This window comes from Desulfonema magnum (assembly GCF_017377395.1).
Taxonomy (GTDB): Bacteria; Desulfobacterota; Desulfobacteria; order Desulfobacterales; family 4be13; genus Desulfonema_C; species Desulfonema_C magnum.
Map to the genome: position 1 here is coordinate 5,651,807 of NZ_CP061800.1, position 922,746 is coordinate 6,574,552.

The following is a 922,746-nucleotide window of genomic DNA, read 5'->3' on the forward strand; positions in this document are numbered from 1 at the left end:
CGCGGTTTCGGTTTCGTGAACCAGATCGTACTCGCCGCCGAATCTGGAGACATCGGTGGATGTCCCGCCCATATCAAAGCCGATCACCGGCTGTCCTGTGTCTTTGTTATATGTGGTCATGGCATAGCCCACCACTCCGCCCGCGGGACCGGAAAGAATGGCCCTGCTCCCGGTGAAGTTATCGGCCTGTGTCAGTCCGCCGTCCGACTGCATGAACAGCAGGCTCGTATTTCTCAGGCTATCGCTGAATCCCCGGCAAAAGCTGTCCAGATAGTCCCGAATATGCGGTGTCAGATATGCGTCAACCATAGTTGTGTCGCCCCGGGCCACCAGTTTGATCATGGGCATGACCTCGGACGAGAGAGAGACCTGGGTAAATCCGATCTCACGCGCCAGACAGCCCGCGATCTTTTCATGTTCCGGCCAGGCATACGCGTGCATAAAAACAATTGCCAGACTCCGAATTCCTCTGTCAAACACAGCTTCAAGCTGAGGGCGTAAGACATCGGGATCAGGGGTCCTGAGTATGACCAGACGTTCTCCGGTAATCCCCTTCACAATTGGGAGATTGTCTTTTTCTCTGTCAGATTCGTCCTCATCCGCACATAAGAAGCGAAGCCGCTCATCCACCTCAATGACTTCTTTATAAAGCAGCTCCGGCTTGTGAATTTCCAAATCAAAAATCCCGGGACGATCCTGATTGCCGATTTGGAGAATATCTCTGAACCCTTTTGTTACCAAAAGCGCACATTTTGCGCCTTTGCGCTCAAGCAGGGCATTGGTGGCAACAGTTGTGCCCATACGAATCCATTCAATCATCCGTGCGTCAAAATTCTCTTCGGAAATCGGTGTTTCAGTAACGGTTTCAAGAATACGTCGAATTCCCTCCCTCGGCGCATCAGCGTAATTCTCCGGGTCTTCTGAAAGCAGCTTAATGACCCGGAAGCCAGGTGAACCGGGCGTTTCAGCGTATATGTCGGTGAATGTGCCGCCCCGGTCAATGGAAAAACGGAATTTATGCGGATCGGTCATGAAGCGGTTATCTCCTTTTGGTTATTCAATATATTGAACTTATAAGGTATGAGAAGCAAAAAAATCTTAACACACATTATGAAAAACCACCTCGTCATCACGGAGAAGGGTCATGACTTCCCGCTCCTCATTGTCATGCCGGGCGGAATGAGAGCGATCTCAAGGCTTTCGACAGGCTTCTGAAAGCCGCACAGGAGAACGGTGCGGATATCAATGTGAGTTATTTCATGGGCAACGGGCATCACGACGCTTATGCCCATTATAATTATTTCGCCGAAAAAGATGTCATTCCGATAATTCCTCTTTCGGGAAACAGCAAAAATGCGTATTCCGAGCCGGCCCGGAACGGAGATATCCGACTCGGTGAGGACGGAATGCCGACATGTCCCGGAGGAATGCCGATGAGGTGTCACGGATTCGACAAAAAGAAAAATGTGAACATCTTCAGTTCAATGGGATAATTTTTTTCTTGAAATTGTGATATGTCAGGTTTATTTTTCTCCGAAAAACAATTCGGAGGAAACCTATGGATATCACAGAAATTCGCTGTCCGAACTGCCAGGAGAATGATATTGTGAGACACACCGCATACGAGACAAAAAATAACGGAGAACGCTTTGACGTGCCGGCAGATTCATCCGGGAGCTGAGATGCGGTGAGAAGGACAGACATCTCTTTGAGGGGACAATCGAAATTATCTGCGAACTCGTTGAAAAAAACAGATGATATTTCGCTTATAACTGACGGAGAGCGCCGCTATGGCCGGATACTTTTCGAACTCTGTAATGAACTGGTGAGAAACGGAAAGCCCGGCCGTCCGAGAAAAACGCTCCGCAAAGGCATCAGGGCGAGGCTGAAGAACAAGGGGTCGCAGGCTCACAAAAAAGGCCCGAAGCGTCAGAAATACCACGCTCCCTGCACGGAACATCCTGAAACCGTTAAGAATATTGAGAACAAAGATATTCACGCCAATCATGCGGAAGCTCCCAGCAGCTCTCTGAAACGCCGTAATGCCGCCTACAGGCACAAAACCAACGCCTATGCGAAGTCCGTCGGCAGACTTCAGAGAGTCCCTGACATGTATTGGATTGCTCATAATTTTATTCGCGGTCATTTTACCACAGGGAAAGTGCCCGCCGTGGCACTGGGCATTACAGACAAAGGATTCTTCACTGAGGCAGCTTCTCATGCTTCAGAAAGCCGCATTGACTGCGATAATCCCATCGAACTGAACCAGTGTCATCAGGAGAAGTTTAACAGATATTGCTATGAAAGTTAACTTTTATTTTCGAAATTCGGATATAATAGATTTTTAATTGTCGGCATGAAATTTGCTATTGCAAAAAGCATTCCGTTCTTTATTGATAAGATATTGTTTTGTATATTAGAATTATTCAACACGAATTACCAGAGCGTCTACAAATTTCAATAAAAATATAAGTAATCCTGGTTGACTTGGCAAGTTCCTTTTGTTAAATATGCTGATAATATTCTTTTTTGAGTTCTTCAATTGCCTAATATAATAATTTATAAAATATCTTTATAAAATTAATTTGGAAAGAATTTTTTCTGAGTCCCCGGTTTAAAATCGTTCCCGGGTTCATATCACAACTCACCTAAAATTTTGTGATTTGTGATTTGCTCCGAGTTTAATGTTTCGTTGTGACTGGCAGGTCATGACCGTTTATAAAATATGATTTCTATGAAAAAAGAAAGAGCCGAAAGATGATTGTTCTGTATAATATTTTATTTTTCATCGGGATGACTTTAAGTTTTCCCCTTATACTTCTGATTGTGCTTTTATCTGACAAACGACGGAAAACGGTTCTTCAAAGACTGGGGCTGACTCGGGTCCCGAATTTTCAATTTCCCATATGGATCCATGCGCTCTCTGTGGGAGAGGTGCTTTCTGTTGTTCCCCTTGTCAAAGCCTTAAAAAAGCGTTTTGGCAATATTGTTTTTTCAGCTTCCACTAAAACAGGGTTTGATATAGCTAACACACTTTTAAAAGAGCATACGGATGCTGTTTTTTTCTTTCCTTATGATCTGATATTTTCCGTAAAACATCTGGCAAAGCAAATCAGTCCGGCGCTTGTGATTATTGTTGAAACAGATATCTGGCCAAATTTTCTGTTTGAAATGAAAAAACGCAATATCCCGGTGCTTCTTGTAAATGCAAGGCTTTCAAAAAAATCTTTTTTGGGATATCAGCGGCTTTCATTTTTTACGAAACCCTTATTTTTGAAATTTTCAGAGATCTGCGCCCAGTCTGACGAAGATACACGGCGATTCGGAGTTATCAGAGGCAGTTCGGATCATATAAGAACAACAGGAAACATTAAATTTGATCAGGCAAATGATTCTGTCACAGCGGAAGAAGCTGAACAGTTGCGGAAATCCATGAAAGTGGAACCCTCCCGGAAAATTTTATTGGCAGGAAGCACTCACAAGGGAGAAGAAGAAATAATTCTGGATGTTTTTTCACGAGTAAAAAAGAAATATGACGATCTCCTCCTGATTATTGTTCCCAGAGATCCCGGACGTGCCAGTGCCATAAGCCGAATTTTCAAATCTCCCGGGTTTTCATCTGTTACGATGTCGGAATTGGGAAAAATAACCCCGGGCGAAAAAACAGATGTGATTATCATTGATACCATCGGGCTTTTAAGAAAACTTTATGCAGTGGCGGACATCGCTTTTGTCGGCGGCAGCCTTGTCTGTTCCGGGGGACACAATCCGCTGGAACCGGCTGTGTTTTCCAAACCGATAATATTCGGGCATGATATGAGTGATTTTGCGGAAATAGCGACATTGCTCCTGAAATCAGGCGGAGCAGTTCAGGTCCGGGATGCTGAAAGTTTTTATGAAGCTGTGATAATGTTTCTTTCCGACCCCAAAAAAGCACAATGTGCAGGATATCAGGCGTTTAAAGTGTTTTACGCCAATAAGGGAGCTGTTGAAAAAATATTGCAACTTATAGAAAATTATCAGAAATAAGCAGCCGGACATCCGGAGTGCCGAACTTACAGTTTGGCAAACATTCTGTTTTAATTGACGGAAAATGCCACAATGAGCAATATAAAACAAAAAATCGAAGCCATTATGAGGGATGAGGGAAACACCCGGTTTCTTTCTTTTGAATCATTTCTGTTTGTTATTTCTCTTTTATATTGGGGAATTATAAAATTAAGAAACTTTCTTTATAAAAAAGAAATTTTAAAATCAGGAAGGCTCCCTTGCAAAGTCATATCTGTGGGAAATGTGACAGTAGGCGGCACCGGCAAAACTCCCATGACCATCTATATGACCGAACTGCTGAACCGTCTGGGTTATAAAGTGGTGATCCTCAGCCGGGGATATAAGGGAGGTGCGGAAAAGACCGGAGGAATTGTAAGTGACGGGCGCACGATTTTCATGGAACCTGACATGGCCGGAGACGAGCCGTTCATGTTGGCTGAAAAATTGAAAAATACACCTGTCATTGTTGGAAAAAATCGGCTTGAGGCAGGAATGCTGGCTGTGGAAAAATTTAAGCCGGATATTATTGTGCTGGATGACGCGTTTCAGCATCTTAAACTTGCGAGAGATATAAACCTGGTGCTTTTGGACAGTCACCGGCCTTTTGGCAATACCCATATACTGCCTCGCGGTACGCTGAGAGAACCGCTTTCGGCCCTTTTACGAGGTGACGCTTTTATTTTAACACGGTCTGATTCTCCCCCTCTTAATCCTTATGACCTCCCGGGCCTTCCTTTTTCCCGGACAGACCTGATCGGAAATAAACCTGTGTTCAGAAGCTTTCACGTTCCTTATATCTGTAACGTGGTAAGACAGAACCCGGTTGCTTCAGGATATCCGGTTTCTGTCTCATACGATGCTGAATTCTTAAAGAATCGCAATGTCTTTGCTTTTTCCGGCATAGCGAAAAATGATGATTTTCAGCGCACTCTTGAAGCATTTGGATGCAGGATAACAGGTTTTCTTAAATTTCCGGATCATTATCAATATTCAGATAATGATCTTTCTGAAATTTTTCATTCAACACAGGAGCTGAATGCCGATGCCATCATTACAACGGAAAAAGACTATGTGAGACTAGTCCGCAGAATAACATGGCCCATTGACCTTGTGGTTATCAGTATAAAAATTTCCTTTGGAGACGATGACGATGCTTTTACCCGTTTTATTGCGCAAAGCCTTTATTAATCCGTTATCAGTCTGTTTTGTTACCCCCCCTTATCAAATGTTTCTGTAATTCTTCAATTTCGTGTATAACACGCTCTAATTTTAATTTTTCCTGCTGTCTCTGATGGCTGAGATTATCCAGCTGATCTTGCAGAAATAAGACCTGCTTTTGAAGCTTGTCACGTTCTGCCTGCAACTGTGCGATGATAACTTCAGAATCTGGCTTTTGTACAATGTCCTTTGCTGGTCTGGTTTTTTCTAAGATTTTGGTAATGATTCTGTAATGCCATCCGGCCGGCTGTTCCATTGGTTTTAGTACTCCTTCAGCATCAGATTCTTTTGTAATTTCTCCTTCTGTTACGCTATCACTGTTTCAAGTGATATTAGCATGGACGAAATCATGGTCAAACAGAAGCATACTGAACCGGTCATCATCCATGGCACTGGTATCTCCGCCATGGAATTCGACAACCTTATTTTTTTGCTAATTCAAAACGTGCCGCCTCAAAGCCCTCCCTGTCCAATTGTGATCTGGCTTTATCCCGGAACAGGTCAATTCTGTGATAAATCTCACTTTCAAGGGTCTGGCACGCATTTTTCAAAATTTGTTCTTTCCGGTTGATAGCAGCCTCTGATCCCATATCATAGCAGAATTTTGATCAAAAAAATTACAGGATTTGATAAGTACCTAACCATAAGTTTTCGATATTTGCCCGGGGAAGAAACCCGGGTTTTTTTCCAGAATGATTCGCCGGCCATGAGGAAAAACCCGAGTTTATCCGCTGTTCACAGAAAAAAATGTATAAAAAACTTTTGATCGGGTACTTATAAAAAGAGGATGATAAGAAGAGAATTTTTTCCTTTACCATAAAAACACATTTTCATCAGCCAGGGTGATAAGTACGTTTCACGGAGGTTTCTTATATCAAATCCCTGTAGGAATTTTTGATATCTGACATCTGACACCTATTAGTTAATTCCGAGTGATTTCATGAGCTTCTGAACATCCTCCCATACATCGCGCTTTTTTTGAGGATAGCGAAGAAGATATTCCGGATGAAATGTGGGCATCACCTTCATATCCATATAATCATAAAACCGTCCCCGCAATTCTGAAATCGGCTTTTCCGTTCCAAGAAGGGACTGTGCCGCAAATGTTCCGAGAGCGCATATAAAATCTGGCTTTATCGCTTCCAGCTGACGTTTTAAAAAAGGTGAACAGGCTTTGATTTCATCAGGTTCGGGATCCCTGTTTCCAGGGGGACGGCATTTTATAATATTGCAAATATAGATATCTTCCCGGGTAAGTTTCATTGCCTGAATGATTTTGGTCAGAAGCTGACCTGCCTCCCCCACAAAAGGTTCTCCGGCCTGATCTTCATCATATCCCGGTCCTTCACCCACAAATACAAGCTGTGCCCGGGGATTTCCTGCTCCGAAGACAATATTTTTTCGTCCTTTGAAAAGCTTACACCGGTGACAGTCGCCAAGGTCCGTGCGTATTGCCCCCAGCGTCTTCGGTAAAACAATCCTGCGACGCTCATCAGGGGGATATAGCGTCTTATCAGAGGCCTGTTTTCGGCTTCTGTCGGAAATATACCTTTGGTCTCTGTCAGAAGCTTGTTTCCGAATTCGGGCGGGTGTCTCTTTTTTTCCCCAATTTTTGATAAGATCAAGGCTTTTCTCTGAACAGTCGAACCCATGACATCCTGTTGTCTCATTCAAAAACCGAAGGTAATTTTTTACGTCCTCGGTTATGGCAACAAAATGTTTTGCCTGAACCATATATCACCTGTTCAACATTCCCAATTTCTAATTTTTTATTCCGATAATCCGATCCAGCAGAATATGTGCCACAGCGTCTTTTTCCATCACAGGCAGAGGTTCCTTTGTTCCGTCCCTGTAGAAAAGCGTCACCTGATTGGTATCTGTTTCAAAGCCGGAAGACTCCCCCACAATATTTCCCGCAATCATATCCAGATTTTTCCTGACAAGCTTCTCTCCTGCGTTTTTTTCAAGCTCCTGAGTTTCAGCGGCAAACCCCACAAGAATCTGATCTTTTTTCCGTGCGCCAAGTTCTTTAAGAATATCCTGATTTTTCTGCAAAGTTAAAACTTTTTCATCGGCCCCTTTTTTGATTTTATGCGCTGCTGCTTCCCCGGGTCTGTAATCAGCAACCGCGGCCGTCTTTATAATGATATGTGAATCTTCCATGTGTTCAAATACGGCAGTCGCCATTTCCCGGGCGCTTCGGACCCTGATTTCTGTGACATTCAGGGGGACAGGAATATTCGTAGGGCCTGTGACTAAGACAACCTCCGCCCCTCTGTGTTCCGCAGCCCTTGCAATGGCATAACCCATCTTCCCGGAAGAAGGATTGCTGATAAACCTCACCGGATCAATATGCTCTCTTGTGGGGCCGGCCGTGACAAGAACCTTTTTGCCTTCCAGATTCTTAGGCGAGAGACAGTACAAAAGTCTGTCCAAAATTTCCGGAGGATCAGGAAGACGGCCGGGACCGGTCGTACCACACGCAAGTTCTCCTGAGCCTGGCTCCGCGATAAAATAACCATCATCTCTGAGGATATCCAGATTTCTTTGCATGGCTCTGCTTTGATACATATGCGTATTCATGGAAGGGCAGACAATCACAGGAGAAGTCACAGCAAGCAGAAAAGTGCTGAGAGCATCATCTGCAATACCGCCCGCACATTTTCCGATAATATTGGCTGTAGCGGGGGCAATGACCACGGCATCCGCCTCTTCAGCCCAGTCAATGTGCTTTATGGAAGAATCCCCTCCTTTTTCAAAAAGGCTTGTGCATACCGGACGATCTGACAAAGCCTCAAACGTAAGGGTTCCCACAAAAGCCGTGGCATTCTGAGTCATCATCACCCTCACATTTGCCCCCTCTTTTTTAAGAAGCCTTAAAAACTCAACGCTTTTGTACGCTGCAATCCCTCCGCATACACCCAGTACGATATTTTTATTATGAATATCCGTTTTCATGTAAAAGACGCTCCTTTTTTATTACAAGGTCAGGGCCCCCGACACCTCAGTTTTTTTCAAGTTTCGAGTTTCGAGTTTCAAGTTTCAAATTTCAAGTTTCGAGTTTCGAGTTTCAAGTTTCAAATTTCAAGTTTCAAATTTCAAGTTTCAAGTTTCAAGTTTCGAGTTTCAAGTTTCAAGTTTCAAGTTTCAAGTTTCAAGTTTCAAGTTTCAAGTTTCTTCATTTCAGAAGCCCTTCATTAGTTTCTGATTCATCTATGGTCGGTGCGACCCACACCTCCGCACGGGTACTGAAGTCTTTTTCGGAAATGCTTATCACGCACCACCTGTTTCCCTTATGAAACAGCATAATCGTCCGCGGGGCTTTGAATGAACTGATAAGCTTCCAATTATCATTGGCCATGTTCCGGCTGAAAAAATTAATCAGAGAATTTACCTCAACTCTTCCTTTTAAAGAAAGAACCCCCCCCGCAAAACCAGGTGTTTTATATACGAAAGATGCTTTTTTATTAATTTTCATTTCACTCGGAACAAGCACATCTCCGAAATCATAATACACAGGAGAAGGTCCTCCTTTGGTCTTTCCTGGTACTGCTGATCCGGATGCAACCCCTTCTTTGAGTTTTTGATTAAAACAGCCTGTAATGAGAAGAAAAAGAGCCATTATGCTTATCATACAACCCCACATTGTTCTGCTCTGCCGCATTTTTGTCATCATTATAAACCTCCTCGTTTTTTTAATAAATTCTGTGAAAAAGCTTCAACATCAGCTTCTATGAAAAAGCAGATTACCATAAATCTTCCTGCTGCGATATTCAAGGAAAAACAGTCCGATAGTTCTGTATCTGAGCGCATAAGAATTATTCATTTCGGCTGTTGCATATCCTGACTTGAAAAAATTCTGTAATCTGTTTGTTTTTTTGTTTACAATTTTATTGAAAGAAAAGTCAATGGAAGCGTCTGAAATAAAATGCCCCTCAGCGACCGAATTTATTATTTATTTTTTAACTTTTTGATTTATAATGTAAAAATATATTTTACTTTCTGATAAAAAATGATATAATTAGATTTTTCAGGTCATAAAATATGAAAAGCGATATCAGCATCACAAAATTGCATATTATTAATCTAATTGAATTCAATACATCGGACAGTTTTTGACAGTCAAAGTTGATAAAAAATAACTTATTGAAATTAAACTGTTTTAATTCTTTTAGAGAAAATCATCAGACCCAATGAAAACAATAGGTTGCAAAAAGTGTCCGTGACAGAAAATTATAAGGAAAATTAAATTATGAAAAATATTTTGAGTGTATGCGGCATGTTGACGCTGATATGTGTGAGCAGCTTTTCCCAGGCTCATATTTCCCCAACTGCAAGTGATATTGAAGACCATGACAAAGATGGAATGCCGGACTGGTGGGAACATTATTTTTCCGATGGCAGATCAGAAAAATTAGATCCGGCAAGAGATGATTCCGGTGAGGACCCGGACGGGGACAGCCTTTTGAATATTGATGAATTCAGATACGGAACCCATCCGTTTGAAAAAGACACAGATGAAGATTCATTGGATGACGGAGAAGAAGTACACCAACACAGAACAAATCCGGCAATAGCTGATACAGATGGCGGAGGACGGCCTGATGGGTATGAAGTGACAAATGGGGCTGACCCCCTCAGCCCGGGGGATGATCACTCTTCGGTGATCACAGCCTCTGTCAGCCTGCGGCCGGGCTGGAACCTTATCTCTTTTCCTGTTTCACCGCCTGCTGTTTCGATTCATGAAATACTGGCCCCGATATCCGGTTCCTATTCTGCTGTGTGGAGCTATCGAAACGGAAAATGGAAATTATACGATCCGGATAAACCGGGTCTCAGCGACCTGACAACCATGGAAGCCGGATGGGGATATTGGATAAACATGAAACATTCCGGCATGTTGACAATATCCGGTTCAGCAGCTCCGAAATCCGTTGACCTTGAAGACGGGTGGAATTTGGTGGGATATAATTCGCCTCATTCACAGCCTGTTAAAAACGTCTTATCTTCGATTAATGGGAAATATCTTTCCATATGGGTATTCATTAACGGCACATGGAAAGCTTATGATCCTCTGCATCCCGAATTCAGTGACCTGACCACCATGGAACCGGGATATGGTTACTGGATCAATGCCGGTACCCGCGTCTGCACTTGGATTTTGCCTTAATCCCCCTCCTGATTTAAAAATACCAGAAAGATAAAACACTTGAATTCGGAATTAAAATATCATATCAAGGAAAACTTTGGTCTCAGGTTTTTGGAGTGTTCTGAGACAGAAACATATAAATAATTATTTGAATTATAAGTGATTTTACAGATCATTCCACTGTCTTCGGCTTTAAGTGACCGGAATGAAGATCAATGCCAAAGAAAGGTTAATTTATGCTAAAAAAATGTTCTGTCGCGGCGGTCATACTATTCCTGTTTTTTTTGTCCTTAATCGCCTGGGCGCAGATACCTATTCCTGCCAGAATCGGCGGCACGCTGACGACAGATAACATGAAAATAACAAGTCAGAACGATACCGGTTATACGTTCCTTGTCACCCGGGAGGATGGCACGGATTTCATCTCAGCAGATGAGAACCTTCCCCGGGCCGAGGATACGGACGGGCTGAATTCGTCTGACTGGTATCTGATAGATATTCCCGTATATAATCAGCACGAGCAGCCGGACGGAGCGGTTCCCGGGGATACCGGGGTGATACATGTGTACAGAGATGACACGGAATTAACTGTCATCTCGCCCCCGGACGGGCAATTTATCATAGAAGACAGCGGCTCTAACACACGAATTGATATTATTGCTGTGGCAGAAACACACCAGAACCGGCCCCCTGTTGCTGATGCCGGAACCGGTCAGACTGTCAGTGAGGGCGACACAGTTATCCTGGACGGATCCGGGTCATCAGACCCGGATCCGGGCGATTTGCTCATTTATCAGTGGGAGCAAACCACAGGCCCCCCGGTAATGCTTTCGGATGACAGCGATGCCCGGCCCGAGTTTACGGCCCCGGATGCGGGAGAATCCCTTACATTTGAACTGACAGTGACAGATAATGACGGTCTGAGCGATACAGACACTGTGACAGTGAATGTCACATCTGATGAAAATCAGCCGCCTGTTGCTGACGCCGGGCCGAATCAGACCGTAACTGAGGGGGATTTTGTGATATTGGATGGTTCAAATTCCACGGATTCAGATGGTCAGATAGATACTTACTCATGGCGTCAGACCCGCGGACCCATGATGATGCTTTCAGATACCACAGAGGCGCAGCTTACATTTACGGTCTCAGATGGTGACCCGGAAGGTGAATCGCTGATATTCGAGCTGACAGTGACGGATGACGAAGGGCTGACAGATACAGACAGTGTCACCGTGAATATCACATCTGAAAATCAGCCCCCTGTTGCCGATGCCGGCCCGGATCAGATGGTCGCAGAAGGAGATTTCGTGATATTGGATGGTTCAAATTCCACGGATTCTGACGGTCAGATAGTTGCTTACTCGTGGCGTCAGATCGGAGGAAGCTCAATGTCTCTTTCGGATGCCACAAAGGCACAGCCGACATTTACCGCTCTGGACGGTAATTTGGCAGGGCAGGCCCTTACGTTTGAGCTGACTGTGACAGACAACAGCGGACTGACCAGTACAGACCAGGTCACGGTGAATATCACATCTGAAAACCGCCCCCCCGTTGCTGACGCTGGGCCGGATCAGACAGCCAGTGAGGAGGAACTCGTGACATTGGACGGTTCAAATTCATCAGATGCTGACGGCCGAATAGCATCTTATTTATGGCGTCAGATTAGCGGAACCCCTGTGATGCTTTCTGATATTACCACAGTGCGGCCCGCGTTTATTGTTTCGGACAGCGATATCATTGGGGAAGAAGCCCTTACATTTGAACTGATTGTGACAGACAATGGCGGCTTGCAGAACACAGACCGTGTCACAGTGAATATTACATCTGAAAATCAGCCTCCTGTTGCTGACGCGGGGCAGGACCAGACTGTCAGTAAAGGAGATTTTGTCACATTGGACGGTTCCGATTCTGAGGATACTGACGGTGAGATCGTTTCCTACTCCTGGCGTCAGACCGGCGGAACTGTGGTAAATCTTTCTGACACCGCAGATCCGAAGCCGACATTTACTGCCATGACTGCCATTTTGAAAAGTGAATCCCTTACTTTTGAACTGGTTGTCACAGATGACGGCGGATTACAGCACACAGACAGCGTTACTGTGAACATTATTTATACAAATCAGCCGCCCGTGGCCGATGCGGGACAGGACCAGACTGTGAGTGAAGGAGATATTGTGATATTGGATGGTTCAGGTTCGGGTGATCCTGATGACGGCATTGCTTCTTATTTGTGGCGTCAGACTGGCGGAACAGGCGTGAAACTGTCCGACGCGGCAGCAGTTCAGCCCATGTTTGTGGCCCCGGATGTGGGACAGAGCGGGAGGTCATTTACTTTTGAACTGGTGGTGACAGACTATGACGGATTGCGGCATTCTGACCGTGTCACCGTAAATATCATCCATATTAATCAGCCTCCTGTGGCTGATGCCGGACCGAATCAGATGGTGAAAGAAGCGGATATGGTAATGCTGGATGGTTCAGACTCCTCAGACCCGGATGATGGCATTGCGTCCTATTTATGGTATCAGACAGAAGGAACGCGGGTGACGCTTTCTGATAGCACTGCTGTGCAACCTGTGTTTACAGCTCCGGATATCGGCCTGACAGGTGAATCGCTTATATTCAGGCTGACAGTGACAGATTACAATGGGTCAGAACGCACAGACTATGTGACAGTGAATGTCACCCATCTGAACCGGCCGCCAGTGGCGGACGCGGGGCCGGATCAGAAAATAAATGAAGGATGTGAAGCCACATTAAATGGTTCAGCGTCCGCAGATCCTGACGACGGCATAGCGTCTTATTTCTGGCGTCAGACAGAAGGCACGAGCGTGACGCTTTCTGATGCTTCTGCGATTCGTCCGAGTTTTATTGCACCGTCAGATATTCTGCCAGCAAGCAAAACGCTCACATTTGAACTGACAGTCACAGATCACGGCGGGTTAAAGGATTCAGACCATGTCACGCTGAATGTCACCTTTATCAATCGGACCCCTGCCGCGGATGCAGGGCCGGTTCAGAAGGTGAACGGAGGGGATATTGTCACATTGGATGGTTCACATTCCACGGATCCTGATGGCAGAATAGTCTCTTACCTGTGGACTCAGACAGACGGAACTGAGGTCTCTCTTTCCAATGCCACTGCCATGCAACCCACGTTTGCTGCTCCGGGTGTCGGTCCGAAAAGTGAAGCCCTTACCTTCAAACTGACAGTGACAGATGACGGGGGCTTAAAGGACACGGATCGCGTGACGGTGAATATCATCTCTGTAAATCAGCCGCCTGTGGCAGATGCCGGCCCGGATGATAGCGCAAATGAAGGGGAGAGTGTCATCTTGGATGGTTCGGACTCCTCGGATGCTGACGGCAATATTGTCTCTTATTTATGGGAACAGATGAACGGAACCCGTGTGGCATTTTCTGATAACACTGATGTGCAACCGGCATTTACGGCTCCGGATGTGAGTGTAAATGGCGAGTCTCTTATTTTCAAACTGACAGTGACAGATGACGGCGGGTTAAAAGATACAGACCGGGTCACTGTGAATATTATTGCCGCAAATCAGCCGCCTGTGGCAAATGCCGGATATCCCCAGACAGCGGAAGAAGGAAGTATGGTTATTCTCGATGGTTCAGGGTCCCGGGATCCGTATGGCAGAATAACATCTTACTTATGGAAGCAAATCAGCGGAACTGAGGTAAAGCTTTCAGACGCCACGGCAATGCGCCCGACATTTGCAGCGCCTCTGGTTGACAGCAACGGAATAACACTGGCATTTGAACTCACAGTAACAGATAATGACGGACTTCAGGACACAGATGAAGTTCGTGTAACAATCAATGACATAATAACGCCGTTGTCCGAGAGCGACGAAGCCGGAAGCACAAGCGGATGTTTTATCAGAACCGCGGGGGAGGGTTTGTGATTTGGGGGTTGTGATTTGTGATTTGGGGGTTGTGATTTGTGATTTGCGGCGATTATTCAGGAAATTATAAAATCTGCCCTCCTCTCTCTCGCTACAGGGATTTCATATAAGAAACGGGATTCATAAGAAAGGATTCAATCTCCTTCTTAGGGATTTCCCCAAAAATAAAATACCCGCCTTGTGCGGCGGGTTACGCTTCGCTTCACCCACCCTGCATTTTTTGTATCGGGTATGTTATTTATTTCGTGTTCCCTTATACAAAATCCTTGCAGGGAAAATCAAACAGACAACGCACTTTAATTCAAATGAATGATCCGCTTTTTTCAAAATTAACCTTGCAATTTTTGATTTGCAAGAGTACAAGGATGACAAACTGTTGAAAATCATAGTGTTTATCATATTTAATTTCAAACACTTAATATTTAGAAAGGATTAAACTGGCTCTAAAAATGAAGCAGCCAAGAATAATATTTTCAGCCCTGCGAGGCGGATCCGGAAAGACGCTGATTTCTCTGGGGAGTGTGGCGGCCTTGCGAAGCCAAGGTCTGTCTGTCAGACCTTTCAAAAAAGGTCCGGATTATATTGATGCGGGATGGTTAGCATTCGCGGCAGGCAAGTCCTGTTATAATCTGGATACATTCATGGTAAATCCGGATGATGTCCTGAAATCCTTCCTGTTTCACACTTCGGAAAACGATATTGCAGTTATAGAGGGAAACCGGGGACTTTATGACGGCATTGACACAGAAGGTGCCACCAGCACGGCAGAGCTTGCAAAACTGCTTAACGTCCCTGTTGTTCTCTGTATTGACTGCACAAAATCCACACGCACCATGGCGGCCGCGGTGTTAGGATGTATTCACTTTGACCCGGATGTAAATATAAAAGGGGTGGTATTGAACCGTGTGGCCGGACCCAGGCATGAAAATATCCTCAGAAAAAGCATGGAACAGCACTGCGGTGTCCCCGTGATAGGGGCTGTGCCCAAGCTGTCCAAGCAGAATCTTCCTGAAAGACACATGGGGCTTGTGCCTACCCCCGAGCATGAATGGGCAGCGGAATCCATTGATGCCGCGTCCCGGATGGCAAAAAAATATCTTGATATTGATGCGCTCACTCAGCTTGCTCACAGTGCTTCGGAAATTCCGGCTGCAAATGATCTTGAAGAAAAAAATCGGATTGTTCCCAAAAATCTGGTTTTCAGACATGAGCAAAAGCCAAAGATCGGTATTATCAGAGATACTGCTTTTCAATTTTACTATCCGGAAAATATTGAGGCTCTTGTTTCAGCCGGTGCTGAACCAGTATTTTTAAGCCCGCTTTCGCAAAAATCATTTCCTTATATAGATGCCCTTTATATCGGCGGCGGATTTCCTGAAACCCATGCAAAAGAACTGGCAGAAAATATCAGTTTCCGGGAAGAATTAAAAGTGTTGGCGGAAAAGGGTCTTCCCATTTATGCCGAATGCGGGGGGCTGATGTACTTGGGAGAAAAACTGGTTCTGGATGGAAAATCATATCCCATGGCCGGGGTGCTGCCCATTGTTTTCGGTTTTTCCAAAAAGCCGCAGGGACACGGATACACGCTTATTACCGTGGCAGGTGAAAATCCCTATTTCAAGGTCGGTACCCGGATACGGGGGCATGAATTCCATTATTCAAAAGTGTTGGAATGGCGAGGGGAGGATGAGGATCTGGTATTTGCTATGAAAAGAGGAGCTGGTTTTATAAATAACAGAGACGGCATCTGTTACAAAAATGTCCTTGCCACATACACTCATATTCATGCGCTGGGGATGCCTTCCTGGGGAGAAGCCATGGTTCGGAATGCAATTGTCCGCGAACCATGAAATCTGACAAAAGACAGAAAGGCTTTGTATCGCCTGTGTTCAGAAAAAAGCGAGAGGTAAGATGATAAGGTTATTTGTGATAAATATTGTTCTGTACATTTTGCTCATTTTTCCGGGAAATGCTTTTGCCGAATTTTATAAAGGAGACACCTTTCCCTCAGACAAAATACTGAAAAATTTATTTGAGAATATCATAAAACCCGATGATGTGCAATTTGAGCGGTCTGTGGGAACCAAAAAAGACAACGAGGGAAACTATATTTTATATTATCAGTTAAGAGATATGAAAAACAATTTATTTCACAATGAAACAATGATGGTCATACAATTAGATAACAAAGTTTGGATTGCTTATCCTTATACCGAGGAAGACCTCATAGACCTGTATGTCATCATAGAACATGTGAAATAAACACTCATGAAAAAGCCGGGTTTTTCGCCCCCGGGCATGAAAATATCAACAGATAAAAACCCGGCTTTTCAAAATGTATTTTCACGGTAAAGAGCGGACACTGACCATGACTCTGGCAAATGTTAAAAATGTTAAGACAATCCGAAAAAATGTTCTGAAAACCGTTTTGGAATCAAAAAAACGGCTGACACCCATTGCTTTGGAAAATAAAATATCACAGAAATTTGCATTAAAAAGAAAACAGACAAAATCAGTTATAAGAGATTTGGTTGCCCAGCAGGAACTCACTTATACCTATCAGTATGGCTGCACGTTTCTGGAACAATCTTTTAACAAGCCTGTCCGAGTTTCAACATATGTTGTGCTGAAACCGCCTGAAAGCGATTATCCGCCAAAGTCCGGAGATGTTGTTGTTGAAATCAGGCCCGGGGCATCATTCGGAACAGGCCAGCATCCCACCACCCGCCTGGCAATAAGGGGAATTGAATATGCCTTGACACGCAGTGATTTTATTAAACATCAGGAAACTTGTCTGTTTGATATTGGCACTGGCTCAGGTGTTCTTGCAATTGCTGCGGTACGATTCGGAATAACAAAGGGAATCGGAACAGACACAGACCCGTGTTCAATATCAGAGGCCAAAGAAAATGTGAAGATTAACGGCCTTGAAGATCAGATCATTATCTGTGATGAGCCTGCGGAAAATATCCGCAAATCTTTTTCCCTGATCATTGCAAATCTGCGCTATCCCACCCTGAAACAACTCTCCTTACATATATCTGAACTAACCGGTAAAAACGGATTTGTGATCCTGTCCGGCATAAAAGCGGACGAACTTGCCGACCTGCTGAATGTTTACAGGATAAGGCATTTTGAATGTCAATGGAAAGAGACTGAGAAAGACTGGGCAGGCGTGGTATTAAAAAAATAGGGCACTCATCTTCATTAACAGATGCCTGCCCTATTATTTATAAACTCACCCTGAATTATTTATTTTTAGGATGACATTTTGTACAACTTGTCGGTGCAGTTTTCTTACCGCTCTTCTCATTGAATGCCTTATGGCAGCCCTTGCAGTTTGCATGAATCGCCTCAGCATGATACTCTTTCACTGCTTCTTTCTTTGAAAGCTTCGGAGCATCTTTTCCCTTAGGCTTTACACTCGCGATCTTGTGGCACTCAATACAATTCTGCACGTCGTCACCGATCTTCAGATCCTTGAGCGGTTCATTCTTATCATTATGGTGACATTCACCGCAGCCGTTCGGGTACAATTCCGGATTCGCCTTTGCGTAGTCTTCCATGTGTTTCTTATGGCTAAACTCAACAATGCCTTTTTTATGCTTTGCATATGCCTTGTTTTCCATTTTAATCACATCCTGTACCGCTGTTCCGGCCTGAATAGCGGCAGCAGTGAACATTGTCACAATTCCGATAATCAGTATCGCTAATAAAGTGCTTTTTTTCATTTTCCTCTTTCACCTCCTTCCATTTTTTTAGTAAACTGTCGGCTCTTTATCAAGTCCGGAAGGTTCTGTCAAGACAAAGAGAGTATTCTCGGCTTTAAATTACAGATTATTTCAGGAATTCAATTTTTCTCCAGTCCTGCCATTTGATAAAAAAACTTCCGCCGAATTCATTTTTCCCTACCCATGAAAACCCTTTTTGGTCTTTTTTAAAAAAAGTGCGGTTATCTTTTAAAACAATTGTGCAAAGATCGTGTTCTCTGTCAGTTACGACAATACGGGCAATGCTTGAAACAGGTATGTCCAATACAGCGTTTCCATGATTGACCTTAAAAAATTTAACGGGTTTGTTTTTGAAAGGTGTGAGATGTCTGACATAAGTTTTTGTGTTTGTCCGGTCTGTCACACAGGCGTCAAATTTTCCCGAATGAACGCAATTTACCGAACAAACGACAAACATGAATATTATTGGGAATATTCTTAAAAATTGCATGGATATGATTCTTTTTACGATGGTCTGTTATTGAGGGGATATCAGACCTGCGAGGTGTTGAAAACTTCGCAGACTTTCCTGTTTTTAGTCCCTGATAATCCTCTTTATATCCGGCACTGTCTCAGGTTTATCCCGGATCATAAAGCGGCTCTCCCCTTCCCGCTGGGTCACATTTTCATAAACCCCGTCATCCCGCTTCACCAGTTTGGTAAACCCCAGGTCTCTCAGTTCACCGTCTGTTTTGGGCGTGCTGATGCTGAAGCGTGAAATAAGTTTTTTCACCATCCCCTTACAGGTGGGGCATATTGCCAGGGGCGGATCATCCATGGACTGCCTCACCTCAAACACCTTGCCTCTGAGGCAGTCAGTTTCATCCAGATGTTCATATTCGTAAGTTGGCATATTGTTTTTCCATTCAGTAACAGTCAATCTTTACAAGGCATGTCGCTGAAACGTGCCTTTTCAAACAATATATTTTTCCTTCTTTACCGTGAAAATACATTTTGAAAAGCCGGGTTTTTTATCTGAAAACATTTTCATAACCGGGGGCAAAAAACCCGGCTTTTTTATGAGCGTTTATTTCCATATTGCTCTTTTTCACCCCAAAAAAAATGGTTATCGCCCTGTTTTAAGGCAAAAATCAGATCATAATTCCTTTGATATATGATACTTGTCACAGCCTGACCCTAATCAGCCGACTAATCACCCCGACCCCAGTCACTCCAATCAACATTGGGCATCCGCATGCAGATACTCTCGGGAGACTATAATAAATTATCGGTCGAACAATCCGAGACCATTGTACTTTGCCATACTGCTTTTAAAATCGCTTCCTCTGAGGGCCGCGCAATCCCAAAAAATATTTGTACAGAAAGGCAAACGTGTATCTTTTCACCCCTCTCGGATAAGTGACAAATACAATGCCATTTAATTTTAATATCTCCTCAATCTCAGAAACACTGACATTTTTTAGCGCCTCATGCTGTTGAATAACCGCTTGCAGAAGGCTTTCGAAATCTTCCTGAAGTAACGGCGAGATTCTCAGATGTTCAGGAACTTTTCCATCTCGGATATCATCAAAAATAATTCTGAGAATTTCGTTTCCCTCTTCATTTGCCAAATCGTAGAAATGTCTTTCAACAGCTTTTACTCTGACATCCATATTGGCAATATATTTTGGAGAGAGAATTGGAAACTCTCCTTTGGCCCAGCTTGGGTTTTCCCGTTTTTTTTCAATGGCATATTTAATCATATCCAGGAAAGGGCGAAGACTTATTGTGCGATCCGCATTTGCCAAATTCTTATACATCCAGTCATACATTTCTCCAAATCGGGAACTTCCCTGCATGTCTGCATACTTCCCAAAAAATATCTCAACAAAGGGTTTGAGAATATGTCTTTTTGCAGGAAGCTGATTGTCGCTATTATCTCTGTTTAAATATTTTTCAATATCAGATAGTTGCGTCTTAACAACCTCACATTTTTTTGCATATTCAAAAAAATCCGTTTTGGCATTGGCAAAAACAGTTTTGAAGAAAAATGAATATAACTCATCTGTTGTCCATTCCAAAGTCACTGCAAGCTTTTCCAAAGCCATCTTATTTGTCAGATTTCCCAATTTGTCGAACAAGTCTTTTCTGACAAAAAGTTTGGGAAAAATTCTTCTGAAACTGTGTGTCTGACAATATTTGATCAGCGGCGAGATCGCATCTGACCAGAGTTTGGGTTTTACGACCTGATCCAGCTGATCAAAAATTATCATCAGATAAGCATCTGTTTCTGCCAAAAAATTGTCAAGCTGATTTAATTCATTTTCAACCTGCTTAAACATATTCTTATCTGAGATATATTGATGAAAACGGTCGGCAGTTGCAGCATCATTTAATATTTCTTTCACTTCAAGCTCAGATGAGAAGCCTGTGACAGACGAATCCAGCATCACTGCATTCCAGATATAAACCACCCAAAATCTCTTATAAAAAAATTCTGTATCAGCAATTTCGCTCTGATTAAAATTTGATATGTCAAAAAATTTGATTTTTTGCTCAACAGGGGCATCTGCCAGTGAGATGATATCAGCAACTTTATAGTTAAGATGATTTTTACCTGCTTTGGCTGCCAGTTTTTTTAAAAATACATCTTCTTTTAAAGCCTTATAAAATGCTGTTTTACCGGTTCCCTTACTTCCCAATAAGAGAAATATGCGATGGTTAAATATATCTTCCATACATTTTCTGAAGTAAAACCGAACAACAATAAAATCATCATTGAATTTAACTGATTCCGCATAAGGTTCGGGGTAATTGTCATATATCTTGTCTAAGATATCTTTTTGCAGTCGGCCCGGACTTTTTGAACTCTCCGGAAGCTGTTCCTGATAATCTTTCTTCTCTGTCTCCTGATGATTATCGTCAATCTGACCATCTGCAACCTGGCTACCTTTCTGGCCGCTATCAATTCCTCTTTCCGAAGCCCTCAACGCCGTCTCAGCATCTTTTCCTTTTTCCAGTGAGTCATCTGTCTGATATTCATTAAAACCTGTCAGATCGTCAACCTGCTGCCCTAATTTCTGAAACAGCGCATCATAACCGCCTCCCAATCTGTTTTGTTCGATCAGAGCGATAAAATCATCAGTATCTTCATATGAGGTTCCGATATCTTCTAAAAAATTGTTTCTTGAAAGTCCGAAAACAGGAAGTGCAGGCAAGCTGTCCAACTCATTTCCCAAATTGTTCTGAATATAAGTATCTATTTCTTCGCGAAAGGAGTCCATTCTTCTGTTAAAGGATGTTGAAATAATAGAGTTTACAAAGAGTAATCCCACATTACGTTTTTTTCTCAGAAGCGTATCAAGAAAAAAATGTAATCCGGGTTTGTTTTGTGTATTGTTTCCCAAAAAACCGACAACGATATCCGCCAACCGGTTTCCGATGATACCGAAAATATCATTGAACCCTGTTTTGGAATCTATCAATATGACATCCGGATGATAGGTGCTGTTAATATCTGCCATGACATTTTCAAGCTGATCACCGATGACACGGGTACTGTGAATATCAAGACGGGCCAGCGCTTCAAGATAATCATCTCTGTCTGTCTCATTCATTATGTTTCCTGCCGGCAGTATATAAATTTCACCATTTCCGGAGTAATTTTTGGAAACTTCAAAAACATACTCATTGGACAATGTTATATCGGAAAATGCTTCTTTGTCCTTTATATATTCAACAATACCATTTTTTGATATTCCCTCATTCTCAAATCCGAAAAAATTCAGCATACCGGGGGCTTCAAAGTCGCAGTCAAGAATAAACACCTTTTTGCCATGATGCACTGCATAATAAGAGGCAAACAAAACCAATGCGGTGGTTCTGCCAACACCGCCTTTGTAGCTGTAAAATAACACAATGGGGCAAGATGGAATTTTTCTGCGGAACTCCTCATTATAATTAATAATATTGGACAGAGTTCTCCTCAGCCCCAGGTCAAGCGGTTTCGTATTATCAAACAAAGACGTATAATAGTCATCTGAAAGAAAATCTTCCTCAGTGATTTTTTCAAGGTCTGTTTCAATTTTTTCATCTTTTATGACGGATTCAATTTCATCGCCAGTTAAACGATTAGTCACAACAAAAAGATTGGCAGTCATATTCAACTTTAATATCAATCTGAAATCACGAATTTTGCCTTTTTCTTTCAGCTGTTCCAATTTTTTGGCTATTCTTCTTATTGCTTCAAAAATTATCAGCATATTTAACCTTTTGTGTTGTCTTTTATGATTTTAAAAATTTCTTTTGCGTATTCGTAAAATCTTATATAATGAATTTCGTCATATTTCATTTCATATGAATATCTTATAGTTGCATCCCATTCTTTATAAATTCTGACTGTTTCTTCTGGAATATTTTTTTCATCATTAATCAGCGGGATGGTGCCGGACATGAGGTTGTTCAGATGTTCCGTATATCTTTTAAATGGATGAAATCTGATATGAGTATGATATGTCAGCCCTTTTTCATTCAGGTCTTTGACATCATCCTTACTTCCATAACCATTCAAATCATATATCGCATACTTTACCATACACTCAATAATATAGCCCGAGAGATAATATAAGGTTAATGTAAGACTTTTCACCACATGTCCGCGATGTTTTTTGTCTTTCCGCTGCTTTTCCTCATTTAATTTTTCAGCGATAATCTCACAGGTAATTTCATGTTTGCGAGCCGCTTTCAAGTAATCTTTATATACCATGTTCATTCCGGATTTGGCGGGAGAGATACCTCTGAAACGGACAGGACTTAATATTACGTTAATCCTTTCCCAAAAAGGCGTTATAACTCAACGATCAAATTTTTTACGCCTGACGCTGTAAACGAAACAATGAATTTTTAATATGTTAAAAACAGAGGACAGATATCCGAGTTTTCGAGCCTTCAGTGTTTAGTGAAAAAATTTTCAAATTCCTCAGGTTTTTTATATATCTTTTTTTCTGATTATAACGGATTTAGGGGATGCTGACAGAGGAACAGGCATAACTTTATTTTGTTTCTGTGAAAACGATTGTCAGGCATTTTCTACTTCTTAAGCTCGCCAGTCACTAATACCCTGCCACCTAAGATATAAGAAATCGGGGACAATATAGTTAACAAAATTCTGTCTATCTTTCCTAAGGTCAAATATTTATCCGGCAATATTCTTGTAATAATAAAACTAAAATATTTTATTATTTCTGGTTTTACTATGGCAACAATATCATCTACGTCTTTTTCGGTTAACTTTCGTTCATCCATTGTTATATATGGCTTTTTTCCATCATACACAAAATTGACCATTTTGGGATATAGCCAGTTTTCAACAAAATTGGAATGTCGAATACGATCAGCAATTGAGTGACTGTAAATTTCATTAAAACAAAAAATTGCCCCTGGTTTTGAGACTCTGATTATTTCACTGATGGATTCAGGTATATCAACGTGATGTAAAATATCCCTTGCAAGGACGATGTCGAAATAATTATTCTCGTAATTAATTTTTTCCGCAGACATTTCTCGGTACTCAATATTCAATCCTTCCTTGTCACTCAATTTTTTTGCAATGAAAAGGGACTCGGGCGAAAGATCAAAAGCCTTTACATTCGCACCGGCTTTAGACAAACGGAGTGCATCACTGCCAAAACCACAACCCACTACAAGTACATTTTTTCCTTTAATATCCTTACTGAGCAAATATGTGTACATATCCCAATAAGCATTCCACCATCTCCTGCTTTTGTTCGTTACAACATCAAAATTAAATGGCTTTTCAAGAATATCTTTATGTAACTCGGCATGCTCTCGATGATACTCTATCTCACGCTTTTGTCTTTCCGTCATGGATTTGTTGTTGTTCACTTGTTCTCTCCAAGATTTCGACTAATGGGGTTTTCAACCAATCAACCAATGATACCGAGAACGTAGGGTGGGTGGAGCGAAGCGCAACCCACCGCACTGAAATTATTTTCTGGAAATTATAAATAAAATCAATTAACTGGAAAAATTTTATTATCAAAAATTAAAGGTTATCCGAAAATATGAAAATTTTTTTGTCCTGTGAAATCTCCAACCATTCTTCAATTTTTTTCCTTAACTGGTTTTTTTCAATAATATTTCTATCTATAACATTTAAATTAAGGTTCCGTCCCATGGCCTGAGCGATTTTATTGGAACTCTTTTTTTTAGACCAAGAGTATATAATTGACTCTAAACATGAATCTTCAAATTCGCGAGAAGATAGGGGATCATTCCAAACATCGGGTACCGGTGCGGTAGCTATTCCCGATACAAGACGATCATAATACTTCTTATTATTTAATTTATTTAATAAGTTATCGTACCAATTTTCCCAATTTTTAAAAATTTTTCCTGAGTTAAAATTGCTCCAAAAAATTTTTCCTATCATATCAGAATCATTCAATTTACAATTTAAATCATGAGCAAAATTTTGGTAGTCCTGCACAAGTAGTGATGAATGGGATTCAGTGTCCCGATAATCGGGGGAGTGAACGGGATTCATCACTACCTTTGCAGGACTACCCATATCTCGCCATCGCCTCACTGATATTTAATGACTCCAAATCAAAGAAGTTATACTCTTTCATATCTGATAAACGGTGATGTTCGAAAATTGAAGCAACAAATTGTCTGATCACGCAATAATCGCTGTAACCATCTCTTATGATAGCGATATGCTTCTTTTCAGGATTATGTTCCAATCTCTTTGCGCTTTCAGATTTCACCTAATATACCGCTATAAAATAGTTCTGTCAGTTCATAAGGTTTTACTTGTATGACTTCTTTTCCGTCTCTTTCCAAGACACCTTCTTCCTCAATTGTTCCCATATTCACCAGCGGTTTAATAGCGTCATTCAGGTTCGTGGCTATACTTTTGTAGTCTCTTTGTCTGAGGTGTATATTGTAAACAGCATCCAACCGGTCAGAAAATTCACGAATAACAGAGGGACTGTGTGAAGTGAGTATAAATTGTGTCCTTATCCCATTTTCAGACGTATGAGTTAACCAGCTTAGAAACTCAGACAGATTTTTCTGGTTGATTCCGTTTTCGAGTTCTTCAATCATAATCATCGCAGGCGGTATTTTCATTGCACATAACAGTGCGACAGCGCCAGCTTTAATGAGTCCGTCCGACACTTTATCAGGTTCGAAGTATGGAAATTCTGAAGTTCCCATATCAAATTGCCACTTGGTGACACCTTTATCTATGATTATTCCATTGAAAGATTTCACAAATCGCTTTAAATAGCCCAAAAATCTGCCATAGCTTACTTCATCATATTCTTTGACATATTTAACTAATTCTTGGAAATGAGCCCCCTCTCTTCCAATTTCATTTGCGATGTTCAGACTTTTTTTGGAATTAACGAATAGTTCAGAAAAATTTTTCTTTTCAGCGGGTTTGCCCTGTATCACAGGAAAAGCCTGTCCTTTCAAAAAAGCGGGCTGAAAATGATAATAATATAGAAATGCCAAGGAACGAAAAAAAGTATCTGTCAATTTTTTTTCATCATACGTCAGAGCCTCAGTTTCTAATTTTGTCCTCAGAAGCATTTTCTGAGACTTTTCGGAATGCCCATGAGTGATTTTTTTCTCCGAGCCGTTACTTGAAATGACGATCTTTTCTTTACAGCCTATGTCACCGCTTCTCTCATTCAGACAATATATCTGTAATTCATACGCTGTGTTATTATTATCTCTTTCCCATTCACAGTAGAAAGATATAGGCGTATTGGAATCACTTAAACTGTGCTTATGAGGAAAAAAATTATGCTTTCCTAGCATTTTGCTTTTCTCTGATCCTGGAAATGCCTTGCTGACAAGCATTGAGAAGTAATTCAGCCCAGAAAGCAAATTGCTTTTACCCGAATTATTAGAGCCTATGATCAGTGTAATATCTTTAAGCTCTAATGTTGTGTCTGTATGTGTTCTGTAATTTTTTAATCTGAATTTCTTAAACATAATGTTCAGGCTGTTTTACTGTAAAAATACACCATCTGAGAAACTAAGTTTTTTGAACAAAAACTTAGTTTCTTTCTCATCTACTCGTCACCCAGCACCTCATCCAGACATGCCACAAGGGAATCTATCTCTTCTTTTTCAATGATCAGCGGGGGAATAAAACGCAGAATATTTTCCTGAATGCAGTTGATCAGAAATCCCTTTTCCATACAGGTCGTTACAAAACGTCCTCCCTTTATCTTCAGTTTCATCCCCAGGAGCAACCCGATTCCGCGAACATCCTCAATAATATCATGCCGGTCTTTCAGCCACAAAAGCCTGTCTTTAAAATACGCTCCCATGTCCCGGCAATGATCTGTGATGTTTTCCTCGGAAAGTGTTTTAAGCGTTTCAAGGGACGCGGCAGTGACAACCGGCGTTCCTCCGAATGTTGACGCGTGCGCACCCGGGCCGAATGCCTCTGCAATACGTTCTTTGGTCAGCATGGCACCGATGGGTAATCCGTTGGCAAGGGCTTTTGCCAAGGTCATGATATCCGGCTCAATTCCGAAATGCTCATAAGCAAAAAGCGTTCCTGTACGTCCGATTCCTGTTTGTATTTCATCAAAAATAAGAAGCGTGCCAGTTTCATCACAAATCTGCCTTACCTTTTTAAGATATTCGGGATCAGGACAGCGCACCCCGCCCTCTCCCTGAATCGGTTCCAATAAAACCGCACAACAGGCTGAGGACTTAATTTTTTCGCTCAACGCGTCAATATCATTAAACGGGACAAAATCAAATCCCTGAAGCACCGGATCAAACCCTTTTCTGATCTTATCCTGACCCGTGGCGGAAAGCGTTGCCATGGTTCGCCCGTGAAAGGATTTTTCCATGGTGATGATTTTATAGCGATCTTCTTCTCCCTTGTCCCTGAAATATTTTCGGGCGATTTTTATTGCGGCCTCGTTTGCCTCAGCCCCGCTGTTACAGAAAAACACCCTGTCCGCAAAACTGTTCTCAGCAAGCCAAGACGCCAGCTCTGTCTGGGGAATCGTATAATAAAGATTTGATACATGAAAAAGTGTCTCAGCTTGGTCTGAAAGGGCCTTTGAAACCCGGGGATGGGCATGACCGAGATTGCATACCGCGATTCCCGCGACAAAATCCGTATAAGCACGCCCCTCTGTATCCCAGAGCGTGCATCCTTTGCCTTTTGCAATAACAACAGGGGGCCGTTTATAGGTCGCCGTAATAACACTGTCCGCCTTGGCGATTATCTCATTGCTCATATTGTGATCTCCGTTCCGATACCTTTGTCTGTAAAAAGTTCCAGAAGCAAGGCATGACGCTTTTTTCCATTAATGATCTGGGCCTTTCCCACACCATTCTGCAATGCCTCCAACGCATACTCGATTTTCGGAATCATGCCGCCTGAAATGCTTTTCTCATCAATCATTTTTTTGATGGTATCCGCGCCAATGGATGAAATAAGATTGTCAGAATCATCAAGCACGCCATCCACATCTGTAAGAAGGATAAGACGCCCTGCGGAAAGAGCCATGGCAACCTTGCTTGCCACAAGGTCCGCGTTAATATTGTATGTTTCGCCGGAATCTCCCGCTCCTACAGGTGCGATAATCGGAATAAACCCCTGTTCTGTCAGCGTATTGATAATATCAGGATTTATTTTTGTGACTTCTCCCACCAGCCCCGGATCAATAATCTCAGGCGGTTTGTTGTTATCCTCCTGAAAAACAATACGGAGCTTTTTCGCAAGGATAAGCCCGCCGTCCTTGCCGCTCAGGCCCACGGCTTTTCCTCCCTGCTGATTAATCTGAGCCACAATACCTTTGTTCACTTTGCCTCCGAGAACCATTTCCACCACATCCATGGTCGGCTCATCTGTAAGGCGCATCCCTCTGACAAATTTGGAGGATATGCCCATTCTGTCCAAAACCAAATTGATCTGAGGCCCGCCGCCGTGTACAACCACCGGATTCAATCCGATGAACTTCATTAAAGTAATATCGCGGGCAAAATCTTCCTTTAACTGTTCATCAACCATGGCATGCCCTCCGTATTTGATTACGATGGTCATGCCATAAAAACGACGGATGTAAGGCAGGGCTTCTATGAGTATGTCTGCTATGTTCATGGGAAAATTGAAAATTGAAAATTGAAAATTGAAAATTGAAAATTGAAAATTGAAAATTGAAAATTGATAATTGATAAAACTTCCGGATGCCAATTAAAGGATATATCTGCTAAGGTCTTCGTTACTCTTGATATCTTTTAATTTATCCTCCACATACTTCTTGTCAATAATGATCTTTTCTTCCTTCATATCCGGAGCGTCAAAAAGAATGTCTTCAAGCAGGCATTCCATCAGGGTATGCAGTCTGCGTGCGCCTATGTTTTCTGTCAGATTGTTTACTTCTTCCGCATCTTTTGCGATTTCGGTAATTGCATCATCTTTAAAAACAATGTCAATACCCTCTGTTTTTAAAAGCTCCTTATACTGAAGCAGCAGAGCATTTTTCGGTTCGGTCAGAATTCTTACAAATTCCTTGCTTCCGAGTGAATTGAGTTCCACCCGTATGGGAAACCGTCCCTGAAGTTCGGGAATGAGATCCGAGGGTTTGACCATGTGAAACGCGCCTGATGCAATAAAAAGGATATGATCTGTTTTAACGGATCCGTACTTGGTTGTCACTGTCGAACCTTCCACAATCGGAAGCAAATCTCTCTGAACGCCTTCCCTGGACACATCAGGGCCGTGTCCGCCGTCACCGCCTGCGATCTTATCAATTTCGTCAAGAAAGATGATCCCGGACTGTTCAACTTTCTCAATGGCCTGGATAATCACCTTATCCATATCCACGAGGTTCTGAGCTTCCTCCTGCACCAGAATTTCCATGGCTTCAGCGACTTTGATCTTTCGTCTTTTTGTATTTTTGGGCATAATGTTACTGAACATATCTTTAAAATTAATGCCCATCTCCTCCATCCCCACATTGGAAAAAATTTCCACCATGGGCATGCTCCGGTCTGAAATGTCAAGATCAACATATCGTTCATCAAGCTTTCCTTTACGAAGCATGGTGCGAAGCTTTTCCCTTGTGGAAGATGAGGGTTTGTCCCCGCTGCTGTCACTTACAATCTCAAAGTGCATTTCCCCCGTGTCTTCATTCTGCATTTCCCGGGCTTTTGGTTTCGGAAGCAAAAGGTCAAGCATCCGTTCTTCTGCAATTTGTATTGCTTTTTCCTGCACAGCCTCCTGTTCCCTGGCTTTAAGCATATTTACTGTCAGTTCCAGAATATCTCTTACCATGGACTCAACATCTCTGCCCACATATCCCACTTCGGTAAATTTGGATGCCTCGACTTTGGTAAAGGGCGAGTCCGTAAGTTTGGACAGCCGCCTCGCAATTTCAGTCTTTCCCACGCCTGTGGGCCCGATAAGAATAATATTCTTGGGCGCGATTTCATCCCGGAGTTCTTCGGAAACCTGCTGCCTGCGCCACCGGTTTCTCAGGGCAATGGCAACTGAACGCTTTGCCTTGTCCTGCCCGATAATGTATTTATCAAGTTCCTTAACAATTTCTGATGGTTTCAGATTACTCATAATTTAATTATTGAAAATTGAATATAGAATATTTGGCATCCCTCATTTTCCGAATGAACAACTCAAAGGAGTGCTGAAATGAAATTTTAGCGGAGTGCTGAAATGAAATTTTAGCGGAGTGCTGAAATGAAATTTTAGCACCTCTGTCCGCCGGCAGTGCTAAAATTTCATTTCAGCACTCCTTTAAGACGTGAACTGCTTTCAGGCTGAATGAACGATTCCGAATAGTTCTGATTTTCATTTTTCGATTTTCAATTCCTCTATGGTTAAAGCATCATTTGTATAGATACATATGGAGCCTGCTATTTTCATAGCCCCCTCCACAATTGCCTTTGTATCCAGATCCGAATATGTTATAAGAGCCGCGGCCGCGGCCCGGGCAGCGATTCCCCCTGATCCGATACCGATAATTCCCTCATCAGGTTCAATCACATCTCCGTTTCCTGAAATGAGAAACATCCGGGATTCATCCGCGGCGATCATGATTGCCTCCAGACGGCGCAGGTATTTGTCGGTTCGCCAGTCCTTGGCCAGCTCAACAGCAGAACGTTCCAGGTTTCCGTTGTAACGATTCAGTTTTGTTTCCAAACGTTCGGAAAGGTTCATGGCATCAGCAGTGACACCGGCAAAACCAACGATGATCTTGTCATTGTAAATTCTTCTGACTTTTCTGGCGCTGTGTTTTATGACATGATCATTCATGGTAACCTGACCGTCACCAGCAACTACCAACAGACCTTTATGCCTTACGGCAAGTATTGTTGTTCCGTGAATATTCATAATTGATTAAAAATTAGAAGTTAGAAATTTAAAACTCAAAACTCAAAACCCGAAACCCGAATTTCAAGTTTCAAGTTTCGAGTTTTAAATTTCAAGTTTCCAGTTTCAGAATGCAATCAGAGACTCAAGTTCCTTCCAGTTACTTACCTCTGCAAAGGGATGATTTTGCCTGTTCCATGGTTGTTTGAAAAGGACAGGAGTGATGCCTGCCTCCTTGAGAAGAAAACAGGTTTCAAGCTTGTCTTCTACAAAATGAGAAATCCCCTTCTCTAAAAGAACATCCGTCTTACCTTCATAAGAGCCTGTTGCAACCACTTCTATATAAGAGGAATCAAAAGGCAGAAAATTCAGTATCCAGTCGTAAATAGGCCCCAGATATGGCCGGGCAGTTACAAAGAGAACAGCAGGAATATGACCCTGTTCTATCTGCTTCCGGCCAAGTCTGGTTAAAACCTCGGGGGATCCCTCAATCGGTTTTAAGGGTGATGTGTGGTTTCCATCCAGCAGCTTAGTTATAATGGATTCTACAACTTCTCTGTCAATTTTGAGACATTCTTCCAAGCTATAAGAGGTAATATCGCTATACTGAAAATTTTTCAGGTCATATTCGTCCCGTGCAATATCAAGGAACAATGTCATGGTGTCAGCAAACACACCGTCAATATCAAAAGCAATGGATGCAGTATCTATTTTATTATTTGTCATTTGTAAATTTGTAAAATTGTGATTTGTGATTTGTGATTTGCGGTTTGTGATTTGTGATTCGTGGTTTGTGATTTGTAATTTGTGATTCATCAGTCAGAAAATCAATCCCCAATCACTAATTCCCAATCCCCAATCACCAATTCCCAATCACCAATCACAACTTTATGCTGCTTTTCGTGTCTGTTTCTTGAGTCTGCTGATGCGGCGTCTGTAAATCGTTGCCATTTTTTCATCACTTGCTTTGAGTGCGTCTTCCCGCTTTGTTTTCAGGCTCCTGATTTTTTTCTTTATATCCCGGACTGAGGAGTCTGCCTTCTTACTCGTGTCATCTTCGATACCTCTGACTTTTTTGATGGCCTGAATCAGTTCCGCTTTATTCATTCCGTGAACACCTGTAATCTCAGGTGTTTCCATGGCTGTATCCCTTAATTCTTTGGCCGTCATTTTCTCCAGAGGTTTTTCCTTGACTGCTTTTTTTTTGCCACCCATATTTTATAAATTTCCTTTCTTTAAAATTTTTAAAAGCGCAAACAGAGCTTATATTCCCGTTTGCAGATTTATTTTGAGAAATTAAATTTCATCGTGTCTGCATACTGAAATATTTGTCTGAAAAACGATATGCGCAACTTTTTTACTTTAACATATCGAATTTTTTAAAAACTGAAAATTATACCACAAAAACCAATATTTTTATAATATAAAAAGTATTTATAAACTATTTTTTTTTGTCATGTCAATAGTTAGTTGATATTTTATCGAGTCAGACCAGCCTGACTTTTAAACCTGATTTGATTAACATATTACATATCAATATATTATCCAATAAGCTAAAAGAACCGGGCTAAGATACGACCATTTTAAAAAAAATTCGGTTATTAAAGACAAACAGAACGCTAAATTATATTTTAGAAGTATTTTCAAAGGTTGGTCAATTTTTAACAGACTCCCAAAATATAATTATTGCCGGATTATCGTCAGATGAGGTTTGCAACCATATTCAGAATGTTTTATACATACGAAATGTTGCGGACGGGGTTGCAAATCCCGTCCGGCAGAGAAAACCCTGTCCGACGGAGGCGGAAATTTAGGTGAAATTTATAAAATGGCAACTAGGCGCAAGTGCTGCCGATGACTCGGGCCTCAGGTTTCAAAATGAAGAAATGGAAGAAAGTATTACTCGCATTATCAGTATGGTTTCCTTTGTTTGCAAATGCGGATAAAATTGTTTTAAAAAACGGGAGAAGAATAGAAAATGTAACTGTGTGGAAAGAAGACGGACTCATAAAATGTTACAGATTCAGATCAGTTGTCGGGTATCTTAAAGAAGATGTGGAACAAATAGAACAGGCTGAGATAAAAGAAACATCTGATGAATCTGATTTTCAGCCTAAAAAAGTTCGGTCTGATAATGAGAAACAAGCCAATCTTCACAAAAATGACTACAGACAGTTTCATGTCATAAAAATTTATGACGGAGACAGTTTCAAAGCAACAGATAATAACATAGAAATCATTGTGAGACTTGTCGGAATTGATGCGCCGGAAACAGCAGACAAAGGCAGACGAAAACCAGCACAGCCTTATGGTGAGGAAGCGGAAAAATATCTCGTAAAAATGATTCTCAATAAAACAGTCCGTATCAGGGGATACGGGATGGGGGGCTTACAGACACCAGCTCGCGGAGGTCTTTGTGGGAAATAAAAATGTCAGTCTTGAATTACTCATCGCCGGTCTTGCTGAAGTGTACCGTGGAAAATCACCAAAAGGTTTTGATCCTGAACCTTACTGAAAAGCGGAAACCAAAGCAAGAGAATTTCGAAAAGAAATGTGGACTTTGGGAAGTGAGTACATCAGTCCGAGAAAATGGCGTAAAAACAAAAAATAAAGGGATATACTAAAACTTGGAAAGGCCGAAAAAATTTGGTGTTGCCCTTTGAATATTCAAACGCTCTGATTAATTTGGGAAATTTTTTTCATTCCCAAACACGCCCGACCGCGTGTTTTCCATGAACTGCTTCATCCATTCCTCTCTGATCTTTCCCTGAACCACAGGCAGAACCTCATCTCCTAAAAACAGGGCTTCGTTTATGTCGTGGGTCACGTGGATAATGGGAAATGAGAATTTTTTCTTCAGTGATTTGAACTCCTCACGCAGCTTATTCCGGGTGATGACATCCAATGCGGAAAACGGCTCATCCAACAGAAGCACCTGGGGCCGCCGGGCCAGCGCCTGACAAATCGCACACCGCTGACGTTCCCCGCCGGAAATTTTGTGCGGCTTCTGATCTTTAATATGATGAATGCCGAACATCTCCAAAAGTGTATCCACTTCTTTTTTATCCTGAGCAGCGAACGCCACATTTTTATAAACATTTAAATGCGGAAATAAGGTGTATTCCTGAAACACATATCCCAAACGCCGTTTCTGAGGAGCCAGAAAAATGCCTTTTTCCATGTTTACCCAAGTTTCACCATTATAGCTTATATGTCCGTTTTCCAGTTTTTCCAACCCGGCAATCGTCCGAATAATTGTGGTTTTGCCCGCCCCGGACGGTCCCACCAGGACGAGTATTTTCTGATCCTGGCAGGAAAAGGAGACATCCAGTTCAAAATTCGCCAGCTTTTTTCTGATATTCACATTAAGTTTCATTTAAAAGGTGTGTTAGGTGTTAGGTGTTAAGTGTTAGGTGTTAGGTGTTAAGCTGGGGTGATGAAAATGTTTCCAAAGCTCTGAAAAAGCTGATCCCGTTTTTGTTCCCCGCATTTTTTAACTATCTGATTTTAAAGTTATAAAAAAATTGCGGAATAAAAATGGGATCGCAATTATCAGCCCGATTTGTGACATTTTCATCATCCCAGTGTTAAGCCCAATTTTCAATTCCCAATTTTCAATTTTCAATTCTCAATTCTCAATTGCTTGTCAGTGTCCGCACTGGCAATAGGTGTTTAAATTAAGGATCGTTGCCGGTGCTGAGATTGTAACACCGTAAAACAGCACGGGTTTGTCTTTATTAAGAAAATTTGTAATTGTTCCGTTTACCACCGTGGATCCGGTAGCAAATATCAGGTCACACCATGCGAGTGCCTCGGATGTCATTTCAGGCGGTTCGATAACCACACCAAAAAATTCCTTGCCAATATTATCTTTGTCAAGGTCAACCGCTCTGACGTTGCACTTTGACGCAAGAACCTCAAGAAACCTCGGCTGATGTCCGACAAGAAGGACTTTTTTCCCTGACTCAATTTTTTCAAACAACTTCTCTGAGCATTGCTTTGGTTCGGCATCTTTACAGTGAACAGTTTTATCACAAAGGTTAAGATATCTGAAAATCGCATTCAGTCCTGATATAAAACTGGCTCTTTTGCTGTTTGAATCAAGGTCAAGGTTCAAAAGGTCCTCCACCCGGTAATCTGTATTTTCAAACGCATCTGTAAAGGCCTGTCCCCTGGCTCCGTTAAACACAGCTTCCACCATGACTTCTTTCCCTTTGATGATGGGATAGTCATCATGTTCGGGCTTTCCTATGGCTTCCACAGCAGAAAGCGCTTTGCATCTGATGCTTACATTTTGTCCTGCAAAATTATGTTGGTGTATTTCTTTTTCCAGGGCTTTTTTCATTTCTTCATAGATATTCGCGTTGATCATCTGGTAGTTTCCTTTCATTATGAGAGTGTTAAGTGTTAGGTGTTAAGTGTTAGGTGTTAAGTGTTAGGTGTTAAGTGTTAAGTGTTAAGTGTTAAGTGTTAGGTGTTAAGTGCTGGGTGTCAGGAGAAATCAGCAGATGAAAATTCCTCCCGGAGGGGAATTTGTAACGATTTTCCAAATATTTTGATCTGCTTAGGTGATTTCCGAAAAAGAATAATTTTCCGCCTTAAATTATCATTCCAGGGATTCAGAAAATTTTCTTACCGTCCACATTTTGTAATGTCCAAACAGTTCCCAGATGATAAATTTACAGGACATAACAAACAAAAACACACCAAATATCTGTTTCAATATCGGCGCAGGAAGGTGACTGGTTATGCTCGCTCCTGTAACCGCTCCCAATAAAGCCGGAATAAGCAGGCTTTTTAACGGTATAATATCTAATGTCTTTAATTTACGATGAATCATCGTCGCCGAAAATGTAAGAAAAAACATGGTGGTCAGGGATAATCGTATGGCTTCATGAATATTAAGACCAATGATAATGACATAAAACGGTACGATCAGGAGTCCGCACCCTAATCCCAAAAATGTGGCCGTAATTCCGATAATTATCCCAAAGAAAATGATAAAAGGCAATTCATTTATGTGGAGTATCGTCTGAAGACCGCCATAAGCAAGAGAGGACAAATCAATGACTTTCAGCATTCTGAGACTGACGATAAGTAAAAAAACTGAAAAAGCAAATTTAAACCATGTGCTCTTTTGTTTATGAAATATTTTTCCGCCCACGATTGCGCCCAACATGCATGCGGGAATAAACATAAAATAGTATCGGAGAGGAGGAGTGTGGGAAAGAAAAATAAAATGACTCATCGCCCCGATCATACTGATAGGGATGATCGCTGCCAAAGACGTGCTTGCCGCCTTTTTAAAATCAAATCCGAATACAGATATGAATATGGAGACAAATATGGTTCCCCCGCCGATCCCGACACCGGCGCTGAACAGCGCCACCCAGAAGCCAAGTAATACCAACCTGATATCCAATTCGTTCTTAACAAATTTTGACATAATGCCTCTTTTTTTAAAAAAATGTTCGGTTAAAACCTGATTTATGACTCAAGCTGAATCAGCTTCTCCGATTAAGCCAGTTAATCAAAAGGAGAAATGCATAACTGATCGGAATAAGGGTCATACACATAATTCCTGCCTCATGGTAGTTCAAGGCTTCCACAGCTTCATAAATAGCAATGGATGCCACCTTTGTCTGACCCGGCACGCTGCCGCCGACCATGAGAAGTACACCAAATTCCCCCATGGTATGCACAAAAACCAGAATTGCCGAAGCTGCCAGACCGCCCATGGTATTTGGGAGGATCACTCTGAAAAATGCGGCAGTGCGGGAAAGTCCCAGGACATAAGCATTTTCCAGAAGCTTTTGATCAATTTTCTGAAAGGCCGCCCTCATGGGCTGGACAGCAAAAGGAAGGCTGTAAACCAGCGATGCAATAACAATGGCCGAGAATGTGAACAAAAGAGATGAACCTGTGAGCTTTTCCCATAATCTGCCAAATCCGCCTTTCGGTCCCATGAAGATAAGAAGGTAAAATCCCAGGACCGTGGGCGGAAGAGCCAAGGGCAGACTGACAAGGGCTTCGAGAAAAGATTTCCCGAAAAACTCGGAATAGGCCAACACATAAGCCACAGGCGCGGCCATGATCATCAGCAGAACAGTGGTCACAAGCGCAAGTTTCACGGACAAATACAAAGGAAACAGTTCCATTATTTGTAGCCGTAACTCCTTTTCACTGCATCAGCTTCAGGCGAATGAAGAAACGTTGCAAACTTATCCGCCATTTCTTTGTCGGCGGCTCGTCGGAGTACACACGCAGCCTGTGTCACCCCCTGAGCTTCTTTCACTTCCAGAAAGCAGCCTTTCCTGCCTTCATCAGTAAAGGCTGAGGAATATGCACAGAATCCTGCGTCCACGCTTTCGGTGGAAGCATATTGAAAAACCTGCGCAATGGTCTGAGCAAAGACCAGCTTGGGCTGAAGCTTTTCCCACAATCCCATGTCTTTTAAAGCAATCATGCTTACCGTTCCGTAGGGAGCGGTTTCAATGTTGGCCATGGCGATTTTTTTCACGCACGGGTTTTGTGCCATTTCCTTCCAATCTTTTACCTGGCACAATTCCTTGTTTGCGCTCCATATAATAACCTGACCTTTTGCATAAACAAAAGGGTTTTCTGCTAATCCGTCTTTGTGCAGAAGAGCAGGACGCTTTTCATCTGCTGCGAGAAATACGTCATAAGGTGCGCCCTTGATTATCTGGGCGTAAAGTCTGCCTGTTGAGGTGTAAGTCGGTTCAATATTGATATTTGTTTTTGCTTCATAAAGTCTGACAATTTCCTCAAAAGGTTTCATGAAATTTGCCGCGACAGCCGCCATAATTTTTTCCTCGGCTTCCGCGGAAAGCGGACAGAGCAGAACCGTCAGCACCAAAAAAAATGTCACACATCGCTTCATTCAAATTCTCCTTAATTCTTTTCAGATGGTTTAAACAGAAATAAGTACCTGATCACTCGATGTTCAAGTTTTTTTCTGTCATTCCTGCGAAAGCAGGAATCCGCTGCTTCCGGAAGCGCGGCCTCTGCCCAGAATGGATTCCTGCTTTCGCAGGAATGACAGGGTTTTTAGTCGAACCGGGTCAGAAAACTTGAACATCGAGTGATCAAAAGTTTTTTATACAGTTTTTTTTCTGAGCGGAGAAACCCGGCTTTTTCCTTTGTCGGAGAAGCATCATTCCGGAAAAAAAGCCGGGTTTCTTTCCCGGGCAGATATTAAAAACTTATGGTTAGGTACTTAGTATCCCTTACTGAGATTCAATATTTTTTATAAAGCATTTTGCCTCTTTTTCGAGCCAGTTCAGCCATTCGTGCATCATGGTTATTCTGAAGTCCAGCACAAGTTTTTTATGGGGATGTTCTTCATTTTCCTGCATTTTTTCAAGCTTTTTCAAAAAATGTCTGAGGTTTTGAGACTGTGCATCTATCACGTCACAGCCTCCCTCAAGAGAGAGGTGATGAAAAAAGAAAAGCTTTACCATGAATTCAATACGGGTGTCCCTCGGATGATCTGTGGGACTGCCGACCCAGTCGAGAAAGGCTTGTTTTCCGGCAGGTGTCAGAGAAAATATCCGCTTTGACGGGCGGGTGTCCTGTCTCTTGAGACTGGAACATAAAAATCCTTTCTTTTCAAATCGTTTGAGTACAAGATAGAGTTGGCTTCTTCCCAGGTACCATGTGAATCCCAGGTGAGCTTTCATAAACTGAAGTATTTCATAAGCATGTCTGGGGCCGGTCATCAGCACACCCAGCAAAGCATAATTTACGGTCGGGCTGTCGTTCATTATAATTCCACTTTCAATTAATTTGAGTTGGTATAGTCTAACTTGGAATATATAGTCAAGAGAAATTTAAAATTTTGAAAATTATGTGTCCTCAGCATATGGAAAATGCCTCGGTTCTGGTTTTTCATTGACATTGGTTATTTTAATATGTTTAAAAGCCATTTATGATTTGCGATTTGTGATTTGTGATTTGTGATTTGCGATTTGTGATTTGTGATTTGCGATTTGCGATTTGCGATTTGCGATTTGCGATTTGTGATTTGCGATTTGTGATTTGCGATTTGTGATTTGTGATTTGCGATTTGCGATTTGTGATTTGCGATTTGTGATTTGTGATTTGCGATTTGTGATTTGTGATTTGCGATTTGCGATTTGTGATTTGCGATTTGTGATTTGTGATTTGTGATTTGCGATTTGCGATTTGCGATTTGCGATTTGCTCCGACTTTCATGCTTTGTTATGATCGCCGCTATACTATATAAGGGAACTCGAAATAAATAAATATACCCGATAAAAAAATGTGCGGTGGGTTCCGCTTCGCTCCACCCACCCTACATTTCTACATTTCCGGGTATTTTATTTTTTGGGAAATCCCTAATTAAAAATTAATTCCGTACGCGGGATGTTCAGCAAGAGCCGGATAATTGGCTGTGTTCCATGAAAAACTAAGTTTTTTTAAACTTAGTTTTTTTTTCGTTTTCACAAAAAATGTGTAAAAACTTTTATCTGAGTCCTTGTCGCTGAAAATAAGAAGAAGATTTTAAAACGGAGATATCATATGAATAATGGTAAAAAGCCCTGTCTGCTGATGATTTTGGACGGGTGGGGAATCAGCCCCACGCATGAAGGAAATGCGGTTTTCCTGTCCGGAACTCCTTTTCTTAACAAACTCAAAGAAGAATATCCGAATACTCAGTTGTTATGTTCCGGTGAAGCTGTGGGACTTCCTCCGGGCATCATGGGAAATTCCGAAGTGGGACATCTGAATATCGGAGCGGGCAGGATTGTGTATCAGGACCTTCTGAGGATTGACATGGCAATCCGGGATAAGACATTTTTTCAGAATGACGTACTGAATTCCGTCATGTCAAAAGTTCACGCCAATGATGCCGGGCTTCACCTCATGGGACTTGTTTCGGACGGAGGAGTTCACAGTCAGCTTACCCATCTGTTTGCTTTATTGGACATGGCCCGCCAAAAAGGGCTGACTCGTGTATATGTTCATGTCATACTTGACGGCCGGGACACACCGCCGGACAGCGGCGTCCGTTATGTAAAACAGTTACAGGAACATATCAGCGCAAACAATTTCGGCAAGATTGCGAGCATCTGCGGACGCTTTTACGCAATGGACCGGGATACCCGGTGGGAACGGGTAGAAAAGGCGTTTCGCCTTTACACAGAGGGAGAGGGAATCCGGGAAAAGGATCCTGTGGAAGCTGTGAAGAATGCTTATGACCGGGGAGAAACAGATGAATTTGTCAAACCTGTTGTAATGGATACACACGAAGATAAAACACCTCTCGGAACGGTTCAGGACGGCGACGGAATTATCTTCTTTAATTTTCGTGCGGATCGTGCCAGAGAGATTACCCGTGCCCTCACTGCCCCGGAATTTGAATTCTTTAAGCGAGACAGTTTGCCAAATCTCTGCGAGTATGTCTGTATGACGCTGTATGATGAAAATCTTCCTCTTCCTTTGGCCTTTCCGCCGGTTCGTCCGAAGAAAATTCTTGGCGAGGTGGTCAGCGAACAGGGATTACGCCAGCTCCGAATTGCAGAAACAGAAAAATATGCGCATGTCACTTATTTTTTCAATGGCGGCGAGGAAAAACCGTTTCCTCTTGAAGACCGATGTCTTGTTCCCTCCCCCCGTGAAGTTGCAACGTATGATCTGAAGCCGGAAATGAGCGCGCCTGAAGTGACCAAAGAGGTGATCTCACGCTTACAATCGCAACAGTATGATCTGATAATACTCAACTTTGCCAACATGGACATGGTGGGGCATACAGGCGTGCTTGACGCGGCAATTCATGCGTGCAAAACTGTTGACGCGTGTGTTGAAGAAATTGTTTCACAAGTAAGGTCACAACGCGGTGTCACGCTGATCACCGCTGATCATGGAAATTCGGAAAAGATGACCGATGATAACGGAAATATACACACAGCCCACACGGTCAATCCGGTTCCTTTTATCCTCGCAGATGACGCTCGCAAAGGGGTTTGTTTAAGAGCGGACGGCATTTTGGGAGATATTGCGCCGACAATTCTTGAGCTTCTGGGGATTGACAAGCCGGAACTGATGACAGGAACCTCTCTGATTAAAAGTTGAAAACTCGCTATCAGAGACTTCCGAGGTTTCCGAAACCTCGGAGGTCTCATGTCCGAAGAAAAGTTATGGTCAGGTACTTAGGCGATTTCCAAAAATGAATATACCAGTTCGTAGTTCCGCCTTTAGGCGGTGTGACACCGCCTAAAGGCGGAACTACGAACTGAAAAAGCCGGTATGTTCTTTTCCGGAACTCGCCTTAAATTCACAATATTGTCATCTGCTGAGAACGTTACCGGAAGAAATTTTTCTATCACATAGATATTCGTCCGGCAATGAGGGGTTATTTCAGATGCTTTGTATCGGGCTGAGGGAAGGAACACTGCCAGAGGAAGAAGCTGATCGGCCAGATATTTATCCACGGCAGCGCCGCTCTCTATTTGTTTCATAAGCCTGAGCGCTGCTTCTTCTCCCACCTTTTCAGCTCTTTTCCCGCGTTCCCCCAGACTGTCTCCTCCCAGAAGAACCGGCCATGAGGCTTCTGAGAACACGGCCCGGAGGGTTATTCCTGACCCCGGACACCGGCTCTGGCTGTACTCGGTTTTTATGGATACGGGGCATTGCAGCTTTTCAAGGACTTTCCGGGCCTGCCGGGCCTGTCTTTCCGGAACACCTTTGAGTTTCTCGGACGCATGGGAAACCCCTTCGATGGCCTTTAACTCACCTTGACAGCAAAGATTCATCTCCGGTAACTGGCTTCTCACTTCATTAAGATGTTCTGAAAAATTTTCATAACTCGTGAGGCTGAATTTTGGCTTGAGCGTCACTTTTATTTCTCCGCCTCCTTTCGGATAATAGCCTCTTCTTATAAGCTCTGATTCGACCCCGGCAAAAGGTTCAATATATTTCAGGAGAATATTTCTGAAATAGTCGTATGGCTGGCTCCATCTGACATCAGTTCCTCCTTTCAGGCTAATGACGATGTTTTTTCCTCCGAAAACGGCCGGTATCAGCAAGGACTGCATCAGCAGCGTGACCGACCCTGCTGTGCCAATATCAACGGACAGGTTGGCGGATTCTGTTTTTTTAGGGGTGAACACCAATGCCTGGGAATCCGGAGCATCTCCTGACACCTCTGCATTACATAGCTGCCGAACCGCTCTCACCGCGTTAAGATGCTGGGGACGAAGTCCTGGTTTGGAACGTCCCTTCCGAATTCCGCTTATGGTGAAAGCCTTTCCTGTCAGCGCACTCAGTGCAAGACTCGTGCGAATTATCTGACCCCCTCCTTCAAGAAATGAACCATCTATTTTTATCATCACTCACCTCTCCCAACAGCTTGCAAAGCGCAGAGAACCGAATTAAGACTATAGGCTTTAAGAAAAAGGTTGTCCGGAGTGCCAAACTTGCAGTTTGGCAGAAGTGTCCGGTTTCCGGGCATCAGAAATATTGCCAGACTGCAAGTCCGGCACTCCGGAGTGACAGATGTTTTCTTAAAATCTATGTTTAACAACATGATATCATACCTTTTTTACTGCTTTTTAATGTCACAGGGATTACAATTTCAATTTCAGATATTAATGTTTGAAAATTTGTTTTGCAAGAAAATTCTGTTTGTTGGTCTCCCTAAGATCAGCAGTATTGTCGCCAGAAGGAGGGAAGATCGTTTATCTGTTGAAATTCAATCGCCCGCGCACTATTGGAATGAATATTTCACAGGAACATAAGACTGAGACAGACTGCTCATTAATCCTGATTCAATCTTTATAAAAAATCTCTACAGATTCGGATAACCGAATCAAAGGTCAAAACAGTAAATGCTCTGATTTTTCGATCTGCTGTATAGATTCTCCTAAATGTCATTTTTGCGGAGATCAGAACCCGTAGCGTGAAAAAACAGTTTCTGACGTTAGCAAGCGCAACTGATAACTATCTGTATGAAAAGTAAATTTTCTTAGTTATTTTTAGGGAATTTTTCTGATAAAATAAGGAGATTCCTGATATACAATGCCTTTTTATTTAGATAAAATTATTATAATAATATTCTAAAACTGAACATCAATTTTAATTTAAATCAATAAATTTCAAGTTTCAAGTTTCGAGTTTCGAGTTTCGAGTTTCAAGTTTCGAGTTTCGAGTTTCGAGTTTCGAGTTTCAAGTTTCGAGTTTCAAGTTTCAAGTTTCAAGTTTCAAGTTTCAAGTTTCAAAAATTGAGGTGGGCAGATGAGACTCAGATCAAATATTCTTGGAATAGATATTGGTTCTGTCTCCATTTCAGTTGCAGAAATTAATCCCCGGAGAGAAATCGTCAGAACCGCGTATCAGTTCCATCACGGAAACATCACGGAAAATCTCAGGTGCGTCCTGAATAATTTCAGTGTGTCAGAAATTTGCGGGATTGCTTCCACATCCTCAACACCCTCAGTTATTTTCGTCAATAAACAATATGACAACCGGATTTCAATTATTGCCGCGGCTCGTCATTTTCATGACAGGGTCGGCGCTGTTCTGGTGGTCGGCGGTGAGAAATTCGGCCTTATCAGCTTTGATGAGGATGGAAATTATCTTAATTTCAAGGCAAACACATCCTGTGCCGCGGGCACGGGCAGTTTTCTTGATCAGCAGGCAAAACGGCTGAATATCGGGGGCATAGAAGAATTAAGCGAAATTGCGTTCCGAAACAAAGGCCCCATACCGAAAATTGCCTCCCGATGTGCGGTATTTGCCAAAACAGACCTGGTTCACGCGCAACAGGAAGGATACACATTGGCGGCCATTTGCGACGGTCTGTGCCATGGTCTCGCGAAAAACATTGCAGATACGTTGTTTGCCGGTGAAAAACTGAACGCACCTGTCATATTCACAGGCGGCGTGTCAAAGAACAGGGCAGTGGTTCGGCATATACAGGCCATTATCGGCAAAGAAGTTATCCTGGATAAAATCGCTGCTTACGGCGCTGTTGGCGCGGCCTTTAACCTTCTTGACGAAATCCATTTGCAAAAGCCGTTGCAAATAACCTCGGGAGATGAGATTCTCATTCACAAGGCTGTTGAAAAAAAGTATTTTTATGACCCTCTTGAATTGAAATACGCTGATTATCCTGAGTTTCACAGCGTTGAAACATATGAATATACAGCATATGATTCAGCGGATTCCGATCCTGTGGAGGTTGATATTTATGAAGTTCTGAAATCTTCCCATAAGTATGAGGTCTGTATGGGAATTGATATCGGATCCACAAGCACCAAAGCAATTCTTGTAAACAAAGATCATGCGGTTCTGGCAGGTTTCTATACCCGAACTGCGGGAAGACCGGTGAACGCGCTTCAGAAGCTCTTCGCTGCGTTTGAGGATATGGTGCAAAGAAAGGGAATAAATTTACAGATTATCGGAAGCGGAACCACCGGGTCCGGCAGGAAATTCATCGGAAAACTGATTGGCGCGGACATTGTGACTGATGAAATCACTGCCCATGCCCGTGCCGCGTGCGAACTCAATCCTGATGTGGATACCATCATTGAGATCGGGGGACAGGACTCGAAATTTACCACCTTGAAAAACGGCAGGGTCACATTCTCCGTCATGAACACAGTCTGCGCAGCGGGTACCGGGAGCTTTATCGAGGAACAGGCGCAAAAACTGGGCTGTCCCTTATCTGAGTATTCCGCCAGAGCAGTGCGCCGGAGATCGCCCATTGCCAGTGACAGATGCACCGTGTTTATGGAAAGAGACATGAATCATTACCTCAGCGAAGGCTATGCTGTGAATGAGGTGCTTGCGTCTGTTCTCCACTCCGTAAGGGAAAATTATCTCACCAAAGTTGCTGTTGAGAGCAGCATCGGAGAAACCATATTTTTCCAGGGAGCAACGGCAAAGAACAAGGCCCTTGTGGCCGCGTTTGAACAGAAGCTTCAAAAACCCATATATGTGTCTGAATACTGCCATCTGACCGGCGCGCTCGGTGTCGCGCTCACGCTTTTGGATCAGGGGATTTCAGACACGAAGTTCAGGGGAACAGGTCTCTGGAAGCAACATATTCCCATACAATCCGAAGTCTGCCAGCTCTGCACCAACCATTGCAAAATAACCCTCGCGGATGTTGGCAAAGAGAGAATTGCTTACGGATTTCTCTGCGGACGGGATTATGACACTCAGAAATATGTGAATAATAATCTCTCCGGTTTTGATCTGCTCAGGGAAAGAAGAAAAGTCTTTTCATTTAAACGTCGGAAAGACTATCAGGAAGGCGTCACCATTGGTATTCCCGCGGGGCTTCATCTGCTTGAGGACCTGCCGTTCTGGAAAAAATTTTTTGATAAGCTCTCCGTCAGAACCATTACCAGCGAGCAATACAATGACGCGATAAAAGAGGGAAAGCAGATTGCCAATGCTGAATTCTGCGCGCCAATGGCTGCCCTGCATGCTCATGTAAAGTATCTTACGGAGAGATCAGATTACATTTTTTTGCCGGTCAGTATTGAAAAAAAATCCGGGGAAAAGGGGGTCAGGCGCCAGTATTGTTATTATACGCAGTTTTCATCTGCGCTTGTTTCCGCTGTGGCTCAGAACAGCGGATCCCCCAAATTTTCACAAAAGAACCGGGTTCTCATGCCGCTTGTGCATTATCTGTACAACAGCTTTCATACCAAAGTGCAGTTATACAACATGCTGAAATCTGTTTCAGCGCTTGGCATCAGCTTCTTTGATGTGTCAGCAGCATATGACACGGCCCTTGAATTCAGGGATTCATGTCTGCAAACACTGAAGAATACATACAAAAGAGAATCTCGGAAAACCAGTGATTTGCATGTGGTTTTGCTGGGGAGGCCCTACACGATTCTCTCCCGTTCCATGAACAAAGGAATTCCGGATATTTTTGCATCTCTCGGCGTAAAAGCCTTTTTTCAGGATATGCTGTCTTACGAAAAAGAAGACATCAAATCTCTTGAACCACTTCTGAACGAGCTGCACTGGCACTATGCCTCGAAGATTCTGGAGGCAGCCGAGGTGGTTGCACAGTCTGAAACCGCTTACCCGGTGTTTGTAACGTCGTTCAGATGTTCGCCAGATGCGTTTGTGCTTGAGTATTTCAAAAAGCTTATGGGGGATCATGAAAAGCCATATCTGATCCTGCAACTGGATGAACATGATTCAAGCGTGGGGTATGAAACCCGGATTGAAGCCGCGATCCGGGCCTTCAGAAATCACTATGCCCAGACGCTTCAGACTTCCGAAGCTGCTGAAACCAGGAAACTGGCAGAGCTTTGTCCGTCGCTTATTCCGGTGAGAGAAAAACAGGTGTCAGATAAAACTCTTCTTATTCCGAACTGGGATAACATCGCTTTAAAACTGCTGGTTGCCAATCTCAGAAAAGAAGGCATTGACGCAAGATTACTGGAAGAGAGCGAAACAAGTATTCAGAAGAGCCTGCGACATAATACCGGTCAGTGTATTCCGCTGAATATCATGGCGCAGGAGTTTATTGATTATGTGGAAACACACAATCTTGATCCGGCAAGAACCGTATTATGGACAATTCATTCATGGGTGGCATGTAATATCAGGTTGTTTCCGCATCATATAAAGACCATATTGAATGACTACGGAAACGGCATGGAAAAAGCCGGTGTGTATGCCGGAGGTCTGGCGTTTATGGATATTTCCGTAAAATTACCTGTAAATAACTATTTTGCCTATATGTTCGGCGGGCTTATCCGAAAGATGGGTTGCAGGATACGGCCTTATGAAAAGAAGAAGGGAGAAACAGACAGGATCATCAAAAAAAGTGTTGATGTTCTGACGGATGCGTTTTCCGGGAACCGCTCAAAAACAGATGCGCTTGATGAAGTGGTGTCCTGGTTTGAGGGGATTGACGTGACAACCGAATCCGGGAGTCGGCCAAAGGTGGCAATATTCGGTGATTTGTATGTCCGGGACAATGATGTGATAAACCAGAATCTTATTCATTTTATCGAAGAAAATGGCGGGGAGGTCATTACAACGCCGTATAGCGAATATGCCAGGATGGTCATCGGCTCCTATTTCAGAAAGTGGTTTTTTGAGGGTCATTATCTGAGCCTGATTTCTTCAAAGGCCATGATGACTGCGGTCACCACTATTGAAAAGACATATTACAGGTATTTTGAACGGATTCTGAAGGAACCTCAGCCGGAATATCACGAGTCTTCGGAGAAGATTTTGTCTGAATACAATGTCAGGATCGAGAATACCGGGGAGTCAATGGATAATATTCTGAAGATATTCCATATAAAAAAGCAGTATCCGGATGTTTCGCTGTTTGTGCAGACAAGTCCGGCATTCTGCTGCCCCTCGCTGGTCACTGAGGCAATGGCAAAAGACATTGAAAGGATAACCGGGATTCCTATTGTATCTGTCACTTATGACGGAACCGGCGGTATGAAAAATGATGTGATTATTCCCTATCTCAGATACCCGAGAAAAAGCCGCACAGATAAGTCGTACAGATATGTATCGCAAGCGGGGGCATAGGCTCAGAGTGGATAATTGGCAATTTTTTCATTGAAAAACCTTCCTTTTTTTGGTAGTCCTGCAAAGGTAGTGATGAATCCCGTTCAGTTGCCCGGATAGCAGGACACTGAATCTCGTTCATCACTGCTTGTGCAGGACTGCCCCTTTATTGGTAGTCCTTAACAAGTAGTGATAGCTATTGTCGGAGCTATATGCAAATTGTAATGATGAATAAAATTCCAAATTGCACCCAGATGGTTTTCCAACTTTTTGGAAAAAGACAGCGTTTTTCTTACCAAACGCGACACTCTTTGCCTGAGCCTAAGGTTGAACCTCTCAATATGACTGGTTTTACCGCTTTCCTTACCGACTGCCTTATGTCTTTTTGACGGAAAAATTTCTTCCTATGCGGACCGGAAATCAGTATGACATACAGCGCACTGACGATAAACGGGCGGCAATGAGTCCCGGATCCCCCCGCGCTCCTTTCCGATAACGGCTGCCGACATATACGCCGACAATTTTTTTGGAATCCTGATCGATGGCGAGCCAAATTCAATATTTATAACCTTTGTTACCGACAAAGGACCACATTTCATCGCATTGAATTGTCATCGGTCTTTTTTTCTTGTGATTTCGATTTTCCGGGGGATATTTTCATATTTTTCATTAATATATTTTTGCAACCAGGGTTCGGATATGCCTGTGACTCTTGAAATTCCGGCTATCGGAATTTTTTCCAAAAGCAATATTCAGGGCAAAAAAATTGCTGGAAAACTTTTGACAAGGTACCTTAAAAAATCTGTTATGTTATACGGATAATAACTAAAAAAAATATTTTTTCACAGTGTTACCCTGTAGAAAAATAAGAAAAAATATGTACTCAGATTATAAAACTGAAAGCAAAAATTTTTAATCAGGAATATCAGGAGCCGCACCATGCAAAAAATACTGAGCTTTATTTTGGTCGCCATGTTCATTTTGTCTTTTGGTCTCCCTGCCCACGCTCAGGAAGACAGAGGGCGGGCGTATTATGATTTCGGAGTGTTTGCTTATGAAGACGGCGATTATGAGAGTGCTGAAAAAAATTTAAAGAAAGCCCTTGAATTTAATCCGGATAACCCTTTTTATAATCATTATTTGGGAAAAATTTTTCTGAAAACAGAACGCTACCAGGAGGCAATGACATATTTTACCAAAGCCTGGAAAGCTGATCCGGATATATCCGGGTTGAAATATGATCTGGCTTTTCTGAATTACAAAATGTCTGATTATTCCAAATCATCTGAACTTTTTAAACAAATCGTCAAGACAGACCCATCAAATGTACTGGCACACTACTATGCCGGTATAACCCTATACAAACAAAAACATTACCAGGCAGCTCCGGATTATTTCATCAACGCAGGTGAAAAAAGTCTCACTCTTCGCTCAAATGCCTATTATCATGCCGGGATATGTTATCAGATGACAGGAAAAACTGAAAAAGCGATTGAAAAATTTGAGTATGTGAGAGACCATTCTGATTCAGAATCGCTGAAACAAGGTGCTGTAAAATGGCTCAGGGCGATTAAAACCGGGGGAAAGGATGTCAGCCCCTACAGCATTTATCTGAAAACAGGCCGCCGGTATGATGATAACGTGACTCTGGATTCTGACAAAGACAGAGACGGATTGGACGCGGATAAACATGCGGATAAGGATGATTATGTTACTGTGGGATATTTTTCAGGCAAATACAAATTTGTCAGCAGGAAGGACTTTCAGATCGGGGCAGGATACCGCCATTATCAGACATGGTATGATGAACTGGATGAATATAATCTGACAGTAAGTATTTTTAATCTTTACACAAAATATCGTTTTGACACATTGGGGTTCGGATTCTCCTATATTCCCTCCTATTACTGGGTAGATTCTGAAAGCTATCTGAGACGTCATCGCCTGACTCCCCGGGTGACATGGGATGTCAGTGAGAACTTTATCACCAGAGTTTCATATAGTTACGATAAAAATGACTATTTTTCCCAGGATGGCAGCAGAAGCGGACATGCCAACGAGTTCTTTTGGGATTTCTATTACAGCCTTGCGAACGGAAAAGCCAGTCTGTTCGGCGGCTTGGGTTATGAAGACAATTCCGCTTCCGGTTCGGACTACTGTTATGGACAGCTAAAAACAAAATTAGCCATATCCTTTAATCTTCCCTGGAAACTGAACCTGAGCTTAATGGGAAAATATTACGATAAAAAATATGATCATACGGATACGGTTTATCATGTTAAACGAGATGATAACAAATACATCGGGTCCGTATCGCTCTCCCGCAGCTTATTTTATGATTGGCTGAGTATCGGGGCAGATTTTGATTATACAAAAAAAGATTCCAATATCAGCATATACGAATACGACAAAAAAGTAACGACCCTGTCGGTGACAGCAACGTTTTAAGAATTGAGAATTGAGAATTGAATGCCGATTTTCCAGTTTCCAGTTTCCAGTTTCAAACTAAGGGGGGAATATGAGTGTAATGGCGAGAACTTTCTTCTATGTGTCAGGGGTGCTGTTGATGTTTTTATTTGTTATCGGAGGGATGGGCGAAACCGACAACGCATACGCCGAGTCTGTGTTTCCTGATAATGTGAAAATTGAGGAGGAATTCAAGCCGGGTGTGGGTCATCCTGTGGGAAAGGTTCAGCTGTTACAGGGAAAGGCGGCTGTTATTCATAAAAATACTTTGTTTTACTATTGGGCTAAAAAAGATATGCCGCTTTTTGAAGGAGACACAATTGTTACCGGGGAAAAAGGACGTATCAGATTTGAGCTGAATGACGGAAGCATACTGACATTGTCTTCCGAGACAAAATTGGTAATCAGTCAAAGTATTTATGAACCTATCAGCAAAACCCGTTCTTCTTTTCTGGGTATGACGTTAGGCAAAGCCCGTTTTTGGGTGAAAAAGCTGGTTAATTTCAAACGTTCTGATTTTAAGGTGAAAACAAAAACCGCTGTTGTCGGGGTCAGAGGGTCTGATTTTATTGTGACCGCGGATGCGGAGCGTACCGAGGTTACCGCTCTTGAAAAAACCCGCCTGGAAATCATAAGCTTAGTGGGGCCGGAAGCAGACCCGACAGTGCTTCTGGATTTTGAGCAGACTGTGATTGAGGAAGGCGCTCTTCCTTTTGAAGCTCAACCGTCATTTCCCGAAGATATTGAAATCCTAAAGGACCATTTTACAATTACCCCTGAAGGCGTTGAAGAAACCTTTAAGCCACCTGAAGAAGGTATCTTTGTATCAGATAATGTGCCTGTCAGACCGGAAGAACCTGAACAGATTGTGACAACAGCAGATATAATTAAAAAAGATATCGTCAGACGAATTGAAAAAATGACAGCGCAATCAGATATCAAAAATATAGAAAACACGGCACAGAGGATAATGGAAGACATAATAATCCCAGATCAGCCGACAGAACCGAAACCGCTGCCCCCCTTCCCTGGTGAACCTGAGTAATTTGAAACTGGAAACTGGGGTACAAATTTACAGTTTCCAGTTTCAAATTTTCAGTTTCCAGTTTCCAGTTTCCAATTTCAAAGAGGTGAGACAAATGATGAAAAGAAACATAACCACAGCCATTGTTATTGTTTTGTTGGTATTAGGTGGGAGCATATTTGGAAATGCTCAGACAGACAAAATATATTATGTGAGTGCGGACAGAGCGAATGATCTTGGTGACGGGTTATCATGGGAAACCGCGAAAAAGACCATTCAGTCGGCCATTGACTCAGCCTCAGGCGGCGACGAAGTATGGGTAACACAAGGAATTTACCATGAAACCATAACGTTGAAACAAAATGTTTCAATTTTTGGCGGATTTATAAATGAGGAATCTCAAAAAGAACAAAGGGGCGGCAATTTCTCGACCATTGATGCCTCGGGGCTTCCAGCCCCAAACCATGTGGTCACAGGGGCAGATAACGCAACCATAGACGGATTCATCATCACCGGCGGAAAAGCCAATGGAACAACATTCCCGGATAACAGCGGCGGCGGGATGTTCAATAATTCTGTATCTCCCGTGGTTATCAGGTGTATCTTTACAGGGAATTCAGCAGAAACAGGGGCCGGAATGTTTAATGAGAAATCCTCTCCCCAAGTGACCAACTGCCTTTTTTATCTGAACACTGCTGAAAATGGCGGAGGCATGTATAATCTTTCTTCCTCCTCACCAAGTGTGACCAACTGCACCTTTAGTAAAAATTCCGTGACTGTCGCAGGCGGAGGGATATATAACACGGACGTATCATCTCCAATGATAACAAACTGTATTTTATGGGATAATACAGCGGTGTCAAGCGGAAATGAGATATATAACGCTGTTGGCAGCACACCAAATGTCCGTTACAGCAATATCAGGGGCTGGCCCAACGGTGTGGGCAATATTGACAGCAATCCCATGTTTGCTGATGCGCCTTCCAATGACTTCCACCTCAGCCCGGGTTCTCCCTGTATTGACGCAGGCACAAGTGACGCGGTACCGTCCAGAGATTTTGAGGGCGATGAAAGACATGATGATCCCGATACGCCCAATACCGGCGTGGGAAAACCGCCATCAACTGTGAACTACTATGATATCGGGGCGGATGAATTTGTCTCTTCTCCGGTATCCGATACTTACTACATGGATATTACTAACGGTGACAACGCCTATGACGGTACCAGTGCCGACACCCCCTGGAAGACACTTCATTATGCAATTTCCCGTATCAATGAGAAGGCGGCGGGAACTTATACTCTGCGGATACGACCCGGAACTTACAATATTGAAAACGGAGAACAAGATGCAGAACTTATTATTACTCAAAATAATCTGACCATTGAGGGAACAGAGGACGTTGTTATTTCTGGATCTGCCGGGGGCGAAATCTTTGACGGAATAAAAATTGCAGCTTCAAATGTGACCATAAGAAACTTGGCGATAACAGGTTTTACAGAGTATTACAAATCAGGTATCAACATTACCGGCTCGGAGAACATCATATCTGGTTGCAGCATTTATAATAACTGGAGCGGAATCACTATTCAGCCGGAGAGCAAAGGTAATATCATACGCAATAACTGCAACATTTATAATAACACCGATGCAGGAGTCATTATTGATGGAAGCAGCGATAACCAAATCCATGACAATCGGCGTTCCGCATCTTCGGATATCAGACTTCCGGACAGAGGTGTCCACGATAATGGCCTGGAATGGTCAGCAGGTATAAAAATCATAAATGGTGCAGCGAATAATTCAGTTTATGATAATGATATTTACTGGTCAGGGATCGCGGAACATCCTCAGCCATATGGCATCTTAATTAAAGACGCAGGCACAGGAAATGTGATCTCTGACAATGCAATTTACGGGCATAAGGGGGAGGAGTCTTATGGTATCAATGTGGAAAATTCTGCGCTTGATATTAAGCGAAACGTGATCCATGACAATTACAAGGGAATTTACGTTTCAACAAACAAAAGTTTTGAAACCTTTCGTATATGGAACAATCTTATTTACGACCCTTCCGGTATTCAGCAGTTCGGGATTTACTTCAGCGATAGCTCCGAACTAGGAGGGGCCCCTCTCATTTATCATAACACCATCGTCGGAGGGGGCGATTCCGGTATTTATATCGAAGGCGGAACACCGGATATTAAATATAACATCATCGGGCAGTTTGCCAACGCCGGAATCAATGTCGGCGGCGGAGAGCCAATTATTGAATACAATGATGTTTATGGCAATGAAACCAACTATTCGGGGGCAGATGAGGAAAATCTCAGCAACACCAATATTTCCGCAGATCCCTTATTTAAAGATGCGGGAAATAATGACTACCATCTTAAAAACGATTCTCCGTGTCTTGACACCATTCCCCAAGCAGCAACAAATCCGGTAAAAAAAGATGCAGATAACAATGACAGACCCTTTGGTGACGGATATGACATGGGATGTTACGAGTCACAGGAAATAGTTCAGTACACATTGACTGTTACCATCTCTCACGAGGAAAGAGGTGCCGTGACCGCTGATGTCGGAATAACCTGCTCAGGAAGCCTTTGTACCGGCGTTTATAATTCCGGAACCGATGTAACACTCACTGCTTCGCCCACAGAGGGCTACCAGTTTACCTACTGGAAAACAGAGACTTCAGGCGATTTCTCAAATCCGGCCACCATCACGATAGATGCTGATAAAACAGTGGTCGCTGTTTTTAATCCTGAGATATCCGGCTGGACCCAGATCAATTCGAATGGGTTGGGAAACCCGGATAATCATGGCGTTTCCACCATGGCTGTTTATAATAATTCGCTTTATATGGGAACAGCCAACAGCGCGGATGGCTTTGAGATATTGAAATATGACAGCGGAACTGACGTGCTTTCCATGAAGACAGGGGGCATCGGAAATCTTGGTAACACAGAAGCCGCATCCATGGCTGTATATAAAGAAAAGCTTTATGTGGGAACAACAAACTCTGTTACAGGCGCCGAGGTATGGGAATATGACGGACAAGACAACTGGAATCAGGTAAATACCCGCGGATTCGGGGATTCCGGAAACACATCTGCCGCAACCATGGCTGTGTATGATGATTTCCTTTATGTGGGAACAGAAAATAAAGAACAAGGGGCCGGGATATGGAAATATGACGGAACAGCCTGGACCCGGACAGACACCTTCTGGCGTTCAGATAATGAACGGGCAGAGACCATGGCGGTCTATAATGGCAAGCTGTATGTGGGAACGAGGAACACGCTGAATGGTGCTGAGGTGTGGACATATGGCGAGAATCAGAGCTGGAGTACAGGAAACCCGAATCATGAAAGTGTTTCCGCCATGGCGGTGTACAATGGCTTTCTTTACACAGGATCACTCAACACAACAGAGGGCGCGGGCATATGGAAATATGACGGATCCGATTGGACACAGGTAATTACGCCGAATCTGTCTGACTCAAAGAATATATCCGCTGACACCATGGTTGCCCACGGAGATTATCTTTATTTGGGATCATGGAACCCTGACGGAGATGAAGTCAGAGAATATGACGGAACAAGTTTTAAACAGATAAACCTCAATGCGTTTGGCAATTATTACAATGATGGCGGCTTAAAAGCCATGGCTGTTTACGATGGCAACCTTTATGTCGGAACATGGAACAGTGTCCAGGGGACAGAACTCTGGGCATACAAACTGCCTGCTGTGTCTCCGGTTCAGCATACGCTTACGGTGTCCGTTCCCGAACGCGGCGGTAAGATAACAGAATGCGGAACAGAGAACGGAGAATGCCGAATAACTTGTCCGGAGGACTGCTCAGAAATCTATGACGCAGACACGGCAGTGACCCTCACGGCTTCTCCGGAAACAGGGTATCAGTTTGACCATTGGGAAGATGTGAACACTTCTGAAATCTTAGGAACTTCGGAAGCATTCATCCTCACCATGGATTCGAATAAGGATGTGAAGGCGGTCTTTAAACAACAGTACTTCCTGAATGTTTTGATATCTCCTAACAAGGAATGGGGATCAGTGTCCGGTGACAACATAAGCTGTCCTGATGACTGCGACGAAGCGTATGACGCGACAGCTCCTCCTGCCACGGTCACGCTTACTGCTACGCCAAAGGATGGCTATCTGTTTGAGCATTGGGAATGGCAGGACGGAACGCTGAGTGAAAGCAATCCGATTCAGATCACCATGGATTCCAATAAGGCTGTGGACGCGGTTTTTACAAAAAAAACAGAGGGGAGCATTTCCGGCCATGTGTATGAGAAAGACGGCACAACATCTGTTCCCAATGTCTATATTTGGGTTGAAGACTATGAAACAGGTGAATGGAAGGGAGAGGGCAGCACAGATGAAAATGGTGCGTATCTCATCAGTGATTTGTCTCCGGGGACATACCGGGTTGGAATGGCTTCTGATTTTTGCGCCTCAGATGCTCCATATGTACTTGAATTCTATAAAGACGAATATGATTATGAGCAGGCCGGAATGGTTTCAGTGATACCGTCCGAAAATACCCCGAATATTGACTTCACGCTTATCCGGATACAGCCCAGGGAAACGCCTGAGGCAGCGATCAGGCACGGACTTGCCTGGCTGTCGAAAATCCAGAACCCGGACGGATCATGGGGAACCCTGTATGCTCTGGCAAAGACCGCACTGGCTGTTTTGCTGTTTGAAGAATATGCCCTGGATCAGGGATATGAATCTCCTCTCAGCCCTTCTTATGTTTACAACAGCCAGGTGAGGACCGGTCTGAGATACCTGTTCCTCCATGCACATACCATAAATATCAGCAATCAGCCTGCCGGGAATCCGGATACAGATGGCAATGGCATAGGAATTTACTTTGATTTGCCAGAACAAGAAGAAGATGAAAATGATGATGCTGAGAGCTATGTCATTTATAACACAAGCATTGCCATGATGGCAATTGCCGCCAGCAGCGAAATAAGAGACATGCTGACAGACATCCCGGACAGTTTCCTGAAGGAATGGACCTATAAAAAAGTGATCCAGAATACCGCGGATTATCTTGCCTGGGCACAGACTGATACGGGAAAGGGCAGAGGCGGATGGCGTTATGAACCTTCGGACAATGAAGCGGGAGAGAGCGATCAGTCCAACTCAGGATGGGCAGCCATAGGGCTTGCTTATGCTCAGGAAAGATTTGGGATCACCATCCCGGATTTTGTCAGAAGCGAGCTTAATCTCTGGATAGATTTCATACAGGATGATGTTGACGGAGACGATAATGACGGCGGCTCATACTACACTGACGCTTGGGATGCTTCGGATGATATTAATATCCTCGAAACCGGTAACCTGCTTCAGCAAATGGCGTTTGTCGGCGATACAGCCGAAACCCCGAGAGTGAAGGATGCCATTGATTATCTCAGGAGACACTGGCAGGACACTGAGTCTGATGCAGGATGGCGAAAATGTCCGTCCGGCTATCACGCCGCCTATACTGTCATGAAAGGGCTGAACGCACTTCATGTGGATTACATCGCGGATTCCATTGACTGGTTCCGAGACTTTAAAAATGCTCTGCTTTCCGAGCAGACCAGCGAAGGCTGGTGGCCTATGTGCTGCTGGGATGACGGCGAAATAATTTTGTCATCCGAATGGGCCATGCTCACGCTGATGAGACCAAGGGTTACAGTAAAATTTGCCCTGTCTGTTTCAATTTCAGACGAGGACGGAGGAACAATATCAGGTTCAGGAATAAGCTGCCCCGGAGACTGCTCGGAAACTTATTTCTCAGGAACTCCTGTGACACTCACGGCAAAGCACAAACCGGGCTATCTGTTTGACCACTGGAAAATACAAGACGGAATCCTGACTGACGACAGCAATCCAATTACAATTGTCATGGATTCAGACAGAGCAGTGAGGGCCGTTTTTGTTCCTGAAACAGATACCACGCCGCCTTCAGTGAGTTCCGTCAGTCCGCGGGATAACCAAAATGAGATACCTTTGGACACGGAGATTGTCATCACTTTTTCCGAACCAGTGGATATCTCGACAATTATCATGGATTCATCCTTTGTCATATCTGACGATTCAGGCAATAAAACAGATGGAACGCTGACTTATAATAATACAAATACGAGTGCGATATTTAAGCCGGTGGGTCTGTGTTACGGTACAACGTACATCGCAACCATTACCCGCGATGTGAAAGACCTTGCCCAAAACACTCTGGAAGCTCCTTATGAATGGTCATTTACCACTTTGAGTGAACCTGATACCACGCGGCCGGAGGTGATTTCCACAGAGCCTGCTGACAATGCCGAAGATGTGGCGGTGGAGATAAAGAAGATTAGCGTTGTTTTTTCTGAGCCAATGGATGCTTCTGCAATTACGAGCAAATCCTTTTTTGTATCTGATGCGTCAGGTGACAAAATTGATGGCGAGGTGCGTTATAATGACAAGAATATGACGGCCAAGTTCAAACCCGCGGCAGTTTTGAATTATGAGACAACTTACAAAGTCAAGCTTACGACAGATGTGAAAGACCTTGCCGGAAATTCCCTGAAAAATGCGTTTAAGTGGTCATTTACCACGGTGAGTGAACCAGATACAACACGGCCGGAGGTCGTCTCCGCGGGTCCGAGCAATAACACGGAAGATGTATCGCTGAATACTCAAATCACGGCTGTTTTTTCCGAGCCGATGAACGCCTCGGGCATTACAAGTGAGACGTTTTCAGTGTTCGAGAGTTCAGGCAATTTGGTTGAAGGAGCAATAAATTATGACGATGCCACCATGACGGCGATATTTAAGCCCGTCGCTCTGAATTACGATACCACCTATGTTGTCACGATTCGCACTGATGTGAGAGACCTTGCAGGAAACGCTCTGAAAGAGATTTATGAGTGGTCATTTTCCACGCTCCCCGAGCCGGACACCGAACCGCCCGTGATCACCTCCGTGAGTCCTGAGAACGGTGCGGAAAATGTTTCGCTGAATACGAAGATCACCGTCACCTTTTCCGAGCCGATAAACGCCTCGGCCATTACGAGTGGAAATTTTTCAGTATCCGACGATTCCGGTAACGCCATTGGAGGAACGCTGATTTATGATAATGCCACGATGACGGCGATATTCAGACCCATCGCCTTGAATTACGATACAACCTATGTTGCCACGATTCGCACTGATCTGAGAGACCTTGCCGGAAATCCTCTGCAAGATGTTTCTGAATGGTCATTTTCCACGCTCCCCGAGCCGGACACCGAACCGCCCGTGATCACCTCCGTCAGTCCTGAGAACGGTGCGGAAAACGTATCGCTGAACAAGGAGATCACCGTCACCTTTTCCGAGCCGATAAACGCCTCGGCCATTACGAGTGAGACGTTTTCAGTATCCGACGAGTCCGATAACGCCATTGGCGGAACACCGGTTTACGATCATGCCAATATGACAGCCGCGTTTCAGCCGGCCGCTCTGGATTACGACACCGCTTATACCGTCACAGTCGGTCCCGGTGTCACAGACCTCGCCGGAAATCCTCTGCGAGATGTTTCTGAATGGTCTTTTTCCACACTCCCCGAGCCGGACACCGAACCGCCCGTGATCACCTCCGTCAGTCCTGAGAACGGTGCGGAAAACGTATCGCTGAATACGGATATCGTTGCGACTTTTTCCGAGCCGATAAACGCCTCGACCATTACGAGCGGGAGTTTTTCAGTATCCGACGATTCCGGTAACGCCATTGACGGAACATTGGCTTACGATCATGCCAATATGACGGCCGCGTTTCAGCCGGCCGCTCTGGATTACGACACCGCTTATACCGTCACAATCGGTCCCGGTGTCACAGACCTCGCCGGAAATTCTCTGCAAGATGTTTTCGAGTGGTCCTTTTCCACGCTCCCCGAGCCGGACACAGAACCGCCCGTGATCACCTCCGTCAGTCCTGAGAACGGTGCGGAAAACGTATCGCTGAATACGAACATCACCGTCACCTTTTCCGAGCCGATGAACCCCTCGGCCATTACAAGCGGGAGTTTTTCAGTATCCGACGACTCAGGTAACGCCATTGGCGGAACGCCGGCTTACGATCATGCGAATATGACAGCGACGTTTCAGCCGGCCGCTCTGGATTACGACACCGCTTATACCGTCACAATCGGTCCCGGTGTCACAGACCTCGCCGGAAATTCTCTGCAAGATGTTTTCGAGTGGTCCTTTTCCACGCTCCCCGAGCCGGACACAGAACCGCCCGTGATCACCTCCGTCAGTCCTGAGAACAGTGCGGAAAACGTATCGCTGAATACGAACATCACCGTCACCTTTTCCGAGCCGATGAACCCCTCGGCCATTACAAGCGGGAGTTTTTCAGTATCCGACGACTCAGGTAACGCCATTGGCGGAACGCCGGCTTACGATCATGCCAATATGACGGCCGCGTTTCAGCCGGCCGCTCTGGATTACGACACCGCTTATACCGTCACAATCGGTCCCGGTGTCACAGACCTCGCCGGAAATTCTCTGCAAGATGTTTTCGAGTGGTCCTTTTCCACGCTCCCCGAGCCGGACACAGAACCGCCCGTGATCACCTCCGTCAGTCCTGAGAACGGTGCGGAAAACGTATCGCTGAATACGAACATCACCGTCACCTTTTCCGAGCCGATGAACCCCTCGGCCATTACAAGCGGGAGTTTTTCAGTATCCGACGACTCAGGTAACGCCATTGGCGGAACACCGGCTTACGATCATGCCAATATGACGGCGACATTCAGGCCCGTCGCTCTGGATTATGAGACCGCTTATACCGTCACAATCGGTCCCGGTGTCACAGACCTCGCCGGAAATCCTCTGCGAGATGTTTCTGAATGGTCTTTTTCCACACTCCCCGAGCCGGACACCGAACCGCCCGTGATCACCTCCGTGAGTCCTGAGAACGGTGCAGAAAACGTATTGCTGAATACGAAAATCACCGTCACCTTTTCCGAGCCGATGAACCCCTCGGCCATTACAAGCGGGAGTTTTTCAGTATCCGACGACTCAGGTAACGCCATTGGCGGAACGCCGGCTTACGATCATGCAAATATGACGGCGACATTCAGGCCCGTCGCTCTGGATTATGAGACCGCTTATACCGTCACAATCGGTCCCGGTGTCACAGACCTCGCCGGAAATCCTCTGAAGGACATTTTTGAATGGTCATTTGTCACAATTACCGAGCCGGACATAACGCCGCCTGAGATTCGTTTTGTAAGCCCTGATAACGACGCTGACAATGTGGAATTGGACACGAAAATCACCGTTGCTTTTTCCGAACCTGTAGATAGTTCGAGCATTACGAATGAGACTTTTTCGGTATCCGACGATTCCGGTAATGCCGTTGGCGGAACACCGGATTACGATCATGCCAATATGACGGCCACGTTTCAGCCGGCCGCTCTGGATTATGACACCGCTTATACTGTCATCATCACGACTGACGTTAAAGACCTTGACGGAAACGCTGTGGAAGCTGATTATCTCTGGTCATTTACCACCATCGGAGAACCTTTTAACAGCCCCCCGTATATTCCTTTCGGAGTCATCCCGGAGAATGAGGCCGGATTCGAAACAGGGCCTGTCACGCTTGAATCAGGTATTTTTTCAGACATCGAAGGAGACAGCCATATTGAAACTCACTGGCTTGTGAGAAGAGCAGACAGAAAGTGTCATAGTTCTGAGGATGATGATTCCTTTGACCACATCGCAACAATGGGTGATCTCACCAGACACACGGTGACAGGGCTTTCCGCCGGTCTGAAATATGTTTGGAAAGTGGGATATAAAGATTCCGGGAGTGAAAATATTTCCTGGTCTGAAGAACGCACTTTCAAAATAGGGGACGAAACAGACATTAATATGCAAATTGCCCCCGGCAGCCAACTATCCGACTACAGAATGCTATCTTTTTCCCTGTGGCCGAATGATCCCGCGTCCATGAGCGTCCTGGGCGACGACATGGGCGGGATCTATGATCGGGATAATTTCAGAATAGGAACTTATGACGCGTTGAGCGGCGGGTATATTGAATGCGGTGAAAACATGATGATCGAACCGGGAAAATCCTATTGGTTTCTGGCGAGGAACGGTCTTAATATAACAACCCGCGGTATTTCGGTAAGCACCCGCCATGATATTGATGTGAGCCTGCGTTACAATCCGGTCACCGGAAATGGCTGGAACATGATCGCCTGCCCCAACAATGCGGATTATTATTGGGAAGATGTGGAAGTCATCGCGTATAATGCTGACAACAATGTGATATATGGTCCCGCAGCCATATCTGACCTGCCTGAATTCAACAACTACATTATTAAAAAGCTATGGGAATGGGAAGGCGGATCATATAATCCGAATACCTCTCTGATGAAAAAAAAACAAGGATACTGGGTGAAAGTGAAAAAAGAAAATGTCTACCTGAGATTCCCCGCGAGCTTTCAGGTGAAACACGGAATTCAGAATCGGATTAAGCACATGATTTCGAATTTTCAATTTTCAATTTTCAATTTTCAATTCCCCAGACAGGCCATTGCCGAATCTGATGAGTCCCCGCCAATGCCTCTGACAGGTCTCAACGTCAGCGTGAAAAAAGAGAACGGGGATACAAAAACATCGGCCACAGTCGGGTGCTTTATTGATACCGTGTTTGGTGATTCATCTGCTGACTGATATCAAAAATTTCGAGTATGGGAAAGAAACCCGGGTTTTCATAGCATGGGAGGAACTGCTCAGTTAGAGAAAAAACCGGGTTTCTTTATCGCTCATCTTTTGCTTGGAGTCTGCGTTATTTAAACACCTCCGATTTATTCTGACTTTTCTGAATGAATCGGACAATGGCAAGTTATTACAAATATTTTTCATTTTTTTCTCTTTTCAGAACAATTTTTTCCCAACACCGTATCACATGGCAAATCCATAGGAATTTATTCATGAAAAACATTTTCTTAAAGTCTGTATATTGACAAAATTATCATACAGTATAATACAGGTTTGTCGTTAAGATTACAGCAACGCTTCTGACCAGTATTCTCCGTCCGAGGTGAGACCAATCCATCGGTGTTGCAGGGAGATATCAGCAAAACTGATAAACGGAATTTTATCTTCCTGCTTCGCAAATTCATCCTGCCATTTTATCCATGCTTCCCGGGACACTCTGTTGTCCATGAGAACCCCGTCCAGAGAGAAAAGTTCCTCCAGTTCCGCCATATCCGGAAGATGGTCCGATTTCCACAAAAAAACCTGGCGTTTCATGATGCCGTCAAATTTGATATCTGTATCTGTTGACACCAGCGTGAACAGAAATGTTCTGCTCCCATACGCGGGAAGATCAAGATCAAGATACAACGGGCGGTGCAGTTTCAGGGCCGCTTCAAAAGCAACCGGATCAGGAAGGGTATGAGGTTCCATAAACACGATTTCCAGCGGCGTCTGGGGATTTTCAACAGAAAGGATTTCCACAACTTTTAGCATAAAGGCCCGGTTGTCCAGCGGGGGTCTGAAAATGATCTGATACGGATGGGACACACGCCGGGCCATGTCTTCAATCCGGGAAAGGGGAAGTTCCGCATCCAGGATAATCTTGGAAATATAGTCACGGCCCCCGGGACGTTGCGGAATCCCCCGGGCCGGGATTTCAACAGAAGCCGTTTCAAAGCGATAGGACAGATCAAGATCAGGTTCCGGTTGCAGCACCACATCAAACACATCCTCCGCGTAAAAAAATGCGGAAAGCATATCATCCTGGCTGAAGCCGCGGGTGTCAATCACAGTGTAAGGCGGCCGGGACTGATAACGCAATCCCAGTTCCCGGGTGTTTCTTCGGAAATCCGTGCCTGGCAGCACCGACAGAAAAAAGACCTGGATGTCCTCATACATCCGGTGTTCAGCCACAAAATCCACAGATGCCTTAAAGCTCGCCAGGTCATCTCCGGGAAGGCCGATGATCAGGTCAACACTGGGTAAGACGCCGACCTCCTGAAGATGATTTACGCCTTTTCTGACCCGCTCCGGATCCGTGGGCCGGTTCATCAGTTTCAACGCCTGCGGATTGGTGGTTTGCAAACCAATTTCAAACTCTGTAAATCCCGCCCGTGCAAAGGATTGGGCCAGAGACGGGGTTATGGCCTCTGCACGGATTTCACTGCGGATGGATATCCGGCCATCATGGTTGATCCTCTCGATTTCGTTGAGCAGGTTTTTCAGACCGGGTCTGACATTAAGAGACGGATCCAGAAGATAAACTTCTCCGATGCCCTGGTCACAGGCCCATTGAATCCCCTCCAATACAAGGTCTGCTGAAACCGCCGACACATGATGCCGTGATTTGTTGTAATAGCAGTATCCGCAACGATACGGACATCCCCGCTGGGTTTCGAGCAGCATCATGTTTTCGATCTCAGGCTCCGGAAAACCTGAGAGATAAGGACTCCGCACATTGCAAAACAGCGACTCCGCACTCAGGGACGCGCTTTTCTCATGCCACAGACGCGGGTTCTGAAGCAGCTGAAGAAATACAGCTTCGCCTTCTCCATAGACACAGAAATCAACAGGTTCGGAACTGACCAGCCTGTTATCCGGAGTCATCTCCGGTCCCCCGAAAATAATTTTTATATCCTGCTCTTTTTTTACTGCCCGGGCAACATACAAAGACCTTTCAACATTCCAGCAATAGGCCGTAAAACCAAGTATATCCGGCTTTTTGGAGAGAATGAGATCAATAAGGGCAGCATCTCCGAGATAAGAGACCAGACGCTCCGACAGTACCTCGATGTGAATATCGGGCATAAGGGCTGCTGCCTGCTTCAGACACGCGGCTCCCAAGGGAATATTTCCAGTCTGTTTTCCATAAGTGAGCTGGGGAATGGGAAGCTGCAATAGTAAAACTTTCAAGTTTATCCTCGTATTTTCAGAGTGATGTTTCTGATTTCAAATTTCAATTTTTGATTTCCGAGCTTTAAGTCTCCGCCGGAAAGACATTTTCAGGTTTTCAAAGAATTCATACTCCAGAGGGATGAAAAGCAGGGCCAGAATGGTTGCGCTGGAAAGGCCCGCGACAAATGCCGTGGCCATGGGGGCCCAGGAAATGGATTTCCTCGGAATACCGATAGCCATGGGCAAAAGCCCCAGCATGGTGGTGACAGTGGTAATTAATACGGGCCGCATTCTCGCGGCGCACCCTTCAATGACCGCATCCCTGAGCGGTCTTCCCCTTCTGAGCCGGGTGTTCATAAAATCAAGCATGAGCAGCGAATCGTTCACCGCGACGCCTGCAAGCCCCACCACCGCCATAAAACTCCCGATGGTGAAAGTGGTTCTCGTGAAAAACAATCCCATGACCACACCGATGAGGGCAAACGGAACGGCTGAGATGATGATCATGGGCTGAAAATAATCATTGAACTGCGACGCCAGCACCATATAAATTCCCATCAGCGCGATGAAAAAAGCAAAAGTGAGCGAGGTGTAAGACCGGCTGGTGGATTCAAACTCCCCTCCGAAAGAGATGGAAACCCCTGCAAACTGATCTGCCTTTTCTTTAAAAAACCTGTTCACCAGCACCTGCGCCCTGGCCGGAGAAAGCTGCGCGCCCGCTTTGATATCCGAAGTAATCGTCACGGTCGGTTTCCCTTTGTATCTGGATCTCACGGTGGCTTCCTGCTCATAGGAGATATCAACCAGGTCCCTGAGCAGGACCGGAGACGCGCTGTGTTCCACGACCGGCACATCCAGAATATCCGTGGGATCGGAAAGTCCCGCGCCTCTGACATTGCCCTTGTCATCTTTCCGGGCAAGCCGCACCATGAGGTCCACTTCTTCGTCTATGGTTCTGAATTCTCCGACATGATGACCGTTCAGCGCCCCCGCGACCAGGGCCGTGACATTTCCCGGTAACAGGCCATATTCAAAAACTGTTTCCTGACGCGGCTGATATTTGACAGTTTTGTGAAAATCAGGTCTGTCATCATCCAAATCCGTGAGATCAGCAAGCTCCGGCTCAGTCCGCATGTACGCCATGATCGTGTCTGTTGCCTTTAATGCGTCTTCTATGGTAAATCCTGTGACCCGGATATTGACCGGTTTTCCAGTGGGAGGACCGTCGCTTTCAGGAAAAACGCGGACAACAGGTCCTAACGCGCTGTCTGAGTATTTCTGAGCAATGTATGCTTTCAGCTTATCCCGAATATAATCCAGATGTATCATGGGATCATCCTCGGGATTTTCAGGAAAATTCCGCTCCTTTTCCTCCGGCAAAGTCACGATGATCTGGCCGTAGTAATGGGCCGTGTGATTCTGATAGTCTTCGTCCTCATAATGTCCCGCAGAGCCTAATGCGGACTGAGCCTGATCTTCTCCCAGGGACATGATATAATCGGAAATATCACGCACCACAATATCTGTCTTCTCAATAGCTGTTCCTACAGGTAATGCGATGGTGACATGATATCTGAAATAATTTCCGGGAAAAAACTCCACTTTGATCAGGGGCATAATACCGCTTACAGAAAGAACGAGAATGGTCATGGCGACAAGGAACAGCCCGATGATAAATGAAAATGCAAAAATTTTATGATTCAGGAGCGTTGTGACGGTCCAACGATACAGTTTCCACAAAGGCGAAAAAAGTCCTGATTTCAGATGGTGGTAAGGGTCCTCATCTTCGGTGGCAGCGTGCCCTTTGATCCGTTTCGGTCCCCAGTCGAGAACGTGGATGGGAAGGATAAACAGGGCCTCAAACAAAGACGCGACAAGCGCAAATGCCACGGTTTTTGGAATCTGGGCAAAAAATTCACCTGTGCTTCCGCTCATAATCAGCATGGGAAGAAAAGCAAGGACAGTCGTCAGGGCCGAAGTGATCACCGGAAGCATGACCTCGGCAGTGCCGTCCGTGACCGCGTCTTTTTTGGTTTTCCCCATCTGAAGATGCCTGAATATGTTTTCCATGATAATGACCGCGTCATCCACCATAATTCCTGTGACCAGCACAAATGAGAACAGGCTGATGGTATTCAGAGAGACTTGGCTGAGGTGCATAATGATGATGGTGCATAAAAAGGCAAAAGGGATACCGATTGCTGTCAGCATGGCGTTTCTGAAGCCCAGGGTCAGCCAGAGCAGCAGCGTTACCAGGAACATCCCCAGAATCAGGTTGCCGCCCAGGGTGTTTACCGAGTCATTGATCTCAATGGTGGAATCATTGGTAAATACAATCTTGATGCCGTCTTTTTTATGAACCATCTCAAAATTGCGGGAAATGGTCTTGATCTGTTCGGAAAGGGTAACAGCATTTCCTTGTTCTTCCTTGATCACCCTGAGACTCAGCGTGTTTTCGCCGTTTACCGAGGGAATCCTGGAGGGGTCTCTGTAGCTGATTCTGGCATTGGTCACCAGATCCCGCACCCTGATAAAATTGCCATCTCCGTCACGACGCACCACGATATTCAGGACTTCTTCCTGGGAACGGAGCTTTTTTCCCGCGTCGAGCATATATTCGGCGGATTTTGTTCGGAAACGGCCTGTGGGGATTTTGGTATTTGCTGAACGGACCGCGTTGGCGACTTGGTTGAAGGTTATGCCGAATTTCCGAAGCTTTGCCGGATCAACTGAGACATGAAACTCCTTGTCATAGGCCTCGGAAATCTCCACATTCTGCACATCCGGAAGATTTATGAGCCGGGCTTTTAATTCATCTGCAAACAGCTTTAAGCTTGTCGGCGGAATATTCCCGGTAATGTTGACAACCACAACCGGTATCCAGGCATGGGTGTCAAGGTAGAAAAAAACCGGTTCGTCCGCGCCCGCGGGAAGCTCGTCTTTGATGTTCAGCGCCCGAAAGCGAAGTTCATCATAAAGGTCTTTGTAATCAGAGTCATCTATGAACTTGACCAGCACACTGGAGACGTTTCTGTATGAATGCGACTGGATAAATTCCACACTTTCCAAACCATCCAGGGCATCTTCTATCTTTGCCGTGACCAGTTGCTCCACATCCTCGGCCGAGGCTCCGAAATAGGTGGTGGAGATAAAAACTTTGCCAATATCCACTGTGGGCATGTTCTCAACCGGTATGGTGAGTATGCTGAATATCCCGGCGATGACAAGGATAACAAAGATAACGTTGATAAATACAATTTGTCTGATGGAAAATTTGACGACAGCTTTCATTTCAGTTACCAGTTATAGTTTTCAGTTCAGTAGCGGAGCATAAATTTTCTGATACCTGCCTGGAAAAGAAACCCAGGGTTTTCCCCGGGATGAAGCGATCTTCTTCGTAGGAAAAAGCCGGGTTTATCTTCCGTCTGGGTTGGATGATGTTCGGGTTTGTTCCGGCGTAATTTTTTTACCTTGGAAAAGCCATATAGAAAAAAATTTTCGAATTGGCAAATCCGAACCAGCTCTCTACAGCATTTCTCAATCTGACAAGAGCGGCCAAAGGGATTTTAATCTGTTGATATTATTTAACCTTCAGAATAAGCATCGTCATATCATCAAACTGGGGCATACCCGTCTGAAACGCTTTTACATCTGCGATTAATCTTTTGCACATCTCCCGGGCAGACATATCCGCATATTTGTCAAGGAGTTGTTCCAAGCGTTCTTCTCCGAATTCCTCATCATTCCTATTTATGGCCTCGGTCATTCCGTCCGTGTAAAGAACAATGGCATCCCCTTTGTGCAGATCAATTTCAGCCCGCCCCATCTCCATGCCGTCCATCATCCCCGCGATCATGGTTTTCATGCCGGGCAACATTTGAAATATGCCATCGGTATCCTGTGATGATTTTACATAAGGCATATTATGTCCCGCGGTGGAATAAACCAGATGCCCGCTTTTCTTATTAAGCACACCGTAAAAGAGGGTGATAAACATATTTGATCCCTGATCCAGAGCCACAAGCCGGTCATTAAACTCAGTCAGCACTTTGTCCGGCAGATGTTCCTGTGAAATGAGGGTCCGAAACAATGTCCGACTTGCTGCCATAAACAGGGCCGCGGGAACCCCCTTTCCGGAAACATCACCAATGACCATTCCGTAATGATCATCATCTATCTGGAAAAAATCAAAATAATCTCCGCCCACTTCCCGTGCGGGATCACATTTTCCCCAGACCTCGATTTCTTCTAATTCAGGAAATTTTTTGGGAAGAAAACTTTCCTGAATATCCTTTGCCAGCTTGAGTTCGCTTTCCGCTCTCTCCTTGGCTTTGGTGGTCTCTTCAAGCTCCTTCATGTGCTGTCGGAGATCTTTCACCATTTTATTGAACGCCAGGGAAAGCTCACCGATTTCATCTTTGTGACCTTTGGTTTCAATTCTGACAGAAAGATCACCTTGTGAAATAATACGCGCTCCCCGGGTCAGCCGGCGCAGGGGTCTTGTCAAAGACACAGAAACAATAACGGCCCCGGCCACGGCAAAGGAAAAGCCGATAACTATCCACAAAAGCAATCTCTGTTCCATCTGCCTGACTGCCAGATAGGCATCGGTCTCGCTTTTTTCAACAATGACGCTGAGGAGAGGCGTTTCAACAAAGGGTTTCAGGCTTGGGAAAGCATACGCGCCAAGCATTTTTTTTTTATCAGGCCCAATATAAAGCTGCGTGCCAATGGTATCTGTGTCAGCATGCCATCGGTCTTTTGCAGCCGCTGCAATGGAGTACTGGCTGATATCCGTTCTTGACGGATCAAATATCTTACGCCCGTCAGATTCAATCAGGATGATGGCATCTGTTTTTGTTTTGATAAACGAATGATTTTCAATTCGTTTCTTTATTCTCTCAAGATTCAGCCGGGCTGAAAGTGTTGCAGGACGGCCAAAGGTTCGTTCATCCAGCCCGAGGATCACGGTCATGAGCCATGCGTCTGCTTCCCGAAGATAAGTGAGTCCCCCTGCAAACACTGCTTTCTGCTTCTGTAATGCGGCAATTTGGCCGGATGTCAGCATCAATGTTCGAGCAGGATCAAGAGATGCTTTTTTCAACCGGGTCGAAAACTTCTCCTGGGTGACAAAAAGGGGGTGTTCAATACCTTCCACGGAAATCTGAAGAGCCACAAGTCCGCTTATACTTTTCATTCCTTCGGTAAGCAGGGAAAGTTTTTCTTTGGCCCCCAGATATTCATTTTCCACGGATTTTCTGATGAGCTGAAGCGGTCCCAGCCAGGTGTGATAAAAATCATCCTCAATATCCCGGGTGATGTCATTTGCCACAGCAATAAGATGATCCTGAGCCGAACTTTTCAATTCATCCCGGGTCATTTGGATCATGCTTCTTCCTGATATTCCCAGAGGAATCAGTGCGAGAATAATGGAAAGGACAAGCAGTTTTGTTCTCAGGCTCATGATTTACTGACTCTTTTCACCATACGCAATGTTTTTATCCCCTCCTCGTCTGTCCGATATTCTACCTTATCCATGAGTTCACGGACAAAATAGATACCTAATCCCCCGACGGGCCGGTCTTCCAGAGAAGCCTCCGGATCAGGAATCCGAGTCGCCGAGGGGTCAAAAGGTTCCCCTTTTTCATGAATTAATATCTCTATTTCGTCTGTCTTCCACTGAATAATCAGTTGAAACGTCCGAGACGGGTCTTTTTTCAGCCCGTGAATGATGGTATTTGTGCAAGCCTCATCAATCGCCAGTTGAATATCGCCGATTCCCACATCATTGAACCCGGCGTTACGCCCCGCATCAGCCGCAAGATTTCCTATTTTTGCCAAAATACGAGTATCTGCCGGAAAATCGAAGGATAGTCGTTGCATTGTTCCCCCGTTGAGAATTGAGAATTAAAAATTAAAAATTGAGAATTGAGAATTGAGAATTGAGAATTGATAGTTTCCAAATCTTCAATTCTTTCCTGTCAGACTTTTTCGAGTCTGACGAATTTATTGGCAGGCAGGCTTTTCTCAATTCTCAATTCTCAATTCTCAATTTTTAATTAAAACTTTGGGTGGCGGTCTCTGTATCATCAAAGATACTCAGAACATTGTTCAGTCCTGATATTTCAAAGACCCGGTAAACACTTGGCTGAAGTGCGGCCACATATAAATCACCTTTATGTTCGCCCCGCAGTTCTTTGGCTAACACGATAACAACCCGCAGGCCCGCACTTGCTATGAATGATACATTTTCCATGTCCAGCACAAAATGAGATATTTTCTTTTTTATTTTTTTTCGGATGAATTCTTCCACTTTGTCAGCAGTATCCGCGTCAAAACGTCCTTCCAGGTAAACCTGGTGAACATTCCCCTGTACATTCTCTGTGATATTCATAATAAACCTTACAAATTTTTATTGAATGGATTGAAAAAATATAAGCGAAAAAAAGAGTGCCAAACTTACAGCTTGGCGACACATATCTTGACAAGAAAAAGCAGATGACAGCGCCAAACTGTAAGTTTGGCACTCCATTATGACGGGTTATTCATTTCTGATAATATTTGTTCAAATCGTCATGTTCAGGCCCTCGAATGCAAGATATATTTTAAGATGTGTGTCCGGCTGTCGGCAAATATCCAAATATTCATTAGCCAAATGTAATATTTCCCATAATTTTTTATCATCATAAGCAGGCTCATGATGTGTGAAAATAAGCTTTTTTACATTTGCCTGAAGTGCCATATCAATGCCATAAAACATATTACTATGGCCCCAGTCTTCTTTTTCAATGTTTTCCAGTAATGTAAACTGAGCATCATATATCAGGATATCCGCATTATGAAAAAAATCAGTAAACGGTTTTAATGCCTTAACCGAAAGTTCCTTGTACTCGGAATCTGTGGCATAAACAATGGTTTTATTGCCGTGTGTAATTCGATAAGCGTAACTGTCTCCCGGATGGTTGAGCCGAAATGTCCTGATCTGAAGGTCGCCAATTTGAAACTGATCCTGACCATTTAACTGAACAATTTTGAATGTTGAGAGCAATGGTACAGGGAAATACTCCGGAGCCTGCTGGCCTTCAAGACGTTTTTTTAACCCGGAGGACGCGCCATATATTGTCAGCTTATTATTCGGATTAAACGCCGGGACAAAAAAAGGGAGGCCGCTGATATGATCCCAATGGGTGTGGGTCAGTAAAATATGCGCATTGATGGGGTTCCCCATACTCATACGGACAAGATCCAGCCCTAAAAGGCGGATACCGGTTCCTGCGTCCAGAATCAGCAGTTTGTTGCCTGCCCGAACCTCCACGCATGACGTATCCCCGCCGATTATCTGCCGAATGTGTCTTGGCAGTCCTTTGATAAATGACGGTATCTGACTCTCGCATGTTAAGCCTGATTTCACTCCCAGTTGTAATAATTCTTCTATTCTGGCTGTAAGTTCAGCATTTGTCAGAGGGGACGCTATAGAACCCCGTACTCCCCAAAAGCGAATATTCATCTCAAATCCGGCACTGACCCCTGGCCTTTCAGGACAGCGGACCTCCTCTCCTTTTGAAAGTTTTTATAAAACAACATGTTAAGAATTAAAGATCGCAAATTTCCAATTCTCAATTCTCAATTTTTAATTTTTTATCTTACAATATTTATTGAACAGATGACAACCTTAAATTTTCTTTTCAGATTAAAATGTGTTCAGCAAACCTGACACTCGATAATCAGATATTTTTTTCTGCCATTCATGCTTTCGCAGACTTCGGCAGGCTCAGTCGGGTCGTCGGACGGAATGGCACGTTGTTTGTCCGAACTAGTGCCCGACCGCGTTGATTCTGACGGGTTCTTCGGATGTAAGACAATTTTTCAAATTGTTTTTCGGACAAATTGAAAAATGGTCCCGCATGATTCTCATGCGTCCGGTTTTTCCGAATTTCACCCCCTCGGAACCTATCTGGTCGGATATCAGCTCAAAAAATTTGATTATCGGGTGACATATGCCGAAACACTCCGGATGCTGTTTCTTCAATCTTTCTCTTTTTAATGTCTCTGTTAAAAAGTTCTGTAATTGTTGCTCTTATGTCTTCTATGTCAGGGTATGTCTTAGCAAGATATTCAGAAGACTCTTCAATTATATCTTCCAAGCTGAACTCCGCAAGCCCCTGACAAATGAAGTGATAATCGGAAATCAGGCCCAATATGTCTCCCTTATAGGTTTCCATTGGTTCTGTATCTGAATCTGCTTTACCCGGAACTGTGCTGTTCTTTTCGGATTCAGCCACATCCAACCGTTTTGTTATTCTTTTTATATTAAAGAGTTCCATGGGAATATTACATAAAAGGGCCTCCTGGATCAGCGCATGTGCTTCATCCCTCAGCGCGTTTCCGACCTCTTTGTCTTTATTCTGGTTTTCAATCAGTCGGACTGTAAAATGGAGCGCGTTGATATAATCGGTCAGCCACTCATCATCTTTGAATTTCATATTTGCCCCCGGCCCGGGTCCGCATCTTGGTTTTAGTTAATTATATAAATTATGGCTTAACTCAATAATCTCTGAGGTAATCGAGCATACTGATTTTATGAATTTTGCAGAAAGCAGGGACATTAGCCACTTTCTTAAAACTGGCGTATAATTCTGATAAGGCTGAACTTGCTGAGTCTGAATCGTGTCTGCCGATCTGCCAAGCTCATGTTCATGTCCCTGCAAAACCTCAAATTCCGTCTGCCAGATATTTAATTTTATTCAATAATTAAAGCTCTATCTAATAATATAACTATACGAAAAAAACACAAATTGCAACAGTATATTTCAAAGTAAATGGATAAAGACAGTTTAAATTCGAGGAAGGAACCTTCTTTTTCTCAACAAAGCGGGCAATTAAAAAAGACAATCAAAAAGGGCAGTCTGATTCGGATTTTTCGCTCACCTTATTCGGCAAAAAGTCTCTGAGCCAGTTCGAACAACTCTTCAGGCTTCGGGGAGGATACCGCCATCCTTCTGAATATTTAACATATTCAGCCAATGGGAGAATACTTTCTTTGGTAGTCTTTCAAAATGTAGCGATAAATCCCGTTCAGTCCCCCGATTATCAGCTCACTGAATCTCATTCATCACTGCTTGTGCAGGACTACCAAAAATACGTTATAGTATTCAAATTTAGGTCAGTCCCGGCATGATTTTTGCGGAGGTAAGGTTACCTCGGGGAAAAAGCCGTTTCCGAGCCTGAAAAATTCGTCCTGTCTGTCGGAATCCGTCATGCAGCCTCAGCACGCAATTTTCGTGCCGGAACAAACCTAAATCTGACAATTATATAGTGATCACTGGCATAAATTATGCTTTCTGAAAATCGGATTCCTGCTTTCGCAGGAATGACAGGCCGGTGATAGTATTCTGAAATTCTGAAATGACAGGCATTCTGTCCGAACCAGGTTAGAAAACCTGATCATTGAGTATCAGTACCTTATCCTGTCTCAAATTTTTTCTTTAAATTTACTATTGCAAAAATTCTGAATATAAGTTTAAATAAAATCGTTTGTTTATTATCTGATGATTTATTTTAAGTTTAAATTGCAGGTGGATAAGAAAAAACTCTGAAAATATTGAAACATAATCAGCAGTTCAAAAATGACTGAAAATTCAAGCATTATTCGTAGTCTCGCCTTCAGGAAGTCTTTATAATAAGATAGTTGCAATCATGTGACAGACCCCCCTGAAAGCGGAAGTACGAATTTTTTTAATCTGCTGATAATTCACAATTTCAGATGAAACGTATTAACTTTGCACATCGTAAACCTTGCACCGCACCGGAGAGAGCCTCTATGATCTCTTATTATAACCCACCGTGCTATTTATCAGAAGATTTAATAATATCAGGCAGCGGTTCTCCACACAAACATGCCATTGCTTTTTATACCCATATAACCTACTTATATCACAGAAAAATTCACAGATTAAAAAATTTACAAAAAGTCAGGAAAGCTTCCCTGAACACGGTCAATGATTCAAGCCGAATCAACAATTCATCACAAGCAAGACAACTTAATCCGTTTTTTTTACTTAGCCCCCGGCATCGGACAATGTAACGGTTGGTGATTGAAAAACTGCCTTTAATGGATAAAAAAAAATAGGAGAACAAGGAATGGATAAAACTGTATCTTTCGAATATTATATCAGGCCATTATGGTATGTGGTCGGGGAAATACGGGACAAAGTGGAAGCCCTTTTGGAATTTGAAAACTCACTGAATGACGCATGTAAAATGGTTTCCTCTGAATTGCTTGAAAATGCCCTTAAATACGGTACCTGTCTTAAAAGAGGGAGTGACACAAGGTTTGAATTTACCGCAGATGAAAAACAAATTAGGATTGAAGTTTCTAATGATATCTACTCAGAGGACGATTACAAGTCGTTAAAAGATAATATTGATCAGATTAATGCATCAGATAATGTCAGAAACCTTTATATCGAGCGGCTCCGGCTGATGATGGAAAATACAAAAATGGTCAAAAGCCAGCTCGGTTTGTATCGTATCACTTACGAAGGCAAGTTTAAACTGAGTTACCAGCTTGAAGATACAAGATTAACCATCACAGCAATCAGGGAATTAGAAAGCAAAAACTGAGCATAAAATGAAATCCCTCCGGCTTTGATTTCCTAATCTCTCTGATAAATTGAAAGGAATAGTCTATGAAAAATTTTGACAATGGGTATCTGCAAATCATTTTAACTCGGAAGGGGGGCGCTGTTTCAATGTCCTGGCAGGGAAAAAGCGACGACAGCAATCCGTCCGTATCTCTGAATCCGTATTTGGAGCAGCTTGTTAATGAATTAAAAGGAGATGAACTGTTCATTGAATATAACACATTGAAATATATGAATTCATCAACGGTAATGCCGATCATGCAGTTCATGAAAAATCTGGAGGCGGGCGGGATTAAGACCATGATCACCTATGATTCCGGTTCTGATTGGCAGAGAGCCACATTTTCAGCGTTGCAAGCCCTGTCCTGCATTATGAACAATATTACGGTAAAAGCGATTTGATATAATATTCACTTTAATATCAAATTTTACTGAAATCATACCTTCTAAATTCGTATTTAAATGAGGGATCAGAGAGTGATTAATGCCTCATCAGAGGAGACATATTTGTAACTCAGCTGTCCTATCAGCCGTCCAAAGCTTCACTAAAGACATAAGTAGTACACCACTTCGTAAATACATTACCCCCTTTACAGAACACAACAGGCTGATTTTATAAGAACTGACAAACGCATTAAGGGGGTAACAAACTTTCAAAGTAGTGTAGTAGTTTGATAAAAATTTTTCGGTATTTTTTCCGGAGTGCGAAAATGAAATTTTCGCACATGCTGAAATTTCATTTCAACACTCCGGATCAGAAGAAATGCTGAAAAATTTATGGATAGGTATTTAAAAATATCTGGGCAAAAGTTTTTGTACATCTATAGACAAATGTCGGAAAGCTTATGGTTAGATATTTATATAATATCAGCAGATCGAAAACTTTTCATTCTGTCCGTGAAACCACATGGATTTGATTTAGTAATGATATGAAGTCCTTATCCAATAAAATCCTTGCAATTCTCATCGGCTCGAAAAAAAACCGTATATCCGAAAATTTTCGATCTGCTGAATATTTATAAAGGAGGTAATAAGTACCTAACCATAAGTTTTCGATATTTGCCAAGGAAAGAAACCCGGCTTTTTTTCCGGAATGATCCGCTTCCGCTGAAGGAAAAAGCCGGGTTTCTCCGCGGTTCACGGAAAAAAAAGATTTATAAAAAACTTTTGATCGGGTACTTATCTATGCGTTGAGATGAACCAGCATGGCAGACAAAATTGTAAAAATCGGAACATTGGAACCCAAAGGAGGAAATATGAAAAAAGGTATTATGTATCTGACCATCCTCGTATTCGGGAGCGTCGTATGGGGGACGGCATATGCGGATGTTCTTCTTATCGCTCATAAGAGCGTGCCGGAAAAGGTGCTGTCCGAAAAGGAGGTCCGTCAGATTTTTATGAGGAAGAAGATGAAATGGGCCGACAACAGCGTGATAAAACCGGCGGTTCTCGAAGATACCGAGATACACGACGCGTTTCTGGAACAGCATGTGGGGCGGAGCCGTTCCAAATGGCGGGCATATTGGAAAAAGATGGTCTTTACGGGCCGGGGCCTGCCGCCGAAAACCTTTGAGAGCCAGAAGGAACTGGTCCGGTATGTGGCGGAGACCCCGGGCGCTGTTGGCTATATTAATTCTCGGACATCTCATAAGAATGTGACGGTCATTTCTGTGAAATAGGAGGAAGACATGAAAAAAATTTTCTGCTGGGTTCTGATGATGCTGAACGTCGGAACCAATGTGCATGCATTTGATCCCGATCAGATTCAGATTCACGGGTTTGTGTCCCAGGGCTACCTGATATCCGACAACAATGACTATATGTGGACTGAGACCGAGGACGGTTCATTCCAGTTCAATGAGATGGGCATCAATTTTGCGACCCAGCTCACCGACGACCTCCGCGTGGGACTTCAGTTTCTGTCCCGTGATCTGGGAGAAATTGGCAATAACGAGGTGGAGTTGGACTGGGCATTTGCAGACTACCATTTCAGAGACTGGCTGGGGCTTCGGGTCGGGAGGATGAAACTGAGATACGGATTTTATAACCAGAGCAGGGACATTGACGCTGCCAGGACTTGGATTCTCTTACCCATGAGCGTTTATGACGAACTCACCCGGGAATTATATACCTCTGTCACAGGCATCGGAATTTATGGCGAAATCCATGGTGGGCTGAGCTATGAATTTCAGATAGGGCCATTTGATCTGGATGAAAAGAGCGGACTTGCGAAGATGACATCTGACCCTGCCCGGGAAGATCTGATCAGCATAGACTCGGAAAGTGACAATCTCGTTCTCGGGCTTGAGTGGAAAACCCCTCTTGAGGGATTAAAAATAGGGGCAACTTACAAAAAAGAAGAGAGTTCCGTCGAGGCAAACACCTTGGAAATACCGCCTGTCCCAATATCTCGGAATAATAAAGCGAAGATTACAACCGGGTCAGTAGAATATGCCTATGAAGATTTTGTTTTCAGTGCGGAATATCGGCACAGAGAACTGAATATCAGAATGGGAGAGAGAACCTTGGTTAAAGACCGTTGTGAAGAAGGATATTACGCGGCTGTCCAGTACCGTTTTACAGACTGGCTCGAACTGGGATCATATTATGCCGTTATCTACGCTGATAAAGATGACAAAAACGGAGATGGCTACGAAGCCCGTGGGCTGCCCAGAGAAGAGGCATGGCAAAAAGATATTGCGCTGTCGGCCCGGTTCGACATCAATGATTACTGGATATTCAAGCTGGAGAGCCATTTCATGGATGGTCTGTATCGTGTGGATTATGATCCTTCGGACCCGGAAGATCAGTGGATCCTGTTTGCCGCCAAGATGACGTTCAGCTTCTGAGAGATTGAGAGGCAAATAAACACGAGATACCTTGTGGTTCCATGGGACATAAGGGAAGGTGACATTATGTGCTGAGATGAACCGTCATGACTGGCAAAACAGTAAGAACCGGAACATTGGAACCCAAAGGAGGAAATATGAAAAAAGGTATTATGTATCTGACCATCCTCGTATTCGGGAGCGTCGTATGGGGGACGGCATATGCGGATGTTCTTCTTATCGCTCATAAGAGCGTGCCGGAAAAGGTGCTGTCCGAAAAGGAGGTCCGTCAGATTTTTATGAGGAAGAAGATGAAATGGGCCGACAACAGCGTGATAAAACCGGCGGTTCTCGAAGATACCGAGATACACGACGCGTTTCTGGAACAGCATGTGGGGCGGAGCCGTTCCAAATGGCGGGCATATTGGAAAAAGATGGTCTTTACGGGCCGGGGCCTGCCGCCGAAAACCTTTGAGAGCCAGAAGGAACTGGTCCGGTATGTGGCGGAGACCCCGGGCGCTGTTGGCTATATTAATTCTCGGACATCTCATAAGAATGTGACGGTCATTTCTGTGAAATAGGAGGAAGACATGAAAAAAATTTTCTGCTGGGTTCTGATGATGCTGAACGTCGGAACCAATGTGCATGCATTTGATCCCGATCAGATTCAGATTCACGGGTTTGTGTCCCAGGGCTACCTGATATCCGACAACAACGACTATATGCTCACCAAGACCGAGGACGGCTCCTTCCAGTTCAATGAGATGGGTATCAATTTCGCGACCCAGCTCACCGATGAGATTCGCGTCGGTCTCCAGTTCCTGTCCCGGGATCTGGGGGAGATCGGCAACAATGAAGTGGAACTGGACTGGGCCTTAGCGGACTATCATTTCAGAGATTGGCTGGGACTTCAGGTCGGGAAGATGAAAGCGAAATACGGCTTTCACAACCAGAGCAGGGACATCGACGCGGCCCGGACCTGGATATTGCTGCCCATGGGCATCTACAACGAAACACTCAGGGATCTGACGGCCTCCATGACGGGCGTGGGAATATACGGCAGCCTTCCCGGGGGTCTGACCTATCAGTTCCAAGCAGGCTCTTTGGAGGTGGACAAGGACAGCGGCGTAGCCCGGATGCTCGAAGGATTCGGCGCGGAAGTCGTGAGCATGGAGTCGGAAAGCGACAATTTCACCGTCGGTCTCGAATGGGAGACACCTCTCGACGGATTGAGAATAGGGGTCACCCGCACCGCGCTCAGGCTGTCCTATGAGGCGGTTTTTCCGGGTATGTCTGCTCCCATGGAAAACGATGTAGAAGGCGACAAGACAGTCGCTTCCCTGGAATATATGTATGAGAACTTCACCCTCGATTCTGAATACCGCCTGCTCGACAACAATCTGGGAGGCAGCGATAACACCGCGGAAAGCTATTTCGCGGGCATCCGGTACCGATTCTCGGACTGGTTTGAGGCGGGAACCTACTACTGTGTCTTCTACTGTAACAAGGACGACAGGGACGGGAAGGGCTTCGAGGCCATGGGACTGCCCAGGGAACTGGGGTGGTGCAAGGACATCGCGTTGTCCGTCCGCTTCGACATCAACAACAACTGGGTTTTCAAGCTGGAAGGCCATCACATGGACGGACTGAACGGTGTCGTCCGTTACGATCCCGCGGACCCGGACACCCGATGGCTCCTGTTCGCCGCCAAGATGACGTTCAGCTTCTGACAGACCGATAGGAAATAAGTACCTGAGCAAAAATTTTTTATACATCTTTTTTTCTGTGAGCGGCGGAGAAACCCGGCTTTTTCCTTTGTCGGAGAGGCATCATTCCGGAAAAAAAACCGGGTTTCTTCCTGGGCAAATATTGAAAACTTATGGTTAGGTACTTATCTCCTAAAGTAAAGCAGCTACATATCCGGAGTGCCAAACTTGCAGTTTGGCCTGAGTCATGGCTTGCCAAACTATAAGTTTGGCACTCCTCGTTTTTGGTTTCAGGCACAAACACACCTATGTTCATCATGACTGGCATGATGGAGCAAGACAAAAAGAGGAGGAATGAAAAGTGAGAGGAATATTAGCAGTCGTTGTCTTGATGTCTCTGGCAAGTGGAACAGCGTTCCCGTTCGATGTGGGCGATATCGAAATCCACGGGTTCGCAAGTACAGGCTACATGAAATCGAATCATAACAATTTTCTGATCCCGTCCGAGGAAGGGAGTTTCGAGTTTAACGAGGCCGGGATCAATTTTGCAGCTTCTCTGACAAACGACATACGGGTCGGAATGCAGCTTTACGCTTATGATATCGGGGATATCGGAAACAATGACATAAAGCTGGAGTGGGCGTTTCTTGATTATCAGTGGAAGGAGGAACTGGGCATAAGGCTTGGAAAAATCAAAACGCCTTATGGCCTGTATAACGAAGTCCAGGATTATGACATGCTTCGCACATCAACGCTTCTCCCTCAGAGTGTTTATTATAAATATCATCGTGACACAATCATAAGTTTTCAGGGCGTTGGCATATATGGGAATCTTTCCATGGGACCGGCAGGCACCCTGGGATATGATCTGTTTGCAGGTACAATGGATATCGAAAATGATGGTGGTCTGGCCAAGACTTTTTCACAAGATGATATCATTTTCAAATCTTCGAAAATGGATTATGTAGCCGGTGGCAGAATAAAATGGAGGCCCCCTCTTGACAAGCTGCTCCTTGCCGGAACCCTTTATCAATTTGATTGGAGTACTAATCTCGAATCATCTGTCGCGCCTGTGAAAATCAGAACATCAATGCCCACGGCAATCGTCTCCATTCTTTCAGCCGAATACAGCATGGGAAACCTGACTGCCGCGGCAGAATACTATCAGCTAAAAGGAACCATGACCGTGACACAGGACATGTCAGCCCTGGGGATGCCCAATCCGGATCCGACTGAAGTAGATTCGAAAAGCGAAGGCTACTACGGCCGAATATCTTATCGACTCACAGACTGGCTTGAGGCCGGAGCCTATTATTCTGTCTATTACCCTGACAAAGATGACCGGGACGGAGAAAATCAGATAGCAATGGGAAAGCCCGACTATGCCGCCTGGCAGAAAGACCTGACCCTTAGCACACGGTTTGACATTACAGATTTCTGGCTCGTAAAGCTGGAAGTCCATTTCATGGATGGGGTGGCATTATGTGTGGAACAGGACAACCCTGACGGCTATGAAAAAGACTGGACCCTGTTCGCGGTCAAGACCACGTTCAGCTTCTGAATCAAACGGAGACAAAAGGATGAAAATCAGAACAGCGGGAATATTTTTTATCGGCATTGTATTGGTTATTCTGCTGTCCGGCACCATGGCCGGGGCAGGAGAGGTGCTTGTCATTGCAAACATCAGTGTCACCGCGGATACTCTGGACCGTGCGGCAGTCTCAGCCATTTATCTCGGTGACAGGACCCGGTGGGACAGCGGCGGCAAGATACGTGTTGTCATGCTCAGAGGCGGGCCTACGCATGAGCGATTTACAAAGGACATCGTGGGGACAACTCCGGCAAAGCTCAGAAGATTCTGGAAAAAAATCGTGTTCACGGGAACCGGAACGCCTCCCAAGATATTTAAGAAGGAGACCGATCTGGTCAAATTTATTTCGAATACTGAAGGGGCAATCGGTTACATTGACGCTTCCGTATCTCCTGTAAATGTGAAAGTGATTGCTGTCAGGGAGTGAAAATCTGAGGATTGGGAAACAAGGGAAATGAAAAAAGAATGAAAAAAATAATAATGGATGTTGTCATAATGTGTCTGGCACTCGCCGGAACAGCCCATCCGTTCGCTGCGGGTGACATTGGAATCCACGGTTTCGCCAGTACGGGCTACATGAAATCGAATCATAACAACTATCTGATTCCGACCGAGGAGGGGAGTTTCGAGTTCAACGAGGCCGGAATCAACTTTACAGCTTCCGTGACAAACAACATAAGGGTTGGGATGCAGCTTTACTCATTCGACCTGGGGGATGTCGGGAACAATGACATGAAGCTGGACTGGGCGTTTCTTGATTATCAGTGGAAAGAGGAGCTCGGCATAAGGCCCGGAAAATTCAAGACTCCGTTTGGCCTGTACAATGAATTGCAGGACTATGACATGCTGCGCACATCCGTGTTGCTCCCTCAGTCTGTTTATAACAGGTTCTTACGTGAGACCATGGTGGTTCAGGGGCTGGGTCTCTATGGGAATGTTTCAGCGGGGGCAGCGGGCACTCTGGCTTACGACGCATATTTTGGCACGGAAGATATCGACACAGAGGGCGGTCTGGGTAAGTTTGCCTCAGCACAGGGCATATTAAAAAACTGTACGATAGGCCACATATTCGGAGGCAGAATAAAATGGAAAACACCTCTTGACGGCTTGCTGCTTTCTTCATCTTTTTTAGAATTTGAGATCGTATATGATATGGAAGCACGAACTGAGCCTGTTGTAAAAATGGAGGTTTCAGTGCCGGAATGGCAACTTTTTATTTTTTCAGCAAAGTATGGTATGGGAGATATGACGATTGTCGGGGAATATAGCAGACAATCAGGAGATGTGACCATAACGCAGAACCTTTCAAATCTTGGCCTGCCAAATCCTCCCCCCATGGAGGCCGGTATTTATAATGAAGGCTACTACGGTATGATATCTTATCGGTTCACCGACTGGTTTGAGGCAGGCACGTATTATTCTGTCTATTATCCTGACCCTGATGACCGTGACGGAGAGAATCAGGCGGCAATGGGAAAACCTGACTATACAGCCTGGCAAAAAGACTGGACCCTGAGCACACGGTTTGACATCACGGATTTCTGGCTCGTAAAACTGGAAGTCCATTTCATAGATGGCGTGGCACTGTGTGCGGATGCAGACAACCCTGACGGCTATGAAAAGGACTGGACACTGTTCGCGGTCAAAACCACTTTCAACTTCTGAACCATGCGGAGACAAAGTCCCATGGCTGCTTGCCATGCAGACGCACACATCCGGAGTGCCAAACTGTAAGTTTGGCACTCCGGATGTTAAAAATGTCTTGCACAATGATCATGGTCAGTTTGAATTAAAAAAAACAAATTATCACTGGGAGGGAACATCATGTGGCAGTCATTAAGCATTACAAAGAAGATATGGCTAAGTCTGAGCATCATTATTCTTGGTTATTTTGGCTCTACGGTATTTGGATTTATCCTCGGACAGAAAACAGAATCACGGCTCCGAGACGTTTCGGGTTATATGTTTACTGCCGCAATTCAGAGCCGCCTTGCCCTCTCGGAATTCAACGAACATATCACAGAATATGCTGACGCGGTTGTCACTGAAAGCACAGATTCTCTTGAACGGGCAAAAAACAAATCAGCCGAGGTCAGAAAGGCACTTCAGGAAATTGAGCGTCTGGAAGGAATGAATCCCGGAAGAGTGGATGAAATTCACGAGACACTGAAACGATTTGAGACATTCAGCGTGGCAGCGAACACCATATATACAGCCATGACTGAGACTCCGGAATTGGAGGAATCTGTCATGGAAAGGGCTTCCAGGCTGTCTCAGGAAACAAATATGATCCGAAAGGAACTTGAATCCTTTGCGTCCTTGTTCAGCGACGATTTGAAAGCAGAAGTCTCTGCAATACAGAAGGCAACGAAAATGAACTCTTATATGAATATCATTGTTTTTCTTATCGTTGTTTTACTGTCAATCGTTTATATCAGACATCTTGTCTCCCTGGGAATCACCGGCCCGGTCGCTCGTATCGTGGAGACAGCCAATGCCATTGCTTCGGGGAACTTTCAAAAAGAAATAAACATTCGCAGTAAGGACGAAATCGGCGAGCTTGCGGACGCTTTTCGCCATATGCAGCAGACCATTGACCAGGTTTTTAAAGAGACAGAAATGCTGATCCAAGCCATTCAGGACGGAAACCTGACACGTCGGAGTACTGCTGCTGAATTCCGCGGGGGATGGCAGGAGATCATCATCGGTATTAATAAGATAATAGAGGCATTTATGTCTCCGTTCAATATCATGGCATCCTATATAGACAGGATTTCGGACGGAGAAATTCCGGAAAAGATCATTTTGAAATATAAGGGAGATTTCAATAAAATCAACAACAATCTGAACCTGCTGATTGATTCCATGAACCAGACTGCCGTGGCTGCCGAAGCCATTGCTTCAGGCAATCTTAACGTGGATGTTCGGGAACGCTCGGAACATGACCGGATGATGCAGGCCTTAAACCGGATGATACAGAAGCTGAACCAGATCATGGATGAGACAAATAGAATGATCCGGGCAGTGGGAAAGGGCAGGCTGGATATCACAGGACATGCGGAATCTTTTGAAGGCGGCTGGCGGGACCTTGTCACGGGGGTGAACAATCTCATCGCCGCGTTGAGCGGCGCTGTCAGCCGTGAGGCGGCCGTGACCATGGAAATGGAATTGGCAAAACAGATTCAGACCGCGCTTCTGCCCAGAGAAATGGAACATGATGATCTTGAGATTGAAGCGATGATGATCCCCGCGGATGAAGTGGGGGGGGATTTCTACGATGTGCTGAACGGACACGGGGAGCATCTCTGGCTGGGTATCGGAGATGTATCGGGCCATGGCGTGACACCGGGACTGATCATGATGATGGCGCAGACCGCGAACACGGTTATCGCAAGGAATTTCGAACAAAGCCCCCGTGAGGTCGTTATCGGCATCAATGATCTCTTATACCAGAATGTTCATGAACGGCTCGGTTCCGATCATTTCATGACCTTCACCGCTCTGAAATATACAGGGCAGGGCAGATTCAACCATGCAGGCGCGCATTTGCCCATGATCGTATATCGGCAGGGAATAGGGAAATGTGAGAATATCCAAACAAAGGGAACTTTTTTGAATTTTGTGGCGGATATTTCCGAGATAACAGAGGATTCCGTATTTGAACTGGGCATCGGTGATACTCTGGTGATGTACACTGACGGACTTACCGAGGCGAAAAATCGGGACGGCAGGCTTCTGGGTCTCGAAGGCCTCACGGAGATTGTCACCGCCCATATCAGCAAAGATACTGAGGACTTTCGGAATGCGGTCATGAATGACGTGCTGGCCTGGTGTGGTCACGACAGGGAGGATGATTTCACGCTGGTAGCAGTGCGGCGGGCCAATTGAAAAAAGTCTTAAATAGTATCTGCTGAATTCCTATTATCTGCTGCCTTTTCATAGTGTTATATGGTATTTTTGAATTTTTAATCTGAGAGGCTCTGAGACCCTCGGCCGTAATTTCCGACAAAAAGGGAAAGAGTCATCTGGAATGCGAGTTCGGGACCACGGTTCAGATGATTTTCACCCGGGCCGGTTTTATGATCACGGCCGAGAATTTCGTCGGAAATCCGGGGGATAAGACCCTCTACGGTGAAAGCCCCGGTTGTAGCAGCAGGTTTGCAGCCGCCCCGCCAAGCCCTACAGCATATTTGTAGTAAATCATGTTGCGAATATGCCGCCCTGACCGGGCTTGGCCGGCCCGGCATGATGAATGCTACAAATATGCCGCCTCCACGGGGGGTTCCCGGCCTCCCCTAAATCCGTTATAAGCAGACAAATTTTTTTTGTTCGAATCAGGTCAGAAAACTTGATCAGCGAGTTACAGGGCAATTTTGCACAAGTAGTGATGAATGAGATTCAGTTTTCTGTGAGCGGCAAAGATTCACACACATCCTCGTTGCTACGTTTCACGTCCCGGACAGTAGCCGAAATTAGGACGCGAAACGTCTGTTCTGCATTCCCACGCAAAGCTTGGGAACGAGATAATGAGATAATGAGATAAGCGACGTGGCGTTGGAACGAGATAAATTTGTTTTCCAATCCATATGAGAGCACAGGACAGCCTGTTCGCGGGATATGTTTTTAAAATACTGAATTTAAAAGTTAAATATCTATTTTGTCTTTTATCACTAATATTGTTGAAAAATTTAAATTTTTTGCTATGATAATTAAATCTGATGAGCAAAATACAACACATTGTTGGTTCCCGTTCCCACGCAGAGCGTGAAAACGAGAGAAAAATTCCACCTGTAAATTTTCCTGTGATACGGTCTGAAATCATTTTTGACATATTTAAAATCAGATAGTTATCTCATAAAAAATATGTCATCGCAGAAAAATTCACAGGTGAAAAAAATTTGTAAGACTCAATGGCCAAATTTTTTCGTTATTCCGTTCGACAGAACTCACGCCGAACAGAATAACAGACGGTGCGGCCGGATCGGATCAAAAAAAACGTGATTATCGAGTAAGAAGTATAGGGAATTCGGATAAAAAAAAAGACTTCCTTTGTTACCTGACCTCTCTGTAATTTTTGTTCTCATAAATCCTTTTGGCAGATCAGAAAATTTTTTAACAGAACTAAGTACCTAACCATAAATTTTTAATATCTGTCCGGGGAAGAAACCCGGGTTTTTTTTGGGGGAATGATGTGTCTCTGATAAAGGAAAACCCCGGGTTTCTTCGACGCTCGCAGAAAAAGAGTAATATAAAAAATTTTTACTCAGGTACTTCACTCTGCGGAAGTAACTCTGGGGTGACAGGTTACAAGATATTCTTACAGAAGAAATAAAAGGCGTTATAAAAGAGCGTATTTGTAAAAATATGCTGATGAAACGGGGCAGACCACTTGTGCGATTTGCTGATGAGATATCCTTTTTTCGGACAATGAAGAAAGTTGTCAGACCATCTCATGCCATGCCCGATGAACTGCCGGATATACTGACATTTAACACCTGACATCTAACACATATATTTATGGTAAAGGAGTTGGAATATTAAAATAATGAGCTATTCTATTTTAGATGCCATCGGCAACACTCCCCTGGTCGAAATAAGAAAACTGAATCCGAACCCGAAAGTCAGAATTCTGGCAAAGCTGGAATATGTTAACCCGGGCGGTTCCATCAAAGACAGAGCAGCCCTTTTTATGATCGAAGCCGGAGAAAAATCCGGTGAACTGACCCCGGATAAGACGGTCATTGAGGCCACAAGCGGAAATACCGGCATCGGTCTTGCCCTGATCTGTGCGGTGAAAGGTTACAAACTGCTCCTGGCTATGTCCGAAGCTGCAAGCCTTGAGCGACAACAGATATTGAAAGCCCGCGGTGCTGATATCCTTCTTACCCCGGGTCATCTTGGCACGGACGGAGCCATTGAAGAGGTCTATCGCCTGGCACGGGAAAATCCCGAAACCTATTTTATGACAGATCAGTATAATAACGAAGCCAACTGCCAGGCGCATATCTGCGGAACCGCCAAAGAAATCTGGGAACAGACCCATGGAAAGGTTTCCGCAGTCGTCGCCACCGTGGGCACAACCGGCACACTCATGGGCATTTCAAAAGGACTGAAAAAATATAATCCCGACATCAGGATCATCGGGGCAGAACCTTATCTTGGTCATAAAATTCAGGGACTTAAAAATTTAAAAGAATCCTACTGTCCTGAGATATATGACAAGGACTGCCTGGATAGAAAGGTTAACATTGAGGATGAAGAAGCCTTTGAGATGGCCAGACAGCTTGCAAAAAAAGAGGGGCTTTTTGTGGGGATGAGCAGCGGGGCCGCCATGGCCATTGCCCAGAGAGAAGCCAGAGAAATGGCTGAGGGGATCATTGTCGTGATATTCCCGGACAGCGGGGAAAGATATCTGAGTACGCCGCTGTTTACTGTGAGAGACAAGGCAGACCTGAAATTATTCAATACCCTGAGCCGAACCAAAGAACCGTTTGAGCCGATAACCCCGGGTAAGGTGTCCATGTATTCATGCGGGCCTACAGCATATGCAAGGCTGCATCCGGGAGAATGGCGGCGATTTGTGTTTTCAGACCTGCTGTGCCGCTATCTTGAATTCCGGGGATATTCTGTAAATCATATCATGAATATCACAGACTTGGATGATAAGACCATAACCGGTTCTGAAAAACAAGGATTGGAACTCTCCGAGTTTACAAAAAAGCATATTGAATCATTTAAAGAAGACTTGGTCGTTCTGGGTATTGAACCGGCTGCAAAATATCCCCGGGCAAGCGAGCATGTGGAAGACATGACCGCGTTAGCAGAAAAACTGATGAAAAAAGGATTTGCCTACGAAAAGCTCCGGTCTTTGTATTTTGACATTTCCCGGTTTGGCGAATATGGCCAACTGTCCGGTATTGATATCAATAAAATAAAATTAGGCGCGACCGTGGATCTGGATGAATATGAAAAGGATAATCCCCGGGATTTCACACTCTTCAAAAGGTCCCGACTTTCAGAACTCAAACGGGGGATATATGTCAAAACCGAATGGGGGAATGTGCGCCCCTCGTGGCATATCCAGTGTGCGGCCATATCTATGAAATATCTCGGGGAAAGCTTTGACATTCATACCAGCAGCCGAGAACTCATGTTTCCCCATCATGAAAATGAGATCGCCATCGCCGGGGCTCTGACCGGAAAGCCCCTGGCCAGATATTGGATACATTGCGACAGAGTTCTGGTTGATGGTAAAAAAGTGGATGAAAACGGAACCCGGATGACGCTTGATGAAGTAAGAGACAAAGGATATTCAGGAAAGGATATCCGGTACTGGCTGCTTTCGGGTCATTACAGAAAGCCGCTGATTTTTTCCGAGGACAGGCTTGATTTTGCCAGGCATTCCCTGAAAAGACTGAATACATGTGTCCATGCCCTGCTGAACATAAAACAAGGGGATTCGTATCCGGAACTGGATCAGCTGCTGTATGATATTAAGCAAGGCTTTGTCCAGGCCATGGATGATGACCTGAATATCTCAGCAGCCATGGCATCAATATTCAGACATATCAAAAAAATAAACACTCTGCTTTTGGAAAAAAAGATCAGCCCGGATGACGCGTTTAAAATTACAGATGTGTTCCGAAGTATTGATTCCGTGTTGAACATGTTTGATTTTGGTGATGAATTGTCTGCTCCTGAAATTCAAACTCTGATAAAAGAAAGAGAAAAAGCCAGAGCAGCAAAAAACTGGGAGCTTGCAGACAAGATTCGTGAACAGTTAATATCACGCGGTGTTACAATAAGAGACGGAAAATCTGAATAACACCTCAGACATCCCAAGTTTTCAACACTTCGGAAGTCTTTTGTATAACGATCATAACCCGGGGGGTCTGAATCAGTTATAATCTGTTGAATTGCAGGGCGGACACACAAAAGCCGTGTTCACCCTGCCGCTAACAAAGCATAAGAAATTGCAACTTTTCCTGACACCTGACACCTAACACCTAACACCTAACACTTAACACCTAACACTTTCATAAGGATACAAATAAAATGAAACCGATATATTTTCCATTTACATATATTTCCGAACCCGTTGCAAAGGCATTGGGTTCGTGTTTCAGACAGACAGTTATTTATCAGCCCTCAGCCCTTAACCACCCTGAAACAATACAGAAATGTGCTGAAACCGGTCTCCTTGACATCCGTACCCCTGTAAAAGGAAACCAGGATAAATTGGATATGCTCATAAAAGAATACAGGAAATGGGCAGACCTTCATCAGGGCGGGGGACTGTCTTTTTTCAAAACCCGGGGAAACAGCATTCCTTTTTTTGATGAAACATCCTCATCAAAAATCCGGTCAGATATTGTCCGAAATCTGGATTCCGAAAGCAGGAATATAAATTCTGAGAGTAAAAAGGCCGAACCGGATGTCTCGAAACTGCTTTTAAATATCAGGCTTTTTCTTTGTATCGCCCAGGCATTTGATATGCAGAACTGGGAATTAACCAATGATCTGGCCTCATTTGAAAAAATGGAACAGGAGCTGATGAACAACCTGAAAGGGGAAAATTCCCAATTCCCAATTCCCAATTCTCAATTTTCAATTCCAAAAGATGATCCGGGAAATTATATGACAGCAGAACGAACAGAAGCCTGGGTTCATCTGATGCAGCATGATCCTGAAAAATCAGGGCTGTTTATTACCTCCAGCCGCTCTGTGTTTGAACATCTGGCTGACAAATCACCGGATATGAAACAGGTGCTTTATTTTGATTCAGTACCATTGTATGAAAACAAGAAAGATGAAAAATTAAGTCACTGGCAGGACAGTCTGATGGAACATCTTGATATGCTATCTGAAACTGCTGAAATACCAACAGACAGCATTGCCCCCCCTCCTGCTGATAATGATTGTTCCGGAAAGGTTTCCTTAACATTCTGTCTTGTCCCGGGGAAAACACCGGATGAATTTTTTGACTGTTGTGTCAAAAATAAAATATTCCAAGGTGAAAAAAAAGGGGGAGCCTGTAAAAATACGCTGATCGGAATTATTGAATTTTAATATAACTGACTTATCACACTGATTTTTTTTCTTCAGTCTGATAATTGGGATCAGATTTATTTGAAAAAAATCATAAGAAGGCTTGACTCGCCTTATTAAGTGGTATAATGAGTTGCCCCATATTGTAAAGAAATTTTTATCTAACCTCAATAATTTAATTTTATTCAAAAAGGAGACTCTAGATGGCTTATCCTGTAGTTGATCAAGAAAAATGCGTAGGCTGTGAAGAATGTGTTGATATCTGTCCTGTGGATGTGTTTGAGATGAAGGATGGAAAATCTGTTCCTGAAAGACCCGAAGATTGTGAAGAATGTGAAAGCTGTGTTGAAACCTGTGAAGAGGGTGCAATTGAACTTGTTGAAGATTAATTAAACACGAACATTGCTTTTCAACCTGCATTATCCCCTGGTCTTTTATCGCTTCTGACAGGCCAGGGGAAATTTTATTCGCATCCAACACGTTGTTATTTTTCCTTATTTTCCACGTTCCCCGGCATTCCTTTTTCAGTTTAAAAAAATTCATGTTGTAAATTTTTTTGTGATCACATTGATTTTAAACATTAATTTATGTTATTCGGCGCGAAAAATTATGGTGACTGTATCACAGAAATATTCACAACTCAAAAAAATGAAATGCAGCCTGAACAGAACAATTATTTTTTGCTGTCCGACCCCTGCTAAACAGATAATGTCAGCAGCTCAGAAATTCTTTCCGAAGTTGAAAAACAGAGCAGATCAATTTTTTGCATCCTTGCAAAATTTTTCCAATACCCAATGCAAAAAAACGCTTCGCTCTGTTTTTGAACTTTTATTTATTCGGAGTTCCCTGAGAAGACACGATTCATTATGATTCAGCCAAATGAAACAAAGACCATTTATCCGGTCATACTGACTGTTCCGCTTAAAGACAGAGACCTCAGAGGCAGATCCAAAGTGAGCAGTCTCAGCAGACACGCGCGGCATGCGCTTAAAATATCTGCTGAGAAAAGCGGATATGAGTTAAAACAAACCAATGATCTTTTAAAGGATGAACATGGTGCCCCTCTGCCTGTTGATGGAAAATATTGGTCCGTGACCCATAAGCCTGAATATGTGGGAGGTGTGATTGCGTCAGGACGGATCGGTATTGATATCGAAAAAATCCGCCCCTGTTCAGCGCTTCTTTTCAAAAGAATAGCCGATGACAGCGAATGGGGGCTGACTGACGCAGAATCCTTTAAACTTTTTTTTCGCTACTGGACATCAAAGGAGGCGGTTCTGAAAGCTTCGGGAACAGGCATCAAAGGGCTTCCCAAATGCAAGGTGACACAGATCACAGATGATCATCACCTTATCATAGAATACAGCGATAAAAAATGGCTCATAGAACATTTTTATTTTGACGGTCATATAGCATCCGTCGTCAAAAATATATATGATATTAACCAGATGCTTTCGGAGACAGGTTCAGTTGAATGGAAATTGATATAAAATAAATTCGTTATCACTTAACGCCTGACAGTTGACATCTGCCATGACGACTGAGATGTGTTTTCCGCTGTTTTTTGGCGAGAGACTGGCGGGGATATAATCAGTAGATGGAAAATGCCCTGAACCGCTCCCGGGGGATTGACAAATCCGCCGGAAATGCCCGGGATTTGTCAATCCCGGACGAGCTTTTTAGAATACTTTCCATCTACTGATAATGACAAATGAAAATACTCATGAACAATCTTTCCGAAACATCATTTCTGCCGAGTTTTTATTTTCTCCGATATGAAGCTTAACCGTCATACTTTTGATTTGTCAGCCTTTCTCCTCCATAATCGGGATGATATTATCAGGGAATGGGTCAGCAGGCTCCACGCCGATGTGGGATATCTGTATTCCCAAAGACCTCTCAAGGAGCTGATAAGAACAGTGTCCGAAGCTTTTTACGGAGACTTTCATGTCCTTGTTCACAATGATTTCACCTATATTGACCGATTTATTGAAAAAATAACTCAGATACGTCTGGAAACAAAATTCTCACTTTCACAAGTCCAGAAAGCCTTTGAGATTTACCGGAGCATCGTGATTCCGCTTTTGGCAAAAGAAACCGCGATTGATGATTTTCTTGAAAATGTCATCAGAATTAACCAATGTCTTTCTTATACGATTCAACGCTTCAGTGATTATTTTCAGGCAATGCACGAAAGGACCATCAGAGAGCATAATCTCAGACTGGAAAAAGAAGTCAGAGTCCGAACCGCTGAACTAAGGGAATCAGAACTGAAATACAAAACATTGGTGGAGGAAATCACTGATGGCTATTTTGTGATCCAGGAGGAAGTCATTGTTTTCGCCAATCGCGCGTTTTGCAAAATGCACGGCTACTCAGCCAGGGAAGTGATCGGAGAGAAGTTTTATCATTTTATCGTGCCTGAACATCGTGAACAAGCTATTGAAATGTATAACAAAAGCATTTTAAAAAAGCCTGCGCCGCGCATTTTTGAGTATCTGCGTCTGACCAAAGAGGGACGCACCTTTCCCACAGAGATTACTGCAAGGAGAACCCATTTTGAAGACAGGCTCTGGAACATCGGGATATGCAGAGATATGACAGAACGGATCGAGATGGAACAGAGAGTTCGAAAAGCAGAACAGATGGCTTATATCGGACAGCTCACCACGTCTCTTTCCCATGAAATACGGAATCCGCTTTCGGCCGTGAAAATGAATCTTCAAATCCTCAGAAAAAATGATCAGATTCGCGGGAATGACCAGCGACGGGTGGATATTTCCGTCAGAGAAGTGATTCGTCTCGAAGGGATTCTCAAGGAACTTTTGGACTTTGCAAAGCCCCTCCGTCTCAATATTGGTGAATGTGACATTAATCGGGTTCTTTGTGCATGTGTGGAACTGCTTGAAATAAAATTTGAACAAAAGAAATTAGCTGCTATTTGTTCGTTTCATCCGGAGGTTCCCATGATCCGGGCGGACCAGAAAAAACTGGAACAGGCATTTATTAATCTGTTACTGAACGCGTTCGAAGCGTCCGATCCAAGGGGAAAGATACTGATTACCACCTGTTATGCCTCAAAAGAATATCCCCCGGGATTGAAGTGATGATTGAAGATGAAGGCCGCGGTATCCCAAAAAAACAATTACATGATATTTTTGAACCATTTTTCACCACCAAGACCAGGGGAACGGGTCTGGGGCTGACCAACGTGAAGCAAATTACCGAAGCGCACGGAGGCACCGTGGAAGCGGCAAACCGTCAGTCCCGAGGCGCGTTCTTCCGTTTGTGTCTTCCCCTGGGAGAGGTTAATCATGGCTAAAATACTTCTGATAGATGATGAATACTCAATTCTTGAGTCTCTTGATATGTTTTTGAGTGAAAAAGGTCATCATGTTTTCAAAGCAGCCACTGGCAAAGAGGGACTCGGACTTTTTCGCCAGCACAGGCCCGATGTGGTTATTCTGGACATCCGCCTTCCTGATCTCAACGGCCTGGATATTCTCAGCGAGATGCAGGAATCCGAAGCTGCTGCCAAGGTGATTATGATTACGGCTTTTCAGGACATGGAGACCACCATTCAGGCCATGAAAAGAGGCGCGTATGACTATATTCTCAAACCGCTGGACGCGGATGAGGTGGAAAAAGCCGTTGAGCAGTCATTGGAAGTCCTGAAGGCAGAACAGGATATCCCTTGTGCGGAAGACGCGGAAAAAACGGCCAGTTCAGATGTTATTATCGGCAAAAGCGAAAAAATGCTGGAAATATTCAAAATGATCGGGCTGTTGTGCCAGAACCGGGCACCGGTTCTCATTCAGGGCGAGACCGGAACAGGCAAGGAACTCATCGCCAGGGTGATCCATCAGAACAGTCCTTATAATGAGGAACCATTTGTCACACTGGACTGCTCTGCTGTGGTGGAGACGCTCCTGGAAAGCGAACTCTTTGGTCACGAAAAAGGAGCATTTACCGGCGCAACTCATAAAAACAAAGGAAAAATTGAGGTGGCCGGAAAGGGAACCCTTTTCCTGGATGAAATGGGAGAACTCCCCCTGAGCCTCCAGGGAAAGTTTCTGGGGTTTTTGCAGCGTCGTGAGTTCATGCGGGTGGGAGGACACCAGGTGTTGAACTCCCGATGCCGTATTATAGCGGCCACCAATCGTGATTTGGCTGTCATGGTCAGGCATGGCCGATTCAAGGAAGACCTCTATTATCGTCTCAAGGTTGTGACGATTTATGCCCCGCCTCTCAGAGAACGCCTCTCTGACATACCGCTGCTGGCTGATTACTTCTTGCAAAAAATCAACAATGAACTGGGGGCCGAGGTATCAAAGTTTCAGCACGGCGTAATGGATCGTCTGATGACCCATCCCTGGACCGGCAATGTCAGAGAACTGGAAAACGCACTTGTGGAGGCTGTGGTGCGCTCCCGGGGGAAAGTTATCCTTTTGGAAGCAATTGAGAAGATTCTCGGAACATATGCGCTTCAATCCGAGGGCCCTTCCTCATATTCTCTGTCCGGTGTGGAAAAGCATCATATTCAGAATACGCTCTCCTGTGTGAACTGGAATCGGACCAAAGCATCCCGCATGCTGGGGATATCATTGCCCACCTTACGGAGCAAAATCCGCAAATACGGCATTGTTCCTCATAAGGAAACTGAGTTATAGATGTTATGTGAGGCTTTATATCCGAATGTCATACAGCAATAGTTCGGACAGTTTTTGAAAATTAAGACTATAACCTGCTGAAAACAAAGAATTTAATTTTTCAGAACAGAAATCATCAAAACCTGTGAAATCAATTGGTTATAAAAACCGTCCGAACTGTTGATACAGGATCAATAAAACAAAGTATAACAGGATGAAAGCTATCTTTGAAAATGTTTTTTTTTAAAAAAACCAATTGTTATTTTACTGTGTTTTGTATTCTTGTCTTAATGCTTTTTTTTACGGTCAATAAAGGATTTTCCGAAGAAGAAGAAGAGGTGATCAGAAAAAATCAGGCCATTGAAGATATCAATGGAAATACCAACCTGAAAGTATCCATTGAAACGACACTTAAAACTGAAACCGAACATGTCGGAAAACTTAAAAAACAGCTCAGTGACCTGAGAGAAACAGACAGAATTCTCTCTACGGAGATGAATGCTTACAAGGTCCGATTATCTGGCTATGGCAACATACTTGTCTCACCAAAAATTCAGATCGAAGATATTGAAAAAGCCTGGGCAGACACGAACGCCGCTTTGACCAGCATCTCTGACACGCTGAAATATCTCGTACAGAACAGAGATGTTGTCAGACAGTCACTTGAACAGGCTGAAGAACAATATGAGCTGAATGAAAAGCAATTATTGGACATTAATACTGATGTTTCTGACATTTCCGAAATCCAGACGCTGGTTGATAATTTTCAGTCCCTGATAAAGCTCCTTTCCTTTAAGATACAATATCTCGAAGAACTTCATAAGATTTATACAGAAAAAATTGACCAACTGGAAGATATCCAAAAAGCTTTTACCGAATTTTCGGGAAAATTTGATGAGCAAATTAAGTTAAGAAAAAAGGAAGCGCTTTTCAAACGAAAAGAGAGTCCTCTGCTCCTACAGAACTGGAAACAGGTCAGGGAAGAACTGATTCTGTTATTCAGCCAGTCCCTGTTATTGTTTTCAAAAAATTTCTGGTCTGACATGGTCCGTACACTTTGGAAAACAAGTGATCTTCTTCTTGTCACCGCCCTGGTGCTTTTCGGAATCATCCAGATTGCCTTATTGCGAATTCGCAGATATTTTATTCAGTTAGGGCAGGTACGTTTTTTACCCGAGCAGTATCCCTGGCGCCATTTTATCTTACAGATCTTTCGCCGGTCCCTGCTTCTTCTGGGAACGACGCTTTTTGTATATTTTTATGCTCATCTCCGGAATTTTTATTCCACGATTCCTGTTATCCGGCTTGTTTTTCACATCCTGCTGACATGGCTGTTTTCTCAATGGAGTCTGGTTTTTCTCAAATTGTGGAACCAGCGGGGCAAATACCCTGTCCCCGGGCCGCTGGTGTTTCGTCTGCGTATTCTGATCATCCTGATTCGATCTTTTGCCATTGTCTATCTCGTGATATCATGGCTCGTCGGGGAAAGCAGTATTATTCTGTTTTTTGTCCGAATACCTTTTGAAATCAGTCTCCTTGTATGGTGCATCCTGTCCTGGAAAACGTTCCGAAAATCCATGACTGACCCGGACCGGTCTCCCAGATTGTCAAAAATGCAGTATTTTCTTATGGAACTCAGCTATCTCATTGTGGGGGGAGGTATTATTTCAGAATTTGCAGGTTACGGATCATTGGCGATTTATTGGTACACTTCCTGGGCATGTACGGCAGTCTCGCTTTTATGGGGAGGGCTTTTTTTCTTTCTTCTTTATGAGTGGAACAAAAGATTTAAAACATCTGCAAGCACCCTCCCTGAAACATCTGCAAAGCCTGCGGATCCGCTTAAATGGCTTTTCCTCCAGATTTGCTGGCTGATATGGCTTGGCATATTTTCCATATCACTGTTTTTCGCATGGGGAGCAAAACAGGCTGTAATCATTGGTTTTTTCAAACTTTTAAGTAAGAATATGACTCTGGGAGGCATGAACCTGAGTTTTCTGGGATTTGTCTATGGGATAATCATTCTGCTGTGTACTCATGCAGCCACCCGCGTCTGGAAAAATACACTGATAAAGAAAATACTTGCCCACAGCGGCCTGAGATCAGGACTCAAAGAATCCATAACAACCCTGACCATTTATTTGCTCTGGCTTTTCGGAATTTTAATTTCGCTCAGTATTATTGGTGTCAACACAACTTCTCTCACTGTGGTGTTCGGCGCGCTGGGTATCGGTCTTGGTTTTGGCCTTCAGAACATATTTAATAACTTCATCAGCGGAATTATTCTCTTGTTTGAGCGTCCCATACAAGTGGGAGATGCAGTTGAAATCAACGGAATCTGGGGAGAAGTAAGAAAAATAAATGTGCGCTCAACTCTGGTTCAGACCTATGATAACGCGTCCCTCATTATTCCCAATGCAGATTTTATCAGCAGCCAAGTGACCAACTGGAGTTTCAGAGATGCGAGGATTCGTCGGATTATCACAGTGGGGGTGGCATATGGCTCTGATACAGAAGCTGTGCGTCAGACACTCCTGGAAATCGCTGAAAAACAGTTCACGGTGCTTAAATATCCTGGTCCGAGTGTTCTGTTCACAGATTTCGGAGACAGCGCGCTTATTTTCAAGTTGCGTTTTTGGACAGATGTGGATAATTGTCTTATTGCTGAATCAGATATACGGTTTGAAATTGACCGGCTTTTTCGGAAAAGAAATATTCAGATTCCTTTTCCGCAGAGAGATATTCATATTCGTTCAGAAGAAAATAAAGGAGAATAAAAAGGGCGCATTTTAACATGTCCTTTCGAGGCTTTTACAAAATGTTTTCGATCTGCTGGAAATTATAATCACATCTGTGCTAAAAGAGAAATTTCAGAATGGCACATACGCTGACTGGTCCCCGAATGACAGGGCGTGCCAAAGTCAGACTTTGGCACTTGTCTCCATCGAAAATTACCATTCCGATTTCAACATATCTCTTATGTCTTCAGGAAAAGCCATGCAGACAGATTCGTTAAAGAGTCTCTGGATTGCTCCGATATCAGGTGTTGCCAGAGCCTGATTAAAGAAGGTGCGGGGAGAGAAGAGCAGATGAAACCGTGTATGGTCATCTGTTTCCGCGCCAGTAAAAAAATTCATGTTAAAACTGTAGATTCCCATTTTGTCATACGCTGCCATTGCTTTGGTAAGCCCTTTTGCGATATCTGAAAGATCATCATCTGTAAGCTCAAGGGTGCATCGGACACCATCCACCACTGCTAAGACATCACCCGCGACTCCCAGCGGCGCGTAAGCTGTGAGCCAGGTGGTGCGGCCTATTTTTCCCAAAAATCGTCTGCCGTCCGCGGTTTCAGCCTTCACAAGATCATCCCAGTAGTTTGTCCTGCTGGTCTCCATATAGATTTTTGCCGCGTCAAGCTCGTTTCGCATGAGATTCGGAGCAAAAGAGGAGGAGAAGACCTGCAAATGGGGATGTATTATGGAACTCCCCGAAGGCGGCATGTAGTTCCAATTGATAATATTATAGACAGATTCCTCATTCCCTGTATCCCGAAATCTGCGGAAAAAATCCATGGCAAGGCGGAATGCTTTTGCAATGCGCTCCGGTTCGATTTCCGTCATGGGAATATAATGGCGGCTGCCCATGGTGGCCACTGCCCCGATGCTGTCATAGGGGGCGATATTGGGAAAAAGCACCATATCATCCGAGATCATGCGTCCCTCTTCCACAATTTCCGGGGGAAAACAGGGGGTTATTTTCATAATTTTATCCGGGCAGAAAGGACACATTTTCTCAGTTCCGGAAATGAGTTTGTCAAAATCAGGCTTTTCCCATTTCAGCTTCATGAAATGGCAGATTCTTGAGCTTCTGCGGGTAAGGGGGTCTATGCGGATTTCGCTGGGAATGGTTTTGCGTGCCATGTTTTCAGCAGGATTGAGAATGACAGTTTTTTTTTGAACAGATTCAAATTTCATGATGCCTCCTTTGATTTTATAACTTCAGCAGTTCTGGTAAAAAACGAATTGAAACACATATTCTTTTCAGCAGGGCTGGTTTCCGGCCCGCCAATTTCATAGATTCCGAAATGTTGGCAACTTCGGAAGTCTTGTTTTATTCTGATTATAAGGGATTTAAGGATTTTCCCAAAATAAAACACCCGGAATCCGGGAACGTAAAATCTGGGGTGGGTGGAGCGAAGCGCAACCCACCTTGTGCGGTGGGTTGCGCTTCGCTCCACCCACCCTACATCCGAGAATTTTATTTATTTGGAAATCCCTTATACAAAAACCCTGTAGAGAAAAGGGGTCACAGCTTATCCAGAAGATTTCCCAGACTTTTGAGATGGGCTTTTTCCTCATCTGCCAGACCAAACAAAATTTTTCTTACATTTTCATCCTTACTTTTTTCCGCATACCGCATATACAGATCCATGGCCTGGGCTTCAAGCATCATGGCGATATTAAGGACATCCGCGGCCGTCTGCATGACAGGTTTGTTTTGCTCCAAAAACTCTTCCGTGGTAAGGCCACCTTCCATGACCTCTGACATAATGGTGCGCTCAAACGCGTCTTTGTCAGCAGGTCCCGGATCAAAAGTGAGATACAGATTAAAAAGCCTTTGTTTGTGTTTTTCTTCTATTTTTGACAATTGGGTAAGCAAGTTCGCCACAGGTGCGTTTTCAGGCTTTGCGGAAAGAACAGTGTAAAATTCTTTCAATCCCTCCTCCAGTCCGTAAGCAATCTGAATGATCTCGGCAGGGGTCTCATTGCCCTTTAAAAGAAACATTCCCATGTTTGCCGGGCCCTCGGCTGAATGACCCTGCCACGCCTCAGCGCCTCCCCTGAGATTTTGAACATCTTTAAATCCTTTACCCGCCAGAAACTGAGCCGCGGCGTTGCTACGGCCGCCCATGGCGCAGTAAACAATCACAGGTTTCTCAGAGGGGAGTTCGTCAACTCGGTCAGGGAGTTCCGGCAGCGGAATCAGCTTGGCTCCGGGAATGCGAAACATTTCGTATTCCTTTGGCTGACGAACATCCAAAAGAGTGAAACTCTCCTCCCCGTGTTCTTCAATGTAAGCCTCAACTGCTTTGGGTTCCGTATCCTTTACCGGCGTAGAAAACTGTTTCCATCGCATGATATTTCCTCCGTTATGTTAACATTTTCACGCTATCTGACCTGCCGTGTAAACGGCATAACAAGCAAATGATGCAATTTTAGTTTTTCCTGTCTGGGATAGGCTCCCATTCCGATGCTGATCCGGTCCTGATCCGCTTTGGTCAGAAGGGTTCCGAACATACGGTCCCACACAGAAAAAATGACCCCGTAGTTGGTGTTCCGCTCTTTTATGACAACCGAATGATGAATGCGGTGCATGGACGGCGGGACAAAAAATATCTGCCATGCGGTGTCAAAGCATTCAGGGATTTTCAGAGAACTATGATGAAACTGGGTCGTCAGCACAACAGCAGTTTCAAAGATTGGCATGCTTACAAAATCAGGTCCGAGAAAAAAGATAAGGGACAGCTTAATGACAAAAGAAACAGCAAGTTCTCCGATATGAAAGCGGGTGGCTGTGTTGTGATCTGCGAGGCCGCAAAGAGAATATTGATGACAATACTGTTAAAACCGGCCATGAACAGGTTGATTATCCATCGCCTGAGTTTTGATATTGTACTTGGTCTGTAAGGAGTTATCAGTTCAAAAATCAGGAAAATGACGAGTCCGCCCAGGAACAACAAAAATTTTATGGCTGAGAGGTGAGTATCGGGCATCTTTATCCCTTTACCATGAAAATATAAGTGAGAAGCCGGCTTTTTTTAGCAGGTCTTTTTTCATCTCCTGAAAAAAACCCGGCTTCTTTTCCTGCTAATCAATAAGGTATAAGTGAGAAGCCGGCTTTTTTTAGCAGGTCTTTTTTTATCTCCGGGAGAAAAACCCGGGTTCTTTTCATGAATGTTTAACTAATCAATAAGAACAACAGCCATAGCCCCTATTCCTTCTCCTTTTCCGATCATGCCAAGACCTTCCGTGGTTGTGGCCTTGATATTGACGCAATCCCGTGATATTTCCATTGTTCTGGCAATATTGTTTTTCATTTCTTCTCTGTACGGAGAAAGTTTCGGGGCTTCCGCAAAAATGGTTGAGTCCGCGTTTATAATTGAAAACCCCTTGTCACAAACCATTTTACAAGTCATGGCAAGCAGTTTTATGCTGTAAATATTTTTGAATTCAGGATCCGTATCCGGGAAATGCAGACCAATATCCCCCAGACCGGCCGCGCCCAAAAGTGCGTCACATATAGCATGAAGCAGCACATCCGCATCCGAATGTCCGAGCAGCCCCATTTCAAAAGGAATGGTTACGCCGCCCAGAACCAGCTTTCGTCCCGGAACCAGCCGATGAATATCATATCCTGTGCCAATTCGCATTCAAGTTATCTCCTTATGAAAGGTGTTAGGTGTCAGGTGTTAGGTGTTAAGTGTTAGGTGTTAAGTGTCAAGTGTTAGGTGTCAGATGCCCGGTTTCCGGAAGCTTATTTCTTCTATGGCATTTTATACCTGATACGCCAATAAAAGTTTAAGCACTTATTTACAGAGAAATCACGATTGATGTCAAGCTCAGATTTATGCCCTGATCTCGTTCCCGTACTTGCTGACCCGGGTTATATAGCATTCGCACCCAAATTCAGAGCGCTGTTCCAAACCAGTTGTAATTCCAATAACATTCGGAAGGTCTTGCATAATTCGTAAGTCTGAGTTATATGTTGTTTACTGTATGGAAAATTATAAAAATGAGTGTCGGGTACCAGAGTTTCGGGACTTTATTTTTCCACCTAACACCTAACACCTAACACTTTAACACCTAACACCTAACACCTAACACCTAACACCCAACACCTAACACCGAAAACAAAGGAGGTAACATGGCGATTTTTCTTGTACAGCACGGCAAAAGTCTGTCCAAGGACATTGATCCTGAGAAGGGGCTTTCAGAAGAAGGCATATCAGAAACTGAGCGCATCGCAACCGTTGCCAAGGGATATGATGTTCACGTTTCGCGCATCAGACACAGCGGAAAGAAAAGAGCGAGGCAGACTGCTGAAATTTTCTCTGCCGCCCTGGAGCCTGAGAACGGGATTCAGCAAAGCAGCGGAATGGGTCCTCTGGATGATGTGGTCGCATTTGCTGACACCATAACCAGTGAAGATGACATCATGTTTGTGGGTCATCTCCCCTTTATGGAAAAGCTCGCGTCCTATCTGATAACAGGAATGGCTGACAGACCCGTGTTCAAATGCCAGAACAGCGGTATTCTCTGTCTGGACAAATCTCCGGGTACTCAGTCATGGGTGATAAAGTGGTCACTGATGCCGAACATCGGTTAGAAATTTCAGATGCAGGGTGGGCTGAGTGCTGCATAATCCGCCCTGCATGATCATCCGTCAGACGGGCAGACATTTTTCAACGCTCTGATAATGGCTTTTTTATGAACTTCACCCGCGAAATGCACCGGGCTTTTTCCGTAAATGGGATCCCAGCCCGAAGGGTCGGCCGTACAGAAAAACTGGACTTCCAGACCCATACGCACAGCAGCCGCTTCCACAGAAATGCCAGTTATTCGTTTTGCAGCACCCCAGCTCGCGCCGCACGGGGCACCGCGTAACACCCGGATATGGTCAATGGTTCCGCTGACAACCTTTACCTCAAACTCCGGCGCGCCGAATTTCTCTCCATAAAGACCCAGACAATCCTGCCTGGAAAGTCCGCATCAGGTGGGCGGCGTAAACAGGCCCTTCACTCGGAGTTTTTTTCCCGAAGCAACCACAGGAATACCTCTGTTGCCACATATCATCGCAAGATCATAAGAAAGATCAGGATGTTTCAGAAAATCCAGGACCACGTCTGCCCGGATGTCCTCCGAAGGCAGATATGCTTTTGTATCGTCAATAACAGGCGGCAGAGGGGCGTCTATGGAAACAATTTCCACATTAAAGCGATTGGCTCCGTATTCTCTGATTCCCCGCACTTTGGATTCTCCACTGCCATTTTGCTGAAAAACCAAAAGGTTCTGAATGTTGATTGTGTTTTCCCGGTTCATCATTACTCTGTTCTGAAATCCTCCAGTTGTTGAAGTTTTTTCTCAAAAATAGCGTGTTGCCCCTCCAAGGTGTTTGTAAACGTCTCCAGATCATCAAAAAGTTTGTCAATGGCGGCCTGGCATACGTGAATGGATTGTGAAATTTCCACAATCTTTGTACCATCCTGTGCCTGCGACGCGGTCTGCATGGCTTCGTTGAGTAATACCATTTCTTTTTCATACCGCTCAATATCATCTTCTGCCCGGGTGATACGCTGTTCAACGGGTTTCAGAACTTTTCCGCGTTCAGAAATGATCTCGGACCGTCTGCGCCGCATCTCCTTTTTGGTCAGTTTCGAAAGGCCTTCTTCTTCAGCAGTGTTTTTCTGAGCGGATTCGGAAGGCTTCATATGTTTCGAGGACTCATCTTCCCATCCGCCTTTTTCCAGAAAATTCTGATATGTCCCGTCGAAAACCGATATGCCGTTGTTTTGAAAAACAATGAGACGTTCCGCGAGTGCGTGGAGAAACATCTCATTATGCGTAACCATGATTACCACGCCGTCAAAATTGTCAATTGCCGCAAGCAACGCGTCACAGGACTCCATATCAAGATGGTTTGTCGGCTCATCCAAAAGCAGCAGATTCACAGGAGTTACAAGCAGTTTGCCCAGCATCACCCGGCTTTTTTCTCCGCCTGAAAGCACACTGATTTTTTTTAAAGCCGCGTCTCCGTAAAACATCATGGCCCCGCAGATACTCCGCGCATGCTGCCTGTCAACCTCCGGATTTGAATATAAAAATTCCTCCTCAACCGTTCGGGTGTCCACCAACGTCCTGACATTGGTCTGTTCATAAAACCCCTTTTCAACAGCAGGGTTACACACGGTCTCACCTTCCCGGGGCTGAATCGCATCCGCCAGGATTTTGAGAAGTGTTGTCTTGCCTTTCCCGTTTTTTCCGACCACGCAAATACGCTCCCGGGGGCCGACTGAGATACTGAAGTCCCTGATGAGCGGTGTGTCTGAATCATAAGAAAAAGAAATATTCCGGGCGCTCATCACATGCTTTCCGGGAAGCGGCTTGCTGCGAAAAGAAAAATCAAGATTCTTAACAGCTTCAAGTTTATCCCGCTTTTCCATTTTTTCCAATGTCTTAACTCGTGACTGCACCATATTCGCAAGCCTGGCCTTGGCCCTGAACCGGGTAATGAACTGCTCAATTTCTTTTTGTTTACGCTCATCGTTCATGCGGGTTTTTTCATAGATTTCCTCCTCCTGTGCAATCTGCTCATACAATTTTCCGGTATTTCCGGTGATTTTTCGCACTTTTCTGCGGTAAATGGTCATGGTATGTGTAACCACCTTATCCATAAAACTTCTGTCATGGGTAATGAGCATCAGTTCATGGGGCCAGTTGATGAGAAACTGTTTGACCCACCGGATGGAGGTAATATCAAGATAATTGGTGGGCTCATCCAGGAGCAGAAGATCAGGTTCGGAAACAAGCACTTTTGCCAGATTCAGGCGTACCTGAAATCCGCCTGAAAATTCACCCGGGCAGCGATGCATGTCTGCATTGGAAAATCCGAGTCCTCCAAGGATTTTTTCAACTTTCCAGTGATGATCCTTTTCCTGTTCCGGAAGCCCTTTCATGCCTTCTTTCAACACCGTATCTTCTGTAAAGTCCAGATGCTGCCGGACATAACCAATACGGTAATTTTTGGGAATGGTGATCGTGCCTGAATCCGGATGATCCTTACCGATGATCATCCGAAACAGGGTCGTCTTTCCGTGACCGTTCCGCCCTACCACACCAAGCCGTTCACGGTGATTGAGTTTAAAGCTTACGCCTTCAAAAAGTGACTGGGCACCAAAGCTTTTTGTGATATTTTCTACATTGATCATTTTGGTCATTTCCTTTTTTATTCAACAAATAATATAAAGGAACAAAGGTTATGTGTCAATCCTGAAGACGCTGACGAAATTATTATATTTGACAATTTCAGCAATATTCAGCTATCAGAGGCCTCCGAGGTTTTTAAAATCTCGGAGGTCTTATGGCTGAATGAACATTTCATCCGGAGGAGCAGGGTCGGACAACAAAAAAACAATTGATATTTCGTGTATAATATGAAAAAATATTCTGATTATAACGGATTTAGGGGAGGGAGGGCCGACCAAGCCCTGTAAGGGCGGTATATTTGTAGCAGGTTTGCAAGCCCCGGGGCAAGCCCTGTAAGGGCGGCATGTTTGTAGCCGCAGGTTTGCAGGCCCCCGCCAAGCCCCGTGGGGGCGGCATGTTTGCAAATGCTAAAAATATGCCGCCCCTACGGGGCTTTGTCAGCCCGACATGATAACTGCTACAAATATACTGCCCCTGCGGGGCCTGGCGGGCAATGCTGCTGACTTAGGAAATTCCGGGCGGATCCGGAGTGCAAAAATTTTATTTTTGCAATTGCGAAAAAGCATTTTTCGCACTCCGGATAAAATACCGGAAAAACCGCCTACGTTCAGGTCAGAAATATTGGAGCCTGCCGAAGGGATGAGCCTGCCGACAATGCTGCTGACTTAGGAAATTCCGGGCGGATCCGGAGTGCAAAAATTTTATTTTTGCAATTGCGAAAAAGCATTTTTCGCACTCCGGATAAAATACCGGAAAACCCGCCTACGTTCAGGTCAGAAATATTGGAGCCTGCCGAAGGGATGAGCCTGCCGACAATGCTGCTGACTTAGGAAATTCCGGGCGGATCCGGAGTGCAAAAATTTTATTTTTGCAATTGCGAAAAAGCATTTTTCGCACTCCGGATAAAATACCGGAAAACCCGCCTACGTTCAGGTCAGAAATATTGGAGCCTGCCGAAGGGATGAGCCTGCCGACAATGCTGCTGACTTAGGAAATTCCGGGCGGATCCGGAGTGCAAAAATTTTATTTTTGCAATTGCGAAAAAGCATTTTTCGCACTCCGGATAAAATACCGGAAAACCCGCCTACGTTCAAGCTACAAAGATGCCGCCTCTACGGGGCTTTCCCGGCCTCCCCTAAATCCGTCATAATCAGGAAAAACTTATGGTCTGGTACTTATGTTTAAAAAAATTCAACTGACAAATGTTAAGTTCAAAATGGTTGTTATTGCATTTCTGTGTTTCTGTTTTGTCTCGGAATGCAGTCACGCTGAAACAGATACGCTTGTACTTGCCACGGTCAATGCGCCTGATACCAGAATTTATCAGATATCCGAGGCTGTGCTTGGTGAGGCTTTTAAACGAAACTATTTGAAATTAATTTTAAAAACCTACCCTCCGAAACGAGCGGAGAAATTAGCTTCTCTGGGAAAAGTTGACGGCGATGCTCATCGGATTTATCTTTTCAATAAAGATCATCCTGATCTCATAAGGGTTTCGGAACCTGTCCAGTCCATTCGTCAGTCTGTTTTCACCAAAACAGCAAATTTCAAAGTAAAGGGATGGAAAAGTCTGGCTCCTTATAAAATTCTCTATATGAGGGGGATTAAATTCGCAGAAAAAGGACTTAAAGGAGTGGTAAAGAAAGAGAATCTTATCCCTGTTGATTCAACGGAATCGGCTTTTAAGATGTTATCCCGAGGCAGAGGAGATGTTTTTATTACCAGTCCTGAAACCGGATTCAGGGTGATCAAAAAATTATCCCTTGAAAACAGCGGAATAAAATTGCTGACCCCTCCTTTGGTTGTTATAAATCTTTACACCTATCTTCATAAAAAACATATTAAACTGGTTCCTAAGATATCAGATGCCATAAAAGAAATAAAGGCAGATGGTTCTTATCAGAAAATTATTGAAAAAGTGAATGCGTTTTAGTCTGAGAAGATCAAAAATTTCCGGATATTCGGATTCTTTTCGAGTCGATGAAAACTATAAGGATCAGTTTTAGCAAGGATTTTATGTCCTTACCAAACCCAATCCCTGTAGTTTCACGGAAGGAGATAAATCATGTTAAAAAAGATAGTCACAGATTATATTATTCTGCTCACTGTTCTGCTGTGTGCGGCAAACGGACACGCGCTTGAGGTTCGGATTAACAAAGACAAATTTTCTCTTCATGCGGATCAGGTGCCGCTGCAAACGATTTTGCAGCACATGTCCGACGCGGGTATCCGTGTCCGTATTGATCCCAAACTGAATCCGAACATCTCCGCGTCTTTTGAAAATAGGAAGATACAGGAAGGGCTGGAGACAATTCTCAGACCTTTCAGCCATGTTCTGATGTGGGAATCCGGAAAAGCCGCATCACGTCAGACTTTCAAACTCGCGGAGATTCAGGTTTTCAGGCCGGGCAGAAAAGAACTTATGCAGCCATTGGAGAAAAGGTCCGGTCTGTCCGTGGCAAAAAATGCTGAAAACGGTTCGTTATTTGTCAGAGATGAACTCCTCCTGAAGCTCAGGCCGGGAATGAATATTTCGGATTTAAAAGCCCTTTTGTCGCAAATCCGAGGAACAATCATCGGAAAAAATGCGGCAACAGGTATTTATAAAATCCGGGTTCCTGGAAACACCGATGTTCCCACGCTCTCTGACCTGATCACAAAGTATTCACGAATTGCAAAAGCCGAACCAAATTATGCCTATCCCATCTCGATTCCCCGCAGCCTTATTCCGTCTGACCTCGGAAATATCAGTATCCCCGCGCCGAACGGCAAAGCACCCATAGCCATTCTTGATACCGGGCTGATACCGGATTCAGTTCCGGAGGATTTTGTTTTGTCCGCTTTGGACGCGCTGAACCCGGAAGCTCCGATTTCCGATTCACAGGGACATGGCACCCAGATGGCGCTCATTGCTGCCGGGGTTGTCAGACCTCATGGTGTCTCTCCTCAGCAAGGTCAAGAAAAGGGAAGCTATACACCTGTGATTCCCATCCGGGCATTTGATGAAAATGGCATCACATCCGATTTTGGCATCATGCGAAGCATTGATTTTGCCATGAAAAACGGGGCACGAGTCATGAGTCTGAGCTGGGGTTCGGAAACCAAAAGCGATTTTCTGGAAGACGCGTTTGACTATGCAGATGCAAAGGGTCTGATTATTGTGGGGGCTGCCGGAAATGAACCCACGGGAAAGGCATTCTATCCGGCAGCTTATGAATCGGTTATTGGCGTGGGCGCATTGGCCCCGGACGGAACGCCCTGGGAAAACTCCAATTATGGAAATTTTGTAACCCTGTCTGCTCCGGGCTTTGCCACACTGCCTGTAGGCTATGACGGGGACCCCGGAGCTTATGCCGGAACCTCCATTGCCACTGCTTTTGTGGCAAACCGAATCGCGGAATATCTGTCTGAAAATCCGGAAGCAACAAAGCAGGATGTTGCCAATGTTCTCAGGAATGATTTTCACTGATTTTTTGTCAATTTCGTCAGTCTTGCTCATTAATCTCTTCATCTTGTTCCCACGTTGATAGTCCTGCAAAGGTAGTGATGAATCCCGTTCACTCCCCCCGATTATCGGGACGCTGAATCCCATTCATCACTACTTGTGCAGGACTACCCCCACGTTTTGCGTGGGAATGCAGAAGAGATGCTTCGCGTCCTGTGACCTGTCAGGAGCCTGTGTTTTATATGGTCAGCAGATCGAAAAGTTTTCAGGCTGTCACAGAGCGGACGCGACGGACATGGGAGAAACCCGGGGTTTTCCGGCCGGGGCCCTGTCCGGGAAAAAAGCCGAGTTTCTTTGCAGTCCCGCACACCATCCGAAAATTTTTCAATCCGCTGATGTGGTATCTGCTGAATTTTTTTTCAACAAATAACTTTATCGCCTGCCATATTTCTGGTATGGCATTTGGGAATTTTCAATTTAAGGCGTTTCGAATGATTTAAGAGAATTTTCTCAAATACGGACGGACCGCCAAAACCATGAAGGAGATGATCATGGCGGATATAAGCCGGGGGTGCCATGAGGCCCGGACTGATGACATGACTTTGGTAATTGTGAAAAAAAGATCTCCGAGCGATTTCAGCCCTTCTCACGTCAGGTTTGTATTGACAAATCAGAACTGTCCGGAAACAGGTTCATCCTGTTAAAAATTATGAAGTTAAACTTTGATTAAAATGAAAAGAAGGATAAAATGAATGAATCAAATGCAATTGTGCTGGGTGATTTTATTGAGCCGGAATCTTCTGATTTTGAGGGCTCGCTGGTTTTCAGTATCAAAGCTGCCTATATTGAAAAAGGGAAGCTTTGGAAAAGCAAAGACATTACCGCGGAATTTCTCGGAGACTTCTGGAAAGCCATGCTGGATGTGGAACATATCAAGCCGACACTCCACTTTGTTTGTGCTGAACTGCTGGAAAACGCCGTATATCACAGCGTAAAATCGGATTACCTGATCAAGATTCAGCTCTGTTTCAAAACAGATGAATTGCTGATATATGTGAAGAACAGCGCGGATACCAAAAAAATAGAGGAGCTTAAAAAATTTGTCCGTTCGGTACTTGAGGAAAAAAACCTCCAGAAATTGTTTATTAAAAAGATGAAAGAGGCAAAAAAGTCCGGCTGTAAAAAGTCTCAGGTGGGACTGATTACGATTATAAAAGACCGCGGTGCAAAACTCTCCTGGAAACTCGATCCGGGGCCTGAAATCACATCTGTGACGACATTGGCAAGAATCAATCTGAAAAAAAAGGAGACATAAGATGAACCTTGAAGGAGACGGCTACACGATTACTTATAAGGATAATATCATAACGATATTCGGAAAACTCTCACTGATGCTGGAAGATTATGAAGAACTTGAGGACTTTTTTGAAGAAGTTATTAGAACTGAACCATCGGAGATCACGCTGGATATCAGAAATCTTGAATACCTTAACAGTTCCGGAATTAAAACCATCTGTGTAAGCCTGATTCTGGAAGCGGATGATATAGAAGATATTCAGATGAAAATCCTATGTTCAAACCAATATACTTGGCAGAAAGAGACCATTCCCACATTTGAGGATCTGATGGATGATATGGAAATCGTGTTTGAATAAACACCGGCTTATGTTTCGCGCTCCGATATCCATCAGAGAGGGGATGAAAAATGGACGATAAAGAGAAAGAAATAATAAATAAACTAAAAAGGAGAATATCCGGTCTTGAAAAGACGCTTCAGATCGTTACCGGATACTCGGGAAGAACTGAGAAGAATCTGAGACAGTTATTTGAGGTCATCAGCGGTACCATGCCCGTTCCCATGGTGATCACCTCAAAAACAGGCGGCCTGATCTTTTCCAACGAAAAAGCACAGGAAATTTTTGGTTTTTCCGAGAAAAATTTTCATAAAACAGATCCATCTGATTTGTATGAGGATTCCAGAGATTGCGATAGATTTTTGAAAATGAATGAGGCCCAAGGTGAGGTAAAAGGTTTTGCTGTCACCCTGAAAAAAGCTGATGGTTCAAGTTTTCCGGCTTCTCTTTTTTCACGTCATATCTTATTTGAAGGGCAAAACTGCCTGCTGACAGTCATATATGACCTTTCAGAATTCAGAAAGGAAGAAGAAAAAAGGCTGGCACTTGAAAGACAGCTTCGGCAGACCCATAAGATGGAGGCTCTCGGCACCATGGCAGGCGGCATCGCCCATGACTTCAATAATGTCCTGACTGTAATCTTCGGGAGATTGGAACTGGCAATGATGATGCTCTCTGAGGAAAGCAAGGCAAAGCATCACATAAATGATGCGCTGACAGCAGCCGAACGGGCAAGGGCAATGATCATGCAAATTCTTGCTTTTTGCCGCAAAAATGAGGAGGAAAACAGCCCGTTTCCTATCAGTACGATTATTGCCGAAGCAGCAAAAATGATCAGATCGCTGGCACCTTCAAATATCGAAACAAGTTTGCGGATTAATTCAAAATCGTCAATCGTTCTGGGCGATCCCACCCAGATTCATCAGGTGCTGATGAATCTCTGCTCCAATTCAATTTATGCGTTGCAAAACAGGGAAGGTCTCATAGAAATTATTCTTGAGCAGGTGTCTTTTGGTCCCCGGGAAAAAATAACGATTCCCGGTCTCAGCCCCGGGACTTACGTCAGACTGACTGTCAGCGACAACGGTCCGGGCATGGATAAGGGAATTATTGAGCGGGCATTTGATCCGTTTTTTACGACCAAACCGGCAGGAGAAGGAACCGGCATGGGCCTTTCGGTGGTTCATGGTATTATTCAGAGCCACGGCGGTGCCGTGAGTGTGGAAAGCCAGCCCGGAAAGAAAACTGCTTTCCACTGCTATATCCCGGTCATTGCAGAGACTGAGGGCATGACGGAACCGGCCATTGTTCAGAAAACAATTCAGAGGGGCAGCGAAACAATTCTGTTCGTGGATGACGAAAGCGACATCGTGGATATCTGCAGCCAGATGCTGGAAAGTCTGGGATACCATGTGATAACCCGGAACAACGGCCCAGATGCCCTGTCATTGTTCAAAGAAAATCCCAATTTGTTTGATCTGGTGATTACTGACAAAAGCATGCCGGTAATGTCCGGAATCACTATGGCTTCGGAAATGCTGAAAATCCGCCTGGATATCCCTGTCATCCTGATCACAGGCGACAGAATGGAAGACAATCCTCTTTCTGAGATCGGGATCAGAGATATGCTTCGAAAACCATTCAGCCGGAATGATATCGGAGCGGCAATTCAGAAAGCACTGCATAAAAAGCAGGAAAAAGAATATGATAAAAGCTGACGGATCAGATGCTTCTTTTAAAAAAAAACTCGGGCAGCTGGAAAAAGAGAATAAGAAGTTAAGAAAAAAAATAGAACGTCTCAACAAGACCATGGAGATTACAAGCAGGCATGGCGATGTGGTGGCCGGAGAACTGGAAGAAAGAGTTGAGGCGTCAATTAAGGAAATTGAGTCGCATGTCCGTATCATCAGTGAAACTATACCTGTTCCGGTTATTATTGCCAGGATATCCGATGGAAAAATTTTCTATGTAAATGAGCATTCATGCCATGTATTCGGATTCTCATCTGAGGAATTTTTAAAGCATAATGCTTTGGAATTATATAAAAATTCATCTGACAGGAAGATATTTTTAGACATGCTGGCCCAGGAGGGTCAGGTCAAAAATTTTGAAGTAAGACTGAAGAAGAAGAATCGCGGAATACTCTGGGCAGATTTGTTCAGCCAGTCGCTGACGTTTAAAGACGAGCCATGCGTACTCACAGTGATATACGACCTTACGGACCGAAGAGAGGCAGAGAGGGAAATCCGCAGGCTGAGAAAAGAACTGGATCAGAAAGAAATCAAATATCTGATGTTTGAATTAGATGAAGAGGAATACGGCATTGAAATTATAAAAGTCAGGGAGATTGTCGGGATGATGCCGATCACCGCGGTGAACAATACGCCGCCTTATGTGAAAGGGGTCATCAATCTCAGAGACCAGGTGATTCCGGTAACGGATCTCAGGCTCAGGCTGGGACTGAAAGAAACAGCTTATACAAATCAGACCTCCATTATTATCATCGAAAGCGAGGCAGAAGAAAACAACACGGTGACAGGCATCATTGTGGACACTGTGACCGATGTTCTCGGAATCAGGGCAAGGGATGTTGAAGAACCTTCGGCCTTAAATTTTAAAACTGATAACAGCTTTATTTCCGGAATAGCCAAAATTGAGAGCCATATAAAAATTCTTATTAAGTCCGACTATTTATAAGACCATACCCTGACATAAATTTTACGATACTTTTAAAGGAGAAACTAATTTTTTTGAAAAAACAGTTTCTTTCGGAATATTACCGACACTTCCTTACCGCTCTCTCAAAAAATCGCTCCAACTCCCGCACCGCGTCCGCATCTTCAAATATCGCGCCCGCGTTTGCTCTGATTTTATCACTCACCTCCGCTTTCCATGCCTTGTCATTTGCGAGTCTGAGGGCAATCTCTATATAAGACTGGGGATCGCTTGCAATGCAGTCCGTGACCCCCATTTGTTTGTAGCAGCCCAAAGTCACTCTTCCGCGCATGAACGGACCCGGCCAGGTCACAATAGGCACACCGCAGGCAAAGGACTCATATGTTGTGTTCCCTCCGCCAAAATAAGGCGGCTCAAGCAACGCGTCAGCGACTCTCAGCAGACATAAAAAATCTTTTGTGGGCATGGCTTTGAGAAACCGCACCCGGTCAATAACATCAGGAAACGTTTTTCTGAAGCGGTCAAGCAGCAATTTTGCCCAGTGTTCAAACGCGTGCCCTTCAATCAGGATGAGCAGGCCGCGAGGATCACGGCGTAAAATCGCCCCGAGGGCAGCGTCAAAATCAGGATGAAACTTAAACGGGGCCTGGGGACATATGTACAAATGATAGCCATGAGGAAGACCGAATTTCTCCCGTGAGGGCCATTCTTCAGGCAGTTCCGGGGGATAGTAATAAACAGGCAGCCGTTTCAGAAGAACCAGTTGTTCTGAATAATGATCCTGTGCCCCGGGAGGTTCCAGCAATTCAGAGGAGATGAAATAATCCATATTGGGAATGCCCGTTGTCACCGGATGTCCCCATGTCACGCACTGCACCGGTGCCAGACGTGAAAACGCCAGAAAATAGGTGAGAGAATCCATTCCGATATCAGGATAGAATAAAACATCCAAAGAATGCCCCGCGATGATTTCAGCAGCCGGTTTCATCTCTGTGGGCAAATCAACCACCTCATCGGCCCCTTCATTAATGGATTCTATCAGATGACTTTCTCCGCCCGGGAAACGGAACAGCTTCACATAAAATTTCTCCCGCGACAAATTTTTTATAATCCCGCGATTCAGTTTTCCGATGGTTTGCTGGTTCATATTATACAGGTGCATGGAAACAATACCGATTTTTATTGGAAACTTGAAACTCGGGGCTTGAAACTTGAAACTTGAAACTGGAAATTTGGGTCTGAGTTTCGAGTTTCGAGTTTCCAGTTTCCAGTTTCCAGTTTCCAGTTTCCAGTTTCCAGTTTCCAGTTTCCAGTTTCCAGTTTCCAGTTTCCAGTTTCCAGTTTCCAGTTTCCAGTTTCCAGTTTCCAAGTAAAACGAGGCGATTTTTTGCTGGATTTCTCTGTCGTTCAATCCGTGGTATGCAAGGTAGAAGTTTGTCGAGCCGACCTGTTTATGGGGGTCTCGGAGTGTGATGCCCTTGTTTTTCAGGGTGTTGATTTCCTCACAGATTTTGTTTCGGTAGTATTCAATTTGTTCTTTTGATTCATATATGACAGGGAGCATCAGGGCTTTTCTGATTTCAATTCCGGGGTCAGGTCTTATCTCCAGGCTTTTCTCACAACAGGATATCGCTTCAGCCAGCTTTCCCTGATAGATATAGGCGTTCCGCATATTGTCATACGCGATGGCGTAGTCCGGTTTTATCTCCAGTGCCTTTTGGTAACATAAAATGGCCTGGTCCGCTTTGCCCTGGTCCTGAAGCGTATTTCCGATGTTCAGGTAAGCGGAAACATCGTCCGGCTTGATTTGCAGGACCTTCTGATAACACGCGAGTGCGTCATTAAATCTGCCTTTTTCTTTAAATGCCGTTCCCATGCTGTTAAATGCCTCGGCAAAGTCCGGCTTTATCTCCAATGCTTTCTGATAGCAGGAAACTGCCTCATTGAATTTACCGCAGTCTTTCAGCAGGTTTCCCATGTTGTTAAGCACTTCAACATATTCGGGTCTTATTTCCAGGGCTTTCTGATAACACGCGAGGGCCTGGTCCGGCTTACGCTGATCTTTAAACGCCATTCCCATGTTATGATAGGCTTCGGCATAGTCCGGTCTGAACTGTATGGCTTTCTGATAAGCAGCAATGGCGTCCTCTGTTTTTCCCTGATCTTTGAAAGCTGTTCCGATGTTGTTATACGCGTCAACATAATTCGGCTTTATTTCCAGAGCTTTTTGATAACACTCAATGGCTTCATCTAATTTTTTCTGATCCTGAAGGGCAAATCCCATGTTATTGTAAGCATCTGCAAAATCAGATTTTATTTTCAGCGTGTTCTGATAACAGGCAATGGCTTCATTCAGTTTGCCCTGGCTCTGAAATACAATACCAAGATTATTATGATAAGTCGGACGGTTGGGATCAATTCGGATGGCCTGACGAATCAGGTCCGCGGCCATGTCTTTTTTGCCTGTCTGATGGGAAAGCACACCGAATAAATGCAAGGAATCAGAATGGTTAGGATGACTTTCGAGTATTTTTCTGTAAATTTTCTCAGCCTGCTCCAATTGTCCTGTCTGATGATACTGAACTGCTTTTTGAAACTCATGATCCGGATCAGAAGAAGATGCGTTTAAAGAGATATTCTTTTTTTCTGATTTTTTAACGGCTCCGGAGATTTTTTGCTTTTTTGTTTTCTTTTTTTTACGACTCATTTGGATATTTCTCCGTTAATATAACTTAACGACTTAAAATATTGCCGGAAATTTTTTATCCGATTTATGCCTTATCATAAAATATGAATTTACGGAACTTAATATCTGTAAGGGATTTTCCCAAAAATAAAATTCTGCCTTGCAATCTGAATCGGGTATATGATTTATTCGAAGCTCCCTAAGTCAATAGTTTTCTGGTTCCCATCGCGTGAGAATGCCTTTGGGACGCCTCGCGTCTCGGATAATAATCGAAATCAGGACGCAAAGCGTGGGAACGAGATTAACGAGATTAAATCAGGACGCAAAGCGTCCGCTCTGCATTCCCACGCAAAGCGTGGGAACGAGATTAACGAGATTGACAGGATTAACGAGATTACCTGGGTTTTTTTCATCTGATGATTATAAAATTCGATAAGAATTATGGGGAAAAGGCAAGGGGCAAGGGGCAAGAGGAACTTAACCCGGTCGCTAAATTCCCCTCGCCCCTTCTGTCAATCACCCCTCGCCAAATTATTTACTGATAAATCCCCCGGCTGCGAACAAAAGAAAGATTTCAAAAGTAGCAACTGCCGTATAATCGCCGTTAAAGAGGGCATAAACAATGCCTCCGCCGATAATGGCAGGCACGCCAAAAGTAACCAAAGTTCCCAACTTTCTGCTGATACTCATACTAACTCTCCAACTTTGTTTATGATATGATTTTTTAAACCGCTCTCTGAATAACCCTCTGGCAGGATTTGCGAAGTTTTATAAAAACTTCCGAAATCCTGCCCGGGCAAAAAAATTACATGGCTGTGTCTAACGTTCAACAATCATAGCCATACCCATTCCGCCGCCAATACACATGGAAATCAAACCCGTTGTGTATCCCTTGCGCTTCATTTGGTTCATTCCGCTTACCATCTGACGGGCACCGGTGCATCCGATGGGATGTCCCAGAGAAATACCGCTTCCCAGCTGATTGGGTTTTTCCGTGTCAATGCCCAGCTCGCGCATACATCCGATGGCCTGAGACGCAAACGCCTCATTCAGCTCGATCATATCCATATCACCGATGCTCATGCCTGTGGCCTTCAGCACTTTCCGTACCGCGGGCACAGGTCCCAGTCCCATATATGCCGGATCAAGACCGCCGCTGGCAAATGCTTTAATTTTTACAATAGGCTCAAGTCCCAGTTCTTTTGCCTTCTCAGCAGTCATCATAAGCACTGCGGCAGCCGCGTCGTTGATTCCCGAAGCGTTTCCTGCGGTAACTGTTCCGTCTTTTTTAAAGGCAGGTCTTAATTTTGCCATTTTTTCCATGTTTGTGTCCATGGGACGTTCATCCGTGTCAAAGACCACCTCGCCCTTGCGGGTTTTTATTACAATTGGCGTAATTTCTTCGGCAAAAATACCGTCTGCGATGGCTTTTCTTGCGCGATTATGACTCAGGACGCCCAGCTCATCCTGCTCCTGTCTGCTGATGTCATACGTGGAAGCGATGTTTTCAGCAGTCATACCCATGTGATATCCGTAGAAAATTTCATACAGACCGTCAAACACCATGAGATCATGGACATCTCCCACGCCAGTAAGCTCCATCCGATGTCCCCACCGGGCTTTGAGCAGTGCCAGCGGGGCCCGGCTCATATTTTCTTGTCCCCCGGCAAGCACCACATCCGCCTCTTCCGCCATAATGGAAGTGGCACCCAGGGCAATGGCTTTCAGACCGGAGCCGCATATTTTGTTAATGGTCATGGCCGGGGTTTCCTTTGAAAACCCTGCCCGTATCATTGCCTGTCTCGCGGTATTCTGCCCCTGACCGGCCTGAAGCACATTTCCCATAATCACCTCATCAACGGTGACAGGGGCAGCAGAATCATCCCAGTCATATGCGTTTTTCTCAATCTCAATAAGCCCCCGGCCTTTCAGCTTATCCGGTGTGCCTTCCTCCATGGTCTCATTCAGAACCGGCCTTAATCCTGCCCGTTTCAGTGTATCTTTCATAATAACTGAACCCATTTCAACCACTGATACGTCCTTTAAGCCAGCTCCGAATGTTCCAATTGCGGTTCTTGCACCACTTACAATTACGACTTCTTTCATTTCTTTACAGCCTCCTTAAGTAATTTATTAAAAATAATTTCTTTCAAAAAGTGAACAAAAAGTGTTAGGTGTTGGGTGTTGGGGTGTTAGGGTGTTATAGGTGTTATAGGTGTTAGGTGTTAAGTGTTAGGTGTTAGGTGTTAAAAAAAAATGTAGATTTTGAATATCTGACACTTGACAACTGACACTTTCATATAAACGGCCATGAGCGGTTCGCTCACAACGAAACATGAAAGAACTTTTAACTTCAGTCACTTTATTAACTTTAGTCACTTCAGGCACTTTCATATAAACTCCCATGTCCTGCGGACACAACAAAGGATGAAACTTTTGATTTTTGGTTCAAAATGTCATAACTACTCTCAGAATAAATATTTATCAACAATTATAACAGGAAGGACGGTTATGACTAAAAAATCAGACACCCCGATTATTTCAGTAATGCATCCCGTTTGTTGCGGACTGGACGTTCACAAGAATATTATTTCAGCATGTCTTATTACTCTGAATCCCCTTGGCTCGCCGCAATATGAAGTGAGGGAATTCCCGACTTTTACAGACAGCCTTTTCCTTTTAAGGGACTGGCTGACCGACAATAATTGTCCGACAGTTGCAATGGAAAGTACAAGTGTGTATTGGCGTCCGGTTCACAATATCCTTGAAGGACATCTGGATGTTGTCCTGGTAAATGCGCGCCATATAAAAAATGTTCCCGGCAGAAAGACGGATACCGAGGACAGCAGATGGCTTGCCAATCTCCTTCGCCACGGGCTTGTGAAAGGCAGTTTTATTCCGGCAAAGGAAGTGAGACAATGGCGTGACCTGACAACGCTTCGGAAAAATTACACACAGACTCTCGGAGATTACAAGAGGCGTGTTCATAAACTGTTCGAGACCGCCAATATCAAAATCAGTTCTGTGGTGACCGATCTGTTCGGAGTGACAGGACGTAACCTGATCAGTCTCCTTTGTGACGAAGATGCGGATTTAAGCCTTGAAAATATTGAAAAATGTGCGAAAGGAAGTCTCGGTTCCAAAAGTGCGGAACTTCATCGCAGTATTCAGGGTTTTTTTGAAGATCACCATCGTTTTCAGTTAAAACTGCTTATGGATACAATTGAGGCAACGGAGCGGAATATTAAATCCGTAACTGCCCGTCTTGCCAGGCTTATGAGGCCTCATCAGGAAGTTTTGGATCGTCTGGACGAAGTATACGGGATTAACACAGTGGCCGGTCAGTCAGTGCTCAGTCATATAGGATTCACACTGGAAGAATTCGGAAATGAGGCTGCTTTCTGTTCCTGGGCAGGACTTTGTCCCGGAAATAATGAAAGTGCCGGCAAGCGTAAAAGCGGCAGGTCCCCGGTCCGAAATCATCCCTTTAAAACAGTCATGGTTGAAATTGCATGGTCTGCCATTAAGAAGAGGGACTCATATTATAAGGACAAATATTATCGTATAAAATATCGGCGCGGAGCCAAAAAAGCTGTTGTCGCAGTTGCTCACAGCATAGCAAAGGGAATTTATCATATAATAAAATACGGAGAATCTTTTGAGGATCTGGGTAAAGGATATCTTTCCGGCAAAAATCAGGAAAAAAAGATAAACAGACTAAAAAAACAGGCCGCACAGTTAGGATATGACCTGGTTGCTTCCGCTTAACAGAGAATAACCTTAAAATAAATTGAAAACTGTAAAGAATATGAAGAATATACCGAATCCGTTTTTTAACAGGAAAGGATAATAACAGCCTGATGTAAATAAAACTGAAGCACTTCACATTTTAAGGTCGGTGAAAAAATGGCGCCGCGAGCCCGATATAAACATGACCGGCCGGTCACCTGCACAACAAAATGTCAGCTCTTTTAAGAGACTACGAATATAAAACTTTTTTTTCAGGACCGGCCTCATTTTTTAAGAAGTGCGGAAATATTTTAAAAAGTCGTTCGGAGACTACGGGACAAGTGTTTTTTTACTCTGAATATCCGTATTCGGCAATTATTTTATTCAGATAACGAACTAAATTTATTTCTTATTAATTAGAGTTTCATATAAACGGCCATGAGCGGTCCGCTCACAACGAAACATGAAAGAACTTTTAACTTCAGTCACTTTATTAACTTTAGTCACTTCAGGCACTTTCATATAAACAGTCAATGACCTACTACCGGTCCAACGCAGTATGAAAGTTTTATAGTTTTTCTTAACACCTAACACCTAAAACCTAACACCCTAACACCTAACACCTAACACCTAACACCTAACACCTAACACCCTAACACCCTAACACCCTAACACCTAACACTCAACACCGAACACCTGATTAATAAAAAAAAGGACGATAACATAAAAAAAGATTCAAGGTCAATGGGAGAGAATCATGTGTTTAATTTTTTTTTCATATAACCAGCATACAGACTATCGGCTGATACTCGCCGCAAACCGGGACGAATATTATGAGCGTCCCACACAAGCGCTTGATTTTTGGGATGATACACCGCATATACTTGCAGGCAGAGACCTCAGAGGTAACGGCACATGGATGGGAATCACCCGAACCGGCCGTTGGGCTGCCATCACCAATTTCAGAGACCCGGCTTCATTAAAAGCAGATGCGCCTTCCCGGGGCATGCTTGTCAGCAATTTTCTTATTGGAGAAGCATCCCCGGAAGCCTATCTTGAACATATCAGCAGCATCGGACACAGGTATAACGGATTTAACCTGCTGGTGGGAGATGCTTCAACGCTTTGTTATTACTCGAACAGGGGAAATGGCATTCAGAAAATGAATCCCGGTCTGTATGGTCTGAGCAATCATCTTATTGATACACCGTGGCCTAAGGTGAAAAAAGGAAAAGCTGATCTTGAAATTCCGCTTGCAAGGAAAGAAATAGATTTTAAAGATATATTTCAGATACTTGAAAACAAAGATCATCCTCCGGATGAGACCCTGCCGGATACTGGTGTCGGTCTCACCTGGGAGCGCATCCTTTCACCCTTGTTTGTCACCAGCGATATTTACGGAACCCGCTCATCATCCGTCCTTTTAATGGAAAAGACCGGGAAGATAAGCTTTTGGGAACGCACATTTATTCCAAATCATCATGGTGATGCTGACGCGGGGGAAACACGGAAGTTCAGTTTTGTTGTTGTATAGGGGATTAAGATAAGAACTACAGGGAAAGGGGATAAGAAACGCTCATAAAAAAGCCGGGTTTTTCACCCCCGGTCATGAAAATATGCGGTGGGAACAGACAAAAAACCCGGCTTTTCCGAATGTATTTTCATGGTAAAGGGAATTTTTTCCCTTTCTTATCCCCTTTCCTTGTCATTTCTTTAAAACAGGGGAGCGTGATATTCCGGAGAACAGGCCGCGTTCTTCCAAAAAATATTGTCCGGCATATTCTGCTGCGGGTAGCATAACCCGTTTTTCAAAGCAAAGATAAGATCAGCACGGGACCTTACAGGCATTGCAAATCCGGTTCTTACCTTGCCCAGTTCATTAAGGGAATGTGCGTCGCTGCCGCCGCTTTCAGTTAAAAAATATTTCTGACGCCAACTGTCAACACGGTGATTTTCAGCGTCTGTATTCCGGCCGTTCACACTTTCAACAATATCACAGAGACCTTCACGGATAACATACTCCTGAACGGCTCTGTTTTTTCTGAAAGGATGAGCTGCAATGGCTGCCCCTCCGAGTTGTTTAACCTGTCTGAGCAGTTCCGTAGCAGACAGGTCTTCTGCAATGTCTTCAAAAGGGCCGAAAATCAGGAAATCACCGTCATCAGTGGTGTATTCCATGCCAAACAGGATACACAGGCCATCATTCTGTATCCCCTCTCTGATGTGATGTCGGATATTCATGGTCTGATGATCAGTGATACATACGCCGTCAAGCCCCCGATGTTTGGCGTGTTTCAGGATATCATCAATTTTTAGCTGACTGCATATGGAAATTGTTGTATGAACATGAAGATCAAAAAGCATCATCCACTCTCCGTAAAATTGAGAATTGAGAAATTCTGATTCCGCTTTCAGGTTTTGTTATGAACGCAGGTTCATGCCCGTTCACAGGAATGCCATAAATTATAAGAAGAGGCTAAGAAAAGCAAATATTTAATTTCAATGAAAAAAAATAAAAGAATAGATTTGATCTATGAGAGAGGTCTTCAGCAGATCGAAAAGTTTTCGGGTTGTGTGCGGTACGGCAAAGAAACCCGGCTTTTTTTCCGGAACAGGGCGTTTTCCCTCGCCGGAAAAGCCGGATTTCTTCCCCTGTCCGCCGTATCTGCCCCGTGACAGCCCGAACTTTTCGATCTGCCGGTTTTAGCTGAAAGCTGTCACTTGACGACCGAAGCCTTTCTCCGGAAAAAGACTATTCATGGTTTGCCACAATGATCGTGAATCCTGACAAACCAGCAAGAAACATCCTTTCCGGCGGGAAAATCCGACGTACAGAACCACCAAAGATATTTACGGAAAAGCTGTGTGCCGCGACCAAGGCTGATATGCCAGGACTCTATGCTGAAGAAGGGATTTGGTATGATGCTTTGTTCGTGATTTCACAACTGATTGAAGCCAACCCGGCCAATAAAACCTTTCGTGATCAGCGAGCGGACCTTCTTGAACAGGTGGGGCTTCATAAAGTGGCGGTGTCCGAAAAAAGTGAGAAGTGAGAAGCGATATCGCTACAGATAAGCATATAACATGTAGGGTGGGTGCAGCGAAGCGAAACCCACCAAACAGCATTTAGCGCAGACGGTGGGTTTCGCTTCGCTACACCCACCCTACATTTTGGGCAGATTATTATATCCGGGTTGTTTGTAGCACAATTTTTCAAATTGTGCCTGAACAAATTGCAAATTTGTTCTATATCAAATTATTGTTCATTCTGTCCGGACTATTTATGGAATCATGTACTAAGAATTTGAAAGCGATGTTTTTTGCTCTGATTTTATCGCAAGCCTGATCACATAAATCACAACCGAAATTCCCGCGGCAAGTGACACCAGAAAAAGAATCAAAGGAGAATAGTCAGGAATGACGTTAAGCTCGGACACTTCAAAAAAGGGTTTAAGATAAGCTGTCCGTACCATATCCCGCATCATAATCATGGAGAATACCAGAACAAGCACTGAAACCACGGAAGCCCTGACCTTGCGATAAATGCCAAAAACAAGTGTGAGTGCGGTTAAGGCAAGACTGATCAGAAAGATCGTGGTGTGAATCACGCTTTTTCCCATGAAAAGCTGCATAATATCTCCGGGCAGACTCACCAGAAACCAGAAGCCAATGACAATCTGAATCATTGTGGCAGAGGTGAACCACTTCATTCCCTGGTCAGCATTTTCTTTGGCAAAAGCAACTCCTTTCTTTTGTTTCAAAGACCATATGATGGCAATAAAAAGCCCGCCAATGGCCACAGACGCGGTCATAAAGTGGAGAAACCTGGGAAAAAGGCTCGGTTCGGACAGGTTCAGCAATGTTCCATGGGGATTTTGAAAATAGCTCACCCATGATGCCGGCGTCAGCATCATACTCATGTTGTTTGTAAAAAGAAATCCCACAAAAAGGAGAATCAGAACTGTTGCGCCAATAAAATAGCCGCGGGTTCCTCCTGCTTTCGCGTCAAACTTAAATTTGTAAAAATATGCGCTGTAGTAGGCAATGATAAGCAGTCCCACAACAGAGAGCCACCAGACACCCATGAGCAGAGAACTCACATACATGAAATGTCCGTAAAGAACTTGGAGAAACAAAAGCGGCGCGACACCGAAGTTGACAGTAAACGCGATGATGAATGTCAGCTTCCGTGACATATCTCTTTCAAGAGAATCTGTGCTGATTCCGGAATCCCGTTTCAGATAATTAAAAAACGCGATAAATCCGCCCCCCACCATGATATTCATAAAAAGAATATGAAGCATAAATGTCAGAATGAGAAAAAATTTGAACCATCCCCAGGGAACAGGAATGGCATCAGGGGCAGGAACAAGGATCGAGGCATCCATTTTAAAATCTCCTCTTGTTATTCATGTCACTTGATGATCAGGGTTTTGGATCTGTTTTCGACAAAAGCCTGTCATTTCGTCCGAGGACCCGATCAAAAATTTTTTATAGATTTTTTTTCTGAGAACGGCGGAGAAATCCGGCTTTCTGCTCCGGGGACAGCGTACCGTTCCGGGAAAAAGCCGGGTTTCTTGCCCGGACACATCTTTTTTTCTGAGAACGGCGGAGAAACCCGGCTTTCTGCTCCGGGGACAGCGTACCGTTCCGGGAAAAAGCCGGGTTTCTTGCCCGGACACATCTTTTTTTCTGAGAACGGCGGAGAAACCCGGCTTTCTGCTCCGGGGACAGCGTACCGTTCCGGGAAAAAGCCGGGTTTCTTGCCCGGACACATCTTTTTTTCTGAGAACGGCGGAGAAACCCGGCTTTCTGCTCCGGGGACAGCGGATCGTTCCGGGAAAAAGCCGGGTTTCTTGCCCGGACACATCTTTTTTTCTGAGAACGGCGGAGAAACCCGGCTTTCTGCTCCGGGGACAGCGGATCATTCCGGGAAAAAGCCGGGTTTCTTGCCCGGACACATCTTTTTTTCTGAGAACGGCGGAGAAACCCGGCTTTTTGCTCCGGGGACAGCGTACCGTTCCGGGAAAAAGCCGGGTTTCTTGCCCTGTCAGATATCGAAAACTTATGGTTAAATATTTATCAGGATTTTTCGGAAATCATCTGCCCGGTCAGTTCAGCGACAGAGCGAGAGACCAGCTCTCCTTCAAGAAATATCTTTATCTTTGTGTGATCATTGGCGAGATATCTCAGCAGCGGTTTCAATGATTCAGCATCCAAAAGAGCGGCAGTCCGTGCGGCAAGCCCTCGGTGAACGGCATCTTCCGAATTCATATAAGGGGCGAGAAAAGGGGCAGCGTCTTTCACGAGTTCCGGTCTGACCCGGGCCAGTCTTCCCAGCCCCCAGAGAACACCTCTTTGCAAAATTTCATGTTCAATGAAGTTACCATCCTCTCTGATGTAGGAAATAAGAATACAGTGATATTCCTCAGCCAGTTTTTTGCTCTGAGCCATGATTTCGCCCATGGCCTCGGGGGACCCCCAGCCGATCCCGCCGGATTCATCGTTCAGATTCCATAAAAGGCGACGCATGATCACACGGGCCGACTCCGTATCCTGTTCAGCAAGGCGTGAAACAACCATACCCATTGCTGTGACAGCCCGCCATTTTATCATTTCATCGGAATTGTAAAGAAAGGAAAACAGAGGGTTGATCACCTGCCTTGCGGGAAACGGGCGGATTTCTTCAAGGCTTCTTTCAAAATTTTTCTGAGTGAGAAGTTCCAGAATTTTCTTTTTTAATTTTCTGCCGCTGTATTTAATGGTTTTTGACATTTCTGATCATTTGTTATGATAAAAAGTTCAATGTCAGCAGATCGAAAAGTTTTTCGGGCCAAAAGGAGTGCGGAAATGGAGCGAAGCGGAATTTTCGCAATTTCTTCAATGATCCGAAGCGGTTTCTGCGAAAATTCCGCTTCGCTCCATTTCCGAACTCCGGAGAATTGCCATCCGAAATAAGAGGTTAGAAATCTTTTCGATCTACTGAATGTTCAGCTTAGAAAAAATCTTGACAATCAAACAATTTTTTACATATAAAAAAGACGCACGACCGATACGTTCAAACAGAGCGAGGTAGGCCGCGCCGAACTTACTTTCATAAAGGCTCCTGGCATGAGCTGGCTGGGAGCTTTAAAATATGACAACCTCAAAGTTGTCTTCACGATAACGAGCCATACTCGGATGACCGGACATTTCATCCAGTAGTTGCAAAGATTGTTCTTTTGCCGCTTCCAATGTGCCCATTTTGTTTGAACAGGCTTTGCATACGCCATCCGCAAGTCCTGCATCTTTTACCTTTTCCCATAATTGGTGCAGCGGATTTTCCGCTTTTGCCAGTTCAGGGATTAATTTTGTGGCCGAGCCTTCAATGACCACTTTTACTTCCCAGCCTTTTTCTTTCATATCCAGCGCGTTCAGCAGCACATGGATGAAACACATGGGATCACCATTGAATACAAACATCGCAATTTTTTTCATTTTAGCTATCTCATTCCTTTGTTAAGGTTCTTGCCAGAAGATACAATCTGCGGGGCAATTCTTTATAGCTTCGTCAACCTCGGATTCGGGATACATGGGTAATTCGGCAACGCTGACATATCCTAACTCACTGAGATTGAAAACAGAGGGACACACCTCCTCGCATACGCCGCACAGAATACATTCGCTGAGTTCAACAACCGGTATTTTCATAACAGAACTAACCGTTTATCTTCTTTCCGATGATTTTGCCAAGTTCGGTGCATTTTTCCACTGCTGCCTTATCCGGAACATACTGAATTTTGAGACCGGGATCCGCCATTTCAAATTTCATGGCTTCAAGTTCATTGTTAATCAGCTTGACAGATTCGCCGCTCCATCCGTAAGACCCGAAGGCCGCGCCGATTTTATTCAGCGGCTTCAGTCCTTTCATGTAAGTCAGAAAATCGCTGACCGTGGGAAACAGGCCGTTGTTCAATGTGGGAGAGCCGATAATGACGGCCTTTGCGTCCAGGACCTCTGTCATAATATCGCTGCGATGCCATTCTCTGAGCTTCATGGGCCTGACATTCACCCCTTCTTCGGCAAGGCCCGAGGCAATCGCATGTGCCATTGTTTCGGTGCTGTGCCACATGGTATCATAAACAATGACAGCTTTTTTCCTGGTGTTTTCCTGTTTGCTCCATTCCACATAAGCGTTGATGATTTTTCCGGGGTCTTTTCGCCACAAAATCCCGTGGTCAGGACAGATCATATTAAATTCCAGTCCCATTTTTGTGATTTTTTCCACCAACTTGAGAATCAGCGGCGAATAAAGCAGGAGGATATTGGCGAAATACTTCTTTGCATGAGACATGATCACATGACCCACGACATCGTCAAATTTTTCATACCCCGCATAATGCTGACCAAAGGCATCGCTGGAGAAAAGAATTTTGTCTTCTTTCACATAAGTGAACATGCTGTCGGGCCAGTGGAGCATCCGGGTTTCAAGAAAGGTGAGGGTTCTGCTCCCCAGGGTCAGTTCCTCACCATTTTTCAGCGGATGATAGTTCCATTTCTGAGGAAAATGACGGGAAAGATTTTTTTCGCCCATTTGGGAACAGAGCAGCGGCTTGTCTTCTCCGATTCTGTGCATGACCCTCGGCAACCCCCCGGAGTGATCCATTTCCGTGTGATTGCTGATCATGTAGTCAATTTTTTTAGGATCAGCGATCTGAGAAATCTTATCTAAGAGCTGATCTGCAAACTCTTTTTTTACGGTGTCAATAAGGGCAATCTTTTCATCAACAATCAGAAACGAATTGTAACTTGTGCCCATATGGGTGGAATAACCATGGAAATCTCTGATATTCCAATCCGTCACACCGACATCATAGATTCCCTTTGCAATTTCGACCGGTTTCATCTTACTCTCCTCCCCTAAAGCAATCAGTAAATTTGAAAAATTATCTGGTTTCTCCTGGCCTGCATACAGCAGGCTAAGATCATAATTTTGCGGGATCAGGTTTACAATTTTACCAGTGATCCGGTAAAATATTTCAGAAGGGATTTCAAACCCGGTCCGGCAAAAGGACAGACACGAAATGCATCTTCAGATTGCGCTGGCAGGGTGAGCAAGGTGCAAAAAATGAAGCCGGACACCTCCTTGAATGCGGTTTGCCCACCCTGCATGGCCTGATGTGTGTAAGTTGCGAACTCCGTCTGACAAAAGGCAAAAAATTAAAATTGGCGAAGCAAAACACCGCTCCGCTGAAAATCAAATCCCTTTTTACCGGTCAGAGAGCGGTTTGAAAAACGTCTTTTGTCAGCATAAAAGGGCATAGATAAACGATCACATCTCACTCTCCGAGGGTTATTCTTTGCTGAACTCTTCCTTTGAGGCCCCGCATATCGGACATACCCAGTCATCCGGGATATCTTCAAATTTTGTACCGGGATCAATATCATTGTCCGGATCTCCCGCCTCGGGATCATAAACATAACCGCAAACATTGCATACATATTTGTCCATTCCAATATCCTCCTTAAAATTATAAGTTAAATATCATCACTCATCTGTCTCCTGGATTGAGATATTTGCCTGAATACCTCGTTCCGAGAAGCTATCTTTCAGATGCTCTACGACTTTTTCTTCAACCTTCTTTTTAATCAGGGCCGGAGCCAGCTTACCAAAAGCTTTGGCCATGGGAGATTCTTGCTCCGCCACTTCCTGTGAATTTGTTATTTCTATGACGATCATTGATTATAACTCGTTTGTTAAACTGATCACTCTTTTTTCGATCTCATCACGCACATTGCGCATGAATTCAATATCCTCTCCGGCCGGATCCGGCAATTCCCAGTCCCGCATCTCAGCACCTGGTACAAAGGGGCATTCCTCACCGCAGCCCATGGTGATAATCATATCAGGCTTTATTTTTTCAATAGCCGCTTCAATGGACTGAGGCGTGCGAAATTCCATGTCAATTCCTTTTTCCTGCATGGCTTTCACCATGACGGGGCTGATGTTGTCCGCAGGTGTGCTGCCCCCGTTCAGAACCTCAATCTTATCTCCGCTGAGATACTGAGCAAAGGCACTTGCCATCTGACTCCGGCACGCGTTTTCCCGACACGCGAACAAAATTTTTTTTCTGCCCAGAAACGGTGTCAGAAGATTATTCACCGCGGTTTTGACATCCTCAAGCACCGACGGATGTTTTTCCATATCTCCGCGATGTTCGATTTCCCGGTACGTGAGACTGCCTTCATAGCTTGCTCCCACTGCGTCAAAGAAATAAGTTGCCGTCAGGTGAAGACCTTCAAAAAGATTTTTTCCTTTTGTGGCTCCCACGGCAAGTATAAAACCGCGTCTCATCTTCCTGCCGGGATCCGTCAGCTTGAGTTTGTACTTCCTGGCCCAGAGGGTCTGACATCTGTCAATAAGGGCCTTGAGCTGTGCTGTTACATTATAAAAAAACATGGGACTGGCCGCGACAATAACATCAGCCTGACGCAGCAGGGGATAAATTTCATACTTCATGTCATCTTTAATGGGACAAAATCCCTTTTTTTCACAGGTCGTGTATTCCTTACATGGCACGATATTTTTTTTATCCACGTCAACGACATGGGTTTGCGCTCCCAGTTCTTCAGCTTCTTTCATGAAAGCTGAAAGCAAAAAATCCGAGTTTCCTTTTTTACGGGGACTTCCTTGTAATCCAAGTACCAGCATAATCAAAAGCTCCTTAGGGTTATAGACTATCAAAGCAGAGGCACATCACCAGCAATCCCTGCGATATCAGCCGTCAGCTTTTTTCTGATGACACTTTGAACATGAGGTGGGGCCTGTCTTTTCCCCGGCTTTTTTCTTTTCTTTGTGACATTTGACACATTGCTTGTTCATAACCTGCTTTTTTTTCAGCTTTCCCTCAGCTTTTAATTTTTCTATGGAGCCAGGAGCTTGCGGGAATGCCTCATGACAAACATTGCAGTCCTTCAGTGTTTCCTGATGTGTGTGATGGGGAAAAGGAACGATTCCTTTGGTTCCGCCAAAAAGTTCCATATCTTTGGCACCTTTATTCTGTTCCGCAACAGTGTTCTGTTCTGCAACAGTGTTCTGTTCCGCAACGGCCATTGCAGCCACCAGTATCATTCCGATAATTATCGCCGTGATTACTCTTACTTTCACTTCTTGTCTCCTTATGTAAAAAAATTCTGATGATAACGGATTTGGGGGAGGCTTGCGAAAGCCGGCTGAAGAAGCTACTATCAGCGGCTTCTACAGCCAGCTATCATAATCGCGGAATCTGTTAAACTGTTCCGCCGGACTTTGCAATCCGTCGTAGTTTTTTACAGCCTGCGAATTCACAAATGCAAGTTTGCACCGGATTTGCAGGCTTGTCAATAAAAAATTTTGAAATTCCTTTGAAATCGGTTATCAGGACCAATAAAAAATATGAAAGACACTGCCGGATGTTTTGCGACTTCTTTAAAGCCTGCGTTCTTTTGCAGGACAGGGTTGCAAACGGTACCATCCTCAAAAACCCCTTGACGATGTTCATATATTTGTATATTTTTATATCATAAAATCAATTTTTATCTTATATTAGGTTTTAAAAGCGTGTTTGAAAAGTAAAGAATATGAGTAATCATAAGTGGCTGTTTTTTGCCACGAAGACACGAAGACGCGAAGGCTCACGAAGTTTCTTTGTGTCTTCGTGCTTTTGTGGCTGATTTTTTTGCCACGAAGACCCGAAGGTTCGCGAAGTTTCTTTGTGTCACTTTGTGTCTTCGTGCCTTTGTGTCTGATTTTTTTGCCACGAAGTCACGAAGGTTCACGAAGCTTCTTTGTGTCACTTTGTGTCTTCGTGCCTTTGTGGCTGTTTTTTTTGCCACGAAGACACGAAGCCACGAAGGTTCACGAAGTTTCTTTGTGTCACTTTGTGTCTTCGTGCCTTTGTGGCTGATTTTTTTGCCACAAAGACACGAAGTCACGAAGTTTCTTTGTGTCACTTTGTGTCTTCGTGCCTTTGTGGCTGATTTTTTTGCCACGAAGCCACGAAGCCACGAAGGTTCACGAAGCTTCTTTGTGTCACTTTGTGTCTTCGTGCCTTTGTGGCTGATTTTTTTGCCACGAAGATACCGGGAGGCTGTCCCTGACGCCTCTTTAAAAAGACATGTCCTGAAAAAATGCGACCGTGACACGGAGCTATGATCATTCTCTCTTATGACTGCTCATATTCCTTGCTTTTCAAACAGGCTCTAAGAAAAAAATTATCCGGAGTGCCAAACTTGCAGTTTGGCGATATCTCTGATGCCCGGAAACCGGATATTTCTGCCAAACTGCAAGTTTGGCACTCCGTTTGCATGAACTTGAAATCATAAGCTCATTATCTTTAAAGCTTTTAAAATAAGGATCGTTTTTAGAAACAGAGGAAAATATGCTAATCACTGAAATACTGAGTCGGAACGCCAGAGTCTATGGCAATGATGTTGCGCTTGTGGAGAGAGACCCTGCCAGAAATCTGCGCAGAGAAATTACTTGGAAAGAATTTGACACCCAAGCGAATCAGGTTGCCAATGCCCTTATTTCAAGGGGAATCCGGAAAGGGGACAAGGTAATCCATCTGATGATGAACTGCCTTGAATGGCTTCCGATTTATTTCGGAATCCTTCGGACAGGCGCGTGGGCGGTCCCGCTGAACTTCAGATTTTCATCGGATGATATCCGTGTTTCCGCCGAAATCTCAGAAGCAAAGGCCATGATATTCGGCGAAGAATTTATTGAAAGATTGGACCTGGTCAGAAGCATTTCAGATAAAACCGTTTCAACATACATCTTTGCAGGTCCCGAGGAAAAACGGCCGGATTATGCGGAATCATATCATGATTTCTCAGTATCCGCCGGTGTCGAAGAACCGGGCATTGAATTGGATATTTCTGACAGTGCCGCGTTGTATTTCACATCAGGAACCACCGGCAGCCCCAAGGCCGTCCATCTGACCCATCGGAACCTTGAGTTTTCCTGCTATGTTGAAAACCGCCACCACAATCAGACACACGAAGACAATTTTCTGTGCATCCCTCCGCTGTATCACACGGGCGCGAAAATGCACTGGTTCGGCAGCTTTATCGTGGGAGCAAAAGCGGTCATTCTCAAGGGGACAAAACCCGAATATATCCTGGAAGCAGTTTCTGAAGAAAAGGCGACGATTGTATGGCTTCTGGTTCCCTGGGCGCATGATATCCTGATCGCTATGGAAAACAAAGATATCTGTCTTGATGATTATGAATTGGATCAGTGGCGCCTGATGCACATCGGCGCACAGCCTGTCCCTCCCAGTCTCATCCGAAAATGGAAAAACGTCTTTCCTCATCATGAGTATGATACCAATTACGGGCTTACGGAATCCACTGGCCCGGGCTGCGTCCATCTGGGAATCGAAAACACGCACAAGATCGGGGCCATTGGTGTTCCCGGATTTGACTGGGAGTGCATGATTTTTGACCTCGAAAGCCTCGCTGAAAAGATACTGAAACCTGTGTCCCGGGAAGCAGTCGGAGAGCTGGGGACCAGGGGGCCGGGAGTGATGAAGGAATATTACAAGAATCCGGAGGCCACAGAAGCTGCTCTTCTCGATGGCTGGCTCCTGACTGGCGATATCGGTCGTATGGATGAGGACGGGTTCATATGGCTGGTGGATCGGAGAAAGGATATCATTATCACAGGCGGCGAGAATATCTTTCCGGTTGAGATCGAGGATTTTCTTATGAATCATGAAAAGATTCAGGATGTGGGGGTCATTGGTGTGCCAGATGAACGGCTCGGAGAGATTGCCGCGGCTGTCATAAAGGTCAAACCGTCCCGGACGCTGACGGAAGAAGAGGTTATAACCTACTGTGAATCGTTTCCGAGATATAAAAAGCCGAGACGGATCATCTTTGATGATGTCCCGAGAAACCCCACTGGCAAGATCGAAAAAACAAAGCTGAGGAAAAAATACGGAGGAGGCGCGTCAGTGATTCTGAGAAGCTGATATTAGAGTGCGGGGTTCTGGCCGTGATTTTTCTTTCTGGTTTTGTTATCAGCGACATAAGTACCTGAGCAAAAATTTTTCCTGATTGTAACGGATTTAGGGGAGGGCCGACCAAGCCCTGTAAGGGCGGCATATTTGTAGTAGCTGGCCCCCGCCAAGTCCCGTAGGGGCGGCATGTTTGCCTGCCATCACAATATGCCGCCCCTGCGGGGCTTTTTAGCGGCATCTTCTAAATCCGTTATAATCAGTATATTGTAGGTTGGGTCAATTTTAAAATTTAACATAAATTTTAAAAAATTAACTTAACCTACTTGAATTATGCCAGAAAAATTTTACAGCGGCAAAAGATTTAACACGGCGAACCACAGATTGAAGTGACGTAGGATCGCTCTTTCTGTATCCATAAATCTTCAATTCTATAGTAGTGGCAGCGGAATCGCTGTACCATTTCCTGTTCGCCATTTGCGTTAGTCACCAAAAATGTTCCGATACACTCTTCCGGTCCTGGGATGGAACTGCCAATATAACCGTTACTCCCCCCAGGCCCAACAACGACACCACAGCCAGGATTTGATAAACCACCTACGAGAGTTACCATTGCCTTTCTGTCAAGCTCCTTGCTATCTTCCAAATCTTTAATTACGATATTTGTCATTTTTCGTTTTCTCCTTATTTTGCGGTTACATGAACTCTTATCCTTATTTATTATTTCGTTATATATTTTTATATGCATTGTCCGTGCCAACCTGTAATTATTTCCCAGTATATAATATATAATTATTTGTAATTTATATTATTATTTTAAAAAAAAATTTTTCTTTCGCCTTTCTGCTCTGTTGTTAATGTTACATGATACCTGACATATTTTGAAAAATTGTTTGTTCTATAAAAACACATCGCTTTCAAGGGAGTGCAACTGCCGGTTATCAGATTCTGACTTCCGCAACTTCATGAGAGACGAAGAAGCACAGTCATCATACGTTTTTACGTTGTGCGAGCTCAGAAAAATGACACGGGATTATACTGAGAAACAGTTCTATGTAAGCAAAGAAAAATTTTTGGAGGATTGAAGGAAATACAGATGCTTTAGCAAAAGCATTTAAATAAAAATCAGTTTTACAAACATTGGTAAAGTAAAGCCAAGGAAAATAGACAGGAATTTTAACTGTGAGATTTCATACAAAGGATATCTGATTCAAGCAAAACAGGGGACTTTCGTCCCCTGTTTCTTCTGTTAAGTCGTCAAAAATCCGGCATTTCTACATACGGACAAGCGCCCCCTGTTTCTCTATATCCTCATTGCGGCTATCTATCGTAGTCACTTTGTAGCGAATCCTGTAAAATTTATGCAAATAGCCATCAGATCCTGTTTTTACACCCAGGTAGGTCTTTTTGAGCTTCTCTTTGTAAGTATAGCCGCCCATAATACCTGCCATCGCCTGTTTATCAAGCTCCCTGCTGCCTTCCAAGTCTTTGATTAAAATGTTTGTCACCTTAGTTCTCCTTTTTAGTGTTCATTAAATCTGTTATTCTTTTATCTGTTTTTTAATGCATTGTTCATGCCAAATTTACAGAATTTTCGCATATATCATTCTAACTATTTAAAATTGAAAGATATATTTTTTTAAATACTTTTTACTGAATATTTCAAAATATTTTCCATGTCATGAATGTTTTTTTTAACCCAACATATTCAGCAGAAGGTGTTTATTTCATGCCAACAATATTTACATGTGTAAAAAAATAAAACAGCCGGATTTTCTTAAAAACCCGGCTGTTAATTTGAACCAGAGAGCAATATTTTAATGCTCTTTATGGGATATATTCATACTCAAAATAAATTTCCCCCAGAAAGCCAACTCTGTTCATTGACAGTTCTATTCGCCAGGTTCCGGCATCTTCCGGTCCGAAATCTCCGGCCCCGGGAATGAACATCCCTCCATATCCGGGAATATCCTCGGAATTAAAGATGCTGTAAGACTGATACCACTGAGTACTGAATCGTAAGCAGCTTGGATAATCCCCCCAATTAACAGTATAAGGACTATCAGAGAACATCGTCCCGTTTGGCTTATAACATCTCACGTTAAAACTTGAACCGTTTTCAATGTTATCAACACTTACAGAAACAGTCACTGCCTCGTCCAAATTGGTAAACTTATTTTTGACTCCGACCAGTTTTCCAGTTGTCTCATCTATACGCTCACCCGTGGTCATTTCCAAAATGGAAGGGGATGAATATCCTTCCTGATTACCAAAAAATTTCCACTTTTCATCTTCAAAAACGAAGGTCACATCTCCGGTAAACTCATGTTCTGTTTCTGCTCCGGCTTTTGAAACCCGGGTATAAGTGATGGTTCGGTTGACATTTGCCAGATGCTTTCCATCTTTATCTTCATAAGAAACCTGATTAATTTGATAGACGGTATTCTCATAACTGTAATACTCGAAATACCACGCTTTTGCCTCATACTGACAATCGTAATCTTCGCCGTTATTTAAGAAATCCTTTGATATTCTTTCCATAAACAGGGCAATATTGCCCTCGTTCATACTTGTTTCATTATCCAAAGCATAATCATAAACAGTATCATCTGTATCATCATCACAGTCAGTTCCGTTGCAATCCTGATCAATCCCGTCCCCGCATATTTCTTTCGCCCCGGGATGGATATTCGGGTCGCTGTCATCACAATCGCCCTGGTTTTCTGTGTAACCGTCACCGTCCTTATCTTCGGGGGGACAGGTCAGGTCAGTTCCGTTGCAATCCTGATCAATGCCGTCCCCGCATATTTCCTCTGCCCCGGGATGGATATTCGGGTCATCGTCATCACAATCGCCCTGGGTTTCAGTGTAGCCGTCAGCGTCCTTGTCTTCGGGGGGACAGATCAGGTCAGTTCCGTTGCAATCCTGATCAATCCCGTCCCCGCATATTTCTTTCGCCCCGGGATGGATATTCGGGTCATCGTCATCACAATCGCCCTGAGTTTCAGTGTAGCCGTCACCGTCCTTATCTTCGGGGGGACAGGTCAGGTCAGTTCCGTTGCAATCCTGGTCAATTCCGTCTCCGCATATTTCCTCCGCTCCCGGATGGACATTCGGGTCATCGTCATCACAATCGCCCTGAGTTTCAGTGTAGCCGTCACCGTCCTTATCTTCGGGGGGACAGGTCAGGTCAGTTCCGTTGCAATCCTGATCAATCCCGTCCCCGCATATTTCCTCTGCTCCGGGATAGATATTCGGGTCGCTGTCATCGCAGTCGCCATGAGCTTCTGTGTAGCCGTCACCGTCCTTATCTTCCTCGGGACAGGTCAGGTCAGTTCCGTTGCAATCCTGATCAATTCCGTCCCCGCATATTTCTTTCGCCCCGGGATGGATATTCGGATCATCGTCATCACAATCGCCCTGAGTTTCAGTGTAGCCGTCACCGTCCTTATCTTCGGGGGGACAGGTCAGGTCAGTTCCGTTGCAATCCTGATCAATCCCGTCGCCGCAGATTTCTTTCGCCCCGGGATAGATATTCGGGTCGCTGTCATCGCAGTCGCCATGAGTTTCTGTGTAGCCGTCACCGTCCTTGTCTTCGGGGGGACAGATCAGGTCAGTTCCGTTGCAATCCTGATCAATCCCGTCCCCGCATATTTCCTCTGCTCCGGGATGGATATTCGGGTCGCTGTCATCGCAGTCGCCATGAGCTTCTGTGTAGCCGTCACCGTCCTTATCTTCCTCGGGACAGGTCAGGTCAGTTCCGTTGCAATCCTGATCAATTCCGTCCCCGCAAATTTCTTTCGCCCCGGGATGGATATTCGGATCATCGTCATCACAATCGCCCTGAGTTTCAGTGTAGCCGTCACCGTCCTTATCTTCGGGGGGACAGGTCAGGTCAGTTCCGTTGCAATCCTGATCAATCCCGTCTCCGCAGATTTCCTCCGCTCCCGGATGGACATTCGGGTCATCGTCATCACAGTCGCCCTGGTTTTCAGTGTAGCCGTCAGCATCCTTGTCTTCCTCGGGACAGATTAGATCGCTTCCGTTGCAATCCTGATCAATCCCGTCCCCGCAAATTTCCTCTGCTCCGAGATGGATATTCGGGTCATCGTCATCACAATCGCCCTGAGTTTCAGTGTAGCCGTCACCGTCCTTATCTTCGGGGGGACAGATCAGATCGCTTCCGTTGCAATCCTGATCAATCCCGTCGCCGCAGATTTCTTTCGCCCCGGGATAGATATTCGGGTCGCTGTCGTCACAGTCGCCCTGAGTTTCAGTGTAGCCGTCATCGTCATCATCCACATCTTTCGGATCCGTGTCACAGGACATATCATTTCCGTCGCAATCCTGATCAATGCCGTCGCCGCAAATTTCCTCTGCCCCGGGATAAATATCAGCGTCATCATCATTGCAGTCATCCTGGATCTGGGTGTAACCATCACCATCCTTGTCTATATCATTCAGACCTGATTCCTCGCCATCACCGCCGCTACATCCGAACAATGCAAAGATCATTGTCAGAAAAATAAATAATACCCTGATTTTTTTCATTTAGCAAAACTCTCCTTTTTTTAAAAAAATATTATAAGTGAACCTTAAGTACCTGAGCAAAAGTTTTTTATATTTGCCCGGGAAGAAACCCGGCTTTTTTCCCGGAATGACCCGCCGCCCGTGAAGGAAAAAGGCGGGTTTCTCCGCAGTTCGCAGAAAAAAGATATATAAAAAATTTTTGCACAGGTACTTATTTGCTAAAAAACGAGAAGAGTTTGTTCATAAAGTATCGGATTCGTCAATGGGGTGAAAGGAGTATTATGGGAGAGGAATATGCTATTTATAGGGAAGTTATCCAAGTAACAGCATTTTAACCATTCGAATAAAACTTGACAGGTACGGCCATACAGGGTAAGCAGTGCGGTGGGTTGCGCTTCGCTCCACCCACCCTACGTTCCTACAGGTACGGCCATACAGGGTAAGCAGTGCGGTGGGTTGCGCTTCGCTCCACCCACCCTACGTTCCTACAGGTACGGCCATACAGGGTAAGCAGTGCGGTGGGTTGCGCTTCGCTCCACCCACCCTACGTTCCTATATTCGGCATCCTTCATATTTGCCCAAAAGTACTTTACACTTTTGGTGATTTGAAAAAAAGTCCATTTTTTTTCAATCTACAAATTTTGTAGCTAAATAAAAGTAATATTTACAAATAGATATTGTAAAATCTACAAATTTTGTAGTTTTTTACACACTTCAAACATGATTAGCTAAAATTAACTACAAAATTTGTAGTTTTTTTGTAATAGGTTGTTTATATTATAAAAATAATCAAAATTATCATGAATTAAAAAAAACATAAAAAATTCATTTTAGCTGAAAGTGTAAACTACTAAATGAAGGATGCCCTATATTCCGGGTATTTTGTTTTTGGGGAAATCCCTAAATTAATCCATGCAGATGGGACAATAAAAAAAATTCGTGAGATGTTCCCCCTTTTCGGGTATATTGAACACCTCACGAATTCCTATTTTCATCAACAAACTACCGCGGCTGAAAATCAGGCAGCATCTTTATTATAGCAAATTCGACAGCAGGACAAACATCGGTTTGATTCAGCGATAGCCTCCTCTTCGGTGAGAACCTGATCCACTTCAATAAAAGATGTGATTCTTTCCTTCACGGGTAATTCCGTCATTTTTGCTCTCGGGGTTTTTACAACTCCCGGAACCGAGTCAAAAATTGTTCCCGGAATATTCTTTTTAAAGAGTGACTTGGGAACAGGTTTGATCTCTTCGCCAGTAAGATACTGGTGAATTGACCTTGCGGCCCTTCTTCCGCCGCCAATGGCCTCGACAACCAGAGACGGACCCGTGGCCGAATCTCCCCCTGTGAATATATAAGGAATGCTCGACTGGAGGGTTTCAGGATCCGAATCAATGGTATTCCATCGGGTAATATTGAGATCATCAAGACGCTTTGAACTCTCTTTAAAAGAAACATCCGGGCGCTGTCCGATGGCTGTGATGACCATATCCACTTCAAGAAGGGTTTCAGACCCCTCAACCGGCACAGGGCGGCGTCTTCCGCTGGCATCCGGCTCTCCCAGTTCCATCTTGAGATATTCCAGATGCGTGGCATTTTCGTCCTCATCCCCCACAACACGGACAGGGGCAGCCAGGAATTGAAATTTGACACCTTCATGTTCCGCGGCTTCAATCTCAACTTCGTTCGCAGGCATTTCCGCCCGGGTCCGGCGATACACAATCCACACTTCCTCAGTGCCCAGCCGGATAAGGTTACGCACACAGTCAATCGCGGAGTTTCCCCCGCCGATGACAGCGGCCTTTCGGGGAACCGAAAATTTTTCACCGCTTGCGAGTCTTGACAGAAAATCAATGCCAGTATAACATCCGTTCAGTTTTTCACCATCCACGCCCAAGTTATAATCCACCCACGCGCCGACGCCCATAAAGACAGCGTCATAACCTTCAAACGCCAAGGAACCCATATCAAAATCCTCGCCAAATTTTGCATTGACGCGGGCCTCGATGCCCAGGTTCAGGATGCCCTCGATTTCCCAGTCCAGAATTTTTTTGGGAAGACGGTATTCAGGGATACCGTATCGGATCATTCCGCCCAGATGCGGCATGGACTCAAAAATGGTGACACCATGGCCCAGGCGACGCAGAAAGAAAGCACAGCTCAGACCCGCCGGCCCGCCGCCGATGACCGCAACCCGTTTTCCTGTATCCGGTGCGCAGGGGATGGGAATCCGTTTTCCCGAATTCATTTCAAAATCCGCAACAAAACGCTTCAGCTGGTTTATGGAAACCGGCTCATCTTCAATTCCCCGGCGGCAACGATCTTCACAGGGATGAGGACACACACGGCCGCAGGATAAGAGCAGCGGATTCCGTTCCCGGATGGTATTCACAGCCCCTTCATAATCTCCGTTTCGGATCTGGGCAATATATTTGGGAATATCAATTTCAGCGGGGCAGGTCTGCCTGCACGGGGCCAGCGCGTCATCCTCCGCATTCATATGAAGCAATCGCTGAGACATGGTTTTGACCGTGAGGATATTTTTCGGACAGGCCCGCTGACACGCGCCACATCCCACACACTTTGTCTCATCAACAACCGGATATCCCTCCGGTCCCATGTGAATGGCATCAAACGCACAGGATCTGATACAATCGCCAAACCCGAGACATCCGATCTCACATTCCCGTCTCCCGCCGTAAAGTGCTGAAACTGCCTTGCAGGTGTTCAGGCCCGTGTAATAATATTTATTCGCGGCCCTGTTTCCGCCGTTACACTCATTGTAAGACTTGAGCGGTTCGGCAGTGCCCGCATCCAATCCCATCACAGCCGCGACATTTGCCGCTGCTTCGGCACCGGCCACAATGCAGACGCTGGGAGGTGCATTGCCTTCAACCACCGCAACAGCGGCCGCTGAACATCCGGCATATCCGCATCCTCCGCAGTTTGCGCCTGCAAGAAAACCCTCCACTTCTGCAATCCGAGGGTCTTCATAGACATAAAATACTTTTGAGGCAACACTCAGTACCGAGCCGCATGCCGCTCCAATACCCAACATAAAAAGTATGGCTTCTATCACGATGATCTCCTCATTTTTAAATCCGAAATCTGAAGCAAATCTGACATTTGCTTCAGATTTTCACATTATACCATCCCTTTGAATGCAAAAAACGTCAGGGAAAGAATTCCCGCGATGACAAGCGCGATGGATGTGTCCTGAAGCGGTTTGGGAACTCTGGCTAAAAGAACCCGCTCACGCACGCCCGCGAAAAGAATCAGTGCAAGCCCGAATCCCACCGCATAACTGAACGATGATACCAGCGCCTGAACAAAGGTATATTCTTCATTGACATTAATCAGACAGACACCCATGACCGCACAGTTTGTGGTGATCAGGGGCAGAAAAATTCCCAGTCCCGCATACAAAGCAGGAATACTCTTTTTCAAAAACATCTCAACAAACTGCACAAGGGATGCAATAACAAGGATAAAAGCAATCGTTCTCAGATAATCAAGGCCGAACTTGGCTAGCACATAAGTATTCACAATCCATGTGATAACACCTGCCATGACCAGAACAAAAACGACAGCAAACGCCATACCTACAGCGGTCTCCATTTTTTTGGATGTCCCCATAAAAGGACAATTGCCAAGATACTGGGCAAGCAGAATATTATTTATGAGGATACAACTAATGGCAAGAATGATATAATCCATCTATATTCTCCTAACTTTGTGATTGGTGATTTGGGATTGGTGATTTGGGATTGGTGATTTGGGATTTGTGACTTGGGATTTGTGACTTGCTTCCAATTCCTCAATCGCCAATTACAAGTCACCAATCCCCAATCACAAATCACCAATCCCCGATCCCCGATCACAAATAACTATTTACTTCCGGCAAGGTTCATCAGACAAAGCATCAGTCCGAGACAGACAAAGGCCCCGGGGGCTTCAACCATGAATGCAAATGGCTGAAAGGAAGGTCCGAATATTTGTATCGGAGTTTCCCAAAACGTCAGTGTTCCGTTTCCAAACAACTCCCGAACAGCGCCAAGACAGCCGAGGGATATGGTGAAACCGATACCCATGCCCAGCCCGTCCGCGATTGAACGTACAACACCGTTTTTGGACGCGAACGCCTCAGACCGGCCCAGAACAATACAGTTTACCACAATAAGCGGTATGAATATACCCAGCTTGAGGAACAGCGGATATGCAAATGCCTGCATGAGCAGTTCCACGACTGTCACAAATGTGGCGATAATAATAATAAAACAAGCGATTCTGACTTTTGACGGAATGATTTTCCGCAGCATGGACACGAGCATATTGGAACATACCAGAACAAATGTTGTCGCAAGCCCCATTCCGATTCCGTTTTCAACGGTTTTGGTGACTGCCAGCACCGGGCAGAGTCCCAGCACGAGTCTGAACGGCGGTATTTCTTCCCACAAACCTTTTGCAAATTCCTGAGCAAGAGACTTGGCCATATTTTTTCTCCCTTATTGTGTGATTTGTGATTTGTGATTTGTGGTTTGCGGTTTGTGATTTGTGATTTGCGATTTGCGATTTGTGATTTGTGATTTGCGATTTGTGATTTGCGATTTGCGATTTGCGATTTGTGATTTTCTCAGTCTCTGATCACAAGCCACCAATCCCTAATCCCTAATCCCCAATCACCAATCCCTAATCACCAATCCCTGATCACCCATCCCTAATCACCAATCACCAATCCCTGATCACCCATCACCCATCACCCATCATCACTACTTATTGAAGGCTTTTAATTTTTCTTCGAGTTGCGGTTTCAGTCGTTTATATACGTCAGCGACATCTGTTGCCGCGCTGCATACTGCACGGGATGTAATTGTCGCGCCGCTGATAGCACCGATGGCTCCTCCGTCATTTGTGACTTTTATCGGCTCTTTTACAGAAACACCTTTGAACTGAGCAGCGAAATCGGGATCTGATTTTGCCTTTGCTCCCATGCCCGGTGTTTCAGCGTGAGTGGTCACACCGACACCGATAATCGTGTCATCTTTCAAATTAATACCGACCATCAGACCCACGTCGCCGCCATATCCTTTTCCGTAGCTTTCAAGAGCAACTGACCGGGCTTCTCCGTCAAATACGCCCACGAAAAAGCTTCTTTCAATTTCACCGTCTGTCAGTTTAAACCGGTCGGCAATGGGATTATTCGACGCGCCCTCAAATATAGCGTTGATTGCGGGTCCTTTAACAAACTGCAACTGCTGGTTTTCGATTTTCTCCTTGGTGTTATCACGTATGGCAGCAAGCAGACCGCCGGAAAACGCACTCAGGATTGTAAGAACGAGAACCATTCTTATCATTTCACGCATTCTTTAACCACCTTTCTGGGTTTGAAACTTGAGTTTGAAACTTGAAACTTGAAACTTGAAACTTGAGATTTTTCAATTTTCAATTCTCAATTCTTATTTCCCACTTCCCAGGGCTTTTGGTCTGATCTTGTCCAAAAGCGGACTCAGAAGATTGATAACCAGGATAGCGAAAATCACACCATCCGCATATACACCGATATTCCTTATGAGTACAGTCATCATCCCTCCGAGAAATCCGTAAAGAATCATGGGGATGAAATTCACTGGCGAAGGTGAATCTTCGGTTGCCAGGAAAAAGGCACCGATCAGGGTATAACCGGTCAAAAGGTGAAACATAGGCCCGGCGTACTTGGCAGGATCAGACGCGTTGAACAGGAGAGCCGTTATAAACACACCGACTATAAATGAAAGGGATATTTCCCATCGGATAAATCCCCTGATGATAAGATAAAGTCCGCCAAGAATAAGCCCCAGTCCGAAAGTCGAGCCGATTCCGCCTAACTGTTTGCCCATCAGAAGATCGCCTGTGCTGAAAACATCAATGGCAGATACACCAAAATTTTTCACCGCAGTAAGCGGATAAATCATGGCAAAATCAAGTTCATAATTAACAAGCATTTCATCAAAATCGAAAATGCCTTTCCAAGACAGCATCAGTATGGCAATTGCCACTGTCGGCGCATTAAAAGGGTTGCCACCGATGCCGCCAAAGATATGCTTTCCGATAACAACGGCAATAAATGTGCCTGTGATGACCGCCCACCAAGGGGCTGTCGCGGGCATCAGCATGGCAAAGATAATGCCGATCATGGCAGCGTTTCCATCTCCTATGGTTACGGGCTGCTTTGTCACACGATTAAATGCAAGTTCCCAGAGGATTGCGGAAGAAACCGCGAGACACACCATTCCCAGGGCAGCTACGCCGTAATGAATGATGCCCAGAATCACCGCGGGCAATACTGCAAATATGGTATGATAGCTTCGTTCGAATACCCCACTCCCATTGTGCCAGAAAGGAGCGTGTGAAACAATGAATTTTTTTTGATTAAGCATTCGTCTCCTCCGTATTCATCCGGCCCAGTTCATATTTTGCCAGCCTGATATGCTGAAAAACCGGCATTCTTGACGGACAGACAACAGTGCAAAGCCCGCATTCGATGCAGGAATGCAGATCATACTCGTCTGCCGCTGTTTCATATTCTCCTGCTTCACAAAATCTGACAAGCATATTTACCGCTATCCGGGCAGGACAGATTCTCACACATTCTCCGCAATTGATACAGGGATAGTCCGAAACAAGGGCCACGTCCTCACTGTCCTGAACCATGATGGCGTCAGTGTCCGGCTGAACCGGATGATCCTCGGAATAGACAGCCGAACCGGCCATGGGACCCCCGATAATTATCCTGTCTTTTTCACTCAGGGCAACATCACATGCATTGAAAATATCGCGAATCGGTGTTCCGATTCTGGCCTCAACCAATACCCGGGTCATATCTTTTTTGATCAGGGTCAGTGTTTTTGTCACAGGTATCTGCTTGTTGGTAAACGCACTGGCCACAGATGCGACAGCTTCGGCGCTGAAAAAGCACACGCCCATATCTTCGCATGTACTTTCCGCGGGAACCGGCTGTCCCAAAATATCTTTCATAATCATCCGGGGAAGTGCGGCCGGATATTCAGAGCCCACAACCCTCAGTTCCACGCCGGAAGTTCCCCCGATGGCACTGGCCTTTTTCACCAGACTCTGGGAAGAAACAACAACGACCTGATCCACCCCTGTGATTCTTTTCAGAATGCTGACACCCTTGTTGATGGCATCGGTGCGGGACTTCACCACACACTGATTTGAAAAAACCACCGGATCATTGTCTGCCGCGCAGACCACAAGTGTCTTTATTGGTTTGTCAGGATCAGAAAACACCTGCATGGAAGGACATCCCGGGGCAAAATCAAGAAAATCTTTTGCCGCTTCAAGGGTGATATCCTTGGCGGAAATTCCGAATTGTTCATCCTGTTCTTCTTGTTTGGCAACATCAATTGAAATTGCCGTATAAGACGCGTTAAAATCGCCTGTATAGGGAGTTACGGATGATATGGTTCCTGTGACAGAAGAAATTATGTAAGAATCACTGTCCTCACAAAGCAAAAGCTTCTGTCCGGTCTTAACCTTGTCCCCGGGACTGAGCAAGACAGAGTTTTTCTGCCCGCAGGGTTCCTTGAAAAAAAGCGTGACCTTCTTCGGCATCGGAATTTTTTCAGGTTCCGCGGGCGTGCTGTCTGTTGCTTGATATTCAAACCGAGGCTTTGCCAAACCAAAAAATGATCTTCTCATCATAATATAAGGTTCCATTAAAAAACCGTTAAAAGTTGTTGTAAGACAGAAATTGAAAATTGGAAATCAGAAAAAGGAACGGTAAACGTCTGCTTCCCAGTTTCCAGTTTCCTTAAAAACTATACTTGACATGACATGATTCACATTCCACGGGACCGGCTTCCTGTTCTTTATGGCAGCCGATACATTGCTGATGAAGCGCATCCGTTTTTTTCATCATGCTGTCCATTTCGATCTCATCCGCCTCATGACAGTCCAAACATATCTGAGGGGCTGATCCGTCTGCTGGCAGAACATGGCATTCCCGGCATGCCGGGCTGTCTTCACTGTCTTCAGGATGATGATGACAGGCGTTACAGGCAAGACCATAACCTGATTCTGCCGTATGGGTCTTGTGGTCGAACAAAACCTTACCTGTGGAGCATTGAAACATCATTCTTACCGGTTCCTCCGGGACATCTGCGGAAGAGACCGTGTAACTTAGGATGCCCACGAGCAACAAAACAATAGCCAGACCATAAGCCAGTTGCAGCTCTTTTTTTGAAGTCATTTTGAATAGTTCCTTTCAAATTTTATGGTCATTAAACAAAAAAGTGGGTCAGATAAAATCGTGTACCGCCTATCATAATGCTGAAAAGCTTGCAAGTCCTTTTTTTATACCTGGGAAAAGAAATAATACCTGATGACCTGTTTTTCTGATGCTTGTTTTATAAATTATTTAATTTAAATAAGTTATAAAGGTATGAATCCCTGTGCCAACGACACAGATTGTTTGTTTTGGATTATTTAACCTATTGATTTTATTGACTAAATATTAAAGTGCTGTTTTTCAGACTTTTTCAATTAAATCAGATAATTAAAAAAATATGAGTATTAAATAATAAAAATTCAGTTGCCAGTTATCTGTTTATCAAGTATGTGGGCAAATGTCAGAAGACAAAAAATGTTGTAATGGCATTCCTGTTGACGTGAATGTATGTTTTGTGTATAGGTTTTATAATATCTGAATTTTTGTTAAAAAATATGAAAAACTAGGCATTCTTCATTTTTCGGTTAATATTTCAGTACAGGTCTGAAAAGTGTGAATTGTTTTTCAGGTAAAATGAAAGATGCCTGAATTCAGAATATTCTTTCTGAAAAACACACTGAATTCGCACTACTTTAGTTACACTCTTAAATCCAAATTTTGAAATAGGAAAAAATAAACAGAGGAGGTCAGCGAAAATGTCAGATAAAAATGAAACCGAAAACGCCATTATGAATGTGGATGAAAAGCTGGATGCAATACTCAGTAAATACAACGACCAGGCCAAACCGCAGAGCCCGGGCCACAGCACAGGATACAGACCCCCGGTAAATACCTACTATAGGGCCCAAAATGTTAAATCAGACTCCTTTGACGCACAAAATTTGCAAAAAGTTGTGGATGAAATCAAAGTGATCGAAGACGGTATCAGAAACATCATCGCGGCAAGAACCAAGAAAGTTATTGAAGAAAAGATCCCTGTAGAAAAACAGAGACCCGTAAAATATAATACGTTTGACAAAACCCTGGTTTCCCTGGGCCTCAAAAAGCAGCAAATGGAAACCTACACTGATTATGAAATTGTGAAAAAAGAGGTCCCCCGGCAGCCGGATGAGGTTCTTGTCTCTGAGTTCAGGGGGATGATCGAAGATTACATTAACAGTCTGAAGGGATTAAATGAAGGTCTGCGGGACACTGTTGTTGAGGTTGACGGCATTGTAAAAAATCTGACCGAAGTCAGTGATTCGTTTTCGGATCAGATACACAGCGACCGGAGGGCTTATGATGCTCAGATAAAATACAGCAAGGAGCTTGAAGGCCAGCTAAGGGAAATTGTGCTTATCCATGAATCCATGTCCCCGATACATGAACGCTATGCCCAGGTTGACAAAACAAGGGATCATCTTGAAATGGCGCTGAGAGAGAGCCAGGGAATGGAACTTAAATATAAAACAAATATTGACATGGGCGTGAAGTACCAGACCGCGCTGAAGAGCTACAGAACCCTGATCAATGATTTCAAAGAAACAGGCGATATCCATGTCAACATGGTTGACAAGTTCGCAGACGGCGCGGGGCATATGAAAATCGCAGTGGACAATGTTTCCAATATCTGCGCGGGGGTTGCAAAGGTGACCCAGTCCATGATCATGATCGTGGAAAGCATTGATGACGGTAACAGAGTGCTGGGCAGATATGCTTCGCTGATCGGGGACCAGATTTCGTCCACCCCGCAATGGCAGATGGAATACAACGCGTTGCAGGAAGCTGAAGCCAACTATAAAAAGAATGACGAAGTAAGGCTGAGACAAATCGAAGATAACAGGCATGAAATTGAGAACCTCATCAAATAAAACAGGTGAAATGAAAGCGGTCAGCATACAAGAGATTTCGAAATCCGTCCGAAGCATTAATGTGACGAAGTTTATATATCAGGTTGATCACTATCTGAAAACTTCGGCACAGACGATAAGACAAAGCCGTAATGGAACCGGAGCGGGCAAACGCTTGTTTCAGAAAATATGGTTTCTGACGAAGAAAAGAGGACATGGTGATTTATATGCTGAAATGGATCAGGAAGCTTCTGCAATACTTTCAAAATCTTCCCTGTCCCTGAAACAGATGTCAGACTTCCGATTCAGAATGAACGGACAATCCACAGGTGTTCCTGAAACTGACGAAAAAACGCGCGTGTATTTCAAAAAAATCAGGCGGCAGCAAGTGGAACTTCTGCTGGGAATTTCAGATGAAATCGAAATCATCCGAAATATCGTTAATCAATCCGGCCAAATGCGGGATATCATCCGAAACCATTCGGAAATCATGGAAAAAACCACATATCTCATTGATATTATGAGCCAAAGGTTTTCACAGCAATCCGCACTCCCGGCCCCCGGGCCTGAGCCGGAACACGGGAACACATCGCCATTAAAAACAGAAGATGATGATTCGGCCCTGCCTGTTTCTGTACCGGAGCCTGAAAAAGAAAGGGTTTTCTCGTTAAATACAACTGAGGATGAACTCAGACAGGCCCGGCATCTCAGCGACACATTTCGGAATATGAGGGAATATGAGGACAGTTTCGGAGCCAAACTCAACGGAAATTCGAAAAAGGGGTCTCTGGAAAAAGCCTCTGCCGCATATCATTATCTGGTTCAAAATTCTTATGAAGAGATTGAACAGCGAAAACAGAGGGTCATCACAGGGGTCAGAGAGTTGCGTCAGGGGTGTGATATTTTAAAAAAATTGGTAATAAAGGGCTATTCGGATCGGATACAGGGCGAACTCGACGTACTCATCTGGAAACACGATAACAGGGCTGATGAATTTCAAAGACACATCCTGGAATCCAGAGAAATGGGAAATGAGAAGTGAGATAGGCTGTCTGAATTCAGGCTTATCTTTGTTAGAAGATAATAACTGATTAATATAAATAAACATTATATTTATAATGAGGCTCGGAAACCTGTGGCTGTTCAGATACCGATTGCTGACTTTGAACGGTTTGAAGAGTTAATTGAAAATTACGGATTGCCCCGGCTGGTGGACAAAACTCGGACTGAAGAGCGGCTGACAGGTAAATCAGTGCTGAAATAAGTACCCAGCCATAAGTTTTCGATATTCGAACGGGAAGGAAACCCGGGTTTTTCCCCGGAATGATCCGTCGTCCCTGAAGAAAAAGCCCGGGTTTCTCGGCTGTTCGCGGAAAAAAAGATGTATAAAAAACTTTTGATCGGGTACTTATTATGAGTCTCTGAAAAATGAAATAGTAAGTTGAATATACAAAAACCTTCTTAAACTCGATGATCAAGTTTTTTTGTCATTCCTGCGAAAGCAGGAATCCGCCGCCGCCGGATTCCCGGAAGCGGCAAAAAACAGATTCTGTCGAACGGAATGACAAGCTTTTTGGCCAAACCGCATCAAAAAATTTATACATCGAGTTTAAAAAATTTGCCCGGCTGGCTGAAGAGATTCGGAAACATGGAGAAAAAATTGCCTGATTATAACAGATTTAGGGGAGGCCGACCAAGCCCCGCAGGGGCGGCATATTTGTAGCATTCGTTTATCATGCCGGCCGGGAAAGCCCCGTGGGGGCAGCATATTTGTATGCTACAAATATGCCGCCCCTGCGGGGCTTTTTACCGATTTCCCCTAAATCTGTTATAATCAGTAATTATTCAATAAGCCATTGGTTCAATGGCAATATCAGGAGTTATTAAAATAAATGGAAGAACCGCAAAAATACCAAAAAATTGAAAAAGAACTGGATAAAATTATTATTTCAGAACTGAATAACAGGTTCGGCGAAAAAGAAAAAAACCGGAATCCGACAAAAATTAACGATATCCTGGAGAAAAAAAACAGAGAACTCGTAACAGCCCATCAGAACGGCAGGGTCGCCTCAATGATCCCCATTATTTTCCGGTCATATTTACAGATAAAAGAAGGTGGGAAACTGTATTTTGAAAAAGAAGATCTAAGGAATAAAAAAGAATTTGAAATTTACCTCGGAAAGAAAAACAGACTTCGGGTACTTGTCAATGCGTCATTAAACGCATTGACCGAGGAAGACTTGATATATATCGTCCGTGACAAAAAAAAGACGTTTAATGATGAATATCGTAAGGCAGCAGAAGTCATGGAACTTGTCAGAAAGGCGCATGACATCAGACAAAGCTCGGATAAATCTGATTTGCCCGTCCCCAGAGATGAAGAAACAGCGATTTCATATCTGAGGGAAATAGCACCTCTGAATGTGGCATTGCAAAAAATAGAATCCCGATATATCGGACTTAAGCAGGAGCCTTACCTTTGTGAAATCCTGCAACAATTACAGCGCGCAATTAATCTCGGTTTTAAAAGCATCACCTTACAAAGCAAAAAAGCATCGGGGTTTCTCTTTGATCAGGCCAGCGCGATCTTTAAAAGCCATAAATCTGTCAGTGCCAGTATTGCCAGTATTGAATCTTTTATGAGGCAAAAAGAAGAACTGGTAAGGTATTACAGCCTGTTTGACAGCATCGGAGATGAGAACAGAAAAAAGCAGGTGGAATCTTTTATTTCAACCATCGAGGCGACCGTCAGCAAGATTCGGAAGGATATTGAGAAGCAAAAACAGCGTGAGACAGCGATTTCGGAAAAGAGTAACCAGGAAATACAAGAGGCTTACGAAAGTTTTTTGGATATAAAGAAAATGTACGCCGAGGGAGAATTCCGCGTAGAAAGCAAGCGGAAGAAAGCGGTTTCTTTGTTGAAAAAATGCCAGAATATTCTCAAGGCAAACGGACATCGGATAAAAGCAAGAGATATTGAAAGATTCCTGAATTCAACCGGCATTGAAAAAGCAGAAGATACGGAGTATATGCCGCAGGCGGAGAACTTGTTTTATAAAAGAGCGTTCCTGACAATTCTGCCTGTGACAATTTTCCTCGGGTTTCTGAATATTTATCAGTTCATATCAGGATATGAGGCAAAAGAAAGCCATAAGATTGCCCTGGTTGAAATGCAAAAAAAAAGGGAGCAAAACGCACTCAGATATCATCATAAAACAGAAATCGAAGAAGCCGTAAATGAACCAAGTGAAAAATGAGAATGTTTCTGGGGGTTTAGGTGCTAAGTGTCAGTTGTTCGTATCTTAAGCACCTGAGCAAAAGTTTTTTATACAGCTTTTTTTTTGTGATCGGCAGAGAAACCCGGGTTTTTCCTTTGTCGGAGAAGCATCATTCCGGAAAAAAAGCCGGGTTTCTTCCCCGTGCGAATATCGAAAACTTATGGTTAGATACTTAATCCTGAACTTCGTGTTTTTTCTATTGGAATTTATTTGGAAATTGGAAATTGGAATTTGTTATTTCCGGTTTATCCGGGTGAGGAAAGGCATTGAATTCCAGCAGATCAGGCTTTTTGGGAGGAGATAAATAAAATGGGTTTATTTGACAATGTAACAACATGGACAAAAACACAGGCTGCAAATCTTACCGAGGGCGTAAAAAAATTCAGGAATAAAAATTTCATGGAAGCAACGGTCGCGGGCTGTGCCATAGTTGCCTTTGCCAACGGAATCGTGAAGCCGGAAGAAAAGGCGAAAATGGCGGGCTTTATCCGAAGAAGTGAGGCATTGAATGTGTTTGATATGTCCCAGGTAATCACAGCTTTTGAAAAATACGTCCAAAGTTTTGAGTTCGATCTTCAAATTGGCAAGGCAGAAGCGCTTAGGACCATCAGCAAGATCAGAAAAAATTCAGATGAAGCCAGGCTTCTGATACGGGTGTGTTCCGCTATCGGGGCTGCTGATGGTGATTTTGACGAAGATGAAAAACAGGTTGTCAGAGAAATCTGTCAGGAACTGGGTCTGGATCCGAATGAGTTCGGTCTTCAGGTAAAAGCGCCGGCACCATCAGGTTCTCAGGAAATCAAGGGGAAAGATGATGGTATTCCGGAATGGATGCGAAAAAAATAAGGAGGTACGATCATGGAAAATTCTTGTACAAGAAGAGAAATGATGAAAGGGATCGGTGCGGCCACAATGGCCCTCGGATTGGAGGGCATTATGAGTTCAGCTTATGCGGCGGACACATCTTCAAAGGAGATAAAAAAAGCCGTTCAGGGAGGTGAGTGCAAACTGCCTCCTCTTCCCTATCCTTATGACGCGTTGGAACCTCACATAGACAAACAGACGCTGGAAATTCATCATGACCGGCATCACGCGGGATATGTTAAGAAATTTAACATTGCTCTGAAGAAATTGGCAGAAGCCAGGGCATCAGGAGATTTTGCGCTGATTAAGCACTGGTCAAAGGAACTGGCGTTTAACGGGTCCGGTCATGCGCTCCACAGTCTTTACTGGGCAAACATGAGTCCCGAAGGCGGCGCACCCGAAGGAGAATTGCTGGAAAATATCAACAAGAGTTTTGGCGGAGCTGATAAGTTCAAAAGTCAGTTTATGGCCGCGACAAAAGCTGTGGAAGGGAGCGGATGGGGCATTCTCGCTTATGAACCGTATATGGGGCAGCTTGTGATTCTTCAGGCGGAGAAACATCAGGATCTGACCATCTGGGGAGCCATTCCTCTCATGGTCTGTGATGTCTGGGAACATGCCTATTATCTCAAGTATCAGAACAAGCGGGGGGATTATGTGGCAAACTTCTGCAAGATCATCAACTGGAAGGAAGTTGAAAAGCGATATCAAAAGGTTAAAGGTGTGACAGGCTACAGATAGACCAAGAACTTTTTTCGCAGGGTGGTTGGTGGTATCCCCACCTGCCCTGCCTAAAACTATCCGGGACTCATCGTTAATTTTTATGGAAAAAAGATTTCGTAAAGTTACCCCCGCATCTCAAAAACATCTTTGATGGTCTGTGATGTCTGGGAAGTTTTTTTCTGTCAGTAGCCGAAACATGCAAAAAAACCGGGTAGTCCTGCACAAGCACAGTGTCCCGATAATCGGGGGACTGAACGGGATTCATCACTACCTTTGCAGGACTACCAAAAAAAGAAAGGAAGGCCTGATTTGTTGGGAATTTGATACCCGTTCAGTAACGACAAAAAAGATTATTTCATGGGCTTATTCCAGAGTACAGGCCTATTTTGTAGGAGTATCGTAACATGGAACAGCTATTTTCATGCCGAAATTGTGTTCATAATAGCAGCCAAAGCCTGAATATTGGTCAGGGAAGCGGCTTTTGTCTGCTTCATGATTCTATGCTGTTAGAACCGGATAAGACCACATGCAAGTATCTTCATAGAAAAGATTTACCCTGGTTCGTTGTAAACGAAGGCGTGTCTGAACATGCTGCTGAATTTGCGTCACTGGCAGGAATCGCTCTTTTGTATGAACGTAAACCTGTAAGCCAGATCAGGTACAGTGAGAAATTTGTTTGGGAACACGGCGATTTTGACCCTCTGACTCATGCTCTTGCTCAGTACAGCAAATCAGAACCATCCTGGGTGTTTATTCAGGCGATGTCCGGTGGTGTGGATGGGAGACGAACGCTCAGTCATGCATCGCTGGTGCGACGATTTATGAACCGCTGCGGAACATGGAAATCGTCATATCGCCTGCTGCTTGCTGTGCTTCAGGAAATAGATCAGGAACCCATTTTTGGAGAACGAGACTTGCATCTTCACAAAGGAGAAGCATACGAAGACATCGTCAGCGAGGCATTATGGGATGTATTTTTCTGCCGCATCGGAAGTGTTCAGGAGTACGGTTTTCACGCGGGAATAGAAGACCTGATGTGGGCAACTGACAGCTTAAACGGAGCGCTTTTGGATTTTGACTGGGCAATTTTGAAATCAGCACTGGAAGAAAAACGCGTGCAATGGACTCAGCTCATTATTACTCACGCAGAAAGTGAAAATGTATTCTTCCCGGACTCTGCCGGGCCTCAGAGTGATCCGCACTTATGAGGTAAATTCAATTATTCCGGCGGATAGCTACGCCTTTTTGCAGGCTGCCGTTGAATTCGGACAGCAAAATCGCCGCTCCTTCGGCGTTCTGCTTTTTTTTCACCGGAGAGTTGCGGCATTAAAAATATGACAGGCTAAAAACAGACTGAATTTCTTATGAAAAAAAGATTTAATGATTTAAACACCCATCTCAGAAGCATCTTCGGGTGCAGGGTTCAGAAGATAACCGTGGACGCGGGGCTTTCCTGCCCCAACAGAGACGGAACGCTTTCAACAGGCGGGTGCATTTATTGCAATGCCAGGGGATCCGGAACAGGGGCTTATGCAAAAGGTCTCAGCATCACCGAGCAGATCCTCCAAGGGAAAAAGGCACTGGCAAGACGTTATAAGGCAAAAAAATTCATTGCCTATTTCCAATCCTTTTCCAACACTTATGCCCCATTTGAGACGCTCAGAAGCCTTTATGAAGAGGCCCTTGCCATTGACGGCATTGTCGGGCTTTCAATCGGCACAAGGCCGGATTGTGTGGATGAACCGATTTTGGACCTCCTCCGGGATTATGCAAAAAATTACCTCATCTGGATGGAATACGGCCTGCAATCCGCCCATGACAAAACTCTTCGTTTTATCAACCGAGGGCATGATCTCCGATGTTTCAAAAACGCGGTAAATGCCACAAAGAACAGGGGAATAAAGATATGCGCGCATGTTATCCTGGGCCTTCCCGGAGAACAAAGAAAACATATGCTTGAAACAGCGAAAACCATTGCACAGGCAGGCATACATGGAATCAAACTTCATCTTCTCTATGTCATTAAGGGGACAAAGCTTGAAAAACTGTATCAGCAAGGCGCATACACCTGCCTTGAACAGCACGAATATGCTGATCTTATTTGCGATGTGCTGGAATATCTTCCCCCGGAAATGGTGATTCAGCGGCTTACCGGAGATCCTCATCCTGAAGAACTTGTCGCGCCGATGTGGTCTCTTAAAAAATCGGAAACCCTTACGCTTATAAAAGATACGCTGGAAAAAAGGGATTCATATCAGGGGAAAAAATATGAATCTCCGGTCAGTTAAAATTTATGATTCATCTGCAACAACGTCCTGAATAATATTCCCCACCTGAGTTCCCAACTGATCAATATTTTCTTCAGGCGTATCTTCCGGAGGAATATAATTTCCATCCCCGTCCAGTAAAACAGAAAGAGACAGCAGCACTTCGAATTCCATTTTATAACCCAGCTGATTATTATGAATAACCATTTCACCGCTGTTGACTTCAAGATCGTCGCTGATTTCCAGGTTGTGCTGATCTTCAAGAATTTTTTTTATCTCACTCAGATTGAGAGCAGCCTTTACCTTCTCGACCAACTCACTTTTCGCATTCTCAATGGCTTGCGAATTTGCAACTTTTGTCATTTTCGTCTCTCCTTAAATTATTCAATTGATCTCTTTCATTGCCGGTCAATGGCCAGGAAATGACAAGTAACTGTCTTTTTTGTGATTCTCATCTTTGGCTCTCCGCGCCATGATTTCTTCCGCGAGTTTAAAATAGCTTTGTGCGCCAACTGACTCAGGATCCAGCAGCAGAATCGGTCTTCCCACACTTGATGCTTCCCGTAACTGAACACTTCGGGGAATAACCGTCCTGAACACCGCATTTTTCAGATGACTCCGGGCATTTTTGGCGATTTGCCGGGACGTTTTTTCTCCCATATCATACATGGTCAGAAGAATGCCTGCCAGTCTGAGATCAGGGTTCAGTTTCTTCTTTATAAGACGAACAAATTGCAACAGTTGAATAAGGGATTCATATGCTAAAAATTCACATTGAAGGGGAATCAGTAAAAAATCAGCAGCCGTCATCGCGTTGATGGAAACAAGACTCAGCGAGGGCGGTGTGTCAATAATGATATGATCATAATGATCTTTGAAACGGGTGAGAAGATTGCGCAATATGTTTTCTTTTTCCGGTTTCGACATGAGTTCCATTTCAGCGCGGAAAAATTCACTATGAACAGGAATGGCTTTCAGGTGTTCAAGGTGAGTATCAAGAACCGTGTCTTCGATCAGAACTTTTCCAGACAAAGCATCATAGAGGGTTTTGGTGAGCTTCTGCTTGTTAAACCCGACCCCGGTTGTCGCACTTCCCTGGGGGTCGCAATCTATCAGCAGTGTTTTTTCTCCGCCCGAGGCAAAAGCCGCAGACAGATTCACAGCAGTGGTTGTTTTTCCCACCCCTCCTTTCAAACTGGCTATACAGATAATATGTCCCATATTCTCAATGTCTTATAAAAATAGATAGCGTTTTAATTTTCATTAATTTACTTGAGATGGCTTTGAGTGTCAATGAAAAACTGCCCGGCCGGCTGAACATCTGCTGACGCTGCCTGAAAAGCATCTGACCGATGCCGGACACCGGGTGTTTATTGACCGGCATATGAAAAGCGGTGATGAATGGGAAAACGTCATGACATATGAGATCAGAAATACCGACGCTGTGGTGATTTTGCTTTCACTGATTTCCGTGTATGGTGAGATGCCGGCATATGAAGCGGATTCTGACTTTACAGGAATGAGATGTTTTTGTGAGAAGAGGTTTGGAAAATTATGTGGGCGAAAAGAAGAATATCATACACATCCTCCGAAAACGGAAAAATTTTTTCTGTTTTTCCGTTTTTTGTGATGATTAAGCGGTTTATATTGATTAATCGCCTGGCCCAGCCGGCTCAGGTCCACATCTTTTGACCTGCAATTAACAACATCGCTGAAACCGTTTTTCAGACACCACTGTCTGAAAGTGTCATAAGGATCGGTGTTTTTTGTGTTTTCTAAGGATAACAGCATGATGACCCCCCTTTTTTTTGTGTGACGGCGAACCTGTCATTTATTTCCGTTTATGGTTTTAAGATATTTAAAACACCATGAAAAGTCAATAAGGCGGAGAGTGTATTCAGGAGGTGGGAATATCCTCCTTTCAGGGTAGTCATCTGAGAATGGCCCGGCAATTCATTACCGGGTGGGAAGCTGGGAATTGGAGCATGACTCTTGGAGAGCAGGTGGGGGGGCTTTGTTGAATTAGGTGGTCGCTGTATATTTTGGTCCCACGATCAGCAGATTATTAGATATAACTGACTGAATTTTTTCCATTTTACTTCCAAAAACAATATCTTTGATCAGCCCGTGTCCGAATGCCCCCAGGATGACAAGGCTGTCATGAGGCACCTCATAAAGATTCTCTTCAAATGTTCCCTTCTCAAAAATATGCCACTTGTCCGCATAAAGGGCCATATCTTCTTCGAGGTTCTCTTTTTGGATAATTTTTTCATAAACCTCCTTGTTTCGATTCTCCGCGTGGGTGAACACATCAAGGGGGATCCCGCTGACTCTGCTGATACGGCATCCCAGTCTGAGTGCTTTTACCGCGTTGGCAGACCCGCCGAAGAATACCGTTATGCTCTTCCAGGGCTTATACACAGGGCTGCTTATCAGGACCGGAAACCGTGCGGAAGTTACGATACGCCTCACTCTGGGGCCGATATAGCCAAGACCGATTTTTGAAGACAGGTCGCTGATGCTGCGGGGACAGCACATGAAATCAAAATTTGTCGGTATGTCAGGAAGTGTTGAGGCTGTGTAATTCTTTGGCTCCAGGAATCGCGGATTAAATCCCCCCTGCAAAAGCAGTTCCGTTGCATGGTCACTGGCCGTATTCGGAGCGGTGAGATAGGATTCATCAAGATCAACCTGAACCACGTCATTTTCAAAATACATCAGAAATTTTGTGAATTTGGGAATATAGATCGCGGGAGAGGCTCCGATTTTTTTGCAAAAATAGATGGACTGAAGCAGGGTTTCTCTCCCCAGGGGTGTGTTTCTGAAAATATGAAATAATTGAGTTTCCATGTAATTTTCCTCATCCGTATTTGATAATTTTTGCACCATGTCTGATACTTGGCCACATTGATTTTCAAACGCTGTTTCTTTGCCGGACGGGGATTGCAACCTCGTCCGGCAAAAAAATTTCCTACCAGTTCGTAGTTCCGCCTTCAGGCGGTGTGAGACCGCCTGAAGGCGGAACTATAACTGTCCGGAAAAGTGCGCTGATCGCCAAACACTGGTTTGTCAGTTGGTTGTCTGGACTCTGAGTTCTTTCCGATACTGATCCAGAAGCGTTGCCTTTGAGATCATCCCCAGGAATTTGTTATTCCCAATAACCGGCATACTGAACAGACGGTTTTTATTCATTCTGTGTAAAATTTCGGATAAATCATCATCCGGCCGGACTATCTGAACCCGGGGATTCATTATCTGCTCCAAAAATACGGCATCATACATCACCGGATTGAAAAGATAAGGCCGGATATCATCCAAATGAATCATCCCCAGGAAATCCCCGGTTTTTTCATCTTCCACGGGAAAATAATTCCGGTGGGATTTCTTTACAACTTCGATGAATTCCCTGAGCAGCATATTCGGCGTTACGGTAATACAGTCTTTTTCAAGAAGTTCCAGCACACTCAGGTCTGACAGCACGCGGGCATCTGTCCCCGGTCTCAGCAGCTGGCCTTTGTCAACCAGTTCTTTCAGATAAAAAGATGCCGGTTCAATATAATGGCACAGGGTCGAAGAGGTGGCAGAGACGATGATCAGCGGGAGAATGACATCATAGCCACCTGTGATTTCAACAATAAGAAAGATGCCGGTCAGCGGTGCCTGTAACATGCCGCTGATAATGCCTGCCATTCCCAGCAGCGCGAAACATCCCTCGTTTACCCATGAAACAGAAGGCCATAACAGCACAATGAACCGGTGATATGTCAGTCCCACAAGGCTTCCGATAACCAGCGAAGGGGCAAAAATACCGCCGGAGCCTCCCCACCCCAAAGTCAGGGCAGTGGCGAGTATTTTGGCAAGTGTTCCAATTGCCGCAATAAGAAGTCCCTGGGAAAATCCCCCTTCAATCATGGTGCGGATAGAGTGATATCCCTCTCCGAGTACCACAGGAAGAAATATGCCGATACCGCCGACAGCGCATCCTCCCACCGCGGCCCGCAGCCACAGAGGAAAAGGGACTTTGCCTGATATTTTGCGCATGGATCTGAGGAGCCGGGTCAGCAGAATCGAGGCCAGGGCCGTGCTGACGGCCAGACCAAAACAGGCCAGGATATCCACAAGATCAATGCTGAACTGACGATGGCTGAAAGGAATCTGGTTTCCCTGGAGGATACGGCTGACTTCGGTGCCTGCCACCGAGGCCATGGCAATGGGCACAATGTTTAAAGCTGTCCACTCACCGAGGATTACTTCCATGGTAAAGACCAGTCCTGCAATGGGCGCGTTAAATATGGAAGATATCGCGCCCGCGGCACCGCAGCCGACAATGGTTATCCGCTGCCGGTCATTTAAGGAAAAGAATTTTGCAATATTGGATCCGATGGATGCGCCGCTCATAACCACCGGGGCTTCAGGCCCTGCCGAACCACCGCTGCCAATGGTCAGACAACTGGATATCAGCCTGGAAAAGCTTGAGCGGAAACGCAAAAGCCCGCCATAGCGGGAGACGCTGTAAATGACCTCGGGAACGCCATGTCCTGCCCCTTCTTTTACAATTTTGTTCAGAAACAAAGAAGACAGTGCGGCCCCGGCCGCGGGAAGCACAAATGCCCACCACAGATGTCGGTAAGGATGGAGCCATTCCAGCATGGCGACAAGAGATTTGTTCAGGGCCAGCGCGGCCAGTCCGCTGCAAATGCCGACAATAATGCCGATGAACATGAGCAGCAGACGGTCGTCCGGCCGGAACATGATCCAATTTGCAATATATCGTAAGGGGTTTAAAATTCGCATCTTGATAACGTCTGAACTCAGGGGCGGCGGGGGATTTAGCGAAACCTTCAATTAAGGACACGCCCCCGCCGTCTGCTGCAATGATTGGTTAGCCCTCTTCATAGTTAAATTCAACTTTACTATGTTTTATAATTTCATTAAGAACTTCAGGCAATTCACCTTCTTTGACAACTTTTCTGAGTCGTTCTTTGAGAACAGGAATATTAATGATTTCCTCTATGCATTCCATATATTTTTTTATCACTTTCCTGACGCTGTAAGTTCTTTTAGCGGCTTTTTCCAGTTTTTCTTTTATATCATCAATTGAATCTTCTGATTTTATTACAAATGAAACGGGATACCTTTCAATTTTATCAATGTCCAGAAAGTATTTTTTAACGTCCAATGTCTCGGTTACCTGAAAAAATCTTCCAAGCGGTCGCATTACAAAATCTATACCACCGTCATTTGCATTTGTTCTTCCTGTTTTGTAAAGAATCAGGTTATGTTCTTTTATTTCATCAATTGAAAAACCGATGAAGACGGTCTGATCTTTATAAAAAGTTTTTAAGATGGAAAAACTTACAATTTCAAACACCCTTGCATCGATATTAACACCAAGAAGACTGTAAATAAACGATTCGACCTCGGAACTGTTCCTTTCATGAATTTTCTTTAATTTCTCACAGGTGTCTATAAAATTTTGAAATGCGCTCTGCTTGGCAGATACATATGAATCTATTATATCAACAACTGTCTTTGCAATATTGAAATCGACATCATGAAATCTGATCTTGAGAAGATTTTCGTTTATCCAGTATTTTTTGGTTTCAAGATTTCTCAGTATTGGTATGAATTCAGAAGTCTTAAAGTACTTTTTGTATTCATCGTTCATACGACTGTTGAGAGCATGATTTTGCAACTTAGCCCCAAAAGGAAGTTCTCTTTGGCGATTAAATATCGCACTGAACTGAGCTCCTTCGTAATCTTCATAGCCCTCTCTTTCATCAAAACCATTGCTGATATAATCTTCGACCAGAACATAAATCGCATATAAATTTGCAAAACTTCCCCTTGCTTTTGAACCTCTGGTTGCAGATCTGGTCTTGATATTGAGATATTGCAGAAGACTGCTTTTTTCAAAAACATCTCTGGCTCTTTCTCCGAAATTTTTTTCAAGAATTTCAATTATTTTTTTGGTAAACTGATGTTCCATATCCTTTTTTCCTCTCCGTAAACATCAGTATCTGTTCCGGTGAGTGATTTTTCCGTTCATATGTTCTTGGTTCTCTCTGCAATTTTTCTCCGTTATAATGAGACCGGATTCCGACACGCCTAAGACCGATTTTCACATATTCCTCCTCGATTTCAATGCCTATGCTGTTTCTGCCATATTTTTCCGCCACATATGATGTCGTAAAAGTTCCTGAAAACGGATCTAGAACAATGTCATCAGGGTTCGAACTTGCCTTTATTATTCGTTCCAGCAGGGCGACAGGCTTCTGCGTGGGATGATTCTCATATTCTTCCATTCTGTACCTGACTCTGGGAAAATGCCATACATTTCCCGGAACTTTTTTTGAATTATAGGGCTTGGGCTTTTCCCCTCTGTAGTCTATCAGCTTTCTTTTTGCTCCCGTTTTTGCTTCCACCAATATATCCTGGGAATTGAAAGTATATTTTTTTTTATCTCTGACACAGAAAAGAACCGGTTCATAAAGGGAACCGAAATACTTCCTTGCCTGCACCCCCGAACTGTCATATGTCCACACTATTCTTGACAGGATTTCCATTTTTTCTCTCAGATAGGTGTCAAATCGGGGCATTGACTGGGTTGATGCCATCAGATAGAAACTGCCGTCGGGTCTGAGTTTTTTTATACACAGATCAATCCATTCATAACTCCAGTTCAGGTATTCTTTCTCATCAGACCATCTGTCTTTTCTGCCGTTGAAGTTCTTGCCGATGTTATATGGCGGATCGGCAAAAACAAGATCCACGGAAGCATCGGGTATATGAGCTGATAAAACTTCCATGACATCACCATGAATTATCGCATGGTTTTCATTCTTATATATTTTCATAAATAATCTCAAGAAGGCTAATCTAAAAATAAGCGGAAAGGAAAGAATTATCACTCAGCTTTCCATTTTTCGTTTTGCTACTGTAACGGGAGACGCTGTAAATAACTTCGGGAACGCCATGTCCTGCCCCTTCTTTTACAATTTTGTTCAGAAACAAAGAAGACAGTGCGGCCCCGGCCGCGGGAAGCACAAATGCCCACCACAGGTGTCGGTACGGATGGAGCCATTCCAGCATGGCGACAAGAGATTTGTTCAGGGCCAGCGCGGCCAGTCCGCTGCAAATGCCGACAATAATGCCGATGAACATGAGCAGCAGACGGTCGTCCGGCCGGAACATGATCCAATTTGCAATATATCGTAAGGGTTTAAAAATGCGCATATTGATACACGTTTGAACTCAGCAGCAGGCGCACGGGGCGGTTGGAGCGAATGCGAAAACCGCCCCGGGTGACTTTCCTGCTGGAGTGACTGGTTATGCAAATTCCTTAATTGCTCTTTTCGCTGCCCTGTGCCAAGAATTTATATACTTATCATCTTTAGCCTCCGGGTGCATATCAATATATGACATAAACCAATTCAGTAATCCGTCCCATTCTTTAACGTCGCCAGGTTTATGTAATTTCCAGCCTACTTCCTTTAATAGCCAGCTCGATTTAATACTGTTTCTAAGCTGTGAAGTACAAACCCAGTTAGACGCTTTATCTTCGCCGCCACGAGTTACTGGAATGACATGGTCAATTGTCGGAAGCAGTTGCCAATACGCTAAATGACACTCAGACATCTTCCAGTTCTTATGAAAAGGAAATTCTATTGGCATTATATTTGATAATAGCCGTAGCACTGGAGGAAATACCATCTTTTCGCCGGAATATCGATCAATAAATCCATCTCTGCAAAATACCTTAGTTTTTTTGTATTCTGAGTATTGTCTGGCATTGCGAAGCAATGGTGTAAACGGATACTGTTTTTGTATGATTTCCTTTGCTTCAGCAACCGAACCATCCATAAGAATATCGCAGACCTTTTTTATTATTTCATGATTTGCATTCATTTTTTATCCATGCATAACTTGAAAATAAGCGGAGAGCGGAAAAATACCATTTTTTTCCATTTTCAGCAGATCAAAAATATTTTTCAGGATGTTGCTTCCGATAACCAATTATCCGGAGTGCAAAAATGAAGCGAATCGGAATTTCTTGATCCCAACCTAATGATTATACGAATGAACCTCTTTTTAAGGCTTCTTTTGGATCATACCAAACTGCATTTACGAAACTCTGCATTTCCTGAACAAAGTTCCATATCACATCTTTGGCAATGGGGAAATCCTTATGCTGTTTTTCAACTTCTGCCAATACCGGGCGTTTTTTGACGGGCAGTCTTTTGGCCTTTCTCAATAAAAAAACATTGTCAATTTCCGTTAGTCTGCAATCTTCCGGCAGCATATCCAAATATTCAACAAGTGCATAATACTTTGCAACAGGACATCCCTGCTTCAGCCTGCCTGCTGTGCCGGCACATTCCTGGAACATGGTTTTGTCGTAATTCACTTTTATTTCAGCAGCAAAGACAGACAAATAAAGCTCTCCGGCTGTTGTTCTGTCATTCTCAAATGCAGACGATGACGAAAACTGATAATGTATCTTCGTGCCGATTGTGAAATCCTGATCCTTTTGTTTCAATACAACCGACGGTTTTTCATTTAATGATGCAATCCCTTCCGGGCGGAAACTGAGTGACATAAAAGCTGTATGGGGACCGCAGTCAATTCTGAAATCATTTGGCAAGCCTTCGATAATTCTGTCATCGACAAGATATATCAGAAATTCCTCCAAAACTGAATTGTCAAGCTTCAGCTGCCCCTTTTGTCTTTTAAGAAAAGCCGAACCCCGTCTGGCTATGACATTCACCTCCAAAAAATCTTTATATTCATTGAGCAGGTCCACCATCTGATCAACACGCTTCTGCCTGACAGAAGTTAAGGATTTTAAGGATTTAACCCAGTCTTCATATCTGTCTGACACCTCTTCCAGTAATTTTTTGTCAGCGGAACACTTGGGATTTGTTATTGCCGCAGCCAGTTTGTCATGGTGTGGTGTCAGACTCATTTTTTTCCTCTGTAGCTGTATTTTGGGGATGATGAGACATTATCAGCCGATGACAGTGCTTTTTCCAAGTCAGACAGCGATTCGTCCGGAGCCCTTTTAAGCGCTTCTTTCAGATGGGAAATTGCGACTGTACGGGCAGATTTGTCAGTATTGCCATCAGAGCCGCCAGGTTTCAATGTCAGTATATCCTCATATATGGTAGTGCCAAATTTGTTTTTGAAAAATCTTTCAGACATGTCTGTGACAGAAAACAGTCCGGTCTCATTGCATATATCTTTAATGATTCTTCCATTGTAGAAAGGCGTTTTCCTGACATTTGACTCCCTGCCGATTATCATTATGGCTGTTCCGTCATCCGAAACTGATTTCCGCATGGAGAAAAGCGTCTGTGCCATATCTATGCAATACTGGATCACAGTGAGAAATCTGTTCCCCCTGTTTTTCCTGTTAGACCCGAATTCCGAACGTGCAACAGATAAAATATCAAAATCAAGCAGTTCCATGATAATCCTGTGATTCTGATGGTAATTGAACACATTGATGTACGGCGGACTTGTAATAATCAGATCTGTTTTTCTTTCAATGTGCTTATGCAAATTCCTGGCATCGGACAATAAGGCGGAAACAGAGGAGGACGATTCCGGCAGTGATAACAGAAACGAGGAAATCTCATTATATGCCTTGTGCCATGCCTGGCCGATATCCAGTTTTCTGCAATTCTCCATTTTAAAGAGAATATTCAGAATCAGCACAAGCTGGTTTCTGCCGCTGTGTGTGTCAACTGCTTTTTTGGAGAAGCGGATAAAATTTTCATAAGCCTTACGATAGTCAGATGACTTTTCTTTCTGATAAAGCGGTTTGTCCTGCAAATCTGACAACGGGACTGAGCAGGCCAGTTCCTGGCATAAATTCCGTTTTTCGGGGAGCGCAAACGCTCCGATCTTAAAGAACTTGGACATTGCATAGGCCGCAGGATTGACTTCACAGCCAATCACATCCAAATTTCTCTTCAGACTTTCCAGCAACACTGTCCCGCTTCCTGAAAACGGATCTGCAATCAGAGAATCAGAGTCGGCGTGAATATCCAAAAAGTATTCGACCAGTTCAGGCGTAAACTGCCCCCTCCAGGAAAACGGATTGCTCCTTGTTTTCTGAATCACATTAAGTTTGGCGGAACTATACATTATTATTTTTTATCCTATAATATCAGAGTTGAGCGGCGGGGGTTTTTCCGTCTGCTCAAACGACGGGTTATGACTACAACTATTTGTAATAACATCATATTTATATATTACTGCTACTCATCAGGCGCGTCTTTAGACATCGCCTACAGGAAATTGTTCTGCATTCTCAATGATTGGATTCTTTGCCATGAGATCAGCGGCATGCGAGAGCATGGACACAAGGGGGTCAGGTTATGACATTCTAGGCCCGATATTCCAGTTTAACTATAAGATCCAAGTACCATAGTAATATTTATCAAGAATATCTCCGGCCTCCTCTTTTGTCCATTTTTCGATCCCGAGTTTTTTTATACGGCAAAGATTGAAAACTTTCGTATTGTGCGGTTTCATAGCCTGATCACTGTAGCGATGGAGATATTCACATGGAAAATCATCACATTCCGCACATGTTTTCATATTCGTTTTGGTAGTCCTGCAAGGGTAGTGATGCATCCCGTTCAGTCCCCCGGTTATCGGGACACTGAATCTCATTCATCACTACTTGTGCAGGACTACCTCCGTTTTTTCAATACATTTGTAAACTCTGCATTCCATAGAAAAATGGGCGCATTTACCATTATCGTCTGAGAGCTGTTTGGGAAGAATCATAAACTTACTGTTTCCTCTTTATAAGCAGAAAGCTAAAAATTATCAGCAGATCGAAAGATTTTTCAGGCCACAGGGAGTGCGGAAATTCCGCTTCGCTTCATTTCCGCATTCCGGAGAATTGTCATCTGAAACAATATGTCAAAATTCTTTTCGATCTACTGCTTATCATTCTGCTTTCCATTTCTCGTTTTGCTTCCAAGAAGATGATTGTCAGTCGAGTTTCTTTTCAAAATCAGCGATTTTCGAAAGCAAATCATCTGAATTCGGGGAGGTTTTCAGAAAATCCACAAAAGAGCTGTCCCGAACACAAAACGCCAGTCTTGAAAGCAGATGAAGGTGCATTTTTGTGGAGGTACTCACAAGGATGAACATGACAAACACCGGCTTGTCATCCACAGCATAAAACTCCACAGGATTTTCAAGAAAGCATGTGGTTATCAGAGGTTCCTTTGGCGGGACGGACAGCGGTGAACGGGGATGCGGCATGGCCACCCCTTTGCCAATTCCTGTGGATGTAAGTTCTTCTCGTTCAAGGAGTCTTTCATACAATTCTTTCCGATCATCTTGCGATAAACACGACATATTCTCCACAGCGGCTTTAAGGACTGTTTTTACATCATTCCCCGGTATATTATGAAAGACACCGCCGCGCGCCATTACAGGCAAAAGATTTTCCAACCGGGATTCCGGCTCCTTTTGACCCCCCTTTTCAGGCAAGGAAAAATTAAGGTTGTGATCTGCGGCCCATTTTTTCAAAACAGATTTTTTGTATATGTAACCATCGGCCGTCTTCTGTATCGGAATTCTGCCCTGGCGTACCCATCGCTCTATGGTGTTTATCGGAAGGTTAAGACACCGGGCAACTTCATTTATTGTAAGTGTCATAGTATTAGAAAAGAAAATCAGGAAGTAAGAAATTTACCATATTTTAACTCCTAACCTTCAATTTTATGATTTTTTAAAAACAGAACTACAGGGATGGGATTATAAAGAAGTTTTTTTCTCCCTTTCTTATAAGCCGTCCTTGTCATTCTGACCAAATTTTATAAAAATTTTTTTAAGATCAAAAACAACAGGAAACTCGCATAAGAAAAGGAAAATTTTTTCCTTTTCTTATCTGATTTCCTTGTCGTTGTTACAGAATTTTATAATTTCCTATATAAACGCTCATGAAAAAGCCGGGTTTTTCGCCCCCGGTCATGAAAATATTTTCAGATAAAAAACCCGGGTTTTCAAAATGTATTTTCACGGTAACGCTCATGAAAAAGCCGGGTTTTTCGCCCCCGGTCATGAAAATATTTTCAGATAAAAAACCTGGGTTTTCAAAATGTATTTTCGCGGTAAAAAATAGAAACTATCTGTTTTCATTTTTTTAATCAAGTCTTAATTCAATGGGTCGGACAGTTTTTATAACCTGATATTTTTATGGGGGCTAAGTGTTGGGTGTGTCCCGCTTTTTAGACAAAAAAATATACCTTCCGGAAAACAGCCCGGCAATCAATTGCCGGGCATAGGACTTATTTTTTACGCAGAGCCGCATGAGCCGCGGCCAGCCGTGCAATGGGCACACGGAAAGGTGAACACGAAACATAATTCAGCCCGAGTTCATGGCACAGCGCAATGGACTGAGGATCCCCCCCATGCTCGCCGCAGATGCCGCATTCCAGCCCGGGTCTCACCGCACGCCCCTTTTCCACGGCAATTTTCATTAATTCCCCCACACCGTCCCGGTCAATGGTGTCAAACGGATTGTCCGGCAGAATTCCGTTCTCCATGTACTCAATCAGAAAACCTGCTTCCGCATCATCCCGGGAAATCCCGAATGTTGTCTGGGTCAGATCATTGGTTCCGAACGAGATGAATGAGGCATATTCCGCAATCTGGTCTGTTGTCAGGGCTGCACGGGGAAGCTCTATCATGGTGCCGAATTTGTAGTTAATTTCGACCCCCCGCTCCTCCATGACAATCATGGCCTCAGCTTCAAGCACTTCCCGCTGTTTTTTGAGTTCATTAACATGAGTGGTCAGCGGAATCATAATTTCCGGACGAACATCCACCCCCTCTTTGCTCACCATACATGCGGCCTCGAAAATGGCACGCACCTGCATGATGGTGAGTTCCGGAATGAGAATCCCCAGGCGCACCCCGCGCAGTCCGAGCATGGGATTGGCCTCATGGAGACTTTCAACCCGTTTGAGTATCCTTTCCTTATTTCTGACTTTGCCCAGGAGTTCATCAATTTTTTTGAGTTTGCCCGCATGTTGCAGGCGGATCTTAAGATCAGCCAAATCTCGCAACAGGTCCACCTGGCTGGGCAGAAATTCATGCAATGGCGGATCAATCAGGCGAATAATTACCGTGAGACCGTTCATAACCTGGAAAAGACCTGCAAAATCCTCTCGCTGAAATGGCAGCAGTGCTTTGAGGGCCTCACTTCGCTCAATGGGCAGATCAGCCATGATCATCTTCTGGACATGGGGAAGCCGGTCAGATTGGAAAAACATATGTTCTGTGCGGCACAGACCAATGCCCTCGGCTCCGTACTCCAGCGCACGCCTCGCATCATGGGGATAGTCAGCATTGGTCCAGACCCCCAGGGTTCGAAATTCGTCAGCCCATGAAAGCAGCTTTCTCAGCCAGGGATCTTTGATATCAGGAATCATGGTGGCCAATTTCCCCGCATAGACTTCGCCGACAGTGCCGTCAATGGATATCCAGTCTCCCTCTTTGATGATTTTGTCCTTTACAGCCATCTGCCGGCGGCCCATGTCAATTTCAAGCGATGAGACACCGACCACAGCGGGTTTGCCAAACTGACGGGCAACCAGGGCCGCGTGGCTGGTGCGTCCTCCCCGGCTGGTGAGAATTCCCCGGGCTGCTAACATGCCATGCACATCATCCGGTTTGGTTTCGGGCCGAACCATGATAACCTGTTTGCCCTCTTTTGCCCATTCTTCGGCCAGATCCGCTTCAAACACGACCATTCCCACGGCCGCACCGGGTGAGACATTAAGCCCTTCGGCAAGCATATTGCCTCCGGTCCGGGCCATTTTTGCGGCTTCGGGGTCAAACTGCGGATGCAGAAAAAAATCAACCTGTTCCGGTGTCACACGCAACACCGCTTCTTCCCGGGTGATCAGACCCTCCTCGACCATATCCGCGGCAATACGCACAGCAGCCTGGGCAGTGCGTTTGCCGTCCCGGGTTTGCAGCATCCAGAGTTTGCCCTTTTCAATGGTGAATTCCACATCCTGCATTTCATGATAGTGTTTTTCCAGACGCCGGGCGATTTGTTCAAATTCTGCATAAGCTTTGGGCAGTTCCGTTTTCATCTGCGTCAGGTCTTTGGTCAGACGAATGCCGGCCACCACGTCTTCTCCCTGGGCATTTGTCAGATAATCCCCCTCAATCTGATTCTCTCCGGTGGACCCGTTGCGGGTCATGGCAACGCCGGTGGCGCTGTCTTCCCCCATATTGCCAAAAACCATTGTCACAATGCTGACCGCGGTGCCGAGGTCATGGGAAATACCTGCTGCATTGCGATAATCAACAGCCCGTTTGCCATTCCAGCTCTTAAAAACCGCTTCCGTGGCAAGCTTCAGCTGCACATATGGATCATCTGGAAAATCAAGTTTGGTGCGGCGTTTGAAAATTTCCTTGAATTTTTCTGTTACTGACTTCCAGGCGTCTGCTGTCAGTTCAGTATCTGTCCGGACACCTTGTTTTTTTCTGACCTCAGTGAGGATTTCTTCAAATGCCTCATCAGGCACACCCATTACGACATTGCCGAACATCTGCACAAGGCGGCGGTAGGCGTCATACACGAAGCGTTCGTCCCCGGTCAGTTCGATCATGCCCTTAACGGTTTCATCGTTCAGCCCAATATTGAGTACGGTGTCCATCATTCCGGGCATGGAAAATTTGGCACCGGAACGGCAGGAAACCAGCAAAGGGTTTTCCCGGTTTCCGAATGTTTTCCCGGTTTCCGCCTGGATAGCTGTCAATGCTTCCTTTTCCTGTTCCCACATCCCTTCGGGAAAACTTCCGCCTGAGGCCAGATAAGCGTTGCAGGCTTCGGTTGTTACGGTAAATCCGGGAGGAACCGGCACACCAATACGCGCCATTTCCGCCAGATTTGTCCCCTTACCTCCAAGAAGTCCGCGCACAGCTTCCCAATCGCCGCCGACATGTTTTTCAGCCTGGTCAAGTTCGTTGAACAGATATACCCATTTTTCAGACATGTTAAACTCCTCGCGATAGAAAATATAAGGTTAAAAAAAATAATTTTTGCCATTTATGCTATCTACAGAGTCACAGAAAAAATAATTGCATTTGAAATAAAATTCAAATAGCAATATACATGCGGAGTGTTTCAGACGCAATATTTTTATTAAAATTTTTTTGGGTGTGTCCCGCCTTTTACACAAGGACAGGTTTTATGTGTAAAAGGCGGGACGCACCCGTTTTTTTGCCACGAAGGCACGAAGTCTCACGAAGTCTCTTTGCGGTTCCTTTTTTTGCCACGAAGGCACGAAGGCACGAAGTTTCACGAAGTCTCTTTGCGGTTCCTTTTTTTGCCACGAAGGCACGAAGTTCCACGAAGTCTCTTTGCGGTTCCTTTTTTTGCCACGAAGGCACGAAGTTTCACGAAGTCTCTTTGTGGTTCCTTTGTGTCTTTGTGTCTTTGTGGCTAATTTTTACGGAGGCTTACAAATCGGATTCAGAAGGGAGAGGAAAAATCGCTAACGCGAAGTCCTTGACGTTGCGTTATGCGATATTGTGAAACGCTGTCGGATTTTGAAAACTATCTGATAGTTCTCCTGATTCTGAGGAATATCAGGGCAGGACGGATTCTGAAAAACAAAAGAAAATCATGTCTCATGAAACACCGCAGAAGAACCCGGGCGAGTACCGTGAGATGAAGTTGGATAGTTATAACGAAAAATAAAGAGGTTCTTCTGTTACATATCTTCCAAACTCCGCCATATCCACACGGCCCGGCCCACACATAATTCATTCCAGTCCAGTTCCGAGAGTTCCGGGGGGTATTCGGGATCACTGCTCAGAAGGACAAATCCGTGTTTCCATTTTTGTACCCGTTTCACCGCGGCGATATTCTCCCCGTTCTGGGGATAGTTCACAGCATAAATCTTATTGTTCAGCAGTTCACGGTCATCCAAATCTATCACAACAACGGAACCCGGGGGAATGACAGGACTCATGCTTGTTCCCCCGACCTTCAGTCCTATGAGCTTATGGTTCATTCTTCCGGTCAGTTCCTGCTGATACAGAATAATGGTTGATACTGCCTGTTCATAAGGATCGAACATCAGTCCCTTTTCCCCCGCGGCCAGCTTCCCGGATTCATAAAGTGGAACCGCCCTGTAATGTTCAATCTGCTCCTCCAACACCGCTTTTTCCCGGTCAGATTCCACCTGAATGATTAACGAATCCGGTTTATGATTTCCCTCAAGCAGTTTCCGGCCCAGCGCGAAGAAGTCAAGCAGATCATCATATCCGAACACTTTTGCAATCCTGGCCTGGGTCTGGGGGCCGTAAGATTTTTTGGTCATCATCTCGCTGATGGTGCTTTCGCTGACCCCCGCGACCATGGCAACGGCTTTCTGGCTTTTAAACTCTGAATTTTTAAAGCAATATTTGAAAGCAGCCCGGAAAAGGTGTGTTGTCTGTGGAATATCCATAACATCGTTCCCTTTGAAATTAATTAATAAATACGATCATGACCGGCTCACCCACAACGGAATATGAAAATTTGGTAGTCCTGCACAAGCAGTGATGAATGAGATTCTGTGTCCTGATAAATCGGGGGACTGAATCTCATTCATCACTACCTTTGCAGGATTACCAAAAATTTAAAGATGTTTTCTAACACCTAACACTTAACACCTAACACCTAACACCTAACACCTAACACTTAACACCTGACACCTGACACCTGACACCTGACACCTGACACCTAACACCTGACACCTGACACCTGACACCTAACACCTAACACCTAACACTTAACACTTTCATATAAATCATTATTCGCAAAACACGAATATAAAAGCAAGTAAAAACGGAATATTCGCTAAAATAGAATTTTAGTGTTGACATGACAGATATAATTCGCTAAAAACGAATTATCAAAAAAACTTGATGATCAGGTTTTTTCAGTTGCCTGAATTTAATGATAATTTTCAGACAGGAACGGTGAAGACCTCCGAGGTTTTGAAAACCTCGGAGGTCTGACATCCTATCAAATCCTTGTAGTGAAAACAGCTTTTATGATTTCCCGTTTAAAGAACAAAACTTGAACATGAGAAATAAATTTTAAAAAACAAATTCGGAGGCTTTTTATGGTAGGATTAGTGGTGGTGACACACAATCAGTTGGGGAATGCGCTCATTGATACTGCCGAGGCGATTCTTGGCAACCGTCCCGAAGCGCTTGTATCGGTTTCCGTAAGCTCTGGCGAAGATGCAGGAAAGCTGCGTGGGAAGATTGCCAGGGGAATCAGGGCAGCAGACCGGAAAAAGGGAGTTATTATTTTCACCGATATGTTCGGCGGGACCCCTTCCAACCTGAGCTATTCTTTTTTAAAAGAAGGTCGTGTGGATGTGATATCCGCGGTCAATCTTCCTATTCTGCTCAAAGCCGTCAATTTCCGAAACCAGATGAATCTTGCCAGTCTCTCGAAATGTTTGGAAACTTATGGTAAAAAAAATATTTCTCTGGCAAGTGAAATTTTGAAAGGAAAGAGAGAGGCGTTGTGTCCGTTTGACAGAGAATATCAGTAGTACCCGACCGCAATGAATTTGACGGGTGAAAGACCTCCGAGGTTTTGAAAACCTCGGAGGTCTGATTTTGTCTGGACGGGTGAAAGACCTCCGAGGTTTTGGAAACCTCGGGGGTCTGATTTTGCCTAAAAAAGATCCAGAAAGGATTTTTTGCTGAATCTTTGGATAACAGGTGTTCCGGTTCCGTGCCGAACCGCTTTTAACACTTTTTCTTTTTCAACCGGAACCGTGCCGGCAAGCATCTGTACCGGCAAATTTTCAAACGCTTCCCTCACCATGGGCGTACTCGGTCCGATCATTACGGTTTTAACAGTTTCACCGGTCCGTTCAAGAATTTCCTCAGTTGTATTGTTCAGAATGGATGTTGAAGTTAAAAACAATACATCAGCCCAGTTTTCAAGCTTTTCATAAAAATTTTCTTTTCCCCCCAGTCCTCGGAAGCTGTCCATCACTTCCAGTTCAGCTTTTCTTTCCTTAAACAGTCTCATCATCGGACCAAAAAACCCCACCATTGCCACCTTGGTGCCTTGTCCGATATTAAATTTTTCAAACATGATGGTGTTTTTGCGATCTTCGGGCAGTGAAAGTGCGCTTTCATAATTCAGTGCATTTATCAGCGCAAGGGCCATGCTTCTTTGGACAGTATCCGTGCTTCTGATTTTTTCAAGCAGCCCGGACGCGGATTTGCCCTCGTAATCATCATAATCCTTATTCAGAGCGCAGGATTTTTTACTTTCAAAATAAGTATAAGAAATTCCCATCCCGCCATCTGACGTGGTAACAGCCGTATATCCCAGCCCCAGACTCAGCACCTCAATTGTCACACTTTTCGCCTTATCCGCAAATAAATCATACAACCTGTCATTTAATTTCATCAAAAATCCCCTTTTTCTGAAATTGAGAATTGAGAATTGAGAATTAACGTCCTTTTTCAATTTTCAATTCATCTGTTCCACAGATAATAAAAACCTGTTCGTAAATTGGTTATGGCTTCTGGCAATGCCATCTTGATTAAGGAAAAATTTCCTCCGTCGTTGTAATTCATGACAGAGGTGTTATAAATATTGTCATCCGGGTATTCGGTGCGGCGATAAACAACGACTTTTGCGTCCGGGGCCAGTCCCGCGAGAGACTTTGCCTTTAAAACAGCGTCGCTTAAATATCCGATGTTGTCTATAAGCCCCAGTTGCTGCGCCTCCCTGGCGAGGCAGACACGGGCAGTCGAGATGCGGGACAAAGCGTTCTGATCAACTTTGCGATGAACTTTCACAAGGTTTAGGAATCTTTCCTTGAGTTCGTCAACCATGTGTGCCAGGATTTCCGCTTCTTCCTCAGTGGGTTTCCGAAAAAGGGAACCCATATCCTTATTCCTGCCGGATTTGTTTATCTCCACATCCAGACCGATTTTCTCCATGAGGCTGTTCAGCCTGGGCCGTATGAACAGAATCCCCACGGAACCGGTAATTGTGGTGGGATGGGCCATGATAAAATCCGCGGGAAGCGAAATATAATATGCCCCTGATGTGGCGATATCCATCATAACCGCGGCGATTTTAATTCCTGTCCGCTTTTTGAAAGCCATTATTTCATGATAAAGCAAATCGCTTGCCGTGACTGTGCCGCCGGCAGAGTTAATCTTTAAGAGAACTGCCCTGATCTCGTCATCTTTTTCAGCTTTCCTGAGCTGGGAAACAACAGTCCGGACAACACTCGGTTTGGAGCGAAAAAATTGTGTGCCCGGAGCATCTGAAATAAATCCGTTTACAGGAATCACCAACACCTTTCCTTTTTCCTCACCTTCAAGGGTGAACTCCTGAAGCGGGTCAGAAGTGTCAGTGAAGAGTTTTATCTGAGGTGATACACAGCCATTTAAAAAAAGCAGCGCGGCTGTGAAAAGAATTAAAATATATGTCCGCATAAGCAACATCCCTCTCTGATCTGTCTGAATAATAACGCTTTCCGGCCGGATTAAAATAACCCGGTGATAAGCATATTGATAATAGGCAGCGTATTTGACAACGTAACAAGGATAAACGCCAGCACAACAAGTCCCAGAAGCCATTCAGACCAGACAATATATCGGCAGGCGATTCCCATAATTCTTCCGGAAATTGTCGTATCTCTGTAACCGATTTTAAACAAGATGACCATGCTGAATCTGTGAGCGTTGTACAGTGCGTTGTTTGTCCTGGGTTTATATCTGCCCGTGAGGTAGTAACGGGGAAATTCAAAAAGTCTTTGTGTGAACGTGAAATCCTGCCGGACAGGCGGAGGCGGAGATCGCCTCAGTGTTCCTTTGGCAAAATAAATTATTGTAAAAATAAGATGAATCAGGAGAGACCACAAAAGTATCCGCCAGATATTTGTTCCGTAATGACAGGTGATTCCCCAGAACAGCCATTCTGACTCTTTCTGAATTCTCAGCCATACGTCATTTCCCTGTCTTGCCTCCTCCAATTCCGCCAGATTCATATGATAATACGCCTTATTCGCATCATCCAGATCATTATGCATGCGGAAGTTTTCCTCCAGGGTTTTTAATACTTGGGATAAAGCCTCCACGCTTTCTCCGGAGTCAGCTTCCGTCTCTTTATTGGCCTGATCTGTGTCTTCCTCCATATCTGCAAAGCTCTTTATCCTTTCCCTGGTTTCACGCACCCAGTATTCAGTATCCGGAAGCTGGTCCCATTGGATCACCAGCGTGTTAAAATTCACATAAGAGAGCGAAAATTTCTGTTTATTCTTCTCAGAGCCGGTTTTAAAAACAGCGTCTTTAAAGTTGGCATGGTTTTTAAACGTGGTGATTTCAAAAGCTGTATTTGCAGGAAATTTTGTCCGGGTAAAATAGGCATCAGATTTAAAGAGGGCGGATCTGAAAACCAGGGCAAAATGCTTATTCTTCTCATTATCACCCACAGGCACGCCAAATTCCGCATCTGAAAAATCCACATCCTTCTCAAAGATAATATCCTGAAAATGCGCCTCTGAAATTCTGGCTTTCCTGAAGTCCATGCGCCCTTTTATCGTACTCGGAATTTCAGTGTTGGTAAAGTTGAGGCTTCGGACAGCAGCCTTGAAGAAAGTTGTTTTATCATCAAAAGCCGCCTGAAAAAAATTTGCCGAACCATTAAATTTTGCGCGTGAAAAATATGCCTTGCTTTTGAAAGCTGTTCCGAAAAAAAGGGCTTCGTTTTGAAAGTCCGCCTTACCAAAAAAGGCTTCGTTTTCAAATACGGCTCCGAAGAAAAACGCCTCTTTTTTGAACACATTGTCAGAAAAGTTTGCAACATCATGAAAAACCACATTTGAAAAATCTGCTGTATTGCCGAAATCGCTGTTTGAAAAATTTGCAATTTTGCTGAAAATAACATTTGAGAAATCTGTTTTATCCATGAAGCCGGAGGATCCGAAAAATACGACATCTGAGAAGTCGGCCATATTGCCAAAGGCACTGTCTGAGAAGTCGGCCTGGCCGACGAACACGGAACCTCTGAAAGAAATGATATCAAAGCTCGTGTGCTTTGCTTTAATGGAAAAAGCGTTTTTCTTATCAAAACGGATTTCAGAGCCAATGATTTCTATTTTGTTCTGAACCGTCAAACCTGAAAAATCCAGCCCCCCTTCTATAATCGCATCACTGATTTTTATATCTCTGTCTGTTTTTCTTATAATATCAAGCAGATCATTTCCCTGAATAACATATTCCCGGACGGTTTCACCGCTGCGCAGTTCTGATAATATGGCCTGATGACTCACAGGGCCTTTATGTCCTCTTTTATTATCGGATTCCTGAGCAAAAAGGTCAGAACCCGAAATAAGCAGGACTGAAAAGATAAAAAGAATGATAAATGCGGATTTCATTTCAAAGCAGAGAATCAGTGGGAACCCCGCCAATCAGTTTCAGGAGTTCATTGGTTTTCATTTCCATACGAAGTGCTTCCGCCTCTGTCTGTTCATGATCATAACCGATCAGATGAAGAATGCCATGGACCAGTAACTGGGTAAAACGTTCTTCCATGGTGATTCCTGCTTTTTCCCCTTCTTTCCGGGCAGTGTCCACCGAAATCACCACATCCCCCAGCAGCTTTGGCATTATATTTCTCTCAGGCTTCCGGATATCATCTTCCGCTTCAAAATAATCACACATGGGGAAGGCTATGACATTTGTGGGGCCTTCTCGTTCAAGATATTCTTTGTTCAGCTCGGCGATCCGGAGATCATCAACAATAAGAATGGAAAGCTCGTCATCAGGACACGCCAAGGCGTTTAAGACTGCCTGAGCTGTTTTCCGGACTTTTTCGGGGTTTATCTCCAGCCGGGTTTGGCTGTTGCTGATCAGAACGCTCATGTTTCTCCTTTTTTTCCTTTTTTTCTTTTACATTGCCCGAACCTGATTTTTCGGGATATTCAATGCGGTGATGGTGAATTCCGTTTAATATTTTATTAAAACTTTTTGCGATGTTATGAAGGTCTCTCAGGGTCAGTTCGCAGTTATCGAGCTGACTGTCTGAGAAAATGGCGTTTATCAGCTTGTGAACATGACCCTGAATTCTGGAAGGCGTTGGATTTTCAAGGGTTCTTGAAGCGGCTTCCACGACATCCGCCAACATGACAAGCCCGGCCTCACGGGTCTGGGGCCGGGGACCCGGATATCTGAAATCTTCAATTTTTACAGCATCTTCTCCTTTTAACTGCTTTGCTTTTTCATAAAAGAATCGTATAAGGCTTGTTCCGTGATGCTGCTGGATGGTGTCAGTGATCACCTGGCCCAGTTTATATTTTTTCGCGATCTCAACCCCGTTTTTGACATGAGAAATCAGGATGAGACTTGACATGGAAGGGGCAAGCTTGTCATGTCTGTTTTTGCCGTCGCTCTGGTTTTCAACAAAATACAGTGGTTGTTTCAGCTTACCGATATCGTGATAATACCCGCACACTTTTGCAAGCAGGGGATTGGCACCGATCTCAGAAGCCGCTGCCTCGACCATGGACCCGACCACAACAGAATGATGATATGTGCCGGGTGCCTCCATCATAAGCCTGCGAAGAATGGGCTGCTCAAGGTTTGCAAGCTCGTGAAGGGTGATATATGTGGTATAACCAAAAGCGATTTCCAAAAGCGGGGCAAGACCGGCTGTGATGATCCCCGAACCCACGCCGCCGCTAAATGCGAAAGCCCAGTCCCAAAAAAATTCCGTGACAGAATAATTACCCATATAAATATTCGTACTTGTCGCAAGAATCACATTCAGAAAACCAAGCTTTATACCTGCTTTTATAAATACTTTGCGTTCCTTGCATTCCTGCATCCAGTAGGCCCCCATAATACAACTCAGCAGATAATAGACAAAAATTTCAAAGCTGTTTTGAAAGATGACTGCCGTGGACACGGCAATTACTGTGGCAATGGAGACAGCCATTTCAAGTCCCATAAACAGACAGATGGTCATGGTGCTTGCGGCAAGCGGTATACCAAAAGACATTGACGAAGCAGATATGGAAAAAGGGCCGGTCCGGGTCAGTGATTCAAATGAAATGGCTGATATTTTGGGAAGGAAAAAAAACGCGATCAGGATGCTGGCCATGAATACCAGGTCTTTGTTATGTCTGCATGTCTGTTGAGCATGGCGATTCAGATAGAGCGTATATGTTATCAGAAGCAGACACAGAAGCATTCCCGCGGCTCCGAAACTTTTCGCATATATTTTCTCCTTTTTTTTATCCGCATTCAATTTTTTTAATTTCAGCAGTTGGAGTTCCGTGGCCCTTTCACCTTCGCGCAGGATCATTTCTCCGGCCTTTATCTTATAAAGGATCGGTTCAACTTTCTCCGCGGCCGCCCGCTTCCGTTCTTCAGTTTCACTTCGGTTTAATGTGATATTGGGCTGTATGAGATTCTGAGAAAATTCCACAATCACGGGGATCAGAGCCTTGTTGATATTTTTCACCATCGGTTCCGCTATAATTCTCACCATCTGTTTATACTGCTCAGGTCCGTAAAATTGTTTTAAATCCTTTAACTTATTAATTTCAAATTCTTTCTGTGTTCCGACAGTCCTGAGATTTATTCCTTTTTCTCGGATAAGGACCTCTTTATTTGCCACCACTCCGTTTTTTAATATATCTGTTAAAATTCGGATGATTATATCTGAAATTTTTTGGGAAAACTGTTCTTTTTCCAAAAGAACAAAAGCGTCTTCACTGACAGAAATACCGAGTTTGTTCTCAAACGCTTTTTTCATTTGCTGAATTTGGTCATGCAGGGATATTTTTTCGATGAGTGTCTCAGATTCGGAAGATTCAGCCTTTTCTTTGTCGCTGGTTTCTTGTTTTTTTTCCTTGATGACTCCGGTATCCCGAACTCCCTGTTTTTCAGTTTCAAAGATTTTTCGCATATTCCCAAATGCCTGATTTACCTGTCGGATTAATTTGGGCAGGAGCGTTTCATCATGATCATAAACCGTCAGGATTTTTTCCGCGACCTGCTCACGCGCTGTCTTTGTCGCTTCTTTATTTATTATGGAGAAATCCCTGTGCGCTTTTATATCCCTTTCAGCAACATCCCCTACCTGATAGGAATGCTGCCCGCTGGTAATAAGATTCGGATAGAGAATAATTGTGAACATGCTCATGACAATAACGAGAATGCCCCATCGCACCCATTTGCTGGAACCGAAAAATTTACTGAGCGATTCTTTTCGTTTTTTCATCTGGTCAGCTTTCAGTTGTCAGTTGCCGGACAACAAATTCCAAAGCACAAATCATTTTGTTCTGCTTGCATCCAATTCTTCATAAGCCCTGATAATTTCCTGAACCAGCCTGTGCCTTACCACGTCAATTTTTGAAAAAAAGACGAATTTTATGCCGTCAATTTCCTGTAGGATATTTTTTGCTTCTATAAGTCCTGAAGCTTTATCAACCGGAAGGTCAACTTGCGTGATATCACCTGTGATCACCGCCTTGGAACTGAATCCGATACGGGTCAGGAACATTTTCATCTGCTCTGATGTGGTATTCTGGGCTTCGTCCAGAATGATGAAAGAGTCATTCAGGGTTCTGCCGCGCATAAACGCAATCGGTGCGACTTCTATGACTCCCTGTTGCATCAGATTTGATACTTTCTCAAACCGCATCATGTCATGAAGCGCATCATAAAGCGGTCTTAAATACGGATCAACCTTTTCTGTGAGATCTCCTGGTAAAAATCCCAGGGCCTCACCTGCTTCAACCGCGGGCCGGGTAAGAATAATCCGGCTTACCAGTCCTTTTGAAAACGCGGCAATGGCCATGGCCATGGCCAGGTAGGTTTTCCCTGTTCCCGCGGGTCCGACCCCGAAAACAATATCAAACTTCCGCATCGCGTCAATATATTCTTTCTGAGCCTGACTCTTGGGCGTTATCGCACGTTTTTTTGAAGTGATATAAACCGTATCCATAAAAATTTCTTTTAGTTGGATACGATCATCCTTGCTCAGGGCTCTGACCGCGTAATCAATGTCATTAGGATAGACAGGATACCCGCTTTTCAGCAGACCATAAAGCTGTCTGAGTACATTTTGCGCAAGGCTTGCCGCAATGGAATCCCCCTGGATAAATACCGTGTTTCCTCTTGCATGGATTGTAACGCCTACGGATTCTGCAATTTTTCGGAGATTATCATTATGCTCACCGAACAACTGTCTTGATAATTCTATGTCCGAGAACGTCACTTTGGTCTTTTTATCGTTGTTATTGGAATTATCATTCATATAATAAGATTAAATTTTCCCCCTTTATTATTTGGTTATGGTAAGAGCAGATGGATTGTAGAGAAAACTGCTCTTTTTATTTTTCTCACATATCATAGTTTTTCAGACAATTGCAAACCAGAATTTTCAGTTGGTCATAACAAATTCAATATTAATGTAAAAACAGTTGGTTAATGCCAAAAAACACTCTGTTTTTTCATAATACCGCTGATCTCATGATTTTCCTTCCATGGTTCATGTGGGAAAGCCTTTGAGACACCGCGTCCCGGATGACATGCGGAATCACCAAACTGCATTCCCACATGAGGCTCGGGAACGAGAGGAGCGAGAGAACAAGGGGGGAATGAACGAGGGAACATTGAACAAGGGAACTTCAAATAAATAATATACCCAGTTCGGAAAAATGTGGTGTAGGGTGGGTGAAGCGAAGCGGAACCCACCGGACATCAATAATATACCCAGTTTGGAAAAATGTGGTGTAGGGTGGGTGAAGCGAAGCGGAACCCACCGGACATTCCACTCTGGCCTGAATATGAGAATTTTAGAAAAATATTCCGTAAAAAGCAAATATTATTTTTCATTTTAAATCGGTCTGGTCCGCCGAGTTATGCAAAGGCACTCCTGTAAGTTTTTCTTTTTATTTGCACCTTATCAAATATTGAGCTGTTTATCAAGAACAAATTAAAGTGGTTATGTCATTAATACCTATAACTTTGAGAATAAAAAAAAATTATGAAACTCAGCATTAAAATAACGATGTGTTATGTTTTCTGTATCCTGTTTGTGCTGATCTCCTGCACATCAAATCAGAGATTTAAACGGAAAGCGTTGGAAAATCATCGAAGCTGCTCATCCCCATGCAATCCTTGTCACGCGGAAGCACCACAGGATTATTGAAAAAAAACCGCCAATGTTAATCATACAGATGAGGACATGGAAAAACTCGCAGAAAAAATCGGTCTCATACCAATTCACTATTGAAATCAAGTATTGAAAAAGTACAATTATCTGCAACAGAACAAAATAAAGCTTTTGTATAGTATGATTTCAAAACTCAAACGGTATCAAAATAGATTGGAATACAACAGACAGAAAAATTGACTAGTACACGACCCAACAATTTCAGACGGGCAAAGACCTCCGAGGTTTTGAAAACCTCGGGGGTCTGATATTCAGTTCACCCGTATTTCAGGATTATTTCATCATGTTTTTTTTAAGTCGTGAGTTTTCAAAAACAGGAGGCAGATCCGAACGGATTGCCCCTTCATAAACACTGCTTACTCTTTTTTAACACTTTCCTCAGACGCTCCTTCAGTCTTAATAGGTACAATTTCCACTTTCATTTCAATTCGTTCCAACGGATTATTCCGACGGTCTTTTTCTTGAGAAACAATTTTATCCGCGACTTCTGTTCCTTTGATGACCTCACCGAAAACAGTGTATTTGCCATCAAGGTGGGGGGCGTCAGCCACACAGATAAAAAATTGGGACCCGGCACTGTCAGGATGACCGGACCTTGCCATTGAAAGTATTCCCTTTTTATGAGATTTGTCATTGAATTCCGCTTTGAGCTGATACCCCGGTCCTCCTGTTCCATGTTTTGATTTGTCAGGATTTTTCGAATTGGGATCACCGCCCTGGATCATAAAACCAGGAATGACTCTGTGAAAAGTGGTGCCGTTGTAAAATCCTTTTTTAGCCAGTTCAATGAAGTTGCTGACATGATTCGGTGCGACTTCCGGAAAGAATTTCAGAGACATATCACCGAATTTTGTGTGAATGACCGCGTTTGTCATTTGCATTGCCTTGATTTCCTGCTCATTGAACGTTTTATGCCGCACTTCCCCGGATATCACCTGGGAAGCTGTCACAGACAGCAAAAAAAGCAGTCCCATAAAAGTAACAACACTTTTTTTCATTAAATTTCTCCTCCTGTTAATAATTTTTTCCTGTAAATTTTTTTAAAAAAAGGGCTTCAGATTTTCGAATACCGAAAATATCCCCGTATAACTAAAAACATTTAATATAAGCTTACTGTTTCAAAAATGCAATCTGAATTTTCTAAAATTCGCCAGGACTGTTTCGCTCCCCTTGCAGGACCGGGGTTGTAAACTCATCCCAGGCATTTTCTTGCAACCCTGTCCTGCATAAACAGGATAAAACAAAGCATTCCTCGAAAAACTTGTCAAAATTGAAAAAATATATTATGGTTTCAAATCATCATCTGTCAGCTTTCAGATAACAGTCACAGTTCTGTAACCATAACAACATATGAAAGTTTAATAGTCTTTTTCTTAGGCCTGACATTTTCCATGAAAACCCAGGAGGGCATTATGAATAAAAAAAATCAAGCGATTATGGTGTGTTTAATTTGTCTGATTTTAATGTGTATTGGAGCATGTAGTAAAAAAGACGCTGAAATGTCTCAGCAAAAAAATCCCAAGACATTCACTTTCTTTGATATTGACGCAAATACAAGACTTACTGAAAGGATTAAGTGGAAACTCAAAAATAAACTGGGTTCTGATGTCCTGGAAAGAGGGACGCTGGCAGATATGACAACAAACTACAAAGGATTCTTACAAAACTATTTTCCCAAATTATATGAACTCAGCAGAGAACTGAGATATGATGATGTGATGGATACTGAAGACAACCCGGTTAAACTGACGTACAGACATACACAAAATAAGAACACGCCGTTTGCTTATGTTGAGATTGTGTTTTCAGGTCATACAAAAAAGCCTTTGTTTTTCAGAATAAAGACCAAAAAACAAAGGTCGGATGTTATTGACGTACTCAGAAAAAAATACGGAGACCCTGCTGTAACAGACTGGAACGAAAACGTCGCTTATGGTAAAAAAGGGCGTTCCTTACATTGGAATAAGGATAATGATATTTTAATTGTATCAATTGTTCCGGACAGATTTGGTGATCCTGAATATTATATCATGATATATTATGTGAATAACTTGGAAGAAAACGCTGGTATAAATAAAGAGAGGAGAGAGCGGAAACAAAAGGAAAATAAAACAATTGATAATGCATTTTAATATCAGTTTGTTAAAGAACACAGAGAATTGTCAGTGACATGCTCTGAAAAACTGATGTGTCAGAAAAATGTTTTTTTTGTGTATTTTTTATAGGGCAGATTGAATCCAAAATTGCCCATTTTTGCTTGACATCATTGGAATGATTTTCTATTATTCTTTAATATGTTATATTCCAGTTACACCTGAAGCTGACTTGGGTTTCACGCTTTGCTTCGTCTCTGTTGCATTCAATTCAGTTTATAAACTTTCTGACCTTTTGCTCAGACCAAAAAATTCATAATGAGTATGATTATTATTAAATATACAGCCCGTTAGGCAAAGGAGTCCGGAGTGCCAAACTTTCAGTTTGGCAGGAAGTCTCCGGTTTACGGATCTTTCGTTTTGCTACAGGGATTTTGTATAAGAAAAGAGATTGATAAGAATCTGCACGGATTAGGAATTATAATTCGGGCGGGGAAAACCCCGTGGGGGCGGCATATTTACAGCTTTCAGTTTGGCACTCCGGAAGGTGAAACAGGAGGTAAAAAAACAACGGACAAATGACGGATGAAAAAACACAGGACCAATATGACTCGCCGTGGAAGGAACTGCTGGAAAGATATTTTCGTGAGTTTCTGGAATTTTTCTTTCCTGACGCGGCGGAGGGAATTGACTGGCAGAGGGGCCACGAGTTTCTTGACAAGGAATTTCAGCAGGCCGTGCGTGACGCCGAACTGGGAAAACGGCTGGCGGACAACTGGCAAAGGTGTGGCAGAAGAACGGGGATGAGACGTGGCTGCTGGCGCATACCGAAATTCAGGGAAAGTACGAGCCGGGTTTTTCCGAGCGGATGTTTGTGTATAATTACCGGATTTTTGACCGCCACCGGAAGCCGGTGGTGAGTCTGGCCGTGCTGGCGGACGAAGGACCGGCATGGAAACCCAAGCCGTTTAGTTACGGGCTGTGGGGATTCAGCATCACCATGGAATTTCCGGTGGTGAAGCTGAATGATTACCGGAAACAGTGGGATGAGCTGGAAAAAAGCCGCAATCCGTTTGCCGTGGCCGTGATGGCGCACCTGAAAACTCAGGAGACCCGCCATGACCACGGGAACCGCAGAAAATGGAAGCTCCGTCTGATAAGAAATCTTTATGAACGGGGATATGACCGGCAGGATGTCATAAATCCTGATTATAACGGATTTAGGGGAGGGCACAACATCCTGAAATTATTATGCCGGAAGATGCCGTTTTCCCCGCATGTCATTCCGGGGAAAATTTTAAAAAGCCTGTGCCCGTGCAATGGTTCGGACAGTTTTTAACGGCGGATTCCGTAAAAACCGCCCTGTTTCCGGAATCGGAAAAGTTACATTTTTTGTAAGTTTTTATTGCTGTTAATTTAAGACAGTTATACAAAAACTTACAAATTTTGTAAGTTTTTCCTTTTGAAAAAAATGACAAAATTTGCAGGAAATTTTTCAGGTCGGAGCCGCATTTTATTTCATGTCAGCCCGGAAGCTGACATGCGAATAAATACGGCAGGCCTGTAAAATAAAAATGATATCATAAGGATAAGTTCTGTCTCAGTGAAATTTGTCTGCAAAAACTGTCCGAACCATTGAATCCTTTGCCGCATAAACGGCGGGTTCCGGTTTGAAATCGGAATGACAGTGCCGCCGGGAAGCCTCCCCTAAATCCGTTATAATCAGGGAAACGCGGATACCGCGCTTCGTGTTTTTCCCTGTCCTCCGTACTGTTTCCGAACGGAAAATACGGATTCTCCCCGGGGAAATAAGAAGAATTTTCCTGCTGTCTGCCAATAGTCTTTGCCTCGGATGTGAATGTCATGTTCCGGTCTCCCTGTTTTTTAATATCAGGTTGATAAAATATAATATATATAATACAGGTTTGTCGTTAAGTCATCCGAAAACCTTGTCAGACAGGAAAGAGAAAACATAAAACTGACATTCATCACCCGGATATTTATGATAACCTACTGATTTATAAATAATTTGTTTTTAACACGAATTACCAGAGAACCAAACATTTTCTTCGGAGGTGATGCTCATGCCGGGAAAATAAAGGTATTCGAGACGTTCTTCTGTGCGCCCGGCACAGCAGACGCTGTCGTTTACCCCATTTTCAACATATTTCATGGCCCGTTTCCAGGGAACAGGCTTGATTGAGACTTCCCGCCCGAGGCGACGGGCGGCTTCCTGAATAAGCTCGACAGTGGCTCCGGTCAGCTTTCCCCCTTCATCATGATACACCAAGGGAGGATCAATAGTGGTTGCAACTGTCAAAGGCTGAGCCTGAGCATTGCCATACAGAAGAAAGAAGACAAAAAAAAGACGGCTTTTTCCCCAAACACGCTGAGAAATTTCATGGAAGCACTTCATAAACAAATAACACCTCTTTACGAAATCTGCCGGAATGGTGACATAGATTCCGATGGTTGCCTTTCTTCAACCATAAATTTTACTGCGTTTTATTCCAAAAGATGGCTAACATTTAGTTATGCGGCACAAATCGGACAAAAAAAATCGCCCTGCGATTTTTTTTGTCCGATTTGTGCCGCATCAACGGCTGGTTATATTAAGCCGGTGTTAATGACCGGCTATGGGTGAAAGCACCTTTTTCCGTCTTCCGGATATGTTCTTTCCCCCTCCCCCGTCTCTGTTTTTATTTCGGTTTTTCTGAAAATTATGTCTTCCGGATGACATGATCTCCCCTTTTTTTATGCCGGTTCCGTTCTCAGGACACACCTCCGCCCCGTGACTTCCGTTTCCGAACACGGAACATGATATTTTATTTCGGTAAGATGTGACATACTATATTATACATTCTTACGTCATTTGTATTATGATGTGTCCTCATACGCCTCCCCGCCTGTGAGATGCGGCGGAAGAAGATGCGTGCGGCTGATCCTGTAATACGGATGAACGATGAGAACGCAGATCATTTTCCCGCCGCCGCAGACGGGGCGGATCTTCGTGAATTCATCTCCCGGCTCCGGTGCGGGTGTCCCGTCGCCGGTGTCATCTTCCGATCTCAGCATCTCACGGATCATCTCCGTGTTTTTTGCGGCCTTCCCGTTGGCGAGGATTCCGTAATGGCGGATCCGGTGAAACCCGGACGGCAGGACGTGAAGGAGAAAGCGGCGGATGAACTCGTCCGCCGTCAGGGTCATCTCCTTCCTGTGTCCTTTGTCTTTGTAATCTTTGTATGAGAACGTGACCTGTCCGTTTTCGACGGATATGATGCGGTGGCTGCCTATGGCGACACGGTGCGTGTATCTTCCGATGTATCTTACCACCTCCTCCGGCCCGGCGAACGGCGCTTTCGCATACACGACCCATCTGCGGGCGGCAAGGCTGTTCAGCCATTTCTCAAATCCCTCCGGCTTCCTCAGTTCCGCCCTCTCATCCGGCACGGTCAGTTCTCCGTCATAATACGCCTTTTTCAGTCCGCCGACGAACTTTCCCCGGAACACCTTCGAAAGGGCGCACACGGGGGAGAGAAATTTTCCCCCGCACTTCGGACTCACCCATTCTCCGTGTTCGTTCAGGCCTCCGCCGGTCACGACAAAGTGAATGTGAAGGTGCGTGCATAAGGTCTGACCCCATGTGTGAAGTATTCCGTAAAATCCGATCTCCGCTCCGAGCCATTTCGGATCCTTTCCGAACGCTTTCAGCGTCTCCGCCGCACAGGTGATAAGGAGATCGTATATAAGCGCCTGATTATAATGGCACAGCGGAAATGTCATGTTCGGAAGGGTGAACACGACGTGATAATAAGGTATGGGAAGAAGCTGTCCGATGCGGGCGTTCACCCATCTGCGTTTCGCAATGCCCTGGCATTTCGGGCAGTGACGGTTGTGACAGGAGTTGTACGATATCTCCGTGTGGCCGCATTCCCCGCACACCTCCGCATGAAATCCGAACTCCCCGGTGCGGCAGTTTTCAATGTCCGACATCACTTTCCGCTGCCGCGGCGTGAGGGGGTGCCTCTCACGGTATTCCTCACCGTGAACACGGAATATGTCCGCAACCTCCCATGCCGGACGCTCCGGAGACGTCTCCCCGGCATTTCCGTCCGTATGCAAAACGCCGTGTCCCGGAAACGGAGACACGGGATGCGCCGAAAATCCCGGCGGACAAAGTTCGCCGACGTCCGGACGGATTTCCGCCGGAGATGCCGGCACCGGCAGCGGCCCGTCCCCTCCCGGGAAAATTCCCTCCCTCCTCAGTTCCGATATGACATGTTTTCTTTCAAGGTCTTCGGGAAGTCTCATCGCACGTTCCTCCCTTTCAGTTCCCCGACACTGACATTTTTCCGACCCTCACGAAATGAAGGCCCGTCGGCGTCTCCCCTGAAAAATCCTCCGGCCCGGCTTTTATCCCCGCCTTTTGCGCAGACGGATAAAAACGGCCGTATGACTCCTCGTCGAAGCAGTATGCCGCTCCGAGTCCGAGACCCTTTTTTATCTCTCCGAAGCGGGTCCTCTTTATTGCCGGGCTGCCTTTCAGGTTCATGCGGGAGACGTAATCTTTCATCTTCGCCTCAGAACCCGCTATGATACACGCGTCGCCGTCGCAGATCACTTCTCCTCCTCCGAAATATGCGAGAAACCGATCACTTTGTGATCCGACATTGTAACCTGACCCCTTTCTTCCCTGCCGTGAGGCTTAATATAACGCCTGAAATAAGCGGCGGCGGGGGATTTACTGAAATCTTCCGTTGAGAGCCAGCCCCCGCCGTCCGCTTCATTGCAGGGTTATATTTTTTTAAGGACAATTAGTTGATTCTACTGCATAAGTTACGCTATGACCGAACAGATAGGTGTTGCTCAGATAATTATTTACCTTGCCTTCGCACCAAGCCATCGCATCGCCCCTGCTTTCAAAATCAACACCGTCCCAGCACTGTTGGAGGTCATGCTGACGATCAGAATTGAGAAGAGCATTCGAACTTATGATTTTACATGACGAATAAGTTGATTTGCTGCTTCCGTCAGAATTTTCGGCACCGCTGCATCCGAGCAGACCGGCAATGAAAAGGACGAGAGCCGCTCTGAAAAGCGTTTTGCTCATATCTCCGTCCCTCCGTCATTCCAATCCTCGCAAATTGCAAATTTTTTTCCGCAATGTGAATCAAACTCGTTGAAATAAGTTCCCTCATCAGTTTCGATGCTGAGAGAAAAATTATATTCCGCATCAGACTCACAGTATATTATAGCTCCTCCGTCTGCCGGAATGTCAAAAAAACTCTTTCCGTCTGTCAGTTCCGCATCAAACCCGGTATAATTTCGGATAACAATCTGATCGTGCATCTCTGCCGAGACAAGTTCTCTTATATTTATATCGGTTCCTGCTGACTCTGCCCGGTTTTCAACTACCTGAAGATACAGACCGGAAAACATAAGGACTATCATAAGCCCGACACGTTGCACCGTTTTTGTTGTTCGCATTTAAAAACGATTTCCCCTCATGAAATCTTCAAGATTTTTCATGACCGTCCTTGCCTCATACGCATTTTCATACTTGGAGGGTTTCCGACCTTTGAAGATTTTTATTGTTTTTGAAAAACCGGGATATGTGGACGATCCTCCGAGACATCCCGATGAGACAACTCTGCTCATATCCTCACTTTCGACAACTGTGAAATAGTCGTAGCCCTTCTCTATCAGAGTAAGCTCGGCACAACGGTAAAGAAGATATTTGGATACGACATCAGGAGTTGTGAGCGAATTTGCCCGGAAATACACAACATAGGTATCTCCGTCAACATTTACCTCCTCGAATCCGAAGCCTGCAAAATCTTTCGGATGATATGTGGTTACGCAGCCAGCCAGAAATATCAAAGCAAGAACCACAAAACCTCTTCTTTTCAACTATTCTCCCCTTTCAATTTTGAAAAATATAACTTTAATAATAAGCGGCGGGGCGGATTGAGTCATCAACTTCATTAATCGCCAAGTAGCCCCGTCCGCTTCATTTGAGGGTTATATTTTTCTGAAACCGGAGTGTCTCCTTTTTTTTACTTTAGCTGGCTGCCCGTTTCATCAGGCATTTATTGCCTCAAGAATCTCAGTGCTGAAGTGATACATAAGCCGGTCAAGCTCCCACCCCTGAAGATTTATCTTTCCTGCCAGTTCCAAATAAAATTTTTCATGGTCATCATATTTGGTAAACGAGACATCCAATTCTTTTGAAAATTTTTTTATTCTCTCATCAACAGCCACAGATTCATAAAAGTCTTTGTCGTATATGTCCATCCAGATATTTCTGCCATATTTCTCACCGATGCCGTCGAATGCCTTCATGAATCTGATTTTTTCAGTGCGTCCTCTGATGGAAAACGCAATGGTGTTTGCTTTCGTCACTCCGCCATAGCTCTCAATACGATTCAGATTTGAAACCAGCCATTTCGCCTTCTTGCCGGGCATTCTGACTTTCGCATCTCTCAGTACCCTGTCAAAATGCTCCGACCTTTCTGATTCGCTCACCTCACTTTTCACATAATCGTATGCAATACGTCTGTAGTTGCTTTCTGTGCCGATCAGACCCGTCCTGCCTCTGCTGTTTCCCATTGTTGAGAAGCTCTGAAGCAATATGAACCACAGAAAATCATCTCTCTCAGACAGTTCTCTCCCGTCTTTCTTCAACTGTACCAGGCGAGTTTTCATTCTGACCGGCGGATCGTTTAAAAAGTCTGCCAACCGATCATATTTACTTTGATTCATAGATATTCCCTCTGATGGCTACGACTGTAACCGAAGTTGCAAAGCTCCGCTTTTCGCTTTCATAACCGCTCTGCCTTACTGAAAAAAATATAACGCTAATGTTAAGCTGCGGCGGGGGATTCGGCGAACAACTTCAAACGAGAACCAGCCCCCGCCGTCCGCTTCAACATGGGGTTATATTTTAATTTATATACCAACTTGTTGTTTTACTTCTTCAAGCTTAAAAATAAAAACGGGCTTAACAGTTTTCAAGGTCTCTTTTTGGGATTTTGTCTGTTATCGAATACGGAATGCACCGCAATTTCATCAGATTCGACCGTATAGAAAATTGAGAACGGAAACCTCCTGATCACACAGCCCCGAAAATTTGAATAACGTATCTGATACATCTCAGGATTCTCAATGACGTTTTGCAAAGCCGCCTCCACACAGTCCAAAAAATCAAAGCCGAGACCTCTTCTCTGCCGCTCATACCATGAAAAAGCAATCTCAAGGTCATCTCTTGCCCTGTCAGTATAGCGCAGTCTCATTTGTATTCATTCCTCAGAGTTTCATGAACAGACTTCCAGTCGTGGAGATTCTGTTTCCCCGTCTTATACTCCTCATACCTTTTATCCAGTTCCCTTTTTTGCCACTCGGGCAGGGGAAGTTCCGAATTGCCCAACGCAATGGAATCCCACACATCTTCCACCAATAACAACTTTTCAGCAAGTCCCAGCCGGCTTACTTCCTGTCTGATTTCTTCCGCTCTCATCCTACCCTCCCCGTTCATTGATGTTCATTCATTTTTTCAATAAACCTAAAGCTCCGCACTGTTTCTTTCGGTTACACATTTAATCATTTGTAAAGATACCTGAATCGTCAAAAAAACCCCACCGTGTAAAGTTTTTACAATGTGTGTCATAAAATTTTTTAAATCCAATACCTTCATAAACTTTGAAAAAATATTTGTTGTTTTTTAATTTGCGTTCAATACAAAATCTATCAATTTCGGTACCTTTATTCTCATATTCAAACGATCCTCCTGTTCCCCTAACCGACCCGGATGCTCCTATTTTCTTTATGCCAGTTGTTTCTTTATATCTTATACAAAGACTCTCCCTTTCACCTTTACCATCTAAGAATAATCTTCCTGCTTCCATATTGATTATTTCAAAGTTATTTCCATGAGCGCAATACGCAATATCTTCTAAAAAAGTATCTTTTATGGAAAACCCATGCCCGTGTTTATCCTGTTCATTCTGAGGACAGGTTGGACAAATAACGGCACATCCGGAAATAAAAATAAGTAGAATCAAAGTGAATTTATAAAAATAACTATTCATATTGCCAGCAAATACATTTAGTTATGCGGCACAAATCGGACAAAAAAAATCGCCCTGCGATTTTTTTTGTCCGATTTGTGCCGCATCAACGGCTGGTTATATTAAGCCGGTGTTAATGACCGGCTATGGGTGAAAGCACCTTTTGGTAGTGTTCTAAAACTGGACTTGAACCGATATTTCCTAAATTGATTCAAATGGTTAAGATTTTTAGCTCCAGTTTTGGAACACTACCCACCTTTTTCCGTCTTCCGGATATGTTCTTTCCCCCTCCCCCGTCTCTGTTTTTATTTCGGTTTTTCTGAAAATTATGTCTTCCGGATGACATGATCTCCCCTTTTTTTATGCCGGTTCCGTTCTCAGGACACACCTCCGCCCCGTGACTTCCGTTTCCGAACACGGAACATGATATTTTATTTCGGTAAGATGTGACATACTATATTATACATTCTTACGTCATTTGTATTATGATGTGTCCTCATACGCCTCCCCGCCTGTGAGATGCGGCGGAAGAAGATGCGTGCGGCTGATCCTGTAATACGGATGAACGATGAGAACGCAGATCATTTTCCCGTTGCCGCAGACGGGGCGGATATTCGTGAATTCATCTCCCGGCTCCGGTGCGGGTGTCCCGTCGCCGGTGTCATCTTCCGATCTCAGCATCTCACGGATCATCTCCGTGTTTTTTGCGGCCCTCCCGTTGGCGAGGATTCCGTAATGGCGGATCCGGTGAAACCCGGACGGCAGGACGTGAAGGAGAAAGCGGCGGATGAACTCGTCCGCCGTCAGGGTCATCTCCTTCCTGTGTCCTTTGTCTTTGTAATCTTTGTATGAGAACGTGACCTGTCCGTTTTCAACGGAAATTATGCGGTGACTGCCTATGGCGACACGGTGCGTGTATCTTCCGATGTATCTTACCACCTCCTCCGGCCCGGCGAACGGGGCTTTCGCATATACGACCCATCTGCGGGCGGCAAGGCTGTTCAGCCATTTCTCAAATCCCTCCGGCTCCGTCAGTTCCGCCCTCTCATCCGGCACGGTCAGTTCTCCGTCATAATACGCCTTTTTCAGTCCGCCGACAAACTTTCCCCGGAACACCTTCGAAAGGGCGCACACCGGGAACAGGAATTTTCCTCCGCACTTCGGACCCACCCATTCTCCGTGTTCGTTCAGGCCTCCGCCGGTCACGACAAAGTGAATGTGAAGGTGCGTGCATAAGGTCTGACCCCATGTGTGAAGTATTCCGTAAAATCCGATCTCCGCTCCGAGCCATTTCGGATCCTTTCCGAACGCTTTCAGCGTCTCCGCCGCACAGGTGATAAGGAGATCGTATATAATCGCCTGATTATAATGGCACAGCGGAAATATCATGTTCGGAAGGGTGAACACGACGTGATAATAAGGTATGGGAAGAAGCTGTCCGATGCGGGCGTTCACCCATCTGCGTTTCGCAATGCCCTGGCATTTCGGGCAGTGACGGTTGTGACAGGAGTTGTACGATATCTCCGTGTGGCCGCATTCCCCGCACACCTCCGCATGAAATCCGAACTCGCCCGTTCGGCAGTTTTCAATGTCGGACATCACCTTCCGCTGCCGCGGCGTGAGGGGGTGTCTCTCACGCATAGGTGTAAAGTTAAGGATACTTAACTAACCTGCTAACGGTATGATTTCAAAAAATAAATTCACATTTATCAGATTGAAAAGACGGAAAGACAGAGGCATGCCTTTACCCGGCTGCCCGAGTTCCGAGAGGTTTACCTTTACATATTTATAGTTTTCAAGAACTGCTCCGTCGATAAGTACATCAAGGGAGTTTTTTCTGCTTTTCTGCCTCTCTTTCCGGCATGTGTCAGTTATTTTTGCTATCATTTTCCTGACATGTTTTGCCGCTTTGTCAGCAGAATCCGAAAGCAGCACTGTCAGACCGGCTATGTTTCTTCTGAAATATTTCACTGTCTTGTCAATACTTACCTCTTCGCCGAGTATCCGCCATGCCTCTGATCTGGCATTCGAATAACAGTAGGATATGAACATCACAACTATCGCTTTTCCCAATACTTCGCACCTGAGCCTGTCCTCATTGTTTCTTACTTCTGTTTTATGAATGTTCAATACCGATTTAAACTGTTTGAAAAATAATTCCACAGACCATCTGATCGGATAAAATGCAAGGATGGTTCTCACATCCTCCGTTTTCTCAGCAGGAATATTTGTCATCATAAAGTTCCACTCACACAGTCGCAGTGATTCTTTCTTGGGGGTTCTTCCTTTCTTTTTGGCATTCTGACACATTTTTCTCCGTTTTTTGTTTGCAACTTCTTCCGGAACTCTGACTGCGAAAAAGCGTATCTTTATCTTTTTCTCTTTGTTTCCCGTATAACATTCGAATTCAAATATTGTCTCATTGCCGTTCAGCTTTTTCAATATCTCCGAGATTCCGATTCTCTCATATTCTTCCCCTTTCTTTATATACAGACCGATTCCGGAATAATTAAAACGGGATATGAAAAAGGCTTCTTTGTCATCAGTTATTTTCAGCATGTCCGCAATTGAATATCCCAGATCGAAAATAAGCAGATCATCCGCGCTGATCTGATCGCCCAGTGTCTTCGAATAACTCTGATCGTTACACGTTTGTTTTTTTATATCAAACAGCTGAATCACTCCGGTTTTGTAATCATACATTAACTGAACTTTGCAACCCGCAATGTTATATCCCGGAAATGCGGATTTCAGGCCCGGGGGCAGCTCCCATGACGAACTGTCAATAATATTCACTCTGCCGAACTGATTTAATACGTCAATATTGATATTATGTCCGTTTTCAGTCGCCGTTCTGAAAAAAAATGAAAAAACTTCTGTCAGAAAATCAATGGCATACTGATTAAAACGGTCATTTATTCCCGCCCTTGAAATACATTCGGACAGATTTTCCGCTATGGCACCCAGAGTTATTGTGGTCGTTGTCAGCGAACCGAAAGTCAGCGATATGAAAAATTCGAATGCGTCCAATTTCCGTTTTCTCTTTATGAAACCGGTTTTTTCAGCTATTTTTCTGATCTTTCCTTTTTTGAAAAACTTTTTAACTGTTCTGACATCAATTTTAATCTGTTTATTTATCATTGCACAGTCCTCCCAAATATGATCTTATGAGATTGTCGGATATTTTGTTTTTTTCACACAGTCCGGAATATCAGCATGTGCTGAGAGATGCAATGAAAAAGTAATTTGCGACACGGCATTTCTTGCATTTTATTTAAACAACAACCATATGTTATAAAAGGATATTTTTACAATTCAGCAGTTCCTTAACTTTACACCTATGGTCTCTCACGGTGTTCCTCCCCGTGAAGGCGGAAGATGTCCGCAACCTCCCATGCCGGACGCTCCGGAGACGTCTCCCCGGCATTTCCGTCCGTATGCAAAACGCCGTGTCCCGGAAACGGAGACACGGGATGCGCCGGAAATCCCGGCGGACAAAGTTCGCCGATGTCCGGACGGATTTCCGCCGGAGATGCCGGCACCGGCAGCGGAGGTTCGCATCCTCCCGGGAAAAACCCCTCCCTCCTCAGTTCCGATATGACATGTTTTCTTTCAAGGTCTTCGGGAAGTCTCATCGCACGTTCCTCCCTTTCAGTTCCCCGACACTGACATTTTTCCGACCCTCACGAAATGAAGGCCCGTCGGCGTCTCCCCTGAAAAATCCTCCGGCCCGGCTTTTATCCCCGCCTTTTGCGCAGACGGATAAAAACGGCCGTATGACTCCTCGTCGAAGCAGTATGCCGCTCCGAGTCCGAGACCCTTTTTTATCTCTCCGAAGCGGGTCCTCTTTATTGCCGGGCTGCCTTTCAGGTTCATGCGGGAGACGTAATCTTTCATCTTCGCCTCAGAACCCGCTATGATACACGCGTCGCCGTCGCAGATCACCTCTCCTCCTCCGAAATATGCGAGAAACCGATCACTTTGTGATCCGACATTGTAACCTGACCCCTTTCTTCCCTGCCGTGAGGCTTAAGCCGGGTAGCCGGGGGATGTTGCCATCCCCAAGCCCCCTAAGAACCGCACGAGCAAGTTTCCCCGCATACGGCTCAGGCAACTGTAAGGCGCCGTGAAGCACCCGCCGGCGGAAAACTTTCTCCGCCGACTTCACGGTACGGATTCTTACTCGGTCTGCGGTTTCCCGTCCGCAGCGCCGTCAATGGGCGAACCATTGTCTGTCCGTGCTGCCTGCGGTGAAACCTTTCGTAATCTTTCCCGTGATCCGCCACCTGTCGGAAGTCTGCGCCCTTTCGGGCTGCGGCAAAGTCCGAACCGCTATCCGCATCATTACAACACGGCTTTCGCTTCCTCCGACATCCTTTACCCGCATCTCCTTCGGTACGCCTTACGGCTCCCTACCTCTCTGCGGAGGAGAGATACGGGCTTACCATGTTCCGCATGATCTGACCATGACGACTTAGCGTCCGCCTATCCGCCGGGGGAATCGCAGGCTGCGCAGTGCGACAGCGGACCGCACTGACCATACCCCTCACCTTTTGGTTCAGGCTTGTCAGCATCTTTAGCCTGTCGTGCGTTCACGACGTTTATCGGCGATTCACATATGTTACGCATATTGTCTTTCCTAGTTCCCATCCGGCTTGCGATGCTGCCAGAGTTGATCTCCCCTCACGGTTCGTTCTTCTGCGTCTTGCGACGCAAGGGCTACATTGTCCTCCGGGCTCTCACACCCCTCCGTTACCAGAGACGCATGCCGGAGTAAGAAACTCTCGGCAACACGACAGGTTGAACTTTCGTTCCTTATAAAGAGGAACGAAATCAACAATCAAATCAGCGACTTCATGTCGCACCCGCTGCAACGCCGGGTTAGGTTTTTATTCTTCTTTTCAGCAGTCTGTAAAATTCACCCCGCTTGCCAATCATCAGCACGGATACCGTTTTTGTATTTTCATCAGCAACATAGGCAATCCGATATTACTGTCTGACAAATTTCAGATGATAAGAAAATATGCCGCCCAGGTCTCCGGCAAGCAGTTCGCCTTTTTCCGGATTTGAAAGAATTGCCGGAATATGCTCTGTTATAATAGCTTCCCGCAAATTCGGACTGAGTTTTTTCAAATCCTTTTTAATCTGCGGATGATATTCATCTCTGTACATCATATGTCAAAAACCTCTTCCCGCGTAAGAAATCTGACTCTTCCGAGTTCAAGGTCTTTTTTCCGTTCCAGCAGTTCCTTCCCCTCCTCTGTGAGAAGAAGATACAGAGTTTCAATCTCCTGCGTGTTCATGGACTGAATAATTTCAGCCACATTGCCAACCGATATGTCAACTGTCATCTGCGGCATAACAACCTCTTCAAATTTTTAAAGATTATAATAAGTAAAAAATTTTTATGGTATGCAAAAAAGAATTTTATAACTGTTACTTTTACTTTGTGAGCTTTGTTTTTGTGAGTTTACAAGTGAGCAGTTTATCGCTCATCAACGCTGTGCTGCTAAAATGATGCTATGCTGAAAAAAACCTAACGATTGAATTCAGCGGCGGCGGGGGATTTGCTGAGACCTTCCGTTGAGAGGCAGCCCCCGCCGTCCGCTGCAATGATTGGTTAGCCCCTGATTTCTTTCTCTGTTCACAAGGTTTTTTCAGGGAGACGTATTCTGATTCTGGCGTTGTCAACCACAATAAGACTGCCCGCCTGAAATTCGGTTTCAAGAGAAAGAAGATTCCCAAGCGCTCTGATGACATTCGGAACTTTCGAATTTCTCAGTCTCAGATATATGATTCCGTAACACTTTTTCCCTTCGTTAATCGCCAGGGTTCCGAATTCGGAATCGTGGGTGAGGATGAAACGGCTCTCCGAATACGCCTTTTCCAGAAGATATTCGTCCTCTCTGCCGTGCCATTTTCTTTCCTTTGCGTCAGCCACATCTGTTCCTTTCTCTCTGAGAAAAGACACCACTCTTGGCGAAATGTTCTCGTCTGCCAGCATTTTCAGAGAGCGGAATTTCATGCGGCGGCTTCCAGTTCGAGATATATTTCGTTTTTCAAAGAGCTGACAGCGTATCTGAGGCAGGCATATATGTCCTCTTTCCTAAGATGGGAGTAATCCATGAGTATCTCATCATCACTCACACCGGATGCGAGCAGTTCCAGAATAAACTCCACCGAGATTCTTGTTCCTCTGATAATCGGTTTTCCGCCGAGAATTTTCGGATTTGCTGTGATTCTGTCCATTTTATATCTCCCATTTCTGACTAATATTAATTGGTTAAGGGGCTAACCTTGGATTATCAGGAAAACGAGGTTTCCATATATAGAAACCAGGTTTCCATATATGGAAACAAGTTTCTGAATATAGAAACTTTCGGGGTGTCTGTATCTGGAAACCTTTCCCTTTTTCCTGCCCTGACCATACAAAGTGTCTAAATATGGAAACTTTAAGGTGTCTGTATATGGAAACCTTCAGAGTTTCTATATATAGACACTTCTTTGTTTTTCTGCTCCGACCATACAAAGTTTCTGAAAGTGGAAACTTTTACGGTTTCCGCGTCATTTTAATTCTGATTATAACGGATCCGGGGGAGGCTCTGATTTCGGAAGGCCGCCCGCAACTTTCCGTTTTTACAGGAATCCGGACGGGCATTCCCGGAAAACGGCACTTTTCAAAGAGACAGATATCCCGAATTTCTGATTCCCGGAACCCCGGAACGGGCAGATTTTTCATTTTATAATTCAATAAATTCAGAATATTTAACCTCTTCTGACTCCGTTACGGTCAGATTTAATTATCATCAGGAAACAATTACTTCCGCAATCCGGTCTTCAAGTCCCGGACCCGCGGCTTTTGTGTAGGAAATCACCCATAATTTCCTGGTCCGGTCCCATTTTCCGCCCGCATTTCTCACCTTGCTCCGAAGCTTTGTTTCCCCAAGTTCTGTCCTGATCCCGACGATCAGCGTGTCTGTCACAGATTTTTTTTTCTGCGGCTCCCAGTCTGCCTCATCAATAATAATTTCAATCGTTTTAAGCCGCTTTTTTCTTTTTTCATCATACCGGTACCGGACACAGACAAGACTGTCTCCGTATATCTCGGCCAGTTTTTTTGTGCCCTTCTGACCCGGTTTCAGATTTCTGCGTATATTCATAATTAATTAAAGAAGTTATCTGTATGGACAATCTGTCAGTTTATTTTGTTGCAATTTATCACAGAAAAAGTTATCCTAAAATTTATATAGGATACATTTCAAAACAATGCAAGAAAAAAACGGCTGACTATGAGCGAACTGCTTAACCACATACGCGATGTCATGCGGAAAAAACATTACTCAGTCCACACTGAAAACGCCTATGTGGACTGGATCAGACGGTTTATCATTTACCATGGGAAACGCCATCCCTCGGAAAATTCGGAGGACAAATTCGGGGAGACAAAATTCGGGGGAGACAAGACTTATTTATTCGCTCTCAATTTTATTTCGAGCTTTTCTTTGTCAGGAAATAAGTATTGTCTCCCCCGAATTTTGTTTTTTCAGAAAAGATGAGCAATGGAAAAAATCAGGTTCTGTAAAATATTATACAACAATTTCAACTTTATAAAAACCATTCTGGAAATAATATTTCACCTTATGGCCAAGTTTTCTCAAAAGTTTTTTGATAACATTGTTCTCCGGGGCTATCATACTTGTAAAGTGTGAAATACCATGATCTTTTGCAATATTGATAACTTTTATGAGCATTGTTTCGCCAAGGCCGATTTGTTGCCAGTCATCGCGAACTGCAATAGCCAGATCAATAATGCCTTCATCATGATCATATCCGTAACGCCCGACTGCAATAATTGCATCTTTTCCATTTTCTCTGACAGTAGCGGCAAGAGCAAAATTTGTATGATAATTAATGTCAATGAGCCGATTGATCATACTTTCAGGAAGAGTTTTGAAACGATGTAGGAAACGAAGATAAACAGATTGAGGAGACATTTTGTTGAATAAATCGACAATGAGATAACGATCTGACTTTGCGATTGGTCTCAGAAATACGTCTTCACCATTATTAAGTTTGATATGGGATTCATATTGACTGGGATATTGATGGGTTAGTGCATGTATCATTTATTTGTTCTCCTCAAGTAGGATTTCATAATGATCTTTCAATATTCTCAGACTATACAAAAAATCAATGGACGCCTTTATTTTGCATTATTTTTTACTCGATGTTCAAATTTTTTTTGTCATTCCTGCGAAAGCAGGAATCCACAGTTTCCGGAAGCGCCGCATCGGCCGAAAACGGATTCCTGCTTTCGCGGGAATGGCAGGCTTTTTATCCGAACCAAGTCAAAAAATTTGAACATTGAATTTTTATCTACAGAATATCAATAACAAAAAAGCTTGATTCCCACAATTAAACACAATGGTTCGGACAGATTTTGAGAATTAAGAGTATAAAAATATAACCTGCTGAAAACAAAGAATGTATTTTTTTGAATCGAAAAGCGTTAAATTTTATAAAATCAATTTGTTATAAAGCCTGTCCGAACGATTGAAACAAATACGTTATCGTAAATATCAATGCACTATTCCAGATATTCGGGAATAGGAAGCACGGTAGTTTTTTAGGTAGTCTTACAAAATTTCTGAACCTAACATTACTGTCCGCAATCTTTTTATGTTCGCTCCTAATTCAAATTATTCCTCGTTTTTTTTTATGAGTTTAACCAGCTCAACAGCTCTTTTCATTATTTGATTTGCTGAATCAAGACCAGGAGCATCTTCTTCAATTCCCAATCTTACTGACGGATCAAAAACGCCTGCCCCGTTTTTGCTTGCAACAGCTGATGCGCCAAGCGTACTTATTCCTTTGTGAACACTGACCGGAATCATTTCCAATGTCATAAAGGCATATATATGAGACAAGTGGGTGGTTTCAACACCGCCATGTCTCAGCCATGAGACTGCGGCACTTACACCAATTTTGTTCCTCAGTCCTCCTTTTACCAAATTTCCAAAAATAAAAACCCGAAGTCTGTCTATTAAAGCTGCCATTTTGGCACTTGTCCGCATAAGATATACGGGACTCGCCAAAATGATTATATCTGCCTGTTCAGCCTTTTCAAATATCGCCTGAGCCTCATCATTTATAGAACAGTATCTCCCGGGTTTTTGTTTGGATAAACAGAAATTACAGTGCAAACATTCCTTAATTTCAGTTTCAGAAAGATTAATTATCTCAGAGTAAAAATTTTCATCAGCAACACTTTCAATCATTTTTTGAAGAAAATTTTCAACATTGCCTTCTTTGACAGGACTGCCTGAAATTCCTAAGATATTATACGTCATTTTGATTCCTCCGATTGGCATATTTTCAAAAATTTCAAAGTTCTAATATAACTATTTTAAATAGCTGTATATTTACAAGGTAACTTGTCCGCACAAACATACTTGACAGCATCATTAATGGTCTGCTTATTGCGGGTCACCATGAGTTTGGATGTTCCGTAGCCAAGCAGCTTCCCATTTTCATCCGTCATCTTTGCTTCGGCAAGATATATTGATCTTCCTGATTTTATTCTATTTCCTATAACGATAACCTTTTGACCCGTAACAGCTGACAGAAAGTCAATTTTTATGTCAATTGAAACCAGTCCATGTTTTTCCGGCAGATCACAATAAGCAGACCAATAGGCGGCTGTGTCGATTACAGAAGCATACGCACCTCCATGAAGTCCGCCGAACGGGTTCATATGTGTTTCTGCAATATTCATTACAACCTTTGCAAATCCGATATCCAATTCCGTGACCCTCATTGACATATACATAAAAAAGGGGCCTTTGTTTATCGCCTCGATGACTGACTTTATGTGTTCGGGATTTAACTCCGGCATGTCATTACTCCTATTTAACTATCTGTAAATGTTATATTTTAGCCAATGATCATGTCCGAACGCAATCAGATGTTTTTCTGTTGTCGTTCCAATCGGTTAAGGAAATTCTGCATCTGAAACCACTCATCCTGAGTAAAACGATTGATAAAATTATGATTGGTTTCTTCGAAAATTTTTAAAACAGACTCTCTGTGATGCTTTCCGTAGGGTGTGAGATATATTCGCAAAGAACGGCGATCTTTGTCATCCGGTCTTCTTTCAATCCATCCGTCTTTTTCCAGGCGATCAAGAAGCCCCGTTGTGGTTGAGCGGTCTTGTGAGGTTTTGACCGCAAGTTCGCTGGGCAGTAGCCCTTCCTCCTCCATGACCGCTACGACCATAAAGAATTGACCGTGAGTCAGCTTATAAGAATTAATTTCATTACGATATGCTTTTGTTATCTGGCGTAATGTTTTACCTAATTGAAAACATATACAATCTTTAAATGGCATGGCTTCCTCCTTATATAGCATGGGCATTTGTCAATACTAATTAGCATACATATAATTTAAATGCAAACTATTTTTTGTAAATCAAAGATGTGTAAATTAAAGAAAGGTTTCAGGCCGGTTTTCCGGGTATGTCCCACCTTCGTTTTTTTTGCCACGAAGCCACGAAGGCGCAAAGTTTCACGAAGTCTCTCTGCGCTTTCCTTTTCTGTGGCTGATCTTTTCGGATAAAAGGCGGGATCACCCGTTTTTTTGCCACGAAGGCGCAAAGTTTCACGAAGTCTCTTTGCGGTTCCTTTGTGTCTTTGTGGCTTTGTGGCTAATTTTTTCGGATGTGTAATCGAAAGAGCAGATATGTCCGGATCGGACAATTCACCGTTTTTTATAACTCAGTAATTTAAAGGGGTTGCAAATCATCTAACTTCGTTATAATCAGCAGGATTTTTAAAATTTGCAGAAAGCAGAACTCTGTTTGTGGGGGCTTGGAATAATTTTTGTGGGGGCCTGGAACAATTATGAAAGGGAAGAATCAGCGTCCCTGAAAAACAGGATCGGAGATTTCAGGAAAGACAAACAAAATTCAGGAGTACAGAGGGATAAAACCTGATCCGGAGTGCAAAAGCCGGGCTTCTGCCTCACACAGATGCAAAAGCCCCGCTTTTGCACTCCGAAAAGCATGCTCTCTGACTCCTGAATAAGAGAAAAAAAATTAATCCTCATGCTCGGCTGAAGCCTGCTTACCGGTGCCCGGCATTCCGTACATTGAGGTGCTTCCGCTTGACCAATACTCAAGAACACCATTTTCCACCAGTTTGTTGACTATCTTTTTGGCCTCTCTCGGCTTCATCTCCAGAATCTTAGCCAAGTCATTAAAATAAAACTTACTTTTTGTCTTCAACTTCTTTGTAAGCTGCTCTGTTATTTTTACTTTTGCTTCCTCGTAATCCATTTTTCAACCCCTTTTTCATAAAAGACTTCCGAAGTTTTTAAAACTTCGGAAGTCCTGATCTTATTTAGAACTTAAAGTTCGATGTCTGACGCCATGTATAATATGCAGGATCACGGAAATCATCAATCAGATGATGGGTGAAGTCAAGTTCACAAGCTTCAAAGAATCTTTCCCATCCGATCCGTTCTGCCCATTCCCCGAGACGCTCATACTTGTTGGCACCCTTTGCATAAGCTTCGACGATCTGTTTGATCGTATCTGTAACCTTGGGCCAACGCGGCGGTTCGTTCGGAATAAATGCAACAACGACTTTGGAGAACTTGGGAGCGGTGATTCTGTTGGAAACCTTACCACCTGCCATGATAACGATACCGTCACCGACATCATCAGCCAGCGGCATGGAGGGACACATGGTGTAGCAGTTACCGCAGAACATACATCTTTCTTCATTTACAGCAACACTCTTTACCTCTGTTCCGTTGTCCAATTTGATCTTGGACGGCTTGATGGCTGCTGTGGGACAGGCGGCAATTGCCAGCGGAATTTCACACATTTTGTCCAGATATTCATGATCCAACATAGGCGGCTTACGATGGTATCCGAGAATAGCGATATCAGAACAATGAACAGCACCGCACATGTTCAGACAGCATGCAAGGGAAACACGAAGATGAGCAGGCAGTCTCATGTCTCTGAAGTCATCAAACAAAACGTCCATGGTGGCTTTTACAGGGCCGGATGCGTCTGTGGCCGGTGTATGACAATGAATCCATCCCTGGGTATGGATGATGTTGGTGATACCGGCACCCGTTCCGCCAACAGGAAACTTGTAACATCCGCCATCCTGCTTCCGGCTCATCAGATCGTCCACCAAAGGTTTGACCTTGTCCTTGGAATCAACCATGAATTCAATGTTGTTACGGGTGGTGAATCGTACATATCCGCCGCAGTGTTTGTCAGCAATTTCACAGATTTCACGGATATGGGACACACTCATAAGACGGCAACCGCCGGTTCTTACCGTGTAAAGTTCGTCACCGGTTTCTGAAACATGGACAAGGACGCCCGGTTCCAGAATTTCATGATACAGCCATTTCCCCTTGTTCGCCTTGACTGCCGGGGGATAAAATTCTTCAAAATGTCTCGGTCCGATGTCAGTGATTCTGTTTTCCATCGGTTTTTCAGGATTATAACCTGATGATACAAATGCCATGGTGATTACCCCTCCCTGTTATCTCTTATGATATTTCCTGAATTCATTGATGTCACGTTTCCATCCGCCTTCAACTTCGTCTTCTTTCCAGAAGATGTACGGATTTGACCTGGGTTCCTGAACCATCCTCGGATCCGGATCAACGCCCAATACCTCAATCATTCTCTGCAGGCCCTGACGTTTCATCAGTTCGCCGAGACGCTCACGGTTCTTTCCTTCTTCCATCCACCAGTCCCATATCGGCTCAATGACCTTCTCTTTGATGTCATCGTAAGGAGCCTCAGCTTTCATAAACGGAACGATCAGTGTTCCCATCTGAGCACCGTCCAGGATCGGAGCCTTGGCACCTGCCAGAATGGTGACACCTCTGTCATTACCGATTCTCAGTGCTCTGGGCATGACATTGATGCAGTGCATACAGCGGGTACATTCTTTGTTGTTAATTTCAAGTTTTCCGTCCGCATAGCGCATACATTTGGTGGGACAGAGATCAACAACTTCTTTCTGAATATCAAATGCACCCCAGTCACGACCCGCATGAGCGCCGCCATTGGGTTTCAGTTCACCGCCGACATAGGCTTTGACTGCTTCCGCATCAATACGGATTTCATCCCGCCAGGTACCGATAAAGGATAAATCTGACCGTGCAATTGAAGCAACACAGCAGTTGGGACATCCGTCAAATTTAAATTTAAATTTATACGGGAACGCGGGACGGTGAAGCTCATCCTGATAATAATTGGTGAGTTCATGGCAGATGGCCTGGGTGTCGTAACATGCAAACTCACAACGGGCCTGACCCACGCAGTCCGACGGTGTCCGGAGGTTGGAACCGGAACCGCCAAGATCCTGGTTAAAGGTATGGGTCAGTTCATAAAAAACTTCTTCCAACTGAGGGGTTGTCGTCCCAATAAAAATAATATCTCCGGTGGAACCGTGCATATTGGTGATACCACTTCCGCGGAATTCCCACAGGTCACAAAGGCCCTTCAGATATTCGGTGGTATAAAATTTACCTGCCGGCTGGGAAACACGCATGGTATGGAAATGAGCAACGCCCGGGAATTGTTCAGGCTGGTCGCAGTATCTTCCGATAACACCACCGCCGTAACCGAAAACACCGACGATACCGCCGTGTTTCCAATGGGTTCTGCCATGCTTGTAAGAAAGCTCAAGTACTCCCAAAAGGTCTTCACAAGCATCCACGGGGATCTGATAGTCTATCCCTTTTTCATTCTTCGCCCTTGATTCGGCTTCCCGCTTAATATCAGACACGAAACTTGGCCAAGGCCCTGTTTCCAACTGACTCAACAACGGGGTTTCATGTTTTGCCATCTTTTACCTCCATCATTTTTTTTTTAATTAACCATCCTGACTACAGTAATATAACGAAAAATCACCTTCACACATAGAACTGCTGAGGCTTTTTTAAAACTATCTTATCTGATGTACCCCTACAATCATTTTAAAAGGAGGCACTATAAAGTTAATCTTATTTTTTGTCAAGAACAAAACAAGCCTGCAAATCAATCTCCCGGGTGAAAGCAAAAAAACAAGCCGGGAAATATCCTGACTAAAAGCTAAAGCATACTGAAACACACTATGCAGGCGGATTTAGTCTTATGTTTTTCAGTCCTGACATTGGTGTCGGGGCGGCTGGGCCGAAATTCACAACGTCCTAACATATTAAGAACAAAGAATTGAAGCCTTCAATTTTCAATTTTCAATTCCCAATTTAGCTATGGGTTATGGCATGATGTAAGGCTGCCGCATGTTTTTTCAAATGTTTTTTTATTACAGGAACTTCAGGAGCCATCGGGTCATAAGTATTAACTATGGCTTCTGATAAATCCGCAAGGTCTGTTTCCGTACAGGATAAGAGATATTTCCGAAAACCTGCGACCAGCGATTCCGGAAACCGCGTGGTCATCGCCATAAAAAAGCCGTTCAGCGTTCCCTCTGCCGCGATATCATCGGCCCACACGATATCCCCCACGCCATCCAGCCTGTCAAGGCGCATCCGAATTGAAAGGTTCAGAAGAAACAGCAGCATTGCCTGTAATACAGATTCTGTATCCGGGTTATCATTTTTAACAAGCGAGGTGTACTGCCTTACAGTGATGAGTTTTAATTCAATGTCATTGTTTTCATGCAATTTCACAACAAAATCCCCGGCAGCATGGTGCCAGGGATATATTTGTTCAAATGTTTCAATATCATAATAAGCGGCCAGGATCATAGCCGCTTGTTTGTAAAGGTCCTTTGCCTGGGCCGGTGACAGGAAAAAATGATCGTGGTCAGTGTCCCACACACGGATTTTATTTTTTTTATCTGCCTGATCATATGAAAGATGGAATTCATTATAGCCTTCAAACCATTCCCCTATAAACATGGGAACAGTAAGACTGCTGTTTATCCGGACATCCGTCTGATCATAAATCTTCGGCAAAAATAAGTATGGGAAATTATTATTCAGCTGTTTCAGAAGGCGATATTCTTTTTTGATACAGTCTTTGCCCGCGTCGGAAATTGCGATATTCACCACAAAGGCCAAATGATATCCGTTTGCAAGAATTTCAATTCTGGCCGGATGATAAAATTCCCCGTGTTTTTCCAGATAAACATCTATTTTTTCAAGTTGTTCCGGTCTGATTTCCTCACGGATGCGTTGGGAAGCTGCCCACGCCATCATTTCAAATCGGTCTTTTTCCAGGAAAGAACAGATGGCACAGAAATAGTCTCCGTAGCTCACAGAAACCTCTGCCGGGTCCCCGGAGGGATTTCTGCTCACAGGAAGAAGAGATTTCCACGCGTTATCGTCTTCCTGCACAGGGGTATCTGAATGATACAGGAAATATCTGACTTGAGGTTTATGTGGCATATTCTATCGGTGGCTTTCGATTTCCTTTAAAATTTCCGGGGCAACGTCATAACCCAGTTCAACAGCTTTGTCACAATGCTCTGCTGCCATACTGTATTCCCCATTTTCAAGATATGCGATAGCCAGATTATTGTGGACAATGGGAAAATTCGGTTCAAGCTCAAGGACTTTCAGATTGGTTTCAATGCTTTTATCTGTCATGCCTTTCATCAGATAGGCATTTGCCAGGCTGGTATAAGCCTGAATAAAATTGGGATTCCATCTCACAGCTTTTTCAAGCGCGGGGATCGCTTCGTCAACTTTTCCCATTTGAAGATATACAAACCCTATGTTTCCATGGCCTTCGGAAAATCCGGCTCTTGAGTGGATAGCCTGCTGATTGTATTTCAGACAGCCTTCCAGGTCCCCTTGTCGCAGGCAGAGGCCACCTAACTGGGTATAGGCTTCGGCAAGGGTGGGACTGCATCCGACCGCGTCATGGAGTTCAGCTTCGGCTTCATCATATTTTTTCTGTCCGATTAATGCCACAGCCAAATTATAATGGGATGTCCCGCATTCGGGGTTTGAAGCAATGGCAGCCCTTTGCATAGCAATATATTCTTCCACATTTTTTGCTTTTGTCATGGTTTATCCTTAGTAAATTTTTTAGTGATTTTAATTTTAAAAATTCTTCTCTCAGCAGAGAAAAGAACATAACGACAAGAATGACTTATAGAAAAGATCACGGGACAGAAATTTTTTTTATAAGCCATTTTTAATACAATAAGAAATTATGGGCATCAGCACAACTGTATTGTTATAAATCCGGAAAAATATGGCAAAAATAATATTCTTGTCAAGAAAAAAACTAATTTTTTTTCTTTCGGATATTTATCCCGGGGATATGTTGCCGCTTCTGTATTATTTCTGATGAGAGTGAAAAAAGCCGAAACCACGGTGTGCGCTGTTGTCAGAAATGATTTCAGTCAGACCATCGGATAAGTCTGATGCTGCTGACATTGTTCTTTTTTTTTGACATCCGACCAACCTTGCTTTAACTTACACGATATGTTAATTTTTAATTTTCGGCGGCCATTGTTCCTGATCACACTCTCCCTCAGTCAAATCAGATACGCCGGGTTCCGTTTTGTTTCACCCACCCAGCTTTAACGAACAGACATTTTCTTAAAAAAACTATATAATTAAGGATAATCAAGTATTATGATGAGAAAAGTTCGTGACCGTTTCAATCTTCTTTGTGATATTGGTGATCTTTCAGCTCTGCTGACAGAAAGTTCGAATATTGAAAGTTTTCTTCAAAGTACAGTGACAATGGTTTCCCAGTATCTGAACGCGGATGTGTGTTCAATTTACTTGTACAAAGAAAAGTCAAAAGAACTTGTATTAAAGGCAACCCTCGGACTGAATCCCGAAGCTGTTGGCAAAATCCGGATGAAACGCGGAAAAGGTCTTGTTGGAAACACCTTTGAGCAGCTCCGGCCGATTCGCGAGGCATGTGCAAGTCTGAATCCGAATTTTAAATACTTTAAAGAAGCAGAAGAAGATCGGTTTGAATCTTTTCTGTCTGTACCGATTCTCAGGGGATCCCGAAAAATCGGTGTCCTTGTGGTCCAACATGAAGATCAGGATTTTTTTAGCGAAATAGATACGGTGATTCTACGTGCGCTGGCGTCTCAGCTTGCCGGAACCATTGAAAACGCAAGACTCATGATAGACCTTCGTCATCGGGATGCCAAACCATTATCTTCTTCGTCCGATGCCGACATTTTTGAAAGCCTCCGGTTCATTAAAGGTCGCTCTGCCTCGGGCGGATATGCGTTTGCGCCTTCAACAATATTTAACAGAAGCCATGGAAAACTGCTTTCCGATGAGTCTGAGTCTGACGGCGTGTATTCGCTGGAGGATTTTAACAGGGCAGTCCGGAAAACTTCTGAGCAACTCATAGAATTCCAGAGCCGTCTTGCAGAGCAACTGCTTGAAAGTGCGTCACTGATTTTTGACGCACATTTCATGATTTTAAAAGATGCCCAGTTCATCAATAAAATTGTCCAGCATATCATAGATGGTATTTCCCCCCCCAGGGCAGTGAAAGAAGTGGCCCGACATTACATTGACATATTTTCATCAAGTTCAAACGAATACATTCGTGAAAAGGTCAATGATGTGGAAGATTTGGCAGGCCGCATACTTAAGAATCTTTACAACTGGTCTGCCGAGAATCCGAACATATGGGAGAGCAGAATAGTCATCGCAAAGGAACTGTATCCGTCAGAAGTACTGAAACTGGCGTCTGAGGATGTGAAAGGCATTATACTTGTCAGCGGCGGCGTAACATCGCACGTTTCCATCCTCTGTCGGTCCCTGAAAATTCCGTTGGTCATCGCTGATCTGTCCCAACTCCTGAACCTTCCGGAAGGAACGCTGGTCTTAATGGACGGTGAGATCGGAAATATTTATGTGTGTCCCACGGAACAAATTATCCAACAGTTTGAAAAGCAGAAGACTACCCTGAAAGCAACGCGCTCCGCCAAAAGTGTCATGTCTCCGCTGACCCGGACAAGCGACGGTGTTCGCGTTCATCTTTTAGCCAATATCAACCTGCTCAGTGAGCTGGGCATTGCCCGCGAACTGAAAGCCGAGGGAGTCGGACTTTACCGAACCGAATTCCCGTTTCTCATTCGCTCGAGCTTTCCCTCCGAAGAAGAACAATATCTTGTTTACAAGCGGTTGTTTGACGAAATGGCAGGACAGGAAGTCACTATTCGAACACTGGATATCGGCGGAGACAAGATGCTCGCGTACTCAAATCCGACAGCCGGTTCAAATCCGGAACTCGGGCTCCGATCTATTCGTTTTTCCCTCAGTCATCGGAATATTTTCGAACAGCAGCTTCGGGCCATTCTGCGGGCATCAGCAGAAGCTGAGAATGTGCGGATCCTGTTTCCGATGATTTCATCTCTGGACGAATTCCGGGAAGCAAAGCAGGCGGTTCTTGATTCCATCACTTCTCTTAAACAGGAATACGCGCCCCATCATCCGGGCCCGGCTACGGGGATAATGATTGAAGTTCCTTCGGTTATGGGAATTATCCGTGAGTTTACCACCGAGGCGGATTTTTTTTCCATCGGAACGAACGATTTTGTGCAGTATATGATTGGCGTTGACAGAGGAAATGAAAAAGTCGCTGATTATTACCGGCCCTATCATCCTTCTGTTCTGAGAGGACTTGCACAGATTGTCAGGGCAGTGACAGAAAAAGACAAGGATATTTCTATCTGCGGTGAGATGGCCCATGAACTGGAGTACATTCCGTTTCTGCTTGGTATCGGAGTACGCAGAATCAGTGTTGATCCGCAGTTTTTACCTGTATTGCAGGACAGAATTTCCCATCTGAATCTGTCTGACGCGGAAAAACACGCGAAAGAGATGCTTTCAAAAGCCACGCTGAAAGATACCCGTGAAGTATTACAGCGTCAGATTGCTTCGAACTGAGCTGTTTCCCGAACTGATAGAAATCCTCCGGAAAAAGTTGCTCAGATTTTTTGAGAAAAGTCGTGATCCGATTTTTCAATCAGAAAAATCCTGAGAGAACCTTATAACCCCTTATTCTGTAAGGTTTTTCTGCTTAAACTTCCGCCATCCGAAGATGACGGAAGCAAATCGGGAAAATTACATATCAAAGCTGTTTTATCGTCGGGGGCCTATCAGAAGCCCAGCGTATCAGCTTTTGCTTCAGCAGCAAGATGCTCTTCCCATTTCGCACCCCAGAGATCCGGAACCGTCTCTTCAACCTCCAGCATAGATTCCCAAGATACCTCAAGTTCTTTAAAAATTGACTCCAGTTTATCTTCGTCCGGGGATAGCCACACACAATAGCGCACACCTTGCTCTTTGTTAAAACAGGTGCGTATCCATCTGGCCGATTTAATATTGGCCAGTTTTACCCAGTTTTCCTGGACACTGTCCCAGCTAATGTTGGGATCCCTATGAACCACCATGAATTTTTTCATTCCAGCCATATCTAAGACCTCCTTCAGCGTAAACGAAATAAATAATTGTTACCGGGAAGAATGATCTCATTCGCGGCCCAGAACAAGCTTTCACACGCGAAGCTCCTTCCCAACCTTTACAAATTAAAACTCAAATATCATCCCCCTATCAGTTTTTCAATCAGGAAATTCCTGATTTTGAGGTTATAATTTCTGATTCTCCGCTTTATGCCTGATGCTAAAAATCAGATTTTTTGGTGGTGTTCCAAAAGCGGACTTTATCCGATATTTATCGAATTGATTAATTGATTCAAAGATTTAAAATTTTTAGCTCCGGTTTTGGAACACTACCGAAAATCCCTAAACAGGATAAATACATGCGGTCTGTTTTTTTTGAAATTCCCTCATTAAAATTTATTGACAGGTTCATCAAAGATTGTTACAGTTTTATAAATTCAATAAAATTGAGTGTTAGGGGTGTCCGTAGAAACCAAGGACTGAGATCATACCCTTTACTTGAACTGGATAATGCCAGCGTAAGGAAACACCGAGCCGGATACATCGAAACAGGTAAAGCATTCCTTAAGCTTTGCCTGTTTTTTTTAGGGGTCTCATTTCCACGCCTGTTCTCATTTCTTGCAACACCTAACACCTAACACCTGGGGTGATGAAAATGTCACAAACCGGGCTGACAATTGCGATCCCATTTTTATTCCGCAAATTTTTTATGACTTAAAAATCAGGCAGTTAAAAAATGAGGGGAACAAAAACGGGATCAGCTTTTTCAGAGCCTTGGAAACATTTTCATCACCCCACCTAACACCTAACACCCTGACGGAAGAGGACCAAAATGAGTACCATAATTGACGAATTGAAAAAGAATATTATCCCTGATTGTATTCATAACATTGTGAAACATGAGGGCATGAGCCAGGAGGAGATTATCAGTGGTGTCCTTGACGGGCACATTGTCATCCCCCGTAACAATCAGCACAAAGGCTTTGATCCCATTGCTATCGGAAAGGGAACCCGGATCAAAGTAAACGCCAATATCGGGACTTCGCCAAACCGCTGTGATTTTGACGATGAAACTGACAAAGTCAGGGCCGCGGTTGACAGCGGTGCGGACGCGGTAATGGATTTGTCCATCAGTGGAGATATCAGCGGCTTCAGAAAAAAAATTACTGAGGAAATTAACATCACCCTCGGCACTGTCCCCATTTATGAAGCCATGATCGGATTAGACAGCGCGGATCAGCTCACCATCGGGCATTTTTTAAAAATCATGGAAAAACAGGCGCAGGAGAATGTTGACTTTATGACGATCCATTCAGGATTGTTAAAAAAACATATTCCCCTGACAGAAAAACGAGTCGTCGGTGTTGTCAGCCGGGGCGGCTCGATTCTTGTCCAATGGATGCGCCATCATGGGAAGGAGAACTTTTTATATGAACATTTTGATGAGATATTAGATATCGCCAGGGAATATGATATCACAATGTCTTTAGGGGACGGTTTGCGCCCGGGGTGTACGGCCGACGCGAATGACGAAGCCCAGTTCGGAGAACTGGAAGTCTTAGGTGAGCTGGTTCAGCAATGCAAAGCCGCGAATGTGCAGGTCATGGTTGAAGGTCCCGGGCATGTGCCCCTGCATCTGATTGAGGAAAATGTCAGAAAGCAGAAAGCCATATGTGACGGCGCACCTTTCTATGTACTGGGCCCGCTGGTAACAGACTATGCAGCCGGATATGATCACATTGCCGGGGCCATCGGCGGCGCGCTGGCTGCTTTTTACGGGGCTGATTTTCTTTGCTATGTAACCCCGGCTGAACATCTGCGTTTGCCCACGATTGATGATGTGCGGGAGGGCGTTATCGCGTCAAGAATAGCATGTGCGGCCGTTGATCTCAGCCGAAAAAAACCATATGAAATCCAGAGAAATCTCAACATATCCGTAGCAAGAAAAAATTTTGACTGGGAAGCCCAGAAAAAGGTGGCCATTGATCAGACCAAGTTTTCCAACTACCTCGAACAATGCGAAATGAAAGAAGATGAAGAAAAACCATGCTCCATGTGCGGAGAATGGTGTGCGATAAAGCGGACAAAGATATGACGATGAACAACGGAGAGGCCGCAATTACTTTGAAACCGGACGATTAAATTATCCGGAGTGCAAAAACAGAGCGAAGCGGTTTTTTGCATAAATCCGGAGTGCAAAAACAGAGCGAAGCGGTTTTTTGCATAAATCCGGAGTGCAAAAACAGAGCGAAGCGGTTTTTTGCATAAATCCGGAGTGCAAAAACAGAGCGAAGCGGTTTTTTGCATAAATCCGGAGTGCAAAAACAGAGCGAAGCGGTTTTTTGCATAAATCCGGAGTGCAAAAACAGAGCGAAGCGGTTTTTTGCATAAATCCGGAGTGCAAAAACAGAGCGAAGCGGTTTTTTGCATAAATCCGGAGTGCAAAAACAGAGCGAAGCGGTTTTTTGCATAAATCCGGAGTGCAAAAACAGAGCGAAGCGGTTTTTTGCATAAATCCGGAGTGCAAAAACAGAGCGAAGCGGTTTTTTGCATAAATCCGGAGTGCAAAAACAGAGCGAAGCGGTTTTTTGCATAAATCCGGAGTGCAAAAATTAAGCAAAGCGGTTTTTTGCATAAATCCGGAGTGCAAAAATTAAGCAAAGCGGTTTTTTGCATAAATCCGGAGTGCAAAAATTAAGCAAAGCGGTTTTTTGCATAAATCCGGAGTGCAAAAATAGAGCGAAGCGGTTTTTTGCATAAATCCGGAGTGCAAAAATTAAGCAAAGCGGTTTTTTGCACTCCGGAAAGAAAATTCGATTTTCTGAAAGTTACAGTTTGCCACTCCGGAGCAGCAGAATGCAAAAAATCGCTTTGCTTTATTTTTGCACTCCGGAAAGAAAATTCGATTTTCTGAAAGTTACAGTTTGCCACTCCGGAGCAGCAGAATGCAAAAAACCGCTTCGTTTAATTTTTGCACTCCGGAAAAGAGAATTCGATCCGCTGAAAGTGACAGTCTGCCACTCCGGAGCAGCAGAATGCAAAAAATCGCTTCGCTTTATTTTTGCACTCCGGAAAAGAGAATTCGATCCGCTGAAAGTGACAGTCTGCCACTCCGGAGCAGCAGAATGCAAAAAATCGCTTCGCTTTATTTTTGCACTCCGGAAAAGAAATTTCGATCTGCTGAAACTTACAGTTCGCCTCTCCGGAGTGAGAGACATTTTTTTTTAAAAAAGGAGAATCAATCATGGAGTTAAATGAAGTCATTATCACAAAAGCGATTATTGATCGTTTTTATGCCAAACTTAAAGATAATCTTGAAACAGATGTCGCCATTGTCGGCGGAGGACCATCCGGACTGGTTGCAGGCTATTATCTCGCGAAAGCTGGAAAAAAAGTGGCGCTGTTTGAGCGAAAACTGAGCATCGGCGGAGGCATGTGGGGCGGAGGCATGATGTTTAATGAGATCGTTGTTCAGGAGGCTGCCGTACATATTTTTGATGAATTCGGAGTGCGTTATCAAAAATATGAGGATAACTACTATACTTCAGACTCAGTCGAGACCACCGCGTCACTCACGGCCAAGGCGGTTCAGGCAGGTCTCACCATTTTTAACTGTATGACTGCCGAGGATGTTATGATGCGCCCAGACAGGGTCATCGGACTGGTATTGAATTGGTCCCCGGTTGAAATGGCGGGTCTTCATATTGATCCGCTGGCAATGCGGTCAAATTTTGTGATTGACGCGACAGGCCATGATACAAACGTGGTCCGAGTTGTGCATAAAAAAGTTCCGGGAAAGCTGGACACCCCTGATGGCAAGGTTGAAGGAGAAAAATCAATGTGGTCAGATAAGGCGGAAACACTGACCCTTGACAATACCAAAGAAGTTTTTCCGGGGTTGTATGTGGCTGGAATGGCAGCGAATGCGACATTCGGCGGCCCCCGCATGGGACCGATTTTCGGCGGAATGCTCCTGTCAGGCGAAAAAGTGGCAAAAGATCTGTTGACACGTTTATAACAGAGGCGTATATCATTTCTTATCAGGTTAGTATTCGCTAACACAATTACAGAGCGAGTCATAAAGGCGTGCGAAAATTTTATTTTCGCAAAAACCCGTCAGTGTCAGGGGTTGCGAAAATAAAATTTTCGCACGCCTCGTGATGTTGCCTCAGAGCGAGAAGGAGATATAATATTGATGGAAGAAGAAAGATTTGAAACCAATGTGGGACTTGCAGAAATGTTAAAGGGCGGTGTCATCATGGATGTGACCACCGCGGAACAGGCCAAAATCGCTGAAGACGCAGGGGCCGTGGCTGTCATGGCACTGGAGCGCCTGCCTTCGGATATTCGCAAAGCCGGCGGTGTGGCACGGATGTCTGATCCCACGGTTATCCAGGAGATTCAGGAAGTGGTTTCCATTCCTGTGATGGCGAAATGCCGAATCGGGCATTTTGTGGAAGGCCAGATATTGCAGGCCCTGGGAGTTGATTTTATTGATGAAAGCGAAGTGCTGACCCCCGCGGATGAAGCCAATCATATAGATAAAAATGCATTTAAAGTTCCCTTTGTCTGCGGGTGCCGGAATCTGGGAGAAGCGCTCCGCCGGATTGGCGAAGGGGCTGCGATGATTCGCACCAAAGGTGAGGCCGGAACAGGGAATATTGTGGAGGCTGTTCGTCATATGCGGCAGGTCATGGGAGATATTCGCAGACTCACGGTCCTGGGGGATGATGAGTTAATGGCGGTTTCCAAAGACTGGGGCGCGCCCTATGAATGGGTCAGGAAAACCGCAAAGCTCGGAAGAATGCCGGTGCCGAACTTTGCGGCCGGCGGCATTGCCACCCCCGCAGATGCGGCTCTGATGATGCAACTGGGCGCGGAATCCGTGTTTGTGGGTTCGGGAATTTTTAAATCTGATGATCCCAAATCCCGCGCACAGGCCATTGTTCAGTCCGTAACGCATTATAATGACCCGGAAATCCTCATGCGGGTATCCTCGGGACTGGGCAACGCCATGGAGGGGATTGAAATGAGCGAACTGCGTGAGGAAGACCGCTTGCAAACACGGGGCTGGTAAAATCATGCGGCACACAATTGGGATACTGGCATTACAGGGTGACTTTGAAAAACATGCCGAGCAGTTAACTTCCCTTAATATTGAGACCATTCAGGTAAGAAAACCTGAGACGTTGGAGAAATGCCGCGGGCTTATCATTCCGGGCGGCGAATCAACCACATTGACAAAATTGTTTGACATATACGGTTTTTATGAGCCGATTCGTGAGTTTTCCCGTAACCATCCGGTTATGGGAACATGTGCGGGAATGATTATGCTTGCTGCTGAAGCAGATGATTATCGGATCAGCCCCCTCTCGCTGATAGATATTTCAGTGAGACGCAATGCCTATGGCAGACAGATCAACTCGTTTGTGACGAATGTGGATACGCCGTTTTTAGGAGAATCCGAAACATTCCGTGCCATCTTCATCCGAGCGCCGCAAATTGAGCGTGTGGGACCGGATGTGGAAATTCTCATTGAATACAAGGGAAATCCTGTCATGGTGCGGAATAAAAATATTTTTGCCCTCGCGTTTCATCCTGAACTGACCCATGATCCGCGTATTCATCAGTATTTTTCAGAAGCCTGACGATCAAATCGTCAAACTGAAAGCCAAAGCAGGCTGAAGCTAACTTACAGTGCGCTTCAGCGTACTTTGGCTTTCAGACATTGATCTCCGGGCTGAAATTGCCTGTTATCAGGCTGTGTTGACATCTAAAACAGGAGGAAAAAATGATATGATATCTCAAATAGCGGCGTTCACTATTGTCATCAGTTTTGGCGCAGCAATGTTTACAAGCAGCGTGGTGAGCCGGCGTTCCAGAGGACTCGATCTCTTTCTTGTGGCAGACCGTTCCGTGGGCACATGGGTCGGTGCCATGAGTGTCGCATCCACCTGGATATGGGCACCGGCACTCTTTCTGGCATCTCAAAAAGCTTATCAGCAGGGGCTGCCTGGTCTGATGTGGTTTACTGTTCCAAATGTAGGGTGTCTGGTGGTGTTTGCATTTCTCGCCCCCCGTATCCGCGCACACTTTCCCAAAGGATATACCCTTCCCCAGTGCATTGGGTCACGATTCGACACCAAAACCCACCTCATTTATTTGTTTTGTTTTCTTTCTCTTCAGATATGTTCGCTCGCGGTCCAACTGATTGCCGGGGCTGCCCTTTTAAATACAATGTGCGGGATATCCTATGCCGTTGGTGCTGTTATGCTGGCGGTGATGTTCACATCTTACTCACTTATTGACGGGTTGCGCTCATCAATCCGCACAGATTTGTTTCAGATGGTTATTATCTTTCTCGGCATGGCCGCACTTATTCCGCTGGCAGTGATTAAAGGAGGAGGAACAGCTGCTATCACAGCAGGTTTTGACGGTTTTAACGGCAAATATGGCAGTATCTTTGATCCGCATGTGGCATATTCCTTCGGTATTACTGTCACCATCGGTCTGATGAGCGGTCCTGTCGGAGATCAGCAACACTGGCAGCGGGCATTTGCCTTTCAGCAGGGCAAAGCGTTCAAAGGCTATTTTTTGGGTGCGGCGATATTTGCAATTGTTCCGCTGGGCATGAGTATTCTGGGATTTATCGGAGCAGGGAATCCTGATGCAGCACCGGCAGTTTACGCGGGCAAAGTCTCCGCACAGCAGATCGGACCCGAGGTCATCCGCACACTACTGCCATCTTGGGGAATGATTATATTTATGGTCATGATCCTGGGCGGACTTGCCTCGACTGGCGATTCCGCACTCTGTGCGGGCGGCTCGCTTGTGGCGATTGATATCTATCGCAGGTACATCCGTTCCGATGCCTCGGATGAAAACGTGCTTCGGATTTCCCGCTTTGCGCTTCTTGCTATTTCACTGCTGGCGCTTGGCATATCGCTCATTCCCGGAATAACGATTCTGAGCTTGTTTTTATTTTACGGAACTCTCAGGTCTTCCACGCTCATGCCCACAATCCTCATGCTGTTTCGAAAAAATGTTCCATCATGGGGCATGTTTTGGGGGGTCGCGTCAGCTATTGCATTTGGTCTGCCCGTTTATCTTATTGGTGAACTGATAGGAAATATTGATCTGAAAGTAGGCGCAAACATAGGGATTGTTTTGATTTCCCTCGCGCTGCCCCTTATCGCTGCTGTAAAAAATGAAACTTGAAACTTGGAACATCCGGTGGATCAGAAATACCTCCAAAATGTTCCGATACAAAGACACATAGCACCTTCCTGAGACTTCGTGCCTTTGTGCCTTCGTGGTATTTTAAACAAAGCTGATCCTTCAGATTTTAACTTTTAAGTTTCGATTTAGTGAGGAGAAAAAGATGAAGTGTCCCCAATGCAACAGCAACCAAAAATATGCGGAGGGCATGATCTGTAAGATATGCGGATATCGGTTTGCGCTGAATCCGAAGGAGTCCCCCTATATTACGGACATGGCTTTTAAAAATGCCGTTGACCGGGTATCAGGAAACGGTCAATACTACTTCACCTATAACCAGCTTTTTGCCCAGATTTACCGATTATTGAAGAAAAAACAGCGACAGGGAACAACTGGTTGCCTGATAGGGTTTTTCATTATTATGACCGCTGTTTTTTTCACGAATGCAGGTTCTTTTTTCGCTAAGGGACTTTTCTTTACGATCTTTATTTTTTTGATTTGGGGAATCATTTGGTTTCAAACGCGTTCAATTTCCTATTCCAAAGTGGCTGGGATTATTTCCAAGTATCGTAAGGTGCGCTCCATAGACCGTTTGATAGACGGGAGAAATTTGTTTGAATACAATCTGAACTCCAAAGAACTTGGTGACGAAATACTGCAATACGCTCCGGAGCGGATTCTGATAGTCGAGCGAAATGACATTGCTAACATGCTGATTCTGAATCGCTTTCACATTGAGCAAAAAACACTGGTGGTCAGCGATCAAAAATATCCCGAACGTGCGTTTACCGCATGTCAGCGTTTTCTTTTACAGCATTCAGATATTCCGGTAGTCTTAATGCACGACGCTTCCGAAGAGGGACTTCATATGAAGGACAGGCTGCTCACAGACAAGGCATGGAATCTTGAGGGAAAGAATATTCAAGATTTGGGATTGTTTCCCAAGGACACAGATCGTCTCAAACATTCTATGTGGCTGCCAACTATGCCGAAACGCGGAAAAGAAAAAATTCTGAGCAATAAAAAAATGTCTTATAAAAATATTCAGAAAGGGTACAAAATGCCCCTTGATATTGCGCCTCCAAGAACTGTGATGGGTGTCACGGGGCTTGCAATGGCGACCGGGCTGGCATTGCTGAGTGATGAGCTTCTTGCGGAACAGCAGAGTCATTCAGGTATCGGAGCAGGCAGAGGTTTTGGCTGATACCGGATAAATCAGGAAGTGGTTTTGAGTCCCGGAGGGATGGCTGAAAACAGCCCTGCAATTCATTGCCGGGCTTAATCACAGGAGATAAAAAATGGGTTGTTTGTTCGGATATTGCGGTCGCCCGTCAAAAGGGCTTTTGAACCGAATGGCGAAAATTCTGAAGCACAGATGTAAACAAGGATGGGAACAGGAACGCCTGACGCAATCGAATGACCATGTTTTTGAAATCGGGCATGGCATACCCATGTGGTCTTCTGATTCGCAGGTTGGAAAAATTTCTGAGCGGAACACGGCGTTTGGTTATTCCGGTGTATTTTTCAATGCAAAACAAGTCGTTCACTCGGAAACAAAATCCGCTTCTGAAATTCTTGACGCGATGAAAAATGAACCGGAAAATCAGCTTCAATCTCTTGAAGGTGTCTTTACGGCCGCATTTGCCTGCGAAGACAAATCCTTTCTTATTCGGGACCCGGCAGGCGTAAAAGTTTTGTACTGGACATTGAATCGGGAACGGCTGGTATTTGCAAGCGAAATCAAAGCCCTTTTCGCGGATACTTCCGTGCCTCGGAAAATGCGTATGGCCGCGTTACCCGAATATCTGACATTCAGTTTCATACCTGGTGAGCGCACCATGTTTGAAGACATTTATGAACTGCAGCCGGGAACGACTTTGAAATACCAGCAGGGAAAAGTCTCCCTGCAAAGGCATTTTGTCTTTGAAAACGCGGAATGGGATGGAAAACATCCCCGCGCCGAACACGACTATGCCGAACAGGTCAGATCCGACTTGGAGATATCTGTACGCGAATGCTGTGCTGTCAATAACAATGGCATGCCGCCATCTGTGTTTTTATCCGGGGGCATTGATTCCAGTGCGGTGCTTGCTGTTGCGGCAAACCAGTTTCCCGGAGTTCCCATAAAAACCTTCTCGGTTCATTTCGGTCCGAGATATGCCAATGAAAACGAATATGTGTCAATGATGGCGGAGCGATATCATACAGACCATACTTGGATTGAAATCCGCCCCTCAAATTTCATAAAGCGAATGCGCCAGATTATCTGGAAGCTTGACGATCCCATTGGTGATCCCATTACCGTTCCCAATTTTCTGCTTTCCGAAGCTGCGTCCCGTGTGTCCCCGCTGGTGCTGAACGGGGAAGGCGGCGATCCCTGCTTCGGAGGGCCGAAAAACATCCCTATGATTTTATCCAATATCTACGGACAGTTGCCAGGTGAATCCGCAGATTCATGGCTGGAACAAGATTATCTTTTTTCATACAGAAAATGTTTTGACGATCTGGAGAATATGCTGAATCCCGATGTGCTCAAAGCATCCGGCGGCAGAGAAGCACTGGCGGCGATCATCACACCGTTTCTGAAATCCGCCGTTCCCAGACAATTTCTGAACAAGCTGATGACCATCAATATCCGTCTCAAGGGGGCAAATCTCATACTCGTGAAAGTGGATAAGATGTCCTCGGCAAACGGACTGCTCGCCCTGCCTCCGCTTTTTTCAAAGCGAATCATCGAGACCAGCATGGCCTGTCCCCCAAATTTGAAACTGGTTGGAAATGTGGAAAAAGGCATTCTCAAAAACGCTGTTGAAGATATTGTTCCGTATCCTATTATTCAGCGTCCCAAATCAGGCATGATGGTTCCTGTGCGATTCTGGTTCAGAGGAGAGATGCGGCGTTATGCTAAAAAAGTTCTGTCCAAGAAAAATCTCAGTCGGGCAGGGTTCTTTAACATTCCTTACGTGCGTAGCCTGCTCAACTATGACAAAAGCGAAATTCAGAGTTATCGCTGCGGCCTGAAACTCTGGATGCTGATAACATTTATGTTCTGGTATGAACAGATGGCTGAGAGGCGCAGTTTGTATATGTCAGATTAACAGAGTCCAGTTGTTTTCATATCTCTGCTCGTCCTCCTTAATTCTGTTAAAAAATAATTAGAAACTGAACCCCACCATTGTCACATCATCCTGTCTTTCCGTTCCGCGTCTATGCATCTCGAAACTTTCAAGAAGCTTCACTCTCTGCTTTTCAAGAGGAAGCGCGTTGTTTTCTCTGAGAAGATTTTTGAGGCGTTTGCTTCCAAAACGTCTGAGTCTGGAACCGTTATGGCTGTCTTTTCCCAACTGATCCTCAAACCCGTCAGTTCTCAGATAAAAACGCATTCCTTTTTTAATTCTGACTGTGTGATTGGTGAAGCTGAAGTTAATATCCGACTTTCTGGATTGCTTATATCCGATGCTTTGTCTGTCACCTTTGATAACTGTAATCTTATCATGACAAATATAAGTGAGGGGCAGCTTTGCTCCGGCAAACGTCAGTGAACATCTGCCAGTTGTCAGTTTTTCTTTTGCTGTCAGGTGTTCAGTATTCACAGCCAACTGAACAAAGCAAATCGCCACATCCATGCCGTCATCGGAAGCGGCATTTTCAGTGTCCTGCTGAAGCGTTGTTTTGACGATGAAGTTCAGGCGTTTCAAAATTCGGGCAGGATCCCGGCATCCTTCATCTTTTATAATTCTTCTCAGACCTGAAGAAGCAAGCATGGTCATAAACGCGCCGGGAACACCGTGTCCGGTACAGTCAATCACCGCTATGATAAAACCGTCTTCAAAGCAATCTGTAAAGAAAATATCACCGCCTACGATATCTTTGGGCATCCAGACAAAAAAACTGTCAGAAAGAAACGTTTTAATATTTTCGGGGTTTGGCAGCAGAGATCGCTGTATTATCTGAGCATATTGGATGCTGGCCATAATTTTCTCATTGGCTTTTTCAACTTGTTTCAGACTTTCATTCAGTTGTGTATTCTTCTCTTTAAGTTCCTCAGTCCGTTTTTCTACCAGTTCTTCAAGATGGTAATGATGCTCCTTTATTGTATCGAGCATCTCATTCATGGCAAATCCCAGTTCAGCGATTTCGTCTTCGGATTTGGCGAAAAAGCGTGCCTGGTCATTACCGGATTTAATCTGTGTCACGACTTCCGAGAGCTGTCTGATGGGATTGACAATTTTTTGGGCGATAATATTGAGAATGAACACAAGTAAAATAAAAGCGGTCCCCGCGGAAATTAAAAACCATTGTTGTAAGGTATTTCGTAAGCGTTCGCCTGTCAGGATTGCTTCTGTGGAGAGTTTTTCCGAGGTCTGAGATATGTCTGAAAGCAGATTTGTCAGTTCAATGCTGATTTGATCAAAATGTTTATTAATCTTTCTGATCTCTTTTTCCAATTCAAAATCACGGCTAATGAAACCGTCCAGCTTTGTGACATAAGACTGCATACGGCTGTCATCTGCGAGCTGAGATTTGGAAAGCTTTCCTTTGAATAATTTAAAAACAATCCTGAATGCCTGATATTGCGAATCTCTCCGACTTTTCAGATACGCGTACAAAAAGCGATCCAGGTTGCGAACGGTTCTGAGCAACGCTGTATCACCCTTCAGCAGTATGGTAGAAGCCAGTACCTGATAATTCGAATGGATCTGAGTCTGATTTAATTTCCGGTCCGTTTCAAACTGTCTGAGACGATTGAATGCCTCTCTGTAACTAATCATTAAATGGAATATTTTAAGCGTTTTGTCTGATAACTGATCTGTAAAAAGTTTCGGGTCAAGGTCTGACAAGCTTTTTTTGATGTTTTCAAGGGTAATTCCGAACTGTTTTTCCGCGTCCGGATGGCTTTGTGTGTGAACAACTTTTTCCCAAAACCTGAGCTTCCAGAATTGCTTTTCCAACTCTTTTATTTCATTATTTATTGTTACTGATATCTGCCCAGTTTCCGAACTTGTTTTCAACTGACTCAGAAACACCGCAAGTTCGGCATATACAATGCAAAACAGCAGAATCAGAAATCCTACGATAATATAAAATTTTTGTCTTGTACTCTTAAAGACGAACATATTTTATATCCTCTTTGAATTTATCTGGTAAGTACCCGGGCAAAAGTTTTTCGGTATGTTATCGGCGCTGTCCCCTGATAATTCCGAATATGATTTAGAGAAACATATGGCCAGGTACTTACAATGACTGGTAAATTTGTCTTTGCTATGGCGTTTGATAATTTATTAAAGTCAGCAAATGAAAAATCCGCGCCAAAATCCATCCTCATGGGGGAATTCCCATCTGCTGAAAGTGATTAATCCGAAAACAGGGGGGACCTACGAGTTGCGGTAATGCTTTGTTAATTTTGTTTTCTTTTGCCGGACGGGATTTTTGCCGGACGGTGTTTCAAACTTCGTCCGGCAATGTTCTGCGTGGGAACGGAATTCTGTTTATCTTTGCCTGACCAGCTCCAAATCTACAAGTGTGACCTTAGGCAAATCTTCACCTCTGAATATCCGGGCAGCATTTTGAACTGCCAGTTCTCCCATTTTTTCCGGCTTCTGAGCAACAGTGGCGGTAAGTCTTTTTTGCTTTACAGCTTCCAATGCCGGCGGTATGGCATCAAAACCGACGGTTACAGGAGGAAGCGGGACAGCCGATGATTCAAAGGCTTCTATGGCACCTAAAATCATTTCGTCATTATGTGCAAATATCGCATCAAAAGAATCTCCTTTTTTCAAAAGCCGTGTGACAGCTTCCCTGGCTTTCTCCCGGTCAAAATAGGCAATTTCCCTCGCAGCAATTTTTATACCGGGAGATTTGGCGATGGTTTCGTTAAATCCCATCCCCCGCTCATGGGCCGCGGATGTTCCGGGGATCCCCTCAAGTTCCAAGATGTTACCTTTGCCGTTCAGCTGGTTTGCAATAAATTCTCCGGCCATCCGTCCTCCGGCAACATTATCCGAGGCAATATGAGAGATAACAAGGTCTTCTCTTAAAGATTTCCGATCTACGGTAATAACCTTTATTCCCGCTGCCTCTGCGATTTCTATTGCCGGTGAAACAGCTTCAACATTGGTGGGGTTGATGATAATGATATCAGCTTTTTTCTCTATAAATTTCTGTATGTCAATCAGTTGTTTGGCATCATCATTACCCGCGTCAGCAAGTAAAAGCCGGACACCGAAAAGGTCCGCAGCTTTCTGAACACCTTGCTCTAAAGAAGCAAAAAAAGGATTTTTGTGATGAGATATGGAAAGCGCAACTTTTTTATCAAAACTCTCAAAGGTGATCAGGTCCAGGGGAGTGGGCGTGTAATCCGGAAGTTTTTCTCCGGCCAGCGCACGCACCGCAAGTTCTACTCCGAATTGTCCCATGAGTTCAGGATGCTGTTCTATGGTGGCATGCATACGGCTGTTCCGCATTCCATGGCGTGCCTCTTCGATGTTATCATAAGCGCCGACCCAGACCGAACCTGTCAGACCAAACATATCCAGAGACTGAATCACCCCCAGGGCCATATTATCATTTGCACAACATACGGCATCCACTTTTGGGTATTTTTGCAACAGGTTCGTCATAAGCGAAAATGCCTCATCCTTATGCCAGTTCGCAGTCTCACTGGCCAGAATCTCTATCTGACTGCCGGATGTTAATGTTTCTGTAAAGCCTTTTTTTCTCAGTTCGGCATTTTCAACTCCCCGTATCCCTTCAATGACAATGACGCGGCCCTTATTGCCTAATTTCTGCCTGATATAATTTCCGACCATGGAAGCGCCTGCCCGATTATCCGACCCGACAAAAGGAATGGTTATTTTATGAGCCTTCAGGGTTTCCTTATGAAACGGGTTATCAATGTTGACAAGCACAATCCCTTTATCCATGGCTTTTTTGCATACAGGAACCAACTTTTTTGAATCTGCCGGAGCAATGACGATGGCACCGTATCCCGATGAAATCAGGTTGTCAACGATACTGATCTGCCGCTCAACTTCAGTTTCCCGTTCCACGCCGAAAACCTGAAAGGGAATATTATTTTTTTCAGCATATGCCTTGCCGCCTGCTTCCATTTTCAAAAAAAAAGGATTGGAAAGAGATTTCATCACCAGCGCCACCTTTCCTTTATTTCCACCCAGCACGACATTTGTTTGCATAAACAGCATAAAACAAACAGAAATACAGATCATTCTGACAAACATGGTTAGCCTCCGTTACTTGTTGTTTTTATATTAAAAATAAACGCTTATGAAAAGGCCGGGTTTTTCGCCCCCAGTCATAACAATATTTTCAGATAAAAAACCCGGGTTTTCAAAATGTATTTCCACGGTAAAAAAATATCGCATTTGAGACATGTTAATTGAAATCTGACGGATGATCATCTGATTTAAGTTTCAGAAATTTCGGGAAATCTTTAAACAGCTTAACATGTCAGATGAAAACACGCGCCGACGCGCTTTGCGGATATCAGTTTGTTATAGCTTTTCATTGCGTTCTGATTTGGTTCCGCAATCAGGGTTATGCCTTTTTGAGCAAGCAGTTTTCTGAGTTCACGGTCTGGTTTCATTCGTCCGTTCACACCTGTTCCCGCGATAATGACTTCCGGTTCGGATTTTATGAGATCGCCAATATCATCACCTGAAAGTCTGTGTCCGCTTTTGCGCCGCCAGCCATCCTCTGTATGCCTGTCAGGATAGATAATCAGGTCCGATGTATGTTTCTTTCCGTCAATAACAATGCTTCCAAATTCACAGGTTTCAATCATTTCAGCACTCCTTTCACAAGTTATGATCACACCTTTTTATAACTTTTGAAATATATTGAAAAGTAGCTAAATTCTACCTCAGAATACTTTTTTTGCCCCATTGATTTATGAAGGTGTCAGGTGTTAAGTGTTAAGTGTTAGGAAAAACTGCTAAACTTTCATTTTCCATTGCCACGGCCGAGTCAGGCTTGTTTTGTGAAATGAACAGGTAAGTACACCATAAGTTTTCAATATTTGCCAGGGAAAGAAACCCGGGGTTTTCCCGGAATGATCCGCCTCCGGTGAAGGAAAAACCCGGGTTTCTCCGCTGTTCACGGAAAAAAGATGTATAAAAAACTTTTGATCGGGTACTTATCAATTCACGAAAAACATATAAAATGTTTTCATCGGCCCTTGGTTAAGCCTGCTGAAAACATTTAAACCATATTTGTCAGGAGAAATCAACAAAGAATTAACTAGTTGAAAACATACATTACACTTGCATATTATCGCGCGGTGATATATGCTTATATTCATGAGTGATCAGCTATCACTCGATGAGCAGATTTTTTGACCCGATTCGAACAAAAAATTTGTTGTTCCTGCGAAAGCAGGAATGATGAAAAAAATTTGAACATCGAGTATCAGATACCAGATATTAGCTGTGTTGTTTCAGTACCTCATAACAACCGGCAGGTGAGAGCATAACGGTCATGAAAGCGCAATATCTGCCGACAACTGACTGCTGAAAACTTATAAACAGGAGAGAATAAAATGACCAAATCCGAACAAGCTGAACCTCAGGAAAGTATGCTTGTAAATCTGCTTGTTGATGAAGCACGTGGCGCATTGCTCAGGGATATTGCCATGAACTTACCGAATATCACATTGAATGACCGGCAGCTATGCGACCTCGAACTTCTTGCCACGGGTGTTTTTTCACCGCTTACAGGCTTTATGACCCGGACAGACTATGAATCTGTTCTTGACCGGATGAGACTGCAAAATAACATTCTGTGGCCCATTCCCATCTGCCTTGACATATCTGATATACAAGTCCGGGCCCTTGAAGCGGGTCAGTCTGTCGCACTCAGGGATTCCGAAGGGTTTCTTCTTGCTGTGATGCATATCGAAGATATCTGGCAGATTGATCGTGAGAAAGAAGCTTCCCAGGTGTATGGGACACTTGACCCGACCCATCCGGGGGTAAAATATCTTTTTAACACGTCGGGTGATTACTACATCGGCGGCGCTCTGGAAGTGATAAGCCCGCCGCTGCATTTTGATTTTCAACAGATACGCATGTCTCCTGAAGAGATCAGGAATACCTATAAAAAACTCGGGTGGCATCGCGTGGTGGGATTTCAGACCAAAGCACCGATTCACCGCCCCCAGTTTGAAATGACCGTCAGGGCCATGCGGCAGGCCAAAGCAAACTTATTGATTCTTCCGGTTGTCGGCATCACCCATCCCAAGGATTTTGACCAATATACCAGAGTCAGATGCTACCGTGAAACTGTTCACAGATATCCGCCAGACTCGTTTATATTAAATTTGCTGCCCCTTGCCGACCGCATGGCCGGACCCAGAAACGCACTTTTACATGCCATGATTGCGAAAAACTACGGATGCACCCATTTTATTGTGGGACATGACCATGCCACCCCGGGCACAGATACCAATGGGAAATTTTTTTATAAAAGCGGTGAGGCCCAGACTCTGGCAAAAGCATACACCAGGGAAATCGGTGTGGAGATTCTTTCTTTTAAGGAAATGGTTTATCTTCCTTTTGAAGATGAATACCGTTTTTCAGATCAGGTTCCGGAAGGGACCCAGACCATTTCTTTTTCCGGGTTCGATATTCGGGAGCGGATCAGATCAGGACGCCGTATCCCTCAGTGGGCGAGCTTTCCGGAGGTGGTGAGAGAACTGAAAAGATCATATCCGCCGCCTCGCAAACAGGGACTTACGGTTTTTTTCACAGGGCTTTCAGGGGCAGGGAAGTCCACACTGGCAAAAGTGCTTTATTCCCGCTTTCTGGAATTGGGGGACCGTCCGGTAACACTGCTTGACGGTGATATCGTCCGCCAGAATTTGTCCAGCGAACTGAAATTTTCAAAGGAACACCGGGATATCAATGTGCGGCGCATTGGTTTTGTTGCCAGCGAAATTACCAAAAACCGGGGGATTGCCATATGCGCCCCTATTGCGCCTTATGAAAATACAAGAACGGAGATTCGGACAATTATTGAGGCTTACGGAGGATTTGTCGAAGTGCATGTCTCCACTCCCATTGAGGAATGCGAAAAAAGAGATCGTAAGGGGATGTATGCAAAGGCCAGGGCAGGGCTTATCAGAGGGTTTACCGGCGTGGATGATCCCTATGAAATCCCTAAGTCGCCTGAAATACGCATTGACACAACCCAGCTGACCCCTGATGAATCTGTTAAGGAAATCCTCCTGTTTTTAGGAGAAAAGAGGTATATTTGAAACTGGAAACTCGGAGAGTTAATATGCGTTATGAAAAATATTTGCTTATGGCTTTGGCCGCGTCAAAAATTGCCGGAAATGCTATTCTTGATGTTTATGAACAAAAAATTGATGTGGAATATAAAAAAGATCAGTCCCCTCTGACTTTGGCTGATAAACGCTCCCATGAAATTATCACGAAAATTCTGACTGCCCGGGCTGAGAATCCCCTTCCTGTTCTCAGCGAGGAAGGAAAAAATATTGCTTATGAGGAAAGAAAAAAATGGGAATATTTCTGGCTGACTGATCCGCTTGACGGAACCAAGGAGTTCATAAAAAGAAACGGAGAGTTTACTGTAAATATTGCGATCATACATAAAAATGCCCCTGTTCTCGGTGTGATTTATGTGCCTGTAAAGGATGTCTGTTATTTTGCAGCAGAAGGGCTGGGATCATATAAACTGGATAATTGCGAAGTCCTTGACCGGCTCAGTGAGAAAGCCATATCTGAAAACGCGGGTCTGATGGATGAGATTATTTCCCATTCTGTGATATTACCGACGGACAGAATTGCCGGTTCTCCGTTCACTATTGTGGGGAGTCGTTCTCATTCCACTAATGCGGTTGAAGATTTTGTGGCGGATATGAAAACCAGACATGAAGCCGTGGAGTTCATTTCCGCGGGAAGTTCTTTAAAGCTCTGTCTGGTCGCGGAGGGCAAAGCAGATGTTTATCCGAGGCTTGCCCCAACAATGGAATGGGACACCGCGGCCGGGCAGGTCATTGTGGAACAGTCCGGGGGAAATGTCCTGAATGCGGAGACCAATAAGCCCTTGCAATATAATAAGGAAAACCTGCTTAATCCCTGGTTTATTGTGAACAGAAGGAATCATAAAATTGAGAATTGAAAATTAAAAATTAAAAATTGGAAAATTCCGATTATCAAATTTTATTTTCTTGTCTGAAGTGATCTGGCAGGATTTATAGATTTTAAGAAAATATCTTTCTCTCCGGAGTGCCAAACTGCAAGTTTGGCACTCCGGATAATTTTTTTCTTAAAGCCTATAACTTGCTAATTTTGTAAGCACGCTTCGGACAGCCGTCTGCCCCGGGGATTCATTTCCTGTCTGCGTGTTCAGCTTACTTTTTATTTTCCGCACAGGCTCCGGCATAATGTTCTGATCTGAATTGACCGATTCTTGGCTGGATATGATTTTCATTGTGCGATGTCAGGTTCTCGGAAAATTTCGGATTTTCATCTCCCGGGTGAGAGCCAAAAAACAGACCAAAACTATGAATATCAGACTTTCAGGCAGTTTTGCTGATGAAAATCGCTCAATTCAGGTTTGAATTCATTCAGATTTCAGAATGCGGTTCCGAAGGAATAAATTTAAGTCCGAAGCGATATCCGCCTTCTGGCAGATGCTTTACCCATATAAGATGGGCCCGACGCCTGCGAAGTTTTCCCTCATATTCAAATCGCATTTCAAATGGCAGATTTTCAGACAATTCAAAACAGATTCCTCCTTCGGAAAAATTAATTCCTTTGGCTTCGATGATATCGAAATCACCTATAAACTCGATATCCGCCTCAAATTCTTTCCGCAGGGAACGCTTTACGAATTTTTCTGAGGTGTTATCTGGTTTTGTCCCAACTTCGGCAAGTTTCAATTCAAGCGCTGCTACCCGTTGACGCATAGCTTTCAGTTCTTCATTAAGTTGAGCATTTATTTTTTGATAATCCTTCATGGTGATAGCTTGCTCCTTAATATCAGGGGAAGTACCCGGACAAAAAAATGAATTTATTTAAATTTAACTATTAATTCGAATAGATAACTCAGTCACTATTTAAAATTGTCAGATTTTTACATTAAATCTCAGAATATGGTGCCGAAGAAATAAATTTTAAGTCCGAAGCAATATCCGTCTTCCGGAAGATGCTTCATCCATATAAGATAGGCCCGGTGCCTGTGACGTTTTCCCTCATATTCAAATGGCAGGTTTTCAGATGATTGAAAACAAATTTCGTGTTCGGAAAAATCAACGCCCCTGGCCTTGATAATATTGAAATCATCTGTCCTATGGATGTCATTTGTTAAATTCTGTAAGAGGATATCGTGGTGCAAATTTTTCTCTGTTCGCCTCCTGCTCATATTCTGCAAGTTTTGATTCAAGTTGATCTGCCCGTTGGCGCGGAACGTTCAATTTTATACAGAATCATTTAATTTCATTGGAGATTCCGCTTTAATCGGCAGATTATCGAAACCCTTGAGAAATAAATAGTATCAATTCCTGTGAATATTGTAAAGTGAGAAAAATTGGCTGCTAAAACAGAGCATGAAAGATTGATTATATGATCAGCAGGTTATAATATTAAAAGGATTATAACAGGTTTTTCCGAACAGGGTTTATCTTTTTCCGGAAGGGATTGCGAACCGCGTCCGGCCCCCCTGAAAAAGCGATTTATTAAAGCCCGGGGTGATACCTTTGCAACAAACAGAAGCGGTTCGGGGGATATTCAAATTCAGGATAGGCGCGATGCTGACGATAATCTTTTAAGCTCGAACCAAAGGAAGTGCGCAGTGACGGGATTGATCGGGACGGTAACTGATTTCGGATGGCCCCGCGCGCAAGAAACAGGTGATAGCAGTGACGTATCTATCTGGCATAATAAGAGAAATTGCCGGATACAGCAGGCATGCCATATCCGGCCTGTTTCTTACTTTAGCGAATTTAAATTACCATCCCCAGGTGAGGTATTCGTGAATCGAATCCGCAGCTTTTCTTCCGGCACCCATTGCCAGAATGACGGTTGCGGCACCGGTGACGATATCACCGCCTGCCCATACGCCTTTTTTCGTGGTTTTTCCGGTTTCAGGATCAGCCTCGATATAGCCCCATTTGTTCAGTTTCATATCCGGTGTTGACTGGGTCAGCAGGGGATTGGCTCCGGAACCCACAGCCACGATGACCAAGTCACAATCCATATGAAACTCAGAACCTTCGATGGCTACAGGGCTGCGTCGGCCTGACTCATCCGGTTCTCCCAGTTCCATCTTCAGGCATTCCATACCGGTAAGGCGTCCCTCTTCATTCCCCACAAATTTGGTGGGATTGGTAAGCAGGAAGAGTTCAATGCCTTCTTCTTCCGCATGATGTATCTCCGCTCCTCTTGCGGGCATCTCCTCCCGTGAACGGCGATAGACGATGCGAACTCTGTCCGCACCGAGACGCATGGCGGTTCTGGCTGAGTCCATTGCCACATTTCCCGCGCCCAGCACGACCACGTCCTTTCCGATGGGAATGGGCGTATCTACTTCAGGAAAACGATAGGCTTTCATGAGGTTGGCCCGGGTCAGATATTCATTTGCTGAGAGAATGCCGATGAGGTTTTCACCCGGAAGATTCATAAATCGCGGCAGCCCTGCTCCGACACCCAGATATACAGCGTCATAACCTTCTTCGAAGAGTTCGTCCAGAGATACGGTTCTTCCTACAACTGTGTTGCATTCAACCTTTGCCCCCAGTCTTTCAAGAAAATTAACTTCTGAAAAAACGATTTCCTTGGGAAGCCTGAACTCAGGAATACCATATACAAGAACGCCGCCCGGCTTATGAAATGCTTCCATTACTGTCACGTCATGCCCTTTGACAACAAGGTCACCGGCCACGGTCAGCCCGGAGGGACCCGAACCCACAACAGCAACTTTCTTTCCAGTGGGACTCTGTTTGGGAGGCAGGTCTCCTGAGCCATTTTTTCGCTCATAATCCGCGGCAAATCTTTCCAAGTTGCCAATGGCTACAGGTTCACCTTTTTTACCTACGACACATCTGCCTTCACACTGTATTTCCTGAGGACAGACCCTCCCGCAAACCGCAGGTAAACTGTTCTTTGTCCACAAATGTCTGATAGCACCTGTAAAATCACCATCTTTGATAAAACCGATAAACCCGGGGATATCAACCTGTACGGGGCATCCTTCAACACAGCTTGGCTTCTTGCACTGAAGGCATCTTGAAGCCTCCAACATGGCTGTTTCCGGGGTGTATCCTATCGGCACTTCCTCAAAATTTCTTCGCCTGATCTCCGGCTTCTGCTCCGGCATGGGTTGTCTGGGTATCTTTTCCTTTTTTTCTTTTTTCTCCGCCACAATATCCTCCTTAATTTGTGATTTGTGATTTGTGATTTATCATTTGCGATTTGCGGTTTGTGATTTATGGTTTATGGTTTGTGATTTGTGATTTATCATTTGCGATTTGCGGTTTGTGATTTGTGATTTGTGGTTCTCTGTTTATCAGTCCGATAACCAATCCCCAATTCCCAATCACCAATTCCCAATCACCAATCCCCAATCCCCAATTCCTAATCCCTAATCCCTAATCCCCAATCATCAATTCCTAATCACCAGTCACAAAATTATGCATTTTCTAATGCGCAATAATCTTCGTAGCATTTTTTTTCATCTTCACTGTATGCCTGGAGACGCTTTGCCAGTTCATCATAGTCCACTTCATGACCGTCAAATTCAGGGCCGTCAACACATGCGAATTTTGTCTCCCCGCCCACGGATACACGACATCCGCCGCACATTCCTGTTCCGTCAACCATGATCGGGTTCAGACTGACAATTGTTTTTACATTGTATTCCTTTGTGATTTTGGATACAAATTTCATCATGGGAACAGGCCCGATGGCAACAACAAGTTTTATGTCCTTATCACTGTCCAGAATATCTTTGAGTTCCTCTGTGACAAAACCGGAACGACCATAAGAGCCGTCATCAGTGCAGACTCTGAGATCATGGGAAGCCGCTTTCATCTGTTCTTCCAGAATGAGCAGGTCCTTGTTTCTGGCTCCGATAATACAGGTGACATGGTTTCCGACGTCTTTAAGCCCGCGGGTGATGGGATGCAAAACAGCCACACCTGTCCCTCCGCCGACACATACCACGTTACCCACGTTTTCCAGATGGGTCGCTTTGCCCAGAGGACCGATAACATCCTGATATTCATCACCGACCTTCAGATCTCTGAAAATGGCAGTGGATTTCCCGACAACCATATAGATGATTGTTATTGTACCTTTTTCAGAGTCAGTCTCTGCCATGGTCAGCGGAACACGTTCCCCTTCCTCATTGGCCTTCAGAATAACAAACTGACCAGGTTTTGCCTTACGGGCAATCAACGGGGCCTCAATTTCATTTAATATTACTGTGCCCTCAGCCATCTCTTCCCGTCTCACAATTTTAAACATAAAAAACCTCCAAAAAGTCACTATTTTTTTGGTAAAAAAAACTGGCGGAAATACCCATTTTCTGCCAGTGAAATTTCAGCAGCCCCCGCACGGATGATACAGATAAATATTTGTTAATAATATGAATATGATTCACCGACATCTGAACAGCACTGCTGAATTTCTATACTGAATTTATTAATATAATAACGAAATGATATGAAATCAATCCTAAAAAATCAAAAATGTTGATATTATCAATTTTCAATGCTAAATAAATTCAATTTTTAAAAGATTCAGCAGATCGAAAAATTTCCGGACTGCGCGCGGCGCGGCAAAGAAACCCGGCTTTTTTTCCAGGACAGGTCGCTCCCCCCGCCGGAAAAACCCGGGTTTCTCCCCCGTCCGCCCTGTCTGTCCTGTGACAGCCCGAAAACGTTTCGATCTGCTGAGATCAGGAGATTATAATGAAACTGTTTGACAGCCATTGTCATCTGGATGACCGCTTGTATGATGACGATATGGATGAAGTAATAAAACGGATGGATGCCGCGGGGGTTGCCGCGGCCATGATTGTAGGGGTTGATAAAAAAAGATCAGAAAAAGCGGTTGCCATGGCAGAATCCGGAACAGGTTTTTATGCCTCCGTGGGTGTGCATCCCCATGAAGCAAAAGACTGTTCCGAAGAGACCCTTGAATTTTTTTGCAAACTGGCCAAAAGTCCAAAAGTGAAAGCATGGGGGGAGATCGGACTTGATTTTAACCGGATGTATTCTTCTGTAACGGATCAGGAAAAATGGTTTGCCCGACAATTGGAAACAGCGGATGAACTGAGACTTCCGATTATTTTCCATGAAAGGGACACCAAGGGGCGTTTTCTTGAAATTCTGAAAGCACATTATGAAAGAAGAACGGGCGTGGTACATTGTTTCAGCGGAAATAAAAGGGAATTGGAAGAATATCTGCAACTGGGGCTTTGCATCGGTGTCACCGGCATCCTGACCATCAAAACCCGGGGGGCTGATTTACGAAAGCTTGTTTCTCTGATTCCTGCTGATCGTATTCTGATTGAAACTGATGCGCCTTTTTTAACACCTGCTCCTCAAAAAAACCACACACGGCGCAATGAACCGGCTTTTGTAAAATCTGTTCTGCTTAAACTGGCAGAGGTAAGAAAGGAAGAACCTGAATATCTGGCAGATATGATATGGGAAAATACTTGTCGGTTATACAATATCACATAACCCGTTATACTTTTACCGTGAAAATACATTTTGAAAAGCCGGGTTTTTTATCTGAAAACATTTTCATAACCGGGGGCGAAAAACCCGGCTTTTTCATGAGCGTTTATCTCGATGATCAAGTTTTCTGACCCGGTTCGAACAAAAAATGAACATCGAGTTTATGCAAAGCTTGCTTTCTGAAGCTTATTTCGGGCATCCTTTAAATCTGGCAGATGAGAGCTTTACACTGCTGATGAGGGAAAAATATAAAAAGGGAGTTTAATATTTTTCCAGCTATCCGCCTGGCGGAAAATAATATAAGGTACTCGGAGAATACTCATCATCCAAGAAATTATGTTTTAAAGCATGTTTACTGGGCAAATATCAAAAATTTGGATAATGAGTTATTACCGAGTACCTAAAATCCCAGATGCCGCATAAAATTTTTAAAAAAGGCTGTCAGAATTCGGTTGAAAAAAACTAAAACATGTCATAAAGATGATATTTGCAAACAGCAATGTTTTATAACGGACATGACCAAGGGTCACAATAAAACATGAAAGTTTCAGTTTTTCCAAACGGTTAACACCTAACACCTAACACGTTTATATATTAAGGAACAATAATGGAAACTCAAAAATCTTCGCTGAGGGAAGATATTGAAAAAATATTTCAGGATATTGGCGGTTTTACCTGGGAACAGGCAGAGAGCTGGTCAGGTTTCTGCCACGCCGTTGGTATGGAACCGATACCTTATCTGAAAGTGATGCTGAATAACGTCTGTAATATCAGGTCCGCCACTGCTGGAAAAAATGTCCCTTCCAGCGTCACTTCTCCTGAATTATGGATCATTTTCAAACATTGCCGAACGCGTTTCAAGCTGATCGAACCTGAATAGAAGCCTTGCCGCACAATCTTCTGTGTATGCATTTTTCATATCTGCTCATTTTCAAAAAATTCACGGGCCAACTGATTCCTTAACATTGACTTTTATGAGGCCAGTTGGTATAATAATAAGTTATGGAATCAGGAAACATTATTGAATATATTGACCGCCAGAAAATTATATGTGCGGTTGTTCTGGAAGTTAAAACCCAGAAACTGAGACTTCTTACGGAGACCAATCGTGAAGTCAAGCTCTCGGAAAATCGGTTGTCCCACAAATGTAAAGACCGTCTCAACCTCTCGTCGGGAAGAGACAGGCTGGTTGAAGCCTTAAAAGATACGGTAAACAGGCGCATGGCTCTGGTTGATCAGATTGATGTCAGGGAATTGTGGGACGTTCTGAATACAGAACAGGAATGGATTGATCTTGCCACAATGACTGAGTTCTGTTTTCCGGATAACCCGTCCCAGGATCATGAAGCAGCAGTTGTCAGAGCATTTTTTTACGACAAACTGTATTTCAAATTTAATCCGGATCGTTTTTTCCCAAATTCTGAAGAACAGGTCGAACAAATTCGTACCCAGACACGGGAAACCACCCGCAAAAATCGAATTATTGAAGAAGGCGGTATCTGGCTCAGAAACGTCTTAAATGACAACGTCTCTGAGATGTCTGAGGATAAGGCAGAATTTGCAGAAATACTTAAATCTGTCTATCTGTTTGAAAAAAACAGCAAACACTATGACCTTGGGAAGGCAATGCTTGCCAAAGCCGGCATCAAGGTAAATGAAATGGTGTTTGACCTGTTTGTAAAGCTGGGTATATGGGATCAGGATGAACACATAGAACTCTATCAGTATGAAATTCCGATAGATTTTGCTGATCCTGTCATCGGACATACAAAGCATTTGGTAGAGAAAGTAAAGCATGACAGTACTTGTCTGATTAGTGAAAACAATCGCAGGGACCTGACAGACCTTCCGCTGATAACCATAGACGGGCAGGCAACGCTGGACTTTGATGATGCGTTAAGCATTGAGGACAGAGGGGATCATTATTGCCTGGGCGTCCATATTGCCGATGTGGGACATTATGTGAAAAAAGGAGATAAGATTGACCGGGAAGCCATCATACGAGGAAGTTCAATTTATCTGCCTGATCAGAAAATTCCCATGATGCCCCCGTCCCTGGCCGAAGATATTTGCAGCCTCAGAGCCGGAGAACTGCGTCCCGCTGTCAGTACACTGATAAAATTAAGTCCGCAGGGTGAAATCATTGATTATGAAATCGTTCCCAGTCGGATCCGCGTGAAAGATCAGCTCACCTACTATGATGTGAATATGATCGCGGAGGAAGATAAAAACATCTCTGTTCTTCACGATATTGCTCAGAAATTTCGTCAGAAAAGGCTCTCGGACGGTGCTGTTCAGATATCTTTGCCGGAAATCAATATCTGGCTGGAAAACGGCGAACTCATTGTAAACAAAACAGACAGGGAAACTCCCGGCAGACTGTTGGTTGCCGAAACAATGATCATGGCGAACTGGCTGATGGCCTGCTTTTTATCAAAACATGGTATTCCCGCAATTTACAGAACCCAGCCGGATCCGAGGGAACGTCTCTACAGAGAAGATGAAGGAAGCCTTTTTCAGAACTGGATGCAGCGCAAATTTTTAAGCCGTTTTGTTTTGCAGCCTCAGGCGGAACACCATGCAGGGCTTGGCCTGGACGCTTATGTTACGGCCACTTCTCCCATCCGTAAATATTTTGATCTTATCACCCAGCGCCAGATACGGTCTGTTTTCGGTCTTGAGGAGCCTTACACTCCTGAAGAGATTGACCGTGCCATTCAGATGCTTGAACAGCCCATGAGTTATGTGTCAAGGGTTCAATATCGCCGAAAAAGGTATTGGTTATTAAAATATCTTGAGGGGAAAATCGGGGAAAAAGAAGAGGCCATTGTCCTCAGCAAACGAAGAAATGACTATCTTGTGCTCATACCCGAATATATGACAGAATGCAGTCTGCCGCTGCCAGGCGGATTGAGATTAAAGCCGGAAGACCTTATTCAGGTTAAAATACAGCACGTCAATGCCAGAAAAGATACGCTTTCCGTATTTATGGCATGATTTGGGGATTTGTAATTTGTAATTTGTGATTGGTGATTGGCTGGCAAATCCCAAATCACCAATCCCAAATTCCCGAGGTTCCCATGTTCTCATCTGTTCTTTTCAGAAAATTTTTTCTCTCCGTTCTGTTTATTGTCCTTGTTTTTTCCATAGCTATTTATTTTTTTTCAGTGCCGCTCATCAAGCGTTCGCTTTACAGGCTTGAGAAAGAATCTGCCCAGACAATTCTCGACAATGTTTATGAAATTGTGAGAAGTGAATATCTGAGTATCGAAGCCTACAAAGAATCCGCACTGGCGGGTTACAAAAGACAGCTGAAAAATATCCTTATTCTTCACGAATCTTTTCTGAAAAACAAATATCTGCAATATAAAGAGGGGTTACTGACAGAAGAAGAGGCAAAGAATTCCGCCCTGGAGGAAACGCGCAGGTTCATATACGGAACCGACGATTATATTTGGATTTCAGACTATAATTCCGTTCTCATTTCTCATCCTGACCCGAGAGCGCATAAAGCAGATTACTCTCTGGTCAGGGACAAATATGGGAAACGGATTGTTCCTTCCGTGGTTAGAATTGCCAGGGAAAAAAATCAAGGATATACTTCATACTGGTGGAGACGTCTGAGCGACGAAAAATTTGTTGAAAAGCTTACTTATTCAAGACATTTCCCTCAATGGAAATGGGTGACCGCCACGGGCGTTTATATTGATGATGTGGAAACTGAAGTTGCCAGACGTAAGAAAAAGATGCTTGAGGAACTCAGAGAGATTTTGCAAAATGTAAAAATCGCACGAACAGGATATATGTACATTTTTGATTCCAAATTGAATATGATTGTTCATCCGAATCCCAACATTGAAAACACAAATTTTTCCAATCGCATCAATCCGGTTACAAACCAACCCATTGGAAAAGAGATGATCGCGGTGGGCCGGAACCTCAAGCCCGAACTTTTTTATAAATGGGATAAGCCCGACGATAAGGGACAGTATATTTATAACAAGATTACATGGGTGAGATATTTCAAAGAATTTGACTGGTATATTGGCTCTTCGATCTATACCAAAGAACTGAACATCACATCAGACATGCTGGGACGCAGAATCCTCATTGTTTCTGTGGTGATGTTCCTGATATCTCTGGGAACAGCGATTATTTTTCTGAATAAATTCCTGGTTCCTATAAAAAAACTTTCCAACCTCGCTTTAAAGGCCAAGGAGGGCGATCTCTCTGTCAGATGTCACGCCGCAGGTAATGACGAGATCGGCGTGCTTTCCATGGCGTTTAACAGTATGATCACCCAGCTCAGGAACAATATCGAAGACCTGGACAGAAAAGTGCATGAGCGAACACACGAACTGCTTAGATCAAACAAACAGCTGATTCAGGAAATAGAAGAACGCACGCTGGCGGAAGACGCATTGCGTGAGAGTGAAGAACGATACCGTACTATTCTGGAGAACATCGAAGATAGCTATTACGAAGTTGATTTGGCCGGTAATATGATATTCTTCAATAATTCATTGTGCCGACACCTCGGGTACACCAAAGATGAATTAGAAGGTACAAATTTCCGGGAGTATATGGATGAGATAAACGCCAAAAAAGTTTTTCAGGCATTCCACAGGACTTTTAAAACAGGAAAATCCGCCAAGTCGTTTGACTGGAAATTCATCAAAAAAGACGGTTCAGAGGCTTATGCTGAAATATCAGTCAGTTTAATAAAAAACTCAGAGGGTGATGCAATTGGCTTTCGGGGAATTGCCCGCGATGTCACCGAGCGAAAGAAATTTGAAGAAGAGCTTGCATTTCTGGCTTACCATGATCCGCTTACAGGATTATATAACCGGAAAGCTTTTCTTGAAAAACTTAAAGAGACATTGGTTTTTGCCAAACGATATGAGAATGAACGATCTGTTTTTTATCTTGACTTGGATAAGTTTAAAGAGGTCAATGATATGTACGGACATGAAACAGGAGATAAGTTGTTGAAGGAGGTTGCTGACAGACTGAAAATATCTGTGCGTGAGAGTGATCATGTTTGCAGATTCGGAGGGGACGAGTTCACAATAATCCTTAATAATACAAATGATTCATGTCCCGAACGCGTGGCCCTGAGAATTATGGAAAAGATATCCGAACCCTATTATATTGATAATCACAAAATTGATTTTATCACACCAAGTATCGGAATCAGCGCTTACCCGAAAGACGGTTATGATGTTGATACGCTCATTAACTGTGCGGATACGGCAATGTATAAAGCCAAGGAGGGAAGGAATCAGTATGTCTGTTACAGCAAAATTAAGACTTGTGATTCTTGATTTTTGATTTGTGGACAGCGGCGAAACCCGGGGGTTTCCTTCTCGGGGGACGGATATTTCCGGTAAAAAAAAGCCGGGTTTCTTCCCGGACAAATATTTAAAACTGACAGAAATGGTAGCGCTGTTCGGTGGGTTTCGCTTCGCTCCACCCACCCTACAATATTCTGAACTGGGTATGTTATTTATTTTGAGCGCTGTTCGGTGGGTTTCGCTTCGCTGCACCCACCCTACAATATTCTGAACCGGGTATGTTATTTATTTTGAGCGCTGTTCGGTGGGTTTCGCTTCGCTGCACCCACCCTACAATATTCTGAACCGGGTATGTTATTTATTTTGAGTTCCCTAATATTTTATCACACCTTATTATAACAGGAGGTTGTAATTCGATGAATACAGAGAAAAAATATAGGAATCCGCTGGTTACGGTTGACATTATTATTGAAATCAATGCGGGTATCGTTTTGATCGAAAGGGTAAATCCGCCTCATGGATGGGCATTGCCGGGAGGATTTGTTGATTATGGTGAATCTCTTGAAACATCTGCTGTCAGAGAGGCAAAGGAGGAAACATCTCTTGATGTCACACTCAGAGAGCAGTTTCATTCCTATTCTGACCCTGACCGTGATCCCAGACATCACACAGTAACGACGGTTTTTATTGCAACTGCAGACGGCATACCCAAAGCAGATGATGATGCAAAGAATCTGGGGGTTTTCACAGAAAACAGTCTGCCTTCACCCATTGTTTTTGATCATGGAAAAATTATCAGAGACTATTTTTGTTACAGAAAAGGAGAGTTAAAAAAGGATATTTTTGAAACTTGAAACTTGAAACTTGAAACTTGAAACTCGGAACTTGAAACTTGAAACTTGAAACTTGAAACTTGAAACTTGAAACTCGGAACTTGAAACTTGAAACTCGGAACTTGAAACTTGAAACTTGAAACTTGAAACTTGAAACTCGGAACTTGAAACTTGAAACTCGGAACTTGAAACTTGAAACTTGAAACTTGAAACTTGAAATGGGTTATATACGCATACATGAAAATCCGTCTGACTTCCTGATTTCAAGTTTCAAATTTCGATTGAAGGGGGAAACCATGTCTTATTTCAAGCCTGATTTTAAAAAAGGAAATTCCAGGTCTTCCGGTTTCTTCAGACCTTTTAAAAATCTGAAAACACTTCTTAACAGCAAGTCTTTACCGCTTGCTTCGGGTTCTGCTGAAACAATCTCAAATAAGACTGAGGCTGACCCGGACCAGCCTGAATATGAACAAAGACTTTTCATGAAGGCCATGGCGGGCGTCACTCCTGTTCCAAGAGGCAAATATATTGAAAATGACGCTGAAATCAGACAGGCAATCCCTGATGATGAAGAGCAGGACGGAAGCATATTTGATGATGATACTGAATACGAAAGCATATTGCGACTCAAGCGTCTTGTGGAAAACGGTGAGGGGTTTGTTGTCGCGAACACACCGGAATATATTGAAGGCAGAAGCTACTGTGACAACCCGGAAATTACAGACCGCCTGCACCGGGGGGATTTTTCCATTCAGGCGCATATTGATCTTCACGGACTCAGTGCGGAAGCAGCCGAGGATGTCTTTGACGGGTTCATTAAGGATGCCCTGGACACGGGAAAAAGGGCAGTGCTGATTGTGCATGGCAGAGGGCTTTCCTCACCTGTAAAGCCGGTGTTAAAAAGCAAAGTTCAGGATTGGCTGACTCGCGGTCCCTGGCGAAAGTGGGTCATTGCTTTTTCAAGCGCGAGGTCGTGTGACGGGGGGGCAGGGGCCACTTATGTGCTGCTCAGACGACGGCCTTTTACAAAGCGGTTCAGAAAAAAAAAGCGGGGAATGAAAGGGAAGAAATAGAAAAATAAGTACCTGATGACTGTTCCGGATGTGGGAGAATCCGACCGAAGCGGCTGCTCCGGCAACAATAAATCTGAATGATTATCCGAAGCTGTTTCAGTTTCTGAATACCTGATTAGAATTTTGTTTTTTTAATGTCGTTTAGGCTTGACAAATGTTTTTTATTCTATTAGATTCTTTTTTTTTCAAATTTATATAAACGGCCATGACCTGCCGGTCACAACGTTACATGAAAGTTTTATAATTTTTCTTAACACTTAACACTTAACACCTAACACCTAACACTTTCATATAAAAATATATAATGGCGTTGCCAAAATTATAAATATAAAACTTCAAAAGGAGACATAAACGAATGGCAAATTTAGTCCCACCTCATGGCGGAAAAGGCTTAACCTGTTGCCTGCTTGAAGGCGCTGAATTGGAAGCGGAAAAGAAAAAAGCTGAAGGTCTCAAAAAGATCACGATCTCTCCCCGTGAAAAGGGTGATCTGATTATGATGGGTATTGGCGGATTCAGCCCCCTGACAGGTTTCATGACAAAGGCTGACTGGAAAGGCGTATGTGAAGATTTCCTTACAGCCGACGGAACCTTCTGGCCCATCCCCGTGACCCTGTCTGCTTCAAAAGAAGACGCCGATGCCATCAGTGACGGCGATGAAATTGCTCTGTATGATCCCGAAGGCGATGAAATCATGGCAACCATGAAAGTCACCGAAAAATTCGAGATGACCGAAGCCGACAAAAAGTTTGAGTGCGAAAAAGTCTATATGGGCGAAGGCACCCCGACCGCTGAGGAATTCTGGAAAATTGCCAAAGACGATCATCCTGGCGTTCAGATGGTTATGGAACAGAAAGACTTCAACCTTGCCGGACCTGTGAAGGTTCTGAGTGAGGGCGAATATCCCACCAAATATGCCGGTATCTACGTCAGACCTGAAGAATCCCGCAGATTGTTTGAGGAAAGAGGATGGAGCGAGGTTGCCGCACTTCAGCTCAGAAACCCCATGCACAGATCACACGAATATCTTTGCAAAATCGCTGTTGAAGTTTGTGACGGCGTTTACATCCATTCCCTGGTCGGAAACCTGAAACCTGGTGACATTCCCGCAGAAGTTCGCGTAAAATGTATTGACGCGCTTGTAAAGAACTATTTTGTGGAAGATAATGTTCTGCAGGGCGGATATCCCCTTGACATGCGTTATGCCGGCCCCAGAGAAGGCCTGCTCCACGCAACTTTCCGTCAGAACTATGGCTGCTCCAAGATGATCATCGGCCGTGACCACGCGGGCGTTGGTGATTTCTACGGCATGTTCGAAGCCCAGACCATCTTTGACAAAATTCCGACCCCGGCAGAACCTGGAAAAGCCCTGATCTGCACACCGTTGAAGATTGACTGGACATTCTACTGCTACAAGTGTGACGGTATGGCATCTCTGAGAACCTGTCCCCACGGCAAAGAAGATCGTGTACTTCTCAGCGGAACCATGCTGCGTAAGGGCCTTTCCGAAGGCACTCCGATTCCGGATCATTTCGGACGTGAGGAAGTTCTTGAGATTCTCCGTGAGTACTATGCAGGACTTACGGAAAAAGTTGAAATCAAAACTCATGCGGCTGCAACTGGCCAATAGGAATTAGGAATTTCTTAATTCTTTTATAATAAAAAAAAGGGAGACGTAAAAACGTTTCCCTTTTTTTATTGTAACAGATATCTGGATTATGGGCAAAAGATTCCGAGCATATACTCAATTTTCTATCATCCCTTTCACCTCCGAAAAGTCTCTTGCCTTTTTTATCACATCTTTTATATTCCTCAACCGTTTTATATCATTAATATCATGAATTTTTGGCATAAATTTTAGAACATCATCTCCGAATCTGAGACTCAGCCCGAATTCAATGGTATCCAGCAGCCCTTCCCGTATGCCGATTTGTATGCCCTGCTCATAGCCTTCTTTTCTCAGTTCATCTGCTATTGTCATGACCAGATCACCTCCCTCAGCAGGCAAATTGTCCTTCATCATTGTTATTATCTCATCCGTTGTTGTTATTATTTTGTCCCCTGCGGTGGTTAACAGGTAACGAATTATCATTTCAAGATACTGCAACCCGCTATCCAGCTTCGGCAGTTCCCACATAAGTGATAACATCCCTGGCAATTTTTCCATAAACTCGGGAGCATGGATATATTTGAAAATCAGCATGACAACACGGGAAAGTGGCGTGCCTCTGATTTCATCATCGGGGTACCGGATGAGATCAACAAGAATATACTCAAAATCGGGAACATATAAAATGAATTACTTCAGATAATCCTCAAAAAGTCTGACGCTACAAAATTACAGATTTGTTTTTACTCGATGTTCAAATTTTTTTTGTCATTCCTGCGAAAGCAGGAATCCACTGCCTCCGGATTCGTAAAATCTGTGAAAAATGGATTCCTGTTTTCGCAGGAATGACAAAGTTTTTGTTCGAATCTTGTCAGAAAACTTGGACATGGATTCCTGCTTTCGCAGGAATGACAAAGTTTTTGTTCGAATCTTGTCAGAAAACTTGGACATGGATTCCTGCTTTCGCAGGAATGACAAAGTTTTTGTTCGAATCTTGTCAGAAAACTTGGACATGGATTCCTGCTTTCGCAGGAATGACAAAGTTTTTGTTCGAATCTTGTCAGAAAACTTGGACATGGATTCCTGCTTTCGCAGGAATGACAAAGTTTTTGTTCGAATCTTGTCAGAAAACTTGGACATGGATTCCTGCTTTCGCAGGAATGACAAAGTTTTTGTTCGAATCTTGTCAGAAAACTTGGACATGGATTCCTGCTTTCGCAGGAATGACAAGTTTTTGTTCGAATCTTGTCAGAAAACTTGGACATGGATTCCTGCTTTCGCAGGAATGACAAAGTTTTTGTTCGAATCTTGTCAGAAAACTTGGACATGGATTCCTGCTTTCGCAGGAATGACAAAGTTTTTGTTCGAATCTTGTCAGAAAACTTGGACATGGATTCCTGCTTTCGCAGGAATGACAAAGTTTTTGTTCGAATCTTGTCAGAAAACTTGGACATGGATTCCTGCTTTCGCAGGAATGACAAAGTTTTTGTTCGAATCTTGTCAGAAAACTTGGACATGGATTCCTGCTTTCGCAGGAATGACAAAGTTTTTGTTCGAATCTTGTCAGAAAACTTGGACATGGAATTTTAGCTACAGGGATTGCCTATAAGAAAGGGATTTAATCCTCTTTTTATAATCCCAATGCTATTGACTTAGGAGTAAGCGGGTTTTCCGATATTTTCTTCGGAGTGCGAAAAATGCTTTTTCGCAGGCGCAAAAATAAAATTTTTGCACTCCGGATTTGTTCGGAATTACCCGAGTCAACAGCATTGTCTTATAAACCCCTTGTTATACAAAATCCCCGTAGCGAAAAAAAATGAATTACTTCAGATAATTCTCAAAAAGGCTGACAATTCCTTCAACCAGTTCTTTCTTCCAGGGAATTTCAAGGCTTTCCTGATTGGCAATCAGACAGCCTTCGGATTCTGATGCGCCCAGCACTTCCAGCGTGTCAATGATCTTGAGATTATTTTTCCGTAATGTGTTCCCGGTTTCGGTATTTTCCACGATCATGTCGCAGTCTTCGGGAATCAGCGATTCTGTGGCACCGTAAGTCATAATGACCCTGTAGGGATGAAGATTCTTTTTCTGAGCGTAGCTGTCCGCAAGATATACATATTCTGATGCGATTTTGAGATATTCTCCCCCTGATCTGGAGCGAAAGGATTCAATAAAATCAGGCAGATTATCTCCGTCATCCTGATGGACCGCAGCCACAATCCTGACCTTTCCGAATCCCATCCTGAGCTTTTCAATGACCGGACTTTTGGGAAAACGCTGTCGGTGTTCGGCAAGCCAGTCTGTCCCGGAAATGGCAATGTCAAAATTGCCGTTTGCCACATGAACAGGCATGTCCTGGGGCCGGATGACTTTGGCGGCAACCCGGTCCGGCTGCTGAATAAGGGTTTTGGCTGTGTCGCTTTCTGTTCTCATCGGGGGCCTGCGATTCAGGTCTGATGTCTCATCATATCCGTCAAACCCCAGACCGGCTCCTTCTATAAAAGGTAAGACATGTGACATCAGATGGCCATCAGGCAGTGCAAAATTTAACTTATCAGGAATTCCTGTCATTGATGATCTCCGTATCTGAAAAGAAATTAAGTACCGGTGAAAGATCCTTGTCCGCAAAACGCTTACGGTTTACGATCATACTGAGTTCCGATTCAAGCTCACAGCTGACGATGTGCAGTCCCATTCCCTCAAGCATGTCTTTGTCATAAGCAGCCAAAAGCACCACATCCGCATGTTCCGGCGGATATCCCTCAACACTTCCCCAGGCAGAGAATATTTTAAATTTTTTCAGCTTGTTCTGAATGGCGAAATTCTCCGCAAGATTCGGATATTCACTCACAATGGTCACAAAATCCTGTGCGGTCTGCAAGTCTTCGACAGACTGAAAATCCCCGTTTAAGCCGGTACACGCGTATAAATTTTTTTTGTTTAATCCGAACTGCCTGAACACATGCAGTTTTGCAGCCCTGTATCTCACAGTATGTTCCTCTATCCAATCCGTACCGCAGAAACCAATATCATAGTTCTCCACGGCCACCTGAATGGCAACATCTTTCTCTGCCATTATTTTGGCACGCACACGCTCGCCCAGATCTGTCACTTCGGGGCGATAGGTGCGATTTTTGGAATGATATTCTTTTACAGGGAACCTGAGTTTTTCAAGATATTCTGCCAGCGGCTTCATCGCGTCCCCCTTGGGGAGACAGATACTTATTTCATCTCTCATTGAATTCTCCAAAGAGGTTCATCAGAAGCGGTTTACCAATTTTTTGACTGAACAAAATCTGGTATCCGTGGTTAAATCTTTCATTATCAACTTCGATCACCAGACCAAAGCCCTCATATTTTTCCTGTTCCACAGGGCTGAATGTGATTTTTGCGACAAAGCCCATCCGGGACAGTTTGTCAGAAAGTATCTGTCCTGTGTTTACATTATATTTTGTGACATTGCTGATATAAATACATATATTCTGTCGTTTGTCTGTTAATGCCGTGGTGTGTTCGATGAGCGTGCGGTGTCTTATGATGTTTCTCACATACAGGGCAAATCCCACGGCCGGCACAGGTTCCGAAAGCTCCTGCAAATCTTCGGTCACCAGCTTCAGCATACTTCCGATCAGATTGTCATAACGGCCCCCCGCGCAGAGAATGTCTTTTTTGGATTTCCGTGCCGGGGTGGAGAGAATCTGAAACTGAATTCCGGTATAATATTCCAAGTCTCCTAAGAGTGAAAAATCAATCTCATAAGGACATTCCAGGCGATCTAAAAGTTCGCAGACAGATATGAAATTTTCAAGGGCAGGCCGCACATTTTCATATTTGGGGCCTTCCAGCGTACTTCTCATATTCTTTAAGTAATTTGAAGACTTCCCTTTCAATGACAGCAGGGTTTGAAGTTTTTCCCCGTCCTGAACCTTGTCCAGTATCTCCCCGACCTGATCAGCATCATTCTTTCTTATGGCGGCAATAAGGTCATCTCTGTCCGTTCTCCACAAAGAAAGCGCGGCAATGAGTTCTTTGATAAGGGCCGGATATGAGATATAAAGATAAGTGTCTTTGAATCCGATTTCCTGAAACACATCATAAGCCATGTAAATGATTTCAATATCTGATTCAGATTTTGTACTTCCGATATTTTCAACGCCGAACTGCCATCTTTCCGAAAGTTCATCCCATGAATCAGCCCATTCAAAATGGTTCTCCACATAACAAAGTTTCTGTCTGGCGTTTTCTGTATAAAGATGGTCTCCGTAGAATCGGGCCACGCAGGTTGTGGAATCGGGTTTGAGGGCCACTCTCTCACCGCTCCAGCCGTCCCAGTCTATGAAGGAGTACATCCGTCTGAGTTTGGTGTCGCTCAGTGCGCCCAGGGCAGTGAAGATATATAACGGCTCAATGGCTGCGGTCCTGATTTCATCGTAACCAAAGTGACGACAACGGCTGAGAAAAGCGCGCTCAAGTTTTCGAACACGTAAGATTTCATCAATGGTAAGGTCATTCTTTGAACTTTTATGTTTCATTTTATATTTCCTAAATATGGTCTTCCGAATTTGAAACCTGATATTTTGAGACTGAGATTATCTTTTTACCAAAATTGCAGGGGCGGTTTGGCAACCGCCCCTGTATGAATAAACTTTTGTGGATGTTTAAAGACAATCACAGTCCATTTTGGCATATTGAATGATTCCCTTATCATTATCCTGTTATTCCGTCAAGAGGGAAAAAATTCTGATTCTCCCCTATAAGGATTTTATATAATTCGGTGTTCAGGTTTTTCTGATTATGGCGACGGATTTAGGGAAGGGCAGGCCAGGCCCTGTAAGTGCGGCATGTTTGTAATAAATCATGCGAATATGCGGCCCCGACGCGAGGCTTTGCTGGCCCTCTCCTAAATCCGTTATAATCAGAAATTTTTTTTTCTGCTAACTGAATTTGTTGTTAATTTTTAAGCCGGATTTTTGTGTTAAAATAATTAAATTCAATAAATTATATTTTAAGCGTTTGAAAGAGAAATATTGACGCCCTGTTTTTTAAGTTTTTGAAAATATTGTTTTTATTTGGTCAGATATAAAGAAGTCTGAATATTGGCTATAAACATGTCGCCCCCGCTCTGACGGACGGGGTTTGCAACCCATATCCATCAGGCTAAAAAATAAAAAGCAATTAACATCTTGACTTTTATAAGATTTATTCTTAAAGATAAGCCAGCCGGATTGCTCAGGACTTAGGTATCCGGACAGAAGTTTTTGCACATCCGCATATAATCAGAGATCATGGCAGATCATCTGATCTCTTAAAATAAAATGTGTAAAAAGTTACTTGTCTCATTCAAAGGTTCCGGCGGAAATACCTCCGAATCCACTCAGAATGTAATCTGACTTATGCAATAAAACAGCTGGATTAACCGGACGGGGTTGCACGGCTAAGGAAAGGTTTTCTGCGTGATCAGATAAAATTTCCCGGGCAAAATTTTCCGGACGGGGGTTGCAAACCCCGTCCGGCTGAGACTAAGGTTTTCACGATGAATCTTGTTAATCTCGTTTTCACGCTTTGTGTGAACGAGAGCGGGTGTTAATTTTTCATTTACTTAGGGAACTTTCAACAAATAAAATACCCTGATTTCCTGACATGTAGGGTGGGTGGAGCGAAGCGCAACCCACCGGCATCTGACAAACGGTGGGTTGCGCTTCGCTCCACCCACCCTACATTTTCTACATTTTCGGGTATTTTATTTGTTGGAAAATCTTTTATAATTCTGGGCAGCCTTGGAGAAATCAGTGCTTATTGAGTTCAAAGACATCAGTTTTCAATATCGCGACACCGATACCTGTGTTTTCAAAGATATTACCTGTCAGATATCCGGTCCCGGGTTTCACAGTTTGTTCGGGCCATCAGGTGTTGGAAAAACAACCCTTGCAAAAATGCTTGCCAGGAGCGTCAACGGATTTTCAGGTGAAATTATGGTTCAACAGATAGACAATATTCTTTATTCTTATAACTTGGAAAGGATTCCCGGATGGGCCTGTGTGGGAGAGCATCTCACGGAGATAACGCGGGCTTCGGGGGAGGAAAACAGACGTGATGAGCTGATTAAATCTTTCGGCCTTCGGGGATGTCTGGACTCACGATTCTCCCGGCTTTCTATGGGACAGCAGAACCGTGTCAATCTGGCGCGGTATCTTTTGCAGGAGTTTGATCTCCTGATCATGGATGAAAGCCTTGCCAATGTGGATGAAATCACCAAAGAGAAAATTATACTGAAAATTAAAGCCATGTTCCCTGGAAAATGTTTTTTATACATATCACATAACCTCGCGGAAGTCGCCAAGTTCTGCAAACAGATTCTTGTGCTTCGCGACTCAGCAAAAACCCCTCAGATGATTTCCATAGACGGACAGAATCATATGAAAGGAAAGCCTTTGGATAAAAAATTCCTTGAACGCAGCATGCTGGAGATTGTCCATGCTTCATAGACGTATCCTTCAATTCCTGCTTATCTATGTTCTGGGGCTGACTTCCTTACTCTTCATAAAATATGTTTTGAAGCTTTCAGACTATGTGATTCCCGGGCCCCAGGGGCTGAGCCATACGGTTTCCTGCGTGTTTGTCAAATATTTTTTTGATGTGATGAACACCCTCTCTGTCGCTGTTATCGGACATATTATATCTGTCTGCCTGGCAACCATTGTGGGGATTATCGGCAGGCTTAACAGCTGGGCAGGCTCATTTGTCAAAGTCGCGGCTTATAATATTCAGGCATATCCCATTGTCGCGGTCGCGCCCATCATTTTTATTCTTATGGGAGACGGTATCTCTTCCAGACTTCTGATCGCGGCTGTGATCTGCTATTTTCCCCTGCTGCTCTCCTTTATCGGCATCCTGTCCGAACCAGTGAGGGATATAGAGCATTTTTACGAAGTCACAGGAAGAATGAGCTGGCGGTTGCAGGTGAAAATTCGTGTGTTTGAGAATATGAACAAGCTCGCCACGGTCATTGTGGGAAGTGCCACTCTTGCCATGGTGGGAACCATTGTGGCCGAGTTTATCGCGGCAGACTCGGGTATCGGATACAGTATCCGCATCGCGCTTTACCAGAGTGATCTTTCAAAGGTGCTTGTGGCGCTTTTTCTCATAGGCATATGCACCTCGCTCTGGCTGACCTGCCTGGAACGGATAGGGTATCTTATCCAAAATCATTTTAGAAAGGGATGACAATATGTGTAAACACATTCAAAAACTCTGCTTTATCGCGGCTGTGACGGCTACCGTCATTGTGACGGGCGCGTGTGACAAAAAGACCGGGGATTCCGGAAAAGAGGTGACATATCGGCTTAAATGGCTTTTCAATGCCAGCGTGGCAGGGGATATTTATGCGGATGTAAACGGATTCTTCGCGGAACAGGGGCTTGATGTGACAATAAAGCCGGGAGGTCCGGAGCGGGACGCCATTAAAGAACTGGAACTTGGCCGGAGTCAGTTTGGCACGGCATCCGCGGATCAGGTCATCAGGGCAGTTTCCAAAGGGGCTTCTGTGGTGGTAATTGCCCAACTGTTTCAGACCAATTCCCTTCAGTGGATTTACAGACCTGATAAAACCCGGGTGGACACGCCTGAAGACCTGAGAGGCAAAACCATCGGCATCACCTACGGCGGCAATGACGAAGCCATCATGCGGGCAGTTTTGGCAAAATACAATATCATGGAAAATGAGGTGCAATTATTCAGTGTTCACTATGATTATACACCGTTTTACGAGGGGAAAGTGGATATTTGGCCGGTTTATCGGAATACCCAGGGAATTTTTATCAGTGAAAAACTCAGTGAGGCAGCAGAACGAACCGCGTTTTTTGACCCTGATATGGCAGGTGTCCGCTTTGTCGCCAACTCGGTCATCACCACAGAACAGATGATAAAGGAAGATCCTCAGACTGTTCGGAAATTCGTAACTGCGTTGCTCCGGGGCTGGCAGAAGAGCCTTGATCCGAAAAATGAGGAAAAAGCTGTGGCGGCCATTCACCAGTTTGACAAGGACACGTCCATTGAAACCGTAAGAAAACAGCTTTCCGTGACAAAGCGGTTTATAAAACCGTCACCGGAAACGGAGATCGGAAAAATTGACGCGGACGCGTGGAAACAGACCGAAAATATCATGCTGGAGCAGAACCTGATTCCCGGGCCTGTCAATGTGGAAAAGATTCTCAAGCCTTTTTACAATCTCTGAAAGGGTGTTTGAAAAGTCCCAGGAAAATGGCATATTTACTTCAAAAAACTCCGGACAGGGTTGCTTGCAAACTCCGTCCAACAAACTGTTGGGTTTCGTTCCTCAACCCAACCTACGAAGCTACATGGATTAGGGAGGGATAAGCAGGGATTCTGGCCTTTGCTGCATACAATCCCTGCTTATCGCTCATCCGTGCAGAGATGGCCCCTGAACCACGGAAGTAAGTATCCGACCAAAAGTTTTTTATACATCCTTTTCCGAACCGCGGAGAAACCCGGCTTTTTCCATTACGGGCGCCAGGTCATTCTGGTAAAAAAAGCCGGGTTTCTTCCCCGGGAAAAATATCAAAAACTTATGGTTAGGTACTTATCACAGATTTTTCTGATTTCTCTGATTGAAAAAAATCAGAACAATCCGTATAATCCGTGGTTCGGAACCACAACAAAAAAGCAGGCTGAAACCAGCTACAGCGGGGTTTACCCACCCTGTATGCCTGGCATGGCTAATATCTGCTTTCAATTTCCTGATACACTCCTTCTTGTTTTAGCTGGCGCAATATCTGGCTGAACTGTCTGGCCAAGGCCTCTCCTTCCGGTCCCAGGGATTTCTTAGAAAAGGCCACATAATCCGGATCTTCAGATAAAACATAAACGATCTCAAAAGGCTCTTTAAATCCGAGGTCTTTTCTGATCCATTCCAGATTTCCTTGTTCACCTACGGCCAGATCTGTACGCCCTTTGTAAAATATTTTTATCAGTTGTTTATCACTGTCGCATGCAAATTTTTTCAACCCCTGATATTCGTCAAATTTAGGGCCGTATGAATACTCCCTGACCACAGCAAAGGATTTATCTTTCAGATCATCAAGTCCGGATGCTTTTATGCTGCTTCCTTTTCTGGCAATGACAACAGACTGTTCAATATACATGGGTTCCTCTGAAAAATACATATATCTGAGTCTGTCTTCGGTCTTCTTCGGAACGATAAGGCCATTCAATCTGCCACTTTTCATATATTTTATCGCTCTTGACCAGGGTAATATTTTAATATCCGCATCAAATCCCAGACGGTTGCAGATTTCCTGAACAACTTCCACTGCCAGACCTGCAAGTTGTTTATCCTCTTTTACAACTACCAACGGGGGCCATTCCATCGTGGCAAAGGTCAGCTTCTCTGCCAGGGCATTCACCGGCAAAAAAAGTAACACAGCCATAAACAAAGACAGGCTCAGTCTTTTCAAAATGTCACTCTCCTTTAACTGTTTAAAATTTGATTAATTATATTAATATCTTTCGGCCATAAGCAGGTGATATGCTGTGTTTCCGAGTCCTGAAGGGAGGGCATATTTGAGTACAGAGAAACCCGGCTTTTTTCAGCAGGGAAAGGTGCCCCGCTCGGGGAAAAAGCCGGGTTTCTTCCCGCATCGCAGGTTTTTGTCCTATACACAGGTTTTGCTTTCATTATTCGGCATCCTTCATATTTGCCCAAAAGTACTTTACACTTTTGGTGATTTGAAAAAAAGTCCATTTTTTTTCAATCTACAAATTTTGTAGCTAAATAAAAGTAATATTTACAAATAGATATTGTAAAATCTACAAATTTTGTAGTTTTTTACACACTTCAAACATGATTAGCTAAAATTAACTACAAAATTTGTAGTTTTTTTTGTAATAGGTTGTTTATATTATAAAAATAATCAAAATTATCATGAATTAAAAAAAACATAAAAAATTCATTTTAGCTGAAAGTGTAAACTACTAAATGAAGGATGCCCATTATTCATACTTTTTCAGCTTACCTTCGTTTATAAGCTGCTGATAACTGGCTTCAAGTTTTTTGATCAGCGTTTTCGCATTAGGCACACTTTTATGAACATTGAAACTGCAATACCACAGATATAAGGGCCTGATGACCAAATTGGGAATGTCTGTTTTATCTAAAACCTCAGTTTCAATATATTTGTAATTCAGCAGATATTCCGCACGTCCTTTTTTGAGCATTTTAAATGCGCTCTCATGGGAATACGGATCAAAAAAAGAAACATTGTTCTCAGGGTCTCTTATCCATGCGCCCCAGTCTTTATAGGAAAAGCCTCTGACCAGAATCACCGAATGTCCCGCAAGCTCCTCTTTCTTTGAAATCGGATGCTTATCTCCGACCCAGTAAATCCGCATTTCCAGCGGAAACAGTTTGATATGACTCGGAATCATAGACTGACTGACAACCGGAATGGCACTTACCCCGTTGAAAAGATGAATCTTTCCTTCTGACAAATTTTTATAAAGCCTGGGGGCCGGATAGCTTTCAATCTTATACTTGATTTTTGCATTTTCAAGAGTTCTGACTGTGATTTCGTTAACCAGTCCCGCGGCCTTTCCTTCCTCATCCGTATAAGTAAGACCGGGGAATTCAAAAAAACCGACTTTCAGCAGGAAATTAGGAAGCAGTTCCCTGGCAGAATTTGCTTCTCCCCGGACAGTCTGAACCTGAAATGTGAAAAAAATAAATGCCGCGATAAAAAAAAATTTCATAATACCTTCGTATGATAACGGACAGCACATAAGAAAAATCCCGGGTCAGAAAAACCTGATCATCGAGTTATCGTTTTGACATCAGGTTTGCTGAATATTAAATTGACAATTTATATCATAAGCGTTTAATAAAGACAATCTTAAATATTATCATTCGATAATCAAGTTGTTTTTCTGTCATTCCTGCGAAAGCAGGAATCCACAGCTTCCGGAATCGCTGCATCAGCCAAAAATGACAAAAAAACTTGAACATCGAGTAAAAAGAAATGCTACAAATATGCCGTCCCCGCGGGACATTTCATTATCCGGAGTGCCAAACTTAGGGATTTTCCCAAAAATAAAATACCCGAAAATGTGGAAAAGTGCGGTGGGTTCCGCTTCGCTCCACCCACCCTACTTTTTTTATATTTTTTTTAGTATAATCCATAATCATCATCGGAGGCTCATTATGATTCGTTTTTTCGCAAATCATCCCACGGCCGCGAATCTCCTGGCACTTATCTTTATTGTCATGGGCGTGTTCAGTCTTTCATCGCTTCGCAGGGAAACCCTTCCAGACCATTCCGCGGATCAGGTGGAAGTCCGGGTAGTATATCCCGGTGCGACCGCGGAAGATGTTGAACAGGCCATCTGTCAGCGTATCGAAGATGTTGTGGATGGCGTGAACTATGTTGAGGAAGTTCGCTCGGAAGCACGGGAAGGTATGGGCAGTGTGGTCATTGAAATGCAGGAAGGAAAGGACTTCAGGCAGTTTATTGAGGATATAAAAACCGAAGTCGAGGCCATTGATGATTTCCCTGAACAGGCTGAAATCCCGGTTATCAGGGAACTGGGCAGAACGGATCAGGTCATTTCCATTGCTGTGACCGGGCCAATGTCTCCGCGGGATTTAAAGGCGTATTGCGAAGACCTGAAAACACGTTTGCAAATGGAGGATGAGATTTCTCTGGTCACGATCCAGGGCTTTTCAGATCATCAGATCCGCATTCAGATTCCGGGGCAGACCCTTATGCAGTATGGCCTGTCTGTCACAGACATTGCCGATGTCATCTCCCGGCAGAGCGTGGACCTTCCTGCCGGCACCATTGAAACCTCTGCCCAGGAAATTCTCATTCGTTTTACAGATGAACGCCGTTCTCCAAGAGAATTTGAGAGTCTTGTGGTGGTGGCAGGTGCAAGCGGTGCGGAAATTCGTCTGGGGGATATTGCTGAGATAAGCGATGTGTTTGAACTGGATGAGGAAAAAATCATCTTTAATGGTCAGAGAGCCGGACTGTTGCAGATCACCAAGACAAAATCCGAAGATGCACTTAAAATTGTAGATGCGCTCAGTTTGTTTTTAGAGAAAGAGGAAAAACTCAAGCCGCCGGCGGTTCAGTTTACGCTTACCCAGGATGTCTCCTCCATTGTGCGTGACCGTCTTCTGCTTCTGGTGAGAAATGGCTGGCAGGGATTAATTCTGGTCTTTCTGACCATGTGGCTCTTTTTCAGCTTCAAATTCTCATTCTGGGTTGCCATGGGCCTGCCGGTGTCCTTCCTGGGTGCATTTTTCTTTATACCGCATATCAATTATTCCCTGAATATGCTTACAATGGTGGGGCTGCTCATTGCCCTAGGTCTGCTCATGGATGATGCCATTGTGATTGCCGAGAATATCGCCACCCATCTCAGAAAAGGAAAATCCGCTATCCGGGCGGCAATTGACGGAACCGGCGAAGTAAAGGTGGGTGTCCTTTCCTCATTTCTCACAACCCTGTGTATTTTCGGGCCGATATCATTCACCGAAGGGGCCATCGGCAAAGTGCTGAAGGTGATGCCGGTGGTGCTGATACTGGTGCTGGCCGTCAGTATTGTCGAAGCGTTTTGCATTTTGCCAAACCACCTCGCCCACTCGCTAAAACATTATGACCCGGACAGCCAGGGCAGGCTCAGACGGCGATTTGACGGGGCAGTGGAATGGATGAGAGAGAACATCCTGGGCCGTGTCGTGGATTTCGCTGTGGGATGGCGATATCTCTTTGTGGGACTGACAGTTGCCGCGTTTATTCTTTCCGTGGGGATGATCATCTCCGGCAATCTGAAATTCCAGGCATTTCCCGATATTGACGGTGATGTTATTGAGGCGCGGGTTCTCATGCCCCAGGGCACGCCGCTGACACGCACCGAGGCGGTTGTAAAACGCATAACCACGGCCCTTGAGAAGGTGAATACGGAATTTACACCGCTTCAGCCCGGTCAGGAATCCCTGGTGAAAAATGTCTCAGTGCGGTATAATAAAAATATGGACGCGTATGAAAGCGGGCCTCATGTGGTCACGATCAATGCTGATCTTTTAAAAGCCGAGAATCGAAATGCCCGGGTGGATGATGTTCTCAACAAATGGCGGAAAAACATCGGTGATATTCCTGATATCATTTTTATGAAATTTACAGAACCGGCCATCGGGCCTGCGGGGCTTCCCATTGAAATCAGCGTCAAGGGAGATAATCTTGAAGAATTAAAAGCGGCCGCGCTGGAAATGCAAAGCTGGTTCAGCCAGTTCGAAGGGGTGTTTGATGTGTTTGACGATCTCCGCCCTGGAAAGCCTGAGATGCGTATCCGTATGCGTGAAGGGGCCGCGGGCATGGGACTGAATGCCCAAATGCTCGCGACCCAGTTGCGAACCGCGTATTATGGAAAGACTGTAAATGAGATTCAGGTGGGGGATGAGTCTTATGAGATTGATGTGCGTCTCCGAGATGAGGACCAGAACACCTTGGCGGATCTTGAATATTTTCATGTTACTTTGCCAGGAGGCAAACAGGTCCCCATCGGCTCTGCCGCGATTCTTGAATCCGGAAGAGGTTATGCCCGGATTGCAAGGGTTGACGGACAGCGCGCTGTGACGGTTCAGGGAAATATTGATCCGCATATGGTCAACGCGGCAGAGATTATCCGAATGTTCAAAACGGAATTTTTACCTGATTTTGAAAAGCAGTATCCTTTGGTTCGCGTTGACATAGAGGGCGAGTCCAAAGAATCCGGAAAAACAAGTGCTTCAATGCGGCGAGGATTTCTCATCGGGCTGATCGGCGTGTTTGTCCTGCTCAGTTTCCAGTTCCGCAGCTATGTTGAGCCGTTTGTGGTGATGATTGCCATTCCTTTTGCCCTGATCGGCGTGGTCTGGGGACATATCCTGATGGGGCTTGAACTCTGTATGCCGAGTATGATGGGGTTTATTTCCCTGGCCGGTATTGTGGTAAATGACTCCATTTTGCTGGTGGAGTTTCTTAAAACCCGGAGGCGAGAGGGGCAGGCCATTCCTGATGCGGCCCGTCATGCCAGCCGGGAACGGTTCCGGGCTGTGATGCTCACGTCTCTGACCACCATTGCGGGGCTGCTTCCCCTGCTTTCAGAGAGAAGCCTTCAGGCGCAGATTCTGATTCCTTTGGCCACAAGCATTGTGTTCGGACTTTTGGCGTCAACTGTGCTGGTCCTGATTGTTGTGCCGTCGTTGTACGCCATTCTCGGAGATCTGGGGCTGGCTTCCGAGGTTGAACATGAATAATCAGCAGGTCAAGACTCCCCCAGAAGTTCCGGGCGGATCCGGAGTGCAAAAATTGTATTTTTGCAATTGTTTCTGATTATAACGGATTTAGGGGATGCCGGTAAAGCCCCGCGGGGGCGGCATGTTTGCAGCATTCATCATGCAGGCCAGGCCCGCGGGGTCCTGCAGACCTGCTGCCACAAATATGCCGCCCTTACAAGGCTTGGTCGGCCCTCCCCTAAATCCGTTATAATCAGAATTGTTTTTTCAATCGGTCAGTCTGATCCTGCCCCGCAGACCCCGAATCTTTTCTGAGCCTGTCCCGGTGTAAGTACGTCAACATGCCGGGCACCGTTTTCCAGAAGGGCCCGTGCGCATTCATTCGCTGTGGATCCCGTGGTGATGACATCATCCGCAAGGAGTATTCCTTTTCCTCTGATTTAAGAAGGTTTTCTTACCCTGAACACATTTCTGATATTTGCCTGCCGTTCTTCCTGAGTCATGCCGACCTGCGATTCTGTGGCCCGGGTTCTCACAAGCATATCCGGCCTGACCTGAATGTCCGGCCAGTCCGCATTCAGAATTTCGGCCATCCGGGGCCACCTGCGAAACATCACATACGCCTGATTGAATCCCCGCTTTCTTAATCTTGTGATATGAAGCGGAACCGGGAGAATGATGTCAATGTCCTCCGGGTTCCAATGTCGTAAGAATGTTGAGAACAGAAGCAGTTCAAAGGGTCTTACCAGCCCGATGGCCTCCCTGTATTTGAACTCATGAATGGCCTTTCTGAATGCCTGATCATAAACACCGTAAGCCCGGGCCATTCTGAAGCGGGGCGGAGATGTCCGGCATCTGGCGCATAACGGGTCATTTTCCGAAGATGTGTTCATCATAAAGCCGCATTTGCGGCATATGGGAGGCTCGACCAGAGTAAATCCTTTGGAACAGGAGGGACAGAGAAAAGGAGAGACGACTTTCTGATAATCAAGGTTGTCAGGAAATGTTTCGGCAAATTTGCTCCAATATCCTTTTGCGGACAACGCTTTTTCCGGGGGCCGTGGAAAAAAAGTGCCACATACATAGCAGCGTGTTGGAAAAATTGCTTCCAGCAGAACGTCCGCAACGCGAATCAGCATGGATCTGAGTTCGGCCTGTAAGGTCATTTTTAATCCTTTTTGCCGGACAGCGCAAGCCTGTCCGAAACGTTCGCCCATGGTAAACCAGGAAATTATTAATTTTGGTCAGGTCATTCCTGCAATGCATCCAGCGGGCTTTTCACCCCCAGTCCGCCTTTGTTCATAACATGCAGATATATCATCGTTGTTGAAACATCATTATGTCCTAACAGATCCTGAACCGTCCTGATATCATAGCCGGATTCCAGCAGATGGGTGGCAAAGCTGTGTCGGAAGGTATGAGGGCTTACTTTTTTTCGGATACCCGCCTTTTTTGAGGCTGTTTTTACCGCTTTTCGGAGTCCGCTCTCATCAATATGGTGCCGCCGCATTTTATCGCTGCGAGGATCCTTTGCGATACGGTCCGAGGGGAAAATATACTTCCATATCAGTTCGTTTCCCGCATTGGGATATTTTTTTCCAGTGCAAAAGGCAGGTAAACTTCGCCCACTCCGTTCCGAATATCCTGGATATGAATTTTTCGACTTTTTTCAATTGGTTATGCAACAGAGGTTTTAACTGATCCGGAAGCATTGTGGTGCGGTCCTTCATTCCTTTCCCGTCACGCACCATTAAGTGATTCTGTCCGAAATCAATGTCTTTGACACGCAGGCGGACACATTCTTTTATCCTCAGCCCGCATCCGTAAAGCAGCTTTGCCATCAGCAGGTGTTTCCCTTTCATTGATGACAGAACAGCGGATACTTCCTCCCTGCTCATCACCTCAGGCAGATTTTTCGGTTTTTTTGATCTTTCAATGTGACCGAAGTTTCCCAGTTCGATTTTAAGGACATTTTTGTAAAGAAAGACAAGAGCATTGAGGGCCTGGTTCTGTGTGCCTGCCGCGACATTCCGGTCTCTTGCCAGGTGGGTGAGAAATTGCGCTATCTCGGATTCTCCCATTTCCCCGGGGTGACGTTTTCCATGATAAATTATATACCGTTTTATCCAGTCAGTATACGCGTTTTCAGTGTGGACTGAGTAATGTTTTTTCCGCATGACATCGCGTATGTGGTTAAGCAGTTCGCTCATAGTCAGCCGTTTTTTCTTGCATTATTTTGAAATGTATCCTATATGGATTTCAGGATAACTTTTTCTGTGATAAATTGCAATAAAAAAAACTGACAGATTATCCATACAGATAACTTTTTTAATTAATTATGAATATACGCAGAAACCTGAAACCGGGTCAGAAGGGCACAAAAAAACTGGCCGAGATATACGGAGACAGTCTTGTATGTGTCCGGTACCGGTATGATGAAAAAAGAAAAAAGCGGCTTAAAACGGTTGAAATTATTATTGATGAGGCAGACTGGGAGCCGCAGAAAAAAAAATCTGTGACAGACACGCTGATCGTCGGGATCAGGACAGAACTTAAGGAAACAAAGCTTCGGAGCAAGGTGAGAAATGCGGGCGGAAAATGGGACCGGACCAGGAAATTATGGGTGATTTCCTACACAAAAGCCGCGGGTCCGGGACTTGAAGACCGGATTGCGGAAGTAATTGTTTCCTGATGATAATTAAATCTGATCGTAACGGAGTCAGAAGAGATGAAACATTCTGAATTTATTGAATTATAAAACGAAAAATCTGTCCGTTCCGGGGTTCCGGGAATCAGAAATTCGGGATATCTGTCTCTTTGAAAAGTGCCGTTTTCCGGGAATGCCCGTCCGGATTCCTGTAAAAACGGAAAGTTGCGGGCGGCCTTCCGAAATCAGAGCCTCCCCCGGATCCGTTATAATCAGAATTAAAATGACGCGGAAACCGTAAAAGTTTCCACATTCAGAAACTTTGTATGGTCGGAGAAGAAAAACAAAGAAGTGTCTATATATAGAAACTCTGAAGATTTCCACATTTGGAAACAAGTTTCCATATATGGAAACTTGTTTCTATATACAGACACCTTAAAGTTTCTAAATATAGACACTTTGTATGGTCAGGGCAGGAAAAAGGGAAAGGTTTCCAGATACAGACAGCCCGAAAGTTTCTATATTCAGAAACTTGTTTCCATATATGGAAACCTGGTTTCTATATATGGAAACCTCGTTTTCCTGATAATCCAAGGTTATGCCCCTGTGTTTTGTGGAGATAGTGGTAAAATTTTATGGCTTGGAAAATTGTGAAAACAAGAATCGGAAGAGCTGGCGGATTAAAACAAAGAAAAAATCGTCAGCGGGAATGGGATCAGAAATACGGAGAAGGCAATTGGGCAATCGGATATGTCATCAATGAAAAATTCATTTTTCAGGAACAGGCATTGGATACGATTTACTATCGCAGTTATGAGGAACATTTTCGGACTCACCCTGATGATCTTAAAGAATTGATCTGTTTAGCAAAGAAACTGAGAAATCCTCATGCGGAGGCAACAACCGGAGTTGATCTGCAAGTTCCTGCTATCATGAAATATCTTGATGAAAATAATTTGGAGCTTCAGGGGAATGAGATGATTGATATAGGCTCTTGGAAAGGACAAGCTTCTCATCCAATCAGTATCCGCCTGAGCCCGTTACATATCAAGGTAGTCGGTGATGAGAAAATGACACTTGAAAAATTTTGGCAAAGTAAAAAATGTCTGGCAATATGGAAGGAAGACTGATAAAAAGATGGGCATAACCCGTCGTTTGAGCGGACGGAAAAAGCCCCGCCGCTCAACTCTGTGTTATTTTTCAGAGAACACTGTGAGAGCCTGACAGGCGCGGGGCGGAGGGGTTTTCAGAAAACCGGGAAGGTGAGAACGCCGAAGACTGACAGTTTTTTTATGAAATCAGAAAAACGAAAGTGTGAAAACCGAAGGCTGAGAGGTCTTTCATAAGATCATGAGACCGGAAGTGTCGGAAACCGGAGGCTGAGGGGCTTTCATGAAATCAGAGAAATGAAAATCTGAGACACCGAGGGCTGTGAGGTCTTTCATAAGATCATAAAACCGGAAGTGTCGGAAACCGGAGGCTGAGGGGCTTTCATGAAATCAGAAAAACGAAAGTGTGAAAACCGAAAGCTGAGAGGGCTTTCATAAGATCATAAAACCGGAAGTGTCAGAAACCGGAGGCTGAGGGGCTTTCATAAGATCAGAGAACTGAAAGCGTGAATCACCGCAGACTGAGAGGGCTTTCAGATATGAAAAATAACACGCGATGAAGCGGACGGAAAAAGCCCCGCCGCTTATCTCAGCGTTAGCTGGCTTACTTAATCAAAAGGAGCAAAAATGAGAGCAAAATTTACAGTGATAGCAATTCTTCTCTCAATAGTGTTGCTTATTACGATGAATACCGGAGTGGCAAACGCTGCAAGTGTGCGTTATAAATCGCATGTGGCTGAAAAGGGTTGGCTGGAATGGGTCAGAGATGGTCAGGTCGCAGGAACAACTGGTGAAAGCAGACAAATGGAAGCTGTCAGAATAGAAGTCAGCGGATTGCCTGCGGGAACTGTAATAAAATACAGAACTCATTCAGCCAACAAAGGCTGGTTGCCGTGGGTGTCAGGCGGTGAAATTTCAGGAACAACAGGTGAGGCAAGGCGTATTGAGGCAATTCAGATTAAGCTTTTAAATTCCCCTGACTGGAATGTAAAATATAAGGATGGTTGCCCTGGGCGGCTAACGGAGAAATTGCAGGAACAACCGGAGAAAGCAGACAGATCGAGGCAATCAGAATTATACTGGAGTGAAAAAATAATAATCCCGAACAGCCAGCTAACTTTTAAAATAAGAGGATTATATATGCCTAAATTGGTAGTGTTCTAAAACTGGACTTAAACTTTTTAACCCATTGAATCAATTTGGCAAATATCGGGGCAAGTCCAGTTTTAGAACACCACCCATGAGCCCATACACGTTCACGGTGAATATCAGGGGAAAGAGAGCAAGGCGGAACTGCACATTGAAGACGGCAAAGTTTCAGAAATTAAAATCTTAAAAGTGAAAGGCCGCAGACCTCTTGATTCGGCAGAACTTAAAAATTTTGAAATATTTGTGAGTCAGAGAGCAGATGAGATTGTTCAGAAATGGATAGATTATTTTGTTCTGCATAAAAAGGTGAAATTTGAAAAAGTAACCAGAAAGGTAAGATAATGAATAATCAGACTCTTTCAGATAGCATTGTTATCAATGTGACCGAAGCCGAATATGTTTCGCCGTACAAAATCCGACTGTGGTTCAGTGACGGAGCTGAACAGACTGTGAATTTCGAGCCGTTTTTAAAAAAGTCACATCATCCTGAAATAAAGAAATATCTCAATCAGAATCTGTTTAAAAATTTTTCCATTGCACACGGTCGGCTGGACTGGAACGATTATGATTTGTGTTTTTCCATGCAGGACTTGTATGAAGGAACAGTATAAATAAAACAGCCAGCTAACCCATCGCTGCACCGGACGCGAAAAGCGTGCGCCGGTGAGCTTTCACGTTAGCCTGCTTATCAAGTGCCACAAATAAAGGAAAAAGTGATGAACACCTATCATGCAAACTGCACAAATCAGCTTATTCAGGAAATAAAGGCAACACCCGGCGAGTATCTCCCGGCTTTGCTGAACATCGTGCGGGTTTTCCGTGAGAGCATAACGCTGAAACCGGCGGAAGGCAGCTTCCGACAGGGCTGGGAGGAAGCCATGAGCGGTGAGACAATGCCGGTTGACGAACTGTGGGCGGGTATCGGAAATGACGAATGAGAAGATTTTTCCCGATGTGGAATTCACTCCCGAATTCAAACGCAATCTGCGTTCGCTGGCAAAGAGATATCGTCATATCCGCTCGGATGTTCAGCCGGTGATAGAGCAGATTCGGAAGGGCGATTTTGTCGGAGATCAGATACCGAAAACAGGCGATCATACTATTTTCAAAGTGCGGGTGAGGAACAAAGATATTCGCAAGGGAAAAAGTGCCGGCTATCGTATCATATATTATGTGAAGACTGAGAGAAAAGTGATACTGATAACGATCTATTCAAAAACCGAACAATCGGATATCACTCCGAATCAGATACGGCAGATATTGAAAAATTATGAAAGCGGTGAATGACAATACTAAAAAACACATTGGAATCTCAGAAAAGCAGGCTAACCCGGCGTTGCAGCGGACGGGCGGGGCGCATCGGCAATGAAGCGCATCGCCGAACCCCGCCCGCCGCTGAACTCTGCGTTAGATTTTTCTTGATTCAGCTAGAAAGGAGATAGATGATGAAGGTGTGCATTTTTGTAGTCAAGGCTCTTCTGATTGCGGCTTTGGCAGTTGGCATTTCGATCAATGCTTTTGCAGACTGTTCTGACATTTTTGGAACTGGAAAATTTCGATTTATGTACGGATCATATGATCAACAGGTGTTCGGTTCGGTCTCTCAGTGCGGCGAAAATAGCTGTTTTGAGGGTGTTGTTGACTTTGGCAGTCATGGTCGTCAGCGCCTGAACATCACATACGACGGCAGTACATGGTGGGCGGACTGGTATGATACAAGCAATGGTTCTTTATGGCTTATGGGCACCTGTCAGGGAAGCACCGCTCAAGGTAAAGGGGGTTATAAAGGCGGATCCGGAAACACCCAAATTTATAGCGTGACGATCAAACATTAATTAACTCATTTCGGGGTGAGGGTTTTCGGAGTTTCAGTGGAACCCTCGCCGCCGGTTTATACGAATTTTAAAAAAGTGTGACAGTGTCACACAAATTGGGAAGCTATGAAAGACATAAGCAAAGACGCTGAATACAAACAGCTTGTTGAAAATATTGGCAGCGCCTATCAGTCCGCCAAAACCAGAATAGTTTCCGCTGTAAACACAGAGATGCTTCACGCCTATTGGCAGATTGGGAAATACATAATTGAATTTGAGCAGGGCGGAAAAATAAAAGCCGAATACGGGAAACGCCTTTTGGAAAAACTGTCAAAAGACCTCAGATTAAGGTATGGCAAAGGTTTCAGCAGAAGCAATCTGAATTACATGAGACTGCTGTACGACAAATATCCGGCATATGAGAAATTGTCAGACAGACTGAGCTGGTCGCATTACTATGAGCTGCTGAAGGTTGAAGATGATCTGGCGAGGGAATTCTATGAAAAACAGGCAATAATTGAGAACTGGACGATCAGAGAACTGAGGCGGCAGAAGAAAACAGGTCTGTTTCACCGGCTTGCAGTCGGAAAAGATAAGGAAAAAATACTGGAACTGTCGAAACAGGGGCAAATCATAGAATCGGAAAACGATTTTCTCAAAGACCCTCATGTTTTTGAATTTCTGAATTTTCCGGAGAATTATCAATACAATGAAAATGACATAGAGAAAGCTGTGATAAACAATCTTCAGCAGTTTTTGCTGGAACTTGGAAAAGGTTTCGCATTTGTCGGCAGACAGCAGCGCATCACACTGAACAACAGGCATTACTTCATAGATTTGGTGTTTTATCATGTGAAACTGAAATGCTATGTGCTGATAGATTTGAAAATCGGTGAGGTGGAGCATGAGCATATCGGACAGATGAAACTTTACCTGGGATACTACATGAAGGAAGTGAATGAGGAAACAGACAACGAACCCATCGGACTGATTCTATCCGAGGAGAAGGATGATATCATGGTTGAATATGCGATGCTGAATGACAAATCCAAGCTGGTTGTTTCAAAGTATCAGCTTTATCTGCCTGATATTGAACAGTTGAAAAACAAGGTGAAAGAAATAATAGAAAAATAGATGAAGAAGATCGGGAAAATTTACTAAAAATCTAACCCAGCGCTGCACCGGACGCAAAAAAGCCTGCGCCGGTGAGCTTGGTCGTTATAGTGCTATTACACTTATGAAAGGAAATATATTTGAAACAAAAACTTAACATTGAACTTTTGTGTCAGGAAGCAAAGAAATTTTCAGAAATAGAATCAGATTATAAAGAACCATGACTTTTCGGTGTAACTGACGGAAAAGCAGTTGGGACATATTTGGAACATAAATTTCAAGCTTATCTGCATGAGAACTATTCATATGTTGAGGGCAGCTCAGCAAAAGGAATTGATTTTCCAGAGCTGCTTGTCGATATGAAAGTTACAAGCATAAGACAACCTCAGTCATCCTGCCCTTTCAAATCAGCAAGACAAAAGATATTCGGCTTGGGATATTCCCTGCTGGTGTTTGTATATGATAAAACTGACGACGAAAAATCTCATACTGGACAACTTAATATTGTCCATACAATCTTTGTAAATTCAGAAAGGACAGCAGATTTTCAAACCACATCCGGCATAGTAAAAATCATTGAAAATGAAGGAAATAAAGACGATCTTCTTGCATTCTTTTCAGAAAGAATGCTCCCGGTTGATGAGATCGAAGCCAACCGTATAGCTGATGAATTACTGAAAGAGATTCCTGAAATAGGTTATCTCACTATATCAAACGCATTACAATGGCGACTGCAATATCGCAGGGTTATTGAAAAAGCTGATGAAGTTTCAGGAATTATAAGAGTAAGATAGGCTAAGGATCTATGGCTAAAAATTTGAAAACAACAGAGTTTGGTGCTTTTCAGACACCTCTAAATTTAGCTGAACAAATAACTCAGCTGGTATTCAAGCAATATCCATATATAAAATCATTAGTAGAGCCGACCTGCGGTATTGGTAATTTTATCAGAGCATCATTAAAACTGAATGATAATGTAAAATCCATATATGGCTGGGAAATCAACCATGAATATATAAAGTCTGCCAAAAGCATTAGCTGCAATAAATGTATAGATATAAGTATTGAGCAGAAAGATTTTTTTTCAGTTGACTGGTCATTATTGCCTGAACATTTAAAAGAATCTGTACTTTTCATAGGTAATCCTCCGTGGGTTACCAACTCGGAATTAGGCCGGATCGGCAGTAAGAATTTGCCGCATAAGACAAACTTTCAAAATTATGGCGGTTTTGAAGCAATCACAGGAAAAAGTAATTTTGATATATCCGAATGGATGCTGATTAAAATAGCTGAATATATTTCCGGAAAAAAAGCCGCATTATCTTTTCTTGTTAAAACGTCTGTTGCGAGAAAGATATTCCTTCACATATGCAAACACAGATTGCTGATTAAAAATATAAATATTTATAACATTGATGCCAAAAAGCATTTTGATGTTAGTGTTGATGCCTGCCTGTTATGCTCAGAGGGTTGTTTCAAGCCCCCAAAAGAATACATATCTTCAATATATGATTCCTTATCAGATAAATCTCCTACAAAAATTATGGGCTATACAAACGGAAAACTTATTGCGGATATTAATACATATAATTTACTTAAAGATGTTGATTCTCAATCTGAGATACCCTGGAGGTCAGGTATAAAACATGATTGTTCCAAAGTAATGGAATTTAATCTCAAAGACGGCAAACTGTTCAACGGATTTCAAGAACAGATTGATATTCCGGGAGATTATTTATACCCTATGTATAAAAGTTCACACGTTGCAAATGATAAGTTAAAAAAACCTGTAAAGTATATGTTAGTTACACAGAAAAAAATCGGTATTGAGACAGATTCAATTAAAATTCTTTCTCCAAAAACCTGGACATATCTGCAATCGCATAAGGAGAAGCTGGATTCACGAAAAAGTTCTATTTATAAAAATGCTCCGAAATTTTCAATATTCGGAGTTGGTGATTACAGCTTTCATCCCTGGAAAATTGTTATTTCAGGTTTGTATAAAAATATAAAATTTAAATTGATAGGCCCTTTTCAGAAAAAACCGATTGTTTTAGATGATACATGCTATATGATGAGTTTTAAATCTAAAAAAAAAGCTGAATTTGTTTACAGGTTGCTGTCTTCAAAAATAGCAGGCGAGTTTATTGATTCCATTGTCTTCAAGGATAGCAAAAGACCGATTACGGTTGCCTTGTTAAACAGAATAAATCTTAAACACTTGGCAAAACACTTGGGATTGATAGAAAAATATAATTTATTATTTGAAAATAATAAACATAAACAGCTTAATTTATTCTAAAAGCACTATAACCCGGCGCTGAACTCGGACGCAAAAGGGTTCCGGTCGCTATCGCTCCCTCCACCCTTTTGCGCCGGTTAGCTTAGCGTTAGCCGCCTTATGGAAAGAGTTGATAATGCTGACTAAAGAAAAAATTACAGAGAAATTGAGAGAGAAATATCCTTATCTTGTTTCCGAATACGGGATTAAGAGAATAGGTCTGTTCGGATCCTATTCAAAAGGAGAGCAGACTGAGGACAGCGATGTGGATATCATAGCGGAATTTGAAAGACCCATAGGACTCAGATTTGTCGAATTTGCGGAATATCTTGAGGAACTTCTGGGCAAAAAAACCGATATTCTGACTCCCGAGGGCGTAAGAGGAATAATTGTGAAAAGAATTGCTAAAGACATTGAAAAGAGTGTGAGCTATGTCTGAAAAAACTGACAGGGATTTTCTGGAACACATAAGGGAAGCCGCTGAAAGAGCGTCCTCATATACGGAAAAAATGAACTCTGAGGAGTTTCTCAGAGACACGAAGACTCAGGATGCCGTCATCCGCAACATCGAAATCATAGGCGAAGCCACAAAAAACCTGTCCGATGATCTGAGAGACAGACATCCGGAAATTCCGTGGAAAGGTCTGGCCGGGATGAGAGACAGGCTTATACATCAGTATTTCGGTGTCAACCTTGATGTTGTGTGGAGTGTGGCAAAAGATGAACTGCCTGAAATTTTGTTGCATATAAAGAAAATGAAAGAAACTGAATAAATACAAATGACAAAAACGGCGGCTAACCTGTCGTTTGAGCAGACGGAAAAAGCCCCGCCGCTTATCTCTGCGTTGGGTGCTTGTAAGATCAGTAGTGAACATTGAGGGAAAATGAAAAGATCACTTGTTGCTAAAAATTTGTTAATCACATTTTTGATAATTATAACACTTTGCCTGTCTTCAACCAGTCAGGCCAAAAGTGGGGTGATGAAAATGTTTCCAAGGCTCTGAAAAAGCTGATCCCGTTTTTGTTCCCCTCATTTTTTAACTGCCTGATTTTTAAGTCATAAAAAATTTGCGGAATAAAAATGGGATCGCAATTGTCAGCCCGGTTTGTGACATTTTCATCACCCCACTGTCGAACTCTCACAGAAGCTCCTCAGCCAATCCGAACGGGATCAGCGCAAGTGCAATTGTGCTCGTTGATGTAGTGTCGAACTCTCACAGAAGCTCCTCAGCCAATCCGAACAGACAGACAGGGCGGACGGGAAAGAAACCCGGCTTTTTCCGGCGGGGGGACCGGGGAATGAGGCTATACCCTGCATGGCCTGCACCGACATCAATGGAAACATATGATTTAAATTTGTTAAAAGCCACGAGAAATGAAGATTCTGTGTCATTTGACGCGTATATGAAAAATAAACGCTCATGAAAAAGCCGGTTTTTTCGCCCCCGGTCATGAAAATATTTTCAGATAAAAATCCGAGTTTTCAAAATGTATTGGACTTTGGACAAAATATCAACCCAAAATCAGTGCTGAAGCATGAGTTTTTATTCAGCAGTTATTTGGGAGCAAAAAACAATAAAATTTGCTCGTGATAATAAATTCATATACTGAATTACTTTCAGAGATTTTTAATGATGACTATACAGCAAAAAAATGTTATATATGCACACACCTCTCCCTCAGATGTCACGTCTTTATATATTTTCGATGCAGGACTAAGCCAGACGAAGCTGAAAGTTTTTGTTCAGTCGCCTGAACACTGTTTCCTCATCCGGCCACGGGCCGGAAACTGTTTCACGAATAAATCTGATAAAACCTTTCAGGCCATGATTTTTAACTGTTTTTATAAGGCATTCGGAATACTGGGCAAGAATGGTGAACAGATGACCGGTTTTCATCAGATAATGATATCCTTTCATGGCACTCCAGTTGTAAGAAAAACAGTGTTCATAATTATACCCGTGACGTTTTTCAACAAGTATGCCGGTTTCAATACCCCATCGGTGACGTGCTCCCATATTACAGCGTTCGTGAACATTGCCGTAGTTAAGCGGTTCGCTGGAAATCCAGGCATGACGGGAGGTCATGATCTCAGTCTCCGCATTTTTATTAACCTTTTCCCATGTCTCCTCACATACGACAACATGGATCACAATTTTGCGCCTGTATTTCTCTCCGTACCGGTATTCCAGTCCGTTCACCCATTCAAAATGCTGTTTACGATTCCCCCATTTCCTGTTTGCCCTGTTGCCTTTCTCAAGTCCTCTGAGCGAGTTGAATTCCTCCCACACACTGCGCAGACAATTGTCTTTCAGGACAATCATGAACTGCCATTTGTTCTCTGCGCACAACTCCGCCACAGGGCCGTTGGCATAAAGACCGTCAAGCAGCAATATTACCGGAAGACGGGGAAATTTCTTTTTCAGACGCCTCATCAGTCTGTGAAAAGCCTTCAGCTCACAGTCCTGTTTGTTGTTATCCGTATCTCCTTCCGGATAACTCAGAAATTCACTCATAAGGGGAATTGTCATTCCGTTATGAAATGCAAGGCAGGCTTCCAGCACATAGACATAATACTGCCTCCGCTCACTTTTCCCGATCTTGCGTTCCAGACATTCCTCACTCCATATCTCACTTCTTACAAACTTCTGTGTCCCGTCAACAGCCACAGGATAACAATTGCCGATCAGATAACGACGGAACTTTTTATTCCTGACAAACCGGCGGACCAGTTCAATATAAGCTTCTTCAATCTCGGCAACTTCAATTGCGGAAAGAAGACGCATCAGTGTGTCATTATGCGGCAGATCAGCAAGTTCAGGAAAATACAGCCGAAGATTTTCCATAAACATCGGACGGGTCATCTCCCGATTTGCCTCACGCCGGGAACTCATCTGGAATACAAAGGTAAGTATTCCGTAAATCAGAATGACCGTCATCTTATGTTTGCACTTTTTCGGATTTCTCGGGTCCTGAATCTTCCTCAGGCGTTTCAGAAGGACCGGAAGATGAGCTTTTATAATTTTCATTTGCTCTGTAAGCGCCTCTTCACGTTCCGCTTTTTCTTCCGCCACTGTCTTACAGGCACATTTGCAGTTCGGAAGGGAGTCCCGGGATGCAGGTTTCAGACCTTCTGTTTTCTGATGCTCGCGCAGTTGCTTTTCAACCTTTTTTTTCTCCGCTCTCTGATTTGTCAGTTCAGCGGTGTCAGGACGGCCGGATGCTGTCTGTTTTTCAGGCATGATTTTTCCTTTCTGATGCAATATAAATATCTGATGCAATATACATGCCAATATAATACAAAAAATAAATTTTGTCTTCCCCAAAAAACAGCGCGACAAAAAAAATTAAGGTTTTAATTAAAGCTTTGTGTATCAACGAATTAAATTTCATGCTTCAGAACTGACCCAAAATGAAAATGTTATATATCATACTGAGTTAATAACATAAAACATTAACTATTTAAAATAATTATAAAATATTATTTATCATTCTATAATATTGATATTTTTGTTAATTATTTATTTGGGAGTTTGAGCAACTGCTGATTTTCCCAAACTCCCGAATAAATATATTTCAATAAAATCAGATCATTATAGCTAAATACAGAAAAATAGCTATAACCGTTTGATATTATTTACATTTAATGACAATTAAAAATAATGTAATTATTTTAGACAATTGTTTTAAAGCAAATTTGTTTGTCCAAAGTCCAAAAAATGTATTTTCACGGTAAAAATTAATCCAGCCTGCAAAAGAAAGGAACAGAAAAATGGAAAAAGGAAATTCTCACAGCAAAACAATTGGTTATATTTTGTGGATTTTTGGTTTTCTGGGGGCGCACAGATTTTATTATGGAAAACCCATTTCAGGGACAATTTATTTTTTCACATTAGGATTGTTGTTTATTGGCTGGATTATTGACCTGTTTCTGATTCCTTCCATGGATCGTGAGGCTGATCTGAGATTCAGAGAGGGAGAAGCTGACTATGACATCGCCTGGATTCTGCTGACATTCCTCGGGGTTTTCGGAATTCACAGATTTTATATCGGCAAATGGTTCACAGGTGCTGTATATTTTCTGACGGGCGGCATCTTTCTTGTTGGCGTTATTTATGATTTTTGGACGTTAAATGATCAAATCCACATTATCAACAGTTCAAATTAGGAGGTGTATCATGGCAAAAAAAATTCTGGTCATTGATGATGACCCTGTGACAGTTAAATACCTCGAAACTGTCTTTAATGATAACGGATATGAAACCTGCTCCGCGGCCGATGGCGTGGAAGCCTTTGAAGTCACGAAAAAAGAGAGACCGGACCTGATAACACTTGACCTTGAAATGCCTGAGGAATGGGGCACGAGGTTTTATCGTAAACTTTCCAAAGACAAAGCGTTTAAAGATATACCCGTCATTGTTATCAGCGGAATGGCCTCACGCCATCTTTCCATTAAAAATGCAGTGGCTTATCTTAGCAAACCCTTTGACCGGGATAAACTTTTAGGCATTATCAGAGGCGCTATTGGTTAAAATTTGCTATTCTGCCAAAATCAGAATACAACATTATCATATTTCTTCATGATTCTGACCCATCATTCGGTAAATCCGAGGTTGATAAGGAACAATGGAAAAAATATTCACGCTTTTTTTCTCACGCTGTTGTTTTTAGTTATCATATTATGAGTCTGCGAACCAAACTGCTTGTTCTTTCCATTGTTCTTGCTCTGATTCCCCTTGGCATTGCAGGAAAAACCATGATCCGAATCACCCGGGATGAGCTGAAAAGTGTGACCAATGACAATCTGATATCAGTTGCAAAACAGGTGACAGAGGAGATTGAAAATTTTTACGCATACACCTGGATGACCCCGCTTCAGCTCATAAAAAAAGTCGTGGAAAACAAAGAACTGGGTGCCAAAGAAAAATTTTCTCTGCTGACCAAAGAAATGCAAAGCACTGCCGATTTTGTAGCAATCCAAATTTCCATTGAAGGCGAATCTTCTCCTTTTCTTCTCACCCAGGATAAATTTTCAGATCAGTTGAGAAACGCATCTCTTGATCCCGCACAAATTTTGGAACTGAGACCTGACCGGATCACACTGTTGCGAAAACAGAAGACTCTTTTTGTCGGAGACCTGAATTATCTTACCCCGTTAAATACCTGGCTACTCACAGTGATTCTTCTTCTGGATGAGAACGCATTCAGCCGCCCGGCCACGCTTTCAGCACGCATAAACCTTGGCCGCCTTCTGAATCGCATAAAAAATAACTCATTTACGAGGATAGGTTCCATAACCCTGATAGATTCCGAGGGGCGTATTCTCCTGGGTCAGGGAAATTCCGACACAGTTCCTCCGTACAAGCTCCTTGAAACTGTAAAGAATCTGTTATCCTCCGGCATCCGAACCATGGGAACCGAACTCAGTATTCTGCCTTCGGGTGAGCGAAGACTCGGGGCATACGCTTTCCCAAACGGCCCCGGGCTGGGTGTCATCGTGGAAATGAACGAAAGCCACGCATATTTAGGGCTTACAAAAATGGTGCGGAACTTTGTCACATGGCTCATTTTTGGTTTTTTTATTGCGATTATCGGGGGGATTGTTGTTTCCATATCTCTGACCAGACCGCTGCGGAAGCTGACCCAGGCTGTACGCAAGCTTTCAGAAGGAAATTTCTCAGCCTTTTCTGATATCCAAATCCGATCCCGCGACGAAGTGGGCACCCTTGCCAGGGCATTTATTGAAATGAATAATAATTTGGAAAAATTATATAAACATCAGGAGGAATATAACAAAACCCTTGAACAGAGAGTCGGGGAAAGGACAAAAGAACTTAATGAAACCCTTGAAAGAGCTGAACAAGCTAATGAAAAAATTATGGAGAGCATTCGGTATGCCAAAATGATTCAGATATCTTTGCTGGGCAATCTGGACAGGATGAAAGCATGTCTGCCTGACAGTTTCTTTATCTGGAAGCCCAGGGATATTGTGGGGGGAGATATAATCTTTACAGAGTCCTTTGAAGACAGTTTTATTGTCGCTGTCATTGACTGCACCGGACATGGGGTTCCCGGTGCCTTTATGACTATGATTGCTTCTTCCGGTTTAAAAAGAATTATCAGTGATGAAAGATGTCATAAACCCGGTGATATCCTGAAACGACTTAATTTTATTGTCAAAACATCTCTTCAGCAGGACACGGATTACGCGCTCTCTGATGATGGCCTGGACGCTGCCATATGTTTTGTTCAGTTATCAGTAACCAATGAACAATTAACGAAGAAAGCGCAACAAAATGCGGATGAGTGTTTACGAATAACGGACCGCTGTTCCCTGATGGCTGAACAGTGTTCACTGACTTTCGCAGGCGCGAGGCTGCCATTGCTTTATATTCATAAACGCGAAATAAATTTCATTAAAGGCGACCGGCAGAGCATTGGTTACAAACGATCTGATTTAAATTTCAGTTATACCAACCATACCGTTCATATTGAAAAAGGGATGTCTTTTTATATGTATAGCGACGGTTTTACAGATCAGAAAGGCGGAACAAAGGACCGCCGGTTCGGGAGCGGGCGTTTTAAAGAGCTGATAAGGGAAAACGCGCACCTGCCTTTTGAAATCCAGAAGGATGCGCTTCTCGATGTTTTCGAGAACTACAGAGGGGAAAATGAAAGACAGGATGATGTGACGGTCGTGGGATTTGGTTTTTAAATTATCATCTGTCAGCTTTCAGCTATACAACACCTCCGAAATCTCAGGTCCAGACACCTGCAATTACCTCATTGCAGTATCCACACCGCCCGTTCTTCAAATGTTCTGCCGTGATAAAAAAACCGGTTCTTAATATGACCGGTTTTCCGCATCCGGGACAGTAAGTATTATTTCCGGGATGTCCGGGAACATTTCCCACAAACGGATAACGAATTCCCCTGGCCTTTGCAATGTCATAGGCCCGTTCCAGGGTTGCTACGGGCGTGGGAGGAAGATTCCGCATCTGATAATCAGGGTGAAAACGGGTAAAATGTATCGGCACATCCGGGCCCAGTTCTCCCATCACCCATTCTGCCAGTTCTGTCAGCATTTTTTCAGAATCGTTTAATGTCGGAACAACCAAATTCACAATTTCCAGATGAACACCGTTTTTGGCCACCTGTCTTATGCTGCGTAAAACCGGCTCTAATTCCGCATTGCAGACCCGGCGATAAAAATCTTTGTCAAATCCTTTGAGATCAATCTTAATGGCATCAAGAACAGAACACATCTCATCAAGGGGTTCTTTGTTCATGAATCCGCAACTGATGAGAACGCTGCGGATATCCTGATTCCGGGAAATTCGGGCGATGTCTGTCAGATATTCGGTAAAAACCGTGGGTTCATTATAGGTGAATGCAATAACAGGAACATGACGTTGTGCTGTCGCCTGAACTATGGCTTCCGGAGGCGTGTATCTGGTTGAGAAATCTTCGGGACGGGCCTGGGATATTTCCCAGTTCTGGCAAAACTTGCAATGAAGCGGACACCCCGAAGTTGCCAGAGAAAACGCCGAACTCCCTGGCAGGAAATGATAAAGCGGCTTTTTTTCGATGGGATCAACATGCATGGTGACAGGGCGGCCATACACAAGACTTCTCAGTTCGCCTCTGACATTGATCCTTGCCTGGCACGCTCCGCGTTCGCCTTCGTTTATGAGGCATTCCCGGGCACATAGCAGACATTTTACAATGCCTTTTTTATGGTCATACTGACGTCCTTCAATTTTATCATCCGGTTGGTGACATGATAAACATTGCCCCCCCGGGGAATTGGCCGATATCCAGTAGCGTGCCAAAGGCGCATTCCGAATCATTTCATCTGAAGGAGAAGACAGAAGGCCGCCCCATGCGTTACCGAGAAACGCTTCGGACCAGGGCGGATAAGACAGAGAAAGACCGGCCCCGCCCAGAATCATACTGGCTCGGGATACACTTCTTAAAAACTCACGGCGAGATATGTTTTTGTTTTTATCAGGGGGAAACATTTTAAATCACCTGCCCTTTTCATCCGCAGGGAGGGTAGAAACATAGTGTAACTTTAAAAAATATAATTATGTCCGGTTGTGTTTCACTTCAGACCATTTTGGCGGGGCTGTGTTGCGCGCCGCCTCCCCTGCTCAATAAAATTTAAATTTGAGGCAAGAATATGGTACCACTCATTTTTATAAAAAAATATCACTGAAAATGAGGGATGTCAAGCCTGAGCAAATTTTTATGTTCTAAGTCGGAGACAGTTCTTTTTTTCTGATTATAACGGATTTAGTGAAGATTACAATATACTGAAATTATTGCTAAAGCATACCGTCCTCTCCAAATGCCGTTCCGGGGAAAACTGACGCCATGCGCGGCTTATAATGCCACAAAGGCACGAAGACGCGAAGTCTCACGAAGGCTCTCCGTGTCCCTCCGTGTCTCCGCGGCATTGTCTTTCCGGTCAGAAAAAAGCCGCACATGGTCCGGCATCTGAGAACTCGATGTTCAAGTTTTTTTCTGTCATTCCTGCGAAAGCAGGAATCCGCTGCTCCCGGAAGCGCCGTATATGCCCAAAATGGATTCCTGCTTTCGCAGGAATGACAGGCTTTTTACTCGAACCGGCATTCCTGCTTTCGCAGGAATGACAGGCTTTTTACTCGAACCGGCATTCCTGCTTTCGCAGGAATGACAGGCTTTTTACTCGAACCGGGTCAAAAAACTTGAACATCGAGTGAGAATGTCACTGTTTTCCGATTTTCCCCGGAATGGCGGGGGCCTCCCCTGAATCCGTTATCATCAGAAAAAAAGGGTGTGTCCCACCTTTTACACATCCGAAAAAATCAGCCGCAAAGACACAGAGAAACTTCGTGAAACTTTGTGCCTTCGTGTCTTCGTGGCAAAAAAAATGGCCGGTTCCGCTTTTCACACATCCGAAAAAATCAGCCGCAAAGACACAGAGAAACTTCGTGAAACTTTGTGCCTTCGTGTCTTCGTGGCAAAAAAAATGGCCGGTTCCGCTTTTCACACATCCGAAAAAATCAGCCGCAAAGACACAGAGAAACTTCGTGAAACTTTGTGCCTTCGTGTCTTCGTGGCAAAAAAAATGGCCGGTTCCGCTTTTCACACATCCGAAAAAATCAGCCGCAAAGACACAGAGAAACTTCGTGAAACTTTGTGCCTTCGTGTCTTCGTGGCAAAAAAAATGGCCGGTTCCGCTTTTCACACATCCGAAAAAATCAGCCGCAAAGACACAGAGAAACTTCGTGAAACTTTGTGCCTTCGTGTCTTCGTGGCAAAAAAACGGGTGTGTCCCGCTTTTTACACATAAAACCTGTCCTTGTGCAAAAGGCGGGACACACCCGAAAAAAAGCCGCAGGCTTTCCGCCCGCGGCTTTTTTTACAGCAAAAGATTATTCGGAATTAAAAATATCTGACATTCAAAACACAAATGAAATCCCGAATTTTCATCCCATTAGCCCACCTTTAAAATAATGGCAGCAGCTGTATCTCCGGCGGCACATCCGCCAAAGAGCATATATCCGCCACCCAGCATTACAGCTTCTTCAATTCCTTCTATCATACAGCGACCGGCTGTGGGTCCCTGGGGATGTCCGAAAATCATGGAACTTCCGTAATTATTGAAACTGTTGACGTCAATATTCATCTGCTGCGCCATATAGAGATCATTCGCGGCAAAAGGATTATGGGTTTTAATCACCTTGGTATCATGAATATCAAGATTGGCCTTTTCAAGGGCCATTCTCACTGCCGGTACCACGGCCGCGGCCATAAATCCTTTTTTGGCCCTGGCGTATCCGTAAGAAATCACCTGGATTTCAATTGCCGGATCAGCACTCAGTTCTTTTGCCTTTTCTCTGGTGGTCACTGTGATTCCCACATTTCCATCCGCAGGATGAGTCTGGGCACCAAACGTATGGACACCATCAGGCAGAACCGGTCTTAATTTGGCAAGCCCTTCTTTGGTTGTCGGCGTGACGCCTTCATCTGCCTCGACCAGAACAGTTTTCTTTTTGGAAACCTTTACTTCCGGCGCAAACATATATCGCTTCTGAAACGCCCGGTCATCAGCAAGCGCGTCCAGATATTGCTCATAGCGTCTCAGTGCCACATCGTCGCACTGCTCTCTTGTAACACCAGCTTCCTTGGATACATTTTCCGCAGTCTGAATCATGGCGTTTCCTGCCCAGGGATCCTTGTTGAAGTTATCCATGAGCCAGTTTTCCGATTCCACCTCTCCGCCGGGTCCCATGGGATTGGGCCAGATCGTATGCGGACCGTTTGAGCATCTGTCAACCATAAGGCAGTAGGCATTCTGATAATAATCATTCTCCACTCCCAGACTTGCCTGATAAACGCAGGTGGTTGAGGTGGAACATGCCTGCATGAGGGTCACACCGGGAATGCCTGTCGCGCCTATCATGGCCGCGGACCATGTCGAGCCGTAAAACATACGGTGCTGATGGATCGTAAGCCCCAGAAAATGATAATCAAACATTTTGGGGTCCCAGTTTTTTTCTGCGAACCACCTCTTGGAAGTATTTGCTCCCAGAACAATAGCATTTTCATTGGCCATGATCCCCTGCCATCTGGCAAAAGGCGTAGAATAATAACCTTTGTACGGTATAAACGCTTTTGTCAACATCTCATTCCTCTCCAAAAATTAAAAATTAATAGTAAACTACCGTGCAATCTGATGCCGGGTTGAGGTAAATAAAAAAATCCCGATATATTCAAAACCCGGCAATAAATCGCCGGGTATAAAGATCTTCAGAAATAAGGTATTACAAAAAAAATAATTAGTTGTCAAACTGAACGATCCGTTTTCATCTTGCAGTCATACAAGAGCAGGTCGTTAATTTTTTGCAATTATTGTTTCTGAAAATCCGAGAAAAAGATAAACGTTTTTCAAGTCCCGGGTACGTCCCCCGGGGTTGAAAACACCGGAATTTTACTGGCTGAACATGCTCAGATGAAACCAACGGTAATACAGGATCAGGCATATTTTTTCTGATAATCCGTCAGTCTCTGCCGCAGCCATTCCGGAAGTTCCGTCTTCCTGAAGGTGTCCATGTTCAGGCACACGGTCACGTTATGTCCTGAGACCACCACAATCTCCGGTTCTCCGCGCTTATATGTGGTGTAGCCCCAGGTGACTGAGGTTTGGCCGATATCCAATACACTGACTTCAACCTGAATCAGATCACCATAGCGCAAAGGATGACGGAAGTCCGTCTCCAAGTGAACTGTGGGAAATCCCACACGATATTTATTTAAGACCGTTGGGTAATCAATTCCCAGCTCGCTGCTGAACAACTCCTCCAGCGCAACATGGAAATAATGCAGAAAACGAGGATAATAAACGATTCCCGCGTGATCAATATCACTAAAACAAACTTTCAAATCTGCTCGAAAAGCCATATCACTCTCTCCGGAAACAGTTTTTAAGGCCAGGCTGAGTTCCAAATCACATCAGAAGGGCGCATTCCCATTTTCCCGATATCTTATGCAACCAACTGATTTAACTGATTTGATCTTAAAACGATTATAAAACTGAATCGTTATAAATCAGATACTTACAGTGATGACCAGGAAAATGGGAATGCGCCCCATCAGAAGCATCTGCCGACTTTTTTACATGATTCATCATTAAAGCAAGGTTCAACGTCAGAAAATCCCTTATGTTTTTCTGATTTAATTTTTAACCCTAACACCTGATTAATCTCTTTGTCAAGAACAGTTTCAGGCAGTTTGCCACAAGTGATGATGAATGAAATTCAGTATTTTGATATTCAGGAGAATGAACAGAATTTATCATTACTTGTCTAAAACTGGCACAAATTTTTCCATAAAAATATATGAAATCGGTTCGGTTTTACAACTGATCTTTACATAACTTTTTTTCTATAAACGGCCATGATCTGCCGGTCACAACGAACCATGAAAGTTTTATAGTTTTTCCTGACACTTAACACTTAACACCTGACACTTTCATATAAACGGGCATGAGCGGTCCGCTCACAACGAAACATGAAAGAACTTTTAACTTTATTAACTTTATTAACTTTAGTCACTTCGGACACTTTCATATAAACAGACATGACCCGCCAGTTACAACGAGCGATGAAAGTCGGGGAAAATCTCAAATTCCAAATCTCAAGTATGGCACAGGACTTGCGCACGGAAAATTTTGTTCCCATTTTTATAAAAAAGTGGTGTTATTGTTTTTATCAGTATGGTAATATTAGTTTTTGAAGAAATATTCTGATCAAAAAAGGAGGAATAATGCCAATGCTGACGGATTTGGAAAAAGGCTGATAAAAGCTGCCTAAAGGCATCTCTGATTATCAGCAGATCGAAAAAAAATTTTCAGGCCCCCGCGGGCAGACAGGGCGGACGGGGAAGAAACCCGGCTTTTTCCGGCGGGAGCGAGACTTCGTCCGGGGGAAAAAGCCGGGTTTCTCTGCTGTCCCGAACACGGCCCGGAAACTTTTCGGGTAGTCCTGCACAAGTAGTGATGAATGAGATTCAGTGTCCTGATAATCAGGGAACTGAACGAGATTTGTCACTACCCTTGAAGGACTACCACTTTTCGATCCAGTGACTGTAAGCCGTCGTACTTTTTTATTGTATAAGGAGGTTAAGGAGCTAAAATCGAGAATACGCGTCCATCGCCGGATGCCTGATGCCGCTGGCATGAAAGCGCCCTGGAAATACCGGGTATTGATTGAGAAGATGATAAGTCCGCTCCTCTGTATCAGGCATTCTTGGAAATCGCCTCACTCTCTGCGAAAAAAAGACTCGTCAGAAAACAACGATAAAGGTATGGTGAAAAAAATGGATATCCCTTTTGACAAAGTAAGCAATATCGGATTTATTTCAACCCGTCTTGCCGGAACAGACGGGGTTTCCTTGGAAACGATAAAATGGGCTGATGTTTTTGAGAAAAAAGGGTTCTCCTGCTTTTATTTTGCAGGAGAGCTTGACCGGCCTGAGGACCGCTCCTATCTCTTAAAAGAAGCCCATTTTAAGCATCCTGACATCCGAAAAATTTACAGGAACTGTTTCGGAGTCAGTACGCGGCGTCGCAGTCTCACGAAAAAAATTCATGAGATGAAGGAGCATATAAAAGATCATCTTTACAAATTTATCAAAAAATTCAACATTAATCTTCTGATTCCTCAAAATGCGCTGACAATACCGCTTAATCTTCCCCTGGGTCTTGCGATTACAGAGGTGATATCGGAAATGGGCATTCCCACCATTGCCCATCATCACGATTTTTTCTGGGAACGTCAGCAGTTTAAGACAAATGCAGCGTGGGAGTATCTGAACATGGCCTTTCCTCCTCATATTCCCACAATCCGGCATGTGGTGATCAATTCGTCTGCAAGTAACCAGCTAAGTCTCAGAACAGGCGTCTCATCAACCATCATCCCCAATGTAATGGATTTTGAAAACCCGCCTCAGAAGCCTGACGGTTACGCCTCGGATGTACGAAAAGACCTGGGAATTGAAGATGGCGAACTTTTTATTCTTCAGCCCACAAGGGTCGTCAAGCGAAAAGGGATCGAACATGCCATAGAACTGGTCAGAAGATTAAAAATGAAAGCCAAGCTGGTTATTTCCCATGCTTCCGGTGATGAGGGGCATGATTATGAAATGAGAGTAAGGCAGTATTCAAAGCTGATGAACGTGGATACGATTTTGTCTCAGACATCATTGATGATTGCAGAGGATGCTCTGAAAACGGAAAAAAAATCTATACCCTGAATGACATTTATCCCTATGCTGATCTTGTGACCTATCCCTCGGATTTCGAGGGATTCGGCAATGCTTTTCTTGAGGCGGTGTATTACCGTAAACCGATACTGGTAAATACCTATTCAATTTACCGGATTGATATCCAGCCCAAAGGATTTTCAACCATTGAAATTGACGGATATGTCACGGAAAAAGCAGTTCGTAAGACAAAGAAGATTCTGAAAGATGCTGCCCTGCGTGAGAAAATGGTGAATGACAATTATAAAATCGCAACGCAGTACTATTCTTATTCTGTTCTTCAGCAGAAACTGATGAATCTTATGCTTCCCAGCAATTGAATCACTGTCATCTGTCGAATAAGGTGTCTGAACCACCGACACATTTTTAAGTTTGCAGTTCTGCGTTCAGGCGGTCTGAGACCGCCTGAACGTGGGACTAAGTACCCGGCCATAAATTTTCAGGTATCAGTGGATTCCGGGTCAGAACCAATACCGTTCGGCACGATTTTTGCGTACATTTGTAACTAACTGAATTCATATATCCGGAAAACTGAAATCCCGAAATGTCCGCCGGGCGTTTTTCGGAAACAATTTCTCCAAAATGCGGAAATGCCGGGCATTTCCGTCCGGCTATGCAAAAATCATGCCGAACGATATTGGGTCAGAACTGAAAAAAAGTCCTTTTTTTCAGTTCCGCCCGGAATGACATGTGGCGCATGTCGTGCTACTTATGGCAGGAAATCCCGGAAAACTTTTGGCCAGCTACTTATGAACGGAAGCCCCGGTTGTCATCTGTCTGCCGGGAACTGACAAAGATATCAGTTGGATGTAATATTTTTGTTCTTTTCCATAATGATGCCTGTTTTCCTGCGAATCAGCCAGACCAGAAAATAGATAATCGGGGTATCTGACAGCGCTATTGTAAGTTTCACAATCCATTGGCCCAGTATTAACGGCCATACAGGAAGAACATTGTAAAAAGCAATGGTGACAAAAAGAAACGAGTCAACAAACTGGGAAACAGCAGTGGAAAGGTTGTTTCTGAGCCACAAATGCCGGTCTTTTGTTATCTTTTTCCAGAAATGAAATGCCCATACATCATGAAACTGACTGACAAGATAGGCAATAAGGGATGCCACAATAATTCTGGACGTACTTCCCATAATTGTCTGAAAGGCTTCCTCCTGGTGCCAGAACGGCGCTTCGGGCAACAACAAACTTATCCGGACAAGGAGAAATACAAACACAAGCGCCAGGAACCCGCCTAAAACTGTAACATTCGCTTTTTCCTTTCCCCATATTTCACTGATTACATCAGTGGCAATGAAAGTCGCAGAATATGCAAGAATACCGGCAGGCACAAATAATCCGAAAATATTGATAATTTTATTCGCAAGAACAGAGGCGATGGCAATACTTCCCGCGAAGATGCTCACCAATATGATAAGGTATTTCTCATTTCTCACTTCTCACTTCTCATTTCTCACTTTCACAAAGTCTGAAACTAACCCGAGGATATCCTCTGTTTCTTCCGGGTCCCTCCATTCAATCTCAGAATCTGCCTTGAACCATGTCAGTTGGCGTTTTGCATATCTTCTGGTATCTCGCTTCAAAGTTCTCAGGGCCTCATCATAAGAAAGACGCCCGCGGAGAAAATCAGCAATATGGCGATAACCAATAGACTGCATTGACTTGAGGTTTTCGGAGTAACCCATGTCAAAAAGTTTCCCCACCTCATCAGAAAGCCCCTGTTCGATCATCGCATCAACTCTTGACTCAATACGATGATAAAGCATTTCCCTGTCCTTATGCAGACCGATTTTTAACACATTAAACGGCGCGTCCGCGAACCTATGCTCACGGTGGTGGTCAGAAATGGTTCTTCCGGTAATTTCATATACCTCAAGGGCTCTGACAATCCTGAAAATATCATTCGGATGCAGCCGTTCCGCTGTCTCGGGATCGTACTGACCTAATCGCTCATGAAGAAAAGCAGATCCGCTGAGTGCTGCTTCCTGTTTCAGGCGTCTGCGGATATCCGGGTCCGACGGCGCATCACGAAACATGCCCTGTGTCAGCGATTTGATATAAAGCCCTGTGCCGCCCACAACAAAAGGCATAATCTTGCGCTGATGAAGTTCCATGATCTTTTTCCGGGCCATTTTCGCAAATTTTGCAGCATCAAAAGGTTCATCCGGCTCGACAATGTCAATCATATGGTGGGGAATACAGGCTTGTTCATCCGGAGTTGGCTTGGCCGTGCCAATATCCATATATTTGTAAATCTGCATTGAATCAGCGCCGATAATTTCACCGTCAAACATTTTGGCGATTTTGATTGCAACGGAGGTTTTCCCAACTCCTGTGGGGCCGCAAATAATGACAACGTCGAATTTCGGTTTATCAGAATTCATAAAACAAATCCATTTAACAGGTGGTTAAAAATTTTCCAAGTTTTGACAGGTGTTATCTGCCTGTGGAACCCGGGAAATCCGCAAAATGCGAAAATTCAGTTGATAATAAGATTCTCAGAACCTTGAAAATATCAGTCTGAAGGCTGATATCACAGACAATAAAATTATATTCAGTAGATCGAAAAGTTTCCGGACTGTGTGCGGCATGGCAGAGAAACCCGGCTTTTTTTCCCGGACAGAAGACTCCCCCCGCCGGAAAAAGCCGGGTTTCTCCCCCGTTCGCCGTGTCTGTCCCGCGACAGCCCGAAAACTTTTCGATCTACTGATATTAAATAAATGATTGACAACAGATTCGGAATGGAAACAAAATAGCGGAAGATGATGAGAGCAGGAGAGTCATTTTCTGTCTGACATTGCTGGCAACGGTATTTATTGGCAACATCTGTTTCATTATGAAAGTGCCAGATATCAGGAAAAAGACTGGGACTTTTCATATTTTTGTTGTGACCGCGAACTTATGACCATTTATCCGAAAATATCCTCAACAACTCCGCCGCGCTTCAGAAATTTAAGCGGATCAGGATGTTTCAGAATCTTATGCAGGTAAGCCTTCTGTTTTTCCTTGGCAATATCATACAAATTTTCATTGACATTCCATCGTGAGGCAAAATGCAGCCGCAGAAGTCGGTCAACTTCCTCAGACAGTGACTGAATACGATTTTCAGTGAATTCGTAAAAACAGATTGTCTTTTGGAGAAGCTCCACCTCACTTTTATATCCGGGGACCTTGCCCTCCTTGAATTCATGGTAAAGATAAAGAAGTTTTTCCAAATAAATCCGGTCAGACATCTGCGCCAGAAAATCCGCCACTGCCAGCATTTTCCCAAGAGATTCAACTTCCTCGGACGGGAACGTTATACCGGAAATATCAACAAAAGGATTGGTACACAGAATCATGGCCTGGCCCTCGACAATTTCATCATAAGACAAACCGTGTTCAGTGCCGTGGCGTTTTATAAAATCCATACTTCGCTGAACATGAGTGCTGGTGTATTTGGCTCCGGTGCCTTCAGTGTCATGGTTTTCCTGAATATATCCTGTATCGTGGAAAAGTGCTGATATCAGCCCCAGCATAACATGGCGATAGGAGAAGGTCATGTTGTCAATCACGCCGCCGTGAATCATCCGCGCCATTGCGAGAAAAACATCAGTGGTATGACGGAGGTCATGATATTTCGTATTGCAGGCCCGGTATCCCGGATAAGTTCCGTTAAAAAGCCTGAGAACTGTCATAAATACAGTTTCAACAGGAGCAAAATCAAATTCGGAAGAAATCATGCTACAGATAATTCTCACTTCCTTCAGTACGTCTTCCGGACAATCTATTTGGAGAATGCAGTAGATATCCTTATCATCCATTATCCTTCTTTCAAAAGTCATTGGTGATTAATGATTCGCCATCAAGATACAACACACATCAGAAAATCATTCGTCCATCTGAATAATCTGTGCATCCAGATCAGATCCCCTTATATGAAGCAAAGACACGGTAACGGGATAATCTCCCCGTTTCGGGCCAGCACTGCCCGGGTTTAAAAAAAGTACGCCGTTTTTCTTTTCAACAAATGGATTGTGAGTATGGCCGTTGATAACAGCAGCAAAACCCGCGGCCCCGGGATCCAAATCAAGCTGATACGGATTATGAAACATATACAGACAGACGTTTCCAATCTCAATAATTTCCGTGACAGGAAGTTTGTTTGCCCATTCCCCGTAATCCATATTTCCCCGAACAGCCGTGACAGGAGCGATTTCTCGCAAAGCCTCAAGAATATTTGGCCGATCAACATCCCCTGCATGAATGATCAGGTCAGTCCCATTAAAAATTTTGGCTATCCCGGGCCGCAGAAGGCCGTGGGTATCTGAGATAACACCGACAAGAAAATTATCCTTGTTTTTTAATTTTGCGGACATCATAATTTTTTCCCTTGTACGGGTGCAATTCCAAAGTGATGTAAACAGTGCAACTGTCTGAAATTATTAAAACGGATATTTCAACAAAATTTCTGTCTGTTTCAGTTATTTCGGCGTATTATATAATTTCAGCATTTCGGATCATCACTTTGGGAATGCCTCCCTTGCACGTTCAGTCAATGATCAGGTTTTTGACAAAAACCATTTATTTCATGAAACAGAGGGAAAAGTCAATGGGCTTATCATCGCTCGGAATATTTATTAAGTACCTGACCATAAGTTTTCGATATTCGCACAGGAAAGAAACCCGGCTTTTTTTTCGGAATGAGCCGCCGCCTCTGAAGGAAAAACCCGGGTTTCTCCGCGGTTCACAGAAAAAATGTATAAAAAACTTTTGATCAGGTACTTATGAAAGAGAGTTGTGATTTGGGATTTATGATTTGCGATTTGTCATTGATTCTGCTCCGACTTTTCAGCATATTTCAGTTCGCAGTTCAGCGTTCAGATGCTTTTCCCTTGTTTTATATATTCGCAGAGTTTCGTATTTGTACATAATTCATAATATTTCCGATCTGTTATATCTGTAATTTCTAAAGTGTCCGCGTCAATTCTGGGGATCAGACTCTCCCGAATCACCAAACGCTGATATGTTCCGGTCACAGTGGGAAATTTTCCAATATAAAATTTATGCTTCTTTTTTTGAACAGAAGCCTCCACAGGCTTCAGATCAATCTCTTCTGACAGTTTTTTAAAACCGGTGGCATCCAGTTCAATGCCGTTGACATTATACCGAAGCGACAGATCATCGCTTGTAACCGCTATTTCTTCATCTGATGCTGTCTGAAATACATAGAGATTGAACGGCTCGTTATTTCCGGCCATTTTTTTTCGGACAGCTTTTGAACATCCTGAAAGCCGGTCTGCCAAATTAATTGCTGATGATATCATAATCTGATTATCACCGTCAAAAAAAATCGTGGGCGCATTATCCCGATAGGTAATGCCAATCCCCAGTTCCAGCTCCGGCAGCTGGTATTTTTTATTTTTGGTATTATATCGCTGTATGACAGAGAGCATGCTGATGGCAAGGCCACATGCGCGGGCCACGCTGTACCAGTCTTCCGGTGTATCCTCTCTTTCATAAATTGACAGGATATATGCGTCACCTTCGATACAGACCTTCACCGCACCATAGTCAGGCAGTATCTCCGTAATGGGATCAAAAAAGTTCAGGCTGAAATATGTTGCCGGATTCAGTCCTTTTTTCTTCATTTTGTGGACAACATCCGTGGACCCCCGGACATCCGCCTTGATAATGACATGGCTGATCACCGGTTTTTCTTCGGATTCACGTTCATGAGGTAACAAAAACTCATATAACGTGTTGTTTGCACGGGAAAGGCTGATAATATCTTCTTTTGTGGTCAGGTTGATACAGTCCATGGCCTCTTTAAGCATATTATAATTCTGCACGTCCCTGTGATAGCGAATAAAACCGTTGAGAAATCGTATCAGATACGCTTTTCTGGTTCTGACCCTGACTTTTTCCAGTTTTATTACCAAATCCCGGAGCGGTCTCAGAGAAAATGATTTTTCATAGTATGGCTTCAGCCGCTTCAGCCGGGTTTTGATACCCCGCCTTGATTTGGGTGAAATCAGAAATTCTGAAACTAGCTGAGGAACCAGCGGCGGGCAGTATTCGAGATAAACAGGCTGCATTTCATAAGTGGCGGTGATCCTTTCAATTATGCCTTTTTTTCTGAATTTCCTGTAAAAAAAATTCAAAAGTTTCTTTTGCTCCCTGGCATAGTTTTTGAGATATAACAAACTGTTTTTGGTCCATTTTTGTTTTTTCAGCGTCTGAAGTCGCTCCCATGATTGAAAATAATTGAACAACATATCAATATTACTGACTTCCATGGTCCAGGCATCACTATTCTGATTATCCGGTTCCGGGGAGGGGGTTTTCGGTGCGGAGTCCGGGTTTTGTGCTGATGCCTTTCTGAGTGCGGCAGCGGCATCCTTTGAAGCAATTTCAGCCAGGAGGCTTTTGATAAAAGTTATTAAAGTATTGTAGTTGTCAGTATCCTCAAGACGATGGCCCAGCAATATATCGTATTCTTCTATTGTAAAAAAATCGTCAGCGATATCTTCCACATGAAACAAAGGGTTGGAAAAAATATGATCAGGAAGAACAGCCTCTGCCCCGAAATTTGACTCACGCATTTCCTTTAACTCCTTGGTCTGAACTTCAGTCAGATGCTGAAACAGTTCATTGCCTGTATTGCGTAAAATCTTCTTTTTTTTTTCCAAAATTTCAGAGAGTTCTCTTTTTAACTGTCCGGCTTCCTCCTGCTTATGGGGTGAACTTTCATACTGCTGTATAATATTTTTAAAATGCACAATCAGTTTCTCATATCGGTCCCGAATACTTTTTGTTAAAAATTTGATAATGGCTGCCTGAACCAGATAATCAATTTGGATATCACGACGCAGCTTTGCCTTGTTGACTCCGTCCATCATGACCTCATGGCAAAGCCTTTTGAATTCATCCTTTTCTTTGCCTGGATTCGCAGATTTGTCCAAGCCCAGAATTTCTTCGGATTTTGTATGCGCGGCAATAATCTGTGTTATTATTTTGATGGCCGCCTTGCAAAAATCCGGACTCAGATGGACGTCATACCGAATATTGTCAACACCCCTGGCCAGTCTGTTCAGGGAAAATATAATTTCCGGAGTTTTAATGGGAAACTCTTTCAAACTGAGGGGTTTGAAAGAATTTTTTAAAAAAGTGAACATGATTAAATGAAGTCCTGTTTCCGAAAGATGCTTATCATGTTTATGCTGTTCTGTCAGATGATTTCAAAGCGTTTTTACCTTTCCGCTTATGATCAGTAAAAAAATGTTTACAAAAGAGAACTGATCTTATATAATTTTTTTTGAAATTTTTTTGGAAATGAATCATAACTAACAGGCTAAATTCATTATTTATTATGCACCATAAACGGAAATATGGGGCTTTAATTAAAAATTTTACCTTGAAAAATGGGAATTTTTTTTCAATTTTGGTTTTTATTGGCAAAAAATTGTCTTTCCGGTAGGGACGACAGTATCTGAATTCATTTTGACAAATGCCGAGGATAAAAGGGGCCAGCTCCTGCGTCCTGGCTTTCAGGACAAAAATTATGCCTGAAAAAAAACAGAATTGAAAGACTATATTAAATTTATTTTTAGACGCGTCTGTAATGGCGGGTTGATAAAAAAAGAGACTTGCTCTTTCCTTAGACTGATTCCTATTCTCAGCTTGTTCATTTCATAAAACAGCAGGATAAGTCAATAGGGTGAAAAGAGTATTCTGGGGGGAGGAATTTCCTACCTTCGGGCAACTTGCTTCTGTATTTGATTCTGAAAAGGGGGAAAATAAAAAAAAGGGATTTTTATGGGAAAAAAAAGTTCAGCCAAATCAACTTCAAAAAAGAAAAGTACATCCAAAAAAAAGGATCCGGCAGTAAAGAAGACGACTACAAAAAAAAAGGTTACTGCAAAAGCTAAAACCACAGCTGCAAAAGCCAAAGTAAAAAAGGGAACAGGCGTCAAAAAAGCCGCTGGGACAAAAAAGAAAATTTCTTTAAAAAAGCTTGTATTGAAAAAATTTGACGCGTGGGAGCCTGAGCGTCTTTTCGAGCCTGCCGGGGGGGAGGCGGAAGAATTTTCAGCCCCGCCCTTTGTCTCGGATGAAAAGGACGCGGGGGAACTCAGGGAACTGCTGGCCAGAGCGTTTGATTTCAAAACATTTCCGAAAAAGCCGCGGGTTCCGGTCGGCGAGCTTCTTGCAAAGCAGTTTGACGCGTGGAAGCCTGAGCGTCTTTTCGAGCCTGCCGGGGGGAGGCGGAAACATTTTCAGCCCCGCCCTTTGTCTCGGATGAAAAGGCCTTGGGGGAACTCAGGGAACTGCTGGCCAGAGCGTTTGATTTCAAAACATTTCCGAAAAAGCCGCGGGTTCCGGTCAGCGAGCTTCTTGTGAAACAATTTGACACATGGGAGCCTGAGCGTCTTTTTGAGCCGGATCAGGGGGAGGCGGAAACGTTTTCAGCCCCGCCCTTTGTCTCGGATGAAAAGGACGCGGGGGAACTCAGGGACCTGCTGGCCAGAGTCTTTGATTTCAAAACATTTCCGAAAAAGCCGCGGATCCCGGTCAGCGAGCTTCTTGTGAAGCAATTTGACACATGGGAGCCTGAGCGTCTTTTTGAGCCGGATCAGGGGGAGGCGGAAACGTTTTCAGCCCCGCCCTTTGTCTCGGATGAAAAGGACGCGGGGGAACTCAGGGACCTGCTGGCCAGAGTCTTTGATTTCAAAACATTTCCGAAAAAGCAGCGGATCCCGGTCAGCGAGCTTCTTGTGAAGCAATTTGACACATGGGAGCCTGAGCGTCTTTTTGAGCCGGATCAGGGGGAGGCGGAAACGTTTTCAGCCCCGCCCTTTGTCTCGGATGAAAAGGACGCGGGGGAACTCAGGGGCCTGCTGGCCAGAGTTTTTGATTTCAAAACATTTCCGAAAAAGCCGCGGGTTCCGGTCAGCGAGCTTCTTGCAAAGCAGTTTGACGCGTGGGAGCCTGGGTGCCTTTTTGAGCCGGATCAGGGGGAGGCGGAAACGTTTTCAGCCCCGCCCTTTGTCTCGGATGAAAAGGACGCGGGGGAACTCAGGGAACTGCTGGCCAGGGTCTTTGATTTCAAAACATTTCCGAAAAAGCCGCGGATTCCGGTCAGCGAGCTTCTTGTGAAGCAATTTGACGCGTGGGAGCCTGGGCGTCTTTTTGAGCCGGATCAGGGGGAGGCGGAAACGTTTTCAGCCCCGCCCTTTGTCTCGGATGAAAAGGACGCGGGGGAACTCAGGGGCCTGCTGGCCAGAGTCTTTGATTTCAAAACATTTCCGAAAAAGCCGCGGGTTCCGGTCAGCGAGCTTCTTATGAAGCAGTTTGACGCGTGGGAGCCTGAGCGTCTTTTTGAGCCGGATCAGGGGGAGGCGGAAACGTTTTCAGCCCCGCCCTTTGTCTCGGATGAAAAGGACGCGGGGGAACTCAGGGACCTGCTGGCCAGGGTCTTTGATTTCAAAGATTTTCCTGAAAAGGCTGAGGAGCCTGAAGCGGAAAAAACGCCTGAAGCACCTGCTGTTCCTGAGAAGGAACCTGAAAAGGCTGAGGAGTCTGAAGCGGAAAAAACGCCTGAAGCACCTGCTGTTCCTGAAAAGGAACCTGAAAAGGCCGAGGAGTCTGAAGCGGAAAAAACGCCTGAAGCACCTGCTGTTCCTGAAAAGGAACCTGAAAAGGCCGAGGAGCCTGAAGCGGAAAAAGCTCCTGAGCAGGAGCCTGAAGCGCCAAAAGCCGAACCTGAAAAGCCTTCGGAACTTGTTAAAGAAGAAATAAAACCTGATAAAACAGCGGATGAATCCAAGGAAACAGCTAAAGAAGCTGTAAAACCAGCAGAGATCAGAAAAGCGACTCCCGAGCAATACAGGCCTCCTGTGAAAAATCAGGGAACGCCGCCGAAAGTGGACGAAACTCATGATGAGCTGCCCGCTCCTAAGAAAGGATCTGACCCTATGCAAAAGACGGTAAAAATTTCTATTGCCTGCGTTGTTTTTGTTTTTGCAATTATTATCGGTACCAGTGTTTCAAATGTTCGCAAATATTATATTGAAACGACTGATGAAGCTGTTGAAATTTGGCAAGGGTGGTTTGCCCCTCTGGGCGAGGAGATGATTGTGAGTCTTCCCGGGGTGCAGGCACCGGAAACTGTGAAATCTGTTTACGCTAAAGAAGAAGTTTATCCGCTTGCATTCAACTATTTCATTCAGAAAGCAGATACGCTTTTGGAAGCTCCGGGTACTCTTGATTTTGCAAAAATCAATTTTTATCTGAACAAGGCGATTTCATTCGGAACCCCGGAAAATGTAAACAAGGCTTATGAACGCTTAAAAACAATTGATCTGCTCATTTTGATGAACAAGGCAGACATTGCCGCAAGCAAAGGAACGCTGGCCGGCTTTGAAGCCGCGTTGAAACATCTTAATAAAGCTGCCTTGCTTGTTGAGAAGATCGTTTCACCCAAGGTCAAAGACAATCAGGTTGAGTATGTCAGCAATAAAATTGAACTGGTCAAAAGTTTAATGGCAAAGCTTAAAGCAAAGGAGACTGAGAAGTCAGCAGAGGAATCTGAGACAGATCAGAAAACGTCAGCACCGGACTCTGAAACTGTTCAGGAGAAGTCAGCACCGGACTCTGAAACTGTTCAGCCTGATTCGGTGAAGAAAGTCGAAGAATCAGCAGAGAAATCTGAAGCTGCTCAGGATGATTAATTCCGATTCCTGCCAAATATCCAGAACGTAAGATACAGTGAATTACAGGTTTCATCATGTAAATCTGTAATTCACTCCATTCAAAGACCACCTTCTGTCGCAATCTTAAATTTTTGACCTAAGAACAAAAAAAATTGAGAATTGAGAATTGAGAAATTTTTAGTTCTTAACCTTAACTTTCAGTTTTATAAGGGATATCCAGAAAAATAATCTGCCCACCCTGCATTTTGCAAGGCGGGTAAATTATTTATTGGACATTCCCTAATTTCCTATATAATTAAAGAATAATTAATTGAAAGATCAAAAAAAATTTTGGGGACCGCACCTGTATTTTGATTTCAAAAGGTTAAACTTATAAAGGAACTCGAAATAAATAACATACCCGATACAAAGAACATAGGGTGGGTGAAGCGAAGCGCAACCCACCGCACACCAGGCATTTTATTTTTGGTAAAATCCCTAATCACTCCCTGACTATCAGAACTTGTCCGAAGTATTGCTGAAAGACATTGGTATAAAAAAACCTGTTTCGGAAGCCTCGGAAGTCCGGCTTGTTCCATATCAGAAAAAATATATTGGACAGTTTTGCTGACTCGAAAACAATGACATTTTTTAAAAGATAAGCAGAAATATCATGGATAAGAGCCAGAAATATATACAGATGTGTGAAAAGTCCGGAGAAATCCAGACAAAATGGGTTCAGGGCAAAGGTGACTGGTTTCTTGATGAAAACGGAGTTTTTAAATGCTGTGTATCTGCTGATTATGAATCAGCAATCATAAAAAACGGCTTTCGAATTACAAAAAAGGAAGGCATTATCCGTTTATCAAAATATATATGGCTTCCCCGACTGGAGCAGCTCATGGAGATGGCGCAAAGGAAAGGAATAAGTTACGAAAAATCAATTTATATGTTTTATGAGTGGACCAAAATGCCTTATGATGAATTATCGGGGCAGCCCCGGAAAATTTTTGCCTCTGTGGAACAGCGTTGGCTGGGATTTGTCATGCAAATGAAATATTTCAAAAAATGGGACAGAGACAAATGGATTAGGATATTTTAACCCAGCCTTTTGCCGGACAGGATTTGGTTGCCGGACGGGGTTTGCAACCCCGTCCGAAACATTTCCGAAATTTTCAGCAGCAATGACTTTACCGGAAGGGGTTGAAAATCCCGTCCCACAAAAGGGAAGTTTCGATTTTCTGCTATAACATATTAGTTTTAAAGAATTTCAAAGCACATAAAGCCGAAGTTTGGGAACAAATTCGAAAGCAGATGATCATCAACTAAAGGAATTTTTATGGTTTTCTACTCTAAAAAATACGACGTAATTGTTGTGGGCGCGGGCCATGCCGGATGTGAGGCAGCATTGGCATCCGCCAGAATGGGATGCTGTGTGCTTCTCATGGCTATTGATTTGGATAAAATCGCTGCTATGCCATGCAGTCCTTCCATCGGCGGCATGGCAAAAGGACAGCTGGTAAAAGAGATTGACGCCCTTGGCGGTGAAATGGCCAAAATTACAGATAAAACCGCCATACAGTACCGAATATTGAATACAAGAAAAGGGCCGGCTGTTCATTCATCCAGAACGCAGAATGATAAAATTCGTTATCATATTGCCATGAAGTCGGTGCTTGAAAGGCAACCGAATCTGGATATTAAACAGGCCATGGTTGAACAGCTTGTTATCGAGGATGGGAAGATCGCGGGCGTGGAAGATCACACCGGGTTCGGATATCAGGCGCAGACGGTTATTCTTGCCACAGGAACCTTTTTAAGCGGTCTGGTTCATATTGGCTTCAAATCAATCCGGGCCGGAAGGGCCGGAGAATTTGCTTCTTACGGGCTTCCGGCTCACCTGAAAGACCTGGGATTTCAGCTTGGGCGTATGAAAACCGGAACACCGCCCCGGCTGAAGCGATCCAGCATAGATTTCAGCAAGTTTGAAAGACAGGACTCGGATCAGGAACCTGTGCCGTTTTCATTTTTTACTGAAAAGATCACCCTGCCCCAGATGCCGAGCTATCTCGGACATACCAATAAAACCAGTCAGAAAATCGTAAGGGATAATCTGGAGCGTTCTGCCCTGTACGGCGGAATGATCACAGGAGTTTCAGCCCGATACTGCCCCTCATTTGAAGATAAGGTTGTTAAATTTTCCCATAGGGAGAATCATCGGGTTATCCTTCAGCCTGAAGGACTTGACACCGATGAAATCTATGCAAGCGGTCTTGGAAACAGCCTTCCCCCGGAAATTCAGATTCAGTTTGTCCGGTCTGTTAAGGGACTGGAGGAAGCTGAAATCATGCGGCCCGCTTATGCCATTGAATATGATTATGTCAATCCGATTCAGTTGAAACCGACCCTTGAAACCAAACGGATTTCAGGGCTGTTCATGGCAGGGCAGATTAACGGGACGTCAGGATATGAGGAGGCAGGCGCACAGGGAATGTGGGCAGGTATCAACGCGGCCGGCAAGGTTCAGGAGAGACCGCGGTTCATTTTGGAGAGATACCAGGCATATATGGGTGTCATGACAGATGATCTGGTCACGCGGGGAACCCGGGAGCCTTACCGCATGTTTACCTCAAGGGCAGAATACCGGCTGATGCTGCGGGAAGATAACGCGGATATCCGACTGATGGAAAAGGGTCATGAACTGGGGCTGATTGACGATGACACCTTGAAAGATATGAAAGAACGGAAAAAACAAATTGATTCGGAAATAACGCGGATAAAGGGAACTGTGATAAAACCGCAAAAAGCTGTAAATGATTATCTGGAAAGCCATGGCGCAAAGCCTCTGAGTCATGCTGTCCCGCTTGATCAGTTGCTGAAAAGAGCAGAAATGGATTATCATGTGGTTGAGACCTTGGCCCCGGGTCCTGATTCTGTTCATAAAAAGATCATCCGGCAGGTGGAGACAGAAATTAAATATGAAGGTTATATCCAAAGGCAGTTAAGGGAAATTGAGAAATTCAAAAATCTGGAACGCATGAAGATACCGGAAAATTTCGATTTTAACACTGTGCATGGTCTTTCAAATGAACTCAGGGAAAAGCTTTCTGAAATAAGACCTGCTTCACTGGGCCAGGCATCTCGGATTGATGGCATCACCCCTTCTGCAATTTCTGTACTGATGATTGGTATTAAGGGCCTGGGAGACTGATCATCATCAGATGGAAAAAACTCTGAACGATCTCGTTCCCACGCTTTGCGTGGGAATGCAGGAGAGACGCTTCGCGTCACGAAGCTCCCTCTGCGTAGGATTCGAAGCGTCCCAAAGGGCAGACAGAATAAGGACGCGAAGCGTCCGCTCCGCATTCCCACGCAAAGCGTGGGAACGAGATCAACGAGATCAATGAAATCAGGCTCCTTCGGCAAAGGACGCGAAGCGTCCGCTCTGCATTCCCACGCAAAGCGTGGGAACGAGATCAGGCTCCCTCGGCGTAGGATTCGAAGCGTATTCGAAGCGTCCCGGAGGGCAGACGGAATAAGGACGCGAAGCGTCCGCTCTGCATTCCCACGCAAAGCGTGGGAACGAGATCAAATGAGATCAACGAGATCAACGAGATCAAGCGTGAGAACGAGATCAAACGAGATCGCCAAAATTTTTTGAAATTCCGAATTCAGGGGCAATCTCCCGATGACTGCCCCGCTATTATGAAAGGAAACATCTCATGTCTATAGATATCAAAATGGCTTGGCGGAATATCTGGCGGAATCCCAGACGAACCCTTCTGACCATTTCCGCTATTGCCTTTGCCAGTCTCCTGCTGGTCTTTATGTTGTCTTTTCAGTTCGGAAGCTATGAAACCATGATCAATGCCGCGGTGAAGATACAGACCGGCCATTTTCAGATACAGGCTGAAGGATACAGGGAAAAAAGAAGCATTCGTCAGGTGGTGTCTGATCCGGCCTCGGCTGGGAAGATTCTGGACAAGATACCGGAGATAGCTGCTTACACCTTTCGTGCCGAGGCGTTTTCCCTGGTTTCTTCTGAAAATCGTACATATGGTGCAATGGTGGTGGGCGTTGACCCGGTCAGAGAAGCCGGCGTATCCACCCTTAAAGAGTTAATCAGGGAGGGAAGCTATTTCTCTGACAATGACACGGCTCATGCCTTGGTGGGAAGACTTCTGGCTAAAAACTTACAAGCAGGGATAGGAGATGAACTGATCCTACTGGGACAGGGACGTGACGGATCTGTCGCTGCCACGGTTGTGACGGTCAGGGGGATTTACAGTTCCGGCCAGGATGAATTTGATCGCTCTGCTATCCATATCCCTTTGAAATATTTTCAAGATATTTATACTATGAACGGGGCGGTCCACGAAGTGATAGCTGTTGGCAGATCATTGGAAAATGTGTCCGAAATAAAGGCGGATGTCGTTGCCCATATAAAAAAATCAGCCATAAAATCCTCTCTCGTGGTTTTGGATTGGGAGGAGCTTATGCCCGGTTTGCGCCAGGCCATTTCCATGGACCTGATCAGCGGGCTTATTTTCTGGTTCCTTCTGATCATCATTGTGGCGTTCAGTATTTTAAACACGTTTCTCATGGCGATTTTCGAACGGACCAGAGAATTTGGCGTGATGATGGCTATCGGAACAACACCGGGGCGCCTGACCAAACTTCTCCTGATTGAGTCCGTGTTTATGACCTTACTGGGGGTTATCTCAGGTATCTTTCTGGGGGGGCTGCTTACATGGTATTTTCAAATTCATGGGATTGATTTTGGCAGCGCAAATGAATTGTTGAGCCAGTATGGTATCTCCGGACGAATGTATCCCAAACTTTCCCTGCTTTCCGCTTTGCTCGGACCGGGCATGGTCCTGTTCATCACTTTTTTAGCCGCGCTGTATCCGGCTTTTAAGGTCAGGAAGCTGCGTCCGGTGGAAGCCATGTCATATACTTAATTTATAGTTAAAATTCATGTTGATTTTGTCAGATTTGCCAGCCAGGGGTTAAAAATTCCGTCTGGCAATATGAACGTCACAACCCCCTGTTCCACAAAAGAGATTCTCAAAATTTCACAGGTCTTCACCTGTCTTTGGCATATGAATATAAATTTACAAATCTGTATTTTTCCCCTCCATTTTATTACAAAATTGTAACTATTCTGCCTCATTTCTCAGACCCTTTTATTAAACTTATCTTATTGAATTATTATGATCATTTGTATTTTTTTATCATTATGGCATACCTTTTGCTATGTAATATATACAACTGAATCACGCTTGATTCATCGAATAAGTGAGAGGACCTGATTTGCTGAGTTTATATTTTCGGAAAATGGCGCTTATCAATGATTATAAACCCGGCTGACAGAATGAATCCAATTAACCGCTTGACATTTTATCAATTTTTTAAGAAAACAAGGAGATAAGAAAAATGAAGCTGAAAAGTCTGGTGCTGACAGCAATTTTTTCAATGATGCCATTTTCTCTGGCTTTTGCAGAAGGAGATACCTTAAATTCCGGAGATACCGCATGGCTCATTGTATCCACAGCATTGGTAATGGTCATGACGCCTGCGGGTCTGGCGCTTTTTTATGGCGGGATGTCGAGATACAAAAATCTGCTCAACACTTTTGCAATGACAATTGTCGCATATTGTCTTGCAAGTGTGATATGGATGATGTGGGGATATACCCTCGCGTTTGGCTCTGATAACGGCGGGCTCATCGGCGGCCTGGAATATTTGTTTATGTCCGGAATCGGGGTGGACAGCTTGTCAGGAACTATTCCGACATCTGTGTTCGCACTTTTTCAGATGACATTTGCCTGCATTACGGTGGCACTTGTTCTGGGTTCCATCGTTGACAGAATGAAGTTCTCTTCATGGATTATTTTTACGAGTTTATGGGTGACATTTATCTATTGTCCTGTGGCTCACTGGGTCTGGGGCGGCGGCTGGATGGGAGATATGGGTGCGCTTGATTTTGCAGGCGGAACCGTTGTTCATATCAACGCAGGTGTTGCCGGTCTTGTGCTTGCCCTGATGCTGGGAAAGCGAATCGGATATGGAAAAGAAGCCATGTTTCCGTCAAGTGTCTCATTAACTGCACTGGGAGCTGCTCTGTTATGGTTCGGATGGTTCGGTTTTAATGCCGGGAGTCAGTTGGCTGCTGACGGCATTGCCGGTTCGGCGTTTTTAGTCACCAACACCTCGGCTTCCATTGCAGGACTTTCATGGCTGTTTGCAGAATGGCTTTATAATAAAAAACCCACGGTACTGGGACTTGCCTCCGGAATCGTCGCGGGTCTTGTCGCCATCACACCGGCCGCGGGTTTTGTCAATTTACCGGCTTCTCTGATTATCGGACTTGTGGCAGGGGTTCTCGGGTTTTTCAGTGTTGCAATAATCAAGCACAAAGTTGGCTATGATGATTCTTTGGATGCGTTTGGCGTACATGGTGTATGCGGTATATGGGGTGCGCTTGCCACAGGGATTTTTGCAAACCCGGCCATAACCGAAGGTGCAAAAGGATGGCTTTACGGAAACCCCAGACAGTTATGGATTCAGGTGGTCTCAATCGGAGCAACAGCAATCTACACAGCCATCGGAACGGTCATTATCGTTTACATAACAAAAGCCCTTACCAAAGGACTCAGAGTGGATCGGGAAAGCGAGATTGAAGGGCTTGACAGCTCAATACATGGGGAAAGAGCTTTTGAAATAGAATAATTTGAAACTCGGAACTTAAAATTTGAAACTTGGAGATGAAACTGGAAATCGTTACACATAAGAAAATTTTCGAGCCTCTGAATTTCGAGTTTCAAGTTTCAAGTTTCGAGTTTCGAGTTTCAAGTTTCAAGTTTCAAGTTTCAAGTTTCAAGTTTCGAGTTTCAAAGGAGAGGTAAAAATGAAAAAAATTGAAGCAATTATAAAGCCTTTCAAACTGGATGATGTCAAAGAGGCGCTGAATGAAATCGGCATTCAGGGAATGACAATTTCGGAAGTCAAGGGCTACGGAAGGCAAAAAGGGCATAAAGAAATATACCGAGGTGCTGAATATGTGGTTGATTTCATACCCAAGACGAAAATTGAAGTTGTAGTGCCATCAGATTTGGCAGACAAAGTAGTGGCAAAAATTCAGCAGGCTGCAAATACTGGCAAACTGGGGGATGGAAAAATCTTTGTGCTTCCCGTGGAAGAAGCTATCAGAGTTCGTACCGGAGAAAAAGGAAAAGACGCAATTTAGACAGTTATCAGCAGAGACAAGGCACGGCCTTGTCTCTGCGTCTCTGCCTGTTTCAGGGGGCATTTTGGCTTAAAAGATGTGTACGGATTTACGCGTTGCCGTACTGACTGCCTAGTATTTTTAACATCTTAAAAATTCAGTATTTAAAAAGTCAGATATAAAAAATTTGACTATTGCTTGATAAGTACCCGGACAAAAGTTCTTCGGTATTTTTATCCGGAGTGCTGAAGTGAAATTTTAGCACAGACACTTAACTGACAACCGACAACCGACAACTCAGAAAAGGAGAGCTTTTATCATGACACCGACACAAGTCTTAGCAATGGCAAAGGAAAAGAATATCAGAGTGGTTGATTTACGTTTTATGGATTTTCCCGGGGTATGGCAGCATTTTACGGTTCCCATAAGCGAGCTGGACGAATCAAGCTTTGATGACGGGTATGGTTTTGACGGTTCAAGTATCCGGGGCTGGCAGCCGATTAACGCCAGCGATATGCTCGTGATACCGGACGCTTCAACAGCTAAAATTGATCCGTTTTATGAAGAGCCGACCCTGGTGCTTATTGGAAATATTTTTGATCCGCTCACCCGGGAAGCATACACCCGGGATCCGAGGAATATTGCTAAAAAGGCAGAAATGTATCTCAAAAGCACGGGAGTCGGTGATGTCGCATATTTCGGGCCGGAGGCGGAATTTTTTATTTTTGATGATGTCCGTTTTGAATCTTCAAAAAACGGGGCATTCTATCAGGTTGACTCGGTAGAGGGAAGTTGGAACACCGGCAGGGAAGAATGTCCCAATCTGGCTTATAAGCCCCGGCACAAGGAAGGCTATTTTCCGGTTCCCCCCACGGACAAGTTCCAGGATATACGGACTGAAATGCTCCTTACTTTGGAAGACCTCGGAATAGATGTTGAATGTCAGCACCATGAAGTCGCGACAGCTGGTCAGGCAGAAATAGATATGCGGTTCAAGCCCCTGGTTCAGATGGGAGATCAGCTTGTCTGGTTCAAGTATATACTCAAAAATGTCGCGTGTAAGCACGGTCATACTGTAACCTTCATGCCTAAGCCCCTTTTTGAGGATAACGGAACCGGCATGCATACCCACATCAGCATCTGGAAAGGCGGTAAGCCGCTTTTTGCAGGGGATAAATATGCGGGCGTTTCCCAGGAAGCCCTGTACGCCATCGGCGGCATACTGAAACACTGTAAGGCATTATGTGCGTTCAGCAATCCCACCACCAATTCTTACAAAAGACTGGTTCCGGGATTTGAAGCACCGGTAAACCTGGCGTATTCAAGCCGTAACAGAAGTGCGGCAATCCGTATTCCCATGTATTCCATGTCACCCAAGGCAAAACGAATAGAGTTCCGGACACCTGATCCCTCCTGTAATGGCTATCTGGCATTTTCCGCTATGCTCATGGCTGTGTTGGATGGTATTGAAAATAAAATAGAGCCGGGTGATCCTCTGGACAAAGATATATACTCCCTTCCCCCGGAAGAACTGGCTAATGTTCCCTCTGCCCCGGGATCTTTGGAAGAAGCCCTTTCAGCTTTGGAAGAAGACAATGAGTTCCTGATGAAAGGCGATGTGTTTACCAAAGATGTGGTTGAGAAATGGATTGAGTACAAGACCGAAAAAGAGATCAATGCTGTGAAGCTTCGCCCGCATCCCCATGAATTTTTTCTGTATTTTGATATATAATCTGTTCAGTACCCGTATGATCTGACTAGAAAGCAGCTAAAGCCTTTTAACAGGTTTTAGCTGTTTTTTTTCGAAAATTGAAAAACGCATCGTTTTTATGCAAAAGAAATATCTCATAAAAATTCCTGACTGACAAAATCCTTCCCTAAAAATCAGATAAGATCATCCCAATATCCCCGTTATAGTTAATTTTCCAGACACCAGCCGCAAGGCCCTGTTTATATGAAAGCCGTTTGTGATTTGCCCCGGCTTTCATCGTTTATCGTGATCAGCAGGTCAGGTCCGTTTATAAAAAAATTCAGAATATTGTACTTTTTTTCTCGATGTTCAAGTTTTTTGTACCTGACTATATAAAAATGCCACACATACACCCCGGATAATATCCCGGATTAAAAATTGGCAACGAATTCAGTCAGTGGAAAAAACCTTGAACATCGAGTTTTTTATAAATTTCCTGATATCAAAAACTGTTACAACTGATTGAAATATTGGATTGAGATTTACAAAATAGATATGTCCCTCAATTTTTTTCTTAAAAACTAAGTTGAATATTAAATTATATTGGTTTACCATAAAAATACATGATCTGAAAATTTAGTTTTTCATGATCAGGGATAAATTTTTTTATGAAAGGGGCCAGGGGCTAGGGGGCGGGTTTCATGGTTCGTGCCCGTTTATATGAAAGTGTTAAGTGTCAGGAAAAACTGCAAAACTTTCATCGTTCGTTGTGAGCGGCAGCTCATGGCCGTTTATATGAAAGTGTCAGGTGTTAAGTGTTAAGTGTTAGGAAAAACTTCAAAACTTTCATACTTCGTTGTGACCGTCAGGACATGGCCGTTTATATGAAAGTGTCAGGTGTTAAGTGTTAAGTGTTAGGAAAAACTTCAAAACTTTCATACTTCGTTGTGACCGTCAGGACATGGCCGTTTATATGAAAGTCCGGAGTGCAAAAATAGAGCGAAGCGGTTTTTTGCAGAGACTTTCATCATTCGTTGTGGGCGGCAGCTCATGGCCGTTTATATGAAAGTGTCAGGTGTTAGGTGTTAAGTGTTAAGTGTTAGGAAAAACTGCAAAACTTTCATACTTCGTTGTGACCGGCAGATCATGGCCGTTTATATGAAAGTCATTGGTGATTTGTGATTTGCAATTTGTCTTCTGCCGCGGGTTTCATGGTGCGTTATGACCTGCCAGCCATCACAACGGACCATGAAATCCGGGGGTATATGACGAAATGTCAAAGGACAAATCACAAATCACCAATGACAAATCATAACTGACTTTCATATAAACAGATATGGCCTTCGGTCAAAACAAACAATGAAAGCCTCCCCTGGTCCATAGCCCCTGGCCCTTGGCCCCCTTTCATATAAAAAATAATCATAGCTCAAGCGGATATAATTACGAAGGAATTTTCATGGCAAAAAAAGAACACCTTGATCTCATCAAAAAAGAAGTGAGTGCCTGGAATAAGTGGAGGAAAAATAATGCTACGGAAAAGCCTGATTTGTCGAACATAAACCTTTGTCATTCAAACCTCAGCAGAGTGAACCTCAGCAAAACAAATCTCTGGGAGGCAAATTTCAGTAAGGCAAAGCTTAACGGGGCAGATTTCAGTGAAGCAGACCTTTGCTTTGCGGACTTCAGCGGGGCGCATATCAAAAATGCGAACTTCAGCGGGGCAAATCTCACAAATGTTGACTTCAGCGGGGCAAATCTGGCCAGGACGGATCTCAGAAGAGCGAAACTATGGGGAACAAACCTTAACAGAGCGGACCTCACGGACGCTGTTTTCGACGAAGCAGATATCAGCGAGGCGGATCTCAGTCATGCGGTTCTGACCAAAGTGAGTTTCCGGGGCACGAATTTCAGCGATGCGAAGCTGTTGAAGGTGAAGCTCAGTCATACTGACTTTAGCCATGCAATTTTCAACCATACGGACTTCACCGAGAGTATTGTGGAATGGAGTACTTTTGCCAATGTTGATCTCAGTAAGATAAAAGGACTGGATACCCTGCGGCATTACGGACCTTCGAGTATTGATATTAACACCACATATCGGTCCGGGGGGAACATCCCGGGGGTTTTTCTCCGGGGAACCGGGGTTCCGGATGATTTTATCAATTATATGGAAGTGATCACGGAACAGCCTGTCCGGTTTTATTCCTGTTTTATCAGTTACTCTGCTGAGGATCAGGCATTTGCGGAACAGTTGCATATTGATCTCTGTAACAAAGATGTCCGCTGCTGGACAGAGTGCAGAACCGAAAAAACAGCACCGAATATTTCGCATTCCATATTTCGCATTCCCCATTCGGCCCTGCTGATGGTGATTTCAGAACACTCAATTAACAGCCCGTGGATAGAACAGGAAATGCAGACATCTTTTCAGGAAGAACGCAGACATAAAAATATCATATTGTTTCCCCTGTGTCTGGACTCAGGCCTGCTGATAGACACAAAACAGACATGGGCAGCAGATATTCCCAATCTGACTGATTTCTCTCACTGGAAAGAGACCCATGCATATCAGAAAGTATTTGACCAGATGTTTCACGATATTTGTGCTGCTTTTCCGGAAAAAGAAACCAAGGGCGTTAGTAACTTCAATAAACATCAGCCATTTTTCACATCTGATACAGAAATGAGGAGCATAAATTTCCCCCAGCCTCCGGATCAAATTAAATATAAAATTATCGGAGATAACGGCTGTCCGCTTTATAATCTTGAGGATGAATTAATATTATCAGAAAAATCCCTTTTATTTCCTCGTGACAAAGCTGCCTGTCTTATACTTCTCGAAGATATCATGAAAGTTCATATGAAATATGAAAAAATGGGCAGCCGTACTGGATACACGTTCAAATGCAGCGGATGTACGGGAATGATCCGATTAAAATATCAAAAGGAAAAGCCTGTCCCTGTGTCCTTGGATAAAATCGGAGACGATGAAGATGCCATGGTCAGCTTGTTGGCGACGTTCCCAATGTTTCAAAGCCTTCATGACAGGGATATCAAATACATTGTCTCTTTTCTGCATCGCAAACGATTTACCACAGGGGATGTTGTTATAAGACAAGGGGATCCAGGGAGAAATTTGTACATTGTTGTGTCCGGAAGAATCGAAGTTTTAGGCGAGGCAGGCATAAGTATTGCTTTTATGGGAAGCGGGGAAGTTTTTGGCGAGATGAGCCTTCTCAGCGGTAATCCTGTCGGTGCCACGATAAAAGTTTTGGAACCTGTGACTGTTTTATATCTGAATGGCAGAGATTTTAAGAAAATTTTAAATGAATATCCTTCTCTCCAAATGTACTTCACTCGTCTGCTTGCGGCGAGGATGGCTGAAATAAATCTTGCAAGATCAGAGGAATTTTCTTCCGGAATGGTGGGAATGCTTTCTGAAATGCCGCCTTCGGAGCTGCTTCAGACATTGAATGTAAACCAGAAAACCGGCGTATTAAGCTTACAGTTGTCTAAAGGAAACGCGCTACTTTCCTTCAGAGAGGGACAGCTTGTACGAGTTGAATATAATAACAAAGAGGACAAAGAAGCCTTTTATGAGATATTGAGAGAAAAGGAGGGCAGATTTAAATTTACCCCGGGTCTGCCTTTGAAGGACATACAAGCTGAGGAAATGGAAGATTTCATGTGGCTTTTAATGGAGGGAATGAGAAGAATAGATGAAAAAGATTATTAAAAAAAACAGAGCGTATCATATTGTCTCATTCAGAGGTTCCAGATATTTTTCGTAATTTTTCCATCGCCCCACGGACCGTGTATAGACAGGCTCCCGAACCTGCTGATAACTGGCAGTGATAACCGACCGTTCTGACTTGTGAAAATCCATACACCGCTCATCCCAGTCAAGTCCGAGATATGCCACCATCTCCCGGGTCATGGCTTCTTGGCTGAGAACCAGTTCTTCATACCGCACCTCCAGCATATGGACGCCGAAGACATCCCGCCAATGTCGCATCATTCGCTTATACTGATTGTAATACGCGGCAATATTCTTCAAATCAAATGCATAGTCATGGCTGCCCAGAAAATTCTGGAAATAGACCGACAAACCAACATCCCTGGGATCCCTTACACAGTGAATAATCTTTGCTTTGGGAAAGAGCTGGGAGATCAGTCCGATATAGAGGAAATTTTGCGGCATTTTATTTGTCACCCGAAGCGAATTATCTGAAAGCTTTTTTAATTTTTCCAAATAGTGATTTGCAAATCCGTCAAGAACGTCACCTGATATTGATCTCAGATGTTCCGGATGAGGCATTTCGCTGTTTGGCGAGAGATGAACGCGGTGTGCGATGCTTCCGATATCAGTCAGTTCGCCTGCTCCGAAAACCTGAGGATGACTCGCGAGAATCTGCTCCGTCAATGTGGTTCCTGAACGCGGCATCCCCAGAATAAATACCGGCATTTCCGAGTCATTGCCTGCTTTCGGCAGAAGCGTTTTCTGCTTCGGATCATAGAGTGAAATCATCCGGGTGATGTACGCTTCGTGCTGTCCGGAATCAAAAGGCCATTGTTTTAGTTCGTTGCCCTGGCGATAGTGACGGAATGCGGCATCATACTCGCCAAGATCATCATAGAGCTTCCCGAGGTTGAAATGGATCTGACATTTTTCGCCAAAACCGATTCTGCCATGGGCCAGAATCTCCTCCAGCAGATCAACAGCCTCAGAACGATGATTAAAACGGCCGGCCAGCTGCGCGTAAGCTATGATGAGAACGACATCCCTTGACCCGGATCGGATCAGAGGCAGAAGACATTGATGCGCCCTGTCAAACTCTCCTTTTTTCATAAACACACCTGCCTGCCCGGCAACGGCATTTGAAAAATTCGGCGTGATATCCAATGCCTTCCGGTAGTACTTCATGGCATCATCCAATAAATTCTGGGCAGACAGAACATTTCCCAGATAACAGTGCGTTTCCGCATGGTCTTTTTTGAGTTCCAGCGATTTTTGGAAGCATGAGCGCGCGTGATCCAAATTACCCTGGTTTTGAAATGCTTTTCCCATATTGTTGTATGCTTCAAAATAATCCGGCTTTAACTGCACGGCCCGTTGAAAACATGAGACCGCTTTATTGGTATTGCTCATCACACCGAAAACATTCCCCATGTTATTATGTGTATCAGGGTTGTCCGGCCTGATTTTCAGGGACCTTCGAAAACATGAGATTGCATCATTGAATTTGCCCTGAGCCTGAAATACGCTCCCCATGTTATTATATGCTTCAACCAGATCCGGTTTCATTTCCAACGCTTTTCTGTAGCATGAAAGTGAGTTGTCCAATTTCCCCTGTTTTTCAAAAGCGCTCCCCATGTTTGTATAAGCTTCAAAATAATCCGGCTTTAACCGAACCGCGTTCTGAAAACATGAGACAGCATCATTGAATTTGCCCTGAGCCTGAAATACGCAGCCAAGATTAAAATGATAATATGGCTCATCAGGATAAATGCGGACAGCCCTCCGGATCAGCTCCGCGGCCCTGTCATTCTGACCCGTCTGATGTGAGAGGACACCCAGAAAATGAAGAGAACCCGAATGATCAGGATCCGTCTCAAGAATTTTTTTATAAATCTCTTCGGCCTCCTGCAATCTCCCGGCCTGATGAAACTGAACCGCTTTTTTGAAACTTGAAACTTGAAACTTGAAACTTGAAACTTGGGGCTTGGGGCTTGGGGCTTGGGGCTTGGGGCCAGAGTTCCGGCTTCCGAGTTCCGAGTTCCGAGTTCCGAGTTTCAAGTTTCGAGTTCCGAGTTTCGAGTTTCGAGTTTCGAGTTTCGAGTTTCGAGTTTCGAGTTTCAAGTTTCGAGTTTCAAGTTTCAAGTTTCGAGTTTCAAGTTTCGAGTTTCGAGTTTCAAGTTTCAAGTTTCGAGTTTCAAGTTTCAAGTTTCGAGTTTCGAGTTTCCACATTTCTTTGTATGCTTTTTCCAAATTTCTGGTAAACCGAGGGGTATCAAAAAGCGGTTCGGTCAGACGGTTTTTTTCAAGCTTCAGTCGTATGGCTTGCAGTTCATCGGGATTGTTTGCCAATCTTACGGCAAGACGCTCATATGTTTTCGGATCATAAGTAATCAGTTCAGGCAATCCGATAGCTGTCAGAAGACTTGAGGACACACGGGAGGCAAAATGACTGCCCTGCAGTGTGATCACCGGAACACCTGCCCACAAAGCATCACTGGTGGTTGTATGCCCGTTATAAATCCGGGTGTCCAGCCCCAGGTCCGCGAGCTTATGACGCGCCAGATGCTCATCTTTGGGCAGCATTTTGGCAAAAACGAGCCTGGCAGGATTCACGCCCCTTGCTTTGGTTTCCTGTATTATATTTTTTTCAGCAGTTTCGTTTCCCAAAAGCAGCCATAAAATACTTTTCGGAACCTGCTGAAGAATTCTCATCCAGATGTCAAACATCAGTGGTTCAATTTTATAAGGCCGGTTAAACGAGCAGAACACAAATCCCTCGTCAGGCAATCCCAAATCCGCTTTTTTCCATTTTTTATCTGAAATTTTCTGGTTTCCGTCATTGACCTGATAGCAGTTTGGCAGATAAGCGAATTTTTCACTGTAAAAACCAGACTGATTCTCAGGTGTCACAATGCGGTCCGTGAGAATGTAATCGAAAAAATCCGCTCCTGTTGTGCCGGGAAAACCAAGATAGCTGACCTGGACAGGCGCGGGACGGAGGGCAGGTATCTCCAATCTGTTGCCCCATGTGTATCCTTTCAGATCAACGAGAATATCAACACCATCTTTATAAATGCACTTTGCCGCGTCAACATGGCTCAGATCATACAAATCAACAAATTTATCACAATCCGCCTGAATTCGCCTTCGGTAATAACTCCCGTCATCCTTTCCGTAGGAGTAGCAGAATACCTCAAACTCCTCCCGGTTATGCAATCGAAATAAGCCGAGCATGAGATGGGCCGTGGCATGATTATGAAAATCTTTTGACAGATAACCGAGAACAATCTTTGAGGAACCCTTCTTTTTCCTCTTCTCAGACGAAAATTTAACCTTCAGGTCTGAGATGAATTTTGAAATATTATCGCTGTGTGATTTGGCAACTGCGAAATTCAATGCAGGATCAGCATGTCTTGTCAGATTTACAAAAGGGTCTTCATCTGTTTTTATTCCTCTGTTCAGGGATAGTTTTGTCAGGTTGTCAACCTTGACTCCCAGGTCTCTGAAATCCTCCCACGCGCAAATCTGTTGAAGCTGGAAAAAAAGATTATTGCAAGCTGACCCCATATCCGGTTTTAATCCCAAGGCTTTTTTATAACACCATATGGCTTTGTCCGGCCTGCCCAGGTCTTTGACAATATTCCCCATGTTGTTGTAAGCAATCGCAAAATCCGGTTTGATATCCAATGCTTTCTGATAGCAGGAAATGGCCTCCTCTGACTTTCCCTGAGCCTGGATGATATTACCAATAAAAACATAAGCTTCGGCGAAATCAGGGTTTAATTGCAATGCCTTTTGAAAGCACGAAATCGCGTCATCTGATTTCCCCTGGTTTTTTAACGCAATCCCCATGCTGTAATAAGCTTCAGGATTTGTGATTTGGGATTTGCCATTTGCCATTTGCCATTTGCCATTTGCCATTTGCCATTTGCCATTTGCCATTTGCCATTTGCCATTTGCCATTTGCGATTCACCATCGGTTTCAACATACTGAGAGGACAGCGTTTTTACATGAAAAGTCTCTGCTCCTTCGGATGGCAGCGGGTCTAAAGAAATATGTCTGACGGATTTGTCATGTCCGGATGGTGTTTCTTTTTTTATTTTGTTAAGATACATTGAATCACTTACTGAAGCAAAGTGGTTAAGTGTGGGATGTAACATTTTCAGGGATGTAAGGATGTAGGGTGGGTGAAGCGAAGCGTAACCCACCCTACATTTTTTGTATCGGGTATATTATTTATTTTGAGTTCCCTATATTTTATTTCTTGATATTTTTCAAATAAATAGTATAAAAAAAATTCCAACCATATCAACAGGAAATTTCTATGAAAATATCCTTGCCATTTCAGCCCCGTCATCTGACCAGTTTTTTAATCGTAAGTCCCTGAACCAGCACTGAGAACACCACAACCACATAAGTCATCGTGAGAATCAGTTCCCGCTGGCACTGATCCGGAAGCGACAGGGCCAGGGCAACGGAGATGCCCCCGCGAAGTCCTCCCCAGGTCATAATAATAACAGCATTCGGAGCAAAACGCCGCCATCGCCGCAGTATTCTGACCGGAACGCCCACGCTTATCAGTCTGGCCAGAAGCGCCACCGGAACCGCAATCATTCCGGCCAGCAGGTAACTCTGATTCAGGGTCAGCACAAGAACCTCCAAACCGATCAGCACATAAAGCAGGGCATTGAGAATGACATCAACCAGTTCCCAGAAGGTATCAAGATGATCTCTCGTGGTGTCGGACATGGCCAGCCGCCGCCCTTGGTTGCCGATCAGCAGTCCTGCCACCACAATGGCAATCGGTCCTGAAATATGCAAGGCCGAAGCCAGGGCATAACCACCAATGACCAATGCCAGCGTGACCATGACTTCCACTTGGTAATTATTGACGCTCCTGAGCATAAGATAAGCTGCATAGCCCGCTCCCAGGCCAAAAGCTGCCCCGCCCGCGACTTCTTTGGCAAAAAGAGCAGCCACAGATCCGAAACTCATATCAGCTTCACCAGTGGCAAATCTGAGAAGCACCAGGAACACGACAACACCGATGCCATCGTTGAAAAGGGACTCACCTGCAATTTTTGTTTCCAGCGCCTTGGGCGCGCCCGCTTTTTTCAGAATTCCCAGCACCGCGATGGGATCAGTGGGTGAGATTAACGCGCCGAACAAAAGACAGTCCACAGGTCTCAGCCCCGGTGCGATCCAGTAACTCAGTCCGTACACCGCAAGCCCCACAAGAATCGTTGACGTCATCACGCCGAAACTTGCATAAATGCCGATCTCCAATTTTTGCTCATCCAAATCATTGAGATTCACATGCAGGGCACCTGCAAACAAAAGCAATCCGAGCATCTCTTCTAGCAGTACCCGCGTAAAGTCAATACTGCCGATCAGATAATCCGCATAAATCCGTACCGGCAGATCAAACTGCTCCATGATGATCAGCCCCAGGGAAGCCAGCAGTGATATCAGCATCAGGCCAATGGACATTGGCATCTTAATAAAATGATGATTCACATAGGCAAATCCTGCGGCAAGGGTGATCAGAACAGCGATTGCATTAAACGTTTCCACATGAGGCTCCTTTTGTAAAATTTTGTTCGCAAATTCTTATCAGTCTTCTGTGGGTATTATTTGCTCCTTTGTCAGCCAGGCTTTGACCACAGCATGAGACAGTGAGGCCAGAGGTATGGCAAAAAACAATCCCCAAAGTCCCCAAAGTCCCCCGAACACCAGGATTGCAATGATGATTGCCACCGGATGGAGATTCACTGCGCCGGAAAACAGCAGGGGGACCAGCAGATTCCCGTCCAATGCCTGTATGATGCCCAGGGCAACCATTATATAAGCAAAATCCGCGCCCCATCCCCATTGAAAGTAAGCGACCAGCGCCACAGGTAAGAACATGACTGTCGCGCCGATATAGGGAACAATGACGGACAACCCCACAAATAATGATAACAGCATGGTAAAATCCAGTTCAAACAACCTGAAGGTGAAATAGGTCACACCCCATACAATAAGGATCTCCCATATCTTACCGCGCACATAATTTCCAGTCTGCTTGTTCACCTCGTTCCAGACTTCGGTTGCCAGGCCCCGATCTTTGGGAAGAAAACCTGCCACCCACTCCAGAATATCTTTCTTGTCTTTCAGAAAAAAGAAGATCATCAGGGGAACAAGAATTGAATATACCAGAAACGTGATGATACTCTTCACAGAAGCCAGGGAAAAGGAAAAAATTCCCTGAACCACTTTGGTGAGCTTTGATTTTACCAAACCGGTGAGTTCCGAGCTTAAAGAATTCACAATTTCTTCCAGTTCCTGCCTGGAAATAAACCCCGGATATCTTTCAGGGAGGTTCATGACCAGTTTCTGGCCTTTTTCAATCATTGAAGGCAGTTTCTGAACCAGATCACCGATCTGCTCTGACAGCAGCGGAAGCAGTCCGATAATCATGACCACAATACAGGCCATGAAACATAAGAACACCACTATCACAGCAGCCAGCCGCGGCATTCTGAAACGCTGGAGCCTGGATACCATTCCTTCGAGCAGATACGCGATGACAACACTTATAAACACCGGGGCCAGCATATCCCCCATAATAAATATAAGCACAAATCCGAGAGAAAGCAGAAAACCCAGGATAATCACCTGGGGATCGGCAAAATACTGATTTAACCAACTACGGAAAAGTTTGAGCATGATATTACCTCATAGCAACGGACAAAAGTTTTTCCGGTATCAAAAAGCTGAGAGGTTTTCAAAACCTCTCAACTCTGAATTTATTTTACCGTGAAAATACGTTTTGAAAAGTCGTTTTTTTATCTGTCAATATTTTCGTGACCGGGGGCGAAAAACCCGGGTTTTTCATGAGCGTTTATTTCAAAAGCATTGAATACATTTTGAAAACCCGGGTTTTTTATCTGTCAATATTTTCGTGACCAGGGGCGAAAAACCCGGGTTTTTCATGAGCGTTTATTTCAAAAGCATTGAATACATTTTGAAAAGTCGTTTTTTTATCTGTCAATATTTTCGTGACCGGGGGCGAAAAACCCGGGTTTTTCATGAGCGTTTATTTCAAAAGCATTGAATACATTTTGAAAAGTCGTTTTTTTATCTGTCAATATTTTCGTGACCGGGGGCGAAAAACCCGGCTTTTTCATGAGCGTTTATTTCAAAAGCATTGAATACATTTTGAAAAGCCGGTTTTTTTTATTTGTCAATATTTTCGTGACCGGGGGCGAAAAACCCGACTTTTTCATGAGCGTTTATTCAAAAGCATTGATTGAAAATGCTCCCGCCATGGTGACAAATCCGGTGAAGCTTGTTCGGATTTGCCCGTCCGAATCAGGATATAACAGATATATTTTTCATTGTTTTTCAATCTGCTGACTTCAAGTTCCGGTCTTTGATACGACGCCTGATCTGAAAAATAAAGAATATAATACAATTTTAGCATTTTTTTTCAAGAGATAAGCGTTGCTTGCACAAAAATATGATAACGATCACTTATTTCTTGCCAAATCATATTTCACATGATACAGAATCTTTTTTCAGGTTACAGAAAAAAATAACAAGCAAATAGGTCCTTGATTTGAAAGGACTTATTCAACAAAAAAGCAGAGGACGTGGTTTTTGTATTATTAACAATATATTAATACTTAAAGGAGAATTAAATCAATGTCTTACAACGCAGTAGAAATGGCCGACTGGCAGATTTCCGAAGAGGCTGAAAAAAATATGCCCACCCCCGAGCAATGGGTGGACAAACTGGGTCTTGAAAAAGATGAAATCCTTCCCATGGGCAGGCTGGCCAAACTTGATTTTCTGAAAATCATTGATCGTCTCAAAGACAAACCCGATGGAAAATATATTGAAGTTACCGCTATCACCCCCACGCCCCTGGGCGAAGGCAAAAGCACCACCTCATGCGGTCTGATGGAAGGTCTCGGCAAACGAGGCAAGAATGTCGGCGGTGCCCTGCGTCAGCCTTCCGGCGGCCCCACCATGAACGTCAAGGGAACTGCAGCCGGCGGCGGAAACTCCCTGCTGATCCCCATGACTGAGTTCTCCCTGGGTCTCACCGGTGACATCAATGATATTATGAACGCTCACAACCTCGCTATGGTCGCGATGACCTCCCGTATGCAGCATGAGCGGAACTATAATGATGAGCAGTTGCAGAGACTGACAGGCATGCGCCGTCTGGATATTGATCCCACCCGCGTGGAAATGGGCTGGATCATGGACTTCTGTGCCCAGGCACTGAGAAATATTGTTATTGGTATGGGCGGCCGTTTTGATGGTTTCACCATGCAGTCCAAGTTCGGTATTGCTGTGGGTTCCGAATGTATGGCCATTCTTGCTGTTATCCGGAATTTGGCGGACCTGAAAGAACGTCTGAACAACATCACCGTTGCCTTTGACAAGAGCGGCAAACCTGTAACCACCGGTGATCTGGAAGTGGGTAACGCCATGACCGCTTTCATGCGTAACACCATCAACCCGACAATGATGTGTACTGCTGAATACAATCCCTGTATGGTACATGCGGGACCGTTTGCCAATATCGCTGTGGGCCAGTCCTCCATCATCGCTGACCGCGTGGGTCTGAAACTGTTTGATTATCATGTCACCGAGTCCGGATTTGCGGCTGACATCGGTTTTGAAAAATTCTGGAATGTGAAATGCCGTTTCAGCGGACTGAAACCCCATGTTTCCGTTCTGACCTCCACCATTCGCGCCCTCAAAATGCACGGCGGCGGCCCCAAGGTCGTTCCCGGAAAGGCCCTCCCCGAAGAATACACCAAAGAAAACATTGCGTTGGTGGAAAAGGGCTGCGAGAACATGGTTCACATGATCGGCGTGATCCGTAAAGCCGGTATCAACCCGGTTGTCTGCATCAACCGTTTCTACACTGATACAGATGAAGAATGTGCTGTTGTCCGTAAAGCTGCTGAGGCGGCAGGCGCACGCTGTGCCGAGTCCAAACATTGGGAACTGGGCGGCGACGGCGCATTGGAATTTGCTGATGCTGTTATTGATGCATGTAATGAAGAAAATGATTTCAAATTCCTGTATCCGCTGGAAATGAAACTGCGCGACCGCGTGGAACTCATTGCCAAAGAGGTTTACGGTGCTGACGGTGTGGCATGGCAGCCCGAAGCCGAGGCCAAAGCCAAGATGCTGGAAAATGATCCGAAATATGCAGACTTTGCAACCATGATGGTGAAGACCCATCTGAGCCTGACCCATGATCCGACACTGAAGGGCGTTCCCAAGGGCTGGACGCTGCCGATCCGTGACGTGCTGATCTATTCCGGCGCAAAATTCCTGTGTCCCTGTGCAGGTGCCATCAGTCTGATGCCTGGAACCGGCTCCAACCCCGCATTCAGAAGAATTGATGTGGATACTGAGACAGGTAAGGTCAGCGGATTGTTCTAAGTAAATATGGAAACCGGGTTTTTTTAAAATCTGATTTCTTATGTTGTTTTATCACAGGGCCTGAGCATATTGATCAGGCCCTGTTTTTTTTGCTTTTTAAAATTGCGATTCCTCCCTGTGCCCCGATGTTTCCGGGCGCGTTTCCAAAAAACAGCTCGAATGTCCAAGCACCCGCGTTTCGAATTCATATAGCCTGGGATAATGTCCCATTCCCATCATATTTGGATTATAACTTATTGTTTTATTGGAATAATAGTAGATTGAGAACAGAAAGCACCGCTCGTTGAGCCTGTCGAAACTTTGCAAGACAGAGACTGCAACCCTGTCCGAGATATTCGGTGCTGTAAATTTTCCTGTGATGACACTGACTTTCAATCTTAACTTATTAATTTTATTTGATACAAAAAAATATTTTTTCCTGTATCACAGAAACGTTCACAAATTAAATTTTTTTGAAGCTACTGAATTTCTTGTCTGGTATTCTCGCGGTAAAACATGTATAATATATTTATTTTTTTTACTTTGTAGAGACAGTGACTCGGTTTTGCACTATCAATTTAACGTCATAAAAATTTATTTTATTCTATTTTAACTTAATGACAGCGAAGCTCCGGCTTGTGAACACACTGACGCACAAAGCCTTCTGCTTTTGCATGACTTGGGATTCTTATGAAACTCGGATGTTATAACACAAGCCAAAATTTTTCGATCTGCTGCCAGTAAATTTTTTCCAAGTTCCTTATGCCGGAATCATGTTGGGCCTTAAAGAATTTCTCGATTCAGAAAAGGAAAAATACAAAAATGACAATTGCAAAGAAGTTAGGACTAAATTCTTTTGTTTATATTATGCTGTTTGTTATTATGAGTATAATAATCTCCAGGTATAATGACGATGTTACCCGCAATGCCATTGGTATTGAAAAAGATGATCTTCCGGGGGCCATATACTCTCTTGCAATGCTTAAACAAGTCGGAGACATGAATTCGAATCTTCTTGAGTATCTGCTGGGGGAAGCAGATGAAAGGAAAGAATTTGATGAAAACCATAAACAGTTCAAAGCATTTTTTGATAAGATCAGACCGTTGGAAACATCTGCTGAAGCCATTAAACGAATAAATGAAATTGAACAGCTTGTATCAAGCTATGTGAGTGTTGCCAGAGACAAAGTGTTCGGCAAATACGATCCTGAAACAGAGAAGTGGGCCAGAACCCGCATGGATATTATTGAAAATGAATATGGTCATACACTTGAAAAAATTCTGGACCAGTCAAAAGAAGAGGACCTTCGTGATTCTCAAAAAACCACTGACCTTGAAGAAGCAATGAATGATGATCTTCCGGGGGTTCGATATTATCTGGAACTGATTGACGAAGCCGGAGATATGTTGGAAAATATTGTAAGGTATGTTGACGGAAAAGCCGAAGAAAAAGAAGATTTTGTATCAAACACCAAATCTTTCGCAGTTTATCTGAGCAAACTCAGACCCCTGGAACAAAAGAAAAATGAAGTTGCCTCACTGAACAAAGTTGAGGAGTTATATCTGAAAATAAAAGAAGAAGGCGAAGAAATATTTCGGAGATATGATCCTCAGAACAAAGTTGCCGCAATTGCTGCCATTGACAGAATGGAACGTGATTATTTCGCCAGAATGGAAAGTATTTTAGAGGAGATTGTTGCAAAAGAGCAAAAGGACGCGGGCAGGGAAATCACCATCCTGATCTCAGATTTGGAAACGATAGGAGATATATTGCTTATCATATTGGCCATTGTAATCGTTGTCGGCGGAGGAGCGGCGTTTCTTATTACCCGTGGAATAATGAAGCAGATAAACAGCATAACAGTGGCAACAGATAACATTAATTCTGTTTCTGTGCAACTGTCCCAGGGAGCAAATGAACAAGCGGCTTCGGCAGAAGAAGTCTCTTCATCCATGGAACAGATGAGTTCTAACATCAGCCAGAACGCGGAAAATGCCCGGCAGACCGAAACAATTGCATTAAAATCTGCTGAGGATGCTCGTGAAGGAGGAAAAGCAGTAGAAAAAACTGTGACAGCCATGAGAGAAATTTCTGAAAAAATTTCGATTATCGAGGAGATTGCCCGCCAGACAAATCTTTTAGCGTTGAACGCCGCGATTGAGGCAGCCAGAGCCGGAGAACATGGTAAAAGTTTTGCCGTGGTCGCGTCCGAGGTTCGCAGGCTGGCCGAACGGAGCCAGAAAGCAGCCAATCAAATCAACAAGCTCTCAAAATCCAGTATGGCGATTGCTGAAAATGCGGGCGCAATGCTGCTCAGGCTTGTCCCGGATATTCAGAAAACAGCCGAGCTGGTTCAGGAAATCAGCACTGCAAGCAATGAACAGAGCAATGGTGCTGAACAGATCAACAAGGCGATTCAGGAATTAGACCTGATTATCCAGGGAAACGCCAGTGTTTCCGAAGAAATGTCTGCTCAGGCAGAGGAATTGCAAAAAACCATAGAATTTTTCGGAGGGAATACTATCAGAGGAGAAAAAAAATCGTGGATCGCATATACAGGAAATTGGGATCATGATAAAAAAACAAAGCAAACTTTGCCACCCAGTATAAAACGGCCAGAGAGATTTTCTGAATATGTTATCAATATGGGCAATAAAGAAAATAAGGGCGTTACCTCAGATGACGAATTTGAGAAATATTGATCACTCGATGTTCAAGTTTTTTGACCCGGTTCGACTAAAAACCCTGTCATTCCTGCGAAAGCAGGAATCCATTCTGGGCAGAGGCCACGCTTCCGGAAGCAGTGGATTCCTGCTTTCGCAGGAATGACAGAAAAAAACTTGAACATCGAGTGATCAGAAGAAAGTGCGCGGAGACAAAGTGGAAAACCCCTCGTGTTTTATTGGGATAGGTTGTCGAGACCGGGCCGTGCTAATTCACCTAATATCAAACGAATTATCTGTTTATTTTGGCTGCGAGTTATACCAATAAGCATCTTTTCGGGAGCTAAAAAGCGACATGGAGAAAACATATGCCAGGGCTTCCCAGCTTTGTAAGGAAACAGAATTCTATAACGTCAGTTCTGATGCTGAAAAATGTGATATAGCCCCTGAAAACGTTTAAAATTAGATATTTTCAACTGATTTTTCAATTGGTTAATGTGGCCCAATCCCATGACCTCCAAATAAAATTAAGGAGAAAAAAAATGAAATTAAGAAACAAACTTATCACAGCTTTTTCTGTTATTCTTATTTTTACTTCTGTTTTGGGTATCTTTTCAATTTATCAATTAAACAAGGTAAATCAAAAATCAACGGAATTAGCTGTAAACTGGATGCCAAGTATTGAGTCCATTTTGTATCTTAACATGCTGACATCTGATTACCGTCTCACAGAATTCGAACATGTACTTTCTACAGATGAAAATGAGATGGGAAGGGCTGAGGAAAAAGGGAAAAATGTTATAAAAAAAATTTCTGAAATAAGAAGCAAGTATAACAACCTCATATCCTCTGATGATGAACAGCGGCTCTATGACCAGTTTTCAGATTTGTGGAATGAATATAAAATTTATCATGAAGAATTGGTACAAATTTCAAAAAAAAATCAGTTTGAAGAGGCAATGGATCATCTTAGGAAAAGCCAGAAAAAATTTGACGAATTCAGTGAAATACTCATGGAACTGGTTGAAATGAACAGTGAATCCGGTAAACAGGCAAGTGAGGACGGAGATATACAATATTCATTTTCCCGTAATGTTCTCATAATAACACTTCTGTTAGTCATTGCGGCGGGCATTGCTCTTGCTCTTTTTATCACCAGCAGTATTATAAAACAATTGGGAAGAGAACCGGCAGAAGTTGTAAAAATCGTTGATAAAATTGGGAACGGAGAAATTTTCACCAAATTTGACATAAAAAAATCAAATGAACATGAAAGCAGCATATATCGTATTATGGAGAAAATGACTGAGAGGCTTCAGGATGTTGTTATCAATATTCGTGAAGTATCAGGCAATGTCGCAAATGCGAGTAAAAAACTCAATGATGCTGTGAAAAATCTTAATGAGGGAACAAATGATCAGGCAGCCAGTACTGAGGAAATATCAGCGTCAATGGAAGAACTTGTTTCCACTGTTCAGCAAAACAGCTATAACGCCTCTAAATCAGATAAAATTGCACAAAAAGTAGTCAAAGACGCATTAAAAGGCGGAGAGTCGGTTAAAAAAACAGCAGAGGCGATGAGGAATATCGCTGAAAATATTTCAATTATAGATGAGATATCAAGAAATACTGACCTTCTTGCTCTTAATGCAGCTATTGAAGCTGCCCGTGCAGGAGAACACGGGAAGGGATTCGCTGTTGTCGCCTCCGAAGTCAGAAAACTGGCGATAAACAGCCGGAAAGCAGCAGCATCAATAATGAAAACCGCTCAGAAGTCAGTAAGTATTGCTGAAGAATCAGGAGAACTTATTGCCGCGATAATACCGGATATTAAAAAAACAGCTGATTTATTTCAAAGTGTTGCATCTGCGAGTGAGGAACAGGCAAGCGGTGCTGAACAGATTAGTAAAACAATCGCTCAACTTGACTGGGTTATTCAGAGTAATATTTCTTCAAGCGATGAAATGAGCAATACTGCAAAATTGCTTTCAGAGGAAGCTCAGAGATTACAGGAAGCGATTGCCTTTTTTAAATCAGATGATGATAATGCGGAAAAAGGAGAACTTGGGAATAAGATACAGATGATTATTGATTTTTTTCAAATTAAAGATAAAGCCAGTTTTGATTTTGAAAAAACAGTGGACTTTATCAAAAAGACAAAGAATGAAAAATCTTCTGATGGCAGTGAGGAAAAAATCATGCCGGTTCCTGATGTTAAAGATAATGAGTTCGAGGTTTATTCAGATGAAGAAGTGAAGCTGCCCCATAAATAGCGGATTATGCGTTTTGAGGAGATGGCTACGCTGACTACAAAATAAGGTGCTGAAAAATGCGATATGGCCCCTGGAAACGCTTAAAATCAGATAAATTTTAATTATTTTTCCATTGGTTAGTGTAGCCTAGCCCCATCGGTCCGAAGATGTGGAACAAAGTTGTAATTTGTTCTTAAATTCTAAAAATTGAGATTGTTATAATTCAATATGATTCCGAAACTTTATCTGGCCCCTATTCGGGGAATCACCGATGTCTTTTACAGAAATGCCTTTTCAAAATACTTTGACGGTTTTGACATTGCCGTCTCGCCGTTCATCACCACCCAGCATGGAAAGTGCATCAGACCCTCTCAGACCCGGGAGCTTTTGCCTGAAAACAATTCCGGAATGCCCGTAATTCCTCAGATTCTCAGCAACGACCCGGATGCTTTCATCATTCTTGCCAAATATCTTTATGACATGGGCTATGAAACCATCAACTGGAATCTGGGGTGTCCCTTTCCCATGGTGGCAAACAAACAGCGGGGATCCGGAATGCTGCCTTTTCCTGACAAAATTGATGCGTTTTTGGAAAAAACCCTTTTGGCCATTCCAAACACCCTTTCCGTCAAAACCCGACTGGGCCGAAATGATGTGAATGAGATATTTCAGCTAATGCCGATCTTCAACCGTTATCCCCTCACAGAGATCATCATTCATCCGAGAACCGGCCGGCAGATGTACGAAGGAGCGACAGACCTGAAAACCTTTGAGACATGCCTCGGTTTGTCCCGGCACCCTGTGGTGTATAACGGAGACATCACAGACCTTGACACATTTCAGGCACTATCCGGGCGTTTCAAAAATGTGAGGCGATGGATGATTGGCCGGGGTGCGCTGGCAAACCCGTTTCTGCCCGCGATAATAAAGAAAGGCAAGGATGTCTTTCCCGATAAAATGAAACAGATGAAATGTTTTCATGATGAGCTGTTCCGTGAATATCAGAAGGTTCTGAGCGGGCCTGCCCATCTTCTGGATAAAATGAAAGGACATTGGAAATATTTTGCATCGGCCTTTGAAAACAGCAGGAATGTTCGGAAGAAGATACATAAGACAAACAGGCTGGAGCGATATGAAAAAATGGTGGCTCGTTTTTTTAAAGAACAAAACAACAGGGATTTCACATAAGAAAAGCGTTTTTCTGGGAAACATCCTCTTCTTGAGACGCTTTTTCAGCCCGAGGATGAAAAGAAATTGTATTTTCATCTGATTTATAGTACTCGATGTTCAAGTTTTTTTCTGTCATTCCTGCGAAAGCAGGAATCCACTGCTCCCGGAAGCGTGGCACCGCTCCGAAATGGATTCGTGCTTTCGCAGGAATGACAGGCTTTTTGTCCAAACCGGGTCAGAAAACTTGAACATCGAGTAGTAGGTAAACCAATTAAGGTTCTGATGCTGTCCCACATATCTTTTGCGATGGCTATGTGGCTATGCTGACGGTATTGGCCATGGAGCGCAATTTATGCCAGTGAACAGCATATCACTCGATGTTCAAGTTTTTTGACCCGGTTCGACTAAAAACCCTGTCATTCTTGCGAAAGCAGGAATCCATTTTGGGCAGAGGCCACGCTTCCGGAAGCAGTGGATTCCTGCTTTCGCAGGAATGACAGAAAAAACTTGAACATCGAGATATCAGGGTTTGAGAAGAAAATAGCTAACCATTGTAGCGAAGGGCGGGACAGAACTTTTTTTGAAATTATTCGAAAAATTCCCGGCACCGCTCAGTTTTGGAGATATTTAAAATGAAATTTTTGTTACCAATCTTTCTACTTTTATGTGTAACTGTTGCGGCTGAATCTCCGAAGTGGAACCTTACACAAACAGACAGGTCCGCATCTGGTAAACTCGTGGCGGAACACTACGTTAATGACTCGATATTTTACACAGAGATTTTTATACGCCCTTCCAAGGGAAATGTTAAGCCTGTTTTTCTTGTTGGGTATGATCGAAGCGCAGCAGTGTCTTTTTCTCCTGATGACAAATGGATTGCCCTTAATGATCATGCAGGCAGTAATGAAAGCCATGTTCGAGTGTTTAAGAGAGGACAGGGGGTAAAATTCATCGAACAGAAAAAAGTAAATATCACCAAAGAGGCCTGGCGATTTCTTGCCCTGCAGCATGGACGGAAACATCCGCCAGATTTTGACCACAGCTATGTATATATGGGAGAAGAATGGTTAAGTTCACGAGAAATTCTCCTCGCTCTCTTTGGATATTCTGATTCTAATGGATTTAGGTCTGTAGATCCTTACTGGTTCTGTGTATATAATGTTTATACAGGTAAATTTGCTCCTGCCCCCGGTGATATGAACCGTAACTCTGCTGTTTCTTTCACTGATGATCCATAAAAAATGCCTAACCACAGGTCAGGCTCGTGTCAAGTTAATCCGAATCGTTGGGATATGGCTCAACTTCTTGAAATTCAATGTGATAATAATTCCGAGGACACTATACTTATTTTTGCATAACTCATTATTTCTGAAGAAATAAGTACGGTGTTCCTGAAATCAGCCTTAATAGAGGAATGTAACGAAAGCTTCTTCATCACATGATGATCAGAGTTTTTAAGCTGATTCGGACAAAAAAGGCCTGTCATTCGTGTTTTCGCAGCAATGGCAAAAAAAACTTGAGAACATCGAGTAATCAGTGGACCCGGCATCAGACCTGAACAGGATTATCATTATGAATCAACTGGTCATTAAGTTAAAGGGAGAAATTCAAAGTTCAAATTTTGATGAATGGAAACATGATCTTATCACTCAAATTCAATCAATAAATACTAAGTTGACAACCGATGATGACTTTATGAGTGCCATAGAGCATGTGAAATTATTCAAGACTGCGGAAAAATTCTTAAAAGACGCAAAGCAGTCCGCAATAAATCAGGCCGCTGACATTCAAAAATTGTTCACAGCAATTGACGAAATTTCTGAAGAGGCAAGACAGGCGAGATTATCACTGGATCGTCAGATCAGGGCTCGCAAACAGGAGATAAAGGAAAAATGTATCCAATCAGGAATTGAAGCTGTGCGTGCATTCATTGATCTGAAAAGCGATGATTTTCAACTGACAGATCATTCTGTCTATCTGGACCGCGGCCGTTTTGAAACAGCAGTAAAAGGTAAATCAGCTATAAAAAGAATAAAATCCACAATCAGCAGCTTATGCGACACAATAAAATCGGAAATATCGCAAAAAGCAGCAGAAGTGACAAATAACGGAGCAAAGCTTGATGCTTTGCCTGACAGATACAAATTATTATTCCAGGATCGCAATTCACTTCTTACATTGAGCAGCCAGGAATTACATTTAACCATAGAAAAACGTATTGCCTTATTCAACGAGGAAAATGCAAAGATAAAGGCTGAAAAAGCAATTAGCGACCTTAAAAAATTTGAAAATTCTGTGCTGAATCCTGACATCGCTTTGCATTCTGAAAACCCAGAAATACCGGAAAAGCAGAAATACAGAATCATCATAGATATACTATCTACAAAAGACGCCGCAATAGAAACAGCCCGTTCTGTAAGGCAGGATTATGGCAATAATGCTTCAATATCAGGCATCAGACTTACTCGTGTTCATGATTATATTAATTAATTTCGGTCGGTTATTTATAATTATTGTTAATACAGCCAAGTGTCCGACAAACAAATCCAGAAAGTGGAACATATTTAGGAAAATCATACTTTTAGAATTCACTGTAAAAAAACTTTCTCTCAATTAAAGATGAGGTAATTTTCAGTTTATATGCCTCTGATGAAATCAAGGAACACGAGATAACGCAATTTAATCCCCGTGACAGGACGGTATATTCTGAAAACAGCCGTAATTTACGGTGCCAACTTCAGATTATCCATGACTACGCGAATTTTCTCCGCATCAGGATAAAGTTCGTCCGCCGGAAGTTTCATCATGTCGGCGAAATCCGTGTTCGTGCGCCGCTGTGTCACGACGATCCGACGCTGTTCGGCCGCGGGTTCGGCCATTATAAAGAGATTCGCATTTCCGTTCCGCTCGTATTCATAGTCGTAACACAGCGGTCTGCCAGGTGCCGCCGGAATCGGAACCGCCGTCTCGCCGATGAGCTGATACGGCTTCCCGTCGAAGCATATGCACGGACATGCCGGATTATAAGGTTCCTCATAAAGATCGGGGATATCCTCCATATGAAAGACGTATTCCGGGCTGACCGTCGGAATGCACCGATGCTTTTTCTGCCAGGGCTTCACGTCGCTGTTTTTCAGTATCAGACGGACGGTCTCCTCCTCCGATATCGAATCCGCCAGACCGGGTCAGACCACCCGGTCCGCAGGCAACCGCAAACACAATAACGACATCTCAGAAGAGGAGAACAATATCGGCCAGACCGTAGAACGCCTGCGTAAAAATTATCAGCAAATCACCTGGCAGAGAAAAACTTTATCATCAGACATAACTCATAAAGGAAGATTGAACATCGGAATCTGCAACGCTTATCTCTGCCATGATAAAGGAAAAATTGGTGCTTGACAATAGCGATCTAACTTCATAATTTACAACTGTCAAACATGAGCGGCTTTACAGGAGCATTGAGACATGCCTGATATCAGACAAGACAATCTGACATTAAATTCTGGCTCTTTGGTAATCTGCGTTAAAAACAGTATATCCTTTAATAACAGAATATTATGAATTTGTCCGGCATAGGTGCCGACGTTTTTTATAATATGTAAATTCAGTATGTTATGTCAAATATGCTTTTTGCCTTTTTAATGCGGAAAAATTTTCGCGCATTTTTAAATGCCGTAAAATATGATATCCTTCCGTTTTAATTTAATAAAAGCTTTAACAAGAATTATCGGAGAGCCTAAATTCTTTCGGACGGACTGCAAAATGAAGCGTGAACCGACGCGGGCGATTTCTTCCGCTCCAATCAAATCTGACACATCAAATATAGACTTAAAGCGATATCGCAAGGTGCGCTGGTTTTTCGCAAAAGTTTTTTTACAAGCCATTTGGTGGGACCTCATCCTCAACCGTCCGATACTTCGTGTGTTTCGCACTCCGCCGCTGCCCCGCTGGAGAGCCATTGCCCGGAATTATCGCAAACTGGCATTAGAGATGGGGGGCGTGCTGATTAAGCTGGGCCAGTTTCTCAGTATCCGCGTTGATATTCTGCCGAGCGAAGTCATCCAGGAATTAAAAGGTCTGCAAGATGAAGTTCCGCCAGAAAACTTAGAAGATATCATCGCACAAATTGAAGCGGATTTTGGGTGCCCGCTTTCCGAAATATTTGAATGGTTCTCACCCATTCCGCTGGGATCGGCTTCTCTGGCCCAGGCGCATGAGGTCCGGGTTGTCTCGGGTGAGGAACTCGTGGTCAAGGTGCTGCGTCCCAGGGTTGATGTGCTGGTGGAAACGGACCTGAAGGCAATTGTGCTGGCCTTGGGCTGGCTAAAATGTTACAAAAGTATCCGCGAGCGGGTTGATCTGGATTGGCTTGCTGAAGAATTTACACTTGTCACCCGCAGAGAATTGGATTTTGAAGCTGAGGCGCTGAACGCGGAGCGTCTTGCCGACGATTTTGCCGACGATACCGAGGTCTGTTTTCCCAAAGTGCATTGGGAGTATTGTGCGCCCCGGATTCTGGCGATGGAACATGTGGGCTATCTCAAAATCGGAGATTTGGAAGCCATTGAAGCCGCGGGAATCAGCCGTGTCAAGGTTGCTGACAAACTCTATGATGTCTATATGCGCCAGGTATTTGAAACGCATTTTGTGCATGTTGACCCCCATCCGGGGAATCTTTTTGTCAGACCTCTGCCGCATCCGGACGAAATCGAAGCCGGCATAACAGACTTCGGGCCCGGGGATGTTGTTCCTTATAAGCCGGATCGTCCTTTTCAACTCGTGTTTGTTGATTTTGGCATGTCCGTCAAGATTCCTGAACGATTACAGACATCGCTGCGAGAGTACGCCATCGGCGTGGGAACACACGATGCCCGTAAAATTGTCCAATCGCTTGTGAAGGCGGGCGCGTTGCTGGAAGGTGCGGATCTGAACCGCCTTGAACAAGCCCATGAAACATTATTCAGGCATTTGTGGGGCGTGCGTGTTGGAAAGATGCGGGATGTCGCGCTAAAAGAAGCCAGAACCTTTATAAAAGAGTATAAGGATGTCATTTATGATGAGCCTTTTCAATTTCAGGCAGACATGCTTTTTATCATGCGGGCCATTGGCATTCTTTCCGGTATGGCCGCCAACCTCTATCCGGATTTTGATGTCTGGACCAAAACAATTCCTTATGCTGAACGTTATGCAAAAGAGGAACTGCTGAAAAACGGAAACGACTGGCTCCGGGAAGCTGTGTCACTGGGACAGCTGCTGCTCACCTTGCCAGCCAGGTTGGACAGTGTTGCAAATCAGGCGGAACAGGGGAAATTAACTATACAAACCGCTTTGTCCACAGATACCCGAAAGGCCATACAGCGATTGGAACAATCTGTCAGCCGACTCGCGTGGATGGTGTTATCAGCAGGTTTGTTGGTTTCGGGCGTGAACCTGCATGTCGGCGACAAAAGTTTTAGCGGAATCTTAATCTTTTTGGCGATATTGGCCTTTTTATGGGGAATAAGGAAAAAGTGAGGGCACAACTATTCATGCACATTGTGGAAACAGGGAGGGAAAAGCTTTCGATCTGCTGATGATTTCAAAATACCTTTCTTATCCCAGATCGAAAAGCTTTTCCCCAATGCAAAACCAGAGCCAAGCTAAATTTTTTTTCCGGAGTGCAAAAATAGAGCGAAGCGGTTTTTTGCAAAACAAAGCGAAGCGGTTTTTTACACTCTATATTAAAAAAATTCCGGCAGGATGCAAAAAACCGCTTCGCTCTATTTTTGCACTCCTTTCGGATGCTTCGCTTTGTTTTTGCACTGATAAAATCGAATGAATTCAAAAAATCATAAATTTCTGTCTGACGGCCATATATTTTTAAAAACACTTCAAACAAACAAAGGTTCTTAGTATTATGAAGGATCTCGGCACTTGCAGAATTCTTATTGTGGATGACACAAAAACGAATATTGATGTACTCATTCAGGCACTTAAAAATACTTATAAACTCGGGGTGGCGCTCAACGGTCCCAAAGCCATTGAATATGTCAGAACAAACCAACCGGATCTGATTCTTCTGGATATCCTCATGCCTGAAATGGACGGTTTTGAGGTGTGTCAGAAACTCAAGACAAACCCTGACACCAGGGATATTCCCATCATTTTCATAACTGCTGTGGACAGTTCCGGTGAAAAAAGCAAAGGGTTTGAAATGGGAGCAGTGGATTACATCACCAAGCCTTTTGATATTACCGAAGTCAAGGCAAGGGTAAAAACCCACCTTTCTCTCAAAATTGCGCAGGAGGCCCTGAAAAATCAGAACGTCATCCTTGAACAGAAGGTCCGTGAGCGTACCAGAGAGCTTGAAGAGGCCCAGATTGAAATTCTCGAACGCCTGGAAAGAGCGGCTGAATATCGTGACGAAAAAACAGGCCGGCACATCAAACGCATCAGCGAATACTGCCGTCTGCTGGGCAAAGCAGCCGGACTCAGACCCGAAGAATGCAACCTTCTTTCTTTGGCAAGCACAATGCATGATTTGGGCAAAATCGGCATACCAGATACAATTCTTCTGAAACCGGATAAACTGACCCCGGAAGAGCGGATGATAATGGAGACCCATACCACCATCGGAGCAAAATTATTATCCGGCAGTGAACACAGGTTTTTGAAAGAGGCGGAAATTATTGCCCTGACGCACCATGAAAAATGGGATGGCACAGGCTATCCTCACGGACTTAAAGGTGAGGATATTCCTCTGTTCGGAAGAATGTTATGTATATGCGATGTGTTTGACGCGCTGATTTCGGAACGTCCTTATAAAAAAGCCTGGCCTTTGGAAAAGACCCTTGAGGAAATTAAAGCCGGACGCGGCACACATTTTGATCCTGAGCTTGCAGATCTTTTTGTGAGGTTAGAACCTGAGTTGAGAAAAATAGTCAATGACTTGGATTAATTCCTCTTCTGTGTTTTTTCGTGCTTGGAACTCGGGGACATCCGCATTCTTTTCAGATCGGAGGAATTTTTCATCCGGTCAGTTCTGTGCCGGACAGAATCCGTCTGATATTGTCCTTATGGCGTAAATAAATGAATAAGGTGATGATAACGGCGCATCCTGTTATTATCTCGGAATGGACAGCCTCCCATACTGCGACAGGCAGCACGGCTGCTGCTGCCAGGGAACTGACGGATACGCGGTCCTGCCAGCAGATAAACAGGATAAAGACAAGTACGGTGACAAAACATGCCATTGGCGAAATTACAAGAAAACATCCTGCCGCAGTTGCCACCCCTTTTCCGCCTTTTTTAAATTTCGTGAAAACAGGACAGAGGTGTCCTGAAAACGCAGAAAGAGATACAAGAGAGACGAAAAGTTCACCCCGCATATCATTCAGCCCTGTCATTGAAATGGCAATATATACCGGCACTGCCCCTTTTGAAATATCCCCGAGAAGGGTGAGCAATCCCAGCGTCGTGCCTGCAACGCGTCTCACATTTGTGGCACCAATGTTTCCGCTTCCTTTTTGGGTGATGTCTTGGGAAGTAAATATTCTGGTCAGGATAAGACCCCAGGGTACGGAACCGAGCAGATACGCGAACAGGGGAAGCAGAAAAAATTCCAGTATTTTTAAAAATTCCATATCATTTTATGAATTTTAATTTATTATAAAATTAAATATTTAATCCTTAAATAATTAAATAAACGCTCATAAAAAAAGCCGGTTTTTTCGCCCCCGGTTATGAAAATATCCTCAGATAAAAAACTCGGCTTTTCAAAATGTATCACGGTAAAATTGTATGACTTAAAAGGAGGATTGAATAATTCACTTTGGTCAGAATAACGCAATATCTGATTCATGTCAAATCTTTTAACACGCAAAAAATACTCTTTTCACCCCATTGACATATTTTTTTGTTTGTGAAAAAATAGTAAAACTTTTTTTATCAATGACAGAAGAAAAGGGGGGGCGATGAGAAAAATTATGCAATTTGTTATCACTGGTTTTTTGCTAATTACCACATTTTTTCCGGCTTATGCTGACGGGACTCACCCGCGGGGCATCAATCTGGACGGTTCGCTCGGCACTGCCGGAAAGCTGAATCTGCCCGGGCCGGATTATGACATTAAGGCCGAATACGGCCGGCAGGCCGGGACAAATCTCTTCCACAGTTTTGAGCAGTTCAATATTCATTCCAAAGAAAGCGCGACCTTCACCGGCCCGGATTCAGTTCAAAACATCATCACCCGTGTCACCGGCGGCGAAGCCTCATGGATTGACGGCAGGCTCGCCTCGGCTATTCCCAATGCTGATCTGTATTTCCTGAACCCCGCGGGCGTGATGTTCGGGCCCGATGCGTCACTGGATTTAGGCGGCTCATTCCATGTCAGCACGGCGGATTATCTTCGTCTCGGAGACAATGAAAAATTTTACACCAACCCTCTGGAAAGTGATGTGCTTTCGGTTGCAGCACCTGCGGCTTTTGGTTTCCTGGATAACGATATTTCACCAATCACTTTTGAAGGCAAAGGGGAAATCCCCTCGGAAACATGGGACAGAGAGGCTGCGGGCCTCGCTGTGGCCGAGGGGAAGGGCATTTCCGTGGTGGGCGGAGATATTGAAATAAAAAACAGCACCTGCGCCCGAATCATGAAACCTGTTCCCCTGAGTGAAAACCTTGAATTTCCGTGGGTCAGCCCCCTGGGAAGTCTCAGCGCGGCCGGAGGAAATATCCGCATGGTGAGCATGTCATCTCCGGGTGAGGTCGGCATCGGAAACGAACAACAGGAACTCGGAGACGCGGCAGGAGGAAACATAAGGCTTTCTGACAAATCCCTGCTGGATGTGAGCGGAACCGGTGCAGGAAATATATTTATCCGAAGCGGGCAGTTTGTGGCAGAAAGCAGCAACATTTATGCCCGGACTTTCGGAGACAGAAACGGGGGCGGCATTGATATTCAGGCGGATAATATCTCTTTTACCGGGGGGTCGGAGATTAACAGCAATACTTATGGCAGCGGAAAGGGCGGTGACATCACGCTCAACGCCTCGGAATCCATCACCTTTTCCGGTGCGGACGATGAGAACTATGCCAGCAAAATTTTTCTTGAAACATATGGCGGCTCAGAAGATTCAGGAGATGCGGGAAACCTTGATATCAAAGCAAATGATGACATTCTTTTCTCGGATGGTGCGAGTGTTATGAGTCTCACATTCGGCGGTGGTGACTGCGGCCGCCTGAGGTTCAGAGCCGGGCATGATATCTGTTTCCAAGGTATCAGCAAAGACCCTTTTAACAATTATCTGCTCCGGAATTATATCGGAGATAACCCTGTGAATCCGGAGGCTGCTTCCGGCGGCGTCTTCAGTAATGTCATTTTCGGTGAGGGAAATGGCAGCGATATCGAGATGGAAGCGGACAATATCCTGTTATCTGATTCTGCCGCGATTAATTCCACAACGTATGGCTCCGGCAATAGCGGTGATATCAGGATAAACGCAGCGGGAACTGTCACGATCAGAGAAACAATCGGCCCGGCAAACTGGGCAATCGGAATCTTCACACAGACAATTTCACCAGGAGATGATGCCGTTAGCGGAGATGGCGGAGATATTTTTCTGGAAGCAAATGAACTGATAATTGAAGACGGGTGTTTCATCATGAGCGGAAGTACAGCCAGGTCCGGAAAAAGCGGGAAATCCGGAGATATCAGCATCCAAGTAGCTGGTGAGGTGCGTCTGTCCGGTATCAACCCTTATGGCGACTTTTATCCTGCTGGCTCTTATATTGGTACGGAGTGTACGGGAAACGGCGATACCGGAGATATTTTCCTGGAAGCGCATACCCTGGTTCTTGAGGATGGGGGAGACATTCAGGCCGGTACTTACGGCAGCGCACCTGGCGGAAATATTCAGATTCAGGCGGACACTGTTGATATCAGAGGAAGTTCTCCTGTAAAACTTTTCAATGACAAAACAAACCTTGATCAATATACCATGCAGGATGCTGTCAGCGGGATAAAAGCAGATGCATTAAACGGAACAGGCGATTCCGGAACCATTTGTGTCAAGGCTCGGCATATAAATCTGTCTGACAGCGGAACCATCAGCACATCAACTGCCGTCAGCGGCAAGGCAGGAGATATAACCCTGAATGTCAGCACACTTGAGCTGGAGAACGAGGCTCTGGTTTCTTCGTCAAGCTTATCACCGGAAAACGGGGGCGCGTCCGGCACAATTACTTTAAACACGGATTCGCTCAGATTGTCCGGAGAGAGCAAGATAACCACCGAAGCTGTGTGTACCGCAAGCGGGCAGGCAACTGACGGCAGAATCACTGTAAACGCGGGAGACATGCTTTATCTGAACAACAGCCAAATCACCACCAGCGTCAGAGGCGGAGATGGCAACGGCGGGGATATTGAAATCAGAAAGCCGGAGACTATCACCCTGAATCACAGCAAAATCAGAGCCAACGCTTATGAAGGGAACGGCGGGAATATCCACATCACCGGGGAGCAGTTTATCCGGTCCTCGGACAGCATGGTCGAAGCTTCCTCGGAAAAAGGAATTGACGGCAATGTGAACATCGAATTTCTGAAAACAGGTCTGGACAGTGCGCTGACCATCCTCCCTGAAACTTTTCCGGACGCGGCCCGTTGGATAAAAACTCCCTGCACCGGGCGATCCGGAGAAAATGTGAGCCATTTTGTGATGAAAGGGCGGGACGCCATGCCCACCGCGTTGGATGACTGGCTGGCGAGTCCGTTACCGGATCGGCAGAAACTTCGCACCTGTCCCGGGTCAGATCAGGAGGAAGGAGATTCGGAGTTGTCTGACGGAAAAAAGAGTAATCGTGAATAATAGAATTTACCTCTGCAAAATATGCTTTTCACCCCATTGAGATATCCCTGAGTTTGTGAAAAAGGAATAAAACTTTTTTTTATCAATAACAGGAGAAAGGGGAGAGTATGAGAAAAATTGTGCAATTTGTTATCACTGTTTTTTTGATAATTACCGCATTTTTTCCGGCTTATGCTGAGGGGACTCACCCGAGGGGCATCCGTCTGGACGGTTCGCTCGGCACTGCCGGAAAACTGAGTCTGCCCGGGCCGGATTACGAGATTAAGGCTGAGTACGGTCAGCAGGCCGGGGCAAATCTCTTTCACAGCTTTCAGCAGTTCAACATTCATTCTGATGAAAGTGCGACCTTCACAGGCCCGGATTCGGTGAAAAACATCATCAGCCGTGTCACCGGCGGAGAGACCTCATGGATTGACGGCAGACTCGCATCGGCCATTCCTGATGCGGATTTGTATTTCCTGAACCCCGCGGGCCTGATGTTCGGCCCCAATGCGTCACTGGATCTGGGCGGCTCGTTCCATGTCAGCACGGCGGATTATCTTCGTCTGGGAGACAATGAAAAATTTTACGCCAGCCCTTTGGAAACGGATGTGCTTTCCACAGCCCCTCCCACAGCTTTCGGTTTTCTGGATGACGATGCGGCATCAATTATTTTTGAGGGCAGAGGAGAGATTGCCCAGGCGGATTGGGATGGAAAACCTGCGGGTCTGAGTGTGTCGGAAGGCGAGACGATCTCTGTGATCGGCGGAGATATTGAGATAAGGAAAGGCACACATTTCAGAACAACGCTGGCGGTTCCAAATCCGGCAGATATTTTCGGCGATCCTGTAGAAGTGCCGCGTGTCGGAACTGCGGGGAGCCTCACCGCGGCCGGAGGGCGGATAAACATGGTAAGTGTCGCGTCCGCGGGTGAGGTCATTTCTTCAGCATCCGGGCCTGATGTTTCCTCAGTTGAGGACTTCGGCAATATAACTGTGTCAGATAACTCCCTTTTGGATGTCAGCGGACAGGGAGCCGGAAGCATATTTGTCCGCGGGGGCCGGTTTGTCACAGATAGCAGCGAGTTGCGTGCAAGAACACTGGGAGACACGGACGGAGGCACAATTTCAATTGAGGGAGATAACTTATCCTTTACAAACGGTGCTTATGCTGACGGCAATACATACGGAAGCGGCAAAGGCAGCGATATAACCCTGAAAGCCTCTGAAACGGTCGCTTTCGAGGGAGAAAACAGTTTGAGAGATGTCAGCAAGATATTGCTTGAAACCCACAGCAAAGATGAGGATGCTGGCAACGCCGGCAACCTTCTGATCGAGGCAAAGGATGTTTCATTCAGACACGGCGCACCCGTGTCAAGCCTTACTGTTGGCAAGGGAAACGGAGGGGATGTTACGATCCGTGCCAGAGACACCGTCAGTTTTTCCGGTCAGAACAGCGACCTTTACCATTCCCTTCTCAGCCTGGGGTTTTTCGGCCAGTATAAGGAACATCATTCCGGGGGGATTTTTTCTCTTATCTCCTCGGAAAGTAACGGCGGCTGCGGAGGGGATATTTTATTGGAGGCCGGAGATATTTCCCTGGCTAACGGATGTTCTGTTTACTCAACAACTCTGGGTCCCGGGAGCAGCGGCGATATTGTTGTAAATGCGGCAGAAACAGTCTCCATAAAAGGTTCGGGCGGCAAAGATTTCTGGGTGGGCGGAATTAATTCCACCGCGTTTACCCCGAGACCGGGCGCAGTGGTCGGCGATGCAGGAAACATATCTCTCGAAGCGGGAAAACTGACCATTGAAAAAGGAGGCTATATAACCAGTTCCACTGCAATTCATGCCAAAGGAATGGAAAGCGGCAAGGCAGGAGATGTGACAATCCGGGTCCGGGGTGAGGTGTGTCTGTCCGGTGTCAATCCCTGCGGTATGACAAGTTCTTATGTTGTAGGCAATCCCCCTTCAGGCAGTTATATCTCTGCCGTATCCAGAGGAACAGGCGGAACAGCCGGTGAGGCAGGGAATGTTTTTCTGGAAGCAGAATCGTTGATTATCGAGGATGGAAGCATGATTTCCGCAAGTACATCCGGCAGTTCAAATGGTGGAAATGTGGAAATCAGGGTGCGTGATTCCGTGCGTGTTTCAGGAATCGCCCCGGTGATGATATATCCGGAAGGGGAACAGCCCACAGAAGTTTACGCTGTCAGTGCGATAGATGCCAGTTCAAAAGGTGTTTTGCCTGACGCAGGATCAGGCGGAAAAATTTCTCTTTCCGCAAAAGAGGTTATACTTACGGATAAAGGAAAAATATCCACCTCCAGTTCGGGGAGAGGAAATGCAGGGGATATAAACCTTGATGTGGGAGGACTTCGGCTGGAGCATGACGCTTTGATCTCCTCAGCCAGCGTTTCTGAAAATCATGGCGGTTCCGCGGGGACGATCACCGTGGAGGCGGATGACTCAGTTGAATTATTCAACAACAGCGTAATGATAACCGATGCCGTAAGCGCAGGAGGCGGTAAGATAAGCGTGAACACTGAAAGCTCGCTTTATTTATTAAACAGTGAGATGAGTACCAGCGTCAGGGAGGGGATCGGAAAAGGGGGCGACATCAGCGTCGTCAATTCGCAATCTGTTATCCTGAATCACAGCAACATCCGGGCAAACGCCGAGGCAGGAGACGGCGGAGCAATATTCATCAATACGGAGAATTTCATCAAATCCTCGGACAGCAGGGTGACAGCCACATCCGCACGCGGCAATGAAGGAACCGTGAATATTGAGTGTCCTTATACAGATGTCAGCAGCGGCCTGACGGTCATGCCCGGGAATTACCTTGACGCGGGAAAATGGGCAAAAACCCCGTGTTCAAAACGCTCTGCCGAAGATATGAGCCGGTTTGTGATCCGGCATAAGGACGCTGCCCCGGGTTCTCCGAATGACTGGCAGCCGCTTCTGCCCCGGCCCGAAGGGTTTCCTGACGGAAAAAAAATGGATCGTGAGCAATAGAAAATTTTAACATAAGATATCCTTTTGATCTTATTGACATCTTATTGTAAGTATCTAACCATAAGTTTTCGATATTCGCACGGGAAAGAAACCCGGCTTTTTTCCGGAATGAGCCGCCGCCTGCGAAGGAAAAAGCCGGGTTTCTTCGCGGTTCACAGAAAAAATATGTATAAAAAACTTTTGATCAGGTACTTATTTGTGAAAAAAGTAATAAAACTTTTTATCATTGACAGAAAAGAAAGAGGTGTTATGAAAAAAATCATGCAGTTCCTTATCGCAGTTCTTTTGGTAATTATCGTAATTCTGCCAGTCTGTGCTGACGGGACTCATCCGCGAGGCATCCGTCTGGACGGTTCGCTCGGCACTGCCGGAAAACTGAGTCTGCCCGGGCCGGATTACGAGATTAAGGCTGAGTACGGTCAGCAGGCCGGGGCAAATCTCTTTCACAGCTTTCAGCAGTTCAACATTCATTCTGATGAAAGCGCGACCTTCACGGGCCCGGATTCGGTGAAAAACATCATCAGCCGTGTCACTGGCGAGAGCGCCTCATGGATTGACGGCAGGCTCGCCTCGGCCATTCCCGATGCTGATCTGTACTTTCTGAACCCCGCGGGCCTGATGTTCGGCCCCAATGCGTCGCTGGATTTGGGCGGCTCATTCCACATCAGCACGGCGGATTATCTGAAAATGGGTGAAAATGAGAAATTTTTTGCAGAACCAACGGAAGATGAGATTCTGTCAGTGTCTGCGCCCACAGCTTTCGGATTTCTGAACAAAAACCTTGAAACTTTTGAAGGTCTGATCAGCATCAAAGGCAGCGGCGAGATTTCAGAGGACGAATGGGACGGCCATTCTTCCGGTCTCGCAGTGTCCGAGGGGAACACCATTTCTGTTATCGGCAGAGAGATCAGAATGGAAAACGGCACATGGTTTCGGACTGTTGAAAGCAATGATCTGGGATATGTCAATACAAATGCGGAAAAACTTCTCGGAAATCTGAGTGCGCCGGATGGTCAGATAAATGTGGCGAGCATCGCATCCGCGGGTGAGGTGGCAATTGAAAATGGAAAGCCCGAAATCAGAGATGCGGCAGGCGGCAGCATAACGATGTCCGGGAAATCCCTGATTGATGTCAGCGGCCAAGGGGCGGGAAATGTTTTCATCCGGTGCGGAAAATTCGTCTCAGATGACAGCTCAATTTATGCAAAAACCTTTGGCGATATGCACGGCGGGGGGATTGAGATTCAGGCAAATGACATTTCCTTTGAAAACGGTTCTGAAATCAACACCAACACTTACGGTAGCGGAAAGGGCGGTGATGTTACGCTGGAAGCATCCGAAACCGTCACGTTTTCAGGTGCTGACGAACTAAAAAATACCAGCAGAATCATTATTGAAACATACAGCAAAGCTGAAAATGCCGGAGACACCGGACTCCTTGATATCAGCGCAAAAGATATTCTTTTTTCAGACGGGACATATATCCATAACGGCACATGGGGCAGTGGAAACAGCGGAAAAATGATGCTCCGGGCTGAGGATGATATCTGTTTCAGCGGCATCGGATATGATTACTATCTCAATTATTACTTACGGCTTTATCTCGGCGAAAATCCCTTTAATCCTGATGCTTCCTGGGGTGGTATTCTTAGCAATGTTCAGATGTTCAGTACCGGAGGAAACAGCGGAGATATTGAGATTGAAGCGGATAATCTTTTTTTGTCCGACAGCGCCACGATTCTCTCATCAACGCTCGGAGCTGGAAACAGCGGAAGCGTCAACATCAATGCCGCTGATTCTGTAATGATAACCGGATCCGTCGGACCCGGGCCATGGCCAGGAGGCATTTCCACGCTTACATTTTCGCCTGCCATTGGTGTTGTTACCGGAGATGCGGGTTCTATTTCATTGGAAGCAGGTGAACTGACGATTAAAGACGGGAGATATTTGAGCAGTGACTCGGAACCCCAATGGGGTGAGGAATGCGGTAAATCCGGCGAAATAGATATCCGTGTGTCGGGGGATGTCCTGGTATCCGGTGTCAATTCTTATGGTTCAGATGTTTCTACAATTACAGTAAGCAGTGGTGTCAACAGCGGAGAAGCCGGAAATATTTTTCTGGAAGCAAATTCTTTAAGCGTCAAAGACGGTGCGGCCATTAGCGCTGCTACCCGTGGCAATGCAAATGGCGGGAATATTCATATTGATGTGGCGGATAGCGTTCATGTCCGGGGGAGTTCACCTCTGAAAATTTATACCTCGGAAGATTTCAGTCAATATACGATGAATGATTCCCATAGCAGGATAGAAGCCCATTCATCTTGTTCTGATGCAGATTCAGGCAATTCCGGAACAATGTCCGTAACAGCTCAGAACATAAATATCTCTGACAGCGGACTCATAACCACGTCAACCGCGGGAGGCGGCAAAGCCGGAGATATCACCTTTGAAGCCGGCCATGTTGAGTTAAGCGATAATGCCCTGATAACATCGGAAAGCACATTGCCTGAAAACGGCGGGGCTGCCGGTACAATCACTGTAAATGCGGATTCAGTCGGATTATCCGCCAACAGTGCAATAACCACCGAGGCACTCAGCACCGGAAGCGGCGAAGCCGCAGACGGCAAAATCACTGTGACCGCGGGAGACAGGCTTTATCTGAACAACAGCAACATCACCACCAGCGTCAGAGGCGGACACGGCAAGGGCGGAGATATTGAGATCAGCGAACCGGAATCTGTTATTCTGAATCACGGAAAAATCGAGGCCAACGCGTATGAGGGAACAGGCGGCAACATCCGCATTGTTTCAGGCCAGTTTATCCGGTCCTCGGACAGCGCTGTGGAGGCTTCATCTGAGAAGGGTATTGACGGAAATATCAACATTGAATCCCCGGACACGGATGTGGGAACCAGCCTGACAGTCATGCCCGGGAATTACCTTGACGCAGGAAAATGGGCAAAAACGCCGTGTTCAAAACGCTCTGCCGAGAACATGAGCCAGTTTGTGATCCGGCATAAGGATGCCGCACCGGGTTCTCCGGATGACTGGCAGCCGCTTCTGCCCCGGCCCGGAAGGCTGGCGCACGAAAAAAAAACGGATCGTGAACAATAGAAATTTCAATTATAACATACGCGTTTTATCCCATTGACATATCCCTTTATTTTTGAAAAAATTAATCAAACTTTTTATCACCGACAGAAAAGAGAAAGAGGGGGGTTATGAAAAAAAATATGCAGTTCATTATCTCAGTTCTTGTGGTAATTACCGCATGTTTCCCGGCTTATGCTGACGGGACTCACCCGAGGGGCATCCGTTCGGACGGTTCGCTCGGCACTGCCGGAAAACTGAGTCTGCCCGGGCCGGATTACGAGATTAAGGCTGAGTACGGTCAGCAGGCCGGGGCAAATCTCTTTCACAGCTTTCAGCAGTTCAACATTCATTCTGATGAAAGCGCCACCTTCACAGGCCCGGATTCGGTGAAAAACATCATCAGCCGTGTCACCGGCGGTGAAGCCTCCTGGATTGACGGCAGGTTGGCCTCGGCCATTCCCGGGGCTGATCTGTTTTTCCTGAACCCCGCGGGCCTGATGTTCGGCCCGAACGCGTCACTGGATCTGGGCGGGTCATTCCACATCAGCACGGCGGATTATCTGCGGATGGGCGATAACGAGCAGTTTTATGTGAATCCCCCTGAGAGCGATGTGCTATCCACGGCCATGCCGGCCGCGTTCGGTTTTCTGGATGGCAATATCGCTACGATTTCTTTTAAAGGCAAAGGAGAAATCTCGAAACAGGACACGGATGAAAGTCCGCCCGGTCTGCGTGTTTCGGAGAATAAGACTATATCCGTAATCGCCGGCAGCATTGAAATGGACAACGGGACATTTTTTAAGGCCCAAAAAATGGATGAAAACGGGAATCCGGTATTTCAAGACGCGGTGGATGAAAACGGAAATATGATTTACGGAGAAGATGGCCTGCCTGTATTGGCTGTTGATGAAAACGGCAATCCCATTCCGGTCATGGAAAATGTTCCTGCGGGCGGAATTCAGGCTCCCGGCGGCAGGATCAATCTGATCGGCGTCGGAACTGACGGAGAATCGGAACTGGGAAATCAGGAACCGGATACCGAGGATTTTGAGAACAAGGGAGATATCCGACTGGCAGATCATTCCCTGATAGAAGTCGGCGGGGAAAATGCGGGAACCATTTATATCCGAAGCGGGAATTTTATCGCGGACAACAGCCGAATCCAATCTGTCTCCCGGGGAAGCAAACCATCTGAAAACAGCGTGATTGATATTCAGGGGAAGAATATCTCATTGAACAAGGGCGGCGCAATTCTCAGCAGCACATCCGGCACGGGAAAAAGCAGTGATATAAACATTCATGTTAGTGAATCTGTTTGTTTATCGGGTGTAAGCAGTGACGATGAATCCGCATTCATAAAAACCGAAACCCGACTTAAAGACGAAGATGCCGGGGATGCGGGGGATATTCTGATTGACACACCGACTCTGTCTGTCGCGAATGGCGCAAACATCAGCAGTTCCTCATACGGTGCCGGAGATGGCGGAAACGTTGTATTTCACGCTGATGAAAAAATTTATATACATGGAACAGATACTGACGGAGAGGGCTGTTATGTTCAAACCGGGTCTTCTGATATTTTTTCAGAGTCCACCGGCAAATCCGGTGATATAGTTTTTGAAACCAAAAATTTGTTTGTTAATGACGGTGCGTCTGTTTCCACTACATCATCAGAAAAGTCAGGTGATATCACGATCCGTGCATCTGAATCCGTTCATCTTACCGGTCATAATCAGCAAAAAAACGGAAACCACATCCTATCCGTATCCTTCAACAACGATGCCGGTGATATTTTAATTGAAACAGGAAATTTTTACAGGGATGACGGGGGAATAATTTCCAGTACTTCTTTTGGTGATGACGGTAAAAGCGGAGATATTATTCTCCGTGCGTCCGACTCTGTTTATTTATCCGGTGTCCGCGGTGCAGGACTCGGGAGCGAGATTTATGGGATGTCCATCGGGAGTCAGCAAGCCGGAGAGATCATCATAGAAACCAATGTTCTGTCCTTAAATGACGGTGCTGTGCTGATCAATCATTCATCTGGAATTTCAGATGGCGGTGATATTATGATCCGTGCATCGGAATCTGCCAGTTTGTCCGGCATCAACAGCCTTGAGTCTTACGGAAAAGGCATTGGCAGGAAAGGCAGCGGAATTGCCAATTCCGCTATCGGAGAAGACGCGGAGAGCGGTAACGGGGGGAACATCATTATTGAAACCCCTAAGCTGTCTGTCAGAGACGGCGGATGGATTGAAAGTAGCTCCCGGGGCGGCGGAAATGCTGGTAATATCACCATTCAGGCAGAATCCGTCAGTATTTCCGGAACAGATGAGGCTGAAGGATATGTCAGTCGGATATCCACATCTGCTTTAAGCGAAGAAGAGTATGCCGGAAACGGGGGAAATATTAGCATTGCTTCCGAGAATCTGATTCTCGAAAGCGGAGGACAAATTGCAGCTGATACCAAAGGATATGGCAGCGGCGGCTCAATAGCAATCCACGCATCGGAAACCCTTGCATGCGGAGGCGTGAATCCCCACGGAGAAAATGAAGAAGGATATGGCAGCGGCATTTATACCCGTTCCACTGCCGACCATGAATCTGCGGGAACATCCGGCAGTGTTCAGATCGAATGCAAAACATTATCCTTAACAGACGGCGGGCTGATTACCAACAGCTTATCCGGCGGCGGTACCAGCGGCGATATTACGGTGAGTGCAGCCGAATCCGTGAATATCAGCGGTGACAGTTCGGAAATCAGTTCGCATATGCCGTTGCAGAGCCAGACAAAATACCAATCCGCCGCATCATATATCAGAGATACGCAGGCCAGCGGAATTTATTCGCGCTCGGAAAGTCAGAAATCCTTTGCAGGAAGGGCAGGAAATATCAATATCAGTGCAGATGAACTCAATCTTTCGGACAGCGGACAAGTCTCCGCTGAAAGCATGGGAATGGGGAAAGCCGGCAATATCACCATAAATACCAGTCAATTTTCCCTGAAAAGCGATGCGTCTGTTTCTTCGGGAAGCGGTTTTATTAATGCCTATGAGTTTGCCGATATTTCAGAACGAGACGACAGATTCCTGGTGCCGGGCGATGTGATCACTGTCGCAGATGTGGGAAATGGCAAAACCGGGGTTTATCTGCATACGGGTGAGAACCTGATGCGGTTTAATACCACCTATACGGTTGAAAATCTCACAGAACTGAATCAGCTTGACCAGCACTATGACCTTAGAAACGGAGACATTGCTGAAGTTGAGAACAGCCATGACGGAATGCCTGAGCGGTTTATATTTTCATCTGATCAGGAATTAGATTCTGATCTGAAATCATGGATAAAACTTGAGAGTGAAATCAGTGCTGAACTTGCTGATATGACAGCATTGAATGAAATTGAAACCCTCTATGTCGAAGATTATGGCATGATTCCGCCATATACGTCAGGGACTTTGCTCCATGTGGATGATGCAGGAGATGGAAAACCCGCTGATTTTGTTTATACGCTTCTGCCTTACGATATACCAAACATGCCGCCCATGGTGATAGGGAATGCGGTAAAGCTGAACAACTTCAAGGTTGAAGATATAACTCAGTTACATCAGATATCTCATCAATATGCGATCTCAGACGGCGCGCTGGCAACGGTGGCAGATAATGGAACCAAATCCCGATTCGTTTTCCGACAGGGAGAATGGATAGCATTCAATCATGCACATGAAGTTGCAGATAAGACAGCCATCGGCACTCTGATTCCGGCCCAGATCGGACATATTACTAAAATTAACGATTCAGAGGCAGGCAAGGGACAGACTTTTATCTACGCAGGCTCAGACTGGTCAGAATTAAAGCATATCCATATCGTTCCGAATATGACAGAACTGAATGCTTTGTCTGCCCACTCCGGTGACGCGGCAACCGTCAGTGATGCAGGACAAGGCAGATCAGAAGCCTTTCTGTATTCCGGGGGAGAGTGGATAAAATTGGTCAGCGGCTATACCGGCGGGACGATTACAGTCAATGCTGATACGGTCTGTATGGAAAATCATAGTCAAATCAGCACTTCGACAGCCGGAAACGGGACAGCCGGGCATATTCACATTTTTGCCGAAGATATTGAACTGAACAGCGGTGCGTCTCTTTCATCAAACAGCGAGTCTGTCGCTTTTGGCGGTGAGGCAGGAACTCTGAATGTCCATGCAGAAAGGGCGATCAGAATATCCAACGGTGCATCTCTGACCACCCAGGCAAAAGATGCAGGAGGTGGGAGTATGAATATCCAGGCAAAAAATATCATCTATCTGAATAATGGTAAAATCACAACCAGTGTTCAGGGCGGAGACGGCAAAGGCGGGGATATTGAAATGACAAAGCCTGATGTCGCTATCCTGAATCACAGCAGAATCGAAGCAAATGCTTTTGAGGGGGCGGGCGGAAATATTCACATCGTGTCCGAACAGTTCGTCAGCTCCTCTGACAGCGCTGTGGAGGCTTCATCTGAAAAGGGAATTGATGGAAATATCAACATTGAATCCCCGGACACGGATGTGGGAACTGGCCTGACGATCATGCCCGGGAATTACCTTGACGCAGAAAAGTGGGCAAAAACGCCGTGTTCAAAGCGGTCCGTTGAAAACATGAGCCGCTTTGTGATCAGGCATAAGGATGCCGCACCGGGTTCTCCGGATGACTGGCAGCCGCTTCTGCCCCGGCCCGATAATTCACCTTCACCGGAAAAAAACAGATGAATGAAATTTAAAAATTGAAACTCAGAATTGGGAAAGAAAAAGGAGGTTGCAGTGCTGAATAACAAATGTTTTTTGTCCGCTTTTCTGCTCATGATCTGCCTTGTTCTGATCTGTGCTTTTGCCCACGCGGACATGCCTTCAATTCAGGAAACCAATGTCCCGGGTCAGATGATTGCCAAAGGAAGCCAATATTTTAACAAAGGAAATTTGGAACAGGCGATTATTTTATGGGAACAGGTATTGGGCCTTTTGAATGCTGAAAAAAATACCGGAGAATATCTGGACACCACAGTCTGGCTGGCAAATGCTTACCAGTTAATGGGATATCATCAGAGAGCATTGACAGTACTTCATAAGGCTTTGCCTGTGGTGGAGAAAGGTAAGGATCATTATCGTAATGCTTTGCTTTATAACTGTCTGGGTGACATTTATCTTTCTCTCGGAGATACAGAGGCATCAGCAACATATCTGCTGAGAGGGGCCGAACAGGCGCGTATGTCGGGTAACCTGCGCGCAATGATAATGATTTTGAATAATCTGGGGAACGGGGTGGCAGCTGATGAAAATTACCCTGCGGCCATGGCGTTTTATGACGAAGCTCTTGCTCTGATAGAAAAGTCAGAAGATCATATTGATTTAAAATCTAAAGTATTACTAAATTTAGTGCGTCTCGGACTTCAGATGGAGCGTTACCAGGAAGTCGCGGGAACTTTGGACAGCGTTCTGTCACAAATAGCAGAGATGCCGGATTCACCTTCCAAAGCTTCGGACATGATCACGTTGAGCCGGCTCATCTCAAAAATTCGGAAAACATCTGCTTCGTCTGATGGACATTTGAAATACCTGGCCTATCTGGCATTAGATAAAGCAAAGCGCATTGCTCAGAATACACAGGATTACCGTACCCTTTCTTATGCTTACGGATACATGGGACAACTCTATGAAGGTGAAAAACGCTATTCAGAAGCTGTGAAACTCACCCGAAAAGCCGTATTTCTTGCCCAGCAGGGGGATTTTCCTGAGATTTTGTATTTGTGGCAGTGGCAACTGGGAAGGCTGTTCAAAGTGAAAGATGATATTGAAAATGCAGTTAAGGCATACAGCCACGCAATCTCCGTTCTGAATCCCATTCGTCAGGAATTGTTCAGAGGATTCCGTTCCCGGGAGGATTTATTTAATGAGACAGTAAAACCCGTTTATCTGGGGCTTACAGAACTCTTGTTGAGGCAGGCTGAAATTTCCGAAGATTCCAAAGTTTCGGAAGCCTTTCTCATCAAAGCCAGAGACACGATGGAAATCTTAAAAACAGCTGAGTTGGAAGATTTTTTCGCGGATGAATGCCTGAGCGCCACACAGATCAGTGAATCTGCGCTGGAACGAACACCGCCTCACACTGCTGTGCTATATCCGGTTATGCTGCCGGACCACCTCACCTTATTGCTGATTCTGCCGGACGGCATGAGACAGGTCAGTGTTCCCACGGGTTCGGAATCGCTTGAAAAAACGGTGACACAATATCGGGAACGCCTGCAAACCCGCCCGAATAATCGTTTTTTTTACGAGTCACAGCATCTCTATGATCAGGTCATACGTCCCATAGAAGCAGTACTGGCGGATCGGGAAATTGATACGCTGATTATTGCCCCGGACGGCGTGCTTCGTTTAATACCGTTTTCCACATTACATGATGGTGAGCATTTTCTGATCGAAAAATACGCCATCGGAACCATCCCGGCAATTAGTCTCACGGATTCGAAACAGACTGTCCGGGAGAATTCCAATATTCTCATCGGAGGCCTTTCCGAAAGCAGACAGGGTTTTCCTGCCCTCCCCGGCGTAACCGCTGAACTGCGGGATATACAGAAGATTACAGGTGGCAAGATGGTGATGGAGAATAAAGACTATACCACCGAGAATCTGACGCTTGAATTTAAGAATAACGAATACTCAATGTTACACATCGCCACGCATGGCATATTCGGCGGTACGCCAAAAGAAAGTTTTCTGCTGACATACAACGATAAGCTGACCATGGACCGCCTGGAGCAGCTCATCGCTCTTGGCAGATTCCGTGAACAGAAAGTGGAATTGCTGACTCTGAGCGCATGTCAGACCGCCCTGGGGAACGAACGCGCTGCGATGGGTCTTGCAGGCGTGGCAGTCAAAGCTGGCGTGAAAAGCGCAGTCGCGACATTATGGTATGTGGATGATGAGGCTACGTCTCTGGCAATCAGAGAGTTTTATCGGCAGCTTAAAACCCCCGGTCTTTCAAAAGTAAAAGCCATGCAGAATGTACAGAAAAAAATGATTGCCCAGCAGCGCTATCAGCATCCGCTGTACTGGGGACCGTTTTTGGTCATTGGAAACTGGATGTGAGGGGTGAAACTTGAAACTTGAAACTCGGAACATCAGACTCAAATTTTAAATTTCAAGTTTCGAGTTTCAAGTTTCAAGTTTCGAGTTTCTGATTATAACGGATTTAGGGGAAGAGCCGACCAAGCCCTGTAAGGGCGGCATGTTTGTAGCAGCAGGTTTGCATCCCCCCTGCCAAGTCCCGTAAGGGCGGCATGATGAATGCTGCAAATATGCCGCCCTTACAGGGCTTGGTCTGCCCGGCATGATGAATGCTACAAATATGCCGCCCCCACGGGGCTTTAGCGGCCTCCCCTAAATCCGTTATAATCAATCGAGTTCCAAGTTCCAAGTTCCAAGTTTCAAACAAGAAAGGAGGGTTTTATGGAGTTAAAATGTTTTTCAAAGGTATGGGGAGGAAGCTTTATAATTCTGATGCTGGCTTCCTGCCTGCTGGCGATTTGTGTGACGTCAGCAGCGTCGGCCGCGCAGCTGGTGCTTACAACTCAGAATGCGCCGGTTTATAATCCGCCGGTAAAAGATGCGGAAATACTTAGACGAGAGGGGGGGGATATCGGTACCAGTCGGAGTCTCACTCGCAGTCTCATCCGGAGTCTCACTCGCGGTATTAATCGGGGATATACTCGGAGTCTTAGCCGGGGAGAAAATCGCAGTCTGACCCGCAGTCTGACCCGCAGTCTCACTCGCGGAGAGAATCGCAGTCTCACCCGCAGTCTCACCCGCAGCCTCACTCGCGGAGAAGTTCGCAGTCTGACTCGCGGAGAAATTCGGAGTCTGACGCGGAGTCTGACCCGCAGCCTCACTCGCGGAGAAAATCGCAGTCTGACCCGCAGTCTCACCCGCAGTCTCACCCGCGGAGAAAATCGTAGTCTCACCCGCAGTCTCACCCGTGGGGAAAATCGCAGTCTCACCCGCAGTCTGACCCGCGGAGAAAATGGCACACGGCCTCCCGAAGAGGAAGTTATTCAAAATGAGGATGAATCGTATCATACTGAAATCAGAGAAGATATTCGCATACCATCAATAATTGCCCCACTCGCATCTTTACAAACTGGCTATACAACAAAAAGTCAGCCGATTCTGAGGTGGTATATTTCCGGTCCCTGGACAGGTGAGATTGAATTTACGCTGAATGAATGCGGAAAAACAGAACCTTTGCTGGAGACACACTTCAATGGACCTGACAAGGAAGGCGTGTATCAGATCAGTCTTGCCGATTATAATGTCACGCTGAAACCGGAAACCGAATATGAGTGGTTCATTGCCATTGTCCCTTTCCCCAGGGAGCGATCTGCTGATTTTTTGGGAAGCGCCACCATCAGATATGTGCCGCCTTCTGATGAGCTATCCCAACGATTGGCGCACACGGCCCCGGATAAGTTGTACAATGTCTATGCCAGTGAGGGATATTGGTATGATGCCATTGAAAATCTTTGCCAGCTCATTGATCACAGATCGGACGATAAGCTGTTAAGATCACATCGCATTGCATTGCTTGACCAAGTTAAATTAGGCAACGTTGTTAATTATGACAAAAATCAGCTTTAACCCAAAACAAGGAGTGCTAAAATTACATTTTAGCGCTCCTTATCCCAAATTCAGTAGATCGAAAAGTTTTCAGGCTGTCACAGGGCGGACGGAGGAGAAACCCGGCTTTTTCCGGCGGGAGAGCGTCCCGTCCTGAAAAAAAAGCCGGGTTTCTTTGCTGTCCCGCACACAATCCGGAAACTTTTCGATCTACTGAAATTTAATTCTGAGACATCCGGCCACAGATTTTAAGAAAAAAATTATCCGGAGTGCGAAAACAGAGCGCAGCGGTTTTTCGCACAAAACGCAGATTTTAAGAAAAAAATTATCCGGAGTGCGAAAACAGAGCGCAGCGGTTTTTCGCACAAAACGCAGATTTTAAGAAAAAAATTATCCGGAGTGCGAAAACAGAGCGAAGCGGTTTTTCGCACAAAACGCAGATTTTAAGAAAAAAATTATCCGGAGTGCGAAAACAGAGCGCAGCGGTTTTTCGCACAAAGCGCAGATTTTAAGAAAAAAATTATCCGGAGTGCGAAAACAGAGCGCAGCGGTTTTTCGCACAAAGCGCAGATTTTAAGAAAAAAATTATCCGGAGTGCGAAAACAGAGCGCAGCGGTTTTTCGCACAAAACGCAGATTTTAAGAAAAAAATTATCCGGAGTGCGAAAACAGAGCGCAGCGGTTTTTCGCACAAAACGCAGATTTTAAGAAAAAAATTATCCGGAGTGCGAAAACAGAGCGCAGCGGTTTTTCGCACAAAACGCAGATTTTAAGAAAAAAATTATCCGGAGTGCGAAAACAGAGCGCAGCGGTTTTTCGCACAAAACGCAGATTTTAAGAAAAAAATTATCCGGAGTGCGAAAACAGAGCGCAGCGGTTTTTCGCACAAAACGCAGATTTTGAGAAAAAAATTATCCGGAGTGCGAAAATAGAGCGCAGCGGTTTTTCGCACAAAACGCAGATTTTAAGAAAAAAATTATCCGGAGTGCGAAAATAGAGCGCAGCGGTTTTTCGCACAAAACGCAGATTTTAAGAAAAAAATTATCCGGAGTGCGAAAATAGAGCGCAGCGGTTTTTCGCACAAAACGCAAATTTAATTCTGAGACATCCGGCCACAGATTTTAAGAAAAAGATTATCCGGAGTGCGAAAACAGAGCGCAGCGGTTTTTCGCACAAAACGCAAATTTAATTCTGAGACATCCGGCCACAGATTTTAAGAAAAAAATTATCCGGAGTGCGAAAACAGAGCGCAGCGGTTTTTCGCACAAAGCGCAGATTTTGAGAAAAAAATTATCCGGAGTGCGAAAACAGAGCGCAGCGGTTTTTCGCACAAAGCGCAAATTTAATTCTGAGACATCCGGCCACAGATTTTAAGAAAAAAATTATCCGGAGTGCGAAAACAGAGCGCAGCGGTTTTTCGCACAAAGCGCAAATTTAATTCTGAGACATCCGGCCACAGATTTTAAGAAAAGATTATCCGGAGTGCGAAAACAGAGCGCAGCGGTTTTTCGCACAAAGTGCCTTGATAACGACAAACATTTTTTAAAAACTATAAACCGATGAATGAGACAACAATCAACATGGAACCCGTCATCGTATCCATTGAAGACGTCCTGGACCTGCATACATTTTTGCCAAAAGAAGTTCCTGATCTGTTGGAGGATTACTTTTCCGAGTGCATAAGTTCAAATATTTTTTCTGTACGGATTATTCATGGAAAAGGAAAGGGCATACTGAAAAAACGGGTTCATGGTCTTTTAAAAAAAAATCCCATGGTAAAATCCTTCAAAGACGCACCGCCTGAAGATGGCGGATGGGGCGCGACATTAGTAGAACTGAATCGCTAAAAAAGTTTGTCAGTCCAACTCCTTTGCTCTGCGTTCGGCTTTTTCAGCTTCCTGAACCGAACCTTTCTGCCTCAGCGCCTTGGCAATAATCCGCCAGTTTTCAGCTTGCAGGGATTTGTCATCTTTGGCAAGAAGATTTGATTTCCGGGCCAGTTGTTCTGCCTGATGGACATTGCCCCGCTTTAACTGAATCTGTGCCAGCAGATTCCAAAGGTGCGGGTCTGACGAATCAATTCTGATGGCCCGCTCTGTGGTGGCAAACGCGTGGTCCAGATTCCCTGCCTTCATTTGCCCTTTTGCCCGGTCCGTGAGACGGGCAACAATTGGCGAAGGGGAAGACGGAGCGGATCTCCGGGCTATTTTCCCCCCGATTTGGGGAAGATGTTTAGGCGGACCGGTCTTTGGCTCTCTTTCCGGAGCAGTATAGTGTGTCGCGCACGCGGGAAAGATCAGCCCTGCCGCCATGATAATGACCAATAGTTTTAAATATTTTTTTTTCATTAAAACACTTCTTTCAGCCAGCGCATGAATGTGGATTCCGGCTTTTCTGTTTTTACCTCTGTTTTTACCTTTTCCTCTGCCTGGGGACAGGAAACCGTTTCTGTGGGAGCAGAACCTTGTATAAACGGAACCGCCATTGCATTTTCACACCTCTCGTGTGTCAGCGATCCTGTTTTTGCATCAATCACAGCCCATTCCACACTTTCGGGCAGGGGAAGTTCCAGGGGCGTATTGGCAATGCCGGCCATGATTCTGCCCCATATCTGCAACGCGCCTGAGGCCCCTGTGAGTCCGCAGGATTTATTGTCATCCCGTCCCACCCAGACCACTCCCAAATGATTTCCGGTAAACCCGGCAAACCAGCTGTCTTTCAGATCATTGGTGGTTCCGGTCTTACCCGCAGCCCCCAGGTCTTCCGGAAGCAGATGTTTCAAGGATCTGGCTGTGCCTTCCACAACAACGGCCTGGAGAATTTTATTGAGCAGATACACCGGTCCCGGTTCAAGATTCTGCTTCACGGTCAGAGGATAACGCTGCAAAGACGCACCATCAGGTTTGTAAACAGACCGAATGGTGCGGGCCGGAGAATAAAAGCCTCCTGAGGCAAGGGTCTGATACATCTGCGCCACTTCAAGCGGAGACATTTCCACGGTTCCCAGCAGGGCAGAAGGATAAGGGGCCGCATCCCGTGTAAATCCCATTTCCCGAAGTGTTTCAAAGACATTGGGAAGCCCCACATCCATTCCCACCCGCACGGTTGCGACATTATACGAATGCACCAGTGCGAGATACAGGGGAATCTTCCCATGATATTGACGGTCGTAGTTTTTGGGAATCCATGTTCCGCCTGTTCCGTTGGGGATTTTCATGTATGAGTCATCTGTCCGGGTGATCAGGGTGTATTGGTCAGGACGGTTCAGGGCTGTCAGAAATACCGCGGGTTTGATCAGGGAGCCGATGGGACGTTTCGCGTCCAGCGCACGGTTAAAGCCCTTAAAACTGGGATTGCGCCCGCCAATCAGCGCAAGGACTTCATTGCTACCGGTTGACGTGACCACCGCACTGGTTTGAAGTTTTCCTTTGGGAAGCCTGCGGCTCTTCTCAAGTCTGCTTACTTGCGAACTTACTGCTTTTTCCGCAGCAGACTGAACCTGCGGATCAAAGCTGGTGAAAATGCGTAATCCCGCGGAACGCAGGTCCTCTTCCCTGTATTCCTGAAGCAGCTGGCGTCTGACCAGATCGAGATATGCCGGGAACCGGGTGGTTCCTTTCGGAGGGTCCGCAATCACATCCAGAGATGTACGAATCACCTGTTTGGCTGCGTCAATGCGGATAAGTTCCTGGTCCTGCATAATGCTTAACACGGTGTTACGCCGTTCCATTGCCCTTTCAGGATGCTGCCGGGGATCATAAAAAGACGGGCCTTTGAGCAGTCCCACCAGCAGGGCAATTTCATGTGCTTTGAGATCACTGACAGATTTTCCAAAATAAAAGGAACTTGCCAGCCCGAATCCGTGAATGGCCCGTGCGCCGTCCTGTCCCAGATAGACCTCATTCAGATAGGCTTCCAAAATTTCATCTTTTTCATAATTCCATTCCAGGGCCAGGGCCATGAACAATTCGTCAATTTTTCGTTTGAATGTTTTCTTATTGGTGAGAAAAAAATTCTTTGCCAATTGCTGGGTGATGGTACTTGCCCCCTGAACCACCCGGCGTTTGCGTATATTCGCAATTGCGGCCCGGACAACAGAGAGCAATTCAAAGCCGTAATGATCATAAAACCGCCGGTCTTCCACAGCAAGCAGGGTTCTGACCAATAGCGGGGGAACCTCCTTGAGCCTCACCAGAACCCGGTCTTCGTGATGGGTGGGAAAAAAACTGCCGATCAGGGCAGGATCAAAGCGAACCATATCCGGAAAGGTGTTGGTGTCCGAATCTTTAAGTAATTCCACTTTTCCTTTTTGGAGGATCATCTGAATTTTTTTTGATGGTAATTCACCATCTGCAAATTTGAAGGCACGGCAAAAAACATGAAATGTGTTTCCTGTGCGTAAAAATTTTCCCGGGGTGTCCAGTTCAACCGGCCGTTCCACCTGAACATATCGTATTTGTTTTAATTCCTGTTCAAATGCCGAGGCCCTGAGTGGCATTCCCAGATAAACTTCCAAAGGACGGGCATACACACGGGCGGGCAGCTCCCAGAGCTTGCCTTCAAATTTTTCCAGGACAATGCGATTAAAATGAGAAATATGGCGGGAGAGGCCGTAGCCAAGAGTCAGTACGCCGAAGATGAAAATTATTGTCAGAAGACGCTTTGTTGGTTTTTTCATGGAATGTTGTTTTTCCTTTGTGATTTGTGATTTGTCATTGGTGATTCGTCATTGGTCATTGGTCATCTGCTGGCACCTCGTTGAGAACCTGAAGCAGATAAACGGCCTCTGCCAGTCCGATTCGTCTGTCACTGTTCACATCACCCTTTTTTGTTACTGAAAGAGCCGAATCTGAACAGGTAATTGTTTGCAGGCACAAAATCACATCAGCAATACTGATTTTATTGTCACCGTTGATATCCCCTTTTTTCTGATTCGGCTCTGCAAAACTGACATGAATGGCATGATCCTGCGACACGTTGGGAAACGTGTATGATGTTGTCAGTTCGGCTGGCTCATTGTCCACGGAGATGTTTTCAATATACCAGCCTGCATCCGGACTGAATTCAAACTGTTGGTCGCTGCCATGGTTCACAATGACCTCTCCGGCCGGAGAAATGGTTCCACCTTCTTCGGCAGAGGCCGTAATGGTGCGGGTAAGCATTTCACCAATTACAAAATCGCTGGTTATCCAATGCGCTGATGCTTCGCCTCCGTCCTCTGATGTGTGCATTTCCACCATGCCAAGACGATAGATGCCGTTCTCAAGCTCCTCGGAAAGTGTGGCAGAAGTCCGTCCGAAATTTTCAATGATTTTCAGAGAGGAGAATGCAGCATAATTATTTTCCTCATCTTTGAGATAAAGCCTCAGTTCCGCAGCCTCGCTGTTTACATCTGTTTTATCCCAAATTACGGTGTAAGTGTCTTTTTTAACAGGATTTGCTAATTCAGGAAAGACCTGATAATCTTCCGATACTGGAGCAATATCGTATATATATGCCAATCCCCCTCGGCCGTCCTCACTTCCAAAATTATCTGCTCCGACAACAGCGTAATCACCGGAAACCGACACTGATGACCCAAATCCTTTTATGTTCTCAGGATGATAGAATTCTCTTTCATGCCTCCACGAAGTTTCATAACGCCTCAGCAAATATGCCTTGTTGCTCCACATGCTGGCAAGGCAGGCTGCATCGTCAGAAATACCGAGATTGCTGAAATTGTCGCTTGTCACCGTGACGTTTTGCTCCTCCCACGAAGATTCGGTTTTCGTTAGAATGAGAGGGGGCTGGTCATAATTACTTATGGCAACATAATGACCTGAATCAGAAATCCCCACAGCCTCCGCAAAATAAGCTCCGCCGCTTTTTTTGACCCTTTCGGTCCATGAGTCTCCGTCATGTTCAAAAATGTAAACAGTTCCGCGTTCATGGCTGTATTGACTGATAACAGCATAATCCCCGGAAATTGCCAGAGAAGCGCCAAACATACTATTCTCCCCGGCATCACTGCCTGTGAGCTTTGCCTGTCTTTCCCACACCGCCCCGTTTCGCCTGAAGACATAAGCTGCACCAGTAAATCCGTTATCCGAGTAATCTCCGATGAGCGCGTAATCTCCGGAAAGCGAAACTGGGGAACCGAAATTTCCTTGTCCGCTGTCATCAGGTGTCAGGGTCTCCTGCCGAACCCAGCCGTCTTCGCCTCTTACGAAAATACAAGCCGCATTCATAGCACCCACAAGCGCATAATCGCGGCTGAGGGAAACAGGCCATCCGAAATCCAGGACATCGCCCTCGGGCATCAGTTTGGCCCGCTGAGACCAAGTGTTCCCTTCTTTTGTGAAGATATAAGCTGCATTGTTTCCGTAAGCTCCTATGAGGACATCATCCCCGGAAATGGAAACCGCGCCGCCGAATAAATTATCCGGCTTGTCATCATCAGCGAAAATTTCAACGCCCATGAGTTCCGCCATCCTGAATTCAACCTGAAATTCAATATCCTGGGTAATGTTTTCCAGGGGATATTGCAAACTGCTTATACCGGTGTCCGCCGAAATGCTATTGCCGCCGTATGTTATTGCTGCAATCTCATAGCCATCATCTGAAGTGATAAAAAAATTCCGGGTTTCGCCGTGATTCACGGTGAATGTTCCTGACGGAACAATATTACCGTTGGCTTCTGCGATGACGGTTATCTCGTGAGACGCTGGTTCGTCTGCAAACGCAAGAGACAGCATAACAGATAATAAGACTCCGAAACCGGATAAGAAAAATTTTCTGATCTCCAAGTTCATGGGAAACCAACCTCCTTTGGTGGTGTTCTAAAACTGGACTTGTCCCAATATTTACAGAATTGATTCAGAGAGTTATAAAGTTTAGCTCCATTTTTAGAACACTACCCCTCCTTTCATGGTCTTATCTGCAAGGATTGTTTGTAAAAAAGGATTTTGTCCGGCCTTGTGTGCAAACCCTTTCTTACACACAATCCTTGTGGATATGCAAGAACAAATTTTCGTAAAATTTATTTAATATTTTAAAAAAGTTAAACAGTGATAATTTATATTATATAATAAAAAATATAAGGAATTAATTTTCGTTATTGACGAAATCTTATGTGGCATGATATCATAGTTAAAAGTTTATTTAAAAAATAATGTCAGCCATAATTATCAGACCTCGTTATCTTATCTACACGGATTATCTACACGGATTATGGGTAAGCAGGGATTACGGGATTCTTGCCCGAATATAATCCCTGCTTAACCATAGTCTGTGCAGATGGGGCGGAGATGGGTATCCACGGATTGTTTTCATCTGCATGGATTGTGGTTAAGAAGGGGATTACTTTCCGGTTGTCAGCTCGATTCTTTGCATGGAATCGGCACATTATGAAAGGCGGCCCGTAATCCTTTCCTAACCATAATCCATGTAGATGGTGAGGGCATCATCAGCCTCATCTACATGGATTATGGTTAAGCAGGGATTATTCTGCTCCTCTCCGGGGACTGAGTCGTTCCATGCAACCGGGCTGGCGGGAAGGGTGAGCAGTAATCCTTGCTTAACCATAATCCATGTAGATGATCAAAAAACAAAATTTTTTCATAAGAAAATAATTTTTTTTGTATATAATTAAAGATAAGGGGATGGATAAATTTAGGAACTATTGAATTAAACTATAAAAGAAAGGAACAAAAATGACATACCGACTAATCAGTCTAATGGCGCAGATTATGGCAATCTTTTTCGTTCTTCCCGGAACTGAAAAACTAACCTTTGACAAAACAAACAAAAAGGAGGTCAGTATGAAGCGGCTTGGTTTCTTGGCATTAATTTTACTTATGACTATTGTATTTTCAACAGCGCCGGCTTCTGCCATTTCGATCAAGGTTGAGGAGCCTGTTGACCAGATCACGTCACCTCTGACTGATATAAAAGCAGGTGATCTTTACAATCTTCAATGGCAGTTTGATTCCCAAAGAAACAGCGCAAGGCTGATCTTCGGGCTTCAGTCCGGGGAAGGGGAAACGCCTCTGCTTCGTGTCGATGCGCTGAATCATCAGGGCAATGAGGGCAAGATTGTCACTATTCCCGAAGATACGAAGGGGGATGGGTTCCATTTTGTTGTCTATTCTAAGGGGATAAAGATATATCAGACCGAAAAATTTTCCATTTATGAACCGTCTGAGACGCTGCCAGAATCGGAGGGTGTTCCCGTAACCATATCTTCCACGCCTGACGGGGGCCGTTGGAATGATCCGGATACCTGGGAGGGCGGGGTTGTTCCGAGCGGGGATCATGTCAGCGTAAACATTTACGGGGATGTGGTGATAGATCGGAATATGACCGTGAAAGACCTCACCATCCACGAAGATGGAAGCCTGAGCAATGTTTATCATCGGGTGCTGCAAGTCACAGGGAGTTTTAGCGACAACAACACCGAGACCGGTGACGATTCGTTTATCATAGTTCAGGAGGAGGATGCTCAGGAAGATGATGACACGGTTCTGAACATTCTGAAAAATGCTCCCCATTCGTTGATCACGGAGTCTGCGGAAGCGTCTGCTGTGACGGAAACCGTGGCGAACCTGTTTGACCGGAATGTCCATACTTCCTATGAGGCATCCGGTACCGCCCTGGTGGATGTGAGTCTGGATAAGGTTCAGTCTGTCAGTGAAATCCGGATTTATGGTTCGGCGTCTTATAAGCTGACCGTCCGGGAACAGGTCAATGGTCAGTGGCGGGATGTGGAATCCCTTGAGAATTTGGATTTGAGCGCATTGAGTGATGAATGGCATCACTATGAGCCTGCTCAGACCGTTGAGACGGATGCGCTTCGTTTCCAACTGATTCCCACCGCGGCAATCCCTGAAAATGTTTACGGCATCCGGGAGATTGAGATATGGTCTTCGGGTGAGCATACACCGGTTCAGTCTGGAAACGCGCTGCTGGCTCTGATGGATGCGGGGGTTGATGTTGAGCAGGGCAGGCGCTATCAGGCAGACCCGGAAATGGGCGTCATCGGCCCTGAGGAGGGCCAGTATGCTGATTTTGATCAGGATAATGTGTTTCATTTTGATCTGGCCTATCAGCCAGATCAGATTAAGCGGGCATATCTGAGCTATGATTTGTCAGGACTTGCCCATCAGACCGGTGCGATCCGGAGTGTCAATGATCAGCCTGCCGTGGGCGGCTATGTTATCGAGCACGGTGAAGGCGGAGCGCAGATTGAGGGCATTGCTCCGGTCTGGCTGAACCAGGGGGGAAATGTCATTCGTTTCAAACCCCTTTCCGATGACGAGCGTTATGTGGTGAGCAATGTCCGGGTTGTGATTGAGCTGGATAACGGATCAAACTCTGTCAGTTATGTCAGGAGCAATCAGAGCCGGGATGAGTCGGCTATCGCGAGCGTTTATGACGGAGATATGTCCACGGGTCTGAAACTGGCCCGGCCGGATGATTCGGTTCTCCGTATGGGATGGATGAGAAATCTGTGGCAGAAGTTCTCGGGATCGCAGACGGCCGATGAATCGGTTATCGAACTCGGATTTGACCGCCTGACCGATCTGACCGCGGTGGGGTTCTACGCGACCGCCGGGCTTGAGGGGGAAGTGGGGCTTGCTCTGCAAAAAGAGGGGCAATGGGTTCCGAATTCCGGGGTGATTGAGGGAAAGCGCAAACAGGGGTGGCATTATCTGAATGTTCAGGATGGTGAATATGCTCAGGGTGCCCGGCTTGTTTTTACGGATGCCACAGGGACTGACACTGAAATTCGTGAGGTCAGGGCATTGGGTTCCAATCTGGGAAGCACCGACGCGGCCATGATCACCATCACATATCCGGATAAGGGGCAGTATTTCGGGGATCAGGTTTATGTCCGAGGGTTTGTAAGCCCTGTGAATAACGGTTCGGGGCAGGCTGAACTTTATTTTAAAAATCAGAAGATTGCTCATGTCAATGGTGAGTTTGAGGCCATTATAAAAACAGAAAATACGAGCATTGAACTGACTGCTGTTTATCCTGACGGCGAAACCGTTGCCAGCGTGCTTCCTTTGCTGGAAAACCGCCTGAGCGATGAGATTGAGATTCGTGAAGGGTGTCAGACCTTGGTTGATGAGGAAGACGACGACGAGGATTCGGATGACGAAAATCAGGATGATGACGGGGTTTCCGGCGATGTGAATCTGATTGAGGATGTTTATGTGAGGGCTGACAAGGATCATAAACATGAGTTCAAAAGCGGGGCAAAGCTTGAGGTGGGCAAGGGCGCTCTGAAAAGAACAACAAAGATCAGCATGATGACGCTGCGGGATCGTGATCTGCCGGCTTTGGACGCGGGCATGGTGAACGTGACCGACAAGCACAAGGGATATCGTTTTCTGCCTCACGGCATGAAGTTTGACAAAAAGGTCAAAGTCAGATTGCCTTATAAGAAGGATCTGATTCCCGAAGGCATGGAAGATAAGGATGTCCGAACCTATTTCTTTGATGAGGCTTCGGGGCGATGGGTTCCGCTGGCAAAGGAAAGCTTTGATCCTGACACTGGCGAGGTGGTCAGCGAGACCGATCATTTTACCGATATGATCAACGCGGTGGTACAGGTTCCGGATTCTCCCCAGACCACTTCGTTTAACCCCACACAGATCAAAGATATAAAGGTGGCGAATCCTGCCGCAAAGGTGAATCTGATTGAGCCGCCCCAGGCAAATAACCAGGGAGATGCCCGCCTGAGTTATCCCCTTGAAGTGCCTCCGGGACGCAAGGGGATGCAGCCACAACTGGCTGTTCAGTACAGTTCCGGCGGCGGAAATGGCTGGATGGGGCTGGGCTGGGATCTGCCGGTGCAGATGATCGGTATTGACACTCGCTGGGGCGTTCCCCGGTATGACGCGGGCAAGGAGACCGAAACCTACACATTAAGCGGTCAGCAGCTTACGCCGGTGGCACATCGCAGCGCGCTGGTGGCGCGTACCAGTAATAAAATCTTCCATACCCGTGTGGAAGGCGGGTTTCAGAAGATTATCCGTCACGGGGACAGCCCCAAAGACTACTGGTGGGAGGTGATTGATAAAAACGGAACCCACTCTTTTTATGGCGGTACAGATGCTTACGGCCCGGATGAAAATGCAATCCTGACCGATGATGAGGGGAATATTGCCAAATGGGCATTGTCCCAGGTGCAGGACAGCAACGGCAACACCATTGACTATGAATATGTGCGCCAGCAGGATTCAGGCGTGGGAAGCGGCTCAGGAGGTGTGGCAGGTTATGAACTGTATTTGGCAAACATCTTTTACACGGGCTATGGAAATTCTCCGGGGCCTTACCAAGTGACGTTTCTCCGGGATCGTGATCTCGGTGAGATCAGAAGATCAGATGTCACCATTGATGCCCGGCTCGGGTTCAAGAAAGTGACTGCTGACTTGCTGAGAAAAGCGGAGGTGCGGTATAACGGACAGATGATCCGCAGCTATGAGTTTGTTTACACGGAAGGTGCGTTCAAGAAAACCCTGCTGAAATCCATCATCCAGCTTGATGAGCATGGCGAGGAATTTAACCGGCATGATTTTGAGTATTTTGATGAGGCTCGAAATGCAAACGGCGGGTATCATGGATTTGGCTCGTCTGAGACGTGGAATACCGGCGATGATGATGTCAACGGAGGTCTGGTTTATCACGGAGAGGCCAGCGCAATCGGCGGAACCGGCAGCAACAGTGTCGGCGGACATATGTATGTGGGCATCGCGGTTGGCGGATGTGATAAGAAGTTTTCCATTGGCGGCAAAGTGGGTTATAATCAGAGCAAAAACAAAGGCATCCTGACCTTTAGCGATGTCAATGGCGACGGACTTCCGGACAAGATATTTGGCTATGGCAATGTTTTCCGGCCCAATTTGTCTGGGCCCGGGGGGGCCACAAGGTTTGGCGATCCCATTGGTATCGGGCTTGGCAATATTTCAAGAGAAAAATCAAAGATGTTCTCCTACGGAGCAGAGCTTTATCTGGTCGGGGGCATCGGGATCAACCGCAGCAACTCCTTTACCGAAAGCGACACCTACCTGAGCGATGTGAACGGAGACGGCATTATTGACTTGGTAAAAGGCGGTTCAGTGCGATTCGGGAGGCCCGATGATCCTGAGAAACTGAGACCTGTTCCGTATTATGGTTCTGATTCTTCTGACACTCCTTATCCTGTGGGACCCGGCGCGGTTGACGGCCAGGGACTGCTCGAAGATTTTCAGGATCTGTATGAGGAGATGCTGAAAGCCAGCCCGCTCCATGACACGCTGAGACGCTGGACAGCTCCGTTTGCCGGGCAGATTGCCATCAGCGGCGATATTGCACTGGTTGAGGATACCAGCGAAGAACGTGCGGAATACAGAACAGCCGATGGTGTGAGAGTCGCTATTCAGCATAACAGCAGTGAATTGTGGGCAGCGGAGATAGATGCCACAGATTACAGCGTCAAATCTCCCCAGGGACTTGAAGCGATCACCGTGGAAAAAGGCGACCGGATTTATTTCAGGGTTCAGTCCCGCTTTGACGGCGCTTATGATCAGGTGCGGTGGGATCCGGAAATCGCCTATCTGAATATGGAGCCTGTCACCGACGCGAACGATCTGAATCATTACGTTTATCAGGCAAGTGCGGATTTTATTCCCACCGGCAGGAGCAATATGTCGGTATCCATGCCCATCACCGGGAGTATTCATCTGAGCGGTGATGTGGAGAAACTCGCGGCCACTTCCGATGACATCAGGGTTCTGGTGCTGCTGAATGACGAAGAGGTCTTCAGCCAGACATCCGGCTTTGATCAGATGGAAACCATATCGGTTGATCTGAATCTGGATGTTACTCAGGAAGATCAGTTGAAACTCAAAATTGAGGCAGATTCCCCGATTGATCTGACCCAGATTCGCTGGAAACCCCATCTGGAATACCTCTCTGCCGAAGGTGTCGAGACGGTTTATGATGACCAGGGGAATTCCGTGATCACGTTTGACCCGCCTTATCTCACAGATGTGTATGGAGAAAATGATCTGAACGCTCCCCCTGAGCCATGGATCGCTCCCCGGACTGGCATTTTCACAGTAACATCTTCTGTTACCACCACAGGCATCGCCGGAAGAATGGTATTGACGGCAAAGCGGGTTAATGAGCTCTTGGACAAGGCAACCTTTGATGTGAGCGATGCAGCAGGCACAACCCTCTCCATAGACGTGGCTCAGGGAGATGAAGTCTGGTTCGAGTTGAACACGACCGACCGCGAACTTGCCCAGGGGATCGGCTCCTACCGGATTTCGGTTGATGGAGAAACCGTTCCGAGCGCGCTGAACTTCCCCGGGGAAGAGGGCTTTTTCGGCCAGCCCTTCCGCGGCTGGACTTATGCGGGGTACAAAGGGGACGGGGAACGGGCCGCTCAGGCCATTATCGAGTCTGACCTGGTCATACCTGAGATTGATCAGAGTCAGATTGATGCCAACATGCAGGTCACGGATCCCGATGAACTTGATCCCCAGTTTTCTCCTGAAAAAGCCGATGGCATTCTGTTTTATCCGGATCCCGCGTCTCATCGCTGGAGAGGTTTTGATGACGGAACTTGGGTGGGAGCGGATATTCAGAGCAGCTCCCGGCTCGGCATGGATAATATCTCTGTTCCGAAACCTGAAAACTATGCCGGGGCCAGAGCGGTGAATCGTTTGTCAGAGGGAAAACAGACCGGTGTGTTTGCCGGACTCGGACCTGCCGGTGCGTCCGTCACAAACGGCGAAACCCGGGGGCTTCTCGATTTCATGGATATGAACGGGGACCGTTTCCCGGATGTGGTGAGTGATGGCAGCATTCAATACAGCCCCATGATCGGCGGCCTTGAGGGGAACAGCAGAGCCGTGCCGTCAGGGATACGGAAAAGCGAAACCGAGGCACTGAGCGCGGGGGTGAGCGGAACCGTGGCTCATGTCCGGTACAACAGCAGAGGCAATTCAAAAGGCTCTGGTGAGCAGATGGCTTCTTTCGGTTTGAGCGGCAACTTCGGCAGTTCAAAAGATCAGCGCAACTATGATTATAACGACATCAACGGCGACGGACTGCCGGACAAAGTGTATGATGACGGATCCGCGGCATTAAATCTGGGGTATAAATTTGGCTCTCAGGAATACTGGGGAACTGTCCAGGTGGGTGAGGGCGAAGCTCAGAATCTGAGTCTGGGCGCGTCTTTTAATGACGGGGTTTATGGTTTTGGCGGCGGTGTCGGGATATCGGAGAGCAAAAATGAGGGCAGGGCCGCATGGCTTGATATCAACGGCGATGGTCTGGCCGATTATGTGCGGAAGGGCGGCGGTGTTGCATTGAACACCGGAAACGGTTTTGTATCCATATCTTACCCGGGCGCGGGTGATTTTTCTGAGAATGTGAACACAGACCAGAGCGGGGGGCTTTATTTCACCATCTCAATACCGATTCCCATACCGTTTCTCCCGATATGTATCATCATCAATCCGGGCGCGGAGGTGGCCAAGGGGATCAGCAGGCCTCAGGTCGCGATCATGGACATTGACGGCGACGGATACGCGGATCATCTCACTTCTGAAAAGGACAGTTCCATCAAGGTGCGGCGCAATCTCATCGGCAGAACCAATCTCCTGAAAACAGTGCGGCGGCCTTTGGGCGCAACCATCACCATTGAGTATGAGCGGGACGGGAACACTTATCAGATGCCCCACAGCCGGTGGAATATGACCCGGGTTGATGTTCATGACGGGTTTGCCGGGGATGGCGTGGATACGCTGGTGACAACGTATCAGTATGAAGACGGGTTTTACCATCGTCAGGAACGGGAGTTTTACGGGTATGAGACCGTGACCACCGAGCAGCGCAATGCGGGAGACGGGGATTCCCTTTACCGGAGTACGGTTCAGAATTTTAAGAACCGGAATTATTATGAAAAAGGGCTGCTGATCTCTGAGATCGTTCGGGACGGAGCCGGGAAGAAATATCTTGAGACCACAAACGCCTATCAGTTGCGGGATGTTGACAGCGGGAATCTTCTGACGGGCGAGTTCAAAGAGAGTCTCACGGCAACGGTGTTTCCGGAACTGATCCGCACGGATAAGAAATTCTACGAGGGTCAGACAGAGCCGGGTATCACCACTTATCAGACCTTTGAGTATGATGAACTGGGCAATGTGACGCATTTCTTTGACGCGGCTGATGCGGGGGCCGGGGATGATGTGGAGTCGTTCATCGAATACCACAGCGACTTGGCTCATTATATTGTGGGCAAGGCCAATAAGATCGTTGTCAAGGGCAGCGGAGAGGTGATGCGGCAGCGGAACGCATCTTTTGAGACAGGAACGGGAAATCTCAGGCAGGTGAGTCTGGCTTTGGGAACTGGGACTGCGATCCACGACATGGCTTATGATCAGTATGGCAATATCATCACCCAGACCGGGCCGGCCAATAAGAAAGGTCAGCGGTATGCGATCACTTATACTTATGATGGTCAGGTGCATACTTATCCGGAGCAGGTTCGGGACAGTTTCGGTTATGTTTCGGCAGCCACTTATGATCTGCGCTGGGGAGAAATCACCAGCACCACGGATATCAACGGACAGCAGCTCACCTATCGCTATGACAGCGTGGGGCGGGCTGTGGGGATTACCGGGCCGTACCAGCAGGGCGCGGGGCGGGAGACTTTGAATTTTGCCTATCATCCGGGCGCGGTGGTGCCTTGGGCATTGACACAGCACTTTGATAATTATGACCAGAAAACCGATCCCCTTGAAACTGCACTCTTTGTTGACGGTCTGAAACGGGAAATCCAGACCAAGAAAGACGGTGCGGTCAGTTCGGGGAATGCCAACGCACAGAATATGATGATTGTCTCGGGGCGTGTGATCTTTGACTTTGCGGGCAGGGCCGTTGAACAATATTATCCGATCACGGAATCCCTGGGCCGTCAGGGACAGTTTAATTCGGGTTTTGACAGCGTGCAGCCTACCCGGACAAGCCATGATGTCATGGATCGGGTGCTGGTTATGACTATGCCGGATAATACCAGCGTCAGGTATGCTTACGGTTTTGGAACGGATCGGAATGGCGCGCTCCGGTTTCAGACCAAAGTGACCGATGCGAATCAGATTTCCAAGGTGAATTACAAGGATGTGCGGGAACTGATCACCTCGGTGCAGGAGTTCAACAAGGGCAAGACCTTGTGGACAAGTTACGAATATGACCCCATGAAGCAGATCGTTCAGCTCACGGACAATGCGGGGAATGTCACCTCGGTGCAGTATGACCTGGGCGGACGGCGCACCCATATTGATTCGCCGGATATGGGGCTGACGGAATATGAGTATGATACTGCCTCCAATATGGTGAGGAAGATCACCGCAAATCTGCGGGCCAAGGGGCAGGCCATTGAATATGATTATACTTACAACCGTGTGGATGGGATCCGTTATCCTGAATACACGGAGAACGATGTGTCTTATACTTATGGCGATCCCGGGGCAGGGGATAATCGTGCAGGCAGAATCGTCACGGTAAGCGATGCGTCTGGCAAAGAGGAGCGGTTTTACGGGCCTTTGGGAGAGACGATCAAGACCATTAAGACAGTCACATCCGAAACCCAGGGAAACAGCAACAACTCGCCTGAGGTTTACAAGACGGAATATACTTATGACACTTACAACCGGCTGAGGCAACTGATTTACCCGGATAGCGAGGTTCTGACCTATACCTACAACTCCGGTGGACTGGCTGACTCCGCTTCAGGCATAAAAGGAAAACATACTTACAGGTATCTGCAAAAACTGACTTATGACAAGTTTGAGCAACGGGTCTATATGAAGCAGGGGAATGGTGCGGAAACGACTTATGCTTACAATCCGCTGAATCGGAGGCTTTCGACGCTGAAGGCAAAATCCAATGGCAGGTTTTTTATGAATTTGGCCTATGGATATGACCCGGTGGGCAATGTGCTGAATTTGGATAATCTGGCAAAAGCAAACAAGGCCGGTGACTTCGGCGGTGAGACCCATTACGATTTTGAATATGACGATCTGTATCGCCTGACCGATTCGAGCGGTGATTTCAAGCAAAAGACGGCTGAACATACTTACACGCTCTCCATGAAGTATGACAGCATCCATAACATCGTGAGCAAAGCCCAGCAGCATATCCGCATTACTCCGGCAGGCGAGCGGATTGAGCAGAAGAAGACCACTTATACTTACAAGTATGACTATGGCAGTTCAAAACCCCATGCGCCCACGCACATTGGGGAGAGAACCTTTACTTATGATGCGAATGGAAACCAGACCGGCTGGCAGAGCGATGATGACAATACACAAAGGATTATCTCCTGGGATGAGGAGAACCGCATCCAGCAGATTGAGGATAACGGTCATCTGATGACCTATAAGTATAATGATGCTGGCGAGCGGGTTTTCAAGACGGGACCCCAGGGCGAGATGGTCTATGTGAATCAGTTTTATACGGTAAAAGACCGGGAAAGAGGCACCAAGCATGTGTTTGTGGGAACCAGCAGGATTGTTTCCAAGCTGGTCAAGGGGCAGGAGGATTTCACGACTTCCGCTTCGGACGGCGCTACGGCCCGAAGCTCACGCAGTCCGAGGAAAAAGCCAGATACGCCTCCGGGACAGGAAAACGCTACGGATAAGGGTAACGGCCCTGACAGTAACAGTGCAGGAGGAAATGCGAATCCTTCCGGAGAAGCCAATGGTCTGGAAAATGGGAACAATGGCAAATGTGATCAGAATACCGGTGTGGGCTGTGACGGGGTTAAGGGAGATGATAGCGGCCAAAGTGATACTTCTGATGATACGAATCCGGGTCACAATCCTGATGCGAACCCAGGTCACAATCCTGATGTGAATCCGGGTCACAATCCTGATGCGAACCCAGGTCACAATCCTGATGTGAATCCGGGTCACAATCCTGATGTGAATCCGGGTCACAATCCTGATGTGAATCCCGGCCAGAAGCCCGAGGAGAATCCCGGCCAGAAGCCCGAGGAGAATCCCGGTCAGAAGCCCGATGAGAACCCCGGCCAGAATCCTGAAGATAAACCAGGGAAACCCGAAAAGCCAGGCCCCGACAACTTCGTTTATGAGAAGGATATCTTTTATTACCACCCGAACCATCTTGGCTCGACTGCGTTTGTCACCGATAATAAAGGGAAAATCTATCAGCATCTGGAATACTTCCCCTTTGGCGAAACTTGGATCGAAGAGGTGAGCGACCAGCACCGAGTGCCGTATCTGTTCACGGCCAAGGAACTGGATCGGGAGACGGGGCTTTATTACTTCGGGGCACGGTATTATGATCCTCGGACTAGTGTTTGGCAGAGTTGTGATCCGATTTTGGGGGATTATTTGGATGGGAATCCCAATGGGGGAGTATACACCCCCCTTAACTTAGGAACTTATAGTTATAGCCGCCTCAGTCCAGTGGTATATTTCGATCCTGATGGTAATAGTTGGGGACTGGCTATTAAAATTTGCAAAGTTCTGTGGAAAGCCGGAAGTAAAGGGTTTAATGCGTATGATACTTTTTCGACATACATAGATGCGTATAATACTCTTAAAAGTAGCGACGCAACTTTGTTGCAAAAGTTAGGTGCCGTGGGTAATGCTACATTAGAATTAGGTACGGGATTTAACGCTAAAGATTTTAAACGAGGGTATGAATCTGGAGCAAGTTTAGTTAAGAAGCTTTCTAAAAACTCTGAGAAAGCTGAAAATTTGAAAAGAGGAAGAGCAGCGGAAAAACGAGTTCTTAAAGACCTTGGTTTAGATAAAAATACAAAGAAAGTGAAGACTTCGGAAGGAAGTTCAATTCCTGATTCTTTAACTGATACTGTATCGTTAGAAGTAAAGGATGCCAAAAGCGTCAGTCTTACAAAACAACTAAGAATACAAACCGGAGCAGCGCGAAAAACTGGCAAGCAATCTGTATTGGTAACTGGAACAAAAACCAAAATCAGCAAACCAGCAGAACGTGCTTTCGACCAAATCATAAGAAGGGATGATTTAGGACCACAATGATTGGGATATATGTTAAATCTGGTATGTTGGATAATTTCAGAGATTCGCTTCTATCGTTAGATAAGGAGTTGAAGCCAACATATTTTAATCATCGGGAAAAGGTTGCTTTTAATAAGCTGCTGAAAGATAGAAGAAGTTTTGACAGTTTTTTAAAAGCAAACCCCGATGGTTATTTTCTTTTTTCAGAGTTATGTAGGTATGATTTCATAATTTATCCATCAAATGAGTTTTCTTGTGTGTTTATTGATTTCTACAATAAAGAACTGAATGAAGAATTAGTTTTATCTATTTTTTATTGTGGAATCGGTGATATACATTTTGGTTTCTCATGTCAAATTGATGAGTATAGGTATAGAAATAAAATCTATATCAACTTGGGTGAAAATGATTTAGAGGCTTGGGTTGGAAGGGATTTGTCAAAGTATCTTCCGGGTATTTATTGGCGAACGTTCATATCGAAAGAGGTGTTAAAACAATATAGCATTTCTCCTTCGGCTTTCCCAAAGGAATGTATAGATGATTTGTTTTCAAAAGAATATCTGCTTTTACGAATGTTTGATAACGCTTCTCAATGGAGGGAAAACAGTGATAAGTTAGATGAGCTATGTTCAAAAATAGATGGAATCTTTTCAATTAAATGTGTTAAGGAATTGACAGAAAAAGCTAATAATTATATTGCTCTAACTAATACTTTCGCACAATGGCGTTGAATAAGCGAAACAAGCCCGTAGGTTGGGGTGAGGAACGAACCCCCAACAAAAAAGGGGTTGTAATTTCGCCATCTGCACGGATTGCGTTTATCTACACAGATTGTGTTCATCTACACGGATTATGTTCATCTACACGGATTGTGGTTAAGAAAGGATTACTTTCCACTTCTCAAGCTCTCGATCCTTTGCATATAATCTGAGCCTTCCGAAAGGTGAGCGGTAATCCTTTCTTAACCATAATCCGTGTAGGTGACCGCAATTCGTGTATCTACATGGATTGCGGTTAAGAAAAGGATTACTTTCTACTTCTCAAGCTCTCGATTCTTTGCATATAATCTGAGTCTTCCGAAAGGTGGACAGTAATCCTTTCTTAACCACAATCCGTGTAGATGGGGGCGGTGTTCATCTACACAGATTATGGTTAAGAAGGGATTACTTTCCGCTTCTGAAACTCTCGATTCTTTGCATATAAATCCTTTCTTAACCATAATCCGTGTAGATGGGGGAGGTGTTCATCTACACGGATTGTGGTTAAGAAGGGGATTACTTTCTACTTCTCAAGCTCTCGATCCTTTGCATATAATCCTGAGCCTTCCGAAAGGTGAGCGGTAATCCTTTCTTAACCATAATCCGTGTAGATGAGGGCGGTGCTCATCTACACGGATTATGGTTAAGAAGGGGATTACTTTCTACTTCTCAAGCTCTCGATTCTTTGCATATAATCTGAGCCTTCCGAAAGGTGAACAGTAATCCTTTCTTAACCATAATCCGTGTAGATGGGGGCGGTGGTCATCTACACGGATTGTGGTTAAGAAGGGGATTACTTTCTACTTCTCAAGCTCTCGATCCTTTGCATATAATCCTGAGCCTTCCGAAAGGTGAGCGGTAATCCTTTCTTAACCATAATCCGTGTAGATGAGGGCGGTGGTCATCTACACGGATTATGGTTAAGAAAGGGATTACTTTTCGCTTCTGAAACTCTCGATTCTTTGCATATAATCCGACCCCTTCCGAAAGGTGAACAGTAATCCTTTCTTAACCATAATCCGTGTAGATGACCGCAATCCGTGTATCTACATGGATTGAGGTTAAGAAAAGGATTACTTTCTACTTCTCAAGCTCTCGATTCTTTGCATATAATCTGAGTCTTCCGAAAGGTGGACAGTAATCCTTTCTTAACCACAATCCGTGTAGATAGCCATAATCCGTGTAGATAGCCACAATCCGTGTAGATGAGACCCACAATCCGTGTAGCCCTTAACACACACGAACAGGACTGAAATATGTACGAAGACCTGACCTACACCATCATCGGGTGCTGCTTCAAAGTTCACAACGCACTGAAAAACATCTGGCACGAGGAGATTTACGAAAAGGCTCTTCAGAAGGCACTCCGCTCGGAAGGTCTGAAAGCGGAGCGTCAGCAGGAATTTGACGTTTTTTATTTTGACAAAAACGTGGGACGATATCGGGTGGATTTGCTGGTCGGGGACAAAATCATCATCGAACTCAAAGTCGCTCCCAAAATTCTTCCGCTGCATCAGGCCCAGCTCATCTCATATCTGAAAGGATTTGACAAGCCTCTCGGCATTCTGGCAAATTTCGGAGGCAAATCCGTGGAACACCGGACATTCCCGAACAAGCTGCATCTCAAGACTCCCCTGGAGGACAGATTTGATTTTGACAAACTCCAGATGTCGGGAAAGGAGGAAATCGAGGATTTGTTCATCATGGCGAACCGGATTCTCATAACGCTGGGAGCGGGCTACTTTCATCAGATTTACCGAAGGGCGTTTTATTATGAACTGGAGCAGGCGGGAATTCGCTTTGACACGGCCAAAGAACTTCCGGCCATATATCAGAACGAGACATTAGGCTCAAAGGAAGTCAATTTTTTCATTATCGGTGACATGCTGTTGTCTGTGGTTGCCGTGCGGAAAATGAACGACGTGATTTTTTCCAGATTCCGCAGCCATATCAGCTATCTCGGACTGAGACGGGGACTGATCTTCAATTTCAATTCGCTGCATCTTGATTTTATGTACTTCCGAACGGAATGAACTCATCTGCACGGATTATGTTCATCTACATGGATTGTGGTTAAGAAGGGGATTACTTTCTGCTTTCTTATACTTTTATCCTTTGCATACAATCTGAGCCTTCCGAAAGGTGAGCGGTAATCCTTTCTTAACCATAATCCGTGTAGATGAGGGCGGTGCTCATCTACACGGATTATGGTTAAGAAGGGGATTACTTTCTACTTCTCAAGCTCTCGATCCTTTGCATATAATCTGAGCCTTCCGAAAGGTGAGCGGTAATCCTTTCTTAACCATAATCCGTGTAGATGAGGGCGGTGCTCATCTACACGGATTATGGTTAAGAAGGGGATTACTTTCTACTTCTCAAGCTCTCGATCCTTTGCATATAATCCTGAGCCTTCCGAAAGGTGAGCGGTAATCCTTTCTTAACCATAATCCGTGTAGATGAGGGCGGTGCTCATCTACACGGATTATGGTTAAGAAGGGGATTACTTTCTACTTCTCAAGCTCTCGATCCTTTGCATATAATCTGAGCCTTCCGAAAGGTGAGCGGTAATCCTTTCTTAACCATAATCCGTGTAGGTGACCGCAATTCGTGTATCTACATGGATTGCGGTTAAGAAAAGGATTACTTTCCGCTTCTGAAACTCTCGATTCTTTGCATATAATCTGAGCCTTCCGAAAGGTGAGCAGTAATCCTTTCTTAACCATAATCCGTGTAGATGACCGCAATCCGTGTATCTACATGGATTGAGGTTAAGAAAAGGATTACTTTCTACTTCTCAAGCTCTCGATCCTTTGCATATAATCCTGAGCCTTCCGAAAGGTGAGCGGTAATCCTTTCTTAACCATAATCCGTGTAGATGAGGGCGGTGCTCATCTACACGGATTATGGTTAAGAAGGGGATTACTTTCTACTTCTCAAGCTCTCGATCCTTTGCATATAATCTGAGCCTTCCGAAAGGTGAGCAGTAATCCTTTCTTAACCACAATCCGTGTAGATGACGCAATCCGTGTAGATAAGCGCAATCCGTGTAGATGACGCAATCCGTGTAGATGGGGTGTCGGTAGCATTTACACGGATTGTGTGTAAGGAGGGATTACAGGTTTTGGGTCGGAAGCGGTCTTTTTCAGCCATGATCATTCAGCCTCGCTCTCTTGCCCGATCTTCGGAATGTTACCATAGCTCGGAAGAGCGGACAGAAATCCCTGCTTAACCAAAATCCGTGTAGATGAGGTGGCGGTGTATTTATACGGATTGAGGGTAAGAAGCGGAGTTCAGCCTGTCAGTTTCTTTAAAATATCGAACGAATTACGCTGATTACGAGGATGAATCATCCGTGTACTCCATGTCATCCGCATCCGTCCCTGATTCAGAAAGGTGCTGACCATATGCCAGCCCAGACTAAAAAGAATCATCTCTGCAAACAGAAGCAGAATCCCTTGACAAGAGCTGAGAGGACAAGGCCAAACCACCGTGCCAGCGGGACAGCCGCAGCCGGATGACAAAACGTGAACGGCATTTCATATCCTCCTTTGTGTTGAAACTTGAAATTTGAAGAAACTTGAAACTGATAACTGACAGCTTAGAGCGTGTTTAAAAAGTCCGGCGGAGACGGTATATTTGTAGCAGATGATATGCTCTGTGTTTCCGAGTCTCCGCGGGACGGCATATTTATGGCATGAAAATATTCCTCGTCTCCGTAGCGCCGGACATACCGTCCCCGCGGAACTTTTTAAACACGCTATTATCGCTACATCGGCTTCACCAGTTCACGGATTTTGCCGGAATGCACTGTTTCCAGAAACGCTTCTCCAAGAGATTCACTCTTTTTAACGGCCGCGTTCCAATATGCGATGCGCTCCCTGTCCCGCCCCTGAAACAGGCGGAAATCTGTCCTGTCCGGTATGCTATGACGTGGTAATGTGCTTATGAATTCCCGGGACGGAGACACAAGAAGCACATTATCCATATTTGAGGGATTCGGTTTTCGCCATATCAGCTTTTTGTCAAACCATCCGGGGATGATACGATTCGTGTAATGCGGAAAAAGCACAATCCCATCATCCTCTTTTTTCAGAAACGGAATATCCAGGTGATAGTCTGTGACGCCCCCATCCCGATATATGCCGCCCGAAGTTCCGGGAATATCCCTCACTCCTGACATCACCAGGGGAATCGAACCTGATGCCAAAAGCGCATGTCTCATATTATGACGATCCAGGGGAATTTGCTGAATCGGAAATTCATCCATGTCAAAAAAAGGGGGAATTTGCCTCGGATCATAAAACAGCACCCTTTCAAAAAAGAATTTCAAAAAACTTCTGTGCATCATATTGCACAGGGCCGCAATCGCCAACCCAAATGTCAGAGGGATTCTTTTCTCGCTGGCAACAGGCCCCCGGCATCGGACAGCCAAAAGATTCAATCTGATATAAGGGTGATCCAATATCTCTCTGATTCCGGTGTCATCAAGGAAAGTGTTCAGGATACGGTTCCCTTCAAGCGTAACTGCTTCAGGGGTCGGTTTTGACGTGTAAGCCTGACTGATATACGCGGTTTGAAGTCTCTCAATGGCTGTTATGGGGTCTTTCTGAGACACGGCCCCGAATCGCCAGGCTCCTGCCGAAGATCCGATAATAAACAGCGGACCGGTTCTCATCTTGAACCAGGAGGAAAAAATAATACGGTCAAGATGACTGAGAATCAGCCATTTGGGGCCGCCAGCCGCACCTGCAACGATTTTGACATTTTCCGGACAAAGTCCTTCTGATTTTATCCGTGGCAATGCTTTTTTACCAGCACGAAAAATGAGGTTTTTTGACATCAGCTAACACTCCGGCTATACAACTATGCAGGGTGGGCAAAGCGTTTTTTTCCAAGCGACGGGAATTCATATGTTTGCGTTTTGCCCCCTGCTTGTTAGCGGTATATTTACGCGGATCAGTATTTAATCTTATCGAGGATAGTCCCTTTCAAAAAAGCATCTTCCAGATTAGCCCCTTCGAATTTCGCATTTTCAAGCACTGCCTTTTCAAGATTCGCCTTTCTGAGATCAGCTTTTTTAAGGTTCGCTCCGTAAAGGTTCGCGCCTTTCAGATCAGCCCCTCTGAGATCAGCCCCTTCAAGATTGGCCCAGTAAAAGTCAGCTCCTCTGAGATCAGCTTTACTGAGATTGGCCCCTTTGAGATTTGCTCTGTATAAATAAGCCCCTCTGAGATAGGCCCCCTGAAGATATGCCCCATGAAGGTCCGCTCCTTTAAATTTTGCGCCATAAAGTTCGGCCCTTCTGAGGTTTGCTTCTCTGAGGTTTGCTTCTTTGAAATTTGCTCTTTTGAGATAAGCACCTTCGAGGTCAGCATTTTTAAGATTCGCCCCTATGAGATAAGCATTTTCAAGATCAGCCCCTTTCAGGTCACTTCCCTCAAGATTGGCTTTGAAGAGAATAACACCCCTGAGAACTGCTCCTCTCAGCTTTGCTTCTTTAAGTTCAGCGTGTTTGAGATCACAACTGACACATTCATTTCTGCTGAACAGCTTTTCCAAGTCCGCCTGAACATAAGTCAGCGCTTCTGTCGCCATTACTATAAAAATCAGGATGCTCATCAGGCAGGCAGCCGTTATTGGTTTGAGCAGTTTCATTAATTCATTAATTTTCATCATATTAAAAATATTTTGGCCTCGAAAATGCTCCCGCCGGATTATTAAGTACCCGATCAAAAGTTTTTTATACATTTTTTTCTGAGAACCGCGGAGAAACCCGGCTTTTTCCTTCAGGGTCAGCGAATCATTCCGGAAAAAAAGCCGGGTTTCTTCCTCGGGCAAATATCGAAAACTTATGGTCAGGTACTTAATTCTCATGTCTCGCTTTTTCAAACCTGATAAAAAACGCAAGCAGCGCGGGTATGACAAACAAAGTAAAGATTGTTGAAACTGCCAGACCGCCCAGCAGAACACTTCCAAGCCCTCGGTAAAGCTCGCTCCCCGCGCCGGTGGAGATCACCAGGGGCAACATACCGAAGAGGCTGGTGGTTGTACTCATGAAAATCGGACGGATTCGGGTGCGAACCGATTCAACAATGGCCTCAATGCCCACGAATCCCTCATATCGCACATTGTTCAGAGACTGATGCACGATGAGAATTGCATTATTCACCACCGTGCCCACCAGAATAATAAATCCCAGCATGGTCACAATATCAAACGGCTGGGGTGCGATCAGCCAGTCAACAAGGCGCAGTCCCATAAAACCGCCTGCCGCGGCAAGAGGAACTGAGAACATGATGATAAACGGATAAAAGAAATTTTCAAACAAAGCGGACATGAGGAGATAAACAATAACCGCGGCCATGATCAGATTAAATCCGATAGCGGCCATTGCCTGACTCAGTTTGTCCGCATTTCCGCCCACAGTGACGCTTGTTCCTTCCAGCTTTCCAGCCTCATCAAGCCCTTTTATGACTTTGTTTTCAATGAGTTCCATGGCCTGCTGCAACGGAAGGTCCGAAGGCGGTGTGACTTCCAGTTTGATATTTCTTTTTCGCTCAAGGTGATCAATCTGCATCATTCCCTGTGCATATTTCAAGTCCGAAATATCTGCAATCCGAATTAAATTCCCAAACGGGTTTGCAATGACGCTCTCGGAAATATTTTCAGGAATTTGAATATCTGCCGTATCTGTTCGCAGCACAAGGTCCATTTTTTTGGCCTGTTCAGGTTTAAACTCTCCGACTTTTCTGCCATCCATGACCACATCAATATATAAGCCCAAATCCTCTTCCGTCAGACCGTTTGCGAGTGTCTTTGAACGGTTCGGAACAAAATTGGCCTCGGGATAGCTGTTCTCAAGGGAAGGAACCGGCCGGACCTGCGCGTTCTTTAATTCTCCGCTGATGGCACCGAACAATATTCTCGCAACTCCGATGATTTTGTCAATATCTTCTCCGGAAATATTCACCTCGACCGTTCTCCCGCGTCCGATCCCGCTCTGAAAAATCCCTGCCTGAATACTGACGCCGAAAACCCCGGGAATGGAATTCATAATTTTCGTCAGGACGGGCATCATTTTCGGAGCTTCTGTTTCATGTTTGCTGATGGCACCGAACAGCGTAATACGGTCTGCGGAAACAAAAAACATATTTTTTATTTGCGGAACCCCGTCTTTGTAATCTTCTTTGAAATAAGGAGCTGTGGATTTGAAAATAAAATTTCCCATTCCCTGCCGTTTGTTAATGGAATATCCTGGCGGCGGTATGAGGATGTTTAAGATGAGGTTTCGGTTTCCCTGGGGCAGATATTCCGCTTTGGGCATAAGTATTGACGCGGCAACAAAGGCCGCACCAGTAAGAATAGCCACTGTTACAATTCGGGTAAACCAGTTTTTTAACGTCATGCGGGAAAAAAACAGTAATATTTCTGAAAGAGAATTTCCTATCTTTCCAAGGGCCTCACCTCTGGTTTTCTTTTTCTTGGAAATCTTGTAAAACAGGTTTGTGATAGTGGGGATGGCCGATATTGATACCACAAGACTGATCATAATGGCAAAGGTGATGGCAATGGCGATATCTTTGAACAACTGCCCGGCTTCTTCCTGAATGAAAATGACCGGAAGAAAAACCGCCACGGTGGTGGCTGTGGAAGCAAAGACCGCTCCCCAGACCTCCTGGGCGCCGTCATAAGACGACTGGGCTGCTGATTTTCCCATTTTCCGATGACGGTCAATATTTTCCAGAACAACAATCGCATTATCCACAAGCATCCCCACGGCAAAGGATATCCCCGCGAGACTGACAACATTCAGGCTTCTGTGAAACAGCCACATAAATATGAACGTCCCAATAACAGAGATGGGAATCGCAATGGCCGTGGCCAGTGTCGAAGTGACGCTTCTCAGAAATACAAGAAGTACACTAAGTGCCAGTATGCCGCCGATAATCACATTATCCTTGACAAGATCAATGGCTCTGTTGATATACGGGGTCTGATCATAAACGATATCAAAGTAAAGGTTGTTGTCTTTGAGAATCCCATTGTTTAACTTTTCAACAGCCGCTTTCATTTTTCTGGTGAGTTCGATAACATTCGCGCCCTGCTCTTTTCTTACGCCAGTTACAATCACCGGATATCCGTTGTGCATGACCGACACATCATTGGTTGCATAGCCGAACCGTGTGAACGCGATGTCTTTCAGATAGATTCTTCGGATCCCGTCATCTTTCAGAAGCACGTCCATGGGATCATTAAGATTCTGAAACTGGCTCACAGTTCTCACCCTGTAATTTTTTTTGTCAAGCCCCAGAACGCCCGCGGACGTATTCACATTTGATGTCTCAAGTCTCTTCTTCACCTCACCGATTGTAAGATTGTATTTCGCAAGCTTACTGGGAGAAATCACCACTTCGAGCTGCTTTTCCGAGCCTCCGAACACAAAAAGCGAGGCCACTCCGGGAACCCGCTCGAGATACTGGCGCACATCATTCTCATAAAATGTCCGGTAGGTGTTTATTTTTGAGGGATCACCGTCCTTTGTCTTCATGACCATCCAGATCACAGGGGAACTTTGCGCGCCGGACGCGTCAATCACGGGTTTTTCAACATTGTCAGGATAACGTCTCACCTCGTTCAGTTTGTTGGAAACCCTGAGCAGGGCAGCGTCAATATCTGTGCCGACTTCAAATGTCAGGGTGATTTCACCCATGCTGTTATAACTGGAACTCTCCATTAAGGTGAGACGCTGGATGCCTTTTAAGACCTCTTCCTGCTCTTCTATGATGTCTTTTTCCACCTCGTAAGGGGTTGCACCGGGCCATAAGGTTGAAACGGTGATCTGCGGGGCTTCAACATCCGGGGTAAGCTGTAATGGAAGTTTGTTTATTCCGGTCAGGCCGAAAAGAACCACCAGGATAATGCCGACAAATACAGAAACGGGTTTTGATATTGAAAATTTTATGAAGTCCACGAATTTTTCCTATGAAAGTGAAATGTTCTATTTCTAAATAAATTTCAGTTCTCAAACGACAAATTCCAAATGCAGGGGGAGAAACCCGGCTTTTTTCCCCGGATGAGGCGTTCTCCCTGCCCGTAAAAGCCGGCTTTCTTTGCCCGTAAAAGCCGGGTTTCTTTAAGGCTCATCTTTTTTACAGGGGGAGAAACCCGGCTTTTTTCCCCGGATGAGGCGTTCTCCCTGCCCGTAAAAGCCGGCTTTCTTTTGTTATTTATTTGGAGTTTGCAATTTGTTATTTCTCTTTTTCAATCACCTCAACCGCCTGATCCGGCCTTAACCGGTCATTGCCGTCTATGACAACCGACATGCCGGGAACGATATAGGGATTATCAACCCCGATATATTCTCCTTCATAAGCCACAATGTTGACCGGGAGGATTTTCGCCTTGCCTTCCTCGGCTGTATAGACAAAATCTTTCCCCTGAAACAGAACCAGCGCATCCCGCTTGATCATTTTCAGCTTCATTTTGTTACTCACAGGCACATTTACAGTGGCTGACATATTCTGGATAATATCTTCAAAATACGGAATCACCACCTTGATCTGAAACGTCTTGCTCTTCATGTCCGCGACCGGCACAAAATTTTTAACCGTGCCAGTAAATTCCTTTTCCAGCGCATTGATTTTAAGGGAAATCTCATCTCCTGATCTGATGTATTTTACAAGTTCTTCTGAAACAGCCACCCGGACAAACACATCGCCAATGGAAGCCAGAGAGCAGATCGGAGTTCCCGGAGAAACCCACTCTCCCTCGTTCTTGTATCGTTCCAGAATCAGTCCGTCAAACGGCGCTCTGATGACGCTTTTCTTTATTTCAAGATCAAGCTTTTCCTTATTCTTGCGTATGATCTCTTTTTCCTTCATCAGTTCTTTATAGCTGTCACCAAGATCATCATAGACCTTTTCGCTTGCAGCATCTTTTTTGAAAAGCACTTCGTATCGCTTCAGATTTTTCCGGGTATTCTGAATTTTTATATCCACCTGCTGGATCTGTTTTTTCATAATCTCGATGCTTTTTTGGATAAAATCTGTGTTCAGACTGACCAGAACATCTCCTTTTTTGACAACAGTACCCTCAACAACAGATTGTTTGTCAATCAGGCCGCTCACTTCCGAGGATATTCCTGAGCGTTTGTCAAAATCCACAACACCGACTATCTGATTGGTTTTTGCAACTTCTTTTTCAAAGACCTTTGACATCAGCACCTTTGCCGGAGGCTGGGCAGAAGCTGCAAGTGTGTTAAAAAAGAACAGGATCAAAAGGATTTTTACCGTTTTCATTGTTCACCTCGTAAGTTAAAGATTTTCAGAATAAATTCTATTAAAAGCGAATTTGAAAAATCCCAAAGGGACAGCATATTTTATCTGATTATAACGGATTTAGGGGAGGCCGGTAAAGCCCCGGGGGGCGGCATATTTGCAGTAATTCATTCCGCAGCCCGGTGGCGGCATATTTGCTGCCACAAAATATGCCGCCCCTGCGGGGCTTTGGGTGACACCCATGGTGCTACAAATATGCCGCCCCTACGGGGCTTGGTCGGCATATGCATCAGGCTAAGACTGCCGGACGGCTGCCGGACGGGGTTTGCAACCCCGTCCGAAACGTTTGTTTTCGGGGGTCGGAAAATATTTCGGACGGGGTTGCAAACCCCGTCCGGCAGATCACGGGTTAATAAAAACAATGAGTTACGATCTTAGCCTGATGCATATGGGCTTGGTCAGCCCTCCCCTAAATCCTTTATAATCAGTATTTTATCAAATTATCAGTAGATGGAAATTCCCCCTTCAAAGGGGGAGTTTCTGATATTTTCCATCTACTGATTATCAATTCTCAATTCTCAATTTGAATTATGATCATATATAGGAAGAAAAAGAATCAGGCAAGCTAAAAAAGACTGGTCATCGAGTTCTTTGCCGGGCGGGGTTTGTAACCCTGTTCTATAAAAGAAAATCTGATTTTGCATCTTCAGGGATACTTTTTTGTTTCTGTTTTTTGTTATGTTCCGATCACCTCGTCAAAATTCAGCAGATCCATGGTGTCCTCCCGCATGGCCATGGCGTAGATTCCGTGCCGGGTGAGATTTATGACCATGTTCTCGGGAATATGGAGGGATGAGAAGATGGGAATAATTTTTCTGTTCCGGCACTCCGGGAAATATTCCGGGAGTTCCTTCAGCATTTCGAGAAAACCCCGGACATCCTCGGGTCTCGGCTTCGACTTTGTCTCGTTGACGTAAAAGTTTTTTTCCGAGATGGCAACAAAGTCGAACTCCCGCTCCGCGGACAGGTCTTCCCCCCTCGGCTTTTTTATCCGGAGTCCGGAAAAGCGGAAATGGCTGTCCCCGAAATATTCGGCCGCGACACCCGGTATGTTGGGGGCGACCATGTCCTCGACCAGCATTCCTATCTTGTTGTCAAGCCTCCCGATTTCCTGGCGAAGCTTCCTGCTGTCATTCCGCATCTCTTTTTTGGATTCCCTCATCTCCTCCTTGAGTGCCTTTGTGTCCGCCTCCATGCGGGTCAGCGTCCTGTCCGTGTTCTCTCTGAAAGTCCTCATCTCATCTTTGAAAGCCCTCATCTCGTCTTTGAAAGCCCGGGTGTCGGCCTCCTGACGAAGCATTGTGCTGTTCATCGAGGAGATGAACTGCCCCAGTATGCTCTCCAGCGAGTCCGTCCTTGTCTCCAATGTGTCAACCTGTTTCCGCAAATTTGCGCTCATGGCGGTCCCTCCTTTTTATCATTTTCTGCTGTCAGAATACGTTGAAAGTCCCGTTGTGTCAACAAAGAACATCCTCGGTCTTCGGGAGAAAAGGGCATATTTTTATTTCCCAAAACAAATTTGCTGACAAACAACGTCCTATATAAATTGAAAAAAAATGATTTTTTTTTCAAACTGAATCTTTACAAATCATTCTGTTCAGGTTATTATGGCGAAAAATTATTTTTAGGACAAAGGAAGTTGGCAAATTGTCAGAATTCGGCAGATGGAAGTTCCCCAGTCCCTTTGAAAAAAAGGGGGAGCATGTCTGTCGGACGGACGCTCTCCCCTTTTAGAGGGGAACGGGAATTTTCATCTTTGCAACTTGTTAATAAAAAAACAAAAGTTCACAATGAGAACGGAATTTTTTAACAAGGCCGGAGAGAATCTGAAGGCTGCCCGGGTCTGTTTTGACAACAGCCCGTTATAATGCCTGCGCAAATCGTGCTTATTTTGCGGCATTTCAGGCAGCCATTGCCGCCCTTCTGGATCAGGGAGCAAAAAGAGGGAATTTTGACCACAAATGGGTTCAGGCGGAATTCAGCCGCAAGCTGATCAAACGCCGGAAAATTTATCCCGGCAGACTGAGTTCTCATCTGATGAAAATGCAGGGTGTCAGAAACCGTGCCGACTATTCGGACAAAGGTGTGAGCAAAAGTGAAGCCTCTCAGCAAATTAAAAAAGCGCAAGATATGCTCACATTTATCGGAAAGGAATTGGAAAAATGATAAATTTCAGGCAGAAAGAACTTATTGAGGAACTTATGAATCAGATTGGAAAAAAATTTCCGGAGATAGAACTGATTGATGTTACGGAAAGTCCGGAGGACCCTGAAAGCCTGTGGATTAACGTAACCGAGCCTGGAACCGAGGAAAGAATGCTGGAACTGACAGAATTTTCCGGAGATAAAACAATGGATATCCTGCTGGATTACGGCTATCATATGCTGGTGATGCCGACCGGAAAAAGAGCTGCGTAGATGAAGCCTTCTCGTCATTTCAGCCCGCCCGGGCAATCAGAACCGGGCGGGGACTGGGCGATCCGCCAATCAATCATCAGAGGTGCATCTTGACGCTGTAAGATTCGGACAGGCCCTTTTGTCATATCACGCCGGTTGTTCCTCGCCATCCGGCGTTTTTTATTTCCGGAGTGCAAAAATTTTATTTTTGCATTTTTATCCGGAGTGCAAAAATTGCATTTTTGCATTTTCATCCGGAGTGCAAAAATTGCATTTTTGCATTTTTATCCGGAGTGCAAAAATTGCATTTTTGCATTTTTATCCGGAGTGCAAAAATTTTATTTTTGCATTTTTATCCGGAGTGCAAAAATTTTATTTTTGCATTTTTATCCGGAGTGCAAAAATTTTATTTTTGCATTTTTATCCGGAGTGCAAAAATTTTATTTTTGCATTTTTATCCGGAGTGCAAAAATTGCATTTTTGCATTTTTATCCGGAGTGCAAAAATTGCATTTTTGCATTTTCATCCGGAGTGCAAAAATTTTATTTTTGCATTTTTATCCGGAGTGCAAAAATTGCATTTTTGCATTTTTATCCGGAGTGCAAAAATTGCATTTTTGCATTTTTATCCGGAGTGCAAAAATTGCATTTTTGCATTTTTATCCGGAGTGCAAAAATTGCATTTTTGCATTTTTATCCGGAGTGCAAAAATTTTATTTTTGCATTTTTATCCGGAGTGCAAAAATTGCATTTTTGCATTTTTATCCGGAGTGCAAAAATTGCATTTTTGCATTTTTATCCCTTTGGTTTTGCAAAAATAAAATTTTTGCACTCCGGATTCGCTGTCTGCAAAAATAAAATTTTTGCACTCCGGATTCATTGTTTCGTTCTTCAACCCAACCTGTAGAGTTCATCATGGCCCCTCCTTTTCATTGTTTTCCGCACCGAAAACATCCCCGGGTGAACAACAACATCCCTGCCATGCGGAAGCGGAAGCCGGATCGGTGTTCGGAAAATAAAAGAATATTTTTATTCCCGATAATAAATTTTATAATAACTAAATTTCTGATTTTTTGCAAAAATAATTGTTTACAAATTGTTTTGTTAAGAGTATTAAGGTATAGTTTAGGTGTATAAAAATGCCATTTTTTACCCGGTTTTTTGTTCCCCGGGGTTCGCTTCAACAAGCTCGGCGAGCGACCCGTCGCCGTAAGCTCAACGAACGACCCGAGGCCGTGCCCTGAGCTTGTCGAAGGGCAAATCCGAAAAGCAGGCAAAGAAAATTAGCTGATTTAGAGAGCCCAGGTATGGCTTTATAAACTTACAGTTTGACAAATTTGGCACTCCGGATCGCAGTCGGCTGCCCCCGTGAGCAGTATATATGCCCTTATACGCCGTATGCCGACTCAAAAAAATCGTCTGAGATTGGGACAGTCCAAAATAAATAAGGAAACATCTTAATGAATCCCTTTGCAAATATTTTAAAGAAAATGCTTGACTTGCCTAAAAAATCAGGCATTTTTCAATCAATCAATCAATCAATCAATCAATCAATCAATCAATCAATCAATCAATCAATCAATCAATCAATCAGTCAAGAAGCACGCCCGGACTTTGTAAATTTCGGGAAATCGCTGTCACCAAACGCCGTTTGTTCCTTTCCGCCTGAAAACAGGATGGGGGGACAGGCGGCGTTTTTTATTTCCGGAGGTTCGCTACAGGGATTTTATATAAGAATGGGGATTCATAAGAAAGGATTTCAAATCCCTCTTCTTATATGAAATCCTTGTAGCGAAAAACCGGAGAAGACCTTAACTTTTAACCAAAAACAAAGGAGACTGAGAAATGAACAAAAAAGGAAGATTCACAGTTTTTCTGAGCCTGCTGGCACTGCTGGTTTCGGGTGTTGCGTATGCCGGGAATCTGAATCAGACAAATCCGCCGTCTGATTCGGGAACAGCCATGTACACGCTGGAGAACATTTACAACCGCCTGCTGGACGGGACAGAAGGGACAAAGCGGGGGGTACATTTTGCCGGGCCGTCTTCGGGACCAACCGCCGGAACCGGGCATACGCTGGATGACATTTACAACCTGATACGTGCTCTTGTTCCCAAAACCGGACAGACTACGCAATATGTTGCCGGAGATGACGGCGACCTGCAAAAAGGCTTTCCATTGTCAGGCTCCCGTTTCACAGACAACAACGACGGCACGGTGACAGACAACCTGACCGGGCTGACCTGGCTGAAGGATGCGGATTGCATGGGGAATGGAAACTGGGGTACGGGAGCAGATAAAACTTTTGATGTGATTTCCCGCCTGAACGGGGTGGAGGATTTCTCATGTGATGATTATACGGCAGGAACTCACACTGACTGGCGGCTTCCCACGGTGAGAGAACTGCAAAGCCTGATTGACTATGGTGTGACCACTTCAGTGAAGTTGCCATCGGGACATCCCTTTATCGACGTGAAGGAGGACTACTACTGGTCTTCTACTACCTATGCTGTCACTACGACCAACGCCTGGAACGTGGGTCTGGACAACGGCTACGTGAACACCGCCGATAAGGCGATGGGCACCCGCTATGTCTGGCCCGTTCGCTGAGGACAATTTGATGCTTTGGTGCTTTGGTGCTTTGGGCACTTTGACGGGGGGTTGCAAGGGGGCGTTCAAAAAAACTACACAGATTGCATTTAGTCAGGATTGATTTTTATTTATTCGGGATAAGCCTGTTATCCTTCTTAAATACCAATCAATCCTGACTAAATGAAATTCGTGTGGTTTTGAAAAGGGTGCAAACCTTAAATTCAGCCCTCCGGAGCAATTTCCTCTATAACCAGAATTTTTAGCTCACGAACCCGTTTAAGTGCAATATCATTGGTGAGAAAGGCATCGGATCCAGCGGCAAGTGCGGCGGCAATCTGTAAGGCATCGGCCAATGAAAGATTGTATTTTGCTCTCAGCTTTGCCGCCTGCTTTGCAATGCTGTCATCAATCGGCATAAACATCATATTGCTGCCGCTGACAATCAGGGCGGAAAATTTTTCTTCAAGCGCTTCCGAATTCAGGCGGTACGGCAGTATGAGACATTCGGAAAGGGTAATCGGAGAAGTGACAGCCGTGAGCAAGCCTTTATCTATCAGTTCAAAGATTTTTTGGTAGTGTTCTAAATTTGGAGCTAGTCATTTTTTATTACTCATATTACTAGTCCGAATTCATATACATTGATGAACAGTCCGATGACGATATCATGCATCTTCTCCAATTTGGAGAAACAGATTGTTTTTCTCGCAAGACGTTTTATTCTCGTCCTCAGAGTCAGATGTTTCCTTTCTATTTTCTGAGTGTTTCTTTTACCTATCTCATGATTCGCAGGATTGAGATTTCGTTCATAAGCACCCCAATTGTCAGTATAAAACTTTACAATTCCGAAAGGTTCGAGGAGCCTTTTCAGTTCGAGGAAGACTTTGTCCTCATGCGTTCCGAAGGTATATGCGAGAACTTTTCCGGTTTTGTGATCAACGGCGTGCCAGAGCCACCTCTGATTCTCCTTTTTGCCCACGAAACTCCACATCTCATCCGCCTCAGCCTCCTCAACTTTCAATATGTCAACCTCAATATTTTCAGTATGTTCCAAAGTTTTAAGGAGTTCGGAATTCACCGAGTCGAGAAGAGTTTCCTTTTTTTTTAATTCGCTTATCACGGTGTCCGTGCTGATTTCCAGCACGCGGGCGATGTCCCGGATACCGCTGCCGCTGAGACTCATTTCAATAATTTTGTGCTTAATATCTGATTTTCTTCCGTTATATGTATAGTCGAGAAGAAAAGATTTTGCCTCGCAATTCTCATTCTGACACAGGTAACGCTGCTTTCCGTCATCTGTTTTTCCTCTTTTTTTCACTTTCTCACCTCCGCAAAGCGGACAGCGGACAGGAATCAGTGCCATCGAAATATTCCTCCGAAAATAGTTTTTTACTCCTGAATGACTACACTATAATAACACAGATTTCAGAAAAGTCCAGTTTTAGAACACCACCGATTTTTTCAACCCTGGGAAGATAAAGCGGATGGGCTTCGACATAGTAAATCACAGGCGCTGTGTCAAGGAACAGGCGGCTGATGCCGGACAGATATTCAGGAATATTCATGCGGCCGACCATTGTTTTTCACGGCTCGAATCGGATTCGGCACGGTTTCGGGATATCCAAATCTGTGCGTCTTCTCCAAGTGCGGGATACGGAACCGAGCCGCAAATGTCTTTCCATTTTAGCGAGATTCCGGATCGACGCGTTTTGTTTATGAGGCGGACGGCAAGCTGCAACTGCTCTTTCCGGGTCAGTAGTTCCGCCTGTTTCAGCACTTCGCTGAGGGCAGCAGAGGACATGGGATGACTCCTTTCATCCGGAGATTTTGGTATTCCGGATCAGTCAGATTTTTTCAATATATCCTGTTTTTCCTTTAGCACCGTTTTTCAAAAAAAGCAAGGAGGATAAAATGATTTTCAGAAACTTTGTAAAAACAGCAATTATGGCCGCTCTGCTTGCGGTGATGTGCGGTTCGGCCCACGCGAACACCACGGGCAACGCATGGAGCGAAAACACGGGCTGGGCGAATTTCAACCCGACCGGCGGCGGCGTCACCGTGTATGATGACCATCTCGAAGGCTATGTCTGGCATGAAAATATCGGCTGGATACGGCTCGGAACATTCGCCGCTGGGACAGCGCACACCTACACCAACACCTCTGCTACGAATTACGGCGTGAACAACAACGGCTCCGGCACACTTTCGGGCTATGGCTGGAGCGAGAATGCGGGCTGGATCAATTTCGGCCCGACCGGCAGCGGTGTCATCATCGGCGCAGGCGGCTCTTTTGACGGTTACGCGTGGGGCGAAAACGTGGGGTGGATTCATTTTAAGAATGCGACAGTACCATACAATGTTACCACGGCATGGAGCGGCGGAACAGCGTCTCCTCCTCCCGGGGGAACACTTGCCGCCCCGACCAGCGTGACCACAACGGTAATTTCCGACACTCGGATCAGGCTTACATGGACGGACAACAGCGCCGACGAGACCGGCTTTATCATAGAGCGCACAGACGGCATGTCGCCGTGGGTGCGGGTCACCATGACCGGGGCAGATGCCACGAGTTTCACGGACACCACACTGAGATGCAGCTGGCAGTATTCGTACCGGATCTGTTCATACAACGCTAGCGGCAGCTCCGAGTATGTGGTCATCGCCAAAATAATAACAGCGGCCTGCCCGGCATATGATGCGCTTCCCAGTGATATCACACTGATCGGGAGCTTTGCCTCCGGCAGCGGCAGGGAGATCATCGTTCCGGAGAACCAGGCCGTGGGAACACTCATCGGAAATCTCTTTGCCGAGGATGCCACTCCCGGAGGAGACACCCATACTTATGCCCTGTTTGCTCCCGGGGGCGTTCTCGGATGCAATATCTCTTTTTCCATTGACGGAAACCGGCTGATCACGACAAAGCCCTTTGATTTTGAGAGGAAAAACAAGTGCCGCATCTGGATACAGACGCACGACGCTCACAGCAACCTGAAAACCTGCCATTTCGATATCATCGTCACAGATGTTCCGGAAGCCCCGTCCGGTCTTTCCCTGCGGAGTCACAGCCGCGTGTCCGAGAACATGCCCCCGGGAACAGACGTGGGAACATTTGTCGCAAAGGACGATGACGCTGATGACAGTCACACCTATGAGCTGGTCTCCGGCGAAGGCGACACGGACAATGCGCTTTTCGCCATTGAAGGTGATGCGCTGAGGACAACTGCCGTGCTTGATTTTGAGGCGGCCGCATCCCGAAGCGTCCGGGTTATGACCACGGACAGTACCGGAGCTGTTTTCACAAAGCAGCTCTCCGTTGAAGTGCTGGATGCGGCTGATGCCGCTGTTGTCTCCCGCATCAGCGATCTCGGCACGGATGACGAGGTTCCGGCCAAGGCGGATTTCACCGTGAGCGACCAAGACACGGCATTGTCCGCCCTGAGATTTTCAGCAGTGTCGGACAATCCCGGTCTCCTGCCTGCGGAAAGCATCCAATTCCGCGGTTCCTGCGAGAGCCGCTCCGTCATTCTCACGCCGGTGAAAGGCATGTCCGGCACGGCAAACGTCACCGTGTCCGTGAGCGACGGAAGCACGACAGCGGAGACAGGTTTCGCCCTGACCGTGACCACGGGGCCGGAACTCAGAGCTGACAGCCGGATTGAGACGGACGGCGGTGATACCGTGGCTCCGGGCGGGGTTCTGCGTTACACGGCCACGATCTCCAACACCGGGGACAGGGCTGCGGAAGGCGTGAGGTTTGTGCTTCCGCTTCCTGGAAATACCGAATGTTCCTCAGATACGGCCGGTGCGGTGATCCGGTCCGCATTTCGGACTCCCGGAAAGGCATCCGATCCCGTGTATGACCGCGAACTGAATCAGCTTGAGTGGACCGGTGACATCGGGACGGGCGAAAGTGCGGAAATTTCGTTTGACCTGAGCGTGAGACCCGGAACAGAGACCGGAGAAACGATCTCATTTGGCGGAGCCGTGTCTTATGACACAGACTGTGACGGTGTGAGCGACATCACCCGTCACACCAGTGAGATTGGCGACGAGTCCGCTGATTCGGAAATCAGAATCACCGTGGAAGGCTGTCTGCCCGGGGATACCGATGCCAGCGGAGTCATTGACATGAAAGATGCCTTGCGGGTGATGCGGGTGCTTTCAGGAACGGACACCGGCGATATCTGCCCCGATTCGGATGTGAACGGCGACGGAAAGACCGGCCCCGAAGAGCTGATTTGGATTTTGAAGGAAATTTCGAAATAAAGAACGAGGAGTGCAAAAATTTTATTTTTGCATTTTCATCCGGAGTGCAAAAATTTTATTTTTGCATTTTCATCCGGAGTGCAAAAATTTTATTTTTGCATTTTCATCCGGAGTGCAAAAATTTTATTTTTGCATTTTCATCCGGAGTGCAAAAATTTTATTTTTGCATTTTCATCCGGAGTGCAAAAATTTTATTTTTGCATTTTCATCCGGAGTGCAAAAATTTTATTTTTGCATTTTCATCCGGAGTGCAAAAATTGCATTTTTGCATTTTCATCCGGAGTGCAAAAATTTTATTTTTGCATTTTCATCCGGAGTGCAAAAATTGCATTTTTGCGTTTTTATCCGGAGTGCAAAAATTGCATTTTTGCATTTTCATCCGGCGTGCAAAAATTTTATTTTTGCATTTTCATCCGGAGTGCAAAAATTTTATTTTTGCATTTTCATCCGGAGTGCAAAAATTGCATTTTTGCGTTTTTATCCGGCGTGCAAAAATTGCATTTTTGCATTTTTATCCGGCGTGCAAAAATTTTATTTTTGCATTTTTATCCGGCGTGCAAAAATTTTATTTTTGCATTTTCATCCGGAGTGCAAAAATTGCATTTTTGCACGCCGGATTTGCTGTTTCGTTCTTCAACCCAACCTGTAGAGTTCATCACGGCCCCTCCTTTTCATTGTTTTCCGCACCGAAAACATCCCGGGTGAACAGCAACATCCCTGCCGTGCGGAAGCCGGACCAGTGTTCGGAAAATAAAAAAACACTCTTATTCTCATTAATAAATTTTATAATAACTAAATTTCTAATTTTTTGCAAAATAATTGTTTACAAATTCTTTTGTTAAGATTATTTAAGAGATAGCTTATGTATTTTTATAAGGAGTGCCAAACTTACAGTTTGGCAAGTTTGCCACTCCGGATAGGGGGGGGAATTATGCTGAGGCGTTCCGATCATACTCCGGCGCATCTGTTTCTTGATGACACGCTTTATTTTATTACAGGTGCGATTTATCAGAAGCGTATGCTGATTGCGGATTCAGCTTTGAAAGACACGCTTCTTGATCTGATTCAGGGATATTTTGCCAAATACAGTTGGGAACTGCGTCACTGGGTGATCCTGAGCAATCATTAGCCACCTGATCGGAAAAAGCCGGAGAGGAGCGGACCTGTCAGCAATCATGCGGGGCATTCACCGTAATTCCGCCGTTCTGATCCAACGGTGTTTGCCCCCTTATTTAACTTCGCGGGCCGGTACCCGCATTCGGAAACAGCAACCCCGTTTATGCGGTCGGAAAAAGACGGCATTGAGACATTAATATTGCAACGCTTTAAGTTGTTGGACAAAATTGATGAAAACCAATAGAAATACATGTTTTAAGGTTGTAAAACGAGCCATTGTCAAGGTGGGGAGCAATATTCTCACTAAAGACAACGGATTGAATTTGGATGTTGTGAGTTCCATCAGCAGGCAGATTTGTCACCTGATTGATGAGAAGGGCATACAGATCGTTTTTGTGTCCTCGGGGGCAATGGCCGCGGGAACAAAAAAACTGGGGCTTCCCAAACGGCCGGATGAGGTTCCCGGTCGCCAGGCTGTGGCGGCTGTGGGACAGGCCGGGCTGATGCGGGAATATGAAAAAGCATTTGAATGTCACGGAAAACAAGTGGCCCAGCTCCTTCTCACCAGCGACGGTCTGAGTTATCGGAAAAGATATCTGAATGCCCGGAACACGCTTTATACGCTGCTGTCCTGGGGAGTTGTTCCCATCATCAATGAGAACGACACGGTTTCCGTGGATGAGATCAAGTTCGGAGACAATGACAATCTTTCCGCCATGATCACTCTTCTCATGGATGCGGATATTCTTATCAACCTCACAGATATTGACGGGCTTTACACCAAAGACCCCCGGACAAATCCGGATGCGGAACTGATTCCGGTGGTCTCAGCCATCAGAAAGAGTATTGAAAGGCTTGCGAGTGATATTCCGGGTGCTCTGGGAACCGGGGGGATGTCCACTAAGATCAAGGCTGCCAAAAAGGTGACAACTGCTGGGATTCCCATGATCATCGCCAAGGGGGACAAGCCTGATATTCTCATAAAGCTTTTTTCCGGGGAAGAACACGGAACATTCTTTGTTCCGAAAAAGGAAAAGCTGGCGAATCGTAAATGCTGGATCGGGTTTAATTTAAAGCCCAAGGGCGTTCTCCTGATTGACAAGGGGGCCGCAAGGGCCATTCTGAACCGGGGGAAAAGCCTCCTGCCAAGCGGCATCGAGGCGGTGGAGGGCGACTTCGGCGTGGGTGCGCCTGTGGAGTTCAGAAACGGTGACAGTGAGATATTGGGAACAGGGCTTGTGAATTACAGTTCAGCGGATATCCGAAAGATCATGGGGCTTCAGACGGGCGAGATCAGAGACCGTCTCGGAGAAAAGCCTTATGATGAGGTGATCCATCGGGATAATCTCGCGGTTACGGGGGGAATGTGATGTGTGACATGAATTGAGAATGAAAGCGAAAATTCCCTTCAGGCCCGGTTCGGCGTGAGTTCAGTCGAACCGATTGGGAAATCCGAACCGTCTTCGTAACCCTTCTGAATTTCCTTTCTGCCCGAGTATGCTTTCCCCGATGCCAGAACAATGTCCGTGATGTTGTCCCTCCATTCTTTCGCAGCGGAAAAATGCTGAAATGCGAACCGGTAAAGGTCTTCCTCGGTCATGCCTCGCTGTTCGGTGGTGTTCTAAAACTGGACTTTTCTGAAATCTGTGTTATTATAGTGTAGTCATTCAGGAGTAAAAAACTATTTTCGGAGGAATATTTCGATGGCACTGATTCCTGTCCGCTGTCCGCTTTGCGGAGGTGGGAAAGTGAAAAAAAGAGGAAAAACAGATGACGGAAAGCAGCGTTACCTGTGTCAGAATGAGAATTGCGAGGCAAAATCTTTTCTTCTCGACTATACATATAACGGAAGAAAATCAGATATTAAGCACAAAATTATTGAAATGAGTCTCAGCGGCAGCGGTATCCGGGACATCGCCCGCGTGCTGGAAATCAGCACGGACACCGTGATAAGCGAATTAAAAAAAAAGGAAACTCTTCTCGACTCGGTGAATTCCGAACTCCTTAAAACTTTGGAACATACTGAAAATATTGAGGTTGACATATTGAAAGCTGAGGAGGCTGAGGCGGATGAGATGTGGAGTTTCGTGGGCAAAAAGGAGAATCAGAGGTGGCTCTGGCACGCCGTTGATCACAAAACCGGAAAAGTTCTCGCATATACCTTCGGAACGCATGAGGAACTCGGTGAATTCCGAACTCCTTAAAACTTTGGAACATACTGAAAATATTGAGGTTGACATATTGAAAGCTGAGGAGGCTGAGGCGGATGAGATGTGGAGTTTCGTGGGCAAAAAGGAGAATCAGAGGTGGCTCTGGCACGCCGTTGATCACAAAACCGGAAAAGTTCTCGCATATACCTTCGGAACGCATGAGGACAAAGTCTTCCTCGAACTGAAAAGGCTCCTCGAACCTTTCGGAATTGTAAAGTTTTATACTGACAATTGGGGTGCTTATGAACGAAATCTCAATCCTGCGAATCATGAGATAGGTAAAAGAAACACTCAGAAAATAGAAAGGAAACATCTGACTCTGAGGACGAGAATAAAACGTCTTGCGAGAAAAACAATCTGTTTCTCCAAATTGGAGAAGATGCATGATATCGTCATCGGACTGTTCATCAACGTATATGAATTCGGACTAGTAATATGAGTAATAAAAAATGACTAGCTCCAAATTTAGAACACTACCGGTTTTTCTGATGGCCGGAGAACAGCTCATCGGCGCAAAGCAGAACCGTGTGCTGAACGTGAGCATAATGATTGCGGCGCACGGCAAAGTGCCCGTTCCGGTCAGTTGTGTCGAGCAGGGACGCTGGAACTATCATTCCCGCAAATTTTACAGTTCCGGAAGCGCTTCCCACGGACATCTTCGCAAACAGATGGCAGAGGATGTTTACGACAGCTATCACAAAACGCGCCGCCCCGTGTCAGAACAGGGCAAAGTATGGAACGAAGTGAGCCGAAAGCTGGGCAAAATGGGATCCCTGTCAGGGTCGGACGCACTTGAGCAGGCATATGAGGATCGCCAGACAGAAATTGAAAATATTATCCGAGATGCCAGAATTCCTGATGATTGTTGCGGTGTCGTGTTTGCATTTGACGGGAAAATTGCAGGCATGGATATTTTCGACAAGCCCTCCACATTGTCAAAGCTTTCGCCCAAACTCATCAAAGCCTATGCCCTGGACGCTCTGGAGGAAAAATATGATACGACTCAGATCAGTCGCAAAACAGTTAAGGACTGGATTTGTTCCGTAGCAGAGGCTTGCCTTGATTCATTTCAGTCACCCGGCACAGGCGTTGACATCCGTATCAGATCGGAGAATCTGATCGGTGTCAGCCTTTTAGTTGAGGGGTGTCCGGTGCATGCGGAGCTGTTTTCTGAAAGCTTATCACATATAACCGAGGTGTACTTTTCAACCTCCCCCTGAGAGTGAAAATACATTTTCACGGGCGTTTGTCTATGCGTTGCCCTGCCTCACTGATTTTTTCAGTTTCCGTATTTCTTTCAGTGTCAGCCCTGTTGCCTGTGCAATCTGCTCATTGGTAAGCACGCCCATTGCCAGAAGGTTTTCGGCAGTTTTTCTGACCCCGATGCGTTCGCCTTTTTCAATACCGATGCGTTCGGCTGTGGTTATATACTGCATTTTCTCTTTCTCCTCAAATTCCATGAGTTCCTGATGATATGCGTCTTCCAGTTCTGCCGGAAGCACCATTATTCAATCAATAAAACGGTAGAGATTTATGACATCCTGCTTTTCAAAACCCTGCCTGTAAAGATTTTTTGTCAGTTCGATTTTCCAGTGTTTCCGAGAGCTGTCATTACCCTTTGTTTCCATGGTCCTGATATGTGCCATGACAACGACAGCAAAGGGATTGTCCGATTTTTCCAGTTCCTCCCATTTTTCCCTGTATTCCAGAATCTTGACAACCGGAAAACGGAACATGGTCAGGCACCCCCACAGCTTATCAAGATAAACCGACGCATACCAGTTTGGATTGTCATCCGCAAGCACGGCAAGACTCACAGCGGCGCGCCTGTAAAGATCACGGATGCGGTAATTGTAAACAAAAGTTCTCTCCGGAAAATCCGTTTCCTTCTGTGCCTGGATTTCCACATGCGTCATCACCCAAGTCTCATCCCCGTTTTTTTTCCACACCCGGAACAGCCTGTCCGCAAAGCGTTTTGTCGTCTCCGCCTCCCGGATTATCTGCCGAAGTTCCTTGTCCGCAGCCTCATAGCCTCTTTCCCACTCAATTTCCTCTGCGATCTTTGGGAAAAAGAACCGCATGAACTGTTCAAAATACTCACCCAATATATCCTTCCACGGACTGTCATAATCATCACGCTGTGTCAAAGCCTCTCCTTTTTTCGCATCCTGATTTGTAAAAAATCTGATTTCTTACAAATATCTCCAATTCGATTTCATGGCCGCTCTCTGTTTCCAATGATCCGGATGTTTCTTTTTCCCGGCCGTGTCCGAGTTCCGGATATAAACTCTGTAATAAGTTGAACTTATAAAACTGACATGGCTTTATATCCGGATTTGGGGCATCAGCGAACAGAGATCAAAGTCCGAGGATTGAAATATAAAGCGCTTTAATCTTGTCTCTCGTCATCATGCTTTTCCAATCCGTTCCGAGGGCATTTTCCCAAAGCGGTTCCAGTATAAGGGCAACATTGATCATTTTTTCCAATTTCTCGTCTTCAATATTCCCGAAATCCCGGGGGAGCTGAATATCATGTTTTTTCATCATCTCACGGAATTCACGAACCCCTTGGGGATAAAATTCCTCAAGATGGTCAAATACAATGCAGTTGCCAATACCGTGGTGAATCCCCAGACCAAAAGAAAGTCCGTAAGAAAGTGCGTGACACACCCCAACCTGAGAATAAGCAATGCTCATGCCTCCGAAATATGAAGCCATCATAAGCTTGTCATCATTTTCCGGGTTGTCTTCCAGGAACACCTCCTTGCAAAGATCAAAGGCTTTTTCACCATAAGACTGACTGAACACATTGATATATGTGCCTTTCAGAGACTCCACACAATGGATATAACAGTCCATTCCTGTATAAAACCGCTGGTCCGCGGGCGCATTGGAAATCAGTTCCGGGTCAAGCACGATCTGATCAAAAACAGTGTGATCGGAATTTATTCCCAGTTTTTTCTCCGGCCCGATAAGAACGGTGGTGCGGGATACTTCCACACCGGTTCCTGAAAGTGTGGGAATGCCCACATGCCAGACTGCGGGATTTTTAATCAGATCCCAGCCCTGATAGTCAGCAGCAGACCCGGGATTCGTGAGCATAAGCGATACAGCCTTGGCAAGGTCCATGGTACTCCCGCCGCCGATGCCGATGACACCTTCGGGCAACTGTCCTGAAAACGCTCCGGCCTTACGGGTCAGTTCATCAACATAAGCGGTTGATGGCTCATGGTCCACGTTGACCCATATGAGCATATCCGGGTCATTCAGCGGTATTCTGTTTTTTAACCCAGTGTTTTCAAATACATCATCTACCAGAAAAACCATGAATGAATCAGTATGCTTTCGTTTTTCAGCAAGAATGTCATTTAACTGATTAAAAGATCCTCTGCCAAAAACAACCCGGGAAACCATCTTAAAATTACGGAACATATTATATCCTTATTTGTATTGAGGTGTTAGGTGTTAGGTGTTAAGTGTTAAGAAAAATTGTAAGACTTTCATATCTGGTTGTGGCTGTCAGGCCATGACCATTATTTCAAATTCCCTTTCCCTCTGAGATAATAATATTTAACAAATTGATTTTACAATGGATAAATTATCAAAAACAAACACCCCGTGACTCTCTCAGGGGAGATCAGATTCCGACTATATTCCCCCTGATGGATGTCTGCTTCAACGGGTATATTAATTTTTGGGGACTTTCCCTAAACAGACATCAGGCTCTTTTTTGGCTATGCCGTGAACCGCGGCCAGATCGGGTGACACAAACAAAAGAATGTCAGCAGATGGAAAATACTCCGAAAAACTCGCCCGGGACTGACAAATCCCGGGCATTTCCGGCGGATTTGTCAATCCCCCGGGAGCAGTTCGGGGCATTTCCCATCTACTGAATGTCGGTAAGTCTCAAAAATCATATCATGAATCTGCGCATCTGATTTTCTGCTGTCTTTGTCCCCGAATTTTGTTCAGGCCCCTCATTCATTTACTCGTCTTTTTTGCTTTTCAGCAAATCAGCAAGACCCGCGAATGGCCGGTGGGTATCAGACGGCGGCGATTCCTCATCACCCGGGGCTGTCTTGTCATACCATTCCGCGTCCAGATACCGCGAATGTTCATTGTCGTGACAATAGATACACAGCAATTCCCAGTTGCTGCCGTCGGGCGGATTGTTATCGTGGTTATGATCCCTGTGATGAACTGTGAGTTCACGAAGCTTCTTGCCTGAGAATTCACGTCCGCACCGCGCACATACCCACGGATACATCTTGAGCGCACGCTCCCGATAAGTATTCTCCTGAAGCTTTCTGTTGCGCCGAGCTTCGGCAATGATATCATCCAGTTTGTTCTCGTTTTTTTGTGTCTTCTGTGACATGCGTTCACCTTTCAATGGTCCGGTCTGTGGCCCAATATTCAACCTGAACGGCAGCCGGGCGGGAATTATCGCTCCCTTTCGACCGGGAATATAATATTGTCAATCAGATCGAAATATTAAAAAATCGCTCCCTGTCAGTCCTTGAAGTTATGATATCCATGACCGCCGTCCCCGCCATTGCCATCCTGTATCCTTACAGAACGGCTCGTATTTCCGGATCACCAAAATTATATTTTGGCAATGAATCATAACCTTATCAAAGACATATCCGCCTGATTTTGTAATCATAAATGACATTTTATATTATAAATATATAGCTGTAAGTTTTTGACAAGTAAAGAAAAATTCTGATTATTTTGTACAAAACAGAAGGTTTTAAGATAATATTTTATAATTCCAAAAGGATAGCTTCTATTCCGCGTTTTTTTTTACTATTCTGCCAACTCGCGGACAGGTCAGAGATATCCGCAGATTGAAAAAAAATTATTTTTTCTTTAGGAGATTGATTCACATAACTTTTTAAAAATATTCAAGATAGGGGTGTTGTGAGCAAGTGCGTTTAGAAATGACGGGGGTTGACATTTTTCTGCAATGTCTTCATAATTATCTGCGCTATAAAAAAAGCAAAATCCGATTGACATATTTAAAAATTGTTTTGCAGACTTCAAAAATTCTCTTGCATCTGCATTATCACTGGTTATATTATAGTTCGCAAATTAAAATAGTTGTTTAAAAGAAAACGGGTATCTCTGTGTGCGCCTTTTATCGCAATTCCTTTCTTCAGGCCGCTGACAGCGAATAACTTCTGTAAATAAAAATTGTCAATTCTCTTTTCTCAAACTGAGGGAACCCGCTTTTTCAGATTTTTTTTCACTTCCGCCACACTTTCGCATAGTTTTACAGCTCATTGAATTATATGGTGTTTTAAACCATAATAATAAAGATACCACATAGTTTCATATTATTATCAGCAGATCGGATATCTCCGGAACTTAGCCTTTCGCGTACAGACGCGTTCCCATATCAGTGTCTGGGACCAGGTCATGTTACTGTTTTTTTCGATCTGCTGTCTGCCAGATAAGCAGAATGAGGAAAATGCGAAACAACGGAGTTCGGAAGGAGGTAAACCATGGCAAGATTCAGAATAAAGAAAAAAAAAGTAGATCACCGGGAATGTTTTTGTGAACATTATGATGCGTGTCTGACCTACGCGGCCAAAAAGAATATAAGCCTCAGTTGCTCAGGGTGCCGGCTTTTCAAAGAGGTTAAACAGTTTCATATTTACCCGCAAGAGACCGGAGAAACTGAAGCTTACCGAATTTTATTTCCCACTGCTCCATGGAAAAATCCGCTATTATAGGTAATTCTTTCACAGGAGCTGGTTTTGGAAAATATTATGGTAAATTTCCGAACCAAAGTTAGCAGACCAAAACTCCGCCCGCTTATAAACCAAACAGTTGTCTCCTCTGGTTTTGAAGCGATTACATGCCGCCTGATATCTTAGGCGATTTCCCGCGTTTTCAGTTCGTAATTCCGCGTTTAGGCGATGATACCGCCTAAACGCGGAACTACGAACTTGAAAGATGCCGGGATATGCTTTTCCGAAAATCGCCTTCGTGTTTTCTAAATTGATGCCACAAACTTGACAGCTATTTTCAGCGGATCGAAAAGATTTCAGGACAAAAATCGAGTACTGCCTGTCTGACCTGCCTGAAAAAACTGATGAAAATGATTTGTTTGCTTTATCTTTCAGTTCATGGCTTTTTTTGTTTTACAAGCTTCCTTTTTGTTTGCTATAGTTACAAATTGTGTATCTGATATTAAACAACAGTTCGGACAGTTTTTGAAAATTAAGAATATTCAAAATGTTAACCTTTTGAAATTATAGAATTTGAATTTTTAAGAATAAAAATAAAATTTAATAAAAACATCAGGTTATAAAGATTATCCGAAATATCGGCAGATCGAAAAGTTTCCGGGCTGTCACAGAGCGGTCAAGACGGACGCGGGAGAACCCCGGCTTTTTCCGTCAGGGTAGGGTTCCTGTCCGGGGAAAAAAGCCGGGTTTCTTTGCAGTTCCGGACACAGTTCGGTCAAGACGGACGCGGGAGAACCCCGGCTTTTTCCGTCAGGGTAGGGTTCCTGTCCGGGGAAAAAAAGCCGGGTTTCTTTGCAGTTCCGGACACAGTTCGGGCACGACGGACGCGGGAGAAACCCGGCTTTTTCCGTCAGGGTAGGGTTCCTGTCCGGGGAAAGAAAGCCGGGTTTCTTTGCAGTTCCGGACACAGTTCGGGCACGACGGACGCGGGAGAACCCCGGCTTTTTCCGTCAGGGTAGGGTTCCTGTCCGGGGAAAAAAAGCCGGGTTTCTTTGCAGTTCCGGATACAGTCCGGAAACTTTTCGATCTGCTGAAATATTGTTAAACAAACATTATAAATTAAGGAGAACACAGACAATGGCATTAAGCAAGGAACTTCTTGAAATACTGGCATGCCCCAAGTGTAAAGGGGAAATATATCTGAATAGTACAGAAGACGGGCTTATCTGTGATAACTGCAAACTTTTATATGAAATAAAAGACGATATTCCGATTATGCTTATTGATGAGGCTAAACCTGTATCACAGAAAATCTGAAACCGAAAAACCCAAGTTATAATTAACACGATCAAAATACAAACTGCTTTTATATTTTGACCCGAGCTTCAAAATGCGCTAACAACAAGGGGCACTGATATTTATTTTGAACATCTGATTCAATCTTTAGTGGTCTCTTTCCACGGTCCGCGTGGAAACGCTGCCTCAGATGCTTCGACTCATAATTCTGTCCGGTGTCCGGGACGCGAATTGTCCTAAAGGCATTCCCACGCAACAGCGTAGGAATGAATAATAAATAAAATTTTAACTGCAAAACACATGAAATATGTTGTTTTGGAACCCAATTTTTTTGATTTTCTAATATGAGCATCCCTCAATCTCCGAAGCCCGCAAAACTGGTAATCGGGCTTTTTATGAAAGAAAAAAGCCTGTTGTCTTCTGTGACAGATGAACTCACGAGGCAATTCGGCCTTGTTGATATGGTAAGTTCATGGATACCCTTTAACTATACCACCTATTATGAATCTGAGACCGGCACGCCGCTTTTCAGACGGGTACTCACATTTAACAAATTGATAAAACAAAGTTTTTTGGCAGATATCAAACATAAGACAAATGCGATTGAATTAAAATATTCAAAAAATAACAATCGGAGAGTGAATATTGACCCGGGATATATGCTTCATGAGCGATTTGTCCTTGCAACGGGCAAAAACTTTACCCACAGAATTTATATTGGCAAGGGGATTTATGCTGATCTGACGCTCATCTATACAAAAGGTTCGTTTCAGAAATTACCCTGGACATATCCTGACTATGCCGATAAAAACATGCTGACGTATCTCGGACGGGTGCGCGACAGATACATAAAGGATTTAAAACCGCAATTTCCTGTTAAAACATCAGATGTTTAAAAGACATTCAGCCCTCCTTTTTTCATAAAAAGGGTCAGGGGGGATTTCTGATACAGCCAGGTAAGAAATCTCCCCTGATCCTTTTGTAAAATAAGGAAACACCAATTTTACCCTTTACAAAACCGGGGAGAGACAATAAAAAGTTACGACTGACCCCGTTAAATCGAAAGAAAGAAAAAATGATAAAAAGCATGACCGCGTTTTCAAGCACGGAAAAAACAGTAGATAAACTGACAGTCAATGTTGAAATCCGTTCTTACAACAGCAGGTATCTTGATATTGTCCTGCGCATTCATCAGGGGTATGTTTCCCTGGAAGACAAAATAAAAAATCTGATCTCAGAAAAAATTGCAAGGGGCCGCATTGAAGTCAAGTTTCAAATAAAGGATGATTCCGAAGAAGCCTGTACCTTTGAAATAAATGAACCCAAGGCCCGGGGATACCACAATGCGCTTGTTGAGTTGGGAAATATGTTTAATATTGATGCCAATATTCCCCTTAATTTCCTGGCCGGTGTCGGGGGAATTATAAAACCTGCTGAGACTGAAAAAAACATGAAAGAGGCCTGGTCGGTCATAAAAGACTGTGTCAGCGAAGCCCTGGACGACCTGAATGTCATGCGAAGGAAAGAAGGAGACTTTATCGCCCGTGATTTCATTGAGCGGCTTGATTATATTGAAACATCTGTGGAGCAGATTGAAAAAGGAGCCGGGGGGCTTTTATTGCATTATCAGGAGCGATTAAAAGAACGTATTGCCGCTCTGACCAAAGGCATCGTGGAGATAGACCCCGGACGAATCGCACAGGAAGCGGCTTTCCTTGCGGATAAAAGTGACATTTCCGAGGAACTTGTGAGGGCAAAAAGTCATATCAGCCAGTTTCGCTCCATCATGAACTCAGAAGAGCCTTCCGGCCGGAAGCTTAATTTTTTGTTACAGGAGTTTAACCGGGAATTCAATACCATGGGATCCAAGTCAGGAAACGCTGAAGTATCCCATATCATTCTTACTGTCAAATCTGAGCTTGAAAAAATAAGAGAGCAGATACAAAATGTGGAATAAAAATTGAAAATTGAAAATTGAAAATTAATTCTGATGAGTTCAATATATTGAGACCGCATCTCAGTGAGATAACCTCACTGTTTTCATCTGCCGGAATTCATTTGTTCGTGCAGATTAAACAGGACGTCCGATTTCTGATTTTCAATTTTCAATTTTCAATTTTTAATTTTCAAGCTCAGGAGGTAATATGGAACAAAGTCTTTTAAATATCGGATTTGGAAGTACTGTTGTCGCGGAACGGGTTATTGCCATCGTGCTGCCCAATTCTGCCCCGATGAAGCGTCTTAAGGACGAGGCCAAGGATGAAAAACGTCTTGTGGATGCGACCCATGGCCGCAGAACCCGCTCCATCATTGTCATGGACAGCAATCACATTGTTCTTTCGGCAATACAGGCGGAAACAATATCCCAGCGTTATGAAATGCTTAAAGAATCCAAAAAAAGCCGTCGTGAAAAATCGGAAAATGAATCTGGCGAGCATGAAGCGGCCGATGATAAAGGTAATCAGAATGTGTAAGCAGGGACGACTTTTTATTATCTCAGCGCCATCAGGAACCGGCAAAACAACCCTTTGCAATATTTTGCTTGAACAGTTTCCTGATATACGCTTTTCAATATCCCACACCACACGGGAACCCCGAACAGGTGAGACAGATGGGGTTGAGTATTATTTTATTACAAAAGAAGCGTTTATAAAAGGTATGGAAACAGCGGCATGGGCCGAATGGGCCGAGGTTCATGGCAATTTTTACGGCACATCTTCCGAAGTGCTGAACAGGACGCTGGGTTCCGGTCAGGACATACTTCTTGATATTGATGTACAGGGAGCCATACAGATTCTCAGACAATACCCTGACAGTGTGACGATATTCATCATGCCGCCGTCATCTGATGTCCTGAAAGCCCGTCTGGAATCAAGAGGCACAGATACCGAGGAAGTCATTGCGGCCCGTCTTATAAACGCGGAAAAGGAGATGGCGGAAAAAGACCGCTACCGTCATATCATTGTAAATGATCGTTTGCCGGAAGCGGCAGCGGAACTGATTTCCATTGTGGAAAAATATCGCTGTTAGTTATCTGATGTTTGGTGTTCGGAACAGATTAAACACCAAGCGACAAATGCCAAAATGTCAAATACCAAATCCATGAAAACTGAAATACTTTTTGGGATTCACCCTGTTTTTGAAGCCCTTCGGGCCGCCAGAAGAAATTTTTTTGAGATATATATTGCAAAAGAGAACGCATTAAAGCGTTTTGAAAAGATGGTGGCGGCTGATTCGGAAAGCTATTCAATCGGACAACAATTGAAACAGATATCTGTTAAGAATATACAGGCATCTGAACTGAAATCAATGGCGGCCACCGAATTTCATCAGGGAATCGGGGCTAAGGTAAGCCCGTATCCCCTGACTGATCTTTCTGATATTCTCGGTTCTGCTGAAAGTAATCCTTTTTTGCTGCTGCTGGATAATGTGGTGGACACCCATAATCTTGGCGCACTGGTCCGGACAGGGCTTTGCGTAGGAACACATGGGATTATTATTCCAAAAGATCGTTCTGCCCTTCCGACACCTGCCGTATCAAAAGCATCCGCAGGGGCCCTTGAGCATGTGTTTCTGGCGCGGGTGACGAATCTGGTAAACACAATAAAGGAGCTGAGGAAAAAAGGGGTATGGATCGCGGGAATGGATAAGTCCGGAGATCATTCAGTCTTTGCCAGTGACTTAACATGCCCTATTGGCATTGTTATCGGAGGAGAGGAAAAAGGACTCCGTCCGCTTGTAAAAAAGCATTGTGATTTCCTAATGTCCATTCCGCAGAAGGGGCCTGTAAATTCCCTGAACGCCTCTGTGGCAGGAGCTGTCACCATGTATGAAGCATTCAGGCAAAGAGGAATTTAAACAGAGACAGCAAAAAAAACACAAAAATTTTCATAATCAGAAATGGCGTTATTCCAAATCGTTAAAATTCGAATTCATCAGCAATACTTCGGACAGTTTTTATAACATATTGTTTTTATAGGATTTATATATTTTGCGGTCAGAGATTAAAATTCTATGATTTCAATAAGTTAAAATTTCAGACGCTCTTGATCTTCAAAAACTGTCCGAAGTATTGATCAGGACAGTCCCTGAAATTCTTTATCCGATCCGGAGTGCGAAAATTATTTTTCACACTTCTGAGGTTATGACTTCCCATACAGAAACAAAAACTTAATTTCTTGAACTCTCTGATATTATATGTTTTTTGTGTTAAGTTTGGTGAGGAAATCAGCGCACCGTTTTTAAAACTTAAAAGTGAAAGGGCAGGTGATATGGTTGGTAAGCTTTATGATTTTAGGCAGGAACTGGGCAGGCAGGGAATCTTTTTTTGTTTCAGCGGGCCTGTTTCGCAGGACCTTCTGGTGGAATTCGGTGATATACTGAAACAGAAAATACTTCATGGGGAATCCAGCAACTCGATTGCTCTCAGGGTTTTTTCCATGGTTGTGGAACAGGCCCAGAATATTATTCATTATTCTGCTGAAAAATGTGTGAAAAATGATTCGGAAGGAGAGGAGCGGGAATTAAGCATCGGCATTATTGCAGTGGGTTATGAAGGCGAGCATTATTTTGTAGTGAGCGGAAACATGATCGAGGAAGAGAATGTCGAGGGGCTTCGCAACAGACTTGCCAAATTGCAAAAAATGGATAAAAATGAACTCAAGAAGCATTATAAAGAGGAACGTAAAAAAGGGCCGGCCATTACAAGCAAGGGAGCGGGACTGGGGTTTATTGATATGGCAAAAAAAGCCAGCAAACCTATTGAATTTGATTTTAAAAAGATTGACGATAAATTTTCGTTCTTTTCTTCAAGAACCGTCATTTAGATGGAGACAGCAATGGAAAATTTGAAAATCGGAGCCACGAAATATACACCTGAAATATCATTTGACTGTGAGAAAAATATCCTTGACATCATAGGCGAATCTTACCCCGAAAATATCGCCGAGTTTTACGCACCTGTTTTTAAGTGGTTGGAACAATATATCGAACAATTAAAAAATGATCAGAACGTTACCATCAATATGGAACTTATTTATTTTAACAGCAGTTCCTCAAAGGTATTGCTGGATTTTTTAGATATATTGGAACAGGCAGTAAAAAACGGCAAGCATATTGCCGTGAACTGGATCTATGAAGAGGAAGATGAGGACACACTGGAATTTGGAGAAGAATTTCAGGAAGATTTTGAAATACTGGATATTAACTTGGTTCAGAAAAAGGGATAAAAACAAATCTCCGCGCCAGAAGCAAATATCAGTCCTCTGAATCATCAGCATCTCTGATGAGCCTTTTTTTGATGAGATGAAATTCATCTTCGGTGACCACGCCCTGGTCCCTGAGATCGGAAAGTTCTGTCAGGCGTGTGACCACATCCCGTGTCTGACTCTGTTTTTCTGCTATGCCGGATGGCGGCAAAGCTAAATTTCCCTGGTTTTCCTGAGCAGGGAGCAAAGGGGTTATATTTCCCTGCCTTCCCCCGTAAGTAAAGGTTAAAAGGCCATTGAAGACAGATATCTGAACAGGTTCTCCCCGACTCGCCTTTTTTTTTATTTCCTGACCGGTCATAAAACCGTCATGTCTGATTTTTCGAAACAATCTTATTAAAAAGCGTATCAGGGCGTACAGCGCAATAGTCAGAAGCAGTCCCCCTCCGATGATGATGACATATTTGAGATCCACCAGCCCTTTGATGAGTACAACCACAAATGCTCCCAAAAGCGGCACAGTAAAAAATGCAATCAGGATGATATAGAAAAGTCCCAGATTGGACATGATGTCCGTTTGTTTGATATAATTGTTTTTCTTTGTCATGATGATGTGTTCAAGAATAGACTTTATCGGAAATAAAAAACATCGGCCAAAACCGGACATCCGGAGTGCCAAACTTGCAGTTTGGCAATATTCCGGGATTCCCGGGGGACAGGTGTTTTGCCAAACTGCAAGTTTGGCGCTCCGGATTGTCTGGCCGCTTATTTCCGATAATGTCTAATGTTCTTTTAATGTTTTTTTTAAGTTTAATAATTCAGAATCGTTTCTAAGAAGAATGGAACAGAACCTGAATTTTCAGTCATTTTCAATCTGCTGAGTATATTTTAAGGAGACAAGGAAATCAAGAAACTTTTTCCGGATGATGCTGACCGGAAAAAATACAAAACGGAGTATTCCCACCCGGACACGAGGTAAAAAATAATGCCCGTGTTTACGGAAACAGGAAATTAAGAGGATAGAACAATTAAAATTTACAGTCATCTGAGTCCGATGAGCGCGCCAAATCTTCCTGTCACGCGCTCCCCCCGATAGGAAAAAAACAGGTTTGTATTGCACCGAGTGCATAACCCGCCTGAATATATATTTTCGTCTGAAACCCCTGCCTCACACAGCTGATCCCTGGTGGCGGCCCAAAAGTCAAAACAATCTGATTTATCTTTATATTTCCAGAATTCTTCCGGTATTTCTTTTCTGTAGTTGACAAATTCCGCACAACACGGTCCGAGAGACGGGCCAATGCCTCCGATAATATGGCGAGGTTCGCATCCGAATCTTTTTTCCATTACGTTTATTGTACGCGCTGTAATATTTTTTATGCTTCCCCGCCATCCGGAATGAATATTTGCCACAACCTGCTGAACCGGATCATAAAGGAGTACAGCCTGACAGTCTGCTACCTGTATGACAAGCATCCTGCCGGGAATGTCTGTTACCATGGCGTCTCCGGTAAGGACAGGGGGACCAGCAGGATCATCCTTTGAAAATATAAGAATTTCTGTTCCGTGAACCTGATTTGCAAAAACAAGTTCTTTTTCCTCCATACATTGCGAAATAAGCCGGCGATTGTGTTTAACACAGCTTTCCTCATCCCCGACCCCCGGACTGATATTCAGATGATGATACGGGATTTTGCTACAGCCGCCGTTTCTTGTAAAAACACCATGTCGGATATCAACATATTTTGCAAGATTCGGAAATTGAAAAAAAGGAACTTCGTTTTTTTGTTTTAAAATCATGTCCGGCCTTTGTCAGATTATAAGCAGTGAGGATATTTCAAGGTGATAAGTATCTTCTGATTTCTCTCTTAACGGATTTTCAGGTTATTTTCAATAGCATTATATGAAAGTGTTAGGTGTTAAGTGTTAAGTGTTAGGAAAAAATATAAAATTTTTATCCTTTATTGTGTCCGTAGAATATGGGAGTTTATCGGAAATAAGCAGTAAATTTTCCGGGGTGCCAAGGGTTTTGCGGAACGGGATTTATTTGCAGGACGGGATTTATTTGCAGGACGGGATTTATTTGCAGGACGGGATTTGCAATCCCGTCCGAAACGTTTTCTCACGCTCGTTCGATAAAACATTTCGGACGGGGTTCCAAACCCATGGCATCAAGCTTTTACATAAAAAACATAAGCACCTTGTTCTCCAAATAACATATGTTTTACAAAAAATGGAAAAACAAGGCTTGATTCGGGAAATAACAGACTGGATTGAAAGGGAATTATTAAATAACAAGATCGAATGAAAATATCGTTTTCGTCCCTATCGGGTGTTCACATCGAATATCACCATCTGATTCAGCCCCCCTCCGGCATCCATAAATTTCATAGTGTTACACCTCTTTAATTTAGAAAAACTACCCGAAGTATTGGTATAACTTGCAGTATAATATTTATTTTATTATTTTCAATAAATTCAAAGAATTTAAATAAAATTATTGATTACACGCTTTGTAAATGCTATAAAAAATTAAGTCTGTCCTTGTTTCCTGACCACAAAATGAGAATGAGATAAAAAATAGTCACTTAAACCTGTATATCTTATCTGCTGGTGCTTTTATTTTTAAGTGAGTTGTTTAAGAAAGGTGTTACACATGGTTAGTGCATCCATAGAAACAATCCCATCCGAAGTTTCCAATCTGAAAAATATCCTGCGTTACAGGCGGATTCACCAGTCTGAAAAAATCAGCTATATTTTTAAAAAAGTGAGAATGAGATAAAAAAAATAGCCAGTCAGACCTGTATATCTTATCTGCTATTACAAGTTGTTGTAATAGGGATTTTTATTTTCCAGCTATTTGTACAAGAGAGGAGTTACATATGGTTGATTCATCTACAAAGGTAATCCCATCCGAATTTTCCAACTTGACAGATATTCTGCGTTACAGGGCCGTTCATCAGCCCGAAAAAATCAGCTATATTTTTTTAAAAAACGGAGAAACTGAAGAAGCCCGCCTGACTTATGAGGAGCTGGAACGAAAGGTACGTTCGATTGCGGCCCTGTTGCAATCCTCCGGTGTCGCAGCAGGCGAGCGTGCGCTTCTGCTTTACCCCCCGGGACTGGATTATGTGGCCGCGTTTTTCGGGTGTCTGTATGCAGGGGTCATTGCAGTGCCTGTATATCCGCCTCATCCGGCAAAACCGGAGCGAACCATGCCCCGGCTGAGAGGTATAGTGAAAAGCGCCCGGCCATATGTGTCACTTACCACAACGCCGATTCTGGGCATGATTGAATCTTCATTCTCACAGGACCCGGATTTTGGAAAAATGCGCTGGCTCGCCACCGATAATATTACTCATGATTTGGCCTCAGACTGGCAGGAGCCGAAACTGAGCAGTGACACCCTTGCCTTTCTTCAATATACATCAGGTTCCACCGGAAACCCCAAGGGGGTAATGGTGAGTCATGGAAATCTGATGCACAATGAACGAATGCTGCAAGAGGCTTTCAAGCTTACAGAAGATTCGACCATCGTGGTCTGGTTGCCGCTGTATCATGATATGGGACTCATCGGAAATGTGCTGTATGCGTTATATATTGGCACACCGTGTGTTCTCATGTCACCGGCCGCGTTTCTGCAAAAACCTTTCAGATGGCTTCAGGCAATTTCCCGCTATAACGCTGCGTTCAGCGGGGGGCCTAATTTTGCCTATGATTTATGCACTCGTAAAATCACCCCTGAACAGCGAAAAAATCTTGACCTGAGCTGTTGGGAATCTGCTTTTAACGGTGCCGAACCTGTCCGTGCTGATACGCTGGAGCGATTTTCAGCAGCATTCGAATCCTGCGGTTTCCAGCGGGAAACAGCTTATCCGTGTTACGGGCTGGCAGAGACAACCCTGATTGTGTCCGGAGGGCGGAAGCAAGACCCGCCTATATTCGGAACATTTGACAAAGAAGCACTGAAGCAAAGACAGGTAGCGATTTCGAGTGAAGGAGATTATACGCTGGTAGGATGCGGAAACACCTTATATGACCAACACATTGTGATAGTAAATCCTGATACGCTGGAGCCGTGTCAGCCCAATGAAATCGGCGAGATCTGGGTTTCGGGAAAAAACGTGGCCCGGGGATACTGGGAAAAGCCTAAAGAAACGAAACAAACCTTCAGGGCTTATTTTTCAGATACTGGCAAAGGACCGTTTTTGCGAACCGGAGATCTGGGATTTTTTTCACACGGAGCGCTTTTCATCGCAGGTCGCCTCAAAGATGTCATCATCGTCCGGGGACGCAACTATTATCCCCAGGATATCGAACTGACAGCGGAGCGGAGTTACCCCAGACTGCGTCCGGGATGCAGTGCGGCCTTTCAGGTGGAAGCCGATGGTAAGGAACATCTGGTTATCGTGGCCGAAGTCGAGCGTCGTTTCAAGGAACGTCGTCGGAGATCAGGAAAAAAAGAATATAACGGAGAAGAACGTCGGGGGTCAAGTCGTCGCAAGCTCACTGTACTTCCTGAGCATATTCCGGATGACCGCACTTCTCTGGATGCTGAATCAGCATTCGGAGCGATTCGAAGAGCCGTTGCCAAAGAACACGAACTCGAAGTCTATGGCATAGCACTCCTCAAAGTCGGAAGCGTTCCCAAAACCTCCAGCGGCAAAATCCGGCGCCATGCCTGTAAAACAAAGTTTCTGGATCAGACCCTGAATATGGTGGCAAAAGACATCCTAAAAGACACTGAGCCTTCTGATATCAAAGCGTTTCCGGACAGAGAACGCTTGCTGAACATGCCTCCGGAGGAACAACAGGCAATAACGGAATCTTATCTTCAGGACATGGTTTCGGTGATATTCAAAGATGTGCTGGGAGGAAAAACAGCAGGAATTCACGACAATCTTTTTGATATCGGAGGACATTCCCTTCTTATCATCCGACTCCAAAATAAGCTACAGGAAGTATTCAACAATGATATCCCCATAGCCAATTTTTTCAGATATCCGACCATAGCCGACATGGCACAATATCTGACCCGGAAATCTGACCCGGAAACATCATCTGATATCCGACACATCTGTGATCGTGTCAGAATGTGGAGAACAGCTGAAAAAGAACGCTTTCCTATTGCCATCATCGGCATGGCAGGCCGTTTTCCCGGAGCTGAGACCCTTGACGAATTTTGGGAAAATCTGCGTGACGGTAAGGAATCTGTCTCGTTTTTTACGGATGAGGAATTAACAGCTTCCGGTGCGGATCCGATGCTGCTGCACACTCCCGGATATGTCAGGGCCGGAGCGGTGATGAAAGATATTGAAATGTTTGATGCATCATTTTTCGGATTTTCGCCCAAAGAAGCCAGACTGACAGACCCGCAGCACCGTCTCTTTCTGGAGTGTGCCTGGGAAACCCTTGAAAACGCCGGATATGATACAGAAACCTATGATGGCCGGATCGGTGTTTACGCAGGGGCTGCGATGAATACTTATTTGTTTAAGAACCTGATGCAAAATTCCGATCTCATCAAATCTGCTGATGATTTTCAGTTGGTCATCGGCAATGATAAGGATTATCTGTCCACACGGGTTTCCTACAAGCTGAATCTGAAAGGACCGAGTGTTAATGTGGCCACAGCTTGTTCCACATCACTGGTTGCAGTATCTCTCGCATGTCAGAGCCTGTGGAATCATCAGTGCGATATGGCACTGGCCGGCGGTGTTTCAGTAAGAGTTGAGCAGGAAAAAGGATATATATATCATGAGGGTGGAATTCCTTCTCCTGATGGTCACTGCCGGGCTTTTGACGCTGATGCAAAGGGAACGGTGTTAAATGCCAGCGGCATGGGAAGTGTTCTGTTAAAAAGGCTGGAAGATGCTTTGGCTGACGGAGACTGCATTCACGCTGTGATCAGAGGAACCGCGGTCAATAACGATGGTTCGCTGAAGGTGGGTTACACGGCCCCGGGCGCGGAGGGGCAGGCAGAGGTGATTACCGAGGCCCAGGCCATGGCCGGAACCGACCCTGAAACCATCACTTACATCGAGACCCACGGAACCGGAACGGTCCTCGGAGATCCCGTTGAGATCATGGCACTGACTCAGGCGTTCCGCAGCATGAGTGAATCAAAGCAAACGCCGTTCAAAAAAGGTTTTTGTGCGATTGGCTCGGTAAAGACAAATATCGGACATCTGGATGCGGCTTCGGGCGCGGCAGGACTTATTAAAACCGTGCTTGCCATGAAACACCGGATGATTCCGCCAAGCCTGAACTTTGAGCGTCCCAATCCTGAAATTGATTTCACAAACTCTCCGTTCCATGTCAGCACAAAACTGTCCGAATGGAAAACCGCAGAAGGAATCCCCCGGCGGGCCGGAGTCAGCTCCTTCGGGATCGGGGGAACCAATGCCCATGTTGTTGTTGAAGAAGCTCCTCTGACCGGGATTTCCGGAACATTTCGTCCCTGGTCGCTTCTGGTATTATCCGCGAAAACCCCCTCTGCCCTGGATACAGCAACTGAAAATCTGGTCAGACACCTGAAAGCGCATCCTGATCTTCACCTCGCAGACGTGGCATACACCCTGCAGGTGGGACGGAAAGCCTTCAGCCACAGACGGATGCTGGTGTGTCAGGATACAAATGATGCGCTGGCACCATTGGACACAAAAGATCCGAAGCGTGTTTTTACAAATTTCCGGGAACCCGCGGACCGGCCGGTTGCATTCATGTTTTCAGGGCAGGGCGCACAGTATGAGAATATGGGATTGGAACTGTATCGGACTGAGCAGACATTCCGGGACCAGGTTGATCTGTGTTCGGAGCTTCTGAGACCTTATCTCGGATCGGATATTCGTCAGATATTATATCCCTCAGTTGTCAGCGGTCAGTTGCAAGACACAGCAGACAATGAACAACGGACAATTGATCAGACCGCCATTGCCCAGCCTGCGCTCTTTGTGGCGGAATATGCTCTGGCCAGATTATGGATGGAATGGGGAGTACATCCCCGGGCCATGATCGGACACAGTATCGGCGAATATGTGGCAGCCTGTCTCGCAGGCGTGTTTTCCCTGGAAGATGCCCTGTCACTGGTTGCCGCACGGGCACAGATGATGCAGGAACTTCCCCGGGGGGGCATGATCGCTGTTCCGCTTTCCGAACAGGACGTGCTGCCGCTTCTCCTCCCGTCTTTGTCCCTGGCAGCCGTCAACGGACCGTGCCAGTGCGTGATATCCGGTCCCGCAGAAAAAATGGAGATATTGCAGCATCGTCTCGGGGAACAAGGCACAGAATACCGTCGCCTTCACACATCCCATGCGTTCCACTCGGACATGACAGAGGCTATTATGAAACCTTTTGCCGAACAAGTCAGAAAGGTCCGCCTGACCCCCCCGAAAACACCTTATATATCCAATGTCACCGGCACATGGATCACCCCGTCTGAGGCAACAGATCCGGACTACTGGGCCAGACACCTGCGTCAGACAGTGCGATTTTCCGAAGGCCTGCGGCTGCTGATGAAAAATCCCCAACAAATCCTGCTGGAAATCGGTCCCGGACGGACGCTTACCACATTCGCCATGCAGCATCCGGACAGATCCCCGGAACAGGTTATGCTGACTTCGGTTCGCCATCCGCAGGACAACCAGTCGGATTCAGCCTTTCTGCTCACCACACTTGGGAAACTCTGGCTTTCCGGTGCAAATATCAGATGGTCAGGAGTCCAATCTCGTGAAAAACGTCATCGTCTGCCTCTGCCAACATATCCTTTTGAGCGTCAGCGATACTGGATTGAGCCTGGAAACCGGGAATCCCGGGCTCATCAGGACCAGGTCTCAGCTTTCAAATCTCAGCTTTCAAAAAAGCCGGACATTGCGGACTGGTTTTATGTGCCTTCATGGAAACGGGTGCCGTTGGCCATTGGTCAGCCGTTGGCCGTGAGGCAAGAGCCAACAGATAACTGGCTTATATTTGTGGATGAATGTGGTCTGGGCGAACAACTGGCAAAACAGCTGAAAGCTGACGGGCAGAAAGTCATAATTGTAAAAAACGGTCCCTCGTTTGCAAAACAGGAAATTCCGGAGTGCCAAAGTTGCACGTTGGCATACACCCTTAATCCCGAACAACAGGAAGGCTACGACGCTCTCTTTAACGAACTTCGCACTTATGACAGCATTCCCCGGCATATCGCACATCTGTGGAATGTCTCGGATAAATTTATCAATTACCAGGAATCTGAAATCAAAAATTTCAAATCTCAAATGCAATGGGTGGATAACGCACAATATCTCGGATTCTACAGCCTGCTCTTTCTGGCTCAGGCCATTGGCAGACAAAATATTACGGACACGCTTCAAATCGCGGTGATCTCAAACAACATGCAGGAAGTGAACCCGGGCGATTTGCGATGCCCGGAAAAGGCCACATCCATGGGGCTTGTGAGGGTTATTCCCCAGGAATACCCCAATATTAGCTGTCGGAATATTGATGTGGTGATCTCTGACGCTGAAGCAGAGAAACACAGGCTTGCGGGTCACTTGCTTGCGGAGCTTGCGACAACATCCCCTGACCCGGTTGTCGCATACCGGGGAGATTATCGCTGGGTGCAGACCTTTGAGCCGGTTCGTTTGGAACCGAGGGCGCAGGGAACAGCCCCGCTGAGGGAAAAGGGCGTTTATATGATTACCGGCGGGCTTGGCGGCGTGGGAAGCGAACTTGCGGAATACCTGGCAAGAACCGTACATGCAAAGCTGGTGCTGGTAGGACGCACAGAACTCCCGCCCAGGGAGGAATGGGATGAGTGGTTATCAGCCACATACGACGAACCGCAAAACGGTCCGGAGACAGATATCGAAAAGGAAGCTGATTTTATCCTTCAGCGGGAAGACGCGTTAAGACACGCACTGGGAATACGGGAAATCAGCAGCTATGACGGATTGGAAAAAACCCTTGATGAACTGTGTGCGAGTTATATTTATGATTATTTCAGTTCCTCTCATACAGACATGAAAAAAGGCCAAGCTTATCTGGCAGAAGAACTCAGAGACAAACTGAAGGTCTTACCGAAATTCAATAAGTTTTATGACTTTTTTATCAGGGTGCTGGCCCGGGATGCAATTATTCGGGTAAAAGATCAAAATATCATCTTCCTGAAAACCCGGGAGGAAATAAGGGATCCCGAGGTATTGAAAAAGGAAGCTGAAGCAAGATATCCTGAATTTAAGGGAATGTTCAGTTTGCTTGATCATTGTGTCCGCCATTATCCCCAGGCACTCAGCGGAGAAACAGAGGCGATCAGTGTATTATTTCCCGGGGGGAATTCCGAACTGGTGGAAGATTTTGTCAAAGCTGAGGCTGAAAACGGCACAAGCAGACTTTGTAAGACCTTGTTACAGGAGATCATCTCCAAAATACTGACAAGGACACCGGGCAGAAGCATCAGGTTATTGGAAATTGGTGCGGGAACCGGTGAACTGACAAAGGTGATCGCACCGGCATTAATAAATCAGAATGTTGAATACTATTTTACAGATATTGGAAAATCGTTTGTCATAAAGGCTCAGAAGGATGCGGAGGCCAATGGTTTCAATTTTATGAAATTCGGCGTATTGGATATTTCGCAGGATCCGGTCCGGCAAGGATATGATGCACACAGCTTTGACATGATATTCGGGCTGAATGTTGTCCATGCCACAAAACATATCAGAGAAACCACAACGCATTTAAGAAACCTCCTGATTCCCGGGGGCATACTGGCGCTGATAGAAACAGTAAAACCCCGGCCGGTGATTGATATGGTCTGGGGTCTGGCTGAGGGATGGTGGTATTTTGAGGATGAAGATATCAGAAAAAAGTCGCCTTTATTGACGCCTGAAAAATGGGAAGAATTATTACAGAAAGAGGGCTTCAGGCATGTGAAAGCTTATCCGCAAGATAAGGAAAAGCGACGGAGCGCAGATTTTGGGCTGATTCTTGCACAGGAGAGAACTGATATTGCAGGATATTCCGGACCAGGCCGGGTTTCGAAAGATCAGAGCATCCAAAACAAAATAAAGCGCTTGATAAAATCAGAGGCAGCAGGAGGAGAGGTCCTGACGATTCAGGCAGATGTTTCTGACATAGAACAAATGCAGTCTGCAATTACAAAAGCTTATGAACACTTTGGCCGGATTGACGGCGTGATCCACGGAGCAGGAATCGAGGGAGGCGGTGCGATTCAATTGAAAACCTGTGAAGCAGCAACAAATGAATTTGATTCCAAGATAAAAGGAACGCTGGTTCTTCATTCATTATTCCAAGATGTGCCGTCAGACTTCTTTCTCCTATGCTCATCACTTACTTCTGTCGCGGGAGGATTCGGACAGGTGGGATATTGCGGAGCAAATGCGTTTCTTGACAATTTTGCTCACCTTGATCTTTCTCATAAAACTGTATCTGTTAATTGGGACAGATGGCAAAATTTAGGAATGGCAACAGATGTCGAGCTTCGACATCACTTAATTTCAGGAGAGGAGCTTCCTGAAGGCATGAACGCTGAAGAAGGAATGGAAGCTTTTTCTCGCATTCTCTTCAGGGGCGATTTACCTCAGATATTGGTATCACCTCGTGATCTTATGACCTCACTGACAATGCAAGACAATGCCTTTGTATCAGGTTCAGCAGAGAAAGCAGTCAGATCAGGCCAATTCAGGCAATCCCATCCCCGCCCGCCGTTAAACACTCCCTATGCACCGCCGGTCAATGACATTCACGAGGACCTTGTTCGGATATGGCAGGAGGTTCTTGGTATCAGCCGCATCGGAATCCATGATGATTTTTTTGAACTCGGAGGAGATTCACTGATAGGCACTCAGATTATCTCCCGCTTACGAGAGGCGTTTGATCTGGAACTCAGCCCGGGCACTTTATTTGAAAATCCCACCATAGCGTCTCTGGCCACGCTGATCAAAATGACTCGCGTGCTGGAAGAACCTTTTGTAGGATCTGACGCATATGACAAGGAAAGGGGCATCATCTATGACATCGCTTGAAGATTTTCTGACACACCTGGCCAGCTTAAACATAAGGCTTATGCCAGATGGAAATCAGCTGCGCTACAGCGCGCCCCGGGATGCTGTGACACCCGAGCTTCGGGAACAACTGAGCGCGCGTAAATCTGAAATTCTCGAATTTTTGCGTAAGACCGGTCTGCGCCCGGGGTCTCATGAGGCCCCTGTCAGGCGATGCTCACGAGAGGGAGATATCCCCCTTTCCTTTGCCCAGCAGCGGCTCTGGTTCCTTGACCAATTTGAACCTGGAAATGCTTATTACAACCTGCTGTGGGCATTGCATCTCAGGGGGCATCTCCGGGTTCCGGTTTTGGAACAAAGTCTTAATGAAATCGTCCGCAGACATGAAGTCTTACGAACCACGTTCAGTCTGAGGGAAGACGGGACTCCCATCCAAATCATTCATCCGTATTCAGCAGCAAAGGTGCGGGTGAACGATTTGCAGACGTTGCCGGAACTCACTCAAATGCGGGAAGTTCGTAAAGCAGCGGCTCAGGAGATTCAGCTGCCCTTTGATCTGGAAAAAGGACCTCTGTTACGACCCCCCCTGTTTCGTCTGAGCAATGAAACTCATGTATTGCTGCTTGTGATGCACCATATTGTCACTGATGGCTGGTCCATGGGAATATTCATCCGGGAACTCACGGCAATTTACCAGAGTTTTTCCCAGGGAACCCCCGCCTCCCTTCCGGAACTGTCTGTTCAATATGCGGATTTCGCAGTCTGGCAGCGGGAATGGCTCAGGGGAAAACACCTGGAAAAACATCTTCTGTATTGGAAAGAACAGTTGGCCGGAGCGCCCCCTGTGTTGGAACTCCCTTCAGACCGCCCCCGCCCCGCGAAGCTTACCTACAGGGGATCAGCCGAACATTTTCATATCAGCCCTGATGTGACAGAAAAACTCAGTGCGTTGAGCCGCCAAAAAGGCGTGTCCCTGTTTATGACCCTGTTTGCCGCGTTCAACACATTGCTTTTCCGTTATACCGGCCAAAAAGACATGGTGATCGGTTCCACCACTGCCGGCCGAAATCACAAAGCAATTGAAAATCTGATCGGTTTTTTTGTAAATAACCTGGTATTACGGTCAGACATGTCTGGCGATCCTTGTTTCTCGGAACTGCTGACCAGCGTGCGACAGGTGACTTTGGACGCGTACGCGCATCAGGATATGCCTTTTGAGCAGTTGGTGGACGCTTTGGGAGCGGAGAGAAATCTGAGCCATACCCCGCTGTTTCAGGTGATGTTTGTCTGGCGAAACTTCCCTTTTGAAAACTTGCAGCTTCCTGATCTGCATGTAAATCTGCTGGAGACAGAGACGTTTACAGCCTTATATGATCTGAATCTGCTGATGATGAAAACAGACACAGGCATGGCCGCGACCCTGGAATACAGCACCGATCTGTTTGACAGAAGTACCATCTCCCGGATGATCGGACATTTTCAAACCCTGTTGGAGGGTGTGGCCGAGGAACCGGATCATAAGATTTCCGAACTGCCTGTTCTCACCCGGGCCGAGCGTGTTCAGTTACTGGAAGAATTTAACGACACGCAGGCTGCTTATCCCGGCAACAAAACCATCAGCGACTTATTCGAAGAACAGGCAGAAGAGACACCGGACAATATAGCGGTGGTTTTCAAAGAGACCAGGCTGAAGTACTGGGAGTTAAATAAGCAGTCCAATGGCCTGGCCTGGTATTTAAAGGAAACCCATGATGTCAGACCAGGCGAATTCATCGCTGTCATTCTGGACCGGACTGAGCAGATGATTTCCGTGCTTCTCGGCATTCTCAAAGCAGGAGCCGCGTATGTGCCAATTGATCCGTGTTATCCTCATGAACGTATTCGTTATATTCTTGAGGATAGCGGATGCCGAATCATTCTCACAGAAACAGAATATGAAAGCCTTGTGTCGGAGCAGTTATGCGACACAACCCGGGAGAGCAAAAAGGTCATAAACATTCGTACCATTGACGCCGGAAAAACAGAGGATCTGCCGTCCATATCAGCCCCTGACAATCCCGCGTATGTGATTTACACCTCGGGATCAACAGGGCAGCCCAAAGGATGTGTGATTACCCATCGCAATGTGGTCCGCCTGATGAAAAATGACAGATTTCATTTTGAATTTGGTCCGGATGATGTGTGGGTGGTGGCCCATTCTTTCTGTTTTGACTTTTCCGTATGGGAGATGTACGGCGCGTTATTGTACGGCGGAAAGGTGATTGTGGCAACCCATGAGGATGTGCAGGATCCGCAGCTGTTTCTGCAGCTGATTCGGAAGCACCGCGTATCCTTGCTGAACCAGACCCCGGCCGCTTTTTACAACCTGATTGAAGCAGAAGCGGACGAAGCACAGCATGATCTGGATGATCATCTCAGATATGTGATTTTCGGAGGAGACAAACTGAATCCTATTTATTTGCAGTCCTGGGCAGAACGCTATCCTTTGGAAACTATCAGGCTTGTCAATATGTACGGTATCACCGAAACAACAGTTCACGTGACTTATGGCCTGCTTTCCCGTGAACATATATTTGAACCCGGGGGGGCAAGTCCCATAGGAATTCCCCTGCCTGAGACTCGGGTTTATGTCTGTGACGAGCAGATGAATCTTCAACCCGTGGGTGTTCCCGGAGAATTATATGTCGGCGGAACAGGTGTCAGCCAGGGATATCTCAACCGTGATGCCCTGACAGCCCGGCGATTTGTAAAAGATCCTTTTAAGCCCGGTGACACGCTTTATCGGACCGGAGATGTGGGCCGCTGGATAAATGACGGAACCCTTGAATTTTTCGGCCGGAATGATGATCAGGTACAAATCCGAGGCTATCGTGTGGAACTCGGAGAAATCGAAACCTGTCTCTGTGCCCATGAAGCCGTGGAAAAAGCCGTGATCATCGCGCGGGATGGCAAATCCGGTGTAAAAGAGCTGGCCGCATATTTCACGCGTGCGGGGCACGCGGAACATGGGCCGAATATCAGTGAGATCAGAGAACATCTCAGAAAGACGCTCCCGGATTATATGATTCCTTCTTACTTTATCCCATTGGAAGCATTTCCCCTGACCTCAAACAAAAAAGTGGATCGCGGCTCGCTGCCTGATCCGGAGGGGTTCAGGACCGGCTCTGACTCGGATTATGTTACTCCCGGGACCCGGGCAGAGCATCATATTACTGAGGTCTGGAAAGATGTGATCGGAGTGCGACATATTGGCATCCATGACAATTTTTTCGATATCGGGGGGCATTCAATGCTTATGGTTCGCATTCGGAACCGGCTTCAGAAGCTGTTTGATCAGGAAATTTCCATTGTGGAGATGTTCAAATATCCGACAATTCACACACTGGCCGCGTATCTGACCCGGAAGTCGGACGAATCATCTTCCGAACAGGGACAAGAACGGGCCAGGACACGGAGAACCCGAAGCACCTCCGTAAACCGCCAAAGACAATCCCGGTTGAAACATCGGGAAAAGGCTGAGGGGTAACATACATGGAATCTGTAAACAAACTGAATACTGCTGCGGATGAGGCGTCTGTGGCCATTATCGGCATGTCGTGCCGGTTTCCGGAGGCTTCGGACATTGAGACGTTCTGGCAGAACCTGAAACAGGCCAGGGAATGCATCTCCTTTTTCTCGGATGAGGAGCTGACAGCTTCAGGAACGCCCCCGTATTTTCTGAAAATGCGTGAATACGTGCGGGCAAAGGCAATCATTCCGGAAAGTGACATGTTTGACGCGTCTTTCTTCGGATTCAATCCCGGGGACGCTGAGATGACAGATATCCAGCACCGGATATTCCTCGAATGCGCGTGGGAGGTTCTTGAAAGCGCGGGATATGATCCCGCGGCTTACAAAGGGCTTATCGGTCTGTACGCGGGTGCCGGAATAAACACCTATTTTCTCAACAATATTTATCCGAACCTGGGACTTGTGGGCGGATCAGCCGACGCGTACCAGGTGATGCTCTCCAATGACAGGGCTTTTCTGCCCACCATGATTTCCTATAAGCTCAATCTGAGGGGACCCAGCCTGAATGTCCAGACCGCGTGTTCCACTTCTCTGGTGGCTGTTCATCTGGCATGTCAGAGCCTGCTGAACGGAGAATGCGACATGGCAATGGCCGGCGGAGTCTCGGCCGGTTCTCCGCCAAAAGAGGGGTATGTGTATGAAGAGGGGATGATTCTCTCCCCTGATGGTCATTGCCGTGCCTTTGACGCCAAAGCCGGGGGAACTGTCCCGGGAAACGGATGCGGTATTGTGCTTCTGAAACGACTGCCCGAGGCCCTGACACACGGAGATTATATTTACGCGGTCATCAGAGGATCTGCGGTCAACAATGACGGGTCATTAAAAGTGGGATATACCGCGCCCGGGGTAACAGGCCAAAGAGATGTGATCGCCGAAGCCCAGGCCATTGCCGATATCCCGCCTGATACAATTACTTATGTGGAAACCCACGGCACCGGCACTGTTTTAGGAGACCCCATTGAAATCCAGGCACTGACTGAGGCATTTCATACAGGTACGGAAAAAAAGAAATTTTGTGCAATCGGTTCGGTAAAGACCAATATCGGACATCTGGACGCGGCCGCGGGCGTGGCAAGTCTTATCAAAACCGCCCTTGTCATCAAACATGGAATGATCCCGCCAAGCCTTCATTTTGAAGCGCCGAATCCGAAAATCGCTTTTGAGAACAGTCCGTTTTACGTGAATACTGAATTGTCAGAATGGAATACAGGGGACATGCCGCGACGGGCCGGTGTCAGTTCCTTTGGCATCGGGGGAACCAATGCCCATATGATTCTTGAGGAATGGCCCGCGGCCGTCAGAGCCCCTCGGACAGAGACTGACAAATCCTGGCACCTGGTCCTGTTGTCTGCAAAGACTGAATCCGCCCTGAACAAAATGACAGTAAATCTGGCTGACCATTTAAAATCTCATCCTGAGATTCAGCTTGCTGACGTGGCATATACGCTTCAGGCAGGACGAAAAGGATTTGATTACCGTGGGATGGCACTTTGCCAGAATATAACAGATGCTGAGACCGTCTTCCGCAACATGAATCCGCGGCGGGTGCTGACGAGCTTCCGGGAGTCTCAGGACCGTTCCGTGGCGTTTATGTTTTCAGGACAGGGTTCCCAGTATGTAAACATGGGACGGGGACTTTATCAGATCGAACCCGCTTTCCGAGAACAGGTTGATTTGTGTTCGGAACTTCTCAGACCTCATTTGGGATATGACCTGCGCCTTGTGTTATATCCCCCGGGAACCAGCCCTGACAGTCAGCCGTCCGATGATATCAGCCGCACTGCGGTTGCACAGCCAGCCCTTTTTGTAATCGAATACGCTCTGGCCAGGCTGCTGATGGAATGGGGGATTCATCCAAAGGCCATGATCGGACACAGTATTGGTGAATATGTGGCAGCCTGTATCGCGGGCGTGTTTTCCCTGGAAGATGCGTTGTCCCTGGTTGCGGCCCGGGGACAGATGGTTCAGGAACTTCCTGGCGGAGCAATGACGGCCCTTCCGCTTCCTGAAAAAGATATCATTCCTCTGCTTGGTTCAACACTCTCTCTTGCGGCTGTGAATGCGCCCTGCTTTTGCGTAGTTTCGGGCAGCGTCACAGATATTGAGCAACTGGAGAACCAGCTTGCCCCTCAGGGGATTGAATACCGCCGACTGCATACCTCTCACGCATTTCATTCGGAGATGATGGACCCGGTGATGGGGAAGTTTACCGAGCTTGTGGGAAATCTGCGTCTGAACCGGCCGCAGATTCCGTATATCTCCAATCTTACCGGCACATGGATTACGGAAGAGCAAGCCACTGATCCCGCATATTGGGCAAAGCATCTGCGTGAGACAGTTCGTTTTTCCGACGGCGTGAAGGAACTGCTCAGAGATCCCGGACGAATTCTGCTGGAAGTGGGACCCGGAAGAACACTGAGTACGCTGGCCATGCGTCAGACAGACAGAACAACAGAACAAATTATACTGAACTCCCTGCGTCATCCCCGGGATCAGCAGTCAGATGAAGCATTCATTCTTACCACACTCGGCAGGCTCTGGCTTGCAGGTGTTTCTGCGGACTGGAACAAATTCCATGCCCGTGAGCAGCGTTACCGTGTTCCCCTGCCGACATATCCGTTTGAGCGTAAACGCTACTGGGCTGAAACCGGGGACCGGAAACCAAAAACGGGAACAGGCCCTGAAACTCAGAGCCGTATCCCAAGTTCGGAGTCTCAACAAAATGATATCTCAGAAAAAAAATCGCCCTCGCAACACTCAGGACCGAATTTGGCAAATGCTTATGTGGCCCCGCGTAATGAAACAGAACAAATCCTGACTGAAATCTTCCGGGAATTACTTGGTGTCGGTAAGGTCGGAATTTACGACAGCTTCTTTGAACTCGGAGGACATTCCCTGCTGGCTACCCGGGTGGCCTCCCGGTTGCGGGAAAAATTCAGAATGGAACTCTCTTTAAGCGACCTGTTTGAAGAACCCACGGTGGCCGGTCTGGCAGGGCATATCAAAAACATTCATATGACATTGCAAAAGCTTCAGGCTCCGCCCGATCCGAAGACAGGAAACCGAACAGAGGGAGAGCTATGAAGACCATTAAAGAACAAAGGACGAACAATGAAAACAATTAAAGCGTTCCTGACTTACCTCGGCGCTCTGGACATAAGACTTTGGGCAGAAGGAGAGCGATTGCGCTATAATGCTCCTGAAAATGTTCTGACACCTGAATTATTTGATCAGTTGCGGACGCGTAAAGCAGAGATTCTTGAGTTCTTTCGCACGAAAAATATCGGGTCTTCTTCTGTTTCTATCGAAAAGATTCCCCAGGCAGAGGATTATCCTGTTTCTCATGCTCAACAACGATTGTGGCTGCTGAGTCAGATGAGGAAGGGCAATGAAGCATATAACATGCCTTCCGCACTTGCATTAAAAGGGAAAGTGAACAGGAAAGCATTTCAGCGGGCCTTTACAGCGCTGATACAGCGTCATGAGTCTTTACGAACCTCGTTTGTCATGGCAGACGGAGAACTCCGTCAGAAAATCCACGACAATCTGAATTTTAAAGTTGATTTTACAGATATAATAGCGGAAACACAACCGGAAAAGATCATAAGGGAGAAATTCTGTAAAGAAGCAACAGCGCCTTTTGATTTGGAAAACGGGCCGCTTATCAGAGTGTCTTTGTACAGAATATCAGACAGTTATCACATTATGTTTTTTAATATGCATCATATTATTTCAGATGGTTGGTCAACGGGAATACTGGCGAGGGAATTTTGCCAGTTATATGATGCGTTCTCTCAGAAAAAACCAAACCCGCTTCCACCGCTTCGTATTCAGTACAAGGATTATGCAGCATGGCAGAACCATTTTCTAAAAACCAGTGAAATCGAAATCCACCGGGACTACTGGCATAAAAAACTCAGCCGTGAGATACCCATACTTGATCTGCCCACAGATTTCCCCCGTCCCCCTTTGCAGACATTTGAAGGGAACACAGCTTCTTTCACGCTTTCTCCCAAGCAAACAGAACGTGTCCGGGAATTTAATCTGAAACAGGGGGTGAGCCTGTATATGACGCTTTTAGCCGTGGTGAAAGTATTGCTTTACCGTTACACAGGCCAGAAAGATATCATTGTGGGAAGTCCCATTGCCGGAAGAAATCATGCAGACCTTGAAGATCAAATCGGTTTTTATGTCAATACACTTGTATTACGAAATCAGATAGACGAAAACGCGAGTTTTGTATCCTTCTTAGAACAGGTCAGACAGACAGCAACAGAAGCTTATGATCATCAGGTATATCCTTTTGACAAACTGGTGGATGATCTGAACTTGCATCGCGATATGAGCCGTTCGCCGCTTTTTGACATATTGGTAATTATGCAGAACAATGAGGCCGCGGACCTCTCTCTTCCGGAACTCCGTATAGAAACCCTTGAACAGGATTTCCCGATCAGCAAGTTTGATCTGACTTTTGAGTTTTGGGAAAGAGAAGACATACTGGTAAAACTCAAGTACAACACTGATCTTTTCCGAGAAGACCGAATAAAGCGGATGGGGACACATTTTCAGACGCTGACGGACAGCATTTTAAAAAATGCGGATCAGCCTGTCTGTCGTCTGAACATGCTGACACAAGATGAACAAAATCTGGTCGTTTATCAATTCAATGATACGGTCAGAGACTATCCCATTGACAAAACCGTTACAGACCTGATTGAAAATCAAGTTGAAAAGACCCCGGATTCCACAGCAGTGATATTTGAAGATCAGCAACTCACATATCGTGAGCTGAATACCCGGGCAAATCAGCTCTCATATCATCTTAAAAACCTGGGGGCGGGACCGGAAGTTCTGATCGGCATTTGTGCGGAACGTTCATTGGAAATGATTGTCGGCATATACGGTATTCTCAAAACAGGTTCGGCCTATGTGCCTCTGGATCCGGATTATCCCTCTGAAAGACTCGGGTTTATGATCAGAGATGCCGGAATATCTCTCCTGCTGACTCAAAAGCATCTTGCACATCGTTTCAGCATGGGAGATATTCAGATCATTTGCCTGGATACGGACGGGCCTGCCATTGCTCAGTTATGTGAGGACAATCCCATCAGACATGTCAGCCCTGACAGTCCCGCGTATGTGGTTTATACATCGGGAACCACCGGGCAGCCCAAAGGGGTGATCAACACTTATCTCGGACTGACCAATCAATTGTGCTGGCGCCAGGAATTTTTTAATCTCACCCCTTCAGACAGTGTGTTACAAAAAACACCTTTCAGTTTTGATAATTCAATATGGGAGATGTTCTGGCCCCTTATCGCGGGAGCCAGGTCTGTTCTGGCAAAACCCGGTGGTCAAAAGGACAGTGCTTATCTGGTACGGCTTATCATCAGACATAAAATCACCACCATCCATTTTGTGCCTTCAATGCTTCGTGTTTTTTTAGAAACACCGGCCCTTGAACTCTGCCTCGGTTTAAAGCGTTGTTTTTCAGGTGGGGAGCCTCTGTCTGCTGATTTGCAGGAAAAATTTTTTACCCGACTGAAAATCCCCTTGTATAACCTGTACGGACAATCAGAAGCAGCCATGAACACGACCTGCTGGTTATGCCGACAGGATTCCCATCAAAGGGGCAGGATTCCCATCGGGCGTCCGATTTCCAATATTCGGATCTATATTCTGGGGCAGAATATGTTACCTCAGCCAATCGGTGTGCCGGGTGAAATATATATAGGCGGACGGGGGATTGCCAGCGGCTATCTCAATCGTCCCGGTCTGGATGCGGAGAAATTCGTGTCCGACCCCTTCAGCCCTGATTCGGAATCCCTTTTATACAGAACCGGTGACAATGGCTGCTGGCTGCCAGACGGAAACATTGAATTTACAGGCCGGAATGATGAACAGGTAAAAATACGAGGCTACCGGATTGAGTTGCAAGAAATCAGACTTTGTCTTCTGAATCATGAAGCCGTAAGGGAATCTGTTGTCGTGGTCAGAGATTTTGATGAAAATAAGGAACTGGTCGCTTATGTGGTGCCAACAGATCCTGACAAAGACTTCATTTCTGATCAGATTCGCGAACATTTGAAAAAAACACTGCCGGATTATATGGTTCCCTCTTATGTTATCCAATTGGCAGAACTTCCGGTTACTCCTAACGGCAAAGTGGATAAAAACGCCCTGCCCGGTCCTTTGGAAATGGAAACCGTGCGGGAAAAGGAATATATTGCCCCCCGATATGAGAGTGAAAGAAAACTCGCTGATATTTGGCAAGATATCCTTAAAGTCAGGAAAATAGGCATCCGGGATAATTTCTTTGAGCTGGGGGGGCATAGTCTGAAAGCCGCTCGGATGGTAAACCGAATTCATAAAGCTTTTGATGTTGAAATTAACTTAGGAGCGTTTTTTATCTCCCCGACAGTTGAAGAAATGGCAAGGCAAATTCATTTGAAAGTTTCCGATCACCAGAAAACACCCGAAACATTCACACCATTGGCATGTCTCCAGCCGAACGGAGAAAGACCCCCTTTATTTTTTATACATATTGCCCGGGGGGATGTTTTTTGTTATGCAGAGCTGTCTCGTCAGATTGGTTCTGACTACCCTTTTTATGGTTTACGAGCTTTCGGAATTGAGCCGGGAACATCATCGCTTACTCATGTTGAAGACATGGCCGCAAAATACATTGAATCCATACGCGCTGTTTATCCTCATGGGCCTTATGTCATTGGCGGGCATTCCGGAGGGGGACGTATCGCGTTTGAGATGGCCCAGCAGATCAGTGAAGCAGGGGAAAGTGTTCCGCTTCTCATATTTATTGATGCTTTTGCGCCTGACTATTTTGGCAGCACCCGGGCCGATATGTGGGAATATATCATGACAGTCTATAGGGATATGTTTGATCTTGATATTCTTTCTTATTACACTGAAATTCGGGGGATATCTGATAAGATTGAGGACATACGACAGGATTTTGAATCACTTTCTCACGAAGACATGTTAAATGTTTTGTGGCAGTGCAGAAAGAAAGCAGGACTTCTGCTTTCAGACGTTGACACAGCGCTTCAGTATCGGATTTTTAAGCTTCAGATAGATGGCAGACTCTCACGTTTCAAATACAAACCCCTGTCATACTCAGGCCAAATCGTTTTATTCCGGGCAACTGAAAATCTGACCATCAACCAAACAGATGATGAGACGCTGGGATGGAACCGCCATGTCAGTCATATCAGAATCCATGATATTCCCGGTGCTGACCATATTACGATAGTGAATCTTCCTTATGTTAAAATTTTGGCAGAAAAACTGAAGCCTTATCTTGAAGCAATCTGATCAGCAGACAGAGGAATATAAACGCTCATGAAAAAGCCGGGTTTTTCGCCCCTGGTTATGAAAATATTTTCAGATAAAAAACCCGGCTTTTCAATCTGATCAGCAGACAGAGGAATATAAAATTATGGCACAGCATTCTGTGATCAGGGAGATGCGAGACTTTCTCCTCATAGGGGGAGGACAAATCGTATCTCTCATTGGTTCGGCTCTCACCGGATTTGCAATGGGAGTGTGGGTTTACGAGCAAACAGGCTCGGTTACCCGATTTTCCCTTATTTATATTAGCGCGTTGCTGCCCGCTATTCTGATTTCCCCTCTGGCCGGCGCGCTGACCGACAGGTGGAACCGCGGCCGGGTCATCATTCTCAGTGATATCGGAGCTGCGCTGAGTACGGTTGTCATAGCGATTTTATTGCTCAACAACAGACTTGAAATCTGGCACATCTGCCTGCTCAACGCACTGAATTCTGTTTTCAGAGCCTTCCAGGGGCCGGCTTTCAGCGCGGCAATAACACTTCTCGTGCCTGAACGACATCTGGGACGGGCCAACGGTATGACCCAGACGGGACGGGCCATTGCACGACTGCTATCCCCTGTGTTGGCAGGTGTGTTATTGGGAACCATAGGACTTTATGGCATCATCGTGATTGATTTCGCAACCTTTGTCATGGCACTTATCCCGCTTATATTTGTTCGGATTCCTGATGTCACCCCTGATCCTGGCAGAAAAACTGGCAAGAAATCTTTGTTTCACGAAGCAATGTACGGATGGCGATATATCACAGAGCAGTCAGGACTGTTCGGACTGCTGATATTTTTCACAATTGCAAATTTTTTTGCAGGACTGGCCGGTGTATTATTCACCCCGCTGATACTTTCTTTTACGTCCGCCAGTGTTTTGGGAATTATCCTTTCCACCGGAAGCATAGGAATGCTTGCAGGTGGTCTGACAATGAGCATATGGGGAGGACCAAAGCGGCACATTTACGGTATATTCAGTTCAGCTCTGGGCATCGGGTTATGTATTCTGAGCGCGGGACTGCATACTTATGCCCCGCTTTTTGCTGTGGCAGCTTTTTTCTATTATTTTGGCATCCCCATTATCAACAGTTGCAACCACGTCATCTTTCAAAAAAAAATCCCGCCCGATGTTCAGGGAAGAGCTTTTGCCATGATAGGAGCCATTGTGGGATCATCGCTTCCGTTGGCGTATCTTGTGGCCGGTCCGTTGGTGGATCATGTCTTTGAACCACTGATGGCTCCTGATGGTCTGTTGGCCGGAAGTATGGGGCAGCTTATCGGCACAGGTCCCGGACGAGGTATCGGTCTGATGTTTATTATCATGGGAGGATTTATCATACTGGCAACCCTTGCAGCTTATTCATTTTCCTCTCTGCGTGGGATTGAAGGTGACTCGGAAAAATGACGATAAGGGATTATTTTCCTCTGAAATAAATGACCTGACAAAAACTTTTCGGTATTTTTATCCGGAGTACGAAAATAATTTTTCTGATTATAACGGATTTTGGGGAGGCCCCGGGAACACCGCGGAACACACGGAAAAAAGACGTATGTTCCGAATTCTCGGCCGTTGAGCCTGTCGAAACGGAAACCGGTCGTTGAGCTTGTCGAAACGGGAACCGGTCGTTGAGCCTGTCGAAACGGGAACCGGTCGTTGAGCCTGTCGAAACGGGAACCGGTCGTTGAGCCTGTCGAAACGAACTCAGGGTGCGGACAAAATCCGTTATAATCAGATTGTTGTATAAGAGCAAAAATATTCCGCCCTCCGGACTCAGCTTAGAAGCTGTATCGCATTTCAACGATAAAATTTCTTTCAGGCATAGAGAGGTCCCCGGGTAATGAGCCTTTTGATGTAGAAAGAGTATAATCCTTGTCCAAAAGGTTGTAAACAGAACCTCTTATTTCAAGCCCTTTGAAAAAATCTTTTGCAATCAGGCTGGCATTGGCAACTCCGAACCCGGACATATCTTCCCGATCATCGCCCGACTGTCTTTTAAAGTCGTCCTTAAAATAAAAATCCGTGTAAAGATTAAAATGATCGGATAATCGGATATTTGCCATCACTGTTCCCTTATGTTTCGGAATAGACGGAGACCGTTCTTTTGTATCAGTATTTTCAGCGTCCTGATATGTGTAATTCATGGCAAGATATGTTCCCCTTCCGAAATCATATTTCAGTTCAACCTCAGCACCGCGGGAACGTAACTCATCAGAATTTTGGAAAACAAAGCGGCCATCATCAAGTTTGGCAGCCCTGATGCTGTCTTCTATTATATTCCAAAATCCGGTCAGCCTGCTGCTGAATCCTCCCACTACAGTACCGAAACTCACCTCATAAGTATCAATGGTTTCAGGATCCAGATCAGAATTTCCCCATATAGCCGGGTTATTCTGGCTGTAGAGCTCATGAAATGAGGGTGCGCGGAAGGCCCGTCCGTAAAGCAGCTTCATATCCAAGCCTTTTATAATCTCCCAGACCAGCCCCACCCGTGGGTTAAAGCTGTCCCCGAAATCGCTGTAGTCATCATACCTGCCCCCGATGCTCAGACGAAAATTATCTGTAATATCCCACAACCACTGCCCAAAGACCGCTGAGAACTCTCTGTCAGCATTCCGGTTCATGTTCTGTTCTTCAGTGAGATCACGTACCGATGACAGGGGAATAAGAATATCGGGGTTGTCCATATCATATAAAAAATTTGCAAAATACCTGACATCATACTGTTTCATTTTTTCATAAGTCCCCCCGAACACAATGGTATGGGTTTCTCTCGGCTGATACGTCACCTGGGTTTCAAATCCTGTCCGGTTGTTCTTGTTCGAAGGCTTGGCGATTATTCCGTCTTCTGACAGAAAAGCGGGACCCTCGGGCGTCATCATTGGTGAATTGGGATAAAGAGAAAAATCCGGAGTGTAGCGATGGTGATTTCTGTAAATTTTTCCGAAAAACCGGACATTTTCCCATATATCATGTTCATAACTCAGGTTCATATAATAGCCCAGGGGATCGTTCACAGATTTTTCATTCAGGGAACCAAGCGGTGTCACAGGTGGTATCCGCTCTCTTCTGATGTATCTTCCGTCGAATTTGAAGCCTTTGTATTTTAACATCAGAGAAACATCATATTTTTTATTAGAGTTTTTGCCCTTTCCCGGGGCCAGAGAGGTATGTGTGCCGAAGATATTGTCAGCCGCAGTCTGGGAGTCCTGTCCGATATAAGGCTCATAACCGTCGGTGTCCAGATAGTTGAAATTAAACGCTATGCCCATCTCATCCCTGGCTTTGCCGAACAGGAAGTTACATTGCCGGGTGTCGTAACTCCCGCCGCCTGCTGTTATCTGAACGCCGTCAATATCTTCCGGTTCTTTCGTGATCACGTTGATAACCCCTGAAAATGCGTTCGCGCCATACATGGCAGAACCGGGACCTCTGATCACTTCGATTCTCCTGATGTTATCCACTGTGAGGGTATCATAGGTCCAGGTTGCTCCGCCAAAAAAACTATCATTCACCGGATGGCTGTTCACCATGATGAGAATATCCTGTCCTGTTGCCTTCATAAGTCCTCTGGAATCTATTCTGTAAAATCCTTCAGAATAAAAGTAAGAAGACATTCCCGGAACCGTCCGCAACACATCCATCAGATGCCTTGCGCCCATCTGCCGGATTTGTTTCTCAGTTATGACGGTAATGGAGGCAGCAGATTTTCTGATATCCTCCTTCACCCTTGATGCGGTGATAACAAAAGTGGCTTCGGCCTCTTCTTTAAGCCATTGAAATTCCTTATCAATTTCAGTTTCAACACTTTCTGATTCTGATGCCGGGCCATCTCCCTGTTGGCCCGGCCAGGGCTGGGAAAACAACTGGCTGGTATTAATAAAGGTAAAAAACAACACAATGAAAATTTGAATCACTGCTTTCATGGTCCTCATCATTTTTCCTCCTTTTTAAGTATCCGATCAAAAGTTTTTTATACATCTTTTTTTTCTGTGAACAGCGGAGAAAACCGGCTTTTTTCCGTCACGGGCGGCGGATCGTTCCGGTAAAAAAAGCCGGGTTTCTTCCCCGGGAAGATATCGAAAACTTATGGTTAGGTACTTAATTTGAAACTCGAAACTTGAAACTGGGAGTCGGAGTTTTGAGCTTTAAGTTATTTAATAATGTTATTGATCAATCCCAGGGCATTTTTATTGTATTTCAGACCATAGGCCTTTACCTTTTTTAAGTTCAGGATAATGTGCGATCCTGCGGGAAACTGCACTTTTTCGTCAATTTTTTCTCCGGCAAGTATTCCCATGACAATGTTTGCTGCCTGTCGGCCAATTGTGGGGGTGTCAACAGAAACAGTCAGCACTGCCCCGCTTTTGGCAAACGCGTCATGGTAAGAAAAAACAGGCGTTTTATTTGTGTCACATTTCTTTAATATTTCAAATAAATATTTCTTTTCAGATATGACCAGGGGATCAGAAATCAGCCAGATGGCATCTGCCTCAGACAGCAACTGCCTCAGAGCGGGCATCACTGATGCTTTGTCAGATACCGCACTGCCGATAATCTCAATTCCCAGTTCGCTGGCCTGCTCCCTGGATTTTTCAAACCACTGAGAGGTATATTGCTGGCTGTACAACATGCCGATTTTTTTTATATCAGGAAATACAGAACGAAACATGAAGATTGGCATTCTCGCGTGAAGTTCGTTGGATACACCGTAAACCTTCTGAGATAAGGAGGGCAACCGAAGCCAGTTGATGATTGAGGAAAACACAATATCTTTTTCATTGAAATATTTGCCTGCAAAAGAATATGCCTTGCCTCCGATACAGTAAACAAGATCGGCGTTATAGGATAACAGTTTGATAATATCATAATTTTCTTTTTTATCCCCCAGATCAATTTCCAATACGGGACATGATACTGTTTTCCTGAATTCTTCCTGAACCACACTGTATTTTTCCACCTCGGCATTGGAATTGATCAACAGAATTTTAGGGTTCTGAATTTTCTGAGGGGGCGGCACTTCGGTATTCAGCGCGATTTCAGGCTGCGCACATGAGAACAGTACACCGGAAACAAAAAGGGAAAAAAAGAAAAAAAATAACCCTCTGAGAAGACTTGTCTTTTTATTACTTTTGATTGTTTTCACTTTAAGCCCTCCAGTTTCGAAATATCCGAAGGATCAACTGGTTTCCAGCCGTCCAGATCGAGCATTTTTATGATGTTTATTCCATCCGGGTCCCCTGGCATGTTTTTAATGATTTTAATTAGCTTTTTAGCGTCTTTGGTAAAATTTTCAGGCGCAGCCACTATCAGCAGGAGAGATTCTTTTCCTTCTGCCAATATTCTCATCTTTTCGTAAAGCTTGGGGTCCGTCATTTTTAAATTATCAGCCGCATTTTCTGTGGTCAGCGCACATTTTGACATTTTAAACCCCACGGACATCAGGGCATCAATATCTTTGGGAACCGTCAGCACCCTGACCGAATCAGCCAGCTTTTTATTTTTGATCATTTCTGTAAGCACGCTTCTGGTATGGGCTTCATTACTGGCAGACGCCACAGGACCTTTCATCGCTGTTTTCAGGTTGGCATATTTTGCACTGCTCATCAGAATTCTTTTCTGATATTTTTTGTTATTCCGTATGCCCACAAGACATGGTTTAAGAGAATATTCCTTATATATTTTACTGTAATGCCAACTGGACAGAAACAGAAGACAGTTTTTTTTATCTCTGATATGCTGTTCAAAAGCTTTCCTGTCGTTGAAAGGCTGAATTTTATAGCTGCCTGACTTGGAAAGGTAGGAATCGAATTCCATTTTTAATGATTTAAAGTTATTGATATTGGTCTCAGAACTGTAAAAAAAGATCATTATCTTTTCTGACTTTGCGGATATCGAAGGCATCGTGTAAAAGATCACAACACAGCAAAAAACAAACATTGTCAGCAGAATACGCTTTACAGCTTTAAACCGCGAGGTATCCCCCAATTTCGCCATCTGATATAAAATATTTTTCATAGGTTCTCCGTCAGTCAAAATCGTAAGATATCTGTATCTGCCAAGTCCATATTAAACATATCCGGCAGATCGAAAATTCCCCCCTTGAGAGAGAGCAGGGGGTTCTGACCGGATGAAAGCCCGAAGCTACAGAATCCGCCCTTCTCCCCCACGGCTTTGTCATAAAAATAAGTAAAAAAATTAACAGGTTATAAAAAACAAGATTTGAGCCGGCACCTAAATTCATAATATTCTGATAATCCGTAAAATTCGATAATCAAGTTTTTTTTCTGTCATTCCTGCGAAAGCAGGAATCCACAGCTTCCGGAAGCGCTGCATCAGCCAAAAATGGATTCCTGCTTTCGCAGGAATGACAAGCTTTTTGTTCGAATCGGGTCAAAAAATTTGATCATCGAGTAAAAAAAATATTGATCCATAAAATGAATCTGATTTTTTAAATACCGCCTATCCGACCGTCTTCTGTAATTTCACAGCCGAAAGTCAGAGTTGGTATTTTTTTAACTACCTGAGATTATATTTTATATTTTTATGGTAAAATTGTAGAGGGAATCCGATTCGGACATCTTAAATTTTTTAAATTTATTAATATTGTCATATTTTGTAATAAAAATCCAGCATTATTTGCAGAGAAATGTCAGTGATGTGTCCCTGCGCTCTTTCCTTTCGGTCCCATGCGAAGCATCACTTCGATTTTGCCGGACTTTGCCGGACGGGGTTTCTCTTTGTCGGACGGGGTTTGCAACCCATATGCATCAAGCTAAGGATTTTTATGATTCCGGAACCCCCGAAAATCAAGGTTTTGCGTTTCGGCTGCCATTCAGTCGGAGCCAACAAAATCAGTATGTTATCTTCTTAGCTTGATGCGTATGGGTTTGCAACCCCGTCCGGCAAACAGTCTTACACCATTAAGTTAAGCTGAAAAGTCGCCCTTTGAAGGGAGGCAGAAGGGGAAACAAGAAATTATTTTTTTGGATAACTTTTGCGCCGCCGGGCAATGCCTTCATCCACTGTTTTGCGGGCAATGACTTCATACAATACGGCCTCGGTGTTCCCCTGCTTACGCAGCACCCGCCCCAGACGCTGGACATATTCACGGGCACCGGCATTCCCCCCCAGCACCACCGCAATTTTGGCCGCTGGCACATCAATCCCCTCGTTCAGAACCCTGGTGGTGACAACGGCCTGACAAATTCCTGCCCGGAAATTATCCAAAACGGATTTTCGTTCCGCGGCTTTGGTCTGATGAGTGATGGCCGGAATGAGATGACCCCGGGAAATGCGATAAGCAAAACGATTATGGGCAGTAAAAATAATCATTTGCTGAGTGCGATGCTCCCGGAGCAGCTGATCAAGAATATCAAGTTTTGCCCGGGCCTGATGGACAATTTCTTTTAATTTTAACTCAGCCACCTTGGCCCTGCGGGCCTGGGCATCATAAGCGCTGCGGCGGGTAAATTCATCCCACCAGCCCGGGCCGTAACGGGCAGGCAAACGGGCTTCCCGCACATATCCCATATAAATTTCATGGGCCGCGTCATACACTGCCTGCTCATCTTCGTACAAACTGACCCGGATACGCTGGGTGCGATATTCCGCGAGTTGTTTCCCCGTGAGTTCGTCAATGAATTTGCGATAAAGCACCGGCCCGACGATTTCATCCAGCAAAGCCGAGGAATCAGATCCTGAGCCAAATCGGGCCTGGGGTTCATGAACACCGTCTGATCTGCCTGAATTCTTAAAGCCCCTCTCCGCTTCGGGATAAGTCGCGGTCAGTCCGAGACGAAAAGGCGCGGCACACATCAGCGCGATTTCATGCCATGAGGGCGCGGGCAGATGATGAATTTCATCAAAAATGAGCAGCTTGAACTTGTCCCCTAACATGTCAGCGTTTGCCCACGCGCTGTGATATGTGGTCACGGTCAGGGGACGAATCTCTTTTTCCAAACCATACCACACGCCGATGGTCCCCGCGCTGTCCCCAAAAGCATTTTCCAGACAAGCGTACCATTGATGAAGCAGATCAATTGTCGGCACAATCACAAGGGTGCTGACTTCTGTCTGAGCCACCGCCTTTAACGCCACAAGTGTCTTACCGGCACCCGTAGGCAGTATAACACTGCCACGGCACCCGTCTCCCAGCCAGGTGTTCAGGGCTTCATTCTGATAAGCATGCGGTGTTCGGTCATTGCGGAAACAAAGCGTTAATTTTTGCCACCGGGGAATAATGTCGCGGATGCCCTGTTCTCTGAACCAGGCACGGACGGCACGATAATGAAAGGCAGGACATCGCCATTTGCCCTGATGCCAGCGAAAAGGCTCAGGCGGACTGACATGACGGGGCACATTGTCAAGGACGATTGTGCCTCCGTCAAAACGGGCCCGGGGGGAAGATTCAATCGGCAAGGCGTGTTGTCCCGCGTCTTCGGCGTATGATCTCCCCGGGGAGAGCTTTCGGGTCTTTTCCCGTATCCGGGTTATCTGATCGTGACAACCGGGCATGGGGCTTTCATAATCACATAGTGGGCTGTGGAACCGAGTAGGAGTTTTCCAACTTTTGATCTTTCCCTGACTCCCAGAATAATCTCATCAATCTGATTTGCCTCTGCAAACTGAACCAAATCTTCTCCCGGAGAAAGCCCGTGAACCAGCAGATGGGTTTCACAGGTGATATTATTCTCTTTTAAAAGATTTTCAGCAGAATTCAAATCCTGTTCAGCAGCCTCAAAATCTTTTTTAGGCACATCATGTGAACTGCCCAGTGAAGTCACTATATATACGCTTCCGTTAAATGCTTTCGCGTGTTTATGCGCTAATTCAGACGCTTCCTTTGCCGCGTCTGACCCGTCATAGGCCAACATAATTTTCATCTTTGATCTCCTTTTAGGGCGGAGGGTTAAACCTGAACATGTGAAACTCTCCTCCGAATATTTACTTTTGAAAATTCACTAATCGAAATCGCTGTGAAATGCAATACAAAAAAATAATGACTGAAATGAAATAAGTGTACCTGAGCAAAAATTTTCGCTGTCCTGTCAGAAGTTCACGGCTGATGCTCAGAGCCTCCCATATCGAAAATTCAGAAAATACAATACACTTGATCATTGAGTAACAGAAATTCAGCCAACACTGATTTTCATCACTCCAAGTCTCTCCTGCTCCCTCTCAAATGGGAAATCTGGTATTCATTGATCTCTACGGTAAAGGCTGTCCGCAGGTTGCCTTCTGGCCAGCTTCAGTATTTCTTCAAACGCTTCGATTTCCTTGCATTGCATAGCCTGTCTCAGCAGCCCCTTCAATATATCCGGACGGGAAACGGACATAACTTCGTCGGCAATATACCCGGGAACGATGCCCAGGGATGCTTCAAGGGCTTCTATGACCATCTCACGGGCCGCTTCCAGTCTCCCTTCTTTTTTCCCTTCTTTTTTCCCTTCTTTTTTCCCTTCTTCTTTCCATTTCTCTTTCCCTTCCTCTATTATCAATTCACGGGCATATTCAAAAATATCCAACATTTTCAGACCCTCCCATATTTCCTTGAAAGTCGCTTTGTCAATCTGCTTGTTCGCCATGATCATTGTGGCAGCAACAAGCATCACAGGCATTTTGTCCTGCCTGAAGAGATCAATTTCGAATTCAAGAATTTTTTTTACAAACTGTCCCTGTTTTTCGTCTGTATCTCTGCCGTACATAGGGAGAAACACAAGTTCCGTAAGCGCGGATGTGTCTCCTCTGCTGATGGCTTCCCGGATTTCCTCAAGGCGTTCCGGCCCCTGACGCTTCGTGAGATCGGCAATCACAGGTCTGTATGTCCCCGACTGCGTCCGTATCTCCTTTCTGCCCGAATATGGCTTCCCGGAGTTCAGAATGATATCCGTGATGTTGTCCCTCCATTCCCTTGCCGCGGAAAAGTGCTGGGTAGCAAACCGGTAAAGGTCATCCTCGGTCATGTCACGCTGTTCTTCGAGATGCCAGGCTTTTCCCGCGATATCTTCGAATATCACATCCATGATGCCCGCGCTGACCGAAATCTCAGAAGGCTTGAAGGAGCAGACCCGCCGGATTTCACCAGTTTCGACTCCCAGGACGGCGAGCGTCTTTCCCCGAAATATCTCCGACAGCCAGTTCACGACAAAATCATAATTCTGAAAATAATCGGTTCCGTCATGGGGAATCTGTCTGAACACCAGATCCCCGTTTTCAAAAAGCGATGTTTCCCAGCGTCTGAAAACCTCCGGCCGGATATGATATTCTTCACAAAGGGCTGCTATCGGCTTCTTTTCAACAAAATGCTGTCTTAATATTTCAGCTTTCTCTTCCGGTGAGCGGCTTCCGAACATGCATGTCTCCTTATTTTTAATCAGTCTTTCAAAGTTAAAATATCTTATAGCTGATTTATTATTTTTTCAACGAAAATATCTGATTCAGCCTCGGCAGTTTTTATATTGATAATTCCGAGTTATGAGCTGCCAACAGCAGCAGTTCAGGGCAAATTTTTTGATTAAGGAGTTCCAAATAAATAACATACCCGATTCAAAATTATTTTTGGGGAAATCCTTTACTGCTTTGCAATATCTCCTGTCAATAAATCTAATTATTTGATTTGATAAATCTTTTTACAAAACCAAACCTGTGGCTTTTATATGATCTTGGTGACTGATTTTCTGTTTCCACTTGACAGACGCGGGTATTCCCTGTAAATGGATTGCCAAATTATCTATTTAAATCATCAGGAGATCGTTTTGGATTTTAATCCGTGCATGAAGCATAAACTGGTTCGTAAGACAGTGCGCAAGTTCGCTGAGGCAGAACTCGGGCCCATTGCTTATGACATTGATTGTGAGGCGCGCTTCCCCTGGGAGGTCATTGAAAAGATGCGGCCGCTGAATTTTTTTGGTCTGCAAGTTCCCCGGAAATACGGCGGGGCAGAGGTGGACAGCATCAGCTATGCCATTATTATTGAGGAAATTTCCCGCGTGTCCGCGGCCGTGGGACTTTGTGTCACCGTACATAACAGCGTGGGAACTTACCCCATCGTGCTTTTTGGAACCGAAGAACAGAAAGAAAGATTGCTGCCGCCGCTTGCGAGCGGAGAACGCATCGGCGCGTTCTGTCTCACCGAGGCCAATGCCGGTTCTGACGCGGGCGGCGTTGAAACCAGCGCGGTAAAGGATGATGATCGTTATGTGATCAACGGCACAAAAATATTTGTGACCAACGGCGGTGTGTGCGGGTCAGCCCTGATTTTTGCAATCACCGATCCTGAAAACCCGCGCCGTGCCGCAAGCGTTCTGATTGTGGAAAAAGACACCCCGGGCTTTTCTGTGGGGGAAATAGAAGATTTGTGCGGAATGCGGGCAAATCCGGTATCATCGCTGTTCCTTGAAGACTGCCGGGTGTCAGAAAGCAACCTGCTCGGGCGTCCGGGCGACGGGCTGAAAATCGGGCTTGCAGCCCTTGACACAGGACGAATCGGTATTGCGGCCCAGGCCCTCGGAATTGCCCAGGCCGCGTTTGAGGCCTCTGTAAAATATTCCAAGGAACGCCAGCAATTCAAAAAGCCCATCTCTTCATTCCAGACCATTCAGAACTACCTGGCTGACATGGCCACGGAGATAGATGCGGCAAGACTGCTGCTGTATCGGGCATGCGCTTTGAAAGATGATAAAAAGCCTTTTAGTGCTGAGGCTGCCATGGCAAAACTGTATTGCAGCAAAGTGGCTTCGAGTGTGTCCAATATGGCCGTCCAGATTCACGGCGGCTATGGCTACAGCAAGGAATATGATGTGGAACGCTACTTCCGTGATGCAAAAGTCACAGAGATTTATGAAGGCACAAGCGAAGTGCAACGTATGGTCATTTCCCGGGCAGTACTCACACAACTGACTTAGAATTTAACCACGAAGTGAATTGTCCTCCTGTTCTCGTTCCAATACAATTTATACTGTCCGATGGCATAAACTGACTGCGCTTTTTCAAAATCCGCTTTTCCCCAACAATTCGTTCCGGAACTGAAAATCCAACAGAAATAAAAAGCTCAGTTGATGACAGTGTTAAAGACAGATGCTTTTTGCATAAATTAAACTGGAATCATCTGAAAGTATCCGGATGCATATGCTTTTCGGATGGAAGGGCGGAAATTTCCCGAAAGCATCTATATGTAGATGTTTGCATATAGATACAGATGCTTTTTTGGGCGGAAATGCGGAAAATCCCAAAAACATCTAAATATAGATGCTTCCGTGTCAGCGGTATGATAATTCTCTCCCACGGAATTATGTTCCGGAGAACGACAAGCTCATGAGCAGGATCGCTGATATTTCTTTTAACCCATTCCGGCGAAAAGGCATCCTCAGATTTATCTTTAATCATTTTTATCACCTCCTTTATTGTGTTATAATTTTGTTAGAAATTCAAAAAACGCTCTCAGAACGATGGGTAAAAAATATCATATAACAATATGAAAATCAAGAGAAAAGAGAAATTCAGCAGAGGTGCAACCCACGTTATAAATTATAAAAGCGAAGATGTCGTTGCCCGTGTGTTCGATATAACCGAATCAACAGGGGGTTTCTATAGGGTACTCCTGCCGAGCTGATAAATTCCGCTGGAAAACAGAATAATTTTTTCATTAAAAAATTCCTGATTATAACGGATTCAGGGGAGGCTCCGATTTCGGGAGGCTGCGCGCGACCTTCCGTTTTCGCAGAAAGCCGGACGGACATTCCCGGAAAACGTCGGTTTCCGGGAAAACAAATATCCTGAATTTCCGGTTCCCGGAACCCCGTGACGGACAGATTTTCCATTCTGACATATAGTCATTTCAGGATGTTGTGCCCTCCCCTAAATCCGTTATAATCAGAAAAATTCTTTTTGTTATCAGACCCTGTCATTTATTTTACATAGTGACTGACTGATTTTTCTTGACAAATTTTTTAAATAGCTTAATATTTGGTGTTTTTAGTAAATTATGCCCAATGAATGTGAAAAAGGAGGTTTTTTGAATAATATGTACGCTGTAGTGAGTTCAGGCGGAAAACAATACAGGGTTGAACAGGGGGATATATTCAGAGTTGAAAAAATTCTCGGGGAAGTCGGTTCTCCGATTTCTTTTGACAACGTCCTGATGTTTTCCGACGGGGAAAATGTGGAAATTGGTCAGCCGGTGCTGGGGAATGTGGCGGTCAGAGGCTGCATTGTGGAACAGGGCAAGGCAAAAAAGATTCTTGTGTTTAAATACAAAAGACGGAAAAGATATCGCCGGACCCGGGGACATCGCCAGCAATATACAGCCGTCAGAATAGATGCCATTGAAGGCCCGGGAAGCGCAGGATTAATACAAAAACAGGAAAGTGCGGAACCCGAAGCGGTCAGCCCTGACACAGCTTCGGAATAACAATCCGTTTTGATTGATGATGAACAATTGATAAAACAATTCTCAATCTTCAATTTTCAGCAGAGGAGACAGAATAATGGCACATAAAAAAGCAGGCGGTAGTTCAAAAAACGGCCGCGACAGTAACGGACAACGCCGTGGTGTGAAAGTTTACGGCGGTCAGAGTGTGAGGGCTGGCAACATATTGGTGCGCCAGGTGGGAACAAGAATACATCCCGGAGAAAATGTGGGCGTGGGCAAGGACTACACCCTGTTCGCCAAGGTTGACGGTATTGTCCAATATGAGCGGGTAGGTCGTTCACGTAAACGAGCAAGTGTTTATACCGCGTGAAATTTATTGATGAAACATTAATTACTGTCCGGTCCGGACACGGCGGAAGCGGCTGTGTCAGTTTCAGACGTGAACGATTTGTACCGCGGGGCGGACCGGATGGCGGAGACGGTGGCAAGGGCGGGGATGTGATCCTGGAGACAACCTCCCGAAAACGCACCCTGTACCATTTTCAATTTAAGCGGGATTTCAAAGCCCGGAATGGCCAGAATGGTCAGGGCAAACAGAAAACCGGACGAAACGCTGATGACATCATCATTGAAATCCCTCCCGGAACCCTGGTCACGGATGCTGAGACCGGAAAAATTGTCAAAGATTTTGTCCATCCGGATGAAAGCCTGATCGTCGCAAAAGGCGGCAGGGGGGGGCAGGGGAACAGACGGTTTAAGTCTTCAACAAACCGCACCCCCCGGTTTGCCCAGCCCGGGGAACCAGGTGAGGAACTGACACTCAGACTGGAGCTGAAACTGCTTGCGGATGTCGGTATTATCGGGCTTCCCAATGCAGGCAAATCCACCCTTACCCGTGCGGTTTCCTCAGCCACTCCCAATGTGGGCAATTACCCGTTTACCACCCTTACGCCCAGTCTCGGCGTGGTTCAGGCCGGATGGGGCGAGCCGTTTGTGGTTGCGGATATCCCCGGTCTGATTGAGGGCGCGCATAAAGGGGCCGGTCTGGGAATCCAGTTTCTCCGACATATCGAGCGCACCCGCATTCTCCTCCATCTGATTGACGCATCCGAGATTGACCCGGATCATCCCCTTTCTGTGTATGAAACCATAAACACGGAGCTTGCCTTGTACAATGAGACCCTTGCCAAAAAGCCCCAGATCGTGGTGCTGAACAAGCTGGATATTCCCGGTGCTTCGGAACGGGCAGAGATGTTCCGGGCTGCGGCAAAGGGGATGCAGGTGATGTCCGTATCCGCTGCCACAAGGGACGGCATTGAGGCGTTAATATCACAACTTATTCAATTGTTGGACAACCACTCATAAAAAAATCGCTTCTTTCGCCTCCGACCGTGAAATTTTCAGATCGTAGGGTGGGGTTCTGCCTGGGGTGATGAAAATGTTTCCAAGGCTCTGAAAAAGCTGATCCCGTTTTTGTTCCCCTCATTTTTTGACTGCCTGATTTTTAAGTCATAAAAAATTTGCGGAATAAAAATGGGATCGCAATTGTCAGCCCGGTTTGTGACATTTTCATCACCCCAGTAATATACACTTCACCTTTTACTGAAATTTATAATAAACTGACGAAATTATAATGTGTCAGCCCGGGAAAACTGTACGAAGTCGGGTGGATATTACCATACTATCTTTTATCCGCTCCCTAAAATTTCAATTGCACGGTCATCAAAAGGACTATGCAGTATCTGACGCAATGTTGTCAGCCAGTGAATACCGATTTTCCAATATTTGCCTGTTTTCTCTCCTATCATTTCAAAGAACTGATAAGGATGAGAAAGAATTTCGTCAGATCGCGTATTGCATCTTTCTCCGCTCTGCGGAGATGACTCCGAAGGATGCCCGGTATCCGGAACATCTGCGGCATCCGTCAATCCGGTTTTACTGTCGGAATCCGTCATGTCCGCTCTCTTTGCTTCGGAATGCGGATTTTTAACTCCGGACGGACGGACATCCTGTTTATTCTGAGCAATGACAGCATCCTGTTTCATTTTTTTCAGCTGCAACAGAGCCGTGATGAGCATGGCGCAGAACTGAATCGTGACGCCGTCCTCATTTTGTTTTATCAGATGGATACCGGTCATGGTGCGTTTCAGGAATCTGAAAAAAGCTCCGCCTGCCAGCGGTATGCGTAAAGCATTATGATTTGGAAAGTGGTCAGATCATGGCGGTCGGTGAGTATATAAAAGGTGTCTCCGCCTGCCTCGAAGCGGATCAGCCGCCAGACATGGGAATGCGGATCATTGTCATAGCGGATCGCCTCGTCCGTTATCTGCGAGAAGAGGAACCTCACCGATGCCGGTATCCGGACGGCAAAAGATTCCTCACAGGTATAAAGCAGATTTGATTTTACCCGGATAATAAAATGGGCATGAGCCTGTGCGATATCATGGAACATATCGAAGGCGGCATAGCCGCGGTCAGCGATGTAGGTGGCGCCGGCGACAAGCATCCGCCGCAGGGCATCCCTTTCGGAGGAATTGCCGCTGCCCACAAGGATATCCGCCGCGATCATCCGGTTCAGTTCGAAACAAAGGTGCAGACGGGCGGCGTTGCAGTTCTTCTTATACACCGCCCAGTGCATGGATTTCAGAACGGGGAAAAGGGAACCGTCAGCACAATACAGGACTCCGAGAGAAGACAGTTCCGGGACGGACTGCAGACTCACAGAAGCGATCAGAGCGGTAAAAACGGCTTTGAAAAGATCGGGCGGGAATCTTCCGAATGCGTCACTGAATGTGCTGTAAGGCACTCCGGTCAGGTTCGGTTCCGGCGGCAGCAGATTTTTTTTCAGACAGGTGCTGATTAACAATTTCATACTGGAAACACCTGATACAAAATAAAAAATAAGCAACCGGAAGAACTCGGGAAAAGAAAATTTTTCATTATGGTGAGGGGTGAGTTTCCGAGCCTGTTCCTCAGCCAGAGGGGAAACCGGTTCCAACAATCTGTCGAAAACAGTGGGATTCTGATAATTTTCCGAATTCTTTTCCATAAACTGTTTCTCCTTTCTTATATCAGGAGAAGTTTAACAGATATTGCTATGAAAGTTAACTTTTATTTTCGAAATTCGGATATAATAAATTTTTAATTGTCGGCATGAAATTTGCTATTGCAAAAAGCATTCCGTTCTTTATTGTTTCTTATCCCTTTTCCTTGTACTTGTTCACCGATTCACCGGTGCCGTCGGAAAGTGATGCTCAGACCGCCCCGGTTGTCATACCGATAAGGCGGGCAGTCGTTGATCACCAGAAAAAGCCTGCCGCTTTCCGGCATGGTCACTTTTTCCCTGTCACCGATGCGGAAAACCATGTTTCCCACCTTTCCCAGCAATGTCCCGAAAGGAATCCCGGGCATCTCTTTCTGAGAATCCAGATGGCTGAATGCTTTTTCCGCGGGATGGTCTCCGTGACCTTCCGGGCCGGTGTCCGGCCATGTCTCTTTGACATCTTCCGAAGCAGCGGCCCAGTTTCCGCCGCACTCAAAATTCAGATGTTCCCCTTTGGTGACGCGGATGCCGGTGTCAGACCAGTCAGATTTGGCATCGAGAAAAAATTTCTGAGGCAAAGAAAGTTCCGGATCATCCTGAAGATCGGGCCTGTCAGATTTGGTGTCAGAGGAAATTTGAGAGGTCAATGAAAGCTCCTGACTATTCTGATTATCTGTTGATGTTATGGTTATTCCGCTGAGAGTCCAGTAAGGAAGGTGATCAAGCTGATTGCTTTTTTTCCAGCGAGTATAAAACACCTGATCCAATTTTCCGTTAGTTATTTTAATCGGATAAGAAATCTTTTTAAAATTTTGTGAGGAATCAATGACTATATTTTCAACCACTTGCTGATCATTCGCAATCAGATTTATTTGCTGTTTCCCTGTCTTATCCTTTCCGAAATAACAAACAACTTCATATGTTCCGTTAGGTAGCATAACCCGAAATGCTGCGTCATGTTCCGAACTCACATAATGTGTGAAAACATTGTGGGCAGGATTCTTTTTTAGTGATTTATGGTCGAAGCAGGCGTTAATCCATCCCAAATTACCTGTTTCAAATCGGCGGTCATATTTTACTTCAAAGACTCCGTCTGATATTTTCTTGGAGCGATTGCTTATTTTTAAAACGAGTTTCTTTCTTCCGTCTGGAAATTCCTGCAAAATGCAGGGTTGGGAAAATTTCTGCTTTTTCCGCAACAGCTTGACATTTTCTGTCTGGTAAATGATCTCATAACTTTTATCATGTTCGTCATGTCCGTGGTCGGATTGAAGCAGATAATCAGCCTCGCGTCTGTCCGGATGGTGCCTCCAGTTTACATAAAAGTGGTGCCAGTATGCTTCATAGTTACTCAGGTTGACAACGTCCTTTTTCAAGCCATAGTAACAGATCATATGATGAAGGGGAGAAACATTCTTTGTATGTGCTTTTAAAGATTCAAAATAAGAGCCCTTTGTTTCATATGACAGTGTGGAATGCGGCTCAACCATATCTGTAACTTGGGTCAGTTCTTTTAATTTGGGTTGCAGCAATGAATATTCATATGAAAATGTGTACAACTGCCATAATACTGTCAGAAATAATGCAGAGCCAAAGAAGATTTGCAAGAGTTTGGGAAAAGGCTCATACCAGACAAACAAAATCAACATCAGCACGAGCAGTATTCGTTCATTGATCCAGCTGCTGCCCAATGCGGTCCAGGGCTGGCTGAAATAAAGGTACAGAAGGCATCCGAAGCCGATAAGCATCACATCCCGCTGAGAAACAGCCTTCTCTCTGATTATCCTGACGATAATGTTGCTCAGAACAGCAAGAATAATAATGATCCAAACAACTCTGACAATGGGTTTATGGGCATCGGTATAGGTAACAAGCGTAAGGTCCTCCCACAGATATGTTAGCAAAAAATCTGTCCCTCTGTATTCCTCATTGCCCGGAGGAGAATAAGTAACATGGTATATCCCCAAAAAAAAGACAGGCATAAAGAGAAAAGCCTGGAATATTAAATCCTTTAAAGAGCGAATACCGCCTGAATTATCTGTGTTTTTGTTCGGCGTTCTGATTTTACGATACAGGTATGCAGCCAAATCACAAAAATAAATAACTGCCAATATAACCATCATGGCGGCAAAAGGAGCAAAATGGGTTAAAAAAGTCAGGTATGTCAAAGTAAAAAAAATACATATTTCCCGATGCCCGATTTGGGAACGAATTCTCAGCCAGTAGCCCACGGTAAAGAAACAAAGAGGGATTGCAAGCGTATAGGCGAAAAATCCCATATGAAAAAAATTATGGTATGAAAAAATAAAAGCGCTTAGGGAAAATACATTCGTGTCTGTATCGTAATACTTTGTCAGATATATGTGAGACAGAGGAAGCAGAATGATCATAAGGGTCAGCAATATTTTTTGAGCTGTAATCGGTTCAGTAATGATCATAAAAACAGGCAATAACCATTGGGCTGTCACATTGGGCAAAAGAGAAAAATGCACATCGAAAAAATGTCTTAACTGATAATTGGAATGGTCAAAAAATTGCAACAAAATCTTGGCATTGTAAACATGGCTGGGACCATCTTGGCTAGGAAAGAAAGGATATATCCATATGGGCAGAATATGAATAAAAAGTAATATTCCGAGTATCGAATACCAAATTTTTTTGCATTCCAATGCGCTGCAAATGAACCCGTAAACTCGGTTTATCCGCTCTATAGAATCATTGGGAATAAATATGTCATGTTGCTTCATTTATTTTCTCTGCTTTCTGCTTCATCATTTCAACTAACCAGAAGAAGCTGTTTTTAGCTATGGCGCGTTTCACATGACTTGATACTGAAATCGGGTATTAAGTGCCTGAAAATAGCTAATGCGATACTTTAAAATAGTATCAAGTCATGTGAAACGCGCTATAATAAATGATTCCGGAAATAACATCCGGTTTACCAATAGTTGGATAATGCTTCAATTTTGGATATAATATCTGTAATATTCTGAATCAAATTGATAAAGACAGAAGATATCCAGATTTGGGACACGACCATTTTCTTTTACTCCTTTCGAATCATGATGTTCAGACCGCCCCGGTTATCATACCGATAAGGCGGGCAGTCGTTGATCACCAGAAAAAGCCTGCCGCTTTCCGGCATGAGGACCTTTTCCTTATCGCTGATAGGAAAAATTGTATTTCCTATCTTTCCCAGCAACGTCCCGAAAGGAATGCCCGGCATCTCTTTCTGAGAATCCAGATGGCTGAATGCTTTTTCCGCGGGATGATCTCCGTGGCCTTCCGGCCCGGCATCCGGCCATGTCTGCCTGACTTCCTCCGGAGCCGCAGCCCAGGTTCCGCGGCACTCAAAATTCAGCTTTTCCCCTTTGGTGACGCGGATGCCGGTGTCAGACCAGTCGGATTTGGCATCAAGAAAAAAGGGTGTTGCTGAACCTTTTGCAACATCTCTTGTGGGAGAAAAAAATTCCAGAATATCATCTTCCCTGGTGGCAGAGACTATTCTGTGGCTGATGCGCTTAATATATTTTTTATCCGCTTTCATATCCCTTCGCGCGTGTTTTGCCCATGGTGAATAGAGGTCTTTTTCAACAGCCGCCTGAAAATACTCCCAAGCCTCACGGGTCTGACGGATGGCCTTGCGAAGAAGCGAATTTCCCGCGTGTGTTTCTCCTGCCCGCAATTTCATCATGCCTGCTTCGAGATTCTGGTTTCTGTCATACTTTCTGATCAGCGCGATCTTCCAACAGGCTTCTCCCACATAACGGCTGTAAGGATATTCAGAAATGATTGTTTCGTACCATTCAGCGGCCTTGTCTCTTTGACCAAGCTGCTCATAGCTGATGCCTGTGGTAAGAATACAGAGGATCACATCGAGAAGATCATGATTCTCCCGTTCATAAAGCAGTTTTTCCATTTCCCGGATGGCTTTGTGATAATATTTCTCAGCTTCGTCCCTCTTATTTTCCCGGGACAGCCGGCCGGCTATTTCATAGTTTTTTGCACCTTCGATATAAGTTCTTACAGGCAGATTTCTTTTTAACGCGCCGAATATTATCAGCAGAAATGCGGTCAGAAGCGCCAGAACAAGGAGCCACGGACGAAGGATTGTCAGAACCTTCTCTATGCACGCAAACAGTTCTTGAAAGCGGAATCTGTCCGACAAGAAACTCAGTTTTTCAGCAAAGGGTCTGGCTATTCCCAGGCACAATACAGAACTGATAAAAATGGCGATCCAAGTGAAGCTGGTAATCCCCCATCCGACCTTTTCCCAAAACGTTTTGCCGTAGGTCAGTACCACTTCGCTCTCCCGGGGAATGACCATCATCAGATGAGGACTTACCGGATAGACACCATGCGCGCCCCGGACCTGCCAGTTGGGAAAGTAAGATACTTTGACAAGGTGAGGAATGCCGATTTTGTTGGTAGTAAAACGGATTTCCATATGGTCAAGATGCGTTTCAATGCTGAGATCCTCTGTGTCCAGCGTGTGTTTTCGGAAGGAGGATAAATCAGAGACCTGGTCTGTTTTGTTCAAAAAAACCGCACGATCTTCCTCATGGATGACAAATTGTTCAGGAACCAAAAGCACGTCGTTTTGTTCCGGGTGCTTATACCATTCATAAAAATCCTCAGCCCAGGTGTCCGAGGTATAAAGCACCGGCCGGATGTCAGGCACATCCACATATTTTCCATCGCATTCCAGATAACGATACACGGAAAGCTGTCCAAAATCCGCTTCTCTTTTAAACACCGGGAACTCGGAAATAACCCTTTTGGCCTCGGTTGTGGCTAAGATGAGTTGGGAAATATTGTATAATTTAAGATGAGCCGGAAGTGTGGCCGGATTCATTCTGGAGAAAATATAGGAAGTGGGGGTTTTTATATCGCGGGAATATTCGGTTTGCAAAAAAGCAACACATTTGGAAGCCATGGAAGATGCATAATGGATGCCCTCCATGGTCTGCCTGCCTGAAAAAACAGGAAGCGATTCAAACACCCGGTCTCCGCCATACCGGCCGTATTCGTCGCATTTTTCATATCCCACCCTGGGCGCGCCGAACGGGTCCGTGTTTTCCGAATGTCTCAGATAATCGTTTATCCTTACAAAATCCCTGTATCCGGGGGTGGCTTCATATCCTTTGTTATTATAACGATACCACTGTCCGGGTTTGGCTGAACCCAGCATCACTGCCATCACACATAAAAAGCAGAAAATAGCGGCTCCGGATATTCTGACGTTTACAGGACACCACGACAAAAAACTGCCTGAAACATCCGCAAAAAACATTAAAATCAGGACAAACAGAACTGGCGGGAGAAACCGGATATCCGGTATGTTGAGGAAATGGGAGCCAAAATATATCGCCACACATCCGAAAATCAGACCCGCGTATATTCCGAAAGTTCGGGGACCAGGTTCGGATATCAAGTGCTGTACTGCTACCTTGACAATTTTGGAGAAGAAAAAGAACCATCCCGCAGTCAGCGTAAAAACGCCGCATACAGAGGCCATAACAGCGGTTTTAAGAAAGAATGCCTTCACTTTCTCATCCCCTGCGGAGCGGCTGATGATCTGATATAATTCCGCTATTATCACGGTCAGCACTGTCATAAAGCACAGGAACCCGAATGCTTTGCAGAATTTCTCAAATCTTGAGTTCTTTTTGGTGAACCACAGCGCGGCTGCTGCCATCATCAGGGAAAAGAACAGAGATATGGGAATTACCCAGTTTTTCATCTGAGCGGCCAGACTTTTTCCCAACAGAGACTGAGACAGATTCGGAACGGTCACGCCTGTATGCCATAAATCTTTCCCCAGGATCAGATACTGACTCAGAAGATAAACAAGGGTGAAAGCAAACATGCCTGTAAACAGGACCATCAGGATATGTGAGCTTTTTAACTGCTTGCTGAAATAAAATTTTAGCACTCCTTTTCTCAGGCAGGATAAGGCAACGCTGGGGCCGATCATGAGGAAAATGGCACCCAGTCCGGTCAAGGTGTAACGCAGGTTCATAAAATCCCGCCAGATAATATAAACCGGGCTGGTGTAAGGATAACGATACGCCAGGATAGGCAGAATCCAGAACGCCATGACCCCGAAACCGATCCAGGCAATTTTCCAGATATAGCGTATCTTTCCTTTGGCAAAATACAGGCATATCACCCACAACACCGCCGGAATAAACACAAAAAGATGAGAAAGTCCGATCAGGCCCAGAAGAATGCCGTTTTTCACTGCCCCTTTCTCCGTGTCCGACCCCCTGTAAACAGACCCCATGAACCAGGGAAGCAGGGCAAACGCCAGCATGTAGCAGAATTCTCCGGCAAAGGTGCTTAACGCGTTGCCGCCGAACATGGTATAGGATTCATTGAACACTATCAGAAATGAGGCCCCGGCTCCCATGACGGGAACAGGAAAGCGGTATCTCATAGCCCGTAATCCGAAATAGGTGGTCACGGGCAACAGAAAAATACCGGTCATAATAGCCAGTTTAAGTGTTACGGACAGCGGAAGACCAAAAAGATAACTGGGCAGGGCCGCCAGCAGAAAGGGCGGAATAAAATAAAAGCTGAAATTGGGGTATCCGCAGAAATTGCCCATATCCCATCCCATCAGACGGCCATCAGGGAGCAATTCTGTGAGCATATGATGAGCTACGCCATACCAGCTCGCAGTGTCCCCTCCGGTAACAATAGTATCTGAAAAAAGATATCTGATATCAAAATAAAGTGCCAAGAACATCAGAAGATATGTCAGAAGAACGAAGTCTGTAATGTTTTCGAGTTGATAAGTTTTTGATTTTTTGTTTGTTTCCATTGCGTTCATCCATCCCGTGAGCCTGAATTGAATTTTGAGTTGAATCCATACAGTCGATGATCAAGTTTTTTTCTGTCATTCCTGCTTTCGCAGGCTTCGGCGTGAACTCAGACATCGGCGAACTCAGTCGGGTCGTCGAACGGAATGACAAGCTTTTGTCGAAATTGGCTCAGAAAATTTGATCATCGAGATATAGCTGCAATTTTTTTGAATGTCAAACCAGCAAATCAGGAATATCTGTCAGGACGAATGCTTAAATTGAAAATTATAAAAATCTTGTAGTGCGTATTTGCAACATGGGGGAGTAGTCTCAGTCTCGGAGGGGTGCCTGAAAACAGCCTGGAAACTCATTATCACTCGATGTTCAAGTTTTTTGACCCGGTTCTAAAAACCCTGTCATTCCTGCGAAAGCAGGAATCCATTTGGGCAGAGGCCACGCTTCCGGAAGCAGTGGATTCCTGCTTTCGCAGGAATGACAGAAAAAGACTTGATCATCGAGTTATCAGGACTTTGTTTTCAATTTTTCTTTCACCGCTTCCGCGAGATTGCGATTCATCCCGGGAAGTCTGCTGATTTCTTCGGGCGTTGCTGTCCGAATATTTTGGATGCTCCCGAAATGTTGAAGCAGCGTCTGTTTTCGTTTTTTTCCGATTCCCGGAACCGTATCAAGAACAGAAATAACCGCGGTCTGGCTGCGGCGTCTGCGGTGAAAAGATATCGCATAACGATGGGCTTCGTCCCTTATCCGCTGAAGCAAAAAAAGCAGGTCCTTTTTGCCCATATTTACAGGATTTGCCCTTCCGGGCTTATAAATTTTATCCTCGGTTTCCCCGTTTTTCTCATCTTTTTTGGCAATGCCGATCACCTCGAATTCCCCCTCAATATTCAGTTCTCTCAGGACCGACACAGCAATATTCAACTGCCCTTTGCCGCCGTCAAGCATCAGAAGATCAGGCCAGGGTTCTGATGCCTTTCCTTTGCCATAGCGTCTTTTCATGACCTCGGCCATATAAGCGTAGTCATCTGGTTTTGTGACGGTTCTGATGTTGTATTTCCGATATGATGTCTTATCAGGTTTTCCCTTTTCAAAGACAACCATTCCGGCCACAGGGTTTGTTCCTGAAATATTAGAATTGTCAAAACATTCAATGCGGTTCGGCAGGCGAGTCATTTTCAGTGCTTTTTGAAGCCGGGCAAGCATATCCGATTCCGCAGCCGCGGATGAAATCTTATTTTTCAGTTCGTTTTCAGCGTTCTGAATCGCCATCTGAATCAGCCGCGTCTTTTCTCCTCTGCGCGGTTGTAAAATACTTACTTTTTCGCCTTTGATATTTTTCAGCCACGCTTCAGTCAGAGCAACGTCTTCAATGGGAAAGGGAATAAAAATCTCTTTGGGAACGAAATGACTTTGTTTTTCGTAATACTGCCGGATAAACGCGCTGACCATCTCCGCATCTGTTGACAGCGTTTCTGTGAAACTGAAATGCCGGGTTCCCAGGAGATACCCGCCCCGGATAAAGAGTATGGTCATCAGCGTAAATTCGGGAGAACGGGCAATGCCCAGGATATCCCTGTCCTTAAAATCAGTTGTCACGGCGACCTGTTTTTCAAGGATATTTTCAAGGGCAAACATCTTATCCCTGAGAACCGCGGCATTTTCATACTCCTGCGCCTCGGCCGCGGCCATCATTTCTTTTTTTATTTTCTGGATCAGTTCAGGGGTGCGTCCTTTTAAAAACAGGATCACCTCTTTTAGCATCTCGTTGTAAACGGTTTTATCCACATCAAAACAGCAGGGACCGAGACAAGTGCCTATCTGGTAGTTGAGACACGGGCGGGACCGGTTTTTAAAAACCCTTGTCTTACATTTGCGGAGTCTGAAGGTCTTATTGATGATTTTAAATGTTCGCCAGACAGCCGAAGAAGAAGTGAACGGGCCGAAATACATTGCACCGTCGTTTTCTGTCTTTCGGACAACCGTAAGGTTCGGATACGGATGTTTTATGTCCAGACGCAGGGAGGGATAACGTTTGTCGTCTTTTAAAATGACGTTGTAACGGGGCCTGTGACGCTTTATCAGATTCGACTCGAGAAGCAGTGCTTCCTGTTCGGTTCCGGTGATGATGGTTTCAAAGCTTGCAATTTTTTTCACCAGAACGCTGGTTTTCAAATCTGCCTGCGCAGGTTTGTTAAAATAGGAGGCAAGTCGCCTTTTCAGGTTGCGGGCTTTTCCCACATAAATAACCTTCCCCTCAGGGTCCTTCATAAGATAGACCCCGGGGGCAGATGAGACTTTGGATAATTTTTCGTTCAGGGTATGTGACATTTTTGACGGAAAACAAGATGGGTTTTTTAGTATCCTTCATAGAAGCTAAAAAGTAGTGTCTGGCCGTATTGTTTATGGAGGGTCGGACTGGACTGCCGAAGACCTCCGAGGTTTTGGAAACCCCGGAGGTCTGTTACCCTTCAAAACCTATTTGGTCAGATATTCGTTTCAGCAAAAATCCGGATAAAAAATTATCCGGAGTGCCAAACTGCAAGTTTGGCACTCCGGAACGACAAAAATTTGCCAAACTGCAAGTTTGGCACTCCGGAACGACAAAAATTTGCCAAACTGCAGGTTTGGCACTCCGGAACGACAAAGATTTGCCAAACTGCAAGTTTGGCACTCCGGAACGATTATTTGGCTTTAATCCAGCCGATAATTCGGCGCTTCCTTTGTAATGATAACATCATGGACATGGCTTTCCCGCATCCCTGCCGCACTGATTTTCATAAACCGGGCTTTTTCCCTCAGGTCTTCAATGGTTCGGCAACCCACATACCCCATGCCGGCTTTTAATCCGCCGACCAGTTGAAAAATATTTTCTGACAGCAGGCCAATATAAGGGACACGTCCCACAATGCCTTCGGGGACCAGTTTGCTATCTTCAGGTTCCTCAGTCTGATAATATCTGTCCTTACTTCCTTTTTTCATGGCTTCGAGAGAACCCATTCCCCGATAAACTTTATAACTGCGTCCCTGGAAAATGATCAGTTCTCCCGGGCTTTCCTCTGCACCTGCAAAGAGACCTCCGACCATCACCGAATGAGCGCCTGCCCCGATAGCCTTTGTGATATCACCTGAAAATTTGATACCGCCGTCAGCAATCAGCGGAACACCAGTTTTGCCGGATATTGATCTGCAATTCATGATAGCGGTGACCTGTGGCACACCGATGCCCGCCACAATACGGGTGGTGCATATGGATCCCGGACCAATTCCGATCTTTACAGCGTCAACCCCCGCGTTAATAAGGTCTTCAGCCCCTTTTGCCGTTCCCACATTTCCTGCAATCAGCTCGATATCTCTGAAATTACTTTTTAAAATAGTTACAGCATCAATAATATTTTTTGAATGACCATGGGCCGCGTCAATCAGTATCACATCCGCGCCGGCTTTCAGAAGCGCGTCCGTACGTTCCTCCATATCCGGACCGATGCCCACGGCAGCGCCGACCCTGAGCCTTCCTCTGGAATCCTTGCAGGCATTGGGGTATTTCTTTATTTTTTCAATATCTTTTATGGTTATCAGACCTGTCAGGCGTCCGTCCTTGTCAACCACAAGCAGTTTTTCAATTCTGTGTTTATGCAGCAGCTTTTTAGATTCTTCCAGCGTAGTGCCTTCAGATACAGTGACAAGGTTTTCACTGGTCATCACTTCGGAAACTTTTTTGTCCAGATCAGTTTCAAATCTCAGGTCCCTGTTTGTGACAATGCCCACCAGCTGATCTCCCCGGGTGACAGGAAGACCGGAGACCCGGTACTCTTCCATCAGTTGCAGCAGGTCGCTGACAGACTGGCCCGGATGAACCGTGATTGGATCAATAATCATGCCGCTTTCGGACTTTTTCACCTTGCCCACTTCCTTTACCTGGGATTCAACACTCATGTTACGGTGTATGAAACCGATTCCGCCGGCCCGTGCCATACTGATTGCCGCTCGTGACTCTGTCACAGTATCCATGGCCGCGCTGACAATGGGAACATTCAGTGTAAGATTTTTTGTCAGCCGGGTGCTGGTATCCACATCATTGGGTAATATATCGGAATAACCCGGTATCAAAAGAACGTCATCAAAAGAAAACCCCTCTTCGGGCGGTAATATTTTCATTATGCTTCCTCTAATTAAGTTGGAATATTGGTAACTTTCCCTGTAGTCAGGTATCCGCCAGCCAAGAGTCGCAACAACTTCGCTGTAAAGACCCCCGAAGTTTTAAAAACGTCGGAACTCCAATGCACAACCGGATTTTCAACAGGTTATTTGTTCTGACGCGTGACCGCCGAATTCTGACTCCGGCGTAGTTATACCGTTTGAGTTTTGAAATCATACTATATAAAAGCTTTATTTTGTTCTATTGCAGATCATTGTACTTTTTCAATGCTTGATTTCAATAGTGAATTGGTATTACGGGATGTTTTGAATTACGGAATTCAGATAACAAATGAAATTATCTTTATCAACCTTTATGTATGCCTTGACAAGAAACAAAACCCGTAATAAAAAGTATGTTATATAATGACTGGATAATTTCTGATGCTGAAACGCGTCGGATACGACATTTCAACGCAATTTTGGACTGGAATAAGAGTGTGAACTTTTAATGACTTTTTGATATCGAAAGGCGAAGGAACCCCCCCATGTTTATTGAAGTAAATCCGGACAATCCGCAGGAACGGCTCATTACACAGGTCGTTGATATTTTAAGAAAAGGGGGAGTCATTGCCTATCCTACCGACACTTACTATGGCATTGGCTGTGACATTATGAACAAAAAGGCGATTCAGAAAGTCTATCAGTTAAAGCAGCGGGATAAAAAAAAGCCGTTCAGTTTTATCTGCTCAGGGCTTAAAAATATCAGCGATTACGCCAAAGTTTCTAATTATGCCTATAAAACCATGAAACGGCTTTTACCGGGTCCTTATACTTTTGTTCTCCAGGGTTCAAAACTGGTTCCCAAAATAATGCTCACTAATCGTAAAACTGCCGGCATACGTGTGCCGGATAACGCCATCTGCCTCGCGTTGGTGGAGGGGCTGAATAATCCTGTCATTTCCACAACCGCGGCAACACCGGATGGCGAAATTTTTTATGACCCGTCTTTTATTCAGGATTTCTTTGGCTCCAGAATAGATGTCGTCATTGACGGAGGGCCTGTTCCGAATCAGCCCTCCAGTGTAATCTCTTTGAACAATGACATACCTGAAATCATACGAGAAGGTATCGGCGATATAAGTATCTTTGAGTAAGGTGTTTGGTGTTTGGTATTCAAAAAAATCAGATCATTAAATACCAGACACCAAGCACTGACACACGAAACACCTAATCCTGGCTTACTTCTCTGCGTCGTCGTCGTCGTCTTCCCTTAATTTCTCCTGAAGATTTTCTCTCAGCAGCTCTCCGAAACTTGAAGTCGGAGGAGCCATATTATCTATATATTCACTGAGAAGACTCTGATCGTCTTCAGCTTCAAGCCGTTTAATGGAAAGGCCGATTCGTCTTTCATCACCGTTAATGTTCATGACTTTGGCGGTAATGAGATCACCGACATTAAATTTTCCGGCCGGGGTTTTTATCTTTTCCTTGCTGATTTCAGACACATGAACAAGTCCTTCTATGCCTTCTTCCAGTTCCACGAATACCCCGAAATCGGTAATATTTGTCACCGTGCCTGTTATCTCTTTGCCGACTTCATAACGTTCCGCAACAGTCTCCCAGGGGTCCGGCTCCATCTGTTTGATTCCCAGGGAAAATCTTTCGCTTTCCTTCTCAATATCAAGGACCTTTGCCTGAACCACGTCCCCTTTCTTATAGATTTCAGAAGGGTGCTTTATGCGCTTTGTCCAGGAAATATCCGAAATATGCACAAGGCCGTCAATGCCTTCATCAATACCGATAAAAAGACCGAAGTCAGTAATATTCTTGATTTTTCCTTCAATGATCGTGCCCACGGGGTATTTTTCACCGATCACATCCCACGGATTCGGGACAACCTGTTTCATGCCAAGGGAGATACGCCTGTTTTCAGGCTTGATATCCAATACAACAGCGTCAACTTCCTCGCCTACGGAAACCATTTTGGAAGGATGGCGGATTTTTCGCGTCCATGACATTTCAGAAACATGAATCAGCCCCTCAATACCTTCTTCCAGTTCCACAAATGCGCCGTAGTCTGTCAGACTGACAACTTTTCCGGTGACATGGGAATCCACAGCATATTTTTCCATGGCCGAAGCCCAGGGATCCTCTGTCAGTTGTTTCATTCCTAAGGAAACTCTTTCTTTTTCAGCATCAAGACCAAGAACCTTTACGCTGATTTCATCACCCACTGAAAAAAGTTCTGACGGATGTTTCACCCGTCCCCAAGAAATGTCCGTAATATGGAGCAGGCCGTCCACTCCCCCGAGGTCAACAAAGACACCGTATTCGGTAATATTCTTAACAATTCCGTTTACAACTTTGCCTTCGTGTATGGACTCCAGAGTCGCGGCTCTCACAGCATCCCGTTCTTCCTCAAGGATGGCCCGTCTTGACAGAACAATATTGCTTCGTTTCCGATTATATTTCAGAATCTTGAACGTAAAGGTCTGTCCCACCATTTCATCAAGGTTACGAATCGGACGCAGATCAGCCTGTGAACCTGGCAGAAAGGCCGCAACACCGATATCCACGGAAAAACCGCCTTTTACGCGGCTCAGAATAATACCTTCGACTGTCCCGTTTTCGTCATGCGCTTTCTTGATTTCTTCCCATATTTTAACCTTGGCTGCCTTTTCTTTTGAAAGGATGACAACTTCTTCTTCCTCATCCCAGAATTCAACCATTACCTCCACGGGATCGTCTACTTTGACGTCAATGTTACCCTGTTCGTCTTTGAATTCCTGAATCCGAATCTGTCCCTCTGACTTATATCCGATGTCAACAAGCACATGATCCTTGTCCACCGAGATGATCTTACCTGTGACAACTTCTCCCTCCTCAAAACGCTTGAAGCTCTCTTCGTACATATCCATGAGGCTTTCCATGCTCTCATCTGCCCCCTGGGTGTCATCATCGGTCTTGTCGCTGTCAGACTCCAACAATCCGGTTTCCTCCATAACAATTTTATCCAATACATTTTCCTGATCAAACTGATCGGTTACATCATTTTTTACAAAATCTTCCATTAAAAATAATATCCCCCTTAGCCTAATTTAATACAGTCACCTAAATGAGGCAACCTTTTAAACACAAAATTCTATCAGACAATTTATTAAAAAACAACAATTTTTTTCATAAAAAGGCATTTTTAATGTCAGACAGCATCAGTTCGACAACTCCTTCGGCAGAAAGATCAGTGGAATTTATGATAATGGCGTCATCAGCAGACCTTAACGGGGCCAGGGACCGGGTACTGTCTCTTTCATCGCGGCATCTGATATCGTTTTCAACATCTTCAAGCGGCTGAGTTTTTAATTCATTGTAACGCCTGAGCGATCTTGCTTTGTGGGACGCGTCCAGGAAAAACTTTATATCCGCATTTGGAAACACGACTGTGCCCATGTCACGCCCTTCAAATATGACACCTTTTTCCCGGGCCATATCCCTTTGTATATTAAGAAGAAATTCTCTTACAACAGGTACGGCCGCAACTGCCGACGCGAGCATGGTTATTTCAGGCATTCGGATCTGATCGGTAATATCCGCACCATTTGATAACAGACGGGTTCCTTTTTCATCCCGTATAAATTTTAACGTCATGGCATGACACAGGTTTTCAAGTCCCGCGTCATTGTCCGGGGATATTTCCACGGTTTTTGCTTCATAAGCGACAGCTCTGTATAACGCGCCAGTATCAATGTATCTGTAAAAAAGACAATCCGCAAGCATCCGGCTTACTGTTGTTTTGCCTGCCCCGGCAGGGCCGTCTATTGTAATAAGAAAATGTTTCATGTAATTATGTTGTTGTTCATCCTTTGCTTTTTTAAAAATAAATCCGAGCGGATCCGTTTTTATAACTGTTCAGGTATTCAGGAAATTACTTGCTGCTCCCCTAATGTATTACCAATTTTTCAAATAATGACAAATTTTACATCAAAGATCAATAAGTTTATCGTAATATTGTAACCCTAAATGAGTTGTGGAATAAGCATATAAATACGCCATGTACGACTTTTTTTAACCGGAGAGAAGACGGAGAGACAATGCCACAAAGACACGAAGACACAAAGAGACACAAAGAAACACAAAGAAAACACAAAGAACCTTCGTGGGACTTAGCGCCTTTGTGCCTTCGTGGCATTGTAAGTCTAGGCCGTCTAAATCACCTATTTTTATTTGCCCGTTTTCCGACTGTACTGTTGCCCCCCTTTGACAAGCTCCCCCCTTCGACAAGCCCCCCCTTCGACAAGCTCAGGGCACGCTGCTGTTCCCGCTCCCTGAGCCTGTCGAAGGGAGCGGGAACAGCAGCGGACAGAATCGGATAAAAAATAATGGCAAAAAGTGACATTTTCAGACGGCTCATTGTAAGTCGCACATCGCGTTATAAATATGATTTTCCATAAATCATTTAGGATCACAATATCGTAAAACCTGTCCGGGAACTCGAAATGAATTAATTATCTGTCAGGACTTGATTTTATTTCAGTGAATGCCTGAATTTAAATATAAAACTCATTGACATAATTCATTTTCACATTTACATTGCAATAATTATTATGGAGGGTATTTGAAAATGTCTGATTCTAAATTGCTGAGTCTGTCCCGGGCCATTGCCCGTTTTGTGCCTGACAGCAGCCAAGTGGTAATGGGAACGTCTCTGGAGACGTTCATTCCTTTTGCAGCAGGCCATGAGCTGATTCGCCAGAGAAAACGCGACCTGACGCTGATCGGCCCGATTTCCGATATTTTATTTGATCAGGTTGTGGGAGGCGGCTGTGTGCATAAAATCCGGGCTGCCTGGGTGGGAAATGTCATCACCGGTTCCGGCTATAATTTCCGACGTGCGGTTGAGGGCGGAACCATTGAAATGGAAGACCACTCCAATCTGACCGTGTCAATGGCATTGAGGGCAGGGGCCATGGGGGTTCCGTTTATGCCTGCCCGGACTGCTCTGGGCAGTGATCTGTTTAAAACCAACACCAGCCTGAAAGTTATCAGCTGTCCTTTTACGGGGGATACCCTGGCCGCCGTGGCAGCCATTAATCCTGATGTGGCAATTATTCATGTGCAACGGGCAGATGAATATGGGAATGCCCATGCCTGGGGAAATCTGGGCATCACCCGTGAAGCCTGTATGGCCAGCCGTCATGTCATTATTACGGCTGAGGAGATTGTTTCTCCGGATGTCATTACCAGTGATCCCAACCGGGTGATCACACCGGGCTTCCGGGTCAGCGCGGTGGTTCATGCGCCATGGGGAGCGCATCCCTCACCCGTGCCGGGGTATTATAATCGGGATCATCAGGGGTTTATTGATTATCGGACGGCCAGCAAGACTTCGGAAACTTTTGCGGATTGGCAGGCCCGATGGGTGGACGCGGTGCACAGCAGCGATGATTATCTGAGATTGCTGGGAGAGGAACGAGTGGCCGAACTGGCTTTGAACCATCATGTCATACCGGAGGCTGTGGATTATGGGTATTAAAAATAAGGGTTACACACTGCCCCAGCTCATGGTGACAGCCGCTGCCCGCGAGATTGCCGACAACGAGGTGATATTTGTGGGGATGCGTCTGCCCATGTTGAGCTTTTTTCTGGCAAAAAGCACCCATGCGCCCAATGCTGTGGGGGTTTATGAACTGGGGATCGTGCGGGATACGGTCGCACCTGAAGGAATTCTGACCATGGGGGATCTGCCGAATCTTTTCCGGGCACAATGGCTGGCTGACACTGCTGATGCCATGGGACTGCTTCAGCAGGGATTTGTGGATGCCAGTTTTATCGGCGGAGCACAGGTGGATCGTTTTGGAAATCTGAATACCAGTTATATTGGCAGTGTTGAAAACGTGGACACCCGTCTGCCAGGAAGCGGGGGAGCCTGTGACCTTGCCAGTCTGGGAAAACGCCACATTATTATCATGGCGCATCAGAAGCACCGCTTTGTCCCGCGTGTGGATTACATCACCTCCCCGGGTTATGGTGAGGGACCAGGCTGGCGTCAGCAGATGGGTCTCACCGGGGGCGGTCCTTCTGCTGTCATTACCACGCTCGGGGTCCTTCATTTTGATCCGGATACCTGTGAGATGACACTCACCTCAGTTCATCCCGGTGTGACCGTGGATGAAGTGTTGGAAAATACCGGCTGGCCCCTTCAGATCGCGGCGGAACTCTCCCAGACACCTGAGCCGACAGACGCAGAACTGAGCATGTTGCGGCGGTTTGATCCGAAAGGGTATTGGACCGGGGCGTGATTTAAGCTGTATCTGCCAAAGCAGTAAGGCCCTTTTGTCTTGTGAGGGCCTATAAAAATATAGCTCGGTAATTTACTCCCGGGCAGGAAGTGAGGCAAACATGGATTACGAGTCAATTGACACAATAATACCGACACTCGGCAAAGCTGGCATTTCCACCCCCATCCAAAGATGGGAAAAAAATTCCCACAGCCGGAATTTTGTATCAGACACGGCCAGGGTTTTAATTGATGTGAGCCTGACAAGTGTCACAAAGACGTTCAAAGAGGAAAAGGAACCCCCTTCTTTTGAGATAGCTGGTCCCAGGGAAAAAATATATTTTGACCCGAGCAAACTGAGGTGTGCGCTGGTGACCTGCGGGGGGCTTTGTCCCGGGCTGAACGGCATTATACGATCTATTGTTTTGGAGCTTTATTACGGATACGGGGTCCGGAATATTTACGGGATTCAGTACGGGCTTCAGGGCTTTATTCCCAAATACGGCCATGACATCGTGGATATTAAACCGGAAGCTGTTGCCAATATTATTAAAAAAGGCGGTTCCTTCCTGGGGTCTTCAAGAGGCCCCCAGGATGTCGGAGAAATTGTTGATTGTCTCGAAAGAATGAACATCGGTGCTTTGTTTATGATCGGCGGCGACGGAACCCTTATGGCGGCAACCAAAATCGCCGATGCCATCACAGAAAGAGGTCTGAAAATCAGCGTGGTCGGGATTCCCAAAACCATTGATAATGATATTCATCTGGTCTCCCGCTCATTTGGGTTTGATACTGCTGTGGAAGTCGCGACCAATGCCATCCGGGCAGCCCATAATGAAGCCCAGGGATATCCCAACGGCATTGGTCTCATAAAGCTCATGGGCAGACACTCGGGCTTTATTGCCTCAACAGCGGCCCTGGCCCAGCAGGATGTGAATTTTGTGCTGATACCGGAAGTTGAGTTTGATCTGGAGGGTCCGGGGGGATTTCTGGATACCCTTGAAAAACGCCTGAAACTCAGGGGACATGCGGTGATCGTTGTGGCAGAAGGAGCAGGTCAGAAGCTGTTTGAAGCCAGAGGTGAAGAATATGACGCATCAGGAAATGTGAAACTCAATGATATCGGCCTGTTTTTAAAGGATGCGGCAATATCCTATTTTGAAGAAAAGAATATCAAAATATCGCTTAAATATATTGATCCCAGCTATATCATAAGGAGTCTGCCTGCCAATGCCAATGATCATGTGTTTTGTAGTTTTTTGGGACGTGACGCGGTTCATGCGGCCATGGCCGGGAAAACAAAACTTCTCATAGGACACTGGAACAACCATTTTGTGCATATTCCCATGACCGCATCCGCTGGAAAACGCAAGCAGGTTGATCCCCATGGAAAACTGTGGAGCAGCGTGCTTGACTCAACGGGCCAGGGATCGTTGAAAAATGGTTGAGGGGCTTGGGGCTTGGGGCGTGAGGCTTGGGGCTTGGGGCGTGAGGCTTGGGGACCGGGGATTTGTGATTATTTGATAAATTAGAAATGAAATTTGTTATAGTGCCCTTCAGGGTACTTTCGCTCTCAGCCAGGAGGTTTACCTCCTGGCTTTTTTTTAGCTGATATGTAAGAAAAACAATCTTTCAGTGTATCTAATATAAAAGATGGAACAAGCCTTTGCACAGGTTTTTCAATTTGCAAAAAAATATTGCATTTGGTTTTTTATGTTGATAACTATCTGAGTGAATTTTTTTTAACATCAGCCAGACAGCCCGGTAAATTATCATAATATTCGGATTATTAGAAATAAATATGAAAACAGTGTCAATCAGAGATAACTACGCCGAAGTTCTGACATCGCTAGGTGAGTTGCAGCCGTCTGTCGATCTGGCTCTGCAGCGCTATATAATTGAACGAATCACCTCCAAAGTGGCCGAACTCCGGGAGAAGGACAGTTTGTTTCAGAGCAGGTATGGCTGTGACTATCCGACTTTTGTTCGGCGTGTCGGCGAAGATGAGGAGTTTGTCATTCATATTGAAAAAAACATAAACAAAATGTGGGAAGCCGACCAGGCCGAATGGGAATTCTGCCACAAAGGAACTGAGGATTGGATGCAAACATTGCGGAGCATTTTGCTGGCATCGTAAATTCTGCCCGGACTCTGTTTGGGCAGATGTCTTATCACACTGATATTACTCCGAAACGGGCTATTCTGAATCTTCATGCAAAATATGGTTCATGCCGGGTGTTTGTCACCGAGTTGTTCAGTGACAGCATACGGAAATACCGATATTATGTCCTGATGGGAAACCGGGTTGAGGCAGGATTTGACAACAGCCCGGATCCCCGTGCGATTCGGCTCAGATACGGAAAAATAGGTGAGGAGCATGCGGGCGAACATATACCGCATCTTCACCGGGAAGATAAGACGGAGATGACGCTGACAAAGGAAATGACTTTTGAAGATTTTGTCAGATGGCTGGAAAATAATCAGTAGATCAAAATTTTTTTCAACATATTGTTTTTGATAATAATACAGGGAGTGCAAAAATGAAGCGGACGCGGAATTTTTGCACTCCCTTTGTCCCGAAAATTTTTCGATCTACTGATAATGTAACATGCGAAGAAGCAAAAGAACAGAAAGCCACCTGACCTGTCGTTTGACAGAACGGCTTTTGAGATGTTTAAAATAAAAAATATTAAAAGCGAGGTATAAAAATGGTAAAAAAGACTAAAATGCTAGCACTTTCAATAAGTTTTATCTTGGCGATTTGCAGTTACGCTGCCGCGGAATGGCAAGTGCCCGACACCGGACAGAACGAATGTTATGATTTCGATAATCATAAAATAATTGATTGCGGCAATACAGGACAGGATGGCAGTTATAAAGAGACCACCAACCAGCCTTCCTACACCAAACTGGATTCTAACGGAGAGGTTCTGCCTGATGATGCTGAAACATGGGCTATGGTTCAGGATAACGTGACAGGGCTGATCTGGGAAGTAAAGACGGACAGCAATAAAAGCACCACATATACCTGGGATGAAGCAGATGCTTACGTTAAAAGTCTCAGCCTGGGCGAGTCTTCTGCTGAGTGGCGGCTTCCCACCATCAAAGAATTAGCATTTATTGTAAACAGAGGCACAGCTAACCCTTCTGTCAACAAAACTTACTTTGCTAACACGCAATCTGACTTTTACTGGTCATCTGACGACTTTGTCCCCCAAGCGGATAGCGCTTCAAATGAGGCATGGGTTGTGAAGTTCAACGATGGTCGTGTTGAATACGTTACTCATGATAAGTCAACCTCAGAGCATTATGTTCGTGCTGTGCGTGGTGACAAATTATCCGTCTCCCGTTTCATAGACAACGGCGATGGCACGGTGACGGATGTAGCAACAAAACTGATGTGGAAGCAGACCCCGGAAAGTATGGCATGGAAAGATGTACCCGCTTATTGTGAAGAACTGACCTTTCCTGAGGAAAATGGTTATAGTGACTGGCGGGCACCGAATATCAATGAATTGCAATCTCTGGCGGATTACAGCAAAAACATTACCATAAACACCAACGCGTTTCCCGATGCCGCTGGAAAATACTATTGGTCGTCCACCACCAGAGCCGAGGCCAATGAGAATCATCACGCCTGGTACATGGGAGCCGGAGGCGATATCTACCGAGGTGACAAAGGGGCTTCCAAAAATGTGCTTCCTGTGCGCGGCCCTGTAGATGAGATATTCAACTTCGGTCATGCCATACTGGGTCTGAAAGCGCTTGCAGGGCTTGAGGAAAACGGCCCTTATCTTGATATGAACGGTGATCAGAAAACAGGGCTGGAAGATATTATTTTTGTGTTAAGAAATATTGCTGGTCTGTAGTTTTTAAAAAAACAAGTCTCACTCCGGAGTGCCAAACTGCAAGTTTGGCACTCCGGAGATTACCCTGCCACCTCAATCTGTCCTGGTTTTTCCCCTGCCAAAAAGCGGTTCCGCATTTCTTTATAAGCCTTCTCCAGATTTCTGACAAATTGCGGCGTATCAAAAAGAGGATGTGTTGTGCGATGTTTTGCGAGCTTCTCCCGTATTGCCTGCAATTCTCCCGCCTCCTGAGTAATATCGGATGTCGCCAGCCGAACCGCAAGCCCCTCATATTCTTGTAAAGTATGGGCGATCAGTTCAGGCAGGCCCATTGCCGTCAGAATACTTGAAGACGCGCGGGACGCATAATGCCCCCCCTGAAGTGTAATCACAGGAAGCCCTGCCCACAAAGCATCTGTTGTGGTTGTATGCCCATTATAAATCCGTGTGTCCAAAGCCAGACCCGCGAGCCGATGCCGGGCCAGATGATCCGCTTTTGACGGAAGCTTCTCCGCAAACACAAGCTGTTCCGCATTCACACCTCTGGTTTCCGCGTCCCGTCTTAAATTCCTTTTGATGGTATCGGTCGCGTGAGCCAGCCACAGAACACTTTCCGGAACCTGGCGGAGAATCTTCATCCACACATCAAACATGACCGGTTCGATTTTATAGGCCTGGTTAAAGCAGCAAAAAACAAAACCGTGTTCAGGCAATCCGAAATCCGCTTTTGTCCAAAGTTTGTCCGAAATCTTCTGGGCGTTGTCATTGACCTGAAAATGTGGCAGATATGCAAAATTCTCACTGTAAAAAGGTGCATGATCTTCAGGCGTTACAATTTTGTCCGTGATGATATAATCGAAAAAATCAGCTCCGGTCGTTCCTGGAAAACCAAGATAAGTGGCCTGAACCGGTGCGGGGCGAAGCGCGCATATCCCTAATCTGCTGCCGCCGGTAAAGCCCATCAGATCAACGAGAATATCCACCTCATCTTCGTATATCCGCTTTGCCGCGTCCGCATGACCGTCATTCCGAATATCAGCAAATTTGTCACACTCCTGCTGAATTCTCGCCCGGTGTTCGCTTTTGTCATCCTGTCCGTAAGAATAGCAATGGACATTAAACTCCTCCCGGTTATGCAATCCGAACACACGGAGCATAAGATGCGCCACAGGATGATTACGAAAATCTTTGGACAGATAGCCCACAGTGATTTTTCTTCCGGATGATTTTCGCTTATCAAAAGAAAAGCCTAAATTCAAGTCAGATATTGGTCGGACAACATCCCTCACCCATGACGTTGCAATGGCAAAATTGCGAGCCGGATCAGCATGTCTCGTAAGACTCGTAAACGGATCTTCAACCGCCCGTATCCCATTTTTCAACGCATCATCCGTCAGTTCATCCAGCTTATCTGTCAACGCCTCGTATCCCTGCCAGTCGCACGTTTGCTGCAACTGAGGAACAAGATTGCTGTAACCCTGAGCATAATTCGGGTTGATTTTAAGCGCATTGCGGTAACAAAGGATTGCTTCGTCTGTTCTCCCCTGATCTTCCAAAACAATCCCCATATTGTTATAAGCCTGGACATAATTCGGATTGATCTCCAACGCTTTGGCATAACAGGCAATTGCATCCTGGCCCCTGACCTGATCCCTGAACATATTTCCCATGTTGTTATAAGCCTCGGCATAGTTCGGATTCATCTCCACCGCTTTTTGATAACACGCTATAGCCTCCTCGGTCTTGCCCTGATCTCTCAGGAAATTGCCTCTTTGATAATGTTTGATGGCTTGAGGCTTGGGGCCTGAGGCTTGGGATTTGTGATTTATTTGAGATTCGTAATTTGTAATTTGTGATTTATTTGTAATTTGAGATTTGTGATTTGTGATTTGTGATTTATTTGTAATTTGAGATTTGTCATTTGTCATTTTCTGATAAGCAGCTTCCACGGAGCGTGCAAAGGAATTGGAATCGCACAAAGGAGAATTCTCCATTTTCTGACGCAGGGAGGCACGGAGTGCCGCAAGCCGGTTAATATCTCCGGCAAGCTGAACGGTCTTGGAAATATACTCGGCCTCGGTTTCGGCAATGAATTCCGTCAGTCCGATCCGCGTCAGAATGCTTGTTCCCACGCGTGAGACATGACGTTCCCCGCGCAAAGTTATCACCGGAACCCCCATCCAAAGAGCTTCACATGAGGTTGTAGTTCCGTTATATGGAAAGGGATCAAGCGCGATATCCACCTGATTATACAGATCAAGATGTTTCACTCTCGAAGATACGCTGGACATTATGGTGATGCGGTCTGCGGTAATGCCGTTCATCAAGAAGAGTTCAGAATAACGAGCCCGGGTTGCCTCATCCGCCAACTGCTTGCTTTTGATGAGGAGATGTGAACCCGGAACCTGCTGTAAAATCTGGGACCACACGGCCACCACATTTTCAGTGACTTTGGTTGAGTTGTTGAACGATGCAAACGTGATTTCATTGTTTTTCAAAGCTGGCAATTCAGCCACTTCGGGCGTTTTGGAGAGCGGAGAATAGCAAAGAAAACCGCCCGGCAGACGCACCAGCGTCTCACTGAAATATTTGTCCTCCCCCTCGGGATCTGCCGCGGCGTCGGTGAAGCGGTAATCCATGACCGACATGCCTGTCGTGCCAGGATATCCGAGCCATGTCACCTGAACCGGGGCAGGCTTTCGGGCAAACACAAGAAGATGGTCATTTGCGGAGTGTCCCGCCAGATCCACAAGAATGTCAATACGGTCGTGGCGAATTTGTTCCGCGATATCAGCATGGCTTTTTCCTACGGTGCTGCACCAGTGATCCGCAAGGGATTTGAGTTCCGTGGTCACTTCGTCGGGATTTTGCAGATGAGCGTAGCAGAATATCTCCACCCGGGTTTTGTCGTGTCCTCTGAACAGCGGCGTTATGAAATACGCGCATGAATGCCTGTGAAAATCAGGAGAAACATAGCCGATGCGAAGCCTTCGCCCCGATGTTGAATCATTAAGATGTGACAAAATTTCTTTTGTCAGGGGTTTGGCGTGTTGTTCATCCCATAAGCGATGCTGTTCATATAGCCACTCGGAGGAATAATGCGGGCCGAAATTTCGGGCATCTCCGTACTGATAAGTAAACAGCAAATTGCTGTGCGCCTGATAATACCCCGGTCTGATTTCCAATGCTTTTTTATAATAAGCAATGGCCTCATCCACTCTGCCCTGATCTTTTAAAATGTTGCCAATATTATTATGGGCTTCGGGATAATCCGGCTTATTCGCCAGCGCATTGCGGTAACACGAGGCAGCCTCCTCAATCTTGCCCTGGTCATTCAGTGCCACGCCCATGCTGTTATGCGCTTCCGCATTTCTCGGATTGATTTCCACTGCTTTCCGGCAGGACATCACAGCCTCGTCCAGTCTGCCCTGATCCTTGAGTGCGTTGCCCATGTTGTTATACGCGTCCGCATTTGTGGGTCTCATTTCCAGAGATTTATTATAGCACTCAATGGCCTCTGTCAGCTTTCCCTGCGCTTTCAATGTATTGCCCATGTTATAAAGCGCATCCGCGTTTTTCGGATTAATCTCCAGGGCTTTTTCATAACATTGAATAGCCTCATCCAACTTTCCCTGGTTTTTCAGAATTGCTCCCATGTTGTTGTAGGATTCTGAATAATCGGGCCGGATTTCCAACGCTTTTTTATAGCACTCAATCGCTTCATCTATTTTATTCAGATCTTTCAGAGCCGCGCCCATGTTATTATATGCCTCCGCGTTTTTCGGATTGAACTTCAGCACTTTGCGGTAAGCTTCGACTGCCTCTTGTTTTCTGCCATGAATATTCAGGGCATTTCCCATATTATAGTAAACTTCGGCATAATTCGGATTGATCTCCAATGCTTTTTTGTAAGCATCCAATGATGCCTCGAACTGTCCCCCTGCCCTCAGTGCGGCTCCCAGGATATTATAATACATCGCATTTCGAGGATTAATCTGAATCGCTCTGCTGATAAAATCTGCGGCAACATCATGCCTGCGGGTCTGATGGGCAATAAATCCGAGATAATATAATGAATCAGCATGATTCGGATCTATCTCGATAATTTTCTTATAAACATCTTCAGCCTTGTCAAGCTGTCCGCTTTTATGGTGTTCAATAGCTGTTTTCAAAGCATCATCAATATTGAAACTGGAAGCTGGAAGCTGGAAGCTGGAAGCTGGAATCTGGAATCTGGCTTCAAATATTTCTCGGTAAGTAGTCTCAATGGCTTGTGCAAAAGATTTGGCATCGCACAGCGGAGAGTGCTGCATTCGCTGACGCAGGGAGTGGCGGAGTTCGCTAATCCGAGAAATATCTCCGGCCAGTTGGATTGCCCTGAACACATAATCCTCTTTGTTTTCAGCGATCAGTTCTGTCAGACCGACCCGTGTGAGAATGCTCGCGCCCACGCGTGAGGCATGACGATTTCCGCATAAGGTCACGACCGGAACCCCCATCCACAGGGCCTCGCACGAGGTAATGGTCCCGTTATAAGGAAACGGATCAAGAGCAATATCCACCTGATTATACACATCAAGATGCGCTTCAAGAGAAGGCGTGCGGGGCATCATCATGACACGCTCGGAAGAAATACCATTAGTTGCAAACATTTCAGAATAACGACGCCGAGTTGACTCATTCGCCAATTGTCGGTTTTTGAGTAAAAAACGTGAGTTCGGAATCTGCTGCAAAATCTTTGCCCACAACGCCACCACATTTTCAGTCACCTTGGTGAGATTATTGAACGAACCAAAAGTGATCTGATGGCTTTTCAGTCCCGGCAAATCCGCTATATCGGGGGCAGTGGCAGGCGGCGCATAGCAGAGAAAGCCATTGGGCAAACGCAGCAGTGTTTCGCTGGCATATTGATCGGCTATGCCTTCGGGATCAGCAACCGCGTCAGTGAGACGAAAATCCATGGCATCCAGTCCCGTGGTATCCGGGTAGCCCAGCCACGTCAACTGAACCGGGGCAGGTTTGCGGGCAAAAACAAGGAGGCGATTGTTCGCAGTATGTCCCGCCAAGTCAACAAGAATATCAATTTGGTCATTGCGAATCTGTTCCGCCACAGCAGCATGGCTTTTTCCCAGCACACTGCGCCAATGATCAGAGCGTTCTCTGATTCGCCCGGTTATTTCATCTGTTCTCTGCACATCAGCATAACAGAAAATTTCCACCTGAGACCTGTCATGGGAAGCCAGCAAAGGTTCGATCACATAAGCGCACGAATGCCTCCGAAAATCAGGAGACACATACCCCACCCGAAGCCGCTTTTTTGGAGTTTGTGATTTGTGATTTGGCGTTTCCAGTTTTCCGGCATGGATCGCATTCCATTCCCGATGCTGTTCATACAGCCATTCTGGAGAATTCTCCGCACCATACTGCAATGACAGCAATAAGTTGCTATGCGCCTTATCATAATCTGGCTTAATCGCCATTGCTTTTTTATAACAGTCAACCGCGGCCCTCATCTTGCCCTGTTCCTTGAAAGCGTTTCCCATGTTATTATGGACTTCCGCGTTGTTCGGCGTAATCTCCAATGTTTTCCGACAGCAGGCAATGGCCTCGTCTAAGTTCCCCTGATCTTTGAGCGCGACACTCATGTTATTGAATGCCTCAGCATAGTCCGGTTTAATCTCCAACGCGTTTTGATAAGCCGCAATCGCATCATTTAATCTGCCCTGATCATTCAGGAGATTGCCCATATTATTATACGCTTCAGCATAATCCGGCCTGATCTCTATGGCTTTTTGATAAGCAGCAACGGCCTCCTCGATTTTTCCCTGATCATTCAGCGCGACCCCCATATTATTATGATAGTTGGCGTTTCGAGGATTGATTTCAATAGCCTTACGCATCAGGTCTATGGCAGCATCATGTTTATCCGTCTGATGAGCAATAAAGCCAAGATAATGCAACGCATCCGAATGATTCGGATTCACCGCAAGAATCTCCTTATAAATCTTTTCAGCCTTATCCAGTTCCCCAGCCTGATGACACTGAAGCGCGTTGTTGAAATTTGAAACTTGAAACTTGAAACTTGAAACTGGATGCTGGAGACCAGACACGGGAGTTTCGAGTTTCGAGTTTCGAGTTTCCAGTTTCCAGTTTCGAGTTTCGAGTTTCGAGTTTCCAGTTTCCAGTTTCGAGTTTCCAGTTTCGAGTTTCCAGTTTCCAGTTTCCAGTTTCCAGTTTCCAGTTTCGAGTTTCCAGTTTCGAGTTTCCAGTTTCGAGTTTCCAGTTTCGAGTTTCCAGTTTCCAGTTTCCAGTTTCCAGTTTCCAGTTTCAAGCCATTTCACCCACATTTCTCGGTAGGCCGCTTCAACAGAGCGAGCAAAGGAGACTTCATCGCATAAAGGAGATTTCTCCATTCGCTGCTGGAGGGATGCCCGAAGTTGTGCGAGCCGGTCAGTATCACGGGCCAGTTGCACGGCTTTGGCAATGTAATCCGCCTCATTTTCAGCGATCAGTTCTGTTAATCCGAGGTGGGTCAGAATGCTCGTTCCCACGCGTCCCACATGGCGATGTCCGCGTAAAGTCACAATGGGAACCCCCATCCAAAGGGACTCAAAGGAAGTTGTGGTCCCGTTATACGGAAACGGATCAAGACCGATATCCACCTGATTATACATGGCAAGATGGTCTTTTTGCCCCGGGGTTCGGGGCATCATTGTAATACGCTCGGAAGGAAGGCCATTTTTCGAGAACACCTCAAGATAATTGCGCCGGGTTGCCTCGCTCTCCAGCTGCCTGCTTTTGAGCAACACTCGTGATCCGGGAACCTGATGTAAAATCTGCGACCAAACCGCGATGACGTTCTCTGTCACCTTGCTCAGATTATTAAACGATCCAAAAGTGATCTGATTGGTTTTCAGAAAAGGCAGTTCCGGTATCTCCGGCGTTATGTAAAGCGGGGAATAGCAATGAAAACCATTGGGGAGGCGCACCAGGGTTTCGCTGGCATATTTGTCTGCAATGCCTTCGGGATCCGCAATGGCATCAGTGAGGCGGTAATCCATGACATCCATTCCCGTGGTGTCCGGATAGCCAAGCCATGACACCTGAATCGGCGCGGGTTTGCGGGCAAACACAAGGAGGCGGTTATTTGCAGTATGCCCCGCAAGATCAACAAGAATGTCAATGCGGTCATTTCGGATCTGTTCCGCAATCTCTGCATCTGTTTTTCCAACTGTGCTATACCAGTGATCCGCGAGCTTCCTGGCCCGCTCAGTCATTTCGTCGGATTTTTGCACCTCGGAATAACAGAAAATTTCCACCTGTTTTTTGTCGTGGAGGCTGAAGAGCGGCTCTATGAAATACGCACAGGAATGCTTGCGAAAATCAGGAGACACATAGCCCACGCGCAGCCGTCTGTCAGAAATTCGTTCATTTGTATGAGGCAGAATCTCCGCGGCCAGTGGTTTGGCATGATTTTCATCCCATATGCGATGCTCCTCAAACATCAGTTCGGGTGTGTGTTCGGAACCGTACTGCAACGCAAACAGCAGATTACTATGGGCTTTATAGTATCCTGGCTTGATCTCCATGGCTTTTCTGTACGCGTCAATCGCCTCATCCAAATGCCCCATATCCTTAATCGCGTTGCCTAAGTTATTATAGACCTCAGCATAATCCGGGTTGACCTTCAGTGCTTCCCGATAACACTCAACTGCCTCCTCAATTTTCCCCTGATCCTTCAGCACACTCCCCAGATTATTGTAAGCTTCATAATAGGTTGGCTTGATTTTCAATGCCTTGCGGCAGCACTCAGCCGCCTCATCCAATCTGCCCAGATCATAGAGCGAAAGCCCCATGTTATTGCAGGCTTCGGCATAATCCGGCTTGGCCTTTAATGCCCCTTTATAAGCTTCAACACTTTCCTCCAGTTTTCCCTGGCTCTTGAACGCGGCCCCCATATTGTTATACGCCTCAGCATAATTGGGATTGATCTCCACCACCTTGCGATAACATGCGATGGTTTCATCATACTTACGCTGGTCGTTGAGCGTGTTCCCCATGTTATAGTAAGCTTCGGCATTGTTCGGTTCAATCTCCAACGCTTTTTTATAGCACTCAATGGCCTGCTCCGGCTTTCCCTGATGCTTAAACGCGTTCCCCATGTTATTGTAGCTTTCGGGATGGTTCGGTTTAATCTCCAATGCCTTGCGAAAACAGGAGATGGCCTCATCTGTTTTTCCCCAGCCATTCAGCGTATTTCCCATATTATAATATGCCTCAGCATACCTGGGATTGATCTCCAACGCGTTTTTATATGCGCCAACTGCCTCGTCTAATTTGTTCTGGCTTTTCAGCGCATTCGCCATATTATTGTACGCTTCAGCATAACTGGGATTTATCTCCAATGCTTTTTTATACGCCTCAATACTATCCTCGGTTTTCCCCTGATTTTTAAAAGCCACGCCCATGTTATTATAAACTTCAGGAGAATTCGGATTGATCTCCAGAACCTTACGATAACATGCGATGGCCTCATCCGTTCTGCCCAGACCAATGAGCGTGTTCCCCATATTATAATAGGCTCCGGCATAACTGGGATCAATCTCAACCGCTTTTTTATAAAGCCTGATTGCCTCGTCAAATCTCCGCTGCTGCTTCAGTTCGGTAGCCTGATTATTATAATTTATTGCTTCCTGGGAAACCACCTGATTCACAGTTTTTTGTGGTGAAACAGATGATTGAAACCTCAAATTTGGAACTTGTTCCGCCCCTCCAGTTTCCAGTTTCGAGTTTCGAGTTTCAACTTTCAAGTTTTCAGTTTCAAGTTTCAAGTTTCGAGTTTCAAGTTTCGAGTTTCGAGTTTCCTGTTTCCTGTTTCCTGTTTCAAGCATTTTTCGATAGGCCGCTTCAACAGCCTGGGCAAAAGATTTTGCATCGCATAAAGGAGAATTCAGCATCCGCTCACGCATGGCGGTGCGGAGTTGTTTAAGCCGTTCAACATTCCCTGCCAGTTGAACAGCCTGAGAAATATAATCCGCCTCGGTTTCAGCGATCATTTCCGTCAATTCAACCTGAGAGAGGATGCTTGTGCCGACCCGTGACACGTGCCGGCTTCCACACAGGGTTATGACCGGAACGCCCATCCACAGGGCCTCACACGAGGTTGTTGTTCCATTGTATGGAAAAGGATCAAGCGCGATATCCACCTGATTATATAACTCCAAATGTTCTTTTCTGGATGAGGTGCGGGGCTGCATTGAGACATATTCCTCGGAAATACCGTTTTTCAGGAACATCTCATAATAATAATCCCGAGTGGTTTTGTCTGCCAGTTGTCGGCTCTTGATCAAAAGACGGGAACGAGGTGTTTGGTGTAAAATCTGAGACCACACTGCAACCACATTCTCAGTCACTTTGGTTAAATTGTTGAACGAACCAAAGGTGAGATGCCCGGTTTTTATAAAAGGTAATTCAGCCACCTCCGGCAGTGTATCCGGCGGCGTATAACAGAGAAATCCCCGGGACAGACGCACCAGCGTTTCAGAGACATATTTATCGGCCACGCCTTCGGGATCCGCCACCATGTCGGTGAGGCGGTAATCCATGACATCCATTCCTGTGGTATCCGGGTACCCGAGCCACGTCACCTGCACCGGGGCAGGCTTTTGGGCAAATACAAGGAGATGATTATTCGCAGTATGTCCGGCAAGGTCAACAAGAATATCAATGCGATCTTTTCGGATTTGTTCCGCAATTTCATCATCCGTTTTCCCTATGGTGCTGTACCAGTGATCAGAAAGCATTTTGAGCTGTTCGGTCATCTGATCAGGTTTTTCAACAGCAGCGTAACAAAAAATTTCCACCTGAGTCTTATCGTGTCCTCTGAACAAAGACGCCGCGAAATACGCGCACGAATGGAAACGAAAATCAGGAGAAACATATCCCACACGAAGCCGTCTTCCGGAAACTGCATCAATGGAATGGGGCAGAATCTTGTCTGCCAGCGGTTTTGCATGAGTTTCTCCCCATTTGAGATGCTCCTCATACAGCCAGTCAGACGAATACCCTGTTTTGTACTGCAACGTGAACAGCAAATTGCTATGGGCCTGATGGTAAGTCGGTTTGACCCTCAGCGATGCTTTGTAACAACTGACAGCCTCCTCCAGTTTTCCCTGATCTTTGAGCGCGTTCGCCAGATTATTATACGCTTCCGCATGGTTCGGATTGAGTTCCAGGGTTTTTTTATAACAGTCAATGGCTTCCTGAATCTTTGCCTGAGTGTTCAGGAGATTCCCCATATTATAGTGGGTATCAGAATACCTGGGATTAATCTCCAGTGCTTTTTGGTAACACGCAATCGCGTCATTTGCTTTTTTCAGGTTATTATACGCGTTTCCCAGATTATTGTATGCTTCAGCATAATCTGTTTTATTCTCCAGGGCTTTTTTATAACATGCAACTGCCTCCTCGGACTTTTTCTCTCTGTCCAGCATCAGCCCCATGTTGTTATAGGCTTCGGCATAGTTCGGCCTGATTTCAATGGCTTTTCTATAATAAGCCATGGCCGCTTCTTTATCGCCCTGCTCATTCAGCGCGTTCCCCAGGTTATTGCAGACATCCGCATGATTCGGGTCAAGGTCCAGCACTCTGCGATAACATGCGATCATTTCTTCTGCTTTGCCGTGGATATGGAGCGCGTTTCCCAGGTTATAAAAGGCTTCGGTATAATCAGGGTTAATCTCCACTGCTTTGCGGTAAGCGTCAACAGACTCCTCTGCTTTGCCCAGACTGTTCAGAGCTGCCCCCAGATTATTATAATAAATCGCATTCTGAGAATTAATCAGTATGGCCCTGCGAATGAGTTTCACAGCCTCCTCATTCCTGTTGGACTGATGGGCAATAACGCCAAGAAAATGCAGCGCGTCCGGCTGATTCGGATCCATGGTAAGCACCTTGTTGTAAAGCTGTTCCGCCTTATCCAGTTCTCCGGTCTGATGGAGATGCACCGCAGCCTGAAGGAAATCATTGACGCTGAAAACCGGCTGGGGGCCAGGGGCCAGGGGCTGGGGGGTCTCATTTCTCGGCTCCTGGAATTCAGAACCCGGAACCTCAAATCCGGAACCGGGATGCGGCGGTGTCGGTGTGCCGTTTGAACACCATTTCCCCCACATGTTCCGGTAAGCAGCTTCGAGCGACTGGGCAAATGCCTTAAAATTACAGAGGGGCGAATTCTGCATACGCTGTCTTACAGATGCCCGGATATCCCTGAGCTGGTCAATGTCTCCCGCAAGTTGCACGGCCCGGGCAATGTAATCCGCCTCTGTGTCGGCGATGAGTTCGGTCAGCCCGATCCGGGTGAGAATACTTGCCCCCACTCGTGAGACATGCCGCGTTCCGCATAAGCTTATCACCGGAACACCCATCCACAGGGCCTCACAGGTGGTGGTTGTTCCATTGTACGGAAACGGATCAAGACCGATATCCACCTGATTATACAAATCAAGATGCTCTGTCTGAGAAGGCGTGCGAGGTCTCATTGTAACCCGGTCAGAAGAAATGCCGTTTTTGGAGAACATATCATAATAGAGCTGGCAGGTGGCTTCGTCAACCAACTGTCTGCTCTTGATCAAAATTCGAGAACCCGGAACCTGCTGTAAGATTTGCGACCATGCAGCGACCACGTCCGCTGTGACTTTGGTGAGATTGTTAAACGAGCCAAAGGTGATCTGATTTGTTTTCAGGAAAGGCAGTTCTCCCACCTCCGGCGGTTTTAACAGCGGCGAATAGCAAAGAAAGCCTTCATTCAGACGCACCAAGGCTTCGCTGAAATACTTGTCCGCGATATCATTGGGATCCGCGACCGCGTCCGTGATTCGGTAATCCATGGTGTCCATTCCCGTAGTGTCAGGATAGCCAAGCCAGGTGACCTGAACCGGCGCGGGTTTGCGAGCAAAAACAAGCAGGCGGTTATTTGCGGTATGTCCGGCCAGGTCCACAAGGATATCAATGCTGTCATTTCGGATCTGTTCCGCAATCACAGCATCGCTTTTTCCTGCTGTGTTATACCAATGGTCAGCAAATTGCTGAATCCGTTCACTTACGGGATCCGCCTTCTGTAATTCCGCGTAGCAAAACACCTCGACCTGCTGTTTGTCATGCCCCCTGAACAGCGGTTCGATGAAATACGCGCAGGAATGCCCGCGAAAATCAGGAGACACATATCCCACACGGAGCCGCTTTTGGGGATTCTGTTCATTGGTATGCGGCACAATCTCTCCGGTCAGTGGCTTTGCATGTTTTTCATCCCACAAACAATGCTGCTCAAACAGCCAGTCCGGTGAATGACCCGAGGCATACTGCAATGTAAAGAGAAAATTGCTGTGAGCTTCATGATAACCCGGCTTTATCTCCAGGGCTTTTTTGTAATGCTCGGCCGCTTCTCCGAACCTGCCCTGGTCATTCATCGCGTACCCCATGTTATTGTGAGCTTCCGCGTAGTTTGGCCTGATTTCCATTGCTTTATTGTAATAGGCAATGGCATCGGCTGTCCTGCCCTGGTTATTCATGGCCGTGCCAAGATTATTATAAGCTTCCGCGTGTCTGGGATTGATCTCAACCGCTTTTTTATAAGCCTCGATGGATTCCTCAGACTTTCCCATGAATTTGAATGCCACGCCCATGTTATTATACGCCTCGGCATAGCCCGGCTTAATCTCAACCGCTTTTTTATAGCAGTCAACAGATTCCTCCAGCTTATTGAGCAGCTTCATTGATCCGCCCATGTTATAATAGGCTTCCGCGTAATTCGGATTGATCTCTATCGCCTTTTTATAGCAGTCAACAGATTCCTCCAACCTGCCCCAGTTTTTCAGGGCATTGCCCATGTTGTTATGCGCTTCAACATAGTTCGGATTCATCTCCAGGGCTTTTTTATAATTTGCTATGGATTCCTCAAACTTGCCCTGACTCTTGAGCGCATTTCCCATGTTATTATAAGCTTCGGGATACTCGGGAGTGATCTCCAGGGCTTTGTTATAGCAGGCAATGGCCTCATCGGTCTTCCCCAGCTTTTTCAACGCGGCCCCCAGATTATTATGATACAGCGGATTCTGAGGTTTAATCTGAATGGCCTTGTCAATAAGCATCAGGGCATCTTCATCCTTCCCGGTCTGATGGGCAAGAACCCCTAGCAGATGTAAGGCATCTGCCTGGTTCGGATTCATTTCAATGATCTTATTATAAATGGCCCTGGCCTTATCATACTCCCCGGCCTGATGAAGCTGAACCCCGGTATTCAGTGCTTTTTCAAGCTCCGAATTCCGAGTTTCAAGTGTCAAGTTTTGATTTTCTGGTTTCGAATTTCCGGTTTTTAAGCACCATTTTGTCCACATTTCCTGGTACGCGGCTTCCACGGACCGGGCAAAAGCATTGGCGTCGCAAAAAGGAGAATTCCGCATCTGCTCACGGAGGGAGTTTCGCAGTCCGCCAAGCCGGTCAGTATCTCCGGCGAGCTGCACTGCTTTAGCGACATAATCCGCCTCCGTATCAGCAACGAACTCTGACAGGCTGACACGGTTGAGAATACTCGCTCCCACGCGGGAAACATGGCGGTCTCCGGCCAAACTGACAACCGGAACCCCCATCCACATGGCCTCGCAGGTCGTGGTGGTTCCATTATACGGAAAAGGATCAAGGCCGATATCCACCCGGTTATACATGGCGAGATGAGATTCTTTGGAGGCAAGGCGAGGCATCATTATAACCCGCTCCGCGTCTATACCGTTGTTCGAGAACATCTCAAAATAGCGATGCCGGGTGGATTCGTCCGACAATTGGCGGCTTTTGAGAAAGATTTGCGAGCCCGGGACTTGCTGCAATATCTGCGACCACACCGCCACTGTATTCTCGGTGACTTTGCTCAGATTGTTGAATGAAGCAAAAGTGATATGATTTGCTTTCAAAAATGGCAGTTCTCCGATCTCCGGTGCCGGATGAAGCGGAGAATAACAGAGAAAACCAGGCAGACGCACAAGGGTTTCCCGGACATAATTCTCTGACATCCCCACAGGATCGGCTGCCGCGTCGGTGAAACGGTAATCCATGGCAGCCATTCCCGTGGTATCAGGATAGCCAAGCCAAGTGACTTGTATCGGTGCAGGTTTCCGCGCGAAAATCAGAAGGCGGTTTTTTGCAAAATGTCCTCCGAGGTCAACGAGAATGTCAATACCATCCGCACGAATTTGCTCTGCCACTGCTGCATGAGTTTTTCCCATTGTGTTGTACCAGTGATCTGCAAATCCTCTGATTCGTTCTGTCACGTCATCAGATAAATGAACTTCCGCGTAACAGAAAATCTCCACCCGGGTTTTATCATGCGCCCTGAACAAAGGTTCTATGAAATAGGCGCATGAATGGCGACAAAAGTCCGGAGACACATAGCCAACGCGAATTCGTCTTCCAGGTGTCGGATCATTGGTGTGAGGAACAATTTCTTTTGCCAAAGGCTTCGCATGAATTTCGTCCCATTTACAATGCTGCTCATACAGCCAATGCCGCGGACGCGGCGAATCATACTGATAGACACTCAGCAGATTGCTATGGGCTTTGTCGTATCCGGGTCTGATCTCCAATGCTTTTTGATAAGACGCAATGGCTTCGGCTATCCGTCCCGGCTCTTTGAGCGTATTTCCCATGTTATTATACGCCTCGGCAAAGTTGGGTCTGAATTCCAATGCCTTGCGGTAACAGTCAAGGGCTTCTTCAATCTTGCCCTGATCTTGCAGCGAAATGCCCATGTTGTTATAGGCTTCCGCATGGTTCGGCTTCAGTTCCACACCTTTTTTATAGGCTGCAATGGCTTCTTCGGTCTTTCCCTGCCCCTTGAGCGCGTTCCCCAGTTCATTATAGATTTCAGGGAAATCCGGTCTGATCTCCAATGCTTTATGATAACAGGCAATGGCCTCATCAAATTTGCCCTGATCTTTTAACGCGACGCCCAAATTATTGTAGGCTTCAACAAAATTCGGCGCGATATCCAACGTTTTTTTGTAATAAACAATGGCCTCATCTATCTTTCCCTGTTCTTTCAGGGCATTCCCCATATTGTTGTAATAACTTTCTCTGTCAGGGCTGATCTGAATGGCTTTGCCAATGAGATTTATCGCACGTTCATAATTTTTTTCCTGAGAAGCAATGACACCAAGCAAATGCAGGGAATCCGCATGATTCGGATCTGCTGCGAGAATTTTGTTATAAATTTCTCTGGCTTTGCTGATTTCTCCGGTCTGATGATATTGAACTCCTTCTTTTATCGCAGTTTCAATGTCAAATGACGGTTCTCGCTTCTCATTCTCTGGTTGCCAGACAACAGGCGCGGGTTGCTCAAACTGAGACTCCGGAACTTTGAATTCAAAACTCGGCATCTCCGGCTCAGGAAGCTTGAATTCAAAACTCGGGACCTTGAACTCAGGGCTTGGCGTCTCCGGTTCGGGAACATTGAATTCAATACTTGGCATCTTGAACTCAGAACTCGGCGTCTCTGGTTCGGGAACCTTATTAAACTCATAAGTCGGCGTCTCCGGTTCGGGAACATTGAACGCAGCACTCGGAACCTTGAACTCAGGACTTGGCGTCTCCGGTTCGGGAACATTGAACTCAAAACTCGGCATCTTGAACTCAGGACTCGGCGTCTCTGGTTCGGGAACATTGAACTCAGCACTCGGAACCTTGAACTCAGGACTTGGTGTCTCCGGATCGGGAACATTGAACTCAGCACTAGGAACCTTGAACTCAGGACTTGGTGTCTCCGGATCGGGAACATTGAACTCAAAACTCGGCATTTTGAACTCAGAGTTTGGCATCTCTGGTTTAGGAACCTTGAACTCAGGACTCGGCATCTCCGGTTCGGGAAGCTTGAACTCAAAACTCGGCGTCTTGAACTCAGAACTCGGCATCTGAAATTCGGGAGTCTTAAACTCAGGGCTTGACGTCTCTGGTTCAGGAATTTTAAATTCAGGACTTGGCGTCTCCAGTTCGGGAACATTGAACTCAAAACTCGGCATCTTGAATTCAGGACTTGGCGTCTCTGATTCGGGAACATTGAACTCAAAATTGGGAACATTAAACTCAGGACTTGGAATTTCTGATTCCGGAACTTTGAACTCAGCACTTGGCATCTCTGGTTCGGGAACATTTAACTCAAAGCTCGGAACGAATTCAGGACTTGAAATTTCTGATTCAGGAATTTTAAACTCAGCACTCGGTTCCAAGTTTTCAGTTTCCAGTTTCAAGAATTTTCTCCACATCTTTCGGTAAGCGTTCTCCACCGCCTGCGCAAAAGATTTCGCATCGCACAGGGGAGAATTCTGCATACGCTGCCGCAGGGAGGCGCGGAGTTCGCTGAGTCGGTTTTTATCTCCCGCGAGCTGAATCGCTTTGGCAATGTAATCCGCCTCGGTTTCGGCGATCAGTTCTGTTAATCCAAGCCAGTTAAGAACACTTGCTCCGACGCGGGCAACATGCCGTTTTCCCATTAAAGTAATAAACGGAACCCCCATCCATACCGACTCAAACGAGGTAGTCGTCCCATTGTACGGAAAAGGATCAAGACTGATATCCACCTGATTGTACAAGGCTAAATGCTCTTCTCTTGAGGCAACCCGCGGCATCATTTTAATACGGTCGGAGGAAATCCCGTTCTTTGTGAACATCTCAAGATAACGATTCCGGGTGGATGCGTCCGCAGCCTGACGACTTTTGATAAAAAGCTGAGAACCAGGGACCTGCTGTAAAATCTGCGACCATACCGCGACCACGTTTTCAGTGGCTTTGCTCAGATTATTGAAGGAGCCAAACGTGACATGATTATTTTTCAGGCACGGCAGTTCCGTTATATCTGGTGACGGATAAAGCGGCGAATAGGTGAGAAAGCCATTGGGCAGACGAATCAGCGTTTCACTGGCATAAGGGTCTGTCATGCCTTCGGGATCCACGATAGCGTCAGTAAAGCGGTAATCCATGAGAGACATGCCCGTGGTGTCAGGATACCCGAGCCAAGTCACCTGAACCGGGGCAGGTTTGTAAGCAAAAGAAAGCAGACGGTTATTCTCTGTGTGTCCGGCAAGATCAACAAGAATATCAATTTTATCCGCGCAGATTTGTTCCGCAACTGCCTTATGGCTCATTCCCAAAGTGCTGCGCCAGTGGTCAGCGAGATGTTTAATGCGTTCCGTCATATCATCAGGGCGATGCACCTCCGCGTAGCAAAAAATCTCCACCCGGGTTCTGTCATGCGAACTGAGCAGCGGTTCTATGAAATAGATACATGAATGTCTCCGAAAGTCCGGCGACACATAGCCGATACGGAGCCGTCTGTCAGGCGACGGTTCATTGTCAAGGGAGAGGATTTCTCCTGCCAGCGGTTTTGCCTGAGCCTTATCCCAGGAGCGATGCAGATCAAACAGCCATTCCGACGAATAACCGGCCCCATGCTGCAAGGTAAACAAAAGATTACTATGCGCCTGATAATATCTCGGTTTAATCTCCAACGCTTTTTTATAGCAGCCAACTGCCTCCTCGACTTTGCCCTGGTCATTCAGAGCCACGCCCATGTTGCTGTAAGCCTCGGCAAAATTCGGCTTGATCTCCAGGGTTTTCCGATAGCAGTTAATGGCTTCCTCGGCCATGGACTTATCTCGAAACGCATTGCCCATGTTGTTATAAACTTCCGCGAACATAGGATTAATCTCAACCGCTTTATGATAATGACCGATGGCCTCATCAACTCTTCCCAGGTTTTTCAACGCGTTGCCCATGCTGACATGACCTTCCGCGAAGTTGGGATTGATCTCCAATGCTTTCTGATAAGACGCGATGGCTTCCTGGAGCTTTCCCTGCTCCTTCAGCACAAGACCGATGCTGTTGTAAGCGTCCGCAAAATTAGGGTTGATCTCCAGAAGTTTGCGGTAAGCTTCAATGGCTTCTTCATATTTGCCCTGGTCTTTCAGGGCCATGCCCATATTGATATAGGCTTCAGGATAGTTCGGATTCAGTTCCAGGGCTTTTTTGTAGCTCTCAATAGCTTCCTCCGGCTTTCCCATATCCCGCAGCGTAACCCCCAGGTTATTATAAAAATTTCCATTCCTGGGATTAACAGAAATTGCTTTGCGAATAAGGTCGGTCGCGTCATCATGCCTGCCCCTTTGTTGAGCGATAACACCCAGCAAATGCAACGCATCCGCCTGACTCGGATTGATCGTGAGTATCTTCTGATAAACCTCCTCGGCTTTCTCAAATTCTCCGGCCTGATGATGCTGAACCGCGGTATGAAGTGCATTATTGATATCAAATGATAACTGGCGTTCTTCGGCTGCTGGCGGTTTGAAAGATGCCGGAACCTGCTGAAACTCGGCATCTGGAAGTTTAAACTCAGCAGCTGGAATCTCAGGTTCTGCATCCCGGGGGTTAAATGCTGCACTCGGGGGCATCTTAAACTCGGGCGCTGGTGCGTGAGGAATCTGAGGTTCGACATCAGGGATGTTAAACTCAGTTACCGGAATCTGAGGAATCTGGGGTTCAGAAGCCGGAATATGAAACTCAGGTTTCGGGATTTCCTCTCCCGCGCACCATCTTCTCCACATTTCCCGATACGCGTCCTCAACCGCCCTGGCGAAAATTCTGGCGTTACATAAACTGGAATGCGTCATACGCTGTCGCAGGCTGGCACGGAGATCACCAAGCTGTTTCAAATCTCCCGCGAGCCAGACCGCCCTGTCAATATAATCCTGCTCATTCTCAGCCACCAAGCCTATCAGCCCGATCCGTCTCACAATGCTTGCCCCCACCCGTGAGACATGGCGATCTCCGTATATGCTTAAAACAGGAACCCCCATCCACATGGCTTCAAAAGATGTTGTCGTGCCGTTATACGGAAACGGATCAAGGGCAATATCCACCTCGTTGTACATATTGAGATGGTCATTTCTCGAAGGCGTGTGGGGTTTCATCATGACACGCTCCGCAGGAATGCCATGTTTGGCGAACAATTCAAAATAACGCTGCTGGGTGGATTCATCTGCCAGACGGCGATTCTTCATCAGAAATACAGAGTTCGGAACCTGACGCATGATTTGCGCCCATGCCGCCACAACTTCCTCGCTGACTTTTGCCAGATTATTGAATGATGCAAAAGTCACCCTGCCGTTTTTCAGCGCGGGGAGTTCGCCCACCTCCGGTGTGGTGTAAAGCGGAGAATAGCAGAGAAACCCTTCGGAGAGACGCTTGAGGCTTTCACTGACATATTTTTCTGAAGTACCTTCAGGATCAGCCAGCGCGTCTGTGAGGCGGTAATCTATCGCGGACAACCCCGTGGTGTCGGGATATCCGAGCCACGTCACCTGAATGGGCGCGGGCTTTTGTGCGAAAACAAGGAGGCGGTTATTGGCAGTGTGGCCGGCCACATCCACAAGAATATCAATGCCATCTTCCCGAATCTGGTTCGCCACCTCCTCATCGCTTTTTCCCACGGTCTTATACCAATGGTCGGAAATCTCCTCGATCCGTTTGGTCACATCATCGGGTTTTGGCACTTCGGAGTAGCAGAAAATTTCCACCTGACTCTTGTCATGTCCTCTGAACAGCGGGTCTATGAAATACGCACACGAATGGCTGCGAAAATCAGGAGAAACATAGCCCACGCGGAGTTTTCTGTCAGGCGCGGGGTCATTGGTGTGGGGCAGAATTTTCTCGGCCAGCGGGTCCCCATAGATTTCATCCCATCGGCAATGCTCCGCATACATCTCGTCGAGAGAATAGCCAGGTTTGTAATGCAGCGTGAACAGGAAATTGCTGTGGGCCTGATGATACTCAGGTTTGTATTCCATGGCCTTGCGATAACTCTCAATGGATTCATCAATCTTGCCCTGGTTCTTGAGGACGTTCCCCATGTTTACATATGCCTCGGCATATTCCGGTTTAAATTCCAAGGCTTTCTGGTAACACTTGACCGCTTCATCTGCCTTGCCCTGTTCGCCCAGGGCATTTCCCATGTTATAGTATGCACCGGTTCCTTTTGGCTCGATTTCCAGGGCTTTTTTGTAGCACTCAATGGCCTCGTCAATCTTACCATTCTCCTTTAAGGCGATACCCAGACTGTTGTAAGCTTCCGCGTAATTGGGGCTGATTTCAACGGATTTGCGGTAATACTCAATGGCTTGTTCGAGCCTGCCCTCTTTTTTCAGGACATTGCCTGTGTTATGACATGCCTCCGCGTAATCCGGTCTGAATTCCAGGGCTTTCCGATAACACTCGACCGCTTCATCTTGTTTGCCCTGATCTTCTAAGACTGCGCCCATGTTATTATATGCCTCGGCATAGTCAGGTTTGAGTTCCAACGCTTTTTGGTAACAAGATATGGCGTCTTGTTTCTCGCCTTTCATTTTGAGGGCGTTTCCCATATTAATATGGGCTTCCACATAATCGGGTTTGATTTCAAGAACTTTTCGGTAACAATCAATAGCCTGGTCAAATTCGCCCTTTGACTTGAGCGCGATCCCCATGCTGTTATAGACTTCCGCGTAATCCGGCTTGACCCTCACAATATTTTGGTAACACTCAATCAGTTCATCTTGTTTGCCCTGTTCTTTCAATGCCATGGCCATGTTGATATGCCCTTCGAGATAATCCGGCTTGATCTCCACGGCCGCGCGATACGCGAGTATGGCTTCCTCTGATTTTCCCTGTTCCTTGAGCGCAATCCCCATATTGTTATAAAAGAACGCGTTTCGGGGATTCACTGAAATGGCCTTGCGAATCATGTCCACAGCAGCCTCATGCTGACCTGCCTGATGCCTGGTCACGCCAAGGAGATGTAATGCGTCCGCATGATTCGGGTTGACTGCGAGAACTTTGTTATAGATTTCCGCAGCCTTGTCAAACTGACCCGACTGATGCAGTTGGACAGCCGTGCGAAGCGCCTGCTCAATGTTAAATCCCGGATACTGAATCCCGGGCGCTGGCTGAGGAATACCGGATATCGGCACTTGGAACGCTGCCGCGGGAGCCTGGAGTTGGGCAGCGGGTGCTTCAAAGTCACGCGCCGGGGTTTTGAATTCCGGGGCCGGCACCACAAATTCAGGACTCGGCGGGACAAATTCAGGAGCAGGTTTCGGAAATTCGATATCCAGGGCTTTGAATCCCGGAGCTGTTTTTTCCTGAGAACACCATTTCCTCCAAATCTCCTGATACGCATCCTCGACAGACCGGGCAAAGGCATCCGCGTCGCACAACGGAGAGTGTTGCATACGCCCGCGGAGCGAGGTTCGGAGATTGGCGATACGATTTGTATCTCCCGCGAGCTGAACCGCTCTGGAGATATAATCTGCCTCGTTTTCAGCGATCAGTTCTGTCAGCCCGATCCGGGTCAGAATGCTTGAAGTGACACGCGCTCTGTGTCTGTCTCCGCATAAACTGATTACCGGAACGCCCATCCACATGGCCTCGCATGAGGTTGTGGTTCCGTTGTAAGGAAAGGGATCAAGTCCGATATCCACCTGATTATAAAGGTTAAGATGTTCCTTCTTGTCGGGAATGCGGACCTGCATGGTGACACGCTCGGCAGGGATTCCGTTTTTCGCGAACATTTCCACATACTGGTGCCGGGTTGACGCATTCACGAACTGCCTGCTTTTGAGGAGAAGCACTGATCCCGGAACCTGATGCAGAATCTGAGACCATACGGCCGCGACTTTCTCATTGACTTTAATCAGGTTGTTGAACGAGCCAAAGGTGATATGATTTTTGCTCAGGAATGGCAAAAGCCCGACTTCCGGAGTCATGGTGGGCGGGGTATAGCAGAGAAATCCGTTGGGCAGACGTATCAGGGTCTCGGTGAAATACTGATCTGCCACGCCCTCGGGATCAGCAATTGCATCGGTAAAACGGTAATCCATGGCAGCCATGCCGCTGGTGTCCGGGTATCCGAGCCACGCCAACTGAATCGGGGCAGGTTTGCGCACGAAAATCAGCAGGCGGTTTTTCGCGGTGTGTCCGGCAAGATCAACAAGAATATCAATGCGGTCCTTGCGAATTTGTTCCGCCACCTCATCATGGCTTTTTCCCACCGTGACATACCAATGATCAGACAGTCCTCTGATCTGCTCGGTCATTTCATCAGGTCTCTGCACCTCCGCGTAGCAAAAAATCTCCACACGGGTTCTGTCGTGGGCTTTGAGCAGAGGCTCCAGGAAATAGGCGCAGGAATGGTTGCGAAAATCAGGAGATACATAGCCGATGCGGAGCCGTCTGTCCGGTGTCGTGTCATTCGCATGGGGGCGGAGATTTCTTAGATGATGCTTTCCATACATTTCATCCCATTTGAGATGCTCCTGGAACACCCGCTTCCGCGAATGCTCCCACCCATATTGCAATGTAAGCAATAAATTACAATAAGCTTCCGAGTAATCTGCTTTAAGTTCAAGCACTTTGCGATAACAAGTGATGGCCTCGTTCATCCGGCCCTGTTTGCTCAGTGCGCTTCCCAGGTTGTGGAAATAAATGGGGTTATTGGGATTGATTTTAATGGCTCTGCTGATCTGATTGATGGCAATATCATGTTTGTCAATCTGGAAGGCAATCACACCGTGCAAATGCAGGGCATCCGCATGATTCGGATTCGCAGTGAGTATTTTCCGGTAAAGTTCCTCAGCTTTGCCCAGGTCCCCGGATTCATGCGCTCTGAGCGCCGCCTCAAATTCTTTATTTATATTGAATTCCGCCTTCGGGGCTGGGGCCTGCTGAACAGGAGGAGCTTGCTGGCTCACAGACACAGGCGGCTGAATACCAGGACTCTGAATCTGAAATTCAGGAGTCGGCATCTGGGACTGAGGAACATTGAACTCAATTTTTGGCATTTGAAAATTAGAAGGCCGAACCTCAGCCATTTTATCCGGTTCTATAAAAACAGCATCCCCCTCATTCTCAATTCTCCATTCTCCATTCTCAATTCTCAATTCCCCAGAACACCATTTTTGCCACATCTCATCATAAGCGTCTTCAACGGATCGTGCAAAAGAAGCTGCATCGCACAACGGAGAATTCTGTGTACGCTGGCGCAGGGTGGTGCGGAGTTCATTAAGCTGCTTTGTATCTCCGGCCAGTTTAACTGCTTTGGCGATGTAATCGGCCTCGGTTTCAGCGATGAACTCTGTCAGGCCCACCCGGGTAAGGATGCTCATCCCCACGCGGGCCACATGGCGCTCTCCGCGTAACGCTATAAGGGGAACGCCCATCCACAATGCCTCACAGGAAGTTGTCGTTCCATTGTAAGGAAAAGGATCAAGGGCAATATCCACATGCTTATACATATCAAGATGGGCTTCCTGGGACGGTGTCCGGGGCATCATTGTAATTCGCTCTGCATGAATGCCATGTTTCGAGAACATCTCCGAATAATGCTGCCGGGTGGATTCATTTGCCAACTGCCTGCTTTTGAGCAAAATGCGTGAACGAGGAATCTGGCTCAGAATCTTTGACCATATCTCTACCACATGTTCCGTCACTTTGGTCAGATTGTTGAATGAGGCAAAGGTGATGATGCGGCTTTTCATAACCGGCAGCGGCGCGACATCCGGGGTTTTTACGGGAGGAGCATAGCACAGAAACCCGGGCAGACGCACAAGCGTCTCGCTGACATATCTGTCTGTGACACCTTCGGGATCCGCCACAGCGTCGCTGAAACGGTATTGCATGGCATCCATTCCCGTGGTGTCCGGGTAGCCAAGCCAGGTAATCTGAACCGGGGCCGGCCTGCGTGCAAAAACCAAAAGACGATGTTTGGCGGTGTGTCCGGTCAGATCAACAAGAATGTCAATGCGGTCTTCGCGAATTTTTTCCGCAACCACCTCATGACTTTTTCTCATGATACTGTGCCAGTGATCCGCAAGGCCCTTGATTCGTTCCGTGATCTGGTCAGACCGTCGTACATCCGAGTAGCAAAAAATTTCCACACGGGTTCTGTCGTGTGCCCTGAGCAGCGGTTCAATGAAATACGAACACGAGTGGCTCCGAAAATCCGGCGACACATAGCCCACGCGAAGCCGTCTTCCGGGGGTGGGATCATTGTCATGGGGCAAAAATTCTCCTGCCAGCGGCTTTTCATGAACTTCAGCCCATTTGCGATGCTCTTCTAAAAGCCATTCCGGGGAATGATTCGAGGTATATTGATAGGAGAACAGGAGATTGCTGTGCGCCACAGCATTATTGGGTTCTATCTCCAGGACTTTTCGATAACAGTCAATGGCTTTTTCAGGGCTGCCGTGATTTCTCAGTGCGACGCCCATGTTGTTGTATGCTTCAGCGCATTCCGGCTTGATCTCCAGGACTTTTCGATAACAGTCAAGGGATTCGCCTGTCTTGCCCTGGGCATTCAGTTCAATCCCCAGTTCATTATAAGCTTCAATGTAATCCGGTCGGATTTCCGTGGCTTTGCGATAAGCAATAATGGCTTCTGCGGTTCTGCCCAGGTCAACCAGGGCGATGCCCATATTGTAATACGCTTCTGCGTGGTCCGGTTTGATTTCTATAGCCTTGCGGTAAGATTCCACAGCCTCGGCCGGCATGCGTAAGTCGCCCAGCACCACGCCCATGTTATAATGGGCTTCGAGATAGTTCGGCGTGATCTCTACGGCTTTGCGATAATATTCAACCGCTTGTTCAGGTTTGCCCTGATCTTTGAGTGCGCTTCCTGTGTTGTTGTAAGCTTCTGTATAATCCGGTTTGATTTTAAATGCCTGTGAATAACATTCAATGGCTTCGTCATATTTGCTCTGGGCAATAAAGACATTTCCCCTGTTATAGTGGTAAATCGGATTTTGTGGAAAAATTTGAATGGCTTTGTCAATGAGGCGCAGTGCATCATCGTAATCTCCGTTTTTATGTGCGATAAGGCCAAGGAGATGCGACGCGTCCGCATGATCCGGTCTGACGTCAAGTATTTTTCGGTAAAGTTCTTCTGCCTGAGTGTCCTGGCCGTTCTGATGATATTGAACTGCGTTTTTAAATACATTGTCAATATTAAAAGCAGGTGTTCCGGGTAGCGGAGGAGAGAAGTTCTTCGGCTGCATAACTTTTTTGCTTTTGGAAGCTTTTTTTGATGCTGGGAGTTTTTTGGACTCAGCCCCCTTTGCCGGTGTAAGATTTTTGGTTTTAGAACTTTTCTTTGCTGTTTTCTGTCTTTTTTTCTTTTTTCGACTCATAGCTCTTTTTTTAAGGTGTTAGGTGTCAGGTGTCAGGTGTTAGGTGTCAGGTGTTTAAATTAAGTAGCTGACCAAAAGTTTTCGCTGTCAGAGACCTCGGAGGTCTCATATCCGTTTGCCGGACAGGCCGTCCGAAATGTTCATCCGCGGTGATCCGAAAACATCCCGGACGGGGTTGCAACCCCATATGCATCAGGCTAAGAATGCGGGACGGCTGCCGGACGGGATTTGCAACCCCGTCCGAAACGTTTGCGGGCGGCGATCCGGAAAATATTCCGGACGGGGTTGCAAACCCCGTCCGGCAAAATCAGAGTTAATAAAAACAGTAGGTTGTAATCTTAGCCTGATGCATATGGGTTGCAACCCCTGTCCGGCAAAAAAACCCTGTCCGACAAAGATATAAATATGAAAACAGATGCTTAATCCTGCAAATTTTTTAATCCTTTAATCAGGGTTCGGACAATATGAAAACAGAAGTTTCTCACTTCTCCGCGTCCTAAATGTTGAAAGAAATTTCATTGAACGGGTCTTTTTTGGTTATTTCTCCGCTGGGCAGTTCAAAGTATAACTCACCGTTCCGAGAATAAGCATTCGGAATACCAAGCTTACGGCTTTCCTCTTGTGCCTTGAGAACCGCACGGTTACCGATTTCCTGCATTTCAATGCCTTTAAGATATATGTTGTTATCCATTGCCTGATCTTGCCTCATGGTCTTATCCTCTGATGTCTTGTATGAATAAATCAAAAAGTTCCTCCTCATTTACGGTGTAATTATCACCTTCGCCAAATGCGACTTGCTGAAAGTATTCAGTGTTGTAAAACAGATACCAGTGATCTGCCTGGTTTTTAAAGATGTTCCAAAAATTGTTTTTGCTTCGGGTGAACCGGCGCACAATATCCGCTTCCGGCACATCATGGCCCCCTTTCCGAATCCGCCCTTTTACACGGGCAATACAAACGTCAGATGTCTCCAGAAAAAGAAATAATATTGTAATGGAGTATCCTGCTTTCTTCAGGCGTCTCATGATCCCCTGAAATCCTCGACCTGAAATCGTTGATTCTATGAGCAGGTTCTTTCCCTGCCGGATCAGAGCGGAAAGCCTTTGAAAAAAGATACGCCCTGCCTGAAACCGAACTTCCAGAAGGCGGTCCGGTGCAAGTTCGACTGCGATGTCGTCCGCACCCAGATATTCACAATTATAAACTTTGAGATACTCCTGTGCAAACGTACTTTTACCGGAGCCGTTCGGCCCCGCAATGATGACACTGTTTTTTGACAAGTATTCGTCCTGGTAATGTTGTTGTGGAAAAAGTCCTGAAATGCCAGGGGACACGCTCAATGCTGTTGACTTAGGCAATTCCGAACGGATCCGGAGTGCAAAAATTTTATTTTTGCGCTTGCGAAAAAGCATTTTTCGCACTCCGGAAAAAACACCGGAAAACCCGCTTACGCTTAAGTCAACAGTATTGGGGGACACGCTTGGTTCGGATTGGCAAATGCGAACCACCCCCGAGGGACAAGTTAATCTTGTCAGGGATAATACTTCGATATTTCAAATCCTTATCCCCAAAAAATGCTTTAATACTTTTTTATAAATAATAAATATATCATAAACATCAAAGAAGGGTCAATGGGATAGAACAGATTTTATCATCCCTCTGAAACATTTGAACATTGGCAATGAATTAAATTTTATGCCAAATTCCTGAATATCATAACGCTTTGAACTCAATAAAAGTCCCTGTTTTTTTATTTGAAATACTCTCCCCGCCCCATTGACTTTTTCTGTCATTTCTGAAAAATATTTGAAATAGTGATGCGGGTAAAAGGCGAAAAAAATTGCTCTGAACATGCCGAATATAGGAATGGATATCAAAATCATCAAAGAGGTGACAGAACTGAGCGAGGAGGAGATCAGGCAACTCACCCCTCAGAAGGAGCAAAAGAAATGGCACTGACCGTGGCTGAACAAATCAGAAGGGAAGCACGGAGGGAGAGCATAAAAAAAATCGCTCTGAACATGCTGAACATGAGAATGGATATTAAACAAAGATATTGAACAAGGAAAAACTGAGACAGCCCGAAGCCCCGGCCAGATTTCACATCCGCCTATCTGTCCGGGGCGGGCTTCGGTTTGCCGGACCCGCCCGTTTCAGACCGTGTCACAGGCCCGTGTTAAGTCACGAACTCGGTTTTTGTGGCATATTTTTTTCGGAAATCACCTAAGCGCGTTTTACAGCAACATTCTGCTTGCCAATTCTGTAAGTTCCGGTTTTCGCCAGCACTTTTCCCACAAATTTTTCCGGCACATCAACAAACGTGTGTTTTTTCTGAATACTGATCTTGCCAATAGAACGGCCGGGAATATCCGCATAATGAGATAACGTGCCCATCACATGACTGACACAGACACCGTCTGATTTGCCCGTGCTGAGGGTAAGTCTGACCATCCCTTTTTCATGAGAATTGTTATCCCGGTCACGCCTGCTTCTTCTGTTTCTCCGTTTATCTGTCTTGTTTTTCTGCTGGCGATATTCCTGAACCTCGCTGATGGGTTCGACAGGACGCTGTTTCTCTTCCCCCCGAGCCATTTTCAAAGCTGCCGCGGCAATTTCCAACGGGTCATGCCCTCCGCCGGTGAGTTCCCCTACGATCTCCCTTTCCCGCTGGCAGCGGCCGCGGCGCAGCCAGACCATCATCTGTTCTACTAACCGGGATTCCCTGCAATTTTGAATATCTTCTGCCGTGGGCAGAACAGATTTGCTAATCTTTTGCTTTGTATAGGATTCAATCCTGCCCAGACGCCATCGTTCCTTCGGGGCCAGCAGCGAAATGGCGATGCCTGTTTTCCCGGCCCTGCCAGTGCGTCCGACGCGATGAACATACAATTCAGGGTCCTGCGGAAGATCATAGTTAAACACATGCGAAATATCGTCAATATCCAGCCCGCGCGCGGCCACATCAGTAGCCACCAGCACCTTGATCTGATTCTTCCGGAAACGATTCAGCACCTGTACACGGGCATCCTGACTCAGATCTCCGTTCAACGCTTCTGCCGGAAAGCCGCGCAGCGCCAGTTCGTTTACCAGTTCGCCGGTGCCAAGTCGCGTACGGACAAAAATAAGTGCGCTGGTGATCTCCTCAATTTCAAACAGACGGGTGAGCGCCGCCAATTTGTCCGCTTCATTCATCAGATAGTAACGCTGTTCAACAGCAGCCACCGTAAGCTGTTTATGTCCGATAGTAAAAGATTGGGGATCGTTCATATAGCGTTTGGCTATGCGGCGGATTCCCTGGGGCAAAGTCGCTGAAAAGAGGGCTGTCTGGCGATCCCGCGGGGTTTCATTGAGAATGGCTTCGATATCAGAGATAAAACCCATACTGAGCATCTCATCTGCCTCATCAAGAACAACAGAAGAGAGTTTGCTGATGTCCAGGGCTTTCTGATGAATCAGGTCGAGCAGACGTCCGGGGGTTCCGACAACGATGTCCACGCCTTTTCTGAGGCGGCTGATCTGACGCCCGTAAGGCTGGCCCCCGTAAACTGCCAGCACACGGGCCCCGGGATAACGGCCGTATTTATACATCGCGTCTGCCACCTGTATGGCCAGTTCCCGGGTGGGGGCCAGCACAAGACTTTGCACATGCCCCTGCTTTGTTACAAGGTTATTCAGGATGGGTAATGAAAAAGCCGCTGTTTTGCCAGTTCCTGTCTGGGCCTGACCAATCACATCCTGACCGGTCAGCATGGTCGGAATGATAGCGGATTGGATGGGAGTCGGTGTTGCATAGCCAAGTTCATCTGTGGTTTGAACCAACTGCGGGTTCAGGTTTAACTGAGTAAATGTTGTTGTCATCAATAATGCTCCTAGTTACGTTTTGACGAATCCTCTGTGTCGCATCCCCCTCGCGGGGGTATGCCCCTGTTGTCATCCAACAGCCGACCCGTCCCGTAAATATGAGCCTATCTGTTGCAACAAAAACACCCGACCTGCAACGGTCAGGCAATCACTTGGAATATTCAAAACAAAATTATTTGATATTTTAAAATATGGGATCCTGAAGCGGACCGGTTTGAATAACAGACATTATCAGCAGATCGGAAAATTCCCTGCTTCGTTGTTGTCGGACGGACAAGTCCGGAAATATTTCGGAATTATCAGTCCGAAGCGGGCCGGGATCTGAATTTTCAATGAATTTTTGGATTGCTGATTATCAGAAATAAGATTTGTTTTCCAGCATACGGGAAAGATATAACACCGTTGTCATATAAACGGGCATGGCCTGCCGGTCACAACGAACCACCGGCCCCTGGCCCCTTAAAAATAAAAAGACTGTTTTTCCGACAGGAACTTCCCCGCGGGAAATATGACAGCCTTTGGAAAAACAAGACCTCTGCTCTGTTCGAAAATAAAAAATTTTATTTGGAAAGCTCTCATAACCATTATCTGAGCCGCTTTTTTATTTCCGAATTTCTGATAAAATTTAATATAACACATTTTTGTGAAATGCAAAACCTAATTTGAAAATTCGGACATATTTTTTTGTATCGCTCGCTAACCAGGTTTTTTTCTGCCATTCCGTTCGACGACCCGACCGAGTTCTCCGAAAATCTGAACTCACGCCGAAGCCTGCAAAAGCAGGAATTACAAATTTTTTATTCGAACCGGGTCAGAAAACCTGATTATCGAGTATCAGCAGATGAAGAATCCATATATTCCTGTTCCCTCGCTTTTGTTCCCACACGGGAGCGTGGAAAGGGAATCATGTGGGAACGAGATGAAAACCGCCTTTTCTTCCGGAAAATTTAGGGACTGTTTATCCATTTTCAGTATATTTCATTTGCTAATGTTATATTTCTGATGGAATCTTTATGCCGGGTGTCTGAAAAGACATCCCCCTTACTCCCTTCAGAAAGGGAATTTCCGCTATTTCCCATCTGTTTATAATTATATTATTTTATTTGGGTTATGAAATCCCTTGCGCCTCTGTTTCTTATCTCTGAATCTTGTTTTTTTTTAAATTAAGAATTGAGATAAATTTCAAAATCAAAATTTAACAATACTTTGTCCAAAAGTTCTTGACAAAATAAAATAATAAATGATATATGTCCTCTTTGTATGCAACTAAGTCTATGTTGTTGATTTTTAAGGATATATTTAAAGTGCGCATTAAAGCTCCGAATATCCGACGTGATCTTTTGTATTAGTTTCAGAGATTTTAAGGGTTAGCCAGAAAGTGGACGGATCATTTTCAAAAATAAGGGGTTTTGAAAAACACTTAAAACTTATATAGGGTAATTAAAAGAAAATTAACAAACGGAATTTTATCAAACTAATTAGGAGGATAGTTAATGCCAAGTTATGTAATCGCTGAAAAATGTGATGGCTGTAAAGGTGGGGACAAGACCGCATGTATGTATATTTGCCCCAACGATCTCATGGTTCTGGATCCGAACGCAATGAAGGCTTACAATCAGGAGCCGGATCAGTGCTGGGAATGTTTCTCCTGCGTAAAAATTTGCCCGACCCAGGCAATCGAAGTAAGAGGTTATTCTGACTTTGTGCCGCTGGGAAGCAGTGTAATGCCGATGCTGGGTACCGAAGATGTTATGTGGACCTGTAAGTTCAGAAACGGTACTGTAAAACGCTTTAAGTTCCCCATCCGTACAACAGCTGAAGGACAGGCCAATGCTTATGCGGATCTGAAAGGAAAAGACATCGAAAGTCAGTTGCTTTCAACTGAAGAATCCGAAGGCAGGGAACTTCCGAAACCCATTGCAACTGTCTAAGAACTGTTGGATGATTGAAAAACGAAAATTGAAATAAGGAGGAATTATAAATGGCATTACCGAACAAAGCTTTGGGCGAAATTAAGGCTGTAAGAGATCCGGAAGTTGAGGAGCGTGAGGTTGATATTCTGATCGTGGGCGGTGGTATGGCTGCCTGCGGTACTGCTTTTGAAGTCAAAAAATGGATGGATGACGGACAGTCTGTTCTGCTGTGTGACAAAGCGGCTATGGAACGTAGCGGTGCTGTTGCCCAGGGCCTCTCAGCTATCAATACATATATTGGCGAAAATACTCCGGATGATTATGTCCGCATGGTCCGTAACGACCTGATGGGCCTTGTCCGTGAAGACCTGATCTTTGATCTGGGCTGTCATGTGGATGACTCTGTTCATCTGTTTGAGGAATGGGGACTTCCTGTATGGAAAAAAGATGACAAGGGTAAAAACCTGGATGGTAAAAAAGGTCTGAAACTCGGAACACTGAAATCCGGTGCTGCTCCTGTCCGTACAGGTAAATGGCAGATCATGATCAACGGTGAGTCCTACAAGAGAATCGTTGCCGAAGCTGCAAAACTGGCACTTGGCGAAGAAAACATTCTGGAAAGAGTTTTCATCGTTGAACTGCTTCTGGATGCCAACAAAGAAAATCAGATTGCCGGCGCGGTTGGTTTTTCCGTTCGTGAGAACAAAGTTTTCATCATCAAATGTAAAACAATGATGGTTGCCTGTGGCGGCGCTGTGAACATCTATCAGCCCCGTTCAGTTGGTGAGGGCAAAGGTCGTGCATGGTATCCGGTATGGAACTCAGGCTCCACATACACTCTGTGTATGAGAGTAGGTGCTGAACTTTCCATGATGGAAAACCGTTTCACCCCGGCTCGTTTTAAAGACGGATACGGTCCTGTGGGCGCATGGTTCCTTCTTTTCAAAGCCAAAGCGCTGAACGGTCTTGGCGAATCATTTGCAGGCAGTGACGCTGCAAAAGCAGAACTTGAGAAATACGCACCTTACGGAACTGCTGCCATCACCCCGACCTGTCTGCGTAACCATCTGATGCTGTTTGAAATGAAAGAAGGCCGCGGGCCCATCCTCATGGACACAGTGACAGCTTTGGCCGAACTCGGAAAAACCATGGACAAGAAAGAACTCAAGCACCTTGAATCAGAAGCTTGGGAAGACTTCCTTGACATGACCTGCGGACAGGCCAACCTGTGGTGCGCCACCAACACCGAGCCTGAAAAGAAAAATTCCGAAGTTATGCCGACCGAACCTTACCTGCTCGGGTCTCACTCCGGCTGCTGCGGTCTCTGGACTTCCGGCCCCGATTATGACTGGGTACCGGATGCTTACAAAATCAAAGCTGACAATGGTAAAATCTACAACCGTATGACCACGGTTAACGGTCTGTTCACCTCTGGTGACGGCGTTGGCTGCTCCGGTCATAAATTCTCCTCCGGTTCTCATGCGGAAGGCCGTATGGCAGCGAAACAGATGGTAAGATATGCCAAAGACCATGCTGATTTTGCTCCTGCCTTCAGCCTGTCCAAAGAAGAATTGGTGGACATTGTTTACAAACCTGTGAGAACTTTCTTGGACAACTGTGAATACACCACAGCGATTGACATCAATCCCAACTACGTCAAACCTGACGGAATGATGTATCGTCTGATGAAAGCCACCCATGAGTACGGCGCAGGAACCGCCACATATTACATGACAACCAGTAAGAATCTGGAAATCGTCATGGATCTTCTCGCAACCATGCGCGAAGACTGCGAGAAACTGGGTGCCGGTGATGTTCATGAACTGATGAGAGCATGGGAAATCATGCATCGTATCTGGACTGTTGAGGCTCATCTGCGCCACATCCAGTACCGTAAAGAGACCCGTTATCCGGGCTTCTACTATCAGTGCGACTATCCGGGCCAGGATGATGAAAACTGGTTCTGCTTTGTCAACTCCAAGTTTGATCCCAAATCTCAGGAATGGGATGTGAAGAAAGTGGATTATATTAAGATTTTTCCTGATGCCTAATTGCAAAACGGAGTTGTGTCTTAGTTAAATACAGACCTCCAGGTGTCACAGACATCTGGAGGTTTTTATTAAGGGATAATTGATAATTGAGAATTGATAATGGAGAATTGATAATGGAGAATTAATAATGACTAATTCTCAATTCTCAATTCTCAATTCTCAATTATAAGAAGGAGGAATTGCATGGCAGAAAACAGTGGAACCATCCTGGTTGTCGGAGGAGGGATCAGCGGTCTGACCGTGGCGCTCGAGGCTGCTGAGACAGGGTATGAAGTGTTTCTGGTTGAAAAAAATCCTTATCTGGGCGGAAGAGTGGCGCAACTCAATCAGTATTTCCCAAAACTGTGTCCCCCGACATGCGGCCTGGAAATTAATTTCAGGCGGATAAAGGACAATCCCCGAATAAAAGTGTTTACGCTCGCCGAGGTTGAGGAAGTCCACGGCAAACCAGGTGCTTATGATGTCAGTTTAAAAATAAACCCCCGATATGTAAATGAAAACTGTACCTGTTGCGGAGAGTGCGCGGCGGTCTGTGAGACAGAGATTTCCAATGAGTTCAATTTCGGAATGAACAAAACCAAGGGGGCGTATCTGCCTTTTGAGATGGCATTTCCTGCCCGGTATGTCATTTCTCCCCAGATCATCGGAACTGAGGATGCAAAACGCTGCAAAGAAGCCTGTAAATACGATGCTGTTGACCTTGATGCGGAGGCAAAAACCCTCAATCTGAAGGTCGGGTCTGTTGTCTGGACAACAGGATGGGAACCTTATGACGCCTCTAAGATAGATAATCTGGGATTTGGCAGGTATCCGAATATTATCACAAACATGATGATGGAGCGTCTGGCCTCTCCGAACGGACCTACAAAGGGAAAAATTCTCCGTCCGTCAGATAACAAAGAACCTGAGAGTTTTGTTTTTGTTCAGTGTGCGGGATCAAGAGATGAAAATCATCTTCCTTATTGTTCCTATATATGCTGCATGGCTTCTCTGAAACATGCCACATATATCCGGGAACGTTATCCTGATGCAAAAATCTACATATTTTATATTGATCTGAGGGCACCGGGCCAGCGGTATGAGAAGTTCTACAAAAATATCAAAGCGGATGAGAATATCTTTCTGATCAAGGGCAAGGTTGCAGAGGTTGAGGAAGCGGAAAACGGCAATGTCACTGTGATTGCGGAAAATGCTGTGACCGGTGAGAAAATTAAGCAGACGGCTGAGATGGTTGTCCTTGCCACGGGTATGCAGCCGACGACAGCGGCAAAGAAACTTCCTGCGGATCTGAAATATAATATGGACGGTTTTATCATAAACGATTTTGATAAAGGCGGCATGTTCGCAGCAGGGTGCGCCAATAAACCTGCCGATGTGGTAACATCGAACCAGAGTGCAACCGGTATGGCTCTGAAAGCGATCCAGACGTTGAAGAATTGATAATTGATAATTGATAATTGATAATTCTCAATTCTCAATTCTCAATTCTCAATTTTCCAATCCAAAGGAGGAATAGATGGATAAAAAATACGGTGTTTATATCTGCACAGGCTGTGGAATCGGGGATGCCCTGGATATAAAAGATCTGGGCGGCGTGGCCGAGGAAGAGGGATACCCTGTAAAAACGCATCCCTTTCTTTGCGGAAAAGAAGGTGTGGAGCTGTTAAAGAAAGATGTCGCTGACGGAACAAATTCGCTGGTGATTGCCGCGTGTTCCCGCCGGGTCAATTTTGATATTTTCCGTTTTGACGGCTGTGTTGTTGACAGGGTGAATCTGAGGGAACAGTGTGTGTGGTCCCATCCCCGGTCAGAATTCCCCGCATTGGAAGAAGATCAGAAAGACAGCACAGAGTATTTTGACAGGCTCCAGATGCTGGCTGAAGACTACCTGAAGATGGGGATGGCACGAATTGAAAAGATTAATCTGCCCGAACCCTACAAACTCGACACATTGAACAGAAAGATTCTGGTCATCGGTGGCGGTATCACCGGTATATCAGCGGCCACGGATGCCGCAAAGGCCGGATATGAGGTAACGATTGTCGAAAAGGAACCGCATATTGGCGGATACGCTGCCAAGTTACGAAAGCAGCTCCCGGTTGAAGACCCCTATGAAGACCTTATCCCCCCTGTCATCCATTCAAAAATTGACGAGTTGGAAAAATATCCGAATATAACGGTCAAAACTGATACCGTGGTTGCCCGTATCGCGGGTGAACCGGGGGATTTCACGGTGACGCTCAAAAAACCGGGTGAGAAGATTGAGTTTGATGTGCCTTTTCCGCTGCCCGAAGAGATGAAGCTCGATGAAAACGGTAAAGATCTGGATGTGGAAAAACAGCACGAGCTTTATCTGCAATATAACGAAGGCAGGCAGGATATTCTCACGTTTGACCCCAATGGCGAGAAATTCGGGGCAGTTATTTTGGCTGCGGGATGGCGCCCGTACAAGCCCGAAGAGGGTGAGTTCGCTCACCTCGGATTTGGCGACAGCCCGGATGTCGTGACCAATCACCAGTTTGAAGAAATTGCCGCAAACGGCAAGATCACAAGACCTTCGGATGGCAAAGAGGCAAAATCTGTTGTCTTTATCCAAAGTCCTGACAAGGGAGATGATGACAGTGATTTTGCTTACGCAGGTTCTATTACAAGCCTGGTTTCGCTGAAGCAGGCAAAGTATGTGTGTGAGGATTATGAGGACGGCAAGGCATATGTCTTTTATCAGCATATGCGGACCCCGGGGCTTTCGGAGAATTTTTACAAGAACATCCAGCAGGAACCGGGCATCTTTCTGACAAAAGGAAGTGTCATGGGCGTGTCTAAAAACGGCGACGGCATGATTGTTGAAGCAGATGACACACTTCTGGGCGAGAAGATCAAGGTCAAAGCAGATATGGTCGTTCTGGGAACCGGCATGGTTCCGGTCACTGCGGATGATCCTGTGGTAAATCTGGCGTATCGCCAAGGTCCGGGTTTCCGTGATATCGGCCTTTTTGACGGATATTGCGACTCGAACTTCATCTGCTTTCCCTATGAGACTCAGCGAACCGGGATTTATGCTGCCGGCGGTGTCCGACGAAGCATGACCATAGATGAGAGTATGGAGGACGCTTCCGGAGCTGCCCTTAAAGCAATTCAATGTCTGGAATCGGTGAACAGGGGCGTTTCGGTTCATCCGAGATCAGGCGATATGACCTTCCCGGATTTCTTTTTCCAAAGATGTACTCAGTGCAAGCGGTGTACTGAAGAATGTCCCTTCGGGGCATTGGATGATGATGAAAAAGGAACTCCCAAACCGAATCCCGCGCGTTGTCGTCGCTGCGGAACCTGCATGGGCGCATGTCCTGAGCGTATTATCGGTTTTGCGGATTACAATATTGACAGTGTCGGGTCCATGGTCAAATCAATTGGTGTGCCTTCTGAAGATGATTATGATGAACCGCCCATGCGAGTTCTCGGGCTGGTTTGTGAAAACGACGCATATCCTGCCTTGGATATTGCAGGGCTGAACCGACTGAGCTGGTCCGCGGATGTCCGGTTTATTCCGGTGCGGTGTCTGGGGTCGGTGAATGTGATCTGGATCAAGGACGCGCTTTCCCAGGGAATGGACGGTGTGTTTCTGCTGGGCTGTAAGCATGGTGATGATTATCAGTGCCATTTTGTAAAGGGAAGCGAGCTTGCGGAGATCCGAGTGAAGAAGATCGGTGACGCGTTGGCAAGTCTGGCCCTTGAAGAAGAACGGGTGGCTCAGTTCGAAGTCGCAATTGACGACTACGACAAACTTCCTCAGATCATCAATGACTTTGTGGAATCAATTGAGGAACTCGGACCGAATCCGTTCAAGGGATTCTGATGAATTGATAATTGATAATTGATAATTGATAATTGATAATTGAGAATTGATAGCTGAGAATTGAAAAGTCTCAATTCTCAATTCTCAATTCTCAATTTAAATAAGGAGGTTGTGTATGGCAGACAAATATCTTGTTGAGCCTGATGTGGAATTTATTAAGGACCTTCAGAAACTCGGGGGCGACACGCTGAAGAAATGTTTTCAATGTGCAACCTGCTCTGTGGCCTGCCCGATTTCCCCGGATAACAAGCCTTTTCCCCGGAAAGAGATGATTGCCGCATCCTGGGGTCTCAAAGACAGACTGGTAGGGAATGCTGATGTGTGGCTGTGCCATAATTGCGGGGATTGTACGGCACTGTGTCCGAGAGGCGCAAAACCGGGTGATGTGCTGGGTGCTGTTCGTTCTTATGCAATTACGGAATATGCGGAGCCGAAGTGGCTGGGAAAGATGGTGAATGATCCCAAGAAACTTCCTGTTCTTCTGCTGATTCCTGTGATTATTTTTCTGGTGCTGGGGCTTGTCCTCAAAATTTTTGGTGTGGATTGGCTGAATTTCAGTCCCGCGGGCGAGGAGATTGCCCATTCAAAATTCTTTTCCACATGGCTGGTGGATATGATTTTTGTTCCGTTGTCTCTGTGGACTGTGGCAATTTTCGCTCTGGGGTTGAAAAGATTCATAAGTGATATTCATGAGAATGCGTTGAATGAAGGCAAAACAGATAAGGAAAAGATTGATGCGGTAGGTTTTGTCAAGGCTTTGGGACGGGTGATCCCGACGATTCTGAAACATAATAAATTTACAGAATGCGGTGAAAACCAGGAGCGTGCCACATCACATCTGATGGTATTTTACAGTTTTATAGGTCTTTTTATCGTAACAGCAATATTTTTTGTTGTGCTTTATGTTTTCCAGATTCACGGGCCTTATCAGCAGATTAATCCGGTGAAATGGCTTGCCAATGTGAGCGGCGTGGCCCTTGTAATCGGCAGTTTCCTGATGATAAAGGAACGTCTGGCTAAAACCGATGAGACAAGTGTTTACAAGGACTGGTATCTCTTGGGGCTTGTTCTGGGGCTGGGGCTTACTGGTATGCTGACCGAGATGACAAGACTCGGAGGCGCGGCAGGGATTTCTTACACACTTTATTTCATACATCTTGTTTTTGTTTTTAATTTGTTTGCCTTTTTGCCGTTCTCGAAACTTGCACATCTTGTTTACAGAACAGTGGCCATGGCATATGCTGAATATGCAGGCAGAAAATAGCGGGTTGTCCGGAATTTTCGTATAGAGATGATTAAGGGGAAGACATGAAAATGTTTTCCCCTTTATTTTTAGTCCTGTACAAATAAGTACCAGACTATAAGTTTTCTGCTGATTTTAAAGGATTTTGTTGACAGGCATGCCTGGATGACAGCGCCCCGTGCCGCGACAGCTTGGCAGAAAATACAGGGAAAGGGGATAAGAAAAGGAAAATGAGCTTGTCCCTTTCCCTGTACTTTTGAAAACATAACAGATCAACAAAATCTGTTAGAATCAGGTTTTCTGATATTTGTCCGAAAAAGGGTAGTCCTTAACATGTAGTGATTGCTATTGTCGGAGCTATATGCAAATTATAATGATGAATAAAATTCCATAGTTCTCCCAAATGATTTTCGAGCTTTTTTGAAAAAGACAGCGTTTTTCTGACCAAACGCGATACTCTCTGTCTGAGCGTAAGGTTGAACCTCTCGATATAACAGGTTTTACCGCTTTCTTTTCCGACAGGTCTGTGTCTTTCTGATGGAAAAATTTCTTCGTATGCGGACCAAAAATTGGTATAACATACAGCACACTGACGATATACGGGCGGCAATGAATCCCAAAGTTAAGAAAGCGGGGATTCAATCAGGCGTATGTGATGTTTCGCAGGTGGCCCCGCATGGCCGAGGTTCTGAATGCGGACCGGCCGGATATTCGGATTAAGCGGGAGATACTCGTGAGAACTCGTTCCACAGAATCGCAGGTAGGTATGACTCAGGAGGAACGGCAGGCAAATATCAGAAATGTGTTCAGGGTAAGAAAACCTTCTGAAATCAGAGGAAAAGGAATACTCCTTGCGGATGATGTCATCACCACGGGATCCACAGCGAATGAATGCGCACGGGCCCTTCTGGAAAACGGTGCCCGGCATGTTGATGTACTCACGCTGGGACAGACTCAGAAAAGGCTGGATACGAATAATGAGAGATAAGATAACAATCTGGATTTAAGTATTTTCAGAGGTAATTCCTTGCCAGCAGAAAGCAGATCCCTGCATGTATCAGGTTCGTCAAAGAGAATTATGCAACTTCAAGCTTTAAACTTTTGCCAATGGCCTGCGCATAATTAATAAGTGTTGAAAGCCTGATATCTTCAGCATGATTTTCAATTCTTGATATTGCGGATCTGCCTGTTTTCAACTTTATGGCTACTTGCTCCTGAGTAAGACCGGCATCCAATCGGGCTTGTTTAAGCAGAACACCGATTTTAAATTGTTCATATCCTTTGTCATAATCCTGAGCAAATACCGGACTCTGTTTTTTCCTTTTAATGATATATTTATCAAGGTCGTCCATAATATCACCCCCTGCTTAAAAAATCCTTTTTTCGTTTTTCTGCCAATTTTATTTCTTTTGAAGGCGTTTTCTGAGATTTCTTTTGAAAAGAGTTTGTCAATATTATCAGCTCATTGTTATGAATGAAGCCAAGAATCCTAAATATATTCGATCCCAGACCAACCCTTACCTCCCAGATATCATCCGTATTTGCCAATTTCTTGAAATATTTGGTCGAAATGTGTTCTCTTTCACGAATCAGTTTCAAAACCCATGTAATTTTAGCAACCTGAGCATCAGTCAGCGTGTCAAAATATTCTTCGATCGGGCATTTCCCTGACTGTGTTCTGTAAAATGAAATTGATTTCATGATATAAAAATATACAAATATGTGAACATCGTCAAGGGAGTTTTTGAGGATGGTATCGGATAGCGCATTCATACAGGTCGGGCTGAGGAACAAAACCTGACACTCTTGCAATCCGTTAATTGGGAGATGATCGTCGGCGTTGGGTTTCGTTCCTCAACCCACAACCTACGGAACTTGCTTGTTGATATAAAACCCCGCTTTATTCCCCGGATTTAATTGTACAGTTTGAATCAGCAATAGTCCGGACAGTTTTTGGAAATTAAGAATATTCAAAACTTTAACCTATTGAAATTATAGAATTTTAATCTTCAGGTATAAAATATTCAAACCTAATAAAAACAATATGTTATAAAAAGTGTCCGAAGTATTGAATCAGACTCTGTAGAGATTGGAAGTCTGCTGTTCACAGAGCCTGATCCAATTTTAACATTCCAAAATTTAAGGCAATGTCGCATCAAATTCTTTGATAAGTATATCCGAAATATTCTTGTGGATATTATTTATCACATCATCTTCAAGGGTTTCCTCAGAAGATCGGTAGGTGATTCTGAAAGAGACACTTTTATTTCCTTCCGGGACGGGATTCCCCTCATACACACCGAACAGATACAAGTCCTCCACCAGGGCCTCATTGATCTTTCTGACCCCCTCCAAAATGCTGCCCGCCTCAGTATCTTTATTAACAATCATGGTGACATCCCTGGATGTGGACGGGTATCTTGGAATGGGTTTTGCCTGCTTGGTCCTCGGAATAAAAGGAACCAGCCGATCCAGATTCAGTTCAAAAATAAACGCGTTTTGCTTGAGATCAAAATCACGCAGAACCTCCGGATGAGTTTTCCCGACAAGCCCCAGGATTTCACCACCCACAGCGAGCTGAGCTGTGTGGCCGACTTTCGTATATCTGCATGAATCATCCGGTACCCGGGTGAAGCTTGCGTCTTTGACATTCAGACCATTCAGCAGTCCCTCAACAACGCCCTTAATATCATAAAAATCGCACTCCGTTTCTTTGGCGTGCCACAACGCATCAGACAGGGTTCCTGTCCACAGACCTGAAATAAATTCAATTTCTTCTGGAAGCGTATCCTGACCTTTGCTGATAAAGGTCTTGCCGATCTCAAACAATTTAAGATCTTTGACCTGCTGTGAAATATTCCGGCGCATGGTTTCAAGAAGACCGGGAACCAGAGAGGTCCGCATCACCCCCTGATCTTCTGTCAGCGGGTTCAGAATATCCAGCAGACTTCTTTTCGGATCATCCTGCCCCAGTCTGAGCTGGTCGCAGGCCAACCTGTTCATAAAACTGTAATTGACAGCTTCAGTGAATCCGAAACCGATGAGGATGCGCTTTATTCTTTGGCGCAGTTCCAGTTTTCTTTCAGACTCCCTGGCTTGGGCAGGTATTGCCGGGAACGTGGTGGGGATATTCTGATACCCCGAAAGCCGCGCAATCTCTTCCATCAGATCAACCGGCCGAGCAATATCCACCCTGAAAGAGGGCGGAATCACCGTGAGTCTGTCCTCGCCCTCTTTTTCAACCCCAAACTCAATGGACCTGAGCGCATCCGCCATTTCATTCTGCCCCAGGCTGATCCCTAAAAGACGATTGGTATCCTTTATGCTCAGAGAGATATTTTTTGCAGACGCAGGCCCGGAATGTTCATCAATCAGCCCATTAACCAATCTGCCGTTTCCCAGTTCAGCCATGAGCTGTGCGGCCCTGTTCAAAGCTTTGACCGTGCCTTCCGGGTCAGTACCGCGTTCAAAACGATGGGAGGCCTCGGTATTCAGCCCCATCTTTTTTGCTGTTTTACGGATGCTCATGGGGCTGAAATAGGCACTTTCCAGGAGAACCCGTGTGGTGGTGCCTTCAATCTCCGAATTAAGCCCGCCCATGACCCCGGCGATACCAACCGGTTTTTCCCCGTCGCAGATCATGAGGGCATTTGGAGAAAGCTTTCGCTCTTTCCCATCCAGGGTGGTGAACATCTCCCCCTCATCTGCTGTCCGGACAACAATCCTCTGATCTGCCAACTGATCAAAATCAAACCCGTGAAGCGGCTGGCCCATTTCCATCATGACAAAATTGGTAATATCCACAATATTGTTAATGGGTCTTAACCCCACGGACAGCAGCCTGTCCTGGAGCCAGAACGGAGAAGGCCCGATCTTTATATCTTCAATAAGTCTTGCCGAATACCTGGGGCAATGGTCCGGGTCTTTGATGGTTACCGAAGTAAGCCTGGTGATATCATTGCCTGAATCGGAAATATCCGTGTGAGGATATTTCATCGTTGTTTTCTGAATCGCCGCGACCTCCCGGGCAATGCCGATGATGCTGAGACAATCTGACCGGTTCGGGGTCAGATCAATATCAAACACCTTGTCTGACAGATTCAGGGCTGTTACAAGTTTGTCTCCGACCCGGCACCCCGGGTCAAGGATCATAATGCCGCTTGTATCTGTGCCCAGTTCCAGCTCTGATTCGCTGCAAAGCATTCCCTCGGATGCCTCACCGCGAATAACACTTTTCTCAAGAACAGAACCATCTGGAAACTCAGTGCCGGTAAGGGCCAGCGGTGCGAGCTGCCCCTCGGCCGCATTGGGCGCTCCGCACACAACGCGCATCATGCGGTCTCCCATATCCACATCACAAAGCCGCAGTTTATCTGCATTGGGATGGGGGCTGATTTTGACAATACGGCCCACAACAACGCTGTCAAGGTAATCATACCGGTCCGAAATGACCTCGACTTCGAGACCTGTCATGGTCAGGGCATCAGCCAAATCTTCCGGCTTCATTTCAATGGAAACATAATCTTTTAACCAACTTAAACTAACTTTCATGTTTTCCTCATTAAGGGGGCGAGGGGGCGAGGGGCAAGGGGCAAGGGGCTATGAGATTTGACACCCTTAACCGCTCGCTTCTTGCCTCTTGCCTCTCCCCCCCTCGCCCCTCGCCTCCCTAAAACTGTCTCAGGAACCTGAAATCATTTTCAAAAAATTTCCGGATATCATCAATCCCATATTTCAGCATGGCAATACGCTCCACACCCATTCCAAAAGCAAAACCAGTGTAGCGATCCGTATCATATCCGACATTTTCAAACACTGCGGGATGTACCATGCCGGCACCCAGCACCTCAAGCCATCCGGTATGTGAACATACCCGGCATCCCTTGCCTCTGCACATCACGCACAGAATATCAACTTCCGCGCTGGGTTCGGTAAATGGAAAAAAACTGGGACGGAATCTGAGGCTGATGTCCTCATCAAACATCCGGTGAACAAATGTGGTCAGGATCCCTTTCAGATCTCCGAAAGATACATTTTTATCCACCAGCAGACCTTCCACCTGATGAAACATGGGCGTATGTGTCAGGTCGGAATCACACCGGTAAACCTTGCCGGGAGCAATCACTCTTACCGGCGGTGTACGTTTTTCCATCACCCGGACCTGGATCGGGGAGGTATGGGTTCTGAGTACAATATTATCCGAGACAAAGAAGGTATCCTGCATATCCCTTGCCGGATGATCCTTTGGAAAATTCAGGCTTTCAAAATTGTAAAAATCCTGTTCAACCTCAGGCCCTTCGACAATATCAAACCCCATTTGGGTAAAAATGTCAGAAATTTGTCCGGAAATTTGTGTGATCGGATGTAAAAATCCCTGAGAAGCAGTTCGTCCGGGCAGGGACACATCAATACGGTCTCCTGTCGCGGCAGCTTCGGTTTCAAGTCGTTCCAGGGCTTGTTCGAATGCAGCCTCCAGGATTTTTTTTAATTCATTTGCCTTTTTCCCTGCCCCGGGTCTTTCTTCCGGGGGAAGGGCGGAAATATTTCTTAAAAATTGTGTGACAACGCCCTTTCTCCCCAGATAACGGATGGAAAGTTCTTTTATACTTTCCGGGTCCGAAGCGGTCTCAAGCGATTTGAATGCGTCATCTTTAATTTGCTCTATTGATTTTCCCACTTTATTACTTTCAAAAGTCGAGTGTTTTGAAATCCTGTTTTTTTATAATTGCTGTGATGCCAAATTTACTATCCGGGAGAATCCGGAAGGATCGGATATGGCCAGTTCCGCAAGGACCTTACGGTCAAGCTCAACATTGGCGCGTTTCAATCCGTTGATAAATTTGCTGTAACTCAGGTTATTCATACGGGTGCCTGCGTTAATCCTTGCGATCCACAGTCTCCTGAACTCACGTTTACGGGCCTTGCGATCCCGATACGCATACATGAGTGACTTATCCAGGGCATCTGTCGCGGTACGGAACAATTTGCTGCGGCCTCCGCGAAAGCCTCTGGCCAGTTTCAAAACCTTTTTTCGACGTCTTCTTGATTTAAAACCTCTCTTTACACGCATAGTCTTTATCTCTCCTTCATTCACACTGATCACTGCCTGCTGACAAGTGATCATTTTTTACTGATCACGGTTTGCTGTTTATCCGTTAGGCATGAGCAGTCTCAGTTCTTTCCGATTTGTCTGGTCCGTCAGATGCGCTTTTCTTAAACTTCTTTTACGCTTCCGCGTCTTTTTGGTCAGAATATGGCTTGCATGGGATTTTGCATAAACGAATTTCCCGGACCCCGTCTTTCTGAAACGCTTTGCAGCAGCCCGATTTGTTTTTATCTTCGGCATGTTTTATCCTCTCTGATAAATGAAATCAAATAGTTACTTAAAAAAAACAGGTGGCGTGAGCACTCACCCTGTATGAGCGCACGCCACCTTTCTCCTTTAATAGCGGTTATTTTAACCCATTGTTATATATTAAGGCGATTATTTGGGCGACAGAATCATCACCATGGTGCGCCCCTCAAATTTGGGCATCTGCTCCACGGCTGCAAATTCGTCCGTTTCTTCAGCAATCTTTTTAAGCAGGTCCCTTCCGAGCTGGGAAAGCGTAATTTCACGCCCTCTGAAAATAACAGTGACTTTGACTTTGTCCTTATTTTCAATGAACCGCTTTATGTGGCCGATTTTGACCTGAAGATCATGATCACCGGTTTTGGGACGAACCTTTATCTCCTTGATCTGAAAGCTGCTTTGTTTCTTTTTGGCTTCCTGCTGCCTTTTGGTCAGCTCATACTTGTAGCGACCATAATCCATTATCTTGCAAACAGGGGGATTGGCAGTGGGAGAAACTTCTACCAGATCAAGACCAAAATCAGCGGCAGTCGCCAGGGCTTTGTGAGTCGGAATAACACCAAGCTGATTGCCGTCGGGATCTATGACCCTTACTTCTCTCGCTCTTATCCTCTGATTAATATTTATTCTGTCTGACCTGCCGGGCTTCTTTATATGTTTCGGTCTAGCTATGCTTACCTCCTCATTCTTAAAAAAAAATATCAACCATTTTTTCCGCTCACACGGAGCAAAGGATATCCATTTATCCTGACTCTGATGCCGTTTTTTTAATTCTTCGGTGTTGTGAGCGATCATAACCGCACTGATGAAAACATATATAGCAACATCAGGAAATGCAAGAAAAAAATACAACAAAAAAACTTAAAAACTCGTGATTGCAAATTCAGTTAATGTTCTATATTCTCTCTCCTTTCTGTTTTTTTCTTTCTGTAAAAAAATGATATACGTTAATATCCAATATGTTACACACTTATTTAAACAATGCTGACAGATGGAAAATTTCCCTCGGAAAGAGGGATTTTCCAAAGCTGAAATCACCGGTGTAAAAAAAAGGGTTGATCAACCTGTTTCATTCAGGAATTCGTAACGCCTTGATCCGGTGTGGTGGATCAGGTTTTCTCTGTCATCCCCTCTTTTATTCAACACATTGGTCAGCTTATTCCTGAAAATCTGAATTCTATAATTCTAAAAGGTTACGTTTTGGATATTCTTAACTTCCAAGATGTGTCCGAACTATTGTAATCAGAGGGCTTGTAAAAAATTATACAGAGGCACGCTCAGACTTGCTGACAAGTTTTTAGTCAGAAAGTCTCCGAATTCGGAAAATTTGGTAATGTTCTAAAAGTGGAGCTGAATTTTTTAACCCTCTGAATCAATTTGGCAAATATCGGAACAAGTCCAGTTTTAGAACACCACCAAAGCATTATAAGTACCTGAGCAAAAGTTTTTTATATACTTTTTTCCCGCGAGCGGCGAAGAAACCCGGCTTTTTCCTTTGTCAGAAACGCATCATTCCGGAAAAAAAGCCGGGTTTCTTCCCCGGGCAAATATTAAAAATTTATGGTCAGGTACTTATCTATATGCAACCATCTGGATACAGACGATTTTCAGATATCTCATGATGTTCTCCCAATTCACCCAAATCAAACCTAACTCTGAATGAAATCTTGTTCAATCAGCTTAAACTGGTCCACATCAAAAAGCCCCTTGTCTGTAATTTTAAGGGACGGTATCACCGGAAGGGCCATAAAAGAAAGCGTCATAAACGGTGAGTGCAACATGCTTCCGATCTGTTTTGCTGCTTTGTCTGTACGAGTATATTTTTCTGCCACATATTCAGCAGGCTTATCTGACATGATGCCCGCCACAGGAAGGGAAAGCACCTCTTCAATTTCTTCTGAAACAACGGCAAGTCCCCCTTTTTCTCTGATAACAAGGTTCACGGCCTTTGCGATCATTTCATCCGAAGTTCCCACGCTTATGATATTATGGGAATCATGGGCCACCGAGCCTGCCATGGCCCCTTTTTTTAATCCGAAATTTTTTATAAAGCCAATCGAAGGGGATGTGTTTTCATATCGGTTCACAACAGCAATTTTGAGAATATCTCTATCAATATCTGACACAGCGTTGTTGTTCACTATTTTTGGTTTTTCAATACATTTTCCTGTTAAAAGCTGTCCGTCAGCCGCTTCAATGACATGAATTTCCTCTGCTATGGTTTCAAATCTGAAATCTTCAACAGATTTGGGTTCTGCCTTAAAATTATTCAGAGGAGAAAATTCAACTTCAGGTAAAAATACCTTGTTCTCCTTAAAAACAGTTTTTCCATGAATAACCGTCTGAATGACATTCAGTCGCTCAAGATCATCCACAATGATAAAATCAGCCGAATCATTTTCTCTTAAAAGCCCCGTTTCCAGGCCATAATGTTCAACCGGATTTAAACACGCGGCTCTGAAAATCTTAAATCTGTCAATGCCTGAAGCTGCTGCTTTTTTTACCAGCAGATTGATATGACCGCTGATCAGGTCATCAGGATGTCTGTCATCGCTGCACAGCATACACGCCTGAGGATATTTTTCTATCAGCGGCATTAATTTATCCAGGTCTTTGGCCGCAGAACCTTGTCTGATCTGAACTTTCATGCCTTTTTCTATTTTTTCAAGCCCCTCTTCAAACAGAACTGTTTCATGGTCTGTGGAAATTCCCGCGTCAATATAGGTCCGAAGATTCTCTTCTGTGAGCATTGGCGCATGCCCGTCTATGACTTTTTCATATTTTTTTGCAATACTGATTTTTTCCATCACATCAGGAAATTCATTCAGAACTCCCGGAAAATTCATCATTTCGCTCAGATATTTCAGATCATATTTTTTAAAAAGGGTTTCAATATCTTGTGCTGTTATTTTTGCTCCCGAAGTTTCAACATCTGTGGCAGGTACGCAGGAGGGTGCGCCGAAATAAAACTTAAACCCGCTTTTTTCAGCATTTTCTATCATAAATTCAACCCCCTGAACTCCGAGAACATTGGCTATTTCATGCGGGTCGGAAATCGTTGCCACGGTTCCATGTCTCACGGCCGCCTTTGCAAATTCAGAAGGAACAAGCATTGAACTTTCAATGTGAATATGAGAATCAATAAAACCGGGCATAATATATGTGTCATAATGTGTTTCAGACGGATCCGGCACGATTTTCTGAATGGTGTCACCATGAACGAACACGGTTCCGGGGAATACTTCTTCATTAATGATATCAACAATATTTCCTGAAAATTGAATTGTATTTTCCATTTTCCCTCTGTTTCCCTGCTTTTCTTAATACGTTATTTGAATGATACAATGGCATAAATATGCTGTCTTGGCCGGATGGTTTTTTTGCCGGACAGGGGGTTGCAACCCCCATACGCATCAGGCTAAGAACATAACATTCTGATTTTATTGGAACTGATCTGGCGACAGCCGAAAGGCAAAACCTTTGTTTTCGGGCGTTCCGGAATCATAAAAATCCTTAGCTTGATGCGTATGGTTGCAACCCCGTCCGTAATATTTGGGTTTGCCACCTCGTCCTACAAAGAGAAATCCCATAAAATTTAAAATACGCATAGAAATACTCATTAATCAAGCCTAATTTGAGCGTGGAAAATGAACAGATGAAAAAGCCGTTCCGTTAAGATTTTCAGGATCATTCAGCTTCAGCCGTCCGGCTCATGTAAGCTTTATATCTGAATGAAACTATTTTGTATATCAGGAAAATCCCCATTTTATGGGTAAAATTTCTTAAAAACGTAAAGTACTGAACAATTACTGACGCGTGTTTCCGATAAACAGGCATGACCTGCCAGTCACAACGAACGATCAAAGTTGTGCAGTTTTTTGCTGACATCTGATGCGACTTTCAATAAAGTTCGTAGTTCCGCCTTTAGGCGGTGTAACACCGCCTAAAGGCGGAACTACGAACTAAAAGATATAATTTTTTGCCAGATTTTTTCAGGAAAATATTTGTCAGCCCTGAATTTTTGTGGTAGTTCAACTTATTCGGACAGATCAGTTTTAAACCTGCTTGGGCACACTTCTGAAATGGGCAAAACAGAAAAAATCATTTTCTTATTCCGAGAAATTTTACACAAGCGGAGGTACCAAATGGCTAAATTTGAAAAAGAGTTGGCAACCTTGAAAGAGATGCTGATGACGGCCGAAGATTTTAAAGAGGTTTATGGATATTTTTTTGATCATTTGGGAGAGAATTCTGATTTTCTAAAATTAGGAAAAAGGTCAAAAAACCCTCTTCTGAAAAAAATACTGGAAGCGGTTGGCGAGCAATTGTTTGGGGAAAAAGTAAAGGTTACAAAACTGTTGCTTACAAAAATACCAAAGCACCGTTTTTATCACGGGCCTTGTTTTATTAATGGAAGAATGTCCGGGATCTTATTTTTTGAAGACATTGACATGGGAATGCTGTCAGTTCTGATGTCAATGGAGACGTATACAACCAATTTTGTCCGTTTTTCAAGTATCCGGATGGAAAGCGGCGGGGATGTGTTTCTCTGTTCTCCAAAAAGTAAAACGATTCATTAATTTTTGATTCTGACGGATATTGCTGATCCTGTCATGTCCTGTTCCCGGACTCCCCGGACAAATACAGGGAAATCGGATAAGAAAAGGAAAGAGCCTGTTCCTGTTCTTATTCGTGTCCCTGTGTTTGTTGTACAGGACGAGACAGCCGTGGGTACATGCTCTTGCCGTTCGAAGCCTGAAATGATTTTATTGTATCATGTTACCATGGAAATCCATATATTTTCATGACAGAGAGGTAAAAAACCCGGGTTTTTCATGAGCGTTTCTTAAATTTTTCAGGCACACTGACGACTTTCTTTTTTTTATGATTAAAGAACACAATTCCTGTTTTGGCTCTGGCAACCTCCGCGCCTGTTTCTTTGTTTGTGATTTTATAAAAAAAGTCACATCCGTATTTGTTAAAATCATCTCTGGTAATATCAATCCTCAGAACATCACCATGAAACCCCTCTGATTTATAGACAATGACAGCATCCGTCATGATGATGCCCGCACCGTCAACATCTAATTCGGTAAACCCGTATTGTTTGAAAAATCTCACACGGGCTTCGTGGATCAGAGAAAGGACCGCGTCATTTCCGAGATGACCGCCATAATTAATATCACTGATGCGAACAGGTATGTGTGTGGAAAATTCAAATTTCTCCGGTAAATCTAATTCAACTCGTGCCATTTTTTATCTTCTCGCGGACGCGCATTCACAATCAGAAAACTGCTGAGGTAATAAATACGCGTGTTTTTAAATTTTTTTCAAATGCAGGGCATATGGGTAAGCCGTCTGAAAATGCCGCTTTTTACCATTATTTTTTGTTCGTATGCTGTTCCCTTCGACAGGCTCAGGGAACGCATGTCGGCCATGCCCTGATCAGCCGTGCCCTGAGCCACTGTGCCCCAAGCCGCCGTGCCCTGAGCTTGTCGAAGGGCAGAAAAATTAACTGATTTAGACGGCCTACACATGGGGCGTGTTTACGATTTAGGGGAGTGAGCCGTCGAGGATCGCTGAAATTACATTTTAGCAACGTCTCACGCGTCGGCCCTTCTCTGAAAAAAATGTGCTGAAATTTCATTTCAGCGTGCCTCGCCCGAGTCATAAAAAGTCTTCCTGATGACTCACCCGAAAGCAGGTCATGCGCTCTTGTCCGAATACTCACACAGGTGACAAAGCGGGCAATCCGGGCAATTCGGTTTTCTTGCCTTACAAACAGCCCTTCCGAAATAAATGAGACGCAGACCAAAATCATTCCATTCTTTTTGCGGGATGATCTTCATAAGATCAAATTCAATCTTTGCGGGATCCGTATTTTTCGTAAGCCCCAGCCGTTTTGAAATCCGTTTCACATGCGTATCCACGACCATCCCGGGAATGCCGAACGCGGCCCCTAACACCACATTGGCTGTCTTACGCCCCACCCCGGGAAGTTCCAGAAGTTCTTCCAGGGTCCCGGGAACATCCCCGTTATATTTTTCCATAAGCATTTTGGAACAATTTCGGATATTTTTTGCCTTGTTGCGAAAATAGCCTGTGGGACGGATCAGTTTTTCAATGTCTTCCAAAGAGGCATTCACAAAATCATCAGGTGAGGCTAAGGTATCGAACAATTTTTTTGTCACAGAATTTACTTGCTTATCTGTACATTGAGCAGATAATATGGTGGCTACAAGCAGCTCAAACGGATTCCTGTGTTGTAACTGAGTCTTGACATGCGGATAGATCGCTTTTAGTATTTTACAGATGTTATGTGTGCGTGTTTTTATTTTCATTATAATTTAAGCATGTTGATATTATTAATTTGAAACCTGCAAATGATCAGTTGATTTTTAAAAAAAAATTTAATCTGTTATGAGTTTACATTCAAAAAAAGTTCGTGCGCTGGGGCTTTGTTCCGGGGGCCTTGACAGTATTCTGGCCGGGCTGATTCTGCGCAGACAGGGAACAGAGGTTGAATGGGTGACATTTGAAACCCCGTTTTTTTCATCTGAAAAATCCCGAAAAGCGTCTTCCAATACAGGAATCCCATTAATTGTGAAAAATATCACTTCTGTTTATCTTGAAATGCTGAAAAATCCGCCATGCGGATACGGAAATCATATGAATCCCTGCATGGACTGCCACGCGCTCATGTTCAGGCTCGCGGGCCAAATCATGCAAGAAAAAAAATTTGATTTTCTTTTCAGCGGTGAGGTCATGGGACAACGCCCCATGTCCCAGACAAGGTCTTCTCTCCGTTATGTGGAAAAACATTCCGGATTTGACGGCCACATATTGCGTCCCCTGAGTGCCCAAAGACTCCCGGTGACGATTCCTGAACAAGAGGGGCTGGTCAGCAGGGAACTTTTGCCCGGCATGGCCGGAAGATCCCGCAAGCCCCAGATGGCATTGGCAAAAGAATTCGGCATCACAGATTATCCGGCTCCCGGAGGCGGCTGTCTCCTCACGGACAAAGGATATTCAGACCGTCTTAAAGACCTTTTTGAGCATCAGAAAACTTATGCTGAAAACGAACTTCATCTTTTAAAATACGGACGTCATTTTCGCCTGAACCCTGACACGAAAATTATCGTGGGGCGAACCCAGAAAGACAATGAGCAAATCGTCAAATATCACAATCCGTCGGAAGATGTCATCATTAAAATGAAAAAAATTCCCGGACCCACCATCATTATGCCGCATGGACACGATAAGGATATGGTGGCACTGGCAGCGTCCATATGCGTAGGTTACAGTAAAAACCCGGATAATACTGTTGTTGATGTCAGTGTCACGGGTCCGCGCGGGAAAGAAATTATCCGGACAATCGGGATACCACCGGATAAGGTGAAACATTTTCTGATGTAAACAATCAGCAGACGGAAAAAAGTTTGTTGTTCCGTGTTCAGACGGTCTCTGTGAAATCAGGGGGGATAATTCGGCAGAACAGGGTCCCTGAGCGCGGAAATATGAACCTTTTCACCTTGCTGACGTTGGGAGAAATATAAGATGGGAATTAAATGTAAAATTATCTTGTCCGTAAGCATTACAATTTTTATATCTTTTCTGATTTTAACAATGGTGATCGGTAAGAAATCAGGTGATAGTGTCAGGGAGCTTGTTTATCAGATGACCGAAGAAGCCGCATACAAAAATGGTCTTATGATACAGGCAGAACTGGAAAGAGCAATGGAAAAAGCCCGTGTCATGGAACTGTCTTTTGTTGAAATGATAAAATCAGGTCTTACAGACAGACAGTTGTTAGATAATATTCTCATCATAGCAACAAAGAAAGACCCGAATATCTTCGGGACCTGGATGTTATGGGAACCAAATGCCTTTGATGGTAAAGACACCCATTTTACAGACGCACCCGGACATGACAAAACCGGCCGGGTCAATTCATATTGGCACTGGGACGGTGATGATATCATTGTGGAACCCAATGTTGACTGGGAAACATCTGACTGGTATCAGATTCCTAAAAAAAACAGGAAAGAAATCCTTTTAAATCCTTATATATACAAGGTTTCAGGAAAAGATATGCTTCTGGTCAGCGCAATCGTTCCGATAATGTATGAAGGCAGATTCAGAGGCGTGGTGGGTGTGGATTATAAGCTTGATGTTTTGCAGAAAAAAGTTGCCGAGATAAGCATCCTGGAACAAGGATATGCTGCCCTTGTTGCAAATAATTGTACTTATGTTGCTCATAAAAAGAATGAATACATCGGCAAAAATATCGGAGAGAAAGAAAAAAAAACAGCTGCCAGAAACGCCGTGAAAAAAGGAGAAAAATATACCGCTGTTGTTCGCTCTGATGTACTTAATGCTGATGCTTACAGAATCTACATGCCAATAAATATTGGCATATCAGAAATGCCGTGGTCCCTTGTCTTAACAATTCCGATGTATAAAATTTCGGAATCTCCCACTAATATCATAAGATTCATCGTAATAACAGGCAGCATTTCGCTGATAATTATCATATTCATATTGCTGATTTTTGTTCATCTTATTATAGTGAAACCGCTGGCTCGTGTGATTACAGGTCTGAATGAGGGAGCAGAACAGATCACCTTTTCCTCAGACCAGATTTCATCCGGAAGCCAATCTTTGGCTCAGGGGGCCTCCCAACAGGCTGCGTTCACTCAGGATACAGTTTCATCTATAGAAGATGTGTCTTCCATGATCAAAAAAAATGCAGACAGCGCCACCCAGTCAGATAATCTTATGAACGAAGTGAGACAGGTTATTCAAAAGGCCAATGCGTCAATGAACAAACTGGCAGGTTCCATGGAAGAAATCATCAGGGCAAGCGAGGAAACATCCAGGATTGTAAAAACAATTGATGAGATTTCTTTTCAGACGAATCTTCTGGCACTGAACGCCGCGGTTGAAGCAGCCAGAGCCGGTGAAGCCGGTGGCGGTTTTGCCGTGGTTGCCGATGAGGTAAGGAACCTGGCAATGAGGGCAGCCGAAGCCGCAAGAAACACATCAGATCTGATAGAGGGGACATTAAAAAAGATACAGACTGGCGGGAAGATTGCATCTGAAACCCATCAGGCTTTCGGGGAAGTTAGGAATCACTCGGGCAAAGTCGGAAAACTGATTACTGAAATTGCAGCCACATCTGATGAACAGGCCCTGAGAATGGATCAGGTAAACAGGGCTGTCACAGATATGGATAAGATAACTCAGGATAATGCAGCCAATGCAGAAGAATCCGCAGCCGCAGCCGCAGAAATGAATGCTCAGGCGGAGAAAATAAAATCGCTTATAACTGAATTAGTGAGGTTGGTGAATTCCTCGAAAAAGTAACCATATAAAGATTAAACGCTTATAAAGAGAGAGTGGCCGGAAAGGTTTTCGGCGGTGATCAAAAAAATATCCCCGACGGGGTTGCAACCCCATACGCATCAGGCTAAGACTGCCGGACGGGGTTTGCAACCCCGTCCGAAACGTTTGTTTTCGGGGGTCGGAAAATATTTCGGACGGGGTTGCAAACCCCGTCCGGCAGATCACGGGTTAATAAAAACAATGAGTTACGATCTTAGCCTGATGCATATGGGTTGCAACCCCATACGCATCAGGCTAAGGAATTTTGGTGGTGTTCTAAAACTGGACTTGTTCCGATATTTGCCAAATTGATTCAGAGGGTTAAAAAATTTAGCTCCACTTTTAGAACATTACCAGGAATTTTTATGATTCCGGAACGCCCGAAAATAAAGGTTTTGCCTTTCGGCCGTCGCCCGGTCAGTTTCAATGAAATCAGAATGTTATGTCCTTAGCCTGATGCGTATGGGTTGCAACCCCCGTCTGATCCGCACTCCTTTTTTCGGCTCATCAGAGGACAAGTATGATGATTAATAAAAATATAACGTTATTTATTCAGTGCATTATTGACGGGATGTATCCTGAAGTGGGAGAAGCCATGGTGCAAATTTTTCAGAAACTGGGTGTCTCCATGACCTGTCCCACAGATCAGACGTGCTGTGGTCAGCCGGCATTTAACTCCGGTTATCGGAAAGAAGCCAGAGAGGCTGCCAAACGATTTATCAGAATTTTCGAGAATGCTGAACTTATTGTCTGCCCTTCGGGATCATGTGTGAACATGGTGAGACATCATTACCCGGAGCTGTTTCACGACGATCCGAAATGGCTGCGGCGGTCGGAGCAAATCAGTTCAACCACATATGAATTCACAGAATACCTGGTGGATGTTCTTGGCGTGGAAGATGTGGGAGCAAGTTATCGTGGAAAAATTACTTATCATGACTCATGCCACCTCCTTCGGGGCATTGGCGTGCGTGAACAGCCTCGGAAACTCATTCGTAACGTGCGAGGCACCGAGTTTACGGAGATGAAGGATTCTGACCGATGCTGCGGGTTCGGAGGTGCTTTTTCAGTGAAATATCCTGAAATTTCAACAGCCATGGCAGAGGACAAAGTGAAAAACATCACAGATTCCGGTGCGGATGTGGTGGTGGGCTGTGATATGGGCTGTCTGATGAACATTCAGGGTATGTTAAGCCGTAAGGAATCCTCAGTCAGGGTTATGCACATCGCACAGCTTCTTGCACTCCGAGCATAAAAAGAGTGCCAAACTGTAAGTTTGGCACTCCGGATACGGGTTGTTGATTTCTGAACAGGGACATGTCGCTCAAGTGCGTCTGGTTTGTCTCAGACGATTATCGAGACTCAAAAGAATCAGTCTTTTCTTGATTTTGCATACCCGATGGAGCCCAGCGCTTCTTCCATTTCCCCCAGGGTGGCCGGATCATCTATTGTGGCAGGCACTTTGTATTCCTTGTTGTCCGCAATTTTCTGGATGGTGCCTCTCAGAATTTTCCCGGAACGGGTCTTGGGCAGACGTTTCACCACCGTGGCCGTCTTGAACGCGGCCACAGGCCCGATGCGCTCCCGCACCATCTGAATCACTTCTCTGATAATCTCATCATTGGCTTTGGTCACGCCCGCCTTCAGCACCATGAACCCCACGGGAATCTGTCCCTTGAGTTTGTCCTCGACCCCGAGCACCGCGCATTCGGCCACGTCGGGATGGTCGGAAAGTACCTCCTCCATCGCGCCCGTGGAGAGGCGATGCCCCGCGACATTGATGATGTCATCGGTACGGGACATGACATAGACATACCCCTCCTCGTCAATATACCCCGCGTCCGCTGTCTTGTAGTATCCCGGAAATTCCTCAAGGTAAGCCTTGACATAGCCGTCGTCATTGTTCCAGAGCGTGGGGAGGGTTCCCGGAGGCAGCGGCAGTTTCACCACCAGCGCGCCGATGTCACCGGCCTTCACAGGCCTGCACTCGGGATCCACGACCTGGACATTCCAGCCCGGCACGGATTTCGTGGGGGAGCCGTATCTGACCGGAAAATGATGCAGGCCCATGCAGTTGGCGCAGATGGCCCACCCGGTCTCGGTCTGCCACCAGTGGTCAATCACCGGCACGCCCAGATTCTTCTCCGACCACTGGATGGTGTCGGGATCGGATCTTTCCCCCGCGAGAAAGAGAATTTTGAAGTCTGAGAGATCATATTTTCTGATGAACTCGCCTTCGGGATCCTCCCGTTTGATGGCGCGGAAGGCCGTGGGCGCGGTGAAAAGACTTTTCACCTTATGCTCCGAGATGATCCGCCAGAACACGCCCGCGTCCGGCGTGCCCACAGGTTTTCCCTCGAAAAGTATCGTGGTGGCGCCCTTGAACAGCGGCGCGTAAACAATGTAGGAATGACCGACCACCCAGCCCACATCGGACGCGGCCCAGAAAACATCGCCCTCATCTATGTCATAAATGGCCTTCATGGTCCATTTCAGCGCGACCACATGCCCGCCGTTGTCCCGCACCACGCCCTTGGGCTGGCCGGTTGTTCCGGAGGTGTAAAGCACATACAGCGGGTCCGTGGCAGCCACGGGAACACAGTCATGGGGCTCGGCCTTTGTCATGGCCTCATTCCAGTCAATATCCCGCCCGTCAGTCATTGAGGCTGTTTCCATGGGACGCTGGAAAACAATGCAATGTTCAGGTTTTGACGCTGATATGTTGATGGCTTCGTCAAGGAGCGGTTTGTAGGGAATGACCTTTTTGCCTTCGATACCGCAGGAGGCCGAGACAATCACTTTGGGCTTGGCGTCTTCGATACGGGTCGCCAGCTCCTTTGCCGCAAATCCGCCGAAAACCACCGAATGCACCGCGCCGATACGGGCGCATGCGAGCATGGCAATGGCCGCCTCGGGGATCATAGGCATGTAAATGATAACACGATCCCCTTTTGAAACTCCCTGATCAGCAAGGGCCCCGGCAAATTTTGCGACCTCATCCCTCAGTTCCGTATAGGTATATTTTTTAATTGTATCTGTTACGGGACTGTCATAAATCAGGGCAGTCTGATCGCCTTTTCCGTTGTCAACGTGATAGTCCAGCGCATTGTAGCAGGTATTGATTTCCCCTCCGACAAACCAGCGATAAAAGGGCTTATTTGAGTCATCAATGACCTTGTCCCATTTTTTATACCAATGGCAGTCTTCAGCCACTTCCCCCCAGAATGCCTGGGGGTCCTTGATGGATCTTTCAAAAGCTTCATCGTACTTGTTGGTCATGTTCTTGCTCTCCTTTATAAAGTCAAAGTTCGATGTAAATAAAATCCGAATAACCGAAACCTGTCATCGCTATATATTAAACAATAAAAAAATAGTCAAGAACAATAAATGAATCAGATACAGTCGGTGAAATCCAATTATCCACTGATGATTCGTTTTCAGGGAGTTGATAATTACTCAATCGAACAAAAAGCTTGTCATTCCTGCTTTCGCAGGCTTCAGTGTGAGAGTTGCCCATTTTATACCTGCCATAAAAAAAGAAAAAGTGTTAAAAAGACAACGTCTCTGGCAAATAATTCTTTGAAAATTGTCAAACGAAAACCAGGACAGGCTGAGAGTTTCGGAGATCGGAAATATATTGAAAGACTATTTCGTGCCATGGCAACCATCAGAAATATTGTGTCTTTCATGTTGGTTCAAAAAAAGCCCATAAAAGCCCTTTATGGCTCAGGGCAAAACCTTCGCTCTGCCGCGGACTCAGGTTATGAATGTGCATAATGCTTTCTTATTTACTGAAAATGCTGTATAATTTGTTTTCTCAAAACTTACAGACCTATGCGGATGAATCCATGTTTCGTGCCAGGCCCCTGTAAATCCCCTTGACATCCGGCTCATTTCTGATAGATAAATTCTCTGATAATCCACTGACATGAATCGTCAGGGAACAAAACTGTCCCAAAAGCTGAAACCGCGGATATTTTTGTTCCGATGGCATAAACCGTGATTTAAACGACTTCGACAGAAGGGAATGTTCGCTCGCTCTGCCAACCTGCAAGTTTTATTCCCACATCTGATTTCAATCCTGATTTTATGAAATTTTTCCATCTGACAGCGCTGAAATCAGATATGTCAGCGAACAGCATGGTTTAAAAACAAAGCAGAAGTTTAAATCTTAATCAATCAGAAATCTTAATCAAGAAAATATACCGTGGTCAGAAAACTAAAAAGAACAGTTACATCAGTATTGCCGGTTTCAAACAGAAGAACTGGAAAATGTATTCATTGCGGGGCATGTTGCAGACTGCCCTATGCGTGTTCTTTCCTAAAACGCAAACCAGAGGGAGGATATTATTGTTCTGTGTATTTTTTTCGGCCCCTGAATTGCAGAAAATATCCCAGAACAGAATCTGAGTTTATAACAGCAGACACATGCGGCTACAGATTTGAAAATACTGTTAAGACAAACACATGGACCATGAGCCTGATCCTCGTTGTGAGAAGTTTTTTTCGTAAATTAATACAATTCAATTAGTATCAGCAGATCGAAAAAGACCCCGAACCGCTCTTGGCAAACTGACAAATTCGCCAGAAATGTTGAGCAGTTTGGGATCATTTTCAATCTGTTGCCCCCTGAATCACCGCCAACCGCCTGACCAGAAGAAAAATTTTAAAAATGAACGAACAGAATATCATAAAAAAATCCGTAACCACCATTAAAAATTCCGTAACTTTTAAAATCATTACAATACTTCTTCTCATTCTCATCTTGCTGATTCCCGCCTCAATGATCACTTCGCTCATACATGAAAGAGAATACAGAAAACAAAGCGTGGTTCAGGAAATCAGCTCCAAATGGGGACAGGAGCAGACCATCGCAGGCCCCGTCATTACCCTTCCCTATAAAAAATTTTTTGAAGATAAAGAGGGAAAGAAAACCTTTTCCATCCGTTACATGCACTTTCTGCCAGAAGAGATAAATATAACAGGAGAAATTCACCCGGAAATCCGTTACAGGGGAATTTATGAAGCTGTTTTGTATCATTCGGAATTAGAAATGACCGGCAGTTTTTCTTATCCGCAGTTCGAAGAAATGAACATTCAGGAAGAGGATATTATCTGGTCCGGGGTATTTGTTTCCGTGGGCATTTCTGATATGAGAGGAATAAAAGAGCAGGTTGTCGCCAAAATTAATGACACGCCCATATCACTCAGTCCGGGAATAGAAACAAACGACGTGTTACGCTCCGGAATCAGCGCAAAAATATCCCTCTCGGAAAAAGGGGCGAAAACCTCTTTTTATTTTGGAATGAATTTAAATGGCAGCCATCAGATTTATTTTATTCCTGTGGGGCAGCTAACAACTGTGTCCATGTCTTCAACCTGGACAACTCCGAGTTTTGACGGCAGCTTTCTTCCTGTGGAAAGAGAAATAAACACCCAGGGGTTTCATGCAAAATGGAAAGTGCTTCATTTAAACAGGAATTATCCCCAGTACTGGATCGGAAGCAGGCATAAGATACAGGGCTCGGGATTTGGCGTGAAGTTGTTCACTTCCGTTGATGTTTATCAGAAATCAATGCGAACGGTCAAATATGCGATCATGTTTATTGTGTTTACGTTTATGGCATTCTTTTTTTCCGAGGTGATGAATAAGATAAGGATTCATCCGATTCAGTATTTGCTGGCAGGGTTCGGGGTCACGGTTTTTTATACGCTTCTGCTTTCCATATCCGAGCATCTGAATTTTGACATTGCTTATATTATTTCAAGTTTGTCTGTGATTATTCTGATTACTGCTTATTCCAGAAGCATTTTGAAGAACACTTATGCTTCTCTTACGGTGAGCGCTATTCTGACAATGCTTTACGCGTATTTGTATATGGTGCTGCAATTGGAAGATTACGCCTTGCTTATGGGGAGCATCGGATTATTTGCGGTGCTGGGTGCGGTGATGTTTGTGACACGAAAAATTGACTGGTACGCGATAAGGTTGGATGAACATAATGATTCCAAAATGTGAGAGGTGAATGATGTTAAAAAATGCAATAATATTTTTTACAATTTTCTTTTTTGCGATCATGGCAAGCGCGTTTGCAGATCAGGCTGCCTGGATTAAAAAATCCGACGCGTACAAAGCAGGCGGAATGATCAATCCGGGAATGATGATAAGAGAGTATTGCGCACCCTGCAATGATGCTGGCTGGAAAGTGCTGACGGTGAAACAGGTGGAAGTAAAAAATACGGCGGATGGCCAGTCTTACCAGGTTTTTTTGAATGGAAAAGGTATTGATCTTGCATATACATATATTCAAAAGCAGGGCACATGGGTTAATCTTGCGATGCTTCTCGGCCTGGATGTTTCAGGCGTTCCTGAATCCCTGCCTGACTCGCGAACTGAGACTTCTGCCGCGGAAAACTCCCATCTGATAGACAGGATTTTAAATGAGTGTATTGCAAGGGACAGCGATGTGTCTGCAAATGTGGCGAATTGCATATATGAGGCATATGAGTTGTGGGACGCTGAATTAAACAAAGTCTATAACCAGCTCAGGGTTTCCCTGAACCCGGACCAGCAAAAAGCCCTGAAAGCGGCTCAGTTGGAATGGATCAGATATCGTGATCTGGAGTTCAGGCTTATTGACAGCATTTATTCTTCTCTTCAAGGGACGATGTATAAGCCGATGCGGGCGCAGGATCGTATGGATATTGTTAAAAAAAGAGCGCTGGAGCTTAAATTATATTCAGATCTGCTGAAAGCGCATTTGAGCCAATGAAGCAGCATCTGATGAGTGACGCGTTGATTCGGAAAGCAAATTTTGGTGTCCTTCGTATTCCTCGTTTTCCTTCCACGCTTCGCGTGGAACGAGCTGATTATAACGGATTTAGGGGAGGCCTGCAAACCTGCTGCTACTAAAAATATGCCGCCCCCACGGGGCTTGGCGGAGGCCTGCAAACCTGCTGCTACAAACATGCCGCCCTTACAGGGCTTGCTCGGCCTCTATCCGAGGTCATACGCATATCTCCGAAAACACCAGCCCGCTTTTGAAAAAAGAAAATCAGCTGTTTACAGAAACAAACCGCGTTTTTCCATATTCGGAGTGGGTGAGTATTCATTTAAGCCTTACAAAGTCGCAATTTCAGGACTATATAAACAACTTAACTTCACGTTGGTATTATCGGAAGCCAAGCCGATCATGTTGGATGACACCTGTTATTTTGTCGGGTTTGATGACATTTGTGATGCTGTGGCGACCTGGGCCATATTAAACAGTGACATATCCAGGCGGCTGATTCGTTCCGTCACTTTTATTGAAGATAAGCGGCCCTACACAAAACAGACATTAATGCGGGTCGGACTTGCTGAAATTGCTCAGGATATCTTTTATGATGACATTTCAGCGCAGATTCGGCGCACTGAGGATAAACTTACAGAACATTTTACAAGACAAGTATGGGATGATTTTAAGGACCGTATTACACAGCCCGGGCTGCCAATAAGATATCCGAGTCTGACACAACAACTGAGTTTGTTTTGAAAAATACTTTTTTGTTTCCAGGTTTAATGCTTATTCCCAAATGTCGCGTGTGAACGGGAAAAAAGAGCGCGGGCGCGGGAGAAACAAAATTCCTTGACCGTGTTTTTCCGCACTTTGAATATGTCTTTGTAAAGAGGAACAAACCCCAGATTACCACATGCCCCAAATAATTCTGATGGGTGAGCTGAATGTCAGACCTCCGGGGTTTTGAATTCTTTCAGAAGCGGTTGTACGGCCGGAAACGGAATCCTGAAAATCCTTTCATAAGGTTTCTGATACTGGCTCAATTTCCTTCCTTACCAATATAGTGAAGTCACGGGGCATGTAATCATGTAACAAAACCACATAATCAGAAAATTCTTTTCTGCAATAATCAAACACAAAAAGAGGGTCAGCGTAATACAGATCATCATATCTGAGATCAGCAGGCACATATTTGCTCAGCGCGTTAAAGGCAAAGCCTTTTTCACTCAGTTCTGAAATTTTTTTCAAAATATGCAGCATCATTTCCGTCAGTTCGTCGTCATTCGCCTCCTGCCTCATGGTGAAAACTCCGCTGGCAACCGTATAATCCGCCACAGTTAATGACGATTCATCTGTTGTAAAGCACGCATCTTCTGTTCCTGCATGCAACTCCTCGGCGTTCACAATCATTTCTTTTGATATGTCAAATCCCCGGTACTGGCATTTGTACCCCTTGGCAGTCAGATAATCAAGAAATGCCCCGTATCCGCACCCATAATCGTTGACAGAAAAGCCGGCCTTATGGCTGAAGCATTTTAAAAGCTGCTCAGACCGCAGTTCCTGATCTTCCTGGGAAAGCGCGTCAATTCCTTTGACTGTGGGGCCATATTCTGTAATACGTTTGTCAAAGTATTGTCTCACTGATTCAAAATAGCTGTTCAGACTCATTTTTTCCCCCGTTTATTTTATCAATACGTTGGACATTTTTTGTAACCCACTGTTTTCATTGTATCTGACAATTTGCCACTTGAACGTTGAAATCCTATGATTTCAAAAAGTTGGCTTTTTCATCGCTCCTGAGTTTCAAAAACTGTCCGAAGTATTATTTTATACAACTATCAAAAAATCAGTAAAAAATCAATTTATTTCTTCTCTTGCATTTCCGCATGATATGTTTTATATGAAAGTGTTAAGTGTCAGGTGTTAGGTGTTAGGTGTTAAGTGTTAGGAAAAACTGCAAAACTTTCATCGTTCGTTGTGACCGGCAGATCATGGCCGTTTATATGAAAGTGATTTGTAATTTGTGATTTGCTTCGACTTTTAAGTACCCGATCAAAAGTTTTTTTATATATCTTTTTTTCTGCGAACAGCGGAGAAAACCAGGTTTTTCTGTCACGGACAGCGGACCGTTCCGGTAAAAAAGCCGGGTTCCTTTCCCGGTAAGATATCGAAAACTTATGGTTAGGTACTTATATTTTACAAGGAGAGAGCGGAGGTAAATAGCTGGCCTCCGTTGAAAGGGTTTAACATTTTGAAAGTATTAATAAAAATAATTTTATTGCTGTGTGTGTGTATCTTTCTGTCCGATATGTCCGTGTTGGCTCAGGACAAGGAAAGCTTGGTCAGCGTTCCCAAAACAAACAATGGTAAAAAATGGCGAATCGGATATTATGAAGGAGGGGAATATATCTATTATCAGCAAATATTTACCTCAACGGTAAAATCCCTGATAAAGCTGGGCTGGATTGAAAAATCAAAGATTCCGCAGCAAAAAGGCGAGCAGACAAAAGATCTCTGGAACTGGCTTGCAGCCAGGGTAAGAAGTCATTATATTGAATTTGTGCCAGATGGACATTACACAGGGAACTGGGATGATAATCTGAATAAGAAAATAACGGCTGAAATAATTGATCGTCTCAATCAGAAAAAAGATATTGATCTTATTATTGCCGCGGGAACCATGGCGGGAAAGAATTTGGCTAATGATAAGCATAAGACATCGGTACTAGTCATTTCAGCCACAGACCCTGTTTCAGCCGGCATTATTAAAAGCGTTGAAGATTCAGGATATGATCACATCCATGCCGCAACAGACCCTCATATAAATGAGCGACAAGTACAGATTTTCCATGATATTGTCGGGTTTGACAAGCTGGGAGTGGCTTATGAAGACACGGTTCAGGGAAAAAGCCAGGCCGCAATTGAGATGGTGGAATCTGTGGCTCAGGAACGCAGCTTTGAAATTATCCGATGTTATACAAAAAGTGATGTCGGTGATGTGGCCATTGCTGAAGAAAGTGTCAGCGAATGCTTTTATAAACTGGGAAAAATAGCAGATGCCATTTATGTCACAACCCAGGGCGGTGTGAGTGTGAAAAACATACCAGAGTTGGTAAGAATTGCCAATTCTTATAAAATTCCGACGTTTTCACAAGCGGGTTCTGATGAAGTTAAGCGCGGACTTCTTTTTAGTATTTCAGATGCCGAGTTTCAATATGTGGCGATGTTTCATGCCAAGACAATGACAAAAATTTTTAACGGTGCTTCTCCCCGGCAACTGACTCAGCTTTTTGAAAGTCCCCCGAAAATCGCCATCAACCTCAGAACAGCTCAAATCATAGGCTATGATCCTCCTGTGGACGTTCTGGGGGCATCAGACGAGATTTATCAGGAAATACAACCATGAACTGAAAGGATATTTTAATGAAGAGCGAACCCGTTGCAGAGTGGGACAAAAAAGAAGCAGAGTATTTGCAAGACAGACTTCTGATCGGAGGTCATCAGGTGATGATGTCCTGGGAAAAGCCGTATATGCATAAGTTGGCACAAATGCTCTGTTCTCATACATCAGGAAATATACTTGAAATCGGTTTCGGAATGGCTATCTCGGCCTCTGAAATTCAACGGTCAGGCGTCAGAAGTCATACCATTATTGAGCCTCATCCCGAAGTTTTTAAGCGCGCGCTTGCCTGGAAAAATGAGTATTCCGATTCTGAAATTATTCTCTTCAACGATTACTGGCAGAATATAACGGATAAATTGCAGCAATATGACGGAATTTTTTTTGACACCTATTCTGATACTGATGAAGAAACAGACCGTAAGCGGTTTCACTTCTTTCAGATGGCTTCTGAAAAGCTTTTGAAACCCGGCGGCGCCCTGACATTCTATTATCTGAAGCCTCAGCTTGAGCCAACCTATCAGGATCAGTTGTTTCGCTATTTTTCCAAAATATATATTGAACGTCTGGATATTACCCCGCCCCATGACTGTGACTATGCCTATTTTATTGAAAATCATACCGTGTGTGTGCTTGCGGTCAAATAAGGGAACTTCAAATAAAAAATATACCTGATTCAGGTCAAACGGCGGGTGCGGGAAAGCGAAACCCGCCTTACGCGGACATATGGAGGTGATGCCCGCGGGCCTTGCCTCGCCTGCCTCGCATTTCGGATATTTCATTTTTGGAAAAATCCCTAAGTATCCGGACAAAAGTTTTTCAATGCACAGGTTTCAGATAAGCAAAAACATCCTATCCTCTGATTTAATGCAAGCAAATCGCAAATTTTCATAAATCCGGAGGGTTTCTCTCAGCAACTGAGAAAATTCTGGCGAGGCTTATTTATTCCGAGTTCTTTTTTTCTGTTCTTCCATTTCCCTCAAATTCTTTCGTCTATGTCACTCAGCCAGACGATCTGCCAGTTGTCAGTTATCGGCTGTCATCGGTCAGTAAAAAAATAAAATCAGATAATTATTATTAATAGAAAGGGTAAAAGATGAACATATCCAAATCTGGAACAGAAGATTTGAAATATGCAAAAAAGGGGTTGGAAAATCCGAATCTCGTAACAAAAATTGCCAATATACTAGGAGTTCCTTTTGAAAAAGGCATGAAATGTTTGCCGGAAAAATGGTCAGGATATATTACACGGATCAGTGAAAAAACACTGCGCTCGGCATTGAATTTTGCAATATCCACCATGGGCAGTAAAACAGAGGGGCAGTCCTCTGACATACTTCATAAAATCCTTGCAGCGACGTCAGGATGCGCAGGAGGTGTGTTCGGATTAGTTTCTCTGGGAGCTGAACTGCCGCTTACAACCACAATTATGCTTCGGTCTGTTGCGGACATTGCCAGAAGTGAGGGAGAAGATATCAGTGATATTGAAACAAAATTGGCCTGCCTGGAAGTTTTTGCCCTGGGTGGCAGATCGGAAAGTGAAAAAGCTGTAAAAACAGGTCACTATTACGCTGTAAGAGCTGCCTTGTCTAAAAGCCTGTCCGAGGCCGCAGCATATATTGCAGAACAAGGACTTGCCGAAACAGGATCGCCGATCTTGCTCAGGCTTATTACACAAATCGCTTCCCGTTTTGGAATCGTCGTGTCAGAAAGAGCTGCTGCTTCAGCAATACCTATCGTGGGAGCCGCAGGCGGTGCGGTGATAAATACGATCTTTATGGATCATTTTCAGGATATCGCACGGGGACATTTTATTATCAGACGGCTTGAAAGAGAATATGGGAAAAAAGCAGTTAAAGCTGAGTATGACAGAATTTTCTGATTTGTCTTTTCCAATTTCCAGAGGAGAATTATGCCGGTATGAAATATTTTTTAGAAAAAACCTTAAATGACGCATTAAAAAAATTGAGACAAGACCTCCCTGATCTTGCTGACATACTTTGTCTGGGCGATGGCGTGAATCTTACATCATGGACCAATGTCATTGATGGAAAGCTGCTTCCCCGGCTTTCCCCTGATTTTCCGCTGATGGCGGCGATTTGCGGCGGGGGGTCATCAGGGAAATCCACATTGTTCAACTCGCTGGTGGGAGACAGGCTTTCACCCGCGGGCGGAAATGCGGGCATTAACCGCCGCATCCTTGTTTCAGCTCCCGGAGAAATATTCAGACAGAAAGAATTTCTTTCCACCTTATTTGAACCCTTCGGATCAGCATCCAAGCCATTGAAAAATAAAAAAGAACTCACAGAACCCGGATGCCCGCTCTATATTCTCAACAGCAATGTTCCCCGGAACATGGTGTTAATGGACACTCCTGATTTTGATACCGGTGCCCAGGGGGGCTATGTGAACCGGGATGTTGTCCGGCAGGCGCTGGGAACTTCGGATATCCTGATATATGTTTTCACCAATTCCAATTATAACAATCGGGATAACACGGATTTTATATCGGAAATGCTCACGGGAATCGGTATGAGAAAATGCTTTCTGGTCTATCGGGTTTACGCGGGATTTGACAATGAGGAGGTTATCAGACACGCAATGACTGTTGCCCGGAACCTGTATGGCAATGATGCAGAGAAATATGTGCTGGGAATTTATCGCTCAGATGAAGATAACGCGGTGGCCGCGGGGGAACGATTCGCAGAACTGAAGCCGGTGCGCGACCAGGACCTGCCCTTTACAGAGGCTCTGAAAAGAATGGACCCCCGAAAACTGAGGCCGGAGCTGCTTTCTTCGATTCTGAAGGGAACGCTGGAAACAGCAGAAAAGGCACGGATCCGTGCAAACACGTCGCTTGATGAGCTGCGCCTGTATCTTGACGCTTTGAAAGCCGTTCAAAGTCAGTGTGTTCGTGAAGCATTGCCGCATTTTCCCTTGGACATGGTCCTGAAGCGTTTTATTGAAATCTGGTTATCCACAGACCCCCCTCATATCAGGGTCATGCGGCAGACAGGAAACATTTTCAGCCAGCCCATTAAAATGTTCACCAGCGCTGCCGGGCGGGCAAAAGATAAAATTTTACCTGGCATGTCAAAGAAGCCTTCCGAGGATTTCAAAGATAAAGTGGAAGCAGACCTGATCACTGTGGTAAACGAAATGCATCGCAGAACCGCAGGCTCGGAAGTCTCTGTGTCTCTGACATTAAAAGAGCCGGTGACCAGCCACATGATTGAAGTATTCAAACGGATTATCGCGTCCAAAGGCGTAAAAGACGCTCCCTATATAGACTTTTCAGATGATAAAGAAGGAACATTCACGCTCTGGGTTTCAGCACATCCGGTTGTGTTTCAGGAACAGGAGACATTGCGGAATAAGGATTGGGAAATGGCGATTCAGTCCATTCTTTCACATAAGGATGTGATTATTGATATGTCAGAGAATATGGAAAACGATCTGAGCAATATTGTAAACCATCTGCGCGATGAGATGGGCGTCACAGACAGAGTTCGCCAAACGTTTTCAGCGTTGCTGAATGTGATTCCGGCCACGGCCGCGGTGACATATATTTTTTCCACAGGAGACCCGGTGGGCGCGGCGGGCATCAAAGTCAAGCTGGCCGGATTGTTCGGCCTGCACGATCTGTATGCGCTCATTGCCATTCCCGCCACAACTGGCATGAAACGGGCAGACCAGAAGCAGATTGAGGCTATCCTCGGGCCCCTTGCAAAGCAATGGCTGGATGAAAAATTAAGGACCGTGCAGGGACTTTTTGAAAAAGAAATTACCGGCGGAATTATCCGTGCCGCACAGGAGGCCATCAGCGCATCAGATCAGCTGATAAAAGACATTGAAAACAGCATTAACGTATGCGGAAAGGCGGTAAAATGATTTCAGAGCGGCAACTGCTTGCGATAAAGACCCGGGGTAAGATTGAAGGGGTTGAAAATGAGATTCGAATGCTCTCAGCGTCGGTTCATGCGGCACCGTTGTGGCAGCCCGGCATCGTGCTGAAGAAACAGTGCGATGAGGCATCCCGTCTGACCAGCGAACTTGAAGCGCGTTTTGACCGAAAGCTTATCGTCAGCATCATCGGCCCGTGCGGTGTGGGCAAATCCACTTTGCTCAATGCCCTTGCCGGTGTTGACGAACTGTCTGAAACCGGGCATGACCGTCCTACCACCAGACGTTTGGTTGTCTTATGCAGGGAGGACAGTGACGCGAACCCGCTGAGGGAACATCTGGGGGATAAAAATGTGAAGATTCGCTCCAGCCATGCGGCATCATCCCTTGAGCATGTTCTGCTGATTGATACGCCGGACACAGACAGCACAGCGCAGGAGAAACATATCCCCCTGGTGCATAAGGTCATTGAAATGTCCGACGTTCTCATCTGTGTTTTTGACGGGGAAAATCCCAAAAGAAGGGATTATGTTGATTTTTTATCGTCTTATATTCAAAGGTTTAAAGGTGAATCCCTGGTCTGTGTGGCCAACAAGTGTGACCGGCTGGAGGAACAGGAACTGATGTCAGTGATCGTACCGGGATTTCTGAGTTATATAAAAGCGGCATGGGAAAGACCTGTGGACAAACTGCTGTGCATCTCGGCCCGTCGGCATCTGCATGATCCCGCATGGGATAAAAAAGCCAAACCCCGGCATGATTTTGATCAGTTTGAAGATTTGGAAGCGATGATCTTCAGCACCTTCAACCGGCCCGGATTTGTGATTGACAGACGCATGGAAAATGCCAAAAATCTGAGGGATTATGTGCTTCATGAAGTCCGTGCGGAAGCTGAAAAGGACAGGGAAAAGCTCGAAGAGATAAAAAAACGTATCACAGAAACTGAGAAAAAAGCCGCAAAAGACGCGCTTTCCGCATTAAAGAGCGATGAGACAAAACAGTTGCTGGGTGTGAATGTCATGCTCTATCAGAAATTGGCACAGCGATGGCTGGGCCCGGTGGGATGGCTCATTGCCCTGTGGGCGCGGATACTGATTTTCGGCACCGGGATCGCGGCAATTTTCAGGTTTGGCAATCCCATTCATCAGATCGTGGGAATTGTTTCCTCATTCTTGCATTTTAAGGAATCCCAGGCCGCTGTGTCCGAGGTGGGGAAAAGCGAGCGGGTGGATACGGCTTTTCGGGATTACCGGCTTGCCATTATGAGAAGCTGGCCTGATATTGCGGAATCTCTTGTAAAATGCCGGTTTGATCAGTCTGTCCGGAAGCTTGAGGATATCCTCCCGAAAAGCAAGACCGTGAATGAGGAATTGTCAGCGATATGGAATGAGGCGTTGGAGAGTTCAATTGAGGAATCTGCTCAGAAACTGAGCGGGCTGATCACGCAGTTTGTTTTTAATATTCCGGCAGTGGGAATTATGGGATACACGGCATGGATCACCGCACGGGCCTTTTTTCTCGACAATTATCTGTCTTCTGATTTTTTCCTTCATGCGTTTCTGACCATCGGGCTTGTGTTGTTTCTGGGCTTTTTTATCTTCCAGGGATGTGTGAGAGTGTTTGCCGGTACGGAGCGCATCAGCACCAAGGCGTTTAAGAAGGTGAAAGGTCAGATAGAGCAGTTTCAGCCCGTCTCGCTCAATCCCCTGGGAGATCAGGTGGATGCGGTGATCGGATTAGCGGTTCCCAACTGGGGCGATGAAAATCAGCCATATTCAGACAGATTTCTTTTATAAAATTGCTGCCATTTTTGGGTAGTGTTCTAAAACAGGATATATTCTAAAATATGCTGATTATAACGGATTTAGGGGAGGCTCCGATTTCAGGATGCTGTCCACAACTTATTGTTTTCACACGGCCCCGTGCGGACATTCCCGGAAGACGGCGGTTTCCGAAGGGACAAAACCCTGAAACGGGCAAATTTTCCGTTTTGACATTTAATAATTTCAGGAGGTTGTGCCCTTCCTAAATCCGTTATAATCAGTCAGAATTAAGTACCTGACCGGAAGTTTTTGCACCGGAGACCTGCGAGGTTTCCGAAACCTCACAGGTCTTTTGCCCGGAAATTTATGATCAGGTAGTTGTAATCCGAAAAGTTACGGAACATCCCGGGCGGTGTCCGCTCTTTTTCGGGATGCGGATCGTGAAAACTGGAAATATGAGGAATGTGTGAGAACGGAGGCTGAAGCTGCGGAGACGTGTCGGTGGGACATGTCTCCGCAGGAAAAATTCCCGTCCGCTACATATCTGCGAGGACTCTCAGGACAGCGGTGGCATCGGCCGGGGTGGTCTTCCCGCATAGGTGTAAAGTTAAGGATACTTAACTAACCTGCTAACGGTATGATTTCAAAAAATAAATTCACATTTATCAGATTGAAAAGACGGAAAGACAGAGGCATGCCTTTACCCGGCTGCCCGAGTTCCGAGAGGTTTACCTTTACATATTTATAGTTTTCAAGAACTGCTCCGTCGATAAGTACATCAAGGGAGTTTTTTCTGCTTTTCTGCCTCTCTTTCCGGCATGTGTCAGTTATTTTTGCTATCATTTTCCTGACATGTTTTGCCGCTTTGTCAGCAGAATCCGAAAGCAGCACTGTCAGACCGGCTATGTTTCTTCTGAAATATTTCACTGTCTTGTCAATACTTACCTCTTCGCCGAGTATCCGCCATGCCTCTGATCTGGCATTCGAATAACAGTAGGATATGAACATCACAACTATCGCTTTTCCCAATACTTCGCACCTGAGCCTGTCCTCATTGTTTCTTACTTCTGTTTTATGAATGTTCAATACCGATTTAAACTGTTTGAAAAATAATTCCACAGACCATCTGATCGGATAAAATGCAAGGATGGTTCTCACATCCTCCGTTTTCTCAGCAGGAATATTTGTCATCATAAAGTTCCACTCACACAGTCGCAGTGATTCTTTCTTGGGGGTTCTTCCTTTCTTTTTGGCATTCTGACACATTTTTCTCCGTTTTTTGTTTGCAACTTCTTCCGGAACTCTGACTGCGAAAAAGCGTATCTTTATCTTTTTCTCTTTGTTTCCCGTATAACATTCGAATTCAAATATTGTCTCATTGCCGTTCAGCTTTTTCAATATCTCCGAGATTCCGATTCTCTCATATTCTTCCCCTTTCTTTATATACAGACCGATTCCGGAATAATTAAAACGGGATATGAAAAAGGCTTCTTTGTCATCAGTTATTTTCAGCATGTCCGCAATTGAATATCCCAGATCGAAAATAAGCAGATCATCCGCGCTGATCTGATCGCCCAGTGTCTTCGAATAACTCTGATCGTTACACGTTTGTTTTTTTATATCAAACAGCTGAATCACTCCGGTTTTGTAATCATACATTAACTGAACTTTGCAACCCGCAATGTTATATCCCGGAAATGCGGATTTCAGGCCCGGGGGCAGCTCCCATGACGAACTGTCAATAATATTCACTCTGCCGAACTGATTTAATACGTCAATATTGATATTATGTCCGTTTTCAGTCGCCGTTCTGAAAAAAAATGAAAAAACTTCTGTCAGAAAATCAATGGCATACTGATTAAAACGGTCATTTATTCCCGCCCTTGAAATACATTCGGACAGATTTTCCGCTATGGCACCCAGAGTTATTGTGGTCGTTGTCAGCGAACCGAAAGTCAGCGATATGAAAAATTCGAATGCGTCCAATTTCCGTTTTCTCTTTATGAAACCGGTTTTTTCAGCTATTTTTCTGATCTTTCCTTTTTTGAAAAACTTTTTAACTGTTCTGACATCAATTTTAATCTGTTTATTTATCATTGCACAGTCCTCCCAAATATGATCTTATGAGATTGTCGGATATTTTGTTTTTTTCACACAGTCCGGAATATCAGCATGTGCTGAGAGATGCAATGAAAAAGTAATTTGCGACACGGCATTTCTTGCATTTTATTTAAACAACAACCATATGTTATAAAAGGATATTTTTACAATTCAGCAGTTCCTTAACTTTACACCTATGTGGTCGGCCCTCCCCTAAATCCGTTATAATCTGTAATTATTTATTTTAATATATAGTATTAATATTGTAATCCTAAATGAGTTGTGAAATTAGGAGATGTACGCTTCTAATTTCGGAAAACTGAAAATTTGCTCCGTCAGGAAATTTAAAAAGCTTTCTTTTACGTCTCCGAATGTTTTGTTCTCATAAAAATGCCTTCTCAGAAAATTCTTTCCTTTTCTCCAAATTTCTTCAACGGGATTCTGATCCGGAGCATACGGAGGAAACAGCATGCAGGTGACTTTCCAATCCTTCTCATTCAGTCCCCCGTCGGATTCCTCCAGATACCGTCGCATCTCGCCATATTTGTGATAAGTCGCTCCGTCCCATATCAGTATGATTCTCGACCCCTCATAAATTTCTTCCAGATGTCTCACAAAGGACACAGTGTTCGCCCCGTTTCCGATATCATATGGCAAAACATGGAACTCGCCGGTCAGAACATTCACCGCACCGTAATATGTCTGACGTTCCCGCTCATTGGTCATCGGCACTCCGACCTTCTCATTTTTTCTGCCCCATATGTACCCCGACGTGTCGCCCCACAGGAGATGGCATTCGTCCTCCATCAGGACCACGACGCCGCCTTCCCGAATTTCCTCCTCGGACTCTCCGATCCTACTCATTATGAACTGCCGCCGGGCGGCGACCTCCTCATCATCCCGTTTCGGATTGATTTTTTCGTTTTTTTTCCAGTTTATTCCTCCTTCATGAAGCAGGTCATAATACGACTGCTTCGATTTGTAAAGCACGCCGTACCCGGATTCAAGATAATCTCTGAGTTCCTCAGGAGTATAGGTCATTTTGCTCCTCAGAAACGAAATCACCTCCTTTCGCTGAACATCGGTCAGATAGCCCTCGCTGCCTTTGTATCCCAAAGTCAGCCCCTGAGCCCCCTTTTCCTCATACACACCTTTCCACTTGCTCACAAAGGAATCCGAGACATTCAGCAGAGCTTTGATATCTCCGACTTCGAAACCATGCAGAATCATTTTCACCGCCATTGCCCTTACGATTTCTCTCGCGTCCTTTCCCATACGGATTATATCATCCAATGTGTTCATCCCTCTTTTTCCTCCTTATCCGGCGCATTATTTGTCAGAAAGCGGCTGTTATGAAACTCCGAGCCGTTCATATCTTTTATATCTCATATGGTTAACAGTTTTCACCAGACAAGTCAATAAAATTCTACAATTCATTTAGGATTACAATAGGTTATAATAATGTCAAATTAAATCGTTATAATGTCTGATGTATAAAAAATTTTTGATCAGGTACTTATCTGCCCGGAAAAGAAACCCGGCTTTTTTTTCCGGAATGATGCTTCTCCGACAGAGGAAAAAGCCGGGTTTCTCTGCCGCTCACAGAAAAAAAGATGTATAAAAAATTTTTGATCAGGTACTTATGCCGCCCTTACAGGGCTTGGCGAGGGGGTTGGCGGGAGCTACAAATATGCCGCCCCTACAGGGCTTGGCGAGGGGGGCTGCGAACCTCCTGCTACAAATATGCCGCCCCTTTGTTGCTCGCAAAGTTGCCGAGGCCCGATATGCGGAACTCTGTCAGTTGAATATTCAGACTCAGTTTATTCTTTTCGCGATCACCAAAGTCATGTCATCGGCCCGCTTGTCATCACACCATCGGATCACGTCTGCCATGATCATGTCTTTCATGGCTTCAGGTTCCCGCCAGGCGTGTGTTTCAACGATTTTTACAAACCCATCAAGATCAAGCAGTTTTCCCTTTTGATTTTCTGACTCTGTCAGACCATCCGTGTAAAGGATGAGGATATCCCCGGGGTCCAGAAAGAATTCATCATTCATGGTGGCACGGGAGATGTCTTTTTTGAAATTCAGATAGACGCCTCTGGTTGTGATCAGTTCGCAGGTGCCGGTTTTGCCACGGAAAACGATCAGGGAAAGATGCGCGCCCGCGTGCTGGAACCGCCCGTCTCCCAGATATTTCAGGGCTGTAAATGTCATAAAGTGAGTTTCACTCAGACGCTCGCGGACATTTTTATACAGGATTTCATTGATTCTCACAACAACATTTCGCGCGTCACACTCAAGATCGCTCGTCACAGTCGCGTGAATCGTCTGCGCCATCATCATAATCAGACCGGGAGTGATGCCATGACCTGATACATCGCCGACGGCAAGCCACAAATCACCTGATCCGTCAAAGGTGATGTCATAAAAATCACCGCCGACCTGATCCGCCGGCACCATGACCGCCGCTATGACAAAATCAGGATGAATATTGCTGACCGACCTGGGCAGCAGACCGGTCTGAATATGCCTCGCGAGTTCCATTTCCCGTGCAAGAAGTTTTGCCTCGACTTCCATTCGCAGATTTTCTTCTCTGAGACACTTGTTAAGCGCAATAATCTCTTTGTTTTGCTCTTGCAGTTTCCGGGTCAGGTCCCGGATGCGCAGATGTGTGGTGATACGCGCCAGTACTTCCTCAAGCTGTACAGGCTTGGTGATATAATCCACGCCTCCGGCCGCAAATCCTCTCACTTTGTCCCGGGTGCTGGTGAGGGCGGTCATAAAAATCACCGGAATATCTTTGGTTTTCTCATTTGCTTTCAGCCGGCCGCATGTTTCAAAACCATCTATTCCGGGCATCATCACATCCAATAGAATCAGGTCGGGCCTGGCGAACTCAGCCCGTTTTATTCCTTTTTCCCCGTCAGTTGCCACAAGCACATCAAAGCCGTAATCCTCCAGACTGTCGAGAATCACCCCCAGATTGGCGACGTTGTCATCAACAATTAAAACAGCATACTCATTAAAATCCAGTTCTGACTGCATCATATTATGTGCCTCCTATATGTTCTGAACATGAGGCTTCCGAAGTTTCCGAAACTTCGGAAGCCTTTATGACGAAAAATTCTGTCCATTATAGTCAGACTTTTTTTATGATAGTTCAAGATGCTGTTTAATCAGAGCCAGCAGTTCCTCATCCTTAAAGCCCCTGACCAGCGTCTGCAATTTCCTGGCGAACGGAACATATTTCGCATCCAAATTCTCCAGTTCAGCGGCCTTGTTCCGAATACGCCGCATACTGCCCATCATCACCATTTCATACAAAGCCTCCAGCACGTGTTTTGGAGGAGCGATCAGCGGACCTTCTGCCCCGGGCTTTTCCGCGGAAGGTTCCTCGGTATCAGGTTCTTCATATACCCACTCCAGATTCAGGAGAGTTCCGATCACTTCAAGCAATCGGTCCGTATTAACAGGTTTGGACAAAAATTCGTCACATCCCGCTATTCTGCTCTTGTCCTCATCCTTCTTAAAAGCACTGGCAGACGCGGCAATAATAACAGTGTCCTGCAATTCTGATATCTGACGGATCTGCTGTACAGCCTCAATCCCCGTCATTACCGGCATGATGATGTCAGTCAGAATGAGATGAGGCCGTATTTCGCGGGCTTTGTCCACAAGCTCCTCACCATTCTCTGCCAGCCCCGCGATCTCAAATCCGAGCGGCTCAAGCAGCCTGACGAACAAAGAGCGGTTATGCAGTTCATCGTCCGCGATCAGCACCTTCACCCGCTCTCCTTTGTATCCGGTAATCTCCCGGGACTCTGTCGCCCGGATCACCACACATTCTGCCTTGGCTGTCGGCAGTTCAACATCGAACCAGAAAGTACTCCCTTTTTCATACTCACTTGTGACCTTTATTTCGCTCCCCATCATCTGGACCAGCCGTCTGCTGATGGCAAGGCCAAGACCCGTTCCCGCTGAACGGCTTCGGGCATCTCCGACCTGCTCAAAGGGCTGAAATATTTTTTCCAACTGTGCCGGGGTCATTCCCACGCCCGTGTCAGCCACTTCGAAACGAATGCGGGCGGAGGGGGCGAGGGGTGATGGGGCGAGGGGTGATGGGGCGAGGGGCAAGGGGGCAAGGGGCAAGGGGACATGAGGTTCGGATGCGTCATCCGCCTCCCGCCTCCCGCCTCTCGCCTCTCGCCTCCCGCCTCCTCGCCCGATCACCGACACATTGAGTGTCACGCTTCCCTCGCTGGTGAATTTGACGGCATTGCCCAGCAGGTTGATCAGCACCTGCCGCAGACGTTTTTCATCTGCACACACGCCCTCGGGCAAGGGGGTAAGCACATTATACCTGAACAGAACATTCTCCTGCTCCGCTCTCATGCGGATGATTCCGGCAAGGCCGTCTAAGAAGGTCTGTAAATGAAAATCAGCGGGCACAAGCTCCAGCTTGCCTGCCTCGACTTTGGCGAGATCAAGGATATCGTTGATGAGGGTCAGGAGGTGGGTGCCGCTATTGTAAATAATGTCCAGACCGTCTTTCTGCATGGTGTTCAGGGTCTTATCCCGGGTGAGAATCTGGGCATATCCGAGAATACCGTTCAGCGGGGTTCGCAGTTCATGGCTCATATTGGAGAGAAATTCGCTTTTGGCATGGTTTGCCGCTTCCGCGGCTTCTTTTGCCAGGCGCAACTCCTCGGATGCCTGCTTTTGTCGCGTAATATCTTCGAGGATGATAATCACACCGCCGAACACTTCTCTCATATCAAGTATTCGTGAAAGTTTGATATTGAAATGCCGGATTTTTTCCTGATTTCCGACCTCTTTTTCGAAACTGACAGAATCGTCGCTGCCCGCGATAAAATTGTCAAGATCATCTGCCAGCCATGGAAAAATTCGGATGACCGACTCACCGATAAGTATTCCAGAATTCTCATTCCCGGCCTCCTTATCCGCCCGCGTATCCGAAGCCAATGTCACGGTTTTCAGGTAGTATTGCGCGCCCTGGGTCCCCGAAGCATCCAGCATGACCGATGCTGCCAGATTCAGGTCAGCGATCCGGTTTTGTTCGTCTATGATAAACACAGGGTTCGGAACGCCTTCGAAAATTGTCAGATATCTGTCTTTTTCTTTGGACATGGCCCGGTTGCGAATCTGGAGTTCCTCTATCTGTTTGCTCTGATCCGTCTCGGCCCATTCCGAACTCAGCGCAATCATCATTCGGTCGAACATGCGTGCGACGTATTTCAGGCATACCGCTTCATAATCAGGTTCAAACCCGCCATGTCTGACAAGATCTAAGTAAGTTGCAAAAAGTCTTTTCACAATATATTAATCATTTAATATCAGATGGTTAGTATGAGGCTATCTGATGATACTCCGGTTATTCTTAATCACGGTGCGGATCGTCCGGAAGAAATACGCAGAATACGGGGCACAGATCGGACATTCCTTCCTCCTGTCAGACAGTTACAAAAACATTTTGACAAAAGGAAATATATATGATATCTTCCGGTTAAAAAAAGAGGAGGTGAATGATGAGAGCTTTTTTTAAACTCGGCAGTGAAGATAAATCGGCTTTGGAATCCGTGCTCACCGCGGGAAACGAGGTCGGACAATTCCGTCGCGCCCAGGCTCTGCTCTGGCTTGATGAAGGAATGTCCGTTCAGGATGTCGCACATCTTTCGCGTGTTTCCCGCCGGACAATTTATAACTGGGTAAACAGGTTCCGTGCTGGTAAGGATATTTCTCCGCTCCGGCGGATCGGAGATGTTCAGCGTAGCGGTCGTCCCTGTACGGCATTGGGAATTGTCGATCCGCTTATTGACAGAATTATTGATAAGGATCCGCGTGACTTCGGCTACCGCTCCTCTGTATGGACATCGGATCTGCTTGTCCGATATCTTTCAGACACATACGGTATCGGAGTTTCGAAACGCAGCGTAAGCTACGCGCTGAAACGCCTCGGCATCCGCTGGAAAGTTCCTCGCTATGATCTGATCCGTCGTTCGCCGACCTGGCGGCAGGCAAAAGGGGGCTCCTCCGAGGATTGTCAGATCGGAAGCGCACCGTGATTCTCATGCTTGATGAGACTATCATTACGGAGAATCCTCCGCTTCGCGGGTGCTACGGACGAAGGGGAGAGCAGGTCAGAGTCCCGATATCAGGCAATCATGACAGGCGCGTTATTCACGGAGTCATTAATATCCGCAGCGGCGATGTTTTATTACTGATTACGGACATCTGGGATGAATATACACACCGGTGCTTCCTGAAGATGATCCGTTCGCACTGGCGTGGCTGGAATATCATTCTCTTCGAGGATCGGGGAACGCCGCATACTGCGGATGACAGTCTCGGACTGGCCGGCGAACTGAAAATTGAAATCAGGCTTCTGCCCACGGCAACTCCGGAACTGAATGCCATGGATCATCTGTGGAAAAGTGTCAAAGGACGTGCCTTGGCAAACCGTCCCACGGAGAACATCGACACCTCCGCGGATGAAGCTTGTCGGTACATTCTCGGAATGTCCCGTCATCAGAGACTGAAGGCGGCCGGAGTATTATCGGACGACTTCTGGCTGACCGGCTGAGGAAAAAAACTGTCAGACATATGTTCAACATATTGATATTAAACAGTTAGGATTATGTTTCTCCGGGCAGGTATTTCCATGCGGACAACTCGGAATTTTAACATTTATAATTAGCCGCATTCCCATTCAGACTGACTCAGTATTGAATTACCGGTTCATCCCTACTCGGAGAAATCAGGCAATCTTTCCTGAATATCAATGAAAAACATATCTGACAGGATCACAGATGCCCGGAAATTGCTTTCAGATGCGCCTTTACCGTTTGTCAAAGAACTTTTTGCAACTTACTTAGCCAGGCTTCTTTGTAATAGATAAACAGCCCCTGAAACATTTCCAGGCTGATGCCCCTTTCCCTGTGCCTGGCAGCCGTATTGACCATGAAAGCGCAGAGCGGGTCATCCCTGAAATGATCCCCCTGTCTGAACTCAAAATCAGGATACCGGGTTTTCAGGCCCTTGATCAGCGCGCCTGAAAGTCCTCTGACACATCTGCGCCACGCTTCTTCGACTGAGGCACCGTCTCCGATGTCAATAACTCTCTTGGCATAGTGAAGCAGTCTTTTCATCAGCCAGTCTTCATGGGTCTTTAACAGTTCCCTGAGGGGCGACATTTCATTTAATGAAGGATTCATACAGACATCTCCCTTGTGAGCTTGGGGTCGGGCCAAACTATCCAATTGTGTTATTTTCAAATAAATATTCCAGCATCAGTGTTTCCCGACCTTAACACTCCGTTTTCATCTATAAAATTGCTAGCGTAAGAAAACAGCGAACTCCGAAGTTCACAGGTGATTTTGCTTTCTGTCAGATTTCTCCTGCTCCCAAATTCATGCTCGCTGAGGCACTCCCGTGTCCTGTTTTCAAACCCGGGGTTCCTGTCATTCACTATCAGTAGATCGAAAAGTTTCCGGATGGTGTGCGGGACAGCAAAGAAACCCGGCTTTTTTTTCAGGACGGGACGCTCTCCCGCCGGAAAAAGCCGGGTTTCTCCCCCGTCCGCCCTGTGACAGCCTGAAAACTTTTCGATCTACTGACTATAATAATTTCCGATTTCCCGAAAATTCAGGCACAACTCCTGTCGCCATATCTCCGAAATTCCGAACCAGTGAAAAATTTTTTATCAAAAAGCTCCGGCCCCCGAGTGTGCCTGCCCACAGATTTCCCTCTGATTATACCGTCCCGGGCAACGGCTCGGAAACGTGCTGTTTTCTTTTCACGATTACCAACGTCATATCATCGGCCCGGTTGTCATCGCACCATCGGATCACATCTGCCATAATCATGTCTTTCATTGCTTCCGGGTTCTGGCAGGCATGTTTTTCCACGATGTTCACAAATCCGTCAAGATCGAGCATTTCGCCGTCCGCATTTTCCGCCTCTGTCAGCCCGTCGGTGTAAAGCACGAGAATATCCCCGGGGGCCAGAGAAAATTCCGCATTTTTTGTGGCTTTGGAGATATCTTTTTTAAAGTTCAGATAAACGCCTCTGGTCCTGACAAGCTCGCAGACTCCTGTTTTCTGACGATAAACAACCATGGAAAGATGTGCGCCCGCGTGCTGGAACCGCCCTTCTTCCATATATTTCAATGTCGTGAAAGTCATAAAATGGGTTTCGTTCAGACGCTCACGGACATTTTTATACAGGATTTCATTGATTTTGACGACCACGTCCCGTGCGTTGTATTCGAAGCTGGCTGTGACAGTTGCGTGAATCGTCTGTGCCATCATCATAATCAGCCCGGGGGTGACACCATGACCGGACACGTCGCCAATGGAAATCCACAGATGCCCTGATCTGTCAAGGGTAATCTCATAAAAGTCACCGCCGACTTCATCAGCTGGCAGCATTGTTGCGGCGATTTCGAAATCCTGATGAATGTTGTCAAAAAAAGTTGGCAACAGACAGGTCTGAAGTTTTCTCGCCAGCTCCATTTCCCGTGCAAGGAGCTTTGCATCGCTCTCTATCCTGAAAGTTTTAAAAACAGAATATGTTATGAGCAGGCTTACAATAAGAACCCCTCCGGACAGAAGGATGATAATCTTTCCGGTCATCTGAGTCCTGCTGTCAATGCGTTTCTGTGTATTGACGGCTGAGTCGGCAATCTGCCTGTTCGTATCCTTCAGAACCGTCATAACGCGCTCTTTTGAGTCACTGACCTTTCTGATCAGTTTTTGAAAGTCTGATACAACATTCAGAAACAGAATCAGAGTCTCTTTATAATTTTGAATAATATCAATGAGTTTTTTTCCCTGTTCACTGATATCGGGTTCAGCAGCCAGCAATGTTTCAAGGGAAAGATTCAGATAATTCATATCTGATATGATGGAATGATCTTCTGCCATGCCGGACTGAGGCATATTTCCGCCTCTCAGTTCTGCCACCTGAAGCGTAATTTCCAGAAAGACTTCCCGATATCGGGTTCCCAGTGATTTAAGCTGCTCCATGTGCCGCATGACAGGGGAATCATCATTATCAATTATTTCTATCTGTTCGCTGATCTTATCCTGAAGCGTTTCAAGGGTATAAATAAAATCGCTTTCTATGATTTTGAACTTCTCCGCAATGTTTCTGATAAGAGTAAACTTTTCAATAACAGCAGCGAGTTTCGGTCTGAACTCCTCAAGAGAACTCTTTAAACCAGGATTCACGTCCTGCATTGCTTTGATTATCTGTTCAAACTCTTCGGAGTTTGCCCTTATTCTCTCACCTTCTCTGTAAAACATACCCATCAGCAGATCCGCAAACATGCCTGTCAGCTTATTTCCTATCTGACCGTTATCAATCACCTGCGGAACTTCTTTTTTAACAATTCCTGATACCAGGTATTCTATATTTTTAAATGAAATAAAAACAAGACTGAGAATTGATCCGAGTACGAGGATGGCTGACAAATTCACCACAATCAGTTTTGTTGCAAGTTTCCATTCAGATATTCTTATTTTCATTTTTTTCCTTATGAAATATTTTTGGAGCAAAACCTCGAAGGTTTTTGAAACCTTGAAGGTCTGAATCCGGGGTGTCTGAAAATGCCATTTGCCAACATTATTTTTTTACCCGTTTTTCTGTCCCCCCGCTTTGACAAGCTCAACGAACGACAGCCGCCGTGTTCTGAGCGTACCCTGAGCGTACCCTGAGCTTGTCGAAGGGATTATTTCTGAGGATATAAGACAAATTCTCCGTTTTTCACCTGCAACAGAAAATACTCTCTTATAACATCTCCGTATTCATTAAAAGTTATATTCCCAGTAACACCTGAAAAATTGCTGATACCTGCCAGGGCATCCCGGATATTATGTCGATCTGATCCGGCTTTTCTGACGGATTCGGCTAACAGATTCAGCGCATCATAAGCAACTGCGGCAAACCAGCTCGGGGGCTGATGATATTCGGATTCATAGGATCTGACAAACTGTTGAACCGCGGGCCTGGTATCTTTGGGATAAAAGAATGCAAACGTGAAAACCCCTTCTGTTGCATTACCGCCAAGCCTGATCAGCTCCGGTGTGAAAATCGCTATCGAACCCATGAGCGTCACATCATTCCAACCGATTTTCTGACGCTGCTTACAGATCATGGCGGCATCATTGGCCAGCGTGCCAAGGCAAAGAAAATCAGGTTTTGCCGCCCGGAATTTTTCAAGAATAGGAGCAAAATCTGTTGTATTTTTAAAATAAGGTTCCGCGCTGACAATCTCCGCACCAAGGTATTTTGCCGCCTCGGTAAATTGCTTTTTCACCGCAATACCCCATTCATCATTTACATACAGCACTGCCAGCCTCTTTTTTCCCAGCCTCTTTACAGCCGTCTGAGCAATAAACGGGGCTTCCTTTTCCTGTGTTCCGCAAATTGAGAAACTGTAAGGGCTTCTCGTAGCAAACAAGGGATGAGAGACTGTGGGGGATAACTGGACCATCCGGGCTTTTCGATAAACTGACTGTGCCATCAGTGAACAGGGACTTGTAAAATCTCCTATTTCTGCGATAATCCGATGATCTCTTATAAATTTTTCCGCAATCCGTTTCGATATTTCAGGCTGTTCCTGGCTGTCACCGATAATCAGGGCTATGGGATGCCCGTCAATACCGCCTGCTTTGTTTATCTGCCCAAGGGCAAGTTCAATCCCGTTTTTAAAATCTTTTCCAATTTCCGCATGATATCCGGTCATGGGAGCGGATAAGCCAATATAAACCGGTTCTTTTGCATCACAGAATGTGGAAAAGAAAAACAATCCCAGTAACCCAGTCAATGCGATTTTTATAAGTTTTTTCATAGGAACTCTCCAAGACCTTGAAGGTCTTTAAAACCTTCAATGTCCTCCTGACTATTGCTGATATGGAACAAACTCGCCGTTTTTCACATGCAGCAGAAGATATTCTCTTGCAACATCTCCGTATTTGCTGAAGGTTATCTTCCCGGTAATGCCTGAAAATTCTTTTATGTTTGAGAGTACCTTGTGAATTGCCTTGCGATCCGTCCCACCCTGTTTTATTGCTTCTGCCAGCAAATTCATGGTGTCATAAGCGATTGCGGCAAACCAGTCTGGCATGAGATTGTAGCTGGTTTTATATGCTTTGATAAAATTTTGAACTTCCGGTCTGGGATCATCCGGAGCAAAGAGCGTGCATGAAACCACGTTTTCCGAAGAATCTTTGCCAAGTTTTATAAATTCTGATGTGCACATTGCCCTGGAACCCACCAGAATCACATCGTTCCACCCTGACTTTTGTATTTGCCTGCATATACCGGCTGCATCGGGAACCATCGAAGCAAGAAACAGCAGGTCAGGCTCTGATGTCCGAATTTTTTCTGTCAGTGCGCTGAAATCCGTGGTGCCTTCAAGATAAGGCTCCTGGGCAACAATTTCCGCACCGAGCTGCTTTGCTTTCTCCACAAAGAATTTTTTCAACACTATGCCCCAGTCTGTATTCAGGTAAGCCACTGCCAGCTTTTTCTTGACCAATCTTTCAACAGCCATACGAGCCATGAACGGACCTTCCCCGGCCTGAGTTCCCACAATTCCGAAACTGTACGGGCTTCCCGGTGCAAATGAGGGATGAGATGACGTGGGCGACAACTGTATCATCCCTGCCCTGTGATAGATGGGCTGGGCTGCCAAAGAACAGCTACTGGTGAAATCTCCGATTTCCGCAATAATCCTTTTATCCTCTGTAAAGCGTCTTGCCACCCGTTTTGCGATCTTAGGCTCTCCCTTACTGTCACCCACAATCAGCGCAATGGGATGCCCGTCAATTCCCCCGGCCCTGTTAATCTTTTCGATTGCAAGCTCCGCACCTTCATGAAAGCTTCTGCCTGCTTCCGCATACTGCCCCGTCATGGGTGCGGATAAGCCGATATAAATCGGCGCTTTTGCATCACATAATACCGACAAACAGACTGCTGACCAAAATACTGTTGCAAAAACGATTCTCCTGATTTTTTTCATAAATTCCTCTTTTTTTTGTTAAAATCAGATTTGCAGAGTTTTCAAAACTCCGCAGGTCTTTTTGATGGAAAACTTGTCACATTCGCTTCATCGCCACCGGCCTTACATCATCCGGGGTTTCACAAGTTTCAAATCAATATCTTCACCCATACAAACTCCCTTTTCTTTTCACGATTACCAACGTCATATCATCGGCCCGCTTGTCATCACACCATCGGATCACATCTGCCATAATCATGTCTTTCATTGCTTCCGGGTTCTGGCAGGCATGTTTTTCCACGATGTTCACAAATCCGTCAAGATCGAGCATTTCGCCGTCCGCATTTTCCGCCTCTGTCAGCCCGTCGGTGTAAAGCACGAGAATATCCCCGGGGGCCAGAGAAAATTCCGCATTTTTTGTGGCTTTGGAGATATCTTTTTTAAAGTTCAGATAAACGCCTCTGGTCCTGATCAGTTCGCAGGCTCCGGTCTTATGACGGAAAACGATCATGGAAAGATGCGCGCCCGCGTGCTGGAACTGCCCATCTCCGACATATTTCAAGGCTGTGAATGTCATAAAATGGCTTTCATTCAGACGCTCATGGACATTTTTATACAGGATTTCATTGACTCTGACAACAACATTCCGGGCATCACAGTCAAGATTGGTCGTGATAGTGGTGTGAACGGTCTGGGCCATCATCATGATCAGTCCCGGGGTCAGACCATGTCCTGACACGTCGCCGATGGCAAACCAGAGATGAGCGGCTCTGTCAAAAGTAAAGTCATAAAAATCCCCTCCGACCTGATCCGCCGGTAACATTGCTGCTGCGATTTCCAAATCCGGGTGGATGTTGTCTGTCAGGGTCGGCAGGAGCGATGTCTGGATTCTCCGGGCAAGTTCCATTTCCTGAGCAAGCGCAGCGGACTTTGACACTGCCTCTCTCAGGGCTTCAATCAGATGATTCATACCAGTTATCATTTCCCGCCATCCGCCTTCAACTGCATCGGCATGACCCCGGACATTCAGTTCACCCCGCCCGACTCCCTGAGTCATACCATTGATTTCATTCATAATTTGTTTTAAACGTTGGATCATCTGATTTAAGGCATGAGAAAAACGATCATTTTCCGAGCGTTCCCGAATATCAACCTCAAGGTTTCCTGCGGCAATCTCCTCGGCGGTCCTGACTGTTTCTTTGATAGTATCAATCAGCGTGTTAAGATTATCATTGATCTTATCAAAATCCCCTTTTGTCTCTGACACGATCCTGTCTGGTATTTCTCCTTTTGCCACCTGCTCGATATATGTCGCGGTCATATTGAACGGCAATATAAAGGCATCTATGATATTATTAATACCAATGATAAGTTCTCGCCATTCTCCTGCGTATCCCTGAGGATTGCCTCGGATATCCAGCTTACCATCCTGGATTGCCCGAATCAGTCTCTCTGTATCTTTAAAAACCTTCCTTATGATGTCTTTCATATTCTGAAACGCATTTGCCAGCCTGCCGATCTCATCTTTCCTATGAACTGCAATATCAGGACGAAAATCTCCTCCGGCAATCGCATCAGCAGTCATGAGAAGACGGTTCACAGGGCGAATGAGCATGATACGGAAACTTATGTTCAGCACGATCAAAAGGGATAAATCCAACACAATGACCGTAAATACGATATTCCAAGCTGCCCGACGAAGCTCTTTTTTTACAAAGCGATCTGTAATATAAACTTTGACAGTGCCAATTTTATCATCATGTCTTACAATATTTTTATTCCTTGTAATATTTCCGAGTGAAATAGGTTCCGAAGTGTTAATAATCTGCCATTGTTTATTCCGAGTCTTACGAATAAGAAAAGTTTCTATATGATCTTTAACAATCACAGCAGAGATATTCTTTTCCTGCATCTCTGTCTCAACAACTTTTTCAATCTGTTCATCATCGTAATTCCATATGGGAAAGTTCAGATTTAATGCCAACTGTTCTGCTACAGCCAACGCAATGTCGTTAAGGCGGGCTGTTTCCCTTGCTTGTTGCGTGTTATATTGATGTACGCCAAAACCGGACAAAATAAGCGTGGTAAGAATAATCAACATTGCGCCTATTCTGAATTGAATACTGTTTTTCATGCTCCCTCTGCCAGATTAACAAAACTTTGGTACACCACGGCGGTGATTTCTGATTTTTCAGAAAAAGATAACAATATTGCCTGATATACCGAGGATATTTTCTGTTATTCAATAAAAATACCGCATTTGAAAAATTTTATAATAATCGCCTTCGGACTTCAGTCTTTTCAGTTATTTGTTAAAAATTTTAAGCAGTACTTCACCTCCTTTTCCTTTTTTGCGTGTAAACATGATTCTTTTCACGATTACCAACATCATGTCATCGGCCCGCTTATCATCACATCATCGGATCACATCTGCCATGATCATATCTTTCATTGCTTTCTCAAAAGCGACACCTTGTTGGTGCAAACCTCAGATAGCCGTGCGTTTGCTCTGATATTTCGCTTTGAAAGATCGGACTTGGTATTTTCAGCAAGTTAAACCGTGAATTTCAAAGCGGTTTCTTTAATATGAAAAAAATCTTTGCAAAGCCTTATGGTTCTAAGGATAGCTGGCGCAAGGTGTCGCTTTTGAGTATAAAGTGATGTTCATGTCACCGCTCATAAACATTCATATAGTACTTAGATTTAGGTATGTCCCGGCATGATTTTTGCATGGGAAGGTTGTCCCGGAAAAAAAGCCGTTTCCGGGCCTGAAAATTTCATTCGTCCGTTCGGAATCCCGGAGGCCGCCTCTGTATGCAACTTTCGTGCCAGGACATACCTAAATCTAAATACTATATACATAATTTCATTAAGTTTTACAACAATATTCCGCATATCGAAGCCAAGATTGGTTTTGCTGATCCTCGATAATCAGGTTTTTTTCTGTCTCCGATTTATCTATCATACATAAGCATACGCAAATATCATGCCATAATTTATAGTTTTCCGTTTTTCAACCGGTTTTTCCCCAAATTTGCCAACAAAAATTTTGACAAAACCAATGAAATGGTAAAATATCGAAAGAAAAGACCTGATGCAGATTTTTTAAAAAAAAGGGGGGTGGTGACACCGTGAAAAGAATGTGTCCGGGCTGAGTTCCTGGTGAATTCAGCTTTCATGTCTCGTGTTTGCATACGAATGACTGATCTTAATTTATCCCAAAAAACAGAGGTAAGAAAATGAAAAAAATTGCACTATCAATAATGGCTTTGCTTGTTGTCTTTATGGTCGGCGGAATGACTCACGCGGATGAAGATGTGATTTGCGCTCAGGTCATCACTTACGGCCTGGACCCGGAAACCGGGGACTGGCTTGAATTTCCCACACCTTGTGATGTTCCTGAAGGTTGGGAAACATCTGCAAGCCTGCCCGCGGATGACGTTATCAATCCGAGTGAGGACGGTACTGCAAAAGATATAGCCGTGCCAACGCTGATCAGTGAATCTGACACGCCGACACCGGTTCTGTTTTCCTGTGATGCGGACTGCAATGGTGACGGTGTGTTGAACCGAAAAGATCTGAATGAAAAGAAAAAGATAAAAGATAAGGAATTTAAAACCTGGAAAAAAAAGTGCTGGAAATCCCAGGCAGCGTGCGGAGATTACAATGCCGACGGCAAGGTGAACAAGAAAGACCTGAAGGCAAAGAAGGCAGATAAACAACAGGAAATAGAAATCTGGAAAAAAGACTGCTGGCTGCCCGGGGTCATCGCACAATCCGAATCAGACGATCTTTCCGAAAAAAACAAAGTCAGTGAGTGCGGCGGGTTTGATACGGAAGATGCGGATGCTGATACCGAGAGAAACGCGGGTTCTAAGAATGAACGGCTGATTTGGGAATATGATAAAAAATCAAAGATGCTGAAGTTTCTGAATAAGAATGTCTGGCTCAACTGCTGCGGGGAACGTTCCGTGACCATATCTCTGAATGAGAAAACAGGGGCATATGACATCTATGAAACAGATAAGGCTGAAATGGACGGTGATGAGCCGCTTCGCTGCGATTGCGAATGCTTTTTTGATTTCAAAGTCAGGATGGCTGACGTGGATTCCGGAATCATCAAAGTAAAACTTTTCCGCATTATTTCAGACTATGAGGAACCCATGTTCCAGGTGTGGAGAGGAGATGTGGACCTGAGCGAGGGGCAGGGCGATATTCTGATCCAAAAGCAATCCGGATTCGTATCGGCCGCAGATGAAGACGCCATGAAATATACTGCTCTTGGGGAAGATGATGCTGGTGCGGCACCTGAAAGCAATGATGTTGCCAGGGAGATTGAAGAAGCTGACATCATTAAGATTGACGGTACAAATCTGTACATCCTGAACCGGTACCGGGGGCTGTTTATCTGTGATATTTCACAGCCTGACAATCCCTCAGTCACCGGGCAGGTTTCTGTGACCGGAAATCCGGTTGAAATGTATATCAAAGAGAATCTGGCCTATGTTATTGTGTCTGATCTGAATTCAGGCATTTATCCGCTCCTGGGCGCGGCTGAGAACGGGCTTCCTTCCGCATCCGAGCCTGGAAGCCGGATTAATGTGCTGGATATCAGCGATAAGACCAGACCGAAATTAGCTGATTCTTTTACTTTGGAAGGCGAAGTCACTGACTCCCGTATTGTCGGCGATATCCTTTATGTGGTTTCCTCTGAAAATCCTTATTATTATTATTGGAGAGGCGAATCCCTGATGGTGGATGCTGTTTCCGAGGATGAGAGTATTGCCGCACCGATTACGGAGCAACTTCCTGAGCGGAGCGTTTATGTGGCCTCGATGAATGTGTCTGACCCGAATAATATCCGAGAGGTTGACCGGGAAGATTTCACCGGAGCGGCCCAGTATGTTCATGTGACGGAAAAGGCCATTTTTATCTCATCCGGCAGTGATTATTACGCGGATAATAAAACAACGCTGACTTATGTTGATATTTCCGATCCCGCGGGAATGATAACACAGAGAGGTTCTGCGGATGTCCGGGGACGCGTCGCGGATGAGTTCAAAATGGATTACAATAATGGCTATCTGCGTGTGTGTACTTATGACTGGAACGACAATGGTGTCAGCAATCTTTTTGTCATTGATGTCACTGATCCCGATAATATGACGCAGACAGGCAGCGTGGAACTGGGCAGGGGCGAGCAGCTGTTTGCCACTCGGTTTGACGGGGACCGTGCCTATATGGTGACTTACGAGCGCAAGGATCCGCTCTGGGTGATTGATCTCAGTGATCCGACTCAGCCCACAATCAGAGGCGAACTCATTGTGCCGGGATGGTCAACACACATCGAGCCGAGAGGCGATATCCTGATTGCCCTGGGCGTGGATGATACAGATGGCTGGAAGGTCGCGGTTTCTTTGTTTGATGTTGCGGATCCGGAAAAACCCGGGCTGATCAGACGCGTGTCTTTCGGAGAGGAAAACGGGTGGAGCAGTTCTTCCGCACACGGAGATGTCAAAGCCCTTACCATCCTGGATGACATGGGGCTGATTCTGCTGCCGTATTCGTTCTCCGATTACAGTGACGGCAATTACCGCACAGAAAGCCGTTTGCAACTGATTGATTACTCTGCCAGTGATCTCACGGCTCGCGGCTGGGTCACTCAGAAAGGAAGCGTGCTGCGCAGCCGCAGTTTCCAGGATCGCCTTTTCTCAGTGTCTGATGATGAATTTCAGGTAATTAACGCGGCCAACCGTGACAAACCTGTTGTGACAGCCACTCGGACACTGGTCCGCAATATTTCTGATTTTATGCCGCTTGAAAATGGTCATGGCGTGCAGGTGGTCGTTGAAGGCGACGGAAAATATATGCTGAGATCGGTTTCCCTGTCTGATCCTGAAGCCTCGGACAGCATGGGCCAAATTGCTTTGGAGGATGCCGGATGGTATTCCGCCATCATTGGCAACGGCAATCTTGTGTATGTCATCTCCAATCGCTATGAATATGAGGAGCGTCCTGAAGCGGAGGACGTTGATATTTACAGGCCGGTTTATAATCATTTCTCCAGGGTCCGGGTCTTTGATTTTTCCACAGCCTCAGATCCTAAAATGCGAGGATATGTTGATGTCCCGGGGAATTATTATAATTCGGTGTCATTGAAAGGCGGGGGCCTTATTTACCCTTATCATACGCAGGGGCAGATTGTCCAAGTGAAAAATGATGTCCTGGTGTTCCCAATGGTGAACAATTATTACAGACCTGTGTATTATGATATTGCTTTTGATGAGGAAACCGGGAAACCCCTGGAGGAAAAGCCGGAACCGGAAGTGTTTAACGGACTGATTGTTGCGGATCTGTCAGACCCGGATGCGCCTGAAGTGGTTACGGAATTCCCCATTGAATTTCAGGGAACCAGCGGCTATTTTGCTAAAAATGATGTGGTGTATTTCAGCTATAAAGAGTATATGGAAAACGACAATCCTGAGCGACCCGAGGCGCAGTATTACCTGGGCAGGGTGGATATGTCTGATCTTTCAAATCCGGAACTGCTGGCTTCAATAAATATTCCCGGGGTTTGTGTCGGAATGAATGCCCAGGGAACTTATGCTTACACCACTGACAGCCAGTGGGGGCCTGAGGATGATTATTCCCAGGTTTATTCCTTCAAGACTGTGAAAATCGAAGATGACAAGGCGTTTCTCGCGGACAGTGTTGAACTGGACACTTATTTTTATAACTTCGTGATTGCTGACGGACTGGCATATCTTTCCGGCGGGAACTGGTGGGGATATTCCGGCAGCCTTATGGTGATTGACCTTGGCGATCCTGAGAATCTGACGGTTTATAAAAACGAACTGTCCGGAGGAGGCAATGTCATCGGTGCCAAAAAGCGCAAAGTGTTTGCCACGACCTCTGGCGGTATTGCCTGCTATGACAGTTCTGATCCCGGCAACCTCAGTCTTGATGAGTTCAGAAGCCAGGGCGGATGGTATAACCGGATTATCTTTACGGACTCTGATGCTTATATGCCCATGGGCTATTACGGGATGTGGGTAAAAAATCTTTAATTTTTCAATAAAACCATAAATCTGAGGAGTGCCAAAGATCGGTTTTGGCATTCCTCATCCCTCCTTCATTTTTCTGATTAGGGATTTCCCCAAAAATAAAATACCCGGTGTAATACCCTACATTTTTTATATCGGGTATATTTGGACGGCTTAGTCCTGTACATATCAGATTACGACTCATCTGTATCAATATCAGTTTCACCCGTTGTTTCCTCTGCAAGCAGGATACCGAGATTTGAAATAAAGTTCCGCTCAGGGTGAGCCAGATATTGCGCCCTGATTTTAATAGCACTGGGCATTACAGACAAAGGATTCTCACTGAGGCAGCTTCTCATGCTTCAGAAAGCCGGCATACTGCGATAATCCCATTGAACTGAACCAGTGCCGACAGGGCGGGGAAGAAACCCGGCTTTTTCCGGCGGGAGCGACACTTCGTCCGGGGAAAAACCCGGTTTTCTCTGTTGTCCTGAACACAGCCCGGAAACTTTTCGATCTACTGATTGTATGAAAAATTATAAATATCATCCTGCCCGCATGGATAAAAACAGACCGCCTAAACGCGGAACTACGATGCTGATGTTGTAAAATGCGTGCTGAGAACTTCCAAGTCAGAACTTGACAAATTGTCTTTAAAAGTGGATAAAGTTATTTGATTTACCATAAAAATACATATAGCAAGCGTATTTACCTCCTTGAAAAAAATGATTTTCATAGGTGTGGGTAAAAAAAGCGTTTTCATAGCTGTTTGCCATGAAAATACATTTTCATGATCAGGAGTGGTCCCCTTGGTCATGAACATTTAGTTAAACTTAAAATGAGCGATTAGCCGTCAGTTTTCAAATCAGCCACAGGCTCCCCGGCATGTGATGAGAGAACAGAGTCCCGCCCGGAAGGAAAGAGATAATTAACTGCGAAAATGCTGAGTTGCTAAGAACTGACATCTGAGTGCTGAAAACGGATTGCTCATTTTAGGTCAGATCAACAGATAAATCAGAATAATGAGGAAAATGAACATGACAATTCGCGTTTACAATACGTTAAGCAGAAAAAAAGAAGATTTTAATCCCATTGAACCCGGCAAAGTAAAAATGTATGTCTGCGGCCCCACAGTTTATGATTACTGCCACATTGGTCATGCAAGGTCTGTTGTCACTTTTGATGTTATTGCACGCTATTTCAGATACCGGGGCTTTGAGGTGACGTATGTCAGAAATTTTACAGATGTTGACGACAAGATCATCAGACGGGCCAATGAAACAGGCGTTGATTCCCGGGAGATTTCTGAAAAATTCATCAGGGAATTCTATAATGATATGGATGCGCTCAATGTCGGACGGGCTGATTTTGAACCCAAAGTCACTGAATACATTGAGGAGATCAAGGACTTTGTTTTAAAACTGATTGAAAAGGGCAATGCTTATCAGACAGATGGCGATGTGTATTATTCTGTTGAATCATTCAAAGAATATGGAAAACTTTCAGGCCGCAAGCTGGAAGATATGGAGGCCGGTGCCAGGGTTGACATAGATGAAAGAAAACACAATCCCTTTGATTTCGCGTTATGGAAATCTTCCAAACCCGGAGAACCTGCGTGGGACAGTCCCTGGGGAAAGGGCAGACCCGGATGGCATATCGAATGTTCGGCAATGAGCAGTAAATTACTGGGAGAGACCTTTGATATTCATGGCGGCGGCAAGGACCTTATCTTTCCGCATCATGAAAATGAAATTGCCCAGTCAGAAGGGGCTTATGAAAAGCCTTTTGCCAGATATTGGATGCACAACGGTTTTATAAATATCAATCAGGAAAAAATGTCAAAATCCCTGGGGAATTTTCTGATGATAAAGGATGTGCTGAAATCTTATCATCCTGAAACCATCCGTGTTTTTCTGCTTTCCAATCATTACCGCAGTCCCATTGATTTTACAGATAAGGCAATGGATGAGGCAAGTTCGGGACTTGATAAAATTTATGCCCTGCTTGAACGGGTCGAAACAGTGACAGGTATGTCCCCGAATGAAGGCGGAGACCCTGGAAAAAGCGGAGAATACTGGAACCGCTTTACTGAGGCCATGGATGATGATTTTAATACTGCCAAAGCCATTGGTGTTCTTTTTGATGCGGTCCGCAACATCAATCGCACATTGGATGAAAATTCAGAGCGTCTTTCTGATGCATTGAAAAATACGGTTCACTCGGAACGGTCAGATATCGTAAAAATGGGCCGCATACTCGGAATATTCACAGAATCCCCCAAAGTTTATTTCGAGAAAAAGAAACGCCAGGGGCTTGAAGAAAAATCCATTGATCCGGCAGGCATTGATCAGCTGGTCCGGGAACGCTCAGAGGCTCGAAAGGCAAAAAACTGGGCAAGGGCAGATGAAATCAGGAAACAGCTTGAGGAGATGAATATTGTACTTGAAGATCGGCCGGAAGGCACTGTTTGGAGAATTGAGAATTGAAAATTAGTGCTTAATTAATTGTAAAATAAGCATATATTCCACATAAAGAATGAGGGGCTGAAGCGTAACGCAACCGATCTTCACTCTGTCTCCGATATAAGAGCGCTGCGCCTCGCCTTCTCTCTATGACTATTTTAGCTTGAAAGATGAGGATGCTATGTCTATAAAAAAATTGTATTGTTTTATGATGCTGATCGTCTTTTGTATTTGCGGATTATTTCCCCATATGTCTCAGGCAGCCCCGTTCAAGGTTCTGGTGGTCATGAGCTATAATTTGGAGAAATATGCATGGGTCAGAGAAATTAAAGAGGGGATAGATTCCGTGCTGGCATCTGACTGTGAGATGAAATATTTTTATATGGATACAAAAACAGATTTTGAAGGGGGACCCCGGAAAGCAAAAGAGGCTTTTGCTTTGTATCAGGAATTTCAGCCTGACGGTGTCATCGCTGCTGACGATAATGCTCAGTCTATGTTTGTTGTTCCGTACCTGAAGGACAAGGTCAGGACACCGGTGATGTTTTGCGGAGTGAATGCAGAATCTGAGACATATGGATATCCGGCAACGAATGTGTCAGGAATTCTGGAACGACTGCATATCAACGCGTCTGTCGCATTTGCCCAGTGGCTTGTGCCGTCAATTAAAAGCGTCGGGTTTATTACAGAAAACAGTGCCACCGGAAAAGCCCTTTTAAAGCAGATTCAAAATGAGTCGGACACATATTCTGCAAAACTCGTTGCTTCCAAACTGCCGAAGACACTTAGAGAAGCAGTGGAAATGACGGAGGAACTAAAAAAAAAGTGTGACCTGTTACTACTGGGATCCATGGCAGGCATACCTGGTAAGGACGGTGTCCCTTTTACAGAAAAAGAGGTCACATCAGCGATAACAAAGACTTTTGGAAAACCTGTCATTGGCTCCACAGATAAGAACGTGGAATACGGCGCGTTGTGTGCGGTGCTTCGAACCGGCCAGGAACAGGGGGCCACGGCTGCACAGATGCTTCTGAAAGCCATGCGGGGAACGCCTGTTTCCGAACTCCCTGTCACCCGAAATCATCAGGGAAAGCGGATAATCAACGCCACAGTGATGAAAAGATTAAATATCAGGCCCAGACCCGATGTATTAGGAGGGGCGGAATTGGTCAAAACAGAAGAATAGCGTTCTCGTTGCTCTCGTTGCTCTCGTTCCCACGCTTTGCGTGGGAATGCAGTGCGGCAGCTTCGCGTCCTTCGTGTCCTGATAGCGGTCTCGTTCCCATGCTTTGCGTGGGAATGCAGCACGGACGCTTCGCGTCCTGATTTCGTCCGGTATCCAGGACGACAAGCATGGAAATGAGGTTAGTAAAGGCTTTTTCCATCTATTGATAATTATCCATTATCCATTATCCATTATCCATTCCCTTTTTTATCATCAGCGCCTCCTCATACACCTTATTTTTAGGAAGCCCGTATTTTTTTGCTATTTTTTTTGATAGTTCTGAAACCTGTAGTTGTTCTGTTTCCAAAGCGTTTTTTATTTCAGTTCTTACCGTGTCCAAAGGAACCGCTTCGTTTTCCTTACACCCGCTGATCAGGAGAACACATTCCCCTTTTACCGAAGGACGTTCTTTTAAGGTATTAAGAATGTCAGACAACAAACCTCGAAGAAATTCTTCATGGATTTTGGTCATCTCCCGGGCCAGAACACCATAGCGGTCCCCCATGACCGTTATGATTTCTTTTATGAAAGACAAAATGCGTTTCGGAGACTCATAAAATATGATGGTTCCGGTTTCACCGGAGAGTTTTTCCATCTGGGCCAGACGCTTTCCTTTTTTCTTCGCGGGAAACCCAATAAAAACAAAGGTGTCAGTAGGCAGCCCTGCGGCGCTGATTGCTGTAATAACAGCAGACACTCCCGGAACAGGAACAACAGTGATGCCGTTTTCAACAGCTTCTTTGACAAGCCAGTATCCCGGGTCAGACACAGAAGGCGTTCCCGCGTCTGACACAATCGCCACAGATGCCCCTTGTTTAAGCTTGTTGATCAGGCCCGGTGTCCGTTCCCTTTCATTATATTCGTGACAGGAAATAAGCTTTGTTCGGATATTGTGATATCCAAGGAATTTTCCTGTATGCCTTGTATCTTCGGCCGCGATAATATCCACTGTTTCAAGGGTATGAACAGCCCTTAATGTGATATCATCTTTGTTCCCTATGGGAGTGGCGACAATATAAAGTTTGCCTTTTTTATCCATAAATTTAATATCCGGACGCTGGTGCTTTCCGGGTTCCGGGGAGTGCGAAAATTTTATTTTCGCAGGGTTTATTTTCGCATGGCGTGATAACAGATGCTTTTTGCGAAAATAAAATTTTCGCACGCCTTTGTGTTATTTTTTTTCATAACTCAGATTCATACTCAGTAATCATCACTTAGTCAATAATGAAATGAATTGTCAGTTAAAGATCAAGAAGATACCGATATCTGTGTACAGGACAAAAAGTTGCGGCGCAGGGAAGAAACCCGGCTTTTTCCCCCGGACGGGACGATTTTCCCTGTCGGAAAAAGCCGGGTTTCTCTGGCACTTATCTTTTTTGTCCTGTACGCAGTACCGAGATACTAAAGCATGAAATCAGAAAAGTGGGTTACAAGTCAGTAAAACCGTCAAATTCAATTAGTCAGAAGTATGAAAATCAATCCTTTCCCATTGACACTCCCCTGCTTATGTTCTACATTTTTTTCTTATGCGGCAGATCGGAAAACTTTGGGTTCCGCTACAAAAACTCAGTGTTGCAAGATTCCCAAAGCACATAAAAAGTTGAAGCGGGTCTGACATTTTTCAATCTGCTGATATTCTTTCCCCCGACAAGCTCAGAAAGGACACCAAATTACCCATGAACAGTCAGGAAACAGAGCGTATTGACCGGATTACCGAAGTCGTTCATTATCTGTTAAAAGGCAGAACACCTGATCCCATCCCTTGTGAAAATGACCCTGATGATGAGATCAGGCAGCTTTCGGAAAAAGTGAATGAATTAAACCGAAACTTCAGAGAAATTAAAGCCTTTATCATACCCATTTCTGAGGGAAATCTTAAAGTCCGACTGCCGAAACGAAATATCCTGGCATCTCCCTTTAAGCAGCTCCACGCCAGTCTGAGCCATCTGACTTGGCAAACCCGGCAGATTGCCCGGGGAGATTTTAATCAGCGAGTGGATTTTATGGGGGATTTTTCGCAATCATTTAACGCCATGGTTGAAGCACTGGATGATGCCCGATCCCAGCTGATGTCTGAAACAGAACAATTTAAGCAGCTCGCGGACATTAAAAGACATTATCTTAACGTCATGGCGCATGATATCCGGACACCCATTGGCGCTGTGATCGGATTTACAGATATTCTCTTACAGGGAAATCTGGGCGGTGAGGAGAAAAAACAGGTCCGGATTATTAAGAGAAACTGCGATTCCCTGCTTGTCTTAATCAATAATATTCTTGACATGGCAAAACTTGAGAAGCGCAAAATGGAACTGGTATCTGTTCCGCTGTCTGTCCGCACCCTGGGTCAGGACGTGGAGGCAATGATTCAGCCGAAACTAAACCAACAGACTCGTTTTATTTTTGACACGGATGAAAGGATACCCGAAAAACTCATGGGAGACCCTCACCGTTTGCAGCAGGTTCTGGTCAATCTCGTGGGAAATGCAGCCAAATTTACGAATAAAGGGACGATTACGTTAAGAATAAAACTTCAGGAACAACATAGTGAAAACTTCAAATTACATTTTTCCATAGAAGACACAGGGATTGGGATTTCTCAAGATAAATTGACAGACATATTTACGCCTTTTTCCCAGGCAGACAGCACCATTGCCTCCCGTTTTGGCGGAACCGGTCTGGGGCTGGCTATTTCCCGTGAGCTGGTATCGCTTATGGGAGGTCATTTACAGGTAAAGAGTCAGCCGGACAGAGGGACAACATTTTATTTTTCGCTGTTGTTCGGGATCGCCGAAGAGACTGAATCTGAGCCGCCCACAGCATCAGAAACCTGTTCGGGAACATGCAATATTCTGGTGGTTGATGATGACCCTCATGTATTGAAAATTATTGAAAATCTTCTGACAAAACAGGATGTTCGTTTCACCCTCTGTCAGGACAGCACAAATGCTTATGACCTGCTTATCCGTGCCTACGAGGAGAAAAATCCGTTCACACTGGCCTGGCTTGATATTGATATGCCAAAGCTTAATGGTTTTCAGCTGGCCGCAAAAATAAGGGAAGACCATCGCCTGAGTCAGCTTCATTTGATCGCGTGTACGTCTCACATTGAAAAAGTCACGGACTCGGATTCGCCTTCCTATTTCAGTTTTGTCGCGACAAAACCCATCTCAGCAGAGGCATTGCGAAGGATTCTTGATGAAGCAAAATCAGGCTATGCGCCAGCAGATCATATGTGTGATTTATTCGGGATCAGACTCCTTGTCGCGGATGACAACCTGCTCAACCGGTTTCTCGTAACAAATATGCTCCAAAAACTGAATATTGAGGTGACAGAAGCAGAAAACGGACTGGAGGCTGTGAACAAGGTTCTCAAAAATAAATTTGATGTTGTCCTAATGGATAAAATGATGCCGGTGATGGACGGAACAGAGGCGGTCCGCCGCATCCGTGAGACCTATGACAAAGACGCTCTGCCCATTTTCGCTTTTACGGCTGATGATTCTTCAAAGGACAAAGCGCGTTTTTTGTCCGCAGGCGCAAATGGTTTTATTTCCAAGCCCATTGTTTACGAAGATATCGTGGAAAGTTTATGCCAGCTGACTGAATTTAAATATCTGCTGAAGGAGTAAAACATGTTTAAAGAAGACAGACAGGAATTACAATTTTCCTGGAACGATCTGGGAAATATCCGGGAAGGCAGGCCCAACCTGGGAGATACAACATCGGTGACAGCTTATCGTCTGATGCAATATACCCTGCGCGATGTGCTGATTAAACAATTTGGGCCGCAGGCCGCGGGGAATATTTATTACGAAGCAGGAAAAAAAGCAGGAACAGCATTTTGTGAAAATTTGTTGAATACAGACCATGAATTCAGCGAATTTGTTGCAGAACTCCAAAAAAAACTCATAGACCATCACATTGGCATATTAAGAATGGAAGAAGCGGATTTGGACAGCCTGAACATAACCGTTAGCATATATGAGGATCTGGATTGTTCAGGGCTGCCCATGTCAGATGAAACCGTGTGTGACTACGACGAAGGTTTTTTGGCAGGCATATTGGAAAGTTATACTGGAAAAGAACTCAGGGTGAAAGAGATAGATTGCTGGGCCACGGGTGCACGGGTCTGTCGTTTTAAGGCGACAAAGAGAAATTAGTCCCCCAAATTCATTTCGCCAACTTATGCTTTTTCCCGGGATTTTGACGGGAAATACTTCAGATATTTTTCTTTTATCTTTTCAAATAAATACGAACCAAAATCATAGAGTTTGCTATGAACAAAAAACAACAGCGCAAACAAGATGATAAACGGAATAACGCCTTCGAGGGCTCCTCTTCCTCCCATTGTTCCATTCTCCTTTCTCCCTTCCGGGAAAAGATATAAAATTTTAATCTAATCAAAATGTTAATTCAATTAAAGGCGTTGACACGGATAAGGTTTCAGGACGATAAATGTGAAAACAGCAGACACGCGGGAAGGCTGATGCGACAGCATGTTCAGCCTTCCCGCTTTTCTGACCGGATTTCTGTTTTTCGCCAAACGCCTGAGTCACGATGGGTCAGATCGCAGAATCAGAGCTTTTATTTTCCTTTCAAGCCTTCTGACTGACACACCCGAATCCGGGCGTTCTGTTTCTTTTCACAGCTATTTTCGAATCATCTTCCGAATCCTCAGTCTGAGCGCATTCAGACGGATAAACCCCTCAGCGTCTTTCTGGCTGTAAACATTGTCATCTTCAAAGGTCGCAAAATCCTCATTGTAAAGTGACAGGTCGGATTTCCGGCCGAGGACAATACAATTTCCCTTATAAAGTTTAAGCCGCACAACGCCCGAAACATTTTCCTGGGTCTCGTCAATCATATTCTGCAGAAGCGTCATTTCCGGCGAGAACCAGAACCCGTAATACACAAGTTCCGCATATTTCGGTACCAGGGAATCACGGAGGTGCATGACTTCCCTGTCCATTGTGATGGATTCCATGGCAAGATGGGCGCTTCTCAGAATCGTGCCGCCGGGGGTTTCATAGACGCCTCGGGATTTCATCCCTACAAACCGGTTTTCAACAAGGTCTGTCCGGCCAATGCCATGACGTCCGCCCAGTCGGTTCAGTTCCTTCAGCATTTTTGCAGGGGAAAGGTCTTTGCCATTCATGGCAACAGGATTCCCCTGTTTAAAGGTGATTTCAATGGTCTCAGGTTCATCCGGGGCATTCTGGGGAGAAACTGTCAGCGTAAAAATATCTTCAGGCGGTTCGTTCCACGGGTCCTCGAGTATCCCTCCTTCGTAACTGATATGAAGCAGATTCCGATCCATGCTGTAAGGTTTTGCCTGGGTTGTGGGCACGTCTATCCCATGATCTTTGGCAAACTTCATCAGGGCGGTACGGGAATTCAGATCCCATTCCCGCCACGGCGCAATGATCTTTATGTTGGGATCAATGGCAAAATAGCTGAGTTCAAACCGTACCTGGTCATTGCCTTTTCCGGTTGCGCCATGGCTCACCGCGTCCGCGCCTTCGGCCTGTGCGATCTCTATCTGACGTTTTGAGATAAGGGGCCGGGCAAGAGAGGTTCCCAGCAGATACTGGCTCTCGTAGATTGCGTTCGCACGAAATGCCGGGAAAACATAATCCTTTACAAAGGTCTCTGTGAGATCATCAATATAAACCTTTGTCGCACCGGTTTTCAGGGCATTGGCCTCTATGGGTTTCACTTCCTCCCCCTGGCCGATGTCGGCTGAAAATGTGATCACTTCGCAGTCATATGTTTCGATGAGCCATTTTAAAATTACAGATGTGTCAAGTCCGCCTGAATAGGCAAGGACCACTTTTTTTATCTTATCACCCATTATGAATTTCCTTTTGTTATTAATGCTTCAAGCACAGCCTTATGCATATGAAGTTTGTTTTCAGCCTGGTCCCAGACCACAGAATTCGGGCCTTCAAGCACTGCTTCGGTGATTTCTTCCTCTCGGTGAGCCGGGAGACAGTGCATGACAATCACCTCCTTTGACGCCTTGTTCACAAGTTCCGAATTCACCTGAAAAGGCTCAAATATTTGCTTCTTTGTATCATCCTCATCCTGGCCCATGCTGACCCAGACATCCGTATAAATCACGTCCGCATCTTTTACCGCTTCTCCGGGATCAGAAGTTACGGTAATCTGACCGCATTTTGTTTCAACGGCCTTTTTCACAATTGCGCTGTCAGGAAAATAGCCCTGAGGACAGGCCAGGACAAGATTCAGCCCCAGAACTGACGCGGCATTGATCCATGAATGCGCCACATTATTGCCATCTCCGACCCAAGTGATTTTCAGGTCTTTGTCCCTGCCCTTATGCTCAAACACGGTCATAAGATCGCTTAACACCTGGCAGGGATGATACAGATCGCTCAGGGCATTGATCACCGGTATGACGGAGAATTCTGCAAATTCATCTATTAATTTCTGGGAATAAGTTCGGATAACCAGACCGTCCAAGTATCTTGAAAACACCCTTGCCACGTCTTTTACGGGTTCCCCCCGGGTGATTTGCGTATCTTTGGCATTTATGAAGATCGGTGTTCCGCCCAGTTGGGCCATAGCTGTCTCAAAGGATATCCGTGTGCGGGTTGACGGCTTGTCAAAAAGCAGGCCCAGGGTTTTTCCTTTAAGGCAGTCCTCTGTAATCCCTTTTTTATGTCTTTCTTTAAGTTCATACGCGCGTTTAAAAAGACTTTCAAAATCCGCTTTGGAGAGTTCTGAAAGTGTCAGTATGTCTTTTTTCATCGTAACCTCATAATTACACAATTTTTATATTGCTAATTTGAAACTCAGGACTTGTATAAATTGGGGTGGTGTTCTAAAATTGGACTTGATCCGATATTTGCTGAACTGATTCAAAGGCTTAAAAAATTTAAGTTCAGTTTTGGAACACTACCGCATTTTGTTATAAAAATTGTCCTTTAGAACCTGTATTAATAAAATTGCCAAAATTCACTTTATCATGATATTTCAAAGGCCCTAATCTGTCAGCAGCAATATAGTGAACTTGGGAAAAAGGCGGCAGAACCTTTTCATGCAAAATCATATCTTTTGTTTTGGCATCCTTATGAATGATTTTTTTTACCAGTAAAGTAAAATCATCTGAATCATCTTCATTTAGACGAAATTCAGTCTCAATGACAGTATCTTTGTCAGCTTCAGCCAAATCTGCAACATAGGGGTGTCACTATTTTTTAAGTCGTCTGTGTTACCCAATTCAATACAACCGCCATTCAGATATAACTTATCTATAACCCAACTTGCCACCTATGCGTTCAGGCAGTAAAAACTGAAGGAGATGATAAAGGATATGACTTTCGGAAGAAAGCCTTTCGGAGTCACCGCGTGAATTTTTTTCGGAAAAAAATTTGTGATCTGACTGAAGGCGGTCTCGACCCGTCTCCGGGTGTTCTGACGGGCGAGCCGTTCGGTTCGGGAATCGGTCGCCCGGACGGAATTTTTTTTGCGGATCGGGGACAAAATGATGCCTGCGGCTTCGCGAAGCATATCCTCGCGCTTGTAATCATTGTAAATTTTGTCACCGTGACAGACTGCCCCTCCGGGCAGATCGGTTCTCATCTGCCTGAAAACGGCGATATCCGAATCTTTTCCGGGGGCGGCCACAAATTCTGTCGATTTTCCGGAGGCGGTCACGATCATATAAATCCGTATTCCGTAAAAAATACCGGCGTTTGAAAGAGATATACCCCCGGTAATCCTCTTCCGTGAAAATTTTCGACCGGGAGATACGGATGTTGTCGCAGAGCGGAACGGGAAAACTGTCAATGACATATTCCCGGCCTTCCGCTCTAAATATTTCCGCAAAAACAAGGAAGAGGTTTTCCCATACGGAATCGTCAACAGCGTGTATTCTCCGGTTCAGCCGGCTTTCGCTCGGCATGTCCGGAACATATCCGTGTTCTCTGAGAAAAACGGCGGCGTTCCGGATATTTCCGCAGAAAAAACGGGCGGCGGTCAGAACGACTGTCAGAACTTCGGCATTGTTCATCTTTGCCTGACTGTCATCATTTATATTCATTTTTTAAAAAGATTATAGCTTATAACATAAAATATGATAATATCAGTCTGCATTTTCTGTCCCTCCCTGTTTTTTTGGCTGATAAAATTAATGTTATCAGAACAAACTGAAAATTTCAATAGGTGGCAAGTTGGGTTATAATAAAAATAACTGTGAAATATGTATCATTGCTTGGAAAAAAAGAAAAGAAAAAACTGAATGATATCTGGAAAAATGATCTGTGTTCCCGAGCCTGTTCCCGGGTGCATGCTCTTTTTTTCAGTAAACCGAAACAGCGCATAAATAATATCGCCGATATGCTCCTGACCGCCATGCACTCTGTCTCCTCATGGTTCGTACAGATTGCGGAACTCAGGGTCTATTCACGCAGTTCAATAACAAACTTGGCCCCCCGGGGCTGGTTGTCCTGCACATAGATTTTGCCATTATGATCCGCAATAATTGAGCTGACAATGGTAAGTCCCAGCCCCATGCCGGTTTTTTTTGTGGAAAAATAAGGCTCAAAAAGACGGGTCTTATCCTCATCCGAGATGCCAGGTCCGTCGTCGCTAATCTCAATACAAACTTTTTTCGAGGCCTCATCAGGAGTTAAGGTGATGACAATGCTGCCCTGCCCCTTCATTGCGCCGATGGCGTTATTCACAAGATTAATCATGGCCTGCTTAATTTGCTGGCGGTCAAGATTAAGACATATCATATTATCAGGCCTGCGGATTTCAAAATGAACATCCGGATGCCCTTCTCTGTAAAGGGCCACGGTTTCTTCGATAATGGGAGGCAAATCGCAGGGTTTGGGATTTGCTGTGGGAAATTTGGCAAATTCTGAAAATTCATTGACCAGGTTTCGGATCAGGTCCACATGGTCAATGATCATTCCGGTACATTCGTCAAAGACCGGCTCATTCAACTGTCCAGAATATCTTCGGTTCAGGCGCTGTGCGGAAAGTTTTATGGGGGTCAGGGGATTTTTTACCTCATGGGCAATCCTGCGGGCAACTTCTCGCCAGGCAGCCATGCGCTGGGCTTTTTCCAACTCCGTGAGATCATCAAACGCCATGACAAGCCCCATCCGCCGGCCCGTGTCATCTTTGAGTACATTCACACGCATCATAAAACTCCGGGGGCTTCCGTCAATTGACAGCCTTAACGGAAATTCCACCGCATCTTTCCGGGCAAGATGTTCCATTACTTCTCCTGCAAGATTCAGGTGTTGTCCTTTTAGTAATTTGCTATAGCTCTGGTTCAGAATTCCTTCGGATTTGATATTCAGCATTTTTTCAGCAGACTTGTTCGTCGTTGTGATAAATCCCTCAGCATCCAAAGTGATGACACCCGTTGAAACATTCCTCAGGACGATTTCCATATACTGCCCCCTGGCTTCAATCTCAACATTCTGCTGGCGAAGCATCCTGGCGGAAAGTTCCAACTGCTCCCTGTTGTTTCGGAGGTCACGGGTCATCTTATTAAATGAATTCAGAAGACTTCCGATCTCATCATCCGTGGCCGGCGCAATGCTGAACCCCAGGTCTCCCTCAGCCACCCTGCGGGTTCCCTCAACCAACTGCATGATCGGTATGCTGATGGATTTTGCCAGATAAAACCCGAACCATATTGCACAGAACAATACCAGCAATGCCACAATTGACATGGTGATATAATAAGTGATTCGGATCGGTTCTTTCAGCATTTGTATCTGCTGATATTCTTCAAATCCTCTTGAAATGGCTGTGAGATTTTGGGAAAGTTCCGAAGGCATCAGGACGGATAAGACAAGAAAAGCCTCAGCGTCCGAGGATTTCACTCCGAAAGGTACGGTTCCGATGGTTCTTATAAGTTCTCCTCTGGAGATATGCTCGGAAATTGACCGGACACTGTTTATTTCCATTTCTCTGTAAAGATTACCCGCAGACAGTGATTTCAGTTCATTTCTCAGATCAGATATGACCACAAAGGAGAGACATCTGGCTTTTTTCTTTTCGGCTGTGCCAGTTCCGTAAACTTCGACAGCATGAAGATTGAATTCCCGCTGGACAATCTGTATATAGCGGTAAAGTTCATTTTTGTTTTCACGGGCCAGCAGCTGCTTTTTTCCCACCTGATATGAAATTCTTCTCAGATAAAACCGGTTATGATCCTCCAGATACTTATACAAACGTCTTCCGACACTTAAAGAATTTTCAAGCGCCTGTTCCACAGGAACATTAAACCAGAACTCAATGCTGCTCGTGATGAAGTTCATGGAAAAGAAAAAAAGAACAATGGTCGGAAAAAGCGTAATAGATATGAACGCAAGGACAAGTCTCGTGCGGAGTTTTGCCCCCATGACCTTACGTTTTCTGTCATAAAAAAGTTTTGCCAGATTTCTGAAGACGAGAATTATCAATAAAATAAGAAGCAGCACATTGATATTGATGAGAATAAACATCAATATGGTGTTGGAAACGGGAAAATCACCTTCAAAATGAATAACTTTGTATTCAGCAAAGGTGAGAAGAACAATGGCAGATATGATGATAACAACAAGGATGAAATCTCGTTTCCGCTTTTTATGTTCACTTTTTGAAACAGAGAACGGCTTTTTTTTAAATCTGTTACTTTTCATAATGAAAATTTGAAACTTAAAATTTGAAACTTGAAACTTGAAACTTGAAACTTGAAATTTGAAATTTGAAATTTGAAATTTGAAATTTGAAATTTGAAATTTGAAATTTGAAATTTGAAACTTGAAACTTGAAACTTGAAACTTGAAACAGATAACTGGCAATTGATAACTGACAACTCAGTTAATAAGTAAAGTTTATTGTGTACCAATCAGTTTCGAAATCCCACAGGGAGACAAAGAAAAGGATGTAATGCAGATATAAGGGCAGGGTAAGCTTACTAAGCTCGGCTCTGGCTTTGAACTGATAATGCTGGCCTTTTTCAAGCTTGTGAAGGGGGATAATTTTAAAATTGTTAATTTCACTCATCAGTTTCTGAGCTTCTTTGAAAGATTTTGCGATGATGGGGTTATTATTTTCCCATGACCGCTTTATAATAAATTCTTTTTTCAGACTGTTGTATTTGATGGTATGGGTGATCTCCATATTGACAATTTCCTTGTCAGTCCAGACAGAACGCACTTTGTGCAGGGTGATGAAGAATAAAAATGTAGTAGGCACACCGCTTAAAACTGCTTTTCTCATCTTTCCTGTAAAAGTGCCCTTTATATTCAGATAAACAAGCTCAAGGTGGTCATGTGTGTTGCTTATCGTGATGTCTGACAATCTCGCATTCTGAGCAATCGCCTGATTCTGAATAAAAAAAGCCATGCTGAGGAGAATGATACATATTTTCCGTTTCATTAATGATGTGATTTGTGATTTGTGATTTGTGATTTGTCATTAGTCATTGGTGTGAACATTTGCAACCAATAACCAATGACCAATATCAATAACCCAGTTAAACGGCGATGGCTTCCGGTTGAAAATTGTACTGATCACTTATGTCATAAATGGTAAAGGTGTCCCATGACCCTTTCTGAGCAAAAAATTTTTTAATAAACAAATGATTAAAGGCATGCCCGGATTTGTGAACCACAAAATGACCCAGAACCGGCATGCCAAGAAGAGAAAAATCTCCGAGGCTGTCAAGGATCTTATGCCGTACAAACTCATCCGGATAGCGAAGACCATCTTCATTAATCACATTATCCGGACCAAGTACAACCGCATTATCCAGGGAACCGCCGCGTGCAAAGCCGTAACGCTTCAGGTATTCGATTTCATGAAGAAAACCAAATGTTCTGGCTCCGGATATTTCATTTTCAAAAACATTGTCTGAAACTTCAAGGGTATAGGATTGTTCTTTAATCAGGGGATGATCAAACGCTATGGTGTATGTGATTCGGAAGGTTGAATCCGGATAGATGGTGACAGATTTGCCATTTTCCTCTAATGTAATTGGCTCTTTTACAACAAAAAAGCATTTCGGGCCGGTTTGCGCTGTTATACCCGCCGATCTTATTAAGGACGTGAAAGGGGCCGCGCTTCCGTCCATTATCGGCACTTCATAGGAATCAAGCTCAACAATGGCATTGTCAACGGAAAGACCGGCAAAAGTCGCCATGATATGCTCTATAGTCGAAACAATAAATCCGTCATGACCGATGACTGTTGCAAGGCTTGTATCCACAACCGCGTTAAAATGCGCGGATATGCCCGGATTATCCGGGAGATCTGTTCTTACAAATTTAATGCCGTGATTAATCGGCGCGGGTTTGATTGTCAGATTCACCTCTTTGCCTGAATGAACGCCCACACCTTTGCATGAAACCGCTTTTCGAAGCGTCCTTTGATGTAAATGCATAAACATCTTTTTTTCTTCCTTTTTGAATTTAAAATTAAAAAACTAACCTGATAATTTTCTTGGTATTTGGCAGTCAGCCTCCTTTTTTTCTACAAAGATTTTGTATAAGAAGAGGATTATAAGAAGGGGGGATATGAATCCTTTCTTATATAAAATCCCTGTAGCGGGAGGGGGAAAGATTTTATAATTTCCTATGCACTCGATGATCAGATTTTTTTACGGCTGGCTGAATTTACTGATAATTTTCAGACAGCATACTGTTTTTTTCGGACTTTCCGCAACAAGGATTTTATATAAGAAAAGGATTTCAGTAGCTGGCCAAAAGTTTTCCGGGATTTCTGCTGTAAGCAGCACGATATGTCAGTTCTGCCCGGAATCCGCTGATATCCGAAAAATTATGGCCGGGTACTTATAATCAGTTTATTATAATCCTTTACCATGAAAATCCATTTTGAAAAGTCGGTTTTTTTTGTCTGTTCCCACCGTATATTTTCACGACCGGGGGTGAAAAACCCGGCTTTTTCATAAGCGTTTGCCATGAAAATCCATTTTAAAAACCCGGGTTTTTTTGTCTGTTCTCACCAAATATTTTCATGATTGGGGGGGGTGAAAAACCCGGCTTTTTCATGAGTGTTTCTTATAGAAAATCCTTGCAGCAAGGGCAGCCTTTATAATTTTTTGCGCGGGAACCCAAAAAATCTGATCATTGATTATGCAGGAACAAAAAACCTGATCATCGAGTATATAATAAAAAAATTAACCCTAATAATTTTTTTTTCAGAGCCTGTGTCTGATTTTCATCTGAACACAGAATAAACATTAATCGCTAAAAAAAACAAACACGGAACTACAAAAATAACCTAATATTTTTTTTACAATATATGAGTATATAAGTCATCGGAACAGACGAAAACAGTCAACATCCGGACACTCAGACACTTTCATATAGCGTATTGAGTTTTTTTTGCAACAAAATCCGAAAAAGATTTTGATTTTATATGTTATAACAATACTTCGGACAGTTTTTGATAATCAGGAACGATGGAAAAATTAACTCATTGAAATTAAAGAATTTTAATTTTTGAGCCGGAGATCATCAGACCTAATAAAAACAGTGAGTTACAAAAAATGTCCGATGTATTGTTATAAAAAAGATTGTTCTACAAACAGCTATTTGTTATGATTTAATAATTGGAATTGGAAATTTGAAACTCGGACCAGTTACATATGTACAGTTTTGAGTTTCAAGTTTCAAGTTTCAAATTTCAAGTTTCAAATTTCAAAGGAGAAAATTGTGCTTGCAAAGGTTTTAAGCAGTGCTGTTATCGGAATTGACGCGTATTTGGTTGAAGTCGAAGTGGATATTTCCCCGGGGCTGCCCACGTTTACGACAGTGGGGCTTCCCGAAGCTGCTGTAAAAGAAAGCAAGGAGAGAGTCCGAAGCGCGGTCAACAATTCGGGTTATATGTTTCCGGATGACAGGATCACGGTGAATCTGGCTCCTGCTAACGTCAAAAAGGAGGGAACCGGTTTTGACCTGCCCATGGCATTGGGGATACTGGGAGCGACCCGGCTCATTTCTCAGGAACTTATTTCAAAATACCTTATTTTAGGGGAGCTTTCACTGGATGGCCGAATCAAGCCTGTAAACGGTTCCCTTCCCATGGCGATTGCAGCCAAAGAGGCCGGATATTCGGGGATTCTTGTGCCATATGATAACGGACGGGAAGCATCGGTGGTGGAGGGAATTTCTGTTCTGCCTGTGACAACACTCTCCCAGGTCATTGATTTTTTTAGGGGTTTTACAAAAATAGAACCTCAGCAGACAGATATTTCCGCGATATTTGAGAATAATGTCCAGGACGATGAAGTGGATTTTTCCGAAGTCATGGGTCAGGAGCATGTCAAGCGGGCATTGGAAGTTGCCGCGGCCGGCGGCCATAATCTGATTATGATCGGGCCTCCGGGTTCGGGTAAAACCATGCTGGCAAAACGTATCCCTTCCATACTTCCGCCGATTACTTTTGACGAAGCCATTGAAACGACAAAAATATTCAGTGTTGTTGGAATGCTGGATAAAGATCAGGCACTTATTACTAAAAGGCCCTTCAGGTCCCCCCATCACACCATATCCGATGCAGGTCTGATCGGAGGCGGTCATATTCCCAGACCCGGTGAGGTGAGTCTGGCGCATAACGGTGTTCTTTTTCTGGATGAACTTTCCGAATTTAAAAAAAATGTGCTGGAGGTGCTTCGGCAGCCTGTGGAAGATATGAAAGTTACCATTTCCCGTGCTGCTTCGACCATTACTTATCCGTCCAGTTTTATGCTGATTGCCGCGATGAATCCGTGTCCCTGCGGGTATTATTCGGATCCCAAGCATGAATGCAGTTGCACCCATCAGCAGATCATCCGTTACCGGTCAAAGATTTCCGGTCCTTTGCTGGACAGAATAGATATTCATGTTGAAGTCCCGGCCGTGCCTTATAAAGAACTCATGGGAAAACTCAGTGCGGAGACATCGGAAAATATACGGAAGCGGGTTTCCGCAGCCCGCAAAATTCAGTCAGAACGATTTGCAAGAACAAAGATTTACGCAAACGCCCAGATGGGCAGCCGGCATATCAGAAAATACTGTGAGATTGATGACGCGTCCGCGAATCTCCTTGAAGCGGCCATTGACAAACTGGGGCTTTCAGCCCGTGCTTACAACCGCATATTGAAAATCGCACGAACCATTGCCGATCTTGACGGAGCCTCTGATATCAGGGTGAACCATATTTCCGAGGCAGTTCAGTATCGGAATTTGGACAGAAGCAAGGGATTTGTGTAGTACTTAACCGCATTGATTATGACGGGGAGCAGCACAGATTGCATTTAAGAAGGATTGGTTTTTATTTCATCTGAATCATCCGAAGGATAAAGACCTTCAAGGTTTTCAAAACCTCGGAGGTCTGAACCCGTCAGAACTTATTTGGTCGGACAGCAGGTTGTTTCCGCCAGTTTGTTTCATCCCGATATCAGCAATTTCAAAGTGTTGAAACGGAGGTTTCATTATGACGCTAGCAAAAAAAAAGCTTATTTCTTCCGAAGAATATTTGGATATGGAACAATATTCTGAATATAAAAGTGAATATTTTCATGGCGAAATTTTTGCCATGACAGGGGCTTCTTTTAATCACAATCTGATTGCCTGGAATATTGCCGCCAGTCTGCATGGATCGTTAAATCATTCAGCATGTTTTGCTTTTATCGGCGATATGAAAATTCAGGTGGATAAGGAAAATCACTATACCTATCCTGATGTGAGTATTGTCTGCGGGGATATTGAATTTGCCGATGGCAGAGATGACACCATTAAAAATCCGATTGTTATTTTTGAAATTCTTTCACATTCCACAAAAGATTATGACAGAGGATCCAAATTCACCGCTTACCGGAATATTCGTTCACTAAAAGACTATATCCTGATTGATCAGTATGCTTATCATATCGAACAGTTTTATAAAAATGAGAAGGAAAATTGGGTGTTGGAGGAATTTAAAAATTCAGATGACACATTGAGAATCAAATCTGTTAATATTGAATTGTCTCTGATGACGATCTACGACCGGGTTAAATTGTGAGTTTTTGATTTTTTTAAGCCTCTGAACCACAGATTAACACGGATGACACGGATGACACGAATTTTTTCAATCCGCGCAATCTGTGTCATCTGCGTTAATCTGTGGTTCAGCACCATTAATTTTTGTCAAGCTTCTTCCTCAGGCCCGCAAGGCCGATCAGACCGGAGCCGAGGAGGAGTATGGGGGCAGGTGCGGAAGACCTGATTCCCCGGGAGATATCATGAAAAGGCATAAAAAAGACAGAGCCTTAAATGGCCCTGTCTTATTGTGATGCATTGAACTTCAATTCACTTTTACTTGTTAAATTTTTTCTTTAATACTGTAAGCCCGACAAGACCGACAATAAAAAGAAACATCGTAGCAGGTTCCGGGACAGTCCCTCCTCCAGTACCAGGATTGGGGCTTGGACCAGTATCTCCAGGAGTCGCCTTCTCGATCACCGCTACCAGATTATTTACAAAAGCTTCACTTCCGCCGTCGCCAAATGCCTGAACATGGAAACCTACTCTCATATTATTGTTCTGATCTTCGCTTTCCAGCGCAGCGATGAGGTCATCAAATGATCCTATTATGCTGAAAAGAACATCCAGCGATTCCCCGGGATTTATCCCATTCGGCGCTGTTGGCTGATCTGGGTAAATCTCAAAATCAGCATCAAACTTGGGATCAAGATCATTGCCCCCCGGGAGGTTGCCAGCCCTGCCAGCGATCAGATACTCCACGCCGTCGCTGCCATCAACTGAGATTATATCATCAAGCAACAGGCCATTATTTTCAAAATAAATCTGAGTGATTGAAGAGGGATTTCCAGGATCAAGACTATTCCAGAATGTAAACAGGGCCTGGCTGTCTCCCGCGTCTGTAATGTCAAGGAATAACTGAGACTCTCCGGTTGTCGCATTATCTGTGCTGTTCGAAGTGATGTTAGTAAAACCGTAGGTATATGCCCACGAACTGGCTGCCAAAAAAGCCACCATCAAACTTGAAATTGTTAAGACTGTCAAAATTTTTTTCATATTACACCTCCGTTTTGTTTACCTTAAATTCATTAACGCCACTTTTTTCAATTTCCGATCATTTTGAGCTTTTATTTGTATGTATCACCTCCTTATTTTATTGTATGGAGAAAATTATAAAATTTCCCTCTCCGTTCCCGCTGGATTGGTGAATCAGACAGGGAATCCGGACTTAGCTATCTGAAGCGGGTAGAAAAGGCAGCTTTTTATTTTTACCAAAGAGCTGGATTATAATATAAATGAAACCACTTCATATTACTTTTAGATTATTATAAAACTATTAATTATTATTGTCAATATTTTTAAACACTGCACGATATATTTAAGAGCATGTTTGAAAGGTAATTCCGGGCTGTTTTTTGCCACGAAGACACGAAGGTTCACGAGGTCACTTTGTGTCTTTGTGTCGCTGAGAGCATGTTTAAAAAGTAATTTTCCGTGTGTTTCGTGTGTTTCGCGGTTAAAAAAAATCGCCAGGCCCGTTTTCGGGGACATTTGTCATTTTTCAAACACGCTCTAAACAAAATTATAGGTATTACTCGATAATCAAATTTTTTTGATCCGATTCGAACAAAAAGTTTGTCATTCCTGCTTTCGCAGGAATGACAAACTGTCCGGCAGGAAGCTGAAATGTGATCTGTTTTAAGTTGATGATCATTGAAAAACATAAAAACTGTTTGAAAAAAATTATTTTTTTCAAATAGTTAAAAAAAAATTCTATATTGTTTGAAAAAATAATTGAATACGGTAAAGATATTGTTTAAGTATAGGTTCTCTTTTGGCTTTGATTTTTGTTTGAGCCGCATGTCCGAACCATAATTGATAAAATTAAAGGACTCACAGAATTAACTTGCTGTAAATTCATGTGATCCTTTAATTATGAAAAAAACGGGGTTCGGATAATAAATCGCTGAAATGGCCGAAACAAAGATCAAGGTCGTTTTTTTAATAACGCAATCTGGTTTTCGGACTGCTGGCTTAAGCGGCAAAGCAAAAAAGACAGCTTATGGGGAAATCTGTCACTACAATGTCTGCAAAATTTAATTTCTGAACACTTGTAAAGAGGGATTATGGCAGGACATCATCTGATACTTGGAAAACTTGCTGATTTTATTACCGGAGAAACCCTTGACGACACGCATGACGAGCGATATAAGCAGAAGCTGGCACGTCTGCTTGTGGAAGATAAGGGGTATTCCAAAAACGAAATTGAACCCCGTTGTGAACTGCTTGTAAAGGCAGGGGACCTCAGAGCGATTGTAAAGGTTGATTTTAAAATTACATTATTGCTCTCTTCTCGTTCACAGGGGGAAACCCGGGAAAAAAAGGAAACCCCCAGAATTTGCATGATTGTGAAATACGGTCCAGGATCTCTGGTCACCCGGCAGCGTTCCGCACTCGCATCATCAAGACTTTTAGCGTCTTACAATATCCCGGTTGTTGTTGTAACAAACGGCCAGGATGCACACATTATGGACGGCGAGAGCGGTAAAGTGATTTCATCGGGTCTTGAATCCGTACCTTCCAGATCCCGGCTTATTCAACTGGCTGAAAATGCGCATTTTGATCCGATTTCGGCAAAACAGGCGGAAATGGAATCCAGAATTGTTTATGTGTTTGAAATAGACGGAAGTTGTCCGTGTGATGACACAGTATGCAGGTTGGAATAATGGATGATTATTACTTTATGAAAAAAGCCCTGGAACAGGCAAAAAAAGCATTATCCGCAGGTGAATTTCCTGTGGGATGTGTCATCGCGCATCAGAACAAAATTCTTGTGAACGGTTCCCGGAACGGCACCACAGGAGATTCTGCAAATGAAACAGACCATGCCGAAATGGTCGCGTTAAGACGCCTCACGGATATGGGAGAAAATGCAGACCGGAACGAATTTACGCTTTTCTGCACCATGGAGCCTTGTCTGATGTGCTTTGCTGCTATCCTGTTAAGCGGCATTGGGAAAATTGTTTACGCGTATGAAGATGTCATGGGAGGGGGGACACAGTGCGATCTGACAAGACTCCCCCCTTTATATAAAAATCGTCAGATTTCCATTGTGCCGGATATTTTACGCGAAGAAAGTCTTGAACTGTTCAAAGCCTTTTTTGCAAATCCCGACAATAATTACTGGAAGGGGAGCCTTTTAGCTCAATATACACTCAGCCAGCCCTGAAAAGCAGCCTCTCCTGTATGAGCCAACAATTATGACTGGCCTTGCTCAGAAGCAGAAGGAAAAAAATTTTAATATTGAAATTTATGTAAATGGATGCAATAGTTCAGTGGCTTTGAAGATGTTCCGCCGAACTGGCAAATTCGGGATATCTGCTTCGGATTTCCCGACTCAAGAACGGGCAGGTGCGCGATTCATCCCTGTTGATTATCATCTCCGGACCAATATTCGATAATCATAAAATAACCACAATGTTTCAAACAGACAATTAAAAAAACGGTTCGGACAATTTTTATAACCAATTGATATTACAAAATTTGACAATTTTTCAATCTGAAAAATCAAATCCTTTGTTTTCAGCAGGTTATATCTCTTATACCCTCTTATTTTTCAAAAAACTGTACGAACCATTGTTAAAATAAAATTTTGAAGCAGTGCGGTCCCTGTTTTCAGTCCTCATAAAAAAAATTATCAAAAGAACCGGGACCGGTTCTGATGAAAGACTTGGAATTTGAAATTCAGATACGATTTTTCTGCCATTTTTCGTTTTTTGTAATGATAATTGGCTATTTCCGATTTCTAATTTTCGATTTCTAACCTCCAAATAAGGAGTACATATTATGGCTGAACCTGCATTAAAAAAAGAAAATAAAAGAATTTTTGACGAAGGTTTGGACGGAGGGACCAAAAAACTTACACCTGAAAGAATTGAGATGGTGATCAGGGACGTTTTGGATAATGAAACTGGCGCCCGTCTCAAGGTATATGTGGATACCTGTGTGCATTGCGGTCTTTGTTCCGAAGCATGTCATTTTTATCTTTCAAATGACAATGATCCGTCGTTTTCCCCTGCCGGAAAAGTCAAGCAGACCTTATGGGAGATGTTAAAGAAAAGGGGCAAAGTCAGCCCGGAGTTTATTTACCGGGCTTCTGAAATAGCGTCAACAGAATGTAATCTGTGCCGCCGCTGTTCAATGTACTGTCCGTTTGGTATTGATATTGCGTACCTCATGCTTGTTGTCCGAAGGATATGTCATAAGCTGGGAGTGGTTCCCCAGTACATCCAGTCAACGGCCAACAGCCATGCTGCAACCCTGAATCAGATGTGGGTGAAGGAAGATGAGTGGATAGACAGTCTTATGTGGCAGGAAGAAGAGGCGCAGGATGAGATCCCGAGTTTGCGGATACCCCTTGAAAAGGAAGGGGCGGACGTTATTTATTCTGTTATCGGGCCTGAACCCAAGTTTCGTGCGCAACTGATTTATCAGGCTGCTGTGATTATGAATGAAGCCGGGATTGACTGGACCATGCCGGCAACTCCCGGATGGGACAACAGCGATATGTGCATGTACACCGGGGATAATGAAATGATGGGGCGGTTAAAAAAAGCGCATTTTGAAACCGCCATGCGGCTCAAAGCAAAGCGGATTGTAATGGGAGAATGCGGACATGCGTATCGTTCTGTGTATGATACAGGTAATCGCTGGCTAACATGGAAAACACCTCCCATACCGGTTATTCATGCCATTGAGTTCTATTATGAGCTTTTCAAAGAAGGAAAAATAAAGATCACTGAAAAATTTGACAGTCCTGTCACCCTTCACGATCCCTGTAACATTGTCCGGGGAAGAGGACTTCACGAAATGGCCCGGTATGTGGTCAATGAGACATGTGAAAAATTTATTGAAATGGTGCCGAACCGGGAGCATAATTTCTGTTGCAGCGCAGGCGGCGGGGTGATTAACTGCGGGCCTCCGTTTAAAACAAAGCGGGTTGAGGGAAACAAGGTCAAGGCTGAACAGTTGTTTGCTGCAAAAGCCAAAGGTGCCAAGACGGTAATCGCTCCCTGTCATAACTGTCACGGAGGATTGGAAGATATTATTCACCATTACGGGCTTGATATGGAACTCAAATTTTTGGGTGATATTATATATGAATGTATGGAAAAGAATGGATAATTGATAATTGATAATTGATAATTGATAATTGATAATTGATAATTGATAATTGATAATTGATAATTATCCATTAAAAAAGGGAAATATTTGATGAAGAAAAAAAATCTGATGGTATATATGGTATTTATGGTGTTTGTTTCGGTAGTTGCTGTTATATCTGGTTTTTCACAGGAAGATATAACAACGGTACAGGACAGTGCGTTTGATATCAGAGAGATCATGCGCCCGTCTGTTCCTTTTCTGCATGACGAGCATAATGAAAAAGCGCAGATTGAAGAATGCAATGTGTGTCATCATACATATAATGAAGGAAAAAAAGTTGAGGATGAGTCTTCCGAAGGCATGGAATGCTCAGCGTGTCATCTCACTGAAAAAAACGATGATCCCATAGAACTGGTAAGGGTTTACCATCTTCAGTGCAAAGGATGTCATGAACAAAAAAATGCCGGACCGGTGATGTGCGGAGAGTGTCATGTGAAATAACAGCCTGTTAACGAATGATGTTTTAATAACATTTTTGCTAAGACTTCCGAAATTTTTAAAACTTCGGAAGTCTCTTAGCAGGCTGTTTGGTATCTGATTTATTTTTAACGTATTGTATTTGCGAAACACAAACAGAACTTCTTGATATGTTTACTCAACAATTAATTTTTAATTCCGAATCAATAAGCAATTCAGAAATAAGCATTTCTGATACGTTTTCTGAGAGCGAAAGAATTATTCTGCATACTGGCGACACTTATGCTTTTCTCCGGACAGTTCCATCTGATCTTTCAATGTTAATTATAACTTCTCCGCCATATAATGTAGGAAAAGCGTATGAAATTCGAACAAGCATTGACCACTATCTTAAACAGCAGCACGCGTCAAAAAGATTCTCAGGGAGATATGAGACAATGCTTTGGTTTACCAAATCTGACAACTACAAGTTTAACCTGGATTCGGTAAGGGTTCCGTCCAAATATCCTGGGAAAAGATATTATAAAGGAAAAAATAAGGGAAAGATTTCTGGAAATCCTTTGGGAAAAAATCCGTCTGATATTTGGGAGCTTGTTGCAAAAGAATGGGATAAAGAGCTTTGGGATATACCGAATGTGAAGTCCAATCATCCGGAAAAGACTGAACATCCTTGTCAGTTTCCAATAGAACTGGTGGAACGGTCTGTTTTGGCATTTACAGATGAGGAGGATGTGGTTTTGGATCCCTATTGCGGTGTGGCATCTTCTTTAATCGCTGGATTAAAACATAATCGAAGGGTCGTGGGATGTGAAAAAGACCGACATTATGTGGAGATAGGGAAAAATCGAATATATGATTTTTATGCAGGAAAGTTAAAAATAAGACCCTTGGGAAAACCTGTTCATAAACCCACAGGTCGTGAAAAAGTGTCGCAGAGACCAAAAGAATGGCAAGAGTTAAATAGGAACAGCGATAAATGATAATCGCAGGAAAGTACTCCTTTAATAAAGGTGAAGAAGTCATAAACCATAAATATCCGCATCTGTTAGAAGAAATTCAAGCTGTTGTTCATGGGGTTAATGCGAGCTTATGCAGATCAAAGACAAGTAAAGAAAAGACAATGGTGGGGAAAATTCTTTATAGTCCTAAAGAATTGAACAAATTATTTAAGACCGAGTTTAAAAAATTAAATTGGAAAGATGATAAAATAAATAAGGTTTATTGCGATTATCCCACCCAATACTATACTGCCAATTACAAACCCAAAAATTCAAAAGCTGTTCGCAAACCTTACAGAGCAATGGACTTTTTGAAAGAGAAATTGGGCGTTGAAGTACAGTTTGGGAAATATGCTTTTATGGTTTATAACATATGTGCAAAAATGACGATTTTTAAAAAATTAGGGTTTATTGATGCCGGGTTTGAAATTGTTCCCATAAAACAGCTTGCAGATGAAATGTCCACAGGTGTGTCATACTTTGAACAATTTGTGTGGGATTTAGAAAAAAGGGGGGTATCAGATATAGATATCCCTGTACTAGTGATCGGAGTTGATGAAACAGAATGATAATCAGCAAATCAAAAAACTGTAAAAAAAAACTTGGTTCGGATTGGCAGATCCGAGGGAGTACTTTCAATGTGCTGATAAGCTCAACTGTCAGGCAGATAGCGGAAGAACTTTCTTCCAGCCCTTTCATTGTAAAGGAAAAGGAGAGATGATGAACAAGCTCTTTCAGGTATTACTAATCGGAATGTGGGTATTATTTACATTACTTATTTTTATAGAACCTGCCCTGGCAGGACCCGGAGGCAAAATCGCATCCGCAATGTTTCGCTCTTTTTGGGGAAAAGTTCTTTTAGCCGTCCTTACTGTCATTTTATTACCCTTTATCTTCTACGCCGGCATAAAAGAATACCTTGCAGAACGTCGCACGCTTAAAGACTTACATGGGCTTGCAAAGATCAGCGGGCATTTTGACTGGGCATATTTGCGGGACCGCATTGTGGAATGTTTTTACCAGGTACATGATGCATGGCGAAGAGAAGATATGTCAGAAGCATCAGAATGGATGACTGATTGGTATTGGAGAAACCAGCAGATCGTTTTTCTTGATCAATGGGCCAGGGAAGGGCTGGTCAATCATTGCCAGGTTAAGAATATTATTGCCATCAAACCGTTATTTCTTGCCTATCGGAATAAAAGCGGAGAACATGATGAATCCAGAATCGCTGTCTCTGTTACCGCTGAAATGGAAGATTACCTTGCCAGACGGGATACAGGAGAGATAACTGAGGGACAGAAAGGTTTTGCAGAGGTAGAAACGGTATGGAGCTTTGTGCTTAAAAATGACAAATGGCGGGTTGTAAACATTGAAGAAAGCAACATGTCATTAAGTTACGCAAAATTAGCAAATGAGTTACCTGCGCATACAAACAGCTATGAACTTAAAAGATAACATAATTATGAAAAAGTCTTTTTAAAATTAACCTCGTGAAATCAGATAATCATTATGATAGAATACATATTCGAAACCCAGGACGGCAGGAATCTGAATTTTCAGATTAATATAAACCGGCAATACACGGATAAAATAAACGGGTCAGCCCATCATGTCTGGACAAAATTAGATTATAATCAATGTAAAATCTGTCCGCTGTCTTTGAAAGAATATCAGTGTTGTCCGACAGCAGTGGATCTGCAGGAAATTGTAGAGGGATTTTCCCCTTTTCTTTCTCATGAGATCGTATGGGTAAAAGTAAGAACATCTGAGCGGGAATACAGCAAAAAATGTGACATTCAGACCGGGCTGCAATCCCTCCTCGGTCTGGTTATGGCAACAAGCGCATGTCCGGTTTTGTCGAAATTGTGGTCTTTGGCATATTTTCACTTACCCTTTGCCACCACGGAAGATACCCTTTTCCGAACAGTGGGCGCATATCTTATCCGGCAATATTTTATTTTTTCAGACGGGGAGAAGCCTGACTTTGAGCTGAATGAACTCAGGTCTCTCTATAATAAACTGGAGGAGCTGAATACCTCCTTTACCGAAAGAATCCGAATTGCTTCCAAAGCAGATGCCAATCTCAATGCTGTTGTACAACTGGGCGCGCTTTCCTTTATGGTGCATGTATCTCTTGAAGAACAACTCAGAGATTTCAGGAGGACTTTTCAGGGAAAATTGTTCTGAGTGACAGAATGATCTGAGTTTAACACTTTGTTTCTTTTATTAATTTTTATAGAAAGGGAGGTTGGAATGCCATTATTTCAATGGAGTGGTGATTACAGCGTGGGGGTCGGTGCCATGGACAGAGACCATCAGAAACTTTTTGACCTGCTGAACAAACTGCATGATGCAATGATAGAAGGAAAAGCAACTCCCCTGGTTGCGGACATAATAAAAGAACTCCTTGATTATACGAAGTATCATTTCGAAGCAGAGGAAAAATTAATGGAGAAGGTCAGCTATCCGGGGCTGTCTGAACAAAAAAATGCTCACCAAAAATTCATTGGGTCAATTGAAGACTACAAAGACAAGGCTGACAAAGGTCTGTCAGCTTTTCTCAGCACCAGCATGTCAATCTTTCTCACAGACTGGCTGAAAAGTCATATCGGTGTCATGGACAAAAAATATCAGAAAGACATGAATGCCCAAGGTATCACCTGAGTTGTGCAATCAGCTTTCAGTCGTCAGCTTTCGGTTTTCAGCCATACACGGTCTAAGGATGCCATACCCGCCTGGCAGGTGAGAAGATAACACTTATGGAGATTCAGATTTGGCAAAAGCTGGTAACTGATCACTATGTCAGACGTCAGGTCTTTACACGAGAGCCAAAATGCGATATGATAATATTTTGGAAAGACTGAAATCTTTGGCTGATCCCGAATCGGTCGCGGGAATGGCACGATTTGGCGTCAATTCGGAAAATACTTATGGCATTTCAATTCCGAATCTGCGAAAGATCGCCGCACAGATTGGCAAAGATCATCTGCTTGCAGCACATCTCTGGTCATCAGGAATTCACGAGGCCCGGATACTTGCTTGTATGACAGATGCTCCTCAAATGGTCACCCGGGATCAGATGGAACGCCAGGTAAAGGACTTTGACTCCTGGGATATTTGTGATCAGTGTTGCAACAAGCTTTTTGTTAAAACCGAATTTGCTTATCTGAAAGCAATTGAGTGGACAACCCGGGAAGAAGAATTTGTCAAACGGGCCGGATTTGTTTTAATGACCCAGGTTGCTGTTCACGATAAACACGCAGATGAGTTGCAGTTTGAGCAGTTTTTTTCGATGATCATAAGAGAAGCTTGGGATGCGAGAAATTTTGTTAAAAAAGCCGTGAACTGGGCATTGCGACAAATTGGGAAGCGAAATCAGTATTTGAACACGCGTGCCATTGAAATTGCTGAGGATATCAGAAAAACAGATTCAAAAGCAGCCCGATGGATCGCCACAGATGCGTTAAGAGAATTAACTGGCGACAATGTTCAGAAAAGACTCAGAAAAAACAAGGTGGGCGAAGCCATCTTAAACCCTGGTGACTGCTTACAGGGTGCGTTATTGTTGTGGAGTATATTCCTTTAAATCTCAGTTTAAGGAAATGGAACTATGAACAATACGATTTATATGAAAGAGGGTTATGTGAAGGTCAATTACAAACCTGAAACCGGAGTTGTGTATATTTTATGGAAGAATCTGTTTAACCAGGATATTGTCCGGGAGTGCTGTGAACGACAGTTGGAAGAAGTTCACAAGGGCGCAAAAATTCTTGTGGCAAATATCTCAAATGCAAAGGGTGTCGTACTGGAAGAAACTCAGAAATGGTTTAAAAGCTATCTGTTTCCCGCGTATGCAAAGGCGGGATTAAAAGCAATTATTACTATTGATTCAAAAGTTCTGATAACCCGGTTGACAGCTAGAAGATGGACACAGGTAGGTAGTCGTTTTGTTTTCGACATGGTGACGGTCAGATCAAAAGAAGAGGCAGCAAAGACAGCGGCTAACTATTTGTAAGCATTTTATAACTGGGTATTGAAGAACGCAGGATTTAAGGTAAGGGATATGGCCGGACGGAAGCGAAAGCATATACATGTATATGCTTCAGAAATATATATCTGTATGCGGCATATGCCGAAATTTTTCGGCATAATCCAAGTTATTTTTTCTGCGAGCGGGTAGCCGGTCGGAACAGACAGCGCATAATGAGATATCTGGTTCGGGAGAAGAAAATCAGAGATAAAAAAGTATGAAATATGTTTGACATAAGTTGGATACGAAAAAAAATCAGCCAGCGTGAGTATTATTTTACAAGACACGGAGAGCAGGAACGGCAGAATGATAATCTCACAATCGCCGAGGTCAGAGAATCGCTGCTTAACGGTATGGTTTTGGAACAATACGAAGATGATGCCAGAGGTGAGAGCTGCCTGGCTGTCGGGTTCACAAATTCGGGAAAACCTCTGCATGTCGTATGCGGCGAGCTTGAGGGAGACCTGGTAATAATCACGGTATATGTTCCGACTCCGCCCAAATTCAGAAATCCCTATGAGCGAGGTTAAAAATGAGTAAGACATGCCATTTTTGCGGAAACAAAAATTTCAGAAACAGCAAGGTACAGTATATTTACAAACACAGCGACAGATTTCTCATAGTCAATGACGTGCCGTGCCTGCAATGCGAATACTGCGGAGAACAGTATTTCAGAGGTGATGTTCTCGAAAAAATAGAAAAAGAGTTCAACGAGATATACTCTCTCGGAAAAGAAGTGAAAAAGGAAATTCCTGTTCCGGTTGAACACTATGCCGAACTTCAGCCTGCATAGTGAGTGAAAATACGGTTTGTAAAAAAATAACCAGTCGCTGCTTGTGTCAAGTTAAATCCAGATCGTTGGAATTGAACGAAAGTTCATGAAATTCGATAACGTTGTCCGGCGGGTGATCAGATAATGAGAAAGTCCCGCACGGCTAAAGTGTGGCCGACAGGCCGTAAGTGAAGTCCGAGGGCAAACCCGGCAACGGGCGTCCGAAGCCGGACGGAACGAGACTGCAGGCTGTGTGACTGAGCCCCGAAATGGGTATGATCGTGGTCAGAAGGACAAGCTTTTGAGAAATCGGAAGCGAAAGCCGACGTTGTTCAGCGAACGGAAGGCAGCAATCCTGAATGCGATATGGCAAGTGTTCAGGATACCGCCGGGATCTGAGAACAGGGCATGCAATCATGGGGACCGCCTGGGAACCTGAGATATCCGCATGTTTCCCTGCGAAGAGAGAAAGGTATGAGGATATCCGGTCAGAGGACAAAATCCCGGCGCAGATCAGGAAGCCCCGCCGTGCTGACGAGTCTGCTGAAAGGCGGAGACACAGACATAAAAGAAGGGCAAAGCAGGGTATCAGGGGAGGATGGCGAAGAGCGGACGAACCTGAGAGGGACATGCGGAAGTCCTAGCGGATCATAGCACCGGTGGACGGAAAAAAAAAGAAAGCCGTTCGACAGGGCGGGGAGACAAAGCCCGTGCGACCCGCCGCAGGGAAGGAGAAGCAGGGTATGACGCTCTGCTGACAGGAACTATGGGAGACACACAGAGGTCACAAACCATATCAGCAGAAAATCAGGAGACTGCGGAACAGACAGACCGTAATCCCGGAATGATGAGCAGCGGCCTGAAAGCCGGCATAAGCCCGCCGGTATTAGTGGGAGAAACATCCTTCGGAACGGTCCGGGTATTGGCGGAAAACAATCCTGACATGATTTTCACATCCCTGGCACACCGGATTGATCTCAGCTTGCTGAGAGATTCATTCCGGGCAGTCCGGATAAGTGAGGCTGCCGGAGCTGACGGGGTGACGGCAAAGAAATACGCCGAAAATCCTGATACAAACCTCTGTAATCTGTATCAGCGGCTGCGGAGAGGTCAGTACGCCGCAACACCGGTGAAACGGATATGGCTGGAGAAGGAAGACGGGAGCAAACGTCCGATTGGTATCCCGGCGCCGGAGGACAAAATTGTTCAGAAAGCGGTGGAAACCGTCTTATACGTCATATATAATGTTGATTTTTATGACTTTTCTCACGGATTCCGAAAGGGTCACAGTCAGCATGAGGCAATTCACGAAATTCGTGAAAAATGCCTGAAACTGAATATTAACTGGATCGCGGATGCGGATGTGAGCGGATTTTTTGACAACATAAACCACAAACTGTTGCAGGACATGATAAGCCGGAGGGTAAACGACGGCGGAATACGGAGACTGATCGGAAAATGGCTGAAAGTCGGAGTTCTCGATGAAGGGAAACTGAGCCGTTCGGAAAGCGGGACACCGCAGGGCGGCGTGATCTCACCCCTTCTGGCAAACATATTCCTGCATAACGTGTTGGATGACTGGTTTGTAAAAGAGGTGAGGCCACGGATGAAAGGGAGGTGCTTCATCATCCGATGGGCGGATGATTTCATAATCGGTCTCGGGGCGAAGTCAGACGCAGTGAGGATAATGGAAGTGCTGCCGAAACGGTTTGAACGGTTCGGTCTTTCTCTGAACATGGGAAAGACGAAGCTGGTGAAGTTCGGGAAACCGGACAAAGCCGGAAGGTACAAACCCGGAACATTCGATTTTCCCGGTTTCACCTTTTACCGGGCAAAATCCCTCCGGGGATTCTGGGTGATTAGGAAGAAGACAGCGAGGAAACGTCTTATGCGTTTTATGAAAACGCTGTGGGACTGGTGTATGAGGAATCGCCACAAACCCCTGAAGGAACAGCATAAAGCACTTTGTGAGAAGTTGCGGGGCTACTTCCAATATTTCGGAGTGCGAAGCAACTACAGGGCGCTGGAAACTGTTCGCAATCATGCGGTGAAAGCGTGGCGGTTCTGGCTGAGTCGCCGGAGTCACAAGGGCGGACTGAGCTGGGAGAAGTATGAGAAAATAATCTCAGACTTTCCGTTACCTCTGCCCAGAATAATCCACAACATCTGAAGAGTCTGCGGGGCAGCAAAAGTTATGCGCCAAAAGGGGTCGTGCCTGTTTGGTTGCTGAGGGGGTGAAAACTCTCAGCACCGAGGAACCGGATGAGGGAAATCTTCACGTCCGGATCTGTGGGGGGTGCGCCTGGTAACAGGCGCATCTACCCGGAACCGGATGGCGGGGGCTGTTTCTCGGATGAAAGCCTCAGCGAATCCTCTGCCGCCGCTGATTTAATCGCTATATTTTTCTCAGTAATGCAAGGCGGGTGTGAAAGGAGAAGGGGCATTGCTGTACAGCTCCTTTTCCAATCTGACTTGCAATATTAACTTGCAAACAAAAAGGAAACAGGGAACAAATGCGACAAAACATTGAAAATCTGACCACGGAACTAATTAGACTGCCAAGGAGAGAGCGTCTGGAACTAGTCAGATTTCTTCTTTTCCTTGATAACCGCTCTTCGGATTCCGATAACGATATTGAATCAGCGTGGGAAAAGGAAATCACGGACAGAGTCCGTGCTGTTGATGACGGAACAGCAATCGGTATTGATTACGACAGGGCAATGCAAAAAATTGAAAAGCGGTTCATACAATGAAAAAAATAATTCTTCAGCAGGCATTCGAGGAACTGAATGATGCCATAGCATATTATGAGGAACAGCAGACAGGACTGGGACTGAGGCTGAGGCTGAAGGAGGAGTTCGAGCGGCATGTCAGCTGGATTTTGGGCAATTCCGACGTTCCGAGGGTTCGCGGAGGCGGCTACCACCGTGTCAATCTCAGAACATTTCCATATTACATCGCCTACATTGTCCGTAAAAACACCTTATGGATTATTGCCGTCGCACACGGTCATCGCAGACCCGAATACTGGATTAAAAGAAAAAACGAAATCATCTGACAATAGCATTGTCAGAAAATATAACCCTCAAATGAAGCGGACGGGGCTACTTGTCGGTTAGCGAAGTTGCTGACTCAACCCGCCCCGCCGCTTATTTTAGGCGTTAGGTTTTTTGTAGAAAATATTTTTTGTAGAAATATGAATGACAAAAATAATATTACTCCATGCCCCGAAGTTTTCTTTTGTGAGTGCGATGGGCAAAATTCCGTAAATGAAGCGGACGGGGCTACTTGTCGGTTAGCGAAGTTGCTGACTCAACCCGCCCCGCCGCTTATTTTAGGCGTTAGGTTTTTTGTAGAAAATATTTTTTGTAGAAATATGAATGACAAAAATAATATTACTCCATGCCCCGAAGTTTTCTTTTGTGAGTGCGATGGAGGCGAAATTCCGTTGGTGGGAAAGATAGAAGAGAGTGCCGATCTGCCCGCTTTATGCTTATACTGGCGTTGTGGCTGCACTATTCTCTATTTTAATGTAATAGATTCCAATAACAAATGGATAGCTACCTTCACGATGCGGGATATTCATCAAAACAAGGATGAAAAATTTCTCTAATAATTATCAGATGCTGTTCATGGCGTTATCATCTCTGCAATAATGCCTAAAACATAAATCACTTCTTCTGCCCCTATCTTGTCATCCTGATTCGCATCCGCACAGATTGTGATTTTCTCGGTACTGACATCTGCGCCGCGGACTAATTTCAGGGTCAGGATGGTATCTCTCAAATCAACGGTCCCGTCGTCATTAATATCGCCAAAGACGACAGATTCATCACCTGTCTGCGGCTTTGCGCTGTCTGAGACAACCTGTAACGTATAAACAGCATCTTCCATTTCAGCTTTGCCGTCACCGTCCGTGTCAGCTCCGCTGAGAGTGATAAACACAGTGCCGGACAGCAGTTTCAGGGTTAAAATGGCGTCTGCCAGATCAGCAGTGCCGTTATTATTAATATCCCCTTTGTCAGTGATGCGTTTAAAAGCAGCGGTTATGGAACTGTCTTGGATTATTTCTTTAAATTCGTAAACGCCCTGCCCTGATTCATCCGGTTCAATGTCTTCTGTAACCGAACCCACCTGAACCGCTTCTATCTCATAACAGGCGTCAGGCGTAATCGTAAAGCTCTGATTCAGTCCGTGGGGGACAATTATTTTTCCATCTTTTATCGTCACATCACCGATCGGTTCAATTTTTCCGTTATCTCCGGCAATGGTTTCTATGGCATGGGTTTCAAATACGGCCAGGATTGTATGATCAGCCGTTACATTTGAAAACGTATATTCAGTTTTCGCCCCCACAGATACACCGTTGATCAGCACATCAATTAACGACCTGCCTTCATCCGGGATGATTGTAAATTTCTGATCTTCCCTGTCTATTACAATTACATCGCCGGCCGGCTCAATACTTCCCCCCGCGCCAGCGACAGCGCCTGTTATGGTGTGTATGTCATCACCTTCAAATATGGCATGGATACGGTGATTTTCAGCCCTTACATCTTCAAAAATATATTCGTCTGTTACTTCTTGCAAGTCCTTGCCGTTCACCCTCACCTCAAGCAGCGGATGGGCTTCATCCTTTGGCGTGATCTGAAATATCTGATTTTCTCCGCAGTTCACAACCACATCGCCGGATGGCTCAATGGTTCCGTTTTTTCCGGCGCTGGCTGCAATGATATAGGTCTTTTTTTCAAAAACAGCCCGGATAATATGGTTACTTTGCACATCGGTGAAGGTGAAAGTATTGTCTGTAAGTTCTGTCTCATTGTCTGTTACGAGTTCTTTAAACTCATAGCAATCATCTGTGATTTCTGTGGTAAATGCCTGATCTGCGCCGCATTCCACTTCCACAGTGCCTGAAGGCGAGATGTTTCCTCCCTCGTCCGCGCTGGCTTCTATGGTGTACATAATTTTTTCAAAGGTGGCATGAATCGTATGATTGGCTGTCACTTTCTCGAATGTGTATGCGTTTATGGCTCCCTTTGACTCGTCATCCACGATGACATCTTTTACCTTGTAGCATTCGGCAGGTATGATTTCAAATGTTTTGTCATCTCCAGGCGCGACTTTTACAGAGCCGGAAGGATTTATACTGCCGGTATCACCTGCGCTGGCTTCTATGGTATGGTAATCTGCCACAAAAATCGCATGAATTGTATGGCTGGCCCCTGTCAGATTATTCGCAGTAAATGTGTAAGAACTTACAGGTCCCCCCACAGAAACGCCGTCAACCAGGACATCGCTTAACTGATAGCCATTCGCAGTGTCAGGTGTTATATCAAATCGCTGACTGCCGCAGACCAATGTCACAGGTTCCGCAGGGGATATGCTGCCTCCCCGACCATCCGCGGGTGCCACGGACGGCGTTATGCTGTAATTGTTAATAGCGAAACTGGCCGCTATGGTATAGTTATTGCGGATATTTTCCAATGTGTAGGAACTCACTGCACCGACAGAAGCGTTGTTTACTTTGACATTTGAGATATAGTAGCAGTCAGGAGCCGTGGTATCAGGTGTTATGGTGAATGTCCTGCTCTGTCCGCAGTTTACTGTCACAGGGCTGGCAGGAGAAATACTGCCTCCGGCTCCGGACACTTGGGGGGTCACAGTGAATTGTCTGATCACAAAATCAGCTTCCAATGTGTGATTTTCAGTTTCGCATGTCACATTTTCAAATGTGTGGGAACTTACAGCCCCTAGTGAAACACTATCCGCTCTCACATCTGATATCTGATAGCAGTCATCAGGAACAATGTCGAATCTCTGATCTGTTCCCTCTTCCACAGGCACAACAGCCCCGGAAGGCGTGATGCTTCCGTGACTTCCCGAAGTCACTGCGATATCGCATGTTGGGGTGATTTTCCCGGAAATCCATTCTGTTGGAAATACAAACGGAGGATTATCTGTGTTTATAATCCAGGACTTGGTGTTATCAAACGTCAGAAGCGCATGTTCCTCGCTTTTCAAGGAAAATGTTATGATTGCAAGGGGACCGTTTCCGCTTGCTCCTTCTCCGGGAGGAAGACTGAAAGCCCCAAAGGTGAGTGTTCCATGATCATTATCAATGGTTTTAAAGACCGGATCCCATATCCTTCTGCCCGTGCTTCCCAAAAAATCACCTAAGACAACATCCTCAACGGTGACAATGGCATCATCATAGTTCAAATCAAATTGAAAACCGCCAAGCTTAGTAACATTTTCAATGACAACCTCAAATGTGCCTGTCTCTCCCGAAGCAGGCGGCTCAATAAATTTCGGGCTGATTTTCACTTCCACAGCATGTGTCATATCTGACCAGCTCAGGACAGATATAATGATAACCATAAGATAAACAAATAATTTTTTCATGGATCACTCCTGAATAAAGGGTTCATAGGGGGATGAATCGCAACTCCGATAATGGTGAAAATTTGGGATTATTTAAACCGGATAAGGAAGGATGTCAAGGTTATCTTACGCGTCATTGCGGACGTTTAGCGTCCTGATTCCGCCTGCTGGCCGGGACGCGAAGCAGGGGAACGAGGGGAAACGAGGATATGTGTAAATTTTTGATCTGCTGATAATCAGCAGATCGAAAAATTTTCGGACTGAGCGCTGGACAGCAGAGAAACCCGGCTTTTTTCCGGACGGGGCACCTCCCCCGCGGGAAAAGCCGGGTTTCTTCCCCATCTGCCGTGTCCGCGCTGTGAGAGCCTAAAAATTTTTCCATCTGCTGATACTCGATAATCAAGTTTTTTTGATACAATCCGACCGGAAATTCTGTCATTCCTGCGAAAGCAGGAATCCATTTTGGGCCGATGCCGCGGTTCCGAGAGCGGTGGATTCCAGCTTTCGCAGGAATGACAGAAAAAAACTTGATTATCGAGTGATAATGTTTTATCGGCTCTCATATCGCCCGAGCATTGACGGTGAATCCGGAAAATGATTCTGCGTGTAATTGCGCCCGGACAGTTCATCGCTTTTGTTTGCATAACAATATCTGCAACCGAAAATACAGGAATTATTCATCCCAATGTCACGGCTCTGAACACATCTGCATAGTTTACGCTGGCCCGGGTCTTTTTTGCCAGAAAATGAGCGACCCGGGAAAAGTTCCGTAAGCAATTTGTCATCAATACATTTTCCGGGCATTATACCGATGTCTGAGAAATCAGTTTGTTCCGCACAAGTGACCACTTCCATATTATTTCCCCGGGCAATTTCCTGAATTCCTATGAGCAATTCTCTTATCAGAGAACGTTCCGCGGGATGGTGTTCCGTTATCACCTCCTCATCCGCCAGAAAGGAAAGCCTGCGGCGGGTTTTCTTGTAAAAATCAACAAGGCTGATCACACATCGCAGGGTATGGCCCCTGAGATTACCTGCAATCTGAGAAAAAAGCTCAAGGTGATACTCTGTATCAAGGACGGATGTAAGGATGATGGGATCATATCGCCAAATCACCCGCTCGGGTCCCAGACGATCCGAAACCTCCCTGAAACATCGAATGGCATTCTCAAGGGGCGGATTAGCACTTTCTATCCGCGGCCCGTAACCGTTAATCGTGTATTGAAAATAATAATAAAAACCTCGTTCATCAAGCGCCTTGAAATACTGAATCAGGGGCCTTGCATACCTTGTCCAAAAGACAATCGCATCCACATCCTCAGCCTTCAGTGATACCTCGGACACCTGTCTGATATTAAACGGATTGGGAACCGTACAGAACCTTGCCCGGATTCTGTTCATAAACCATTCAGAATAAAGTGCGGGAATATCTGTACGCCTGCTTGCTGAAATAATCATATTTTATATTAAAGTGTTAGGTGTTAGGTGTTAGGTGTTAATCTCGTTCATCTCGTTCCCACGCTTTAATCTCGTTCCCACGCTTTAATCTCGTTCCCACGCTTTAATCTCGTTCCCACGCTTTGCGTGGGAATGCAGGACGGACGCTTCGCGTCCTGAATTCGGCGGATGTCCCGGACACGAAGCATGAGAACGAGGGTGCGTGTGGATTTCCCATCCGCGGATTATCCATCAGCGTTCATCTCGTTCATCTCGTTCCCACGCTTTGCGTGGGAATGCGGGACGGACGCTTTGCGTCCTGAATTCGGCTCTCGTCCCGGACACAAAGCATGAGAACGAGGGTGCGTGTGGATTTCCCATCCGCGGATTATCCATCAGCGTTAATTGGGCATTGAAATTTCCTGAACTCTCCCGACCTGTCCGTCCTCCAACCTGACTTTTATGCCGTGGGGATGATGAGATGATTTTGTCAGAATATCTTTGACAATTCCCTTTGTTAATTTTCCAGTACGCTGATCTTTTTTCAAGACAATATGCACTTCGATACCGGCATGTATATCTTTCCTGTTTTGGCCGTTCATTTGGAAAACCTCCTTTTTATCTTAATCCGTACTCTGGTTATATGAAAGCCTTTGTTTACTTTCTTACAGGCATTCAAGTCAACATTTAAGTACCCGGGAAGAAATCCGGTTTTTTTACCCGAATGATCTGCCCCCGTGAAGGAAAAATCCGGGGTTCTCCGCTGTTCGCGGAAAAAAGATATATAAAAAATTGCTCAGGTACTTATTACCCGATGATCAAATTTTTTGACCTGGCTCAGACAAAAACCCTGTCATTCCGTTCGGCGTGAACTCAGACTTCGGCGAGTTCAGCCAGGTCGTCGAACGGAATGACAAACTGCTACAAAGATGCCGCCCTTACAGGGCTTGGCGGGGGGCTGCGAACCTGCTGCTACAAAGATGCCGTCCTTACAGGGCTTGGTCGGCCTTCCCTAAATCCGTTATCATCAGAAACTTGATCATCGAGTATTAAAAATCGGATAAGTATAACCCGGACAGAATACAGTCCCCCCGTCCGATTTGGTCCCTGTCAGACGGGATTTCTTTGCTGTCCGGCAAATGAAATCAGATACCCAATGGGCAAAATAATTCGGAATCACCTGAAAATCAAGAGTATCCTGTTTTCATTTTTGTTGAATTTATTGGATATTATATTTGTATATTTGATTATTATTTCAACTAGTTTAACACATTCAGCACCTTTGGAAATAATCTTATCGAAAAACAAATTATCTTGACAAATCGGGTAAATAGAATTATTTCAGGGAGAAAAATTATTAATGGTTTAAAGAATGCACATGAATTCAGCGCGTTGCTAAAGAGGAAACCAAGGAATGAAATGAATATTTATACCAGTCTAATTATAGTAGGTTCCCTGGCCGTTGGTCTTTCCTACCTGCCGTTTCAAATGCCTAACAGATATATATCATTTATAATGACAGTTGTTTGCACTGTCTTTTATCTGTTACTTACATTTCTTGTCACAAAAAAATGGATGGAAAAAAAATATAATGAAAAGATAAGCAGTTTGGAAAAGAAACATGATATCAAAATCAGCATTCTGAAAAAAGAACATGATATGACAACGCTTGAAAAAACAATCAGAGACGGCACACAGACCCTTATTAAAAATGCTCTGGACTATTTTAAGCTTGAAAATATAAAAAATGAGATGGGAGAATCCGCTGCAATAGAAAACTTACAGCTTGACAAATACGGCCAGATCATAGAGTTATTAGCCGAATTTTCTCTGATTCTTCCGGATCACGAAGAAAATAAGAAAATCGTTCAGGAAGAAATAAATCATCAGATTACCATATATCAGGTGGATGAAAGGCCTTTTGCAGTTTTTTTACAAAGGATAATGGGTAAGTATATTATAACTCTTAATAAAAAACTGCAAGAAAAAGCTGATCAGAGACCTCTGAGAATGAAGAAAAGATGTCCGAAATGTGCGGAAGATGTCTTATTAGAGGCGAAGGTATGCAAGCATTGCGGACACGAGTTTAAAGGCATCTCTGCGACATCTGACCACAGCAAGATTGCGTCGGACCGGGTTAAAAAGGGAAAAAAATTATATCGTTCAGGTAAATATCGGGAAGCAATAGATGTGTTCAGCAGTGCGATTGAATTAAAGCCGGACTCTTCTGCTGCTTATTATAACCGGGCGATTGTTTACTATAAGATCGGGAATAACCAACTGGCTAAGAACGATTTAAGGGAAGCATCTTATCTGGGACATCAAAGAGCAAAGGAACTATTAGACAAACAGTCATGACAGGAGATTTTATCCGGTCCCGGACGTTGTCACATTGACACTGGTTTTTTTCGGGATCCCGGAGGAAGGGCTGAAAACAGCACGGCAATTCATTGCCGAGTCTGAATTGTCGGGTTTTCAACTACCTAAAATAATAGCATACATAGGTAAGACGTTCTCAAATGGACTCGTGGTTTTTCTTGAAAATTATCTGGGCATCACTTACACTCGTTATTTCAGGTGTGACGGTCCTCATATTGTGGCGAGCCAGAGGGATTCTCAGTTGGAAAAAATCCTTAAAAGGGGAATTAAAAGAACTTAAAACGAACAGCGAATTATCAGCCCCTGGCCGGAAAGCGGGCATTCAGATCATTCTGAACCGCTGTGACGAAGTTTTTCACTCTTTTTCTCCCGGAATCGGTGAGCTTCAGGATATTCCCCAATTTATTACTTCGATTGCCGCATGTCAGCATCCCCGTTCAGAGCGTCCCGAGCTTCGGATGACCATAGGCCATTTTCTCCGGAGTCTTGAAAAATCTTTGGATCGGTTTGACCGTATTCTTCGGCGTCCGGGTTTCAGAAAACTTCAATACCTGAACATCCGAAGTATTCGTAAATCCCGGCAGTGGTATCTCCGAATTTCAGAGTCACCTTTGTGCAACTGGTATCTCCGCCACCAAAATAATATCCGGCGATTCTTTCAGTCCCGTCTTTTTCTGTTTCCGGATCCTTTTACCTGGCTGGCTTATCTCTCCCACCGGCTGACGATTCTGACGCTTACCAAGTATCTGATGGCGGATATCTACCTTTTTTTGGGAAAACTGGCTTTGGAAGCCTACAGCAATGAAGAAATTTTCGTTCAGGAAGAAAATGAAGATGAACTGGAAAAGACGCTGGATGACCTGGATTTTCTCGAAAATAATGAAGAATCTCTCGCAGACCCCGAAATTCAGGAGATTCGGAAGCGTCTGATAAGTGTTTCCGGTCTGCTGATGTCCAATCCTGGTTTTGATCAATGGAAAAACGCCGTCCATGAAGCAGCCATTTTCATATCAAAAAAACATTTTCCAGAATCAGATCATCCTTTGGAAGAAGCCGTCATCGGACCTTTGCTGGAAAAAACTCATGCCTGGGTATCCAGTTTCAGCAAGGGAGAGGATCTTCCTCTTGTGAATCGCTTTTATAAAATGCGCCTGGACACTTTATACCGCTCAAAAAGCCTTTCTGACACTCTCCTGCCCAGGCCCTTCCGAAGTTTTGTCGAAAAAGCCCTGAAAACATATGGCTGGCTCAGATGGCCATTAAAAACCTATCAGTTGGCAAAGAAAAGTTCCCCTTGGAAGATTGCCCTGGAGGTGGGATGGATAGCGGCGAAAAAGGCAAGCCTCGCGCATATCTGTGGAAAAACCTTTGATAAAGCCTGTAAGGAACTGGAAAGTGTCTATTCCCGGTCCCGGGAATTAAAAAAACAACGGTCAAAATAGGAAATTCAATTTGTGTTGCAAAAAAACTTATTTAAAATAGTGGTGACAGGTCAGATTGAATTTCTGATTTGTGATTTGATATTTATAATTCGTCATCTGATCAATGGAAAAAATCCCTCAGAGCGTTTTTAAAAAATTCCGTGGGGACACCATGTTTGTAGAAAGCCGGATATACTGTCACCACGGGACCCGGAAGCACGGGGCATGTCATTGCCGCAAATATGCCGTCCCTACAGGACTCATGCTACTTTTCAAACACCCTTTTAGCTTAATCAGTGATGTTCAGCATGGAAACAAGTTCGACGAATTTGAGTATGAATTGTAATTTTGACTTTAAAAAATTTTCAAGATGTTGGGAATCAGTCTGAAGGGAATTTATAATATATGGAACAAAGACATATTCTTATTGCTGATGACGAAAAAAATATACGTTTGTGTCTCGGTATCATGCTAAGGAGTTCAGGTTTCAAGGTGTCATTAGCAAAAAATGGGACAGAAGCTTTAAGTATGTTGCTAAGATTCAACGACAGTGCCGAGCCGGTTGATCTTCTGATTACTGATATCAGAATGCCTGAATTAGACGGAATTCAGCTGATCAGGTGTATTTCTCAGTTTGAATTTAACTTACCCGTTATTGTGATAACCGGTTTTGGTGACAAAAAAATGCTGATAGAACTGATCGGCCTGGGAATTCAGGATTTTCTTGAAAAGCCGTTCGGGAACAACGACGTATCCAGAAAAATTGATAAAGCTTTTGAAAGGCAAAGACGTTTTAAAGAAAACTTCAGAAAGTCTCATACAAGTTCGCTGAACAAAAAAAAAGAAATGGAAAATGATTTACAAATATCCGCGGACAGAAAAGAATTCGTACTCCGGTACCAGCCCATTATAGACCTTGAAACAAAAGATATTATCGGCATTGAGGCGCTGATTCGCTGGGTACACCCACAAAAAGGGATTATTCTGCCCACAGATTTCATTCCCCTCGCGGAAGAAACAGGTCTTATTGTGCCAATAGGCGCATGGGTATTAAAAACAGCCTGTCAGCAGATCGCAGAATATATCAGGGAACTGTCAGCAGAAAAGCCTTTCATACTTGGGATAAATGTTTCCACAAGACAGCTTTTACAGGAGGATTTCTTCATTAATATCAAGAAGATAATAAAAGAATCAGATATTAATCCGGAATGTGTGAAGCTGGAAATTACAGAAAGCGCCATCATGGACAATGTGGATATTGTGCTTCCAGTATTTAAAAAACTGAGGAAACAGGGAATCCGCCTGGCAATTGACGACTTCGGAACAGGATATTCATCTCTGAGCTATCTGCATCTGTTCCCTTTTGATACCTTGAAAATTGATCGTTCATTTGTGGATAAAATCGGTCTGGATGATGACAAATCCATGAAAATTATTCAGGCTGTGATATCTCTGGCTTCGGACCTTGATATGAATGTGGTGGCCGAAGGTATAGAAAACGAGTTCCAAATTAAAAGACTCAGGGAACTGAAATGCAAATACGGCCAGGGGTTTTATTTTTCAGAACCATTGCCGTCGGAACGAATTGAATATTTGCTCAGACAAAATTGCCGCCCTCTCGGATTAAAGGAAAATCCTGTTCCAAAAAACAGCAAAACAGGGGACTCATGTTGTAAAATGACATCTGTTTCAGAGCATCTGAATTTATAAGTTGCAAGCCTGAAAATTTGGTGATATAAATATTAACAGTTCGGACAGGTTTTGAAAATTAAGAATATTCAAAACTCTAATCTATTGAAATTATAGGATTTTAATTTTCAGGTATAAAATATTCAAACCTAATAAAAACAATACGTTATAAAAACTGTCCGAAGTATTGAAATATAAATGCTTATGAAAAAGCCGGGTTTTTTGCCCCTGGTTATGAAAATAGTTTCAGATAAAAAACCCGGGTTTTCAAAATGTATTTTCACGGTAAAAATAATTACATTTTTATCAGAACCGGATTCACAAAAAACAGAAATTTACCACCGTTAAAAGCATACTGTATGTGTTACCGACCTTAAGATATGAATCACACCCGCCTGAACAATATCGAAAAAAGATGATTAACAATGATCAATATTCAGAAACTTATAATAGAGCCTTTTGTAAAAGAATTAAAATCTGCTTATGAGCGAACTTATGGCCGAATGGAACCTGAATTTGCCAATATCATCGAATGGACAGGTCATCTTGCGCTTGAAAATATTTCCAATTGCGATGCCCTGTATCATAATGTCGAGCATACCATCATGGTCACTTTGTGCGGTCAGGAAATCCTGAGAGGGAAACATCTGACCGAAGGCGGTGTTCTCCCAAAAGACTGGCTGCATTTTATGATGGCCTGCCTGTGTCACGATATCGGTTTTGTAAAAGGGATATGCAGGCAGGACACAGGCAATATATTCGCCATCGGTGTTGGTGGAAAGACAGTGAAAATTCCGCCTGAGGGAACAGATGCGGCACTCACCCCTTATCATGTTGACCGTAGCAAACTTTTCATACTTGAGCGTTTCGGCGGAAAGCTGCTTATAAGCGCGGATGCCAACGAAATTGCCTCCTACATTGAAATGACACGCTTTCCTATCCCGGATGACGAAATTCATAAGGATACAAAAGGCTATGGTGCCCTGGTGCGGGCCGCGGACCTGATCGGCCAGCTCGGGGACCCTGGTTATTTGCGGAAAATCCCCGGTCTTTTCTACGAATTTGAGGAAACAGGAGCCAACGCGGCAATCGGCTACAAAAACCCCGAAGATATGCGGAAGAGTTACGCAAGGTTTTACTGGAATGTGGTATATCCCTATATTCAGAACGGGCTGAAGTATCTTCGTGTCACCCATGAAGGTAAACAATGGATTTCCAATCTTCACTCGCATGTGTTTACCGTGGAACACGGCGAGAAACGCCTGGGAGGTCCTTAATATTATCAGCAAAGAAAAACTGGAGCGGCTCTATAAAAAGTATGAGAGCCGCAAATATGTGCATCCTGATCCGCTTGAATTCCTTTATGCGTATGACGATCTTAATGATCGTGAAATCGCGGGACTGACAGCGTCCTCTCTGGCCTATGGCAGAGTGGCCCAGATTTTAAAAAGCGTTTCTTATGTGCTGGATATTATGGGACCCTCTCCGCACGCGTTTCTCCAAAACGCATCCCGGGCGTTCCTCAGAGAACGCTTTGAGGGCTTTCGGTACAGATTCGCCGGCGGTGACAATCTCGCAGCCATGCTTTCAGGAGCAAAACAGGTGATCGAACAGCATGGATCTCTTTATGAGTGTTTCCTCAGGGGCTTGAAAAAAAATGACGAGACAATTCTTCCGGCCCTGTCCTTTTTTGCCTCGGAACTTACAAGAAAAGAAAACCCCGGACACCTTGTCCCGCTGCCGGAACGGGGAAGCGCATGCAAACGCATGAATCTGTTCTTACGCTGGATGGTTCGGACAGACGCTGTTGATCCCGGAGGATGGGAGGAAATCTCTCCGTCAAAACTGATTGTTCCGTTGGATGTGCATATGCACAAAATTTGTTTCAAATTAGGTCTGACAGCACGAAAACAGGCAAATATGCGCACAGCGCTTGAAATTACTTCAGCATTCAAAAAACTGGCTCCTGATGATCCTGTCCGATACGATTTTGCGCTGACCCGTCTGGGCATAAGAGACGACGCTGATCCGAATGACTTATTCAACTTATGACAGATGCCCGCTTTTGAAAATGCCCAGGATTTCCCAATCCCGGATGGACAATTTTCATGAATCATGCTAAAATGTAATTTTAGCACGCCTTCCTTCTGATCTGGCCGGACTCACTTCATCAGCAACCGATATCCGCAATATAAAATGCCTCATCATTTATCATTGACACATCACTCTCACTATCTTATATTCTTTTCTTTTATATGAAAGTGTCAGGTGTTAAGTGTTAAGTGTTAGGAAAAACAGTAAAACTTTCATTTTTCGTTGTGACCGGCAGGTCATGCCCGTTTATATGAAAGTGTCAGGTGTCAGGTGTTAAGTGTTAGGAAAAACTATAAAACTTTCATGGTTCGTTGTGACCGGCAAATCATGACTGTTTTATATGAAATTATAAAATTGCTTAAGTACTTGTCCATAAATTTTCCGACATTTTTCTGATCCGGAGTACTGAAATAACATTTCAGAACGTGAGAACGTTTCATTTTCGCACTCCGAAAAAATACCGAAAAACTTTTGTCCAGGTACTTACTTCTGGCAGAAACCTTTTTTTCAACTTGGTTTCTTCAGAAAAACTTAAAATTTATAAACGGAGGAGTTATGTCAGGCATAAAAAGTGATTATAAAGAAGAAGGTGAACGTTTTACTGCTGTTTTTGAAACAAGCCTCGGGTCATTTGAGGCTGAACTTTACGCAAAAGAGTGTCCCGAAACCGTTTGGAACTTTATCAACCTCGCGGAAGGAAGACAGGAGACAATGAGACAGGGCAACTTTTATGATGGTCTCTCCTTTCACAGAGTAATTGAAGGCTTTGTTATCCAGGGGGGATGCCCTTTTGGAAACGGAACCGGGGGACCGGGATATAAATTCAAAGATGAATTTGATTCCTCCTTAAAACATGACAGCGAAGGAGTCTTTTCCATGGCCAATGCCGGACCAGGAACCAACGGAAGCCAGTTTTTTATCACGTTGGCACCGACACCTCATTTGAATAACAGACACTCAGTTTTCGGAAAAGTGGTCAAAGGAATAGAAGTGGTGAGAAAAATCGGTTCTGTGAAAACAGACGCCATGGACAAACCTCTGGAATCGGTGGTAATGAACAAGGTTACAATTCAACGATAAAAGAAGAATTGCGTAAGACTTCCGAAATTCTTGATACTTCGGAAGTCTGACGGATAAGTTATCCGGAAATCAGCCCTGAATTCAGTAAAAAAGGATTTTTTCTCATGACTCGATGATCAAATTTTCTGACTTGGCTCGGGCAAAAAGAGGGTTATTCCTGCGAAATCAGGAATCCGTTTTGGGCCGATGCCGCGCCTACCAGGAGCTGTGGATTCCTGCTTTCGCAGGAATGACAGAAAAAACTTGATCATTGGTCATTAGAAAAGTCCCAAAATCGGTGGTGTTCCAAAACCGGATATAAATGTTATGACGATCTGAATCAATATGACAGATATTGATTCAGCCGGATTCGAATCACCACCGAGTCGGCAGGGGCCTTTATGTCATAGCGTAATCAAAAAAAATCCGAAATACGAATACTGAAATTTTTTCCTTGTTTATTCAGGAATGCAAGACAAACCTGAGATTCAAAATTTGAATCACGGAGATGTTCCGGATTTCGGGTTTCGGATTTTCTCTATTTAAGGAGAACTGAAGAATGTCAGAATTTGCATATCAGGAAATGTTTCCTCTGGGAAAAGACACAACAGAATATCGTATGTTGACAAAAGACCATGTTTCTTTGAAATCCTTTGAAGGCAAAGATATATTAAAAATTGACCCTGAAGGGCTTACGCTTCTTTCGGAGCAGGCGTTCAGAGATGTTTCCCACCTGCTGAGGTCGTCGCATCTGGAATTACTGGCAAAAATTTTTGATGACCCGGAAAGTTCTGACAACGACAGATATGTGGCCCTTGAGATGTTGAAAAATGCCGTGATTTCCGCGGGCGGCGTGTTTCCTTTGTGTCAGGATACCGGAACCGCCATTGTGATGGGCAAAAAAGGGCACCAGGTCTGGACTGATTTTTCTGATGAAGAATTCCTCGCAAAAGGGGTTTACAATGCTTACACAACCAACAATCTGCGATATTCTCAGAATGCGCCCCTGACCATGTACGAGGAAAAAAACACGGGCTGTAATCTTCCCGCACAGATTGAACTTTACGCGACCGAGGGAGACGCATACAAATTTCTCTTTATGGCAAAAGGGGGCGGATCCGCGAATAAATCATATCTCTATCAGGAAACCAAAGCCCTGCTCACGCCTGAAACTCTCTCTGCATTTGCGAGAGAGAAAATGAAAAGCCTGGGCACGTCCGCGTGTCCGCCTTATCACCTTGCTTTTGTTATCGGCGGAACCTCCGCGGAAATGACTCTTAAAACGGTGAAACTGGCCTCTGCAAAGTACCTTGATGATCTTCCCACAAAGGGAAACGACCTCGGACATGCGTTCAGAGATTTGGAGCTTGAAGCGGAATTGCTGAAAATATCCCGTGACATCGGGCTCGGAGCCCAGTTTGGCGGAAAGTATTTTTGTCTGGATACAAGAGTCATCCGCCTCCCCAGGCACGGGGCCTCGTGTCCTGTAGGAATCGGGGTAAGTTGCAGCGCGGACAGAAATATAAAGGCGAAGATTACCAAAGACGGTATCTTTTTGGAACAGCTTGAGACCAATCCCGCGAAGTATCTGCCGGAAGTTGAAGCAAGTGACGAGGATGCTGTCCGTGTTGACCTGAACAAGCCCATGAGCGAGATTCGGGCGATATTGAGCAACTATCCGGTGGCGACCCGTCTGCTGCTTACAGGAAAAATCGTGGTGGGGAGAGATATTGCCCATGCCAAGCTGAAGGAACGTCTTGACAGCGGAGAAGACCTTCCCCAGTATCTCAGGGATCATATTATCTATTATGCAGGCCCGGCAAAAACCCCGGAAGGCTGTGCCTCAGGTTCTTTCGGGCCTACGACCGCGGGCCGTATGGATTCCTATGTGCCGTTGTTCCAGGAACGGGGCGGTTCCATGATTATGCTGGCAAAGGGGAACCGGTCAAAGATCGTTACGGAATCGTGTCAGAAATACGGCGGTTTTTATCTCGGCTCCATTGGCGGACCCGCTGCAAGGCTGGGTAAAGAGTGCATCACGAATATTGAGACTCTCGAATATCCTGAGCTGGGAATGGAGGCGATCTTTATGATCACGGTAAAAGATTTTCCAGCGTTTATCATTGTGGATGATAAGGGGAATGACTTTTTTGAGGGGTTGTTGTAGAACTTCCTCTATTCAATGCAATCTGCGTTGTTCTGACAAAAATGTCTTTGTCCGGATGAGAACTAAGTACCTGAGCAAAAGTTTTTTTATATTACTTTTTTTCTGCTAGCGTCGGAGAAACCCGGGTTTTTCCTTTATCGGAGACGCATCATTCCGGAAAAAAGCCGGGTTTCTTCCCCGGGCAGATATTAAAAATTTATGGTGATGAGGGGCGACTCGAATGTCAGACCTCCGAGGTTTTGAAAATCTCGGAGGTCTTTACCTTTCAGAATTTACTTGGTCATGTACCAAATTCAGCAGATGAAAAATTCACACATATTCCCGTTCACATGGTTCGTGTCCTTTCGGATGTCGGACGAGATCAGGACGCGAAGCGTCCGTCCTGCATTCCCACGCAAAGCGTGGGAACGAGATGGCTGAGTTGCATTCATTTTTTGTGGAAAATTAAACCCCCCTTAATCACATCCGGAGAAAATAATATGAATGATAATTATTTTATCAGACGGGCCATATCTGATGACGACAGTAAACAACTGCATAAACTCTTTTCAGAAGTTTTTCATCCTCAGGATGTGGGAACTCTTGCAGAAACCATGTTTCATCACCTCCCCCGCATGGAAAAGAAATACTGGTTTATTGCGGAAGACAGAAACACATCCGCCATTGTTTCTGCTTTCGCACTTATCCCCTGGACATGGGAAATGGAAGGGATCCGGCTCAAAGTCGCTGAAATGGGAATCGTCGGAACCCGAAAAGAATATCAGGAACAGGGGCTGATGAGAATACTGAACAAGGAATTTGACAAGACGCTTGCAGCGGAAAAGTTTGATCTCGCGGTTATCCAGGGCATACCGGGCTTTTATCATAATTTCGGATACCATTATGCTGTTGCCATGGAAAACCATATTAATATGCCGCTTCATATCATTCCGGATGAGCAGGACAAAGACGGATATACATTTCGCATCGCCGGTTTGAAAGATATTCCGTATCTGATGGAGGAAGATGAAAGCTACAGGAAATTTTTCTCTGTTTCCGCGTTCAGAGATGAGGCCAATTGGAAATATTTGTTCGGACAAAGCCTGAAAACTGAATATGGTTCGGAATTTTGGATTATGGAAAACAAAGACAAATGCGAAAAATTCTGCTTCAGAATTCCGCAGGAAGGCTTTGGAAAAGGACTTATCATCAGCGAAATCAGCGCGTACATCACCTATGACGCGTTAATCCGTCTGTTCACTTTTTGCAAACACAAGGCTGCGGAACGTAATAAGCCTTATATCAGGCTGAATCTTCATAACGAATCAATGGCCGGTAAGACAGCCATTTCCATGGGCGCTGAAAAAGGAAACCCATATGCGTGGCAGATAAAATTTGCCGACAGGATAAATTTCCTGAGAAAAATTGCCCCGATTCTTGAGAAACGAATGAAAGAGAGTCTCTTTAAAAATTTTTCCGGGACAGTCAGACTGGATTTTTTTAAAACAAAGGCGGATATGATATGGAACGAGGGCATTCTTGAATCTGTGAAACCAGGAGAGGAAGAGGCGTGTGATAACACATTTTGTATCAGCGAAGACCTCTTTCCCGCACTCTGCCTGGGACACAGAACCTGGCAGGAATTACAGCACACCCGGCCGGATATTTTCCCGGCATCGCAGTACCTCCGACCGAATCTTACAGCATCCGATAAAAGCGGTCTTTTAACGGATACGCTTTTTCCCTCCGGCAACTCATGGATTTATGAGCAGTATTAGAACATGATACAGTTTGGCACTCCGGAGCGACAGTCCGAAAAGGGAGCATTTTGAGGTAGTAAATTGTTTAAAATTCAGGTAGTCCTGCAAAGGTAGTGATTCGTGAAGCTTCTCGCATCTCACAGCGCGGATATCAATGCCAGGGACAGGATGGGATTCAGTGTGCTGATACTGGCTCTGACTGATCTTTTTTCAGAATAACACCCTTGTTCACCGGGCTTTCCTGCTGATTCCGATTTACCTTGACAAACATTCCAGACATGCACATATTTATAAAATATTTTTTTTGGGGAAATCACAGGAGTTCTCAAAAAAAATAACTTACCCGATTTTTTTTTAGAATTGCAGTTTATAAGACAGATCAGGCCGGAGCATGTCCGCCAATATTCCTTAGTTTCCGATATTATTGCATTTGACACTCTGCCTGCATGTTTCGCAGGAAATATCCGAAGGTATTTCGGTGTCATGGATAACTGGATTCAAAATCCGTCAGAGCAATGACATATGAGGATATGGCATGACTTTATTCAAGAAAAACTTTTTGCTGATGATGGTCGGAGTTGTTGCTGACCTGTTTGCCAAAAATATTTTAACATATTTCTGGATATAAAGCTAAAAACACCTTAATTTACTATAAAAACAAAGGAGTCAATTCTATGGCAAAGGAAATGAAAACCATTGATGGCAACACTGCGGCCGCGCATGTGGCTTATGCCATGAGCGACGTCGCCGCCATTTATCCTATTACCCCGTCCTCTCCTATCGGAGAGATCGCAGATGAATGGGCGGCAGCAGGGCGTAAAAACATTTTCGGACAGACCATGACAATCCGTCAGATGCAGTCGGAAGCCGGGGCAGCCGCGTCTGTTCACGGTTCTCTGGCAGCCGGGTCATTCACGACAACATTCACAGCATCCCAGGGCCTTCTCCTGATGATTCCGAATATGTATAAAATGGCAGGCGAACTCCTCCCCGGGGTTTTGCATGTGACAGCCCGTGCCATTGCCGGACATGCCCTTTCCATTTTCGGAGACCATCAGGATGTCATGGCAGTACGCCAGACCGGGTTTGCACTCCTGGGGGCGGCCTCTGTTCAGGAAACCATGGACCTGGGGCTGGTGGCCCATCTTTCCGCCATCGAAGCCAGTGTTCCGTTCCTCCATTTTTTTGACGGATTCCGCACCTCCCATGAAATCCAGAAGATTGAAATGATCCGTTATGAGGACATGGCAAAGCTGGTCAATCAGGATGCTGTTGCTAAATTCCGTGCCAGAGGCGCGAACCCGGAAACGCCTGAACTCCGAGGCACGGCCCAGAATCCGGATATTTATTTCCAGGGCATGGAAACCCGTAATCCGTATTATCTCAAAGTTCCGGGCATTGTCAGCGAATACATGAAAAAAGTCGGGGACCTCACGGGCCGCCAATACAAACTGTTCGATTATGTGGGGGCATCGGACGCGGAACAGATCATCATTTCCATGGGCTCATCCTGCGAAACCATCGAGGAGGTTGTCCGCCACCTCGTGAAAACCGGAGAAAAAGTCGGGCTGGTCAAAGTTCGTCTGTACCGTCCCTTTTCGCCGGAACATCTCTTTGCTGTCCTCCCTGAAACAACGAAAACAGTCACAGTGCTGGATCGTACCAAAGAGCCGGGCGCATTGGGTGATCCGCTGTATCTGGATATGTGTACGGCCTATGTGGAGCGCGGCGGAGCGATCCCTGCCATCCTCAACGGCCGGTATGGTCTGGGGTCCAAAGAATTCAATCCGTTTATGGTCAAAGCCATTTTTGACAACATGAAGGCTGAGGCTCCCAAGAATCACTTCACGGTCGGTATCACAGATGATGTGACGCAGACCTCGCTCGAAGTCAAGACAGACAGTTTTGATGTGGCTCCTGAGGGAACCGTGCGGTGCAAATTCTGGGGACTCGGGGCGGACGGAACCGTGGGCGCAAATAAGAGTGCCATCAAAATTATCGGCAACAATACCGATATGTATGCACAGGCCTATTTTGCTTATGACTCCAAAAAATCCGGCGGTGTGACCATGTCGCATCTCCGTTTTGGTAAAAGCCCCATCCAATCAGCCTACCTTATTAAAGGTGCCGACTACGTCGCGTGTCACAATCCCAGTTATGTGCATATGTACGATGTCCTTGAGGGCATCAGAGACGGCGGAACTTTTGTACTGAACTCTCCGTGGACTACGGAGGAGATGGAAGAGAAGCTTCCTGCTGAGATGCGCCGGACCATTGCTCAGAAAAATCTCAAATTCTACAATATTGATGCGGTGAAGATTGCGGGCGAGGTAGGCCTCGGGGGCAGGATTAACATGATCATGCAGACCGCATTCTTCAATCTGGCGAATGTCATTCCGGTTGACGACGCGATTGCCTATCTCAAAGACGAGATAAAAAAAATGTTCGGCAAAAAAGGCGACAGGATCGTCAACATGAACCGGGACGCGGTGGATAAGAGTCTTGATAACCTCGTAGAAATCAAATATCCCGAGTCCTGGGCTGATGCGGCTGACGTTGCAGCGGAAGTCAGACACGAACCTGATTTTGTGAAAAATGTCCTGCGCCCCATGGTCGCGCAGCAGGGAGACAATCTCCCGGTCAGCGCATTTTCGCCGGACGGAATTTTTCCTGTGGCAACCAGTCAGTATGAAAAACGGGGCGTTGCCATCAATGTTCCGGAATGGATTATAGACAACTGTATTCAGTGCAATCAGTGCGCCATGGTCTGCCCCCATGCGGCTATCCGCCCTGTCCTCGTCACAGAAGAGGAAGCCGGAAACGCTCCCCAGGCATTTGAGTCAAAAAAGGCAGTGGGCAAGGAACTCAAAGGCTATCAGTTCCGTATGCAGGTTAACCCGTTGGACTGCATGGGCTGCGGCAACTGTGCGGACATCTGTCCCGCCAAAAAACCTGCGCTGGTCATGAAGCCGCTGGATACCCAAAGAGACGTTCAGGCGAAAAACTTTGAGTTTGCAATGACCCTGCCAGTGCGGGATAATCTGATGAAACGAAACACGGTGAAGGGAAGTCAGTTCTGTCAGCCGCTGCTTGAGTTCTCCGGTGCGTGCGCGGGATGCGGTGAGACACCATATGCAAAACTTCTCACCCAGCTCTTTGGCGAGCGGATGATTATCGGAAATGCCACGGGTTGTACGTCCATATGGGGCGGTTCCGCACCGGCCATTCCTTACTGTGTGAACAAGGACGGTTTCGGTCCGACTTGGGGAAATTCTCTGTTTGAGGACCCTGCTGAATTTACCTACGGGATGCTTCTGGGTCATTTCCAACAGCGCAGAAAACTCGCCGAACTGATGCAGCAGGCCATGAGTGAGGATATCTCTCATGAGATAAAGGACGCGATGCAGGGCTGGCTGGATAATATGAAGGACCCCGAGGGATCCAAAAAATATGGCGACGAACTCAAGGCGTTGCTGCCTGCCTATAAAACCCACTCGGTTCTGAGTGAAATCGCAAGCATGTCCAAGCTGTTCACCAAAAAATCCTACTGGATATTCCTCGGTGACGGGTCAGCGTATGACATTTCCTTTGGCGGCATTGACCATATTCTGGCAACGGGCGAGGATATCAATGTCATGGTGTATGACACCGAGGTCTATTCCAACACCGGGGGTCAGTCCTCAAAAGCCACGCCCACGGGTTCGGTCGCGAAATTCGCGGCCTCCGGCAAGAAGACCGGCAAAAAGGACATGGGCGGCATGGCCATGACTTACGGATATGTGTATGTGGCGAACGTGGGCATGGGCGCGAACAAGCAGCAGCTTATCAAAGCCCTCACCGAAGCCGAGGCCTATGACGGCCCCTCGCTGATCATGGCGTATGCGCCCTGCATCAACCACGGTATCAAGAAAGGCATGGGCAAGAGCCAGGAGGAGACGAAATTGGCGGTTCAGTGCGGTTACTGGCCCCTGTATCGCTATAACCCGGAACTGAAGGCCGAAGGAAAGAATCCGTTTATCCTCGACTCCAAAGAACCGGACGGCAGCCTCCAGGAATTTCTCTCCGGCGAGGTGCGTTATGCTTCTCTGGAAAAAGCCTTTCCCGAAGAATCTGAAAAACTGCGTGCTGTGCTTGAACAGGAGTATAAGGCACGGTATGAATCGCTGAAAAAGTTGGCTGAGGAAACGCCGGCTGAAGAGAAAGAAACAGAATCTGCCGAGGATGATCCGAGCTGCACCGTAACCAACACTGCGGAACATGCAAGGCTTGATAACGTGGATGACGCGTGTGATGACGGACGGACAGGGAAATAATTTGTTTTAACCTGAAAAACTAACGCAAAAGCGATACACTATTTGCAGGAGCAGTCCGCCTGAGGCTGCCCCTGCAAAAACAATTTTGCTGACTGCCATTCTACTTAAATCACAAATCGCAAATCACAAATCACAAATCACAAATCGCAAATCACAAATCGCAAATCACAAATCGCAAATCACAAATCGCAAATCGCAAATCACAAATCGCAAATCACAAATCGCAAATCACAAATCACAAATCGCAAATCGCAAATCACAAATCGCAAATCACAAATCACAAATCACAAATCACAAATCACAAATCACAAATCGCAAATCACAAATCACAAATCGCAAATCACAAATCACAAATCACATCCCTGCCAAAAGTTTTTCAGCGACTTCTTCGTTTTCATAAATCAGTCCCGGCTTCACTTGTACTTTTACCCGGATATTTTTTCCAGTTGTGGAAAACCCCCGGACCATGTTGAATTCCATGTCTTCTATGACCTCTGTTTCAAGATCACTGCTGCTTTCCGCACCCATCTGAAGGGCTTTTTGTGTAAGCAGATCATAAGCCTTTTTCACAGCATTTTCTTTTGAAAAATTTGCAGATACCATTTCGCGGAATTGTTCCTCGGGGGCAGCGGCAATTTTTTGTTCAGTATCCGCAAACAAGGTGACTTCGCAGGTGGTTCTCGCAAGAGCGGCTCCCAGAGCGTTTGCCACATTCCATCTGGGAACGACCCCGACCTTCAAATTGGAAAGCTCTTCAAGACGCCTGGCAAAATAGGGAGCAGGTCCCCCGATAATAAGGATTTGTTTGGGACTGACCTGATATCCTTCCCGGAGTTCGTGAATGGTATAAACCGGTTTCTTGTTAATTCGGTTTACCGTATTCCGGACTTCCGCCAATATTTTCTTACAGGCCAGATCGAGAATTTCCGCAGCCGTCTCTTCAGGAGATGTTCCGAGTGACTTGGCAAGAGCTTCAATACCTTTTACGGAGTTCGCTTTGTCGCCGCTCTTTATTTTTCCCAAAACAACCAGGGCATCTGTGGGCGTGGGAACGGTGCCGCCGTAAGCCATTGCCGGGCCAATACGATCCGGTCCGATTTCCACGGTGCCGTCCTTTGCTCTCACCACACTGTCTCCCCCGACACCTATGGAACAGGTTTCCAAAGACCGAATCAGCGTTTTATAAGGCCCCAGGGTGATCCCCAGCGGCTCCAGAAGCGGAACACGATTGATAAGAACCGCAATATCTGTGGTGGTTCCTCCGATATCCAGAACCACAGTTTCCTCTTCCTCAGAGGCAAAGGCAATGGCCCCCATGACACTCGACGCAGGTCCCGAAAGAATGCTCTGACCCGGGAAATTAATGGACGCTTCAATGCTCATGGTTCCGCCGTCAGCTTTCAGAATATGGATGGGCACTGAAAGCCCTTTTTTTTCAAGAGACTTTTTAACAGCTTCAAAAAATTTCTTGTGTATGGGGCGGATTGTTGTGTTCAGAAAAGTCGTTGCAATACGGCGGGGAAAATTCAGGTTGCCTGAAATCTGGTGCCCCATAAAAATTTTTCCAAAGGAATCTTTCAGAATATCATGAATTTTTAATTCATGCCGCGGGTTTCGCACTGAAAATTTGCCCACAATTCCGATGTTGCGAATCCCCTCTTTTTTCAGAACGTCAGCGATCTTCAGTATTTCGTTTTCATCAATGGGATCCACTTCCCGGCCCCTGTGGTCTATGGAACCGGAAACTGCGTAATAATGTTCATTGGTGCGAAAAAATTCAGGATCAATTCCCGGGCCCCCGGAAACAATCATTCCCACTTCGGGATTTTTTTTCTGAACAATCGCGTTTGTGGTCAGTGTGGTGCTGAGAACGATCCGTTTTATCTTTTCGGGTTCAATACCTTGTGTAATTTCTTCAAGCCCTGTCAGAACCGTGTTAAACAGGTCTGATGAATCAGTGAGAACCTTGTTTTCCCTCACAAGCCCGTTTTCTCCAAAAAGAACCACATCCGTATGGGTTCCGCCTACATCGAGTCCGATTATCATGGCATACTCCTAATAATGAACGGTTGTCAGTTGTCAGTTTTAAGTTGTCAATTTTAAGTTGTCAATTTTAAGTTGTCGGTTTTTAGTTGTCAGTTGTCGGCTGATGACTGACAACCAACAATTTCTCACTTCTCTGTTATTGCATTTTGGAATATTTGGAAATTCAGGTTAAAACACATAAATTCTGATTCCTGGTCAAGTTTTTTCCATTTTTCCTGCAAATGTTCAATTCGTTCTTTAGTCGTAGGATGAGTGCTTAGGAAATTCAAGGTGTTATCAACACTCATAAAGGTTTTGCTCGCATCTTTTTTCTGTTTTTCCAACAAGCTGTTAAAAAAGCCGATCATGCCCCGGGGACTGATATTGGCATTGACAAGATAGGACCATCCCTTATCATCTGCTTCCCGCTCATAATCACGGGAATATTTCTGAGTGAGCAGAAATGTCCCGTTGTCAGCAATAACAGCCAGCAGGCCCTCGGCATTACCGAAAAACGCCTGAGCCAGCGCATAAATACCCGCGGAACTGATAAGCTGTCTTAAACCATGCTGCAAGGTCACATGCGCTGCTTCGTGGGCAAGAACGCCGACCACTTCTTCAGGTGATTTTGCGAATAAAAGCAGGCCGGTATGAACCACAATATGACCTCCGGGCAGCGCAAACGCATTGATTGCCGGGTCCTCCAGAATATGAACCGTAAAGATATGGCGATTATCAGGAATCTGACTTAAAAGGGGGACGGTGAGTTGTTTGAACATATCAAGAACTTCCGGATCTTTGATAAAATGTTTCCCTGCTTTCAGCTGAGAAAGTGTAAGATCGCCGATTTTCTGTTCCCATGTCACAGGTACGCGTTTTGCAGTGGCAGTTACCAGCGGTTCTTTCAGCTGAAAAAGACCGTAAATACATGCCAGGCAAAAAACCACAAACACAATGAGGACGACTTCGGATCGTTTTTTGGCGCTATGAATCTGCCTGATCTGTCGGGCCGCTCCGGGATAAGACATCAGGTTCATGTCATTCAGTATGGAATGATCTCCTGTGTGGAGCGTCCTGTCCGGAACCGAGGCATGCGTAAAAAAGAGGGACCTGCCACCGGCACCGCCGGCTTTTATGACAAGACCCTGCAAGGGAAGCGTTGTCTCGAAATCTTGCGTTTGAAAGCCCAGAGAATGACTCGTAACCGTCATTTTTCCAAACGCTTTACCTTTGCTGAATGCTTTGCAAAACACTCCGCCGTCATACTGCTTGTTCTGATCTCTCGGATTCATTATCCGCGGTCCTTTATCTGGCTGGCATAAATTGTCTCACCCACGACCCAAATCCCCTGGGGTTCCGGGTCTGAATCAGCACCCGGCCCGGACCTCGGAAACGGCACACAAGCCCCTCGCCTGAAGTAAAGGACGAAATCCAGCCGGCAGAGGCTTTTTCGATGGTGTAATCCATGGTTTCTGGCCATGCCACAAGGTGACAGTTATCAACAACGATTTCTTCTCCTGCGGAAAGATCCAGAGGATGAATTGCGCCGTAAGAACTGACGAACAATGTTCCTCTGCCGCTGGCTTTGATTATAAAAAAACCTTCGCCTGAGAACAGTCCTTTGGCAAGATTCTGCATTGAGGTGGATATTGTCAGGTCCTCGGACCCCGCGAAAAAACCGTCTTTCTGAAGGATATACGACGTATTACCATCCATTTCGATATCCATAATATCACCGGGAATGGCCGGAGACAGATAAACCTCCCCGGGTCCGCCCTGAGCCTTTAATGTCTGAAAGAAAAACTTCTCTCCTGAAAGCATTCGTCCCAGTCCCCCGAGAACGCCGCCCTCAAGCTTACCTTCGACGCTGACATTTGCGCTCATGGCCACCATAGCGTCGGATTCGGCTTTGATGCGCTCACCTGCCCTGAGATTCACTTTAAGCATTGTAAAAGCCCCCCGATGCAGGTATTCAAAATTACGGTCACTTGTCAGCCCCGGCTCCGGCCGGGTATTCGGAATATCGGCCTGTTTTTCTTTTTTTCCGGCCGAATCTTTCTTGTAGTCTGCAAACATATCTGCCATAATCCTGTCCTCCGATACTCTTTTGTCAGTTGTCAGTTATCAGTTATTCCTGAGGGACTGAACAAATTGTGGGTAATCCGGTTTCCGAAAATATCTGATCTTAGCTCGGGCCGGGATACTCTCAGATGTCCGGGACTATGTTAAAGATTCAATCTCCCGGATAAGCACCGTAATATTGGGTCTGGAAAAACTCATCTCCGGTGCGGGGATACGGTGATGCTTGATATCCGGAGGAACATGTTTATGATGCGGATCTGTATCTTGCAAATCCGGATCATCCGGATGCGACTGAGAATCATACCAGCACAAATTCTCCTCACCCTTCCAAACATTGTCAAAAAACAGTTCTCCTGCCACCCGTGCAAGGGATGCTCCCCTTCGCACAAAGGTTATGGCGGAGCGACGTACTGATGGAAAATTTTCCGCGAGCGTATATAAAAATAACTCGTAGTCTTCAGGGGTTCGTAGCGGATTTTTCATGCGGTCACCCGTATCAGTCCTTCCAGGCTCAATGACTGTTTTTGAATTTTCTGAATTCCGTTACGATAGTCAGCCTGACGAGCAAGCCATGTTCTGTACACGCTTGCCCATTCGCCGAAGTCCAACATCCAGCTTTCGTCCTCCGGCTCCTCACCGCCGGCATAAGCGGAGTAAAAAGTTTCCGAGCGGATACCGTATTTGCGTTCAAAAAACAGGATATCCTCCTCCAGTGCATGAATATCTGATAAAATGTCATGTAAGTTCATAATACTTTCCATGCTTATCTTCCATGCCGTATGATACAAAAAACAGTGTCTTCGTGATGCGCTGACATTTTAACAGAAGTATGAACGTGAAATCAGAAATTCTCACTTCCCGCTTCCCATTTCTCACTTCTCACTTTCATATATGTCAGAGAATTATTGAGGCGTCCACTGCCACGGGTCTGCCTTTGCTCACAATTAACGGATTAATATCTATCTCCTGAATTCGGGGATACGCGCATCCCAATTCTCCGAGACGTACCAGAATCTGAGCCAGTGCTTTTCTGTCCAGCGGAGGGAAGCCTCGGAAACCGTTCAGGAGTTTCTGAGTTCTTAATCTGCCTATCAGATCAAGGGCCTCGGATTGGCTCAGAGGTGCTGCTGCAAACACGACATCTCCGATGGCTTCGGCCAGTATGCCGCCAAGCCCGCACATGACACAGGGACCGAACTGAGGATCTTTTACCAGTCCTGCGATGAGTTCCAATCCGCCCTGTATCTGTCTCTGAATCAGTATGTTTCCTTTTCCCTCCATTGCTCTTTCCAGGGCTTCAAAGCCTGATTTAGCTTCGTTCACAGTGGTAATTCCCAGACGAACCAAGCCCAGGTCGCTCTTGTGTACTTCCCCCGGGGAAAGTCCCTTCATGACCACGGGAAATCCGTAACCCAGCGCTGTCATCTGCGCCTCTTCCGCAGACGAAATGATCTTTTCTTCCACTACCGGAATGTCACAGGCTCCGAGGATTTGCTTTGAGAGGTGTTCGTCAAGGCTGCCCTTTTCTGTTCCCAATATCTTGCAAAATTTGTCAGATATGGAAACTGGAGACGGTGAAGCAACAGCAGGCTTTCTGCGCTCAATAGCTTTTTTGTATGAAAATACCGCACGGATACACTCTGCTGCCCGATATAATTCCCGAAACACAGGTATTCCAAGCCGCTGAGTGCGGATGTGAACTTCACGGGCTTCCTCGGCGTTTCCCATCAGGAAACAAAACATGGGTTTTCCCGAAGTTCTGACTTCCTCTGCAACAGATTCCATATCAGGGGTAAGCGAAAATCCTCCCACAAAGATATGGAGAAAAATGGCATCCACATTGGGGTCAGCGCAGGCAGCCCTGACAGCGGTTATGTAAGCCTTGTCTGCCCCGTTGCTTTCCACCGCGGGCCACAAATCAACAGGATTGGATACCGGCATCCATTCGGGAAACACAGTTTTCATGGCATCCCGTGTGGTCTGAGACAGATCCGCCAGTTCAAGCCCCAGTGCGTCTATGAAATCTGAAGAAACGATTCCTGCCCCTCCGCTGTAGGTAATCACGGCAACACGGCCGCTGCTTTGCGGCGACAGTTTGGGGAACATGGCCAGAGATCGGCATATATCAAGCATTTGTTTGAAATCGTCTGCCTCTGTCACGCCCACCTGTTTCATGGCGCCGCTGATCACAGCTCCGTTTCCGGCAAGACTGGCAGTATGGCTCATGGCAGCCTCCGCCCCTTTGGGACTTTTCCCGCCTTTAAGAATCACAATCGGCTTCTGAGAACGCCGGCATATCTCCATAAATCGCCGTCCGTCCGGAATTGACTCAAGATAAAGTCCCACCACTTTTGTGTCAGGGTCCCCGATCAGATATTCCAGAATATCACATTCATCCACATCTGCCTTATTACCAATGGAACAGACTTTGCTCACATCCATTGTTCCGTGGGTCATGGCGTCAATGAGAAAAACGCCCGACAACATACCGCTCTGAACGATCAGGGAAATATCTCCGGCGACAAATCTCTCATCCCAGATACTCTGAGAAACAAAGGAAAAAATATATCTGTGAACCGCGTCAACCAGGCCCATGCAATTGGGACCCCACAGGCGTATCCCTGTTTCTTTGGCAATCTGCTTTAAGGTTTCCTGAAGCGCAATTCCCTGCTCTCCGGTTTCAGCGAACCCTCCTGATTCGATCATCACACCCGGAATTCCGCGTTTTGCACACTCCCGGATCAGCTGGGGGACCCTGGCTGCCGGAACAAAAACAATGGCAAGATCCACCGGATCAGGAACTTTCTGAACAGAGGGATAACACGTCATCCCCTCGATTTCAGTATAACGGGGGTTGACCGGATAAATCCCGCCTTTAAAGCCATTCATAAGATTCCTGAGTATGGAATAGCCTCCTTTAAGCGAATTGGAAGTGGCACCAATGATGGCAATGCCTCTTGGTTTGAAAAAAAAGTCCATATGTATTCTCTCCTTAAATTTGAAATTTGATATTCAGGCGGGTTGCCGGGTTCTGCTGAAAAGGAGTGCTAAAATTTTATTTTAGCATATTACCACCTACCACCTAATACCTACCACCTGACACTTTTTTATATAGCAGAACTTTACCAATTACGCCATACAAATTTTGGTCATGGGATTATCAAGGCACATTGCAATTTTTTTATAATTTTCCAAGCAGTTGTTTAAGTTTGAGGGTAAAAAGCCCCCGGTATTTACTAATTGCTTCCTTATATAAATTAAACCGGCTTTTCCTGAGGTCCTCACACAGAATCGGAATTTCGATGATCGCTTCTTTCTTAACCGTGGCAATGAACGTCAGATTCAGAACAAAGCTTGTGTAATCGTCTATATATTCAAAATATTTCATCAGAAAATTTTTCTGATACGCTTTTGCCCCGGGCGCATAATCCACATATTTTAAGCCCATCACCATCAGAACGGACAGAAAAAACACACAACTGCCCATCTTTCGCATGAAGCCCCGGTTTTGCAGTCCCTTTATTTTTGCCCCCAGAACCAGAACATATTTGTCCAGAAGCTGATTTGATTCTTTAATAAAAGAAAGGTCCGAAGACAAATCCGCATCCATAAAAACGATACGGTCGTACCGCGCGTGGGAGATTCCTTTTTTGAAGGCCCGGCCCACGCCCCTTTTCGGGAGACTGAAAAACTTCACGTGAAGCCACTGTTCCTGCAAAGCTGTCCCAATTTTATCTGTTGAATCATCAGAACCATTGCTGACAACAATAATTTCATAATCCGAACATATGGGAGTCAGATACGCTGTCAGTTTCTCCACATTTGCTCTCAGTATTTTTTCTTCATTGTATGCCGGTAGAATTAACGTAAACGGATGCATAAAATTTTTTCCTGGTTATGAGGCTTCCGACGTTTCCAAAATTTCGGAAGTCTTAATTTATTAAAATCATTAACGATGGTCTTATGCCCACATTTTGCTCTCGTTGGTCTCGTTGATCTCGTTCCCACGCTTTGCGTGGGAATGCAAAAAATCACCGAATGTCAGTAGATCGAAAAGTTTCCGGATTGTGTGCGGCATGGCAGAGAAACCAGGCTTTTTTTCCCGGACAGAAGACTCCCCCCCGCCGGAAAAAGCCGGGTTTCTCCCCATATGCATCAGGCTAAGATTACAACCTACTGTTTTTATTAACTCTGATTTTGCCGGACGGGGTTTGCAACCCCGTCCGGAATATTTTCCGACCCCCGAAAACAAACGTTTCGGACGGGGTTGCAAACCCCGTCCGGCAGTCTTAGCCTGGTGCATATGGGGTTTCTCCCCCGTTCGCCGTGTCTGTCCCGCGACGGCCCGAAAACTTTTCGATCTACTGAATGTCATCAGGCTCTTTTTTTTCTCGTTGATCTCGTTCCCACACTTTGCGTGGGAATGCAGCCCGGACGCTTCGCGTCCCGAAGGCATTCCCAGGCAAATCACGGGAACGAGGAAGAAAAGCGCGGAAACGAGGAAAGCTGTCCGATCCCTTGTTAATTATCTGATAAAATTAAGAAACAGTTTTACCTTTGCAAACAGTTCCTTTGGTCGCATAAATATCGTTTTTGCAACATACCCGGGCCGCAGATAAAATCTGATCTTGCACACAGGTTTTTAAGTCAGTTCGGGTATAAATGTCTATCTTTTTTTGTACCCTTACCATGAAAATATAACTGACAGACATTATGTTGAAGACTGTGAGAACCCGGGTTTTTTAAGCAGGTCTTTTTTCATCTCCGGGGCTGAAAATCCCGGCTTTTTTTCATGAATGTTTAATTAAATTTTGCTGTTGGAAACCTGGTCATATCCGGGATATGCCTGTTATACACCGAACATTGAGCAGGCCCCGTTGTAACTGATCCGAATCACAGCCTGTCAGCAGATCGAAAAGTTTCCGGACCGTGCGCGGGACTGCAAAGAAACCCGGCTTTTTTCCCGGACGGGGACCCTCCCCGGCCCGAAAAAGCCGGGTTTCTCCCCCGTCTGTCGTGCCCGCTCTGTGACAGCCCTTTTGCCGGACGGGGTTTGCAACCCATATGCATCAGGCTAAGATCGTAACTCATTGTTTTTATTAACCTGTGATCTGCCGGACGGGGTTTGCAACCCCGTCCGAAATATTTTCCAACCCCCGAAAACAAACGTTTCGGACGGGGTTGCAAACCCCGTCCGGCAGTCTTTGCAGGACGGGGTTTGCAACCCCGTCCGGAATATTTTCCGGATCGCCGCCCGTAAACGTTTCGGACGGGGTTGCAAACCCCGTCCGGCAGCCGTCCCGCATTCTTAGCCTGATGCATATGGGTTTCTCCCCCGTCTGTCGTGCCCGCTTTGTGACAGCCCGGAAACTTTTCAATCTACTGCTTGTGAGATATCATATAAAGAAAAGAATATCAATTTTTTTCAGGGAAGTATTGAAATCTGTACCCTGTTATGTTATTCAACCGGAAATCATCGGTAAGAAATTAATCGGAAAAATGCAGCCAGACATCCGGAGTGCCCAACTTACGGTTTGGCGATATTCCCGGATTCCTCCATCTGAAACACGCCTTGCCAGACCACAAGTCTGGCACTCCCTGTTGCCAGATATGCTTGTCAGAGACACGCCTTGCCAAACTGGAAGTTTGGCACTCCTTTTTTGTTTGGTTGTCGGACAATGTATTGCCATAAACAAAATTCAGAATTAGCAGATCGAAAAATTTTCAGACTGTCACAGGGCGGACAGGGGAGAAACCCGGGTTTTTCCGGCCGGGGAGATCGCCCCGTCCCGAGAAAAAAAGCCGGGTTTTTTTGCAGTCCCGCACACCCTCCGGAAACTTTTCGATCTGCTGAGAATAAATACTTAATCACTTTTAACAAAGGAGGATTTTTTGCAGAGTTTTCTCTATCTCGTTGTATTTATTGTTTCATTTTTTTTTATTTCCCTACTTGCTGTTAAGAGTTCAGGAAAAGTAAAAACAGGTTCTGACTTTTCCCTTGCCAATCGTTCCCTGAATTCTGCCGGGGTTTCCTGGGTCATCATCGGCACATTGGTGGGAGGTGTTTCAACCATAGGTACAGTTCAGACCGCATATACTCACGGGCTTTCCGCATGGATTTTCACTCTCGGGAGCGGAATATCCTGTTTTCTCCTGGGATGTTTTTTTGCCAAAGCCCTGAGGGAAGAGGGCGTTGTGACGGTGTCGGAATATCTCGGAAACTACTTTGGGAAAAACTTCAGATATTACAGCAGTGCTTTCAATTCCACAGGCATGTTTATACATATCGTGGGCCAGTTTCTCGCGGCAATGGCAATACTTCAGTCTGTTTTTGCATTCTCCTATACAACTTCCGTTTTTATAACAATGGCTTTAATCGCAGTATTTGTGGTTTCAGGCGGAATTGCCGGCGCTGGCACTGTGGGTAAAATCAAATTCTACATGCTTTATATCATCATGTTTATTTCAGCAATGGTATCATTATATAAAGGGGGAGGAATTTCTGAAATATTAAGCCGTCTGCCGCAAGACAAAAACATGCTCAGTCTGTTCTCATATGGTACAAAAACGGCTGTGCTTGATATGACCTCCATGCTCGTGGGAGTTTTGTCCACACAGATTTATTTGCAGGCTATTTTTTCGGCAAAAGATGTAAAAGAAGCCAGAAACGGCGCGTTTCTCAGCGCGGTTATCATACCGCCTATCGGTATCCTGGGAATCATTATCGGGCTGTATCTGCGGGCGTATTTTCCGGAAGTTGCTGCAAACAGTGCCCAGGCTTTTCCCTTTTTTCTGAATCATACATTTCCGCCGCTGATCTCAGCTTTTTTTTCCGCGGGAATTCTGCTCATTGTTCTGGGAACAGGCACAGGACTTGTTTTAGGTGTGACAACCAATATTTATACGGATTTTATCAGCAAGATCAGCCTGATTTCCGATAAAATAAGCGCGCTGATGCTTCTGAGATTATGCGGCCTTTTTATTCTTTTTCTTTCTTCATGTATCGTATTTTCAGGGCTTGACTCAACCATTCTGAAATGGAGCTATATGTCAATGGGTCTGAGAGGTTCATCCATTTTTGCCGGGCTGTGGGTGCTGAGTTTTATGAAAAGCTATAAGAATTCAAAACTATTGCATTTTTTTCTCTATATGATTCCTCCGATATATATTTTGTTTAATGTCGCTTAAATTATCAGTAGATGGAAAGTACCCGGAAATGCTTGCCCGGAGCGGTTCAGGGCGTTTCCCGAAATGCTCGCCCGGAATTGACAAATTCCGGGCCTTTCCGGCGGATTTGTCAATCCCCCGGGAGCGGTTCAGGGCATTCCCGAAATGCTCGCCCGGAGCGGTTCAGGGCGTTTCCCGAAATGCTTGCGTCATTATTCCGGCTGTGGGCAGCTAATTTTCGATACCCAATAGTTTAGGCATTGTAAAGCTCAGATTCTGTTTAAAATCATACCTCTGAACCACTTCATCCAAGACTTCCCGGGCGATAGCCCTCTTTTCTTTTTTTGTGAGGCGATGCCAGTTAGGGTATTCTTTTTTCAGTTTTTTTGGGTAGTGTTCTAAAACTGGACTTAATTTTTTTAAGGCATTGAATCAATTTAGCAAATATCGGATCAAGTCCAGTTTTAGAACACCACCGACTGCGTGATTTATTCTCAAATTTTTCTAAGAAGGTGTATTTTTCAAGCCCTCTCAGTGATCACGACAACACTTCGAAACAATTTAATAACATTAAAAATCACCATTTTTTATAAACCCTCGCTGTCAGAGGCTTTGCAGGGACTTTTAAGATACGTTCTAAGTATTTTCTTAGATTTTCTAACAATATCGTTCGGCATGATTTTTGCATAGCCGGACGGAAATGCCCGGCATTTCCGCATTTTGGAGAAATTGTTTCCGAAAAACGCCCGGCGGACATTTCGGGATTTCAGTTTTCCGGATATATGAATTCAGTTAGTTACAAATGTATGCAAAAATCGTGCCGAACGGTATTGATTTTCTAAGTATTTTCTTAGATTTTTCTAGGTATTTTCTTAATAAGAGCAGGTAGTTTTGCAATTGACATCTATTTTATTTTTCTGTAATAACTAACCCAACTTGCTACCTATTGAACAATGTAACGTTTTAAAAAAAACAGCAATATAAAAAAATTGCACACGAGAGCATTTGCTCTTTCTTCTCATGTAATATTTTACTTTTATAATGACTTATTATTTTAAAAATCATTTTAAATAAAGAATCTGAAGCAAAAAATATATGAAAAATATTGCAGGATATTTTACTCTCAGAGAGTAAACGGTATTGTTCTTTAAATTCAAAGCTGTATTATTAAAAACAATGAGTTATCCATTTTTCTAATAGATGGCAAGTTGGGTTAAATACCCGATCAAAAAATTTTTGCTGATTGAGATGGATTTAGAGAAGGTCGCTGAATCTGAAGCAATTCAGGACATAAGCCCGGAGGTGAACATTCATTTACACAGCATGCCCGGGTTCACGTTCAGATCAGGTTCAGTTCAGCGATTAAGTTTACGTTTACGTTCACAGGCATCTCCTAAATCCGTTATAATCAGAAAAAACCTCGCTGCAAAGCCCGTGAAAAACCTCGAAGGTCTTATGTCAATATATTATTGTAACCATTAAATTTAAAAGGAGGAAAAAATGAGGAAGAGAATGCTTGTCAGTCTGACCGTTATGATAGCCATATTGTGCGGGAGCGGTTTTGTTTCCCCGGCACAGGCTGTTGTTATCTGTGTGGATGCGGGTGCCGGGGGCCGCGAGGACGGCAGTTCGTGGGCGGACGCGTTCACAGATATGCAGGATGCCCTGGCAGAAGCTGTATCCCGGCATAGAGGGAACCTACACTTACACCCTGGTTTCCAGCGATGCCTCTTTTGCTATTTCCCACGACACTCTCGTAACTGCGGAAAGCTTTGACTATGAAACTCAGAACAGTTACAGCATTCGCGTCTGCGCCACTGACAAGGACGGAAGTCCGTTTGAGAAACAGTTCACCATCAGCGTGATCAATGTGAACGAACCGCCGTCCGGTATCTCTCTGACCAATACAGAAGTACAGGAAAACCAGCCCGCCGGCACTGTTGTCGGCAGTTTGAGCGTGACTGATCCTGATACCGGGGACAGCCACACTTACCAGCTCGTTCCGGGCTCCGGGGACAACAGCGCTTTCACCATTGCCGGCACTACCTTAAAAACTGCTCAGATCTTTGAGTATGACACTAAGAACAGCTACAGTATCCGTGTGCGCGTCACTGACAGCGAAGGACACAGTTTTGAAAAGCAGTTTGCTGTCAGCGTGTTAAAGGGCAACAGACCGCCCGCCGACATCACTCTGAGCAGTGACAGTGTGCCTGAAAACCGGCCTGTCGGCACTGTTGTCGGGAACCTTGCCGCGAGTGATCCGGATTCCGGGGACACTCACACTTACACGCTGGTCTCCGGCAGCGATCTTTTCAGCATTTTCGGCAGCACCCTTGTAACCTGGGAAGTCTTTGACTATGAAACGAAAAGCAGCCACAGTATCCGTGTCCGGGTTGCTGACAGTCATGGTGCCGCCTTTGAAAAGCAGTTTGCTGTCGGCGTGGTCAATGCCAATGATCCTCCCACCGACATCAGCCTTGACAATGACAGCATAAACGAAAACAGGCCAGTGGGAACAGAAGTGGGAACCCTCGGCACGGCTGATTCTGACACTGGTGACAGTCATATTTATGCCCTGGCTACCGGGGAGGGCGATATTGACAATGACTTTTTCGGTATTGATTTCAGCGATGACGGCAGCGCCATCCTCATAGCAATGGAAATTTTTAATTATGAGGCGAGGAACACTTACAATATCCGTTTACGAACCACTGACAGTGACGGTCTTTACTTCGAGAAGCAGTTTGTCATCCTTATAAATGATGTGAATGAGGCTCCTACGGAAATACACCTGAAAAGGTTCGGCACCGGCGTTCCGGAAAACGAACCTCCCGGCTTTGTTGTTGGTGCCCTCAGCACCGATGACCCTGACATCGGTGACACTCATACATATCACCGGGTGGTTCATGCGCACGGAGGCTGGGTTGACAACGACGCTTTCAGCATCGAAGGCAATGTCTTAAAGACAACAAAGGCTTTCAATTATGAAAATAAAAACGAATATAAGTACCTGATCAAAAATTTTTTATACATCTTTTTTTCTGTGAGCGGCGGAGAAACCCGGCTTTTTCCTCTGTCGGAGAAGCATCATTCCGGCAAAAAAACCCGGGTTTCTTTTCCGGGCAGATAAGTACCTGATCAAAAATTTTTTATACATCTTTTTTTCTGTGAGCGGCGGAGAAACCCGGCTTTTTCCTTTGTCGGAGAAGCATCATTCCGGCAAAAAAACCCGGGTTTCTTTTCCGGGCAGATATTAAAAACTTATGGTTAGGTACTTATTTGTAGCATTCATCAAGCCGGGCCGGCAAATGCTACAAATATGCCGCTCTTACAGGGTCTAATAATCAGCAAGTTTCAAATTTCAAATTTCAAGTTTCAAAAATCCGAACCCAGCTGCCTCAGGACATAAACCGCTTCATCTGTCCCGATGCGCCCGTCACCATTGACATCTGCGTAAATACAAATACTGCCTGCATTTTTTCCCACCAGGGTCTTTAAAATGATGATGGCGTCCAAGAGATCAATGGTTCCGCTGTCATCCACATCTCCCGGAAGAGTTTCACCGGCAACGCAGGAATTCACCATAATCACAGCATCATCATAAGCAGAACTGAAAGCTGTCTTACCGCCATTGATGCTGGCATCCGCGGTTTCACCTGGCGTGCCGCTGGTCTTATCATAAGCCCGGAATGTAACTGTTGAAAGACCGGTAAAATCTTCATCCGGCACAAATCGTATCTTATGGGTATCCGCGTCGGTCAGGGTTCCGTCCAGCAGACGGGCTTGGGTTTCCATATCCGCAGACATGCCGCTTACAAAGGCAAAGTCATTCCAGGTGTCGCCATTATCAAGGGAATACTGCCACACGCCATAAGTGTTGTCCGCGGCAATGACCGCAATGGCGTTTACAGGCGATTCCGTATCAATGTCAGCAACAGACCCGTGAACAACAATATCTGCAACACAGGTTCCCGGATTTACCGCGGGATTTCTGATGATGTCATTCAGTTTGGGGTCCTGGGTCGGATCCAGAATGGGCGCGTAATTGGACCAGTTTAACCCCACCATGAATTCATCGCTGACGCTTTTTCCGTTGGATGTTCCGGTGATGGTGACGAGCGCATCGCCTGCCTGATCTTTCAGAAAAGACAGGGTTAATATATTCTCATCCACAACTCTCGCGTACACCAGCGAGGAATTATCATTGCCTGTCACTGTTTTCAGAATTTCATCATCATCATTGTCCGCATCTGTGAACACATCGGACAGGTCAATTTTTTTGCCTGAGGTCTCATAATTCATCAGCACATCCGCGATGGGTCGGGCCACGATGGGCGGATCATCCACTGAGCTTACGAAAAGGGTGGCGATATTTGTATGTTCGCTGAATGGCGATGCACCGCCGTTTTCAGAGGTGTTTTCCCTTTTCCCGGGGGATCCCATGTTCTGGTCCCAGGCTCGGAACGTAAATGTCGTGACACCGTGATAATCAGTATCCGGCACAAAACGGATTCTGTTGGTCTCTTCAAGCAATACCGCGTTGTCTTCCAGATCCGCAATCTCGGTGAGCAAACTAAAATCATGCCAGGTTTCGCCGTGATCCAGGGAATATTGCCAGGCTCCGTTGGTGTTGTCCACCTCTGTGACGGCCATGGCTTTCCGAGGGGACCCGTCCGCGTCTGTGATACTGTTGTCCGCGAGGATATCCCCCACACTGTCACCGTCATTCTCTGTCTCGTCCTCGCTGATGTCAGTCAGCAGGGGAGAGTGATCCGCATCCAGCACCGGCGCCTCATTGATCATGACCACAAATTCGTCACTCACGGTTTTTCCGTTGGATGTCCCTCTGACCCTTATCACCGCGTTTCCGCGCTGGCTGTCATACATATTCAGGGTCAGGGTGTTTCTGTCAATGAGGGCCGTGACAAGGGACGGATTGGTGTTGGATTCCACGGCTTTGATAATGTCCCTGTCATCATTGTCAACATCAACATCTGTGAATACGTTTGAGAGATTGATGGTTCTGCCGGTCACAGGCGCTGTCACCATTATATTTTCTATGGGATTGTCAACTGTGGGCGGATCATCCACGGGCCTGACTTTTATGATTCCCCTGTTATCAGGAACCGGGATGGTGTCTCTTCTGCCGGAAATCAGGGTCTGGCCCGGGAATCCGCCGTTGCTCAGATCATAGGCCTGAAATCTGAATACAGACTCCCCATTATAATCCGTGTCCGGCACGAACCGAATCCGGGCGCTGCTGTCAAGCACACGGGTTTCATTTTCCAGGTCTATAAATCCGCCGGTTTTTGAGGTAAAATTTTTCCATTCAAAATTTTCAAGCGCATACTGCCAAATGCCAAATTCATTGTTCACGCTTGTCACGGCAATGGCGGTGATCAGGTTCCCGTTCTCGTCAGCAACGTTTTCAAATATGTCTGCCACGGTGTCCCCGTGATTGCTGAAAGAATCTTCGGGGATGGGCGTGAGGTGCTGATCTCCGGGCGCAGGCAGCGGCTGTTCCTGGTTATCGCTCACGGTCACGGTAAAGCTGTCTGTCACGGTTTTGCCGTTGGATTGCCCCCGGATGGTTATGACGGCTTGTCCGACTTTATCTTGTTGAAAATCCAGGGTTAAGGTGTTTTTGTCAACAAAAGGGGTCACAAGGTTCCAGTTTGTATTTTCTTCCAATTGTTTGGTGATGGTTGCGGGATTATTGTCTATGTCTGTAAACACATCTGCCAGGTTGATGGTGCGGTTTCCCGCATTCATGTTCACGAAAACATCATCCATGGGCCTGAATACTGTGGGCGGATTATCCACGGGTGTCACTTCAATTTGCGCGTAATCAGATACCGCGCTGAATGCGCTGGTGCCGCCATATGCTGTCACGTCCGCAACAGCTCCGGGTGTGGTCCCGTCGGTCATGTCCCATGCCCGGAACGTGAATGAGGATCCGCCGTAATAATTGGGGTTGGGCACAAACCGGACTTTGTGGCTTTCTGTAAGAACACGGGCTTCTTCATCTGTGTTGACAAACCGGCCCGTGACTGATGTGAAATCATTCCAGGTGCCGCCGTTGTCAAGGGAGTACTGCCAGGTCCCCATGGTGTTGTTCACGCCGATGACGGCTATGGCAATGACCGCCTCGGTGTTGGGGATGTCCGGGTCTGTGATAAATCCTTCAGATTCGACACAGATGCCGTCATCTGCGGTACATTCGTTGTAGGTATATCCGTTCTTTGTGACAAAGAGGCCGCTGACCATGTCTCCCACGGTGTCCCCGGGGCTGTTCGTGTTGTTTTCCTCTATGGAGGTGAGTACCGGGAACTGATGAATGGGGATGGCCGGCGGATCGGTTTCAGAATGCACGGTGATGTTAAATTGGTCTTTCACGGTCTTTTCCGCGGATGTGGCGAGAATCGTTACCGCGGCTTGGCCGTACTGATGGGATTCATAAGCAATGGTGAGGATGTCTCCGACGATGCTGAGGTCAAGCAGGGGGGAATCCTGGAGAGGGCCTACGTTTGATTCTTCAATGGTCTCTATGGTTTCCACGATCAGGAGGTCATTGTTGTCTATGTCGGTAAACACATCTCCCAAATCTATGACCGTGTCTCTTGCATCTTCAAGCACGGTGATGTCAAGTATGGGGCTGACCACCCTGGGCGCATCGTCAAGGGGATTCACGGTGATGTTGGCTTGGTCCTGGGCAGAACTGAATGGTGTCATGCCGCCGATTCCGGTGATTTTGATGGTGCTGCCTGCGGTGCCTTCCGTCATGTCCCATGCCCGGAACGTGAATGCGGCATTGCCGTTGTAATCTCCATAGGGATAATCCGGGTTGGGCAAAAATCTTATTTTGTGACTGCTTTCCAGAACACGGGCTTCCTCAAGTGTAATGTTATCTCCTCGGATGTCGCTGAAGTCGCTCCACTGGGTGGCGCTGTCCGTGGAATACTGCCATACACCGTTGGTGTTGTCCACGGCTATGACCGCGATGGCCTGTCTGGGGGTGCCGTCCACGTCTTCAATGGAATCTTGTGCGAGTATTTCTGCCACGGTATTGCCCGGGTTGAGGGTCGGATCAATGTCTTCGTCAATGGCTGTGAGTTCGGGCGATAAATGGCTGTGTAATACAGGCGCATCATTCTGGGCTGCCACTTTTACGGTCACTGTGATGATGTCAGTTCCGCCTCTGGTGTCATATGCCTGCACTTGAAAACTGTCTGTGCCAGACCAGTTTGCGGCCGGAGAATAGCCAATGCCTTTGTCGGAGCCGCTTCCGCTCGCAGATGCGGTTCCGTGACTTGGCGATTTGCTGATTTTCCATCGGATCCTGCTGTTGTCGCCGTCCTGGTCTGTGGCGTTCAGGCTCAGGCTGAAGGATCTGGGATCGCTGTCTTCGTCCATGTTTACGGTGACTGCACTGCCTTCGCTAATGACTGGCGGCGCATTTATGGTGATGGTTTGGCAGAGTTCGGGAGCTTCATTGTAATTGGTGTTTCCGGGCTGTGTGGCGCAGATGACTGCGTCACCATAGCCTGTGGGGTTTACTTTGTTTCGGCTTATTAAGGCAACTTCAGGGGTTTTACTGGTGAAGATGACGGATAAGCCGGAGCTGGCCTGGGCGTTCAGGGGGATGTTATCCCCGTGATTGACAAGGGCGGGCAGGGGATCATAAGATGTGATGGTCTGATCAAGTTGGGTTATTTCCAGTTCGCTGTTGATGTAATTAAATGTGTAATGGTCGTCTGCCCCTCCGCCTATGACAATGGGGTAGGTTCCTGCATTACTGGTTTTTGTGGCTGAACAACTGAGTGTGGGCGGGGTGTCAAGAACGCTGACGTTATCCGATCCGACCCAGCCGCTATATGACATGGTAAACTGCGGGTTATCTGTGTTATAAGGTCTTGTTTTGTCATCTGCTGTTACTGTCAGGGTTTTCTTGTTTACGGTTAATGTTCCGCAGCCGCTAGCAGCCAAATATTTAACGCTTTTAGGCACTTCGCCGCATATTTGCGTCGTACCAACGCCCACAATTCTGACTGTGGAGTTGGACTTGTTCACTGTGGCAACAGAGGGATTTGATGAAGTGATAAGTTTGACAGTCCCCCCCGGGGCGGTTGCGCCTGTAAAAGCGGGGTCGCCATAAGTTCTTGTTCCCAGGTCAAAGGTGATGCTCTGAGGTTCGGCATCGATGTCGGCAATGTTGACAGTAACTTCGGAATTAGGTGAAAAGCTGGCATTTATATATGCTTCAGCATTAGTCTCAATAGTGTGAGTAATCTTAACAGGGGAATAGTTTGTAGCTACCTTATCATGGCTTGCAACAACTTTAACTTTCTGAGGGGTCTTTCCGTTAGAAGTTTTAAAAATAAGAGGAGAAGAAGTGGTGATGATGTCATCACCAGCCTCGTTTATTAGCTGAATTAGATTAAACGGGTCGTCTATGGAAAGATTAATTTTAACATCATCAGTAGGGAAGGTATTGAGCTTCACAGTATAAGTGGTTTCACTGCCTTCTGTGACATTAACGGTGTCAGTAGAAATAGTAACGCCGGGATCGTCGTCATTAGTAATTGTGAAAGTTTTCTCTTTATTATCAGCGTCAATATCAGCCATATTCGAGTCGGTTTCACTGCCGACTAAAGGCTTATCTAATAATTTGACAGAAAACTTTTCATTAGGTTCACTTACCTCATCTCCTATAATTTTCACAATAATATTTTTGGTAAGATCATCTGGAGCGAAGGTCAACTCATCACCAGTATAATCATAAGGGTTTTCAACCTTATAGTCAGTTCCCTCGTCTGCTGTTACACCAGAAATTTTGTAATAAACTGTAACTGTTTTGGGATTTGCCTTTGAAAGAGTCACTTTAAATTTGATATCCTTCCCAACAAGATCATCTCCTTCCATAACACTATCATCGCTGCTAATAGAGATTAGAGATTTGTCATTGTCGGTAATATTGACCTCGACTTTGGAACTAGGAGATATCTTGACACTTGACTTTGTATATTCATCAGCACTATCAGAGTCAATCGTGTGAGTAATCTTAACCTCATGATCGCCTTCGACGTCTTCATCATCATCTGCGGTGACGGTGATACTTTTGGCTGTCTGATTTTCAAACTCAAGAGTAATCGAACCATCTGAATTAGCTGTCACGCCATCCGAACTCACTTTTATCTGTTTGTTCTCCGGCTTAACGGTGATATACACTTTAGCTGACGGGGTGGTGTTAAGTTTGACAGTATAAGATTCCCCCGTAGTATTTCCCTCTGTGACGCTGACACTGGTCGTGCTAATAGTAACTCCCTCATCTGGGGGTCTTTCATATGCTCCCATATCTACAATAGGAGCAGTGCCAATGCCTGTATCATCTTTCGAGACTACATCAACAAACCGCGGGTTGCCGTCCAAATCAGTACTTACCGAAATTGAGTTGTTATTACCAGCATCAATGGCAGGTGAATCAGATTCTAAAGCAAAATTTGAATCACCAACGAATTTTGGATCGCCAAATTTATTACCAGTTCCGGTAAAATTACTATTATTGTCAGTTTTAACAAGGCTATAAGTAATAGTTACTGTACCATCTATTTCGCTATTATCATCACCATTAAAAATACAGTTTGTTACTGTTGTGCTAGCACCATCTCTATTGGCTATCCCTTTTTTAATGTTCCCCGTGAATGTACAGTTAATTGCGTTCACCTCTCCACCATAACTGCGAATACCTCCTCCTATAACAGTAGCTTCGTTGTTGATGAAAAGGCAGTTAATAATATTTGTAGTACCGCTCCGGCTAATTATCCCACCGCCGTATTGAGATTTGTTTTGCTTAAAGATACAGTTTTTGATATTTAAAGTACCACTATCCCCCTTGCATATTCCGCCGCCATATGGACCAGATGCATAGTTACCATTCTGAATCGTCAAGTTTGAGATTTCCACAGTGCCGCTAGTAATATTGAAAACACGAGACGAATTTTGACCATCAATAGCGAGACTGTCTGCACCTGGACCGGTAATGGTGAGGCTTCTATCAATAGTAAGCTGGCTACCCAACTTAATCGTGCCGGTAGCAGTAATATTAATAATGCTATCTCCAGAACTGTCAATTCCATCACGGAGTGATCCCGAACCGCTATCATTAGTATTTTCAACATTATAGGCATAGGCTTGCATTGGATTAACAAAATTCATTCCACACACCATTAAAATCAAAATAACAATGAAGTTTACTAATATTTTTGCTTTCATTTTTGTCTCCTTTTTTGGGTTGTCAAGTTTCTTGCTTCTCATCTCATCTTTTCTCATCTCATCTTTTCTCATCTACATGGATTAGTGATAAGCAAGGATTATCGGGTTGCGCTTTCACATCATCCCTGCTTATCTCTAATCCGTGTAGATTTCTTTCATCTACATGGATCAGAGATAAGCAAGGATTATCGGGTTGCGCTTTCACATCATCCCTGCTTATCACTAATCCATGTAGATAAGCAAAGGATCAGAGATAAGCAAGGATTATCGGGTTGCGCTTTCACATCATTCCTGCTTATCACTAATCCATGTAGATTTCTTTCATCTACATGGATCAGAGATAAGCAAGGATTATCGGGTTGCGCTTTCACATCATCCCTGCTTATCACTAATCCGTGTAGATTTCTTTCATCTACATGGATTAGAGATAAGCAAGGATTATCGGGTTGCGCTTTCACATCATCCCTGCTTATCTCTAATCCATGTAGATAAGCAAAGGATCAGAGATAAGCAAGGATGACTGCACCTAATCCCTGCTTATCACTAATCCGTGTAGATTTCTTTCATCTACATGGATTAGAGATAAGCAAGGATTATCGGGTTGCGCTTTCACATCATCCCTGCTTATCACTAATCCGTGTAGATTTCTTTCATCTACATGGATTAGTGATAAGCAAGGATTATCGGGTTGCGCTTTCACATCATCCCTGCTTATCACTAATCCATGTAGATAAGCAAAGGATCAGAGATAAGCAAGGATGACTGCACCTAATCCCTGCTTATCACTAATCCGTGTAGATTTCTTTCATCTACATGGATTAGAGATAAGCAAGGATTATCGGGTTGCGCTTTCACATCATCCCTGCTTATCACTAATCCGTGCAGATCTGTAGGGTGGGTGAAGCGAAGCGGAACCCACCATTCACAACTGTTTTCGGTATCTGATCTCCGACAAAATCTCCCTTTTGAATCTGATCAATAACTGGCTGAATATCCGAGCGGATATGACGGTATTTTTTTGCCAGCGAACGTAAATTGCGTTTGAATTCGGGAGTGAATTCCACATCAGGAGAAATCTTCTCATCCGTCATTTTCAATACCTGTCCACAGTTCGTCAACCGGCATTGCCTCGCCGCTCATGGCTTCCTCCCAGCCTTGCCGGAAACTGCTCTCCGCGGGTTTCAGCGTTATACTCTCACGGAAACTCCGCACGATGTTCAGGAGGGTCGGAAGATATTCCCCGGGAGTTGCGTTTATTTCCTGAATAAGCTGATTTGTATAGGTTGTATGATAGTTGTTCATAAGTATATTCCTTAACCTGTTTATCACTAATCCGTGCAGATCTGTCCGGTGGGTTCCGCTGCGCTCCACCCACCCTACATTTTTTTCCGAGCGCCCGGTTGCCCTTCGACAGGCTCAGGGCAAGTCGTTCCCGCTCCCTGAAGGGCAAGTCGTTCCCGCTCCCTGAAGGGCAAGTCGTTCCCGCTCCCTGAAGGGCAGGCCGTTCCCGCTCCCTGAAGGGCAGGCCGTTCCCGCTCCCTGAAGGGCAGGCCGTTCCCGCTCCCTGAAAGGCAGGCCGTTCCCGCTCCCTGAAGGGCAGGCCGTTCCCGCTCCCTGAAGGGCAGGCCGTTCCCGCTCCCTGAGCTTGTCGAAGGGAGCGGGAACAGCCTGCCGAAGGGAGCGGGAACGGCCCGTCAATTTTGTCATATCCCAGACTTGGTATTTTGCTCATACAGCAATTTCCATGATCTCATTATTATCTGCGTAAACCATATCTTCTTCTGTCGGCTCCAGATAAAGTTGTATTGCCTTTCTGATGACAGTCCCATGATCAATAAGCCTCTTGAAGCCGCCGAAGTATCGGATCAGCCTCAAACATATCTGTTTGTTTGTATTTCAGCCCTTGTATTTTTCTTCTTAACTGAATTTTTTTATCTGCTTTTTCAAAGGCGCTGCTGCTCATAACTGAAGTTAATCTTTCAAAATCAGCAATATCAGCAACCTTAATAAATGATTTCAGTTTGTTCACAAACACCAGGGATTTTTTGTTCTGACTCAGCAATTCATAGACATTACTTAACGTTCCGGTACTTTTTGAATCCCATACCATAAGTCCGTAATCACAGTCTTTCGCCATCTGAATATCTTTGGCAGTAAAGAAAAGCCTTGTATTTTTTTTGTAATCAGTCCTTATCTTTTCAACCTTCCATCTGCCAATATTATTTCTGGCGTAGTTACCGCTGCAATAAATTATTACATTTTTATATCCTTTTGAATCAACCAGTTCCTGAACAGATGTATCTGCTCCGTTCGCATCCCCAAGCAGAATGGGGAAGCCTGAATTTATTATATTATCAATTCGTTGTTTTACCTTGTTGTCAATTTTTTTTATTCTGAGTGAGCCTGATATGAATATTTTATTCATCACTTAGTCCTTGAAAATGCAGCCACAAAAATTTTGCGGACCTTATTGTAAGTTCTCAGAACCCGGGTTGCAGCCGACAGAGATGCCCCGGAAGAATATAGGTCATCAATTACAAGAACGTCCCATAAACCACAGTTTGTTATCGCATCATTTATGCAAAAACACCCCATTAATGCCTTTACCCTGTCTTCTATAGTGAGTATATCTTTCATCTGAGGTGTTGTTCCTTTTTTTAACAAAATATTTTCAAAAAAAGGAAGATTCATTTTTTTTGAAACTCTCCTTGCCAGCTCGACAGTTGGCTGACTGGCACGATTTTTTGACGGAGGCATCGGAACAACAAATGATGCTGTCTGAAATGCTGACCTTAAATTTTCAACCATTGTTTCTGCAAGAGGCTCGATTCTCGTCTGATCCTGCCTGTATTTGAGCCGGAAAATTGCCTCACCGATTTCAGTTCTTGTCGTGTCGAACTCCGGTTTCCCAAATTCATTATACCCTAAAAACTCACTATGTTTTACATGCCAATCTAAAACATATCCAATATCCCAGTTCCCCGCAATTTTCATTATTTTTGTCTTCATTTCTAATATGTCTGAGAGGCTGATCAGTCAATGAAGCTTGTCAGTTCAGTACCCACATGGATTAGGGATAAGCAGGGATTATTGCGTTCCGGCCCCCGTCATCCCTTGCTTATCCTAATCCATGCAGATGCTTATCAATCCCTTTTTTTATACAAAATTCCTGTTGCGAAAAGCCCGCAAACCGGGGATTCCCTGCCAAATTGCAAATTTGGCACTCCGGATGCTCATTCCCTGCCAAATTGCAAATTTGGCACTCCGGATGCTCATTCCCTGCCAAATTGCAAATTTGGCACTCCGGATGCTCATTCCCTGCCAAATTGCAAATTTGGCACTCCGGATGCTCATTCCCTGCCAAATTGCAAATTTGGCACTCCGGATGCTCATTCCCTGCCAAACTGCAAGTTTGGCATTCCGGATGCTTATTCCCTGCCAAACTGCAAGTTTGGCACTCCGGATGCTTATTCCCTGCCAAATTGCAAATTTGGCACTCCGGATGCTTCTTGGCACGATCATTTCGTGGCTATGTCATGTCTCTGTCTGCCGGATTCCGCATGATGAACATTTTTGCGACAGATGCTTCCAGAAAAACAGGAGAAAAGCACTCGGCCGGATACAGATAGTCCTCGCCCTCCTCATCAATCACACGGATTTCATTGTGCCTCTCCGCGTCCTCATCCCGCAGTGACTGATAAATCTTCCACAGTTCAAGGGATGCCTCGTTTCCCTCATTGTCAATGCAGACAACAAGCCATTTTCCGTCAACATGGTTTATCATAATTCTTCTCACAGATAATGTTTTACCTTAATGTTTCTTTTTCCGATGCCGTGAGCTTCGAACCAATGAATTTCAGCCAGCCTGACAGAACCGTCCGAAAGCCGAACCTCTGCACATCCCTTCATCTTTCTCCAGTTGCCATGCCCGTAAAGCTTCTCAAGTCTTTTCCTGATCTTTACCGAGGAACCTTTTGCGATGACTTCTCTGTTGCGAATTTCGCTTAATATCTCTCTTACCTGCATGATTTTGAACTTTGTAGTTTCGTAGGGTGGGTGGAGCGCAGCGGAACCCACCATTCACAACTCATACAGCAATTTCCATGATCTCATTATTATCTGCGTAAACCATATCATCTTCTGTCGGCTCCAGATAAAGTTGTATTGCCTCTCTGATATTGGACAAAGCTTCCTCTTTGGTATCCCCCTCACTTATACATCCGGGCAGGCTCGGAACATATATTGTATAACCGCCTTCCTCGCTTGGTTCAAAAATTATTTTTAATTTCATATCGCACCAATGTTTTAGTAGTTAAAATTTTTTTGATTCCCAGGCTCTGCCTCGTGACTTTACAAATCGGACGGCTCGTAAACAGGGGATGCTCTGCCAAACTGCAAGTTTGGCACTCCGGATGCTTATTCCCTGCCAAACTGCAAGTTTGGCACTCCGAATGCTTATTCCCTGCCAAACTGCTGATTATAAAGGATTTTGGGGAGGCTCCGGCCGTGAATATGACAGCGGATAAAAAGGATGAAACGGATATGACTTTTCAGATCGGCTTCCCGCGGCACCGGATTACGGGCTGCCTGCCGGGATAAGGCTTTCCGGATCGGAAACACCCTTCGGGGAACCGCTGTCATATCGGCCGGTACTATCCGTTTCATCCCCTGAATCCGTTGTCATATTGCCGGCCTCCCCTAAATCCGTTATAATCAGCCAAACTGCAAGTTTGGCACTCCGGATGCTTATTCCCTGCCAAACTGCAAGTTTGGCACTCCGGATGCTTATTCCCTGCCAAACTGCAAGTTTGGCACTCCGGATGCTCATTCCCTGCCAAACTGCAAGTTTGGCACTCCGGATGCTCATTCCCTGCCAAACTGCAAATTTGGCACTCCGGCTGCGGCCTACTGAATAAGCATTTCCTCTATCTCGGCAAGATCATGCGCCACTTTCACAGCCTCCTTGATCACATTCAGACGATCAGGATCATCTATGGCCTGAATCGCCGCCATAAGCCGCAGCCCCTTCACACTGAATTTTACGGAAAGCACTGTTTGTATGGTTTCCAGCAGGCCTTCCCGCCTGGCCTGCTCAAAACCTCTTCTGAAGCCTATTTTTTCCACACTTGTGACATAAGGCATTTTTTTCTCCTCCTCAACCCGGCATACTTCCTCCCACAGATCATCCTCCATATCTCCGGGCAGTTTCATGACCCAGTCAATGAAACGGAAAAGATTTATGACATCCTCCCGCTCATGGCCCCGGTCATAAAGTTCTCTTATCAGACGGAGCTTCCATTTCCTGCGGCTCTCATCGTCATTGCGGGTCTCCTGCGTTTTCAGATGCGCCATCACGGCCACGGCAAACGGATTGCGGCTTTTTTCCAGCTCATTCCACTGTTTCCGGTAATCATTCAGTTTCACCACCGGAAATTCCATGGTGATGCTGAATCCCCACAGTTCGTAACCATATGGCTTGGGTTTCCATGCCGGTCTCTGGTCCGCCAGCACGGCCAGACTCACCACCGGTTTCCGGTGGCGGTCAAAAATCCGGTAATTATACACAAACATCCGCTCCGAAAAACCCGGCTCGTACTGTCCCTGAATCTCGGTATGCGCCAGCAGCCAGGTCTCGTCCCCGTTCTTCTGCCACACCTTTGCCAGCTTGTCCGCCAGCCGTTTTCCCAGTTCGGCGTCACGCACGGCCTGCTGAAATTCCTTGTCAAGAAACTCGTGGCCCCTCTCCCAGTCAATTCCCTCCGCCGCCTCAGGAAAGAAAAATTCCAAAAATTCACGAAAATATCTTTCCAGCAGTTCCTTCCACGGCGAGTCATATTGGTCCTGTGTTTTCTCATCCGTCATTTGTCAGTTGTTTTTTGTCTCCTCTCAGATCAGCATATTTTCTCACAGAAATCATCTTTATGCGGCCTCCAATGTACGAATGCTGAAAACTTCATTTTTGTTTAACCGTCCGATTGCTGATTCCGGCACAGTTATAACGGCTATCGTATCTCCGAGCGCGTTGAATATTTCCAATGAATATCCGTCCTCACCTTTTGAAACCGGATGATATTCGACCACAGTGGCAACATCGCCCTTTTTCAATTGTTTTCCGGGAATATCTTTATTTAAAACAACTTCTTCAAATAATTTATGTTTCACTTGATGAGCTTTTTTTGTCAGCAATAGTCTGTCCGGTGGGTTGCGCTGCGCTCCACCCACCCTACATTTTCTAATCCGTGCAGATTTTTATCTGTCAGTCTGTCCGGTGGGTTCCGCTGCGCTCCACCCACCCTACATTTTTTTCCGAGCGCCCGGTTGCCCTTCGACAGGCTCAGGGCACGCCGATCCCGCTCCCGCTCCCGCTCCCGATCCCGCTCCCGCTCCCTGAGCTTGTCGAAGGGAGCATTGTAGGGTGGGTGGAGCGCAGCGGAACCCACCATTCACAACTGTTCAGGAGGCGGAGTGCTTTGCCGAAATCGGTTCTATTGAAAGCCTGAACCCGAGTGAATTAAGTATTGACCGAAGTGTATTTATACTCGGATTTCCTTTTTCTGAAAGCGTTCTGTAAAGCGTCTGTCTGTTGAGCTTTGTTTGGTTTGAAAGCTTTGTCATGCCTCCCCGGGCTTTTGCCACAGTTCGGATGGCAGTCAGAAAAGCTTCTGTGTTTCCGTCTTTAAAGTATTCATCAAGAGAACATCTGAGATATTCGGCCGCCTCATCCGGGTCATACATTTTCTCTGTCACAAGCTCTCTGTAATCTCTCATATATTTCTCCTGTTCAGCCAGTCATTCCAATATATCTTTGCTTTTTTCACATTTTTTTTCTGCCACGACTTATCGCCGCCACAAAGGAGTAAAACGATTGCATTGTCAGCTTCACCGTAATAAACTCTGTAGCCCGGTCCGAAATGAAATCTGAACTCACAAACACCATCTCCCAGTGACTTGTGATCACCCATATTGTCGGTTTCAACCTGGGTTGTCTAAATCAACCAATTTTCATTGCCCACTTTTTGGCCCGAATCTTTTATTAATAAAATGCCTATCCGCCTGAAGCCTTTTGAAGCAGGTGTGTTGGAGGAAATTTCTCCTGTTTTTTCAGGTCGGACAGATGCCCTGTTGATTTTTTATATGATTCTGAAATATTTATGCTTTCTGTCTTTTTTTCCCGCTTTTCGGACTCCGGAATAAGCATCAGATTTTGCATTCTGTCACAGATGTCATCATTTATGCTGCCTTGAAAGAACAGAATCTTTTGCAGCACGGCCTCTTGGTGAGAGTTTAAGCAGTTTGTCAGCCCAGATTGTCAGGCGCTGAAGATTCATAAAACGAGCTTTTGTGGAAACTTTCGGAGGAGCAAGGCATGCAAGAACAGTCTGCCTGAGATTTCTTGAAATTTTTCCACATGCGCTTATAAATTTATCAAACATCGGATGTTTCTGATATTCATGTTTAAAAAGGTTGGCAATAATGTGAGATATGTCATCAACTGAAATGCCGGGCAATCCGCGCTCTCCCAAAACTTTGACACTCTTTGCCAGATCTGTTCCGCCATCTCTGAGATACCCCACGGGCCGTTCTGCAACGCCAATAACTTTTTGAAGAAAATCTGCAATAGCCTCGCCTGTCCAGGATTCCGCAACTCCGACAGCGACACAGTGAACATTTTTAAGCGTCGGAGATCCGTTGTTCAAAATATGATGTTTGGGATTAAGTGCCAGTATTGTAAGAATTTTCCCTGAACCCGAACCTATGCTGATATCCATTATCCATAAGAATCCGTTAGCAAATCCGCTTTTGTCAGCTGAAGGGCAGTTAAGATAAGCCGGATTCCGCATTTTTGCTATTGACAACCGGGTAACCCAGTTAATAATTGTCTGAGCGCACGGGGCCTTTGGTATCCCCAGATAACCGGAAAGCACGCCAAGAACCTTGGACACGGCACGGAAACTGATACGGACTATAAGAAAAAGCATTAATGCAACATAAACAAGCTCTGTTTTATCAGAGACAAGGAGGTTATTTTTTTCCTGTTCTTTTTCCAATTGCTTCCTGAGTTCACGCTCCTGAGCTTTATACCTGTCACGTTCTTTTTTTATTCGGGATTTCTCTTTGCGCTGATAACGTAATTCCTCACCACATATCTTTGCTTTTTTCTTCCAAATATCCCTGCTGTTTTTCAATTTGGAGTTTGAACTCATATGCATTCCTCCCCTGATTTTTTATTTTTATTTTGTCAGAAGCATAGCATTTACAGTAAATATCATTAGTGATCAAGAAAAAGAGTGTTATTCAATACAACGAATAATAAAGGTTGACCGGGACATAGCAAAATGAAATGAATAGCCGGAATCCAAAAAGACAAAAAACGGGCAAAAAATTTAAGTCAAAATTGCTGTTTTTAGACAGCCCAGCACTAACCCATCAATGTCCCAGTCAATATGAATCCCATATCAAACTTAATAATGGTGAAGACGTATTTCTGAGACCAATCGCAAAGTCAGATCGTTATCTCATTGTCGATTTATTCAACAAAATGTCTCCTCAATCTGTTTATCTTCGTTTCCTACATCGTTTCAAAACTCTTCCTGAAAGTATGATCAATCGGCTCATTGACATTAATTATCATACAAATTTTGCTCTTGCCGCTACTGTCAGAGAAAATGGAAAAGATGCAATTATTGCAGTCGGGCGTTACGGATATGATCATGATGAAGGCATTATTGATCTGGCTATTGCAGTTCGCGATGACTGGCAACAAATCGGCCTTGGCGAAACAATGCTCATAAAAGTTATCAATATTGCAAAAGATCATGGTATTTCACACTTTACAAGTATGATAGCCCCGGAGAACAATGTTATCAAAAAACTTTTGAGAAAACTTGGCCATAAGGTGAAATATTATTTCCAGAATGGTTTTTATAAAGTTGAAATTGTTGTATAATATTTTACAGAACCTGCTTTTTTCCATTGCTCATCTTTTCTGGAAAAACAAAATTCGGGGGAGACAATACTTATTTCCTGACAAAGAAAAGCTCGAAAGGAAATTGAGAGCGAATAAATAAGTCTTGTCTCCCCCGAATTTTGTCTCCCCGAATTTGTCCTCCGAATTTTCCGAGGGATGGCGTTTCCCATGGTAAATGATAAACCGTCTGATCCAGTCCACATAGGCGTTTTCTGTGTGGACGGAGTAATGTTTTTTCCGCATGACATCGCGTATGTGGTTAAGCAGTTCGCTCATAGTCAGCCGTTCTTTCTTGCATTGTTTTTAAATATATCCTATATGGATTTCAGGATAACTTTTTTTGTGATAAATTGCAACAAAAAAAACTGACAGATTGTCCATACAGATAACTTCTTTAATTAATTATGAATATACGCAGAAATCTGAAACCGGGTCAGAAGGGCACAAAAAAACTGGCCGAGATATACGGAGACAGTCTTGTCTGTGTCCGGTACCGGTATGATGAAAAAAGAAAAAAGCGGCTTAAAACTGTTGAAATTATTATTGATGAGACAGACTGGAAGCCGCGGGAAAAAATCTGTGACAGACACGCTGATCGTCGGGATCAGGACAGAACTTGGGGAAACAAAGCTTCGGAGCAAGGTGAGAAATGCGGGCGGAAAATGGGACCGGACCAGGAAATTATGGGTGATTTCCTACACAAAAGCCTCGGGTCCGGGACTTGAAGACCGGATTGCGGAAGTAATTGTTTCCTGATGATAATTAAATCTGATCATAACGGAGTCAGAAGAGATGAAACATTCTGAATTTATTGAATTATAAAACGAAAAATCTGTCCGTTCCGGGGTTCCGGGAATCAGAAATTCGGGATATCTGTCTCTTTGAAAAGTGCCGTTTTCCGGGAATGCCCGTCCGGATTCCTGTAAAAACGGAAAGTTGCGGGCGGCCTTCCGAAATCAGAGCCTCCCCCGGATCCGTTATAATCAGAATTAAAATGACGCGGAAACCGTAAAAGTTTCCACTTTCAGAAACTTTGTATGGTCGGAGCAGAAAAACAAAGAAGTGTCTATATATAGAAACTCTGAAGGTTTCCATATACAGACACCTTAAAGTTTCCATATTTAGACACTTTGTATGGTCAGGGCAGGAAAAAGGGAAAGGTTTCCAGATACAGACACCCCGAAAGTTTCTATATTCAGAAACTTGTTTCCATATATGGAAACCTGGTTTCTATATATGGAAACCTCGTTTTCCTGATAATCCAAGGTTATGCCTATAACAAGCGATAATAAATCGGAATAATGAAAATAGCTGTCATATCAGATATTCATGGTCATTGCTCCAATCTTGCCGAATGCGTTAAAGATATCAGAGAAAAATCGGTTGCCAATATTGTCTGTCTGGGTGATGTACTTGATGAAGACAGAGAGGCAAACAGTTACATGATGCTGCTGTTTAGGAATGAGCATGAAATAATATGCCCATTTTGATTTTTATATGTTAAAAAATTGCGTAATCCTGTAAAGTGTATTTCAAAATCACTTTATCAAAAGGAGATTATTATGCAACCCTATTCCTTAGAAGTAGAAGAAATCATGCGGCGATACTATGAGAGTCTGAATGAAAAAGACCGCCGGCGATATGCCGGTATTGAAGCTTTGAAATTGGGACATGGCGGACAAAATTATATTGCCAAAGTCTTGGGTTGCAGCAGGCGGACTGTGCGCAAAGGAGCGATCGAAGTAAGCGGCCTGCCCGGACACATCGTAGCAAAACAAATTGGAAAATCTCCTGCTGAATCTTCTGAAATACGTAAAAAAGGTGGCGGACGCAAACAGTATCTGACTGAGCACCCTGAAATAGACGAGCAGTTTTTGAATGTGGTGCGTGAGCATACAGCAGGAGATCCGATGGATGAAAAGGTACGATGGACAAATCTGAGGGAGTGGGAAATCGCGGAGGCTCTGGAAAAAAAATACGGAGTAAAAGTGAGTCGTAACATTGTCCGTCAATTGCTCAAAAAGCATGACTATCGGTTGCGTAAAGCTCAGAAACGCAAACCTATGAAAAAAAACGTACCAGATCGCGACGCTCAGTTTGACAATATTTTGAAACTCAGATCAGAATACCGGAAGGCCGGTAATCCCGTTATCAGCATGGATACCAAGAAAAAAGAATATCTTGGAAATTTTTACAGGAAAGGCCGACTATATACGCTGGAGGAATTGCAAGTTTTCGATCATGATTTTACAAGTTTTGCCGAAGGTGTCATAATTCCGCATTGTTTTTATGACCTGCGACTCAATATCGGGTATGTTCAGGTGGGAACAAGTCATGATACCAGTGAATTTGCCTGTGACAGTTTCCGTCATTGGTGGTATGGTTACGGTTGCCGAATATATCCAAATGCCACGTCAGTTTTGATATTGTGCGATGGTGGCGGCAGCAACAGTTCCCGACATTACCTTTTCAAACAAGATTTACAAATTCTGGCGGATGAAATCGGGATTGAAATCCGAATCGCTCATTACCCGCCCTATTGTTCCAAATTTAATCCGATCGAACATCGCCTGTTTCCTCATATTACTCGTGCGTGTCAGGGAGTAATCTTTTCAAGTTTGGAGGTGGTGACTGATCTGATAGCCAAAACACATACCAAAAAAGGTTTAAAAGTCTTTGTCCATGTTATTGATAAAGTCTATGAAACCGGTCGAAAAGTTGCTGAAACTTTTAAATCAGAAATGCGAATTGTATTCGACAAAATTTTACCCAAATGGAATTATCGTGCAATTCCAATAAATTAAAATGGGAAAGTTATTTAATACCGATTCCTAAGTGCGCTAAAATTCGGTGAACATAAACCCTTTAAAACCATGAAGAATCGAAAATGAAACTGGAAATTCGAAACTTGAAACTTGAAACTTGAAACTGGACAGCATGTTTCAAACTTCAATTCCTCCTGCTTAAAAGACTGGGGACAGGTTTTCAAGTTTCAAGTTTCAAATTTCAAGTTTCAAATTTCAAATTTCAAGTTTCAAATTTCAAATTTCAAGTTTCAAATTTCAAATTTCAAATTTCAAGTTTCAAGTTTCAAGTTTCAAGTTTCAAGTTTCAAATTTCAAATTTCAAATTTCAAATTTCAAGTTTCAAGTTTCAAGTTTCAAGTTTCAAATTTCAAGTTTCAAATTTCAAGTTTCAAGTTTCAAGTTTCAAGTTTCAAGTTTCAAGTTTCAAGTTTCAAGTTTCAAGTTTCAAGTTTCAAGTTTCAAGTTTCAAGTTTCAAGTTTCAAGTTTCAAATTTCAAGTTTCAAATTTCAAGTTTCAAGTTTCAAGTTTCAAGTTTCAAGTTTCAAGTTTCAAATTTCAAATTTCAAGTTTCAAGTTTCAAGTTTCGAGTTTCGAGTTTCAAATTTCAAATTTCAAGTTTCAAGTTTCGATTTACAAAGGAGGCAGTCATGGATTTCAAAGACGTTATCACTCAAAGACGTTCGGTTAATTTTTTTGATCCTGAAAAACATGTGCCGGAATCCTTATTACGGGAACTGATTGAAACAGCGGCAAAGGCCCCGTCAGGATTTAACCTTCAGCCCTGGAGCCTGATTGTGCTGAGGGATCAGGAAGATAAAATGCGGCTTCAGAGTCTTGCATGGAATCAGCCAAAGGTCAGCGAGGCTCCGGTCACGCTCATTGTTCTGGCTGACAGGGACGGCTGGAAAAGCAGCCACCCTTTTGTGGAAAGAAATTTTAAAGAAATGGTCAGGGCCGGTGCCATGCAGGAAGAGCAGTATCAGTGGTTTACTGATGCGTGCGCGGGGCTTTACGGATCCACTGAAGAACGACAGCAGGCATTTGCCTGTAAAAACACAGGATTTTTTGCCATGTCCCTGATGCTTGCCGCAAAGGACCTCGGACTTGACACTCATCCCATGGACGGTTTTGACCATGACGGTGTGCGCGAGGCATTCAATATTCCTGAAAATTACTGGATACCGCTTTTGCTTGCTGTGGGTTATTTCCAAAAGGGCAAAGAACTTTCACCACCCAAATGGCGAAAAACGTTTGAAGAAATAGTTGTAAAATTTTGATTGAAAATGTGTTGATGATGTATTACCTTTCTGAATTACAAACTTATCGGTCATCAGCGCTTCCAATTTCTGAACAGGTTTTTAATTTGTTGAAATTATTAATCATGAATAATTCAGACCGGTATGGTCAATGTGTGTATTTTCAGTAGGTTGAAAACGCTTATGACTGACAGTCCGCAAAATGCAACTTCAAAAATGAAAGGATAAAGATATGTCCGAACCACGGGTTCAGGTTTACGCTTTAAGCACATGCAGCCACTGTAAAGCCACCAAACAGCTTCTCACAGATTGCGTGATCAAATATGAGGTTGTTGATGTTGATCTGACCACAGGAGATGAAAGAAAAGCCCTGCTGGAAGAGGTCAGAAAATTTAATCCCAGATGTTCTTTTCCTACAGTTATCATCGGTGACAAGGTTATCGTGGGATTCAAGGAAAACGAAATAAGGGAGGCGCTGGGACTGTAATGGAAATTGAAAAACTTTATGAAATGCTGAAGAAATCCCAGGAAGAAAAGGGGTATTTTTTTAACAAGGACAAGGAAAGGGTTTTTGATCTTTTGGAGAGCCTTGTTATTAATAAAGAGCGTTATGGTTACATGGCCTGTCCGTGCAGACTGGCCTCAGGAGACCGTGAACAGGACAAGGATATCATCTGCCCGTGTGTTTATCGGACACCTGATGTTGAAGAATATGGCAGTTGTTACTGCAACCTTTATGTGTCAGCAGAATGGAACGAAGGTAAAATTTCTCATGACTATGTTCCTGAACGAAGGCCGCCTGAAAACATAGTATTTTAAGGTGAAAACTTGAAACTCGAAACTTGAAACTTGAAACTCGAAACTCGGTGTCTGATATTTTAAGCAGGGAAACTTGAAACGTGAAACGTGGTGTCCCAGTTTCCAGTTTCCAGTTTCAAATTTCCAAAGGAGAAAAGTAAAATAAATGAGAGTGTTAGTCAGTGATAATCTCGGTGAGATCGGTATTCAGATGTTTCAGGAAGAGGAGGGGATTGAAGTTGATGTTAAGACGGGACTGCCTCCTGAAGAACTCAAAAGTATCATCGGAGACTATGACGGCCTGGTCATCCGAAGCGCTACAAAAGTAACAGAAGACCTTCTGGAAGCAGCAACCCGTTTGAAAGTTGTGGGACGGGCCGGAATCGGCCTTGATAATGTGGATATTCCTGCTGCCACAAAACGGGGGATCGTCGTGATGAATACTCCCGGCGGAAATGTTGTGACCACAGCCGAACATGCCATATCTCTGATGCTGGCCCTGACACGCAATATCCCCCGGGGGACATCGTCGTTGAAAGCCGGTCAGTGGGATAAGAAAAAACTTCAGGGAAGAGAAATATATAATAAGGTGCTGGGAGTTGTCGGGTTTGGCAAAATCGGCTCCATTGTGGCAGACCGGGCCAGGGGACTGAGAATGCGGGTAATTGTTTACGATCCGTATGTCACTCCGGAACAGATCGAAAAAGCAGGGTTTGAAAGCGCCTCTCTGGAAGAACTGTACCAAAAAGCGGATTACATAACAGTGCATGTGCCCAAAATGAAAGAGACCATGGGTCTCCTCAACAAGGACGCTTTTGCCCAGATGAAAGACGGTGTAATGGTTATCAACTGCGCCCGGGGCGGCATTGTTAATGAGGCGGATCTTTATGACGCTATAACGTCAGGGAAAGTCGCCAGAGCAGCCCTGGATGTTTTTGAGACAGAACCTCCGGGAGCCACACCGCTCATTGAACTCGAAGAAGTTATCTGTACGCCGCACCTCGGGGCTTCCACCCGGGAGGCACAGACAAATGTGGCTGTGGCTGTGGCTGACCAGATTATTCAGTATTTGAAAACCGGTACCATTATTAACGCTGTAAATGTTCCGTCCGTGACCGGCGAACTTCTTAAAAAACTCAGCCCGTTCTTAACCCTGGGAAATCGGATGGGATGTCTGCAGGCCCAGCTTTGCAATGAGCCGTTGAAAGAAGTTGTTATTGAATATACCGGTGACTTTCAGGAACTTGACATGTCTCCGGTTTCAACGGAAATATTAAAAGGACTGCTCACCCCGATGATCCAGGATGAGGTGAATTCCGTCAATGCTCCTGTTATTGCAAAGGAAAGAGGGATAAAGGTTACGGAAACAACCAACGCAGGTTCCGAGGATTATCTGAACCTGATGACGGTTCGGATAGTGACCACAGAAACGACAAACATGGTATCCGGAGCCATCTTTGGCCAATATGAACCAAGAGTCGTAAAAATAAATAAATTCCGTCTGGAGATGATTCCTGAGGGACACTCGGCCATTATACATAATCTTGACAAGCCGGGGGCCATCGGAAGTATCGGCTCCACACTGGGCAATCATGATATCAACATCGCACAGATGCAGGTGGGACAGGATGAGGACGGAGAGCATAACATCATATTCCTCAGAACAGATACCCCCATACCGGATGATGTTGTCGAAGAACTGCGTAATTTGCCGCTGATTAAAACCGTAACACCGCTTGAACTTTAATTTGTTCATTTGAAATTTGTCATTTGTCATTTGCCATTTGGGATTTGGGATTTGTCATTTGCCATTTGCAAAAACTGACCAATGGTTAATGACAAATGACTAACAGAGAAAGGTCAGGTATGTCTGAAGAAGAAAAAAAAGATTTTGTTGTCAGGGATAAAAGGATATTTGCTGAAGAAAATCAGGATACTGAACAAGTTGAAGACAAAGAAAAATCTCCGAAAGAGAAACTAGTGAAAGACGAGGCAAAAGAAAAACTGTCTGAAACCTCGGATTCAACCAAAACATGCGGATCAGAGGCGCATCTGCCAAAGGTCACTTTTCCAACTTTTATCTTTTCGTTGAATTCATCCGCATTTGTTCAGCTGGGTCTGATAGAGGATCCGGCCACTGGCAAAAAAATAAAAAACCTGCCTTTGGCAAAACAGACAATAGATATTCTGGGCATGCTGGAGGAGAAGACCTGTGGGAATCTGACAAAAGAAGAGGAAGCCATGCTGAAAAACATCCTCTATGATCTGAGGGTGCTTTATATCAAGGAAAAGAAATAAATTCATCAAATTAAGCATATGAATGCTTGAGTCTTTAGTCATTATCAACAGATAGTTATGTTTTTTAACAGAATATAATAAGGGATTTCCCAATAAATAAAATACTCACCTGCTGCTCGCGGGGGATTGGCAAATCCCCCCGCCGGGGTTCGGATTTGTCAATCCGAACCGGGCATGAAAGAGCCCGCATTTCCCATTTTTCCGAACCGGGTATATTATTTATTTGGAGTTCCCTAAAGCCCGAGTTGCATCACTCTAAAATCAGGCTGCCAGAAAATAATTATGATAATCGTGATGTGGGTAACGGGGGGGTGATACCGTTAATATAAAACAAAGCTTGTTTTATCCGACTGAAGCTGTATGAAACACTCTGAATTCAATAAAAAACGGTATGTGAAAGGAAAAATTGGTATGAAAGCATCTCGTAAGATTTTGTCGGTTATCGCCCTCATAATGTTCTGCTGTTTTACGGTAAGCAATTCCTATGCCGGAGATGTCGAGGCAGATGTAAAGAAACTCAAAAAGCAGGTCAAAACGCTTAAAAAGAAGGTCAAAACACTTCAGGAAACAGTGGATGATATGTTTGTGTCGGGTCTGCCTCCTGCCGATTATGACAGCGAGTGGTTTTTTGTGGAGAAAAATAAAAACTATGATAAGACCCATAATCTTGAAACACTACCTAGATTAGCTGTTGTATGGGCTTCAAGTGATAGTAACGGAAGTGATATGTATTTGATGGACGGCATTCATGGACTTAGCAATTACTCAGGATATGGTTCTTGGCTACAAAGAATCACAATGTCTTCTTACAGAGTTTCCACAGGTCCGTATTCTGCTATGTCTGCTTATGGGGTTGATAACCATTGGAATTGGGGCAATGAAAACGGCTCTGGCTGGATTAGGATATTGATGTGGAAATAAAAATAACGCGCTGAGACGATATAGGTAAAAAATATACAGCGGACGTGCGGGGCGCATTGGTTGTAAAGTGTATCGCCAAACCCCGCCCGTCACTGAACACTGCATTATATTTTCTATGCTAAGACTACTCAGGCAGAACGAAACTTTATGAAATCCTAAATAAACGCTCATGAAAAAGCCGGGTTTTTCGCCCCCGGCCATGAAAATATCAGCAGATAACAACCCGGCTTTTCAGAATGTATTTTCACGGTAAATAAAAAAATATCGGCTGCGGTTTGCTGAAAAACTGTTATTGGTGGAAGACTTATGGGATTCCATTGCGCTGGGTAAAAGGTATGAGGCGTATAAAACAGGGAAACAGAATCTTTATGACTGGAAATCCGTTCATAAGACTTTGAAAATCATTAAATCTTTAAGCTTGAAGAAGTAAAATAATTGCCATATAAATCAAGTTATGCTCTTTACAATGATCTTCAAAGTTGATATTACAAGACAAGAAGTTCGGCAGAAAAATTCGGAGGAAAAAGATATGGAACAAATGGCTGTGTTATCAGAATTAAAAAAATTCAGTACGGCAGAAAAAATTTTCATACTCGAAGAACTGTGGGACAGCATCTCCGCGGAGCAGGAAAGTTTCGGGCTGACCGGAGAACAGATGGATGAGCTGGACAGACGTGTCGCAGACTATTATTCATCCCCCGATGACGGCTGTTCATGGGAAGATGTGAAAAACAGAATCAGGAGCATGAAATGACAGACAAGATCACGATACGCCCGCAGGCACTGGGAGAGATCGAGGAGGCGTGGTGGTGGTACGAAGGGCGGCGTGAGGGACTGGGAGACGATTTTGTTCTGTGTGTGGAGGAATCTCTTGAAAAAATCAGCCGCGATCCGAAATTATATCCTGTCATTCATAAGAAGATACGCAGAGCGATGATTCGCCGCTTTCCATATGGAATTCTCTATTTTGTCGAAAAAGATCAGATCGTGGTTGTGGGTGTCTTTCATAGCAGTCGCAATCCCAAACACTGGAAAAATCGGGCATAACCAGTCACTGCTCCGGACGGGCTGCTGAATCGTCTGCGAAGCGGGTCGGGAAAGCTGCCCGCCGGTGAGCTTGGTCGTTAGTGTGCCTGTAAAATAAAAGGTCTGAAAATATTAAGCATTTTAATATTGAAAAAATTGAAAAATATCAGAGTGTGAACATTCCTGTCAGAAACAGTGTCAGCACAAGCAGTATCAGGAAATTTATGAAATTCAAAAAAGATGTTTTAAAACAGATATATAAAAACAGTATAGAGCATCATGCCTGAAAAAATGTCAAAAATAACATACGGCGAACTCGGAGATTTTCTGACATCTATCGGGTTCGAGGAGATAAAAAAAACGGGCATACTGTTTTCCGCAATAATGAGTTTGATTCGCTGATAACCCTTCCCCGTTACCGAAAAAACAAACTCGTCGAATCCCGTCACCTTTCAATGATAAGAGTGAATCTGACAGGGAAAGGCATACCGGGCGGAGACATTTTGAATATTGGGAAAACACATTTGGAACAGACATTAAGGTGATCAGCCAGCCTCGCAGGCAAACCCGATAATGGGAGTACGAAGAATGTATGCAGTTGAATTCAGGACAAAAGTGACAGACGGAATTATTCAAATTCCTGAAAAATATAGAAAAAAAATAAAAAATAATGTAAGGGTCATATTACTGGCAGAAGATTCCGCTGATACAACTTCCGACATAATTGAGGATATTTTGGAATCTCCTCTGAAACTACCTGACTTCAGATCGTTTAAAAGAGAGGAAATATATGACCGGGGCTGATAAAAAAGGTAAGCATTTTAGGAGTGCAAAAAACCGCTTCGCCTAATTTTTGCTCTCCGGATTTATGAATATAACTATGATAATGAAAAAACAGAGGCAGGGGATGGACACTGGCTTTCAACGGAAGCCTCACTCAGTCCCCTGCCGCCAATTATTTCAATCTAAATTCCATAATTTGGAGGTGTGAAATTGAAGTTTACTGACAAATTCAATAATCTGATCAAATGGAAATCTCTTCTCATCATGTTGTTTATGGCTGTCGGAATGATGACGGCTTCAGGTTTTTATGCTGCTCCCCAGGCAGAAGCAAAACCGACGCGTATGATACCCGAAAATTTCAGTGGTCTTGCCGAAATGGTCAGCCCTGCTGTGGTGAACATCAGGACGGTCAAAACCATCAAAGGGGGAGGACGTGTGTTCCGTCATTTCCGAAGACCTTTTGGCGACGAGGACCCTTTTAAAGACTTTTTTGAAAAATTTTTTGGTGAGGATCAGCAGCAAAAGGATTTTAAACAACGGAGTCTGGGATCAGGATTCATCATTGACAGGGATGGTTACATTGTCACAAATAATCATGTGATTGAAGATGCCGATGAAATTCAGGTAAAACTGAAAAATGGTGATGAATATGATGCGAAAATTGTGGGGCGTGATCCCAACACAGACCTTGCCCTCATTAAGATCAAGTCAGAAAAAAATCTTCCTTTTCTCGAACTGGGGAATTCAGATATCCTGAAAGTCGGTCAGTGGGTTGTGGCTATCGGCAGTCCTTTTGGCCTGGAACATACGGTAACCGCAGGTATTGTCAGCGCCAAGGGGCGGGTTATCGGATCAGGTCCGTATGATGATTTCATTCAGACAGATGCGTCAATCAATCCCGGAAACAGCGGGGGGCCCCTTCTTGACCTCAACGGTGAAGTCATAGGAATAAACACAGCGATTATTGCCAGCGGCCAGGGCATCGGTTTTGCCATTCCCATAAATCTTGCCAAAAATATTTTTGAACAGTTGAAAAGGCACGGCGAGGTCACCCGGGGCTGGCTCGGTGTCGCTATCCAGGATATCACCAGCGAACTTGCGGAATATTACGGTGTTAAGAATAAAAAAGGAGTGCTGGTTACAGAAGTTTTCGAGGGCGACCCTGCGGATAAAGCCGGAATCAGGCCAAAAGACATTATCATTGAGGTGAACAGCACGAAAGTTGAGACCACCCGGGAGCTTACCCGAACCGTGGCAGAACTTGGTGTCGGAGAAAGTGCCAACATAAAAGTCCTGCGCGACGGAAAAGAAAGAACCTTTAAGGTCAGGATTGCCAAAAGACAGGATGAAAAAATCGCGTCCAGAGATACCAAAAAGGAAGAAGAGGATGAGCTTGGCATTCGTGTCTCGGACATAACCCCGGAAGTGTCCCGGCGATTCAATATCAAAGAGTCCGAAGGGGTTATTGTTGTTGGTGTCGAACCCGGAAGCAAAGGGGAAAAAGCTGATGTGATGTCAGGTGATATCATAAAGGAAGTCAACCATAAAACCATAAAAACAGTGGACGATTACACAGAGGCCATCAGAAAAATCAAATCAGGCGAATCTGTTCAAATGTTCATAAGACGAATGAACAGCGGGTTTATCGTCATAAAACTGACAAAATAAACAGAATATCCGCGGGAGCTATCCTTTTTTGGGGATTGCCCCTGCGGAATGACGGCAAGTTTGTTCATTTAACGCATTATGATTTTTAACATCTGACACTTTTTCACGCAAACACTTATGAACTACCAGCTATTATCCCCCGCAAAGATCAACCTGTTCTTACAGGTTACAGGAAAAAGACCGGACGGCTATCATGAATTGTTTACGATCATGTGTCCTGTAGGGCTTTACGATACGGTTTCGCTTACCTTTGGCGCTGAAAATATAACTGTTTCCTGTGCTGACCCGGATGTTCCGGAAGATGAAACAAACTTGGCGTTCAGAGCAGCGGCAGTTTTTTTTCAGGCCATGAACAAACATGAAGGGGTGGAAATATCAATAGATAAAAAAATCCCTGTGGCAGCAGGTCTTGGCGGGGGAAGCAGCAATGCCGCGGCCGTTTTGTCAGGCTTAAACCGATATTATAAGGATATTTTTTCCCGTGATGAACTCATGAACATGGGGCTTTCAATCGGGGCGGATGTGCCTTTTTTTATTTTGGGAAAACCGGCCATAGCGACAGGCATTGGTGAAAAACTTGAAATTTATGAAAAACTTAATCCGTTTTATATTGTCCTGATTTATCCGGGAGTTAAGGTTTCAACAGCAGATGTTTACAAAAATTTTAATTTAAGATTGACAAGCAATAAAAAAAGGGTTAAAGATTATCCTTTTAAGAAATGTGGCTTTGATGCGGAACATCATTTGTATAATGATCTTGAAACCGTTACCATGTCAAAACATCCTGAGATCAGGGCGGTAAAGGCGTTACTTTTAAATCACGGGGCAAGAGGGTCGCTCATGTCAGGAAGCGGGGCTACGGTTTTCGGCCTTTTTTCTGATGCGGATAAAGCCCGGAGCGCAAAGCAATTCCTTTCACAAAATGAAAAATGGAAGGTCTGCCTTGCTGAATTATTAGTTTGAAAGCAAATTCAAAACACAAAATTTGAAATCCGAAACAATTCACAAAAACAAACCGGAGATCATATTTTCTTCAGTTGGGGCGTCGTCAAGTGGTAAGACACATGATTTTGGTTCATGCATTCGGAGGTTCGAATCCTCCCGCCCCAGCCAATTTTATTTAAGCGGTATTTATCTTTTATGAACGACAATAATCTTATTATATTTTCAGGAAACTCAAATATTCCTCTTGCAGAAAAAATATGTAATTATCTCGACATGCCCATGGGCGGGGCAAAAGTGAAAAGATTCAGTGATGGCGAGATACAGATCGAAATTAATGACAATGTAAGATTGAAAAATGTTTTTGTTATTCAGTCAACCTGTTCGCCGGTAAACGACAATCTTGTGGAACTGCTTCTGATGACAGATGCTTTCAAACGTGCTTCCGCAAGCAGGATAACCGCGGTGATACCGTATTACGGTTATGCCCGTCAGGACAGAAAAGTCGCCCCCCGTGTTCCCATCAGCGCAAAATTAGTCGCGGATTTGCTGACAGTCGCCGGCTTGGACAGAGTGATTACAATGGATCTGCATGCGGGTCAGATTCAGGGATTTTTTGATATTCCTGTGGACAATCTTTTTGCCACCCCTGTGATTCTCGAATATATCAGGATGAATTTTGCAAATGACGAGCTTGTCATCATTTCTCCGGATGCAGGAGGGGTTGAAAGAGCAAGAGCCTTGGCAAAACGCCTTAAAGCTGATCTTGCCATTATTGATAAACGGAGAGACGCGCCGAACGAAGCAAAAGCCATGGCCGTCATCGGAGATGTGTCAGGGAAAGTTGCCATTATTTTTGATGATATGGCAGATACGGCAGGCACGCTGACTGAGGCAGCCGGAGCCATCATGGAGAGCGGCGCGAAAGAAGTCCATGCCTGTGTTTCCCATCCGGTTCTGTCCGGGCCCGCGGTGGACCGGATTATGAACTCCGCCTTAAAAAGTGTTGTTGTGACAGACACCATTCCTTTGGCAGAAAACGCGTCAGCCTGCGATAAGATCAAAATACTCACAGTTGCGGAACTGGTCGGAGAGGCAATCATTCGGAGCCATAAAGGTGATTCGGTAACCTCTCTCTTTGTATAAGTAAAAATAGTATTTAAGCGTCTGGGTATTTAACTGGAAGTTCCTCAGCCGTTTAAAATCCTCAGACATGATGAATAAGGAGTACTTTTTTTGGAGCTAATCGAATTAAACGCGAACATCAGGACAGCGACAGGCAAAGGCCCGGCACGAGCTTTGCGTCGCGAGGGAAAAATGCCTGCGATTCTTTACGGCCCGGACACGGAACCGGTAATGCTTTCAGTCGGAGTAAAGGCGCTTGAACAGGCAATGAAAAAAAGCAAGATCGGTCAGTTGCTTGTAACCCTTGCTTTTTCGGATGACGGAGGAACTGCAAACACCCGGTCCGCAATGATGAAAGAATTACAGATCGAACCCCTTTCGCGGAATTTTCTGCATGTTGATTTCAATGAAATTTCAATGGATCGGAAGATTCGGGTGAGGGTTCCTATTATCGTAAAAGGAAGAGCAAAAGGCGTTGAAGACGGCGGCATGTTGCAGGTCGTCAGGCGTGAAGTGGAAGTCCTGTGTTTGCCTGGACAAATTCCCGAAGCATTTGAGATTGATGTCACCGATCTTGATATGGGAGACTCGATTCATATAGATGAAATTCCCCTCGAAGGTGATATTGAAATCCCGGCAGATGTGAATTTCACAGTATTAACCGTACTCAGTCCCAAAGGCTCGAAGCTGGACGAGGAAGAAGAGGCCGAAGGCGAAGAAGAAGAAGAAGAGGCCGAAGGCGAAGCTGCCGAATAAACCGTTTCCGAGTACATTTGTTATTTTGTTTATCAGGTTCACTTCAGACCGCGGACAAATGGCAAATGACAAATGACAAATGACAAGTGAAAAACGAGTACACCTTATAGCGGGGCTGGGAAATCCGGGTGATACCTACAAAAAAACGCGTCATAACGCCGGATTTATGGCAGTGGACGCAGTGGCGGACACATATTCCATTCCTGTTGAAAAAAAGAAGTTTGACGCACTTATCGGACGCGGGCGGATACAGGGCCGGGAGGTTATCCTGGCAAAGCCCATGTCATTTATGAACCGAAGCGGTTTTCCTATTCAGAGCATTGCAAATTATTTCAGGATATCAAGTAAGGACATGCTCATCATTCACGACGACATAGACCTTGCTTTTGGAAGGATAAAAATTAAAGAGAAAGGAGGGGATGGGGGACATAAGGGGCTAAGATCTTTAATAGCTGCTTTTGGCGGAGGTGAATTTGCACGTCTCCGCATTGGTGTCGGGCGTTCCGAGATCGGGATGAGTGTGCCGGATTATGTTCTTGCCAAGTTTGATGCTGACGAAATAAAAGAAATGGAACAGATCATCATCAGAGCTCGGGATGCAGTTGTTACAATCCTTTGTAAAGGCGCAAAGGAAGGAATGAACCGTTTTAACAAGAAGAACATTATTATTTAATTCTGAATGGAGGAAAGATGGACGCAGTTTATAACAATCTGCCGATGGTTTGTGCGCTGATTGGTATTATCGGAGTACTTTTTGCAGTTGCTCTTGCCGGCGTCGTTAAGAGCGCCCCGGCAGGAAATGAAAGAATGCAGGAAATTGCCCGCGCAATTCAGGAAGGCGCTGTTGCATATCTTAATCGTCAATTGAAAAGCATGTCAGTCACTGGCATCCTTATTGCCATAGTAATCGCTGCCACACTCGGCGGCAAGACCGCAGTCGGCTTTATCATTGGTGCCGTTGCTTCTTTTGTCGCTGGTTATGTGGGAATGCGCGTATCGGTTATTGCCAACGTAAGAACCGCAGAAGCCGCAAAAGAGGGTCTCGCCGCAGGTCTGAGCCTGGCTTTCAAAGGCGGCTCTGTTACTGGTATGATGGTCGCAGGTCTCGCACTGACCGCTGTTGCCGGATTCTATACCATATTGACAAAATCTATGGATGTTGCATCCAGAGACGCTGTTGTTGCACTTGTCGCTCTTGGTTTTGGCGGAAGCCTTATTTCCATTTTTGCCCGTCTCGGCGGTGGTATCTTCACCAAAGGCGCTGATGTCGGTGCTGACCTTGTTGGAAAAGTTGAAGCAGGAATCCCCGAAGACGATCCGAGAAACCCCGCTGTTATCGCAGACAACGTTGGCGACAACGTTGGCGACTGTGCAGGTATGGCTGCTGACCTTTTTGAGACCTATGCTGTCACAGCAGTTGCCGCCATGCTTCTGGGAAATCTTCTTTTCCCTGATGTTGCCATTGCAACGGAATTTCCGCTCGTACTGGGCGCAATCTCCATCGTCGCTTCCATGATCGCTATTTTCTTTGTGAAACTTGCTCCGAAAAGCGATTACATCATGGGCGCACTGTACAAAGGAATGTTCGGTTCCGCAATCATCGCCGCATTTGCATTCTATTTTGCCGCCAAAAACTTCATGGTCGGACTGGGTGACCTGACACCGATGGCAATTTACTATTCAACACTGGTAGGACTTGTTCTTACCGTTGTCATCGTTATCATTACAGAATACTACACAGGAATTTACGGACCTGTAAAAGCCATTGCTGACGCTTCAACAACCGGACATGGTACAAACATCATTGCTGGTCTTGCTGTAAGTATGCAGGCAACAGCTGCTCCGGTTCTTGCTATTTGTGTTGGTATTGGCATTGCTTACAGCCAGGCAGGATTGTACGGAATTGCCATGGCAGCTATGTCCATGCTTTCCATGACTGGTATGGTTATTGCAATTGACGCATACGGCCCCATTACAGATAACGCCGGCGGAATTGCTGAAATGGCTGAAATGGATGAGAGCGTCCGCGCTGTGACCGATCCTCTGGATGCTGTCGGAAACACCACAAAGGCTGTTACCAAGGGTTATGCTATCGGTTCTGCCGGTCTTGCCGCTCTCGTGCTTTTTGCTTCTTATGTGGAGGAATTCACTCTTCACGGAGCTGGTACGGAAATCAAGTTTGATCTGGGTGATGTTAATGTCATCATCGGCCTTTTCATTGGCGGACTTCTTCCTTATCTTTTCGCTTCCATCGCCATGAAAGCAGTTGGAAACGCCGGCGGCGCGGTTGTTGACGAAGTTCGTCGTCAGTTCCGTGAAATCCCCGGAATTATGGAAGGCACAGCCAAACCTGATTATAGCGCATGTGTGGATATTGTCACCAAGTTCGCTCTGAGCGAAATGATCGTTCCCGCGCTGCTTCCTGTTATTGCTCCGATCCTGGTTGGCCTTTTCCTCGGAAAAGTTGCTCTTGGCGGACTGCTTATCGGCAGTATCGTAACCGGTATCTTTGTTGCACTTTCCATGACAACCGGTGGTGCTGCATGGGACAATGCAAAGAAATACATCGAAGACGGTCATCTGGGCGGCAAGGGCAGTGATGCTCACAAAGCTGCTGTCACCGGTGACACAGTAGGCGACCCGTACAAAGATACTGCCGGTCCTGCTGTCAACCCGATGATCAAGATTCTGAATGTTGTGGCCCTGCTGATGGTGCCCTTCCTGATGTAATAAATTAATATACAGGGGATGCAATGAATTAAAAAAACATCCTCTGTAATTAAATCACCTGAACTTTAAAAAAGGATTGGTGCAGAAATGTGCCAATCCTTTTTTTATTGATTGATTGTTGGTTGAATATATGATATAAATAATATCAGGTAATCCTGCAAAGGGAGTGCTGGATGAGATTCATCATTACTTCCGCGCCATTACCTAATTATTATTATAGTGATAAGATTCAGGTTTGTTCTTATATAGGAAATTACAGAATTGCGCTCAGACCTCCGGGATGTTGAAAACTTCGGAGGTCTTCAGCCAGATTTTTGTTCTTATAGAAAGTTATAAAATCCGGAGTGCGAAAATTATTTTTCGCAATTGCTGCGAAAAATAATTTTCGCACTCCGGATCAGGTTTTGTTTTGGCATGGCTGATTGTCTTTGAAATTAAAAAAAACAAACCGGACGCTCTGACCCGAAAAATTCACTCAGACGAATCAGAAAACGGATATTCTGTCAGAGACGTAATTTTCAGAACAAACCTGAATCTGACTGCTATAATGAAAAAAATCATATAAATCGGCGGGAAAATGAAGAAAAAAACAAAAGAGAGAAAAAAGGTACGAAAGTTTCATGTGGGTGATCTTGCGGTTTACCCTGCTCACGGCGTGGGACGGATTGAAGCCATTGAAAGCAAGGTTGTAAACGGTGAGGAACATGATTTTTACATCATGAAGGTTCTTGAGAATGACATGGTGATCATGATTCCCACTTGGAATGTCGAGTCTGTGGGCTTACGGGATGTTATCAGTGAAAAGGAAATTCCGCAAATTTACGAAGTCATGCAAAAAAAGCGGGAAACAATCGTTGATAATCAGACCTGGAATCGCAGGTACAGAGAATATATGGATAAAATTAAAACCGGTTCTCTTTATGACGTGGCAGAGGTATTCAGAGATCTCTTTCTTCTGAAATTGTCAAAGGACTTATCCTTTGGTGAACGAAAGCTCTATGATACTGCCCAGGTTTTATTGGTAAAAGAACTTTCCACAGCCAGAGATACGGATGAAAAGACGATTCTTTCAGAGATTGAGCTGCTTTTCAGTGTTCCCCAGTAAGCTGTCTTTCCTGGCTTGTCTTATTCTTTTTTTAGCCCCTGAACAGTCAAGATGATCCACGGAAATGTATTCACGATCCATGTTACTGAACACGATGCGGGTAAACGGGCAGACACCATTGTCGCGTCATATGTCTCCGGGTGTTCCCGTACCCTCGCGGCTGCGCTGATCCTCAGAGGGGAGATAAGGGTTCAGGGGGCCGTGAAAAAGCCCGGATATAAATTAAAAGCGGGGGATGAAATTCGCGGCCATATCCCGCCTCCCGAGCCTGTTCCGTTTGAGCCTGAACCCATCGGGCTTGATATTCTGTATGAAGACGGGCATCTGATCGTCATAAACAAACCCCCCGGGCTGGTTGTTCATCCTGCGCCGGGTCATTACACGGGAACGCTGGTTAATGCTTTGCTGTATCACTGTCCTGATCTGGAGGGGATCGGGGGAAAACTGAGACCGGGAATTGTGCATCGGCTTGACAAGGATACGTCCGGGGCTCTGGTAGTTGCAAAAAATGCTGACGCTCAGGAATGTCTGGCGTCGCAGTTCAAGTCAAGGGAAGTTAAAAAGACCTATTTGGCATTGGTTCATGGTGAACCGCGCACAGATTCCGGTGTCATTTTACTTCCCATTGGCAGGCATCCGGTTCATCGGAAGAAGATGTCAACATTCAGTAAAAAAGGCCGCGCTGCTGAAACCTCTTGGAAGATCAGGGAACGTTTTCAAGAGGCAGCCTTGCTGAAAATCAGGCTGAAAACAGGGCGAACCCACCAAATCCGAGTCCATTGTGCCGCGATTCACCATCCGGTCATTGGTGATGATGTCTATTGTACCCGTAAAAGAGGGAAAAACCTTCCTAAAAATTTGTCACTTCTTATACAATCTGCTCCGAGACAGATGCTCCACGCTTGGCATCTTGAATTTACGCATCCGGTTACAGAAAAAAAAATGTGTTTTGAGTCCCCGCTTCCCAATGATATGGACAGCCTGTTAAATGCGCTGAGAAACGTCTGAGGGTAGTCCTGCAAAGGTGTTAGTCACGAATCCCGTTCAGTCCCCCGGATATCAGGACACAAAATCTCATTCATCAGTGCTTGTGCAAGAGTGCCAACTTCGGAAGTCTCTTTGATTCGAAAAAGGGGAATTTTAATAATGGGAGATTTGACTTGTCTCAGAGATGTGGTTACGTTGAAATAAGATAAAGAAAAATGTGCGAGTTGTGGCTTATGTCTGATTGCTAAAACTTTCACACCTGATGTCGCTTATCACTCACTGTATGAAAAAATATTATAATACGTTGGACAGTTTTTATAATATATCGTCGGCAGATCGAAAAAATTTCCGGGCTGTGTGCGGGATAAAAAAAGACAGGTAGCGGAAAAAATCGGCTTTTTCCGGCGGCAAAAGGTGGCTTATCCGGAGAAAAAACCCGGGTTTCTTCCCGGACACAGGTTTTTGCATTTTGAAAATAAATGCTACAAATATATCGCCCCTACGGGTCTTTTAAAAAGGAGTGCGAAAATTTTATTTTCGCATATAGCTTTTAAGAAAAGATTGTCTCTGACAAATCAGCTTGTTCCAAGTTTTAAAAGCTATAAAAGTGACAGACTCAGGAATCTCCTAAAAAATGATCTGTCCGAAAAGTCCGGTGGATTTCGCTTTGCTGCACCACCCTGCATTTTCCTGAATCGGATATATTATTTGTTTCGAGTTCCCTTATGATATGCGAAAATAAAATTTTCGTACTCCTCCGATTTAATGTTTTACAAGAGGAGACTAACTTATGAATTTTATAATCAGTGTGTTCTCTGAATCTTGGAATCTGTTGCTGGAAGCCTCGGTCTATATTCTTTTTGGCATTCTGGTAGGCGGATTGTTAAAGGTCTTTCTCAGCCCGGCAACCGTGGCCAGGCATTTGGGAGAAGGACGTTTTACATCGGTTTTTAAGGCGGCGATTTTGGGGATTCCTATTCCGCTGTGTTCCTGCGGGGTATTACCGGCCGCGGTCTCTCTTAAAAAGCAGGGCGCAAACAGCGGTGCCACCACTGCTTTTCTTATTTCAACGCCGGAATCCGGTGCGGACTCCATTGCCATCACATATGCGCTGATGGATCCGATTATGACTGTTGCCCGGCCTGTGGCCGCTTTTTTTACAGCAATTACAGCGGGCCTGACTGAAAACCTTCTCCACGCGCCAGGACATGGTAAAAATCAGGTAACTGCGGACCTGAGCTGCACTGTTGACGGATGTTGTGACGGAATTGACTGCCCGCCGGAAGTGCATAAGCATCACCATTCCTTTGCAGAGAAACTGGGAGCCGGACTCAGATTTGCATTAAGCGATTTATGGGGAGACATGGCGTGCTGGTTTTTGCTGGGAGTGATCCTCGGGGGATTTATTACGGTCCTGGTTCCTGAAGAACTGATGATTATGTACCTGGGAGGCGGTCTGCTGTCCATGCTCGTCATGCTGGCTGTGGGAATTCCTCTGTATATCTGCGCGACCGCATCAACTCCCATTGCGGCCGCGCTGATTCTCAAAGGCGTCAGTCCCGGGGCAGTGCTGGTCTTTTTACTGGTCGGCCCGGCCACCAATGTCACGTCCCTTACTGTTCTTTTCGGAATTCTCGGCAAACGGGCCACTGCCATTTATCTGACCACGATAGCGCTCTTTTCAGTGGGGTTCGGGCTGATTCTGGATCAGGTGTATATGGGATTCGGACTTTCAGCACAGGCTGTGGCAGGCCAGGCATCCGAGATGATTCCTTATTCAGCCCGGCTGGCAGGAGCAGCTATTTTGCTTATTTTGTCGGTAAAGCCGCTTTACCTGGGACTGAAAAGCTTCTTTATTAAAACATCTCATGATCATCACCATCATAGCGATGAAGCATCTCCTGCCTCGCCTTTGTCGCCTTTTAAAACACCAGAGTGCCGGAGTTCCACATGAGGTTGTCACGAAGGGCCGGGTCGGTCCTGATTTTTCAAGGGATGCAAATCCCCTATGGACGACTGAGAACAGCCCGGTAATTCATCACCGGGCATCTGTGTACAGGACAAAAAGCTGCAACGGGGGAAGAAACCCGGCTTTTTCCCCGGACAGAGCGATTTCCTTTTGCCGGAAAAAGCCGGGTTTCTTTTTTTATCCTGTACAGAGCGATTTTCTTCTGCCGGAAAAAGCCGGGTTTCTTTTTTATCCTGTACACAGAACGGGCATTTAACCAATGCTCCTGAAAGAAAATCATTTTTTTTTGCTATTAGACTTTGCTGACTGGCGCGGGGGTTCTTTTTTTTCTAATGAAGGAGATGACGGGACTTCTTTTTTTTCTAATAAAGGAGGGGATGACACTTCTTTTTTCTCTGAGGGCAGCGGTAAGTCTTCTTTGAATGCTGACTTCTGAATTTTAAGGGAGCTGACTTTGGCGTTTAAAATTCCCCCGGGTTCAACCATAATATCTTTGCATGTGACCTTACCTTCACATTTTCCGGTAGAAAGCACAACCAGTTCCTCCAATGCTCTGATTTTTCCCTCAAACAGTCCGCCGATGGTCACACTGCCGGCCTTCATCTCTGCATAAACAGCGCCTTCTTCACCAATAACCACGGTTTCTCCTATAAACGTGCCCTTTACAATTCCTTTTATGATAACCTTTCCTTTACAAGAAATTGAACCTTCAAACGTCAGGCCTTTATCGAGAATAGAAAAACTTTCTTCCTTTTTCGCCATTATCGTTCTCCTGATCGTCATTGGGACTTGGTCATTCCCAGGGCTTAAATGACAGATGCCAAGTGACAAATGATGATTTTACTCTGTTGCTACTGGAAAATCCTTTTCCAGTAACAACTCTCCTGTGTCTGTAAACACAAACACTGTGGCAGTTTTAAATCGCTTCAATGAGCGTTGATTTTTAGCCTGAAATTTTAAAGTCTTAAAATGGGAAATTGAAAATGTTTCACCAGGCTCTTCGCCAGTGGGCTTTCCTGAAACAAGCTTCACAGGCGGCATTGTCAGCCATCTTCTTTGCCCCCCTCTGTTCGGTTTTAATATCATAATGGCATGTCCTGAGAGCCGCCCTGAAATTCGATCAACGTTTCTTATCTCAAACTCCGCTCTCAGGATTCTTCTCCGTTTATTATAAGAAATATTAAATTTCTCAGCTGAAACACGCAGGGGTTTTTCAGGCTCAACAGGTTTTTTCTCTTCCGGCTGTGCGTCAGCAACCAATATATTTTTTTCTTTATCATTCGCATCCGCTCCGGTCTCATCCGACCTAGGGAGAACCTCATCCGCTTCAGGTTTTTCTTGGACAGAAGCAATTTCCGGAGGCGGGGCCGCCTGAACTGGTTTTTCAGCAGGTTTTTTCCTCACCGGAACTGGCCCGGGTTCACTTTTTGATTCTGCCACAACAGGCGTTTGGATAACAGGAGCCTCTTTTCTGACCTGCAAAGCGGCCTTCTGCTGTTGTAATTCGTCCAAACTGGCCTGCAAACGGTTTTTTTCCTGTGTCATGTTTATATAAAGAAAATAAAAACAACCTGCGGCAATCAGCGCGGCAATCAGCATAACCACCAGTATGACCAGCAGCCCTTTTACCCATCGGACCTGCCTGACTTCTCCGTCGCTTCCCACAAGCAAAAAGGTGCCCTGTTTGCCCCTTTTTGAATGCTTTGGCGGGGTGAATGTGGTCAGATTTTTTTCCAGGTCTCTCGATAAATTTTCCATTGTCCGTCTTCACGTTTTAATATAAGCTGTTTTATGCCTACGGCTTTGAAAGCATTGGATTCATATTTCTGAACAAAGGAAACGACGCGTCTTTGTTTGCTCTTTTTTACAACAAGCTTCTCTTTTGAAACACGGATATACTTGTATTTTTTATTTAGCCGGCCTTTATGCCTGAGCCACGCTTTCAAGTTCATGCCCTGAGATTGGAAATCGCTTGCATAATGGTTTCCATATTCTTGTATGTCCTTTGAAGACCATGCTTTCAGCCAGTCATCAAGCATATTTGCAATTTCATGTTTATCCTCTTTGGTTCCCAAATTGCGGCATGCCATCATAAACGGATTGTCCTGTTTATCCCTGCGTGCCTGCGACATGCCCTGATATTCTTCGCCAATGATTCTGAAGTGATCTTCTGTGAGATAAAATTTTCTGATCCCGGCCTGAATCTCTCTTCCCGAGAAATTTATGACCTGATCTGCCAGTACAACATACGTCCCATTATATTTGATAATCAGGATGTTTTCCAGTTCAACAGAGAACGGCTCAGGAGCCGTATGAATAGTCTTTCTTATCTTGTTCCATTCAGACCACCACGAAATATCCGGCAGATATTCCGGATCATAAAATTTTAAATAGTCATGATATGTTCCGTTTTCAAGCGCGTCTTTCCACTCTGAAAAAATATTGAGAACGGATGTTTTGGCTTCAAGCTTAACATCAAAAGGACCATAGGAAAGCTTTTTCACAATAATAATGGGGGTTCTGTTCAGGGTGATATATTTTGCAATCGTGTCTATGTCACTGTTTTCCAAAGTAACACACCCGCTGGAATCCCTTACCTTCAAAGGTTTGTTCGTGCCGTGAAGCCAGATTTCACTGCCGGTCCGACCTGCAATATGATCCAGCAGGTTCGGGTAATCTGTGGGAAAGGCCCTTGTGCCGTAAATGGGGCCAAGGTCTTTGTCTTTATGCTCTTTTATAAAAAAATAAATCCCCTCCGGAGTTTTAAGATCTCCGGCCACAGCTTTTGCGCCAGTGACTTTACCTGTGGAACAATTCATGCGTAACACTTCTTTGACGGTTCCGTCATTCGCGTAGAGAAATAATTGCTGAGTTTCCTTTTCAACCACTATGGCATATTCAGCACCGTTTCCCGAATCAAGCGGGATGAGCATGTCCGGTATTTGTTCGGAATTCGCCGCTTCATCATGAGACGCGGCAGCACCGGAACTGATGAACATCATCCCGATGATCAATCCTGTTAAAATCTTTATCAGCCCTACAAGGCCAAATCGTTGTACTTGCATTTAAATGTCTATGACTCCTTTCAGATTTGAATGTGTCTTTTTATGGTAACTGTATCCCCTTTTCCAACCCTAAAATGTTGTCTGGCATTCCCGCAATTCACTGAAATTTCAAGATAGCCGCGACTGCTCATAATAGCAAGGGGATTTTGTGATTTTACGCTTGCATAGCTTTGAGATAAACCGATAATTTCATTTTTGCCGATGCGGATGGAAACAGCCTCGGCCTGTTCCCTGCAAAATGTGGCAAGGGTGTTTAAATCAATATTGGTAATGAGATTTCCAAAACGGTCAGCAGATACAATGGTTCCCACAAGTTCACCGCTATCTGAAATGTATGGTTTCGGAATCCTCAGACGCACAAGGTTTTTCAGGTGTTCCGGAGTTCCTAATTGTTTTATCTGAACACCCCTTGTGATATGCGCGGCAACAGGTGCAAAAATATCCCGGCCATGAAACGTCTGACTTACACTTTCTAAAAAATACTCTGATTTGTCAACCCGAATCACCGAATTAATAATTTCGCTATCCATTATACGCGTCAGTACGCCGTTATCCGGGGCAAGAAAAACATATTTTTTTGTTTTGACGGCAAGAATGGCCCGCCCGCTTCCCACTCCCGGATCAACCACAATAACATGCACCGTGCCTTTGGGAAAATACTGATAGGAAGATTCAAGCGTGTGGGCAGCGTGGGTTAAATCCTGGGGATCAATACTGTGGGTAATGTCAATAATCGTCGCAGCGGGATTGAGAGACAGGATAACCCCCTTCATTACTCCCACATATTCATCATCAGTGCCGAAATCTGTCAGCAGTGTGATTACCATGATAACTTAAACCTATGTTCTTTTCTTTACCGTGAAAATACATTTTGAAAAGCCGGGTTTTTTTCTGAAAATATTTTTATGACCGGGGGCGAAAAACCCGGCTTTTTCATGAGCGTTTATTGATAAAAAACAATTCGTTTTGTTCAAGGTTCTTTATTACAGCAATTCAGATGTATTATAATACCTAGTTTCACAAAAGTAAAACTCGATATCAAGTTTTTTATTCTTTCCATGGAAAACCATAACAGCCGTCTTTGTGCCGAGGATTTCCTGAAAAAATTTCTGTAACGATTGACCATTTTTATTGACAAACGGTCATCATGTCATTACTTAATTTGCCTGATTTCGGATACGGATTATTTTTGGCGCTGTTGTCCTTCACCTTTTTTCCGAATTCTGAACGAAAATACGCATATTCGGGGGGGTTGTCTTGTGAAACCATAGCAGGGATGACAAATTTTCTGATGATAACGGATTCAGGGGAAGCCCCCATATGCATCAGGCTAAGAATGAGGGACGGCTGCCGGACGGGGTTTGCAACCCCGTCCGAAACGTTTGCGGGCGGCGATCCGGAAAATATTCCGGACGGGGTTGCAAACCCCGTCCGGCAAAAAACCCCGTCCGGCAAAACGAATTCTGAACGAAAATACGCATATTCGGGGGGGTTGTCTTGTGAAACCATAGCAGGGATGACAAATTTTCTGATGATAACGGATTCAGGGGAAGCCCCCGCCATTCCGGGGAAAATCGGAAAACCGTGACATTCTCAGAAGCCGGACCATGTGCGGCTTTTTTCTGACCGGAAAGACAATGCCGCGGAGACACAGAGGGACACGGTAGAGCCTTCGTGAGACTTCGCGCCTTCGTGCCTTCGTGGCATTAATAAGTACCAGACCATAAGTTTTCTGCCGATTATAACGGAGTTAGGGGATGCCGGTAAAAAGCCCTGCAGGGGCGGGCATATTGTGATGGCAGGCAAACATGCCGCCCCGGCGGAGGACCTGCGAACCTGTTGCTGGAAATATGCCGCCTCTACAGGGCATGGTCGGCTCTCCCCTAAATCCGTTACAATCAGGTTTTCTGATATCTGCCCGGAAAAAACCGGGCTTTTCCCGGGATGATGCTCTCGCCTTCGCAGGAAAAAGCCGGGTTTATCCTCCGTTCACAGGAAAAGATATAAAAACGTTTGCTCATGTACTGATTAACACCTGACACTTATTTTTAATGACAAATGATGCATAATTTCATACCGTTTGGCGGAAATGAATTTCAAATCCCGGATATTGAGAGCGCCAGAATCGTGGTGCTGCCGCTTTGTTATGAAAACGCCCCTTCATACGGAACCGGCAGCGGAGAGGGGCCTTTTTATATTTTGAACGCATCTGCCCAGTTGGAGTGTCTGGATGAAGAATCACTTGTCAACTGGGGCCTTATGAATATTCATACGCTGCCCCCTCTTATTCCTTCAGATGACCCGGAGCAGGCTGTGAAGCAAATGAGAAGTGCAGCCGAAAATGTAATGAGACAAAACAAATTTCTTTTATCTCTGGGCGGTGATCATGCGATATCCATCGGGCCGATGATGGCCGCATCCGCGATTTATCCGGATGTGGGTGTACTTCAGATTGATGCCCATCTCGACCTCAGAGACGAATGGAACGGGAGCAGGTATAATCACGCATGTGTAATGCGCAGGGTGGCCGAGGATATAAAACTTCCCATGGTTCAGGTGGGGATACGCTCCTTTTCACCGGAAGAAGCAGAATTTGTTAAAAAAAAGGGATTTAAGCCTTTTTATGCTCATGAGACCGATCCTTTGGATAATACTTGGATGGAACAGGTGGCAGATGCTTTGCCGGAAAAAGTTTACATGACCATTGATCTTGACGGACTTGACCCGTCCGTAATTCCGGGAACAGGAACGCCGGAACCCGGAGGACTTTCTTACAGACAGGTTGTCCGTCTGATAAAAGCGGTGGGCCGGAAAAAAAAGATTGTTGCAGCAGATATTAATGAACTTGCCAAAATCAAAGGCACTCAGGTATCTGAATTTACCGCTGCTAAAATTGCTACAAAAATATTTGTCTATTGTTTTGGAAACTTGAAACTTGAAACTTGAAACTGCCGGACGGGGTTTGTAACCTCGTCCGAAATGTTTTCCGATTATCAGCAAGGAAGGTTTCGGACGGAGTGTTTTTGCCTTTTGCCGGACGGGGGTTTTATGGACGAGATTTGCAACCACCAGCATCAGCGTGAGGATCATGGAGTCTGATGTTTTCCAACTTATAAACATCAGGCAGGATACGGGCATAGAAGGGTGAGCACGAGTTGTCGGTTGTTTAGAAAGAATATTTAAATCCCATATAAATTTTTCTCAATGGCTGAGGGGTTCGGGGGACGAGTACAGGGGAACCGTCAAAAGGAACCCCTGCATAGTGTTCTGTGTTGAACAAATTATCAACATTCAGATTTAATGACAGACTGTCATTAAGCTTATAAGCTAGATTCAGATAAGTGACAAACGCGCCGTCAAAAACATATGTCTCATCTCCGCCTTTTTCCGCATCTCCATACTTATAATTATTTTTGTCTGTGCTGACATCGGAATAATATCTGAGGGTCAGTCCTGCGATCCATCTCTCACCAGTATAACTTGAGTTCAGAGTGGCCTTATGGGCTGATATTTGGGGAATGTCGAATTCGTTATCTTCACCTGTGACATAAGAATAGGACAAACTGGTTAAAAATCGGTCTGTCTTATGCTTTAACGTAAGTTCTCCGCCTTTGCTTTCGATTTCTCCCTGGTTTCCGTTGTACTGAACATAACCCTGATCTTTTCTGTACGGGTTATAATAAGGATAATTATCCTCCTGGGCAGGGGCTTCGACCGGTCTGATAATATTTTTCATTTTGTTAAAAAACGCGGTTGCCTGAATAGCAAAATCTTTTCTGATGATGTACGACATATCCAAGGAATAATTTTCCAATTCTTCGGGTCTGATATTTTCATTGGGAATGTGCATAATAAAAGGGTTTGCAAAATTTTCATATCGGAAAAAATTAGAGGGCTGGATATACGCTGTTCCGTATAAAAATTTGACTGTCAGATTTTTAATGGGATCAAGAATCACTCCCAGTCGGGGATTCACAGTTTCTTTATAGATGGTATTATAATCGTATCGGATACCGCCGTCGAGCTTGAACATATCTGAAAATTTATATTCCGCCTGAACAAACAAACCCAGATTATTGAAGTTTCGCTCCCCAAAAACAGGTTGTTCAAATCCTAAGACACCAAAAGTATAACCATTAGGGTCAATAAAATCACGATAATCAATTTCCCGTTTGCCATCACTGTTAAATGGTTCTTCCAGATTTTTTGTTTTGGGAAAGGATACCACTTTTTCATAGGATACACCTGCCATAGCTGACATTTTCTCGGTAATATCCCAGTCCGCTTGTATTTCACCTTTCAAATAGGAAGAATAAGCATATTTATAAGCTGGGGTGCCGTCTGTTAAGTTGCCCTCATCATCCTTGCTGACAACAAAAAAATTCGTTGCAGGATTCAGTTCATAATCACCCGCCAAAAATGAGGTTCTTATATTCAGAGTGTTACTTGAATAAGATTCATGGTCAACATAAAAATGCCTCATATCCTGTCCCCATACAAAATCTTCCACATATGCATAGGTTTCAGGCAGAGATACAGCCGCGTTTGATTCTAATACATGCTGCCAGTCTCCTCCCATCGTGAATTTTTTATAGTGAAGCTTAAAAAACAGGTTCCAGTTTTTCACAGGATAGTCATTTTCAAGAAACCTGAGATTTCCCTGATAAGAGTGGACAGCAGCATACTCATCATAGTCTTCGTGAAGTTTTTGATCTTCTCCCCGGAACACTCGGGCAGATATTAAAAAATCGGTACTGTCATCTATTTTTTTACCAAAGGAAAGATTACTGGTATAAGCTCCGGTTGATATATAACCGGCGTTCAGCTCCGCGCCGTCATAATCTGCCCCGGTTTTGGTAATTAAATTGATAACACCGGCATAAGCGTCCGCTCCGTATAAACTGGAAGCCGGACCATAAACAATCTCAATTCGTTTGCAGATATTCAGGGGGATGTTGTGACCATATAAAAAACGTTCACCAGTGGCAGGGCTGTATCTATGACCATCTTGCAGAATGAGTATTTTCTGGTTTCCCAGGACGCCTCTCATGATCACAAGCGTTTTTAGTTCGCCCTGCACATTGTACGAGACATCTACACCTGGTAATGCCCTGAAAATGTCTTTTAAATCCTTCCAGCCATAGGCTTCAATCTGGTCCTGAGTAATTGAAATAATCGTTGCCGGTGCCTCGGAAATTTTTTGGGCTTTTTTGGAAGCAGTCACAACGTCTCCGGCGTATGCTTCCGCATGAACCCATTTTAATTCTGCGTCTAATTCATCTTCTGTGGTTTGGTTGATCTCTTCTGCAAACCCGCAGGTGATGTGGATGAGGATAATTACCAACAATATAAAACTGGGGCGTCTAAATTCACTCCGATTTCTTGACTGCTTTTTGGACCATCCCTCTGACCTAAAAAAACTTTATCCGCATGCCGCCTCTGAAATCTTAATTTCCGGGAGCGATTCAGCTCGATTTTCCAACTCGGTCAGGGGGCCGGTTATTTTTTTACAATTACTTGAAATATTTATATTTATAATTTTTTTTGCTCGTTTTTCGGACTCCGGAATAAACTCAGAATTTTCTGCTGTTTTATCCGAGAGTATTTCAAGACTGCCAGGGTTTGCCAGGATTTTACGACGTTGTTTGGTTAAAGAAAATAAAGACTCTGAAAATTCTTGTTGCTCTCTGAGACTGATATTCATGACTCTTCGGGCATCTTCTCTGGTCAGTTCACCACACATGGCGGGCATGCGCAGAGCTATGCGATTGGCGTCTTTTATCTCTCCGGTTCCATGTTGCTTTGAAACTGCGAACAGAGACTCTATATTATCAGAAGTTATTGGCATTCCTATATTTTCTAATTTAAGCTCCTTGGCAATTATGATATGTTTGTCTAACCAATTAGTAAAACCTGTACGCACAGATGATCGCGGAGGAATGGCTTCAAGCAGCTTTTTACTTTCTTCATAAGTTTCCAGGTTAAGCCCCTTAGTTTTAAGTATTTTCTGGCATTCTGAAAGAGTACCTGAGTCGCGAAGAAAACATTCTATAAAATTTCTGCACCTCGGAATCTGATCAATGCCTGCTCGCAGCTTTGAAAGGACGGATCCCTTTGGGGCACGACCTCTCGGAGAATGTCTGAGCAACTGAGCCGCCCAATTCACCAGGCGGCGGAGGTTCATAAATCTTGATTTTGTTGAAACCTTCGGAGGTGCAAGACAGGCAAGAACAGTCTGTTTGAATTTTTTTGAAACTTTACCGACCGCAGAGATAAAGATATCAAACATCGGATGATTCTGATATTCATGTTTTAAAAGATTAGCGACAGTGTGTGATATATCGTCAATGCTGACACTGGGAAGGCCTTGTTCCGCCAAAAGCCTGGTAGCTTTGGCAAGGTCTGTTCCTCCGTCTTTGAGATATGCTACCGGCATTCCCCCGATACCGATAACTTTTTTCAAAAAATCAGCTATGGCCTCACCAGTCCAGGATACTGCTACTGAAACAGCAACGCAGTTTACATCTTTAAGAGTAGGAGCGGTTTCATTCAAATCATGATGGTTAGCATTCAATGACAGCAAAGTAAGAATTTTACCTTTTCCTAAGGCAATACTGATATCTATTATATAAACAAAGCCGTTGGAAAACGGATTGCTGTTAATTTCAGCCCCGCGCAGCGGGACGGCATTTCGGAGTCTTGCTACGGATAATCGGGTGACCCAGTTAATAATTGTCTGAACACATGGGACTTTTGTTATTCCCAAGTAATCAGCAAGAACTCTGAGAACTCTCGGTACCGCTCGGAAACTTATATGAGCAACTATAAAAAGCTTCAAACAAATATAGATAAGTTCTTCTTTGTTGTGAACAGGCTGAGTATTTTTCTGACGTTCTTTTTCCAGTTGTTTTCTGGCTTCATCGGCATCTTTCTTGTATTTATCACGCTCTTTTTTAATACGGCGCTTTTCTTTTTCATGATAACGTGCATTCTTGCCACGTTCAATCGCTTTTTTCTTCCAGTTATCTCTGCTTTTTATCAATTTGGACTTTGAACTCATAATAATCCTCGTAATTTTATTAATATTGACATAATAGTATGGTAAATATGTTAAAATAACAATCAAACTATATATTATCAAGATGAATCTATAATTGATTACATGAAGAGGTCCAAATTGTAGTTAAAAAAATTAAGCCAAAAAGGCTGTTTTTAGACGCCCCAATATAAAACCCATATGTTTGTTTTTCACATCTGTCATCCTATTTTTAAGTTATCACTCGATAATCAAGTTTTTCTGATTATAACGGATTTAGGGGAGGGCCGACCGGTCCCTGTGGGGGCCGCATATTTGTAGCAGTAGCGAATATGCCGCCCCCGCGGGGCTTGGCCGGCGACTGCGAACCTGTTGCTAAAATATGCCGCCCTTACAAGGCTTGGCCGTCCCCATATGCATCAGGCTAAGATTACAACCTACTGTTTTTATTAACTCTGATTTTGCCGGACGGGGTTTGCAACCCCGTCCGGAATATTTTCCGGATCGCCGCCTGCAAACGTTTCGGACGGGGTTGCAAACCCCGTCCGGCAGCCGTCCCGCATTCTTAGCCTGATGCATATGTTGGCCGTCCCTCCTTTAAATTCGTTATAATCATAATAAATCAAGTGCTTATAAATTTTTGTCCTGTAGTATGATTCGATAATCAAATTTTTTTCTGTCATTCTTGCGAAAGCAGGAATCCACTGCTCACGGAACAGCGGCATCGGCCCAAAAAAGAACAAAAAAAGTCGGACATTGGGTTTTAGAATCGTTGGCAATGAACATTTCGGACAGGATTGCAATCCCCATTTTGTTGCAGCGAATGTAAAAAAATATTTTCCAATCTTCAGTCTCACGATAATCAAACGGCGAATCAGAGAAAAGGAGTGCGAAAATTATATTTTCGCATCTCCGCTGTTTTATTTAACCTTTTCTCAGCATTTCCAATGCTTCTTTTGCAGTCAGATTTTCATGCACAATCGCACAGGCTGCTTTTACAAACAGACTCGGGTTTTTATGCTGAAAAACATTTCTCCCGATAGACAATCCTTTTGCCCCTGCCTGCATGGCATCTTCTATGGTTTTGAACATTTCCTCCTCGTTTAGTTTGCTTCCCCCTGCAATCAGGATCGGGGCCGGACAGCCTTCGACAACTTTTGCAAAAGAATCCGGATCTCCGGTATAATTGGTTTTTACAAAATCCGCCCCCAGTTCCGCTCCGATCCTTGCGGCAATTTTTACAACTTCCACATCTTTCTCATCTTTGATCTTTTCGCCCCTCGGATACATCATTGCAATCAGCGGCATTCCCCAGTAGCTGCATTCAATGGCGACTTTCCCGAAATCCTCCAGCATCTCCGCTTCGTTATAGTCACCGACATTGATATGTATCGAAACCCCGTCAGCCCCCATTCGCAAAGCATTTTCAACCGTGTTCACCAAAACTTTCTTATTGGGCCTGGGGGAAAGTGTGCTGGATGCGGAAAGATGAAGAATCAGCCCGATATCTTTTCCATATTTTCTGTGTCCGTACCTCGGAAGACCAATATGCCCGAGAACCGCATTTGCCCCGCCTTCGGCAACCATGTCCACGGTCTCTGACATATCTACCAACCCTTTGATCGGTCCCACACTCACTCCGTGATCCATAGGAACAATAACGCTTTTGCCGGTGTTCCTGTTCATAAGTCTTTCCATTCTGACTGCTTTTCCGATACTGACAAACATTTTTTTTCTCCATTGGTTAAAATCGTTAATTAAATTTTATAAACTTGCTGTTATGACAATGGGTGTTGCAAAGATAGTAAGAGAACGATTTGAGTTTATTCTTGTCTCCAAAAAACTTCAGGTCTCATCTCATCTGGATTTATTGTTTGTTAATTTGCATCGTTGTTATCTCAGAATTCGGCCGCGCCTATATGACCGAACAAATTGGTGAGTATAAATTTGCCTCAATTAAATATCTTTGCAAAATTTGTTTAAACAATTGTACAATTCTCTGAAAAAGGGACATTTTTGAGCGACCTTACTAGGAACAATGCGTTGGACAAGTTTAGGCGTGTGATATTTTTTGGAATAATGTTTCAGAGGCTTCTCCAATCTTAATGATTCTGAATAAACAGCGTCAATGATCACTTGGGACAGCTTTTCTTTACACGATTTTTTGTTCTGATCATACTCGGAGAAAGATTCCGGGTTATCAAAAGGCACATTGTACTTTTGACTCAGCTTATGCCGTAAGCCTTCATGGAATTTCCGAAAATCAATGTCAGGCGCAAAGGTATTTTCCCAATCTGCAATGATCCAGGATTCCAGTTCTGGTGCGGCAAAAGCGATAAACCGTTTTATACGGGCTGCTTTGCCAACACTGTCAATCGCCTCAGAGAACATTTCTTTTTGCTTATCCGCGTCCTTACAGTCCAAGTCGTCCAGCACAAGAATAAGATCACAACTTCCAGATCGCAGAGCGATATTCAACCTGTATTTAATCTGACTTGCAAAACTTTTACCGGTCTGACCGGGAGCATCAATTTTTTTACCCGGTTTAGGCCCCCGCTTGATTCTTGCAGGAGTTATTCTTTCGAAATGACAGTGAGGAAAGTGCTTTCGAAGAAATGGGACAAGTCCATCAATCTCAGATTCTCCGCCACCCGCAAACAGCCACACTACCATGGCCATCCTCCCACTGCATGATCACCGACCCGGTACAAATCTCCCAATTCCCATCCTTCCTCAATTTTAACTTTCAGTTCCTCTTCCGGTAATCTTCTGGGAACAAAATGTTTTTTCCCGTCATACTCAAAACAGAGAACATCTTTATACCTGTCAGTAAAATGATCCAACAGATCCGGGCTGTGCGTGGCAATGATAATCTGGGTTCTTTCAGATGCTGTTTTAATCCATTCAGCCAGTGTTTTCATCCAAGAGGGATGCAGCCCTGTTTCCGGTTCGTCCATGACCAGCAGAGAGGGCAGCACTGGAGAGTGCAAAACAATGGCCCAGCACAGCATTCTTACGGAGCCGTCTGATATATCATTCAGATAAAAACACTCGTTCATTCCTTCCATGTACCATTCCACAGTCAGCCTTAAACGGCCGGAACGAACAGCTCTTATTTTTCTCGTCAGGGGCAAAATATTTTTCATTGCATCATTGATTCTTTCATCAAAATCAAAATCCTTCTGCGTCAGATTATCCAGGACCAGAGGCAGGTTCTCACCCGAGGAAGAAAGAAAGATATCAGCCGGGCCGATCTTCGGCTCTGAATTACGAATATCTTTTAGATTCATATCATTGGCATTGTAAAAACGCCATCCGGATATGATATCCGTCATTTGCCGCCGCACTTTGTAAACGGGCGTGTCTTCAGGAGAAAAAAGACTGAATTCCAGCAGTTCCGGAATCGAACTTAATGTCAGCCTGTTTACCGGAACATCATGCAACTTCTCAAACCGACTGCTTCTTCGGTCTGCATCATTATAGATGGTAACAACTCCGGCACCGCTCTCAGGTTCATGTGCCTTATAATAGCAAAACGGAGAAGTTTCGCCAAGAGCAGGTTGGGAATCACAAAGGATTTCACGTCTGACTATCGGATTGGTGTTTGCTCCTTTTAACATGATATCTAATTCAAGTTTAATCTCTCTTCGGATCACTTCAACAGCATTGAACTCAAATTCAAAACTGACGGTTGCAGGTGCCTGAACCGTGGCATCCAGAATTTTATGATCTCCCAGTTCAATGACTGCTTCTTCAAAATCGGTAACACCTCTTCCCTCATCAGAATTGGATATCAGGCAGTTTCTCATAAATTTGAGAAGCGCAATTAAATTGCTCTTTCCTGAACCGTTCGGGCCGATAAGCACGTTTAAGTTGTTTAAGGGAAGATGGTTTTCAATTTTGATATTTTTAAAATTCTTCAGTATCAGCTTTGAGAGCATCAGAGATGTATTCATAAAACAAACCTTTCATTTTTCCGGAACCGCCTGAAACCTCTCCTTTGGCGGATTAAAATACCCATATATCAGTTTGGGAAAAGCCTTGTGAATCTGTTTAAGCGCATTTTTCATGCTCATGGGGCTGCCGTGTTCTGTGACGCTGTTCATGACTTTCCAATATCTGAGGGGATCAAAATTCAGGTTCCGCCACTGAATCATGTTTATGGGATATTCACGAAGAAACGCGAGCAATGCGCTGACTTCTTCCGGTGTGTCAGTAAACCCCGGACAGTTCAGATAATTTACAGACACGAATTTCCCCCGGCGGATCGCCATATCAATCCCTTTCACAACATCTGAAAAATGGTATCCGTTTGGGCGAAAATAGGCATTATAACATTTTTCTCTGACGCTGTTCATGCTGATACGCATACTGTCAAGCCCCGCGTCAAACAGTTTTTCCAGAATATCCGGCCGGCTTCCGTTTGTGTTCATATTAATCGTGCCGTTTTTTGTTTTGCCGCGTATGATGCGGATGGCCGGTTCAATGACATCCGCAGCTAACAGCGGATCCCCTTCGCAGCCCTGGCCAAAGCTGACCACACTTTTTTTGACGCTTCTGATATGCTCAAGTGCCACTTCCGCAATTTCTTCAGGAGACGGCGTGAACGCAATTCGATCCTGACTGTTTGGGATTTCATCCCCCTTTTGAAAAGAAATACAGCCCAGACATCTGGCATTACAACGCTGAGATGTGGGCAGCGGTGCCTCATATCTTTTCAAAAAGAAATTCTTTCCCGCGGGACATCCATACGTCAGCGCGCATTTCTCAAGATGCTGTCTCAGTCTGTTGGACGGCATTTTTTTTCTCATTTTACGCACACCCGCGACCACCTTTTCCCGTCGCATCAGCCTGAGGTCCTGGCGTTTCTCACTGTCCACAAGAATCACGGCGCTTCTGAATTTTCCCTTGTGCCATCCGACCGCTCCGTAGGAAAAAAGGGGAAGAAATCCCGCGCCGTTGTTTTCCTCATACGCGCTCACATATGAAAGCACATATCCGGGAGAATTAAACGCTGCCACCGGAAATATCGCCTCCCCGGGGACATAAGGATTCTCCGCCAGTGTCTCAAATCTGTTCATATCCATGTTGTACAGCACAGGGAGTCTGTCGGGCAGGAACATCAGTTCTCCGCCATAAGGCATATTTACAGTGTTCTTGTGCGTGAGAAGCGCAAGGGAGGAACCGGCCATACCTGAGGCCGCGTAACCTTCCAGTTCGAAAATTTCACCGTTTGGGTTTGCAACAACTGCTGTTATCATAATTATCTGTCAGAAGGGCCAGAAGCCGCTGTCCTTTTCCTTATTTTTGAGGATTTCATTTTTTCTTTGTGTGAGTTTGTCGTGCCAGTCTTTGATAAGTTTGTCCCCGATATATTTGTCAATCAGAGAGATATCCTCATTCTTATGACTCAGGGCATTCATGAGTCCCTTATAATATCCCTCGGAGACTTTTTCGATTCTCATGGGATAAATTATCAGATTTACAGGTTCTTTTTCTCCCACTTCAAACTGATTTTTATATTTGCCTTTATTCGGGGCGATAAAGAAGGATTGTTTTGCAAAGCCTCTTTTTGAGTCATCCTTTGCTTCCCACGATTCGTCATCATATGCGGATGCTTTCCCATATTCGCCGCTCCACGCCGCTGCCATGCGTACAAAATATCGGTTATCTGAAGTGTTCCTGACCTCATAAACAGCCTTGTAACCATACACATCTTCTTTGTATCTGTTTCCCGGATTTGGCGATTTTCCGCCGCTGTCATCATCCGGATTGTCAGTGTCATCGCTGACAAACCTTTCACCGATCTTTCCATATTTGAAAGAATGGCTGACAGAGAGTTCGTGCAATGCCAAAAAATTTTTGGATATCCAGGATTTTTCTATGATTTCAGGATAGTATAACAGTCGTCTCAGGAGCTGATAATATGTATTCTTGTTCAGAGCAATATTATTCGGACGGATTGTTTCCAAAAAATTCTGATATTTTTCCTCATCTTTATAGGCAATATCATATTTATAAACGTGCCGGTCATCCGTGGCAAATATTGTATGCTTATGTGCTGTCAGACTTTCGCCTTTGGCTTCAATTTTTTTTATTAATTTTAAGGTGTTAAAATCATAAAACAAGAGACCTTTGTTATGCCGCAGTGCGAGAATCAGCAGTTCGTCTCTGTGATTCGCCAGTATTCTCTTTGAAGTGACAATCAGGTCCTCAATGGATTTTTCTGCCTTAATCTTTTTAATGAGCTTCTCATTTTCCAGATTTCTGACGGCAAATCTGTTGTTTTTATATTCAACCATGTATTTTTTATAAAAAAAGACAATGGAATTGTTCAGGGCTTTCGGATAGGTTTTCAGCAGATTCTGCCCTTCAATATCCCATACAAAAACCGTCTTTTCTCCCACACCGATTAATTTGTCATGAATGATTCTGATTCCTGTTATACATTCTTTCTTGTTCCAGTCCGCGTTGTCTTGGTTTGCAGAATAGTTCCCTGAAAATTCCAGCGTGTCGTAATCCCACGCGTTAATCACCTCTCCGCATGAACTGATGTATAATGTGTTTCCCTCAACCTCGATGGACCCCACATAATGCCCGGCACCGAGTTTTATGGTTCTGACTTCATTTATATCTGTATCCCATATCACTGCCGCGTCAACATCTTTGTCTGATCCGCCTGATATGACCGTGTTTCCGAAAATTTTTCTCACACCGCCGGCGTATTTCGCATAAGCCTCATTTTTTAATTTGTCTGAAAATCTGAGGGTGTCAGGATCAAAAATATAAATTTCCCCGTTCGCGGCATTTTCAAATATCCACACTTTGTTATTCACGATGTAAGGACGACTGTAATATACCCCCGGAAGTTTATATTTTATCATGTTTTTATTATTGGCTTCAAATATAAACCCGATCTCAGTCCACATCTCCAATTTCACATAGATTTCAAAAGGAATATCATAAATACTGAGTACCCCCCTGTTTACCGCATTTCTCAGTTTTTCTCTTTTTTTGAGATTCTCTTTTGTCAGTTCCGCGTAAGATATTCCGGCTGCTCCCCATATGAAAAACGGGGGCAGCATAAATAAAAAAACGATCAGAGTAATGGAAAGCTTTCGTAACATTTTCTCCTTTATCCTATTTCTGTCCGTAAATGACAAAGCTGTTTGAAATAAATCTGTCTGTAATGTTCTGTTTTACAGGCAGACGGGTACTCCGAGACACAAATATGTACACACAGGCAAAGACAAGGCATGCCTTGTCTCTGCCCCCCTTTTTTTTGTGTCTTGGTGTACTACAGATCACCTAAAAGCAGTTTCTGATATTCTTCCTTAGCTTTTTTTACCAGAAATTGACAGGCTTTGTTATTTTTATATTTATTAATAAATAGTTCCAATTTTCTCAGGGTCGGATGTTTTAGTATTGCTTCCAGTTCCTTTTGCACGGCCGCGACTTTTCCTCCCCTGATGACTTTCGGAGGAACAATTTCCGGCTGCTGATATCTGATTTCCGGCTGCCGGGATTCAGTTCCCATCTGCCGGGATTCAGTTCCCGTCTGTGTGGCGGGTCCGGGCGTATCCGGTTTCCGGGAAAGCCCTGTCTTACTGCTGATTTCCCGAAGATATCCATGCAATAGCGGAATTGTCTTTTTTATCTGCTTTGCATATTGTGAACTTATCCACCCCCTGTCCGTCTGAATCCATCCGTCTCTTACAACCCTGGCAAAAACTCTGTCCCCCTTGATATATTTCCCGATGATTTCCGCAGTTGTGGAATTACCGGCTCTGATATTCAGATCACTGACCATGATAAGATAACAATGATGACCAAAACTTGAATATTTTTCCATAAATTGCTGCATATCTTTCACAGACCCGGAAGTTCTGATTTTACCATAATCTCTTCTCACAACTGCTTCAAACAGTTGCTCTGCCTCTGACACATAATGCCCATTTGAGAATTCGGAAAAATAAGCGTCAAAAACAGTCACGTCATCATCATTTCGGTGATTTTTTATTCTATTTAACAGGTTGTACTCTTTAGCCAGTTTGTAAAGCTCCATTTTGCTATATGTGCCTGAAGCCATTTCATAAGTTAAAAAATAGGGGGTCGCGCCATTCTCCAGCAACACTTTGAATGCTTCATAATTTTCATAATCAAACGCGTACCACAAGGCGGATTTTCCATCATGATCTTTCCGATTAACATCTTCACCACTTAATAACAAGTTTTTGATCAATATGATATTATTCGACTTTGCCGCGGCAAACAATGGTGGCAAAGACGCTTTAAGGGGAGATCGTCTTATCTGATCAAAAGCTTCATCGGGGAGCGTCTGAGAAGACGTTGCACAGCCTGAGCAGATAAGCAGAAACAAAATGAACGCGGGTAATAATTTTTTTTGATACATAAAAACAACTCCGTCAATGCAGGTAAATTTTTAACGTGATCCGATAATCGTAACCTCAATTTTTCTTTTCCTCGGATGGTTGTCATGATTTATCACAACCACCTGCTGCCATGTTCCCAGAGCCAGTTTGCCTTTTCGGATGGGAAGGGATATGGAAGGTCCGAGAAGGGCCGCCTGGACATGGCTGTGCCCGTTTCCGTCATGCCAGGCTTTTTCATGTTCATATTCCTGATCCGGGGGCGCGATTTTGTTAATGGCTCTTTTCAGGTCTTCCACGACTCCCGGCTCATATTCAATTGTTGTCAGTGATCCTGTCGAACCGATGACTGTGGCGTTCAGATTGCCATCTGTCACTTGCGATTCTGCAATGAACACTTTCAATAAATCTGTTATGTCCTTAATGTCAATCCCAATTTTTGTCTGAACTTCTGTTGTACCCAGATATATCAATGGTGAGTTCATATTATCCATCCTTTGATTGTTAGTCGCTGTTGTTTACATTACACCGCATTTGCTTTTTGCTTTGCTTCTTGCCACAGCACATCAAAAACAAATTCCTGATATTGTTTTTTAAAATCAGAATCATCCATGAATTTTTTATAAACACCTGTATGCGTAAACATCAGCATCTGTATCAGTTCCAGTATCTTATCATCTGATGTGATCTTTGCATTATCTTTGTCAGAATTTTTTATGGATTGCAATGTTTCCAGGTCTGCTCTCAATTTATCCGGTATCTGCCCCGTCAGAATTTGTTCTGCCTCTCTTGCATCAACCCCCTCTCCCCAGTCAATATTGCCAACTCTTTTATTAAATTCTGAAATAATGCTTTCAAGCGTGTCATATTCATGTTCTGATTTGCCAGCACCGGTACTGACAGGTATCGGTTCAATGATATTTCCGTCTTCATCCGGAGATATGTTTGTGGTGCCAAGTTTGTGAATCCGGTAACTGTCCATATCCACAGCTTCCAGAATATTTTCAACGGGTTCGTCATTTTCCACTTTCAGTTTCGGAACCAGATGTTTTAAAAAAAGCCAGAGTTTTTCCCAATACGGATTATTAAAATCAAGGAGTTTGGAAAGGTAAGCATAAGTTCGGACAAAGGATTTGGCATCTGATTTGAATTTTATCTGTTCTTCCTGTTCAAGCTTCTGCTCAAAGTCGCTTGCAACCCTGTCAATAATCGAATCTAAAAGGCTTCTTTCCGATTTTGAATAAAAGCGTTTGAAAAACCGGTCAATATCATCATCACAATAAAGCTGTTTTTTATCCAAATCCTCCTGCAAGTCATTCAGCTTGTTCACATCGGTTTCCCGGCTGAGAACGGTTGTGGTGTGAAACGGTGCAAAAGCTTCCTGTATGTCCTCGGCATTGTTGAAAAAGTCCAGAACAAAGGTGTCGGTTTTATGGGGGTTGCAAGCTCGGTTTAATCTGGAAAGAGTTTGGACTGCCTGAACACCGGAGAGTTCTTTGTCAACATACATGGTATGCAGCAATGGCTGGTCAAAACCGGTCTGAAATTTGTTTGCCACAATCAGAAATCGGTATGGCTCTTTTTTAAACTGTTTCGGAATGTCGTTATTTCCGTCAGGAAAACTGTTCATATCTGCTTCGCTTAACTCTTCTCCGGTTTTGTAATGGGCTTTTTTGCCGGAAAAAGCCACAATGGCTTTGTAAGGCGAACGGATTTCTCTGAGGTAAGCGTCAAACGCGTCTTTGTATTTCATGGTTGCTTCTATTGACTTTGTAACCACCATTGCCCTGGCGCTTCCGTTGATTAGCTGACGGACATTTTCATTGAAATGGTCAATCATAATGCGTGATTTTTCCGCAATTGCCAGTTCATTGCCCTCCACAAAATTTTTCAGTTTTTTATAAGCTTTCTGGGTCTCATAGATGCTGTCGCGTGTAATCTTGTTGCCCCGGGGCGTGGTGCCTTTTTCCCGGATTTTGTAATAAGATTTATAAGTTGTATAATTTTGCAACACGTCAAGGATGAATTCCTCCTGAATTGCCTGTTTCATGGAATAAGTGTGAAATGCTTTGAATGTGCCGTCTGTCTGTTTGCAACCGAATGTTTCAAGGGTTTTGTTTTTCGGGGTTGCTGTGAACGCAAAGTAGGAAGCGTTTTTAAGCATCCTGCGGCTTTCAATCAGGTGATTGACCAAATCCTCAGTGCTGATATTGCCTTCTTCGTCTTTATCAAGTTCCAAAATATTGTGGTCTGAAAAAAAAGCGTTCATGCTTGCCGCAGCCAGTCCGCTCTGGCTGCTGTGCGCTTCGTCAATAAGAAAGGCGATATTTTTTGCAGGCATCTCCTGCACAGCTTTAATAACCCAGGGAAAGGTCTGCACGGTGCAGATAATGATTCTTTTGTTGTTTTCCAGTGCCAGCCGCATATGGGTTGTTTTGGAAAAAGAGGTTTCACACGGATCCAATGCTCTGATATCCGAGGCATTGCCGGTGACGGCTTCCACAATTTTTTTCACCTGAGCAAAGGCTTTGATATTTTCTCTTATCTGTGCGTCAAGCACGGTGCGGTCTGTGACAACCACGATGCTGTCAAAGATCGGGTGAATATTGCTCTGATCATATAAGCCTGTGAGCTGATGGGCAAGCCATGTGATGGAGTTTGATTTTCCGGAACCTGCTGAATGCTGGATAAGATAGCGGTTTCCCACGCTGTTTTTTTTGGCATGGGCAAGCAGTTTTCGAACCACGGTCAGCTGATGATACCGGGGAAATATGAGTTTCTTTTTTGTTTTTTTGGTGTCCGGGTCTTTTTCTGTCAATACCTGTGCATATTTTTCAATGATGTTGCCAAGGCTTTCTTTGCTAAAAATATCTTCCCAGAGATAGGCTGTTTTCAAGCCTTCCGGGTTGACCGGATTGCCTGCCCCGAAAGGCGCAAAAGCCGTGCCGTCATTCAGACCTTTGTTAAACGGCATAAAAAAAGTGTTTTTGCCGTTTAAATGTGTGGTCATAAAAACAAGGTCCGTATCCGCGGCAAAATGCACGAGACAACGGGAAAAATGGAAAATTTTGTCTTTGGGATTGCGATCATGCTTGTATTGCCGGATGGCGTTTTTTACTGCCTGATGCGTGTACGCGTTTTTCAGTTCAAGGGTGATGATGGGCAGTCCGTTCAGGAAGATGACCAGATCAAGGCGGTTTTTGTTATCGGCCGTGTAATACAATTCCTGTGTTACGGAAAAAATATTGGCTTCATAGCGTTGCTGATCTTTTATATTGTGGAGTGAATTGGGTTTGGGATAAAAAAGGTCAATGGTTTTGTCAAAGTATTTCAACCCTTTTCGCAGCACTTCCACAATGCCGTTTTTTTGGATTTTGCTGTCAAGTCGGCTGAAAAATGAGCGTTCACCTTTTTTTCGGATAAAGTCATAGCTGTGCGGCTGGCTGTTTTGAACAAACGCTGAAAGACCAGCTCTGCTGACGCAGAATTCACGGTCAAAGTCATTGGATTTTGTTTCAATATAACCCTGCTTTTCAACCAGTTCCTTGACGATAAGCTTTTGAAAACCTTTTTCTGATGTGTCAGATGTCTTCATATCCCTCCGGTAAAATTTTCAGCTCCTGTTTTACAGTGTCTGGCATTTTGGATATTTTTTTCATTCTCAATTCTCAATTCTGTTTTTTCAGTATCAGTTCCAAGGCTTTTTTTTTGATTTGCGACTCATCCACTTTCCGGGCAAGCTCGGTCTCGTCAAAAGCCCCTCCGAATGCTTCAAGCGACGCATATTTCAAAGATGCCTGGTAACTTTCCTCCACTGATTCTTTCAGTTCATCTTCAGTCAGATAGTAACCGCCGGCTTTCCTTCTTTTATTTGTTTTTTCAATCTGGCGCAAAGCATTATGAACAGAGGCTTCCCAGGAGCGGGTTGTTCTTTTTTCCGCATGTTTTTTGATAAGATGAATAAGCAGAACATCCAGAAAACTTTCAATTTTATTGATTTTGTCTTCCCTGCTCATTTCCTCCATTTCTCCCAGTAAAACCAACGCGTCCGCATAACGCCCCTCCTCAATATGAGTTCTGAGTTCAAATAGCTCTTCCATTTTGTTTTATCCCCGAAATGAATTTTGATATAAGCCGTCTAAATCCGTTAATTTTTTTTCGCCCATTTTTTTGTCTGTTTTCGACTGCCCTTCGACAAACTCAGTGCGCAGGTTGGTCATGCCGTTCCCTGAGCTTGTCGAAGGGAATGGCATCAAAAAGCCTCAGTCAAAACCGAGAAGCTCTCTGTTTGTGATGGAGAACCGTTCATCCAGATAGTATGCAATTGCCCCGGCAAGAACTGTCTCTGCTTCTTCCCGGGTATAGTTCAATTTTTGCGTCAGATCGGAACCGCATTTTTGTAATCTCCATTCAATCATTTCAGCCGTCTGACGGATGAGGAAATAAAGGTTGTCAAAAAAATCACCATGTTCTTCAAGCTGTTGCTCAGAGGCGGGACGCTCAGATTTTTTCCTAAAAAATTTTTTTGCATATTCTTTGACATCATCCAATTTTGTAAATCTGTACTGCTCACTACTAGGCCGGCTGTGTATTTTATCAAGTTTTTCCTGAATTTCTTTTCTTTTTCCAAAGCCGCTGCTTTTTTAGTATGTCAATAAAGATGGTGCTGAATAAGGAGGGTTCTCCGGCTTTTATTTCCAGCTTCTCAAGCATTTCTCTCAGGATCAGCCCGAACCGTTCTTTTTCATTATCAATGGAAATCGCACATATTCCCATTTCTATCAGAGAACGATTGAGCTCTGAGTCCCAGGAATCAGAATAATCTTTGCTTTCGCCATGTTCTGAAAAATGTATCAACATCTTTGCGGGTCTGAAAGTCAGTCCGTCCCTCTCTCTTCTCAGTTCAAACTGAATGCCGGCATCAGGCTTATTTGTCAGATATTCTCGAACCAGGAAAACTGCCGGATGTTCGCTTTCTGTTGCAGACGGTTGAAAATATTTGTCAAGTTCGGACATAATCACCTCCGATTATTTGATTTTTAATATTTACAGGCGGCTTTGAGCGAGTCAAGTACAAATATTGCCAAGATGCAAACCAATTGACAATTTTCAAATATTCCGTCCCGTAGGGATTCTTGAAAGCAGCCCGGCAATTCATTGCCTGGACCGGTAAGTCCCCCGATATTCCGTCCCGTAGGGACGCTTGAGAAAATCCCGTTTTTTTCAAGCGTCCCTATGGGACGCATTATATTTGAGAGATTCCGCTCCCGGCAATGAATTGCCGGGCTATTTTCAGATGTCCCTACGGGACAATTATCAATTGCCAATTGTCAATTGTCCATTATCAATTATCAATTATCAATTGCCAATTATCAATTATCAATTATTTTCACCCGCCCCGTGACAACATGATAAATCAGGCTTTGCAGATATTCTTTGACAAGGGTTATTTCTTTTTCGGCTTTATCAATGGCTTGGTCTATTTTGGCGGCTTGGGTTTCGATGTGGGTGACGATTTGTTGCTGTTCTTCTTTTGTGGGGACAATACACTCAATTTCTTTAAGTTTTTCCCTTGTCAGATGTGCAATGCTTACCTGGTTGACAATTGCTTTGAAAACTCCAGTGTGACCAATAGAATAAAAATAATACAAGTAGAATTTATTATAGTTGTTTTTGTCAATTGTTACCTTATGAACAGAGTTCTGGATGTAGCACTCTTCAATTTCATTTTCCCAAATACATGTTTTGCCAACCTCGCCACCTTCACTTAACAACAAATCGCCTTTTTCAACCTTATATAACTTCAGTTCATGATTTGAAAACCACATTTTGTCAATGTTTGTGGCAATAACATTTATCCATCCAATATTTTTTGATTTAAGATAATGCTTATAGTGATAACCGCCTAAGTCATTGCTGCATAACATTTTTCCCAAAACAATTTTGCCGATGAACTTCAACTTCCTCACTTCCCAATGCGCCGGAATCTCCCCAAGCCATTCAACACCGCTGTCTTTCATTGGCGCATCAGGATTCAAGCCTTTGGTGACAGCTTTATTGATGATGGCTTTTTTCTGCTCTTCTAAGAGTTCAATAACCCGTGTCTGCTTTTCAATAAAGGTATTCGCCTGTTCAGTTTTGCGGTTGAGAAAATCGGCGATTACCTTTTGCTCAGAAACTGGTGGCAGGGGCATTATAGAATTTCTGAACTTTGAATAATCAATATTCTGTCCCTGCCGTATTCCAGTTACATAGATATTTAAATTTTCAATCAGCCCTTTGGATTTGAATAAAAACTTGAAATATTGACCATCAACCATCTTTTTTGGAATCATTATTGTATATGCAGGGCTGATAATTCCACGATAATGTGCAATCTCTATTCCACCTTGAAAAGAGCGAAGGCTTATAACAAAATCACCTTTTTCAACAAGTTTCAGATTTTGTAAATCATTAACAGCTACAACTGTTCTATTCTCATACATTTCTTTAGGCACTACGCCTTTTGTTTGGGTAGCTGCAAGCAGAGGTTCTTGTGGATATCCTTTTTGACTACGTTCCTTAAAAAGATGTTTTATTTTGGTAGGTTGCCAATACGTCGGAATCTTCCCAAGCCACTCAACACCGCTATCCTTATACTTTTTATAAGGCTTCAAACGAATATTCATTATCAATTTTCCATTATCAATTATCAATTATCAATTCCAAAAGTCCTTCTGTTTCTTCCTGCAACTTTGCTATATCTGCGACAATCTCTTCCAGACTCCTCGGAGGTTCATATTGATAGAAATACCGGGTAAATGAAATTTCATAGCCTTTCACGGTTTTGCTATGATCTATCCACGCATCCGGAACATATGGCAGCACTTCCCGCTTGAAATATTTCTCAATATCCTCATACAAAGGAATCTGCTCACTGTCTCTCAGATCGCTGTCCGACTCATAAACAACAGTGCCATCTTTCTCAGTCTTTTTGATAACGGCTTCGGCTTCCTCATCTTTCCAAGTTACTGCATTGAAAATCATCTTTTTTTCCGAAGCAGTCAGTTTGATTTTAAGCAATTTTAAAGCCTCATTCACATCATGCTGAAACAGATTAAAATTGCTGTATTCCCTGTTGCCCATTTCTTCAAAAAGCATCAGGGCGATTTTCATCATTTTTCTCTGTGTTTCCCAGAACTTTCGGTCAAAGAGCTTCTTTTTGTTGGCAGGGCTGATCTTTGTTTCATTCTTCTCCAGCCACTTCTCAATATCTGCTTTAAACGCTTTTAAGCCCTCATAAACCTTGTCTCCGAATTTGCCGTAAACCCATTGCATCTCATCCTGAAGGGATTTATGAAAACGCAGACCCTCAGCCGCTTCCTGCGTGATATTTGCCTTTAGCCGCAAAGGGCGGTCAACAGTTATTTTCCAGTAGCCAAAATCATCATTGTCAAATATTTTGGAAATCTCTGTTTCCTTAAAATCAAGATATATCTGGGTAACTGAGTTTATCTGTTCTTTGGTTAGTTCGCAATTTTTTTGCCCCAGATTTTTCCGCAGCTTCTGATAAATATCAATCGCATTGATCAGCTGAACCTTGCCCCTGCGATGTGCCTCTTTTTTATTTGAAACTATCCAGACATAAGTGGGAATGCCGGTATTGTAAAAGATGTTTTTCGGCAGGGCAATAATACATTCCAGCAAATCCCCCTCAATAATCATCTGGCGGATATTGCTCGTTCCCTGTCCCGCATCGCCGGTAAAAAGTGCGGACCCGTTATGAACCGTGGCAATGCGGCTGCCCATGTCTGTATTCTTTTTCATTTTGGAAATCATATTGACCAGGAACAACAACTGCCCGTCATCAATGGACGGCAGCCCCACCTGAAACCGGGGGTCTTTGATGATTTCCTTACTCTTTTTGCCCCTGTCTCTGACAATGGCATCTTCATCAATCTTCCATGCTTTGCCATATGGGGGATTGGAGAGCATAAAATCAAATGCTTTGCCAAAAAAGCCGTCATTGGAAAGGGTTGAGCCATAAACAACATTTTCAGACAGATTCTCCTTTGGTTTGGCCTTTATCAGCATATCGCCGGTGCAAATTGCCCATGTTTCCGGGTTGACTTCCTGCCCGAACAAAGAAAAATCGCATTTGTTTTCAGTAATTTTTTTTGCATATTTTTCCGCCTCGGTCAGCATTCCTCCGGAACCGCAGGCAGGATCGTAAATGCTGAAGCGGGCGCGTTCTTTTTCGCGTAATTTGTCTTTTACCGGTTCAAAAAGAATCTGGGTCATCAGGCGGATGATTTCTCTCGGTGTAAAATGCTCTCCGGCCTCCTCGTTATTCTCCTCATTGAATTTTCGGATCAGCTCTTCAAACACATACCCCATGCCCAGATTGCTCAGACCCGGAAGTTTTTCACCCCTGGCATTGATGACATCATTGGGACTCAGGTTGATGCTGTTTGAGGTCAGCTTTTCAATCAGACCGTAAGTAATGCCCGCGTCCTTCATGGTTTCCAACTGATTTCTGACTTTGAACTTGCTGATGATTTCCTGAACATTGGGACTGAACCCGTCAAGATATGTTTCCAAATTGGTGTCAGTTTTATCAGGGTCGGACAGCAGAGAAACAAAGGGATATTCTGAGTCTTTCGGACCATTCATGCCCATTGTAAACGATGATGTATTGTAAAACGGATAACCGGATATTTTAGTAAGACCTATTTTGTCATCAATCTTATTTTCAATCATAAACTGGTTGGCTTTAAGCACTTTTTCTTTGCCGGGTTCCAGTAAGACATCTATTCTGCGTAAAACAGTAAAAGGAAGAATGATATCCCTGTATTTTCCCCTTACAAAGACATCCCGGAGGACATCATCGGCAATTCCCCATATAAAACTTACGATCTGATTGTGAACCTTATGATTCATTTATGCACTTTCCTAATTTGTGATTTGTCCTTTGGCTATTATGATTTATCCCTGTGAAGTTTATCTCGCCTTTGATTTTACATAGCTTTCCAAATCATTAAGCAGTTGTTTTTGTTTATTATCAACATTCTGATTTTCTCTGATATCCATGATTTCTGCAAGAACGTCCTTAAAATTACCGTATGGCTTTCCTCTGTAATCAATCAATGCTTTTTTGTCATCATATATGTGATCATATAAATGACGTTCAAATTTTTCTAAAAATACCTTTGGCGTATATGAAGGATAATTGCGGCAAAAAATTCGAATCGCCAATCTTTTCATTTCAGGGTTCGTAAAGCGATCTGCAAGTTTAAGCTTGTCTGATAAAGAAGCTGTATGAAAATCACGACATAAACTTTCATCTGTCTTATCAGGAAATCCCATTTGATAAAGTGCCGCATCAACATCCAAATCAGGAATTATCGGATATTCATATTCGCGGTAATAGCGAATAATATCTTGTAATATATCATCATGTTTCCGGAACCAATTTTTATTTTTTTCAACACATGCCAGACGTTCCTCATCTAAATTTTTTAAAAAGCGATTCTCCGGTGCAAGCAACAAATTTGATTCTCCGTATTTTTTACGAACTACCCAGGTTTTTTCTGGTATTGTTTCAGTTGTCGTTTCTCTTAAATCTGGCAAATCAAGTCTCAACCAAAGCGTCTGATTTGAATAAGGAACAGAATCTCCTATATAAAGCACAGGAATTTGATATTTTTGCTCTGAACCATAGTTTGTACCGACCATTAACCCCCAAATTTCTTTTCTTCCATCATGGTCGAAAAAATATGGTAAGTTAGTGATACGTTTCTTATCCTCATTTTTTATGAAATAACCAATTAAATAATTCCACATTTTTTGTTCTTTAGCCAATATTTTCGCCAGTTCAATTGTTGCTTCAACATCAACCAGGGCATCATGAGCCTGTCCCGTAACAAGCTGATTCTCCCGGCTGACATGCTCTAATTTCAAAGTCGGTTTTCCATTAATTTCAGGCCATTTTAATACATTGTTTTGAAATAAATAATACATGGTTACGACAGGGAGCATATCCATTCGGTAGCAGCCATTTTTAAACTGATGCGTATAAACAGGCAGAAGATTTCGATGAAAAGAAAAACGCAAAAATTTGTCATCAAAATTAAACGAATTATATCCGATACTTATTGTGTTCGGCTGATTAAATAAGGTATGAATTTTTGTAACCGCCTCAAATTCGCATATGCCATTCATGGTGTCAGGGACAGAAATTCTGTTGGTAATGTTTGCCTGAGCCGAGTAAACCACATCCGGTCGTAATTGTACAAATGTTGAATATCGTTCAATTTCATTAAACTGCATATCTGTACGAATTGCGGCAAACTGCAGAATCTGATCAAAACATATGTTTAACCCGGTTGTTTCCAAGTCATAGAAAAGATAAGACTTCATTTTTTTCTCCATAATTTTACATGTAGCATATGAAAACGAATGACAAGGCTTCTGATCTCGTTCCCATGTAAGGGAACTCGAAATAGGTTCAGGAGAATGCAGGGTGGGTGTAGCGAAGCGAAACCCACCATCTGCGTTGTCTGTCCATAAATTTTCCGGCATTTTTTTCCGATCCGGAGTGCGAAAATAAAATTTTCGCACTCCGGATTCTCATTCTGTTCAGATTACACCAGATTTTTTTCATCTGGTTCGTCATTTTTCACTTTCAGTTTCGAAATCAGATGTTTTAAAAAAGCCGGATGTAATAAAAAAGGGAAACCCGCCAAGGTTCCCCTTTTTCAAAAAGCACAAGCTCAGATCAGGAAAAATTCTCTGGTTCCCGACAAATCTCTCGGACATTTTTCCAGTCGCTATTTGTATTCATAGCACACCATAAGTCATACTTTTTCTGTAAATTCAGCCACAGGTCCGGTGTTGTACCGAAAGCCTGAGACAGTCGCAGAGCCATTTCCGGCGTAACAGATTTTCGCTCATTGACAATGGCGGACACCGCTTTTCTGGAAACGCGGAGCGATTCAGCCAGCCCAGTAATCGTCAGGGACAAAGGACCAATATACATATTTCGTATGATACGCCCAGGATGTGCGGGCTTTCTTTGCATGTTCATAACTTTTTAATCTTCTGCTACCCCGAACATCAAAGAATGTAATGAATTATCAAACTGTTGAACTCGTTTTGCAAGGGATTGGCACATAAAATTATTACATTCTTTGGTGTCCACGGTAATATAATATCCGGTTCAGCCTGCGCTTTCCCTCCCAAAAAAGGCAGGCTGCCGATTCTAATGATAATTCAAATAATCTACAACATGAGCATCGCCATTTTCAAATCTGAAAGTAATACGCCATGCTCCGGATACTTTAACTACCCATATGTTATCTTTTTTGGGCAACAACGGGTGTAAGTCAGATCCGGGGAAATTGATGTCTCTGATCTCGGATGCGGCATCAATTAGATCCAAAATATCAGCGATCCTGTCCGCATATTTGGACTGAATACCTTTTTTAATCCCCTTGTAAAAAAAATTCTCCAACCCCTTGTGACTGAATGACCTGATCAAGGTCCTAGCCTCGGATTCTTCCGGGAGGTAACAAAAGAATCATAACAGCCCTCCTTCGAAGTTTGTTTATCAATGAACCAACAAATTGTAACCTCTACGGTTACAATTTGAATCAAAAAATAATACGATAAAAGAATGTTGTCAAGTTAAAACTCTCACAGCGAATCATAAATACGAGAAGAAGTGAAATCTCAACAATTCCGAATTTATTCCTCCGCAGACATTGCATCGGGTTGTTCCTCCGTTTCTTGTAATCGCTCACCAGCCCCTCCCTGTGAAGTCAGGGTCTCCCGGTTCCAATAAATCTGTTTTTTCTGCTCTCCCCGGCGCAGCTCACAGAGACGACGTTTGCAAATAGGGCAGTCCGGTGAAATGCAGGGATCCATATGGATAAGGACACTTGCAGTTCCTCCGAAATAAATATTGATAAGGTTTTCCACCTGCTTACTTTCGCAATGCGCTTCCTCCAGGGTGAAATACCGGGGTAAAATCAGGTGAAAATCAATATGAATCAGATTTCCCGAACGCCAGGCCCGGAGCTGGTGAACATCAATCCATATATCTTTTCGATTTTCATTCAGCAAGCCGGAGATGCTCTCAAGAAGCTCGGGTTCCGAAGCATCCATAAGCCCGGCAAAGGACTGGCTGACCAGATTTCCCCCTGACACAAGAATATTTAATCCCACCAGACAGGCGATGATGCCATCCATCCAGTATAGCCCTGTCAGGTGAACTAAAAAAAGACCCAGAACAACACCGCCGGATGTATAAACATCTGTTATAATATGTTTGCCGTCAGCAATAAGCGCGAGTGAGCGGGTTCGTTTGCCCACCCGTATAAGCATTATTCCCAGGAAAAGATTGATTAAGCTGATTCCGAAGAGAATCAGCAATCCGCTTTCAAGCTGAGGGATCTGACGAGGATGCATAATATGGGATATCCCCACTTTAAAAATACCCAGTGCGGCAAGGATAATGAGCGCGCCTTCAAAGCCCGCGGAGAAATATTCGATCTTGCCATGACCATAAGGATGATTCTCATCCGGCGGTATGGCTGCGAAGATGACACTTCCCAGGGCAAAGGCGCTTGCCACCACATTGATGATAGATTCAAGAGCATCGGAAAGGACTGCTGAAGAATCAGTGATCTGATAAACGTAGAATTTTCCTGCCATCAGCAGAAGGCTGATAAAGAATGACGAACTGATAGCCATGAGACGAGCCTTAAATTGGTCTCTTTCAGATGATGCTGTATGATTTTTTTGTTCGGACATTTTGGCATCCTTCATATTTGCCCAAAAGTACTTTACACTTTTGGTGATTTGAAAAAAAGTCCATTTTTTTTCAATCTACAAATTTTGTAGCTAAATAAAAGTAATATTTACAAATAGATATTGTAAAATCTACAAATTTTGTAGTTTTTTACACACTTCAAACATGATTAGCTAAAATTAACTACAAAATTTGTAGTTTTTTTTGTAATAGGTTGTTTATATTATAAAAATAATCAAAATTATCATGAATTAAAAAAAACATAAAAAATTCATTTTAGCTGAAAGTGTAAACTACTAAATGAAGGATGCCGACATTTTTTTGAAATAAAAAACAACTAGTCTTTGACCCCAATGATTCCGACGGGTGAAAGAAAGGCCTCCGCTGTTTTCTCGGAGGTCTCAGGCAGTCCGACTGAAATCGTTAGCGCCATAAAAAATAACTATGAAAGGTTTGGCGTTAATCTTTTCAGCCAGTTATCGGAATAATCTGCAAAAGTTCCGGAGAGCCTATGACCGTCAAGTCTTTTCCTATATGCAATAAAAAATCTGTTGGTCAGGGCCTGAGCAGGTTAACGCCAATTTCAGGCTCAGAGACACGGACGCCTGTGGTATCTGTCAGTTCAAAAAGGATCACTTCCATAATATGCCATACTTTTACCCCGTTACGCACACATCCTGTTACTGTGGAAGTGTCTCTGCCGCAGGCGATATGCATATGCAATGAAGGATTGCCCTGCTCATCCGGAAACAGTGTTCCCGTGCCTGCGACTTCATGAACATTGTCAAGGTAATGCGTCATCGGCAAAATGGTCCGGGTACGCCCATGCGCGGGTCCTGAAATAAGCTGGCTGCCCTCATCAGCTCCGCCAAGAATGATTAAGGCTCCCGCCTTTACAGACTGCTCACGAGCAAATTTTTCGATTTCTTCATGAATGACATCTCCGTCCTCAAGACGGATGACAAAGACGCGTCCCTGTCTGGCCTGAGAATATTTCATTTTGAAATTTTTACCTCCTCATTATATTTTTTCGTTATATAAATACCCGGACAAAAGTTTTCCTGTGTCTTTCGAGGAAATATGAAAATAAAATTTTCGCACTTGCAAAAATAAAATTTTCGCACTTGCAAAAATAAAATTTTCGCACTTGCAAAAATAAAATTTTCGCACTTGCAAAAATAAAATTTTTGCACTCCGGAATGGGGAAAAAATTTATAAAGGTATTATCCATTAAAAAAGTAGATAAGTCAATGGAATTCCGGTAATTAAGCAGACCTCTGATTTGTGCGGAAACACAGATAAAAATGTCATATTTCCGCCCCCACGATGGTAATGTTATCTGATCCCCCTGCTTTCAGGGCCGCGTTGACCAGCATATGAATTTTTTGTTTCAACGTCTGATGGGTTTTCAGAATTGAAATGATTGCCTCAGGGGGAATTTCGCCATACTGAAGCGCCGTATCAATCAGGGTTTCAAGTTTTTGTTCCGAAGTTTGTTCTTTTTGCAAAATTGAAATCATCACATCAGGAGAAACTTCGTCGTATAACCCATCAGAACAGAGAATCACTGTGTCGCCCGGCTCAACTCTGAAACTGCCTGTTTCCGGTTCGCAATCTTTACAGCCGACACATCTGAGAAGCATATGTCTCATGGGATGTTTTCTGGCTTGTTCCGCAGTGATTTTTTTTTTTTCCATAAGTACGCCAGGAATCGTATGATCTTTGGTTATAAGAAAAAGTTTTTCATTATGAAAGAGATAAAGCCTGGTGTCACCCACATGGGCCCAGTGGACAATGCCATCCTTGATGTATGCGATACTCAGGGTCGTACCCATGCCCCGAAGTTCCGGTTTTTTTTTAACAGTTTCAAGGATATTTGAATGGCCGGTCCGAATAATGTCCCCAAGATGGGATTCAATATCCTGTACTGACAGATCATCATCTTTCACCACGTCAATAGCCAGTCTTGAAGCCATCTCTCCCCCCACATGACCGCCCATGCCATCAGCCACCGCCAAGAGACATTTATTATCTGAGAATTCCTTTATAAAAGAGTGATCTTCATTGTGCTTTCGTTTATAGCCAGGATGGGTAAGGGCAAATGTTTCCATGAAACCTCCGGTTATCGGGTAAAACAATCTTTCTTATTTTAATTGATATTTATTTTATTTACCTATTATTTGCAAAACTATCAACTACCGATTTGAACAAAACACATTATAATCGTATATCTTTTTTAAATTTAATGATATTTTTATATGAAAGCGTTAGGTGTTAGGTGTTAGGTGTTAGGTGTTAGGTGTTAGGTGTTAAGTGTTAAGTGTTAGGAAAAACTATAAAATTTCATCATTCGTTGTGACCGCAGGCCATGTTTTGCGATTTGCGAGTTTTTACCGGACAGGGTTTGCAACCCCGTCCGAAATGTTCACAGACGGTGATCCGGTGAAAATTGGAATATAAATTAAGATAAAAACCGTAAATCCGAAATTTTCAGCTTCTGCCTTATAACATTCGAAGATGTTCCGTATTTCAGATGGTTCTGTTTTGCAAATTAATTTTTTGGATATTCCGGACGTTGCAGAGGGAATTTAAATCAGGGGTGTAACACATGGCCGAAAAAGGGAAAACAAACAAGATTACCCCTTGACGACATTAAACATTACTGTAATATTGCAACCAAAATTGTACAGAATCAATAAAAAACAGAATGATTTTTGCATTTGTCCGGTAAAACCCCCGGGTTTCTCTGCTGTCCCGCACACAGCCCGGAAGCTTTTCGATCTGCTGAGAATAACATTGAAAACAAAAACCAGCATGCTCAGGTATCTGGAAAACACCGGAACAATATCCGAACCATGAAAAAATATTCTTTATTATACCAAAAAGTTAAAAGATATGCAAATGTTATTCCGTTCTTTATTGCTACAAAACAATTGAAATTTGACAAAGCATTTATTAAGAATGTTTTGATTCAGGTTTTTCCCGGCATAAAAATGGCAGGGTCAGCAAATAATGTTTTTGATTCCCTTTGGCGGAGTTGTGATCAGAATCAGTATGTTTTTTACTGTTGACCGCTCTGAAAATGATCGTTTCGCGAAAATCATGCCTGGAGAAACCGGAATTAGAATATTTTTATAACGGTTATTCGGAATTGGAAAAGGAAATAATAGAATTTTAAACAATCAATACACCTGCCCATAATTACGGACAGGAAACTGGGAGTGAAGAATGAGACCTTATTTTGAGAAGATGACAGAGTTCGGACGCGAGCTGAATGAGGGACAGATAAAAAGCACGGAAGAGAATGTCAAGAATATCCGGAGCGTAGAGGCAGAAATCCGGGAAGAGGTTGAAAAGGTCAAAAATGCGGGATTTCCCGAAGAAAAAATCAACGCAAGGGGGCAGATGACTGTATGGCAGCGACTCAGATATCTGGTTGATCCGGGAACCTGGTGCCCGTTGCATACCATCTACAACCCCGAGGACAATAAGGAAGGCACAACCAACGTTATTGACGGGCTGGGTAAAATTTCGGGCAAATGGGCTGTTATTATCGGTTTTGACAACAAGGTCATGGCCGGTGCCTGGCTTCCGGGACAGTATGAAAACATCCTGAGGGCCACAGATCTTTCAAAACGTCTGAACATCCCTCTGGTCTGGCTTGTAAATTGCAGTGGTGTCAGTCTGACCAATCAGGAAAAATTTTATGGGGATCGCCGAGGCGGAGGAACGGCTTTTTTCAGACACGCGGAACTTGAGACGCTGGGAATTCCGGTACTTGCCGGTATATATGGCACCAACCCCGCAGGCGGCGGATATCAGGGAATCAGCCCCACCATCCTTTTTGCTCACAAAAACTGCAATATTGCCGTGGGCGGCGGTGGCATTCTGAGCGGTATGTCACCCAAGGGGCAGTTTGATGTGGAAGGAGCAGAGGCGCTGATTGCCGCGGCAAAACAATTTAAGGCGGATCCCCCGGGATCTGTAAAAGTTCACCATGATTCAACTGGCTTTTTCAGGTATGTGTATGAGGAAGAAACCGGTGTGCTGGACGGGCTGAAAGATTATATGAAGGATATGCCCGCATATAATCCCAAGTTTTTCCGTGTTGCTGATCCCAAGCCTCCCAAGTTTTCTTCAGAAGACCTTTACCGGCTGGTTCCTTATAATCAGAAGCAGATGTATGATTTTGACGAAGTTCTGGCGCGGCTTACAGATAACAGCGAGCATATGGAGTTTCGTCCCGGGTACGGCCCTGAAATTTATACGGGTCTGTGCAAAATTGACGGATATCTTGTGGGCTGTATTGGCAACCGTCAGGGCTGGCTGGGAGAAAATTATCCTGAATACGCGGATTATCCGGGGATCGGCGGAAAACTCTACCGTCAGGGTCTGATCAAAATGAACGAATTTGTCACCCTTTGCGGCAGAGACAGAGTGCCGGTTGTCTGGTTCCAGGACACAAGCGGTATTGATGTGGGAGATATTGCTGAAAAGGCCGAACTTCTGGGGCTGGGGCAATCCCTGATCTATTCAATCCAGCAGACAGATGTTCCTATGATGCTGGTGGTGCTGAGAAAGGGAAGCGCGGCTGCTCATTATGTCATGGGCGGTCCCACAGCAAATCGGCATAATTCCTTCACCTTGGGCATTCCCACTACCGAAATCTACGTTATGCATGGTGAAACAGCTTCTGCCGCGACCTATTCCCGCAGGCTGGTGAAAGAAAAAGCCGCTGGAAAACCCCTGGAACCGGTAGTTGACAAGATGAACGAACTTGCCCAGAAATATTATGATTATTCAAGACCTGCGTACTGTGCAAAATACGGGATGGTGGATGAGGTTGTGTCCATGAGTGACATCAGGAAGTACATGATGGCCTTTGCCGGTGCCGCGTATCAGAATCCAAAATCAATCTGTCCGCAACATCATATGATGCTGCCTCGGATTATTAAGGGATAACAAAAAACAAGATATTCTCGTTTCCGGATACCAGGCCGGAGACGAGAATCTGATACACTGATATCATAACCATTCGCCCCTGAGTCCCGGCCGCGCAATAGCGTTGAAATAACTGACAAAAAAAATTTTTGTCGGACGGGGTTGCAACCCCATATGCATCAGGCTAAGATCGTAACTCATTGTTTTTATTAACCCGTGATCTGCCGGACGGGGTTTGCAACCCCGTCCGAAATATTTTCCGACCCCCGAAAACAAACGTTTCGGACGGGGTTGCAAACCCCGTCCTGTAACATCCCACCGCGTCCGGCAAAACTTGCCAAAGTGCAACTTTGGCACTCCGGAGCGGTGTTTGCCAAAGTGCAACTCTGGCACTCCGGAGCGGTGTTTGCCAAAGTGCAACTCTGGCACTCCGGAGCGGTGTTTGCCAAAGTGCAACTTTGGCACTCCGAAGCGGTGTTTGCCAAAGTGCAACTTTGGCACTCCGGAGCGGTGTTTGCCAAAGTGCAACTCTGGCACTCCGGAGCGGTGTTTGCCAAAGTGCAACTCTGGCACTCCGGAGCGGTGTTTGCCAAAGTGCAACTTTGGCACTCCGGAGCGGTGTTTGCCAAAGTGCAACTCTGGCACTCCGGAGCGGTGTTTGCCAAAGTGCAACTCTGGCACTCCGGAGCGGTGTTTGCCAAAGTGCAACTCTGGCACTCCGGAGCGGTGTTTGCCAAAGTGCAACTCTGGCACTCCGGAGCGGTGTTTGCCAAAGTGCAACTTTGGCACTCCGGAGCGGTGTTTGCCAAAGTGCAACTCTGGCACTCCGGAGCGGTGTTTGCCAAAGTGCAACTCTGGCACTCCGGAGCGGTGTTTGCCAAAGTGCAACTCTGGCACTCCGGAGCGGTGTTTGCCAAAGTGCAACTCTGGCACTCCGGAGCGGTGTTTGCCAAAGTGCAACTCTGGCACTCCGGAGCGGTGTTTGCCAAAGTGCAACTTTGGCACTCCGGAGCGGTGTTTGCCAAAGGGCAACTTTGGCACTCCGGAGGGCCGGGGAGACAGGTTGTGGTGAAACAATGAAAATTACCACGTTTTCCGAACCTTCACCCCCTGAGAATCCAAATATGATTTAATCTCAGTAATGGTATAATCACCATAGTGAACCATTGAGGCAATCAGGGCCGCGTCTGCTTTCCCTTCCGCAAGAACATGAAAAAGATGTTCCGGAGTTCCCGCACCGCCCGAGGCAATCACGGGAATATCAACGCTTTGAGAAATAAGAGCGGTCAGATTCAGTTCATAACCGTCCTGAGTTCCGTCCGCGTCAATGGAATTCAAACAGATTTCTCCTGCCCCGAGATCCTGCCCTTTCATGGCCCATTCCAGCGCGTCAATTCCCATGTATGTCCTTCCGCCATTGATGACAATTTCATATCCCGAAGGAATTTTTTCGCTTTTTCCCACCTGTTTTACATCCATGCCAAGGACAACACACTGACTGCCAAAGGATCTGGCCCCTTCTGAAATAATCCCGGGGTCTTTGACAGCCGCGGAATTGACACTGATCTTTTCCGCACCGGCCAGGAGCACAGCCCGCATATCATCAGCATTACGGATTCCCCCTCCTACGGAAAAGGGTATAAAAATGGTTTTTGCCACCCGCCTGACCACATCAATCATAATGTCCCTTTTTTCATGGGATGCGGTGATATCATAAAATACGATTTCATCTGCCCCTGCCTCGTAATAAAACCGGGCCATTTCAACCGGATCACCAATATCAACATTATCTTTGAATTTAATACCTTTTGTTGTCTTCCCCTCTCTCACGTCAAGGCAGGGGATAATGCGTTTGCTTAACATTGTTCTCTCTCTGAATAAAATTTTCACTGCTACAGGGATTTCATATAACAAACCGGATTCATAAGAAACGCTCATGAAAAACTCGGGTTTCCCCCGGTTATGAAAAAATTTTCAGCGAAAACAGATAAAAAAACCGGGTGTTCAGAAAGTAAGTACCTGAGCAAAAATTTTTATATAACTTTTTTCCTGCGAACCGCGGAAAAACCCGGCTTTTTCCTTTTCCTTTATCCGGGACGCATCATTCCGGAAAAAAGCCGGGTTTCTTCCCCGATCAGATATTAAAAATTTATGGTCAGGTACTTATTTTCATGGTAAAAGGATCAAATCCTCTTCTTATACAAAATCCCTGTAGAAAAAAGGAGGAATCAGGAGCTTGTTTCTGAATTCACATCAGTAGCTCTCAAAATCTTTATCCTTAACCTCCTCCATTTCTATGGAAATGCTTTCTTTTTCGCCAGTTATTTTTTCCGAGGAATCTTTTTTGTTCAAGATATCCATAACGTTTTGTTTTTCAGCCGCCACAAACTTTTCAAATAATTCTTTAAGCTTTTGCGCCTTACGATCTGAAAGCGCTTCTGACTGTTCTTCAAATTTTTGTTTCACTATTTCGGAAATCTTGAAAAACGAAGCGGTTTTCAGAAGACGTTCGGCCTGGCCTGCAAACTCATGACCGCTTGCCGCCATTTCTTCGGTTGAAGCCACATTGTCCTGAATCACATCGTCCAGTTGCTGAATCGCCATGTTGACTTGGGAAATACCATCGGCCTGCTCATTACATGAAATGCTGATTTCCTGAACCAGTTCAGCGGTTTTCTGTATTCCGGCGATCATATTCTCAAGCTGCCTGCCCGTTTCCTGAGCAAGACTGATATTGGAAATTGAAAGCGCACTGATCTCTTTGGCCGCCTCCTGACAGCGTTTGGACAGTTTGCCGATTTCAGATGCCACCACAGCAAATCCCATACCATATTCTCCTGCTCTTGCAGCCTCAATCGAGGCATTCAGGGCCAGCATATCTGTTTCCCGGGCAATATCTTCAATAATCCGTATTTTATCCGAAATAACATTCATCGCCTGAACTGTTTTATTTACAGTTTTTCCCCCTTCCCGGGCCCCCCGGGCCGCTTCCATGGCAATGGATGCGGTCTGCTGGGCATTTTCTGCATTCAGATTTACCGTGCTGCTCATCTCCTCCATAGAGCTTGAAATTTCTTCCACATTCGCCGCCTGCTGAGATGTGCCCTGGGAAATCTGTCCGGCATTGGCCTTCATCTGCTCACTGCCGAGGGCAACTTTTTCAGCCGCTTTCTGAACATCAATAGCGAAAGAACTGAGATTTTCGATCATTTTATTCAGTGAAACCAGTAAATACCCCCATTCATCCCTTGTTGAAATATCAGGTTGGATGTTTAACTCCCCATTTGAAACAGCTTTGAGTTTCCCAAGACCGTTCCGGGTTGCATACCCGATCTGCTGGCTCAGTAATAAAATATCAAAAGCCGCGACCGCGCATACTAACAAACTGAATATCACCCCTTTTTTCAACAAAAATGATAATCCCTGTTCCAAAGAATCCGCGGTGTAAAAACAGCTATATGCACAGATCAGCATCACCAGAATACCGCCTACAAAAGACAAGTACGCTGAAAAGAATATTTTTCCGCGTAGCTGTAACGCCACGCAGTTTTCAGAAACAGGAACAAAATCACAAAACTGTTCCCACTTTTTTGTCAGGACAATGAAAAGTGGTAATGAAAATAAAAAAATTATAGGTATTCCTAATAATTCTCCCATAATATATTCAGGAGATGTCAGAAATTCCTTACCCCACATACCTGTATTGGGGCCTATGATGCAATAAAGTCCGATTAAGAAAAGAAATGATTTGGGGAGGGAAGCCGCGGCATGCTGGGCTTTGTCGAGATTTAGATTTGAACGCTCAATTTTATATATTTCTATTATTTTAAAATGGTTTGTCAGAAAAACATAACTCATTGTAACATAACCTGCAACATAAACCAATAATACAGGACTGAGTGAAATCTGAATGGTTTCATCGAGGGTCCATAATTTCAGATACCAGTTGCCCGCCAGCCACCAAAAAGGGGGCATGATAAATACTCCGAGCCATAATAAAATAATATCCCGACGTAATGTTATTTTTTCATTTTGCATAACCTGACCCTTTTCTTTTTTAACCTGTCATTTTTTTTAATGATAGTCAGCAGATCGAAAATTTTCTGAACATGCTTCCGGTTCAGTGAAATTGTATGAATATAGTTTGTCAAATATTTCAAATCATTATTAAATAAAATGGTTGTAGCGAATAACCACATTGAATATGACAAATAAATACAATTCGGAAAATCCGAATCCGTGCGGGTCTGTTTTTCAAATTGTCCGAAAAACAATTTTAAAAATGGTTTTACATCTGACCCCCCCTTTTTCAAAGTTTGTTTGGTCGCGCAACAGTTTCTGATCAAATAAGTTCTGACAGATGCGTCGGATGTCAGACTGCCGAGGTTTTTAACACCTCGGCGGTCTTTTATAGTTTGCATTTATACGAAGTGAGTCATAATGTCAATCTTCCGTTTTGCTGACTCAGTAAAATATCAGCAAATCAGAAACCCAATGAAGATTCCTTGTTGGCCCGCCCGGGATAGACAAATCCAAAGCATTTCCCGCGGATTTGTCTATTCGCAGGAGTGAATCAGAAGAATTTTCGATTTGGTGAATTTTAAAAAGTTGAAATTTTTTCTGTATTGTTATATTTTAAAATTTCTGAATGATTTTTTGGGGAAAGCGTAAACATTTTAATTCCCCCCTGACGTAATTTTGAGAAAGTAACAATTTGAATAATCGGAAAAAAATGAAATTAAATGAAAAACAGCAAACGCTGTTACGAACCCTTCCCGGTGTGGATCACATCCTGGAACTGATAAAAACAGAGCCTTTTTTTGAAAATATTCCGAAAACAGTTCTGGTACGCTCTGCCCGCACAGTTGTCGAAAATTTCCGGATGGGCATTCTTGACAGCAATCAGAATATAACAGAAAAAAGCCTGTCAGATAATTGCGTTCTTGAACAGGTGAAGGCACAGGTGAAAACTGCAATGACACCGAATCTCAGGCGGGTGATCAATGCCACCGGCGTTGTGGTTCATACCAATCTGGGACGGTCATTGCTCGCCGCGGACGCAGTGGAAAATCTTATGACCATTGCCAGCAGGTATTCAAATCTGGAATTTGATCTGTCTGTGGGAAAGCGCGGGTCAAGATACAGTTGTGTCGAAGATATCTTATGTGAAATCAGCGGGGCCGAGGCTGCCATGGTCGTTAATAACAATGCCGGGGCAGTGCTTCTTTCTTTGGAGACGCTTGCCCGGGGAAAAGAAGTGATTGTATCAAGAGGGGAACTGGTGGAAATCGGAGGCTCCTTCAGAATCCCCGATGTGATGGCAAAAAGCGGCGCGATTTTAAAAGAAGTCGGCACAACAAACCGCACCCATCCGAAAGATTATGAAAATGCCATCCGGGACGACACCGGGCTTTTGCTAAAAGTTCATAAAAGCAATTATGATATTGTGGGATTTTCTGCGGAAGTTTCGCTCAGACAAATGGTTGTCCTAGGCGCAAAACATCGTATTCCGGTTATGGAAGACCTCGGCAGCGGAAGTTTTATTGATTTTTCAAAATATGGTATGATAAAAGAAGGAACTGTTCAGGAATCTGTGGCCGCCGGTGCGGATGTTGTTACGTTCAGCGGAGATAAGCTCCTCGGAGGCCCCCAGGCCGGAGTTATTGTCGGAAAAAAAGAGATGATTGCCCAAATCAGGCAAAACCCCATTAACAGGGCCTTGCGCATAGACAGGCTCACCCTCGGAGCGCTTGAAAGCACGTTGCGCCTTTACAGAGACCCGGAAAAAGCGGTCGAGGCCATTCCCACGCTGCGCATGTTAACCTGTTCTTATCCTTCCATTGAAACAAAGGCGAAACAACTGTGTGACATGCTGAAGAGATTAAATAATCCAAATGTATATATTGAAATGACAAACCGTTCTTCACGGGTGGGCGGCGGTGCGCTTCCCCTTCAGGAACTTCCCAGCAAATGTGTGGGCGTCAGAGTGAAGGGAATGTCCGCCAATGCCATTGAGCGGTTCATGCGAAAAAATACGCCTCCTGTTATCGGAAGAATTGAAGACGATTTTTTTATCATGGATCTTCGAACAATCGAAACAGATGAGCTTCTGATCATTAAAACCGCTTTTGACAATATGTTCAGAGAGGTTTAGTTATGACACAATCTGCGCTTAACAATCCCAGGCACTTACTGGGTATCCGCAGTTCCACCCAGGATTTTCTGTTTTGCAAAACAGATTCAGTCATGCGGGATAAAGTCTGTTCCCCTTCTGCCGGTGTTCTGAGTCCTGCGTTGCAAAGAGAGGATTTTGCTGAACTGTTAAAAGAATTTCCGAAAATTCTTACGGGAAAATCATTTATCCGGGCTGCCATGACATGGCTGGATGATGTATCGGAATTTGGTGCGCTGGCTATCCGCATTGATTCGTTTTCCAGGCTTGCTCCGGGAACGAAACCGGACAGGAAAGGCAATGTATTCTCCAAGCAATATGCAGCCCGTCTGCTGGCTGACGTTGCCAAGTCTGTTGATTCGGTTTGCAACTCAGATCACGGATCCCGAGGGATGTGGGGGCTTGTTGAACGGGGAATCTTCGGATGTTTTTTTCCTGAAAAAGATGAAGCGTCCTGTATGGAATTTGCTGAGGCAATCAGTAAAAATCTTGAGGCATATCCGAAGGAGACCCTAAGCGCGGGAATTGCTTGCTATCCTGTTTTTCATTTCAGGAAGGAACGAATTTTTGAAAATGCCCTTAAAGCCTTGGAACATGCGTCTTTTCTGGGCCCTGGCAACATTGTTGCTTTTGATGCGGTAAGCCTGAATATCAGCGGCGACAAGCTCTATCAGAAAGGAAACATTCACGGCGCTATGGAAGAATTCAAGACAGCGATTTTGCTTGATCCGTCAAATGTGAATGTTCACAACAGTCTGGGGGTGTGCTACGGCGTACTGGGCGCATTTGAAAAGGCGCTTGAGGAATTTGAACTGGCTATCCGGCTGAACCCCCGGGAGACCACGGCTTTGTATAACGCGGGGCTTATAAATATGTTTACGGGCAATAAAAATAAGGCACTGGCCTATTTTCTCAAAGCCCTGCGCGTGGGAGAGGACGTTTTTGAGGTGGTGTTTCAAACTGGCAGGCTTTACCTTCAGATGAAAAAGTTTAAAGAGGCAAAAAAATTTTTTGAAAAAGCCGTCCGCATGAGGTCTGAGTCAGGGCCGGCGTTTCGTTACCTGGGTGAATGTTATGCTGCCATGAACATGACAGGCGAGGCGATCAGAGCATATAAAAAAGCAATAAAACAAAATCCATATGACGCGGCTTCTCTTTCCGCGATCGGGTATCTCTTTGATGTTCAGGGTGAAAATCCTGAAATCGCCACGGTGTTTTGTCGGCACAGCGTAGAAATTGCCCCTGAAAACGGTCTGTTCCGGCACAGACTGGGTATGCTTTATCTGAAACAGAACCAGTTGGATGACGCTTTGAAAGAATTTATAAAAGCAATGGAACGAGGATATGATGATTCTTTGCAATTTGTCGAAGATATTCATAACCGGCTGACCGCTGAAGCGTCCTGAATATTCCCGAATCGCTCTGGAGAGATTGAAGAATCCCCTGGAATTTGCCGGTCAGGCTTATAAATCTATCCGGAATGTCTGCCAATCTCTGACAATAAACCTCTTGCAGGACAGGGTTTTTTGGTTGCCGACCGGGGGGTTGTAACCATATGTATTAGGCCAAGGCTGCCGGACGCTGCCGGACGGGGTTTCGCTGTCGGACGCTGCCGGACGGGGTTTGCAACCCCGTCCGAAACGTTCGCTGGCGGTGCTCCGAAAAAATCGGTCTTACACCGTCTAAACGCGAAACTACGAACTTTGAGCTGGGCTGATGCTGATGGCTTCCGAAATCGGGATTATAAAAATGGGTGTAATTAAAAGTGTTATTATGTGCGACATCAAAAAATGTAATGGATTCTTCGGATTAACTCTTTGTTTATCCAAAATGAATGATAATATCTTATTACATTTTTTGGTGTCGCACATAGTAGCTGAAGCTTGTTTATAAATATAACTATCTGAAATTATATATTTTAATCGTTAGATAAATATCAAGACCTAACACTTTTAATTACACCCTTATATAAAAAACAGCCGATTGTGTGGGATATTTTTCAGAAATCACTTAGGGCGAATATAAGGGGTAACAGAAGCGAGGGAAATGAAAAATACAATTTATGCCGTGTGTATCAGTCTTATAATGACTTTGTGTGTTCAGCCTTCCGCCTTGTTAATCGCTGGTGAAATCAATGTAAACAGCTACTATGGCGAATATGACACCACTCAGAAAAAAAAAGGGTTTCCCTCAGCAAGCTTAAAAGGACCCGTGACTGAAACTTGGAGAACTCCGACACCGAAAAAAGCTTATCATATAGGGGTACTGTTTCCCCATTTGAAAGATTCCTACTGGATTACTGCAAATTACGGCATTATTTCTCATGCCAAAAAATTGGGTGTGAATGTCACATTGCATGAAGCCGGTGCCTACATCAATTTTGGGAATCAGAGAGCGCAATTACTTGGTTTAGCTAAAAAAAAAAATATAGACGGGATTATTTTGGCATCAGTAGATTATTCCAGTATGGATCGGTTTGTCAAAGCCGTTGTTCACAGCGGGATTCCGGTTATAGCCTTAATCAATGATATTCTTGCGCCTGATATACAGGCAAAATGTCTGCTTTCATTTTATAGAGTGGGATATAAAGTTGGTGAATTTGTCAGCCAGGATTCAGGAGGAAAAGATGTGAAGATATGCTTTTTCGCAGGCCCTAAAAGGGCAGGATGGTCTTCTGAAATGTATGAAGGGTTTAAAGCGGCTATCTTCAAACTAAAAAAACCTGATCAGAAAATTACATTTCCCGAGCCTTCTTACGGAGACACACGTCCCAGAGTTCAGCAGCTACGTCTCAGCTTCCTTTTAAGCAACCCGAAGAATTATCAGACAGATTATATTATCTGCAATGCGGTTGCAGCAGCAGAGGCCGTGGACTATCTGCGTAGACACCGGGCAAACCATCCCAAAGCGAAAATCGTTTCCACATATATCACCATTGATATTTATGAACATTTAAAGCAAGGCAGCATTATTGCCGCGCCTGATCTTAAAACCATATCCCAATGCAGTGTTGCGTTAGACATGATGGTCAGACTTCTTAACGGAGAACAGCCTGGAAAGGATTTCCCGTTTAATATCAGTCCGATTATTCCCATGGTCACGAAAGAGAATATCAGTCAATATTCTTATGAGGATTTGTTCGGAAAAAAAGATTTCGTTCCGGTGGTTCATACATTTAAATATTAAAGCCTTTTCAAAGCTCAAAGTTTCGAGTTTCGAGTTTCAAGTTTCAAACAGGAAATTCCATGAAAAATGACGTTCTGACATATTCTTCTGACGAACACGGTATTGTTTCCGGTGCTTCATTGCCCGTTGACAGCGAACCTGAGATTTTGTCTCTGCGCCCTAAGAGGCTGCCGGATTATATCGGCCAGACAGACACTGTTGAAACCCTTAAAATCGCGATTGAGGCGGCCAAGAAGCGAAACGAACCTTTGGACCATGTTCTTTTTCACGGTCCGCCCGGGCTGGGAAAGACAACGCTTGCCCATATCATTGCCAATGAGATGGGCGGAAATCTTACGGTAACATCCGGCCCTGCCCTTGAAAAAGGCGGTGATCTTATTGGTATTCTCACGCATCTTGAAGCGGGTGATATTTTGTTCGCGGATGAAATTCACCGGATTCCCAAAGCAGTGGAAGAATTTCTGTATCCCGCGATGGAGGATTTTGCTGTTGATTTTGTATTTGACAAGGGGGTTCATGCACGGAGCCATCGGTACCGTCTGCAACGATTTACCTTTGTGGGAGCTACCACGCGGGTGGGACTTTTATCTGCCCCGTTGAGGGACCGGTTCGGCATATTCAGAAGCCTTGATTTTTACAGCGAAGCAGATTTGATGAAGATCTGCAAACGCTCTGCCGCGCTGCTTGAAGTCGGAATTAACAATGACGGCGCGACCGAACTCGCGAAAAGGTCCAGGGGAACACCGAGAATTGTGAACAGACTCCTTAAACGCGTCAGGGATTATGCCCAGGTGCGGGCAGACGGCACAATTACAAAGAAAACCGTATCTGCCGCGCTCTCTCTGGAAGGGGTTGATGAAAAAGGGCTGACAAATCTTGACCGCCGCTATCTGAAAACCATCATTGAATTTTATAATGGCGGTCCCGTGGGAATTGAAGCCATTGCCGCCACGCTTCAGGAAGAAACAGATACGCTTGTGGATGTTGTGGAACCTTACCTTCTGAAAATTGGCCTGATGATCAGAACTTCATCAGGAAGAAAAGCTTCGAAACACGCGTACAAACATCTTGGTTTTTAAGTATCCGATGTCTGTTAGTAAGCTGGATTTTTTAAATTTTAACCATTTTTAAAGGGAGGTCAGAATGAACAGGAAACCTTTTATAATGGTTGTCATGCTGACGCTGGTGCTGTCCGTGTTTGGCAATCCTTATGCGTCATTTGCCGCCGACAACCCCAATCCGCCTTCGTCACCTGTGAAGCTCATCTTCATTCACCACTCCACCGGGGGACACTGGCTGGCTGATTCCAACAATGACGGGCCTTATGGCGGTCTCGGCACTGTGCTGAGGGATAACAATTATTATGTCAGCGCCACCAATTATTGCTGGGGACCTGATGAAATCGGCTCCCGAACAGATATTATCAATTGGCCGGAATGGTTCACCGGATCAAATCGGGATAATATCATGAACGCTGTTTATGATGAAACCGGACAGAATTTCACAGATTGTGATGGCGGCAATTTTGGGTCATGGCCCCGGTTATCGTCCGACCCGGGCGGCGAAAACGAAATCATCATGTTCAAATCCTGCTTTCCTAATTCCGATCTGTACGGCGACCCGAATGACCTGCCCCTGTCATCACCGAATGATCAGTTTACTGTGGCAAATGCCAAGGCAGTTTACAACAATCTCCTGACTTATTTTGAAACCCGGCAGGACAAATTATTTGTCATCATCACCGCACCGCCCATGTCGCAGGAAGGATACACGGCGAATGATGTATCCACGCCCGCGTCAGAGCGTGCCGCAAATGCCCGTGCTTTTAATAACTGGCTGAGAAATGACTGGCTCGGGTCTTATCCCTGCAAAAATGTTGCGGTGTTTGATTATTACAATGTGCTGACCAGCAACGGCGGTAATTCAGAAACCAATGACACAGGACAGGAAAGCGGAAATCACCATCGCTGGCACGGCGGACAGGTTCAGCATACTCAGAGCGTTTCAAACAACTATTCAGCCTACCCGAGCGTTGTCAGTCCGGACTGGGCCGATGATCATCCCACGACCGAGGGACAGCAGAAAGCCACTGCTGAATTTGCTGACCTGCTGAATGTGTTTTACCACCGATGGAAGGACGGCGGCACTGGGAGTACCACGACATCCACCACGCCCGGAACCACGACGACAACGGTTATAACCATCACAACAACGACCACAACAACCATCGGGACAACGACCACGACGAGTTCCGGGGAAACGACAACAACGACGACAATCATATCCGCGTCGAGAACGGGTCTGCGCCTTTATCCCCGGGATATTGTTTATAAAGGTGCCTTTGCCTATCCGGAGGGGGATGAGTGGGGATATGGGGGCCATGCCCTTGCCTACTATCCTTTCGGAGATTCGGGCGGAGCTGATGACGGATACCCGGGTTCCTTTTATACCGCGGGCAATGCCACGACCGGTCTGGTGGGGGAAATCAGCATTCCCGAACCGGTCATGTCTGATGATTTTAATGCCTTGCCAAAAGCTTCCGTGCTTCAGTCCCCCATGGATATCACCGGTGGTCTGATAAACAACTGTACATATTGTGAGGACTGCGAATATCGTAATGTGGACGGATTGGAATATCTGCCAAATATAAATAAGATCGTCTGGAATCTGAGGGATTGGTACAATGTCACAGCCTGTGATCAGGATTCACTGGGATGGAGTGACCCTGACATGACCGGTCCCCGAGGCGTGTGGCATATTGGAAAACGTCCCTCGGATAATTATGAATTTCATAACGGAAAAACCTGTGATTACCTGTTCAAAGCACCGGAAGATTTTGCTGACGAATATCTGGATGGAAAAAGGCTCATTGCCGGTAATCATCGGGAAAGCGGAACATATGGCGGTTCTCAGGGTCCCACACTCTTTGCGGTTGCGCCCTGGAAGAACGGCAATCCCCCTGAAAACGGACAAAACCTGGATGCTTTGGCGATGACATACTATCGCGAAAGGCTCGGCTGTGCCTGGAACGAATCCGAAGAGATGATTCCGAACCCGACATCGGGCGCGTGTGATTTCCCGGATTATCGGGCCATGGACAGCTGGACAGGCGGAGCCTGGGTGCAGAGCGGAGGCATAAGTGCCATCCTGATATTCGGCAGAAAGTCAGCAGGAAACAATTGTTACGGAACCCAGGAAGCGTGCGGAGACCCCTGCAATATGGATAAAGGCTACCACGCATATCCCTATGAAACTCAGATTCTTTTTTACGACCCGGAAGACCTGAAAGCCGTGATTTCCGGAACTAAGGAGCCATGGCAGGTGATGCCATATGACAGGCACAGCCTTTCGGACAGGGTGATTGGCGGGGAATGTGCCACATTGGGAGCCGCGGCCTATGATGAAGAAAACGGGCTGATATATGTGACCGAACAGGAGGCGGGTCAATCAGGAGAGCCTGTGGTTCATGTATGGAAAGTCGTGCCCTTTGCTTCCGCGGATACGGACAACAACGGGAAAATTGAGCTTACAGATATCATTTCGTCTCTGAAACAAGGAAAGCTGAGAGATGTGATACTGAGTCTGAGACTATTGGCAGGTTTTTAATTTTACCTTGTCACATTATCAGTAGATGGAAAAAAGCCCCCGGCGATCTCGTTCCCACGCTTCGCGTGGGAATGCAGCGCGGACGCTTCGCGTCCCGAATCCGTCCGCCGCACATGACGCGAAGCGTGGGAACGAGATGTGTGGGAATTTTTCATCTCCTGATTATAAGCTGACGGATTGAATTTATTCTGATTATAACGGATTTGGGGGAGCCTGGTAACGCCCCGTGGGGGCGGCATATTCGCCCGGTTGCTACAAATATGCCGCCCCCACGGGGCTTGGCGGGTACCTGCAAACCTGCTGCTACAAATATGCCGCCCTTACAGGGCTTGGCCGGTCCTCCCCTAAATCCGTTATAATCAGAATTTATTAAATGCGGAAAACATTACCTTAAAATCGTTGTTTACCACAGACTTCATCGGAAATAAGAATCAGTGACCAAAACAGGGACATCCGGAGTATCAGACTTGCAGTTTGGCCAGGCGTGCCTGTCCGCCGGAGGAATCCTGGTATATTGACAAACTGCAAGTCCGGCACTCCGGATGTCTGGTCATTTATTTTCGATAATGTCTTATCATTTGGCATGTACCAGCGTTCCTGGTTCCGCCGTCAGGCGGGCTGTGACCGCCTGAATGCGGAACTGCGAACCTGAAATAAACGAGAAAAATGAGAGAAGGATATCACCAAAAATTTTTTCCATTTGCTGATAATGATCAGCGTTGAGGAGGTAAGAATGAAATTTATAAAAATGTTGTCTTTCATGGGATTGGTTTTTATTTTTTCTGTATTTTTTTCAAATGATGCGATGGCCCAGGACAAAGCCACACCGGGAGATGTCGTAAAAAAAGTTCGGGAAGCAGTGAAGTTTTTGTCTCAAAGCGGTGAAGTCGGACTGGAAGCGTTTAATGAGAAAAACGGCCCCTGGGTTTTTAAAAACACCTATATCTTCGTCTTTGACTGTAATGAAGGCGTAATCGTTGCCCACGCCATAAAACCCAAATTTGTCGGGAGAAATTTAATGGGATTAAAAGATGTGAGGGGCAACTATATTTTTGTTCAACTTTGTGAGGTCGCCAAACTGCCGGAAGGCGGATGGGTAGAATACTGGTGGCCGGAAGTAGGCAAAAAAGAGCCATCCCGAAAAGTAAGCCTGATGCTTCAGGTTCCGAATACGCCCTATCAGGTCGGAGCCGGTATTTACGATGAAGATAAGAGTGTTGAAGATTTGAAAAAACTTCTCAAAAAGTAATGCGGTTTTCCAGTTGTCGGTTATCTGTCGGATGTTTTTCAGCGCGGACACCTGATAACTGACAGCTGACAACTGACAGAGGAATGCCATGAAAATAACAACAAAGATCATGTTGTTTGTCCTGATAAACCTTACACTATATCTCACTTCTTTTGGGCTGACCCAGTTTTACAACAGTAAGACATATAAATATCAGCATCTTAATTCCAAAATCAAAAGTTTTGAATCCAGTCTGTTAAGCACCATTATATTTGAAAAAAATTACGCAAAGCATCCGAATGATGAAGCCGCAAAAAAGGTGCTTTCAAATATTAAGAAAAATACCGAACTTCTGGAAGGGATTATTCGCAAGGCAACAGAAAAGGAAAAAGACCTTAAAAACCTTTTAAAATTGCTTTCAACTTACAAAGACAAATTTACGTTGCTGGTCAGAAATAATGATAAAATCATATTATTAATCACCAAATGGGATAATTTATTTAAAAACTTTCATAAAAAATCAGACCAGGTGGCCCGGGAAATTGATAATATCATCGGCATGACTTATCTTAATGCAGAAGATGCTGACCCGTTATATGGTTCATTTGCGATATCAAACAAAAATATTATCAATGCACTCAGCGAAGTTTCTCTGGCGGTGAACAAAGACCTGCTGTTAAATAACAGAGAAAAACAATTTTTGGAAGTTTATAAAAATGCCTTGGCGACCCTGAATAAAGAAAGAAAAAACATTCTGGCTTTGGCAAAATACGCGAAAAAGGATATGTTTAGCGACTTTTCAGCATATGCGGAAAAGAATATTATTGATATTGAAAAACTGACCAACCAGATCCATGTAATCTGGTTCGAAAATACACAGATCATATCAGAACTCGACATTGTAAGGAAAGACATGACATTCGGAGAGGAGGGGATCGCCACATGGATTCAGGCTTCTCTTAATGAAATCAGAAAAACAAATTTCAGATATGCGCTGACAGCATTTTTTCTTATTCTGCTGGTTCTGATTCTCGGGGCAATAATTATTCTGCGGTCAATTCATCGGCCCATCAGAAAATTGACAGACATGGTGATTGACTTAGCCGAAGGAGAAGGGGACCTGAGTAAACGTCTTGAACTGAAGTGCGAGGATGAGATGGGCGAGCTGGCAAAATGGTTCAATATGTTCATTGAAAAGATACAAACCATGATAAAAGAGGTTGCCCAGAACGCTGAAACGCTGACCGCGTCCTCATATAGCTACCTGGAACTTTCCGATCAGATGTCCCAGGGCGCAGGCCGAATGTCCGAAATTTCAAACAGCGTCTCTTCCGCCACCGAGGAAGTTTCAATGAACATCAACACCATGGCATCCGCGGCCGAGGAAATGAGCGCAAATATCCAAAGCATTTCCTCCACCGCGGATCGGATGTCTGAGAACATGAACGCGGTAGCCCTTTCAATAGAAGACATGGCAACGGCAATCAGTGACATTGCCCAGAATGCTCAGGACGGTGCCACGGTTTCAAGTGAGGCTATGACAATGGCAAAAGCAGCGACAAAGGTCATGAACAGTCTCGGTGAAGCAGCAACGGAAATCGGTGAGGTCACCAAAGTCATCACGAGAATAGCAGAACAGACAAATCTGCTTGCGCTCAACGCCACAATTGAAGCAGCTTCCGCAGGCGAGGCAGGCAAAGGATTTGCCGTGGTTGCAAATGAAATTAAGGAACTTGCCAGCCAAAGTGCCGGAGCCGCTGAAAATATTGCCAAACGCATCGGAGGGGTACAGAGAAATACCGAAGGGGCTGTCAGGGCCATTGAGGATATTCTGAGTATTATCAAAAAGATAAATGCATCGGTCATCATCATCACCAATGCGGTTGAGCAGCAAACTCACACGACCAACAATATTACTTCCAATGTCCGACAGGCGAACATCGGAGCCGGAAATATTGCCTCCTCCATTGCCGAGGTTTCCAAGGGGGCCAACGATATGTCAGGAAACGCGGGCGAAGCTGCAAAAGGTGCCAATGAGATGGCCTTCAATATTCAAAATATCAGTGAGACTGCCTCCGAAGCGAACGCAAGAGCCAGAAAAGTGAATGCCTCGGCCGCGGAACTCTCCAGTATCGCTGTTCAGCTTCGGGAACTGGTCGCCAAGTTCAAGATATAAAGCAACAGGCCGGTGAGATATTGAAAAACCTGCGGGACGGAATGCTGATCCGAGAATGCTAAAGAGAATTCAGACAAAAACAGCCTGAATCCCCTAACATAAGGTGATAATTCAATGAATCACATTACAAAAATGCTCAGACAATGGCTCATGCCTTTGCAGGGAGACCAGACGCCCCTTTGGCTGGTGGGCGGAGCTGTGCGGGATCATCTGCTTTCCCGTGTTCCCAAAGATATTGATCTGATGTGCCATGACGCGGAAGCCATGGCAGGGAAGCTGGCCGCAGCCAAGAACGCGGCTGTGGTTCCTTTCCGAAAAAAAGCTGACGAACCCTGCTTTCGGGTCGCGGACAGAAAATATCCGGATACTTTTATTGATATTGTTCCGATGCGCGGGGATACAGTGGCTGCTGATCTCAGACACCGGGATTTTACGATTAACGCCATGGCCATCCGGGTTGAACAGGACGGAAATCTGGGTGAGATCATTGACCCCCTGAACGGGGCCCGGGATTTGGAGAAGAGGCTTGTCCGAATGACAGGGCCGGCGGTCTTTTCCGCTGATCCGCTTCGGATACTGCGGGCGGTACGCTTTGCCGCCATGCTTGATTTTACCATTGAGGAAACAACCCTGACAGCAATGCAGCACCATTTCAGTCTGATTCAGCACACCGCGGCCGAGCGGATTCTGGCTGAACTGCTTGAAATTTTCAGAACCGGACACAGTGCCTTTTTTATTCGCCTCATGGATGAGCTGGGGATTCTGGATGTCATTTTTCCTGAAATCAGACATATGAAAGGCTGCACTCAGAACACATATCACCACACGGATGTGTGGAATCATTCGCTCATGGTCCTGGAGATATGTGAATATGTTGTGAATCACTTGCAGGAGTTCTTCGGATCCGTGGCAGAGGAGGTGGCGGATAATCTGAAACCCGGGAACCGGATTCCTCTGCTGAAATTGTCGGCAATGCTTCATGACGTTGGCAAGCCCATGACCCGGGGCGTGAAAGAAGATACCGGGCGGATCACGTTTTACGGCCATGACAAAAAAGGGACGGAAATCGTGTCTCAGATTACTCAGCGACTGCGGATGTCATCACGGGATCAGGAATTTGTCCGCAGGATGGTGGCGGAACATCTGAATGTTCTCAATCTCTTTTTTTACAAAGTCAGACCGACCACACGAATGCGATGGTTTCGCAAGCTGAAACATGACTGTATTCCCATCATCATTATGGGAATCGGTGATATAAGGAGTACGTTGGGACCGGCCTCAACCGAAGAAAGAAGAGAAAATCATCTTCGCTGGTCCCAAAATACGGTAAAGGAATATTACAGAAAAATAAAGAAGCAGTTGGAGCGTCATAATTTCATTACCGGAAAAGACCTGATGGACATAGGGATGTCCCCCGGGCCGGAACTGGGAGATGTTCTTCGAAAAATCAGAGAGGCCCAGGACGCGGGGCTGATCAGAAACCGGGAAGCGGCACTGGCAATGGCTAACGAATTCACAAAGGGGATAAAACAGACATGATCTTAAAAATGATATAATCCAGCAGGTTCAATTTTTCGATTCTCAGTTTATCGGCAGCCGGACCGTGAATGTTGTTCCTTTTCCAACCTGAGACTCAACAAGGATTTTTCCGCCATAAGATTCAATCATTTCCTTACTGGAAGCCAGCCCCAGTCCGGTTCCGGTGGGACGGTCATCACTGGCGGTCAGCGGTTTGGTGGTGAAGAACGGATTAAAAATTTTTTCCTTTCTTTCTTCAGGAATGCCATGACCTGTATCAGATATTTTTATAAGGATGGCTTTATCTTCTGCCAAGGTAGTAATGGATAAGAGCTTTATATTGCTTTTATACATGGCATCAGCAGCATTTTTAATTAAATTTCCAAGGCCCTGGCTGAAATGTGCATAAACGCAGCGATAGGGCGGTAATGGTTTTATATTCAGTTTTGTTTGAATTTCATGTTTGAAAAAGGGATTTGATCGGAGCAGCTCAATCTGATCTTTAAGGACTTCATTCAGATCAATATCCAGAAATTCGGCTTTACTTTCCCTGCGACTGGTCGTCAGAATGGTGCTGATAATATGCTTCATTTGGACGGCTGCTTTTCTGAGTATCATTATATTCCGATTGTCAGGATATTTCATTGCAAGGAGCTGCGCACTTCCCATGATTGCCTGGAGAGGGTTGTTGAGGTTGTGTACAATCCCTGCCGCATATCTTCCGATGACCGCCATTTTCTCTGCGTCAATCAGTTGCCTGGTGCGTACTCTGACCTGCTCATTCAGGGTTTCGTTCAGTTCCTGAAGCTGGTCTTCCACGGACTTCAGCCGCATGAAAACCCGGACTTTTGCCAGAAGTTCTTCCTTATCAAATGGTTTGCTGATATAATCATCCGCGCCGGCATTATACCCTTCAAGGCGTTGTTCCAACATGGTCCGGCTGGAAACCATAATGATTTTGATAAAACCAAAACTGCCGTCTGCTCTGATCTGCCGACAGACCTCATATCCGTCCATCCCTGGCATGATAATATCCAAAAGGAGCATATCCGGTCTGAAGGTCTGAAGCGTTTTCAGGGCATCATCTCCGCTGTATGCTTTCTCAACCAGATATTCAGTTTCCAAGATGTTACTGATGGCCTCTACCACTAATGGCGAATCATCCACAACCAGTATTTTGTTTTTAGAAGTCATGCTTCGGATTTCAATGGGGCTCATACTTCAATTCCTATTCATACCAATCATAAAATCTCATCTGTTGTGTCATTTCTGATTTCCCGGGAATGACATTTTTCTGATTATAACGGATTTTGGGGAGGCCGTTTCGACAAGCTCAACGACCGGTTCCGGGCGGTTCACGTTTCGACAAGCTCAACGACCGGTTCCGGGCGGCTCCCGTTTCGACAAGCTCAACGACCGGTTCCGGGCGGCTCCCGTTTCGACAAGCTCAACGACCGGTTCCGGGCGGCTCCCGTTTCGACAAGCTCAACGACCGGTTCCGGGCGGTTCACGTTTCGACAAGCTCAACGACCGGTTCCGGGCGGCTCCCGTTTCGACAAGCTCAACGACCGGTTCCGGGCGGCTCCCGTTTCGACAAGCTCAACGACCGGTTCCGGGCGGCTCCCGTTTCGACAAGCTCAACGGTTTCCATTTTCCCGTCCTGAGTTTGTCCGAGGGGACCTTTCGGAGAATCCGGAACATACGTCTTTTTTCCGTGTGTTCCGCGGTTTTCCCGGGGCCTCCCCAAAATCCGTTATAATCAGACATTTTTTATGATGGGTTATTTCTTGCAAATGGTATAGCACCTTAGCATCATGCTAAAATAAAATTTTAGCACTCCTTATTTCCTGGGGCGATGATAGGCAAGGGCCTGAGCCATGGCCACCCTGTTTCCCGCGGAATCTTTTACTTCCACCTGCCAGAGACTTAATTTGCGCTTTAAATCAAGCGAACTGGCCTCCGCGGTGATCGTATCCCCCGGAGACACGGCCCCCAGAAAATTGATCTTCAGTTCCACGATCAGCGTCTGATATTCTGTGGTATTGGACGCCACAGCAACAGCCTGGTCAGCCAGACAGGATATGGACATGCCGTGCGCACGATCCAACGCGTTAAGATATTCCGGTCTGATATGAAGTGACAGACGGGCATAAGCATGTCTCACTTCTTCCGCGCGGATCCCGAGGAAAACCGCCATAGGATCCCTTGCCACCACTTCCGTCGCATACTTTATGTTTTCATCAATACTCATCTTTTAAACACGCTTCCCTCTCTGTATCAATTATCAATGGAAAGTATTCCAAAATGCTCGCCCGGGATTGACAAATCCCGGGCCTTTCCGACGGATTTGTCAATCCACCGGGAGCGGTCCCGGGCATTTCCGACGGATTTGTCAATCCACCGGGAGCGGTCCGGGACATTTTCTAGCTGCTGATTCTCAATTCTCAATTCTCAAATTCAGCTTTTAATTCCGAATTTGTCAAGACGATGCCACAGAGAGCGATAATTAATATCGAGCAACTTTGCTGCTTTTTTTTTGTTTCCGCCGCTGACATCAAGGGCCTTTCTGAGATAGGCCCTCTCAATTTCTTCCAGAATTTTATCCAGTGAAACTCCCTTTGCCACCGCGTCCAAATCAGGCATCGGGCCTTTCTTATCTTCCTCCCATTTTCGCTTATGGATGGAAAGGGCGAGGCTGTCCGGCAGAATAATATTTGTGCTGCTGAGAGCCACGCTTCGTTCTATCAGGTTTTCAAGCTCCCGAACATTTCCGGGGAAGTCATATTTATTTAATAAATCAATGGCATAAGATGATATTTTTGAAATTTTTTTTTCCATTTTTCTGGAATATTTTTCAAGAAAATGCTGGGCAAGAATACGAAGATCACTCTTTCTTTCCCTGAGCGGAGGCACTTTTATCTCTATCACATTCAGACGATAAAACAGGTCTTCTCTGAAACGTCCGGCAATCACCTCTTTTTCCAAGTTTCTGTTGGTGGCAGAAATAATTCTGACATCCACGGAAATATCTTCATTGCCGCCCACTGCCATAAACATTTTATTCTGAACAGCCTTGAGCAACTTTACCTGAATCGGTGCGATGACCTCCCCGATTTCATCGAGAAAAACCGTGCCTTTGTCAGCAGCTTCAAAAAGACCTTTTTTATCGTTGTCCGCGCCTGTGAACGCTCCTTTTTTATGGCCGAAAAACTCGCTTTCCATCAATGTTTCAGGAATACTTCCGCAATTAATCCCCACAAAAGGTTTGTCCCGCCGGTCACTCTGATCATGGATGGCCCGTGCAATCAGTTCCTTGCCAGTTCCGCTTTCACCTGTAATAAGGATATTTGTCTTGGTTTTGGCGACCTGCCGGACCATCTCATAGATATGCATCATTTTGGGACTGTTTCCCACGATCAGCCCAAAATGCTGATGCTTTTTCAGTTCGTGGCCAAGAATCTCCTTTTCATGTGCGATGGTTTTCAGTTCCAAGGCTTTTGCGATGGTCTGCTTCAGCTCGTCCGTGTCAAAAGGCTTGGGCACATAGTCATAAGCCCCTTCATTCATGGCTTCAACCGCGGTCTCGGCCGTGGCATAAGCTGAAATCATTATCACCACAATATTCGAATTCTGCTTTTTCGCGGCCCTTAACACATCAATACCGGTAATATCTCCGAGCCTGATATCACAAATCAGAAGATCAAAATATGTTTCTTCAACCATGGAGATGGCAGTGTTACCGTTTTCCGCGCATGACACATGATATCCTTCTCTTTTCAGCATAAATTCGAGCAACTGACGCATGCTGAGTTCATCATCCACAACCAGTATATTATGATGACTTTTCTTTAGCATATCTTTAATAATTGATAATTGATAATTGATAATTCAAAAAAATCTGCGATGTATCCATCTCGGAATATGAAATTTGCGTTTATTAAACAATACACCTAAAATTGAAGTATTCATGGAACGGAGTTCATCCACCATCTGACTGACAATCGGCCTTCTTGTCGCATCTGCTTCTATGACAATCATAATATCATCTGCGGCCCTGGAGAGAATTCTCGCTTCAGTCCCCTGGTAAAAAGCCGGCAGATCCACGATGATCAGATTGAAATCTTTTTTTAATATATCAAACATATCTGACCAATGCGGCATCTGTGCCGCGACATGCCTGTAGTTTTTTATGTGTCCGGTGGGGAGAAAATTCAAATGATCAGATTCGGCCCAGGGAAAAATTGCCTCTTTCAGAGGAAATGCCTTATTTTCCGTAAGCCAGGGAACCCATCCTTTTTCGGGATTTTTTGCTGATTCGGACAGGCTGGGATGATACACATTCATATCAATGAGCAATATGGAATAATTCGCCATCAGCTCCACGGCCGCGGCCGCGATATTCAGGCAGCAATAAGTCACACCGACTTTCGGATCCGGGCCTGTGACAAAAAAGACCTGTTTCTGATCCTGATTAAATCGGTCATATAAACGATGAATGACAAATGTGTGTTCAGGTGTCATAATGATTTTTTTTCATTGAAGATTGATGATTCAAACAGCGCGGCCAGGCGTTCAACATTTGTTCGCAACTCAAAAGCGTGCCGCACGAAGGTTCTGCCGTTCCGGGCGATATGACTGGCCTGATCAGGATTGGCATATATGGCTGACAGAGTTTCCGCCAGCGCGGACGCATCGGCCGGGGGGACGAGCCAGCCTGTTTCTCCGTGTTTTACCAGCTCGGGAATCCCTGAAATATCCGAAGCCGCGACCGGCAAATTGCAGGACATGGCTTCCATCAGAGATACCGGAATGCCTTCCATTCTCCCTGACGGAGTAATAATGCTGGGCTGAACATAGCAATGGGCCGTGGGCAGCACCCGGGCCACTGCTTTCTGGGGCAGGGGACCGAGAAGCTCAACCATGGCAGTCAGATTCATCTCGGTGATCATCCTTTCCAGAACAGGACGTTCTTCGCCATCACCGATGATACGACATCGAAAAGAAATCCCCTGCTCACGGAGCAACGCACATGACTGAATAAGATAACGATATCCCTTCTTAGGCTCCAGCCTGCCGATGCTGAGTATTTCAAAGCGTTCATTGTGCTGATTTATGTTGTGTCTCGGCCTGTAGTTCTCTGTCCGGATACCGCAATGAATGACATGGGTTTTATTCCGCACCCGGGAACCCGCGGCATCAGAGAGAAACTCACGGTTATACTCTGAAATGGCAATGATGAACACCGCGTCACGCAGTTTGGTGTCCAGCATTTTCTGATGCACAAAAATATCGTTCGCGTGGACCGTGACACTGAAACCAATGCCGGTAAGCTGATGAATTAACCAGGCAGCCAGCGCCGGATAAGTGGCAAAATGGGCATGGATATGCTCAATGCCCTGTTTTTGCATCTCACGGGCCATAAGCATCACTTTCGGGAATAATACCACAGCCCGGGAGAGAATTTTCAAAGAGGCCCGGTTTTCCCGCACCACAAGCGCCCAGAGAGAGGCATACGCAAAGGGGTCTCTGATAAGGCAGTCCCAATTTGTCTTCAGCACATCCGGCGACACAAAAGGAAAGTGCCGGATCCGTGGGATCCATGACTCAGCTTCCTCGTGAATGACAGATTCTTTCTGAAAAATCAGCGGATAAAGTGCAATATCATAGCCCAGACGTTCCAGCTCGTTCATCTCTCTCAGAATAAAGGTTTCCGATAATTTCGGAAAGCGTGTCATCATATAAGCAATCTTAGGTTTCATTTTTCAGTTGTCACTTGAAGAACGCAGAGCCGTCCCGGAGGCAGTTGAAATCGCACACGGGTTCGGCGGCCGTCAGCATTGATTTTTTGCTGAAGCAGGTTGTTTTTTCCTTCCGGGCTTTTTTCCCGGAGCGTCATCTTATAGGTTCCGGGTTTCAGAAGATACAGATCCGCACCCATTGAACGGGGTTCAGACCCAAAATGGAACAGTTCCGCGGAAAAGTTTTCCTGGCCGGATTGTGTCACCAGCGCGGCAATATCACGGGACCGTGTAAGCCAGCGCACGGCATTCAAAGGAAAATAGGCCATATTGCCGGGATCGCCTGTGAGCATACTGAAAAGGACTTCAGTATCTAAGGATTCTCTTCCCCTGAGTCCCATTTCACGGAACCATTTTCGCGGAAGTTTGAGAACACGATCAGTATAACGTACCTCACTTGTGAATCCTTCAAAATTCTGGCTCACAGCCTGAGCGCTCTCCTTCATGGCTTTGAGGAGAACATATTTATTTCCGGTGATCAGAAATTCCCCATACCCGCCATGTTTTATTAACAAGTTATCATAATGTGTATCTCCGGTCAAGGCTCGATATTTAGCCAATGTCGGAATAAGAAATTTCATTTTGGACGCACACCACGCTTTTGATCCCTTTTTGGGATTTCTGACCGGGTTTTGCAGATATTTCTGATAAAGCTTTGCCATGGCACGCATGGGAGCAAGATATTTCTTATCTCCTGTCATGTAATAAGTGAGGAGCAGGGTGTCGTTCATCATCCATATTTGAGAAGGCCAATTGTACAACTTGCTTCTGCCACGGGTACGGGGTTTCCACCAGTGTTCTGACTTATTATCTCCGCCTGCCCGGCCATCGGGCCAGTGAATGACCGATGGCAAAATGCCCGGAGGCTTTTTCTGTTCGCCGCGCATGGCCGCATCTGTCCAGTTGTTCATCCAGGCCGTGAAAAGTTCGGATAATCCTTTGTCACCTGTCCGCTGCCACAAAAGCAGGGCAGGCTGAACAACCCGGGGATGGTAAATCGTATCATACGCGCTTTGTCTGCCTTTCAAACCATAATCAACGCGGTCAGCCGTGAAATAAATATTCTTAAACTGGAGAAATCCGCGCGCGTTCTTCCCTGTCCATTTGGTTCTCATTAATTCACTTAGGTTCATGGCCCGTTTCCGCCACTCAGGATCATTCGGACGAAGGTGCATCATGGGTGTGATCGTGTCAGCCGTGTCCTCTGCTGTGTGTTCCACATCGCTCATAATGGTGGTATAGCCTTTTTGCATATGTTCCCGGGCCAGCAGCGCATTGGAAAATCGTTCCTGAGCCGCTGTTATTTTGGGATCATCAAAGCCGATCATCACCGGTGTCCACCATCGCCACATTTCACAATCATCTCCCCAGCCCCCGCCAAACTGACCATCCTCACGCATACGGTTGTCAATCCACCAGTGAATGATATCGGTCAGGCCCTCAATTGCCCTGCGTTGCAGATTGGCCCATTCCGGAGCCTGCGGATGAGAAGCATAATGTCCGGGCCAGGGCACAGGCTCACCGAGGTACATCCGGACAATTCGGTTTTCAGGGAAGGCGTTGCCTGTCTCTCTGAAACAGGTGAGGATATCCCGGATTAATTTCTTTCTCTTATTGCTTTTATTTTTCTTTTGTTCAACAATATTCCATACGTTCATACGGGCTTTGTAAAAACACATGACCGGATAAAGCGGACATGTCTCAGATATGGGCTGAGGATATGCGTCATGAAAAAAATGTCTCAGATATCCTTTTTCCCTGATAACATCCTTTGTTCTGGTCTTATCACGATACGCCGAACCGACCCATAACTCAATGTCATGAATCATCTTTTTTATATCTGAAAGCTTCAGATTCGGCCTCCGAATCGGCTTATGTTTTATTAACGTCTCCAACTGTTTCAGATAGTCCAGACGGTCCGCATCGCTGTCAGTGCTGCCTGCCTGGTAAATGAGTTTTGAGATTTCTGAGGCCGTATCAGGGGATTTAAAATCTTTGAAAGTTTTATCTGATGCCAAGACATCACCCCCAGGCAAAAGGCAAAGTGCCAAAATGAGAATCACCAGGTTATTTTTTATCATATTTTAATGTCTCTTCCTCACGTCTCGGGACCCGTTTCCAAAGGGGAGTCTGACGACCCCTCAGAAAGCGCCAGAGTCCCACCAGGGCTGCGATGTTGCTGTTCACCAAAAATGTTGGCAGATACAACAGCTTTCCCATTGTATTCTTACGCTCTATGCCATTGCCGATCACGGCCATGATGTAAAAAGCACACTGAAATATCATTAAAACCTGATAAATCAGCAGAGTGTCCGACCGGGCCGCCAGCATGAGATTGGTCAGCAGCGCGCCGATCATGAACAAAGGCACGAGCGGCCGCATAAATTTATGTGAGACAATCTGCCAGACCAGCAGTGGACGGCGCAGCGGCAAAATTTTCCAGGCCATGAAAATGGCCTGAAATCGTCCCGCGATAATTCTGGAACGGCGTTCCATCTCATGTTTGGCAGACACAGAAACACGCTCATAAGACGGAACTTTTGAGGCGTAAATCACACGATAGCCGCGGCGGATGATCCCCATTGCCAGATGAAAATCAATCGCGCCAATAGCCTTATGGCTCGGGGCCTCAAACAAATCCCGCCGAATTGCCATGGAATCGCCGGTAGCGGCAGTACAGCAGCCCAGACGGGTTTCCTGTCTCAGAATAAAGGATTCATACCGCCAATAAAGCCCTTCGGATTCGCCCAGGGCGCCATCCCCGCGCAGAATGGATTTTGTTCCGGTGACAACGCCGACATCTGGGTCGGCAAAAGGAGCAACCAGTTCATGTATCGCGTCCCGCTCAAAAAAATTCGTGGCATCGGTTAAGACGATAATTTCTCCTCGCGCCAAAGCCATGGCCTGCTGAATCGCGGCCATTTTACCCCCGCGGATATCATTGTGGCTGAGTTCCACACATGCATCCGCATATTGACGAACAATTTCCGCTGTTCGGTCCTCAGATCCGTCATTAACCACCAGGATCTGAAATTGCCTCGGAGGATAATCAAGCGCGAGGCTGTTTTCTATTTTCTGAGCAATGACCGCCTGTTCGTTATATGCCGGAATCAGCAATGTGACAGATGGGGTTGTGAGCGGATACGGCTTTGGTTCAGGACGGGTTCGGGCCAGCAGGGCCAGCAAAGCCGGATAACCAAAATAAGTGTAAAGAATACTGAAAATAAATAACCAGAATAGTATTTCAATCAAATTATTATCCTTTTCTTTTGAAACTTGAAACTTGAAACCGTTATAATCAGCGGCTTTTAGTTCGTAGTTCCGCCTTTAGGCGGTGTCGCACCGCCTAAAGGCGGAACTACGAACTGGTCTGTTCATTCCTGGAAATCGCCTTAAATCCTAATCTCATTTATGAAAAAATAAATCCAGCAGATCAAAAATTTTTTCCGGAGTGCAAAAATAAAGCGAAGCGATTTTTTGCATAGCGAAGCGATTTTTTGCATCATTCCGGAATTATTTAAATATCCGGTGCAAAAAACCGCTTCGCTTAATTTTTGCACTCCGGATTTAGGCAAAACTGCGATCTGCTGAATATAAAATGTCATTCCTGTGAAAGCACAAATGACATGACGTTGGTATAATTTTCAATTCTCAATTCTCAATTCTCAATTCCCAAGCATGATTCAGTTTTTCCAATAATTCTTCGCATAAAAGTTCTATGTCCGGGGACAGTTTTATGGTTTTGCCTTTTCCCACTGATGAGGGGTGTACTTCTGTGAGTATTTGCGCTCCGGGAAAATCATGGCCCAGAAATTTGTAAATTTGCTGCATATTTTCAAGGGGATTTGCAACAAAGTTCTCATATCTGCACATCATCACCCGGGGGTGCTGATCAAGTTTCAGTTCAAAAAAGAAATGATTCCGAACAAACCAGAACAGGGCTGCCGCGTCATACGGATTCATGTCTTCTGCAAAATATCTGATCACGATTTTTCTGACCTCTTCAGAAACATGCTCAGATCGCCAGTTATGAGGCTCTTTTTCAATAACGGGCCTCAGATTATTGATGCCGTTTTTCAGTCCGAAACGCCTGAGATTGGACGCTGCCACGTCTTTGTAGTTCCGATACATCCATAATGCCCCGGAATTTGGGAAATAATCAAGAAGGTTCAGAGAATTCTGAGTTTCCACCAGCGGTTTTAAGACAATCACAGGGGCTTTGTCTTTTTCAAGCATTGATTTTACTGTATTCAGTGAATTCAGCCGGATTCCGGATATGCTGTTACGGGATAATTTGCTTACTTCTTTATACACTTTTACGCTTAAATCTTTATCAAAGATTCGTTCTGTCACCAAGGTTGTCCCTGAACGCTGACACCCGATAATAAACAAAATTTTTTTCTGATGATTCTGTCTGAATTTAAAACAATGATAAATCTCTTTGAACAGACGAAATATTTTTCGACTGATTTTATTTTGAAAAAAATTTGAAGACTTTGGGTTTGACATCTTCATAAGTCAGCTTTCTTTCTGATTTGAGCAGTTAATTCTGTCCTCGCGGGAACATTTGAGAACCGTCCTTTATTTCTGCCAAGTTAAAATTGACAGGTATCATAGAAAGGGATAAAAGGCATGTCAAATAAAAATCATTTTAGTATAGAGGAGACTTTTCTGAATGGAATCTGTATTGTTTGAAAAAAAAGGACCTGTGGGATGGTTTACGTTAAATCGTCCGGAAGAGCGTAATGCGCTGTCTCTGGAACTGATGGAAGAGATGCAGGAGAAACTGAATTGCGTTTCAAAAGACAGGGATGTCCGTGTTGTTGTGATTAAGGGGAACGGCCCTGCCTTTTGCGCGGGACATAATCTGAGGGAGATGACCGAAGATGATTGCGATATTCGCCACTTTCGCAAAATTTTCTCAGTATGTTCTGACATGATGCAGACCCTTCACAAGCTGCCTCAGCCGGTCATCGCCCAAGTTCATGGTATTGCCACAGCCGCAGGATGCCAGATCGTTGCAGCGTGTGACCTTGCCATTGCGGAAACCGGGGCCCAGTTCGCCACTCCGGGGGTAAAAATCGGTCTTTTCTGCTCCACTCCCATGGTTCCCCTCTCCCGGGTCATCGGAAGACGACGGGCATTAGATATGCTTCTGAGCGGTCGTTTCATTTCGGCCGAAGAAGCCGAAAAATTCGGGCTTGTAAATAAAGTGACTGATCCGGATAAGCTGGCAGAAGAAACCGAAAAATGGGCAATGGAATTTGCTCAGTACAGCCTGTTTACGCTGGAATTCGGGAAAAAAGCCTTCTATACCCAGGCAGACTGGGATGAACCTTCCGCTTATAACTATGCAAAGGAGGCAATCGCCATAAACTGCCTCGCTGAAGACGCTCAGGAAGGTATGAAGGCTTTTGTGGAAAAACGTGAACCTGAGTGGAAGGATCGTTAGAAATTTGTGATTTGTGATTTGTGATTTGTGATTTGTGATTTGTGATTTGGAATTTGTGATTTGTGATTTGGAGTTTGGGACCAATCACCAATAACAAATCACAAATAAACAATGACAAATCACAAATAAACCGATTAACGTTTTGAAAACTGAAACCGTGCTCTTGCGCCCTTTTGTCCGTATTTTTTCCGTTCTTTGACTCTGGGATCACGTTTGACAAAACCAGCTCTTTTCAGGCTTTGTCTTAAATCAGGATCAATCTGAATAAGCGCTTTGGTGATGCCGTGACGGATGGCACCAACCTGACCTGAGGTTCCCCCTCCTATTACCTTGACTTTTATGTCATAAGATTCGAGGTTATTCGTAAGGACAAGCGGCTGGGTCAGAATAAGCTTTGCCGATTCAAGTGAAAAATATTTTTCCATGGGCCGGTTATTGATGATAATCTCACCTTTTCCGGGCGTTAACCATGTCCTGGCAATTGCAGTTTTTCGCTTACCAGTCGCGTAATAAACGTTTTCTTTCTCCATTGGCTTCCTCTTTTATGATAATTCCATAACCTCAGGCTGTTGAGCGCTGTGAGGATGTTTATCTCCTGCGTAAACTTTTAATTTTTTGAAAAGCTTCCTTCCAAGCCTGTTTTTAGGCAGCATCCCCTTTACTGCAAAACGGATAATATCTTCAGGTCTTTTTTGCAAAAGTTCTTTTGCATTAATCGTTTTAAGTCCTCCGATATAACCACTGTGTCTGTAATAGTTTTTCTGCTCCAGTTTTCTGCCAGTAAAAACGATCTTATCCGCATTGATAACGACAACACTGTCTCCTGTATCCGTATGAGGCGTATATAAAGGATTATGCTTACCTCTGAGACGGGCAGCGATTACTGTCGCTATCCTCCCGAGTACGGCTCCTTCCGCGTCAACAAGAAACCATTTACCCTCGTTATCAGACTCTTTTGCACTGTATGTGTATTTTTTCATTTGTCTCACTCCTGTTTATAAAGAATCCGATTATTTAAAATAAAAAATACGCTTGTGTCAAGGAAAAAATTACTTTTGCGTTTAAGCAGTCTGGAATTGACATCATAAATATTTTTCATATATAAATTAATTTTACGCAAATTTTAATCGCCCGGTTTTAATTATCCGGAGTGCCAAACTGCAAGTTTGGCTCTTCGGAAAAACAAATATTGCCAAACTGCAAGTTTGGCACTCCGGAAAAACAAATATTGCCAAACTGCAAGTTTGGCACTCCGGAAATATGCTTGAAATACAGGAATGAACGAAATGGAACCTTTGGAAGTCGAAGTAAAATTTTATATACCGGATATCAGCCCCATACGCAACCGCATTCTTGAACTCGGAGCAGTTTCCACGGGCCAGGTCTTTGAAAGCAACATACGTTTTGAAGATGAAAATAAAACGCTGATGAAAAAAAAGTTCCTTTTAAGACTCCGTAAAGACTCAAAAACAACGCTTACGTTCAAATCCCCCCCTCCTGTTGAAGACACTCAGTTTAAAATACATAGGGAGTTGGAAGTTGAAGTGAGTGATTTTCCCACCATGAAACTTATTCTGGAGTCTCTTGGTTATCATAAGGAACAGACCTATGAAAAATGGCGGGAGACTTTTACGTTAAATGATACAATGTTATGTATAGATAAAATGCCCTATGGAAATTTTTTGGAAATTGAAGGGAAAAAGGAGAATATCAGAAACCTGGCGTGTAAAATTGACCTGAGATGGGAAGAACGGATTCTGACGAATTATCTTGCAATGTTCTGCCTCATAAGACAAAAATCAGAGTTGTCTTTTTCTGATGTTACTTTTGATAATTTTAAAAACTTTGATATTGACTTCGGGGAATATCTTCCCTTTTTTGAAGTCGGAACGCTTTAAATTATGCTATCTGTTTTAACATTTAATTTACGTTTCGGATTGGCAAATGATGGTCCCAACAACTGGTCCCGCCGTAAAAAAGCCTTTCCTTCTCTTTTAAAGACATATCAGGCGGATTTCATCAGTTTCCAGGAAGCCAATGATTTTCAGACGGATTTCCTAAAAAAGATTCTGAATGAATACAACGTGATCGGAGAAAAAAAGGCGGTACTGCCCTTTTGGCAGAACAACATCATTTTTTATAAAAAAACCTGGAAATGTGTTTATCACGAACATTTTTTTCTGAGTCCCACGCCAACGATACCGAGCCGTTCCCGCAAGAGCCGGTGGCCCAGACAATGTACCATGGGGATATTCAAAAAAGAGGATATGAGTGTCATATGTATTAACACCCATTTTGATTTTGATGCCGAAGTTCAGACCGAAAGCGCCAGAATTATTACGGAGCGACTCTCACATTTGCCGTCTGATTTGCCTGCCTTTCTCATGGGAGATTTCAACGCGTCGCCTTCGGATCCATGTTATAAAATATTCACTGAACAGATCAGGGAACCAACTGTAACAGAGGGGAATTTTAAAAACATATTTGAAGAACCTTTTCCCGGAACCTTTCATGGCTTCACAGGAAGAACAGACGGAGACCATATTGACTGGATTCTTTATCGCGGCAGGCTTGTTCCAAAACATGCCAAGATTATTCAGGATATGTTTGATGGCATTTATCCCTCGGATCACTTTCCGCTCCATGTAACATTTATATAATAACGCCATATGCAACTTTTTTTAACTGAAGAGAACACGGACAGATTAATGCCACAAAGGCACACAAAGAGGCTTCGTGAAACTTCGTGCCTTCGTGCCTTCGTGACAAGAAAAATAGCCACAAAGACACAAAGACACAAAGGAACCACAAAGAGGCTTTGTGAAACTTCGTGACTTGGTGTCTTAGTGGCAAGAAAAATAGCCACAAAGACACAAAGACACAAAGGAACCACAAAGAGGCTTCGTGAAACTTCGTGTCTTTGTGGCAAGAAAATAGCCACAAAGACACAAAGGAACCACAAAGAGGCTTTGTGAAACTTCGTGACTTGGTGTCTTAGTGGCAAGAAAAATAGCCACAAAGACACAAAGACACAAAGGAACCACAAAGAGGCTTTGTGAAACTTCGTGACTTGGTGTCTTAGTGGCAAGAAAAATAGCCATAAAGACACAAAGACACAAAGGAACCACAAAGAGGCTTCGTGAAACTTCGTGACTTCGTGTCTTAGTGGCAAGAAAAATAGCCACAAAGACACAAAGGAACGCAAAAAATGAAAAAGTATAAAGAATTATCGCCTATTGAAGAGGATATTGCTAAAAAGATTGTCAATGCGGCTTATAATGTTCATAAAGCACTTGGCCTGGGGCGTCTAAATTCACTCCGATTTCTTGACTGCTTTTTGGACCATCCCTCTGACCTAAAAAAACTTTATCCGCATGCCGCCTCTGAAATCTTAATTTCCGGGAGCGATTCAGCTCGATTTTCCAACTCGGTCAGGGGGCCGGTTATTTTTTTACAATTACTTGAAATATTTATATTTATAATTTTTTTTGCTCGTTTTTCGGACTCCGGAATAAACTCAGAATTTTCTGCTGTTTTATCCGAGAGTATTTCAAGACTGCCAGGGTTTGCCAGGATTTTACGACGTTGTTTGGTTAAAGAAAATAAAGACTCTGAAAATTCTTGTTGCTCTCTGAGACTGATATTCATGACTCTTCGGGCATCTTCTCTGGTCAGTTCACCACACATGGCGGGCATGCGCAGAGCTATGCGATTGGCGTCTTTTATCTCTCCGGTTCCATGTTGCTTTGAAACTGCGAACAGAGACTCTATATTATCAGAAGTTATTGGCATTCCTATATTTTCTAATTTAAGCTCCTTGGCAATTATGATATGTTTGTCTAACCAATTAGTAAAACCTGTACGCACAGATGATCGCGGAGGAATGGCTTCAAGCAGCTTTTTACTTTCTTCATAAGTTTCCAGGTTAAGCCCCTTAGTTTTAAGTATTTTCTGGCATTCTGAAAGAGTACCTGAGTCGCGAAGAAAACATTCTATAAAATTTCTGCACCTCGGAATCTGATCAATGCCTGCTCGCAGCTTTGAAAGGACGGATCCCTTTGGGGCACGACCTCTCGGAGAATGTCTGAGCAACTGAGCCGCCCAATTCACCAGGCGGCGGAGGTTCATAAATCTTGATTTTGTTGAAACCTTCGGAGGTGCAAGACAGGCAAGAACAGTCTGTTTGAATTTTTTTGAAACTTTACCGACCGCAGAGATAAAGATATCAAACATCGGATGATTCTGATATTCATGTTTTAAAAGATTAGCGACAGTGTGTGATATATCGTCAATGCTGACACTGGGAAGGCCTTGTTCCGCCAAAAGCCTGGTAGCTTTGGCAAGGTCTGTTCCTCCGTCTTTGAGATATGCTACCGGCATTCCCCCGATACCGATAACTTTTTTCAAAAAATCAGCTATGGCCTCACCAGTCCAGGATACTGCTACTGAAACAGCAACGCAGTTTACATCTTTAAGAGTAGGAGCGGTTTCATTCAAATCATGATGGTTAGCATTCAATGACAGCAAAGTAAGAATTTTACCTTTTCCTAAGGCAATACTGATATCTATTATATAAACAAAGCCGTTGGAAAACGGATTGCTGTTAATTTCAGCCCCGCGCAGCGGGACGGCATTTCGGAGTCTTGCTACGGATAATCGGGTGACCCAGTTAATAATTGTCTGAACACATGGGACTTTTGTTATTCCCAAGTAATCAGCAAGAACTCTGAGAACTCTCGGTACCGCTCGGAAACTTATATGAGCAACTATAAAAAGCTTCAAACAAATATAGATAAGTTCTTCTTTGTTGTGAACAGGCTGAGTATTTTTCTGACGTTCTTTTTCCAGTTGTTTTCTGGCTTCATCGGCATCTTTCTTGTATTTATCACGCTCTTTTTTAATACGGCGCTTTTCTTTTTCATGATAACGTGCATTCTTGCCACGTTCAATCGCTTTTTTCTTCCAGTTATCTCTGCTTTTTATCAATTTGGACTTTGAACTCATAATAATCCTCGTAATTTTATTAATATTGACATAATAGTATGGTAAATATGTTAAAATAACAATCAAACTATATATTATCAAGATGAATCTATAATTGATTACATGAAGAGGTCCAAATTGTAGTTAAAAAAATTAAGCCAAAAAGGCTGTTTTTAGACGCCCCACACTTGGCCCTGGTTTATTGGAAAAGGTTTATGAAGTATGTATGGAACATGAATTGAAAAAGGCTGGTTTAAATGTTAAAAGGCAAACAGACATCCCCATAGTTTACGACGGATTAACCTTTAAAGAGGGACTTCGACTGGATATTTTGGTAAATGAATTGGTGATTGTTGAACTTAAAGCCGTTGAAACCTTGAACAGACTATGGGAAGCTCAAATATTAAGCCACTTAAAATTAACCAGACTCAACTTAGGATTTTTAATAAATTTTAATGTACCATTGATTAAAGAAGGGATAAAACGCTATAGAATATAGATAATGTTACAAAGGCATGAACACACAAAGTAACACAAAGAACTTGGTGAACTTTGCTGTCTTCGTGGCAAAAGAATAGCCACAAAGAGACTTCGTGAAACTTCGTGCCTTCGTGTCTTCGTGGCAAAAAAATAGCCTCAAAGAGACTTCGTGAGACTTCGTGCCTTCGTATCTTCGTGGCAAAAAAATAGCCGCAAAGCCATAAAAGAAGCACAAAGAGACTTCGTGAAGCTTCGTGCCTTCGTGTCTTCGTGGCAAAAGAATAGCCACAAAGAGACTTCGTGAAGCTTCGTGCCTTCGTGTCTTCGTGGCAAAAGAATAGCCACAAAGAGACTTCGTGAAGCTTCGTGCCTTCGTGTCTTCGTGGCAAAAGAATAGCCACAAAGAGACTTCGTGAGACTTCGTGCCTTCGTATCTTCGTGGCAAAAAAATAGCCGCAAAGCCATAAAAGAAGCACAAAGAGGCTTTGTGAAACTTCGTGACTTGGTGTCTTAGTGGCAAGAAAAATAGCCACAAAGCCACAAAGACACAAAGGAACCACAAAGAGGCTTTGTGAAACTTCGTGACTTGGTGTCTTAGTGGCAAGAAAAATAGCCACAAAGACACAAAGACACAAAGGAACCCACAAAGAGGCTTTGTGAAACTTCGTGCCTTGGTGTCTTCGTGGCAAAAAAATAGCCTCAAAGAGACTTCGTGAGACTTCGTGCCTTGGTGTCTTCGTGGCAAAAGAATAGCCACAAAGAGACTTCGTGAGACTTCGTGCCTTCGTATCTTCGTGGCAAAAAAATAGCCGCAAAGCCACAAAAGAAGCACAAAGAGGCTTCGTGAAACTTCGTGCCTTCGTGTCTTCGTGGCAAAAGAATAGCCACAAAGAGACTTCGTGAAACTTCGTGCCTTCGTGTCTTCGTGGCAAAAAAAATTAGCCACAAAGCCACAAAGGAGTAAAAAGAACTTTGTGTATGAAGTAACTATCAGAACATATTCAGATGAAGCAAAATTCATCACAGAAAAAAAGATTGTATCAATCGCTTATTTAAGTTACAAAATCTAAAGCATTGACCTTTCCAGTATTGAAATTAACATGCTGTTTATATTGAGTTTACATAAATTAATCTCATGAAAATGCGTTTGAAACCAGCTTATATTTTAAGAATGCGAATCTGTAGTCAGACACTCGGATTTAAAATTTTTCTTGGCATACGACGGACTTCGTGATATACTGTACAAATATACGGTTCGGAAATATATGTCCGAGCCTCTGACCGCCCTGATTCCGGGTGCCGATATTATAAGGAGGTTCTTATTATGACAACGAAAACCGCTGAGGAACATTTTACCGAAGAAATGCTTCGTGCCGCCGAGGAGTTCGGAAAAATACTCCGCCCGTATTTCCGCCGGATGCCTGATGAGGATATGGAAACCCTTCTTCTCATCAGCATGGCGGTATTTCTCGGAGCGGACAATGTTTACCAGGTTATGCAGGTGCTCGGACTCCCGAAAACCGCCACCTATGACCGTGTTAAAAACGTCAGTGTTTACTGCTGGCGTAAGTTCCTGCAGAATCACCTTTACAGCATCGCTGTTCCTCTCCTGCGGGAGAGGCTCACCATGAGCGATGCCACAAAAAGCCGGGACGGACTGATTATGGCAGTCGATGACTCCGTGATTGCCCGTATTGCCACGGAACTCGGCTATGTATGGAAATGGTGGAGCGGCCAGCTTAAACGCGTGGCGAACGGGCAGAACGTGATCGCTCTGATTCTGGTAATCGGCGACATTATTCTCCCTCTCGACGTGCGGATAGTCTCCAAACAGGGCAGGGGGCTTAAAACCAAGCCTGAGATATATGAGGAGATGCTGAAAGCCGCCGAAGCAAAATTCGAAGCCGCGGGCATTGACATCAGCCGCCTCGGAACTACAGGTGATGCGGCATATTTTTCTCAGGATATCGCGGCATTCTGCCGCGGTGAATGTTCGGAAGAAGCCTCGTCCGAATCGGATGCGTCAGCTACAGACACCGGCCTTGCGAACGAAGATGCCGAATCGTCCGATCCCGCACTCTTACTGACTCTTACCGGAATTTTCCGCGGCAAGGACAACTACGTCTTTGAAATTGACGGAGAAATCCGGAAGGCCGGCCAGTGGCGGAAAAATTTCAAAGATCGTCTTACTCCCGGATGGGGAACAGACGGACAGCCGGTGTATCGAACCGAAGCAGTAAGCGAAACCTTCGGCGAGGTTATTCTCGTCTTCTATATTCCGAAGGGGAAACGGGCGGTCAGCTACCTTATTATAGCAGGACGACCTCTGCGTAGCAGCGAGGCACTGCATGCCTTCGCCTTCCATCATCGCATCGAAGAATTCCGGAAGCTCCTCAAAGACACTCTCGAACTGGGAGCAATGCATCTCCGAGATCGGAAGGGGGCTCATGCCTGCGTCGGCGTCAAAGTCATCGCATACCTCGTCGTCAATATGATGAAGCAGAATCTGAGGAAGCTCCGACGCTTCCGAAATGTGACCATTAACAAGTTAGTCAGACTCTGCCCGAAGTTCGTTGACGTCCGAAAAATTTTCAAAGAGCATTTTCAGAGTATTATTCCCAATAATCACACGTTGGATAAGGCTTTAGCGTGATTTCAGAAAGGTCAAAAGCAGATATTCTGAGGATTGTATAATGGGTTTATATGTGTTGGTTCTTTGCGGACTGCTGATAGTTTTGGTATCCGTAATAAAACAATGGAAACTTCTGTTGCTGCTGGTGCTTCTTTTTGCAGCGAGCGCGGCTGTGTTATTATGGTACAGTATGTCAGAAAAGGGGGGCGGCAGTGGTAATATTCCGGCAGAAAAAGAAATAGAGAGTGTCCATATCCTTTACGGAACTGAAAAAAAAGGACTTTTGAAAGACCCCGAATTTCAGGAAATTCTGAGAAAAAAACATGGGATTGTGATCAAAGGGACAAAGGCGGACGGATTTGAAATTTCAGAAAGCGATATTCAGGGCATTGACGGGATTTGGCCATCAACTGATATTGCAGCACTTTTTTTCAAAAAGCAGCACCCGGATGCACAGTACAAAACCGGCAACATTTTTCATACGCCTGTTGTTTTCTATTCCTGGCCTGAAGTGACCGACACCCTGATCAGACAGGGCATTGTGGAAAAAAGAAAAAATCTGTATGCTGTGACCAACATGAAGAAACTTCTGGAAATGGGGAATCGGACCTGGGAATCCCTCAGACTCTCGGGACAGAATGGCCTGATTATTATTCAATCCCCGGATCCGGGTAAAAGTAACGCAGGTTTTCTCATGGCCGGACTGACGGCTGCTGTTCTGAACAATGAAAACATCGAAGGTCATTTGTCTGAAATTCAAAAAATTTACAAGCGGATGAAACCGCTCGAGCCCTCGCCTGACACGCTTTTTAACAGGTATATTAAGCAGGGGCGCTGGGCATTTCCGCTTATTTCCGCGTGTGAGAATCAGATTATTGAATTCTACCACGCTTTTCCCAACTATCAGAATAAGATCAGGACGCAGGTTCGTGTGCTGATTCCTGAACCAACAGTTTTGAGCGAACATCCCTTTCTCGCTTTGACAAAAAAAGGTGAGTCGCTCCTGACCGCGCTTCAGTCCCCGGATATTCAGAAACTTGCATGGCAACGGTTTGGCTTTCGGTCCGGTGTCGAAGGGATTGACAATGATCCGGGTGAACTGGAAAAAATTGGCCTGACAGGACAGATTAGGTCCCTTATTTCTCTGCCATCCCCGCAAGTGATGGACGAAATTATAGCCATCTTGGAAAAGAATGACGAAAATAAGGAATAGTATCTCTGAAATATAACATTACCCGATGTCCGAGGCATACATATTCCGTTTATTCAGTCCTCCTTAAAATTATAAAAATTCTTCAATGTCAGAATATAATGAAAGGAAGACGTTCATTGATTTATAACCTTAAATAAATTAATACGGAGGTGTAAAATGACAAAAAAAAATTATGAGATTAAAACAGCATGTCCCCAATGCGGATGCAGTGCAGTTTCTCATCTTACGGCCGAGGAAATCAGGAAAAAATTCGGCGATGTGCCGAATGTGGAAATGGAATGCGGCGCATGTATGATGAAATATTCAACGCCTATGGAAACAGCTTGTCCCGAATGGGACAAAGAATGTAAGATGAAAAAGGAGGGATAAAAAAAATGGCAGCTTACGATTTTAGTGCAGAAGAAATATTTACAATGGCTGAACAGATTGAGCGAAACGGGGTAAAATTTTATCGGACAGCAGCGGAAAAAGTTGATGACGCGGATTCCAAAGCGCTTCTCATGAGGCTTGCTGACATGGAAGTTGAACACGAAAAAACATTTACCTCTTTAAAAGCTGATCTGTTGGACAAAGAAAAAACTTCAGCTATTTTCGATCCCCAAGGCGAGGCAGAACTTTATCTTCAGTCTCTTGCGGACACTCGTGTTTTTTTTAAGAAAGAAGACGATTTCTCATCCATGAAGGAAATTCTCAAATCAGCAGTGGAAGCAGAAAAAGACTCCATTGTCTTTTACCTGGGAATGAAGGAAGCCATACCGGAGAAACTGGGAAAGAACTTCATAGATGCAATAATCAAAGAAGAAATGGGGCATATCAGACTTCTCAACGGGGAACTGATTGCGCTCAAAAAGTAGTTTTAAGTGTTAGGTGTTAAGGTGTTAGGGTGTTAGGAATGGGTGATATATTTTGTTTTCTTAACACCTAGCACCTAACACCCTAACACTTAACACCTAACACTTAACACCTGACACCTGACACCTGACACCTGACACCTGACACCTGACACCTGACACCTAACACCCCATCTATCTCCTGACCCGAGTCTCACCTGTCAATTTTAATGGAAGTGTTGCCGGATTTGAGGCGATTTCATTGCGTGAGTTGTATGCTGTAACCCGAATATCGTTTTTACCGGGAAAAAGTGTGACACGCTTTGACACCCGAATGACTGTTTTGGGATTTTTCTTTACGATTCTTTTCCCTTTCACATTTTCGGCAACATCCACAGTTACGCCGTTAATTTTCCATTCCAGTTTGCCAATACCGCCCCCCTGGTCAGTCAGTTCGACGACCACTTCAACATCCTGCTGTGACAGAGTGTTTTGTATTTCCGGAGAGACAAAAGCCACTTCGGGCGGAGCACCGCCAAAAAGAACTTTCCTGATATCAGTCCCGGGTGCGGCCTTATAAATACGTCCCTTTGAAGCCCCCCGGAATTTGGCTGAAACCAAATCAGGACGGTAAAACACACTGTAAAACTGATCTATGCCATACACATTGTCTCTGATACGGAGATTCAGATACTTGTCTCCGTGAGAGGAGGAATTGTAAAACCCTTCAGGGGTGACAGCAATCCACTCATCGTTTTTAAAAGCAACAAGCCGGCAGATTTCTCTTGTAGCAGAGATATTCCATAATCGGATGGTCATATCCTTGCTTCCTGACAGGGCGAGTTTGCCGTCCGAACTGAACGCCACGGAATTGACACAAAACAGGTGTCCTTTAAAATAACGGAGGTTCCTGCCAGTGGACACGTCCCACAGTCTGAGGGTCTTGTCATTGCTTCCTGACAAAGCAAATTTTCCGTCAGGACTGAACGCTACGGAGCAGACACTGTCCGAATGTCCTCTGAAAGCCCGGACTTGTTTGCCAGTTGACACGTCCCACAGTCTGAGGGTTTTGTCGTTGCTCCCTGACAGGACAAACTTGTCATTCGAACTGAACGCCACGGAACGGACGCTGTCCGAATGTCCTTCAAAAGATCGGATTTCTTTGCCCGCGGACACGTCCCACAATTTAACCGAGGTGTCAAAGCTTCCTGACAGGGCGAATTTGCCATCTGAACTGAAAGCAACAGCGTTGACCATGTACGAATGCCCCCTGAAACACCGAATTTCCCGTCCTGAAGAGATATCCCACAGCTTAAGCGTGCGATCATAACTTCCTGAAAGTGCGAGCTTGCTGTCCGGGCTGAACGCCACAGACATCACCCTGTCCGAATGTCCCCGGAAAGAGCGGAGTTCTCTGCCAGAGGCCACATCCCACAGTTTAACCGTGGTGTCATGGCTTCCTGATAACGCAAATCTGCCGTCCGGGCTGAAGGCCACGGAAGTAATCAGATCAGAATGCTTTTTAAAGGATCGAACTTTTCTGCCTGCGGAGATGTCCCATAAATTCAGGGTTCTGTCATTATTTCCTGACAGGATGAATTTGCCGTCCGAACTGAATGCCACAGAAGACACAGCACTCGAAGGGCCTTTGAAGGAGCGGATTTCTTTGCCTGCGGACACGTCCCACAGTCTGAGGGTGGCGTCATAACCTGCTGATAACACAAGTCTGCCGTTGGGACTGAATGCCACGGATTTGACAAGAGCGGTGTGCCGATGAAAAGACCGGATTGCCCTGCCGTTGGATATCTTCCACAGTTTAAGTGTATTGTCTGAGCTTCCTGATATTGCAAATTTGCCATCAGGGCTGAACCCCACAGAAAAAATTGCATCCGAATGTCCTCTGAATGTTCGAATTGCCGAGCCTCTCCTTACGTCCCATAACCTGAGTGTCTTGTCATCACTTCCTGATAAGACAAATTTGCCATCAGGACTGAAGGCCACTGAATTGACAGCAAGCCGATGTCCTTTGAATGTTCGGACTGCTTTGCCTGTGGAGATATCCCATACCCTGATGGTTCTGTCATGACTTCCTGAAACCGCAAATCTGCCGTCCGAACTGAATGCCACTGAAAATATCCGGTTCGAATGTCCGTTAAAAGATCGGATTTCCCTGCCTGTGGACACATCCCATAGTTTTACAGCCCTGTGAGCGCCTCCTGAAAGCACAAAGCGACCATCCGGGCTGAAGGCCACACAAGTGACAGAAAATGTGTGTCCTCTGAAATAACGGATTCTTCTGCCTGTGGAGATATCCCACAGCCTGATGCTTTTGTCGTGACTTCCTGACAGCGCAAATTTGCCATCAGGACTGAAAGCCACACAGGTGACAGCTTTTGAATGTCCTCTGAAAGAGCGGATTTCCCTGCCTGTGGAGACTTCCCATAATTTAAGGGTCATGTCATAACTTCCTGACAGTGCAAATCTTCCATCAGGGCTGAAGGCTACAGATGTAACAACATCCGAATGTCCTGACTGAACAAACATCTCAGCTTTTCCATTCGTCCATGTGGTAATTTCCCACGGAGGAACATGGCCATGCTTTGATTTGTGAGTATCCTGCTGAACCCAGTATTCACCGGAGCAATCTTTCTGAAAAAAATTGAAGACACGGGTCAGGGGATTATAACAGCCTGTCAGCCCAAGTATTACGGTAATGATGCACAAGAAAATAAGCACACTCTGTTTTTTTTGAAAGCCCTTTTTCATTTCAAATTTCTCCTCATTTTTATTGAAAATTCGTTAATAAGCAATTTTCTTTTATAATCAGCCTTATTTCTCCAAGAGTGCTTCTGCATTATTCATCTGCTCGCGCTGTAAAAAGAAAAGTCCCAGCAGATTAAACCGGGCTTCCGCATACGAAAGGTTGAATTCACCGAGGCGTGTCAGTGTGATCATACCTGCCCGATAATGTCCCCTGGCATCTTCATAGTTTTTTTCAGATAATTCGACAGCTTCTCTTTGCAGCCGGATGCGTTGCTCCAGGGATCGGATATTGACACCGATTTTCTCAACTTCGCCGGCCATGGCCTTTTTGGTTTTACTCACATTTTCCTTTGCTTTCCGCATGTCAGCCTTTGCCGAGGCTGTTCTGGCCCGGACAAGGCCCCCGTCAATGATGTTCCAGCGGGCCTGAATGCCGATATTCCAGGACTCATCCATATCATCTGGTTCTTCGCCGCCGGATTTACCTGAAGCCATCAGCAACACCTCCGGCAATTCTTCACCGCGGGCAATTTCATAATTCAGGCGGGCCGCGTCCGCTTGGGTTCCTGCGGATTTTATATCCAGGATATTTTCCGCGGAGAGCAATGCGTTAAGTTCACTCAGAATGTCTTCAAGATTCGGCGTGTCTTCAAGATTTCCTTCGGGAATAAGAAGCTCCGCATCGCCTGACCTGCCAATGGCAAGATTAAAATTAATCAGCGATTCCCGGTATGAGGCTTCGCCGGATTTCAGTTCGTTTTTTGCAAAATTAAGGCTCAGTTTTGCCTGACGGACATCTAAGGATGTCACCATGCCTGCTTCTCTGAGATCCTGTGCATCTTCAAGCTCGGTCAGTCTCTGTTCCACCCTGTCTTTCAGAATATCAAGCGCTGCTTTCTGATAAAGCACGGTGTCAAAAGCCATCCGCACCTGTTTCCTGATGTCTCTTTTGCCGGAAATTTCCAGAAGATCAGCCTGATTGTTAAGATTTTTCTCAAGGTCCCGGACTTTCCCAATCCGACCCCCTGCATAGAACAGCTTGCTGATTTGAATCTCTGCTGAAATATCCCTGTCAGGAGAAGGAAACATGGGGTTTTCGGGCGCGTTGTCGCCCATTTCCAGATATCCCGCGTTCCATGTGACCCGGGGTTTGCTAAAAGCAGTGTTTTGTTCTCCGCGGGACCTCAGCGTTTTTGAGGATTCCATTATCATGCGTATGGCTTCCGAGTCTTTCAGAGCATATTCCACAGCCGCTTCGCGTGTGATGCCAATGGCAAATGTCGGGATCAGATACAACAGAATAATAGTCGCAAAAATTTTTTTTATCATATTTTCCCCAATTCAGTGATCAGTCGCCAGCTTTCAGTTTTCAGCCGTAGCATGATCCGTTAATTTTTTTCTGGCTTTTATAAAGAAGCTATGCTATAAAGTATAATTATTATTTGTCAAGTGTTCATTCTCATTTTAGGATGAATTTCTGTAATGGAAGGTTCAGTCACAGCTTCTTGTAACATGCTATAATTATTAATACTTAAAAAAACAGATATGAATATCATGTGTTAATTATTTCAGCAAATTATTGGAATGCTTTTCAGAATTTAAAGATAGCTTATGACTGACGAATTCTTAATAACCAAAAGTTTTTTTTTATGTATAAAGAGAAACTCCCTAAAAATTGCCCTCCAAAAAATGCACAAGAAAATACAGATGATTTGATTCTGTTTAGAATTTTTAAGGGAGGGCATTTAGAAGAACTAGAATTTAAGCCATATAGCAGAGAATTTCCAGATAACCCGAAACTCCAAAAGCAGTGTCAAGCGTTTGGTGTATCATTTTTTACAACTTTTGAAAGAGCTTTGGATGTATGCAGAGAATCCTTTGAAAAGAGAAATAAAAAATTAGGTAACTTTATAGCAGAGATAAAATTGAAGCCAGGAGTCGGGAAGTATAAAATCACTCCCAAGAGTGGGCATTGCAACGTGTGGTTTTATGATAGCTTTAACATCCTGAAAGACGTGGAGTTGCTAAACATAAGGGAAATAGAACTATGATAGAAGCAAAATATAAAATCCAGATAAATCTGTTTGAAGATACAGAGGTCATTGAAATTCTTGACTTTGAAGAACTTCCGATTTTATATGTTGAAACTGATACTTCGGCTTCGTTATATCTGAGTTATTTGGATAAATTCATTGATGAAGATATTGAGCAAAGACTTGTAATAAAAATCAGTGAGGATAGACTGAGAAAAATCAGAGAGGGGCTGCTTTCCGTAAGATCTGCTTTTGAATCACCGGAAACCAAATTCATTTTTATGATTCATCTGAATCAGAAAAACGGAAAAGTGGAGAATATTTATTTATTACCAAACGAAGTATTCCAAAAATATAATACAATAGATGAAAATTATTATTTATCTTATGAAGAAGATGAAGATGATGAATGCGGGCAAGATGAAAATATCAATATCCCAGGATTCTTTTCTGATGTTGATATTGAATCGCTATTTGATTCCAATAAAAAAAATTATCCCACTATTAAAGCCCCTTATTATTACGGAGTTGGCGGTGTCTCAAATTATGGAGGCGTATGAGCCTTATACAAAATTGTTGCAAACCTTATGGCCGGAGATCATACGCTCCGGGGCTTATAAATCTTTTTAATTTTTGTTTGCTTACCGAGAATAGAGGAACAATATGTCCGATAGAGAACACACCGATGAGATGATTAAAAGAAGACTGTCTGCATTTATAGCCGAACAGAAAAAGCTAGCCGAACCTGTTTCGGAAGATAAGCGAAAGAAAATAGCCGAAAAACTGAATACGGTATATGATGTCTTTCTTGAGAATTACGAATTTAAAGAAGGGCAGCTTGTAGAATGGAAACAAGGGGTAAAGAACAGAGTTCGCCCGCGTCTGAGAGAGCCTGCAGTTATCATAAAATTGTTGGAAACACCTGAATTTGACACTGAAAAAGATGCTGGTACTCCATACTTTAAAGAGCCTTTGGATATGATTATCGGTGTTTTAGAGGAGGATGAAGACAATCTTCTTTTTTTCCATGTAGATAAAAGAAGATTCAAACCTTTTGATGGTGAGTAAAATTTTCAGTTGAAATAAGTAAAAAAAGTACAGGGAAAGAGTATAAGAAGGGAAATTTTTTTCTTTTCTTATCCGGTTTCCCTGTACTTTTTGATTTTCTATATAATAAAAAATGATACAGATAACTCGTGTCAAAGGAGAAGAAATTGGCAGAAAGCACGACATTCACTGATGAAATGAAAACGGACATAAGAAAAAAAAAACTATGGCCTTATGGCGAGGCAAATAAAGTATTAAAACGGCATGACTATAATACCGATCATATTTATACATTTGAGACCGGCTTCGGACCTTCGGGATTTCCCCATATCGGAACATTTGGCGAGATTGTAAGAACCGAATTTATTATTAATGGTCTGAAGGACGCGGGATTTAAAACAAAACTGATTGCTTTTTCAGATGATCTGGATGGGCTGCGCAAGGTTCCCGAAGGTATGCCGGAATGGCTAAAAGAGCATCTTGGAAAACCCGTGTCCGCAATTCCTGATCCCTACGGAGAATGCTCGTCCTTTTCCGAGCATATGAACAGCAAACTCAGAAAACTGCTTGAATGGATGGGCATTGAGTACCAGTTTAAGACATCAAAAGAGTGTTATGAAAACGGCGATTTTGACGAGGCCATCAAAATATTGTTAAGCAATTACAAGATGCTTGAAAAAATCATCGCTCCCACGCTGTCCAAGGAAACATTGGAAAACTGGTATCCGTTTTTTCCTTTATGCGAGAAATGCGGAAGTGTTTTAACCACCGTTGTAAAAGAAGTAAATTTGGAAGACTACACGGTCCGATATGCATGTACAAAAACACATGGGGAAGTTCAGGGATGCGGATATGAAGGCTGGCAAACCGCGCTCGGGGGTCACGGAAAAATGACCTGGCGCGTGGACTGGCCCATGCGGTGGTACGCTTTGGGCGTTGATTATGAGCTGTATGGCAAAGACCTTATTGAGTCCTTTAAGATTGGCAAACGGATTATGAATCAGATATTCCGGACAAAAGAGCCGGAAAACATGTTTTATGAAATGTTTCTGGATGAAAACGGCGCAAAGATTTCAAAATCAAAAGGCAAGGGGCTTACTGTTGAGGAATGGCTGAAATATGGCACAATTGAATCGCTTTACCTGCTGATGTACCGGCGGCCCCGGAAGGCCAAAGAATTATCATTTAACATCATTCCTTCTTATGTGGATGATGTGACATCGCTTTCCGCAAATTATCACAGCAATTCTCATCCGGAAGAGCATGATTTTAATTTCATCACACGCTTTCAGGGAAAAGAAAAAACATTCCCGGGCATCAGTTATATGCTGATATGCAACCTGATGACCGCGCTGAAATCCGATGACAAGAAACTGATAAAGAACTATCTCTCCAAACAAAAGGAACTCACGGAGGAGGATATCGAAAGTGATTTTCTGAATGATATGATTGAGAAAGCTTCGAGATACTATCATGATTTTGTCACCGCGAAAAAGCCCGAATTTGAGCTTTCCAATGAAGATATTTTTCTTATGGGTCAGTTTGTGGGACTGCTTTACACAGAATTAACCTCTGAGGAAATTCACAACGCAGTTTACACCATTGCGCGAGACAACGGCAGAAACCCCCGGGATTTTTTTAAAATCATATATCTTGTTTTTATCGGACAGGACAGAGGCCCGAGAGTGGGAACATTTGTCAAAATGATCGGTCAGGAAAAGACCATTGAAATAGTAAGCAACGCGATAAAATCCTTTTTGTCGGCCGAATCAGTCTGACACCTTCTCGTTCCCAGGCTCCTGCCTGGGAACGCATACCCCGAGGCTCTGCCTCATGCAGCAAGACGAACAAATAAACCAGCTAAAACCAGCTAAAATTTTCAGCCAAAATGAATATGCAGTGCTACATCACAGAAGCTGTCGGAAACTGTTGAAGCAGATTCTTTCTCGTTCCCAGGCTCCTGCCTGGGAACGCATACCCCGAGGCTCTGCCTCACGCAGCAAGACGAATAAATAAACCAGCTAAAACCAGCTAAAAATTTCAGTTAGAATGAATATGCAGTGGTACGTCACGGAAGCTCCCGGAAACTGTTGAAGCAGATTCTTTCTCGTTCCCAGGCTCCTGCCTGGGAACGCATACCCCGAGGCTCTGCCTCACGTAGCAAGACGAACAAATAAACCAGCTAAAACCAGCTAAAATTTTCAGCCAAAATGAATATGCAGTGCTACATCACAGAAGCTGTCGGAAACTGTTGAAGCAGATTCTTAATTAAGAATCATAAGTACCTGTGCAAAAGTTTTTTATATATTTTTTTTCTGCGAACTGCGGAAAAACCCGGCTTTTTCCTTCACGGGCGTCGGGTCATTCCGGGAAAAAAGCCGGGTTTCTTCCCGGGCAAATATAAAAAACTTTTGCTCAGGTACCTTTTTGCCTGAGAAAGGACCTGATTATAACGGATTTAGGGGATGCCAGCCAAGCCCCTAAATCCGTTATAATGGGTGTGTCCCACCTTTTACATGGAGAGCAGATTCCAAATATTGACACTTCGGCCACACTCAGTAGATCGAAAAGTTTCCGGACTATGAGCGGTGCGGCAAAGAAACCCGGCTTTTTTTCAGGACGGGACGCTCTCTCCCGCTGGAAAAAGCCGGGTTTCTCCCCCATACGCATCAGGCTAAGGATTTTTATGATTCCGGAACGCCCGAAAATAAAGGTTTTGCCTTTCGGCCGTCGCCCGGTCAGTTTCAATGAAATCAGAATGTTATGTCCTTAGCCTGATGCGTATGGGTTTCTCCCCCGCCCGCCGTGTCTGCCTGGTGACAGCCCGAAAACTTTTCGATCTACTGACACTGCAATCCGCCGGAAGTTTCAGCCACTTCTGAGGGACTGATCTGTGTGCGCTTTCCTCCTCCCCCGAACCGCTCGGATACCCTTTCTCTCTGAATTCGTTGTAATTCAGCGCATCATAAAATCGGTTAATGTAGCCGATTAACCGCATCGGACGGTCATTGGAGGTTCGTGCGTATTCTTCTTCGAGTTCTCTTTTTACTTCTCCGACCGCTCCGTTGCTGAGTGTTTCCAAACGGAGTCTGACCCGCTTCCCCTTTTCCTTCTTGCATATTCCCAGCGCCTCAGCGGTTTCATACAGATGATATTTCAGATGGGATTTGTCCGAAATAAACTGCATACCGGGGAACGGCCTCTCCAATTCCTCTTTTAGTCCTCTCGCCGTCTGTGATGTCGGACGAATAATACTGAAAAACGGCGTACCGAACCCGGATCATCATCGTCCGAAGAATTACTCGGAAAAAAAAAGACGGAACATGGCGGATAAAAAACTTTTACTACGGAATTGCCTCCGGCCTCGGACTTTCCGCAAAAAAGCTTTACAGGTTTTACCATAAGAGACAGTGCATCGAAGCCGGATTCCGGGAACTGAAAAATCACCGGCATCCGGAAAGGCTGCCGTTTCAGAACCTTAAAGCCAACGAATTTTGGTAAGAGTAAAATCATGGCAATGACTCTCTTTTTCCGGATTTAGGTTAGCGGGCTTCATTCCCACACACACCTGGATCGCTGTGATCACATCCTGCAAATCAACATTTCCCGAGCCGTCCGCATCCCCCGAAACCGCCCCGAAACAGTTTGCGGCAAACACCATCGCCGCAAGCCAGACTGCCATGCAGCAGAAAGCACATTGTCTTGTTTTCATAAAAAATTTTCTCCTCTGTACATCGTTTTAAGTTATTGATTTTACGTTCCCAAGTTCTGATGATGTTCATGCGTGCATATGTGGTCAGCATGTCATCATCAAAGCTCCTTTCTTTGCCTTTTGTCTGTTTTTGAAATTTGATGATCATCTTACCATGAAAATACATTCTGAAAAACCAGGTTTTTTATCTGTTTTTACTAAAAATATTTTCATTCATAATCAAGGATAAGGAACCCCGCTTCTTCATGAGCCTTTAATCATCAGGGATATTCAAACCCAGTTCTTTCAAAACAGCCTGAATGTCTCGGACCGGAATATTTTCATTTTTCGTTTTCGCATAAAGGGTCAACAGGTAAATATCGCAGTTTTTGTCATCAGCGTAACAGACAACCCGATAACCGCCGCTCTTTCCTCTTTTCATGTCAGAGGAGGCGGCTCTGATCTTGAAGACTTTATTGTATAATCCGGGTATAGGGACACCTGACACACCGCTGCTTTCCATATCAGATAGCAATTCGCTGAGATCGTTTTTAATATTCGGGTATTTTTTTCTGAGCTTTTTCAGCTTGCGTCCGAACGGTTCGGTAATAATGATTTCATATTTCATCCATTACCTCCCGCCAGTGTCTGCGGTCAACCCTGCCATCCCTGACGGCTTCCAGCCCCTCCAGAATTTCCTGTCCCAGATTTTCCGTATCGTAATATTCCTCTTCAAGCTGCTTTCTTAGGCCGGTGATCAGCTTTTCCAATTCGATTTCAGTGCTGTGCTGTATTCCCAATGCTCTGAATGTTTCTTCTTTTCCAATAAGTGTGGCTTTTAAGAGCATAATTTCCTCCTTTTAAAAAAAATGAATAAAATCTGTAAGATTTCAAATTTCTGGCAGTCTCTTTTTTCCCGATTTGAATAAGCTCCTGACTGGCAACGGTCTTGTCAAGCGGGGTCATTTGTATTATTTTCCCAACCTTCTTCAGCGTCGGTTTTGAAAACCATTTTAAAATAGCATAACTCAGCAGTGTTGTCAGCTTTTTTGTTTCCTGTTCCAGCCAACATGACAGTATGATTAATTTTTTGAGATATCCGCTATGGGAAAAACCAGGGTTTCTCGCCGAGGCGAATGCCCTCCCATTTTTTCAATCAGGATTCAATCCGCCGACTCCCGCCCCCAGTCAACCTTATGATAAATATCTTTCAAAAAGAGTTCGTGCTGAATCGTCTGGAGAAAAACGGATTCTTCAGGAGTTTTGGACACAGAATACAACCATTTGTTCTCCTCCTGTTTGTGATAAATCTCAACCATCGGTTTGTGCTGTGCGACCAGGACATATTCCTGAAAAGAGGGCAGAGACCGGTAATATGCGAACTTGTTGCCCCGGTCAAAACCCTCTGTGCCCGGAGACAGCACCTCGATGATCAGCACAGGATTTTTGATAATATCGGTTCTGTCCTCGGAAAACTCAATCTCCCCGCACACCACCATCACATCAGGATACACGAACACATTATGTTCGGTGATGTCCAGCTTCATGTTGCTGTCAAATCCCACGCAGTCTTTGTCATCAATGCCCTCTCCGATTCTTCGGATCAGATTGAAGCAGATAACGCTGTGATTGCGGCTTCCCCCTGCCATGACAATGATCTCGCCGTCATAAAACTCGCTTTTACCATTGGCCTGATCCTCGGCTGCGAGATATTCTTCCCGGGTGTAATGTGTTTCCTTTACGGCTGACCGTCCCATTTACCTTCTCCCTTGTATATCATTTATGTTCAATGTTGTAGGAAGTGTTGAGCGTCGTTCCTCAACCCAATCTGCACAACTAATTTTTTCAATGAGGACTCAATCCGCTGACTCCCGCCCCCACTCAACCTTATGATAAATATCTTTCAAAGAAAGTTCGTGCTGAATTGTCTGGAGAAAAACGGATGCTTCAAGGCTTTCGGACACAGAATACAACCATTTGTTTTCATTCTGTCTGTGGTAAATCTCAATCATCGGTTTATGTTGTGAGACCAGAACATATTCCTGCAAGGAGGGCAGAGACCGGTAATATGCGAATTTGCTGACCCGGTCGAAAGTTTCCGTGCCGGGAGACAGCACCTCGATGATCAGCACAGGGTTTTTTATAATATCGGTTCTGTCTTCGGAAAATTCAATCTCCCCGCACACCACCATCACATCAGGATACACGAACACATTATGTTCGGCAATATCCAGTTTCATGTTGCTGTCAAATCCCACGCAGTCTTTATCAGCAATCGCATTCCGAATCCCCCAGTTCAGATTTAAACAGATAACGCTGTGGTTGCGGCTTCCCCCTGCCATGGCAATGATCTCGCCGTCATAAAACTCGCTTTTGTCAGCGGCCTGATCCTCGGCTGCGAGATATTCTTCCCTGGTGTAACTTGTTTTTTGTAAAGCTGTCTCTCCCATTTTTTCCTCCGTTTATCATTGTACAGCTACATGATTAGATCGAAAATTTTCTATTGACTCGATGATCAAGTTTTTTTGACCTGCTTCGAAAGGAATGACGGAAAAAACTTGAACATCGAGTATTGAGGCGGTAAGTACCTAACCATAAGTTTTCGATATTTACCCGGGAAAGAAACCCGGTTTTTTCCCGGAATGATCCGCCTCCCGTGAGGGAAAACCCCGGGTTTCTCCGCCGTTCACAGAAAAAAAAGATGTATAAAAAACTTTTGATCGGGTACTTAATTCAGATCAGTTCCGGCTTTTACAGATCAGCTTTTCCCAGGGCATTTAATACCAGCGTGATGGGCATATCCTCCGCAGTTTTTCCGGCAAAATGGATAGGCCCCGGTCTTCTGAAATGATCCTCACCTGCAAACGCCCCGAGCCATTTTTCTCTGAACGCCTTTACCACCTGAAACGCCGGGGAATTTATATCCACCACGCTCTTCTCCAATACAAGGGTGAGTTTTCCTTTTCGTTCCTCAAGACGCATCAGCGGGGCAATGGGAATTCCCAGAGGTTCCCATTTGGAAAAACCCTTCTCAAGATTTTTTATGGCTGCCATCTGACCGGTTGCGCCATTGGCAATCAGACTGAAAACCGTGAGTCCCAGATTATAGGTGTAAGTGGAGTCAAAGAGCGTGGGATCATTCCCCCGGCCGTCATAACCGTAAAAATGAGGCTGGGTCTTGAATTTGGGAACAGACTGCTTATAAATTTTTTCCACAGGACCGGGAATCTCCTCACCTTCCTGAATGACACCCTCCTTTACCATAGTCTGTCTGAGCGTTTTCACAGATATGAGAGACGGTTTTACCAATAAAAATCCGCCATTCTCATAGTTCTCGAACAGGACAGGCCCGAAAATATCCGGATTCAGTCCTCCTTTTTCAAGGGTTTTTCTGTAATACGCCCTTTCTATTCCGATCTTATAAATCCCTTCTTCTCTGAGGGTATTCAGATGGTCTTTCACCAGCCCCATCAGAACCTTGTCCGTCTCAACCTGTGAAAATTGAAAATTTCCGTGGCTGTCCCTTTCGATGAGAAGCCCTTCCTGGAAAAACGCGGGAATATCACTGAACAGATCATCATCACGGGTGTTCCATATGGAGAATATCCCTTCCTCACGGGAACGCCTCGCAAGCTTCCGCAGATAATCCAGCTTATCCTCAAGCGTGGGAAAATCCGCATGAAAATCCGTGTCATGGGTCTGATTGTACTCCGCGATAATGGTGTTCAGCTTTGTGATAAACACCTGTATCTCATTGATAAACTCCAAAACCCCTTCGGGGATTACGATCACGCCGTAATTTTTCCCCACAGCAGCCCGCCTGACAATGCCGTCACATATCACACGGGAAAGATGACGAAGCGTCATCCCATAAGCCGTATAATCCACCGTGCCTTGTTTTTCCGCGTTCTCGATTCTGCTTTTATCCATATAGTCCGCAAGGTCCTCGCCAATAAGGGTGATATTCGCATGGGTCTGCAACGCTACTTCGAGGGCCAGATGGCTCGCCACTCTTCCCATGACCTTGCAGATGTGCCAGTATTTGACATCAGAACTGCTGTCTGTGCAGAGATTGCTGATCTCATTGGCAAATGCTCTTGCCGCGGTGTGAAAACCAAAGGACATGGCGCATAAGACCTCTCCGCTCACGTCTCTGACCTGTATATCTCCGTCAATGGTTTTGGGAACGCCGATGACCTGAACCCCGTCATCAAACATCTCCTGGGCCAGAAAAGCCGCGTTGGTGTTGGAATCATCCCCTCCCACAACAACAAGTGCGTCCAGATTGAGGGCCTTGCAGGTCTCTTTTGACAGAGCCATCTTCTTTTCCGTATCTATTTTTGTCCGGCCGGTTTTGATCATGCCAAAACCGCCCAGGTTCCGGTATGAATCCACAATGTCCTGAGTCAGCTCAATGGTCTCATTTTCAATGATTCCGTCAGGACCGAGCAGAAAGCCGAAGATTTTGGTGTCAGGATTGGCTTTTCGGGCCGCGTCAAAAAGCCCGGCAATCACATTATGACCGCCCGGGGCAGGGCCTCCTGAAAACACAATGCCGATATTGCGTTTTTTCTCATATTTCTCTTTAAAACCATTGTCAGGAGAATCTGCTCCCTCAACGGCCTGCACCTTGTTTTTTATAATCTTTGGCAGTTGTTTTTCCGCTTCCTTGTCAATAACAAACTTGTAACGGTCATCATCCTTTAAAACAGTATAGTCACCTGAAAATATATCACATTTTAAAGGCACATATTTTCTTCTTTCGATCAGTTCCTGGTTCACATTGTCGGTTGCCTTCAGGACCTCCGGATGTTTCAAAAGGTCTTTAAGACGGACGGAAATTTGTTTTGCCATAATACCCTCCATTTAATAGTTAAAGATTATTACGGATTCTTAAAATTAAGCTACTGATTTTCAGGAAATTTGTCAAGATTTTTAGCAGGGCGGAGCAATAGCTGCACAAAGGAAAGAAGTACTGAATTTACGTTTTGACAAAACATCTGAGAGGCCAGTATTTCCTTGACATTCATGCAAATTCGTTGCATATTTTTATCGCAAGTTATTTCGGTATGTAACAATTCATAATCATTATTACAGGGGAAACTGCGACAATCCCCGCAAATAAGGAGTTAATCAGATGAAATATGACAGGATAACAGCTCTGATGTGCCTGCTTTGTTTTTTGGGATGGGGAACAAATGCCGTGGCATCCGACCCGCTTTCCATTTTCGTAAGCATTGTTCCGCAAAAATATTTTGTGGAAAAAATCGGAGGAGCGCGTGCCGAAGTGTCGGTAATGGTGAGTCCCGGAGCCAGTCCCGCGACTTACGAACCCAAACCGAGACAGATGGCCGCACTTTCCAACGCCAGGATATATTATGCAATCGGCGTGCCGTTTGAGAATGCATGGCTTAAAAAAATTGCCGCTGCCAACCCTGATATGTTTGTGGTTCATACTGAGGAGGGAATTGAAAAAATTCCCATGAAAGCGCATTTGCATGAGGAAGAAGAGCATCACGATGACCATGAAGCAGATGAAAAAAAACATCATCACGGAAGCACCGACCCCCACGTATGGCTCTCCCCGCCTTTGGTCAGGATACAGGCGGACAACATTCTCAGGGCATTGCTGACTGCTGACCCGGATCACGGCACGATATATGAGGCCAATCATAAGAAATTCGTCAGAGAGATTGAGAAACTTGACGCTGAAATCAGAAGCGCATTCTCGGGAAAAGGAAAAAAGCCCCAGTTTATGGTCTTTCATCCTTCATGGGGCTATTTTGCCCGCACTTACGGGCTGGAACAAATTCCTGTGGAAATCGAAGGGAAATCGCCGAAACCCTCGGAACTTCAGCACTTCATTCGATATGCGAAAAAACAGGGCATTAAAATGATTTTTGTCCAGCCCCAGTTTTCAACCACAAACGCCCGGGTCATTGCCAGGGCCATTGGCGGACAGCTCGCTTTTGCGGATCCGCTTGCTCCGGATTGGGCGGATAACCTGCGAAAAGTAAGTGAAAAATTTAAGGCAGCATTGAAGGGAAGGCAGTAATGAAGAAACCTGTTATAGAAATTCAAAATCTTTCTTTTTCATACCGGGGTCATCCTATTTTAAAAAACGTAAATCTGAAGATCAATGAAAGAAGCTTTGTTGCCATGATCGGCCCCAATGGGGGCGGAAAAACAACGCTACTCAAGCTGATGCTCGGACTTTTGGAGCCGGACAGCGGAATCGTAAGCATTTTTGGCGAATCACCTCAGCACACCGCACACCGCATCGGCTATGTGCCACAGGAGATCGGTATCAACAAAAGCTTTCCCATATCGGTCATGGATGTGGTACTCATGGGAAAACTGAGAACCGGAAGGGGCTGGTCAAGGCATTCACGAAACGACAGGAACGCCGCGGAAAAGGTCTTAGAAGAACTTGAAATGTGGGAACTCAGGGACCGCCGCATCGGAGAACTTTCAGGAGGACAGCGACAAAGGGTGTTTATTGCCAGGGCACTTGTGAATGATCCTGAAATTCTCTTTCTGGACGAACCCACCGCGAATGTTGACTCAAAGGGACAGACCGAATTTTATGAGGTTTTAAAGAAACTGAATGAAACCGCCGCGATCATTATGGTCAGTCATGAACTCATGGTGATTTCCAGTTATGTCAAGTCTGTGGCATGTGTGAACGAGAATGTTCACTATCACAATGCCGCGGAAATTACCGAGGAAATGATTGATATGTTCTGCTGTCCTGTGGAACTTGTCACCCACGGAAAAGTGCCTCACCGGGTGCTGCGAAAACACGAGGATTTTTAAATATGTTGGAAGCTCTTCAGTTTGAATTTATGAGAAATGCACTTTTCGCCGGTATCCTCGCCAGTGTGACTTGCGGCATTATCGGAACCCTGGTTGTGGTCAACCGGATTGTATTTATCTCAGGCGGAATTGCCCACGCGTCTTACGGCGGCATCGGGCTTGCGTTTTTTTTCGGTCTGCCTTATATGTTCGGAACCTTGGGATTCGCGCTGCTGACAGCCATGATAATGGCGGCTGTCACGTTAAAGAAGAGACATCGTTCCGACACTATCATTGGGGTTTTATGGGCCGTTGGAATGGCCCTCGGGGTGATTCTTACGGATCTGACGCCGGGATATAATGTTGACCTGATGAGTTATCTTTTCGGAAGTATTCTTACGGTTCCCAATGCGGACCTCTGGCTGATGCTGGGACTGAGCATTGTGATCATTCTTATTACCGGATTCTTCTACAATGATCTCCTTGCCATGTCTTATGACGAGGAATTTGCCAGAGTGAGAGGCGTTCCTGTAAACTTTCTCTATTTCCTGCTTCTCGGAATGATCGCCCTTTCCGTGGTGATGATTATCCGCGTGGTGGGGCTGATTCTCGTTATCGCTTTGCTGACGATTCCCCCCTATATTGCAGAAAACTATTCAAAATCTCTTGCCAAAATGATGCTTGTTTCCGCACTGCTGAGTATGGCTTTTACTGTGATCGGGCTTTGGCTTTCTTATATGTTTAATCTCACTTCAGGCGCAACAATTATCATGGTGGGTGCGGCAGGTTTCTTTATCTCGGTTCTCCTTGACCGTTTTAAACGGAAAAAGTGATTGGTAATTTGTGATTTGTGATTTGTGATTTGTGATTTGTGATTTGTGATTTGTGATTTGTGATTTGTGATTTGTGATTTGTGATTGGTGATTGGTGATTGGTGATTGGTCGCTGCTCTGGCTTTCAACTTTGTTGTGACTGGCCCGGTCGCAGCCAAGTATAACGAATTTAGGGAGGCCGAGCAAGCCCTGTAAGGGCGGCATATTTGTAGCAACAGGTTTGCAAGCCCCCGCAAGCCCCGTGGGAGCGGCATATTTGCAGCTTCTTCGTGACGCGAAACGTCTGTACTGCACTCCCACGCTTTGCGTCACTGCCATTAAGTTAAGGAGCATCAGAAGTGACAAAAACATTTTCCGGCGAGGATGCGAAAAATAATTTTCGCACTCCGGAAGCTTAACTTAATGGCAGTGACGCAAAGCGTGGGAACGAGGTCGTTCAGGGCTTTTTCCATCTGCTGATACTCGATAATCAGATTTTTTCTGTCATTCCTGCGAAAGCAGGAATCCACTGTCTCCGGATTCTTAAAATCTGCGGAAAACGGATTCCTGCTTTTTTCTGTCAATATTTATATGGTCAACGGAGAACTGGCAATGCTTCTTGAGTCGGCATCGCAGAAAACCATTGACAAGCTCTTACAATTGAAACCGCAAAAGGTCATTGTGCTGGACAAGCTGTTTGAAAACAACGACCCGTTGAAAACAAATACGGCCCTGCAAATTAAAATACCCACACCCGTTGGCACATACAATCCTGACTGGGCTGTAATTTTCAATAACGACAAAAAAATTTATTTCATAGCGGAAACCAAATCAGCAAAAGATTCAGACAAGCTGAGAAAAAAAAGCAACTGAAACTCGATGTTCAAATTTTTGCTGTCATCCCTGCGAAAGCAGGAATCCACAGCTCTCGGAACGCCGCATCTGCCAAAAATAGATTCCTGCTTTCGCAGGAATGACAAGCTTTTTGTTCGAATCGGGTCAAAAAAATTTGATCATCGAGTGAAAATAAAATGCGGGAAAAAGCATTATGAAATATTTGAACAGGTTGAATATAAACAGATAACCAAACTCAGGGAACTTGCTGATGTTCAGAAAATCGGGAGCAAGTAAGGGGGAATAAAAAAAAGATGAAAAGACAAATTCTTCAGATTGTGTTATTTCTGTGTTTTCTAATTGCGGGTGATGTTTTTTCACAAAACAACCCAAATCCTGTGTCCGTCCCTCTTATTTCGGATATCATTGTGGAGATTCAGGCTTTCCCCGGAGATAAAACCGAGCTGACTGAAATCGCCCAAAATTTGATTCGTGTCCGACAAGGAGAACCTTTTTCTCCTGAACGTCTTCAGGCATCTGCTGATGCTTTAAAATTGTGCAAAAGATTTAAAAATATCCATGTGGATTCCAAAGCAGAGGAAAAGGAGAAGATTATCCTTCTGTTTTATCTGACGCCGTTTCGATATATCAAAGATATTCATATAGAGGGCGCATCTCCTTTTTTTGAGCGGGATATTCTCAATGTGATGACAGTCTATATCGGAGATACTTTTCTTCAAAAGGACCTCCCGGACCAGGCCGTGTTAATTGAGAAACTATTCAGACAGGATGGCTTTATCGCTCCGGAGGTCAGAGTGACGGCCCGGGAAGACACCGCAGATGGAAATTTCATCATTGATGTGGACATTGACAGAGATGATTATTATCGGGTTAAAAAACTTGAGATCAGAGGAAATCGTGCTTTTTCAGGCAAAAGGCTGAAACTGAGAATGAAAACCTGGGTGGCATCCTTACTTCCCGGAGGCCCGGGACGTTTTATTGAAAAAAGCCTTAAACAAGATATTAAAAATCTGACTGAGTATTACAGAAAAAAGCAGTATTCGGATGTCGTGGTTGATTCCGAGCTTGAAAAAAATTCCAAAACAAGAAGCGTTTCCATTTTTATAACAATCAATGAGGGAAACAAATATGATATCGAATTCGAGGGCAATAAGGAATTCTGGGGTTTTACGTTAAAAAAAGATGTGGAGAATCTTTTTAAAGAAGGAAACAAAAATGATTTTGGCATAAAGAAGAGTGTGAGAACTATCAGAGAGCGTTATAAAAAAGCCGGCTATTCTGATATCCGTGTGAAGATACAAGACAAAGTAATACCGGAAAAGGCCATTCGAAAGGTACGCTTTGTTATTGACGAAGGCCCCCGAGCTATTGTTGATTCCATTGAAATTACAGGAAATCATGTCTTTGACGACGAGAAAATAAAAAAGCAGATGCTGACCCAGTTGCCGGGATTTCTTGAAAAAGGGGTCTTTGTTCCGGAAACGCTGGAGGAAGATATCAGCGCAATTCAGTCGCTTTATCTCGGTCAGGGCTATGCAGGGACAACCATTAAGAAACACCTGAAGCGGAGCCATGACAAACAAAAAATCGGAGTTCACCTTGAGATTGGCGAGGGGGTTCAGACGCTTATTTCTTCCGTGAAGATTACCGGGAGTAAGATTATTTCGGAAGCGGAAGCATACAAAACGCTTTCACTTAAAGTAGGATCGCCTTTCCAAGAAGACAACGTCCGGAATGACGAACATACACTGGCTTCCCTGATCGCGGAAAAAGGATATCCCCACATCAGGGTAAAGGGAGATGTTTCCGTCAGTGAAGATCAGTCTGTTGCAACGGTAGTTTATCATGTGGATGAGGGGCCTTATGTGGAAATGGGAGAAATTTATTACGCGGGCAATTTTCGGACCAAAAGAAAGGTGCTGCTGAAAGAGCTTGAAATAAAAACAAATGCTCCTTTTTCCCTGGTAAAGATGCTTGAAACCCAGCGAAATATCCGAAACATGAATGTTTTTGACTCTGTTCAGTTCAAAGCTGTCGGACTGAAAGAAAAAGCGGAAAAAGTGAATCTTTTCGTAGAAATGGAGGAAAAAAAGCCCTATTTTGTCCAGGTGGGCGCAGGATACGACACAGAAAGAAATTTTTATGCCCACGCAAAATCAGGAGATCGCAATTTGTTCGGGACAAACAAGAGCGCATGGTTGAGCGGAGAAATGAGCGAAATCGGCTATAGGGGCGAATTCGGACTCACAGAACCCCGACTTTTCGGGTCCCGTTTTTCAACAACTCTCGGGCTTTTTATTGAAGAAAGAGAAGAATTTAATCAGGATTTTGGTGTGAGAACTTTTGGTTCCTCCCTGGGATTCAGCCGAAAATGGATTGAACATCTGAACACAACCTTAAATTTCCGATTTGAACAAAGAGATCAGTTTCGGCTTGATACGGCCGCATCAGAGGCTTATGACAGGGATGAATTCGAGATGAGACGAATTTTTGTCACAACACCTTCCGTGAGTTATGACACCCGAGATTCCTTTATCCGACCAAAAAAAGGAATGTTTTCCTCCTTCTCTGTTGATATTTCCCAAGGACTTGAAAACTCATTGGATAATTTTCTGAAATATCGCGTTGATGCAAGATACTATTGGACGCCTCTGGAACGCCTGACCCTTGCCTGTCATGGTCGCGTGGGATATATTTATCCGTTCGCGTCTCAGGAAAAAGTTCCTGACGACCAGTTGTTTTTCCTGGGCGGCACCTCGGATATTCGGGGATTCAGGGAAAATATGCTCAGTTTTGATGCTGAGGATAATCCTATAGGAGGCAATACGTCAATACTGGGAAGTTTGGAAGCAAGGATTGATCTGGGAGTGAATCTTGAATTCACGACATTTTATGATGTCGGAAGCCTGAGAGATACGTTTCAAGATACCGAGACAAAAGACTTTCGCTCCACAGCCGGTGTGGGATTGCGCTACATTACGCCTATCGGCCCCATTGGTTTTCTTTACGGGGTCAAGTTGGACAAGGAAGAGGGCGAAAGTGCGGGAAGACTTCATTTCACGATGGGTTATACGTTTTAGAATGATACAAGTACCTAAGCATAAGTTTTCGATATTCACACGGGAAAGAAACCCGGGTTTTTCCCCGGAATGATCCGTCGCCTCTGAATGAAAAAACGTGTTTCTCCGCCGTTCGCAGAAAAAAGATGCTGATTATAACGGATTCAGGGATGCCAATCAAGCCCTGTAAGGGCGGCATAATGCTGGAAGATGTGATTCCGGAACAAACAGACACGCTCTCTTTCTGAAAAGGCAATGCACAGACTCTCCGCCGGGAGGGACAAGCAAAAAGTTTGGGATATTGCCGTATCTGTCTGTCTGCCGGAGTACAGCAAAACATTGCGGACGGGATTGCAAATCCTGTCCGGCAAACGCAAAAAGTTTTTGTTTACGGGACGGGGTTTGCAACCCCGTCCCGCACGGACTCCGGAAGTCAGTTTTACATCTTGTAAAAAATATTGACGCTGTTTTTTTTCAATCAGCAGAACCTTTTAAGATAAGATAAAAAAATATCTCGGTATATCAAAATATTATATCAGATTATCTTTTTTACTCTGTTTTGGCATATCCCTTGCTTTTTATAGTCAGCAGATGGAAAGAACTCAGAAATGCTCGTCCGGGACTGAGAAGTTGTTGGCCATTCCGGGGGATTTGTCAATCCCCCGGGAGCGGATCTTTGCGGGACGGGGTTTGCAAACTCCGTCCCGCACAGCATATCCTTTGCTTTTTATATTGTCAGGAAAAAGCCTTTTTTATCTCTGGAGAATGAGGAGCGGATGGTAGCTGTTGTCTGGTGTATGGGTCATTTTCCTTGGGCCTTTTCGATCTGCTGATTACAAATGAACAGGCCCGATCATTTAACCTTAATTTAGGAGAAAACACATGAAAAACATTCGTAAAATCATGGTGGCCTTTGACCGTTCCGATTATTCAATGGAAGCTGTGAAATATGCTGCTGAACTCGCGGAAAATCTGGAAGCGGAACTGATTATCACAAATGTGATCAACCAAAGAGATATTGACGCCGTCAAAAGGGTTGAGCGAGAATTTTCAAATATTTCCCTGGAAAAATATTTAGAAATTCAAAAGCAGGAGCTGGCAGAGGAGATCAGGAAGCTGCTCGAAGAAGTATCCTGCACTGGTCTTTCCGTCAAAAAAGTTTTCAGAATCGGCGTGCCGTTTTTGGAACTGGTTCAGGCCATCAAAGAAGAAGACGCGGAACTGATGGTCATGGGAACAAAAGGCCGAAGCAATCTTGCAGGCGTTCTTTTCGGAACAACAGCGGAAAAAATGTTTCGCCGGTGCCCGGTTCCCCTGTTGAGCATACGTCTTTCCAAATAGAACAAACTTATTTTTTAAGGAGGTTTTCCGCATGTTAGTCAGAAACTGGATGAGCAGACCAGTTATCAGCATTGATGCAGATGATTCCATGCAGGATGCGATAACATTGTTAAAAGAACGACATATTCATATGCTGCCGGTAATGAGAAAAGGTAAACTGGCTGGTATTGTCACGGACGGAGATCTGAAAAGAGCATCTGCTTCCGATGCAACCACCTTGGAGATTCATGAACTCCTTTATCTGATCTCCAAGATCAAAGTGAAAGATATCATGACCAAAGACCCTGTCACGGTTCCTCCTGACTACACAATAGAAGAAACCGCGGACGTGCTTTCAACCCATAAAATATCCGGAGTTCCTGTCATCGGCCATAAAGAACAACTTGCAGGTATAATTACGCAAACAGACCTGTTCAGGGTGATCATGTCTCTGAGCGGTTTTGGAAAAAGAGGGGTTCAGTTTGGCTTTCAGGTGGAAGACAGTCCCGGGACAGTGGCGATTCTCATTGACATGATTCGGGAATATGGCGGCCGCGTTGTGAGTATCCTGACTTCCAATGAAGGTTCCCCCGAGGGATATCGCAGTGTTTACATTCGCGCTTATGGTATCAGTCAATCTGATCTTCTCAAACTCAGACAGGTACGCCAGGAACGAACCGCCTTGCTCTACATTGTGGATCATCGTGAGAATAGGAGAGAGATCGTCGTTGCATCTGATGAAAAATAGCGTTCTTCAGACTGAATAAAAGATTCAAGTCTTCACAGACATATTAAAATTAAACAGGATAGCTGTTTGAAATAACCGGCATATCCGATGCCGCCTCCTTGTAAGCCTTTTGTTATAAACCAGCCTTTTTACAACCCCCCATAAAAAAATCATACATTCCCGTGACGAATAAGCTGACGCTTAAAAAAATGTTGGTAAATTAAGATTAAGACTCTGGTTTTATATGATAATAATCTCAGTGCTTTTGCCTTCCGCTGTTTTACAATTGCAAAATTTAATTTTTTCAGGTACTGGTTTGGTGAAAAGACTTTATGCTGATTATAACGGATTCAGCTGATGACTCGACTGCACAAGCAGTGAAATAAAATTCAGTATCCTGATATTCAGAGGACTGAACAGGATTCATCACTGCCTTTGCAGGACGACCAAAACTTGATTATCGAGTGACACTGACAATTGCCAAACAAAGGAATGAAGATGAACAATGCCCATCAGAAAATCATAGACAGCCATGTGCATCTGGACCACATTCACAAAAGAACCCCCCAAAGAATCAGATGGATGCAGGAACTTGGGATTATTCCGATTTCCTGGGCATTTGCCATGCACATTGAAACCCGGAGCGATTTAAAAAAATACCTCCGAACCCAGGCAGATACAATACAGGAACTTAGCCGGAACGGTTTCAAATGTTTCTTTCTTTCCGGTATTCATCCCCGGAACATCCCCTCGGATTTGAAAGCAGAGGATGTGAAAACCCTTCTGGCTCCGTTCTTAGATGATCCCCTTTGTCTGGGAATCGGCGAAATCGGTCTTGAGACCGGAACGCAGAGGGAACAGGAAATTCTGGCGGCACAGTTGGATATGGAGAAAACACTCAGACACATGGGTAAAAAATTTGGCATTCATACCCCCCGAAACAACAAGCCGGAAATCACCAAAAAACTTCTGTCGGCCCTCAGTTTGTATCCGGGAATTGAAACATTCACGGTGATTGATCATTGCACACCGGAGACCATTGACAGTGTCCTGAAAAAAGGATATTGGGCAGGTGTCACCCTCAGCCCTGTCAAGGCATCTTTGAAGGATTTGGAAAAGATCGTCAGCCATCATCCTGAAGATTTACAACGCATCTTATGTAACACAGATTCCGGAACGGTTTTCTACGAAGATATTTACATGCTTTACAGGTCAGATGCCTTTCTCCCAGACATGCGGAACAAACTTACTTTTGAAAACGCATTTTATTTTTTCACGCCTGAATCATCTGAAATTTTATAAAAGGGTGTTAAAACAATCGCACTATTTAAAATGATATCAGATAGTTGACTGAAATCTTTGTTTTGTGTAACCGATTAATTTTATTGGTTATACTCACATTGTTTTAACACCCTTTATAAGTACCAAACCATAAATCTTTTGATATTTGTCCGGAAAAGAAACCCGGTTTTGTTCCCTTCGACAAGCTCAGGGAACGGGCGGGGGCGGGGTGTCTGGTCCTTGAGATAGTTGTTGAGCCGGTCGTTGAGCCGGTCGAAACGTCGTTCCGTTCCCTTCGACACAAGCTCAGGGAACGGGCGGCCTGTCGTCGAGATGGTCGTTGAGCCTGTCGAAACGCCTTTCGCAAACACATTTGGTAAAAACCGACAGATGATCACTCATATCAGATTTAGGAGTTAAATAATATGGAAAATCAAAAAGTTGATGCAGAAAGAAGGCAATATCCGCGTATAAGCGCATATATGGAATTTGAACTTGAGACAGAGGATGATATTATCACGGCCGAGATGATAAATCTCAGTTGCAGCGGAGCATATTGCAAAGTGAATAAACAAGTTCCTCTTATGACGCATTTTCGTATTGTTTTTCCATTAATTTACGGCAATGAGGAGCATGATGTCGAATATGTTGAATGTTCCGGAACAGTAGTGAGAGCGGAGGAGATTTTGCCCGAAGAAAATATATATAACATTGCTATTTTCTTTAATGAAATTGAAGACTCCGAGAGAAACAAGATAATGACTTTTATTGAAAGAATTGAGAATTAAAAATTGAAAATTGAGAAGTTTGACTTGCGGCTTTCGTTTTTTTTGATTATAAGAAATCTGGGGGAGGCCGACCAAGCCCTGTAAGGACAGTATCTTTGCAGCAGGTTTGCAAGTCCCTGTCAAGACCTCAGGGGCGGCATATTTACAGCATGATCTGCTAAAAAAAATCTGAAGAAATAAAACAATTGAAAAGAAAGGACCGACATGAATAAATATTTTATAAAAAAAATGAAAGATGAGAAAAAAAGAACTGACAGAGATCGTTTTGAGCGCGTTGAATCATTTCAGAATACAAACTCATTTGTCAGCTTCAGATATTCATATAAATCAGTGTCTTCCTCCGGTGGAAAAACACATATAAAGGCGAGGCAGGAACGATTTGAAAATGGCAGGTTTGAATCAGAGGAATTCGAGGGAACAACGGACGGAGATATGTGTAATAATGCGGTGAACGATATACAGAACAGGATTTTTAATCAGATTTCCAATTTTTTTAAACCCATGTCCTTTTTTCTGCCGTTTGCCGGGACGGAAGATAAGAAAAAAAAGGGCAGGAAATAATCAGGTTGTTTCAGCGGAGAATTTTCAGAAACGCCATAAGTCACGGAACGGCCATTACCGGTAACGCCCTGCAGGGACGACATAAGTACCTGAGCAAAAGTTTTTTATACATCTTTTTTTCCGTGAAAGGGGGAGAAACCCGGGTTTTTCCGTCACGGGCCGCGGGTCATTCCGGGGAAAAAAAGCCGGGTTTCTTTACCGGGCAAATATCGAAAACTTATGGTTAGATACTTATTTGCAGCATTGCCGGACCGAATTTGCAAGCCCATCCGGCAATAAATGCAGGGTGGACGGCAAAGCAAATTCTTCCTGCGAAGAACGGGAAACCCGGGTTTTTCCTACGAGGAAGTAATCATCATCCCGGGAAAAAACCGGGTTTCTTTTCCGGGCAGATATCAGAAAACTTATGGTCTGGTATCTATAAGGACACTCACCCTGGGATTATCACCAAGGTATAGCGATATCGCTATACCTTTAACGCACTGAAAAACCATCATAAAATAATGATCAGCGAAGTTGTCAGCAGATTTGGTTGACAATTTTGAATATGTGGGAATGAAAGCCGCAAGGGGATTTCCCGAAAAGAACATACCGGCTTTTTGCTACGGAGAGGAGACCATCATCCTGGGAAAAAATCCGGATTTTTTTTCCCCCGGGCAGATACCGGAGAACTTATGGTCTGGTACTTATACTCGATGTTCAAATTTTTTTTGTCATTCCTGCGAAAGCAGGAATCCACAGCTTCCGGAACACCGAGTCGGCCAAAAACGGATTCCTGCTTTCGGAGGAATGACAGGCTTTTTGTCCGAATCGGGTCAAAAAACTTGATCATCGAGTATAAGGACACTCACCCTGGGATTATCACCAAGGTATAGCGATATCGCTATACCTTTAACGCACTGAAAAACCATCATAAAATAATGATCAGCGAAGTTGTCAGCAGATTTGGTTGACAATTTTGAATATGTGGGAATGAAAGCCGCAAGGGGATTTCCCGAAAAGAACATACCTGTTGCATTTCAGGTAATTTATTTTTTGGACAATCCCTGATCAAAAAAAACATGAAAAAAGTCATCTCTGTTCTGCGTGAAAGCGTGGTCAGATTCAGACTGAGGTGAACCAAAGTAGGATATTCCCCCCCAAAAATACTCCTTCTGCCCCATTGACTTTTTCTTCTGCTCTGTGAAATTCATAACATAACATAAAATAAAAAAACAACACCATCAGCAGATCGGAAATTCGTTTCTTGCCTGGTTCAGATTTGTTTCAGATTGACAAATCTGAAACATTTTCAAGGGAGTTTCCGATTTGGCAGGAACAGTTCGGAAAAATCTTTGATCTGCTGAATATTACTTTTCCGAAATTTCCTAAACTTAACAAACACCTTGAAGGAGGTCAGGATGAGGAAAGAACATATACTGATTGCAGATAATATCCCTGAAAACATAAAAACACTCAGACAAATATTAAAAACAGATTATAAAATCACTTCTGCTGCCAATGGAAAAGACGCACTGAAGCTTGCCTTGTCGCGAAAATCCTTTGATCTGATTCTTGTAAATACGGCAATGCCCGGAACAGACGGATATGAAGTATGCAGGAGGCTGAAAGCGGACCCGAGATATCAAAAGATTCCTGTAATCCTGACAGGGGATCCGCCAGAAGAACAAGACGAGTCCCGAGGATTTGAAATGGGTGCAGCGGATTATATGAGAAAACCCTTTGGCAAAGCCATCGTAAAAGCCAGAGTTCATCTCCATTTGGAACTTATGCGATGTTGTAATATGCTGGAGGAAGTTTCATGTCTCGACGCGTTAACAGGGATTAAAAATCGCTTCCATTTTGATGAAGTCATGGCATTGGAATGGCGTCTGGCAATACGTGAAACCCATTTGTTGTCAATAATGAAAATACAGATAGATCATTTTGAAGCATTTAATAAGGAATACTCACCCAGGGCCGGTAATGAATGTCTCAGACAGGTTGCAAAAACGCTAAGTGCCTCATTAAGACGGCCCATGGATTGTGCGGCACGATACAGTAAAAATGAATTTGCGGCAATTTTGCCCAGAACAAGTTCACGAGGAGTAACTGCTGTGGCAGAGATGATGCGAAGAAATGTCGAATTGCTGAATATCCCGCATGCCCGTTCTCCGGTCTCAGATCGCGTTACCATCAGTGTGGGGAATGCCACAGCCACTCCGTCAAAAAATTTCTCATCTGATCTTTTAATAAAAGCTGCTGACGAAGCCCTGGCAGATGCAAAAACACATGGAAATCAGGTGAAATCCGTGGATTTATCTCCAAGTCTGACACTTGTGGTTCCTGAGTTTTTATAACAGATGCGGGCTTTATCTGAAAGTGAGAAGTGAAACATTCCGATCTCATATTCAGGCCGGCCGGTCACGGCTGTTTAAGAAAAAGACTGTCCCCCGGATAAGCATTCGGAATTCCGCGTGAACGCGGAACTCCGAACAGGACACATTATTTTAAAACCAAGTTTTTAAAATCATTTGTGATATAATTTTTTCCAGGGATTCTGCCTGATTTCCTGATGATTGGCCAGCGCCAGATAAAAAGCTCCCACTGCCAATTCCGAACAGTGCGTATGATCCTCCGGCAATGTTTCCAGATAATTTGTCACCTTTTCGGGTGTGATTTCCCATGCTTCTTCCAAAGTTTTTCCCTCTGCCAGATGAGCAATGGTATTGGCGCATGCATTGGTGTTCATGCAGCCGTTCACTTCAAATGCAACGGAATAGATACATCCGTCCCGGATGGTCAGAAAGAATTCTATAGTATCACCGCAAACGCCAGTTTTTTTTCCGTGTCCATCCGGATTATTTATCCGTTCTTGTTTGTCAGTGCGAAATGCCATTTCCAAATAATGCAAAGAATGGTCTTGCCAAAAGTTTGAACTGTTTTTTTCCATTTTATTTTCCTTGTCACATGTTGCTTTTTAACGGTCTGAAGCCTGTAATAATAAGCAACGCTCTGCGTTCATATCAGCTAAACTGAGCGATCAGCTTTCAATTTTCAGCGATGCAGTTTCAGGATGTCATGACGCAACAGGGCCATGCCCCGCAGGCAGGAGCATGACAGGTGCGGAAACACACATTCAGCAGATCGAAAACATTTTATAAAAGCCTTGAAAGGGCGTGTTTATAAAGCCCGGGGCAAGGCCCCGGGTCAGTATGCAAAACAACCTGTCCGGCAAGTCCCTGAAAGGATATGTTAAAATACACCCCTCCGGGTCTGTGTGCGTTATGTCGTATTTCGGCCGGGGTCTGATCCCGGGCTGTAAAAATTGTCTTTTCAGGGCTTTTCCTGAAAGTTTTTCGATCTGCTGGCAGCTGGTAATCGCTGAAAGCTGATCACCCATATTCGGTTAAAGGTAAAAAATTAATTTTCTGCTGTTCCCAATTTGCCGTCCTGACAAGCACCCGTTTGTAATTTTTTCAGTATTTTTTTTTATTTTGGTTAGTTAAAATTTATTTCAGCCATCCGGATAAAAATACTGAAAAATTTTTGTCCGGGTACTTATAAAAAATAAGGATTCGGAAAGAATAATACAAGAGCTTAATGATGATGTAAAGTCAGAAAGCAAATTGGGAATAAAAACAGAATGTGCGGATATTGTGCCGTTTCAGCCAGGAAAAAGGATGCTGACGCCCGATAATCAGGTTTTCCTGATCCGATCCGGTTGCACAGTTTGTCATTCCGTTCGACGATCTGACTGAATTTGCCGAAGTCTGAACCCACGCCGAAGCCTGCAAAAGCAGGAGTCCGTTTTTGACCGATGCAGCGCTTCCGGGAGCTGTGGATTCCTGCTTTCGCAGGAATGACAAAAAAATTTGATTATCGAGGGACACGTCCGGAGGAATTTCCTGCCGGTCATATTCCGGCATATTGGCTTCAGAGGGAGGCCGGGGTGGGACTTTGGCTTATGCCCCGGTTCCGGGAGCTGCGGATTCCTGCTTTCACAGGAATGACAAAAAAATTTGATTATCGAGTGACACCTATTTTTTACCGTGAAAATACATTTTGAAAAGCCGGGTTTTTTTATCTGAAAATATTTTCATGACCGGGGGCGAAAAACCCGGCTTTCTCATGAGCGTTTATTCAGGATATCATAAATGATTTTAACAAGATCAGACGCTGTGACAGGCTTCAGAACAACATGTTTAATGCCTATGGAAAGAGCTTGCTCTCTGTTGACGAACTCATCGGAGTCTGAGCATAATATTATGGGAATATCAGGGCGGACAGATAATATTTCCTTAGCCAATTCCAAGCCCGTCATTTCAGCCATGGTCTGGTCCGTGACAACAAGATCAAATCGTTCAGGAGTCTGCCTGAATAAATGCAATGCTTCACTGCTGCGTGTTTCACTGCGTACATCATATCCGAAATTTTTTAATGCGTTTTCCAGGGACTCGGCCAGGGAAATTTCATCATCTACAAGCAGAAGCGTTCCGGTTCCGGTCCGAGGGGTATAGATATACTCAGACGCGGATATCTTTTCACTCTCAATTTTGGGAAGGAATACATCAAAAACAGTCCCTTTTCCGGGTTCACTCTTCACTTCGATTATCCCGCCGATGTCGCTTAAAATTCCGTGGACAACAGCCAGTCCCATGCCAGTCCCCTGGCCCGGGGCTTTTGAGGTAAAAAAAGGATCAAATATCCTGTCCATAATCTCAGGCCGTATCCCCTCACCTGTATCTTCCACTTTTAGCATGAGGTAAGAGCCAGGTTTGATAGTTGAACCGAGGCCCGGGTTGGTATCGGAATCAAAGACCTCTTCTGTCAGGCTGACAAAGAGTGTCCCGCCGTTTTTCCGCATGGCGTAAGCCGCGTTTGTACAGAGATTAAAGATAATCTGATGAATCTGATCGGGATCCGCAAAAATGGTATCTGACGTTATTTCGATCTCCTGACGAATTTTTATGGTCGCGGGCAATGACGACCCAAGCATTTCCAGAGATTCTTTAAGAATCGGAGACACCTCTAAAGGAATCATCTCCTTTTCAGCCTCACAGCTGAACGTAAGAACTTGCTCCACAAGGTCTTTGGCGCGACACGCGGCTTTCATGGATAACTCCAGACTTTCGCAAGCCGGGATATTTCCCTGCGTTTTTTTTAAGGCAAATTCAATATTAACCATAATAGACATTAAAATCGTATTGAAGTTATAAGCAATACCTCCGGCCAATGTTCCGATGGCCTCCATTTTCTGCGTCAGGCGCATATGATTTTCCAGATGAACCTCCCGGGTCACATTCCGCATGGCAATAATGACATGAGTCATGTCTCCGTTTTCATCTGCCAGGGGGGACATGAGGAGTTCTGTCCAGACATCGGAACCGTTATGCGCAATATCCTTATGACGGCAGGAGTAGGAATTCCCGGTATTGAATACATCACGCAGTTTCCGGTTTGGTCCTCGCCGCTCGAATAATTCATGGAAGCCCGGATAAATATTGAAACAATACCGCCCAAGGACCTCATCCCGGCGACGGCCGGCAGTCACCAGAAAATCTTTGTTCACATCTGTTATTTTATGGTTTCTGTCAACAACAATGATTTCATCATGCATACTGTAAAGCAGCAAACGACAATAATTCTCGCTCTCATGCAGGGCCTTCTCTGTCCGCAACTGATCCGTAATGTCATAAAGCGATCCCTGAATACAGGCGGGTTTCCCTGAATCATCGCACACGGTGCTAATGAACTGGTGAACCCATCGTACCTGTCCGTCTTTTCGAATGATACGGTATTCTTTTCTGTTTGAATAGTTGGGAATTGAAAATAATTTTTCCGTTACATCCGCGAGTTCAGGCTGATCTTCCGGGTGAACCACCTCATCCCATTCCGGTGTTCCGGAAAGGAAATCATCTTCTGTGTAGCCAGTAATTTCTTCCACGGCTCCATGTAAAAACTGAGGGGCAAAATTCATATCTCTCCGAAAGGCAATTCCCTGGAAATTCTGGACAAATGAACGGTAACGTTCCTCACTTTCCCTGAGCGCCTCTTCTGTCTGCTCCCGCTCAATAATGTCTTTTTTTAAGGCTTTGTTCACATTTGCCAACTGATCCGTCTGTTCCTCAAGCTTTGTCACTATTCTGTCGAACCCTGTTGCAAGTGTGCCGATTTCATCCCTGCTGCTGATTGAGACACGCGCTGAAAGATCACCGGTTTCTCCCACAGAAAGAATGTTATTTGTCAGATGCTTTATGGGCCTGAGAATGATCTGATGGATCAGAAATATCAGCAAAATAATTAATGCGAACAGCATTCCTGTTTCCAAAATCAGCGCGTAATGCACAGCCCCGAGCCCTTTCTCGGAAATGCTTTTGTGAATTCTTGACTGAACCAGAAAACCAGTCTCACCTCTGATATCAGGAAAGGTTGTGTAAACCAGTAAATGAGCATCATCCTCATTTCGGATTAAATACGGAGATTCCTCCGTAATAAGTTTTGGTACATCTCTTACGGTCTCAGACATCGAACCCGCCTGAATTGGAAAAATCCGGAAATCCGCCCGGACCTGTTCGACGAGCATCTTGACAATGTTATCGTTCAGAAATCGCCCTGTTATAAGGGTTCCGGGAACGGGTCCTTCATTATTCCTGGTAAGAAGGGGCCGGGACGCAACCATCATGATTCCTTTTTGGGTCATAAGCAGTCCGGAAACAGAGCGTTCTGCCGGCGATTTCTTTTCAGCAGGACAGAGTGAGAACAGAGGATGGTTTTCAGGGAAAAAATCTTTTGGAAAATCAGTAAGCTGTATGATTGTTTCTTTTTCCGAATCATACGCCTCTCCCCACAGGACTTTGCCTTCCTTATTACAAATACAGATAAGGTTCACCTCATTGTCTGTAAATAATGTCAAAGGTAAGTTGTCCTCAGCATAATCACGGGACGGGGTCTCAGCAAACGTATGTATTTTATCCCACGCGGACCAGTCATGGCAAAGGGAATCAAGATGATGAATCTCTTTTTTGACGGCCCGCACGGCCCGCTCCGAATGCTTCTGAGCTTCATCACGTTCAATCTCCTGAAAATTCGGTAAGATAATGAAGTGGTCAAGGAGAACATTCATAATGCCATACAAAACAAAAAAAAGCATTAAAATTAGTATAAATTTTGATTTCAATGACATGAAGCAAATCCTAATATTCGGAGTCATGTAGTTATGTGGCTGTTCCCTTCGACAAGCTCAGGGAACGGAACACCCTGTCCGAGGGAACGCCGTGTCCGAGGAAACCCGTGTCCTGAGCCTGCCGGGGGAACGCTGTTCCCTTCGACAAGCTCAGGGAACGCCGTGTCCGTCACCCCTTACATGGGTAATTAAAACGCCTGATGAATTTCTGCTAAAACGGTTTCGAGCGTCGTGCCTGTCATATTTTCAAATCGTTGCTTTATTCTGAGCGCATTGTCCAGCCTTTGTTTTATGGCCGCGATGATCTCCGGGTCATTGGCATAATGCGCCATCTTTTGTTCAAACCTTTTCGTTATCTCGGAAACAATACGGTCTCCCTGAGTCAGCTTATCCGCCAGATAGAGTATCTCTTTGACACTGATCGTCTCCTCATCACCGAGGATGATATCCATATGCTCGCTCACCACTTCCGCCACAGCACAATATCCCATTTCATTGAGAATTCTTGCCCCTTCGGCAGCGTGAGCCGGTTTTTCTCTGGCCAGATCATGCAATAAACCCGCAGCAGTGAGTAATTCCAAATCTATATGGCAGCCTGCCCTGTTCAATTCCTCCCCCAGACGCAACGCAACCCGGGCCACTGTCTGACAATGGCGAAACACCCGCTCTTTCACTGCAAATGTTTTCGTCATCAATGTTACGCACTCCTGAGACGTGGGAATTTCATATTTATCGTATCTTTTAAGCAGTTGCTGATAATCCGCAGGCGTATCCAGATCCAGCAACATACATTCATCCGCGACCTCCACATCCGCAGCATCTTTTTCATATTGCTCCAGAAAGGCCCGGAGTCCGCCCTGCCCGCTCCAGCGTATAATTTCATCAACATAAGCAGATGCAATCAGCGGCGGATGTCCGCGCTCACCCTGAAAATTCGGATAGAGGATGAAACTTGAAACTTGAAACTTGAAACTTGAAACTTGGGAAGCGATATCGGGTGCTGATTCTGAGTTGTATGCTTCAAGTTTTGAATTTCGAATTTCAAACGCTTTTAACAGGTCAAGTACGGTCTGTCGCCTTACCAGGGGAATATCCACAGGCAGAATGAAGAATGCCTCCCTGTCCGGTTCCAGACTTTTAATTCCCGCAAGTACCGAGGAGAACATGCCTTCCGCATACTGTTCGTTAACAATTCCGCGTACATTCAGCGGCCCCAGCACATTTAAAATATCAGAAGATCGGTGTCCCGCGACCACCCGGATATCCATGACACCCGCGGATTGAAAAAGCCTGATCTGCCGTTCCAGAATAGTCATTTCTCCCAGACGCATCAGGGGCTTAAAATCTCCCATACGGGAAGAATAGCCAGCAGCCAAGATGATAGCAGTTATTTTGGTGAGTTGTGAGTTGTGATTTGTCATTTGTGAGTTGTGAGTTGTCATTTGTGATTTGTGATTTGTCATTTGAAACTTGAAACTGGATACTGAGAACAAGTTTCAAGTTTCAAGTTTCAAGTTTCAAGTTTCAAGTTTCAAGTTTCAAGTTTCAAGTTTCAAGTTTCAAGTTTCAACCCCGGCGCGTGCGGCAATGAGTTCTGAGATAATGCTGATTGCAATTTCATGAGGGGTTTCCGCACCGATTGAGAGGCCAATGGGAGAATGTACTCTTTTTAAGTCTTCGGATGTGAAGCCTTCGCTTAACAATGCTTTGTAAATGGTGTCTCGTTTTTGTCGGCTGCCAATCATGCCGATGTATCCCGCGTTTGTCCTGAGAGACTGCGCCAGCACGGTCTTGTCGTGATTGTGTCCTCTGGTGACAATGACCACATAACTATCTTTATCTATAGTCAGTTCTTTTAAAGCCTGTTCAAAGGAATCCAAAACAATAATTTCATCAGCGTCTTTGAATCGGTCCTGATTCGCAAATTCTTCCCGGTCATCCAGCACAACGGTTCGAAAATCAACCATTTTGGAGAAAAATCCCACTTTCTGTGAGACATGACCGGCACCGAATAAAAAGACCGTTCCTGAAGTAAAATAAGGTTCCACAACGAACTTCTGATTTTCGAGCGTCACAGTGACTGGCGCACGTTCCTTTTCGGTTTCTTTTACTAAGGTTTCTGACAGAGACGGCGATAAACTGAGATCACCGTGAGTGATTCCGTGATCTGACAGCAGACATCGCTCAACTTTCTTCAGTTCGCCGCGTTCTGTTTTCAGAGCCGATACTATTAAAGTTTTTTGCCGTTTTTGCAGGAATGTGAGCAAATTTCCGAATATCTCAAGATTGACCGGATTGGGTTCAATCAGTTCAAGCAGGATTTCCAGACGGCCCCCGCAAATCATATCCACAGATTCAGCATTCTCGGACGCTGTGAGATCAAATATTCTGACCTGAGCGTTGGCTGATTTGAATATCTCAGGAGCAGTTTTCATTACCTGAGCTTCCACCAGCCCGCCGCCGATGGTTCCGATGATTTTTCCATCCGAACGGATCAGCATTTTGGTTCCTGCTGTACGCGGTGTCGAACCGACGCGGCTGAGAATCGTCGCCAGGACAACGCTTTCTCCGTTCTCAATCATCTGATAAATGCTCTGTTCCAATCTACTCATAACAATTTTCCTCTCTGTCGTAATCTACAGGGATTCGTTTGGTAAGGATTTCCGTCCGATGACAATCCTTACCAAACGAATTTCTATAGATATCAAAATCTTATAATTCTCTAAACAAAAACAAAGACAGGTTCTTTATTATTTCTCGCTGAACCTGATTCTCATTTACAGAGGCATCTATGATCCTGAACCGTTCAGGCTCAAGACGTGCGAGCGCAAGATATCCCTCTCTTACTTTTTTATGAAACGCCAGTGTTTCCTTTTCAAACCGGGTCTCAAGCTTTGTCCGTATCCCGTTTTCGATCTGTTTCCAGGCACGGGAAAGACCGATTTCAGGCGGAAGATCAAGCAGGAAAGTCATATCCGGTTTCAGATCATCAAGGATCAGCCTGTGCAGTTTCTTTATTAACTCAATATTGATTCCCCTTGCAAATCCCTGATACACCAGCGTGGCATCAGAATAGCGGTCACATAGAACTGTTTTCCCCTCGGATAAGGAGGGGATCACCACTTTGTTTATATGCTGGACCCGGTCCGCCATGTAAAGAAGAAGTTCAGTCAGGGAATCCATATCATTATTATCAGGATCGAGCAAGATGGTCCGTATTTTTTTTCCGATTTTTGTACTGCCAGGCTCCCGCGTCATGACACAGTGATATCCTTTGTTTTGCAGAAACTCAGAAATATGCCTGATCTGGGTTGTTTTGCCCGCGCCTTCTGTTCCTTCAAAGGTAATAAACATAAATCAGATGCCTTTTATGAAGGGTTTTAAACTAAAACCTGAAATTCGGCAAATTGAAAATCATTCTTTAAGTTCGTAGTTCCGCCTTTAGGCGGTCTGTTAAGTTAGTAGTTCCGCCTTTAGGCGGTCTGTTAAGTTCATAGTTCCGCCTTTAGGCGGTCTGTTAAGTTCATAGTTCCGCCTTTAGGCGGTCTGTTAAGTTCCGAGGCAGTATGTATCCCTTAAAGACCGCCTAAAGGCGGAACTACGAACTTTTTTTATTTGCAAAATTTTTCGGTCTGCTGAAATTAATATTTTCATTTTCATAACCTGATATGCTATAATAAATTTTAAAACAAGTTTAAATTCATCTGAGCGTGACCTGGCCAGCATCAGCAGAGAGAAAATACTAACAAAATGCTCCCAAAATGCTCGCTTGGGATTGACAAATCCCAAGCATTCCAATGCTCCCAAAATGCTCGCTTGGGATTGACAAATCCCAAGCATTTCCACCGGATTTGACAATCCTCCGGGAGCAAATCAGGGGCATTTCCGATCTTCTGCCATTTTTTGAAAGGAGGAATTTCATATGATTTGTAATACAGATATTTCAAAGGCAATGACAATTCAATTGGAAGAAATATTTGGTAACTTACCCCAGATGCCTGATTTTGTCAAAGGTATCCGAAGAGCGCCCAAACGAAATTTTACCCTGTCAAAGGATGAAACTGCGCTCGCATTGAAAAACGCACTCAGATATGTCCCTGAAAAGTGGCACAGACAGCTCGCACCTGAATTTCTGAATGAGCTTTTCACAAGGGGCAGAATTTACGGGTATCGGTTCAGGCCCCAAGGGAATATTAAGGGCAAACCCATTGATGAATACAAGGGCAAATGTATCGAGGGAAAAGCCTTTCAGGTGATGATTGATAACAATCTGGATTTTGATATCGCGCTGTATCCCTATGAACTTGTCACTTACGGTGAAACCGGACAGGTCTGTCAGAACTGGATGCAGTACAGGCTTATCAGGCTGTATCTGGAACACCTGACGCGGGAACAAACCCTGGTGATGGAATCCGGCCATCCCCTCGGAGTGTTCAAATCCGGGCCTGAAGCCCCGAGAGTGATCATCACAAATGCCCTGATGGTCGGCTGTTTTGATGACCTGGAAAACTGGCACAGGGCAATGGCGCTGGGGGTCGCAAATTACGGACAAATGACCGCGGGCGGCTGGATGTATATCGGTCCCCAGGGTATTGTACATGGGACATACAGCACCCTTTTAAACGCAGGCCGGTTACGGCTGAATATTTCTTCTGACAGCGATCTGAGAGGCCATTTGTTTGTGTCTTCGGGCCTCGGGGGAATGAGCGGCGCCCAGGGGAAAGCTGTGGAGATTGCAAACGGTGTCGGCATTATCGCGGAGGTGGATGAGTCCAGAATTCAGACACGATATGATCAGGGATGGGTCGCCCGGGTTATTGATGATGCGGGAGAAGCTTTCAGGACGGCAAAAGCATATCAGGATAAAAAAGAAAAAATAGCCATTGCGTTTCATGGAAACATTGTTGACCTGCTGGCCTATGCGGTTGAAAAAAATGTAAAAATTGATCTCTTGTCAGACCAGACCTCCTGCCACGCGGTGTATGACGGGGGATATTGTCCCCAGGGGCTGACATTTCAGGAGCGCACGGCACTTTTAAACACGGATCATGCCAAATTCAGACAATGTGTTGACACTTCTCTGAGACGCCACTATGCCCTCATCAGAACCCTTGGGAACAGGGGAACGTATTTTTTTGACTATGGAAACAGTTTTTTAAAGGCGGTATTTGACGCGGGGGTTAAAGCTGTCTGCAAAAACGGGGAAAATCCCATTGACGGTTTTGTTTTTCCGTCTTATGTCGAGGATATCATGGGGCCGCTGCTCTTTGATTTCGGATACGGGCCTTTCCGATGGGTCTGCCTGAGCGGAAAACATGAAGACCTGCTGAAGACTGACAACGCGGCAATGGCGTGTATTGCGCCTGAAAGAAGATTTCAGGACAGAGATAATTATGTGTGGATACGGGACGCGGATAAAAACAATCTTGTTGTGGGAACCCGGGCGAGAATATTATATCAGGATGCCGCGGGACGGATGAATATTGCCCTGAAATTCAATGAGATGGTCAGGAACGGGGAGATTGGTCCGGTTATGCTGGGGAGAGATCACCACGACACCGGCGGCACAGATTCACCTTTTCGGGAAACAGCAAATATCAAAGACGGCAGTAATATCATGGCGGACATGGCAACCCAGTGTTTTGCCGGAAATGCGGCCAGAGGCATGAGTCTGGTGGCATTGCATAACGGCGGCGGCGTGGGCATTGGAAAAGCCATCAACGGTGGTTTCGGGCTGGTGCTTGACGGCAGCAAGAGAGCGGATAACGTCATCCGGCAGGCCATTCCCTGGGATGTCATGGGAGGCGTGGCAAGACGGGCATGGGCAAGAAATGAAAATTCTGTTGAAACCAGTATGAAATACAATCAGGTCAATAAAGGTACAGACCACATTACCCTTCCTTTTATCCCGGATGAGACGCTGGTGGAGGATTTGATTGAAGATGCGTTTGAAAGGATATGATACTCGGTCGTCAAAAAAACGCCTCGGATGCCCCATCAGCGATTCAGGCTCGCTTGGGATTAATAAATCCCAAGCTTTTCCGAGAGGTTCTCCAATCTTCCTACCCATTCTCTTCCGAGTAAGAATATTGGTAGTCTTGCAAAGGTAGTGATGCATTACATTTAATTATTGAACACTCGATGTTCAAGTTTTCTGACCCGGTTCGAGTAAAAAGCCTGTCATTCCTGCGAAAGCAGGAATCCATTTTGGGCATATACGGCGCTTCCGGGAGCAGTGGATTCCTGCTTTCGCAGGAATGACAGAAAAAAACTTGAACATCGAGTGAACAGTAATTGTTTTTTTGTGCATATTCCCATTTCTTTATCCGGCCTGACTGACGGAGTGACATTTTTGCCGCTTTTTTTCTCCGAATTTTTTCGCATTTCCGATTGGGATTACCCCCGCTGCTGACCGGCTCTTTCAAATGCTGCCGGCATAAAGTGAAAATTCACGCCGTAATCTAATAATGCATCGGTTCCCAGTTCTCCCTGTAAGGTCTCCAGTGCGATCTGCCGCTCCTCATCAGCAGGCTCGGTCAGTGTCACCCAGAACTCGAACGGGTTCAGTTCCTCAATTCCCACCAACCGGACCTCCGGAAATTTTTTCTGTAATCCCGCAATGATGTTTTCAAGAACCTCTTTCTGCTTAAAGTTCATCATGGCTCCGTAACCTCCGTAATATAGCCTGAACAAATTCTCCTGCCCGGCCGAGCTGCCGTTTGGCCTTGTTCCGGTTTAACGATTCAGGTCTGTAATCAGCCAGATCCCTTATCTTCTGGGCATCCTGCAAATAAGTTCTGAATTTCGGAAAAATTTTGTTTCTGTTGCAAAAATGGGTCACAAACTGAGTCTGCACCCATCCATGATCAATATGAGTCTGTGAGGGGGTGATATGTTTGCTTGCCAGCACAGCGATCGCCGCGTGATACATGGCATAATATGCCCGGTTACAGCACGCGTCGTAATGTCCGTTCTCGTGACACCATTCCGCCACAGCCAGATTTTGTCGGGCTTTCTCTATGAAATCAGTGAAACTCATAAGGCGTTCTTCCGCATCTCATCTCCGCTCTGATCAGTCCTCTTCTCTGTTGTGCCAGCATTCCGAAAAATCTCTGAAATCATCCTCGTTAAAATCAGACAGCAATCCCGCCAGACGGTCTTTTTTAACAAACGGCCTATCCCCTGTTTCCAGGAAAAGTGATAATCACATTAATCCTTCTTTTGTTCCAGAATAAGCTTTTATGCCATATTTGTCAATACTTTTTCATCAGAATAACACGCAACTATATGAAAAAAGTCCCTCGCCTCCTCCAATCCCTTTCATCTCCCGAAGGAGCAGGGAACCTCTGGGATACAGTGTTTCCCGCTAATGCCTGTATATGTTTCAATCCCTTTCATCTCCCGAAGGAGCAGGGAACCAAATTGAAAAAGAGGCAGATAGGGAATACTCGAAGTTTCAATCCCTTTCATCTCCCGAAGGAGCAGGGAACATGAGATGCAAAAAAAAGACCTTTTTTATCCATGTTCTGTTTCAATCCCTTTCATCTCCCGAAGGAGCAGGGAACCATAGGACAGACCCAGAAGGGAAGCCGGGAATCATCGGTTTCAATCCCTTTCATCTCCCGAAGGAGCAGGGAACTATGGTTGCGGTTACAACGGGTATGGTCACTTAGGGTCGCAATCCCTTTCATCTCCCGAAGGAGCAGGGAACTACACGGATTTTATATGTACATGTACATATCGTAGATGGTTTCAATCCCTTTCATCTCCCGAAGGAGCAGGGAACAATCCTCACGAATGGATACAAGCTTCGTACTATTCAAGTTTCAATCCCTTTCATCTCCCGAAGGAGCAGGGAACGATGACAGAAATTCCCCAGGAAACATTTTCCAGGGGGTCACAATCCCTTTCATCTCCCGAAGGAGCAGGGAACCAATACAGGAGTGGCAAAGGCATATTATCCCGCCAGTCACAATCCCTTTCATCTCCCGAAGGAGCAGGGAACGGAAAAAATGACGCTGAGATCAATCAAATCCTCGGGTTTCAATCCCTTTCATCTCCCGAAGGAGCAGGGAACGATTCTCTACATGACCAGATCAGGAGCGCAGCAGCTGTTTCAATCCCTTTCATCTCCCGAAGGAGCAGGGAACCAGTTTCCCTTTGTGCATGTATTTTTTGACGAGATCAAGTTTCAATCCCTTTCATCTCCCGAAGGAGCAGGGAACCTGAGACTCCGGCCATTACCAAAATCAGACTCGGATAGTTTCAATCCCTTTCATCTCCCGAAGGAGCAGGGAACTGCCGTTAGGAGAATGATATGGCGAACAAAGATTAGTTTCAATCCCTTTCATCTCCCGAAGGAGCAGGGAACCTGACGACTGAAGAAATTCTGCGTCTTGAACCCAAAGGGTTTCAATCCCTTTCATCTCCCGAAGGAGCAGGGAACATTTATATGATATAAATCTCGATGTCCGTCTGACGAGTTTCAATCCCTTTCATCTCCCGAAGGAGCAGGGAACGAACACATAGCCAGTTTCCGGATATCATGTAGGGTTTCAATCCCTTTCATCTCCCGAAGGAGCAGGGAACCAAAAACAAGTCCACAAATCTGCTCAGGCGCATCTGTTTCAATCCCTTTCATCTCCCGAAGGAGCAGGGAACATGTATTCTGGAAAGATAATTTTTCGATGCAGATAAGTTTCAATCCCTTTCATCTCCCGAAGGAGCAGGGAACTCCAATGCCTCTTTTGACAGGGGAATTCTTTTTTGTTTCAATCCCTTTCATCTCCCGAAGGAGCAGGGAACGTTCGGGAAGGATGAAAGCAGAATGGACGCTGTTTTGTTTCAATCCCTTTCATCTCCCGAAGGAGCAGGGAACATCATGCAGAAAGGCGGCCGGGCCATCGTGCTTTGTTTCAATCCCTTTCATCTCCCGAAGGAGCAGGGAACGTTCTTTGCCTTCGTAGACAATACAGCCATTATCATGTTTCAATCCCTTTCATCTCCCGAAGGAGCAGGGAACTCTCGCTGGATTAACGGACACTTATACAAAATTTGGCTGTTTCAATCCCTTTCATCTCCCGAAGGAGCAGGGAACCTTCATTTTATATGTCTTGAATATTCCGTAAGGATGTTTCAATCCCTTTCATCTCCCGAAGGAGCAGGGAACAATTCTGTACATCCCCCTAAGAAAGAATGGTTCGCCGTTTCAATCCCTTTCATCTCCCGAAGGAGCAGGGAACTGCCGTTAGGAGAATGATATGGCGAACAAAGATTAGTTTCAATCCCTTTCATCTCCCGAAGGAGCAGGGAACTCCGAAAAATTACAGTGGATCGAATGGCGGCGTAGGAAGTTTCAATCCCTTTCATCTCCCGAAGGAGCAGGGAACAAAACGGCATCTCCCTCGAAGATTTGAAATATATGCTGTTTCAATCCCTTTCATCTCCCGAAGGAGCAGGGAACAGAACTTCCAAAGGTTGTTGATTTTGCTGAAATTGGTTTCAATCCCTTTCATCTCCCGAAGGAGCAGGGAACCGCATTTTGGAACTATCACGTTTAATATCAGAAAATTACATTTTTTTTCAAACAGTCATATTTTGCCATTTTTCATCCTGTAATACCAGTTTTATGCCTGATTTCACAGTATCAGAGTCCGGTTAACATTCTGAAATCAGGAAATAAATTTAAAAAATCGGCCTTTTGCCCCATAATTTTGTATCAGAGTATAATATCAGGGAACGAGCCAAATCAGAATTTGCCAGATTCAACCTCTTTTGTCAAGACCTGATTTTCAGTTCTGTAACTGCTGAAAAAAATGCAGTTTGTCAGCCAAGAACATACTGCCCCGGCCCGAAAGATGTCTTCTTTCTCACATGCACCCACTCCCCCGGCAGCAGAAAAGGCCGGAAAGGTGTCATATCCCCCTCGAAAGTGATCTCTCCCGGCATCCCCCCGAAAGGCATCCGCCGCTTCTGGCGGTTGGAGTATCTCACAGCGTCTTCCCGGTACAAATTTGACGACACCGTTTTCACCTCCTCGGCCGCGTAGTTCAGTCCCCTGAAATCAATCTCCCCGCATTTGTCAATCCCGCCATGGTGATAGGCCAGCGTGGTGCCCCGTCTCAGCAGACTGCGGAACAGCAGCCCGAAATTAAGTACCCGGACAAAAATTTTCCAAGATTTCCGACGACCCCGATGTAGAACAATTTTCCAAATTGTTCCGAACAATTTGGAAAATTGTTCTACATCGGGGAGAATGGGCAAAATGCCGGAAAACTTATGTCTGGATACTTAATCTCAAAATATTTCTGTTTTCAAACATGACTTGTTTCCCTGATTTCTGATTTATTTAAACAGACAAACCAACACCTGAAACGCATCTGCCACAAATTCAGGTTCTGTCCCGTTATGTCTTCTCATTCCCGCGATGATCTTGTTTCTTACGCCCATGCCCATATGCTCCACATATCCGTAATCTTTGAGTGTCTGAATCAGGATGGGATTTCGGGGAATGCGAAGCCCCAGCTTCATGCGTTCCACCGTGACATGGTTGGGAAGAGGCCCCGGGCTGATGACCTCCATGCGGTCCGAATATAACGAAATTTCGACATCCGCGGGTCTTGTCCAGTCCCGATGGACAAAAGCGTTGATGACAGCTTCCCGGACTGCCTCAGGCGCAAAATCCCACTCAATCATTCTTGTCAACTGATTCTCCGCCAGTTTTTCCCGGGAAGCGTGTTGTCTGACTTTGCTCATCAGCAATTCCAGAAGACCCTGCTCGGTCTGCTCCCCGTGTTCGTCCCACAGTGCGACCAGAGGGCCGTCCAAGCTGGCCCTGTCCCGGGTATCATAATCTTTTTCTGTTCCCGGAAACACCACCCATTCCAGCCCGGCCTGCCGGAGAAAGCGTCCGGGTCGGTGTCCGAACAGGAGGAGTCCGGCAATGGTGCATAAGGGATCCGAACCCTCATGAACAGTCATGTATTCCATGTTGATCAGTAGCCGAACCCATTCCTCATCCTCACGGGGCAGATTCTCCAATTTCCTCACCCGTCCGAAATAATCCCTCAGACGCCTCGGATCAAGATGTGCGAAACAGGTTCCGGGGACAGGCAGAATCTCCACATGCAGAAACCCGCCCTCCTGAAAAAGACGCATTTGTTCCTCTCTGCTGGCCAATCGGGAGGTCAAACCCACACGAATGTAGATATTCTCCCCCTGACCGTGACGCATCACATAGGGCTTTGAGATGCCCATGTCCACGGAGATCACCGCAATCCGTTTCTCTCCCATCTGAATTTCCTCATAATACGGAATAATTCTGGGATGAACAATATCGGAACAGACATTCATAACCCATTCCTCAAGAGCGGCTCGGGTAATTCCGGACAGAGTTCCGTCATCCTCCACGCCCAGCAGTATTTTGCCGCCCTTAAAATTCAGAAGTGCGACAATCTCCTTTGCCAACTGTTCGGGCCGGATATCATCCCGTTTGAATTCCATTCCGGAATTCTCACCGTTCTGAATCCATCTCAGAATATCTTCCTGATTCATTGCATCCTCTCCTCTATGCCCATATCTTCCATTCTCTTTTTCTCAGTCAAGAACATACTGCCCCAGCCCAAAAGATGTCTTTTTTCCCACATGAACCCACTCCCCCGGCAGCAGAAAAGGCCAGAAAGGTGACATATCTCCCTCGAAAGTGATCTCTCCCAGCATCCCCCCGAAGGGCATCCGCTGTTTCTGGCGGTTGGAGTATCTTACAGCGTCCTCCCGGTACAGATCTGACGACACGGTTCTAATCTCCTCGGCAGCGTGGCTCAGTCCCCTGAAGTCAATCTCCCTGCATTTGTCAATCCCGCCGTGGAGATAGGCCAGCGTGGTGATCCGTCTCATAAGACTTCGGAACAGCAGCCCGAAGGTGATCTCAGGATACTTCCCCTTTGCCTTTATTTCAAGACGGGTCACAAACCGGAATGTACATTGGTCAGGCGGGGGACGGCGTTCCAAGAGTTCTCCGCAGGAAATATGGATGGTCTCATTTCTCAGGAGCTGGTCCGCATCCAGATAAACTGGTGTCAAAGTCCCATTCATATCCAGGCTGTCAATCCGCTTCAAAAAGAACTGTCCCCGGCCCCGGCCCAGCCCTCTTTTTCCGGCATGGATGAAAGTGTATGCAAAATAGGGCAGATACTCAACAGCCCTGCCCACCAGCACAAGCTCAAACATCAGTTCCTCACCCGGTTCATATTCCTCCTTCCCGTCCAACGGAGGCCGGAGGATATACGGATGTGATGCCTGATCTTTATTTCGGATAAAAGGGTCATCTTTGGGCGGAAAGGTTTCAAAAATATATGAATAAACGCATTCCTCTGAAAGATGGCAGTCTCCGCATTCGGTCCGCGTGAGCGGACAGACCACCCGGCGAAACATAAGCCCGAAACTGCCCCGGATGGCCGAGCCTTTGAACGGAGGCAAATGCAGAGGCTCAATAGCCTCAATCGTCAGGCGGAAAACAGCGAATGAAAAAGGGGAAAGGATTGCAGATGTCTGATCCATAGCAGTATTTCTCTCACGAAACCAGTTCATTAAATTTTTTGAATTCCAAAGCCTGTCTCACAGCCTTAATCTTGTCCTCATTAACACCTTTCATCTTCAGCAGATTTTGGATAATTTTTTCAGCATACTCCTCGGCTCTTTTCAGATCATTCATATCATCAACGACCTTAATGCTGTGTATCAGGACATGATTATTTCGAATGTTCTTCAGTTTTTTCAGTTCCTTCACATTGACATCCTCAGCAATGACAGAACCGTTGTTCTCCAACCAGTTCAAAACATTCGTGAATCCGATATGTGACGCACTGCTCTGGGTTTGGCTGTCATGCGTATTCAAAGGGAAAACATTCTCCTTTTCAGCCCATAATATTAAGACAAATTCAGTCAATGTGATAAAGCGCAGAAAAGTCCCCTGAAGCTGGCTCTGAGATTTTCTCCTTCGGGCATTTTTAAGTCTGTCCAGGAGATAAAAAGAGAGCCACTCATTATTGGAACAGATTTTGCTTTTGGTCTCCCTGATCGCTTCCTCGTTTGCTTCCGGAAACGAATTTGCGGTCTTTTTATGGAATCTCAGCTTATCGCCATAATACTCTTCAATCTTTCCCAGAACTTTAAGAGCAGGCTCGTCCGGCAGATGATCGAGAGCTTCTTTATAGCGGTAATCGTCCCAGCACTCATATCCGCAGGCATAAGTTGTGATCTTCTTTATTCCCTCCTTTGTTTCCTCATCAAAATAGGCTTCATGCTTCCTGATGTTTTTCTCTATCCTGCTCAGCTCATTTTTGACTCGGCCAAACTGATAGCGGTCAAACAACGACTTGATACGCTCCCAGTCAACAATGCTGAATATCTCGGACGGATTGGGAAGTTTTGCCAGAAACTCCGTGCCATAGCATGGCTCCCGTCTTTGTAAGTCATACTCCTCGAAATCCACATAAAAAATGTCACAGGTTTGGCTGTGAGCCGAGGCCATGAATGATCCCGCGACCATGGTTTTCTTTCCGCCGGTGATATCAATAGCGATTTTCCTGCCCTCATTTTCAAGGATCAGGGCATTGATCGTCTTGAAAATTCTGGCCGGATCAGAAAGTTCCTCAAGGCGTTCCAGCCTGATATCGGCTTTTATTTTTTCATAATATTCCGCATCAATCACCTCAATCCCTTCCATGATCTCATCAACCAGATCCTCAGTATCCTCAGTGACAACAAAAATGACATGCCCGGGCCTGATCTCTGCCAAACTGAGGATAATCGGCATGATCGAATACCCCACCAGAAAAATCCCAATATCATAGTGAGCTTCATCAAAATCAGGAAGATACCCTTCTTTAACATGTTTCCGGTTTATCAGATGGATGACATTGAAATACTCGGGCAGAAGTTTCTTAAAAACATCAGTTGCATTACCAAAATCCCTGTCATGATAAAGTTCCTGATATTCCAAATAGTTCAAATAATTGTTATCGAGGACCTCTTCCCAGTTCTCATCATCATCAATTTTTTCAAGTAGTTCAATTCTGTTTTCAAACATGGCTTCTTCCTCTGATTTCTGACTTATTTAAACAGACGAACCAGTACTGAAACTCAAATTCCGGTTCATTCAATAGCTGCTGCTCCGCTATCCTCATCGCTTATTGCATCTTCTTCTTCAACATCAAGACTTCTGTTCTCATCGCTTAATGTATTTACTCCAATCTGGAGGAGATGGATATGCTCCTCTCTGCTGGCCAATCGGGAGGTCGAACCCACACGGATGTAGATATTCTCTCCCTGATCGTGACGCATCACATACGGCTTTGAGATGCCCATGTCCACGGAGATCACCGCGATCCGTTTCTCTCCCATCTGAATTTCCTCATAATACGGAATGATTCCGGGATGAAGCATGTCGGAACAGATATTTATCACCCATTCCTCAAGAGCGGGCCGGGTGATTCCGGACAGGGTTCCGTCATCCTCCACGCCCAGCAGGATTTTGCCGCCCTTGAAATTCAAAAACGCGACAATTTCCTTTGCCAACTGTTCGGGCCGGATGTCATCCCGTTTGAATTCCATTCCGGAATTCTCACCGTTCTGAATCCATCTCAGGATATCTTCCTGGTTCATCACAATCTTTCCAACCTGACCCACCCCAGGGGATATTCACCTTCGCCCTTATCATTACAGATGATCTTTGCGGATTTGGGTACCTCATCCCCGTGTTTTCGAGGTTTTCCGCCGTCGTAAGAGATGATTTTGTCCCTCAGTTCCACCAGTTTCTCTTTCAAGTTCGGACTCTCCCTGAACAACAGGGCAAAGCTCGTCCCCAGGAGGCCGCTTCCCCAGCCGATTTTTATGGCGTTCTCAACCGGCTTTTTGTAGAACTCAATCAGGGGGTTTATGTTGACAGCATTTCCTTTGCCGCCAATTTCAATGGTGTTGTCAACTTTCACATCCGTCGCATTCAGACCTTTATTTGTCTTCTTCGTGTTGAAGGAGACTTTATCTTTTTCTCTGATCGTATCCCTGTCTTTTATCTGAACCTCATTGATATGAAAAAACAAGTCTTTTTGAAGCCTCGGACACTGAATAAATCCGAAGCCCCTGTCGTAAAAGAATCGTTGAACAACACCCTGCTGACGTCCGTCAGGGGAAAACTCGCTTCTCTTCTGATAAAACTGGGAATGAAAGGCACCGAGTTCTTCCCATACTGCCTCAGAAAACTCAAACACGATAGCCATAAGCTGATCCAAATTTTGAAAAGGGATGGTGTAATCTCCCCAGCGGGATCTTGTTCTCTGAGAATTTGAAAACTTTTTAAGCAGATCGGTATCAAGGGAAATATCAAAGCTGACAGAACCGCCTGGATCAGGGCAAAAATAGGTTTCCGTATTAAATTCTATGAAGCTGTTCCCCCGGTGTTTCATCTTGAAATAGGGCGCATGATTTCTGTCCAGACTTAAAATCCGAGCCTTTTTTTCGCTGATGCGACGGGTGTCAATAAAAGATGAATCCTTGATCTTCACGGTCCGGAAAACATCGGTAAAATGGGAAGAGGATTTTATTTTCTGCTTTGGCGATATGTTTTTCGCGGTCAGATGAAAGCCCTGAAGAATATCCTCCACAATCGCGGCGGCAACTCTCCACTTAAATCTGTTCTTTTGATGGCGGGGTTGTCTGTCAAATTCTTTAATTTTTCCATTTATGTATGCTGTCATTTCAGCGTCAAACTGTGTTGGATTGTTACTGCGGATTTCCCTCAGAATCTTCCACAAAACCGCTGTTCGGATAACCCCTTTGACAGATGACCCCGGAATATAGGCCCTGTCCATGCCATTGCGAATAAAGTACAGTCTGTTATAGCCTTTTTTCACCTTGGCATAGACCTTGCCTCTTGCAACATCACGGGTTTTGGTGAAATCGAATTTGTTATCTCTCAAAAACTCGGAAATCCCCTTGTCTTTGGGTGCATCTTCCAGCCAGTTTGCAAACTTGATGATGATATCAAGTCCCCCATGATGTTCAAACAGATAATTTTGCAGCTTCATGGTGTCCACAAGATAGATGAACTTATTATCATGAGGGCTGCGGATAAAGCACTGGCCGTAATTTGCGCTCCCGTCGCTGCCTTGAATATGAACAGGGGAGATCGGGGTCAGCCGGTATGTTCCGGTCTCAAGATAAGACGGCGTCATCTTCTGTCTCCTGAACTGTGCAGGGGAATGCCAGGGCCTTGCCGAATCGGTAAACCGGGTGAGCGGAGAAAATTGCTTTCGGGGCCACATTCACCAGTCCCCCTGCGGGTTTGTTCGCAAAAATCGAGCCTTCGCCGAACATTCGGCATGTCTCCCGCTTGAATTGTCCCAGGGCCACAGAGGAGAAGGTCCAGCCTTTGCGTAGAACCAGGGAATAGGCCATGGGAGATAAGGCGTTCAGGTTCATGGGATAGTAGAGGGAAACAATGATGAAGTTGTCTCCGCTGCCTTCAAACAACGGCTTCCATTTATCATCAGGCGGTTCAATCTCAAAGTCAAACACACCATACCCCAGACTCCTTCTGCCCCCGAGTCCCTTCATGGCCGCGTTATCCAAAATTTTCTTCAGAATTCCTTGTTCCACGCCGTCAATGAGGAAATAGATGCCCGCGGTCTTGTCGAAAAACATCTCTCCGGCATGATAGATATTCGAGGCATTTGTCAGCCGGTCTCTTGCGTGTTGCGGTCTGATGTTGATGGTGAACAATTCCTGATACCCCTGGTTCTTAAATTTCACCAGAGAAATTTTCTCCCCCCTGATCCATTTGGAAAAATTATCTCTGTCAATATACAGACATCGCTTCAACTCCTTGTGCCATCTGAGTTTGTTTTCCTTCCCGTGCTTGCCGGAGAAATTCACAGGATCGGTCAGGGGGCGGGGAAGATAGTATTCAAATTGTTTGCGACGGTATTCACAAAAGAGAAATCCTGAAGAAAGGGTCTCTATGGAATCAATGAGGGACGCGATCTTTTCCGCATTTCCTGAGACAATATCCGCATACGAATTGACCAGCATACTGAAAAGCGTGTCAGAATGAACGATCTCCTGAACCTTTTCCCGGCCGATACCGCCCCGGTCGGCCCCGAGATGAAGGCCGGTCTTAAACCTCAGCCTGACGAGTCTCATTCCTGCCCCCATTTTTATAATTATCGGCAAATCCCTTGGCAAAATCCGGAAGTAGTTGAATTCCTTGACCGACTTTGACAGGTTCCTCTGGTTCGGGTTTCTCTATTTTCACTATCTCAGACCCGTCAGAACGAAGCCCTTTGATAAAATCTATGTCAAACTGTATCTGTCCATATCCCCGGGAGATGTTTCCTCCCAAGCCGTCATGTTCGAGGATGCTCATGGCTTTCAGGATGTTGGAGATATCTTCCTGAAGATTCGGAAATACAGGAGATTTCAATTTTTCCGCAGTGTCCTCCCCGACCTTTCCAAGCATCTCCACCCGATAGACCATCTCAAAGTCAAATTCCGCGCCTGCCGGCACCCTTTCGATGGTGCGGGGATGAGCTGCGGAGGTAAGCCTGTCCAGGGTGTTCTCTGTTTTAGCCTCGAATATCGGCATCCCTTCATCCTTCAATTTCTCCGGGTTGGCCAGTTTCCCGTCCCGGAACAGGAGCGCGGTCGGGTAGTTGTTGTTTTTGGACTCTTTCCCGGATGCGCCGAAAATACGGCATAGCGGACAGTCTTTCGCATTTGTGAAATCATCACATTCGTGCCGCCATACTTTCCCGTCTTTGTCGCTCTTCCGGTTTGCCATTAACGGCACACCGTCAACAGTGACAATTTTCTCCACCGTACTCCTGAGTTTCCCTTTGAGCGAGCTTCCGGGAATGTACGGCTCGTTGGTCACGGGATTGCGGATCACAAAGCTGTCTATGCCGCCGATTTCAAGCACATCGGATGATCCGCCGATATGAAGTCCGCTTTTGCACACTATTTTTCCGCGGAAAAAGACGTTCCCGAACAGATATCTGAAATGCGTTCCCTGTTGCATGATTCCCCCTGTTTATTCAGCATATTGTATAATAGCCTCGAAAAATTTGACAAACTTGTACATGTCCTTTTTCTTCTTAACCTTTTGGATGGACTGGTCCATAATCTCTTTGAATGCCGGAGGAATTTTGTTCTTCCTGACCGCGCCAGCGAAAGCCGGTCTCAGAAAAATCAGCCGGGCCAGAAACATCTCCTCCAGTTTGTCCCCGTCAGCCATGTTCTTCATCTTGGGATCATCCCATACGCCTCTGATTGCGTCGTAAAATCTTCTCATCTGGGTCGGTGTCAGTTGTCTTTCTTTGAATTTGCAGCTTTCCGCCCATTTCACAATCGTTGAGGCAGGAACATCTCCGAACTGATGATTCTTGTTTTTGTCGAAATGTGCTTTTATCTCGTCAGCCACACGCATTTGATTATCCACCTTTCCTGTGCAAATATTCAACCCATGTCAGAGGGGCCAGCAGCTTGGGCATCTGCTCTGTTCTCAGATTGAAGAACAGTTTCGCACTGTCGTCGCCCAGGTTTTTCCTGCTCTTTTTGATCACATAATGAAGCGCAGGCATACACAACACCCCGTCCTTCTGCCATATTTCCACGACCATGAACAGCTTGTGCATCAGCGCGTGAGAGACTTTGGACCAGTCAATCTTATTTGTCATATCCCGCGCCATGGCGAATACGTCCTGGTCCGCATCATCCCAGAAGCTGGCCTGGGAAATGATCTTTTTGGGAGGACTCGTATCCCAGCCGCGTCTCTCCTTTTTCAACCTGTCATGGAGAAACCTGTCCTTTGCCTTCCACGATTCATTATAAAACAGACAGAGGCTGTCCTTTTCTCTGAAATTGATCTCACTGTTGTCCTTGGCTTCGCTCTCCCCTTTTTTGGACATCTCCGCAATCTGATAGACCGGATAATTGGGCTTGTGCAGCGTAACCCCCGCGCTCAGTGTGACGCTTTTGTTGTTTCCGGTATATTCCCGGAAGGCCCTGCGGATATCAAAGGCGATTTCAGCGACCTGGTCCCATGCTCCGAGGATAAAGAGGTCATCACCTCCGGAATAGATAATGTCAACAGGTCTTGCTTTGTTGCCGGACCCATCCGATTTGATCTGATACGCATCAAACCCGAGCCGGCCTTCACAGACAAAATTGATGTAATATTTGAAAAAAAGCGTCAGATGGCGGGATAATGATGCCATTCGGGGCATTGACTTATCTGAAAGCCCTTCAAGAAACACTCGTCCGAGGTTGTCCACATCCATCCGCAGCGCGGCGATGAAGTGCTTGCCCCGGGATTCTTTTGCAAGCTCCTCCAGTTCCTCACATCCTGATGTATAGGTGCCGATGAGCAACTGGGTCCCATGCCTGTCCACCCAGTCCTTTGCGTCCCAGGAATTGATAATGTAGGTGAACATGCCTTTTTGGGGTGTTTTTGAAAATGTGTAGAATGAGTCCGCGATCTTAAAATCATATTTTCCCGTACCAGGTGTTTTGGTTGTCTGGACAAACCGGTAAGTTTCGCCTTTTTTCAACCGGCCTGAGATTCTGTTAAAATCATAACAGGAGCGGCAGGTGCTGATGCCTTTTGTTTCATCATAAGTGATGGGCTTGTTGTCGGTATGGCATATCGCACACGATTCATCAAGGTTCTGAGGCAGTTGTGTTTTGAAAATCTGATCTAACAGGCCCGCAAATTTCCTCTTTTTTGAATCTTCTATCTTTTGCGACAGCTTATACCAGACATCGGCAAAAGGATATTCTGAATTTTCCCTGGAACCTGAAATCAGATCATTTCCGCAGAATTCTGTAAATTCAATGTGGAAACAAAGTGTTCCCTCAAACTCATCCAAGAGCCATTTGTTGATATGGCTTCTGATCCCCTTGATGTTATCCCTGGCAGACTCGGTATTCTGAGCCATGAGATAGAATCCGCCTCCGCCGGAATAAATGAGGTTTGCAAATGAGACATTCAGGCTTTCTATCAAGTCCAGGACCACTTTCTCTGTGAGCATCTCCAGGTAAAATGAGCGGCCCCTCAGACTTTTCAGCGCATTGGCCGAGGAGATGGTGTAGATGAAATCCTGAACCCCTGATATGTCCCCGCCAATGAGCAGGTGTTTGTTCTCGACCCGGTCCGAAATAGCCGCGTTCAAATCGGTGTTTTCCAGGTATTCCCCGTGAGTTTCTGACAAATGGTTGAAAATATTGGCTGCAAGTGCTCCTGATATTTTGGCGTGCTGATACAGGGAGATGTCGCTGATGAGGGTTTCCGAACCGGGTTGAAAAGGGACAAAGGAAAAATATTTTTCCAGCAACATCAAGGCTGCGCTGATGCTGAGATGGGACTTTATTTCAAGGATATCCTGTTCAAAATCCTGCCACAAGCTTTGAATATCAGGTGGTGAGTCTGGTGGTGTGAACAGGGGATAAAGGATTTCATCACCGATTCTGGCAGGCATGAAAAATGACGGGGAGGCTTTTTCTTTTTTGCCGAGTCGGATATTGCTGAAAGCATTGAGTAATCCGTGTTTGTGGGTCTTGGTGTCTTCCGCTGCTTTTTCCTCAGAACCGGCTCCTGCTTTTGCCAACTCGTTTGCCTGGGAGAGAATGGAAAGAGAGTTCAGGTGCAGATTGCTGATTTCAGCATCATGGGAAGGATGGGAGGTAAAGGAAATCACATCATCAAGACCGGTTTCCTTTATCCATTGACTGATCTCCGTGAACTGATCCAGGGGGTTGAACAACGCACTTAAAATCACATTTCTGAAGTGACTGTCCATATTGACCGGTCTCCGAAGATGTTTTGTTTGATAATCCTGTATCTACTCCGAATTTTGTCCCCGTATGGCACACTTCCATGGATTTTTCAAGCCTTTTTTCATTTTTTTCAAATTCTGATTTGTATTTCATAAAGCTGAAGGTCGGTCAATGGGGGGAGGGAGTATTTTGGGGGGAAATATCAGTAGATCGAAAAGATTTTTAACCTGTTGTTTCAGATGGCAATTCTCCGGAGTGCGGAAATGGAGCGAAGCGGAATTTTCGCAAAAAGTTTCGCACCCGCTCCGAAAAATTGCGAAAATTCCGCTTCGCTCCATTTCCGCACGCCCTTTTGTCCGAAAAACTTTTCGATTTACTGAATATTGCACACCTCTCTGATGCTGGTCTTTTGTCAAACTGCTCCGTTGCAGTCCTTTTCGTCTTCCGAAAAACAAATACTGGTCGTAATCCCTTTCATCTCCTGACACCCCATCTACACGGATTAGCGATAAGAAAAGGATTTCGGGAAGAAGGTTTATTAATCCTTTGCTTATCGCTAATCCGTGTAGATAAACGAGGGCAGGGAATAATCCCTTTCATCTCCCGAGGGAGCAGGGAACTGGCATGAAACCCTCTCAAAAGGAGGGGATCGAGTATGAGTTGTCCCAATCCCTTTCATCTCCCGAAAGAGCAGGGAACTACATGGGCGACGAAAAGCAAAGCATCTATGCTTTCCGGGGAGCGATAGAGTCACAATCCCTTTCATCTCCCGAAGGAGCAGGGAACAATAGGGACTTCCATAGTCGCCGCTGACCGGGATGTGTCTTAATCCCTTTCATCTCCCGATGGAGCAGGGAACGTCTATAAAGTCCTCATCGGCGGAAGTTCATGGCATCTCAATCCCTTTCATCTCCCGAAGGAGCAGGGAACTCAGTTTTGCCCGACCAAGAAGCAACTCCGACTTTATCTTTCCAAAAATTCCTCCGGTGTGAGGATAGTGCCCGGAAATTTATTTTTGAAATGTCCGCTGTCCCATGTGACCATTGTCGGAACAAAGGGCAGATACTTTTTTGCGAGAGCAATCATCAGAGCATCCCCGAATGAAGTCCTTTTTTTAAGCAGTTCAAATATCTCATTAACTTTCAGATTCGGAAAGTCACTTCTTATATCAGCGCCGGGGAACACCGTGATGTTATATTTGTCCGCAAAGCAGAACCACAGTTCATACAACTGCCTCTCACTGAGATTAAAAGAGAGAATTCCGCAAAGTTCCAACAGGTTGACAACGGTGGTAAGACCTTTTCCGTTCTGTGCCATGAGTGTCAGAAACTCACTGTTTTTATTGTAATGAACATCTCTTTTGTAACGAAGGTCTATTACAAATATGTTCGTGTCGATCAGAACGAATTCCGATTGCGAACCCACGCTGTCGCCTCCTGCCATGTTTCAAATTCGGGTTTTGTTTTTTCCAGTGATTCCTCAATACCTTTCCATGCCTCGTCAGATGAATACAGCTTTTCCGAGACTTCTCTTTCCTTTTTCCTGTCATAAGATTCCAGAAAATCTCTGAGATCGTCCTCAATAAGATCGGACTGCGGATTCCGCAGAGGATTTTTCTTAACAGACGCCTCTCCGGTGTCTTCAAGAAAGGTGACTATCACATCAGCTCTTCCCTGTATGGGAACATCTTGCGAAACACTGACCTTTCCGTCTTCATATATGCCCGGAACAGATAACATTGTCCCACCCCCTTTCACTGTCAATGATAACCCCCCATTTCATTTTTGTCAACATTTTATAAGCGGGGGCGAGGGGCAAGGGGCGAGAGGCAAGAGGATCCGGGCAACTCCCAAAATCCCCTCGCCTCCCGCCTCTGGCCCCTCGCCCCCTCCCAATCCCTTTCATCTCCCGAGGGAGCAGGGAACTCTACCTCTGGACCCATAGCTTATTTTAGTGGCACCCCGAGTAAGTCTTAATCCCTTTCATCTCCCGAGGGAGCAGGGAACTCTCAGAGGGTGTACAGGTCTGACAAGCCTTCCTGAGTCTTAATCCCTTTCATCTCCCGAGGGAGCAGGGAACAGCAAGTTTTACGGGGGGGGGCGGGGTTCCGGCATTTGCCGGATATCCGCCTTTCAGATGCTTTCTCAATATTTTCAGGAGGTTGATCCGATCCCGAAAAAAGTTTGAAGATGCTCCTTTTTCACCCCCCCCGACTTTGCAGAATTTTACCCCCTGATTCGGGATAACCTTCTGAAATCATAAGAACCGGACGGTGAAAAAAAGTTTGAATATGCTCTCTGAAATTTCGGATTAGATAGCATCTTCAAACTTTTTTGTCAATAACTGTTTTTCACCTTTTTAACTATTTGAAAATATAAGCTTTTTTAATGGAGGTATGTGCCATAACACAAAAGTTTGAATATGCTCCGTTTGAGAATTGAGAATTGAGAATTGCGCCCCTTGTTCGCTACAGGGATTTTATATAAGAAAAGGGATTAAAACTCGATAATCAAGTTTTTTGACCCGGATCGAACAAAAAGTCTGTCATTCCTGCTTTCGCAGGAATGACAAGGGACCCTGCCGGATCGGATCAAAAAAAGTTGATTATCGAGTAAAAGCCTTTGCATAAATCCTTTTCTTATATAAAATCCCTGTAGCGGAAAGCAGACATTAAAAAAACAAAAAAGGCTCGGATTTGTCAATCCGAGCCGGGGAGAACAAACGCTATAATTATACTAAGTAGGTTGCAAAAAGTTCTTTGACAAACTGTCATGCCTTATCTGAAAGCAGTTTCCGGCAATCTCTGATCCTGTCAAATCTGTTTTTCATTTATATTCAGGAAAGATTCCGAATTTCTTCGCGTTACGGACGAACCGGCAATCTGATGCCGACTCGCTCCGACCGGGAATGCGGTTAATCATGAGTGCTGAAATTCCGAGTTTTCCGCATAGAAATATCTGTCCGTATAAATACAATCCTAAATATGTAATATCAATATGTTGAATAGTTTTTTTCCTCAGTTTTATGAGTATTCGGCCAGCCGGAAGTTGTCCGACAACACTCCGGCCGCCTTCAGTCTCTGATGACGGGACATCCCGATAATGTGGTGACATGCCTCATCCGCGGAGATGTCGATGTTCTCCGTGGGACGGTTTGCCAAAGCACGACCTTTGACACTTTTCCACAGATGATCCATGGCGTTCAGTTCCGGCGTTGCCGTGGGCAGAAGTCTGATCTCAATTTTTAATTTATCAGCCAGTATGAGAGTGTCTTCCGCAGTATGCGGTGTTCCGCGATCCTCGAACAGAATTACTTAAAGGTTTCCCGAAATTTTATTTCTGCGCTGTAATCTGTTTTAAAATAAGAGATCACAATATCTCCTTTATATAAGTACCGAATTTTAAACCGCTTTTTATCGCAATCCGCTTTTTTGTTTACATTTTCTGACAGTTGTCATACAAATCCTTCAAATTTAAAAATTCGGGAGGTCAGGTTATGAGATTTCATAAATTCAGAGACGCCGTACTGAATAAAATCAGTATGAAATTCAGATTGCGGATTGTCTGTCTGTGGTATCTGATATCACTCATGGCTGAAACCCGGAAACATTCTCTGACTTTCGCATCCGAACTGTCGGGGACGGAAGAGTGATGAAAATGTTTCCAAGACTCTGAAAAAGCTGATCCCATTTTTGTTCCCCGCATTTTTTAACTGGCTGATTTTTAAGTCATAAAAAAAATACGGAATAAAAATGGGATCGCAATTGTCAGCCCGGTTTGTGACATTTTCATCACCCCAGCCCTGAGCCATGTCTGGCTATAATTTGGCGCAATGTCATCAAATAATTCCCGGGGCAGCAGATAACCCGTGCGCGGCTGTCTGTCAGCCCTTTTATCACCTCAGCGAAATAATGATGCCATAGGATCATGGGTATCCTGAAAGCCTTATCCTCAAAGGTTCGGTCATCAATTTCCACCATGGCAATCGGAGCGTTGAGGCGGGTCTCCGGTATTTTTGCTCTGATATAAAACAGGGCATCATAGGCTTTGAGGTTTAAAGGGGCAAACAGGTTTCCCAAATCCGTCAGCAAAATTTGTGTAAAATTTTTTAATACTTAATGATTAAGTTTTTTTCCGGCCGTCTGAATTTACTGATAATGAACGGAGTCAGGGGCGGCCGGGAAAGCCCCTCGCATCATATTTGTAGCAAATCATGTTGCGAGTATGCCGCCCTTACGGGGCTTGGCGGGGAGGCTGCAAACCTGCTCCCACAAATATGCTGCCCCCACGGGGTCTGGTCGGCCCTCCCCTAAATCTGTTATAATCAGAAAACTTGATCATCGAGTAATAAAAAGATAAACCCTGTCCGCAATTTGCAGACAGGGTTCATTGATTTTATTTGTTGTATTGATACAGGTTCAGAGAACCGGAGACAGAAAAACCTGATCGTTGAATATCAGGAATCACTTATCAGCCAGCTCGGTCCCAGCCAATAGATCAGATACATCACCAGCACGGCATATCCTGCGCTGACCAGATCATCCAGAAGGATGCCCCAGGCTCCGTGCATATTCTGATCAATCTGCCTGGCAGGGGGGATCAGTTTAAAAATATCAAAAACTCTGAATAAAAGAAATCCCCACAGGACAACTTTCCAGAGCTGTCCGTATCGGAAAAGTATCGGTATCAGCAAATAACCCGCGACCTCATCCAAAACAAAATATTTGGGGTCCTTGCATCCCCAGTAATCTTCGGCCCATGGCGTTAATACATGGTTTGCCGAACACACCAGTATAAATACAAACACAAGCGCGGCCCACTGTATTTTAACCGGAAGAAAAAACACAATTAAAACATGAAATAAAACCCCCGCGGATGCGCCGAAAGTTCCCGGAAAAAACGGAGACAGGCCAAGCCCCAGGGCTGACCCGATGGCAATGTAAACAAAATTTTTTATTTTCATCATATCAGGAATATTGTAAGATAAGTAGTGAAAAACTTATGGACAGGTATTTCTCAATTCATAGTTCCGAGTTCAGGCGGTGCGACACCGCCTGAACGCGGAACTACAGACTGGGAGATTCATTCTTGGAAGTCGCCTTAGTTCCTCTTTTTTTTTCTGATACTCGATGATCAAATTTTCTGAGCCGATTTTGACAGAAGCCTGTCATTCCGTCCGACAACCCGACAAAACTCGCCCAAGTCTGAACTCACGCCGAAACCCTTGAAAACAGGAATCCGTTTTGTTCACACCTGCTGACAAAAAGATACCGGATTCCTGATTTCACAGGAATGACATTAAAAAATTCGATCATCGAATTTTAGGGTATTGCTTTGAGGGAGAATCAGCTAACGATATTTTTTCATAATCTTCTGAAGCATTCCGTCTTCGCGCATCTGGCGAAGCATTTTGCCGAATTTATCTGCCAGTTCTCTGCCTTTTTTACCCATGGTTTTGGAGAAAGGCGTATATGATGGTTTTTCATTGATAACATACGCCACTTCAAATTTGTCTTTCAGCCCATATCGTTCTGATGCAATAAAAAGAAAAACAGCCTCCTTGGCCACGGCCGCATTCACACGCCCCATGTCCAGTATCCTCACCAATTCCTCTTCTTCTCTGCATAAGGTTTTCTTCAATCCCTGATGGTTATCAAATTCGGGTCCGTATGAATATTTGTCAATAACCCCCACCCGCAACCCTTTCAGATCATCAAGGTTTACGACCTTCATCTGATCGGATTTCCGAACAAATACGACATTTCGCTGAAGCCGTGTGGGTTCGGGCGGATAATACAGAAAAGATTCCCGTTCCCTGACGTAAGATGAGGACAGAAGACCCGAAGCCTTTCCGGTCTTAACCTTTTCCAGACATCTTTTCCACGGCATCAGTCTGATCTCCAACTCAATACCAAGGTGTTCAAAAATATAGCGGGCCACCTCGACATTGTAACCTTTGATTTTTCCATCTTGTTTGTAGTGATGAGGGGGATAATCTTCAATGGCAGCCAGCATAACCTTTTCAGCCAGAACATCTGTCGGCAACAACAAAAAAATAAAGATTATAAAAATTTTTTTCATCTTGCTACACCTCCTTATGTTTTTGGTTAGGACATTATAAGAAACAATTTGAAAAATTGTCTTACATCCGAAGAAACAATTTGAAAAATTGTTTTACATCCGAACAGCCCATCATAATCAGTGCAGTCGGGCATTAGTTTTTGTTTTTGCATAGAAAATTATAAAATTGAAAGTTAAAGTCAGGAATTGAAAATCGCAAACTTCCCAAGTTTCGAGTTTCAAGTTTCAAGTTTCAAGTTTCAAGTTTTCCCCAGTCTGTTCCAAAGATAAAAAATACCTTAATTTATAAAAATAAAACCAAAGTGTCAACAAGCCATTCACAATTTCAACCCCAAAATTTCTTTCTTAAAATTTATATTTGGCTCCTGTTGTTTTTTCTCAACCCGTTCAATAATCCATTTTAACAATTTTTTATCATTCCTGTAATCCACAATATCCTTTAATTTTGTAATCGGAATTTCAGCCCGGGCCATGCTTTTATGTCCGCCTGCGGACCCCATATGACCAAAGCCTGATTTCGCTGTTTTTCCGGCATGTTTGCGGAGTCCGTCATTTCTGAATATAAGGATCAGCTTGTTATCGTATAAGCCGGAAACAATGCTCCATTTTACAGAAGATATCCTCATAAAAAAATCAGCGAGAAGCACACAGACATCCGGGTTGGAAACCGTGCCAATATGCACAAACGCTTTTGCTCTGCGCATACGCATGTTCTCAAATGCAACCTGAAAATATTTCAGAAAATCAAGCCGCAGATCCGCCTGTTCCATTTTCCGTGCAAGATGAATATTCGCATATCGGAAAAGAAACTGAAACGCGCTGATATCCTCAGACAGAGCCTGTCTTTCAAAATTTTTTGTATCTGTTTTGATGGCATGAAACAGGGCTGTTGCCAGCTTGGCAGACGGTTTGATTTTTGCGGCTCTGAGGTACTCCGTCATAATTGTGGCCGTGGCACCGTACTCAGGGCGAATATCTGAAAAAGGTGATTCAACCCTGGTTATCGGATGATGATCTATGACAACATCAAACTGAAACCTTGCAAAATTTTCATGGTGATCCGGCTGGGAATCAACAATGACAATACGGTCAAACGCGTGTTCATCTATCTCATCTATATAAATAAGGTTTACCCCCAGAAGGCGGGTCATGGCAATATTGTCAGGACGCTTGATAACATTGATATTGGATATGGCAACAGAAGACACTTTGCGCCATAACAGCCTTTTTATGGCCATGGCGCTGGCAATGGCGTCCGGATCCGCATTAATTAAAATGAGAACCCGATCATTGCCTGAAAACAGACTGTAAAAACGACGTAGTTTTTCAGATGTGGAAAGTTTCATAGTAATAAATCCCGAGTGTCTGATATGGAATGATCTGAGTTATAACTGAGCCTGAACATGCAGGCTGATTTTATCCCTCCGCTGTCCCTTCCTGGTCAGACAGATAATCCTTCTTTGTGTTTTAGTTATACTTAAATTATTTCATAATTTTAAGTTTCATTTAAATAAAAACTGTAACCTTCTTTTTTAATGTGGTATTTCTGATTTAACATCAAATGGATATTCTTTAGCACACATAATTTTTTATAACAAAAATACGGGAGTGATCCCAAATCAGATATGACCTATGTAATATCTTGAATCAATTTGATAAATATCATATTGTATCTGATTTTGGAAGAACGCTTTGATACAAATTACAAATATTTTTTCAGCACTTGCAACTATAATATGTGACAGATAAATATATCTTCTTGACAGGGTGGGTTATTATTTGTTATCTACCCCCATAATTTATATGGAGATTGTTATAAAGTTATTTTATTTTACTATTTTAGCGGGTAACTGTATTGAAACAGCGTTCCAGGTCACAAAAAAAATTTTTCAATTATAAAAAAAACAGCGCCTGGACTGAAAACCTGACCATTGTCATGCAGCTCGGTCTTACAATGGCCGGGTGTATCCTTTTTTGCTTTTTTGTCGGGTGGTACATTGACAAATGGGTGGGAACAAAAGGGATCTTCGTAACAATCTTTATTATTCTGGGGATTATCGGCGGTGGGAATGTGGTTTACCGTCAAATTTTCGAAATAATGGAAGATAAGGAGGAAGAGAAAAGGGATTTGGGAAATGGAGGCAGTTAGACAGACAGAAAAAAAATATTGTTCCAGAGCAATGACAGTGTCAATTTTTGTGGCATTTTTTTTTATTCTGGCCGGTCAGAAACCTATGGGTAAGGGATTGATACTGGGGATGCTTTTCAGTGTGGTGAATTTTGTTCTGATGGGTGAAACGCTTCCCATGAGAGTTGGCAAACCGAAAAATAAAACTTTTTTTCTGTCCCTGGGCTCAATATTTGCAAGATACTGTTTAATTGCCATACCGCTTATCCTGGCGATTAAAATGGAAAAATTTGATATTTTTGCCGTTATTGTCGGAATCTTCTCTGTTCAACTGATGATCTTTTCAGATCACTTTTTCAATTTTGTATTAACCCGCAGGAAAAAAAATTAGAACTGGCAGGCGAAAGCCCTTGCTGAAAACAACTGATACCAAGTTTTTTTGTAAAAAAACTTGGTAGGTTACGAAAAAAAATGTTAGGGTAGGTATGTTATGGATGAGCTAGGTAAGGTACACCAATTAATTATTCCCTTGCTGGGACACGACATGACATTCAACTTGGATGTCATTCTGATGACATGGGTCGTCATTGCAGTGCTGATTGTCTTTGGCTTTTTTGCCAGCAGAAAGAAAAGTCTGTTGCCAGGCCCCTTACAGGTACTGGGGGAATTATTTGTGTCCCAGCTGTACGATCTGACCGAGGACGCAATGGATAAGGAAAGAGCGGAAAAATACGGGCCTATGATATGCGCCTTGTTCATGTTCCTGCTTCTTTCCAACTGGATCGGCATGTTTCCCCATCTTCATGAGCCGACAAAGGACCTGAACACGCCGCTGAGTCTGGGGATTATGGGATTTGTCATTGCCCATTACGCGGGCATAAAGACAAAGGGGTTCAAAAAATATGCAAAAGAATATTGCGAGCCGGTTTTTTTCATGATGCCGCTGAACGTGATCGGCGAGCTGGCAAAGATCGTTTCTATTTCCTTTCGTTTGTTCGGAAACATCATGGGGGGTTCGATAATTATTCTTGTTGTCTCCTATCTGACATACAGCGTTATTTTTCCACCTTTTCTCAATGCGTTTTTCGGACTTTTCGTGGGGGCCATTCAGGCATTTGTTTTTACAATGCTTACAGTTGTTTATATCTCAGTGCAGGTGAAATAAACGATGGATTTTGACATTCAAACTTGGGTAAGTGTGGCTGCCTTTATGGGCGGCGGTCTTTCTATGGGACTTGGCGCCATGGGTGCCGCAATCGGCGAGGGATATACGGCCGCCAAAGCCAATGCGGTCATGTTGAGAAACCCGGAAATGGGCGGGGATATTTTTAAAACCATGCTGGTGGGTCAGGCCATAGCGGAATCTGCTTCGATTTTTGCTCTGGTTGTCGCCATTATACTGCTGTTTACACATTTTGAGTCAGGCTCTCTTCTGACAATATCGGCCTTACTCGGGGCAGGTTTGTCAATGGGGTTCAGTGCGATTGGCTCAGGTGTCGGCTCAGGATTCCCTTCGGCCGAAGCCTGCGAAGGCATCGCACGGCAGCCTGAGACGATAAGAAATGTGACAAATGTCATGCTGATCGGCCAGGCTGTTACTCAGACACCCGCCACACTCGGACTTCTCATCAGTTGTATTCTTATATTCAAAGAATTTCCTGCAACAGACTCTGTTGTATCTGCCGCGGCATTGCTCGGATCCGGCCTGTGCATGGGACTCGGGGCCATTGGTCCTGGGATCGGCGAAGGGCTTGCGTCCAGCGGCGGCGTAAAATGGGTCGCGAGAAACCAGACATACACAGCCAATATCACCCGACTGATGCTGATCGGTATGGCTGTGGCTGAATCAACTGCCATATATTCACTGGTTGTTGCTTTATTGTTGATTTTTGTGGTTTGACAAAGGAAGTTCATACTACTGAGCTTTATTAAAATTTCCAATTAGTTTAGGAGGATAGAAAATGGCAATCGAAGGTACGGATATTATCCAGGCAGCGGCTTTTCTGGGTGCTGGTATCTCTATGGGACTTGGCGCAATCGGCCCCGGTGTCGGCGAGGGCATGGCCGCGGCAAAAGCATGTGAGGCAATCGGAAGAAATCCCAAAGAAGCAGGTCTGCTGACTCGGACAATGCTTGTCGGACAGGCTGTTTCAGAATCAACAGGAATCTATTCGCTTGTTATTGCGTTATTGCTTTTATTTGTTGTTTGATTCTTGGAAATTAGAAATTGGAAATGAGAAACTCGAATTTCCAATTTCCAATTTCTAATTTCTGATTTCTAATTTCTAAGTTATGGAAGGCAGGCAATGCAAATTATCAGCAACATCGCTCTTATCAGCATAAACGAAACCCTGATTATTGAGCTGATCTCTTTTCTGATCTTTATGTTCATTATGACTCGCATCATGTTTCGTCCTTTACGAAATGTAATGCAGGAACGAGACGGCTATATCAGCAAAATAGAATCGGAAATCGATGATGCGGAAAAAGAGCTTGATAACGTTACCGATCAACTGAAAAAAACGGAAATAGCAGTAAGACAGGAAGCTTTCGGCCTCAAAGAAGAATTGGAAGAATCAGGAAGCCGCCAGGCAAAAGAGATATTCGATGCCGCAAGCAAAGAAATTGCGACATTAAAAGAGAAAACTCAGAAGGATGTTGACACTCAGATATCCCAGGCAAGAAAGCATTTCAAAGCGGAATCTGAGGCCCTGTCCGTTTATATCATGGAGAAGATTCTGGAACGGAGGCTGGTTTCATGAAAAAATTCAATAAAACAGGCATACTGTTTTTCTATACGGTGGTGATATGCCTCCACATTTTGGGAACCGAAGCCTTGGCCGCCGAAGAAGCAGGTAGTAGTTGGCGGGGGACCTATGATCTTATCATGCTGTGGCTCAATTTCGGGATCCTGGCTTTTGTATGCGTCAAATTCGGCAAAAAACCCCTCATGGACTTCCTGCATGGCAGAAAAAAGGAAGTGGCTGATGAAATCAGTCAGGTCGAAAAAGAGAAGGAACAGCTTGTTAATAAAATAAAAGAGACCTACAAAGTGCTGGATGAGAGCGAAGTCCAATTTTCAGAGCTGAAACAAAAGATTGTTAGTCAGGGTGAAAAGAAAAGGCAGAATATTATAGAAGATGCCCAGCGCCAGAGTCAGATTATGCTGGAAACATCAAAACAAAAAATAGGCAGCCAGATATTACAGGCAAAAAGTAAGTTCAGGTCAGAAATGATAGACGAGGCTGTTGCTTTGGCAACAGAAAGGCTGCCAAAAGAAATGAGTGACGAAGACGATCAGAAATTTGTGGAAGAATATATCACCAGTGCTTTCATGAAATAACACTTTTATTTTATTGAAATTGAAAATGATGACAAACAAAAACCCGGCTGAATCAGAAGCCGGGTTTTTTTATTTTTGAACAGATACACTCGGGTTCCCTTTCTTTCGTGAGAATTAATGAATGGAAATTCGTGATTCAAAGACAGACCCCCACAAACACAACATGCCTCCCAGTTCTTCTGATGTCAGTTCCTGTTTTTCAGCCCGGACAAATTTCCGACATCCCTCACAGCCAAAAACGGTATTGGCCTGAGCCGCTTTATTCAGGCAGATATCGTAATTCCGGCAAAGATAATTTCTCATGGGAAGTTCAGCCATTTCGGAGAGTTCATTGGAAATAACCACATTGTCTGCTTCTTTTTTTGAAGTATATTGTCTTTTTCTCATAATATCCCCTTTTTTTTACACACTGAAAAATTTATTTTTGATCATTCTGAAATGCTTTCCCCTTTTTGTTAACTTAATTTATAAAACAAAGGAATAATATCGTCAATAAGGGAAAGCCGTATTCAGGGGGTGGGAATTTTCTACTTCAGGGTAAGCCTTTTTTGTATGGGTTATGACTTGGTGAATATCACCTGAAAGGGTGTGTTAAGCTGTTGCTTTTATTGGCTAATGCTTTGCAGAACAGAGTTTGCAATCCATAGAGACATCAAACTAAGAAATGAACCTTCTGATTTTATATGAAAGTGTCAGGTGTTAAGTGTTAGGTGTTAGGTGTTAGGTGTTAGGTGTTAGGTGTTAAGTATTAGGAAAAACTATAAAACTTTCATGGTTCGTTGTGACCGGCAGGTCATGTCCGTTTATATGAAAAAGGTGTTAGGTGTTAAGTGTCAGGTGTTAGGAAAAATTACAAATTTTCAATGGATCGAAAAGTTTCCGGGACAAAAGGAGTGCAAAAATGAAGCGAACGCGGAATTTTTGCAAAAATTTCGCCTTCGCTTCATTTTTGCACTCCTCACAGTTGTTTTAAAACAGTATGTTACAAATTCTTTTCGATCTACTGATTTTTCATCATTCGTTGTGACCGGCAGGTCATGTCCGTTTATATGAAAGTGTTATAGGTGTCAGGTGTTAGGTGTTAGGAAATGACGGCGATCAAACCGTTGAATGCGCTTTGCCCGCCCTGCATGGATCAGATGGCTGGTTTTTGAGGGGTCAGTCTTTGATAAGCGATTGTATATCAGGATGATTTTTTATTGCTTTCAGAAATTGCATGGTCCGGTGATCAAGCCGTGATTTCACCAGTCTGAGGAGCCGTTGCGTAAAGATATATCCCATGGCGGGATCCTCGTCTAAAAGTTTCATGATTTTTTTACCTCTCACCGAAAAAATTTCGCAGGGTTCGGCACAAACTGCATCAGAAGTATAAAGGGGTTCATCAGCGAATACGGCTGACCAGCCAAAGGCATACCCCGGCTTTATTGATCCTACTGAAATAGCGATTTTATCAGACACTCTTTTTTCGAGAACTATTTTTCCCCTTCTCAGCATGTAAAATCTGTCTGCGTCTTCCTTTTCCCGGAACACCGTCTCTCCTTCGTCAAAGGTCAGCAGGTCTGTAATCGGAATCAGTTTCTCCACCATATCATCTTTAAGATAACTTAACATGACAATTTTTTTTAAATCTTCTTTGAATAGCATATATAACCCCCCAATTTTTATTAAGTCTATGCCTCCCATAATCAGCAGATCAAAAAGGTTCGCAGTTCCGCGTTCAGGTGGTTCTTTTATATAAGCGGAAGTGTCTGTTTTTGGAACCGGTTCCGTGCAAAAGGAAACTTTTTACTGATGCTGACAAATTTTGCTGACAGGCAGGCCCGGATGACAGCGGTCCGTATCGCCGACAGTCCGGCAGAATCAGATGGCAGTGTTTGTCCGCCGAGAAATCCGAAAATTTTCTGATTTTTCAAATAAATTCAGATGATTTTTCCCCAAAATTCCATTGATCAGAACGCTTGCTGATTACTGACGTAGCACAGATTTCAGAAAATGTCCAGCTTTAGAACATCTCCATGATTGTTTTCACCATCACCTTTCATTCGTGACTTGGCGAGTCGGCACAGCCTTTCAATGCAGAACACCCGGATTACCTTAATTTCCACGGCAACCCGGCCGTCTTTTTGTTAAGAGCTGTGGCTTTCCGTCCGACAGGTTTGGCTTTGTCTTGTGATCTTGAATTATCAAGGACAGTCGTGGCAAATTCAAAAAATTCGAGGTTTATGAAATCACTGTCTGGCAATTTAAAAAAATCCCTTTTCAATTGCAATAAAATAGGTTAGATTCAGCAGATGGAAAAAAGCTTCAGTGATCTTGTTCCCACGCAAAGCGTGGGAACGAGAAAAAGGAATGAGGTCGTGTGTGAATTTTCCATCTGCTGAGATTCATTCAGATGATATGCTTTAACACATAAATTAAAAACTCGGAATATAACTCCCATGAAAAAAATATTATATCTCATTGACGGAACAGCCTATATTCACCGGGCCTACCACGCCATCCGGGGGCTTACAAATTCAAGCGGACTTCCCACAAATGCGGTTCTCGGTTTCACCAAGATGCTTGTAAGGCTCATGGAAGATAAAAAGCCTGAATATATTGCCATGTTTTTTGACGCAAAAGGCAAGACGTTTCGCCATGATATTTATAACGATTACAAAGCCAACCGCCCTGCCATGCCGGAAGACATGGCCGTTCAGATCCCGTATATCAGGGAAATCGCCCAGGGCTTTAACATGCCGGTGATTGAAATGCCAGGATACGAAGCAGACGATCTTATCGGCACCGTCGCAGACATGGCGGAAAAAGCCGGGTTTTCCGTGGTCATGGTCACAGGTGACAAGGATTTCCTTCAACTCGTAACAGATGCGGCGATTATCTGGGACCCCCTGAAGGAAAAAATCAACGACATAAATACCATCCGGGAAACATTTGGCGTGGACCCGCAGCAGATGACTGATGTCATGGGGCTTTCCGGAGACACATCCGATAATATTCCCGGTGTTCCCGGGATTGGTCAGAAGACCGCACTTTCTCTGATTCAGAAGTTTGGGAGCATGGAAAAACTCTATGAACGAATCAGTGAAATTACAAAGAAAAAACAGCATGAGAATCTTGTGAAATACAAAGACCAGGCATTTCTCAGCCGAAAACTTGTGAAGATAGACAAAGCAGTTCCGCTGGCATTCGAACCGGAGAAGTTTAAGCGAAAAGACCCGGATGCGGCCAGACTGTCTGATTTGTTTAAGACATTAGAATTCAGCCAGTTTCTGAAAATCTTTCCGCAACCCTCTGATCTTTCCCAAAAGCGCTACAAGGGGATTTATGATATGGAGGCGCTGTCCGAACTCATCGCACAGCTTGAGGCCTCGGAAGTGTTCGCACTTGACACGGAAACCACCTCGCAATATCCTATGAAAGCAAAATTGGTGGGCTTGTCATTCTCTCTGAAACCAAATGAGGCCTTTTATATTCCCTGCGCTCATGATTACTTAGGTGTTCCTCTTCAACTGAGGCTTTCAGATGTTTTGGAACATCTGAGACCGCTGCTTGAAAATCCCAATATCGGAAAAATTGGGCAGAACATCAAATATGACTGGATGGTGCTTGCCCGCCACGGAATACATCTCCGCGGGGTTGTGTCTGACACCATGATCGCATCCTATCTTCTGAATCCTTCAAAACGGGCACATAATCTGGATCGGATCGCGCTGGATTTTCTGGATCACAAAAAAATCTCGTATGAGGAAGTTGTCGGGAAAAAAACATTTCCGTTCAGTCAGGTTCCTGTGGAAAAAGCGGTTCCATATGCGTGCGAAGATGCGGATATCACCCTTATGGCGCATCATGTTCTCAGACCTCAGTTGGAAACACTGGGTCTCACATCGCTTCTGGAAAAAGTGGAGATGCCTCTTGTTCCTGTTCTCATGAAAATGGAAATGCAGGGTATCTGTGTTGACAGACAACGGCTCCGTGATCTTTCAAAATCCTTTGAACACCAGTTGGAGAAGCTTGAGGATAAAATATATGCCATTGCCGGAGAAAAGTTCAACATCAAGTCCTCCCAGCAACTGGGACATATTCTTTTTGAAAAGCTGAAACTGCCGGTACAGAAAAAGACCAAAAAAAAGACCGGCTATTCCACAGATGTTGACGTTCTGACAACGCTCGCGGAAAACCATGAACTCCCCGCGTTCATATTAAGACACCGCACTTTGGCAAAACTGAAATCCACTTATACAGATGCCCTGGTCAAGCTTGTCAATCCGGAGACCGGGCGTATCCACACCTCGTACAATCAGACGGTCACTGCAACGGGCCGCCTGAGCAGTTCTGATCCGAACCTTCAGAATATTCCCATCCGTGATGAGGAGGGGAGGGCCATACGCAGCGCATTTGTTCCCCGGGAGGGATGGTCACTTCTTGCCGCAGATTATTCTCAGATTGAACTCCGCATTCTGGCCCATTGTTCAGATGATAAGATACTTTTACAATCTTTTAATGAGAATGAGGATATTCACACCCGCACTGCCACCGAGGTGTTTCAAATTTCTCATGACGCTGTCACTCCTGAACTCAGGCGACAGGCCAAAGCCATAAATTTTGGCATCATTTATGGCATGGGCGCATACAGCCTTTCCAAGGAACTCGGTATCACCCGGAAAATGGCGAAAACCTATATTGAGAACTATTTTTCAAAATACAAAGGGGTGAAACAATTTACAGATCAGACCATCGAAGATGCCAAGAAAACCAGACAGACAAGCACGCTTTTAGGCAGAATCCGCCTCCTGCCGGATATTAACAGCGCGAACAGAAATATACGCGGGTTTGCCGAGCGGATCGCAATTAATACGCCAATTCAGGGAACGGCCGCGGATCTCATAAAAGTTGCCATGATTAATGTCAATGCCGCATTTGAAGAAAAAAAACTCAAATCCGCAATGCTTCTCTCCGTACATGACGAACTTGTGTTTGAAGTACCGCCCGATGAACTCGACATGGTAAAAAAACTGGTGAGAGACATCATGGAAGGGGTCTGGGAACTGAATGTGCCACTCAAAGTGAATATGGAATGCGGGGAAAACTGGGCAGAGGCGCATTAGGAATTGATAATTGATAATTGATAATTGGTAATTGGTAATTGGTAATTGGTAATTGGTAATTGGTAATTGGTAATTGGTAATTGGTAATTGGTAATTGGTAATTGGTAATTGATAATTGGTAATTGGTAATTGATAATTGATAATTGATAATTGATAATGTGGTGCAATCAGTAAAGGTTTCGGACGGGGTTGCAAACCCCGTCCGGCAAAGGACGCTGAAATCGGAGAGAAAAAATATGTGGAAACGATTCTGGGCAATTCTGGGCTTACTCATCATGGGAGGAATGGTATTAAACCGGTATGTGCCGGAACCTGTGACTTTAAAAGATGATATGCCAACGATTTCGCATGCATTTGTATTGCTGCTTTTACTCAGCTATTTAGGGGCCAGATCATGGGCGTATTTCAGCGGTTCGGAAATGCGGCGAATCATCAAATATGCGGTGATATGGCTCGGCATTTTTTTAGCGGTCGCGGTTGCCCACAGCTATCGCTTTGAACTGGCTCAGGTAAAAAACAAAGTTCTCGCAAATTTGTTTCCGGGAACAAGTTTGGAGAAGAGCCCGGGCACCCTGAGTTTTCAAATCTCGCCGAACGGACATTTTTATATCAGAGCCTTTGTTAATGGCATCCCCGTCCGATTCCTCGCAGACACCGGTGCAAGCGACATTGTGATCACCCGAAAAGCAGCCAGACGACTGGGGTTCAATACAGATGAGCTTACTTTTGACCGCATTTATCAGACAGCAAACGGCATGGGGCGGGGAGCGTCTGTCCGGCTGAGAGATATGAAAGTCGGCGAACTCCGGCTTACAAACATCAGGGCATCCGTCAACGAAGCACCGATGAACACCTCTCTTTTAGGGATGCGTTTTTTTAATCGTCTCAAGGGGTACAAAGTGAATAGCGGAGTGCTGACGTTGTATTATTAACGCCATGAAAACAGTCTCAAACCAGCTATTCACAGTGCGCTTGAACGCACTTTGGCTATCGGCCGGGAGATTGATCTCCCGGGTTTTATTTAATCTTTGAATTTTTCGTAAATCTGAATAAATTTTTTCTCACAGGACAAAAAAGCATCCACCACCACTGGATCAAAATGTGTCCCGCTGTCCCCTGTTATTATGGATTTGCTCTTATCGTGGGAAAAAGCGTCTTTATATACCCTTTTGCTGACAAGTGCGTCATACACATCTGCAAGAGCCACGATGCGTGCGGAAAGCGGAATATTTTCTCCGCTGAGACCGTCAGGATATCCTTTTCCATCAAATCGTTCATGATGTGACCGGGCAATTTCAGCACTCATCCGCAGATATTCTGCTTTGGGATATTTATTCAGAGCATCATTCAGGGTCTCAAATCCGATAATCGTATGGCTTTTCATGGCCTCAAATTCTTCATCAGTCAGACGCCCCGGTTTAAGCAGGATATGGTCACGTATGCCCACTTTGCCAATATCATGCAAAGGACTGGTCAGGAAAATATTTTCTATAAATAAATTGTCAATCTTATGAGAGCCATTATCTGATAGGGCTAAGGCTTCTGCCACAGTCTTTGAATAAAAACGCACCCGTTCCAGATGATTTCCTGTCTCGGAATCACGGGACTCGGCAAGTTTGGCTAAGGAAAAGATGACGATATCTCTTGTCTCAAATCCTAATATTCTTTGTCCTGATCTGATCCTTACGGCCAGTTCCTCCTTTACAAAAGGTTTTGAAATAAAATCATCTGCCCCCGCGTCCATGCCGGTCACCATGTCATTTACTTCCTGTTTTGCTGTCACCATGATCAGATAGGTGTAGCGGCTTCCCTCAGACTCTCTTATTTTCCTGCACAAATCCGGCCCGTCCATTCCCGGCATCATCCAATCTGTAATAACCATCCGGGTTCTCTCGTTTTTCCAGATTTCCCATGCCTCTGTTCCGTGTTTGGCGACAAGGATTTCATGCCCCAGACTCCTGAGCAGTTTTTCCATCTTTTTTCGGCTTACCAGTTCGTCTTCTGCTATCAAGATTTTCATAGAAATCACATCCTTTGTCTGTTATCAGGTATCAGATTGTATGATACTTATTTTCTTTTATATAAGCCTCTAAACGATAAAATTTTTTTTCAAGTCTTTCAAGAATATCAACGGCTTGTCCCAATTCGCCTGATTTTCCGATGTGTTCAAGATCAGAAGCGGTTTTGGAAAGGCTGTCCGCAGTCAGGTTTGCGGATCCTCCTTTTATGGAATGTGCTTCCCTGCTGACCAGTTCGGCATCTCCGAGAGATATGGCCTGGCGTATGGTTTCAATTTGCCCCCTGATATTCCTCACAAATCCGTCCAAAACCTCTGCCAAAAATTCCGTATCCCCCTCAAATTCCGCCAAAGCCTTTTCAAAATTCATTGGTGACGCGTCTTCAGATTCAGGAGACAATACACACGGAACAGGGACTAATTTCACATCCCGTATTCCGCATTCCTCATCTGGCTGAATCCATTTTTGCACCATGTCAAGAAGCGCTTTCCGTTTTAAAGGCTTGGCAATATAATCGTCCATTCCCGCGTCCATGCACATCGCTTTGCATCCCTTTATCGCGTGGGCTGTCATGGCGATAATGGGAATCCGGCCCGGGTTATAAACATGAGCAGCTTCTCTTTTATCCTGCATCTCAAATTCCAAATCCCGAATGCGTCTTACCGCCTCATAGCCGTCCACCAGCGGCATCTGCACATCCATCAGGATAAGGTCATAATGCTGTCGCTTATAGGCTTCGACCGCCTCCCTGCCGTTCTTTGCCAGATCAACACTGTACCCTGCCTTACTCAGATTCTTTATGGCGATCTGCTGATTGGTGGGGTAGTCCTCGGCCAGAAGGATCCGGCCTTTTTTAATAGCATCCCTGGCAGAAATATCATCTGATGAACCATTATCATTGAAACTCATGCCCGGGCCCCTCTCTTCATCTGAATCCATATCCGGGCCAAAACCTGAAACAGACTTCATTGTCTTGTACAGTTCATTCCATCTGACTGGTCTGGCGAGACATCCCTCAATTCCCATTTTATCACAACACTTACGGTTTTCTTTTTTATTTCCGGCGGATGTGAGTATTATAACCGGGACATTTGCGAGTTCAGGTAAGGTTCTGATCTTCCTGGCCAGATCAAAACCGTTCATATCAGGCAGTCGCAGACCAGTAAAAATCAGGTCAAAAGGCTCTCCGGATGAAACAGATGCTTCTGAAACTGCCAAAGCTTCTTTCCCATCAGAGACTTCCGCAGGTTTGCAGCCCCAGTATTGAAAATATTCCCTGAGAATAAAACGGCTGGTCCGGGCATTATCCGCTATCAGTACCTTTAAGTCATACAAATCAGGGTCATGCCCTGCCGAGGGAGTTCCTGCCACATTGTTCAGCCCTGTTTGTTTGGTAAAAACAATGGTAAACCAGAAGAGGCTGCCCTTTCCCTCCTCGCTTTCCATACCAATTTCTCCTCCCATGAATTCTGCCAATTGTCTGGATATGGTGGTTCCCAACCCGATGCCTCCGTATTTTCGGGTTGTTGAACTGTCTGACTGGGTGAAACTGTTAAAAATCAGCGGTTGTTTGTTTTTTGGTATTCCGATCCCTGTGTCTTTTATGGAAAAGCGGATTCTGATCTTATCGTCAGAATCTTCAGCTAGTTCCGTTCTTATGGAAACTTCACCTTTTTGTGTAAATTTTAAGGCGTTGCCCGCAAGTTTTCTCAGTATTTGCTCCACCCGTTCCGGGTCGCCGATTAACCGGGACGGAATATCAGGAGAAAAAAAGGAAAAGAACTCCAGTTCTTTTTGTTCTGCTTCCATGGCAAACCTGTCAGCCAAATTTTCAACCAGGTCTCTCAGATCAAAAGGGACATCCTCAAGTTCAAGCATCCCGGCCTCTGTTCTGGAAAAATCGAAAATATCATTGACAAGACCGAGCAGGGATTCAGCTTCTGTGATAATTGTATGGAAGATATGTTTCTGATTGTCAGACAGATTGTTGTCCAAACCCAGCTCTGACATGCCGATGATTCCGTTCAGCGGTGTTTTTATTTCATGGCTTATGGTTGCAACAAATTCGCTCTTTGCAATTGAAACCATTTCCGCTTTTGTTGCGATTTCATTGGCTCTGGCAATGGCAAATTCGAGGTTTTTATTCACTTCCATCAGTTCCTGATTAACGGTCTCAGCCGCTTTTTTTGCGGTTTGCAGTCTTTCCTCAACTGTTTCTTTCTGGTGAATTTCTTCCAAAAGCCGGCTGATGGCTTTTCTGAGTTCCAGCGTGTGTTCCTCGACCAGTTCTTCCAGATGGTTCCTGTGCTTTTGTAACTCCTCTTCCTGGGAGGCTGCCACCTTAATCTTGTCTTCAAGGCTTGTCTGAAACGTTACAAGCTGCTGATTGTTCTTTTCAAGGGTGTCCAGCATCTCATTGAATGTCTTTCCCAACTGAATCATCTCATCTTCTTTGTCACCGGGAAAATCAAAACGTGCGTCCGTGTTTCCTGTTTTAATTTCCTGTGTCACGACAAACAGCGCGTTTGCGGGCCGGATGATTTTACGCATTATCAGAAAAAGGACAGCCATAAGAACCATGATACTCAGACTCATGGAAATCAGAAAAAACTGAAACATAAGATGCCAGCCGTCTTTCGCGGCCCTGAATTCATCTGTTAAAAGCGATTCGGTATTTTGAGAAATATCTGAAAAAAGGTCTGTGATCCGCGTACTGATATCATGAAATTGTTCGTCCGTATTTCGGATGGTTTTTTCAAGCGAAAAGTCCTGCTTAACTAACTCTTTGTAAGTGTTCATACATTCTTTCATACGGGTATCTGTCATATTTGTCCGGAAGAACTCGTGATCCAGGTCCCCCATGATTTTTTTGACGGACTGATATTCTGAGGCTCCGGGAGTATCCAGGTAACTTGTATGGAAATGGGTCAGATCAAAAAGAAGTTTTAAAAGATTTGTCTTATTACTTTTGAGAATGATGGAAATCATCGTCTGATAGTTTGAAATGATAAAGATATGTTTCAGCCGTTGCTCTGAATGAAGCTTCATAAGATGATTAAACGTTTTTTCATAATTCGTTAAACGCTCCGAAACTTCCTGAATTTTTTTTTCAATTCCATACGATTTTTTACTCAGAGTCTCCAGACGGCCTTTGATTTCCTTCCTAAGTGTCCTGATCTGTTTGTCTGTTTCCGGCTGACTCTGGGAAATATTCACCCTGTCCTGAAAATACATTTCAGAAAACAAATCCCGGACTGAACGGATTTCTTTTTCGATAAAAGCAACTTTCTGTCCCTGTATGATGAACTGAGATTGCTGATGAAGAAAAAAAGCAAACTGGACATATCCGAGGCCAAACAGGATCATCAGGATTCCTGCGATGGTATAGAATTTCCGGCTGAGAGTTCGGAACATGACTAAATCCTTACGATTAGGAATAATATTAAAAAATAAGTTTTACAATCAGCAGATTGAAAAGTTTCCGGACTGAGCGCCGGACAGCAGAGAAACCCGAGTTTTTTTCCCGGACGGGATGCCTCCCTCGCCGGAAAAAACCGGGTTTCTTCCCCGCCTGTCGTGTCCGCGCTGTGAGAGCCTGAAAACTTTTCGATCTGCTGACAATGCTTGTAATAAAAACAGCCGCATAATTTTTCTATAAATATAAGATTTGATGTGTAAACTCAAGAACAAATATTTTCCCTTTATGAACAGACAGGCTGTTTTAATTGATTTGCATCATATAAAATATATAAATATTAAAAAGTTAAATGTTATAACCTTTTTCGCAGTGACTCTGAAAAATGATTTTCGCTTGTAATTAGAAAAAAAGAATTCATTCATGGAGGCTGGTTATCAGGCGGGGAAAGCATTTCATCAAATCTATTTTATCCTCCCAAGTTATACAGGAACTCAATCTCTTCGGGCGACAGCGCACGGTTGTAAATACGCAGGTCATCAATCCTGCCCTGAAAAATATAGGTGTCACTTGCTGTTCGGTCACCACCGATGTTCAGGTGTCCGTTGCCAGATTTCGGATTGACACTCCAAGTATCAGACTTTTCCCGGATGCCGTCAATATAGCTGGTTTGCGTGGTACCGCTGCGGACAATAGCCACATGATGCCAATCTCCCTTGACATGGTCAAGCGTGATGCCAGTATCCCATTCGTTGTCCCCGCTATGCATGACAATCAGTTTTTTGGGGGCATCGTCGTTAAACTGCAAGTTCCAATGATTTTCTTTCCCGTCAGGACTCACTTTGGTGTAAATTCCTGCCCAGTTATTTTGAGACGGATGAGCCCTGATCCAAACCGAGGAGGTGTAATCACCTGAAAGCTGAAGCTTATCATCGTTGTCAGGAGTTTGGATCAGGTCGTCAGTACCGTCAAAATCCAGACATCTGTCCAGTTTGCCTGGCAGAGAATCGCCGTCAAAAGAAAATTCGTTCTGAAGGGTTCCGTCATTGCCGTAGGGAGATGAATCCGCAGCAGTTGTCCCGCTGGTCTCATCAAGTTTCCAATGACCAATCAGGCCATTCTTAATAAGATCAGAAAGATATGAATTATCAAAAATTCTTCTTCTGGCTTCAAACGATGAGCCTTCATTTACAATACCGACCGACTCGATTGTATTGCCGGTTCTGGTGATATGAAATGTACCGCCATTATCTGACAATGTATAAGTTTTCTTATCACCATCTTCCATGCCTCTGAGTTTGGCATATCTGATACCTGATTCGGCGAGATACAAGGCTTTTTGGGAATTGTTAAAATTTAACTCATTATATGATGATGTTTTATTCATGGACAGAATGGCCGCGCCTGCTGCTGTCACCAGCAGCATGGCGGCAACTAGGGCGAATAATATTGATCCCTTGTGATTTGAATTCTGCATAAATTTACTCCAGATTCCTGAGAAACACCCGTTTTGTAAATGTTGAATCCGTTTCATCTGTAATTTTTAAACTTAATGTAATCTCAATCATAGCCAGGGACGGGGCGGAAGAGACGGGCGGATATGTTTCCAAAGCCGTGGAACCGTAATACGATCTCAGATATGTTAAATTAAATGATTCTACAGCGTCACTGTCAATCAGAATATCATCGTCAATCTTTAGCGGATGGCCTTTCCCTGCCCAGGAAACAGTATGTTCATCATCGTCACGCCTGAATTTTACGGATTCCGGATCATCCGGAAGGGATGAGGCAGAGATGACTGATGAGGCAGCACCAAATTCTCTTGCAAGCCTGGACATGGCCAGCCCGGCTTTTTGAACAGTTTCCGCATTCTTTTTTGAATATATAAAACCATCCGCAATCTGAACCAGCCCCAGCCCTGCGATGGCCCCCGCAATCCCTATAAGTATCAGAGATGCGATTAATTCAACAAAAGTAAAACCGCTGTCTTTAATTTTCATTAGAAATCCCTAATCTGCCACAGTGAATAAGGCGGTTAAGGTTCCGCCGTCATTATAAGTATCAGAGATGCGATTAATTCAACAAAAGTAAAACCGCTGTCTTTAATTTTCATTAGAAATCCCTAATCTGCCACAGTGAATAAGGCGGTTAAGGTTCCGCCGTCATTTTTTATTGTCACTCTGAGAATATCCTTGGAATCACCACCTGAAATTTCCACCTCAGAAAAATTAATAAATTTAATAAACTTGTTTTCTTTTACATAATATTTTCCATAGGTCTTTTCTTTCATATTGTTCGGATCCGCTGCCCCGATTTTATCCGCTAAGATGCTAAGTTCGTTCCCCTTCCCATTTTCAGTCCAGGTTACAGTGCCGTCACTGACTGTCCCACTGGCAGGCCAGATAGGTTCAGAACTGTCGCTTGTTCCGGCATTTGTACATTTATACACCCGTCCGTTATCTGTAAGGGGAATGATCATTGCATCAGCGGAATAGTCTGTCTCCTTACGCCATTGTACCGACTCCCGCCATTTTAAAGGACTCACATAATCTGCCATAATATTTTCCATAACCGTATGAAGTGCAAGCGTTTTTTTTAATGTGACAAGCGGAATGGTGCTATGAATGACAGATGAGGCAAAAAATGAATACATCATGCTCCCCAGAACAGACGCGACAATCAGTGTGGTAATAAATTCCAGCAGGGTAAAACCGCGTTGGGCAAATGATTTCATGGAATGACCCCCGTGTTTTTTTTTATGGTGATAATTGTTGTCAAATCAGTAAGCGTGATGATTTTATCAGCAGGAAGCGGGCTTCCTGATTCGTCAACCGGTGTCCCCCATTTATTAAAGGTGACAACAGCGGGATCAACTGAAATTCCCAGAATATGGGTGGCAGAATTCTCGAATGGAAGATTGACCGGTATCACAGTGCCTGCCTCACTTATTTTTGACAGCGTATATGAATCAGAGGGAGATGATGAAAAAGAAATTCTCCAAAGATAAACATCATCGGACAAGGCTCTGAGTTGAGCATAACGAAGATGATTCTTAATTGTATCAATTTTGCTGATGATGGGATTCGGAGGGAACCACATGCTGCTGAATGCAAAAGCACTGACAATTCCAATCAGCATCACAACCGCCATCATTTCAATTATCGTGAATCCGTTGTTATTTCTGAGATAAATATTCATTTGTGATTTGTGATTTGTGGTTTGTGATTTGTGATTTGTAATTTGTAATTTGTAATTTGTAATTTGTGATTTGTAATTTGTAATTTGTGATTTGTAATTTGTGATTTGTGATTTGTGATTTGTAATTTGTAATTTGTGATTTGTGATTTGTGATTTGTAATTTGTAATTTGTAATTTGTAATTTGTGATTTGTGATTTGTGATTTGTAATTTGTAATTTGTAATTTGTAATTTATTTGTATTCGGCAACTTCAAAGAAGCAACCCCGGTCGGGTCTGCGCTGATGAAAATCCGATTTTGTTGGCTCACCTCTGCACGGATTTTGTATAAGAATAGGGATTCATAAGAAAAAGATTAAATTTTCTCTTATCATTCTCTTTTTATAAAAAATCCTTGTGAATTGTCAATCAGAAAATTCAGTTCGTAGTTCCGCGTTTAGGCGGTGCGACACCGCCTAAACGCGGAACTACGAACGAACGGGTATGTTCATTCTTGGGAATTGCCTGACCCCGTCTGGCAGAAAAAATTATCTGAAAGCAGGTGTTTGCTACCTTAACATACTGTTTTTACCCCATTGATTTTTTGCGCTGTTCTGTGAAAAAATTCAGGGATTAGGAATTTATAATTTTCAATATATTAAAACAAAGTTGTGCTTACATAAAAAAGATGTTAATTTAAAAAGATATGACAGTGTTTTTTTCTATAAGTCATACGCAATTTATGTAGGCGTGTTGACATTCAGTCAGATTTTTCTTACATCTTTTTGGTTAAAGTTCCTTTTCTTCGGGCATTAAAAACAAAGCTGGAGACACACATTGAAGAATAAAATCCGACAATATACCTATAAACAAGTTCGTATCTGGGATCAGATGGTATTAATCGGTATCGGACTTGCAGCAATTTACTGGGTGCTTGACTCTTTTATGCTGATGCTTGACACGGGCAATTTTAACCTTTTTCAGTTATTGTTCGGAACAAGTTTGGATGACAGTTGGACACGCCTGGTGGTGTTATGTCTTTTCATCATTTTTGGCTCCCATGTCCAATTCACGATGAATGCCCGAAAGCACGCTGAAGAGGAGCATCAAAAGACTGAAGAACAATATCACACTCTTGTGAATAACATATCTGTTGGGATTTTTCGAGCCACGCCGGGACTTAATGGGAAATTTCTCATGGCAAATCCGGCTTTTCTCAAAATCATCGGTGTTGAGTCGGAAGATGAACTCAGAAAAATGAATGTTGCTGATATATATGAAAAACCTGATGAGGGGAAGATTATTTTGGATAATATTCTTCCCCGGGGAGAAGTTCCATGGGCAGAGATACGGCTGAAACGCAAGGACGGAACTCCTTGCTGGGCGATGTTCACCGCTAAAATGGCACATGGAAAGGACAGCAAAGGTTTCAGATATTTTGATACAATAATTGAAGATATCAGCGAATATAAGCAGTCGGCAGCAGCCCATGAACACTTCCAAAAACTGCTCTCGCCTGATGTGGCTGAAATGCTGGCTTCGGGCCGGCTAAAGACGGAGAAAGGCGGTCAGAAACGAGTCGCCAGCGTATTATTCGCCAATATCCGGGGATTCACTGCCATGAGCGAAAGAATGAAACCCACGGAAGTCCTCAGAATGCTTAATGAATATTATGAAGGAATGGTGAATATCGTATTCCGCCACGGGGGAACGGTTGACAAGTTCATTGGTGACGAAATCATGGTGATCTGGGGCGCACCGGTGGCCCACGATAATGATCCTGTCCGCTCGGTTCATGCAGCCATTGACATGCAATCCATGCTTGCTCAATTAAATGAAGACTGTCCCGCGAACAGGCAGATTCGGATTGGTATCGGCATCAACACCGGAAGTCTGGTGGCCGGATACATCGGGTCCACTTGTCTGATGAGCTACTCAGTCATTGGTGACACAGTCAATACCGCATCCAGGCTCTGTTCAGCAGCCAAGCCGGGGCAGATCATCATTTCCGAAGAGACTTATAATCATGTGAAAAGTGTTTTTGATATTGCCGAACTCAAGCCGATTTTGGCAAAAGGCAAGGCCGAACCCATTCGAATCTTTTCAGTGAACAATGAGCAGTAGTAACCAGCTACTCGTTCCCAGGCTCTGCCTGGGAATGCGTACTCGAGGCTCTGCCTCGCCTGGCATATCACATGAGTGATCAGCAGTGTGATGAACACACGAGGCAGAGCCTCGGTTATGCGTTCCCAGGCGGAGCCTGGGAACGAGAAAAACAATGAGCAGTCGTAACCAGCTACTCGTTCCCAGGCGGAGCCTGGGAATGCGTACTCCGAGGCTCTGCCTCGCCTGGCATATCACATGAGTGATCAGCAGTGTGATGAACACACGAGGCGGAGCCTCGGGTATGCGTTCCCAGGCGGAGCCTGGGAACGAGAAAAACAATGAGCAGTAGTAACCAGCTACTCGTTCCCAGGCTCTGCCTGGGAATGCGTACTCCGAGGCTCTGCCTCGCCTGGCATATCACATGAGTGATCAGCAGTGTGATGAACACACGAGGCAGAGCCTCGGGTATGCGTTCCCAGGCGGAGCCTGGGAACGAGAAAAACAATGAGCAGTAGTAACCAGCTACTCGTTCCCAGGCGGAGCCTGGGAATGCGTACTCCGAGGCTCTGCCTCGCCTGGCATATCACATGAGTGATCAGCAGTGTGATGAACACACGAGGCAGAGCCTCGGGTATGCGTTCCCAGGCTTCACTACCGTACACTTTTTTTAACTATTTTTAATTATTATATAAAGACGACCATAGTTGGTTTGAAATTTAAATAACTGTTTGTTTTTTAAATTTTTTTAAGATTCACCATCGGCTGTTTTTTCTGAGTAAATATTACTCATCTGAGATTATGACACAAAAAAATCTTAACAGAAAAATATAATAATGGTATGACAGCTTTCAGAAAATAACAGATAACAGGGAGGCTGTCATGAGCGACAATGTGAACAGATATCGTGAGATCAGAAAGGCTTTGGACAATATGTATCCGAAACAGCCGAAGGGAAACGAGGCCCGGCGCCTGAACACGCTGGCCGCGATAATCAGCGGCATCACGGGGAGCGGGAGCTGCCAGCTTCCGAAAATTGCAGGCAAAGTTCCGGATGAGAACGCCGCGCCGGCGAGTGTGGAAAAGCGTATAAAACGTTGGATTTCCAATGACAGCATTGAATCTGAAACATTTTTTCTGCCGTTCGCACAGGCGCTGCTGATCAGTCTGGGACTTTCCGAAATTGTGCTGGCAATGGACGGAAGCACGGTCGGCCGGGGATGCGTAACCCTGATGATCAGTGTGATTTATAAAAAACGTGCCCTGCCCCTTGCTTACACGGTGGTCAGAGGTAAGAAAGGTCATTTCCCGGAAGAAAGCCATGTCGGACTGGTCGGGGAGGTTGCCAACGTGATACCGGAATCCGCGCAGAAGGTTATTTTTCTTGGTGACGGAGAGTTCGACGGTGTCGGTTTGCAAAAAAATCTGGCCGAACGGGGATGGCTGTATGTGTGCCGAACGGCATATAATACCAAAATTTTTTGGGACGGAGAGGAGCATCGTCTTAATGTTCTCGGTGTGTTCACGGTTCCGGACAGCTATCGGTACATACGCAATGTTTTGTTCACAAATAAAAAATACGGACCGGTGACGGTTGTCGTCTGGTGGGCGAAAGGAAATAAGGAACCGATATATCTGGTTACGAATATGAGATCGCCCTGGGAAGCCTGCCAATATTATTCCAAACGGTTTCGTATCGAAACATTTTTTTCCGACCAGAAAAGCCGGGGGTTTAATATTCATAAAAGTCATATTTCCGACCCTGACCGGTTGCGCCGCCTTATGATCGGAGCGTGTCTTGCCTACATCTGGATTGTGTTCCTGGGAACACTGGCAACGGAACAGGGCTGGGACAGAATTATTCACCGTGCCGACCGATGTGATCTGAGTCTCTTTCAATTAGGTCTGAGCCTGTTGGAATATTTTTTAAATTACGACATACCTGTTCCGGTTGCCTTTCAAATGTTCAATCCGACTCTCTAGTCATCAATCATAAACGGAACCTGTGTCACATACAATTTATAAAATAAAATCAGATTATTATAAAAAGTGTACGGTAGTGAATCCCAGGCGGAGCCTGGGAACGAGAAAAACAATGAGCAGTAGTAACCAGCTACTCGTTCCCAGGCTCTGCCTGGGAATGCGTACTCCGAGGCTCTGCCTCGCCTGGCATATCACATGAGTGATCAGCAGTGTGATGAACACACGAGGCAGAGCCTCGGGTATGCGTTCCCAGGCGGAGCCTGGGAACGAGAAAAACAATGAGCAGTAGTAACCAGCTACTCGTTCCCAGGCTCTGCCTGGGAATGCGTACTCGAGGCTCTGCCTCGCCTGGCATATCACATGAGTGATCAGCAGTGTGATGAACACACGAGGCAGAGCCTCGGGTATGCGTTCCCAGGCGGAGCCTGGGAACGAGAGAAAAGGCAAGGCCGAACCCATTCGAATCTTTTCAGTGAACAATGAGCAGTAGTAACCAGCTACTCGTTCCCAGGCTCTGCCTGGGAATGCGTACTCCGAGGCTCTGCCTCGCCTGGCATATCACATGAGTGATCAGCAGTGTGATGAACACACGAGGCAGAGCCTCGGTTATGCGTTCCCAGGCGGAGCCTGGGAACGAGAAAAACAATGAGCAGTAGTAACCAGCTACTCGTTCCCAGGCTCTGCCTGGGAATGCGTACTCCGAGGCTCTGCCTCGCCTGGCATATCACATGAGTGATCAGCAGTGTGATGAATACACGAGGCAGAGCCTCGGGTATGCGTTCCCAGGCGGAGCCTGGGAACGAGAAAAACAATGAGCAGTAATAACCAGCTACTCGTTCCCAGGCTCTGCCTGGGAATGCGTACTCCGAGGCTCTGCCTCGCCTGGCATATCCCATGAGTGATCAGCAGTGTGATGAACACACGAGGCAGAGCCTCGGGTATGCGTTCCCAGGCGGAGCCTGGGAACGAGAAAATGATTAATAAAGAAGACGGCTTTGACCTGCACATCAATTGGCATTTCCCAGAGGCAAAAAGGTATGGTTTCACTTTCATTATTCTCTTTGTCTCACTCATCATCATATATGGAAACAGCTTCCATTGCGAGTTTCATTTTGATGATTTCCCCAATATTGTGGATAATCCCAATATTCATCTGAAATCGCTGTCCTGGGAAAATATAAGAAAAACCTTTTATGGAACATATTACAATCAGGAAAAAATTCTTCGGCCATTTTCCTTCCTGACTTTGGCGTTCAATTATTATATTGGCGGCCATAATGTCTTTGGATATCATGTGGTCAATTTTGCCATACATTATGTTGCATCTGTCTTTTTGTTTCTGTTCATTTACAACACATTGAAGCTTCCGCTGATCAGGGGGGAATACGAAAAAAGTGCATATGCCACAGCTCTGCTCGCTGTTTTTATCTGGGCCACTCATCCCATACAACTCACTGCTGTAACATATATTGTCCAGAGAATGGCGAGCCTGGCAGGGGTGTTTTATATCATGGCAATGTATTTTTATCTCAAAGGACGGATATGTGATAACAGAAACAGAAAAATTAAGTTTCTGATACTCTGCGGGGTTGCGGCCCTGCTAGCATGCGCCAGCAAAGAAAATGCAGCCATGCTCCCGGTGAGTTTGTTTTTATATGATTTATTTCTTATCCAGGGTGTTACAAAGGAAAAACTGAAGCGTAATCTCAGAGTGATGCTTGTTTCTGTCCTGATATTCGTTTTAGCAGGTGTTCTTTACTCTGATTTTTCATCACTTTTAAATCTCTATGAAAACCGACAGTTCACTTTCATAGAAAGGCTGCTCACAGAACCGAGAGTAATCCTTTTTTATATAACACTGCTGTTTTATCCTATTGATTCCCGTCTGACCCTGCTCCATGATATTGAAATTTCCAAATCTGTTTTTGTTCCCTGGACCACCCTGCCGGCGATAACAATCATTCTTATTCTTATTGGAACGGCTTTGTGCATTTCCCGAAAAAAGCCCTTTATCGCCTATTGTATTCTCTTTTTTTTCCTGAACCACCTTATCGAAGGATCAGTCATCCCCCTGGAACTGATATATGAGCATCGGAATTATCTGCCATCCATGCTCTTTATCGTTCCTCTGGCAATATTCATGATCAGGGTGCTTGATTATTTTTCATACAAAAAAAGCATTCAGTTCTTAATGGCATTCGGATTTACCTTTGTTTTGTTCTCCCAGGCGCATACCACATACAGCCGTAACATGATTTTTCAAAATGAGTTTACCCTCTGGACCGATAATATAGCCAAATCACCTGAACTGAGCCGTCCGTATAATAATCTTGGAACCGAATATTGGAAACTCGGACTTCATTCTAAAGCCTTTGAGGAAATGCAAAAAGCACTTGAAATGAAGAATGTTTCAAATATAAAAGCAACTGCGATTTATCATGAAAATATCGGAATGTATTATTTAAAAAAGAAAGATTATGATCAGGCAAAGCATCATTTTCTGACAGGCACTGAAATTTGTAAAGGGAATCCACATCCACGAACCCTTTACGGGCTTGCAATGGTATATTATAAAGAGGGCAATTTAGCTGAATCACAAAAATTGATAGAAAAAGCAATCTTGAGCAAGCCTTCCGAACTGCAATACCATCTGATTCTGAGCCTGCTTTTACTGAAATCCGGCGATGTTGGTGAGGCTGTGACGGGGGCCAACTACATACTCAGAATGGATCCTGATTATGCGTTTTCTCTGATGATACTCGCAGAAGCTATGAAGATAAAAGGGAGATATGATGCGGCGATTCTTTACTGGGAGCGGTTTTTGAAAAAATATCCCCGCTATCTCACAGGTCATTTGGCCCTGATTGAACTGCTTTCCATGACAGGAGAAAAAGAAAAACTCAATATTGTTCTGGGGCGGATAATGTATTTAAAAGGAAAAAAAAGCTATCTTGAGATCATATACGAGGGAACTGATGATGATATCGTCGTGTATGAGCCTGAACCGGATATTTTACTGCCCATTATCAGTAAAGGTCTTGCTGATCAGAGTAATGAAATAACGAACTCGAACTCAGACGGATAAAAATATAAGATGGATTTGCTTTGCCTTGGCTACAGACCCGGCCTTTTCCAAAAATAGGTTGCAGTCTTTTCTTCTCTTGTTACTGTTATCAAAATACCAGTTGTTCCCGAGGCTTCGAAAGTGAAAGTAAAATCTCCTCCGACCTGATTGCTGGCGTATTTGGCAAGGGTCGTCATATCTGGTTCAGCATCATTTGATAATGATAATCTGGCATATTGCATAGAAACGGATGACTGGCCTGCGGAGAGCGCACCATCAACAGCCTTTTGTTTTGCCGTTTCAGTTAGACTCATAAACTTGGGAACGGCAACAGCCGCCAGAATACCCAAAATAACCAGAACCGCTATAATTTCAATAAGAGTAAAACCCTTCTGGTTTTTGATAATTTTTTTCATATGTTTCATTTTAAACTCCTCCCTGTATCACTATAAAAATATTGCATAAAATATGCCAATATTTGGTCAATCTGGAAATTATCAGAGAATTTTAAAAATAAGTCACTAACTTCATATAATTATATACAACTATATATTTTAGTTTTTTTTATCAAATTTGTCAAACCCAAATAAAAACCACAGAAACTTACAAAAATTGTAGAAAAAGTATCACAATTTGCTAACAGAACAGGAACGTAGGGTGGGTTGCGCTTCGCTCCACCCACCCTACATTGTTTGTAATCGGGTATGTTATTTATTTCGAATTCCCTAAGACATACTCTTTGTATTTTATAGTTGATCTGTGTGGTCTGCACAGGATATGAAAAACATTTTTATACTCAGTATCAGTTAAATCGAAAAATTTTTGGGCTGTCGCAGGGCGGACGCTAGGGACGGGGGAGAAACCCGGCTTTTTCCGGCCGGGGAGACACTTCGTCCGGGAAAAAAGCCGGGTTTCTTAGCTCCCGCATACAGCTTGGAAACTTTTCGATCTGCTGAATATAACATTTCTTCTGAAATGATCCGAGTTTATTTTTATCCATTTCATAAAACAGAGGGAAAAGTCAATAGGGCAGAGAGAGTATTTTGAGGAGACTGGTAAAGCATAATGTATAAAGACAAAACCATATGTGTGGTAATTCCGGCATATAATGAAGCAACACAGATTGGCAGGGTTCTTGAAACCATGCCGGCCTGTGTGGACAAAATTGTGGTTATTGATGATGCCAGCGAAGATGGAACCGCTGATATCGTAAAAAAATATCTGCAAGATGGCAGACAGATCACACTGATACAGCATGAAACAAATCAGGGCGTGGGCGGGGCTGTTGCAACCGGTTATAAATGGGTGAGAGATAAGGAATTTGATATAGCTGTCAGAATGGATGGTGATGGTCAGATGAATCCGGAAGATATGCAGGCATTGCTTGACCCGGTGGCAGAAGACAGAGCCGATTATTCCAAAGGGAACCGGCTTATCACCGGTGAAGCTTATCAAAAAATCCCTAAAATCAGATATTTTGGCAATGCTTTTCTTTCATTGCTGACCAAAATTGCGTCAGGTTACTGGCATGTTGCAGATTTCCAGTCCGGTTACACGGTGATCAGCAAAAAAGCCCTTCATGCCATTGACTGGGATAAAATGTATAAACATTACGGACAGCCCAATGATGTTCTGGTGCGCCTGAATGTCTTTTCCTTCAAAGTTGCTGACGTTCCTGTCCGGCCGGTTTACAACATCGGTGAAAAATCCGGAATAAAAATAAACAAGGTGATATTTACCATCAGCTGGCTGCTGATAAAAATGTTTTTTTGGCGGATGAAAGAAAAATATGTTATTCGGGATTTTCACCCGCTGGTTTTTTTTTATGCCCTGGGAGGATTTTTTGGCGTAACCACATTTTTATTGTTTGCAAGGGTTTTTTCTTTTTGGATTTTAATCGGACACATCCCACCCATCAACGCACTTGCGGCATTTTTTTCTTTTATGAGTGCGAGTCAGTTCACACTTTTTGCCATGTGGTTTGACATGGAGGCAAACAAAGATTTAAAAGGATAAAAACATTCTGGCAGGCTCTGTCCGTTTATGAAAAAAGTGTTAGGTGTTAGGTGTTAGGTGTTAAGTGTTAGGAAAAATTACAAATTTTTCCTACTTCGTTGTGTCCACAGGTCATGGGAGCTTATATGAAAAAGTGTTAAGGGAACTCAAAATAAACAATATCGCTGATTCAGAAAAATGTAGGGTGGGTGAAGCGCAGCGGAACCCACCGGAGAGACTATTCGGTGTTTGGATATAACTGCCTGGCTCGGATTAGGAATTCCGAGCCATGAACGCCGGATTGATCAATCCGGCCGGAGCAGACAGGATGACTGCTCTCAGATGGCTCCCCGATAAAATGCCAGCTGTTTTGCATACATTTCAAACACCTGCATCAGAGAGCGTCTTTCCTGGTCAGATAACGGTCTCGGATCGCTGCCGACATTCGCCAATGTCCTGACCTCATCAGGTGTGGAACATCCCACAATCGCCACGGTAATCTCATGGGAAAGGGCATAACGGATCAGCATTTCAGCAGTTATCCCGAATTTTAAAAGAATATAATGGGATGCGCCCAGTATTTTCATTCCGATCACCGCAATTCCTTTTGCCTTTGCCGCGGGCAGCGTTGAGGTCAGAAAACCGCCCAGCACCTCCTCCACCGGATTGACAGGCATCATGACCGAATCCACGGGCCATTCCTTCACGGCTCTGGTGAGGATGCGGGGATCATGATGTCCGGTAACACCGATGAAGCGGACTTTCCCGGATGATTTGGCCTCCAGGAACGCCTCCAACGCGCCACCAGTATCTGAAATTGCCTTTAAATCCTCATCCGTTCTGACATCATGAATCTGCCACAGATCCAGATAGGAGGTTTTCATGCGCTGAAAGGTCTGCTCAAGGTCTGCCAACGCGCCTTTTTTATCTCGGCTGGCTGACTTGCTGGCCTGAAAAATACCGGCCCGTGTTTCCGGGATTTCTCCCCAGACCGAGCCATAATAAAGCTCGCTGTCAGCATATACCCTGGCTGAATCAAAATAGGTGATTCCCTGTTCAAGTGCCGTCCGGATCACCGCCCTGGCGTCTTGCTTCCGGCCATGGGTACGAAGAACGCCTTCGCCTCCCAGACCGACCCGTGTGACTGTTCTGCCTGTATTTCCGAAAATATGGGTTGTTATTTTTTTATCCGTCATGGCTCTGCTCCTTTCTGTCCTTGTTTTGTTGTTCATAATTATCAGTTATGACTCAGGGCTGTCCTGAATGAGTAAAACATGAAAGAGCATTATTGTTTCCTAAAAATGCGGAGATGGCTTTTGAGAATATCCGTAACATCTCGTTAAAAAAATAATCCTTCTCGTTTTCGGGTTTTGTTCAGAAATAACAAAGCCTGATTCCCCCCTTTCTCTCCACAGAAATTTTGTATAAAAAGAGGAGTATGAGAAGCGGATAAAATCCTTTCTTATGAATCCTGTTTCTTATATAAAATCTCTGTCACGAGATCAGGAAGCGAATCAGGCTTTGTTTTTCTTAGCACCTGAGACCTTTTATTTAAAGGCCATGATCATCTTTTCCATACTTTTCCCGAACTTTGTCAACGATTCCATGACGTTTGAGATGTTTACGAGGATCGGAACCCGGAATTTCGAGAATTTGTTTGAGATAGTTTTTTTGTCTGTCTATGGCTTCCTGATATAAATTCCTTTGGATATCCCACCTTGAAGCGAAATGCAATCTCAGAAAGCGGTCATTCTCATCTAAAATGGCTTTGATATATTCCGCGGTGAATTCGTAGAAGTTGATTGTCTTTCGCAGAAGATCCACCTCATTTTCAAAAGTGGATGCCAAATTGCATTCTTTGATCTCATGGTACAGAAACAGAAGTTTTTCCAGATAGATACGGTCAGACATCTGCGCCAGCAGATCGGCCGTGCATAACATTTTGCCGAGAAATTCGGCCCGGGTGCAACCGGACCTTACGCTAGGGATATTCGAAGCAATCTTGGTGCAGAAAATCATACAACGCCCCATATCAATTTCTTCATCTGATAATCCGTGCTTCTGACCATAGCGTTTCAAAAAATCAGCACCTCTTCGGACATATGTAAAAGTATGTTTGCCCCCAGTACCTTGCTTATCCCATTCTTCCTGAATATATCCCACATCATGGAAAAGCGCCGCGATCAGGCTTATCGTAATCTCCCGGTCAGTAAAGGTTTTACCGTCAAGCGTCGCACCGTGGAACAGTCGTGTCATGGTAAGGAATACATTCATTGTATGGCGGAGATCATGATAATCCGTATTGCATGCCTTATATCCCGGATAATTGCCCTTGTAAAGTTCGACAACCGTAAGAAACGCGGAGACAACCGGGACACTATTAAACTGAGGAGATATCAGGTTGAGAGTAATCTGAACCTCCTCCAGCACGGCTTCCGGAAAATCTGCGTTCACAAGATTGGAAAGTTGTATGTCATTTATTATTCCGTCCATGGCAGAGTGTCTCTTAAATAAAAGCTGATGGTTATTGACTTGCATTTAATCACTGTTTTAAATCATTTCTGAGGGCCGAGGCTGATATGAATTTTGTCGGAGATACCACGCAATAAGACAACGAATGATTGCAGCCCTGTTATAAAAAATATTATACATCTCATTTTCGTTATTGTCAACCAAACTGAAAACTTGAAACTTGAAACTTGAAACTGGAAACTGGAAACTTGAAACTTGAAACTGGAAACTTGAAACTTGAAACTGGAAACTGGAAACTGGAAACTGGAAACTGGAAACTGGAAACTGGAAACTGGAAACTGGAAACTTGAAACTCGCAGGTTTGGCGAATTTTCATGGATGCCTATGCTTCTGCTCCGAGTTTTAAATTTCAAGTTTCTAATTATTAATTACAACTTATTTTAAATAATATGACAGAGAAATAAGTGAGTCAATGGGTGGAAAGGCGTATTCAGGGGGGGGGAAAAATTCTAATCAGGGGCCAGAACAATCTGAATTTCAGCAGATCAAATCTGATGAACTTGGGGGAACGTCAGTTAGCAGGATATAAAAAAGCTGATTATAACGGATTTAGGGAGGCCGGCCAAGCCCTCTAAGGGCGGCATATTTGTAGCAACAGGTTTGAACAGACCCCGCAAGCCCTGTAAGGGCGGCATATTTGCAGCATTTGCCGGCCCTTCCCTAATTCTGTTATAATCAGAAAAAAGAAACAGGGTTCTTTTAAAATGTTTGTACTAATCCTTGCGCACCCAGGCCAACATCACCATGGTCTGAGCGGCTGATAAAACAATAAAATATCCCATCCACAGAGGAACTCCCATGAATACCGGCTGAGATTCCCCCCATGCCCAGAAGTCTGTTGCCAGTGAAAATATTCCTATCAATAGATAGAAATAGGGTCTGTAAAGACAGTCCGGCAAACTGAATTCAAACGCTTTTTCTTTTTGTAATAAGACGATGTGCGTAAGCAGATAAACAAAAAAGGTGATGATCATGACCCACACTACCGGCAAAAATATGCCTGAAGGAATCCATTTAAAATAGAATGTGAGCAGAGCGATTTCTCCGCAGATAATCGAAAGAATTGCAGAAAGCGGGAAAACCTTTTTGAAATAAAGCCCGAAAAAGACTGTTGGGAAAAGAACAGCAAGTCCCGTAAATGTCTGGGTGGCGATTTGGAGAATCGTCGCAGGCGGTTTGCAGGCAAGCGCGAGCCCGGCCAGGCTCAGAAAAATTACAAACATACGACCGGTCAGGCTGTTATTGTTTTTTTCTTTTTTTACCAGCGGAACAACATCATGGGTAAAAATGGAACTTAACGTGAGGAGCTGAGAATCCATGGTTGACATAAGGGCGGCCAGTCCCGCGGCCATGACAAGGGCGGCCATGGCATCTCCTGAGATTAAGGTCAGCACCATTGGGAGAATGCGATCCGCCTGTTTACCGGCCAGATCAGGAAAGGATAATCTGCCTAACACTCCCACCGCGATGGGCATGAAAAATACAACTGTACAGATAAGGGGATAGAGAACCATGGTCCTGGAAATGTTACGGTCACTTTTTGCCGTGAAAAAACGCTGAAACAGTTGCGGGAACATGGGATCACAGAAAAACCAGAGCAGGATATAGCTGAACCAGATACCCAGGGTATATTTGCCTGATCCCCCGGGACGGGAGAAAAGTTCAGGCCAGGATGCCATGACTTTCTGATTTGCAACAACAAATCCCCCGTGATGCCGGGCGATCATGATCAGCGACACCAGCAGCAGGATAAACATTATTGTTCCCTGAAACAGATCTGTCCAGGCAACAGCCCGCATTCCCCCGCGAAGGGTATAAAGTCCGATAATGGCTGTTACCAGCATACACCCGTAAACATACGGAAGTCCCACAAGTTCTTCCAACGCATAGCCTGCGGCCATGGGTTGTAATGCCAGATATGGTATGGTAAAAAATATCATGACCAGGGCAAAAATAAATGACAGCGCAGGGCTGTTGTATAACGCCCTGATGAGTTCGGGCGGCGTTACCAGGTTGCGCTCCCGGCCCGCTTTCCAGATTTTTCTGCCCAGGATCCAGAATGTCAGCGCCATAAAGCCGGTTCCGAATCCCATGATGGGGAAAAAAGCATACCCGTCCCGGTATCCCGCGCCTGATGTGCCGAACACGGTGAAAGCGGAAAAATTGGTGGCCACCATGGTTCCGATGAGAACCAGGGTTCCGAGTTTCCGATCTGCCAGAAAATACGTTGCCGGTGATGATTTCCATCGTGTCCGGGCAATGAGACCGATGACCAGCACTGTGAGAAAATAAGCAATTAATACAGTGATCTTTACAAACATGAAACCTCCTCTGATTAAAATTTGAAAATAAAAAAAGCCATCCCCACTCAAGGTTGGGATGGCTTTTTACCTGACATAACCTGACGTTTTAAAGACCTCCGACGGTTTCAAAATGTCGGAGGGCTTCGCACATATTTAATTTTGAAATGCTCTTATCGTTTTTTATTTATGGTGTCAAGAAAATAAAAAGAAACGCTTCTGACTTAATAAATTCAGTAACATGATTCGGTTTTATCTGTCCGGGCCAAACGAGGAATATTCCCGGGTTGTCTTTTTCTGTTCTGAAAAGATGCCTTGAAATAATGAGAATCGCTCTTATTTTATCTTTAATGTTTTTTACTCATCTTAAAATTTTCAGGTGTTGAAAGGAGTCGCCAATGAATGATAAAGCCAAAATTGAAAATACCAAAAAAATAACGATCTCTGCTGAAGCAGGAAAAACTCCGGATTCCGCAGACTTAACGCCATGGCCTTTTCAGTTTGAATTTATCTTTGGCCTGGGAACGGAAGGTCTGACTCCGTTTGAGTACGAACTGGCCGACAAAGCCGAGGGGGATGAAATTTTACTTCATCTGAAGCAGGAAAACCTTCATGAAACTTTTGAGCATATTTGTGTGCCTTTTCATCATTTGTCAGACCACCCGGATGCTTTTTACCTGAAAGCTCAGGTCGTCAAAGTGGCTCCGGCAACAGACAGAGAAATTGTAAAGGCCATGGCAGGAGGGTCCAGTTGCGGTGATCATTGCTGTGGTGATGGCTGCTGCCATCTCTGATTCAGATCATCCTGCCTGCAAGCCAGAAAAGTGACATGCCCACGACAACGGTGCCGCCCAGGGACTTTGTTTTCAGGGCAAAGATAAAGGTGGGAATGGCAACCAGCAGTTCCGGCTGAAAAATCGCCAAATGTCTTGGGTCGCCAGTTGTGATGAGCGCGGGTAAAAGCAGCGCGCTCAGTATCGCGGCAGGAATCAGGTCGAGCCATTCCACAATAACATCGGGAAGGTTTTGTTTTGTCAGAAAGAAAAGGGGAATCCACCGTGGCAGAAACGTCACAAGCCCCATTCCGATAACAAGCATCAGATATTCATTTTCAATCATAAGCTGTAACCTGTTCAGACTTCCGAAGTTTTCAAAATTTCGGAAGTCTTATTTAATCTGTTTTTTAAACACAACGCCAATGGTTGCCGCAAGCACTGACGCCAGCACAATATACGAATTACCGGGAATGATCAGCGAGAATATAACGGACAATACACCGGCAATGATGGCAATGATGACATATTTGCGCGCGCGGAGCTGATATATCAGAAGGCAGATAAACATGGCAATCAGCGCATAGTCAATGCCAAATGCCCCTTCAGGGATGAACTGCCCGCTGTATCCGCCCATGACCGTGCTTGCAATCCACACAAGATTGGCAGCGTGATTGACCACGAGCGCGGCATTGATATTCCAGTCCCCGTGTCTGAATCTTGAAAGATTCACGGCAAAGCTTTCATCTGTGACGCCGTAAGCAAACAGGGAGAGCTTTTCTCTTCTCACCTTTTTCAAAAAAATTGACAGAGACGAACTCATCAGCAAATGTCTTAAATTGACGATAAATGTGGTCACAATAATCGAGGCGGTCGCGGCTCCTGCTGAGACCATGGAGACCGCTATGAACTGGGAGCTGCCCGCAAAAACAAAAACAGACATCAGACCGATTTCAAGAGGGCCTAATCCGGCTTTCTGGGCCAGCACACCAAACGCGAGACCAATGGGAATATATCCGAGGCAGATGGGCCAGACAGCCAGCAGCCCCTGTGTCATTGCAGATGTTTTTTCCGTGTCAGAACTTGTTTTATTCATAATTTGTTGTGTTATGCAGGACCAGTAAAGAAACCCGGGGGGTTCCGGCAGAGGAAAAGCGACTCGTTCGGAGAAAAACCCGGGTTTCTTCCCCGCACTGCGACTTTTTGTTCTGTACAAAGAGCAATTTTATAATTTTAATTTTTTTGAATCGTCTGAGGAATCCGGAATGAAGCTTCCGTCCAAATCGGCTTCACCAACATAGTCGTCATCTTCCCTGAATTTATATGCAAACTCAATCGCTTCGCTGTATGAGACAGAACTGATTCTGACGAATTTTGCTGATCCGTCATGTTTCCGAAAGTACAGGGAAAGAGGATAAGAAGAGGAAAATACGCCTTCCCTTTCTTATTCTCCTTCCTTGTTGGAAAAGCCGGGTTTTTTGTCTGTTTTCACAACATATTTTCATGAGCAGGGGTAAAAAACCCGGCTTTTTCATGAGTGTCTCTTATCCTCCTTCCCTGTGCTTTCCGCCGGACTGTCAGAGGCACGGACCACTGTCATCCGGGCCTGCCTGCAAAATCCGTCAGAAACAAATTAATAACACCCGGGTGTCCGTCTGTCAATATTTTTTAAATATAATTCATTGATATTGTAAAATAAATTCGTTTAATCCGAATTTTATTAAAAAACAGATTATAAATTTTTCTTGATTTTAATCACATTTTGAGTTAAGGGGGGCTATACAAAATTCAGGTGCATGTTGAGCTTAATAGGGAACCCTGTGAAAATCAGGGACGGGCCCGCCGCTGTAATCGGGGACGAACACCGCAAAATGCCACTGCCCGAAGTGAGAACTGAATAGTTTATTTCTTACTTATAATCTTTTTCTCACTCCAAAGAGGTGGGAAGGCGCGGTAATTAGGATGATCCGGAAGTCAGAAGACCTGCCTGATGAAAGAGAAGCGAAAAAATGAATAATTTTTAATTGTTCGCTTGTCAATAGCGCACTTGCCCTCGCGGACAGAGGCAGGCAATACCATAAGAATTTCGTGGAGAAAAAAGGGATATCCTCGGATTGATGAATTTCAGTCCGGGGATTTTTTTTGTCAAAAAATAATTAGTATAACAATCTGAAATATAAGAGAATTATTTCAATTAAAAAAATTGTGACAATCTGTATTAAAAAAAGCTGATTATAACGGATTTAAGGGAGGCTGGCCAAGCCCCGTGGGGGCGACATATTTGTAGCAGTATTCATCATGCCGGGCTGGCCAAGCCCCTCGAGGGCGGCATATTCGCTACAAATATGCCGCCCCCACGGGGCTTGACAGGGGGGCCTGCAAACTTGTTGCTACAAATATGCCGCCCTTACAGGGCTTGACAGGGGGCCTGCAAACTTGTTGCTACAAATATGCCGCCCTTACAGGGCTTGATCGGCCATCCTCTGAATCCATTATAATCAGAAAAAAAGAGAAAAAACGGCTGTGTCCTGACGTTTACACAGCTCCGAAGGTGCGAATTTATACAGCCGGCAGCGTAACACCGGAAACATGGATAAAAACGCAGATCAGCCCTGAAACGCGAATGCGTTCATTCTCGTTTCAGGGTCGGCGGATGTTTCATACGCTGCCTGGGGCTGCGGCAATCCGCACCTTGGGAAATGTGTAAAAGGCGGGACGCATCCGAAAAAATGATTAGAAATCTGGGCATGGCTCCGCCGAACATTTTTTACCGTGAAAATATATTTTGAAACCCCGGGGTTTTTATCTGAAAATAAGTACCTGATCAAAAGTTTTTTATACATATTTTTTTTCTATGAACGGCGGAGAAACCCGGCTTTTTCCTTTACGGGCGGCGACTCATTCCGGGAAAAAAGCCGGGTTTCTTTCCCGTGCGAATATCGAAAACTTATGATGAGGTACTTATTTTTATGACCAGGGGCGAAAAAACCGGCTTTTTCATAAGTGTTTATATGGCAAACAGCAACCATTCCCTTTCTTAAAATCTGTTTCCACCCCTGTCTGAAGACAGGAGTGCCCATGGAGATAAGGTATGAAGAATCATACAATAACAGTACCATTGATACTTTTGCTGCTCTTTTTTTGCCAACCCGCACTGATCCGAGCACAGGACTCGGAAAGTGAAAAAATAGTAGAACTGGAAGAAATTGTAGTGACATCCACCCGAACCGAGCATCAGGTGATGGATACCCCTTCCAACATCAATGTGCTGACGACAAAGGATATAGAAGCGATGGACGCGAAGACCATGGCAGATGTGCTTGACAAACTTCCGGGCGCTTATGTCAGCAATGCCTCGGGTTTTGTTCCGCACATTTCCCTCCGCGGCACCCGTATCGGCATGAGCGCGGGCGCGCTGGTCCTCCTTAACGGCATCCCCATGTCATTGGGAAAATTCGGTTATGTGGACTGGGATGCCATTCCCACAGAAACCATTGCGCGGATTGAAGTGGTCAAGGGGCCTCTGTCTTCCCTTTACGGCGGTGATGCGGCCCGGGGGGTTATCAATATTATCACAAAAAAAGGGCCTGAAAAAATAACAGGAAAAATCCAGACCATTTTCGGTGAATACGGGGACCGGCGTGCATCCGGTCTGATTTACGGCGGTTTGGATTCGCTGGACTATAATCTGAGCGTCAAAAAAGTGGAAAATGACAGCTATCGTCGGGAAGCAGGCATTGACAACTGGTATGTCACGGGAGACTTGGGTTACTGGCTGTCTGAGGATGCCAGGCTGGGACTCACAGTGAGTCTGGCAGATGCGGAAAAATATCTTGCCAAATCCCTGAGCGGAGATCAAAAAGCAGAAGACAGGAGACAGCCCAGGGACCTGAGTTTTACAGATACGGCCGACATGATTACCGGTCTGAATTTTGAACTCAGCAAAACGAAATTTAATTTTACACTGAATAGTTATTATAAAACCCGGGAAAAGGATTATGAAAACTATCTCAAGGCCGTTGCCGGAACGCCATATGAAGAAAATGCTGATCAGGATGTGATGGGGATAAAAACAATCTTTACTTACAATGGTTCGATGTTCAATCTTCCCAACAGCCTCTCCTTTGGCTTTGACTACGACCATGACGACAGCGACATTGAAAAAAACAAAGCCGAGAAAAAAGACCCGGATCTGCCTTATACCAAAGCAGACCCCAAAGCATCCGGCAGTTTTCTCCGGGAGAGTTTCGGGGCCTTTGTTCAGAATGAACTCTCTGTTTTGGAAAACCTGACCCTGACACTGGGGCTTCGGTATGATTACTTCTGTTATGACAATGATGCGGATTATGATTTCAGCAAGGGCGGAGAATATGATTATAATGAAACCCCTGATTTTGATAAATGGAATCCCCGCGCGGGCATGAACTACAGATTTTCAAAAAATATGAGCCTGTATGCCAGTTATAACACAGCATATCGTGCGCCCACGATTTATGATTTCTACGGAACCGGAACCTATGCGGCCAAAGGGGGATATGATCTTGAACCTGAAAAATTTACCCAGTATGAAACCGGGATCCGCTATTATCTGACAAAGGCACTGAACCTGGATATCTCCGTGTATCAGACAAATATTGAGAACATGCTGGATTCCTATTATGATGAAGAGGGAAATTATGCAGGAAAGCGCAATGTGTCCGAAGCAGACATGAAAGGCGTTGAAACCAGCATATTCGGTTCTTTTCTGAAGGATCGGATTCGCTATAAACTGAGCCACAGCTATATTGATGCGCGTTACGGGGAGGATACGTTTGCCCGGGATGCTTCCAAGAACCGGGTTTCCATTGATGGCAATCGGCTCACCAAAATGCCGTATAATACCCTGACCGGTGATCTGGACATGGGCCTGATAGCGGATAAACATTATGGGCTGCAATGGCATATCGGCGTAAAAGCCCAGGACAAATATCCCATGGATAATCTGAATATCCAATCCTATTCCGGGTATGCCCTGGTCGAAAGCAAACTGACATTTCATTATAAAAACCTGTCGTGTTTTATTGCTGCTGACAATCTCCTGGATAAAGAATATGATCTTTATGCATATTATACACCGAGCAGCGATAAGGACAACTATTATCCGGCCCCGGGCAGAACCTTTACTGGCGGGATATCATTCGATTTTTAATGATAAATATGATTCTTGTATTACTGGTTCTCGTATTTTTCTCAGTGCCTGTTTTTTCTCCGGCACAGGCAGAAACATCCGATCCCATTGCTGATCAGATTATCATCACTGGCAAAGACATTGAAAAAATGAATGTCGTCAAAATCAAAGACCTCCTGAATCAGATTCCGGGGGTCAGTGCCGGAGATTCATCGGTTTCTGTCCGGGGCTCTTCCAAAGTAAAAGTGCTTCTGGACGGCCGCGCCATCAATGATCCCACCAGCAGTTACGGCGGTGTCAGGTGGGATATGGTGTCGTTGAAAAACATTGAGAAAATTGAAATTTACAAAGGCAAAGGCGGTGTTGAATTCGGTGATGACTCCGGCGGCGGTGTCATTCTGATTACAACCAAAAAAATAGAATCCTTTGAGGGAAACATCGAAGCCTATCTGGGAAACCTGGAAACACAGAATTACAGTCTCAACTGCCGGGAAAACAAGGGCAATTTCGGTATCGGCGTGTCATCTGCCTATGAATCCGCAGACGGTTTCAGAACAAACAATGACAAGAAGAAATTCAGAGCCAGTGCGAAAATACAATACAAGCCGGAGAAAGATATTCATTTTTCTTTTTCAGGGGATTATCTGAAAGAAGAAAAAGGCCTGGCAGGACTGCCTGAATTTCCAAGTCCTCATTCAAGAAAAAATCAGAATATGGCTTCTTATCTGTTCCTCGCTAAGTTCAGAGAAATAAAAAGCAGGACGTATTTCAATGATACAGATACGCAGAACCAGGACCCGGACAGAAATCTGGATGCCTTTATACAGATAAAAAAATTCGGAGAAGCATTTGTGACTGATATTTCCATGGGAAAATGGGGAAAACTGAACTGCGGTGCCGGGGCAGAATGGGCGAGGGCAACCGGAAATCGCTTTGACGCGCAGGAAGAAACACAATTTTGGGGGTTTGCGTCAAAAAATATTTCGCTGAAATCTGTTCCGCTGTCCTTTACCTTCGGTGTCCGCATGAATGCGTATTCTGAATTTGAAGATGTTTTTAACCCGGAGTTCAAGGCGTCTTTTAAGCAGGATGTTTTCAGCCTTCAGTTTGCTGCCAGTAAAACAAACAATATGCCCTCGTTTCGTCAGCGATACAACGAAACCAGTTCCATGATGCCCAATCCGAATCTGACAATGGAACATGCGGATAATTACAGTCTTTCTTTTTTTGCTCAGATGAATGCTGTTTTTTCAGGCGGGGTTTCTCTGTTTTACAACAGGCTTACGGATCGGATCACCTATGTGCGGGGAGATGACGGCAGGGGACAATATGAAAATTTCGGGAAAGTCACCTACAAAGGTGGGGAGATTTCTCTGAATTGGAAACTTACAGATATGCTTTCGCTCCGGTCTGCCTATACTTATCTGGAAGCCAAAGATGAAAACACAGGAAAATGGCTGCCTGTGAAACCCGGACACCGGCTGAATACGGACCTGATCTGTACGCCCATAAAGACACTTTCCCTGATCTTGGCTACGAATTATACGTCCCGTGCTTATACCCGGACAGATAACAGTCAATCTGTTCCCGAGTATTTTATCGGCGATCTCAGAGCGGAATATAATTTCAACACCATGAGTTTTTTCTGTGAAATCGGAAATATATGGGATAAAAGCTATTTTTGTGCAGATGGCTATCCTTCTCCCCCGAGGACATGGCTCGCAGGCGTAAATTATCAATTCTGAGTTTAAGGAAAGTGTCAGGTGTTGAGTGTTGGGTGTTGGGTGTTAGGTGTCAGGTGTCAGGTGTTAGAAAAAAACTGTAAGATTTCTGATGCTAACGGATTTTGTTGATCCGTTATGTTTCCGAAAGTACAGGGAAAGAGGATAAGAAAAGGAAAATGCGCCTTCCTTTTCTTATCCTCTTTCCCTGTGCTTTTTGCCGGACCGTCAGCGGCACGGATCGCTGTCATCCGGACCTGCCTGTCAACAAAATCCGTCAGAATCAGGATAATTCTTGTCGCTCTGATCATACTACCGGACAAAAAATCCTTACCTTTTATTAGATTATGTAAAATAAAATAGTTAAACAATTCACTCAGTGCGTCTTCAACAGCCAAAGTTATATAAATGTCTGTCATTTAAATAACCCCAGTTGTTCTGCTTTCAATGGTCTGCTTCGTGGTAACACAACTTCGCCAACAGACAGACCTGCTTCCAACAATGGCCTGACATCACTGATATTTCCTGAAACATCCACCGAGGTTCCTTCGGACCCGGGACTTAGCAATAAAACCTCACGTCCGTCAATCCCTTTGTCACTTAAAAGTGATTCGCTATGGGTGCTGACGAGTACCTGACGTTTACGCTGACGCTGCATTCGATATATAAGCGGCGCAAGCTGCGATACGATACCGTCATTTAAGGATAATTCAGGCTCTTCCAACAATAGCAACGCGTCACTGTCTAAAAGCGCCCAGAGTATCCCGATCAGGCGTAACGTTCCGTCTGAAAACTGATCTTCCCGCTGCCAGCCTGCCTTAGGCCGCCAATGTGAATATAACGCTGCAAGGTGGGGCTTCCCAGTATCATCATCTCTTTCAAATCTGAGTTGTTCTAATTGAGGAACAGCAATTTTTAAAGCGTTTTCTATTTTTCCCAAACGAAATTTTTGTGTCCGGGGGGCTGATTTTGCAACCCTTACAAGGAAGCCCTGTCCGAAAGGGTCACTCTCGGACGAGCTTGTTTGAAAAAAATCTCCGTAGCGTAGCAACTGAGGGACAAGATGTATGTAACTGACTGAATCCAAATACCGGACAATTTCTCTGAATTTTGCATTTGTGTTTACCTGCTCAAGAAACGTCTGTTTTAATCTTTCTGAATCTTTCTTATCCTCAGCATCAGGCCTCTTCAGAATTTGCTTATTTCCCTTCCAAACGTGTTCAAAGGATAATATGGGCTGTCTGTACCCCCGGGTTTCCTGCCTGATCCCGATGGCATATCTCCATAATGGTTTTTCGTCCGGATCATCTGACAGAGAAATGTCTATGAGGATTTCAGGATCCCGTCGTGCTGCAAGGCATCGCAGTTTTGATATTCCTCCGCGTTCTTTTACTGCTTTTTGCAGTCCCCCGCCTTCTGACTTGGCAATGTCTCTGAGGAAACGAAAGACATCCAGCAGATTTGATTTTCCAGAGGCATTAGGGCCTACAATAAACTGTCTCTGACGAAGCGGAATATCATTCACACGTTGAAAATTCCGCCAGTTTTTTAATGTTAAACGTGATACAAGCATGTAACCTCCTTTGATCGGCATCCGCTCATCCCCTGCCATTTCCGCCAGCCAGAGTTGCAAGTTCTCCGATAAACGCCATCATCTGTTCTGCCTGGGCATTCATCTCCTGGGAAGACGAAGCAAACTCCTCAGCATCACTCGAATTCTGCCGGGTTATTTTTTCAATATTTCCGACCGAACTGTTTATCCGTGTGATTTTCTCAGTCATGCAGGTTGGGTTGAGGAACGAAACCCAACATTTTCCTGGTCATTCGTTGAGGTTGGGTTTCGTTTCTCAATCCAACCTATGTGAACTGCCCTCAAATTATAGCCGTGTTTGCGCAATTTCCGTACAGCGGTCTTCGCAGTCGGATGACGCGGGTCGGTGCGATCCGTGAATCTCAGCATTAAGCAATCCGCAACTCATCTTCGTTCAACCTGTGCAACTTATTCTCATTCGGTGGTTCTTTCTCTGTTTTTATATGTTCCCGGAGCGCATTGTTAATCATCGTTCGGAAATCGCCTCCGCATGCCTTATGAGCCTGTTTTTTAAAATATTCAATAATATCAGGATCAAGGCAGATATTAATACGCACTTTGTCAGGATCATGCGGAATGACCGGCCCGCGTTTGCCCTTACTGAAATCATATTCATCTCTCATAATTCAGCCTCCGTACTGTCTGCGTTCACGTTTCAAAGCCTTACGGGCGGAAATTATACGAATGGTGTGGTTCCGCCATGTATAGACCACAACAAGAATACGGCCATAGGTATCCATGCCGATACTGACAAATCTCTCCTCATCACCATGGTCAGGATCGTCTATCGTGACAGCATGATAATCATCGAAAACTGTAACCGCATCGGCAAAGTCGATGCCGTGTTTTTAAAACTCTTTTTACGGCATCTCCCTGAGATGGCGGTGTGAACGGCATTCTTTCGCATCTCATTTCCGGTCGGAACTGTCACTTGGAACATAATTGCATTATTTCCTCCTCTTTTTGTGTCAGAATAAGCTGTTATGCCATTTTTGTCAATGTTTTTATGGGGCGAGGAGCATGGGGGGCGAGGGGCATGGGGCGTGGGGCAAAAAGAATAGGGAAAGCCACGGAATAATTCCCCTCGCCACTGGCCTCTCGCCCCTCGCCTCCCCTTTAATCCCCTTCAGGTCGGGTCAAGGTTCTAACTTTTTGACTTAGAGGTAGGAGAATGGAGTTATGTCGTAATCCCCTTCAGGTCGGGTCAAGGTTCTAACTTTTGACCATACCTGGGGTAATCTCCCAGGCTGTATCTTTCATAGTCGTAATCCCCTTCAGGTCGGGTCAAGGTTCTAACGTCATCAATTTTGATGAATACGGATTTTGGGCAAAAGTCGTAATCCCCTTCAGGTCGGGTCAAGGTTCTAACAATTTACATTTTGTAAAAACAGATTCCGCCCCGGATGTCAACAATTACAGCTTAAAAATCGAAATCACTTCCCGTATTTTCTGAAAATCTGATGTCTGAACTGATGGATCATCTTTACTGTGCCGTCTTCCTGATGCTCCTCGACCGCCTCCCGTTTTGTGGTGGCATACACGGGAATCAGTCTGTTTTCAAAAGCAAACCTGACCATGATATAACATGCGCCGAAATCCCCCTGAATCAGCACATAATCGCCCGCTTTGGCACGGGATGCGAGCCAGTCTTTTACCGGTTCGAGATAATCTCCGAGTTCGGAAAGGTGCGGCGGAATCTGTCCCCATAATTCCTTCAGATCCGGCGGAAGAGCGATTATCTCACCGACACCGATGGAGGTTCGGGCATCAGACTCCTGCTCCGGGGTAAGCTGGTGGTTGAACACTGGAAATAATGAAGTTGTCATAAGTGATCTTATTGATATAATAATAGTTTCGAATACGTTCCTAAGCAAATCAGACACAGGCTTTCTTACCAATCATAAAAATCAGGTCGCCACAGAACCCCTTGTCAACCATTATGTTGATCACCTGCCTGCCAAGTTTGCACCTGATTTCATATTGGACATAATGAGACATCGAATCCTCATTTTTTCTTTTATACTTCAGGCAGGTCTCAGGCTGACCAACGCCCACCTGATGGAAATCAACCAGTTCGATTTTTCTGACAAAACCGAGTCGTAAGACACGCCGCAGCAGGTTTTTCACATCATTATCCGGTATGTCTTTCAAAGTCTGAACATGCTTATTTTGCGCCTTCAGCCAGAGGGTTGTTTCCTTGGTTTTCTTAAAGACCATTTTTTCATTAATTGTTTTCAAATAGACTTCTTCTTCGCTTAACAGACTCAGATAGAAAGTTTCGCCTGCGGGATTCAGAAACCATTTCCGCTCTTTCTCATTTTTTTCAATTAAAAAAGAAAAGCCTGATGGCACGGATCTGAGACAGTTATCTGAATCTCTGTCATTCAAGCCTCTCTCATACAATTCAAAAATTTTCTTAAACCTTGCCCAGTATTCAATATCCAGATTTAAAGGCAGATGAGGCAAAGGAACAATCTCGTTGAACGTCTCATAAATATAATACGATTCAATATGACGAAGCTGCGCCAGAACCGTGGCGTAGGCAGTTTCGGCCTTAAAACCGCCAGTTGCATTCATGACAACCCTGAACCCTTTATTTTTATAGTCATCAATCAGATGGGTCAGGTTATTTACCAATGAGCGAAGACCGGACATCTTAAACTGGCTTTCCTTATACTTCAGCCCCTCAATTATCTGGGCGTGAACCTCAAACCCCTTATTTTTAAAATAGGCTTTGAGCAGAGGTTCCTCTTTTTTTAACACCTCAGTCTCAGATAAGATTAAATGAACAATATCTATATTTCGGTTTTCTCTCTCATTGAAGTAAGCATTCAGTTGAATGGCAGAATTGATTTCAGCAGAAATTCTGGTCTCAGTTTTATTGGCAACATTCAACTGAACAAACGCCTCAATTTCCTTATCTGTAATATCAAGCAGATTTTCATACTTACGCCCTAACCAGTTATTGGTGTTCGTCAGCAGGGCAGTTCCCACTGTTGTTATTGCAACCAATTTGGACATGATCAGATTCCTTCTTAAAAATCGGGAGATGAATTTCCCTGGGTGAAAGTGAAAGTGTGCTAAGAGCGTGTTTGAAAAGCCCCGTCGGGGCAATCTTCTGCTCCGCACCGTCATCAGAAGCCCCCAAAAAAGGAGTGCGGAAATGGAGCCGCTAGGCGGAATTTTCGCTTACTACCGCAATGCGAAAATTCCGCCTAGCGGCTCCATTTCCGCACTCCTCTGATCCGGGCTCTTCTGATCGGCACTGAGAATCAGAATTCATATTGCTTTAAGCGGCTTCCGAGAATTCTCCGGATTTTTAAACCAGTGATACTCCGGATACTTAAAACTCCTGGAATCATTTTCATCCCATACCATCATTTTACGCAGTTGCTGCATGGTCGGAGATGTATCTCCGATAAATCCTCGTCTCATTCCGGAGAGTTCGTTTATGAGGGCATCGCCTTCATATACGGTGTCTTCTGGTTCCCGGAGAGATGCAAACCTCGCTCTGGGAGCGGCAAGATAGACAAGCTTCTCAACAGAGATATGACAGCTTCCCATACCCAGAGGTTTGGCATTTCCGAGCTTGTGTCTGAGCGGCCCCCTCAGCCTGATTTGTTCTTCCCCGAGGGTCACAGAAACTTCCTCCTCCAATGCCAGCACATAGAGAAGAAGTCTGATCTCCTCGGATCTGAGGTTTGAGAACTGAACTTCAAAATCAAAATGATGGCCTGGCTGCAATGCCCTGATTTTCCATGCCCTGGATCTCAGCTTATCCGGGACATTTGGCACGGAATCGGTTCGGTTTGGCTGATGAAAATAGAGTTTGCGGCTTTTTCCGTCAACATTGCCAGTCTGCGGAGATCTGTAAAACGGCTCATGCCGTGTGCCGCAACTCGAAAGCAGAACATCATATGCTTTTGCTTTCGGATTTTCTTCCCGCATAAGTGCGTCACCAATGCTGATATTTCCCCGGTGTACCCTGGCATTTCTTCCCCGTTCCATCATGCCGAACATCCGGCAGGCAACACACAAGGAATTGGCGTTGTCACATGCTTTATATCTTGAGTCGTGTTTCACTTTGCGATCCGCCACCACAAAACAGCCTCCGCCCACAATCTCCGCCAAAGATCGCAGCATCCCCTTGAGGGAACTCCCCGGGATCACACATTTTCCGTCCCGGGTCAGAAAATTCTCACCGAAATTACGATTTCCCCCAATAAACAGCGGGGTAAGGTTTTCCAGAGAACAGGAGATAACTCCGCTCTTTCCCTTGAATTTTTCATCTGTCAAAGGGGGTTTTTTCTCAATTCTTTCCCTGACCGGTATCATCCGGTACGGATTCCAGAAATTTTCATTTTGCGGCATTTTTTTCCTCCTTTATCGTTCCGAGACTATGGTAACGACTGAACCTTGGCAGTCCTGATGAATCCAGCCATTTTTCAACGATAAGAACCACTTTTTTGTCAGATTTTTTGTCGGAGAATTTCTTATAAATCCATTTCGTGTTCTTGTCAATTCCTATTCTCCACAGGATAAACTCGCTTTGTTCGGATGTCAGACCAACCATCTCCTCTGAATGCTCCTCAAGTCCGTCAAACAGATCATTTCCGAGATAAACCACACGCATTTTATGACCTGTTCGCCGCCATTTTAACTCTCCGTTGGGAGAAAAGATTCTGCCCTGATCTGTTTCCGACAAAAAGGGCTCATCAAACTCAAAAAGGGCAAAACGGGCATCAGCAGGCGAAAAAGCCATCAGAATCGCATCGTCCGGGAAAGAAGCATTCCGAACCAATTCGGTAAAATCATTTATGAGCAAATCATTTGCATGAAGAAACGGCATTAGTTCCTCCTTTCGAGGAATTTTTCCAGGGCCCCGGGCCAGTCCGTGTTTTCAATGAATTTTAGCAAATCGTTTACTCCCGGGACCAGCACCGTTTTCCAAGTATCAGTTATGGAGTATTCATAGCGCAGTCCGTTGGATTCGGACTTAGGCAGGGGCGATTTGTCTCTGGTTTCCGCGAAAAATCCGTAGGCATTATTTTCTTCTCTTGAACAAAGTTCTGCCAAACCGGACAAACCGGACAGCTTTTGATTGTAATAGGTAAGCCGAAAATTCGTTATCTTTGCCCTGAACCTTCCCATGCCCCGGCTCTTTCCGAATCCCACTCTCACAAGCCCCTGTTCCATATCCCTAAGCACCAGGGCGATCAGACCGAGCTGCCATCGCTCAAAATTTCTGATGTCCAGCGTGGTTCCGAATTCCCCGCGGGTGAGAACTTCCAGATCATATTTTGCACCGCCGGCCGCGCCGCCCGTGAGCCGGTCAATGGCAACGCCGTCACGGATTTCAAGCACAGGATTTCCTGTGTTTTTAAAATCTTCAGTCAGATAGGCATCAGAAGTGGAAAGTCTTCCGATAAATCCGTGCGATCCGAAAAGTCGACACACCGGACAGGAGAGGCTGTAAATTTCCGGAGAGGGAATCGTTTTGACATTATATTTTTTTTTATACTTTTCAAAGCACAGTCCGCAAGATGCCTGGCGGTGTTCTCCGTGCTGCTCCTTACCCGGCTCAAGATAAGGCAGACACACCGGAACCGGGTCATCTCTCAGGCTGCGGCATATTTTTTCAGCATAAGAGCGAATCATGCCTTTTAACGAGCTTCCGGGAATAAACGGCTCCTCTTTTTCGCCAAAACGATAGGTGCGTACAAAGGACATATCCACGCCGCCCACGGTGGCCTGACCGGATTTGATCAGCAGAGGATCAATGGGAATAATGTCAAAATCTATCTGTGCGCTGTTGATCATTTTTTTAAGCATGATTTCCTCCGTTCAAAAGCTGATCCTCCAAAGACTTGTCAAGCAGAGAATCCGCAGGGGTCATCTTATGTGAAATCAGATAGTCCATCAGTTGCTCGGCATCGGTGTAGTCTGTCTTTTCAACCTTTCTGTCCGTGAAGCACACTTTTCCCAGGCCGCGTGAGGTGAAACCGCCTAACCGGAAACCGTGTTCCCATTCTGCCAGTGCTGCCCCGACCAGGGCAAGTTCGTAATCCTCCGGGTTTTCAATCTCAATGGTAATCTTAAAGGCCGCGCCTCTGGGTACGACCTCAAAATCATATTTTGCACCATGACGGGCCGTTTCCGTATCCCGGTCAATGCAGACACCGTCCCGAACCTGAAGCCCCCGTCCCCATTCCAAGAGTAAGCCGTCGCTGAAAAAGATGCGAGAAGCCTGCAAAGGAGACCCAAAGAGGCTGCACACATCGCACACATGATCCTGAAGCCATTCGAGTTTTTTCCGCTCTTGTTTTATTTCTTTGAATTCCTCGTAAACCCCTTTGCGGTAGGTTTCATCGCTCACACATTTTACGCCGGACAAATCAGAATCAAGCAGACAGGCTTTAAGTCCCAGGTAACCGGCAAGGCGTTCTGCAAACGATCTGAAATTTCCCTTTAAGCTCGAGCCGGGAAGAATCGGCCTGCCATCCCGCTCCAGTAAAACGCCCATATCCGTTGCAAGTTCTCCCTCTTTGCCTGACCCGATATGAAAAGCGGTTTCAAAGACAAGATTGCCTGTGATTTTCACTTTTTTCCTGAATATCTTATTGTTATTCTTCATAATGCCGCTCCTTGCACAGTTTTAAACCAGGTTCACCGATTCATATAAAAATAATGGCAGTTGAAGTGTTCAAAGTAAATGGGAAGGACATGTTTCATTATCTCATCCACCAAAGCCCGGTTCGCCTTTCTGATCTGTTTTTGTTCTCTCTTCTCTGAAACTCTTGTTTCATCTCTGAGTAACTCCTGTACCCCGGATTGCTGACGGATAAAAGAACGGAGAGAAAATTCAGGGCCCGGACTCGCAAAAACAAGATCATCAAGAAATTCCCAAAACTTCTTATTTTTCGCCTTTGTATTCTTTTTTTTCTGGTTTTCCACCAGGTCTTTAAATCCCTTTGTGCCTCCGCCCTGTATCACGCTCGGAATGGAATGCAACTGGACATTGTCTATATGCGCGTGGGAATCCAGAAATTTTTCCACTGCTTCACACGCGTTCCGGCGCAAAGGTTCATCCAGAAACAGGCGGAATGCGTCGGACTTGATATACGCTTTTGACGACATGACGATTCCTTTCTCTATCTTTGTAAGGCAGAATAGAGGTAATGCGCCACAACTTGTTTGGCCCAGCCTCTTGCCAGCTTCATTTTAATCTCAAGGGCTGCTTCAGGATTTCCCCGACTCATTTCATTGGACTTATGTTCAATCTGCTCTAATTGTTCCAGAAAGAGAGAAGCGATTTTCAGCCATTTTCCCTTTTTATCTTTTCCTGCCTGATTTTTAATATAGTTGATGATTTCCGAAAAGCGAGAAGCCGATGTGACCAGTGTTTCGAGTCCGCGTATCTGAGTGGTGCGAAGACCTGCACGAGCCATTTCATTTCCTGCTTTTACGGACTGAGAATAAAATTCTTCCAGATACAGATCAATCTCTCTCAATGTTTCAGGAGCCAAAACCGATGCCAATGGTGTCTGATCTTTCATTCTAAATCACCTCCTCCGTAATCGTATGCAGTTCATCACAAACTGAAATCCGTCCGAAGCCTTCTTCCCGGCGAAGGCCGATCCCGCTGACCGCCAGCTCGTTCAGAAGATTTCTGAGCTTTTCCGGGTCATCTCCGTTGTATTGAAACAGGAAGATACTGCCCATTGCAACACTCAGATCATCCGGTTTTGGCAGATTCCATGCAGATTGCCAGCCGCGTATCGTTTGCGCCTTGGTCATCTTCAGTATCAGCTTGAAATCAGAGACAGAGAATTCCTCAATCTCCGAATGAGGACGAAGAAATTTATCCACAAGAATGGCATGGGATTCCAGTTTGATGCTGAAATAAAGTCCTGACAGCGCATCTTCCGGAATGTTGTTTCCCATGCTGCTTTTTAATTTTGCTTTAAATTTCTCGTTCCAATGCTCAAGTCTGACTTCAGGGCGCGGAATTTCCTCGAAGGAAAGCTGAATCTCACCCAGCCCCCGGGTTCGGTCGGCACCGGCAAATAACGAATCCTTGATCAGTGTTTTCAGGATTTCAAGCTGTTCCTCATTCATGAACATATCTCCGGAAAGATATTGCTCATGGTATTCTTCGGACTTATCATCCTTGCGAAAATCAGCCATTTCCTGGGTGACAAAGAAAATGGAAGGGGCAATGGTGCCGGTGTCCCGGTCAATCCCTGTGTGGCGGTGATAAAGGATGGTCGGTTCAAATTTGCAGGGTGCGCTGAGATTTCCGTTCCAAAAGCCCGGGAACGGTTTCATATCTTCACCGCATTCCGGGCATTTCCAGAAGTCTTCATTGGCAGATGCCTGCATTATCCTGCTTGCAGCGTTTGGTGCCAGCGTATCCCTGACACCATGTTTGTCTCCTTCTTTGAATCCCGGATTCCGCTTGCAGGAAATGCTCGTCATCGGCAGCACTCGTGACAGAACACTCCCTTTTTCATCTGTGGGAAGCAGATTGGGGAAACTCGGGGGATCATCAAGAAAAAGCGTGCGAAAATCTTTATCCTCAGGGCCGCCCCGAATAAGAAAAAATTTGGCTGCCAAAGCTCCCCTCAGCGTGCTGCCCGGGAGATACGATATGCTTTGACAAGTGTCTGACTGCCGATTGTTCTGAATAAGCAGCGGCGAGAGGAGCTTTGCGGTGATGCGATAGTATTTCATACCTCCTCCTCCTTCGTCATCTCGTAAAGGTCCGAATCAAGGTATTCAAACACAGTTTCCTCGGAAAGTGTTTTTCCGTTGCATTCGATGCGATTAAAGGAAATTTCGATCCGTCCGCTTCCGGTACTCTTATCGCCTCCGATACGGCCTGTCATCATTATGGCGGCAATGAGCAGGCAGTAGGCATAAGGCGGGTCGTTTTCACCAAGACAAACCAGATCATTATGATAGCCGTCTATCCGCGTTTCAAATTTAATCGGAGCCGCGTACTGAGTGGAGAAAAGATGCTTGTCTTTGGCGGTGCGAAGCTTGCGATAGCAGCAGATACGGCTTTGTTCCCTGAGAAATCGGTAAGGCGGCTCGTCTTTAAAGCGCGCATCTCGGAAAAAAAGATTGCCGCTTTCATACTTATTGCCAAAAATCCTGTCCACAGGAGATGCAAGCGTGTTCAGCGGGGCAAAAGCTTCTGAAAATTCATCGTTTTCATGGGGATCAAGCGGATGCGGAAAGCCCAAGGTTCTTGAAAGTTTCTCACAGTTTTCCCTGATAACGCCTTTCAAAGTGCTGCCCGGAATATAAGGCCAGCCCCGGGCATCTCTTGAGATCAGGCGATCCACAAGGAAACCGCTCTCTCCGGAGCCAGTGTGCCACTTGGATTCAAAAGAAATCGTCATATCTAATCTGAGATTATGGCGCATGGGTTTCTCCTTTGGGATTTATATCAGTCTTTTCTTATAAAGCCGGTGAGTTCTATCATATCTGCAAGCATTGTCGTATCTGCCTGAGCGTTGTCCTTATCTTTCTGTGCGACTTCCTTCCAGGGAATATTGGACATACAATCAAAGTGATCAAGCGCGTTCCATATTATCGGGCGCTGGTCTTTGCCGGTGCGGGTATAAAGTTTGAGGCATTCCAGGGTGCCGTTAATCTTGCCTAAGGACGGTGCATAACCGAATCGCTTCAGACGTGTGTTCGGAATACCGGCGTTTACCAGCTTCCGGGCATGATCCATAAGCGCCCGCGCATCAGGCAAAGAATAAGGCTTCTGATAAAGGTTTACAGTTCTGGCACTTCGCTGAGAAGAAATATCTTGACATTGATCTGCGGGACAGGGCTTCTGGTAAAGGTTGGCAGCTTTGACACCGTGCAGAACCAAGTGGTTTTTTCGGCTCTCACTGACTTTGATCTGATTATAATTTGAGGAGAGATGAAAATCAATAGGGTGCGGCTCTTTTAGGTCGACTTCCCTTCCACAAATTCCTTTGATGACAATTCGTCCAGAATGGCCGGGTCGGAATACTTTGAATAATGGTTTCTGTCAAATTCCTGAAGCTCATAAAATTTCCAATAATCATCAAAATCACCGCTTGATCTCAGTGATCGAAGCTTCAGCACCGCCTCCGCACCTTCCAGACTCCACCGGGCTCCGGTGATATCCATCCTGTCCCTGATCAGATGCCGGCAGGCGCCTTCGATCACACCTGTGGCAATCGGCAATCCCTCTCCGAGATACTCATTGTAACGCAGATACGGCGAATTTTTGAGAAGATAGTCGGCGCACACATCGACAGGTTTTCTCGAACTCCGTCTTATCTTCAGAAGGGTGGCGGACCTTCTCATCCCCCCGGCAACAAGACTGGCTCTGCCCCGCAATATTCCCAGAAGACGTTCTGAGACCCATTTTTCGGATGTCCTGCTTGCCTCATCATGAAAAACCCTCGCAGCTTTCCACAAATACTCGATGACGTGAATGATGTCCAGTATCACCACGGCGCTCACCGAAAATTTTTCGATCTGCCTGTTGACACTTTTCAACTGATGAGGATCCCCATCAACCAGACACACCCACTTTTTGCTGTTTGACGGGTCTCTTCTCAGAGCCTCCTCGAAAATCTCACGAATGACATCCTCCCGACTTTTCTCCAGACTTGCCCACACCCTCTTTGCCACGGGGCGGGGCCTTCCTTTTTTTTCCGATTCCGATTCCGGTGCGAATTCTCCTGCCACAGATTCGGGGGAGCGTACAAATCTCTCCATATGATAAACTGACGCGACAGTTGCCATGCGCTTACGATTTTTCTTTTCTCCCTTGGAGATTCTCTTATTCAGCTTTCTTCGGGCATTTTCAGCCTTTTTCCTTGTCTCCTCCCTCAGATCCTCCTTCCTGACAACTATTCCCTTGCCATCCGTTGTCAGAATCAGCAAAGGCAGTTTTTCCGCCTCCCCGGGCAGGAGGCTGCAAGTCTGCTCATAATACTCGTCAAAACACCGCACCGCCTTCCGGGACAGGTGTTCCGCCTGTCTTTTATGCATTCTCACTCCGGTCTGCCGTCTGATCGAATCTGTCGCTTCCGAAAAAGAACTTTTCGAGACTTCCAGGGCAAGTGCCTTTCTGATTCCGTAAGAATGGATGCCTTCGGGAAGATTCAGGACAGCATCCAGGGGAAACAGACTGCTCTTCCCGGGACGCGAATAACCTGTGCGTTTTATTCTCACCTTCCCGAACACTGTCATCACTGTCCTTTCCCGCAATATCTTATGAGTTCGTTCAATGCCATCGGAACCGGTCACGGATTTCCATACGTCATCTCCGCAAGCCCGGATTCTCAGATGATCTTCCATGAGTCTTCGCATCAGTTCGCGGCCTTCGCCGGACAAAAGATTTTCCAAATCACTGTGAGTCATAGAATGACTTTCAGGCAACTCCAGATGGCCGATGAGTTCCAGATATTTCTCTGTCGAGGCGGCGAAGGCAACTTCTGTTGTTGACAAGGACGACAATTATGATTTTCTTTCCTGTTTGCCATTTATCAGCATTTCCCTCATATGACTGTCCACTTTTCATACATAGCAAATAATACATAAAAAATCAAGGATAAAAATTTGTATCATTTATATATGATTGAATTTTCCACTCGACCTAAAAGAGCCGCACCCAAATCAATATAAGTGGGCGCGTAATAGTCTCCCCTCGTCTCATCCTGAGACCCTGCTTTTTTCGCAGATTTGAGCAACTCTTCCGCCTGGTTGAGCATGATGGAAAAGGGTGTATGGGTTTTACCGTAGGCAATCCCTAATGATATGGTCAGGCCCTTGCCCCGGAGGATTTCTGAAAAAAAAGAATTTTCAGAGAATTTTTGTTTTGTTTTTTCTTCAAATATGCGGGCCGCGTCAAGGGCAAAGGGGAATGCCGTGTCTGCGGACAGATACACCACGAGATCATCGCCGCCCAGCAGCAGAATATTGGCAGGAATTTTGCCGTTTACCGGCTTGCAGTTGGTGTAAAGGGCTTCATGGCAGGCTTCACGAACAGAATCATCCACGGTCTTGGAAAAAAATGCAAAATCCTTGCTGGTCTCAATTTTTTTGACCAGTTTTCCCATCGCGTTGCCATCCGCGTAAACAAGTGCTGTGTAGTCTTTTCTGGCAAGGCATCGCTCTCCGATTTCCTCAAACGTCCGAGCGCGTTTTGCCTCCTTACCTTTTTGGTTGCAGTATTTTTCAAACTCTCTCCATAAACCTCTCTTTTTTCCATATTCTGCCTTTTCCGCACATACCGCACATAACATCCGCTTTTCGCCGTGATCATCAATAATCTGGGAAGCCAACCCGGAACAGCTCCTGCATTCTTGCAGATAACCGGTATGGAACTGAGTGCAGGAAATGATGGTTTTTTCCTCTTTTTCCTTTTTTAATTCAAGATGTGCCAGGGGCAGGGCATGGGCGTATTTTTTTTCCGAAATTTCGGCAGTACCGCAGATCAGTCGCAGCCCGCTTTTGGATTCTTTGGCAAAAAATCCCTTTAATTCACGAACACAGTTTTCAAGATCAGTTTTCTCTGCCGTGATGACAAACTGCCCAGCTCCGCCGTTGGAAAACACACACTCAACAGCGGATTCTCCGAGTTTATTTTTGAGAAAGCGTTCGGTTTCCTTGCGGTTTAATTTGTCAAGGAGCGCACTGGCTCCCCGTATTTCCACCAGGCGATCTGTGCCGAAAACATACTCCTTTATTCCCGGTACGTCTGTTATAAGGAGATACTGTTTTTTCATAAGAACGACTCCGTAAATGTAAAGACGCAAAAAATATGTCTGATGTAACCCATTGAAATTAAATGTTATAAAGGATGCTGACGTTTATGCTGAATTAATCCGTAACATACTGTTATTTTAATGATATATCATTTCCAACACGAATTGCCAAAGAACCACAAAAAAACCCCATCCTCTGTAAAACCAGAGGCATGGGGTTTCTTATATCAGTTGAACCGGCCATTTATTCTCCTGTCAAAAAGTTATGAACAAGCGTGAATAAAATACTTTGCATTCATAAAATAAGCATGGATAATTGTCAATCCTTAATTTGGGAGATGTTGCATTTCCTCCCGAAACCACTGCCGTCAGCATCAGGGCATCTCTGTATTTTGGGCAGTCCTCAGGGAGTCTGCTTTTATTGTGACATATTGTTTTTTATTGAAATTTTGGCGGATTCATTTTCTCATCCCGGACATTTCCGGTCAGAATCACGGAAAAGCCGAGATGAAAAAAGGAGGCATGGGGCAAAAGGCGCGGGGCAGGAGGCAAAAATGTTATCTGCGAAAACCCCCTCGCCTCATGCCTCTCGCCCCTCGCCTCCCTCCAATCCGGTCAAGAACATTTTCATCATTCGTTACTCGCTTTCAGCAGAATGAAAACCGTATCTTTCGATACTCTTAATCAGTCCTGCAAGATTTTTCTCAAATGAATCCGATTTCATGGGGTTCTGCCTGTAACCCGCATGATTCAGATCATTTCTGTAATTGGAAAGTTTGTTAAACACTTCCAGCAACTCCTTCCGGGGACCGTAAAAAGCAAGAAACTTACGCGTCACTTCAGGGTGATCAGCGGCCGGTTTTGCCCATTTGTTTTCAGGCAGGCTGTCACGGCAAATTTTAACCGCCTGTGTGGAAATATCCCTGATTCTCGCAGCCTTCCTGGAAACCTCCCTGTTTTTATCTTTTAAGTCCTCGGGTTTCTCGTCAATGCCCGAAACAAAATACGAAACCAGCGTTTCCTGCAAAATCGTATATCCCTGCTGAATCAGGTTATGCTCGAGACACCACCTTGCCGCATGTATGCCGTCCCCGACCAGATTGCCGCCAAAATCGCTCATCTGCTCCCGAACCCTGTCCAGCCGTGTGACCGTCATCCAGCCAGTTCGCCTTATATGCCTCGTCCGTGGTAAAAATAAGAATGCGATCCTCATCACCCCACTCCCGGCAGCACAGTTCCAGCGTGGCCTCCTGGACAAACCTGATATCTGAAACTTCTCTGTTTCCGTCCGTGTAAATGCAGGGGATATAGTCGTTGGTTCCCAAAAAAGAAAGATAAGCCTTTGCCATTATTCGCTCCTGTATTTTCTGAAAATCTGATGTCTGAACTGATGGGTCATCTTTACTGTGCCGTCTTCCTGATGCACCTCGAGCGCCTCCCGTTTTGTTGTGGCATACACAGGAATCAGCCCCTTCTCAAACGCGAAACTGACCATGATGAAACATGCGCCGAAATCTCCCTGGATCAGCACATAGTCGCCCTTTTTGGCCCGGAATGCGAGCCAGTCTCTTACCGGCTCAAGATAATCCCCGAGTTCGGGAAGGTGCGGCGGAATCTGTCCCCATAATTCCTTCAGATCTGACGGAAGAGTGATTATCTCACCAACACCGAGGGAGGTTCGGGCATCAGACTCCTGTTCTCGGGTGAGTTGGTGGTTGAATATTAGAAACAGAGATTTCATATCAGTTCGAATTTCGAGAGGGATAAAAAGATTCAATGGAAGCAAACTCGAACCGTTTTATCAAATCATCAAAAGTTTTGTTTTCCATCTTATCTTTGTATGTTTCGATAAAAAGTTCGATATATGCCTTTGAGACTTCTTTCAGATGCTCAACTTTATTATGATTCTCAGTTTCCATATTTTGGGAAAAACAGTTGAAGTGAGCAATTTTGTTTCGTGTGCCAATGGCATCAAAAATTCCTTCCGGACGCTTGTTTTTCCCAAATCGGCCTGTTTTATCTTTCCAGATAACTTTCAAGTTCAGTCCGTTAAGACTAAAATTGTTTTTTGTAAACAGAAATGCTAACAGATTGCTGATTGGAAGATAACTTTTCCTGAATTCAATCTCCTTGACAGGTTTGCTTTCATCAATTGGATTTTGCTGTAATTTATCATCACCATACATTTCCCAAAAACGATATTCACTCAATAGCTCAATCACCTGTGTAAAACATAAAGCGGCTTTATCCAAATCCTTGTCCAAAAAATCATTACCCCGCATCCAGCGATCTGCTGCCAGATAAATTGCCCCCTTTTCCGTCCAGCGTTTCTCAGAACAACCAGCCAGTTCAGAAAGAATACCCTGATGGTGAGTACCGTAAAAATCAAAGCCCGTACTTTCCTGAGCAAGAGCATAGTTGAAGTTTGACCAGGCATCATAACATTTCGCTGCTTTCTGAATCTGCTGAAACCGCTCATATTTTTCCTCCAGACCATAGGCTTTTGCCCTGTCTTTCCCGAATTTAATAACGATTTTTTTGACGATCTTATCCACTTCGGCAAAATCTTTGGTTCTCCAGAATTCCTTGACCAATTCCTCTTCCCGGATGCTGTAGATATCATATGGATTATCCAGCTTATTCAGAAATTCAGTTCCGTAAACTGGTTTGCTGTCCTTGTATCCCTCAAAATCCACATAAAAGATATCAATACCCTTTTCGATTGCAGCGGTGAGAAAGGCGGACGCATCCATTGATTTTTTTCCGCCAGTAATGTCAATGGCGATTTTTGCCTCTGGATTGGACTTCTTAATCTTTTCGATTAGTTGCCGGATTTTTTGGAAGGTGTCGGCAGTACCGATTTCATTTACAGGAGGTTCTTGGAGTATTTCACAGATATTAAAATAAGCTTCATCATATTTCTCGGTCAGAAACTCGAAAAATTGCTTCATTGACACATTCGTATTTTTTAAATTTTTACTTTGCTCCGAGGTTATCAGATAAACTACCGCCGGTTTCAGCGTCAAAATAGTGTGCATAATGGGCTGAGGCGAAAATCCGACCAAGGTAATCAATACATCATATTGTTTATCTGCAACTGAAGACAACTCAGGCAATTGTTCCGTCAGCTTCCTTTTTTGAATTTCCACGGTAGCTTTAAAGAATTCAAGCGACTTCTGAAAGTAGTCCTTGCCCGTTTCTTGTGTTAAATTTTCTCCTGCTCTGGAAAAGTTGAAATATGCTCTGAGACGGTCCTCTTCGGAGAAATTTCCTGGCGGATCATTCGCCTCATCTATCTCATCAGCAAGTTTATACCAGTGGTCTTCATTTTTTTCTGAAATATTTGATTCAACAATCAAGTCTGCTCTGTCTTCAGGAGTTTTATCACTCATTTTTCTATACCTTTTTTACTTTGGTTACAATTCCGTCAATGATTTCTTCAACAGTGACTTTGACAACTTTTGCCATATAAACTTCGCCGATCAGGGCTGCTGGCTGCTCCTGTCCTTTAATCTTTACAAAATAAGTATTCCCTTCTTTTTTAACCTTGGCTTTTTTAATTCTATCCCCTTTTTTATATCCTGATTTAGCTTTAGTTCTTTGGGACGAAGCCCTCGGATTAGTTACTTTCTCGAGTTCTTTTTTTAGGGCATCGTTATCATCTTTTTTTCCGGAGGATGTTCCAAGATTATATGTCTTCACCTTTACCTTATCAATTCCGGGAAGATCATTCTCGTCCAGAATTTTCAGACAGCACCAGCCTAAAGGATATTCCGCATTGTTTTTTTCAAGCACCAGACAACGAGATTTTGGAGCAGGCTCATTTCTTCTGTTTTTTACAAGATTACGAACTTTCTGACATTGATAGCTTTCAAAATGGAGAAACTGCGCCTTGCTCATCATTCCTCCGCCCCAGCCGGTACGAAAGAGATACTGGTTTGGCTTTTGTTTCTGAATTTCATCAAAAAAAACTTCACCGAGGAGTGATTTATTTTGCTCATCGTTTAAAAGTGCGTCAATATCAAAATAATATCTCTCATCTTTAATTTTATGTGGCGGTGTTGATATTGATGAAAGCTGAGGAAAATTCTCGACCCAGGATGCGAAATCTTTTTTGGAAAATTGCCAGCGATACCTGTAGCAATAATACGTTTCATCAGAATAAAAATCATAAATTTTTTTTGTATCAACTCTTTTTTTGCCTCGATCATCATGAGGAATTGATAATTTCCCTTTAAAAAAACTTTCTTCAGATGCCCATACTTCCTTGAAAAATTCATTTACCGTTTCCAGTAAATTTCCTATATTTTTGAGGTAGTAAGGAATTTTTTCGCCAAAGAATTTCTCAGCCATTTCAATATCAATGGTAATTCTGAACTTTGCTTTGGTTCCGACAGCCGCGCATTCCAGCGGAATATCAAAATTTTTCTGGTATGTCTTATTTCCCGTAATACAAACGGCTCTTGTTGTTTCATCCTCCAAGCTTACATCTTCCGTAAAATTAGCATCGCTGATTTTCACAATTCTGAAAAAATCCCGCAGAACTTTGTTCGTTTCTTTCCAGCGGTAAGCATATTCGCCTTTGAAGTCACCTTCTGAAATAATAAAGCCTTTTTCTATCAACTCGTTATCACTTATATCTCTGTTGATGTTAAGACTGCGGAGCCATTGTTTTTTATCCGAATCAGACATGATTTTCCACAACACAGCATTTCGGATCGCTCCTTTGATTGATGAACCTGGAATAAAAGGCTTATCCAAACCATTTCGGGCAAATTTTTTGCCTTTGGGGATCGTTGTTACGCCTTTTGCTATTGTTTTCAATTGTTCATTTTTTGGAAAAATTTTATAGCGATTCAAGAAATATTCGAGAGAAAGGTCTTTGTAACGCTTATAGTCATCATTTTTGAATCGTAATGAAGGATTTCGTCTTTTCAAAAAACTTTTGAATTTGTTCAAATTGATCCTTCTGTTTACACCGTTTTTACTTACTTTATCATCACACCTATCGTTGCCTATGGCTATAAATTTTTCCCAATCAGATTCAGAAATTTGAATATTCAGGAATGTTGCGAATCCATCTATGGGGTTATACCCCTGTTCTTCATCTCTCACAAAATAAGTCACATATTCTTCAACCTTATCCTTCTCGGCGATATAATTGCACAGTTTGTCGTTGTCAATCAGATATACGTGGTCTTTCTCATCTTTTCTTCCCCTCACCATTCCCTCGCCATAACCTATTTCCTTTCCTTTGATAAACAGCGGAGTTATAGTTTCCAATTCAATGATCGCACTTTCAAAAAGTTTTTTCATTTTTTTATGTCCTTGGTGATTTGAGCAATTCAAACCAAACATTCCTGATCTTCAAACGGATCAATCAGCGTAAGTTCAGATATTTGTTTGAAATCTTCAATGTTTCTTGTCATAAGCGGTAAGTCAAGATACAATGCCGTCCCGGCAATGATGGCATCGGGAAGCTTGATGCGATAATTCTGACGTATGGCAATACAAATCCCGGCAATTTCAGAACCCAGAGGATGTTCAGCAAACCTGCCCAGCAAATCTTCCGTCGCCTTTAAAGAACTTTCCGTATGTCCGGGCCATCCCAGAACTTCAATCCGGGAAATAACGGAGATATGGGAACCCTGTCTTAAAGCCTGTGTAAGAAGATGTTCAGCGCACTCATTCAGTTGTTCGTTAATATGATAAATAAGGATATTGGAATCCATAACACATCCGTTTTTCATCTGTCCCACTCCCTGTTCCATTCTGAGCGCATGGTGGCAATATCCCGGTCAATCTCATCTCTGCTTACCGGAGGTTTGACAATTCCCTTTGTGCGTTGCAGAAGTTCCTCAATGCTTTCCTGAAATTCGGCTGTATCTTTCTCTTTTTCTAAAACAGTAACCATAACTCGGAGACAATTTCCCTCGGGTCTTTCATCAATCCATTTTAACATTCCATGTTTGTAAACAGCTTCGTAGGTGCTAAACATCTTGTCCTCCTTATTTTATCTTGTAATCATTCAGATGAATTTTTATCGGAACAGCAAATGCGTACCCGTAACGATATATGTTATGATACCCCTTCCACTGCGGTGTCATTTCCTCATCAGGGGTCAGGTCAGCCAACTGTCCCTTTGGTTCATCTGAAAAAATGCTGCCCTCACCGAACATATGAACCGTCTTTCTTTTGACCTGCCTTCCAACGCTTAAAGAACCTGTCCAGCCTTTTCGCAGGATAAGTTCGTATGAAAGCGAATTTGCGATGTCGTCTTTTCCTCCCTCATACAACGGAGCAATTGTGTTGGGATGCCATAGAGAGAGAAGGCAATGTGCCAGATGAACATCTTTTTCTTCATTATTAAGCTGAAGCGGATTCACGATAAAATCCCATAAATTTTGAATTTCACGAACATCTTTTACCTCAATATTCGCTATGCTTCCCAGACCAATGCCCCGATTTCCACCAATTCCCGATGTCTCCTTTATAACATTTAACACTTTTTCAACTGTGTCTTTCACATTCTCGCATTCGGTTTTTAACAGAAAATACATGCCTGTCCTGCCTTCCGCGTCAAAATAGGTCGTGCCGGAATGATAAATTTGCGATTCACATGAAGAACGGTTCAAGGTGTTATGAGGGCGAATTTCATCTGTAATATTTGATGCTTTTTCTCCTCTGACAATTTTTGTGACAAGGTTTCTTTTTTCATCAAAAAGCAGCCAATCTTTAAAATGATCCAGAGAAATGAGGGACTCCTTTTTAATATCCTTTCCATATCTGATTTTATTTCTTTTTCCTTTTCTATTCAACTCCGAAAAATCAAATGGAACAGAAAGCGGTCTGGGCAGCCAAAATCTTGAACCGGAGTTTGTCATGGGAAACGCAGATGATATCCGAAACAGGGGATTTCCATTAATGAATGAATCCAGAAATTCTTTGAAGGGAATATCCAGTGCGTGTTCAGCGACAGCCCAGTTGTTGCATAGCGCAGCCCATAAGGTATCCGAGTGGATGATCTTTCCTTCCGTGCCTTCAATACCGATACCGGGTTTTGACGCGCCGATATGGATGGCATTTTTGAAATAAAGCCTGACAATGTATGTATTTTTCATGTCATTATATCCTGTTCGGTTAAGCATATTGTGCAAAGGATATCGTCTGAGCCGCATTTGACCAGTCAGAAATAGTGGAATTTTTTCCTTGGGGCTTTTTGAAACCTTTTACCGTTTCTCCGGTGATCGTTTTTGCTTCAAAGTTTTTGATTTCAAACCTGACCTGTCCATGGCCGCGAGACGTATTCCCGCCAAGTCCGGCATGATCCTGAATAATTTCCAATGCACAGAAAATATTTTCCAAATCCTTTTGGAGTTTTTTATCGCATTTGGTGTCCGGTTTGCCCAAAGCATCAACAAGGAATTCTCCGTTTTCATAAGTCTGCACTTTGTAAATCATCTCAAAATCAAAACGTGCGCCCGCGGGAACCCGCTCAATGGTACGCGGCATTGCCTGTGCGGTAATCCGATCCACGACAATTTCGATTTTGGCTTCTGTAACTGGAAGCCCATCTATCATAAATCTTTTGTAAGAATATTTCTCCGGATCATCAGACTCATCTCTTGAAAGCACTGCATCCCGCACAATCAGAATCGAAGGCAGCCCCGGATCAGAAGCGGAATTGCCGAATAAACGGCAAACAGGAGACGCTGCTGCAAGTTTATAAGCTCTTTCAGAGTCTTCATTTTTCTTTATTTCTTTCAAAATCTGATTGAAAACCTCATCCTTGAAATCTTTCGGTTTTCGGAGTTTATTCGCATAAAAAAAAATTTTATTATCCTTTTCTTCCGCGTACTGATTCAAGAGTTCCTTTGCTTTATCATCAGTGAATTGAGAAAGGAACCTGTTAAATTCCTGCTTGCTAAAAGAGACCTCAAACCGATAATTCTCCGTCCCGTAAATTTCCATATAGATATTCTCTGTCATGGCTGAAAGAAAGTTGCCATTTTTCGCCTCCAGCAATGCCCGCATCCGTCCCCGAAGCGAACTGCCCGGAATATACGGCTCATTGCTAACCGGATTTTTGATTACCGGGCTGTCAATGCCGCCCTTGTCAATTGAATCGGCAGTGCCGCCGATATGCAAACCGCTCAATGCCTCAATTTTGCCCGTAATTTTCACAAAACCGAGCAACTTGATTTGTTTTTCCGACATGTTAAGTCTCCTTTAAACCTAATTTTTTTCATAAGTTTTATGGTAATCCAGAATCGCCTCAAAAAATTCTATAAGCAAACGCAACCCTCCTACATCACATATTTTATTTTTTCCTCGTAAACATTTTTCAAAAATTCCATGAAGACTTTTAATGCCTTCCTCGTTCTTTTTTGCACTTCCTGCCAATTTGGGCAGCAGAAATTTTAACTTTGCTTCATCTGTGATGGAATCCTTTTTTTTCTTATTTGCATTTTTACGATCAATTGCCTTGACATAAGTATAAAACCGTCTCAGTTGGGTTGGGCTAATTCCGCTTTTGTGGAGGCTTTGAGCAATATTTGCTGCATACTCAGGCAGTTTATCTTCATTAAGCAGTTCTTCCAAAGAATGGTCATCAAGGTCTTTGAGTATATCCTTGATCTCCAATTTCATATTATAGACTTCATCCACAAACGGGTTTCCTTTTTTTTCTTGAGCCATTTTATCGTGTCCTCCTCAAAAATGAAATCCAGTTCAGTGCGATGTGCAGATGAGACATGTTTTTTGAATTATTTTTTCCATAAAGATAGCACATCAGTTTTAAAAACAGATCACTCCGTTTCCGGCCGAGAGTCTTGCAAACATCCGCCATTACCCGTGCCATTGTCGGCATGTAAAGTTCACCAGATCGCTGAAACTTTTCCATTACCAAAAACCATTTTTCAATGGTCTGATGGCTGATTTTATCAATAATAAAAAGTTTTCTCCCCTCTGCGGACGTTTTAAACTCTCCTAATTTTGCAAACTCCCGCATTAACGGCAACAAGAAATCATCCCCTTGCTGCCATGTCATGGAGAGCATGTAACGAAATTCCCGATTATTTTCTTTTTCCCTTAGTTGGTTGCGGCGATGAACTTTGACCGGATCATGAAACAGTGCGATTCGATCTTTCTGAGCTTCGTTTTCATTTTTTTCCGTGCATATCTTTGCCTCATCTTCCGCATCTTTGCTGCGTGCCGCCATCTGATAAAGCGGAAATTTGGGATGATGCAGGGTCAGCCCGCCGGAAATCGAGGCAGGCTCGCCATCCTTGTCTTTGATATTATTTTTTTCGCAATATCGGGCAAAACATTTCTGAATATCAAATGCCAGTTCAGCGACCTCATTCCACGCCCCGATAATAAACAAATCGTCTCCGCCTGCATAGATAATTGAGGCATTGCGTTCTTTTTTTTCTTCTCCTTCAACAAGACAGGTAGGAAGTTTTTCAGCTTTCATCTCCTCATCACTAAAAAGAGGTTCTTTACTTTCAGATGTTTCTGAGATATTCTCAATCTCACCTTCACAAATTTGGTTCAGAATTTTTTTGAAAAAATAATTCAACTGATGAGATCGTTCTGCCAGTTCCGGGCATGAACCGATTTCGGAAAACAGTTTTCCGAGATTATCAACATCCATCCGCAATGCGCCGATCATATCCGCACCGCAGGAACACGCTGCAAGTCCGGCAAAAGAAACTGTGTTTTTTTTGATATCATCATCCAGTACCGCATTTGGTTTGGTTTCTTGGATCACTTCAAGCTCTCTGTTTTGAGCATACTCTGAACCTGAAAGATCACCGACCTTGCGGACATAATAAGCATACAAAAAATCATCTCCGATTTTCCAGCATTTTTCGCATTTGTTAGCGATCTTTTTCGTGGTGTACAGAGCAAGCCCTGAGTTATTATGTGTCGGAAAGCAAAGATAACCCCTTTCTACTTTCTTTTCCACGGCAAAGTAATCGTATCTCCATATTTTTTCACCCTCTTTCAAATCTGTCAGCTTATCACCTAAATACCACAGATGATATGAAAGCTTGCTTACCCAGAAATCCTCTGCAATTTTATCTGTCATTTCAGTATGTGGCAAATCATCCCGCCCCGTAATCTGACATTCTTTTTGAATATCAGTCTGCACGGGCATCTCCGGGTTCAATAAATTCTCCAGCAATGCGCCATCATCTGTCCAGAATTTTCGCCGTTTGAGTTTATCCAGTTCATCAGACTGCTCCTGTCGTTTTGCCTGAAATCGCTTTTTTTCTGAAATATCGTCTTGAGAAACTGGCAGGATATGAATTGCAATAAAGAGTTTTCCGGAAAACTCATTCACTGCCCAGGAATTCAGGATATCTGCAAATTTTTTAATTTCATCTCCGAGATCGCTTTTATTTAAAAGCAGAGAAAACGCCCCGCCTCCGGAGTAAATAACGCCGCGTTCTGCTCCGTGCCAAATTAAATATTCTTTGGATTTGTCTGTTTTTATTCCGGCCAATTGCAGAATTTCATAGACAATATGCTCGGTGAGCAGTTCCAGCATAAAGCTTCGTGCCCGCAATGATTTCAGGGCACCTTTGGAAGATATGGTATAAACGGTATCCTGAATGCCCGAAAAATCACCGGACACCAGTAGCAATGTTTTTTTATCATCTTCGTTCAATTCTGACCTCCTCTTTTCAATAAAATCCCATCCCATTCACTTTGCTTCTCCTGTCAGATATTTATTTCATTTTTTTCAAGAAGTTATCTCTTAGCAATTCATAATTTCAGGCGGCGGAATATTATCTTTGTAATAATCAGACAAAAAAACCCCATCCTCTGTAAAACCAGAGGCATGGGGTTTCTTATATCAGTTGAACCGGCCATTTATTCTCCTGTCAAAAAGTTATGAACAAGCATGAATAAAATACTTTACATTTATAAAATAAGCATGGATATTTGTCAATCTTTAATTCGGGATATGTTGCATTTCTCCCCCGAAACCACTGCCATCAGCGTCAGAGTTTCTATGTATTCCGGGCAGTCTTCAGGGAGTCTGCTTGTTTTTAATTAAAATTTCGGCGGGTTCATTTTCTCATCCCGGACATTGACGGTCAGAATCACGGAAAATCCGAGACAAAAATTCCTTTTCTCGTTTCATAAAAAAGAGCAAAGGTCAATGGGGTGAAAGGAGTAAATGGGTGGGGCAGGAGGCAAAAATGTTATCTGTGAAAATCCCTGGCCTCATGCCTTTCCCTCTTACACCCTTAATCCCCTTCAAATCTGATCAAGGTTCTAACGCAGGGAAGACAATTACCCTGGGAATTTTTTTACCCGTCGTAATTCCCTTTAAATCGTAATTCGGGGAACACGATACTTATTTATCCGATTCCAATTCTCCCGCCCGGGTTTCCGCTGACAATTTCCGATCCAGTGCCGTTTCCGGCCGGGCATATAAAATGATTACTTCATTGTCAGGAATTAAATATTGTGTCCCCCGAATTCTCCTGTCCCCCGAATTCTCCTCAGTTATCGCAGTTATGACAGCGGATTTAAGGATTGAACGGATCGGAAAATCCGTTTCATCCTCACATCCGCTGTCATATTGAAGGGATATCAGCAAAATCCCATCTTCTGATCTGCTGTCATATTCTGACCACTTCAATCTCCAAGCTGGATCTGTGAAAATTGGCGACAAGTCCAATCCTAAGTTTCAACAGTCTGAGATACTGACAAAAACGACCTCTGAGTTTTGGTGTGATCTCACGAACGGCAACGGGGGTCAGCAGAATCTTATCATCTACGAGAATCAGACGGGTCTCACGAGTCTCGACAGGCTGCTGGCGGAACGGGATAACAATTTCCTTCCTGACCTTGTAAGGGATGGAACATAGGCGCAATTTTTACGAAAAAATGACAGCGGATTTCAGGACTGAACGGATGACAGAAAAAACCGTTTCATCCTTTCCGTCCGTTGTCATATTTTACGAAAAAATGACAGCGGATTTCAGGACTGAACGGATGACAGAAAAATCCGTTTCATCCTTTCCATCCGTTGTCATATTTTACGAAAAAATGACAGCGGATTTCAGGATTGAACGGATGACAGAAAAATCCGTCTCATCCTTTCCGTCCGTTCATCTCCCGAGGGAGCAGGGAACTTTCAAGACTATTTACAAAAGAAGACGGGAAAAATCAGGACGAGTCTCAATCCCTTTCATCTCCCGAGGGAGCAGGGAACTTGGAGATGAGTTCTGTTTGTATGTTGAAGCAGGATTGTCTTAATCCCTTTCATCTCCCGAGGGAGCAGGGAACGGTACCAGCTACGACGCTGTCATTGATGTTTGGCGTGTGGATTCGTCTTAATCCCTTTCATCTCCCGAGGGAGCAGGGAACCTCATTTATATAGGTTTGTTTTCGGCGAGTGGAGAGAGTCTTAATCCCTTTCATCTCCCGAGGGAGCAGGGAACTTTGAAGGAGAGGAGAAGCTTACTTCTTTTTCACTGGAAGAATTGTCTCAATCCCTTTCATCTCCCGAGGGAGCAGGGAACTTGCCAGAAAGCCGGGAAGGACGAGTGGTTTAAAAAGTCTCAATCCCTTTCATCTCCCGAGGGAGCAGGGAACGAACTGAAGAAATAAGGCTCCAGATCGGGGCTAGTCAAAAGAAGTCTCAATCCCTTTCATCTCCCGAGGGAGCAGGGAACTTTTTGTGATGTAGGCTCCAACAGAACGGGAAAGACCACCGTGTCTCAATCCCTTTCATCTCCCGAGGGAGCAGGGAACATAAATATCTTATTAAAACTGCGGAATCTTGGTGTGAGTCTCAATCCCTTTCATCTCCCGAGGGAGCAGGGAACAGTCAAAAATAAATCTTGCCGGAGTAGGAGTGTTTATATGTCTCAATCCCTTTCATCTCCCGAGGGAGCAGGGAACAACAGGTTTTATGGGGGATTGCGGGGATCCGACATTTGCCGGATATTCGCCTTTCAGATGTTTTATCAATTTTTTCAGTATATTGCTCTGATCCCGAAAAAAGTTTGAAGATACTTCTTTTTCACACCCCCGACTTTGCAGAATTTTACCCCCTGATTCGGGACAACCCTTTGAAATTATTGAAACCGAAGGGTGAAAAAAAGTTTGAATATGCTTTCTGAAATTTCGGATTAGATAGCATCTTCAAACTTTTCTGTCAAGAGCTGTTTTTCACCTTTTTAACTATTTGAAATAACAAACTTTTTAAAACGAGATATCACCCATAACCTAAAAGTTTGAATATGCTCCGGGCCGGACTCCGGAAAAGGGGTATATTCAAACTTTTTTTCAATGTGCCATTTTGGCATAAAATCAGGTTATCTGATATTAAATCAGATTGTTAAGTCAAAAACGGCATTATTGAAAAAGTTTGAATATGCTCAGAAGGCCATCCGATGACGATATTTATAATTTTTTCAAATGATTAGTATCTATTTCCCGGAAATTTATGATTTGGGGAAATCCCATGGTTTGAAAAAGCAGCTTATAATATAGGTATAAAAATTTTGAGAATTGAAAATTGAAAATCAACAAAAAAGGCTCGATCCGAGCCGAGCAAAGGGAATTGGGGATTGAGAATCCGTTCAATCCCGGAATCCGCTGTCATTTTGTGAGATACGACAACAAAAAAGGCTCGGATTTGTCAATCCGAGCCGAGCGGGCTTGAAACTGGAAACTTTATGCCAGTTTCAACTTTCAATATCTTCCAATGAAGGGTTTATAGATGCTTTTGCCCTCGAGGAAGGAGACCAGGTTGTTTGCCTGAACATGGATGATATCTTCACCCCTGACCTTTTTTCCCCGAAAGTGGACAAGTCCGGCCAAGCGGTTCAGGACAGCTTTTGTGACTTTATTCCTGGAATCTTTCACCAGCAGACCAGTTTTTTTGTCCAGCTTCAGGTCCGCCCCTCTTTTTCCTCTGGTCAGCAGACTGAACACGGCCCGATCTGCAAAAGGCTGCCGGAATTCTTCCACCATGTCATACACCAGCGTGGGCTTATTTGCCTGAAACGCATGAAGAAAACTGATATGGGGATTCAGCCCTGCTTTTAAAACAGCCTGCCACACCCGCTGATAAAGAATGCCATATCCGTAGTTCAGCATATTATTCACCAGGTCCCCGGCCTTGTGGCGATCTCGCCTTTCAAAGCCCAGCCCGGGAGGAACCACCATCCGCATACAGGCCCAATATCTTGCGCTGATCCGGGCCTCTGCTGAAAAAATCTTGTCCCGTGCCACGGCATAGCGACCCTCAAACTGAATCCGTTGCAGTTCCCTGAGCGTCTTATCCATAATCTCAAGGTTTTTCCCAGCTTTTTCAGTAAATTCCGGATCAACCTTTTTTCTTGCCCGGAGGTAGAATTTCACAAGATTCATCTGGCTCCTGGCCTTTCCCGAAATCATCCGTTTCACCAGTTCCAGGGCTTTTTCCGTCTCATACGTCCTGATTTGCAGCACAGAAACACTTGCCATGGAATGCACAGGTGCCTGCAAAACCGCATAAGGCGTGCCTTTGTATGTGTAAAACGTGATGGGAATCTTTTTCTGGGAACATTGGAAGATCAGATCACTGGAAAGGCTTACGCCTGTTGAGTTCACAGACACATTCCTGATCTTGGAAAAATGTAATTCTGCAAGATTTTTCCGCTGCTCCCGGATGATCAGCCTTTCCCCGGTTTTGCCGATAAATATCCCGGGACTGGAGACCACCACCTCTGCCTGATTTGAAACCATTCTCAGAAACCGGCTTTTCTGGGCAGTCTGGCGTTTTGCCTGGGCAGCCTCTTCTTTTTTGGGACTGGCCGGCTTTTTTTCCTTTTTTTTATCCGCATCAAGCACAGCAAAAATATCCGCCGCCAGGGACTTACAAAGGGCATTATGGTCTGATTCTGTCCGCTCGGTGTAATAAAATTCCACCTTCAGCAAGAACGGCATCACCTCATCACGGGAACCCAGCATTCCCCTTCTCAGAAAATGGACAAGCAGAAATTTCAGGCGGTTGAGAAGATGCTGATCAAAAGCTTTAAACTGCCCGACTGGCTTAAAAGTCCCGTAATATCTTCTGGACCCCTTTACGCTTTCATTCAGCCGTCCCAAAAATAACCCAGGGTCTTTCTGATGAAACGCATCTGTCAGCCAGTTCAGTTTACGGATGATTTTGTTTTCTTTTGCCGTGCTGATGGTGCGCAGATTTCCCTTAAAATAAATACCCAGAAACACAAATCCCTTATCCACATCCTTGAAAGGATAAGCATTTTCATTCAGTTTTAGTTTCAGCTCATCTTTCAGAAATCCCTGAATATCCTCAAACATCTTATATATTTTCTCTTTGCTTTTGGAAAACATAATGAAATTGTCGCTATAGCGCACATATCGGTATTTTTTGTCCACAGCAAACTCATCCAGGGAATGAAGATAAATATTTGAAAAAAAAGGGGACACCACAGACCCCTGGGCGATCCCCTCATCAGTTTCATCCCATTCACCCCTGCAAGGGGGGCGAGGGGCCAGAGGCGAGGGGGGGCAGAGGTTTTTCCTTTCGCCTCTTGCCTCTTACCCCTCGCCCCTCGGAGAGCTTTCGCCATTCGTTTGCCTCGTTGAATTTGGGCATGGAACCTTTTTCATAAGGCACAGGTGAATATTTTTTTGAGCGCAGATCCTTAATAATACTGGAAATAGTTTTCCCGATATCAGGTTCCAAGTCGCTGATCCGGATGCGATCCAGCCCGCCTGCTGCGCCTTTCTGACGCACACGATGCCACGCCGCTTTTAACACGGAATGGCTGCATAATTTTTCGAAAAATTTGGTCATAATAATTGATAATTGATAATTGATAATGAATAATTGATAATTGGTAATTGTTGGGAAATTTGTTTAGTCCCGTAGGGACGACAGAGAATAGCCCGGTAATTCATTACCGGGGCAATTCATTGCCGGGGCAATTCATTACCGGGGCAATTCATTGCCGGGGCAATTCATTGCCGGGGCAATTCATTGCCGGGACAATTCATTGCCGGGGCAATTCATTGCCGGGACAATTCATTACCGGGGCAATTCATTGCCGGGGTAATTCATTGCCGGGGCAATTCGTTACCGGAAAAAAAACTTCAATCCCAAACATACCTTTCATCATATTCTATTCCATGTTTTTTCAAAAACTGGATATATTCCTCCTGGAATGTTTTGTGCCGGTGATGCTCGGCTTGCCGCTCAATGTAACGGATCGTATCCTTCACAATGGAAATGTTGACGCTGAAAGCTCCGTATCCCTCCTGCCATTTGAATTCACGGGTGTCTCCGAAATTGTCGTTCATCCATTTGGAAGAATTGCCTTTGATCAACTGGATTGCTTTGGATATTGTAATGCCTGAAGGTAACGAGAGGAGAATATGGGCATGGTCTTGGGTTCCGCCGATTGACAGGGCTTTCATTTTTTTCTTTCGTGCAATGCCTCCCATGTATGACCATAAACGATTTTGTGTTTCGGGTCGAATCAGGGGCAAACGGTTTTTGGTGCTGAAAACATAATGGACGTACAAGCTGATGTATGAATTTGCCATTTTTTGATTCCTTTCTTTGGGTTTGGCTATGAATTGTACCCGGCAATAAATTGCCGGGCTATGAATTGTACCCGGCAATAAATTGCCGGGCTATTTTCGGTCGTCCCTACGGGACTGGAAACTCCGGCTATGAATTGTACCCGGCAATAAATTGCCGGGCTATTTTCGGTGGTCCCTACGGGACTGGAAACTCCGGCTATGAATTGTACCCGGCAATAAATTGCCGGGCTATTTTCGGTCGTCCCTACGGGACTGGAAACTTTGGCTATGAATTGTACCCGGCAATAAATTGCCGGGCTATTTTCGGCCGTCCCTACGGGACTGGAAACTTTGGCTATGAATTGTACCCGGCAATAAATTGCCGGGCTATTTTCGGCCGTCCCTACGGGACTGGAAACTCCGGCTATGAATTGTACCCGGCAATAAATTGCCGGGCTATTTTCGGCCGTCCCTACGGGACTGGAAACTTTGGCTATGAATTGTACCCGGCAATAAATTGCCGGGCTCCCACCCCTGTCGCCGCCAGCCCCGGATCTATGCCGATAATTTTTATCACTTTGATTTAAACAGTTGTGACTATGCGGCCACATATTTGTGGCAACAGGTTTGCAGCCCCCCGCCAGGCCCCGTGGGGGCGGCATATTCGCAGCATAATTTGCTACAAACATGCCGCCCCCACGGGGCTTTACCGGCCTCCCCTAAATCCGTTACAATCAGTCTGTTCATTATGTCCGTTCTCAATTCTCAATTAAATACCGTCCGAGGCCAAAGCTTGTCTTTTTTCCCATGTGCATCCATTCTCCGAGGAGGATGAAAGGCCAGAACAGAGTCAGATCGCCTTCAAATGTCACGTTTCCCACAAGTCCGCCAAAGGGCATACATCGTTTCTGGCGGTTGGAATATCTTACAGCGTGTTCCCATCGGAGATCAGACGATAAAGTTCGGACATCATCTGCCGCGTGACTCAGGATTTTGAAATCAATGTCCGTGCAGGAGATTCCGCAGTGGAGATGCGCCAGCGTGGTAATCCGCCTGAGCAGGCTGCGAAACAGCACGCCGAAACGCACTTCCGGGTATTTGCGCTTTTCTTTCAGTTCAAGCCGCGTGAGAAAGCGGAACCTGCATTGTTCCCTCGGAGGAAAGATTTCCAGCAAATCCCGGCAGGTAATGGGTTCGCTCTCATTTCTGAGAATCTGGTCATCGGACAGATAGACAGGCATCAGCGAACCATCTGCTTTCAAATTGTCAATCCGCTCAAGCATGAACCGGCCCCGGCCCAGCCCTCTCTGACCCATCTGCATGAACGCATAAACAAAATAAGGGAGATATTCGCTGATCTTGCCGACAAGTATCAGTTCAAAACTCAGTTTCTCTCCTGGTTTGTATTCCTCACGCTTTTCCAGGGGAGGTCGGATGATATACGGATTTGCCACCCTGTCCTTATTTCTGAGAAAGGGATCGTCCTCATCGGGCCGGGGTTCGAACACAAATGCGTAAACGCATCTCGGGGCAAGGAGACAGTTTTTGCATTCCTTATCCATGACCACACAGGCCACTTTGCGAAGGGCGTGGCCGAAACTCCCGCGAAGGGCGGAGCCTTTGTACGCGGGCAGATATAAGGGTTCTGTTGCCCTGATGCTCAGTCGGAATGCGGAGAAGGTAAAAGGGGCGATAATTTTTGCTGACTGATGTTCCATAGAATATTAATTTTTCCGGCCTCGTCTGAAGCGATGCCTGATGAGAGATTCGTTATGCGGGGTTATTAAGCACCTAACCATAAGTTTTTAATATCTGCCCGGAGAAGAAACCCGGCTTTTTTTCCGGAATGATGCTTCTCCGACAAAGGAAAAAGCCGGGTTTCTCCGCCGCTCACAGAGAAAAAGGTGTATAAAAAATTTTTGATCAGGTACTTATTAAAGCTTTTCCGGCATGATCCCGCAGATGAAAAAAACCTGTCAAAAAAGAATAAAAAAAACCCCATCCTCTGCAAAACCAGAGGCATGGGGTTTCTTATATCAGTTGAACCGACCATTCATTCTCCTGTCAAAAAGTTATGAACAAGCCTGAATAAAATACGTTGCATTCATAAAATAATCAGAGATATTTGTCAATCTTTAATTTGGGAGATGTTGCATTTACCTCAAAAAACCGGTGGTGTTCCAAAACTGGACTTGATTCGATATTTGATAAATTGATTCAAGGGGTTAAAAAGTTTAAGTCCGGTTTTGGAACACCACCAATTTTCTTATGCAGGAACCAGCCTCAGACCAAAATTCTCCATCTGATAAATAAAAAGCCCGTCCACTTTCAGATATCCGTTTGCATAAATCGTGGGAACCGGTTGGTTCTGAATCTCCGTGACCACGACATCCACCTCAACTTTTTTATTCCTCTGAATGACCTGCCCCCGATATATCCATTCGTGCTTCTGGTCAGTCACCATTTCAAATTTATGCGTCTCCGCCAGATGGGCCCAGCGATCCGCGGCCACGAATTTCATTAATTGAAGAAAGGACTCGATTCCCAAAGACCCCGGGCACACAGGGTCCTGATAAAAATGGGCCTTAAAAAACCATTCATCCGGGTCAACCTGCTTTATTCCCCGAATAAACCCGAGACCCGCAGGCCCGCCATCCGGCACATAAATTTCAACCTTGTCAATCATGCGGAGGGCTTTTGCAGGCATTGCCAAACCCGTAACCAGTTCCGCACTCGGATCATCAGGAAAAAGCGGAGTCACATCCTCAAACACATAAGAACGGCCTTTTTCCAGTTCATCGGGCAGAGGATTATAAGCCTTTTCTTTGGCCCCCCGGATCCCCACCTGCTGATCCAGAGCCGCTTTGGTGAAAAAACCGAAATATGTGTCGCCCTCATAAATCATTTTGCCCGACTGCAAGACCTGCATGTCAAAATTTTCAATGATCATCCCGCCGGATTCGGAGACCTGTGTGACACGGGAGCGAATCGTCAGTGTTTTGGGTTCCGGAAGAATATTCTCATACAGCACCGCAGTTCCGCCAAGATTTCTGAACTTCAGATTGTTCTCACTTCTCAGTGCGGAACCCAGATATGCCGCAAGCCAACCGCAGGGCTGAAGCGCAATTTCGAGAAGAACGCAAAACGGCATGAAACCGCTGCGATCTGCTTTGAAATACCATTCATCCGGCGGAATATCGTACTCAGCCTCTATCCAACCGCCCGGTTTCAACACCCACGGTTCCGGCTCAATATATGTGACTCGGTCCATGAACGCATAAGGCGGCCCCGGAAGCCTGGCAATAATTCTTTCCTCATCAAACACCTTGTACGGTTCGCCAAAGGCCTCCGAAGGCTTTCCGACAGCAAACGCAAGGATTCGGTTTCGATCAAAAAGCGGTGCGGAATTTCGAGTTTCGAGTTTCCAGTTTTGAGTTTCCAGCTCATCACGGGTGATACCGCTCATTTTCATGGACATATTTTTGAACATGACGATCCGGTCTCCGTCCGCGTACATATGCGCGTCAGCAATGACATAAGGTTCCGGCATGTATCCGATCTCGCTGATCTCCACCTCATAAAGCACATGCGTTGTAGCTGGCGTGACAGGCCCTCTGCATTTCAGCACCGCATCTACCCCGACAACCGGCTCGTAGCAGCACCCGGGTTTGTCCGTGATCCATCCCATGCGTTGGAGAAACACCCTGAGCGTATGCGCACAGCATTCATACATAAGGGTTCCCGGCATGACCCTGTCATCCACAAAATGGCAGATCAGAAACCAGTTATCCGGGTGAATATCCGCCTCAGCGCGGATGAAGCCCAGTCCGTATCGTCCGCCATTGGGATCAAGAAGGAGAATCCGGTCAATCAGCCGCATCCGCCCGCCCGGAAGCCTGAGAGATTCGGCAATCTGAATTCCGTCAAACAGTTCTCCGAAACCTCCCGATAGATTTCCGTTTCTGAGACACTCCACAGCCGCATCATCATAAGCCTCAGAATAAACAGGAACAATTTCATTAAAATCTTTTCTTCCCGGTACGGGTCTGATATCTTCCTCGGTTAAGATAATTCCGCCGGAATTTCGGACCTCTTCCTCGGTAAAAAATCCCGCGCATCCTTTTCTCATGGTGATGAGATGATCATTTCCGATAAATCCTTCAAAGCTGAAAAAGAACAGATATGTTTCTCCCTGGCGGACAAATTTCTCAATTTCAATTTCATATCGGATAACATCGCCCGGTCGAGGCAGGCCCCGATGAAATGTTATGGTCGCGTCAAGCAGCCGGTAAGTTCTTTTTCCCTTCACCACAAGATCTATTCCCAAATATGAGCAGAGGAAAAGATCAGCCTGTCCTGCTTCCACGGATATGCAGACAGGGGTTCGGTCTCCGTCCAGATACCATGCATCCGGAAACACATCATGCTCCGTGATCACGCGACCGGACCCCAGGGAACCTTTTTCTCCCTCCACAGAAAGAATTCTGTCCACAAGCATAAGCGGTTCGTCCGGCAGACGCACCCTTGCCTTATATGTGTCCACAATGTCGAAATCCGGACCAAGCACCTTACCCACGGAACCAATGGCGAATTCCATACACATTTCACGAGGAAAAGCAGGGGCAGGAAGCAATGGATCATTATCAGCCAGGGGGGGATATTCGGCTGATGTTCGCTGATCTTCTGTGCTTAGGGATAAGAACTCGCTGAACTGTTCACTGTTCCCTGATAACTGTTCACTGAGCAATTGCGTCTGAAGGGCAAATGTTTTGCCAAAATTCTGCGTCAGTTCATTTGAAAACTCGAGAAACATCTTATGTGCGTCCGAAGTGGCCTCAATCGTCTTTGTCATTGGCTCGATAAGGCTGGAAACTTGAAACTGGAAACTTGAAACTCGGGTTTTGGTTTCCGGGGCAGAGTCTGCTTGAAACCCGAAATTTGAAACCGGGCTTTTGGTTTCTGACTCCGGGTTTGCCTGAAACTCGGAACTTGAAACTCGGGTTTTGGTTTCCGGGGCAGAGTCTGCTTGAAACCCGAAATTTGAAACCGGGCTTTTGGTTTCCGGGGCCGACTTCCAAGCCTCAACTTCCGAGTTCTGAATTTCAGCTTCCGAGTTTCCAGTTTCCAGTTTCCAGTTTCCAGTTTCCAGTTTCCAGTTTCCAGTTTCAAATTTCAAGTTTTCAGTTTCTCCGCCGATTATTACAGTGATTTGTCTGCCTGATTTCTCCTTCTGAGGTTCACTGATTTCCGAGACATAGGATTTATCTCCATACAGTTTGTCCAGATTGACCGGCACTCGCTCTGCAATCAGTGTCCCGAGGAATTTAAGAATGGTGAGATAATCGTTTTCCCCGCGGGCATCTGCGGAAATTGCGAGGTGAGGCTTGGTGTCCAGTATCCTGCTGATCATCCGGGTGCAGGAAGCCTGCGGACCCATCTCAAGAAAAATTCGCACTCCATCTTCATAAGCCTGCCCTATTGTGGCAGGAAAATCAAACCCGGAAAGTGCCTGCTGAAGAATCGAAGACGCGGCATTCTCGCTTGTAAGCGGGTATGAACGCCCCATGGCACAGCTGTAAAACCGAATCCCCTCCGGAGGCGTTGTCGGAAAGACATGCAGGGCTTTATACGCATCCTTGGCAGGAAGGGCCGCGTCACAATGCACAGTGACAACACCTTCGAGAAAAATGGCCTCGCATCCGAGGGTTTTGATGACACCCTCAATCTGATCCTCTTTACCGCCAATAACGCATTCATCCGGCGTATTGACGATAAGAAGACGGGCAAAGGGCCATTTTTCAATAACAGCCTGCACCCTGCTCGCAGGTCGGTTGACCACGGCCACGCGCCAGTTTACCTGTTCATCTGGCGGTATGTTCCAGATTTTACATGCCGCATGGCAGGGCCCTGCCAGTTCTGTGGTGAACAAATCCGTATTGAGCATTCTTTTCAGCATGTCCCCGCGTTCGGGCCATGCTCCCATGGCAAAAAGCCCCGCGGATTCGCCAAGACTGTATCCGATGACCGCGGACGGCTTTATATCGAAACTTTTTATGAGATTGGCGACAACACCGCCATGCACAACCTGACCAAAAATCATATGAGAAGGATCAGAAATGATTTTTTTATGCGCGTCTGCTTCCCATCCTGAATCCCATGAAACCCTCCAGGGAACATAACATTCAGGAATCATCTGAGTTTTTAACTGTAACGTCTGAGCATCCATCTCACGGAGGATTTCCGGCCAGAGAACACCGATTTCCCTTCCCATGCCCACATAATGATTGCCGGAACCGGGAAAAACAAACGCGATTTCACCTGTGCTGCCCAGGGGACTGGGAGAGAAGCTGATGCCTTCGGGACCTGTTATTTTTTTGGGAATGTCAGACAAAACCGCGTGTTTTGCCTCTGTTATCCATTTTTCAAGCTGTGAGAAATCACTCGCGACAATTGATAGCGCATACTTCTTCAGATTCTCTGGTTTGTGACTGAGATACCAGGCACGGGCCGCAAGTTCGAAACTTGAAACTTGAAACTTGAAACTTGAAACTTGAAACTTGAAACTTGAAACTTGGAACTTGAGGGCATCGAGGCCATTTAACAGCTCATTTTTATCATTTCCCTCAACTATGAAAAGGCCGGAAGATTTTAAGCCTGATGGCTGTTTTCTTTCTCTTGTGACTTTTTCCGGAATGTGTCCGAGGGATTCATATTCAAAGTTTTCGAGTATGACATGGGAACAGTTTCCATCCCAAGTCATGGCTCCCACACAGGCTCTGCGAGGACCGTCTTTGCGATCTCTGAGCCAGAACTGCGGAAAAGCGGGGATATGGAAACTTGAAACTTGAAACTTGAAACTTGAGGAGTCTTCGAGTTTCGAGTTTCGAGTTTCGAGTTTCGAGTTTCGAGTTTCGAGTTTCGAGTTTCGAGTTTCGAGTTTCGAGTTTCGAGTTTCGAGTTTCGAGTTTCGAGTTTCGAGTTTCGAGTTTCGAGTTTCGAGTTTCGAGTTTCGAGTTTCAAGTTTCGAGTTTCGAGTTTCAAGTTTCGAGTTTCGAGTTTCGAGTTTTGAGTTTCGAGTTTCGAGTTTCGAGTTTCGAATCGGAGGAATGGTTTCCTGATAAAGACACAGACTGGTTTTGACAAGTGATGCAAGCCCTGCTGATGCTCCGGTATGTCCGATATTCGGCTTTACAGCGCCAATGGCGCATGGCGTTTTTTGATGGGAAAAAAATTTCTGAAGCGCCTCGGATTCGATCTTGTCTTCCAGAGGATCGGCGCTGCCATGCGTTTCAATGTAACTGACAGCATCAGGAGAAACATCGCTGTCATGAAATGCCCGGTCCAGTGACAGCGTATAAGCTTCTTTGAATGATGCCTGACTATTTTCAATCTGAAAATCGCCTGCGCCTGCGTTTCCGATTCCTCTGATGACAGAATATATTCTGTCTCCGTCCTGTATTGCCTGATCAAGCCGTTTGATGATAATTGCAGCGGCCCCTTCACCCGGAAGTGTTCCGTCTGCTGCCGGATCAAAGGGACGGATTTCATCTTTTTTTGTAAAGGGTCTCAAAGTATTTGTTGTGAGGATATTGCGAACATCACCGGCAAGATCAATCGCGCCGATGAGAACCGCGTCGGTCTCATTTTGCTGCAAGGACCTTACGCCGATTTCAAGGGCTCTGATCCCGGATGCGGATCCTCCGGAAACAACAAAACTGGGACCTCCGAAACGGAATTCTCTGGCAATCCTGCTGGCAACGATGCCCCCGAGAGCGCCCACAGTCCGGGCTGATGTCAGCGGCGGATGAAATGAATCTCTCAAAGATTCAAGCCAGGCATCTGCTTCTTCATCATCTATGCGGAGTTTTTTTTTCCAAGTCTGAACCTCATTGTAAAGATTCCATCGCTGATGAAAATTCGTGGCCTCAAAATCAAATTCCATACCAATGACCGTCCCCATGCGCGGGCGTTCTTCCCGGAGAGGAAGCCCCGCGTCTTTCATGGCCCGGGCAGAGACTTTGAGCATCAGTAATTGCTGGGGAAGAATATCCGGGATTTCATTGGGCGGTATGTTAAATTCTCCGATATAAAGCGAAACATCATCCATGTAAGCACCATACCGGCCCCGTCCCTCAAGAAGCGTCTCCGCAATCTCATCACAGCCTCTCCATCTGTTCCCGGGCCTTTCCCGGATGGCTGACTCACCTTTGAAAATCGCCTCCTGAAAATCTCTCAAACAAGTCAGCGAGCCAAAAGCTGCATCCATCCCCACAATAGCGACGGTTGGAAACTTGAAACTTGAAACTTGAAACTTGAAACTTGAAACTTGAAATTCGGGGAGCTGTTTTCGAGTTTCGAGTTTCAAGTTTCGAGTTTCAAATTCCTCAAAAAGCAGGTGTGCGTTTATTCCGCCAAAACCGAATGCGCTGACGCCGGCCCGGAGCGGTGTTTTCGTATCTCTCCTTGTCCATTCTTGCGCCCGGGTTTGTACTCGGAACGGGCTGTTATTCAGGGGGCTTCCTTCCGGGGCTTTTTTGAAATTAAGCGACGGCGGCAGGGTTTTATGTTTTAATGCAAGCAGAATTTTTATCATTCCGGCAGCACCCGCGCCTGTCAGAAGATGGCCGACCATGGATTTCACGGAACCGATGGCGCATTGTGCAGGAGACCAGCCAGACTCACCCCAGAGCGTTTTTAAACTGTGAAGTTCAGTGAGATCTCCCACCCGTGTCCCTGCCCCGTGGCATTCAATGATATCAACATCATAAGGAGACCATCCCGCGGACTCGTAAGCACTGCGCATGGCGCGGACCTGTCCTTTTGTTTCCGGTGCAAGAAGATTGCCTCTCATGTCATTGGAAAGTCCTATGCCGCGAATCAGGCCATAAACTGTGTCTCCGTCACGCAAGGCATCATCCAGCCGTTTTAAGACGATGATGCCCGCTCCTTCGCCCACGACAAGACCATCTGCGCTTTCATCAAACGGAGCGCACCTGCCCGAAGGTGAAATCGCACGCAACTGGCTGAACCCCACCTGAGTATAAAGGCATTCGGGCCTTGAAACACCGCCGGCCAGCATTGCATCCGCACGACCGGCAAGAAGTTCGTCGCAGGCCAGTTTCACAGCATAAAGAGAAGAGGCACAGGCCGCGTCAAGGGTAAAGCTTCCTCCCCTGAGTCCAAGAGCCCTTGCCAGAATCGCTCCCGGAAGACTTGTCACCCGGCTGCTCAGACATTCCTCTCTCGTAATCCCAGTTTCGAGTTTCGAGTTTCGAGTTTCGAGTTTCGAGTTTCGAGTTTCGAGTTTCGAGGCAAAGGATCGCCCCAGAATTTCTCTTGTGACTGCGGAAGAAGCGTCTGTGGGAAGCGCAATGGCCGCGAGCGATACGCCGACACGTTTTTTATCTAATGATGAAGTCTTGCAGTCTGAAAACGCTTTTCGTCCCACATGAAGCACGATATGGTAAAGCGGATCTAATTTTTTTAAAAGATTCGGGTCAAGGTTAATTCCCTTTGAATCAAATTTAAAATCACGGATCAGACAGGCCCGTTTTGAAAGGGCTTTGTCCGGCATGGGATTGGAATTATATATGGAATCCGGTTCGACAATCCACCTGTCTTTTGGTACCTCGCAGGCTGTGTCAACTTTGTTGATGATATTCCGCCAAAATGTATCCAGGTCAGAAGCTCCGGGGAACAGCCCGGCCATTCCGACTACAGCGATGGGTGTTTTTTGTTTCATTTGTTTATATTTGTTTATATTGTAATATTTTGTTTTAAGAGTAACTAACGGGGCATAACCGGTTAACCTGAAACCCCAACTCGTTACGAGGCTCTGCCTCGTAACGCATGTCTGAGAGGCTCTGCCTCAAGTATAAGAAAAAACGGATTATAACGGATTTGATCTCGTTCCCACGCTTCGCGTGGGAATACAGCTCGGACGCTTCGCGTCCGGGTTCTGTCCGATGTCCGGGACGCGAAGCGTCTCGAAGGCATTCCTACGCGAAGCGTGGAAACAAAAATGTGTGTAAAATTCCCATGACGGGGAACTACACAGATTGCATTTAATAAGGATTGATTTTCACTTAGCCGGAATGACGCGGTTATCCTTAAATTCCGTGGCTCATTCCCGACTAAATGCCAATCATTCCGGGCTAAATGCAATCTCTGTAACGGCATTTTCTTCTCCCTTTCCAAAGCTGAGACCTGGTCCCGGAACAGATCGTCCTCCTCACGTTCTCAGTCGCTTCATCCAGAAGCATCCGATTCCGCATCCTAAAAAATAATATGGAAAATCAGACCAGGCAAAAGTGGTTCCCAAAATTGTTCTCCCAATAAAAAAGCGTCTCAGAAACATCAGAAACGGCGGATGCCACAATTGCAGAAACTCCAGGCCGCAGGTCGTGATGCATACAAACGCCGCTATTTTCCAGGGAGAAAATGTCTCTGAAAAGAAAAAAATCACAAGACACCAGAATATCTCATAAAATAATCCGCCAAGGGAGTTGTTTGCCCAGTTTGCGGCCGGTCCTGCGTAAAACTTGCTGTAAAAACCGACTGGCACAATGATCAGCAGAGAAATCAGGGTCCGAATTTGTATTTTTGTCATAAAAAATACCCTTATTGGCTGATGCCGCGGTTCCGCGATCTGTGGATTCCTGCTTTCGCAGGAATGACAAAAAAAATTGATCGCTGAGTTTAATCTTCACTCGGCAGTCGGCAGATTTTTCCGGGAAACTGTTTTTTGAAAAATTTTTCCAACTGCATTGAGCAGTTCGCAACCTTTGAGAGATCAATTCCGGTTTCAATATTCATGGATTTCATAAGATAGGCTGTGTCTTCGGTTGCAATGTTTCCTGCGGCCCCCGTGACAAAGGGACAGCCTCCCATGCCTGCCAGAGCCGTATCAAAATGAGTGATACCGCACATCATCCCAGTCATGACATTGGCAAGGCCCAGTCCCCGGGTGTCATGCAGATGAAGCACAACCGGAATGCCATTTGTCCGAGGCAGCAATTTCTCCATAAGCTTTGTTATTGAAAGCGGGTTTGCCATTCCGGTGGTATCTGCTATGGAAAGCGTATCAATACCTGATGAAATAAGGACTTGCGCCATTTGCAATATGCGTTCCTCTGGAATTTTCCCCTCATACACGCATCCAAAGGCACATTGAATCCCCGCGCGAATGCGCATATGATATGTCTGTGCCAGGCTGATCATCTCTTTGCCCTGGTCAATGGCCTGTTCCAAAGACATACCTGCATTCTTGCGGCTGTGGGTGTCGCTGGCAGAGATGGAAACTTCAATATGCCTCAGGCCCGCGAGATGGGCGCGTTCCGCTCCCTTTGTGTTCAGAACAAGGCCGCTGAAAATGACATGGTTTAGTTCCTCTTTTTTATGCAGGCGTGCCAATACCTCTTCCGCATCCGCCATTTGGGGAACAATTTTGGGATGAACAAAAGATACCACCTGAATGCGCCTTAAACCCGCCTCGGCAAGGCCGGAGATGATTTCAATTTTCATGTCCGTGGGAATTATTTTTTTTTCAAACTGGAACCCGTCCCGGGGTCCCACCTCAATCAACGTTATTTTATCCGGAAGATTTTCAAACATATTTTCACCAATAATTCTAAATGATTATTATAGAAATGAAAGCTAAATAATATCCCCGTCACGCTGGGTTCGGATTTGTCAATCCCGCGGGAGTAGAAACAGATTTGCGCATTTTTTTATCTTATTAAAAGTGAATTTTCTATCCTGGTCAAGAAATTTTTTGTAAAATCGCGATAACGTACAAGATTTTTATGAGGGGGGATAGTATGGGTTTACGGAACGATAAAAACAGGGAGGAACAACCAAATATGCTGATTATAACGGATTTAGGGGAGGGCCGATCAAGCCCCGCGGGAGCGGCATATTTGTAGCAGCAGGTTTGCAGCCCCCCGCCAAGCCCCCAATACTGTTGAGTTAAGTGTAAGCGGGTTTTTCGGTATTTTCTCCGGAGTGCGAAAAATGCTTTTTCGCAGGCACAAAAATAAAATTTTTGCACTCCGGACTCGTTCGGAATTGCCTGAGTCAGCAGCATTGCGCCAAGCCCCGGGGCGGCATAGTCTTTTTTGCTGGTTCGGCATTATCATTTTTCTTCTTTCCTTGCTGATTGAGCCAACAAGTATAATTTGATAAGAAAAACTGTCAGTTTCTCCCCCGGCATTTTTTCTGATCCGGAGTGCAAAAATTTTATTTTTGCAAAAATAAAATTTTTGCACTCCGGAGTATTAATTTTTTTGTCCGGATACTTAATTCTCAACCGTTGGAAAGTATTGCATTGATGTTTTTTTCAATTCCTTACGGCTGAAAAGAAGTGTATAAGTATCAACAGAAGTTTCCGCTGACAACCTGCGGGCAATTTCCCGGCAGGATTCCTCATCTTTGGCATGAACCATGGTATAAATATTGTAGGGCCATTGATCCGTAGGTTCCCGCCGATAACAGTGTGAGACCTCTCTGAAAGACGCCATGTTCTCTCCCACCGCATCCACTTGTTCTTCACGCACTTTCCACGCCACCATGGCATTTGCTTCAAAGCCGGACTTCTGATGCCGCAGGGTCGCGCCAAAACGCCGTATGACCCCTTTGTCAGAAAGTCCCTGTAATTTTTCAAGAAGGGTTTCTTCCGTAACCCCCAGACGTTGAGCGATCTCAAGGAACGGACGTTCTGTGATGGGAATATCCCCCTGGATCGAAGCAATAATTTTTTTTTCAAGTTCTGTTAAATTTATCATTTATCATTTGTGGTTGGGGCTGGGGGCCAGGGGCCAGAGGCTGGGGGCCTGGGGATTTTCAATCGGCCAACCCCCGATCCTCTGGCCCCTGGCCCCTGGCCACTGGCCACTGGCCCCAATTAATTAATCAGGAAATAATCGTTTAATTTCTTCCTCTGTTGCTTTGCAACTGCCTCTTTCCGTAATAAATCCTGTGACAAGTCTCGCGGGGGTGACGTCAAACGCGTAATTCGCAGCCGGGCTGTTTTCCGGCGGAACCAGAACGCTGCGTATTGTATGCTGCTCAGAATTCTGAACATATTTTATTTCATCAGGACTGATTTCCTGCCCGCAAGCTTTTAAAGGCGATGTGTGATCGGCTCCCTGGATATATCTCACTTCGTCAGGGTCCCGTTCCTCAATGGGGATTTCCGCCAGACCGTCTCGCAGGGTCCAGTCAAATGTGGTGGAGGGCAGGGCAACATAAAAAGGGATGTTGTTATCTTTAGCTGCAAGGGCTTTCAGATAGGTTCCGATTTTATTTGCGACGTCTCCGGTGTAAGTGGTTCTGTCTGTGCCGACAATGACCATATCCACCATGCCATGCTGCATGAGATGACCCCCGGCATTATCAGTGATGACTGTGTGCTGAATCCCGTGTCTGCCTAATTCCCATGCGGTCAGCCTGGCTCCCTGGTTCAGGGGCCGTGTCTCATCCACCCACACATGAATATCAATCCCTTTCTCATACGCCGCATACATGGGGGCAGTCGCTGTTCCGTATTCAATACACGCGAGCCATCCGGCATTGCAATGCGTCAGGAGATTGACGGGTTTGCCGTGTTTTTTCCGGCTGATGGCTTCAATCAGAGATACACCGTATTCACCTATTTTTCTACAATTCTCAGCTTCGAATTCTGCAATGACCGCGGCTTCTTTTCGTGCTGTATCAATTCGTTCCGAGACGTTTTCCTTTTTCAGCACCTCGGATAAGACCTTATCCACCCCCCATACAAGATTTACTGCTGTGGGACGTGCGGCTTTCAACCGTTCGCATTCACGGATCAGCTCATCTTCTGTTTTGGAATGAACCGCGGCGAGATATACACCATACGCGCCTGTCACGCCGATGAGCGGCGCACCTCTCACATACATCTCTTTTATTGCCATAATGACATCATCCGCGGTGCTGAGGTCCGTAATAACAAATTCGTGAGGGAGAAGTCTCTGGTCTATGATCTTAACTGTCTCAGAATCGTTATCAAACCATATGGGACGGATGTTTTTTTCATCTGCTTTCATCATTTAATCCTTTGGCTGTTTTTGCCTGTTTTTTATCTCTTTTGTCTGTTTCCGCAATCCCGGATCCCACCAGAATCGCCAGATTATCTACAAAGCCTTTCATTCGTTCTGCCTGGATATTCATTGCTTCGGAAACGGAGGCTGATTTTTCCGCGCTATCCGCGTTTCGCTGTGTCACCTCATTTATTTCGGCTGTGGCCTTGTTTATTTGCTCAATCCCCCGGGCCTGATCGTCAGAAGCTACGGCAATTTCACTGACCAGATCCCCAACCTTAGCCGAAATTTCAGAAAGCTGGGAAAACACCTGGCCGGTTCTGCTTACGATCTCCGCCCCTGTCTGTATTTTCTTCACTGTGGCCTCAATCTGGGCGGACGTATTTTTCGCTGCATTGGCAGACTCCATGGCAAGATTTCTGACTTCATCCGCGACCACCGCAAATCCGAGTCCGGCCTCACCGGCATGTGCTGCTTCAACCGCGGCATTCAGTGCCAGGAGATTGGTCTGAAAAGCAATATCATCAATGGTTTTTACGATATTAAAGGTCTCTTTGCTCGCGCGGATGATTTGTTCCATTGAAACCGTGAGTTCGTTCATTGAAAAGTCAGCCTTCTCAACCACCGCTTCGGTTTTCTTCATGAGAGAATCCGCATGAGCGGCATTCTCCGCATTTTGCTGCGTCATGGAAGACATTTCTTCCAGAGATGATGATGTCTCTTCAATGGACGCGGCCTGCCCCGAGGACCTTTCAGCTAAAGAATAACTCGCTGAAGTCACATGACCTGATGCAGATGCGACCTGATATGCGATTTCTCCAAGCCCTTTGATAAGCCTTTCCAACGTTCTGTTCACTGATTTTGAAATTAAGAAGCTCAGTACAAGTAAAAAAATAATCCCGCCACCTCCTGCAATCAGGCTGACTGATCTGGCTTTTTTACTCTTTTTTTCAATAGTTGACTTGGCCACAGAGACAATGTGCAACGCGGCGTTTCGGACCTCGGTGGCGGTATCTTCCAATTTCGCCATAAGTTCTTTGTTTTTCTTCCATTCAGCAATGACCGACATCTCAAGTTCGGATATCTTCGGCAGATATTCATCAGCTATTCTCCAGGCATTGTTAAGTTCACCTATGTTTAATGTTTCTAAGATTGTAATAATATTTTCTTCCTTCAGTTTAAGGTCGTTTTCCAAATCCTGACGGATTTTATCATATTTATGAATATCCGAAAAAAGAAAAACCTCCTGGATGTTAAGCAGCTTCCTGTACCAAAGGAGCATAAAATTTTTAATCTCGGACCTTAATCCTGCTTTGGAGACATCAAGAGAAGCCCCCTCAATCATAAGCATTGTTTCCTCATAGCTTATAGAACCGGCCACTTTATCGAGGTGGCTGTTCAGATGATGAACATTTAGGCTGAGAGATTCTTTGTTTTTATATATCTCAGACATGCTTTCGGCCATTGATTGAAAGAGACCTGATCGAAGCTTTTCAAGCCTGATGATATGCTCGGCCAACATTCTTATTCTGTTATTATCGGTGCCGGACTCAACCTCAGATACGATACGTTTCAAATTTTTTTGAAGCTTCTTATGTTCGGGCAACAGCTCAGGGGTATTCGTGTTAATGAAGTTAGCCTCAATCATTAACAGGTGTAAGGTTTCCTGGGCAATCATCTGGCTTTTTCTTCCGAGTTTCATGTCTTTTTGTATTGAGTAATCCAGGTAGCTGTTAAGACTTGCGATGAAACTCATCCCGATAATTCCGAGCGCAGAGAGAACCATTATTTTTGCTCGAACGCTTGATAATCTGAACATAAAAAATTCCTCGGCAGCGACAAAGCAGCATATTCAAATACAAAAGGAGTGCGAAAATCATTTTTCGCCCGCGTCACCGGAGGAGTGGTATGTGAAAAATAATTTTCACACTCCGGTGGTCTGAAACGCTATTCGTAGATCCCCGCGCACATAGCCATATCTTCACCCGGAACTCTGTAAACAAAGGTTATTTTAGATGAAGGTTTTATCTCTCCGACTTTCGGCCATTTGTAGCTGACCCATCCCTCGCCCCTGGTTTTGGCGGTTTTGATAAATTCTGCAAAAAACATCTTACCATCCATATCCCTCATCCCGGCTAATCTTTTATGAATTAAACCGGGCTTTATCGGATGTGCCAGATTCCATCCGTTTTTTATATCTATGCAAAAGACATATGTGTCTTTCCATACAAAAGGACCGTTTCTGTCATTGATTTTCTTAAGCATTGACTCACAACCGATCTCTTTCATCATTTGGGCCGCTGCCTTACAATTGGCTACACACTCCTCTTTTGTGGCCTTTTCATCGGCAACAGCAAACCCGGTAAAACAAAGTCCCATGAATAACAGAAGTATTGACGTTCTTAAGCTTTTCACCATTGTTCTCCTTGGAAACTTGAAATTCGGAACTTGAAATTCGGAGGTTCCGCGAATTTTCTTATGTGCATATCTGACTGTTTCAAGTTTCATCTTTATGTGTTCAAAGCACCTGAACCGCCGACTGCTTCAGTCAGATAGTCGGAAAGAAGCCAGCCTGCCATTGCCAGGCATTCCATATCCAGGTATTTTTCCGCACGTTTCTCAAACAGAACCGAGCATTGCGCGGGGAATTCGTCATCCGCATCATTAAAAAGCAGAAGAAGGGGGACTCTCGGAAGGGCATCGAATATCATTGAAAAATCACAGGACAGATCAATATCGGGAACACGGCCGCCGAGTCTTCGGGACGCAGTTTTCAGCGCTTCAGGTCTTCCGGAGAAGTTCTCCGCTATGGCCTGTTCCGTGTTATTTGCAAACGCACCCGCAAAGGGAGCCGCGTCTTTGAAATCTCTGTAGGATACCCACTCAGAGGATATCTCCGAGGTTTTCAAAGTCTCGAAAGTTTCAGCATCAGGACATAACAGAAGATACTTGCAGAGAATAACGTTTACAGCATGAATTGGTTTGTTGCCGGAGGGGTCAGCAATTCCCTTTGCAGATACACTGTAGGGTTTGCCAAAAAAGGGAATGATAATCTCATCCCCCTCCGTCCGGATACCGAGTCTTTCCGCATCAGATCGGATATCTGTCCAGACAATCTGATCAAGATAATCTTTGTATATTTTTTCAAAAACAGGTGCTTTTTCTGTCATGGTTTACCGCTTCCATCCGCCCATAAGATGTAAATGGAGATGGAAAATGACCTGTCCCCCGCCTCTTTCCACATTGAAAAGAAGTTTGTATCCGGAGTCTGATACAGATTCCTTTTTTGCCATCTCTTTTGCAACCATAATCAGTTCAGATATGATTTCATTATCTTTTTCTGTCAGATCATTGATGCTTCTGATATGTTTTTTGGGAACAATCAGAATGTGAACCGGTGCGTAAGGTTTAATATCTCTGAAGGCAACAATATTTTCATTTTCATACAAAAACTCGGTCCGGGTCTCACCATTTGCGATCTTACAAAAAAGACAGTCTTTTTCCATATCAGAGTTTCTCCTTGGTTAAAAGTTTGTCAGACCTTCCAAAAATTTGAACAATATTAACCCGTATATTTCAGCTTTGTCAAGAAGCTAAAGCATCAGCAAAATCCGTCAGAATCAGAAATATTAAATGATTAAGCATCAGAGAAAATATTAACCGTAATTTTTTTGTTGATAATTAATCTAAACTATGCTTTTATTTTTTTTATTTGAAAAAGGTAAGAACACAACATTAAGATCCGGAGGCAAAATTCAAAATGAAATTTTATTTCAAATCAGGGCTGACATTATTTCTGACATTATTTTTGGCTGTTTCCGCATTCGGAGAAAAAGCCAATAATATTAAAACAATTCACATTGCAACGCCACCATGGGAAGGGCAGACGAACAAAGACGGAACCGGCCTGTTTTTTGAAATTGTCCGCAACGTATATGAACCTGTTGGTATAGAAATGACGTATGAATTTGTTCCCTGGAAGCGCGCTCAGAAAATGATAAATTCAAATGAAGCCGATGGGATGCTGTGCGTATGGCAGAAACATGCGCAAGAACAGAAACAGCTTATCCCTAACTATCCTATGTTTGTGGAATACACAGCCGTTGTTTTCAAAAAAGAAAAAATAAAGGAATGGAAAGGTTTGGAAACAATTAAAGGGAAGAAAGCCGTATGGCTTCGCGGATATGATTATCACACAATGCCGAGACTGAAAGATATAAAATTAAAATGGAATGAAACTGATATTTATGAAGAAGCATGGGCAGTCCTGGACAGAGACAGAGCGGATGTTTATATAGATGCGCTGATTGACATAGACAAGTATATCAGACATAATCATGTTGATATGAGTCCTTATAAGCTGGAAATTCTCTGGGGGGAAAACGCATATGTGGCTTTTGGAAAGACTCAAAGATCAAAATCGCTGATTGAAATTTACGATAAAAGAATAACAGAATTATTCAACTCAGGTGAACTGAAGAAGATATATGATAAATGGGGTGTCAGATTTTCCCCTGACCCCTGGAAGGAGGTAAAATGATGAAACAAGGTATTATACTGCTGGTAATACTCCTTTTGCTTCTGCGATCCAATGTTATGGCAGAGAAAATTGTCTTTGCCATCGTGGAAGATTTTCCGCCATACCAGTATGTTGAAAAAGGTCAGGCCACAGGCATTGATGTGGATGTCCTCCGGGAAGCTTGTAAACAACTCGGATTGGATTCGGAGTTCCGGGTGCTGCCGTGGAAAAGAATTTTAAAAAACGCTAAGGAGGGACGCGTGACCGCCATCCCGTCTTTGCTGTATAAGGAAGAGCGGACAACATTCCTGTATTTTGGCACCGAACCTACACATATAAATACAGATAGTATCATGGCCCGAAAGGGAAGCAGCATAAAAGTGAGCAAACTTGATGATCTGAAAAACAAAGTTGTGGGAGTCATAAGGGGATATTCATACGGTCCCGCATTTGACAGCTATCAGGGGCTGAAGAAAGAAATCTGTGATGACCATAGCGTTCTGATACGAATACTCAACAAGGGGCGTATAGATATGGCAGTAGCCTCAGAGATGCCGTTCCGGTTTAATTGCAAAAAACTGGGTTTGCAAGATCGCTTTGAAACAGTGTATGTCATATCTCAACATCCTACATATACAGGATTTTCCAAGAAGGCACTGGGCAAAAGAGGTGAGGCAATGGCTGAAAAATTCAGCAAGATGTTGCGCCAGCTAAAAGCAAATGGTTTTTTCCAAAAGACAGAGACTAAGTATCTTCGCTGATTTTTCAGCAAGTGTTTTCGGTTGTGGGATTAAGTGGCCAGAGAATTTTCATATGGTCCGGAATTTGATGCCTGCCAGGACCTTAAAAAAGAGGTTTGCAATAAGGGATTTCTCCAAAAATAAAATACCCGGTGCAGGGTGGGTGGAGCGAAGCGCAACCCACCCTACGTTTTTGTATTGGGTATATTATTTATTTCGTGTTCCCTAATCAGAAGGATATGATCCATATCCTTCACAGGGGACGTATAGATGTAGCAATGGGTTCGGAGATGCCCTTTTTGTTTATATGAAAGTGTTAGGTGTCAGGTGTTAAGTGTTAGGAAAAAAGCAAAATTTTCATCATTCGTTGTGGCTGGCAGATCATGCCCGTTTATAAGCAAACAACTAGCTAGGTTTTAAAGACTGCTTTGAAGCGGCGTATGTGACAACTGAACTCCGGGTTTATACAGTTTTTTCCAAGGCCATGGGTGAGAAAAATAAAATACTGGCTGACTGGACAGTAGAAAGTTCTGGCTAGTAAACTAAGTAATTCACAACCGGACAGTAATATGTTTATACCTATATATATGGCGTCATGCGGCAAGGTCGGACGAAGTCTCACGACCTCTCCCCCGTATCATCCGCAAAGTTCGGTCAGCCGGAACTTTGCAGGAAGAAGACAGGAACTCCGCCTGAATGACACTCCGCACAACCCCCTCCGAGGGACAGTCGGAGGAAGCTGTTCTCAGCCACCCCTCATATTTTTCCAGCACCTCGGAACCCCGGGTCAGGGAAAGATACTGAAGAAGTCCGAGGGCGATTCCGGAAAGATTGACAAAACGTTCAATGGCTTCAAGGGTGAGATCAAATTTTTTCCTTTCAGTCTCACTGAGACGGCAGAGCCAAATCTTCTCTCCCCTGCCGACATCGGGAAAAGCTTTTGTCCAAAAATGATAGCAGAATCCTCCGATGAGATGCTTCAGCGTCCGAAACATGTTTTCCACTTTGGGGCGATAACAATAAATCGTGATAATCTGTCCGCCGGAGAGTGTCAGATCGGAACACATCAGTATGTAGCGGTCATCTCCGTCGATAATGAAAACAAAACGAATGATATCTCTGACCGGTTTCCAAAAAAGATCCCATGTGAAATATCTGACGGTTCTGAGGTTTCCGGAAATCATCACTTCCGTTTCTCCGAACCACTCGGAGAAACCGAAGACTTTTGCGAGGCTCACCTTGTCTTTTTCCTGAAATTTCTTCTCCGAACTGTTTTCGGGAACAAGGTATCCCACATAATTATTCTTCGCACGCGTAATAAGATGGACAGACTGTTCGCCTTTTTCGTTAACGGCTTCTTTAAAAGTCAGAAAAGCGGGACCTGTGGAGAAGTAAGCGTCGAGAGCGACGTAACACGGAAATCCTGTATCTTCGGCTGTCCGGATGACAAGATTCGCCATCCGGGTCACTATGGTCGGATCCCCTCCGATTTTTATGTCATGGCGTCTTGCACCGACACCCTCATGAATCTGTCCGTGAAGCGGAAGACAGAAGGATTTTTCGGGGCGGCCGACAAGGATGCCCGCATATCCGAAGTGATGTCCGCGTATGTATTCGCCTTTGCCGCTGTTCTCCGAATCCTGATGCAGGGATTTCACGCCGGGCATCTTCGACGATTCCTTCGTTATTTTTATGCCGTCTCCGATGAGAAGGGGACGTCCGCCGAATGTGATGAGAGGATACCGGCTGACGGCTGTCCGTATCCAATGGCTCATAAGCTCCTCCGAGTCCCACGAGGAAGCCCGGAAAAAGCGCAGCATCGGGTCATAACATGCCGGGTCGAGCATAAGCCACCGGATAATACTGCATATTCCGTGATGGTCAAATCGAATTATAAGACCGAAAATAACAATCGAAAACCAGGAAAAAGCGGCCTCACGGGAAAAGCAGCTGCGGAATTCCGATATGACGGATTCAATAATGCTGATCATGATAAAAACTCCTTTTATAATTGAATTTTGTTTTGCTATTATGATCAGAATATAATATAGTTTCACAAAAAAATCCACCTATTTTTTTGTGAATTACTCAATTTACTAGCCAGAACTTTCTACTGTCCAGTGGCTGAAAAGTTTGATAAAACCCTTCGCCAATTAAAAAAGGATGGCTTTGTCCAAAAAGTCATTAATAAATATCGTTAGGTGAAATTGGGAATTGGGAATTGAGAATTAAGAATTTGCGGGGGAGAAGAAGAAGTGATCAGTAAAAATAAATTTGCTTTGGCTGAATGGATAATGGATCATGTATTAAAAAACGGTGCTGATCAGGCTGCTGTTTCAATAGTTGAGCAAAGAAGAGCGGGGGTGAAATGCCGCAATAAAAAAACAGACCAGCTTAAAGAATCGGTAAGCCGTTCTCTTTCTTTACAAATATACGCCAAACAACGGTATTCCGGCTATTCCACGAATGATCTGAGAAAAGAATTCCTTTCCAAGTTTATCAGAGAAGCGGTGGCAACGACTGCTTATCTTGCTAAAGATGAATACCGCGCTTTACCCGATCCTAAATATTATCCTCCGAAAAATTTCTCTTCTGAAACTGATCTGAAACTTTGCGATGAGGATTATGAAAAAATTGAGATGTCCCGGCGTATAAAAACAGCCGCGGAGATCGAAGAAGCTGCTCTGGCGCAAAGTGACCGGATTATTTCCGTTTCCGCGGGGTATTCGGATGTCTGTTCCGAAAGTGTAAGGATTCACAGCAACGGCTTTACAGGAGAGGTTCGCAGTACAGCGTTTTCCATGGGCGCAAATGTGACTGTGAAAGATGAGAATGACGCCCGCCCCGAGGCCGGATTCGGCGTAAGCAGCAGATTCCACAGCGAACTGTCTGCTGCTCAAACAGTAGGAAAAGAAGCTGTGCAACGGGCATTACGCAAAATCGGACAGAAAAAAATCGCCTCAGGCAGATACGACATGATTGTTGAGAACCGTGCCGGGGCACGGCTGATTTCAACATTAAAGAAAGCCATGACCGGCAGCGCTTTGCAGCAAAAAAGTTCTTTTCTTGAGGGAATGATAGGCAGAAAAATCGCGTCTGAAAAACTGACAATGACTGATGTTCCCTTTCTGGAAAAGGGATTCGGGTCCCGATTTTTTGACGGCGAGGGCCTGTGCGCCCGGGAAAGAGTAATGATTGAGAAAGGCGTGCTGTGCGAATACTACATTAATACTTATTATGGCAAAAAACTCGGCATGGACCCGACATCTGGTTCGTCATCAAACACGGTTTTTGAATGCGGTTCAAAATCTCCTGAAGAGATGATTAAAAATATTAAAAAAGGAATTCTGGTTACAGGCTTTATCGGCGGAAATTCCAATTCAACCAGCGGTGATTTTTCATTCGGTATTGTGGGCGCGCTCATTGAAAACGGCCTCATTGTCAGGCCCGTCAATGAGATGAATGTATCGGACAATGCCAGGTATTTTTGGGCACGTCTTGCAGAAGTGGGAAATGATCCGTATCCGTATTCTGCCCTTCGGATTCCCAGCATGTTATTTGAAGGGGTAAATTTCAGCGGGTTCTGAATGTCTGAATGCTCAGGACGTAGGGTGGGTGGAGCGAAGCGCAACCCACCTTGTGCGGTGGGTTGCGCTTCGCTCCACCCACCCTACGTTTTGTATCGGCTATGTTATTTATTTCGAGTTCCCTTACTGATTTCCAAATCCGTTCCACCCGCCGCAGTCGGGACATTGCCAGGTAATTCCGTTGCATGACATTCCCCAAAAATTCTGATGCATGCAGTCCTGACAAATGCTGAAACCGCATCGGCATCTCCAGCAGAAAGGGACTGTCGCGCCGCAACAATAACAAGCGGACGCTTTGGCTTTTCGGCGTTTTTCTTTATATGCTGATCTGTGTGCAGAGTCTGTCATGTTCCACCTTAATACATTTGTCCATCACCACATCAATACCTGCTTCTGTCAGAAGTTTTGCAGCCTCATGATTTTTGATCCCCATCTGCATCCAGAAAACCTTTGGTTTGAGACGAATCGCCTCCTGGACATGGGGCATGATCTGTTCGGAGGTTCTGAACACATTTATAATATCAGTCGGTTCCATGACTTCATCAAGAGACGGATATGCTTTTTCTTCCAGAATTTCCTTTTGTGCGGGCCTGACCGGAATGATTTTGTATCCGTGTTCTTTGAGATATTTGGCGACTTTATGAGAATCTCTGACGGGTTTTGGGCTTAACCCCAGAACAGCGATACTTTTGCAATTCTCAAGTATCTTTCTGATTTCGCTATCTTCGGTTATTATTTTTCCTGGTTTCAATTTAAAATCCTTTTTATTTCTCGTTCCCATGCTTTTTTATTTCTCGTTCCCATGCTTCTTTATTTCTCGTTCCCATGCTTCTTTATTTCTCGTTCCCATGGTTCTTTATTTCTCGTTCCCATGCTTCTTTATTTCTCGTTCCCATGCTTCTTTATTTCTCGTTCCCATGCTTCGCGTGGGAATGCAGTGCGGACGCTTCGCGTCTTGTTTTCTTACAGTCTCGTGTTCAGCATTTTTCCCATAAGACAAAAACCTGTCCATACCTTTTGAATGGGTGTGCCCCACCTTTTACACAAGGACAGGTTTTATGTGTAAAAGGCGGGATACACCCGTTTTTTTTGCCACGAAGCCGCGAAGGCGCGAAGTCTCACGAAGTCTCTCTGCGGTTCCTCTGTGTCTCCGCGGCTGATTTTTTCGGATAAAAGGCGGGACACACCCGTTTTTTTGCCACGAAGCCGCGAAGGCACAAAGTTTCACGAAGTCTCTTTGTGGTTCCTTTGTGTCTTTGTGGCTAATTTTTTCGGATAAAAGGCGGGACACATCCGTTTTTTTGCCACGAAGCCGCGAAGGCACAAAGTTTCACGAAGTCTCTTTGTGGTTCCTTTGTGTCTTTGTGGCTAATTTTTTCGGATAAAAGGCGGGACACATCCGTTTTTTTGCCACGAAGCCGCGAAGGCACAAAGTTTCACGAAGTCTCTTTGTGGTTCCTTTGTGTCTTTGTGTCTAATTTTTTCGGATAAAAGGCGGGACACATCCGTTTTTTTGCCACGAAGCCGCGAAGGCACAAAGTTTCACGAAGTCTCTTTGTGGTTCCTTTGTGTCTTTGTGTCTTTGTGGCTAATTTTTTCGGATGTGTAAAAGGTGGGACACACCTGGGGTGATGAAAATGTCACAAACCGGGCTGACAATTGCGATCCCATTTTTATTCCGCAAATTTTTTATGACTTAAAAATCAGGCAGTTAAAAAATGAGGGGAACAAAAACGGGATCAGCTTTTTCAGAGCCTTGGAAACATTTTCATCACCCCAGGACACACCCACTTTTCTTAAAATCTATATGTTCGGCAGATCAAAGTCCTCTGACGAATTCGGAAGTCCGGCCTTTTCCCATATGCCGATATGTACACCAAAAAAGATTATAAAACACAAGGGGGAAGTTTGCAAGGGGAGAATTTGGAAGTTGTGAGTGGTTGTAATAGTTGTAGGGTGGGTGAAGCGGAGCGTAACCCACCATTTACGGTGGGTTGCGCTCCGCTTCACCCACCCTACATCTGCTACATCTGCGGCCTGGTTTCAGCAGATTTCAGCTTCCAGACCCGGACATTCCCGCGCTTGCCCGCGGCAATGATACGACAGCCCCCGATCTCCCGGTCACTCATTCCTGACAGCAGATTGCCGAGCCTGATTTTCTGACTTCGCTTGCTTCCGGTACCGAGATTCAGGGATATTTTCGTGTCAGCAAGCAACTGATACAGATCGCGGGTGCCGACCTCCTTATCGCCGTACTTCTCCCGCCAGGCGATGACGAAGGCGGTCAGAATCTCATCTTCCTCATTCGGCGGCAGAGTTCCTGTTCGTTCGGATTCGGCAGTCCGAGGACGGGCACCCATGACAATTCCCATCAGATCCACGCCGGTGGTGTCTGTTGTAATTTTGTTCGCTGTCAGTCTTGCCTGCCGGTTGTCTGTGATGCCCATCATTTTTGCAGCTTTCAGAGCAACTTCAAATCTTTTCACGCTCAGGTCGAATCTCTCTCCTGTCACCTCACCCGTAGCTTTCGACTCTGCCTGCTGACACAGACGGGCTTCCATTGCATTGAAAGCGGCGATATAATCCAATTTCCATCGGAATGCCTTTTTGCCTGTGAAGCCCATTGTCAGAATCGAAAAAGCATCCCGATCCATTATATATATGGGAAGAGGACGGCCTGTGGAATCTTTATATTCACTGAGCTCAAATCTGAGCTCAGTGTTTTTATCCATATCAATAAGATTCCGAATATCCCTGAGAACATTCCTATGTTCTTTTTTGAACTTTTCAGCCACGCTCAGAGATGTTGTCACCGGACGCCCTTCCTTTACCATCACCAATTGCTGATTTTCGTTCATCCCGCACCTCCGTAAAAAATATTTACTCTGTGTTTACAAGCTCGTCAAAAAGCGCACCAAAGGTCTGATCCAATGCGGCTTCGATGACCGGGTCCTCATGCTTGTGCTGAATGACATATTTTACTGCTTCCCTGTAAAGATCACTTGTGATGTTCCCGTCATTTCCTTTCCGCTCTTCCTGGATAAAACGGATCATGATGCTGTTTGCATGTCGTACATTTTTAAATTTGTATTTTCCCATATAAGCAGGCTCCCTGTATCCGAAGGGCAGACACATGAAATCAGATGATAAAATTTCCCGGACAGTTTCTCACCATAAGCCTGTCAGGAAATCGGAAGTAGTTGTAGGGTAGGTGAAGCGCAGCGCAACCCACCGTCATTGTCAGGAATGATGACCCTCTCCGGAAAATGGTGGGTTACGCTCCGCTTCACCTACCCTTGTCCTTAACATGTTCCGGACATTTGATCAAGAAGGATGGACTGTACTGGGGCTTCGGGGACTCCGCTTTGTAGTATGCGAATGTGCTGACAAGGCAGATGATTGCTGTGCGCCGTCAGAGATACCGTCACCAATCTGGTTATCTGACCCAGTTTTCTGTCCTCACATTCCGGATACAGCCAAAATGGGATGTGTTGTTTGTAACGACAATCAGATTGTTATAAATTGCAAAACTGGCTATCAGCAAATCAAAATCGCCTATCGTGATACCCTGCTTTTTTAACATTGCCTTGTTTTTGCCGAAGATTGTTGTTATTTCATCATTCATCTCATCCAAGACGGTCAGACAGCTTTGTAATTCTTCTATGCGCCTCAGATTTGATGACACTTTTGATGAGTTGAAAGCACCGAATTTCAGTTCGGCAATTGTGATCATCGTCGTACAGATATTGTCCGCACTTGTGTCCCTTGCTTTCCGGGTAACTTTTTCATTTCCGTTGAGGAAATATACGCAGGTGTCCGTATCCCATAAATATGTCACAGTCCGACATTCTCCTTTCCGAGAGTCCGGCTTTCATAAATATCCCTCACAATTTCCTCGGCGGAACGGTCATCTTCCCATGTTCCGCTCAGAGAAATAAATCTCTCTGTTTTTTTATCGGTTAGCGGAGAGTCGTCATCTAAAAATGTGATGATTACTTTCACATTCGGTTCTGATCTGATATTCTCCAAGGGTTTTATTTCCCTGCCGTCATAAACACCTCTGATGGAAAGCATGATTTTCTTCTCCTCTTTTCAATGTATTTTAAGGATTGAGATAATACAATACCCATTATCCGGTTATTTCTTTATTTTTAAATATTGGTGGTGTTCCGAATTTGAATATCCGTCAATATTCACTTTGTTAATTCAGGAATTTATAAGGTTTATATCCCCGTTTTGGAATGTTACTGATCTCTGGTAATGTCCGAGTTCCGGATATGAAGCCTGTAACGATTTGAATTTATAAGGCTGATATGCCACATCATAATATCCAGATTTGGGACACCGGCCGATAATTGCTATCGCTATGCAGATCATGGAAATTTTATACACCGGAAAAGATTAAAACACAAGGGGGAAGTCTGCAAGGGGGGAATTTGGAAGTTGTGAGTGCTTGTAGGGTGGGTGAAGCGCAGCGTAACCCACCGTCTGATTGACAACGAGCGGGACGCGGAAACCGTTACAAAGCACTTAATGCTTGATCTTTTCATAAAACCGTGATTAAATTTTTACTGATTATAACGGATTCAGGGGAGGCCGGCCAATGCTGCAAATATGGGTGTGTCCCGCCTTTCACACATCCGAAAAAATCAGCCACAAAGGCACAAAGACACAAAGGAGGCACAAAGAGACTTCGTGAGACTTCGCGCCTTCGTGGCAAAAAAACGGATGTGTCCCGCCTTTTATCCCAAAAAATCAGCCACAAAGACACAAAGGAAGCACAAAGAGACTTTGTGAGACTTTGTGAGACTTTGCGCCTTCGTGCCTTCGTGGCAAAAAAACGGATGCGTCCCGCCTTTTACACATAAAACCTGTTCCTGTGTAAAAGCCGGGGCACACCCGCAAATATGCCGCCCTTACAGGGCCTGGTCGGCCCTCCCCTAAATCCGTTATAATCAGGATTTTTTTAATTATAAAAAGATAATCAGTACGTTTAGCTTTAGGGGACAACAGCTTTTTCATAATTTGGAAGTTTCATAGCTAGCGGTGTTCCGATTCCGTATATAAGAACGCATAATATCCTGAATCAGTTTGTTAACTAACGGTGAGTATTCGGATTTTGAAGACCTGTCCGCTCTTCGGGACTCCGCTCCGGTCTCAGATATTCAGAAAAACGGTACGGATTCTCCCTCTGAGGGTTCAATCCCGGAGGAACAACTGAAAACAGCCCGGCAATCCACTGCTGATGCCGATATTTAGATCATAAATATGTTCAAAAGTCAAGCCTCTTTCAGAATTCTCAGAGCGAGCAGATGCCGCCCTGTCAGAAAAAAAGCATTCCCTGACGTGTCAGCGTACAGCGAAATTCCGAATTTGTTGAAATTTTCCGGAGTCTGCTACTCCAGTCGGACTGACAAAACCGAAATGTATTAAAGAAACATGAGGAATGAATGTTGTAAATCCCTTCCAACAAAACTGTCTGCGCCTCTGGGCAAAAAAACAACCCAACCTGCATCTGTTAAACAGAGAAGAATTTGAAAAATACTTGTGTTTTGCATACCTGTTTGATAATATTTAATTATTTGTTTAAATTTTAAAAATTTAAAAGGAGATGTTAATATGTCAAATGATCCGGGAATAACACGGGATGAGGCCATGTCGCTTTTAAAAGAACATCTGAAAAACGAAAAACTGATTTCGCATTGTGTCGCGTCCGAGGCCATTATGCGTGCGCTGGCAACAAAATTTAATGAAGACCCGGACATGTGGGGCCTTGCCGGTCTGCTTCATGATCTTGATTATGAAATAACTGGTGAGGATGCTTCCCTTCACGGGGCTGAGACAGCTAAAATTCTTGATGAAAAAGGTGTGTCTCCCCTTCTCTCAGATGTGATAAAAAAACACAATGCCGAGGGACTGGGCCTTGATCGGTCAACGGTGTTTGAACATGCGCTCACCTGTGCGGAGACCATCACAGGCTTAATTGTGGCGACTGCTCTTGTGTATCCTGATAAGAAAATTGCCAGCGTAAAAACAAAATCTGTGACAAAGCGGATGAAGACCCCGCATTTTGCCCGGGCTGTCAGTCGGGAGAGAATTATGGAATGTGAAAAAATAGGGGTTCCGCTAAATGAATTTGTAGCCATCAGCCTTGAGGCCATGTCAGGAATTGCAGACAAACTCGGACTTTAATCAGAATTAGCGAGCCAGCCTCCCTGTACGCATCGGGCAAAGCGCACAAGTCTTTTACCGGACAGCCATGACAAGGATGCGTTTTTCTTTGCTGTTATGGGATTATTTTTGTCATTAAACATGTTCAAAACATTTTTTATTGTCAGTTCAGTCTGTTGAATTCATCACATTAAACTGTTTTGAATACGCTTTTCAGCCCCTCGGAATACACTTTTCACCCTATTGATTTTTTATCCTGTTTCATGAAAAAATAATTGTGTGGGGAATCTGAAAAATATCTCAGAATAAACAGCAGCATCAGCGGATCAAAATTTTGTTGGAAATTCTGATTTTAATTTATTTTCAGCAGATCGAGAAGTTTCCGGACAGAATGAGGGACAGCAGAGAAACCCGGGGGTTTTTCCCGGACGGGGCACCTCCCCGGCTGGAAAAAACTGGGTTTCTCCCCCGTGTCTCGTGTCCGCGCTGTGAGAGTCTGAAAACTTTTCAATCTGCTGATTTTGGGTCAGCAAAACAGAAATAAGTATCTGACCATAAGTTTTCAATATTTGCCCGGGGAAGAAACCCGGCTTTTTTACCGGAATGAGCCGCCGCCCGTGACGGAAAAAGCCGGGTTTCTCCGCAGTTCACAAAAAAAGATGTATAAAAAACTTTTGATCGGGTACTTATTTCCCTGATAATAACGAATTCAGGGGAGGGGCTGCCAGACCTTCCCCTGAATTCGTTATCATCAGGAATTTTCAAAAAAACGAAATCGGGGAGGTAAAAATGCCGTTAATTGAATGGAAAAAAGACTTCAGCGTAGGCGTTGCTGTTCTGGACAGCCATCATCGGAAGCTCATCAGCCTTGTGAACAAATTACATGATGCAATGAAAAATGGAAAGGCAAAAGGAGTTATATCCGGCATAATCAGCGAATTGGATGACTACACAAAATATCACTTCAGAGAAGAAGAAAAATTAATGGAGAAAATCAGATATCCTGGGCTTAATGAACATAAAAAAGCGCATGAATATTTTACAGCAGCAGTCAAAAAATACAAAGCAGAAGCTGACAAGGGACAGGCCGCGTTTCTGAGTGTCGGCATATCAGTGCTTCTCACTGACTGGCTGAAGAACCATATTGGCATGATGGACAAAAAATATCAGAAAGACATGAATGCTAACGGAATAAGATAAGTTCGCACTGAAAATGAGCATCTCTCATTTCTCCCCTTGCAAGAGGCAAAAAGCGTGCCTGAACATCTGTATTCCTGTCTGTAAGTCTGTGGCCTTTGTCCGAACCCTGATTAAAGGATTAACAGAAGTTATATCGCCCTATCAGCCCCGCGGGGCTTCCGAGATCAGTCCGAACTGGCACAGAAATCATGAAAAACCTTTCATCAGACGAATCAGGGTTCGGAGATTTCATCTTCATCTACATGGATTAGTGATAAGCAGGGATTTTTCCGCTGTTCATGCGTGAAATCCCTGTTTATCATTAATCCGTGTAGATTTGCCACGGGAACCCGGCACAAAAACTGCAAAGACAAAATATCTATGCGTTCCCACGCAGGGGCGTGAGAACGAAAAAAGCGTAGAAACAAGAGAAGCACAAAAATCATGGAAAGTTGATTACTTGCTTTTCATAATTTCCGTTGCTTGTTCAAACTTCTTGCTTATTTCCAGTGTCATATCCGCAGCGTCTTTTAGTAAATCAGAAACTTTCGCCATATTATTCTCATTTGCTTTTTCAGCCCAGTCCCTGTAATTCTGTGCATGATCGTCATTGTGGTTTACCCAATGTTCAAGCAGCTTGGTCATTTTTTCTTCAAAAGACAACTCACTCTGATGTTCATGGTGATGATGGTGATGGTCATGATGGTGATGGTCATGATGATCATGATCATGGTGGTGACTCATTTTTATTCCCCTTTTCTTTGAATAATTAAAAATCAGTTAATCTGAAACAGAACATTGTTTATCAGCAGATCAAACATTTCTGCTTGTTCGAAATTCAGCCCCCGGGCAATCAAGGTAAAATCAGAGTCTTATCTGCCAGACAGAGGACTGCCTGAACGCGGCATTTCAAACTTTTCGGATATGCTGTTTATATCTGTTTAAAAAGTAATAGTCAACAGGGGAAAAAAATTGGGCAGGGTTGCTGAACAGGTAATCATGAATGGGATTCAGTCTGATGAAGCGAAGCAAGTCTGATACATCATCACTAATGTCTGACCAAATAAATTATGGAGGATTTCGGATTCTGTAACCCTCTTTTTCAAAAGGATTTTTGAAAATTTCCACTCGTCAAAACTTATTTGGTCAGGTATTAGATCGAAAATTTTTTCCAGAATGTTATGCAAAAAAGCGCTTCGCTCTATTTTTGCACTCCGGGCCGGATTTACGGAACGTTATGCAAAAAACCGCTTCGCTCTATTTTTGCACTCCGGGCCGGATTTACGGAACGTTATGCAAAAAACCGCTTCGCTCTATTTTTGCACTCCGGGCCGGATTTACGGAACGTTATGCAAAAAACCGCTTCGCTCTATTTTTGCACTCCGGGCCGGATTTACGGAACGTTATGCAAAAAACCGCTTCGCTCTATTTTTGCACTCCGGGCCGGATTTACGGAACGTTATGCAAAAAACCGCTTCGCTCTATTTTTGCACTCCGGGCCGGATTTACGGAACGTTATGCAAAAAACCGCTTCGCTCTATTTTTGCACTCCGGGCCGGATTTACGGAACGTTATGCAAAAAACCGCTTCGCTCTATTTTTGCACTCCGGGCCGGATTTACGGAACGTTATGCAAAAAACCGCTTCGCTCTATTTTTGCACTCCGGGCCGGATTTACGGAACGTTATGCAAAAAACCGCTTCGCTCTATTTTTGCACTCCGGGCCGGATTTACGGAACGTTATGCAAAAAACCGCTTCGCTCTATTTTTGCACTCCGGGCCGGATTTACGGAACGTTATGCAAAAAAGCGCTTCGCTCTATTTTTGCACTCCGGGCCGGATTTACGGAACGTTATGCAAAAAACCGCTTCGCTCTATTTTTGCACTCCGGGCCGGATTTACGGAACGTTATGCAAAAAACCGCTTCGCTCTATTTTTGCACTCCGGGCCGGATTTACGAAACGTTATGCAAAAAACCGCTTCGCTCTATTTTTGCACTCCGGGCCGGATTTACGGAACGTTATGCAAAAAACCGCTTCGCTCTATTTTTGCACTCCGGGCCGGATTTACGGAACGTTATGCAAAAAACCGCTTCGCTCTATTTTTGCACTCCGGGCCGGATTTACGGAACGTTATGCAAAAAACCGCTTCGCTCTATTTTTGCACTCCGGGCCGGATTTACGGAACGTTATGCAAAAAACCGCTTCGCTCTATTTTTGCACTCCGGATTTATGAAACTTTGTGCAACTCCTTCTGATAATCTCTCAGTCCGTCCGATACCATCATCGAAAAAGGTTCATCCCCGACAATAAGAAGCTATAAATTTTTTTAAAAATCAGTTTCTCAGATGGGGTATTGTTATGGCAAGAAAATCAGTCTGAACATTTAAACAACATTTATATTTCGGGAGAGAAACTCATCAAGTATTTCGTCCTCCTCGTCGTCCTCTTCAATCATTTCCATTTTTTTCTTTTCAAGGATCATCAATCTGCCTAATCCTGTTTTTTCCACATCTACAAGCCTGCTGCCTTTTTCAGAAAGGGAAATCAGGTGATCATTCTCACCCGGGCTGATGGAGACGAGGTCCTGACATTCGTTGAGAAATTCAACAAATGATGAAAATCCGTAGCTTTTTTCATCAAATGTCGGGTCCATTCTTGTCATTGCAGGACGTAATCTCGCTTTGAGAACATTCGTTTTTTCCTCATCTGTAAGAAGCGTATGAAGCGTGTTCACAAGCAGCTGCCGGGCATCATCCAACAGTGTGTGATAGAATTTAAATGCGTTGCATGATTTGATGAGATACTGGCTGGCAGCCCGCTGGACACCGACACCGAAAATATCCCGTCCCATCTGTTTGCATCTCTGAACCAGAGCGATGTAATCGCTATCGCCGCTGACAACCACGACTATTTTAATATGCGGAAAATTCTGAATGTCCTGAATGACATCTATTGCCAAACGAATATCCGCTCCGTTTTTAAGCTTTCGGCCAGGGGGAAATATCTGAATCAGATCAATGGAATGCTCCAGAAGAGCAAGGCGATAATTGCCAAAACGCTCCCAGTTCGCATAAGCCCGGTTAATGGCGATTGTACCCAGGGTTGAGGCGTAACGAATCACAGCGCCGACATTCACCACCGGTTCCTGAGGGTCGTTGAACACTCTGTGATAGGTCCCTTCTCCTTCTTTTTCCTCTAAAACAGCAGCATGGATGTTTTCAAAGTCCCAATAAATTGCGACCTGGGGCAAGGGCGCGTTTACCAAATTCATTGGCGGGTTCGGGATTGCTGAATAATCATTCTGCATGATATTCACTACTCCTTTTCCTTATTGGCGAATCTGGGAGTATAAGAAATGTATGTTCGAAATAAATGCCAAAGTATAACTTTGGCACTCCTTTAACTCGCAGCAGATACGCTCTTTGTTGATTAATCAAACCCGGTAATGGCTTACCAGGCGATTGTTATAAATCCCTTACGGGACAAGAGCCTCCAATCTGGCAGTAATTTACCGGATTGTTTTTATAAATCCATGACCATCTTCACGCTGAATCACCGCCCGCGGACAATGATTCTTATTTGGATATTAATTTACATTTTCTGCTCAGAAACTTTAAAATATATGGATTATAAAAATAAATCAATGGGGCGGAGAGAGTATTCAGGGGTAGCAATATTCTACTTTTGGACAATCTGTTCTGAGACTTCTCCGGGTTTCAGGAGTTTTCCAAGTGAGGTATGACATGGACAGAAGCCTGTCCGAGGCTTAAAATGAAGGCGATGATAATCGCTGATTCCGGGTGTTATTGATAATTACTCAGCATTCGGATAATTATTTTTTTACTCCTCTTCTGACTGAGTAATCATTTGTCAAGATTCAACCTGCAAAAAATAAATTGGCATAAAAAAAGGGCGGTTCTGAGAACCGCCCCCTGAATTACATCAGATATAATGCTTAAAAGGTTTAGCTTTTCTTATTAAACTTTCTTCTCATCGCAACCAGTCCGATCATGCCGACGCTTAAGAGAAGCATTGTGGCGGGTTCGGGAGTAGGTTTCATATCTTCCACATAAAACACTGCATCGTTGAAATCTCCGTCACCGCTGGCAGAGCTTGCCACATCTTCAAAAGCGAGAATCCAGTCGTTGTTGCCCTCCGCATCTACGGTCGTTCCATCATTGAGCTGAGTTTTCACAGAAAGCCCCTCTTTAACCAGAAAGGTCAGCGCCAGCACGTCGTTATTACTTCCGTAACCCGTACCTGATTTATTTTTACTATCCTCGGTATAGGATGTCAGTTTGGGGCTGGCGTCTTTGTTCCTCCAGAAAAAACCAAAGCCGTCTCCAAAATTCTCGTCTTTCAATTTTCCATTAACATAAAGAGCGCCTGTATCATTGATGCCAAAGCTTGCCTGGTCTTTCTTATCAGGATTTTGTAAAAAATACTTCGCACCGGTATCGGTTGAATAAATACCCAAAATGCCGTTGTCGTTTTTGTATGTGGTGACCAAGTATGAATCAACCAATGCCTCGGCTATCATCCATGTTTCGACATTCGACTGGTCATTTACAGCATCCAGATTTCCACCGGTTACTACGTCGTCAAAAATATCCTGAAGTGAAGGTTCATCTCCGTAGCTGCTACCCGGAACGGTGAATGCCATTGCATTGCCGACCATCAAAAAAGCCATTAAAATTGCAAAAAACAAAGAAGTTGTAATTTTTTTCATTTTCAATACCTCCTGAAAGTTAAATAATAATATTAAAAGATCGTCTTACCTTAATTCCTCATCAGTTGCCTTTATTAGTTTAAATTTTCTGTCTCCTCCTTTTTTTCCTGTTGTTTTTTTAAGAACTGTATTAGAAAAACCTTGCTTATTTCTAATGCAACTATGATGCCAGCTATTATATAATATTGATATTTCAAATTGGCATGTCAAAATAAAATCCAATAATATATTTATATTATTAAATAATATTTATTTGTATTTTTTTATTCTGAATACAGGCTTAAAATTATGCTAATAAAAAAAGTTATATGTTATTGTGGGGTGTAAAATTTACTGACATATTTTTTTTGTTTCAAAAAGCCTTTAATGATCTCAGATTAAAAGGAAATCAATTTTTGGAGATAAAAAGAGGTTGGAAAATCAGTCGGGGAGGTGTCGGAAAAATTTACATTTTTTTATCAGAGTTTCAGAAAATCTGCTGAAATGATGCTATTCAATATTTATTTATATCTTTTTATTACAATAAGTCAAGTGGGTTTTATCGCTTTAGGCAATCCCACAATGACTTGTTGATAATATTATCTGTTATTTTGAGCATCTATATTATTTATGTAAAGTTTTCCGACACTTTTCTGAGAAATCATGATATATGACCTGATGCTATTATATTATTTAATATCAAATGATTAACTCAAAAGGAGAGCAAAAACAGAGCAAAGCAGTCAGGGAGCCGGAGTGCCAAACTTACAGTTTGGTATTCCCTGTTTCTGATAACTCGATGATCAAATTTTTTAACCCGATTCGACAAAAAGCTTGTCATTCCTGCTTTCGCAGGCTTCGGCGTGAACTCAGTCGAACGGAATGACAAAAAAAACTTGAACATCGGGTGATAAAGTCTGTTGCATACTGTTCGGGAATTTCCAAACTCTCGGAAACCCGAAATATGTAAGGACGGGTCATGTTTTATTCTGCTTGTTCTTTTCTTACCTTTTTAAGCCTCCGCATAAATCCTGAAAGACCGACCAGCCCGAAACCTAAAAGAAGCAGTTCTGAATGTATGGAAAATCCGTCACCATTGCCATTTCCTAAATTTAAAGGGATGAGACCGACCGGGCTGTTAAGGATATCTCCGCCCGGAACATGAAATGTCGCCCCCATCACGAGAGAACATGATATTAATATGAGCGTAACTGTCCCAATTAAATATTTTTTCATATAATTTCTTTTTCTTTTCATAACATCCTCCTTAATTTTTGAAATTCCTTTTCACTTTATGATCAGGTTTTCTGATCCGATTCGGACAAAAAGCCTGTCATTCCGTTTGACTGAGATTTTCGGCGTGAACTCAGTCGGACAGAATGACAGAAGAAACTTAGGTAGTCCTGCAAAGGTAGCGTTCAGTCCCCCTATTTATCAGGACACTGAATCTCATTCATCACTGCCTGTGCAGGACTTCCAAATTTTTTAATCGTTCTAAAAACTGAATCTTTGCTCCGCACCTGATGTTTCATAGGAATATCTTAATAAGTTGAGGGTATAATTTTTAAGAAAAAATTTTAATTGCCTCCTATGATGTTCCGTGAGTGTTCCAAATTTCACCCCGCACCGGTTCATTATAAAAGTTTTAATGAACAAAAAGGTTATATCGGGTTCGCGTATCGGCATGTCATACACAACTTCGCATGGTACTTTGGATATATGAAATTCGTGTTCGGACAGGAAGATATCTAATACTGAGTCATCAGTATTTTTCATTTTTTCATCGGAAATATATTCGAATGCCAGTCCCCCCATGCTTATATCTTTGATTTTACCAACTTTGCTAAAATCGCGTCCGAGAGCAACAAAAGTATCGTCCTGGGCTAAAAAACGAGAATATTTTCTTCGTTCATGTGCGATCATCGTTTAACTCCGATATGAATTTATTTTTTCAATGAGTCTGTTAAATCCAGGTAAATTTTTTTATCATGTGACTATTCAGCTGTTCGACTTTTCTGAAAAATTTATGATACTCAGCAGATCGAAAAGTTTTCGGGCTGTCACAGAGCGAACATGGCGGACGGGGAAGAAACCCGGCTTTTTCCCGCGGGGGAGTGCCCTGTCCCGGGAAAAAAGCCGGGTTTCTTTGCTGCCCAGCGCACAGTCCGGAAACTTTTCGATCTGCTGATACTTGATAATCAAATTTTTTTCCGTCATTCCGTCTGACTGAGACTTTTGCAAAAGCAGGAATCCGCTGCTTCCGGAACCGAGGCCTCGGCCGGAAACAGATTTCTGTTTTCGCAGGCTTCGGTGTGAGCTCAGTCGAACGGAATGACAGGCTTTCCGGCCGAATCAGATCAAAAAAACCTGATGATCGAGTGACAACGAAATAAGTTACAACCTAAGGACATACTTCCTCTGACATACACGCGATTTCGAGGAGGTTGGTCGGTCGGACACGCAAACCGGGGCTTTGCTTCATGGATGTTTCCGAGCCGGAAATTAGGAACACAGCTGGTTCGAACTCTTTCAAGTAAATGATGTTAAAAGAGATTTTTTTAACCGTCAAGGAGGGTTTTCAGGGGGGATAAAGGGGGGATAAAGGGGGGATAAAAAGGGGAGATGATATCCCCATTATCATTATAATATACTTAAAAATAAAATAATTTATAATACAGAATTTCCTGTTAACTCGATAATCAAGTTTTTAGCCTGGATCGAACAAAAAATCGGGTGTGTCCCACCTTTTACACATCCGAAAAAATTAGCCACAAAGACACAAAGACACAAAGAGACTTCGTGTCTTCGCGGCAGAAAAAACGGGCGTGTCCCGCCTTTTATCCGAAAAAATCAGCCACAGAGACACAGAGGAACCGCAAAGAGACTTCGTGAGACTTTGTGGCTTCGTGCCTTCGTGGCAAAAAAACCGGATGTGTCCCGCCTTTCACACATAAAACCTGTCCTTGTGTAAAAGGTGGGACACACCCAAAAAATCTGTCATTCCTGCTTTCGCGGGAATGACAGAAAAAAATTGGGAATGACAGAAAAAAATTGGGAATGACAGAAAAAAATTGGGAATGACAGAAAAAAATTGGATTACCGAGTGTTAAGCTTTTGCTTTGAGATAGGCAGCCAGATTGATGTCACAATTCTGAATACCCAATTTTTTTCGGATATTCTTTCGATGGCTTTTGACGGTCAGTAAAGAAATATTCAGCTGACTGGCAATTTGTCTGCTTGTCAGACCGTTCTTTATCATTGTGGCGACCCGCAGCTCACTGGAAGAAAGAGAAAAGATGATATCATTACCGTCTGCCAAATCCGAAGTTAATTCATGAAGATGGGCAGATAATATATCCAATTCTGTTTCACGATTTTTAGGTTTAAGCGATTTGTCTTTTTTAATTTTTTCTAAGATGGGCATGATTCTGGAACTGATAGTCAGGGCGATTCTTTTTTTCACTTCTTCTTTTTTTCTTTCTATGTTCCTTGCCAAAACAGTCAGCGCCCTGTTTGTTTCCAGCAACTCCTCATTGACCTTTTCCAACTCAGATTTATGATATAAAAGTTCTCTCTGCCTTCGTTCCAATTCATTTGCAGCAGCCACGAGTTTTAAAGTACGCTCTTTAACCCTGCGTTCCAATTCCTCGTTAGATTTTCGCAAGGCTTCTTCCATTCGTTTGTTTTCTGAGATATCAATAAATGAGAGCATGATTAAAACAGGTTCGTCAGCCACATCAGTGACAATGCTTGCTGATATCTGGGCATAAAACACAGATTCGTCTTTTCTCGTGACAACCAATTCACCTATCCAACTTCCTTTTTTGTATAATTTTTTTACTTTTATCGAAAATGTCTTTTTATCCTGTAAAAATTCGGTCGCAGATCGTCCTAAAACTTCTTCAACGTCATCATATCCCAATAATTCAAGGAAAGACCTGTTGACATAAGTCAGATTATTTTGAAAATCAAGAAAGGCAATGGCATTGATGGATGATTCTATTGCACTGTCTTTTATCCTGAGTTTCTCATTTGCATGTCTGCGCTCTGTAATATCCCGGATAAAAGCTAAAAAAGCAGACTGTCCCTGCCAGACAGTTCTGGCTTCTGTCACCTCTGCCGGCACGGTTGTCCCTTTTTTATGGAGAATATTAATCTCATAGCTTATGGGAACACTTTTTCCTTCCAGTCTTTTTTTGTTGTTTTCGTTTATTTTTTTGAAATTATCAGGGGAAACCAGTTTTCTGATATCAATTTTCAGCAGTTCGGAAGTACTGTATCCCGTAATCTGGCTGAGTCGTTTGTTGACATAAACATGTCTTGTTTTGCTGACAGCAATAAGAATGCCGTCATTTGCATTTTCCGCCAAGGCCCGGAAATTTTTCTCACTCTCCCGGAGGGCCTTCTCCGTGGCTTTCATTTTTCTTCGATATTCCAGTTTTTGGAGACAGTTGGCAACTTTGAAATATAATTCATCCACTTCATAAGGTTTGGTCAGATAGTCATCAGCATCAAACCTGATTGCATCAATTGCAGAAGATATATCCGCATGGGCCGTGAAAATGATGACCACGGTCTCAGGATTGATCTCTTTTACCTTTTTTAATACCTCAATTCCGTCAATCGGATACATGACCAGATCCGTTATCACCAGATCAAAATTTTTTTTGTTTATTATCCTGATAGCTGATGCTCCGCTGTCAGCTATTGTGACACCATATCCCTCAAGTTCAAGATTTGCGCAGACACCCCGGAGAGTAATTCTGTCATCATCAATCAGCAGTATCTCATATTGTTTTATATCGTTCATGTCTTTTCATATTATTGTAATGAGTCATGCCCCATATACGCGCACAGTGCATACGCATACTGTCTGTTCTTTTTAGCCCGCCTGAGATTTTTCAGAAAGCAGAGCGATAAAACAGCAAAAAAAGTTTTATCAGGATTTTTATCACAAATTGAATGGAAATTAAATAGGGGATTTTCTGATTTGAACACTTTCTGTGATTTTTAGTTCCGGATCTTGACTGTTTCTGTTTTCCTAAATCGGGATAAACCATTTCAACAGATTAAAGAAGCCACATATAACAACGCATTCATATTTTCTATTTTTCAATATCAGCAGAAAATGTTATGTTTGGACTGACAAAGCTCTGCCGGCCGGGGTTGCAAACCCGCATGTATCAGATTAAAATTATATTCTGTTGTTTTTAATATCCTGTTATTTATAAAACAAAGTTTGCAATTCCGTCCGGGATATTTCCCTCAGCCCTGCTATGTGAAAATTTCGGACAGGCTTTCAGATCCAGTCCGGCGATCAACTGATTCATAATACGCCTGGCAGGATTTCCCGGCAGAGTCGGTTCGAATTTGCCAATTCGAACTGAGCATTTTTTATAGGTGTTCGACACATCTCAATGAAAATATTGACATGATATGTTATTTTTTTTATAATTTATTTTTACATATGAAAAAAATGAATCAGGATAAGACACCGGTGCGGATAAAAGGAATGGGAAACAGCTTGTGCATTACCTTGGATCCTTCCCAGCCGATTGATTATTTACAGAAAGAGTTACACAGGCTCTTTAAACGAATGAAGCACTTGGCCGTCAATGCGAAGGTTATTCTCGATGTGGGAGAATTGGAGGGCCATGAGGAATTAGTTGAAAAATTGGGAAAGTTTTTAAAAGAAACCTTTGCTGTCGGGTCAGTTTCAAGACCTCCTGTAAAGCAACTACCATCGGAAGAACGGAGACGGAAACAAGATATGGAATGTTCCTGGGGCCGCTATCACAGCGATGTTCTTATGCTGACAGGGCGGGTGCGGGCGGGCCAGAAGGTGACAGCTAAAAACCATCTTCTGATATTGGGAGATGTGAACCCGGGTGCGGAAGTGCTGGCGGGAGGGGATATTTTTATTATGGGAACTTTGCGCGGCACAGCAATTGCAGGCCAGCCTGACAATGAGGAGGTCATCGTGCTGGCCCTTGATTTTCAGCCCATTCAAATACAAATTGGAAAAATTGTGGCTGCGGGTCTTCCCCCTTCTCCTGAAAAACTTGCTGAATTCGCCCATGTGGAAAATGGTACCATTGTAGTGGAAGACTATCTGGAAGCAGATCCCTTTGGGCGTTTGCCATGGCCCCAGGTACGTTAAAGAAGGTTTATGATTTGTGATTTGGTCAGTGACCAATGACTAATGATGAGGTTGAGAGGTGTAATTTGGAGGGTAGAACAATTGTCATCACTTCAGGCAAAGGGGGCGTAGGCAAGACCACAGCCACAGCCTGTCTCGGCGCAGCAATTGCTTTGGAGGGAAAACGGGTTGTTGTCATAGATATGGATATCGGTCTCAGAAATCTGGATGTGGTGATGGGACTGGAAAACCGAATAATTTTTAATATTGTTGATGCGGTAAAGGGCAAATGCAAGCTGAAACAGGCCGCGATCAAGGACAGGAGAATAGACAATCTTTTCCTCATTCCTGCCTCACAAAGTGATAACAAGGGGGTTCTGACCCCCAAGGAAATGGTGCAGTTTGGTGAAGAACTTCGCAAACAATTCGACTTTGTCCTGATGGATTGTCCAGCGGGAATCGAGCGGGGGTTTGAAAATTCCGTGGCAGCAGCAGACGAGGCCATTGTGATCTGTACCCCGGAAGTGGCGTCCGTACGAGACGCGGACCGGGTGATCGGTCTTCTGTACGCACGTTCCATCACCCCCAAGCTGGTGGTCAACCGGATCGTTCCTGAAATGGTAAAAAGAGGCGATATGCTGAGTCATCTTGATATGGTGGATGTCCTGTCTGTCGAACTTATCGGGCTGGTACCGATGGATGATCAGGTGGTCATATCATCCAACACGGGCATACCGCTTGTTTTGCAAAAAAGGTCCAGAGCAGGCGAAGCTTTTCAACGTATTGCCATGCGGCTCAACGGCATGACCGATCTTCCCATTGAGGTTCCCCAGGCCCAGGGGCACTTTTGGAAAAAGATTGGCAACAAGCTGGGGATCGGTAAATAAGGAGGCTTCATGTTCAGTGATTTTTTTCGGAAGGTCAGAGGCAATAAAACCGATAGCAAAGATGTGGCAAAACAGCGACTTAAATTTGCACTGATATATGACAAGCTGGAAGTCTCCGATGACACGCTCAACAGTCTGCATCGGGACATCATGGAGGTTATCTCCCATTATTTTGAAATTGATCAGAAAGCCTTCAAACTGGATATACGCCGATCCGATGATCTGTCTGCCCTGGTCATTAATACCCCTATTTTGGGGCCGAAACACAGGGAAAGACCCCAGGCTGATTCCCCAGGCTGATTTCGGAAGCGTCCGCTCACGCCTTTGCCCGACCGAATTCCTCTTCCTGGCCGGTTTAATTGTTCACCCGTATGGAATGATAAATTTTCCGGCCGGAAGAAACACTGATTTCCGGCAGCGTTATTTCTTCAACAATCCCCCGGCCTCGGACAACGGTAACTTTAAAATGGTGCTTTCCGGGTCTGAGTATTCGTAATCTGATTAATTTCAATGACGCAGGAAGGGTTTCCCAGCATCGGGTGTCAGCTTCTTCCATGAGAAATAACGCTGCCCGCAGCAGAACCCCGATAACGGACTCGTTCTTGTGTTCCACGGCCTGAGCCATTGCTTCCTTAATCGCGGCTCTGGCGGTTTCCTTTACGACAATTTTTGACGCCCTGGCCTGTAACGACGCACTTGCCACTTTGTCAATACTCGTTGTGACAGACACGGCAGGTAAACGCTGCCCTGAGTCAGACACGATGATCTGTGCGTCTGAAAATCCCCGGGACTCGTACCGGGGAAAGGAAAAACGGATTGAAGCTGGGGCAATGATGTCGTCTGAAACTTTTACAGGGCCTGTTCCCACACCCACAAACAAAATCAGTTCCCCGGCCGGTTTTTTTTTCAGCAAAGCAAACTGGGATTTTGGAATAACCTTCTTGTAATGTTCAGCCTCTTTGGTAAAACCCAGCTGTGATCCCAGGCGGTAAAGTTCCCCTGCAACCGGATAAGGGCTATGCATGAGGCCCGCGAGTTTCTTATACTCAATGTAAGCGTCATTTGTCTGGCCGAGGTTTTCATAACAGAGCGCGATCAGAGCCCTTGTAAAATAATCATCAGCAAGTGACTCAGGATGTTTTTCCAGCACCTTCAGCGCCTTTTTTGCCTCCACAAGCGCGCTCTCATATTTGTGAAGCAGCAGGAAGTTCATCATCAGATAGGTATGAACCCACAGACGCTCACTGTATTCCCCTTTATATTGCGTTATCCAGTCGGTTGTCACAAGGGAAAGGCTCTGTCGGGAGAGGCTGATGGTCTCCTGCTCTTCAATCAGTTTTGAAGCCTTAAAAAATTCATTTATGCTTTCTTCATATCGTCCCAGATGATGCTGAATCAGCCCTTTTTCCATGAAAAGCAGAAGCTTGTCATTGCTGGGAAAATCCCTGAGTTCAGAGAGGGAATCGGCCGCTTTCAGAGGGTCATTGCTGTAGAATTCTTTTCTGGCGTTCATAAGGGGGGCGGCTGTGCATCCTGCAAAAAAAACAACCGATCCCCAGAGCGCGGCAATACATACCCACGCAATCAGGTCTTTTGAAAAAAAACAATTAGTTTTGTAAGGCAGATGACAGGACACGGCTACCACCCGATGATTGGTCTTGAAGCTTCTCTGGCAAGTTCCACGCTGTGCGCCCATGATATCAGACTGGTTTTGATATCTGTGAGTTCAAGATGAAGGCTGTAATATCTGAGAGATTTTTTCTTGAGTCTTACCTGGCGCGGCTCTTCTTTTTCAATGGAACGCAGCGTGCCGGTCAGCATATATTTGGCACCGGCCTGGCGCGCCCGCTCAATTCTTGTTTCAGGTGAAACAGCGCCGCTGTTGTACTGATAATCTGTTTCTGTGGCAATATTCCCCCGCTGGGTTTCATTGATGAACCTGAATTTTCCTGCTTTTAACAGGGCTTCCCGAATATCATCTGTGATGCCGCTGGTGTCAATATGTTCTGATGTCCGGTTTGCAATTCCATAGATAATAATGACCGGCGGCTCTGTTGTCCCTGAGAGCGGGGAGGTGGCAAGGAGCGGTTCAACAAGGTTTTTCACAATGGTTTTCTTGTCCGAGAAATCATAAGCCTCATCATAATGAAGGGCCTCGTCTGTTGAAACGGTGCGGGTGGTGGCGGTGCAGCCGATTATAAGGCAGAACGCCGAAATAACCGCAACTAAAAGTGATGATTTTATATGACTTGTCATGATGTTGCCTCCTTTAACATTCTGTATTCAGAAGAAACTGAACGCGATATCCGTTTATCGTGTCATTTTAAAAAACAGAAACGCTTTTACCGATAAAAAAAATAATGCTGATTTTTTGGAAAAAAATTATTTTAATAATAGAAAACACTGGGAGAAAGGTCAAGTTGATTTTTTCAACGGGGATATAAGAGAGGCTGAATGCAAGTCTGCATAAAGTTAGCGAAGTTTGAGAGATTTCAGTAAACTGGCTCGGAACAGAAACGACTCAGATAAAATTTGCAATTTTACAAAAAGCGTGCTTTAGTAATGAATTCATGAGTCATAGCACAGATGTGGCTGAACATCTGAACTGCATTTTTGTTTAAACTTTAAAAAGAGGAAGTTATGAAATATTTTACAAAGAATTAAAAACAATTTATTCAGAACCTATGACTGCCGGATATCTTAAACAAGTTAAAAATATAACGGAATCCGACAGGACGCAAAAGGCTTTGAACCCGGGGTGATGAAAATGTTTCCAAAGCTCTGAAAAAGCTGATCCCGTTTTTGTTCCCCGCATTTTTTAACTGCCTGATTTTTAAGTCATAAAAAATTTGCGGAATAAAAATGGGATCGCAATTATCAGCCGGGTTTGTGACATTTTCATCACTCCACTTTGAACCTGTTGCTGAGACAAAAGGAGATTTCATAATGTTGCAACCTGAAAAAAAGATGATCTCACCTGAAGAATATTTCAAAATGGAACAGACTTCCGAATATAAAAGTGAATATTATCAAGGGGATATTTTTGCCATGTCCGGGGCTTCGGTGAATCATAATCTTATTGTGTCGGATGTGATCACCGCTTTAAATACTGCCCTGCGGGGTTCCGACTGTGTTGTATTCCCAAGCGATATAAAAGTTCAGGCAGATGAATTGCAGCATTATACTTACCCTGACATAAGCGTGGTGTGCGGGGATATTGAATTTATCGCGGATCATGATGATATAATTGTCAATCCGGTGGTTATTGTCGAAGTTTTGTCCGAATCCACAGCAGATTATGACAGAGGGTCCAAGTTCAAAGCATATCGTAAAATCAGCTCATTACGCAATTACATTCTGATTGATCAGTATGGTTATTCTGTTGAAAATTTTTTCAAAAACAAAGAAGACAAATGGGAATTGGAAGAATTTGAGAATTTAAACGAGGTGGTTAAAATCAAATCTGTCGGTGTTGAATTATCTCTGGAAAACATCTATTATCATGTTCATTTTTAATGAAAAGATCGGATAGTTATACTCGATAATCAAGTTCGTTTTGTCATCGGTAAGGGGGGGGCGGATGTCCGGACAACTAATATTATCGGCCTGTTCTCAGGACTTTACACAAAATCATATATGGCCGGCAGAAATCATATACAAAAGTGGGAAAGTTTTCTGCCCTCGGATTTCATAGTTTCAGCAGATCGAAAAGTTTTCGGGCTGTCACAGGGCGAACGGGGGAGAAACCCGGCTTTTTCCGCGGGGGGAGCGACCCGTCTTGGAAAAAAAGCCGGGTTTCTTTGCCTCATATTCCGCAAACTTTTCGATTTACTGAGTTTATCATACAATAAAAAATATAAGAAATTTCTCATAGAAAGGAATACGAATGAATCTTCTGGAAAAGACCATTCAAAACATAAAAGCACCTGATAAGGAAGTGTATGAGGCTGCAAAAGAAAGACTGCGAAATCAGGCACGTCCTTCCGGAAGCCTGGGCATACTGGAGGATGTGGGCGCAAGGCTCGCAGGCATCTTCAGTACGTTGGATGTAAAATTGGCAAACAAAGTGGTTATCACCTGTGCCGGAGATCATGGTATTTGTGAGGAAGGCGTCAGCCTGTTTCCCTCGGACGTCACCCCGCAGATGATTTATAATTTTGTCAAATGGGGCGCGTCTGTCAATGTCCTTGCCCGTCACGCCGGTGCCGAAGTTAAGGTGGCCGACCTCGGGGTTGCCTGTGATTTTGACCCGAGCCTCCCAATTTTTCACAAAAAAGTGCGTAAAGGAACTTCAAATTTTGCCAGAGGACCTGCCATGACCAGGGACGAAGCAAAAAAAAGCATTGAAGCTGGGATTGAAATTGTGGAGGAACTCTTACAGAATGAACCTGTCCATATCCTCGGCACAGGAGATATGGGGATCGGAAACACGACCCCGTCCACTGCCATCATTGCTGTCTATTCAAAACTTTCCGTGGCGGAACTCGCAGGGAGAGGCACAGGAGTGGATGATGACGGTCTTAAACGAAAAATTACAGCGATTGAAAAAGGATTGGCATTGAACAATCCTGATCCGAATGATCCCATTGATGTTTTGTCCAAAGTGGGCGGCTTTGAAATCGGGGGACTTGCAGGGCTGGTTATCGCCGCGGCCGCATATGGCATTCCTGTGGTGTGCGACGGTCTCATATCAACCGCAGGAGCCCTGATTGCCTGCGAACTGGCACCGGCAGCCCGGAACTATCTTTTTGCAGGCCATAATTCTGTGGAAGTGGGGCATGCCTTTATGCTGAAACATTTGGAACTGTACCCTCTGCTGGATTTGAAATTTCGTCTGGGAGAAGGAACCGGCGCGGCCCTTGCCATGGAGCTTATTGACGCTGCAACCCGCATCCTGATTGAAATCAAAACATTTGAGGAGGTTGGTATCCAGGACGCTCAGTAATTTAAAGGGCATTTTTCTGTTCCTGAATACGATTTTCACCCCATTGACTTTTCCCTTTAAGAGCGTGTTTGAATTTCGGTAATCAGGTTTTTCTCTGTTACTCGATGTTCAAGTTTTTTTTGTTCAAGCCGGGTCAGAAAACCTGATCATCGAGTGTTCAGAACCAAACAACAGAGAAGTCAGATAAGAAGAGGATTTTTTTCCCTTTCTTATCTCCCTTTCCTTTGATGTCTGACGAAACTGATTCTGATGGATTTATGATTTTATAACGCCTTAGCACATTGTCGTATTTTTTGTCGGATGCGAAATTCCCCGCATCGGAGATGCAGTGTCCTTACATACTGAAAAACACCTGATTATAAAGGATTTAGAGGAGGCTGACCAGGCCCTGTAAGGGCGGCATATTTGTAGCATCGCCAAGCCCCGCGGGGGGCAAGGTTCGCAGCCCCCCGGCCAGGCCCTGTAAGGGCGGATTTGCAGCATTCTGCAAATATGCCGCCCTCACGGAGCGTTACCGGCCCGGCATGACGGATGCTGCAAATATGCCGCCCCCACGGGGCTTTACCGCATATGCATCAGGCTAAGATTACAACCTACTGTTTTTATTAACTCTGATTTTGCCGGACGGGGTTTGCAACCCCGTCCGGAATATTTTCCGGATCGCCGCCTGCAAACGTTTCGGACGGGGTTGCAAACCCCGTCCGGCAGCCGTCCCGCATTCTTAGCCTGATGCATATGGGCTTTACCGGCCTCCCCTAAATCCGTTATAATCAGGAAAAAAACAGTCCGGAGTGCAAATCGCTTGTGCATACACGGCCGGAAACACTGACAGCGATGGCTTTTCACAAAGCAGTGATTTGCATTCCGGAGTGACAGACATTATCTTAAAGCTTATAAGTCACAAAAACGGTCCGAAATGCTGTCCATAAAATTTTCATTTTTTTTTTTTTTTTTTTTCAAATTTGTAACCTATAGTACTTAGATTTAGGTATGTCCCGGCATGATTTTTGCATGGGAAGGTTGTCCCGGAAAAAAAGCCGTTTCCGGGCCTGAAAATTTCATTCGTCCGTTCGGAATCCCGGAGGCCGCCTCTGTATGCAACTTTCGTGCCAGGACATACCTAAATCTAAATACTATATTTGTAATTTTTAATATGGTATAAAAAATTTATATAAACGGCCATGAGTTGCCAGTCACAACGAACGATGAAAGTCTTACAGTTTTTTACTAAGGGAACTCGAAATAAATAATATACCCAATACAAAAAATGTAGGGTGGGCGGAACGAAGCGCAACCCACCTTGTGCGGTGGGTTGCGCTTCGTTCCGCCCACCCTGCACCGGGTATTTTATTTTTGGGGAAATCCCTAACACTTAACACCTGACACCTGACACTTTCATATAAACGGGCATGACCTGAACAAAAATATTGGGAAATTGTACGGACAGGCACTTATGTGAAATACCGGTTTTGTAATGTACCTGCATCAAAAATCGCTATTTCTGATACTCAGAAACCCGGGGCTTTGGGTGCAAAAATAATTTTATTTTTGAAAGGAGACAAAGCAGAAAATATGGCGAGTTTAAAAAGCAAAACAAATCAGGTCCTCGCTTTCTCGAAAATGACAGAAGTATCCCCTGTTCCTCACCTTCGGAAACCAAGTGTCTGTTCATAAATTTTTCCACATTTATTTATAGAAAAATATGCAGAAAGCTTTTGCCCAGGTACTTAAACTTCGGAACGGAACATGGATGCCGAAATTCCTCCTGAAAGCAGGAAAAATCAAGGAGGTGAAAAATGAGACGCGAACGGAGAAGATCAACCCGCTTCTTAGTGCGGGAAGAGGCATTTGTTTCAGTGGGTGTCAGCAAACCTAAAATCGGGAAAATCGGAGACATAAGCAGAGGGGGGCTGTCTTTTGAATATTTGGTCAACTATATAAGGGATAAAAATAACAGTGAAAATCTGGTCAAAGACTTTCTGAGGGCAGAGATATTCTTTATCGGAGGAGGATTCCGTCTGACTGATGTTTCATGCAGGATAGTATATGATATGATGAAGTATGTGCTGACCTACTCTCCCATCGTGAGAAAGCGATGTGGCATAAAATTCGAAGAACTGACAGAAGATCAGATAGGCCAGCTGGGAACGTTTCTTGCGAATTATACTGCCGGATTGGCCCCCTGGCATGGCCGACAAAAATAAATCAGACGATCAGCAGATCGAAACGTTTCCGGGCTGTGCGCGGGACAGCCGGGAAACCCGGGGGTTCCCCGGTTGTAATCAGCAGTAAGTCGGGTCATTTTTTTCTGATTATAACGGATTCAGGGGAGGCCGGCCAATGCTGCAAATATGGGTGTGTCCCGCCTTTCACACATCCGAAAAAATCAGCCACAAAGGCACAAAGACACAAAGGAGGCACAAAGAGACTTCGTGAGACTTCGCGCCTTCATGGCAAAAAAACGGATGTGTCCCGCCTTTTATCCAAAAAAAATCAGCCACAAAGACACAAAGGAAGCACAAAGAGACTTTGTGAGACTTTGTGAGACTTTGCGCCTTCGTGCCTTCGTGGCAAAAAAACGGATGCGTCCCGCCTTTTACACATAAAACCTGTTCCTGTGTAAAAGCCGGGGCACACCCGCAAATATGCCGCCCTTACAGGGCCTGGTCGGCCCTCCCCTAAATCCGTTATAATCAGATTTTTTTTAATTTTTGCAAAAAAAAATTTAAAAAAAAATGACCCGGCCTACAAAAAAAATTGCTAATCAAAAAGCACGGACCGAACAATAGGGCCGACAACACCGTCACTCAGAATTTCATTCTTCTCCTGAAACTGCTTGATCACCTTATGGGTATGAGGCCCGAAAACACCGTCAACAACGATTCTGAACCCCGCGTTTTTTAAGCCCTGCTGCATCCTTTTCACATCATCTCCCCGCATATAGGGCGTTGTCAGAAAAAGCATTCTTTCAGGCTCATCTTCAGAAGGAAACTGAAAGGGTCTGTTTTCAAAAGCCGCGTCATTCATACATGCTAACTGAGGGGATTGCGGATAGCGGTTATATCGTAAGGAATTCTGAACACGCTCCAAAAGATTTCTTCGGGTGATATATCCGCCGGTCTCCCGCATATGCTTACAAAAATAATAGGTAAATGCCCCATTATAATTCCCGTTGATATAAGCATCAGCCGATTCCTGGTCTGACCGGCAGGCTGACCAGAGGATATGATTCATCGTACTCCTGTTTCCTGATCTGTTTGCCGAGGTGAAGCCTCTGAGCGTCAGCTCGGGCTCTTCGCCTTCATAACGATATGCAATATCCGGCGGAGGGCTAATGTATCTCCCCATCGGAGAATGTTCTGCTGACCGGCTCAGAGAGGTTGTACCGTCACCTGAATGGCAGCAATCCAGTATAACCTCCAATAAAGATCCTTCGGGCAGTTTGCGGAAAATTTCATCAAAATCATCATCAAGAACAAAGCGGCCATCCCAGTTAAAATCCCAGGGACAGATCAGTTCATCCATGCCGTCCTGAAGTTCATCCCCGTTTCTGTCACGAATCTGGGCTCCGTGACCTGAAAAATGAAACATCATAAAATCGCCGGGTTCTGCCAGTCTGACCATATATCTCAGCCTGTGAAGGATATTTTCTTTGGTTGCCCGGGCATCCACCAGGACCCGAATATCATTATTCCTGAATCCCAGACAAGTTTTCAGGATATTTCGCATATTGCTGATATCATTTAAGCACCCTCTCAGGTCCCTGATACCCCGATAGTCATTGATCCCTACCAAAAGCGCTCTTCTTGCCATCGTAATCCTCCTTGTTGGTTGTTGAGGCTTTTTGGGGGCTTGGGGCGAGAGGCAAGAGGCGTTTTCTGTCCCCCTCGCCTCGTGCCTCGCACCTCACGCCCCCCTCAGAATTTCCCCAATATTTTGAAAACCCGAATACTGTTCACCATGAATTTTTTCCCGTACAAAAACCGCCAGTTCTTCGGATGATACAGATTTTGTAAGATTGTTGACGTCAACGATTGTCACGTCTCCTTCTTTAACCGTATAGTTGAGCAATGCCAGGGCATACCATTCAGCAACGTGTTCTTTGTCTAAAAAAATAACACGGCCCCCGATCTTTTTGAACTCCTCAAGCATTTCATTTGTGGCTTTCCATTTTGGTGGTGCCGGAATCTCACATCGTGCATCCCGAATATAAAAAACCTTCCCATTGGAGGAGTTCTCCAAAAATTCAATGCCCCTTTTCAGCGTCGCCCTGACATACGGATTATTCAACTCCGTATCTATGATAAAAATCACATCAGATGCCTGCTCCCCCTTCTTTACCTTACAACTGAAATCCAAATATTTATCTTCAGGACGGGTCAGAGATTCAATTTGAAAACTGTTCTCGGACGGTATATTACTCAGATAAAGCTCCAAGGCCCGGCCCAGTCTGCTGCGGTCCGGCTGATAGCGGTTAAAATCAGTTCTGATGATCTTGCACTGATTTTCAAATTCTTCCTTTAATTTCTCAAGCGGCAAAACAGGGGAAGCAAGCTCCTTATCCGGATAAAGGATTTGCTTCAGTCGCTGGTTTGCCAGCATGATCACCTGTCTTGGCGTGTGAAGGCGGGTCTTGAACATGCCTGTGAGCCTGTCCTGATCAAACGGGAAAAGATCACCCGTGTCATCTTTTCCAAATACGAAGGCCAGGCGGCTTCTGATAATTTCAAGAGACTGGGTGTCATTGCATCCTTTCAGCTGAAATTCGTTTGTCTTCAGCCGGGTGATCACCTGCTGATTTAATTTTTTTGTGAAGGTCTCTTCCCATTGCTGTCCCCTGACAAAAACAAGGGGCAGCATGGCTTTTGCCTTATCCACTAAAAATTCCACCATTTTTCCCAGAGAATGGATTTTCGCATCTGTATCGTAATTTTCCAAACGATCAAAACACACCACCAGCGGCTTTCCGTAATACGCGAGCAATGCGCCTAAACAGCTTAAAATATGGCGAGATTTCTGCTCCAGCAAATTCGGTGAATCTTCCATGCGGTTGGTCACCCGGAGCAATGCGGCATCTTCATCGTCAATGGCAATGCCTTTGAGCCAGTCCATGGCAGCCGATCTTTTTGACGGACTTTGATATTGAAACAAGACCTTAAAAAATTCTTTGGGAATATCAGGAAATTTTGCCCGCATAAACTCAATGGCTTTTCTTTCACTTCTTCTTTTTTCGATCACCGTCTTAAAAGATTTGCCCAAATCTCTGAGCATCCCCAGGCTGATTTTTTTTGCTTTAAAAAGCCCCACTGGATCGCTTCGCAACTCATCGAAAAATTTGTCCATTTTTTCAATATCAGAGGGATAAATTTTTTCGCCGACCTCCTTAAAGCTTTTTGCCAAAATAATATCAAGCTGGGTGGTGGCTGAAGATTTGTTAATGGGATAACAAAGATTGACAATGACTTCGCGCAGAAGATAGCGATAGGTTTGCTGGGGATCCTCAATGGGCTGGATATAAGCAAAAGAAAAGGGAAATTCAGATTCTCTGTCATATCTGAGAATTCTGCTGATGAGGTGTGTCTTTCCGCTGCCCACTTCTCCGAACACCAGCCCCGCGCAGGGAAGGGCAGGATTTTTTATCTTTTGCTCAATGAGCTGGAAGATTTCCTTAAACGCACGCTCATTAATGGATTTTACATCCAGATATTTATCTTCCCAGGGGTCTCCGACGCTTGAAGAAGTAAAAGGGTTTTCCTGATTTAATATATTGATTTTTCTGTCATTATCGTTCATCATTTTCTCCCCACCAGGTCAAATTGATATAAAGTACGCCGTGTTCATCTGTAAAAGAATTTTTGATCTCTTTTTCAGTCATTATTGAGGGGTCTCCGCCATGAAGTTCAATAGTATAATCTGCCATTAATTCTTTCAGGGTATTGTCAAAATGCTCTCTGTCCCAGTTCAGATATTCCCGGATGCGATGAATACGAACAAAGTTCTGTCCTTTGCCGACTTTGTTATATGCTGCCTTAAATGCGGCACGACCGCTGATATAACTGTCTCCGATATTCATCTGTCTTCCGATTTTGGCGGAAATTTTCAGGCATGGTATATGATTTTCATTAAAGGTGCAAAGGACAAAACCTTCTTCCAACAGCTTGTTGAGATTGGTAATAAAAATTTTTTTATTCATGGGCAGATTTTTAGCCAGATTTTTTGAAGATATCCCGGGATTTCGTCTGATTTTATCCAGAATCATATCTTTTAGGGACATTTTAAAGCCGATATAAGCGGACTTCGCCCCTTTATAGGCCAGTATGCTGTTTCCCAGATAAGGCTTCAGACGTTTCAGAACATCTGCTGTGCGTGCATTGTTTTTTATGAGGCCCAGTTGTCTCAGCAAAACAGCCGACAGGCTGTTTCTGATTTGTGTAATGGTAAGGTAGTCCTTGTTCTTTTTTTTTAATAACTCTGAAATTTGTTTTTCAATATCAGGGGATTTGTGATTTGTGATTTGTGATTTGTGATTTGTGATTTGTGATCTGTCATTTGCCATTTCTTTTTAACCTCTTTTTTAACGATATTCTCCCTCTTGCTTTTGCAGGCAAAGGCACTAACCATATAATATTGACAAACTGCGTGTCATCCGCTTTGAGCAAATCCTCAATCTGTTCATCTGTCATGGCGGATGTGTCACCGCCCGCAAGTTCGATTTTCTGGTCATGTGCCAGATCCAAAACCGTTTGGTCAAATTCGTCCCGGGTCATTTTGGATAAGGCCCTTAATCGGTCAATTCTGTGGGTTTTTCTGCTTTCCAGCCTGACGGTGGCAATTTTGAGCGATTTTTCCTTGTCCATATTTCGCCTTTCCTCTGCATGGTTATCTTAATCCCAACATTCTGTCAATATCCTGAAATACCTTGAAGTTAGTCTGAAAATTCTGTCCGGGGACTCCTTTTTTTACACGCCTCATCTGGCTGACAGATCGCAATTTTGCACTCCGGAAAAGATTTTTGATCTGCTGATTATAATTTATCTTTGTTTATGGTATATACCAATACCGTTCGGCACGATTTTTGCATACATTTGTAACTAACTGAATTCATATATCCGGGAAACTGAAATCCCGAAATGTCCGCCGGGCGTTTTTCGGAAACAATTTCTCCAAAATGCGGAAATGCCGGGCATTTCCGTCCGGCTATGCAAAAATCATGCCGAACGATATTGGGTATATACCAATTCTTTCACTAAGTTTTGCATTTGTTCCCTCTGACTTGTGTTAAAAACATTATATTTTTGAATAACAGCATGTTATATATTTGTCCGTCATAAAGAGCGATATTTTGTATAACATGCAATTTCAGGAAGTTATGACCGAATATGCTTTTGCCTTCCTGATGCGAAAAATTTTTGTGCATTTTCAAATGCTGTGAAACACGGATATCAGTCTGTTTTAATTTAATAAAAGCCTTAACATGAATTACCAGGGAGCCAAAGTTCTTTCATGTTTCGTTGTGAGCGGACCGCTTATGACTGTTTATATGAAAAAGGTGTTAAGTGTTAGGTGTTAGGTGTTAGGAAAAATTACAAATTTTTCATGCCTCGTTGTGACCGGCAGGTCATGCCCGTTTATATGAAAGTGTTAAGTGTCAGGTGTTAGGTGTTAGGTGTTAAGTGTTAGGAAAAACTGCAAAACTTTCATACTTCGTTGTGACCGGCAGGTCATGCCCGTTTATATGAAAGTGTCAGGTGTTAGGTGTTAGGTGTTAAGTGTTAGGAAAAACTGCAAAACTTTCATACTTCGTTGTGACCGGCAGATCATGGCCGTTTATATGAAAGTGTCAGGTGTCAGGAAAAACTGTAAAATTTTCATTTTTCGTTGTGACCGGCAGGACATAGGAGTTTATATGAAAGTCATTTATTGTGTGTCTTCGTGCCGTTGTGGCATTCGCTGTTTGTCCGTGTTCTCTCCAGTTGAAAAAAGTTGCACATGGCGTTTAATAAGTTCCGCAAAAGAGGGGCGGATTACTGTATCAGGTATTTCTGATTTCATATTTGGATTCAGTTTCTTCCATCATCAGTTCCATCTGGCTTGGCGTATTTGAATATTTACGATAGGATTCAACAGTTTTTTTTGATAGTTTTACAGATTTCTCTTCTTTGTCAATTCCGATATATCTTCTTCCCTCACTTATTGCCGCTATTGCTGTTGTCCCGCTGCCAATAAAACAATCCAATACAATATCCCCGGGGTCTGTTAAAAGCCTTATGGCTCTTCTGGGTAATTCTGTTGGAAACTTTGAATCATGATCCGCGTTGCTTCGGACAGAAGGAATTTCCCAAATCCCTCTTGAACCCCAGTCAGTCCACTCCTGCCTGGTCAGTCTTGATCTGTCAATCTTTGTAACACCAGGTTTCCAAAAAATATATAAATATTCAAATTCGTCAACTGAACGATATGAAATCGTGTGCCATTTGGAATTTTCCCAGGCTGCGTCTTTTACCCATATACGTCTGTCATAAGCAAACAGACCCGCATTCAGGGCCATTTCTTCTATCATGCCGCCGACGATCAGAACTCTTGTCTGAGACTGATATTTTCCTCCCCGTATGTTATTTCCGTTTAACCTTCTGTCAATTGTCTGTTCACTGCAACCAAAATGTTTTGCCAGTTTGTATCTGTTCCAGTCAGGATGCTTTGTCTTTACTTCTAATATTTGTTCCTTTGTCAGTCTGATTTTTCTTCGGGAAATATTTTCCGCCATTATTTTAGGCATGGATTCATCTTTGAAGCACAATATGTCAGCGATATTAATTGCTAAAAATCCCCCGGGTTTCAGTAAGGCATAATGAAGATTTATTGTTTCTCTGAGCAGAATTTTCCAATCTTCAAAACTCAGGTCTTTTTCATAATTTTTGCCGACAAAATAAGGCGGTGACCAAATACTTAACGCAACTGATTCAGGTTCTATTCTTCTAAGCAAAATTTTTGCATCACCATGATAAATCTGATCAGGTGAAAGGTAATCTGTCAATTTTATGAGTCCCATTGTCCTGTACACTCCATAAAAGATTCATTATAAAATATTCTTTGAACACGCCAAGATGCTTTTGATTTTAATTTGGCAAAGCTCAGTCTGACCCGAAAATCCTCGCCTAAAGTGGGTGCATTTCTTCCAGCCAGCCAAATATTATCATCATAAGTTGGATTGTATTTGTGTTGTAACAGCCCGTTAGGTATGCTTGCAATAGTGACTTCTTGCAGATGGTGGATATTATCTGTATCCTGATATTTGAAATGTACCAGGGATGTTGTCGTCAAATAGTGATTTTCACCATATTTTGAGATTTCAGGCAGAAAACCTTTTTCATCAATTTCACTGTCTGATCGCTTCTGACGCACTCGCATAGATGTCTGAGACATCTGTATTGTTGCTGATCTGTTCTCTTTTTCTGCCTTTGAATCTATGAACAAAGCCTGTCTGACAGTCTGTTCCGGCATGATAATGTATCTTGCCTTTTTATAATCAACTGTTCCGTATATCCGTTGCGGAACATTGTAACCTGCCAATCTGTCTAATAATTCTCTGGTTATGTCTTCTGCAATATCTTTCACCCTGTCAGGCGATTTTAGAAAAACTTCATGGGCTTCCATCCCGAAATCTGTAATTGCCTGAAAAATCCAACGAAGGGTAAGCTTCTCCACTTCCTCTATTTCGTCAAGTATCAACTCTTTTGGATGTTTTTCGTTCATAGCTCTCTTTTTCTAATGCGTGAATATGCTCCCTCCCTTTCATGTCGTCCGTTGAAAGGATATTCCCAATGCCCTGTCAAAATCCTTAAAAACCTTGTAACCGCGGCCATGTATTTTTTCCCGGACAAATAAGGCAAATTCTTCCTGTGATACAGGTTCTATATGATTATTCACATCAATAACTGTCACGCCTTGTTCTTTCACTGCCCTGCTGAGGCGTTCCAGCGCGCACCATGTGCCGGCCTGTTCCCGGTCTAAAAAAACGGTGTTGCCTCCAAGTGATTTAAAATGTATAAAATTTTCCTTCGGAATTTTCCATTCAGAAGGATGCTTATGACGTTCATCCCGAATATAGAAAGCTTTGCCAAACGCATTGTTTTCAAGAAAAACAATGCCTCTTTTGAGATGGGCTGCTACGGAACTATGATTTTTTGTCATGTCTATGATAAAAACAGAGGGAACAATCAGGTTTTCCGAAAACCTGATCTCGCAGGAAATATCAACATATTTTGTCTGAAAATCAGAAGGGTTAGAGAAGCTGACCTCAAATTTGCTTTCAGGTGACTGAGTCAGATAAAGCTTCAGCGCTTCTCTTAATATTTCCCGCCTGAGTTCGTAAGTTTCAAAATTATCCGTGATCTCCTGAAATCTGGTCTCAAATTCTTCCCTCAGTTTTTCAAATGCGGAAGGGGATGTGGTATCCTTGCTATCTGTTTCAGGGGGGGATGTCAGATGATGTTTTGCCAGTGTGATAACATCTCTGGGGCTGTATTTCCCGATTTCAAAAATTTGGGTCAGCGCGTCTTTGTGAGAGGTGTAAATATTTTCAGCCTCATTCTCTCCGTACACAACTATCAGGCGATGCCGCACAAGTTCAATGGCCTGGTCCGGGCTGCAATACTCAAGCTCAAATTTTTCCGGTTTTTCAAGACGGTCAGTGATGTGAAGGTCTAATTTTTTTCTGAATTTTTCCTCCCATAGCTGGCCTCTTACAAACGCAACGGGCACCATGGCAGCTGTCCCGTCCACCAGAAATTCGATCATTTTTCCAAAGGAACGGATTTGTGCATCTGTTTCGTAATTTTCCATGCAGTCAAAACAAACCACAAGGGGCTGTCCATAACGGGCCAGCAACACCCCGATAAATTTTAAAATACTTCTGGCCTCATTTTCCAGAAAATCTTCAGATGCGTTGTGACGGTCCGGGGTACCGAGCAATGACGTTTCATCCTCATCAATCACCTCCCCTTTAAGCCAGTCTTCCGCGGCTGCTCTTTTTTCTGAAATTCGATATTGAAACAGGACCTTCAGAAATGTTTTGGCACAGCTTCCCCTTAATGATGCCATTGCTTTTTTTTCAATGTCCTGAATCTCAGGAGCAATATCCGGGCTGAAAAGATATGCCGGGTTTTTTCTGAGTTTGGCAAGAATATTCTGATAGTTTTCTTTATCAGCAACCCGTTCTTTTCTCACAATGACATCTTTAAAGATTTTGCCCAAATCTCTGATCACAGACAAACTGATTTTCTTTGTCTCCAAAATGGTATTTGCTTTTTTAATTAATATTTTCAAAGAATTATCATAAGTTTCACGCCTGGATGTCCGGCATTCTGTTTCAATGGTCTCTTTGAAAATCTCCGTCAGTATTCTGCCCATCTGAGTGATGTTTGAAGACTTGTCTGTCTGATGGCGGAGATTGATGATAATTTCACTCAGGAGATGGCGATAGGTTCTTTGCGTATCAATAATGGGTTCAATATAAGCCAGGGAAAAAGGGGAATCTGTCCGAATACCATGTCTGAGTATTCTGCCAGTGAGGTGGGTTTTGCCGCCCCCGGCCTCACCAAGCACCAGACCGGCAAGGCCAAGAGCAGGGGTTTTTGTCTTTTGCTCAATCAGATGACAAATTTTTTCAAAAGGGTGTTTGTTTATGGATTCAACATCCGGGGATATGTTTTCCCAAGGATTTTCCGCGCTGGATGAAGGAAACGGATCCTTTTCATTTAAAATATCAGGAGATTCAATGTTGTCCATCATTCTTTCCTTTCCATGTCACTGTGACATAAAATATGCCATTTTCATCTATGAAAGAATCATTAATCTCCTGGTCTGTCATCAGCGAAGGATCCCCTCCCTGAAGCTGAATAACATAATTGCGTCTCAGATATCTCAGCACCCTGTCAAAATGTTCTTTGGGCCAGTTCAGATGTTCCCGAATGCGATGGATACGGACAAAGCTCCGGCC

719 protein-coding genes, 1 tRNA gene, 7 pseudogenes, 2 CRISPR repeat arrays and 3 riboswitches (2 of these 732 only partly in view) are annotated in these 922,746 nt (G+C 44.7%); of the genes and pseudogenes, 319 read left to right on the plus strand and 408 right to left on the minus strand.

Going from position 1 to position 922,746, the window contains the following annotated elements:
* Positions 1 to 1,032 carry the beginning of a hydantoinase B/oxoprolinase family protein gene (locus dnm_RS21565; protein ID WP_207678962.1) on the minus strand. 2,736 nt of this gene lie to the left of the window's left edge, so 1,032 of the gene's 3,768 nt are visible here — the first part of the coding sequence; the start codon lies at positions 1,030 to 1,032; the stop codon falls past the left edge of the window.
* Positions 1,033 to 1,247: 215 nt separating this feature from the next.
* Here dnm_RS21565 and dnm_RS21570 point away from each other — a divergent pair, with 215 nt between their 5' ends.
* The 5 genes from dnm_RS21570 (at position 1,248) to lpxK (ending at position 5,238) form a co-directional block, all read left to right on the plus strand.
* Entirely contained in the window at positions 1,248 to 1,493 is a 246-nt protein-coding gene (locus dnm_RS21570; protein ID WP_207678963.1) for a hypothetical protein, read from the plus strand.
* Between the two features lie 65 nt (positions 1,494 to 1,558).
* Positions 1,559 to 1,681 (plus strand): hypothetical protein, encoded by a 123-nt coding sequence (locus dnm_RS31375; protein WP_276571821.1) that lies wholly within the window; start codon positions 1,559 to 1,561, stop codon positions 1,679 to 1,681.
* A gap of 60 nt (positions 1,682 to 1,741) precedes the next feature.
* Positions 1,742 to 2,311, plus strand: coding sequence for a hypothetical protein (locus dnm_RS21575; protein WP_207678964.1), 570 nt, complete (start codon positions 1,742 to 1,744; stop codon positions 2,309 to 2,311).
* Between the two features lie 446 nt (positions 2,312 to 2,757).
* A complete protein-coding gene (locus dnm_RS21580; RefSeq protein ID WP_207678965.1) occupies positions 2,758 to 4,029 on the plus strand; it encodes a 3-deoxy-D-manno-octulosonic acid transferase in 1,272 nt (423 codons plus the stop codon).
* Between the two features lie 72 nt (positions 4,030 to 4,101).
* A complete protein-coding gene (gene lpxK / locus dnm_RS21585) occupies positions 4,102 to 5,238 on the plus strand; it encodes a tetraacyldisaccharide 4'-kinase (protein ID WP_207678966.1) in 1,137 nt (378 codons plus the stop codon).
* Between the two features lie 7 nt (positions 5,239 to 5,245).
* Here lpxK and dnm_RS21590 read toward each other — a convergent pair whose 3' ends face one another.
* Entirely contained in the window at positions 5,246 to 5,524 is a 279-nt protein-coding gene (locus dnm_RS21590) for a hypothetical protein (protein ID WP_207678967.1), read from the minus strand.
* A gap of 81 nt (positions 5,525 to 5,605) precedes the next feature.
* Here dnm_RS21590 and dnm_RS21595 point away from each other — a divergent pair, with 81 nt between their 5' ends.
* The gene (locus dnm_RS21595; protein ID WP_207678968.1) at positions 5,606 to 5,839 is read left to right on the plus strand and encodes a hypothetical protein; all 234 of its coding nucleotides are present in this window, start codon (positions 5,606 to 5,608) and stop codon (positions 5,837 to 5,839) included.
* 347 nt (positions 5,840 to 6,186) lie between these two features.
* On the opposite strand, the gene dnm_RS21600 is transcribed toward dnm_RS21595, so the two are convergent.
* Together dnm_RS21600 and coaBC are read right to left on the minus strand one after the other, a co-directional pair.
* On the minus strand, positions 6,187 to 7,002 hold the full coding sequence (locus dnm_RS21600) for a uracil-DNA glycosylase (RefSeq protein WP_207678969.1): 816 nt from the start codon (positions 7,000 to 7,002) through the stop codon (positions 6,187 to 6,189).
* 27 nt (positions 7,003 to 7,029) lie between these two features.
* Positions 7,030 to 8,226, minus strand: a complete 1,197-nt coding sequence (gene coaBC, locus dnm_RS21605) for a bifunctional phosphopantothenoylcysteine decarboxylase/phosphopantothenate--cysteine ligase CoaBC (protein ID WP_207678970.1) — start codon at positions 8,224 to 8,226, stop codon at positions 7,030 to 7,032.
* Between coaBC and dnm_RS21610 the strand changes: the two genes are divergently transcribed.
* Positions 8,209 to 8,469: a hypothetical protein gene (locus dnm_RS21610; protein WP_207678971.1), complete on the plus strand. Its 261-nt coding sequence runs from the start codon at positions 8,209 to 8,211 to the stop codon at positions 8,467 to 8,469. The two genes, coaBC and dnm_RS21610, sit on opposite strands and share 18 nt — an antisense overlap.
* Here the strand turns inward: dnm_RS21610 and dnm_RS21615 are convergent.
* Positions 8,447 to 8,944 carry a hypothetical protein gene (locus dnm_RS21615; protein ID WP_207678972.1) on the minus strand — a complete coding sequence of 166 codons (498 nt, stop codon included), beginning with the start codon at positions 8,942 to 8,944 and terminating at the stop codon, positions 8,447 to 8,449. The genes dnm_RS21610 and dnm_RS21615 overlap by 23 nt on opposite strands.
* A 576-nt stretch (positions 8,945 to 9,520) precedes the next feature.
* Here dnm_RS21615 and dnm_RS21620 point away from each other — a divergent pair.
* From dnm_RS21620 to dnm_RS21640, 5 genes are all read left to right on the plus strand, one after another.
* Positions 9,521 to 10,438 (plus strand): hypothetical protein, encoded by a 918-nt coding sequence (locus dnm_RS21620; RefSeq protein ID WP_207678973.1) that lies wholly within the window; start codon positions 9,521 to 9,523, stop codon positions 10,436 to 10,438.
* Positions 10,439 to 10,653: 215 nt separating this feature from the next.
* Positions 10,654 to 14,346 (plus strand): PKD domain-containing protein, encoded by a 3,693-nt coding sequence (locus dnm_RS21625; protein ID WP_207678974.1) that lies wholly within the window; start codon positions 10,654 to 10,656, stop codon positions 14,344 to 14,346.
* A gap of 449 nt (positions 14,347 to 14,795) precedes the next feature.
* Entirely contained in the window at positions 14,796 to 16,196 is a 1,401-nt protein-coding gene (locus dnm_RS21630) for a cobyrinic acid a,c-diamide synthase CobB (protein WP_207678975.1), read from the plus strand.
* A gap of 61 nt (positions 16,197 to 16,257) precedes the next feature.
* Positions 16,258 to 16,608, plus strand: a complete 351-nt coding sequence (locus dnm_RS21635; RefSeq protein ID WP_207678976.1) for a hypothetical protein — start codon at positions 16,258 to 16,260, stop codon at positions 16,606 to 16,608.
* A 73-nt stretch (positions 16,609 to 16,681) separates the two neighbouring features.
* Positions 16,682 to 17,539, plus strand: a complete 858-nt coding sequence (locus tag dnm_RS21640; protein ID WP_207678977.1) for a 50S ribosomal protein L11 methyltransferase — start codon at positions 16,682 to 16,684, stop codon at positions 17,537 to 17,539.
* A gap of 55 nt (positions 17,540 to 17,594) precedes the next feature.
* Here the strand turns inward: dnm_RS21640 and dnm_RS21645 are convergent, their stop codons facing one another.
* The 15 genes from dnm_RS21645 to dnm_RS21715 all read right to left on the minus strand — a co-directional run bounded on the left by dnm_RS21645 (position 17,595) and on the right by dnm_RS21715 (position 31,662).
* Positions 17,595 to 18,077, minus strand: a complete 483-nt coding sequence (locus dnm_RS21645) for a cytochrome c3 family protein (protein ID WP_207678978.1) — start codon at positions 18,075 to 18,077, stop codon at positions 17,595 to 17,597.
* Between the two features lie 106 nt (positions 18,078 to 18,183).
* Positions 18,184 to 18,480, minus strand: coding sequence for a hypothetical protein (locus tag dnm_RS21650; RefSeq protein WP_207678979.1), 297 nt, complete (start codon positions 18,478 to 18,480; stop codon positions 18,184 to 18,186).
* 171 nt (positions 18,481 to 18,651) lie between these two features.
* Positions 18,652 to 18,969, minus strand: coding sequence for an FmdB family zinc ribbon protein (locus dnm_RS21655; RefSeq protein ID WP_207678980.1), 318 nt, complete (start codon positions 18,967 to 18,969; stop codon positions 18,652 to 18,654).
* Positions 18,970 to 19,387: 418 nt separating this feature from the next.
* Positions 19,388 to 22,318 carry a tyrosine-protein kinase family protein gene (locus tag dnm_RS21660; protein ID WP_207678981.1) on the minus strand — a complete coding sequence of 977 codons (2,931 nt, stop codon included), beginning with the start codon at positions 22,316 to 22,318 and terminating at the stop codon, positions 19,388 to 19,390.
* 2 nt (positions 22,319 to 22,320) lie between these two features.
* On the minus strand, positions 22,321 to 22,821 hold the full coding sequence (locus dnm_RS21665) for a hypothetical protein (protein ID WP_207678982.1): 501 nt from the start codon (positions 22,819 to 22,821) through the stop codon (positions 22,321 to 22,323).
* A 323-nt stretch (positions 22,822 to 23,144) separates the two neighbouring features.
* The gene (locus tag dnm_RS21670) at positions 23,145 to 23,960 is read right to left on the minus strand and encodes a class I SAM-dependent methyltransferase (RefSeq protein WP_207678983.1); all 816 of its coding nucleotides are present in this window, start codon (positions 23,958 to 23,960) and stop codon (positions 23,145 to 23,147) included.
* A gap of 160 nt (positions 23,961 to 24,120) precedes the next feature.
* Positions 24,121 to 24,645, minus strand: a complete 525-nt coding sequence (locus tag dnm_RS21675; protein ID WP_207678984.1) for a hypothetical protein — start codon at positions 24,643 to 24,645, stop codon at positions 24,121 to 24,123.
* On the minus strand, positions 24,638 to 24,844 hold the full coding sequence (locus dnm_RS21680) for a hypothetical protein (protein WP_207678985.1): 207 nt from the start codon (positions 24,842 to 24,844) through the stop codon (positions 24,638 to 24,640). The genes dnm_RS21675 and dnm_RS21680 overlap by 8 nt, the downstream gene beginning before the upstream one ends.
* Positions 24,834 to 26,081, minus strand: a complete 1,248-nt coding sequence (locus tag dnm_RS21685; protein ID WP_207678986.1) for an AAA family ATPase — start codon at positions 26,079 to 26,081, stop codon at positions 24,834 to 24,836. The genes dnm_RS21680 and dnm_RS21685 overlap by 11 nt, the downstream gene beginning before the upstream one ends.
* Positions 26,082 to 26,161: 80 nt before the next feature.
* Positions 26,162 to 27,352, minus strand: a complete 1,191-nt coding sequence (locus dnm_RS21690; RefSeq protein ID WP_207678987.1) for an acetylornithine transaminase — start codon at positions 27,350 to 27,352, stop codon at positions 26,162 to 26,164.
* Positions 27,349 to 28,218 (minus strand): acetylglutamate kinase, encoded by an 870-nt coding sequence (gene argB, locus dnm_RS21695; protein WP_207678988.1) that lies wholly within the window; start codon positions 28,216 to 28,218, stop codon positions 27,349 to 27,351. The genes dnm_RS21690 and argB overlap by 4 nt, the downstream gene beginning before the upstream one ends.
* A 93-nt stretch (positions 28,219 to 28,311) precedes the next feature.
* Entirely contained in the window at positions 28,312 to 29,688 is a 1,377-nt protein-coding gene (gene hslU, locus dnm_RS21700) for an ATP-dependent protease ATPase subunit HslU (RefSeq protein WP_207678989.1), read from the minus strand.
* Positions 29,689 to 29,925: 237 nt separating this feature from the next.
* Positions 29,926 to 30,468, minus strand: coding sequence for an ATP-dependent protease subunit HslV (hslV, locus tag dnm_RS21705; RefSeq protein ID WP_276571822.1), 543 nt, complete (start codon positions 30,466 to 30,468; stop codon positions 29,926 to 29,928).
* Positions 30,469 to 30,573: 105 nt separating this feature from the next.
* Positions 30,574 to 31,173, minus strand: coding sequence for a 5' nucleotidase, NT5C type (locus dnm_RS21710; protein WP_207678990.1), 600 nt, complete (start codon positions 31,171 to 31,173; stop codon positions 30,574 to 30,576).
* A 162-nt stretch (positions 31,174 to 31,335) separates the two neighbouring features.
* On the minus strand, positions 31,336 to 31,662 hold the full coding sequence (locus dnm_RS21715; protein ID WP_207678991.1) for a transcription termination factor Rho: 327 nt from the start codon (positions 31,660 to 31,662) through the stop codon (positions 31,336 to 31,338).
* A gap of 663 nt (positions 31,663 to 32,325) precedes the next feature.
* On the opposite strand from dnm_RS21715, the gene dnm_RS21720 reads away from it, so the two are divergent.
* The gene (locus dnm_RS21720; protein ID WP_207678992.1) at positions 32,326 to 32,874 is read left to right on the plus strand and encodes a thermonuclease family protein; all 549 of its coding nucleotides are present in this window, start codon (positions 32,326 to 32,328) and stop codon (positions 32,872 to 32,874) included.
* A 253-nt stretch (positions 32,875 to 33,127) separates the two neighbouring features.
* On the opposite strand, the gene dnm_RS21725 is transcribed toward dnm_RS21720, so the two are convergent.
* The 6 genes from dnm_RS21725 to dnm_RS21750 all read right to left on the minus strand — a co-directional run bounded on the left by dnm_RS21725 (position 33,128) and on the right by dnm_RS21750 (position 38,231).
* Positions 33,128 to 33,811, minus strand: a complete 684-nt coding sequence (locus dnm_RS21725) for an ATP-binding cassette domain-containing protein (RefSeq protein ID WP_246556056.1) — start codon at positions 33,809 to 33,811, stop codon at positions 33,128 to 33,130.
* Positions 33,812 to 34,093: 282 nt separating this feature from the next.
* Entirely contained in the window at positions 34,094 to 34,819 is a 726-nt protein-coding gene (locus dnm_RS21730) for a Rossmann-like domain-containing protein (protein WP_207678994.1), read from the minus strand.
* Positions 34,820 to 35,053: 234 nt separating this feature from the next.
* Complete coding sequence (locus dnm_RS21735) at positions 35,054 to 35,893, minus strand: sulfite exporter TauE/SafE family protein (RefSeq protein WP_207678995.1); 840 nt, start codon at positions 35,891 to 35,893, stop codon at positions 35,054 to 35,056.
* 58 nt (positions 35,894 to 35,951) lie between these two features.
* Positions 35,952 to 36,605 (minus strand): molybdate ABC transporter permease subunit, encoded by a 654-nt coding sequence (modB, locus tag dnm_RS21740; RefSeq protein ID WP_207678996.1) that lies wholly within the window; start codon positions 36,603 to 36,605, stop codon positions 35,952 to 35,954.
* On the minus strand, positions 36,605 to 37,348 hold the full coding sequence (gene modA / locus dnm_RS21745) for a molybdate ABC transporter substrate-binding protein (RefSeq protein ID WP_207678997.1): 744 nt from the start codon (positions 37,346 to 37,348) through the stop codon (positions 36,605 to 36,607). Before modA ends, modB begins: the two co-directional genes overlap by 1 nt.
* A 346-nt stretch (positions 37,349 to 37,694) precedes the next feature.
* Positions 37,695 to 38,231: a PadR family transcriptional regulator gene (locus dnm_RS21750; RefSeq protein WP_207678998.1), complete on the minus strand. Its 537-nt coding sequence runs from the start codon at positions 38,229 to 38,231 to the stop codon at positions 37,695 to 37,697.
* Positions 38,232 to 39,009: 778 nt separating this feature from the next.
* On the opposite strand from dnm_RS21750, the gene gpmI reads away from it, so the two are divergent.
* A complete protein-coding gene (gene gpmI / locus dnm_RS21755) occupies positions 39,010 to 40,563 on the plus strand; it encodes a 2,3-bisphosphoglycerate-independent phosphoglycerate mutase (RefSeq protein ID WP_207678999.1) in 1,554 nt (517 codons plus the stop codon).
* Positions 40,564 to 40,685: 122 nt separating this feature from the next.
* Here the strand turns inward: gpmI and rtcA are convergent, their stop codons facing one another.
* The gene (gene rtcA, locus dnm_RS21760) at positions 40,686 to 41,819 is read right to left on the minus strand and encodes an RNA 3'-terminal phosphate cyclase (protein ID WP_207679000.1); all 1,134 of its coding nucleotides are present in this window, start codon (positions 41,817 to 41,819) and stop codon (positions 40,686 to 40,688) included.
* Positions 41,819 to 42,016, minus strand: coding sequence for a hypothetical protein (locus dnm_RS21765; RefSeq protein ID WP_207679001.1), 198 nt, complete (start codon positions 42,014 to 42,016; stop codon positions 41,819 to 41,821). Before dnm_RS21765 ends, rtcA begins: the two co-directional genes overlap by 1 nt.
* Before the next feature lie 707 nt (positions 42,017 to 42,723).
* Between dnm_RS21765 and dnm_RS21770 the strand changes: the two genes are divergently transcribed.
* Positions 42,724 to 47,010 carry an acyl-CoA dehydratase activase gene (locus dnm_RS21770; RefSeq protein WP_207679002.1) on the plus strand — a complete coding sequence of 1,429 codons (4,287 nt, stop codon included), beginning with the start codon at positions 42,724 to 42,726 and terminating at the stop codon, positions 47,008 to 47,010.
* Positions 47,011 to 47,168: 158 nt separating this feature from the next.
* On the opposite strand, the pseudogene dnm_RS31805 reads toward dnm_RS21770, so the two are convergent.
* Positions 47,169 to 47,738, minus strand: a pseudogene (locus dnm_RS31805) (IS1 family transposase); the annotation flags it as partial.
* 190 nt (positions 47,739 to 47,928) lie between these two features.
* Between dnm_RS31805 and dnm_RS21780 the strand changes: the two are divergent.
* The 3 genes from dnm_RS21780 (at position 47,929) to dnm_RS21790 (ending at position 61,223) form a co-directional block, all read left to right on the plus strand.
* Complete coding sequence (locus tag dnm_RS21780; RefSeq protein ID WP_207679003.1) at positions 47,929 to 49,437, plus strand: tetratricopeptide repeat protein; 1,509 nt, start codon at positions 47,929 to 47,931, stop codon at positions 49,435 to 49,437.
* Between the two features lie 70 nt (positions 49,438 to 49,507).
* A complete protein-coding gene (locus tag dnm_RS21785) occupies positions 49,508 to 50,500 on the plus strand; it encodes a FecR family protein (protein WP_207679004.1) in 993 nt (330 codons plus the stop codon).
* A gap of 94 nt (positions 50,501 to 50,594) precedes the next feature.
* Complete coding sequence (locus dnm_RS21790) at positions 50,595 to 61,223, plus strand: Ig-like domain-containing protein (protein WP_207679005.1); 10,629 nt, start codon at positions 50,595 to 50,597, stop codon at positions 61,221 to 61,223.
* Between the two features lie 333 nt (positions 61,224 to 61,556).
* Here dnm_RS21790 and dnm_RS21795 read toward each other — a convergent pair whose 3' ends face one another.
* The 7 genes from dnm_RS21795 to dnm_RS21825 all read right to left on the minus strand — a co-directional run bounded on the left by dnm_RS21795 (position 61,557) and on the right by dnm_RS21825 (position 71,908).
* Positions 61,557 to 63,443: a B12-binding domain-containing radical SAM protein gene (locus tag dnm_RS21795; protein ID WP_207679006.1), complete on the minus strand. Its 1,887-nt coding sequence runs from the start codon at positions 63,441 to 63,443 to the stop codon at positions 61,557 to 61,559.
* A 36-nt stretch (positions 63,444 to 63,479) separates the two neighbouring features.
* Complete coding sequence (locus dnm_RS21800) at positions 63,480 to 66,716, minus strand: efflux RND transporter permease subunit (RefSeq protein WP_207679007.1); 3,237 nt, start codon at positions 66,714 to 66,716, stop codon at positions 63,480 to 63,482.
* A gap of 289 nt (positions 66,717 to 67,005) precedes the next feature.
* On the minus strand, positions 67,006 to 68,889 hold the full coding sequence (locus dnm_RS21805; RefSeq protein WP_207679008.1) for a SpoIIE family protein phosphatase: 1,884 nt from the start codon (positions 68,887 to 68,889) through the stop codon (positions 67,006 to 67,008).
* Positions 68,886 to 69,308 carry an ATP-binding protein gene (locus dnm_RS21810; RefSeq protein ID WP_207679009.1) on the minus strand — a complete coding sequence of 141 codons (423 nt, stop codon included), beginning with the start codon at positions 69,306 to 69,308 and terminating at the stop codon, positions 68,886 to 68,888. The genes dnm_RS21805 and dnm_RS21810 overlap by 4 nt, the downstream gene beginning before the upstream one ends.
* Positions 69,309 to 69,480: 172 nt before the next feature.
* Entirely contained in the window at positions 69,481 to 69,819 is a 339-nt protein-coding gene (locus dnm_RS21815) for an STAS domain-containing protein (RefSeq protein ID WP_207679010.1), read from the minus strand.
* Between the two features lie 171 nt (positions 69,820 to 69,990).
* On the minus strand, positions 69,991 to 70,932 hold the full coding sequence (locus dnm_RS21820; RefSeq protein ID WP_207679011.1) for an MBL fold metallo-hydrolase: 942 nt from the start codon (positions 70,930 to 70,932) through the stop codon (positions 69,991 to 69,993).
* Between the two features lie 463 nt (positions 70,933 to 71,395).
* On the minus strand, positions 71,396 to 71,908 hold the full coding sequence (locus dnm_RS21825) for a hypothetical protein (protein ID WP_207679012.1): 513 nt from the start codon (positions 71,906 to 71,908) through the stop codon (positions 71,396 to 71,398).
* 1,657 nt (positions 71,909 to 73,565) lie between these two features.
* On the opposite strand from dnm_RS21825, the gene dnm_RS21830 reads away from it, so the two are divergent.
* The 18 genes from dnm_RS21830 to dnm_RS31015 all read left to right on the plus strand — a co-directional run bounded on the left by dnm_RS21830 (position 73,566) and on the right by dnm_RS31015 (position 96,667).
* On the plus strand, positions 73,566 to 74,048 hold the full coding sequence (locus dnm_RS21830; RefSeq protein WP_207679013.1) for a hypothetical protein: 483 nt from the start codon (positions 73,566 to 73,568) through the stop codon (positions 74,046 to 74,048).
* Positions 74,049 to 74,113: 65 nt separating this feature from the next.
* Entirely contained in the window at positions 74,114 to 74,470 is a 357-nt protein-coding gene (locus dnm_RS21835) for a hypothetical protein (protein WP_207679014.1), read from the plus strand.
* Between the two features lie 803 nt (positions 74,471 to 75,273).
* A complete protein-coding gene (locus dnm_RS21840; RefSeq protein ID WP_207679015.1) occupies positions 75,274 to 75,747 on the plus strand; it encodes a type 2 periplasmic-binding domain-containing protein in 474 nt (157 codons plus the stop codon).
* Between the two features lie 9 nt (positions 75,748 to 75,756).
* Entirely contained in the window at positions 75,757 to 76,917 is a 1,161-nt protein-coding gene (locus tag dnm_RS21845) for a hypothetical protein (protein ID WP_207679016.1), read from the plus strand.
* Positions 76,918 to 77,003: 86 nt separating this feature from the next.
* Positions 77,004 to 77,477, plus strand: coding sequence for a type 2 periplasmic-binding domain-containing protein (locus tag dnm_RS21850; protein ID WP_207679017.1), 474 nt, complete (start codon positions 77,004 to 77,006; stop codon positions 77,475 to 77,477).
* Positions 77,478 to 77,486: 9 nt separating this feature from the next.
* Positions 77,487 to 78,626, plus strand: coding sequence for a hypothetical protein (locus dnm_RS21855; protein ID WP_207679018.1), 1,140 nt, complete (start codon positions 77,487 to 77,489; stop codon positions 78,624 to 78,626).
* Positions 78,627 to 78,963: 337 nt separating this feature from the next.
* Positions 78,964 to 80,163 carry a hypothetical protein gene (locus tag dnm_RS21860; protein WP_207679019.1) on the plus strand — a complete coding sequence of 400 codons (1,200 nt, stop codon included), beginning with the start codon at positions 78,964 to 78,966 and terminating at the stop codon, positions 80,161 to 80,163.
* A 19-nt stretch (positions 80,164 to 80,182) separates the two neighbouring features.
* A complete protein-coding gene (locus tag dnm_RS21865; RefSeq protein WP_207679020.1) occupies positions 80,183 to 80,620 on the plus strand; it encodes a cobaltochelatase CobT-related protein in 438 nt (145 codons plus the stop codon).
* Between the two features lie 38 nt (positions 80,621 to 80,658).
* Complete coding sequence (locus tag dnm_RS21870) at positions 80,659 to 81,858, plus strand: hypothetical protein (protein ID WP_207679021.1); 1,200 nt, start codon at positions 80,659 to 80,661, stop codon at positions 81,856 to 81,858.
* Positions 81,859 to 82,017: 159 nt separating this feature from the next.
* Entirely contained in the window at positions 82,018 to 84,081 is a 2,064-nt protein-coding gene (locus dnm_RS21875; RefSeq protein ID WP_207679022.1) for a SpoIIE family protein phosphatase, read from the plus strand.
* 1,657 nt (positions 84,082 to 85,738) lie between these two features.
* The gene (cysS, locus tag dnm_RS21880; protein WP_207679023.1) at positions 85,739 to 88,018 is read left to right on the plus strand and encodes a cysteine--tRNA ligase; all 2,280 of its coding nucleotides are present in this window, start codon (positions 85,739 to 85,741) and stop codon (positions 88,016 to 88,018) included.
* 230 nt (positions 88,019 to 88,248) lie between these two features.
* Positions 88,249 to 89,262, plus strand: a complete 1,014-nt coding sequence (locus tag dnm_RS21885) for a hypothetical protein (RefSeq protein ID WP_207679024.1) — start codon at positions 88,249 to 88,251, stop codon at positions 89,260 to 89,262.
* Positions 89,263 to 89,444: 182 nt separating this feature from the next.
* Positions 89,445 to 89,630 carry a 4Fe-4S dicluster domain-containing protein gene (locus tag dnm_RS21890; RefSeq protein WP_207679025.1) on the plus strand — a complete coding sequence of 62 codons (186 nt, stop codon included), beginning with the start codon at positions 89,445 to 89,447 and terminating at the stop codon, positions 89,628 to 89,630.
* 477 nt (positions 89,631 to 90,107) lie between these two features.
* Positions 90,108 to 90,731 (plus strand): 4'-phosphopantetheinyl transferase family protein, encoded by a 624-nt coding sequence (locus tag dnm_RS21895; protein ID WP_207679026.1) that lies wholly within the window; start codon positions 90,108 to 90,110, stop codon positions 90,729 to 90,731.
* A gap of 285 nt (positions 90,732 to 91,016) precedes the next feature.
* Positions 91,017 to 92,348, plus strand: coding sequence for a two-component system sensor histidine kinase NtrB (locus dnm_RS21900; protein ID WP_207679027.1), 1,332 nt, complete (start codon positions 91,017 to 91,019; stop codon positions 92,346 to 92,348).
* Complete coding sequence (locus dnm_RS21905; RefSeq protein ID WP_207679028.1) at positions 92,348 to 92,563, plus strand: ATP-binding protein; 216 nt, start codon at positions 92,348 to 92,350, stop codon at positions 92,561 to 92,563. Before dnm_RS21900 ends, dnm_RS21905 begins: the two co-directional genes overlap by 1 nt.
* Positions 92,556 to 93,911, plus strand: coding sequence for a sigma-54-dependent transcriptional regulator (locus dnm_RS21910; RefSeq protein ID WP_207679029.1), 1,356 nt, complete (start codon positions 92,556 to 92,558; stop codon positions 93,909 to 93,911). The genes dnm_RS21905 and dnm_RS21910 overlap by 8 nt, the downstream gene beginning before the upstream one ends.
* 212 nt (positions 93,912 to 94,123) lie before the next feature.
* Positions 94,124 to 96,667 (plus strand): mechanosensitive ion channel family protein, encoded by a 2,544-nt coding sequence (locus dnm_RS31015; RefSeq protein WP_246556398.1) that lies wholly within the window; start codon positions 94,124 to 94,126, stop codon positions 96,665 to 96,667.
* A 174-nt stretch (positions 96,668 to 96,841) separates the two neighbouring features.
* Here dnm_RS31015 and dnm_RS21920 read toward each other — a convergent pair whose 3' ends face one another.
* The 4 genes and pseudogenes from dnm_RS21920 to ispF form a co-directional block, all read right to left on the minus strand.
* Positions 96,842 to 97,864 (minus strand): hypothetical protein, encoded by a 1,023-nt coding sequence (locus dnm_RS21920; RefSeq protein WP_207679030.1) that lies wholly within the window; start codon positions 97,862 to 97,864, stop codon positions 96,842 to 96,844.
* Between the two features lie 331 nt (positions 97,865 to 98,195).
* Positions 98,196 to 99,026, minus strand: a complete 831-nt coding sequence (locus dnm_RS21925; protein WP_207679031.1) for a rhodanese-like domain-containing protein — start codon at positions 99,024 to 99,026, stop codon at positions 98,196 to 98,198.
* A 32-nt stretch (positions 99,027 to 99,058) separates the two neighbouring features.
* Positions 99,059 to 99,457, minus strand: a pseudogene (locus dnm_RS21930) (sterol desaturase family protein); the annotation flags it as partial.
* 395 nt (positions 99,458 to 99,852) lie between these two features.
* Positions 99,853 to 100,320, minus strand: coding sequence for a 2-C-methyl-D-erythritol 2,4-cyclodiphosphate synthase (gene ispF / locus dnm_RS21935; RefSeq protein WP_207679032.1), 468 nt, complete (start codon positions 100,318 to 100,320; stop codon positions 99,853 to 99,855).
* A 494-nt stretch (positions 100,321 to 100,814) separates the two neighbouring features.
* Here ispF and sixA point away from each other — a divergent pair, with 494 nt between their 5' ends.
* A complete protein-coding gene (gene sixA / locus dnm_RS21940; RefSeq protein WP_207679033.1) occupies positions 100,815 to 101,276 on the plus strand; it encodes a phosphohistidine phosphatase SixA in 462 nt (153 codons plus the stop codon).
* Between the two features lie 50 nt (positions 101,277 to 101,326).
* On the opposite strand, the gene dfsP is transcribed toward sixA, so the two are convergent.
* A complete protein-coding gene (gene dfsP, locus dnm_RS21945) occupies positions 101,327 to 101,992 on the minus strand; it encodes a DUF166 family (seleno)protein DfsP (protein WP_267461792.1) in 666 nt (221 codons plus the stop codon).
* The gene (locus tag dnm_RS21950) at positions 101,992 to 103,875 is read right to left on the minus strand and encodes an ABC-F family ATP-binding cassette domain-containing protein (RefSeq protein ID WP_207679034.1); all 1,884 of its coding nucleotides are present in this window, start codon (positions 103,873 to 103,875) and stop codon (positions 101,992 to 101,994) included. The genes dfsP and dnm_RS21950 overlap by 1 nt, the downstream gene beginning before the upstream one ends.
* A gap of 1,175 nt (positions 103,876 to 105,050) precedes the next feature.
* On the opposite strand from dnm_RS21950, the gene dnm_RS21955 reads away from it, so the two are divergent.
* From dnm_RS21955 to dnm_RS21980, 6 genes are all read left to right on the plus strand, one after another.
* Positions 105,051 to 105,806 (plus strand): type 2 periplasmic-binding domain-containing protein, encoded by a 756-nt coding sequence (locus dnm_RS21955; protein ID WP_207679035.1) that lies wholly within the window; start codon positions 105,051 to 105,053, stop codon positions 105,804 to 105,806.
* 132 nt (positions 105,807 to 105,938) lie between these two features.
* Complete coding sequence (locus dnm_RS21960; protein WP_207679036.1) at positions 105,939 to 107,342, plus strand: S8 family peptidase; 1,404 nt, start codon at positions 105,939 to 105,941, stop codon at positions 107,340 to 107,342.
* A 724-nt stretch (positions 107,343 to 108,066) separates the two neighbouring features.
* On the plus strand, positions 108,067 to 108,633 hold the full coding sequence (locus dnm_RS21965) for a DUF6272 family protein (RefSeq protein ID WP_207679037.1): 567 nt from the start codon (positions 108,067 to 108,069) through the stop codon (positions 108,631 to 108,633).
* A 1-nt stretch (position 108,634) separates the two neighbouring features.
* The gene (locus dnm_RS21970; protein ID WP_207679038.1) at positions 108,635 to 108,973 is read left to right on the plus strand and encodes a hypothetical protein; all 339 of its coding nucleotides are present in this window, start codon (positions 108,635 to 108,637) and stop codon (positions 108,971 to 108,973) included.
* Between the two features lie 50 nt (positions 108,974 to 109,023).
* Entirely contained in the window at positions 109,024 to 110,670 is a 1,647-nt protein-coding gene (locus tag dnm_RS21975) for a hybrid sensor histidine kinase/response regulator (protein WP_207679039.1), read from the plus strand.
* Positions 110,657 to 111,649 (plus strand): chemotaxis protein CheW, encoded by a 993-nt coding sequence (locus dnm_RS21980; RefSeq protein WP_207679040.1) that lies wholly within the window; start codon positions 110,657 to 110,659, stop codon positions 111,647 to 111,649. Before dnm_RS21975 ends, dnm_RS21980 begins: the two co-directional genes overlap by 14 nt.
* Before the next feature lie 79 nt (positions 111,650 to 111,728).
* On the opposite strand, the gene dnm_RS21985 is transcribed toward dnm_RS21980, so the two are convergent.
* Positions 111,729 to 114,335: a tetratricopeptide repeat protein gene (locus dnm_RS21985; RefSeq protein ID WP_207679041.1), complete on the minus strand. Its 2,607-nt coding sequence runs from the start codon at positions 114,333 to 114,335 to the stop codon at positions 111,729 to 111,731.
* A gap of 159 nt (positions 114,336 to 114,494) precedes the next feature.
* Between dnm_RS21985 and dnm_RS21990 the strand changes: the two genes are divergently transcribed.
* Positions 114,495 to 114,731 (plus strand): hypothetical protein, encoded by a 237-nt coding sequence (locus dnm_RS21990; protein WP_207679042.1) that lies wholly within the window; start codon positions 114,495 to 114,497, stop codon positions 114,729 to 114,731.
* Between the two features lie 114 nt (positions 114,732 to 114,845).
* Here dnm_RS21990 and dnm_RS21995 read toward each other — a convergent pair whose 3' ends face one another.
* A complete protein-coding gene (locus dnm_RS21995) occupies positions 114,846 to 115,004 on the minus strand; it encodes a hypothetical protein (RefSeq protein WP_207679043.1) in 159 nt (52 codons plus the stop codon).
* 129 nt (positions 115,005 to 115,133) lie between these two features.
* On the minus strand, positions 115,134 to 116,420 hold the full coding sequence (locus dnm_RS22000) for a thiolase family protein (RefSeq protein WP_207679044.1): 1,287 nt from the start codon (positions 116,418 to 116,420) through the stop codon (positions 115,134 to 115,136).
* 405 nt (positions 116,421 to 116,825) lie between these two features.
* On the opposite strand from dnm_RS22000, the gene dnm_RS22005 reads away from it, so the two are divergent.
* Both dnm_RS22005 and dnm_RS22010 read left to right on the plus strand, forming a co-directional pair.
* Positions 116,826 to 118,082, plus strand: a complete 1,257-nt coding sequence (locus dnm_RS22005; RefSeq protein ID WP_207677974.1) for an IS110 family RNA-guided transposase — start codon at positions 116,826 to 116,828, stop codon at positions 118,080 to 118,082.
* A 718-nt stretch (positions 118,083 to 118,800) separates the two neighbouring features.
* Positions 118,801 to 119,577 carry an NRDE family protein gene (locus tag dnm_RS22010; RefSeq protein ID WP_207679045.1) on the plus strand — a complete coding sequence of 259 codons (777 nt, stop codon included), beginning with the start codon at positions 118,801 to 118,803 and terminating at the stop codon, positions 119,575 to 119,577.
* A 179-nt stretch (positions 119,578 to 119,756) separates the two neighbouring features.
* On the opposite strand, the gene dnm_RS22015 is transcribed toward dnm_RS22010, so the two are convergent.
* Positions 119,757 to 120,410 carry a PHP domain-containing protein gene (locus tag dnm_RS22015; RefSeq protein WP_246556057.1) on the minus strand — a complete coding sequence of 218 codons (654 nt, stop codon included), beginning with the start codon at positions 120,408 to 120,410 and terminating at the stop codon, positions 119,757 to 119,759.
* Between the two features lie 347 nt (positions 120,411 to 120,757).
* Between dnm_RS22015 and dnm_RS22020 the strand changes: the two genes are divergently transcribed.
* Positions 120,758 to 121,096 carry a DUF928 domain-containing protein gene (locus tag dnm_RS22020; RefSeq protein ID WP_276571911.1) on the plus strand — a complete coding sequence of 113 codons (339 nt, stop codon included), beginning with the start codon at positions 120,758 to 120,760 and terminating at the stop codon, positions 121,094 to 121,096.
* 243 nt (positions 121,097 to 121,339) lie between these two features.
* On the opposite strand, the gene dnm_RS22025 is transcribed toward dnm_RS22020, so the two are convergent.
* The 10 genes from dnm_RS22025 to dnm_RS22070 form a co-directional block, all read right to left on the minus strand.
* Positions 121,340 to 122,431, minus strand: coding sequence for a hypothetical protein (locus tag dnm_RS22025; protein WP_207679046.1), 1,092 nt, complete (start codon positions 122,429 to 122,431; stop codon positions 121,340 to 121,342).
* A 694-nt stretch (positions 122,432 to 123,125) separates the two neighbouring features.
* A complete protein-coding gene (locus dnm_RS22030; RefSeq protein ID WP_207679047.1) occupies positions 123,126 to 123,818 on the minus strand; it encodes a DVU0298 family protein in 693 nt (230 codons plus the stop codon).
* A 354-nt stretch (positions 123,819 to 124,172) separates the two neighbouring features.
* Positions 124,173 to 124,520 carry a DsrE family protein gene (locus tag dnm_RS22035; protein ID WP_207679048.1) on the minus strand — a complete coding sequence of 116 codons (348 nt, stop codon included), beginning with the start codon at positions 124,518 to 124,520 and terminating at the stop codon, positions 124,173 to 124,175.
* 21 nt (positions 124,521 to 124,541) lie between these two features.
* Positions 124,542 to 124,733, minus strand: a complete 192-nt coding sequence (locus dnm_RS22040; RefSeq protein ID WP_207679049.1) for a ferredoxin — start codon at positions 124,731 to 124,733, stop codon at positions 124,542 to 124,544.
* A gap of 7 nt (positions 124,734 to 124,740) precedes the next feature.
* Positions 124,741 to 125,928 carry an FprA family A-type flavoprotein gene (locus dnm_RS22045; RefSeq protein ID WP_207679050.1) on the minus strand — a complete coding sequence of 396 codons (1,188 nt, stop codon included), beginning with the start codon at positions 125,926 to 125,928 and terminating at the stop codon, positions 124,741 to 124,743.
* A 447-nt stretch (positions 125,929 to 126,375) separates the two neighbouring features.
* The gene (rd, locus tag dnm_RS22050) at positions 126,376 to 126,534 is read right to left on the minus strand and encodes a rubredoxin (protein ID WP_207679051.1); all 159 of its coding nucleotides are present in this window, start codon (positions 126,532 to 126,534) and stop codon (positions 126,376 to 126,378) included.
* A 36-nt stretch (positions 126,535 to 126,570) separates the two neighbouring features.
* Positions 126,571 to 126,762, minus strand: a complete 192-nt coding sequence (locus tag dnm_RS22055) for a hypothetical protein (protein ID WP_207679052.1) — start codon at positions 126,760 to 126,762, stop codon at positions 126,571 to 126,573.
* A gap of 3 nt (positions 126,763 to 126,765) precedes the next feature.
* The gene (locus tag dnm_RS22060) at positions 126,766 to 127,734 is read right to left on the minus strand and encodes an NAD(P)H-dependent oxidoreductase (protein ID WP_207679053.1); all 969 of its coding nucleotides are present in this window, start codon (positions 127,732 to 127,734) and stop codon (positions 126,766 to 126,768) included.
* Positions 127,735 to 127,800: 66 nt separating this feature from the next.
* Positions 127,801 to 128,190: a cytochrome c3 family protein gene (locus dnm_RS22065; RefSeq protein ID WP_246556058.1), complete on the minus strand. Its 390-nt coding sequence runs from the start codon at positions 128,188 to 128,190 to the stop codon at positions 127,801 to 127,803.
* Between the two features lie 506 nt (positions 128,191 to 128,696).
* Positions 128,697 to 129,206, minus strand: coding sequence for a hypothetical protein (locus dnm_RS22070; protein WP_207679054.1), 510 nt, complete (start codon positions 129,204 to 129,206; stop codon positions 128,697 to 128,699).
* 236 nt (positions 129,207 to 129,442) lie between these two features.
* On the opposite strand from dnm_RS22070, the gene dnm_RS22075 reads away from it, so the two are divergent.
* Positions 129,443 to 131,038, plus strand: coding sequence for a class I adenylate-forming enzyme family protein (locus dnm_RS22075; RefSeq protein WP_207679055.1), 1,596 nt, complete (start codon positions 129,443 to 129,445; stop codon positions 131,036 to 131,038).
* A 349-nt stretch (positions 131,039 to 131,387) separates the two neighbouring features.
* Here dnm_RS22075 and dnm_RS22080 read toward each other — a convergent pair whose 3' ends face one another.
* The 10 genes from dnm_RS22080 to dnm_RS22125 form a co-directional block, all read right to left on the minus strand.
* Entirely contained in the window at positions 131,388 to 131,693 is a 306-nt protein-coding gene (locus dnm_RS22080; protein ID WP_207679056.1) for a hypothetical protein, read from the minus strand.
* A gap of 604 nt (positions 131,694 to 132,297) precedes the next feature.
* Positions 132,298 to 132,531 carry a hypothetical protein gene (locus dnm_RS22085; RefSeq protein WP_207679057.1) on the minus strand — a complete coding sequence of 78 codons (234 nt, stop codon included), beginning with the start codon at positions 132,529 to 132,531 and terminating at the stop codon, positions 132,298 to 132,300.
* A 319-nt stretch (positions 132,532 to 132,850) separates the two neighbouring features.
* The gene (locus tag dnm_RS22090) at positions 132,851 to 135,574 is read right to left on the minus strand and encodes a putative metal-binding motif-containing protein (protein WP_207679058.1); all 2,724 of its coding nucleotides are present in this window, start codon (positions 135,572 to 135,574) and stop codon (positions 132,851 to 132,853) included.
* Positions 135,575 to 136,571: 997 nt separating this feature from the next.
* On the minus strand, positions 136,572 to 138,635 hold the full coding sequence (locus tag dnm_RS22095; protein WP_207679059.1) for an FAD-dependent oxidoreductase: 2,064 nt from the start codon (positions 138,633 to 138,635) through the stop codon (positions 136,572 to 136,574).
* 65 nt (positions 138,636 to 138,700) lie between these two features.
* Entirely contained in the window at positions 138,701 to 139,273 is a 573-nt protein-coding gene (gene rsxA / locus dnm_RS22100; RefSeq protein WP_207679060.1) for an electron transport complex subunit RsxA, read from the minus strand.
* A gap of 170 nt (positions 139,274 to 139,443) precedes the next feature.
* Positions 139,444 to 140,049, minus strand: coding sequence for an electron transport complex subunit RsxE (rsxE, locus tag dnm_RS22105; RefSeq protein WP_207679061.1), 606 nt, complete (start codon positions 140,047 to 140,049; stop codon positions 139,444 to 139,446).
* Positions 140,050 to 140,325: 276 nt separating this feature from the next.
* Positions 140,326 to 140,919 (minus strand): RnfABCDGE type electron transport complex subunit G, encoded by a 594-nt coding sequence (gene rnfG / locus dnm_RS22110; RefSeq protein WP_207679062.1) that lies wholly within the window; start codon positions 140,917 to 140,919, stop codon positions 140,326 to 140,328.
* 93 nt (positions 140,920 to 141,012) lie between these two features.
* Entirely contained in the window at positions 141,013 to 141,972 is a 960-nt protein-coding gene (locus dnm_RS22115) for an RnfABCDGE type electron transport complex subunit D (protein WP_207679063.1), read from the minus strand.
* Positions 141,965 to 143,257: a 4Fe-4S dicluster domain-containing protein gene (locus tag dnm_RS22120; protein ID WP_207679064.1), complete on the minus strand. Its 1,293-nt coding sequence runs from the start codon at positions 143,255 to 143,257 to the stop codon at positions 141,965 to 141,967. Before dnm_RS22120 ends, dnm_RS22115 begins: the two co-directional genes overlap by 8 nt.
* A 109-nt stretch (positions 143,258 to 143,366) precedes the next feature.
* The gene (locus dnm_RS22125) at positions 143,367 to 143,804 is read right to left on the minus strand and encodes a cytochrome c3 family protein (RefSeq protein ID WP_207679065.1); all 438 of its coding nucleotides are present in this window, start codon (positions 143,802 to 143,804) and stop codon (positions 143,367 to 143,369) included.
* A 674-nt stretch (positions 143,805 to 144,478) separates the two neighbouring features.
* Here dnm_RS22125 and dnm_RS22130 point away from each other — a divergent pair.
* The 8 genes from dnm_RS22130 (at position 144,479) to mnmL (ending at position 152,765) form a co-directional block, all read left to right on the plus strand.
* Complete coding sequence (locus dnm_RS22130; RefSeq protein WP_207679066.1) at positions 144,479 to 145,633, plus strand: hypothetical protein; 1,155 nt, start codon at positions 144,479 to 144,481, stop codon at positions 145,631 to 145,633.
* Positions 145,608 to 146,654 (plus strand): hypothetical protein, encoded by a 1,047-nt coding sequence (locus dnm_RS22135; protein WP_207679067.1) that lies wholly within the window; start codon positions 145,608 to 145,610, stop codon positions 146,652 to 146,654. Before dnm_RS22130 ends, dnm_RS22135 begins: the two co-directional genes overlap by 26 nt.
* Before the next feature lie 54 nt (positions 146,655 to 146,708).
* Positions 146,709 to 146,876, plus strand: coding sequence for a RelB antitoxin-like protein (locus dnm_RS22140; protein ID WP_492208007.1), 168 nt, complete (start codon positions 146,709 to 146,711; stop codon positions 146,874 to 146,876).
* 628 nt (positions 146,877 to 147,504) lie between these two features.
* Complete coding sequence (locus dnm_RS22145; protein WP_207679069.1) at positions 147,505 to 148,869, plus strand: hypothetical protein; 1,365 nt, start codon at positions 147,505 to 147,507, stop codon at positions 148,867 to 148,869.
* Between the two features lie 330 nt (positions 148,870 to 149,199).
* On the plus strand, positions 149,200 to 149,736 hold the full coding sequence (locus dnm_RS22150) for a tellurite resistance TerB family protein (RefSeq protein ID WP_207679070.1): 537 nt from the start codon (positions 149,200 to 149,202) through the stop codon (positions 149,734 to 149,736).
* A gap of 12 nt (positions 149,737 to 149,748) precedes the next feature.
* The gene (locus dnm_RS22155) at positions 149,749 to 150,495 is read left to right on the plus strand and encodes a superoxide dismutase (RefSeq protein ID WP_207679071.1); all 747 of its coding nucleotides are present in this window, start codon (positions 149,749 to 149,751) and stop codon (positions 150,493 to 150,495) included.
* Between the two features lie 386 nt (positions 150,496 to 150,881).
* Complete coding sequence (locus dnm_RS22160; RefSeq protein ID WP_207679072.1) at positions 150,882 to 151,685, plus strand: hypothetical protein; 804 nt, start codon at positions 150,882 to 150,884, stop codon at positions 151,683 to 151,685.
* Between the two features lie 156 nt (positions 151,686 to 151,841).
* Entirely contained in the window at positions 151,842 to 152,765 is a 924-nt protein-coding gene (gene mnmL, locus dnm_RS22165; RefSeq protein ID WP_207679073.1) for a tRNA modification radical SAM protein MnmL/YtqA, read from the plus strand.
* Between the two features lie 3 nt (positions 152,766 to 152,768).
* Here the strand turns inward: mnmL and dnm_RS22170 are convergent, their stop codons facing one another.
* Together dnm_RS22170 and dnm_RS22175 are read right to left on the minus strand one after the other, a co-directional pair.
* Positions 152,769 to 153,107 (minus strand): hypothetical protein, encoded by a 339-nt coding sequence (locus dnm_RS22170; protein WP_207679074.1) that lies wholly within the window; start codon positions 153,105 to 153,107, stop codon positions 152,769 to 152,771.
* Between the two features lie 45 nt (positions 153,108 to 153,152).
* Positions 153,153 to 153,965: a ParA family protein gene (locus dnm_RS22175; RefSeq protein WP_207679075.1), complete on the minus strand. Its 813-nt coding sequence runs from the start codon at positions 153,963 to 153,965 to the stop codon at positions 153,153 to 153,155.
* Positions 153,966 to 154,089: 124 nt separating this feature from the next.
* Here dnm_RS22175 and dnm_RS31680 point away from each other — a divergent pair, with 124 nt between their 5' ends.
* Complete coding sequence (locus dnm_RS31680) at positions 154,090 to 154,374, plus strand: toll/interleukin-1 receptor domain-containing protein (protein WP_353740348.1); 285 nt, start codon at positions 154,090 to 154,092, stop codon at positions 154,372 to 154,374.
* Positions 154,375 to 154,766: 392 nt separating this feature from the next.
* On the opposite strand, the gene dnm_RS22185 is transcribed toward dnm_RS31680, so the two are convergent.
* The 13 genes from dnm_RS22185 to dnm_RS22245 all read right to left on the minus strand — a co-directional run bounded on the left by dnm_RS22185 (position 154,767) and on the right by dnm_RS22245 (position 169,243).
* On the minus strand, positions 154,767 to 155,594 hold the full coding sequence (locus tag dnm_RS22185; RefSeq protein ID WP_207679077.1) for a putative universal stress family protein: 828 nt from the start codon (positions 155,592 to 155,594) through the stop codon (positions 154,767 to 154,769).
* A 219-nt stretch (positions 155,595 to 155,813) separates the two neighbouring features.
* A complete protein-coding gene (locus dnm_RS22190; RefSeq protein ID WP_207679078.1) occupies positions 155,814 to 157,538 on the minus strand; it encodes a chloride channel protein in 1,725 nt (574 codons plus the stop codon).
* 88 nt (positions 157,539 to 157,626) lie between these two features.
* The gene (locus dnm_RS22195) at positions 157,627 to 158,733 is read right to left on the minus strand and encodes a hypothetical protein (protein ID WP_207679079.1); all 1,107 of its coding nucleotides are present in this window, start codon (positions 158,731 to 158,733) and stop codon (positions 157,627 to 157,629) included.
* Positions 158,702 to 159,601: an adenine-specific DNA-methyltransferase gene (yhdJ, locus tag dnm_RS22200; protein WP_207679080.1), complete on the minus strand. Its 900-nt coding sequence runs from the start codon at positions 159,599 to 159,601 to the stop codon at positions 158,702 to 158,704. Before yhdJ ends, dnm_RS22195 begins: the two co-directional genes overlap by 32 nt.
* 22 nt (positions 159,602 to 159,623) lie before the next feature.
* The gene (locus dnm_RS22205) at positions 159,624 to 159,980 is read right to left on the minus strand and encodes a hypothetical protein (RefSeq protein WP_246556059.1); all 357 of its coding nucleotides are present in this window, start codon (positions 159,978 to 159,980) and stop codon (positions 159,624 to 159,626) included.
* A gap of 93 nt (positions 159,981 to 160,073) precedes the next feature.
* Positions 160,074 to 160,652, minus strand: a complete 579-nt coding sequence (locus tag dnm_RS22210) for an HNH endonuclease (RefSeq protein WP_207679081.1) — start codon at positions 160,650 to 160,652, stop codon at positions 160,074 to 160,076.
* A gap of 163 nt (positions 160,653 to 160,815) precedes the next feature.
* Positions 160,816 to 161,709: a Bpu10I family restriction endonuclease gene (locus tag dnm_RS22215; RefSeq protein WP_207679082.1), complete on the minus strand. Its 894-nt coding sequence runs from the start codon at positions 161,707 to 161,709 to the stop codon at positions 160,816 to 160,818.
* A complete protein-coding gene (locus dnm_RS22220; protein ID WP_207679083.1) occupies positions 161,706 to 162,893 on the minus strand; it encodes a DNA methyltransferase in 1,188 nt (395 codons plus the stop codon). Before dnm_RS22220 ends, dnm_RS22215 begins: the two co-directional genes overlap by 4 nt.
* A 264-nt stretch (positions 162,894 to 163,157) precedes the next feature.
* On the minus strand, positions 163,158 to 163,349 hold the full coding sequence (locus dnm_RS22225) for a hypothetical protein (protein WP_207679084.1): 192 nt from the start codon (positions 163,347 to 163,349) through the stop codon (positions 163,158 to 163,160).
* Between the two features lie 402 nt (positions 163,350 to 163,751).
* Positions 163,752 to 164,426 (minus strand): PTS sugar transporter subunit IIA, encoded by a 675-nt coding sequence (locus tag dnm_RS22230; RefSeq protein ID WP_207679085.1) that lies wholly within the window; start codon positions 164,424 to 164,426, stop codon positions 163,752 to 163,754.
* 632 nt (positions 164,427 to 165,058) lie between these two features.
* Entirely contained in the window at positions 165,059 to 167,782 is a 2,724-nt protein-coding gene (gene ppdK / locus dnm_RS22235; RefSeq protein WP_207679086.1) for a pyruvate, phosphate dikinase, read from the minus strand.
* A 178-nt stretch (positions 167,783 to 167,960) separates the two neighbouring features.
* On the minus strand, positions 167,961 to 168,140 hold the full coding sequence (locus dnm_RS22240) for a hypothetical protein (protein ID WP_207679087.1): 180 nt from the start codon (positions 168,138 to 168,140) through the stop codon (positions 167,961 to 167,963).
* Positions 168,141 to 168,502: 362 nt separating this feature from the next.
* Entirely contained in the window at positions 168,503 to 169,243 is a 741-nt protein-coding gene (locus dnm_RS22245; protein ID WP_207679088.1) for a S24 family peptidase, read from the minus strand.
* 660 nt (positions 169,244 to 169,903) lie between these two features.
* Here dnm_RS22245 and dnm_RS22250 point away from each other — a divergent pair.
* Entirely contained in the window at positions 169,904 to 170,344 is a 441-nt protein-coding gene (locus tag dnm_RS22250) for a PTS sugar transporter subunit IIA (RefSeq protein ID WP_207679089.1), read from the plus strand.
* Between the two features lie 125 nt (positions 170,345 to 170,469).
* On the opposite strand, the gene dnm_RS22255 is transcribed toward dnm_RS22250, so the two are convergent.
* From dnm_RS22255 to dnm_RS22285, 7 genes are all read right to left on the minus strand, one after another.
* On the minus strand, positions 170,470 to 171,219 hold the full coding sequence (locus tag dnm_RS22255; RefSeq protein ID WP_207679090.1) for a DUF364 domain-containing protein: 750 nt from the start codon (positions 171,217 to 171,219) through the stop codon (positions 170,470 to 170,472).
* Positions 171,220 to 171,287: 68 nt separating this feature from the next.
* On the minus strand, positions 171,288 to 172,262 hold the full coding sequence (gene sppA, locus dnm_RS22260) for a signal peptide peptidase SppA (RefSeq protein ID WP_207679091.1): 975 nt from the start codon (positions 172,260 to 172,262) through the stop codon (positions 171,288 to 171,290).
* Positions 172,263 to 172,312: 50 nt separating this feature from the next.
* A complete protein-coding gene (locus dnm_RS22265) occupies positions 172,313 to 174,205 on the minus strand; it encodes a pentapeptide repeat-containing protein (RefSeq protein ID WP_207679092.1) in 1,893 nt (630 codons plus the stop codon).
* A 1-nt stretch (position 174,206) separates the two neighbouring features.
* Complete coding sequence (gene ybeY / locus dnm_RS22270; RefSeq protein WP_207679093.1) at positions 174,207 to 174,692, minus strand: rRNA maturation RNase YbeY; 486 nt, start codon at positions 174,690 to 174,692, stop codon at positions 174,207 to 174,209.
* On the minus strand, positions 174,592 to 177,054 hold the full coding sequence (locus tag dnm_RS22275) for an HD family phosphohydrolase (RefSeq protein ID WP_207679094.1): 2,463 nt from the start codon (positions 177,052 to 177,054) through the stop codon (positions 174,592 to 174,594). Before dnm_RS22275 ends, ybeY begins: the two co-directional genes overlap by 101 nt.
* Positions 177,055 to 177,105: 51 nt before the next feature.
* A complete protein-coding gene (locus tag dnm_RS22280; protein ID WP_207679095.1) occupies positions 177,106 to 178,092 on the minus strand; it encodes a PhoH family protein in 987 nt (328 codons plus the stop codon).
* A 1,277-nt stretch (positions 178,093 to 179,369) separates the two neighbouring features.
* Positions 179,370 to 180,011 carry a peptidylprolyl isomerase gene (locus dnm_RS22285; RefSeq protein WP_207679096.1) on the minus strand — a complete coding sequence of 214 codons (642 nt, stop codon included), beginning with the start codon at positions 180,009 to 180,011 and terminating at the stop codon, positions 179,370 to 179,372.
* Positions 180,012 to 180,425: 414 nt separating this feature from the next.
* On the opposite strand from dnm_RS22285, the gene dnm_RS22290 reads away from it, so the two are divergent.
* Positions 180,426 to 181,145, plus strand: a complete 720-nt coding sequence (locus tag dnm_RS22290) for a hypothetical protein (RefSeq protein WP_207679097.1) — start codon at positions 180,426 to 180,428, stop codon at positions 181,143 to 181,145.
* A gap of 745 nt (positions 181,146 to 181,890) precedes the next feature.
* A complete protein-coding gene (locus dnm_RS22295; RefSeq protein ID WP_207679098.1) occupies positions 181,891 to 182,445 on the plus strand; it encodes an RpnC/YadD family protein in 555 nt (184 codons plus the stop codon).
* Positions 182,446 to 183,141: 696 nt separating this feature from the next.
* Here dnm_RS22295 and dnm_RS22300 read toward each other — a convergent pair.
* From dnm_RS22300 to dnm_RS22365, 14 genes are all read right to left on the minus strand, one after another.
* Positions 183,142 to 183,522, minus strand: a complete 381-nt coding sequence (locus dnm_RS22300; RefSeq protein ID WP_207679099.1) for a substrate-binding periplasmic protein — start codon at positions 183,520 to 183,522, stop codon at positions 183,142 to 183,144.
* A gap of 461 nt (positions 183,523 to 183,983) precedes the next feature.
* Positions 183,984 to 185,417 (minus strand): IS91 family transposase, encoded by a 1,434-nt coding sequence (locus dnm_RS22305; protein WP_207679100.1) that lies wholly within the window; start codon positions 185,415 to 185,417, stop codon positions 183,984 to 183,986.
* A gap of 16 nt (positions 185,418 to 185,433) precedes the next feature.
* Positions 185,434 to 185,679 (minus strand): hypothetical protein, encoded by a 246-nt coding sequence (locus tag dnm_RS22310; protein WP_207678899.1) that lies wholly within the window; start codon positions 185,677 to 185,679, stop codon positions 185,434 to 185,436.
* Between the two features lie 231 nt (positions 185,680 to 185,910).
* On the minus strand, positions 185,911 to 186,216 hold the full coding sequence (locus dnm_RS22315; RefSeq protein WP_207679101.1) for a hypothetical protein: 306 nt from the start codon (positions 186,214 to 186,216) through the stop codon (positions 185,911 to 185,913).
* Entirely contained in the window at positions 186,213 to 186,593 is a 381-nt protein-coding gene (locus dnm_RS22320) for a hypothetical protein (protein ID WP_207679102.1), read from the minus strand. Before dnm_RS22320 ends, dnm_RS22315 begins: the two co-directional genes overlap by 4 nt.
* Complete coding sequence (locus dnm_RS22325; protein ID WP_207679103.1) at positions 186,594 to 187,016, minus strand: CC0125/CC1285 family lipoprotein; 423 nt, start codon at positions 187,014 to 187,016, stop codon at positions 186,594 to 186,596.
* A 171-nt stretch (positions 187,017 to 187,187) separates the two neighbouring features.
* A complete protein-coding gene (locus tag dnm_RS22330; RefSeq protein ID WP_207679104.1) occupies positions 187,188 to 187,868 on the minus strand; it encodes a hypothetical protein in 681 nt (226 codons plus the stop codon).
* A gap of 248 nt (positions 187,869 to 188,116) precedes the next feature.
* Positions 188,117 to 188,398: a type II toxin-antitoxin system RelE/ParE family toxin gene (locus dnm_RS22335; protein ID WP_207679105.1), complete on the minus strand. Its 282-nt coding sequence runs from the start codon at positions 188,396 to 188,398 to the stop codon at positions 188,117 to 188,119.
* Positions 188,395 to 188,622: an addiction module protein gene (locus tag dnm_RS22340; protein ID WP_207679106.1), complete on the minus strand. Its 228-nt coding sequence runs from the start codon at positions 188,620 to 188,622 to the stop codon at positions 188,395 to 188,397. Before dnm_RS22340 ends, dnm_RS22335 begins: the two co-directional genes overlap by 4 nt.
* 79 nt (positions 188,623 to 188,701) lie before the next feature.
* Positions 188,702 to 189,193: a hypothetical protein gene (locus dnm_RS22345; protein ID WP_207679107.1), complete on the minus strand. Its 492-nt coding sequence runs from the start codon at positions 189,191 to 189,193 to the stop codon at positions 188,702 to 188,704.
* A gap of 462 nt (positions 189,194 to 189,655) precedes the next feature.
* Positions 189,656 to 190,813, minus strand: coding sequence for an IS91 family transposase (locus dnm_RS22350; RefSeq protein ID WP_276571823.1), 1,158 nt, complete (start codon positions 190,811 to 190,813; stop codon positions 189,656 to 189,658).
* 24 nt (positions 190,814 to 190,837) lie between these two features.
* Positions 190,838 to 192,313 carry an IS4 family transposase gene (locus dnm_RS22355; protein ID WP_207679109.1) on the minus strand — a complete coding sequence of 492 codons (1,476 nt, stop codon included), beginning with the start codon at positions 192,311 to 192,313 and terminating at the stop codon, positions 190,838 to 190,840.
* A gap of 197 nt (positions 192,314 to 192,510) precedes the next feature.
* Positions 192,511 to 192,807: a hypothetical protein gene (locus dnm_RS22360; protein ID WP_207679110.1), complete on the minus strand. Its 297-nt coding sequence runs from the start codon at positions 192,805 to 192,807 to the stop codon at positions 192,511 to 192,513.
* 16 nt (positions 192,808 to 192,823) lie between these two features.
* On the minus strand, positions 192,824 to 193,069 hold the full coding sequence (locus dnm_RS22365; RefSeq protein ID WP_207678899.1) for a hypothetical protein: 246 nt from the start codon (positions 193,067 to 193,069) through the stop codon (positions 192,824 to 192,826).
* A gap of 353 nt (positions 193,070 to 193,422) precedes the next feature.
* On the opposite strand from dnm_RS22365, the gene dnm_RS22370 reads away from it, so the two are divergent.
* Positions 193,423 to 193,650, plus strand: a complete 228-nt coding sequence (locus dnm_RS22370) for a hypothetical protein (RefSeq protein ID WP_207679111.1) — start codon at positions 193,423 to 193,425, stop codon at positions 193,648 to 193,650.
* Between the two features lie 7 nt (positions 193,651 to 193,657).
* Here the strand turns inward: dnm_RS22370 and dnm_RS22375 are convergent, their stop codons facing one another.
* From dnm_RS22375 to dnm_RS22400, 6 genes are all read right to left on the minus strand, one after another.
* Positions 193,658 to 193,801: a hypothetical protein gene (locus dnm_RS22375; protein WP_207679112.1), complete on the minus strand. Its 144-nt coding sequence runs from the start codon at positions 193,799 to 193,801 to the stop codon at positions 193,658 to 193,660.
* A gap of 360 nt (positions 193,802 to 194,161) precedes the next feature.
* Positions 194,162 to 194,347 (minus strand): type II toxin-antitoxin system RelE/ParE family toxin, encoded by a 186-nt coding sequence (locus dnm_RS22380; protein ID WP_207679113.1) that lies wholly within the window; start codon positions 194,345 to 194,347, stop codon positions 194,162 to 194,164.
* On the minus strand, positions 194,344 to 194,532 hold the full coding sequence (locus dnm_RS22385) for a hypothetical protein (RefSeq protein ID WP_207679114.1): 189 nt from the start codon (positions 194,530 to 194,532) through the stop codon (positions 194,344 to 194,346). The genes dnm_RS22380 and dnm_RS22385 overlap by 4 nt, the downstream gene beginning before the upstream one ends.
* A gap of 284 nt (positions 194,533 to 194,816) precedes the next feature.
* The gene (locus dnm_RS22390) at positions 194,817 to 195,197 is read right to left on the minus strand and encodes a DUF5615 family PIN-like protein (RefSeq protein WP_207679115.1); all 381 of its coding nucleotides are present in this window, start codon (positions 195,195 to 195,197) and stop codon (positions 194,817 to 194,819) included.
* The gene (locus dnm_RS22395) at positions 195,194 to 195,421 is read right to left on the minus strand and encodes a DUF433 domain-containing protein (protein ID WP_207679116.1); all 228 of its coding nucleotides are present in this window, start codon (positions 195,419 to 195,421) and stop codon (positions 195,194 to 195,196) included. Before dnm_RS22395 ends, dnm_RS22390 begins: the two co-directional genes overlap by 4 nt.
* Positions 195,422 to 195,978: 557 nt before the next feature.
* Positions 195,979 to 196,332 (minus strand): hypothetical protein, encoded by a 354-nt coding sequence (locus dnm_RS22400; RefSeq protein WP_207679117.1) that lies wholly within the window; start codon positions 196,330 to 196,332, stop codon positions 195,979 to 195,981.
* 129 nt (positions 196,333 to 196,461) lie between these two features.
* Here dnm_RS22400 and dnm_RS31685 point away from each other — a divergent pair, with 129 nt between their 5' ends.
* Positions 196,462 to 196,728, plus strand: a complete 267-nt coding sequence (locus dnm_RS31685) for a phage integrase N-terminal SAM-like domain-containing protein (RefSeq protein WP_207679118.1) — start codon at positions 196,462 to 196,464, stop codon at positions 196,726 to 196,728.
* A gap of 30 nt (positions 196,729 to 196,758) precedes the next feature.
* Here the strand turns inward: dnm_RS31685 and dnm_RS22410 are convergent, their stop codons facing one another.
* The 9 genes from dnm_RS22410 to dnm_RS22450 form a co-directional block, all read right to left on the minus strand.
* Positions 196,759 to 197,298 carry a GNAT family N-acetyltransferase gene (locus tag dnm_RS22410; protein WP_207679119.1) on the minus strand — a complete coding sequence of 180 codons (540 nt, stop codon included), beginning with the start codon at positions 197,296 to 197,298 and terminating at the stop codon, positions 196,759 to 196,761.
* Between the two features lie 573 nt (positions 197,299 to 197,871).
* The gene (locus tag dnm_RS22415) at positions 197,872 to 198,522 is read right to left on the minus strand and encodes a flavodoxin family protein (protein WP_207679120.1); all 651 of its coding nucleotides are present in this window, start codon (positions 198,520 to 198,522) and stop codon (positions 197,872 to 197,874) included.
* A 56-nt stretch (positions 198,523 to 198,578) separates the two neighbouring features.
* The gene (locus tag dnm_RS22420) at positions 198,579 to 199,067 is read right to left on the minus strand and encodes a PaaI family thioesterase (protein WP_207679121.1); all 489 of its coding nucleotides are present in this window, start codon (positions 199,065 to 199,067) and stop codon (positions 198,579 to 198,581) included.
* Between the two features lie 65 nt (positions 199,068 to 199,132).
* Entirely contained in the window at positions 199,133 to 199,558 is a 426-nt protein-coding gene (locus dnm_RS22425; protein ID WP_207679122.1) for a MarR family winged helix-turn-helix transcriptional regulator, read from the minus strand.
* 706 nt (positions 199,559 to 200,264) lie between these two features.
* A complete protein-coding gene (locus dnm_RS22430) occupies positions 200,265 to 200,504 on the minus strand; it encodes a dissimilatory sulfite reductase D family protein (RefSeq protein WP_207679123.1) in 240 nt (79 codons plus the stop codon).
* 64 nt (positions 200,505 to 200,568) lie between these two features.
* Complete coding sequence (gene dsrB, locus dnm_RS22435; RefSeq protein WP_207679124.1) at positions 200,569 to 201,717, minus strand: dissimilatory-type sulfite reductase subunit beta; 1,149 nt, start codon at positions 201,715 to 201,717, stop codon at positions 200,569 to 200,571.
* Positions 201,718 to 201,735: 18 nt separating this feature from the next.
* A complete protein-coding gene (gene dsrA, locus dnm_RS22440; RefSeq protein ID WP_207679125.1) occupies positions 201,736 to 203,052 on the minus strand; it encodes a dissimilatory-type sulfite reductase subunit alpha in 1,317 nt (438 codons plus the stop codon).
* A 400-nt stretch (positions 203,053 to 203,452) separates the two neighbouring features.
* Complete coding sequence (locus dnm_RS22445; protein ID WP_207679126.1) at positions 203,453 to 204,598, minus strand: hypothetical protein; 1,146 nt, start codon at positions 204,596 to 204,598, stop codon at positions 203,453 to 203,455.
* A gap of 3 nt (positions 204,599 to 204,601) precedes the next feature.
* Positions 204,602 to 205,222 (minus strand): tetratricopeptide repeat protein, encoded by a 621-nt coding sequence (locus dnm_RS22450; protein ID WP_207679127.1) that lies wholly within the window; start codon positions 205,220 to 205,222, stop codon positions 204,602 to 204,604.
* A 576-nt stretch (positions 205,223 to 205,798) separates the two neighbouring features.
* On the opposite strand from dnm_RS22450, the gene ptsP reads away from it, so the two are divergent.
* A complete protein-coding gene (ptsP, locus tag dnm_RS22455) occupies positions 205,799 to 208,090 on the plus strand; it encodes a phosphoenolpyruvate--protein phosphotransferase (RefSeq protein ID WP_207679128.1) in 2,292 nt (763 codons plus the stop codon).
* Positions 208,091 to 208,302: 212 nt separating this feature from the next.
* Here the strand turns inward: ptsP and dnm_RS22460 are convergent, their stop codons facing one another.
* Positions 208,303 to 208,617, minus strand: coding sequence for a nickel-binding protein (locus tag dnm_RS22460; RefSeq protein ID WP_207679129.1), 315 nt, complete (start codon positions 208,615 to 208,617; stop codon positions 208,303 to 208,305).
* Positions 208,618 to 209,050: 433 nt separating this feature from the next.
* Positions 209,051 to 209,147, plus strand: a riboswitch (TPP riboswitch).
* Between the two features lie 290 nt (positions 209,148 to 209,437).
* Between dnm_RS22460 and thiC the strand changes: the two genes are divergently transcribed.
* Complete coding sequence (gene thiC / locus dnm_RS22465; RefSeq protein WP_207679130.1) at positions 209,438 to 210,700, plus strand: phosphomethylpyrimidine synthase ThiC; 1,263 nt, start codon at positions 209,438 to 209,440, stop codon at positions 210,698 to 210,700.
* A gap of 48 nt (positions 210,701 to 210,748) precedes the next feature.
* Here the strand turns inward: thiC and dnm_RS22470 are convergent, their stop codons facing one another.
* Positions 210,749 to 211,240, minus strand: a complete 492-nt coding sequence (locus tag dnm_RS22470; RefSeq protein WP_207679131.1) for a hypothetical protein — start codon at positions 211,238 to 211,240, stop codon at positions 210,749 to 210,751.
* A 221-nt stretch (positions 211,241 to 211,461) separates the two neighbouring features.
* On the opposite strand from dnm_RS22470, the gene dnm_RS22475 reads away from it, so the two are divergent.
* From dnm_RS22475 to dnm_RS22505, 7 genes are all read left to right on the plus strand, one after another.
* Positions 211,462 to 211,833 (plus strand): hypothetical protein, encoded by a 372-nt coding sequence (locus dnm_RS22475; protein ID WP_207679132.1) that lies wholly within the window; start codon positions 211,462 to 211,464, stop codon positions 211,831 to 211,833.
* 16 nt (positions 211,834 to 211,849) lie between these two features.
* Positions 211,850 to 212,623 carry a sulfide-dependent adenosine diphosphate thiazole synthase gene (locus dnm_RS22480; protein ID WP_207679133.1) on the plus strand — a complete coding sequence of 258 codons (774 nt, stop codon included), beginning with the start codon at positions 211,850 to 211,852 and terminating at the stop codon, positions 212,621 to 212,623.
* Between the two features lie 177 nt (positions 212,624 to 212,800).
* Positions 212,801 to 213,682: a pyridoxal 5'-phosphate synthase lyase subunit PdxS gene (pdxS, locus tag dnm_RS22485; RefSeq protein ID WP_207679134.1), complete on the plus strand. Its 882-nt coding sequence runs from the start codon at positions 212,801 to 212,803 to the stop codon at positions 213,680 to 213,682.
* A gap of 4 nt (positions 213,683 to 213,686) precedes the next feature.
* Complete coding sequence (gene pdxT, locus dnm_RS22490; protein WP_207679135.1) at positions 213,687 to 214,253, plus strand: pyridoxal 5'-phosphate synthase glutaminase subunit PdxT; 567 nt, start codon at positions 213,687 to 213,689, stop codon at positions 214,251 to 214,253.
* 148 nt (positions 214,254 to 214,401) lie between these two features.
* Complete coding sequence (locus tag dnm_RS22495) at positions 214,402 to 215,823, plus strand: sodium:solute symporter family transporter (protein ID WP_207679136.1); 1,422 nt, start codon at positions 214,402 to 214,404, stop codon at positions 215,821 to 215,823.
* A 163-nt stretch (positions 215,824 to 215,986) separates the two neighbouring features.
* Positions 215,987 to 217,027, plus strand: a complete 1,041-nt coding sequence (locus dnm_RS22500) for a toprim domain-containing protein (RefSeq protein WP_207679137.1) — start codon at positions 215,987 to 215,989, stop codon at positions 217,025 to 217,027.
* A 94-nt stretch (positions 217,028 to 217,121) separates the two neighbouring features.
* A complete protein-coding gene (locus tag dnm_RS22505) occupies positions 217,122 to 218,921 on the plus strand; it encodes an asparagine synthase (protein WP_207679138.1) in 1,800 nt (599 codons plus the stop codon).
* A 57-nt stretch (positions 218,922 to 218,978) separates the two neighbouring features.
* Here the strand turns inward: dnm_RS22505 and dnm_RS22510 are convergent, their stop codons facing one another.
* The 3 genes from dnm_RS22510 to dnm_RS22520 all read right to left on the minus strand — a co-directional run bounded on the left by dnm_RS22510 (position 218,979) and on the right by dnm_RS22520 (position 223,624).
* Positions 218,979 to 220,940 (minus strand): SpoIIE family protein phosphatase, encoded by a 1,962-nt coding sequence (locus tag dnm_RS22510; protein WP_207679139.1) that lies wholly within the window; start codon positions 220,938 to 220,940, stop codon positions 218,979 to 218,981.
* A 372-nt stretch (positions 220,941 to 221,312) separates the two neighbouring features.
* Entirely contained in the window at positions 221,313 to 223,061 is a 1,749-nt protein-coding gene (locus tag dnm_RS22515) for a substrate-binding domain-containing protein (RefSeq protein WP_207679140.1), read from the minus strand.
* A 221-nt stretch (positions 223,062 to 223,282) separates the two neighbouring features.
* Positions 223,283 to 223,624, minus strand: a complete 342-nt coding sequence (locus dnm_RS22520) for an Mth938-like domain-containing protein (protein WP_207679141.1) — start codon at positions 223,622 to 223,624, stop codon at positions 223,283 to 223,285.
* A 753-nt stretch (positions 223,625 to 224,377) separates the two neighbouring features.
* On the opposite strand from dnm_RS22520, the gene dnm_RS22525 reads away from it, so the two are divergent.
* Together dnm_RS22525 and cysQ are read left to right on the plus strand one after the other, a co-directional pair.
* Positions 224,378 to 226,093 carry a bifunctional sulfate adenylyltransferase/adenylylsulfate kinase gene (locus dnm_RS22525; RefSeq protein ID WP_207679142.1) on the plus strand — a complete coding sequence of 572 codons (1,716 nt, stop codon included), beginning with the start codon at positions 224,378 to 224,380 and terminating at the stop codon, positions 226,091 to 226,093.
* Between the two features lie 23 nt (positions 226,094 to 226,116).
* The gene (gene cysQ, locus dnm_RS22530; protein ID WP_207679143.1) at positions 226,117 to 226,980 is read left to right on the plus strand and encodes a 3'(2'),5'-bisphosphate nucleotidase CysQ; all 864 of its coding nucleotides are present in this window, start codon (positions 226,117 to 226,119) and stop codon (positions 226,978 to 226,980) included.
* Between the two features lie 448 nt (positions 226,981 to 227,428).
* Here the strand turns inward: cysQ and dnm_RS22535 are convergent, their stop codons facing one another.
* From dnm_RS22535 to dnm_RS22550, 4 genes are all read right to left on the minus strand, one after another.
* Entirely contained in the window at positions 227,429 to 227,821 is a 393-nt protein-coding gene (locus tag dnm_RS22535; protein WP_207679144.1) for a PilZ domain-containing protein, read from the minus strand.
* 128 nt (positions 227,822 to 227,949) lie between these two features.
* Positions 227,950 to 228,198, minus strand: coding sequence for a hypothetical protein (locus dnm_RS22540; RefSeq protein ID WP_207679145.1), 249 nt, complete (start codon positions 228,196 to 228,198; stop codon positions 227,950 to 227,952).
* Positions 228,199 to 228,810: 612 nt separating this feature from the next.
* Complete coding sequence (gene gltA, locus dnm_RS22545) at positions 228,811 to 230,223, minus strand: NADPH-dependent glutamate synthase (RefSeq protein ID WP_246556060.1); 1,413 nt, start codon at positions 230,221 to 230,223, stop codon at positions 228,811 to 228,813.
* A 266-nt stretch (positions 230,224 to 230,489) separates the two neighbouring features.
* On the minus strand, positions 230,490 to 231,326 hold the full coding sequence (locus dnm_RS22550; protein ID WP_207679146.1) for a sulfide/dihydroorotate dehydrogenase-like FAD/NAD-binding protein: 837 nt from the start codon (positions 231,324 to 231,326) through the stop codon (positions 230,490 to 230,492).
* A gap of 446 nt (positions 231,327 to 231,772) precedes the next feature.
* Between dnm_RS22550 and dnm_RS22555 the strand changes: the two genes are divergently transcribed.
* The 5 genes from dnm_RS22555 (at position 231,773) to dnm_RS22575 (ending at position 238,694) form a co-directional block, all read left to right on the plus strand.
* On the plus strand, positions 231,773 to 232,549 hold the full coding sequence (locus tag dnm_RS22555) for a TatD family hydrolase (RefSeq protein WP_207679147.1): 777 nt from the start codon (positions 231,773 to 231,775) through the stop codon (positions 232,547 to 232,549).
* 604 nt (positions 232,550 to 233,153) lie between these two features.
* Positions 233,154 to 233,426: a hypothetical protein gene (locus tag dnm_RS22560; RefSeq protein WP_207679148.1), complete on the plus strand. Its 273-nt coding sequence runs from the start codon at positions 233,154 to 233,156 to the stop codon at positions 233,424 to 233,426.
* A 122-nt stretch (positions 233,427 to 233,548) separates the two neighbouring features.
* A complete protein-coding gene (locus tag dnm_RS22565) occupies positions 233,549 to 235,543 on the plus strand; it encodes a ribonuclease catalytic domain-containing protein (protein ID WP_207679149.1) in 1,995 nt (664 codons plus the stop codon).
* Positions 235,544 to 235,626: 83 nt separating this feature from the next.
* A complete protein-coding gene (locus dnm_RS22570) occupies positions 235,627 to 237,870 on the plus strand; it encodes a cache domain-containing protein (protein WP_207679150.1) in 2,244 nt (747 codons plus the stop codon).
* A 386-nt stretch (positions 237,871 to 238,256) separates the two neighbouring features.
* Positions 238,257 to 238,694 (plus strand): NUDIX domain-containing protein, encoded by a 438-nt coding sequence (locus dnm_RS22575; protein WP_207679151.1) that lies wholly within the window; start codon positions 238,257 to 238,259, stop codon positions 238,692 to 238,694.
* On the opposite strand, the gene dnm_RS22580 is transcribed toward dnm_RS22575, so the two are convergent.
* Positions 238,668 to 238,940: a hypothetical protein gene (locus dnm_RS22580; RefSeq protein ID WP_207679152.1), complete on the minus strand. Its 273-nt coding sequence runs from the start codon at positions 238,938 to 238,940 to the stop codon at positions 238,668 to 238,670. The genes dnm_RS22575 and dnm_RS22580 overlap by 27 nt on opposite strands.
* Before the next feature lie 29 nt (positions 238,941 to 238,969).
* Here dnm_RS22580 and dnm_RS22585 point away from each other — a divergent pair, with 29 nt between their 5' ends.
* On the plus strand, positions 238,970 to 239,746 hold the full coding sequence (locus tag dnm_RS22585) for a Smr/MutS family protein (protein WP_207679153.1): 777 nt from the start codon (positions 238,970 to 238,972) through the stop codon (positions 239,744 to 239,746).
* Between the two features lie 355 nt (positions 239,747 to 240,101).
* Positions 240,102 to 241,376 carry a sulfate adenylyltransferase gene (gene sat, locus dnm_RS22590; protein ID WP_207679154.1) on the plus strand — a complete coding sequence of 425 codons (1,275 nt, stop codon included), beginning with the start codon at positions 240,102 to 240,104 and terminating at the stop codon, positions 241,374 to 241,376.
* Between the two features lie 114 nt (positions 241,377 to 241,490).
* On the opposite strand, the gene dnm_RS22595 is transcribed toward sat, so the two are convergent.
* From dnm_RS22595 to dnm_RS22615, 5 genes are all read right to left on the minus strand, one after another.
* Complete coding sequence (locus tag dnm_RS22595; RefSeq protein ID WP_207683737.1) at positions 241,491 to 242,042, minus strand: Rpn family recombination-promoting nuclease/putative transposase; 552 nt, start codon at positions 242,040 to 242,042, stop codon at positions 241,491 to 241,493.
* 81 nt (positions 242,043 to 242,123) lie between these two features.
* Positions 242,124 to 242,558 carry a hypothetical protein gene (locus dnm_RS22600; RefSeq protein WP_207679155.1) on the minus strand — a complete coding sequence of 145 codons (435 nt, stop codon included), beginning with the start codon at positions 242,556 to 242,558 and terminating at the stop codon, positions 242,124 to 242,126.
* Positions 242,559 to 243,176: 618 nt separating this feature from the next.
* A complete protein-coding gene (hisG, locus tag dnm_RS22605) occupies positions 243,177 to 243,926 on the minus strand; it encodes an ATP phosphoribosyltransferase (protein ID WP_207679156.1) in 750 nt (249 codons plus the stop codon).
* Positions 243,910 to 244,593 carry an ATP phosphoribosyltransferase gene (gene hisG, locus dnm_RS22610; RefSeq protein WP_207679157.1) on the minus strand — a complete coding sequence of 228 codons (684 nt, stop codon included), beginning with the start codon at positions 244,591 to 244,593 and terminating at the stop codon, positions 243,910 to 243,912. The genes hisG (dnm_RS22605) and hisG (dnm_RS22610) overlap by 17 nt, the downstream gene beginning before the upstream one ends.
* Positions 244,583 to 245,887, minus strand: coding sequence for an ATP phosphoribosyltransferase regulatory subunit (locus dnm_RS22615; RefSeq protein WP_207679158.1), 1,305 nt, complete (start codon positions 245,885 to 245,887; stop codon positions 244,583 to 244,585). The genes hisG (dnm_RS22610) and dnm_RS22615 overlap by 11 nt, the downstream gene beginning before the upstream one ends.
* A 1,257-nt stretch (positions 245,888 to 247,144) precedes the next feature.
* Here dnm_RS22615 and dnm_RS22620 point away from each other — a divergent pair.
* From dnm_RS22620 to dnm_RS22630, 3 genes are read left to right on the plus strand one after another with little or no spacing between them, the layout of a single operon-like run.
* Positions 247,145 to 247,840, plus strand: coding sequence for an ATP-binding cassette domain-containing protein (locus dnm_RS22620; protein ID WP_207679159.1), 696 nt, complete (start codon positions 247,145 to 247,147; stop codon positions 247,838 to 247,840).
* A complete protein-coding gene (locus dnm_RS22625) occupies positions 247,830 to 248,579 on the plus strand; it encodes an ABC transporter permease (protein ID WP_207679160.1) in 750 nt (249 codons plus the stop codon). The genes dnm_RS22620 and dnm_RS22625 overlap by 11 nt, the downstream gene beginning before the upstream one ends.
* 4 nt (positions 248,580 to 248,583) lie before the next feature.
* The gene (locus tag dnm_RS22630) at positions 248,584 to 249,588 is read left to right on the plus strand and encodes an ABC transporter substrate-binding protein (RefSeq protein ID WP_207679161.1); all 1,005 of its coding nucleotides are present in this window, start codon (positions 248,584 to 248,586) and stop codon (positions 249,586 to 249,588) included.
* 502 nt (positions 249,589 to 250,090) lie between these two features.
* Here dnm_RS22630 and dnm_RS22635 read toward each other — a convergent pair.
* Positions 250,091 to 250,828: a substrate-binding periplasmic protein gene (locus dnm_RS22635; RefSeq protein WP_207679162.1), complete on the minus strand. Its 738-nt coding sequence runs from the start codon at positions 250,826 to 250,828 to the stop codon at positions 250,091 to 250,093.
* Positions 250,829 to 251,363: 535 nt separating this feature from the next.
* The gene (locus dnm_RS22640) at positions 251,364 to 252,119 is read right to left on the minus strand and encodes a substrate-binding periplasmic protein (protein ID WP_207679163.1); all 756 of its coding nucleotides are present in this window, start codon (positions 252,117 to 252,119) and stop codon (positions 251,364 to 251,366) included.
* Positions 252,120 to 252,567: 448 nt separating this feature from the next.
* Between dnm_RS22640 and dnm_RS22645 the strand changes: the two genes are divergently transcribed.
* On the plus strand, positions 252,568 to 255,666 hold the full coding sequence (locus dnm_RS22645) for an efflux RND transporter permease subunit (protein ID WP_207679164.1): 3,099 nt from the start codon (positions 252,568 to 252,570) through the stop codon (positions 255,664 to 255,666).
* 419 nt (positions 255,667 to 256,085) lie between these two features.
* Here the strand turns inward: dnm_RS22645 and dnm_RS22650 are convergent, their stop codons facing one another.
* The 3 genes from dnm_RS22650 to dnm_RS22660 form a co-directional block, all read right to left on the minus strand.
* Complete coding sequence (locus tag dnm_RS22650; protein ID WP_207679165.1) at positions 256,086 to 256,811, minus strand: ComFC family protein; 726 nt, start codon at positions 256,809 to 256,811, stop codon at positions 256,086 to 256,088.
* Between the two features lie 83 nt (positions 256,812 to 256,894).
* A complete protein-coding gene (locus dnm_RS31380; RefSeq protein ID WP_276571824.1) occupies positions 256,895 to 257,155 on the minus strand; it encodes a tyrosine-type recombinase/integrase in 261 nt (86 codons plus the stop codon).
* Between the two features lies 1 nt (position 257,156).
* Positions 257,157 to 257,855: a phage integrase N-terminal SAM-like domain-containing protein gene (locus dnm_RS22660; RefSeq protein ID WP_207679166.1), complete on the minus strand. Its 699-nt coding sequence runs from the start codon at positions 257,853 to 257,855 to the stop codon at positions 257,157 to 257,159.
* A 128-nt stretch (positions 257,856 to 257,983) separates the two neighbouring features.
* Between dnm_RS22660 and dnm_RS22665 the strand changes: the two genes are divergently transcribed.
* The 13 genes and pseudogenes from dnm_RS22665 (at position 257,984) to dnm_RS22725 (ending at position 266,531) form a co-directional block, all read left to right on the plus strand.
* A complete protein-coding gene (locus tag dnm_RS22665) occupies positions 257,984 to 258,337 on the plus strand; it encodes a hypothetical protein (RefSeq protein WP_207679167.1) in 354 nt (117 codons plus the stop codon).
* Positions 258,338 to 258,927: 590 nt separating this feature from the next.
* Positions 258,928 to 259,422 (plus strand): hypothetical protein, encoded by a 495-nt coding sequence (locus dnm_RS22670; RefSeq protein ID WP_207679168.1) that lies wholly within the window; start codon positions 258,928 to 258,930, stop codon positions 259,420 to 259,422.
* 606 nt (positions 259,423 to 260,028) lie between these two features.
* Complete coding sequence (locus dnm_RS31810; RefSeq protein ID WP_207679169.1) at positions 260,029 to 260,565, plus strand: hypothetical protein; 537 nt, start codon at positions 260,029 to 260,031, stop codon at positions 260,563 to 260,565.
* Positions 260,566 to 260,649: 84 nt separating this feature from the next.
* Positions 260,650 to 260,892 carry a DUF4160 domain-containing protein gene (locus dnm_RS31700; RefSeq protein WP_207683739.1) on the plus strand — a complete coding sequence of 81 codons (243 nt, stop codon included), beginning with the start codon at positions 260,650 to 260,652 and terminating at the stop codon, positions 260,890 to 260,892.
* Complete coding sequence (locus dnm_RS22685) at positions 260,892 to 261,161, plus strand: DUF2442 domain-containing protein (protein ID WP_207679170.1); 270 nt, start codon at positions 260,892 to 260,894, stop codon at positions 261,159 to 261,161. The genes dnm_RS31700 and dnm_RS22685 overlap by 1 nt, the downstream gene beginning before the upstream one ends.
* A gap of 105 nt (positions 261,162 to 261,266) precedes the next feature.
* Positions 261,267 to 261,488, plus strand: coding sequence for a hypothetical protein (locus dnm_RS22690; protein WP_207679171.1), 222 nt, complete (start codon positions 261,267 to 261,269; stop codon positions 261,486 to 261,488).
* Positions 261,478 to 261,837, plus strand: a complete 360-nt coding sequence (locus dnm_RS22695) for a type II toxin-antitoxin system RelE/ParE family toxin (RefSeq protein WP_207679172.1) — start codon at positions 261,478 to 261,480, stop codon at positions 261,835 to 261,837. Before dnm_RS22690 ends, dnm_RS22695 begins: the two co-directional genes overlap by 11 nt.
* Before the next feature lie 155 nt (positions 261,838 to 261,992).
* Positions 261,993 to 262,385 carry a hypothetical protein gene (locus tag dnm_RS22700; protein ID WP_207679173.1) on the plus strand — a complete coding sequence of 131 codons (393 nt, stop codon included), beginning with the start codon at positions 261,993 to 261,995 and terminating at the stop codon, positions 262,383 to 262,385.
* Positions 262,386 to 262,490: 105 nt separating this feature from the next.
* A complete protein-coding gene (locus dnm_RS22705; RefSeq protein ID WP_207679174.1) occupies positions 262,491 to 263,498 on the plus strand; it encodes a PDDEXK nuclease domain-containing protein in 1,008 nt (335 codons plus the stop codon).
* Between the two features lie 215 nt (positions 263,499 to 263,713).
* Positions 263,714 to 264,271 (plus strand): annotated as a pseudogene (locus dnm_RS22710) (type II restriction-modification system restriction endonuclease); the annotation flags it as partial.
* Between the two features lie 11 nt (positions 264,272 to 264,282).
* Complete coding sequence (locus dnm_RS22715; protein WP_207679176.1) at positions 264,283 to 265,779, plus strand: class I SAM-dependent methyltransferase; 1,497 nt, start codon at positions 264,283 to 264,285, stop codon at positions 265,777 to 265,779.
* Between the two features lie 115 nt (positions 265,780 to 265,894).
* Positions 265,895 to 266,197: a nucleotidyltransferase family protein gene (locus dnm_RS22720; protein WP_207679177.1), complete on the plus strand. Its 303-nt coding sequence runs from the start codon at positions 265,895 to 265,897 to the stop codon at positions 266,195 to 266,197.
* A complete protein-coding gene (locus dnm_RS22725; protein ID WP_207679178.1) occupies positions 266,190 to 266,531 on the plus strand; it encodes a HepT-like ribonuclease domain-containing protein in 342 nt (113 codons plus the stop codon). The genes dnm_RS22720 and dnm_RS22725 overlap by 8 nt, the downstream gene beginning before the upstream one ends.
* A 942-nt stretch (positions 266,532 to 267,473) precedes the next feature.
* Here the strand turns inward: dnm_RS22725 and dnm_RS22730 are convergent.
* Complete coding sequence (locus tag dnm_RS22730; protein ID WP_207678904.1) at positions 267,474 to 269,000, minus strand: transposase family protein; 1,527 nt, start codon at positions 268,998 to 269,000, stop codon at positions 267,474 to 267,476.
* Positions 269,001 to 269,530: 530 nt separating this feature from the next.
* Between dnm_RS22730 and dnm_RS22735 the strand changes: the two genes are divergently transcribed.
* The 3 genes from dnm_RS22735 to dnm_RS22745 all read left to right on the plus strand — a co-directional run bounded on the left by dnm_RS22735 (position 269,531) and on the right by dnm_RS22745 (position 272,473).
* Complete coding sequence (locus dnm_RS22735) at positions 269,531 to 269,926, plus strand: NINE protein (RefSeq protein WP_207679179.1); 396 nt, start codon at positions 269,531 to 269,533, stop codon at positions 269,924 to 269,926.
* A 10-nt stretch (positions 269,927 to 269,936) separates the two neighbouring features.
* A complete protein-coding gene (gene divK / locus dnm_RS22740; RefSeq protein ID WP_207679180.1) occupies positions 269,937 to 270,290 on the plus strand; it encodes a DVU0259 family response regulator domain-containing protein in 354 nt (117 codons plus the stop codon).
* 149 nt (positions 270,291 to 270,439) lie between these two features.
* On the plus strand, positions 270,440 to 272,473 hold the full coding sequence (locus tag dnm_RS22745) for a SpoIIE family protein phosphatase (RefSeq protein ID WP_207679181.1): 2,034 nt from the start codon (positions 270,440 to 270,442) through the stop codon (positions 272,471 to 272,473).
* A 43-nt stretch (positions 272,474 to 272,516) separates the two neighbouring features.
* On the opposite strand, the gene amrS is transcribed toward dnm_RS22745, so the two are convergent.
* A complete protein-coding gene (gene amrS / locus dnm_RS22750; protein WP_207679182.1) occupies positions 272,517 to 273,779 on the minus strand; it encodes an AmmeMemoRadiSam system radical SAM enzyme in 1,263 nt (420 codons plus the stop codon).
* A 797-nt stretch (positions 273,780 to 274,576) separates the two neighbouring features.
* Between amrS and dnm_RS22755 the strand changes: the two genes are divergently transcribed.
* Positions 274,577 to 275,095: a hypothetical protein gene (locus tag dnm_RS22755; protein WP_207679183.1), complete on the plus strand. Its 519-nt coding sequence runs from the start codon at positions 274,577 to 274,579 to the stop codon at positions 275,093 to 275,095.
* A 144-nt stretch (positions 275,096 to 275,239) separates the two neighbouring features.
* Here dnm_RS22755 and dnm_RS22760 read toward each other — a convergent pair whose 3' ends face one another.
* Both dnm_RS22760 and dnm_RS22765 read right to left on the minus strand, forming a co-directional pair.
* The gene (locus tag dnm_RS22760) at positions 275,240 to 276,430 is read right to left on the minus strand and encodes a thiolase family protein (RefSeq protein ID WP_207679184.1); all 1,191 of its coding nucleotides are present in this window, start codon (positions 276,428 to 276,430) and stop codon (positions 275,240 to 275,242) included.
* A 350-nt stretch (positions 276,431 to 276,780) separates the two neighbouring features.
* Complete coding sequence (locus dnm_RS22765; RefSeq protein ID WP_207679185.1) at positions 276,781 to 277,206, minus strand: acyl-CoA thioesterase; 426 nt, start codon at positions 277,204 to 277,206, stop codon at positions 276,781 to 276,783.
* A gap of 1,404 nt (positions 277,207 to 278,610) precedes the next feature.
* Between dnm_RS22765 and dnm_RS22770 the strand changes: the two genes are divergently transcribed.
* A complete protein-coding gene (locus tag dnm_RS22770) occupies positions 278,611 to 279,558 on the plus strand; it encodes a glycosyltransferase family protein (RefSeq protein WP_207679186.1) in 948 nt (315 codons plus the stop codon).
* A 26-nt stretch (positions 279,559 to 279,584) separates the two neighbouring features.
* A complete protein-coding gene (locus tag dnm_RS22775) occupies positions 279,585 to 279,887 on the plus strand; it encodes a glycosyltransferase family protein (RefSeq protein WP_207679187.1) in 303 nt (100 codons plus the stop codon).
* Between the two features lie 479 nt (positions 279,888 to 280,366).
* Here the strand turns inward: dnm_RS22775 and dnm_RS22780 are convergent, their stop codons facing one another.
* The 5 genes from dnm_RS22780 to dnm_RS22800 all read right to left on the minus strand — a co-directional run bounded on the left by dnm_RS22780 (position 280,367) and on the right by dnm_RS22800 (position 286,735).
* Positions 280,367 to 281,014, minus strand: a complete 648-nt coding sequence (locus dnm_RS22780; RefSeq protein WP_207679188.1) for a queuosine precursor transporter — start codon at positions 281,012 to 281,014, stop codon at positions 280,367 to 280,369.
* A 3-nt stretch (positions 281,015 to 281,017) separates the two neighbouring features.
* Positions 281,018 to 281,962 (minus strand): tRNA (adenosine(37)-N6)-dimethylallyltransferase MiaA, encoded by a 945-nt coding sequence (miaA, locus tag dnm_RS22785; protein ID WP_207679189.1) that lies wholly within the window; start codon positions 281,960 to 281,962, stop codon positions 281,018 to 281,020.
* 525 nt (positions 281,963 to 282,487) lie between these two features.
* On the minus strand, positions 282,488 to 283,381 hold the full coding sequence (locus tag dnm_RS22790) for a hypothetical protein (RefSeq protein ID WP_207679190.1): 894 nt from the start codon (positions 283,379 to 283,381) through the stop codon (positions 282,488 to 282,490).
* 66 nt (positions 283,382 to 283,447) lie between these two features.
* On the minus strand, positions 283,448 to 283,939 hold the full coding sequence (locus tag dnm_RS22795) for a metallophosphoesterase family protein (RefSeq protein ID WP_207679191.1): 492 nt from the start codon (positions 283,937 to 283,939) through the stop codon (positions 283,448 to 283,450).
* A gap of 498 nt (positions 283,940 to 284,437) precedes the next feature.
* The gene (locus tag dnm_RS22800; RefSeq protein ID WP_207679192.1) at positions 284,438 to 286,735 is read right to left on the minus strand and encodes a hypothetical protein; all 2,298 of its coding nucleotides are present in this window, start codon (positions 286,733 to 286,735) and stop codon (positions 284,438 to 284,440) included.
* Between the two features lie 640 nt (positions 286,736 to 287,375).
* Here dnm_RS22800 and dnm_RS22805 point away from each other — a divergent pair.
* The 5 genes from dnm_RS22805 to dnm_RS22825 all read left to right on the plus strand — a co-directional run bounded on the left by dnm_RS22805 (position 287,376) and on the right by dnm_RS22825 (position 293,658).
* Positions 287,376 to 287,960: a hypothetical protein gene (locus dnm_RS22805; protein WP_207679193.1), complete on the plus strand. Its 585-nt coding sequence runs from the start codon at positions 287,376 to 287,378 to the stop codon at positions 287,958 to 287,960.
* A complete protein-coding gene (locus dnm_RS22810) occupies positions 287,870 to 290,290 on the plus strand; it encodes a hypothetical protein (protein ID WP_207679194.1) in 2,421 nt (806 codons plus the stop codon). Before dnm_RS22805 ends, dnm_RS22810 begins: the two co-directional genes overlap by 91 nt.
* 634 nt (positions 290,291 to 290,924) lie before the next feature.
* On the plus strand, positions 290,925 to 291,353 hold the full coding sequence (locus tag dnm_RS22815) for a hypothetical protein (RefSeq protein ID WP_207679195.1): 429 nt from the start codon (positions 290,925 to 290,927) through the stop codon (positions 291,351 to 291,353).
* Between the two features lie 237 nt (positions 291,354 to 291,590).
* Entirely contained in the window at positions 291,591 to 293,462 is a 1,872-nt protein-coding gene (gene mnmG, locus dnm_RS22820; protein ID WP_207679196.1) for a tRNA uridine-5-carboxymethylaminomethyl(34) synthesis enzyme MnmG, read from the plus strand.
* Between the two features lie 10 nt (positions 293,463 to 293,472).
* The gene (locus dnm_RS22825) at positions 293,473 to 293,658 is read left to right on the plus strand and encodes a hypothetical protein (RefSeq protein ID WP_207679197.1); all 186 of its coding nucleotides are present in this window, start codon (positions 293,473 to 293,475) and stop codon (positions 293,656 to 293,658) included.
* 2 nt (positions 293,659 to 293,660) lie between these two features.
* Here the strand turns inward: dnm_RS22825 and dnm_RS22830 are convergent, their stop codons facing one another.
* The gene (locus dnm_RS22830; protein ID WP_207679198.1) at positions 293,661 to 293,843 is read right to left on the minus strand and encodes a hypothetical protein; all 183 of its coding nucleotides are present in this window, start codon (positions 293,841 to 293,843) and stop codon (positions 293,661 to 293,663) included.
* 130 nt (positions 293,844 to 293,973) lie between these two features.
* Between dnm_RS22830 and dnm_RS22835 the strand changes: the two genes are divergently transcribed.
* From dnm_RS22835 to dnm_RS22860, 6 genes are all read left to right on the plus strand, one after another.
* Positions 293,974 to 295,212 (plus strand): ABC transporter permease, encoded by a 1,239-nt coding sequence (locus dnm_RS22835; protein ID WP_246556062.1) that lies wholly within the window; start codon positions 293,974 to 293,976, stop codon positions 295,210 to 295,212.
* A gap of 475 nt (positions 295,213 to 295,687) precedes the next feature.
* Entirely contained in the window at positions 295,688 to 296,983 is a 1,296-nt protein-coding gene (locus dnm_RS22840) for an ammonium transporter (RefSeq protein ID WP_207679199.1), read from the plus strand.
* Between the two features lie 35 nt (positions 296,984 to 297,018).
* Positions 297,019 to 297,159 (plus strand): hypothetical protein, encoded by a 141-nt coding sequence (locus tag dnm_RS22845; RefSeq protein ID WP_207679200.1) that lies wholly within the window; start codon positions 297,019 to 297,021, stop codon positions 297,157 to 297,159.
* A gap of 2 nt (positions 297,160 to 297,161) precedes the next feature.
* Positions 297,162 to 297,500 (plus strand): P-II family nitrogen regulator, encoded by a 339-nt coding sequence (locus dnm_RS22850; protein ID WP_207679201.1) that lies wholly within the window; start codon positions 297,162 to 297,164, stop codon positions 297,498 to 297,500.
* Positions 297,501 to 297,798: 298 nt separating this feature from the next.
* Entirely contained in the window at positions 297,799 to 299,211 is a 1,413-nt protein-coding gene (glnA, locus tag dnm_RS22855; RefSeq protein WP_207679202.1) for a type I glutamate--ammonia ligase, read from the plus strand.
* Between the two features lie 1,414 nt (positions 299,212 to 300,625).
* Entirely contained in the window at positions 300,626 to 302,905 is a 2,280-nt protein-coding gene (locus dnm_RS22860; protein ID WP_207679203.1) for a pentapeptide repeat-containing protein, read from the plus strand.
* Positions 302,906 to 302,920: 15 nt separating this feature from the next.
* Here the strand turns inward: dnm_RS22860 and dnm_RS22865 are convergent, their stop codons facing one another.
* The 3 genes from dnm_RS22865 to dnm_RS22875 all read right to left on the minus strand — a co-directional run bounded on the left by dnm_RS22865 (position 302,921) and on the right by dnm_RS22875 (position 309,617).
* Entirely contained in the window at positions 302,921 to 307,024 is a 4,104-nt protein-coding gene (locus dnm_RS22865) for an O-linked N-acetylglucosamine transferase family protein (RefSeq protein WP_207679204.1), read from the minus strand.
* 238 nt (positions 307,025 to 307,262) lie between these two features.
* Positions 307,263 to 308,483, minus strand: a complete 1,221-nt coding sequence (locus tag dnm_RS22870) for a cation:proton antiporter (RefSeq protein WP_207679205.1) — start codon at positions 308,481 to 308,483, stop codon at positions 307,263 to 307,265.
* A 39-nt stretch (positions 308,484 to 308,522) separates the two neighbouring features.
* Positions 308,523 to 309,617, minus strand: coding sequence for an AI-2E family transporter (locus dnm_RS22875; RefSeq protein WP_207679206.1), 1,095 nt, complete (start codon positions 309,615 to 309,617; stop codon positions 308,523 to 308,525).
* A gap of 978 nt (positions 309,618 to 310,595) precedes the next feature.
* On the opposite strand from dnm_RS22875, the gene dnm_RS22880 reads away from it, so the two are divergent.
* From dnm_RS22880 to dnm_RS22905, 6 genes are all read left to right on the plus strand, one after another.
* The gene (locus dnm_RS22880) at positions 310,596 to 312,359 is read left to right on the plus strand and encodes a formate--tetrahydrofolate ligase (protein WP_207679207.1); all 1,764 of its coding nucleotides are present in this window, start codon (positions 310,596 to 310,598) and stop codon (positions 312,357 to 312,359) included.
* An 801-nt stretch (positions 312,360 to 313,160) separates the two neighbouring features.
* Positions 313,161 to 315,041 (plus strand): methyl-accepting chemotaxis protein, encoded by a 1,881-nt coding sequence (locus dnm_RS22885; RefSeq protein WP_246556064.1) that lies wholly within the window; start codon positions 313,161 to 313,163, stop codon positions 315,039 to 315,041.
* A 503-nt stretch (positions 315,042 to 315,544) separates the two neighbouring features.
* Positions 315,545 to 317,275, plus strand: a complete 1,731-nt coding sequence (locus dnm_RS22890) for a methyl-accepting chemotaxis protein (protein WP_207679209.1) — start codon at positions 315,545 to 315,547, stop codon at positions 317,273 to 317,275.
* A gap of 207 nt (positions 317,276 to 317,482) precedes the next feature.
* The gene (locus dnm_RS22895; RefSeq protein WP_207679210.1) at positions 317,483 to 318,442 is read left to right on the plus strand and encodes a tRNA dihydrouridine synthase; all 960 of its coding nucleotides are present in this window, start codon (positions 317,483 to 317,485) and stop codon (positions 318,440 to 318,442) included.
* 614 nt (positions 318,443 to 319,056) lie between these two features.
* Positions 319,057 to 319,662, plus strand: coding sequence for a hypothetical protein (locus dnm_RS22900; RefSeq protein WP_207679211.1), 606 nt, complete (start codon positions 319,057 to 319,059; stop codon positions 319,660 to 319,662).
* 334 nt (positions 319,663 to 319,996) lie between these two features.
* Positions 319,997 to 320,914, plus strand: a complete 918-nt coding sequence (locus tag dnm_RS22905) for a hypothetical protein (RefSeq protein WP_207679212.1) — start codon at positions 319,997 to 319,999, stop codon at positions 320,912 to 320,914.
* A 233-nt stretch (positions 320,915 to 321,147) separates the two neighbouring features.
* On the opposite strand, the gene dnm_RS22910 is transcribed toward dnm_RS22905, so the two are convergent.
* Complete coding sequence (locus tag dnm_RS22910; RefSeq protein ID WP_207679213.1) at positions 321,148 to 321,483, minus strand: transposase; 336 nt, start codon at positions 321,481 to 321,483, stop codon at positions 321,148 to 321,150.
* A gap of 31 nt (positions 321,484 to 321,514) precedes the next feature.
* Between dnm_RS22910 and dnm_RS22915 the strand changes: the two genes are divergently transcribed.
* From dnm_RS22915 to dnm_RS22925, 3 genes are all read left to right on the plus strand, one after another.
* Positions 321,515 to 321,826, plus strand: a complete 312-nt coding sequence (locus dnm_RS22915) for a hypothetical protein (protein ID WP_207679214.1) — start codon at positions 321,515 to 321,517, stop codon at positions 321,824 to 321,826.
* A gap of 363 nt (positions 321,827 to 322,189) precedes the next feature.
* Positions 322,190 to 323,941: an ABC1 kinase family protein gene (locus tag dnm_RS22920; RefSeq protein WP_207679215.1), complete on the plus strand. Its 1,752-nt coding sequence runs from the start codon at positions 322,190 to 322,192 to the stop codon at positions 323,939 to 323,941.
* Positions 323,942 to 324,323: 382 nt separating this feature from the next.
* The gene (locus tag dnm_RS22925; protein WP_207679216.1) at positions 324,324 to 325,364 is read left to right on the plus strand and encodes a response regulator; all 1,041 of its coding nucleotides are present in this window, start codon (positions 324,324 to 324,326) and stop codon (positions 325,362 to 325,364) included.
* A gap of 70 nt (positions 325,365 to 325,434) precedes the next feature.
* Here dnm_RS22925 and plsY read toward each other — a convergent pair whose 3' ends face one another.
* On the minus strand, positions 325,435 to 326,049 hold the full coding sequence (gene plsY, locus dnm_RS22930) for a glycerol-3-phosphate 1-O-acyltransferase PlsY (protein WP_207679217.1): 615 nt from the start codon (positions 326,047 to 326,049) through the stop codon (positions 325,435 to 325,437).
* Between the two features lie 342 nt (positions 326,050 to 326,391).
* Between plsY and dnm_RS22935 the strand changes: the two genes are divergently transcribed.
* The 7 genes from dnm_RS22935 (at position 326,392) to dnm_RS22965 (ending at position 345,860) form a co-directional block, all read left to right on the plus strand.
* Positions 326,392 to 329,271 (plus strand): two-partner secretion domain-containing protein, encoded by a 2,880-nt coding sequence (locus tag dnm_RS22935; protein WP_207679218.1) that lies wholly within the window; start codon positions 326,392 to 326,394, stop codon positions 329,269 to 329,271.
* A 107-nt stretch (positions 329,272 to 329,378) separates the two neighbouring features.
* On the plus strand, positions 329,379 to 332,267 hold the full coding sequence (locus dnm_RS22940; RefSeq protein ID WP_207679219.1) for a two-partner secretion domain-containing protein: 2,889 nt from the start codon (positions 329,379 to 329,381) through the stop codon (positions 332,265 to 332,267).
* Positions 332,268 to 332,516: 249 nt separating this feature from the next.
* Entirely contained in the window at positions 332,517 to 335,381 is a 2,865-nt protein-coding gene (locus tag dnm_RS22945) for a two-partner secretion domain-containing protein (protein WP_207679220.1), read from the plus strand.
* 107 nt (positions 335,382 to 335,488) lie between these two features.
* Positions 335,489 to 340,114, plus strand: a complete 4,626-nt coding sequence (locus tag dnm_RS22950; RefSeq protein WP_207679221.1) for a two-partner secretion domain-containing protein — start codon at positions 335,489 to 335,491, stop codon at positions 340,112 to 340,114.
* Positions 340,115 to 340,165: 51 nt separating this feature from the next.
* Positions 340,166 to 342,490, plus strand: coding sequence for a CHAT domain-containing protein (locus dnm_RS22955; RefSeq protein WP_207679222.1), 2,325 nt, complete (start codon positions 340,166 to 340,168; stop codon positions 342,488 to 342,490).
* Between the two features lie 360 nt (positions 342,491 to 342,850).
* Positions 342,851 to 344,035: a DUF928 domain-containing protein gene (locus tag dnm_RS22960; RefSeq protein ID WP_207679223.1), complete on the plus strand. Its 1,185-nt coding sequence runs from the start codon at positions 342,851 to 342,853 to the stop codon at positions 344,033 to 344,035.
* Between the two features lie 1,558 nt (positions 344,036 to 345,593).
* Complete coding sequence (locus tag dnm_RS22965) at positions 345,594 to 345,860, plus strand: Smr/MutS family protein (RefSeq protein WP_207679224.1); 267 nt, start codon at positions 345,594 to 345,596, stop codon at positions 345,858 to 345,860.
* 9 nt (positions 345,861 to 345,869) lie between these two features.
* Here dnm_RS22965 and dnm_RS22970 read toward each other — a convergent pair whose 3' ends face one another.
* Genes dnm_RS22970 through dnm_RS22980 form a run of 3 tightly spaced genes read right to left on the minus strand, consistent with a single transcriptional unit; the run spans position 345,870 to position 350,804 of the window.
* A complete protein-coding gene (locus tag dnm_RS22970) occupies positions 345,870 to 346,361 on the minus strand; it encodes a tetratricopeptide repeat protein (protein WP_207679225.1) in 492 nt (163 codons plus the stop codon).
* Positions 346,361 to 348,691 carry a penicillin-binding protein 1B gene (gene mrcB / locus dnm_RS22975; RefSeq protein ID WP_207679226.1) on the minus strand — a complete coding sequence of 777 codons (2,331 nt, stop codon included), beginning with the start codon at positions 348,689 to 348,691 and terminating at the stop codon, positions 346,361 to 346,363. The genes dnm_RS22970 and mrcB overlap by 1 nt, the downstream gene beginning before the upstream one ends.
* A gap of 55 nt (positions 348,692 to 348,746) precedes the next feature.
* The gene (locus tag dnm_RS22980; protein WP_207679227.1) at positions 348,747 to 350,804 is read right to left on the minus strand and encodes an InlB B-repeat-containing protein; all 2,058 of its coding nucleotides are present in this window, start codon (positions 350,802 to 350,804) and stop codon (positions 348,747 to 348,749) included.
* A 1,008-nt stretch (positions 350,805 to 351,812) separates the two neighbouring features.
* On the opposite strand from dnm_RS22980, the gene dnm_RS22985 reads away from it, so the two are divergent.
* The 3 genes from dnm_RS22985 to dnm_RS22995 all read left to right on the plus strand — a co-directional run bounded on the left by dnm_RS22985 (position 351,813) and on the right by dnm_RS22995 (position 365,847).
* On the plus strand, positions 351,813 to 363,077 hold the full coding sequence (locus tag dnm_RS22985; protein ID WP_207679228.1) for a SpvB/TcaC N-terminal domain-containing protein: 11,265 nt from the start codon (positions 351,813 to 351,815) through the stop codon (positions 363,075 to 363,077).
* Positions 363,074 to 363,787, plus strand: coding sequence for a hypothetical protein (locus dnm_RS22990; RefSeq protein ID WP_207679229.1), 714 nt, complete (start codon positions 363,074 to 363,076; stop codon positions 363,785 to 363,787). Before dnm_RS22985 ends, dnm_RS22990 begins: the two co-directional genes overlap by 4 nt.
* A 1,283-nt stretch (positions 363,788 to 365,070) precedes the next feature.
* The gene (locus dnm_RS22995; protein WP_207679230.1) at positions 365,071 to 365,847 is read left to right on the plus strand and encodes a GxxExxY protein; all 777 of its coding nucleotides are present in this window, start codon (positions 365,071 to 365,073) and stop codon (positions 365,845 to 365,847) included.
* A gap of 1,394 nt (positions 365,848 to 367,241) precedes the next feature.
* Here dnm_RS22995 and dnm_RS31705 read toward each other — a convergent pair.
* The 6 genes from dnm_RS31705 to dnm_RS23020 all read right to left on the minus strand — a co-directional run bounded on the left by dnm_RS31705 (position 367,242) and on the right by dnm_RS23020 (position 375,550).
* Entirely contained in the window at positions 367,242 to 367,349 is a 108-nt protein-coding gene (locus dnm_RS31705; RefSeq protein ID WP_219739693.1) for a DUF4184 family protein, read from the minus strand.
* Between the two features lie 231 nt (positions 367,350 to 367,580).
* A complete protein-coding gene (locus dnm_RS23000) occupies positions 367,581 to 368,654 on the minus strand; it encodes a patatin-like phospholipase domain-containing protein (RefSeq protein ID WP_207679231.1) in 1,074 nt (357 codons plus the stop codon).
* 116 nt (positions 368,655 to 368,770) lie between these two features.
* Positions 368,771 to 369,490, minus strand: coding sequence for a pentapeptide repeat-containing protein (locus dnm_RS23005; RefSeq protein WP_207679232.1), 720 nt, complete (start codon positions 369,488 to 369,490; stop codon positions 368,771 to 368,773).
* A 187-nt stretch (positions 369,491 to 369,677) separates the two neighbouring features.
* On the minus strand, positions 369,678 to 372,785 hold the full coding sequence (locus tag dnm_RS23010; RefSeq protein WP_207679233.1) for an efflux RND transporter permease subunit: 3,108 nt from the start codon (positions 372,783 to 372,785) through the stop codon (positions 369,678 to 369,680).
* A 277-nt stretch (positions 372,786 to 373,062) separates the two neighbouring features.
* The gene (locus dnm_RS23015) at positions 373,063 to 374,112 is read right to left on the minus strand and encodes an efflux RND transporter periplasmic adaptor subunit (protein ID WP_207679234.1); all 1,050 of its coding nucleotides are present in this window, start codon (positions 374,110 to 374,112) and stop codon (positions 373,063 to 373,065) included.
* Between the two features lie 715 nt (positions 374,113 to 374,827).
* Positions 374,828 to 375,550, minus strand: a complete 723-nt coding sequence (locus dnm_RS23020) for a hypothetical protein (RefSeq protein WP_207679235.1) — start codon at positions 375,548 to 375,550, stop codon at positions 374,828 to 374,830.
* 449 nt (positions 375,551 to 375,999) lie between these two features.
* Here dnm_RS23020 and dnm_RS23025 point away from each other — a divergent pair, with 449 nt between their 5' ends.
* Together dnm_RS23025 and dnm_RS23030 are read left to right on the plus strand one after the other, a co-directional pair.
* Complete coding sequence (locus tag dnm_RS23025) at positions 376,000 to 376,317, plus strand: HEPN domain-containing protein (protein WP_207679236.1); 318 nt, start codon at positions 376,000 to 376,002, stop codon at positions 376,315 to 376,317.
* Positions 376,314 to 376,568 carry a hypothetical protein gene (locus dnm_RS23030; protein ID WP_207679237.1) on the plus strand — a complete coding sequence of 85 codons (255 nt, stop codon included), beginning with the start codon at positions 376,314 to 376,316 and terminating at the stop codon, positions 376,566 to 376,568. Before dnm_RS23025 ends, dnm_RS23030 begins: the two co-directional genes overlap by 4 nt.
* 14 nt (positions 376,569 to 376,582) lie before the next feature.
* Here the strand turns inward: dnm_RS23030 and dnm_RS23035 are convergent, their stop codons facing one another.
* Positions 376,583 to 376,795: a hypothetical protein gene (locus dnm_RS23035; protein WP_207679238.1), complete on the minus strand. Its 213-nt coding sequence runs from the start codon at positions 376,793 to 376,795 to the stop codon at positions 376,583 to 376,585.
* A 1,211-nt stretch (positions 376,796 to 378,006) separates the two neighbouring features.
* On the opposite strand from dnm_RS23035, the gene dnm_RS23040 reads away from it, so the two are divergent.
* Both dnm_RS23040 and dnm_RS23045 read left to right on the plus strand, forming a co-directional pair.
* Complete coding sequence (locus dnm_RS23040) at positions 378,007 to 378,327, plus strand: hypothetical protein (RefSeq protein ID WP_207683805.1); 321 nt, start codon at positions 378,007 to 378,009, stop codon at positions 378,325 to 378,327.
* Positions 378,328 to 378,391: 64 nt separating this feature from the next.
* Positions 378,392 to 379,156 carry an Lcl C-terminal domain-containing protein gene (locus dnm_RS23045; RefSeq protein WP_207679239.1) on the plus strand — a complete coding sequence of 255 codons (765 nt, stop codon included), beginning with the start codon at positions 378,392 to 378,394 and terminating at the stop codon, positions 379,154 to 379,156.
* 203 nt (positions 379,157 to 379,359) lie between these two features.
* Here the strand turns inward: dnm_RS23045 and dnm_RS23050 are convergent, their stop codons facing one another.
* Genes dnm_RS23050 through dnm_RS23065 form a run of 4 tightly spaced genes read right to left on the minus strand, consistent with a single transcriptional unit; the run spans position 379,360 to position 380,936 of the window.
* Positions 379,360 to 379,704: a type II toxin-antitoxin system VapC family toxin gene (locus dnm_RS23050; protein ID WP_337833623.1), complete on the minus strand. Its 345-nt coding sequence runs from the start codon at positions 379,702 to 379,704 to the stop codon at positions 379,360 to 379,362.
* Positions 379,705 to 379,748: 44 nt separating this feature from the next.
* On the minus strand, positions 379,749 to 380,498 hold the full coding sequence (locus dnm_RS23055) for an IS1 family transposase (RefSeq protein ID WP_207679241.1): 750 nt from the start codon (positions 380,496 to 380,498) through the stop codon (positions 379,749 to 379,751).
* 40 nt (positions 380,499 to 380,538) lie between these two features.
* Positions 380,539 to 380,700, minus strand: coding sequence for a hypothetical protein (locus tag dnm_RS23060; RefSeq protein ID WP_207679242.1), 162 nt, complete (start codon positions 380,698 to 380,700; stop codon positions 380,539 to 380,541).
* On the minus strand, positions 380,697 to 380,936 hold the full coding sequence (locus dnm_RS23065) for a hypothetical protein (protein WP_207679243.1): 240 nt from the start codon (positions 380,934 to 380,936) through the stop codon (positions 380,697 to 380,699). Before dnm_RS23065 ends, dnm_RS23060 begins: the two co-directional genes overlap by 4 nt.
* 110 nt (positions 380,937 to 381,046) lie before the next feature.
* Here dnm_RS23065 and dnm_RS23070 point away from each other — a divergent pair, with 110 nt between their 5' ends.
* The 3 genes from dnm_RS23070 (at position 381,047) to proB (ending at position 385,887) form a co-directional block, all read left to right on the plus strand.
* A complete protein-coding gene (locus dnm_RS23070; RefSeq protein WP_207679244.1) occupies positions 381,047 to 383,401 on the plus strand; it encodes a DUF11 domain-containing protein in 2,355 nt (784 codons plus the stop codon).
* A gap of 862 nt (positions 383,402 to 384,263) precedes the next feature.
* Positions 384,264 to 384,530 carry a hypothetical protein gene (locus dnm_RS23075; protein ID WP_207679245.1) on the plus strand — a complete coding sequence of 89 codons (267 nt, stop codon included), beginning with the start codon at positions 384,264 to 384,266 and terminating at the stop codon, positions 384,528 to 384,530.
* Between the two features lie 217 nt (positions 384,531 to 384,747).
* On the plus strand, positions 384,748 to 385,887 hold the full coding sequence (gene proB / locus dnm_RS23080; RefSeq protein WP_207679246.1) for a glutamate 5-kinase: 1,140 nt from the start codon (positions 384,748 to 384,750) through the stop codon (positions 385,885 to 385,887).
* 38 nt (positions 385,888 to 385,925) lie between these two features.
* On the opposite strand, the gene dnm_RS23085 is transcribed toward proB, so the two are convergent.
* Positions 385,926 to 386,117, minus strand: a complete 192-nt coding sequence (locus tag dnm_RS23085; RefSeq protein WP_207679247.1) for a hypothetical protein — start codon at positions 386,115 to 386,117, stop codon at positions 385,926 to 385,928.
* Between the two features lie 103 nt (positions 386,118 to 386,220).
* On the opposite strand from dnm_RS23085, the pseudogene dnm_RS23090 reads away from it, so the two are divergent.
* The 3 genes and pseudogenes from dnm_RS23090 to dnm_RS23100 all read left to right on the plus strand — a co-directional run.
* Positions 386,221 to 386,679: pseudogene (locus dnm_RS23090) on the plus strand (IS1 family transposase); the annotation flags it as partial.
* A gap of 4 nt (positions 386,680 to 386,683) precedes the next feature.
* Positions 386,684 to 387,166, plus strand: a pseudogene (locus dnm_RS23095) (IS1 family transposase); the annotation flags it as partial.
* 10 nt (positions 387,167 to 387,176) lie between these two features.
* Complete coding sequence (locus tag dnm_RS23100; protein ID WP_207679250.1) at positions 387,177 to 387,947, plus strand: ARPP-1 family domain-containing protein; 771 nt, start codon at positions 387,177 to 387,179, stop codon at positions 387,945 to 387,947.
* 30 nt (positions 387,948 to 387,977) lie between these two features.
* Here dnm_RS23100 and dnm_RS23105 read toward each other — a convergent pair whose 3' ends face one another.
* From dnm_RS23105 to dnm_RS23120, 4 genes are all read right to left on the minus strand, one after another.
* Entirely contained in the window at positions 387,978 to 388,232 is a 255-nt protein-coding gene (locus dnm_RS23105; protein WP_207679251.1) for a hypothetical protein, read from the minus strand.
* A gap of 3 nt (positions 388,233 to 388,235) precedes the next feature.
* Positions 388,236 to 388,874, minus strand: coding sequence for an RpnC/YadD family protein (locus dnm_RS23110; protein WP_207679252.1), 639 nt, complete (start codon positions 388,872 to 388,874; stop codon positions 388,236 to 388,238).
* A 211-nt stretch (positions 388,875 to 389,085) separates the two neighbouring features.
* Positions 389,086 to 390,159, minus strand: coding sequence for an iron-containing alcohol dehydrogenase family protein (locus dnm_RS23115; protein ID WP_207679253.1), 1,074 nt, complete (start codon positions 390,157 to 390,159; stop codon positions 389,086 to 389,088).
* A gap of 553 nt (positions 390,160 to 390,712) precedes the next feature.
* The gene (locus tag dnm_RS23120; protein WP_207679254.1) at positions 390,713 to 391,102 is read right to left on the minus strand and encodes a YajD family HNH nuclease; all 390 of its coding nucleotides are present in this window, start codon (positions 391,100 to 391,102) and stop codon (positions 390,713 to 390,715) included.
* Positions 391,103 to 392,231: 1,129 nt separating this feature from the next.
* Here dnm_RS23120 and dnm_RS23125 point away from each other — a divergent pair.
* The 9 genes from dnm_RS23125 to dnm_RS23165 all read left to right on the plus strand — a co-directional run bounded on the left by dnm_RS23125 (position 392,232) and on the right by dnm_RS23165 (position 398,944).
* Positions 392,232 to 392,462 (plus strand): hypothetical protein, encoded by a 231-nt coding sequence (locus dnm_RS23125; RefSeq protein ID WP_207679255.1) that lies wholly within the window; start codon positions 392,232 to 392,234, stop codon positions 392,460 to 392,462.
* A gap of 1,095 nt (positions 392,463 to 393,557) precedes the next feature.
* Positions 393,558 to 393,737: a Trm112 family protein gene (locus dnm_RS23130; RefSeq protein WP_207679256.1), complete on the plus strand. Its 180-nt coding sequence runs from the start codon at positions 393,558 to 393,560 to the stop codon at positions 393,735 to 393,737.
* 323 nt (positions 393,738 to 394,060) lie between these two features.
* Complete coding sequence (locus dnm_RS23135) at positions 394,061 to 394,612, plus strand: DUF4416 family protein (RefSeq protein ID WP_207679257.1); 552 nt, start codon at positions 394,061 to 394,063, stop codon at positions 394,610 to 394,612.
* A 179-nt stretch (positions 394,613 to 394,791) separates the two neighbouring features.
* Entirely contained in the window at positions 394,792 to 395,673 is an 882-nt protein-coding gene (locus dnm_RS23140) for a YicC/YloC family endoribonuclease (protein ID WP_207679258.1), read from the plus strand.
* Positions 395,674 to 395,860: 187 nt separating this feature from the next.
* Positions 395,861 to 396,190, plus strand: coding sequence for a DUF370 domain-containing protein (locus dnm_RS23145; RefSeq protein WP_207679259.1), 330 nt, complete (start codon positions 395,861 to 395,863; stop codon positions 396,188 to 396,190).
* On the plus strand, positions 396,165 to 396,746 hold the full coding sequence (gene gmk / locus dnm_RS23150) for a guanylate kinase (RefSeq protein ID WP_246556066.1): 582 nt from the start codon (positions 396,165 to 396,167) through the stop codon (positions 396,744 to 396,746). The genes dnm_RS23145 and gmk overlap by 26 nt, the downstream gene beginning before the upstream one ends.
* Positions 396,747 to 396,800: 54 nt before the next feature.
* Positions 396,801 to 397,574: a 23S rRNA (guanosine(2251)-2'-O)-methyltransferase RlmB gene (rlmB, locus tag dnm_RS23155; protein WP_207679260.1), complete on the plus strand. Its 774-nt coding sequence runs from the start codon at positions 396,801 to 396,803 to the stop codon at positions 397,572 to 397,574.
* 413 nt (positions 397,575 to 397,987) lie between these two features.
* Entirely contained in the window at positions 397,988 to 398,542 is a 555-nt protein-coding gene (locus tag dnm_RS23160) for a SiaB family protein kinase (protein ID WP_207679261.1), read from the plus strand.
* Positions 398,543 to 398,554: 12 nt separating this feature from the next.
* Positions 398,555 to 398,944 (plus strand): DUF1987 domain-containing protein, encoded by a 390-nt coding sequence (locus dnm_RS23165; protein ID WP_207679262.1) that lies wholly within the window; start codon positions 398,555 to 398,557, stop codon positions 398,942 to 398,944.
* A gap of 28 nt (positions 398,945 to 398,972) precedes the next feature.
* Here dnm_RS23165 and dnm_RS23170 read toward each other — a convergent pair whose 3' ends face one another.
* Together dnm_RS23170 and pgeF are read right to left on the minus strand one after the other, a co-directional pair.
* The gene (locus tag dnm_RS23170; protein ID WP_207679263.1) at positions 398,973 to 399,530 is read right to left on the minus strand and encodes an SHOCT domain-containing protein; all 558 of its coding nucleotides are present in this window, start codon (positions 399,528 to 399,530) and stop codon (positions 398,973 to 398,975) included.
* 434 nt (positions 399,531 to 399,964) lie between these two features.
* Positions 399,965 to 400,723 (minus strand): peptidoglycan editing factor PgeF, encoded by a 759-nt coding sequence (pgeF, locus tag dnm_RS23175; RefSeq protein ID WP_207679264.1) that lies wholly within the window; start codon positions 400,721 to 400,723, stop codon positions 399,965 to 399,967.
* A 1,082-nt stretch (positions 400,724 to 401,805) separates the two neighbouring features.
* Between pgeF and dnm_RS23180 the strand changes: the two genes are divergently transcribed.
* The 5 genes from dnm_RS23180 (at position 401,806) to dnm_RS23200 (ending at position 422,257) form a co-directional block, all read left to right on the plus strand.
* The gene (locus dnm_RS23180; RefSeq protein ID WP_207679265.1) at positions 401,806 to 409,950 is read left to right on the plus strand and encodes a type I polyketide synthase; all 8,145 of its coding nucleotides are present in this window, start codon (positions 401,806 to 401,808) and stop codon (positions 409,948 to 409,950) included.
* Positions 409,937 to 413,455: a non-ribosomal peptide synthetase gene (locus dnm_RS23185; RefSeq protein WP_207679266.1), complete on the plus strand. Its 3,519-nt coding sequence runs from the start codon at positions 409,937 to 409,939 to the stop codon at positions 413,453 to 413,455. Before dnm_RS23180 ends, dnm_RS23185 begins: the two co-directional genes overlap by 14 nt.
* A 5-nt stretch (positions 413,456 to 413,460) precedes the next feature.
* Entirely contained in the window at positions 413,461 to 416,583 is a 3,123-nt protein-coding gene (locus dnm_RS23190) for a type I polyketide synthase (RefSeq protein WP_207679267.1), read from the plus strand.
* Between the two features lie 27 nt (positions 416,584 to 416,610).
* Positions 416,611 to 420,831, plus strand: a complete 4,221-nt coding sequence (locus dnm_RS23195; RefSeq protein ID WP_207679268.1) for a non-ribosomal peptide synthetase — start codon at positions 416,611 to 416,613, stop codon at positions 420,829 to 420,831.
* Positions 420,832 to 420,955: 124 nt separating this feature from the next.
* The gene (locus tag dnm_RS23200; protein ID WP_207679269.1) at positions 420,956 to 422,257 is read left to right on the plus strand and encodes an MFS transporter; all 1,302 of its coding nucleotides are present in this window, start codon (positions 420,956 to 420,958) and stop codon (positions 422,255 to 422,257) included.
* Between the two features lie 371 nt (positions 422,258 to 422,628).
* On the opposite strand, the gene dnm_RS23205 is transcribed toward dnm_RS23200, so the two are convergent.
* From dnm_RS23205 to dnm_RS23230, 6 genes are all read right to left on the minus strand, one after another.
* Entirely contained in the window at positions 422,629 to 424,788 is a 2,160-nt protein-coding gene (locus dnm_RS23205) for a TonB-dependent receptor plug domain-containing protein (protein WP_207679270.1), read from the minus strand.
* A gap of 215 nt (positions 424,789 to 425,003) precedes the next feature.
* Positions 425,004 to 425,996, minus strand: a complete 993-nt coding sequence (locus tag dnm_RS23210; protein WP_207679271.1) for an ABC transporter substrate-binding protein — start codon at positions 425,994 to 425,996, stop codon at positions 425,004 to 425,006.
* Complete coding sequence (locus dnm_RS23215; RefSeq protein WP_207679272.1) at positions 425,993 to 426,868, minus strand: PhnD/SsuA/transferrin family substrate-binding protein; 876 nt, start codon at positions 426,866 to 426,868, stop codon at positions 425,993 to 425,995. Before dnm_RS23215 ends, dnm_RS23210 begins: the two co-directional genes overlap by 4 nt.
* Positions 426,869 to 427,828: 960 nt before the next feature.
* Entirely contained in the window at positions 427,829 to 429,367 is a 1,539-nt protein-coding gene (locus tag dnm_RS23220) for a DEAD/DEAH box helicase family protein (protein WP_207679273.1), read from the minus strand.
* Complete coding sequence (locus tag dnm_RS23225) at positions 429,343 to 429,735, minus strand: universal stress protein (protein WP_207679274.1); 393 nt, start codon at positions 429,733 to 429,735, stop codon at positions 429,343 to 429,345. Before dnm_RS23225 ends, dnm_RS23220 begins: the two co-directional genes overlap by 25 nt.
* Before the next feature lie 315 nt (positions 429,736 to 430,050).
* Positions 430,051 to 431,205 (minus strand): hypothetical protein, encoded by a 1,155-nt coding sequence (locus dnm_RS23230; protein WP_207679275.1) that lies wholly within the window; start codon positions 431,203 to 431,205, stop codon positions 430,051 to 430,053.
* A gap of 402 nt (positions 431,206 to 431,607) precedes the next feature.
* Here dnm_RS23230 and dnm_RS23235 point away from each other — a divergent pair, with 402 nt between their 5' ends.
* The 4 genes from dnm_RS23235 to obgE all read left to right on the plus strand — a co-directional run bounded on the left by dnm_RS23235 (position 431,608) and on the right by obgE (position 435,587).
* Entirely contained in the window at positions 431,608 to 432,756 is a 1,149-nt protein-coding gene (locus tag dnm_RS23235) for an acyl-CoA dehydrogenase family protein (protein ID WP_276571825.1), read from the plus strand.
* 1,118 nt (positions 432,757 to 433,874) lie between these two features.
* Entirely contained in the window at positions 433,875 to 434,261 is a 387-nt protein-coding gene (gene rplU, locus dnm_RS23240; RefSeq protein WP_207683743.1) for a 50S ribosomal protein L21, read from the plus strand.
* Positions 434,262 to 434,337: 76 nt separating this feature from the next.
* Positions 434,338 to 434,592 (plus strand): 50S ribosomal protein L27, encoded by a 255-nt coding sequence (gene rpmA / locus dnm_RS23245; RefSeq protein WP_207679276.1) that lies wholly within the window; start codon positions 434,338 to 434,340, stop codon positions 434,590 to 434,592.
* Entirely contained in the window at positions 434,589 to 435,587 is a 999-nt protein-coding gene (obgE, locus tag dnm_RS23250) for a GTPase ObgE (RefSeq protein ID WP_207679277.1), read from the plus strand. The genes rpmA and obgE overlap by 4 nt, the downstream gene beginning before the upstream one ends.
* Positions 435,588 to 435,910: 323 nt before the next feature.
* Here obgE and dnm_RS23255 read toward each other — a convergent pair whose 3' ends face one another.
* The 6 genes from dnm_RS23255 to guaB form a co-directional block, all read right to left on the minus strand.
* Positions 435,911 to 436,360 carry a hypothetical protein gene (locus dnm_RS23255; RefSeq protein WP_207679278.1) on the minus strand — a complete coding sequence of 150 codons (450 nt, stop codon included), beginning with the start codon at positions 436,358 to 436,360 and terminating at the stop codon, positions 435,911 to 435,913.
* An 8-nt stretch (positions 436,361 to 436,368) separates the two neighbouring features.
* Entirely contained in the window at positions 436,369 to 437,271 is a 903-nt protein-coding gene (locus tag dnm_RS23260; RefSeq protein ID WP_207679279.1) for an IS4 family transposase, read from the minus strand.
* 179 nt (positions 437,272 to 437,450) lie between these two features.
* The gene (locus dnm_RS23265; protein WP_207679280.1) at positions 437,451 to 440,012 is read right to left on the minus strand and encodes a hypothetical protein; all 2,562 of its coding nucleotides are present in this window, start codon (positions 440,010 to 440,012) and stop codon (positions 437,451 to 437,453) included.
* Positions 440,013 to 440,311: 299 nt separating this feature from the next.
* Positions 440,312 to 444,091, minus strand: coding sequence for a hypothetical protein (locus tag dnm_RS23270; RefSeq protein WP_207679281.1), 3,780 nt, complete (start codon positions 444,089 to 444,091; stop codon positions 440,312 to 440,314).
* Positions 444,092 to 444,593: 502 nt separating this feature from the next.
* Positions 444,594 to 446,417, minus strand: coding sequence for an excinuclease ABC subunit UvrC (uvrC, locus tag dnm_RS23275; RefSeq protein WP_207679282.1), 1,824 nt, complete (start codon positions 446,415 to 446,417; stop codon positions 444,594 to 444,596).
* Between the two features lie 363 nt (positions 446,418 to 446,780).
* The gene (guaB, locus tag dnm_RS23280; protein ID WP_207679283.1) at positions 446,781 to 448,244 is read right to left on the minus strand and encodes an IMP dehydrogenase; all 1,464 of its coding nucleotides are present in this window, start codon (positions 448,242 to 448,244) and stop codon (positions 446,781 to 446,783) included.
* Positions 448,245 to 448,771: 527 nt separating this feature from the next.
* On the opposite strand from guaB, the gene dnm_RS23285 reads away from it, so the two are divergent.
* Positions 448,772 to 449,380 (plus strand): L-threonylcarbamoyladenylate synthase, encoded by a 609-nt coding sequence (locus dnm_RS23285; protein WP_207679284.1) that lies wholly within the window; start codon positions 448,772 to 448,774, stop codon positions 449,378 to 449,380.
* Between the two features lie 84 nt (positions 449,381 to 449,464).
* Here dnm_RS23285 and dnm_RS23290 read toward each other — a convergent pair whose 3' ends face one another.
* Together dnm_RS23290 and cmk are read right to left on the minus strand one after the other, a co-directional pair.
* Positions 449,465 to 451,297 carry a 30S ribosomal protein S1 gene (locus tag dnm_RS23290; protein ID WP_207679285.1) on the minus strand — a complete coding sequence of 611 codons (1,833 nt, stop codon included), beginning with the start codon at positions 451,295 to 451,297 and terminating at the stop codon, positions 449,465 to 449,467.
* Positions 451,298 to 451,403: 106 nt separating this feature from the next.
* Complete coding sequence (gene cmk, locus dnm_RS23295; protein WP_207679286.1) at positions 451,404 to 452,063, minus strand: (d)CMP kinase; 660 nt, start codon at positions 452,061 to 452,063, stop codon at positions 451,404 to 451,406.
* 781 nt (positions 452,064 to 452,844) lie between these two features.
* On the opposite strand from cmk, the gene dnm_RS23300 reads away from it, so the two are divergent.
* The 6 genes from dnm_RS23300 to dnm_RS23325 all read left to right on the plus strand — a co-directional run bounded on the left by dnm_RS23300 (position 452,845) and on the right by dnm_RS23325 (position 458,369).
* Complete coding sequence (locus dnm_RS23300; protein ID WP_207679287.1) at positions 452,845 to 453,756, plus strand: CoA transferase subunit A; 912 nt, start codon at positions 452,845 to 452,847, stop codon at positions 453,754 to 453,756.
* Positions 453,746 to 454,522: a CoA-transferase subunit beta gene (locus dnm_RS23305; RefSeq protein WP_207679288.1), complete on the plus strand. Its 777-nt coding sequence runs from the start codon at positions 453,746 to 453,748 to the stop codon at positions 454,520 to 454,522. The genes dnm_RS23300 and dnm_RS23305 overlap by 11 nt, the downstream gene beginning before the upstream one ends.
* 100 nt (positions 454,523 to 454,622) lie before the next feature.
* Positions 454,623 to 455,948, plus strand: coding sequence for an ATP-dependent 6-phosphofructokinase (locus dnm_RS23310; protein WP_207679289.1), 1,326 nt, complete (start codon positions 454,623 to 454,625; stop codon positions 455,946 to 455,948).
* Between the two features lie 353 nt (positions 455,949 to 456,301).
* Positions 456,302 to 456,637, plus strand: a complete 336-nt coding sequence (locus tag dnm_RS23315) for a hypothetical protein (protein WP_207679290.1) — start codon at positions 456,302 to 456,304, stop codon at positions 456,635 to 456,637.
* The gene (locus dnm_RS23320) at positions 456,598 to 456,987 is read left to right on the plus strand and encodes a hypothetical protein (protein ID WP_207679291.1); all 390 of its coding nucleotides are present in this window, start codon (positions 456,598 to 456,600) and stop codon (positions 456,985 to 456,987) included. Before dnm_RS23315 ends, dnm_RS23320 begins: the two co-directional genes overlap by 40 nt.
* A 239-nt stretch (positions 456,988 to 457,226) precedes the next feature.
* Positions 457,227 to 458,369 carry an Lcl C-terminal domain-containing protein gene (locus dnm_RS23325; protein ID WP_207679292.1) on the plus strand — a complete coding sequence of 381 codons (1,143 nt, stop codon included), beginning with the start codon at positions 457,227 to 457,229 and terminating at the stop codon, positions 458,367 to 458,369.
* 59 nt (positions 458,370 to 458,428) lie between these two features.
* Here the strand turns inward: dnm_RS23325 and dnm_RS23330 are convergent, their stop codons facing one another.
* From dnm_RS23330 to dnm_RS23340, 3 genes are all read right to left on the minus strand, one after another.
* On the minus strand, positions 458,429 to 483,466 hold the full coding sequence (locus tag dnm_RS23330; protein WP_207679293.1) for a tetratricopeptide repeat protein: 25,038 nt from the start codon (positions 483,464 to 483,466) through the stop codon (positions 458,429 to 458,431).
* Between the two features lie 628 nt (positions 483,467 to 484,094).
* A complete protein-coding gene (locus tag dnm_RS23335) occupies positions 484,095 to 484,343 on the minus strand; it encodes a hypothetical protein (RefSeq protein ID WP_207679294.1) in 249 nt (82 codons plus the stop codon).
* On the minus strand, positions 484,312 to 484,878 hold the full coding sequence (locus tag dnm_RS23340; protein WP_207679295.1) for an ATPase: 567 nt from the start codon (positions 484,876 to 484,878) through the stop codon (positions 484,312 to 484,314). The genes dnm_RS23335 and dnm_RS23340 overlap by 32 nt, the downstream gene beginning before the upstream one ends.
* Positions 484,879 to 485,437: 559 nt before the next feature.
* Here dnm_RS23340 and dnm_RS31875 point away from each other — a divergent pair.
* Complete coding sequence (locus dnm_RS31875; protein WP_492208008.1) at positions 485,438 to 485,557, plus strand: Rpn/YhgA-type helix-turn-helix domain-containing protein; 120 nt, start codon at positions 485,438 to 485,440, stop codon at positions 485,555 to 485,557.
* Positions 485,558 to 485,821: 264 nt separating this feature from the next.
* Here dnm_RS31875 and dnm_RS23345 read toward each other — a convergent pair whose 3' ends face one another.
* On the minus strand, positions 485,822 to 487,456 hold the full coding sequence (locus tag dnm_RS23345) for a DEAD/DEAH box helicase (RefSeq protein ID WP_246556068.1): 1,635 nt from the start codon (positions 487,454 to 487,456) through the stop codon (positions 485,822 to 485,824).
* Positions 487,457 to 488,952: 1,496 nt separating this feature from the next.
* Between dnm_RS23345 and aprB the strand changes: the two genes are divergently transcribed.
* From aprB to qmoC, 5 genes are all read left to right on the plus strand, one after another.
* Positions 488,953 to 489,390 (plus strand): adenylyl-sulfate reductase subunit beta, encoded by a 438-nt coding sequence (aprB, locus tag dnm_RS23350; protein WP_207679297.1) that lies wholly within the window; start codon positions 488,953 to 488,955, stop codon positions 489,388 to 489,390.
* Positions 489,391 to 489,440: 50 nt separating this feature from the next.
* Complete coding sequence (aprA, locus tag dnm_RS23355; protein ID WP_207679298.1) at positions 489,441 to 491,423, plus strand: adenylyl-sulfate reductase subunit alpha; 1,983 nt, start codon at positions 489,441 to 489,443, stop codon at positions 491,421 to 491,423.
* Between the two features lie 183 nt (positions 491,424 to 491,606).
* Positions 491,607 to 492,863 carry a CoB--CoM heterodisulfide reductase iron-sulfur subunit A family protein gene (locus dnm_RS23360; protein WP_207679299.1) on the plus strand — a complete coding sequence of 419 codons (1,257 nt, stop codon included), beginning with the start codon at positions 491,607 to 491,609 and terminating at the stop codon, positions 492,861 to 492,863.
* Positions 492,864 to 492,939: 76 nt separating this feature from the next.
* Positions 492,940 to 495,276 (plus strand): FAD-dependent oxidoreductase, encoded by a 2,337-nt coding sequence (locus dnm_RS23365; RefSeq protein WP_207679300.1) that lies wholly within the window; start codon positions 492,940 to 492,942, stop codon positions 495,274 to 495,276.
* A gap of 115 nt (positions 495,277 to 495,391) precedes the next feature.
* Positions 495,392 to 496,540, plus strand: a complete 1,149-nt coding sequence (gene qmoC / locus dnm_RS23370) for a quinone-interacting membrane-bound oxidoreductase complex subunit QmoC (RefSeq protein WP_207679301.1) — start codon at positions 495,392 to 495,394, stop codon at positions 496,538 to 496,540.
* A gap of 307 nt (positions 496,541 to 496,847) precedes the next feature.
* Here the strand turns inward: qmoC and dnm_RS23375 are convergent.
* A pseudogene (locus dnm_RS23375) lies at positions 496,848 to 497,141 on the minus strand (IS1 family transposase); the annotation flags it as partial.
* 54 nt (positions 497,142 to 497,195) lie between these two features.
* Between dnm_RS23375 and dnm_RS23380 the strand changes: the two are divergent.
* Positions 497,196 to 497,507: a ComF family protein gene (locus dnm_RS23380; RefSeq protein ID WP_207679302.1), complete on the plus strand. Its 312-nt coding sequence runs from the start codon at positions 497,196 to 497,198 to the stop codon at positions 497,505 to 497,507.
* An 88-nt stretch (positions 497,508 to 497,595) separates the two neighbouring features.
* Here the strand turns inward: dnm_RS23380 and relB are convergent, their stop codons facing one another.
* The 8 genes from relB to ade form a co-directional block, all read right to left on the minus strand.
* Positions 497,596 to 497,871 (minus strand): type II toxin-antitoxin system RelB family anti-toxin, encoded by a 276-nt coding sequence (gene relB, locus dnm_RS23385; protein ID WP_207679303.1) that lies wholly within the window; start codon positions 497,869 to 497,871, stop codon positions 497,596 to 497,598.
* 4 nt (positions 497,872 to 497,875) lie between these two features.
* Positions 497,876 to 498,292 carry a type II toxin-antitoxin system RelE/ParE family toxin gene (locus dnm_RS23390; RefSeq protein WP_337833585.1) on the minus strand — a complete coding sequence of 139 codons (417 nt, stop codon included), beginning with the start codon at positions 498,290 to 498,292 and terminating at the stop codon, positions 497,876 to 497,878.
* Positions 498,293 to 498,658: 366 nt separating this feature from the next.
* Positions 498,659 to 501,070, minus strand: coding sequence for a phenylalanine--tRNA ligase subunit beta (pheT, locus tag dnm_RS23395; protein ID WP_207679305.1), 2,412 nt, complete (start codon positions 501,068 to 501,070; stop codon positions 498,659 to 498,661).
* 118 nt (positions 501,071 to 501,188) lie between these two features.
* Positions 501,189 to 502,196, minus strand: a complete 1,008-nt coding sequence (gene pheS / locus dnm_RS23400; protein ID WP_207679306.1) for a phenylalanine--tRNA ligase subunit alpha — start codon at positions 502,194 to 502,196, stop codon at positions 501,189 to 501,191.
* Between the two features lie 42 nt (positions 502,197 to 502,238).
* Entirely contained in the window at positions 502,239 to 502,589 is a 351-nt protein-coding gene (gene rplT / locus dnm_RS23405; RefSeq protein WP_207679307.1) for a 50S ribosomal protein L20, read from the minus strand.
* 78 nt (positions 502,590 to 502,667) lie between these two features.
* Entirely contained in the window at positions 502,668 to 502,865 is a 198-nt protein-coding gene (gene rpmI, locus dnm_RS23410; RefSeq protein WP_207679308.1) for a 50S ribosomal protein L35, read from the minus strand.
* A 138-nt stretch (positions 502,866 to 503,003) separates the two neighbouring features.
* Positions 503,004 to 503,666, minus strand: coding sequence for a translation initiation factor IF-3 (gene infC / locus dnm_RS23415; RefSeq protein ID WP_207679309.1), 663 nt, complete (start codon positions 503,664 to 503,666; stop codon positions 503,004 to 503,006).
* An 854-nt stretch (positions 503,667 to 504,520) separates the two neighbouring features.
* Positions 504,521 to 506,167, minus strand: a complete 1,647-nt coding sequence (ade, locus tag dnm_RS23420) for an adenine deaminase (protein ID WP_207679310.1) — start codon at positions 506,165 to 506,167, stop codon at positions 504,521 to 504,523.
* Positions 506,168 to 507,016: 849 nt separating this feature from the next.
* On the opposite strand from ade, the gene dnm_RS23425 reads away from it, so the two are divergent.
* Positions 507,017 to 507,451 carry a hypothetical protein gene (locus tag dnm_RS23425; RefSeq protein ID WP_207679311.1) on the plus strand — a complete coding sequence of 145 codons (435 nt, stop codon included), beginning with the start codon at positions 507,017 to 507,019 and terminating at the stop codon, positions 507,449 to 507,451.
* A gap of 253 nt (positions 507,452 to 507,704) precedes the next feature.
* Here the strand turns inward: dnm_RS23425 and dnm_RS23430 are convergent, their stop codons facing one another.
* Positions 507,705 to 508,124 carry an acyl-CoA thioesterase gene (locus tag dnm_RS23430; RefSeq protein ID WP_207679312.1) on the minus strand — a complete coding sequence of 140 codons (420 nt, stop codon included), beginning with the start codon at positions 508,122 to 508,124 and terminating at the stop codon, positions 507,705 to 507,707.
* Positions 508,125 to 508,576: 452 nt separating this feature from the next.
* On the minus strand, positions 508,577 to 509,212 hold the full coding sequence (gene nth / locus dnm_RS23435; protein ID WP_207679313.1) for an endonuclease III: 636 nt from the start codon (positions 509,210 to 509,212) through the stop codon (positions 508,577 to 508,579).
* A gap of 79 nt (positions 509,213 to 509,291) precedes the next feature.
* Between nth and dnm_RS23440 the strand changes: the two genes are divergently transcribed.
* The 3 genes from dnm_RS23440 (at position 509,292) to dnm_RS23450 (ending at position 513,510) form a co-directional block, all read left to right on the plus strand.
* A complete protein-coding gene (locus tag dnm_RS23440) occupies positions 509,292 to 510,287 on the plus strand; it encodes a tRNA 4-thiouridine(8) synthase ThiI (protein ID WP_207679314.1) in 996 nt (331 codons plus the stop codon).
* Between the two features lie 141 nt (positions 510,288 to 510,428).
* Positions 510,429 to 512,237, plus strand: coding sequence for a methyl-accepting chemotaxis protein (locus dnm_RS30740; protein ID WP_219739694.1), 1,809 nt, complete (start codon positions 510,429 to 510,431; stop codon positions 512,235 to 512,237).
* Between the two features lie 538 nt (positions 512,238 to 512,775).
* Entirely contained in the window at positions 512,776 to 513,510 is a 735-nt protein-coding gene (locus dnm_RS23450; RefSeq protein WP_207679315.1) for a (Fe-S)-binding protein, read from the plus strand.
* 116 nt (positions 513,511 to 513,626) lie between these two features.
* Here dnm_RS23450 and dnm_RS23455 read toward each other — a convergent pair whose 3' ends face one another.
* The gene (locus tag dnm_RS23455; RefSeq protein ID WP_276571912.1) at positions 513,627 to 515,552 is read right to left on the minus strand and encodes a propionyl-CoA synthetase; all 1,926 of its coding nucleotides are present in this window, start codon (positions 515,550 to 515,552) and stop codon (positions 513,627 to 513,629) included.
* 90 nt (positions 515,553 to 515,642) lie between these two features.
* Between dnm_RS23455 and dnm_RS23460 the strand changes: the two genes are divergently transcribed.
* From dnm_RS23460 to dnm_RS23480, 5 genes are all read left to right on the plus strand, one after another.
* Complete coding sequence (locus dnm_RS23460; RefSeq protein ID WP_207679317.1) at positions 515,643 to 516,032, plus strand: hypothetical protein; 390 nt, start codon at positions 515,643 to 515,645, stop codon at positions 516,030 to 516,032.
* An 895-nt stretch (positions 516,033 to 516,927) separates the two neighbouring features.
* Entirely contained in the window at positions 516,928 to 518,274 is a 1,347-nt protein-coding gene (gene creD / locus dnm_RS23465) for a cell envelope integrity protein CreD (protein ID WP_207679318.1), read from the plus strand.
* 7 nt (positions 518,275 to 518,281) lie between these two features.
* Complete coding sequence (locus tag dnm_RS23470; RefSeq protein WP_207679319.1) at positions 518,282 to 519,028, plus strand: lysozyme inhibitor LprI family protein; 747 nt, start codon at positions 518,282 to 518,284, stop codon at positions 519,026 to 519,028.
* Positions 519,025 to 519,168 carry a hypothetical protein gene (locus dnm_RS23475; protein WP_207679320.1) on the plus strand — a complete coding sequence of 48 codons (144 nt, stop codon included), beginning with the start codon at positions 519,025 to 519,027 and terminating at the stop codon, positions 519,166 to 519,168. The genes dnm_RS23470 and dnm_RS23475 overlap by 4 nt, the downstream gene beginning before the upstream one ends.
* 280 nt (positions 519,169 to 519,448) lie before the next feature.
* Entirely contained in the window at positions 519,449 to 519,790 is a 342-nt protein-coding gene (locus dnm_RS23480; RefSeq protein ID WP_207679321.1) for a hypothetical protein, read from the plus strand.
* Positions 519,791 to 520,051: 261 nt separating this feature from the next.
* Here the strand turns inward: dnm_RS23480 and dnm_RS23485 are convergent, their stop codons facing one another.
* Entirely contained in the window at positions 520,052 to 520,702 is a 651-nt protein-coding gene (locus dnm_RS23485) for a class I SAM-dependent methyltransferase (protein WP_207679322.1), read from the minus strand.
* A 583-nt stretch (positions 520,703 to 521,285) separates the two neighbouring features.
* Between dnm_RS23485 and dnm_RS23490 the strand changes: the two genes are divergently transcribed.
* The 5 genes from dnm_RS23490 (at position 521,286) to dnm_RS23510 (ending at position 528,133) form a co-directional block, all read left to right on the plus strand.
* Entirely contained in the window at positions 521,286 to 522,440 is a 1,155-nt protein-coding gene (locus dnm_RS23490) for an ABC transporter substrate-binding protein (RefSeq protein WP_207679323.1), read from the plus strand.
* Positions 522,441 to 522,457: 17 nt separating this feature from the next.
* A complete protein-coding gene (locus dnm_RS23495; RefSeq protein WP_207679324.1) occupies positions 522,458 to 523,081 on the plus strand; it encodes a class I SAM-dependent methyltransferase in 624 nt (207 codons plus the stop codon).
* A 449-nt stretch (positions 523,082 to 523,530) separates the two neighbouring features.
* Positions 523,531 to 524,316, plus strand: coding sequence for an EcsC family protein (locus dnm_RS23500; protein WP_207679325.1), 786 nt, complete (start codon positions 523,531 to 523,533; stop codon positions 524,314 to 524,316).
* Positions 524,317 to 524,354: 38 nt separating this feature from the next.
* Positions 524,355 to 526,325, plus strand: a complete 1,971-nt coding sequence (locus dnm_RS23505; protein WP_207679326.1) for a dynamin family protein — start codon at positions 524,355 to 524,357, stop codon at positions 526,323 to 526,325.
* Entirely contained in the window at positions 526,322 to 528,133 is a 1,812-nt protein-coding gene (locus dnm_RS23510; protein ID WP_207679327.1) for a GTPase domain-containing protein, read from the plus strand. Before dnm_RS23505 ends, dnm_RS23510 begins: the two co-directional genes overlap by 4 nt.
* Before the next feature lie 588 nt (positions 528,134 to 528,721).
* On the opposite strand, the gene dnm_RS23515 is transcribed toward dnm_RS23510, so the two are convergent.
* From dnm_RS23515 to dnm_RS23530, 4 genes are all read right to left on the minus strand, one after another.
* Positions 528,722 to 530,197 carry an IS4 family transposase gene (locus tag dnm_RS23515; protein ID WP_207679109.1) on the minus strand — a complete coding sequence of 492 codons (1,476 nt, stop codon included), beginning with the start codon at positions 530,195 to 530,197 and terminating at the stop codon, positions 528,722 to 528,724.
* Between the two features lie 291 nt (positions 530,198 to 530,488).
* Entirely contained in the window at positions 530,489 to 531,502 is a 1,014-nt protein-coding gene (locus dnm_RS23520; protein ID WP_207679328.1) for an IS630 family transposase, read from the minus strand.
* 513 nt (positions 531,503 to 532,015) lie between these two features.
* Positions 532,016 to 533,251 carry a PP2C family protein-serine/threonine phosphatase gene (locus tag dnm_RS23525; RefSeq protein WP_207679329.1) on the minus strand — a complete coding sequence of 412 codons (1,236 nt, stop codon included), beginning with the start codon at positions 533,249 to 533,251 and terminating at the stop codon, positions 532,016 to 532,018.
* 102 nt (positions 533,252 to 533,353) lie between these two features.
* Positions 533,354 to 535,537 (minus strand): ATP-binding protein, encoded by a 2,184-nt coding sequence (locus dnm_RS23530; RefSeq protein ID WP_207679330.1) that lies wholly within the window; start codon positions 535,535 to 535,537, stop codon positions 533,354 to 533,356.
* A gap of 209 nt (positions 535,538 to 535,746) precedes the next feature.
* Between dnm_RS23530 and dnm_RS23535 the strand changes: the two genes are divergently transcribed.
* Positions 535,747 to 536,286 (plus strand): helix-turn-helix domain-containing protein, encoded by a 540-nt coding sequence (locus tag dnm_RS23535; protein WP_207678640.1) that lies wholly within the window; start codon positions 535,747 to 535,749, stop codon positions 536,284 to 536,286.
* A complete protein-coding gene (locus tag dnm_RS23540; protein ID WP_207678641.1) occupies positions 536,262 to 536,804 on the plus strand; it encodes a transposase in 543 nt (180 codons plus the stop codon). Before dnm_RS23535 ends, dnm_RS23540 begins: the two co-directional genes overlap by 25 nt.
* Positions 536,805 to 537,069: 265 nt before the next feature.
* Here the strand turns inward: dnm_RS23540 and dnm_RS23545 are convergent, their stop codons facing one another.
* From dnm_RS23545 to dnm_RS23565, 5 genes are all read right to left on the minus strand, one after another.
* Positions 537,070 to 537,435, minus strand: coding sequence for a hypothetical protein (locus tag dnm_RS23545; protein ID WP_207679331.1), 366 nt, complete (start codon positions 537,433 to 537,435; stop codon positions 537,070 to 537,072).
* A gap of 537 nt (positions 537,436 to 537,972) precedes the next feature.
* Entirely contained in the window at positions 537,973 to 539,748 is a 1,776-nt protein-coding gene (locus tag dnm_RS23550) for a PP2C family protein-serine/threonine phosphatase (protein WP_207679332.1), read from the minus strand.
* Between the two features lie 203 nt (positions 539,749 to 539,951).
* Positions 539,952 to 541,073 (minus strand): ABC transporter substrate-binding protein, encoded by a 1,122-nt coding sequence (locus dnm_RS23555; protein ID WP_207679333.1) that lies wholly within the window; start codon positions 541,071 to 541,073, stop codon positions 539,952 to 539,954.
* A 51-nt stretch (positions 541,074 to 541,124) separates the two neighbouring features.
* Positions 541,125 to 542,246, minus strand: a complete 1,122-nt coding sequence (locus dnm_RS23560) for an ABC transporter substrate-binding protein (RefSeq protein WP_207679334.1) — start codon at positions 542,244 to 542,246, stop codon at positions 541,125 to 541,127.
* A 142-nt stretch (positions 542,247 to 542,388) separates the two neighbouring features.
* Complete coding sequence (locus tag dnm_RS23565) at positions 542,389 to 544,359, minus strand: SpoIIE family protein phosphatase (RefSeq protein ID WP_207679335.1); 1,971 nt, start codon at positions 544,357 to 544,359, stop codon at positions 542,389 to 542,391.
* A 1,105-nt stretch (positions 544,360 to 545,464) separates the two neighbouring features.
* Here dnm_RS23565 and dnm_RS23570 point away from each other — a divergent pair.
* On the plus strand, positions 545,465 to 549,292 hold the full coding sequence (locus dnm_RS23570) for a beta-propeller domain-containing protein (protein WP_207679336.1): 3,828 nt from the start codon (positions 545,465 to 545,467) through the stop codon (positions 549,290 to 549,292).
* Between the two features lie 170 nt (positions 549,293 to 549,462).
* Here dnm_RS23570 and dnm_RS23575 read toward each other — a convergent pair whose 3' ends face one another.
* Complete coding sequence (locus dnm_RS23575) at positions 549,463 to 549,627, minus strand: hypothetical protein (RefSeq protein ID WP_207679337.1); 165 nt, start codon at positions 549,625 to 549,627, stop codon at positions 549,463 to 549,465.
* A 678-nt stretch (positions 549,628 to 550,305) separates the two neighbouring features.
* Between dnm_RS23575 and cysS (dnm_RS23580) the strand changes: the two genes are divergently transcribed.
* Complete coding sequence (gene cysS / locus dnm_RS23580; protein ID WP_207679338.1) at positions 550,306 to 551,754, plus strand: cysteine--tRNA ligase; 1,449 nt, start codon at positions 550,306 to 550,308, stop codon at positions 551,752 to 551,754.
* Between the two features lie 157 nt (positions 551,755 to 551,911).
* Complete coding sequence (locus dnm_RS23585; protein ID WP_207679339.1) at positions 551,912 to 552,916, plus strand: ABC transporter substrate-binding protein; 1,005 nt, start codon at positions 551,912 to 551,914, stop codon at positions 552,914 to 552,916.
* 223 nt (positions 552,917 to 553,139) lie between these two features.
* Here the strand turns inward: dnm_RS23585 and rsmI are convergent, their stop codons facing one another.
* A complete protein-coding gene (gene rsmI / locus dnm_RS23590) occupies positions 553,140 to 553,994 on the minus strand; it encodes a 16S rRNA (cytidine(1402)-2'-O)-methyltransferase (protein WP_207679340.1) in 855 nt (284 codons plus the stop codon).
* Between the two features lie 637 nt (positions 553,995 to 554,631).
* Here rsmI and dnm_RS23595 point away from each other — a divergent pair.
* Positions 554,632 to 556,587: a response regulator gene (locus tag dnm_RS23595; protein ID WP_207679341.1), complete on the plus strand. Its 1,956-nt coding sequence runs from the start codon at positions 554,632 to 554,634 to the stop codon at positions 556,585 to 556,587.
* Positions 556,588 to 556,590: 3 nt separating this feature from the next.
* Positions 556,591 to 557,118, plus strand: coding sequence for a V4R domain-containing protein (locus dnm_RS23600; protein ID WP_207679342.1), 528 nt, complete (start codon positions 556,591 to 556,593; stop codon positions 557,116 to 557,118).
* Between the two features lie 23 nt (positions 557,119 to 557,141).
* Here the strand turns inward: dnm_RS23600 and dnm_RS23605 are convergent, their stop codons facing one another.
* The 8 genes from dnm_RS23605 to lpxC form a co-directional block, all read right to left on the minus strand.
* Complete coding sequence (locus dnm_RS23605) at positions 557,142 to 557,306, minus strand: hypothetical protein (RefSeq protein WP_207679343.1); 165 nt, start codon at positions 557,304 to 557,306, stop codon at positions 557,142 to 557,144.
* Positions 557,307 to 557,606: 300 nt separating this feature from the next.
* On the minus strand, positions 557,607 to 558,809 hold the full coding sequence (locus dnm_RS23610) for an argininosuccinate synthase (protein WP_207679344.1): 1,203 nt from the start codon (positions 558,807 to 558,809) through the stop codon (positions 557,607 to 557,609).
* Positions 558,809 to 559,729: an ornithine carbamoyltransferase gene (gene argF, locus dnm_RS23615; protein WP_207679345.1), complete on the minus strand. Its 921-nt coding sequence runs from the start codon at positions 559,727 to 559,729 to the stop codon at positions 558,809 to 558,811. Before argF ends, dnm_RS23610 begins: the two co-directional genes overlap by 1 nt.
* 160 nt (positions 559,730 to 559,889) lie before the next feature.
* Positions 559,890 to 560,150, minus strand: a complete 261-nt coding sequence (locus tag dnm_RS23620; RefSeq protein ID WP_207679346.1) for a hypothetical protein — start codon at positions 560,148 to 560,150, stop codon at positions 559,890 to 559,892.
* Between the two features lie 101 nt (positions 560,151 to 560,251).
* Positions 560,252 to 560,776: a transposase gene (locus dnm_RS31710; protein ID WP_353740328.1), complete on the minus strand. Its 525-nt coding sequence runs from the start codon at positions 560,774 to 560,776 to the stop codon at positions 560,252 to 560,254.
* Positions 560,777 to 561,381: 605 nt separating this feature from the next.
* Positions 561,382 to 563,787, minus strand: coding sequence for a sensor histidine kinase (locus tag dnm_RS23630; protein WP_337833586.1), 2,406 nt, complete (start codon positions 563,785 to 563,787; stop codon positions 561,382 to 561,384).
* Positions 563,788 to 563,806: 19 nt separating this feature from the next.
* Positions 563,807 to 564,367, minus strand: a complete 561-nt coding sequence (locus dnm_RS23635) for a DUF4390 domain-containing protein (protein WP_207679348.1) — start codon at positions 564,365 to 564,367, stop codon at positions 563,807 to 563,809.
* 97 nt (positions 564,368 to 564,464) lie between these two features.
* A complete protein-coding gene (lpxC, locus tag dnm_RS23640; protein WP_337833587.1) occupies positions 564,465 to 565,370 on the minus strand; it encodes a UDP-3-O-acyl-N-acetylglucosamine deacetylase in 906 nt (301 codons plus the stop codon).
* A gap of 1,294 nt (positions 565,371 to 566,664) precedes the next feature.
* Here lpxC and dnm_RS23645 point away from each other — a divergent pair.
* Complete coding sequence (locus tag dnm_RS23645) at positions 566,665 to 568,203, plus strand: YifB family Mg chelatase-like AAA ATPase (RefSeq protein ID WP_207679350.1); 1,539 nt, start codon at positions 566,665 to 566,667, stop codon at positions 568,201 to 568,203.
* A 223-nt stretch (positions 568,204 to 568,426) separates the two neighbouring features.
* On the plus strand, positions 568,427 to 568,996 hold the full coding sequence (locus dnm_RS23650; RefSeq protein ID WP_207679351.1) for a Uma2 family endonuclease: 570 nt from the start codon (positions 568,427 to 568,429) through the stop codon (positions 568,994 to 568,996).
* Positions 568,997 to 569,289: 293 nt separating this feature from the next.
* Here dnm_RS23650 and dnm_RS23655 read toward each other — a convergent pair whose 3' ends face one another.
* Positions 569,290 to 570,012, minus strand: a complete 723-nt coding sequence (locus dnm_RS23655) for a PEP-CTERM sorting domain-containing protein (RefSeq protein ID WP_207679352.1) — start codon at positions 570,010 to 570,012, stop codon at positions 569,290 to 569,292.
* Positions 570,013 to 571,082: 1,070 nt separating this feature from the next.
* Between dnm_RS23655 and dnm_RS23660 the strand changes: the two genes are divergently transcribed.
* The 18 genes from dnm_RS23660 (at position 571,083) to dnm_RS23745 (ending at position 584,015) form a co-directional block, all read left to right on the plus strand.
* A complete protein-coding gene (locus dnm_RS23660) occupies positions 571,083 to 571,682 on the plus strand; it encodes a type I restriction enzyme HsdR N-terminal domain-containing protein (RefSeq protein ID WP_207679353.1) in 600 nt (199 codons plus the stop codon).
* Positions 571,682 to 572,185, plus strand: a complete 504-nt coding sequence (locus tag dnm_RS23665; RefSeq protein ID WP_207679354.1) for a nucleoside deaminase — start codon at positions 571,682 to 571,684, stop codon at positions 572,183 to 572,185. The genes dnm_RS23660 and dnm_RS23665 overlap by 1 nt, the downstream gene beginning before the upstream one ends.
* 617 nt (positions 572,186 to 572,802) lie before the next feature.
* Positions 572,803 to 574,140, plus strand: coding sequence for an electron transfer complex ferredoxin TmcB (gene tmcB, locus dnm_RS23670; protein ID WP_207679355.1), 1,338 nt, complete (start codon positions 572,803 to 572,805; stop codon positions 574,138 to 574,140).
* Between the two features lie 90 nt (positions 574,141 to 574,230).
* Positions 574,231 to 574,623, plus strand: a complete 393-nt coding sequence (gene tmcA / locus dnm_RS23675) for an acidic tetraheme cytochrome c3 TmcA (RefSeq protein ID WP_207679356.1) — start codon at positions 574,231 to 574,233, stop codon at positions 574,621 to 574,623.
* A gap of 146 nt (positions 574,624 to 574,769) precedes the next feature.
* Positions 574,770 to 575,579, plus strand: coding sequence for a DNA-methyltransferase (locus dnm_RS23680; protein ID WP_207679357.1), 810 nt, complete (start codon positions 574,770 to 574,772; stop codon positions 575,577 to 575,579).
* A complete protein-coding gene (locus dnm_RS23685; protein WP_207679358.1) occupies positions 575,576 to 576,166 on the plus strand; it encodes a BglII/BstYI family type II restriction endonuclease in 591 nt (196 codons plus the stop codon). Before dnm_RS23680 ends, dnm_RS23685 begins: the two co-directional genes overlap by 4 nt.
* Before the next feature lie 148 nt (positions 576,167 to 576,314).
* Positions 576,315 to 577,055, plus strand: coding sequence for a TIM44-like domain-containing protein (locus dnm_RS23690; RefSeq protein ID WP_207679359.1), 741 nt, complete (start codon positions 576,315 to 576,317; stop codon positions 577,053 to 577,055).
* A 54-nt stretch (positions 577,056 to 577,109) separates the two neighbouring features.
* Positions 577,110 to 577,787, plus strand: coding sequence for a DUF6901 family protein (locus dnm_RS23695; protein ID WP_207679360.1), 678 nt, complete (start codon positions 577,110 to 577,112; stop codon positions 577,785 to 577,787).
* Positions 577,788 to 577,853: 66 nt separating this feature from the next.
* Positions 577,854 to 578,264, plus strand: coding sequence for a bacteriohemerythrin (locus dnm_RS23700; RefSeq protein ID WP_207679362.1), 411 nt, complete (start codon positions 577,854 to 577,856; stop codon positions 578,262 to 578,264).
* 169 nt (positions 578,265 to 578,433) lie between these two features.
* Entirely contained in the window at positions 578,434 to 579,186 is a 753-nt protein-coding gene (locus dnm_RS23705; RefSeq protein ID WP_207679363.1) for a DNA alkylation repair protein, read from the plus strand.
* Positions 579,187 to 579,210: 24 nt separating this feature from the next.
* Positions 579,211 to 579,615, plus strand: coding sequence for a hypothetical protein (locus tag dnm_RS23710; RefSeq protein WP_207679364.1), 405 nt, complete (start codon positions 579,211 to 579,213; stop codon positions 579,613 to 579,615).
* Between the two features lie 239 nt (positions 579,616 to 579,854).
* Positions 579,855 to 580,160 carry a DUF4258 domain-containing protein gene (locus dnm_RS23715; protein ID WP_207679365.1) on the plus strand — a complete coding sequence of 102 codons (306 nt, stop codon included), beginning with the start codon at positions 579,855 to 579,857 and terminating at the stop codon, positions 580,158 to 580,160.
* Positions 580,161 to 580,162: 2 nt separating this feature from the next.
* Positions 580,163 to 580,423 carry a YgiT-type zinc finger protein gene (locus dnm_RS23720; RefSeq protein ID WP_207679366.1) on the plus strand — a complete coding sequence of 87 codons (261 nt, stop codon included), beginning with the start codon at positions 580,163 to 580,165 and terminating at the stop codon, positions 580,421 to 580,423.
* Positions 580,424 to 580,810: 387 nt separating this feature from the next.
* Positions 580,811 to 581,056 (plus strand): hypothetical protein, encoded by a 246-nt coding sequence (locus tag dnm_RS23725; protein WP_207679367.1) that lies wholly within the window; start codon positions 580,811 to 580,813, stop codon positions 581,054 to 581,056.
* Positions 581,057 to 581,168: 112 nt separating this feature from the next.
* Positions 581,169 to 582,572 carry a group II intron reverse transcriptase/maturase gene (gene ltrA / locus dnm_RS23730; protein ID WP_207679368.1) on the plus strand — a complete coding sequence of 468 codons (1,404 nt, stop codon included), beginning with the start codon at positions 581,169 to 581,171 and terminating at the stop codon, positions 582,570 to 582,572.
* 343 nt (positions 582,573 to 582,915) lie between these two features.
* On the plus strand, positions 582,916 to 583,155 hold the full coding sequence (locus dnm_RS23735) for an addiction module protein (RefSeq protein ID WP_207679369.1): 240 nt from the start codon (positions 582,916 to 582,918) through the stop codon (positions 583,153 to 583,155).
* Positions 583,152 to 583,460 (plus strand): type II toxin-antitoxin system RelE/ParE family toxin, encoded by a 309-nt coding sequence (locus tag dnm_RS23740; RefSeq protein ID WP_207679370.1) that lies wholly within the window; start codon positions 583,152 to 583,154, stop codon positions 583,458 to 583,460. The genes dnm_RS23735 and dnm_RS23740 overlap by 4 nt, the downstream gene beginning before the upstream one ends.
* A 66-nt stretch (positions 583,461 to 583,526) precedes the next feature.
* A complete protein-coding gene (locus dnm_RS23745) occupies positions 583,527 to 584,015 on the plus strand; it encodes a hypothetical protein (protein WP_207679371.1) in 489 nt (162 codons plus the stop codon).
* Between the two features lie 17 nt (positions 584,016 to 584,032).
* Here the strand turns inward: dnm_RS23745 and dnm_RS23750 are convergent, their stop codons facing one another.
* The 3 genes from dnm_RS23750 to dnm_RS23760 form a co-directional block, all read right to left on the minus strand.
* Positions 584,033 to 586,807, minus strand: a complete 2,775-nt coding sequence (locus dnm_RS23750) for an InlB B-repeat-containing protein (RefSeq protein WP_207679372.1) — start codon at positions 586,805 to 586,807, stop codon at positions 584,033 to 584,035.
* 528 nt (positions 586,808 to 587,335) lie between these two features.
* Entirely contained in the window at positions 587,336 to 588,244 is a 909-nt protein-coding gene (locus dnm_RS23755; RefSeq protein ID WP_207679373.1) for a DUF1848 domain-containing protein, read from the minus strand.
* 380 nt (positions 588,245 to 588,624) lie between these two features.
* A complete protein-coding gene (locus dnm_RS23760; protein WP_207679374.1) occupies positions 588,625 to 588,825 on the minus strand; it encodes a YwbE family protein in 201 nt (66 codons plus the stop codon).
* 308 nt (positions 588,826 to 589,133) lie between these two features.
* Here dnm_RS23760 and dnm_RS31385 point away from each other — a divergent pair, with 308 nt between their 5' ends.
* From dnm_RS31385 to nifJ, 10 genes are all read left to right on the plus strand, one after another.
* Entirely contained in the window at positions 589,134 to 589,262 is a 129-nt protein-coding gene (locus dnm_RS31385; RefSeq protein ID WP_276571826.1) for a hypothetical protein, read from the plus strand.
* A 536-nt stretch (positions 589,263 to 589,798) separates the two neighbouring features.
* Positions 589,799 to 590,581: a tetratricopeptide repeat protein gene (locus dnm_RS23765; RefSeq protein WP_207679375.1), complete on the plus strand. Its 783-nt coding sequence runs from the start codon at positions 589,799 to 589,801 to the stop codon at positions 590,579 to 590,581.
* A gap of 161 nt (positions 590,582 to 590,742) precedes the next feature.
* Positions 590,743 to 592,044 (plus strand): hypothetical protein, encoded by a 1,302-nt coding sequence (locus dnm_RS23770; protein ID WP_207679376.1) that lies wholly within the window; start codon positions 590,743 to 590,745, stop codon positions 592,042 to 592,044.
* Positions 592,045 to 592,428: 384 nt separating this feature from the next.
* Positions 592,429 to 593,733: an EAL domain-containing response regulator gene (locus dnm_RS23775; protein WP_207679377.1), complete on the plus strand. Its 1,305-nt coding sequence runs from the start codon at positions 592,429 to 592,431 to the stop codon at positions 593,731 to 593,733.
* Between the two features lie 404 nt (positions 593,734 to 594,137).
* Positions 594,138 to 594,989, plus strand: coding sequence for an Npun_R2479 family HD domain-containing metalloprotein (locus tag dnm_RS23780; RefSeq protein ID WP_207679378.1), 852 nt, complete (start codon positions 594,138 to 594,140; stop codon positions 594,987 to 594,989).
* Positions 594,943 to 595,764, plus strand: a complete 822-nt coding sequence (locus dnm_RS23785; protein WP_207679379.1) for a TIGR02757 family protein — start codon at positions 594,943 to 594,945, stop codon at positions 595,762 to 595,764. Before dnm_RS23780 ends, dnm_RS23785 begins: the two co-directional genes overlap by 47 nt.
* Before the next feature lie 597 nt (positions 595,765 to 596,361).
* The gene (locus tag dnm_RS23790; protein WP_207679380.1) at positions 596,362 to 596,886 is read left to right on the plus strand and encodes a peptidylprolyl isomerase; all 525 of its coding nucleotides are present in this window, start codon (positions 596,362 to 596,364) and stop codon (positions 596,884 to 596,886) included.
* A 538-nt stretch (positions 596,887 to 597,424) separates the two neighbouring features.
* Complete coding sequence (locus dnm_RS23795; protein WP_207679381.1) at positions 597,425 to 599,032, plus strand: fumarate hydratase; 1,608 nt, start codon at positions 597,425 to 597,427, stop codon at positions 599,030 to 599,032.
* Between the two features lie 479 nt (positions 599,033 to 599,511).
* The gene (locus tag dnm_RS23800; RefSeq protein ID WP_207679382.1) at positions 599,512 to 600,789 is read left to right on the plus strand and encodes a GNAT family N-acetyltransferase; all 1,278 of its coding nucleotides are present in this window, start codon (positions 599,512 to 599,514) and stop codon (positions 600,787 to 600,789) included.
* Positions 600,790 to 601,445: 656 nt separating this feature from the next.
* Entirely contained in the window at positions 601,446 to 605,084 is a 3,639-nt protein-coding gene (gene nifJ / locus dnm_RS23805; RefSeq protein WP_207679383.1) for a pyruvate:ferredoxin (flavodoxin) oxidoreductase, read from the plus strand.
* 354 nt (positions 605,085 to 605,438) lie between these two features.
* On the opposite strand, the gene dnm_RS23810 is transcribed toward nifJ, so the two are convergent.
* From dnm_RS23810 to dnm_RS23840, 7 genes are all read right to left on the minus strand, one after another.
* Entirely contained in the window at positions 605,439 to 607,130 is a 1,692-nt protein-coding gene (locus dnm_RS23810) for a hydantoinase/oxoprolinase family protein (RefSeq protein WP_207679384.1), read from the minus strand.
* Between the two features lie 125 nt (positions 607,131 to 607,255).
* Positions 607,256 to 608,401: a M48 family metallopeptidase gene (locus dnm_RS23815; RefSeq protein WP_207679385.1), complete on the minus strand. Its 1,146-nt coding sequence runs from the start codon at positions 608,399 to 608,401 to the stop codon at positions 607,256 to 607,258.
* 13 nt (positions 608,402 to 608,414) lie between these two features.
* Positions 608,415 to 609,194, minus strand: a complete 780-nt coding sequence (locus tag dnm_RS23820) for a TIGR00266 family protein (protein WP_207679386.1) — start codon at positions 609,192 to 609,194, stop codon at positions 608,415 to 608,417.
* Positions 609,195 to 609,329: 135 nt separating this feature from the next.
* Positions 609,330 to 609,674: a toxin-antitoxin system TumE family protein gene (locus tag dnm_RS23825; protein ID WP_207679387.1), complete on the minus strand. Its 345-nt coding sequence runs from the start codon at positions 609,672 to 609,674 to the stop codon at positions 609,330 to 609,332.
* Entirely contained in the window at positions 609,671 to 609,940 is a 270-nt protein-coding gene (locus tag dnm_RS23830; protein WP_207679388.1) for a hypothetical protein, read from the minus strand. Before dnm_RS23830 ends, dnm_RS23825 begins: the two co-directional genes overlap by 4 nt.
* Before the next feature lie 145 nt (positions 609,941 to 610,085).
* Entirely contained in the window at positions 610,086 to 612,170 is a 2,085-nt protein-coding gene (locus dnm_RS23835) for an acetate--CoA ligase family protein (protein WP_207679389.1), read from the minus strand.
* A gap of 202 nt (positions 612,171 to 612,372) precedes the next feature.
* A complete protein-coding gene (locus dnm_RS23840) occupies positions 612,373 to 613,071 on the minus strand; it encodes a glycosyltransferase family 2 protein (RefSeq protein ID WP_207679390.1) in 699 nt (232 codons plus the stop codon).
* A gap of 1,619 nt (positions 613,072 to 614,690) precedes the next feature.
* Here dnm_RS23840 and dnm_RS23845 point away from each other — a divergent pair.
* The 3 genes from dnm_RS23845 to dnm_RS23855 all read left to right on the plus strand — a co-directional run bounded on the left by dnm_RS23845 (position 614,691) and on the right by dnm_RS23855 (position 619,488).
* Entirely contained in the window at positions 614,691 to 614,900 is a 210-nt protein-coding gene (locus dnm_RS23845) for a hypothetical protein (protein ID WP_207679391.1), read from the plus strand.
* A 183-nt stretch (positions 614,901 to 615,083) separates the two neighbouring features.
* On the plus strand, positions 615,084 to 616,379 hold the full coding sequence (locus dnm_RS23850) for a sodium:solute symporter family protein (protein WP_207679392.1): 1,296 nt from the start codon (positions 615,084 to 615,086) through the stop codon (positions 616,377 to 616,379).
* Between the two features lie 1,639 nt (positions 616,380 to 618,018).
* Positions 618,019 to 619,488, plus strand: coding sequence for a cadherin repeat domain-containing protein (locus dnm_RS23855; protein WP_207679393.1), 1,470 nt, complete (start codon positions 618,019 to 618,021; stop codon positions 619,486 to 619,488).
* A gap of 245 nt (positions 619,489 to 619,733) precedes the next feature.
* On the opposite strand, the gene dnm_RS23860 is transcribed toward dnm_RS23855, so the two are convergent.
* The 15 genes and pseudogenes from dnm_RS23860 to dnm_RS23930 all read right to left on the minus strand — a co-directional run bounded on the left by dnm_RS23860 (position 619,734) and on the right by dnm_RS23930 (position 634,834).
* Positions 619,734 to 626,630 (minus strand): MBG domain-containing protein, encoded by a 6,897-nt coding sequence (locus tag dnm_RS23860; RefSeq protein ID WP_207679394.1) that lies wholly within the window; start codon positions 626,628 to 626,630, stop codon positions 619,734 to 619,736.
* A gap of 872 nt (positions 626,631 to 627,502) precedes the next feature.
* On the minus strand, positions 627,503 to 627,721 hold the full coding sequence (locus tag dnm_RS23865) for a hypothetical protein (RefSeq protein ID WP_207679395.1): 219 nt from the start codon (positions 627,719 to 627,721) through the stop codon (positions 627,503 to 627,505).
* Complete coding sequence (locus dnm_RS23870; protein ID WP_207679396.1) at positions 627,711 to 627,932, minus strand: hypothetical protein; 222 nt, start codon at positions 627,930 to 627,932, stop codon at positions 627,711 to 627,713. Before dnm_RS23870 ends, dnm_RS23865 begins: the two co-directional genes overlap by 11 nt.
* 529 nt (positions 627,933 to 628,461) lie before the next feature.
* Entirely contained in the window at positions 628,462 to 629,055 is a 594-nt protein-coding gene (locus dnm_RS23875; RefSeq protein ID WP_207679397.1) for a hypothetical protein, read from the minus strand.
* On the minus strand, positions 629,055 to 629,639 hold the full coding sequence (locus dnm_RS23880) for a ComF family protein (protein ID WP_207679398.1): 585 nt from the start codon (positions 629,637 to 629,639) through the stop codon (positions 629,055 to 629,057). Before dnm_RS23880 ends, dnm_RS23875 begins: the two co-directional genes overlap by 1 nt.
* Before the next feature lie 147 nt (positions 629,640 to 629,786).
* Complete coding sequence (locus tag dnm_RS23885) at positions 629,787 to 630,146, minus strand: pentapeptide repeat-containing protein (protein WP_207679399.1); 360 nt, start codon at positions 630,144 to 630,146, stop codon at positions 629,787 to 629,789.
* A gap of 13 nt (positions 630,147 to 630,159) precedes the next feature.
* Entirely contained in the window at positions 630,160 to 630,414 is a 255-nt protein-coding gene (locus dnm_RS23890) for a hypothetical protein (protein ID WP_207679400.1), read from the minus strand.
* Between the two features lie 8 nt (positions 630,415 to 630,422).
* Positions 630,423 to 630,710 carry a hypothetical protein gene (locus dnm_RS23895; RefSeq protein ID WP_246556070.1) on the minus strand — a complete coding sequence of 96 codons (288 nt, stop codon included), beginning with the start codon at positions 630,708 to 630,710 and terminating at the stop codon, positions 630,423 to 630,425.
* Positions 630,711 to 630,717: 7 nt separating this feature from the next.
* Positions 630,718 to 630,921 carry a type II toxin-antitoxin system HicB family antitoxin gene (locus tag dnm_RS23900; protein WP_207679401.1) on the minus strand — a complete coding sequence of 68 codons (204 nt, stop codon included), beginning with the start codon at positions 630,919 to 630,921 and terminating at the stop codon, positions 630,718 to 630,720.
* A gap of 285 nt (positions 630,922 to 631,206) precedes the next feature.
* Positions 631,207 to 631,497 carry a hypothetical protein gene (locus dnm_RS23905; protein ID WP_207679402.1) on the minus strand — a complete coding sequence of 97 codons (291 nt, stop codon included), beginning with the start codon at positions 631,495 to 631,497 and terminating at the stop codon, positions 631,207 to 631,209.
* A gap of 38 nt (positions 631,498 to 631,535) precedes the next feature.
* Positions 631,536 to 632,492, minus strand: coding sequence for an RpnC/YadD family protein (locus dnm_RS23910; protein ID WP_207679403.1), 957 nt, complete (start codon positions 632,490 to 632,492; stop codon positions 631,536 to 631,538).
* A gap of 57 nt (positions 632,493 to 632,549) precedes the next feature.
* Positions 632,550 to 632,792: a DUF4926 domain-containing protein gene (locus dnm_RS23915; protein WP_207679404.1), complete on the minus strand. Its 243-nt coding sequence runs from the start codon at positions 632,790 to 632,792 to the stop codon at positions 632,550 to 632,552.
* A 291-nt stretch (positions 632,793 to 633,083) separates the two neighbouring features.
* Complete coding sequence (locus dnm_RS23920) at positions 633,084 to 633,398, minus strand: addiction module antidote protein (protein ID WP_207679405.1); 315 nt, start codon at positions 633,396 to 633,398, stop codon at positions 633,084 to 633,086.
* Positions 633,395 to 633,598, minus strand: a pseudogene (locus tag dnm_RS23925) (type II toxin-antitoxin system RelE/ParE family toxin); the annotation flags it as partial. The pseudogene dnm_RS23925 and the gene dnm_RS23920, both read right to left, overlap by 4 nt.
* A 258-nt stretch (positions 633,599 to 633,856) precedes the next feature.
* Entirely contained in the window at positions 633,857 to 634,834 is a 978-nt protein-coding gene (locus dnm_RS23930; protein WP_207679407.1) for a hypothetical protein, read from the minus strand.
* Between the two features lie 137 nt (positions 634,835 to 634,971).
* Between dnm_RS23930 and dnm_RS23935 the strand changes: the two genes are divergently transcribed.
* Positions 634,972 to 635,577 carry a GNAT family N-acetyltransferase gene (locus dnm_RS23935; protein WP_207679408.1) on the plus strand — a complete coding sequence of 202 codons (606 nt, stop codon included), beginning with the start codon at positions 634,972 to 634,974 and terminating at the stop codon, positions 635,575 to 635,577.
* Between the two features lie 30 nt (positions 635,578 to 635,607).
* Here the strand turns inward: dnm_RS23935 and dnm_RS31715 are convergent, their stop codons facing one another.
* A complete protein-coding gene (locus dnm_RS31715) occupies positions 635,608 to 635,874 on the minus strand; it encodes a phage integrase N-terminal SAM-like domain-containing protein (protein WP_207679409.1) in 267 nt (88 codons plus the stop codon).
* A 201-nt stretch (positions 635,875 to 636,075) separates the two neighbouring features.
* On the opposite strand from dnm_RS31715, the gene dnm_RS23945 reads away from it, so the two are divergent.
* The 22 genes from dnm_RS23945 to dnm_RS24050 all read left to right on the plus strand — a co-directional run bounded on the left by dnm_RS23945 (position 636,076) and on the right by dnm_RS24050 (position 656,755).
* Positions 636,076 to 636,354: a hypothetical protein gene (locus tag dnm_RS23945; protein ID WP_207679410.1), complete on the plus strand. Its 279-nt coding sequence runs from the start codon at positions 636,076 to 636,078 to the stop codon at positions 636,352 to 636,354.
* A 545-nt stretch (positions 636,355 to 636,899) separates the two neighbouring features.
* Positions 636,900 to 637,088: a metallophosphoesterase gene (locus dnm_RS23950; protein WP_207679411.1), complete on the plus strand. Its 189-nt coding sequence runs from the start codon at positions 636,900 to 636,902 to the stop codon at positions 637,086 to 637,088.
* Positions 637,089 to 637,160: 72 nt separating this feature from the next.
* Complete coding sequence (locus tag dnm_RS23955) at positions 637,161 to 638,402, plus strand: ISAzo13 family transposase (RefSeq protein ID WP_246555998.1); 1,242 nt, start codon at positions 637,161 to 637,163, stop codon at positions 638,400 to 638,402.
* A gap of 111 nt (positions 638,403 to 638,513) precedes the next feature.
* Positions 638,514 to 639,683, plus strand: a complete 1,170-nt coding sequence (locus dnm_RS31020; RefSeq protein WP_246556071.1) for a nitroreductase family protein — start codon at positions 638,514 to 638,516, stop codon at positions 639,681 to 639,683.
* Positions 639,684 to 639,894: 211 nt separating this feature from the next.
* Entirely contained in the window at positions 639,895 to 640,149 is a 255-nt protein-coding gene (locus tag dnm_RS23965) for a glutaredoxin family protein (RefSeq protein WP_207679412.1), read from the plus strand.
* Entirely contained in the window at positions 640,149 to 640,481 is a 333-nt protein-coding gene (locus tag dnm_RS23970) for a ferredoxin-thioredoxin reductase catalytic domain-containing protein (protein ID WP_207679413.1), read from the plus strand. Before dnm_RS23965 ends, dnm_RS23970 begins: the two co-directional genes overlap by 1 nt.
* Positions 640,482 to 640,626: 145 nt before the next feature.
* The gene (gene serA / locus dnm_RS23975) at positions 640,627 to 642,207 is read left to right on the plus strand and encodes a phosphoglycerate dehydrogenase (protein ID WP_207679414.1); all 1,581 of its coding nucleotides are present in this window, start codon (positions 640,627 to 640,629) and stop codon (positions 642,205 to 642,207) included.
* Between the two features lie 119 nt (positions 642,208 to 642,326).
* Entirely contained in the window at positions 642,327 to 642,758 is a 432-nt protein-coding gene (locus dnm_RS23980; protein ID WP_207679415.1) for a DUF1844 domain-containing protein, read from the plus strand.
* 360 nt (positions 642,759 to 643,118) lie between these two features.
* Positions 643,119 to 643,679: a hypothetical protein gene (locus tag dnm_RS23985; RefSeq protein WP_207679416.1), complete on the plus strand. Its 561-nt coding sequence runs from the start codon at positions 643,119 to 643,121 to the stop codon at positions 643,677 to 643,679.
* A gap of 529 nt (positions 643,680 to 644,208) precedes the next feature.
* Positions 644,209 to 644,433, plus strand: coding sequence for an addiction module protein (locus tag dnm_RS23990; protein WP_207679417.1), 225 nt, complete (start codon positions 644,209 to 644,211; stop codon positions 644,431 to 644,433).
* Positions 644,430 to 644,726 carry a type II toxin-antitoxin system RelE/ParE family toxin gene (locus tag dnm_RS23995; protein WP_207679418.1) on the plus strand — a complete coding sequence of 99 codons (297 nt, stop codon included), beginning with the start codon at positions 644,430 to 644,432 and terminating at the stop codon, positions 644,724 to 644,726. The genes dnm_RS23990 and dnm_RS23995 overlap by 4 nt, the downstream gene beginning before the upstream one ends.
* 567 nt (positions 644,727 to 645,293) lie before the next feature.
* Positions 645,294 to 645,509, plus strand: coding sequence for a hypothetical protein (locus dnm_RS24000; RefSeq protein ID WP_207679419.1), 216 nt, complete (start codon positions 645,294 to 645,296; stop codon positions 645,507 to 645,509).
* 189 nt (positions 645,510 to 645,698) lie between these two features.
* A complete protein-coding gene (locus dnm_RS24005; protein WP_246556073.1) occupies positions 645,699 to 647,156 on the plus strand; it encodes a DegQ family serine endoprotease in 1,458 nt (485 codons plus the stop codon).
* Between the two features lie 117 nt (positions 647,157 to 647,273).
* Positions 647,274 to 648,119, plus strand: coding sequence for a 4-(cytidine 5'-diphospho)-2-C-methyl-D-erythritol kinase (ispE, locus tag dnm_RS24010; RefSeq protein WP_207679420.1), 846 nt, complete (start codon positions 647,274 to 647,276; stop codon positions 648,117 to 648,119).
* Between the two features lie 75 nt (positions 648,120 to 648,194).
* Positions 648,195 to 648,269: transfer RNA gene (locus dnm_RS24015), tRNA-Gln, on the plus strand.
* A 27-nt stretch (positions 648,270 to 648,296) separates the two neighbouring features.
* On the plus strand, positions 648,297 to 649,244 hold the full coding sequence (locus dnm_RS24020; protein WP_207679421.1) for a ribose-phosphate diphosphokinase: 948 nt from the start codon (positions 648,297 to 648,299) through the stop codon (positions 649,242 to 649,244).
* A gap of 90 nt (positions 649,245 to 649,334) precedes the next feature.
* Positions 649,335 to 649,979, plus strand: a complete 645-nt coding sequence (locus tag dnm_RS24025; protein ID WP_207679422.1) for a 50S ribosomal protein L25/general stress protein Ctc — start codon at positions 649,335 to 649,337, stop codon at positions 649,977 to 649,979.
* Between the two features lie 79 nt (positions 649,980 to 650,058).
* On the plus strand, positions 650,059 to 650,652 hold the full coding sequence (gene pth / locus dnm_RS24030; RefSeq protein ID WP_207679423.1) for an aminoacyl-tRNA hydrolase: 594 nt from the start codon (positions 650,059 to 650,061) through the stop codon (positions 650,650 to 650,652).
* A gap of 17 nt (positions 650,653 to 650,669) precedes the next feature.
* Positions 650,670 to 652,709: a sodium-translocating pyrophosphatase gene (locus tag dnm_RS24035; RefSeq protein WP_207679424.1), complete on the plus strand. Its 2,040-nt coding sequence runs from the start codon at positions 650,670 to 650,672 to the stop codon at positions 652,707 to 652,709.
* A 577-nt stretch (positions 652,710 to 653,286) separates the two neighbouring features.
* The gene (locus dnm_RS24040) at positions 653,287 to 653,814 is read left to right on the plus strand and encodes a CarD family transcriptional regulator (protein ID WP_207679425.1); all 528 of its coding nucleotides are present in this window, start codon (positions 653,287 to 653,289) and stop codon (positions 653,812 to 653,814) included.
* Between the two features lie 51 nt (positions 653,815 to 653,865).
* Positions 653,866 to 654,822: an RluA family pseudouridine synthase gene (locus dnm_RS24045; protein WP_207679426.1), complete on the plus strand. Its 957-nt coding sequence runs from the start codon at positions 653,866 to 653,868 to the stop codon at positions 654,820 to 654,822.
* Positions 654,823 to 655,591: 769 nt separating this feature from the next.
* On the plus strand, positions 655,592 to 656,755 hold the full coding sequence (locus dnm_RS24050; RefSeq protein WP_207679427.1) for an SO_0444 family Cu/Zn efflux transporter: 1,164 nt from the start codon (positions 655,592 to 655,594) through the stop codon (positions 656,753 to 656,755).
* Positions 656,756 to 657,046: 291 nt separating this feature from the next.
* Here the strand turns inward: dnm_RS24050 and dnm_RS24055 are convergent, their stop codons facing one another.
* The 4 genes from dnm_RS24055 to dnm_RS24070 form a co-directional block, all read right to left on the minus strand.
* Positions 657,047 to 657,532, minus strand: a complete 486-nt coding sequence (locus tag dnm_RS24055) for a bactofilin family protein (protein WP_207679428.1) — start codon at positions 657,530 to 657,532, stop codon at positions 657,047 to 657,049.
* Positions 657,533 to 657,610: 78 nt separating this feature from the next.
* On the minus strand, positions 657,611 to 658,528 hold the full coding sequence (locus dnm_RS24060) for a hypothetical protein (protein WP_207679429.1): 918 nt from the start codon (positions 658,526 to 658,528) through the stop codon (positions 657,611 to 657,613).
* Positions 658,492 to 659,835 carry a L,D-transpeptidase family protein gene (locus dnm_RS24065; RefSeq protein WP_207679430.1) on the minus strand — a complete coding sequence of 448 codons (1,344 nt, stop codon included), beginning with the start codon at positions 659,833 to 659,835 and terminating at the stop codon, positions 658,492 to 658,494. Before dnm_RS24065 ends, dnm_RS24060 begins: the two co-directional genes overlap by 37 nt.
* Positions 659,836 to 659,855: 20 nt before the next feature.
* Positions 659,856 to 660,662, minus strand: a complete 807-nt coding sequence (locus tag dnm_RS24070) for an SAM hydrolase/SAM-dependent halogenase family protein (RefSeq protein WP_207679431.1) — start codon at positions 660,660 to 660,662, stop codon at positions 659,856 to 659,858.
* Between the two features lie 1,231 nt (positions 660,663 to 661,893).
* Here dnm_RS24070 and speB point away from each other — a divergent pair.
* On the plus strand, positions 661,894 to 662,781 hold the full coding sequence (speB, locus tag dnm_RS24075) for an agmatinase (protein WP_207679432.1): 888 nt from the start codon (positions 661,894 to 661,896) through the stop codon (positions 662,779 to 662,781).
* Positions 662,782 to 663,001: 220 nt separating this feature from the next.
* On the opposite strand, the gene dnm_RS24080 is transcribed toward speB, so the two are convergent.
* The 21 genes from dnm_RS24080 to dnm_RS24180 form a co-directional block, all read right to left on the minus strand.
* Positions 663,002 to 665,182, minus strand: coding sequence for a TonB-dependent receptor plug domain-containing protein (locus dnm_RS24080; protein ID WP_207679433.1), 2,181 nt, complete (start codon positions 665,180 to 665,182; stop codon positions 663,002 to 663,004).
* A gap of 75 nt (positions 665,183 to 665,257) precedes the next feature.
* Positions 665,258 to 666,895 carry a hypothetical protein gene (locus dnm_RS24085; RefSeq protein ID WP_207678195.1) on the minus strand — a complete coding sequence of 546 codons (1,638 nt, stop codon included), beginning with the start codon at positions 666,893 to 666,895 and terminating at the stop codon, positions 665,258 to 665,260.
* 900 nt (positions 666,896 to 667,795) lie between these two features.
* On the minus strand, positions 667,796 to 668,599 hold the full coding sequence (locus tag dnm_RS24090; protein ID WP_207679434.1) for a 2-amino-3,7-dideoxy-D-threo-hept-6-ulosonate synthase: 804 nt from the start codon (positions 668,597 to 668,599) through the stop codon (positions 667,796 to 667,798).
* Positions 668,600 to 668,827: 228 nt separating this feature from the next.
* The gene (locus dnm_RS24095) at positions 668,828 to 669,544 is read right to left on the minus strand and encodes a DUF4276 family protein (RefSeq protein WP_207679435.1); all 717 of its coding nucleotides are present in this window, start codon (positions 669,542 to 669,544) and stop codon (positions 668,828 to 668,830) included.
* Positions 669,538 to 670,827, minus strand: a complete 1,290-nt coding sequence (locus dnm_RS24100) for an AAA family ATPase (RefSeq protein ID WP_207679436.1) — start codon at positions 670,825 to 670,827, stop codon at positions 669,538 to 669,540. The genes dnm_RS24095 and dnm_RS24100 overlap by 7 nt, the downstream gene beginning before the upstream one ends.
* Positions 670,828 to 670,839: 12 nt before the next feature.
* A complete protein-coding gene (locus tag dnm_RS24105) occupies positions 670,840 to 672,132 on the minus strand; it encodes a radical SAM family protein (protein ID WP_207679437.1) in 1,293 nt (430 codons plus the stop codon).
* Between the two features lie 9 nt (positions 672,133 to 672,141).
* Positions 672,142 to 673,998 carry a WD40 repeat domain-containing protein gene (locus tag dnm_RS24110; protein ID WP_207679438.1) on the minus strand — a complete coding sequence of 619 codons (1,857 nt, stop codon included), beginning with the start codon at positions 673,996 to 673,998 and terminating at the stop codon, positions 672,142 to 672,144.
* 170 nt (positions 673,999 to 674,168) lie between these two features.
* The gene (locus dnm_RS24115) at positions 674,169 to 675,284 is read right to left on the minus strand and encodes an ankyrin repeat domain-containing protein (RefSeq protein WP_207679439.1); all 1,116 of its coding nucleotides are present in this window, start codon (positions 675,282 to 675,284) and stop codon (positions 674,169 to 674,171) included.
* 30 nt (positions 675,285 to 675,314) lie between these two features.
* A complete protein-coding gene (locus dnm_RS24120) occupies positions 675,315 to 675,746 on the minus strand; it encodes a secondary thiamine-phosphate synthase enzyme YjbQ (protein WP_207679440.1) in 432 nt (143 codons plus the stop codon).
* A 38-nt stretch (positions 675,747 to 675,784) separates the two neighbouring features.
* Positions 675,785 to 678,856: a type I restriction endonuclease subunit R gene (locus dnm_RS24125; protein WP_207679441.1), complete on the minus strand. Its 3,072-nt coding sequence runs from the start codon at positions 678,854 to 678,856 to the stop codon at positions 675,785 to 675,787.
* 73 nt (positions 678,857 to 678,929) lie between these two features.
* Positions 678,930 to 679,361 carry a DUF29 family protein gene (locus tag dnm_RS24130; protein WP_207679442.1) on the minus strand — a complete coding sequence of 144 codons (432 nt, stop codon included), beginning with the start codon at positions 679,359 to 679,361 and terminating at the stop codon, positions 678,930 to 678,932.
* A 162-nt stretch (positions 679,362 to 679,523) separates the two neighbouring features.
* Complete coding sequence (locus dnm_RS24135; RefSeq protein WP_207679443.1) at positions 679,524 to 679,811, minus strand: hypothetical protein; 288 nt, start codon at positions 679,809 to 679,811, stop codon at positions 679,524 to 679,526.
* Between the two features lie 46 nt (positions 679,812 to 679,857).
* The gene (locus tag dnm_RS24140) at positions 679,858 to 680,277 is read right to left on the minus strand and encodes a hypothetical protein (RefSeq protein ID WP_207679444.1); all 420 of its coding nucleotides are present in this window, start codon (positions 680,275 to 680,277) and stop codon (positions 679,858 to 679,860) included.
* A 356-nt stretch (positions 680,278 to 680,633) separates the two neighbouring features.
* Complete coding sequence (locus dnm_RS24145; RefSeq protein ID WP_207679445.1) at positions 680,634 to 681,929, minus strand: restriction endonuclease subunit S; 1,296 nt, start codon at positions 681,927 to 681,929, stop codon at positions 680,634 to 680,636.
* A 16-nt stretch (positions 681,930 to 681,945) separates the two neighbouring features.
* Positions 681,946 to 684,180, minus strand: a complete 2,235-nt coding sequence (locus dnm_RS24150) for a type I restriction-modification system subunit M (protein WP_207679446.1) — start codon at positions 684,178 to 684,180, stop codon at positions 681,946 to 681,948.
* Between the two features lie 60 nt (positions 684,181 to 684,240).
* Positions 684,241 to 685,860, minus strand: coding sequence for an exodeoxyribonuclease I (gene sbcB, locus dnm_RS24155; protein ID WP_207679447.1), 1,620 nt, complete (start codon positions 685,858 to 685,860; stop codon positions 684,241 to 684,243).
* Between the two features lie 157 nt (positions 685,861 to 686,017).
* Positions 686,018 to 686,326 (minus strand): HigA family addiction module antitoxin, encoded by a 309-nt coding sequence (locus dnm_RS24160; protein ID WP_207679448.1) that lies wholly within the window; start codon positions 686,324 to 686,326, stop codon positions 686,018 to 686,020.
* 174 nt (positions 686,327 to 686,500) lie between these two features.
* Positions 686,501 to 686,779, minus strand: a complete 279-nt coding sequence (locus tag dnm_RS24165) for a type II toxin-antitoxin system RelE/ParE family toxin (RefSeq protein ID WP_207679449.1) — start codon at positions 686,777 to 686,779, stop codon at positions 686,501 to 686,503.
* Positions 686,780 to 686,985: 206 nt separating this feature from the next.
* A complete protein-coding gene (locus dnm_RS24170) occupies positions 686,986 to 688,053 on the minus strand; it encodes a cation diffusion facilitator family transporter (RefSeq protein WP_207679450.1) in 1,068 nt (355 codons plus the stop codon).
* Between the two features lie 553 nt (positions 688,054 to 688,606).
* Positions 688,607 to 689,050, minus strand: coding sequence for a PPC domain-containing DNA-binding protein (locus tag dnm_RS24175; protein WP_207679451.1), 444 nt, complete (start codon positions 689,048 to 689,050; stop codon positions 688,607 to 688,609).
* 308 nt (positions 689,051 to 689,358) lie between these two features.
* Positions 689,359 to 690,162 (minus strand): PP2C family protein-serine/threonine phosphatase, encoded by an 804-nt coding sequence (locus tag dnm_RS24180; protein WP_207679452.1) that lies wholly within the window; start codon positions 690,160 to 690,162, stop codon positions 689,359 to 689,361.
* Positions 690,163 to 691,279: 1,117 nt separating this feature from the next.
* Between dnm_RS24180 and dnm_RS24185 the strand changes: the two genes are divergently transcribed.
* Together dnm_RS24185 and dnm_RS30745 are read left to right on the plus strand one after the other, a co-directional pair.
* Positions 691,280 to 693,013, plus strand: coding sequence for an acyl-CoA carboxylase subunit beta (locus dnm_RS24185; protein WP_207679453.1), 1,734 nt, complete (start codon positions 691,280 to 691,282; stop codon positions 693,011 to 693,013).
* 270 nt (positions 693,014 to 693,283) lie between these two features.
* Positions 693,284 to 694,072 carry a hypothetical protein gene (locus dnm_RS30745; RefSeq protein WP_219739695.1) on the plus strand — a complete coding sequence of 263 codons (789 nt, stop codon included), beginning with the start codon at positions 693,284 to 693,286 and terminating at the stop codon, positions 694,070 to 694,072.
* 3 nt (positions 694,073 to 694,075) lie between these two features.
* Here dnm_RS30745 and hisF read toward each other — a convergent pair whose 3' ends face one another.
* Together hisF and dnm_RS24205 are read right to left on the minus strand one after the other, a co-directional pair.
* Positions 694,076 to 694,855, minus strand: coding sequence for an imidazole glycerol phosphate synthase subunit HisF (hisF, locus tag dnm_RS24200; RefSeq protein WP_207679456.1), 780 nt, complete (start codon positions 694,853 to 694,855; stop codon positions 694,076 to 694,078).
* Positions 694,856 to 695,245: 390 nt separating this feature from the next.
* Complete coding sequence (locus dnm_RS24205; protein WP_207679457.1) at positions 695,246 to 697,030, minus strand: methyl-accepting chemotaxis protein; 1,785 nt, start codon at positions 697,028 to 697,030, stop codon at positions 695,246 to 695,248.
* A gap of 694 nt (positions 697,031 to 697,724) precedes the next feature.
* Here dnm_RS24205 and selA point away from each other — a divergent pair.
* From selA to dnm_RS24230, 5 genes are all read left to right on the plus strand, one after another.
* On the plus strand, positions 697,725 to 699,146 hold the full coding sequence (selA, locus tag dnm_RS24210; protein WP_207679458.1) for an L-seryl-tRNA(Sec) selenium transferase: 1,422 nt from the start codon (positions 697,725 to 697,727) through the stop codon (positions 699,144 to 699,146).
* Positions 699,147 to 699,148: 2 nt separating this feature from the next.
* Positions 699,149 to 700,570: a tetratricopeptide repeat protein gene (locus dnm_RS24215; RefSeq protein ID WP_207679459.1), complete on the plus strand. Its 1,422-nt coding sequence runs from the start codon at positions 699,149 to 699,151 to the stop codon at positions 700,568 to 700,570.
* 640 nt (positions 700,571 to 701,210) lie between these two features.
* A complete protein-coding gene (torT, locus tag dnm_RS24220; RefSeq protein ID WP_207679460.1) occupies positions 701,211 to 702,350 on the plus strand; it encodes a TMAO reductase system periplasmic protein TorT in 1,140 nt (379 codons plus the stop codon).
* Between the two features lie 59 nt (positions 702,351 to 702,409).
* Positions 702,410 to 703,429 carry a Holliday junction branch migration DNA helicase RuvB gene (gene ruvB, locus dnm_RS24225; RefSeq protein WP_207679461.1) on the plus strand — a complete coding sequence of 340 codons (1,020 nt, stop codon included), beginning with the start codon at positions 702,410 to 702,412 and terminating at the stop codon, positions 703,427 to 703,429.
* Positions 703,430 to 703,493: 64 nt separating this feature from the next.
* A complete protein-coding gene (locus dnm_RS24230) occupies positions 703,494 to 705,956 on the plus strand; it encodes a hypothetical protein (protein ID WP_207679462.1) in 2,463 nt (820 codons plus the stop codon).
* A gap of 2 nt (positions 705,957 to 705,958) precedes the next feature.
* On the opposite strand, the gene dnm_RS24235 is transcribed toward dnm_RS24230, so the two are convergent.
* Positions 705,959 to 706,195 (minus strand): hypothetical protein, encoded by a 237-nt coding sequence (locus tag dnm_RS24235; RefSeq protein WP_207679463.1) that lies wholly within the window; start codon positions 706,193 to 706,195, stop codon positions 705,959 to 705,961.
* A 275-nt stretch (positions 706,196 to 706,470) separates the two neighbouring features.
* On the opposite strand from dnm_RS24235, the gene dnm_RS24240 reads away from it, so the two are divergent.
* From dnm_RS24240 to dnm_RS24255, 4 genes are all read left to right on the plus strand, one after another.
* Positions 706,471 to 706,608: a hypothetical protein gene (locus tag dnm_RS24240; RefSeq protein WP_207679465.1), complete on the plus strand. Its 138-nt coding sequence runs from the start codon at positions 706,471 to 706,473 to the stop codon at positions 706,606 to 706,608.
* 81 nt (positions 706,609 to 706,689) lie between these two features.
* Entirely contained in the window at positions 706,690 to 707,205 is a 516-nt protein-coding gene (locus dnm_RS24245) for a cache domain-containing protein (RefSeq protein ID WP_207679466.1), read from the plus strand.
* Between the two features lie 88 nt (positions 707,206 to 707,293).
* Positions 707,294 to 709,360, plus strand: coding sequence for a methyl-accepting chemotaxis protein (locus dnm_RS24250; RefSeq protein ID WP_207679467.1), 2,067 nt, complete (start codon positions 707,294 to 707,296; stop codon positions 709,358 to 709,360).
* Positions 709,361 to 709,474: 114 nt separating this feature from the next.
* Positions 709,475 to 710,899 carry a CCA tRNA nucleotidyltransferase gene (locus dnm_RS24255; protein ID WP_207679468.1) on the plus strand — a complete coding sequence of 475 codons (1,425 nt, stop codon included), beginning with the start codon at positions 709,475 to 709,477 and terminating at the stop codon, positions 710,897 to 710,899.
* 42 nt (positions 710,900 to 710,941) lie between these two features.
* Here dnm_RS24255 and dnm_RS24260 read toward each other — a convergent pair whose 3' ends face one another.
* From dnm_RS24260 to dnm_RS24295, 8 genes are all read right to left on the minus strand, one after another.
* Positions 710,942 to 712,096 (minus strand): ATP-binding response regulator, encoded by a 1,155-nt coding sequence (locus dnm_RS24260; protein WP_207679469.1) that lies wholly within the window; start codon positions 712,094 to 712,096, stop codon positions 710,942 to 710,944.
* Between the two features lie 622 nt (positions 712,097 to 712,718).
* Positions 712,719 to 713,129, minus strand: coding sequence for a PaaI family thioesterase (locus dnm_RS24265; RefSeq protein WP_207679470.1), 411 nt, complete (start codon positions 713,127 to 713,129; stop codon positions 712,719 to 712,721).
* A gap of 206 nt (positions 713,130 to 713,335) precedes the next feature.
* On the minus strand, positions 713,336 to 714,733 hold the full coding sequence (locus dnm_RS24270; protein WP_207679471.1) for a sigma-54-dependent transcriptional regulator: 1,398 nt from the start codon (positions 714,731 to 714,733) through the stop codon (positions 713,336 to 713,338).
* A gap of 33 nt (positions 714,734 to 714,766) precedes the next feature.
* Positions 714,767 to 715,399, minus strand: coding sequence for a tyrosine-protein kinase family protein (locus dnm_RS24275; RefSeq protein WP_207679472.1), 633 nt, complete (start codon positions 715,397 to 715,399; stop codon positions 714,767 to 714,769).
* On the minus strand, positions 715,396 to 716,637 hold the full coding sequence (locus dnm_RS24280) for a glycosyltransferase (RefSeq protein WP_207679473.1): 1,242 nt from the start codon (positions 716,635 to 716,637) through the stop codon (positions 715,396 to 715,398). The genes dnm_RS24275 and dnm_RS24280 overlap by 4 nt, the downstream gene beginning before the upstream one ends.
* Positions 716,634 to 718,757: a hypothetical protein gene (locus dnm_RS24285; protein ID WP_207679474.1), complete on the minus strand. Its 2,124-nt coding sequence runs from the start codon at positions 718,755 to 718,757 to the stop codon at positions 716,634 to 716,636. The genes dnm_RS24280 and dnm_RS24285 overlap by 4 nt, the downstream gene beginning before the upstream one ends.
* Positions 718,744 to 719,928: a glycosyltransferase family 2 protein gene (locus tag dnm_RS24290; protein WP_207679475.1), complete on the minus strand. Its 1,185-nt coding sequence runs from the start codon at positions 719,926 to 719,928 to the stop codon at positions 718,744 to 718,746. Before dnm_RS24290 ends, dnm_RS24285 begins: the two co-directional genes overlap by 14 nt.
* 399 nt (positions 719,929 to 720,327) lie before the next feature.
* The gene (locus dnm_RS24295) at positions 720,328 to 721,191 is read right to left on the minus strand and encodes a sulfotransferase family protein (RefSeq protein WP_207679476.1); all 864 of its coding nucleotides are present in this window, start codon (positions 721,189 to 721,191) and stop codon (positions 720,328 to 720,330) included.
* 160 nt (positions 721,192 to 721,351) lie between these two features.
* On the opposite strand from dnm_RS24295, the gene dnm_RS24300 reads away from it, so the two are divergent.
* Positions 721,352 to 722,128: an enoyl-CoA hydratase gene (locus dnm_RS24300; RefSeq protein ID WP_207679477.1), complete on the plus strand. Its 777-nt coding sequence runs from the start codon at positions 721,352 to 721,354 to the stop codon at positions 722,126 to 722,128.
* 134 nt (positions 722,129 to 722,262) lie between these two features.
* Here the strand turns inward: dnm_RS24300 and rpsI are convergent, their stop codons facing one another.
* Together rpsI and rplM are read right to left on the minus strand one after the other, a co-directional pair.
* Positions 722,263 to 722,658: a 30S ribosomal protein S9 gene (gene rpsI, locus dnm_RS24305; protein ID WP_207679478.1), complete on the minus strand. Its 396-nt coding sequence runs from the start codon at positions 722,656 to 722,658 to the stop codon at positions 722,263 to 722,265.
* Positions 722,659 to 722,670: 12 nt separating this feature from the next.
* Positions 722,671 to 723,108 carry a 50S ribosomal protein L13 gene (gene rplM / locus dnm_RS24310; protein ID WP_207679479.1) on the minus strand — a complete coding sequence of 146 codons (438 nt, stop codon included), beginning with the start codon at positions 723,106 to 723,108 and terminating at the stop codon, positions 722,671 to 722,673.
* 306 nt (positions 723,109 to 723,414) lie between these two features.
* Between rplM and cyaB the strand changes: the two genes are divergently transcribed.
* Positions 723,415 to 724,026, plus strand: coding sequence for a class IV adenylate cyclase (gene cyaB, locus dnm_RS24315; RefSeq protein ID WP_207679480.1), 612 nt, complete (start codon positions 723,415 to 723,417; stop codon positions 724,024 to 724,026).
* A gap of 3 nt (positions 724,027 to 724,029) precedes the next feature.
* Positions 724,030 to 724,788, plus strand: coding sequence for an endonuclease/exonuclease/phosphatase family protein (locus dnm_RS24320; protein ID WP_207679481.1), 759 nt, complete (start codon positions 724,030 to 724,032; stop codon positions 724,786 to 724,788).
* A gap of 706 nt (positions 724,789 to 725,494) precedes the next feature.
* Here the strand turns inward: dnm_RS24320 and dnm_RS24325 are convergent.
* Positions 725,495 to 727,132: a hypothetical protein gene (locus dnm_RS24325; RefSeq protein ID WP_207678195.1), complete on the minus strand. Its 1,638-nt coding sequence runs from the start codon at positions 727,130 to 727,132 to the stop codon at positions 725,495 to 725,497.
* A 205-nt stretch (positions 727,133 to 727,337) separates the two neighbouring features.
* On the opposite strand from dnm_RS24325, the gene dnm_RS24330 reads away from it, so the two are divergent.
* On the plus strand, positions 727,338 to 727,610 hold the full coding sequence (locus dnm_RS24330) for a GxxExxY protein (protein WP_207679482.1): 273 nt from the start codon (positions 727,338 to 727,340) through the stop codon (positions 727,608 to 727,610).
* Here dnm_RS24330 and dnm_RS24335 read toward each other — a convergent pair.
* Positions 727,579 to 728,523 (minus strand): hypothetical protein, encoded by a 945-nt coding sequence (locus dnm_RS24335; RefSeq protein ID WP_207679483.1) that lies wholly within the window; start codon positions 728,521 to 728,523, stop codon positions 727,579 to 727,581. The two genes, dnm_RS24330 and dnm_RS24335, sit on opposite strands and share 32 nt — an antisense overlap.
* A 392-nt stretch (positions 728,524 to 728,915) precedes the next feature.
* Between dnm_RS24335 and dnm_RS24340 the strand changes: the two genes are divergently transcribed.
* The 4 genes from dnm_RS24340 to dnm_RS24355 all read left to right on the plus strand — a co-directional run bounded on the left by dnm_RS24340 (position 728,916) and on the right by dnm_RS24355 (position 732,290).
* Complete coding sequence (locus dnm_RS24340; protein ID WP_207679484.1) at positions 728,916 to 730,244, plus strand: hypothetical protein; 1,329 nt, start codon at positions 728,916 to 728,918, stop codon at positions 730,242 to 730,244.
* A 40-nt stretch (positions 730,245 to 730,284) separates the two neighbouring features.
* Positions 730,285 to 731,436, plus strand: coding sequence for a hypothetical protein (locus tag dnm_RS24345; RefSeq protein WP_207679485.1), 1,152 nt, complete (start codon positions 730,285 to 730,287; stop codon positions 731,434 to 731,436).
* A 156-nt stretch (positions 731,437 to 731,592) separates the two neighbouring features.
* Positions 731,593 to 731,805, plus strand: coding sequence for a hypothetical protein (locus dnm_RS24350; protein ID WP_207679486.1), 213 nt, complete (start codon positions 731,593 to 731,595; stop codon positions 731,803 to 731,805).
* A gap of 5 nt (positions 731,806 to 731,810) precedes the next feature.
* Positions 731,811 to 732,290, plus strand: coding sequence for a ferritin-like domain-containing protein (locus dnm_RS24355; RefSeq protein WP_207679487.1), 480 nt, complete (start codon positions 731,811 to 731,813; stop codon positions 732,288 to 732,290).
* 171 nt (positions 732,291 to 732,461) lie between these two features.
* Here the strand turns inward: dnm_RS24355 and dnm_RS24360 are convergent, their stop codons facing one another.
* Positions 732,462 to 735,032 carry a WD40 repeat domain-containing protein gene (locus dnm_RS24360; RefSeq protein WP_207679488.1) on the minus strand — a complete coding sequence of 857 codons (2,571 nt, stop codon included), beginning with the start codon at positions 735,030 to 735,032 and terminating at the stop codon, positions 732,462 to 732,464.
* A 63-nt stretch (positions 735,033 to 735,095) separates the two neighbouring features.
* Complete coding sequence (locus dnm_RS24365; RefSeq protein ID WP_207679489.1) at positions 735,096 to 736,358, minus strand: TolC family protein; 1,263 nt, start codon at positions 736,356 to 736,358, stop codon at positions 735,096 to 735,098.
* Between the two features lie 320 nt (positions 736,359 to 736,678).
* Here dnm_RS24365 and dnm_RS24370 point away from each other — a divergent pair, with 320 nt between their 5' ends.
* The 4 genes from dnm_RS24370 to lysS all read left to right on the plus strand — a co-directional run bounded on the left by dnm_RS24370 (position 736,679) and on the right by lysS (position 739,887).
* A complete protein-coding gene (locus dnm_RS24370) occupies positions 736,679 to 737,080 on the plus strand; it encodes a hypothetical protein (protein ID WP_207679490.1) in 402 nt (133 codons plus the stop codon).
* Positions 737,077 to 737,622: a DUF6575 domain-containing protein gene (locus tag dnm_RS24375; protein WP_207679491.1), complete on the plus strand. Its 546-nt coding sequence runs from the start codon at positions 737,077 to 737,079 to the stop codon at positions 737,620 to 737,622. The genes dnm_RS24370 and dnm_RS24375 overlap by 4 nt, the downstream gene beginning before the upstream one ends.
* Before the next feature lie 103 nt (positions 737,623 to 737,725).
* A complete protein-coding gene (locus dnm_RS24380) occupies positions 737,726 to 738,130 on the plus strand; it encodes a hypothetical protein (protein WP_207679492.1) in 405 nt (134 codons plus the stop codon).
* Positions 738,131 to 738,276: 146 nt separating this feature from the next.
* On the plus strand, positions 738,277 to 739,887 hold the full coding sequence (gene lysS, locus dnm_RS24385; RefSeq protein WP_207679493.1) for a lysine--tRNA ligase: 1,611 nt from the start codon (positions 738,277 to 738,279) through the stop codon (positions 739,885 to 739,887).
* A 983-nt stretch (positions 739,888 to 740,870) separates the two neighbouring features.
* On the opposite strand, the gene dnm_RS24390 is transcribed toward lysS, so the two are convergent.
* The 7 genes from dnm_RS24390 to dnm_RS24420 form a co-directional block, all read right to left on the minus strand.
* Complete coding sequence (locus dnm_RS24390; protein WP_207679494.1) at positions 740,871 to 741,296, minus strand: hypothetical protein; 426 nt, start codon at positions 741,294 to 741,296, stop codon at positions 740,871 to 740,873.
* 291 nt (positions 741,297 to 741,587) lie between these two features.
* Positions 741,588 to 741,821 (minus strand): hypothetical protein, encoded by a 234-nt coding sequence (locus dnm_RS24395; RefSeq protein WP_207679495.1) that lies wholly within the window; start codon positions 741,819 to 741,821, stop codon positions 741,588 to 741,590.
* 253 nt (positions 741,822 to 742,074) lie between these two features.
* A complete protein-coding gene (locus tag dnm_RS24400; protein WP_207679496.1) occupies positions 742,075 to 742,428 on the minus strand; it encodes a type II toxin-antitoxin system RelE/ParE family toxin in 354 nt (117 codons plus the stop codon).
* Entirely contained in the window at positions 742,418 to 742,648 is a 231-nt protein-coding gene (locus dnm_RS24405; protein WP_207679497.1) for a hypothetical protein, read from the minus strand. The genes dnm_RS24400 and dnm_RS24405 overlap by 11 nt, the downstream gene beginning before the upstream one ends.
* Positions 742,649 to 742,963: 315 nt before the next feature.
* Positions 742,964 to 743,557, minus strand: a complete 594-nt coding sequence (locus dnm_RS24410) for a Uma2 family endonuclease (protein WP_207679498.1) — start codon at positions 743,555 to 743,557, stop codon at positions 742,964 to 742,966.
* 99 nt (positions 743,558 to 743,656) lie between these two features.
* Positions 743,657 to 744,250, minus strand: a complete 594-nt coding sequence (locus dnm_RS24415; RefSeq protein ID WP_207679499.1) for a Uma2 family endonuclease — start codon at positions 744,248 to 744,250, stop codon at positions 743,657 to 743,659.
* 301 nt (positions 744,251 to 744,551) lie between these two features.
* Positions 744,552 to 746,654, minus strand: coding sequence for a 6-phosphofructokinase (locus dnm_RS24420; RefSeq protein WP_207679500.1), 2,103 nt, complete (start codon positions 746,652 to 746,654; stop codon positions 744,552 to 744,554).
* A 283-nt stretch (positions 746,655 to 746,937) separates the two neighbouring features.
* Here dnm_RS24420 and dnm_RS24425 point away from each other — a divergent pair, with 283 nt between their 5' ends.
* The 3 genes from dnm_RS24425 to dnm_RS24435 are packed head-to-tail and all read left to right on the plus strand — an operon-like array spanning position 746,938 to position 749,428.
* Positions 746,938 to 747,855, plus strand: a complete 918-nt coding sequence (locus dnm_RS24425; RefSeq protein WP_246556080.1) for a metal ABC transporter solute-binding protein, Zn/Mn family — start codon at positions 746,938 to 746,940, stop codon at positions 747,853 to 747,855.
* The gene (locus dnm_RS24430) at positions 747,855 to 748,616 is read left to right on the plus strand and encodes a metal ABC transporter ATP-binding protein (protein ID WP_207679501.1); all 762 of its coding nucleotides are present in this window, start codon (positions 747,855 to 747,857) and stop codon (positions 748,614 to 748,616) included. Before dnm_RS24425 ends, dnm_RS24430 begins: the two co-directional genes overlap by 1 nt.
* Positions 748,617 to 748,618: 2 nt before the next feature.
* Positions 748,619 to 749,428, plus strand: coding sequence for a metal ABC transporter permease (locus dnm_RS24435; RefSeq protein WP_207679502.1), 810 nt, complete (start codon positions 748,619 to 748,621; stop codon positions 749,426 to 749,428).
* A gap of 332 nt (positions 749,429 to 749,760) precedes the next feature.
* On the opposite strand, the gene dnm_RS24440 is transcribed toward dnm_RS24435, so the two are convergent.
* Complete coding sequence (locus dnm_RS24440; RefSeq protein WP_207679503.1) at positions 749,761 to 749,937, minus strand: hypothetical protein; 177 nt, start codon at positions 749,935 to 749,937, stop codon at positions 749,761 to 749,763.
* 82 nt (positions 749,938 to 750,019) lie between these two features.
* Here dnm_RS24440 and dnm_RS24445 point away from each other — a divergent pair, with 82 nt between their 5' ends.
* The 9 genes from dnm_RS24445 (at position 750,020) to dnm_RS24485 (ending at position 760,337) form a co-directional block, all read left to right on the plus strand.
* Positions 750,020 to 750,280 carry a restriction endonuclease gene (locus dnm_RS24445; protein WP_207679504.1) on the plus strand — a complete coding sequence of 87 codons (261 nt, stop codon included), beginning with the start codon at positions 750,020 to 750,022 and terminating at the stop codon, positions 750,278 to 750,280.
* Between the two features lie 6 nt (positions 750,281 to 750,286).
* Positions 750,287 to 750,538: a hypothetical protein gene (locus dnm_RS24450; RefSeq protein ID WP_207679505.1), complete on the plus strand. Its 252-nt coding sequence runs from the start codon at positions 750,287 to 750,289 to the stop codon at positions 750,536 to 750,538.
* Between the two features lie 17 nt (positions 750,539 to 750,555).
* Complete coding sequence (gene bamA / locus dnm_RS24455) at positions 750,556 to 753,342, plus strand: outer membrane protein assembly factor BamA (RefSeq protein ID WP_207679506.1); 2,787 nt, start codon at positions 750,556 to 750,558, stop codon at positions 753,340 to 753,342.
* An 861-nt stretch (positions 753,343 to 754,203) separates the two neighbouring features.
* Complete coding sequence (locus dnm_RS24460; protein ID WP_207679507.1) at positions 754,204 to 754,662, plus strand: universal stress protein; 459 nt, start codon at positions 754,204 to 754,206, stop codon at positions 754,660 to 754,662.
* A gap of 31 nt (positions 754,663 to 754,693) precedes the next feature.
* Positions 754,694 to 755,389 (plus strand): CBS and ACT domain-containing protein, encoded by a 696-nt coding sequence (locus dnm_RS24465; RefSeq protein WP_207679508.1) that lies wholly within the window; start codon positions 754,694 to 754,696, stop codon positions 755,387 to 755,389.
* Between the two features lie 477 nt (positions 755,390 to 755,866).
* The gene (locus tag dnm_RS24470; RefSeq protein ID WP_207679509.1) at positions 755,867 to 756,670 is read left to right on the plus strand and encodes a TatD family hydrolase; all 804 of its coding nucleotides are present in this window, start codon (positions 755,867 to 755,869) and stop codon (positions 756,668 to 756,670) included.
* 404 nt (positions 756,671 to 757,074) lie between these two features.
* Positions 757,075 to 757,437 (plus strand): PilZ domain-containing protein, encoded by a 363-nt coding sequence (locus dnm_RS24475; RefSeq protein WP_207679510.1) that lies wholly within the window; start codon positions 757,075 to 757,077, stop codon positions 757,435 to 757,437.
* A 204-nt stretch (positions 757,438 to 757,641) separates the two neighbouring features.
* Entirely contained in the window at positions 757,642 to 757,998 is a 357-nt protein-coding gene (locus tag dnm_RS24480) for a hypothetical protein (protein ID WP_207679511.1), read from the plus strand.
* 1,400 nt (positions 757,999 to 759,398) lie between these two features.
* Complete coding sequence (locus dnm_RS24485) at positions 759,399 to 760,337, plus strand: diguanylate cyclase domain-containing protein (RefSeq protein ID WP_207679512.1); 939 nt, start codon at positions 759,399 to 759,401, stop codon at positions 760,335 to 760,337.
* A gap of 170 nt (positions 760,338 to 760,507) precedes the next feature.
* Here the strand turns inward: dnm_RS24485 and dnm_RS24490 are convergent, their stop codons facing one another.
* The 5 genes from dnm_RS24490 to tmk form a co-directional block, all read right to left on the minus strand.
* A complete protein-coding gene (locus tag dnm_RS24490; RefSeq protein ID WP_207679513.1) occupies positions 760,508 to 760,930 on the minus strand; it encodes an iron-sulfur cluster assembly scaffold protein in 423 nt (140 codons plus the stop codon).
* A 1,176-nt stretch (positions 760,931 to 762,106) separates the two neighbouring features.
* Positions 762,107 to 765,163 (minus strand): PAS domain S-box protein, encoded by a 3,057-nt coding sequence (locus dnm_RS24495; protein ID WP_207679514.1) that lies wholly within the window; start codon positions 765,161 to 765,163, stop codon positions 762,107 to 762,109.
* A 188-nt stretch (positions 765,164 to 765,351) separates the two neighbouring features.
* The gene (locus tag dnm_RS24500; protein WP_207679515.1) at positions 765,352 to 766,584 is read right to left on the minus strand and encodes an NTP transferase domain-containing protein; all 1,233 of its coding nucleotides are present in this window, start codon (positions 766,582 to 766,584) and stop codon (positions 765,352 to 765,354) included.
* 138 nt (positions 766,585 to 766,722) lie between these two features.
* On the minus strand, positions 766,723 to 767,775 hold the full coding sequence (locus dnm_RS24505; protein ID WP_207679516.1) for an XdhC family aldehyde oxidoreductase maturation factor: 1,053 nt from the start codon (positions 767,773 to 767,775) through the stop codon (positions 766,723 to 766,725).
* A gap of 100 nt (positions 767,776 to 767,875) precedes the next feature.
* Positions 767,876 to 768,517, minus strand: a complete 642-nt coding sequence (tmk, locus tag dnm_RS24510; protein WP_207679517.1) for a dTMP kinase — start codon at positions 768,515 to 768,517, stop codon at positions 767,876 to 767,878.
* A 568-nt stretch (positions 768,518 to 769,085) separates the two neighbouring features.
* Here tmk and hutU point away from each other — a divergent pair.
* Complete coding sequence (hutU, locus tag dnm_RS24515) at positions 769,086 to 771,125, plus strand: urocanate hydratase (RefSeq protein WP_207679518.1); 2,040 nt, start codon at positions 769,086 to 769,088, stop codon at positions 771,123 to 771,125.
* A gap of 434 nt (positions 771,126 to 771,559) precedes the next feature.
* Here the strand turns inward: hutU and dnm_RS24520 are convergent, their stop codons facing one another.
* The 15 genes from dnm_RS24520 to dnm_RS31475 all read right to left on the minus strand — a co-directional run bounded on the left by dnm_RS24520 (position 771,560) and on the right by dnm_RS31475 (position 789,302).
* On the minus strand, positions 771,560 to 771,823 hold the full coding sequence (locus tag dnm_RS24520) for a hypothetical protein (RefSeq protein ID WP_207679519.1): 264 nt from the start codon (positions 771,821 to 771,823) through the stop codon (positions 771,560 to 771,562).
* Positions 771,810 to 772,202 (minus strand): HEPN domain-containing protein, encoded by a 393-nt coding sequence (locus dnm_RS24525; RefSeq protein WP_207679520.1) that lies wholly within the window; start codon positions 772,200 to 772,202, stop codon positions 771,810 to 771,812. The genes dnm_RS24520 and dnm_RS24525 overlap by 14 nt, the downstream gene beginning before the upstream one ends.
* Positions 772,203 to 772,470: 268 nt before the next feature.
* A CRISPR array of direct repeats spans positions 772,471 to 774,698; the repeat unit is 37 nt; unit sequence GTTTCAATCCCTTTCATCTCCCGAAGGAGCAGGGAAC.
* 290 nt (positions 774,699 to 774,988) lie between these two features.
* Positions 774,989 to 775,390, minus strand: coding sequence for a CRISPR system precrRNA processing endoribonuclease RAMP protein Cas6 (cas6, locus tag dnm_RS24530; protein ID WP_207679521.1), 402 nt, complete (start codon positions 775,388 to 775,390; stop codon positions 774,989 to 774,991).
* A 117-nt stretch (positions 775,391 to 775,507) separates the two neighbouring features.
* Complete coding sequence (locus dnm_RS24535) at positions 775,508 to 776,716, minus strand: RNA-binding domain-containing protein (RefSeq protein WP_207679522.1); 1,209 nt, start codon at positions 776,714 to 776,716, stop codon at positions 775,508 to 775,510.
* A gap of 42 nt (positions 776,717 to 776,758) precedes the next feature.
* The gene (cas6, locus tag dnm_RS24540; protein ID WP_207679523.1) at positions 776,759 to 777,721 is read right to left on the minus strand and encodes a CRISPR system precrRNA processing endoribonuclease RAMP protein Cas6; all 963 of its coding nucleotides are present in this window, start codon (positions 777,719 to 777,721) and stop codon (positions 776,759 to 776,761) included.
* Between the two features lie 13 nt (positions 777,722 to 777,734).
* Positions 777,735 to 779,252, minus strand: a complete 1,518-nt coding sequence (locus dnm_RS24545; RefSeq protein WP_207679524.1) for a hypothetical protein — start codon at positions 779,250 to 779,252, stop codon at positions 777,735 to 777,737.
* Between the two features lie 65 nt (positions 779,253 to 779,317).
* Positions 779,318 to 779,827 (minus strand): AlbA family DNA-binding domain-containing protein, encoded by a 510-nt coding sequence (locus dnm_RS24550; RefSeq protein WP_207679525.1) that lies wholly within the window; start codon positions 779,825 to 779,827, stop codon positions 779,318 to 779,320.
* Positions 779,827 to 781,395 (minus strand): type III-A CRISPR-associated RAMP protein Csm5, encoded by a 1,569-nt coding sequence (gene csm5 / locus dnm_RS24555; protein ID WP_207679526.1) that lies wholly within the window; start codon positions 781,393 to 781,395, stop codon positions 779,827 to 779,829. The genes dnm_RS24550 and csm5 (dnm_RS24555) overlap by 1 nt, the downstream gene beginning before the upstream one ends.
* The gene (gene csm4 / locus dnm_RS24560) at positions 781,376 to 782,362 is read right to left on the minus strand and encodes a type III-A CRISPR-associated RAMP protein Csm4 (protein WP_207679527.1); all 987 of its coding nucleotides are present in this window, start codon (positions 782,360 to 782,362) and stop codon (positions 781,376 to 781,378) included. Before csm4 (dnm_RS24560) ends, csm5 (dnm_RS24555) begins: the two co-directional genes overlap by 20 nt.
* On the minus strand, positions 782,337 to 783,236 hold the full coding sequence (gene csm3, locus dnm_RS24565) for a type III-A CRISPR-associated RAMP protein Csm3 (protein WP_207679528.1): 900 nt from the start codon (positions 783,234 to 783,236) through the stop codon (positions 782,337 to 782,339). Before csm3 (dnm_RS24565) ends, csm4 (dnm_RS24560) begins: the two co-directional genes overlap by 26 nt.
* 12 nt (positions 783,237 to 783,248) lie before the next feature.
* Positions 783,249 to 783,644 carry a type III-A CRISPR-associated protein Csm2 gene (gene csm2, locus dnm_RS24570; RefSeq protein ID WP_207679529.1) on the minus strand — a complete coding sequence of 132 codons (396 nt, stop codon included), beginning with the start codon at positions 783,642 to 783,644 and terminating at the stop codon, positions 783,249 to 783,251.
* A gap of 4 nt (positions 783,645 to 783,648) precedes the next feature.
* Positions 783,649 to 786,015 carry a type III-A CRISPR-associated protein Cas10/Csm1 gene (gene cas10 / locus dnm_RS24575; protein WP_207679530.1) on the minus strand — a complete coding sequence of 789 codons (2,367 nt, stop codon included), beginning with the start codon at positions 786,013 to 786,015 and terminating at the stop codon, positions 783,649 to 783,651.
* 940 nt (positions 786,016 to 786,955) lie between these two features.
* A complete protein-coding gene (locus dnm_RS24580; RefSeq protein ID WP_207679531.1) occupies positions 786,956 to 787,417 on the minus strand; it encodes a type II toxin-antitoxin system VapC family toxin in 462 nt (153 codons plus the stop codon).
* On the minus strand, positions 787,390 to 787,731 hold the full coding sequence (locus tag dnm_RS24585; protein WP_207679532.1) for a hypothetical protein: 342 nt from the start codon (positions 787,729 to 787,731) through the stop codon (positions 787,390 to 787,392). Before dnm_RS24585 ends, dnm_RS24580 begins: the two co-directional genes overlap by 28 nt.
* Positions 787,732 to 789,014: 1,283 nt before the next feature.
* Positions 789,015 to 789,302 carry a hypothetical protein gene (locus tag dnm_RS31475; protein ID WP_337833624.1) on the minus strand — a complete coding sequence of 96 codons (288 nt, stop codon included), beginning with the start codon at positions 789,300 to 789,302 and terminating at the stop codon, positions 789,015 to 789,017.
* 185 nt (positions 789,303 to 789,487) lie between these two features.
* Between dnm_RS31475 and dnm_RS24595 the strand changes: the two genes are divergently transcribed.
* On the plus strand, positions 789,488 to 789,643 hold the full coding sequence (locus dnm_RS24595; RefSeq protein WP_207679534.1) for a hypothetical protein: 156 nt from the start codon (positions 789,488 to 789,490) through the stop codon (positions 789,641 to 789,643).
* 139 nt (positions 789,644 to 789,782) lie between these two features.
* On the opposite strand, the gene dnm_RS24600 is transcribed toward dnm_RS24595, so the two are convergent.
* From dnm_RS24600 to dnm_RS24615, 4 genes are all read right to left on the minus strand, one after another.
* Complete coding sequence (locus tag dnm_RS24600; protein WP_207679535.1) at positions 789,783 to 790,070, minus strand: CHASE2 domain-containing protein; 288 nt, start codon at positions 790,068 to 790,070, stop codon at positions 789,783 to 789,785.
* 377 nt (positions 790,071 to 790,447) lie between these two features.
* Complete coding sequence (locus tag dnm_RS24605) at positions 790,448 to 790,957, minus strand: phosphatidylglycerophosphatase A family protein (RefSeq protein WP_207679536.1); 510 nt, start codon at positions 790,955 to 790,957, stop codon at positions 790,448 to 790,450.
* A gap of 383 nt (positions 790,958 to 791,340) precedes the next feature.
* Positions 791,341 to 792,072, minus strand: coding sequence for a substrate-binding periplasmic protein (locus dnm_RS24610; RefSeq protein ID WP_207679537.1), 732 nt, complete (start codon positions 792,070 to 792,072; stop codon positions 791,341 to 791,343).
* A 317-nt stretch (positions 792,073 to 792,389) separates the two neighbouring features.
* Positions 792,390 to 793,418, minus strand: coding sequence for a DHH family phosphoesterase (locus tag dnm_RS24615; RefSeq protein ID WP_207679538.1), 1,029 nt, complete (start codon positions 793,416 to 793,418; stop codon positions 792,390 to 792,392).
* A 509-nt stretch (positions 793,419 to 793,927) separates the two neighbouring features.
* Between dnm_RS24615 and dnm_RS24620 the strand changes: the two genes are divergently transcribed.
* The 7 genes from dnm_RS24620 to dnm_RS24650 all read left to right on the plus strand — a co-directional run bounded on the left by dnm_RS24620 (position 793,928) and on the right by dnm_RS24650 (position 797,543).
* The gene (locus tag dnm_RS24620; protein ID WP_246556081.1) at positions 793,928 to 794,221 is read left to right on the plus strand and encodes an AtpZ/AtpI family protein; all 294 of its coding nucleotides are present in this window, start codon (positions 793,928 to 793,930) and stop codon (positions 794,219 to 794,221) included.
* Complete coding sequence (locus dnm_RS24625; protein ID WP_207679539.1) at positions 794,208 to 794,591, plus strand: ATP synthase subunit I; 384 nt, start codon at positions 794,208 to 794,210, stop codon at positions 794,589 to 794,591. Before dnm_RS24620 ends, dnm_RS24625 begins: the two co-directional genes overlap by 14 nt.
* Before the next feature lie 99 nt (positions 794,592 to 794,690).
* The gene (atpB, locus tag dnm_RS24630; RefSeq protein ID WP_207679540.1) at positions 794,691 to 795,365 is read left to right on the plus strand and encodes a F0F1 ATP synthase subunit A; all 675 of its coding nucleotides are present in this window, start codon (positions 794,691 to 794,693) and stop codon (positions 795,363 to 795,365) included.
* 3 nt (positions 795,366 to 795,368) lie between these two features.
* A complete protein-coding gene (gene atpE, locus dnm_RS24635; protein WP_207679541.1) occupies positions 795,369 to 796,100 on the plus strand; it encodes an ATP synthase F0 subunit C in 732 nt (243 codons plus the stop codon).
* Between the two features lie 61 nt (positions 796,101 to 796,161).
* Positions 796,162 to 796,410: an ATP synthase F0 subunit C gene (gene atpE / locus dnm_RS24640; RefSeq protein ID WP_207679542.1), complete on the plus strand. Its 249-nt coding sequence runs from the start codon at positions 796,162 to 796,164 to the stop codon at positions 796,408 to 796,410.
* Positions 796,411 to 796,506: 96 nt separating this feature from the next.
* Positions 796,507 to 796,962, plus strand: coding sequence for a F0F1 ATP synthase subunit B family protein (locus dnm_RS24645; protein WP_207679543.1), 456 nt, complete (start codon positions 796,507 to 796,509; stop codon positions 796,960 to 796,962).
* Positions 796,959 to 797,543, plus strand: a complete 585-nt coding sequence (locus tag dnm_RS24650; RefSeq protein WP_207679544.1) for a F0F1 ATP synthase subunit B — start codon at positions 796,959 to 796,961, stop codon at positions 797,541 to 797,543. The genes dnm_RS24645 and dnm_RS24650 overlap by 4 nt, the downstream gene beginning before the upstream one ends.
* Before the next feature lie 114 nt (positions 797,544 to 797,657).
* On the opposite strand, the gene dnm_RS24655 is transcribed toward dnm_RS24650, so the two are convergent.
* Both dnm_RS24655 and dnm_RS24660 read right to left on the minus strand, forming a co-directional pair.
* The gene (locus dnm_RS24655; RefSeq protein ID WP_207679545.1) at positions 797,658 to 797,930 is read right to left on the minus strand and encodes a hypothetical protein; all 273 of its coding nucleotides are present in this window, start codon (positions 797,928 to 797,930) and stop codon (positions 797,658 to 797,660) included.
* A 771-nt stretch (positions 797,931 to 798,701) separates the two neighbouring features.
* Positions 798,702 to 799,187 (minus strand): cyclic nucleotide-binding domain-containing protein, encoded by a 486-nt coding sequence (locus tag dnm_RS24660; protein WP_207679546.1) that lies wholly within the window; start codon positions 799,185 to 799,187, stop codon positions 798,702 to 798,704.
* A 458-nt stretch (positions 799,188 to 799,645) separates the two neighbouring features.
* Positions 799,646 to 799,714, minus strand: a riboswitch (cyclic di-GMP riboswitch).
* Between the two features lie 267 nt (positions 799,715 to 799,981).
* Between dnm_RS24660 and polA the strand changes: the two genes are divergently transcribed.
* Positions 799,982 to 802,648 carry a DNA polymerase I gene (polA, locus tag dnm_RS24665; RefSeq protein WP_207679547.1) on the plus strand — a complete coding sequence of 889 codons (2,667 nt, stop codon included), beginning with the start codon at positions 799,982 to 799,984 and terminating at the stop codon, positions 802,646 to 802,648.
* A gap of 236 nt (positions 802,649 to 802,884) precedes the next feature.
* Positions 802,885 to 803,580, plus strand: coding sequence for a retropepsin-like aspartic protease family protein (locus tag dnm_RS24670; RefSeq protein WP_207679548.1), 696 nt, complete (start codon positions 802,885 to 802,887; stop codon positions 803,578 to 803,580).
* Positions 803,581 to 803,669: 89 nt separating this feature from the next.
* Here the strand turns inward: dnm_RS24670 and dnm_RS24675 are convergent, their stop codons facing one another.
* The 6 genes from dnm_RS24675 to dnm_RS24700 all read right to left on the minus strand — a co-directional run bounded on the left by dnm_RS24675 (position 803,670) and on the right by dnm_RS24700 (position 811,279).
* Positions 803,670 to 804,668, minus strand: coding sequence for a response regulator (locus tag dnm_RS24675; RefSeq protein WP_207679549.1), 999 nt, complete (start codon positions 804,666 to 804,668; stop codon positions 803,670 to 803,672).
* Positions 804,669 to 804,699: 31 nt separating this feature from the next.
* Positions 804,700 to 808,080: a hybrid sensor histidine kinase/response regulator gene (locus dnm_RS24680; RefSeq protein ID WP_207679550.1), complete on the minus strand. Its 3,381-nt coding sequence runs from the start codon at positions 808,078 to 808,080 to the stop codon at positions 804,700 to 804,702.
* A 470-nt stretch (positions 808,081 to 808,550) separates the two neighbouring features.
* Complete coding sequence (locus dnm_RS24685) at positions 808,551 to 809,558, minus strand: LamG domain-containing protein (RefSeq protein WP_207679551.1); 1,008 nt, start codon at positions 809,556 to 809,558, stop codon at positions 808,551 to 808,553.
* A 4-nt stretch (positions 809,559 to 809,562) separates the two neighbouring features.
* Complete coding sequence (locus tag dnm_RS24690) at positions 809,563 to 810,081, minus strand: type II secretion system protein (RefSeq protein WP_207679552.1); 519 nt, start codon at positions 810,079 to 810,081, stop codon at positions 809,563 to 809,565.
* A gap of 122 nt (positions 810,082 to 810,203) precedes the next feature.
* The gene (locus tag dnm_RS24695; RefSeq protein WP_207679553.1) at positions 810,204 to 810,815 is read right to left on the minus strand and encodes a PulJ/GspJ family protein; all 612 of its coding nucleotides are present in this window, start codon (positions 810,813 to 810,815) and stop codon (positions 810,204 to 810,206) included.
* A complete protein-coding gene (locus dnm_RS24700; protein WP_207679554.1) occupies positions 810,812 to 811,279 on the minus strand; it encodes a pilus assembly FimT family protein in 468 nt (155 codons plus the stop codon). The genes dnm_RS24695 and dnm_RS24700 overlap by 4 nt, the downstream gene beginning before the upstream one ends.
* Positions 811,280 to 812,093: 814 nt before the next feature.
* Here dnm_RS24700 and dnm_RS24705 point away from each other — a divergent pair.
* Positions 812,094 to 813,380 carry an adenylate/guanylate cyclase domain-containing protein gene (locus tag dnm_RS24705; RefSeq protein WP_207679555.1) on the plus strand — a complete coding sequence of 429 codons (1,287 nt, stop codon included), beginning with the start codon at positions 812,094 to 812,096 and terminating at the stop codon, positions 813,378 to 813,380.
* Here dnm_RS24705 and dnm_RS24710 read toward each other — a convergent pair.
* Positions 813,360 to 813,644, minus strand: coding sequence for a hypothetical protein (locus dnm_RS24710; RefSeq protein WP_207679556.1), 285 nt, complete (start codon positions 813,642 to 813,644; stop codon positions 813,360 to 813,362). The two genes, dnm_RS24705 and dnm_RS24710, sit on opposite strands and share 21 nt — an antisense overlap.
* Positions 813,645 to 813,718: 74 nt before the next feature.
* Positions 813,719 to 814,024 (minus strand): hypothetical protein, encoded by a 306-nt coding sequence (locus dnm_RS24715; RefSeq protein ID WP_207679557.1) that lies wholly within the window; start codon positions 814,022 to 814,024, stop codon positions 813,719 to 813,721.
* Positions 814,025 to 814,241: 217 nt separating this feature from the next.
* Here dnm_RS24715 and dnm_RS24720 point away from each other — a divergent pair, with 217 nt between their 5' ends.
* Positions 814,242 to 815,342 carry a transposase gene (locus tag dnm_RS24720; protein WP_207677902.1) on the plus strand — a complete coding sequence of 367 codons (1,101 nt, stop codon included), beginning with the start codon at positions 814,242 to 814,244 and terminating at the stop codon, positions 815,340 to 815,342.
* 130 nt (positions 815,343 to 815,472) lie between these two features.
* Here dnm_RS24720 and dnm_RS24725 read toward each other — a convergent pair whose 3' ends face one another.
* On the minus strand, positions 815,473 to 815,697 hold the full coding sequence (locus tag dnm_RS24725) for a hypothetical protein (protein ID WP_207679558.1): 225 nt from the start codon (positions 815,695 to 815,697) through the stop codon (positions 815,473 to 815,475).
* A gap of 308 nt (positions 815,698 to 816,005) precedes the next feature.
* Complete coding sequence (locus tag dnm_RS24730) at positions 816,006 to 816,263, minus strand: hypothetical protein (protein ID WP_207679559.1); 258 nt, start codon at positions 816,261 to 816,263, stop codon at positions 816,006 to 816,008.
* Between the two features lie 52 nt (positions 816,264 to 816,315).
* Here dnm_RS24730 and dnm_RS24735 point away from each other — a divergent pair, with 52 nt between their 5' ends.
* Entirely contained in the window at positions 816,316 to 818,427 is a 2,112-nt protein-coding gene (locus tag dnm_RS24735) for a tetratricopeptide repeat protein (protein ID WP_207679560.1), read from the plus strand.
* Between the two features lie 29 nt (positions 818,428 to 818,456).
* Here dnm_RS24735 and dnm_RS24740 read toward each other — a convergent pair whose 3' ends face one another.
* A complete protein-coding gene (locus dnm_RS24740) occupies positions 818,457 to 818,822 on the minus strand; it encodes a pilus assembly FimT family protein (RefSeq protein WP_207679561.1) in 366 nt (121 codons plus the stop codon).
* A gap of 649 nt (positions 818,823 to 819,471) precedes the next feature.
* Here dnm_RS24740 and dnm_RS24745 point away from each other — a divergent pair.
* The gene (locus dnm_RS24745) at positions 819,472 to 820,422 is read left to right on the plus strand and encodes a glycosyltransferase family 2 protein (RefSeq protein ID WP_207679562.1); all 951 of its coding nucleotides are present in this window, start codon (positions 819,472 to 819,474) and stop codon (positions 820,420 to 820,422) included.
* 317 nt (positions 820,423 to 820,739) lie between these two features.
* On the opposite strand, the gene dnm_RS24750 is transcribed toward dnm_RS24745, so the two are convergent.
* Both dnm_RS24750 and dnm_RS24755 read right to left on the minus strand, forming a co-directional pair.
* Positions 820,740 to 821,597: an aldo/keto reductase gene (locus dnm_RS24750; RefSeq protein ID WP_207679563.1), complete on the minus strand. Its 858-nt coding sequence runs from the start codon at positions 821,595 to 821,597 to the stop codon at positions 820,740 to 820,742.
* A gap of 355 nt (positions 821,598 to 821,952) precedes the next feature.
* Positions 821,953 to 822,894 (minus strand): HD domain-containing protein, encoded by a 942-nt coding sequence (locus tag dnm_RS24755; RefSeq protein ID WP_207679564.1) that lies wholly within the window; start codon positions 822,892 to 822,894, stop codon positions 821,953 to 821,955.
* Positions 822,895 to 823,100: 206 nt separating this feature from the next.
* Here dnm_RS24755 and dnm_RS31390 point away from each other — a divergent pair, with 206 nt between their 5' ends.
* Positions 823,101 to 823,223: a hypothetical protein gene (locus dnm_RS31390; protein ID WP_276571827.1), complete on the plus strand. Its 123-nt coding sequence runs from the start codon at positions 823,101 to 823,103 to the stop codon at positions 823,221 to 823,223.
* Positions 823,224 to 823,646: 423 nt separating this feature from the next.
* Here the strand turns inward: dnm_RS31390 and dnm_RS24760 are convergent, their stop codons facing one another.
* Positions 823,647 to 825,254, minus strand: a complete 1,608-nt coding sequence (locus dnm_RS24760; protein ID WP_207679565.1) for a sodium:solute symporter family protein — start codon at positions 825,252 to 825,254, stop codon at positions 823,647 to 823,649.
* A gap of 377 nt (positions 825,255 to 825,631) precedes the next feature.
* Between dnm_RS24760 and dnm_RS24765 the strand changes: the two genes are divergently transcribed.
* Positions 825,632 to 826,027, plus strand: coding sequence for a hypothetical protein (locus tag dnm_RS24765; protein WP_207679566.1), 396 nt, complete (start codon positions 825,632 to 825,634; stop codon positions 826,025 to 826,027).
* 1 nt (position 826,028) lies between these two features.
* On the opposite strand, the gene dnm_RS24770 is transcribed toward dnm_RS24765, so the two are convergent.
* Both dnm_RS24770 and dnm_RS24775 read right to left on the minus strand, forming a co-directional pair.
* The gene (locus tag dnm_RS24770) at positions 826,029 to 826,352 is read right to left on the minus strand and encodes a branched-chain amino acid transport AzlD family protein (RefSeq protein ID WP_207679567.1); all 324 of its coding nucleotides are present in this window, start codon (positions 826,350 to 826,352) and stop codon (positions 826,029 to 826,031) included.
* 48 nt (positions 826,353 to 826,400) lie between these two features.
* Entirely contained in the window at positions 826,401 to 827,102 is a 702-nt protein-coding gene (locus dnm_RS24775) for an AzlC family ABC transporter permease (protein WP_207679568.1), read from the minus strand.
* Between the two features lie 677 nt (positions 827,103 to 827,779).
* Positions 827,780 to 828,011, plus strand: a riboswitch (cobalamin riboswitch).
* 1,086 nt (positions 828,012 to 829,097) lie between these two features.
* Between dnm_RS24775 and dnm_RS24780 the strand changes: the two genes are divergently transcribed.
* Both dnm_RS24780 and dnm_RS24785 read left to right on the plus strand, forming a co-directional pair.
* Positions 829,098 to 831,194, plus strand: coding sequence for a TonB-dependent receptor (locus dnm_RS24780; protein WP_207679569.1), 2,097 nt, complete (start codon positions 829,098 to 829,100; stop codon positions 831,192 to 831,194).
* On the plus strand, positions 831,194 to 832,918 hold the full coding sequence (locus tag dnm_RS24785; protein ID WP_207679570.1) for a TonB-dependent receptor plug domain-containing protein: 1,725 nt from the start codon (positions 831,194 to 831,196) through the stop codon (positions 832,916 to 832,918). Before dnm_RS24780 ends, dnm_RS24785 begins: the two co-directional genes overlap by 1 nt.
* Positions 832,919 to 832,974: 56 nt before the next feature.
* Here dnm_RS24785 and dnm_RS24790 read toward each other — a convergent pair whose 3' ends face one another.
* From dnm_RS24790 to dnm_RS25000, 43 genes are all read right to left on the minus strand, one after another.
* Positions 832,975 to 833,313, minus strand: coding sequence for a hypothetical protein (locus dnm_RS24790; RefSeq protein ID WP_207679571.1), 339 nt, complete (start codon positions 833,311 to 833,313; stop codon positions 832,975 to 832,977).
* Entirely contained in the window at positions 833,310 to 834,467 is a 1,158-nt protein-coding gene (locus dnm_RS24795; protein ID WP_207679572.1) for an AAA family ATPase, read from the minus strand. Before dnm_RS24795 ends, dnm_RS24790 begins: the two co-directional genes overlap by 4 nt.
* Before the next feature lie 25 nt (positions 834,468 to 834,492).
* Positions 834,493 to 834,675, minus strand: a complete 183-nt coding sequence (locus dnm_RS24800; protein WP_207679573.1) for a hypothetical protein — start codon at positions 834,673 to 834,675, stop codon at positions 834,493 to 834,495.
* 178 nt (positions 834,676 to 834,853) lie between these two features.
* Positions 834,854 to 835,108: a BrnA antitoxin family protein gene (locus dnm_RS24805; RefSeq protein WP_207679574.1), complete on the minus strand. Its 255-nt coding sequence runs from the start codon at positions 835,106 to 835,108 to the stop codon at positions 834,854 to 834,856.
* Positions 835,109 to 835,111: 3 nt separating this feature from the next.
* On the minus strand, positions 835,112 to 835,324 hold the full coding sequence (locus dnm_RS24810; RefSeq protein WP_207683751.1) for a BrnT family toxin: 213 nt from the start codon (positions 835,322 to 835,324) through the stop codon (positions 835,112 to 835,114).
* 594 nt (positions 835,325 to 835,918) lie between these two features.
* Positions 835,919 to 836,311, minus strand: a complete 393-nt coding sequence (csx20, locus tag dnm_RS24815) for a CRISPR-associated protein Csx20 (RefSeq protein WP_207679575.1) — start codon at positions 836,309 to 836,311, stop codon at positions 835,919 to 835,921.
* A gap of 49 nt (positions 836,312 to 836,360) precedes the next feature.
* Positions 836,361 to 837,506: a putative CRISPR-associated protein gene (locus tag dnm_RS24820; RefSeq protein ID WP_207679576.1), complete on the minus strand. Its 1,146-nt coding sequence runs from the start codon at positions 837,504 to 837,506 to the stop codon at positions 836,361 to 836,363.
* A gap of 258 nt (positions 837,507 to 837,764) precedes the next feature.
* The gene (locus tag dnm_RS24825) at positions 837,765 to 838,856 is read right to left on the minus strand and encodes an RAMP superfamily CRISPR-associated protein (RefSeq protein ID WP_207679577.1); all 1,092 of its coding nucleotides are present in this window, start codon (positions 838,854 to 838,856) and stop codon (positions 837,765 to 837,767) included.
* On the minus strand, positions 838,843 to 839,334 hold the full coding sequence (locus dnm_RS24830; protein WP_207679578.1) for a hypothetical protein: 492 nt from the start codon (positions 839,332 to 839,334) through the stop codon (positions 838,843 to 838,845). The genes dnm_RS24825 and dnm_RS24830 overlap by 14 nt, the downstream gene beginning before the upstream one ends.
* Complete coding sequence (locus tag dnm_RS24835; protein WP_207679579.1) at positions 839,334 to 840,317, minus strand: RAMP superfamily CRISPR-associated protein; 984 nt, start codon at positions 840,315 to 840,317, stop codon at positions 839,334 to 839,336. Before dnm_RS24835 ends, dnm_RS24830 begins: the two co-directional genes overlap by 1 nt.
* Positions 840,310 to 841,119: a type III CRISPR-associated RAMP protein Csx7 gene (csx7, locus tag dnm_RS24840; RefSeq protein WP_207679580.1), complete on the minus strand. Its 810-nt coding sequence runs from the start codon at positions 841,117 to 841,119 to the stop codon at positions 840,310 to 840,312. The genes dnm_RS24835 and csx7 overlap by 8 nt, the downstream gene beginning before the upstream one ends.
* A gap of 32 nt (positions 841,120 to 841,151) precedes the next feature.
* A complete protein-coding gene (locus dnm_RS24845; protein WP_207679581.1) occupies positions 841,152 to 841,622 on the minus strand; it encodes a hypothetical protein in 471 nt (156 codons plus the stop codon).
* Positions 841,623 to 841,636: 14 nt separating this feature from the next.
* On the minus strand, positions 841,637 to 842,041 hold the full coding sequence (locus tag dnm_RS24850) for a hypothetical protein (RefSeq protein WP_207679582.1): 405 nt from the start codon (positions 842,039 to 842,041) through the stop codon (positions 841,637 to 841,639).
* Position 842,042: 1 nt separating this feature from the next.
* On the minus strand, positions 842,043 to 843,218 hold the full coding sequence (gene csx10 / locus dnm_RS24855; RefSeq protein ID WP_207679583.1) for a type III-D CRISPR-associated RAMP protein Csx10: 1,176 nt from the start codon (positions 843,216 to 843,218) through the stop codon (positions 842,043 to 842,045).
* Positions 843,215 to 843,916 carry an RAMP superfamily CRISPR-associated protein gene (locus dnm_RS24860; RefSeq protein WP_207679584.1) on the minus strand — a complete coding sequence of 234 codons (702 nt, stop codon included), beginning with the start codon at positions 843,914 to 843,916 and terminating at the stop codon, positions 843,215 to 843,217. Before dnm_RS24860 ends, csx10 begins: the two co-directional genes overlap by 4 nt.
* 23 nt (positions 843,917 to 843,939) lie before the next feature.
* Positions 843,940 to 844,374, minus strand: coding sequence for a hypothetical protein (locus tag dnm_RS24865; RefSeq protein WP_207679585.1), 435 nt, complete (start codon positions 844,372 to 844,374; stop codon positions 843,940 to 843,942).
* 77 nt (positions 844,375 to 844,451) lie between these two features.
* Positions 844,452 to 845,999 (minus strand): ISKra4 family transposase, encoded by a 1,548-nt coding sequence (locus dnm_RS24870; protein WP_207679586.1) that lies wholly within the window; start codon positions 845,997 to 845,999, stop codon positions 844,452 to 844,454.
* A 107-nt stretch (positions 846,000 to 846,106) separates the two neighbouring features.
* The gene (locus tag dnm_RS24875; RefSeq protein ID WP_207679587.1) at positions 846,107 to 847,270 is read right to left on the minus strand and encodes a Cas10/Cmr2 second palm domain-containing protein; all 1,164 of its coding nucleotides are present in this window, start codon (positions 847,268 to 847,270) and stop codon (positions 846,107 to 846,109) included.
* Positions 847,271 to 847,886: 616 nt separating this feature from the next.
* Positions 847,887 to 848,369 carry a TM1812 family CRISPR-associated protein gene (locus dnm_RS24880; RefSeq protein ID WP_207679588.1) on the minus strand — a complete coding sequence of 161 codons (483 nt, stop codon included), beginning with the start codon at positions 848,367 to 848,369 and terminating at the stop codon, positions 847,887 to 847,889.
* Positions 848,302 to 848,598 carry a TM1812 family CRISPR-associated protein gene (locus tag dnm_RS24885; RefSeq protein ID WP_207679589.1) on the minus strand — a complete coding sequence of 99 codons (297 nt, stop codon included), beginning with the start codon at positions 848,596 to 848,598 and terminating at the stop codon, positions 848,302 to 848,304. Before dnm_RS24885 ends, dnm_RS24880 begins: the two co-directional genes overlap by 68 nt.
* Positions 848,598 to 848,990 carry a CRISPR-associated protein Csx20 gene (csx20, locus tag dnm_RS24890; protein ID WP_207679590.1) on the minus strand — a complete coding sequence of 131 codons (393 nt, stop codon included), beginning with the start codon at positions 848,988 to 848,990 and terminating at the stop codon, positions 848,598 to 848,600. Before csx20 (dnm_RS24890) ends, dnm_RS24885 begins: the two co-directional genes overlap by 1 nt.
* 1 nt (position 848,991) lies before the next feature.
* Positions 848,992 to 850,641 (minus strand): hypothetical protein, encoded by a 1,650-nt coding sequence (locus dnm_RS24895; protein WP_207679591.1) that lies wholly within the window; start codon positions 850,639 to 850,641, stop codon positions 848,992 to 848,994.
* A gap of 4 nt (positions 850,642 to 850,645) precedes the next feature.
* Positions 850,646 to 852,565 (minus strand): type III-A CRISPR-associated RAMP protein Csm5, encoded by a 1,920-nt coding sequence (gene csm5 / locus dnm_RS24900; protein WP_207679592.1) that lies wholly within the window; start codon positions 852,563 to 852,565, stop codon positions 850,646 to 850,648.
* Positions 852,566 to 852,594: 29 nt separating this feature from the next.
* The gene (locus tag dnm_RS24905; RefSeq protein ID WP_207679593.1) at positions 852,595 to 852,999 is read right to left on the minus strand and encodes a type II toxin-antitoxin system VapC family toxin; all 405 of its coding nucleotides are present in this window, start codon (positions 852,997 to 852,999) and stop codon (positions 852,595 to 852,597) included.
* Entirely contained in the window at positions 852,996 to 853,247 is a 252-nt protein-coding gene (locus dnm_RS24910) for a hypothetical protein (RefSeq protein ID WP_207679594.1), read from the minus strand. Before dnm_RS24910 ends, dnm_RS24905 begins: the two co-directional genes overlap by 4 nt.
* A 10-nt stretch (positions 853,248 to 853,257) precedes the next feature.
* Entirely contained in the window at positions 853,258 to 854,370 is a 1,113-nt protein-coding gene (gene csm4, locus dnm_RS24915) for a type III-A CRISPR-associated RAMP protein Csm4 (RefSeq protein ID WP_207679595.1), read from the minus strand.
* Positions 854,371 to 854,389: 19 nt separating this feature from the next.
* On the minus strand, positions 854,390 to 855,466 hold the full coding sequence (gene csm3, locus dnm_RS24920; protein WP_207679596.1) for a type III-A CRISPR-associated RAMP protein Csm3: 1,077 nt from the start codon (positions 855,464 to 855,466) through the stop codon (positions 854,390 to 854,392).
* Positions 855,467 to 855,484: 18 nt separating this feature from the next.
* Positions 855,485 to 855,946, minus strand: a complete 462-nt coding sequence (csm2, locus tag dnm_RS24925) for a type III-A CRISPR-associated protein Csm2 (protein WP_207679597.1) — start codon at positions 855,944 to 855,946, stop codon at positions 855,485 to 855,487.
* A 1-nt stretch (position 855,947) separates the two neighbouring features.
* Positions 855,948 to 857,960: a type III-A CRISPR-associated protein Cas10/Csm1 gene (gene cas10, locus dnm_RS24930; RefSeq protein ID WP_207679598.1), complete on the minus strand. Its 2,013-nt coding sequence runs from the start codon at positions 857,958 to 857,960 to the stop codon at positions 855,948 to 855,950.
* Positions 857,961 to 858,888: 928 nt separating this feature from the next.
* Positions 858,889 to 859,143, minus strand: a complete 255-nt coding sequence (locus dnm_RS31720; protein ID WP_207679599.1) for a GxxExxY protein — start codon at positions 859,141 to 859,143, stop codon at positions 858,889 to 858,891.
* A 304-nt stretch (positions 859,144 to 859,447) separates the two neighbouring features.
* A CRISPR array of direct repeats spans positions 859,448 to 860,176; the repeat unit is 37 nt; unit sequence GTCTCAATCCCTTTCATCTCCCGAGGGAGCAGGGAAC.
* 795 nt (positions 860,177 to 860,971) lie between these two features.
* Positions 860,972 to 862,666: a CRISPR-associated endonuclease Cas1 gene (cas1, locus tag dnm_RS24940; protein WP_492207996.1), complete on the minus strand. Its 1,695-nt coding sequence runs from the start codon at positions 862,664 to 862,666 to the stop codon at positions 860,972 to 860,974.
* A gap of 91 nt (positions 862,667 to 862,757) precedes the next feature.
* Positions 862,758 to 863,087: a hypothetical protein gene (locus dnm_RS24945; RefSeq protein ID WP_207679601.1), complete on the minus strand. Its 330-nt coding sequence runs from the start codon at positions 863,085 to 863,087 to the stop codon at positions 862,758 to 862,760.
* A gap of 296 nt (positions 863,088 to 863,383) precedes the next feature.
* Entirely contained in the window at positions 863,384 to 863,836 is a 453-nt protein-coding gene (tnpA, locus tag dnm_RS24950) for an IS200/IS605 family transposase (RefSeq protein WP_207679602.1), read from the minus strand.
* Between the two features lie 737 nt (positions 863,837 to 864,573).
* Positions 864,574 to 865,533: a CRISPR system precrRNA processing endoribonuclease RAMP protein Cas6 gene (gene cas6, locus dnm_RS24955; protein ID WP_207679603.1), complete on the minus strand. Its 960-nt coding sequence runs from the start codon at positions 865,531 to 865,533 to the stop codon at positions 864,574 to 864,576.
* A gap of 548 nt (positions 865,534 to 866,081) precedes the next feature.
* A complete protein-coding gene (locus tag dnm_RS24960; protein WP_207679604.1) occupies positions 866,082 to 873,557 on the minus strand; it encodes a beta-ketoacyl synthase N-terminal-like domain-containing protein in 7,476 nt (2,491 codons plus the stop codon).
* A gap of 489 nt (positions 873,558 to 874,046) precedes the next feature.
* The gene (locus tag dnm_RS24965) at positions 874,047 to 874,424 is read right to left on the minus strand and encodes a ribosomal maturation YjgA family protein (RefSeq protein ID WP_207679605.1); all 378 of its coding nucleotides are present in this window, start codon (positions 874,422 to 874,424) and stop codon (positions 874,047 to 874,049) included.
* An 89-nt stretch (positions 874,425 to 874,513) separates the two neighbouring features.
* The gene (locus dnm_RS24970; protein WP_207679606.1) at positions 874,514 to 875,428 is read right to left on the minus strand and encodes a hydroxymethylglutaryl-CoA lyase; all 915 of its coding nucleotides are present in this window, start codon (positions 875,426 to 875,428) and stop codon (positions 874,514 to 874,516) included.
* A gap of 683 nt (positions 875,429 to 876,111) precedes the next feature.
* The gene (gene ahbB, locus dnm_RS24975; protein ID WP_207679607.1) at positions 876,112 to 876,597 is read right to left on the minus strand and encodes a siroheme decarboxylase subunit beta; all 486 of its coding nucleotides are present in this window, start codon (positions 876,595 to 876,597) and stop codon (positions 876,112 to 876,114) included.
* Positions 876,598 to 876,720: 123 nt separating this feature from the next.
* Positions 876,721 to 877,878 carry an S-methyl-5-thioribose-1-phosphate isomerase gene (mtnA, locus tag dnm_RS24980; RefSeq protein ID WP_207683752.1) on the minus strand — a complete coding sequence of 386 codons (1,158 nt, stop codon included), beginning with the start codon at positions 877,876 to 877,878 and terminating at the stop codon, positions 876,721 to 876,723.
* Positions 877,865 to 879,691, minus strand: a complete 1,827-nt coding sequence (locus tag dnm_RS24985; RefSeq protein ID WP_207679608.1) for a methyl-accepting chemotaxis protein — start codon at positions 879,689 to 879,691, stop codon at positions 877,865 to 877,867. Before dnm_RS24985 ends, mtnA begins: the two co-directional genes overlap by 14 nt.
* A gap of 128 nt (positions 879,692 to 879,819) precedes the next feature.
* A complete protein-coding gene (locus tag dnm_RS24990) occupies positions 879,820 to 880,290 on the minus strand; it encodes a cache domain-containing protein (protein ID WP_207679609.1) in 471 nt (156 codons plus the stop codon).
* A gap of 92 nt (positions 880,291 to 880,382) precedes the next feature.
* Entirely contained in the window at positions 880,383 to 881,042 is a 660-nt protein-coding gene (locus tag dnm_RS24995) for a DUF3786 domain-containing protein (protein WP_207679610.1), read from the minus strand.
* 3 nt (positions 881,043 to 881,045) lie between these two features.
* Entirely contained in the window at positions 881,046 to 881,378 is a 333-nt protein-coding gene (locus dnm_RS25000) for a histidine triad nucleotide-binding protein (protein WP_207679611.1), read from the minus strand.
* Between the two features lie 254 nt (positions 881,379 to 881,632).
* Here dnm_RS25000 and dnm_RS25005 point away from each other — a divergent pair, with 254 nt between their 5' ends.
* Together dnm_RS25005 and dnm_RS25010 are read left to right on the plus strand one after the other, a co-directional pair.
* Positions 881,633 to 882,412, plus strand: coding sequence for a substrate-binding periplasmic protein (locus dnm_RS25005; RefSeq protein WP_207679612.1), 780 nt, complete (start codon positions 881,633 to 881,635; stop codon positions 882,410 to 882,412).
* Complete coding sequence (locus tag dnm_RS25010) at positions 882,409 to 883,152, plus strand: substrate-binding periplasmic protein (protein WP_207679613.1); 744 nt, start codon at positions 882,409 to 882,411, stop codon at positions 883,150 to 883,152. Before dnm_RS25005 ends, dnm_RS25010 begins: the two co-directional genes overlap by 4 nt.
* A gap of 572 nt (positions 883,153 to 883,724) precedes the next feature.
* Here the strand turns inward: dnm_RS25010 and dnm_RS25015 are convergent.
* Positions 883,725 to 885,122, minus strand: coding sequence for a transposase (locus dnm_RS25015; protein ID WP_207678037.1), 1,398 nt, complete (start codon positions 885,120 to 885,122; stop codon positions 883,725 to 883,727).
* A gap of 264 nt (positions 885,123 to 885,386) precedes the next feature.
* On the opposite strand from dnm_RS25015, the gene dnm_RS25020 reads away from it, so the two are divergent.
* Positions 885,387 to 886,718: a TldD/PmbA family protein gene (locus tag dnm_RS25020; protein WP_207679614.1), complete on the plus strand. Its 1,332-nt coding sequence runs from the start codon at positions 885,387 to 885,389 to the stop codon at positions 886,716 to 886,718.
* Positions 886,719 to 887,034: 316 nt separating this feature from the next.
* Here the strand turns inward: dnm_RS25020 and dnm_RS25025 are convergent, their stop codons facing one another.
* The 5 genes from dnm_RS25025 to dnm_RS25045 form a co-directional block, all read right to left on the minus strand.
* A complete protein-coding gene (locus dnm_RS25025; protein ID WP_246556084.1) occupies positions 887,035 to 887,469 on the minus strand; it encodes a CoA-binding protein in 435 nt (144 codons plus the stop codon).
* Between the two features lie 1,273 nt (positions 887,470 to 888,742).
* Positions 888,743 to 889,576, minus strand: coding sequence for a Rha family transcriptional regulator (locus tag dnm_RS25030; RefSeq protein ID WP_207679616.1), 834 nt, complete (start codon positions 889,574 to 889,576; stop codon positions 888,743 to 888,745).
* 22 nt (positions 889,577 to 889,598) lie between these two features.
* On the minus strand, positions 889,599 to 889,817 hold the full coding sequence (locus dnm_RS25035; RefSeq protein ID WP_207679617.1) for a hypothetical protein: 219 nt from the start codon (positions 889,815 to 889,817) through the stop codon (positions 889,599 to 889,601).
* A 337-nt stretch (positions 889,818 to 890,154) separates the two neighbouring features.
* Positions 890,155 to 890,556 (minus strand): PIN domain-containing protein, encoded by a 402-nt coding sequence (locus dnm_RS25040; RefSeq protein ID WP_207679618.1) that lies wholly within the window; start codon positions 890,554 to 890,556, stop codon positions 890,155 to 890,157.
* Complete coding sequence (locus dnm_RS25045; protein WP_207679619.1) at positions 890,553 to 890,792, minus strand: hypothetical protein; 240 nt, start codon at positions 890,790 to 890,792, stop codon at positions 890,553 to 890,555. Before dnm_RS25045 ends, dnm_RS25040 begins: the two co-directional genes overlap by 4 nt.
* A gap of 1,545 nt (positions 890,793 to 892,337) precedes the next feature.
* On the opposite strand from dnm_RS25045, the gene dnm_RS25050 reads away from it, so the two are divergent.
* Both dnm_RS25050 and dnm_RS25055 read left to right on the plus strand, forming a co-directional pair.
* Positions 892,338 to 892,910, plus strand: a complete 573-nt coding sequence (locus tag dnm_RS25050) for an HDIG domain-containing metalloprotein (RefSeq protein WP_207679620.1) — start codon at positions 892,338 to 892,340, stop codon at positions 892,908 to 892,910.
* 768 nt (positions 892,911 to 893,678) lie between these two features.
* On the plus strand, positions 893,679 to 894,089 hold the full coding sequence (locus dnm_RS25055) for a bacteriohemerythrin (protein WP_207679621.1): 411 nt from the start codon (positions 893,679 to 893,681) through the stop codon (positions 894,087 to 894,089).
* Positions 894,090 to 894,524: 435 nt separating this feature from the next.
* On the opposite strand, the gene dnm_RS25060 is transcribed toward dnm_RS25055, so the two are convergent.
* Positions 894,525 to 894,812 carry a DUF8180 domain-containing protein gene (locus tag dnm_RS25060; protein ID WP_207679622.1) on the minus strand — a complete coding sequence of 96 codons (288 nt, stop codon included), beginning with the start codon at positions 894,810 to 894,812 and terminating at the stop codon, positions 894,525 to 894,527.
* Positions 894,813 to 895,249: 437 nt separating this feature from the next.
* On the opposite strand from dnm_RS25060, the gene dnm_RS25065 reads away from it, so the two are divergent.
* A complete protein-coding gene (locus dnm_RS25065; RefSeq protein ID WP_207679623.1) occupies positions 895,250 to 896,302 on the plus strand; it encodes a hypothetical protein in 1,053 nt (350 codons plus the stop codon).
* A 150-nt stretch (positions 896,303 to 896,452) separates the two neighbouring features.
* On the opposite strand, the gene dnm_RS25070 is transcribed toward dnm_RS25065, so the two are convergent.
* The 5 genes from dnm_RS25070 to dnm_RS25090 form a co-directional block, all read right to left on the minus strand.
* Complete coding sequence (locus tag dnm_RS25070; RefSeq protein WP_207679624.1) at positions 896,453 to 897,376, minus strand: NYN domain-containing protein; 924 nt, start codon at positions 897,374 to 897,376, stop codon at positions 896,453 to 896,455.
* A 657-nt stretch (positions 897,377 to 898,033) separates the two neighbouring features.
* A complete protein-coding gene (locus dnm_RS25075; RefSeq protein WP_207679625.1) occupies positions 898,034 to 898,798 on the minus strand; it encodes a DUF4114 domain-containing protein in 765 nt (254 codons plus the stop codon).
* 963 nt (positions 898,799 to 899,761) lie between these two features.
* Positions 899,762 to 900,034, minus strand: a complete 273-nt coding sequence (locus tag dnm_RS25080) for a hypothetical protein (RefSeq protein WP_207679626.1) — start codon at positions 900,032 to 900,034, stop codon at positions 899,762 to 899,764.
* A 237-nt stretch (positions 900,035 to 900,271) separates the two neighbouring features.
* Positions 900,272 to 900,700 (minus strand): PilZ domain-containing protein, encoded by a 429-nt coding sequence (locus tag dnm_RS25085; RefSeq protein ID WP_207679627.1) that lies wholly within the window; start codon positions 900,698 to 900,700, stop codon positions 900,272 to 900,274.
* Positions 900,701 to 901,883: 1,183 nt separating this feature from the next.
* Positions 901,884 to 903,587, minus strand: a complete 1,704-nt coding sequence (locus dnm_RS25090) for a PAS domain S-box protein (RefSeq protein WP_207679628.1) — start codon at positions 903,585 to 903,587, stop codon at positions 901,884 to 901,886.
* A gap of 702 nt (positions 903,588 to 904,289) precedes the next feature.
* Here dnm_RS25090 and dnm_RS25095 point away from each other — a divergent pair.
* The 3 genes from dnm_RS25095 (at position 904,290) to minE (ending at position 906,103) form a co-directional block, all read left to right on the plus strand.
* A complete protein-coding gene (locus dnm_RS25095) occupies positions 904,290 to 904,937 on the plus strand; it encodes a septum site-determining protein MinC (protein ID WP_246556085.1) in 648 nt (215 codons plus the stop codon).
* A 65-nt stretch (positions 904,938 to 905,002) separates the two neighbouring features.
* The gene (gene minD / locus dnm_RS25100; RefSeq protein WP_207679630.1) at positions 905,003 to 905,803 is read left to right on the plus strand and encodes a septum site-determining protein MinD; all 801 of its coding nucleotides are present in this window, start codon (positions 905,003 to 905,005) and stop codon (positions 905,801 to 905,803) included.
* Positions 905,804 to 905,812: 9 nt separating this feature from the next.
* On the plus strand, positions 905,813 to 906,103 hold the full coding sequence (gene minE, locus dnm_RS25105) for a cell division topological specificity factor MinE (RefSeq protein WP_207679631.1): 291 nt from the start codon (positions 905,813 to 905,815) through the stop codon (positions 906,101 to 906,103).
* A 55-nt stretch (positions 906,104 to 906,158) separates the two neighbouring features.
* Here minE and dnm_RS25110 read toward each other — a convergent pair whose 3' ends face one another.
* Together dnm_RS25110 and dnm_RS25115 are read right to left on the minus strand one after the other, a co-directional pair.
* Positions 906,159 to 907,499: a COG3014 family protein gene (locus dnm_RS25110; protein ID WP_207679632.1), complete on the minus strand. Its 1,341-nt coding sequence runs from the start codon at positions 907,497 to 907,499 to the stop codon at positions 906,159 to 906,161.
* Positions 907,442 to 908,059, minus strand: a complete 618-nt coding sequence (locus tag dnm_RS25115; protein ID WP_207679633.1) for a penicillin-binding protein activator LpoB — start codon at positions 908,057 to 908,059, stop codon at positions 907,442 to 907,444. The genes dnm_RS25110 and dnm_RS25115 overlap by 58 nt, the downstream gene beginning before the upstream one ends.
* 690 nt (positions 908,060 to 908,749) lie before the next feature.
* Between dnm_RS25115 and dnm_RS25120 the strand changes: the two genes are divergently transcribed.
* Complete coding sequence (locus dnm_RS25120) at positions 908,750 to 909,319, plus strand: Uma2 family endonuclease (RefSeq protein WP_207679634.1); 570 nt, start codon at positions 908,750 to 908,752, stop codon at positions 909,317 to 909,319.
* Positions 909,320 to 909,689: 370 nt separating this feature from the next.
* Positions 909,690 to 910,748 (plus strand): nicotinate-nucleotide--dimethylbenzimidazole phosphoribosyltransferase, encoded by a 1,059-nt coding sequence (gene cobT, locus dnm_RS25125; RefSeq protein WP_207679635.1) that lies wholly within the window; start codon positions 909,690 to 909,692, stop codon positions 910,746 to 910,748.
* A 367-nt stretch (positions 910,749 to 911,115) separates the two neighbouring features.
* Here cobT and dnm_RS31395 read toward each other — a convergent pair whose 3' ends face one another.
* On the minus strand, positions 911,116 to 911,238 hold the full coding sequence (locus dnm_RS31395; RefSeq protein WP_276571828.1) for a hypothetical protein: 123 nt from the start codon (positions 911,236 to 911,238) through the stop codon (positions 911,116 to 911,118).
* A 1,306-nt stretch (positions 911,239 to 912,544) separates the two neighbouring features.
* On the opposite strand from dnm_RS31395, the gene dnm_RS25130 reads away from it, so the two are divergent.
* Positions 912,545 to 912,952: a PilZ domain-containing protein gene (locus tag dnm_RS25130; protein ID WP_207679636.1), complete on the plus strand. Its 408-nt coding sequence runs from the start codon at positions 912,545 to 912,547 to the stop codon at positions 912,950 to 912,952.
* A gap of 556 nt (positions 912,953 to 913,508) precedes the next feature.
* On the opposite strand, the gene dnm_RS25135 is transcribed toward dnm_RS25130, so the two are convergent.
* From dnm_RS25135 to dnm_RS25170, 8 genes are all read right to left on the minus strand, one after another.
* Positions 913,509 to 914,561 (minus strand): caspase family protein, encoded by a 1,053-nt coding sequence (locus dnm_RS25135; RefSeq protein WP_207679637.1) that lies wholly within the window; start codon positions 914,559 to 914,561, stop codon positions 913,509 to 913,511.
* 93 nt (positions 914,562 to 914,654) lie between these two features.
* A complete protein-coding gene (locus dnm_RS25140; RefSeq protein ID WP_207679638.1) occupies positions 914,655 to 916,544 on the minus strand; it encodes a P-loop NTPase family protein in 1,890 nt (629 codons plus the stop codon).
* Positions 916,531 to 917,304 (minus strand): hypothetical protein, encoded by a 774-nt coding sequence (locus tag dnm_RS25145; protein ID WP_207679639.1) that lies wholly within the window; start codon positions 917,302 to 917,304, stop codon positions 916,531 to 916,533. Before dnm_RS25145 ends, dnm_RS25140 begins: the two co-directional genes overlap by 14 nt.
* The gene (locus dnm_RS25150; protein ID WP_207679640.1) at positions 917,294 to 917,605 is read right to left on the minus strand and encodes a hypothetical protein; all 312 of its coding nucleotides are present in this window, start codon (positions 917,603 to 917,605) and stop codon (positions 917,294 to 917,296) included. The genes dnm_RS25145 and dnm_RS25150 overlap by 11 nt, the downstream gene beginning before the upstream one ends.
* A 1,175-nt stretch (positions 917,606 to 918,780) precedes the next feature.
* A complete protein-coding gene (locus tag dnm_RS25155; RefSeq protein ID WP_207679641.1) occupies positions 918,781 to 919,797 on the minus strand; it encodes a DNA-methyltransferase in 1,017 nt (338 codons plus the stop codon).
* A complete protein-coding gene (locus dnm_RS25160; RefSeq protein WP_207679642.1) occupies positions 919,785 to 920,501 on the minus strand; it encodes a BglI family type II restriction endonuclease in 717 nt (238 codons plus the stop codon). Before dnm_RS25160 ends, dnm_RS25155 begins: the two co-directional genes overlap by 13 nt.
* Before the next feature lie 39 nt (positions 920,502 to 920,540).
* Positions 920,541 to 922,538, minus strand: a complete 1,998-nt coding sequence (locus dnm_RS25165; RefSeq protein ID WP_207679643.1) for a hypothetical protein — start codon at positions 922,536 to 922,538, stop codon at positions 920,541 to 920,543.
* Positions 922,522 to 922,746 carry the end of a hypothetical protein gene (locus dnm_RS25170; RefSeq protein WP_207679644.1) on the minus strand. The gene runs 522 nt beyond the window's last position, so only the last 225 of its 747 coding nucleotides appear in the window; its start codon lies off the right edge, out of view — the gene reads right to left on this strand; it ends in the stop codon at positions 922,522 to 922,524. The genes dnm_RS25165 and dnm_RS25170 overlap by 17 nt, the downstream gene beginning before the upstream one ends.

Coding starts and splice junctions, on each gene's coding strand:
- dnm_RS31375 (WP_276571821.1), top strand. CDS start 1,559: ATGGATATCACAGAAATTCGCTGTCCGAACTGCCAGGAGAATGATATT.
- dnm_RS21580 (WP_207678965.1), top strand. CDS start 2,758: ATGATTGTTCTGTATAATATTTTATTTTTCATCGGGATGACTTTAAGT.
- lpxK (WP_207678966.1), top strand. CDS start 4,102: ATGAGCAATATAAAACAAAAAATCGAAGCCATTATGAGGGATGAGGGA.
- dnm_RS21590 (WP_207678967.1), bottom strand. CDS start 5,524: ATGGAACAGCCGGCCGGATGGCATTACAGAATCATTACCAAAATCTTA.
- dnm_RS21595 (WP_207678968.1), top strand. CDS start 5,606: ATGGACGAAATCATGGTCAAACAGAAGCATACTGAACCGGTCATCATC.
- dnm_RS21600 (WP_207678969.1), bottom strand. CDS start 7,002: ATGGTTCAGGCAAAACATTTTGTTGCCATAACCGAGGACGTAAAAAAT.
- dnm_RS21610 (WP_207678971.1), top strand. CDS start 8,209: ATGAATATCCGTTTTCATGTAAAAGACGCTCCTTTTTTATTACAAGGT.
- coaBC (WP_207678970.1), bottom strand. CDS start 8,226: ATGAAAACGGATATTCATAATAAAAATATCGTACTGGGTGTATGCGGA.
- dnm_RS21615 (WP_207678972.1), bottom strand. CDS start 8,944: ATGATGACAAAAATGCGGCAGAGCAGAACAATGTGGGGTTGTATGATA.
- dnm_RS21620 (WP_207678973.1), top strand. CDS start 9,521: ATGAAAAATATTTTGAGTGTATGCGGCATGTTGACGCTGATATGTGTG.
- dnm_RS21625 (WP_207678974.1), top strand. CDS start 10,654: ATGCTAAAAAAATGTTCTGTCGCGGCGGTCATACTATTCCTGTTTTTT.
- dnm_RS21630 (WP_207678975.1), top strand. CDS start 14,796: ATGAAGCAGCCAAGAATAATATTTTCAGCCCTGCGAGGCGGATCCGGA.
- dnm_RS21635 (WP_207678976.1), top strand. CDS start 16,258: ATGATAAGGTTATTTGTGATAAATATTGTTCTGTACATTTTGCTCATT.
- dnm_RS21640 (WP_207678977.1), top strand. CDS start 16,682: ATGTATTTTCACGGTAAAGAGCGGACACTGACCATGACTCTGGCAAAT.
- dnm_RS21645 (WP_207678978.1), bottom strand. CDS start 18,077: ATGAAAAAAAGCACTTTATTAGCGATACTGATTATCGGAATTGTGACA.
- dnm_RS21655 (WP_207678980.1), bottom strand. CDS start 18,969: ATGCCAACTTACGAATATGAACATCTGGATGAAACTGACTGCCTCAGA.
- dnm_RS21660 (WP_207678981.1), bottom strand. CDS start 22,318: ATGCTGATAATTTTTGAAGCAATAAGAAGAATAGCCAAAAAATTGGAA.
- dnm_RS21665 (WP_207678982.1), bottom strand. CDS start 22,821: ATGGTATATAAAGATTACTTGAAAGCGGCTCGCAAACATGAAATTACC.
- dnm_RS21675 (WP_207678984.1), bottom strand. CDS start 24,645: ATGGGTAGTCCTGCAAAGGTAGTGATGAATCCCGTTCACTCCCCCGAT.
- dnm_RS21685 (WP_207678986.1), bottom strand. CDS start 26,081: ATGTTTAAGAAATTCAGATTAAAAAATTACAGAACACATACAGACACA.
- dnm_RS21690 (WP_207678987.1), bottom strand. CDS start 27,352: ATGAGCAATGAGATAATCGCCAAGGCGGACAGTGTTATTACGGCGACC.
- argB (WP_207678988.1), bottom strand. CDS start 28,218: ATGAACATAGCAGACATACTCATAGAAGCCCTGCCTTACATCCGTCGT.
- hslU (WP_207678989.1), bottom strand. CDS start 29,688: ATGAGTAATCTGAAACCATCAGAAATTGTTAAGGAACTTGATAAATAC.
- hslV (WP_276571822.1), bottom strand. CDS start 30,468: ATGAATATTCACGGAACAACAATACTTGCCGTAAGGCATAAAGGTCTG.
- dnm_RS21710 (WP_207678990.1), bottom strand. CDS start 31,173: ATGACAAATAATAAAATAGATACTGCATCCATTGCTTTTGATATTGAC.
- dnm_RS21715 (WP_207678991.1), bottom strand. CDS start 31,662: ATGGGTGGCAAAAAAAAAGCAGTCAAGGAAAAACCTCTGGAGAAAATG.
- dnm_RS21720 (WP_207678992.1), top strand. CDS start 32,326: ATGAAGAAATGGAAGAAAGTATTACTCGCATTATCAGTATGGTTTCCT.
- dnm_RS21730 (WP_207678994.1), bottom strand. CDS start 34,819: ATGATCAACGCGAATATCTATGAAGAAATGAAAAAAGCCCTGGAAAAA.
- dnm_RS21735 (WP_207678995.1), bottom strand. CDS start 35,893: ATGTCAAAATTTGTTAAGAACGAATTGGATATCAGGTTGGTATTACTT.
- modB (WP_207678996.1), bottom strand. CDS start 36,605: ATGGAACTGTTTCCTTTGTATTTGTCCGTGAAACTTGCGCTTGTGACC.
- modA (WP_207678997.1), bottom strand. CDS start 37,348: ATGAAGCGATGTGTGACATTTTTTTTGGTGCTGACGGTTCTGCTCTGT.
- dnm_RS21750 (WP_207678998.1), bottom strand. CDS start 38,231: ATGAACGACAGCCCGACCGTAAATTATGCTTTGCTGGGTGTGCTGATG.
- gpmI (WP_207678999.1), top strand. CDS start 39,010: ATGAATAATGGTAAAAAGCCCTGTCTGCTGATGATTTTGGACGGGTGG.
- rtcA (WP_207679000.1), bottom strand. CDS start 41,819: ATGATAAAAATAGATGGTTCATTTCTTGAAGGAGGGGGTCAGATAATT.
- dnm_RS21765 (WP_207679001.1), bottom strand. CDS start 42,016: ATGTTGTTAAACATAGATTTTAAGAAAACATCTGTCACTCCGGAGTGC.
- dnm_RS21770 (WP_207679002.1), top strand. CDS start 42,724: ATGAGACTCAGATCAAATATTCTTGGAATAGATATTGGTTCTGTCTCC.
- dnm_RS21780 (WP_207679003.1), top strand. CDS start 47,929: ATGCAAAAAATACTGAGCTTTATTTTGGTCGCCATGTTCATTTTGTCT.
- dnm_RS21785 (WP_207679004.1), top strand. CDS start 49,508: ATGAGTGTAATGGCGAGAACTTTCTTCTATGTGTCAGGGGTGCTGTTG.
- dnm_RS21790 (WP_207679005.1), top strand. CDS start 50,595: ATGATGAAAAGAAACATAACCACAGCCATTGTTATTGTTTTGTTGGTA.
- dnm_RS21800 (WP_207679007.1), bottom strand. CDS start 66,716: ATGAAAGCTGTCGTCAAATTTTCCATCAGACAAATTGTATTTATCAAC.
- dnm_RS21805 (WP_207679008.1), bottom strand. CDS start 68,889: ATGAGCCTGAGAACAAAACTGCTTGTCCTTTCCATTATTCTCGCACTG.
- dnm_RS21810 (WP_207679009.1), bottom strand. CDS start 69,308: ATGCAACGACTATCCTTCGATTTTCCGGCAGATACTCGTATTTTGGCA.
- dnm_RS21815 (WP_207679010.1), bottom strand. CDS start 69,819: ATGAATATCACAGAGAATGTACAGGGGAATGTTCACCAGGTTTACCTG.
- dnm_RS21820 (WP_207679011.1), bottom strand. CDS start 70,932: ATGAATATTCGCTTTTGGGGAGTACGGGGTTCTATAGCGTCCCCTCTG.
- dnm_RS21825 (WP_207679012.1), bottom strand. CDS start 71,908: ATGAAATTCAAAGATGATGAGTGGCTGACCGATTATATCAACGCGCTC.
- dnm_RS21830 (WP_207679013.1), top strand. CDS start 73,566: ATGGATAAAACTGTATCTTTCGAATATTATATCAGGCCATTATGGTAT.
- dnm_RS21835 (WP_207679014.1), top strand. CDS start 74,114: ATGAAAAATTTTGACAATGGGTATCTGCAAATCATTTTAACTCGGAAG.
- dnm_RS21840 (WP_207679015.1), top strand. CDS start 75,274: ATGGCAGACAAAATTGTAAAAATCGGAACATTGGAACCCAAAGGAGGA.
- dnm_RS21845 (WP_207679016.1), top strand. CDS start 75,757: ATGAAAAAAATTTTCTGCTGGGTTCTGATGATGCTGAACGTCGGAACC.
- dnm_RS21850 (WP_207679017.1), top strand. CDS start 77,004: ATGACTGGCAAAACAGTAAGAACCGGAACATTGGAACCCAAAGGAGGA.
- dnm_RS21855 (WP_207679018.1), top strand. CDS start 77,487: ATGAAAAAAATTTTCTGCTGGGTTCTGATGATGCTGAACGTCGGAACC.
- dnm_RS21865 (WP_207679020.1), top strand. CDS start 80,183: ATGAAAATCAGAACAGCGGGAATATTTTTTATCGGCATTGTATTGGTT.
- dnm_RS21870 (WP_207679021.1), top strand. CDS start 80,659: ATGAAAAAAATAATAATGGATGTTGTCATAATGTGTCTGGCACTCGCC.
- dnm_RS21875 (WP_207679022.1), top strand. CDS start 82,018: ATGTGGCAGTCATTAAGCATTACAAAGAAGATATGGCTAAGTCTGAGC.
- cysS (WP_207679023.1), top strand. CDS start 85,739: ATGAGCTATTCTATTTTAGATGCCATCGGCAACACTCCCCTGGTCGAA.
- dnm_RS21885 (WP_207679024.1), top strand. CDS start 88,249: ATGAAACCGATATATTTTCCATTTACATATATTTCCGAACCCGTTGCA.
- dnm_RS21890 (WP_207679025.1), top strand. CDS start 89,445: ATGGCTTATCCTGTAGTTGATCAAGAAAAATGCGTAGGCTGTGAAGAA.
- dnm_RS21895 (WP_207679026.1), top strand. CDS start 90,108: ATGATTCAGCCAAATGAAACAAAGACCATTTATCCGGTCATACTGACT.
- dnm_RS21900 (WP_207679027.1), top strand. CDS start 91,017: ATGAAGCTTAACCGTCATACTTTTGATTTGTCAGCCTTTCTCCTCCAT.
- dnm_RS21905 (WP_207679028.1), top strand. CDS start 92,348: ATGATTGAAGATGAAGGCCGCGGTATCCCAAAAAAACAATTACATGAT.
- dnm_RS21910 (WP_207679029.1), top strand. CDS start 92,556: ATGGCTAAAATACTTCTGATAGATGATGAATACTCAATTCTTGAGTCT.
- dnm_RS31015 (WP_246556398.1), top strand. CDS start 94,124: ATGTTTTTTTTTAAAAAAACCAATTGTTATTTTACTGTGTTTTGTATT.
- dnm_RS21920 (WP_207679030.1), bottom strand. CDS start 97,864: ATGAAATTTGAATCTGTTCAAAAAAAAACTGTCATTCTCAATCCTGCT.
- dnm_RS21925 (WP_207679031.1), bottom strand. CDS start 99,026: ATGCGATGGAAACAGTTTTCTACGCCGGTAAAGGATACGGAACCCAAA.
- ispF (WP_207679032.1), bottom strand. CDS start 100,320: ATGCGAATTGGCACAGGATATGATATTCATCGGCTGGTTCCGGGACGA.
- sixA (WP_207679033.1), top strand. CDS start 100,815: ATGGCGATTTTTCTTGTACAGCACGGCAAAAGTCTGTCCAAGGACATT.
- dnm_RS21950 (WP_207679034.1), bottom strand. CDS start 103,875: ATGATCAATGTAGAAAATATCACAAAAAGCTTTGGTGCCCAGTCACTT.
- dnm_RS21955 (WP_207679035.1), top strand. CDS start 105,051: ATGTTTAAAAAAATTCAACTGACAAATGTTAAGTTCAAAATGGTTGTT.
- dnm_RS21960 (WP_207679036.1), top strand. CDS start 105,939: ATGTTAAAAAAGATAGTCACAGATTATATTATTCTGCTCACTGTTCTG.
- dnm_RS21965 (WP_207679037.1), top strand. CDS start 108,067: ATGAATGAATCAAATGCAATTGTGCTGGGTGATTTTATTGAGCCGGAA.
- dnm_RS21970 (WP_207679038.1), top strand. CDS start 108,635: ATGAACCTTGAAGGAGACGGCTACACGATTACTTATAAGGATAATATC.
- dnm_RS21975 (WP_207679039.1), top strand. CDS start 109,024: ATGGACGATAAAGAGAAAGAAATAATAAATAAACTAAAAAGGAGAATA.
- dnm_RS21980 (WP_207679040.1), top strand. CDS start 110,657: ATGATAAAAGCTGACGGATCAGATGCTTCTTTTAAAAAAAAACTCGGG.
- dnm_RS21985 (WP_207679041.1), bottom strand. CDS start 114,335: ATGAGTCGTAAAAAAAAGAAAACAAAAAAGCAAAAAATCTCCGGAGCC.
- dnm_RS21990 (WP_207679042.1), top strand. CDS start 114,495: ATGATTTATTCGAAGCTCCCTAAGTCAATAGTTTTCTGGTTCCCATCG.
- dnm_RS21995 (WP_207679043.1), bottom strand. CDS start 115,004: ATGAGTATCAGCAGAAAGTTGGGAACTTTGGTTACTTTTGGCGTGCCT.
- dnm_RS22000 (WP_207679044.1), bottom strand. CDS start 116,420: ATGAAAGAAGTCGTAATTGTAAGTGGTGCAAGAACCGCAATTGGAACA.
- dnm_RS22005 (WP_207677974.1), top strand. CDS start 116,826: ATGACTAAAAAATCAGACACCCCGATTATTTCAGTAATGCATCCCGTT.
- dnm_RS22010 (WP_207679045.1), top strand. CDS start 118,801: ATGTGTTTAATTTTTTTTTCATATAACCAGCATACAGACTATCGGCTG.
- dnm_RS22015 (WP_246556057.1), bottom strand. CDS start 120,410: ATGATGCTTTTTGATCTTCATGTTCATACAACAATTTCCATATGCAGT.
- dnm_RS22025 (WP_207679046.1), bottom strand. CDS start 122,431: ATGGATGCCTCGATCCTTGTTCCTGCCCCTGATGCCATTCCTGTTCCC.
- dnm_RS22030 (WP_207679047.1), bottom strand. CDS start 123,818: ATGTCAAAAACCATTAAATACAGCGGCAGAAAATTAAAAAAGAAAATT.
- dnm_RS22035 (WP_207679048.1), bottom strand. CDS start 124,520: ATGAAAAAAATTGCGATGTTTGTATTCAATGGTGATCCCATGTGTTTC.
- dnm_RS22040 (WP_207679049.1), bottom strand. CDS start 124,733: ATGAAAATACCGGTTGTTGAACTCAGCGAATGTATTCTGTGCGGCGTA.
- dnm_RS22045 (WP_207679050.1), bottom strand. CDS start 125,928: ATGAAACCGGTCGAAATTGCAAAGGGAATCTATGATGTCGGTGTGACG.
- rd (WP_207679051.1), bottom strand. CDS start 126,534: ATGGACAAATATGTATGCAATGTTTGCGGTTATGTTTATGATCCCGAG.
- dnm_RS22055 (WP_207679052.1), bottom strand. CDS start 126,762: ATGATCGTCATAGAAATAACAAATTCACAGGAAGTGGCGGAGCAAGAA.
- dnm_RS22060 (WP_207679053.1), bottom strand. CDS start 127,734: ATGCTGGTACTTGGATTACAAGGAAGTCCCCGTAAAAAAGGAAACTCG.
- dnm_RS22075 (WP_207679055.1), top strand. CDS start 129,443: ATGCTAATCACTGAAATACTGAGTCGGAACGCCAGAGTCTATGGCAAT.
- dnm_RS22080 (WP_207679056.1), bottom strand. CDS start 131,693: ATGACAAATATCGTAATTAAAGATTTGGAAGATAGCAAGGAGCTTGAC.
- dnm_RS22090 (WP_207679058.1), bottom strand. CDS start 135,574: ATGAAAAAAATCAGGGTATTATTTATTTTTCTGACAATGATCTTTGCA.
- rsxA (WP_207679060.1), bottom strand. CDS start 139,273: ATGGATTATATCATTCTTGCCATTAGTTGTATCCTCATAAATAATATT.
- rsxE (WP_207679061.1), bottom strand. CDS start 140,049: ATGGCCAAGTCTCTTGCTCAGGAATTTGCAAAAGGTTTGTGGGAAGAA.
- rnfG (WP_207679062.1), bottom strand. CDS start 140,919: ATGCGTGAAATGATAAGAATGGTTCTCGTTCTTACAATCCTGAGTGCG.
- dnm_RS22115 (WP_207679063.1), bottom strand. CDS start 141,972: ATGCTTAATCAAAAAAAATTCATTGTTTCACACGCTCCTTTCTGGCAC.
- dnm_RS22120 (WP_207679064.1), bottom strand. CDS start 143,257: ATGATGAGAAGATCATTTTTTGGTTTGGCAAAGCCTCGGTTTGAATAT.
- dnm_RS22125 (WP_207679065.1), bottom strand. CDS start 143,804: ATGACTTCAAAAAAAGAGCTGCAACTGGCTTATGGTCTGGCTATTGTT.
- dnm_RS22130 (WP_207679066.1), top strand. CDS start 144,479: ATGTCAGATAAAAATGAAACCGAAAACGCCATTATGAATGTGGATGAA.
- dnm_RS22135 (WP_207679067.1), top strand. CDS start 145,608: ATGAAATTGAGAACCTCATCAAATAAAACAGGTGAAATGAAAGCGGTC.
- dnm_RS22145 (WP_207679069.1), top strand. CDS start 147,505: ATGGAAGAACCGCAAAAATACCAAAAAATTGAAAAAGAACTGGATAAA.
- dnm_RS22150 (WP_207679070.1), top strand. CDS start 149,200: ATGGGTTTATTTGACAATGTAACAACATGGACAAAAACACAGGCTGCA.
- dnm_RS22155 (WP_207679071.1), top strand. CDS start 149,749: ATGGAAAATTCTTGTACAAGAAGAGAAATGATGAAAGGGATCGGTGCG.
- dnm_RS22160 (WP_207679072.1), top strand. CDS start 150,882: ATGGAACAGCTATTTTCATGCCGAAATTGTGTTCATAATAGCAGCCAA.
- mnmL (WP_207679073.1), top strand. CDS start 151,842: ATGAAAAAAAGATTTAATGATTTAAACACCCATCTCAGAAGCATCTTC.
- dnm_RS22170 (WP_207679074.1), bottom strand. CDS start 153,107: ATGACAAAAGTTGCAAATTCGCAAGCCATTGAGAATGCGAAAAGTGAG.
- dnm_RS22175 (WP_207679075.1), bottom strand. CDS start 153,965: ATGGGACATATTATCTGTATAGCCAGTTTGAAAGGAGGGGTGGGAAAA.
- dnm_RS22185 (WP_207679077.1), bottom strand. CDS start 155,594: ATGGAAACTCAATTATTTCATATTTTCAGAAACACACCCCTGGGGAGA.
- dnm_RS22190 (WP_207679078.1), bottom strand. CDS start 157,538: ATGCGAATTTTAAACCCCTTACGATATATTGCAAATTGGATCATGTTC.
- dnm_RS22195 (WP_207679079.1), bottom strand. CDS start 158,733: ATGGAACATCAGTTTACCAAAAAAATAATTGAAATTCTTGAAAAAAAT.
- yhdJ (WP_207679080.1), bottom strand. CDS start 159,601: ATGAAAATATATAAGAATGAAAACCATGCGATAATTCATGGTGATGTC.
- dnm_RS22205 (WP_246556059.1), bottom strand. CDS start 159,980: ATGCGCATTTTTAAACCCTTACGATATATTGCAAATTGGATCATGTTC.
- dnm_RS22210 (WP_207679081.1), bottom strand. CDS start 160,652: ATGAATGCAAATCATGAAATAATAAAAAAGGTCTGCGATATTCTTATG.
- dnm_RS22215 (WP_207679082.1), bottom strand. CDS start 161,709: ATGAGTCTGACACCACACCATGACAAACTGGCTGCGGCAATAACAAAT.
- dnm_RS22220 (WP_207679083.1), bottom strand. CDS start 162,893: ATGTATAGTTCCGCCAAACTTAATGTGATTCAGAAAACAAGGAGCAAT.
- dnm_RS22225 (WP_207679084.1), bottom strand. CDS start 163,349: ATGAAAACATGTGCGGAATGTGATGATTTTCCATGTGAATATCTCCAT.
- dnm_RS22230 (WP_207679085.1), bottom strand. CDS start 164,426: ATGACACTTACAATAAATGAAGTTGCCCGGTGTCTTAACCTTCCGATA.
- ppdK (WP_207679086.1), bottom strand. CDS start 167,782: ATGTCTGAAAAATGGGTATATCTGTTCAACGAACTTGACCAGGCTGAA.
- dnm_RS22245 (WP_207679088.1), bottom strand. CDS start 169,243: ATGGATATTCCACAGACAACACACCTTTTCCGGGCTGCTTTCAAATAT.
- dnm_RS22250 (WP_207679089.1), top strand. CDS start 169,904: ATGGTAGGATTAGTGGTGGTGACACACAATCAGTTGGGGAATGCGCTC.
- dnm_RS22255 (WP_207679090.1), bottom strand. CDS start 171,219: ATGAAATTAAATGACAGGTTGTATGATTTATTTGCGGATAAGGCGAAA.
- sppA (WP_207679091.1), bottom strand. CDS start 172,262: ATGCGGACATATATTTTAATTCTTTTCACAGCCGCGCTGCTTTTTTTA.
- dnm_RS22265 (WP_207679092.1), bottom strand. CDS start 174,205: ATGAAATCCGCATTTATCATTCTTTTTATCTTTTCAGTCCTGCTTATT.
- ybeY (WP_207679093.1), bottom strand. CDS start 174,692: ATGAGCGTTCTGATCAGCAACAGCCAAACCCGGCTGGAGATAAACCCC.
- dnm_RS22275 (WP_207679094.1), bottom strand. CDS start 177,054: ATGAAAAAACGAAAAGAATCGCTCAGTAAATTTTTCGGTTCCAGCAAA.
- dnm_RS22280 (WP_207679095.1), bottom strand. CDS start 178,092: ATGAATGATAATTCCAATAACAACGATAAAAAGACCAAAGTGACGTTC.
- dnm_RS22285 (WP_207679096.1), bottom strand. CDS start 180,011: ATGAAAAAAAGTGTTGTTACTTTTATGGGACTGCTTTTTTTGCTGTCT.
- dnm_RS22290 (WP_207679097.1), top strand. CDS start 180,426: ATGAATAAAAAAAATCAAGCGATTATGGTGTGTTTAATTTGTCTGATT.
- dnm_RS22300 (WP_207679099.1), bottom strand. CDS start 183,522: ATGAAGTGCTTCCATGAAATTTCTCAGCGTGTTTGGGGAAAAAGCCGT.
- dnm_RS22305 (WP_207679100.1), bottom strand. CDS start 185,417: ATGAGACTTCCCGAAGACCTTGAAAGAAAACATGTCATATCGGAACTG.
- dnm_RS22310 (WP_207678899.1), bottom strand. CDS start 185,679: ATGAAAGATTACGTCTCCCGCATGAACCTGAAAGGCAGCCCGGCAATA.
- dnm_RS22315 (WP_207679101.1), bottom strand. CDS start 186,216: ATGAGCAAAACGCTTTTCAGAGCGGCTCTCGTCCTTTTCATTGCCGGT.
- dnm_RS22320 (WP_207679102.1), bottom strand. CDS start 186,593: ATGCGAACAACAAAAACGGTGCAACGTGTCGGGCTTATGATAGTCCTT.
- dnm_RS22330 (WP_207679104.1), bottom strand. CDS start 187,868: ATGAATCAAAGTAAATATGATCGGTTGGCAGACTTTTTAAACGATCCG.
- dnm_RS22335 (WP_207679105.1), bottom strand. CDS start 188,398: ATGAGACTGCGCTATACTGACAGGGCAAGAGATGACCTTGAGATTGCT.
- dnm_RS22340 (WP_207679106.1), bottom strand. CDS start 188,622: ATGAGAGCGGAAGAAATCAGACAGGAAGTAAGCCGGCTGGGACTTGCT.
- dnm_RS22345 (WP_207679107.1), bottom strand. CDS start 189,193: ATGAATAGTTATTTTTATAAATTCACTTTGATTCTACTTATTTTTATT.
- dnm_RS22350 (WP_276571823.1), bottom strand. CDS start 190,813: ATGCGTGAGAGACACCCCCTCACGCCGCGGCAGCGGAAGGTGATGTCC.
- dnm_RS22355 (WP_207679109.1), bottom strand. CDS start 192,313: ATGATAAATAAACAGATTAAAATTGATGTCAGAACAGTTAAAAAGTTT.
- dnm_RS22360 (WP_207679110.1), bottom strand. CDS start 192,807: ATGAGACTTCCCGAAGACCTTGAAAGAAAACATGTCATATCGGAACTG.
- dnm_RS22365 (WP_207678899.1), bottom strand. CDS start 193,069: ATGAAAGATTACGTCTCCCGCATGAACCTGAAAGGCAGCCCGGCAATA.
- dnm_RS22375 (WP_207679112.1), bottom strand. CDS start 193,801: ATGCGTAACATATGTGAATCGCCGATAAACGTCGTGAACGCACGACAG.
- dnm_RS22380 (WP_207679113.1), bottom strand. CDS start 194,347: ATGATGTACAGAGATGAATATCATCCGCAGATTAAAAAGGATTTGAAA.
- dnm_RS22385 (WP_207679114.1), bottom strand. CDS start 194,532: ATGCCGCAGATGACAGTTGACATATCGGTTGGCAATGTGGCTGAAATT.
- dnm_RS22390 (WP_207679115.1), bottom strand. CDS start 195,197: ATGAAATTCCGCTCTCTGAAAATGCTGGCAGACGAGAACATTTCGCCA.
- dnm_RS22395 (WP_207679116.1), bottom strand. CDS start 195,421: ATGGACAGAATCACAGCAAATCCGAAAATTCTCGGCGGAAAACCGATT.
- dnm_RS22400 (WP_207679117.1), bottom strand. CDS start 196,332: ATGAATATACGCAGAAATCTGAAACCGGGTCAGAAGGGCACAAAAAAA.
- dnm_RS31685 (WP_207679118.1), top strand. CDS start 196,462: ATGAGCGAACTGCTTAACCACATACGCGATGTCATGCGGAAAAAACAT.
- dnm_RS22410 (WP_207679119.1), bottom strand. CDS start 197,298: ATGATACATGCACTAACCCATCAATATCCCAGTCAATATGAATCCCAT.
- dnm_RS22415 (WP_207679120.1), bottom strand. CDS start 198,522: ATGACGTATAATATCTTAGGAATTTCAGGCAGTCCTGTCAAAGAAGGC.
- dnm_RS22420 (WP_207679121.1), bottom strand. CDS start 199,067: ATGCCGGAGTTAAATCCCGAACACATAAAGTCAGTCATCGAGGCGATA.
- dnm_RS22425 (WP_207679122.1), bottom strand. CDS start 199,558: ATGCCATTTAAAGATTGTATATGTTTTCAATTAGGTAAAACATTACGC.
- dnm_RS22430 (WP_207679123.1), bottom strand. CDS start 200,504: ATGGATTACGAGGAAGCAAAAGTAAAAATAACAGAGCAGCTTACAAAG.
- dsrB (WP_207679124.1), bottom strand. CDS start 201,717: ATGGCATTTGTATCATCAGGTTATAATCCTGAAAAACCGATGGAAAAC.
- dsrA (WP_207679125.1), bottom strand. CDS start 203,052: ATGGCAAAACATGAAACCCCGTTGTTGAGTCAGTTGGAAACAGGGCCT.
- dnm_RS22445 (WP_207679126.1), bottom strand. CDS start 204,598: ATGCCACATAAACCTCAAGTCAGATATTTCCTGTATCATTCAGATACC.
- dnm_RS22450 (WP_207679127.1), bottom strand. CDS start 205,222: ATGACAAAAGCAAAAAATGTGGAAGAATATATTGCTATGCAAAGGGCT.
- ptsP (WP_207679128.1), top strand. CDS start 205,799: ATGATGAGAAAAGTTCGTGACCGTTTCAATCTTCTTTGTGATATTGGT.
- dnm_RS22460 (WP_207679129.1), bottom strand. CDS start 208,617: ATGGCTGGAATGAAAAAATTCATGGTGGTTCATAGGGATCCCAACATT.
- thiC (WP_207679130.1), top strand. CDS start 209,438: ATGAGTACCATAATTGACGAATTGAAAAAGAATATTATCCCTGATTGT.
- dnm_RS22470 (WP_207679131.1), bottom strand. CDS start 211,240: ATGCAAAAAACCGCTTTGCTTAATTTTTGCACTCCGGATTTATGCAAA.
- dnm_RS22475 (WP_207679132.1), top strand. CDS start 211,462: ATGCAAAAAATCGCTTTGCTTTATTTTTGCACTCCGGAAAGAAAATTC.
- dnm_RS22480 (WP_207679133.1), top strand. CDS start 211,850: ATGGAGTTAAATGAAGTCATTATCACAAAAGCGATTATTGATCGTTTT.
- pdxS (WP_207679134.1), top strand. CDS start 212,801: ATGGAAGAAGAAAGATTTGAAACCAATGTGGGACTTGCAGAAATGTTA.
- pdxT (WP_207679135.1), top strand. CDS start 213,687: ATGCGGCACACAATTGGGATACTGGCATTACAGGGTGACTTTGAAAAA.
- dnm_RS22495 (WP_207679136.1), top strand. CDS start 214,402: ATGATATCTCAAATAGCGGCGTTCACTATTGTCATCAGTTTTGGCGCA.
- dnm_RS22500 (WP_207679137.1), top strand. CDS start 215,987: ATGAAGTGTCCCCAATGCAACAGCAACCAAAAATATGCGGAGGGCATG.
- dnm_RS22505 (WP_207679138.1), top strand. CDS start 217,122: ATGGGTTGTTTGTTCGGATATTGCGGTCGCCCGTCAAAAGGGCTTTTG.
- dnm_RS22510 (WP_207679139.1), bottom strand. CDS start 220,940: ATGTTCGTCTTTAAGAGTACAAGACAAAAATTTTATATTATCGTAGGA.
- dnm_RS22515 (WP_207679140.1), bottom strand. CDS start 223,061: ATGTTTGTCAGAATGATCTGTATTTCTGTTTGTTTTATGCTGTTTATG.
- dnm_RS22520 (WP_207679141.1), bottom strand. CDS start 223,624: ATGATTGAAACCTGTGAATTTGGAAGCATTGTTATTGACGGAAAGAAA.
- dnm_RS22525 (WP_207679142.1), top strand. CDS start 224,378: ATGACCAAATCCGAACAAGCTGAACCTCAGGAAAGTATGCTTGTAAAT.
- cysQ (WP_207679143.1), top strand. CDS start 226,117: ATGCGTTATGAAAAATATTTGCTTATGGCTTTGGCCGCGTCAAAAATT.
- dnm_RS22535 (WP_207679144.1), bottom strand. CDS start 227,821: ATGAAGGATTATCAAAAAATAAATGCTCAACTTAATGAAGAACTGAAA.
- dnm_RS22550 (WP_207679146.1), bottom strand. CDS start 231,326: ATGTTTAAAATTGTGAGACGGGAAGAGATGGCTGAGGGCACAGTAATA.
- dnm_RS22555 (WP_207679147.1), top strand. CDS start 231,773: ATGAAACTGTTTGACAGCCATTGTCATCTGGATGACCGCTTGTATGAT.
- dnm_RS22560 (WP_207679148.1), top strand. CDS start 233,154: ATGGAAACTCAAAAATCTTCGCTGAGGGAAGATATTGAAAAAATATTT.
- dnm_RS22565 (WP_207679149.1), top strand. CDS start 233,549: ATGGAATCAGGAAACATTATTGAATATATTGACCGCCAGAAAATTATA.
- dnm_RS22570 (WP_207679150.1), top strand. CDS start 235,627: ATGTTCTCATCTGTTCTTTTCAGAAAATTTTTTCTCTCCGTTCTGTTT.
- dnm_RS22575 (WP_207679151.1), top strand. CDS start 238,257: ATGAATACAGAGAAAAAATATAGGAATCCGCTGGTTACGGTTGACATT.
- dnm_RS22585 (WP_207679153.1), top strand. CDS start 238,970: ATGTCTTATTTCAAGCCTGATTTTAAAAAAGGAAATTCCAGGTCTTCC.
- sat (WP_207679154.1), top strand. CDS start 240,102: ATGGCAAATTTAGTCCCACCTCATGGCGGAAAAGGCTTAACCTGTTGC.
- dnm_RS22600 (WP_207679155.1), bottom strand. CDS start 242,558: ATGTCCAAGTTTTCTGACAAGATTCGAACAAAAACTTTGTCATTCCTG.
- hisG (WP_207679156.1), bottom strand. CDS start 243,926: ATGACAGGAATTCCTGATAAGTTAAATTTTGCACTGCCTGATGGCCAT.
- hisG (WP_207679157.1), bottom strand. CDS start 244,593: ATGAGAGATGAAATAAGTATCTGTCTCCCCAAGGGGGACGCGATGAAG.
- dnm_RS22615 (WP_207679158.1), bottom strand. CDS start 245,887: ATGAAACATAAAAGTTCAAAGAATGACCTTACCATTGATGAAATCTTA.
- dnm_RS22625 (WP_207679160.1), top strand. CDS start 247,830: ATGCTTCATAGACGTATCCTTCAATTCCTGCTTATCTATGTTCTGGGG.
- dnm_RS22630 (WP_207679161.1), top strand. CDS start 248,584: ATGTGTAAACACATTCAAAAACTCTGCTTTATCGCGGCTGTGACGGCT.
- dnm_RS22640 (WP_207679163.1), bottom strand. CDS start 252,119: ATGAAATTTTTTTTTATCGCGGCATTTATTTTTTTCACATTTCAGGTT.
- dnm_RS22645 (WP_207679164.1), top strand. CDS start 252,568: ATGATTCGTTTTTTCGCAAATCATCCCACGGCCGCGAATCTCCTGGCA.
- dnm_RS22650 (WP_207679165.1), bottom strand. CDS start 256,811: ATGACCTTACAGGCCGAACTCAGATCCATGCTGATTCGCGTTGCGGAC.
- dnm_RS31380 (WP_276571824.1), bottom strand. CDS start 257,155: ATGCGGCGGCACCATATTGATGAGAGCGGACTCCGAAAAGCGGTAAAA.
- dnm_RS22660 (WP_207679166.1), bottom strand. CDS start 257,855: ATGAGCGAACTGCTTAACCACATACGCGATGTCATGCGGAAAAAACAT.
- dnm_RS22665 (WP_207679167.1), top strand. CDS start 257,984: ATGAATATACGCAGAAACCTGAAACCGGGTCAGAAGGGCACAAAAAAA.
- dnm_RS22670 (WP_207679168.1), top strand. CDS start 258,928: ATGGCTTGGAAAATTGTGAAAACAAGAATCGGAAGAGCTGGCGGATTA.
- dnm_RS31810 (WP_207679169.1), top strand. CDS start 260,029: ATGAGAGCAAAATTTACAGTGATAGCAATTCTTCTCTCAATAGTGTTG.
- dnm_RS22685 (WP_207679170.1), top strand. CDS start 260,892: ATGAATAATCAGACTCTTTCAGATAGCATTGTTATCAATGTGACCGAA.
- dnm_RS22690 (WP_207679171.1), top strand. CDS start 261,267: ATGAACACCTATCATGCAAACTGCACAAATCAGCTTATTCAGGAAATA.
- dnm_RS22695 (WP_207679172.1), top strand. CDS start 261,478: ATGACGAATGAGAAGATTTTTCCCGATGTGGAATTCACTCCCGAATTC.
- dnm_RS22700 (WP_207679173.1), top strand. CDS start 261,993: ATGATGAAGGTGTGCATTTTTGTAGTCAAGGCTCTTCTGATTGCGGCT.
- dnm_RS22705 (WP_207679174.1), top strand. CDS start 262,491: ATGAAAGACATAAGCAAAGACGCTGAATACAAACAGCTTGTTGAAAAT.
- dnm_RS22715 (WP_207679176.1), top strand. CDS start 264,283: ATGGCTAAAAATTTGAAAACAACAGAGTTTGGTGCTTTTCAGACACCT.
- dnm_RS22720 (WP_207679177.1), top strand. CDS start 265,895: ATGCTGACTAAAGAAAAAATTACAGAGAAATTGAGAGAGAAATATCCT.
- dnm_RS22725 (WP_207679178.1), top strand. CDS start 266,190: ATGTCTGAAAAAACTGACAGGGATTTTCTGGAACACATAAGGGAAGCC.
- dnm_RS22730 (WP_207678904.1), bottom strand. CDS start 269,000: ATGCCTGAAAAACAGACAGCATCCGGCCGTCCTGACACCGCTGAACTG.
- dnm_RS22735 (WP_207679179.1), top strand. CDS start 269,531: ATGGAAAAAGGAAATTCTCACAGCAAAACAATTGGTTATATTTTGTGG.
- divK (WP_207679180.1), top strand. CDS start 269,937: ATGGCAAAAAAAATTCTGGTCATTGATGATGACCCTGTGACAGTTAAA.
- dnm_RS22745 (WP_207679181.1), top strand. CDS start 270,440: ATGAGTCTGCGAACCAAACTGCTTGTTCTTTCCATTGTTCTTGCTCTG.
- amrS (WP_207679182.1), bottom strand. CDS start 273,779: ATGTTTCCCCCTGATAAAAACAAAAACATATCTCGCCGTGAGTTTTTA.
- dnm_RS22760 (WP_207679184.1), bottom strand. CDS start 276,430: ATGTTGACAAAAGCGTTTATACCGTACAAAGGTTATTATTCTACGCCT.
- dnm_RS22765 (WP_207679185.1), bottom strand. CDS start 277,206: ATGGCTTTTCGAGCAGATTTGAAAGTTTGTTTTAGTGATATTGATCAC.
- dnm_RS22770 (WP_207679186.1), top strand. CDS start 278,611: ATGGTGAAAAAAATGGATATCCCTTTTGACAAAGTAAGCAATATCGGA.
- miaA (WP_207679189.1), bottom strand. CDS start 281,962: ATGAATTCTGATAAACCGAAATTCGACGTTGTCATTATTTGCGGCCCC.
- dnm_RS22790 (WP_207679190.1), bottom strand. CDS start 283,381: ATGGATGATAAGGATATCTACTGCATTCTCCAAATAGATTGTCCGGAA.
- dnm_RS22795 (WP_207679191.1), bottom strand. CDS start 283,939: ATGATGTCCGCAAAATTAAAAAACAAGGATAATTTTCTTGTCGGTGTT.
- dnm_RS22800 (WP_207679192.1), bottom strand. CDS start 286,735: ATGTTCACTTTTTTAAAAAATTCTTTCAAACCCCTCAGTTTGAAAGAG.
- dnm_RS22805 (WP_207679193.1), top strand. CDS start 287,376: ATGGGAAAAAAAAGTTCAGCCAAATCAACTTCAAAAAAGAAAAGTACA.
- dnm_RS22815 (WP_207679195.1), top strand. CDS start 290,925: ATGGATAAGAGCCAGAAATATATACAGATGTGTGAAAAGTCCGGAGAA.
- mnmG (WP_207679196.1), top strand. CDS start 291,591: ATGGTTTTCTACTCTAAAAAATACGACGTAATTGTTGTGGGCGCGGGC.
- dnm_RS22825 (WP_207679197.1), top strand. CDS start 293,473: ATGGAAAAAACTCTGAACGATCTCGTTCCCACGCTTTGCGTGGGAATG.
- dnm_RS22835 (WP_246556062.1), top strand. CDS start 293,974: ATGTCTATAGATATCAAAATGGCTTGGCGGAATATCTGGCGGAATCCC.
- dnm_RS22840 (WP_207679199.1), top strand. CDS start 295,688: ATGAAGCTGAAAAGTCTGGTGCTGACAGCAATTTTTTCAATGATGCCA.
- dnm_RS22845 (WP_207679200.1), top strand. CDS start 297,019: ATGAAACTGGAAATCGTTACACATAAGAAAATTTTCGAGCCTCTGAAT.
- dnm_RS22850 (WP_207679201.1), top strand. CDS start 297,162: ATGAAAAAAATTGAAGCAATTATAAAGCCTTTCAAACTGGATGATGTC.
- glnA (WP_207679202.1), top strand. CDS start 297,799: ATGACACCGACACAAGTCTTAGCAATGGCAAAGGAAAAGAATATCAGA.
- dnm_RS22860 (WP_207679203.1), top strand. CDS start 300,626: ATGGCAAAAAAAGAACACCTTGATCTCATCAAAAAAGAAGTGAGTGCC.
- dnm_RS22865 (WP_207679204.1), bottom strand. CDS start 307,024: ATGTATCTTAACAAAATAAAAAAAGAAACACCATCCGGACATGACAAA.
- dnm_RS22875 (WP_207679206.1), bottom strand. CDS start 309,617: ATGCTCAAACTTTTCCGTAGTTGGTTAAATCAGTATTTTGCCGATCCC.
- dnm_RS22880 (WP_207679207.1), top strand. CDS start 310,596: ATGTCTTACAACGCAGTAGAAATGGCCGACTGGCAGATTTCCGAAGAG.
- dnm_RS22885 (WP_246556064.1), top strand. CDS start 313,161: ATGACAATTGCAAAGAAGTTAGGACTAAATTCTTTTGTTTATATTATG.
- dnm_RS22890 (WP_207679209.1), top strand. CDS start 315,545: ATGAAATTAAGAAACAAACTTATCACAGCTTTTTCTGTTATTCTTATT.
- dnm_RS22895 (WP_207679210.1), top strand. CDS start 317,483: ATGATTCCGAAACTTTATCTGGCCCCTATTCGGGGAATCACCGATGTC.
- dnm_RS22900 (WP_207679211.1), top strand. CDS start 319,057: ATGAAATTTTTGTTACCAATCTTTCTACTTTTATGTGTAACTGTTGCG.
- dnm_RS22905 (WP_207679212.1), top strand. CDS start 319,997: ATGAATCAACTGGTCATTAAGTTAAAGGGAGAAATTCAAAGTTCAAAT.
- dnm_RS22910 (WP_207679213.1), bottom strand. CDS start 321,483: ATGGAGGATATCCCCGATCTTTATGAGGAACCTTATAATCCGGCATGT.
- dnm_RS22915 (WP_207679214.1), top strand. CDS start 321,515: ATGCACCGATGCTTTTTCTGCCAGGGCTTCACGTCGCTGTTTTTCAGT.
- dnm_RS22920 (WP_207679215.1), top strand. CDS start 322,190: ATGAAGCGTGAACCGACGCGGGCGATTTCTTCCGCTCCAATCAAATCT.
- dnm_RS22925 (WP_207679216.1), top strand. CDS start 324,324: ATGAAGGATCTCGGCACTTGCAGAATTCTTATTGTGGATGACACAAAA.
- plsY (WP_207679217.1), bottom strand. CDS start 326,049: ATGGAATTTTTAAAAATACTGGAATTTTTTCTGCTTCCCCTGTTCGCG.
- dnm_RS22935 (WP_207679218.1), top strand. CDS start 326,392: ATGCAATTTGTTATCACTGGTTTTTTGCTAATTACCACATTTTTTCCG.
- dnm_RS22940 (WP_207679219.1), top strand. CDS start 329,379: ATGAGAAAAATTGTGCAATTTGTTATCACTGTTTTTTTGATAATTACC.
- dnm_RS22945 (WP_207679220.1), top strand. CDS start 332,517: ATGAAAAAAATCATGCAGTTCCTTATCGCAGTTCTTTTGGTAATTATC.
- dnm_RS22950 (WP_207679221.1), top strand. CDS start 335,489: ATGAAAAAAAATATGCAGTTCATTATCTCAGTTCTTGTGGTAATTACC.
- dnm_RS22960 (WP_207679223.1), top strand. CDS start 342,851: ATGGAGTTAAAATGTTTTTCAAAGGTATGGGGAGGAAGCTTTATAATT.
- dnm_RS22965 (WP_207679224.1), top strand. CDS start 345,594: ATGGAACCCGTCATCGTATCCATTGAAGACGTCCTGGACCTGCATACA.
- dnm_RS22970 (WP_207679225.1), bottom strand. CDS start 346,361: ATGAAAAAAAAATATTTAAAACTATTGGTCATTATCATGGCGGCAGGG.
- mrcB (WP_207679226.1), bottom strand. CDS start 348,691: ATGAAAAAACCAACAAAGCGTCTTCTGACAATAATTTTCATCTTCGGC.
- dnm_RS22980 (WP_207679227.1), bottom strand. CDS start 350,804: ATGAACTTGGAGATCAGAAAATTTTTCTTATCCGGTTTCGGAGTCTTA.
- dnm_RS22985 (WP_207679228.1), top strand. CDS start 351,813: ATGAAGCGGCTTGGTTTCTTGGCATTAATTTTACTTATGACTATTGTA.
- dnm_RS22990 (WP_207679229.1), top strand. CDS start 363,074: ATGATTGGGATATATGTTAAATCTGGTATGTTGGATAATTTCAGAGAT.
- dnm_RS22995 (WP_207679230.1), top strand. CDS start 365,071: ATGTACGAAGACCTGACCTACACCATCATCGGGTGCTGCTTCAAAGTT.
- dnm_RS31705 (WP_219739693.1), bottom strand. CDS start 367,349: ATGCCGTTCACGTTTTGTCATCCGGCTGCGGCTGTCCCGCTGGCACGG.
- dnm_RS23000 (WP_207679231.1), bottom strand. CDS start 368,654: ATGTCAAAAAACCTCATTTTTCGTGCTGGTAAAAAAGCATTGCCACGG.
- dnm_RS23005 (WP_207679232.1), bottom strand. CDS start 369,490: ATGATGAAAATTAATGAATTAATGAAACTGCTCAAACCAATAACGGCT.
- dnm_RS23015 (WP_207679234.1), bottom strand. CDS start 374,112: ATGAAAACGGTAAAAATCCTTTTGATCCTGTTCTTTTTTAACACACTT.
- dnm_RS23020 (WP_207679235.1), bottom strand. CDS start 375,550: ATGAGCGCAAATTTGCGGAAACAGGTTGACACATTGGAGACAAGGACG.
- dnm_RS23030 (WP_207679237.1), top strand. CDS start 376,314: ATGATAAATTTCAGGCAGAAAGAACTTATTGAGGAACTTATGAATCAG.
- dnm_RS23035 (WP_207679238.1), bottom strand. CDS start 376,795: ATGCAAAAATGCAATTTTTGCACTCCGGATAAAAATGCAAAAATAAAA.
- dnm_RS23040 (WP_207683805.1), top strand. CDS start 378,007: ATGAATCCCTTTGCAAATATTTTAAAGAAAATGCTTGACTTGCCTAAA.
- dnm_RS23045 (WP_207679239.1), top strand. CDS start 378,392: ATGAACAAAAAAGGAAGATTCACAGTTTTTCTGAGCCTGCTGGCACTG.
- dnm_RS23055 (WP_207679241.1), bottom strand. CDS start 380,498: ATGGCACTGATTCCTGTCCGCTGTCCGCTTTGCGGAGGTGAGAAAGTG.
- dnm_RS23060 (WP_207679242.1), bottom strand. CDS start 380,700: ATGAATATTCCTGAATATCTGTCCGGCATCAGCCGCCTGTTCCTTGAC.
- dnm_RS23065 (WP_207679243.1), bottom strand. CDS start 380,936: ATGTCCTCTGCTGCCCTCAGCGAAGTGCTGAAACAGGCGGAACTACTG.
- dnm_RS23070 (WP_207679244.1), top strand. CDS start 381,047: ATGATTTTCAGAAACTTTGTAAAAACAGCAATTATGGCCGCTCTGCTT.
- dnm_RS23075 (WP_207679245.1), top strand. CDS start 384,264: ATGTATTTTTATAAGGAGTGCCAAACTTACAGTTTGGCAAGTTTGCCA.
- proB (WP_207679246.1), top strand. CDS start 384,748: ATGAAAACCAATAGAAATACATGTTTTAAGGTTGTAAAACGAGCCATT.
- dnm_RS23085 (WP_207679247.1), bottom strand. CDS start 386,117: ATGACCGAGGAAGACCTTTACCGGTTCGCATTTCAGCATTTTTCCGCT.
- dnm_RS23100 (WP_207679250.1), top strand. CDS start 387,177: ATGACTAGCTCCAAATTTAGAACACTACCGGTTTTTCTGATGGCCGGA.
- dnm_RS23105 (WP_207679251.1), bottom strand. CDS start 388,232: ATGGTGCTTCCGGCAGAACTGGAAGACGCATATCATCAGGAACTCATG.
- dnm_RS23115 (WP_207679253.1), bottom strand. CDS start 390,159: ATGTTCCGTAATTTTAAGATGGTTTCCCGGGTTGTTTTTGGCAGAGGA.
- dnm_RS23120 (WP_207679254.1), bottom strand. CDS start 391,102: ATGTCACAGAAGACACAAAAAAACGAGAACAAACTGGATGATATCATT.
- dnm_RS23125 (WP_207679255.1), top strand. CDS start 392,232: ATGGCAAGATTCAGAATAAAGAAAAAAAAAGTAGATCACCGGGAATGT.
- dnm_RS23130 (WP_207679256.1), top strand. CDS start 393,558: ATGGCATTAAGCAAGGAACTTCTTGAAATACTGGCATGCCCCAAGTGT.
- dnm_RS23135 (WP_207679257.1), top strand. CDS start 394,061: ATGAGCATCCCTCAATCTCCGAAGCCCGCAAAACTGGTAATCGGGCTT.
- dnm_RS23140 (WP_207679258.1), top strand. CDS start 394,792: ATGATAAAAAGCATGACCGCGTTTTCAAGCACGGAAAAAACAGTAGAT.
- dnm_RS23145 (WP_207679259.1), top strand. CDS start 395,861: ATGGAACAAAGTCTTTTAAATATCGGATTTGGAAGTACTGTTGTCGCG.
- gmk (WP_246556066.1), top strand. CDS start 396,165: ATGATAAAGGTAATCAGAATGTGTAAGCAGGGACGACTTTTTATTATC.
- rlmB (WP_207679260.1), top strand. CDS start 396,801: ATGTCAAATACCAAATCCATGAAAACTGAAATACTTTTTGGGATTCAC.
- dnm_RS23160 (WP_207679261.1), top strand. CDS start 397,988: ATGGTTGGTAAGCTTTATGATTTTAGGCAGGAACTGGGCAGGCAGGGA.
- dnm_RS23165 (WP_207679262.1), top strand. CDS start 398,555: ATGGAAAATTTGAAAATCGGAGCCACGAAATATACACCTGAAATATCA.
- dnm_RS23170 (WP_207679263.1), bottom strand. CDS start 399,530: ATGACAAAGAAAAACAATTATATCAAACAAACGGACATCATGTCCAAT.
- pgeF (WP_207679264.1), bottom strand. CDS start 400,723: ATGATTTTAAAACAAAAAAACGAAGTTCCTTTTTTTCAATTTCCGAAT.
- dnm_RS23180 (WP_207679265.1), top strand. CDS start 401,806: ATGGTTGATTCATCTACAAAGGTAATCCCATCCGAATTTTCCAACTTG.
- dnm_RS23185 (WP_207679266.1), top strand. CDS start 409,937: ATGACATCGCTTGAAGATTTTCTGACACACCTGGCCAGCTTAAACATA.
- dnm_RS23190 (WP_207679267.1), top strand. CDS start 413,461: ATGGAATCTGTAAACAAACTGAATACTGCTGCGGATGAGGCGTCTGTG.
- dnm_RS23195 (WP_207679268.1), top strand. CDS start 416,611: ATGAAAACAATTAAAGCGTTCCTGACTTACCTCGGCGCTCTGGACATA.
- dnm_RS23200 (WP_207679269.1), top strand. CDS start 420,956: ATGGCACAGCATTCTGTGATCAGGGAGATGCGAGACTTTCTCCTCATA.
- dnm_RS23205 (WP_207679270.1), bottom strand. CDS start 424,788: ATGATGAGGACCATGAAAGCAGTGATTCAAATTTTCATTGTGTTGTTT.
- dnm_RS23215 (WP_207679272.1), bottom strand. CDS start 426,868: ATGAAAAATATTTTATATCAGATGGCGAAATTGGGGGATACCTCGCGG.
- dnm_RS23220 (WP_207679273.1), bottom strand. CDS start 429,367: ATGCCCGGTTGTCACGATCAGATAACCCGGATACGGGAAAAGACCCGA.
- dnm_RS23225 (WP_207679274.1), bottom strand. CDS start 429,735: ATGAAAATTATGTTGGCCTATGACGGGTCAGACGCGGCAAAGGAAGCG.
- dnm_RS23230 (WP_207679275.1), bottom strand. CDS start 431,205: ATGTTCGGAAGCCGCTCACCGGAAGAGAAAGCTGAAATATTAAGACAG.
- rplU (WP_207683743.1), top strand. CDS start 433,875: ATGTACGCTGTAGTGAGTTCAGGCGGAAAACAATACAGGGTTGAACAG.
- rpmA (WP_207679276.1), top strand. CDS start 434,338: ATGGCACATAAAAAAGCAGGCGGTAGTTCAAAAAACGGCCGCGACAGT.
- dnm_RS23255 (WP_207679278.1), bottom strand. CDS start 436,360: ATGACCGGTATCCATCTGATAAAACAAAATGAGGACGGCGTCACGATT.
- dnm_RS23260 (WP_207679279.1), bottom strand. CDS start 437,271: ATGGAAAAGAATTCGGAAAATTATCAGAATCCCACTGTTTTCGACAGA.
- dnm_RS23265 (WP_207679280.1), bottom strand. CDS start 440,012: ATGAAGCAACATGACATATTTATTCCCAATGATTCTATAGAGCGGATA.
- dnm_RS23270 (WP_207679281.1), bottom strand. CDS start 444,091: ATGGAAACAAACAAAAAATCAAAAACTTATCAACTCGAAAACATTACA.
- uvrC (WP_207679282.1), bottom strand. CDS start 446,417: ATGTCACATACCCTGAACGAAAAATTATCCAAAGTCTCATCTGCCCCC.
- guaB (WP_207679283.1), bottom strand. CDS start 448,244: ATGAAAATATTACCGCCCGAAGAGGGGTTTTCTTTTGATGACGTTCTT.
- dnm_RS23285 (WP_207679284.1), top strand. CDS start 448,772: ATGTTTATTGAAGTAAATCCGGACAATCCGCAGGAACGGCTCATTACA.
- dnm_RS23290 (WP_207679285.1), bottom strand. CDS start 451,297: ATGGAAGATTTTGTAAAAAATGATGTAACCGATCAGTTTGATCAGGAA.
- cmk (WP_207679286.1), bottom strand. CDS start 452,063: ATGAAACATTTTCTTATTACAATAGACGGCCCTGCCGGGGCAGGCAAA.
- dnm_RS23300 (WP_207679287.1), top strand. CDS start 452,845: ATGTCTGATTCTAAATTGCTGAGTCTGTCCCGGGCCATTGCCCGTTTT.
- dnm_RS23305 (WP_207679288.1), top strand. CDS start 453,746: ATGGGTATTAAAAATAAGGGTTACACACTGCCCCAGCTCATGGTGACA.
- dnm_RS23310 (WP_207679289.1), top strand. CDS start 454,623: ATGGATTACGAGTCAATTGACACAATAATACCGACACTCGGCAAAGCT.
- dnm_RS23315 (WP_207679290.1), top strand. CDS start 456,302: ATGAAAACAGTGTCAATCAGAGATAACTACGCCGAAGTTCTGACATCG.
- dnm_RS23325 (WP_207679292.1), top strand. CDS start 457,227: ATGCTAGCACTTTCAATAAGTTTTATCTTGGCGATTTGCAGTTACGCT.
- dnm_RS23330 (WP_207679293.1), bottom strand. CDS start 483,466: ATGCAGCCGAAGAACTTCTCTCCTCCGCTACCCGGAACACCTGCTTTT.
- dnm_RS23345 (WP_246556068.1), bottom strand. CDS start 487,456: ATGACAACAACATTTACTCAGTTAAACCTGAACCCGCAGTTGGTTCAA.
- aprB (WP_207679297.1), top strand. CDS start 488,953: ATGCCAAGTTATGTAATCGCTGAAAAATGTGATGGCTGTAAAGGTGGG.
- aprA (WP_207679298.1), top strand. CDS start 489,441: ATGGCATTACCGAACAAAGCTTTGGGCGAAATTAAGGCTGTAAGAGAT.
- dnm_RS23360 (WP_207679299.1), top strand. CDS start 491,607: ATGGCAGAAAACAGTGGAACCATCCTGGTTGTCGGAGGAGGGATCAGC.
- dnm_RS23365 (WP_207679300.1), top strand. CDS start 492,940: ATGGATAAAAAATACGGTGTTTATATCTGCACAGGCTGTGGAATCGGG.
- qmoC (WP_207679301.1), top strand. CDS start 495,392: ATGGCAGACAAATATCTTGTTGAGCCTGATGTGGAATTTATTAAGGAC.
- dnm_RS23380 (WP_207679302.1), top strand. CDS start 497,196: ATGGCCGAGGTTCTGAATGCGGACCGGCCGGATATTCGGATTAAGCGG.
- relB (WP_207679303.1), bottom strand. CDS start 497,871: ATGGACGACCTTGATAAATATATCATTAAAAGGAAAAAACAGAGTCCG.
- dnm_RS23390 (WP_337833585.1), bottom strand. CDS start 498,292: ATGAATGCGCTATCCGATACCATCCTCAAAAACTCCCTTGACGATGTT.
- pheT (WP_207679305.1), bottom strand. CDS start 501,070: ATGAAAGTTAGTTTAAGTTGGTTAAAAGATTATGTTTCCATTGAAATG.
- rplT (WP_207679307.1), bottom strand. CDS start 502,589: ATGCGTGTAAAGAGAGGTTTTAAATCAAGAAGACGTCGAAAAAAGGTT.
- rpmI (WP_207679308.1), bottom strand. CDS start 502,865: ATGCCGAAGATAAAAACAAATCGGGCTGCTGCAAAGCGTTTCAGAAAG.
- infC (WP_207679309.1), bottom strand. CDS start 503,666: ATGATCGCTCACAACACCGAAGAATTAAAAAAACGGCATCAGAGTCAG.
- ade (WP_207679310.1), bottom strand. CDS start 506,167: ATGGAAAATACAATTCAATTTTCAGGAAATATTGTTGATATCATTAAT.
- dnm_RS23425 (WP_207679311.1), top strand. CDS start 507,017: ATGGCTAAATTTGAAAAAGAGTTGGCAACCTTGAAAGAGATGCTGATG.
- dnm_RS23430 (WP_207679312.1), bottom strand. CDS start 508,124: ATGGCACGAGTTGAATTAGATTTACCGGAGAAATTTGAATTTTCCACA.
- nth (WP_207679313.1), bottom strand. CDS start 509,212: ATGAAAATAAAAACACGCACACATAACATCTGTAAAATACTAAAAGCG.
- dnm_RS23440 (WP_207679314.1), top strand. CDS start 509,292: ATGAGTTTACATTCAAAAAAAGTTCGTGCGCTGGGGCTTTGTTCCGGG.
- dnm_RS30740 (WP_219739694.1), top strand. CDS start 510,429: ATGGGAATTAAATGTAAAATTATCTTGTCCGTAAGCATTACAATTTTT.
- dnm_RS23450 (WP_207679315.1), top strand. CDS start 512,776: ATGATGATTAATAAAAATATAACGTTATTTATTCAGTGCATTATTGAC.
- dnm_RS23460 (WP_207679317.1), top strand. CDS start 515,643: ATGAATCAGATACAGTCGGTGAAATCCAATTATCCACTGATGATTCGT.
- creD (WP_207679318.1), top strand. CDS start 516,928: ATGAACGAACAGAATATCATAAAAAAATCCGTAACCACCATTAAAAAT.
- dnm_RS23470 (WP_207679319.1), top strand. CDS start 518,282: ATGATGTTAAAAAATGCAATAATATTTTTTACAATTTTCTTTTTTGCG.
- dnm_RS23475 (WP_207679320.1), top strand. CDS start 519,025: ATGAAGCAGCATCTGATGAGTGACGCGTTGATTCGGAAAGCAAATTTT.
- dnm_RS23480 (WP_207679321.1), top strand. CDS start 519,449: ATGTTGGATGACACCTGTTATTTTGTCGGGTTTGATGACATTTGTGAT.
- dnm_RS23485 (WP_207679322.1), bottom strand. CDS start 520,702: ATGAGTCTGAACAGCTATTTTGAATCAGTGAGACAATACTTTGACAAA.
- dnm_RS23495 (WP_207679324.1), top strand. CDS start 522,458: ATGAAGAGCGAACCCGTTGCAGAGTGGGACAAAAAAGAAGCAGAGTAT.
- dnm_RS23500 (WP_207679325.1), top strand. CDS start 523,531: ATGAACATATCCAAATCTGGAACAGAAGATTTGAAATATGCAAAAAAG.
- dnm_RS23505 (WP_207679326.1), top strand. CDS start 524,355: ATGAAATATTTTTTAGAAAAAACCTTAAATGACGCATTAAAAAAATTG.
- dnm_RS23510 (WP_207679327.1), top strand. CDS start 526,322: ATGATTTCAGAGCGGCAACTGCTTGCGATAAAGACCCGGGGTAAGATT.
- dnm_RS23515 (WP_207679109.1), bottom strand. CDS start 530,197: ATGATAAATAAACAGATTAAAATTGATGTCAGAACAGTTAAAAAGTTT.
- dnm_RS23520 (WP_207679328.1), bottom strand. CDS start 531,502: ATGAACACATTGGATGATATAATCCGTATGGGAAAGGACGCGAGAGAA.
- dnm_RS23525 (WP_207679329.1), bottom strand. CDS start 533,251: ATGATGCAGTCAGAACTGGATTTTAATGAGTATGCTGTTTTAATTGTT.
- dnm_RS23535 (WP_207678640.1), top strand. CDS start 535,747: ATGATGAGAGCTTTTTTTAAACTCGGCAGTGAAGATAAATCGGCTTTG.
- dnm_RS23545 (WP_207679331.1), bottom strand. CDS start 537,435: ATGAATCCTTCATTAAATGAAATGTCGCCCCTCAGGGAACTGTTAAAG.
- dnm_RS23550 (WP_207679332.1), bottom strand. CDS start 539,748: ATGAAAATAAGAATATCTGAATGGAAACTTGCAACAAAACTGATTGTG.
- dnm_RS23555 (WP_207679333.1), bottom strand. CDS start 541,073: ATGAAAAAACTTATAAAAATCGCATTGACTGGGTTACTGGGATTGTTT.
- dnm_RS23560 (WP_207679334.1), bottom strand. CDS start 542,246: ATGAAAAAAATCAGGAGAATCGTTTTTGCAACAGTATTTTGGTCAGCA.
- dnm_RS23565 (WP_207679335.1), bottom strand. CDS start 544,359: ATGAAAAACAGTATTCAATTCAGAATAGGCGCAATGTTGATTATTCTT.
- dnm_RS23570 (WP_207679336.1), top strand. CDS start 545,465: ATGAAAAAAATTGCACTATCAATAATGGCTTTGCTTGTTGTCTTTATG.
- dnm_RS23575 (WP_207679337.1), bottom strand. CDS start 549,627: ATGAGAAGCTGCCTCAGTGAGAATCCTTTGTCTGTAATGCCCAGTGCT.
- cysS (WP_207679338.1), top strand. CDS start 550,306: ATGACAATTCGCGTTTACAATACGTTAAGCAGAAAAAAAGAAGATTTT.
- dnm_RS23585 (WP_207679339.1), top strand. CDS start 551,912: ATGTCTATAAAAAAATTGTATTGTTTTATGATGCTGATCGTCTTTTGT.
- rsmI (WP_207679340.1), bottom strand. CDS start 553,994: ATGGATAAAAAAGGCAAACTTTATATTGTCGCCACTCCCATAGGGAAC.
- dnm_RS23595 (WP_207679341.1), top strand. CDS start 554,632: ATGAACAGTCAGGAAACAGAGCGTATTGACCGGATTACCGAAGTCGTT.
- dnm_RS23600 (WP_207679342.1), top strand. CDS start 556,591: ATGTTTAAAGAAGACAGACAGGAATTACAATTTTCCTGGAACGATCTG.
- dnm_RS23605 (WP_207679343.1), bottom strand. CDS start 557,306: ATGGGAGGAAGAGGAGCCCTCGAAGGCGTTATTCCGTTTATCATCTTG.
- dnm_RS23610 (WP_207679344.1), bottom strand. CDS start 558,809: ATGGGTGATAAGATAAAAAAAGTGGTCCTTGCCTATTCAGGCGGACTT.
- argF (WP_207679345.1), bottom strand. CDS start 559,729: ATGAAAAAAGACATACTGACACTTTCAGAACTCTCCAAAGCGGATTTT.
- dnm_RS31710 (WP_353740328.1), bottom strand. CDS start 560,776: ATGTCATTGACAGTTTTCCCGTTCCGCTCTGCGACAACATCCGTATCT.
- dnm_RS23635 (WP_207679348.1), bottom strand. CDS start 564,367: ATGAAACGGAAAATATGTATCATTCTCCTCAGCATGGCTTTTTTTATT.
- lpxC (WP_337833587.1), bottom strand. CDS start 565,370: ATGCATTTACATCAAAGGACGCTTCGAAAAGCGGTTTCATGCAAAGGT.
- dnm_RS23650 (WP_207679351.1), top strand. CDS start 568,427: ATGACGCTAGCAAAAAAAAAGCTTATTTCTTCCGAAGAATATTTGGAT.
- dnm_RS23655 (WP_207679352.1), bottom strand. CDS start 570,012: ATGAAAAAAATTTTGACAGTCTTAACAATTTCAAGTTTGATGGTGGCT.
- dnm_RS23660 (WP_207679353.1), top strand. CDS start 571,083: ATGGCAGGACATCATCTGATACTTGGAAAACTTGCTGATTTTATTACC.
- dnm_RS23665 (WP_207679354.1), top strand. CDS start 571,682: ATGGATGATTATTACTTTATGAAAAAAGCCCTGGAACAGGCAAAAAAA.
- tmcB (WP_207679355.1), top strand. CDS start 572,803: ATGGCTGAACCTGCATTAAAAAAAGAAAATAAAAGAATTTTTGACGAA.
- tmcA (WP_207679356.1), top strand. CDS start 574,231: ATGAAGAAAAAAAATCTGATGGTATATATGGTATTTATGGTGTTTGTT.
- dnm_RS23680 (WP_207679357.1), top strand. CDS start 574,770: ATGTTTACTCAACAATTAATTTTTAATTCCGAATCAATAAGCAATTCA.
- dnm_RS23685 (WP_207679358.1), top strand. CDS start 575,576: ATGATAATCGCAGGAAAGTACTCCTTTAATAAAGGTGAAGAAGTCATA.
- dnm_RS23690 (WP_207679359.1), top strand. CDS start 576,315: ATGATGAACAAGCTCTTTCAGGTATTACTAATCGGAATGTGGGTATTA.
- dnm_RS23695 (WP_207679360.1), top strand. CDS start 577,110: ATGATAGAATACATATTCGAAACCCAGGACGGCAGGAATCTGAATTTT.
- dnm_RS23700 (WP_207679362.1), top strand. CDS start 577,854: ATGCCATTATTTCAATGGAGTGGTGATTACAGCGTGGGGGTCGGTGCC.
- dnm_RS23705 (WP_207679363.1), top strand. CDS start 578,434: ATGCGATATGATAATATTTTGGAAAGACTGAAATCTTTGGCTGATCCC.
- dnm_RS23710 (WP_207679364.1), top strand. CDS start 579,211: ATGAACAATACGATTTATATGAAAGAGGGTTATGTGAAGGTCAATTAC.
- dnm_RS23715 (WP_207679365.1), top strand. CDS start 579,855: ATGTTTGACATAAGTTGGATACGAAAAAAAATCAGCCAGCGTGAGTAT.
- dnm_RS23720 (WP_207679366.1), top strand. CDS start 580,163: ATGAGTAAGACATGCCATTTTTGCGGAAACAAAAATTTCAGAAACAGC.
- dnm_RS23725 (WP_207679367.1), top strand. CDS start 580,811: ATGCAATCATGGGGACCGCCTGGGAACCTGAGATATCCGCATGTTTCC.
- ltrA (WP_207679368.1), top strand. CDS start 581,169: ATGGGAGACACACAGAGGTCACAAACCATATCAGCAGAAAATCAGGAG.
- dnm_RS23735 (WP_207679369.1), top strand. CDS start 582,916: ATGCGACAAAACATTGAAAATCTGACCACGGAACTAATTAGACTGCCA.
- dnm_RS23740 (WP_207679370.1), top strand. CDS start 583,152: ATGAAAAAAATAATTCTTCAGCAGGCATTCGAGGAACTGAATGATGCC.
- dnm_RS23750 (WP_207679372.1), bottom strand. CDS start 586,807: ATGAAAAAATTATTTGTTTATCTTATGGTTATCATTATATCTGTCCTG.
- dnm_RS23755 (WP_207679373.1), bottom strand. CDS start 588,244: ATGATTATTTCAGCAAGCAGGCGTACAGATATTCCCGCACTTTATTCT.
- dnm_RS23760 (WP_207679374.1), bottom strand. CDS start 588,825: ATGAACGGCCAAAACAGGAAAGATATACATGCCGGTATCGAAGTGCAT.
- dnm_RS31385 (WP_276571826.1), top strand. CDS start 589,134: ATGACAAACTGCTACAAAGATGCCGCCCTTACAGGGCTTGGCGGGGGG.
- dnm_RS23765 (WP_207679375.1), top strand. CDS start 589,799: ATGGAAAAAAAATATAATGAAAAGATAAGCAGTTTGGAAAAGAAACAT.
- dnm_RS23770 (WP_207679376.1), top strand. CDS start 590,743: ATGGACTCGTGGTTTTTCTTGAAAATTATCTGGGCATCACTTACACTC.
- dnm_RS23775 (WP_207679377.1), top strand. CDS start 592,429: ATGGAACAAAGACATATTCTTATTGCTGATGACGAAAAAAATATACGT.
- dnm_RS23780 (WP_207679378.1), top strand. CDS start 594,138: ATGATCAATATTCAGAAACTTATAATAGAGCCTTTTGTAAAAGAATTA.
- dnm_RS23785 (WP_207679379.1), top strand. CDS start 594,943: ATGTGTTTACCGTGGAACACGGCGAGAAACGCCTGGGAGGTCCTTAAT.
- dnm_RS23790 (WP_207679380.1), top strand. CDS start 596,362: ATGTCAGGCATAAAAAGTGATTATAAAGAAGAAGGTGAACGTTTTACT.
- dnm_RS23795 (WP_207679381.1), top strand. CDS start 597,425: ATGTCAGAATTTGCATATCAGGAAATGTTTCCTCTGGGAAAAGACACA.
- dnm_RS23800 (WP_207679382.1), top strand. CDS start 599,512: ATGAATGATAATTATTTTATCAGACGGGCCATATCTGATGACGACAGT.
- nifJ (WP_207679383.1), top strand. CDS start 601,446: ATGGCAAAGGAAATGAAAACCATTGATGGCAACACTGCGGCCGCGCAT.
- dnm_RS23810 (WP_207679384.1), bottom strand. CDS start 607,130: ATGATAATCGGACTCGATGTAGGCGGAACCCATACGGATGTGGTTCTT.
- dnm_RS23815 (WP_207679385.1), bottom strand. CDS start 608,401: ATGAATCCGAGAGATCAGAACAAGCAGTATGACGGCGGAGTGTTTTGC.
- dnm_RS23820 (WP_207679386.1), bottom strand. CDS start 609,194: ATGGCAGATATGTTTGCAGACTACAAGAAAGATTCGGCCGGAAAAAAA.
- dnm_RS23825 (WP_207679387.1), bottom strand. CDS start 609,674: ATGAAAAATCCGCTACGAACCCCTGAAGACTACGAGTTATTTTTATAT.
- dnm_RS23830 (WP_207679388.1), bottom strand. CDS start 609,940: ATGAACTTACATGACATTTTATCAGATATTCATGCACTGGAGGAGGAT.
- dnm_RS23835 (WP_207679389.1), bottom strand. CDS start 612,170: ATGGACTTTTTTTTCAAACCAAGAGGCATTGCCATCATTGGTGCCACT.
- dnm_RS23840 (WP_207679390.1), bottom strand. CDS start 613,071: ATGCATCCGTTTACGTTAATTCTACCGGCATACAATGAAGAAAAAATA.
- dnm_RS23845 (WP_207679391.1), top strand. CDS start 614,691: ATGCAGCCAGACATCCGGAGTGCCCAACTTACGGTTTGGCGATATTCC.
- dnm_RS23855 (WP_207679393.1), top strand. CDS start 618,019: ATGCCCTGGCAGAAGCTGTATCCCGGCATAGAGGGAACCTACACTTAC.
- dnm_RS23860 (WP_207679394.1), bottom strand. CDS start 626,630: ATGAAAGCAAAAATATTAGTAAACTTCATTGTTATTTTGATTTTAATG.
- dnm_RS23865 (WP_207679395.1), bottom strand. CDS start 627,721: ATGACGGATGAGAAGATTTCTCCTGATGTGGAATTCACTCCCGAATTC.
- dnm_RS23870 (WP_207679396.1), bottom strand. CDS start 627,932: ATGAACAACTATCATACAACCTATACAAATCAGCTTATTCAGGAAATA.
- dnm_RS23875 (WP_207679397.1), bottom strand. CDS start 629,055: ATGAATAAAATATTCATATCAGGCTCACTCAGAATAAAAAAAATTGAC.
- dnm_RS23880 (WP_207679398.1), bottom strand. CDS start 629,639: ATGAAGACAAAAATAATGAAAATTGCGGGGAACTGGGATATTGGATAT.
- dnm_RS23890 (WP_207679400.1), bottom strand. CDS start 630,414: ATGATAAACCATGTTGACGGAAAATGGCTTGTTGTCTGCATTGACAAT.
- dnm_RS23895 (WP_246556070.1), bottom strand. CDS start 630,710: ATGGTGGGTTCCGCTGCGCTCCACCCACCCTACGAAACTACAAAGTTC.
- dnm_RS23900 (WP_207679401.1), bottom strand. CDS start 630,921: ATGAAATTAAAAATAATTTTTGAACCAAGCGAGGAAGGCGGTTATACA.
- dnm_RS23905 (WP_207679402.1), bottom strand. CDS start 631,497: ATGAGCATCCGGAGTGCCAAACTTGCAGTTTGGCAGGGAATGAGCATC.
- dnm_RS23910 (WP_207679403.1), bottom strand. CDS start 632,492: ATGACGGATGAGAAAACACAGGACCAATATGACTCGCCGTGGAAGGAA.
- dnm_RS23920 (WP_207679405.1), bottom strand. CDS start 633,398: ATGAGAGATTACAGAGAGCTTGTGACAGAGAAAATGTATGACCCGGAT.
- dnm_RS23930 (WP_207679407.1), bottom strand. CDS start 634,834: ATGAGTTCAAACTCCAAATTGAAAAACAGCAGGGATATTTGGAAGAAA.
- dnm_RS23935 (WP_207679408.1), top strand. CDS start 634,972: ATGAATAGCCGGAATCCAAAAAGACAAAAAACGGGCAAAAAATTTAAG.
- dnm_RS31715 (WP_207679409.1), bottom strand. CDS start 635,874: ATGAGCGAACTGCTTAACCACATACGCGATGTCATGCGGAAAAAACAT.
- dnm_RS23950 (WP_207679411.1), top strand. CDS start 636,900: ATGAAAATAGCTGTCATATCAGATATTCATGGTCATTGCTCCAATCTT.
- dnm_RS23955 (WP_246555998.1), top strand. CDS start 637,161: ATGCAACCCTATTCCTTAGAAGTAGAAGAAATCATGCGGCGATACTAT.
- dnm_RS23965 (WP_207679412.1), top strand. CDS start 639,895: ATGTCCGAACCACGGGTTCAGGTTTACGCTTTAAGCACATGCAGCCAC.
- dnm_RS23970 (WP_207679413.1), top strand. CDS start 640,149: ATGGAAATTGAAAAACTTTATGAAATGCTGAAGAAATCCCAGGAAGAA.
- serA (WP_207679414.1), top strand. CDS start 640,627: ATGAGAGTGTTAGTCAGTGATAATCTCGGTGAGATCGGTATTCAGATG.
- dnm_RS23980 (WP_207679415.1), top strand. CDS start 642,327: ATGTCTGAAGAAGAAAAAAAAGATTTTGTTGTCAGGGATAAAAGGATA.
- dnm_RS23985 (WP_207679416.1), top strand. CDS start 643,119: ATGAAACACTCTGAATTCAATAAAAAACGGTATGTGAAAGGAAAAATT.
- dnm_RS23990 (WP_207679417.1), top strand. CDS start 644,209: ATGGAACAAATGGCTGTGTTATCAGAATTAAAAAAATTCAGTACGGCA.
- dnm_RS23995 (WP_207679418.1), top strand. CDS start 644,430: ATGACAGACAAGATCACGATACGCCCGCAGGCACTGGGAGAGATCGAG.
- dnm_RS24000 (WP_207679419.1), top strand. CDS start 645,294: ATGTATGCAGTTGAATTCAGGACAAAAGTGACAGACGGAATTATTCAA.
- ispE (WP_207679420.1), top strand. CDS start 647,274: ATGAACTACCAGCTATTATCCCCCGCAAAGATCAACCTGTTCTTACAG.
- dnm_RS24020 (WP_207679421.1), top strand. CDS start 648,297: ATGAACGACAATAATCTTATTATATTTTCAGGAAACTCAAATATTCCT.
- pth (WP_207679423.1), top strand. CDS start 650,059: ATGACAAGTGAAAAACGAGTACACCTTATAGCGGGGCTGGGAAATCCG.
- dnm_RS24035 (WP_207679424.1), top strand. CDS start 650,670: ATGGACGCAGTTTATAACAATCTGCCGATGGTTTGTGCGCTGATTGGT.
- dnm_RS24040 (WP_207679425.1), top strand. CDS start 653,287: ATGAAGAAAAAAACAAAAGAGAGAAAAAAGGTACGAAAGTTTCATGTG.
- dnm_RS24045 (WP_207679426.1), top strand. CDS start 653,866: ATGATCCACGGAAATGTATTCACGATCCATGTTACTGAACACGATGCG.
- dnm_RS24050 (WP_207679427.1), top strand. CDS start 655,592: ATGAATTTTATAATCAGTGTGTTCTCTGAATCTTGGAATCTGTTGCTG.
- dnm_RS24055 (WP_207679428.1), bottom strand. CDS start 657,532: ATGGCGAAAAAGGAAGAAAGTTTTTCTATTCTCGATAAAGGCCTGACG.
- dnm_RS24060 (WP_207679429.1), bottom strand. CDS start 658,528: ATGGAAAATTTATCGAGAGACCTGGAAAAAAATCTGACCACATTCACC.
- dnm_RS24065 (WP_207679430.1), bottom strand. CDS start 659,835: ATGCAAGTACAACGATTTGGCCTTGTAGGGCTGATAAAGATTTTAACA.
- dnm_RS24070 (WP_207679431.1), bottom strand. CDS start 660,662: ATGGTAATCACACTGCTGACAGATTTCGGCACTGATGATGAATATGTG.
- speB (WP_207679432.1), top strand. CDS start 661,894: ATGATGCATAATTTCATACCGTTTGGCGGAAATGAATTTCAAATCCCG.
- dnm_RS24085 (WP_207678195.1), bottom strand. CDS start 666,895: ATGAGTTCAAAGTCCAAATTGATAAAAAGCAGAGATAACTGGAAGAAA.
- dnm_RS24090 (WP_207679434.1), bottom strand. CDS start 668,599: ATGTTTGTCAGTATCGGAAAAGCAGTCAGAATGGAAAGACTTATGAAC.
- dnm_RS24095 (WP_207679435.1), bottom strand. CDS start 669,544: ATGGTAGTGTGGCTGTTTGCGGGTGGCGGAGAATCTGAGATTGATGGA.
- dnm_RS24100 (WP_207679436.1), bottom strand. CDS start 670,827: ATGAATACATCTCTGATGCTCTCAAAGCTGATACTGAAGAATTTTAAA.
- dnm_RS24105 (WP_207679437.1), bottom strand. CDS start 672,132: ATGATAACAGCAGTTGTTGCAAACCCAAACGGTGAAATTTTCGAACTG.
- dnm_RS24110 (WP_207679438.1), bottom strand. CDS start 673,998: ATGTTACGAAAGCTTTCCATTACTCTGATCGTTTTTTTATTTATGCTG.
- dnm_RS24115 (WP_207679439.1), bottom strand. CDS start 675,284: ATGTATCAAAAAAAATTATTACCCGCGTTCATTTTGTTTCTGCTTATC.
- dnm_RS24120 (WP_207679440.1), bottom strand. CDS start 675,746: ATGAACTCACCATTGATATATCTGGGTACAACAGAAGTTCAGACAAAA.
- dnm_RS24125 (WP_207679441.1), bottom strand. CDS start 678,856: ATGAAGACATCTGACACATCAGAAAAAGGTTTTCAAAAGCTTATCGTC.
- dnm_RS24130 (WP_207679442.1), bottom strand. CDS start 679,361: ATGGAAGAGCTATTTGAACTCAGAACTCATATTGAGGAGGGGCGTTAT.
- dnm_RS24140 (WP_207679444.1), bottom strand. CDS start 680,277: ATGTCCGAACTTGACAAATATTTTCAACCGTCTGCAACAGAAAGCGAA.
- dnm_RS24145 (WP_207679445.1), bottom strand. CDS start 681,929: ATGAATATTCGTTTGAAGCCTTATAAAAAGTATAAGGATAGCGGTGTT.
- dnm_RS24150 (WP_207679446.1), bottom strand. CDS start 684,180: ATGAATCATAAGGTTCACAATCAGATCGTAAGTTTTATATGGGGAATT.
- dnm_RS24160 (WP_207679448.1), bottom strand. CDS start 686,326: ATGAACATGCAAAGAAAGCCCGCACATCCTGGGCGTATCATACGAAAT.
- dnm_RS24170 (WP_207679450.1), bottom strand. CDS start 688,053: ATGTCCGAACAAAAAAATCATACAGCATCATCTGAAAGAGACCAATTT.
- dnm_RS24175 (WP_207679451.1), bottom strand. CDS start 689,050: ATGAAATATTCTCAGGCCAGACAGGGACGCGTCTTTGTCATCCGTCTT.
- dnm_RS24180 (WP_207679452.1), bottom strand. CDS start 690,162: ATGGAAACATTTGCCCTTACCCATCCTGGCTATAAACGAAAGCACAAT.
- dnm_RS24185 (WP_207679453.1), top strand. CDS start 691,280: ATGAGACCTTATTTTGAGAAGATGACAGAGTTCGGACGCGAGCTGAAT.
- hisF (WP_207679456.1), bottom strand. CDS start 694,855: ATGTTAAGCAAACGCATTATCCCCTGCCTTGACGTGAGAGAGGGGAAG.
- dnm_RS24205 (WP_207679457.1), bottom strand. CDS start 697,030: ATGCAAAATGAAAAAATAACATTACGTCGGGATATTATTTTATTATGG.
- selA (WP_207679458.1), top strand. CDS start 697,725: ATGAAATTAAATGAAAAACAGCAAACGCTGTTACGAACCCTTCCCGGT.
- dnm_RS24215 (WP_207679459.1), top strand. CDS start 699,149: ATGACACAATCTGCGCTTAACAATCCCAGGCACTTACTGGGTATCCGC.
- torT (WP_207679460.1), top strand. CDS start 701,211: ATGAAAAATACAATTTATGCCGTGTGTATCAGTCTTATAATGACTTTG.
- ruvB (WP_207679461.1), top strand. CDS start 702,410: ATGAAAAATGACGTTCTGACATATTCTTCTGACGAACACGGTATTGTT.
- dnm_RS24230 (WP_207679462.1), top strand. CDS start 703,494: ATGAACAGGAAACCTTTTATAATGGTTGTCATGCTGACGCTGGTGCTG.
- dnm_RS24235 (WP_207679463.1), bottom strand. CDS start 706,195: ATGCCGCCCCCACGGGGCGTTACCAGGCTCCCCCAAATCCGTTATAAT.
- dnm_RS24245 (WP_207679466.1), top strand. CDS start 706,690: ATGAAATTTATAAAAATGTTGTCTTTCATGGGATTGGTTTTTATTTTT.
- dnm_RS24250 (WP_207679467.1), top strand. CDS start 707,294: ATGAAAATAACAACAAAGATCATGTTGTTTGTCCTGATAAACCTTACA.
- dnm_RS24255 (WP_207679468.1), top strand. CDS start 709,475: ATGAATCACATTACAAAAATGCTCAGACAATGGCTCATGCCTTTGCAG.
- dnm_RS24260 (WP_207679469.1), bottom strand. CDS start 712,096: ATGAGCCCCATTGAAATCCGAAGCATGACTTCTAAAAACAAAATACTG.
- dnm_RS24265 (WP_207679470.1), bottom strand. CDS start 713,129: ATGAGTATTGATGAAAACATAAAGTATGCGACGGAAGTGGTGGCAAGG.
- dnm_RS24270 (WP_207679471.1), bottom strand. CDS start 714,733: ATGCTAAAGAAAAGTCATCATAATATACTGGTTGTGGATGATGAACTC.
- dnm_RS24275 (WP_207679472.1), bottom strand. CDS start 715,399: ATGACACCTGAACACACATTTGTCATTCATCGTTTATATGACCGATTT.
- dnm_RS24280 (WP_207679473.1), bottom strand. CDS start 716,637: ATGAAACCTAAGATTGCTTATATGATGACACGCTTTCCGAAATTATCG.
- dnm_RS24285 (WP_207679474.1), bottom strand. CDS start 718,757: ATGATAAAAAATAACCTGGTGATTCTCATTTTGGCACTTTGCCTTTTG.
- dnm_RS24295 (WP_207679476.1), bottom strand. CDS start 721,191: ATGAAGATGTCAAACCCAAAGTCTTCAAATTTTTTTCAAAATAAAATC.
- dnm_RS24300 (WP_207679477.1), top strand. CDS start 721,352: ATGGAATCTGTATTGTTTGAAAAAAAAGGACCTGTGGGATGGTTTACG.
- rpsI (WP_207679478.1), bottom strand. CDS start 722,658: ATGGAGAAAGAAAACGTTTATTACGCGACTGGTAAGCGAAAAACTGCA.
- rplM (WP_207679479.1), bottom strand. CDS start 723,108: ATGAAAAAATACACATACAGTGCAAAAGAGTCTGATAACGAGGGTAAA.
- cyaB (WP_207679480.1), top strand. CDS start 723,415: ATGGAACCTTTGGAAGTCGAAGTAAAATTTTATATACCGGATATCAGC.
- dnm_RS24320 (WP_207679481.1), top strand. CDS start 724,030: ATGCTATCTGTTTTAACATTTAATTTACGTTTCGGATTGGCAAATGAT.
- dnm_RS24325 (WP_207678195.1), bottom strand. CDS start 727,132: ATGAGTTCAAAGTCCAAATTGATAAAAAGCAGAGATAACTGGAAGAAA.
- dnm_RS24330 (WP_207679482.1), top strand. CDS start 727,338: ATGGAACATGAATTGAAAAAGGCTGGTTTAAATGTTAAAAGGCAAACA.
- dnm_RS24340 (WP_207679484.1), top strand. CDS start 728,916: ATGACAACGAAAACCGCTGAGGAACATTTTACCGAAGAAATGCTTCGT.
- dnm_RS24345 (WP_207679485.1), top strand. CDS start 730,285: ATGGGTTTATATGTGTTGGTTCTTTGCGGACTGCTGATAGTTTTGGTA.
- dnm_RS24350 (WP_207679486.1), top strand. CDS start 731,593: ATGACAAAAAAAAATTATGAGATTAAAACAGCATGTCCCCAATGCGGA.
- dnm_RS24355 (WP_207679487.1), top strand. CDS start 731,811: ATGGCAGCTTACGATTTTAGTGCAGAAGAAATATTTACAATGGCTGAA.
- dnm_RS24360 (WP_207679488.1), bottom strand. CDS start 735,032: ATGAAAAAGGGCTTTCAAAAAAAACAGAGTGTGCTTATTTTCTTGTGC.
- dnm_RS24365 (WP_207679489.1), bottom strand. CDS start 736,358: ATGATAAAAAAAATTTTTGCGACTATTATTCTGTTGTATCTGATCCCG.
- dnm_RS24370 (WP_207679490.1), top strand. CDS start 736,679: ATGTATAAAGAGAAACTCCCTAAAAATTGCCCTCCAAAAAATGCACAA.
- dnm_RS24375 (WP_207679491.1), top strand. CDS start 737,077: ATGATAGAAGCAAAATATAAAATCCAGATAAATCTGTTTGAAGATACA.
- dnm_RS24380 (WP_207679492.1), top strand. CDS start 737,726: ATGTCCGATAGAGAACACACCGATGAGATGATTAAAAGAAGACTGTCT.
- dnm_RS24390 (WP_207679494.1), bottom strand. CDS start 741,296: ATGCAGTTTATTTCGGACAAATCCCATCTGAAATATCATCTGTATGAA.
- dnm_RS24395 (WP_207679495.1), bottom strand. CDS start 741,821: ATGAAAACAAGACAATGTGCTTTCTGCTGCATGGCAGTCTGGCTTGCG.
- dnm_RS24400 (WP_207679496.1), bottom strand. CDS start 742,428: ATGAAATATGAAATCATTATTACCGAACCGTTCGGACGCAAGCTGAAA.
- dnm_RS24405 (WP_207679497.1), bottom strand. CDS start 742,648: ATGCTCTTAAAAGCCACACTTATTGGAAAAGAAGAAACATTCAGAGCA.
- dnm_RS24410 (WP_207679498.1), bottom strand. CDS start 743,557: ATGGGACGGTCAGCCGTAAAGGAAACACATTACACCCGGGAAGAATAT.
- dnm_RS24415 (WP_207679499.1), bottom strand. CDS start 744,250: ATGGGAGAGACAGCTTTACAAAAAACAAGTTACACCAGGGAAGAATAT.
- dnm_RS24420 (WP_207679500.1), bottom strand. CDS start 746,654: ATGGCAAAACAAATTTCCGTCCGTCTTAAAGACCTTTTGAAACATCCG.
- dnm_RS24425 (WP_246556080.1), top strand. CDS start 746,938: ATGAAATATGACAGGATAACAGCTCTGATGTGCCTGCTTTGTTTTTTG.
- dnm_RS24430 (WP_207679501.1), top strand. CDS start 747,855: ATGAAGAAACCTGTTATAGAAATTCAAAATCTTTCTTTTTCATACCGG.
- dnm_RS24435 (WP_207679502.1), top strand. CDS start 748,619: ATGTTGGAAGCTCTTCAGTTTGAATTTATGAGAAATGCACTTTTCGCC.
- dnm_RS24445 (WP_207679504.1), top strand. CDS start 750,020: ATGCTTCTTGAGTCGGCATCGCAGAAAACCATTGACAAGCTCTTACAA.
- dnm_RS24450 (WP_207679505.1), top strand. CDS start 750,287: ATGTTCAAATTTTTGCTGTCATCCCTGCGAAAGCAGGAATCCACAGCT.
- bamA (WP_207679506.1), top strand. CDS start 750,556: ATGAAAAGACAAATTCTTCAGATTGTGTTATTTCTGTGTTTTCTAATT.
- dnm_RS24460 (WP_207679507.1), top strand. CDS start 754,204: ATGAAAAACATTCGTAAAATCATGGTGGCCTTTGACCGTTCCGATTAT.
- dnm_RS24465 (WP_207679508.1), top strand. CDS start 754,694: ATGTTAGTCAGAAACTGGATGAGCAGACCAGTTATCAGCATTGATGCA.
- dnm_RS24470 (WP_207679509.1), top strand. CDS start 755,867: ATGAACAATGCCCATCAGAAAATCATAGACAGCCATGTGCATCTGGAC.
- dnm_RS24475 (WP_207679510.1), top strand. CDS start 757,075: ATGGAAAATCAAAAAGTTGATGCAGAAAGAAGGCAATATCCGCGTATA.
- dnm_RS24480 (WP_207679511.1), top strand. CDS start 757,642: ATGAATAAATATTTTATAAAAAAAATGAAAGATGAGAAAAAAAGAACT.
- dnm_RS24485 (WP_207679512.1), top strand. CDS start 759,399: ATGAGGAAAGAACATATACTGATTGCAGATAATATCCCTGAAAACATA.
- dnm_RS24490 (WP_207679513.1), bottom strand. CDS start 760,930: ATGGAAAAAAACAGTTCAAACTTTTGGCAAGACCATTCTTTGCATTAT.
- dnm_RS24495 (WP_207679514.1), bottom strand. CDS start 765,163: ATGTCATTGAAATCAAAATTTATACTAATTTTAATGCTTTTTTTTGTT.
- dnm_RS24500 (WP_207679515.1), bottom strand. CDS start 766,584: ATGACAAATCACAACTCACAACTCACCAAAATAACTGCTATCATCTTG.
- dnm_RS24505 (WP_207679516.1), bottom strand. CDS start 767,775: ATGAGTAGATTGGAACAGAGCATTTATCAGATGATTGAGAACGGAGAA.
- tmk (WP_207679517.1), bottom strand. CDS start 768,517: ATGTTTATTACCTTTGAAGGAACAGAAGGCGCGGGCAAAACAACCCAG.
- hutU (WP_207679518.1), top strand. CDS start 769,086: ATGATTTGTAATACAGATATTTCAAAGGCAATGACAATTCAATTGGAA.
- dnm_RS24520 (WP_207679519.1), bottom strand. CDS start 771,823: ATGATGAACTTTAAGCAGAAAGAGGTTCTTGAAAACATCATTGCGGGA.
- dnm_RS24525 (WP_207679520.1), bottom strand. CDS start 772,202: ATGAGTTTCACTGATTTCATAGAGAAAGCCCGACAAAATCTGGCTGTG.
- dnm_RS24535 (WP_207679522.1), bottom strand. CDS start 776,716: ATGAATCAGGAAGATATTCTGAGATGGATTCAGAACGGTGAGAATTCC.
- cas6 (WP_207679523.1), bottom strand. CDS start 777,721: ATGGATCAGACATCTGCAATCCTTTCCCCTTTTTCATTCGCTGTTTTC.
- dnm_RS24545 (WP_207679524.1), bottom strand. CDS start 779,252: ATGTTTGAAAACAGAATTGAACTACTTGAAAAAATTGATGATGATGAG.
- dnm_RS24550 (WP_207679525.1), bottom strand. CDS start 779,827: ATGAACCAGGAAGATATCCTGAGATGGATTCAGAACGGTGAGAATTCC.
- csm5 (WP_207679526.1), bottom strand. CDS start 781,395: ATGACGCCGTCTTATCTTGAGACCGGAACATACCGGCTGACCCCGATC.
- csm4 (WP_207679527.1), bottom strand. CDS start 782,362: ATGAGACTCGTCAGGCTGAGGTTTAAGACCGGCCTTCATCTCGGGGCC.
- csm3 (WP_207679528.1), bottom strand. CDS start 783,236: ATGCAACAGGGAACGCATTTCAGATATCTGTTCGGGAACGTCTTTTTC.
- csm2 (WP_207679529.1), bottom strand. CDS start 783,644: ATGCGTGTGGCTGACGAGATAAAAGCACATTTCGACAAAAACAAGAAT.
- cas10 (WP_207679530.1), bottom strand. CDS start 786,015: ATGGACAGTCACTTCAGAAATGTGATTTTAAGTGCGTTGTTCAACCCC.
- dnm_RS24585 (WP_207679532.1), bottom strand. CDS start 787,731: ATGTTATCTGTTCCGGGCATATATGAAGACGGAAAGGTCAGTGTTTCG.
- dnm_RS24595 (WP_207679534.1), top strand. CDS start 789,488: ATGAGATTTCATAAATTCAGAGACGCCGTACTGAATAAAATCAGTATG.
- dnm_RS24605 (WP_207679536.1), bottom strand. CDS start 790,957: ATGATGAAAATAAAAAATTTTGTTTACATTGCCATCGGGTCAGCCCTG.
- dnm_RS24610 (WP_207679537.1), bottom strand. CDS start 792,072: ATGAAAAAAATTTTTATAATCTTTATTTTTTTGTTGTTGCCGACAGAT.
- dnm_RS24615 (WP_207679538.1), bottom strand. CDS start 793,418: ATGAAACTTTCCACATCTGAAAAACTACGTCGTTTTTACAGTCTGTTT.
- dnm_RS24625 (WP_207679539.1), top strand. CDS start 794,208: ATGGAGGCAGTTAGACAGACAGAAAAAAAATATTGTTCCAGAGCAATG.
- atpB (WP_207679540.1), top strand. CDS start 794,691: ATGGATGAGCTAGGTAAGGTACACCAATTAATTATTCCCTTGCTGGGA.
- atpE (WP_207679541.1), top strand. CDS start 795,369: ATGGATTTTGACATTCAAACTTGGGTAAGTGTGGCTGCCTTTATGGGC.
- atpE (WP_207679542.1), top strand. CDS start 796,162: ATGGCAATCGAAGGTACGGATATTATCCAGGCAGCGGCTTTTCTGGGT.
- dnm_RS24645 (WP_207679543.1), top strand. CDS start 796,507: ATGCAAATTATCAGCAACATCGCTCTTATCAGCATAAACGAAACCCTG.
- dnm_RS24650 (WP_207679544.1), top strand. CDS start 796,959: ATGAAAAAATTCAATAAAACAGGCATACTGTTTTTCTATACGGTGGTG.
- dnm_RS24655 (WP_207679545.1), bottom strand. CDS start 797,930: ATGAGAAAAAGACAATATACTTCAAAAAAAGAAGCAGACAATGTGGTT.
- dnm_RS24660 (WP_207679546.1), bottom strand. CDS start 799,187: ATGCTATTCAAAGAAGATTTAAAAAAAATTGTCATGTTAAGTTATCTT.
- polA (WP_207679547.1), top strand. CDS start 799,982: ATGAAAAAAATATTATATCTCATTGACGGAACAGCCTATATTCACCGG.
- dnm_RS24670 (WP_207679548.1), top strand. CDS start 802,885: ATGTGGAAACGATTCTGGGCAATTCTGGGCTTACTCATCATGGGAGGA.
- dnm_RS24675 (WP_207679549.1), bottom strand. CDS start 804,668: ATGAAAATCTTGATAGCAGAAGACGAACTGGTAAGCCGAAAAAAGATG.
- dnm_RS24680 (WP_207679550.1), bottom strand. CDS start 808,080: ATGTTCCGAACTCTCAGCCGGAAATTCTATACCATCGCAGGAATCCTG.
- dnm_RS24685 (WP_207679551.1), bottom strand. CDS start 809,558: ATGCAGAATTCAAATCACAAGGGATCAATATTATTCGCCCTAGTTGCC.
- dnm_RS24690 (WP_207679552.1), bottom strand. CDS start 810,081: ATGAAAATTAAAGACAGCGGTTTTACTTTTGTTGAATTAATCGCATCT.
- dnm_RS24695 (WP_207679553.1), bottom strand. CDS start 810,815: ATGAAATCATTTGCCCAACGCGGTTTTACCCTGCTGGAATTTATTACC.
- dnm_RS24700 (WP_207679554.1), bottom strand. CDS start 811,279: ATGAATATTTATCTCAGAAATAACAACGGATTCACGATAATTGAAATG.
- dnm_RS24720 (WP_207677902.1), top strand. CDS start 814,242: ATGAGCGACAATGTGAACAGATATCGTGAGATCAGAAAGGCTTTGGAC.
- dnm_RS24725 (WP_207679558.1), bottom strand. CDS start 815,697: ATGCCAGGCGAGGCAGAGCCTCGAGTACGCATTCCCAGGCAGAGCCTG.
- dnm_RS24735 (WP_207679560.1), top strand. CDS start 816,316: ATGATTAATAAAGAAGACGGCTTTGACCTGCACATCAATTGGCATTTC.
- dnm_RS24740 (WP_207679561.1), bottom strand. CDS start 818,822: ATGAAAAAAATTATCAAAAACCAGAAGGGTTTTACTCTTATTGAAATT.
- dnm_RS24745 (WP_207679562.1), top strand. CDS start 819,472: ATGTATAAAGACAAAACCATATGTGTGGTAATTCCGGCATATAATGAA.
- dnm_RS24750 (WP_207679563.1), bottom strand. CDS start 821,597: ATGACGGATAAAAAAATAACAACCCATATTTTCGGAAATACAGGCAGA.
- dnm_RS24755 (WP_207679564.1), bottom strand. CDS start 822,894: ATGGACGGAATAATAAATGACATACAACTTTCCAATCTTGTGAACGCA.
- dnm_RS24760 (WP_207679565.1), bottom strand. CDS start 825,254: ATGTTTGTAAAGATCACTGTATTAATTGCTTATTTTCTCACAGTGCTG.
- dnm_RS24765 (WP_207679566.1), top strand. CDS start 825,632: ATGAATGATAAAGCCAAAATTGAAAATACCAAAAAAATAACGATCTCT.
- dnm_RS24770 (WP_207679567.1), bottom strand. CDS start 826,352: ATGATTGAAAATGAATATCTGATGCTTGTTATCGGAATGGGGCTTGTG.
- dnm_RS24775 (WP_207679568.1), bottom strand. CDS start 827,102: ATGAATAAAACAAGTTCTGACACGGAAAAAACATCTGCAATGACACAG.
- dnm_RS24780 (WP_207679569.1), top strand. CDS start 829,098: ATGAAGAATCATACAATAACAGTACCATTGATACTTTTGCTGCTCTTT.
- dnm_RS24785 (WP_207679570.1), top strand. CDS start 831,194: ATGATAAATATGATTCTTGTATTACTGGTTCTCGTATTTTTCTCAGTG.
- dnm_RS24790 (WP_207679571.1), bottom strand. CDS start 833,313: ATGACAGACATTTATATAACTTTGGCTGTTGAAGACGCACTGAGTGAA.
- dnm_RS24795 (WP_207679572.1), bottom strand. CDS start 834,467: ATGCTTGTATCACGTTTAACATTAAAAAACTGGCGGAATTTTCAACGT.
- dnm_RS24800 (WP_207679573.1), bottom strand. CDS start 834,675: ATGACTGAGAAAATCACACGGATAAACAGTTCGGTCGGAAATATTGAA.
- dnm_RS24805 (WP_207679574.1), bottom strand. CDS start 835,108: ATGAGAGATGAATATGATTTCAGTAAGGGCAAACGCGGGCCGGTCATT.
- csx20 (WP_207679575.1), bottom strand. CDS start 836,311: ATGACAACTTCATTATTTCCAGTGTTCAACCACCAGCTTACCCCGGAG.
- dnm_RS24820 (WP_207679576.1), bottom strand. CDS start 837,506: ATGTCCAAATTGGTTGCAATAACAACAGTGGGAACTGCCCTGCTGACG.
- dnm_RS24825 (WP_207679577.1), bottom strand. CDS start 838,856: ATGCCGCAAAATGAAAATTTCTGGAATCCGTACCGGATGATACCGGTC.
- dnm_RS24830 (WP_207679578.1), bottom strand. CDS start 839,334: ATGCCGTTTCTTCATGCAAATGATTTGCTCATAAATGATTTTACCGAA.
- dnm_RS24835 (WP_207679579.1), bottom strand. CDS start 840,317: ATGCTTAAAAAAATGATCAACAGCGCACAGATAGATTTTGACATTATT.
- csx7 (WP_207679580.1), bottom strand. CDS start 841,119: ATGAAGAATAACAATAAGATATTCAGGAAAAAAGTGAAAATCACAGGC.
- dnm_RS24845 (WP_207679581.1), bottom strand. CDS start 841,622: ATGTCGTCAAAAGCGTATATCAAGTCCGACGCATTCCGCCTGTTTCTG.
- dnm_RS24850 (WP_207679582.1), bottom strand. CDS start 842,041: ATGAAAGATCAGACACCATTGGCATCGGTTTTGGCTCCTGAAACATTG.
- csx10 (WP_207679583.1), bottom strand. CDS start 843,218: ATGAAATACTATCGCATCACCGCAAAGCTCCTCTCGCCGCTGCTTATT.
- dnm_RS24860 (WP_207679584.1), bottom strand. CDS start 843,916: ATGCGCCATAATCTCAGATTAGATATGACGATTTCTTTTGAATCCAAG.
- dnm_RS24875 (WP_207679587.1), bottom strand. CDS start 847,270: ATGAAAAAACAGTATCTCCTTATAACAGACGTACCGGGAATAAAGGAG.
- dnm_RS24880 (WP_207679588.1), bottom strand. CDS start 848,369: ATGAGCGATTTTGGCGGCAATCTGGTCGGGGACGGCATACATGCGGCA.
- dnm_RS24885 (WP_207679589.1), bottom strand. CDS start 848,598: ATGGCAAAGGCTTATCTTTCTTTTTTGGGAACCAACGACTATATCCCC.
- csx20 (WP_207679590.1), bottom strand. CDS start 848,990: ATGAAATCTCTGTTTCTAATATTCAACCACCAACTCACCCGAGAACAG.
- dnm_RS24895 (WP_207679591.1), bottom strand. CDS start 850,641: ATGAGTGATAAAACTCCTGAAGACAGAGCAGACTTGATTGTTGAATCA.
- csm5 (WP_207679592.1), bottom strand. CDS start 852,565: ATGAAAAAACTTTTTGAAAGTGCGATCATTGAATTGGAAACTATAACT.
- dnm_RS24905 (WP_207679593.1), bottom strand. CDS start 852,999: ATGAAAAACGGATGTGTTATGGATTCCAATATCCTTATTTATCATATT.
- dnm_RS24910 (WP_207679594.1), bottom strand. CDS start 853,247: ATGTTTAGCACCTACGAAGCTGTTTACAAACATGGAATGTTAAAATGG.
- csm4 (WP_207679595.1), bottom strand. CDS start 854,370: ATGAAAAATACATACATTGTCAGGCTTTATTTCAAAAATGCCATCCAT.
- csm3 (WP_207679596.1), bottom strand. CDS start 855,466: ATGTCGGAAAAACAAATCAAGTTGCTCGGTTTTGTGAAAATTACGGGC.
- csm2 (WP_207679597.1), bottom strand. CDS start 855,946: ATGGCTCAAGAAAAAAAAGGAAACCCGTTTGTGGATGAAGTCTATAAT.
- cas10 (WP_207679598.1), bottom strand. CDS start 857,960: ATGGGATGGGATTTTATTGAAAAGAGGAGGTCAGAATTGAACGAAGAT.
- dnm_RS24945 (WP_207679601.1), bottom strand. CDS start 863,087: ATGACCAAATTTTTCGAAAAATTATGCAGCCATTCCGTGTTAAAAGCG.
- tnpA (WP_207679602.1), bottom strand. CDS start 863,836: ATGGCAAATTCATACATCAGCTTGTACGTCCATTATGTTTTCAGCACC.
- cas6 (WP_207679603.1), bottom strand. CDS start 865,533: ATGGAACATCAGTCAGCAAAAATTATCGCCCCTTTTACCTTCTCCGCA.
- dnm_RS24960 (WP_207679604.1), bottom strand. CDS start 873,557: ATGAAACAAAAAACACCCATCGCTGTAGTCGGAATGGCCGGGCTGTTC.
- dnm_RS24965 (WP_207679605.1), bottom strand. CDS start 874,424: ATGACAAAAATACAAATTCGGACCCTGATTTCTCTGCTGATCATTGTG.
- dnm_RS24970 (WP_207679606.1), bottom strand. CDS start 875,428: ATGTTTGAAAATCTTCCGGATAAAATAACGTTGATTGAGGTGGGACCC.
- ahbB (WP_207679607.1), bottom strand. CDS start 876,597: ATGATAAATTTAACAGAACTTGAAAAAAAAATTATTGCTTCGATCCAG.
- mtnA (WP_207683752.1), bottom strand. CDS start 877,878: ATGAAAGCAGATGAAAAAAACATCCGTCCCATATGGTTTGATAACGAT.
- dnm_RS24985 (WP_207679608.1), bottom strand. CDS start 879,691: ATGTTCAGATTATCAAGCGTTCGAGCAAAAATAATGGTTCTCTCTGCG.
- dnm_RS24990 (WP_207679609.1), bottom strand. CDS start 880,290: ATGGTGAAAAGCTTAAGAACGTCAATACTTCTGTTATTCATGGGACTT.
- dnm_RS24995 (WP_207679610.1), bottom strand. CDS start 881,042: ATGACAGAAAAAGCACCTGTTTTTGAAAAAATATACAAAGATTATCTT.
- dnm_RS25000 (WP_207679611.1), bottom strand. CDS start 881,378: ATGGAAAAAGACTGTCTTTTTTGTAAGATCGCAAATGGTGAGACCCGG.
- dnm_RS25005 (WP_207679612.1), top strand. CDS start 881,633: ATGAAATTTTATTTCAAATCAGGGCTGACATTATTTCTGACATTATTT.
- dnm_RS25010 (WP_207679613.1), top strand. CDS start 882,409: ATGATGAAACAAGGTATTATACTGCTGGTAATACTCCTTTTGCTTCTG.
- dnm_RS25015 (WP_207678037.1), bottom strand. CDS start 885,122: ATGATCAGCATTATTGAATCCGTCATATCGGAATTCCGCAGCTGCTTT.
- dnm_RS25030 (WP_207679616.1), bottom strand. CDS start 889,576: ATGAACGAAAATCAGCAATTGGTGATGGTAAAGGAAGGGCGTCCGGTG.
- dnm_RS25035 (WP_207679617.1), bottom strand. CDS start 889,817: ATGGGAAAATACAAATTTAAAAATGTACGACATGCAAACAGCATCATG.
- dnm_RS25045 (WP_207679619.1), bottom strand. CDS start 890,792: ATGCTTTCCATCAGAGGTGTTTATGACGGCAGGGAAATAAAACCCTTG.
- dnm_RS25050 (WP_207679620.1), top strand. CDS start 892,338: ATGTCAAATGATCCGGGAATAACACGGGATGAGGCCATGTCGCTTTTA.
- dnm_RS25055 (WP_207679621.1), top strand. CDS start 893,679: ATGCCGTTAATTGAATGGAAAAAAGACTTCAGCGTAGGCGTTGCTGTT.
- dnm_RS25060 (WP_207679622.1), bottom strand. CDS start 894,812: ATGAGTCACCACCATGATCATGATCATCATGACCATCACCATCATGAC.
- dnm_RS25065 (WP_207679623.1), top strand. CDS start 895,250: ATGCAAAAAAGCGCTTCGCTCTATTTTTGCACTCCGGGCCGGATTTAC.
- dnm_RS25070 (WP_207679624.1), bottom strand. CDS start 897,376: ATGCAGAATGATTATTCAGCAATCCCGAACCCGCCAATGAATTTGGTA.
- dnm_RS25075 (WP_207679625.1), bottom strand. CDS start 898,798: ATGAAAAAAATTACAACTTCTTTGTTTTTTGCAATTTTAATGGCTTTT.
- dnm_RS25080 (WP_207679626.1), bottom strand. CDS start 900,034: ATGAAAAGAAAAAGAAATTATATGAAAAAATATTTAATTGGGACAGTT.
- dnm_RS25085 (WP_207679627.1), bottom strand. CDS start 900,700: ATGATCGCACATGAACGAAGAAAATATTCTCGTTTTTTAGCCCAGGAC.
- dnm_RS25090 (WP_207679628.1), bottom strand. CDS start 903,587: ATGAACGATATAAAACAATATGAGATACTGCTGATTGATGATGACAGA.
- dnm_RS25095 (WP_246556085.1), top strand. CDS start 904,290: ATGGGAAACAGCTTGTGCATTACCTTGGATCCTTCCCAGCCGATTGAT.
- minE (WP_207679631.1), top strand. CDS start 905,813: ATGTTCAGTGATTTTTTTCGGAAGGTCAGAGGCAATAAAACCGATAGC.
- dnm_RS25110 (WP_207679632.1), bottom strand. CDS start 907,499: ATGGGCGCACAGCGTGGAACTTGCCAGAGAAGCTTCAAGACCAATCAT.
- dnm_RS25115 (WP_207679633.1), bottom strand. CDS start 908,059: ATGACAAGTCATATAAAATCATCACTTTTAGTTGCGGTTATTTCGGCG.
- dnm_RS25120 (WP_207679634.1), top strand. CDS start 908,750: ATGTTGCAACCTGAAAAAAAGATGATCTCACCTGAAGAATATTTCAAA.
- cobT (WP_207679635.1), top strand. CDS start 909,690: ATGAATCTTCTGGAAAAGACCATTCAAAACATAAAAGCACCTGATAAG.
- dnm_RS25130 (WP_207679636.1), top strand. CDS start 912,545: ATGAGACGCGAACGGAGAAGATCAACCCGCTTCTTAGTGCGGGAAGAG.
- dnm_RS25135 (WP_207679637.1), bottom strand. CDS start 914,561: ATGGCAAGAAGAGCGCTTTTGGTAGGGATCAATGACTATCGGGGTATC.
- dnm_RS25140 (WP_207679638.1), bottom strand. CDS start 916,544: ATGATGAACGATAATGACAGAAAAATCAATATATTAAATCAGGAAAAC.
- dnm_RS25145 (WP_207679639.1), bottom strand. CDS start 917,304: ATGGCAAATGACAGATCACAAATCACAAATCACAAATCACAAATCACA.
- dnm_RS25150 (WP_207679640.1), bottom strand. CDS start 917,605: ATGGACAAGGAAAAATCGCTCAAAATTGCCACCGTCAGGCTGGAAAGC.
- dnm_RS25155 (WP_207679641.1), bottom strand. CDS start 919,797: ATGGGACTCATAAAATTGACAGATTACCTTTCACCTGATCAGATTTAT.
- dnm_RS25160 (WP_207679642.1), bottom strand. CDS start 920,501: ATGAACGAAAAACATCCAAAAGAGTTGATACTTGACGAAATAGAGGAA.
- dnm_RS25165 (WP_207679643.1), bottom strand. CDS start 922,538: ATGATGGACAACATTGAATCTCCTGATATTTTAAATGAAAAGGATCCG.